The organism is Streptomyces sp. NPDC088350 (assembly GCF_044753545.1).
GTDB lineage: Bacteria > Actinomycetota > Actinomycetes > Streptomycetales > Streptomycetaceae > Streptomyces.
This window is the reverse complement of sequence record NZ_JBIVNL010000005.1, coordinates 62,945-762,547: the sequence shown is the minus strand read 5'-3', so window position 1 is coordinate 762,547 and position 699,603 is coordinate 62,945. Positions and strand designations below refer to the sequence as shown.

Below are 699,603 nucleotides of genomic sequence, written 5' to 3'. Positions count from 1 at the left end.
CAGGGGTTACGGTGCGGGATCTCACCTTGGCGCTCAGGGCCCTTGTGAGTAAGTCGTTTTGGGGTTACGCGACGGGCTGGGGTGGCGGGGGCCCGGGAGGGATCCCGGCGCCGCCGACTCCCGCCGCCATGCCAGGGACCACACGAAAGGCACACCCCCATGACACGGGTGCTGGTGGTGGAGGACGACCCGCAGCTCGTACGGGCCCTCGTGATCAACATGCAGGCCCGCCAGTACGGCGTGGACGCGGCCCCCGACGGTGCCACCGCGCTGCGGCTCGCGGCCATGCGGCAGCCGGACGTCGTGATGCTCGACCTCGGACTGCCCGACATGGACGGCGTCGACGTCATCAAGGCGCTGCGCGGCTGGACCCGGGTCCCGATCCTGGTGCTGTCGGCGCGGCAGGCCTCCGACGAGAAGGTCGCCGCCCTCGACGCGGGCGCCGACGACTACATCACGAAGCCGTTCAGCATGGACGAACTCCTGGCCCGGCTACGGGCGGCCGTGCGCCGGGTCGAGGACGTGCCGCTCGCCCCGACGACCACCCTGGTCACCACCGACGACTTCACCATCGACCTGCTCGCCAAGCGCGCCACCCGCGGCGGCCACGACATCCGGCTCACCCCCACCGAGTGGCATCTGCTGGAGATCCTGATCACCAACCCGGGCCGCCTCGTCACCCAGAAGTACCTGTTGCAGGAGGTGTGGGGGGTGTCCCAGAGCAACAAGACCAACTATCTCCGGGTCTACATGGCCCAGTTGAGAAGGAAGTTGGAGGGGGACCCGTCGAGCCCCCGCTATCTGATCACCGAGCCCGGCATGGGCTACCGCTTCGAAGGATGACATGGCACGCGGCAAGCTCCGGATCTACCTCGGCGCGGCACCGGGCGTCGGCAAGACGTACGCGATGCTGTCCGAGGCGCACCGCCGTATCGAGCGCGGCACCGACTGCGTGGTCGCGTTCGTGGAACACCACGGCAGACCGCGCACCGAGGTGATGCTGCACGGCCTGGAGCAGATCCCGCGCCGCGAACTCGCCTACCGGGAGACACGGTTCACCGAGATGGACGTCGACACGGTCCTCGCCCGGCACCCCGAAGTGGCCCTCGTGGACGAGCTACCGCACACCAATATCCCCGGCTCCCGCAACGCCAAGCGCTGGCAGGACGTCGAGGAGCTGCTGGCGGCGGGCATCGACGTGATCTCGACCGTCAACATCCAACACCTGGAATCCCTGGGCGACATCGTCGAGTCCATCACCGGCGTACGGCAACAGGAGACCGTCCCGGACGAGGTCGTCCGCCGGGCCGACCAGATCGAGCTGGTCGACATGTCACCGCCCGCGCTTCGGCGACGCATGGCGCACGGCAACATCTACACACCGGACAAGGTCGACGCGGCTCTGTCGAACTACTTCCGGCCCGGAAACCTCACCGCGCTACGGGAGTTGGCGCTGCTCTGGCTCGCCGACCGGGTCGACGCCTACCTCCAGGAGTACCGCAGCGAACACCGTGTCTCGGCGATCTGGGGCTCGCGCGAACGCATCGTCGTAGGACTGACCGGTGGTCCGGAGGGACGCACGCTGATTCGCCGGGCCGCGCGCCTGGCCGAAAAGGGCGCGGGCGGCGAGGTGTTGGCGGTCTACATCTCCCGCAGCGACGGCCTGACGTCCGCTTCCCCGAAGGAACTGGCCCAACAGCGCACCCTCGTCGAGGATTTGGGCGGCACCTTCCACCAAGTCGTCGGCGAGAACATCCCGGTGGCCCTGCTGGACTTCGCGCGCGGGGTCAACGCCACCCAGATCGTCCTCGGCGTCTCCCGTCGCAAGGGCTGGCAGTACGTCTTCGGGCCCGGCGTCGGCTCGACGGTCGCCCGGGACTCGGGACCCGATCTCGACGTCCACCTGATCACCCACGACGAGGCGGGCAAGGGGCGCGGACTGCCCGTGAACCGGGGTACGCGGCTCGGCCGCGCCCGGATCGTCTGGGGCTGGCTGGCCGGTATCGGCGGACCGCTGCTGCTGACCTGGCTGTTGAGCAGCGTCGCGCCCGAAGTGGGCCTGGCCAACGACATGTTGCTGTATCTGACCCTGACCGTGGCGGCGGCCCTGCTCGGCGGACTCTTTCCCGCGCTGGCCTCGGCGGCGGTCGGATCGCTGCTGCTGAACTGGTTCTTCACCCCGCCCGTGCACACCTTCACCATCGCCGACCCCAAGAACATCGTCGCCATCGCGATCTTCGTGGCCGTCGCGGTGTCCGTGGCGTCGGTCGTCGACCTGGCCGCCCGGCGCACCCACCAGGCGGCCCGCCTCCGCGCCGAGTCGGAGATCCTCTCCTTCCTCGCGGGCAACGTGCTGCGCGGCGAGACCAGCCTTGAAGCCCTCCTTGAACGGGTCCGCGAGACCTTCGGCATGGAGTCGGCGGCCCTGCTGGAACGCGCGAGCGATGTCGAGCCCTGGACCTGCGCGGGCAGTGTCGGCCCGCGCCCCTGCCAGAACCCCGAGGACGCGGACGTCGACGTACCGGTCGGCGACCACATGGCCCTCGCGCTCTCGGGCCGGGTGCTGCCGGCCGAGGACCGCCGCGTCCTGGCCGCCTTCGCCGCCCAGGCCGCCGTCGTACTGGACCGCCGCCGGCTGCGCGAAGAGGCCGATCAGGCACGCGCGTTGGCCGAGGGCAACCGCATCCGCACGGCCCTGCTCGCCGCCGTCAGCCACGACCTGCGCACCCCGCTCGCCGGCATCAAAGCGGCTGTCACTTCCCTCCGCTCCGAGGACGTCGACTGGTCGGAGGAGGACCGGGCGGAACTCCTGGCCGGCATCGAGGACGGTGCCGACCGCCTCGCCAACCTCGTCGGGAACCTCCTTGACATGTCCCGTCTCCAGACCGGCACGGTCACCCCGATCATCCGCGAGGTGGACCTCGACGAGGTCGTCCCGATGGCGCTCGGCGGGGTCCCCGAGGACAGCGTCGAACTCGACATTCCCGAGACCCTGCCGATGGTGGCCGTCGACCCCGGGCTCCTGGAACGCGCGGTGGCCAACCTGGTCGAGAACGCCGTCAAGTACAGCCTGGACGCAACTCCCGTACTGGTCAAGGCGAGTGCCATCGCCGACCGCGTGGAGATCCGCGTGGTCGACCGGGGCCCGGGTGTCCCCGACGAGGCCAAGAACCGCATCTTCGAACCCTTCCAGCGCTACGGCGACGCCCCGCGCGGAGCGGGCGTGGGCCTCGGTCTCGCGGTCGCACGTGGCTTCACCGAGGCCCTCGGCGGCACACTCGGCGCCGAGGACACACCCGGCGGCGGCCTCACGATGGTGCTCAGCCTTCAACTCACCTCCGCGCAGAACCTTGCCGCCGTGCCCGGATCCACCTACAGTCCCGCTCCGTAATGTTCGTCAATCGGCCCGAAACTTTCGAACACGGCCGGACGGAGGGCCCGAGGCGTATGCGGACGTACGACAACCCGGTCATCGGCGGTTTCCATCCCGACCCCAGCGTCTGCCGGGTCGGCGAGGACTACTACCTCGCGTGCTCCAGCTTCGAGTACTTCCCCGGGGTGCCGCTGTTCCACAGCAGGGACCTGGTGCACTGGCGCCAGATCGGCAACGTCCTCGACCGGCCGGGTCAGTTGGACCTGCCGGACGACACCCCCGCCTCGGCCGGCGTCTACGCCCCGACCCTCCGCCACCACGACGGCCGCTTCCACCTGATCACCACCGACGTGGGCGGCAAGGGCACCTTCCTCGTCACCGCCGACCGTCCCGAGGGCCCCTGGTCGGACCCGGTACTCGTCGACGTGCCCGGCATCGACCCCGACCTGGCCTGGGACGAGGACGGGAACTGCTGGTGTGCGGTGGCCGGGGTGAAAGTGGCCCGCATCGACACGACGACCGGCAAGGTCCTGGAGGGCCCGCTCCCGGTCTGGTCCGGCACCGGACTCCAGCACCCGGAGGCCCCGCACCTCTACCGCGTCGGCGACTGGTGGTACCTGATGCTGGCCGAGGGCGGCACCGCGCACGGCCACGGCGTCTCGATCGCCCGCGCCCGCTCCCCGCGCGGCCCCTACGAACCGGCCCCCGCCAACCCGATCCTCTCCCACCGCAGCACCGACCTCCCCGTCCAGAGCACCGGCCACGCCGACCTGGTCACCGCCCCCGACGGCACCTGGTGGATGGTGCTGCTCGGCACCCGCCCCCGCGGCTGGTTCCCCGGCTTCCACGTCCTGGGCCGCGAGACGTTCCTGACCCCGGTGGAGTGGGTGGACGGCTGGCCGAGGGTCGGCCCGGTACGGGAACAGCACCCGGCTCCGGCGGCCTGGCACCCCTTCCAACTCCCGCCGGTACGCGACGACTTCGACGCCCCGGCCCTCGCCTTCTCCTGGATCTCCCCGCGAAGCAGGCCGGACGGGAGCTGGTCCCTGACCGAGCGGCCGGGCTGGCTGACCCTGGACGCGCAGACGGGCCCCGCTTTCCTCGGACGCCGGCAGCAGCACCCCGACTGCCGGGCGGCGGTCCGCATCGACCCCGGCTCCGGGCGCGCCGGCCTCTCCGTCCGCATGGACGAGGCGCATCACTACGACATCGAGGTCGCCGGGGGAGCGGTGAGCGTGGTCGCGCGGATCGGCCCGGTACGGCAGCGCGTCGCCGACTGCCCGGTGCCGCCCGGTCCGCTGACCCTGGCCGTCGACATCGGCACGGCCGATGTCGTCACGCGCGGCCCCGACACCCTCGCCTTCTCCGTCGTGGGTCCCGAAGGCGCCGTAGAACTGGCCGTGTTGGACGGCCGCTATCTCTCCACCCAGGTCGCCGGAGGCTTCACCGGCCGTGTCATCGGCATGTACGTCACCGAGGGCGCGGCGGCCTTCGACTGGTTCGACTACGAGCCGCAGCAGCACAACATTCTGGATTGACATCGAAACTTTCGACCCCAACCAGCACGGGCGCCACCCGACGAACTGCTCACCCATGAACAGGAGTCGCACCATGCCCAGGAACAGACTCAGGCTCGCGGGCGCTCTCGCCGCCGTCCTCATCGCGGCGGGGATCGCCACCGGCCCGCCCGCCCAGGCCCACGAGAAGCCGGCCACCCTCGCCCAACTCGCCGAGCGCCACGGCCGCTACTTCGGCAGCGCCACCGACAACCCCGAGCTGACCGACACCGCGTACACGGCGCTCCTCGGCAGCGAGTTCGACATGATCACGCCGGGCAACGGCATGAAGTGGTACGCCACCGAGCCCCAACAGGGCGTCTTCGACTGGACCAACGGCGACCAGATCGTGAACCTCGCCCGCGCGCACCACCAGCGGGTCCGCGCCCACACCCTGGTCTGGCACAGCCAGTTGCCCGACTGGCTCACGTCCGGCACGTGGACGGCGGACGAGCTGAGGGCCGTACTGAAGAAGCACATCACCACCGAGGTACGGCACTACCGCGGCAAGGTCTACTCCTGGGACGTCGTCAACGAGGCCTTCAACGAGGACGGCACCTACCGCGACACCCTCTGGTACCGGACGCTCGGCCCCGGCTACATCGCCGACGCGCTGCGCTGGGCCCACCAGGCCGACCCGCACGCGAAGTTGTACCTCAACGACTACAACATCGAGGCCACCGGCCCGAAGAGCGACGCCTACTACGCCCTGGCCAAGGAGCTGAAGGCGCGGCACGTCCCGCTCGACGGCATCGGGCTGCAGGCCCACCTGGCGCTCCAGTACGGCTATCCGACGTCCCTGGAGGACAACCTCCGCCGCTTCTCCCGCCTCGGGCTCGACACCGCGCTCACCGAGGTCGACGTACGGATGCAACTCCCGGCGACGGACGCCAAGTTGGCCGAACAGGCCACCTGGTACCGGGACCTGACCGAGGCGTGCCTCGCGGTGCGCCGGTGTGCCGGGGTGACCGTATGGGATTACACGGACAGGTATTCGTGGATTCCGGCGTTCTTCCCGGGCGAGGGAGCCGCCCTTCCCTGGGACGAGCAACTCGCGCCCAAGCCCGCCTATGACGCACTTCGGGAGGCACTCCGATAGCGGCCGACTACGGGGAGTGATCGGCCCCGGAAATGCGTCGGGGCCGGTGCGCACCTCGTGTGTGCGGCCGGCCCCTCATGTTCTTGAATTGCTCAAGCGGCAGTCATCACCTGACGGTGCGGGGCGATGATCTGGCCGTCGGGCAGGAGCTCACCGGTGTCCTCGAACAGGAGAACGCCGTTGCACAGCAGACTCCAACCCTGTTCCGGGTGGTGCGCCATGAGGCGGGCGGATTCCCGGTCGGCGGATTCGGCTGTGGGACACGGTGGCTGGTGCTTGCACATTGGTGGGATCTCTCGCTCTGTTGTGGTCATGTCCGTCCCCCGTGGTGTTGAGTCGGTCCGAACCCAGTGTTGCCCCACGGGCGTCAATCCGCAGGGATTTAGCAGCACCGCTTCTCACAGGTTAGTGACGCTTCACCCGCGCGGACGGTTCATCCCAATTCCCAGCTCGTACGAGCTTTTTCCTGCTCGTACGAGCGTTACGAGCGTAATAGGGCCGGAAACGCGATCGTACCCCGCTGCCGGGAATTCGGCGGCGGGGTACGGCGGCGACGGAGGGGGAAACTCAGGCGGGGGAGCCGAGCAGGGGCGCGGGAGTCACCCGATGGGTCAGCACCGGCAGCAACTCGGCGACCCGGTGTGGACGGTGGGCCGCGATGCCGGGCGGTGCCGGGGCCAGCGGGACCAGGAGGTCGGACGCGGCGGGGTGGCCGTCGGCGCCGTCCGCGGTGAGGTCGCCGTGCAGCCACAGCGTGAGCATGTACAGGCCGGGCACGGAGAGGAGGCGCGGCTGGTAGGCGCCCTTCATGTTCTCGGCCTGGCGCAGCGCCCGCTCGGTGGCGGCGATGTACGGGCCCTCGAAGAAGTGCGAGAACGCCCAGCCGTCGGGCGTCAGCATCGTCTCGGCCGCGGCGACCGCGCGGTCACCGCAGCGGATCAGGAAACGCCAGCCGGCCAGCCGGGTGACCGCCGCCCCCTCCGGGGCGACGCTGTCCAACACATGGACGGGCAGCGGGAGTTCGGGGGTCGCCGGTCCCTGCGCGGCACGCAGGGACGGTGTTCGGGCCTCGCGGACTGCGGTGGGGGAACCGAGTGCCGTGAGAACGGAGCGCAGGGCGGGCGCGGGAGCCGGGGGGACATGCAGCGGCATGGTGGGTCGCCTCTCATTCGACAGGCACGGTGGCGCGAGGGCGGGACGGGGGCGGACGGCGCTGTCAGCTCTCGGGGGGTCAGAGAGGCGGGGGCCGGGTGGGGTGAACATGCGGAGGACCTGCCGCACGTCACCTCGACGGCAGGACCAGGACCGTGGGCACCAACCTTCTGCCTTGTTCGCGGAGTTTATACGACACGTGTTCAGACGATGTTTCGTCTAACCGTTTCCCGTATGAACAACAAGGGGCTATTCGGCCAGCGATTCGCGGGAATCACCCCTGTTCCGAACCGGTCCTGCGGCGATGACCTCGGGATATGGCACCGATGCGGTCGGCCAATTGTCGTCGGCGTTTTTCACGAGGTACTCATGGAGTGCGGAACCGCACGATGCCGCATGCCTCGTGAATGTGCCGCGGGTCACGTTCGACCAGAGTAGCGGGCGCCGGGCCGCTCCGGGACGTTATCGATCGCCAGGTCTGGGCATCATCCTTCCTGACCCGGGACGAGGAGGTGACGCATCGTGGGGGAGAAGGTCGTGGCGGGGCCGTTCGAGCTCGCAGACCGCCGGCGCCACCGCGCCAAGCTGCGGCGGTGCCTGACGGGACTGGAGCGGCTGCTGGCCGAGAAGCGGTTCGACCGCCCGAAGAACCTCATGGGGCTGGAGATCGAACTCAACCTCGCAGGCGCCGACGGCATGCCGAAAATGTTGAATGCGCAGGTTCTCGAACGCATCGCGAGCCGAGATTTCCAAACAGAACTCGCCATGTTCAATCTGGAAGTCAACATTGCCCCACATCGATTGGAGGGCCGGGTATTCGACCGGCTCGCCGAGGAGATCCGTACGTCGCTGGCATATGCCCATCGGAAAGCGGGCGAGGTCGACGCCGGAATAGTGATGATCGGTATTCTGCCGACGCTCGACCGGGACGACCTGGTCTCCTCGAACCTCTCCGCGGTCGACCGCTACACCCTGCTCAACGATCAGATCGTGGCCGCCCGCGGCGAGGATTTCGTCCTCGACATCGACGGCGTCGAGCACCTCACCTGTACCTCGGGCTCCATCGCGCCCGAAGCCGCCTGCACCTCCGTGCAGTTGCACCTCCAGGTCACCCCTGACCGCTTCGCGGACGTGTGGAACGCGGCCCAGGCCGTCGCCGCCGCGCAGGTCGCCGTGGGCGCCAACTCGCCCTTCCTGTTCGGCCGTGAGCTGTGGCACGAGTCCCGCCCCCCGCTGTTCCAGCAGGCCACCGACACCCGCCCGCCCGAACTCCAGGCCCAGGGCGTACGCCCCCGCACCTGGTTCGGCGAACGCTGGGTCACCTCGGCGTACGACCTCTTCGAGGAGAACCTGCGCTTCTTCCCGCCCCTGCTCCCGATCCACGACGACGAGGAACCCCTCGACGTCCTCGACGCGGGCGGCATCCCCACCCTCGCCGAACTCGTCCTGCACAACGGCACGGTGTACCGCTGGAACCGCCCGGTCTACGGCATCGCCGACGGCGTCCCGCACCTGCGCGTCGAGAACCGCGTCCTGCCCGCCGGCCCCACCGTCACCGACGTCATCGCCAACACCGCCTTCTACTACGGCGTCGTCCGCGCCCTCGCCGAGGAGTCGCGGCCGGTGTGGACCCGGCTGCCCTTCGAGGCCGCCGCCGCCAACTTCGACACCGCGTGCCGCCACGGCATCGACGCCCGCCTCCTCTGGCCCCGGCGCGGACGCCTGGGCGGCACCGCCGAGATCGACGCGGTGGCCCTCGTACGCGACGAACTGCTGCCGCTCGCGGAGGCGGGCCTGGACGCGTGGGGGATCGAACCGGCCGACCGGGACCTGTACTTGGGCGTGATCGACGAACGCTGCCGCCGCCGGGCCAACGGCGCGACCTGGCAGTCAGCCACGTTCCACCGCGCTCTGGAACAGGGCCTCACCAGGGAAGCCGCCTTCGCCGCCACGACCCGCCGCTACAGCGAGTTGATGCACTTCGGGGAACCGGTCCACACCTGGCCGGTGGGGCTGCCGGAGACGGTGCCGCTGGGGTGAACGGCGGTTGCCTCAGCAGGAGTTGGCGGAGGCGGGTGAACTACTGCTGCTTCAGCCCGCGTTGGCGGACGCGCCCGACGCGCCCGCGGCCACGATCGCCTGGAGGATCACCGACTGGATCTGGGCCGGGTCACTCACCTCGTGGCCCGAGCCGCCGGTCGCCTCGGCGATCTGGCGGGCCTCCTCCTTGTCGGCCTCCGGGCCCACCGCGATCATGATCAGCGGCACCGGCCGCTCCGGACTGGCGAGTTGCTGCAACTGGTTGAGAAGCGTGGAGCGGGAGATGCTGCCGGGGTCCTGGTTGACCCCGTCGGTCAGGATGACCAGCGCGTTGAACTTCCCCTTCACATAAGAGGAGGTGGCCGACCTGTACGCGGCGAGCGTGGTGTCGTAGAGCCCGGTCGCCCCGTTCGGCACCGGCTTCAGCGCGCCGAACGCCGCTGACAGCGTGTCCCGTTGGGTGCCGTCGCCCTTGCGGTCGCCGAGTCGCTCGGTCGGCACCAGGATGCGGTAGTCCTTGTCGCCGTCGAGCTTCGTGGAGAACTCCCACAGCCCGATCTCGTCCTCGGGCGTGAACGTGGCCAGCGCCTGGAGCAGCGACGCCTTCGTGACGTCCATCCGCGACTGCCCGGTCCCCGGCACCGACTCCGACATCGAGGACGACGCGTCGACGACCGTGGTGATCCGCGCGCTCTGCACCGTGATCGTCCAGGTGCCCAGGGCCTCCTGGAGCGCCGCGTCGGAGGCCTGCTCGGCCGGTGCCGAGGCGTACGGCTGCGGACTGGTGCCGCCGGCCTCGGCCACCACCGCCTTCGGCGCGGCGTCGTCATCCGTGCGGAAGCCGTACTTCACCATGAGCCTCTGCTGCGCCGGCCGGCTGAGATACGTCATGAACCGGATCGCCGCCCGGCTCTCGTCCGTCGTCAGCCGCTCCTGGTCGACCAGGTTGTACGGGTAGTCGAGCCGCGGCGAGCCGTCCTTCGGATAGAAGAGGTCGAGACTCCCGTCGCCGTCCGCCGACGCGTTGTACGCGAACGCCGACTGCTCGCTGAGGACCAGCGCCTGGTTCCGCTTCGGATTGCCCTGCTCGGTGCCTGAGGAGTCACGCGGCAGGGTGTCCAGGACCTGACTGTCGGTGTCCGAGATCCGCTGCGACAGCGTCTTCATCATCGCCGCCGCCTGCGTGGCCCCGCCCTTGACCTTGGCGGCGGCCGTACTCAACTGCGTGAGCGCCAGCAGCCCCGTCGCGCTGCGCGCCGGGTCGGCCGCGCCCAGCCGCAGCGAGTCGTCCCGGAGGGTGGCACCGGCCAGGTCCAGCCAGGTGTACGTCTTCTTCGGCCACCCCAGCGACTTCGCGGCGGCCGGTACCATCGCCACCCCGACCGGCGTCGAGGCCACGTTCCCCGCCGGGGTCACCTCCGTCGCGTTGCTGTTCGCGGCCGACGACACATGGTTCACCCACAACTCCGAGTCGGGCACCCACACCTGGATGTCCGGGTGCTTGCCCGCCTTGAGCGTGTCCGCGAACTTGTACGACTCCTCGGCGGTCACCGAGATGTTCAGGCACTGCCCGTCGGACGTGATGTTCTCGTCGCGGGCCTGTCCGGCCGCCACGCGGAGGGCGGGAGCCATGTCGGGGGAGGCGGCGAGCTTCAGCCGTACCGCGTCCCTCCGGCAGGAGGAACCGAAGGAGAGCAGCCCGCTCCGCACCGCGACCGCGGTACCGCCGGCGACAGTGAGCACGAGGACCGTGGCGATGGCCACCGAACGGCGGCGCGCCCGAGGACGGGGGTCGCTGCCGCCCGCCCCGTACTGATCGGGCAAGCTGTGACGTCCCATGACGGTGGTGCCCCTCCCTGTTGAACCTCGTGCCTCCGTCTCCCCCAACGGCCTGTCGCGCACGATCTTTCGTAAGTTCTTTCGAGACCCTAGCGGGACGAAGATGGGCATGAGGCGGGAATTCCGAACTGAAGGCAGGTGTGCAGGTGGAGGCAGGGCAGGTGGCCGAAACTCTTCCGCTGGAGCGGCCCACACGGGGGATTCTCCGGTCAGAGGCACTGCTCGTTCTGGGGCTTTCGCTCGGTGCGAGTGGAGTGTCCGCCCTGATCAGCTTTGTCGGATCGGTCACGAAACCGGGCGGCCTCAAGGACCAGGCGGCCACCCTCAACGCCTCGGCCGCGCCGGGCCGCCCATGGCTCGATCTCGCCTGGCAGCTGTTCGGGATCGCGTCGGCACTCGTCCCCGTCGCCCTCGTCGCGCACTTCCTCCTGCGGGAGGGCGAGAGCCTGCGCACGATCGGCTTCGACCGCACCCGCCCCTGGCCCGACCTGGGCCGCGGGGCGGCGATCGCGGCGGTCATCGGCAGCACCGGAATCGCCTTCTACCTGGCCGCACGCGGCCTCGGCTTCAACCTCACGGTGGTACCGGAGGCGCTGCCCGACGTCTGGTGGAAGTACCCGGTCCTGATCCTCTCCGCGATGCAGAACGCGATCCTCGAAGAGGTCATCGTGGTGGGCTATCTGCTGCGCAGGCTGGGCCAGTTGGGCTGGACGCCTGGCACCGCGCTGGTGGCCAGTTCCGTACTGCGCGGTAGCTACCACCTCTACCAGGGCATCGGCGGGTTCGTCGGCAACATGGTGATGGGCGTGGTGTTCGTCTACCTGTACCGGCGTTGGGGCCGGGTGGGTCCCCTGGTGGTGGCGCATTCCCTGCTCGACATCGGGGCGTTCGTCGGCTACGCGCTGCTGGCGGGGAAGGTGGGGTGGCTGCCGACGGCGTAACTCGTCGGCAGCGCGGGTCTCTTGGGGCTCAGGCGAGCAGTTCGCCGTCGATGACGGTGACCGCGCGACCGGTCAACAGGGTCCGGTCGCCGCGCAGTTCGGTACGGACGAGCCCGGAGCGCGGCGAGGCCTGAAGCCCGGTGAGGACAGCGCTCCCGAGCCGCTCGGACCAGTAGGGAGCCAGCGCCGTGTGCGCACTGCCGGTGACCGGGTCCTCGTCGATACCGATGTTCGGGAAGAAGCAGCGCGACACGAAGTCGTAGCCCCGGGTGGGGTCTTCGGCCCGTGCGGTGGCGATGATGCCGCGCTCGGAGTACGCGGCGAGGGCCCTGTGGTCGGGGGCGAGTCCTACGACGGTCTTCTCGTCGGCGAGTTCGACGAGGAGGTCGCTGATGTTCGGGCCGGTGTCGAACGCGGTGAGCGGCTCGGCGCCCAGCGCCTCGGCGACACCGTCCGGGATCTCGACGGGGGTGAGCGGGGCGGTCGGGAAGTCGAGGGTGATCGACCCGTCGTCCGACGGCGTGGCGATCAGCACCCCGCTCCGTGTGGCGAACCGCACCGTTCCCTCATGGGCGCCGGTGGTGTGCAGCACATGGGCCGTGGCGAGGGTCGCGTGCCCGCACATCGCGACCTCGGCCGCCGGCGTGAACCACCGCAACGCCCAGTCGGCGTCCCCGCCCGCGGGCAGCCGGTGCGCGAACGCCGTCTCGGCGTGATTCACCTCCAGCGCGATCTGCTGGAGCCGGTCGTCCTCCGGGAAGGCGTCGAGAAGCAGCACCCCGGCCGGGTTGCCGGCGAAGGGACGGTCGGTGAAGGCGTCGACGATTCGAATCCGCATGTGCCGACGCTAACCGCCGCGCGGACCCTCGGACCAAGGCCAATTCGGGGTCGGTGGCCCGATTGGCGGACCGCCTACGGCGACACGGTGCGCGAGACGGCGGGGCACACCTGCGGATGATCGCGCCGGGGCATCGGTAGGGTCCGCCCCGACGCACCGGGTGCGCGGCGCGGCGGTCCGCGAGGAGGAGGAATCACCATGGCCGAGTGCCGGCACGCAGCCGAGGCGGACGGAGCATCCGAGGCGGACGGAACGGAGCCGGACGGAGCGTTCGAGCCGGAGGGAGTACGGCCAGAGCTACGTCCCCTGGATCAACTGGCTGCTGATGGTCTCGGTCCTCACCCTGGTCTTCGCGTTCCGCAGTTCCACGGCGCTGGCCTTCGCCTTCGGCATGGCGGTCACCGGCACCATCACGATCACGACCCTGCTGTCCTTCTACGTCGCCCGCGCGAGATGGGGCACGCCCGTGTGGCTGCTCGTGACCGGCGCGACCCTCCTGCTCTCCGTCGACCTGCTGTTCGTGGCGGCCAACCTGACCAAGCTCGTCCACGGCGCGTGGCTGCCCCTGCTGATCGGCCTCACCGCGGAACGGGCGGAGCACGAAGGGTCCTTGCGTGAGTTCGTCGACCAACTCCGCAGTGGGGAGCGGCCGGTGCTGGAGGTGCCTGGCACGGCGGTCTTCCTCAACCGGGGCAAGGAGACGGCGCCGTTGGCCATGCGCGCGAACGTGGAACACAACCATGTGCGGGACGACCAGGTCGTGATCCTCTCCATCGAGCCCGAGCCCGTTCCCCGCGTCCCGGCCGACCAGCGGATCGTCATCGACGGCCTCGGCTACGGCGACGACGGGATCGTCCATGTCACCGCCAGGTTCGGCTACACGGAGACACCGGACGTCCCCGGCACGCTGGCGAACATTTCGGCCTGCCCCGCGACCGCACGGTCATCGTGGGCTCGCACATCGAGGTGTAGACGCGGTCGGCCCCGGCTTCCGCAACGGCGCTACGACGGCGAAGGGCGTTCCGGTTTCCGGGCCAGGAAGGTGGCGTACGTCCTCTTCGCGCCTTCGGCGGGCTCCTGGACCAGCCGGGCGGTGAGCGCGAGTCCGGCGCCTTCCAGCAACTCGGCGATCCGGTCCGGTGGGAGCAGATGGGACTCGTACGACACGGGGTGGCCGCCGTACGCCTGTGTCGGGCGCAGCAGTTGGTGGTCTCCCACATGGCCGGCCAGCATCAGATGGCCGCCCGGGGCGAGCATGCGGTGGAACTCGGCGAAGACGAGCGGGAGTTGATCAGGTGGCGTGTGGTGGGTCGAGTAGTGGGCGAGGACGCCGCCCAGCTCGTCGTCCCCGATCTCCGGCGCGGTCATCGAGCCCACGGTGAAGGCCAGACCCGGGTGGGCCCGCCGGGCCAGTTCGATCATCTTCGGGGAGATGTCGATACCGAGGACGGACACCCCCAACTCCGCCAGATACGCGGTGACTTTGCCGGGCCCGCAGCCCAGGTCGGCCACCGGCCCGAGGTCCGCCGCCCGCACGGTCTCGGCGAACGCGGCCAGCATCGCGCGGGACAGCGGGTCCAACTCGGCCGGATCCTTGACGAGTTGGACGTAGTCGGCGGCGACGGTGTCGTACGACGTCCGGATCGCGGCGAGGTAGGAGGGATCTGTCACGCGGGAGACTTTAGGCTCGGGGCGGTTCCTACGAGTAGCGGTTGCCGTGGTGGTCCCGCCGGCCCTCACGCCGTCGCGTCGTACACGGCCCGCAACCGCACGTCGCCGCCGGCCCGTGTTCGCGGGGCGCGCTCCGCGAACACGGCCAGCCGCAGCACGAGATACCGGCCGATTCCCACGAGCGCGGTCGCCGACAGATACACCGTCTGCTGGAGGACGAGTCCGGCGCCGGGGCGGAGCGCGGCCAGCGCCCCGACCGCGCCTGATGTGACCAGCCAGCCGACGGCGATGGTGGCCGCGCTCTTCAAGTGCCCGGCGAGGCCCGGCCGTCCGTGGCCGAACGCGACGCGGGCGTGCAGTTCGGTGGCGATCGCGGTGGAGGCGACGGTGGTCAGCGCGTTGGCCGCCGGCCACGGGATCCACTGCGAGAGCAGGACCAGGACCGCCGAGGCAGCCAGGGTGACCCCGCTGCCGAGCCCGGCGAAGCGTCCGAAGGCCACCGCGTGCCGACGGATCAGCCCACGGATCCCGCGCGAGCCGCTCATGGTGATCCCCTCCCGGACCGCTGCCCCTGGCGGGGCCGTTGTCGTCATGCCGCAGAGGGTGGCCGACCTCCCATTCAGCGTGGTTTCAGAGCGTTCTCAGGGATGCGGGCCCCGGTGAAACCGGTACCGCGCTCCTCGCCGCAGCAGGGCGACGCCCCGCGACCCGGTGTCAGTCGGCGGTCGTAGCGTGTGCGCGTGACTCAACTCATGCAGTCCTACGCCTACTTACGTCCCTCGGCCGTGCGTGACTCCACGGCCGGGCGCAGTCTCGCGCTGGAGACCTCCGGCGGTGTCACGCCGGCCGGAGAGGTGGCGAACCCCCACTTCTTCAGCGGGTTCCTGACCGCGCCGGCCGCCGCGGCCACGGCACTGCTCGCGGTCGCCGACGTGGCCGCCGCCCGCTACTACCCGCCGGGCGGCGGTTCCTCGCTCGATCCGGTGGTGACGGCCGACGGCGACCGGCTGCGCCTGGAGTCCTTCTCCGGCTGCTGCGGTGTCTACGCCCGGCTCGACGTGCTCGCCCCCGGCCTCGACGGCGACGACGTCGGGCACGGCACCACGAACGTGGACGTCAACCCGCCGCTGCGCCGGGCACTCGCCGGGCTCGGTGGTCTCGACCCGCTCCATCTGGCCGTAGGACCCGAGGAGTTGGCGGTCCGCACCTTCGACGGCGAGTTCGTGGAGAAGAAGGTCCCGCTGCCGGAGCGCTGGCTGCGCGGCTTCGCCGAGGCCTAGGTCCTCGCGGCGGGCTTCATGCTCAGGGCCGAGGTACCCGCGGCGGAGGCGGCGGCCGTGCTGCGGGCGCTGCCCCGGCCCACCCGGCAGTCCGACGCCCGTACGACGCGCTGGGTGATACCCGCGGGCCGTACCCTGCGCCCCACGACCAGACCGGCACCGAACGCGGTGTGCCTGCCCGGCCCGGAACGGCTGCTGACCCTGCTGACGGTACTCCGGCACGCGACGACCGTACGGCTGTACGCGCCGAACGCCCCGGCCGACGGGGACGGCGCCGCAGCCGTCGCCTGGGAGGTCCAACTGCCGGGCATGCGGCTGACGTTGATGCTCTCCCAGAGCGGCTCACGCGGCTTCTCCGGCGAGGGCGGAGTGCTCCAGGACCTCGCCACCGGGCCTGCGGCTGCGGACGTCGAACGGGTCGCCGAACTGCTCGCCTGGGAGCCGAGGATCGACATCGGCGAACTGTCCGGGCAGACAGGTCTCCCGGCCGGCCGGGTGCGTGCCGCGCTGACCGCGCTGGGCACGTCCGGTCAGATCGGCTACGACCTCGCCGAGGAGGCGTACTTCCACCGCCACCTGCCCTACCGGGCGAGCGCCGCCGAGACACGCAACCCCCGGCTGCGCGCGGCGCGGGCACTCGTCGTGGCCGGGGCGGTGGGTCTCGACGGCCCGCTGGCCCGGGTCGGAAAGGGCGACGACGCCCATGTGGTCCGCACCGACGAGGCATCGGGCCGGCTGAGCTGCACCTGCTTCTGGTGGGCGAAGTACCGGGGCGGACGCGGCCCCTGCAAGCACGTCCTCGCGGTGGGCATGGTGCGCGGCACGACGGTGGACGCGGACGAAGGTGCGGCGGCGGATGCGATAGAGGGCACGAGCACGACAGTGAGCGTGGGCGCGAACGGAGCCGTGGGTATGGCGGCGGTCGGGGCAGTCGGCACGAGCGCGACGGTGGGCGCGGGCGCGAACGCAGCCGCGAGCAGGGCGCCGGACGGGGCAGAGGGCGCGGGCACGGCGGCGGACGCGGGCACGAACCCGGCCGCAGGCACGGCGGCGGACGGGGCAGCGGCCACGGGCGCGACGCCGGGCACGAACGCAGCCGCAGGCGCGGCGGCGAACACGGCACGATCGGAGACCGCACGATGAACCTGGTCCACCTCGCGGAAGCCGGGGACGTCGAAGGAGTGCTCAGGGAACTCGGCGCCCTGCCGCCGGCCGAGCGCGCGGCGCAGGCCGAGGCGTTGGAGGAGCGGCGCGCGCCGCTGCGCGCCGGCTGGTTCCACGTTCCCGAGGAGGAGAAGGCCGCCCAGCTGGCCGCCGAACTCGGCTGCCGGACCGACCCGTTGGCCGCCGCCGAGTGGATCCTGCGGCCCGAGAACGGCGCGAACACGGTCGTCCTGCCCCTCGACGGCGCCTGGATGCTGGACGTCGTCAACCTCCAACCCGTCGCCTGGCGGGCCGAGTTGGCCGGACGGATCGCCGAGTTGTCGACGCCCGGGAACACCGTCAGGTCCGATCTCGTCGAGCACCTCGTCCTCGACACGGGGTGTCCCGTCCCGACCTCCGACGGGTTCATCGACAGCTGGCTGCGATGGCGCGACCGCGGCTGGGAACATCCCGCACACCTGCGCGGCGGAACGCGGCCCGGTGCCACCTTCCTGGCGCGGCTGCGCGCCGACGACCTGACGCCGCAGCTCCTCCCGCTGCTCGTGGAGCGGCCGGGAATCCACCTCGGCGCGCAGGGATTCCACCACCAGACGACGCGGCACGACCTTCGCCACGTGCGCGAGAACACCAGGCTCGGCGTGCTCATCCACCTCTCCGCCGAGAGCGACGGGCCGGTCGACCGGGCCGCGTTGATCCGGCGCGTCTTCGCCGACCTGCTCGCCGCACCGGTCTGGGGGCAGGACGCGGCGATAGCGCTCACGCAACTCGCCCTCACCCCGGAGGAACACGCCTCGACGACCCGCGAACGTTGCGCGCTCGCTGGGCAGTTGCAGCCGCAGCTGCTCCAGGACGGCACCCGCGCGGAGACCGCGCCGCCGCTCGACCACCTGCGCGCCCTCGCCCTCACCCCGGCCGAGAACGCACCCGCCCTCCGGGACCACGTGGCGCTGCTCGACCTGTCGTCTCCGGTCGCCGCCTACGCCCAGGAGGTCCTGATCGGCCTGGACGAGGCCGGGCTGCTGGAAGCCGACGTGCTCACCGAGATGTGCCTACGGGTCCTTGTGCGACCGGAGAAGAAGCTGGTCCGTACCCAGCTGACCCGGCTCGACCGCGCGGCCCGCAAGGATCCCGCCCGCGCCCGCAGGGCCGTACTCGACGCCGCGACGGCCTTCGACCACCGGGACGTCGACATCCAGGAGCGCGCCCTCGACGTGGTCGCCCGGCACATCAAGAGCGCGGGCGACACCGTACTGCCGGAGCTGCGCACGGCCGCCGCACGGATCAACCCCGCCCTCGCGGCACGAGCCGCCGCACTCTTCGGCACCGCACCACACCAACTCCCCGCCCCGTACGCCGACATGCTGCCCGCCGTACCCGAACCCCGCCCGGTACCCGGCCCCATCGGGACGCCCGCCGAAGTCGCCGAGGAGCTCGCGGCGGTCGTCGCGAACGACAGGGACGTGGCGACGTTCGAGCGCGTCCTGGACGGACTGGTCCGGCACGCGCACCTCGAACGGGCCGCGCTGGCAAGGGCGTTGAAGCCGGTCATGCGCAAACAGCCCCGCGACGCCGTGGACTTCACCCAGTCCGACGTCTACGACGTGGCCGCGGCGCTGCGCGGCGACGAGCCGAGGCGGCGCAACTTCGTCGACCGCCTCAAGTACCAGGACCACTCCCCGGCGGGGGAGTTGCTCCAGGCGCGGCTCGCCGAGGCGCTCGACATCATCGAGACCGACGCGCAGCCGTTCCTGCTGGCCGTGCCGACCGACGCGACGGGGGCGCTGGACGCCGCCGTACTCGTGGAGCGGATCTCGGTGCTCGAAGGGCTCGGTATCTCCCCCGCGCCGGTCGACCTGGCCCAGGCCCTGTTGCGCGTCACCCCGACCCCGGACGAGACGGTGCTGGGCGCCGCCGAGCGGCTCGGGTCCGACGCCGGGCGGCGGCTGGCGGGGTGGCTGCGCGCGGGCGGGCTGCCGCACTGGGAGTCCGGGCCGCCCGGCGACTGGCCCGACGGCCGCACGGACAGGTACCCCACGGAATGGGTGAGCCATCTGCGCCCCGAGCCTGCCCCCGGCCCCCCGCTCCTCCCGGCCGCCGCGACCCTGATCGGGCCGTACCGTGCCGACGGCCTCTACGACCCGATGCTCCCCTTCTGGCTCGCCCAGCTGCCCCACCACCGCGACGTCGTGCTGGCCCGTGACTACTTCAGGTACCGGGTCTCCATGCGGGGCTGGGCCCACGCCCTGCCCTTCGCCGCGGAGTCCGGCGGCCCGGCGGGATTCGCGCTGCACCTGGCGGTGGCGTACACCCTCACCTACGACCAGCAGCGCGAACGCGACGCGGCGGTCGACGCGCTGCTCGTGCTCGCCGGGCGGGGGCAGCTGAACACCGACCTGCTCGGACGGCAGCTGGCCGTGCTGCTGCGCGCCAACTGCGTCGAGGCGAACCGGGTGACCGCCTCCCTGCGCGCGGCGGCCGAGACGGGCGCGTACGCCACCGTCTGGTCCGTTCTCGAAACCGCCCTGCCTCTCCTGCTGCGCGACCCCGTGGTCCGGGGCACCGGAGCGCTGCTCGCCCTCGGTGTCGACTGTGCCTCGCGCTGCGCGGCGAAGGGGGAGATCCCCGAGGTCACGACGGCCGCGGCGCGCACCGGCTCCAGCCAGGTGGTGAAGAGCGCGAGGCTGCTGCGCGACGTACTGGGCTGAGCGGCCCCAGTACTGGACGAGAGCGGGCAGGAGATGTCCCGTCTCGATTGATCTGGTTCGGAGTCAGGGCTGTGACCTGTGGGGACCAGATCACTTGAGAGGGTGAACTCCCTCGAATCTCATGTGATCTGGTCCGCCGGCGGCGTTTCGAAGTGACTGCAGGACTGCATGTCGAGCCAGGTCTGGCTACCCGCCCGCGAAACGCGCTGCCAGGTTCATGGCCTCCTGGGTGAGTTTGATGTGCAGGCCGGCGTCGTCCTGGGTGGCGACCTGGGTAAAGCTGCCCTCGTGCCACCAGAACACCGAGGGGCTCAGCGCGCCCGGTGACTGCTCGAAGCCCATGGCGGCGAACCGGGCCATGGCGTGCAGCGAGGAGGCCACGTTCCTGTCGCGGACGACGTGGAAGGCGAGTTGGTGCCGGTGCGGCAGCGCGACCAGGATTCCGTCCGGCGCCGGTGCGTCCTTGGTGTAGCGGAGTAGGACCTCGTCCAGAACCAGGGCGAGGCTCGCGATGAAGTACGAGCCGCCCATCAGCACGTCGAAGTGGGAGCCGTCCTTGTCCCTGACCACCTTGTGTTTGTCAACGCGGACGGCTCGTAGGTTCTGGAACGCACGGTCCCGAAGGGCCGTGATGTCACCCAGGTTGGAGAGGGAGTCCGCGGTCAGCATGTCGACGGTTTCCGGGAGATCGAGCGCCAGCACCTCCAACAGCCCCGGGACCGATTGGGGACCGTACCCGAAAGCCTTCAGGAGCGCGGGATCGCTGGGAATGAAGCGGGGGTAGAGCCGGGCCAGGAGCTGTTCACGCGGCAGGGCCTTGAGAGCCTGAGGTCCATCCATCGACCGGATGACCCGGTCGACATGTTCGTCTACGAGCGCCCGCCAGCACCGGGGGCCGCGGCTGTCGTTGTGGCACACGGCCGCAAGATTGGAGAGGCCGAAGCGCCAACCCGAGCCCGTGGTCACGCGGCCCGGTTCGACCGTTACCTCGATGCCGCGCTCCGCGCATGCCTCGCGGACGAAAGTACGCAACCGGGCAGCCTCCGCCTCGGACAGGAACGCGAACTCCCCGTCGCGCGGCAGGTCCACCCCATCACGACGCTCTCCGCGCCGAAATATCCCCACCAGGTCCCCAATCGCTCGAAGACGCGGATCATAGCCGCGACCGGCCCAGGGGTCTTCTTCAGGTATGCATGCCCCGGCAGAGGGGGCCTGGACGCCCGACGGCTCCTCGATTCCCTTCCCGGTGGCCTGCTCCCAGGCCAGGAGCCAGATCACCCCTGAGGCGACGGGCGAAACGGACCAGATCATCTGGGATTCCGACCGGACAGGCTGAGACGGGACAGGAGGGTCTTTCGGCGAAGGGTTGTCATCCGAACAGTTCCGATATATCGTTGACGCATCGCGACAGATCAACGATGGAATGGAGTGATTGCGATGCGTACCCACGGATACGAGCGTGGACATGGACAGGACGGCCCCTCCCGGCGCGGCCGGGGTGGCCCTGACGGGCGGCGTGCGGCTTTCGGTCCCTTCGGGCCGGGCGGCCCGGGCGGTCCCGGTGGCCCCGGCTTCGGACCGGGCTTCGGTCCCGGCCCCTGGGGCGGACGAGGGCGCGGCGGCCCGAGGGGCGGCAGGGCGCGGCGCGGCGACGTGCGCGCGTCGATCCTCGCCCTCCTGAAGGACCGGCCGATGCACGGCTACGAGATGATCCAGGAGATCGCCGAGCGCAGCGGCGGTGCGTGGAAGCCGAGCCCCGGCTCGGTCTACCCCACCCTGCAGCTGCTGGAGGACGAGGGCCTGATCGTCAGTGAGACGGAGGGCGGCAAGAAGCTCTTCGCGCTCACCGACGCCGGCCGTACCGCGGCCGAGGAAGGCCCGGACGCGCCCTGGGAAGAGGCTTCCCGCGGTGTCGACTGGGAGGCCCTCAGCGAGATCCGCCAGGCCGGCTTCGGTCTGATGGAGGCCTTCGGCCAGGTCTGGAAGACCGGCAGCAAGGAGCAGCGCGAGAAGGCGCTGACCGTCATCAACGACGCCCGCAAGAAGCTGTACCTGATCCTGGCCGACGAGGACTGATGTCCCCGGCGCCGGAAGAGGCGGCAGGCCAAGGCGCCCCGCGGAACCTCCGTGGGGCGCCTTCCCTTTGCGCGTTCCCGTTCCTGCGGTGCCCCTGCGCCTTCCTCAGGCCACCAGCCCGGCCAGTTTGCGGAGCGACTCGTTCAGGGCGGCCGTCCCCGAGTCCTTCAGCTTGCCCGCCATCAACGACACCGCCGCGCCCGTGAACTCGCCGTCGATACGGACCGTCGTCGCGTCGCCGTCGGGTGTGAGCGTGTAGCGCGTGGCGACGTTCACGGCCATCGGGCCCTTGCCGCGGATGGCCAGCACACGCGCAGGTTCCAACTCCTCGATGGTCCACTCGACTTCGGCCGGGAAGCCCATCAGCTTCATGTTCTCCTGGAAGGTCCCGCCCACTTCGAGGGCTTCCGGACCGCCCTTGGGGAAGTTCGTGTGGGTCGCGTTCCACTCGCCGTACGCGGGCCAGTCCGTGAGTTGTGCCCACACCTTCTCGGCCGGGGCCTCGATGCGTGCCTCCGCGCTGATTTCGGCCATGCGACCACCTCTTCGTATCGGGCTACCGTGTCGCGGAACGTAGCCGCAGGGCGCCCAACATTCAATACTGATGAACCGTCAGGAATTGTGTACGCCCGCCGGATCGCGGGATTCAGCTCACCCGCCGTATCACCGCCGCGTCGAACAGGTCCCACGCGCGCGGGTGGGTGCTTTCGTCGTGGCAGTGCCAGGCGTCCCAGAACAGGTCGGCGGGCAGCGCGTCCTCCGGGGCGTACACCCGGTACACGTACTGCCTGCCGTCGACCGCCGGCAGAGCCACCAGCCAGCACCTGCTCTCCACGATCGCGAAAGACGTACGCCGGGTGCAGTGCGGTTGCGTACGGGGCGCGCGGCGGGGAGGCGCGCGCCTCTCGGGGTCGGAGCGCGTGATCTCATCCGTAAGGAGGAGATTCCGTCGACCTGGGTCCACTTTGTGTGGGACGCCGAAATGCTTCCCCCCGGGGATGCCCTCGACGCGGGCGGCTGATGGGGTGGGAGAGTGCAACCCCGTATCCCCAGGCAGTCCACCCACGAACAGGGAATCCACCGCGCGGACAACGACGCCGGGCTCAGTGCGGAGCTGGCGGCGGTGGTCGCCGGCGCGCGCCGCCGGGCCCTGCGGGACGGGGACCGGCAGATCGACACCGCCCATCTCCTGCACAGCCTCCTGGAGTCCGACCCCGAAGCACGCGCCGTCTTCGGCGACGGCCCCCAGATCGCCCGGCTCCTCGGCTACCTCGTACAACGCAGCATCGGCTACGGCCTGCGCTGGCAGGGCTCGGTCGAGGACTCCGGCGCGATCCCGGTCGTCCCCGCGGCGGAGGGCTGGTCACCCCTCGCGGCGGGCGCCCTGGAATACGCCTGCGAACGCGCCGGACTCCGCGGCGACGACCTCGCCTGCGGCATCGACCTCCTCGCCGCGATCGTCGCGGACCCGGAGTCCCGCGCCGTCGAGGTCCTGCACCGGGCCGGCATCGAGTCGCCGGAAGTGCTGGTGTGGATCGAGACCAGGCTGGGGGAGTACGTCGGAGGCGGGGAGGGGTCCACGCCCTGAGACAGGTGTCAACGGGGGTGACGGTCATGTCGTCCCCTGTCATCATGTGGCCGTGCATACGTCTGAGAGCAGTGCGGCCGTCGGAGGCGGGAAGGGTGTCGGGCTGGGCCTGGCGCTCGGTTCCGCGCTGGCCTTCGGCGGATCCGGTGTCGCGGCGAAGCCGCTGATCGAGGCGGGGCTCGACCCGCTGGACGTGGTGTGGCTGCGGGTGGCCGGCGCGGCGCTCGTGATGCTGCCCCTCGCCGTACGCCATCGCGCGCTCGTGCGCAGCCGCCCCGCGCTGCTCCTCGGCTTCGGGCTGCTCGCCGTCGCCGGTGTCCAGGCCTGCTACTTCGCCGCGATCTCCCGCATACCCGTCGGCGTCGCCCTGCTCGTGGAGTACCTCGCACCCGCCCTCGTGCTCGGCTGGGTGCGGTTCGTGCAGCGGCGTCCGGTCACCCGGGCCGCCGCGCTCGGAGTCGTCCTCGCGGCCGGCGGCCTCGCCTGTGTCGTCGAGGTATGGTCCGGCCTGAGCTTCGACGCCGTGGGACTGCTGCTCGCGCTCGGTGCCGCCTGCTGCCAGGTCGGCTACTTCGTCCTGTCCGACCAGGGCAGCGACGCCGGCGCCGAGGCCCCCGACCCGCTCGGCGTGATCGCGTACGGCCTGCTCGTCGGCGCCCTCCTGCTCACGGCCGTAGCACGCCCGTGGACCATGGACTGGTCCGTCCTCCGGGGCGACGCCGCCATGAACGGCACCCTCGTCCCCGCTGCCGCCCTGCTCGCCTGGATCGTGCTGATCGCCACGGTCCTCGCGTACGTCACCGGCGTGGTCTCCGTCCGCCGCCTCTCCCCGCAGGTCGCCGGTGTCGTGGCCTGCCTCGAAGCGGTCATCGCGACCGTGCTGGCCTGGGTACTGCTCGGCGAACACCTCTCCGCACCCCAGATCATCGGGGGCGCGGTCGTCCTGCTCGGCGCGTTCATCGCCCAGTCCTCGGCCCCCACGAAGGGCTCCGAGGAGCCGGTCGCGAGCGGCGGCCCGGACCGGGAGCCGTCCGCCCGGGAGACGGCAGCCTGAGCCGCCCCCCTTCAACACCACTCCCTGCGTCAGCTCGGTCGCCGACGCGCCTGCCGCAGCTCGCGGTCGACGGCCCAGGCGTCCCCGACCGGGCCGAGGTGGCCGAGCTTGTCGGGGTTGATCACCGCGCGGATGGTCTGGATCTGTCCGTCCAGCACGTCGAGGACCAGCGTGTGGAGCACCTTCCCGTCGCGGTCGCGGAAGATCGCCCCCGGCTGGCCGTTCAGCTCGTGCGGCTCGCACGACACATCGATCCGGATCAGCCAGGGGAAGACCGTGCCCAGCACCCGGGCCACGTTCTGAGCGCCCACGACGGCCTTGGCCAGTTGGGGTGCCTTGCCGCCACCGTCCCCGACGAACTGCACATCGGCGGCGAGCAGTTCGCGCAGCCCGCCCACATCGCCGTCCTTCAACGCGGCGAAGAACCGCGCCGCCAGCTCCTGCCGCTCCTGCCGGTCCGCCGCGAACCGCGGCCTCCCGGCCTCCATGTGCCGCCGCGCCCGCACCACCAGCTGCCGGCACGCCGCCTCCGAACGCCCCACCGCCGCGGCGATGTCCGCGAAGTCGAAGGCGAACACCTCGCGCAGCACGAACACCGCCCGCTCCAGCGGACTGAGCCGCTCCAGCATCAGCAGCGCCGCCATCGAGACCGAGTCCGCCAGATCCAACGACCGCGCCGGATCCTGGTACGGATCGCTCAGCAACGGCTCGGGAAACCACGGGCCGACGTACTCCTCCCGCCGTACCCGCGCGGACCGCAGCACGTCGACGGAGATCCGCGTCACCACGGCCGAGAGATAGGACTTGGCCGACGTGGGCCGGGTCGCCGTGCCGTCGAAGCGCAGCCAGGTCTCCTGCACCGCGTCCTCGGCCTCGCCCACACTGCCCAGAATCCGATAGGCGATCGAGAACAGCAGCGGCCGCAGCTCCTCGAACTCCTCGACCTTGCTCACGCCGAAATCCCCTTCCCCTGCGCGGAGTTGACTCCCGATCCGAACAGCAACGCTGTGGTTCAGCCGAACATCCCGGGCTCGTAGTCACCGGCGCACGGCTGCCGGGTGATGATGTTCAGCCGGTTCACCGAGTTCATGAAGGAGACCAGGATGACCAGGGTGGTGAGCTGCTCCTCGTCGTAGTGCTTGGCGGCGCGCGCCCACACGTCGTCGCTCACCCCGCCCGCCGCGTCGGCGACCCGGGTGCCCTCCTCCGCCAGCTCCAGCGCGGCCCGCTCGGCCTCGCTGAAGACCGCGGCCTCGCGCCACGCCGCGACCAGGTTCAGTCGTACGGCGGTCTCGCCCGCGGCGGCGGCCTCCTTGGTGTGCATGTCGAGGCAGACGGCGCAGCCGTTGATCTGGCTCACCCGCAGCGCCACCAACTCCTGTGTCAAAGCGGGCAGTTGAGAACCCTTGAGCGTCCTGCCCACCGCCATGAACTGCTTGGCGGCCTTGCTGGCGATCGGGCTGGCGAGGTAGTTCAGTCGCGCGTCCATGAGGTGCTCCTCCGTGTCGTGTCCATCGGCTACACCCCCGAGACGAGACAGCCCGGCCCCCTGTGACACGAGCGAATGTGACCTGCGTCTCCCGCCGGCCGCCGCCGTGTGAGGAGGAACGCCTTGTGCGACGAGAGACGCTTTCCTCACCCCTCCCGCCGCCGCAGCACATGCTCCCGCGCCACCGCGTCCCGAGGACCACCCCGCTCCGCGAGCCCCGCCGCGATCCGGTCCCGCACCTCGGCCGACCGCTTGCCCGCGTACTTGAACTTCGCCCGCACACCGGTCACTTCGAGCCGCAGCACGCGAATCCCGGACAGGAGTCGTCCGTACGGCGCCTCGCCCGCCGCGACCGTGGCGGAGCCGCCCTCGGGCTGGAAGTGGCCGACCTGGCGGTTCAGGAGGGCCGCTTTCTCGGTCGGGTCGTCCACCAGGTGGGCGGTGCAGAGGAGTTGGACCGCCGCGTAGAAGCTGGTCGGTACCCCGTGCTCCGGTGGGCCGTCCGGTTCCGCCTGCCAGGGGCCGGTGACGTACACGTAGTCGTCGACGACGCTCAACACCACCTGGGGGTTCGCCTCCAGCGCGGGCCACAGGGGGTTGGGGCGGGCGAGGTGGGTGATCGCCTCGCCGCGCTCGGGGTCGTAGGCGAAGTGGAGCGGCTGGACGAACGGGGGTTCGCCGGAAGGGCCGTTGACGGCGAGTTGCCCGAAGTCGTGGGCGGCCAGCCAGTGTTGCCACTCGGCGTCGTCGCGGGGTGCGTCCCAGGGGTGGATCAGCATCACAACGCCGCCAGGTAGTCGGGGAGTTCGATGCCGGGGCCGAGGTCGTCGTTCGGGAGCGGTGCCCCGTAAGCGGGCCGGACGGGGACGACGCCGGCCCAGTGGGGGAGGTCCAGGTCCTCGGGGTCGTCGTTCGCGCCGCCGGTGCGGAGCTTGGCGGAGACCTCGTCGAGGTCGAGGCGGATCACCATGGTGGCGGCGAGTTCCTTCTTGTTCGCGGGCCGCGAGTCCGCCGACCGGCCCGGCACGACGTGGTCGACCAGCGCGTCCAGCGCCGTCCGCTTCTCCTCGGGATCCGTGACCTGGTGGGCGATGCCGTGCACCACCACGGAGCGGTAGTTGATCGAGTGGTGGAAGGCGGAGCGGGCCAGCACCAGCCCGTCGACGTGCGTGACCGTCAGGCACACCGGGAGCCCGGGATCGGCCTTCCCCGTCATCCGCAGCGGACGCGCGCCCGTCGAACCGTGCACGTACAGCCGCTCGCCAACCCGCCCGTACAGCGTCGGCAGCACGACCGGCGCGCCGTCGCGGACGAAGCCGAGATGGCAGACGTAGGCCGCGTCGAGTATCGCGTGCACCAGGTCCTTGTCGTACGACGCCCGGTCCGCGGAACGCGTGGGGACGGTCCGGTCGGTCGGGGTGTAGGAGGCGGGCGGCGATGTCGGCTGTGGGGCGGTGCCCTGCATGGTGCTCTCCAGTGTGCGATGCCGGTCTTGGGGTGGTGCGGTCCTGGCATTCCGATGTTGCGATGCGTATTGCACTAGTGCATAATGCTCTTTGTGCTAGGAGGATATCGGATCGAAGGGCGACGCGCAGCCGACATCGCTGCGGACGTCGAGCGCGCGGTGGGTTCGGGCGAGCTGGAACCCGGGCAAGTGCTGCCTCCCATGCGGGAGTTGGCGGTCGAGCTGGGGGTGAATCCCAATACGGTCGCCGCCGCGTACCGGACCCTGCGCGAGCGCGGGGTCATCGAGACCGCCGGGCGCCGGGGCAGCCGGGTGCGGCCCAAGCCGGCCACGACCGGGCGCGAGCACATCCGGGTGGACGTGCCGGCGGGGGTGCGGGACGTGTCCCACGGCAACCCGGATCCGGCGCTGCTGCCCTCCCTGGCGCGGGCGTTCACCTCGGCCGCCGAGCAGGCAGACCGGGAACCGGTCCTGTACGGCGACGACCCGGTCGAACCGGAGTTCGCCCGCATCGCCCGCGCCGCACTGGACACCGACGGCGTACCGGCGGGCCCCGTGGCCGTCGCCTCCGGCTCCCTGGACGCCATCGAGCGCGTCCTCGCCGCCCATCTGAAGCCCGGGGACACCGTCGCCGTCGAGGACCCCGGGTGGGGCAGCCTGCTCGACCTCGTACCGGCGCTCGGACTCCGCGTGACCCGCGTCCGCGTCGACGACGAGGGACCACTCCCCGACGACGTGCGCACCGCGCTGGAGTCCGGCGCGCGGGCCCTGATCGTCACCGACCGGGCGCAGAACCCCACCGGAGCCGTGGTGAGCGCCACGCGCGCGCGTGCCCTGCGTTCCGTGCTCCGCCGCCACCCGGAGATCCTGCTGATCGAGGACGACCACGGCCACGGCATCGTCCACCAGCCCCTGCACCCCCTGGCCGGCACCACCCGCACCTGGGCCTTCGTCCGCTCGGTCGCCAAGGCCTACGGCCCCGACCTGCGCCTCGCCGTCCTCACCGGCGACGCCGTCACCCTCGACCGCGTACGGGGCCGCCAGCGCCTGGGCCCGGGCTGGGTCAGCCGGATCACCCAGCGGGCCGTGGCCCGGCTCTGGGCCGACGGCGCCGTGGACACACCGGTGGTGGCAGCCGCGTACGGCGCGCGCCGCGACGCGCTGATCGCCGCGCTCGCCGCACGCGGGGTCGCGGCCCACGGCGGCAGCGGCCTCAACGTGTGGATCCCGGTACCGGACGAGACCGGCGCCGTCTCCCGCCTGCTCCACGCGGGCTGGGCCGTGGCCCCGGGCGCCCGCTTCCGACTCGGCGCACCGCCCGGCATCCGCATCACCGTCTCGACCCTGACACCGGACGAGACCGAGCCATTGGCGGAGGCGATCGCTTCGGCGTGCGGGGTGGCGCCGGTGCGGGGGTACGCGTAGGGGAGTCGGGTACGAGGCCATGGGCGCGGGGCGGAGTCGCGACGGGCTCACTCAACCGCCGTTGGGGTGAGGCAGGGGTGGGCCGGAGCCTTTGCTCTCGGTCCGCGCCCGGCCGCTGGAGTCGTGGCGGGCGGATCGACTTTCCTCGGGCGGGGCCGGGACGGGGTGCTGGGTTCTCGTCCACGGTCTGCGTCCGGCCGCTGGAGTCGTGGCGGGCGGATCGACTTTCCTCGGGCGGGGCCGGGACGGGGTGCTGGGTTCTCGTCCACGGTCCGCGTCCGGCCGCTGGAGTCGCGGCGACCGGTTCAACTGCCGTCTGCCGTTGGGGCGAAGCCGGTGAGCGGTGCGGAGCACTCGCTTGGGGCCCGAGCCGGGGGGAGCGCGACGGCAGCCCAGCTCCCGCCGGAGCGGGGCCAGGAGGTGGTCGGAGTCCTTGCTTTCGACCCTGTGTCCGGCACCCCAGGGACCCGCAACCTGCGCTCGGCCGGGACGGCCCCGGCCCGGCGCACGGCCAAGCCCCTGGCACCCCCGAGCCCTGGCTGCGGCCACCCGCACACGACCTACGGCCCCACCTGCCTACCGACATACCTGCCTACCGACTACCTGCCTACCGCCCCGCCTTCCCCCGCACCTGCGTGAGCCCCGCCCCCGCCAGCACGATCACCGCCCCCACCGGAGTCGACCAGGTCAGCGACTCGCCCAGGATCGCGACGCCCGCCGCCGTGGCGACGACCGGGATGAAATACGTGACCATCTGCGCGGTCGTGGGGCCGACTTCGGCGACCAGGCCGTACTGGAGGAGGACGGCGAGACCCGTGCCCAGGGCGCCCAGCGCGGCGATCGCCAGCAGGGGCAGGACCGGGAAGTGGGCCGGTACCGAGGTGAACAGCGGGGTGACGACGGCGAGTTGGAGGGTGGCCAGGAGCAACTGGGCGCCCGTCAGCGAGAGATGTGAGGAACTCGTCCCGGCCAGGGTCCGGCGGACGTGGATCCAGCCGATCGGATAGCTGAGCGAGGCCAGCAGAGCCATCACCGTGCCCGTGGGGTCCAGGCCGTTGAAGCCCTGCCAGGCGCCGAGGACCGTCAGGACGCCCAGGAAGCCGAGGCCGAGACCGGCGACGCGGATGCGGGTCGGGCGGTCCTCGGAGAGGGCGACCAGGGACAGCGCCATGCCCCACAGCGGCGAGGTCGCGTTGCAGATGCCCGCGAGCGTGGACGGGATCGTCAGCTCCGCGTAGGCGAACAGGGAGAACGGCAGGGCGTTGAGGAGGAACGCGGCGACCGCGACATGACCCCACGTGCGCGCACCGCGCGGCAGCCGCTCCCGCTTCACCGCCATCGCCGCCGCCAGTACCACCGTGCCGAACAGCAGCCGCCCGAACGTGACTTGGAAGGGCGCGTAACCCTGGGTGCCCACCTTGATGAGCAGAAAGCTGAAGCCCCAGATCAGGGACAGCGCCCCGAAGCGCAGCCGCCAGTGGAGGGCGCGGCGGGGAAGGCGTACGGGGGTGTCGGCAGGAGCAGCCTGGTTCTGGCCGGCGGTGACTGTGCTCATGGGCACCACCGTGCTGGACCCGACCTCGTAGCACAAGCGAGATTTCGCGCCCGGTATCTCGTAGTATCGCTAATATGTTGAACCTGGAGCGCCTGCGTACCCTGGACGCCCTCGCCCGGCACGGCTCCGTCAGCGGTGCCGCCGAGGCGCTGCATGTGACCACCTCGGCCGTGTCGCAGCAGATGTCCAAGCTGGAGCGGGAGGTGGGCCAGCAGCTCCTCGCCAAGAACGGGCGGGGGGTACGGCTCACGGACGCCGGCCGGCTGCTCGCGGAGCACGCGGGGCGCATCCTGTCGCAGGTGGAGCTGGCCCAGGCGGACCTGGAGGCCCAACGGGGGCAGGTCGTGGGGGAGTTGCGGCTCTCCGCGTTCCCGACCGCCGCCCGCGGCCTGTTCCCCGCCGCGCTCTCCGCCCTGCGCGCCCGGCACCCCGCGCTGCGCGTCCGCTCCACGGAACTGGAGCCGGAGAGCGGCATCGCGGGCGTCGTGCGCGGCGATCTCGACCTCGCGGTCGTGCTCGACTGGTACAACAAGCCGATGCCGTTGCCGGACGGCCTGGTGAAGGCGCCGATCCTGGACGATCCCGCCGATGTGGCGATGCCGGCCGGCCATCCGCTGGCCGGGCGCGACGAGGTGGACCTCGGGGAGTTCGCCGACGACGAGTGGATCACCTGGGCCGAGGGCGAGTTCTGTCACGAGTGGCTGATGTTCACCCTGCGCTCCCGGGGCATCGAGCCGATCATCGGCCATCGCGCCGCCGAGACACACACCCAACTTGGCCTGGTGGCGGCCGGGTTGGGCGTGTGCGTCGCCCCCCTGCTGGGCCGCCGCCCGATGCCCGCCGGAGTCGTCACCGTCCCGCTCAAGCAGCGGGTGCGCCGACACGTGTACGTCGTCTGGCGCGCCGACGCCGACCGCCGCCCGTCCATCCGCGCGGCGGTCGAGGCGCTGCAGGCGGCGGCCGAGACCCTCATCTGAGCAAGGCCGAGCAGAGCAGAGCAACAGCGAAACCGGGCAACTGGCCTACAGCGCCGCCAACTTGCGAAAGTCCCACGACGCGACCGTGTCCGGCGTCAGCCGTACCCACGCGTGCCTGCCGTCGTACGGCATCGCGTCCAGGCCGAAGTTCTTCTGCGCGAACAGCTTCTCCACGGCGACGAGTTCGGGATGCGGCTCGCCGGTGCGCGGGGCCTCGCCCACGAACTCGACGGTCCCGGACAGCTCGACGCCCCGCAGCTCGTCGTAGGCGTGCCCGCCGTCGACCACCACGGCGACGCGCGGGTCGCGGCGCAGGTCGGCCCAGCGCTTGCTGCGTGTGATCGAGTAGAGCCAGAGCGAGGTGCCGTCCCAGGCGAACCAGAGGGGGCCGACATGCGGGGCCCCGTCCGCGGAGACGGTCGCCACGCGGCAGGTGCGCTCGGCGGCGAGGAACTCGTCCAGTTCCTCGGGTGTCATCATGATCTTCCGGCCTCGACGCTGAGTGGCGGTCATGCGATCCCCTTCGGCTACGGCACGAGCGGCGGACAGCCGCTTCTGACGGTACGTCAGGAGATGGGCCGGAGGAACGTCGGCCGTCTTCCCTCCGCACGCGATGCTCGTTACTGTCGCCCGCCCCGGCCGTCGACGACAAGGGAGAGCCATGCCGTCGCACGCACAACTCAGTGAGATCCTCGACACGGTGAGCACTGTGCTGCTGACCGTCGAATGTCAACAGGGGGTGGTCGGCCCGGACAGCGCGCTGCCCGAACTCGCCCTCGCCGCACGCTCGTCGGGCGCGCTCACCAACGTCGCCAGACTCGTCGCCGCCGCGCACGAGAGCGGGGTGCAGGTGATCCACGCGATCGCCGAACGCCGCCCGGACGGCCGGGGCGCGAACCACAACGCCCGGCTGTTCCGCGCCGCCGAACGCCTGCCCGTACAGCAGCTGTCGGGCACCGCGGCGGTGCGCGTGGCGCCCCCGATCGAGGTCGCCGAGGAGGACTTCGTCGTACGACGGCTGCACGGTCTGTCGCCGATCCAGGGCACCGAAGTCGACGCGCTGTTAAGGAACTTGGGCTGCCGCACACTGATCGTCACGGGCGTCTCGGCCAACGTGGCGATTCCCAACGCGGTGTTCGACGCCGTCAACCGCGGTTACACCGTCGTCGTACCGAAGGACGCCATCGCGGGGGTGCCCTCGGAGTACACCCCCGCGATGATCCGCAACACCCTCGCATTGGTCGCTACGGTCGCGACCACGGACGAGGTGCTGGGCTGTCTCAAACGACCGCGCCGAGGCTGACCGTCACGCCAGCGTGATGGAGTCCCCGGACACGGTGATCTGCTCGGCGGGCAGCCCCTGGGTCGCGGGACCCTTCTTCACGCTGCCGTCGGTGACGGAGAACTCGCTCTTGTGGCACGGACAGACGATGACGCCGTTGCTGATGCTGCTCACCGCACAGCCCTGGTGGGTGCACTTCGACGAGAACGCCTTGTAGGTGCCCGCCGTCGGCTGGGTGACCACCACGCCCTTGCTGGCGAAGATCTTGCCGCCGCCCTCGGGGATGTCGGAGGTCTTCGCCAGTTCGGTGCCGCCGGCGGCACCCTGGGCGGTGGACGAACCGGCGGTGTTGGTGGAGTCCGAGGAGCCCGACGACGAGTCGTCGCTGGACGAGCACGCGGTCAGCGCGACGGCGAGTCCCGCCGCGCCGACCGCCGCCAACGCGGTGCGGCGGGACGGCGTCGTAACGGGTTCGAACGATTCGCTGGTCATGCTGACGTTCCTTCCATGGAAAGCATTCGTGGGTGTGCAAAGGGGTACGGGGTGCGGATGACCGTCGTTCAGACGGTGTCGAGAGCTTGGCCTTATCGAGATCAGGCGTGCGTAAAACGTCCCTGTCGTTCCGCTGTCGGCAGCGCATAAGGCCTGAACAGGCGCCCGCAACGGGCACCAGTAACCTGGGGCGATGCTCAAGGAAGTCATCGCGACCCGCTACATCACCCCCCTGCGTGAGGGCGGCTCGCTGCCGGGGCTCGTCGAGGGCGACGACTTCGCGCCGTACGTCATGAAGTTCAGCGGCGCGGGACAGGGCCGCAAGACGCTCGTCGCCGAAGTCGTGGTGGGGGAACTGGCCCGCAGGCTGGGCTTCCGGGTGCCCCGCCTGGTGACCCTCGACCTCGACCCGGTGCTCGGCCTCGGCGAACCCGACCCGCAGGTCCAGGAACTGCTCAGGTCCAGCGGCGGCACCAACCTCGGCATGGACTTCCTGTCCGGCGCGCTCGGCTTCGACCCGCTGGCGTTCACGGTGAGCCCCGACGAGGCCGGCCGGATCGTCTGGTTCGACGCGCTGGTCAACAACGTCGACCGCTCCTGGCGCAATCCCAACCTCCTGATGTGGCACGGCGACCTGTGGCTCATCGACCACGGCGCCACCATGATCTGGCACCACAACTGGCCCGGCGCGGAGGCTTCGGCGGGCCGACCGTACGACGCCACCGATCACGCCCTCGCCCGCTTCGCCCCGGATCTCGCGACCGCCGCCGCGCACTTGGCCCCGCAGGTCACCGAGGAACTCCTCGCCGAGGTCACCGCCGAGATCCCCGACGCCTGGCTGGCCGGCGAGCCCGGCTTCGACACCCCGGACCTCCTCCGTGAGGCGTACGCGGCACCCCTCCTCGCGCGCGTGCCCTTCCTCCACGAACGCATCAAGGGACTCCAGTGACCGAGCGCCACATCATCCGCCCGAGCGAGGCGAACACCCGGGACGTCTTCGAGTACGCCCTGCTGCGCGTCGTCCCCCGCGTCGAGCGCGGCGAACTGATCAACGCCGGGGTCCTCGTCTACTGCCGCGCCCAGTCCTACGTCGGCGCCCGCACCCATCTGGACGAGGCCCGGCTGCTCGCCCTCGACCCGGCGGCCGACGTGGCCGGAATCAGGGCCGCGCTCGGCGCCGTGGAAGGTGTGTGCGCGGGAGGTGAGGCGGCCGGGCAGGCGGCGGCGGACGACGCCGGGCGGCGCTTCCGCTGGCTCATCGCGCCCCGGTCGACGGTCGTGCAGCCGGGGCCCGTGCACACCGGTCTCACCGTCGATCCCGCGGCCGAGGCGGAGCGCCTGCTGGACCTGCTGGTGAGGTAATGGATCACACCCGGCTCGCATGGCGTTGACACCGCGTGCCAGGGCTTCTAGCGTCACGTCTGCCGAAGGTACTAAGCGGTCGCTCACCGACTGGCCGCGGTTTTTCAAGGGCGAGAGTCTCTCAAGGGCGAGGAGAACCAGGAATGTCCACCACTGAGCAGCGGGTCGCGATCGTCACCGGCGGGGCGCGGGGCATCGGCGCCGCCAGCGCCGTACGCCTCGCGGCCGAGGGCCGTGCGGTCGCCGTGATCGACCTCGACGAGGCCGCCTGCAAGGACACCGTGGAGAAGATCACCGCGGCCGGCGGCAAGGCCCTCGCGGTCGGCGCCGACGTCTCCGACGAGGCCCAGGTCGAGGCCGCGATCACGCGCATCGTCGCGGAGCTGGGCGCGCCGACGATCCTCGTCAACAACGCGGGCGTGCTCCGCGACAACCTGCTCTTCAAGATGAGCGTCTCCGACTGGGACACCGTCCTGAACGTGCACCTGCGCGGCTCGTTCCTGATGACCAAGGCCGTCCAGAAGCACATGGTCGACGCGGGCTTCGGCCGGATCGTCAACCTCTCCTCGTCCTCCGCCCTCGGCAACCGCGGCCAGGCCAACTACTCCGCCGCCAAGGCCGGTCTGCAGGGCTTCACCAAGACCCTCGCCATCGAACTGGGCAAGTTCGGCATCACGGCCAACGCCGTCGCCCCCGGCTTCATCGCCACCGACATGACCGCCGCCACCGCCGCCCGCGTCGGCATGGGCTTCGAGGACTTCAAGGCCGCCGCCGCCACCCAGATCCCGGTGCAGCGCGTGGGCGAGCCCGACGACATCGCCAACGCCGTCTCCTTCTTCACGAACGAGGCGGCCGGTTTCGTCTCCGGCCAGGTCCTGTACGTCGCCGGCGGACCGCTCAACTAAGGCTCACGGGAACACGGGAACACGGGAACGCAGGAAAAAATGACTGAACTGCCTGAACTCTCCGGCAAGGTCGCCGTCATCACCGGCGCCAGCCGCGGCATCGGCTACGGCGTCGCCGAGGCCCTGCTCGCCCGCGGCGACCGGGTCTGCATCACCGGACGCAACGAGGACGCCCTCAAGGAGGCCGTCGAGACGCTCGGCGCCGAGCGTGTCATCGGCGTGGCCGGCAAGGCCCACGACGAGGCCCACCAGGCCGTCGTCGTCGAGCGCACGATGGAGGCCTTCGGCCGGATCGACTACCTGGTCAACAACGCCGGTACGAACCCGGTGTTCGGCCCGATCGCCGACCTCGACCTGAACGTCGCCCGCAAGGTCTTCGAGACCAACGTCATCTCGGCGCTCGGCTTCGCCCAGAAGACCTGGCACGCCTGGCAGAAGGACAACGGCGGCGCCATCGTCAACATCGCCTCCCTCGCCGGGGTCTCCGCCTCGCCGTTCATCGGCGCGTACGGCGTCAGCAAGGCCGCGATGATCAACCTGACGCTCCAGCTGGCGCACGAGTTCGCGCCCGGCGTGCGGGTCAACTCGATCGCCCCGGCGGTCGTGAAGACCAAGTTCGCCGCCGCCCTGTACGAGGGCCGCGAGGCGGAGGCCGCCGCCTCCTACCCGCTGGCCCGGCTCGGTGTGCCGTCCGACATCGGCGGCGCCGCCGCGTTCCTGACCTCGGACCAGTCCGACTGGATCACCGGCCAGACCCTCGTCGTCGACGGCGGCATCCTCCTGAACGCCGGAGTCGGCTGACCGAACCGTCCGGGCGCCGATTCCTTTGCAGTTCCCTTGACGGAATCGGTGCCCGTGTCGACGCCCGGAACCGCGCACGGCCGCATGACAACGTCGTCATAAAAACGCTGATCAAAGGCCCCGTCCGAACCTTGCTCGACCGGCCGGGGCACTGCGGTATGGTCTGCCGACCCTTGGTACGGCGGATCGAGGAGCGTGCGCGTGTTCAACCGGAACCGAGGCCTGCGCGGAGTCGCGGCGATGGCGTCGATATCCCTGATGGCCGGATGCGGAGTGTTCTCGGACGGGAATCCCGACGACCACGGACCCATCGTCGTCGGGACCACCAGCGCCCCCAGCACACTCGACCCGGCCGCCTCCTGGGACGGCTCCTGGGAACTGTTCCGCAACATCTACCAGACGCTGCTCGCCTACCCGAACGGCGCGACCACACCCCAGCCGGACGCCGCCGAGTGCCGCTTCACCGACGGTTCGAACACCACGTACCGGTGCGAACTGCGCGCGGGCCTGAAGTTCGCCGACGGCGACACCCTCGACGCCAAGGCCGTCAAGCACTCCATCGACCGGATCAGACAGATCAACGCGCCGAGCGGTCCCGCGGGCCTGCTGGGCAGCCTCGAACGGGTGCAGGCCACTGGCGACCGCGAGGTCGTCTTCCACCTCAACAAGCCCGACGCCACCTTCCCGTTCGTGCTCGCCACCCCGGCCATGTCGATCGTCGACCCCGACGACTACCCGGCGCACTCGCTGCGCAAGGACGGCAAGGTCTTCGGCTCCGGGCCGTACACCCTGAAGTCCTACGACGACGGCAAGCAGGCCCAACTCGTCCGCAACGACCGCTACAAGGGCTTCGCCAAGCGCGAGAACAGCGCGGTGACGATCCGCTACTTCCAGGACTCCGGCACCATGGTCAAGGCGCTGCGGGCCGGGAAGATCGACGTCACCTACCGCGGTCTCGCCGCCGACGACATCGTCGCCCTCCAGGGACGCCCCTCCAAGAGCCTGCAACTCGTCGACGGCGCCGGCACCGACATCAACTACCTGGTGTTCAACCCCAAGGACCAGTGGGCCCGCAACCCCGCCGTCCGCAAGGCCGTCGCCCAGCTCGTCGACCGCGGCGCGATCACCCACAAGATCTACCGCGACACCGTCGACCCGCTCTACTCCATGGTCCCGAAGGGCCTCACCGGCCACACCACCGCCTTCTACGACGCCTTCGGCGACCCCAGCGTCCCCAAGGCCCGGAAGATCCTCACCAAGGCGGGCATCACCGAGCGGGTCCCGCTCACCCTCTGGTACACGTCCGACCGCTACGGCTCCGAGACCGCCCTCGAATTCAGGGAACTCAAACGACAGTTGGACGACTCAGGGCTCTTCACGATCACCCTGAGGAGCAGGCCCTGGAAGACGTACGTGACGGGATACCAGAAGGGCGAGTACCCGGTCTTCGGGCGCGGCTGGTTCCCGGACTTCCCGGACGCCGAGAACTTCATCGCACCGTTCGTGGGGCAGCGGAACGCGCTCGGTACGCCCTACCCGGCGACCAGGATCACCGACGTCCTGCTGCCCGAGTCCCGGCGGGAGACCGACCGGGCCGACGTGGTCAGGGAGTTCGAGGACGCCCAGCAGGTCCTGGTGGACGACACCAGACTGCTGCCGCTGTGGCAGGGCCGGCAGTACGTGGCCGCGAGCGACGACATCTCCGGCGGGGAGCGGGCCCTCGACCCGTCGACGATCATGATGATGTGGGAGCTGTACCGCAAGACCAGCTGGTGACGCGGCTCGGCGCACCCGTTGTCAGTGGTCGCCTGTAGGTTCTGGGGCATGGAGGCGACGGCACATGGCGGTCCCTCCGCATCGCAGTTGCCGCACACGGTAAGGAAGTTGACGTGACCGACATCTCCATGCTCCCCGAGTCCTGGCGCGGGGTCCTGGGCGACGAGCTTCAGCAGCCCTACTTCAAGGAGCTGACCGAGTTCGTCGAGGAGGAGCGGGCGAAGGGTCCGGTCTACCCTCCGCGCGAGGAGGTCTTCGCCGCGCTGGAGGCGACGCCGTACGACCAGGTGAAGGTGCTGGTCCTCGGTCAGGACCCGTACCACGGCGAGGGCCAGGGCCACGGCCTGTGCTTCTCGGTCCGCCCCGGGGTGAAGACCCCGCCCTCCCTCCGGAACATCTACAAGGAGATGAAGGAGGAGCTGGACCTCCCGATCCCGGACAACGGCTATCTGATGCCGTGGGCCCAGCAGGGCGTCCTGCTGCTCAACGCGGTGCTCACGGTCCGCTCCGGCGAGGCGAACTCGCACAAGGGCAAGGGCTGGGAGAAGTTCACCGACGCGGTGATCCGCGCGGTGGCCGACCGCCCCGACCCGGCGGTCTTCGTCCTGTGGGGCAACTACGCGCAGAAGAAGCTCCCCCTGATCGACGAGGAGCGGCACATCGTCGTCAAGGGCGCACACCCCTCCCCGCTGTCCGCCAAGAAGTTCTTCGGCTCCCGCCCGTTCACCCAGATCGACGAGGCCGTCGCCCGGCAGGGCCACACCCCGATCGACTGGCGCATCCCGAACCTGGGCTGACCCCACCGGGCCGGTCCGGGGCCGCCTGACGGGGATTGTCAGTGCGCCGAGTTAGCGTCGACAGGGACAGCCGACGGCGGCTGACGAGGTGCGGAGGACGCGGTGGCGGAGCGACAGGGACAGGCGGCGCCGGACGCTCTGCTGACGCGGATCGGACAGGTCGTCATGCTGCACCACGGCGGCGACCGCGAGGAGGCCCGGGATCGGTTGCTGGGCCTGTGGGCGGAGCTGGGCGAGGACGGCGACCCGCTCCACCGCTGCACCCTGGCCCACTACCTGGCCGACACCCAGGACGACCCGACCGATGAACTCGCCTGGGATCTCCGGGCGTTGTCGGCGGCGGACGAGCTCACGGACGGGCGGGAGACGGGGGAGACCGGCGAGGAGGGGGCGATCGCGGTGCGCGCCTTCTACGCCTCCCTGCACCTCAACCTCGCCGCCGACTATGTGAAACTCGGCCGCGCCGACGCCGCCCGCACCCACCTCCACCGCGCCCGCGGCGCCTGCGCGGTCCTCGCCGACGACGGCTACGGCAACGGCGTAAGGGCCGCGATCAGCAGACTGGAGCTGCGGCTCGACGCCGAAGGAGGAGCGGCGGGAGACGGGACCTGGGGGCCGCCGAGACAGCGGCCCTGAGGTCAGGCCGGCCCGGTCCCGCCGACCCGGTTCCGCCCGCCCGGTTCCGCCTGCCGGGTTCCGCAGGCCTCAACGGCTGTACGTCTGCCCGCAGATGACCGACTGGGGGCTGTCCGGCTTCCAGCCGCCGTACTTCCTGCCCAGGGCGCACACGTCCGCCGTGTTCTTCGGCACCGACTTCACCACGTCGGGGATGTCCGCGCCCGGCTGCCGTGGATGGCGCGGCTCAGGGTGCGGACGAGGGTGGGGCTGGGGACGCGGGTGTGCGCGGGGGACCGGTGCCTGTGCCGCCTTCGGGGGCACGGCCGGTGCGCGGTGCGGCGGATGCGGGGCCGGTTTCGGGCGGTGGGACGGGTCGATCAGCTCCAGTGCCTCCCGTGCCGGGGCCTGCACGACCTGCGGTTCCGCGCTGCCGTCCGGGCGCGGCACCGACGCTTGGGACGGTGGCGCGGCAGGGGCGAGGGCGGGTGGCCGCTGGACGGTCACACAGCCGGAGAGGGCCGAGACAGCCACGGTGACCAGGAGCGTTGCGGTGGTCGTCGTTCGATGCACCCGCGCAACTCTGCTGGTTCCGGCCCCGTTGGGAACAGCGGACGGGCGGATGATGCCCCACACGGGTGATCTCCGGCCCCTTACGGACGGCGCCCGCCCGCCCCGGGTGACGTGACGTCAGTCGCCGGTGTTGCCGTCGATCCGCTCACGGAGCAGGTCGGCGTGGCCGTTGTGCCGCGCGTACTCCTCGATCATGTGCGTGTAGATCCAGCGCAGGTTGAAGCGCTCACCGGTGCGCCGGTGCTTGCCCACGGAGACGTCGTCCAGGGCGAACCGGGCCGCCTGCTCGTTCGCCGCCGCGATCTCGGCCCGCCAGGTGCTGTGCGCCTCCGCCCAGGTGTCCGCCTCGGTGAGGTGGAAATCGCCGTCCGGGTCCTCGTCGCTGGAGTAGATCGGACCCGGCTTCTCGTCCGCCATGACGGAGCGGAACCAGCCCCGCTCCACCTCCGCCATGTGCCGCACCAGGCCCATGAGCGACAGCGTGGACGGCTCCACGGACGCGGTCCTCAACTGCTCGTCGCTCAGCCCCTCGCACTTCCAGGCCAGGGTCTCCCGGTGGTACGTGAGCCAGCCCTCCAGCATGGTGCGTTCGTCGGCGGTGGTCGCGGGTTCACTGCGCTCGATGGTCATGCCCGCATCCTCGCGTGCCAGGTCCGCACGCACCAGCGGATATCCCCCCGCCGTATGCTTCCGAGGTACCGCAGGGCAAGCGCCAGGGAGGCTCCGTGAAGGTCGGCTGCATCGGACTCGGTGACATCGCGCAGAAGGCCTACCTGCCGGTTCTCGGCGGCCTGCCCGGTGTCGAACTGCATCTGCAGACCCGCACCCCCGCCACGCTGGCCCGGGTCGCCGACGGACTCCACCTGCCGGCGGAACAACGGCACACGGACCTCGACGCGCTCCTCGCCCAGCACCTCGACGCCGCGTTCGTGCACGCGCCCACCACCGCGCACCCCGAGATCGTGACCCGGCTGCTGGAGGCAGGCGTACCGACGTACGTCGACAAGCCCCTCGCCTACCAACTCGCCGACTCCGAACGGCTGGTGCGGCTCGCCGAGGAGCGGAACGTGTCGCTTGCGGTCGGCTTCAACCGCCGCTACGCCCCCGGGTACGCGCAGTGCGCCGACCACCCGCGCGAGTTGATCCTGATGCAGAAGAACCGGATCGGGCTCGCCGAGGAGCCGCGCGCGATGATCCTGGACGACTTCATCCACATCGTGGACACCCTGCGGTTCCTGGTGCCGGGGCCGGTCGAGGACGTGACCGTGCGCGCCCGCACCCAGGACGGGCTGCTGCACCACCTCGTGCTCCAGCTCTCCGGCGACGGCTTCACCGCGCTCGGGGTGATGAACCGGCTCAGCGGCTCGGTGGAGGAGATCCTGGAGGTCTCGGGCCAGGACACCAAGCGTCAGGTCCTCAACCTCGCCGAGGTCGTCGACCACAAGGGCCAGCCGACCATAAGGCGCCGGGGCGACTGGGTGCCGGTGGCCCGGCAGCGGGGCATCGAGCAGGCCGTGCTCGCCTTCCTGGACGCCGTACGCGCCGGAAAGGTGCTCAGTGCCCGGGACGCGCTGGCGACTCACGAACTGTGCGAGCGGGTGGTGCGAGCGGTCGCGGACCGCTCCGCCGCAGCCTGAACGCCACCGCGCCCTCGCCGGCGCACATGGCCGCGAGCACCAGCAGCGCCACACCCACCGGCCAGGCGCCGTAGCGGACGTACGGGGTGACACCGTGCGCGAGGGGGACGTCGTAGACCCGGGTCGTGCTGGCGTTCGTGCCGATCCACGGGCCGATGCGCTGTCCGCTCGGGCCGTAGACGGCTGAGACGCCGGTCAGGGTGGCGTGGACCACCGGGCGGCCGGTCTCGGCGGCGCGCAGGGCGGCGAGTGTGGCGTGCTGTTCGGGGGCCCAGCTGTTCTGGAAGGACGAGGTCGAGGACTGGGCGAGCAGGACGTCGGCGCCGTCCTGGGCGAGATGGCGGCTCATGTCGGGGAACGCGGTCTCGAAGCAGATCAGCGGGCCGATGCGCAGCCCGTGCCCCACGTTCATCACGACCTGCTCGGTGCCGTGCCTGCGGTCCACGCCCGCCGCCTTGCCGACCGAGGTGGCCCAGCCGAGCAGCGAGCGGAACGGGATGTACTCGCCGAAGGGGACGAGCCGCATCTTGTCGTAGCGGTCGCCGGTGAGGCCGTTCGGGCCGACCAGGATGGAACTCTTGTAGATCCCGGGCCTGTCGGAGCGTTCGGCGTCCACGTTGACCAGGATGTCGGCGCCGGTCTCCTGGGAGAGGGCGGCGATACGGCGCGCGTAGTCCGGCCGCTTGGTGAGGTCGAAGCTGACGCTGCTCTCGCCCCAGGCGATCAAGTCGACGCCCTGACCGGCGAGTTGGCGGGTCAGCTGCTCCTCGCGGTCGAAGCGCCGGTCGCCGCTTTCGTCGCCGTCGATCATCCCGGGCTGTACGACGGCGATCCGGACGCGGCCGTCGACGTCGGGGCGCGGTGACCACATCCAGGCCGCCGAGGTCACGGCGGCGGTGACGAGAAGTCCGGCGACGGCGGGCACCCGCACCGCCCGGACCGCGATCAGCACGGCGACCGCGACATTGACGGCGACCACCAGGAAGCTCAGCAGCCACACCCCGCCGACGGACGCGAGCCGCAACGCGGGTTCCACCTGCCACTGGGTGGAACCGAGCAGACCCCAGGGGCCGCCCAACCCCTGCCAGGACCGCACGAGTTCGACCGTCAGCCAGCCCGAGGGCAGGACCAGGAGGGCGGCGGCGCCCCGCCGCGCCGACGGCACGCCACCGAGGAAGCGGCGCACCAGCCAGCCCCACGGCGCCCACAGCACGCCCAGCAGCCCGGCGATGACCACGATGAACACGCTCAGGCTCGGCACCAGCCAGCTGTGCACGGCCAGCATGAAACCGAGCCCACCGCACCAGCCGTCGTAGACCGCCCGCCGCCCGGTCGGCGCCGAGCGCGTCAGCAGGATCCAGGGGACGAGCGCGAGGTAGGCGAACCACCACAGGGACGGGGCGGGGAACGCGAACACGGGCAGCGTGCCCGCGAGTACGGCGAGCACGGATCGCCGCCAGGGGGAGACGAGCCAGTCGCCGAAGGTCTTCATATGAACCCCCTACCCGCTGGTGGCTCCAGTGTGCGTGCCGCGGCCGATTCCGGACGGCGGACGCCGATCCGGTCGTATCAGTTGATCACGGCTTCCGGGCGCCGTTCGGGAAGACGCCGCCACTTCTCCTCCACGGTGACCTCGGTCAGCCGCCAGCCGTCGTACGTCCGGAGCAGTCCGAACACGTACCGCCCGCCGCAGACGAAGTCGGGAGCGGTGGAGGTGTCGCTGTCGTCCTCTTTGGCGAAGCGCATCGGATTGACGTAGTCCGCCTGGACGCGTGCGGTGTCGTCGCTGTTCTGGTCCAGGGCGCCGAAGCGGATCCGCCGGTTGACGATCAGGTGCTGCCGCATCGGGAACAGCTTCATGCTCTCCGCGAGCCACCCGGCGACCTGTGCCGCGTCCCCCTCGATCCCTCCGGCGGACCGGTAGTCGGCACGCCCGTCCGGGGCGAACAGTTTCCGGTACGCCTCCCAGTCGCCGTCGTCCACCGCCACCGCGTATTCGGTGATCAGTTCGTCCACGGCCAGCCGGTCCATCACAATCGCCAGTTCCACACGCTGCGTCATCGGATCAGTGTTGGCTACGGAGCGTGTCGCGCCAAGGGGTACGCGGGGACAAGGTGGGGAACATTGGGTGGTTACTCGTCGATATTCATCGACAGTCATCGGTATTCGTCGCAGGGAGTGCTCATGAAGCGCCTTGTCACGGTCGTCACGGGCGGCAGCCGGGGGATCGGCGCGGCGACCTGCCGACGGCTCGCGGAGGACGGGCACGACGTGGTGGTGGGGTATCTCCGGGACGCGAGGGCCGCCGAGGAGGTGGCGGACGCGGTACGGCGGACCGGGGCCCGTTCGGTGTGCGTGCGGGCCGACACATCCGTCGAGGCGGACGTCGAGCGGCTCTTCACGGCGGCGGAGAAGCAACTCGGGCCGGTCACCGGGCTGGTGAACAACGCCGGGATCACCGGACCGTTCGGCCGGCTCGCCGACACCGACCCCGCCGACCTGCGCCGGGTCGTCGAGGTCAACCTCCTGGGCACACTGCTGTGTTCACGCCGCGCCGCGCGGACGATGACGGCCCGGGGAAACGGCGTGATCGTCAACGTGTCGTCGTCCGCCGCGACCCTCGGCAGCCCCGGGGACCACGTCCACTACGCCGCCACGAAGGCCGCCGTCGACGCCCTCACCCTGGGCCTCGCCAAGGAACTCGGCCCCGACGGCATCCGCGTCAACGCGGTGGCTCCCGGCATCATCGACACGGAGATCCACGCGAGGCAGGGCGACCCGGACCGCGCACAGCGAGCGGCGGCCTCGATCCCGCTGGGCCGCGCGGGCCAGGCCGAGGAGGTCGCCGCCGCGATCGCGTGGCTGATGTCGCCGGACGCGTCGTATGCGACGGGCGCGGTGTTGCGGGTGTCGGGCGGGAGGTGAGCGCTGTGCCGTGCGCTTCCGGCCGTTGTCGGCGGACGTGTCCGATGCGAGGGGGGTCTGCGGGTGTCGGGCGGGGAGGTTGAGCGAGGCCTGTGCCGTGATCGCGTGGCCGTTGTCGCGGGACGCGTCGTATGCGACGGGCGCGCTGCTGCGGGTGTCGGGCGGAGGGTGAGCGAGCCCTATGCCGCGGCCCGCAGCCGCTCGAACGCCGTCGGTCTCGGTCTGCCGGGCAGGAAGTCCTTGATACGGCGGGCACACTCGCTCGGGTCCCAGCGCGCGGTGTCGCACTCGATGTCGTAGACACGGTGCGCGTGGACCTGGGTGAGCTGGCGGGCGGCGAGACCGGTCGGCCGGTCGGCGCGTTCGCGCTCGCGGCGGTCCAGCTCCTCCGGCGGACAGTGCACGCCGACGAGCACTACATCCTCCGGGACGAACAGCGAGAGACAGTCCCGCAGCCGCCACTCGGCGCTCAACACATGGTCCACGACGACGTTGTTGCCGGCGGCGGCCATCCCGGCGACGGCACGGTGATAGCCCCGCCAGGTGCGGTGCAGCACGGTGTCGAGGTCGCCGGGGTCGATCGGGACCGGTGAGCGCATCGCGTGGAACGTGTCGACCGGCATATGGAAGTACGGCTCGTCCAGGATCCGCAGCAGCTCGGCCGCGATGCTCGACTTGCCCGAACTGGACGTGCCGTTCAGGAAGATGACGAGCCCCTGGCGCTGCGGCACGCTGCTGAGATGCTCCACGCGGTGGATCCTATGCACTGCCGGGGGTCAGGCTGCCGCGATGACCTCGTCGCGGATCGCGGCGGCCCACTCGACCACCAACAGCTCGTATTCCTCCCGCTCTTGGGTGGAGAGCGAGCCGCCCGCACGCAGCCAAAGTGCCCGGATCTGCTCGTTCACCTCGGCAGCAGACCGCACGGAACCAGGGGACACGAAATCGGGGGACATGCGAACAGCCTAGGGGCAAGGACTGACACTGCGCTACCGGACGGCTACTCAGACCGTATGGGGTTGGTCACGGGCGCGGCAGAACGGGGCTCCGGGGCGGGCCGGACGCTCAGTCGACCCACGTGACGACGCACTGGGAGTGACGTGCGGCGGTGCGGTAGAACTCCCGCACGGCGACGATGTGTTCGGCCGGATGGTCTCGCCCGCCGCCGCTGAATGCGCCCCTGAGTCCAGCCCCGAATCCGCAGACGGCGGCAGCGTCCGCAGGGGACGCCGGCATGTCCGCGAGCAGGTCGCCGAGTTGGACGCGGTCGAGTGCGGCGGCGATGTCGGCGACCGCGGCGGGGGCGAGCAGCCGGGGCGGATCGCCGAAACCGTCGTACACCTCGGCGTGGTCAAGGAATCCCACGTTCCCGTCGGGATCGCCCGAGACGGCCCGGTCGAGCAGGGCGATCACTTCCGGGTCGGCGCCGGTCGAGCGGCAGTAGCGGATGAGACCCCACAGTGCCCAGCCCGTGTCGAGCAGGTCGCCGTCCGGGATTCCGGCCCCGGTGAGGCGCCGGACGCGGCGAGGGCCGAAGTGCGGCAGTGGTCAAGGTACTCGGACGTCACCCGGGCGAACTGCTGAGTCAGCGCCAAGGGTTGGCTCACCCCGGCCGCTCGGCCCACACCCGGGACCACTCCGACAACGGCCCCATCGCCGTCACGAGGTCCCCGCCGAGCGGGGTCAACTGCCATGCCCCGTCGGGTGTCTGTGCCGCGATGTCCGACTCGCGCAGCTCCGTGAGACGGGTGGAGAGGACGCTGGAGGACATGTCGTCGCAGCGGCGTCGCAGGTCGCGGAAGCCGATGGGGGTGGCGTGTTGGTGGAGTTCCCAGATCACGCGGAGTGTCCAGCGCCGGCCGAGGAGGTCGAGCGCGGCCATGACGGGGCGGCCGGTAGTCGATCCGCGTACGGGGCGACCGGGGGTGGGGGTCGGGGTCGGTTCCAACGGGGCCTCCTCGCCTGGCTCATGGCGATTTCCTGGTTCACTCTTGCGCTTCGATTTCAGAAGCGCAAGAGTCGGTGGACATGAAACAGCGCATCGAAGGAGTCACCCCGCCCTACACCCCCGACACCGACCGCGCCCTGCACCGCTGGATGCCGCCCGGCGTCACCCGCGAACCCCTCATGCTCTTCAAGGTCCTCGAACGCCACCCCGAACTCGCCTCACGCATGCGGGCGTTGGGCGCCGGGCTCCTCGTCCACGGCCGCCTGGGCGCCGCCGACCGCGAACTCGTCATCGCCCGCGTCTGCGCCCGCGCCGGCTGCGCCTACGAGTGGGGCGTCCACATGGCGACGTACGCCGAAACCGCCCAACTCACCCCGCCGCAGGTCACCTTGACAGTGACCGGAAAACCCGACGACCCGGCCTGGTCGCCCCGGCAGTCCGCGCTGCTCCGAGCCGTTGACGAACTCCATGCCGACGCGCAGTTGAGTGACGCGGCCTGGGCCGGCCTGCGGGAGCATCTCGACGAACCCGAGGCGATCGAATTCCTTGTGCTGGCGGGGTGGTACCGCACCATCGCCTACGTCGCCAACGGCGTCCGGATCGAACCCGAGCCCTGGGCTCCCGCCCTGCCCGAGGGGTAGCTCAGTTCGCCGACTCGGCCGCGTGCGGGCTCAGTACGCCCGCCGTCACCAGCGCGATGATGACGATGCCGAGCGCGATGCGGTAGTAGACGAACGGCATGAAGCTCTTGTGCGAGATGAACTTCATGAACCAGGCGATCACGGCGTATCCGACCACGAACGCGATCAGCGTCGCGAATATCGTCGGGCCCCACGCGACATGCCCGCCCGCCGCCGCGTCCTTCAACTCGAAGGCGCCCGAGGCCAGTACGGCCGGCATGGCGAGGAGGAAGGAGTAACGGGCCGCCGCCTCACGGGTGTAGCCCATGAAGAGGCCGCCGCTGATGGTCGCGCCCGAGCGGGAGACGCCGGGGACGAGGGCCATCGCCTGGCAAAGGCCGTACAGCAGGCCGTCCTTGGCGTTCAGGTTCTCCAGTGTCTTGCGCTGCTGGGGTGCCCGGTGCCGGCCGCCCGTCTCGTCGCGGGCCGCGAGGCGGTCGGCGACGCCGATGACGACGCCCATCACGATCAGCATCGTGGCGGTGATGCGCAGGTCGCGGAACGGTCCCTCGATCTGGTCCTTGAGCGTGACTCCGAGCACACCGATCGGGATGGAGCCGACGATCACCAGCCAGCCCATCTGGGCGTCGTGATCGCGCCGCATCTCCTTGTTCGTGAGCGACCGGAACCAGGCGGCGAGAATCCGCCCGACATCCTGACGGAAGTAGATCAGCACCGCCGCCTCCGTCCCGAGCTGTGTGATCGCCGTGAACGCCGCGCCCGGGTCCTTCCAGCCGGAGAAGGCCGCCGTCAGCCGCAGATGCGCGCTGGAGGAGACGGGGAGGAACTCGGTCAGCCCCTGGACGAGTCCGAGGATGAGGGATTCAAACCAAGACATGGAGTGACGACGTCCAAGTGCTGATCGCGGAGCGGCAAAGGACACACCAAAACGCCGCGCGCGGTGATCGAGTGTGTATGAGAGGCAGCGTAGCGTCCCCGTGTGACAGGCCGGACACAGGGGTTTCGCGCGCGTGGGGTGACTCCGGGCACAGAGGTTTCACGGGCGGTCCGGAGACGGCGGCTTCGCGGTGTTGACCTGCTGCGGGGGCGGCGCATACGTTGCAGCGGAGGAAAGCGCTTGCTGGACGCGCTAGCTGTCTCCGGAGGAGTGCTGATCACGCCCATGTCCACACCCGTCACCCGCCCCGGGGCGTTCCAGCCCTTGCCGCCGCTCGCCGGGCGCCGCATCAGGGCCGCCGTGGTCGGCGCCGGAGCCATCGGCCGCGGCTCCCATTTCCCGGCGCTCGCCCGGCTCGCCGAGGAGGGCGAGACCGAGGTCGTCGCCGCCGTTGACATCGATGCCAACTCGGCCGAGTCCTTCTGCGCCGAGGCCGGGATCCCGCACGCCTACACCGATCTCGATCGGATGCTCCGGGAACAGCGGCCCGACCTCGTCACCATCTGCACCCCGCCCACCCTGCACCGCGCGCAGACCGTCGCCGCGCTGCGGGCCGGCGCCTGGGTGTGGTGCGAGAAGCCGCCGGTACCGACGCTGGCCGACTTCGACGCCGTGGAGGACGAAGAGGGCCCAGGACAGGGGACGGCCGGCGGCCCGTACGCCTCCATCGTCTTCCAGCACCGCTTCGGGTCGGGCACCCGGCATGTGCGCCGGCTGCTCGCCGAGGGGGCCCTGGGCCGGCCGCTCGTGGCGCACTGCCAGACCACCTGGTACCGCGACACCGCGTACTACGCCGTGCCCTGGCGCGGGCGCTGGGAGACCGAGGGCGGCGGTCCCGCGATGGGACACGGCATCCACCAGATGGACCTGCTGCTGGATCTGCTCGGGCCGTGGAGCGAGGTGAAGGCCATGGCCGGGCGGCTGGTGCACGACGTGGAGACCGAGGACGTCTCGACCGCCCTGGTCCGTTTCGAGAACGGCGCGATGGCGACCGTCGTGAACAGCGTGCTGAGCCCCGACGAGGTCAGCCGTATCCGCATCGACTGCGAGCGCGCCACCGTCGAACTCACCCACCTGTACGGGCACAGCAACGACAACTGGCGCATCACACCCGCCCCGGACGTCTCGGGCGAGGAGGTCGCCGCCTGGCAGGACTTCGGGCGGGACGTGCCCAGCTCGCACCTGGAGCAGCTGCGTGAACTGGTCGTGAGCATGCGGGCCGGTGAACGGCCGCGCAGCAGCGGCACGGACGGGCGCACCAGCCTCGAACTGATCACCGCGCTCTACAAGTCGGCGTTCACGGACACGACCGTACGGGCGGGCGAGATCGGCCCAGGCGACCCCTACTACACGGCGCTGCACGGTGGCGCCCCCGGCTGGGCGCCTGTGGCGCGCGAGGAGGTGTCGGCGTGACCGGCCTGCGTATCGTCCACGCGCACGGCGACCGCGTCACGGTGACCGAACCGGTCACCGGCGTCGAGCTGTTCAGCTACGTGTACCGGCCCGAGGCCGCCTGGGAGGCGCCGAAGCCGTATCTCCACCCGATCAGGACGCTGGCCGGTGACATCGTCACGGACTACCGGCCCAACGACCACCGCTGGCACAAGGGCCTTCAGCTCACCGCCTCGCATCTGTCGGGCGCCAACCTGTGGGGCGGCAACACATACGTTCACGGTAAGGGGTATCTCGAACTCCCAGAGCGGGTCGGGTCGATGGCCCATGTCGCCTTCGACGAGATCGACATCCACACCGACTCGGGCGCCGAGCGTCTCGTCATCGCCGAACGGCTGACCTGGCACCCGTACAGCGGCGAACTCTGGGCCGACGAGCAGCGCCGGATCGAGGTGCACGACGTCGACACAGGGTCGGGTTCCTGGGCGCTGACGTGGACGAGCGCCGTGACGAACCGCCGTGACGAGCCGCTCGTGTTCGGCAGTCCGACCACCGCGGGACGCGAGGCCGCCGGCTACACGGGCCTGTTCTGGCGCGGACCCCGTGCTTTCCGCGACGGCCGGATCATCGGCCCCGACGGCGAGGGACCCGAGCTGATGGGCAGCCAGGGCCCCTGGCTCGCGATCTCCGGCGAACACGACGGCACCGACGGCCACGCGACCGTCGTCTTCGCACACGCCCCGGAGAACGACCACACCGGCGCGCAGGGCACCCATCCCGACCACTGGTTCGTCCGCAACGAGCCGTTCGCGGGGATCGCTCCCTCCTTCGCCTTCTACGACGAACTGGAGCTCGCGCCGGGCGACACGCTCACCCGGCGCTATCGGGTCGTCGTGGCCGACGGGGCGTGGGAGCGGGAGGAGATCGCCAAGTATTTGGAAGCGCGGCCGTGGTGAGCGCCTCTGCGGTGGGTGGGGAAGGGGCGAGTGCGGAGGGCTTCTCCGGGCTGCCGGGCGGGGTCGCCGTTTCCCATCTGTCTGTCTACGACTGGCCCGCCGAGGCTGATGGCGGAGTGTGCGGGGGAACTCCCCATATGCACCTCACCTGTTCGGAGGGGTACGTCGTCACCGGTGGGCACGGCGCGGTGCAGACGCTCACGATGTCCGGCACAAAGTCCGGCACAAAGTCCGGCACAAAGTCCGGCACAAAGTCCGGCACAAAGTCCGGCGCGCCGTCCGGGTACGAGGTCACGCCGCTCGCGGCCGGAACGGTCGCCTGGTTCACGCCGGGGACCGTCCACCGGCTCGTGAACGAGGGCGACCTGCGCATCACCGTCCTCATGCAGAACAGCGGGCTGCCCGAGGCGGGGGACGCGGTGCTGACCCTGCCCCCGGAGTACCTCACCGACCCCGAGACGTACGCCGCCGTCACGGTGATCCCGGCCGACGCGCCCGAAGCGGAGCAGGAACGGATCGCCCGTGCCCGGCGCGACCTCGCGCTGGAGGGCTACGAGGCGCTGCGCTCCGCCGAGGGCCCGGAAGCGCTGGCCGCGTTCCACCGGGCCGCCGCCGCGCTGGTACGACCCCGGCTCGCCGAGTGGCGTGCGCGCTGGGAGCGGGGGGCGCGGGCCGCCGCAGCGGCCACGGGGGAGCAGCTCGACCGGCTTGAGCGGGGCGACTTCTCGCACCTTGCCGGCGCGGTCGTACGGGCTCAACAGCCTTCGGCGTACGGGAAGTTCGGGATGTGCGGGCGGTTGGACGTCTACGACGTCCAGGACGCCAGCAAGGGGTCGTAGTTCCGGACCAGACTTTCTGGTCAGGCCGCCGTCGGGCCCGTGACCGTCCAGCCCGGCGCCTGCGGGTGGGCCGTCAGGTCCTCGTGGCGGACCGTGTCGCCGCAGGCCGTGCAGGTGACGAGCGGGACCAGTTCGTTGCCGCAGATGTGCTCGACCACCATGGGGCGGTCGAGGATGTCCTTCCGGAGATGACGGTCGCCCCATGCCATGAGGGTCATCAGGACCGGCTCCAGTTCGAGACCCGCCTCCGTGGGCCGGTACTCGAAGCGCTGCGGGTGTTCGCTGTAGGTCCGCCGGGTGAGGATCCCGGCGTCGACGAGGCGGCGCAGCCGGGCGGCCAGGACGTCGCGCGGGGCACCGATGTTGCGGACCAGCTGGTCGAAGCGGCGATTGCCCAGGCACACCTCCCTCAGGACGAGCAGGGAGTACTTCTCGCCCACGAGCGCGAGGGCGTCGGCGATGGAGCAGGGGCGCGGGGCTTTGTTCTTGTCTTGGTTCTTGTTTTTGGGGGCGGGCATAACAACCACTTTAAGGGAGGGTTTGATTTTCCTACTGACAGGGCTATGGTGAGTTTGGATTTCCTACTCACTAGTGGTTCTAGCTGCTGCTCGTTCTAGCTGCTGCTCCTGGAGGCCCGCACGATGTCGGTAAAAATTGGGCGTGACGCAGTGATCGTCGAAGCCGTACGCACGCCTGTAGGCAAGGGCAAGCCGAACGGCACCCTCGCTCAGGTTCACCCCGTCGAACTCCTCTCGCACACCCTGCGCACCCTCGTCGAGCGCACTGGGATCGACCCGGAGGCCATCGATGACGTCATAGGCGGCACGGTCACCCAGGTCGGTGAGCAGGCCGTCAACATCACCCGGCAGGCCGTGCTGTCGGCGGGGTTCCCGGAGTCGGTGCCCGCGACCACGGTGGACCGGCAGTGCGGCTCCTCCCAGCAGGCCGTGCACTTCGCGGCGCAGGGCGTGATCTCGGGGGCGTACGACATGGTCGTGGCCTGTGGAGTGGAGTCCATGGGGCGCGTGCCGATGGGGTCGAGCGTGCTGCCCGGCACGGACCCCTTCGGCCCCGGTGTCGCCGGACGCTACCCGGAGGGCCTCGTCCCGCAGGGCATCAGTGCCGAACTCATCGCCGCGAAGTGGTCGATGACGCGCGACCAGTTGGACGCCTTCGCGGTCTCCTCGCACCACAAGGCGGCCACCGCGTGGGACGCGGGACTGTTCGACGCCCAGGTGGCGCCCTTGGCGGGTGCCTCGCGCGACGAGTGCGTACGGCCCGGCAGCACGACCGAGATCCTCGGGGGTCTGAAGCCCGCCTTCTACGATCCGGCGTACGCCGAGCGCTTCCCGCAGATCGAGTGGAACATCACCGCGGGCAACTCCAGCCCCATCAACGACGGCGCCTCCGCCGTCCTCATCACCTCCAGCGAGACCGCGGCCCGGCTCGGGCTGCGCCCGCTCGCCCGGCTGCACAGTTTCGCCGTCACCGGTTCCGACCCGCTCCTCATGCTCACCGGCGTCATCCCGGCCACCGAGAAGGTGCTCCGCCGGGCCTCGCTCACGCTCGACGACATCGACCTGTTCGAGGTCAACGAGGCCTTCTCCAGTGTCGTTCTGGCCTGGCAGCAGGAGACGGGTGCCGATCTCGCCAAGGTCAACGTGCACGGCGGGGCCATCGCGATCGGGCATCCGCTCGGCGCGAGCGGTACGCGTCTGACGACCACGCTGGTGCACGCGATGCGGGATCGTGGGGCGCGCTACGGGCTGCAGACCATGTGCGAGGCGGGGGGTCTCGCCAACGCGATGATCCTGGAAGCTGTCTGACCTGTGTGGTTGTTGTCCGCCTGGTTGTTGTGCGCCTGTTTGTTGCCCGCCTGTTTATTGTCCGACCGTTTGTTGCCCGCCCGGTTGTTCAGTGGTCCCGCAGGTGGTGGCGCTTGCGCCAGGCCACCACCGCGCCGCCCAGGGCAGGCAGGGCGATGCAGGCCATCGCGATCAGGAAGGCCGGCGAGGTGGGACTGGACGCGCGGGCGCCGGCGACGACGTACGCGGCGGTGTTCGGGATCGAGCCGAGGGCCGTCGCGAGCAGGAACGGCATCCAGCGCATGCGGGAGACGGCGGCGCAGTAGTTCACGCCCCAGAACGGCAGTCCCGGGAAGAGCCGTGCCGCCATCATCGACCGGAAGCCGTGCCGGCTGAGCTGGCCGTCCGCGGCCTTCAGCCACCGGCCCCGCAGCAGCGGGCGCAGGGCGTCCTGGCCCAGCACACGGCCCAGGCCGAAGGAGATCCCGGCGCCGAGCACCGTGCCCGCCAGTGCCGAGACGGTGCCCAGCTGCGAGCCGAACACCGCGCCCGCGGCGAGGTTCAGCAGCGGGCGCGGTACGAACGCGACACTGCACAGGCCGTACGCCCCCGCGAACACCAACGCGGCCATGGCGCCGCCGAGTTGGGGTGGCCAGCCGTTGGAGAGGAGTCTCTGCGGGTGGAAGAGCAGCACGGTCGACGCCGCCCCGGCGAGCAGCACGAGAAGCAGCGACAGCCGCGACCACGGCGAGAGCAGGGCTCTCGTGCAGCGCGCGGTGAAGCCGGTCGGAGCGACGGGCACCAGGGGCGCTACGGGCACGGCCGCGGGTACGGCGACGACGAGCTCCGTGGCCACGGCCAGGGGAGAGGCCGTGGCGGTGCCCCCAGAACGGGTGGTGGCATCGGCGAGCATGTCGGCGACACTAACCGACCTGTGTATGTGATCGCCGTATGGTTCGTCTCATGAGCGTCACAGGTGCGGGCACCCCGGACGTGCCCGGCAGCGTTCTCGCCGACACCGTGCTGGAGCGGCTCACCGTCACGTACGCCGCCGCGGCCGACCCCGAGCGGGCCGCGCCGATGCGGGCGTACATGAAGGACGTGGCGCCCTTCCTGGGCCTCCCCACACCCCTGCGCCGCGCCCTGTCCCGGACGGTCCTGGAGGGCACGCCCCGCCCGGACGAGGCCGACTGCGTCGCGATCGCCCTGCGCTGCTGGGAGCTGCCGGAGCGCGAGTACCAGTACTTCGCGGTGGACTACCTGCGCGGCCATGTGCAGCGCTGCACGTCCGGCTTCCTGCCGGTCGCCCGGTACCTCGTGTCGACCGTCCCCTGGTGGGACACCGTCGACGCACTCGCCTCCCACGTAGTGGGAGGCCTGGTCGCCGCCGATCCGAAGCTGCAGGCCGACATGGACGAGTGGATCGTCGACGACGACCTGTGGGTCGCCCGTACGGCCCTGCTCCACCAGCTGCGCTACAAGGAGCACACCGACACCGAACGGCTCTTCGCGTACTGCCTGCGCCAGTCCGGGCACCCGGACTTCTTCATCCGCAAGGCGATCGGCTGGTGTCTGCGGGAGTACGCCTGGACGGACCCGGAGGCGGTGCGAGGGTTCCTCGCACGGGAGAAGGGGCGGTTCGCGCCGCTGTCGGTGCGCGAGGCCCTGAAGAACATCGGGCCGTGAAGAGCATCGGCACCTGAACTTGCCCCCATAAATCATTCGACTCGGGGCAAAGCGTCGGCAATGATCGGCGTCATGTTCCGGTACGCCTTCCACCTCGCAGCATCCGCGGTCGCGGATGCCCCGAAGGCTGCCGTTCCCGTCCTCGTTCCTGTTCCAGCGGCAGCAGTCGACGGCGCCCGAAGCTGACCCTCTCCGGATCGTCCGGCGGACCCCGCAGGGGGAGGGTCGGCGATTCCTCGGGGTCCCCGCATCCACTTCACCAGGCTTCGAGGTACCGCTATGTCCAAAACGGCATACATCCGTACGAAACCGCATCTGAACATCGGCACGATGGGTCATGTCGACCACGGCAAGACCACCCTGACCGCCGCCATCACCAAGGTCCTCGCCGGGCGCGGCGCGTCCACCTTCGTACCGTTCGACCGCATCGACCGGGCGCCGGAGGAGGCCGCGCGCGGCATCACCATCAACATCGCGCACGTCGAGTACGAGACCGACACCCGGCACTACGCGCACGTCGACATGCCCGGCCACGCCGACTACGTCAAGAACATGGTCACCGGGGCTGCGCAGCTCGACGGGGCGATCCTCGTCGTCTCCGCGCTCGACGGGATCATGCCGCAGACCGCCGAACACGTGCTGCTCGCCCGACAGGTGGGCGTCGACCACATCGTGGTCGCGCTCAACAAGGCCGACGCGGGCGACGACGAGCTCACCGACCTGGTCGAGCTGGAGGTCCGCGAACTGCTCACCGCCAACGGCTACGGCGGCGACTCCGTACCCGTCGTACGGGTGTCCGGTCTCAAGGCCCTTGAGGGGGAACCCCGTTGGACGGCGTCGATCGACGCGCTGCTCGACGCCGTGGACACGTATGTGCCCATGCCCGAGCGGTACTTGGACGCGCCGTTCCTGTTGCCGGTCGAGAACGTGCTCACCATCACCGGGCGCGGGACGGTCGTCACGGGCGCGGTCGAGCGCGGCACGGTCCGGGTCGGCGACCGGGTCGACGTGCTCGGCGCCGCCGTGGAGTCGGTGGTCACCGGGCTGGAGACCTTCGGCAAGCCCATGGCGGAGGCGCAGGCCGGTGACAGTGTGGCGCTGCTGCTGCGCGGGGTGCCGCGCGACGCGGTGCGACGCGGGCACGTCGTCGCGGCGCCCGGCAGCGTGGTGCCCAGCCGGCGGTTCTCGGCGCAGGTGTATGTCCTGTCGGCGCGGGAGGGTGGTCGTACGACCGGTGTGTCGACGGGGTACCGGCCGCAGTTCTACATCCGTACCGCGGATGTGGTCGGGGACATCGATCTCGGTGAGACGGGGGTTGCTCGGCCGGGGGACACCGTGACGATGACGGTTGAGCTGGGGCGGGAGGTGCCGTTGGAGCCGGGGCTTGGATTCGCCATCCGTGAGGGTGGGCGGACGGTTGGGGCGGGGACCGTTACGGAGGTCGGCTGATGGCTTGGCGGGGTCGAGCGTAGGGGGGCTGAGGGTGTGCGGGTTTCTGCGGGCCGGTTGTGGCTGGGCGCGCCCACGCGGCGGAGCCGCATATCGGCACAGCCCCGCGCCCCTATCGGGGCGCTGCCTGAACCCGGTGCTTATCCGCACCGGCACAATGGACCTCGTGAACGAGCCGATACCCGTGACCCGGGACGTTGATCACGGGACCGCCAAGCTCATGCCCGACGTGGATCGGGAGCGGGCCTGGCTGCTGACCGTCGACGGGGCGCCGCAGTCGTACGTGGACCTGGATGAGCCGACGCATCTGGAGTTCGAGTACGCGCGGCGGCTCGGGCATGTGCTGGACATCGTTGCCGAGCCGGGACGGCCGCTGGACGTGCTGCACCTCGGCGGGGGCGCGCTCACGTTGCCCCGCTATCTGGCGGCGACCCGGCCCGGTTCGCGGCAGGACGTGGTCGAGGCCGACCGGGGGCTGCTGGAGCTGGTCACCGAGCATCTGCCGTTGCCGGACGGCGCCGGTGTCACCGTGCACGGCGCCGACGCCCGGGCCTGGCTGGAGGCGGCGCCGGACGGTTCGGCGGACGTGATCGTCGCCGATGTCTTCGGGGGCTCACGGGTGCCGGCGCACCTCACCTCCGTGACGTACGCCCGTGAGACCGAGCGCGTCCTGCGTGCCGACGGCGTCTACCTCGCCAACCTCGCGGACGCCGCGCCCTTCACGTTCCTGCGTTCCCAACTCGCCACGTTCAGTGCGGTGTTCGGGGAGCTGGTGCTGATCGCGGAACCAGGCGTACTGCGCGGACGGCGCTTCGGCAACGCGGTCCTCGTCGCAGCCCACCAACCGGTCGACACGGCGACCCTGACCCGCCTCGTGGCCTCGGACGTGTTCCCGGCACGGCTCGAACACGGGCTCGCGCTACGGGAGTTCATCGGGGGCGCGCGACCGGTCCGGGACGAGGACGCGGTGCCGTCGCCCGAGCCGCCGGAGGGGGCGTTCGGTATCGGCTGATCGGTACGCCCGCGGCCCACCGCGCCAAGAACGCCGACCCCTCACCCGATCCCCCCGGCGGAGCGTTCGGCATCGGCTGACCTGTTCGCACCCCGCGCCTTCCCCTGCGCCGAAGGCCCCGTCCGTCGCCGCAGGTTCCGTACCTCCGGTACACACAGCACCGCCGCCGTGACCAACGTGACCAATGTCGCGCACCCCCACAGGGCCGCCGTACGCCCGAAGGCCGACTCCGCCGGACCCGCCGCCGCGGCGGCGATCGGCATCAGCGCGATCGAGCCGAACCAGTCGTAGGCCGAGATGCGGGAGAGTTTCTCCTCGGGGATCTCCTGGTGCAGGGCGGTCATCCACGACACCCCGAACACCTCCACCGTCGCCCCCGCGACGAACATCACCGCGAACAGGACGCCCACCGGCACCGGTATCGCGAGCGCGGCCGAGGGGAGGGCCAGGGGGAACACGCCGAGGGTGCCCGCCAGGAGCAGGCGGCGGGGTTTCCAGCGGGTCATCAGGAGGGCGCCGGCGACCGTGCCCGCGCCGAACGCGGCCAGGGCCAGGCCCCAGGGGCCCGCGCCGCCGAGGCTGTCGCGGGCGACGAGGGGGCCGTAGACCGCGTCGGCCGCGCCGACCACCGCGTTGGCGACGGAGAACGCCACGACGATGGACCACAGCCAGGGGCGGCCGATGAACTCCCGCCAGCCGTCGCGGAGATCGGCGAGCATGCCGCCGCCCGGGGCGCGCGGTGGGATGTGACTGACGTCGAGGAAGGAGCGGAGGGCGCCGGCCACCGCGAACGCCGCCGCGTCGACCGCGAGCACCCAGCCGGGGCCGACCGCCGCGACCAGCGCGCCGCCGAGGGCCGCGCCGCCCAGGGACGCGCCCTGCATCGCCATGCGGAACACGGCGAACGCCCGGCCCGCCTGTTCGCCGCTCACCGTGGACATCAGCATGCCCTCGGCCGCCGGACCGAAGAACGCCTGCCCGGTGCCGCCCAGCGCGGTCAGCAGCATCATCTGCCAGAGGCGGGGCTCGCCGGTGAGGACGAGCACAGCGAAGGCCGCCTGGGAGACGCAGCTGAGGGCGTTCGCCGCGACCATGACGTGGTGGCGGGGGACCCGGTCCGAGATCGCGCCGCCTATCAGCAGGAACAACACCAGCGGCAGCGTGCGCGAGGCGGCCACCAGACCCACGTCACCGCTGTCGCCGCCCGCGTCCAGCACGGCGAACGCGGCGGCGATCAGCGCGCCGTTCCCGCCGAGGCCGGTCGCCACCGCGGCGGCGGTCAGCAGGGTGTAGTTGCGGCCCGCCCAGTCGGGTCGGCGCGATCGGCGAGGAGAGGGGGTGGCGGTCACCGGGCGACTATCGCCGCACGTGCCACGCCCTGCCAAACAGATTGCCGTCAGAATCCGGCCAAACGGTCAGCCCTCGATGACCGGAGGGTCAGCTCGTGGCACCCGTCGGATCCCCGTGCAGTCGTACGGTGCTGAGGATCTTCTGCACCGTCGCGTCGGGGATCTCTTCGCTGACGCCCTTGGCGCCGTAGAGCGTCCAGGAGACGAAGTCGTCCGCCGAGTTCTTGAAGGCGAACGTGGTCGCCTTGCCGTCGGAGGAGCACTTGCCCGTCTTCGGGACGCCGGACGTGTAGGACGTGGCGACGCTGCCCGTGACACCCGACTTCGTCGTGTAGGGCTTCGCCGCGCCGATCTTCAGGTACTTCTTGGACGAGTTCTTCTGGTCCGTGTACCCGCCGAACGCGAACGTCGCCGCGTCACCGCGCGCCGTGCTCGCCGTGTCCTTCGCGCCGTCCTCGCCCTTCGTGCCGCTCGACGCCAGCGACGAGGTCTCCTTGGTGCCGTCCTTGTTGTCGTCGGACTCGCACCAGTTCTGCTTCAGGTAGGCGGGCGCGGAGAAACCGATGTACGGGGAGCCGTCGCCCTTCTGCTGGTCCTCGAAGAAGGTGAAGGTGCCCGGGGTGCCGACCTCCCAGTCCGCGGGGACGTCGAAGGCGGTGCCGTACTTCTGGTTGACGACGACCTTCCAGCCCGCGATGGTCGGCTTCTCGGTCTCGTTGCCGCGCGGGTTGTCGTCCGAACCGGAGGAGGACGCGCTCGGGTCCGCGGACGCCGACGGCGACCGGCTCGACGTGTCCTTGCCGCCGTCCGCCTTGTCGTCCTTGTTGCCGCCCAGGACCAGGTAGCCGGTCACACCCGCGGCCACGACGACGGCCGTGGCCGCCACGATCGCGACCAGCTTCGTCCGGTTTCCGCCGCCCCCGTCCTTCGGCGGCTGCGGCCCGCCCGCGGGACCCGGAGCGCCCCACTGCGGTTGCTGCCCATAGGGGTTGGGCTGCTGGTAGCCGGGCTGCTGATACGGATTCGGCTGTTGGTACCCCGGCTGCTGGTACGGGTTGTTCTGCGGGTTCTGCTCGCCCCCGGGCGGCTGCTGTCCTGGCCACATGGGCAGTAACCCTAGTGCCGGGTGGGACACGGTGGGTCACCGCCCCTTGTCAGGGCCGTACCAACTCGGGGACGGGACATCGTTTGCCGGCGCACAGGTCTGGCCCGCATTGGCTACTCGTGGGTAACATGTTGCTCATGAGCGCAGATCAGATGTCCATAGGCGAGTTGCTGGCCGCCACGGTGCCGATGGTTCGCACCTTGAACCTGGAGTACCTGGAGACAAGTCCGGAGCGGGCCGTGCTGTCCCTTCCGGACCAGAGCGAGTACCGCAACCACGTCGGCGGGCCGCACGCCGGCGCCATGTTCACCCTCGGCGAGTCCGCCAGTGGCGCGATCGTCCTCGCCGCCTTCGGCGACCAGCTCTCGCGGGCGGTGCCGCTCCCGGTCAACGCCGAGATCGCGTTCAGGAAGATCGCCCTCGGCCCGGTGAGGGCCACCGCGACCCTCGGCCGCCCCGCCGCCGACGTCGTCGCCGAACTCGACGCCGGCGAGCGCCCCGAGTTCCCGGTCACCGTCGCCATCCAGCGCGAGGACGGCGCCGTGACGGGCGAGATGACGGTCACCTGGACGCTCCGGCCGAACGGCTGACAGGTGTCGCCGAGTTGAGTCGAGTTGAGCAGAGTCGAGTCGAGCTTGAGTCGATTTGACTTGACTTGAGTTGATACGGGGGCCCGGTCGTCGCTCGCGGCGTGACCGGGCCCCCGTGCGTGGGGAGTTCAGGCCGCGATCCGCGCGCCCTCGCTGTCGCCGGTCCCGCCGGTCTCGTTGCTCTCGTTGTTCTCCAGGCCCGCCACGAACTCCTTGAGCCACGCGACGAATTCGGGGCCCAGGTCCGAGCGGTCGCAGGCCAGGCGGACCACCGTGCGCAGATAGTCGGCCTTGTCGCCGGTGTCGTAGCGCAGGCCCTTGAAGACGACTCCGTGGACCGTGCCGGTGGCGGCCAACTCCTGGAGGGCGTCGGTGAGTTGGATCTCGCCGCCGCGGCCGGGCGGGGTGCGTTCCAGGGTGGGGAAGATCGCGGGGTCGAGGACGTAGCGGCCGATGACGGCGTAGCGGCTCGGCGCGTCCTCCCGGGACGGCTTCTCGACCAGGCCGGTGACCCGTACGACACCGTCCTCGCCGGTCGGCTCGACGGCCGCGCAGCCGTACAGGTGGACCTGTTCCTCGGGGACTTCCATGAGGGCGACCACGCTGCCCGCGTACCGTTCGCGGACCTCCAGCATCTGGCTGAGCAGGGTCTCGCGCGGGTCGATCAGGTCGTCGCCGAGGAGGACGGCGAAGGGCTGGTCGCCGACGTGGTGGCGGGCGCAGAGCACCGCGTGCCCGAGGCCGAGCGGGTCGCCCTGGCGGATGTGGTGGATGTCGGCGAGGCGCGCGGGATCGCGTACGGCGTCCAGGCGCACGGTGTCGCCCTTGGCGGCCAGGGCCTGTTCCAGTTCGAAGGCGTGGTCGAAGTGGTCCTCGATGGCGCGCTTGTGCCGGCCGGTGACCATCAGGATGTCGTCGAGTCCGGCCGCCGCGGCCTCCTCGACGACGTACTGGATCGCGGGCTTGTCGACGACGGGGAGCATCTCCTTCGGCGTCGCCTTCGTCGCGGGCAGGAACCGCGTGCCGAGCCCGGCGGCCGGCACGACCGCCTTGCGGACCGTGGGGACGGGGGCGGGCGCGGGCGCGGGGGTGGCTGAAGAGTGGGGGGCGATCATGGGGTTCATGGTGGCCCACCGCGATGAGAGCACCCCGAGAGAAACATCGGAGTTCCCTGTGCGCCTCCCTTAGTTCGCGGGAGAGTTGGAGATTTCGTGTAGACGCCTGTGGATACCGTCGGTAACCAATCTGAATTTTCGGCGTTTTGAACATCGGTCACTCGAACTCCTTGTTTCCTGTCAGAGGCTTGTGCGAGTGTGAGCCACCCCGTGAGGCGAGTGGCGAGAAGTCAATGGTCAGGGTCGTTTTCTGACACCTCATAGGTATGCACCAATCAAGCGCCTGCTTTCCGATGGTCGGGCATTCGTGTGCCGTCCTGCGGCTTGGAAGGAAATGGTTCCGTGCAATCCCCCTACCCCCCACGCCCACCGTTCCCGCCCCGCCCCGGAGCGAGTCCGGGGGAGTCCGACCGCAATCTCGTCGCGCAACTCGGCGATAAGACCGCGGGCACCCGTGCCGTCGCCCTGCTGCTCGCCCGCCATTGGCAGGCGACAAGTGAATATGCCTCCATCTGTCTCGCCTCCGCCGGGAGTTCGGCGTCCATGGTGGCGACCGCCGCCTTCCACCAGGTACTGTCCGGCCGCGCGACCGGCGGCGCCCTGCGCCCCCAACTCCTTGTAGCGGTAAGGGAGATGGTGAAGAAGTGGGCTGCGGAGGACCGAATTACCGCGCTGCTGCCGGAACTTCGTAAACCCACCGGCGGCCGGGGTCTGCGCGCGGCGCGGCCCGGGACCTCCGAAAGGCGGCAGCTCGCTGAACGTGCTTTCGGGGCGCTGCCGGGCGCCTCCCAATGCCTGTTGTGGCACACCGAGGCCGAGGCCGAACCCATATCCGTACCGGCCGGTCTGCTGGGCGTGGACGAGGCCACCGCGAGCGCCGCGCTGGACCAGGCACGTGAACAATTCAGGGCGGGCTGCGTGCGCGCCCACCGGGAACTCGCACCGACCCCGGAATGCCGCCACTACAACCGACTCCTCGACGTCCCGATCCGCCGCGGCGGCAGCCTGCTGCCCGATGTGCAACGGCATCTCATGACATGCCGCTACTGCCGTTTCGCGGCGGAACAACTGAGTCATTTCGACGGCGGCCTCGAAGTGCTGCTCGCCGAGACCGTCCTCGGCTGGGGCGCCCGCCGCTACCTCGACTCACGGCCCGGCCGCGCGACCCCCGAGACCTCCGCCCGCGCCGCCCGCCACCCGGTGGGCCGCCACCGCCCCGCGGCGGACGGCCGCCTCGCCTTTCCCCGCAGGCACCCCAAGGCCGCGGTGGTCGGCGTGGGCCTGGCCTCCCTCGCCCTGCTCGCCACCGTGCTCGTCACCAAGGGCTGGACCGAGGGGGACAACGCGCCCGATCCGCAGGCCACCTGGGGTGCGCCCAGCGGCAGTTCGACCCACCCGAGCCCCGTCGCCGCACCCTCGTCCGACGGTTCCGCGTCGACGGCAGCCGCCGTCGCGGGCGTCGTCGAGCAGGGCGTCCTGCGCAGCCTCGATTCGGGACTGTGCGTCGACGTCCCGGGCGGCCGACTGGAGACCGGCGCCGCCGTCGCCATGGCGGCGTGCTCGTCCGCCGGGTCCCAGCAGTGGTCGTACGACCAGGACGGTCTGCTGCGCAGCCTCGCCGACCCCGGACTCTGCCTGGGCTCCGACACCACCGCGGGCACGGTCACCCTGGCCGGCTGCCTGGTGCACGCGGGCGAGGTGCACTACGACCTGACGGTGCGCGGCGAACTCCTGCTCCGCTGGAGCCGGGGACTGGCCGTCGCCCCCGTGAGCGGGAAGGCGGGGGCACGGGTCGAGGTGACGGAACGGGACGGGTCCGCCGGGCAGCGGTGGGCGCTGGAATCCGGCACTGACGCGCGGGTGAAGCAGGGCGAACCGGGCGGAGAGGGAGAGGCCGAAGGGAAGGGTGGTGTGCCTGGGAGCAGCGGCGCACCGAACGTGCCCGGGCCGCCCGAGGGCGCGCCTCTGGGCGACCAGCCGCCACCGCCTCCTCCCTCGAACCTGCCGCAACAGCGGCAGAGCGACCCGCAGTACGCGCCCCGCGCCGCGCAGGTCGCCTGTTGCGGCGATCCCGCGCCGGTATCCGAGCCCGTGGGCGCGGGCGCGGGCGCGGGCGCGGGTACGGGTACGGGTACGGGTACGGGTGCCGTCGTCGGCGCCGTGCAGCCATTGGCGACGGTCGTGACGGACGTCGTGAACACCGTCACCGGCCTGATCCCGGTACTGCGCTGACCGTGGGGCCACCCCATGCGGGTGGCCCCACGCCCGTCCCACCCTTCGGTTCTTGTCGACTCGCGGCCGATTTCTGTTGGAATCGTTGACACGAGTCAGTGGCGGTCATAGTTTTCCCGCCGCGCGATGGGTTCCCAACGGGTCGTCAAGTCGGGCCTGACGCATGGTGCGTTCAGATTCCGAACACGGTCCGGGGCGCCGAGGCGCACCCGCGGTCCACAACGTCGTGCCCGCACACCGAAGGAGTGACGGCTCATGACCGACACCGTGTCCCGGCGATCCGCCCTGCGTCTGCTGGGCGGCGCGATCGCGGTCGCCACGGCGGCCACCACCGGACTCGTCTTCCCGTCGCACGCGTACGCGTCCATGCAGGCCAGACCCGAGGCGGGGGCCGGCCCCCGCGTCGAAGGACTCCTGGCCAAGCTCACCCTCGACGAGAAGATCTCCCTCCTGCACGGCGCCACCGACCCGAACTCGCTCGGCCAGGCCGGATACCTCCCCGGCGTCCCCCGCCTGAAGATCCCGCCGCTACGGCTCACCGACGGTCCCGCCGGCGTCCGCGTCACCGCACACGCCACCGCCCTCCCGGCCCCCGTCCTGCTCGCTTCCGCCTTCGACCCGGAACTCGCCCGCCGCTACGGCCGGGTCGTCGGCCGCGAGGGACGCGCCCTCGGCCAGGACGTCCTGCTGTCCCCGATGGTCAACCTCATCCGCACCCCGTACGCGGGCCGCAACTTCGAGACCTTCAGCGAGGACCCACTGCTCGCCGGCGACCTGGTCGCCGCCGAGATCAAGGGCATCCAGGGCGAGGGACTCGTCGCGACCGTCAAGCACTTCGCAATGAACAACCAGGAGAAGGACCGCAACGCCATCGACGTGCGGGTCGACGAACAGACCATGCACGAGAGCGAGTTGCGCGGTTTCGAAGCGGCGATCGGTGCGGGCGCCGGCGCGGTCATGGGCGCGTACAACAAGGTCAACGGCACGTTCGCCTGCGAGAACAAGACCCTCCTCACCGACGTCCTGCGCGGCCAATGGGGCTTCGACGGCTGGGTGATGACCGACTGGTTCGCCGCGCACAGCACCGTCGCCGCGATCACGGCCGGTCTCGACATGGAGATGCCCGACGGGACGTACTTCGGCGCACCCCTCAAGTCGGCCGTGCGGAACGGCAGTCTGCCCGAGTCGTACGTCGACCGCGCGGTGCGCCGGATCCTCAGCGTCATGGACCGGTTCGGGCTCCTCGACGGCAGCGCGCCGCCGCGCCCCGACCGCGACGCGAAGGCGGGTGCCGCCGTCGCCCTGGAGGTCGCCAAGGCGGGCGCGACCCTGCTCCGCAACGAACACCGCACCCTCCCGCTGACCGACGGCTCCATCGCGGTCATCGGCCCCACCGGCACCCTTCCCTTCGTCAGCGGCGGCGGCAGCGCGCATGTCGTACCGGACGGTGCGGACAGCCCCCTCGACGCGATCAGGGCGCGGGCCGGTTCCGGCACCCGGGTGACGTACACGCTCGGCGAGGACCTGTTCGGCAAGGCGCTCCCCGCGTCCGCCCTCACCCCCGCCTTCGACAGCGAAGGGCAGCGGGTGGACGCCGGCAAGACGTGGGAGTACGACGGCTCGCTCGCCGTCGCCGGGACCGACGAGTGGACCTTCGTGCTCCACTTCTCCTCCGCCCCCACCGCCCGCCCCCAAGTCCTCCTGGACGGTGAGGAGTTGTTCCCGCTCGCGGCCGGATACGGCGAGTACTTCTCGGGCGGCCTGGTCTCGGCCGACCCAGACGGCCTCTCCGTACGCCGCAAGACCCTCACCCTCGCCAAGGGCGCCCACACCCTGAAGATCACCGCCGCGGGCGGCGACGCCGGACTGCTGTTCCGGCTGCGCCGCATCACCGGTGCGACCCGCGCGCAGGACGTCACCGACGCCGTCAGCGCGGCCCGCTCCGCCCGCAGTGTCGTCCTGTTCGCCTACGAGGACGCCACCGAGGGCGTGGACCGCACAACCCTCCAACTCCCCGGAAACCAGCCTCACTTGATCGACGCGGTGACGGCCGCGAACCCACGCACCACAGTCGTCCTCAACACCTCGTCCGCGACCTCGATGCCGTGGCTGGCTCGCGCAGGCGCGGTCCTCCAGATGTACTACCCGGGCCAGGAGGGCGCCGCCGCCACCACCGCCGTGCTGTTCGGCGACTGCGACCCCGGCGGCCGGCTCACCCAGTCCTTCCCGGTGGACGACGCCCACCACCCGGTCGCCGGCGACCCGCTCCGCTACCCCGGCGTGAACGGCACCGAGGAGTACTCCGAGGGCATCCACGTCGGCTACCGCTGGTACGACGCGGAGGGCGTACGGCCGCTCTACCCCTTCGGGCACGGACTGTCGTACACCTCCTTCTCCTACGACGACGTGTCGGCGCGCTGGAACGGCCACGGGCTGGACGTGACCTTCACGGTCCGCAACACCGGGCGCCGGGACGGTGTGGCCGTGCCTCAGGTGTACGTCGGGCGCTCACCGGACCTCCAACTCGACCAGGCTGTGCGGGTGTTGGGCGGTTATCGACGGCTCGCGCTGCGGGCGGGGGAGCGGCGGCGGGTCACGGTGCGTGTCGATGCGCGGACGTTGTCGTCGTGGGACGCGCGGCGGCATGCGTGGGTGCTGGGGACGGGGCGGCGGGCCGTGTGGGTCGGGGCGTCCTCGGGTGACCTTCGGCTGCGGACGGGCGCCGTCGTGAGGAGGTAAGGTAAGGCTAAGTTGACTTGGGGTCGGTGGAGGCTCATATGGCAGACAACGCAAGCGCCCCGGCGCCCGCGCTGACGCTCGCCCGGGTGCGGCTCGGTGCCCGTGGGCCGCTGGTCCGGGTGCGGGTGGCGGACGGCAGAGTCACCCACGTCGTGGCGGAAGCGGATGCGGATGCCGATGGGGACGCCGTGGTCGGCGGTGAGCGGGCTCTCGATCTCGGCGGGCGCGTGTTGTTGCCGGGTCTGTGGGACGCCCACGTCCACCTCGCGGAGTGGGCGAGCGCCCGGCACCGGCTGGACCTGGCCGGGACCGCGTCCGCGCGGGCGGTGGCCGACCTCGTCCGGGAGCGCGCCGGGGCATCCGACGGCGCGGTGCTCTACGGCTACGGGTTCCGCGACGGGTTGTGGCCCGATGCCCCGCACAAGCGGCTGCTGGACGCGGTGGTGCCCGATCGGCCCGTCGCCCTGGTCAGCGCCGATCTGCATGCCGCGTGGCTCAACTCCGCCTGCCTCGCCCTCGTCGGCCGGGGTGAGCACCCCACCGGCCTGCTCAGGGAGCACGAGGCCCACGAGGTTCTCTCCGCCCTCCCCGCGGCACCGGTCGAGCTGGTGGACGGCTGGATCGAGGACGCCTGCCTGGCCGCCGCCGCGCGCGGGGTCACCGGTGTCATCGACTTCCAGTTCGGCGACACGGTCGGGGACTGGGAACGGCGGTCGGCCGAATTCCGGCCCGCCGTACGGGTGTCGGCCGCCGTGTACCCGAGTTACCTGGAGGCGGCGGTCAAGCGTGGGCTGCGCACGGGGGACGACGTCGGTGCGGGTGGCGGTCTGGTACGGGTGGGCCCGCTGAAACTCTTCACGGACGGTTCCCTCAACACCCGTACCGCTCTGTGCCGCGACCCCTACCCGGGACTTGAGGAAACGGACGGCGCCCACGGCATCGAGGAGACGTCCCCCGGCGAGCTCGTACGGCTCATGCGCCGCGCCGCCGCGCACGGCATCGAACCCGCCGTGCACGCCATCGGCGACCGCGCCAACACCGTTGCCCTGGATGCCTTTGAAGCGGTGCGCTGCCGGGGCCGGATCGAGCACGCACAGCTGCTGAGCGCCGAAGACCTTCCGAGATTCGCCGAGTTGGGGGTTGTCGCCGGGGTACAGCCCCGGCACGCCACGGACGACCGCGACGTGGCGGACCGGCACTGGGCGGGACGTACCGAACGCGCCTTCGCCTACGGCGACTTGCTCGCCGCCGGTGCCCGGCTGGAGTTCGGCTCGGACGCGCCGGTCTCGCCGCTCGACCCCTGGCTCGCGATCGCGTCCGCCGTCAGCCGCACCGACGACGAACGTCCTGCCTGGCATCCGGAGCAACGCCTTTCCGTGCCGGACGCGTTGGTCGCGGCGGCTCGTGGACGCCGGCTCATCAGGGTCGGGGACCCGGCCGACCTGGTCGTCGTGGACGTGGACCCGCTGGACGCCGATCCGGACACCCTGCGTGCGATGCCGGTGCACGCCACGATGGCCAACGGCCGCTGGACACATGGGCCTTACTGAGGCGACGAGCGTGACTGGTAGAAAAACCCCGGGCCCGGAAGGGACCGTACCCTCCGGGCCCGGGGAGTCGGGGGTGGCGTCAGACGGGCAGTTTCGCCGCCTGTACCGAGTTGTGGATCTCCTCCGCCCGTACCGCGACCGTCGACAGCAGGGTGCTGGTCAGCCCGTGGGTGTGTTCGGTGCCGCCCTGGAGGTAGAGGCCGGCCGTCACCTCAGGGACCGTCTCGACCCGGTGGTCCCGGCCCACGCGGATCTCGTCGCCGTCGTCCCTGAGGCAGAGTTTGGCCGCCTCGCCGAGCAGCGAACTCAGGTCGCGGGGGCGGTAACCGGTGGCGAGCACCAGCACGTCGGCGCCCAGCACCTGCTTCTCGCCGGTGGGCAGGAACTCCACGGCGACGTCGAGGCCGCCGTCCGTCGCGGGGTCGACGGCGCGGATGCGGGAGACGTTGAGGAAGCGCAGCCGTTCCCGTCCGGACACCTTCTCCCGGTACGCGGTGGCGTACAGAGCCTCGATCAACTCCATGTCGACCACGGAGTAGTTGGTGGAGCGGTGGTAGTCGATGAGTGACTGCTTGACCTCGGACGGGGCCGAGAAGTAGACGTCCACCGCCTCCGGGTCGAAGATGCGGTTCGCGAACGGACTGTCGTCGGCCGGGGTGTAGCCGTACTTGGCGAACACCGAGCACACCTCGGCGTCCGGGAAGGTGCGGTGCAGATAGTCCACCGCCTCGGCGGCGCTCTGCCCGGCGCCGAGCACCACGGCCCGCCGCACGGGCGTGCCCGCCTCGGCCAGCCCGGTCGCGCGGGGTATCAACTCGCTGTTGTGCCAGACGCGTTCGCCCAGTTCGAGACCGGGCGGTACGTGCGGCTCAAGACCCATCGCGACGCTGATGTTGCGGGCCCGGCGGGTCACGGTCGTACCGGAACCCGAAGGGTCGCGGCTGGTGACGTCGAAGAAGGCCATCTCGCCGTCGTCGCCGCGCACCGGGTCGACGGAGACGACCTCGCTGTCGTAGGAGACCAGGTGGGAGACCCGCTCGGCCGCCCACTCGAAGTACTCGTGGAACTCCACGCGCAGCGGGAAGAGGGTCTTCTGGTTCAGGAAGTCGATCAGTCTCCCCTGCTCGCGCAGGAAGCACAGGAAGCTGTAGTCGCTGGTCGGATTCCTGAGCGTGACAAGGTCCTTGAGGAACGACACCTGCATCGTGGCGTCGTCGATCAGCATGCCCCGGTGCCAGCCGAAGCGCGGCTGGCGTTCCAGGAACAGGGCGTTGAGACGGCTGTCTGCCGGAAGGCTCTTGTTGTGCTCCTCAACCGCTATGGACAGTGCGAGATTTGACGGACCGAATCCGATTCCGAGTACGTCGTGGACGACTTCGGAATCCATGAGCGGTGACTTCACCGTGGCATCGCCTCCCTCAGGCAGCCCAATGCTAGATAAGGTAAGGCTTACCTTGCAATGGAGTCGTTGAAGGGAAGAACCGTCATGCGGGTCGTCATGCTCGGCTATCAGACCTGGGGTCACCGCACGCTGCAGGCGTTGCTGGACTCCGACCACGAGGTCGTGTCCGTCGTCACCCACCCGAAAAGTGAGCATGCCTACGAGAAGATCTGGGACGACAGCGTCGCCGAACTCGCCGAGAAGAACGACGTCCCCGTCCTGCTGCGCAACCGCCCCGACGACGCCGAACTCCTCGACGCCGTACGGGAAGCACGGCCGGACATCATCGTCGCCAACAACTGGCGCACCTGGCTGCCCCCGGAGCTGTTCGACCTCCCGCCGCACGGCACCCTCAACATCCACGACTCGCTGCTGCCGTCGTACGCCGGGTTCTCCCCGATCATCTGGGCGCTCCTGAACGACGAGCCGCGCGTCGGTGTCACCGCGCACCGCATGAACGGCGAACTCGACGCCGGGGACATCCTCATCCAGCGCTCGGTGCCGGTCGGGCCCACCGACACGGCGACCGACCTGTTCCACCGGACCGTCGACCTCATCGCGCCGATCGTGCGCGAGTCACTGGACCTGATCGCCTCGGGCCGCGACGCCGGCCAGTGGGTGCCGCAGGACCGGAGCCGCGCCAGCTTCTTCCACAAGCGGTCGGCCGAGGACAGCCGTGTCGACTGGAGTTGGCCCGCGGAGCGCTTGGCGCGCCTCGTACGCGCCCAGTCGGACCCGTACCCGAACGCGTACGCCTTCCATCGCGGTGAGCGGTTGAGGATCGTCTCGGCGGCTGCCTCGGAGGGGCGCTACGGCGGAACCCCGGGCCGGATCTTCATCCGGGAGGGGGATGGCGTGGTCGTCGTGGCGGGCCCCGAGGCCCATACCGGGCGCGGCCGTGGGCTGTTGGTGCGCCGGGTGCGCACCGACGACGGCACCGAGTACGCGGCCGGCGACTACTTCCGCACCATGGGCGGGTACTTGACGTCCCGGCCCTGAGCGAGCGGGCCCACGTCGGTCGGCGAGTCGGCCCGGGCGGGGTAGGCGTTTTCGAAAATGTGACACCTCATGCAGTAGGTGTCACATTTTCCCGGCCACCCTGTCGGTGGGGCACGCTCAGCTGGTCGTGACGGCGTCCTCGGACTTCTCGGCCCGGGAGGAGCCGTCATGGTGATGCCGCCCCAGCGGGATCACCAACGGCGTGCCGCTGACCGGGTCGGGCGCGATCCGGCAGCGCAGGTCGAAGACGTCCTCGACCGTGGCCTCGGTGACGACATCCGCGGGCGCGCCCTCGGCGACGATGCGGCCGGCCTTCATGGCGATGACGTGATCGGCGTACCGGCAGGCCTGGTTGAGGTCGTGGAGGACCATCACCACGGTGCGGCCCTCGCGCCGGTTGAGGTCCGTGATCAGGTCGAGTACGTCGATCTGGTGGGCGAGGTCGAGATAGGTCGTCGGCTCGTCGAGGAGCAGGACGGGGGTGCCCTGGGTAACCGCCATGGCTATCCAGGCGCGTTGCCGCTGGCCGCCGGAGAGTTCGTCGACCGGGCGCTCGGCGAGGTCGGTCAGGTTCGTTGCCTCAAGGGCCGCGTGCACGGCCTCCTCGTCGGCCGTGGACCACTGCCGCCACCAGGTCTGGTGCGGGGAACGGCCCCGGCCCACCAGGTCGAGGACGGTCAGCCCCTCCGGCGCCACCGGCGTCTGCGGCAAGATGCCCAGTTTGCGGGCGAGGTCACGGGTCGGCACGGAACGCAGCGCGACACCGTCCAGCTCCACGACACCCTGGCGCGGGGCCAGCAGCCGGGCGAGTGCCCGCAACAGGGTTGATTTCCCACAGGCGTTGGCGCCGACGATGGCCGTGATCCGGCCGGTCGGCACGGTGAGGTCCAGGTTGTCGACGACCACCCGTCCGTCGTAGGCGAGTTGCAGGTTCCGGGCGCGCAACTCGGGTCCCGGCGCGGGTGATTCGGACGTGCGCGGGGCGCGCGGGTCAGTGGTCGACATGCGATCAGCCTCCAGAGCCCGCGCGGTTGACGCGGATGAGCAGCCACAGCAGGACCGGCGCGCCGAGGGCACCGGTGACGATCCCGACCGGCAGTTCCGTCCCCGGGATCGCCTCACGGGCGAGGAGATCGGAGCCGAGGACGACGAACGCGCCGGTGAGACCGGAGACGAGCGGGGGCGGTGACGCGGTGCCCGCCAGCCGCTGGGCGATCTGCGGACAGGCCAGCGCGACGAACGCCACCGGACCGGCCGCCGCCGTACCGAAGGCGACCAGGCCGACTCCGGCCAACAGCAGTGCCAGCCGGACGGGTTGGACGGGTGTGCCGAGCCCGGCGGCCACGTCGTCGCCGAGCATCAGCGTGCGCATCCAGCGGCCCATGCCCAGGGTGATCGGCAGGAGTACGGCCAGGGCGATGGCCAGGGAGTCCACCTGGCTCCAGGTCCGGCCGTTGAGGTTGCCGACCAGCCAGCCGAGGGCCGCCTCCGCCTCGAACCGATTGCCGCGCGCCACAAGGAAGTTGGTGGCGCTGGAGCAGATCCAGGACACACCGATGCCGACGAGGATGATGCGGTACCCGGTCGCCCCGCCCTTCCACGCCAGCGCGTACACGAGCAGCGCGGTCACCAGCGCACCGAGCAACCCCAGCGTGGACAGGCCGAGTCCGCCGGTCCAGCCCAGAACGACCGCCGCCACTACGGCAGTTCCGGCGCCCTCGGTGAGACCGATCATGTCGGGGCTGGCCAGCGGATTGCGGGTCATCGTCTGGAACACGGCCCCGGAGACCCCGAACGCGACCCCGACCAGCAGTCCGACCAGAGCACGTGGCAGCCGTAGATCCTGGACGACGATGACCGTGCCCGCGTCGCCCGAACCCCACAGCGCCCTGATGACATCGGTGAACGCCACCGGATAGTCGCCGATGGTCAGACCCCAGCAGAACAGCAGGAAGGCGCCGAGCGCGACGCCAACTCCCGTGAGCAACAGGCGCGGACGCAGCACGCCGGACACCGGGGGGACGGCCAGCCGGAACGGCCGGTTGGCCAAAGCGGCTGGTGACGGTGGTGCGGGCACGCTCATACCTCCGCGAGCTTCCGGCGGCGGACCAGGACGATGAAGAACGGGCCGCCGAGGAAGGCGACGAGGACACCGGCCTGGATCTCGGTCGGGCGGTCCACCATCCGGCCCAGGATGTCGGCGGACAGCAGCAGCGCGGGCGCGAGCGCGGCGGACAGCGGCAGCAGCCAGCGGTAGTCGGGGCCGATGCCGACCCACTGGGCGAGGACGCGGGCGATGTGCGGGACGACCAGTCCGAGGAAGACGACAGGGCCGATGACGGCGACCGACGCGCCGGTCAGCAGTACGACCGCGGTGACGCCCTGGAGCCGTACCAGACCCAGCCGCCGCCCGAGGGAGGCGGCCACGTCGTCACCGAGGGCCATGCTGTTGAGGGCGGGCGCGCAGGACAGGGCCAGTACGGCGCCGACGGCGAGGAAGGGCAGGACGCTCACGAGGTCGCCGGAGTCCTGGTCGGCCAGGGTGCCGGCCGACCAGAAGCGGTAGCGGTCCAGCGCGTCCTGGTCGGTCAGCACGATGGCGCTGGTGAACGACTGGAGCAGCGAGGTGACGGCGACCCCGGCGAGCGCCAGTTTCACCGGGGTGGCCCCGGACCGGCCCAGCCGTCCCAGGAAGAAGACCACGACACTCGCCACGAGCGCCCCGCCGAACGCGAACCACACATAGCCGTACAGCGAGGTGGCCCCGAGCACCCCGACCGCCAGCACGATCGCGAAGGACGCCCCGGCACTCACCCCGAGAATCCCCGGGTCCGCGAGCGGATTGCGGGTCAGGGCCTGCATCAGCGCGCCGGACAGACCGAGCGCGGCGCCCGTCGTCAGACCGAGCAGAGTGCGGGGCACGCGCACCGACCAGATGACGTTGTCGATCAGCCGGCTGGGCGGGTGACCGAGGACCGAGCGCACGACCTGGTCGAGCGGGACGCTGAGCGCGCCCAGGGCCACGGACAGCAGGGAGAGCAGGACGAGGAGGGTGACGATCAGTGCCACCAGCACCGTGGTGCGAAGCCTTCTGCCTGAAGCCACGTGCCGGTCTCCATGTCGTGTTCCGGGTCGTCTTCCGGGTCATCTTCCGTGCTCTGGGGCCCTGTTGGCGGACCACCGGACGACCCGGCCGGCAGCTTAGGTGAGCATAACCTCAGTGGCTGTGGCGCGGGCCCGCGGTTCCGGGGTGGGGCTATCAAGTAAGGCAATGCTTACCTTACTATGCGAGCGGTCGCGGCTCCGCTGAGCCGTTCCGCAGGCATGGGGAGGCACGGGCAGCTGTGGCGGGCAACACGCTTTCTTCCGCACGGGCAACGGCGACGAACGACTTCTGGCGACGGCGCTTCGCGTCTCCGGTACCGGAGACGTCACTGCCGCTGGACTTCCCCCGTCCGCCTCGTCAGGAGGGCACGGTGCCCCGCGCGCGACGCGCGGCCACCCTCGACGTCACGGCCGACGCGGCCACCCGACTCGCCGCCTTCGTCGCCCTGTTGCACCGATACGGCGGCACGACGGCCACCGAGACGGCAGTGGCCCACGAGGGCCTCCCGCTGCGCGTCACCATCGACGGCGACACCCCGTTCGCCCAACTCCGGGACCAGATCGAGGCGGTACGCGCGGAGGCCGCCGCCCACCACCTGCCGACCGCCGAGCTGCTACGGCTCCTCGCCCCCGAACCCCTCCGCGGTGGCGGCCTGTTGTGCGCCACGGGCTTCGGCCCCGCCCCCTGGGGCGAGAGCGCGCCGCTGGACCTGGCCCTGACCGTGACCGACGGAGAGGTGTCGGCGGACTACCGCACCGACCTCTTCTCGCCCGGCACCGTCGACCTGATCCTCGGCCACTACGGCACCCTCCTCGCCGACGCCCTGACCCGCCCCGGCACCCCGGTCGCCGACCTGGAACTCCTCGGCGCGGACGAACGGCACCGCATCCTGCACGACTGGAACGACACCGAACACGACGTCCCCGCGCTCACCTGGCCGCGCATGTTCGCCGACCAGGTCGCCGCCCGCCCGCACGAGACAGCCCTCATCCACGAGGACATCCGCCTCACCTACGCCGAACTCGACGCCCGCGCCACCAAGTTGGCGCACGCGCTGGTGGCTCGCGGTGCCGGTCCGGAACAGGTCGTCGCGCTCGCCGTGCCCCGCTCGGCCGACATGATCGTCGCCGAGGTCGCCGTCCTGAAGTCGGGCGCCGCCTATCTGCCCGTCGACACCGACTACCCGGCCGACCGCATCGCCTACATGCTCGCCGACGCCCGCCCGGTCTGCCTCGTCACGACCGCCGAGATCGCCCCCGACCTCCCGCCGGACCTGGACCCGCTGGTCCTCGACGCCCCGGAAACGGTCGCCGAACTGGCCGCCCACCCTGCCCAAGGCCCGTCCACCGACGACGAGTTGACGACCGCGCACGCGGCCTACGTCATCTACACCTCCGGCTCCACCGGCCGCCCGAAGGGCACGGTGCTCTCCCACGCGGGCGTCGCCAAGTTGGTCGCCACCCAGCGGGAACGATTCGGGATCGGCCCGCACAGCCGGGTCCTGCAGTTCGCGTCGCCCAGCTTCGACGTCGCGTTCTGGGACCTGTGCCTCGGCCTGCTCTCCGGCGGCCGTCTGGTCGTCGTCCCCGCCGACCGTCGCGTCCCGGGCGCACCCCTCGCGGACTACGCCAACGAGCACGGCATCACCTTCATGATCCTGCCGCCGGCGCTCCTGGCCGCAATGCCCGAGGACGTCCAACTCCCGCCCGAAGCGACCCTGTTGGCGGGCACCGAACGCGTCTCGCCCGAACTGGTCGGCCGCTACGCGCGCGGCCGGACGATGTTCAACGCCTACGGCCCGACCGAGGCCACCACCAACTCCACCCTGGGCCTGTGCGACCCGGACACCCCGCCCGGCACCATCGTGCCCATCGGCGTCCCCGACCCCGGCACCCGCGCGTACGTCCTCGACGACCGCCTGCGCCCCGTCCCCGCCGGGGTCACGGGAGAGCTCTACCTCGCGGGCGACGGCCTGGCCCGCGGCTACCTCGGCCGCCCCGCCCTCACCGCCGAACGCTTCGTCGCCGACCCCTTCGGCGCACCCGGCGAACGCCTTTACCGCACAGGTGACTTGGTGCGCTGGAAGGCGGACGGCCGACTGGAGTTCCACGGCCGCGTCGACACCCAGGTCAAGATCCGCGGCTTCCGCATCGAACCCGGCGAGATCGAGTCCGTCCTGCGCTCCCACCCCGCTGTGGACCAGGCCGCCGTGGTCGTCCGCGAGGACCGCCCCGGCGAACGCCGCCTCGCCGCCTACGTCGTGCCCTCGCTGGACGCCGACCCGAACCCCGACGAGGGCGTCGCCGATTGGAAGGACCTGCACGAACTCCTCTACTCCGCCGCCGGATCGGACGGTTTCGAGGAGAACTTCGCCGGCTGGAACAGCATGTACGACGGCCTCCCCATTCCCCTCGCCGACATGCGCGAGTGGCGCGAGGCCACCCTCGACCGCATCCGCGCGCTACGACCCCGGCGCATCCTGGAGATTGGGGTCGGCTCCGGCCTGCTGCTGTCCCGGCTCGCCCCGGACTGCGCCGAGTACTGGGGCACCGACCTCTCCGAGGAAGCCGTACGCGCCCTGCACGCCCAGGTGTCCGCCGTCCCCGAACTCGCCGACCGCGTCACCCTGTTGGCCCGCCCCGCGCACGACCTCACCGGACTGCCCGAGGGCCACTTCGACACGATCGTCGTCAACTCCGTCATCCAGTACTTCCCCGACGGCGACTACCTCACCGGCGTGCTCCGCGCCGCCGCCGCTCTCCTCGCCCCCGGCGGCGCGGTATTCGTCGGCGACGTACGCAACCTGCGCCTGCTCCGCACCCTGAGCGCGGCCGTCGAGAGCGGCCGGACACGGGACGAGGGGGACGAGACGGGCGCGGACAAGGAAGCCCTGCGCGCCGCCGTCGACCGGTCCGTCGCCTGGGAGGGCGAACTCCTCGTCGACCCCGACTACTTCACCACCCTCGACGGCCTCACCGCCGACATCCGTGTCAAGCGCGGCACCCACCACAACGAACTGACCCGCTACCGCTACGACGTTGTGCTGCGACCGCAGTCGGACGCACCCGAGGAGACCTCCGAGTCGCCCTGGCCCGCGCTCGGTTCGGTGCAGGCCCTCGACGAACTGCTCGCCGGCCGTCCGGCCCGCTTGCGGATCACCGGCATCCCCAACTCCCGCCTCGCCGACGACCTCGCCGCGCTCGGCACCCTCGACGACAGCAGCAGGCCGGCCGCCGGACCGTACGGCGTGGATCCCGAGGTCCTGCACGAGATCGCCGCGCGCCACGGCTACGACGTGGCGCTGACCTGGAACGGGGACGCCGAGGACGGCAGTCTGGACGCCGTATTCGCCCTCGAAGCGGAGGCGCAGGCACGGTACCGCCCCGGAGGCGGTCACCCGCTCACCAACCGCCCCGCGCCCTTCCGCAACGTCAACGCCCTGATGTCGACGCTGCGGACGCATGCCACCGAGTTCCTGCCCGACTACATGGTCCCGGCCGCGTTCGTCCCGCTGGACCGGCTGCCCGTCACCCCCAGCGGCAAGCTCGACGCCGCCGCGCTGCCGGTCCCGGACTTCACCCGGATCAGCGCGGGGAGGGCACCAGAAACACCCCGCGAGCGACTGCTCTGCGACCTGTACGCGCGGGCCCTCAAGATGCCCACGGTCAGCGTCGACGACGACTTCTTCGCGCTCGGCGGCGACAGCATCGTCGCCGTCCAACTCCTCGTCCTCGCCCGCAAGGCAGGCCTGGACCTCACCCCCCGCGATGTGTTCCGGCACCGTACGGTCGCGGAACTCGCCACGGTCGCCCGCACCGGGACGGCCGACGATGTCGACGCCACCCCGTGGCAGACACTGAGCGACGACGAACTCGCCTCGCTCCAGGGCGAGTTCCCCGTCACCGTCGAGGAGGCGCTACCCCTCGGCCCGCTCCAGGAGGGCTTCTTCTTCCATGCCCTGGTGGACGGCGCCGAACTCGACGCATATGTCGTGCAGCAGGTCATCGAGCTGTCCGGACCGGTCGACGGCACCCTTCTGCGCACGGCGGCAGGGCGATTGCTGGACCGGCACGCCCCGCTGCGCGCCTGCTTCCGCCAGACGCCCGACGGCCGCCCCGTCCAGCTCATCGCGTCCGGCCTCGAACTGCCCTGGCGCGAAGTCGACTTGGCCGCGCAGGACGACGCCACGGTCCGCCGCGCCCTCGCCGAGGCCGTCGCCGCCGACGAACGTGCCCACCGCTTCGACCTCGCCCACCCGCCGCTGGTCCGCTGCGCCCTCATCCGCTTCGGCGAGGACCGCAGCCGCCTGGTCCTGACGTTCCATCACATCGTCGCGGACGGCTGGTCCCTGCCCGTCCTGCACCGCGAACTCCTCGCCCTCTACGGCGAGAACCCCGCCCCGCTCCCCGAAGTCGCCCCGTACCGCGGCTACCTCCGCCGGATCGCCGGCGCAGACCGCGAGGCAGCCCGCGCCGCCTGGCGCACCGCGCTCGCCGGGGTCGACGAGCCGACGCGGCTGGTCGAAGCCCCCGCACCCGCCGGACCCGTCGAACCCGCCCAGATCCGGGTCGAGTTGACCGAGCGGATCACCTCACGGCTCGCCGCCCGCGCCCGGGAACGCGGAGTCACCCTCGGCACCCTCGTCCAGGGTGCCTGGGGCCTGCTGGTCGGCCGGATGACAGGCCGCCAGGACGTACTGTTCGGCACCACCGTCGCCGGACGCGACGCCGCCGTCGACGGCATCGAGTCGATGATCGGCCTCTTCATCAACACCCTGCCCACCCGCCTGCGTTGGGCCCCCGGCGACACCCTGGGCGCGCTGCTCGACCGGCTCCAGGAGGAGCAGAGCGCCCTCCTCGACCACCAGCACCTCGGCCTCGCCGACATCCAGCGCGCCACCGGCCACGCGGGCGACGGCGAACTCTTCGACACCCTCGTGGTGTTCGAGAACTACCCCGGCGGTGAGGGCGCCCCGGACATCACCGACCCCACCGGCGCGATCGCCGTTGCCGGACACGCCTTCCACGATGCCGTGCACTACCCCCTCGCCCTCATCGTCAAGCCCGGCCGCCGTCTTGACCTGCGCCTCAAGCACCACGCCCGACGCCTCGACGCCGACGCCGTGCAGTCCCTCGCCGACCGGCTCACCCTCGTCCTGCACGCCCTGGCCGACGACCCCGGCGCCCGCATCGCCGACCTCGATCTGCTCACCCCGGACGAACTGGCCACCGCCCACCCGGCGGGGGAGTCCCGGCAGGTCCCGGCCACCACGCTCGCCGCCGCGTTCGCCGCGCAGGCCGCGCGTACTCCGGACGCCACAGCCGTCGTCTTCGACGGTACGACCCTGACCTACGCCGAACTGGACGCGCGAGCAGCGGAGTTGGCCGCGCGGCTGCGGGCCAGGGGCGCGGGACGGGAGCGGTTCGTCGCCGTCGCCGTACCCCGCTCGGCGGAGTTGATGGTCGCGCTGCTGGGTGTCCTGAGGTCGGGAGCCGCCTATCTGCCCCTCGACCTGGACTATCCGGCCGAACGGCTCGCGTACATGCTGGCCGACTCGGGTGCGACCACGGTCGTCACAACGGGACGGGACGCCGACCGGTTGCCGTCCGTCGAGGGACTCGACGTGCTGCGCGTGGACACGGAGGGCGGAGAAGCCCTGTTCGGCGGAGTCCTGGACCCCGCCCGCCCCGACGACCCCGCCTACCTCATCTACACCTCCGGCTCCACCGGCCGTCCCAAGGGCGTCGTCGTCACCCATCGCGCCATCGGCAACCGACTGGCCTGGATGCAGGGCGAGTACGAACTCACCGCAGACGACCGGGTGTTGCAGAAAACCCCGTCCAGCTTCGACGTGAGCGTGTGGGAGTTCTTCTGGGCGCTGTGCGAGGGCGCCGCCGTAGTCCTCGCCGCGCCGGACGGACACCGCGACCCCGCCTATCTGGCCCGCCTGATCCAGGACGAGGGCGTCACGACGATGCACTTCGTGCCGTCGATGCTGGAGGCGTTCCTCGCCACCGACGAGGTCACCGCCGACCCCGCGTGGGCGGGCAGCCTGCGCCGCGTCTTCAGCAGCGGCGAGGCCCTCTCCGGAACCGCCGCCCACCGCTGGCACGAGCTGACCGGCGTCCCGCTGCACAACCTCTACGGCCCCACCGAGGCCGCCGTAGACGTGACTTACCACCCCCACGACGGCCCGCCCGGCACCACCGTGCCCATCGGCAGGCCTGTGTGGAACACCGGTCTGCGCGTCCTCGACTCCTGCCTGCGACCGGTCCCCGACGGCGTCCCCGGCGAGCTGTACCTGACCGGCGTCCAGCTGGCCCGCGGCTACCACCGGCGCCCCGCGCTCACCGCCGACCGCTTCGTCGCCGACCCGTACGCCACCGAGCCCGGCGCCCGCATGTACCGCACCGGTGACCTGGTGCGCCGCCGCCCCGACGGCACGATCGACTACCTCGGCCGCACCGACCGCCAGGTCAAGCTGCGCGGTAATCGCGTCGAACTCGGCGAGATCGAGGCCGAGTTGATCCGAACGCGGGGCGTGGCACGCGGCGCGGTCGTCATCCGCGACCAGCGTCTCGTCGCCTACGCGGTCCCGGCATCCGGAGCACTGCTCGACCCCGCCGAACTGCGCGCCGCCCTCACGAAGGCGCTGCCCGCGCCCCTGGTCCCGGAGGCGTACGTCGTCCTCGCCGACCTCCCGCTCACCCCGAGCGGCAAGCTGGACCAGGCCGCGCTGCCCGCCCCCGAGGCGGAGCGCGCCGAACGCCGCTTGCCCGCAGGGCCGTTGGAGCGGCAGCTCACCGAGATCTTCGCGGCCGTCCTCGGCATCGAGGACGCGGGCCCCGACGACGACTTCTTCCGCCTGGGCGGCGACAGCATCAGCTCCATCGGCGTCGCGAGCCGCGCCCGCGCGGCCGGACTTGACCTGAGCCCGCGCGACGTGTTCACCCACCGCACACCAGCCGCTCTCGCGCTGGCGGCCGGCACGGCAACGCCCGTAGCTGCCACCCGCGTTGAGGCATTCGCGCTCACGGACGCCGAACACGCCCGCGTCCGCGCCGTCGCCGCCCCGGCGGAGGTCGCCGACGTATGGCCGCTGGCCCCCCTCCAGGAGGGCCTGTTCTTCCACTCGGCGTACGACGAGGGCGCGTTGGACGTCTACACCGTCCACGAGACCTTCGACTTCGCCACCCGCCTCGACACGACCCGCCTGCGCGCCGCCGTCCGCACCCTCCTCGACCGCAACCCGGGCCTGCGCGCGGGCTTCACCAGCGACGGCCTCGACCAGCCCGTGCAGTTCATCGTCGAGGCCCCGGAGATCCCCCTCGAAGAGGTGGACCTCTCCCTCCTCCCGGCAGCCGAACAGGACGTACTCCTGCGCGAGTTGACGGACGCCGAGCGCAACCGCCGCTTCGACCTCTCCGCGCCCCCGCTCTTCCGGCTGCTCCTGCTCCGCCTCGGCGCGGAGCGCGGCGACCGCCTCGTCATCGGCCGCCACCTGATCCTCTGGGACGGCTGGTCGGCCTGGCTCTTCCTCGACGAACTGCTCGCGCTCTATGAGACGGGCGGCGACGCCAACGGCCTCCCCGAGCCCGGAAGTTACCGCGACTACCTGACCTGGCTGGAGGAGCAGGACGTCTCGGTCGCCACGGCCGCCTGGCGCACCGCGCTGGCCGGCCTCGACGAGCCCACCCTGCTGGCCCCGGCCGCCACCGACGGCCTCGAACCGGTCATCCCCGACCAGCTCGATGTCCGCCTCTCCGTCGAACTCGGCGACCGGCTGCGCGCGTTGGCCCCGGCCCACGGCCTGACCCTCAACACGATCCTCAACGCGGCCTGGGGACTCACCCTCGCCTCCGCGACCGGCCGCGCCGACGTCGTCTTCGGCACGACCGTCGCCGGTCGCCCCAGCGAGGTCCCGGACGTCGGCGACATCATCGGCCTGTTCCTCAACACCGTCCCGACCCGGATCGCCCTCGACCCCGCCGAACCGGTGCTCGACCTGCTCCGCCGCATCCAGGGCGAACGCCTCGACCTCATGCCGTACGAGCACCTCAGCCTTGGCGTCCTCCAGGCCGAGACCGGACACCGCAAGCTCTTCGACACGCTGTTCGTGCTGCGCAACAACGACACCGAGGAGCGGCTGGCGGACCTGAGGACCCGGCACGGCGCCACCGCCGTCGCCAACGTCGACGCCACCCACTACCCGGCCAACCTCGTCATCACCCCGGGCCGCGAGATCGCCGTCACCCTCACCCACCGCCCCGACCTCGTCCCAACTGACCGCGCCCAGAGCCTGCTCGACCGTTTCGCGCTGCTCGTGGACCGCCTCACCGCCGACCTCACGGCACCGGTCGGCTCCCTCGACCCGCTCCTGCCCGCCGAACACGATGAGCTACGGCGGGAGTCGGCGGCCGGCCGTGTCCCCGACCCCGAGGACACCATCGCCGAGCTACTGGCCGCGCAGGCCGAACGCACCCCGGACGAGCGGGCCCTCGTCTTCGGCGAGCGCAGCATGACGTACGCCGAACTCGACGCCGCCGTCAACCGGATGGCCAGGCTGCTGATCGAGCGGGGCGCGGGCCCGGAGAAGGTCGTAGCCCTCGGCCTGCCGCGCTCCCTCGACATGGTGGTCGCGCTCTTCGCGGTCCTGCGCACCGGAGCGGCATATCTCCCCCTGGAGTTGGACCACCCGGCCGACCGCCTGTCCCTCATGCTCGCCGACGCCCGCCCGCTCCTTCTGCTCAGCACCAAGGCCGTATCGGCCACGCTGGACGGCGAGATGGCCCGCGTCCTGCTCGACGACCCCGAGACCAAGGGGGAGTTGGCGGGACAGCCGGAGGCTCCGGTCCGCCGACGCTTCAGCCTGGAGCACCCCGCCTACGTCATCTACACCTCCGGCTCCACCGGCCGCCCCAAGGGCGTCGTGACCCCCTACCGGGGCCTGACGAACATGCAGTTGAACCACCAGAAGGAGATCTTCGAACCCGCCATCGCCTCGGCGGGCGGCCGACGGCTGCGCATCGCGCACACCGTGTCCTTCGCCTTCGACATGTCGTGGGAAGAGCTGCTCTGGCTGGTGGAGGGCCACGAAGTCCACGTCTGCGACGAGGAGTTGAGGCGTGACGCCGAGGCGCTGGTCGCCTACTGCGAACGCCACCGCGTCGACGTCGTCAACGTCACCCCCACCTACGCCCGGCTCCTCATCGAGCAGGGCCTGTTGAAGGGACACGTCCCGCCGCTCGTCCTGCTCGGCGGCGAGGCCGTACCCGAATCCGTGTGGACGGCCCTGCGCGACACCGAGGGAACGTACGGCTACAACCTGTACGGGCCGACCGAGTACACCATCAACACCCTCGGCGGCGGCACCCTCGACAGCGACACCCCCACCGTCGGCAAGCCCATCCGCGGCACCCGCGCCCACATCCTCGACGCCTGGCTGCGCCCGGTGCCCGACGGCGTGCCCGGCGAACTGTACATCGCCGGAATCGGCCTGGCCCGCGGCTACTTGGACCGGCCCGCGCTGACCTCCGAGCGCTTCGTCGCCGACCCGTTCGGCGACCCCGGCGAGCGCATGTACCGCACCGGCGACCTGGTCCGCCGCAACCCCGACGGCAACCTCGACTTCCTCGGCCGCACGGACGACCAGGTCAAGATCCGCGGCTACCGCATCGAACCCGGCGAGATCGAGACCGCCCTCAGCCGCCACCCGCTCGTCGCCCAGGCCGCCGTGGTCGTCCGCGACGAACGCCTCGTCGGCTACGTCGTCCCCTCCGGCGCCGACTCGGCCGAACGCACCGCCGCCGAGGCGGCACAGGTGGGGGAGTGGCAGGAGATCTACTCCGACGAGTACGAGGAGATCGGCACCGCCGTCTTCACCGAGCAGTACGACGGCTGGGACAGCTCCTACGACGGACAGCCCATCCCCTTCGAGGAGATGCACGAGTGGCGGGAGGCCACCCTCGCCCGCATCGGCGCCCTCAAGCCCCGCCGCATCCTCGAAATCGGCGTCGGATCAGGCCTGTTGCTGTCCCGGCTCGCCCCTGACAGCGAGGCGTACTGGGCAACAGACTTCGCCGCGCCCGTGATCCGCAAGATCGGCGAGGAGGTCCGTCGCGACCCCGCACTCGCCGCCAAGGTCGAACTCCGCTGCCGCCCGGCCGAGGACCTCAGCGGTCTGCCGTTCGCCTACTTCGACACGATCGTCATCAACTCCGTCATCCAGTACTTCCCGAGCATCGACCACCTGACCACCGTCCTGCACGGCGCGATGGAACTGCTCGCGCCCGGCGGCGCCCTGTTCGTCGGCGACGTCCGCAACCTGCGCCTCGCCGGCACCTTCCACGCCGAGATCCAGCGCACCCGGGGCACCGCCGAAGCGGACCTGGAACGGGCGGTCGAGCGCGGCCTGCGACTGGAGAAGGAACTCCTCGTAGACCCCGACTACTTCACCACCCTCGGCTACGGCGTCGACCTGCGCACCAAGCGCGCCCACCACCACAACGAGCTGAGCCGGCACCGATACGACGTCGTCCTCTACGCCGACGAGCCGGACGTACGCCTGGCCAACGCCCCGTCCGTCGACTGGGCCACCGGCAACACCATCGGCGAACTCCTGCGCGGCGACTGGTCGTCGGCCCAGGCCATCGGTCAACTCCTGGACGGCAACTGGTCCGCGACCGGGGTGGCCGGTGAACGCCCGCGCGGCGAACGGCCCGAGGCGCTCCGCTTCACCGGCATTTCCGACGGTCGTACAAGCGAGACGGGTGTCGATCCCGAGCATCTGCACGAACTCGGCACGGCGGCCGGCTACCAGGTGTTGACGACCTGGTCGGAGCAAGACGGGACGTACGACGCCGTATTCCTGAAGTCCGCCGAACTGCGCCTGACCGGCGGCCTGTTCCGCCCCGGCGGCGGTACCCAGCCGTACGCCAACGACCCCACCGCCGCCCGCGGGGCGAGCGCGCTGGTACGCCGACTGCGCGAGGACCTGGGCCGCGACCTGCCCGACTACATGGTCCCGTCGGCCTTCGTCACCGTCGACGGCCTGCCCATGAACGCCAACGGCAAGCTCGACGTCCGCGCCCTGCCCGACGCCGAGCCCGCCGTCGCCCTCGGCGGCGGACGCGGCCCGCGCACCCCGCAGGAAGAGGTGCTGTGCCGCCTGTTCGCCGAGGTGTTGGGACTCCCCGAGGTCGGCGCGGAGGACAACTTCTTCGACCTGGGCGGCCATTCGCTCCTCGCCACCCGGCTGGTCAGCCGCGCCCGCACCGAACTCGGCGCCGAACTCGCCATCCGCGACCTGTTCGAGGCCCCCACGCCCGCCCTGCTCGCGGGCCGCGCGGACACGGCGAGCCCCGCCCGCCCGGCGGTCATCCCCGTCACCGACCGGCCCGACCGCATTCCCCTGTCGGCCGCCCAGCGACGGCTGTTGCTCGTCGAGCAGATCACCGGCAGCGGCGTCGCCTACAACTTCCCGCTGGTCTTCCGGCTGCGCGGATGCCTCGACACCGAGGCCCTGGCCGTCGCCCTGCGGGATGTCGCCGGACGCCACGAGGCGCTGCGGACGGTGTTCCCGACACACGAGGGCGAGCCGTATCAGCGGATCATCCCGGCCGCCGACGCCCATCCCCTCTGCACGGTCGTGGACTGCGTGGAGGGCGACCTGCCCGCCCTGATCGAGGCAGCCCAGCGTCGCCCCTTCGACCTCGCCACCGAACTCCCGCTGCGCTGCGCCGTGTTCAGGCTCGGCCCGGACGAGCACGTGGTGGCCGTCGTCCTGCACCACATCACCACCGACGAGTGGTCCGACCGCCCCTTCCTCGCCGACCTCGACACCGCCTACGCGGCCCGCCGCGAGGGACGGGAGCCCGAGTGGGCGCCGTTGCCGGTCCAGTACGCCGACTACACCCTCTGGCAGGACGACCTCCTCGCCCGCACCGGCGAGGCCCAACTCGCCCACTGGGCCGCTGCCTTGCTCGGCCTGCCCGACGAACTCGCCCTGCCCGCCGACCGACCGCGCCCCGCCGAGCCGACCGGCCATGGCGGCAAGGTCCGCCTGGAACTGCCCACCGCCACCGGCCACGCCCTGCGCGACCTCTCCGGAGCCACCGGGACCAGCATGTTCATGCTGTTCCAGGCGGCCACCGCCGCACTCTTGAACCGGCTCGGCGCGGGCGACGACATCCCCCTCGGCGCACCGATCGCGGGCCGCACCGACGAAGCGCTCACCGACCTGGTGGGCTTCTTCGTCAACACCCTGGTGCTGCGCACCGATGTGTCCGGCGAGGATCTGACGTTCCGTGAACTCCTCGGCCGGGTACGGGAGTCGTCGCTCGCGGCATTCGAGTACCAGGACCTGCCCTTCGACCGGGTCGTGGAGGCCCTCAACCCGCCCCGCGTGGCCGGCCGCAACCCCCTCTTCCAGGTCATGCTCGGCTACCACCACCGCCCCGACGGCGACCCTGACGTGTTCGGCCTGGCGACCGAGTGGTTCGACATGGACACCGGCATGGCCAAGTTCGACCTCCACTTCACCTTCGTCGACGAGACCGGCCGTGACCGTGTCGTCCTGCTCCTGGAGTACGCGACCGACCTCTTCGACCACGACACCGCCGAGCGCGTCGCCGGTCGCCTGGCCCGCCTGCTGGACCACGCGGCAGCCGAACCGGACCGTGCCGTAAGGGACTTCGACCTCCTGGAGGACACCGAACGCGCCCTGGTCCTGGGGGAGTGGAACGCCACCGAGCACCCCGTCCCGGTCACCACCCTCCCAGAACTCTTCCGCGCCCAGGCTGCCCGCACCCCCGACGCCACAGCCCTCGTCTTCGAGGGACAGCGGCTGACATACGCGCAGTTGGACACCCAAGTGGAGCACACGGCACGGGTGTTGGCCGCCCTCGGCGCCGGCCCCGAGCAGACCGTGGCCGTAGCCCTCGCGCGCTCACTCGACCTCGTCGTCGCCCTGCTCGCCGTCCACCGCGCCGGAGCCGCCTACCTCCCGCTCGACCCGGACTACCCGGAGGACCGCCTCGCCCTCATGGTCGAGGACGCCCGCCCGGTGTACGTCATCCGCGACACCCTGCCGACCGGCCCCGAGGGCCGACTCCCCGCGTCCTACGACCCGTCGAGCCCCGCGTACGTCATCTACACCTCAGGCTCGACCGGTCGTCCCAAGGGTGTCGTCGTCCCCCACCAGGGCATCGTCAACCGGCTGCTGTGGATGCAGGACGCGTACGAACTGACGCCCGACGACCGGGTGTTGCAGAAGACGCCGTCCAGCTTCGACGTGTCGGTGTGGGAGTTCTTCTGGCCCCTGATCACCGGCGCCACCCTGGTCGTCGCCCGCCCCGAAGGCCATCGCGACCCGGCCTACCTGGCCCGACTGATCCGCGAACAGGATGTCACCACCGTCCACTTCGTACCCTCCATGCTCCAACTCTTCCTGGAGGAACCGGCCGTAGCGGACTGCACCGGCCTGCGCCGGGTCATGTGCAGCGGCGAGGCCCTGCCCGTCGCCCTCACCCACCGCTTCCACGAGGTCCTGAACACGGCCGGGTTGCACAACCTCTACGGCCCGACGGAGGCCTCGGTCGACGTGACGGCCGTGCGGATCGGCCCCGACGCGACGAGCGTCCCGATCGGCCGCCCGGTGTGGAACACCCGCACCTATGTCCTCGACGCCGGACTGCGCCCGGTACCGCCCGGTGTCCCGGGCGAGCTGTACCTCGCGGGCGTCCAGCTCGCGCGCGGCTACCTCGACCGGCCAGGCCTGACCGCCGAGCGGTTCGTCGCCGACCCGTACGGCGCCCCGGGCACCCGTATGTACCGCACCGGCGACCTGGCCCGCTGGAACGCCGACGGGACGGTCGAGTACCTGGGGCGCACCGACGACCAGGTGAAGGTGCGCGGCTTCCGCATCGAACCCGGTGAGATCCAGGGCGTGTTGGCCACGCACCCGTCCGTCGCACACGCCGTCGTGGTGGTCCGGGAGCAGACCCTCATCGCGTACGTGGTCCCGGCCGGACCCTTCGAGGCGCCCGCCTTGCGCGCCCACACCGCCGCCGCGCTGCCCGCCCACATGGTCCCCGCCGCCTTCGTCACGCTGGACGCGCTGCCGTTGACCCCCAACGGCAAGCTCGACCGCGCCGCCCTGCCCGCCCCCGACTTCACTGCCGCCACCGGCCCGGACGCGGGCACCTCGCCCCGCAGTCCGCGAGAGGAGATCCTCACCGCACTCTTCGGCGACATCCTCGGCCTCGAACGCGTCGGCGCAGACGACGACTTCTTCGCCCTCGGCGGCCACTCCCTGCTCGCCATGCGCCTGGTCAGCCGCGTCCGTACGGCACTTGGCGCCGACCTCACCGTCCGTACCGTCTTCGAGGCCCCAACTCCCGCACAGCTCGCGGCCCGTCTCGACGACCGGGCCGGTGGACTGCCCGCCCTCGTCCCCGCCGAACGACCCGACGAACTCCCGCTCTCCTACGCCCAACAGCGCCTCTGGCTGCTGCACCGCATCGAGGGCCCGGGAGCCACGTACAACATCCCGGCAGCCTGGCGACTGACCGGCTCGCTCGACCGGGACGCGCTGGCCGCCGCGTTGAGCGACGTCGCCGTACGGCACGAAAGCCTGCGCACGGTCTTCCCCGAGCAGGGCGGGCGTCCCCACCAAGTCGTGCTGGACCAGGCCTCGGTGCCCCTCCACCACAGCCGGGTCACGGAGACCGAACTGCCCGTCCTGCTCGCCGAGGCCGCCGCGCGCGGATGCAACATCGATCGTGAACTCCCCCTGCGTGCCCACGTGTTCGAGCTGACCGAGGACGAGCACGTCCTGCTGCTGGTGCTGCACCACATCGCCGGCGACCAGTGGTCCGACGGGCCACTGTGGCGCGACCTGGCCACCGCCTACGAGGCCCGCCGCCAGGGACGGGCGCCCGCGTGGGCACCACTTCCCGCGCAGTACGCCGACTACGCCCTCTGGCACCGCGACGCACTCGGCGACCCCGACGCCCCGGACAGCCGCCAGTCCCGTCAACTCGCCTACTGGGAGGACATCTTGGCGGGCCTGCCGGACGAGCTGACGCTGCCCGTCGACCGGCCCCGCCCGCTGGAGAGCAGCCACCGGGGCGGCGCGGTCGGACTGACCCTCGACGCCGAACGGACCGGCGCCCTGCGTGCGTTGGCCCGCCGGCACGGCGTCAGTATGTTCATGGTCGCCCAGGCAGCCGTCGCCGCTCTGCTGCACCGGCTCGGCGCCGGCAACGACATCCCGCTCGGCGCGCCGATCTCCGGACGGGCCGACGAACACCTCGAAGACCTGGTCGGCTTCTTCGTCAACACCCTTGTCCTGCGCACCGATCTCTCCGGCGACCCCACGTTCGCCGACCTGCTCGCCCGCGTCCGGGACACCGACCTCGCCGCCTATGAGCACCAGGACCTGCCCTTCGAGCGCCTGGTGGAGATGATCAACCCGGCCCGTTCGCTGGCCAGGCACCCGCTGTTCCAGGTGATGGTCGTGCACCTCGACGACGAGGGCGCCACCCCTGTCCTGCCAGGTCTGACCGCCCGTCGTGAGGAACTCGGCCAGCAGGGCGCCAAGTTCGACCTCAGCTTCGACTTCGTCGAGCAGGGCGAGGACGGTATGCGCTGCTGGATCGAGTACAGCGCCGACCTCTTCGACGAGTCGACCGCCGAACTCCTCGCCCAACGCCTGGAGTTGCTGCTGGCCCAGGTCGCGACCGACCCGGACCGACGGGTCGGCTCGCTCGACGTCCTGCGCGACGACGAACGCGCCCTCGTCCTCACCGACTGGAACGCCACCGCCCGGACCGTTCCCGACCTGACCCTGCCCGAACTGTTCCGGTGCCAGGTCGCCCGTACTCCCGAGGCCACGGCTGTCGTCTTCGAGGACACCGCGCTCACCTACGCCGAACTCGACCTGCGGGTGGAGAAGTTGGCGCACACCCTTGCCGCGCGGGGAGCACAGGCAGAGGCTGTCGTCGCCGTCGCCCTGCCACGCTCACTCGCCCTCGTGGTCGCCCTGCTCGCGGTCCACCGCGCGGGCGCCGCCTACCTGCCCCTCGACACCGGCTACCCGACCGACCGCCTCGCCTACACGCTCGCCGACGCCCGCCCGGTCTGCTTCGTCACCACAGAAGGCGTCACCCTCCCGGAAACCGACGTGCCCACCCTCACGGTGGACGCGGCCGGCACCCCGGACCAGCCGGCGTACGCACCGCTGCCCACCGCCCACGACCCCCGCCACCCCGCCTACGTCATCTACACCTCCGGCTCCACCGGCCGCCCCAAGGGCGTCACCGTCCCCCACCAGGGCATCACCAACCGCCTGTTGTGGATGCAGGGCGCATATCGCCTGGACGCCGACGACCGGGTGCTGCAGAAGACCCCGGCCGGATTCGACGTGTCGGTGTGGGAGTTCTTCTGGCCGCTGATCACCGGTGCCACACTGGTCGTGGCCCGCCCGGAAGGCCACCAGGACCCGTTCTACCTCGCAGAATTGATCCAGCGTCAGCACATCACCACGGCTCACTTCGTCCCGTCGATGCTCCGCGCCTTCCTCGACGAGCCCGCCGCCGCGCGCTGCACCGGACTGCGCCAAGTCATGTGCAGCGGCGAGGCGTTGCCCGCCCCGCTGGCCGCCCGTTTCCACCAGGTACTCCCGGACACGCGCCTGCACAACCTGTACGGCCCCACGGAGGCGTCCGTCGACGTCACCGCCCACGAGGTCGCCGCCGACCCGGCCACCGTGCCGATCGGCCGCCCGGTGTGGAACACCCGCACCTACGTCCTCGACGCCCACCTGCGCCCGGTCCCGCCCGGCGTGGCCGGCGAACTGTACTTGGCGGGCGCGCAGTTGGCGCGCGGCTATCTCGGCCGCGCCGCCCTGACCGCCGAGCGGTTCATCGCCGACCCGTACGCCACCTTGCCTGGCGCCCGCATGTACCGCACCGGCGACCTCGCCCGCTGGACCCGGGACGGCGAACTGGAGTACCTCGGCCGCGCCGACGACCAGGTCAAGCTGCGCGGTTTCCGTATCGAACTCGGCGAGATCGAGACCGTCCTCGCCGGCCACGCGAGCGTCGCGCACGCCACCGTCGTCGTACGGGACGAACGGCTCGTGGCGTATGTCGTGCCGGCCGGCACTCCGGCGGACTCCACCGAACTACGGGCCCACATCGCCCAGTTGCTGCCCGACCACATGGTCCCGGCGGCCGTCGTCACCCTCGACGCCCTCCCGCTCACCCCCAACGGCAAGCTGGACCGGCGTGCCCTGCCCGCCCCCGACTTCGCGGCCGAGGTCACCGACACCCGCCCGCGCACGGCGCTGGAGGAGACTCTCTGCGCGCTCGTCGCGGACGTGCTCGGTCTCCAACACGTCGGTGTCGAGGACGACTTCTTCTCCCTCGGCGGCGACAGCATCGTCGCCATGCAGTTGGTCGCCCGCGCCCGCGCCGCCGGGCTCACCTTCAGCCCGCGTGACGTCTTCCGCCACAAGTCGGCCGCAGGGCTCGCCACCGTCACCGCCACCACGGTCACCGCCGAGCGCGCCGACGACACCGTGCTGCTCGACCTCACCGCCGACGAGCGTGCCGAACTCGCCGCCCTGCCCGCCGGAACCGAGGTCCTGCCCGTCTCCCCGCTCCAGGCCGGCCTGCTCTTCCACGCCGCCCTCGACTCCGGCGACGACGGACCGGACGTGTACACCGTCCAGGTCTCCTACGACCTCGAAGGCCCGCTCGACGCAGACCGGTTGCACACCGCCGCGCAGTCCGTGCTCGACGCGCACGAGAACCTGCGCAGCGGCTTCCGGCACCTGTCGTCCGGGCGGCCCGTCGCCGTCGTACCGCGAACGGCCGTACTGCCGTGGCGGCAGCTCGACCTGGCCGACGACCCCGACGAGTGGGACCGGCTGCTCGTCCAGGAGCGGCGCCGTTTCGACCCCGAACACCCGCCACTGCTCCGGCTGTTGCTGGCGCGGCTCGGTCCGGACCGGCACCGGCTCGCGCTCTCGCACCAGCACCTCCTGCTGGACGGCTGGTCGTTGCCGCTGCTCAGCGCCGAACTGTGGGCGCGATACGCGGGACGTACACCGGTCGCGTCCGCCCCGTACCGCGAGCACTTGAGGCTGCTCGCCGCCCACGACCCGGGCGTCTCCGCCGCCGCGTGGGCCGAGGCCCTCGGCGGACTGGCCGAGCCCACCCGGCTCGCGCCCGTCGACCCCGACCGTGCCGCCGTCGTACCGAGCACCCACACCGTGGAGTTGGACCCGGACCGCACGGCGGAGCTGGAGGCGTTCGCGCGGCGCCAGGGCGTCACCGTCAACACCCTGGTCCAGGCGGCCTGGGGCGTGCTCCTCGGTCGGCTCACCGGACGGGACGACGTGGTGTTCGGCGCCACCGTCGCCGGGCGTTCGCCCGAACTGGACAGGGCCGAGTCGATGATCGGCCTGTTCATCAACACCGTGCCGGTTCGCGTCCGGATCCGCCCGGAGGAGAGCACGGCCGCGCTGCTGGAACGGCTCCAGGACGAACAGTCCCGGCTCATCGCCCACCAGCACCTCGGCCTCGCCGACATCCAGCGCGCCGCCGGACTCGGCGAACTCTTCGACACACTCGTGGTGTTCGAGTCCTACCCGGTCGCCGACGCGGAAGACGGCGGCGACGGTCCACGCGTCACCGTCCGCGATCACGAGGACTCCACCCACTACCCGTTCGCATGGGCGATCGAGCCCGCCGAACGGCTGCGGCTGACCGCCGAGTTCAGGCCCGATCTGTTCCAACCGGCTGTCGTACGGCGGCTCTCGGACGCCCTGGCATCCCTCCTCACCGGGATGGCGGCCGACCCCGACCGTCCCGTCGGCCGCCTCGACCTGCTCGGTCCCGCCGAGCGGCACACGGTCCTGGAGACCTGGAACGACACCGCGCTCCCGGAGTCCGAGCGACTCGGCACCGTACCCGCGTTGTTCGCCGCCCAAGCTGCCGCCAGCCCGGACGCGATCGCCGTCACCGACGGTCGTACGACCTGGACGTTCGCCGAACTCGACGCGCGCGCGGACCAGTTGGCGCGCACCCTGGCCGGGCACGGCGCCGGACCCGAGCGGATCGTGGCGCTCGCGCTGCCTCGCACCGCCGACCATATCGCCGCGATCCTCGCCGTGATGAAGGCGGGCGCCGCCTATCTGCCCCTCGACCCGGACCTCCCCGAGTCCCGCCTGACCGGCATGCTCGACGACGCCCGCCCGGTGCTGATCCTGGCCACGGACGAGACGGCCGCCGCGCTGGCCCCAACCGGCCGGCCGATCCTGCGACTTGACGCCCCGCTCGACGGACTGCCGCAGACGGTACCCGTCGCCGCCGACCCCGATCACCCCGCCTACGTCATCTACACCTCCGGCTCCACGGGCCGCCCCAAGGGCGTCGTCGTCACCCAGCGAGGCATCGCCAACCTGTTCCACAGCCACCGCCACGACCTGTACGAGGTCGCCAGGCGGCGCACCGGGCTGCGGCGGCTGCGGGTCGGCCACGCCTGGTCGTTCTCCTTCGACGCCTCCTGGCAGCCGCAGTTGTGGCTGCTGGACGGGCACGCGCTGCACATCGCGGACGACGAGACCCGCCGCGACCCCGAACTCCTCGCCGCGTTCATCCGCGACCGGGGCATCGACTTCATCGAGGTCACCCCGTCGCTGCTCGCACAGATGGCGGACAGCGGCCTGATCGGCGCCGAGGGCGACTGCCCGCTCGCCGTGGTCGGCTTCGGCGGCGAGGCCGTACCCGAGTCGCTGTGGACACGGCTGGCCGCACTGTCGGACACCGAGGCGTTCAACCTGTACGGCCCCACCGAGGCGACCGTCGACGCGCTCGTCGGCCGGGTCCGCGACAGCGCCACCCCGGTCGTCGGACGCCCCGTCCACGAGTCCCGCGCCTACGTCCTCGACACCGCCCTGCGCCCGGTACCGCCCGGCGTCACCGGCGAGTTGTACCTGTCGGGACCGGGGCTGGCCCGCGGCTATCTCGGCCGACCCGAACTCACCGCCGAACGCTTCGTCGCCGACCCGTACGCCACCAGGCCCGGTGAGCGCATGTACCGCACCGGCGACATGGCCCGCTGGACCGAGGAGGGTCTGCTGGAGTTCGCCGGCCGCACCGACGACCAGGTCAAGATCCGCGGCTACCGCGTCGAACTCGCCGAGATCGAGGCCGCGTTGGACACCCACCCGGCCGTCACCCAGACCGTGGTCGTGGCCCGCGAACACCGCCCCGGAGTACGGCAGTTGATCGCCTATGCGGTCGCCGACGAGGTGGACGGGGTCGCTCTTCGCTCCCATGCCGCCGCCGTGCTGCCCGACTACATGGTCCCGGCCGCCGTGGTCGTCCTCGACCGGTTGCCGCTGCTGTCCAACGGCAAGCTCGACCGATCCGCCCTGCCCGCCCCGGACTTCAGCGCGCAGGGCGGCGGCCGGGCCCCGGAGAACAACACCGAGCGCACCCTGCGCGACCTGTTCGCGGACGCCCTCGGGCTGCCCGCCGAGGGGGTCGGCACGGACGACGACTTCTTCACCTTCGGCGGTGACAGCATCGTCGCCATGCAACTCGTCGCCCGGGCACGCGCCGGTGGGCTGCGGATCACCCCCCGGCAGGTCTTCCAGCACCGAACTGTCGCCGCCCTCGCGGCCGTTGCCGTCCGGCTCGGCAGCGACGAACGGCACGCCGTCCACGACGACGGCACCGGTCCCGTCCCGCTCACCCCGATCATGCGTGGCCTGTTGGAGCGCGGCGGTCCCATCGCCGCATACCATCAGGCGGCCCTGGTCCAGACTCCGGCCGACCTGACCGAACCCGGCCTGCTGGCCGTGCTCAAGGCGCTCGCCGACCGACACGACATGCTGCGGGCCCAACTCGTGCGAGAGCCAGAGTGGTTGCTGCGGGTTCCGGCCGCACGGGACACCGACGTGAGCACCTGGCTCACCCGCGTCGACGTGCGCGGTACGGACGAGGCCGGACTGCGCACCGCCATCTCCCAACACGCCGAGGGAGCAAGGGCGGGGCTCGACCCCGACAGTGGGGCGATGGTGCGGGCGGTCTGGTTCGACGCCGGCCTCGGACAGCCCGGGCGGCTGCTGATCCTCGCCCATCACCTGGTGATCGACGGCGTCTCCTGGCGGGTGCTTCTGCCCGACCTGGCCACCGCCTGGGCGGCGGTCAGGGGCGGTCGTACGCCCGAACTCGCCCCCGTGGAGCTGTCGTTCGCCCGCTGGTCCCGGCTCCTCGGGACCCGTGCCACCGATCCCGCCACCGAGGACGAGCTGCCGTGGTGGACCTCCGCTCTCGCCGACGGTGCCGAACTCCCGCTGTCCCGCCCGCTCGACCCGGCCCGGGACACGGTCGCCACCACCCGCTACCTCTCCCTGACCCTGCCCGCCGACCTCACCGGCCCCCTGCTGAGCCGGGCCCCGGCCGCCTTCGGCGCCACCGTCAACGACGTCCTGCTCACCGCGTTCGCGCTGGCTGTCGGTGACTGGCGGGCGCGGGAGTTGGGCGGGGAGCGGACGGGCGGACCCGTCCTGGTGGACGTGGAGGGCCACGGCCGCGAGGAGCAACTCGCCGGCGACGCCGACCTGTCCCGTACGGTCGGCTGGTTCACCAGCGTCGTACCCGTACGACTCGACCCGGGTGAGGCCGACTTGGCGGACGCCTTCGCCGGCGGGCCCGCACTCGAGGCGGCCCTGGCCCGCATCCGCCCACACCTCACCGCGCTGCCCACGGCCGGTATCGGGCACGGCCTGCTGCGGTACCTCAACCCCGGGACCGGTCCGCGACTCGCCCAACTCGACGAGCCGCAGATCGAGTTCAACTACATGGGCCGCTTCGACCGCCCGGAGGCAGCCGACTGGTCCTATGCCGCAGAGGACGACGCCGCCGACCTCGACGCCGACCCCGGCCAGCCGATGTCCCACGCCCTGACCCTCAACGCCATCACCGAGGACCGCCCCGAGGGCCCGGAACTGAGCGCCCACTGGGCCTACGCCGCCGAACTCCTCACCGAGGAGCAGGTGGAGGACCTGGCCCGCACCTGGTTCCGGGCGCTGGAAGCCGTCGTACGACGTGCTGCTGTCCTGAACAAGCCCTGACCGCAACGCGATTACCCGCTCGCACCTACCCATCCGACCGCATCAGAGAGGCAAGGGACCCCCGACATGAGCAACCCGTTCGAGAACCCCGACGGTGTCTACTCCGTCCTCGTCAACGACGAGGGCCAGTACAGCCTTTGGCCCGACTTCGTGGACGTACCGGCCGGCTGGACGGTCGCGCACGGACCCGCGGCCCGCCAGGAGTGCCTCGACCACATCGAGACCAACTGGACGGACATGAGGCCGAAGAGTCTGGTCGACGGGGTCTGAACACACGGAAGGGGGGCGGGCCCGAGAATCGGACGCTGACTCTGTCGGGGATCTTGGCGGTCTGCTCAGTCTCGGGCAGACCGCCAAGACCTCGGCCGGGTGATTCCGTGGTGGTCCAGGTAGTTCTGGAAGGCTGTCGGCGGCCGGGGCGGAGGTGCTTCTCCGCTCGGCGGCCGTCGGCTGAGGCGCTCGATGTTTGCGGCGATGGCTGTGAACACGTGTTGTAAGTGGGCTTTGTGCTGTCCCCGGTAGCGGCAGCGGCGCATGCCGTGTCCGTGGGCGAGTTCGTTGATGGTGCCTTCCACTCCGGAGCGGACCGCGTAGCGGGCCTGCCATTCGGGTGTCTGCTGCTCGGCGCGGACGCGGAGTTGCAGGTCACGGAGTTCTCGCGGGGGAAAGCCCACGCTCCGGGCGCTGTCGGCGGTGGTTGTGCAGCGGGTGCGGACGGGGCAGGGGCGGCACTGGCTCTTGGTGAACCGTGCCACGATCAACGGGGCGGCGGTGGGTGAGGAGGTCGGGTAGGGGCCGTGCCATCCCGCGCTGGTCTGGCCCTGCGGGCAGGTGACCTGTCGGCGGTCGAAGTCGATGTGGAAGTCGTCGCGGCCGAAGCCGTTGTTCCTGCGGTTCTGGCGGGTGGTGTTGACCGGCAGTGGTCCGGTGACCGTGACCTGGTGTTCGCGGGCTGCCTGTTCCAGATGGACCAGGAAGGTGTAGCCGCCGTCGACCAGGTGCTCGGCGGGCAGCAGACCGCGGCGCTTGAGCCGGGTGTGGATGCCGGGCAGAGCCTTCGCGTCGTAGCCGGTGGCGTCGGTGGTGGCCACATCCGTGATCACGTTGACGCCGTCAGGATCACAGGTCTCGGTGAGATGCGCGACGAACCCTTTCCAGCGGGTGACGTGTCCGCGGCGCGCGTAGCGGGCCGTCGGATCGTAGGGCGAGACGACTGCGACGGCCGAGGGCGGCAGGCCGCCGTCCTCGGCGGTGCGCCAGCGCAAGCGGCCGGCCCCGTCGCAGTAGTAGTTCTGCACCATGATCTGCCGCAGGGCCTGGACGCGGGGACCGGACAGGCGTTCCGGCCCGAGGTGCTCGATCAGCCGGACGGCGTCACCTCCGGTGGCGAGGATCCTGGTCTTGGGGCGGGTGGGGTTCTTGCCCAGACGGACCGGGCGGCCGTAGCGGCGCCCCCACTCTTCGTCGACCAGGCCTTCCAGCAGGTGCGGAGCTGTGCCGGCCAGTTCTTCCAGCGCGGCGCGGACGGCCTCGGTGACCAGTTCCAGCCGGGTCAGGTCGCGCACTGCGGCCAGGACGTGGGTGGAGTCCGTGCGCTGGGTGGTGCGCTCGCGGACGAGACCGGCCTCCTTCAGGCGCGCGAGCGCGAGGTCGAGGAGACGGTCGGCTCGGCCGTCCCCGGTGAGACGGTCGCGGAAGTCAGCCAGCACACTGTGGTGGAAGCCGGGATCGTCCAGTTCCATGGCCATGGCGTACTTGAAATCGATGCGGCAGCGAACCGCTTCGGCCGCCTGCCGGTCCGACAGACCGAGGAGGAACTGGAGCACGCAGACGGTGGCCAGCTGAGCGGGCGAGAGACCCGGACAGCCATCACGCGGGTACCAGTCGGCGAAGTCCTCGTCACGCCACAGCCCACCCAGCTGGTCTCTCACCCACATCGCCGTCGTACCGCCCGGGTTGCTCGCCCGCGCCATCTGCACGGTCAGAGAAGGGACTTGCTCACCAGAACGGGCGTGGAGCGACAACGGGCACCTCGTCAACTGCATCGGTCCTTGAACAGAGCCGAGCATGCCCGTTGATCATGCTGCCCCGCCGGGGATCCTCAAGATCCCCGACAGAGTCAGCGTCCGAGAATCGGACCCGCCCCCCTTTCACGTTCCCGTGGTTCAGGACGCCGGCTGCTCCACCTTCGTCGCGGTCTTGCCGTCCACCGCCGCCGCGAGCTGCGGCACCAGGCGGTCGAGGACGTAGGGGATGCTCAACACGGTCGACAGGGATACCGCGTTGCCGTAGTCACTGGTCTCCTTGATGAAGACCTCGCGGCCCTGCTTCACCACGTTCAGGTCGCCGTAGATCGTGTCGTCGTGCAGCTTGGTGACGGCCGTGGTGGTGTCCGGGACGATCCACACGGCGACCTTCTGGTCGAGGAGGTCGTAGCGCTCCTTGCTGATGTTCGCGCCGAACGTGTCACCGATGACCTTGTCGAGGTCCTTCGGGAGCGAGAAGCCCAGGTCGGACAGGAGGCGGGAGCGCGGGTCCTGGCTGCCGTAGACGAAGACGCCCTCGTACGGGGTGGCCATGACGGCCGACGCGCCGGCGAAGGCGGGGTTGGCCTTCTCGGCCGCCGTGAACCTGGCCTCCACGCCCGCCACCAGGGTCTTGGCCTCGGCGGCCTTGCCGAGCGCCTGGCCGATCTCCTCGGTCTGCTGCTGCCACGGCACGCCGTAGTCGTTGTACGCCTTCGGCTGGGCGACGACCGGCGCGAACTGCGACAGGCTCTGGTACTGGGCCTTCGTCAGACCCGAGTAGACGGCGAGGATCAAGTCGGGCTTCAGGGCGGCGATCTTCTCCACCTGGGGGCCGGTGCCGGTGTCCTTGAGGACGGTCGGCGCGGGTGAAGTCCCCAACTTGTCCTTCGCCCAAGGGCCGATGGCGCCCTTGTAGCCGCCGAGCCACTCGGTCGTGCCGACCGGCACCTTGCCCAGGGCGAGGACGGCGTCCTGGTCGGTGAGACCGACGGTGACGATGCGCTTGGGCTCGGACTTGATCGTCGTACTGCCGAACTTGTGGGCGATCGTCACGGGGAAGGCGTCCGCGGAGGCCTTCGCGTCCGACCCGGCAGTGTCCGAAGAGGACGCGGTGGAGCCCGAGTTGGAGGAACCGCAGCCGACCGCCGTGACGGCCAGCAGGAGTACGGAGGCGAGCAGGCCGGACAGCCGGGAGGCTCTGGTGGCGCGGGGCATCGGATGATCCTTCTGTTCGTCGCGGTGGGTTCGGCGGGGGGTGACAGATCTTCAGCGAGCGGAGGGGGACTAGTGGGCGTCGGGGGCGGCGTCGGCGGAGCGGCTGTCGGACCAGGCGTGCCACAAGGTGGCGTACTGGCCCTGGGCGGCGAGGAGTTCGGCGTGTGTGCCGTTCTCCACGACCCGGCCGTCGCTCAGGACGACCACCCGGTCCGCGGTGGCGGCCTGGCTGAGCCGGTGCGCCACCACCAGTGCGGTACGACCGCGCAGCGCCTGTTCGGCGGCCTCGTCGAGCTGTCGGGCGCCCGAACTGCCCGCCTCCGCCGTCGCCTCGTCGAGGACGACGACCGGCGGGTCGGCCAACAGCAGCCGGGCCAGGGCGAGTTGCTGCGCCCTGTCGGCGGTCAGTCGATGACCGCCGTCGCCGACGACCGTCTCCAGGCCCTCCGGCAACGCCTCGACCCAGCCGAGTGCGCCCACCGTGGCGAGTGCCTCGCGGAGTTCCTCGGCATGCGCGTCCGGGCGGGCCAGCCGCAGGTCGTCGGCGAGCGGCCCGGCGAAGACATGCACCTCCTGCGTGACGAGCCCGACCAGACGACCCGCCTCGTCCGGCTCCGCGCCACCCACGTCGATCCGGCCCGACTGCGGGCGGTGCAGCCCCGCGACCAGCTTGGCGAGCGTCGTCTTGCCCGCACCGGTCGTACCGACCAGCGCGACCCGCTCCTTGGGCCGTATCTCCAGGTCGACGTCGTGCAGCACCGGGCGGCCCGGCACATACGCGTGGGAGACACCGGTCAGCGTCACGGACGGGGGTCCGGCGGCGGTCGTACGGTCGTCCGCGCGCTCGGCGACCACGGGCGCGGGCTCGTCCACCACCCCAACGAGCCGCGCCAGCCCGGCCGTTGCCGACTGGGCGTCGTCCAGCAGTACCAGCGCGGTGTTGACCGGCCCGAAGAGACTGTGGAAGTACAGCGCGGCGGCGGTGGCCGTACCGACCGTGGCGGAACCGTCGCGCACCAGCAGGAACCCGGTGACCAGGACGGCGGACAGCCCGAGGTACTCGGCGATGTGCAGCCGACTGTAGAAGCGCAGCATCAGCCGCACCCCGCTCATCGTCAACTCCACTGCGGCACGCGAGCGTTCGGTGACCCGGCGGGTGTGCCCGGTCTGCAGCCGGTACGCCCGTACGGTCCGCGCCCCGCCGATGGTGTCCAGGAGTTGCTGCTGCTGTGTCCCGGTGGCGATGCGCTCCTTGGCGTACAGGGGAACGGCGTTGCGCACATACCAACGCGCGGTGTGCGCCTGCACGGGCACGGCGATGAGCGCGGCGAGCAGGAACCGCCAGTCCAGCAGGGCGAGCGCGCCCAGCGTCAGCACGATCGACAGGGCGGACCGCGCCAGCTCGGGCAGCGCCCCGCGCACTGCGTCGGCGACCCGCGAAACGTCCCGCGTGACACGGGAGTTGAGATCCCCGGAGCCGGCCTTCTCCACCCGGTCCAGGGGGAGCGACAGGGCACGCTCGACGAACAGTTCACGCAGCCGGGCGAGCGCGGTCTCACCCAGCCGGGACACCAGGGACATGCCCAGCGCGGTGGTCACGCCTTGGACCACCGCGACACCGGCCAGCGCGACGACAGGGAAGGTGAGCGCGTCGGGGGAGCGCCGCTCGGTGACGACATCGACGATGTGGCCCAACAAGGGCTGGGTGAGCAGCCCGACGGCCGTGGCGACGACCATCAGCCCGAACCCGGCGGCGGCCAACCCGCGCTGCGGGCGCAGGAGTTCACGGACCGCGGCGCGAGTGCGGGCGGGGGTGGCGGTGGGGAGGAGCGCGCGGTCGGTGTCTGTCTGTGCGGCTTCCGTCGTCATGCCAGTACCGCCGTCCGGTAGGTCGCGTCGGTTCGTACGAGGTCCGCGTGGGTGCCCTCGGCGCCGACCCGGCCGGCGTCGAGGAGGATCACGTGGTCGGTGACGGCGAGGAGGGCGGGGCTGTTGGTCACGACGATCGTCGTGCGGCCCTGCCGGAACTCGCGCAGCCCTTCCGCGATGCGGGCCTCGGTCACCGTGTCGACGGCCGTCGTCGGATCGTGGACGACCAGGACGGGCGGCCCGGCACGCAACGCCCGCGCCAGCAGCACGCGTTGACGCTGACCGCCGGACAGGGAGCGGCCCCCCTCGCCGACACCGGTCGCGGTGCCGTGCGGCAGGGAGTCGGCCACCTCGTCGGCGCGGGCGGCGGCCATGGCGTGCCCGGTGCGGAGGCCGGGTTCAGGTGCACCGTCCGCCGGATCGTTCCCGGCGATCACGTTCTCTGCCAACGAGCCCTCGAACAGCGCGGCGTCGTGCGCGGCGACCAGCACGGCCGCCCGAAGTCCCGCCGGATCAAGCCGAGTCAGCGGTACGCCGTCCAGCTCGACCGAACCCGACTCCGGGTCCGCCTCCCGGCCCAGACAGCGCAACAGTGCCTCGGCACCGGCCGGGTCGGTCACCGCGATGCCGGTCAACTGCCCGGCGGGCAGGTCGAGATCGAGGCCGTCCAGACCACCGAGCCGTACGCCGCGCAGCCGTATTTCCCCGCGCACGGGCTCCGCGACCGGGTCGTAGCCGTCCACGACGGCAGGTCTGCCGGCCAGTACTTCCGCGACGCGCGCGGCGGAGGCGCGGCCCTGCGCCAGTTCGGCGTTGACCCAGGCGAACGTCTCCAACGGCCCCAGGAGGAACAGCGCGAGACCCACCGCCGCCACCAACTGCCCCAGCGTCAGGGACCCGTTGAGCGCGAGCCGCCCGCCCACCAGGGCGATCAGCGCGATGAACCCACCCGTGAGCGCGAGCACGAGCCCGGTCTGCCAGGACTCGGCACGCGCCGAACGCAGCGTGGCCGCGAGCGAGACCCGACTCGTGCGCCGGTACCGCTCGACAGCCGCCTGCTGCGCGCCGAGCCCCTTCAGCACCCGGAGCCCGGCCACCAAGTCGGCGGCCACGCCCGACGCATGGGCGGCCCGGTCCTGCTCGGCCTCGCTGCGGCGCTCCAGCGGCTTGCTCAGCAGATGCCCCAGCCACAACAGGACGGGCGTACCCAGCAACACGATCAACCCGAGCGTCACGGACGTCAGCAGCAGGGCCACGGCGCTCACGGTGACGCCGGCGAGCGCCCACATCCCGCTCATCAAAGCCATGTTGACCGCGCCGACCCGCTTGGCGTCCTCGGTGGCGACGTTGGCCAGTTCACCGGGCAGCCGTCCCTCCTCGGCGCCGCCGCGGGCATCGAGCACCCGGCCCACGATCGCCAACCGGAGTGTGTGCGCGGCCTCTTCGGCACCGCGCTCACCGGCCTTGGCGCCCAGCCGGAAACTCCACGACAGCGTCACGTACATGAGGGCCAGCACGCCGAGCCAGAGCACCAGCCGCCCCGCGTTCCGACCGGCGACGGCCTGATCGATGACGACACCGATGAGCACCGGCACCAGGGCTTCCCCCAGTTGGTGCACGCATCCGAGCGCCGAGCCGAGAGCGACGCGCCGCATCTGTCCCTTGACCGAGCGCGTCAGGACGTCCCGCCCCGACAGTTCCCCTGCTCCCACCAGCCACCCTCCGGAAACCGGCCAACTTAGGCAAGGCTATCTTAAGTGAATCCGGGGCGGGTGATGCCCTTTCGGCCCCTCCGGCAAGTAACGGAGGGGTTCCGATGCCGTCGATCCGATCCCTCGATCCGAGGGCGTCGGCGCGTGACGCCGAGCGGTAGGCTTCCCAAGTGCGCCCTTTGTGCGGCGCAGGCCGGCAAGGCGGTACGCGAACTCAGGAGGACCGGCGTTGCACGTCCAGGAATGGCTCGACACGGTTCCCGCGGTGGCCGTCTACGCCCTGGTGGCGCTGGTCATCGGGGTGGAGAGCCTGGGCATCCCGCTGCCGGGGGAGATCGTCCTGGTCTCGGCGGCCCTGTTGTCCTCCCAGCACTCCGACATCAACCCGGTCGTCCTCGGCGCCTGCGCCAGCCTCGGAGCCGTCATCGGCGACTCCATCGGCTACGCGATCGGCCGCAAGGGCGGACGCCCCCTGCTCGCCTGGCTGGCCGCCAGGTTCCCGAGACACTTCAGCGAGGGTCATGTCGCCACCGCCGAGCGGTCGTTCGAGAAGTGGGGCATGTGGGCCGTCTTCTTCGGCCGCTTCATCGCCCTCCTCCGCATCTTCGCCGGCCCCCTCGCAGGCGTACTCCGCATGCCGTACTGGAAGTTCCTGATCGCCAACGTCCTGGGCGGAATCATCTGGGCCGGCGGCACCACCGCGGTCGTCTACTACGTAGGAATCGTCGCCGAGAACTGGCTCAAACGCTTCTCGTACTTCGGCCTGGCGGCAGCGGTCCTGATCGGCGTCGCCTCCATGCTGATCGTGAGGCGCAAGGCCCAGAAGATGTCGGCCGAGAAAAACGAGCCCGAGCCGGTAAACGCGGGCGAGTAGCGAAGGGGCGCGGGGAACTGCGCGACCAGCCGCAGACAACCCGCACCCGCCAGCCGGTCTACTCGTGCACCCCCTTATGCGCCTTGGCCAACTCCGCATACATCGTGCCGTTGAGGGTCAACCCCTCCCGCTCCTCGGCGCTCAGTTCGCGGCGAACCTTGGCGGGCACACCGGCGACGAGTGACCCCGCCGGCACAACCATCCCCTGCGGCACCAACGCCTGCGCCGCAACCAGCGAACCCGCCCCGATCACCGCCCCGTTGAGCACCGTAGCCCCCATCCCGATAAGGCAGTCGTCCTCAACGGTCGCCCCATGCACAACGGCGTTGTGCCCGACGGAAACCCGCTCCCCGACACTCACCGGAAACCCGGGATCGGCATGCAGCGTGCAGTTGTCCTGAATATTGCTGCCGGCCCCCACAGAGATCCGCTCCACGTCGCCGCGCAACACCGCCCCGTACCAGACACTCGCCCTCGCCCCGAGCGTCACATCCCCGATCACCGACGCCGTAGGAGCCACGAAGGCCTCCCCGTCGACCTTCGGTTCCCTGCCGCCCATACCCACGATCAACGCCCTGTGCGTCACAACACCCTCCCAAGCCGTCGGAGACACCCGCACGGTACGTCATCCGGTAGGGCGAAGATCACAGCGGCCGAACCTCATGGGTGCGGCTCACGCTGAGTACCGTGGCCGGGTGCCCAACCGCAAGAACACGTTCTCAGAATGGCGGCGCCACCTCGCGCAGCGCGCCGTCCACGCGGGCTGGGCCTGGGTGCAGCGCACGGGCTCCGTCACCGCCGCACACCCGGGACGTTTCCGCTTCGGCGCGATGGGAACAGGTACCAGACTCGCCTTCCCGCTGGGCACCGTCTTCGGCGAACCCTGGATCCACCTCGGCGCCCACTGCATCGTCGGCGAGCAGGTCACCCTCACCGCCGGCCTGATGCCCGACCTCGACCTCGGCCCCGACCCCATCCTGCGCCTGGGCGACGGCGTCGTCCTCGGCCGCGGCAGCCACGTCATCGCCGACACGACGGTCACCATCGGCAGCGACTGCTACTTCGGGCCGTACGTCTACGTCACGTCCACGAACCATTCCTACGACGACCCGCACGAGCCCATCGGCAAACAGTGGCCGCGCATGGAACCCGTCGAGATCGGCCCGGGCTGCTGGATCGGCACCGGCGCGGTCATCCTGCCGGGCGCCCGGATCGGCCGGAACGTGGTGGTGGCGGCCGGTGCCGTGGTCCGCGGCACGGTGCCCGACCATGCCGTAGTGGCGGGTGCGCCGGCACGCGTCGTGCGCCGGTGGACCCCCGCCGAGGGCTGGCAGCCACCGCTCCGGACCCCGGCACCGGTGCCGATCCCCGAGGGCGTCACCCCGGACCAGCTGAACGCGCTCGCGGGCCTGGACGAGGCGACCGCGGCCCGGCTGGCCGACCTGGACGAGGCGACAGCGACCCGGCTGGCCGACCTGGACGAGAACGCGATCGCGCGCCTGGCGGAGCTGGACGCGGAGACCTGATCCGGCACCCGCCCCGAGCCCGAGCCCGGCCCGAGCCCGCCCCGAGCCCAGCCCGAGCCCGAGCCCGGCCCGCCCCGAGCCCGGCCCGCCCCGAGCCCAGCCCGAGCCCGAGCCCGAGCCCGGCCCGAGCCCGCCCCGAGCCCAGCCCGAGCCCGAGCCCGAGCCCGGCCCGAGCCCGAGTTCCAGCACGAGCCCCCGCCCCAACCCCCGCCCCTCACCCCGTCGCCAGCAACAACGTCCCCACCAACGCCAGCCCCGCCCCCGCCGCCTGCACCGCCCGCAACCGCTCGCTCAGGAGTCCGCGCGCGGCCAGGGACGTGACCACCGGGTAGAGCGACGCGAGCACCGCCGCCACCGTCACCGGTCCATGCTGCGCCGCGACCGAATACGTGCCGTTGGCCGCCACATCCGCGAGCCCCACGAACGCCAGCGCAGGCAGCGAACCCCAGGGGAACCCGCCCGCCGGGAGCGCGCTCCCGCCCCGCCGCACCGAGACACAGAGCGCGGCCCCACCAGTCGCCACATTCGTCACGCGCTGCACGAACAGCGCGAGGAAGAGGCCGGTGACGCTGGTGGACGCCTCCGCGATGAGCGCGAACACCGTGCCGAAGCCGAGCGCAGCGACGAGCGTCAGCAGGATCGCCTGCCGCTGCACGGGCGCGCCCCGCAACTGGGGTCCGCCCGCGAGGACGACCCCGGTGACGGCGACCGCGATCCCCGCCACCTGCATCAGGCCGGGCCGTTCCCCGAGGAAGAGCCCGACGCCGACCGGCACCGCCACGCTCAGTGTCGCGAGCGGCGAGACGACCCCCATCGGGCCCAGCGCGAGCGCCTTGTAGAAGGAGAGGAGGGCGACCGGCCCCACCAACCCTGCCGCGAACGCGAACCACAGCCGCGGCCCGGCCTCGCTCCAGCCCCCGGTGGCCACGACGACCGCGCCGAGCACGGCCGCCGCGATCCCCTGCGAGACCACGACCACCGTCAGCGCCGGTGTGCGCCGGGTCAGCAGACCTCCGCCGAAGTCGGCCAGCCCCCACAGCAGGCTGGTGGCCAGGGCGAAGAATACTGTCACGGGGTGCCTCGCAGTACAGTTCGGTGAACGAGCGGGTGCACCTCATCGTAGTTCATCAAAATGAACTGCGTCATCCACAATATTGAACTCAATCGAACTGAAGGTATGGACGGAACGTGTCGGACCTCGACCTGCTGACCCAGTCCCTGGCGCGCAACGTCAAGCACTGGCGCTCGGTGCGCGGCTTCACCCTGGACGTGCTCGCCGCCCGGGCCGCCGTCAGCCGGGGCATGCTCATCCAGATCGAGCAGGCCCGCACCAACCCCAGCATCGGCACGGTCGTCAAGATCGGCGACGCCCTCGGCGTCAGCATCACCACCCTCCTCGACTACGAGCAGGGCCCGAAGGTCCGCGTCGTCCCCGCCGAGCGCGCCGTACGGATGTGGCACACCGACGCCGGCAGCTACAACCGCCTCCTCGCCGGCACCGAGGCGCCCGGACCGCTGGAGATGTGGGACTGGCGGCTGATGCCGGGGGAGAGCAGCCCCTCCGAACCCCACCCCACCGGCACCGTCGAACTGGTCCACGTCCTCACGGGCGAACTGACCCTCACCGTCGACGGCGAGGACCACCTCGTCCCGGCCGGCGCGAGCGCCACCTTCGAGGCCAACACCCCGCACACGTACGGGAATCGGGGCGAGGCGCCGATGGAGATGGTGATGGCCGTGTCGGTCCCGCCCGTGCGCGCAGACACCCCGTGAGCAGCCGCCGCGGGACTGTTAGCGTGCCGTCATGCGCGCACCCATCGGACACTTCGACCACGCCACCCCCGCCCCCGACTGCCTCGACGAACTGACCCGCCCGGTCGCCGACGCCGTGCGCGCCTGGCGCGGCGGCGTTCCCGCCGAGCAGATCGTCTACGTCGACACGGACCCGGAGTGGGCCGACACCGCCACCTTCGTCGAGCACTACGGCCGCGACCTGCTGGACCAGTCCGCGAACTGCGTGGTCGTGGCCGGAAAACGCGGCGGCGAGACCACGCTGGCCGCCTGCGTGGTCCTCTCCACCACCCGCGTCGACGTGAACGGCGTCGTACGCCGCCAACTCGGCGCCCGCAAGGCCTCGTTCGCCTCCATGGACACCGCGACCGGCGAGAGCGGCATGGAGTACGGCGGTATCACACCCATCGGACTCCCCGCAGACTGGCCGGTGTTGGTGGACTCGGCCGTGGTGGACCTCCCGTACGTCCTGGTCGGCAGCGGACGCCGCCGCGGCAAACTCCTCGTCCCCGGCAAGGCGTTCGCCGGGATTCCGGGCGCGGTGGTGCTGGAGGGCCTGGGCGTCGCCTGACCCGCTCCCGGACTCAGGCCGTGCTGTGGTGGGCCAACTCCCCGTGCGGGTCAGCCTCCCCCGGCACCGGCGCCGGATCCGCGTGCACCAGGGCCGCCGTGAGCCGCGGCACCGCGTGCGGCAACGCGTGTTCCGCCGCTACGGCGACGGCGTGGGCCTGCCGTACCGTCACCTCCCCGTCCACGACCAGCGCCACCTCGGCGCGCGGCCGGTGCCCGATCCAGCGCAGCCTCAACTCGCCCACCCCGCGCACCCCTTCGACCTCCCGCACGGCGCGCTCCGCCCAGTCCACAAGATTGGGATCGACGGCGTCCATCACCCGCCGGAACACCTCGCGCGCCGCGTCCCGCAGCACCAGCGCGAGCGACCCGGAGACGACCACCACGACCGCCTGCACCGGCGCCGTCACCCCGAGGACCGCGAGCGACACCCAGAGCGCGCGCATACCGCGGGCCGAGGACTCCAGGGCGGAGTCGAGTTTGTCGGCGGTCTCGTGGCAGTGGGGGTGAGGAGGTGGGTGAGATGGTGCCGGACACCCTTGGGGGAGTGGTGATGGTGGTGCTCGTGTAAGTCCTGGCCCTTCTCGGCGACCGCACCCGCCTACTTACTGCGCGACGGACACCTGCGCCGCCCGGTGGACGAGGCCCTGAACGTGGCGGACCACCGGCTCAACGACCGCCCGCCGCACGACTGACGGTTCAGCGCTGAGGATCCTTGCCCAGGTACGACTCCGCGAACGCGAGCCCGGCGGCGGGGGATGCGAAGACGCGGCGCAGTCGGGCGAGGGTGGTGCCCGCGCGGTACGGGTCGCCGGACGAGGCTCCGTGGTACACCTCGGAGAGCCACTGGGAGAACTCCTGGTACTCCCACACGCGGCCCAGACAGGCCTCCGAATAGCCGCCGAGGCCCGCCGAGTCGCCCTTCGTGAGGTACGCGACGAGCGCGTCGCCGAGCAGGAACGCGTCGTGCAGGGCGAGGTTCATGCCCTTCGCGGCGATGGGCGCGGTGAGGTGGGCCGCGTCGCCCGCGAGGAAGAGCCGGCCGAACACCATGGGCTCGACAACGTAGTTGTGCATGTCGAGCACGCGCTTCTCGACCAGCCGGCCCTCGGTCAGCGGCGGGGCGCCGGTCGCGGCGAGCCGGTGCTGGAGTTCGGCCCAGACGCGGTCGTGCGGCCAGTTGTCGGGGTCGTCGCCGGGCGGGCATTCCAGGTAGTAGCGGGTGACTTCGGGGCTGCGCGCCATGTGCCCGGCGAAACCGCTCGGGTGGACGCCGAACAGTACACAGTCCGAGGACGGCGGCGCCTCGGCGAGCAGCGCGAGCCACCCGATGCCGTAGTCGTGCCGCGCGATCCGCGCCCGCTCCGGCGGCAGCGCGGCCCGGGTCGCCCCGCGCGCACCGTCACAGCCCGCCACGAAGTCACAGTGCACGAGGCGCCGTTGACCGGTTTCCGGGTCGGTGTACGACACCGCCGGGCGGTCGGTGTCCAGGTCGTGTGGCTGAACGTCCCGCACACCGAAACGGATCTCGCCGCCCCGCACGTCCGCGTACTCCCGCACCAGGTCCGTCACGAGCAACGGCTGCGGATAGACGTAGTGGTGATGCCCCGTCAACTCGGTGTACGACAGCCGGTGCCGCTGCCCGCCGAAGCGGAACTCGCACTGGGTGTGCCGCTGCGCCCGCTCCAACAGGTTGGCGGCCAGTCCGCGTTGACTCAGCCCGTGGACGGCCCACTCCTCGATGACACCGGCCCGTGGCCGCTGTTCGATGAACTCACGGCTCTCCGTCTCCAGTACCAGACAGTCGAGCCCGGCCGCCCGCAGGATGTTGCCGATGGTGAGCCCGGCGGGGCCGGCGCCCACGACGACGACCGAACGGCGTTCCGGCAGCGGGGAGTCGGGGTGGGGGGAGGGTGGGGTGGTCACGCCTCGCAGTATGTCAGGAGGTGTGTGGCCGCTTGGTGAAGGAGAAGATCATCCCAGGCGGGGAATCTCGATCGCCGGGCACCGGTCCATCACCATCTCCAGACCCGCCGCCCGGGTCCGCTCGTACGCGGCCTCGTCGATCACGCCGAGCTGGAACCAGACCGCCTTCGCGCCCTTGGTGACCGCCTCGTCGGCGACCGGGCCGGCGAGGTCGCTGTTGACGAACACGTCGACGACGTCGACCTCGAAGGGGATGTCCGCGAGGGACGCGTATCCCTGCTCGCCGTGGACCGTCTCCGCCTTGGGATGTACGGGGACGACCCGCTTGCCGAAGCGCTGGAGCACCTCCGCGACGCCGTACGCCGCGCGGGACCGGTTCGAGGACAGGCCCACGACCGCCCAGGTGTCACCGGACTCGGTGAGGATCTTGCGGACCGTTGCTGAGTCGCCGTACACGATCGGCCTCCTGGGATGGGTTCGTCGCCTGCTGCTGTCGCTCACAGGACAACAGCAGACGGCCCCCGGGGATTCCGCGTCGACCACCGTGACCGGCGTGTCCATGGATTCGACCTCCAGGTCAATGGTCCGGACGAACCGGGGTGCCGGGGGCGCTTACGCCCTCGGTGCCGCCGTGCTCGCGCGGATCACCAGCTCGGGGTCGAAGAGGAGTTCGCCGACGGGGACGTCGCGGTTGCCGACCAGGGCGAGGACGCTGCGGCCCACCTCCGAGGCCAGGCGGTCGGCCGGCTGGCGGACCGTGGTGAGCGGGGGATCGACGAAGTCCATGATCATGGAGCCGTCGTAGCCGACGACCGACACGTCACCCGGCACGTCGTACCCCTGGCGCCGCGCGCCCCGGATCGCGCCCAGCGCCATGTAGTCGCTGGCGGCGACGATCGCCGTGGCGCCCCGGGCGAGGAGCGAGATCGCGGCGGACTGGCCGCCCTCCACGGTGTACGACTGCCGGACCACCCACCGCTCCGAGTCCTCGACACCCCGTTTGGCCAGCGAGGCGACGAAGCCGGTGACGCGGCGGTCGGCGGGGCGGTTGCCGACCGGGCCCGACGCCATGCCGATACGGCGGTGGCCGAGCCGGTGGAGGTGGTCGACGGCGAGTTCGGCGGCGAGCAGGTCGTCGGTGGAGAACACCGGCGCCTCGCTCACCCCCTCGAAGCGGCCGTTGACCCCGACGAACGGGATCCTGCGGGAGCGCAGCAGTTCGTACGCCGCCGGGTCCGCGCCCTCGATCGTGTTGCTGGCCGTGAGGAACACGACGGCCGCGACGCCCCGGTCGGCGAGCGAGGTCACGAAGTCCAACTCCTGTACCCCGCCCGGGAAGCACGGGCACAGGACCGTCTTCAGGCCGTGCGGGGCGAGCACGGACTCGATCCGTTCGGCGACATCGGCGAAGAACGGGTTGGAGACCAACTCGGTGACGACCGCGACGAGTTGACCCCGTGTCTGCCGCTCGTACCCCAGGTCGGCCATGGCCTGCTCGACGGCCTCGCGGGTCCTGCGGGACACGCCCTGGCGCCGGTTGATGACCCGGCTGACCGTGGCCTCGCTCACCCGTGCCCGGTCCGCGACCTCGGTGATGCCGACCTTCATGCGGTTCCCTCCCGGCCCGACTTGCAAGAAGTGAGCGAAAACTTTCAGCTCATCAGTCCACGCAACATAGCAGCAGAACTGCGTGCCTTCCATGTTTCTCGCGCATGGCCATTGAATCGCCGCTTCCGCCCCTGCTAGCTTTCCGGCCACCGCTCGGCCCCCCACCCCGCAGTCACCGAAGACCGGGAGACCCGATGAAGCCCTCGCGGCTCATGCTGCTCACCGCTGTCGCCCTGCTCGTGCCGCTTGCTCCCGCGCTGTCGGCCAACGCCTCCGCCGCCCCGCGACCCCAACTCGCCCTCCCCGACCCGGGCTTCGAGAACGGCGGCACGGGCTGGACCTTCACCTCGGGCGCCGGTGTCGGCACCGGCAACAGACATGGCGGCGAGCGTTTCCTCTACCTCGACGCGGGAGCGGGCAAGAGCGCCGAAGCGACCATCACCGCGCCCCGCAACGGCAGTTACGACTTCTCCGCGTGGATCGGGAGCGCCGGTACCGGCGGCACGTACACGGTCCGGCGCAACGGCGAGACCGTCGAGACCATCACCCTGCCGCAACACCCCGGCTATGCCCGATACACCATCAGCGGCGTCCGGTTGAGGACCGGCGACCGGCTCCAGATCGCCTTCGGCTCGGGCAGTGCCTGGGTCAACGCCGACGACCTGATGATCTCGCCCGCCGCGCCCGCCCACCCCAAGGTCACCTCGTCCGACCCCGAGGTCGTCGAGATGTTCGCGTGGGCCCAGAAGAAGGCCAACAGCTGGGTCCAACTCCCCGGCACCGTAGGCCCGGTCAACGTCGACGAGCACCGTACCGGCGGCACCGGCACCGCGTCGTACGAGCCCACCTACTGGGCCGGATACGCCAACCGCAGCGCCTACTACTCCCGTGACGTGACCCACCAGCTCGCCGGCGCCCATCTCATCGGCCTCGACGCCGAGAACGCGACGATGCTCCGCTCGTACGCGGCCTCGGCCACCGCCGAGCACAAGTACTTCCCGGTGTGGTCCCTCAACTTCGACGCCAAGACCTACCTGAGCATCGACTACAAGAGCCCCGACAACTTCGTGCGCGAGGTGCCGGCCACCTTCGAACTCGTCGAGAAGGCGGCCCAGGCCTACCTGTGGACCGGCGACCGCGGATACGTCGACGACCCGGTGCTGTGGGACTTCTACCGGCACGCCACCGAGCAGTTCATCGACCTGCACAACTCCGCCAAGGACAACGGCAGGGTCAAGGTCGCCGAGGGCACGGGCCAGGGCATCTTCCAGGGCGCCGCCAGCTACAACGAACAGGACGGCGACGGCCTCGCCGAGGCAGGGGACGGCATCGCCGCCGAGTACCAGGCGTATCTCGCGATGGCGATCCTCGCGCGCGGCAAGGGCGACATCGCGCTCGCCGGGACGTACGACAAGCGTGCCGCCGATCTGAAGACGTACTTCAACGACACCTGGAGCGGCACCGGCAGCGGCGCCGACATGGTCCGCGCGTACACCCTGTCCGGCACCCCGGTCACCGGCTGGGGCAAGGAGAACAGCGTCTTCATGCCGATGAAGCAGATCATCGACCCCGGCCCGCGTGACGACGCCTACCTCGACTACATCCAGGCACAGGAGCTGGGGCCGGACGGATCACCCAACATCGAGTCCACGACCTACCTGCCCGACATGTCCTTCAAGAACGACCGCGCCGACACCGCCTGGCAGTGGATGCGGAAGATCTACGGCGAGCGCGAGACCCAGCACGTCAACTCCCGCCAGGGCCCCGACGGCGACTACCCGGAGGTGTCGTTCACCCTGGTGAGCCAGACCGTCCAGGGCCTGATGGGCATCACCCCGGACGCGCCCGACCACAAGGTGACCACCCAGTCACAGCTCCCGTCCGGCATGAAGTGGCTCCAGGCGGCCGACGTCCCCCTCGGCACGGGCACCGTCACCGTCCGCCACGACGGAGCGACCAGGACCACCCTGACGAACAACTCCCGCGAGGACGCCTACAGTTGGGAGGCTCGCTTCCCCGGTGTCCACAAGAAGATCGAGGTCGACGGCGTCCCGCAGCGCGTACGCACCAAGACCGTCAACGGCGTGACGTACACCTACGCGACGCCGACGGTACGGGCCGGGGCGACGGCCGTGGTGCGGGTGAGTGACTGACACGAACTCCGGCTCACCCACGGCCTCGTAGCGCGACGGCGAGTTCGTCGAGGTAGCGCGCGACCGGGCCCAGGGTGAGCAGGCCGCTGCCCGCCCCGGCCAACTCGGCTGCGGCGGGGGACAGTTCGGTGTGCGCCCGCTCCATCGTCTCCCGGTCGTCCACGGCGAGCGCGGCACGGGCGGCCAGGCACCACAGGGCCTCGAACAGCAGATCGCGCGGCGGCTCCGGAAGCGAACGCAGCGCGGCCCGTGCGTCGTCGGGGCGGTCGCGGGCCAGCAGCACCAGAGGCCGGGCCCACGGCTCGTACGGTCCCCAGTCGATGTCCTCGTCGGTCCGGGCGGGTTGCCCGTGCCGCAGGCGCAGGCACAGCAACGCCAGTGGCAGCAGCCCGCGTTCGAGGCCGGGCATGCCGGCTCCGTCCAGCCGTCGCGCCGCGTCCCGGTAGGCCGCCTCCGTCGCGGCCACCTGCGCACGACCGGTTTCGGAGAGCCGTAGCGCCCGGTACCACTGGGTGAACACGCCCACCAGCGGCAGTTCATGACGTTCCGCCAGGCGATCCGCCGCTGTCGCGTGCGTGTCCGCTCCGGTGAAGTCCGCGAGGGCGCTGCGGGACTGGAGCCGGACGAGATGACCGAGGACCTCGTGGGTGACCAGGCCGTGGCGGGCGGACAGGGCGATCAACTCGGCGCCGATCGCGTCCCGTTGGGGTGCCAGGCCCGCGCGGTGGAAGGTCTGCATGAACAGGCTGTTGAGGGCGAAGGCCAGGAGCGCGGGGTCGTTCAACCGGCGGGCGATGTCCTCGGCCTGGCGGGCGGCCCGGGGTCCGCGCGCCGAACGGGTGCCGCGTGACTCCAGGGCGATGGTGGCCAACAGGCGGGCCCGCGTGGCGAGATGGGCGTCCGGTGGCAGTGCGGCCAGGGTGTGTTCGGCGGCGGCCACCGTGTCCGCCGCCTGCCGCGGGTTGTCGACGCGGGTCCAGACCGCCGGCACGTCGTAGGCGCCGATCACGCGGGCGGTGAGTTCCGTGTCGCCCAGTTCCTCCGCCGCCGTGATGGCCGCGAGGCGATGCCGCCGGGCCGCCTCCAGGCCGCCCCCTCCGGTCACCGCGAGATCGCGCAGCAGACCCACCGTCGACTCCAGCCGCGCACGGGCACCGGACGCCACGGTCCGGTCGTAGGCGGCGGTCGCCTCCGCCCACACCCGCTCCGCCGGACCACCGGGACCGGGGTCCAGGTGCGGGGCGTGGTCCAGGATGTCCGCCTCCAGGCGGCGCAGGGCGGGTCCCGGATCCGCCCCCAGCTGCTCTACGAGGAGGCTGCGCGCCCGGCGCAGCACCGCGAGCGCGTCGCCCTGGCGGCCGGTGCGGTACAGGGCCAGCGCCAGCAGCCGCCAGGCGTCCTCGCGCCACGGGTGCTCGGTCACCTGCGCGTCCAGGTCGGGCACCGCCTCCGCGGCCCGCCCCAGGGCGAGTTGGGCCGCGGCCCGGCGCTCGACGGCGTGCAGCCGCAGCTCGCCGAGGCGGGAGCGTTCCGCGCGGGCCCAGATCTCCTCGCCGAAGTCGGCGTAGGCAGGACCCCGCCACCAGCCCAGCGCCTCCTCCAGCCGGGCGAGCGCGTGCGGGTCCGGCAGGGTCCCGGCGGCGGTCACCGCCCGCTCGAACCGCCACGCGTCCACCGCCTCCGGCTCTGCGCGCAACGCGTACCCCGGACCCTCGGTCACCAGCAGCCGGGCCGGAGTGCGCGGCGGGCGCTCCGGTTCCAGTGCCCGGCGCAGCGCGGCCACGAAGGTGCGCACCGCGCCCACCGCGTCGCCGGGCGGCTCGTCCCGGCCCGCCCACAGATCCTCGGCCAGCCGCCCGACCGGGACGACCCGACGCCGGGCGACGAGCAGCCGGGCCAGCACGGCCCGGTGCCGGGGCCCCTTCAGGGCGATCGCGTCCCCGGCACCGTCCCAGGCCGCCACCGGCCCCAGCACCCCGAACGCGACGTCCATCGCGGACCACCCTTTCCGGGGCATCGCCCCAGGTCACGGTAGCGCGCTCACCGGATGCTCATTGGCGCGCGGCAGGCTCGGTGGCATCCCTTACGACTGCCACAACCGTACGAAGGAAGAGCGCCCCATGCCCCCGACCATCCCCGGCTTCACCTACCACCGCGTCCCCGTCGCGGACGGCGTGTCCCTGAACGCCGCCGTGTCCGGCTCCGGCACCCCGATCGTGCTGCTGCACGGCTTCCCGCAGACCCACCTCATGTGGCGCCATGTCGCCGCCGACCTCGCGGCCGACCACACGGTGATCTGCCCCGACCTGCGCGGCTACGGCGCGAGCGACAAACCCGCCGAGACCGACGGCTCCGCCTACGCCAAGCGCACCATGGCCGCGGACGTCGTCGCCCTCGCCCACGCCCTGGGCCACGACCGCTTCGCCCTCGCCGGGCACGACCGGGGTGCCCTGGTCGCCTTCCGCGCCGGACTCGACCACCCCGGCACGATCACCCATCTCGCCTGCCTCGACGTACTCCCCACGCTGGACATGTGGGACGTGCTGCACGGCGTCACCGCCGCCGTCGGCTTCCACCTCTACCTGATGGCCCAACCCCCTGGCCTGCCCGAGCAGTTGATCGCCGCCGCCCCCGACACCTTCTTCGGCCACTTCCTCGACATCTGGACCAACGACCCGCAGGCGATCCCCGCCGGCCTCCGCACCGCCTACCTCGACGCCTGCCGCGCCGCGATCCCCTCGATCGTGGCCGACTACCGCGCCTCCGCCGGCCTCGACATCGTCCACGACCGGACGGACCGGGACGCGGACAACGTGCTGCGGATGCCGGTCGCCGTCCTCCAGCAGGACTGGGGCGCCGCCCTCGGCTTCGACGCGGCGGCCCGGTGGCGCGCCTGGGCACCGGACCTGCGCCACGACACCGTCACCTGCGGCCACTTCATGGCGGAGGAGGCACCGGCCGCCGTAGCGAAGACGCTGCGGGACCTGGTCGCCGCCCGGTGAACCGACAGGTCCGGGTCCAGGTACCGGACAGACCGGGGTGAATACCGCCACCCCGGCCGGAACAGAGCGAACATGCATGCGTACGGCCCGCCGCCCGCCTACGCTCGGGCCGTGCTGCGCATCATCGACTCCCGAACCGGCGAGCCCGTCGAAGCCGCCCCCGCCCGCCGTGGCCTGACCAGGGTCGAGGCGCACGCGTCCGGCCTCGACGCCACGGCACTACGCGTGCTCCTCGTCTCCGACCTCCTCGTGCGCGCCCTGGAACTCGGCGGCACCCCCGTCTGGGCACTGCTCACCGGCGACCTGGAACAGGCCGAACTCCGCGCCGCCGCCGGGGCGTTGGGCATCCGCCCCTTCGAGGACGGCGGTGACATCGGCTCCGGACTCGGCGAGGCACAGGTCCTCCACGTGGCCGCCGAGGGCGGTGCGAGAACCGGGGGAGTCCTGGTCGCCGTGGCGCCCGTCGGGTCGGCCACGACCGCTGCCCCGGACCTCTCCGACCCGGGGGCGCTCCGGCTCGCCCTGCTCTCGGCGCCCCGGAAGCTGCCGGTACGGCTCGACGAGGCCGGGCTTGAGGAGGCGCGGCGGACGCTGGCGCACTGGCGCGGGTCGGTCGCCGACTGGGCGCGGCGGCCCTCGCGGCCGGTGCCCGACGAGGTCCGGGTGCTGTTGCGGACCGCCTGGGAGGACGACCTGAACGTGCCCGAGGTGCTGGAGGTGCTGCGCCGGGTGGAGACCTGGCCCGACCTGCCGGACGGCGCCCGCTTCGAGACGTACGCCTACGCCGACCGGCTCCTCGGTCTCGAACTCACCCGTGACATCGGGTCGTTGGCATGAGCGCCGCCCGTGCCGGGGCCCGTCCGCTGCGCCGTCTGGTCGTGCTGCGGCACGCCAAGTCGGCCTGGCCGGAGGGCGTTCCCGACCACCGGCGCCCCCTCGCCCCGCGGGGCCGCCGGGACGCCCCGGCCGCCGGTGCCGCGCTCGTCGAGGCCGACTGCCTGCCCGACCTCGCCCTCTGCTCCACGGCCGAACGGGCCCGCCAGACCTGGGAGTTGGCCTCCGCCGAGTGGGGCACCCCACCGCCCGTACGGTACGAGCCGCGGCTGTACGCGGCCGACGTACCGGAACTCCTCGACGCCGTCCACCAAGTGCCGCCGGAGGTCGAGACGTTGCTCCTGATCGGGCACAACCCCGGCCTGGAGGACCTGGTCCTGGAACTCGCCGGTGACAGCCTCGACGACGCGCTGGACGAGGTCCGCGTGAAGTTCCCGACCTCGGCGATCGCGGTCCTGGCCTGGCACGGCAGCACCTGGCAGGACCTCGCCCCGGGCACGGCCCTGCTGACGGGCCTGACCGTGCCGAGGGGGAAGAAGAAGTAGCCCTGCGGTCAGGGGACTTGAAGGAACTCGCGGGCTCCGCGCAGCCGTGTGCGCAGGCCCGCCCGCGTCGCGCCGCTGTCGAGACGGACGTCGAGGGCGGTGGTGCCTTCGCCGCGTCCGGCGGGCAGGCGGGCCGCGTCGAGTCCGTCGCGCCGGGCGATGAGCACACCGAGTTCGTGACGGCTGAGGGCGTCGGGTCCGGCAATGTGGAACACGCCGGACCGGTCGGACAGGGCGAGTTCCAGCAGGGCGGCGGCCAGGTCCTCAACGTGTACCGGACACCGGACGACATCGGTGAACAGGACGCCGTCACGGGTCCCGGCGGCCAGCTCGTGGACCATGCGCTCGTGCGCCGAGCCGCCGTTGCCGATGATCAGCGAGGTGCGGGCTACGGCTGCGGACGGTGTCAGGAGCCGTACGGCGGTCTCGGCGGCGGCCTTCGCCGCGCCGTACGGGGTGACCGGGTCGGGCAGGCGGGACTCGTCGTAGTGGACGCGGGAACCGGAGAACACCGCGTCGCTGGAGACATGGACCAGGCGGCAGCCGTGGCGTGCCGCTGCCAGTGCCACGTGGAACGAGCCATCGGCGGTGACCGCCCAGTCGCCTGGTCCGCTGGTCGCGTTGATGATCGCGTCGGGGGTCAACTCGGTGAGCAGATCGTCCAGTTGGGAGGGGGTCCGGACGTCGAGCCGGTGCCATGGGACGCCGGGCGCGGTACCGGGGCGGGAGGAGCAGTACGTCGCCGCCGTGGCCCGGCCCGCCGCCGCAGCCCGGCGTACGAGTTCCGTGCCCAGGAAGCCGCTGCCGCCGACGATCAGAAGCTTCACGGCGGTCAGCCGACGTGGATGCGGGGCCGCCGGTGCCGGTCCGGTTCGGCGCGGCGCAGTACCTCGCGGGTGACGGGCGCGACCTCGCCGTCGCCGAAGACCAGGAAACGGATCAGGAGGCCGACCGGGTTGCCCTCGGTCCAGTCGAAATAGGCGTGCGGGACCTCGCCGGTGCGGTCCCGCAGGGCCAGCAGGACCGCGGCGATCGAGTTGGGCACCGTGGGGCCCTCGACCCTCAGCCTTCGTACCCCGTACTTCTTGTCACCGTGCACGGCGATGTCCGCCGTGAAGTCCGAGGAGTCACGGACGATCACCTCCAGGAAGAGCACCGCCCCACGGTCAGGGATGTGGGTGTGCTCGCGCTGGCTGTACTCCTTGGCGCGGTACTCCCGCCTGCTGTGTTCCTGCGGCTCGTTCGCGATCAGCAGCAGCGGGCCGCTGCGCGCCGCCTCGTCGACGAACCGGGCCGCCACGTCGTCGAACGTGACCTCGGCGGCGCGCAGTTCGAAGGCCCGGTGGACGCGCGAACCGAACGACGTCACCAGGATCAGCACGATGAAGATGCCCGCGATCTTGATGCCGTCGGGCCGTTCGACGACATTCGCGACCAGCGTGTACGCGAACACGGCGGTGATCACGCCGAATCCGACCGTGGCCTTCAGATGCCCCCGCTTGTGCACGGTGACCGTGGAGGCGAACGCGGCCGACAGCATCAGCACCAGCACACCGGTCGCGTACGCCCCGCTCTGCGCGTCGACGCTCGCGTGGAACCACAGGGTGATCAGCACGGCCGTCACCATGAACACCAGCACCAGCGGACGCACCGCTCGCGTCCACTCCGGGGCCATGCCGTAGCGCGGCAGATAGCGCGGTACGAGGTTCAGCAGTCCGGCGAGCGCGGACGCGCCCGCGAACCACAGGATCGCGATCGTCGAGACGTCGTAGAGCGTCCCGAAGGCCTGGCCCAGGTGCTCGTGCGCGAGATAGGCGAGCGCGCGGCCGTTCGCAGGACCGCCCGTTTTGAAGGCGCTCTGCGGGATGAGGATGGTCGTCGCCAGGCTGGACAGCAGCAGGAATCCGGACATGATCACGGCGGCCGTGGTGAGCAGCCTGCGGGTCTCGCGGATACGGCCCGCCGGCTTCGCCCAGGTGTCCGTCGCATCGCCCTTGACCTGCGGCATCACCGCCACGCCCGTCTCGAAGCCGGACATGCCGAGCGCGAGTTTCGGGAACACGAGCAGCGCGACGCCGACCATCGCGAGCGGCGAGGAGTGCGCGGCCGTCATCGCGTCCGTCCAGTCTCCGATCTTCACGGGATGGCTCAGCACCTCCCACGCGGACACCGCGAGCACCACCACATTGAGCGCGAGATACGCGCCCACCAGCACCACGGCGATCCCGATGGCCTCCCGGAACCCCTTGAGGAAGACCGCGCCCAGCGCCCCGACGAGCACCAGTGTGATCCAGGTGTTCCCGCCGTGCATCCAGCCCGGCGCGAACGGGTTCTCCACGACGTGCGCCGCCGCGTCCGCCGCCGACAGGGTGACCGTGATCATGAAGTCCGTCGCCGCGAAGCCCAGCAGCACCAGCACGAAGATCTTCCCCGACCACCACGGCAGCAGCCGCTCCAGCATGGCGATCGACCCCTCGCCGTGCGGAGACTCGTGCGCCACCCGCCGGTAGACCGGCAGCGCCCCGAGCAGCGTCAGCCCGATCAGCACGACCGTCGCCAGCGGGGAGAGCAGTCCGGCCGCGAGGGCGGCGATGCCCGGCTGGTAGCCCAGCGTGGAGAAGTAGTCGACGCCGGTCAGACACATGACCCGCCACCAGCGGTGGCCCTCGTGCTCCGGGTCCGGGGTGGCGTGCGGGCCCGGGTGGCGGGCGCTCTGCTCGCTCAGCCCGTCCAGGAGCCAGGCCCGGCAGCGGTCCGCGGCGGACCCCGTGGTCTCCGTACGGTCCACCTGTGTGCCGGTCATGGTGACAACCCCCTGCGATCGAACGGTCGTGCCCGGTGCCCGGACAACGACGAGCGAGTATCCACCACATCGTCACCCGCACCCGGACCGGGGGCGACCGTCGACACTGCGCATAGGCTGGCCGGATGCAGGACGAGTACCGCACAGTGGCCCGCCCGGGCGTGCACGAGACCGAGGTCAACCGCTCCCGCTTCCTGTGCGCCCTCGCCCCGGCGGCCACCGAACAGGAGGCCCAGGACTTCGTCGCCCGCGTTCGCAAGGATCACACCGACGCCACCCACAACTGCTTCGCCTACGTCATCGGCGCCGACGCCGCGATCCAGAAGGCGAGCGACGACGGCGAACCCGGCGGCACCGCGGGCGTCCCCATGCTCCAGATGCTGCTGCGCCGCGACATGCGGTACGTCGTCGCCGTCGTCACCCGCTACTACGGCGGCGTCAAGCTCGGCGCGGGCGGCCTCATCAGGGCGTACGGCGGCTCGGTCGGCGAAGCCCTCGACACCCTCGGCACACTCACCCGCCGCCGCTTCCGGCTGGCCACGGTCACCGTCGACCACCAGCGGGCCGGCAAGGTGCAGAACGACCTGCGCGCCACCGGCCGCGAGGTACGGGACGTCCGCTACGGCGAGGCGGTCACCATCGAGATCGGCCTGCCGGACGCCGAGGTGGACGCCTTCCGGAGCTGGCTCGCGGATGCCACGGCGGGGACGGCGGGGCTGGAACTGGGCGGCGAGGCGTACGGAGACGCCTGACCCGCCCTGCATCCTGACGTCCCGTCAGGAGCGCCAGGTCCAGGCCTGGTTGGAGTTGCCCGCACAGCCGAACCCCTGCACCGTCTGACCGTCCTGCCCGGAGCCGGAGGCCTCCGCGTCCAGACAGAGACCGTCCGGGACACTGACCAGGGTCCCGCCGCCGCCCAGCCGCCACTTCTGGGCGCTCAGCCCGTCGCAGCTCCTGGCCCGCACCTTCTGCCCGTTCCGGCCGACCGTGCCGGCGTCGGCGTCCAGGCAGGAGTGGGTGCCCTGATTGACCACCAGGTACTGGGAGTTGTCGCCGGGCACGTGATACAGCGCCCACTTCTGGGCGGCCGTGCCGTTGCACCCCCACACCTGGACGACTCCGGCGCGCGTGTCCAGGCATCGGGCGACATCGACGGTGTCGACGCTCTGGGTGACGGTCACCGAACCGGCCCGGACCGGCCCGCGCTCCGTGCCGTACAGCAGCTGCGCGGTCCGCGCGTCGACCGACCCGCTCGCGGGGGTCCCGGCCTCGGTCTGGAAGGCCTTCAGCGCGTCGGCCGTCGCCTCTCCGAAGTCGCCGTCGACCGTGACGTGCAACCCGTAGCCCGCGAGGAGGAGTTGGAGCGCCTTCACGCAGTCGCCGTGGGAGTGCGACGCGAGTTCGGCGACGCAGGAGGCGATCCGGATGTCGAGGGTCGCGGGATCGTTGGTGGCCGGCGCCTTCGTCGGACTCTGCGAGGCCGAGTTCCCCGTCCCCGGCAGGGTCGCGGCACCGCTCGGCGAATTGCCCGGTGCCGAGGGCGAGTTCTCCGGTACGACGCCCGCCGACGAGGACGACTCCGGCCCGCCGCCCGACGTCGCGGTGCCGCGGTGGAGCAGCAGCGTCGCGGTGACGGTGCCGGCGACCAGGACGGCCGCCGCGGCGATCGCACCCATGATCAGCTTCCGGCGATTCCCGGGCGCGCTGCCTTGCTCGCCGGGCGCGGTGGGCGGTTCCGGAGGTGCCGCGGCGGGACCGGGTGCGGGCCGCTCGACGCGGGAGGGTCTGCGCTCGGTGGTGACGCGGGTCGGACCGCCGACCGGCGTGGACAACTGGTGTCCGATCGCCGTCCTGAACACGGCTTCGGGCGACGGCCGCAGCTCGGGGTCCTTGTCCAGGCAGATCCGGATGAACGCGGCCAGTTCGGCGTCGACGCCCGCGACCTTGTCGAGGACCTCCTCCCGGGGCGGGTCGAACGCCACCCGGTGCAGCACGTCGACCCCCGTGCCCTCGCCGAACGGCGCCTCCCCGGCGACGGCGTAGGTGAGCGTGGAGGCCAGTGAGAACACGTCGGAGGCCGCGGTGACCTCGTGGCCGCGGACCTGCTCCGGGGACATGTAGGCGGGGGTGCCCACGTTCTGGCCCGTCGCGGTGATCGACGTCTCGTCGCCGGCCTGGACGACACCGAAGTCGATGACGCGGGCGCCGTCGGCACCCAGGATCACATTGGACGGCTTGAGGTCGCGGTGCACGATCCCCGCACGCCAGATCGCCTCGATCGCCCGTCCCACGTCGGCCAGCAACCGCCAGGCCGCCTCCGCGCCGACCGGCCCCCGCGCGTCGACCAGCTCGTCGAGCGTGGGCCCGGGTATGTACTCGGTGGCGACCCAGACCAGGTCCTCCTCGCAGCCGCTGCCCAACAGCCGTACGATGTGCGCCCCTTGGATCCGGTCCAGGGCGCCCACCTCGCGCTCGAAGCGCCTGCGGAACTGCGGGTCCTCCGCGTACTCGGGCCGGATCACCTTCACGGCGGCCGGGCCCGTGGCGCCGGTGGCGTCCCGGCCGAGATAGACCCGGCCCATCCCGCCACTGCCGAGCACCGACACCAACCGGTACGGGCCCGCCTCCCTGGGGTCGCTCTTCCGCAACGGGACGACCGGCGGCGGCTCCATCCCCGCCGCCGCATAGGCCATCGTTTCGGACCGACCGCGGTACTCGACTGGCATGGGAACCCTGTGTCTCTCGCGTGCTGCGTGTGACGCGAGGTTAGCGCAGCACGTGTGTGCGACAGGGGAGTTGAGGGTTTCCTGTCGCCGGGGACGGCCCGCGTGACATCACTGTCTCCCGGCACCCGGGGAGTACCGGCATGGGTCTCCTTCCTTCGGGGTCTTCTCGGACCCGCGTCCATTTACTTCGAATTCGAAGCATTTGGGGAAAGTGCTTCGACGGAACCATGAAGATCGTCGTGCTGGGTGCCACCGGCAACATCGGCTCACACGTCGCGAAGGAGGCGCTGTCCCAGGGGTACGAGGTCGTGGCCTACGTCCGCAACCCTGACGCGGTGCAGCCGCAGTCCGGGCTGACCGTCGTGCGGGGTTCCCTCGACGACCGGGCCGCGCTGGCGAAGGCCTTCGTCGGCAGCGATGCCGTGATCTCGGCCATCGGGGTCGCTCTTCGCGCGAAGAAGCCCGTCGATCTGATGCAGCGCACCCTGCCGGTCGTCACCGCCGCGGCGAAGGCGTCGTTCCTGGGGCGGCTGGTCTACAAGACGGTCGTCGCCGCGATCTTCAAGGACAAGGAACTCTCGGAGCGGAGCCTGTCCGCCAGTGGCCTGAACTGGACGATCGTCCACCCGGTCAACCTCAAGGAGGCCCCTGCCGCACCCGCCGCCACGGTCAGGCGCCTCGACCAGGTCGCCAAGGTCCCCGGCCTGCCGACCCTCCCGTTCGCGAACGTCGCGCGCGCCCTCGTCGAGATCGCGGGTGACCGTGGCCTCGCCGGGCAGCGGGTGCTGGTCACGACGGAGAAGGGGTGGAAGCCCGTGGGGCACGCGGCCTGAGAGGGGCGGTCCGACGATCCGCGGGGTGCCCCAGGTCCCGGCGTGGTGCGAGGCGTGCGGTACGCGGGTCGCGGTCCGCGCGGCAGAAGCTCGGGCGCCGGTGCAGGGCGGCCTCGGCTCGTCGGCGGAGTGTCAGGCGAGGGCGAGGAAGAGCTTCTCCAGCTCTGCTTCCGTCATGGGCGGTGTGTCCTCGTCGGCGGTCGCCATGCACTGGCGCATACCGCTGGCGACGATCTTGAAGCCGGCCCGGTCCAGGGCCCGCGAGACCGCGGCGAGTTGAGTGACGACGTCCTTGCAGTCGCGGCCGGCCTCGATCATGGCGATGACGCCGGCGAGCTGCCCCTGGGCGCGGCGCAGGCGGTTGAGGATCGCGGTGCTTGCTTCCTCGTCGACGGTCATGGCCATGGGCGGGTCCTCCTGGTGGATGCTCGGTCCATGGTACCCCGTGGGGTATCGGTGACCCCGGGCGTCCCGGAGGAGCGCGGGGCCACCGGGCGCGGGGCGCGGGTCAGTTGTGCGAGAACCTGATGTCGGGCAGCACCTTGCGCAGCCACCCGGGGCTCCACCAGGCAGCCCGCCCGGTCAGCCGGAGCAGTACGGGCAGCAGCACCAGCCGTACAAGGGCGGCGTCCAGGAGTACGGCCAGGCCGAGGATGACGCCCATCTCCTTCGGCGGCAGCGGTCCCGACAGGGCGAAGGTGAAGAAGACGGCGACCATGACGGCCGCCGCGGCGAAGACGACCCGCCCGGAGTGGGCCAGTGCGCCCACCATCGCCCGGCGCGGGTCGCCGGTCCTCTCGTACTGCTCCTTGGCGGAGGAGAGCAGGAAGACGGTGTAGTCCATGGCGATGGCGAAGATCATGGCGAAGAAGAACACCGGTCCCCAGCCGTCCATGAAGCCCTGCGGAGTGAAGCCGAGCAGGCTCGCGCCGTGCCCCTCCTGGAAGATCAGGCGGGCGGCACCGAAGGCGGCTCCCGTGGCGAGCAGGTTGGTGACCGTGCCGAGGAGCGCGACCAACGGCGCCTGGAGAGCGAGGAGCAGCAGCAGGAAGCCCAGGGCGAGGATCGTGCCGATGACGATCGGGGTGTTTTCGTCCAGAGCGCTCTGCAGATCGAGGTTCTCGACGGCGGCACCGCCGACCAGCGCCTTGTCCGGCAGGTCGTCGCGGAGTCGGTCGACGGTGGCGGACAGGGCGGCGTCCGAGGGGTCCACCGTGGGGACGGCCCGGATCAGGACGAGCTCCGAGCCGTCGGCGGCGCTCTGGGCGGGCAGCACGGCGGCGATCCCGGAGTCGCTCTTGAGCGCCGCGGTCGTGGCCCGCGCCTCCGAGGCGGGCGCGATGATCTGCAGGGTGCCCGGGGCGCCGTCGCCGAACGCCTTCTGTACGGCGGTGTAGCCGGTGTGCGAGGAGGAGTCGGCCGGTACGACGTCGATGGACGGCATGGCGACCTTCAGCCCGATGACGGGCACGGCCAGTGCCACCAGCACGACCAGGGCGGGAACGCCGTAGCGCAGGGGGTGGGCCCACAGCCGTTCGCCCCAGGAGCCGAAGCGCGGCGAGCCGCCGGTGGGTTCGGACTTCCCGCGCCGCCAGGGCAGGGCACCCGAGTTGACCCTCGTACCGAGTCTGCCGAGGACGGCCGGCAGCAGGGTGAGGGTGGCGGCGAGCACGAAGGCCACGGCGAGCATGATGCCCAGCGCCATGGTCCGGAACGCGGGCGAGGGCACGATGAGGACGACGCCGAGGCTGGCCACCACGGTGATTCCGGAGAGCAGGACGGCCTTGCCCGCGGTGTCCATCGTCTCGCCGACCGCGCGACGGGCGTCGCCGTGGCGGGCGAGGGCGGCCCGGAAACGGACGACCAGGAACAGGGCGTAGTCGATGCCCAGCGCGAGCGCGAACATCATCGCGAAGTTCATCGCCCAGATCGACACCGGTGTGAAGCGGTCGATCAGCACCAGGGTTCCTGCGGAGGCGGCGAGCCCCGCCACGGTGAGCAGAAGCGGCAGCCCGGCGGCGACCAGCGTGCCGAAGGCCAGCACGAGGATGCCGAGGGTGACCGGCCAGGACAGCAGCTCGGACTTGATCATCGCGTCGTGGCTGGCTGTGTTGAAGTCGCTCCACATCATGGAGGAACCGGTGGCGCTGACCTGGATCGTGGCGGTGGACAGGGCGGTCAGCGGGCCCTTCAGCCCCTCGGCGGCCTTGACCATCTCGTTGGTGTCGGCGCCCGAGCCGCCCAGGATGACCGCTGTCCTGCCGTCGCGGCTGATGGTGGACCCGGGCTGCGGGGCGACGACTTCGGAGATGTCGGGGTCGGCCTTGAGCAGGGCTGTCGCCCGGCCGATGACCTGCTGCACGGCGGGGTCGGTGACCGGCCGGTCGGCCTTGACGACGACCTGGAGGGCGGCGGAGGAGTCGCCGCCGAAGTGTTTCTGGGCGAGTTCGCGCACGGCGACGGAGTCGGAGCCGTCGGCCTGCCAGCCCGCCCCGGCGAGCGTGGAGGTCGCCGAGGGGGCGAGTGCGCCGAGCCCCGCGACCAGGACCAGCCAGATCACCGTGACCAGGCGCAGATGGGCGGCGGACCACAGGCCCAGACGGCCGAGAGGGCCGGGCGGGGAGCCGCCGGGTGCGGTGGGTTCGGTCGCCGCCGGTGATGCGGCGATGCTGTCGGTACTGGTCATGGAGACTCCCTTACTGATACCCCTGGGGGTATGTATCCGGCCAGGCGAGGTGATGCCCTGCGGCGATATCGCCACCGGTGTGTGCCGATTCAGGTGGGCGTGCGGATCGGGTGGGTGGATTCAGGCGACGGCGCCGGGCCTGCCGCGTCCGTCCACGACCGGCAGCCCGGCCTGCTGCCAGGCGTTCATTCCGCCGCTGACGTCGACGACGTCCACGCCGCGCGCGGCCAGGGACGTGGCGGCCTGGCGCGAACGGTGACCACCGCGGCAGATCGCCACGACCGGCCTGCCCTGCGCCGCCTTCGGCAGAGAGGCCCCGGCCAGCAGACTGCCCAACGGCAGATGAACGGCGCTCGGAGCGTGCCCGGCCTGCCACTCCGGCTTCTCCCGCACGTCGAGCAGGACGGCATCGCCCGTGCTCGTCCGCTCATGGGCCTGGGCGGGAGTCAGGCGGCCGGGGCCGCGCTTGAATCCGAACATCACGCATCACTCCGTTGCTGGGGTCGGGGAACAGGGGAACAGCGGGCAGGGCGAGTTCACAGGACGGCGTCCAGAAGCATCAGGGCGGCGACCGCGAGCAGTATCAGCGCGAAGGCGCGTTGCAGCGCGGCGCCGGAGAACCTCTCCGCGAGCCGTTTGCCGTCCCACGCGCCGAGGACGGCGGCACCGGTGAACGGACCGATCAGCGCCCAGTCCAGGCCGGCCAGGGACCCGGTACGGCCGAGCAGGGCCGCGAGTGTGTTGGTGATGATCACCAGCAGGCTGGTGCCGGCGGCCTCGGCCATGGGGAAGGCGAGCGCGGAGACCAGGGCGGGTACGGCCAGGAAACCGCCGCCCACGCCGAGCAGCCCGGTGAGCGTCCCCAGGCCGGCACCGGTGGCGGCGATGCGCCCGCGGCCGGCCCGGGCGGTGCGTACGGTTCCGTCGGTCCGGAGCATGCGCCAGGCGGCGAGCGCGGCCACGACGGCGAACCCCGCGGTCAGCAGAGCGCCGGGCAGCTGAGCGGAGAACAGACCCGGGGCGGCGGCGAACGGCAGTCCGGCGGCGGCGAACAGCGCCCCCGCCCGACAGCGACAGGTGCCGGTACGGAGATGGGCAAGCAGTCCACCGGCCGAGGTGAGGGCCACGATGACCAGCGCGGCACTGGCGGCCTGCCGTGGGCTGAACCCCAGCAGATAGACCAGCGCGGGCACTGCCAGCATGCTGCCCCCGCCGCCCAGTCCGCCCAACGCCAGCCCGACCAGCCCCCCGGCCACCAGTGCGAGCAGCGTGGCGGTCACGGGTACTCCGCAACGGGATCGGTCTGTCGCGTCATCGGACCGGCGGCGTGACCAGGCCGAGGTCGCGGGCCGTGGCGAACCCGTCGTCGATGGCGGTGACCTCGCGGTCCGCGGTGTCCAGGAACGACGCGGCGATGGCGGCGCGCAGACCCCCGGCGCAGTGCACCCACACCGTGCCGGGCGGCAACTCGCCGATCCGCCGGGGGAGTTCGTGCAGGGGGAGGTGTATCGAGCCGGTCACCCACCCGGCGGTGGCGCGCTCGCTACGGCGGCGGACGTCCACCACCACCGGGGCCGCGCCGCCCTCGTGGGCGGCAGCCACGGCATCGGCCAGGGCGGCGAAGTCCGCGCGCCGGAACGAGCGCAGCTCCTCGCCGCCGGGTGCCCACTGCTCGGCGGGGCCGGTGGCCGCCGCGGCCGGACGGTCGATGCCGACACGGGCCAGCTCACGCTGTGCGGCGGCGATCTCCTCGACGGTGTCGGCCAGCAGCGTGACCGGCTTGCCCCACGGGAGCAGCCAGGCGAGGTGGGTGGCCGGCTGCCCGCTGCCGTCGAAGTTCAGTGACCCGGACAGATGCCCCTCGGCGAACGCCACCCGGTTGCGCAGGTCCACCACCCACTCCCCGGCGTCCAGCCGGGTCGTGAGCTCAGCGGCGTCGGCGATCCGCGGGGCCGTGAGGTCGACCGGCGCGGGCCCCGCCGCATTGGCCGGGCCCATGTGGGCGTAGTACGCGGGTATGTCGTCGAGCGCTGCGAGCAGTTCGGCGACGAAGACGTCCACGTCGCTGGTCAGCGCGGTGTTGTGGACCCTCTCCCGGCCGATGGTGCTCGCCTCGCCCTCGGCCTGTGTCGCGGAGCAGAGGCTCCCGAAGCCGTGCGTGGGCAACACCTTTACGCCGTCGGGGAGTTCGGCCAGACGGTGCGCGGAGGCGTGCTGGGCACGGGCGAGCCGTCGGGTCAGCCGCGGGTCCACCAGGTCGGGGCGGCCCACCGAGCCGATCAGCAGCGACCCGCCGGTGAACGCGGCCACCGGGGTGTCGCCGTCGTACAGGACGTAGGAGGTGTGGTGCGGGGTGTGGCCGGGTGTGTCCACCGCCCGCAGGCTCAGGCCACCGTCGATTTCGGCCCGGTCCCCGTCGGCGGCCGGCACCCGCCCGTACGCGACCTGGGCTCCGGCCGGAACCAGGTATGCGGCACCGGTGATCCGGGCCAGTTCGAGGCCGCCGCTGACGTAGTCGTTGTGCACATGGGTCTCGGCCACGTGTGTGATGCGCACTCCGCGGCGGGCGGCGGTGGCAAGGACCCGGTCGATGTCGCGCGGCGGATCGACGACCACCGCCGTCTCCCGCCCGCCGGCCAGGTAGGACCGGTTCCCCAGCCCTTCCGTCGCCAGTGTCTCCACGAAGTACATACGCTGTCCTCCTCACGGCAGATACCCAGGGGGGTATCCATGAGATTCAGCAGCGTATACCCCCACCCGTATTTCGCCAAGCCGGCTTCTTGGCCGACCCACGGCTCGGGGCGGGTCTTCGGGGTGGGGTGCGCGGGCCGTCTCCGGGCCCTGCGGATCGGTGGGTGAACGGCTTGCCGAATTCCGGGCACTGCTGGTGGCGGGCGGGACGACGAGCGTCTGGTGCGGGTGGCGTGCCGGAACACCGCCGTTCCGCCCCGGCCGAGGTGGAGCCCCCTTCCTGCCCGGCTTCTCACCTGTGTACAGCTGCGGTCAGTGGCCACAGGCCGCGTGCGAGTGGCCCGGACCGCACACGGCGCCGGTGGCACGCAGCGTCTTCGCCGCGGCGGTCGAGGCGTGCGTCTTCTTGGACGCCGCGGTGACCGAACCGGCCTCGTGGACGATCTCGCCACCGATCATGGTGAGTTCGGCCTTGGTGTCGCTGATCTCGGTCGCTTTGACCTTGAGCAGGTCGCGGTCGGTGTACACGAGGTCGGCCTGCTTGCCGACTTCGAGGGTGCCGGTGCGGTGCTCCTGGTGCAGCTGGTAGGCACTGCCCGGGGTGTGCATGCGCAGTGAGCCGAGCCGGGAGATGCCCTCTTCGGGGTGGAAGGCGGGGGTGCCGTCCCGAAGGGCGTCCTGGGTCTGTATCCGGTCTCGCAGAACGGCACCCAGGGCTGACGGACACGTCCCGCACAGCGATCGCGCCCGGGGCCGCGCGAGGTGAGCGCCGCAGCTGCAGCCCCGCCGACCCGCCCGGCCCCGGAGCGGCCCCCGACGGATCTCCGGAAGCGACGCCTTGGACCGTGTCCTATGTGGTGAGGCGGACGTTGGCCTCACCATGGGGCGAGGAACCTGGAGTCGGATCGTTCCGGACGGACTGTGGGAGATCGCGAAGCCGTTGGTCCCTCCGTCCAGGGTGCGGTCGCGGGGCGGCGGAACGCAGGACACACCTGATGAGACGCTGTTCGCGGGCGGTGTCCCTGTTCTCGAAATGTCGCGATGGCTTGGCCACGCGACCATCCAGATCACGGCAGACAGCTACGGCCACCTGACGCCAGACGCCGGTGGCAGACCGAGGTCCGTGATGGACCAGGTGCTGACAGGCGTTAGCGTGGTCGGTGCTGAGAGCGAGAACCGTGCTGGTTCGGTGCTGAGTCCAGGGGTGAAGTAGGGGGAAAAATGCAGGTCGGAGCGGCGTCTTGAGAATTCTGCACACTTCCGACTGGCACCTGGGCCGGGCGTTCCACCGCGTGAACATGCTCGACGCCCAGGCCGGCTTCGTGGGCCATCTCGTCACCACCGTGCGTGAGCGCGAGGTGGACGCGGTGGTCGTGTCGGGAGACGTGTACGACCGGGCGGTACCGCCGCTGGCCGCCGTCGAGCTGTTCGACGACACCCTGCACCGGCTCGCGGACCTGGGCGTGCCCACGGTGATGATCTCCGGGAACCACGACTCGGCCCGCCGCCTCGGAGTCGGCGCGGGACTGATCGACCGCGCGGGCATCCACCTGCGCACCGAGCCGTCGGCCTGCGGGACGCCGGTCGTGATCCCGGATGCGCACGGTGACGTGGCCTTCTACGGGCTGCCGTATCTCGAACCGGCCCTCGTGAAGGCCGAGTTCGGGGTGGAGAAGGCCGGGCACGAGGCAGTGCTCGCCGCCGCCATGGACCGCGTCCGCGCCGACCTCGCCGCCCGCGCGCCCGGCACCCGTTCCGTCGTCCTCGCGCACGCCTTCGTCACCGGCGGCGAGGCCAGCGACAGCGAGCGGGACATCACCGTCGGCGGAGTCGCCGCCGTCCCGGCCGGTGTCTTCGACGGCGTCTCCTATGTGGCGCTGGGACATCTGCACGGCTCCCAGACCATCACCGAGCGGGTCCGCTACTCGGGCTCGCCCCTCCCGTACTCCTTCTCCGAGGCCGACCACCGCAAGAGCATGTGGCTCGTCGACCTGGACGCCGACGGGACCGTCACCGCCGAACGCCTCGACTGCCCGGTGCCGCGCGAACTGGCCCGGATCCGGGGCCCGTTGGAGGAACTGCTCGACGACCCCGACCTCGCGCGGCACGAGGAGGCGTGGGTCGAGGCGACACTCACCGACCCGGTGCGCCCGGCCGACCCCATGGCCCGGCTCACGGAACGCTTCCCGCACACGCTGAGCCTCGTCTTCGACCCCGAGCGGGCTCCCGACGACCCCGACGTGTCGTACGCCCGGCGCCTCGCGGGCCGCAACGACCGGGAGATCGCCGACGACTTCGTGGCCCATGTGCGCGGCGCGGGGCCCGACGGGGACGAACAGGCCGTGCTCCAGGCCGCGTTCGACGCGGTGCGCGCGGACGCCGTCGTACGGGAGGTCACGCCGTGAACGCCCGGTGCGCGGGAGAACGGGGAGGCGGCGCCATGAACGTGCGGCCCTCAGTGGGACAGGGTGTGCGATGAGGCTGCACCGGCTCGACCTCACCGCCTTCGGGCCCTTCGGCGGCTCCCAGACAGTCGACTTCGACGAACTGTCCTCCGCCGGGCTCTTCCTCCTGCACGGGCCGACCGGCGCCGGCAAGACCTCCGTCCTCGACGCCGTGTGCTACGCGCTCTACGGCTCGGTGCCCGGCGTCCGCCAGTCCGGCCAGGGCATGAACCTGCGCAGCGACCACGCGGCGGCCGGCACCCGCACCGAGGTCAGGCTCGAACTGACCGTCTCCGGGCGGCGGTTGGAACTCACCCGGCAGCCGCCCATGGAACGCCCCAAGAAGCGCGGCACCGGCAGCACACTGGACAAGGCGCAGAGCTGGCTGCGCGAGTACGACGCGACGGCCGGCGTCTGGAAGGACCTCAGCCGCTCGCACCAGGAGATCGGCGAGGAGATCACCCAGCTCCTCGGGATGAGCCGGGAGCAGTTCTGCCAGGTCGTGCTGCTGCCCCAGGGCGAGTTCGCGCGTTTCCTGCGCTCCGACGCCGAGGCACGCGGCAAGCTGCTCGGCCGGCTCTTCGACACCCACCGCTTCGCCGAGGTCGAGAAGCGGCTCGCGGAGCGGCGGCGGGCCACCGAGGCACAGGTCCGCGAGGGCGACGCCGAGTTGCTGGCCGACGCGCACCGCATGCAGCAGGCCGCCGGTGACGCCATGGAGCTGCCGGACCTCGCCCCGGGCCAACCCGGCCTCGCCGACGAGGTGTTGGGCGCGGCGGCCGTCGCCCGCAGCACCGCACGCGAGCAACTCACCGTCGCGCACAGCGGTCTCGCCGCCGCCGAGTCCGCGCAGGCCGCCGCCGACCGGGCACTGGCCGACGTACGCGAACTGGCCCGCCTGCAACAGCGGTTCACGCAGGCGCGGGAGCGAGCCACGCTCATGGAGGAGCGGGCCGACGGCTACCGGCAGGCGCACGCGCGGATGGAGCGGGCCCGGAAGGCGGAGGCGGTGGCACCGGCGCTGGAACTGCGCGAGGCCGCCGACCGCGAGCACCGGGAAGCCGCTCGGGCCGAGACACGCGCACGCGACCTGTTGCCGGAGACCTTCGCGGGTGCCGGAGCGGCCGGCCTCGCCGCCGCCGCACGCCGCGCCGCCGAAGAACTGGGCGGACTGGAGTCGGCCCGCCGCGCCGAGCAACGCCTCGCCGAACTCGGCCTGGAGCGTGCCGAGTTGGACCGGCAGGAGCGCGACGACGAGGACGTACGGCAGGAGGCCGAGGCCTGGCTCGCCCAGTGGGACGCCACCCGGGCGGGACTTCAGACGCGGATCGAGTCGGCCCAGGAGGCCGCCACCCGGGCCGAACAGCTCGGTGTGCAGCGCGAGCCCGCCGAGCGACGGCTCAAGGCGGCCCGGCAGCGGGATGAGTTCGCCGGTGACACCGAGGACGCCCACCGGCACGTGCTCGCCTCCGCCGAACACGCCCTGACGGCCCGCGCCCACTGGCTCGACCTCAAGGAACAGCGGCTGAACGGCATCGCCGCCGAACTCGCCGCCCACCTCACCGACGGCGAACCCTGCGCCGTCTGCGGAGCCATCGAACACCCCGCGCCCGCCCGCAAATCCGCCGGACACGTCGACCGTGCGACGGAGGAGCAGGCGCTCACCGCCCACCAGCGCGCCGAGGAACAGCGCACCGAGGCCGAGCGTCGCCTGGGCGTCGTACGGGAAGCACTCGCCGCTGCCACCGCCGAGGCGGGTGACACGCCGACCGGTCAACTCTCCGACGAGGTAGCCGAGTTGGAGCGACGGTACGAGCAGGCACGGCAGGACGCGTCCTGGCTGCATCCCGCCACCGAGGAGCTGCGCCGGGCCGAACAGGAGCACGAGCGCCGGATCGCGATCCAGCAACAGGCCGCCCTGCGCACCGCCTCCCGTACGAGCCTCCGCGACACCCAGGACCGCGAAAGAGCCTCCCTGGAGCAGGAGTTGGCGCACGCGCGGGGCACCGCCGACAGCGTGGCCGCGCGCGCCGCCCAGCTGGAACGGCAGGCCGCGCTGCTCACCGGCGCGGCCGACACCGCACGCGCCGCCGAGGACACCGCCCAGCGGCTCAAGGACGCCGACGCCCGGCTCGCCGACGCCGCCTTCCGCGCCGGGTTCGACACCCCGCAGGCCGCTGCCGCCGCCCTCCTCGACGACACCGCCCATCGGGAACTCCAACGGCGGCTGGACGCCTGGCAGTCGGAGGAGGCCGCCGTACGCGCGGTCCTGGCCGAGGCCGACACGGTGGCAGCCGCGCAACAGGCCCCCGCCGACCCGGACCTGGCGGAGCGCGCCGCGACCGTAGCCGCACAGCGGACACGGGACGCGGCCTCCGCGCGCGACGCGGCGGCCCGGCGCTGCCAGGAACTCGACCGGCTCTCCGCCCGATCGGCGGCCGGCGCACGTCAACTCGCCCCGCTGCGCGAGGAGTACGACCGGGTGGCCCGCCTCGCCGCCCTCACCGCGGGCACCTCCGCCGACAACGAACGCCGGATGCGCCTGGAGTCGTACGTCCTCGCGGCCCGGCTGGAACAGGTGGCCGCCGCCGCGACCGTACGGCTGCGGCGCATGTCGTCCGGGCGTTACACCCTCGTCCACTCCGACGACCGGGCCGGGCGGGGGCGCAGCGGACTCGGGCTGCATGTCGTCGACGCGTGGACCGGGCGGGAGCGGGACACGGCGACACTGTCCGGCGGGGAGACGTTCTTCGCGTCACTCGCCCTCGCGCTCGGACTCGCGGACGTGGTCACCGACGAGGCCGGCGGGGTCCGGCTCGACACGCTCTTCATCGACGAGGGCTTCGGCAGTCTCGACGAGCAGACCCTCGACGAGGTTCTCGACGTCCTCGACTCCCTGCGCGAACGCGACCGCAGCGTCGGCATCGTCAGCCATGTCGCCGACCTGCGGCGGCGCATTCACGCGCAGCTGGAGGTCGTGAAGGGGCGCGCGGGGTCGGCGGTGCGGCAGCGCGGTCAGTGACCCAGCGGCCGGCGGGGGAGCGGCGAGGAGTAGACGACGCTGGTGGTGACCGAGCCGAGCGCGCCGATCCGCCCCGACACCTCCTCCAGGTGGCGCATCGAACGGGCCGCGACCTTGATCATGAAGCAGTCGTCGCCCGTGATGTGATGCGCCTCCAGGATCTCCGGCGTCACCGCGACCAGGTCGTGGAAGGGCTTGTAGTTGCCGTTCGGATAACGCAACCGCACGAACGCGAGGATCGGCAGCCCCAGCCGCTCCGGGTCCACGACCGCCGCGTACGCCTGGATCACCCCCGCCTCCTCCAGCCGCCGCACCCGCTCGGTGACCGCGCTCGCGGACATCGACACGGCCCGGGCCAGTTCGGCGAAACTGGCCCTGCCCTCCCGCTGAAGGACCTCAAGGATGCGCCAGTCGGTGGCGTCCGGGGAATACATGGTCATCCTTGAGGAATAGCAGGGAGATCCCCGGCCGATCAAGGGCGACGCCGGGGATCATGCCTTCAGCGAGCCGGTCGGCGGCCGTAGATTTCTGGCCGTAGAGACACCTCGGTGAAAGGCCGGACCATGAGCAGCAGCATCGCCGTCAACCCCGTTCTACGGGTCGCCCCCGCCGCCCCTTCGGCAGCCGCCGCCCACTTCCGCGCGAGCCTCGCCTTCCACGCCGACGTCTCCGACGTGGCCGCCGCGCTGGCGACGGGCGGCGACCCCGGCTTCGTCGTCCTCGACTCGCGGTCCACCGAGTCCTGGGACCAGGGGCACGTCCCGGGTGCCGTCCACCTCCCCACCGCGCTCATCCCGGAACAGGCCGGGGCTCTCCTCGACAAGTCGGTGCCGGTGGTGACGTACTGCTGGGGTCCGGGCTGCAACGGCGCCACCCGAGCCGCCCTCGCCCTCGCCGAACTCGGTTACCAGGTCAAGGAGATGCTCGGGGGGTTCGAGTACTGGGTGCGCGAGGGCTTCGCGTTCGAGACGTGGGAGGGGCGGGAGCGGCGCGTGGCCGATTCGTTGACGGCGCCGGTGGGGGCGGAGGAGTGCGGTTGTTGAGTCTCAGTCCCGGATCACGGTGGGCAGTGGACGGAGGAAGGGGCGGTCCGGTGCGGTGAACTCCGTTGCCGGACACGCCGCTTGCAGGACGACGTCGAGGGCGGCGTCGGGGTCGCAGGCGTAATGCCCGCTCGCCCAGGCCGCGTTGGCCTCCACGACCGCCCACTCGCCGTCGGTCAGTCGCCCGACGTCGACCACGATCGCCGACGGCAGCCCGTGGCCCATGGTCAGGCGTCCGGCGAAGTCCAGGACCTCGTCCTGGAGCCGGTCCTCGACGAGCGGGGTGACATCGAGCTGACCGTCCGTCAAGTACCGGCTGCCGGTACGGACTTCGCCGTCCAGCACGAAGAGTCGGTACTCGACGGCGAACGTCACGATGTCGCTCACCAGCACCGCGGTGTCGTCGTCGACCGCGTCGGGACCCGGCAGCCGGCTGCCGTCGGGGTAGATCCGCGCGGGGAAGCTCTTGTCGTTGGGCGGCTTCACGAACGCCGGGCGGCGCAGCTGCCGTGCCTCGGCGAGGGTGGTGAACTCGACGTCCCTGCGCGTGAGTTCGTACGGCAGCCGGGCCAGCCAGTCGGACGGCGCCTCCACCAGCCCGAGGCCCAGTTCGCCGGCGACGGCGTCCGCGAACAGCGGCCCGGCGTACAGCGAGGCCCCGGCCGCCCCGCGTGACTCCTCCGGCACCCGCCAGTCGCGCAGGACTTCGGTACGCATACCGCGCCGCCGTGCCGCGTCCGCGAGGGCGTGTCCGGTCGCGGTGACGCGGGGGGAGAGGAAGAGGGTCCGGGTGTTCATAGGAGACGAGGATGGCCGATACGGAGGTTCGGGGACAGCGAATATGTGGGGTCGCTGTGCGTGTAGGTTCTGCCCATGGCGCGATACGCGGAGCCGGGCACGGTGGTGCAGTGGGTGGAGTCGGGCGGCGGGCCGCTCATAGCGGTGCCGGAGACGGTGCTGCCGTTCTGGACCGGAGCCGACGGCGACGAACTGGCCTCGGACTACGACCGGGCGTGCGAGGTCGGCGGCCATGTCGGCCTGCTGCCTGTGGGGGACAGCGCGGCCCTGGTCCTCGGGGAGGATCCCGCGTCGACCTCCTTCCTGCCGGACCACGGCACGTTCGTACGGTGGTGTGCCGCGAACTCCGAGGACGACGTACTGGCCGGAGTGCCCGCCGCGCTCGCCGGCGCGACCTGGGAGAACGAGGTGCAGTGGGACGTGCCCGGAACCGTCGTCCTCTTCGACTCGGCCTGGCCCGGGCGGGACTCGGAGGGCACCGAGCATCTGAAGGTCGAGCTGGAACCGGGCCGCTACGCCGTCCGCGCGGGGCAGGCCCAGCCGGGCCCGGAGACCTGGCTCGGGCTCGTGCACCTGCGGAAACTCCCGAACTGACCACCCTGGACGGGGACTTCGAGCAGCCGCATACCGAAGTCGCGTCCTGGCCTGGAGACGTGGGTGGCCGAGCCCCGAACTCCGGGACCCGGCCGCCGACATGTCACACCGTGCGCGGGAGTCCCGTCACAGCTGCGACAACTCGTCCACCAGGTCGTCCAGCCCCAGCGAACCCTGCGACAACGCGGCCATGTGCCAGGCCTTCAGGTCGAAGTCGTCGCCGTGCCGCCGCCGTGCGTTCTCCCGGCCCAGCAGCCATGCCCGCTGGCCGAGTTTGTAGCCGATGGCCTGGCCCGGGATCGTGAGGTAGCGGGTCAGTTCGCTCTCCACGAAGTCCGCCGGACGGCTGCTGTGCGTCCCGAAGAACTCCTGGGCCAGCTCCGGAGTCCACCGCTCACCGGGGTGGAACGGCGCGTCCGCCGGAATCTCCAGCTCCAGGTGCATGCCGATGTCGACGATGATCCGGGTGGCCCGCATCATCTGCCCGTCGAGGAAGCCGAGTCGCTCCTCCGCGTCCTCCAAGTAGCCCAGCTCGTCCATCAGTTGCTCCGCGTACAGCGCCCAGCCCTCGGCGTTGGCGCTGACCATGCCGACGGAGGCCTGGTAGCGGGACAGCTCCCCGGCGACGTGCGTCCACTGGGCGAGCTGGAGGTGATGGCCGGGGACGCCCTCGTGGTACCAGGTCGAGACGAGGTCGTAGACCGGGAACCGGGTCTGTCCCATCGTCGGCAGCCAGGTGCGGCCCGGCCGCGAGAAGTCCTGCGAGGGCTGCGTGTAGTACGGCGCCGCCGAACTGCCCGCGGGGGCGATGCGCGACTCCACCCGCCGTACCCGCTCGGCGAGTTCGAAGTGGGTGCCGTCCAGTTCCTCGATCGCCTTGTCCATCAGGCCCTGGAGCCACTCGCGGACCTCGTCGACGCCCTCGATGTGCCGGCCGTGCTCGTCGAGGTGCGCGAGTGCCACCCACGGGGTCTCGGCGCCGGGCAGGATCTTCTCGGCCTCCCGCTCCATCTCGGCGAGCAGCCGGCGGTACTCGGACCAGCCGTACGCGTAGGCCTCGTCGAGGTCGAGTTCCGTACCGTTGTAGTAGCGGGCCCACCGCGCGTACCGCTCACGGCCCACCGTGTTCGGGGCGCCCTCGATCGTCGGCGCGTACACGTCGCGCATCCAGTCCCGCAGCTCCACCACGGCCGCGGTCGCCGTGCGGGCGGCCTCGTCCAGCTCGGCGCGCAGGGAGTCGGGGCCGGCCGAGGCGAAGTCCTCGTACCAGCCCCGTCCCCGGCCGTCCGTGTCCGACCACTCGGTGAGCTGGCCGATGAAGGTGGCTGTGGGGCGCGGACCGGCGAACAGCTTGCGGTCCAGGCCCAGTTGAAGCGATTCGCGGTAGCCGGCGAACGCGGTGGGCACCGCGCGCAGCCGCTCGGCGATCGCCGCCCAGTCCTCGTCGGTCTGCGCCGGAGTCACCGTGAACACATCGCGCACGGAGTGCGCGGGCGTGTGCATGTTGCCGACCTCGCGCAGGCCCTCCTCGGTGTCGTACACGCCGAGTGCGGCGGTCAGCCGCTCGCGCAGCAGGCGCGCGCAACGGCGCTCGCCGTCACTGTCCGCGCCGGGCCGGCGCTCTGCCTCGTCGAGCTTCGCGAGGGTCGCCCGCTGAAGCTCCGCGAGTCGTTCCTGACCTGCGGGGGAGAGGTCGGGCAGGCGGCTCGAACTCTCCTTCACGCCGAGATACGTACCGATGACCGGGTTGAGGGCGATGAGGTCGTCGACATAGGTGTCGGCGATCTGCCGGGGCAGCGGAGTGTTGGTCTGCGACATGGGGACCATCCTCATACGCGGGCCTGTCCTCGTCATCCCGATTCAGCTATGGGCGTGGCAGGCGGCAGCAGGGGCCCGCAGTCCCACTGCTGGAAGATCAACCGGGTCTCCACCCGCGCCACTTCGCGCCGCGACGTGAACTCGTCCAGGACCAGCCGCTGCAGGTCGGCCATGTCCGCGACGGCCACATGGACGAGAGAGTCGTCGGGCCCGGTCAGATGGAACACGGTCCGCGACTCGGGCAACGCCCGGATCCGCTCCACGAACGGCCCCACCAACTCCCGCCGATGCGGCCTGACCTGCACCGACAGCAGCGCCTCCAACCCGCGCCCCAACTTGGCCGGATCGAGCCGCAGTTGATGCCCGAGGATCACCCCGGCCCGGCGCAGCCGCGCCACCCGGTCCAGACACGTCGACGGCGCGACCCCGACCCGCGCGGCGAGATCGCGATACGTCGCCTGGGCGTCGTTCTGCAACAACCGCAGCAGATGGAGATCCACCGGATCCAGTACGACAGATTCGGCCATGGCCCGAACGTAACACGGGAGTTGAGCCTTTCCGGCCGCTCGGTGTTCACTCTTCCGTCCATGGATTCAGCGAGCCCGCACCTCTCCCCGGCCCCGCGAGCACTGGCCACCGAAGCCGTGCACGCCGGCCGCGACGACCTCGCCCGGCAGGGCCTGCACGCCCCGCCGATCGACCTGTCGACCACCTACCCGTCGTACGACAGCCGTGCCGAGGCCGCCCGCGTCGACGCCTTCGCCACCACCGGCGCTCAACCCGACGGCCCACCCGTCTACGGCCGCCTCGGCAACCCGACCGTCGCCCGCTTCGAGACCGCCCTCGCCCGCCTCGAAGGCACCGACAGCGCGGTCGCGTTCGCCAGCGGCATGGCGGCCCTGACCGCGGTCCTGCTCGCGCGGGCCGCGACGGGCTTGCGCCATGTCGTGGCGGTACGGCCCCTCTACGGTTCCAGCGACCACCTGCTCACCGCCGGGCTGCTCGGCACCGAGGTGACCTGGACCGACCCGGCCGGAATCGCCGACGCGCTGCGCCCCGACACCGGGCTCGTGCTCGTCGAGTCCCCGGCCAACCCGACCCTGGCCGAACTCGACCTGCGCGCCATCGCCCACTCCTGCGGCCCGGTCCCGCTCCTCGCGGACAACACCTTCGCCACACCCGTCCTGCAACGCCCCGCCGAACACGGCGCGCGGATCATCCTGCACAGCGCCACCAAGTACCTCGGCGGGCACGGCGACGTGATGGCGGGAGTGGTGGCCTGCGACGAGGAGTTCGCTGGCCGACTGCGCCGGATCCGCTTCATGACCGGCGGCGTCCTGCACCCCCTGGCCGGCTACCTCCTGCTGCGCGGCCTCGCCACCCTGCCGGTACGGGTACGGGTGCGGGCCGCCTCCGCCACCGCCGCCGAACTCGCCCGCCGCCTCACCGCCGACCCGCGCGTCGCCTGCGTCCACTACCCGCGCATCGGCGGCGCGATGATCGCCTTCGAGCTCCACGGCGACCCCCACGAGGTCATCGCGCGAGTCCGCCTGATCACCCCGGCGGTAAGCCTCGGCAGCGTGGACACCCTGATCCAGCATCCGGCTTCCATCAGCCACAGGGTGGTGGACGCGGAGGACAGAAGGGAAGCGGGCGTAAGCGACCGCTTGCTGAGACTGTCGGTGGGCTTGGAGGATGTAGAGGACCTGTGGACAGATTTGGATGGGGCGCTTGCGCCCCTCCAAAGGGGCGCGGGGAACTGCGCGACCAGCCACAACGCACCCGCACCCGCCCACCGAACCTTGGATGCTACGGCGCTTCGGCCTTCCCGAACTCCGTGACCTCTGCAACCCCTGCAGACGCACCCAACCGAGCCGTGACCACCAACGTCCCCTCCTCGATCTGATAGTCCAGCGGCAGATCAAGCCCCCGCATCGCCGCGACCATCCCCGTGTTGGACGCCTGCGTCACCGCGTACACGCTCTCGCACCCCGCCTCGACAGCCATCCCCACCAACCGCCCCAACAACTCATTGCCGATACCCCGCCGCTGCCAGTCGTCCTCGACAAGCAGCGCGACCTCCGTCTCGTCCCCGTCCCACAGCAGGTGCCCGAGCCCGACGATCCGCCCCGAGGCCGTCTGCACGGCGAGCGTCCGCCCGAAACGCGGAGACAGCAGGTGGTTCAGATAGCGGTCGGCGTCACCGACCGGTCCGTGATAGCGCATGCCCAGCGTCCGCGCCGAGCACCGCTCGTGCATCTCCCGCGCCGCGTCCAGATCACCGGTGTCCGCGCGCCGCACGGTGATCGCGTTGCCCTCGGGCAGCGTCAGCACGTCCTGGCTGCGCGGGATGCGCGGACCGAGCCGGGCGTCCAGCTCGACCAGCGCCCTCGCCCGCGCGAACTCGGTGGGCGTGAACGGCAGATACGGCCGCTCCACAGTGATCACTCCGCCTTCCGGCGCCCGCAGCCGCATGACCGTGTCCTCCAGCGCCCCCTCCACCGGCAGCGCCTCCTGCTCGCGCCCCTTGCCCGCGACAACGTTGGCTGGCAGGGAGCGGATGGTGCACCGGCCCAGCAACTGCCGCAGCGCCAGCGGCAGTTCCGCCGCGTCCAGCGCCGTACGCGTGGCCAGGCCCAGGACCCGGGTCGGCGCGTCCACCAGATCGTGGGCGTCGGCCCGCTCGATCCAGGTGCCCGAACCGCCGGCCAGCGACACCGCTCGGGTGATCTCGGACGCCTCGACCGCACCCGGCGCCCGCAGCAGGAACTCGTCCACCGTGCCCTCGGCCAGCGGATGCGTCTGCAGGCTCAGGATGTCGACCTGCTTACCGGCCAGCGCCGTGCACAAGGCCGCGAGCGATCCCGGCGCGTCCCGCACCGTCGTCCGCATCCGCCACAGCGCGGCCGGCTCGGCGACGGCGTCCGGCGTCGCGGACGACTGCTCGGACTCTGAGGCCGACGTGGACGTGGATGTGGACGTGGCCGTGGATGTGGCCTCCGATTCGGTCCCGGACGATCCGGTCGGCCCGGTCTGCCGCAGCCGCGCGGCCGGCCGGGCACCGGTATCGCCCGTCGGCGGGGCGTGACCGTGGCGGCGTGACCACCATGTGTGGAACCCCGCGGTGGCGACCAGCGCCAGCGCGGAGATCGCCAGCAGTACCGGACCGTCGGGCCCGTGCCCCACCAGATCGGCCACGACGTCCGCCACCGCGACCGCCGTGAACAGCGCGGCCAGCTCCACCAGGTCCCGCCGCCAGTGGTGCACCGGACGCCCGTGCCTGGCGCGCGTCACATCAGACATGTCTCGACTCATGCAACCACTGTGAAGGAAGGGTGTTGCGTGATCACGAACGCTCTGTGACCGACCGGTAAAAGCGTGGTTCTGTACCTTTTGCTGTTCTTTTTGCAAGTGTGGCGCGCCGGAGGTCAGCCCTGTCGCCCTACGTCAGGCGGCCACCCCCTCCACCAGCGCGCTGCGCAGCCGACGTGCCTGCGTGACCAGCCGGGACGAGCCGCTCCGCGCCGCCGTCTGCGCCAGATGCGGCAGCTCACCGCGGGCCCCGGACCGCTCCGCGCATTCGGCGGCCACGGCGAGAAGGTCCCCGAGCCCCCGCGTCCGGGCGGGCTTGGCGTCGTCGCCGAGGTCGGTGAGCAGCGCGGTCAGGGTGGTGCGGAGGATCCCCCATATGGTCGCGTTCGCCCCGGTCGCAGCCCCTGTCCGCACCGACTCGGCGAGCCGCGAGGGCTTCACGGCCCCGCTCCGCACCAGCTCCCCGAGATCCGTGCCCAGCCGGGCCACGTCCAACTGTCCACGCGCCGCGAGCACCAGCAAGGCGTCCACCGCGGCCAGCCGGTCCTCGGGGTGCCGCGCGCCGAGTCCGTACGCCAGACACAGGTGCGTGGCCTCACCGGCCTCGCCGTCGGACTCGGCGAGCAGCGGGAGTACGGCGGCGGCGCCACGGGTGCCGTCGAGGGCGACGGCGGACACGTCCCGCACCAGCCGCGCCGCGACCAGTTCGCGACGCTCGGGAAGTATCGCGAGCCAGTGCTGCCGCAAGTCCCGGCTCCAGTGGTAGCAGTACCAACGCTCGCCGTAGGCGGTCACCGGCCGGCCCAGCACGCGGAACTCCGCGGGGAAGTCCTCCTGAAGATCGAGGAGTTCAGCGAACTCCAGCACGATGCGCGCCCCGGCCGTCCGTCGCCTGCTCAGGGGCAGGGCGGGGCCCTCGGACATCAGCCAGCGCGCCAGCCGGGTACCTTCCGTCGTGCCGAGCGCCTCCGCCCGCCCGGCGGCAGCGGCTGCCGCCGCCCGGTCCCCGCGGCGCACCCGCAGCAGCGCCTGCGCGAAGTCGGCCGCCGAGGCGCGTACGCCCAGGTGCCGGTACGCCTCCAGCCGGTCCACCAACTCGCCGGGCTCCAGCAGACCCGTGCTCCAGCTCGGCGTGGACAACAGGAACGGCAGCGGTTCCGCGCGCAGCCGGTACGCCACCTCCCACACCCGGGCGTCGAAGACCCGCGACAGTCCGCTGTGCCCGCACTCCTGGGACCGGTGGCCGTGCTGTACCCCGTCGTGGAGCGTGGCGGTGCGCACCTTGCCCCGGAGGGTGGCCAGAAGGAGTTCGAGCCCGCTCTCGACGTTGCCGAAGTCGTTGTGCGATCTTCTGAAGTGGTCGTCCGGAGGCTGGACGTAGTAGGGATCGGTGCCCTCCCACCAGCGGCTCGCGACCGCCGGCCCCAACGCCTCCACCAGGGTTTCGTGGTCCCGGTACGCGTGGCGGACGAGTCCGTCCAGCACGCGCTCGAAGGCGGTCACGTCGCCCTCGGCCGCCAGCAACGCTCCTACCTCCTCGGCGAGTTCGATCGCCGACTCGGGTGCGGGCGCGAGGCGCACCGGCTCCGGCGCCGGCGGGAGCACCTCCTCGTACACCGTAGCCGCTGCCGTCACGGGAGCGGCACCCAGCGTCTCGACCGCGCGGACGCGCAGGGCGGGGACCAACTGGTCCGCCGCTGTGGCCAGTTCGGCGCGCACTTCGGGGGAGTCGACCTTCTTGAGGTGCCGTTCGGCCAGCTTCAGTGCCCGCTCCTGCACCTCCGCGTCCTCGTGCCCGAAAACCTGCGCCAGGGCGGGCAGCACTTCGGCGGCGGCCGACGCGTCGCGCGCCAGCACCTTGCCCAGCAGCACGAGCTGCGCGCGGACGAGCTTCTTCTCGGTCCGGAACAGCACCGCGTCCGACATCTCCGCCAGCCGACGCGGAGTCAACTCCCCGTCCAGGGCCAGCGAACCGAGCACCGACTGGGCGTGCGAGGCCACCGTGGACACCGCGTCCGAGGCGAGCGCCAGCCAGTCGGCGATCCGCTTCCGCTCCTCCTCAGGGGTCAGGGCGAGGGCCTTCAACAGGCGCAGGAACACTCGGTCGTCCATGGTCGTACCGCCCCGCAGCAACCGGGCCACGCACGCGTCCACCGTCGCCTTCCGGTCCAGGCTTCCTTCCGCGGTGAGGAGGGCGAGCGCGTCGACCCAGTTGTTCGGGCCCTCGGTCGAGTTCCAGTCCAGCGGGCTGCCGATTTCCTCCGTCTCGAAGACCGCGGCCACCAGCTCCGCGAGATGCGGGTCCTTGCGCAGCCGGTCGACCAGGGTGTCCCCACGCTGCCAAATGCTGCCGTTGTGCTGCACCCAGCCCCGCACATAGGCGTCCGTCCTCGGCACCGGGCAGCCGGAGAGCCGCACCAGACCGGCCAGCAGCTCGTACGGCACGCCGGCGGAGGCCGGGCGCGCGGCGAGGCGCCGCGTCACGTCGGCGAGCCAGGCGGTGTCGCGGTCGCCCAGGATGTGGATCAGCAGCCCCGGCGACGACTGCGACCAGCGCATGTCGGCAGCGGCGATCCAGGTCGCCGCAGCCGCCGCCCCTGTCTCGCAGGCGGCCCCGGCCGCGTGCAGGGCCGGATAGGCGCGGCGGGCCGGCTCCGCCCACGGCGCCTTGCGCAGCTCCTTGCGCAGGTCCTTCAACTCCGGCAGGAACGCCCGCCGTTCGGTGTCCGTCAACCCGTCGAGCAGTCCCACCGCCTCGGCCGTCCGGCCCGCCCGCACCGCTTCCATCAGCGAACTCATCGCACACCCCCGTCGACCCGCACCATGTTCTGATCCGTGCTCAGGTCCGCGTTCCGGACCGTGTCCTGCTCCTTCGCGGCACCCCGCCGCACCATCCGCACCGCCAGCGCGTGCTTGCACGGCCCGCGCCCGCCCCGGTACTTCGCCCACCACACGCAGCTGCAACTCAGCACCCCCGCCTCGTCCCGCACCCGGTGCACATGCCCGTCCTCGGCGGTCACCGTCCCGATCGCGCCCTCCAGGGTCACCGCCCCCGCGGCCACCAGCGCGTGGGCCGAGCGCAGCCGAGGGTTGTGGCGCTCCACGCGCCGCGCGTCGTAGGGCAGTTCACGGTGGAAGTAGGACGCCTCCGCCGTGTCGTAGCCGACACGCCCCGACGTGCCCAGCCGGACCAGGGCGGCACGCACCCGCTCGGGCGCCAGCCCCGAGGAGGCGGCCAGGTCGGCGATGTCGATGCGGGGCTCCCAGGCCAGCAGTACGGCGATCAACTCGGCGTCCTCGCCCGCCTCGTCGGCGGTGAGCGCGTCCAGGACCCCGCCCTCGCCGGAGAATCCGCGCGACGCGTCCGGCGACAGCGTGAGGGTGAGCCGCATGCCCGGCAGGACGGCCTCCCACGCACCGGCCGTGGCGTCGGCGCCGATGACGGAGGGGCCGTAGATCCGCAGGGCCGTCGCGTGGCGCAGGACCCGCTGGAGGGCGACGAGGCGCTCCGGGCCGGGCAGGCACACCGCGCCCGGTACGGGGCGGGTGGTGGGGCGCAGGCCGCGGCCCGCCGGGACGACCCAGCGCGGTCCGCTCGCGGCGCCGCGAGCACCGCCCTTGGGCAGCGAGCGCAGGAACCGCACCGCCTCCGCCGCGGGCAGCTCGGCCCGCAGGTCGAAGCCGGCCGCGATGACCTGGGCCTCCGCGAAACCGCGCAGCCACCGGTCCGGCAGCGGCACCTTCTTCTCCACCACCGGGCCGTCCAGCGTGGTCACCGCCAACTCCTCTGGCCCGACGCGCAGATGGAGCGGATCGTCCGAGCCGATCCGGGAGAGGGCCTCGCGCAGCGGGTTGTTGACGTCGACGTTCGTCGTGCCGTGTCCCACCTCGTCGCCGTCGAGACCGGGGCCGAGGACGTCCAGGCGTGCGTACACCCCGCCGCAGCCCGAGAACGACTCGAAGCGCAGCCGGTCGCCGCCCGCCGTCACCACCGGGTCGAGCGAGGCGGGCAGTTGGCGCTGGTAGTAGCGCGTGGCCGCCACGTCGGCCACCGCCAGCAGCGCGGCCGAGGCCACCTGAGGCGAGGTCAGGAAGCCCGCGAAGAAGCGCGGATGGTCGGTGACACCCGAAGGAGTCGCACCCTGTGAGGTCTCAAGGCCGAGGCGCCGCTCACCCGCCGCCGACTCCAGCACGGAGGGTCGGCGATAGGTCACGGCCTGCAAAGATCGCGTCATGGAAAAACCGTAGAGGCCACCACTGACAATCGGCCCTGACCTGCGAAGACGCGGTCCGCGAGGGGATGTTTGGGGCACTGCGGCGCACGCCGCGCACCGGGGGATGACGCCGGTGCGCGGCCCGCGTACGAGGGTAGTGGAGTTACTGGCCGACCCGTCCCGGCTGGAGTGTCTTGGTGAACAGCACGGTGCCGTCCTGCTCCCGCAGACGCACCGTCAGTTCCCCGCTGTGGCCGTCGATGTCGACCTCGCCGAAGAACTGGTAACCCGCGGCCGGCGACACGTTCGCCACGGTCGGCGCCTTCACGAACACCCGCTCAGGACCGAACGTGTTGTCGAGGTCGTTGGCCGGGAAGGCGCCCGCGTTCAGCGGACCGGAGACGAACTCCCAGAACGGCTCGAAGTCGGTGAACGCGGCCCGCGAGGGCTGGTAGTGCTGGGCGGACGTGTGGTGCACGTCGGCGGTCAGCCACACCGTGCCGGTGATCCGCTGGTGCTTGATGTGCCGCAGCAGCTCGGCGATCTGCAGTTCACGCCCCAGCGGCGCGCCCGGGTCGCCCTGCGCGACGGCCTCGATGTTCGCCTTGCCCTCGGTGGCGTCGGGCACGACCAGGCCGAGCGGCATGTCGGCGGCGATCACCTTCCACACCGCACGCGAGCGCGACAACTCCCGCTTGAGCCAGTCCAGTTGCTCGCGGCCGAGGATGCCCTGCGGGTCCACGGTCTGCTTGTCGGGCGAGTTGGCGTTGCGATAGGTCCGCATGTCCAGGACGAACACGTCGAGCAGCGGACCGTGCCGCATCACCCGCTGGACGCGGCCCTCCTTGGCGCCCGGCCGCAGCGTCGAGACCGGGAAGTACTCGCTGAACGCGCGCCGGGCGCGCACCGCAAGGGCGTCGACGCTCTTCTCCGTGTAGCGGGTGTCGGAGGCGGCGATCACCTCGCCCGGGTACCAGTTGTTGCGCACCTCGTGGTCGTCCCACTGGATGATCGACGGGACCTGGGCGTTGAACCGCTTGAGGTTCTCGTCGAGCAGGTTGTAGCGGAAGTTGCCGCGGAACTCGGCCAGGGTCTCGGCGACCTTGGACTTCTCCTCCGTGGTGATGTTCCGGTAGAGGCTGCCGTCGGGCAGGGCCTGGGTCGCCGCGATCGGACCGTCGGCGTAGATGTTGTCGCCACTGCACACGAAGAAGTCCGGGTCCAGCTTGGCCATCGCGTCGTAGATGCGGTAGCCGCCGAGGTCCGGGTTGATGCCCCAGCCCTGGCCCGCCAGGTCGCCGGACCACAGGAAGCGCACACCGCGCCGCCCGGTGGGCACCGTACGGAACGTGCCGGCGACCGGCTCGCCGGTGCGGCGCGGGTCGTCGGGGTCGGCGAGCAGGACCCGGTAGTGGATCTGCTGCCCCGAGGGCAGCCCGCGCAGCCGGGTCGTGCCGGTGAAGTCCGTGTCCGCGCCGAGCAGCGGACCATGCCACCGGTGCGGATTGCGGAACGACTCGGTGGCCGAGGTCTCCACGATCATCCGGGCCGGGCGGTCCGAACGCACCCACACCAGACCGGAGTCGGAGGTCACGTCCCCCGCCTGCACGCCCCAGCCGGCCTTGGGGCGCCCCGACAGGGCGAGAGCCGGTGCCGCGCCGAGGGCGACGGGCACGGTCAGGGCCGCCGACGCGGCCAGGGAGCCGCGCAGGACACTGCGGCGGCCGGGGAACGGACGATGTGGCATGGGGTTGCGCCTCCACGGACGGGATGCGGTCAGGGTGCACCGCCACACCTACTGGTGCGCCGCAGCGCACACGGAAACCACGGGTGAACAATGGAACGCGGTGACATGGGAGCCCGCGTGCGACCTCAGAGTTCGCGCGGGCGTACGGCGTCGGCCATGAGACGTATGCCCGCGCTGATCCGCGCGGGGGACAGCTGCGCGTAGCCCAGGACCAGCCGTACGACCGCGTCGTCCACGCGCGCGTGTCCGTAGGCGGTGAGCGGGCGCACGGCGACACCTGCGGAGGCCGCGCGGTCCAGGAAGTCGTCCTGAGGGCCGTACTTCTCCGGCAGTTCGGCGATGACGTGCAGTCCCGCCGCGATCCCGGTCACCTCCGCTCCGGGGAAGTGCTCCTCCAGGGCGGCGACGAGGGTGTCGCGGCGCTGCCGGTAGGCGCGCTGGCAGCGGCGCAACTGGCGGTCGTAGTCGCCGCGTTCCAGGAAGCGGGCGAACAGCGCCTGGTCGAGGGTCGGGTGGCCGAGGTCCATGGTCCGCTTGCGCTCGACGACCTCGTCGGCGAGGGACTCCGGGACGAGCAGCCAGCCGAGCCGCAGCCCCGGGGCGAGGGACTTGCTGACCGACCCCGCGTAGGCCACGTGCTCCGGGTCGAGCCCTTGGAGCGCGCCCACGGGGGCACGGTCGTAGCGGAAGTCGCCGTCGTAGTCGTCCTCGACGACCAGACCGTCCACCGACCGCGCCCAGTCGAGGAGTTGGGCACGTCGCCGCGCGGAGTACGCGATGCCCGTGGGGAACTGATGGGCGGGCGTGGTCACTACGACCCGTACGCCCGACGCGCGCAGTGGCCCGACCGCCAGGCCCTCCTCGTCCAGGAGCAGCGGTACGGTACCGACGCCCGCCGAGGCGTACAGGGCGTCGTGCTGCGGGCTGCCCGGGTCCTCGACGCCGACAGTGCGGATCCCGCGCGCGTGGAGCACGAATCCGAGCAGCGCCGTCGCCTGCGCCACCCCGGAGACCACGATCAGCCGCTCCGGGTCGGCGACCGCACCCCGGCGGCGCGCCAGGAGTTCCGCGAGAGCCGTACGCAACCGGGGCAGCCCGCGCGGATCGGGGTAGCCGAGCAGCTCGTGCGGCGACTCCGCCAGCACACCGCGCTGCGCCGCGGCCCAGGCGGCGCGCGGGAACAGCGACAGGTCCGGAGTGCCGGGCACGAAGTCGGCCAGGGCACCGGGGGAGCGCGGCGCGAGATCACGCGCGCGTGGCCGCGCCGCCCGCACGGCACCGCCCACCCAGGTGCCCGCACCCCGGCCGCTGCGCAGATACCCCTCCGCCGTCAACTGCTCGTACGCCTCCGTGACCAGTCCGCGCGACACCCCGAGGTCGGCCGCCAGGTCCCGGCTCGACGGCAGCCGCGTGTCCGGCGCCAGCCGCCCCGAACGCACCGCCTCGCGCAGCGCCGCCTGAAGCGAGCGGCCACGCGCGCGTGCCGGTGCCGAGGCGGCGGGCAGCAGCAACTCCCAGGCGGCGGAACCCGTCAGACCCTCCGGATCGGTCTGCCCCTCCGGATTGGTCCGCGATGACGTCATGGAAGTGGACCTTAAACCGGACCGCCGCTCTCCCTAGCGTCGCTGCCATGAACACCACCACCGCCCGCGGCGCCCCGCTCGCCGCCTTCGCCTGCGTCCTCGTCGGCGCGTCCTTCACCGCCAACAGCGTCCTGGGCCACTACCCGTACGCGGGCGGCCAGTTCCTGCGCTACGGCCTCGCCTGCCTGCTGCTCCTCCCGTTCACCGGCAAAGGCGCGACGGCCCGGCTGCGGGCACTCACGCCACGCCAATGGATCCGCCTCGCCCTGCTCGCGGCCGTCGGCATGGTCGGCTTCAACCTGGCCGTCATCGCCGCCGAACGCAGCGCCGAACCCGCCGTCCCGGGCGTCTTCGTGGGCTGCGCCCCCGTGGCCGTCGCGGTCGTCGTCCCCCTTCTGGAAGGGCGCCGTCCGCGCAGGATCGTGCTCTACGGGGCGTCGCTCGTCGCCGTCGGCGCGTTCACGGTCCAGGGGTGGGGCCGTACGGACGGGGCCGGGATCGCCTTCTCCGGGTGCGCACTCGCGGGTGAGGTGGGCTTCGCGGTGCTCGCGGTTCCCGTACTGCGGCCCCTGGGACCGCGGTTGCTGTCGGCCACCGTGTGCGGTGTCGCCGCGATCGAGGCGGCGACGGCCGGGCTGGTCCTGGACGGGACCGCCTGGCTGCGGCGACCCGACGGCACCGAGGCCGCCGCACTGCTGTGGCAGGCGGCGGTCGTCACGGTCGTCGGGTTCGTGTGCTGGTACATGGGCATGCAGCGGATCGGCGCGGAGCGCGCCACGCTCTTCTCCGGCCTCATCCCGGTCGCCGCCGCCTGTACCGCACCGCTCGTCGCAACGGGCTCCTACGGGCCCGCCCAGGCCGTCGGCAGTGCCCTCGTGGGTGCCGGAGTCGCCCTGGGATCGGGCGCGTCGGCGCTGCTGCCGCGCCGGTCAGCGGCTGCCGTCGAGGATGACGCGCGCGACCAGGGCCGGGTCGTCGTTCATCGGGCAGTGCCCGCAGCCGGGCAGCCGCACCAGTCGGGAGCGCGGGATCAACTGCTTGGCCCGGACCCCCTGGCGGCGCAGCAGCAGCCGGTCCCGGGTGCCCCATGCCACGGTCACCGGGACACCGGGGATGTCGTCGGTGAACCGCACGCTGATACCGGCCCGGAGCGTGTCGTCGAACCCGGTGGCGTTGACCAGCGCGAGCGTCTCGGCGACCACGGCCTCGGGTGAACGGCGGCCAGGGCGGGCGTAGATGGTGCTGGTGAGCGCGGTGCGGCCGACCGCCGTGCGCGCCAGCCGCTCGACCATCGGGAGCGGCATGCCGCGGGCGATCCGCCGCATGGTGAGCAGCACACCGAAGGCGTAGCGACGCTCGGCCTGGGACCAGAACCCGGCCGGGGACAGGGCCGTGACGGACCGTACGACCTTCTCGCGGCCCAGCTCCAGGGCCATCAGACCGCCGAGCGAGTTGCCCGCCACATGCGGACGGTCGAGTCCCAGCGCCTCGCAGAAGGCCCGGAACACGGCGGCCGTCGTGGACAGGTCGTACGCCAGCCCCTCGGGCAGCGCGGGGGACGCACCGAACCCGGGCAGGTCCACGGCGATCACGTCCCGCTCGGTCGCGAGGACGTCCACCACCGGGTCCCAGGCCTGCCGGTGATGGCCTATGCCGTGCAGCAGGAGCAGCGGTTCGCCGCGGCCCACGCGCGCGTAGGACACGGTCACGGTCCGCGGGCCGTGCGGAGAGGGAACCGGGAAGGAGACGGTGGCGGACATGGGGGTGCTCCTCGTCTGGGACGCGCTGACGGACGCCGTACAGGCCGCGTAGACAGTTTGTCAGCAACTGCTACCGACCGGTAGCCCCAGGTGTCGTAGACCTCCTTTTCGCTCCGGATGGTCCCTGCGACCCTCAACGCGCCCTGCGCACCTCCAGGTTGAACTCGGCGTGCCCGAGACTCTGGAACAGGCTCAGCCACAGCGGCAGCATCATCTCGACGGCACGCGCCGACTCGATGCCGCCCAGGTCCAGCACCCGGTGCGGCGGCCAGCCGAACTCCCCGAGCAGGGCCGTCACCTGGGCCTTGGCCGCCACGTCCGCGCCGGACACGAACACCTGGTGCTCGCCCGGCACGAGCGAAGGCTCCACCATCACCTGGCAGTTGACGGTGTTGAGGGACTTCACCACGCGCGCGTGCGGGAAGGCGCGCTGGATCTGCTCGCCCACGCTGTCCGACTCCACGGGCGACAGCCTGAGCCGGCCGTCCTCGAACGCCATGGGGTTGGAGACGTCGAGGACGACCTTGCCGTCGAGGTGCTCCGCCCCGGCCGCCTCCAGCGCGGCGAGCGCCACCCGGCCGCCCACGGCGTTCACGATCACCTCACCCGCCGCGGCGGCCTCCGCGAACGTGCCCGTACCCGCTCCCGCACCCGTGCTCTCGGCCCACTTCGCAGCGGCCGGATTGTCCTTCGTGCGCGAGCCCAGGGTCACCTCGTGCCCCAGCCCGACCAGCTTGCCGCCCAAGGTGCGGCCCACCTCGCCCGTGCCCAGCACCCCATACCGCATGGCCACCTCCGGAAAGAGTCGCCGGACACCGCCGGCCCGTGGCCCATTCTGCTCCGGGACACGCGCTTTCTCCTGGACACGCGGCCTATCCGTCACATGGGATGGCACTGTGACCACCGACGCCGAAACCGATGTCTTCGAAGAGCACCGTCCCGTCCTCATGGGAGTGGCCTACCGCATGCTCGGGCGGGTGGCCGACGCCGAGGACGTGGTCCAGGAGGCCTGGCTGCGCTGGTCCGGCGCCGACCGCGACACGGTCCGCGCACCACGTGCCTACCTGGTGCGCGTCACCACCCGCCTCGCGATCGACCGACTGCGCCAGGTCAAGGCGCGCGGCGAGGCCTACGTAGGCCCGTGGCTGCCCGAGCCGTACGTCACCGACTTCGGGGACACCGTCCCGGACACGGCGGAGCGCGCCGTGCTCGCCGACTCCGTCTCCTTCGCCGTACTCGTCGTCCTGGAGTCGCTGTCGCCGCTGGAACGCGCCGTGTTCGTCCTCAGAGAGGCGTTCGGCTACCCCTACGCCGACATCGCGGCCATGCTGGACCGAGGCGAGCCCGCGGTACGCCAACTCGCCGGACGCGCCCGCAAGCACGTCGACGAACGGCGCCCGCGCTACGAGGTCGACCCGGCCCAACGCCGCGATCTGACCGAGCGGTTCCTCGCCGCGGCGGCCGAGGGCGACCTGGCGGGCCTCATGGCGCTGCTCGCCCCGGACGTCCGGCTGGTGGGTGACAGCGGCGGCAAGTCCAAGGCGCCGCTGCGAATCCTGGAGAGCGCCGACAATGTGGGCCGCTTCCTTGTCGCCATCGCGGAGAAGGGCGTCCAGGAGATGTCGTTCCGCTTCCTTGAGCTCAACGGCGGACCCGCGGTACTGATCCTTTCGGGTGACACGCCCGACAGCGTCCTCCAGGTGGACGTATCCGCCGGACGCATCCGTTCCGTCTATATCGTCCGCAACCCCGACAAGCTCCGGTCGTTGGCTTCCGCTTAGCCGAGGCCCCGGCAGAGCCCCCGTTTCACGACGGGGGCTTTGCCGTCGTGTCACGAAACAGGCCCATTGTGAACGCCCCGTGAACGCTCCACGGCAACCGCTCTCTGTGGTGCCTGTGGGATCGAGGATTGGTCTTGACCAAGGGTGTGGGCCGTCCTATGGTCACAGATAAGTGAAACAACCTTTAATAAACAAGGGCGCTAAAACGCGGCCGGACCACGGCGATTGCGGAGGACAGGGTGGGGACCACGCAGTTGGAATCGGTGCCGGAGCCGAAGTACTGGCATCTCAAGACAGTGCTCAGTGAGGCACTGGACTCCGAGTTCTCCGTGGGCGAGATCCTGCCCAACGAGCGAGACCTGGCAGCCCGCTTCGGCGTCGCCCGGGCCACGCTCCGGCAGGCTCTGGAACAACTCGAACTGGAAGGCCGGCTGCAGCGCCGCCGCGGCGTCGGCACGACCGTCGCGCCGCCCCGCATGGGCGTCGCCGTCGGCACCCAACAGCACGCCTGGCCGGGCGCCGCGGGGGACGCCTGGCAGTCCGTCGACTGTGTCCTGGCGACTCCGCCGGCGGCCGTCGCCGACGTCCTGGAGACCGGTTCCGGGGAACTGGTGCACACCGTGCGGCGCTCCCGGGTGAGCCACGGCCAGCCGGTCGCCGCCGAATTGCTCTACATCCCGGAGTCGTCGGTGCCCGACCTCTCCGCGATAGACGCTCCGTCCGCGGTGGCACGCGCGCGTGCGGTACTGCGCGAGTTGCAGCGCCTCGAACTGGAGGGCCAGGACCGTGCCGTCGAACTCGGCTCGGCCCGCGCGGACGACGCCAAGGAACTGGACCGCCTCCCCGGGGCACCGGTTCTCGTCGTCACCACCCGCTTCTTCGCCGAGGGCCGCACCACCGCGGTCTCCGTCGCGACCTACCGCGCGGACACCTGCCGACTGACCTTCGCCGACTCCGGCGGCGTCGAAATCCACCACGGCCCGGAACGCCAGGCTTCCTGACCGAGATCACAGCGAAACCCGTCGCGCCCCGGACGAGTCCGGGGCGCGACGGGTTTCCTTCTCAGCGCCGGGCACGGCACCCCCCAAGGGGCGCGGGGAACTGCGCGCCCAGCCACAACGGACCCGCACCCGCCACACGACCATCGCACCCAGCCCCAACGGCGCCGCACCCCACACACGACCTCACGGCCGGCCACAACGGACCCGCACCCAAAAACCAACCCCACCGCCAAGCTAGCGCCGCGTCACCGTGCCCTCGACCGCGAACAACTGCTCCTCCACGTGGTCCAGAGCCAACCGCAACGCCCCCGTAGCCGCAGCCGCCTCACCGAGCAACGACAGGGCGACCTTCGGCGGCCGCAGGCAATACCGCGCCAACTCCCGCCGCAACGGTTCCAGTACACCGTCCAGCCCGGCCGCCCACCCGCCCACGACGACCAGCTCCGGATCGAGCGCCAGCACCAGCGCGGCGACATCGTGCACAAGGCGTTGGATGAACCGGTCGACGGCCGCCCGGGCCCGCTGGTCACCGTCGCGGGCCAGCGCGAAGACCCGCGCGACCGCCTGCTCGTCCAGCGGATGCAGCGGCTCGTCCGTGGTGGAAAGCAACGTCTCCGGAGTGACATCCCGCCCCAGCAGATGCAGCGCGCCGATCTCACCGGCCGCCCCGCGATACCCCCGGTGCAGCCGCCCGCCGATCAGCGAGCCGGCGCCGGGACTCAACCCGGCCAGCACCATCACCATGTCGTCGGACTCGGTGGCCGCGCCCTTCCAGTGCTCGGCGACCGCCGCCGCGTTCGCGTCGTTCTCGACCAGCACCGGGCACTTGAAGGAACGGCTCAGCCGCTCGCCCAGGTGCAGCCCCGTCCACTGGGGGAGCGCGGTGCCCAGCCGCACGGTGCCGTCCGCCTCGACGATGCCCGGCGTGGCGACGCCCACCGCGCGCAGCGAACCGCGGGCGACTCCGGCCCGGCGCAGCAGCTCGGCGACCGCGGTGCGCAGCCGCTCCAGGCGCTCGTCCGCCGAAGCCGTCTCGTCGACGTCCTTGGCGATCGCGCCGAGCACCCGGCCGTCCAGATCGGCGAGGAGCACGGCGACGCGATGCGCGCCGATCTCCAGGCCCAGCAGATGCCCCGCCTCGGCCCGGAACCTGAACCGCCGCGCGGGCCGCCCCTGCCGCCGTACAACGCTCTCGTCGGCCGCCTTCTCGACGACCAGCCCGGCCTCGATCAGACCCTCGACGACTCCCTCGACGGTCGGCCGGGACAGCCCGGTCACCCGGGTGATCTCCGTCAGCGTGGCGCAGTCCGTGGCACGCAACGCGTGCAACACCACCGCGGAGTTGATCCTCCGCAGCAGCGAGGGGTCCCCGCCGGTCAGCCCCGCCAAGGTCTGTCCTCCCAGCTCGTGCGCGTGTTGGGCGGATCGTACTCGGCGCGGCGGACCCCGGCGAGTGCCGGGCGCCCTCGGCCCACCCGCCCCACCTGTTCACCCCGGCGCGACGAACCCCGACTCGTACGCCGCGATCACCGCCTGTGTACGGTCCCGCGCCCCCAGCTTCGCCAGTACGGCGCTCACATGCGACTTCACCGTCTCGGTCCCGACGACCAGCCGCGCGGCGATCTCCGCGTTCGACAAACCCCTCGCCATCAGCCGCAGCACCTCGGCCTCACGCTCGGTCAACCGGGCCCGCTCCATCACCGCGCGCGCCGCCCGGTTCCCGCCCTCGTCGCCGTACTCCGCGGCCAACTGCCGTACGGAGGCCGGGAACAGCAGCGACTCGCCCTCGGCCACCAGCCGTACCGCGTGCACGATCTCGGCCGGCCGGGCCCGCTTCAGCAGGAACCCGTCGGCACCGGCCCGCAGCGCCTCGTACACGTACTCGTCGTTCTCGAAGGTCGTGATGACCAGGATCTTCGGCGGATCGGCGACCGTGCGCAGCACCGCGCGCGTGGCCTCGATGCCGTCCAGGAGAGGCATCCGTACGTCCATGGCGACCACGTCCGGCCGCAACCGCCGCACCAGCGGGATCACCGCCGCCCCGTCGGCGGCCTCACCGACCACCTCGATGTCCGGCTGCGCCTCCAGCACCGCCCGCAGACCCGCGCGTACGAGGGGTTCGTCATCGACCAGGAGAACGGTGACCGGCATCCGGCCAGCCTAGATCAGCACAACGGCAGCTCCGCGTGCACCTGCCAGTCACCTTCGTCCGGCCCGGTGTACGCCCGGCCCCCTAGCAGTGCGGCACGCTCGCGTATGCCCCGCAGACCACTGCCCCGGCCCGGCGCCGATATCGCCGCCGTCAGCGGATTGCGGACCTCCAGACCGAGGGTGCCGTCGGCGACCTGGATGCGCACCCGGACGGGGACGGCCCCGGCGTGCCGCAGCACATTGGTCAGCGCCTCCTGCAGAATCCGGTACCCCTCCCGGGAGACCGGCCCCGACACCGTCTCCAACGGCCCCGTCACCTCCGCGTCGACCTTCGCCCCGGAGGCCCGCGCCGACTCCAGCAACCGGTCGGCGTCCACCAGCGTCGGCCGACTGCTCACCGGCCGCTCCGCCTCCCGCAACACACCCAACACGCGCTCCAGGTCCTCCAGAGCGGCCCGGCCGGTCTCCTCGATGGCGCCCAGCGCGCGCTCGGTGAACTCCGGGTCTCCCGCCGCCCGTGCCGCGCCTGCCTGCACCACCGCCACGGTCAGCGCGTGCCCGATCGAGTCGTGCAACTCCCGCGCGATGCGGTTGCGTTCCAGTAGTTGCTCGGTGCGTTCCTCCAGCGCGGCGAGTTGCTCGGCGCGCGAGGGGCCGAGCAGCTTCCGCGCCAGCAGCGTGGCCAACGTGCCGAGCCCGACCACAGCCGCGTACAGGGCGATCAGGGGCAGGGGCACCAGGAAGGCGTACCAGCCGTGCGGCGTCGCCTCCTTGAGAAGCCATACGTCGTTGGGCACGCGCCCGCGTGCGGCCTCGATCAGCTGGAAGGCGATGACCGGCAGCCAGACGCAGGCGAACGAGGTCGCCCAGCCCAGAGCCATCCGCGCCTCCAGCCACAGCACGGTGCGCCCCCGGTCCCGCCAGGTCGCCGACGGCGCCACGGAGATCCCCGAGTCCTCCCTGCCCGGCGTCAGCAGCAGCTGCGCCTGCACCCCCTCGCCGATCCGCACGGCCGGGATCAGGCCGACCGGGATCAGCGCGAGGGCGGGTGCATAAGGCGTTTCAGGGCTGATCAAGATCCACACGGCGGTGAGCAGCATCGGCACCCAGAGGTGCAGCAGACGCGTATACGTCGTCCCCCGGAGCAGCGGGCGCAGGAAGCGGGCCATTCCGACATCGTGACAGCCGGCACTGACAATCGGCCTCCCCCGGGCGAGGGAGACGATCTCCACCGGCGGGGGAGGCCCCAACCCCCGTGCACGGCCAGGCTGTTGGTCATGACCAGCATCGACGTACGAGACCTCACCAAGGAGTACGGCACCCGACGAGCCGTGGACCACGTCACCTTCGACGTCCGCCCCGGCAAGGTCACCGGCTTCCTCGGCCCCAACGGCGCCGGAAAGTCCACCACCATGCGCCTGGTCCTCGGCCTCGACCGCCCCACCTCCGGAACCGCCACCATCGGCGGCCACCCCTACGCCGCGCTCACCGAGCCGCTGCGCCACGTGGGCGCCCTCCTCGACGCGCAGGCCGCGCACGGATCCCGCACCGGCCGTGACCATCTGCGCGCCCTGGCGGCGAGCAACCGCATCCCGGTCGCCCGGGTCGACGCGGTACTGGAGGAGACGGGACTCGCGTCGGTCGCACGGCGCCGGGTGAAGACGTACTCCCTGGGTATGCGTCAGCGTCTGGGCATCGCCGGTGCCCTCCTGGGCGACCCCGAGGTCGTCCTCCTGGACGAGCCGTCGAACGGCCTCGACCCCGAAGGCATCGTCTGGATCCGGGAGTTGCTGCGCCGACTGGCGACGGAGGGCCGCACGGTCCTGGTCTCCAGCCACCTCATGAACGAGACCGCCTCCTTCGCCGACCACCTCGTCGTCCTCGGACGCGGCCGACTCCTCGCCGACACCCCCATGCGGGACTTCATCGACGCGCGCGTGCAACCCCACGTACGCATCCGTACGACGGACGCCGGCGCCCTCAAGAGCGCGCTCGCCCGGCACGGCCACGACGCCGTGGAGCACGAGGACGGGCACTGGACCGTGACGCACGCACGCGTGGACGAGATCGGCGCCCTGTTGTCCACCGCCGGCGTCCCGATCCTCGAACTGGCCCTTGCCGAGGGCACGTTGGAACAGGCCTATCTCGATCTGACGGCCACCGAGACCGAGTTCACCGCACAGCACCAGGAGGCCTGACCATGGCATTCACACCCGTGTTCCACTCCGAGTGGATCAAGATCCGTACCCTGCGCTCCCAGCTCGCGTCCCTCGCCACGATCCTCGCGGTGACGGCGCTCTTCTCCGCGCTCGCCTCGTCCGACACCGGCGGCGACGACTTCGACCCACTGTTCGCGGTCTTCTTCGGTGTGACCTTCGGGCAGATCGCGGCGATCGCCTTCGGCACGACCGCCGTGTCCTCCGAGTTCCAGGGCGGGGCGCTACGGCTGTCGTTGGCCGCGGTGCCGCACCGGGGGCGCTGGTTCGCGGCCAAGGCGACGGCGATCGCCGTACCCGTGCTGGCCGTCGGTCTGGTCACCGGCCTGTTGACCTTGATGGCGGGCAAGGTGGTGCTCGGCGCCAAGGCCGACGGGCTCGGCTGGGCGGAGCAGACGCGCGGTGTGGTCGGCTGCGCCCTCTACCTCACGCTGATGGCACTGTTCGCGGCCGGTCTCACGGCGGTGCTGCGCAGCGGAGCGGCGACACTGGGCATCCTCGTCCCGTTCCTGCTGATCGTGTCCTTCGTGGTCGGCGACATGTCGAACGACATCGCGGACCTCCTCCCCGACCGGGCCGGCCAGGTGGCGCTCCACGAGACCTGGGACGGCGCGATGGGCCCCTGGACCGGGCTCGGGGTGACGGCGCTGTGGACGGCGGCGGCGTTGGCGGCGGGCGCGTGGAGCGTACGGCGCCGGGACGCCTGACCTGGGCAGGACGCCGACGCCCCGCCGATTGTCAGTGCCGGCTGGTCTACTGGATCACATGACCAGCTATCCCCGCGCAGCGTCCCGCAGCCGCCCGAACTCCTCGGCCATCGTCGCCGCCGTCCAATGCGCGTTGAGCCCGCTCGGATTGGGCAGCACCCACACGCGTGTGTCCCCGAACGTCCGCTCCTGCGGCCCCACTTGGGCCCGGCGGTCGTCGAAGGCAGCCCGGTAGGCGGTGACGCCCAGCACCGCGAGCCACCGCGGCTTCCACCCGGTCAGCTTCGACGCGAGCAGTTGCCCGCCCTCCCGGTACTCCTCCGCGCTCAGTTCGTCGGCACGGGCCGTCGCCCGTGCCACCACGTTCGTGATGCCGAGGCCGTGCGAGAGCAACTCCGCCTGCTCCGCGGGCTTCATGAGCCTCGGGGTGAAGCCGGACAGGTGGAGCACCGGCCAGAAACGGTTGCCGGGACGGGCGAAGTGGTGGCCCGTGGCCGCCGTCATCAGGCCGGGGTTGATGCCGCAGAACAGCACGGCGAGGCCGTCCGCGACGACGTCCGGTACGAGACGGTCGCGGGCGGCCTCCAGCTCGGCCTGGGTGAAGCGCTTCGGAGGCGTCGGAGGCGTCAGAGGATCGCCCCGGGGGTGTAGCCCGCGGCCTCCGGGTGCTGCTTCGCCAGCTCCTCGACCCGGGCGACCACGGCGGCGACCTGGTCGGCGGCGGCGCCCGTGAAGGAGAGCTTGTCGGCCATCAGCGCGGCCAACTGCGCGCGGTCCAGCGGGATCCGCTCGTCGGCGGCGAGCTTGTCCAGCAGCTCGTTGCGCTCGGCGCCCTGCTCCCGCATCGCCAGCGCGGAGGCGACGGCGTTCTCCTTGATGGCCTCGTGCGCGACCTCACGGCCGACACCCGCGCGGACCGCGGCCATCAGCACCTTGGTCGTCGCGAGGAACGGCAGATAGCGGTCCAGCTCCCGCGCCACGACCGCCGGGAAGGCACCGAACTCGTCGAGCACGGTCAGGAACGTCTCCAGCAGACCGTCGAGCGCGAAGAACGCGTCGGGGAGAGCCACCCGGCGCACCACCGAGCACGAGACGTCGCCCTCGTTCCACTGGTCGCCCGCCAGCTCGCCGGTCATCGACGCGTAGCCGCGCAGGATGACCATCAGGCCGTTGACGCGCTCGCAGGAGCGGGTGTTCATCTTGTGCGGCATCGCAGAGGAACCGACCTGGCCCGGCTTGAAGCCCTCGGTGACCAGTTCGAGCCCGGCCATCAGCCGGATCGTCTTCGCCAGCGACGAGGGCCCCGCCGCGACCTGCACCAGCGCGGTCACCACCTCGTAGTCCAGCGAGCGCGGATACACCTGGCCGACCGAGGTGAACGCCTGCGAGAAACCGAGGTGGGAGGCGATCCGCTGCTCCAGCTCCGCGAGCTTCGCCGCGTCACCGCCGAGCAGGTCCAGCATGTCCTGCGCCGTGCCCACCGGGCCCTTGATGCCGCGCAGCGGGTAGCGGCCGAGCAGCTCCTCGACCCGGCCGTACGCCACGAGCAGTTCGTCGGCGGCGGTCGCGAAGCGCTTGCCGAGGGTGGTGGCCTGCGCGGCGACGTTGTGCGAACGGCCGGCCATGACCAGCTCGCCGTACTCGCCGGCCAGCTTGCCGAGACGGGCCAGGACGGCCACCGTACGGTCGCGCATCAGCTCCAGGGAGAGCCGGATCTGCAACTGCTCGACGTTCTCCGTCAGGTCGCGGGACGTCATGCCCTTGTGGACCTGCTCGTGCCCGGCGAGATCGTTGAACTCCTCGATCCGCGCCTTCACGTCGTGCCGCGTGACCTTCTCGCGCTCGGCGATCGAAGCCAGGTCGACCTGGTCGAGCACGCGCTCGTAGTCCGCGATCGCCGCGTCCGGCACCTCGATCCCGAGGTCCTTCTGGGCCCGCAGCACAGCGAGCCAGAGCTGCCGCTCCAGCTTCACCTTCTGCTCGGGGGACCAGAGCGTGGCGAGCTCGGTGGAGGCGTAGCGTCCGGCGAGGACGTTCGGGATGCGGGGCTTGGCGGCAGCGGAAGTCACGTGCACGGATTCTACTGGCGATTCGTGCAGGCCAGCGCCACGGCCACGTTCGTCGGAAGCTACGAGACCTCCGTCACCCTCCCGGAGTCCGCGAGCTCGGCCAGCACCCCCGCGTGGCACAGCAGCGGCGCGCACCAGCAGGCCAGCGTCCGTCCGCGCAGCGCCGGCACCAGGGCCAGCAGATCAGGGCGCTCCAGCAGATACGCCCGGTACTGCGCCATGACCTCCGCGCGCGTGCCGTCCCGGCGGCGCGTGGCGGTGTCGTAGGCGAAGGGGTTGTAGAGCGGGTGGCGGGGGAGGTTCCAGCCGCCGAGGGTCCAGCGGCGGCCTACGTAGAGGATGTCCTGCGGGGCGAGTTCCAGGCGGGGGCCGAAGTCGTGGATACGGCCCCTGACGTTGATCACCCGCGTGGTCATGGGGAGTTACGCCGCCGGGCCCTCGTAGGGGAGCAGGTCCGGGCGCTTGGGGGAGAGGCCGTCGCCCGAGGAGCGGCCGGTCAGGCGGCGGCCTATCCAGGGGAGGAGGTACTGGCGGGTGAAGCGGACGTCCTCGACGCGGCGGGCGGTCCAGTTCGGGGGCGGGGTGGGCGGCATCGGGGTGCGCCACTCCGGGTCCTCCGGCTCGTAGCCGAGGGTCTGCCAGACGGCCTCGGCGACGCGGCGGTGGGCATCGTCCGTGAGGTGGAGACGGTCGACGTCCCACGCGCGCGGGTCGCCTAGCGAGGGGGCGCTGTACAGGTCCACGACGAGGGCGCCGTGGCGGTCGGCGAGGTCGTCGACGCAGGTGAAGAGTTCCTCCATGCGCGGCCTGAAGCGCTCCAGGACCGGGCCCTGGCGGCCGGGGCTGCGCATCAGCACGAGGTGCTTGCAGGCGGGGGTGAGGCGTTCGACGGCCTCCTCCAGCAGGGCGCGCACCCGGCCCATGTCGCACTTGGGGCGCAGGGTGTCGTTCAGGCCGCCCACCAGCGTGATCACATCGGGCTGCATGGCTGCCGCCGGGCCGACCTGCTCGTCGACGATCTGCGCGATCAGCTTGCCGCGCACGGCGAGGTTGGCGTACCGGAAGCCGGGCGTCCGGGCGGCCATCCGTCCGGCGAGGAGGTCGGCCCAACCCCGGTAGGAGCCGTCCGGGAGGAGGTCCGACATGCCCTCGGTGAAGGAGTCGCCGATCGCGACCAGGCTGGTGTGCGTGGGATTCGTCTGCATGGCGACGAAGATGATATCCCGTGTCCATACCCGTCGGTCGGTGACCCTCCACCGCCGCTCGCCGTGCCTACGCCCGCTGCCCGAACAGCTCCCGCAGCACGTCCTCCATGGTCACCAGGCCGGTCAGTCGCCCCTCCTCGTCCTGGACCGCCGCGAGATGTGTGCGGCTGCCGCGCATCGCGGTGAGGACGTCGTCCATGGGCGTGGTCTCCCGGACGTTCGCGATGGACCGCATGTCCTCCACCTTGAACGGCTCGTCGCGCGGTGAGGCGTCGAGGGCGTCCTTGACGTGCAGGTAGCCGATGATGCGGCGCTCGCCGTCGACCACCGGGAAGCGGGAGAAGCCTGACTCGGCCGACAGCACCTCCAGCTCGGCCGGGGTGATGCCGGCGACCACGTAGTCGACGCGTTCGAGGGGGAGGACGACGTCCCGTACGGGCCGTCTGCCCAGCTCCAGCGCGTCGTTCAGGCGCTCCAGGGCCCGTTCGTCGATGAGTCCCGCCTCGCCGGAGTCCCGTACGATCCGGGCGAGTTCGGCGTCCGAGAAGCTCGCCGTGACCTCGTCCTTGACCTCGACGCGGAGGAGCTTGAGCAGGGTGTTGGCGAACGCGTTGATGGTGAAGATCACCGGGCGCAGGGCCCGGGACAGCGTCACCAGCGGCGGGCCCAGCAGCAGGGCGCTGCGCACCGGCTCGGCCAGGGCGATGTTCTTCGGGACCATCTCGCCGAGCAGCATGTGCAGATAGGTCGCGGCGGCCAGCGCGATCACGAAGGACACCGCGTGCCCCGCGCTCTCCGGGACGCCGACCGCGTGGAACACCGGCTCCAGCAGATGCGCGATCGCCGGCTCGGCGACGATGCCGAGCACCAGCGTGCACAGCGTGATGCCGAGCTGGGCCGCTGCCATCAGCGCCGACACGTGCTGCAGACCCCACAGCACGCTCTTGGCGCGCCGGTCGCCCTGCTCCGCGTGCGGCTCGATCTGGCTGCGGCGCACCGAGATCAGCGCGAACTCGGCGGCCACGAAGAAAGCGTTGACGACCAGCGTCGCCAATCCGATCAGCAGTTGTACGGCGGTCACAGCTCCCCCTGCACGGAGTCGGAGTCGGCATCGGAGTCGTCGGGCGGCGCGTGCAGCAGCAGCCGCGCGGCCCGCCGCCCGGACGCGTCCACCACGTCGATCCGCCACCCGGCGACCTCGACGGTGTCCCCGACCTCCGGAATCCGCCCCAGCTCGGTGGCGACAAGACCGGCCAGCGTCTCGTACGGCCCCTCCGGCGCCCGCAGTCCGACGCGCGCGAGCTGGTCCATGCGGGCGGCGCCGTCCGCCGAGTACAGCGCGCGGCCCTCGTCGTCCGTCCCGGCCGGGGCCAGGTCGGGCGTCTCGTGCGGGTCGTGCTCGTCCCGCACCTCTCCCACGACCTCCTCGACGATGTCCTCCAGCGTCGCGACTCCCGCCGTGCCGCCGTACTCGTCGATGACGACGGCCATCGTGCGCTTGCCGGACAACCGGTCCAGGAGGCGGTCCACGGTCAGGGACTCCGGGACGAGAAGGGGTTCGCGGACGACCTGGGAGATGGGGGAGCGGGCCCGCCGGTCCGCCGGTACCGCCAGGACGTCCTTGATGTGGACCGTGCCGACGACCTCGTCGAGGTTGCCGCGGTACACCGGGAACCGGGACAGCCCGGTAGCCCGGGTCGCGTTGGCCACGTCCTCGCAGGTCGCCTGGGCGTCGAGGGCGACGACCTGGACGCGGGGCGTCATCACGTTCTCCGCGGTGAGGTCGGCGAGGTTGAGGGTCCGTACGAACAGCTCGGCGGTGTCCGGCTCCAGGGCGCCCTCCCTGGCGGAGTGCCGGGCCAGCGCGGCCAGCTCCTGCGGGCCGCGCGCGGAGGCCAGCTCCTCGGCGGGCTCCAGGCCGAGGGCGCGCACCACGTGGTTGGCCGTGTTGTTCAGATGGCTGATGAACGGGCGGAACGCGGCACTGAACCAGCGCTGCGCGTTGCCCACCCGTTTCGCCACGCTGAGCGGCGAGGAGATCGCCCAGTTCTTGGGCACCAGCTCACCTACGACCATCAGGAACACCGTCGACAGCGCCGTACCCAGCACCAGTGCGACGGACTTCGACGCGGGGTGCGAGATGCCCAGCGATTCGAGCGGGCCCGCGATGAGCACGGCGATCGACGGCTCGGCGAGCATGCCGACGACCAGATTGGTGACGGTGATGCCGAGCTGCGCCCCGGAGAGCTGGAAGGTCAGATTCCGTACGGCCTTCAGGGCGCCCGAGGCGCCCCGCTCGCCGCGCTCGACCGCGCGCTCCAGCTCGCCGCGCTCGACGGTGGTCAGCGAGAACTCGGCCGCGACGAAGGCACCACAGGCCAGCGAGAGCAGGATGGCCACCAGCAGGAGGAGCACTTCGGTCATCGGGTCACCTCCGTCCCATGATCGGACAGGGCAGGGAGGTTCGCGCGATGTCGCGTACTGGGAGGCTCGCCCATGGGCGGACGCTCACACCTTTCGAGGAGATCGATTCCGAAGTTCCGTACTGGCTCCTTAATAGTAAAGGATGAGCAAAGCGATCAGGTGGTGAGGGGCTTCACCCAGCGCCGCCAGTGTTCCTCGGGTGCGTACCCCGCCGCGCGCCACGCATGCTGCCCGGTCTCGTTGCGCTCCAGCACCATCGCGTCCCCGCGCCGCCCGCCCAGCGCCACGAACCGCTCCTCCGCCGCCGTGAGCAACGCCGAGCCGATGCCCCGGCGGCGGTGCTCCGGGTGCACCGCCAGCCGGTAGAGGTGACAGCGCCAGCCGTCGAAACCGGCGATCACCGACCCGACGAGCCGCCCGTCCCGCTCCGCGAGGATCAGCGCGTCCGGGTCCCTGGCGATGAGCCGGGCCACCCCGTCCCGGTCGTCACTGATGCTCGTCCCTTCCGCGGCCTCGCGCCAGAACGCCAGCACGGCGTCGATGTCGGCGAGGGCGGCACTGCGGATATGAAGATCACTCATGGGACCAGCCAAGCAGGGGACGGACGCGGGCGGCCAGTGGGTTTCGGGTACGGCCTGTCGTCAGCGGCGGCCGAACGTGTCCAGCCCGGTGGTCTCCGGCTCGGGTCCGCTGCGCAGGCCGGTGTCGAGCGCGTCCAGTAGCGGTTGCTCCCGCCGAGCGGGGACCAGGACTGGGTGACGACACCGAGCCGCTCGTGCAGGTCACGGAGTTCCCGCTGGACGGAGTACGGCGGGTTCCGCGCGGTCGGCCGCGAACTCCCGGTACCGGGCGACCCGTTGGCCGAACCCGGTGGCGTCGACCGGTGCCAGCCTGCCCTCCGTGTTGCCCGGCACCAGCCGCGCGCCCGTGAACGCCGCGATGTCCGCGTGCTCGGCGGTGAGGCGCAGCATGCGGTCGCCGTTGCCGCCGAGGAGCAGCGGTACCCGGCGCTCCGCGTCGTCCAGCAGCCGCCCCAACTCCTCGACCGTGCGCCGCAGATGGTCCACGCGCTGCCCCGGCGAACCGAAGGGCAGCCCCGCCGTGTCGTGCTCCGCCTGTACGTAGCCGGTGCCGAGGCCGAGTTCGAGGCGTCCGCCGGTCAGGTCGTTGACCGTCGTCACCTCGCGGGCCAGCAGAGTCGGGTTCCAGAAGCCCGCGTTGAGCGCGAACGTGCCCACTCGTGGCCGCTCGGTAGCCTCCGCCGCCGCGACCAGCGCCGGGAACGGCGCGACCATGCCCAGATGGTCGGGGACCAGGATCACGTCGTAGCCGAGTGCCTCGGCCCGGCGGCACTTGGCGCGCCACTCGGCGGCGGGTGCGGACGTGAGCAGACTGGCCCCGAAACGAAACGGGCGCGCCATGAACTCTCTTTGACGGCGGGCGACTTGGGCGACTGTGGCAATTCCCCTGGGCTACGGGCGACTTGAGTGAATGGTGCAATTCTCCTGGGAGGCGGGCCACTTGAGCGGCCGTCGCAATTCTCCTGGGTGGCGGGCCACTGGAGTGAACTGTCGCAACTCTCCTGGACGGCAGGTGACTTGAGCGACCGCCGTGATTCCCTCACTCGTGTGCGATCGCCGCCAGCACGTTCAGGCGGGACGCGCGCAACGCCGGCAGCAGTGCCGCCACGATGCCGACCACCGCCGAGCCGATCACCACCGCGACGATCGTGGTCCACGGGACCGCGAGCGCCTTCATGCCCTGGAGCGCCAGGACTTGTTGTGCGCAGACGCCCCACACCAGGCCCAGCCCGAGTCCGAGTACCGCACCGAACACGGCGATCACCACCGACTCCAGCCGGATCATCCGCCGCAGTTGACGCCGCCCGAGCCCGATCGCGCGCAGCAGCCCGATCTCCCGGGTGCGCTCGACGACCGACAGGGCAAGGGTGTTGACCACGCCGAGCACCGCGATGACGATGGCCAGCCCGAGCAGCGCGTACACCAGGTACAGCAGCACGGCGATCTGGTCGTGGACCAGCTTCTTGTAGTCGGCCTGGTCGCGGACCTGTACCTGCGGATAGGGCTTGAGTGTCGTGTCCAGCGCCTTGCGGAGCTGGTCGGCGCCGGTGCCGGCCGTGGCGTTCACGTACAGCGCGGAGTCCTGGCCGTTCGGGACGTACTTCTCGACCGTGGCGATCCCGAAGAACAGCCCGCCCTGCGTCCCGAACCCGCCGGAGGAGCCCTGGTCGCTGAGGGCGCCCACCGTCAACTGTGTGGTGCGTCCGCCCGGGAACTCGACGGGGAGCACGCTGCCGAGCCGTACGTGGTGGTCCTTCGCGAAGTTGACGTCCATGGCGAGATGTCCGGCGGCGAGCGCCGAAGTCGTGTTCCCCTGGGCGTACTTGATGTGGGCGACATCGTCGAGCCGGGTGTCGTAACCGGCGGCCGTCGTCTCCACCCGCCTGCCGTCCGGCAGCCGGACCGCGAGGGGCGCGAACCGGTCCCGTACGACGAGACCGACGCCCGGCGTGGCCCGCACATGGTCCGTGACCTCCTTGGAGAACGGCAGGAAGCCGCCGTTCTGGATCACGAAGTCGGCGCCCAGGGTCTTGTCGATCTGCTGGTCGAAGGACTTGGACATGGAGGCGCTGGCCACCGACATCCCACCGACGAGGGCGAGCCCCACCATCAGTGCCGCCGCGGTGGCGCCCGTACGGCGCGGGTTGCGCAGGGCGTTGCGCTGGCTCATCCGGCCGACCGAGCCGAACAGGGCGGGGAAGGCACCGCCCAGCACCCGGATCATCGGGCGGACCAGGAGCGGGCCCGCGATCACGGTGGCGATCAGGGTCAGGACGATGCCGAGGCCCAGGAAGGAGGCGGACGAGGCCGTCTTCGTCGCGGCCGCGCAGCCCGCGAGCGCGGCCGCACCGAGCGCCCCGACGACCGAACCCACCACGGCACGCACCCTCAACGGCCGCCCCACACCGGCGACTTCGGCGTCCGCGAGAGCCGCCATGGGCGAGACCGTCGCGGCCCGGCGGGCCGGGAGGTACGCGGCGACGAAGGTGACGCCGACGCCAACGACGTACGCAGCCACGGGAGTCGGCCAACTCACCACCATCTCCGTGGTCTTGAGGTTCATGCCGAAGGCCGTCATGAGCTTGATCAGCCCGGCCGCGAGCCCGATCCCGGCGGCCAGGCCCAGCGTGGAGCCGATCAGGCCGAGCAGCAGTGCCTCGGTGAGCACCGACCGCCGCACCTGCTTGCGGTCGGCGCCCAGGGCGCGCAACAGGCCCAGTTCGCGGGTGCGTTGGGCGATCAGCATCGAGAACGTGTTGACGATCAGGAAGACGCCGACGAGGACGGCGATGCCGGCGAAGCCCAACATGACGTATTTGATGACGTCCAGGAAGCCGCCCAGGTCGGCGGCGGCCGACTTCGCCTGCTCGTCGGCGGTCTTGATGTCGTACGTACCGGACGAACCGATCGCCGCGGCCACCCGCTGCTTGAGTACGGCGTCGGTCACACCCTTGGCCGCGTCCACCGAGATGCTCGTGGCCCGGTCGGGGGCGCCGAGCAACTGGTCCTTCGCGGTGGCGGGGTCGAGGAAGACCAGTGCGGCGCCGGGGTTCGTGGTGGTGAAGGTGGCGATGCCGACGATCCGGACCTTGAAGCTGCCGGGCTGCGCCTGCACGGTCAGGGTGTCGCCGATCTTCACGTGCTTGTGGTCGGCGGTGTCCGCGTCGAGGAGGGCCTGGTCGGCGCCCTGCGGGGGGTGCCCCGAGGTCAGTTTCACCGGGCTGCGGTCGGTGAGGTACCAGTCGGTGGCGATGGTGGGGGCGCCCGTGGTCGGGCCGACCGACTTGTTCCCGCTGTCGACGACCACGATGTTCTGCACGGACACGTCGGCGTGGGTCGCGGCGACCCCGGCCACCTTCGCCACCTGCGCGGCCAGCGAGGCGGGCACGGTCTCGGTCGCGCCGGTGGGCACCGAGGACTTGAGGTCCTGCCTCGGCTCGACGGTCACATCGGCGGAGGTGGACGCGAAGAGCCGGTCGAAGGTGCGGGTCACCGTGTCGGAGAAGATCAGGCTGCCCGCCACGAAGGCCACGGACAGCACGACGGCGAGCGCCGAGAGCAGCAGCCGTCCCTTGTGCGCGAGGAAGCTCCGGAGGGTCGCCTTCAGCACGGGTTCAGTCCTTGTCGAGGGTTACGTCGGTCGTGTTCTCGGAGGGACCCTCGAACTGGCTGCGGGCGAGGTCGAACCCGGGGGTCTGGGGGTTTCCCCCGGAAAAGAGGTGCATGCGTTGCAGCACCGCCTCCGCCGTGGGCCGCTCCATCTGGTCCACGATCCGTCCGTCCGCGAGGAAGAGCACCACGTCGGAGTGGGCGGCGGCGCCCGGGTCGTGGGTGACCATGACCACGCTCTGGCCCAGTTCGTCGACGGCGTCGCGCAGGAAGCCGAGCACTTCGAGGCCCGCCCGCGAGTCGAGGTTGCCGGTCGGCTCGTCCGCGAAGATCAGCTCGGGGCGGGAAGCGAGCGCCCGTGCGCAGGCCACGCGCTGCTGCTGGCCCCCGGAGAGCTGGGACGGCCGGTGCCCCAGCCGGTCCCGCAGACCGAGTGTGTCGATGACCTGGTCCAGCCACTTCTGGTCCGGCTTCTTGCCGGCGATGTCCATGGGCAGGGTGATGTTCTCGGCCGCGTTCAGGGTCGGGATGAGGTTGAACGACTGGAACATGAACCCGATCCGGTCCCGGCGCAGCCGGGTCAGCTCGCGGTCCTTCAGTCCGGTGATCTCGGTGTCGCCGAGCCACACCTGTCCGGCCGAGACGTTGTCGAGCCCCGCCAGGCAGTGCATCAGCGTGGACTTCCCGGAGCCCGAGGGGCCCATGACCGCGGTGAAACGGCCGCGCGCGATGTCCACGTCCACCGAGTCCAGGGCGAGCACGGTCGTCTCGCCCGAGCCGTACGCCTTGGTCAGACCGCGGGCGCGGGCCGCGTTCCCGCCGGCCGAGGCCCGACCCGGAGCGTGCTCCGCAGCAGATGTGGACAAGACAGCCCCCTGGGATTCCCTCGCTCGTGGACGTTCCGAAACCCTCGTGGACCGAGCCTAGTGTGACGCTCCGCACAGCCGATATCCCCCGTACGACCGAGGCGGTCTCCGTCCCAGGTCGGGCCCCCGATACCGGTGTAAGGGGCACCCTCCACCCGTCGGAGGAGCCCTGGCGGGTGCCTTGCGGGTGCTAGCGATCCGGCGCTAGCGTCTGGGTATGGCGAAGACCCAGCTGAACGTACGCGTGGACGAGGGCACCGCCCGCGCGGCCCGTGAACGTGCCCTGGCGCGCGGCATGAGCGTCAACCGGTACATAGAAGAGCTGGTCAGACAGGACACCGGCGAGGTCGGCCATACGTTCGTCGAGGCCGCGGCCGACTTCATGAAGCAGTACGAGTCCGTCTTCGCCGACGAGTTCGGCGCCGACGGGGAGAGCACCCGCGAAGGCCGCCGCTGATCCCTTTGAACAACCTCAGGATCGACCTCGCCTGGCTGCTGATGCTCGCCGAACAGAAGACACCGGGTGACCCCCAGGTCACCGACTGGGGCGCGCTCGTCGCCGCCGTCGCGCGCCACCAGGCCGACATATTCGACGTCCCCGTCTACGACAGCCCGTACGCGCGCGCCGCCTCCTTACTCCAACTCCTCATCCACGTTCCCGCGTTGGAGCGCTCCAACGCCCTCTTCGCCTCCGCCGTCGCGTACGCCTACCTCGTCGCCAGCGGTCTCAAGGTCGTCACCTCGCCCGAACAGGTCCGCGATCTGGCCCGGTTGGTGAAGAGCGGCGAGGCGTCGGTCGACGACATCGCGCAGGAGTTGCGCCAGTGGAGCCTGTGATCAGTCTTCGGCGGCAGGGCGCCAGGCGGTACCCAGGACGCAGTGCGACGTGGGCAGCGTGGGCCCTTTCTCCGGGATCAACACCCGCCGGTACGGCCCGAGTTCGAAGCCCGCGGTGCGCAGCGCGGCGACCGGGTTGCGGGCCAGATGGCAGCCGCCGTTCAGCGGTGGCCACAGCGTGCGGTCCAGGGCGCGCTGGGTGAACGCCATCGCCGGTCCGCCGCCCCGGCCGTGCTCGAAGAACCGCACGACTCCGCCGGGCCGCAGCACCCGCCGTACCTCCGCCAGCGTCCGCGGTACGTCGCGCACGCTGCACAGCACGAGCGACAGCACGACCGCGTCGTAGGCCTCGCTCTTGACGGGCAGCTTCTCCGCCGCGCCCGGCACCACGTCGACGGGCACCTCGGAGCGGCGCGCGGACTCCACGGCCAGCCGGCGCAGACTCCGCTCGGGCTCGATCGCGACGACCTCGGAGACGGCGCTCGGATAGTGGGCGAAGTTCAGGCCGTTCCCGGCCCCGATCTCTATCACCCGCCCGGAGAGCCCGGCGAGCAGCCGGTCGCGCATCCCGGCGATGCCGAACCGCGACTCGGCGGCCACGCTGACACGGGCGTAGTAACGGGCGAACAGCGGGTGGTGGACGGCGTCCCGCGGCACAGTGCCGGAGCCTGCGGACCGTAGCGGCATGGCGACCTCCCGGACCGGACCGGGCCGAAACCGGTCCCTACCGGGATTGTCCCCCCTGCCGCCCTTGACCACCCCCGCTGCCGCCGGGGAAGGACGGGCCGGGATCAGGAGATGAAGTCCCGGACCTGCTGGTAGACGCCGTAGTCGTTGTTCATGTCCTCGTGCGATATGCACCCGACGTCGACATTGGTCGCGCCGCTCAGCTCGGCCGAGGTGTCCGGGTTGATCGCCGCGTCGCAGTCCGACCAGTAGGCCGCGTACGACACGCTGCCGGGCGTCTCGTCACCCGAGTTGAGCGCCGTGAGGAACGAACTCCCCGTCTGCATCTCCTTGCAGGACGTGTACAGCCAGCCGCACAGGGAGGCGATGGAGGTGCCGTGGTTGACCCCGGCGACCGAGACGAAGTGATCGACGTACGACGTGCCGCTCAGGTTCTTGAGGAAGTAGCGGGAGCTGAGCGTCCCCATGGAGTGACCGACGATGTCGACCTTCGACGCCCCGGTCTGCGCGAGCACGCTCTTGACCTCGGTGGCCAGCTGGGAGGCCGTGGTGACGTTCGACTGCGTCCAGTCGTAGGACCACGCGAACAGCTCGGACGAGGTGTAGCCGTCGGCCTTGAAGTCCGCGACCCAGTCGTCCCAGCTGCTCGACGAACTGCTCAGCCCGTGCACGAACACGATCGGATCGTGGCTCGCCGCGTGAGCGGGCGTCGAGGCCAGGGAGAGTGACAGAAGGAGCGACGTGGTCACGGCCGACAGGGCCGCGGCGATGCGACGCTTGTGGCGCTGCATGATGCCTCCTGATACGGGTGGGGTTGTCAGGAGTGTCAGCGGGGGTCTACGCGCGCCGCATCGGCGAAATCGCCGGTCTTTACGGGTGAATTAACTCGCCAGTAACGTCAGTTGTGTGCTGACTCCGGTGAACCCCACTTCTCTAGACCGCACTTCGCCACCGTCGCGCACCGACGCGGGGCGAACCCTCGACCCCGCGCTCCCCGAAGGGGTCCGCATCCGGGTACTGCGCGCGACCTACGGCGATCCGCGCGCCGCCGCCGAACTCCTCCCGCGCCTGACCCCACGCCAGGCCGCGGGCCTCGACCCCCTCCCGACCGAACCGGCCTCCCTGGCACCGGAGTTGCTGAGCCGGCACCGCCGGGAGATCCGCGCCCTGCCCGACGACACCCGGCTGCTCCTTCTCCTCGCCGCCGCGGACCAGTACCCGGTCGCCACCCACGCCTTCCTGCGCGCCGTCGCGGCGGGCCGCCTCGACACCCGGCCCCTGGACGCCGCCGAGACGGCCGGGGTCGCGCAAGTGACGGCCGGTGGTGTGGTGTTCCGCGACGCGTGGACGAGGATCGCCGCGTACGAGACCGGGTCCCCCGCCGACCGACGGGACGTCCACCGGTTGCTGGCACGGGTGTTGCGCGCCGAGGGGGAGACGCCCCGACGCTCCTGGCACCGGGGTGCGGGCGCGCTCGGCCCCAGCGTGCGGCTCACGGCGGAACTCCGCACGGCCGCACAGCGGGCACGCGACACCGGTGAACACACCCTCGCCTGCGCCCTCGTCGAACGTGCCGCCGCGCTCTCCCGCGACCCCCGCGAACAGTCCCGCCTCCTCGACCGCGCCGCCGGCGACGCCTGGCAGTCCGGAGAGGGCGACCGGGCCCGAAGACTCGCCGCCGCGACGGACAGCGACGCGTTGAACGGGGTGTTCGCGCTGCGGGCGGGGAACGCGGCGGAGGCGTTCGACGCGCTGCTGATCGCGGTGGGGCGGCGGGAGTCGGGGGAGTCTGCGGGCTCGTTGAGCGAGGTACCCAGGTCGGCGGAGACGGCCGGGGCGGCGGGGGCACGCCGGTCGGCCGGGACTGCCGGAACGGTTGAGGCACCCCGGTCGACCGGGACGGTCCGATCGACGGAGCTATCCGGATCGACCGCATCCCCTCGGGCGGCCACCGCCCCGTCGACTGCGGCACCCCGAACGACCGGGACGCCCCCCGTCGCCATCTCCGCCGTACCGCGAACTCCCGCCCCGGACCACGCTGTTCACCTTCTCGCCCGGGCCACCGAGGCCGCCGTCTACACCGGGGACCTGAGACGGTGCCGGGAGGCGGCGGCCGTCGCCTCCCGGCTCGGGATCGTGCCGCACGGGACGCTCGGGGGACTGGCCGCCGCTTGCGAGGGGCGGTACGAGGACGCGCGGGACCTGTTGAAAGCCGCCGCCGGGAGATGCGGACCCGGAGGCGACCCCACCCTGCTCATCCATGCCGGGATCGCCGCGCTGATGCTCGGCGACCACACCCGTGCCACCACCGCCACCGTGCGGGCGGCGACCTCGGCCCGGGCGCGGGGCGCGACCGTGGTCGTCGCGCAGGCGATGGAGTTCCGGGCCTACGCCGAGTTCTGGACCGGGCGTCCACGGGCCGCCGAGACGGCCGCGGCGGACGCCCTGTGGCAGGCCCACGCGACCGGACAGGACAACGGCGCGTGTCATCTGCAGGCCGCGCTCGCCATGTTCGCGGCGCTCACCGGAGACGGCGACGTCTGCCGGGAACGCGCCGCCGCCGCCCGCTCCTACGCTCTCGGCCGCGGCCTGGGCCTGCCGGCCGCCCTCGCGCAATGGGCGCTCGCCTACCTCGACCTCAGCAGCGGCCGGTTCGCCGCGGCGGCGGCCAGGTTGCGCGCGCTCGCCGGGTTCGGCCCGGGCCACGGCCACCGGGCGATCCGGCACCTGGCCACCCCGCACTACGTCGAGGCCGCCGCCCGCAGCGGCGACACCCGTATCGCCCGCGCCGCACACGCCGACTACGACCGCTGGGCACGCGCCGTCCGCAGCCCCGACGACCTAGCCCTGAGCGCCCGCTGCCGGGCCCTGCTCGCACCCGGCGACGAGGCGGTCGAGCACTACCGCACCGCCCTCGACCTGCACGCGCGCGGCACCCGCGACTTCGAACGGGCCCGCACCGAGCTGCTGTTGGGCGGCGCCCTGCGCCGACTGCGCCGGCGCACCGAGGCCCGCGACCGGCTGCACACCTCGCTGGAGGCCTTCGAGTCCTTCGGCGCCCCGCACTGCGCCGCCCAGGCCCGCGCCGAACTCCGCGCGCTCGGCACACCGGTGGGCGCGACCGCCCTGCCTCCGCCTGGAGCCACCACCACCCGCCTGACCGCCCAGCAACTCATGGTCGCCCGCATGGCCGCCGACGGCGCCACCAACCGTGAGATCGCCGTCCGCCTCGCGCTCAGCCCGCGCACGATCGACCACCATCTGCGCGGTGTGTTCAGCCGGTTGGGCATCCGGTCGCGGATCGAACTGGTGCGGTTGCTCGCCGAGGGGGAGGCCTCATAGCCCTGGCCTGACCTGACCTGGCCTGACCGGGTCGAATCGAGGTGACGGAGTCGCGTGTGATGCGTGGCGGTGCTGCGTTCGCCGAGGGCGGTCCGTTGGGTCGCGCCGGGCCCGAAGCCAGTCGGCGGACGGCCCCTAAACCGTGCCCCCCTTCCAAGAAGGCGGCGCCTCCCGCACCCCGAACCCCTCCGCGTCCCACGTCCCGTCAAGCCTTGGCGCCAGCCAACTCGGCGCCGCAGCACGGAAGTCGGCCGGAGTGAGCGCCCCCGCCCCCTCCGGCAACGCACCCAGCAGCGGTACCTCGGACACCTCCGGCAGGTCGGCCACATTGCAACGCGACGCCAGATCGGGCTCGGTGGGCCAGCCGCCGATCACCACGCCCAGCAAGTCGAGCCCCCGGGAACGGAGTTCACGGGCCGTCAGTTCCGTGGTGTTCAGGGTGCCCAGGCCCGCCGACGCCACGACCAGCACCGGAGCGCCCAGCAACCGCGCCGCGTCCGCCAGCGTGCCGCCCTCCGCGTCGAACCGGACGAGCAGTCCGCCCGCGCCCTCCACCAGCACCAGATCGTGCTCGGTGGCCAACTTCTGCGCCGCTTCCGCCACTTCGTGCGGGCGGACCGGCGCCATACCGGCCCGGCGCGCTGCCGTGCCGGGTGCCAACGGCTCGGGGTAGCGGGCGAGTTCGGCCGCCGTCACGGCGCCCACGAGCCGGGCGACCTCGTCGGCGTCGCCGCGCTCGTCCGGCCGTAGACCCGTCTGGGCGGGCTTGAGGACGGCCACCGTGCGGCCGGCCGCTACCGCCGCGGCGGCGACGGCTGCCGTGGCGATCGTCTTGCCGACCTCCGTGCCCGTGCCCGTGATCACCAGTACCGGCATGTCATCCCTCCCGTGCCGCCGCGCACACCGCGCGGGCGATCCGTGCCAGGTCGGCGTCGCCCGTGACGTACGGCGGCATCGTGTAGACGAGGTCGCGGAACGGCCGTAGCCACACGCCCTCGCGTACGGCCGCGTCCGTGGCGGCCTTCATGTCGACGGAGTGGTCGAGTTGGACCACTCCGATGGCGCCGAGGACGCGGACGTCCCGGACGCCGGGGATTCCCGAAGCCGGGGCCAGGCCCTCCCGCAGGGCCGTCTCGATGCGCTTGACCTCCGCCAGCCAGTCCTGGTTCAGGAGGAGTTCGATCGACGCGCAGGCCACGGCCGCCGCCAGCGGGTTGCCCATGAACGTGGGGCCGTGGGCGAGGACCGGTACCTCGCCGCGCGAGATGCCGTCCGCCACGCGTGACGTGCACAGCGTCGCCGCCATCGTCATATAGCCGCCGGTCAGCGCCTTGCCCACGCACATCACGTCGGGCGTGACGGCCGCGTGGTCCGCCGCGAACAAGGCTCCCGTACGGCCGAAACCCGTCGCGATCTCGTCGAACACCAGCAGCACGTCGTGCGCGTCGCACGCCTCGCGCAGCACCCGCAGATACGCGGGGGAGTGGAACCGCATCCCGCCCGCACCCTGCACCACCGGTTCCACGATCACCGCGGCCAGTTCGTGCGCGTGCCGCCCGATCAGCTCGCGCAGATGGTCGGCGTACGGCTCGTTGTACTCCGCCGGAGGCGCGTCCGCGAAGAGCTGTTGCGGCAGCACTCCCGCCCACAGCTCGTGCATCCCGCCCTCGGGGTCGCACACCGACATCGGCTGCCAGGTGTCGCCGTGGTAGCCGCCGCGCCAGGTCAGCAGGCGCTGCTTGGCCGGGCGGCCGAGCGAGCGCCAGTACTGGAGGCACATCTTCACCGCGACCTCGACCGACACCGAGCCCGAGTCGGCCAGGAAGACATGCTCCAGGCCGTCGGGAGACAAATCGACAAGGAGCTTCGCCAGCCGTACGGCGGGCTCGTGCGTGAGCCCGCCGAACATCACATGGCTCATCCGGCCGAGCTGCTCACGCGCGGCCTCGTTGAGCACGGGGTGGTTGTAGCCGTGGATCGCCGACCACCAGGACGACATCCCGTCGACCAGCTCTCCCGAGCCGTCCGCGAGCCGGAGCCGCACCCCACTCGCCGACTCCACGACGAGCGGTTCGACGCGGCCGGGCATCGGGCCGTACGGATGCCAGACGTGCCGCCGGTCCAGTTCCAGCAGCTCGGCGATGGGCACGCCGCCGGTCGGGTCAGGCATTGGGCGCGAGATCCGTTCCGGCACCTCGACGGCGTACGGCGACCAGGTCCCGGCGCACCTCGTCGACCTGCGGCACGGGAGCGGACGTAGAGGCGGGAGCGGAACCGCAGACTCCGGTGCCCTCGTGCCCACCGCACCCGGCGCCCTCCTGCGAACCGCACCCGGCACCTTCGTGCGACCCGCAGCCCGCGCTCTCGTGCGAACCGCACCCGCCCGCCGCCACAGCCGTCCGGTGCTCCGGCAGCGTCACCTCGCCCGCGCCCTCCACCTCGAAGCCCGCGTCCGCGATCATCTCCAGGTCGGCGTGGCCGGCCTGGCCCTCACTGGTGAGGTAGTCGCCGAGGAAGATCGAGTTGGCGAGGTTCAGCGCGAGGGGCTGCATCGTGCGCAGGTGGACCTCACGGCCGCCCGCGATGCGCACCTCGACGTCCGGGCACACGAACCGCACCATCGCGAGGATGCGCAGACACCGCTGCGGGGTGAGGTGCCACTCCTGGGCGAGCGGGGTGCCCTCCATCGGGATCAGGAAGTTCACCGGCACCGAGTCCGGGTCGAGATCGCGGAGGGAGAAGACGACGTCCACCAGGTCCTCGTCCGTCTCGCCCATGCCGGCGATCAGACCGGAGCAGGCGGACAGGCCGGCCGCGTGCGCCTTCTGCACGGTGTCGACGCGGTCGGCGTACGTGTGGGTGGTCGTGATGTCGCCGTACGTCGACTCGGACGTGTTGAGGTTGTGGTTGTAGGCGTCCGCGCCGGCCTCGCGCAGCCGGTCGGCCTGGCCGTCGGAGAGCAGGCCGAGGCAGGCGCACACCTCGACGCCCTCGTTCTGGTCCTTGATCGCCTTGATGGTGCCCGCGACCCGGTCCACGTCCCGGTCGGTCGGACCCCGGCCGGAGGCCACCAGACAGACCCGCTTGGCGCCACCCGCCACACCGGCCGCCGCGGCCTTCGAGGCGTCGTCGGGTTTCAGCCACGTGTACTTCAGGATGTCGGCCTTGGAACCGAGCCGCTGCGAGCAGTACGAGCAGTCCTCGGGGCACAGTCCGGACTTGAGGTTGACGAGATAGTTGAGCTTCACCCGTCGGTCGAACCAGTGCCGGCGCACCTTTCCGGCCGCGGCCACGACATCCAGCAGGTCGTCGTCGGAGGTGGCGAGCACGGCGAGTGCTTCCTCGCGGGTCGGCAGCTCGCGCCGAAGCCCCTTGTCCACGAGCGTGTTCAGCAGGTCCATGAGGCCCGATCCTGTCCTACGGGACCGCCCGCGGCCAAGGAGAGATCGGACAAGAGACAGGGTTCGACGTGTGGGTATTGCCACATCCTGGGCGGCTGGTCGTCCGATTAGTGTCTGTGCACTGCCTACAAAAGCCCCGGAGGAACCATGGCGTTCGGCTGGATCGACGACCAGGCGGAGCAGCGCCGCCGCGCCGGGCTCGTACGGACCCTGCGCCCCCGTCCCGCCGACTCGCCGCTCCTCGATCTCGCGAGCAACGACTACCTGGGTCTTGCCCACCACGCGGAGGTCGTCGAGGGGGCCGCCGCGGCGGCGCGGACCTGGGGCGGCGGTGCGACCGGGTCGCGGCTCGTCACCGGAACGACCGAATTGCACGTCCAACTGGAGCGTGAACTGGCCGAGTTCTGCGGCTTCGAGGCGGCCCTCGTCTTCTCCTCCGGCTACGCGGCCAACCTCGCCGCGGTCACCACGCTCGCGCCGCACGGCTCGCTGATCGTCTCCGACGCGGGCAACCACGCCTCGCTCATCGACGGCTGCCGGCTGGCCCGGGGCGCCACCCAGGTCGTAGGACACGCCGATCCGGACGGCGTGCGCAAGGCGCTGCGGACGCACGACGGGCAGGCCGTCGTCGTGTCCGACTCGGTGTTCTCCGTGGACGGGGACGCGGCGCCGGTGGGCGCGCTCGCCGAGGCGTGCCGGGAGCACGGGGCGGGGCTGCTGCTCGACGACGCGCACGGGCTCGGGGTGCTGGGCGACGGCGGGCGCGGGGCGCCGTACGCGGCGGGGCTCGCGGGGGCCGAGGACGTGGTCGTGACGGTCACCCTGTCCAAGTCGCTCGGCAGTCAGGGCGGAGCCGTGCTCGGGCCGGCCCGAGTGATCGACCATCTGGTCAACGCGGCACGGACGTTCATCTTCGACACGGGACTCGCGCCGGCGGCGGCGGGTGCCGCGCTGGCGGCGCTCACCCTGCTGCGGCGCGAGCCCGGGCGGGCCGCACGGGCCCGCGCCGTGGCGGGTGAACTGCACGCGCGGCTGACCGCCGCGGGTCTGGAAGCGGTACGTCCGGACGCCGCGGTGGTGTCGGTGCGCGCGCCGTCCCCGGAGGCGGCCGTGCAATGGGCGGCCGACTGCCGTACGGCAGGGCTGGCCGTGGGCTGCTTCCGTCCTCCTTCCGTGCCCGACGGCATCTCACGGCTCAGGCTGACCGCCCGAGCGGACCTCTCCGGGGCGGAGATCGAACGCGCTGTACGTGTGATCGGCGAGACGCGACCATGAGTCGGCGTGACACGGTCGTGTGCCGCTGACGGGGGAACCGATCAGTGGAACGCGGTGAGGAAGCCAGTCCAGCTCTCGGGGGAGAAGAGCAGGGCGGGTCCTTCCTGGTCCTTCGAGTCGCGTACGGCGAGCAGCCCCGAGCCGGGGCCCGAGCGCGGACGGGCCGCCTCGACGCAGTTGTTCGCTCCCGTGCTGTAGCTGCTGCGCAGCCACCGCACACCATGCAGATCGGTACTGGAAGGTACGTTCCGAGGCAGTGCAGACATGGTGCCTCCTTACGCGCCGTCACCTATCCCGGCGATGTAATCCAACGAATCCTCGGTCGAAAGGGCGTGGAACTGAAGGGTGTTGAAGGCCTCGCTGTAGGCCTCTAGGTCTTCTTTCCGTTCGAGGTAGAGGCTACTCGTCAAGTGGTCGAGAACAACCACGTCCAGATCAGAAGTGCTCGGAAAGGAGAAGATAACGAAAGGTCCGGTGATACCGATGTGCGCTCCTGCGGCGAACGGCAAGACCTGAAGCCTCACTTGGGGCAGGTGGGCCGCCTCCACGAGCCGCTCCAGCTGACGTGCCATCACACCCGGCCCGCCGACCTCCCGGCGCAACACCGCCTCGTCGAGGACCACGCTCAGTGCCAGCGGCGGGTCCATCCGCAGCACGTCCTGCCGGGCCAGCCGCACCTGCACCAGCGCGTCGAGCCGCTCGGGCCCGTCGTTGTCGAGCCCTCCCACGGCGGCCCGGGTCACCGCCCGCGCGTACTCGGGCGTCTGCAACAGCCCGGGGACCACCGACGTCTCCAGCGTGCGGATGGTGCTGGCCTGTGACTCCAGGCTGATGAAGTCCCGGTAGGCGGGCGGCAGTACACCGCGGTAGGCGTGCCACCAGTGGTGCCGGCCGCCGCCGTCGTCGGAACCCGCCAACACCAGCAGCATGTCGCGGAGTTGTGCGTCGCCGACCTGATAGGCGTCCAGAAGTAACCGGACGTCGGGCGCTTTCACGCCACTCGCGCCGGTCTCGATCCGGCTCACCTTCGACTGGTGCCAGCCGACCAGCCGGGCCGCCTCACCGCTGGTGAGCCCCACTCCCGCGCGCAGCGCGCGCAGTTCGGCACCCAGTTTCCGGCGGCGCACCGCGGGACCGTACTGCATGGGTTTCTCCTTACTCCTTCCGAGTCGCCCAAATAGAGTCCGGGTTCGCAGAGTTCACCGCTTCGAGCGACAGATATATGCATATCTTGGTGGATCGGCACCGTTGGCGACGCGGTAATGGCAGTCTGGCGAAGAAGCACCAGTCCGGGACCGTACTCGAACCATCCGCTCCGTGTCGGACACCGGTCCCGCGGGAAAGGGACGACCGCGCCATGGCAGACCATCTGGAAGCATCCGTCACTCTGCCGAGCGATCCCGCCTCGGTCTCCACCGCCCGCTCCTACGTGGTCGGGACCCTCGCGGAATGGGGACTGCCGACGGACACGGAGGCCGCCGACACCATCCGTCTCATCGTCTCCGAACTGGCCACCAACGCCGTACAGCACACCTTCGGGCAGTCACCCACCTTCACGGTGGACATCGAGCTGGAGCGTGACGAGCAGCTGCGCATCGGGGTCACCGACAGCCACCCGCGCTTCCCCAAACGCCTGCCCGCGGCGGTCCAGCAGGACAACGGCCGCGGCATGGTCATCATCCGCTGGCTGACCGCGGAGTGCGGCGGCAAACTCAAGGTCAGGGCCACCCGGGAGGGCGGCAAGACGGTCTCCATCGAGGTGCCCTGGACGGTACCGGCCCGGCCGGTGACCGCTGCGGGTCAGCAGGAGCCGTAGAGAGACATGGCGAAGGCCTCTGGACACCCGAGGGGGTGGCGGTCCGTCAGGAGACCGCCACCCCCTCGGGAGTTTCAGCACGGGTCAGCTGACCCGGCCGTACCAGACGCTCTTGGTCCAGATCTTCTGCAACCGCACCACGTCCCCGGTCTTCGGGGCGTGCCAGATCTTTCCCCCGCCGGCGTAGATGCCGACGTGGTAGACGCTGGAGCCCGAGTGGAAGAAGACGAGGTCCCCGGCCTTGCGGCTACCGGCCGAGATGTGGTGGGTCTTGTTGTACTGCTGGGCGGCCGTACGGGGCAGCTTCTTGCCTGCCTTCTTGTACGAGTACAGCGTGAGCCCGGAGCAGTCGAAGCGGCCCGGTCCGGTGGCCCCGTACCTGTACGGGGCGCCCTTCTTGGACGCCGCGACCTGGAGTGCCTTCGTCGCGGGTGTCGCGGCCGCGGCGTCGGATGCGACGCCCGGTATCACGACGGAACCGCCAACGGCGGCGATGGCGAAGGCCGAGGCCGTACCGGCTCGGACCATCAGCGACGGGACACGATTGAGCGCAGTCATGCGCAACCCTTCGTCAGCCGCCTGTGAAGGATGACCTGTCGGATTCGGGCTGACAAAGTTGCCCGGCCGCACACTCGCGGCTTCACCCCAAGGGCTGCTCGACCCGGTCATGGCGTGACCGTCCCGGCGACCCGTCGTGCCTGGGTCCTCCACTCCTACCGATGCAATCCTGTCGACCTGTCATCCCGGCGGCGGTAGGGCTCGGCGTCCGCCCGGATCGCCCCGCCGCTGCGGCGGGGTCTTGTCGTCAGACAGGGATCTTCACCTATGAATGTCCGAAAAGCCCAACGGAATCGGGGATTTGTGGGGTTACTCACCACTCACCCGTTCGGCTGAACATATCGGTGTTCGAAGGAGTGCCGAGGGGGTGCGACGCTCGGACCAGCACGGGAACACCTCTCCCGGCCCCCGGGCTACGCGTGCTGCGTGACCCGGACGGCGGTACCGACGGAGCGGCGACTACGTCGATCGGCGGTACGTCGTTCGGCCCGTTTCATCCCCGCCCCGGACGGCCGTGCGCCTCTCAACTGTCGGAGGGCGCGGGGATGGTGACGCGCGCCGTGCGGCGCTCCCCGTCCAGTACGCGCAGCGCACGCGCCAGCGTGGGGGCGTGCAACTCGGTCTCGCCCCGCTGGTGCATCAGCGCCAGCGCGTCCCGCAACTGCGTGGCCTTGGCCACCAGCGCCTGGGCGGCCCGCAGTCCACGGTACGTGTCCCCGTGGTGCGCCGGGTTGATACGGCCCAGCAGATCGGCCACATCCAGGTAACGGTCGATCAACTCGCCCTCGGCGCGCGTCAGTGCGGGCAGCGGCGGAAGTTCCGGCGGCAGCATCGTCGGCTCACTCCCCGCCCGGCTCGGTCAGCGAGGACTTGCGGGTGGACACGATCCGGTCCACCAGCCCGTATTCCAGGGCCTGTTGGGCGTTCATGATCCGGTCCCGCTCGATGTCCGCGCTCACCTGCTCCACCGTCCGGCCCGTGTGCAGGGCGAGTATTTCCTCCAGTTGGGCCCGTGAGCGCGCCAACTCCTGTGCCTGGATGACGAGATCACTCGCCTGACCCTGGACCGGCTCGGTGAACGCGGGCTGGTGGATCACCACCCGCGCACCCGGCAGCGCGGACCGCTTGCCCGGTGTGCCCGCCGCCAGCAGCACCGCCGCGGACGAGCCGGCCTGGCCCAGACAGACCGTCTCCACGTCGCAACTGACGAACCGGAGCGTGTCGTAGATCGCCGACATCGCGGTGAACGATCCGCCGGGCGAGTTGATGTACAGCGAGATGTCCCGGTCCGGCGCCTGGTACTCGAGGTGCATGAACTGGGCCATCACATCGTTCGCCGAGATGTCGTCGATCGGCGTCCCGAGGAACACGATCCGCTCCTCCAGCAGCTTCGCGTACGGATCGAGGGTCCGGTGCCCGGCGCTGGTGCGCTCGGTGAACTCGGGCAGGACATGGCGGGCGGACGGTCGGGTCATTGGCGTAGCCCCTCGCTGACTGGCTCTACTCTGGCTTGCTCTGTACAAAATGTACAGGACGTATGGAACGTATGATGGGCCCATGGCCTACGAGATTCCGGTGACGCAAGCCAGGGCTGAGCTCGCCGACCTGATCAACCGGGTGGTGTACGGCGGTGAGCGCGTCGTCGTGACGCGGCACGGGAAGCCGCTTGTCGCCCTTGTCTCCGCCGCCGACCTGGAGCGACTGGACGAACTGGACCGGTCCGGCGAGGAGCGGGTGATCAGTGCCGTCTCCGTCGTGCGTGAGGTCGCGTCCGCTCCCCGCGAACACCAGCGGTTCGGTATCGCGGCCGAACACCGGGGGGTCAATCCCGCGTAGTGGGGGACCGCTCTACGGGCGTAGATGTGATTGCCCTGATCACAGCTCGGTTAACTTGCTTGAAACCCGGTCCAACTAGCCTGCCGATCCACGCCACCAGGCACTTTGACCGGGGGCTGCGGCAGCCGGACCCCGCACGGTCCGGAGCGAGGACTGTGAGGTGGGAGCGTGCAACTGACCCCGCACGAGCAAGAGAGGCTGCTGATCCATGTGGCGGCCGACGTGGCCGAGAAGCGCCGGGCCCGTGGTCTGAGGCTGAACCACCCCGAGGCGATCGCCCTCATCACGTCGCACATCCTCGAAGGCGCCCGGGACGGCCGTACCGTCGCCGAGCTGATGTCCTCCGGGCGCAAGCTGCTCACCAGGGACGACGTCATGGAGGGCATCCCCGAGATGATCCACGACGTGCAGGTCGAGGCGACCTTCCCGGACGGCACCAAGCTCGTCACCGTCCACGACCCGATCGTCTGACGAAGGGGAGCGACGCCATGATTCCCGGAGAGTTCCTGTTCGCGGACGACCCGATCGTCTACAACGCGGGCCGCGAGGTCACACGGATGACCGTCCTCAACGCCGCCGACCGGCCCGTCCAGGTCGGCTCCCACTACCACTTCGCCGAGGCCAACCCCGGCCTCGCGTTCGACCGCGCCGCGGCCCGCGGCAAGCGGCTCAATGTCGCCGCCGGCACGGCCGTGCGCTTCGAGCCGGGGATTCCCGTCGACGTCGAACTCGTCCCGCTGGTCGGCGCCCGTGTCGTGCCCGGACTGCGCGGGGAGACCGGAGGTGCCCTCGATGCCTGAGATCTCCCGTGCCGCGTACGCGGACCTCTTCGGGCCGACCACCGGCGACCGTATCCGGCTCGCCGACACCGATCTGCTGATCGAGATCGAGGAGGACCGCTCCGGCGGTCCCGGACTCGCCGGTGACGAGGCCGTGTTCGGCGGCGGCAAGGTCATCCGCGAGTCCATGGGCCAGGCGCGTGCCACGCGCGCGGACGGCACCCCCGACACCGTCATCACCGGCGCCGTCATCGTCGACCACTGGGGCATCGTCAAGGCCGACGTCGGCATCCGCGACGGCCGGATCACCGGCATCGGCAAGGCCGGCAACCCCGACACCATGGACGGCATCCACCCCGACCTGGTGATCGGCCCCGAGACCGAGGTCATCGCCGGGAACGGACGCATCCTCACGGCCGGCGCCGTGGACGCGCACGTCCACTTCATCTGTCCGCAGATCGCCGACGAGGCGCTCTCCGCCGGGGTCACCACGCTGGTCGGCGGCGGCACCGGACCGGCCGAGGGCTCCAAGGCGACCACCGTGACGCCCGGCCCCTGGCATCTGGCCCGGATGATGGCGGCGATGGAGCAGTACCCGCTCAACATCGGCTTCCTCGGCAAGGGCAACACCGTCTCGCACGAGGCGATGATGTCCCAGATCCGCGGCGGCGCGCTCGGCCTGAAGCTGCACGAGGACTGGGGCTCGACCCCGGCCGTCATCGACGCCTCGCTCACCGTCGCCGACCGCACGGGCGTCCAAGTCGCCATCCACACCGACACGTTGAACGAGGCCGGGTTCGTCGGCGACACCCTCGCCGCGATCGCCGGACGCGGCATCCACGCGTACCACACCGAGGGTGCGGGCGGCGGGCACGCGCCCGACATCATGACCGTGGTCTCCGAGCCGCACGTGCTGCCCAGCTCCACCAACCCGACCCGGCCCTACACCGTCAACACCGCCGAGGAACACCTCGACATGCTGATGGTCTGCCACCACCTCAACCCGGCGGTCCCCGAGGACCTGGCCTTCGCCGAGTCCCGCATCCGCCCGTCCACGATCGGCGCGGAGGACATCCTCCACGACCTCGGCGCCATCTCGATCATCTCCTCCGACGCGCAGGCGATGGGGCGCGTGGGCGAGGTGATCCTGCGGACCTGGCAGACGGCGCACGTGATGAAGCGGCGGCGGGGCGCACTGCCGGGCGACGGGCGCGCGGACAACCATCGCGTACGGCGCTATGTCGCCAAGTACACGATCAACCCCGCCCTCGCGCAGGGCCTCGCTCGCGAGGTCGGCTCCGTCGAGACCGGCAAGCTCGCCGACCTCGTGCTGTGGCAACCGGCGTTCTTCGGTGTCAAGCCGCACCTCGTGATCAAGGGCGGACAGATCGCGTACGCGCAGATGGGCGACGCCAACGCGTCCATCCCGACCCCGCAGCCGATCCTGCCCCGCCCGATGTTCGGGGCGATCGGACGGGCGCCGGCCGCCAACTCCTTCAACTTCGTCGCGCAGTTGGCGATCGAGGACGGGCTGCCCGAGCGGCTCGACCTCGGCAAGAAGTTCGTCGCCATCGAGTCCACGCGCGGGGTCACCAAGGCCGACATGCGGGAGAACGACGCCCGGCCACGCGTCCAGGTCGACCCCGACAGCTTCGCCGTGCACATCGACGGGGAGCTGGTCGAGGCGACTCCGGCGGCCGAACTGCCCATGGCCCAGCGGTACTTCCTCTTCTGATGAGGGGGTTCCGATGAGGTGGGTCTCATGAGCAGGGCGGCGCTGCTCGTTCTCGCCGACGGGCGCTTTCCCGCCGGAGGGCACGCGCACTCCGGCGGGGCGGAGGCGGCGGTCAAGGCCGGGCGGATCACCGGGGCGGCGAGCCTCGGCGACTTCTGCCGGGGGCGGTTGCATACGGCCGGGCTCGTGTCGGCCGCCCTCGCCGCCGCTGCCGTACTCGGTGTCGATCCGGTGGAGTTGGACGCCGCCGCGGATGCGCGGACGCCCTCGCCCGCGTTGCGGGTGGCCGGGCGGAAACTCGGGCGGCAGTTGATGCGGGCCGCGCGGGCGACCTGGCCGTCGGCCGAACTGGACGCCCTCGCGCGGGAGTTCCCCAAGGGGGCGCATCAGCCGGTGGTGTTGGGGCTGGTGGCTCGGGCGGCTGGGCTGGGGCCCGAGGACGCGGCTTACTGCGCGGTCTACGAGAGCGTGAGTGGGGCGGCGTCCGCGACGGTGCGGTTGCTGAGTCTCGATCCGTTCGACGCTACGGCTGTACTGGCCCGGTTGGCGCCGGAGTTGGACCTGGTCGCCGACCGGGCGGCGGAGGTGGCCCGGCGTGTTCTCGACGAGGGGGTCGACGTGTTGCCGTGTGCGTCCGCGCCGTTGCTGGAGATCGGGGCGGAGGCGCATGCCGCTTGGGCTGTGCGGTTGTTCGCGTCGTGACGGAGGGACTGCGCGCCGTTGCTGGGGGCTCCGCCCCCAGCCCCCCGATCGGCCCTGAAGGGGCCTCGTCCTCAAACGCCGGACGGGCTGGATGGTGTCGGCCCCGATGGAAAGGGTGTCGGAGCTGGATGGTGCCGGCCCGGATGGAAAGGGTGTCGGAGCTGGATGGTGCCGGCCCGGATGGAAAGGTGCCGGCGCTGGATGGTGCCGACCTGGATGAAAGGTGCCGGGGCCGTCAGCACAGTAGAAACCGGGGCCGTAAGCACCGTAGAAACACGTAAGGAGCCGCACTCATGCACCTCGACCACACCCACGACGGCCCCGCCGCCGTCAGCGCCGACGCTCGCCGCCCCGACGGTAGTCGCAGGGCCCTGCGTATCGGGCTCGGCGGGCCCGTCGGCTCGGGCAAGACCGCTACCGTCGCCGCGCTCTGCCGGGCCCTGCGCGACGAACTGTCCCTCGCCGTCGTCACCAACGACATCTACACCCGCGAGGACGCCGAATTCCTGCTCAGGGAGGCCGTGTTGCCGCCCGAGCGGATCAGCGCCGTGGAGACGGGGGCCTGCCCGCACACGGCGATCCGGGACGACATCTCCGCGAATCTCGAAGCGGTCGAGGATCTGGAGGACGAGGTCGGGCCGTTGGATCTGATCCTGGTGGAGTCCGGTGGGGACAACCTCACCGCGACCTTCTCCAAGGGACTCGTCGACGCGCAGATCTTCGTGATCGACGTCGCCGGCGGGGACGACATCCCGCGCAAGGGCGGGCCCGGGGTCACCACCGCCGATCTGTTGGTCGTCAACAAGACCGACCTCGCGCCGTACGTCGGTTCCGATCTGGGGCGGATGGCCGCCGACGCCAAAGCCCAGCGGGCCGAACTGCCCGTCGTCTTCCAGTCGTTGCGGACCGAGGCAGGGGTAGCCGACGTCGCCGCCTGGGTGCGTGCGCAACTCGCCGCGTGGGTGGCGTGATCGTGAGCGGGGTCCGGGCCACCGCTCGGATCGTCGCCCGGGAGGACGGGCGGGGCGGTACCGCGCTGCCCGTGCTGGAGGGGGACGGGCCGCTCGCGCTACGGCGGACCCGGGCGAGCGGAACCGAGGCGCGGGTCATGCTCGTCGGGGCCATGAGCGGGCCGCTCGGCGGGGATCACTTCGCCGTGGAGGCGGATGTGGAGCGCGGGGCCCGGCTGCGGGTCGGTTCGGCCGCCGCGACCATCGCGCTGCCCGGGCAGACGAAGGGGGAGTCGCGGTACGACGTGCGGATCGACGTTGCCGAGGACGGTGAACTGCACTGGCTGCCGGAGCAGTTGATCTCCGTGCGCGGGAGCGACCTGCACGTCACCACCCGCGTCGACCTCGCCGCCTCCGCGCGGCTCGTGCTGCGCGAGGAGCAGGTGCTCGGGCGGGCCGGTGAGGAACCCGGACGGCTCACCAGCCGGCTGACGCTGCGGATCGCCGGACGGACCGTGCTGGACCAGGAGTTGGCGTGCGGGCCCGGAGCGCCGGGCGGCTGGGACGGGCCCGCCGTCCTCGCGGGACATCGCGCGGTGGGGCAACTCCTCGTCGTACGGCCGGAGTTCACCCAGGAGCCGGTCGCGGCGCGCATGCTGGGGGAGTACGCGGCCCTCGTGCCGCTCGCCGGTCCCGCCGCGTTGGTGACGGCTGTCGCGGCGGACGGGCTGCGGTTGCGGAGGGTGCTGGACGAGGCGTTGGCGTCGCTCGGGTGAGTATCCGCTGAGCGGTACGCGGGTTTCCGCTTATCGGATTGGTAAAGAAGGTCAACTGCCTCTGTTCTCAGGTGGCTCACAGCCGCGAGGATCCTCCGAGACCATTTCGCGACTATGAACGGGGAGGGGCCCACTTGAGGCACATCAGACCGAAGAGCCGGGTAATGGCGTTCGGTTCGGCCGGATTCGCGGCGGCGGCACTGATAGCCGGCGCCGTCGTGGCACCCACGGCGAACGCGCAGACCAACCAGGCGGCAGGTCACGGGCAGGACCGTGCGGCAGCCCACGGTGCCGCGATCGCCGCCGCCCGCGCCGCCAAGGCCGGGATCAACTGGCAGGACTGCCCCGCCGACTGGGGTTTCGAGAAGCCGATCCAGTGCGGCTGGGTCACCGTGCCGATCGACTACACGAAGCCCAACGGCAAGACGATCAAGCTTGCCGTCGACCGCATCGGCAGCACGGGCACGAAGGAGGAGCGCCAGGGCGCGCTCGTCTACAACCCCGGCGGTCCGGGCGGCTCCGGAATGCGCTTCCCGCGCCGTGTCACCACCAAGAACCCGCTGTGGGTCAACACGTCCAAGGCGTACGACTTCGTGGGCTTCGACCCGCGCGGTGTCGGCCACTCGGCGCCCATCTCCTGCGTCGACCCGCAGGAGTTCGTGAAGGCGCCCAAGGCGGACCCGGTACCGGACACCGAGGCCGACAAGACCGCGCAGCGCAAGCTGGCCCGTGAGTACGCCGACGGCTGCGCCGCGCGCACCGGCCGCACCATGCTCGCGCAGATGACCACGCCGAACACCGCGCGCGACCTCGACGTCATCCGCGCCGCCCTCGGCGAGAAGAAGCTCAACTACCTCGGCGTCTCCTACGGCACCTACCTCGGCGCCGTCTACGGCACGCTGTTCCCGAGCCACGTCCGCCGGATGATCGTCGACAGTGTCGTCGACCCGGCGCGCGACAACATCTGGTACGAGGCCAACCTGGGCCAGGACGTCGCCTTCGAGGGCCGCTGGAAGGACTGGGAGGACTGGGTCGCGAAGAACGACGCGGCCTTCCACCTCGGCACCACGCGCGCCGCCGTCCAGGCGAAGTGGCTGGAACTGCGCGCCACCGCGAAGAAGAGCCCCCTCGGCGGGGTCGTCGGCCCGGCCGAGCTGATCGGCTTCTTCCAGAGCGCCCCGTACTACGACTCCTCGTGGGTGCCGGTCGCCACCGTCTTCAGCAAGTACTTCGCCGGAGACACCCAGGCGCTGATCGACGCGGCCTCGCCCGACCTGTCGGACACCGCGGGCAACATCACCTCGGAGAACGGCAACGCCGTCTACACGGCCGTCGAGTGCACCGACGCCAAGTGGCCCACCAGCTGGAAGAAGTGGGACAAGGACAACACGGAGCTCAACAAGCAGTACCCGTTCATGACGTGGGCCAACGCCTGGATGAACCTGCCGTGCGCCACCTGGCCCGTCAAGCAGCAGTCCCCGGTCGAGGTCAGGACCGGCAAGGGCCTGCCGCCGGTCCTCATCGTGCAGTCCACGCGTGACGCCGCCACGCCGTACCCGGGCGCCGTCGACCTGCACAAGCGCTTCAAGGGCTCCCGCCTGATCACCGAGAAGGACGCGGGCTCCCACGGTGTGACCGGCCTGGTCAACCCGTGCATCAACTCCCGTGTGGACACCTACCTGTTGACCGGCAAGCTCGACGCCGCCGACGTGACGTGCACCCCGCACGCGACGCCGGTGCCGTAACCGGTAGCGGTAGCGGTAGCTGTAGTAGTCGTACGTGACGAGGGGCGGCCGGTTCTCCACCGGTCGCCCCTCGCTCACGTCAGCTCGATCGCCCTCAACTCAGCGGCAGGCGCGGGAACTTGCGTTCCTTCGCCGCAGCCGCCTGCTCCGCCTTCGCGACCGCCGCGTACTGGTCGACGTACTCCTGCTCGGAGAGCTTGAGGATGGCGTACATGATCTCGTCGGTGATGGCACGCAGGATCGCCTTCTCGTTCTCCATGCCCTCGTAGCGGGAGAAGTCGAGAGGCTTGCCGAAGCGGATCGTCACCGGGTGGATGTTGGGGATGACCTTGCCGGGCGGCTGGGCCTCGAAGGTGCCGATCATCGCGCAGGGGATGACGGGTACCTGGGCCTGCAGGGCCATCACCGCCACGCCGACCTTGCCCTTGTAGAGGCGGCCGTCGTGGGAGCGGGTGCCCTCCGGGTAGATGCCGAGCAGCTCGCCCTTGCTCAGGACGCCGAGGCCCTCGCGGATCGCGGCCTGGCCCGCGTCCTTGCCGGAGCGGTCGACCGGGATCTGGCCCGCGCTGCGGAAGAAGGTCGCGGTGAGGCGGCCTCTGACCCCCGGGCCGGTGAAGTACTCGGCCTTGGCGAGGAAGGTGATCCGGCGCTTGAGGACCGCCGGCATCAGGAAGTGGTCCGAGAACGACAGGTGGTTGCCGGCGACGATCGCCGGGCCCGTCTCCGGTATGTGGTCGAGGCCCTCGATCCGGGGCCGGAAGACCAGCCTGAGCAAAGGACCCAGAACGACGTATTTCAGGAGGTAGTAGAACAAGGGGGGTCGCTCCTCACTCCGGCGGGTCGGCTCGACCGACCTGTTCTCGCAGGTCACCCGGTACCTCGTGGGCTGCCAGTGTAGGGGCAGGCGCCGCCGCGTGGAACCGGGGCGATCAGGCCGCCGCCGACACGCCGGAGGGCGGCGAGGAGATCGTCCTCACCGCCCTCGGCACGGGGCAACCGGCCCCGGTTCGCCCTGACTTACAGGGACGCGGTCCGCGTCCTGCGGCGGTACACGGCGAACGCCGTGGTCGCTCCCACCGCCGTGAGCAGGCCCGCGCCGATCGCGACCGGCAGGGCCGTGGAGGAGTCGGTGCTGGCGGCGACGTTCTGCGCCTTCAGGTCCTGGACGTACGCCGGGTACGGGGCCTTGGTGGCCGTCGACGACGTCTGGGAGTAGTGCGGGATCCGCTTCACCGACTTCACGGAACCGTTCGCGTTCAGCAGCACCTGCTTGTCGTTCGGGTGCTTGAAGTCGAACATGCCGGCGAGGCTGCCCGCCCTCTTGTCGAAGGACGCGTCACCGATCCGGCCCGTGCGCCAGTTGTCCTCGATGAACTGCGTGATCGACGCCTGCTCGGTGGCGGTGTGGTCGATCTTGTTGACCTTGCTGTACGGCGAGACGACCAGCAGGGGCTGCCGGGTGCCCGGTCCGCAGCGGTCCGCGTAGCCGCTCTTGGCGGCCGGGCCGGACTGGCAGGCGGGGCTGTCGACGGCCTTGCCGTTGGAGCCGACGGTGGAGTCCGTGGAGCCGTTCAGCACCTTCGAGGAGACGTGGTCGTACCAGCCGTCGGAGTCGTCGTAGGCGAGCACGACCGCTGTCGACTTCCACTCGGGCGACCGCTGAAGGGCGTTGATCTCCTTGATCAGGAAGTTCTGCTCGTCGGCCGGGTCGGAGTAGCCCGCGTGCCCGTCCTGGTACTCGGCCGCCTTCAGGAAGCTCACCGCGGGAAGGTTGTTGGCCTTCAGGGCGGCGTCGAAGTCGGTCAGGTCGTAGTTGTGGTTCGCGCGGCCGTTGTGCCCGATCTCGGCGACGGACTGCGGGGCCAGGTGGTGCGGGTTGGACGTCGACTTGTAGTACTGGAACGGCGAGTGGTGCGGACTGTAGTCCTCGGAGGCCGCGCCGCCCACGTTGGTGTGGGTGGTGCCGCCGCACTTCGCGTAGTCACCGCTCTTGCCGTCCCACGCGGTGCTGGGCCGGAAGCCGCCCTGGAACCAACCCCAGCTCACGCCCTTGGAGTTGAGCAGGTCACCGATGTTCTTGCCCTGCATCACCGCGAGCGCGCTGGTCGAGGAGTGGTCCTTGTCCGAGCAGTCGTCGAAGGCCGGGTCGGGGTCGTTGATGACCGTGCCGACGCCCTTGGCGTTCGGGGAGACCACCGCGTACGGGTCCGGCGTCGACGTCTGCTTCGGGTTCTCGGTGCCGGAGGCCGGGTCGACGGATATGACGCCGTGCGTCTGACCGGAGACCAGGTTCAGGGCGCCGGGCGTCGAGGGGCCGTAGACCGAGCTGAAGGAGTGGTCGTTGAGGGCGTACCGCTGGGCGTAGTTCCACAGGCCCGTCACGGTGTTGCCGTCGTAGTAGTCCATCACCAGGCCGGGCTCACCGAAGAGGCCGGTGCACTTGTTGACCTCGGTGTTCTCGACGTACTTGTCGGCCTTGCCGCCGTCGGCCGCGTACTGCTCGGGGCCGTAGGAGTGGTTCTGGTCGCAGGTCATCACCTGCGAACTGCTCAGCCGGGTCGGGGTGTAGAGGTTCGGGTTCTTCTTCAGCAGCCCGGCGGTGAGCAGGTTGTCGGCCTTCGGCGTGTGCGCCGCGGCCTTGAACGTGGTGCCGTCGGTGTTCGCGGCCTGCGGGTAGGTGGCGAAGTAGTGGTCGAACGAGATGTTCTCGTCGTAGATCACGACCACGTGCTTGATCGGCGTCGACGTGTGCGTGCCGCCCGAGGGCTTGTGGCCGTTCGAGGCCGCCGCCGCGGGGAACGCACCGCCCGCGGTGGCCAGGGCCGCGGCGCCGAGCAGGGCGCCCACGCGGGTCAACCGACGCCGTGCGCCTGGGTTTCTTCCTGTGCCGATCATGCTGTCTCGCCTTCCGGGAGCAGTGGTTCCGCGCACACGCCGTCCGTGGCCGTGACGCCTACGGCCGAAGCCTGGGCAATGGTGACGGCGGGGCGGGGGAGCGGCAATGACGCGAGAGCGAACGCCCGGTCAGGAAATTCTCATGGTCTGTTGGCCCTTTCTTGACCGGTGTCTCAGATCGCGGTGTCTCAGGTCAGCAGGGTGCGGCCCAGCCAGTCGGAGGCATCGCGTACTCCGGGCAGCGCGAAGAAGTAGCCGCCGCCGTACGGGGAGACGTAGTCGACCAGTGGTTCACCGGCCAGCCGCTTCTGCACGGTCTCGAACTGCCGGGCCAGGTCCTGCTGGTAGCAGCAGAACAGCAGGCCCATGTCGAGGTCGCCGTTGCTGTCCATGCCCCGGTCGTAGTTGTAGCCGCGCCGCAGGATGCGCTGGTCGGCGCTCCGCGTGGTGCGCGGGTTGGCGAGCCGGATGTGGCTGTCGAGCGGGATCACCTCGCCCTGCGGGTCCTGCGCGAAGTTCGGGGTGTCCTTCTCGTGGTGCCCGTCCAGCGGGGCGCCGGTGTCCCGGGCCCGGCCGAACATCCGCTCCTGCTCGGTGATCGAGACCCGGTCCCAGAACTCGACCAACATCCGTATCAGCCGTACGACTTGATAACTTCCGCCGGTCGCCCACTCCGGCTCGCCACCGCTACTGCCCACCCATACAAGGTCGTTCATCGCGCGGGCGTCGGTGACCGCCGGGTTGGCGATGCCGTCCTTGAACCCCAGGTGGTTGCGCGGGGTGCCCGAGGGGCGCGGCGGACTGATGAACCCGTCCGTCCGCCACCGCACTTGGAGACCGCCCCGGGTGTGCCGGGTGACATCGCGCAGGGCGTGCAGCACGGTGTCCGCGCTGTCCGCGCAGAACTGCACGCTCATGTCCCCGTGACACCAGTCGGCGTTCAGATCGTCGTCGGGGAACGAGGGCATCGCGGTCAGCCGGCGGGGCGCGAGCTTCGCCAGCCCGTAGCGGTCGTCGAAGAGGGAGGCCCCGACGCCGACCGTGACGCTCAGCCGGTCGGCCGGGAGGTCCGGGCCCAGCGTGCCCGAGTCGGCGGGCGGCGCGGTGATCCCCAGGTCCTCCGGGCTGCCGCCGGAGGTCAGGAAGCGGGCCCGGTCGGTCAACGTCCGCAGCAGGTCGGTCAGTTCGGCCCGGTTCTCGGCGGTGCTGTCGAAGGACACGAACGCCGTGGCGCGCTGCGCGGGGGTGAGGATCCCGGCCTGGTGGGGCCCATGGAAGGGCACGTTCGCGGCGGGCCTCTCCACGGCTGCCGCGGCGGCACCGCGATCGGCGGCCACCAGCCCGGCACCGGCCACGGCCGCCGCGCTCGCCAGGAAGCCCCGGCGGCCCACCTCGTTTGCGCGCTTCACGCGGTCCTCCGTACGTCCGTGAGGGCGGCCACGTCGGCCAGTCGCTCGACGAGTCCACCGAGGTCGGCGTCGACCTTCTCCCGCTGCGCACGGGTCAGTTGGGCGAGCGGTGTCCACTGCCCGGAACGGTCGAGGCCGTCCAGGGTGTGCTGGGCCCGGTCCATCCAGGAGTCGAGTTCGACGAGACCGGTGTCGCGCGTCTTCAGCAGCGGGCGCAGACAGCCGAGCAGCACGCGGGTGCCGTCGAGGTTGGCGCGGGCGGTGGCCAGGTTGGTGCCGCTGCCGTAGTCGGTGCGGCCGGTCAGCTCGAACTGCACGGTGTTCTCCAGGATCTCGTGCGCACGCAGACCGGTATCGGCCGGATCCATCCGCTGGGTGGCCCAACTGCGCTCCAACGCGTGGACGTCCTTGGCGAGTTGATCGGCGGGACCGCGCAGCCCGCTCGCCGACTCGCCGTGCCACAGCCCGTACTCGACCCGGTGGAACCCGGTGAATCCGGCGTCGCGCACCCCGCCGGAGAGCCCGGCCGTGGTGCCGTTGACCGCCCCGTCGGCATCGCCGAACGTGCCGTAGGCGGCGCCCATCCGCTCGTAGACGAGATGCGCGGGCAGCCAGGCGGCGCGGGCCGCGGTGAGGTCGCCCCGGTCGACGGCGGTACGCAACACGTCGGTCTTCTGGGCCAGTTCGACTGTGCGGGCCTGGATCCACTTCTGGTAGGCGAGCGTGGGAGGGATGAGTTCCTGCTGGGTGATCGGGACGGCGGCCGGTCCGCTCCGCACCTTCGCGCCGGTGATCCGCACGGTGGGCCCGGTCACGGCGTCGGCGTCGTCGGGCAGGCACTTGAAGGCGTACGACCCGTTGCCGAGGGTGACCCCGAGCGGGCGGACGGTCCCCGGGGCCAGTCCCTCGACCTCGCCGTAGACCGCGCCGGTCGTCGGATCGGTCAGATACACCTCGGCCGCCGTGCTGGACGTGTTGTGCAGCTCGAAGACCTGGTGTCCCGCCTGTGGATGCGTCCAGCCGCTGCCGCACCCGGCGGTCGCGACCTCGACGGTGGTGTGCGGGAGCCCGTCGGCGGCAGCGGTGGCTTTGCGGTCCGAGTCGGAGCCCCGGGCCGCGAGCACCCCGGCTCCTACGGCCGCCACGGCGACGAGGGCGCCGGCCGCGAGCAGCACGGTGCGGCGGCGGGCGGCGGCGGGGCCCGACGAGGGCGATATCGGACCGGGCTCGGCTTCGGCTTCGGCGCCGCGCGCGGTTTCGGGCACGCCGGGCCTCCAGGGGGAGTCGTACGAAAGGTGGCGGTACCAGCGATCCTATGAGGGCGTCGCGGCCCCCACCGCGTCCCTTGACCCTGTCCTGACCTGAGGGCGGGCGAGAATTCGCCCGGGGTTCACCCGGGGTCCGTGAGCGCCACGGTGCGCTGCGCGGGGGTGCACGGTGGGCTACGGCCGCTCTCGCGCACGTCGGGAACAACCCGGGCCCGTTCCGCGCTGCTCCTGATACCTCGCCGGGTACTCAGGGAAGGGTTGTGGAGGAGATGAATCGGTCAGGGCAGGAGCCGCTCCCGCCGTCAGGTGAAGCGCCGTTGGTGACCACGTGCGGCCGACAGGTCGCGGTGAAGCGACTGCTGCTGGCGCTCCCGGAGCGGCCGATCAGCCGGGTCACCCTGGACGTGGGTCCCGTCGTGCGCGGCGAACCCGGGCTCTGGGCTTCCCTGACCGTGGACGAGGCCCGTGACCTGGCCCGTCGCCTCCTCGCCCAGGCCGCTCTGGCCGACACCGGCGCTCCCACCGCCACGTAGCAGTCGGTGCGGGTGGTGGGACCGACGCCTGTGTGCCGGTCCCACCACCCGCACACCTCACGCCCCTTGCGTCAGCACCGTCTCCAACGAGCCCAGGGCCGACCGGAGTTCGTCCGCCGTGATGGTCAGCGGCGGGGCCAGCCGGATCGTCGAGCCGTGGGTGTCCTTGGCCAACACGCCCTCCCGCATGAGGCGTTCGCTGATCTCGCGCCCGGTGCCGATGGCCGGGTCGACATCGACGCCCGCCCACAGACCGCGCGCACGGAAACCGACGACGCCCTTGCCGACCAGCTCGGTCAGCCCGTCCCGCAGCACCACACCCAACTCCGTGGCCCTGCGCTGGAATTCACCGGTCTCCAGCAGTCCGACGACCGCCGTGCCGACCGCGGCGGCGAGCGGGTTGCCGCCGAACGTCGAGCCGTGCTCGCCCGGATGCAGCACCCCGAGCACCTCGCGCCGCGCGACCACCGCCGACACCGGCACGATCCCCCCGCCGAGCGCCTTGCCGAGCAGCAGCACGTCGGGGACGACACCCTCGTGCTCGACGGCGAGGGTGCGACCGGTGCGGCCGAGGCCCGACTGGATCTCGTCCGCGATGAACAAGCAGCCCTTGCGGGTGGTGAGTTCACGCACACCGGCCAGATAGCCCGCGTCCGGGATGATCACCCCGGCCTCGCCCTGGATGGGCTCGATCAGCACCGCCGCCGTAGTCTCGTCGACCGCCGCCTCCAGCGCCGCGAGGTCGTTGTACGGCACGATCCGGAAGCCCGGAGTGAAGGGACCGAAGCCCGCCCGCGCCGTCTCGTCGGTGGAGAAGCTGACGATCGTCGTCGTACGGCCGTGGAAGTTCTCCGCCGCGACGACGATGGTCGCCCGGTCGGCGGGGACGCCCTTCACGTCGTAGGCCCATTTGCGGGCCACCTTGATGCCGCTCTCGACCGCCTCCGCGCCCGTGTTCATCGGCAGCACCATGTCGAGGCCGGTCAACTCCGCGAGCCGTTCGGCGAATTCGGCCAGCCTGTCGTTGTGGAAGGCGCGGGAGGTGAGCGTCAGCTGGTCGAGCTGGCGGTGGGCGGCCTCGATCAACGCGGGGTGGCGGTGACCGAAGTTGAGGGCCGAGTAGCCCGCGAGCATGTCGAGATAGCGGCGGCCCTCGACGTCCTCCACCCAGGTGCCCTCGGCGCGGGCGACGACCACCGGCAGCGGGTGGTAGTTGTGCGCGAGGACCGGCTCCTCGGCGCGGATGAGGTCGGCGGACGTACGGGCACTGGCGGGTTCACGGGTGGGCACAGTCATGAGCGGATCTCCTGGGTGCAGCACTTGATGCCGCCGCCGGCTTTGTGGAACTCCGACAGGTCGACGGGGACGGGGACGTAGCCGCGTTCGGCGAGGCGCGCGGCCAGTGCCTCGGCCTGGGGTGCGATGAAGACGTGCAGGCCGTCCGAGACGGAGTTGAGGCCGAACGTCATCGCGTCCTCACGGGTCGCGAGCACCGCGTCCGGGAACAGCCGCGCGAGCACCTCACGGCTGCCCGGAGAGAACGCCTCCGGGTAGTAGCAGATGTTGTCCTCGTCCAGGACGAACAGCGCCGTGTCCAGGTGGTAGAAGTACGGGTCCACCAGCGTCAGGCTGATCACCGGGACGCCGAAGAACTCCTGCACCTCGCGATGCGCCTCGCGGGTCGTACGGAAACCGGTGCCGGCCAGCAGATAGCGGCCGGTCGGGATCAGGTCGCCCTCGCCCTCGCTCACCGACTCGGGGCGGTGGACGTCGTAGCCGGCCGCCTTGAACCACATGTCGTAGTGGTCGGACTCGGGGCGCCGCTCGGGCGCGTGGAAGAGGGAGCCGAAGACGCGGCCGTCGACGACGACCGCCGAGTTCGCGGCGAACACCATGTCCGGCAGGCCGGGGGCCGGGGGCACGGTGTCGACGGTGTGGCCGTGCTCGCGGTAGGTGTCGATCAGCGTCCGCCACTGCTCCTGGGCGAGATCGACGTCCACCTGGGTGTCGGGGTGCATCCAGGGGTTGATCGCGTACTGCACGGCGAAGTGTCTGGGTTCGCAGACGAGAAAGCGCCGCCGGCGCCGCACACGGGTCTCGGGCACAGAGGGGTTCCTCCGCTTCCTGTGATGTCGACTGGGGTTGACACCAAGGTAGGAAGAGACCAATACGTGCGACAAGCGATGAAGGCTGCGTGTCTGCGCAGGAATGCTGCGTCTTTGGTGGCTTCAACGCACGTCTGATGCGTCCCCCGGTGCGGGGTAGGTGGCGCCCGCTTCCGGGCTTTCCGGGAGGAGGTGGGACAGCACCATGACGCTGATCGTCTTCCGGATGAACGGCTCCTGCCGGATGCGCTCCAGGACCTCCTCGAAGTGGTCCACATCGGTCGCCCGGACATGCAGCAGCGCGTCCGCGCCGCCGGTCACCGTCATCGCCGCGGTGATCTCCGGATGGTTGCGCACCACCTCCGCGAGCCGCCTGGGCGGCGCGGCGCCCTCGCAGTACACCTCCACGTACGCCTCCGTGCGCCAGCCGAGCGCGGACGGCCGCACGGTCGCCGTGAACCCGGTGATCACACCGGTCTCGCGCAGCCGGTCCACACGCCGCTTCACCGCCGTCGCGGACAGCCCGATCGCCGCGCCGATCTCGGCGAAACTGGTCCGGGCGTTCGCCATCAACGCGGTGATGATCTTCCGGTCGAGTTCGTCGAACGGGCTGGTCCTGCTGTTCATGTCGGCACTGTATCCAGCGCGAACCTCCATGCCCGGTACATGTCCAGCGCCGCGAATAACTCCTACACTCCACGTTCATGCTGCGCGCCCTCGCCGTCGACGACGAACGCCCCTCGCTGGAGGAGTTGCTGTATCTGCTGAACGCCGATCCACGCATCGGCAGCGCGGAGGGCGCGGGCGACGCGACCGAGGCGCTGCGCCGCATCAACCGCGCCCTGGAGTCCGGCCCCGACGGACCCGAGGCCATCGACGTCGTGTTCCTCGACATCCAGATGCCCGGCCTCGACGGCCTCGACCTGGCACGGCTGTTGACGGGATTCGCCCAGCCGCCGCTCGTCGTGTTCGTCACCGCGCACGAGGACTTCGCCGTACAGGCCTTCGATCTCAAGGCAGTTGACTACGTCCTCAAGCCCGTCCGCAAGGAACGGCTCGCGGAAGCGGTGCGCCGGGCGGCCGAACTCGGGGGCGCCGCACCGCGGATACCCGTGCACGAACCCGACCCCGACCACATCGCCGTCGAACTCGGCGGCGTCACCCGCTTCGTGGCCGTCGACGACATCACCCACGTCGAGGCCCAGGGCGACTACGCCCGCCTCCACACCGACCGGGGCAGCCACCTCGTCCGCATCCCGGTCTCCACGCTCGAAGACCGCTGGCGCGCCCGCGGCTTCGTCCGCATCCACCGCCGCCACCTCGTCGCCCTGCGCCACATCGGCGAACTCCGCCTGGACGCGGGCACGGTGAGCGTTCTCGTCGGCGGCGAGGAACTCCAGGTAAGCCGCCGCCACACCCGCGAGCTGCGGGACCTGCTGATGCGGAGGTCCTGACGATGCCTCAGGACCCCACCGAACGCAGGGTCGTTGTCACCGGCCCGCCCCGCCGCACCCGGCGCGCCTCCGGCTACTCCCGTCCCCGCACCGAGATCGACGAACAGACCACCCTCGGCCACACCTACGTCCGCTCCCTCATGCGCACCCAACTCCGCGCCGCCCTCACGGTGTTCGCGGTCCTCGTCCTGCTCGTCGGCCCGCTGCCCCTGGTGTTCGCGGCGACCCCGGACTCCCGCCGCCTCGAATGGCTGGTCCTCGGCTTCTGCCTCTACGCCCCGCTCGTCCTGCTCGCCCTCTGGTACGTCCGCCGTGCCGAACGCAACGAACGCGACTTCGTGCGCCTCGTCGAGGACCGATGAACGAGGTCCGATGAACTCCAGTTACGCCGTACCGGCGGTCGCCCTCGTCGTCGTCGCGACCGTCCTCGTCGGCGCCTTCGGCCTGCGCATCTCCCGCACCACCTCCGACTTCTACGTCGCCTCCCGCACCGTCGGCCCCCGCCTCAACGCGGCGGCCATCAGCGGCGAATACCTCTCCGCCGCCTCCTTCCTGGGCATCGCGGGACTGGTCCTCGTACAGGGCCCCGACATGCTCTGGTACCCGGTCGGCTACACGGCCGGATACCTGGTCCTCCTGCTGTTCGTCGCCGCCCCGCTGCGCCGCTCCGGCGCCTACACCCTCCCCGACTTCGCCGAGGCCCGCCTCGCGTCGCATGCCGTACGACGCCTCGCGGGGGCCTTCGTCGTGGGGGTCGGCTGGCTGTACTTGCTGCCCCAACTCCAGGGTGCCGGGCTGACGTTGACCGTCCTCACCGGAGCGCCCGACTCCCTCGGCGGGCTGATCGTGGCGGTCGTGGTGGTCGCCACGGTCGCGGCCGGCGGCATGCGCAGCATCACCTTCGTGCAGGCCTTCCAGTACTGGCTCAAGCTCACCGCGCTGCTCGTCCCCGCCCTGTTCCTGGTCCTCGCCTGGCAGAGCGACGGCGCACCCCGGCACGCCTTCGAGGAACCGGCCGCCTTCCGCGAACAGCGCGTGGTCCGCGTCGACGACACCCTCGACCTCACCCTCGACCACCCGTTGACCATCACCGTGAACGGCACGGTCGACGGCCGCCACTACGACGCCACGAAGCTCCAACTCCCCACCGGCACCCATCACATCGAGCGCGGCACCCGTCTCACCTTCGCCAAGGGCGCCACCGTCCCCGTCGCCGACCGCGGCACCAACGGCGGTATGTCGACCTCCCTGGCCGCGAGCCGCGAGGAACGCCCGCTGTACGCCACGTACGGCCTCATCCTCGCCACCTTCCTGGGCACCATGGGCCTCCCGCACGTCGTCGTCCGCTTCTACACCAGCCCGCACGGAGTGGCCGCCCGCCGCACCACGGTCGCCGTCCTCGGCCTGATCGGCGCCTTCTACCTCCTGCCGCCCGTCTACGGCGCCCTCGGCCGCCTGTACACCCCCGAACTCACCCTCACCGGCGACGCCGACGCGGCCGTACTCCTGCTGCCCGACCGCATGATCGGCGGCGTCGGCGGCGATCTGCTGGGCGCGCTGGTCGCGGGCGGTGCCTTCGCCGCGTTCCTGTCCACCGCGTCGGGGCTGACCATGGCCGTCGCGGGAGTCCTCACCCAGGACGTCCTCCCGTCGCGCGGGGTACGGCACTTCAGGCTCGGCACGGTCCTCGCCATGGCCGTACCGCTGGCCGCGAGCGCGTTGGTCGGCGGGCTGCCCGTCGCCGACGCCGTGGGGCTCGCGTTCGCCGTATCGGCGTCCTCCTTCTGCCCGTTGCTGGTCCTCGGCATCTGGTGGACGCGGCTCACCCCGCCGGGTGCGGCGGCCGGGATGCTGGTCGGCGGCGGATCGGCGTTCGTCGCCGTGGCCGCGACCATGGCGGGCTTCCCCGGCACCGGCTCCCTGCACGCCCTGCTCGCGTGGCCCGCGCTCTGGTCGGTGCCGCTGGGCTTCCTCACCATGGTGCTGGTGTCCCTGGCCACCCCGGGCCGGGTGCCCACGGGAACGGCGGCGATCCTGGCGCGGTTCCATCTGCCGGAGGAGCTGCGCGCGGAGGTGAAGGCGTGAGATCACCCCAAGCCACGGGAGTGGGCGCATGAGCGGATTCCTGGCCGGCCTCTGCGTCGCCGTACTCCCGCTCCTGGCCGCCGGTTTCTGGCTCGGCCGGCGCACCGCACGGCCCGAGAGCCTCGGCGGGCTCGGCACCCCCGTCGAGCACGCCACCTTCCAGACCCTGCACACCGCCTCCCTCGCCGCGCCCCCGCTGCGCGCCGGCCTCACCGAGGAGACGGCCCGCCGCTCGGCCCGCAGACTGCGCACCCTGCTCGGCACCGACGCGCTGTGCCTGACCGACCAGAGGCAGGTCCTCGCCTGGGACGGCATCGGCGACCATCACCGCGACGAGATCATGGAACGCCTCGCGGGCCCCCTGGAGACCGGCCGCGGCGAGGCGTTTCGGCTCACCTGCTACGCCCCCGACTGCCCGCTGCGCTGGGCGGTGGTCGCCCCGCTCACCGTCGACGACCGGGTCCACGGCGCGCTGGTCGCCTGTGCGCCGCGCGAGTCGGCCGTCCTCGTCCGGGCCGCCGGAGAGGTCGCCCGCTGGGTCTCCGTACAACTGGAGTTGGCGGATCTGGACCAGTCCCGGACCCGGCTGATCGAGGCCGAGATCAAGGCACTTCGGGCCCAGATCTCCCCGCACTTCATCTTCAACTCGCTCGCGGTGATCGCCTCGTTCGTCCGCACCGACCCCGAGCGCGCCCGCGAACTCCTCCTGGAATTCGCCGACTTCACCCGCTACTCGTTCCGCAGGCACGGCGACTTCACCACGCTCGCCGACGAACTCCACGCCATCGACCACTACTTGGCACTCGTACGGGCCCGCTTCGGCGAGCGTCTCTCGGTCACCCTGCAGATCGCCCCCGAGGTACTGCCGGTCGCGCTCCCTTTCCTGTGCCTGCAACCGCTCGTCGAGAACGCCGTCAAACACGGCCTCGAAGGCAAGGCCGCGTCCGCCACGGGCAGGAGCCGTATCAGCATCACCGCGCAGGACGCGGGCGCCGAGGCACTCGTCGTCATCGAGGACGACGGCACCGGCATGGACCCCGACCTGCTGCGCCGCATCCTGGCGGGCGAGGTCAGCCCCTCGGGCGGCATCGGCCTGTCGAACGTCGACGACCGGCTCCGCCAGGTCTACGGCGACGACTACGGCCTCGTCATCGAGACCGCCGTAGGAGCGGGCATGAAGATCACTGCCCGGCTGCCGAAGTACCAGCCGGGCGTGCACTCGGCGAGCCGGCCCAGCGAGGAGTAGCGCGCGTCAGGTGCTGCGGGTGGCCACCATCCCGAGGGTGATCAACCCCAGCACGACCCAGCCGAACCACAGCCAGCCGTTGCTGCCGAGCGCCACCGTGTAGGCCGTCACCACCACCAGTCCGCCGACGGTGATCACCCCCATGGTCTTCGTGGAACCGGGCATCGCGACACCCTCCTCATGGTTCGTTCCCCTCCATGGTGCCCCCGTTCTGCTTCCGCACGGCGCACACGACGAAATGTGTGCCCGACTTCCACGGTCCCTGGCTGGTCCAGGAGGCGGCCTCGTAGTGCGACGGATCGAATCCGTAGTCGGCCGGCGGGACGTCCCGCGCACACGCCGCGTCCGACCGGGTACGGGCCTGGGCCAGCGTGACGCCCGCGCCCAACCGGGTGAACCCGACCACTACCTGGTCGTGCCTGCCCGTGCAGGAGACCAGGCTCGCGGCCCGGTTCGAGGGCACGTCCAGACAGTCCCGCTTCTGCATGGTCGACGTGTCCGCGAAGCCCGCCCCCATGACCCGGTGACCGCCGAGCGGCCCGTAGACCGGCCCGTGCGCACCCAGCACCAGACAGGCGGTGCGGTGTCCGGCGGCCTCGAAACCCGCGTCGGTCGGCACGATCGCGAAATCCCGCACGTCCGCGAGCTTCCCCCGGATCTCCTGCGTCCGCCGCGCACACCGCTCCGCACCGACCTTGCGCGCCTCGGCAGCGGAAGCGGTGGCCACGAACGCCATCACCTGACCGTCGGGCACGATGTTCCGGCAGGTGGGGTCGACGCCGAGCCGGGGCGTCCCCTGGAACCGGTTCCCGCCCGGCCAGTCGGCGGTGACACAGTCGCCGTCCTTGAGCGGCGCGGACAGCCCGACGGCCGCGCCGTACGGCCGGCTGCTCTTGCCCGTGTCCTTGCCGGGCGGCTGGTGGGCCATCGCGTACCAGACACCGCCCAGGGCGAGGGCGAGTCCGAGCAGGCCCGCGAGGACGGACTGGAGGAGCCGGGGTCGAGGCCGCCGACGCCTGCCGGCGGCGGAGAGCAGGGACGGAGGAGCCCCGTATCCGTACGGCGGGGAGGCCTGCGTCGGCACCGCCACCGGCGCTGCCTGGCCCTCCCACGGCGACTGCGAACCCAGAGCCGTCTGGGTCCGGGCATACGACTCCGCCTCCGCCTGCGGCGTCACGATCCGCGACAGCGCGGCCTCGGCCTCCGCCGCCGGAATCCGCCGTAGCGGATCCTTCTCCAGCATCGCGTGGAGCACCGGTGCGAGCGCTCCCGCGTGGGCCGGTGGGAGGGGGTCATCCATGACCACGGCGGTGACCTCCGCGAGCGGCGACTCGCGGGTGAAGGGCCCGTGGCCTTCGACGGCGTGGTACAGCGTGCAGCCCAGGGAGAACAGGTCGGCGGCGGCGGTCGGCGGGCCGCCCGTGGCCCGCTCCGGCGCCAGATAGCCCGCCGTACCGACGAGCACGGACGTCAGCGTGTAGCGCGTCTCCCCGGCGTCCGGCTGCACCGAGATGCCGTAGTCGGTGAGCAGGACCCGGGCGTACGGGGAACCGGTGCGGTCCGGCGCCAGCAGGATGTTCGCCGGTTTCACGTCCCGGTGCATGACGCCCCGCTGGTGTCCGGCGGTCAGCGCGTCGAGTACGGCGAGCCCGATACGGGCGCACTCGGCGGGGGCGAGCGGGCCGTGCCGGGCGACCATGTCGCGCAGGTCCATGGCGTCCGCCACGTACTCCATGACGATCCAGGGCAGCCCGTCGTGCTCCAGCACATCGTGGACGGTCACCACATGGGGGTGGCCGCGCAGCCCCGCCGCGTGCCGTGCCTCGGCCTGGGCGCGCGCGACCCGGGCCTCCCGCTCGGCGTCGGCGGAGGCGGGGTTGCTGAACACGATCTCCTTGAGCGCGACCTCACAGGCCAGCCTCTGGTCATGTGCGAGCCACACATGTCCCATCCCGCCACTGCCCAGCCGGTTCAGCAGCAGATAGCGGCCGGCGATGACCCGGCCCACTCCCGACGTCGGCGATCCCTGTGGCATCCGGTGTCCCCCTCCCGGTTCCCCGTCATGTCTCGGTCGCGGCGGGCGTGCCGGTCACCGGGTCACTGGCCACCGGGTCACTGGTGACCGGTTCGGCGGAGACCGACGCGCTGGTCGTCACGGGGGCGCTACTGGTGACGGGCGCGCTGCTGGTCACCGGAGCACTCGTCGTCACGGGCGCGCTGCTGGTGACCGGCGCGCTCGTCACGGGCGAGTCGGTGACCACCGAGGGCGAGCCGGTCGTAGGAGAACTGCTCGACGGGGGTGGGGATTTGCTCGCGGGCGAGGACGGGGGTGGGGACGAGGGCGGTGAGGAGGAGGTGGGCGGCGTCAATGTGGACGTCGAGGGCGGTGCCGTGGAGGTCGGCGGGCCCAGGGTCGGTCCGGAGGTCGTCGGAGCCGGGGGAGTGGATGTCGCCCCCGTGCTCGTCCCGCCGGACACGCTCAGCGTCACGTACTCCCCGAACCGCAGCGCGGTCCCGGCCGGCGGATCGGTCGCGGTGACCTTCGCGTCGTCGGGCGGCGGCGCGTTCCCGCCGTACCCGACGGCCAGCCCGCTGCTCACCAGTCGCTCCCGGGCCTGCGCGAAGGTCACCCCGGCCAGGTTCGGCACGGCGTGCTGTCGCCGCGTGTCGAAGGCGGTGTCGTGCTTGCCCGTCGTACCGACCGGACGCGTGATGCCCTGGTCGGGATCGTCGATGTCGACGAGGGCGAGCCGGTCCATCCTGTGCGGCGCCGGACGCACGGCCACCACGGAGGACGACTCATATCCGGTCCACTTCCTGTTGCCGTCCGCGAACTTGACGGAAATCCGCCCCGCGTCGCCCTTGAAGGGGCGCAACGGATTTCCGCACGAGCACTTCGCGGCGGGCTCGCCCTGCTCATCGACGAGAATCGCGATTCCCGCCTGGAGAAGGGAGTTGAAGGGCGTGGCCTTTCCCTTTTTGTAGTCGTGGTTCTGTACGAGAGTGTCGTGACGCAGGAGCACGGGTGTGAGCCGGTCGAGATAGGCCGGGATCCCGTCCGTGGTGATACCCAGCACGCTCGACCACGCCACCGCCTTCTGGTGGTTCGCGGGATCGGTCAGGAACCTCTTGAGCTTCGCCACGTCACAGATGGTCGGCTTGGTGGTCCCGCCGTACAGACCAGGTGTGTCGCCCTGCTGCAAGGTGCCCTGCACCGGCAGCGAACGCGCCTGGGTGTCGTGGCCCAGTCCCTGTTTCTCGTCGAAGAAAGGCGCGAGCGACGGAACTCCGGCGGCGACCGCCTTCACGACGAACATATGTACGCCCCCGCCGCAGCCACTCACGACCAGGACGCAGACGAGCAGTACGGCGATCCTGCGGATCACCGCAATTCCAGTCCTTTGCACAACTGCGCGACATGTCATTACCGCTCCCCCCGGTGGCGGTTCCCCCATCGCGCTTTATGCTACTGAATGAAATTGCCGTTCAGTTGCCGCATGTGTTCAATTGCCTCGTGTGTTCAATGAGGCCAAATAGGCGTTGTACGCCTCGAGTTCCTTGTCGCCGTCCCGGTCGGCGGCCCGGTCCTGCCGCTTGGCCTGCCGCTGCTCCGAGCTGTACCACTGGAACAGCAGGGCGATCAGCACCAGCACGGACGGGATCTCGCTGAACGCCCAGGCGATACCGCCGGCCGCGTTCTGATCGGAGAGCGCGTCGATGCCGAGCGAGGCGGACGGGTGCTTGAACGTCTCGACCATCGGCTCCGACGCCATCATCAACGCGATGCCGAAGAACGCGTGGAACGGCATCCCGGCGAACAGCTCCAGCATCCGCATCAGATAACCGGGCCGGTTCGGCCCCGGATCCACACCCATGATCGGCCAGAAGAACACCACACCCACCGCGAGGAAGTGCACCATCATCGCGATGTGCCCGGTCTTCGAGCCCATCAGGAAGTCGAAGATCGGCGTGAAGTACAGCGCGTACAGGCTCGCGATGAACAGCGGGATCGTGAACGCGGGATGCGTGACGATCTTCATGTACCGGCTGTGCAGGAACATCAACAGCAGCTCGCGCGGCCCCTTGCTGCCCCTCGCCGCAGGCGGCAGCGCCCGCAGCGCCAGGGTGATCGGGGCGCCGAGCAGCAGCAGGATCGGCGAGAGCATGCTGATGATCATGTGCTGCACCATGTGCACGCTGAACATGACCATGCCGTAGTCGTTGAGCTTGGTGCACATCACGAGCCCGATGGTCAGCACACCGATGACGTACGAGATCGTCCGCCCCACCGGCCACGAGTCCCCCCGCCGCCGCAACCGCACGACCCCCCAGCCGTACAGCCCGAGCCCCACCAGACAGGCCGTGAGGAAGAACGGGTCCGCCGACCACTCAAGCCCCCGCCCCAACGTGAACGGCGGCAGATCCATGGTCATGCCGTGCCCGCCGTGATCCATCGGACGGCTCCTGATTCGTGGGGGTTGTGCAAGTCTGTCCGCACCAGACTAGAACTGCCCCCGGTCACTTCTGCGACCGGGGCCAGGTGCACCCACCCAGGGGCGCGGGGAACTGCGCGACCAGCCCCAACGCACCCGCACCCGACGAACTACCTCGCGGCGCTCACAGCACGCACTCAGCCTCTTCATACCGATCAGCAGGCACCGTCTTCAACGTCTCCACCGCATCCGCCAACGGCACCATCAAGATCTCGGTCCCCTGAAGCGCGGTCATCTTCCCGAACTCCCCCCGATGGGCGGCCTCCACCGCATGCCACCCAAACCGAGTCGCGAGAACACGGTCGTACGCGGTAGGCGTACCACCCCGCTGTACATGTCCAAGGATCACCGGCCGCGCCTCCTTGCCGAGCCGTTCCTCCAGCTCGATGGACAGCTGCCGAGCGATCCCCGCGAAGCGCTCATGGCCGTAGACATCCTTCTTGCCCTCGTCGAAGTCCATGGACCCCGCACGCGGCTTGGCGCCCTCCGCCGCGACGACTATCGCGAACCTCTTGCCCGCTGCGAAGCGTTCACCGACCCGCGCCGCCAACTCCTCGATGTCGAAGGGGCGTTCAGGTACGACGATGGCGTGGGCGCCGGCCGCCATGCCGGAGTGCAGCGCGATCCAGCCGGTGTGGCGGCCCATGACCTCCACGACGAGGACGCGCTGGTGGGACTCGGCGGTCGTCTTGAGCCGGTCGAGCGCCTCGGTCGCGACACCGACAGCCGTGTCGAAGCCGAAGGTGACGTCCGTGACGGCGATGTCGTTGTCGATGGTCTTGGGGACGCCGACGATCGGCAGACCGGCGTCGTACATCAGCTTGGCCGCCTTGAGCGTGCCCTCGCCGCCGATCGGGATGATGGCGTCGAGACCGAGCTCCTCGACATGGCCCCGGGCCCGCTCGACACCGTCCCGCAGATGGGAGGGCTGGACGCGGGACGACCCGAGGATGGTGCCGCCGCGAGCGAGGATGCCGCTCACCGCGTCGAGGTCGAGCTTGAGGTAGTCGCACTCCAGGAGGCCCTTCCAGCCGTCCCGGAAGCCGATGACCTCGTCGCCGTGGTCCACGACGGCGCGGTGCACGACGGACCGGATGACGGCGTTCAGGCCGGGGCAGTCGCCGCCGGACGTGAGGACACCAATGCGCATAGCCCGAAGAACCTTCTCAACGTGGGCCGAAACCGGACCACGTTGTCCGGTACGAACCCCGCCACCCTAACGGCAGGAGGGGGCGGGACCGTAGCGTGCGTCCGCCTGCTGGACGACCCCGCTCACCTGCGCGGACGTGCCGTCAGACGGGCTGGTTGCCTGCGTCCGAAGACGAGGTGTACGGGTCGCCTACGCAGGCTGCTGAGCTGCGGTGATGCGCTCGTTGCGGAGCGCCTCGTACCAGCGGTCGTCGATCGGCGGCAGCGCGTTGACATCGAGGGCCAGCTTCAGCAGCAGGTCCGCGATCAGCGGGTTGCGGGCGAGTACGGGCCCGTGCATGTACGTACCGAAGACGGTGTCGTTGTACGCGCCCTCGGTGCCGTCGCCCGTGCCGTTGCCCTTGCCGAGGTGGACCTGGGCGAAGGGGCGGGCGGTGGGGCCGAGGTGGGTGACGCCCTGGTGGTTCTCGAAGCCGGTCAGCTGGGGAAGGCCCAGGCGCGGGTCGATGTCCGCCAGGACGTCACCGACGCACCGCTCGCCCTCGCCGCGCACCGACACCACGTCGAGCAGGCCGAGGCCGGGTTCGCGCTGGCCGAGGTCGTTGATGAACTCGTGGCCGAGGATCTGGTAGCCGGCGCACACCGAGAAGACGATCGCGCCGTTGCCGACGGCCCGGTGCAGGCCGCCGTCACGGCGCAGGCGCTCGGCCGCGAGCCGCTGCGGGCGGTCCTCACCGCCGCCGATCAGATAGATGTCGCCCGAGGTGGGGATCGGCTGGTCGCTGCGCACGTCCATCCGGGCCACGTCGAGGCCGCGCTGGCGCGCCCGGCGTTCCACGACCAGGGCGTTGCCCTGGTCGCCGTAGGTGCTCAGCAGGTCCGGGTAGATCCACACCAGACGCAGCTGGTTGTCGCTCATGGTCAATTCGTCCTCTGAGTCTCAGTTGCCGACGCGGCGGCGCAGGTCCTGGAACGCGGTGTAGTTCGCGATGACCTCGATCCGGCCAGGCGGTGCCAGCTGCACGGCCTGGTCGAGGTTGTCGCAGACCTGGAAGTGCTGGTTGGCGACCTCCAGTCGGACCGCGAGGTCCAGCTTGCGGTCGCCGACGACGAAGATGGGGTGGCCGGTCAGTCGCGTGTAGTCGACGTCCCACAGCCACGAGGTGTCGGTGCCGTCCGCGCCGCGCGCGTTCACCGAGAGGATCACCGGGGTCGGCGGCGGGTCGATGAGGCTGAACGTTTCGAGCCAGCCCGCCGGGTTCTTCGCCAGCAGCAGACGCAGGTCGCGCTGCATGAACTGGACGACGTCGTACCGCCCGGCGACGGCCTGCACCCGGTACATGCGTTCCAGGGCGACCTGCGGCGGCACCCCGAAGACGGCGGCGACGGCGGCCGAGGAGGCGGCGTTTGCCTTGTTGGCGCGCCCCGGAAGCTGGAGGTGAATGGGCCAGGCGGACCCGTGCGGATCGAGCACATGATCCCCGGAGAGCGCCCAACTCGGCGTAGGCCGCCGGAATCCGCACTCGCCGCAGAACCAGTCGTCACCGGGCCGCTGCATCACGCCACCGCAGGACGGGCACGACCAGGCGTCGTCCTTCCACATCTGGCCGGCGGCGACCCAGATCACGTTGGGGGAGGAGGAGGCGGCCCACACGACCAGCGGGTCGTCCGCGTTGGCGACGACGACCGCCTTCGAACCGGCAAGCCCCTCACGCCAGTTCTCCGCGAGCATGCGGGTCTCGGCCGCGCGGTCCAGCTGGTCGCGGGAGAGGTTGAGCAGCGCGATGCACTTGGGGTCGGTGTCCCGGGCGACGCCGGCGAGGTACTTCTCGTCGACCTCGATGACCCCGAACTTGGCGTCCGAGCCACCGGCCAGCGCCGAGGTGATACCGGCGGGCATGTTGGCACCGAGCGCGTTCGACACGACCGGTCCGGCGGCCCCAAGGGCTTCGGCGATCAATCGCGTGGTCGTGGTCTTGCCGTTGGTGGCCGAGACCAGGGTCACATCAAGGCTCTGCGCGAGCCGGGCGAGGAGGTCGGGGTCGAGTTTGAGTGCCACTCGGCCGCCGATCACCGATCCGCTGCCCCGCCCCGCGGCACGCGATGCCGCCGCGACCGCCTTGCCCGCCGTCACGGCCAGCTTGGCCCGCGGCGTGAGCGGGTCCGAGTTGCCTGCCATCAGTTCTCGATCCTCCTTGCGTACGCGCCGCGCCTCTGCCTCCGGCAACGTGGTGTGGACCTCAGCCTATCGAGATCCCTCCCAGTGCCCGAACCGCGGCACCGCGAACGCCTCGCGGCGGGCGTGCGCCGTAGAGAACCGTACCCTTGCGGCCATGCGATACGGCTCCATCCCGGGCGCCCACGGGCGAGTCCGCCCCCTCACTCTGCTCGGCGACCCCTTGCTTCACACCTCCTGCGCGGAAGTCACAGACTTCGGCCCACAACTCGCCCGCCTCGTCGAGGACTTGTTCGCGACGATGTACGCGGCCCAGGGTGTGGGCCTCGCCGCGAACCAGGTGGGCGAGTCCTCGCGCGTATTCGTCTACGACTGCCCCGACGACGAGGAGGTCCGCCACGTCGGCCATGTGGTGAACCCACGGCTCGTAGAGGCGGACGGGCTGGTGCTGCGCGGCCCCGAGGGCTGCTTGTCCCTGCCGGGTCTGGAGGCGGGGACGGAGCGCTACGACCACGCGGTGGTGGAGGGTTTCACGGTGACGGGAGAACCCATCACCGTGCACGGCACGGGTTGGTTCGCAAGGTGCTTGCAGCACGAGTACGACCACGTGGAGGGGACGGTGTACGCGGACCGTGTAACGGGCTGGCGCCACACCCGCTTGATGAGACAGGTCGGCCGAGCTTCATGGCACCGGTGAACTGAGGCCTTTTAGGGGCGCAGGGCTGTGTCGATTTGCGGCTCGGCCGTGTGGGCGCGACCAGCCCCCACCGACCCGCAGCCGAAACACAACCCCCCTAAAACCCCGGCCCACCCACCTTGTCCCCGGCGGCAGCCAACCGCCCCCACAACAGATCAGCCAAACTCCGCACCAACTCGGCCCGAGAGCAAGGCCGTTCCCCCAGCCACCAATCACCCGCCGCATGCATCATCCCGACGATCCCATGCCCCCACACCCGAGCCAGCTGCTGACTGTTCGGCCCGAGATCCACCCGCTCCTCGATGACCTGAGCGAGTTCCTCCCCCATCCGCCGAAGCAGCGGAACCGAGTGATTCCCCGTGTCGAACCCCTGGTCAGCGGTCTGCCCACCTTCCACGGGATGCATCAGAAACCGATACACCTGAGGCAGTGCCTCGATCGCGGCGAGGTAAGTATCAAGCGTGGCCTCGACCCGCTCCCGACGCTCGGCGGGAGCGTCCAGCGCGGCCCGCAGCGAAGACAGCAGGGCGTCCGTGTGCCGTTTGGCGAGGGCGGCGTACAGTCCACCCTTGTCCCCGAAGTGCCGGTACAGAATCGGCTTCGTAATACCCGCTTCCGCGGCGATCGCGTTCATCGAGGCCTGCGGACCGTCACGCAGCACCACTCTGTCCGCGGCCTCCAACAACTCGCGCCGTCGGCGGTCGGCGGACCGCTGTTGATCGGTCCGCTGTGTGGTGCTCATGGTCTCTCCCCGCCCGTGCTGAATCGGTGACGCCTGCGCAAACTAACACTCAACGTGCCACACACCTCGAACGGGCTGCCGAGAGGTCATGGGGAGTTGACTTTCCTACCCGTCGGTAACAGACTCTGTCGTTACCGCAAGTAACATGCTAGTGCGCCGCTGGAGGAGTCATGGCCGAGTTCACCATGGAACTCAACGACGAACAGAAGGAGGTGCGGGACTGGCTGCACGGCTTCGCCGCCGACGTCATCCGCCCCGCCGCCGCCGAATGGGACGAGCGTGAGGAGACTCCCTGGCCGGTCATCCAGGAGGCCGCGAAGGTCGGCATCTACTCCCTGGACTTCTACGCCCAGCAGTACTTCGACCCCACCGGCCTCGGCATCCCGATGGCCATGGAGGAACTCTTCTGGGGCGACGCGGGCATAGCCCTCTCCATAGTCGGCACCGGTCTCGCCGCGGTCGGCGTCCTCGCCAACGGCACCGAGGAGCAGATCGGCACCTGGATTCCCCAGATGTACGGCGACGCCAACGACGTCAAGGTCGCAGCCTTCTGCTCCTCCGAGCCCGACGCCGGTTCCGACGTGGCCTCCATGCGCACGCGTGCCGTGTACGACGAGGCCAAGGACGAGTGGGTGCTCAACGGCACCAAGACCTGGGCGACCAACGGCGGTATCGCCAACGTCCACGTCGTCGTCGCGGTCGTCGACGCGGACCTCGGCTCCAAGGGCCACGCCTCCTTCATCGTCCCGTCGGGCACGCCGGGCCTGTCCCAGGGGCAGAAGTTCAAGAAGCACGGCATCCGCGCCTCGCACACCGCCGAGGTCGTCCTGGAGGACGCGCGCATCCCCGGTTCCTGCCTGCTCGGCGGCAAGGAGAAGCTCGACGAGCGCCTCGCCCGCGCCCGTGAGCGCGCGAAGGCAGGCGGCGGCGAGCGGGTGAAGAACGCGGCGATGGCGACGTTCGAGGCGAGCCGCCCCGCGGTGGGCGCCATGGCGGTCGGCACCGCGCGGGCTGCCTACGAGGTCGCCCTCGACTACGCGATGACCCGCGAGCAGTTCGGCCGCCCGATCATCGACAACCAGGGTGTCGCCTTCCAGCTCGCCGACATGCGTACGTCCATCGACGCGGCCCGGCTGCTGGTGTGGCGCGCGTCCTGGATGGCCGTCAATGGCAAGCAGTTCACGGCGGCCGAGGGCTCGATGTCGAAGCTGTTCGCGAGTGAGACGGCGAAGAAGGTCACGGGCCAGGCCATTCAGATCCTGGGCGGCAACGGCTACACCCGTGAGTATCCGGTCGAGCGCATGCACCGTGACGCGGCGATCTACACGATCTTCGAGGGCACGAGTGAGATCCAACGTCTGGTGATCGCGAGGACGTTGTCGGGGATGCCTATTCGTTGAGTCTCGGGTGCGGGCCCGGTGGGAACTGCGCGACCAGCCCCCACCGGCCGGTAGACGAACAACTACCGGTGTTTGAGAGGCGTCAACTGCTCGATGTCATAACGCGCCCTGAGCTCCTCGATAGCCGCATGATCCGGCGGCCCCCCACCCCCGAGGATCTCCAACAGCTCCTCGAAATACCGCTCGTGGTCCGGCGGCGGAGACGCCTGGAAGAACATCTTCGCCGGCGTCTCCGTCGGGTTCGCGAACGCGTGCGGACAACCGGGCGGTACGACGATCACCGTGCCCGGTGTCGCCCGCACCACCCGACTGCCCGAACTCGCCTCCCAGCGCTGCCAGTTGTCCGGTGTCCGGATGCGCGGCTCGAAGGCGAGGACGTCCAGCTCGCCTTCGAGCACGTAGAACAACTCCTCGCTACGGGTGTGCACATGGGCCCCGACGTCGAACCCCGGCGGCACCACGACCTCGAAGGTGGACGCGGTCCGCGAGTGCGAGCCGGTCACCTTGAACGTCACGTGCTGCGCCGGCGTCTGTACGATCCGGCCGTGCCCCGGCGGCACGAGCAGCCCCTCCGTCGCCGTCATCGGCACCTCACCACGTCACGGGCAGTGCCTCGGGCCCGCGGATCAACGCGCCCTTCTTGAACGGCACTTGATCGGCCGGAACCGCGAGCCTCAGCCCCGGCAGCCGGTCCAGCAGCGCGTCCACCAGCAGCTCGGACTCCAGCCTCGCCAGCATGTTGCCGGGACAGAAGTGCGGGCCGAAACCGAAGGAGACGTGCGGGTTCGGACTGCGCGAGAAGTCGATACGGTCCGGGTCCGGGAACACGTCCGGGTCCCTGTTCGCGGCCAGGTACGACACGTACACCGGGTCGCCCGCCCGCATCCGTACGCCGCGGATCTCCACGTCCTCCATGGCGATCCGGGACAGCCCGACCGCGTTGCGGTGCGGGATGTAGCGCAGCAGTTCGTCGATGGCCTGGGGTCTCGACTCCGGTTCGGCGCGCAGCCGTTCGACGAGATCCGGGCGGGTCAGCAGCAGGTAGAACATCTGCCCGCTGTTGTTGGTGACCGCCTCGCCGCCGATCTGGAGCAGCACCGCGAGCCCGACGGCCTCCTCCAGCGTGATCTCCTCCCGGCCCACGGCGGCACCGAGCAGCGAGGCGACGTCCTCACCGTCACTGCCCTCCCGCAGACCGATCAGGTCGCCGAAGTAGGCGCCCATCTCCTCCTTGGCCCTCTCGCTGACCTTGGCGCCGTGCGAGGAGGACAGAATGAGCTGCGTCCAGGTGTGCATGCCGTGCCGGTCGGCGGCCGGCACTCCCATCAACTCGCAGATCACCGCGATCGGGAAGGGGCTCAGCACGGTCTCGGTGAGATCGGTGGGCGGCCCGTCCTGGAGCAGCTCGTCGACCAACTCGTCGAGCAGCAGCCGGGACTGCTCCCGCACCCGCTCCACCCCGCGCGCCGTGAACGCCGGGGCGACCGAGCGCCGTAGCCGGGTGTGGTCCGGCGGATCCAGGAAGCCGACCGCGCCACGGGCCGGGATGAAGTGCGGGGCGAGCCGGGTCACCGGCTGGTCCATCACCGCCTCGCGGCTGAACCGGGGATCGTTGGCGACCATCCGCACGTCGTCGTGCCGGGTGACCAGCCACGCCCAGCCCTCGCCGTTGGGCAGTTTGATCCGGTTGACCGGACCCTCCCGCATCAGCTTGGCGAGGACCGGGTCGAAGTCCACCCCGGTCAGATCGAGGGCCGGCCAGGGCCGGACCGGGGGCAGGGTCTCGGTGAGCGTCTCTTCAGTCATGCCGGACTCAAGCCGTCTCTCGGTCGTCGCGGTGCCAGCGGCCCAGGGCCATCTCGGCGGTGATACCGGGTCCGAACCCGGCGAGCAGTCCACGCGCCCGGTGCTCGGCGCCGCCCTCGTCGAAGAGCCGGCGCAGCGCGTCCAGCACGACGGCGCTGGCGATGTTGCCGTACTCGGTGAGGGTGGCCCGGCTGAACCGGAACGCGTGCGGGTCGACCTGCAGGAACTTGCTCAGGTCGTCGAGTATGCGGGGCCCGCCCGCGTGGACTATGTAGAAGTCCAGGTCGGCGGCGTCCCAGCCGTGCAGCCCCGCGAGGTCCTGGAGCGCCGGGGCGAGGGGCTCCATGGTGGCCGGCACCCGCTTGTCCAGCAGGAAGTGGAACCCGGTGGCCCGGACGTCGTACATGATCCACTCTTCGGTCTTGGGGATCAGGTACGACCCGTTGCGTTCGAGTTGGATGCCCGTGCCGCCCCGCCCGCGCACCACGGCGGCGGCAATGCCGTCGCCGAACAGCCCGTTGGAGAGCAGGGAGCCGATGCCGAGGTCGGTCGGCTGGTAGCACAGCGAGCAGAACTCGCAGGCGACGATGAGCGCGTTGGCGTCCGGGTAGGCCGTGCAGAAGTCGTGCGCCCGGTTGATGGCCGCACCGCCGGCCGCGCAGCCCAGCTGGGCGATGGGGATCTGGCGGGTGGTGGACTCGAAGGCCATCTCGTTGATCAGCCAGGCCGTGAGCGAGGGCATCATGAAGCCCGTGCACGACACGTAGATGATCACGTCGATGTCGGTGGTGAGAAGCTCGGCCTCGTCGAGCGCGCGCTGCACGACCGCCGGGACCCGGGCCTTCGCCTCGGCCGTGTAGATCTTGTTGCGGTCCTCGAACCCCGGGTGCTTCAGGGTCTCCTCGATGGGCTGCACGATGTGCCGGGTACGCACACCGGTGTTCTCGATCAGCCGGAGGGCCAGCGGCAGGTTGGGGTGGTCCGCGTGACGGGAGCGCGCCAGCTCCAGCGTCTCCTCCATCGTGATCACGTACTCGGGAACCGACACCGAGGGCTTGCACAAAGTCGCCATGAACCGTCCCTGCTTTCGCCTTCCGGAAGGCCTTCGCCCGCCGGTCAGAAGGTGGTTCACCTCAGAGGGTGGTGTCCCCACGATCACCCTTGAGGGCGACGATCTCTCGGTGGACTACTCCAATTCAGGGACCCTGTGTAAAGGTCGGATCAGTATCCGGACCCCGGCTGAAGAAGGACGCGATGACCACCAACCCTTTGGTAGCCCGAATCGAGGCCGGCACCGCACCCCGGGAAACCCTCGCAACCCTGGCCCTGGAACAACACCGGGTGATCCCGGCCGACCGCCGCGCTTTCCTGCATCTGGCGCAACGCAGGACGGCAACTCCCGAGGCGGCCGACTTCTTCGAGTTCCTGGCGGAGGGGGAGGCGATGGCGGGGGAGCGGCTGACCGCCTTCGCGGAGGCGTGCGGAGTGGACGAGATCCGGTTGCGGACCTATGAGCCGTTGCCCGGCTGCCAGGCCTATCCGGCGTACGTCGCGTGGCTGGCCCTCAACGCGGAACCGACGGACGTGGTAACGGCGTTGACATCCAACTTCGCGGAATGGGGCGGCTATTGCGCGACAATCGCGGGCGCGCTGCGCCGGCACTACGGCTTCGCGGAGGGGGCCTGTGGCTTCTTCGATTTCTTCGCACAGCCATCGCCGGAGCTGGATGAGAAGGCGGCGGCAGCGGTGGGGAGGGAACGGGCGAACGAGCGGCTGGTGAACACGTACAGCACCATGCTCAAGCATTACGAGGCGATGTTCTGGACCACGCTAGGGGAAGTTTCCTAGGGGCGCGGGGCTGTGTCGATTTGCGGCTCCGCCGCGTGGGCGCGACAAGCCACGACGCACCCGCACTCGGCGAACTACGACGACCCCCCACTGCTGTGCGCGATACACGCAACGTCGATCCGATCGGCAAGCTTCGCAAGCTCGATCGTCAACGCAGCCACCGTGTCCTCATCAAGCCCCTCCTCCCCGGCCTCGACAAGGTGCAGCCACCTCCCACCCACGGTACGGAGAAGCTTGCTCACATCGGCCGCAGCCACCTGCAAGGTCCCGCGGTCGTCGACGATCAGAGGCAGAGTCACTTCGCGGTTCACACAGGGGATCGTAGCCGCGGAACGCTCACGCTCCGTGCCATACCGTGGTGATGTTGCAGAACTCGCGGATTCCGTGCCCGGACAACTCCCGCCCGTACCCGGACCGCTTCACCCCGCCGAACGGGAACGCCGGATGCGACGCGGTCATCCCGTTGACGAACACCCCGCCGGCCTCCAGATCCCGTACGAAACGGTCGACCTCGGCGTCGTCCCGCGTCCACACGTTCGAACTCAGCCCGAACGGCGTGTCGTTGGCGATCAGTACGGCCTCGTCGAGGTCGGCGACCCGGTACAGCGTGGCGACGGGCCCGAACGCCTCCTCGCGGTGGATGCGCATCTCGCGGGTGATGTCGGTGAGGACGGTCGGCGGGTAGTACCAGCCGTCCCCGTCGGGCCGCTCGCCACCGCACAGCACGGTCGCCCCGCTCTCCACGGCGTCGTCGACGAGCTCCTCCAGATCGCTGCGGCCCTGCTCGCTCGCGACCGGACCGACCTCGGTCTCCTCCTTCAGCGGGTCGCCGACCCTCAGCGCCTTCATGCCCGCCACGAAGCGCTCGGTGAACGCGTCGAAGACATCCGTGTGCACGAGGAACCGCTTGGCGGCGATGCACGACTGCCCGTTGTTCTGCACCCGCGCCGTCACCGCGATCGCCGCGGCCCGTTCGACGTCGGCGGACGGCATGACGATGTACGGGTCGCTGCCGCCGAGTTCGAGCACCGTCTTCTTGACCATGTCCCCGGCGACGGACGCGACCGCCCGCCCCGCCGGCTCGCTGCCGGTGAGGGTGGCCGCCTTCACCCGCTCGTCGCGCAGGATCTCCGCGATCGCGCCCGAACCGACGAGGAGGGTCTGGAAGGCGCCCTCCGGGAAGCCCGCGCGGTGGAACAGGTCCTCCAGATAGAGCGCGGTCTGCGGGACGTTCGACGCGTGCTTGAGCAGGCCTACGTTGCCCGCCATCAGCGCGGGTGCCGCGAAGCGGATCACCTGCCAGAGCGGGAAGTTCCACGGCATCACCGCGAGCACGGGCCCGAGCGGCCGGTAGCGGACCAGGGCGCGCGAGGCACCGGAGTCCTTCACGTCGGCCGCGGCGGGCAGTTCGTCGGCGAGCAGTTCCTGCGCGTGGTCGGCGTACCAGCGCATCGACTTCGCGCACTTCGCGGCCTCCGCGCGGGCCTGCTTCACCGGCTTGCCCATCTCGGTGGTCATGATCCGGCCGATGTCCCGCTGGTCCTCGTCGAGCAGGTCGGCGGCCCGGTGCATGAGCCGGGCGCGTTCGGCGAAGGCGGACGTGCGGTAGGTGCGGAACGTGGCCTCCGCGAGTTGGAGCCGGCGCTCGATCTCCTCGTCACCCATGGCCTCGTACGTCTTGAGTGTCTCGCCGTTGGCCGGGTTGACCGTCGCGATGGGCATGGCTGACCTCCTGGAGCGGGCTGTGCTTCGACCTTCCCGCGTGGTGGGGACGGCCGCAACGTATGCGCGTCTGCTCAGTCCGAGTGCTCCGCCAGCCGGTCCAGAAACGTGGCCTGCGCCGAGACGATGACCGCCCGCGCCCGTTCGAGGCCGAACCACTCGACCCGGTCCAGCTCCGGGAACTCCTGGACCTGCCCGGACTTCGGCGGCCACTCCATCCGGAAGGTGCCGGGCACCATGGTCGCCGGGTCCAGATCGGCCTCGATCGCCCACGCGGTGACGACCTTCCCGTTGGTCTGCCGCACCTCGCCGAGCGCGATCGCCTCTCCCTCGGGCGGCGCGAGCCCCAGCTCCTCCTGGAACTCGCGCCGGGCCGCGTCCCAGGCGGGTTCGTCCGGCTCGTACTCACCCTTGGGCACACCCCATGCCCCGGCGTCCCGCCGAGCGAAGAACGGGCCACCCATATGGCCGAGCAACACCTCCAGACCGTGATCGGTGTGCCGGAACAACAGCAGTCCGGCGCTCCGTTTCCCGTTCCCGCTCACGGCTTCACCTCCGGGTGCGCGGCCAGCAGCGTCTCCACGGTGTCGGCTTCCTCCGCCCGCTTGTCCTCGCGATAGCGCACGACCCGGGCGAAGCGGAGAGTGACGCCGGCCGGATAGCGGGTGGACCTCTGCAGACCGTCGTACGCGATCTCCACGACCAGTTCGGGCCGTACGGTCACCACGTGGCCGTCGCTCTCCACGGCCAGCTCCTGGAGGCGCTCGGTCTGCCAGGTCAGCACGGCGTCGGTCATGCCCTTGAAGGTCTTGCCGAGCATCGCGAAGGAGCCGTCGGGGTTGCGGGCGCCGAGGTGGAGGTTCGAGAGCTTGCCGGTGCGGCGGCCGTGGCCCCACTCGGCGGCCAGGACGACCAGGTCGAGGGTGTGGACGGGCTTCACCTTCAGCCAGGAGGCGCCCCGCCGGCCCGCGCTGTAGGGGGCGTCGAGGCCCTTGACCACGACCCCCTCGTGGCCGCGCTCCAAGGTCTCGGCGAGGAAGGCCTCCGCTGCGGGGACGTCCTCCGGGCCGGACACGAGGGTGCGGCGGACGCGCATCGGTTCCGGCACCAACTGGGCCAGTTCCGCGTGCCGTTCGGCGAACGGCAGATCGAGCAGGTCGCGGCCGTCGACGGACAGCGCGTCGAAGAACACGGGGGAGACAGGCACGGTCTCGGCGGCCGTGCCCACGTCCACCCGGGAGCCGACCCGGCCGGCCGTCTCCTGGAAGGAGCGCGGCCGTCCGTCCGCGTCGAAGGAGATGACCTCACCGTCCAGGACGAACCGCTCGCCTCTCAACTCCAGGGCGGCGGCGGTGAGTTCGGGCAGGCGGTCGGTGATGTCGTCGAGGGTGCGGGTGTAGAGCCGTACGACGTCGCCGTCGCGGTGGACCTGGACGCGGATGCCGTCGAGCTTCTCCTCGACCGCGCAGACGCCCAGCTTCTCCACCGCCTCCGCGACGGAGGGGGCGCTGTGCGCGAGCATCGGCAGGACCGGGCGGCCCACAGTCAGCCGGAAGCGGTCGAGGGAGGCGGGGCCCTCGGCGAGCAGGGCCTCGGCCACCGCCTGGAGCGAACCGGCCAGCATGACCGCCCGCCGTACGTCCGTGGAGGGTGCGCCGGTCGCCTCGGCGAGGCCTTCGACCGCGACCGCGTCCAGGGCGCCCTGCCGGACCTCGCCCGTGATCAGGCCGAACAGGAAGCGCTGCTCGTCGGCGGTGGCCGCGCCCATCAACTCGCCCACGAGACGGGCGCGTTCGGCCTGTGAGCCGGTGCCCGACACCTTGCCGAGGGCGGTGAGGCGGGCATCCACCTCGCGCACGGTCAGGGTGGGTTCCGGGGCCGGGGCGACCGGTTGGCTCAGCACCTTCCAGCCGATGCCGAGCCGGCCCTGGGGCAGGCGGCCCGCGAGATACGGGATGACGATCGGGACGTCGTCCGCCTCCGCGTCCCGGAAGAGCTCCGCGAGCAGAGCGATCTTCCGGGACCGCGCCGAGGTGGCGGCGACCTCCTGGGACACCTGCGCGAGCCGGGTCAGCAGCATGCAGCCATCGTGCAACGGAGGCGGGCGGTCTACACCCGGGCGGCTACGACAGGATGTCGGCGTCGAGGTCGGCCATGAGGAGCTCCCCGTTGATGGTGGCGCCCGCGCGGTAACCGGCGGAGGCCGCGTTCACGACCTGCTCTCCGAAGCCCATCGCGTTGCCGACCGCCCACACCCCGGGCACGGTCGTCTGGCCCGTCGGATCGACCACGGGGTACGCGCCGAACGGGGTCTCCTGCATTTCGGCGCCCAGCTTCTCCAGGAGGCCGGTCTGCGGAATCGGACGGGGCGCGACGAACACGGCCTCGCGGGGGTGCGTGGTGCCGTCCGCCAGGCGGACGCCGGTGAGTCGGTCGTCGTCGACGACCAGTTCCACGACTTCACCGGGCACTACGGCGACCCCGGCGGCGGCCAGCCTGCGCAGGTCGTCGTCCGTCAGCTCCGACTCGGCGACCGTGTGCAGGAACAGGGTCACGTCCTTGGACCACTGCGAGACGATCAGCGCCTGGTGCACGCTCATCGGCGTCGTCGCGAGCACGCCGAACGCCTGGTCGCGGACCTCCCAGCCGTGGCAGTACGGACAGTGGATCACGTCCCGGCCGAAGCGCTCGGCGACTCCGGGGACGGTGGGCAGCTCGTCCTTGAGACCGGTGGCGATGACGAGCCGCCGGGCACGGACGGTCTCCCCGCCGGCGAGCGTGACCGCGAAGCCGCTGGTGACGTCCACGACCCGGTCCCGGACCAGGTCGACGCCGTAGCGCCCGATCTCCTCGCGGCCGAGCGCCTGGAACTCGGCGGGGGACATGCCGTCCCGGGACAGATAGCCCTGCATGTGCGCGGCGGGCGCGTTGCGCGGCTCGCCCGCGTCCACGACCAGCTTGCGGCGCCGGGACCGGCCCAGCACCAGCGCGGCGGAGAGCCCGGCAGCGCCCCCGCCGATGACGATCACTTCGTATGTGTCGGTCACGGTGACCACCTCCACTCAGAAGGTCGCCCCGGTCCGGCCGTATTGACAAACGCGTTTGCCGAAACTGCAATAACGGACATGAGCGACGACACGGACGAGATCCTGGCGGAGGTCGGCCCGCGGCTGCGACGGATCCGGAAGGAGCGGGGCGCGACCCTCGCCGGGCTGTCGGAGACGACCGGCATCTCGGTGAGCACGCTGTCCCGGCTGGAGTCCGGGCTGCGCAAGCCCAGCCTGGAACTGCTGCTGCCGATCGCACGGGCCCATCAGGTGCCGTTGGACGAACTGGTGGGGACGCAGGCGGTGAGTGATCCACGGGTGCGGTCCGAGCCCATCCAGCGGCACGGGCGCACCTACTGGCCGCTCACCCGCCAGCCGGGCGGACCCCAGGCCTTCAAGGTGCTGGTGCCCCAGGGGCAGGAGGAACCCGATCCGCGGACGCACGAGGGCTACGAGTGGCTGTACGTGATGTCCGGGCGGCTGCGGCTCGTGCTCGCCGAGCACGACGTCGTGCTCGCGACCGGGGAGGCCGTCGAGTTCGACACGCGCGTGCCGCACTGGTTCGGGTCGACGGGGGAGGGGCCGGCGGAGTTCCTGAGCCTGTTCGGCCCGCAGGGGGAGAAGATGCATGTAAGGGCCAGGCCGAAGCGGGGCCAGTAAAAGACGTCGCCCACTGGAGCGCCCCTTCAGGGGCGCGGGGCTGTGTCGATTTGCGGCTCCGCCGCGTGGGCGCGCCCAGCCCCCACCGGCCCGCGCTCAAAGAGCTGTACGCACCCCCGGACCGTGACGAACCCGACGGTTCCCCGAATCGCAAGCGACCGCTTAGTATGCAACCGACCCCGGTCAGACAGAGCAGTCCCGTGGAGGCCCCGCATGCAGGCATGGCAAGTGCACCAGAACGGCGAGCCGAGTGAGGCGATGCGCCTGGAGGAAGTGCAGCAGCCGACACCCGGCGACGGCCAGGTCCTGCTCAAGGTGCGCGCCGCGAACATCAACTTCCCGGACGTCCTGATGTGCCGAGGCCACTACCAGGTCAGGCCCCCGCTCCCGTTCACCCCCGGCGTGGAGATCTGCGGCGAGACCGAGGACGGCCGCCGCGTGATCGCCAACCCCGCGCTGCCGTACGGCGGTTTCGCCGAGTTCGCCGTCGCGGACGCCGCCGGACTGCTGCCCGCCCCCGAGTCGCTGGACGACGCGGAGACGGCCGCGCTCCACATCGGTTACCAGACGGGCTGGTTCGGCCTTCACCGGCGCGCCCGCCTGGAGGCCGGCGAGACCCTGCTCGTCCATGCCGCCGCCGGAGGGGTCGGCAGCGCGGCCGTACAACTCGGCAAGGCCGCCGGTGCCACCGTCATCGGTGTCGTCGGCGGTGCCGAAAAGGCGGTCGTGGCACGGGAGTTGGGCTGCGACGTCGTGATCGACCGGCGTACCGAGGACGTCGTCGCGGCCGTCAAGGAGGCCACCGGCGGGCGCGGCGCGGACGTGATCTACGACCCGGTCGGCGGCGACGCCTACACACAGTCCACGAAGGTCGTCGCCTTCGAGGGCCGGATCGTGGTCGTGGGCTTCGCGAGCGGCACCATCCCGAGCCCGTCGCTCAACCACGCCCTCGTGAAGAACTACGCGATCCTGGGCCTGCATTGGGGCCTGTACGCCACCAAGAACCCGAAGCTGATCCTGCACTGCCACGAGCAGCTCACCGACCTGGCCGCCCGGGGTGTCATCAAGCCCCTGGTGAGCGAGCGCGTGCCGCTGAGCGGGGCGGCCGACGCCGTGCAGCGGGTCGCCGACGGCGTCACGACCGGCCGGGTCACCATCGTGCCGTCGCTGGAGAACCCGTCGTTGGAGAACGGAGCCGCCGCATGACGATCGACGCAACTGAACTCAGGCGTCTCACGGCCGAGTTGCTGGCCGCGCACCCGCCCCTGGAGACCGACCGCCTCGACTTCCTCAAGGCCCGCTTCGACTCGGGGCTGGCCTGGGTCCACTATCCCGAAGGCCTCGGCGGACTCGGTGCCCCGCGCGCCCTCCAGGCCGTCGTGGACGCCGAGTTGGAGGCCGCGGGCGCCCCCGACAACGACCCCCGCCGGATCGGCATCGGCCTCGGCATGGCCGCCCCGACGATCCTGAGGTACGGCACGGAGGAGCAGAAGCAGCAGTTCCTGCGGCCCCTCTGGGTCGGCGAGGAGGTCTGGTGCCAGCTCTTCAGCGAGCCGGGCGCCGGGTCCGACCTGGCCGCGCTCGGCACCCGGGCCGTCCGTGAGGGCGAGGACTGGATCGTCAACGGGCAGAAGGTGTGGACGTCCAGCGCCCACCTCGCCCGCTGGGCCATCCTCATCGCGCGCACCGACCCGGACGTGCCCAAGCACGCGGGCATCACCTACTTCGTCTGCGACATGACCGACCCCGGTGTCGACGTCCGCCCGCTGCGCCAGATCACCGGCGAGGCCGAGTTCAACGAGGTCTTCCTCACCGACGTCCGCATCCCCGACGCCCACCGCCTCGGCGAGGTCGGCGACGGCTGGCGGGTCGCGCAGACCACGCTGATGAACGAGCGCGTCTCCATCGGCGGCATGCGCATCCCCCGCGAGGGCGGCATGATCGGCCCGATCAGCGAAACCTGGCGCACGCGACCGGAGTTGCGCACCCACGACCTCCACCAGCGCCTCCTCAAGCTCTGGGTGGAGGCCGAGGTCGCCCGGCTCTCCGGTGAGCGGCTGCGCCAGCAGCTCGTGGCGGGCCAGCCCGGCCACGAGGGCTCCGGCATGAAGCTCTCCTTCGCCCGCCTCAACCAGGAGATCAGCGGCCTGGAGGTCGAACTCCGGGGCGAGGAAGGCCTGTTGTACGACGACTGGACCATGCGCCGCCCGGAACTGGTGGACTTCACCGGCCGCGACGCCGGCTACCGCTACCTCCGCTCCAAGGGCAACAGCATCGAGGGCGGGACCAGCGAGGTCCTGCTGAACATCGTCGCCGAGCGCGTCCTGGGCCTCCCGGCCGAGCCGCGCACCGACAAGGACGTCGCCTGGAAGGACCTCGCCCGATGACGGATCTGCTCTACTCGGAGGAGGAAGAGGCGCTGCGCGCCGCCGTCCGGGACCTGCTCACCGACCACTGCGACGCGGCGAGTGTCATCACGCGCACCGAGTCGGACGCCCCGCACGACCTGTCCCTGTGGAAGTCCCTCACCGAGGGTATGGGCCTCGCCGGACTCCTGGTGCCCGAGGCGCAGGGCGGCCAGGGCGCCACCCACCGCGAAGTCGCCGTCGTGCTGGAGGAGTTGGGCCGCGCGGTCGCTCCCGTGCCGTACCTCACGAGTGCGGTCGTGGCCACCGAGGCGCTGCTCGCGTGCGACGCGGACGACCTCCTCGCCGAACTGGCCTCCGGCCGGCGGATCGGCGCCCTCGCCGTGTCCCTGAGCGTCGCACCGGGCAGCTCCTACAAGGCCGTGCGGCACGAAAACGGCTCCCTGTACGGGGAGTTGACCGGGATCGCGGACGCGTCCGCCGCCGATGTGCTGCTGGTGCCGGGCGAGGACGGCGGGCTGTACGCCGTCGACGCGGGCGCCGTGACCGTCGTACCGCAGGTGTCCCTGGACCTGACGCGGCCGTTGGCGCGTGTGGTGTTCGACGGGGCAGCGGGGCGCCGGATCGGCGACGCCGAGCCCGCCGTACGACGCGCCCTGCGGGCCGGTGCCGGGCTGCTCGCGTCCGAGCAACTCGGGCTCGCCGACTGGACGTTGACCGAGACGGTCCGGTACCTGAAGGAGCGCAAGCAGTTCAACCGGCCCGTCGGCGGGTTCCAGGCGCTCAAGCACCGGCTCGCGCAGCTGTGGCTGGAGGTCGTCAGCCTGCGGGCCGCCGCGCGCAACGCGGCCGACGCCCTCGCGACCGGCGAGGACACCGACGTGGCGGTCGCCGTCGCACAGGCCTACGCGGCGGCCGTCGCCGTCCACGCGGCCGAGGAGGCCGTCCAGTTGCACGGTGGCATCGGCATGACGTGGGAGCACCCGGCCCACCTCTACCTGAAGCGGGCCAAGGCCGACTCGATCGCCTACGGCACGGCGGGCGCCCACCGCGAGGCACTGGCCGAACTGGTCGACCTGCAAGCGCCCTGAGCGCCCTGAGCGCCATGAGGTGAAGCCTGCGGAAAGCCCGTCCCACCTGGGGCGGGCTTTTCCGTGCGCCCCCGCCGAAGGAGTGAACAAGCGAGGGCGGTCCGGCCAACTCCTGGCATGTACAGGTTCGTTGGAGTCCCGGCAGCCTCATACTCCCTGTGGTTCGAACCCGCCCCACAGGGAGGAACACCATGGCCCACATCACCCGCCGCAGAGCCCTCACCGCGCTCGGCACCACGCTCGCGGCCGTCCTCGCCCCGCCCGCCGGCAGCGCGTTCGCCGGCGAACAAGGGCACCGTCCACGGCCGTTGTGGCGCGCCCACGCCCACAACGACTACGAGCATCCCCGCCCGCTCTTCGACGCCCTCGACCACCGCTTCGGCAGCGTCGAGGCCGACATCTTCCTCGTCGGCGACCAACTCCTCATCGGTCACGACACCTCCGAACTCGACCCGAGCCGCACGCTCGAATCCCTCTACCTCGACCCGCTCGCCGCCCTCGTGAAGGCCAACCACGGCTCGGTGCACCGGGGTTGGCGCAAGCCGCTCCAGCTCCTGATCGACATCAAGACCGAGGGCTCCTCGACCTACCTCGAACTCGACCGCCATCTCCTGCGCTACAAGCACCTGTTCACGACCTACGCCCACGGACGCGTCCACCCGGGCGCGATCACCAACGTGATCTCCGGCGACCGCGCGGCCCGTATCCCCATGGAGGCGCAGACCGTGCGCCGCGCCTTCTACGACGGCCGGCTCACCGATCTCGGCAGCTCCGCGCCCGCCTCCTTCATCTCGCTCATCAGCGACAACTGGGCGCTCAACTTCACCTGGCTCGGCGACGGCGCCTTCCCCGACGCCGAACGGCAGAAGCTGCGCTCCATCGTCCGGCAGGCACACGGGGCCGGGCAGACCGTACGGTTCTGGAACACCCCGGACCTGGCGGGCCCGGCCCGGGACGCGCTGTGGGGCGAACTGCTCGCCGCCGGTGTGGACTTCCTCAACACCGACGACCTCGCCGGTCTGGAAGCGTTCCTGGACGCCCACCGCACGGCGTGAGACCGCACGGCGTGACACCACACGTTCGGGGGACACGTCAGTAGCCCGGATGAACCCTCCGCTACGCCACACTTGCGGCCGAACGCCGTGAATCAGACATGGCGGCGTGGCGGAGGAGGGTGACGATGGCCATTTCCATCTCTGTGGTGCTGCTGCTGTTGATCCTTGCGGTGATCTTCATGCGCAGCGGCGGGCTGAAGGTCTCCCATGCGCTGGTCTGCGCACTGCTCGGGTTCTTCATGGCCAGTACCAGCATGGCGCCCACGATCCACAGCGGCCTCACGGCCACCGCGGATCTGGTGAGCGGCCTGCATCCGTGAGGTCAGCCGGTCGAGAAGATCCCGACACCGTTCGGTACGGGCCGTTCGGCGCCGCCGCTGGGATGGTTCCGTACCGTGACGGCGCCCGCGCCGGACGCGCGGGTGACCAGGGTCGTCGAACCGCCGCCGTCCAGGCTGAAGGCGTCGACCGAGCCCAGTTTCCGCATCTGGGCGGCGACTTCGGCGATCGTCAGGCCGCTGCGGTACGCGACCGCGCCGTCCGTCGCGAACAGCAGCAGGCGGTGGCCGCTGTTGGCGATCCCCACGGCGGTGCGCACGGCCGAGGTCGTGTTGTCGAGGCCGGCCGGCGGCTGTCCGCCGCGCAGGACCGGGTAGCCGCCGAGAGCGAAGCGGTACGGGACCCCGGACCGCGATGCCACCAGCCGGTGCTGCACGCGTACCGGCTCGCCCCTGACCAGCTTCCGCAGCCGCTGCGCACCCGTCTCCCGGCCGACGAGCACGGTGGTGCCGGCGGCGATGGCACCGCTGCCGGGGGTGGTGGAGGACGACACGACCCGGCCGCCGCGAATGGTCACTTCATATGTGTTCGCACTACAGGCGGCGGCCCGGTTCGTGTCCGTGCCACATGTGGCCCGCACCCGGGAGACACTGCCCCACTGTGTGGTGAACGCACCGATGGAGTTCTCCGGCAGGGCGTACTGATTGAACCCGCCGAGTGTCAGCCGTCCGTGCGGGGTGCGGATCGTCCCGCTGAGGGTGAGGCTGTCCAGCCGGGCCACCCGGTCGACACCCACGCCGAGCACGTTCCGGGTGTTCGTACCGGGCGGCGGCGCGGGCCCGAAACGCTGGCCGTCCGGCACCGCGGCCTTGAGCGCGACACCGGACGCGATCGCCGGTCCGTCGGTGGAGCCGGTGGCCGCGACGCCCGGGTGCTGGGTCTCGGTGATGTTGAAGAAGTCACCGTTGACACCCGCGACGGCGCCCACCGAGTCGGCCAGCCGGGAGACGGGCTCCCGGGCCGCGACCGCACCCGGATACAGCAGGTTGACGCGCACATGGGCGTTGCGCAGATCGACGACGACCACATGGGCGTGGGTCACCCCCTTGGCCGCCGAGATGTCGAACTGCTCGTAGGTGACACCCGGCGCGAGCCGGGTGACGCCCTGCACGGCGCCGGCCGGTGCCGCCCCCAGCAGGGCCGCACCGGCCAGCGCGCCGAATGCCGTGAGAGACGCGAGTACCGATCTTCCCGCGCCCGCACGCTCCGTTCTTCTGAAACTCTCAGCTCGGAAACTCTCAGCTCTGAAACGGTCTGCTCTGAAACGCTTTTGACGGTGCGTCACAGTGCCCCCTGATGTCTCGTCAACTCTCCCAGGACTCAGGGGAAGTGCATCAGAGGACGGTGGCCGGCGGGGCTCCTAGGCGCCGACTACACGAGAACGGGTGAGAAAACGCACCCCCTCGGGTGCTTCCAGCGAGAAACCACTGCCCCGGCCCGCTACGACGTCCACGATCAGGCGCGTGTGACTCCACACCTCGTTCTGGCTGCGCGAGATCCAGAACGTCACGGGCTCCGGCACGCCCTCGACCACCAGTTCGGCGAGCAGCACGTCCGAGCCGCCGGTGCGGAACTCGCCCTCCGGGTAGCACATGGGCGCACTGCCGTCGCAGCAGCCGCCGGACTGATGGAACATCAGCGGGCCGTGCTGGGCGTGCAGTTGACGCAGCAGGTCGGCCGCGGCGGGGGTGAGTTCGACGCGCGGGGTGTTTTCGTCCATGTCAACCGTCCCCAGAAAGCCGGATGTCGGTGGCCCATCGCAGCACACGCAAGGTTGCGAGAGGGTTGCGTGGCATTTCGGTGTCCGTGGTCGGCCCGCCTATTCGGCGCGGAGCGCGGTCGCGGTGCGGATGCGCGCCGCCCAGCCGGCCGGGAGCAGGGAACCGAGGACGGCGACGGCGACACCGGCGAGCCCGAGCAGGACCAGGTCCCGGGCGTCGTAGACATCGATGACGGACTCGGGCAGCCGCAGGTCCGCCGTGTGGCCCATCGCGGGGAGCACAGCGCCGTGCACGGCCAGGCCGAGCGGTACGCCGAGGGCGCCGCCCGCGAGTCCGGGCAGGACGACCGAGGTGACGACCATCGTGACCGTCTGCCGGGGTGTCATGCCGAGCGCCTTGTGGATGCCGAGGTCGCGGACACGCTCGTGGGTGTCGAGGACGACCCCGCCCACACACCGAGTGCGGCGACGCACACCAGCAGCAGGGTCAGCAGTGCCGTGAGCGAGTCGAGGAGGGCGGCGGCGTCGCTGCCGCTGGCGTACCTGGCGCTGGTCGCGCTGACCCCCAAGGGCTTCAACTCGGCGTCCAGCGCGGTGACATACGCGTCCGGGTCCGTGCCGGGCTTCAGATCGACGTACTGGGTCGTGGACTTGAGGTCGGGGGCGGCGGACTTGAGCGTGGCCGCGTCGGTGAAGACCGTACGGCCGTCGTTGCTGGTGTCGAACACCTCCCCGACGATCCGAACCCCAACTGCCTTGCCCCGCACGGTGAGTGTGACGGTGTCGCCGACCTTCGTCCCGGTGGCGGTCAGGATCGTACTGGGTACGACGGCCTCGCCCGCCTTCGTGAACCAGCGCCCGCCGACCATCGTGAAACCGCCCCACGAGGCATCGCCCTCGAACGCGGTCGCGGTGACGGCTCCGCTCATCCCCGATACGGCGATCTCCGTGGAGGCGCTGCCGTAGTACGCGCGGGTGCCCGGCTGGGCCGCGATCACCGCGGCCAACGACGAGGACAGACCGGTCGCGAAGGTGACGGCGGCGACGCCGAACAGCACCGCGACGACCATCGCGACCGTACGCGCGGGCCGAGCGAACGGCCGCGCCGGCCCCAGCCCCACCGGCCGCGACAACGGCAGCCGAGCAGCGAGCCGGGCCGCCCGTCGGCCTCGACCTGCGGGCGGGGTGGGTTCGGTTGTCCGCCGGTCTTGGTGGGTGGTGGAGGTGTGCTGGCTGGTCTGTCGGGCGTGGGCTGCTGCCGGGGTGGGCTGGTCCTGGTCCACGGTCGGGGTGCGCCCGGCCGTCCACTGCTTCCGGCCGGCCGCCGGTGTGCGCCTGAACGTTCACCAACCCCGGCCCGCCGCCGGTATGACCCCGATCGTCCACCGACCTCGTCGGCCCGCCGCCGGCATACGCCCGACCGCCAGCGCGTCGACCGTACGCAGCCGTCCGGCTCGCCAGGCGCTCGCGCACGCGGTGAGGGCGACCACGGTCAACACCCCGCCGATCACCGCGACATCGACCCACAGCTCGACGCCGAGCCCGGCCGTGCCGTAGGCGTCCGCTGTCTCGGAGAGGACGGGGACGGCGAGCAGATGACCGATGGCCGTGCCCAGCGCCGCGCCGGCCACAGCGGGGAGCAGGGCCTGGCCCGCGCAGGCCCCTACGACCTGGCCGGGGGTGCAGCCGACGGCCTTGAGGATGCCGATGCGGCGTTGGCCCGTGGCGACCGCGCCCGCGACCACATTGCCGACGATCAGTACCGACATGACCAGGCCCAGCACTCCGAACGCGACCAGGAAGGGCACGAACAGCGCGGTCTCCCGTGTGGCGATCTTCTTCACACCGAGCCAGGACCGGGCACCCGTCAGCGACTTCGCGGGCAGTGTCGCCGTCAACGCGGCGCGGTCCCTGGTCAGTTGGGCCGAGGTGTCGGCGTGGGTGAAGCGGTAGAGCATCTGGTACCCGCCGATCCTGCCGGACGGCGTCAACTTCGCGATCTGTGACGGCAGTACCCAGGCGTCGGCGGTACGGCTCACCGAGCGGGCCAGGCCGACCACCGTCAGTGCCGGACTGCCGGGCAGATCAGGGAAGTCCAGCTTCTGACCGAGCCGTACTCCGGGTCCGGTGCCCGCCGACACGACGATCTCGCCGGGCTTGTCGACCCAACGGCCGTTGGTCACCGCCACGTTGTCGACCCGGGCGTCGGACGTGGCACGCCCGGCGACCGAGAGCGGCGCCCCGCTCTGTCCACCGAACTCCGGCGCGATGGTCACGGTCGGGAACGGGCCGGACGAGTCGGTCACCCCCAACGCCCGCGAGGAGTGGGCGAGTTGGGCTGCCGTGACCCGGCTCGCGTCGAACTGCGCGGTCAGCTGCGCCCCGTGCTGCCGGTCGAAGGCCTTCTCGAACGGCGCCTGCGACGACACGAGCAGCGAACCGCCGAGCACGGACGCGGTCACGGCCAGCATCGTGGCCAGCCCGATCACCAGTGTCTGCACCCGGCGACGGGCCATGCCCGAGCGGATCACCCGGCCCAGCCCGTTCATCGGACGGACTCCGGTTCCGTGCCGACGGCGGTGGCGGTGGCGCAGGAGGTGACGTCGGAGGTGATCCGGCCGTCGACGAGCCGGACCGTGCGTCGCGTGCACGACTCCGCGAGCGCCATGTCGTGCGTGACCACGAGGATCGTCTGGCCGTCGGCGTTCAACTCCCGTAGCAGTCGGCTCACTTCCTCGCCGGACGCGGAGTCCAGCGCGCCGGCGACGCCCTGCTCGCCCCCGCCATCACCCGCCGCCTGGTCGAACGGTTCGCCCGCCGGGTTCCCGAATCTGCCTCCCTCCACCGCGACTTGGCCGCCCTGACACCCCGTGAACTGGATGTCCTACGACTGCTCGCCCAGGGCCGGAGCAACGCGGAACTGGCCACCGGGCTCCACCTCTCCGAGGCCACGGTCAAGACCCACGTCTCCCACATCCTCGCCAAACTCTCCCTCCGCGACCGGGCGCAGGCGGTTGTCGTCGCGTACGAGACGGGACTTGTCAGCCCTGGGGCGCGGCGGGAGGGCGCGGAGCCGCGTTGAGGCCGGGCCCCTTGCCGCCGGGTGGCGGAGAGTTCAGGGCTGAGCGGGTGCCGGGGTGGGGTTCGTGCTGCGGGGCGTGTCCGTCGGTGGTGTGTCCGCCGAGCTGTGGTCGGGGGAGAACCAGGCCAGGCCGACCAGTAGTGCCGCGAGGAAGACCACCACGGCGGCGACGGTTCCCACTGTCCTCGATCGGTGGACGACGGCGCCGCGGGCTCCCGTTCGTTGCCGACGTCGTGTCCGGTGGGACGCCGTGGTGCCGGCGACGGCGGACGGGAAGGCGTACGTGGTCGCGGAGCCGGGAGACGCGTTCGCCTTGGGCTTCACGACCTCGTCCCAGGCGGTCGCGCCTGGTCCCGGCGCGGGGTGCGGTGCGGCGGCGGGGAGGGGCTCGGGACGTCCCCTCCAGGAGCCCGAGGCGAACCACTCGGCCGCCTGACGCGCCGTAGGGCGGTCTTCGGGCCGCTTGGCGAGGAGGCCGAGTAAATAGTTCTCGAAGGCGGGCGGCAGTGTGACGCCGAGCTCCCGGGGCGGTACGGGGGGTGTGTCGAGGTGGTGGTGGAGGACGGCGATGGGACTGCTTGCCCGGAACGGGGGCTGTCCGGTGAGGAGTTGGTAGAGCACGCAGCCGAGCGAGTAGACGTCGGACGGGGGTCCTGCGGGCTGGCCGAGGGCGCGTTCGGGGGCGATGTACAGGCTGGTTCCGACGATCTGGCCGGTCGCGGTGAGCGCGCCGCCGGGGTCGTTCATGAACTGCGCGATGCCGAAGTCGCCTATTTTCAGGGAGCCGTTGGCGTCGAGGAGAAGGTTGCCGGGTTTGATGTCCCGGTGCACGATGCCCTGTTGGTGTGCGGCGGCGAGTCCGGCGGCCGACTCGGCGGCGATGCGCGCCACTTGTTCGGCCGGCAGGGTTCCCGCCCGGGTGAGCACGGCGGCGAGACTGTCGCCCTCGACCAGTTCCATCACCAGGAACAGCCGGCCCTCCTGCTCGCCGAAGTCGACGACACCGACCACATGGGGGTGGCTGAGCCGGCCCGCGGTCTGGGCCTCCAGGCGGAACCGGGCGGCGGCGGTGGGCTCGGAGTTCTGGGCGTGCAGGAGCTTGACGGCCACCGGCCTGCCGGCCATCTCGTCGTACGCCCGCCAGACCTCGCCCATCGCGCCACGCCCGATGGCGATGTTCAGCCGGTACCGGCCCGCTATCAGCACCTGTTCCTTCATCCTCACGCAGTGAGACGACTCGACCGCTGCCGCCCATGTCCCTTTGGGGGGACGGATGTTGGTGGGGATGCCGCAGCCGCCCCAGCTTACTGGCGGCCCGACGGCGACTGACCCCAATCGGGAATCGGCGGCCGGGTAGCGGCGATGGACTGCCCCTGCGGCTGCTGCTCCGCCTCACGTTGGGCGAGGAACGTTCCCGACGGGAAATCGCCCAGAGCGGACGAACGGACGTACGAGGGACGACAGTTGGTGACTGTCGGCCCTCGACGCCGCAGGACGTCGACGAGCTGTTGTGACGTCAGCTGTCGTGAGTGCCCCGCGTTCCCCGGAGGTTGCGGGTGAGCAGTTCGACGGACTGGGGGACGCCGATCCGGTCGTCCCCTCCCGCCGGGAGCCGGCCGTCCGTCGCCTTGAGGTCGGTCAGAGCCTTGTCCATCGCCTCGTGCGCGGCGAAGAGACAGGGGGTGCTGTAGATCGCCACGTCCACACCGAGTTCCGCCAACTCGCCCAGTGACAAACGGGGGGAGCGGCCTCCGGCGATCTGGTTGAACAGCAGGGGCTTGTCACCGATGCTGTCGCGGATCCGGCGGATCGCCTCGACGTCGCGCACGCCGTCCACCAGCACCACATCGGCGTCGGTGGCGGCGAGCGCCTTGGCACGCGTGAGGATCTCGGCGTCGTCGGTGGCGTCGGTCCGCGCGACCACGGTCAGATCGGTTCCGCAGGCCAGCACCCGTTCGAGTTTGTCGAGGTACTCGTCGAGCGGCAGGAGCTGCTTTCCCGCCACATGGCCGCACCGGCGCGGGCGCTTCTGGTCCTCCAGGATCACCCCTGAGGCGCCGGCCTGTTCCAGACGGCGTACGACATGACAGGCCACCTCCGGGTCGCCGTAGCCGTCGTCGATGTCCACCAGGAGGTGGTGGTCGGGGAAGGCCCAGCGGAGCCGTTCCGTGAAGGCCACGATGTCCGGCCAGGCGATGAAGCCGATGTCCGGCAGACCGTAGTAGGACGCCGCGAATCCGAATCCCGAGACGAAGAAACCGTCGTAGTGCTGGGCCGCGATCGACGCCGAGTACATGTCGTACACGCCGATCAGAGGTGTGGTGCGGGGAGTGGCGATCGCGCTGCGCAGTGCGCTGCCATGAGGCATGGAGCAAGTCCTCTTGTTTTTGGCCGGGTTGGCGAGGTGCGCTCGCATAACGATCCACATCTTTTGGGAGTTACGCGGACGTCTCGCGAGCGTCTCGCGGGTGTCCCCTCCGGGGCCCGGCAACCCCAGCGCTCATCCCGGCAGTTGGGGGTCGATCCCGAGGACAGGCAGACAGTCGGCGACGGCGACGAGTTCGATGTCGTCACGCCGCCGCCGGATCCACTCCTCGCGGGTCAGCCGCCAGCACCTGATCTGCGCCCGCTCGCCCCGCCGGGTGTCCCAGGAGACACCGTTCGGCACATACCCCAGGGCCTCCGAGACACGGTTCGAGGCGTGGTTGTCGACGAAGGCGTCGCTGCCCGCCTCACCGGCCCCCATCCCCTCGAAGGCCAGATGCAGCACCGCCTGGCGCATCTCCTTCCCGAACCCGGCGCCGCGCGCGTCGGGGCTGAGCCAGGAGAACGTGCTGACCGTGCCGAACCTGGCGAAGTCGACGCCGATCAGATCCTGCATGCCCACCGGCTCCCCGTCGACGACCACGACGAAGTACAGGCGCCAGGAACCGGCCGAGACCCGGCCCCGCCCGGACCAAATCGCCCGCAGCCAGCGCCACTCGCGTTCCGGGCTGTCCTCGTACAGCGACATCGGATCGTCGAAGGGCCACGGAGGGCTGGTGGCCACCCCTTTGCGCACCGCGGGGACCAGACGTTCCAGGAGCTCGTCCGTCGCCCCCAGCAAGGACAGCCGGGGGGTGTGCACCCGCACGTTCAACGGGGGATACGCGGACAGCGGTGAAGCGGGCGTCGGCATGGGCGCAACCCTAGAAGCGAGTCACCACAGGTGCATCACCTTTTCGGCCTGTGTCAACGGGCCGCCTCGCGACTGGACTTGGGGGCGTGCCGGCCCGGGGTCGGGTCGGCTGGTGGTTCGGGAAGCGCAGGTTCGGCCCGTTACTCGTACCGGTACTTCAGCGAGTCCGCCTCCACCTGTTCGATGTCGGCGATCGTCAGTTCCGGCATGCGCAGTTGGGCCAGTGTCACCTCGGCCGAGGCCGGCTGGGCGTCCGCAGGCAACCACTGCTCCGGCTTCCAGGCGCCGCTGCGCAGCAGTGACTTGGGGCAGTGCGGGTAGACCTCCTCGATCCCCACCACCAGTGCGCTGGCCGGTGGCTTGCCGACGGCGGTCAGCTGGGACAGCAGTTCCGGGCGCGTGGACACGCAGGCACGGCCGTTGACCCTGAGTGTCGTGGTGCGCCCCGGGATGACGAACAGCAGCCCGGCCCGTCCGGTGGCCACGACGTTGTGCAGGGTGTCCAGCCGCTTGTTCCCGGTCGCGTCCGGTATCGCCACCGTGCGCGCGTCCAGGACGGCGACGAACCCGGCGGGGCCGCCGCGCGGGGAGACGTCGCAGTTGCCCTCGGCGTCCACGCTGGCGACCAGGACCAGCGACGAGCAGCCGATCAACCGCCGTGTCTGCTCGGTGAGTTCGGTCATCTGCTTGCGCACGGCGGCGTCGCTGGGAGGCTGATAGATCCGGCGCAGCGCCTCCTGGTCGGCCACGGCGTCGAGGCGGAGCGAGTCGAAGGCACTGCCGGCAAGGGATGTTGTCATGCCTCCGACCCTAACGAGCCGACCTGCGATGGATCTTGGTGGATGGGCCGAGGACAGGGGAACCGCCGCTGACAGCCGGCGCGGCCCGGCCCGGCGCCCCGGCGTCGAGACGGGACCGGTCATCTGTCGACGGCGGACGCCTCGGCTCGTGGACTGCTCCCCGCGGATGTGGTTGGCCCGCCCGGTGCTACGGCGGCGTGGGCAGGCGCGGGGAGCGGAGCACGAGCAGGGTGATCTCGCTGGGGGCGAAGACGCGGAACGGCGGGCCCCAGAAGCCGGTGCCGCGGCTGGTGTAGAGGAGGGTGCGGCTGCCGTGGTGGGTGAGGCCGGCGAGGGCGGGCTGGTCGAGGCGGACCAGGTGGTGGAAGGGCCAGATCTGGCCGCCGTGGGTGTGGCCGGAGAGCTGCAGGTCGATGCCGTCGGCTGCCGCCCGGTCGACGAACTTGGGCTGGTGTGCCAGGAGCAGGACGGGCAGGTCGGGGTCGGCGCCGGTCAAGGCTCCGGCGAGGTGGGCGCGGTGGCCAGGCAGGCCGGAGGACTCGGCGGTGACATCGTCCACGCCGGCGACCACGAGGGTGTCGCCTCCGCGTTCGAGCAGCAGATGGCGGTTGCGCAGCGGTTCCCAGCCCAGCTCGCCCATCAGGTCGACCCAGCCCTGGGCCTCGCTGTAGTACTCGTGGTTGCCGGTGACGTACACCCGGGCATGGGTGGCCCGCACGGTTCCGAGGGGGACGGCCTGGGCGCGGCGGCGTGCGGCCGTGCCGTCCGCGATGTCGCCGGTGTGGCAGACCAGGTCGGCCTCCAGCGTGTTCACCGTCTCGCACACCCGCGCCGACCAGCGAGCGCGATCGAGCGGGCCGTAGTGGGTGTCGGTGATGAGGACGACGCGGAGACCGTCCAACCCGGCACCCAGCCGCGGGAGTTGCACGTCGAGGCGGCGCACGCGTGGCACGCGGCGGGCTTCGGCGTACCCCCAGGCGAGCAGTACGGCGGTGGTACCGAGGACGGCCCAGGTGACGATCCGGGCCCGGTCCTGGCCCTCGCCGACGCCGGCCACGGTCAGGGCGAGCCGCAACAGGACGCCCAGCAGAACGGACCAGGTGAACAGAACCCAGCCGGCGCCCAGCAGGGTGTCACCGACTATCGCCGCCCGGTCCTGCTGGCGCCGGCCGTGGCCGCGCGCCATCGCGAGCGGCATACCGACGAGGCCGAGGACGAACAGGGCGGTGCCGATCAGTGCGACGGGCAGTGGCCAGTGCTGGCCGGTGTACAGGAGCACCCCGCAGGGCACGGCCCACAGCAGGACGGGGGCGATCAGGGGGAGGTAGCGCATCAGGCGGTGCAGTCTGCTCTGCCGCGGAGCCTGCACCTCGCTGTCGGCGGGTCGGGTGTCGCTGGTGTCGGTCACGCTACGCCTCTCTGACCAGGCTGCCGTCCCGCGCACTGTATCCGGTCGTTCCCGGGCCGTACGGACGGGTGTTCATGGGTGCGGCGAATGAGCCGCACCGGGGCGGGCACTCGGGTGGCTCGGGCGGCGGATCGGGGCGGATGATGCGTGGCTCGGGCGCGGGGGCACGGTCGACGCGGTGACGGCCGGCTCTCCCGGAGCGGTCGTAGGAGGGCTGGGTGGGGAGCTCCGGTCCGTCCCGTGAACCGACTGCGGCCATGTGCTGGTGATCTCTTGGCGGAGCTGACGCGTGAAGTGGCGGAGGAGATCCAGCGTCTCCCTGCGCGCGGTCCCGGGACCGTCCCTGCCGTCCTTGGGCCGGGAGCTCCGGATTCGACGGGCGGGAGTATCGGCGAGTTCCCACATCTGGAGGCACCCGAGTCGCATTGCCTGGAGTGCAACAAAGCCTCCAGGCAACCGACTTCAGGTGGTTCCCGGACTGCTGGTGGTACAGGCCACAGGCGTCGACGACCTGTGAAGATGCGAGATTTTAAGGGGACTCCGGTGAAGAAGCGGGCCACTGTGCCTACTGCGGGACGGAGTCCAGGAGCGGACGCCCGCGTGTTCGCATCAGCTCGATCACCTCCGCGTAGGGCGCCTACCCCGACACTCGTACGGACGACGACCCAGCCTTCTTCACCGCCGTTCCACAGGAAGGCGTACTCATCGGCTGCGCTGCTCACTTGATGTGGCTCCACTGCGATATGCCCTCGTTGGTGAACATCCGTCACGGTAGGCCGCCAGTAGCTGGCGAGTTCGTCCGCTCCGGCGCTGTACAGCAACTGGAATCGGAACAGTGGCGGACGAGGCCGGGCCGGTGGCCGGTGGTTCCTCGGTCCGCCCGGGGCGGCTCGTCGCCGGGGGAGCGGCAGCGGTGTCGATGATGTCGGCGCGCCGCCCTGTTCGAACCACTGCTCGTCGCGGTCCGTTCGTCGCCCGGGGCGGGTGACCGTGGTGTCGTCGATTCGGCCCGTGTGGTCGGATCCCGCTCCGGGACTACGTGCGGTTCAGGTCGAAGTCGCCGGTGTGGCCCATGAAACGGGCCCAGATCCGGGGCGGAAAGATATTGCCGCGGAGGGAGTCGGCGCCGCCCACGCCTTTGAGGGGCAGGAGCTGTGCCTGGCCGGGCTTGTTGCGGAAGAGGGTGATGGCGGTGGAGAGGTCCTTGGTGTAGGCCACGAACCAGGCCGACTTGGTCAGGTCGTGGGCGCCGGTGGCGACGGACGCGGAGTCGGGGACGATCGCCTGGGTACCGTTCCGGAAGGCCACACCGTGCAGCATCTTGTCGACGATCGCGGCCACCCCCGGACCGAACGCGGCGCGTGGGTGCGGGTGTTGGAGACCGCCGACCGGCTTGCCGTGCCGGAGTATCCCGGTCACCGAGTAAGGGTCGTTCTGCTTGCCCTCGTTGGCGAAGGTCGCGTAGGCGTCGGCGGTCCGGATGGCGCTGGGGGTCGAGGTGCCGATCGGGAACGTCTGCTCCAGCGGGGCCATGCTGCTCCGCAGCAGCCCGGCCTTGACGGCGGTGTTCCTGATCACGACCCAGCCTATGGACTTGCCCAGTTGGACGAAGGGCGCGTGGGCCGAGGTCACCAACGCGCTCTGCATGTCCGAGATCCCGGGCGGAGGCGTGTACTCCGACCGGCGGACGGGCTGGGCGCGCTGCTTGCCGTTGAACAGGGCGGCGAGTGCGAAGGGCTTGAACACCGACCCGACCGGTACGCCGGAGGTGTCCGCGTTGTCGGTGAAGTGCTTGGTGGCGTCCGAGCCGCCGTACAGGGCGAGTACGGCACCGTCCCGGGGCCGGATCGTGGCCGCGCCGACCTGGACATCACGGTCGGCGGAACGGTTCTTCGGGTCGAGGCCCTCGCCGGTGACGTCCTTCACGGCCTGCTCCAGCCGCCGCACCTTGTCCTTCTCGAAGGTGGTGTGGATCCGGTAGCCGCCCCGCGCGAGATCCTTGTCCGCCAGTCTCGTGCGCTTGGTGATGTAGGCGTTGGCGACGTTGACGAGATAGCCGATCTGGCCGGCCATGCTCGTCGCCACCGACTGCTTCTTCGGCTCCGGGAACGTCCGGTACGTGTTCCGCTCCGCCGGGGTCATCAGCCCGCTCGTGACCTCGCGGTCCAGGATCCAGCTCCAACGCGTCACCGCACGGGCGTGGTTGGCGGCGCTGAGCGAAGGGTCGTACTGATCCGCGCCCTTCAGTGTCGACGCGAGCAGCGCGGCCTGGCTCGGGTCGAGGTCCTTGGCCGGGATGCCGTAGTACGCGTAGGCCGCGGCCTGTATCCCGTATGCCTGGCGGCCGAACCAGCTGCTGTTCAGATAGCCCTGGAGAATCAGGTCCTTGCTCTTCGTCCGGCTCAGCTTCAGGGAGATGAAGAACTCCTTGATCTTGCGGGTGTAGGTCTGGTCCTGCGAAAGATAGGTGTTCTTCACATACTGCTGGGTGATGGTCGAACCGCCCTGGACGTCCTCGCCCTTGGCCATGTTGACGACCGCGCGCAACTCACCCTTGAAGGAGACGCCGGGGTCGCTGTAGAAACTCGCGTTCTCCGCCGCCACCACCGCGTTCCGCATCGGGACGGGGATCTGGGACAGCGGCACGATCTGCCGGTTCACCTGCCCCACGGCCGTCATCTGGCTGCCGTCGGCCCAGTAGTAGACGTTGGCCTCCTGCCGCGCCGCCACGTTCTCGTCCGGTATGGAGACCTGCGCGTACACGTAGGCGAAGAGCCCGCACAGGCTGGCAGCGAACAGCAGAAAGCTTCCGAGCAGCAGCCGCCAGGACGGCAGCCAGCGACGGACGCCCTTTCTGCCGCGGCGCGGGTAGTCGATCAGGCGCCTGCGACCGGAGCGGGCGGCACGGTGGGTTCGCACCGGGGGCGAGGACGGTTTCTGGGACGACGGCCTGCGCATCGAGGGGGACTCCTTGTTCACCGCGAACTGGCGACTGCCGAAAGGGCGTTGTGAGTGATCGAGGCTGGAGGAGTCATGTGATCGGACCTGGCCCGGAATGTCACGAGACCGTAACGGCCCCCCTGTCGGCGTCGCGCGCCCGCAGCCGGTCAGGCCGGTGACAAATCACCCGTGATCACGGGATCATCCGCCAAGTGGGTTCCGTTTATGGATACTTGTGTGCATGCCGCGTGTCCTGTTGATCGAAGACGACTGTGCGGTACGCGAGGGTGTCCAACTCGCGTTGCGCCGCAAGGGACATGACGTCGCCGTCGCCGCGACCGGTGAGGACGGGCTCGGCCGGTTGCGGTCCCGCGGGGCGGACGTGGTGGTCCTCGATCTGATGCTGCCCGGTATGTCGGGGCTGGAGGTCTGCCGCCGGATCCGCGCCGACGACAACCAGATCCCGATCATCATGGCGACCGCCCGGGGCGACGACGTGGACATCGTTGTCGGACTCGAAGCGGGAGCCGACGACTATGTCGTCAAGCCCGTTCAGGCCAGGGTCCTCGAAGCGCGGATCCGTGCCCTCCTGCGGCGCGTCGGCGCATCCCTCGACGGGGGCCTGCCGAAGATCGAGACCCATGGCGAACTCGCCATCGACCGCACCGCGTTGACCGTCAGCAGCAGGGGCGTGCCGGTCGCGCTCGCCCCGTCCGAACTACGGCTCCTGCTGACCCTGTCCGCCTCGCCGGGCCAGGTCTTCAGCCGGCAGCAACTGCTCGAAGCGGTCTGGGAGCACAACTACCACGCGGACGCCCGACTGGTGGACGCCTGCGTCAAACGCCTGCGCACCAAGATGGGCGAACCTCCGGGACAGCCGCGGTACATCCACACCGTGCGCGGGTTCGGCTATCGCTTCAAGGAGTCGACGCGACAGCCCGACGGATGGAGACCGCCCGAGGAGGGCCGGTCCAGCGGATACGGCGGCCGGCCCGGAGCACGATGAGGAACCTGCCGGTGGGGCGGCGGGTCATCAGGTCGGTCATGGCGAGGCGGCGGTGGAGTTCTGGAGACCGGCCGCGGTGACAGCTGCCGGCGCACCAACTCCCGTAACGGGCATAGGCAGTTGCTGCCCCGTGCGGCCCGAGGTTGCCGCGAAGATGATCGCGCCGGCAGGCGACGCCGTTGGAGCGCAGGCCGGGGAGTCCGATGACAGCCAGTGAACTCGGTTGGAAGACCTCGCCCTTGGCCGAGGGAGCCGGTTGGTTCTGTCCTTCCAACAGGAGAACTCGACAACCACGCGCGCCCAGGGCACTGGCGCACATCAGGCCACCCACACCGGCGCCGCACACCACCAGTCAGTCGGCGGGCAGGGGGCCGATGCGGTAGAGGACCTCGTCGTGGTGACTGTCGGCAAAGAGGCTGCCGGGAAACAGCACGTAGGTCTCGGGCTTCTCAGGGTGGCGGTAGCCGGTGAGGAAACCGACGAGTTCGTCGTCGACGGTCGCAACCGGCGAACCGTCAGCGAAATCCCGGAACCACCGGCTCGCCCGCACGGCTCCTTTTCGCAGGTCTCACTCCGCCACGGGCAGGCACTCGGCGAGCAGGCCCACGACGTCGCGCCAAGCGCGCTGGGCGTGCCGAGGGTGGTGGCCGACTCCGGGGACCACCATCTGGTCGACGGGAGGGTGGTGGAAGGCGTGCACCGCGCCCCCGTACAGCACCAGACGCCAGTCGACACCCGCGCCCTGTATCTCGGCGACGAACGCCTCGCGCTGCGCTGGCGGCATGATCGGGTCCTCCGACCCGACCCCGGCCCACACCGGGCACCGGATGCGCGCTGCCTCGCCCGGTCGGCCGGTGGTGAGTGCGTTGACCGTGCCGATTGCACGCAGGTCGACGCCGTCACGGCCGAGTTCCAGCGCGATCGCACCTCCGGTGCCGTATCCGACGGCGGCGATCCGGTCGGGGTCGGTGCGCGGTTCGGCGCGCAGGACGTCGAGTGCCGCGTGGCCGATGTCCCGCATACGCAGGGGGTCGCGGAGCAGCGGGGTGATGCGCGCCAGCATCTCTTCGGGGTCGGTGAACCAGCGCCCTCCATTGATGTCGAAGGCCAGGGCGACGTAGCCGAGTTCGGCCAGTGCGTCGGCCCGGCGCCGTTGGTAGTCGTTCAGCCCTGGTCCCTCAGGCCCGATGAGAACCGCAGGCAGACGGCCGCTCCCAGCCGGGAGCGCAAGGTGACCGACCATGGTCAGGCCGTCGGCCGGATAGGTGACCGTGCGTGTCACTACCGTCGTCATGCAGACGGACTGTAATGACTGGACAACTGCTCCCCGCGTCCACACGCCGACGCCAACGGAATCCTGGTGTGCGCCTGAAGTGCAGTCTTCGCTCGCCGACCATCGCCTGTGGGCCGGTGGGATGGTCCGCGTCGCACGCGTATTGGTGTTGACGCACGGTCGGCTGAGCGGACAAGGAAACACGGGGACGGGCGCTTCTTCTGCGCGGGTCTCGTGATCACGAAGTCGTCGTTGGTGAGCGTTGGGCGCGCCCTTCGGGGTCGGATGGCCGTATCGGGGTCGCTTACTCGGCTTGTGTCCATGATCCATGGTGTCCGGGCGGTCGTGACGGGTGGTGATCCCTGCGGTGCGACCTCAGCGTGCGGTGTGCGCAAGGGGACGGGCACCGCGCGCGTCGTATTCGATCTGCGGGCGGCCGACCGGTCCGTGCGCCGGTGGCTCCGGTAGCCAGGGCCAGATCTCGGACCTGGAGATCCACGGCCATGAGGTGCTGCGTCAGCGTGAGCTCATCGAGGGGTTTCTTGCTCACCACACCGGCCGTGATGTCGCGAAGGTCCATGAGGACATCGAGCGTGACCGAGTGCTCACGGCGGAACAGGCCCGGGAGTTCGGGCTCGTCGACGAGGTGGTGATCCCGTGTTCGGGCTCCGGGGTTGGCTGACTCCTTTCCCTTCACCCCTTGTCCTCGGACTTTCGTGACGGTCCGTCGGTTCTTCCGGCGGGCCGTTGTGGGTGTTCGGGCTGGTGGCAGCAGCGCTGATGGCCCGGCTGTCGCGTTGGGTGGGCGCCGGGTTCCACGGCTCCGGTCGGGATGGTGCTGCTCGTAGGGAAGGGAACGTGCTGGTCAGCCGGGGTTCGGGAGGGCTTCGAGTCGGGCGAGGGCGTCGGTGATCACGTCGGTCCAGGGCCAGTGACGCGGATGTCGCGGTGTCCAGCCCGGCCCTGCGGACCGTCTCGACCAGCAGCACACCGCCCGCCTGGCCGGCGACACCGCTACCGCCGCCCTCGACGCGGACACGCGGACAGGGAACCGACACGCTTCTTCACCTGAGTCAACCAGGGGCCCTTCGGGCTCCGCGGTGGCGAGGGAAGACGAGGGCGCCTTCCGCGTCCGTGCTGCTCGAGTCGACTGGGGACGGCAGGATGGCCCCTGTCCGTTCCGGACGATCCCGAAACTACTCCCGGTGCCCATGAGCCCGGATTCGAGTCCGGTGGCGGAGGACGGCAACGGGAACCGGATCCGAGGGGTGCTGTCGCCGGTCCGGGTGGCACCGGCTGATCGCTGATGAGAGCGTGTCCGCCGTCAGGCGGGCTGCGTGATGTGGCTGCCGACCGCCCGTGCCCTGCCACCGGATCGCCTCCCGCCGGGGACCCATGCGGGCCCTGGTCGCCGTCGAACACTCCACGGCCGTCGCGATCTGGCACATGCTCACCCGCGGTGTTCCCTGCACCGACCTCGGCGGCGAGCAGTACACGCGCCGCGATCGGGTCCCTCGGCGGGCGCCGGGATCAGCTGCCCTGCCCGCTCGGGCGAGGCCCCGGTCTCCTCCTGGAAGCGCACGGCGCGCCGCTCGGGCTCCTGCCGGCCGGCGCGGAGGTCGTCGGAGGGGAAGCCGCTGGGCCCCAGTGTGGGGTGTCCCCGAAGGCGGGCAGCCGGGGCCCGCCCGGGTGCCGCGCGTGGACGGCCTCGGCGTACACGGCCTGGTCGGGGAAGTGCGGCTCCTCGAACTCCCCTGCCCTGTCGCGCCGGTGGGCGAGGAAGAGCCCTCCTGGTGCTCGTCGGCAGCAGGGGCGCGGTCATGACGATCGCCTCTCTCCCGTCCGGTGCGTGACGCCACTGTCGCAGCACTGCGGACAGTGCGGACCCCGCCACTGACCGTCCCGGCTGACCTGCGCGCACGGCGTGCCGCGACCGCTCACCCACCCGTAAGGCCGCCCCCGGCGGGTGTGTCACCACCGCACCGGCAGGCTCCGCCTCCCCCGGATCAGCATCCCCGGGAGCCACTCCCCCGGCTCCCCGTCCGCCGTCAGATCCGGGCAGCGCTCCAGCAGCGCGCGCAGCGCCACCTCGCCCTCGAGGCGGGCGAGGGGGGCGCCCAGGCAGAAGTGGATCCCGTGTCCGAAGGAGAGATGGCCCCGTGCCTCCTCGCGCCGTACGTCGAAGCGTTCCGGATCGGGGAAGCGCGCCGGGTCACGGTCCGCGCCGGCCATGGCGATCAGCACGATGGCACCGCGCGGCACCCGTACGCCGCCGATCTCGGTCTCCTCCAGGGCGATGCGCGGCGTGGTGGTCTCCACCGGCCCGTCGTAGCGCAGCGTCTCCTCCACCAGCCCCGCCGCCAGCCCCGCCGGATCGGCCCGTACGGCCGCCAGCTGTTCGGGGTGGACGAAGAGCGCGCGCACCGCGTTGCCGATCGTGTTGACCGTCGTCTCGTGCCCGGCAACGAGCATCAGGAAGGCCAACGAGACCAGTTCGTCCTCGGTGAGCTGGTCGCCCCCCTCGTCGACCGTGTGGACGAGGGCGCTGAGCAGGTCCTCCCCGGGGCTCTCGCGCTTGGCGGCGATGAGCCCCGTGAGATACGGCATGACCTGCTCGTACGCCTCCTTCTCCGCCTCGGGGCTGGTGGGCGCGAGGGTCTCGTTGGACCAGGCGTGGAAGGAAGCGCGATCCAGGCCGGGGACGCCGAGCAGTTCGGAGATGACGATCATGGGGAGCGGGGAGGCGAACGCCTCGATGAGGTCGGCGCGGCGCGCTCCGTCCGCCGCCATGCGGTCCAGCAGCTCGTCGGTGATCTCCTGGACGCGGCCCCGCATCCCCTCGACCCGCCGGGCCGTGAACTCCCGCGCCACCAGCTTCCGCAGCCGGGTGTGGTGGGGCGGGTCGCTCATCAGCATGTTGGCGTTGCCGAGCATGTTCAGGGCGTACGGCGGGGTCCAGCCGGGCTGCCGGTACTCGCGCTGCCAGTCCCGGCTGAGCAGCGGGGAGCCGAAGGCCTCGCGCGCGGCCTCGTACCCGACCACGAGCCACACCACCCCCCTGTCGGGCCCCACTACCTGGTGCACCGGACCGCGCTCGCGCAGTCGGCGGTAGGCGACGTACGGGTCGGCGTCGAAGTCGGGGCTGAGCGAGGCGAGCACCTCGATCCCGCCCGGGCTGTCGGGCTGGTCTGTTCTGTCGGGTATCGCGGGATCGGCGGCGGCTTTCTCGGTCTCGGTCACGACGGAATTCCCTTCCCTCAGGCCCGGGTTACCGGCCCCCGCCGACCACTCCGAGCACGGCCGCTCACTCTAATCTCGCACCCCCACCCGCACAACTACCCGCTCCCCTTGCTTACCGCTGGCTTTCATGACACGAGAAATGCTTCTGACCTGCAACGATGGGACTTTTCCAGGGTCTTGTTGGCTGCAAAGAAAGAAGTGCCTTTGACGCGAAAATAGCGGTGAGCACTCCGGGGAGTTGCGGGAGGGTGATCAGTGGGATCATGTCGCTACACCGTTCTGCAGGATACGACCTCGGACCTTCGGGCGTGAGATATTTTCAGACAGAATCGAAGTCGCTGCACCGTTCCGCAGGACGCGGCTTCGGATCTTCGGGCGTGAGATGTTTTCAGACAGAATCTAATCTGAATTCGACCCGTTCCCGACAGTAGGACCTCGCTGAACAAGGGGTTGCGTGGTCGCGCATCGCGCGATTCGCGCCACGGGTGGAGAGGGGAGTCCTGCGATCTCTTGTGCGATTGCTGCATTTGAAGTTAGGTCTGTGGTTGTGAGTGTCAACTACGTGAGCGGTCGTGGCGAAACCTTCCCTTCATGTCGATGCCGCTCCACGGGGCGGGTTCCATGTGCTTGGCGCCGAGCTGGGGTGAACGGCTGCAGCATCGCGTGACCTGTGTTCCGCCTTCTGGCCCGCGAAGTCATGCGGTGCACGCTGCCGGTCGACCGTCGAACGCCACCGTCGCGGCACTGCTGCGGGCCCGGCCGGCCGGGGCCGGAAGCCGTCGGGACGACCAGCGGTCGCCCTGACGTGACCACGCCCTACCGCGCAACTTCGAAGACCCGACTTCGGGTGCTGGGGGTGTCGAGGTATGTCTGTTCCGCATTGACCATCAACCGGAGAAAACTGGTTGTGGAACTTGACTACTCCATGGCCGAAAGCGATTGCTCGCGACCTGCAAGAAACGTGGAGGGTAAACTATGAAGGAATTCTCGGAGACGGCCTTGGACGAGCTGTGGAAGCTGGTGTACACCAGCTTCAGGTTCCCATTCATGCACGCCGCTCTGCGTCTCGAACTCTTCACCCTGCTCAAGAATCGGCCGGGCAGCAGCCTTGGCGAGATCACCGCCGAGCTCGGGCTGCAGGAACGTGCCGGACACGTGCTGCTCCTCGGGTGCTGTGCGTTCGACCTCGTACGCAAGGAGGGCGACGGCTACCACAACACCGCGGCCACCGACCTGCTGGCCGGTGATCAGGACGCGTTCATGCCGGTGATCGTCCGCTACACCCACGAGATGCTGTACCAGCCGATGGGCTGGCTCCACGAGTCGCTGGTGAACAACGAGAACGAGGGGCTGCATCGCGAACTCCTCGCCGGCTCCCCGGCGACCACGCTCTACGAGCTCCTCGGCGAGGACAAGAACCTGGAGCAGGTCTTCACGGCCATGATGGAACACCAGAGTCGCTCGGTGGTCGAGGACCTCGTCAATGCCGTGGACTTCTCGTCGTACAAGAAGGTGCTCGACGTCGGCGGAGGCACCGGGACCAACTCCATCGGTTTCGCGCAGCGCTGGCCGCATCTTCAGGCAACCATCCTCGAACTGCCGAACGTGGCGGAGATGGCCGCCACCCGCATCGCCGAGGCGGGCCTCTCCGAGCGCATCAACGCGGTCGGGACCGACATCTGGAAGGACGAGTTCCCCTCGTCCCACGACTGCGTCGTCTACTCCCGTTTCCTTGAAATCTGGTCGCCCGACCAGGTCCGCGACCTCTTCGCGAAGACGTACCGCGCGCTGGAGCCGGGCGGTCACATGGTGATCGTCGCGTGTGCCCAGGACGACGACGAGACCGGGCCCGCCCACGCCGCGTTCATGGCGGGGTACGTCCAGACGATCGCGTCACCCGAGGGCCGTATCTACACGGCGCGGGAATTCGAGCAGTGGTACACCGAAGCGGGCTTCGAGCCGATGGACCGCCAGTACCCGGGCCGCTTCGACGTCATCCTGCGTGCCCGCAAGCCCATCGCCGAGTGAGTCCGGTCCGTTCCATGCCGCCCTGCCGATCCGGCAGGCGGGCAACTCCGGCCGTCTGACACGGGGCGGACCGCCCGTCCAGGGCGCGCCGGATCACTTCGCCGGGGCCCTGCGCCCGTGTGACCCACCCTTCGGGTCCTCATGTCCGTGCACCCACGCGTTCCCGCATCCCGCACCCGGGCGCCGTGCGCCAACCCACAGGCCCGTCCCATCCCTCCACGCGGCACGCGTGTGTGCGCGTTGCACGCATCCGCGCGCTGCCGCGCAACGGCGCTGAGCGCGGCCCGCCCCGCGCTGCCGGCACCTGATCCGGACCGCATCTCCGTCACCTCTGTCGTCACCCCACCCGCCTTCCCGCTTCCTCGGTGCCGGGGCGGGGCGGCGTGCCCTGTTCGTGTCCTCGGCGCCGCATCCAAGAAAGGGAGCTTGAGTGGATTCGCCTGACAGGCTTGCCATCGTTACCGGCGGAACCAAGGGGATTGGTCTCGCTTTCAGTCACCGGCTGACCCGTATGGGATTCCGGGTGGTCGCCACGTACCGCAGTGACGAAGAGTCGGCACAGCTTGCTCTGCATGAGGTGGAGAAGGGGCTGTCTGTCGTACGGTCGGATGTGTCCGACCCGGACGAAGTCGCCGAACTCGCTGAACTCGTACGGACCGAGCACGGAGTCCCGCAGGTCCTGGTGAACAATGCCGGTCTCAATATCGACGGTCCGGTGCTTGAGATTTCCGACTCCGACTGGCGCCGGGTACTGGACACCAATCTGTCCGGCCCGTTCTATATGACACGGGCCTTCGCCCCGGTCATGCTGGAGGCCGGCGGCGGTTCCATCGTCAACATCGGTGCGACCACGGCGATTCGGCCCCGGATGAACGGCGCCAACTACTGTTCAAGCAAAGCCGGGATGCTTCATCTCACCAAGTGCCTGGCCATGGAACTCGCTCCGAGTATCCGCGTGAACTGCCTCATTCCGGGAATGATCGACACGGAAGAAATGCGTACGCGCTACCGCTTGGCCGAGCCGGAGTACATGGATGCGTTGCTGAATGAGATACCGCAGCGCCGGATAGGTGCCACCGACGAGATGGCGGACGCGCTGGAATTCCTGGTGGGCGAGGGGGCCACGTACATCACGGGGCAGAAACTGATTGTGGACGGCGGCCAGTTCATGTGGTGAAGCACTCGCTGCACGACCGGGGCGCACGCTTGCTCCTGCTGGAACCGCCGGCAATCCATTAACTTCCCAGGAAGAGGAATACTCATGCGATCACGCCTTGAGCGCTACCAGGAGTTCCTGGAGCAGGAGTACCGCACAGGGTTCACCAAGTTCGACGAGTATGACATATCTGGCATCTCTTCCGACCTCCTGAAGAGGCTGAAGGACGGTCACTTCACGCGCATCGTCTTCAGCGGAATGGGCTGCTCGGCCATCGTGTCGGACGTAATAAAGGTGTTCTTCAACTCGATCCGCAGCGACCTCGAAGTATATGTCTTCAACGACTACGACTTCGAGTACCTTGTTCCGCGCGCGGTGATCGAGGACGAGCGCACGCTCATCATCCTGAGTTCGTACAGCGGCCACTCCAACGAGCCGGTCCGTGCCTTCCACGCGCTGCGCCCCATGCACGACCGGGTGCTGCTGCTCACCTCGGGCGGCCGGCTCGGCGAGCTGGGCGAGGAGCACGGCGTGTCCATCGCGCGCTGGACGCTGAGCAAGCCGGACCGTGAGTACCCGCTGTTCCATGTGGGTCAGTACTTCTCGATCCTGGTCGACATGTTCCTGCAGCTCGGTCTGCTGGACAAGGACTACGGGCCCGAGGTCCGTGCCCTGGCCGAGGACCTGCGGACCGACTTCACCCCGGAGTTGCGTGCCCTGGCCGCGGACGCCGCCGCGCGCAGCGCGAACGCCAACGTCATCATGCTCGGTTCGCCCAAGTGGCACGAGAGCCTGCTGAAGTTGGCCAAGATGCACTTCAACGAAATCGCCATGGTGCCGGCGACGCGCAACTATTTCCACGAGTTCTGCCACAGCGAGGTGGCTACGCTCACCGACCCTGAGCGCAGGCACAGCATCCTCGTCTTCGCTGACCCGGAAGAGGACGAATACACCCGGGCCAAGCGGGAAAATCTGGTGTCGTTGCTGACTGCACCGATCCCGCAGAACGCAAAGGTCACCGTCACCGAGATCGAACTCGGCCAGTCTACTTTCATCCGGCAGTACTTCACCGCTCTGGAGTTCGTCCAGTACCTCACTCTCGATCTGGGCAAGGCGCGGGAGACGAAGTCACGCAACCTCATATCCGAGGCTGCAGGAAACCCCTGGTACCACGACAGCACCATCGCTGCGGAGAAGACAGCCGAACAGCTCAGGAAATGAAGGCAAGAGCCGAGGAAAATGGAGCGATCGTGAATCGACGGGAGCGTAACTCCCTCACGGCCTACCAGCAGGATATTTGGGCTGCGAACTCTATCTTTCCAGATCTCCCACAGTTCAACTGCTTCATCACCGACCGGTTCACCGGCGACGTGGACGTCGACCTCCTCAAGGCGTGCCTGCGCCGTGCGGTCGACCGCAACGATGCGTTCCGGATCCGTATCGACCCGGAGGAGGGAACTCCGCGTCAGTGGACCGAGGATGAGGCTTACGACATCCCGACGATCGACCTTTCCGATGCTCCATCGCCGCGGGATTCCTGCGAGGCGTGGATCAAAGACGCGTTCGACGTTCCTTTCGAGGTGGAACGCAGCCGGCTGTTTACGCTCGCGGTCCTCAAGGAGGGCGAGGGAGTCTTTCATTCCTACGTCAAGGTGCACCACATCGTCGCGGACGCCTGGGGCCTGAACCTCTTCATGTCCCAAGTCCGCGCCGAATATGACCGGATACGAAGGACCGGGCGGTTCGAAGAGCCGTCCGTGCCGTCGTACCTGGAATTCACAGAGGACGAGCGCCGCTACCGTGCCTCGGACGACTACGCGGATGACCGGGCCTATTTCCAGGAGCAGTTGCGGGGTGTCTCCCCGGCCCTCTTCCGCCGCTCGGCCCCGGCCGGCTCCCGCAGCAGCGCCCGCCACAGCTTCATGATCGAACGCGGTGTCATCGAGAGCATCCGTGAACGCGGCCATTCGGTCTTCGCGTTCGTCGCGGGCGCCTTCGCCGTCTACCTGTCGCGGGTGCACGGCAGCGACGAAGTCGTCCTGGGCGTACCGCTGCTGAACCGGCCCACCGCTTCGCAGAAGCAGACCGTAGGCCACTTCGCGAACACCCTGCCGCTGCGGGTGACAGCCGGCGAGGACCGTACGATGAGCGAGCTCGTCGCCGAGGTGCAGGCATCGACCCGGGAGCTCAAGCCCCACGAGCGCTTCTCCCTGGGCGACCTGCTGCGCTGCGTACCGCTCCAGGAGAGCGGCCCCAAGCGGCTGTTCGACACCACCGTCGCCTATCTGCGCTGGCCCAGTCCACTCGCGGTCCAGGGCGTGGAGTACGAGACCGTCGTACAGGCGCGTGCCCACGACGACGACGTGCTGGCAGTGGTCGTCAACGAACTGGACGACGTCGGTGACGTCCTGGTCGACATGGACTACGCCCTCGACGTGTTCGACGCCGACTTCCCCGTGGAGTCGGTGGCCGGCCACATCGAGGCGATCCTCAAGGGCGCTCTCGCGGGGGCGGCCCTGACGCTGTCGCAGATCCCCATGGTCGGCGAAGCCGAACGTGCCGCCCTGATCGCGACGGGCACCGGCCCGGTGAAAGCGTTCAGCGAGGACATGACCGTCCACGCGCTCTTCGAGCGGCAGGCGGCAAGGACTCCCGACCGGCTGGCCGTCGTCATCGACGACCCCGCCCAGTCGCTGACCTTCGCCCGCCTCGACGGGTGGGCCAACCACATCGCGCACCAGTTGCGCGAGGACGGCGTGCGCACGGGCGACCGGGTCGCCGTGCTGGCCGAACGCGGCCCGCAGCTCGTCGCCGCGGTGCTGGGCGTCCTCAAGGCAGGCGCCGCGTACGTCCCGGTCGATCCGGACCATCCCGAGGAGCGCGTCCGGTTCGTGCTGGCCGACAGCGGGGTCGCCGCGGTGCTGCTGGGCAGCACCGTGCCCGCCGCCCCGGTGGGCGACGCCGTGTCCGTACGGCGCCTGGAGGCGACCGCGTCCGCCGCAACCGCCGGACCCGTCGCTCTGGGCGGGCCGCACGACCTCGCGTACGTCATCTACACCTCCGGGTCCACCGGACGGCCCAAGGGCGTGCAGGTCGAGCACCGCTCCGTGGTGAACCGGCTGGAGTGGATGCAGCGCTGCTACCCGGTCGGCGAGGAGGACGTCCTGCTGCAGAAGACGCCGGCCACCTTCGACGTCTCGGTGTGGGAGCTGTTCTGGTGGGCGATCACCGGGGCCGGCCTGGCGCTGCTGCCGCCCCGGGGGGAACGCGACCCCGAAGCCATCCTCGGTACGGTGCGGGCGCACCGCGTGACCGTGGCCCACTTCGTGCCGTCGATGCTCGGCCCGTTCCTCGACCGGATCGAGGAGAACCCGGCCCGGGTGGCGGACGCGGCCTCCCTGCGCCAGGTGTTCTGCAGCGGAGAAGCGTTGACGCCCGCTCATGTGGCGCGGTTCAACCAGGTGTTCGCCGGCGCCGGCGCCGCGGCTCCCCGGCTGGTCAACCTCTACGGCCCGACCGAGGCCACGGTCGACGTCACCTCCTACGAATGCCCCGGCGGCACGGACGGCGAAGCGGGCCGGGTGCCGATCGGGCGGCCGATCGACAACATCCGGCTGTACGTGGTCGGCGCGCACGGGCACCTCCAGCCCGCGGGTGTGGCCGGCGAGCTGTGCATCGCGGGCGTCGGCGTGGCGCGCGGCTACCTGGACCGGCCCGAGCTGGACGCCGCCGTGTTCGTGGCGGACCCGTTCACGCCGGGCGGGCGCATGTACCGGACCGGGGACCGGGCGCGCTGGCTGTCGGACGGCACCTTGGAGTACCTGGGGCGCCTTGACGACCAGGTCAAGATCCGCGGCAACCGGGTCGAACCGGGCGAGGTGCGCAATCGCCTGGCGGACTGTCCGGGCGTCCGGGACGCCCTCGTCGTGGACCGGACCGAGCCGGGCCGCGGCGTCCACCTGGTGGGCTACTACGTGGCCGACGAAGAAGTGGGGGCGGCCCGGCTGCGCGCCCAACTCCTCGAAACGCTGCCGCAGTTCATGATCCCCGCGTACTTCGTGCGGATCGACCGGATACCGCTCACGGCGAACGGCAAGGCCGACCGGCGGCAGCTGCCCGCCCCCGCGGTGGAGACGGGCGCCGGGTCGCGGGCGCCGTCCACCGAGATCGAGGTCGAGGTGGCGGCGGCCTGGGCGGCCGTCCTGGGGACCGACACGATCGGGACCGACCAGGACTACTACGCCCTGGGCGGAGACTCGATCCAGATGCTCCGCATCCAGGCGGAGGCACGGCGTGCGGGCGTCCACTTCACCCTGGCCGACATGGTCCGCAACCCCACGGTCGCCGCGCTCGCCGCGGTCGCGACGACCGTGTCGCAGGACGGGACGGACACACCGCTGGAACCGTTCGCCCTGGTCCCGGGAGTCGACCGGGCACGGCTGACCGGCCTTGAGGACGCCTACCCGGCCACCAGGCTGCACCTGGGCCTGCTGTACCACAGCGGGGAGCACGAGAGGTCGGCCGTCTACCACGACGTCTTCCGCTACTCGCTGAAGTCGCCGTGGGACGAGCAGGCGCTGCGTCGCGCCTTCGACGGGCTGGTCCGGCGGCACCCGGTGCTGCGCTCCGCCTTCGACCTCGGCGGCTACTCCGAGCCGCTCCAGCTCGTGTACCGGGAGGCCGACGGCGGGCTGCAGATCGCGGACCTGCGCGGTCTGGGCGAGCAGGAGGCGCAGGACGAGCTGGACCGGCACGTCCAGGAACGGCGGTACCACGAGTACCGTCTGGACCGGCCGCCGCTGTACCTGTTCCGCATGCACGTCCTGCGCGACTCCCTGGAGCTGGTGTTCAGCTTCCACCACGCGATCCTGGACGGCTGGAGCGTGGCCACGCTGGTGCGCGAACTGCTCCAGGACTTCCTCCACCACGCCGGGCAGCCCGTCGCCGCCGTCCCGGCGCAGGCACTGCCCTCGCCGGCCCTGTACGTGCGCGAGGAGCGCAGGGCCCTGGCCTCCAAGGAGAGCAAGCGGTACTGGCAGCGGCTGCTCGATGGTGCCGAACTGGCCCAGATCGACGGTCTCAGGCCGTACGAGCCCGTGGGCGACACGGGGCTCATCGTGCACCGGCTGGAGCTTCCGGACGGCCTGGCCGACCGGGTGGGCCGTCTGGCACGCACCCACAACCTGCCGGTCAAGTCCCTGCTGCTCGCGGCGCACTGCCTGACGCTGCGGCTGTTCTCCGACACGCACGACATCACGACCGGGCTTGTCACCGGCGGACGGCCGGAGCAGGCCGACGCCGAACGGATCACCGGACTGTTCCTGGAGACGTTGCCGCTGCGGCTGAACGTTCAGTCGCGTTCCTGGCTGGACTCGGCGCGCGAGGTGTACGAACAGGAGCGGGCCGGCCATCCCCACCGCCGCTATCCGCTGAGCGCGATCCAGGAGGACCGCGGCGGGAACACCGTCTTCGACACCGCCTTCAACTACGTCCATCCGCACGTGCTCACCTCGCTGTTCGAGGGCACCGGCATGAAGCTGACCGACTTCAGGACCTGGGAGGAGACGAACTTCAAGCTCCTGGTCAACGCCGTGGTCGACCCGGTGGACGAACGCCTGTGGCTGCGGATCGACTGCGACGGACGCACGTTCTCGCGCTCCCAGGTGGAGAGCATCGGACAGACGTACGCGGCCGTCCTCCAGCGGATCATCGAGCACCCCGAAGAGGACGTGGACTTCACCTTCCTGAGCGACGGGCCTGCGCAGGCCGCGCCGCGGACCGTCCCCGGCGCGGGCAGCGGGGCCGACGCGCCCGCGCACGTCATCCGTCTGATCGGCGAGCACGTCGCCCGCACGCCCGAGGCGGTGGCTGTCAGCTGCGGCACGCGCCGCTGGACGTACGCCCAGCTCGACGCCGCCGCGAACCGGATGGCCCACGCCCTGATCGAAGCCGGAGTGCGCACCGGCACCGCCATCGGCATCGCCATGGACCGTTCGCCCGAGACACTGGCCACCGTACTGGGGGTCGGGAAGGCCGGAGCCACCTGCGTCCCCCTCGACGCCGGCTACCCGCGTGCCAGGCTCGCGGCGATGATCGCCCAGGCCGACCCGCTGTGGATCGTCACCCACGAGACGCACGTACCGCTCTTCGACGACCCCTCCCGACTGCTGTACGTGGATGAGCTGCTGGGGAGGGAACCCGACCCGGCAGGTGTCGCGGAACTGCCGGAGATCACCGGTGAGACCGTCGCCTACCTGCTGTTCACCTCCGGGTCCAGCGGCGAGCCCAAGGGCGTCGAACTCCCGCACCGGGTGCTCGCCAACTACATGCGGTGGCAGGTGCCCTCGGCCAGCGGCGCGGCGGGCGGCAAGACCCTTCAGTTCGCACCCCTGAGCTTCGACGTGGCGTTCCAGGAGATCTTCTCCACGCTGTGCGGCGGCGGCACCCTGCAACTGCTCGCCGAGGACGAGCGGCGGGACATGCCGGCCCTGCTGCGGCTCCTGGAGCGCGAGGAGGTGGAGCGCGTCTTCATGCCCTACGTGGCGCTCCAGCAGCTCGCGGAGACGTCCCAGGCGCTGGGCATCCGCCCGGGTGCCCTGCGGGTGGTCATCTCCTCCGGTGAGCAGCTGAGGATCACCGACGAGATCCGCCAGTTCTGTGCCGCGCGGCCGGACACCGTACTGGAGAACCAGTACGGGCCGACCGAGACCCACCTGCTGACCCACCACACCATGACCGGTGACCCGGCCCGCTTCCCCGACCTGCCGCCCGTCGGCGTCCCCGTGGACGGCATCGAGCTGCACCTGCTCGACGGCCTCATGCGGCCGGTCCCGGCGGGCGCCAAGGGAGAGATCTACGTCGGCGGGGTGTGCCTGGCCCACGGCTACCGCAACCGGCCCGACCTGACCGAGCAGCGGTTCGTACCGCACCCGTCCGGAGAGCCGGGCGCCCGCCTCTACCGCACGGGCGACCTCGCCAGGGTCATGCCCGACGGCAACCTCGCATGGCTGGGCCGCGCCGACTCCCAGGTGAAGGTGCGTGGCTTCCGCGTCGAGCCGGCCGAGGTCGAACTGGCCATCGCCAAGCTCGCCGAGGAGCAGTCCACGCCCGGTATCCGCGAGGCGGCGGTGGTGTCGCGGCGCCGGGAGGGCGGTGACGCGTTCCTCGCGGCGTTCCTCGTCGGCGACCCCGAGGCCGTGGACCTGGACGAGGTGCGCGGCCGGTTGCGGGCGGTGCTGCCGGACTACATGATGCCCTCGCACCTGGAGTGGCTGGCGAGCCTGCCCCTGACGCCCAGCGGCAAGCGGGACGACGCGCTGCTGCGCCGCATGCCGCTGGCCGCGCCGTCGTCGGACGCCCCCGAACCGGCCGACGAGCACGAGAGGGTGCTCGTGGGCATCCTGGCGGAACTGCTGGAACTGCCCGCGGTGGGCGTGCGGGACAACTTCTTCGACATCGGGGGCACCTCACTGACCGCGATGCGGCTGGTGATGACGATCGAGAAGCGCTACGGCGTCAGCGTTCCGCTCTCGGCGTTCGTCGCCGCCCCGACCGTCGCCGGGCTGGCCCAACGCCTGCGGGGCGGCGACGCGGCGGCCCGGTTCGACCCGGTCGTGCCGATCCGCACCGAGGGGGACAAGCCGCCGCTGATCCTGGTTCATCCGCTGGGCGGCCACGTGCTGTGCTACGTACGCCTCGCCCGTCACCTACCGCAGGACCAGCCGGTCTACGCGCTTCAGGCGTGGGGGACCGTGCCGGGCACGGAGCCGCTCAGCTCGATCCCGGAGATGGCGGCGGGCTACCTGGAGGCCGTGCGGCGCGCGTGTCCCGAAGGGCCGTACGTGATCGGAGGATGGTCCTTCGGCGGCTTCATCGCCTTCGAGATGGCGCGCCAGCTGCGCCGCAGTGACCCGGGCGCCCTGCACGGCACCGTGCTGATCGACCCGATCGCTGTCAAACAGGGGGAGCGGCCCGACATCGCCGACCACTCGCTGCTGGAGTGGTTCTTCTGGGAGCTGCTGTGGATGGAGCGCGGTGGCACCGCACCGGTGGTCTCGCTGCCGGACGGTCTGGAGGAGGAGGCGAAGTTCGACTTCATCGTCGGACACGCCACGCAGGCAGGCGTCCTGCCCGCCGGCAGCTCGCGCACCACCGTGCGGCGCCTGTTCCAGATGTTCAAGGCGCACTGGCGGGCGATCCTCACCTACCAGCCCGAACCGGGCGACCAGGACGTGGTGCTGCTGCGCGCGACCTCGGAGCTGCCGGAGATCCTCCGGCCGATGCACGGAGCAGCACAGAGCCTGCATGCGGACCCCACCAACGGCTGGGGCGACCTGACCACGGGCCGGCTCCAGGTGGTCGACGTCCCCGGTGACCACCTGGTGCTCCTGGACGAACCGCACGTGAACGTCGTTGCCGAAAAGGTGGCACAGGCGGTGGCCGGCCGGCCGGGCCGACGACTGTCGGAGAGGAGTGGGAAATGACGCAGACCCCCCCGCGCAAGGCCCTCATCGTCGGAGCGGGCGTCGGAGGCCTCGCCGCCGCCGCGGCGCTGCGCCGTGTGGGCGTCGAGGTACAGGTCTTCGAGCGGGCTCCCGAGCTGCGGCCGGGCACCACGGCGGTGTCGCTGATGTGCAACGCGGTCCTGGCGCTGCGCAGCATCGACATCGACATCGCCCCGGGCCTGGAGAAGCGTGGTGCGGTGTTCGACGAGCTCAAGTTCCTCACCCGGCGGGGCCGTCCGATCAGGGCGCTTCCGTTCCGGGAAGTCTCGGACCGGCTGGGGGCGTCGAACTACGCCGTCCACCGGGCCGATCTCCAGCAGACGCTGCTGGACGCCCTCGGGGACGGGAGCGTCATCGAACTCGGTGCCGCGGCAGCGGAGTTCGTCAGCGGCGAGGACGGGGTCGAGGTCACCTTCGAGGACGGCAGGACCGCCTCGGGCGACGTCCTGATCGGGGCGGACGGCTTCAACTCGGCGATCCGCAGGCAGGTGGCGGGCGCCGACGAACCGCGGCCCGGCAACTATGCGTGCTGGCTGGCCACGGTGCCTTTCACCCACCCGCGGCTGAGCAAGGGCTACGCGGCGCACTACTGGGGGAGGGGCCAGCGCTTCGGCCTTGCCGACATCGGGCACGGCCGCGCCTACTGGTGGGCGACGAAGAACGTGCCCCCGGGCGCCTCCGGACACCTGCGGCGCGGCAAGGAGGGGCTCGCGGGCCTCTTCGCGGGCTGGGCCGACGAGGTGCGGGAGGTGATCCGTACCACCCCCGAGGAATCGATCGTCCACCTCACCGCCCAGGACCGCCCGTTCCTCCAACAGTGGGGCACCGGACGCACGACCCTGCTCGGCGACGCGGCCCACCCGATGCTCGTGAGCCTGGGCCAGGGGGCGGCGCTGGCCATCGAGGACGCCGTCGTCCTCGCCCAGCACCTGCGCGCGACGGCGGACCCGGTCGCGGCGCTGCGCGGCTACGAGGACGAGCGCAGGCCGCGGACGGAGGGACTGGTCGCCGCGGCCCGTGCGCTGAGCGAGACCGAGCAGCTGGAGGGCTTCGGTCCCGCCCTGGCACGCGACCTCTACTTTCGGTTCACGCCGCTGTCCAAGCTCACCAGCCAGAACGAAGCGGTTCTCACCTGGCCCCCACTGGGCTGACGACACCCCATGACCGCTGATGGCCGACCCGCGAGTGGGCATACGCGTGCCCGCCCGCGGCCGGACCGGTCTCCGCACTCTTCGGAGGAGCACCTCATGGATCTGTCCCATCCGCTGTTCGCCCTTGACCCGTTCGTCGCCGACGCCCGAGCGGAAGCCAAGCGGTTGCCTGAGGCCGGACCCGTCGTACCGGTCGGTGTGGTCGGTGTGCCCGTCCGGGCGGTCACCCGCCACGCCGTCGCCCAACAGATTTCTGAGGACCCGCGCTTCTCGACGAACAGCAGCAACTGCGGAGCGCCGCAGCGCGGTGAAGTCCCCGCAGGCCGGCCTACGCGCCAGGTCGAGGCCCTGAGGCCGCGGATCCAGCGGATCGTCGACGACCTGCTGGACCGGATCGCGGCCTCGCCCGCGCACGAGGCGACCGGCCTCAAGGAGGCGTTCGCCGTCCCGCTGCCGATGGGGGTGATATGCGAGTTGTTCGGCGTGCCCGACGAGGAGCACGCCCCGCTGCACTCCCTGTGCCACGCGCTCTTCGACACCACCGAACAGCCGACGGAGGTGACCGCCACCGAGGAGGCGCTCCACCGCTTCATGGCCGAACTGGCCGCGAGCAAAGCCGCCGACCCCGGCGACGACCTCGCCTCCATGCCGGTCGAGCACCACACCAGCGGTTCCCTCACCAACTCCCTCCTTGCCCTCATGGCCCACCCCGACGAGCCGGCACGGGTGCGCGCCGGCGAGGCGTCGTGGGAGCCGGTGACGATGTCGTGCGTGGCGCCGGGGCGCGACCCCGCGCATCACGGTCCGCCGGCCGCGTCGTTCGACGTCGCGCTCCCGGCGTTCTTCGACCGCTTCGACGCCGAACTGGCCCTCCCCACCAGGGACGCGGTCGAACCGGTCTCCTCGCCGGCACTCAACGGAGTCCGTGCCCTTCCCGTCACCATCCGGCCGCGCCAGAAGGCTGTGGCCGGTGGCTGACGTCGATGCGCAGCCGGTTGCCCTCATCACCCCCGAGGGCCTGCCGGTGGACCACCCGCAGTTCGACGTCACGCTGCCATCGGAGGAACTGACCGAACTGTACGAGTGGATGGTCGTCACCCGCGCCGTGGACGCGGAGTTCGTCAACCTCCAGCGGCAGGGACAGCTGGCCCTGTACCCCTCGTGCAGGGGACAGGAAGCGGCCCAGGTCGGCTGCGCCGCCGCCCTGCGCCGCGACGACTGGCTCTTCCCGCAGTACCGCGAGCTCGGCCTGTTCCTGATGCGCGGGATTCCCGCCTCCGCGGTCGGTGCGGTGTGGCGCGGTACCTGGCACGGCGGCTGGGGCTTTCCCGAGCACGCCTGCGCGGCGATGTCCATCCCCATCGGTACGCACGCCCTGCACGCCGTCGGGGCGGCCATGGCGGCGCCCAGGCTCGGCGAGGACTCCCTGACCGTCGCCTTCATCGGGGACGGCGCGACGAGTGAGGGAGACGTGCACGAGGCGCTGAACTTCGCCGCCGTGAAGGCGGCACCGTGCGTGTTCTACATCCAGAACAACCAGTGGGCGATTTCCGTGCCCCTCGCCGAGCAGACACGGGCCCCCTCCCTCGCGCACAAGGCTGTCGGTTACGGCATGCCGGGGGTACGAGTCGACGGAAACGACGTCCTCGCCTGCCGGGCGGTGACCGAACAGGCCGCCGCTCGGGCCAGGTCGGGCGGCGGACCGACCCTCATCGAGGCGGTCACCTACCGGCTCGCTCCGCACACCACCTCCGACGACCCGACCCGGTACCGCACACAGGACGAGGTCGACCACTGGGAGCGGCTCGACCCCCTGCCCCGCTACCGGCGCTACCTCACCCACCGGGGCCTGTGGCACGAGGAGGTCGAGGACCGTGCACGGGACCGGGCGGCCCGGATGTGCACCGAGCTGCGGGACGGCGTGTTCGACGCTCCCGACGTGCCGCCCACCGAGTTGTTCGCCCACGTACTGCACGAGCCGACGAAGGACCTGCTGGAGCAGTCCGGACAGCTGCTCGCCGAACTGTCCCGGAAGGAGTGAGCCGTGGCGGCGACCATGGTGGAAGCGATCAACACGGCGCTGCGCGAGGCCATGGCCGAGGACGAGCGAGTCGTCGTCTTCGGCCAGGACGTGGCTCGCCAGGGCGGAGTCTTTCGGGTGACCGAGGGCCTCGCCGAGCGGTTCGGCCCCCAGCGCTGCTTCGACACACCGCTCGCTGAGTCGGCGATCGTCGGAGTGGCCCTGGGCATGGCGATCCGGGGACTGCGTCCGGTGCCCGAGATCCAGTTCGACGGGTTCACCTATCCCGCACTGGACCAGATCGTCAGCCACCTGGCCAAGTACCGCAACCGCACCCGCGGCCAGCTCTCGGTGCCCGTGACGCTGCGCGTCCCGTCCTTCGGCGGCATCGGCGCGGTGGAGCACCACTCGGAGTCCACCGAGACGTTCTGGGCGCACACGGCGGGGCTGCGGGTGGTGACGCCCGCCACGGCTGCGGACGCCCATGCCCTGCTCCGGCAGTCCATCGACTGTGACGACCCGGTGATCTTCCTGGAGCCCAAGCGGTGCTACTGGCAGAGCGGTGACACGACGGCCGAAGTGCCCGCGGCGCGCTTCGGGCAGGCACGGGTCCGCCGCAGCGGTACGGACGTCACGGTGGTCGCCTACGGCGGCACCGTCGGTACCGCGCTCGACGCCGCGGAGACCGCCCGGCGCGAACACGGCTGGGAGCTGGAAGTGGTCGACCTGCGCTCCCTGGCCCCCCTCGACTTCCCTACGATCGCCGCCTCGGTGTCCCGCACCGGGCGCTGCGTCGTACTGCACGAGGGCCCGCGCACCCTGGGACTGGGAGCGGAGATCGCGGCCAGGGTGCAGGAGGAACTGTTCTGGGACCTGGAGGCCCCCGTGCTGCGGGTCACGGGATTCGACACACCGTATCCACCCGCACGATGGGAGAAGGCATGGCTTCCGGGCGTCGACCGGTTGCTCGACAGCATCGACCGGTCCTTCGGGTACAGCCATGACTGACGCCGTGGACCGCACGATCCGCGAATTCCTCGTGCCCGACCTGGGGGAGGGGCTGCTCGACGCGACCATCGTCGAATGGCTGGTGGTGCCGGGGGACACCGTCGGCGTCAACCAGCCGCTGTGCGTCCTGGAGACGGCCAAGGCCGAGGTGGAAATCCCGTCCCCGTACGCCGGGACCGTCGTGGAACGGCGCGGCGAGCCGGGACAGACCCTGCCGGTGGGCACACCGCTGATCTTCATCGACAGCGGGGTGCCCCCGGGCGCCGGCAGGGGCCCGGGCGTCGCTGCGGACCCGGGCGCGGCCACGAGTGCCGGGCCGGACACGACCGTCGGCACGGACGGGGCCGACCGTACCGGCGCTGAGTCGGGACCGGTGCTCGTCGGATACGGCACGGGGGCAGGGACGGACACCGGCCGGCGCGCGGTCCGCCGACGCCCCGCTCCCCGCCGTTCGCCGTCCACTGTGCCGACCGACACCGGGCGCCCCCGCGCCAAGCCGCCCGTACGGCTTCTCGCCCGCAGGCTCGGGGTCGACCTGGCCGTGCTGGGCACCGGCTCGGGTCCGGAGGGCACCATCACCCGCACGGACGTCCACGCGGCGGCGGCTTCCCCCACCAGGGGGACTGGCGGGGACGGCGGGAGCGACTCCGGGACCCGTTCGATCCCCGTGCGCGGCATCCGCGCACGCACGGCAGCACACATGGAGCGTGCACGCCGGGAGATCCCGGACGCCCACTGCTCCCTCACCGTCGACTTCTCCCGCCTGCTCGTCCTGCGAGACAGGCTGCGCGCGCGGGACGCCGAGAACGTTGCCACGCCCTTCGCCCTCCTGCTGCGGCTCCTGACGCTCACTCTGCGCGAACACCCCAGGCTCAACGCCACGTACGTCCAGGACGGCCCCGTGGTGCGTACGTACGACGCGGTGCACCTGGGCATCGGCACGGCCACACCGCGCGGCCTGGTCGTGCCCGTGGTGCGCGACGCCCAGGACCTGTCGACCGTGCGGCTCGCCCAGGAGGTGGCGCGGCTGGCGGACGGGGCGCGCGTGGGCACACTCACCCCCCGCGAGCTGACCGGCTCCACCTTCACGGTCTCCAACTTCGGCGCACTCGGCCTGGACGAGGGCGTGCCGGTCGTCAACCACCCTGAGGCGGCGATCCTCGGCGTGGGGTCCATCCGTCCCCGCCCCCATGTCGTGGACGGCGACCGGCTCGTTGTACGGCCCACTGCGAAGCTCACCTGCGCGTTCGATCACCGGGTGTGTGATGGCGCCGAGGCCGCGGCCTTCCTCACCGCACTGGGCGCACTCGTGGAGGACCCCGACACCCTCCTGCTGCGGCTGTGAGCGGGCACCCCCGCACTCCCTCCCTGTCCATGACTCCTGACTCCCTGCACCCGAGGAAAGGGCGCCACCACAGCGCCGTCGGCACAGCCCTGCCGCCCACGCGCCCGCGCCTGCGCGGGGCCGATCGCATCCAGAACTTCCGCCCGTCCGTCTTCACCCAGACCCGCGAGCTCGCCGAGCGGTACGGTGCGATCGCCCTGGGCCAGGGGCACCCGGACTGAGCACCCCCCCCGCGCGCTCCTGGACGACGCCATAGGGGCCCTCGCAGAAGGGCACAACCAGTACCCGCCCGCAGCGGGCCCGGCCGAGTTGCGGCGGGCGATCGCGGACAGCCGCTTGCGTCGCTCCGGAATCCGTTACGACGGAGGCACCACTCGCTTGCCTCGGTTCCCGGCATGCGGGAGCGCACCCCGGTGGTCTCGTCCGCGGGCAAGACGTTCAACGTCACCGGCGGGAAGGCCGGCTGCGCCCGCGGACCGGACAGGCTGGTGGAAGCACTCCTCTCCGTCAAGCAGTTCCCCACCTTCGCCTCCAGCACGCCGTTCCAGCTGCGCAGGGCGCGCGTCGGGCCCTGCTTCCAGGCACGGCCAGGCAGCCGGTCGGCGGGTGCCAGATCGTGCGCTGAGCCTTCGTCGTTCCGAGGGATGTCGCCGAACACGTTCCAGGTGATCGGCCGCGTTTCAGATCCTGTGAGCGACACAATCACACGTCGGTGCAGCCGAGTTGAACTCCACCGGGGTCTCCTGGCTACCGAGAGGCCCTGTTCTCATTGCCGCAGCCGACGCCAACCACCCGATCGGGACTCCCGTTCGACGCACACCCCTCAAGATCGGAACGACAACGGCTACTCATACGTGAAGCTGTCAAGTCTCGCTCGGTGCTCAGTTATCTCATCTCTGAGCTCCGGCGCCAGCAGACGACCGAGCTCCCTTGTACGGTCCGGCCACAACACCCGGATCAGCTCCGCGCCGAGCCACGGTGGAAGTGGCCTCAGCCTTTCGAGCCGCCGGCCAAGGGCGAGAGGGATCAGGTCTGCCCCCAGGAAGTCCAGGAAGGCGTCGAACACGCCCCCGGGGAGTCGTTGCTTGTCGCGCGAGAAGGCCGTGATCAGCACGTCAACGGCGCGAACCAGTTGTGGGGAAGGAGCGTCGAGCAACAATCGTATTCCGTGCAGGGCCCGCTCATGCAGGACACCGAGATGGCTGTCGACCGGTCCACCGCGGTCGGTGAGGAGCAGTTGTAGCAGGTCATGGGCGAGCGACGAGGCGGGAGCCCCATCCACTGCGACGAAGGTTGTTACGGCAGGACCGAGCCATTCGAAGACCGGGTCCATGGCATGTCGGACCACGGAGTCATTAGTACCGGCGGAAAGCGACATCTTGTGCCATATGTCATCCCAGTAGGATCGTGACCAGCCGAAACCACCATGCCCCTGGGGGTAGCGGTAGAGCCAGTTCATATCGAGCGGTTCGGGAGGTCTGGCGCTGTCCGTTCCTGTGCGCAGTGAAACCTTCAGGGCCCGTCCGGTCGCATCCCAGTGCGGGTGGACATCGAGCGACAGAGCGAAGTCTGTCCACTGGCTCTCCTCCATTGCCGAGCGCCATAGCAGGCAATGCCGGTGCCAGCTGCCTACCGCGTCCTCGGAGTCCGGAAACAATTCGGCCACCGAGCAGCGTCCCGCAAGCAGAACGATCATCAGGGCAAGGTTGGAGCCGTAGAGACCATGCCTCGTCGTGGTACGCAGGAGCGCGGGCCGGTATGCCGGATGCTGGTCGCCGGTCCGTGTCGTGTGCTGGACGTGAACCTGGATGAGGCGCCGCGCAAGCCGGCGGCGCTCGGCCATGGGCATCCGGCCGGTCAGCGAGCGGGCGAAGCGCAGCATCTGACGGGATGACAGGGAGGTGTACGACAGGAGGGCGAAGGCGAGGTCGTCATCAAAGCGGGCGCCGCCGAGCGAGAGGGCGGGGCGAGGCGCGAGCAGGTCCGCCAGCACGTGCAGCGCAAGCCGGATCGCCAGGTACTCGCCGAACGTTGCATGGAGGAACTCGTAGGTGGCGAGCACCTGTCCGTCGCGCACCGACTGTGCACGCTGAACGAAGAAGAAGCGCCCGAGGGCCGTCTCGGCTGCGCTCAGCGGAGTACGAAAGGCGGAGGTCTGCCTCTGCTGTCGCCCGAGTACCGCCGTGAGGTCTTCCTCAAGCTCCGCGGCCGACACCCACTGGCGGCCCCGGTTGAGCTGGGCGAAGGCCACGAGAGACAGGCGTTGCAGTTCCTGCTCGACGCGAGTGGCAGTCTCCTCATCCGGCACGGCGTCGAGGGTCGACTTGCCCACCTCGCGCCGGGCGAACGACGTGAGCAGTTGCTCATAGAGGTCCGCCACGTCGAAGGCGTCGCCAGTGGCGCGCTGGAGACCACCCTCGGTGGCGTCGTACAGCGCCAGCATGGTCAACAGCAGTGGCTGGGCAGCGAGTTCCGCGTGCCGCACGACGTGCTGCCAGGTCAGCGGTGCGCGACCGCGGGCGGAGAAGCCCACCGCATTGGCTGCATTCCACACCGTCAGCCATTGCTTGATCAGATCGTCCCGAAACGGCTCCAGGCGCAGTGCCACCAGGCCCTCGGGATAGCGGGCGCGGTCGGCTACGGCGGTACGACTGGTCACTATGGCCAATACAGGGCGACCTTGTTCGGCCTCCCGCCGCTGAAACTGGGCGACGCGGATCAGGAAGTTGTTCTGGTGAACGCCGGTGGTCTGCAGCAGCTCGTCGAAGCCGTCGAGGATCAATACTGGAGTGCTGCCACCCGCCGCGCGCACCAGTTCCGGCCAGCTCGCGGTCTCACCGGTGGCTGCACGGATCGCCTGCTCGATCTGATCCTGGAGTTCGTCCTCCGCGCGTACATCCCGCAGCGGCACCCGCACCGGCAGGAAGCCCACTGCTGGAAGGCGCGCGGCGAGCACCCGGGTCAGCGCGGACTTGCCGGCGCCGGGCTGGCCGAGAACCAGCAGCGGCGCCTCGGCCAGATGCGGGGAGGTGAGCGCGCCGGCCAGATATCGGTTCAGGTCCCGCCTGACGGGAACACGCTCCCACCACGACTCGTCCGCTGGTCCGCTCGGTCCGGACACGCCGCTCACCCGGAAATCCGGGTCTAGGTAGAGCTCCTCAAGGGTGGGGATACGGATGCCGTCCGGCGCGGACTCGGCATCCAGGATGGTACGGGTCAGCGCAGCACGATGGGCGCGCGCGAGCGCGGCGGCTACATCGACCGGCGGGCGCAACGCCTGGGCTGTGCGGGCAAGGAGCGTCTCGACACCATCTAGTGCCCGATGAACTTCGGCGCGGGTTGCCTGGTGTTCCAGTTGCGCCGTCCAGAGCGCGAACTCGGGGGCGTGACTGGCTAGTTGTACATACAAACCCTTATATTGCCGCTGCGCCAGCTCAGGCAGGACCTCGATGAGCAGTTGCCGGGCATTCCACTGGTCGTGCGTGCCGAGACGCTCCCATACCGCCAGCCCTTGAACGAAGTGCAGGAACCTGCCTGCGTACTCGTCGTACCGCCCAAGCATGGCCGCCGCTACCGCCTCGAACGAGGCGTCCGGGGCAGGGAAGGGAAAATCCGCCTCGACAAGCAGCGCGACGAGATCCACGACCTGCGGCGCCGGAGGCGCGGAATCGGCTTGAGCCAGTGCAAGTTGCTCGCCGCGCGTCAGCTCCACCTCGTCCAGGTCGAACGGCAGGTCAAGCTGCTGCATGGCTTCGAAGAACGCCACCACGACAATCACTGTGTGCGCGGCGCGCAACACGTCCGTCCGCTCGGCGCGGCCGTGCGCCCGTCCGAGGCGTGCGCCGATTCCCTGCACCGCATCTCGGCCGAGTCCGAGGACGCGGCCCCTGGCATCCGCCATCCCCACCACTGTGCCGCTGAGTCCACCGGTAGCCAGGTTGAGCGCGCCCCCAAGTACCCGGTCGAGCGCCGCCAGCCGCGGCGGCTCGGCACCGAGCAGTACCAACGCATCGCTGAACGTCAGCGCTCTGTGCGCCCCCATGGCCCCACCCCCGTGTGCGGCCTCCACTTTGACACGCGTCGACCCCGCATGGTGGGCAGCGGAGACGACAAGGCCGGCGGCCACCCGGCGTCCTGGGTCTCGGGGCCGTAGTCGTCACACTCCTGCTCCTGCCCGACCAGCCTTCGCAGCCCTCCCGGCCCTTGGCGCAAGACCACGCCGCCAGCACATCCTCCTGCCCACACCAGGGCCAAGCGCCGTGAGAGCCACCATCACGAGAAGAGCGACAGTCACGCTACGTGTGACTACCTGCTCCCCGGTGTCGTTGCACAGCCGGCAAGCCATGGCACCGTCCCTGATGGAGACCCTTCAGATGAGTTGCACCGCACGGCAGGTAGCGCCCCTGGTCAGGTCCGTTCTGCGGCGTGGGACACCTGTGGTCATGGCCTTGGTGGCGGCAGCCGGGCCCGCTGGGGGCGCGGCGGCGATCACGCCGCTACGGGCTGCCGACCCGGATCCGGTTGTGACGGTGTTCCACGACGTGCTGGCCGGCAGCCGTCTCCCGCGGCGCGAGGACACGTGGTTCGAAGTGCCGGGAGCCTCGGTGCGGTTTGTGGCCCGGCCCCGGCAGCGGGTCGTCATGGACGTCAGCTCCTTCTCCATGACGGCCGTCACCCGTCTTGCACGCGGGCAGAATGTGGAGGCTGGTGCTTTCCTGTCCTGCCCACAGATCCCCCTCGGGCGCCCCGACGGAGTGCATTTCGGGGACAACATCGCACCCGGTTTCCATGACACGGTCAGTCCGGTCCTGCGGTGGGTGTTCAAGGCCCCGCAGTCCACCGGAAGCGTGATGTACACCTGCAAGGTGGAGGTCAAGTTCAACTCCACGATCCAGCGGCACGGGCCCGTGGACGTGCGTTTGACTGCGCCACGGGGTGCTGTCCGCGTGACCACCGCGACTCCAGCCGGCGCGATCGGCCAGTGGTTCCTGAAGAACAACTATGCGGTGGGCGGCAGCCGCCAGAGCCTGCTGCGTACCAACGGCCATCCATACACGCCCACCAGTTCACAACCGTACGTGACAGTGCGCCAGGACGTGCAGCTGAGTACCTGCAATCAGGGCAGCAGGCCTCCTTACGCCGAATGCGTCTACGAGGGCACTGAGCCCAGCAAGGTGTCCACGTGGGTGGAGGCGCAGCCGCAGACTCCGGACGGCAGGTCGTGCGGCATGCCGCTGCGCGGGCCGGTGACCACTTCCACGATCACGCGCTCCGAACACCACCGGACGGTGCCGAACTCGCTCACCCTGGCCAAGTCGTCCCTGCCGGTCGGCTGCGGCAGGCTGCGGCTCTCTCTGCTCGTCCGGCACCACAGCGGTGAACCCGTCCTGGTCCACGGCGGCACCTACGGGGACACCGTCGACCACACCAGGCGCACCGCGTACACGCATGGTTACGCCTTCGAGCAGGCGTCCCGGTAGCTGAGCCGTCGTGGGCGGCGATGACGTCCGGTCGCGGCTGCGGAGTCGTACGCGATGAGGGCTGTCGCAGTGGCGACGAAGACAACGAGGACGATCACGCAGCGGGTTCCGCGGCGCGAGACGGTCCGGCACGGGCACATGGTCCAGCTCCCGGTTCAAGGACAGGGCGGGCGGTGGGCGGGCGCGACGCCGGCTCGTGGAGAGCCGGCGCCGGGGTAAGGGGACAGGTCAGAGTTCGGAGCACCAGGGCAGACCGCTGTAACTCAGGTAGAGGTCGACTCCGCGGGGGCCGGCACAGTTTTCGATGACTGCGGCGCCCAGGCTCAGGACCGCAGACAGCGCCGCGGCGTATCCCGCGAGCGGGGGGAAGAGATTGGCCACGGCCGCAGCGCCGGCCCCGGTGCGCAGCAGCCTCACCAACTTGTCGACGTAGGGCTTCTGCAGCCGCAGGACGGCTCCCCAGGAGTGGAACTCCACGGTCAGCCGCTCCACGCGGCCACGGCGCGGAAAGCGTCGCGGGGCCTGTCGAGGGCGGCGGCGCCGCGGGTGGGCCCGGGGAGCGCGACAGTGACAGTGCCGTCGGTGTTCTGCAGGTGCGCGTCGGACGCTGCGGGCGACGCGGAGGAAACGGCCGGGTGCCGGGCGGTGTTGGCCGAGGCGGCCCGTGCCGCAGGAGCGGCACCGTCGGCGAGCGGGGCGGCGCTGAGCAGGATGCCCGAGCAGGTCTGCCCGGGGCGACGAAGCAGGACGGACATGACGTGGTCCTTCCGGTCGGGTGAGCCGTCCGGCGGGTGGCAGCGTGCTGCCCCCGCTGTGACTCACAGGGGTGGGATGCGGCGGCCGAGGTGTCCCGGGGAGCCGCTGCTCCGATGTTTCGACCATCCGCGGCCGGCCGATAGCGGTTGCGTTTTGCTGAATGGGCCGCAACCCCGCAACGCCTCCTGACCTGTTGCGTTACGGCGGCGTACCCGCCGTCGTTGGGTGATGCGGCGGTGTCTTTCCGTCAGGCAGGGGTGGGAGGGTATGAATCCGGACGGCGATCCTGATGGCGAGGTGACTTTCGGCTCGGAGCTGCGCCGCAGGCGCACAGCCGCGGGCATGTCGCTGAAGGCGCTGGCTGAGGCGGTCTTCAGCGACAAGGGATTCATCAGCAGGGTCGAGAACGGGCACCGGCGGCCGGACGAGTTGTTCGCCCGCCGCTGTGACGAGAGGCTCGGGGCCGGCGGTGAACTGCTGGCGCTCGCCGTCGGTATGCCTGCCACCTGCCCCTACCGGGGGCTGGCGCCGTTTCGCACGCAGGACGCGAACTGGTTCTTCGGACGTGCCCAGGCCCTGTCCGACCTGGTGTGCCTGCTCGGGGACGTAGGCAGCGAGGGGCATCCGGTGATGGTGCTGGGGCCCTCCGGTGTCGGTAAGTCCTCCCTGCTGCGCGCCGGTCTCGCCCCGGCGGTGGCCCAGGGAGCGCTGCCGGGCCGGGTACCGGGCGAGCCGTCCGTGCTCTACCTCACCCCCACCGCCCATCCGGTACGCGAGCTGCGGGAGCAGGCCGGCCGCAGGCCGTTGTCCGACCATGCCCTGCTGATCGTGGACCAGTTCGAGGAACTGTTCACCCTGGCCCCGGAGGGCGAACGTGAATCCTTCGCCGACCAGCTGTGCGACCTGGCCCGGGGCGGCCTCCCCGTGGTCATCGGCATGCGGGCCGACTTCTACGGCCGCTGCCTGACCCACCCGCGGTTGCGCGAGGCACTGCGTGTCCGTTCCCTGCCCCTGGGGCCGATGACGGCCCAGGAGATGCGCCAGGCCATCACCGAACCCGCCGCAGCGGCCGGTCTGACCCTGGAACCAGGACTGGTCAACGTCCTCATGAAGGACCTCGGAGCACGCGACTGCGAAACCGGGGCCCTGCCACTGCTCTCCCACGCATTACGCGCCACCTGGCAGCACCGCGACGACGGCAGGCTCACCGTCGCCGGCTACGAAGCCACGGGCGGTGTCCACCGGGCCGTGGCAACCACGGCGGAACGCGCCTACGCACAACTCACCCCCGCCGGGCGCGAGACGGCCCGGCGCGTGCTGCTGAGCCTGGTACGGGTCGGCGACGGCAGCGAAGCCGACACTCGCCGGCGCATCGACCACACAGAGCACCACGAACCCGCGGTGTTGCCCGTGGTCGAGGAGTTCACCCGCGCCCGCCTGCTGACCGCCGACGCAGGGTCCGTGGAGATCAGCCACGAGGCGCTGCTGCACGCCTGGCCACGATTACGCCAGTGGATCGACGCCGACCGCGCCGGTCTGCTCCTGCGTCAGGAACTGGCCGACGCGGCCTCCGCCTGGAACGGCGGAGACCGTGACGACAGCCTGCTCTTCCGCGGCAGCCGTCTGGCCGCCGCCGAGGAGTGGTCCGCCGCCCATCCGGCGCGTACGACACCGCTGGTCGCTGCCTTCCTCAGGACGGGCCGCCGACACGAGCAGCGCGGTATCCGTCGGCTGCGCCGTCTTGTGGCGGCTCTGGTGGCTCTGTTTCTGGCCGCCACGGCGGCGCTGATATCCGCCGTCGTCCAGAAGGGGGAGGCCGACACCCGGCGTGACCAGGCGACCTCCGCCAGGCTGGTCGCCCAGTCGGACGCCGTACGCCGTGCCGACCCCGCCCTCGCCGCGCAGCTGGCACTCGCCGCCCGCAAGGCGGCCCGCTCGGCCGAAGCCGACGGCGCCCTGCTCAGCTCGTCGTCCACGCCGTATGTCACCCGCTATCTGGGCGGCGGCACGGACGTGACGGTCTCGGCGATGGGCCCCGACCACCGGCTGATCGCGGCAGGCACCCGGCGCGGCCGGGTCGCCGTCTGGGACACCCGCGGACCGGCACCGCACCGACCCGTGATCCTCCGCGTGTCCCTCTCAGCGGTCACCCGCATCGCCATCGACCCACACGGCGTCATGGCGGTCGCCGCCGCCACCGGTCCCGTACGGATGTGGAACCTGCGCGACGCGCTCGCCCACGACCCGCCGTGGACGCTGCCCGGCAGTGTCGGCAAGGTCACCGGCATGGCGTTCAGCTTGGACGGAACCCGGCTGGTCACCGGCGACGCCTCGGGCGTCCTGAGCCTGTGGGACGCCACCCGGACCAGCCGTCCGTCCCTGTTGCACCGCTGGCAGGGCCACACCGGGCAGATCACCGACCTGTCGCTCAGCAGGGACGGCCGCGTCCTGGCCACCATCGGCACGGACCACCAGGCCTTCACCTGGGGACTCACCGATCCCCGGAACCCCGCGCGGCACCGCGTCGACGTGCCGGACAGCCGGCCCACGCTCTACGCGGTCGCGCTGAGCGCCGACGGCCACACACTCGCCCTGACCGCCTATGGCAGGACCTGCCCCGTCTGGCTCGCCCCCGTCGACACCCACGCGGTGACCGGCCGCCTCAACTGGCTGTACGCGTCCCCCAACATCGCCATCGACCTCGCCCTCACCCCGGACGGGCGCACCCTGGCGGTCGGCGAGAGCGACAGCACCGTACGCCTGTGGAACACCGCCGACCACTGGGGTCCCCTTCCGCTGCCCTTGCCCGCGCGGGCCGGAGAAGGCCTGGCCTTCGGAGCCGACGGCACCTCACTGCACGCCTCGACCCCCGACGGCGGCGCCTACCTCTGGCACTCGGTTGTCCCACCGGTGGGCCACCGAGACGCGATCACCACCCTGCAGACCAGCCACGACCGGCCACTCGCCGTCACCACCAGCGACGACGGCACCGCCAGGCTCTGGGACACCACCCACGACCAGCCCCGCCCCCAGGGCCCCATGGACTGCGACGGACGCCCGCTCGATGCCGCCGCCATCAGCCGCGACGGCCACCTGGCGGCCGTCGCAGCGTCCGGGTTCAGCGCCCGTACGCCCGTCTGCTTGTGGGACATCACCAAGCCCCGCCACCCGAAGCGGCTCAGCCACTGGTACGCGCACGGCGACAACTCCATCACCAGCCTCGCCTTCAGCCGTGCCGCGACAACCCTGGTGACCGGCGGCAACGACGCCACCGCCATCGCCTGGGACATCACCCGGCCCAGCGCCTCGTCCGCCCCGCCAGCCATCGCCCACCTGACGCGCAAGGAGTTCGTCAACGTCCTGAGCCTCACCTTCCTCGGCGACACCAAGACGGTCGCCATCGGCACCTATCAGCAAGGCGTACAGCTCTGGGACACCACGTCCTCCCGCACTCACCCCCGCCTCTTCGCCCTGCCCGTGCGCGGCGGCGCCGTCGGAAGTCTGTCCGCGAACGACGACGGCACCCTCCTCGCCGCCGGCAGCCACGACAACAACGCCTACCTCTGGGACCTGCGGCGCCGAGCGGCGAAACCCCGCACTCTGCGAGGGCACACGGCGCCCGTCGCGGTCGACCTCAGCCCGGACGGCACGCGCCTGCTCACCTCCACAGCAACGGAAGGCCCCGCTCGGCTGTGGCGCATCTCAGGCACCCGGCAACCAGACGTCACCATCGTCTACAGCGGCGACACCGGCCGGGCCACCCTCGCCAGCACCGGCATGATGATCGCCGTCAATCCAGCCGTCAGGACGCTCCTCATCCGCCCCACCGACATCGACGCCGTCGCCGGCAGCGTGTGCACACGGGCCGGAGCCCCCCTGACCCCACAGGAACGTGGCCTCTACATCCCCGAGCCGTACCGCTCACCATGCCCGTAGCGAAGCGAGGAAGACCGAATTCCAGAAGGGCCTCCAGATATGCGCTCCTTCCCGACCTCGCTCAACCGGCTCGACGGCTGACTCCAGGCTTCCCTGCGTAGCCCCCGCTCGTAGAGCCGTTCACGGATGACGCCCTGGCGGTGATGCGGGAGGAGACTGGCGCCGACGTCGGCTGCTTCACCGTCCACGAGAGCGCCACGGCCTAGGTCCTGCATCCCGAACACGGAGCCATGGGCCACGCCCCGGGTGTCTACCTCGTACGCCGGCAGGTCGAGGACAAGGATCGCATCGTCCTCGAACGAACCGGCGGAATCGTCACAAGGGACGTCGGGCGGGGGTGTGAGGGTACTGAGCGTTTTCCAACCCCAATTTGAGCAGGACAGATGCAATGGTCTCGACCGCTTCGTGATCGATCCCGTGTGCGGCGAGGCGGGCCAGGATCTCGTCGAGGTCGTTCCCACCGAGCGTGACCATGGCTCCGCCTGATCGCTCAGCGCCCACGTCCCGATCGTCAACGACGACCCACGCGTTCTCACCGACCCGTCACAGGTACTCCTCGCCGATGATCCTGTCCGCCGGGCGCCCGAAGAACACCTCGAACCCTCCAGTGCCTTGATCCGGATACTCACGTACATGACGCTGTACAGGTCCACTCGGATGCCCGAGGGCGAGCGCCGGGCCCTGCTTCCAGGCGCGGCCAGGCAGCCGGTCGGTGGGTCTTCCCCCGCCCTCTGATCCTCCTGGAGCACTGGCAGGCCGGAGACGGCGACGATCGCCTCGATCAGATCGCACGACTTGACCGCCGTCTCCCAGCCCACCCCTGGACCTCTCTGCGTTTCGCCTCACACCACTGAAAATGGTGCAGTCCGGGTCATCCCGCTGGAGGGATCTCCGCGAGGTTCTTGCAGACCCACGTCGTTGCCCCGCTCCCGACCTCCTGGCCCACAGCTGCCGCTGCGGCGGCAGCCGCAGGGTTCCAGGTCTTGGCGCCATCAGCGAGCCCGGCAACCACCCAGACCGCCGCACCGACCCCCTTTCCCACAAGGTTGCAGACTCCGTCCGCCGCTTTGTTGTATCCGTCCTGCGCCGGAGCTGTGACCGTTGGGGCAGGCGGGTCCGCGGGAGCTGTCAGGTGCGGGGTGGGGACGGAGGCATCCGTCGTCAGCGCGGCCTTCGTGTCGGGGCCCGCGATCCCGTCGACGGCGAGGCCGTGCGATGTCTGGAAGGCGCGCGTGGCCTTGGCGGTGAGAGGCCCGTCGATCCCGTCGACGACCAGGTTGGCGCCGTTTGCGTTGAGCGCCTCCTGCAGCGCGGCGACACACGGACCCGCCAACCCCTGCGCCAAGTCGGGGCATTCGAACGTCAAGTTGGGTGATGCTGTTGCGGTGGCCGCGAGGCCGCCTAGGACGAGGCTGGTCGCCGATACTGCGGCAATCAGCACACGCGTGGTGGTCTTCATCTCAATACCCTCCCTGGAGATACAGGGAGCCAGTCTGGTCCCGAAAGCAGGCATTTAGTACTACTGGTTAGTGTTGCTACGAAGTGCGAGAGTTTTCCTGAATGCGCCAATGCGCCGCCGGACTTGGGAACCAAGCGGTCACGTTTGGCGTCACGGTCCGCTGCTGCGGCTCGCAGGACGGCGGACGCGGTGTCCGTTCTCGTCCTGGCGGTCGACGTCCGGGAGTCCCGCTCGCGTCGCGGGTCTGGGGACGCTTAAGGTCCGAGGCATCCGCCGGTGCGACGGATACGTCGTGAAAGGCTGCATGACGAACATATATGTTCAGTTGGGTAAAATTCGTGACTTCACGCATGCGTGCGCGCTGACCCCAGTTGAATCCCCGCATGGATCAGCAAGTGCCCCCGTCCTTCCCGCCGTCTCCTGGCGCGGACCGGTTCGTCCGTGCGTGGGACCAGCTCGTCACCACGAGATCCGGTCGCCGGTCGACCGCGGCGGCTCTCCTGCTCCTGTCGGAAGGGCCCACCGAACCGGCCCGCGCCATGCTGCTGGGGCTGTCCGCACGCCTCGTCGCGGACGATGCCGTCCTGGCTCCGCACGCGCTCGTGGAGGAGGCCGCGGGCCCCACCACGGTGGCCGACCTGTGCGAGCAGCTCGCCGCAGACCTGCCCGAGTCGATGCCGCCAGGCTCGGGCCGTCTGCGGTTCCCCTCGTACTGGCTGATGCGTGACATCGCCGGTGCCGAGCTGACGGAGGCGCCGGAGCGGCGCGGCCGGGAATTGCGCGGGTACCTGTACGCCAGGCATCTGCAACGCGCCGACGGCGGCAAGCTGCTGCGGGAACGGCTGCGTGAACACGGCGCCGGAGTCCTGCGCCCCCTCGCCGTCGCCGTCGACCTGTGGGAACTGATGGCCGGCCCGTTGTTCGGACGCCGCGTCCGCCGCCGCATGCTGCCCCGGCGAGGCCGCGGCTGGTACGCACGCTGGGCCCGGCACGGCGGCCGTCCCGTGAAGGACTTCTTCGCCTCGGCCCAGAGCCTCGCGCCCGGCGGCCGGTACGCCACCCCGGACCGCGTCGAGCAGGCCCTCATCAGGGCACTCCTCGGTGACCTCGATGAGGCACTGCGGCGCAGTCTGTTCTCGCCGTGGCGACGCCGGCGCGGTGCTCGGTTCGTGCTGTTCTTCACGGGGGCGGACCGGCCACCGTCGAGCGGGGCCCATGCCGCGCCCGCTAGGCCAGGCGCCGTGCACCGCTTCCTGAGCGAATACCTGGAGGCCGTAGGGGACGGGGGCTCCACCTCGACGTCGGTGGTCGTCTCCGGCGACCGGCGCCTGGCCGAGGAGCTGAGCGTGCCGGTACGAGAGGGCACGGACCTGGAGACGGCGGCGCAGCGACTGCAGAACCGCATCGGGAGCGGGGACGGCGACCCTTCTGTGGTCGTGGTGGCTGTACCCCGCCCCGAGGGCGTCCCCGCCGGAGCGCCGGGCAGCGTCTCCGCGCCGGTGGTCGACCGGCGTGCGGACGCCTGGCTGCGCCGCCACCCGAACGTACAGACGGAGACGTTCCGTTGGGGCCCGCGGACCGGACTCGTGCTCAGCGCGATCGGCACCGTGCTGGTGCTCCTGGCCACGGGAGCCGGCGCGAGCAAGTACTTCGAGGAACTGGTGCTCCCGCCGTGCCCCGGGGACCAATTCCCAGGTCCGGCCAGAACCGGCTGCCTCGGACTGAGCGACGGGCGCGAGCGCTTCGACGGCATGTCCCCGGAGTTCCGGCCCCTGTTCAAGGAGATCGCCGAGCAGAACCGCCTCGCCGACAAGCAGGAGAAAGGCGGATCCATCGTCCGCACGGTGGCCTACGTAGGCGCCATCACGGCCGTGGAGAAGGACCAGGCCCAGCAGCGTGGCGTCCTGCCGGAACTCCGCGGTGTCCTTCTCGCTCAGAAGTCGGTCAACGCCGCAGCGCTCGCGGACAACCGGAAGGTCTGGCTGAAACTGCTGCTGGTCAACACCGGGCCGAAGTACGCGGCCGGGGTCACGGCGGCGAAGATGGTCGTCGCGCGCCGGGACAAGGACCACCTGGCGGGCGCCGTCGGCTTCGGTATGAGCCTTCAGCGCAACTTCGACACGATGAAGGTGTTCGACGACGCGTCGGTGCCGATGATCGGCACCACCGGCACGGCGGACCAGCTCCTCCAGCAGTCCCAGCAGTACTACCAGACCGCCCCGATCAACGACCGTGAGGCCGCCGCGGCCGCCCTCTTCGTCAGCCGCCAGGCTGTCGTCGTCCATCCGGACGGTCGCAGGTCGATCGCCGGCGGGGCCGTGGTCGTGGAGAATCCCAGCGCGGACGACATCTACAGCCGGAATCTCGCGGAGGACTTCCAACGCCGCTTCCTGGATCAGGTGCAGGGCCCTGTCACCCGTCTCGGATACGCCCCCGACCGCGACGCGGTGAAGAACCCGGACGTCACCGTCGTGGACTCCACCGCCGCGCTGGCCCAGCGGGTGTGCGACGTGCTGGCGGCCCGACGCGACACCGTGGTCTTCTGGGCGGCCCGTGGCCCCGAGCTGATCGCCTTCCTGTACGACTTCCAGGCCCTGCCCACCTGCGGCGGCAAGCTCACCGTGCTGGGTGGGGACGACATCACCAATTCCCTCGTCGCGGACGCCCGGCCCACCACGAAGTACAGCAACCTCACCCTGTACCACGTGGCCCACGCGGTGCCCATGCTGGACGAGCCGAACGTCCAGGCAAAGCAGTTCGACAGCTTGTACGAGAAGGAGTTCGGCACCCAGGACGGCATGTTCACCGACGGCTGGCCCGCGCTGGGCTTCGACGCGCTGAACGTGCTGTCCACTGCCGTGAACGAGGCGTACCAGAACTCGGGCAGCAAGGCCTTCGACCGGGCCACGATCTCCAGCATCCTGCACTCAGGCATCGGCCAGGTCCACGAGGGGATCCAGGGCGCCACGGGCGTGTTCAGCTTCAACGGCACCCAGACCTCCACCCGGGTGCCCCTCGACAAGCCGCTGTACGTCGTCCACGACACGGACACCGGACCGGTGATCGCCATGAAGTGCGGCCTGTTCGCGATCGGAAGAAACGTCACCGAATGGGGCAGCCGATCACAACACCCGTGCCCACGCGACACGAACTGAGCGGAGCACCGAGGCACGGGCAGTCGGCCGGACACGTGGCCGACTGCCCCAGGTTCTGCCCGATGGATCATGGCCGGAGCCCTCGCTTGATGACTGCGGCGGTGACGGTGCCCTGAAGCTTGCCGGCTCGGCCACCCGAAGGCCGGCGTACTCCCGCCTGACCTGGTCGGAGAAGAGGTACGGGCCCCCAGGCATCGGTGATCAGGAGGTGCGCCGCGAGAAAGATCCGGACGGTGGTGTCCGTCTCCCGGAGCAGCACCGGCCGGCTCGGCGGCCCGTCGTTCAGGTCGAAGGGCCGTACTGACTCGTCGGCGATCCACGCCTCACAGCTCGCCTCGGGATCCGTGTCGCCGGAGAGGTCCAGCACCTCGACGTCGGGCGGTGATCCGTCGGTCCGCTCGTACGGAGTGCCGTCCCGCTCCGCGAACCGCGGCCTAAAGGCGTCGTTGGCTCGCACGATATTCCGCTCCGCGGGTGAGCAAGAGGTCGTGGACAATTTCCCCGAGAAATCGCTGGCTCAGGTGGATCGTGAACTGCGGACTGCTGGGAAACGGCTCGTGCGCCACCCGGATATCGCGTTGACAGGCTGTCAAAGGAATGGATGCTGTCACGGACTGCCTTCGGCTCCCGGAGCCGGCGGCCGTTCGGCGGTGATGAACTCTGCCCGGTATGTTGGGCGCCATCCAAAAATTCTGGAGCCTGGTAGCCCCGATACCAGCCACCGCAATTCCACTGACCACACGCCGGGTTGAGTGGTTCCCATCGGCGGGATAAAATCCGCGGACCTTTTTCCGAGCGGCCGTAGCGGAATACGCGCATGGTCGGGAAGAATCTGCAAGCGGACCGGCCGACCGCTTCCTGCTCATGGGGAACGCCCTGCCCGCAGGAGCCTCCATGAACGAGTTATTGGCCGTCGTCACCGAGGCGGCGGATCCGGATGACTTCGCCGCACTGCCAATTCTCGAGTCGTGTCGTGCCATCACCCTGCGCAAGGACGAGACCGAACACTTCGCGGGTCTGGACAGTCGCGACAAAGACCCGCGCAAGTCCGTGCATCTTGCGGAGGTACCGGTGCCCGAGCCGGGCGAGGTGCTGGTCGCTGTGATGGCCAGTTCCGTCAACTACAACACCGTGTGGAGCGCCGTCTTCGAGCCGGTGCCCACGTTCGCCTTGCTGAAGCGTTACGGCCGGACTTCGCCGCTCGCGCATCGCCACGATCTGCCGTACCACGTCATCGGTTCCGACCTGGCGGGATTCGTGCTGCGTACCGGACCGGGCGTGCGCGCCTGGCGGCCCGGCGACAAGGGCGTCGCACACTGCCTGTCCGTGGAACTGGAGTCGGCGGACGGCCACGACGACACCATGCTCGACCCGGAGCAGCGGATCTGGTGCTACGAGGCGAACTTCGGCGGACTGGCCGAGATCGCTCCGGTCGAGTCCAACCAACTGATGCCCAAGGCGGGGCACTTGACATGGGGGGAGGCTGCCACGTCGGGACTGGTCAACTCCACCGTCTACCGTCAGCTGGTCAGCCGCAACGGCGCCGACCTGAAACAGGGCGACAACGTACTGGTTCGGGGGCGACTGGGGGCTGGCCTCGTACGCGACCCAACTCGCCCTGGCCGGCGGCGCCCGGCCGGTGTGCGTGGCGTCCGACCGGGCGAAGGCGGATCTGTGCCGCACGGTGGGCGCGGACGTGGTGATCGACCGCAGCGCCGAGGACTACCGGTTCTGGAACGTGGACGGGACGCAAAACCCACGTGAGTGGCGACGGTTCGGCAGCCGCATCCGCGAGTTCACCGGTGGCGAGGACGTCGACATCGTGCTGGAACCCAGGCCGGGACACCTTCGGAGCCCCCGTCTACGTCACCCGGCGGGGCGGCACGGTGGTGACCTGCGCATCCACCACCGGTTACACGCACGAGTACGACAACCGCTACCTGTGGATGTCCCTGAAGCGGATCACCGGGTCCCCTTTCGCCGGCTAACGCGGGGTGTGGGAGGCGAACCGCCTCACCTGCAAGGCGCGGGGCCGCCCAACACTGTCCCGGGTCTGTACGTCGGCGGACAGCGGCCAGGCCGCGTTCGACGTCCATCGCAACCGGCACCACGGAAAGGTGGGCGTCCTCCGCCCTGCCCCCAGGGAGGGTCTCGGGGTGAGCGAACCGGAGCTTCAAGCACAACACATTTCAGCCATCACTCGATTCCGGGACACCGTCGAGTCCGTTGCCTGATGGTCCTCTGCTGTCAGCTAAGCAGCTGCCGAATCGAGGACACGTCCCAGCTGCCGTGTTAGCGTTGGGACGGTATCCGCGGTTAATCAAAAGGCCGACACATTCGGCATTTCGCGACAGCGGATATAAAGGCAAGAGAAAGACTCCGGGCGGCTGCCACAAGCGCCGCCTCCATTATCTCTGGGGGTTCAGTGACCTTAGCGCGCGACTATTCGTCTGCCTCGCAGATGCCGCGGGGCGAAGGCGGCATCAGCGGCATGGCAATGGGTGACCAAGTGTTCAGCCGACTCCTGAGCGACCGCATCGTCTTCCTCGGTAAGGAAGTCGATGACGACATCGCGAACAAGCTCACGGCTCAGTTGCTGATGCTCGCCGCGGAATCCAGTGAAGACATCTACCTCTACATCAACTCTCCTGGTGGTTCGGTCACTGCGGGAATGGCCGTGTACGACACCATGCACTACATCAGGAACGACGTGGTGACGATCGCCATGGGCTTCTGCGCATCCATGGGCCAGTTCCTGCTGACCGCCGGCGCAAAGGGCAAGCGGTACGCCCTGCCCAACACCAAGATCCTCATGCACCAGCCGTCGGCCGGACTCGGCGGCTCGGCCAGTGACATCAAGATCTACGCCGAACAACTGCTGCGCACCAAGCAGGAGATGGCGGCGCTGATCGCCCAGCATTCCGGACAGGACATCGACACGATCACCAGGGACTCGGACCGCGACAAGTGGTTCACGGCACAGGAAGCCGCGGAGTACGGGCTCATTGACGCGGTGATGAAGTCCGCCTCTGGTGTCTCGGGGGCCGGTGGCACGCTCGTGTCCTGAACGGACAACGGCCCGGCAAGGACCCCCTCACCCCTCAGGGACCGAGCCGGGCCGACCGCGTCCGGCCACCGCAGTCACACCCGACCCCAAGAGGAACCGAGACCATGGCCCTGCACGATCGTCCGGCCTCTGCATTCGGCGGTACGCCACCGCAGGCCCGATACATAGTGCCCCGCTTCGTCGAACGCACGGCACAGGGAACGCGTGAGTACGACCCTTACTCCAAGCTCTTCGAGGAGCGCATCGTGTTCCTCGGAGCGGAGATCGACGACACATCCGCCAACGACGTCATGGCGCAGCTCCTCTGTCTCGAATCCATGGACCCGGATCGGGACATCGCGTTCTACATAAACTCGCCGGGCGGCTCCCACACCGCCATGACAGCGATCTACGACACGATGCAATTCGTGAAGCCCGACATCCAGACAGTCTGCATCGGTCAGGCCGCCTCCGTCGCCGCTGTCCTCCTGGCCGCCGGCACTCCCGGAAAACGCGCTGCGCTGCCGGGGTCACGCGTACTGCTGCATCAACCCCACAGCGGGGGAGAGCGCGGACAGATCTCCGATCTGGAGATCCAGGCCCGCGAGATCCAGCGTGTGCGCACGCTGGTGGAGACCGTCCTGGCCCGTCACTCCGGCCGGCCGCTGGAGCAGATAGAGCAGGACATCGAGCGGGACAAGATCCTCACGGCCGAACAGGCGGCTGAATACGGCCTGATCGACCACGTACTGACCAGTCGCAAGAACGTACTGAACGATCGGAACAACGGAACGTCTTGACAGACCGCAAGGATCGGATCTCCGCCGATCACTTCTTCTCCGCCGACCTCCGGGTGGGGCGGATCCTGGACGTTCAGGATCCGGATGGATTGCCCGATTCGGGGTAACCGTGGACGAACGGCCGAATGCGCGCGCAGGGCCGGGCGGAGCATCCAGGTGCCCTTCCGGTACTACGCGAAGTTCCTGGAGTTGGCCCGGAAATACTCCGGACCAACTGGTCAGCGATGGGGTGACGGTGGGGCAAAGTGGGAGTAAGGAAGCATTTCACCTTGCTGCCTGAATGATGGTTGTGAAGGGTGCCTGACGGGATTTTTACCAGGTCAGGCACCCTTTCGTTTGCCCTTGGAAGAAGCCGAGCTTCTTCGGCGAGTAGCTCACCAGTAGGTTCTTGGCCTGCTGGTGGTACACGCCGCACATGGCTCTGACCAGTACGAATGCGGGCTTTGAAGAAGGGGCGGCGAGCTCTGGCCCGTATACGGTCCGGATCTTGGTCGTGAACTGGGCGAGGCGTGAGTCGGAGAGGGCCTCGCTCAAGGCGGGGCGTGATACGCGAAGCCGGGACGACGAAGAGATCTTCTTGAAGTTGTCTACCTGGGGGCGCTGACCTGCGGCGATGCTGCTGGGAACCTCTCTGGCCCAGGCCGATCCGGGCGGTCTCGTGGGCGGGGGTTTCGTGGACGCGTTCGGTGCACAGGGTCGGCGACTCGTGGATGGCGTGGGTCGTGTCATCCGGCCGGGTCCGTTCCCTGTCAAGTTCTGCGTGTTGAGGTGCTGTTGGACTGCGCCGCCGGCCTCTGGCTTTGGCGGCGGTTCGTGACCCACTTGGCAATCCGGGCTGGGGAGACCGTAGTGATCGCCTCGGCATCGCGGTCGCGGTCCTTGCGGCGGAGGTATCTCGGAATTGCGCAGCAGAGTCACCGCGCACAGCAAAACATCGATGCGGACAGGGACACCAGGAAGAAGAACCGGACGGAATACCGGAAGTTTTACCGGAACGAATCAAGAGCGCGGGCCCCATGCTCCTGGTCACGTGCCACCGACCGCGGTCGGACTGCGGGATCCTTGTGCATATTTCGGTCGGAACGCGCAAATCAAAGGGTGACCACGGCTGAAGGACCGAATTTGACGTCAGGATTCGGCGCAGGGTAAGACTCCTGACGATTCGAGGGATTGACGTTGAGGGGCAGTTATGTGGTTGCTATTCGTGCTATTGCCGCTAGCCGGCCTGCTGGCCGTCGATATCGGCGCCTTCTTGTGGTGGGCACGCCGGAGTCAGCTGCTGAACAGCGGCGTGCCCACGACCGGCGAGGTCGTGCGGATCAACATCACGGTGACCCATCACGTCGACACGGCCACGCGGTTGAGCTCGTCCTCCACCACGATTCGCCCGGTGGTGCGCTTCACCACGCAGACCGGTGAGCTGATCACCGCCTCACCGATGCGCAGCGCGGTCGACAAACTCCTGATCCCCGGCGATCCGGTCAAGATCCGCTACAGCGCGGGGAACCCGATGCGCTGCGTGGTGGACCAACGCGGCGCCAAGCAAGGCACCGTGCCCATGCTGGCGGGCCTGGTCTTCTTGAACATCTTCCTGATCGGCTTCGCCTCCATGGGCGGGCGCATCGCCGGGGAGTTGCAGAGCTACGACCAGCCGCCTACACCACCGACCATCGCCCAGGGGCTCGGCCAGCCGGCCGGTTCCGGGACCGGAAGCCGGACGACGTCCCCCACACCGCTCCCCGCCGCGACGGCCACCGGCGCGTGGTCCGCCGCCGACGGCGCCCTGACCGTGACCGTCGTCAAGGTCGTCAACGCCGGCGGGAACGTCAGTCTGACGGTCAGCGCGCACGACGGCGCCGCCGCATCGGTGACCCTGCCGATTTTTTCCAACTTCACCGCGACCGATGGTCAGGGCAACTCCTACACGGCACACCCGCTCGCACCGATCAGCGTGCCGGCCGGCGACACCGTCTCCGACACGTTGACGCTGGATCAGACCGTCCCGACATCGGCGCGAAGCCTGAAGGTCGCGTGGACCCATGTCTTCTCCCAGGATCCGGCACTGAACGGCTCGATCACCGTCACGGGGGTTCCGCTGCCACATCACTCAGGTTGAACGTACGTCCAGCAGTCCGAGGCACCGGGCGAGAAAGGAGGTCTAGTGCACCGGATGCCGGCTCGGCGCAGCCGGCCTGGGCACCGACGATCTCACCTGTTCTGGTCCTGGGTGTGGATGGCCGACGTCGTCACGGTTGATCTGGTTCCGCTCACTCGCGTCGGTCACTCGGTACAGGAGCGACCACGTCGTCTCACAGCTGACAGGCGCGGGTCACAGTCCTACCTCAGGTCCACATGACAGCGCTTCACACAGGTGCCGGTTCTCCACGGTCAACTGGTGGCGGCGTCTCTTGCAGGATGCGGTCGCGTTCGTCGGGTGCGGGGCTCATGCGGTTCCGTCCTGGAGGGTGATGCGGGTGCGGTGGTGGGCGTCGACGAGGTCACGGGGGCGTTCGGCGTTGCCGTGCAGCCGCTCGCCGAGCGGGCCAGGGGCGTGGGCTGCCCGCTGATCGAGTGCGGTGGCGTGGTGCCGGAGGCCAGCGGCGTGCTGATCGGTATGGGCGATGTTCGTGCCGGTGGGGAGGGACTGGTCGAGGCTGGGGGTGTCCTTGTGGGGGAGTTCTGCGAACGGCTGGGCGGAGCCCACACGGACGCTGTCCTGGCCATGCCCGACACCGTCCGGAGTGATGACGGTCGTGGAAGGCCTCCTGCGGGGCTTGGGAGCCGAGTCCCTTCACCAGCGGCACTCTTCGGGTTCTCCACGAGGAGGGGGCTGCTCGACACCTCACATGCAGAACATCGACACGGACACGAGTACCGGGAAGAAGCAGGGGACGGACTACCGGAAGATCCACCGGAGCGAAACGGGAGCGTGAGCCAGAAGCGCACACCTCCGGCGATGTCCGGTTCCAGGCTCCCCGGCGACCGTGACATCCAGGTCCTGGGCAAGCCGGCTGGGGGTGTGGCGGGAAGCCCGCTCTCGAGCCCCGCGGTACCTACCGGGGGTGGCCGGCTCCCGCCAGGCGTACCAGTTCCGACCGGTTGGTCACCCCCAGCTTGCGGCCCACTCGCTCCACCAGGCCGGTCACGTCCTGCGGAGTCAGCAGCAGGGCCTGGGCGACCTGACGGTCGCTGTAGTCGGCGCCTACCAGCTCCAGCACCTGGTGCTCGGTCAGCGACAGACTCGGGGCGACTGCCGGCGCGGCTCTCGGGCGTACCCCCAGCTCGGCCAGCGCCCGGCGTACCCGGCCGGACAGGAGGAGACTGCCGCAGGCATCGGCGAGGTCCAGCGCCTGGGTGAGAACCTGGCCGCTCTGGTGGGTCTCTCCTCTGCGCGACAGTACGACGCCCAGCTCGTACCGGGCGCGGGCCAGTTCCAGGCGGGCCGGAGACCGCTCCAGCAGGGCCACGGCTTCGCGCAGTAGGGCCTCCCCTTCGGAACCGCCCATGACGACACCCAGGGAGCGCGACGCCAGGCCGATCACCCGCTCGGTGCCCCAGCGGTGGGCCAGCTCCACTTCCTCGGTGGCCAGCTGGAGCGCGTCGCTCCGCTGTCCGAGCGCCAGGTGCAGCAGCGCCGCCCGCGACCGCCAGGGCGCCCCGGTCAGGTTCGTGACCCGCGTCCGCTTCTCCTGCGCACCGTACTCCAGCAGGACCGTGAGGGCGGCGGCCCGATTGCCCCGCGCGGCGTACACCCGGCTGCGTGCGAGGAGCATCGGCCCCTGCCACACCCAGCCGCCCCGGTCGGTGCCGGCGTCCGGCACCAGCAGCCGTGCGGCCGAGGCCAGGTCGCCCCGCTCGATCAGCGATTCGCCCACCTGGGCCATCAGCGCCAGCCGTGCCCGCGGCTCCAGCCCCTCGCCGTCCGTGACGGCGGGGTGTCCGAAGTCCGTGGTGAGCGCGAGCTGTTGGCCCCGGCGCGCGCGGACCCTGAGCTGCCATATCATCGCCGTCGACACCATGAGGAACACGCCCCACCGCGCACCGATGTCGGCGATCTGCTCGAACCGGGCGGCCGCGTCGTCGAGACGGTCCGTAGTCAGGAAGACCGTCCCGGCCAGGCTCACGAGCATCTGCGACTGGTCCATGGCTGCCAACCCGCCGCGCAGGGCCCGGTCCAGAAGGCTGTTGGCGACCTCGGCGCCGGCGTCCCCGGCGACGGCCCAGGCGGCCAGTGCGGCCAGGACCGCGCACTCACCCGGGGTGTCGCCGGCCAGCTTGTGACCCCATAGCCGGCCGGCGAGCTGCCGGGCCGCGGGGAGCGTGGACAGCTGGTCATAGCCGATCAGGAGCATCTGGGCCTGCAGAAACCATGACACCTCACGGGCCGCCCCGGTGCCGTCGTCGGCTTGCCGCAGGTCCTCCACCGCGCGGGCGAGCACCTCGACGGCGTCCGCGTGCTCATGCCCGAGGAACAGCGCGTTGGCGAGCAGATAGGCCGCCTGAGCGCGCGAGTACGGGTCCGTCAACACCGCGGATGCCTGCGTCAGATGATGCCGCGCGGCACCGACATCGAGCTGCAACTCGTCGCCGCCCAACTCCAGCAGCAGCGGACCGCGCTCTTTGCCGGACATCGGCTCCCGCAGGGCTCGGCGCAGATAGGCCGCGGTGACCTCCGGGGCGCCTCGGCCACGCGTGGCCCGCGCCGCCTGCCGCAGGGCGTCGACCCGCCAGGGCTCACCGCTCGGTTCGGCCAGCAGCAGGTGGGCGGCCACCCGGTCGCCGGCCGCCCCCTCGTGCCGCAGCAGTTCGGCTGCCCGCGCGTGTCCGGCGGCCAGCTCCACCGGTCCGACGGTCTCGGCGATCGCAGCACGGACCAGGGGATGATCGAACCGCACCGGCTCACCGGGTGCCAGCACACCGATCCGCCGCAACCGGCGCCCGTGCTCACGGGCCTGCGCCTCGCCCAACTCCGACAGTTCGGCCGCCAGATGCCAGTCGGTTCCGTCCCCCAGCACCACCAGGGCCTCGGCGAGACGCCGGGTCGGCTCCGGCTGGCCGGTCAGCCGCTTGACCACGGTGTCCGCCAGGATCCGGCCGCGGAACTCCTCGACCAGCCGTGCTCGGTCATCGACAGGCCTTACACCCTTGTCGGCAAGGGTGCGGAGCAACTCGCGCAGCAGCAGGGGGTTGCCCTGGGTCGCCTCGGCGCAGGCGGCGACGAACCGAGGTTCGGCGTCCTGGCCCAGACTCGCCCGCACCAGCCGGGCCACGCTGTCGACGCCCAGCGCCGGCAGCCCGACCCGCACGCAGTGCTGCTGGGCGGCGATCCGCTCCAGCAGCGGCTCGGCCCCGGTTCCGCTGTCCGGCCGTGCCGTCAGCACCAGCAGCAACGGCAGACCGCGCAGCCGCCGCGTCAGGTACTCCAGCCACCGTAGGGACGGGCCGTCCGCCCAGTGCGCGTCGTCGACCACCAGAGCGACCGGCCCGTCGTCCGTGACATGCACCATCAGCCAGTACAGGCTGTGCAGCAGGCCCTGAGACGCCTCCGGCGACAGGCCTCCGGCGTCACCGAGTCCAGCCACACGCAGGGCGTGCGACGCCGACTCCGCCGGACCCGAGAGCAGCCGTTCCCGCCCGGCCCGACCGGCTTGAGCCAGCAACGGCTCGGCCAACTGCCGTAGTACCGCGAAGGCGAAGTCCTGCTCCAGCTCTCCCCCGCTGCCCCGCACCATCCTGATCCCCCGCGGCTGCTCGGCTTCCGCCCAGGCGCTCAACAAGGAGGTCTTCCCCATCCCCGCGCCCGCCCGCAGCAGCACCACCGCACCCCGACCGGCCCGGGCCTCACCGGCCGCGCGGTCAAGTACCGCCAGTTGACGGCGACGATCGAGCAGACCTGATTTGATGGCGCCGTCATCGGCCGGGGAACCGCCCTGCCGACCAGAACGGTCGGCGGCGAGCAGCGCGTCGGCGTCGGCGTCGGTCAGTCTCAACGCCGTCACCAGCAGCTCCAGCGTGCGGCGCTGCGGCCGCTGCCGACGGCCCCGCTCCAGATCCCTGATCGACCTGGCCGTCAGCCCGGCGGCCTCGGCGAGCTCCTCCTGCGTCAGCCCTGAAGCCCGGCGCAGATCCCGCAACTTCTCACCGAACGTCATCACACGCCCCCACAGCCAGCCCAGAACGCCGACCACCGAGAAGACGTGACGGTATGTCGTCGTGCCAATAGTGATCATCAACGTCTGGGCAGAACCTTACCGGGGGGATCACGAGGCCTGCGAGCACGACGTCCAGTGTCCAGGAACCACTAGATGATTGAGTCCAAGGGATGGCCTGCGGACATAGGACGAGGGCGTCCAATGTCAGTGTGTGAAGACAGACCTGGACACCCTCGCAACGGCACTCCATGCCCGGATTGACGACGAGTTGAAGGCTTCGCCGTGGCTGGCGCCGTGGCGGCCGGTCATCGGAATCACGCCCACGCTCAGTGACGCCGAGCTGATCACGCTCACGGTCATGTCGGCGCTGCTCGGATACACGCCGAGGTGGTTGCGCAGCCGTCCGACGGGCATGTCGAGCCAGTCCAGCACGATTACCCGGGCGTTGTTCAGCCCGAGGGCGAGCGCGTAGTGGGCGCAGGGATCCAGACGGTCCGCGGCTACCGGATCCGGGCATGCGCGCAGGGATTCCAGCAGGTGGTCCACGCTCGTCTCGCTCGGAACGTCCAGTACGTCCAGTACGTCCAGTACGCCCAGAGGATCGTCGACCCGCTCCCCGGTCCACCACACGGTGTCGCTGCCGCGGCGCCGGTGGATGTCCGTGGCGAGAAGCAGGTTGGGCGCGGCCATGGCCCGGCTTCCGCACCGGTCGCACACCGGAGTGTTCACCAGCTGTAGGGCACCGCCGCGGCCGTGGGCGGTGGCGTTGACACTGATCAACTGGGCATCCCGGCTGATCCCGCTGGTGGGGATCGCCCGGGACTTGTTTCTCTCGGGAATCGTGGCCAGCAACTCGCCCTGCGTCCCGCACACCAGGCACAGGCCCGCCCCGCCGTTGCCCGACTTTCGGGCTCGCACCACCCCCGCCCACGCGGCGCAGACGGAAGGAATCTCGTGCAGCCACGTCCCGTCATGGCCCATCCACGCCACGGTGTCGGCACTGGTCCCGGCTCGGAGGCGACGGACACAGCACGCATGTCACTTTCCCGTACACCGGCGCCGGGGAGTGGTACACCTCGGCCGGCAGTCCCGTCCCCGTCGCGGACGGCGACCTGGCGGCCTACCACCAGGGCCTGCTCGGCCGCATCCGGCAGGGCCACGCCGCCGAGGTCACATGACAGCCGCGCGTGCCCGTGCCTGGCCCGGCACCCCAAGGCCCCACCGCGCCAGAACGCAGACACACCCCCTTGAACCAAGGACTCCCGATGATCCGAGCCGAATCGCGCCTGGGGCGCCTCGTCAAAGCCCTCGCCGCCGAACCTGCCCCGGTGATTCGAATCCTTCGCCCCTGCTGCTCGGCGGTCCGTGTATGGTCCGGAGGAGATTCGTTCCACGATCGTGAAGTTGCTCAAGGTGCTGGCGCCGCGACGCACAGTAACTGTCGTGCAGGTTGCCTGGAGAGCAATGACGCCTCCAGGCAACCGATTTGAGTCCTAGAAGAACCCGAGCTTCTGAGGACTGTATGAAACCAGAACGTTCTTCGTCTGCTGGTAGTGGTCCAGCATCATCTTGTGGTTCTCACGGCCGATACCGGACTGCTTGTAGCCGCCGAACGCCGCGTGCGCGGGGTACGCGTGGTAGCAGTTCGTCCACACCCGGCCCGCCTGGATCGCCCGGCCCGCGCGGTACGCCGTGTTGATGTCCCGGGTCCACACGCCGGCGCCGAGACCGTACAGCGTGTCGTTGGCGAGCTTGATCGCGTCGTCGAAATCGTCGAACGACGCCACCGAGACCACCGGCCCGAAGATCTCCTCCTGGAAGATGCGCATCCGGTTGTCGCCCTCGAAGATCGTCGGCTGGACGTAGTATCCGCCCTTCAACTCGCCGTCGTAGTCGATGCGTTCGCCACCCGTGAGGACCTTCGCGCCCTCCTGCCGGCCGATGTCCAGGTAGGAGAGGATCTTCTCCAGCTGGTCGTTGGAGGCCTGGGCGCCGATCATCGTGTCGGTGTCGAGGGGGTGCCCCGGCTTGATCGACTCCGTGCGGGCGATGGCCGCTTGGAGGAAGTCGGAGTAATGGCCGCGCTGGATCAGCGCCCGGGACGGGCAGGTGCACACCTCGCCCTGGTTGAGCGCGAACATCGTGAAGCCTTCGAGAGCCTTGTCGAGGAAGTCGTCGCGCGCAGACGACACGTCGTCGAAGAAGATGTTCGGCGACTTGCCGCCGAGTTCCAGCGTGACCGGCTTGATGTTCTCGGAGGCGTACTGCATGATCAGCCGCCCTGTGGTGGTCTCGCCGGTGAAGGCGACCTTCGCCACGCGCGGGCTGGACGCGAGCGGTTTGCCCGCCTCGACACCGAAGCCGTTGACGATGTTCACCACGCCAGGCGGCAACAGGTCCGCGATCAGGCTCATCCAGAAGTGGATGGACGCCGGGGTCTGCTCGGCGGGCTTGATGACGACCGCGTTGCCCGCCGCGAGGGCCGGGGCCAGCTTCCAAGTCGCCATCAGGATGGGGAAGTTCCACGGGATGATCTGCGCCACGACCCCGAGCGGCTCGTGGAAGTGGTACGCCACCGTGTCGTCGTCGACCTCACCCAGTGAACCCTCCTGCGCGCGGATCGCCCCCGCGAAGTAGCGGAAGTGGTCGATGGCGAGCGGGATGTCGGCGGCGAGGGTCTCGCGGATCGGCTTGCCGTTCTCCCAGCTCTCCGCGACCGCGAGCGGCTCCAGGTTCGCCTCCATCCGGTCGGCGATCCTGAGCAGGATGCCGGACCGCTCGGTCACCGACGTACGGCCCCAGCCCGGCGCCGCCGCGTGCGCCGCGTCCAGCGCCCGCTCCACGTCCTCCGCGGTACCGCGCGCGATCTCGGTGAACGGCTGCCCGTTCACCGGCGACGGGTTCTCGAAGTACTGCCCGCGGGCCGGCGGCACGTACTCGCCGCCGATGAAGTGGTCGTAGCGCGCCTGGTAGGAGACGATCGCGCCCTCGGTGCCGGGTGCCGTGTAACGGGTCATCTGGTCTGCCTCCCGGAACAGCGCTGCCCGCCGTTGGGCAGCTCTCGGCGCGAGGCTAGGGAACGGGAGGTTGCATGTACGTTGCGGTCGGCGTGCGTACGTCCACAACAGGCATCGGCTTGTACGTCCACCACAGGCGTGCGTACGCCCGCGACAGAGGTTTCGTCAGCGTGCCGGTGGCCGGGACCACGCGGTCGGCGCCGTCAGCTCGGACTCCAGCGCGGCGAGGCGGGAGCGCACCGGCGCCGTCGGCCGTATCGCCGCGAGCGCCCGCCATACGGCGAGGTCGTCCTCGCCCCACGGCGCGTGCGCCCAGTCCGCCAGCAGGTCGGGGTCGCGGCGGGCGATCAACGCCGTACGGAGACCGTCCGCGAGACGGGTCCTGAGCCGGATCACCGCCGGCGCCTGCGAACCGGGCAGCAGCGGACCCGTGTACGCCGTCACCGCTCCCGTGACCGCACCCCCTTCCAGCCGCCGCTCGACGATCGCCACATCGGACTCGACGGGCAACGTGAGCCGGTAAGGACGCGAGGCGAGCAGGTCGGGGCCCAACAGCCTGCGCAGCCGGGCCAGTTCGGCCCGCAACGTCACCGGCGGCACCGACTCGTCCTCGTACAGCGCGCACAGCAATTCGTCGCCGGTGAGTCCCTCGGGGTGCCGGGCCAGCAGCACCAGGATCTCGCTGTGCCGTCGGCTCAGCCTCATCTTGCGCCCGTCGACGCAGAGTTGGGCCTCGTCCCGGCCCAGCGCGGAGAGTTCGGGCCCGTCGACGGAGGTCTGCTCCGGGGCGAGCAGCGCCAGTTGGGACTCGGCGGCGCGCGCCACCGCCTGGACGAACCCCAGGCTGTGCGGATGCGCCAGCCCGTTCCCGCCGGTGATGTCCACGGCGCCGAGCACCCGCCCGGTGCGTGGATCGTGCACCGGAGCCGCCGCGCACGTCCACGGCTGTACCCGCCGGATGAAGTGCTCGGCCGCGAACACCTGCACCGGCCGGTCCACGGCGACCGCCGTACCCGGCGCGTTCGTCCCGACCGCGCTCTCCGCCCAGCGCGCACCCGGCACGAAGTTCATCCGGCCCGCCTTCCGCCGCGTCGCCGGATGCCCCTCGACCCACAACAGCCTGCCCTGCGCGTCGCACACCGCGAGCAGATGCTCCCCGTCCGCGGCGAACGTACCCACCAACTCCCGGATCAGCGGCATCACCCGCGCCAGCGGATGCTCCGCCCGATAGACACCCAGGTCACCGTCCGTCAGCTCCACGCTCGCCGTGCCCTCGGGACCGACACCGGCCCGCGCGGAACGCCGCCAGGAATCGGCCACCACCGACCGCACCGGCTGCGGCACCGTGCCGGCCACGGCGAACGTCTCGTGCGCCCGGCGCAGCACCCGTACCCGCTCGGCAGGGTCGGCCCCCGGCTCCAGGGCCACCCATGGATCGGTCAACTCGGCCTCCCAGGAAGGCGATACAGCGACGCGCACTCCGCGACACAGCGAGTCGAGTACCGCGACACAGCGGTGACACGCCCGCGATACGGCGGCGAAACGCCTGCGGACATCGTCACTCCGGGGAAGGGTACGGACAACCGTTTCGACCGGGGACGATCCGAACGAGCCGCATCGCGTTCGGATCGGGCCCGAATCGGGCTGGATCCGGCCGGAGTCCGGCTCGGGGCCGGCCTGGATCTGGCTTGGGTCAGGCGAAATTGACCAACCTTATATAGCGCGTCCAGTCCCAGTTCGGCCCCGGATCGGTGTGGTCGGTGCCCGGCACTTCGTAGTGCCCGATGATGTGCGCCCGGTCCTTGGGGAGCCCGTACTTCACGCAGATCGCCGCCGTGAGCTTGGCCGACTGCTCGTAGAGGGCGTCGGTGAAGTACGCCGGCTGGTCCACCCAGCCCTTGTGCTCGATACCGATGCTGCGGGTGTTGTAGTCCCAGTTCCCCGCGTGCCAGGCGATGTTGGCCTCCCGGACGCACTGGGCCACATGCCCGTCGGCCGACCGCACGAGATAGTGCGCGGACACCTTCTTCTTCGGGTTCTGGAAGATGGACAGAGTGCTGGCGTACGTCTCCTGCGTGACGTGGACGACCACGTAGTCGACCGGATAGGCGCTGGGGCGGTTGGACGCCGTGTAGTTGGAGGTGCTCGCCGGCTGCCACTCGGCCGACGGGTAGTCGACTGCCTGGGCCTGCGCGTCGGCCTCCGGGGCAGGGAGTAACGCGTACGGGACGGCGGCGAGGGCTGCGCCCTTCAGAAGCCATCGCCTGCTCGGGAGCGGTCTCGCCCGTTCCATGGTCGGTCGCCTTTCGGTTCATTGCCGGAGTGCCGCCGCGGTCTCCCGCAGCTGCGCGTGCAGTCCGCGATGAGTCTCGCGCGCGGGCAGCCATTCCTTCCGGATCTTCGCCACGCAGGTGTAGTTGGTGTCGCACACGTTGGCCAACGGCGACTCGACCGCCTGGGTCGCGAACTGGTAGGCGTCCAGTTCGCTGAACCCGTAGTCGCGCACCAGCCACCGCACCAGATCGAGCTGGGAGATCCGGAACGCGTCCTCCAGCGGGCGGGCCGAACCTGTCGAGATGATGTGCGTGTCCGACTCGATGCGCGGCCAGGGAGTGGCGACCCCCTTGAGCAGCTCCACGATCACGACCGTGTTCATCGCGCACTCGACGGCGACTCCGCAGGTCTCGCCCTCGCCCTGCCGCGCGTGCCCGTCCCCGAGGCTGAGCAGCGCGCCCTCCACGTTCACCCCGAGGTAGCAGGTGACCCCGGCCCGCATCTCGGGCGTGTCCATGTTCCCGCCGTGCGCGTCGGGCACCAGCGCCGAACGCACCTCCAGGTTGGCGGGGGCCACACCCACCGTGCCGTGCATCGGGTCGAGAGGCAGCTCGATCTCGATGTCGCTGTCCCGTGCGCGGAACAGCGCCGTGCGGCGGGTCCGGTCCAACTGCCAGATCCAGACGGTCTCCGGAAGCGGCGGCCGGAGTGTCGCTGTGGTGTGCGTCGAGGTGAGCGCGCCGAAGAGGGGCACCGTGGTGGAGGCGGCCCAGTCCCGGGCGGGTTCGATCGACACGAAGTGCACGGCGACCGTGTCACCCGGCTCCGCGCCCTCCACGTGGAAGGGGCCCGTCTGCGGATTGAGGAACGGGAACTCGCACACCTCGGAGACCAGGTCCTTCTCGGACCGTACCCGTCCGGCGAAGCAGTCCTCCGTGTACAGGTCGAGAACCGTGCCGGGCACGATGCGGGCCACGGGCGGGGCGCCGCCGAACGTCCAGGCGTACTCGCCCGGTTCGGGGCGCACCGTCAGGATCCGGGGGTCGTTCATGGCTGTACTGCTCCGTTCTGCGGAAGTGCGGTGAAGTCGGGTTCGTCGAGATGGACACGGGCGGTTTCGGCCATGCGCTCGGGGTGGCGTCGCAGCAGAACGAGCAGGACCACGACCCCGGCGGCCAGCCAGACGCCGACGACCGGACCGGCGGACGAACAGGACCTCACGCAGCCCGACGGCATCCCGCCGCAGCCCCTGAACTGTCTCCCCCGACACGTGAATCCCCCCTCGTCCACCCGCGTCCGCGTCTCCACCCGCACACCGTCGTCACGACACGACGGCTGCGCCTCGCGTGAATCACGGTACGGCGCTTGCGGGTTGGGCAGTAGGGCGTCGCGTGCTTCCGTGGACGACGGCGGAACTGTGGAAAACCGGGCCACTCGAACGAGCGAAGGCCGAGCCGAGGCCGAGTGGGGTCGGCCGTGTTTCAGGCCTGTTCGGCCACGATGTCCCCAGCCCGTTCGGCCACCGCCGCCGGGTCGTCGAGCACGGCTCGCACCACCGAGTGCGCGGCCCCCAGCAGCGGACCCTCGGGTCCCAGCCGCGACACCGACACCGGACAGGCGGGCCCCGCCGTGCGCCGCGCCAACTCGGCCTCCAGCGACGGCAGTAGCCAGGGCGCGAGCCCGGACAGCGCGCCGCCCAGCACCACCAGCTGGGGATCGAGCAGGTTGACCGCGCCGGTCAGGGCGATGCCGAACGCCGTACCGGCGCCGTACAGAGCACGCCGTACCGCCTCGTCACCGTCGGCGGCGCGGGTCGCGAGCAGACCGACCCGGTCCGTGCCGGGCTCGATGCCGGCGGCGCGCAGTACCGCCTCCTCGCCCGCGTACTGTTCGAGGCAGCCGCGCCCGCCGCACGCGCACTCCGGCCCGTCAGGACGCACCGGGACATGCCCCAACTCGCCCGCGAATCCCCGGGTTCCGCGCAGCAGCCCCCCGTCCACCACGACCGCGGCGCCGATACCGATCTCGGCCGACACATGCAGGAAGTCGCGGGGAGTGGTCTCGCCCAGCCAGAGTTCGGCGAGTCCGCCGAAGTTGGCCTCGTTGTCCACAGTGGGCGGGAGTTCGGCGGGCAGCAGGGCGCCGAGATCGATGTCGTGCCAGTCGAGGTTCGGGGCGCGCACGACCGTACGGCCGTCGCGTGCCACCAGACCGGGTACGGCGACCGCGAGCCCGGCCGGCCACAGGCCCTCGGCGTCCGCCTCGGCGACGACCTGCCGTACCAGCGCGGTGAGTTCGGCGAGCACCGGCTCGGGGGACCGGCCGCGGTTGACGCCGTGCCGTACGGCACGGGCCCGTATCTCGCCGCGCAGATCGACCGCGCAGGCCGCGAGATGGTCGACCCCGATCTCCGCGCCGATCCCGGCCGGACCGCGCCCGCTGACGGCGAGCGCCGATCCGGGGCGGCCCACGCGGCCGGGACGCTCGGGGCCCAGCTCTTCGAGGAGCCCCGAGCGGATCAGCTCGTCCACCAGCGTCGACACCGCCGCACGGGTCAGCCCGATGCGCGAGGCCACGGCCGCGCGCGAGAGCGGGCCCTCGGCGCTGACCGTGTGCATCACGCGCGCGAGATTGCGGCGGCGCATGCCCTGCTGGGTGTCGGGCAGGGCACGGCCGGGCCCTGCGGGGTGCGCCTCGTGCAGCGGTGCGGTCATGCCTCCCTCAGTCCTCGATCGGTGTGCGGCTGTTCCCCCGGGTGTGTGTCAACGGCCGTCCGTCCCCCGTTCGAGCAGCGGAGCCGCGTCGGAGAGTACCCCGGAGATCCTGGCGAACGTCGTTTCGTCCCGTTCCACGGCCTCCAGCACCGGCCCCGCGGCCGTGTTCCAGCGCCGGGCGACCGCGGCCGGGTCCTCGCCGGTCAGCAGGCCCGCGGCCTGTGCGGCGGCGCCGAGCGCGACCAGTTCCTTGGCCTCGGGCACCTGGACCGGACGCCCCGAGAGCCGTCGTACCGTCTCCTGCCAGGCCGTGCCCCGGGCGCCGCCGCCGATCAGCAGCAGCGGCGTGGTGCGGTCGGCGTCCTCGTCGAGGACCAGGTCGAGCGCGCCCAGCAGGGCGTGTACGGCGCCGTCGTAGGCGGCCTGGAGGAGCTGGCCGCCGGTGGTGTCGTGGCGCAGGCCGTGCAGGAGGCCCGAGGCGTTGGGCAGGTTCGGGGTGCGTTCGCCGTCCAGGTACGGGAGCAGCGTGACCGAAGTGCCGGGTTCCACGGCCTCGCGGTCCAGGCCCAGGAGGGCCGCGATCCGGTCGACGGCGAGGGTGCAGTTCAGGGTGCAGGCCAGGGGCAGCCAGTCGCCGTGCGCGTCGGCGAAGCCCGCGACCGTGCCGGACGGGTCGGCGGGTCGGTGCTTGGACACCGCGTACACCGTGCCCGATGTGCCGAGGCTGAGCACGGGGGCTCCGGGGCGCAGCCCGAGGCCGAGTGCGGCGGCGGCGTTGTCGCCGGTGCCGGGGGCGACCAGGGTGCCCTTGGAGAACGGCAGGTCGTGGCAGTCGCGCACCGTCCCCGCCACCTCGCCCGGCCGCACCACCCGGGGCAGCAGCGCCGGGTCGAGCCCGACGTGCCGGAGGATCTCCTCGTCGTACGACTCGGTGCCCGAGGCCCACCAGCCCGTGCCGGAGGCGTCGCCCCGGTCGGTGGTGCCCTGTCCGGTGAGCCGTTCGGTGAGGTAGTCGTGGGGGAGGCGTACGGCCGCCGTGGCCCGCACCGCCTCCGGCTCGTGCTCGGCGAGCCAGGCCCACTTCGTGACCGTGAAGGAGGCGCCGGGCACGCTGCCCGTGCGCTCCGCCCAGGCCTTCGGACCGCCCAGTTCCTCGATCAGGCGGCGGGCCTGCGGCGCCGACCGCACGTCGTTCCACAGCAATGCCGGGCGCACCGGCTCGCCCTGCGCGTCCAGGGTGACCAGGCCGTGCTGCTGGCCGCCGATCGACACCGCCGCCGCCTCGTGGGCCGCGTCCCCGCACTGGCGCAGGGCCTCGCACAACGCGTCCCACCACTGGCGGGGATCGCTCTCCCGGCCCGCCCCCGAGGAGACGGTGTGCGGCGCCTGGCCACTCGCGACGATCTGTCCGGTGGACACGTCGACGACCAGTGCCTTGGTGGACTGGGTGGACGAATCCACGCCGACGACGAGCGGACCTTCGGCTGCTGACATCGGGTTTCTCCCTTGTGTGCGGCATGTGTCTCCGCCCGGAGACACATTGTCCCTTCCCAGAGACGCTCCGGCATACTAATTTGTAAACCGCCATGACGAAATAGTCGGAGCGAAGCAACAAGGAGCCGCGTCATGAACTACCAGCCCACCCCCGAGGACAGGTTCACCTTCGGCCTGTGGACCGTCGGCTGGCAGGGAAGGGACCCGTTCGGCGACGCCACCCGCCGTGCCCTCGACCCGGTCGAGACGGTGCAGCGCCTGTCCGAGCTGGGCGCCCACGGTGTGACCTTCCACGACGACGACCTGATCCCCTTCGGGTCCTCGGACACCGAGCGCGAGTCGCACATCAAGCGCTTCCGCGAGGCCCTCGACGCGACCGGCATGAAGGTGCCGATGGCGACCACCAACCTCTTCACACACCCGGTCTTCAAGGACGGCGCGTTCACCGCCAACGACCGCGACGTGCGCCGCTACGCCCTGCGCAAGACGATCCGCAACATCGACCTCGCGGTCGAGCTGGGCGCCGAGACCTACGTCGCCTGGGGCGGCCGTGAGGGTGCCGAGTCCGGCGCCGCCAAGGACGTACGCGTCGCGCTCGACCGCATGAAGGAGGCCTTCGACCTCCTCGGCGAGTACGTCACCGACCAGGGCTACAGCATCAAGTTCGCGATCGAGCCCAAGCCGAACGAGCCCCGCGGCGACATCCTGCTCCCCACCGTCGGTCATGCCCTGGCGTTCATCGAGCGCCTGGAGCGCCCGGAGCTGTACGGCGTCAACCCCGAGGTCGGTCACGAGCAGATGGCCGGGCTCAACTTCCCGCACGGCATCGCCCAGGCCCTGTGGGCGGGCAAGCTCTTCCACATCGACCTCAACGGCCAGTCCGGCATCAAGTACGACCAGGACCTGCGCTTCGGCAACGGCGACCTGCGTGCCGCCTTCTGGCTGGTCGACCTCCTGGAGAGCGCCGGTTACGCCGGCCCGAAGCACTTCGACTTCAAGCCGCCGCGTACCGAGGACCTCGACGGTGTCTGGGCGTCGGCGGCCGGCTGCATGCGCAACTACCTGATCCTCAAGGAGCGTTCGGCCGCGTTCCGTGCCGACCCGGTGGTCCAGGAGGCGCTGCGCGCCTCGCGTCTGGACGAGCTGGCGCAGCAGACCGCGGCGGACGGCCTCAAGGCGCTGCTCGCGGACCGCTCGGCGTTCGAGGACTTCGACGTGGAGGCGGCGGCCAAGCGAGGAATGGCCTTCGAGCAGCTCGACCAGCTCGCCATGGACCACCTCCTGGGAGCGCGCGGCTGACCGCACGCACGCGTGCGTCACTCGCGGGCCCGCTGGATTTCGTGAGTTCCCTTTTGTGACCGGCCCCCGCGCGGAATGCTCCGGAATCATGCGATCCATGGCGTGAGTCCGTATCAACCACCGCGCGGGGGTCGCGTCATGACCGCTACGAGGCGACTCTTGACGGTATGGCCATGCCGCCCGTACCGCCTCGACCGCCCGGGCCACCGGACGCCACCCCGCCTCAGGGCGGCGGCTTCGGACCACCTCCCGATGACTTCGGGCACGGATCGGGAGGTGACTACGGGGACTACGGACCGCCTCCCCGCAGGCGCCCCCGCCCACTGTTCATCCTGCTCGCCGTGATCGTGCTCGCGGGGGCCGTCGTCGCCGTCGTCCTGATGGCCTCAGGGGGACATGACTCACGGGACAAGAAGTCGCCCGCCGGGAGCAGTTCGAGCGGGAACCCTTCGCTCACGATCCCGACGAAATTCCCCAGCAGCCTGCCGACCGAGCTCCCGACCGCGCTGCCGTCGAAATTCCCCTCGGAACTGCCGAGCGAGGTTCCGAGCGACCTAGAGTCGCTGCTCCCGTCCCTGTTCGGCTAGCAGCTACGGGAGTTGACGGGTACTCAGATACGGTGCGGCGGCTTCACGTAGACGACTGCCGCCTCGATACCGCTGTCGACCAGCTGCCCCTGCGCGTCGAACGCGCCCGCGCCGTCCGTCATCCCGAAGTCGTTGCCATTGATCAGGGCGAGCGTGTCGTGGTCCACGCGCGCGAGGCCCTCGATCTTCTGGGGCACCCCGGAGACGGTCCCCAGGTCGGCGACCAGCTTTTTTGGCCGGCACAGGGGCGCCGACGGCCATACTGGCCGCAACCAGGGCGACCGCCACGGCGAGCGGAACACCCGCTATGGCGGGACGACGGACACGGGTGTCGGCCCGTATCGGTCGGCGGAACCGCGGCGCACGCGCGCGTTGCGCTTCGTGCTGCGCCATGACACGGGCGGCCGGACGGAACACAGGGCGTTCCCCGCGTACTGACACCTCAGGAGGGCTGTTCGGCACTCAGTGGGCACTGCCGAACCACTTGGGCAGCAGGCCGTGCAGGTCCTCCGGATCGTCACCGACCCATGCCACGTGGCCGTCCGGTCGCAGGAGCACCGCAGGGACGTCCAGTTCCTCGCTGACGTCGACGACGTGGTCGACCCGATCCGCCCAGCCCGTCACCGACAGGCGGCCGGTCTGGTCGAGCAGCAAACCTCGGCCGCCGTGCGTCAACTCGTAGAGGCGGCCCTGCTTCAGCTTCACGTCCCGTAGGCGGCGGCCGAGCAGTTCATGTCCCTCGCCGAAGTCGTAGCGGATCCCGACCGCGGTGATCATCCCGGTCACGTACCGGTTCACCTCCTCGAAGTCCATCAGCGTCGAGAACAACTCCCGTAGTGCGGTCGCACCGGGATCGCTGCCCAGGAGCGTGATCTGCGCGCGCGTGTTGTCGAGAACGCGGGCGCCGACCGGATGCCGTTCGGCGTGGTAGCTGTCCAACAGTCCTTCCGGCGCCCAGCCGTTGACCGCGGCGGCCAGCTTCCAGCCGAGGTTGAACGCGTCCTGCACGCCGAGGTTGAGCCCCTGTCCGCCGGTCGGCGGGTGGATGTGCGCCGCGTCGCCGGCCAGCAGGACCCGGTCGACCCGGTAGCGCTCGGCCTGCCGGGTGGCATCGCCGAACCGCGACAGCCAGCGTGGCGAGTGCACGCCGAAGTCGGTGCCCGCGACGGCCCGTAGCTGCTGCTTGAATTCGTCGAGGGTCGGCGCGGGCGCGCGGTCCTCGGACACGCCGTCGGCGGGGACGACAACGCGCCACACGCTGTTCTCGCCGGGGCTTACGCCGAACCGTAGTTGGGTCCTGCGGACTTCCTCGACGGCGGCGGCGATTGTCGCCGGGTCCTCGGTGACCTCCATCTCCCCCAGCAGCGTCTCGACTGTCGCGGGCCGGCCGGGGAATCCGACGCCGAGCAGCTTGCGCACCGCACTGCGACCGCCGTCGCAGCCGACGACGTAGCGCGAGCGCAGACGCGTGCCGTCCGCCAGTTCGACGGTCACCTCGGCTCCGTTATGGGCCTGGCTCAGGCCGACCACTTCGCAGCCCCGCCGGATCTCCGTACCGAGTTCGACGGAGCGTTCGGTGAGCAGCCGCTCGGTGACCGGCTGAGGGGTGGCGACGCCGTACGGGTGAGCCGTGTCCAGGCGGTCCGGCCACGGCTTGACGATGCCGCCGAAGAGACCGCCGGCCTGGAACTTCTCACTGACCGCGAGGAACCGGTCGAGGAGGCCACGCTGATCCATGATCTCGACACTGCGCGCGTGCAGACCCTGCCCCCGGGATTCTCCGGTCGGTTCGGTCAACTTCTCCAGCACGACCACGCGCACGCCGTGCAGCCGCAACTCACAGGCCAGCATCAGGCCCGTCGGTCCGCCGCCGACCACGATCACGTCAATCATCGAAACGCCCACCCAATGCGATTGGTTTCCGGCCTGCCGCTCCGAGGACATGCGGTTCGTGAATCCTTTGTTTCCGCAGGTCCTGGCTTCGGTCGGCCATTTTGGGGTACGACCCGGGCCTTGCCGCAAGCCCCCCGCTGCGCTATATGTTGGGTGTGGCAAGGAGTCGACGACCTCCTTGCCATCGCTGTTTTCCGAGTGCTTCTCCGCAAGCCCGATTCCTGAAGGCCGGGCTTGCGATGGTGTCGTCAACCCCCTGTAAGAGCCCGGCTGCCCCCAGTACGGACACGGGGGGTGCCGTCATGGTCGCGACCGGTCACCGATTCGTACGTTGGCTCAGGTCACCCCGTTGCCTGAGAGAGCCGGAGACCGGACATGTCCCAGACCACCGCAGTCGTCGGCGCACCTGATCCAGGGGATGCCGTCGCGCCCCCGGGAAGCGAGTTCGCGCCGCTCCTGCGCACGGTCAAGGGCCGAGGCCTACTGGAACGGCGGCGCTCCTGGTACGCACTCTGCATGTCCGCCAACGTCCTCGCGCCAGCAGGCATCGTCTCCGGCATCGTCCTGATCGGCGACTCCTGGCTGACCCTGCTCCTGGCCCCGTTGCTGGCCGTGCTCGGCGCCCGGACGGCCTTCATGGGTCATGACGCCGGCCACTCCCAGAAGGGCATGGAGATACCGGACCCGAACGGCGAGCGATGGGGTCATCTCCGTCGCCAGGTGCTCACGTCTCGGAACATCCGCGGGAGTGCCTTGACCGACTGGTTCCTCGGCGGCCTCAACCACCAGATCGAACACCACCTCTTTCCGAGCATGCCGCGGCCCAATCTGCGGCTCGCTCAGCCGTTGGTGCGCGCCCACTGTCAGGATGTGGGTATCCCCTTCGTGGAGACCGGCCTCGTCGACTCCTACCGGCAGGCTCTGTGCCGCCTGCACGAGGTGGGGAAGCCGCTGAGGACGGAGTGGACGGAGTGGACGGAGTGACGGCGGAGTGGCCGACGGCCGGGTACCAGTAGGGGAAGCGCCTCAGGGATGTCTCAGGGTCGCGATCCGGAACCGTGGGAAGCGCGGACCCGTTTTCAGATCAGAGAGCGGCTGTGGCCGCGGAGGAGGCGACATATGTCGAAGAACGCGAAGATCGCCGTAGGAGGTGTGGCGGTCGGACTGATCCTGTTCATCTGGCTGCCCTGGTGGGTCTCATTCCTGATCGTCGTGGGAGTGCCGACAGCCGCATATCTCACGCTTGACCCGTCACAGCGGCGTCGGCTGCGCCGCGTCGCGGGCAAGGAGATCGGCCGCTGACGCACCGAGGCCCCACTGCGTTCCCGCCCGGCGCACAGGAGCAGAGCACAACACCGTCCGCGGGACTGCCGGCAACGGTCCTGCGGACGGCGCCCGGTTGAGGGCGGTGGCCATTCGGCCCGGGGCGTGCCTCGTCCGCACGGTGCCGCCCGTAGGGGAAGCCGTCGTCCACCGTGCGCGGGCCGCCGCCTGGCTCCCCGTCGCCCTGAACGAGCGGGAACCCCGCCCGTCCCACCGAACCGATGCCCGGAGCGGCTTTCCAAGGGCTCAGCTCGGCCGTACTGCCAGCTTGTCGAGTGCGTCCAGGAGGCCGGGCAGCTCGGGGCCCCGGCCGACCGGCAGCACCTCGCCGGGCTCGTCGTCGAGCAGGACGAACGCGATGTCGTCGGTACGGGCCACCATGGACCAACCGGGGCCGTCGGCACGCAGCGTGCGTGCCTCGCCCGGTGCGAAGGACGACCTCACGCGGCCGAGAGGCGGCGGGGAGTCAACGTACGCGCGCAGCTCCGTCAGCACCCGCCGGATCCCGCTGTGGCCCGTCTGGGTGCCTTCCGCGGTGCTGTCCGGGGCGACGTCGTCCGAGGAAGTGCCGCCCGCCTCGGACGTGGCGTCGGAGGTGGCGTCGGAGGTGTCCTTTTCCGCCTTAGACGCCGCGCCCGCCGCGTCGTCCTGAGCTGGGAAGGCCGAGTCGTCGATCTGCTCCCGCCACAGGGCCCACTGCAGCGCGATCTCGTCGGCACCCAGACGTCGCTGTGCCGGGCCCCAGGTCGTGGTGTCCGGGGGAGTCAGCGGCGGCCGGTCCACGAGGTCGGGGTCCGGATCGTGCGGCGCGGGCACGTTCGGAGCCGCGACGGCGACCGCGAGCGGCCAGCCCGGCAGGGCGGCGACCACCGTGCGCTCGCTCGGCGACAGGTCGTACTCCATACCGCAGTCCCAGGACGCGATGGCGACCGCGACCAGGGACACGTCGTCGATGACGACCGTCCACCGCGCACCGTCACCGTCCTGGCCGAGCACCAGGCCGTACCCGTCGGCGAGCGGCGCCATACCGAGCGCCGCGCAAGCCTCGGAATAGTCGTCGCCCAGCACACTCGGGAACTTCGCCGGCGTCAGCAGCACCGCCGTGAGCACATAGAGCGCATCGTCCTCGGCGGCGACGGCCTCTTCATCCGTGTCGGCCATCCCAGCCTCCCCATCGTTCGTCCAACCGCGCGCACCCTAGTGTGCGCGGAAGCCGCTTGTCACGACTCCCAAGTACACCCGGAGCTGCAGTTTTCCGGCTGGAGAGGGCGAAATGGGCACCGGTAACCGAAGTGTCAGGCCGCAGGGAGCCCAAGAAGGGCCCGGGCCACCGTCCGCGGCGACTCGTCACGCTCCCTGGCGAGCGCCACGACGGCCCGGCACGCCAGCTCGCTGACCCCGAAGGACAGCGCCTCCGGCGACACCCAGCCTGCGGCCTCGTCGATCCGGTCCTGGTCGTCCTCCGCGCGGGCCGAGACGTAGACGGCCGCGGCCTCGAACAGATTGTGCGGGCGCCGTTCCGGGTCGCTGCCCGCCTTCGCGCGCGCGGAGGTGCGAAGTCTGGCGAAGGTCTTGCGGGGCCTGTCGAACATGCTGACCACCTTCCTCCTGCGTGGTTTTCTGTCGCCGACCGTCCATCTACTGCTACCCAAACTAGAGTTGGAGTTGCGGCGTCCATAAGGGGAACGGTTCTATGAAGCGCTCCTCACAGACGCGGGTCAGCCGTCGAGTGAGTCCAACGTGGTCTGCGGCCAGGCCGGTTCGGCCCGGGGAGTGGCCCGCGCGATGGTGAGGATCCCGAGCCGGAAGGCGTTGGCCAACTCCTCGGCGCGCGGCGGCCTGTCACCGTCGTAGAAGAAGCTCGCGGGTTCCTCCTTCGCCGGAGGAGACGTCGGGTACGCACCTCGCGCACCGACGTCGGGCTTCGGCACGGATCCGATCCCGTGATGGGCACGATCCTCGAAGGGCTCGTGATCGACGGCGTGTGTCTCCAGGGCGAGTTGAGCGGCGAAGGTCCGGGCGGGCGAAGGCATGGAGGCGGCGGGAGCCCGCGCGCGGGCTCAGCCCTCGCGCACGGCGAGCGCCAGGAAGCGGGCGTCCTCGTCGGCGTACGACGTCATGCGCCACCCCGAACCGGCCAGCAGCGGACGGAGGTTGGGCTCCGCGCGCAGGTCGTCCGGCGTGATCTGCCGCCCCTGGCGTGCCGCGAGCGAGGCCCGGCCGATCGGGTGGAACAGGGCCAGCGTGCCGCCGGGGCGCACCACACGCGCCAACTCCCGCAGATTCGCGTCCGGTTGAGGGAGGTGTGCGATCAGGCCCGCCGCGAACACCGCGTCGAGCGACTCCGACCGCAGCGGCAGCGCGGCGACGTCGGCGAGCAGCAGGTGCCCCTCAGGGCCACGTCCGGCCCGTACGGCGGCCTTCAGCATCGCCGGAGTCAGATCTGCCCCGACCACCACTCCCGACGGCCCCACGGCTGCACGGAGCGGCGGCAGTGCACGCCCCGTCCCGCACCCCGCGTCGAGCACACGGTCCCCCGTGCGCAGCCCGAGTCCGGCGACCGCGGCGGCGTAGGCGGGGCCGTCGTCCGGGAAGCGGCTGTCCCAGTCGGCGGCCCGTGCGCCGAAGAACTCCTGGACGTGTGTGTGGTCGTCGCTCATGTTCCGCATGATCCCTCACCGACACGGATGACGCTTCGGCGCACACGTTCGAGCGTGACGCGGTCGTACCCGTACGTCTCTGTGTCATATTGCAACACCTTTCGAAATGCGCCCCCTTTGTGCGCCCGTGCCCCTACTAGCGTCCCCTGGTCATGGGACACCTGGACCACGCCACCTTCGGCTGGCTGACACCCGTGCTGTCATACGTGATGGCCTGTATGGGCGCCGCACTCGGGCTGCGCTGCACCGTCCGCGCGCTCGGCGCCACCGGCCGCTCGCGCCGCAACTGGCTCATCACCGCGGCCTCCGCGCTCGGCACCGGCATCTGGACCATGCACTTCGTGGCCATGCTCGGCTTCGGCGTCAGCGGCACCGACATCCGCTACGACGTGCCACTGACCATCCTCAGCCTCCTCGTCGCCATGGTCGTCGTCTGCGCGGGCGTCTTCGCGGTCGGCTACGGCCGTGACCGGGCCCGCGCGCTCTTCCTCGGCGGCCTCACCACCGGACTGGGCGTCGCGAGCATGCACTACCTGGGCATGGCGGCGATGCGGCTCCACGGGGGTGTGAGCTACGACCCGATGCTCGTCGGGCTCTCCGTGCTCATCGCCGTCGTCGCCGCGACAGCGGCCCTGTGGGCGGCCCTCAACATCAAGTCGCCCGTCGCGGTCACCGCCGCCTCCCTCGTCATGGGGGCTGCCGTCAGCAGCATGCACTACACCGGGATGTTCGCCGTGCGCGTGCACGTCACACCGTCCGGCGCGGTCCTGCCCGGGGCCACGGCGATGCAGTTCATCTTCCCCCTCGCCGTCGGCCTCGGGTCCTACCTGTTCCTGACCTCGGCGTTCGTCGCACTGTCGCCGACCACGGGAGAACGCGAGGCGACCGCCTCCGCCCAGCGGCCGGTCGAGAGCGTCGCCCACTGACCCGGCCCGCACCGGACGCCCCTGAGACCCACTTCCGAGCGAGGAGGCCATGCGTACCCCCCGTAGGACCCCGAGAGCCGACGCCGACACGCCGCCCGTGCGCGGTCGTCGCGCGCACGCCGGACCACCCGCCGAGGAACTCTTCGACGAGCCCCTCGACGCCCCGTCGGACGACATGCCCCCGCGCGCGGGACGATGGCGGATACGTCCCCGCACCGTACGAGCCAAGATCGTCTGTCTCCTGATGGTGCCGGTCGTCTCCCTGCTCGCCCTGTGGGCGTACGCCACCGTCAGCACCGCCCAGGACGTCGCCCGGCTACGGCAGTTGCAGCGCGTCGACTCTGCGGTGCGCAGCCCTGTCGCGGCTGCCGTAACCGCGCTGCAGGCCGAGCGGTCGGCCGCGGTGAGCTACGCGACCGACCCCGGGGCGGAGCCGGGCGGAGACCTGAAAAGGCTGGCGGCGACCACGGACCGGGCCGTCGCCCGGTTGCGGCTGGGCGATGACAACACGGTCGCCGACAGCGAAGAACTGCCGGCCGGAGTCGCCCAACGACTCAAGACCTTCGTCACCGGAGCCGAGCAACTGGGCTCGCTGCGGGCCGATGTACTCGGCCACCGCGCGGGTTGGGACGAGACGTACGGGCAGTACACGAAGACCATCTCGACGGCCTTCGCCGTGGGCGGTGCGCTGACCGGAATCCAGGACGCCGACCTCGGATCCGACGCGCGCGTGCTGCTCGAGTTCTCCAGGGCCGGGGAATCGCTGTCCCAGGAGGACGCGGTGCTCGCCGCCGCCCGGCTCGACGGCCGACTCGACGGGGAGCGACTGAGGCTGTTCACCGGCGCCGTCGACACCCGCCGCACCCTCACCGACTCCGCCGTCGAGGATCTAAGCGGCTCCGAAAGCGCCGCCTGGCAGAACCTCGCCGACACCAGTGCCTACACCACGGTCGGCGCCGTCGAGGACAGGGTCCTCGCCACCAACTCTGCCTCGCGGGCGATCGCGGCGGCTCCGGAAGCCACCTGGGACAACGCGCACGCACGCGTGCAGGACGGCATGCGCACCATCGAGGCGGACGCGGGCAGCGGCGTCGCGGACCGCGCCGACCCGTTCACCCGCGGGCTGCTCACCGCCGCCGGTGCCGCGGTCCTGCTCGGTCTCGCCGCCGTCGTCGCGTCACTTGTCATCTCGGTGCGCATCGGCCGCGGTCTCGTCGTCGAACTGGTGAGTCTGCGCAACGACGCCCTGGGGATCGCCCGCCACAAACTCCCCGAGGCCATGCGCAGGCTGCGCGCGGGGGAGGAGATCGACATCAGGGCGGAGGCCCCGCCCGGGCCGCCCGCCGAGGACGAGACCGGACAGGTCGCCGAGGCCCTGGGCACCGTGCACCGAGCCGCTCTGCGGGCCGCCGTCGAACGCGCCGAGCTCGCCAGCGGCATCTCCGGGGTCTTCGTCAACCTCGCCCGCCGCAGCCAGGTCCTGGTGCACCGTCAACTCAGCCTGCTGGACAGCATGGAGCGCCGCTCCGAGGACCCGAACGAACTGAGCGACCTCTTCCGTCTCGACCACCTCACCACCCGTATGCGACGGCACGCCGAGAGCCTGATCATCCTCTCCGGAGCGGCACCCGGCCGGGCCTGGCGCATGCCGGTCTCCCTGACCAACGTCGTCCGCGCCGCCGTCTCCGAAGTCGAGGACTACGCGCGCGTGGAGGTACGCCAACTCCCCGAGGCGGCAGTCGTCGGCGCGGCCGTCGCCGACCTCACGCATCTGCTCGCCGAGATCGTGGAGAACGCCGCCCAGTTCTCGCCGCCGCACACACGCGTGCGTGTCTCCGGCGAACCCGTCGGAAACGGCTATGCCGTCGAGGTCGAGGACCGTGGCCTGGGAATGGGCAAGGAGTCCCTGGGCGAGGCCAACCGCCGCATCGAGCAGTCCGAGGCCCTCGACCTCTTCGACAGCGACCGGTTGGGCCTCTTCGTGGTCAGCAGGCTCGCCGCCCGCCACGGCATCAAGGTGCACCTGCGGACCTCGCCCTACGGAGGTACCACGGCGGTCGTCCTGCTGCCGACGACGCTGCTGCACGGCGGTGCGGCGGAGCGCACTCCACGCGCGGCGGTGGCGGACGGGGAGCGGGCCGTGGAGCGCGAGTACGCGCGCGTGCCCAGCGCCGCCCAGCACCAGGAGTCCGTCCCGGCCCCGGCCGACCGGCCCGCCCTGGCGGCCGCCGCACGGGCCGCGGCGGAACCGGTGAACGACACCCCGCCCCCCGGAGTCACCACCTTGCGCCTGCACCGTCCTCCCGAGGACACCGAAGGAACCGAGGACAGCGACGACCTTCCGCGCCGCGTACGCCAGGCTCACCTCGCCCCCCAACTCCGCGAACAGCCCGCACCGGAACGGGAACAGGCGCCGGCCCCGCGCGACGAACACCACCGCACACCCGAGGTCGTACGGGACCGGATGGCGGCCTACCGCGAAGGCTGGACGCGCGGCGGCGGCAGGCACCCGGGCCGCGGTGCCACCCCAGGCCCCGCGACGGGCAGCGACAGCAGCGAAGGAGACCCCGCATGATCCAGGACCCGAGCATGAGGGCCGCCCAGCGGTCCGGCGAACTCGACTGGCTGCTGGACGACTTGGTGCTGCGTGTGAGCGAAGTGCGGCACGCCGTGGTGCTGTCCAACGACGGCCTCGCCATCGGCGCGTCCACCGACCTCGAACGCGAGGACGCGGAACACCTGGCCGCGGTCGCCTCCGGATTCCACAGCCTGGCCAAGGGCGCGGGGCGGCACTTCGGCGCCGGCGGAGTGCGGCAGACCATGGTGGAGATGGACGACGGGTTCCTGTTCGTGGCGGCGGCCGGAGACGGCTCCTGCCTCGCCGTCCTCACCGCCGTCACAGCCGACATGGGCCTGGTGGCGTACGAGATGGCACGGCTGGTCAAGCGCGTCGGCGAGCACCTCTACACGCCGCCGCGCGTCGGTGCGCGGCCACCCGCCGCCGGATGAGACGGGAGAGCGGTCCGCTTCGATGACCGAAGACATGACCGGCGCCCCGCACGAGCCGGGCAGCCAGTGGTACGACCAGGAGGCCGGGCCTCTCGTCCGCCCCTACGCCATGACGGGCGGACGTACCAAACCAGGCCCTACAGGGGTGCGTTTCGACCTCATCGCGCTCGTCACGCTGGATGTGGGCGCACCCGACTTCGACGACGACACCGGGCTCGGACCGGAACACCGGGCCCTCATCGACCTGTGCCGCACGGAAACGCAGTCCGTCGCCGAACTCGCCGCCGGAGCGGACCTTCCCCTGGGGGTGGTCAGGGTGCTCCTCGGTGACCTCCTGGAGCTCGGCTGCGTCACCGTCAGCCGTCCGGTGCCGCCCGCGCAGCTGCCCGACGAACGGATTCTGCGCGAGGTGATCGAGGGACTTCGGGCGCTGTGATGAAACTTCAGAACCACACGAACGCGTACGACACCGACTTGTGCACGCTTTCGCGCACCGAACGGGTGCGAGGCGGTCACATCGGGCAAATAGTGGTCCAACCTCCCAGGGTGAGGCCGCGCTTGCCAAGATGCGTATCTACGGACGTCGAGCGTTGCCGGCACTCCCGAGAGAAGTGATCGATGGTCTCCGAGCACTCCGATGTCGAAGGCGGCGAGACGACCGCCCTGGCATTGAAGATCCTGGTCGCCGGCGGATTCGGCGTGGGCAAGACCACCATGGTGGGCGCGGTCAGTGAGATCAGGCCGCTGCGCACCGAGGAACTGCTCAGCGAGGCAGGCCAGTTGGTGGACGACACCGACGGCGTGGACCAGAAGGTCACGACGACCGTCGCCATGGACTTCGGCCGTATCACCATCAGGTCCGGACTCTCCCTCTACCTGTTCGGCACACCGGGCCAGGACCGCTTCTGGTTCCTGTGGGACGAACTGTCGCAGGGTGCCCTCGGGGCAGTGGTCCTCGCGGACACCCGGCGACTGGAGGACTGCTTCCCCGCGGTCGACTACTTCGAGCACCGGCACATCCCGTTCGTGGTGGCCGTCAACTGCTTCGCGGGCGCCCGCAGTTACGGCGCCGGCGACGTCTCCCGCGCGCTGGACCTCGACCAGGGGACACCGGTGGTCCTCTGTGACGCCCGTGACCGCGACTCGGGGAAGGAGGTGCTCATCCGGCTCGTCGAATACGCCGGGCGGATGCACACCGCCCGGATGCTCGACTCGGTGGGCTGACGGGGTATCTCACTCCGAAATGCCCTTCTGCGCCAGGACCTTCTCGACCGTGACGCGGACGAGGAGTTCGCCCGGCACCCCGTTGCGGGCGCCGAACTCCTCGGCGCGCTCCTCGCCCATGTACCGGGCCCCGATCCGGGCGGCCCAGTACCGGAGTTCGCCCGGTTCCTCCGACAACCCGGCGCGCCCCTGCAGCACCACGAAGTCGAACGGCGGCCGATCGTCGTCCACGCAGAGGGCGACTCGCCCATCACGGGCCAGATTGCGCCCTTTTACGGTGTCCTTCGCGGTGTTGAACACCAGGTCGTCCCCGTCGAGCAGGAACCAGATCGGCGCCACATGTGGGCTCCCATCGGCGCGAACGGTCGACAGCTTGCCGGTGCGCGTGCCGTGCGAGACGAACGCCCGCCATTCCTCGTCGGTCATCTTCTGTGCCATGCCCCTATCCTCCTTGCCCCGGGCCGCGGAGGTGGTGAAGTCTGACGGGAGATCCTCCGGCCAGGGGGAGACGTGACACGGGGAGGCCGGAACATGGCGCAGAACCAGGGACTGAGCTGGCTGCTGGACGATCTGACCGAACGCGTCGAGCACGTACGACACGCTCTCGTCCTGTCCAACGACGGACTCGTGACGGGCGCGAGCACGGGACTGCGCCGCGAGGACGCGGAACATCTCGCCGCCGTCTCGTCGGGACTGCACAGCCTGGCCAAGGGCTCGGGACGCCACTTCGGCGCGGGCGGGGTGCGGCAGACGATGATCGAGTTCGACGACGCCGTCCTGTTCGTCACCGCCGCCGGCAGCGGCAGCTGTCTGTGCGTCCTCAGCGGCGCGGAGGCGGACATCGGCCAGATCGCCTACGAGATGACACTCCTCGTCAACCGCGTCGGCGAGCACCTCGGCGTGGACGCCCGGCAACCCGAGCGAACCCCGGTCACAGATCTCTGACCTGCGAGTTCGCCAGCTTTCGCGAAGTTATCCACAGGCTTGCCACGAGATCCGTCGGACCGGTTACGGTTTGTTCATCGCGAGCGCACACAGCGTGAGCAACGGACTCCGCGGGGGAGATCGACCATGGCAGGCGACACCATCACCAAACCGTCCGACGTCTTGTGCACGCCGAGTCGCGCGGCACGAGAACTGGGGCTCAAGCGAGGCGAGTTCGACCTCGCCGTACACCTCGGGCGCATCCGCACCGTGCCCGACGAAGGGGGCGGCGGCCGGCGCGTCGCCCGCACCGAGATCGACCGGCTGCGCTCGGCGGACGGGTTCCCCGAATCACTCCGGGAGAGTGTCAGGACCGTGGGCACCACGGACGGCGCGGCCCTCATGGAGATCACCTCCGCCAGGTTCACCCGCTTCGCGCGGCTGGGACTGGTAGTGCCAGTGACGTTCTACCTCAACCGCTATCGGGCCGTGGTCTGGCTCTATCTGGCCGAAGAGCTACGGCAGTTCGCCACCGACAAGAACCACACCTCGCTGCTGAACGGCCGCACGCCCGAAGGACTGCGGGACCAACTGCAAGCGGGCCTGGATCTACGGCCCCGCAACTGGCGGGGACGTCACCTGGGATTCCTGCTGCGCCAGGCCGACGACCCGTGGGAGCGCGCCGGAGCCCTGGCCGCCCTGCTCGACCCCGTCCAGATCGCCGAAATCGTCCAGGACCCCTACGAGCGCTCCTACCTGAACCGGTTCCGACCGGACCCGCCCGCCCAAGGGGCTCCCGGCTCGCCCGCCGCGCATCTCGCCGAGCGGATCATGACAGCGGCCGACCCGGACGAGATCGGCTGGCTGCGGGCGGATCTCGCCCAGGTGCTGGAGGAGGCACGCCGCCACCGCCCCGCACCCCGGCCCACCTCCGCACCGGCCGGCCCACCGCCGTCCCTGAGCGAGCACCAGCCCGAGCGATCACGCGGCGTGCTGGGTTGGCTGCGCCGCAGAAGCGCATGAGTCGCGGCGCTCACAGCATGGCCACGGAGCGCTGTGGCTAGAGCGCTCTGAACAGCCCTTCCTGGACGACCGAGACGAGCAGGCGGCCCTCCCTGTCGTAGATGCGCCCGCGGGCCAGACCGAGGCCGCCCGTCGCGATCGGGGACTCCTGGTCGTACAGGAACCACTCGTCCGCGCGGAACGGCCGGTGGAACCACATGGCGTGGTCCAGGGAGGCCATGTCGAAGTTCCGTGGTCCCCACAGGGGTTCGACGGGGATGCGGACGGCGTCCAGGAGCGTCATGTCGCTGGCGTACGTCAGCGCGCAGGTGTGCACCAGCGGATCGTCGCCGAGCGGCCCGACCGCCCGCATCCACACCGCGCTGCGAGGCTCGGCGCCCTTGATCTCCTCGGCGCTCCAGCGCAGCCCGTCGGCGTACCGGATGTCGAAGGGCTGACGCCGAGCCATCCGCTCCAACTGCTCCGGCAACGCGCCCAGATGGGCCCGGACCTCCTCCGCCACCGTCGGCAGGGACTCCGGGTCCGGGACTTCGCGGGCCGGCGGCAGCTGGTGCTCGAAAGGACCTTGTTCAGGCTTGTGGAAGGAGGCGGTGAGATTGAAGATCGTGCGGCCCTGCTGCACGGCGGTGACCCGACGGGTGGTGAACGACCGCCCGTCCCGCACCCGCTCGACCTGGTACACGATCGGCACGCCCGGCCGGCCCGGGCGCAGGAAGTACGCGTGCAGCGAGTGCACGGGCCGGTCGCCCTCGGTGGTGCGTCCTGCGGCGACCAGCGCCTGGCCCGCCACCTGGCCGCCGAAGACCCGCTGCAGGGACTCCTGCGGGCTGCGGCCACGGAAGATGTTGACCTCGATCTGCTCCAGGTCGAGCAGGTCGACGAGCCGCTCTGCCGGGTTCGTCATGGGTGGGATTCTCCTGTGCTCACAGCTGGCCGACGTCGGTGACGCGGACGACCGCACGGCCCTCCTCGTCGGAGGCAGCGAGATCGATCTCCGCGCTGATGCCCCAGTCATGATCGCCGTTCGGGTCGGCGAAAATCTGCCGAACGCGCCACAGGCCGTGCTGCGGCTCCTCCTCGATGAGCAGGAGCTTGGGCCCGCGGGCGTCGGGGCCGGTGCCGAGGTCCTCGTACTCGTCCCAGTACTTGTCCATCGCCTCGCCCCAGGCATCCGCGTCCCAGCCCGCCTCGGCGTCCAACTCGCCCAACTCCTCGACATGGTCGAGGGCGGCGAGCTCCACGCGGCGGAACATCGCGTTGCGCACCAGGACCCGGAAGGCACGCGCGTTCGCGGTGACCGGCTTGACCTGGTCGGCCTTCTCCTGCGCCTCCTCGGCGGTCATCTCCGCCGGGTTGGCCAACTGCTCCCACTCGTCCAGCAGGCTGGAGTCGACCTGGCGCACCATCTCACCGAGCCAGGCGATCAGATCCTCCAGGTCCTCGGACTTGAGGTCGTCCGGGACGGTGTGGTCGAGGGCCTTGAAGGCGCCGGCGAGGTAGCGCAGCACGATGCCCTCGGTGCGGGCCAGCTCGTAGTAGGAGGTCAACTCCGTGAAGGACATGGCGCGTTCGTACATGTCACGGATCACGGACTTCGGGGACAGCGGGTGGTCGCCGACCCACGGGTGGCTCTTGCGGTACGTGTCGTACGCGTGGAAGAGCAACTCCTCCAGCGGCTTGGGGTAGCTGACGTCCTGGAGGCGCTCCATGCGGTCCTCGTACTCGACGCCGTCCGCCTTCATCGCGGCCACCGCCTCGCCGCGCGCCTTGTTCTGCTGGGCGGCCAGGATCTGGCGCGGGTCGTCCAGCGTGGACTCGACGACGGACACCATGTCCAGCGCGTACGACGGCGACTCGGGGTCCAGCAGTTCGAACGCGGCGAGCGCGAAGGTCGACAGCGGCTGGTTGAGGGCGAAGTCCTGCTGCAGGTCGACCGTGAGGCGCACGATGCGGCCCTCGGCGTCCGGGGTGTCGAGCTTCTCGACGATGCCGCCGTCCAGGAGCGAGCGGTAGATGGCGATCGCGCGCCGGATGTGCCGCAACTGCTGTTTGCGCGGCTCGTGGTTGTCCTCCAGGAGGTGCCGCATCGCGTCGAAAGCGTTGCCGGGGCGGGCGATCACCGACAACAGCATCGTGTGCGTGACCCGGAAGCGGGACGTCAACGGCTCCGGCTCGGAGGTGATGAGCTTCTCGAAGGTGCCTTCCGTCCACCCGACGAAGCCCTCGGGCGCCTTCTTGCGGACGACCTTCCGGCGTTTCTTCGGGTCGTCGCCGGCCTTGGCGAGCGCCTTCTCGTTCTCGACGACGTGCTCGGGGGCCTGGGCGACCACGAGACCCGCCGTGTCGAAGCCGGCGCGTCCGGCGCGACCCGCGATCTGGTGGAACTCACGGGCGCGCAGCGTGCGTACCCGGATGCCGTCGTACTTGGCCAGTGCCGTGAACAGCACGGTGCGGATGGGCACGTTGACGCCCACCCCGAGCGTGTCCGTGCCGCAGATGACCTTCAGCAGACCGGCCTGCGCGAGCTTCTCCACCAGGCGCCGGTACTTGGGCAGCATGCCGGCGTGGTGCACACCGATGCCGTGCCGTACGTAACGGGAGAGGTTGCGGCCGAACTTGGTGGTGAAGCGGAAGTTGCCGATCAGCTCGGCGATCTGGTCCTTCTCCTCGCGCGAGCACATGTTGATGCTCATCAGCGCCTGCGCCCGCTCCACGGCCTGCGCCTGGGTGAAGTGCACGATGTAGACAGGCGCCTGCCTGGTCTCCAGCAGTTCGGTCAGCGTCTCGGTGAGCGGGGTCAGCCGGTACTCGTAGGACAGTGGCACCGGTCGGACCGCCGAGCGGACCACCGAAGTGGGGCGCCCGGTGCGGCGGGTGAGGTCCTTCTCGAACATCGCGACATCGCCGAGCGTGGCCGACATCAGGATGAACTGTGCCTGCGGCAGTTCCAGGATCGGGATCTGCCAGGCCCAGCCGCGGTCCGCCTCCGCGTAGAAGTGGAACTCGTCCATGACGACCTGGCCGACGTCCGCGTGCTTGCCGTCGCGCAGCGCGATCGACGCGAGGACCTCGGCGGTGCAGCAGATGATGGGCGCGTCGGAGTTGACGGACGCGTCGCCGGTCAGCATGCCGACGTTCTCGGTGCCGAACATCTTGCACAGTTCGAAGAACTTCTCGGAGACCAGGGCCTTGATCGGGGCGGTGTAGAAGGTGACCTCGTCCCGGGCCAGCGCGGCGAAGTGCGCACCGGCGGCGATCATGCTCTTGCCGGAGCCGGTGGGCGTCGACACGATCACGTTCGCACCGGAGACCACCTCGATCAGCGCCTCCTCCTGATGGGGGTAGAGCGTGAGACCGCGCTCCTTGGCCCACGACTCGAAGGCTTCGTAGAGGGCGTCGGGATCTGCGGTCGGCGGCAACTGGTCGATGAGGGTCACGACCCCATCTTGCCTGGCGTCCCGTCCGATGGGGGAATCGGCTGTGGGGACGAAGATCGCTACCGCTACGCTGTGGCGCCGACAGAGTGTCAGGGCACCCGAGCAACTGACCGGCGGCGTAAGAGGAATGGGGCGGGGAACGGCCATGATGGGACCAGCACACTCACTGTCGGGAGCGGCGGCCTGGCTCGGCGTCGGAGCCGCGACCGCCGCCGCCGGGCACCCGATGCCCTGGCCGGTGATCCTGGTCGGCGCCCTGATCTGTGCCGGCGCCGCGCTCGCCCCGGACCTCGACCACAAGGCGGCGACCATCTCCCGGGCCTTCGGACCCGTCTCCCGGACCGTGTGCGAGGTCGTCGACAAGCTCTCGTACGCCGTCTACAAGGGAACGAGGAAGCAGGGCGACCCGCGCCGCAACGGCGGGCACCGTACGCTCACCCACACCTGGCTGTGGGCGGTCCTGATCGGGGCGGGGAGTTCGGCCGTGGCGATCGCGGGTGGCCGGTGGGGAGTGCTGGCGATCCTCTTCGTGCACATGGTGCTGGCCATCGAGGGTCTGCTGTGGCGGGCGGCCCGCGGTTCCAGCAGCGACATCCTGGTGTGGCTGCTGGCGGGAACCAGCGCGTGGATTCTGGCCGGAGTGCTGGACAAGTCGGGCAACGGCTCGAACTGGCTGTTCACGGACCAGCACCAGTACCTGTGGCTGGGCCTGCCGGTCGTGCTGGGCGCGCTGGTGCACGACATCGGGGATGCCCTGACCGTGTCCGGCTGCCCGATACTGTGGCCGATCCCGTTGGGCCGGCGGCGCTGGTACCCGATCGGGCCGCCGAAGGTGATGCGGTTCCGCGCGGGCAGCTGGGTCGAGCTCAAGGTGCTGATGCCGGTGTTCATACTGCTCGGGGGAGTGGGCTGCGCCGCGGCGCTCAACGTGATCTGAGGGCCGGTCCCGGTTCCGGCAGTCGCTCACGCCTCGCCGGAACCCGGGCCCGCCCCGCCGCCGTAGCGCCGCTCGAACTGGGCGATGCGCCCCTCCGTGTCCACCGTCCTGGCCTTGCCGGTGTAGAAGGGGTGACTCTCCGAGGAGATCTCCACGTCCACGACCGGGTAGGTCTCGCCGTCGTCCCACTCGATGGTCCGGTCGCTGGTCGCGGTGGACCGGGTCAGGAAGGCGTAACCTGCGGCGCGGTCCCGGAAGACCACGGGGTGGTAGTCGGGCTGCTTGTCCTGCTGCATGGCTGCTCCTCGTGCGGACGACATGGTCGTGGCGGGGGTGTCGGTGACGGCGAGGGGGCGACGGGGTCAGCCGTAGAGGGAGTCCTCGTCCTCGTCGACGATGTGCATCGCGGCCTCCTCGGCGGAGGCGGCAGCGCCGTCGATGCCCACGTCCGTGGCGATCAGGCCGCTCTCCTCGTCCTCGTGCGCCCCTTCGTCGGGCGCCACGAGCCGGCCGGAGCGGGTGTCGCCGACTTCGAAGTCCCGGAGTTCGCCGTCGGTGTCCTCGGAGTCGCCGAGGCCGTCGCCGTCCGGCACGACGAGATCCGGGACCTCCTCGGCGAGGCGCTGGTCGAGCGACTCCCCGTGCTGACGCTCCGCGGCCGTGACATCGGCGCGTTCCACCGCCCAGGGGCGGTCCGGTGGGGACCAGCCGCGGTCGAGGGGGTCCTCGACGCCGTCGGCCACCAGGGTGTCCTCCGCGTCGAGCAGACCCGCGTCGTCCTGTACCTCGGATCCGTCGGGCTGGTAGACGTCGTCTCCCCATCCGTCGACGCTGTTCACGGATACCTCCAGGTGGTGGGGGCCGGCCCGTTCTCACCGCGGTCGGCGGCGGGTCGCCGCTGTGCGGGGCACAGGCGGCGCCCGGCACGAACCATGTGGTTCCCGGGCACTCCCCGAACCGGTGCCGCTCCCCAGCCTTCCACCCCTTTTCCCCCGCGCGCAACGGCACGCGCCCGAGCCGGGGGCGACGGTGTGCAAGGCCCGTGCCCCGTCAGGGGCGCGGGGAACTGCGCGACCGGCCCCCACCGGCCCGCACGTGAACCACCGACCCCCAGGTCGGTCACTGCCTTACCGGTGGAGCTTTCCTCACCCATGCCACGACCGCCACAGCGCCGCGTACGCCCCCTCCGCCGCCACCAGCTCGTCGTGGCTCCCCAGTTCGCTGATACGGCCGTTCTCGACGACGGCGATGACGTCCGCGTCGTGGGCGGTGTGCAGGCGATGGGCGATCGCGACGACTGTGCGGCCGTCGAGGACCCGGGCCAGGGAGCGTTCCAGGTGACGGGCCGCACGCGGGTCGAGGAGCGAGGTCGCCTCGTCCAGGACCAGCGTGTGCGGATCGGCCAGCACCAGCCGGGCCAGTGCGATCTGCTGGGCCTGGGCCGGGGTGAGCGCGAGCCCGCCCGAGCCGACCTCGGTGTCCAGGTCGTCGTCCAGGGCCCGCGCCCACCCGTCCGCGTCGACCGCGCCCAGCGCCGCCCACAGCTCGGCGTCCGCCGCGTCGGTCCTGGCGAGCAGGAGGTTGTCGCGCAGGGAACCCACGAAGACGTGGTGCTCCTGGTTGACGAGGGCCACGTGGGAGCGGACGTGTTCCGCGGTCATCCGGGACAGTTCGGCACCGCCGAGGGTGATCCGGCCGTCCCGGGGCGCGTAGATGCCGGCGAGGAGCCTGCCCAGGGTGGACTTGCCCGCGCCCGAGGGGCCGACCAGGGCCAGCCGGGTACCGGGCGCGACCTGCAGGGACACCTTGCGGAGCACGTCGACGCCCTCGCGGTAGCCGAAGTGCACGCGGTCGGCGTACACGTCCCGGCCCTCGGGGGACAGGGCGGCGTCCCCGGCGTCCGGCTCGATGTCCCGGACGCCGACCAGCCTGGCCAGCGAGACCTGGGCGACCTGGAGCTCGTCGTACCAGCGCAGGATCAGGTTCACCGGGTCGACGAGCATCTGTGCGATGAGGGCGCCCGTCGTCAGTTCGCCCACTCCGATCCAGCCCTTCAGCACGAACACCCCGCCGAGCATCAGGACCGAGCAGAGCACCGTGACGTGGGTGACGTTGATGACCGGGAAAAGCACCGACCGCAGCCAGAGCGTGTAGTTCTCCCAGGCGGTCCACTCCTTGATGCGGCGCTCCGAGAGGGCGATGCGCCGGTCGCCGAGGCGGTGGGACTCGACGGTGCGGCCGGCGTCCACGGTCTCGGCGAGGGCCGCGGCCACGGCGGCGTACCCGGCGGCCTCGGAGCGGTAGCCGGCCGGCGCGCGCTTGAAGTACCAGCGGCAGCCGATCACCAGCACCGGCACCGCGATCAGCACGGCGGGTGCCAGCGGCGGCACGGTCACGACCAGACCGCCCAGCAGCAGCACCGCCCACACCACGCCGATCGCCAGTTGCGGCACGGCTTCGCGCATCGCGTTGGCGAGCCGGTCGATGTCGGTGGTGATGCGGGACAGGAGGTCGCCGGTCCCGGCGCGTTCGAGGACGCCCGGGGGCAGTCCGACCGACCGTACGAGGAAGTCCTCGCGCAGGTCGGCCAGCATCCGCTCGCCGAGCATCGCGCCGCGCAGCCGCACCTGCCGGATGAACACGGCCTGGACGGCGAGCGCGACCACGAACACCCCGATGGTCGGGCCCAGATGAAGTTCTCGCGCGCCGTCCGACACCCGCTCGACGAGGTCGCCGAGCAGATAGGGGCCCACCATCGACGCGATCACGGCGACCGTGTTCACGCTGACGAGGAGCAGGAAGGCACGGCGGTGCCGCTGGAACAGTTCGGACACGTAGGCGCGTACGGTCGCGGGGGCGCCGACCGGCAGGGTGCTGGCCGTGGTCGGGGCCGCCGGGTCGTACGCCGGGGGCGCCACGCCGATCATGCGCTTTCCTCGATTTCTTCCAGTGCGCTCCGCAGAGCGGTTTCGTCGTCGTCCAGGGCATCCCGGAGAGGAGCCTCGTCGTGATCCAAGGAGTTCCGCAGCGCGGCCTCGTCCTCGGTCTCGCGCGTCACCACGGCCCGGTACCGGGGCTCGGTGTGGAGCAGGTCGCGGTGGGTGCCGACCGCCACGACCTCGCCCTCGTGCACGAGCACGACCCGGTCCGCGTGGTCCAGGAGCAGGGGCGAGGTGGTGAACACCACCGTGGTCCGGCCGGTCCTCAACTCCCTTACGCCCTCGGCGATCCGGGCCTCTGTGTGGGAGTCGACGGCGGAGGTCGGCTCGTCCAGGACGAGGACCTCGGGGTCCGTGATCAACGATCGTGCCAGGGCGAGCCGTTGGCGCTGGCCGCCGGAGAGGGAGCGTCCGCGTTCGGTGATGCGGGCGTCCATCGGGTCCTCGGTGTCGAGCGACCCGTGGGCGAGCGCCACCAGCACGTCCCCGCACTGCGCGGCGGCCAGGGCCTCCTCCGCGCCGACCGCCCCCGAGGCGGGCACGTCGAGCAGTTCGCGCAGCGAACCGGACAGCAGCACCGGGTCCTTGTCCTGGACGAGGACGGCGGTGCGCGCCGAGTCGAGGGGGAGTTCGTCGAGCGGTACGCCGTCCAGGAGCACGGAGGTGCCCGCCTCGGCGGGGTGTCCGCCGAGGCGTTCCGCCAGCCGCCCGGCCGCGTCGGGGTCACCGCACACCACGGCGGTGAGCCGGCCGGAGGGAGTGAGCAGACCGGTGTCCGGGTCGTACAGATCCCCGGCGGGCACCTCGGCCGCGCGCGTCCCCACGGTGTCGGTGACCCGCTCCAGGGACAGCACGCGCGCGGCGCGTTTCGCCGAGGGCCGGGAGAAGGAGTACGCCATGGCGATCTCCTCGAAGTGCCGCAGCGGGTAGGACATGACCATCACCGCGCTGTAGACGGTGACCAGTTCGCCGACGGTGATCCGGCCCTGGCGGGCCAGCTGCACGCCGTGCCAGACGATCGCGATCAGCAGCAGCCCCGGCATCAGCACCTGGATCGCGGAGATGATCGCCCACATCCGGGCACTGCGCACGGCCGCGTGCCGCACCTCTTGCGAGGCCCGGCGGTAGCGGTCGAGGAACAGTTCCTCGCCGCCGATGCCGCGCAGCACCCGCAGTCCGGCGACGGTGTCCGAGGCCAGTTCGGTGGCACGCCCCGCCTTCTCGCGCTGCACGTCGGCGCGGCGCGTGGCGCGGGGGAGCAGCGGCAGTACGGAAACCGCCAGCACGGGCACCCCCACGGCGACGACGACACCGAGCGCGGGCTGGTACACGACCAGGCCGACGCACACGACGACGATGGTCAGCGCGGCGGCCAGGAAGCGCGACAGCGCCTCCACGAACCAGCCGATCTTCTCGACGTCACCCGTCGACACGGCCACGACCTCACCGGCGGCGACCCGCCGGGTCAGCGCCGGGCCGAGGTGGGCTGCCTGGCGCGCGAGGAGTTGCTGGACGCGGGCGGCGGCCGTGATCCAGTTGGTGACGGCGGCCCGGTGCAGGAAGGTGTCGCCCACGGCGATGCCCGCCCCGCACAGCGCCATCAGCCCGCCGGTCAGGGCGAGCCGGCTCCCGGAGCGGTCGACCACGGCCTGCACGGCGAACCCCACGCAGAACGGCAGTGCGGAGACGGACACGAAGTGCAGCAGCCCCCAGGCCAGGGACTTGAACTGTCCACCGAGCTGATTCCGGCCGAGCCACCACAGGAACCGAGGCCCCGAGCGCGCGTCCGGCACACCCGGGTCGGGGTACGGAAGGTCTTGAATCTGCATGACGTCCCAGTGGCTCTTGATCAGGCGGGAAGGGGGAGGAGGAACCGCGGAGTGCGGCAACAAACCGTGAAAGGTTCGCGTCGCAGCGTGGTCGGAAGCAAGCGGTTTTCCCCGCCGGGGGCGAGAACCGGCGTTCACCCATCAGGGGCGAGATGTCCGTGACCTCACGCAATGTCGTCGAATGCGATGTGAGCATGGGCCGATGCAGAGTGGCGGCACACGACGTGCGCGGGTCGCGATGGCGGCTCTCGGTTCCCTCCTGACGATGGCGGCCCTGTCGGCGTGCGGAAGCGCGCACACGGCACACCCCGACGGCCGGCACACCGGTCGGGCGGCCCGCCCGGGACCGGCCGCCGCCACCCCCGACCGGACCCGCATCCCGGACGTCGGCGACCGGCTCCACCGCGACATCCCCGCCGACACACGCCAGGTCCTCGCGGTCTACGGCGACGGCAAGGACTCCCCGGACTCCACCGCCGTACTGTTCACCAAGCGCGGCTCCGCCTGGGACCGGACCCGCAGCTGGCCCGCGCACAACGGCAAGCGGGGCTGGACCCTCGACCACCACCTCGGCGACCGGCGCAGCCCCGTCGGCGTGTTCACGCTGACCGCGGCGGGCGGTGTGCTCGACGACCCGGGCACGGCGCTCCCGTACTCCCAGGACGAGTCGTACGAGGCACCGCGCGACTGGGACGAGTCGCACTGGCACGACTTCGACTACGTCATCGCCATCGACTACAACCGCGTCAAGGGCACCCCGCCCGACGACGCGGAACAGCCCGAGGGCGAGGACAAGGGTGGCGGGATCTGGCTGCACCTGGACCACGGCAGCGGTACGTCGGCCTGCGTCAGCCTGCCCAAGGAAGCGATGGAGTACCTGCTGCGCACGCTCGACCCGGAGTGGCATCCGGTGGTGCTGATGGGGGACAGGGCGGACCTCAAGGGGTAGAACACCGCCCATGAGAAACCGGATAGTCATGTCCATGCTCGCCGGAGCGACCCTCCTGGCGGGCACCCTCCTCGGGGCCGGCCCCGCCCAAGCGGCCGATCCGAAGGCCCAAGCCGCCGACGTCCCCGCCGAGTTCGGCACCGACTGGCACGACCCCCTCACCGCGGCACCGCCCATCGCCAAGCCCGCCACCAAGTCCTGCCAAGTCACCCTCGCCGACACCGAGTTCCGCGACTTCACCCCGTACGAGGGCACCTACACGCCACCCAAAGCCTGCGGCGACCACTGGAGCAAGGTCGTGCTGCGCCTCGACGGCACGGTCAAGGGACGGCAGTACGACCGGCTCGGCTATCTGCACGTCGGCGGGGTTGAGATCCTGCGCACGTCGACACCGGAACCCTCGCCCGACGGCATCACGTGGTCCGTGGAGAAGGACGTCACGCGCTACAGCGCCACCTTCCGCAGCGCGCAGGACGTCGAGATGCTCATCGGCAACGTCGTCGACGACACCTACACCGGCGTCATCGGAGTCAAGGCCACACTGACGTTCTACGAGGGCAGACCGCCGGCGGCACAGACCCCCGACCGCGTCCTCACCCTCGCCGCCGACTCGACCCTCACCACCCCGCGCAACAGCGAACGCGTCGTCGCCGAGGTGTACGCCACCGGATCCGGCGGCGGCTGCGAGGAGTTCTGGTACCTCGCCGTGCCCGACGCGGCGCCGTACTCCTGCCAGGCCGACAAGGGCCCCTACCGCGAGGTGCAGATCAAGGTCGACGGTCAACTCGCCGGAATCGCCGCGCCGTTCCCGAACGTGTGGACCGGCGGCTGGTCCGATCCCTTTCTCTGGTACGTCATTCCTGGCCCGCGCGCTTTCGACGTGAAGCCGATCGCATACGACCTCACGCCTTTCGCCGGGCTGCTCGACGACGGCCGCCCGCACCGCGTCGACGTCTCCGTCGTGGGTGTGCCCGAGGGGCAGAGCGGGTGGAGCGCGCCGGTGAACGTGCTGGTCTGGCAGGACGCGAAGCGTGCCCAGGTCACCGGGAAGCTCACCGTCGACCGGGCGGGCGAGATCGCCAACTCCTCGACGTACACGCCCGGTTCGCAGGAGCGTGTGGACACCGGGGCGGGTCATCGGCTGACCGTCGCCGGATACGTCGACACCTCGCACGGCCGGGTGACGACCACCGTCGACCGGACGCTCGCGAACACCTCCGTGCACCGTTGGACCGACGGCGAGAACACGGACGGCCTCGACGCCAGCTGGACGGACGACGAGTCGGTGACCGTGGACGGGCGCGGGCCTGCCCGGACGACGGCCACGCATCGGACGTACACGATGAACGGTGAGACGACGATCGGGACGGACGACCGGCTGCGTACCGTTCTCACGCTGGGCGACCGGGCGGCCGTCGTCGATACGCGGGACGGGCGGCGGACCGGGTGGTCGCGGCTCGACGACACCTACAGCGGGGATGCGACGTACACGCTCGGTGTGCCCCGTGACCAGCGGCACGCCGTCGGGACGTCGAGTGAGCGCTACCGGTTGTACGGCTCGGGCGGTTGCTACGACCGTTCGCTGAAGACCGTGCAGGGAGTGCTCACCGAGGACCGCCTCGGCTGCTGATGTGTCGTGCGTGCGATGCGTCACTCGGGTGCGTGATTTACACGGCTGTCACACGGAGGTTTTCCGGGGGATCAACAACGGCTCCAAAGTGTCCACACGGAAGCCGCTTTCCGTATCGCAGAAGTCACCCCATTCGACTTCTGTGAACGACCGTCCCCCTCAAGGAGTGCCCGTGCCGCCGTCCGTCCCGCCTCTGCCGCGACGCGTCGCACGCATACTGCGTACCTCACTCTTCGCGCAGGTCGCCTGCGCGCTCGTCCTCGGAATCCTCGTCGGAAAGCTGTGGCCGGACGTGGCCACGGACCTTCAGCCCCTCGGTGACGGATTCACCCGGCTCATCAAGACGATCATCTCGCCGCTCGTGTTCTGCGTGGTCGTCGTCGGTATCGCCAAGGCCGGTGACCTCAAGGCCTTCGGCCGGATCGGCCTCAAGGCGCTGATCTGGTTCGAGGTCGCCAGCACCGCGGCCCTCATCATCGGTCTGGTCCTCGCCAACGTCGTGCAGCCCGGTTCCGGGATGCACGTCGACCCGTCCACGCTCAACACCTCGGCGGTGGACGCGAAGACGGGCGGCGGCTCGCTGCCCTCGACGACCGAGTTCGTCGTCAACGCGCTGCCCACCAGCTTCATCGGCGCCTTCGCCGAGAACTCCCTGCTCCAAGTCCTCATCCTGGCCTGCCTGGTGGGCGCCGCGCTGCTCCACCTCGGCCACACCAAGGTGCCCCAGGTCCTGCCCGCGATCGAGCAGGCCCAGGAGATCATCTTCGCGATCGTCGGCTTCGTCATGCGGCTCGCCCCGCTCGCCGTGTTCGGCGCGATGGCCGTCCTGGTCGGCCAGTACGGGCTCGGCGTCATCAAGACCTACGCCAAGCTGATCATCCTCTGCTACGTCGCCGCCGCGCTCTTCGTCGCGCTGCTCGCCGTCGCGCTGCGGCTGGTCACCGGGCTCAGCCTCTGGAAGTTCCTCCGCTACATCCGCGAGGAGATGCTCCTCGCGCTCGGCACTGCCTCCACCGAGTCCGTCATGCCGCGCGTGATGCAGAAGCTGCGCAAGGCCGGCGCCCGGGACGACGCGGTCGGTCTGGTGCTGCCCACCGGCTACTCCTTCAACCTCGACGGAGCCTCGCTCTACCTCTCCATCGGCACGCTGTTCATCGCCCAGGCCGTCGGCGTCGACCTGAGCCTCGGCCAGCAGATCACCGTGATCCTGGTGCTCATGCTCACCAGCAAGGGCATGGCCGGCATCCCCGGCTCGGCCTTCCTCGCCCTGTCCGCGACCGCCTCCTCGCTGGGCGCGATTCCGGCCGGCGCCGTCGCCCTGCTGCTCGGCGTGGACCGCATCATGGACTCGATGCGCGTCGTCACCAACCTCCTCGGCAACTGTGTCGCCGTCTTCGCCGTCTCCCGCTGGGAGGGCGCCCTGGACATCGAGCGGGCGAAGAAGGTCCTCGACGGCGAGATCAAGGTCGTAGACGAAGACGCGGAGGGTGACGCGGCCGAAGCCGTGGACGAAGACGTCGTGCGCAACGAGGCGGGGGTTCCCGCTCAGGTCGGCAAGGAGACTGCTTCCGAGGCCGGTTGACCCTGTGCGGCGGGCCGTGGCTCCTGTGTCCATCGGTACGGTGGGGGAGTCGCGGCCCGTTTTCCCATGCCTGGTCGACGAGGGCGACCGGGTAGTCCTGGTCGAAGTCGGCCGAGCGGCTCACCGCTTCCCACGCGGACGCCTGCGCGAGTTGGTCGCGTGAGTAGCTCTGGGCCAGCTCGACGGCGGCGACTCCCAGGAGGAGATGGGAGGGGAGGGTCGGCTGCTTGACGAGCCGGACCAGGATCCCCCCGGCGCGCTTCGGGTCGCCCGCGGCGGTGACGGGACCCTCGAAGGGGCGGATCAGCGCGCCGACGGTCTCGCCGTACTCCGGCGCCACCTCCGGGATCCGCATCGACGAACCGGCCCAGTCGGTCGCGAAGCCGCCTGGTTCCACGACGAGGTACCTGATCCCGAACGCATCAAGGACTCGAACTGGCCGGAGTGACGCGGGTCCGGCCTCCGGAGGGAACCCCGGCGCGGGTCAGCAGGGGCGCCCGTGTCTCTGCCCCTCGTGCACATGCCCCTCGTGCACATGCCCCTCATGTGCGTGTCCTTCATGCGCCCCGGGCGGCCCGTCCACCAAGGTGTCCAGCAACCCCCGCAACACCTCGCGCTCCACATTCGTGAGCGGCGCCAGGATCTCGTCCGCCGCGCCGCGCCGCGCGCCTCGCAGCTCCTGCAACGCCTTTCGGCCCTCGTCGGTGATCTCGATCCGGATGACCCGGCGGTTGGACGGGTCGGGCGCCCGCCGGACCTTCCCGCTCGCCTCCAGGCCGTCGACCAGTGTCGTCACGGCCCGGGGCACCACTTCGAGCCGCTCGGCGAGGTCGGCCATGCGAGGCGGGGAGCCGAAGTGCGCGAGGGTGCGCAGCAGCCGGGACTGGGCGGGGGTGATGCCGAGGTCGCGCTGCTCCAGATGGCGTTTCTGGATGCGGTGCACCCGGCGGGTGAGCCGCAGCAGCTGCTCCGCGAGCAGGCCGTCGGAATCGGGGGTGGTCATGCGGGAACAATATCAGGACCTGGTTCATTGTGAGTATAGGTAACAATGAGCTATGCTCCATCAGGTCTCATCGCTCCATGAGTTCTGAGCGCCTGACCAGTCCTGATCGCCTCACCATCCGTAGGAGACCATGCCCCGCGACGACATCAACTGGACCCCGTCCCCCGGCACCTCGACCGATCAACCCCGGCAGGTGCGCCGCATCCTCAAGCTCTTCAAGCCCTATCGCGCCCGGCTCACGGTCGTCGGCCTGCTGGTCGGTGCCGCGTCGCTGGTCACCGTGGCGACCCCGTTCCTGCTGAAGGAGACGCTGGACGTCGCCATCCCGCAGGGCCGCACCGGCCTGCTGAGCCTGCTCGCGCTCGGCATGATCCTCAGCGCCGTCCTGACCAGCATCTTCGGCGTGCTGCAGACCCTGATCTCCACCACGGTCGGCCAGCGCGTCATGCACGACCTGCGCACGGCGGTCTACGGCCGGCTCCAGCGCATGTCGCTCGCCTTCTTCACCCGGACCCGCACCGGCGAGGTCCAGTCCCGCATAGCCAACGACATCGGCGGCATGCAGGCCACCGTCACCTCCACGGCCACCTCCCTGGTCTCCAACCTGACCAGCGTGGTCGCCACGATCATCGCGATGATCGCCCTGGACTGGCGGCTGACGGTCGTCTCGCTGCTGCTGCTCCCGGTCTTCGTGTGGATCAGCCGCCGGGTCGGCAACGAACGCAAGAAGATCGCCACCCAGCGCCAGAAGCAGATGGCCGTGATGGCCGCCACGGTCACCGAGTCGCTGTCCGTCAGCGGCATCCTGCTCGGCCGCACCATGGGCCGCTCCGACTCGCTCACCCAGTCCTTCTCCGAGGAGTCCGAGGGCCTCGTCGACCTGGAGGTCAGGTCGAACATGGCCGGGCGCTGGCGCATGGCCGTCATCTCGATCGTCATGGCCGCGATGCCCGCCGTCATCTACTGGACCGCCGGAATAGCCCTCCAGATGGGCGGCCCGGACGTCTCCATCGGCACCATCGTCGCCTTCGTCTCGCTCCAGCAGGGCCTGTTCCGCCCGGCCGTCAGCCTGCTGTCGACCGGCGTCCAGATCCAGACCTCGCTGGCGCTCTTCGCGCGCATCTTCGAGTACCTCGACCTGCCGATCGACATCACCGAGTGCGAGAACGCGGTCCACCTCGACACCATCAAGGGTGAAGTCGTCTTCCAGGAGGTCGAGTTCCACTACGACGACAAGAGCGGCCCGATCCTCGACGGCATCGACATCACCGTCCCCGCCGGCAACAGCCTCGCGATCGTCGGCCCGACCGGCGCCGGAAAGTCGACCCTCGGCTATCTCGTCCCGCGGCTCTACGACGTGACGGGCGGCCGGGTCACCCTCGACGGGGTCGACGTCCGCGACCTGGACTTCGACACGCTCGCGCGTGCCGTCGGCGTCGTCTCGCAGGAGACGTACCTCTTCCACGCCTCGGTCGCCGACAACCTCCGCTTCGCCAAGCCGGACGCCACCGACGAGGAGCTGTACACGGCGGCGCGCGCGGCGCAGATCCACGAGCACATCGCCGGCCTGCCCGACGGGTACGGCACGATCGTCGGGGAGCGCGGCCACCGGTTCTCCGGCGGAGAGAAGCAGCGGCTGGCCATCGCGCGCACGATCCTGCGCGACCCGCCGGTCCTCATCCTCGACGAGGCGACCAGCGCCCTCGACAACCGCACCGAAGCGGCCGTCCAGGACGCCATCGACGCCCTGTCGGCCAACCGCACCACGCTCACCATCGCCCACCGCCTGTCCACCGTCCGCGGCGCCGACCAGATCGTGGTCCTCGACTCCGGGCACGTGGCGGAACGGGGCACGCACGAGGAACTGCTCGATCAGGACGGGCGGTACGCGGCCCTCGTACGCCGAGATGCCCAACTGGAACCGACAAGCTGAAGATATGCCGGGATTGTGACGGTATGCGGGTTACCGTGCCCGCATGCAGATGAACACTCCGCCACGGAGCACGATTCGACTGACCCGCAGGGGCCGGGTCGCCCTCATCGCGACCGGGGCCGTCGTGGCCGGCACCGCCGTGGCGGTGCCGCTGCTGAGCCTGGAGAGCGAGGGGGACGCACGGCCCACCTCACTGGTGATCCCGGAGGGCTGGCGCTCGGGCCAGATCTACGAAGCGGTGGACAAGGTCCTCGCGCTGCCGGTCGGCACCACGAAGAAGTCGATCGCGAAGGCCGGCCTGAAGCTGCCGAACGACGCGGAGGGCAACCCCGAGGGCTATCTCTTCCCGGCGACGTATCCGCTGAAGGAGAAGGCGACACCCGAGTCGTTGCTGTCCTTCATGGTCAACACCGCGAACAAGAAGTTCAACGGCGCCCCCGTCGCCGCCGGCGCGCAGCGCAACGCGATGAACGTCTATCAGGCGGTCACCATCGCGAGCATCGTGCAGGCCGAGGCGGCGTCCACAGCGGACATGGGGAAGGTGGCCCGGGTCATCTTCAACCGCCTCGAACGCGGGATGCCGCTCCAGATGGACTCGACCATCAACTACGCGCTCAACCGCGCCACGTTGAAGACCACCACGAGCGACACGAGGCTCGACAGCCCCTACAACTCCTACCAGCGCATGGGCCTGCCGCCCACCCCCATCGACAACCCGGGCGAGGACGCGATGCACGCCGCGATCAACCCACCCCCGGGCGACTGGCTCTACTTCGTCACGGTCAAGCCCGGCGACACCCGCTTCGCGGCCACGTACGAGGAACACCAGCGCAATGTCGCCGAGTTCAACGCGGCCCAGAAGAACAGCGCCTCGCCCACGAAGTGACCGGCCGGGACGAGCATCGGGCGGCTACCGGCTACCGGCTTCTTGGCCGACAGCCGTCCGATGTCCCGTACGGCCGTGAGGCCGGCGCCGAGACAGCTCGCGGACAGCCGTAGCCGACGAGTCGGAGACGCGAACGGGAGGCGGCACGGTGACCCCGACCCCGACCCCGACCCCGACCCCGACCCCGACGGGGTCCCCCTCCCCGCACGAAGCAACCCGGCCGGGTCGACCTCAGGCCGCGACCGGCTCCCCGGCCAACAGCCGCCTGATGTCCCGCACAGCCGCCCGCCCCGCCCGGTTCGCGCCGATCGTGCTTGCCGACGGTCCGTAGCCGACGAGGTGGACGCGCGGGTCGGCGACCGCGCGCGTGCCCTCGACGCGGATGCCGCCGCCCGGCTCGCGGAGCTTCAGCGGTGCCAGGTGGTCGATCGCGGCCCGGAAACCGGTCGCCCACAGGATGACATCGGCGTCCACATGCCGGCCGTCGTCCCAGTCGACCCCGTCGGGCGTGATCCGGTCGAACATCGGCTGCCGGTCCAGAACCCCGCCCGCGATCGCCTGCCGGATCGCGTCGTTCAGCGGAAGCCCGGTCACGGAGACGACGCTCTTCGGCGGCAGCCCCTGCCGGACCCGTTCCTCCACCAGCGCGACGGCCGCGCGGCCCACGTCCTCGGTGAACGGACCCTCGCGGAAGACCGGCGGACGCCGGGTCACCCATGTCGTCGAGGCCGCGTACGGGGCGAGTTCCATCAGGTGCTGGGTGCCGGACGCGCCCCCGCCGACCACGACCACCTGCAGCCCGGCGAACTCCTCGGGTCCCGGGTACTGCGCGGTGTGCAACTGCCGTCCCCGGAACGTCTCCTGACCCGGATAGCGCGGCCAGAACGGCCGGTCCCAGGTGCCGGTCGCGTTGATCAGCGCCCGCGTCGACCACACGCCGTCGGAAGTCTCGACGAGCAACCGCCCACACTCGCCCTCCCGCACCGCCTTCACGTCCACCGGTCGCCGTACCCGCAGGTCGAAGGCGCGCTCGTAGGCGGCGAAGTACTCGGCGATCACCTCGGCGGACGGGCGGGCCGGATCGGCATCCGTGAGTTCCATGCCCGGCAGCGCGTGCATCCCGTGCACCTTGCCGTACGTCAACGACGGCCAGCGGAACTGCCAGGCCCCGCCCGGCGCGGGCGCGTGGTCCAGTACCACGAAGTCGCGCTCCGGCTCGAAACCGGTGCGCCGCAGGTGATAGGCGCCGGCCAGTCCCGCCTGTCCGGCGCCTACGACGACCACGTCGACCTCACGCGTGTTGTTCACGTTTCTACGAACAGCACCGAGGCCGTGGATCTTCCCGGGCCTTCCCGCGCGCTCAGCGCCCGCTTCCCACCAGGAACGGCACCCCCGCCCGCGCCGCCCCGGACGAGACCGACCCCCGCCCACAGGTTCGGGTGGATCTCCAACTCGTCCCGCGAACCGCCGCGCAGCGCCGGCGTCCGCCGCTGGCCCACCGACTCGCTGCGCCCGAGCGCGGACTGCGCCGCCGTGATCGTGTCCGCGTCCAGGTCGTCGAGCAGCCGGTTCGCCGTCGCCCACGCCTCGGGCGACGAGTTCCGCGAGATGGGTGTGCAGCCGCACCCCGAACCGCACGTCCCGCCCCTCCCGCTCGGCGAGCCCCCGAATTCAGTCGATCTTCTCTTTGACCTGCGCGGGCGGCTCTCCCCAGGTGAGATACACGTCCGCAGGCCGGGCGGCGACCGGCCCGGCCGCCGCCGAACCGCCGAAGAACACCTGCGGCCGGATCGGGCGGCAGCGCCGTCAGCCCGCCCTCGACCCGGTAATGGACACCGTCGAAGTCGTACGGCTCTCCCCGCCACACCCCTCGTACGACCGACAGGAACTCGTCCGTACGGGCATACCACTGGTCGTGGTCGAGATGGTCGCCGAACCGCCGCTGCTCGGCCGCCTTGGCGATTTGGGCGAGTTACCCGAGGTCCGGCGCCCGCACCCCGCGGACCGCCCCCGCGCGGTTGGGGCCGTAGGTGTGCCGGTCGACGAGCGTGCGGCCGTCACCGCCCGTCGGCGGGAACCAGTGGAGACGGACGGTCATGTCACTTCTCCTTGTAGACGCGCGGCGCGGTCGTCGAGACCGGCAGGCCGCCGTTGAAGCGGGTGTCGACGAACTTGGCGAAGTCGACCTTGCCCGGAATGAGTTTGAGGCTGGTGAAGGTGTCCGCGATCTGCTGCTCCGAGGCGATCAACGGCTTGTCGACGGCGACCGCGACCCGGGAGGCGTTGGTCCGCTTCACCGAGGCCAGCGCCACCGCGTACGGCAGTCCGGTGTCCTTCGCCCACACCTTGGCCCACGCCTCGGGGTGGTCGTAGACCCAGTCCTGGGCGCGCCGCAGCCGCTCCAGATAGTCCTTGATGGCCGCGGCCTTCTTGCTGTCCTTGAGCGCGGAGGGCGCCGCCACCTGGAAGTTGAGCCCGTTGACCAGACCCTGACCGGTCGTCAGGATGCGGCCCTGCTTCGTCTGGAGGACCTGCGAGGTGTACGGGTCCCACACCGTCCACGCGTCCACCTTGCCGCTGGTGAACGCGGCCAGCGCGTCGGCCGGCTGGAGGTACTTGACCTTGACGTCGCTCAGCGTGAGCCCGGCCGCCTTGAGGGAGGCGATCAGCTGGAAGTGCGCGGACGAACCCTGCGCCACGGCTATGGACTTGCCCTTGAGCTGCTCGGGGCTGGTCAGCTGGGAGTCCTTCGGTACGAGGATGGCCTCGCCCTGGGAGTTGCCGTGCCAGGCGGCCACCACTGTGATCTTGGAGTTGGCGCCCGCGGCGAACACCGGCGGGGTGTTGCCGACGCCGCCGATGTCGACGGCCTCGGCGTTGACGGCTTCCAGGAGCGGCGGGCCGGAGGTGAACGTGGACCACTTGATCTTGTAGTCCAGGTTCTTGAGTTCACCGGCGGCCCGCAGTACCGCCTCCGAACCGCCCTTCTGGTCACCGACGTCGAGCGTGAGGGAGCCCTTGCCGTCGGTGCCCGTCGAGGTCTCGGCGGCCGAGTTACCGCCGCAGGCGGCGAGCAGGAGGGCGAGGGGGAGGAGCAGGGCGGCGGGGACGAGGCGTCGTCGCATGGGGGATCCGTTCTCGGTAACTGGTTTGACGCGTGGGGGAGTTCACACGACTTCGGACTGACGTGTGGGGGAGTTCAGGCAGCTTCGGCGGCGGTGTCGACGCCGAGGCGTTCCAGGAGTCCGGCGCGGAGTTCGGCGAACCGGGGGTCGGTGATGTCGCGCGGCCGGTCGAGGTCGATCCGCTGCTCGTGCGCGATGACGCCGTCGTCCATCACCAGGACACGGTCGGCGAGCAGCACGGCCTCCTCGACGTCGTGGGTCACCAACAGGACGGCGCAGCCCCGCCGTTGCCACAGCTCGCCCACCAACCGCTGGGCCTTTATCCGGGTGAGCGCGTCGAGCGCGCCGAACGGCTCGTCGAGCAGAAGCAGATCGGGCTCGCGCACCAGGGCACGGGCCAGCGAGGCGCGCTGCGCCTCACCGCCGGACAGCGTCCTGGGCCAGGCGTCCGCGTGGTCCCCGAGCCCGACCTCCGTCAACGCCCGCTCCGCCACGGCGCGTTCGGGCTTGCCGGGCAGGCCGAGCAGGACGTTGCGCCACACCTTCTTCCACGGCATCAGCCGGGGTGCCTGGAACGCGACGGCCTTGCGGCGCGGTACGAGGACGGTGCCCTCGATGTCCCGGTCGAGCCCGGCGAGGATGCGCAGCAACGTGGACTTGCCGCAGCCGCTGCGGCCGAGCAGCGCCACGAACTCGCCCTGCCTCACGTCGAGTTGAAGCTTGTCGATGACGGGGCGGCCGTCGAAGGAGCGGGTCAGCCCCTCGACCCGTACCGCCTGTGTGGTCACCGGCGCGGGGGTCGCCGGTCGGGTGGTCACCGGCCCGTGAACGTCGGTCGCCATTGCAGCAGCAGCCTTTCGAGGGTACGGACGACGAAGTCGGCCAGCAGGCCGAGGAAGGCGTAGACGATCAGGCAGACCACGATCACGTCGGTCTGCAGGAAGTCCCGGGCCTGCACCATGAGGAAGCCGATGCCGGCGTCCGCGTTGATCTGCTCGGCGAAGACCAGCGCCAGCCAGGCGATGCCGAGGGAGTAGCGCAGCCCGGTCATCGCGTTGGGCAGCGCGCCCGGCAGCACCACATGCCGTACGAGCCCCCAGCGCGACAGCCCGAGCGACTCGCCGGCCTCGATCAACTGGCTGTCCACGCCCCGGATTCCGGCGTAGACGTTGAGGTAGAGCGGGAAGGTCACACCGAGCGTGATGATGGCGACCTTGGGTGCCTCGCCGATGCCGAACCAGATGATGAACAGCGGGATCAGCCCCACGAAGGGCACGGTCCGCAGCATCTGCACGGGAGCGTCGACCAGGTCCTCGCCGACCCTGAACAGACCGGAGACGAGGGCGAGTCCGGTGCCGATGGCCGTACCGAGCAGCAGGCCGACGGCGACCCGCTGAAGTGACGTCGTCATGGCCGAGGGCAGTGAACCGTCGGCGATCAGGCCCCAGCCGACGTGTGCGATCCGCCCGGGCGAGGCGAGCACGTCGGAGGTCAACACGCCTGTGCTGCTGAGGAGTTGCCAGAGCGCGAGAAGTACCAGGGGGCCGGTGGTGCGGCGCAGCCAGCGGGGAACGCGGGTGCGGCGGGCGGAGGTGGGGACGAGAGGGACGAGAGGGACGAGATCGAGGGGGGCGTGCGCGTCCGAGTCGGCCTTCGAGAGGGATATACGGGAGATATCTGCCCCGGACGGATCGGGTGGGGCATGGCTGATGCTCATGGGTGCTCCACGGAGTGGGGGAGAGCGGCCGGTGAGGAAGGGGATACGCCTCAACGCCGCCGCGTCACGACGATGTGCGCGGGCGCGACGGAGCGCGGAGAAAGAGGGGGTGAGGTGGAAGAAGGCGTCAGCAGCCGCGGCGACACGCGGCGGAGGCCACCCGCAGCAGGTCGATGTGACCGCGCGTGGTGAGCAGGACTGAACGCAACATGCGGCAGAAAATAGGTCAGATGGCGTGGCACGGTCAACGGTGTCTCGCAGACTGGACCTTGTGTATCGCGGACCGGGCGATCGGGCGGACGCGGAGCCCGACGCATGGGTCAGGATGGAGACATGTCAGCTGCCTTCACCACCCGAGTTCTGCACGTCGACACCGGCTCCCGGGAGCGGGTCATGGATCTGACCCGCGACTGCGAGGCCTTCCTGCGGGAGGCGGCGGCCGGCCGTGACGGCCTCCTCAACGTCTTCGTCCCGCACGCCACCGCGGGCGTCGCGATCCTCGAAACGGGCGCCGGCAGCGACGACGACCTCCTCGCCGCCCTGCACACCCTCCTCCCCGCCGACGACCGCTGGCAGCACCGCCACGGCAGCCCCGGCCACGGCCGCGACCACGTCCTCCCGGCCTTCGTACCGCCGCACGCGACGTTGCCGGTGCTGGGCGGGCGGCTGGAGTTGGGGACGTGGCAGTCGGTGTGCCTGGTCGACACGAACCGGGATAATCTACAGCGAGAGGTACGTTTCACCTTTCTTGCCGGTTCCTGATTTCGAGCCTGATCTTCACCGGTTCTCAGGGATGAGGTCGGGTCCCAGGATGTGGCCGTCCGTGTCGCGGTTCGCCGCCCGATCCGTTGGTGCCTGCCCTCATGGTGGGATGGCGTCAGGGGCCGTAGAGCGTCTGATACGTCTGCCACACCGCCCCCGTGCGGCCGTGGGCCGCGTCACCAGAGTGCCCCCGTCGGTGTGATCGGGGTGGGCGATCGGACATTTCCGGCCCCTGCCTTGACGCTCCGTCACATCACGGAGACGGAATATGGGGAGTTCCCCGATGCGCTGCTCCGGGCCGTGGAGTTGCATCGAGCAGGTCCGCGCACCGCTCCAGGGGGAGGAGCCATGGCAGACACCGGCAGGACGGCACACCGCCACTCGAGCGTCCAGCCATGAGCGGTGCCCGGACGCCCGCGCCCCGGCTGCGCCTGTTGGGCCGTTTCACACTCGCCTACGGCCCCACCGTTGTCGACGTCGGCACCGGTTCCCAACGGCTGCTCGCCTACCTCGCCCTGCATCGGCACGGCACCCGCGCGGTCGTCGCGGGCACGCTGTGGCCCGACGTCACGGAGGAACGGGCGCACGGAAGTCTCCGTACCGTGTTGTGGCGGCTGCACCGGGGACGGGAGCAGCTCGTGCACAGCGACGGCGACGCCCTTTCGCTCGCCGAGGCCGTCTCGGTGGACGTCCGCGACCTCGCGACCTCGGCCCTGCACGTCATCGACGCACAGGCCCCGTCCGCTGAGGAGTTGTCCGGTCCGGGCCGGCATCCCGCCGCCGAACCGCTGTCCGGCCCGGGCCGGCACCTTCTCTTCGCCGGCGAACTGCTGCCCGGCTGGGACGACGACTGGATCCTGTTCGAACGTGAACGCCTCCGCCAGCTTCGGCTGCACGCCCTGGAGGCCCTCGCCCACCGGCTCGTCGCGGAGGGCCGGCACGCCCTCGCCCTGGAGGCCGCCCTGGAGAGCGTCCGCATCGAGCCGCTGCGCGAGAGTGCCCACCGGGCCGTGACCGCTGTCCATCTGGCCGAGCACAATGTGCAGGAGGCGGTCCGCCACTACCGGGCCTTTCGCGACCTGCTCCACGACGAACTCGGCATAGGCCCCTCACCCGCCTTCACCTCGATGCTGCCGAGCTGCGCGTTGACCGATGGCTGACAGCCATGTGACACCGCGTCCCGAGCCTGGTGTCGGCCCACCCACGAGGCCCTCCTCCGACGAGCGGACCGGCATGAGCAACGTCCCGCAGACCCCGACCGCGATTCTGCTCATCACCGTGTGGCTCGAGCCCGGATCGCCTGTTCTGCGCGCCCGGATGACCAGCACCGTGGACGCGCGGGCGCCGGGCACATCCCTCGCGGCATCGGGCCGCGAGGCGGTTCTGGCGAAAGTGGGTGACTGGCTGGAGGCGCGCGAGGCGGAACTGAACCACTGACGAGCGAGAGGTGCGGCTCACCTTCCTCGTGGGCTCTTGACCTCTTCGGGTGACAGCGGCCCGTTCGGCCCCTCACCCCCTGCGCGGTGCGCGAGTCTCGTCCGGTGTGCGATCGACGCGAGTACCGTGCGCGAATGACCGCGGCCCGGCCCGGCACACCGTGTGCCGGGCCGGGCCACCGTTCAGAAGTCCCAGCTCTGACTCCTCGCTCCGTCGCAGCTCCAGCTCACCAGGAGCCGGCCGTTCTCAGACCGGCCGCCCAGGATGGCGAGGCACTTGCCGTTCATGCCGGAACGGATCTGCTCGCCGTCCCAGCTCCACTGCTGGTCGGTGTTGACGCTGCCGACCGAGCTGCGCGACGATCCCGAGGCACTGCACCTGCGGCTCCGGCAGGCCGCGGTCGACCGCGCACCGGACATCGACACACTCATCGTGGCCGACCAGTTCGAGGAGGTCTTCGCCCTCTGCCGGGACCGGGACGAACGGGACGCGTTCATCGACCTGTTGACCGCCGCCACCACCGTGCCGACCAGCCGGACCCGGGTGGTGCTCGGCGTACGCGCCGACTTCTACGGCCACTGCGTCCAGGACCCCCGGCTGGTCGAGGCGATGCGCGACGCGCAGCTCGCCGTCGGCCCGATGAGCAGCCAGGAGCTGCGCGAGGCCATCACCGGGCCGGCCGGGCTCGCCGACTGCACGGTGACCGGCCCGCTGCCGGCGGCCGTGGTCGTCGACGCGACCGGTCAGCCCGGCGCGTTGCCCCTGGTCTCGCACGCGATGGTGGAGACCCGGCGCCGGCGCAGCGGCAACCGCCTCACGCTGGACGGGTACTTGGCGGTCGGCGGAATCCAGCACGCGCTCGCGCAGACCGCCGAGGCCGCCTACCGGGCGTTGTCGTCGGCGCAGCGGGACCTCGCCAGGTCGCTGTTCCTCCGGCTGACCGCGCTGGGCGACGGCACCGAGGACACCCGGCGCCGTATCACCGCGGACGAGCTGGACCGCTGTCCCGACACCGCGCTCGTGCTCGAATCCCTCGCCCGGCAACGGCTGGTGACGCTGGACGAGAACTGCGTCGAGATCACCCACGAGGCGATCATCCGGTGCTGGCCGAGACTGCGCGGCCGGCTGACCGAGGACCGGGAACGGCTGCTCCTGCACCGGCGGCTCACCGACGCGACCGCCGGCTGGGAGGCACAGGGCCGCGACCCGCACGTCCTGTGGCGGGGTGCCCGTCTCGCGGCGGCACTGGACCTCGCCGTCGCGGACGGCGGCCGACTGACGTACAGGGAACGGGACTTCCTCGACGCGGGCCGGGACGCGCGGGCCGACGAGACGGCGGCGGCCAGACGGCGGACGGTCCGCCTGCGGCAACTGGTCACGCTGCTCACCGTGTTGATGGTCACCGCGGTCACCGCCGGTGTGCTGGCCGTCGGCTCGCGCGACTCGGCCGTCCAGCAGCGCAACGTCGCCGTCGCGCGGAGGGCCGCCACGGACGCGGCCGAGGTACGGCGGAACACCCCCGCGCTCGCCGCGCAGGTGAACCTGGCCGCGTACCGGCCGGCGGCCACGGCCGACGTCCGCGACCAGCTCATGAGCACCGTCGGGACGCCGTACACGAGCCGGCTCACCGGTCACACCTCCGACGTGGTGTCGATCTCCTTCGCGCCGCGGAACACCGTTCTGGCCACGGCGAGTTGGGACCGCACGGTCCGGCTGTGGGACGTCGGGAACGCCCATCGTCACCCTGGCCGGCGGCGGCAACGACTTCACGGTCCGGCTGTGGGACACCGGCCTGGACCGGGTCGCCGCCCGCGTCTGCGACAGCGCGTACCCACGGATCACCAGAGCGGAAGGGGCACAGTACTTCCCGACGGTGGACTTCGACCCGCCCTGCCATGCCCTCGGCGGTGCGGTTGACGACGGCGGCAGTTGAGGGGACACGGGCCGAACGAGGGTTGTCCGCACGGAGTTTGGCGTACACGAATCGGGACAACCCGAACGGGGCGTCCTGGTGCGGGCGCTGCTGACGAGCGGCGTGGGGCCGATGGGGAGGCGGGCGCTCCGGTCCGCTGAGCGGCACAGGGTGTGACAGACACCTCCTGGGCGCGCCACGGTGGCCGCGGACAGCCAGACAGGACAGTCCCGACGCCGGCGGGGGGCGGAGGGAAGCGTGTCAGCCCACTGATGCTCACGGCCAAGCCCCGGCATGAGGAGCCGGAGCACGTCCGGAGGTACATCACGGCATGGACAGCAGACGCAGCGGTACCGGCTTCCTTCCGGCTGAGGCGATGTCCGCCACGGCCCCTGCCGCGGCCGGACTTCCCGCTCACGCGGCCGGAAGCCACGACATGACGCCTCGCGGAGCCGACCCCTCGTGGGGTTCGGCCCTGGGGGAGCGGACGGTCGTCGGATGAGTGGGGGAACGGAAGCCGCCGCGGAGGGCGCGGTGGTCTCGCTGCCGAAGGGCGGCGGCGCGGTCAGCGGTGTGGGAGAGAAGTTCGCCGCCGACCTTTTCACCGGTACGGGCAACTTCACGGTGCCCATAGCGGTCCCGGCCGGTCGGTCGGGGCTGGCACCCCGGTTGGCGTTGGGCTACAGCACCGGCAACGGGAACGGGCCGTTCGGACTGGGCTGGCAGCTGAGCCTCCCGGGGGTGTCCCGCCGCACGTCACGGGGGATTCCGAGGTATGCCGACGCCGTCGGGCCGGGGGCCGACCGCGCCGATGTGTTCGTCCTGTCGGGGGCGGAGGACCTGGTGCCGGTCCAGGGCAGTTACCCCGGGCGCGTGCGGTACCGGCCCCGTACCGAGGGCCTGTTCGCCCGGATCGAGCATGTCAAGGACGACTCCGGGAACTACTGGGAGGTCCGCGGCAAGGACGGTCTGCTCACCCGTTACGGCACGCCCCGCCCGGCCGGTGCGGACGCCGGCTGGCGCGATCCGGCGGTGACGGCCGATCCGGCGGACCCGGGCCGGGTGTTCGGCTGGCGGGTCACCCTGACCCAGGACGCCCTGGGCAACCTGATCCGGTACGAGTACCTGCCCGACCGGGGCCAGGAGCCCGGCCACCGGTGGGACCATCCGCTGATCGCCCGGATCTCCTATGCCGACTACGGCGACCGCGCCGACCCTTCCTTCCTCGTCGAGGTGGACTTCGCCTACGAGCCGAGGCCCGACCCCTTCTCCGACCACCGGGCCGGGTTCGAACTGCGGACATCGCTGCGCTGCCGGACCGTACGGGTCACCACGCACGCCGCCGACGGCATCGCCCGGGTGGCGAGGGAACAGCAATTCACGTACCGGCAGGCCGAGTTCAACGGGCTCTCGCTGCTGACCCAGGTGGACGTGACCGGGATCGACGACCAGGATCCGCCGCCCGGACAGGCCCCCGCGACGGAGGCTCTGCCACCGCTGACCTTCGGGTACTCGGGCTTCGACCCGGCCGGACGCCGGTTCCGGGAGGTGACCGGGCCGGGCCTGCCGGCGGTCGCGCTGAACGACCCGACGCTGGCCCTGGTCGACCTGCGCGGCGTCGGACTGCCCGATGTGGTCGAACTCGGCGCCGCGCAGCGGGTCTGGCGCAACACGGGCGACGGCCGGTTCGAGCTTCCCCGTCGGATGACCGAGGCACCGCCGCTGTCCCTCGCCGATCCAGGTGTGCGGTTCATGGACGCCGACGGTGACGGCCGCCCCGACCTCGTCGTCTCCGCCGCGGTCCCCGGCTCCAGGACCGCGGGCGCGGCGACCGGCTACTACCCGATGACCTTCACGTCGGGCTGGAGCCACCGCTCGTTCCAGGCCTACCGGCAGTCACCGGCGGTCGCTCTCTCCGATCCGAACGTCAGGCTGGTCGACCTGGACGGCGACGGCCTCACCGACGTACTCCGCTCCGGCACCCGCCTGGAGTGCTGGTTCAACGACCCCGACCCCCGCAGGGCCTGGCAGCGCACCGCCGTCGGCAACGGCACCGGACCACAGGTCGATCTGGCCGACCCACGGGTACGACTGGCGGACATGACCGGCGACGGCCTCCAGGACATCGTCCTGCTCCGCAACGGCAACATCGCCTACTGGCCGAACCTGGGCCACGGCCGGTGGGGCGCCCGCGTCGCCATGAGCCACGCGCCCCGGTTACCCGACGGCTACGACCCGCACCGGGTGCTGCTCGGTGACGTCGACGGCGACGGCGCGGCCGACCTGCTCTACATCGACCGCGGCCGGGTGCTGCTCTGGGGGAACCGGTCCGGCAACGCCTGGACCGAGCAGCCGGTCACCATCACCGGTACCCCGGGCGTGACCGACCGGGACTCCGTACAGCTGTCCGACCTGTACGGCACCGGAATGGCCGGAGTGCTGTTCAGCAGGGCCGCGGACGCGTCCGGGAGACCGCAGCTGCGGTTCCTCGACCTCACCGGCGGCGTCAAACCGCACCTCCTCCACGAGATGGACAACCACCTCGGCGCCCTCACCCGGGTGACGTACACGACATCCACCCAGGAGTACGTGCGCGACCAGCGCGATCCGGCGACCCGCTGGCGAACCACCCTGCCGTTCCCGGTCCAGGTCGTCTCGCACATCGAGGTGACCGACGCGATCTCGGGCGGGCGGCTCACCACCGAGCACCGCTACCACCATGGCTACTGGGACGGTGTGGAACGGGAGTTCCGCGGCTTCGCGATGGTCGAGACGCTCGACACCGAGACCTTCCAAGGGGCGCCCACCACCGGGGCCGGCGCCGTCCCTGACGGGCACTACTCACCCCCGACGCTCACGAAGAGCTGGTTCCATCCGGGGCCGGTCGCCGCCGACGAGCCCGGCGACTGGACCGAACTCGACCTGCGGCACGAGTACTCCACCGCCGACACCCCGATGCTGCCCCGCCCACCGGCCCAGAACATCTTCCTGGCGGCCCTGCCCGCCGGCGCCCGCCGCGCCGCCCTGCGGACCCTGCGCGGACAACTCCTCCGTACCGAGCTGTACGCCCTGGACGGCGCCGCCCGCGCGTACCTCCCCTACACGGTCACCGAGTCCGTGTCCGGAGTCCGCGAGGAGTCACCCCCCGCCACGGGCCGGCCGTCGGACGTCCGGGAACGGATCTTCTTCCCGTTCTCCCTCGGCAGCCGCACCACCCAGTACGAACGCGGTGATCAGCCGATGACCCGGTTCGTCTTCCCCGCCGGCTACGACGCGTACGGCCTGCCCACCGGGCAGCTGGCCGTCGCCGTCCCGCGGGGCCGCGACCCGATGACCGCCACCGCCACGGCGCCGCCCCAGCCGTATCTGGCCACCTACACCACCACCGAGCACGCCGTCCGCGACGACCCCGACCGCTATCTGGCCGACCGGGTCGCCAGGGCCACCAGCTACGAGGTGGTCAACGACGGCCGCCCGTCCGTGGCGGACCTCTGCGACGGACTCCTCGCGGGCCTGCCGGCCGCGGGCGTGTCGCTGCGCGTGATCGGGCATGTCCGCACCCACTACGACGGGGAGGCCTTCGCCGGCCTGCCGCTCGGCACCCTCGGCGACCACGGGCTGCCGGTACGCACGGAGTCCCTGGCCTTCACCGACGACTTCCTCGACGGGCTGTACCCGCCGGGCGACCCCCTCGCGGTCGGCCCACGGCCCGTCTACCTGGCCCCCGGCGGGGTCAAGGCCTGGCCCGCCGAATACCCGCCCGAGTTCCGCGCCACCCTCCCGGCGCTGGCCGGATACCTCCATTACACGGACACCGACGTGCCGGGCTCGCCCGGCGGGTACTACGTGACCACCGCGCGGCACAGCTACGACGTGCACGTCACCGGCCGTGTCGACCGAGGGCTGCCACTCGCCTCACTCGACCCACTGGGAGCACAGAGCCGGACCGACTACGACCAGCACGACCTGCTGCCAGTACGGGTGACCGACCCCGTCGGACTGGTCACCGAGGTGGTGAACGACTACCGGGTGCTGCAGCCGACCGCGATGACCGACGCCAACGGCAACGTCACCTCGGTGACCTACTCCCCGATCGGGCTGGTCACCGCCCAGTACCTGCGCGGCAAGAAGGGCGAGGGCGACCGCGACACCCCCAGCACCCGGATGACCTACGACCTGCTCGCCTTCGCCGAACGGGGCCAACCGGCATCCGTACGTACCGTTCGGCGGACCCACCACGACACGGACACCGACGTCCCGGCCGCCCAGCGGGACGACGTGATCGTGTCGGTGGAGTACTCGGACGGGTTCGGCCGGACGCTGCAGTCCCGGACCCAGGCCGAGGACACCCTGTTCGGCGACCCCGCGTTCGGCGGAGGCGCCATCCCCGGGGAGGACCTCGCCCCGGTCGGCGACACCACCGGGCGCACCCGTGGACCGTCGGACCCGGACAACGTGATCGTCTCCGGCTGGCAGATCTACGACAACAAGGGGCAGGTGGTACAGAAGTACGAGCCGTTCTTCTCCAGCGGCTACGACTACGTCCAGCCGCTCGACACGCAGCTCGGACACCGGGCGACGATGTTCTACGACCCTCGCGGACAGGTCGTACGGACGCTGAACCCCGACGGCAGCGAGCAGCGGGTCATCTTCGGAGTCCCCACCGACCTGGCCGTTCCCGAGGTGTTCGTGCCGACACCGTGGGAGTCCTACACCTACGACTCCAACGACAACGCGGGCCGCACCCACGGCGATACCGCCGGGCCGTACCGCGGTCACTGGAACACGCCGGCCAGCACCGAGACCGACGCGCTCGGCCGCACGGTGCGCGCCGTCGCCCGCAACGGTCCGGCAGACGCCGACCGGCTCACCACCAGGTCCCTCTACGACATCCAGGGCAACCTGCTCACGATCACCGACGCCCTCGGCCGGAACGCGTTCAGCTATCGGTTCGACGTCGCGCAGCGCCGCTGGCGCACGGACAGCATTGACGCCGGGCGCCGCGACACCCTCCCCGACGCGCTCGGCATCCCGGTCGAAGCCCGCGACAGCAAGGGGGCATTGACGCTTGGCGCGTTCGACGCGCTGCACAGGCCGACCCGGGTATGGGCGCGGGACGACGCGTCCGGCGCCGTGACACTGCGCCAGATCCTCGAGTACGGCGACGGAGGCGCCGCTGACCAGCCGCCCGCCGCCCGCGCCGCCGCCCGCGAACTCAACCTGCTAGGCCGTCCGGTGCGCCACCACGACGAGGCGGGCCTCGAAGCCGTCGCGGTGGTCGACTTCAAGGGCAACGTGCTGGAATCCGCCCGGCGGGTGATCGCCGACGCGCCGATCCTCGCCACCTACGCGGCGGCCAAGGTCAAGAACTGGCAGGTGGTGCCGTTCCAGGTCCAGTGGACCCCGGCGACCGGCCAGACCCAGGCGGCCCGCGACGCGCAACTGCTCGAATCCACCGGCTACGTCACGACGACGGGCTACGACGCGCTCAACCGGGTCGTCAGGCAGCTGCTTCCGACCGACGTGGAGGGCCGTCGCAGGGAACTCCGCCCCACCTACAACCGGGCCGGCGCGCTGGAAGGAGTGCGCCTCGACGACACGGTCCACGTCCAGCGCATCGCCTATGACGCCAAGGGACAGCGGGCCCTGATCGCCTACGGCAACGGGGTGATGACCCGATACGCCTACGACCCGTTCACGTTCCGGCTGACCAGGCTGCGGAGCGAACGCTACACACTCGCCGACGGGCCCACCTACCGTCCGACCGGAGCCGTGCTGCAGGACTACGGCTACGCCTACGACCTCGTCGGGAACATCCTCACCGTCCGTGACCGTGCCCCCGGCAGTGGCATTCCCAACAACCCCGACGCCCTCGGCGCCACCGACCCCGTCCTGCGCAAACTCCTCGGCAGCGGCGACGCTCTCGACCGGCACTTCACCTACGACCCCCTCTACCGGCTGCTCACCGCCACAGGCCGCGAATACCAGGCGCCGCCCGCCGGGGACCCGTGGACCGACCTGCCCCGCGGCACGGATGCCACCAAGGCGCAGGCGTACGCGGAGACGTACCGCTACGACGCGGTGGGCAGCGTCCTCAGTCTCGGGCACAGCGGCACCGGCGGATTCACACGCGCCTTCGCCGTCGCGGCGGACAGCAACCGGCTGCAGGGCATGCTCGTCGGGAAGACGCCGTACAACTACACCTTCGACGCCAACGGCAACCTGGTCGCCGAGACGACATCGCGGCACTTCGCCTGGAATCACGCCGACCGGCTCAAGGCGTTCGCGACGCAGACCGCGGGCGCCGAACCCTCCCTCCACGCCCAGTACTTGTACGACGCGTCGGGCCAGCGGACGAAGAAGGTCGTCCGCCGTCAGGGCGGTTCCGTCGAGACCACCCACTACCTCGACGGAACCTTCGAACACCACCGCTGGGCCCCCGCCGCGACGACCTCGACGGCTGTCCCGGAGCCCGGCCAGAACAATCAGGTCCACGTCATGGACGACCGGCTGCGCATCGGCCTGGTCCGTCTCGGCCCGGCCCGCCCCGACGACCCCGGCCCGGCCGTCGCCGTGCAGCTCGCGGACCACCTCGGCAGCAGCACCGTCGTCGTCGACGGTGCGGGCACCCTCGTCAACCGCGAGGAGTACACACCGTACGGCGAGACCAGTTTCGGCAGCTACACCCGCAAGCGCTACCGCTTCACCGGTTGCGAGCGGGACGAGGAGAGCGGCCTGGCCCACCACTCGGCGCGCTACTACCTGCCGTGGACGGCCCGTTGGAGCGGGTGCGACCCCACGGGGCCGGCCGGAGGGGTCAACCAGTACCAGATGTGCGGCGGCTCCCCGATGAACAGGACCGACACCTCCGGCACGGACTGGGAGTTCACCTGGGATCCGCGGGAATGGGCGCCCCTGGAGTTCACCAAGGAGGAGATCGCCCCGAGAGTGGAGGGCGCGGCCAAGGTGGCGGGCGGCGCAGCGGCCTTCGTCGCGGGAGCCGCGTTGTGCGAGACGGGCGTGGGCTGCGTCGTCGGCGCCCCATTGATGGTGGCCGCCGCCGACGTGGCCGGTTCCGGGGCGATGCAGACGTGGAACGGCAAGCCCCACGCCACCACGGTCGGCGTCTTCCTCGGCCCTTCGGCGCAGCGTGTCGAGGAGAACTTCGTGGCGGCGGCAGGACTGGCCCACGCGGCTGCCCAGGGATATGTCATGTGGAAGACGGGCCAGCCCCTGGGAGGACCCAGCGCGCCGCCTCCGAAACGCCCCGCCGCGACATCCACCGGCACCCGAGGCGGTGCGGGCCGGTCGGCCGGGGCAGGCGCACCGCCGGCCGCGTCGACCTACCTCAAGTCCGCGGCCAGCGACCCCGCCGCGGCCGTCCAGTCGGCGGCACCGGGCGGTCCGGCACTCTTCCGGGGTACCACACGCGGCTATGCGGGCAGCCCCGGAACGCAGCGGGTGGGTATCACTCCCACGACCACCGACCCGGGAGTCGCCACCGTGTTCGGCACGCATGCCGAGGCGTTCGGGCAGTCGGTCGTGCAGATCGCACAGCCGGGGGACCTGGTGGGAGTCGCCACCCACGAGGGATACATAGCCTCGGAGCTGGAGGTCGGGGTCGAACTGAGTCCGACGGAGTTCGCCGCCCGCGCCAGCGTCGAGATCCCCACGAATACCGCCCGTACGATCCTGCAGAAAATGGGAATCGATATTCCGGGTCGCGTAGGCATCGAGGACATCTCACCGACACTGGCGACCACCCCGAAACTCACCCAGGCGCAGATCGTGCAATTCATCAAGGAGGCCGCCGCCTATGTCAAGTAACGCCCGAATCAGTATCGAGGGCATTGAGGAAGCGGCCGTCGACCGTGCGCTGTGCGTGGTGCGCTGCGTGGAGGGCGTGGTGTCCCCCGGGGACATGTTCGACACGGCGACCTCCGCCGACGGCGCGAATGGCCGGGTCGCCCTGCTCGTCACCCGCATCTGGCGCTATGGCAGGCCGGTCGAGCTGCTCGATCCTCCGCACTCCGCAAAGGTCGAACTGGCAGGAGAGGGAACGCTTTCGCTGTCGGGCGTGACGCACCTGACCATCACCGCAGGCGGATAGCGCCGGGTCAGGCCCAGGGCCTGCCATGAAATCGCGGTTTCCAGCAGATCCACTCATCGACCATCGGGGTTTCCTGTGACGAACAAAGAATTAGAGAATGCCAACAACGGGCCAGTCATGTCGATCTTTCAGCCGCCGGACGGACCGCCACCGGAGGACCAACAGCCGTCGGTGAGCATCGCCGCGCCCACCGGGCGGGTGGTGGCGGGCGTCGCCGCCTCCATGTCGATCAACGCCTTTCCCGGCGCGCGCTACACCTGGGACGCGATCCACGGCTTCTACGCCTCGACACCTCTCGTCACGTTCTCCCAGACGGCGGCCGGCATCGACGGCGTCGAGAAGATCAGGGCGAACCAGAGCGGCGGACCACTGTCCCTGACGTTCCCCACCCCCGGCGCCCATACCTTCTACGCCGAGGCGAAGACCAGCACCGGGCTGGTCTACCGGTCCGGCAACGTCGGCATCACGGTGGCGGCGGCCGTCCCGCCCGCCTTCACGGTGACGGCACCGGCCGAGGGCGCGCCGGTCGACCTGGGCGTCAGCGGGGCGGCGGTCAACGTACAGGTCGACATCCCGGCCGACCAGTACTTCCCGGTCAAGGTCACGCTCGCCTGGGACGATCAGACCGTCTCCACCGACAACGTCTCCAGCACCACCTTCCAGCAGCTCATCACCCTCGGATCCATGCCGCTGGGGTCGAGGCCGATCTCCGTGACCGTCGCCGACCGCGACCACTTCGCATCGACGAAGATCCGTACGGTCGTCGGCCGGGACGTCGGACTGCCGATCCTGACGGTCGATCAGCCGACCAACGCCATCGGCGACTCGGCCGGCCGGGCGACGGCCCAGCTGACCGGAACCGTGCAGGACGCCCAGAGCGGAATGGCCGGCGGGAGCGCCGGCGTGGCCTGGGCCCTGAGCAAGGACGGGGTCAGGACACCGGCACAGCCGCTGTCGGGCAACGACTTCGGCAGCTGGCACGCCGGCGTGCCGCTGACCGGGTTCGGCGCCCACACGATCTACGTATGGGCGACGGACAAGGCGGGCAACACGACTCCGGACCCGCAATCATGCGCGGTCACCGTCGTCAGCGACTATGTGCCGAAGACGCTGGAGGAACGGCTCGGCGAACGTGAGTATCTGACCGCGCTGCTCTCCTTCGCCCAGGAACAGATAGTGGTTCCCCTGCCGGGCGGAATGGAGACTCCACCGGACACCGACAGCGTGGCCGCGGTTCCCGCAGCGGTACCGGGCACCCCGCTGGACACGGCCACCCTGGTCGGTGTCCTGGGCCAGCCCGTCGACCGGCTGAGCCAGGCGCAGTCGGCGGAGGCCAACCGCGGGACCGTCGAGATCAACCAGCTGCGGGTGCCCATCGAACTGCTCCGGGCACGCATCGCGGCCGGGCACGCCCCCACCGGCCCCGGCGCGGCGGGGGAGGCCGCCTATCGCACGGCGGCGTACGGCTCGCTCCTCGCGGCCGTGGGCACCTCCTACCCGGAGCTGCGGCTGGCCCGGGGCGCGGACCCCGAGGTCCGCCGGGCGCTGGCGGCACGGCTCGGCATCCGGCTGTCGTCGACCGGCCCCGACGAGCTGGACCAGCTGATGCTCGACGACACACGGCTCAGCGAGACGGCGCTGGAGACGGTCTTCGGTCTCACCTCCACCACCGCCGCCGATCCCTTGCGGACGCTGACCACCCCGCTGCTGCTCACCTGGCAACTGGCCGGTCTGGCGCTGTCCTGGGCCGACCAGGACCAGCACCCGATCACGCCGAGGACGTACGGAGCGCTCGCCGACCCGGACGTGATCGGCGCCGGCGACGTCATCGACGGACCGAACGGCGACCCCGTCCGTCTGCTGATCACCCAGCGGGCCAAAGCCCTCGCCGACTACGGCCAACTCCTCGACGGCCTTCGTCCCCCCGCCGGTGGCAGCGCGGCCCAGGGGCTCGCCGCGATGCTGGCCCAGGTACTGCCCGGCGCCGACCTCGCCGACTGGGAGAACCAGGAGAGCCACGGCACCGACATCGGCGGACTGCTCACCGCCGCCGGACTGACCCGGCCCGGATTCCTCGCCCTGCGCAACCTCAGCCGGCTCGCCGCCGCCGGATCCCTCACCACAGCCGAGTGGAACGACGCCGTCGCGGTACTCACCGGTGCCCACAAACGATCGACGCTGCTCCCGGCCTGGAAGGCCCAGGAGACCACCTTCGTCCTCTCTCCCGACTACTTCGTGCTGTCCGACGACGGCCCGCAGGCCAGCCCCTACCGGGTCGACGACGACGCCCGTGACGACTGGCAGTCGGTGCTGCGCAGCCGGACCACCCAGCGCCAGGACCTGATCGACGGGAACGCGCAGGCCGTCGCCACGGCCGAGCAGACCGCCCTGCCGATCCTGCGCGACGCGCTGCTCAGCGACCTGGCACCCACACCCGCCACCGCCATCAGCGTCGTCGGCGAGGAGATGACGGCGCTGTTCTTCGTCGACGTCCTCGCCGGCGGAACCCTGCGCACCACCCGCATCAGGCAGGCGATCGAGAGCATCCAGACGCTGATGTCCGCCAAGCGGTCCGGCGAGATGCCGTCGGCCCATCCCGCTTCCGGCTGGCAGCTCGGCAACCCGGACGCCTTCACCCGGGCATGGGTCTGGATGGGCGAGCTGGGCAGCTGGCAGGCCGCGACCACGGCCTTCCTGTTCCCCGAACGCAACCTCGACCCGACCCTGCTGGTGGCGGGTGGTTCGGATCAACTGCGTGTCTTCTTCGACGCCATCCGCGGTTCGGGCACCTTCGGCGCGGACCGGGCCGAAGTGGAAGCGGCCGCCTACGTGAAATCGATAGGGAGGGACTTCACCTATCTCGACCCCACCAGGTCGGCGGCCCACCAGACCGCTCTCGCGGCGCTCCAGCAGGACAAGCCGCTGGATCCGTCGTACCGGGAGATCTTCTGGGCCGTGCCGCTGCTGCTCGCCCAGCGCCTGCAGAGCGCGGGCGACTACCGTGCCGCACTGGACTGGTACTGGCTCGTGTACCCCTACGACGTCGCCCACCCCGTCTCGGTCTACAGCCGGATCACCGCCGAGATCGGCGGGACACCTGCACAGCCCGTCCTCACCTTCCCGCCGCAGTGGACCGAGAAGCTGGACCCCTTCGGACTCGTGGAGACCGGACGGCCCACCCCCTTCACCCGCTACACGCTGCTGTCGGTGATCCGCTGTCACCTCGACTACGCGGACGCCGAATTCAGCCGCGAGACCGACGAGTCGGTCGCGAACGCCCGGAGCCTCTACCTGACCGCACGCCGGCTCCTCGGCACCGCCGCACTCAGCCCGGTCGCACCCAAGAACCAGGACGAACCGAAGCTTCCGATCCCGGACCTGGAATCCCTCGCGGCCCGGGCGAACGTACAGCTCGACAAGCTCAGGCAGGGCCGGAACATCGCCGGAATGGCCCGTACCCAGAACGCCTTCGGCGCGATCACGGTCAGCCAGCCCACGCCCTTCCGCTTCAAGACGTTGCTGGAGCGGGCCCGTCAACTCGTCGCCCAGGCCGTCCAGATGGAGGCGGGCTACCTCGCCGCGCTGGAGAAGTACGACCAGCGGAACCTCCAGGTCTTCGACGCCCTCAAGGGCATCGAACTGAGCAACGCGCAGATCACTCTCGCCGCGGACCGGGTGACGGAGGCGAACGACGCGGTCAAGGCCGCCGTGGCACAGCGCACCAAGGCCGACAACATGACCAGGACCTACGACCGGCAGATCAACCAGCAGCCGAACCAGTACGAGCGGGACCTCCTCGACCAGTACGGCGAGATGAGGTCCGTCAGAAACGAGATCAACGCGGTGGACACCTCGATCGGCGTCCTCCAGCAGGCCTACAACGCGGCCGATCTCGCCGGCGCGGTCTTCTCCGGCGGCGCCAGGCAGGCCATAGCGATGACCATCTCCGCCGGAATCATCGGCAAGGGGATCCTCCAGTCCAACGAGAACACCCTCCAGGCGCGGATGGACGCCAACCAGCTCAAGGCCGGTATCGAACAGCGCAAGGACGAGTGGCGGCTGGCGAAGGCCACCTCCGAGCAGGACTCGCTGGTCGCCGCCGCCCAGGTGGTCACCGCCAACGACCAGGTGGCCATCGCGGGCCAGGAGGAGGCCATCGCCACGCTCCAGCGCGACCAGGCGACGGCGACGCTGAAGTTCCTCAACGACCAGTTCACCAACGCCGACCTGTATCTGTGGATGAGCAACACGCTCGGCGGGGTCTACCGGTACTTCCTGCAGCAGGCCACCGCCACCGCCCGGCTCGCCCAGGCCCAACTGGCCTTCGAGCGCGCGGAGTCGGCGCAGACCCTGATCGCCGGCGACTACTGGCAGACGCCCGCCGAGCTGACCGCGGGCGCCGCCCAGGCCAACCGCCGGGGGTTGACCGGTGCGGAACAGCTCAGCCAGGACCTGAGCGGGCTCGAGGAGTACGCCCTCCGGTCGGAGCGCAGGCGTCTCAACCTGTCCCAGACGTTCTCCCTCGCCCAGCTCATGCCGGTGGAGTTCCTGGAGTTCCGCCGCACCGGAAACCTGGCCTTCGCCACACCGATGGCCCTCTTCGACGCCGACTTCCCCGGCCACTACCTCCGCATGATCCGTCAGGTGCGCACCAGCATCGTCGCTCTCGTGCCTCCGGACCGGGGGATCCGCGCCACGCTGTCCTCCAATGGCATCTCCCGGGTGACCACCCGGCAGGACGCGGCCTTCAAGGACATCGTGGTACGTCACGACCCCGGCATGGTCGCGCTGACCTCGCCGGTCAGCGCCAGCGGCGTCTTCGAACTCGACGCCCAGTCGGACATGCTGCTGCCGTTCGAATCCAGCGGTGTGGACACCACCTGGGAACTCCGGCTGCCGCCCGCGGCGAATCCGCTGGACTTCTCCGCCATCGCCGATGTACTGCTCACGGTCGACTACACGGCCCTGCAGGACGACGCCTACCGCAGCCAGCTGACGACCGTCCTCAACAGCAACCGGGAGCGTGGTTCCGACCGCGTCTTCAGCCTGGCGGCCGACTTCCCCGACCAGTGGTACGACCTCAACAACCCCGTTGACCCCACGGCCCGTTCGATCACCCTCAACCTGCGCGACGTCGACTTCCCGGTCGGCGTCACCGAGCTCGTCACCTCCGCGCTCGCCGTCCGGCTCGACAGCGGCGGACCGGTGCCCAACACCGTGGTGTCGCTGACGCGCGGAACGGCCGGCGGCGAGGCCACCGCCACCGGCGGCACAGCCAGCACCCGGCGGGGCAACGCCGCGAGCTGGACCTCGCTGTACGGCACGAGCCCCGGTGGGGACTGGCAACTCGGCTTCGGCGAGGACGCGGCCGATCTGTTCGAATCCGGCCGGTTGGACGACATACAGCTCATCGTCAGCTGGACGGGAAAGGCCCCCCTGTGGACGTGATGTCCACGACGATCACCGAAGTCCCTACCGGATATGTCAAGTGATGAAAGAACAGGCCGAGTTGAGGCCAGGCCTGCGGTTCGGATCCTGAACAGAGCATCGAAGGAGAGGGGGGCGCACCCCGAACTGCCGCAGATTCGGCTTCAGTTGTCGATGCCGGGCAGGGGCGGGACTGCAACCCGGAGAAGGGGCTCCCAACCCCGCAGTAGTTCCTCCCTCCCCCCCCGGATGCCGAAGCGGCTTGAGGAGACCCCCATGCAGACTTCGGCCGACGTATCCGGCACACCTGTCGCGGGCTTGCGCTTCGGGACCGCGAGTGAGTGCAAGAAGCGCAAAATCTTGCGTGATTCTGCGCTGCGGGAGAAGGGGCTGTACGCGGCGACGTCCCCTTGATTCCGCGACCGCTCAGCCGCGGTCGCCCAGCCCCGCGTCCCGGGCCAGCAGCGCGGCCTGGACGCGGTTGCCGGTGCCCAGGGTGTTGAGGATGCGGCTGACGTGGGCTTTGACGGTGCTCTCGCGCATCCCCAGTACCGTCGCGATCTCCGCGTTGGAATCGCCCTGTGCGAGCCGCGCGAGGACGTCCGTCTCACGGGGCGTCAGCGCGCCGATGCGGGTGCGCGCCTCCAGCGCTTCGGGGCGGGCGGCGCGGTGGTAGTGGTCGATGAGATGGCGGGCGGCGGCCGGGTGCAGCATGCCGTGGCCGTCCGCCACCACGTGCACCGCGCGGATGATCTCGCGGGGTTCGGCGTCCTTGAGCAGGAAGCCGTCCGCGCCGGCGGCGAGCGCGTCGTAGACGTACTCGTCGAGGTCGAAGGTGGTCAGGGTGATCACGCGCGGTGGGTCCGGGAGGGCGCGCAGTCGGCGGGTCGCCGTGATGCCGTCCATGCGGGGCATCCGTATGTCGACGAGGGCGATGTCGACCCGGTGCCGGGTCGCCTGTTCGACCGCGGCGAGGCCGTCCGACGCCTCGGCGACGACGGTCAGTTCGGGGTCGGTGGACAGCAGGTCGACGAGACCGAGCCGGACGAGGGCGTCGTCGTCGACGACCAGAACGTTGATCATGAGGTGGACGCCGGAGGGGAGACGGGGGAGGGCCCGGGCAGCCGGGCGGAGAGCCGCCAGCCGCTGTCGGAGGCGCCGGTGTACAGGTGACCGCCGAGCGCCGCGACCCGCTCCGCAAGACCGATCAGACCGTAGCCACCCGGTGTCGCAGGACTTTCGAAGGCCGTGGACTGCCCGCCGGGTGCGGCGGGTCCGTTGACCACTTCCACGGTGGTGACCGGCGGCCCGTAGTGCACGTTCACCGTGACGGGTGCGTCATGGGCGTGTCTGCGGGCGTTGGTCAGGGCCTCCCGTACGAGGCGGTGGACCGCCAGGCGGTGGCTGGTGGACGCGCTCTCCGCGTCACCGGACACCACCGACTCGACCACCTGGCCGGCGGCGCGGGCCTCGGTCAGCAGCTCGTCCAGGTCCTGGAGGGGCGGCACCGGAACAGTCGTGGCGTCGGCGGGCCGGTCGGACCGCAGCGCTCCCAGCACTTGGCGCAGATCGTCCAGCGCCTGCCCGGCCGTGCCGCGCAGCAGGGCCAGCCGTTCCAGACCGGCGGGGGACATGCCCTCCTCGCGCAGTTGCAGCACCCCGGCGTGCAGCATCAGCAGGCTCAGCCGGTGGGCGAGCACATCGTGCATCTCACGGGCGATCCGGGCCCGCTCCGCCGACCGCGCCTGCTCGGCACGCAACTCGCGCTCCACGCGCAGCTGTTCGACCTGATGCCGCAGCGCGCCCAGCAGTCTGCGCCTGCTGCCCGCCCACATGCCGAGGGCCAGGGCGAGGGCCACCAGTACGGCGTTCCCGACCCCGGAGGCGACCCAGGTGCTCAGCCGCACCCAGGAGAGGGGACGTCCCAGCGCCGACGCGACAGCCAGCCAGAGCAGCCCGGTGACCGACCCGATCCCCAGGCACACCCACACCGCCCGCAACCGGTCCCGCGAGGCGAAGTGATACAGCGTCACCAGCAGCGGGAACACCGAGCCCAGGGCGACCGCGACCAACGCCAGTCCCGCCGTCGCCTTCGGGAACCGGTGGCGGCCGAGCGCCCCGAGCGACGCGGCGGCGGCGACCCACGGCGCGGGATCGGCCAGGGTGTCACCGGCCGACCTGAAGCCCTCCAGCGTGGACAACAGAGTGAGCAGCACCGCCGACGGCACCTCCGCCCACAGCGGCACACCGCGTTCTGCCCCGGTCTTCACCTGGTCATCCTAGGGAGGACCACGCCCGGGCACCCCCGACGAACGGACATCGTGACCCCCGACTTTCGTAGGGTACGGGCGCCGCACATCAGCCGATTCGCCGGGCTTCGGCGCTGCCTAGCGTCCAGGCCATGGTTCTCTCCCCGACACGCACCCCGTCCGTCCGGCGCACCCCGGCCCGGCGTCTCGCCGACCGCCGGCTGTTCCTCGCCGAGATGCTCCGGACCTTTCGTACGACCGGGGCCGTGACCCCCAGCGGCCGGCACCTCGCCGACGCGCTCGCGGCGCCCCTCGCGCAGCGGACCGGACGGCCGCGCACCGTGCTGGAGGTCGGTGCCGGAACGGGCGCGGTCTCCCGCGTGCTGGCGGATCTGCTCGGCCCCGAGGACACGCTGGACCTGGTCGAGGCCAACCCCCGCTTCACCCGTCTCCTCGCGGCCGACCTGCGGGACGACCCGCGGCTCGCGGCCCACGGGGACCGAATCTCCTTGATCGCGGGGCCGGTCGAGCAGCTCGACCCGCAGGCGCGCTACGACGTGATCGTCTCCGGGCTGCCGTTCGCCAACTTCCGCCCCGACGAGGTGTCGGAGCTGCTCGCACGCTATCTGGCCGCGCTCAGGCCCGGCGGACACCTGACGTACTTCGGCTACCGGGCAACCGCCCGCCTCCGCGCGCTGCTGGGCACCTCCCGGAGCCTGGCCCGGCACGGCGGTGTCACCCATGTGCTCGACACGTTCCAGCAGACCCATGGCGCCGAGTGCCGCACCGTGTGGGGCAACGTCCCGCCGGCCCGCGTGTGGCATGTTCGCGCCCCCGGGGTGACGCCCCGTCAGTTGTCGCGGGAAACCGCCCGCACCGGCTGATCACCGGCCCGAAGTCCCGTGCTGCGGACGGTGGGTGAGGAGATCGCCGGGCTGGCAGTCGAGGACTTCGCAGATGCGGGTCAGGGTGCTGAAGCGGATGGCCTTCGCGCGGCCGTTCTTGAGGATGGACAGGTTGACGTTGGTGACGCCCACCTGGGCGGCGAGTTCGGCCAGGGTCATGCCCCGTTCCTCCAGGATCCGGTCGAGGTGGACCTCGATGGCATGCGGGTCGGCTTCGGCCGGTGACATCAGATGACGCCTTCGAGGTCTTCGCGCATCGCCGTGCCGACGCGCATGATCCGGGCGAGGGAGAGCAGTCCGATACCGGTGAGCAGGGCGAAGTACGGCATGCCCTTGTCGACGTCGTAGAGCAGCGGCCTGTGGTCGCCCGTCCGCAGGGAGTTGAGCAGGGCGGCTCCCGCGACGCTCTCGGTGAGGTGGCGGACGAGGCTGCCGACGGCCAGGTACCAGCCGAGGAGGCGCAGGCGGCCCGCGGTGTGGACGGTGTACGGGCCGTCCTGGCGGGCGGCGCGGATCACCCGGTACAGCAGGAACAGGGCGCCGAGGTAGAGGGCGGACGAAGGTAGTTCGGTCAGCGTGCTCAGCAGGCGTGCGCCGCCGCCGGGGTGGTTGTCGCAGTACTGCGGCGAGAACAGGACCTCGATGCCCTGCCTGGGCTCCATGGTCCGGCTCAGCCAGTCCTCGCCGCCCGTGTGCGTGGAGTGGTCGGTGGCGCAGACCGAGCCGTCGCCCCAGCCGAAGGCGCCGCCGAGCCCGACCACGGCGAAGGACTTCAGGATCAGGAACACCGCGACCAGCGCGCAGAGCGCGGTGACCACGCCGGCCATGGGTTCCAGCGGGTTTCCGGTGCTGCCGCTCCTGGTTCCGGCCGACTCCTCGGTCATGGTGGACCGCCCCCTGCTTATCGTTTCTCGATGTTATCGAAAAACGATACAGCATCGGTCAACTAGGCTCCATCGGGCACCAGTTGCGGAACCTCCCCTGCGGGTAGGGCCGGAGGCTTCCGCAGGGTGGTTCGGGCAGGCGTCGCCCCGCACGTCTGCATCAGGGCACTACGTACAAGGGAAGACCGTTGCAGGAATCCTTGCGTTCAAGATCCCCCCGAAAGTCGCCGGCCTGGATCCTGGCCGGCGGCCTCGTGGCCGTCGGCTGTTTCGCCGTGCTGCCGTCGACGGCACAGGCCGCCCCGTCCTCCTCCAGCGCCGACCGGCAGTCCTCCTTCGCCGACGCCGCCAAGGAGTTCGGCGTACCGCTGCCGGTGCTCCTGGCCGTGTCGTACCAGGAGTCGCAGTGGGACGACCACGACGGGAAGTACAACACCTCGGGCGGATACGGCCCGATGAACCTGACGGACGTCACCGCCAAGATGGTGTCCGCAGGCGCGGCGGGCGCGGCCGGCCGTGGTGACCTCGCCGAACTGACGGCGGACCCGGCCCTGCACACCCTCGACGCGGCGGCCGAACTCACCGGCACCCCGGCGGCGCGGGTGCGCACCGACGACGACGAGAACATCCGCGCCGGCGCCGCGCTACTGGCCTCGTACCAGAAGGAGTTGACGGGGAAGGCGACCGCCGACCCGGCCGACTGGTACGGGGCGGTGGCCAAGTACAGCCAGTCGTCCGACAAGAAGGCCGCACAGCTCTTCGCCGACCGCGTCTTCAAGACCGTGACAACGGGCGCCGCGCGCACCACCGTTGACGGCCAGCGCGTCCAACTCCCGGCGCAGCGTGCCGTACACCCCGAGACGCCGCAGCTGTCCGAGCTGAAGCTGAAGGCCGCCGTGACGGACACCGACACCGAGTGCCCGCCCACGGTGGACTGCACGTTCCTCGCCGCTGCCGCCTCGAACGGGCAGGTGGCGGGCCGTCCCGGCGACGGGGTGCAGATCAAGTACATCGTCCTGCACGACACCGAGTCGTCCTACGACGCCGCGATCGCGACCTTCCAGACACCCGGTGCCGGCGACTCGGCGCACTACGTCATGCGGGCCTCGGACGGCGCCGTGACGCAGATGACGCCCACCAAGAACATCGCGTTCCACGCGGGCAACTACTGGTTCAACATGCACTCGATAGGCATCGAGCACGAGGGCTACGCCGCCCACGGAGCCACCTGGTACACGCAGACGCAGTACCAGGCGACGGCCGATCTGGTGAAGTACCTCGCCGCGAGGTTCGACATCCCGCTCGACCGCGAGCACATCATCGGCCACGACAACGTGCCCGGCCCGCGGGACAGTTACCTCGCGGGCATGCACTGGGACCCGGGCCCCTACTGGGACTGGACGGCCTTCATGAACCTGCTCGCCCCGGCGGACGCGGCCGGCGCGCACACCGCCGCCCGGCACGTCCCGGCGGTGGGCTCGGCGGTCACCATCAGCCCGGAGTTCGCGACCAACCAGCAGACCGTCCAGGTCTGCCCGGCCGACGACCCCACGGGCGCGACCACCGCGTGCGCCGACAGCACCGCGCCCTCCAACTTCCTTCCCGTGCGCACCGCCGCCAGTGCGGACGCGCCCCTGTTCGCCGACCCGGCCATCCACCCCGGCGCGACCGCGGGCACCGACTCGATCCACGACTGGGGCAGCACCGTCGTGGCCGGCCAGCAGTTCGTGGTCGCCGACGTCGACGGTGACTGGACCGCCATCTGGTTCAGCGGATCGAAGGTGTGGTTCTACAACCCCGGCGGCGCCAACACCTGCGCCGCGCCGGACGCCACCGTCGTCCACTCCGGCGACCATGCCGCGATCCTCTACGGCTCCGGCTACCCGCAGGCGTCGGAGTACCCGTCCGGCCTGTCCCCGTCCACGCAGAAGCCCCTGACCCTCTACACCTTCCCGGCGGGCCAGGCCTACGTGGCCACCCAACCGCCGGTCAGCGCCGACGACTTCTTCGTCTCGGGCGACACCTACGTCACCGGCGCCGCCAAGTACTACACCATCCAGTACAACCACCGGGTCGTCCTCGTCGACGCCTCGCAGGTCTCCTGAACCACCCGGTGCGGGCGGCACGGACACGTCCTGCCCGCACCGGCCGGCATCGGGATCCGGTGGCGCTCTCTGGGAAGATCTCCACCATGAGCGAAAACCCCCTGCGCCTCGTCACCGTCGACCGCACCGGCCCCGGCCGGTTCACCGCGACCAACGCCCGCGGCGGCACGATCGACTTCGGTACCGCCAATGACGGCGGCACCGAGTTCACCCCGGTCGAGCTGCTGCTCGCCGCGATCGGCGGCTGCACCGCGGCCGACGTCGACGTCGCCACCACCCGGCACACCGAGCCGGACGGCTTCACCGTCACCGTGACCGGCAACAAGGTCAGCGACGACCTCGGCAACCGGATGACCGACCTGGCGGTCACCTTCGCCGTGACCTTCCCCGAGGGCGAGGCCGGGGACCGGGCCCGCGCCATCCTGCCCCGGGCGGTCACCGTCTCCCACGAACGGCTGTGCACGGTCAGCCGTACCGTCGAGACCGGCACGCCCGTCACCGCGACGATCAAGGACGCCTGACCTCGCCGGCCCGTTCTCTGCGGGCCGGTGACAAGGGGCGCGCCGGGCGCTGCGTTCTTGTGAGCACCGCCTGACCCCGGGGGCGCGGCCGTCCTACGGTCCGGGCATGAAGACGAGTCGCAGCAGAGGAAGTTCGTGGCGCGGTGGCGCGCTGGCGGTGCTGTTGACCGCCGGCGCGCTCACCGCCGCCGCCCCACAGGCCCAGGGAGAGAGCGCCCGCACCGAGACCCCGGTCGCGTCGACCCATCCCGCCGACGGTGTGGCCGAGTCGGTGGTGCGGGTGAAAGCGCCGTTGCCGCAGTCGTTCGGCACCCGTCCGGCGGCGTGCGACTGGCTGTCGTATCTGCGCTACCGCGCCGCCGACGGCCCGACCGCGTCGGCCGACGCCGACCGGATCCTCGTCGCCCAGCCCGGCATCCTGGAGGGGGCCGGCGCGTTCGACAGCGTCGCCCGCGACACGGTCGCCCAAGCCGCCGCGCAGGGACGGCACATCGAGTTCTGGGCCCTGGACCGGCGCTCCAACTGCCTTGAGGATCCGACCGGAATCGCCTCCGGCGACCAGCACACGGCCGTCGACTACTACTACCGGGGCAAGGCCGTCGGCGGCCGGACCTTCGCCGGATTCGTCGGCAACGACCGGCTCGGCTGGATGGCCAAGCTGGGCATCGAGCAGACCGTACGGGACGAATACGACCTGCTCGCAGCCGAGTTGCCCGACCAGGGGCTGCGCAAGCGCAAGGTGCTGTGCGGCGGACACTCGCTCGGCGGCGTCATCACCGGGTACTTCGCTGCGGCCGACTTCGACGGGAACCCCGCCACCACGGCGGACGCCGGACAGAACCAGTGCGCGGGCTACTTCGCCCTCGACACCACGATCTCCACCTCACTGGCGGACCTCAGCGGCAGCATCCCCGGCGACACCAACCTCCCTGATATCGGCCTCGGTTACGCGGTCGTACAGGCCGGACTCGACAGCGGGGTGCTGTCGCGCTCGCTGTCCGCTCCCGTGCTGCTCAACCCCGAGACCATGACCCTGCTCGCCATCGCCGGCCTGGGCGCCGCACGCGACCCGGACGGCGAGGCGGACCTGCCCTCCTACCTCCCCTCCAACGTCAACATCGAGGCCACGAACCGCTTCCTGTTCTCCAAGGACACCGCCACGTTCCTCACCGGCTCACCCGCGGTGAAGGACTTCCGGCTCACCAACGACGCCGTGCTCGGCGCGCTGATGGACGACAACTCCGAACCCCTCGCGTTCCTCCAGAGCAGCGTGGGCTTCTTCGACGGCGGACCCGTCACCGACAAGAACTTCCCCGCCGCCAACGGGAGTTCGGGCCAGACCCAGCTCTTCGGCGTCGAGTACAAGGCGATCCCCGCACAGCCCCACGGGCCCCTCTACACGTGGCGCGACTACGACCGGGTCGGCGCCGCCGACGACCCCGGCTACCGGTCCGCCGACGGCACCCCCTTCACCAACGCCTCCAAGGAGGTCACCGACATCCACGAACTGGCCCGCAGCATGGGGGAGCAGCCGTTGGACTTCACCGAGCAGTACTTCCCGACCAAGCTGGTCACCGACATCGAGCTGGCGACCTCGCCGCAGGTGAAGCAACTCGTCGTGCATCCGGGCGGGTTGACCGCCAACCCGACGCTCACCGTGCTCGCGGGCGACGGTCTGCTCGCGGGCCGCGTCCCGGCCGGCCTGCACCCCGTGATCGCCCCCGGCTACCAGCACCTGGACGTCCTGACGGCGGCACCCGTCCAGAACAACGGCCGCCCCGAGATCGTCGCCGGCAGCCTCGCCGAGTTCGCCGCATCACCCAAGTAGCCGTTCCCGCACACCAGTAGGGCCCGGGAGGATCAACTCCCGGGCCCCACACCCGCATTGCTACGGCTCAGACCTTGCCCGCGGCGAACGTGGCCGCCGCGTCGGCGTCGGCGGTGTAGCCGAGGTGGGCCAGGACGTCGGTTCCGCCGCTCTGGCAGATGGGGTCACCGTTGGCGCAGAAGTCGATGGTGCGGCTCCGGTAGGTGCCGGTGACGCTCTTGCCGAGGGCCCGGATCGGGTTGCCGAACAGCAGCACCGCGGCGACCTTGGGCGCGAGCGCGGCGGGGATCGTCGCCACGATCGGGCTGCCGACCACCGCGCCGTCGCTGCTGATTCCGATGGAGTTGTCGACGACGTTCGCCCCCTGCGAATAGCCGACGAGGATGAAACGTTGATTCGGACAGGCGGCTGCCTGGGTGGTGACGTGATTCACCACGTCGGCGTTTCCCGTCGCGGCGGACGTCAGGGAAAGGTCGGCGGGATAGTTCACCGCATAACTGGAGAGACTCTTTCCGGTGATTTTCCGCTTCAGCGCGGAGAACACCGGGTCGCCGACGATGACACCGAGGGTGCCCGGCTCGAAGGTGCCGCGCGCCGCCACGACGTCGATGTCCGAGCAGGCGGCGGCCGATGCCATGGGCGCGTGCGACGCGCCTGTGGAAAGGACATCCCGAAAATATTCGCGTTGTTTCGCCGAGTGTTATGGACGGGAATTCAGAAAGCGTCCCTGTTTTTGTCGGGGCGTGAGTCCCGCTCTCCCTCGCGCGAAGACGCCGAGCGCAGCGCGAGAATCAGGTCCAGGCGGGTGGCCGGGTCGCGCAGGGAGTCGCCGAAGAGCTTCTCCAGCTGGCGCAGGCGGTAGCGGACCGTCTGGGGGTGGATGTGGAGCAGGGCGGCGACATCGGGCACATTGCTGCCGCTGAGCAGCCAGGCGAGCAACGTCTCGGCCAGCCGCGGGCGTTGGCCCTCGGAAGCGGCGTCGAGCGGCGCGAGGACCCTGGCCTCCAACTGGGCGAGCAGCGGCTCGTCGCTGTGCAGCAGCAGCGTCGACAGGTGGTCGGCGCACAGCACCACGCCCTGCCGGGGCAGCACCCCGCGGCCCATCAGCCCCAGCGCCCGGGTGGCCCAGCGCAGCGACCGCGCGGCCTCGGTCACCGGGACCGTGGGGCCGATGGCCGCCGGACGGCCGCCCAGGCCGAGGACGAACGACCGGCCGCCGAACCGGCCGTAGCCCTCCGGGTCCGGCACCAGTACGCGCGGCGGCCGGGACTCCATGTCCGCCAGGGCTCCCGGCATCGCCGGCGGCCGGTCCTCCGTACGGGGATCGGCGGGGCCGGCCAGCGCGATGACGGCGACCCGCGAAGGCACCCGCCACCGGGCGCCGTGCGCCAGGTCCTGCACCGCCTCCGCGGACACCGGCCCCTCGCCCAGCAGCAGATCGAGCAGTCGGCCGCGCCGCCGCTCCAACTCGTCCGTGTGGTGCGACTGCGCCTCCGCGTACCCGGCCGCCGCCGCCTTTGCGACCTCGTGCACGGTCCGGAACGCCAGCTCGCCCAATGCGGCCACGACCGCCGAATCCAGGCCGAGTTCCTCCGCCGTACGGCCCAACAGCCGCCAGGCGTGCAGTCCGCCCACGCGTATGGCCGACTGCAGTGCCTCCAGGCTGCGGCCCTCCCGGGCCTCTCCGCGTCCGAGTTCCTCGTAGTACGCCGCCGCCATCGCGGCGTTCTGGCCGCGCGGGTCCGCGATGTGGTCGACGAACAGCGTGAGCGCCTGCACCACCCCGGATCTGAGGTTCTCGCGGTAGGTCCCGTCGGCCGGCCGCGCGTACTCGGGGACCTGGCCGCGGACCACGTCCTCCACCTCGTCGCAGACGGCGGGGAGTTGGGCGCGCAGCAGTTCGGCGAGGTCGGGCGGAACCAGAGCGGTTCCGGGCTCGGTGGGTACTCCGCGCGGGGTGGGGACAGCCACGACGGACACTCCTTTCCCCCGGAGGCGGCTCGCCCACGGACTGTTGCCCGTGGGACGAGGGGGACGTCCCGTGTTGGACGGTCGTCCCCTGCGCTCCGTTCCGTGCCCCGGCTGCACCGACATCACTCCGGCAGCCCCAGCGCACCGGCGAGCATCGGCCACGAGGTGGTGAACTCCCCTTTCCAGTAGGCCCAGCTGTGCCCTCCTCCCGAGTAGAAGTGCGTGGTGACCGGAATGCCGAGCAGCGCGAGAATCCCGGTGAAACTGTGTGCGGAGGGCCACAGCAGACTCTCCAGCGCCTCCGGCAGCCAGTCGCCCGAACCTCCCACCACGCCACTGCCGTTGGACACGTACAGGGGCGTGCCACGCAGCCCGGCGGCCTGGGCGCGCGGATTGAAGGAACGCCAAGTCGGTGCGTTCAGCAGGGGATTGCCCCAGAGGGTCAGCGGTGACAGGTTCTCGCGGGCCACGATGGCGTCCACCAGCGAGGGCACCCCGGGGGCCGTGGTGTCGAGGATGCCGCTGTAGGACGCGGCGGCGGTGAAGGCGCCCGGGTGACGGGCCGCGTGTGCCATCGCGCCGTAGCCTCCCGTGGACACCCCGGCGACGGCCCGCACGCCGGACGCCCGGTAGTCACGGGCCAACAGCGCCGGGACCTCCCGGAGTTGGAACGTCTCGTAGTCGGGGCCGCCGCGCCAGGCGCTGGGGATGCCGGTGGGGCCCGCGTCCGGCATGGCGACGATCAGGTCGCGGCCCTCGGTGAACGCCTCGATGTCGGTCTCCCGGGTCCAGGACGTGTAGTCGTCGTGCGCCCCGTGCAGCAGATACAGCACGGGATACGTCCGGCCCGGCTGCGCGGCGAAGTCCGACGGCAGGATCAGCCGGACCGGCGCGCTGCGGCCCAGCGCGGGCGAGGACACGGACACGTCGAAGGTGCGCGCCGAGACCTGTGTCGCGGCCCGCGCCCGGCCGACGGCGGTCGTGGCGCCGAACAGGGCGGCCAGACCCGTGGCCGCCGTGGCCCTGGTGACGGCGCGGCGGGAGATTCCCCTGGGGTGGTGGTGCGGCATGGCGGCTCCTCAGTCCGGTTCGGCGGGTCCGCCCGGCGAGGCGAGCACCCGCCGTAAATGGGCGGCGATCTCGTCGACGTGCGGCGGGTCGAGCAGCGACAGGTGATGCCCCGCCACCGGTACGACCGTCAGACGCGGGCACACCTCGTCCCAGCCGAGCGCGTCGTCGTCCCGTTCGTACGCCGGGTCACGCACGGTGTGCGGAGCCGGTTCGGTGGCCCGGTACAGGACCACCCGGCCCTCGTACCGGCCGGGCCGGTGCGCCTCGCCGATCCGCAGGTCCAGATAGGAGGCACGCTGGTGCTCCAGCGCGGCGGGCGGCACCCGCACAGCCCCGCGCAGGACGTCCAGCACGAGGTCGATGCGCTCCCGGTCGTCGTCCATCGCCACGAGATCCCCGTAGGGCAGGGGGAGTTGGACCCCGTACGTGTCGGCGATGTGCTGGGCGAAGCCGGTGAGATGGGTGCGGATGCTGTCGGGCCGGGGGAGGGGGCGTACGGAGTCGATGAGCGCGACGAGGTCGACCTCTCGCCCGGCGGCGGTGAGTTGGCGTGCCGTCTCCTGGGCCACGAATCCGCCGAAGGACCAACCGGCCAGCACACAGGGCCCGTTGGGCTGGGCGGCGGTGATCGCCTCGACGTAGCGGCGGGCCTTCTCGGACACGGTGCGGGCGTCCTCTATCCGGTCCAGTCCGTGCACCGGCCGGTCCTCGCCCAGGCGTTGGGCGAGGGTGCGGTAGACGTCGGCGGTGCCGCCGGCGGCGTGGAACAGGAAGAGCGGAGAGTGCCTCCCTCCTGCGCTCAAGGCGGGTGGTGTGTGCGTCAACTGGCCTATCCGGTCCGCCACTTCGTGGACCGTGGCGGCGTTGAACAGGTCGCGCAGATGCAGCTCGACGCCGAAGTCGCGTTCCAGCGCGGTACGGATACGGACGGCCATGAGGGAGTCCAGGCCGAGGTCGGCCAGTGCCGTGGCCGGGGTGATGCGGGCCGCCGGATGGCCGGTGACGGAGGCGATGTGGTGGCTGAGGCGGGCGGTCACCGAGTCTCCGGCGGGTACGGGCGGCGGCTCGGCCCACCGGTGTGCCGCCGTCGCCGTGACAGGGGCCCGGCCGTCGGTCCACCAGTACCGGACATGCCGCCAGCGCGGTACGGGGAGGTCGACGACCCGGCCGGACGGCAGCGGCAGGTCCAGTCCCGCCGCGTACAGGGCGCCCAACTCCCGGAGGAACGCGGCGGATCCGGCCGCGTCGCGGCGCAGCGTGCCCACCGCGAGGGCACCGGGCACGGTCTCGGCGAGGGACCGGGCCAGCACCGGATGCGGCGAGATCTCCACGAAGGCGGTGTGACCGTCCGCCGCTGCCGCCGCGAGGGCCCTGTCCAGACGCACCGGCCGACGCAGGTTGGCGGCCCAGTGACCGGCGTCGAACTCGCAGGCGCCGCGCGGGTCGTCGAGGACGGTGGAGTAGACGGGGATGCGCGGAGCCCGGCCCCGGACGTCCGCGAGGGCCTCGGCCAGCTCCGGCAACAGCGGGTCCACCTGCGGTGAGTGCCCGGCCCCGACGACCCGCATGGTCCTGGCCGCACGCCCTCGCTCCTCCAACCGACGCACCAGCCGGGCGACGGCCGTCTCGTCACCGGTGACGACCTTCTGCCGGGGCGAGGAGTGGACGGCGACGTACACACCCGGGAAATCCCGCTCCAGGGACGGCAGTTCACCGTCCTCCAGGTCCACCACGGCCATCGCGCCCCCGTGCAACCGCCCGAGCAGCCGGGCCCGTACGGCGACCACCCGCGCCGCGTCCGCCACGTCCAGGGCGCCCGCGCAGACGGCGGCGGCCACCTCGCCCAGCGAATGACCGATCACGGCGACCGGCTCGACACCGTACGACCGCCACAGCTCGGCGAGTGCCAACTGGAGTCCGAACAGAACGGGTTGGGACACGTCGAGCCGGCCGAGGTCCCCGGCGGACGTCAGGTGTTCGTGGAGGGAGAAGCCGAACACATCGGCCGACTGCGCGTCCAGCTTCTCCACGGCGGCGGCGAAAGCCGGTTCCTCCAGGAGCAGTCGGCGCCCCATGCCGGTCCACTGGCTGCCGTACCCGGAAAACACCCACACCGGCCCCGGCCCTACGAGATCACGGTCACCGGTGACCACCCGGGCGTCCTGGCCGCCTTGTGCCAACGCACCGAGCGCGGCGGCCAGTTCGCCCCCGTCACGAGCGACGACCGCGGCCCGCACGGGCCCACGCCCCGCACGTCCCGCGAGCGTGCGCGCGACGTCCGCCGGGCGGGTGGCGCTCCCTTCGGGTGTGCCGAGCCACGCGGCCAGACGGGCGGCGGTGTCCCGGACCCGCTCGGTGTCGACGTCGGAGAGGAGGTGGAGGCGGGCGGCGGACTCCTCGGCCGGGGGGAGAGGGGCGCGCCATTCCTCCAGTACGGCATGGGCGTTGGTGCCGCCGAAGCCGAAGCCCGAGATGCCGGCGGTGGCCGTACCGCCGTAGCGCGGCCACGGTTCGGGCTCGGTGACCACGCGCAGCCGTTCGTCGCCGAGGGCGCCGCCGTGCAGCGACGGCGGGAGGAGGCCGTGGTGGAGGGCGAGGACCGTCTTCACCAGGCCGGTGATACCGGCCGCGGACTCCAGGTGACCGAGGTTCCCCTTCACCGAGCCGAGCAGCAAGGGCTGTTCGGGGTCCCGGCCCGCGCCCAGCACCGCGCCGAGGGCGCCCGCCTCGATCGGGTCGCCGAGCGGGGTGCCGGTGCCGTGCGCCTCGACGTAGTCGACGTGGGCCGGGGCGAGTCCGGCCCGTGCGTAGGCCGTGGTCAACAGGGCTTGCTGGGCCGCCGGGTTGGGGGCGAGCAGGCCGTTGGAGCGGCCGTCGGAGTTGACGGCGGTGGCGCGGATGACCGCGAGAACACGGTCGCCGTCCCGTTCCGCGTCGGACAGCCGCTTCAGCAGCACCGCCGCGCAGCCCTCGCCGCGCCCGATGCCGTCGGCCGTCGTGGCGAACGGCTTGCAGTGGCCGTCCGGGGCGAGTGCGCCCGCGCGTTGGAAGGCGACGCCGACGACGGGGGACAGGAGGATGTTGACTCCGGCGGCGATCGCCGTGTCGGTCTCGCCGGTGCGGAGGCTGACGCAGGCCTGGTGCACGGCGACGAGGGAGGACGAACAGGCGGTGTCCACGGCCATGGTGGGACCGTGGGTGTCCAGGACGTACGCCAGCCGGCCCGCCGCCACACTGAGCGCGGCGCCCGCCGGGGCCCAGGGGTCGACGGCGTTCGGGTCGGCGCCGGTGAGCTGTCCGTACTCGGGGGCCGAGACACCGACGTAGATGCCGGTCGCCGTGCCCGCCAAGGCGGTTGCGGGGACGGCGGCGTGGTCGAGGGTCTCGCGGACGACCTCCAGGAGGATGCGCTGCTGGGGGTCCATCACCGCGGCCTCGCGCGGGGTGATGCGGAAGAAGTCCGCGTCGAACCCGGCGATGTCGTCCAAGTAGCCGCCGTACGCGGGGGTTTCGGCGGGCGGGAACGCCGTGAAGCCGGCCCATCTGTCCTCGGGGACGCGTCCGATCGCGTCGACGCCGTCGATCAGCAGGCGCCAGTAGTCGGCAGGACCGCGTACCCCGCCCGGCAGTCGGCAGCCGACCCCGATGACCGCCACGGGTTCGCCCGGCGCCACCGGAGCGGGGGCCGCCCGCGCGATCCGCAGGGCCGGACCGCACACGCGGTCCACCAGCGCGTCCACGGTCGGCGCCTCCCACAGCAGGGTCGCCGGCAACTCGTGCCCCGTCAGGAGCGACAACTCGCCCGCCAGCACGACCGCGTCCCGCGAGGACATGCCGAGGTCGGCCAGCGGCCGGTCCATGGGGACGTCGGCGAGAGGGGTGCCGTTCCATTCGGCCACCCGTTCCGCGATCCGGCGGCGCAGCAGCGCTCTGTTGTCGGCGGCCGTCATACCGCGGTCTCCGCCGTGTAGTCGCCCTCCAGATACCGGGTGCGGGTCAGGGCCCGCGATACCTTTCCGCTCGACGTGCGGGGCACGGTGCCCGGCGCGACCACGACGACATCGGCGAGCCGCAGCCCGTGCCGGGCGGAGACGGCCGCGCGTACGGCCCGCGTCAGGGCCGGTACGTCGATGTCGGCGAGGCTGGTGGTCCGCGCGTGCTCGGCCACGACCACCACCCGCTCACCCGCGCCGCCCGGCACCCCGAACGCGGCGAGCCGGTCCCGCCGTACGGCCGTGTGCGCGTCCTGCGCGGTGGCCTCCACGTCCTGCGGGTAGTGGTTGCGGCCGTCGACGACGATGAGGTCCTTGAGCCGGCCGGTGACGATCAACTGTCCGTCCAGGACGGTCCCGAGGTCGCCGGTGCGCAGCCACTCGCCCGGCGCGTCCTCGCCGAGCGTGGCACGGAAGACGTGCCGGGTCTGCGCCGGGTTGTTCCAGTAGCCGCGCCCCACATTCGGACCCCGCACCCAGATCTCCCCGACCTCCCCCTCGGCCAGTACGACGTGGGCGACCGGATCGACGATGCGCACCCGCTGCCCCACCGGCGTCCCGCAGCCCGCCAACAGCACGGCCCTGGGGTCCTCGGGCCGCGCGGGCAGCGCCTTCCCGGCGGCGAGCGCGTCCCGGTCGAGGGCGAACCGGCCGAGCGCGCGGCCGGGCCGGGCGGCACTGACGAAGACGGTCGCCTCGGCGAGCCCGTACGACGGACAGTGCACCTCCGCCGCGAGCCCCTGCGCGGCGAACGCCGCGTGGAAACGGTCGGCGGTGCCGGGCCGGACGGGTTCGCTGCCGTTGATCAGCGCGGCGACCCCGTCCAGCCGCAGCCCCTCCTTCTGCGCCCCGGTGACGGCGGAGGCGCAGAAGTCGTAGGCGAAGTTGGGCGCGGCACTCAGCGCCCGCGGATGCGCGGCCAACAGCCGTAGCCAGCGCGCCGGTTCGTGCAAGAAGGCGGCCGGGTCCATGAGCACCGACAGCAACCCCCGTACGACCGGGCCCGCGACACTCAGCACGAGCCCCATGTCGTGGTAGAGCGGCAGCCAGCCCACGCAGGTCACCTGGTGCGCGTCGGCACCGTAGGCGGCGAGCGCCTGGCGGGCGTTGGCGACGACGTTGGCGTGGGTGATCTCCACGCCGGCCGGAGCACGGGTGGAGCCGGAGGTGTACTGGAGATAGGCGGTCGCGGCCGAATCCGGCGCCGGAGCCTGCCAGTTGAGGGCGGCGGAGTCCGGGACCCGGTCCGCCGCGAGGACCGTCACCCGTGCGCGCTCGCAGAAGTCCGTCACCTCCTCCAGGGCACGCCCGGTGGTCAGCACGACCGCCGGGCGCGCGTCGGCCAGCACCCCGACGAGCCGGTCGGCGTGCCCCGGCAGACCGGGCGGATACAGCGGTACGGCGACCATCCCGGCCGTCAGGGCCGCGAGGAAACCGGTGATGTAGTCCGTCCCCTGCGGGCACAACAGAGCGACCCGCGAACCGGGTTCGGCCCGCTCCGTGAGCCGGGCGGCCAGCGCGCGCACTCGCAGGTCCAGGCGCTGCCAGGTCAGAGTGCGGTGCACACCACGGGAGTTGGGGGCGGGATGGTCGACGAACGTGAACGCCCGGCGGTCCGGGGTGATGTCGGCCCAGTGCCGCACGTACTCGGGGAGAGTCCGGTACGCGGGCGCGAGCGGGGGGCGGCGGCTGTCCATCGGGCGTGCTCCTCACATCGCGGTACTTCGCGGTGGCGGCTGGCGAGGGCGAACAGGTCGAGCGGGGTGAACAGGGTGGTCGGAGCGGTCAGAGGGGGATGTTGCCGTGCCGTCGCTCCGGCATCGGGGCGCGTTTGCCGCGCAGGGCGCGCAGGGCGCGGCTGACGTGGACGCGGGTGTCGCGGGGCGCGATGACGTCGTCGACGTACCCGCGTTCGGCGGCGAGGTACGGCGTCCCGTGCGTGGCCTCGTACGCGGCGACCAGGCAGGCCCGCAACGCCTCCGGGTCGTCCGCCGCGGCGAGTTCACGCCGGTGCAGCACGCCCACGGCACCCTCCGCGCCCATGACGGCGATCCTGGCGGTGGGCCAGGCGAGGTTGACGTCGGCGCCGAGATGCTTGGAGCCCATCACCGCGTAGCCGCCGCCGTACGCCTTGCGCACCACCACGGTGACCTTCGGGACGGTCGCCTCGGCGTACGCGTAGAGGAGTTTGGCGCCGCGCCGGATGATGCCGCCCCGCTCCTGGTGCACGCCGGAGAGATAGCCGGGGACGTCGGCGAAGGTCAGCAGCGGGATGCCGAACGCGTCGCAGAACCGCACGAACCGCGCCGCTTTCTCCGAGGCGTCGATGTCGAGGACACCGGCCGAGTGCAGCGGCTGGTTGGCGACGACCCCGACACTCGCCCCCTCCACACGGGCCAGCGCGCAGATGATGTTCGGCGCGAACAGCTCCTGGACATGCAGGAGTTCACCGTCGTCGACGACCGCGTGCAGGATCTCCCGCATGTCGTAGACCTGACCGAGCCGGTCGGGCACCACCTCGTCGAGCGGGGCCCCGGCGGCGACGGAACCGGGCGCGTACTCCGGGGGCCGCTCCAGGTTGTTGGCGGGAAGATACGACAGCAGATCGCGTACGGTGTCGAGTGCGTCCCCCTCGTCGGCGGCGAGGAAGTGGGCGTTGCCGTTCACGGAGTTGCTGGTGCGGGCGCCGCCCAGTTCCTCGGCGGTGGCGCGTTCGCCGGTGACCGCCTCGATGACGTCCGGGCCGGTGACGAACATGTGCGAGGTGCCGTCCACCATCACGGTGAAGTCGGTGATCGCGGGGGAGTACGCGGCGCCGCCCGCGCACGGCCCGAGGATGACGGAGATCTGCGGGATCACCCCGGACGCCTTCACGTTGCGGCGCACCAACTCGGCGTAGAGCGCGAGGGAGTTGACGCCCTCCTGGATGCGGGCGCCACCGGAGTCGTTGAGGCCGACGACCGGGCAGCCGGTCTTCAGGGCGAGGTCCATGAGAGCCACGGTCTTCTCGCCGAACGCCTCACCCATGCTGCCGCCGAAGACCGTCGCGTCCTGCGCGAACACACAGACCGGCCGCCCGTCGACCGTGCCGTACCCGGTGACGACCCCGTCGCCGTAAGGGCGTTGGGCGCCGTCACTGCGGGCTCTGGCCCGTACGAACACACCGGTCTCCGCGAACGACCCCGCGTCCAGCAGCCGTTCGATCCGCTCCCGCGCGCCGAGCGCCCCGCGTCTTCTCGGCGCGGCCGTGACCACCGCCCGTGCCCGTCGGTCTTCCAGGTCGGCGATGCGTCCGGCGGTGCGGTCCGCCGCAGGTGTCACTGCCGTCAGGGATGTCGTCGCCTCTAGCGTCACAGCCACCTCCGAAGTGGTTCTCGAATATGGCAGCGATTCGAGAGCGGACCAGTGGATCGCCGTTCTGTTTGCGGGAGTTGAGTCCCGGGCGACGGAGGTTCGTCCTGAGGTGACAAGAGACCGGCAGTCCGGGAGCGCACCGGGTGGGCGGTTTCGGTCCGGACCATGAGTGTGGTCATGCCTCCTCGGCGACGTCTCCACGCCGCCCGGCGGCAGTCGAGAGGACACCGATTCCCCACGTCTGTCGGGCTGTTAGCCTGCGCGCATGTCAGACCTGGGGTCCCACGCCTGGCCGCCCGAGCCGATCAGGACCGAGCGGCTCGCGCTCCGCGCGCCCGAGGCCCGGGACCGGGCGGCGTTCGTCGAGCTGCTGGCGTCGCCGGAGGTGCACACCTACCTCGGCGGTCCCCGGCCGCGTGACGAGCTTGAGCGCGAGCTGCCCGCGGTGCCCGAGCGGTGGCCCGGGAGTTTCGTCGTCGATCTCGACGGGGCGATGATCGGTCAGATCCTGCTCAGGAGAGCACCGGAGCACAGTCGCCCCGCTGCCGCCGGGAAGGTCGATCTCGGCTACCTGTTCCTGCCGCGAGCGTGGGGATTCGGGTACGCCGCCGAGGCGTGCGCGGCGGCACTCGACTGGTTCGACGCCGTCCTTCCCGGCGAGCCGGTGGTGCTCCACACCCAGTCCGCCAACGCCGGTTCGATGCGCCTCGCGGCGAAGCTGGGGTTCACCGAGGTGGAGCGGTTCGAGGCCTGGGACGCCGAGCAGTGGCTCGGCCTACGGTCCCCGGTCACGCCGTCCGCTTGAGTCCAAGGCGTCTGCCCGTGCTCACACCATCCCGCCGCCCAGCAGTCGGCGCCCCGGACCCAGCGGTGGCCCGGGACCCGAAACGTATCCTGAGGGCGGTCCCGGTTCCGGCCCGGTACGCGATGGAAGGTTGGTCTTCACCTCACGTGAGCAGTCGTCCCCCGCACCGCCAGAACACCAGGCCCACGATGCGCGATGTCGCGGAGCGAGCCGGAGTCGCCGTCGTCACCGTCTCCCGCGTCGTCAACGGCATCGGAACGGTCCGCGAGGAGACGGCCGAACGCGTCAACGCGGCCATCGCCGCCATCGGATACCAGCGCAACGAGATCGCCCGCTCACTGCGCCCCGGCCAGAACTCCATGACCATCGGGCTGCTGCTCGGCGACCTCACCAACCCGTTCTACGCCTCCCTCGCCAAGGCGGCCGTAGAAGTCGCCAACGAGGCAGGCTACGCGGTCCTGTTGAGCACGGCCGACGAGGACCCGGAGGTCGAACGCCGGGCCGTCGGCGAGCTGATCGGACGCCGGGTCGCCGGGCTCATCATCGTCCCCGACCAGGGCGACCACGCCTTCCTCGACGAGATCAACGGCCACGATCACGTGCCCATCGTCTTCGTCGACCGCCCGGCCACCGGCGCCGAGGCCGATGTCGTCCTCGTCGACAACGAGGACGGCGGACACAAGGCCACCCAGCACCTCATCGACCAGGACCACCGCCGCATCGCGATCCTCGTCGCCCCCTCGTACTACAGCACCGGCCGCCGACTGCGCGGCTACCGCAAGGCGTTGCGCCGCAGCGGCATCGAGCCCGACAACAACCTCGTCGTCACCCTGCGCCGCGGCACCACCGAGGAGGCCGAGGCCGCCACCCGCACCCTGCTCACCTCGGCGCACCCGCCCACCGCGGTCTTCTCCACCACCGGCTTCCTCACCGAGGGCGTCCTACGGGCCTGCCGTGACCTCCAAGTCTCCGTCGCCGTCGTGGGTTTCGACGACTTCAAGCTCGCCGACATGCTCCCCACCCCGGTCACCGTCGTCACCTCCGACACCGAGGAACTCGGCCGCAGGGCCGCCCACATCCTGCTGGACCGCATCGACGGCGACGACACGCCCTCCCGCCGTACGGTCCTCCCGGTGCGGCTGATCGCACGCGGGACAGGGGAGATCGGGCACGCGTAGGAGTCGGTACAGCGTCCGCCACTTGGCACGCGGCCGGGCGAGCACGGCGTAGAGCTGCGGGAGGGCCGCCCGTTGGATCGCCTGGGTGCCACCGGCCGTGTCGAAGTTCCTCTAAGGACGCGGGTGACGGAAGCGTTGTCATCGACTCAGGAGACCGTCAACTCCTCTGAGGACAATGGCAGTTCACTCCCCGGCCATTCTGGTCCGGACCATTGACGGTGCGGCTGCGCTGATGGAACCCTCGCGATGGTTACGTTTCCAAAGGTGAGTTCGTCCGGCCCCACACGGCGAAGCAGGAGACCTCGACATGACCGTTCCGGCACCCTTCAAGAGACGCCTGAGCGCCGCCCTCACCATGGTGCTGCTGCTGGTCCTCGCCCCGGCCCTGCTGGTGCTGCGCGCCGCGCCGCCCGCGCAGGCCCTCGACAACGGGCTCGCCAGGACGCCCCCGATGGGCTGGAACGACTGGAACGCGTTCGGCTGCGACGTGACCGAGCAGCTCGTCGAGCAGACCGCCGACTACCTCGTCTCCTCCGGGCTGAAGGAGGCCGGGTACCAGTACGTCAACATCGACGACTGTTGGATGACCTCGGCGCGCGACACGGCGGGCCAACTCGTCCCGGATCCGGTCAAGTTCCCGAACGGCATCAGCGGCACCGCCGCCTACGTGCACGGCAAGGGCCTCAAGCTCGGCATCTACGAGAGCGCCGGCACCGCCACCTGCGCCGGCTACCCCGGCAGCCTCGGCCACGAGCAGACGGACGCCGACAGCTTCGCCGCCTGGGGAGTGGACTACCTCAAGTACGACAACTGCAACCACCAGAACGTGCCCGACCAGCAGCGCTACACCGCCATGCGCGACGCCCTCGCCAACACCGGCCGCCCGATCGTCTACAGCCTCTGCAACTGGGGCCTCGCCGACGTGTGGACCTGGGGCGCGGGCGTCGGCAACAGCTGGCGCACCACCGGCGACATCAACGTCAACTTCTCGACCGTGGTGTCGATCTACAAGGCCAACGTCAAGCTCGCCCCGTACGCCAAGCCGGGTGCCTGGAACGACCCCGACATGCTGGAGGTCGGCAACGGCATGTCGTTCACCGAGGACCGCTCCCACTTCAGCCTCTGGTCGGAGATGGCCGCACCCCTGATCGCCGGCACCGACCTCCGCAAGGCCTCCGCCGCCACCCTCTCCCTCTACGGCAACAAGGACGTCGTCGCCGTGGACCAGGACTCCCTGGGCAGGCAGGGCACCGAGATCTCCAACTCGGGCGGCCTGCACGTCCTTTCCAAGCCCCTCGCCAACGGCGACGTCTCGGTGGTCCTCTTCAACGAGAACTCCTCCGCCGCCACCATCACCACCTCCGCGACGGCGGCCGGCCTCCCCTCGGCGTCCTCGTACCAGATCGACAACCTCTGGTCGCACGTGATCAGCAGCACCACCGGCTCCATCTCGGCGAGCGTCCCTGCCCACGGCTCGGTGATGTACCGCGTCTCCGTCGGCAGCGGCACCAGCGTCGGTACCACCCACCCCCTGATCGGCGCCTCCTCCAACCGCTGCCTCGACGCCTACAACAACGAGACCACCCCCGGCACCAAGATCGAGATCTGGGACTGCGGCGGCGGATCCAACCAGGCCGTGACCCTCACCGCGGCCGGTGAACTCCGGCTCTACGGCGGCACCCAGTGCCTGGACGCCTACAACAACCAGACCGGCGACGGCACCAAGGTGCAGCTCTACACCTGCAACGGCGGCGCCAACCAGAAGTGGACCCTCAACCCCAACGGCACCGTCACCGGCGCCCAGTCGGGCCGCTGCCTCGACGTCACCGGCGGCGACCAGGCGGCCGGGAACGTCAACGGCACCGCGCTGGAGCTCTGGACCTGCAACGGCGGCGCCAACCAGCAGTGGCGCCTGGGCTGACCTCACGCATCCCCCCACACCTCCCTGGAGCCGGCATGAACTCAACAGCAAGACACATCAGGCGAGTAGGGACCGCCGTGATCGCCGGCCTGGCCCTGTTCGTGCCGGTCTCCACCGGCGTCGCGACCGCCGACGCCCAGGCGTCGATCTGCAACAAGTACTGCGACGCCCGCGACCCGGCCCTGTCCCCGGGTGACCGTCAGCCGGTGTCCACGACGATCTACTCCCGCAGCGTCGTTCTGCACTTCGACGACACCGACGCGATGGGCTGGGCCTCGATCACCAACGGCAGCCCCGGCGACGAGGTCTGGCTCGACCGCTCCTTCGACGGCGGTCGCACCTGGAGTTCGGGCAGCAAGCTCGGCGACACCACCATCCCCGCGGGGCAAGGCGGTTGGCGCACCCTGATGTACAACGTCGACGACTGGAACGCCCTCGGCGTCGGCGCCCTGCGCGCCTGCGGCAAGGCCGGCGACCGGGCCGAGATCACCTGCACGGCGTGGGCCCGGACGACCTGGAACGCGGGCAGCCGCGCAACCGCCGCCGCCACCGCGCTGATGCAGTCGTACAACCTGGGCACCGGCCTGTTCGACACCACCGGCTGGTGGAACTCGGCGAACGCCCTGACCGCCGTCATCGACAACATCCGCGTGACCGGCATGGGCAGTTACCGGTACGCGATCGCGACCACCTACGACCACAACCTCTCCGCGCAGGGCGGCAACTTCACCAACGACTACATCGACGACACGGGCTGGTGGGGGCTCGCCTGGGTCGACGCGTACGACCTCACCGGCGACAGCCGCTACCTCAACACCGCCCGCGCGGACGCCGATTACATGGCGCGGTACTGGGACTCCACGTGCGGCGGGGGAGTGTGGTGGAGCACGGCGAAGACCTACAAGAACGCCATCGCCAACTCCCTCTACCTGGAGCTGAACGCGGCCCTGCACAACCGCGTCGCGGGCGACACGGCGTATCTCGGCCGGGCCAACGCCGAGTGGTCGTGGTTCAAGGGCACCGGCATGATCAACGGCTCCCATCTGGTCAACGACGGCGTCAACCTGGCGACCTGCGGCAACAACGGCGACACGACGTGGTCGTACAACCAGGGCGTGCTGCTCGGCGGCCTCTCGGAGCTGTACCGCGCGACCGGTGACTCCGCCCTCCTCACCACCGGCCGGCAGATCGGCGACGCCTCGACCACGTCGACGGCCCTCAACTCCGGCGGAATCCTCCGGGAACTCTGCGAGACGAGCGGCTGCGGCGGCGACGGTCCGTCCTTCAAGGGCGCGTACGTCCGGGGCCTGAGCGCCTTCAACTCCCGCCTGTCCGACCGCCCTTACACCTCGTACCTCACCCGCCAGGCCGACACGGCGTACGCGAACGACCGCAACGCCCTCGACGCGTACGGCCTCCACTGGGCCGGACCGCTGGACTCCACCGACGCGGCCCGGCAGCAGAGCGCGCTCGACCTGATGAACGCGGCGAACTGACACACCGTCACTCAGCCCTCACCGGTGAGCAGTCGGCGCGGATTGGCGATGCGGAAGGCGTACGCCGCCGCTCCGCCCAGCCCGTGGCCCGGATAGCGCGGCGGCTCCGCGTACGGCCGGTCCGAGCCCTGGACCACGGCGTTCACACCGAGGGCGCGCACGGTCGCCTCGACGGCGGTCGGGCCGTACGACGAGGTCTCGACGAACACGCCGAGGTCGCCCTCCGCGCGCCGTCCGCCCCGGGCGACCAGCCGCTCGCCGTGCAGCGGGGCGAGCCCGGCCAGCAGGGCGAAGCACACGCGCAGGCGCGGATGGCGCGGGCGGCCGAAGGCGCGGAAGGCGTACCAGGCGGCGTGCATCTGCTGGACGTACGGCACCATCGCGGGCCACCAGGCGGGGTCCGCCGCGTCACCGGTCGCGGGGCCCGGGTGGACGAAGAGAGGGAGGTCGCGTTCTTCGAGGAGATCGAGGAGCGGCGCGCAGCGGGCGTAACCCGTCGCGTCCGCAAGGGAGTTGGCGGGGAGCTGGAGACCGGCGAAGCCGCGGTCGAGGTCCTTGGCGGTGGCGTCCGCGTCGATGTCCCGTACGCAGGCCGCGGCCCAGGCCCCGAACGGCTCGGGCAGCGCCGCAGCGCCCTCGTGGTAGGCGTCGAGCAGGGGCCGTGCCTCGTCGGCGGGCAGCCACTCCACGCCGATCGGCGCGGACAGCGAGACCAGGGCCCGGCCGAGGCCTTCGGCGACGGCGAGTTCCGCGCGCAGGGCGACGTCGTGGTCGGCGGGCGGTATCTCGAAGGGCGGTTCACCGGCGAGGAACAGGGTCCAGCCGTCCAGGTACGGCGGTTCGCGGCGGGCGCGCAGGGCCGTCACCAGTGAGGGGGTCCACAGATGCTGGTGTACGTCGACGTTGGTCATGTCACTTCTCCCGCCAAGGCGTTCAGTGTGCTGCGGACGTCGTCGGACCCCAGGATGTCGCGGCTCACCGTCTCCACGTCCACGCCGTGCGGCCGGTCGTCGTTCAGCGTGGGCACGAGCTTCCGGATCGCGCGGTGCAGGAACTCCGGTCCACGCCCCAGCGCGGCGGGCGCCGCCAGATCCACCGCCTGCGCGGCCACCACCGCCTCCACGGCGAGGAGTTGGCGCAGCCGGCCGAGCATCGTCGTCAACCGCCGTGCGCCGAGCGCCGCGTTGGTCGAGTCGTCCTCGACGGCGTCCGCACCCTGACGTGGGTCGGTGCACACCGGGGTCGACAGCATGCGGATCTCGGCGACCAGCGCCTGCGCCGTCTTGACCAGCGGCGCGAACCCCGAGCGCTCCGGACCGTACGGCGAGAGGTTCGCGGGCAGTCCGCTCACCGCCGGGTCGAGCAGCCGGCGCATGCGTTCGGCGGAGATCGACGCCGTCTGGGTCAGGGCCAGCGCGAGGGTGTCGTAGGCGAGGGCCAGGCCGGGGGTGTGGAAGTTCCCGGACGAGAGGATCTCGTCGGCGCCGTGCGGCACCGGTGCCGGCGGCTCGTCGCCGTTGCCGGCCAGCATTCCCGGGGCGCCTCCGGCACCGGCCGGAGCCCCCGGACCGTCGCCGCCGCCAGTCGGCCCCTCGGGGTCACTCCGGGCGCCGCTCAGCCCCTTCGTGCCACTCCCGGCACGGCTCAGCCCCTGGGGGCCAGTCCCGGTGCTGCTCAGCCTCTCCGTGCCACTCCCGGCACGGCTCAGCCCCTGGGAGCTAGTCCCGGTGCTGCTCACCCTCTTCGTGCCACTCCCGGCGCTGCTCAGCCTCTCCGTGGCACTCCCGGCGCTGCTCAGCCTCTCCGTGGCACTCCCGGCGCTGCTCAGCCCCTGGGGGCCAGTCCCGGTGCTGCTCAGCCTCTCCGTGCCACTCCCGGCACGGCTCAGCCCCTCGGGGCCAGTCCCGGTGCCGCTCAGCTCCTCCGTGCCAGTCCCGGTACCGTTCGCCCCCTCCGCGTCACCCCCGACACCGCCCAGCACCACCGGATTGTCCCCGCACCCGTTCAACTCCGGCATCAGCGCGGCGTCCGCGAAATCCAGCGCCGCGTATCCGGCGCCGTGGACCTGGGCGGCGCAGCGCAGGCTGAGCGGGTCCTGGACCCGGCGGGCGTTGCGGGGATCGCCCAGTGCACCGCCGGCCAGCAGGGCGAGCAGTACGGCCGCCGCCCGGGACTGGCCCGGGGCGGGACGCAGGCCCAGCACCCGGGGGTCGAGCGGGCTGGTGTTGGCCCGGAAGCCCTCGTAGGTCAGCGCCGTGACCGCCTGCGCCAGCGCGAGCACCGCGCCCGCCTCGTGCAGGGCGAGCGCGCCGACGCCGGCCGCCAACGGGCTGGCGCTGCACAGCACATGGCCGTCCTTCGCGCCGAGTCGGGCCGGGGCGAGTCCGGCCCGGCGCAGGGCCGTGCTGCCGTCGAGCACCTCACCGCCGTACTCCGCGCTGCCCTCCCCGATGACCACCAGCCCGACATGCGCCATCTGGCACAGATCGGAGGCGCCGATCGACCCCACCTCGGGGATCACCGGATGCACCCGCGCGTTGAGCAGGTCCACGAGAAACCGCGCGATCTCCGGCCGCACTCCGCTGCCGCCGCCCGCGAGGCCGTTGACCCGGGCGAGGAGAGCCGCCCGTACGACGGCGACCGGCAGCGGATCGCCGACCGCGTTCGCCCGGCCCCGGACCGTGCGGACGCTGAACGCGTCGAGTTCCGCGCGGGGCAGGGCGTACGAGGAGCGGGCGCCGAGCCCCGTCGTCAGGCCGTACGTCGGCACCTGCCGGTCGACGATGTCGTCCACGACGGCCCGCTCGCGCACGAGCCGGGGCAACACCCCGTCCGCCAGGGCGACTTGGGCGCCATGGTGGGCGACGGCGACGACATCGCCGTAGGACAGCGTCCGTCCGTCGACGACGACCTCGGTCACCAATGGTTTCTCCCCATGTCCTGTCATGTGTGAACCTAGCGCCTGGGGTCCCGATGATCGAGTGGTGAGGAGCAGGGGGCGGGCGTACCGTCGAACGGTGAGTACGCGGTGGACGGAGCCGTTCACCGACCTCCCGTGAGTGCGAACCACCATGAGCAGCAGCCCTCAGGAAGTCTCCTCAGCCGAGACCACCACCCGGGAAACGGGCGGTGGCGGAAGCACGATGGCGTTGCTGGTCATCGCGTCCTGTCAGCTGATGGTGGTCCTGGACATCACCATCGTGAACATCGCGCTCCCGCACATCCAGAGCTCGCTGGGGTTCTCCACCACCAGCCTGGCCTGGGTGGTCAACGCGTACACCCTCACCTTCGGCGGTCTGCTGCTGCTCGGCGGCCGGGCCGGCGACATCCTGGGCCGGCGGCGCGTGTTCGTGTTCGGCGTGCTGCTCTTCGTGCTCGCGTCCCTGCTCGGCGGGCTCTCCCAGAACTCCGGTGAACTCCTCGCCGCCCGCGCCCTCCAGGGCGTCGGCGGGGCCATCGCCTCCCCGACCTCCCTCGCCCTGATCAGCACGACGTTCCGCGAAGGACCGGAGCGCAACCGGGCGTTCGGGGTCTTCGCCGGTGTCTCGGCCGGCGGCGGCGCGATCGGGCTGCTGATGGGCGGGATCCTCGTCGAGTGGCTGAACTGGCGCTGGGTGCTCTTCGTCAACGTGCCCATCGGACTGCTCATCGTCCTCGCGACCCCGCGCTGGATCCGCGAGTCCGAACGCCACCCGGGCCACTTCGACGTCACCGGCGCCCTGACCTCCACCGTGGGCATGGTCCTGCTGGTCTACGGCTTCATCCGGGCCGCCCAGCAGGGCTGGAGCGACGGACTCACGCTGGCTTCGTTCGGCGCGGCCGTGGTCGTCCTCGCCGTGTTCGTCCTGGTCGAGCGGCGCTCCCGGCAGCCGATCACCCCGCTGCGCATGTTCCGCGACCGCAACCGGGCCGGGACGTACGGCATCATGCTCTGCCTCGCCGCGGCGATCTTCGGCATGTTCTTCTTCCTCACGCTCTTCGTGCAGGACGTGCTCGGATTCAGCCCGCTGGAGGCCGGCTTCGCCTTCCTGCCGGTCAGCGCCGTCATCGCGGTCGGCGCGGGCCTTGCCTCACGGTTCCTGCCGACCTTCGGCCCCAAGCCGTTCATGGTGGTGGGCGCGATCCTCGCCGCCGCGGGCCTGTCCTGGCTGACGCTGACGGACGTCCACTCCACCTACCTGGGCAGTGTCCTCGGCCCGATGCTGGTGTTCAGCCTGGGCATGGGCATGGAGTTCGTCTCCCTGACCCTGATGGCACTCTCCGACGTGCCCGTCCAGGAGACCGGCGCGGCCTCCGGACTCCTCAACGTCACGCAGCAGGTGGGCGGTTCGCTGGGCCTGTCCATCCTGGTCACGATGTTCGGTACGGCGAGCCGCAACGAGGCGAAGGACCAGATCCCCGCGTTCCTCGCCCAGGCGACCCCGGCCGAACGCCTCCGCTTCCGGCACACCGGCCAACTCCCGGGCACCTGGGGCGACCACGTCCTCACCGCCGGTGCCTCGGCCGCCTTCGTCATGGCGGCGATCTTCACCGTCGTCGCCGCGCTGATCGCCGTCGTCGTCATCCAGGTCCGCCCCTCCGACCTGGAACGCCTCAAGGGCGGCACGGGAGTTGGACCGGCCTGAGCGCCGACTTCCGTGATCCGGCCATCAACTCCCGTGATACAGCGGCTCTTTCGGGATCCGCTGCTCGAACCACACCACCTTCCCCGTGCTCAGTCGCGTCGCCCCCCAGCGCTGCGCGAGCCGGTCGACAAGGAACAGTCCGCGACCGCCCTCGTCACCCGGCGCCGCCTGTCGCATCCGGGGCACCAGGGGCGAGTCGTCGGTCACCTCGCAGCGCAGCACGTCGGTGCGCAGCAGCCGTAGGGAGATCGGGCGCGACGCGTACCGTACGGCGTTCGTGACGACCTCGCTGACCATGAGTTCCGTGGTGTCGAGGAGGGCGTCCAGGCCCCAGCGGCGCAGCACCCTGCGGGTCAGCCGGCGGGCCTGGCCGGCGGTGAGGGGGTGGGGGTCGAGGTGCCAGTAGCCGACGCTGTCCGGGGGGAAACCCTCGAAGCGGGCGGTGAGCAGGGCGATGTCGTCGTCGCGGGGGCCCGGCGCGAGCGCGGTGAGGATCCGGTCGCACAGCCGCTCCAGCGAGAAGAGGCGGTGTCCGTGCCGGGTGGACTGGAGGTGGGTGCGCAGGGCCTCGACACCCGTCCCCACGTCGGTGTCCCGGGACTCGACCAGGCCGTCGGTGTACAGCACCAGGGTGGTGCCGGTGGGCGCGGGCATCTCCACGGACTCGAAGACGACACCGCCGACCCCGATCGGGGCGCCCGGCGGGACGCGCAGGACTTCCGCGTGGCCGTTCGGGCGCAGCAGTACGGCCGGCGGGTGGCCCGCGTTGGCCATGAGCAGGCGGTGCGAGATCGGATCGTAGATCGCGTACAGGCAGGTCGCGATGTGGTCGCTGCCGAGCCGCTGGGCCTGTTCGTCGAGGTGGTGCAGCACCTCGTGCGGGGGCAGGTCGAGGCCGGCGAGGGTCTGCACGATGGTGCGCAGCTGGCCCATGATCGCGGCCGAGGTCATGGAGTGGCCCATGACGTCCCCGACGATCAGCGCGACCCGGTTGCCGGGCAGCGGTATCGCGTCGTACCAGTCGCCGCCGACCTGCGCGGTCTTCGAGGCGGGCAGATAGCGGCTGGCCAGCTGGACGCCGGTCGGCTCGGGCAGCGACGACGGGAGCATCGTGCGCTGGAGCGTGTCCGCGACGGAGGCCTCGTGGCCGTACATCACCGCCTTCTGGACGCCGATCGCGGTGTGGGTGGCCAGCTGGGAGGCGACGAGGAGGTCGTCGCCGGTGAACGCGGAGCGGTCCGGGCGGCGCAGGAGCACGACGGTGCCCATGACGTGGTGGCGGCCGTGCAGCGGGGCGATGATCAGCCGGCGGCCCGGCGGCAGCGTTCCCGGAGCGCTCGCCGCGGGCCCGAGCAGTTCGGCCACGGCGGGGGCGATGTCCGGCGCGTCGCCGAAGGCGGGCCGGCCGGCCAGGAGCAGCTTCGCGAGCCTGCCGTCGGGCGTCGGCTGTACCCGCTCCGTCACGCTCGCGTACTCGGCGTGCGGCATCAGGAGAGCGGTGCCGGCTTCCGGCGCCCGGTCGACGCTGTGCAGCTGCAGGACGACGGGCGCGGCCGACCTCTCGTCCCCCACGGGCAGCGGATCGTGCAGGTGGATGACGATCGCGTCGGCGAAGGCGGGCACCGCCGCCCACCGCAGCTCCCGCAGCGTCTCGTCCAGGTCCATCCCGCGCGCGATCCGCCGGGTCGCCACATCGAGGTACTGGAGCCGGTCGGTCTGCGGTGCCGACGCCGGCCACACGACGGGGCCCGAGCCGCTCGGCGAACCGCCTCGCCGGGAGGTTCCGGCGGGGCCTTCGCGGGGGCTGTGGTGCTCCGTCACGCTTCGTCCCGTCCACTGGTGCGGCCGGCAAGGCCGCCGTGTCGGTGCTACGGCCTCAGTCGCGCCGTCGGCAGCAGAGGAAGACCTGTTCCTCGGGCGGGACGTCACCGGCCGCCGGAGCGTAGGTGTAGGAGGTCTCCTTCATGATCTCGAAGCCCGCGGTGTCCAGGATCTTGAACAGGTCGTCGAGGAGATAGCCGGAGACCCTGATCGTGTTGCCGAGGAACGGGATCGCGAAGTCGTCCACATGCGCCTCCACCATCGACAGGGCGAACAGACCGCCCGGAGTCAGCAGGTGGTGGATCGTGCGCAGCGCGAGGGGGATCTCCGCGCGCGGCAGCATCAGCAGGGAGAAGAACGCGGCGACACCGTCGAAACGGCCCAGGTCCGTGGGGCCGCCCGGGCGCAGGTCCGCGATGTCCAGCTGGTGGAAGGTGGCGGCGGGGACGTACGTCCGGGCCAGCTCCACCATCCGCCCGGACAGGTCCACGCCCACGACGTCGAGGCCCGCGTCCGTCAGTTGGCGGGCGGTCGGCACGCCCGTGCCGCAGCCGAGGTCCAGTACGCGGGAGCCCGGTTCGAGGGACGCCACCAGCCACTCACCGGCGCCGAGCTGGCCCTCCTTGTGCGGGAAGGCCTCGTCGTAACGGTCCCCGATGGCATCGAAGGCCTCGGCCTGACCTGAGCGGTCGAGCCGCAGGCTCTCGTAGCCGGCCCCGTCGTTCGCTCTGCTCACTGGAGTGGCCTTTCGTCCGCGCATAGAGGATTGTCCCACAAGTGCGGGAAGAGCGGTTTTGGGCGGAAAAAAGCCGTGAGGGGCACCCTGGGGCACCCCTCACGGCACGTCGAGGGCGAGGAAAGCGAACGGACTGGATTCAAGGAGTGTGAGAAGGAAGCCCGCTCATGGCCTCGCCGAGGTCGACGCTATCAGTCAGTCGGGGATCAGGTCGCGCAGGTTTTCGGGAGTGACGATCCGCGATCCCGCGGGCAGTTCGTCCGGGCGGCGCAGCCCGATATAGGTGACCGGACCGACCGGGACGGTCTCGCCGTCCCACAGCGTGACGGTCGTGCTCTCCCCGGTCATCAGGCCGACGAGATGGCGGACCGTGAGCTGCTCGCGCTCGACGATGCCGCGCAGCAGGTTGGCCACCGTCACCCGGTTCTCCTCCACCCGGTTCGCCGAGGGGCTGCCCTTGAGATACAGGTGCAGCCACTTCGCCCGCCAGCGGCCGTCGTCCCCGCGCAGGAACACCAGCGGCAGCGCGACCCGGCCCGCACCGCGCAGCTCCGACTTCATGCGCACGGTACGCGGCTCGAACGGCCGCCCCCGCTGCTCGCCCTCGCGCAGCATGAACCCGAAGAACGACTCCTCGACCTCCTCGAAGCCCTCGCCCGCGAAGATGTTGACCTGCGGCACGATGAACGCCCCGCGCACGGCGCCCAGCCGCAGATCGATGAACTCCGAGGCCCCGTCCGGCGCTTCGGTGATGTCACCGGAGTGCTCGCCCTCGACCTCGGTGAGCGAGGTGTACGACAACCAGGTGTTCGTCGAGTAGTCCGCGTTGAGCAGCAGCGCCGACAGGTCGAAGTCGGTGCGCTGCTCTGTCTCCTTCCAGTACACGAAGAAGCGCAGCAACTCGCCCTCCACCGGCGACAGCGACCCACGTGGCAGCACACCGAGCCCGGCCGCCGTCGCCTTCCCGCTCAACGGCAGCGCCACGTCGAGCACCTCCGGATCGACCAACAGCCGCTCCGGCGAAGGCAGTCGACGCCGCGTCTCGTCGTCGAGCACGGCAATCAGCCGCGCCCGCTCGGCCGGTCCTACGACCGACCGCTCGTCGTCGGTCACCCAGGCACGGCCGCGCCGGTTCACGAACACCCGCAACTCCCCGGTGTCCCGGGCCCTGTTGTGCAGGTGCTCGCGCACCGACAGCACGACCCGGCCGGACACCTCGGGCACCACCTGCTCGGCGGCGGCCACCACGGCGTCCCGCTCCTCCTGCGTGAGCGCGGTGCGCAACAGCCGGTCCAGCGCGCGGAACAGCTTGCCGGGCGCGGACTTCAGCAGCTTCACCGCCCCCAACACGTCGTTCACGGCGAGGAGTTCCTCGACCCGGCCGTCGAACGACCGCGCCCTCAGCTCGCCCCGAGCGACCGCGAACACCTCGGCGGCATGCGGCCACTGCGGGTACTCGTGCGGGTGCAGCCGCTCGCCGAGCCGCTTCCACTCCTCGCGGTACACGGTCACGTCGGCAAGCTTGGCGGGGGACGCGCCGACCACCGCGTCCAGCGCCGCGAGCAGCGCCCGCCGCACCGGCCGGGACAGCGACCGGAATCGGGTCGGCTCCGTCAGCGTCGGATCGCCGTCCGACAGCGCGCAGGCCAGCCGCAGCACATCGGTCACGGTGTCCAGCAGAAGCTCCGAACCCGCCTTCAGGCGGGCCTGGTTGACGAGAGCGCGGTTCTCCCGGACCGGGATCGCCTCGGGCTGCGGCCCGTCGACGCACCACTCGGCCAACGCCCGCAGATCACCCCGGTGCTCCTCGCTCAGCGGAGTGCCGCTGCCCGCCAACGCCACGTACAGGGCGGTGAGTTCCTCGGCCGCCTCGCCGCCCGCGTGCAGCACTGTGAGCCGGTCGCCCGCCGCCGCGATCAACTCGTCCTGCGCGGCCAGCATCTCGGCGTACGTGTGCTGGTACCTGCCGTAGGTCGGCAGGTCGAGCAGGTTCACCACGCCGGTCCGCAGCTGCCTGAGCGTCGCTGCCGGGGTCTCCTTGTCGCGGAACGCCTCGGCGACGCACGACATCCAGAAGTCCACGGTGTCGGGCACGTTGGCCGGGAAGTCGATGAAGTAGACGTTGTGCCGAACGTGATCGCCGACCAGTTCGCGGACGGTCGGCAGGGTGCGCGCGGCGATGCCGACGACCGTCTCCTCGGACAGCCCCGACAGCCGTTCCAGCAGCTCCGGGGAGAGCTTGAAGCCCACGGACAGCAGCGCGGCGTCCAACTGCCGTGCGGCGGTGGCGCCTTCGCCAACAGGGCCGGTGGGCGTGGGGACGCGGAACGTGTGCCGGATGACCAGCGGTTCGAGTCGGTCGATCATTCCGGCATGGTCCCAGACCCGAACAAGCGGGCGCATTCGGGTTTTACGCCGTGAGACCCCCGGTCAGCCAGTCGTACGCCCGCTGCGCGCCGAACTCCGCCTGGCCACCCCGCAGCAGCAGTCCCGCCGTGGCGAACTCGGGGGCGTCGGCCTGCGCGGCCACGTAAGGGATCGCGACGCAGCGCATCCCGGCCGCGTGCGCCGCCGCCGCGCCCGGAGCCGCGTCCTCCAGGACCACGCAGTCCGCCGGAGCCGCCCCGAGCCTGCGTGCGGCCTCCAGGAAGACGTCCGGCGCGGGCTTGCCCCGCGCGACCTCGTCCGCCGAGACCACGGTCCGCAGCGACGCGTCCAGCCCGGTGCCCGTCAGGATCGCCTCGATGGCCTCCGGCGACGAACCCGACGCCACCGCCATCGGCACCCCCTCGGCCGCCAGCAGCTCCACGAACTTCCGCATCTCCGGGTACACCCGCGTGGCGGCCCGGGCCAGTGCCAGATAACGGCGGTTCGTCTCCGCGAGCAGTTCCGCCACCGGCGCGTTCAGCCCGTGGCGCTCCTTCAGGAGGGCGAGGGTCTCCTGGGTGCTGATGCCGACGAAGCGCTCGTGCTGAGCCCAGGTGAAGTCCGGGACGCCGTGCTCGGCGAGGGTCCGCCGGGTGGCTTCGTAGTAGTTCGGCTCGCTGTCCACGAGTGTTCCGTCGAGATCGAAGATGACCGAGAGGCCGCCGAGGTTGCTCATGGGGCCAGGATGCCAAGGATCACTTCCCGGCCGCGCGGCCGATCGACTCCACGAGCGGCAGCAACCGGTGCGGTACGCGCTCGCGCAACGCCATCTCGGTGCGGGTGCGGACCACACCCGGCAGGCTGATCAACTGCTGGATCACGTCCTCCAGATGACCGTTGTCCCGCGCCACGACCCGGGTGAGCAGATCCCCGCCACCGGTGATCGAGAACGCCTCCACGATCTCCGGTACGGCGGCCAGCGCGTCCCCCACCTCGTCGAGATGCCCCTGCGTGACCTCGATGTGCACGAACGCGAGCACAGGGTGGCCGAGCGCGGCGGGGGACAGGAAGGGCCCCGTACCGGTGATCACCCCGTCCCGCTCCATCCGGTCGAGCCGCGCCTGGAGCGTGCCGCGAGCCACGCCGAGCAGGCGGGCGTACTCGCGCACGCTGGTGCGGGGCTGCTCCAGGAGGAGCCGCAGGATGCGGGTGTCGAGTTCGTCCACGCTCATGACGGAAGACTGTACCAATGGCCCTGCGTACTGCGACTGAGCCAATGGTCCATCTGATCGGGAGCCACTTGAGCCAGCCGCCTCGACGGTGCTCTCATGGGCACGTCGATGGCGCTGCGGACCTCCGCGGCGCCTTTTTCATGCCGGTGTCCAGAGGTATGCGCAGGGAGCGGGGAGCAGTGCTGAAGAGGGTGTTCGTGGCTCCGGACCCGGGGCGCGTACGGCTGCGTTTCGCCGGTCGGGCCGTCCTCGGCATCGGCCTCGCGGTCGTCGCCTGCGGGCTGACCGGACAGTCCCTCGCGGGTGCCGTCACCGGTGGCCTCGCCGCGCTGCTCGCCCTGTTCACGGTCACGGACCCCACCGTGCGCGGGCAGGCGGTCACCACCGCGCTGCTGCCCTGCGTGGGCCTGCCGGTGCTCGCCGCCGCGGCCGAACTGCACGACCACCCCGTCGCCCGCGACCTCACCTTCCTCGCCGTGGTCGGCGCCGGCGTCTACGCCCGCCGCTGGGGACCGCGCGGCCACAGCCTCGGCGTCTTCGCGTTCATGACCTTCTTCGTGGCGCAGTTCCTGCACGCGACCACAGACCAACTGCCCGCGCTCTCCACGGCGGTCGTCCTCTCCGTCCTCACCGCCGCGGCGGTCCGCTTCGGCTTGTGGTGCTACGAGCGCCGGCTGCCCCCGGCCGCCGTACCCGCCCCGCCGGCCGGCCGAGGCCTGGCCCGGGTGACCACCCGGCAGGCCGTCCAGGCGACCGCAGGCGCCGGATTCGCCCTCGTGGTGGGCCAGTTGGTGTCCGGGCAGCGCTGGTACTGGGCCGTCGGCGCCACCTGGTGGATCTTCGTCAACACCGCCTCACGCGGCGAGACCGTGGTCCGCGGCTTCCGCCGCGTCCTCGGCACGGTCCTCGGCATCACCCTGGGCCTGCTCGTCGCCGTACCCGTCGACGGCGCCACCGTCCCCACCGCGATCCTGGTGGCCGTCTGCGTCTTCGTCATCTTCTACTCGGCCGCCGTCTCCTACACCTGGATGATGCTCTCGGTGACCTTGATGGCAGAGCTGCTCTACGGCCTCCTCGGTGTCCTGAACCCCGCCCTGCTGGCCCTCCGGTTCGCGGAGACCGGCGTCGGCGCGCTCGGTGCCGTACTGGCCGTCCTCCTCGTGCTGCCGGTGACCACCCACACCACCACGGACGCCTGGATCCAGCGCGCCCTGCGCTGCGTCCGCGCCTGCACCGCCGAGGCCGCCGCCCGCCTCGCCGGTTCCGCCACGGCCGACCCCGCCGGACGCGTCGCCGAACTGGAGCAACTCCTCGGCCGGGTACGGCTTTCCGTCGCGCCCCTCGTCCACCCGCTGAACCCCGTGCTCGGCCGCAAGCGGCGCGCTCGCCGGGTGCTGGCCCTGCTCGACGACTGCGCCCGCGAGATCCGCGGCCTCGCCACCGTGGCCGCCGACCCGGAGGCCTCCCACGACGTCCGCCTGGCCGCGGCCTGTCGGCGCGTGGAGATGTCGGTGGAGACGCTCACCGACGGCGACGCGTCGCCGCTCACGGCCACGTCGGCCCGGCCACCGGTCGAACCCGCGCTGGCGCACCTGCACGGTCTGGAGCGCGCCCTCGTGGAACTGGCCGAGCCGCTGCGGGCAGGATCCGGCTCGCGCCTCGTGGGAGCGTGAGTCGGTTCGGCCTGGTGGAACGGGAAGCTTCGGACAGCGCACGCCTGTGAGCCGCTTGTCGGCGGCGTGTCGAGAGGGCGGTCGAGGCCCTCACCGACGGCGACGCGTCGCCGCTCGCGGCCACTCCGGCGCGCCCGCCCACGGAACCCGCGCCGGTCCACCTCCACGGCCTGGAACGCGCCCTCGCCGAACTCGCGAAGCCCCTGTGCACGCGGTCCGGCATGCCCCGCCGGAACCGGCTCGGCACTTTGGTCTAGACCGTTCATGATCGACTGCTACCGTCACCCCGGACAGCACTGACCGAGAGGGGACAGCGGTGACAGACGGCGGCAGGCGGGGGCGGCGGGCCTTCATCGGGTCGTTCACGGCGGCGGGCGGCCCGGGTGTCGTCGCGGCGGCCGTGGACGCGGACAGCGGCGCGCTGACCGTCCTGAGCGGTGTCGACTGCGTCCCCGACCCCTCGTACCTGGCCCTGGCCCCCGACGGGGACACCCTCTACGCCGTCAGCGAGACGGCCGAGGGCGCGGTGGCCGCGTACCGCGTGCACGGCGACAAGCCCGAACCGCTCGGTCCGCCGGTGCCCGTCGGCGCGGGACCGACCCACCTGAGCCTGTTCGCGGGCCACGTCCTCACCGCCGACTACGGGTCCGGCAGCGTCACCGCCGTGCCGGTCCGCCCGGACGGCACGCTGGCGGGCAGCCCCTCCGGACAGCTCCGGCACACCGGCTCGGGCCCGCACGAGCGCCGTCAGCAGGGTCCGCACGCCCACCAGATCCAGCCCGACCCGAGCGGTCGCTGGGCGGTCAGCGTCGACCTCGGCACCGACTCCGTGCGGGTGTGCACCCTCGACGACGGACGCCCCGAACTCCACCGCGAGATCGCCCTGCGTCCCGGCTCCGGCCCCCGCCACCTGGCCTTCCACCCGGACGGTACCCACGCCTACGTCCTCAACGAACTCACGCCGACCGTCACCGTCTGCCGCTGGGACGCCGAGAGCGGCGCACTGAAGCCGCTGGCCGAGACGCAGGTGCTGCCGGGCGCCCCGGCCGGCGACGCCGCGTACCCCTCGGGCATCGTGACCTCCCCGGACGGCCGCTTCGTCTGGACGGCGACCCGCGGCGAGGACGTCCTCTCCGTGCTCGCCGTCGAGGGCGAGGGCCTGCGACTGGTCGGCACGGTGCCCTGCGGAGGCCACTGGCCGCGCGCGATCGCCGAGGCCGGGGGCTACCTGTACGTGGCGAACGAGCGCTCCGGCGACGTGACCTGGTTCGCCCTCGACCCCGCCACCGGCATCCCGCGACCCGGCGGCTCGCTCTCCGTGACCGCCGCCTCCTGCGTGGTGTTCGACTGACCTCGCCGTTCTCGCCACGGCATGCCGAAGGGCCCACTCCCGCGTGAGGAGGGGCCCTTTCGGCGCTACGGCGTGACGCGTGCGGGGTGGATCAGCGAACCGGAGCGCCCTGCGGCTGCGGCGGCGCGATACCCAGCGCCGTCGTGTACTTGGCGAGCGCGAGCTTGCCGATCGCCGGGTACGGGCCGAGCGCCTCGGCGGCGGAGCAGCCGGCCTCGGCGGCGGCGGCCTGCAGCAGACCCGGGTCGATCTCCGGACCGATCAGGTACGGCGCCAGCGCCAGCTGCTGCGAGCCCGACCCGCGCAGCTGCTCGGCGATCGCCGCGATCGAACCTTCCTGGTCCAGCGCCGCCGCCATCACCGGCACGGCGAGCCGCGCGGCGAGCAGCATGCCGGTGATACCGGCCGCCTGCACGGCCTCCTCGCCACCCACGGACGCGAGGATGATGCCGTCCGCGGCGGTCGCCACGGTGAACAGCCGGGCGCGGTCGGCACGGGCAAGACCCGCCTCGGACAGCCGCACGTGCAGCGCCTCGGCGAGCAACGGGTGCGGGCCGAGCACATCGGTCAGGTCGGCCGCGACACGGCTGTCCATGACGGCCTGGCGGACCTGGCGCAGCAGCGCGCTGTCCGGACCGGCGAGCAGCGGTACCACGACGGCCACGGGACCGTCGGGCTCCTTGACGTCGGCACCGGCGGCCCTGGCCTGCTCGAAGCGGGCGGTGCGCTCCTCGGCGGCGTGCGCGAGCACCGACGTCAGCGTGGGGAACTCGGCGTCGTCCCCGTCGAGGTAACCGATGCGCCCGTCGAGACCGGGCAGCTCGGAGCGCGCGATGCTCACGACCTCCTCGGCGAGACTGCGCGTGGCGGCGCTGGGCGAACCCGGCACGGCGAGGACGAACGCGGGCGCGCCCTCGGGAGCCGCCAGCTGCTCGGGGCGGCGGTGCCGCCCGGGCTGGCGAGGTCGCGGCATTCGTACTGGCAGGCCGGACGCGGGCCCAGTGGGGGAGCTCATGGCGACGCATGTTACTGGCTTCCTGGGCTCCCCTGTTCGGGGAGGGTGCAGGTGAGCGGTATCCGTCCTGTTTTGTCTGATGAGTTACGTACGGATCAGAAGTGATCACCTCGTCCTTTTACGGTCACCACGCTCAGCATCACGTCGTCACCCGGCAGAGTCAGCGCGCCCATCGCGAGATCACCCGCGATCCGCACGGCACCGTCCAGCGGATCACCCTCCGCCGCGACCCGCCGCGCATGGGGCAACCGTTTCGCCAACTCCTCGTCCAGGGGTACGAGGAGAGGGCCGCCCATCTTGAACAGTCCACCGGTGACGGCGACTTGGGGCTCACCGGTGGCCGGGCAGACCGCGACGGCGGACTCGGCCATGTGCCGTGCGGCGGCACGCAGAATACCGGCGGCCACCGGATCGTCCGGAGCGCACGCGGCGACGCGGGGCGCGAAGGAGGCGAGCACGGCGGCCCGGTCCGGCCGCGGATACAACGTGCCCGGCAACCCCGTCATCGCCCCGAACTGCTCCTCGGCGCACCTCAACAACGCACCGGAACCGCCGTCCCGCCCGTCGTACGCGCGCAGCGCCGCCTCCAGCCCGGACCGCCCGATCCAGGCCCCACCACCGCAGTCACCGAGCAGATGCCCCCACCCGTCCGCCCGCCGCCACCCGGCGAGATCGGTACCGATCGCGATGAGCCCGGTACCGGCGGCGACCACGGCCCCGGGCCGCGCCCCGAGGGCGCCGGCATAGGCGCTGACGGCATCGGCGACCAGCGCGACCGTCCGCACCCCGAACTCCCGCGCCAACGCCCCCGGCAGTGCGTCCCGCAGCTCGTCCCCGAGGGTGGCGAGCCCGGCGGCCCCGATCACCGCCGTACCGATGTCGCCCACCCCGGCCCCACCGACCGAGGAACGCACCATGGGCACCAGTCGCTCCATGAAATGCCCGGCATCGATCCCACGCGCCCCGGTCCGCACGGGTTCCCCGGACACAAGCGGCCCGGACGCCCGGCGCCCGACCTCGCCCACGACGACACGGAGCCCGGAGCCTCCGGAGTCAACGGCGAGAAATCGACGCGCGCAGTCCGCCCCGTCCGATCTGTCCGACCCGTCCCCGGGGACGGTCACGGCAAGCGCCAGTCCACCGGTTGTCCCCCTTGCCGGACCAGCAGGTCGTTGGCGCGGCTGAAGGGGCGGGAGCCGAAGAAGCCTCGGTCGGCCGACATCGGGGAGGGGTGGGAGGACTCCACCGAGGGCAGGTCGCCGAGGAGAGGGCGCAGATTGCGGGCGTCGCGGCCCCACAGGATCGACACCAGGGGCTTGCCGCGTGCGGCCAGGGCGCGTATCGCCTGCTCGGTGACCTCTTCCCAGCCCTTGCCGCGATGGGCGGCGGGACTGCGCGGGGCAGTGGTGAGCGCCCTGTTGAGCAGCAGCACCCCCTGCCGGCTCCACGGGGTCAGATCGCCGTTGGACGGCTGGGGCAGCCCCAGGTCCGTGTTGAGCTCCTGGTAGATGTTGAGCAGGCTCGGCGGGAGCGGACGTACCTCGGGGGCCACCGAGAACGACAGCCCCACCGCGTGCCCCGGAGTCGGGTAGGGGTCCTGTCCGACGATCAGGACGCGGACGTCGTCGAAGGGCTGCTGGAAGGCCCGCAGGACATGCGGCCCGGCCGGTAGATAGGTGCGCCCGGCGGCGATCTCCGCGCGCAGGAAGTCCCCCATCCCGGCGACGCGTCCGGCCACGGGTTCCAGGGCTTTCGCCCAGCCCGGTTCGACGATCTCATGCAACGGTCGTGGTGCCACGGGCGTCACCCTACTGCCGTACAGGGCCCGGCGATCAACCGGTGGCCCGAGCCCGACCGGGAACGACCGAACCGTCGGCATCTCTGAACGAAGCTTCCCCTCGCGGGAGTTGCTGTCCCAGATGCTCGCGCCCTCATGCGACGACCGCCGCGCGGACGCACAGCACATCGGGGAGATGCGACGCCAACTGCCGCCAGCTGTCGCCGTCGTCGTCCGACGCGAACACCTCGCCGTTGCGATTGCCGAAGTACACGCCCGCCGGGTCCGCGCCGTCCGTGCACATCGCGTCCCGCAACACCGTGCCGTAGTGGTCCTCGGACGGCAGCCCCGCCGACAGCGGCTCCCAGCTCCGGCCCGCGTCCGCCGTACGGAAGACCCGGCACCGGCGGTCGGCGGGCACCCGGTCGGAGTCGGCGTTGATCGGGAACACGTACGCCGTGTCGCCGCGATGGGGATGGGCCGCCGCCGCGAAGCCGAACGTGGAGGGCAGGCCCGCGCCGATGTCGGTCCAGTGCGCGCCCGCGTCGTCGCTGCGGTACACCCCCCAGTGGTTCTGCAGATACAACCGGTCCGGAGTCGCCGCGTCCTGCGCGATCTTGTGCACGCACTGGCCGAACTCCGGGTGCGGATCCGGCAGGAACACCGCGGAGACACCGGAGTTGGACGGCTCCCAGCTCGCGCCGCCGTCGCTCGTACGGAACACGCCCGCCGTCGAGACGGCGACCGTCACGGCCCGCGGATCGCGCTCGTCGGTGAGGATCGTGTGCAGTCCCTCTCCGCCGCCGCCCGGCACCCACCGCGAGCGGGTGGGGTGCTCCCACAGAGGGCGGACGAGTGCGAAGCTCTCGCCCCGGTCCTCGGAGCGGTACAGCGCCGCCGGTTCCGTACCCGCGTACACCACCTCGGGTTCCGCCGCCGCCGGGTGCAGCTGCCACACCCGCTCCAGTGAAGCCCCCGTGTCCTTGGGGAACTTGACGGCCGGCCGCTCCGGCTCGACCCAGGTGCGGCCCAGGTCGTCGGAGTGGAACACGGACGGACCCCAGTGCGCGCTGTCACCACCGGCCAGCAGTCTCGGCGTGGGGCCACGCGTGTCGACGGCGACCGAATACAGCGCCTGCGCGTTGAAGTACGGACTCTCGTCGAACTCCCAGACGCCACCCCGCCTACGCCCGATGAACAGGCCTTTTCGTGTGCCCACCGCGAGCAGTACCTCGGCCATCCCGGTCACCTCCGCTGCGTTTTTGGCGACTTTGCCCCCATCACTCGCCAGTCTGCACCCCACCACTGACAGTCACCCCTGGAACCGACATCACCGCAGGTCAGGGCGTCGGGAGCGGCCTGGGTGGCGGATCCGCGGGGGCTTCGCGCGAAGTGCCTGCGCGAGTCCGGGCAGCCGTGCGACCGTCGACTCGGGGTATTCGTCGTGAGCATCGAGCAGACGTCTCCCGTATGGGAGGGCGGTTCGGTAGGTGAGTGCGTTCATGAGGAGGATGCCTTCGATGGCGTTCCGAGGTCCGAAGGTGTGGCTGTGGCGGTGGCGGCGCAACCCGCTCAAGCGCCGCGCCGATGCGGTGGAATCGTGGATCGTGCTCGGCGCCTGGCTGATCACCGTCCTCGCCGGTGTGCTGGCCGGTCTGACGGCGACCCGGTCCGTCGAACACGAACTGGCCCAGGAACGCGTCGACTGGAAACCCGTCGTCGCCCTGGTGACCCAGGACGCGCCCGGCCCCTCCTCCCCGGCGAACGACAGCAGAACGAACAGCGAACCGGTCTGGGCGAAGGTCCGCTGGACCGCCACCGACGGCTCCTCGCACACCGGCCAGATACGCGTTCCCTCCGGCAGCGCCCTCGGCACTCCGGTGACCGTCTGGACCGACCCGCAGGGCCACCTGGTGACCAGGCCCGCGACGGCCTCGCAGGCTCGGCTCCGGGCCACACTCATCGGCACCCTGCTGGGAGTGGGAGCGGCGGCCGTCCCCTTCGCCGGCGCCCGGGCCCTCCGGGGCCGCCTGGAACGCCGGCGCATGGACCAGTGGGACGAGGACTGGGCACGCTTCGGCCCGCTGTGGGGCCGGAAGACGGGCTGAGCGCCCCGACGTACGACCGAGCGCCCCTGGCGTGCGGGCCGCATGCCGGGGGGCTCTCGTCACGTCTGCCACGCTCACCTCTAGGGTGTCACCACCTCCCGGCACACCCGCAACAACCGCTCGTCCTCCAGGACGTCCTGGCTGCCATGGCCGCCGGAACGCGCCAGGTGCCGTCGCGGAGCCGCGAGTTCCGCCTCCACCAAGTCGTGCAGCGGAGCCCCGGACACCCCCATCTCGACCAGGCACGCGGCAACCGTGCCCCGCACCCACGGATGCTCCGTCCAGGCCGACCGCAGCGCCGGAAGCACCCGCTCCACATCTCCGGTGACCCGCCACAGCGCACAGGCGCCCGCGGTCCGCTCCCCCTCGCACTCCGCCTCGATCATCCGCGCCAACCCGGGCGACGCGGCCCGCGCGGGCGACCCCACCCGCCCCACCACCTCCGCGGCAACCCGGCGCCGCCGCGCATCCGCCCCCGCCAACTCCCGTACCAACACCGGCAGTACGGCCGCCGCATCCCCCTCCACCGACCACAACGCACCCGCCGCGGCACCCGCGCACGCGGACTCCAGCAACCCCCGCAGCACCGGTACGACCCCGTCCGCACCGCTCCCGAACGCGTCGAGCGCCCGAACCGCCGACTCCACCACCCGGTGCCCCGACCGCACCCCGTCCGCCATCCCGCGCACCAGCCGCAGCACCTCCGGGACGGCCTCCCGGTCGGCGAGCGCGGTCAGCGCCGACAGCAGCGGTACGGCACGGTCGTACGTCTCGGGGGAGTCGAGAGGCACCTGGCCGAGCCGCTGTCGCAGCGCCGGGGCGAGCGGTGCGGCGGACCGGCCCAGGTGGATGATCACCCGCCCCAGATCGTCGGGTACGACCGGCCGCGCGAGGACCTGGGCCAGCACCGGTGTCGCCCGTGGATCGCCGCTGCGGGCAAGGGCCTTGAGCGGACCGCCCAGGGTCGGCGCCCCGCGCTCCCAGCGGTGCACCCACAGATCGGGGCGCGCGGTCACCAGCGCGTGGAGGTGACCGGCGGCAGGCGCCGCCAGGTGGAAGAGATCCCCCAGGACGGACACCGACGCATCACGCAACAGATCGCCCCCCGCGCCCAGTTGCTCACCGATCAGCGCGACGGGCATCGAACAGTCGGCACGCCACTCGCGGAACAGGCCCGCCGCCATCCACACCCCGTTGCACCGGTCGGCCGTGTCCGGGCTGGTCAACTGCCCTTCCAGCAGGGCGATCCGGTCGGTCACCCGATCGCCGAGCGCGGTGTGGAGCGTACGCAGCAGATACGCGCCCTCCTCGTCCGAGGGCCGCAGCCGCCGTAACCGCCCGGCGAGCGTGTCCGGGTCCGCAGGGCCGCTCCCGTCCGGCACAGAACAGCCCGACCGGCGGCGCTCGGACCGCTCCCCGAGCAGTCCTACGACCGTCGGGACCAGGTCGGCCGGGAGCAGTTCGGGTGCGCAGCCCGCGAGTTGGCCGAGCGCGGCCAGCCGTAGCCCGGGATCGTACGGCGGGGTGCCGAGCGTCAGCAGGATGTCCAGTGCCTCGGTGGCGTGGGCCGGGTGCCGTCGCGCGAACAGCCCGAGGCTCTCGGCGAGGGCGAGCAGCACCCGGTCGTCGCGCTCCACGGTGATCCGCTGCCGCAACAGGCCCAGCACGCGGGCGGGTTGGTCGAGAAACCGGACGAGCGCTTCCGCCGCAGCCCGGCGCACATCGGAGTCCCGGTCCCCGACGAGTGCGACGAAGACCTCGGCCCGCGCGCGGACGGCGGCATCCGCTCCCTCCTCCGGCTGGTCGGCCTGTCCGATGCTGACCAGTAGTTCCACCAACCCGCCGCGCTCCGCGACCTCTTCGCACGCGACGAGCGCGAACAGAAACGGAACACAGGCGAGTGTCGCGTCGTACACGGCCCCCTGGTGGTGCACCGCGCCGTACATCCCGTCGAGGGCGCCCGCCCGCTCGACGGGGTCCGTGGAGGCCAGTCCTCTGAGCAGTCCGGGCACGTCCTCCGCACTGCCGTACGCATGCCGCAGTGAGGCCCAGTCGACCTCGTCGATCCCCGTCAACACGTTGTCCTCCCCAGGCGAAGTGCCAACTGATCGCGAGTCTGCACCACGCCACTGACAACGAAGCGGAATCGGGAGGTGACCGAGGGTCAGTCTCCTTCGGGCAGGGCGCGGGCCAGGATCGCGTCGAGGCCGGCGGAGTCGGGAAGCGTGCCGAAGGCGTACCCCCAGTCGCCGCCCAGGCGGCTCGCGCAGAAGGCGTCGGCGACCGGGGCGGGGGCGTGCCGTACGAGAAGCGAGGCCTGGAGAGTGAGGGCCATCTGTTCCACCAGGCGGCGGGCTCCGGACTCGGTGGTCGTACTCAACCGGGTCTTCAGGCGGGTCGCGGCCGTGTCCAGGCGGGCGTCCGCCCCCTGCGCCAGGGCGAGTTCGGCGAACAGCGCCTCCGCCGTGCCGGCGTCACGGGTCAACGCCCGTAGTACATCAAGGGCGTTGACGTTCCCCGAACCCTCCCAGATCGACAGGAGAGGCGCCTCGCGGTAGTGGCGGGGCATGCCCGAGTCCTCGACGTAGCCGTTGCCGCCGAGGCACTCCAGGGCCTCCGCCGTGAAGGCCGGGCCGCGCTTGGTGACCCAGTACTTGCCCACGGCGGTCGCGATACGGCGGAACGCCGACTCGGCGTCGTCGCCGCGCACGGCACGGTCGGCCGCGCCCGCCAGCCGCAGGGTGAGCGTCGTGGCGGCCTCCGACTCCAGCGCGAGATCGGCCAACACATTGCGCATCAGCGGCTGTTCGAGCAGCCGCGCGCCGAACGCGCTGCGGTACCGCACATGGTGGCCCGCCTCGACGAGCGTCTTGCGCATCAGCGTCGCCGACATCATCACGCAGTCCAGACGGGTGCAGTTGACCATCTCGATGATGGTTTTGACGCCGCGTCCCTCGGGGCCGACGAGCCAGGCGACGGTCCCGTCGAACTCGGGCTCCGAGGACGCGTTGGAGCGGTTGCCCAGCTTGTCCTTCAGCCGCTGGATGCGGAACACGTTGCGACCGCCGTCGGGCAGCACACGCGGCACCAGGAAGCATGACAGTCCGTCAGGCGCCTGTGCCAGCACGAGGAACACGTCGCACATCGGCGCCGACGTGAACCACTTGTGCCCGCGCAGCGTGTACACGCCGGGTTCGGCGGTGGGGGTCGCCGCCGTGGTGTTCGTACGGACGTCGGAGCCGCCCTGCTTCTCCGTCATCCCCATCCCGGCCAGCAGCCCGCGCTTCTCGGTCGGCACGCGCAGCACTGGGTCGTACACCCGGCTGGTCAGCAACGGCTCGTAGACGGCGGCCAGTTCGGGCTGGGCGCGCAGTGCGGGGACGGCGGCGTACGTCATCGACGTCGGGCAGCCGTGTCCGGCGTCGGTGTGTCCCCACACCAACCCCCGTGCGGTACGGGCCACATGGGCGCCGGGGCGCTCGTCCGCCCAGGGCGCCCCGGCCAGCCCCTCGGCGACGGCGACGCCCATCAGCCGGTGCCAGCTCGGGTGGAACTCGACCTCGTCGACGCGGTTGCCGTAGCGGTCGTGGGTGCGCAGCTCCGGCTCGTGCCGGTTGGCCTGCTCGCCCCACTCCTGCGCCTCCGCGCTGCCCGCCGCCCGACCGAGCCGCCGCACGTCCTCCTCGGCCCAGCCGGCGCCCTCCCGCCGCAGCCCCTCCAGCAGGGCCGCGTCCTCGGAGGCGTCGTACGGGGTCAGGGGCGGGGCCTGGTTGGTGACGTCGTGCGTGGCGTTGCGGGACTGCGGCGACATGTGCGCGAGTGTCTGGGCCATACGGGCAGTGTTGCACTATCCGTGCGACCGCATCAATGATGTAACACGAGAATCGCCACGTAGAGTACGAGGCCATGCGGATGAACGTGTCGGAAGGGCCCGGCGAGGCTGACCCGCGCCCGCTGTCCGCGCGGTCGGTCGTCCTCAGCCTGCTGCTGGGCACGCACCCGCCCGAACTGCCCGTGCGGGACCTGCTGCGCGCCGTCGAACCCCTCGGTGTCGCCGCGTCCACGCTCCGCGCCGCGCTCAGCCGGATGGTGGCCGCCGGAGACCTGCGGAGCACGGACGCGGTCTACCGGCTCAGCGACCGCCTGCTGGAACGCCAGCACCGCCAGGACGCCGCCGTACACCCCGAGACCCGCCCCTGGGGCGGCGACTGGGAGATGACCGTCGTCACCGCGACCGGCCGAGGCCCCGCCGAACGCGCCGAGCTGCGCGGCGAGTTGACCACCCTGCGGCTCGCGGAACTCCGCGAGGGAGTCTGGCTCCGCCCGGCCAATCTGCTACGACCCCGACCGGACGAACTCGGCGCGGTCGCCCGGCACTTCACCACCCGCCCCGAGGAACCCGCCCGCGAACTGGCCGCGACCCTGTGGCCACTTGAGGCCTGGGCGAAGACGGCCGAGGCGCTGCTCGACCGGATCACCGCCACCGCCGACCGCCCGACCGGCCGTTTCACCGTACTGGCCGCCACCGTACGGCACTTGCTCGCCGACCCGGTCCTGCCCTCCGAACTCCTGCCCGCCGACTGGCCGGGGCCCGCCCTGCGCGCCGCGTACACGCACCACCGGCGGGAGTTGATCGCGGCCGTACTGGGGAAGTCCGGATAGCCGGAGCGGCCGTGCGAAGCGCCGTGCGGGGACGCTTCGTACGGCCGCCGTCACCGTGGGGGGCTCATTTGTAGGTGATGTCCGACGTCGCGTACTTGCAGTAAGTCCCCTCCGCGCCGGAGCCGTTGGTCGTCGGCTCCTTGCCCGTGTTGTTCCCGGTGTACTTCTGGCAGGGGATCATCTTCTTGCCGGTGTCCCCGACGATCGTGATGGCCTTCAGGGTCGCGCTGTCACCGTAGTTGGTGTTGATGCCGACGATCCGGTTGCCCTTGTAGGTCGCCTCGATGGCGTTGAGGTTGATCGTGCGCTTGTACTGCGTCCTGCAGTTGCCGCACGAGCGGACGAACGTACCGAAGGTCTGCGCCGCGAAGTGGGAGACGTTGAGCGTGCCGGCGCCGTTGAACTGGAACACCTTGTCGCTGGCCTGTTTCGCGCCACCGCCGTTGACGGTGTACACGTTGGACGACGAGGAGCCCAGGAAGGTCGCCGCGTCCTCGCCGACGTCCTCCCACCAGACGTTCTGCAGCGTGCAACTGCCCAGGCAGTGGATGCCGTCGGCGCCGGGCGAGCCGATGATGACGTTCTTGACGACGGCGCCCGGGGCCAGTTCCAGGATGGGGCCCTGGTTCTCGTCCTGGCTGCCCGTACCCAGGTCGCCGCTGCCGTACAGGCGCAGCATCCCGTAGTCCTTGGTGCCCGAGACCGAGATGGGTGAGGTGACGGCCTTGCTGCCGCTCGCGGTGGGCCAGGTGGCGGCACTGGCCGGCGAGAGCGCGCCGGATGCCATGATCATGCCAAGCGAAAGTCCGAAGGCCGTCGCCGCGCCGGTGAGTGCGCGGGGCCATGGGGAAGAAGTCATGTCCCGATTCCTTCTCCGAGGTGGGGGTGATCAGAGCTTTCCGGTGCCCGCACCCGCGGCCACCGGGGCGACGACGGTCGAGGCGGGCGCGAGCACGGCGACGGTGGCGAACGCGGCGGCCGTCAGGGCTGACCTTCGGGGGCGAGTACGCATGCGGGTGCGTCCTTTCGGGGGGTGCGGTGATCGCGTACGTGAACGAGATGTGCCGTGAGAGGATCTGCGGTCACGCATCTGAACGGAACGTAGGGTGCAAGCGCTTTCTAGTCAACGCCCCGCACGAAACTATTCGAGGCGTGGGAGCGCTTCCATGAGGCTCATGTCCATGCCACGATGCCGGTTGTTCTCCCCGACTGCTTTGCCTGAGCGATGCCCCACGAGCCGCGATCAGGAAGGGACGAAGCCATGCCACCCGCACCCGGCAACACCCTCAAGTCCGCAAGAAAGAAACCGCGTTCGGTGCTCGTCGCCCTCTTTGGAGCGCTGGTGCCCTTGCTCGCGGTCCTGACGCTCGTGGCGCCCCCGGCCGCGGCCCGTGCCGAGGCCGTCCCCACCGCGACCCTCACCGAGGTCACCGGCTTCGGCGCCAACCCCAGCAACCTGCAGATGTACGTGTACGTCCCGGCCGCCGTCACCGCACACCCGGCGATCGTCGTGGCCGTGCACTACTGCGGAGGCTCGGGCCCGGCGATGTACTCCGGCACCGAATACGCCTCGCTGGCCGACCAGTTGGGGTTCATCGTCGTCTACCCGTCGGTCACCCGCGCCGGCAAGTGCTTCGACGTCTCCTCGCCCCAGGCCCTGCACCGCGACGGCGGCAGCGACCCGGTCGGCATCAAGTCCATGGTCGACTGGGTGGCCGGCACCTACTCCGCCGACACCTCCCGCGTCTTCGCCACGGGCATCTCCTCCGGCGCGATGATGACGAACGTCCTGCTCGGCGACTACCCCGACGTGTTCGCGGCAGGCGCCGCCTTCGCCGGCGTACCGTTCGGCTGCTTCGCCACCACCGACGGCTCCGAGTGGAACACCGCCTGCGCGAACGGCACCGTCACCCACACCCCGCAGGAATGGGGCGACTTGGTGCGGGGCGCCGACCCGGGCTACACCGGACACCGCCCGCGCATGCAGCTCTGGCACGGCACCGCCGACGACACCCTGCGTTACCCCGACTTCGGCGAGGAGATCAAACAGTGGACGAACGTGCAGGGCGTCAGTCAGACCCCGGCCGCCACCGACTCCCCGGCGACCGGCTGGACCCGCACCCGCTACGGCGCCACGGGTGACCAGGCCCCCGTCGAGGCCATCAGCCTCCAGGGCGTCACCCACAACCTCTACACCTCCGGCATGGGCGCCCGCGTCCTCACCTTCTTCGGCCTGACCGGCGGCGGCACCACACCCCCGCCCTCGACCGGCCCCTGCAAGGTCACGGTCACGACCAGCGCCTGGAACACCGGCCTCACCGCCTCCGTGACGCTCACCAACACCGGCACCACCACGGTCAACGGCTGGCAACTCGGCTTCACTTTGCCCACGGGCCAGACCATCACCAACGGCTGGGGCGCCACGTACGCCCCGGCCGCCGGCGCGGTGACGGCCACCAACGCGTCGTACGACGGCACCGTCGCCCCGGGCGCGAGCGTGACCATCGGCTACCAGGCGAACCACACCGGCAACAGCGCGGCGCCGACGGCCTACACGCTCAACGGGACGGCCTGCACGGTCGGTTGACCAGCCCCCGGCGTCCTGGTGCCCAACTCCTTTTCGAGGAAGGTGGATTCAGTGCAGCCCACGAGACGGACCGCGATCGTCGCCACGACCACGACAGCACTGTCGGCCCTGGTCGCCACCAACCCCGCACGCGCAGCAGGGAGTCCGGCTCCCTCCGCCGGGCACTGGGTGAACACCTGGACGGCGATGCCCCAGCTCACCGAGCCCGGCAATCTGCCACCCGCTCCGTTCACCGGAACCAGGTCGGTCCTCGTCGACACCACCCTGCGACAGACCCTCCGCGTCACCGCCGGAGGTCGCAGACTGCGCCTGCGCTTCTCCAACGCCTACGGCGACACCCCGCTCCCGCTCACCGCGGTGACGGTGGCGCTCCCGCAGGACGGCAAGGCGGGAGCGAGTGCGATCGTGCCCGGCAGCGGCACGCCGGTCACCTTCGCCGGACGCAGGGCGGCGACCGTCCCCGTCGGCGCCCAACTGGTCTCCGACCCGCTGGACTTGATCCTGCCCGCCGCGTCCGTCCTGACGGTCACGACCTACCTGGCGACGGGCCAGCCCTCGCTCGCGCTCACCTCGCACCCGGGCTCGCGCACGACGTCGTACCTCCGCACCGGCGACCACACCGAGGACCAGGACCTGCTGCCCGGGGCGACCCCCGTCGACCACTGGTACCTGCTGAGCGACGTCGAGGTCCTGGCCCCTCGCCCCACCACGGCCGTGGCGATCCTCGGCGACTCGCTCACCGACGGCCGGGGCTCCACGACCAACGCCAACGACCGCTGGCCCGACCAGCTCTACGACCGCCTCCGCACCCACCCCGCCACCGCCGCCACCGCGATCCTGAACCAGGCGGCCGGCGGCAACCGGGTCCTCAACGACGGCCTCGGCCCCAACGTCCTCGCCCGCCTCGACCGCGACGTCCTCTCCCGCAGCGGAGTCACCCGCCTCATCGTCTTCGAGGGCGTCAACGACATCGGCACCGCCGACGCGACCCCCGCCGCCCAACACCGGCTCACCGAAGACCTGTTGGCGGCCTACCTCCAGATCGTCGTCCGCGCCCACGCCCAGGGCATCCGCGTCTACGGCGCGACCCTGCTCCCCTTCGGCGGCAACTCCTACGACGACCCGGCGGGCGAACGCGAGTCCTCCCGCCAGGCGGTCAACACCTGGATCCGCACGGCCGGTTGTTTCGACGAGGTCATCGATTTCGACCTCGCCGTACGCGACCCCGCCGACCCGCGCCGCCTGCTCGCGTCCCTCCAGGTGGGCGACTGGCTGCACCTGAATCCCGCGGGGTACGGGGTGTTGGCCGCGACGGTCCCCACGGGACTGCTGCGCCAGGCGCCACCGACATCTCCGTACGGAGGAGACCTCGTCGACGGGTAGCTACGTGCGCGCCCCTCGTACCGCCGCCAACAGGGCTTCCCAATCAGGCAGTTTGACCACACCACCCCGCCCGAGCGAGGCCCTCAGCTCCGCCTCGGCCCGTTCGATGGCCTCCCACCCGGCCCACTCGACCGGCTCGATCCCTTCGGCGCGCAGCGCGGCGAGGGGGTCTTCGGATGCTTCCTGTCGTACGAGCACGGGGGCGTCCCGGAGCAGGGACGTCACCGTCTCCTTGGCGTCGGGGCGGTTGGTGCCGATGACGCCGGTCGGGCCGCGCTTGATCCAGCCGGCCACGTACTCGCCGGGGACAGTCCTGCCCTCGCGCACGACGCGGCCCGCCCGATGCGGCACGGTGCCGAGATCGGCGTCGAAAGGGAGCCCGTCGAGCGGCACCCCGCGATAGCCCACCGAGCGCAGCACCAACTGCGCCTCGATGTCCTCGAATTGACCCGTCCCCGTCACCCCGCCCCGCCCTTCCGGCGCGGTGCGTTCGAAGCGCACGGCGCCCACGCGCCCCGTATCGGCGAGGAGTTCGACGGGACGGAGGAAGAAGCGGAGGTGGATACGGCGCGGGGCACCGGAGGGCGGGAGCGCCGCCCAGGTGCGCAGTGCCTCCACGTTGCGGCGTGGGGCGGCGGGCAGGGCGGAGAGGTCCAGGCAGTTCGGGTCGAGTGCCAACTCTGCTGGATCCACGGTCACTTCGGTGTCCGGGAGAGCGCCCAGCTCGCGCAGCTCCTTGGTGGTGAAGCGGGCCTGCGAGGGTCCGCGCCGGCCCACCATGTGGATGTCCGTCACGCCGCTCGCGGCCAGTGCGGTGAGCGCCGCCTGCGGGATGTCGGTGCGGCTCAACTCGGCCGCGCCGCGCGCCAGTATCCGCGTGACGTCCACCGCGACGTTGCCCACGCCGATGACGACGGCCGAGCGCGCGCCGAGCACGAAACCGTCGGCGGCGGAGTCCGGGTGGGCGCTGTACCAGGACACGAACTCGGTCGCCGACCAGCTGCCCGGCAGCTCCTCGCCGGGAATGCCGAGATGCCGGTCGGTAGCGGCACCGACGCAGTACACGACCGCGTCGTACAGCTCGCGCAGTCGGGTGGCCGGAAGCCCGCCGGGCCCCACCAGCACCCCGCCGAGGAACCGCACCCGCTCGTGCTCCAGGACCGACCGCAGATTGTTCTGGAGCGACTTGATCTTCTCGTGGTCCGGCGCGACGCCGTAGCGCACCAGGCCGTAGGGGCACGGCAGCCGGTCCAGGACGTCGACCAGCACCCCTGGTTCCTGCTGGACCAGGCTCTGGGCGGTGTAGACCCCGCTCGGCCCGGAACCGACGACGGCGACACGCAGCACGGCGGGACTCCTCACCCGTGAGGCACACAGGAGATCGCTGATCGCCAGACCACTGACAGGTCCAGGATCGCACCACCGGCGCTCCGCTGACAGGGTGCCGTGCGCAGCCGTACGCGAAGGGGGCGCGCGTGTCCGTTCGTATGGAATGTGATCATGCGGTTACGTTGCGTGTGTGCTAGAAGCATCCTTTCTTAATCTTTTTGATCGCTGCCCGGCGGACGGCGCTGTGTCCGTGTGGCCCGCGTGGGAAGTGCAGGAGCACGACGGGGCCACCTCGTGGTTCCACGTCCGGCTGGCCTTCGCCGACGGCGCCCGGGTCGACGCGCTCGCCGTGGTGTCCGAACAGTGCGTCTCCGTGGAGGACGTGCGGGCCCAACCGGCGCTGTCCCTCGACGACTTGACGGTGCTCGCCGACTGGATCGAAGGGCCGCTCTTCGAGGCGTGCGGACTGGAGCCGGAGGTGGTGGAGGGAGAGGAGAGTGCGGATTCGGGTGGAGCGCGCCGGGCCCGGTCGGCCTGGCCGCGTGGCATCGAGGGGCGCCGGCTGGTCGCGCAGGAGTACCGCGCGGCCCAGGAGGAAGGCGTCGATCCCGTCCTCGCGGTGATGTGCGCGACCGGACACAGTCGGCGGCGGTCCCTTCGGCTCATCTCCCAGGCGCGCGACGCGGGCTTTCTGACGCCTCGTCATGCCCGGCGCTGAGCAGGGCCGTCAGGCGTCGGAGGGTCCGGTAGGGCGGTCGTCGGCGGGTCTGCCCCCGGCCGACCGATCCCCGGCCGAACGACCCTCCGTTGATCTTTCAGCGGTGGACCTGTCGTCGGTCGCGAAGAACCGCGACAGGTCCGTGTCGGCCGCTCTGCTCGGCGCACCGGGGTCCGGTGGAATCCCCAACTCCCAGTCGAGCCCGTACCGTTCGAACAACTCGGTCCGCAGCACCGGAATCGGCATCGGCACCCCCGGCACGAGCGCCGCGTACACCGCGCCCATGAGGAGCGCGCGGAGCATCGGGTAGTCGGACGGGACGTTCCCCGAGCCGTAGCGCGCGATCGTCTCGCCGAGCAGCTCGGACAGCCGCCGTTGCTCCGGGCACTGCACGAAACCCTCGCCCTGGAGGAGTCCCGCCATGTGCTGGCGCATCAGCACGGGCCGGTCGTGCGCGAGGCCCAGGATCGCGTCGATGGCGCGCGCCATCCGCTCCCGCCCGTCGTCGGTAAGGGGCTCGCGCTCCAGCGCCTCCTCCAGTGTGCGGTGCATCAGGCGGTGCACCGCGGACTGCACGAGCTGGCGTTTCCCGGGGAAGTAGTACGACACCAGACCGCGCGCCGAGCCGGCCCGGTCCGCGATGTCGCCCAAGGTCGTGGCCTCGTACCCGCGCTCACCGACCAGTTCGAGGGCTGCCAGCAGGAGCCGCTCCCGGGAACGCCGTCGCAACTCTTCATTGACCGAGGCGCTTCGCGGGGACATGCTGTAACTCCTGCGTTGACTGGCTATCAGCCAACTATACTCAGGACGTCCGGGTCTCCCGTCGCGGGGGTCCGGCGAATGCTGCCGTCCGTCTGGGGCGACGCGGGGGATCGTCTCAGGCGGGCGGCTCCTTTTCACCCCAATGGTTTCCTTGGGCGACTTTTGACCCGGTGTCCGTCGCCGCCTTCTCGCACATCTGTCGCACGGCCCGTGATCCGTCCCTAGAGTGGGCACGGGTGTCGAGCCGAGGAGGCGCACGGGTATGGAGCAGGACCAGCAGATCTTCGCGCGAATCAACGAGATGGTCGACGACGAGCGCAAACTCCGGGAGGCCCTCGCGTCCGGCACGATCGACAGCACCACGGAACACCAGCGACTCGGACAACTGGAGCGCGAACTCGACCAGTGCTGGGACCTGTTGAGGCAGCGCCGCGCAAAGGTGGAGTTCGGGGAGAACCCGGACGAGGCGCGGGTGCGGCCGGAGTCCGAGGTGGAGGGGTATCAGGGGTGAGCGGGTGGGTGGGGTGCGCCGCGGCCGGGTTTTTTGGCGGCTCGGGGTCGTGATCCCGACCCGGTGCTGCCGGACCGAAGACGTTCGACCGTACCTCCGAGGCCCGGCGCCCCGCAGCTGACCGTTTCGCCCGCGAGTACGACCGCGCGCGGAGGCCTCAGCCTCGCCCCTTGGGCCAGTCCCGTCCTGGAAGTCCGCCCTGCCCGGCCAGCTCCAGCACAGGCCGCAGGGCGGCCGGCCGTTCCGTCACCGGCCGGTGTTCCACGAAGTGCACCCCGCACCCCAGCGCCGCCGCCCCGCCGTCCGCCCGCCGGTCGTCTCCGACCATCAGCACGTCCTTCGGGTCGACGCCGAGGGCCTCGCAGGCGACCGTGAACAGCCGGGGGTCCGGCTTCTGGACGCCGTGTTCGTACGACAGGACGTACGCGTCCACGTACGCGTCGAGGCCGTGCTCGCGGAACACCGGCCGCAGATCCCAGCCGATGTTGCTGACCACACCGACGCCGATCCCGCGTTCGTGCAGGGTCCGCAGGACGTCCTCCGTGTCCGGGTACGGCGTCCACGCGGCCGGCGTCATGTGCCGGTCGTACAGCGCGTCGTGCAACACCGGTTCGGGCAGCGGGACTTGGCGTGAGACGCCGGTGTACGCGGCCCGGTGCAGCTCGGCACTCTCGTCGCGGATCGCCCACACCCCGGCGAACTCCTCGGGCAGCCGCTCCGGCTGCGCCCCACCCGGCAACGCCCCCGCCGACTCCAGAGCCCGCGCCGCCTCGGCCAACTCCGGCTCGGGCAGCGCGATCCCGGTCTCGCGCAGCACGGCACGGAGCCAGGACTCGGTGGACTCGATACGGAAGAGGGTTCCGGAGAAGTCGAAGAGGACGGCACTCATACGGTGATCTTACGCGGCCACATTCCACTCGGCCGGAAGATCACTCCCGCAGAACACACAGACGAAGTCACCCCCGCGCACGATGTTGATCTCCCGGCACGGTTCACAGCGCCGGAACACCACGGCGTGGGTGAACGCGGCGGGACGGCCGATGCCGGCCTCGTCGAGCGCCCGTGCCACCGCGTGCCAGGCGTCGAGACGGGGGCAGTAGCCGGTGGACTGGTTGCTGATCTCCCCGACGACCCAGCACCCCGCCGCGCGCCCGAACCCCATCTCACCCGCCGCCAGCACATCGGCGCCCCCTGCACATGCCACGTGCTCACTCCGGCGGGGTGCCAGGCGCAGCAGACCGCCCAGGTCGACCACGAAGGTGAAGGGTTCGGCGAGTTCGGCTCGGTCCCGTCCGGTCGGCCAGGCGTCCAGCTTGGAAGCCGACCGCACGACCCGGCCCTCCGCACCCGGCCGCACGGCCGTCCGCAACTCCGCCGGCCCGACACAGCGATGCCGCCGCCCGGCCGCGCTCACGCCCGCCACCGTTCGTACGCGCCGACGGCCAGCGCCACCACGAGCGCCCCCAGCAGCCAGCCGCCCAGCACATCCGACGGCCAGTGCACGCCCAGCCACACACGGGTCAGTCCCACACCCGCGACGGAGATCACGGCCAGACCAACGGCCGTACGCCACACAGCGCGTCCGGCGTCATAGTGGTGCAGCAGCCACAGGAGCAGGCCGCAGACCACCGTGGCGGTCATGGCGTGGCCCGAGGGGAAGGCCGCGTAGTGGGCCGAGTCGACGGGGTCGGGCCATACCGGGCGGGGGCGGTCGAGCAGCGCCTTGAGGGACTGTTGCAGCACTGTGCCGAGCGCACATGTGGCCGCCAGCCATAGGGCCGTCCACCATGCCGCGCGCCGCCACACCAGCCATCCCATGGCGACCGCACACACGAGACGCAGGGTCAGCGGGTCCCAGACCCAGTCCGTCAGGATGCGGCACACACGGGTCACCCCGTGCTCCTCGACCGCCCACCGATGCGTGGTCCGGGCGATCCGTTCGTCCAGGTCGATCAGCGGGCGCCACTCGACCGCGACCAGGGTGAGAAGCAGCGCCGAGCACAGCGCCAAGGGGAGGGCGGTGCGCCGGGTGGTCGGGAGGCGGAGGTACGGAGTGCTCATGGAACGATCCTCGCCGACCTGCGGCGTACGCGGCCAACCCGGCCCCGGGACGAGGCCATCCCTACCTCCGTTTCGGCTTTCCTCGGCTCCGCCTCAGCCGAGCGCCCGCAACCCCGGCACGAACGCCACCAGTACGGGTACCACCGGCACCAGCGTTGCCGTGGCGGTCAGCCCCAGGCGGCGCATCGCCGTGAGCCGGTCCGGGGGAGTGAGCAACCGGTGCACCCGCTGCGGGACATGGGCGTGCGGAGTGGGGCACGGGCCGAACACCCCGCGGTCCTCGTTGAGTTCGACCAGTGCCAGTGCCGTCGTGAGGCGGCCGAAGCGGCGGGAGGCCATGTCGTCGGCGGCGAGTTCGACCAGCCGGTGCATCTCGTCCCGGAACGCGGCGAACACCGGCACCTGCGGAAACCCGTTGGCGAGCGCGCCCGAGCAGTGCAGCAGCCAGTCGTGCCGGGCCTGTGCGTGCCCCTGCTCGTGCGCGAGGAGCGAGTCCAGCTGTCGCCCCTTGAGGCGCCTCAACGCGGCCGTGGTGATGACCAGTTGGGGCGCGGTACCGGACAACCACCAGGCGTCCGGCCGCTCCCCCTCCAGGATGACCAGCGGCTCGGCACCCGGCTCCTCACCGGGCAACACCGGGGCCCGTACGAGGAGTTCGGCCCTCCGCAGCCGACGGCGCGCCCGGGCCCGTACGACTTCCCGGACCAGCATCGCCGCCGTCCACGCCCCGCCGCACGCGAGGGCCACCGCGGTCGCCGCGGCCCAAGGGCCGGTCGTCACCAGGGGATAGGCGTCCACGACCGCGTGCGGGGCGTTGGCGAAGACATGCCCGCGGACCGCCTGCCACGCGGCGGCGGCGCTGAGCGTCATCGACAGGGCGCAGCACAGGAGCACGGCCACCACCACGCACTGCCACACCCACAGCGCGACCACCGGCTCGTGGTCCGCCCAGTCGGCCCGGGCGAGCAGCCGTGGGGCGACGACGGCGGCCAGGGCGCCGAGCAGCAACAGTGCCGCGGGGACCATCATGGGAGCACCCTATGAGCGGCGCGGTGATCAGGGGTACGGCTTGTTACGGCAAAGTGACGCAGACCACGATTCCGTACAGTCGCCCGGTCCCCGTGTCCGGGTCCCCGCTCAGAGCGTCAGCAGCATCGCGACCATGCCGATCCCCATCGACAGCCGGCACGCCCGTGCCAACTCCGGCCGGTCGCCCCACCCGACGCTCCCGGTGCCGACGGCCGTGGCGGACACGGGTACCAGCCGGGCGCCCGACAGCAGCACGTATCCGACGAAGTAGAGGAGCAGCGCGCCCGTCACGAGCGGGACTCCGGAGCTTCCGTGCTCGTGGTGGTGTCCGGGGGAGGCGGCCATCACGAGCGCCATGTAGACCATGGCCGCGGTGCCCAGCAGATGGTGCACATGGTGCGGGCTCCTGCGTGCCGTCCACAGGGCGCGCAGCGCCGCCGCGCCGAACACCGTCGCGTAGACGGGCCAGGCCCACGACGGAGGGCTGAACGCGGCGGCGGGCACGGCCATCGCGGCCATACCGAAGCCCATCAGCGCCTCACTGCCGGCGGCCCGGCGCTGTTCCTCGACAGGGCTGCGCATCCGCAGCAGGCAGTAGGCCCCGGTCGCCGCGCACAGCGCGACCAGCAGCCAGCCGGGCGAGGCCGGTCCGTGCACGCGCGTCCCCCGTTCCGCCCTGGGTGTCGCTCTCCGTCGACGGTCGGTCACAGGTTGCCCGCGCCGGGCGGGGCGCAACCGAGCGCAAGGGTGTACACGGGGAGCACTTGACGGAGCGCGGCAGGTGAGCGGCAGGTCGGAGGCGTGCACACCGGAAATGCTTCACGAGTAAAACACCCGTTAATCTTGTTCCCCATGAGCAGTGCGACCCCCACCCCCGCCCCTCGCGTCCGACGTCTCCCGCTCACCGGCGTGCTGCGCCTCGGCCGGCCCTCCGACATCTGGTTCAAGCCCGCGCTCAGCGTGGTCGCCTCGATCGCCCCGCCCAACCTGACGCTGCTGGCCCTCGGCCGCCTCGACCTGGCGATGTACACGATGGCCGGATCCCTGTGCGCGCTCTACGCCCACAACAAGCCGTACGCCGCCCGGGCCCGCGCCCTGGCCCGGGTGGTGCTCGGCATGGTCGGCGGGCTCGCCGTCGCGCTGGTCACGGCCTCCCTCACCACCGACGCCGTCGTGCTGGTCACGGTCGGCGCCGCCCTGGCCGCCGTACAGAAAGGGCTGTGCGACGTGACCCGGATCGGTCCGCCCGGGAACGTCGTCCTCACCTTCATCACCTCGGCCTCGCTCTTCGCGCCGCAGACGCTCGGCCAGGTCCCCGGCCACCTCGCGCCGGCCGCCGCCGCGGGCGTCTGGGCATGGCTTGTCGGCATGGCGCCCGGCCTCGTCCGGCCCCACGGCCCCGAGCGCCGCGCCACCGCCCAGGCCCTGAACGCCGCCGCCGCGTACGCCGCCGCACGCGGCACCGGAAAGAGCCCTGCACGCGCGCGTGCAGGCGGCGGCCCTTCACACGCGTGTGCCGATGACGGCCTTGCACGCGCGCGTGAAGACGACGGTCACGCACGCGCGTGTGCCGATGACGGCCCTTCACGCGCGCGTGAAGACAACGGTCCCGCACGCCTGCGTACCGCCGCGGCAGCCGCTGTCCACGCCGCCTGGCAGTCCCTGCTCGCCACCGGCACCCGCACCCCGCCCCGACGCGCCCTCGAACGCCTCCTCGTCCGCGCCGAGGTCGCGCTCGCCGCGCCCGCGGACGCCGACCCGGAGCGGCTGCGCACCTGGGCGCGCGAACTGCGCGGCAGGGGACCGGTCCCGCAGACCGACGCCCCGGCGGGCGCCGTAGCCGAACTCCTCGGTGTGGACGCCGAACTCGCCACCCCCGCCCGCCCGTTGTGGACCAGGCTCGGCCCGCTCACCCCCCTCGTGCTGCGCACGGCGCTCGGCTGCGCCCTCGCCGGATACGCCTCCCTCGCCCTCGGTGTGGGCCGCCCCTACTGGGCCCTGGTCACCGCCGCCTCCCTCTATCAGGCCAACATCACGCTCACCTGGAGCCGGGGCGTGCAGCGGGTCGTCGGCAATCTCGCCGGTGTGCTGGTCTTCGCCGCGGTCGCCCCGCTCGCCCACACGCACCCGGCGGCCCTCGTGCTGTGCTGCCTCGCCTTCAGCTTCGGCGCCGAGGCGCTGATCAGCCGCAACTACTGGCTCGGCAGCGTCTGTGTGACCCCGATGGCGTTGCTGATCACGGAGTTCGCCCGAGCTCAGCGTCCCGGTGAGCTGATCACCGAGCGGGTCGTGGACACCCTCGTCGGCGCCCTGGTCGGCCTCGTCGCCGCGTTCGCCGTCACCAACCGCCGCGCGACCGACCGCATCGAGGAGGCGCTGACCGCGCTGGAACGGGCCCGCGAGCGCGCCGCGCACCTCCTGGCGGAGCCGACTCCCGCGCCCGGCGCCCTGGAATCCGCGCACCGGACGCTCGCCGCCGCCGTGGTCGAACTCCGCGCCACCGCCGACGCCGCGTCCGGCGAGTGGTGGCAGCGCGCCCTGCCGCAGGAGCGGGTCGTGCTCGCCGAGCGGTCCGGACACCGTACGCTCGCCGCGACGGTACGACGCCAGGGGTCGCACTCCCGGCCGGCCGCGGATCGGCGCACGGGCAGGAAGACGGAGGGCATACGGGGATGACGGCAACCAATGGACGGCCGGTGGACGGCGCGGCCCGCCCCACCGCTCCGAGTGCGACCCGGCGCGACACCGTCGCCGCCGTCGTCGGGCAGTGGCAGGCCGTGCACCCCGACCTCGACACCGGCCCGATGGAGATCATCGGCCGCATCAACCGGTGCGCCGCCCTGCTCCAGCAGGCCGAGGACGCACCCCTGCGCCGGGCCGGGCTCAGCCGCCCCGAGTTCGACCTCCTCGGCGCGCTCCGCCGCACCGGGCACGAGCTGACACCGAGCGAGCTGACCCGGGAGACCTTCTCCTCCGGCGCCGCCGTCACCAAGCGCCTCAAGCAACTGACCGAACGCGGGCTCGTGGAACGCCGTGGCGACACCCGCGACCGCCGCGTCGCCCACGTCCGCCTCACGGACGCGGGACGCGACCTCGTCGACGCCATCCTGCCCGAGCAACTCGCCTACGAGACCACCGTGCTCTCCGGCCTTGACCACCCCGGACAGGGCGAACTCGCCACCCTGCTCGGCGAGTTGCTGGTCCAGTTGGAAGGCCGACCGGGCATGCTGCACGTCTGAGCCGCCGTACGCGGACGGTGACAGCCCGTTGACGCGAGCCGTGTGATCTCCCTACGTTCGACCAGGCCGGTTCGGGACGCCGACCGGCATACGACATGTCGAACAAGGGATTGATGCCGTGGCAGCCGCAGCCTCCCCGCCCGAGACGCTCACCATCGACCTCGGCACCGACACGGGCCCCTTCCACGGAGGCGCGAGCGGCACGCTCTACGGCCTCTACGGCGACGGCGTCCCCAGCCGCAACGTCGTCGAGGGCATGTACGTCCGCACGGTCTCCACCAAGGCCCAGGACGGCACCCAGCACCCGGGCGCCGACGCCCTGGAGATCCTGGAACCCTTCGTCGAGGCGGGCGGCAAGGACGTCTACGTCTACCTGACCGACATCTACCGCGGCTTCCCCTACGAATGGCCCGGCGCCACCGGAACCGAGCGCCTCGCCGACTTCACGGCGCGCGTCCGCAGGCAGGTCGAACAGGTACTGGCACTCGGCGCGTACAGGTCCCATGTCGTGTACGTCCCGTTCAACGAGCCCGAGGGCAACATGTTCGGCACGGGGGAGTGGAGCTACGACCAGGTCTCCTGGCGCACCGACCCGCGCCGCTACTTCACCGCCTGGCAGGACACCTACCGCCTCATCAAGGAACTCGACCCGGGCGCCCGCATCGCAGGACCCAACACCTGCGTCCTGTACGACGAGGTCAGGGGCTTCCTGGAGTTCGCCGAGGCCGAGGGCGTACTGCCCGACGTGATCACCTGGCACGAGCTGTCCTCGCCCGACGAGATCCGCACCAACGTCGCGAAGTACCGTGCGCTGGAGCGGGAGTTGGGGATCGGTCCCCTCCCCGTCAACATCAACGAGTACGCGCACAACTACCACTTGTCCGTCCCGGGACAGATGATCCAGTGGATCGCCGCGATCGAGGAGTCCAAGGTCGACGCCGACATGGCGTACTGGAACATCGACGGCAACCTCAACGACTCGGCCGTGGAAGCCAACAAGGGCAACGGCCAGTGGTGGCTGTTCAACGCCTACGGGCAGTTCACGGGCAACACCGTCCGGGTCACCGCGCCCCACCCCAACGTCCAGTACACGCTGCAGGGCGTCGCCGCGCTGGACCGTGCCAAGCGGCAGGCGCGGGTGCTGCTCGGCGGCGCGGGCGGATCCGCGGACGTCGTGTTCGAGCACGTGGACCCCGAAGTCTTCGGTACGACCGTCCACGTACGGCTCCTGGAGATCCCCTGGACGGGCCAAGTCGGTTCCTCCGCGCAGCCGTTGCGGCTGGCCGATCGCGAACTCCCCGTCCTGGACGGCGAAGTGACGCTGCGTCTGACCGACCTGGAGGAGATGTCGGCATACCAGGTGATCCTGTCCCCGGGAGGCAAGGGGGCCGTGGCGCTGCCGCCCTCGGTCGGCTGGCGGCGCGCGTACCAGGCCGAGGACGCGGCCTACATCGGTGGTGGCCGTTCGCTCAACGGACCCGAGGGATCCCCGTCCAACGTCGACAAGTTCGCCGGTTCGACCGGTTACCACGTGGGCGGACTCCGCACCGGCTCCGACGGCGTGCTCGCCTTCTCCGTGGAGGTCCCGCGGGACGGGACGTACGACCTGAGCGTCTTCGCCAACTCGTACAACCTGGCCGACGCGGTGCGCGAGCAGGGCCCCACCAATGTCTTCCTCCGCGTCGACGGCAGGCACCCGCAGGAACTCCGACTGCCGCTCGGCTACAAGTGGGCGGTATGGGGCCACACCGACACCCGGGTCGAACTGACCGCCGGCGCGCACACGATCACCCTCGCCGCCAAGGATCCCGACCTCGGCGCCACGCGCGGTGACGCGGTCGTCGACAGGATCGACCTCGCCCTGCGCGACGACCACGTGACCGCTACGGCGCTGTACGACGCAGAGTTCGCGGCTCTGGGAGGCGGTGCTCGTGTCGACTACGGGCGGCGCGGAGCTTCGGGCCCCGGTGTCGCCGTACTGCCGCGGGGCGGCACCGCCACCTTCTGGGTGCACGCGGCGGAGGACGGGGAGGCGACGGTTGCCGTCGATCGGATCGGTTCCGGGGAGGGCGAGTTGACGATCAACGGCGAGAACGTAGGGATTGTCGGTGGAGGTGACATGAGGATCGTTGAACGATCCGACATCCCCCTGTTCCTCGCGTCGGGCATCAACAAGATCACCATCACCGCCACCTCGGACGAACTCATCCTGGACCGCCTCCGCACCGGCCCCTCACGCGGTCTCCTCCCCACCTCGACGCACCCGGCGGAGGAAGGCATCACGACCGGCAGCGCCAGGGTCACCGGCGCCCATACGTTCGCCACGGGCGGCAAGGCGGTCGACGGCATCGGCGCCGGACCCGCGAACGCTCTGACCCTCACGGTGACGGCGGAGCGGGCCGGCCGTCACGCGCTCACGATCCGCTACTCCAACGGCGAACAGGCGCCCGCCACGCACTACAACCCGGACCCGGTCTGCCGCCACGCGGACATCGCGGTCAACGGGGCCGCCCCGCAGCGCGTCCTGTTCCCCACCACCTTCCACTTCAACAACTTCCACGAGCTCACCTTCCCCGTCACCCTCGACCAGGGCACCAACACCCTCGCCTTCACCGCCGACGAACTCCCGGACCACGACGGCCACTCCAGGAACCAGTACGGCCAACGCTCCGCGTACGCGCCCGTGATCGACAGGGTGACGGTGACGCGGTTGGCGTGAGAGCGAAGGCGGGGGGAGCGGGAAACGGAGGGAGCGGGAAACGGGGGGAGCGGGAAACGGGGGGCGCCGCCTCAGCCCTCCGCACCCTCCGCGTACACCCCGAACACCGCCCCCTGCGGATCCCGCACCACCGCCACCCGCCGCACGTCGCCGATGGACATGGGTTCCATGAGGACCGTGCCGCCCGCGTCCGTCGCCGTGGTGGCGGCGGTGCCGACGTCCGGCACGGCGAAGTACGGCAGCCAGTGCGCGGACACCTCGGGCGGGAACTTCTCGTCCATCGTCATCATGCCGCCGAAGTCGGCGCCGTCGATGCCCCATTGCGGGTAGTGCGCCGAGGGGCGGACGGTCCAGCCGAACACCGTCGTGTAGAACGTCTCCGCCTGTTCGGGCGCCCGCGTGAGCAACTCCACCCAGCCCAGCGCGCCGGGCGCGTTGAACAGCCCGGCGCCGGGGAAGGTGCGGGCCTGCCAGGTCTGGAACGCGGCGCCGCCCGGGTCGAGGGCGACTGTGAAACGGCCGATGTCGAACACGTCGATCGGTTCCATCAGCAGGGTCCCGCCCGCCGCGCGGATCTTCTCGGCGGTCGCGTCGGCGTCCGCGACGGCGAACGACACGTTCCACGCCACCGGCTGCGACTCCTGGAACAGGGGCGTCAGCGCGGCGACCGCCGCGTCCCCGATGTGCGCGACGGTGTAGCCGCCCGCCTCCTGCCGGGGATCGGTCTCCGGACGCCAGCCGAACAGGTCCGAGTAGAACCGTTTTGCCGCCTCCAGATCACTGGTCCCCAACTCGGTCCAGCAGGGCCCACCGGTCACCGGTCCGTCGAGCTTCATGGCGTTCCTTCCGCGGAAAGCTCCCCTCCCAGCACGCTAAACCCGGGCCGCGACCCCGGCCATCCGGGCACGGAAGGCCGCCCTGGCCGCCCTGGCCGTCGTAAGCCGGGATGTTCCGCAGCCGCTGGATACCGGCGGCCTTAGATCCCCGGCCGGTAGCGCATCGGATGATCCGCCGGCACCTCCACCACCACGATCCGTGTCCCGTCCGGATCCGCGATCCACATCTCGACCAGACCCCAGGGCTCCTTCACCGGCGGTCGCACGATCTCCACCCCCTTCGCCCGCAGCTCCTCGTGCGCGCCTTCCGCGTCCGCGACCTGCAACCACAGCTGTGCGGCGGCGGGGGAGGGCGGGGTGTCCGAGCGCCCGGAGACCTCCAGGAATTCTTCGCCGAGGAAGTAGACGGTCCCGCGCGCCACCCCTGTGCCGAACTCCCTGTAGACGGGCAGCCCCAACTGCTCGCCGTAGAAGGCGCGGGACCGGTCGGGATCGGTGGGGCGCAGCAGGATACGGCTGCTCAGTACGTGCACCATGCGGCCCGAGCCTAGCCTCCGTACCGCGTTACTCTCGTCTCTCTCGAGCCGCGCCCCCGATCGGAGTTGTGCACCATGGACACCGCCGCCACCGGACCGACCTTCCGCGACGCCACCGACGCCGATGTGGACGCCTTGGTCGTGCTGATCGAGTCGGCCTACCGGGGGGACGCCAGCCGGGCCGGCTGGACCACCGAGGCGGACATCCTCGAAGGGCAGCGGACCGATCCCGAGGGCGTGCTCGCGGTGATCAAGTCGCCCGACAGCCGACTGCTGGTCGTCGAGCGCGACGGGCAGGTCGTCGCCTGCTGTCAGCTCGAACACCGCGGCGATCACGCCTACTTCGGGATGTTCGCCGTCAGCCCGCGGCTCCAGGGCGGCGGCCTCGGCAAGGTGATCATCGCGGAGGCGGAGCGAGCGGCCCGGGAGACGTGGGGCGCGCGGGAGATGCACATGACCGTGATCTCCGTACGGAACGATCTGATCGCGTGGTACGAGCGGCGCGGCTATCGCCGTACGGGCCGGATGACCCCGTTCCCGTACGGCGACGAGCGGTTCGGCGTTCCGCAGCGCGACGACCTGCGGTTCGAGCTGCTGGTCAAGGAGCTCGCATAGCCGCTATGCCGTGAAGCGGCCGGTGCGTTTGATCTCCGGGTAGTCGGTGGTCGCGCCGTCCAGCTCCAGGGCGCGGACGAGCCGCAGCTGGTCCTGGGTGTTCACCACCCAGCCGATGATCTTCAGGTCCGCCTTGCGGGCCGCCTCGACGACCTCCAGGGTGAGGCGTCGGATGTTGAGGCAGACCGTTTCGGCACCGGCCTCGGTGGCCCGTTCCACCACGTCGGGGCCGAAGCGGCCGGCGATCAGCGCGGTGCGTACGCCGGGCACCAGGCGGGCGATCTCGGCGATCGCCTCGTCGTGGAACGAGGACACCTCGACCCGCCCGACCAGGTCCCGCCGGTGCATGACCTCGGCCAGCGCCCGCGCCGCCGCCAGGTCCTTGATCTCGGCCTGGATCGGCGACCCGACCGCGTCCAGTACCTCTTCGAGGACGGGCACGCGCTCGCCGCGGCCCGCGTCCAGGGTGCGCAGCTCGCCGAGGGTCTTCCCGGCGATCGGACCGGTCCCGTCGGTCGTGCGGTCCACGTCGGAGTCGTGCATGACGACAAGGGCGCCGTCGCTGCTCAGATGCAGATCGAGTTCGATGACATCGAGGCCGGCCTGCTCGGCGGCGACGAAGGAACGGAGAGTGTTCTCGGGTTCGAGACCCATGACTCCGCGGTGACCGATGGTAAGGAAGTTCAAGGTTCAACTCGCTTCCGTCGACGGCGGCTCGGCACGCGCGCGCGGGCGCGGCCGGACACCGGCGTCCACGCGGCAGAGCCGCAGCCTAATGGCCGGGCCCGGCGATGTACCCGTGCCTACACGGGGGATTGGCGGCGGCTGCCGGGGCGTGTCCGGAGCGTACTGCGCGGCGCCGTCACCCGGCCGTGGGCGAGCCGGGCGGACGTTGACCGGAAACCGGCCCCCGGCCGTGGGCGCCCGCCGCCTACCCGGCCACAGCGGAAGTAATCGCCTTCCTTGTGTCCGGCAGGAAAAAGAGCGGTGACAGGCGAGTGGTGCAGGATAAATTGCTGATCCTCCACTTGCTGGGAGAAAGCATGAACGCATACGGTGTCCATACGCGAGGTTCTCCCGTGGAGGATGGGATATGACGGAAATTCTTGTGCAGGTGGGTTCGGAGGAGCGGGTTCCTCCCATGACCAGGGTGGTGGAGCATCCGGCATGGCCCGTGCTCAAGGATGCCGTGGAGCGGATCCGGCCATGGCAGTCCAAGGACGGCTCGATCGACTTCGCGGCCGAGGGCGCCCCGGACCGCGCGGAGGCGGAGTCCGCCGTGCGCCGCGTGACGGGCGCCGTCGAGGAGCTTTCCCCGCTGCTCCCGCATGATGCCGCGTACCACGCCGCGCTCGTCAGGGATCTGGGGCAGTGGGCCGCCGACGGCTTCCAGGTGCCCGACTTCCTGGACTCGCTGCTGGCCTTCCAGCCCGCCGCGAACCGCCGGGACGGACTCCAGCACCTGGTCGTCTTCCCGATGTACACGCAGAACGGCAACCCGGACCGCAACCTCGAAGCGGTCGTCCTGCGCATGGTCTGGCCCGACTGGCTGGCCGAGCTGGAGGCGACCCGCTACGACAACCCGCTGTTCTGCGGCATCACCTTCGAGGACTTCACGTCCGGCTACGACACCAACTCCGCCGTGCTCTTCCCGGAGACCATCGCCGTACGCCAGGCGCCGGAACGTTTCTCCTGGGGTGGCATCTTCTGCGACCGCGAGGCCGCCCGCTTCCGGCGGGTCACCGAGGCCGCCGTCGACATCCTGGGTATGCGACTGCCCGAGGACGTCGCCACGATGGTCCACGACCAGAAGCGCTGCGAGGAGGCCTTCGTCCTGTGGGACATGGTCCACGACCGCACCCACAGCCACGGCGACCTGCCCTTCGACCCGTTCATGATCAAGCAGCGCCAGCCGTTCTGGATGTACGGCCTCGAAGAGCTGCGCTGCGACCTCACCGCCTTCAAGGAGGCCGTCAAGCTGGAGGCCGACGGCGTCCAGCAGGCCCGTGACGTGCAGTACGCGGTCCTCTTCGACCGCATGTTCCGCTTCCCGGTCACCGGCGAACGGGTCCGCAACTACGACGGTCTCGGCGGCCAGCTCCTCTTCGCCTACCTGCACAAGCACGACGTCGTCCGCTGGACCGACAACAAGCTGCACATCGACTGGCGGCGCGCCCCCGAGGTCACCAACCAGCTGTGCGCCGACATCGAGGACCTCTACCGCGCGGGCATCGACCGCCCCAAGCTGGTCCACTGGTTCAAGGCCTACGAGCTGGTCGCCACGTACCTCGCCCCGCACCCGGGATCCAAGTGGGCGAAGGGTCCCGACGCCCTGGACCTGGGTCAGCCGCCGCGGAAACTCGTGGACGACGTGCTTCCGGACGAGTTTCCGCTGAGCATGTTCTATGAGGCACTCTCCAAGAAGCTGAAGAACGTGATCGCCTCGACCAAGGGCATCACGGCGGAGAGCGAAGAGCGGATCGCCGCGTGAGCGACCGTACGACCGAAGTGGCTCAGGAGGCGAGGACCATGGGGAACGGGGCGCTCAACGGCGCGGTGATCGCGGTGGCCGGAGCGGGCGGGCCCGCGGGCCGTGCCGTGCTGTTGCGGCTCGCCGAGGCGGGCGCGACCGTCGTCGGCTCGGACGCGCATCCCGAACGCCTGGCGGAGGCCGTGGACGCGGCCCGCTACGCGCACGGCGGCGCCACCGTCGTCGGGGACACCGTCGACCTCCTCGACCCGCAGGCGACCCGCGACTGGGCCGCGCACATCGAGAAGGACTTCGGCCACGTCGACGGCCTGGTCCACCTTGTCGGCGGCTGGCGCGGCAGCGCCACCTTCACCGACACCGACCTCGCCGACTGGGACCTGCTGGAGAAGCTGCTCATCCGCACCGTGCAGCACACCTCCCTGGCCTTCTACGACGGCCTGGAGCGCAGCGACCGGGGGCGTTACCTCCTGATCAGCGCGGCCGGCGCCAGCAAGCCGACGGCGGGCAACGCGGCCTACTCCGCCTCCAAGGCCGCCGCCGAGGCCTGGACCCTCGCCATGGCCGACGGCTACCGCAAGGCCGCCGGCGAGGGCGGCCCCACCTCCGCCGCCGCCATCATGGTGGTGAAGGCACTGGTGCACGACGCGATGCGCGCCGAACGCCCCCACGCGAAGTTCGCGGGCTTCACCGACGTCAAGGACCTCGCCGAGGCCATCGCCGGCGTCTGGGACAAGCCCGCCTCCGAGGTGAACGGAAACCGTCTGTGGCTGACCGAGAAGCCGTGAACCCTCCGAAGACCGACGCCCGTCGCCATCACGACCCGGAGATCCGCGGCTTCGCCAGCGACAACTACGCCGGCGCCCACCCCGAGGTACTCGCCGCCCTGGCCCTGGCCAACGGCGGCCACCAGGTCGCGTACGGCGAGGACGACTACACCGAGAACCTCCAAGGGATCATCCGCAGCCACTTCGGCGCCACGGCCGAGGCCTTCCCGGTCTTCAACGGCACCGGCGCCAACGTCGTCGCGCTCCAGGCGGTCACCGACCGCTGGGGCGCGGTGATCTGCGCCGAGAGCGCACACATCAACGTCGACGAGGGCGGCGCCCCCGAGCGCATGGGCGGCCTCAAACTCCTCACGGTGCCCACCCCCGACGGCAAGCTCACGCCCGAACTGATCGACCGGCAGGCCTTCGGCTGGGACGACGAGCACCGTGCGATGCCGCAGGTCGTCTCGATCACCCAGAGCACCGAACTCGGCACCCTCTACACACCCGACGAGATCCGTGCGATCTGCGACCACGCCCACGCGCGCGGCATGAAGGTCCACCTCGACGGCTCCCGGATAGCCAACGCGGCGGCCTCCCTGGACGTCCCCATGCGGACGTTCACGAACGCGGTCGGCGTCGACATTCTCTCCCTGGGCGGGACGAAGAACGGCGCGCTGTTCGGCGAGGCGGTCGTCGTCATCGATCAGGACGCCGTCAGCCACATGAAGCACCTGCGCAAGCTGTCCATGCAGCTCGCCTCCAAGATGCGCTTCGTCTCCGTGCAGTTGGAGGCGCTGCTCGCCAAGGACCTGTGGCTGCGCAACGCCCGCCACGCCAACGAGATGGCCCAGCGCCTCGCCGAGGGCGTCCGCGCGGTGCACGGCGTGGAGATCCTCTATCCGGTGCAGGCCAACGGCGTCTTCGCCCGCCTCCCGCACGACGTGAGCGTGCGACTGCAGCAGCGGTTCCGTTTCTACTTCTGGAACGAGGCGGCGGGCGACGTCCGCTGGATGTGCGGTTTCGACACGACCGAGGACGACGTGGACGCGTTCGTGGCGGCGCTCAAGGAGGAGATGGCGCGCTAGCCGACTCCAACGGAGCCGATGCATAGGTATGCGGTCATCTGAAAAGTCATTGACTCTCGGGTGATCGCTTTCCTATGCTCTGCAGGCATGGAGCTCATCCAGAACACCCCCGACCTGTCCGCCTATTTGGCCGCTGACGAGGTCGTCGACCACGACCATCCCCTGGTGCTGGCAACGGCCGCACGGCTGGCCAGGAGTGCGGCGGACTCGTATGCCTATGCACGGCTGGCGTTCGAGTACGTGCGGGACGCCATCCCGCACTCGCAGGACTCCGGTGATCCGCGCGTCACCTGGCGGGCCTCCGACGTCCTGGAGCAGGGCACCGGAATCTGCTACGCCAAGGCGCACGCGCTGGCCGCGCTGCTGCGGGCCGAGGACATCCCGACGGCGTTGTGCTACCAGAAGTTCGACGTGGTGCACGGGCTGGTCGCCGTGCGGTTCAACGGGGCCTGGCACCGGCAGGATCCGCGCGGCAACAAGCCGGGCGTCGACGCGCAGTTCTCCCTCGACGGCGAGCGGCTGGCCTTCGTCCCCGACCCGGAGTTCAATGAGCTGGACTATCCGGTCCTGTACGCTAAACCGCACCCGGTCGTACTGAGCGCCCTCAAGGCCGCCCCCGACCGGCCGCACCTGTGGAAGACGCTCCCGACCGCACTCTGAGGCAGACCATGACCCTCATCCTGACCGTGTCCGACGAAGTCCGCGCCCTCGCCCCCGGTTTCACGCACCTCGCGATCGAGGCGACAGGACTGGTCAACGGGCCGAGCACCGAAGCGAGTTCGGCGCTCCTCGACGAAGCGGCCCGCCGCCTGGCCGTACGACTGGACGGGCGCGCCCCGCACGAGGACCCGCACATGACCGCCTGGCGCGAGATGTACACGGCGTTCGGGTCGAAGCCGTCGCGGACCCGCAACTCGGCGGAGGCGCTGGCCAAGAGGGCACTCTCGGATGCCGGGCTGCCCCGGATCAATGTGCTGGTCGACCTCTACAACGCCGTCAGCGTCGCCCACTTGATCCCGGTGGGCGGCGAGGACACCGACCGCATCCAGGGCGGGATGACGCTCGTACGGGCCACCGGGGAGGAGGACTTCGTGACCGTCGCGGGCGGCGAGGAGATCGTCGAACACCCCGACGCGGGCGAGGTGGTGTGGACCGACGCGGCAGGGGTCACGTGCCGCCGCTGGAACTGGCGGCAGGGGCCGCGCACCAGGCTCACCGAGGAAACGGCCTCCGCCGTCTTCCTGTTGGAGGCTCTGGCGCCGATGCCCGTCGCCGAGGTCGAGCGGGCGGGTGCCGAACTCGCCGAACTGCTGGAGAAGTTCAGCCCCGGGGCGCGGATCACCGTCCACGCCCCGGCGTGACGATTCAGCGCGCCTCGGCCGCCTTGACCTCTTCGGGAGTCGGTGCCGTACCGCCGAGATGGGCGGGCATCCACCATGTGTCGTCCGGGCCCTTGGGGCGTACCGGATAGGCGCGCTGGGCGGCCTCCAGCAGCTCCTGGACGCGCTCGCGCACACGGCGGGTGATGGCGCCCGCGTACTGGTCCTGCGGGGCCTCCAGCGGCTCGCCCACCCGGATGGTGATCGGGGTGTGACTGCGCTTGAAGTTCTTGGGGTGGCCCTTGGTCCACAGGCGCTGGGTGCCCCACAGCGCCATCGGGATCAGCGGGACGCCGGCCTCCTGGGCCATGCGCGCGGCACCGGACTTGAAGCTCTTCAGGGTGAAGGACTGCGAGATGGTCGCCTCGGGGAAGACGCCGACGATCTCACCGTCGCGCAGGGACTGCAGCGCGTGCTGGTAGGCCGTCTCGCCCTGCTTGCGGTCCACCGGGATGTGCTTCATGCCGCGCATCAGCGGACCCGAGATTTTGTGCCGGAACACCGACTCCTTCGCCATGAAGCGCACCAGGCGCTTCTGCGGCAGGGCGGCCAGACCGTCGAAGATGAAGTCCAGATAGCTGATGTGATTACTGACCAGCACGGCGCCGCCCGAGCGCGGAATGTTCTCCGATCCCTTGCAGTCGATCTTGAGGTCCCAGGCCTTGAACAACGTTTGGGCGAGACCGACGACGGGACGGTAGACAAGCTCAGCCATGGACGGGGTGGACCCTTCTCTCTGCCTGGAAGGGGTTCTCCGGGCGGGAAAGTTACGCAGCCGTAGGTTTACGGCATTGCGCAGATCGTGCCCCAAGAACGAACGACTGGCCAGTCCTCGTGCCGCAGAACGGCGAGATCCTCGTCACGTCCATCACTTGATCCACCTCGGCCTTTTAAATTGCCTTTACTGTGCACGTACCGCCACTCGGCGCGCGAGCAGGTACATCTCGCATCCGAGGCAGTACCCGAACGCCGCATTGAGGAACGCGGCGGCGAGCGCCAGCCCGGTCGCCGTGAGCCCCAGCCAGGTGGGACCCGGGCCGAATCCGACCAGACCCACCCCGGCGAAGACCAGCCCGACCGCCTGCGCGAACCGCGGCGGCAGAGGCGCCTCGAACTCGGTCGCCGGACCGATCCGGGGCCGTACAGCCGTCCGGAACAGCCAGCCGTACGGCGAACGGCCCACGCCGCCCGCCGCGCCCAGCGCGAACGCCAGGGTCTGCCAGGCCAGCAGCCAGAAGCTGCCGGTGATCAGCACGACCGCCAGTACTACGGTCGTCAGGACCGCGCCGAAACGCGGCCCTCTCGCATCGATGTCCATGAATCAAGGATTCCGCAGCGGAAACGATTCCGGGCGCCGGGAATCTTTGCAGTCTCGTGAACGCTGGAGGATGGGATGACCGGACTTGTGGTGTGCGCGGTGGTGCTCGCGGCGGCGAGCGCCTACGGAGTGCTGCATCGGCGGCGGAGCGGGAGAGTACGGGTGCGTGGGCGCGACGGCGGAAAACGGCTCGGCGCCGCCGAGTTGGGCGGCGACCTCGGCGAGAAGGCCACCCTGGTGCAGTTCTCCAGCGCCTTCTGCGCGCCCTGCCGGGCCACGCGCCGGGTGCTGGGCGAGGTGGCCGGCATGGTCCCCGGCGTCAGCCACATCGAGATCGACGCCGAGGACCACCTGGACCTCGTACGGGAACTCGACATCCTGAAGACCCCCACCGTGCTGGTTCTCGACGCCGACGGGCGGGTCGTGCGGCGTGCCACCGGCCTCCCCCGCAAGGCGGATGTCATCGCGGCTCTGGGTGAGGCGGTCTGACGGTTGTGACGCCTTTGGTGACGACTTCGGTGAGCCATCTCCCATATGCCGGAACGTACTTGACTGTGCGCACCACCTATCGTCAACCTGACCGTATGCCTACGGAACTCCTTCTCTTCGGGCGGGTGCACGTCGACCTGGCCCGCACCGCGAGCGCGCGCTGTCCGGGCTGTTGAGCAGCCACGGACCCGGTTCGTCCCCTCCGCAGAAGGACACGTCCATGACGGCCACGCCCGACCTCGGCACCCGTACTCCCCAGCTCGCCTCTCCCGATCTGCTGCGCTCCGTCTTCCGGCAGCACGCGGCCGGTGTGGCGGTGATCACCGCGCGCGGTGAGAACGGCCCGGTCGGCTTCACCGCCACCTCGCTCAGCTCCGTCTCCGCACAGCCCCCGATGCTGTCCTTCGGGATCAGCACCGGCGCGTCCAGCTGGCCGGCGATATCCGGGGCCGACCATGTCGGCGTCCACATACTCGGCGAGCACCAGGAGCAGGTGGCCGCCACCTTCGCCCGCAGCGGCGCCGACCGGTTCGGGGCGCCCACCGCCTGGCGCGAGGGGCCCGAGGGAGTGCCGGTCCTGGACGACGTGCTGGCCTGGCTGGTGTGCCGGGTCGCCGCGCGCGTGCCCGCGGGGGACCATCGCATCGTCCTGGCCGAGGTCGTCCTCGGCGACCCCGCCGGCTCCGGCCGCCCGCTCCTCTACCACCAGGGGCGCTTCAACGGACTGCGTGACTGAGACCACTCTCCTCGGGTGACGGGCCACCCTGCGAAAGCGTCGAGTTCCGATTACGCTGCGTTGCACAGGTCACAGTTCAAAGCGCTTGCTTAGCGGGCACCCCCTGAGGGAGCGTAGTGCTGCGTACTGGCGAGTAATATTTCGCTCGGAGCACCGGCCGCCCGCACCGGGAACGGCCGTTCAAGGCGCCTATGCTGCCTGGAAGTAGGCAGCCGAAAAATGACGATGCAGTAGGAGAGCCGGCGTGAGCTTGAGGATCGTTGTCACTGTGAAGTACGTGCCCGACGCCACTGGCGACCGGCACTTCGCCGATGACCTGACCGTCGACCGGGACGACGTGGACGGTCTGCTCTCCGAGCTCGACGAGTACGCGGTGGAGCAGGCGCTGCAGATCTCCGAAGACCGGCAAGCAGCAGGCGACGACGTGGAGATCACCGTCCTGACCGTGGGCCCGGAGGACGCCAAGGACGCCCTGCGCAAGGCGCTGTCCATGGGTGCCGACAAGGCGATCCACGTCGAGGACGACGATCTGCACGGCACCGACGTCATCGGCACCTCCCTGGTGCTGGCCAAGGCGATCGAGAAGGCCGGCTTCGACCTGGTCGTCTCCGGCATGGCCTCCACCGACGGCACCGCCGGTGTGATCCCCGCCCTGCTGGCCGAGCGCCTGGGCGTCCCGCAGGTCACCCTGCTCTCCGAGGTCTCCGTCGCGGACGGCGTCGTCAAGGGCCGCCGTGACGGCGACACCGCGTCCGAGCAGCTGGAGGCCTCCCTGCCGGCCGTCGTGTCCGTCACCGACCAGTCGGGCGAGGCGCGTTACCCCTCCTTCAAGGGCATCATGGCCGCCAAGAAGAAGCCGGTTCAGGCCTGGGACCTCTCCGACCTGGAGATCGACACCGACGAAGTCGGCCTCGAAGGCGCCTGGACGGCCGTCGACTCCGCGGCGCAGCGCCCCGCGCGCACCGCCGGCACGATCGTCAAGGACGAGGGCGAGGGCGGCAAGCAGCTCGCCGAGTTCCTCGCGGGCCAGAAGTTCATCTAGGCCCAAGGATCACGGCCCAACTCGCTTACCACCCCTCAGACTTCGCAAGCACGCAGGAGACCATTCCATGGCTGAAGTTCTCGTCTACGTCGACCACGTGGACGGCGCCGTCCGCAAGCCCACCCTGGAGCTGCTGACCCTGGCCCGCCGTATCGGCGAGCCCGTCGCCCTCGCCCTCGGCCCCGGTGCCGAGAACACCGCCGCCGCGCTCGCCGAGCACGGCGCGGTGAAGGTCCTCACCCACGACGCCGCCGAGTACGCCGACTACCTCGTCGTACCGAAGGTGGACGCCCTCCAGGCCGCCTACGAGTCCGTCTCCCCGGCCGCCGTCCTGGTGCCGTCCTCCGCCGAGGGCAAGGAGATCGCCGCCCGCCTCGCGGTGCGCATCGGCTCCGGCATCATCACCGACGCCACCGACCTGGAGGCCGGTGACGAGGGCCCCGTGGCCACGCAGTCGGTGTTCGCCGCCTCCTTCACCACCAAGACCCGTGTCTCCAAGGGCACCCCGGTCATCACCGTGAAGCCGAACTCGGCCGCCGTGGAGGCCGCCCCGGCCGCCGGTACCGTCGAGGCCCTCGCGGTCACCTTCTCCGACAAGGCCACCGGCACCAAGGTCACCGCGCGCACCCCGCGCGAGTCGACCGGCCGCCCGGAGCTGACCGAGGCCGCGATCGTCGTCTCCGGCGGCCGTGGCGTCAACGGCGCGGACAACTTCGCGATCATCGAGGCCCTCGCCGACTCCCTCGGCGCGGCCGTCGGCGCCTCGCGCGCCGCCGTCGACGCCGGCTGGTACCCGCACTCCAACCAGGTCGGCCAGACCGGCAAGAGCGTCTCCCCGCAGCTCTACATCGCCAACGGCATCTCCGGCGCGATCCAGCACCGTGCCGGCATGCAGACCTCGAAGACGATCGTCGCCGTCAACAAGGACGCCGAGGCCCCGATCTTCGACCTCGTCGACTACGGCGTCGTCGGTGACCTCTTCGACGTCGTCCCGCAGCTCACCGAGGAGATCAACACCCGCAAGGGCTGATCCCCGCAGGTTGTCCGAGGCCCCCGTGACCCGCGTGGTCACGGGGCCCTCGCATGTACCGAGCCCTCATCCCAGGCTGATGGTGGACCGCACGGGCAGGTGGTCGCTCGGGAACTGGGTGTTCTCGGCGTAGGTGTCGACGGCCGACCGATGCACCGTGACTCCCGGGGTGACCAGGATCCAGTCGATGCGGTCACCGTGGGGAAGAAGCTCGTGGTAGCCGTGGAAGGTGCCGTACGACAGCCCGCGTGCCGCCGCCGCGTCCCAGGCGTCCCTGAGGCCGGCGCCGAGCATCGTGTCGTAGACCGCGGTGGTGTGCGCGGCGGTGTTGAAGTCGCCGGTCACCACGAGCGGCAGGGAGCGGTCGAAGCGGGCGATGCGCTGGGCGATGAGCGTGGCGGCACGCTCGCGTGCGTACTGACTCGCGTTGTCCAGGTGGGTGTTGAGGACGTAGAACTGCCGTCCGCCGTCCCCGAGGTCGCGGAAGCGGATCCACGTGACGATGCGCGGGTGGGCGCCGCCCCAGGTGTTCGACCCGATCACGGAGGGCGTGTCGGAGAGCCAGTACTGGTCGTACTCCACGGGGGCGAGACGGCGGGTGTCGTAGAAGATCGCCGTCTCCTCGTCGTGGCTGCCGCCCTTCCTGCCGCCGCCGATCCAGTCGTAGTGCGGGGCGAGGTCGTGCTTGATGTCCTGGAGCTGCGCGTAGAGGCCCTCCTGGGTGCCGATGACGTCGGGGGCGGCGCGGAGCAGCAGGTCGCGCATCACCGGGCGGCGGTCCTGCCAGCTGTTGGGCTCGTCGCTGCTCGCGTAGCGCAGGTTGAACGTCATGACGTCCAGCAGGCGGGGGTCGTGCCGGACGGCGGAGGTGGAGCGTACGGTTCCGATCAGTGGCAGGGCGACGGCCGCCGCCACCAGTGTGGTCAGCCCCGCGCGACGCGTCACCGTTCTGACACTCGACATGTGCATCCCTCCCCTTGCGAGTCAGGATGAAGGGGCGGAGCGCTGGGCGGAAGGGGGCCTCGGGGCGCGAGTGAACGCCATGGGTTCACGCCGTGGACAGGGTGTTGACCGGCGGGAAGCTCCATGGATAACTTCGCTCTACGGATTGTTGATTCCGTAGGGCGGAAAACTGGAGGGTGTCGGATGGGTCAGGGCCAGCAGGAGAAGGTGGCGACGAGCCTCGCGGGCGCGATCAGCGAGGAGATCAGCGCCTCCCTGGCACCGGTCGACGCCGAACTGGAGCGCCGCTATCCCGGGGACCCTGGCACCCGCCAGCCCGTCCACACGGTCTATGTCCCCGGCGACGTCTTCGCCGCCGACACGATCCGCTCCTGGGGCGACCGGGCCCTCGCCGCCCTCGACGAACACGCCCCGGACGCGGCCTCCTTCGCCGCCGTCCTCGGCCTCTCCGACGAACTCGCCGAGCCCGTCCACGCGCGCGTGCGGGCCAAGTTGGAACGCGAGCCCATCGAGGACCTGCGCGTCGACTTCGAGGACGGCTACGGCCCCCGCCCCGACGCCGAGGAGGACGAGGCCGCCGCCCGCGCGGCCCGGCTGATCGCCGAGGCGTACGAGAAGGGCACGGCGGCGCCGTACATGGGCATCCGCATGAAGTGCATGGAGACGCCGGTGCGCGACCGGGGCATCCGCACCCTCGACATCTTCCTGACCGGACTCATGGCGGCCGGCGGCCTGCCCGAGGGGCTGGTCCTCACCCTCCCCAAGGTCACGTACGCCGAGCAGGTCACCGCGATGGTCCGACTCCTGGAGGCCTTCGAGGAGGCGCACAGCCTCGACGTGGGCCGGATCGGCTTCGAGATCCAGATCGAGACCAGCCAGTCCATCCTCGCCACCGACGGCACGGCGACCGTAGCCCGCATGATCCAGGCCGCCGAGGGCCGCGCCACGGGCCTGCACTACGGCACCTTCGACTACAGCGCCTGCCTCGGTGTCTCCGCCGCCTACCAGGCCAGCGACCACCCCGCAGCCGACCACGCCAAGGCGGTCATGCAGGTCGCGGCTGCGGGGACGGGCGTACGCGTCTCGGACGGCTCGACGAACGTCCTTCCGGTCGGCCCCACCGCCAAGGTCCACGACGCCTGGCGGCTGCACTACGGCCTCACCCGGCGGGCGCTGTCCCGTGCGTACTACCAGGGCTGGGACATGCACCCCGGCCACATCCCCACCCGCTACGCGGCCGTCTTCGCCTTCTACCGCGAGGGCTTCGAGCAGGCCGCCGCCCGTCTCGCCCGCTACGCCAACCGGGCCGGCGGCGACGTCATGGACGAACCCGCGACCGCCAAGGCCCTCAGCGGCTATCTGCTGCGCGGCCTGGACTGCGGGGCCCTCGACATCGCCGAGGTGGCCGGGGCGACCGGCCTGACCCGGGCGGACCTGGAGGGATTCGCGGCGCCGCGCCGGGGTGACCTGACGGCGTCCGCCAAGTAGCGGACCTGTCACAGCCGTTGCCGCCGACTTCTGTTGTCACTGCCGCCCCGTAGGCTGTACGGCACTCAGGGAAGTGCCACAGGACGGAGCGGCGGTGTCTTCGGCTTCGGGGGAGAGCGGACGCGTGGACGACGGAGTCGGCCGACTGCTGGCCGGGCGCTATCGCGTCGTGGGCCGGCTCGGACGCGGCGGCATGGGCGTCGTCTGGCGGGCAGTCGACGAGGTCCTCGGCCGTGAGGTCGCCGTCAAGGAACTGCGCACCTTCACCGACGCCTACGCACCCGAACTCGCCGACCTGCGCCTGCGAATGCAGCGCGAGGCACGGGCGGCGGCGCGGGTCCGCCATCCCGGTGTGGTCGCCGTGCACGACATCGCCGAGGTCGACGGACGCCCGCTGATCGTCATGGAGTTGATCGACGGTCCGTCCCTGGACGACGTCCTCGGTGAGCGCGGACCGATCGATCCCCGTGAGGCGGCCTGGATCGGCGCGAAGGTGATGGCGGCGCTGGCCGCGGCGCACTCCGCGGGAGTCCTGCACCGCGATGTGAAGCCCGGGAACATCCTGCTGGACCGTTCGGGCCGGGTCGTCCTCACGGACTTCGGCATAGCCACCATGGACGACCCCGGCGACGGCTCCGCCACGCACCTCACGCGAAGTGGCGAACTCATCGGCTCCCTGGACTACTTGGCCCCCGAGCGCGCCCAGGGCGCCGACCCCGGCCCGGCCTCCGACGTCTGGGCCCTGGGCGCCACGCTGTACGCGGCGGTCGAGGGCACGGCCCCGTTCCGCCGCACCTCGACGTACTCCACCCTCACGGCCATCGTCTCCGAGCCACTTCCGGAACCCCGCCGGGCGGGTCGACTTGGGCCTGTCCTTCGCCAACTGATGCAGAAACAGCCGGAGTTGCGTCCTGCGGCTGATGCGGCGCGGGGGTTGCTGGAGGGGGTGGAGGGGGTGGAGGGGGTGGAGGGGGCGCCGGAGGTGGATTCGGCTACGGCTGTTCTGCGGGGGACGGGGCGTGAGGCTTCCGGGGTTCCCCGGGTTGCGGGGGTGCCGGTGGAGTCGGGGGCGGTGGAGTCCGGGTTCGGGGTAGTGCCGCCCGACCTTCCGGATGCGCCAGGTTTGGTCGAACAGGGGGCTGGTTCCTCGGAGTTGGCGGGATCGGCTGGGCGGACAGCGAGCGCGTCGGAGTCGCCGGGACAGTCCGTGCCGAGGCTCAGCTCCCCGGAGTCGTCCAGTTCACTTGAGCCGTCGGGACTCGCCCCGCAAGGATCCTCACTCCACCGCCGCAAGGCACGCGTCCTGATCGCCGCCGCTGCCGTGGCCTTTGTCCTCGCCGGCGCCGGTGTGGTCGTCGCGCGTACGGTCAACTCCGGTGACAGCACGGTCACTTCGCAGCCCACCGCGCCACCGGCCGGCGATGGCGTCGGCCCCGGCTCGGTCACCGGACATACGGACGCCCACCGCTCGGACACCCCCAAGCCCACCGAACAGGGCGACAACGGGACCCGGGCGCCGACGCGGCAGCACACAGGCAAGGAGGGCGACAGCACGACGGCGGGGCAAGCTCCCAGCGCCGCCCCGACCCGGTCCACGTCCCCCGGCGGCGGAACCACCGCCGGCAGCGCCCCCACGACCGGCGCAGCGAGTCCCGGCTCCAGCCCCGCCGCCGTCTGCCAGTCCATCGGCGGCGGCAAGTACGACTGCCAGGTGTGGCGCACCGCCAAGTCCTTCACCGCGTCCGGCACCGAGGTCGGCGTCCTCGGCGCGGGCACCAACTACTTCTACTGCCAGCAGAACTTGGGCCGCCGCGAGACGTACGGCCAGTGGACCAACGTCTGGTGGGCCAAGACGGACGACGACAGCGGCAACACGAACGTCTACGTCAGTGACGTTTACATCAAGGGCGGCGACAACGACGAGCCGGTACCGGGGCTGCCGGTCTGCTGAGGCCGTACGAAGCGTTCCAGGCCGGACACCGTCACCAGCCCCTCCTCCCGGAACAGTCTCGTACCCCGCTCGCACAACTCCCGGTTCCCCCGCGCCCGTTCGCAGAACTCCTCCGGTGTCCGCCCGAACAGTGCCCTCAACCCCGCCGACCCGCCGAGCAGTTCACTGAGCAGCGCCCGCTCGCCCGGATGCCTGCGCGGCACACCCGTACCGTCGTGCAGAACCCCATGCCGGTTGACGTAGACGAACGCCCCGGCCAGTGGCCGCCCACCGTCGCAGTCACCGTCGGGTTCGAAGCGGAAGGTGGCGGAGCCGGGCAGCCAGACCCGGTCGTACGCCCCCTCGCTCGCGTCCACCACCGCGAGCTGCCGCGCGTCGAACCACGTCACGAACAACTCCCGTACGACACCTGGTGCCTCGACCGGCGAAGCGGACACGTAGCCCACGCGACTCACATGCGCGGAGACACCGACGTCGACGCCGGTGACCCGTGCCTTCAGCATCGGAACAGGAGAGCTGATTCCGAACTCCGCCATCTTGTGGCGCAGTTGACCGGGGCAGGCGTTGGAGCCGACGGCGAGTACCGGAGTGCGGTCCTCGTACACGGCGGGGTCGTCGTCGAGGGGCAACAGGCGGTCGCCGACCAGGAGTCCGGACGCGGTGGGCCACGCACCCGGGTAGGTGAGCGGATCCTCGCGCGGTGCCCGGTCGAGCCCCAGGGCCTTCAACGTGCGGGCCGCGCCGTCGTCCACGAGCCGCGCCCCTCAGTCCGACGGAGGCAGTTCGCCCGAGCCGCGAGTGATCAACCGGGTCGGCAGCTCGATGCGTTCCGGAGCGATCAACGTGCCGTCCAGCTGGCGGAAGAGGCGTTCGGCGGCCGTGCGGCCGAGGGTCGCCGCGTCCTGGGCAACGACGGTCACGCCGGGCCGGAGCAGGTCGGCGAGCTCGATGTCGTCGAAGCCGACGAGGGCGATCTGGCGGGACTGTTCGGCGAGGACGCGGACGACGGTGACCGTCACGCGGTTGTTGCCGGTGAAGATCGCGGTGACGGGGGAGGGGCCGGTGAGCATCTCCTCGGCCGCCCGGCGCACCCGGACGGGGTCGGTCACGCCGAGGGACATCCAGGCGTCCTCGACCGGTATGCCCGCGTCCTCCATGGCGGCCCGGTAGCCGCGCAGTCGCTCGGCGGCCGTGTGGATGCGGGGCATGTCACCGATGAAGCCGATGCGGCGGTGTCCGTGCGAGATGAGGTGGGTGACGCCGTCGCGCGCGCCGCCGTAGCTGTCGGACAGGACGACGTCCGCGTCGATCTTCCCGGCCGGGCGGTCCACGAAGACGGTCGCGACGCCCGCCTTGATCTCGGGCTCCAGGTAGCGGTGGTCGTCGCCGGCCGGGATCACCACCAGCCCGTCCACGCGCCGGGCGCACAGTGCCAGCACCAACTCCTGCTCGCGGTCCGGGTCTTCGGCGCTGGAGCCGTTGATCAGCAGCGCGCCGTGGGCTCGGGCGACTTCCTCGACCGCGCGGCTGAGGGGGCCGTAGAACGGGTCGGCGAGGTCCTCCAGGACGAGGCCGATGCTTGCCGTGCTGCCCTTGCGCAGGACGCGGGCGCTGTCGTTGCGGCGGAAGCCGAGGGCGTCGATGGCCTCCTGGACGCGGCGCTCGGTGTCGGGGGTGACGCCCGGTTCGCCGTTGACCACGCGTGACACCGTTTTCAGGCCGACACCGGCCCGTGCGGCCACGTCCTTCATGGTCGGACGGTTGCCGTAGCGGTTCTCGGGGCGGCGGGCGGTCTCTGGCACGATGCGCTGTCCTGTCCTGTCGTCCACGGGGGATGCATAGGTCCATGGGTTTGTATGAGGATGTGGCGTCGAGCATAGAGCCTGGACAACGTTGTCATGTGCGAGAGAGACTGTCCACCGATATCTCCGGCCTGCGCCCCCACCGCGAGACCGGTCCAACTCACCTTCTGGTGGTTCTCATGTTTGACGGGGAGATCTGACACTGATGCACACCGACCTCGTGGCCGCGCTCGACATCGGCGGCACCAAGATCGCCGGGGCGCTGGTGGACGGCCACGGCAAGATCCTGGTGCGCGCGCAGCGCCCGACGCCCTCGCAGGACGACGGCGACACCGTGATGCGAGCCGTGGAGGAGGTGCTCGCGGAACTCACCGCATCGCCTTCGTGGTCCCGCGCGAGTGCCCTCGGCATCGGCAGCGCGGGACCCGTGGACGCCTCCGCCGGCACCGTGAGCCCGGTCAACGTGCCCGGCTGGCGGGACTATCCGCTCGTCGAGCGGGTGCGCGCGGCGACCGGGGGCCTGCCCGTCGAGCTGATCGGCGACGGCGTGGCCATCACGGCGGCCGAGCACTGGCAGGGCGCCGCGCGCGGGCACGCCAACGCGCTGTGCATGGTGGTCTCCACGGGCGTCGGGGGCGGCCTCGTCCTCAACGGACAGCTGCATCCCGGGCCTACCGGCAACGCGGGCCACATCGGCCACATCAGCGTGGACCTGGACGGCGACGCCTGCCCGTGCGGTTCGCGCGGCTGTGTGGAGCGGATCGCCAGCGGCCCCAACATCGCCCGGCGGGCGGTCGAGAACGGTTGGCGACCGGGCCCGGACGGTGACACCTCGGCCGCCGCCGTGGCCGCCGCCGCCCGCGCCGGTGACCCGATCGCCGTGGCCTCCTTCCAGCGGGCCGCGCAGGCCCTCGCCGCCGGTATAGCGGCCACCGCGACCCTCGTCGAGATCGACATCGCCGTGATCGGCGGGGGTGTGGGCAAGGCGGGCGACGTGCTCTTCACACCGCTGCGCAAGGCCCTGAGCGACTACGCGACGCTGTCCTTCGTGCGGCGGCTGACGGTGACGCCGGCGCAGATGGGCACGGACGCCGGGCTGGTGGGAGCGGCCGCGGCCGCGCTCGCGGGGCGGGCGAGCACGACCGCGGCCGGAGTGTGAGGAACCGACCGGCTGAAACGTTCGTTCAGCGGCTTACGTCCCTCGGCGGCACATGAGGTGTGCGTCGCTCAGCACGTGAGCCGCGCGTCCGCCCAGTCCGCGTGGTCCGAGTCGATCCCGTCGCCGCCGTCGGTGACGACGAGTCGGACCACCTGGGCGCCGGTCACGTCCGCCGTGACCGGCTGGGCGGACATCGCGTTGGTGAGGACGCCGGTCGAGGCGACCTTCGTACCGTCCGCCCAGATCTCGAAGGCGACGGTCCCGTTGGCCCCCTTCTCGTCGTCCACACCGACGTCCGCGGTGACCTTCTCGCACGCCTTCCCGGTGTAGTACTCCACATCGCTCTGGGCATGCACACCGAGCCCCTTGGCGTACACCACTCCGCCGAGGGTGATCGGATGCCCGTCCCCCGCCGCGCTCTCCCCGTTGCTGGTGTTCCGCTCAACGGGCCCGTACCCATTGGCCGTTGACAACCACGGAAGGTCACCGAGGTACGAAGTGCCCGCAGGCGGTGCCACCACGACGGACGCGGTGAACGGCAGCGTGCTGCTCACCCGCGCACCGCTCGGCGAGCGGTAACTCGCCTTCAGCGTCAGGTCGTACGACCCCGTCGGCGTCCCCGAGGGTGCGGTGACCGTCCACTTCGTGCGCAGGGACCGGCCTGTCGGTACGGCCTTCGCGGTCGTCGGCGACGTGGCTCGTATGCGCCAGCCGGTGGGCCCGTTGAGGGTCACGGAGACGTGCTGGGCGGTCGTCCGGCCCAGGTCGGTGACCGTCGTGGTGAACGGGGTCCGTGTGGCCGCCTGGACCAACGGGGTTCCGTCCAGGCCGAGTTCGACGGCGGGCGGGTTCTTGGTCGAGTGCCGGTCGGCCAACACCCGTACGAGGACCGTGCCGTGGGCCGGGACGGTCGCGGAGATCGTGCCCGCGGTGTTGTAACTCCTGTGCTGCCACAGGTCCCGCAGGGTGTACGCGCGGGCGTTCGGGAGGCCGACGGCCGCCGCGGTCGTGGCGATGCGCTGGGCGCTGCCGGACTCGTTGAACAGGGCCACCGTACGGCTGCCGTCCCGCATCTCCTTGGCGACGACCCAGCGTCCGCCCTCGGACGAGACGACCGTGCCCTGCTTGCCCAGCGGGTCCTGGTCGACCGCGATGACCTCCTTGTTGTCGAGGATGTCGAAGGTCGCGTCGGTCGCCGTGCGGAGGTCGGAGCCGATGAGGAGCGGAGCGGCCATGATCGACCACAGGGAGAAGTGCGAGCGGTACTCGGTGTCCGTCATACCGCCGTTGCCGACCTCCAGCATGTCGGGGTCGTTCCAGTGCCCGGGGCCGGCGTACGGCGCGAGCGGCAGGTTCTGTTTGAGGATCGACAGCATCGAGCCCCAGTTGTCGCTGATGTCACCGGTCGTGCGCCACAGGTGCCCGACGTCCGAGGCCCACTCCCAGGGCTTGTTCTCGCCCCATTCGCAGATGCTGAAGACGATGGGCCGGCCGGTCGCCTTCAGGGCGTCGCGCATGGTGGTGTAGCGCGACTTGGCGTCCACGCCCTGGTTGTTGCAGTTGTCGTACTTGAGATAGTCCACGCCCCAGTCGGCGAACTGCCGCGCGTCGCTGTACTCGTGACCCAGGCCGCCCGGGAACCCCGCGGCGTTGCATGTCTTCGTGCCCGCGCTCGTGTAGATGCCGAGCTTGAGTCCCTTGGAGTGCACGTAGTCGGCGACGGCCTTGATCCCGTGGGGAAAGCGGACCGGGTCGGGGACGAGTTCGCCGTCGGCGTCGCGGTTCGGCAGGGCCCAGCAGTCGTCGAGGTTGACGTACTGGTAGCCGGCGGCCTTGAGGCCCTTGGCGACGAAGAGGTCCGCGATTCCCTCGACCATGGACTCGTTGAACTCGGCACGGCAGTGGGTGGAGTTCCAGTTGTTGAAACCCATCGGAGGTGTGAGCGCCTGGCCGTCGGCGAGGCTGGGGGAGACAGGGTCCTGCGCGGGGGCGGCGACTGCGGGGACGGCGAGGCCCCCCGTGCACAACAGTCCTGCTGCGAGCGCTCCGATCATTCTTCGGCGGGTCGTGCGGGTGTGGGGGTGACGCATGGTGACGTTCCTCCGGACTCGCGAAAGATGGGATCACTTCCTGTGCATGCCATGTGCGCGATTACGGTAGGACGTGTCGAACTCTGTTGGAAGAGTTGCGTATTCATTGTCCGACTTTCCATCGCGCAGGTTTTGAACACGTTCAACTTTCTGCGCTAGGCTCACTCCCGAACAGTCCGATCGGAGGGGGAGCCCGGTGAAGATCGTCATTCCCGGTGGTACGGGACAGGTGGGCGCGATCCTGGACCGCGCGCTGACGGAGGCGGGCCACGAGGTCGTCGTCCTGACCCGGCGGCCGACGCGCGACCGCGAGATGTGGTGGGACGGCGAGAACCTCGGATCCTGGGCCCGGGAGATCGACGGCAGCGACGTCGTGATCAACCTGGCGGGGCGCAGCGTCAGTTGCCGCTACACCCCCGCCAACCTGAAGGCCATGATGGACTCGCGCGTGCACTCCGCCCGGGTCGTCGGCGAGGCGGTCGCCGCCGCCGCGAGCCCGCCGCGCGTCTGGCTGCAGATGAGCACCGCCACCGTCTACGCCCACCGCTACGACGCCCCCAACGACGAGGCCACCGGCCTGATCGGGGGCACCGAACCCGGCGTACCCGACTACTGGGCCTACAGCGTCGAGATCGCCAGGAACTGGGAGCGCGAGCAGGAGCGCGCCGACACCCCGCACACCCGCAAGGTGGCCCTGCGCGCCGCCATGGTGATGAGCCCCGACCGGGGCGGTGTCTTCGACGTCCTGCTCGGGCTGGCCCGGCTCGGGCTCGGCGGTCCGGTCGCGGGCGGTGCCCAGTACGTCTCGTGGATCCACGACCAGGACTTCGTCCGCGCGGTCGAGTTCCTCGTCGACCGGGACGACATCGCGGGACCGGTGAACCTCGCCGCCCCCGGACCGCTCCCGCAGCGCGCCTTCATGCGCGTCCTGCGCGCCGCCCGGGGCATCCCCGTGGGGCTGCCCGCCACCAAGTGGATGGCGGAACTGGGCGCCCTCGCCCTGCGCTCCGACACCGAACTCCTGCTCAAGAGCCGCCGGGTGGTCCCGGGACGGCTGCTGGCGGAGGGGTTCACCTTCGAGCATCCGCAGTGGCCCGAGGCGGCCGTGGACCTGGTGCGGCGGGCGCGGGACGGGGCCGGTTCCACCCGGCGGGCAGTCCGGGCGTGACCCCGGCGCGCTTCGTCAGTTGAACGGGGCATGAAGAAGCGCAGCATGCTGGCCATCGCCTCACTCGCCACCGGGTTCGTCGTCGCCGCGATCACTCCGTCGCACTCCCACGACCACGACGTACTCGGCGATCTGAACGTCAAGGACACCGTGGGCGCCATGGACCACTTCGTCAGCGACGGCAGCTTCGCCGTCGACGAGGGCGCCCTGGGAGAGAACAGCTGATACCGGTCGGAAGCGCACGGCGCCGGTGCCTCGTCGGAGGGGGCACCGGCGCCGTCGTATGCGGGCTCTCAACTGGGGCTGGTTTCCGTGGCAGGGTGGAACGGGCAAGCCACAGGGGGCCAACAGAAGAGGGGGAACTGTGACCGTCGTCTGGATCAACGGCGCGTTCGGTGCGGGGAAGACGACCACCGCACGGGAACTGATGGACCTGATCCCGAACAGCACGCTCTTCGACCCCGAGGTCATCGGCGGAGCACTCCCGTACCTGCTCCCGCCCAAGCGCCTCGCCGAGGTCGGCGACTTCCAGGACCTGCCGATCTGGCGGCGGCTCGTGATCGACACGGCCGCCGCCATGCTCGCCGAACTCGGCGGGACCCTGGTCGTCCCGATGACCCTGCTGCGCCAGGAGTACCGCGACGAGATCTTCGGCGGTCTCGCGGCCCGCCGGGTCGCGGTCCGGCATGTCCTCCTCGCTCCGGCGGAAACGATCCTGCGCGAGCGAATAGCCGGCCGGGAGATCCCGCCGGACCTCCCCGACGGCGAGATCCGGATGCGGCAGTGGGCGTACGACCACATCGAGCCGTACCGCGCCGCGCTCGCCTCCTGGCTCACCGCCGACGCCCATCTCGTCGACACCAGCGCCCTCACCCCGTACGAGACGGCGGCCCGGATCGCCGGGGCCGTCGGCAGCGGTGCCGTGCCCGTCTGCGACATCGTGCAGACCCCGGAGCCCACCTCCGAGACCCTCGCGGCCGGAGTGCTCCTCTTCGACGAACAGGACCGCGTGCTGCTCGTCGACCCCACCTACAAGGCCGGCTGGGAGTTCCCCGGCGGCGTCGTCGAACCCGGCGAGGCGCCCGCCCGGGCCGGCATGCGCGAGGTCACCGAGGAGACCGGCATCGTCCTCGACGACGTACCCCGGCTGCTCGTCGTCGACTGGGAACCGCCCGCGCCACCCGGCTACGGCGGGCTGCGCCTCCTCTTCGACGGCGGCCGGCTGGAGGCCGCCGAGGCCGACCGACTGCTGCTGCCGGGACCGGAGTTGCGCGGCTGGTGCTTCGCCAGCGAGCGGGAAGCGGCCGATTTGTTGCCGCCGGTCCGCTACGAGCGGCTGCGGTGGGCGCTGCGGGCGCGCGAGCGCGGGGCCGCGCTGTATCTGGAGGCGGGCGTACCGGTTGGCTGACGACACGTCAATTTGCGGTCGGATCAACGATGTTGGACGGGACTTTGCCTTTTCGGGGACGCCACCTGGCGATTTTGCGGGGTGTGGGCCATTCCGATAACAAAGCGAGGGTGAATTGTCGCCTTCCCGGTATGAACAAGAACGTGAAGAAGGTACATCGGAGCCCTAACGTCTTTGCGCAGCTCAGTTCTCTCGCGGCCGCCGGCCGCCTTGACGGGACCGGATCTCGTGCCGGTCGAAGGAGAGGAACATGCGCGTGCCATCCTCGGCCCTCACCCGGGCCCTCACCCTCGCCGCCGGCCTCGCCCTGGCGCTGACCGCCTGCAGTAGCAGCAGCGGCGGGGGCGGCGGGTCCGGCAAGGGCAGCTCGGCCGGGCTCACGTCCTGCAACACCGTGGGCAAGGCCAACACCTGCAACTCCGCGACCACCAAGTCCGGCGGAACGTTCACCTATGTGCTGGAGAAGAACATCCAGCAGTGGAACGTCCAGGACGTCAACGGCAACACCTTCGAGAACGCCGAGGCAGTGGAGGTCGTCCTGCCGCAGGTGTTCATACCCCAGCCGGACTTCACCGTCGCCCTCAACACCGACCTGGTGACCTCGGCGACGCAGACCGGCGTCAGCCCGCAGACCATCGTCTACAAGATCAACCCGAAGGCGGCGTGGAACGACGGCACGCCCATCACCGCCGACGACTTCGTCTACTACTGGCGCACCAACAACGGCAAGGACTGCCCGCCGCCGCCCGCCAGCGACTCCACGCAGACCAAGGGCTGTCTCCCGCAGAGCACCGCCGGCTACGACCGGATCAAGTCCCTCACGCCCTCCGACAACGGCAAGACCTTCACCATGGTGATGTCCAAGCCGTACTCGGACTGGAAGTCGCTCTTCGGCGGGGGCTATCCGCTCTACCCGGCCCACACCGCCGAGAAGATCTCCGGCGCCAAGGCCGGTGACGCCACCGCCATGACGGCCACGCAGATGGCGCAGGCCTGGCAGTACTTCCTGAAGACACCGCCCACCAAGTACCCCACCGCGGGCGCCTACAAGATGCAGCAGTGGGTCGACAACGACCACGCCACCTACGTGCCCGACCCCAAGTGGACCGGCGCGAAGAAGGCGACCCTCCAGCGGCTGATCTTCAAGGTGATCTCGGACGCCACTCAAGAGCCAACGGCCCTGAAGAACAACGAGGTCCAGGGCATCTACCCGCAGCCCGAGGTGGACCTGGTCAACCAGGTCAAGGACATCCCCGGCGTCACCTACACCATCGGCAACGGGCTGACCTGGGAGCACTTCGACCTGAACCTGCACAACCCGGTGCTCGGCAAGTATCTGGCGCTGCGGCAGGCGATGTTCACGGCGATCAACATCAAGGACATCATCGCCAAGACGGTCGGCCAGTTCGACCCCGCGGTGAAGCCGCTCGGCAGCCACAACTTCGTTCCGGGGCAGGCCGGTTACAAGGACCTGGTCACCGCCACCGGCCAGGGATCCGGTGATCTCACCAAGGCCAAGAAGTACCTCACGGACGCCAAGTTCACCGGTGTGGGCACGGCGTTGAAGACGCCGGACGGCAAGGCCGTCGGACCCTTCAACTGCCGTTACACCACCGGCAACCAGATCCGGCAGAGCGAGTGCCAGATCCTGCAGAGCAACCTGGCGAGCCTCGGCATCAAGGTCACCATCAAGCCGATCGGCGCCGCCGACCTCGGCACGGTCCTCGCGGGGCACCAGTACGACATCATCGTCTTCGCCTGGGTCGCGGCGCCGTTCCCGAGCAGTGGCGCCCAGCAGAACTGGTTCACCGGCGGTGGCGGCAACTTCGGCGGCTACAGCAACAAGACGGCCGACTCCCTGATCTCCCAGGCCGTGGGCGAGACGGACGCGACGAAGGCCGCGGCCCTTCTCAACCAGGCCGACCAGCTCATGGTGAACGACGCCTACGTCCTGCCGCTGTACCAGAAGCCGACGTTCCTCGCCGCGCAGACGCGGTTCGTGAACATGCGGAACAACGCGACGAACGTGGGTCCGGCCTACAACACCGGTGAGTGGGGCCTGAAGAAGTAGTCCCTCCGCCAGAGGGAACAGCTCCATCGGCACGCCCGTCGAGCCCGGCCCCGGTGACACCGGGGCCGGGCCCGGCCCACGGACGGTATCCCCAACCCGTCGGCCTCCGAGAGAAGACCGCATGCTCGCCTACACCGTGCGCCGCATCCTCGTCTCCATACCCGTCCTGATCATCTCGACGTTCGTCGTGTTCCTCGTCGTCATCAACTCCGGTGACCCGGTGGCGAATTTCGCCACCTCACGACAACCCGCGCCCAGCAAAGCGGCGGTGGCCGCCTTCGCCCGGCACATCCACGCCAACCAGCCGGTGATGGAACGCTACGGGAACTGGATCACCGGCGTCCTGCACGGCGACTTCGGCCCGTCCGTGCAGGCCAACCTGGACATCGGGCACGACCTGTTCACCCGGTTCAAGGTGACCATCACCCTGGTCGCGGCGGCGATGATCCTCGCGCTGATCATGGCCGTGGTGTTCGGTGTGTTCAGCGCGATCCGCCAGTACTCGGCCGCCGACTACACCATCACCTTCTTCGGCTTCCTGTTCCTCGCCATGCCGGTGTTCTGGTTCGCGGTCCTCCTCAAGCAGGCCGGCATCTGGTTCAACCAGAAGACCGGCAGCCAGTTCCTCGGCACCATCGGCGAGAAGTCCCCGTACCTCGAAGTCGACACCACCTGGAACCAGTTCACCGACCACGTGGGCCACCTCATCCTGCCCACCATCACCCTCGCCCTGGTCTCCTTCGCGTCCTGGACCCGCTACACCCGCGCCTCCATGCTGGAGGTCCTCAACAGCGACTACGTGCGACTCGCCCGCGCCAAGGGCCTCAGGCGCGGCAAGGTGATGACCCGGCACGCGCTGCGCACCGCGCTCATCCCGCTCGCCACCGTCACCGCGCTCGATATCGCGATCATCCTGGGCGGCGCGGTGATCACGGAGACGATCTTCCAGTGGCACGGCATGGGCGAGATGCTGGTGCAGGCGGCGACCACGCTCGACGTCTACCGCACCATGGCCTGGCTGTTGCTCTCCGCCGTCGTCGTCATCGGGTTCAACCTCATCGCCGATCTCCTCTACGCCGTACTCGACCCGAGGATCCGCTATGACTGACATCGAGGCACCGGGGTCCGCGGGCACCCAACTGCCGCCGGGCGACCGGGAGTTCACCGTACGGCAGCGCACCCAGACCCAGCTGGTGCTGCGCCGCTTCGTGCGCCACCGGGCCGCGATGATCAGCCTGGTCGTGTTCGTGCTGATCCTGCTGTGGGCGTTCATCGGCCCGCACCTGTGGCACTACTCGTACCAGAAGTACACCGAGGACAACTCCCAACCCCCTTCCCTGAAGCATCCGTTCGGCACCGACTCCTCGGGCTACGACGGCTACGCCCAGGTCATGCGCGGCACCCAGACCTCACTCAAGATCGCCATCATGATCGCGCTCGGCTCCACCTTCCTCGGCGCGATCTGGGGAGCCGTCGCCGGGTTCTACCGGGGCATCGTCGACGCGGTCATGATGCGCATCGCCGATCTCGTGCTGACGCTGCCCCTGTTCGCGATCGCGCTGGTCATCTCCTCCCGCACCGGCGGCTCCTGGTACTGGATCGCGATCGTGATCGCCGGACTGACCTGGGCGTATGTGGCCCGGGTGGTGCGTTCCTCGGTGCTGTCGCTGCGCGAGAAGGAGTTCATCGAGGCGGCACGGGCACTCGGCGCCTCGGACGCGCGGATCATCTTCCGGCATCTGCTGCCCAACGCCCTCGGCCCGATCATCGTCAACGCGACGATCCTGGTGGCGACCGGCATCCTCACCGAGACCGCGCTGTCCTTCCTCGGCTTCGGCGTCCAACCCCCCGACACATCACTGGGGTTGCTCGTCTCCCAGGCGCAGACGGCGGTCGACACCCGGCCCTGGCTCTTCTACATCCCCGGCGCGTTCATCATTGCCATCGCCCTGACCATCAACTTCATCGGCGACGGACTGCGCGACGCCTTCGACCCCCGGCAGCAAAGGGTGCGACAGTGACGACCACGAGTCATGGAGTGCACGAGACCCCCGTGACGTCCGCCGTGCTCGAAGTCGAGGACCTCAGTGTGGAGTTCGGTACGGAGGACGGCACCGTACGGGCCGTACGCGGTGTCGGCTACCGGCTCGACCGGGGCGAATCACTCGGCATCGTCGGTGAGTCCGGGTCCGGGAAATCGGTGACCGCGCTTGCCGTGATGGGGCTGCTGCCGACCGGCGCCAAGGTGCGTGGCTCGGTCCGCTTCGAGGGCACGGAACTCCTCGGGCTGTCCGACGCGCGCCTGTCCGACCTGCGCGGCAGCGGCATCGCGATGATCTTCCAGGACCCGATGACCTCGCTCAACCCCGTCTACGACGTGGGCTACCAGATCAGCGAGACCCTGCTGCGCCACAACCCCGGGATGAAACACAAGGACGCCCGCAAACGGGCGATCGAGCTGCTCGGGACGGTCGGCATCCCCAGCCCCGAGCGGCGCGTCGACAGCTACCCGCACGAGATGTCCGGCGGTATGCGCCAGCGCGTCGTCATCGCCATCGCCATGGCCAACGACCCGGACGTGATCATCGCCGACGAGCCGACCACCGCCCTCGACGTCACCGTGCAGGCGCAGATCCTCGAAGCCCTGGAGACCGCCCGCGCCGAGACCGGCGCCGCGCTCGTGCTCATCACCCACGACCTGGGTGTGGTGGCCGGCCACACCGACCGGGTCGCGGTCATGTACGCGGGCCGGATAGTGGAGACCGGCTCCGTCGAGGACATCTTCTACACCCCGCGCATGCCCTACACCCTCGGTCTGCTCGGCTCCCTGCCCCGCCTGGACCGAGAGGAGGAACGTCTCACCCCCATCTCCGGCTCACCGCCGAGCCTGCTCAACCTGCCGCCCGGCTGTCCGTTCTCACCGCGCTGCCCGATGAGCCGGGACGTGTGCGAGACGGACGAACCCGCCCTGCGCAGGGCCGGCGGCGATCTCCACCTCAGCGCCTGCCACTTCGCCGACGAACTCGTCGACACCGGTGCCGGTCATGTCTTCGACGCGGTCGGCGCGGACACCGAGGCCCTGGCCCGCTTCGCCGACGCGGCGCCTGCCACGAACCCCGAGGAGGACGCCGTATGACCGCGCCCGCGCAGGCCACCACTTCCCTGCCGCCGCTGCCCGGCCACGGCGGCACCGGCGAGCCGGTCCTTCAAGTCCGCGACCTGGTCAAGCACTTCCCGGTCATGTCCAAGGGCGTCATCCGGCGCCGCGTCGGCGACGTGCACGCCGTGTGCGGGGTCTCCTTCGACCTCTACGGGAACGAAACCCTGGGCCTGGTGGGGGAGTCGGGCTCCGGCAAGACGACGATCTCCCGTACCGTCCTCGGCCTGGAACGGGCCACCTCCGGTCAGGTCCGCTACCAAGGGCATGAACTCACCGAACTGAGCAGACGTCAGATGAGGCCCCTGCGCCGTGAGTTGCAGATCGTCTTCCAGGACCCGTACGCCTCCCTCGACCCGCGGATGACCGTCCACGAGATCGTGGCCGAACCCCTGCGCATCCACGGCCGGTACGGGACCGGCGCCAAGGCCGAGGTGAGTGAACTCCTGCGCCTGGTCGGGCTCAACCCCGAGCACGGCAACCGCTTCGCGCACGAGTTCTCCGGCGGACAGCGCCAACGCATCGGTATCGCACGGGCGTTGGCCCTGCACCCGAAGGTGATCATCCTCGACGAGCCGGTGTCGGCGCTCGACGTGTCGATCCAGGCCGGCGTCCTAAACCTGTTGATGGACCTGCAGAGCGAACTGAGCCTGTCCTTCCTGTTCGTGGCCCACGACCTGTCGGTGATGCGGCACGTGGCAGGTCGGGTGGCCGTGATGTACCTGGGCCGCTTGGTGGAGATCGCCCCGGCCAGGCAGCTGTTCGCCCGCCCCGCGCACCCGTACACCCAGGCCCTGGTCTCGGCCATCCCGCTGCCCGACCCGCGCAAGGAACGCGCCCGGAAACGGATCACCATCCAGGGCGACGTCCCGAGCCCCGTCCGCCCGCCCAGCGGCTGCCGCTTCCGCACGCGCTGCCCCAAGTTCGCGAACCAGCTGACCGAGAGCGAACGCGCGTCCTGCGTCGAGGAGATACCGGCGCTCGTCGACCGGGGTGGGGGGAACCCGGTCGCCTGTCACTATGCGGAGAGTGTGGAGTTGTTGTAGGCGAGCCCGAGTTCCTCGGCGGACGGGTACGGGGTCAGCCTGCTCTCGTCCTTGAGGAGACGGTTGAAGTCGCCGACGAGCGCGGCGAGTCGTGCGTGTCGGGAAATGATCCCGGCGGCGGCCCCGGGGATGCTCTCGGGCTGCTTGCCCTCGGCGCACGCGCGGATGAACTCCTGGCGCTCGTCCGGGCCGTAGCCGTACAGGTCCACGACGAGCCAGTGCACCAGGTAGGAGAGGGCGTAGGCCCGGTCGTAGTGGAGGTGCCGGTCGTAGAAGTCCCGTTCGTCCGGCGCGAGTCGGAAGCGCGGGGAGAGCGCGAGGCCGTAGTCGGCGAGGTAGAGCCGCTGTCCGTCGGTGAGGATGTTCCTGAAGTGGACGTCGAAGTGCAGCAGTTGGTGCTCGCGGAGGAAGCCGGTGACGGCGTCGAGGCCCCGCTCCACGAGGGCGCAGGCGATGTCGGCGTCGTCGGTGCGCAGTTGGGCGGAGAACCAGTCGTGGACGGTGTACGGCTGGTGTTCCATGAACAGGGTCAGGCTCGCGGACGCCGTGCGCAGGGCCTCGATGTGCTCACGTCCGCCGCCCCAGTAGGCCACGTTCCGCTCCACATCGGCGAGTTCCTCGGGCAGTGACTGCTCCGGGTCGGGCAGCACACGCCAGTGGTGCAGCAGGGGGAAGCCCGAAAAGCGGTCCGACAGCACCCAGTTGGTCGTCATCTCGTGCGAGGCCAGCTCGCGCCAGACGCCGAAACCGGGGCTGGGGATCGCGCCGATGCCGTAGTGGCAGAAGGCGGGGGTACCGAACACGTTGGCCGTGGACCGCGCGTTCTCCGGCCGCCGCTCCACATCGGTGAGCGGCATCCGCTTCACGAACACCCTTCTGCCGTCCACCTCGACCAGCGTCGAGCGACCGCCGATACCGGTCCCCAAGGGGGTGCCGTCCTCGATCAGTTCGGAGAGTTCGTGGTCGGAGAGGAGCGCGAGGGCTGTGGCGATGTCACTGTGGGCGGCGACGCGCGCGGTGCAGGACATGACCCCATCCTCGTTCAGGCGGCGCCGAGTTGGAGGCGGACGGTCATCTCCACGGTCACCTCGTCGTCCGCCGAAAGACCCTGTGGCTTGCGCACGGCGGTCTTGAGCGGCAGCAGGTAGCCGCCGTCCCTGGGGAAGAGCGACGTAGTGAACTCGACCTCGCCGATCCGGGCCTCGACCGGGATCACACCCCAGCCGTACGAGGCCATGGCGGCGACCTCACGGATGTCCGCCGACTCCTCGTCCGGCACGGGGACGAAGTAGTACGGCGAAGGGCCGCGCCACTCGATCACCCGGCCGGTGAAGACGAACCGCACGGACGCGCTCAGTTGCCGGCGTAGTTCTGCAGGAACAGCGCCTCCGCCACCGACAGCCGCTCCAACTCCTCAGGGGACACGCTCTCGTTCACCGCGTGGATCTGGGCCTCCGGTTCGCTGAGGCCGATGAGGAGGATCTCCGCCTGCGGGTAGAGGGCCGCGAGGGTGTTGCACAGCGGGATGGAGCCGCCCTGGCCGGCGTACTGCATCTCCTGGCCGGGGTAGGCGACCGCCATCGCGTCGGCCATCGCCGTGTACGCCGGGCTGGTCGTGTCGGCGCTGAAGGGCTGGCCCTGGCCGATCTGCTCGGTGCGGACGCGGGCGCCCCACGGGGTGTGGGCCTCCAGGTGGGCCTGGAGCAGCTTGGTGGCCTCGGCCGCGTCGACGCCCGGCGGGACGCGGAGGCTGACCAGGGCGCGGGCACCGGCCTGCACGGACGGGGTGGCGCCGACGACCGGCGGGCAGTCGATGCCGAGGACCGTGACGGCCGGGCGCGCCCAGATGCGGTCCGCGACCGTGTCGGAACCGATCAGCTCGACGCCGTCCAGCACCTTGGCGTCCTTGCGGAACTGTTCCTCGTCGTACGCCAGCCCGTCCCAGGTCGACCGGGCGGCGAGCCCGTCGACCGTCGTGGAGCCGTCCTTCGCGCGCAGGGAGTCCAGTACGCGGATCAGGGCGGCCAGCGCGTCGGGCGCGGCGCCGCCGAACTGGCCGGAGTGCAGGTTGCCTTCGAGGGTGTCGACCCGCACGCGCACCATGGTCATGCCGCGCAGGGTCGAGGTGACCGTGGGCAGACCGACCCGGAAGTTGCCCGTGTCGCCGATCACGATGGTGTCGGCGGCGAGCAGCTCGGGGTGTTCCTCGGCGTACCGCTCCAGGCCGCCGGTGCCCTGCTCCTCCGAGCCCTCGGCGATCACCTTGACGTGCACCGGGACACCGCCGTTGGCCTTCAGGGCGCGCAGCGCGAGCAGGTGCATGATCAGGCCGCCCTTGCAGTCGGCGGCCCCGCGTCCGTACCAGCGGCCGTCGCGTTCGGTCAGTTCGAACGGCGGGGTCGTCCAGGCGGCCTCGTCCAGCGGCGGCTGCACGTCGTAGTGGGCGTACAGGAGCACGGTCTTCGCGCCCTCCGGGCCGGGCAGGTAGCCGTACACCGACTGTGTGCCGTCCGGGGTGTCGAGCACGGCCACGTCCTGGAATCCGTCGGTGCGCAGCGCGGCGGCGACCCAGTTCGCGGCGCCCTCGCTCTCGCTCTTCGGGAACTGGTCGAAGTCCGCCACCGATTGGAAAGCCACGAGCTCGGTGAGCTCGGTCCTCGCCGTGGGCATCAGCGAGGCGACGGTCTCGGCGACCGGATTCGACGACATGGGCACGCTCCTTGTGGGTGCGACGTTGTACGAATGATGCCGTCGATCCTCCCACAGCGGCCTGTGGCGATGTCCGCCGTAGGATGCGGGGGACAGGTGCGGCAGCGGCTTGATCGGGAGCAGTAGACCATCGTGAGCAGCGAGAACTCTTCGGCGGACGACGAACAGCGGGTGTGGGACGTCGTCGTGGTGGGCGCGGGACCCGCGGGGGCCTCGGCCGCCTATGCGGCGGCGGTCGCGGGACGGCGCGTGCTGTTGCTGGAGAAAGCCGAGCTGCCCCGCTACAAGACGTGCGGCGGCGGCATCATCGGACCTTCACGCGACTCCCTGCCACCCGGCTTCGACCTGCCGTTGAAGGACCGGGTGCACGCCATAACGTTCTCGAACAACGGACGTTTCACGCGCACCCGCCGGTCCCGGCAGATGCTGTTCGGGCTGATCAACCGGCCCGAGTTCGACCAGCAGCTCGTCGAGTACGCGCAGAAGGCGGGCGCCGAGCTGCGTACGGGCGTCACAGTGACACGAGTCGAGCAGCACGGCTCCGCGGTGCCGGACCGCCGTACGGTCGCCGTGGTGCTGAGTGGCGGCGAGACGGTCCTCGCGCGGGCCGTCGTCGGCGCCGACGGCAGTGCCAGCCGGATAGGGGCGCACGTCGGGGTCAAGGTCGACCAGGTGGACCTGGGCCTGGAGGCGGAGATCCCGGTGCCGGAGACTGTCGCCGAGGACTGGAAGGGCCGGGTCCTCATCGACTGGGGCCCGATGCCCGGGAGTTACGGCTGGGTCTTCCCCAAGGGCGACACGCTCACGGTCGGGGTGATCTCCGCGCGCGGTGAAGGCGCCGCCACGAAGCGGTACTTGGAGGACTTCGTCGCCCGGCTGGGGCTGGCCGGCTTCGAACCGAGTATCTCCTCCGGGCACTTGACCCGGTGCCGGGCGGACGACTCGCCGCTGTCGCGCGGGCGGGTGCTGGTGTGCGGGGACGCGGCGGGACTCCTTGAACCGTGGACCCGGGAGGGCATCTCGTTCGCGCTGCGGTCGGGGCGGCTCGCGGGGGAGTGGGCGGTGCGGATCGCCGAGGCGCACGACGCCGTGGACACCCGCCGCCAGGCCCTGAACTACGCGTTCGCGATCAAGGCCGGGCTCGGTGTGGAGATGAGCGTCGGCAAGACCATGCTCGCGGTCTTCGAGCGGCGCCCCGGTCTGTTCCACGCGGCCCTCACCGGCTTCCGGCCGGCCTGGAAGGCCTTCATGGACATCACCCGGGGCTCGACGACGCTGGGCGAGCTGGTGCGCAGCCACCCGATGGCACAGCGCGCGCTGACGGCGTTCGACCGCAGGACCGCGGAACCCGTGGTCCCCGTGGAGCCCGAGGAGGGCGCGGTCAGTTCGTGACCGTGACGTGGAAGACGGGGTGGTCGGGCGCGATGCGCCGCAGCTCGTCGTCGGAGGAGTCGGGGCCGACTCCTCCGAAGAACACGCCGACCTCGGCCTTCCAGCGCTTGAGGTAGGCGCGCAGCAGCGGCACCTTGTCGTCGTCGGTGACCTCGGTCGCGGTGAACGCGTCCACCTTCTTGCCGAGCCGCAGTTCGCCGCCGCCGGCCGCCCGCATGTTGTGCGTCCACTGGACGTGCCCGCGCGGGGCGACGAGGTACTGCCGGCCGTCCACCGTCAGCAGGTTCACCGGGGTGGTCCGCCACTCGCCGCTCTTACGGCCGCGGACGGCCAGGACCCGTGAACCCCACACGCTGAGACCGCGGCGGGTGAACCAGGCAACGGCGCGGTTGAAGACGTTCACGGTGAACCAGCCGGGCTTCTGAACGTGCGTGCTCATGACGACTCCTGGGTTTTGGAGAGCGCGGCTCCCTTTTGTGAGCACTGCTCTCGCTCTCGGGAACAGTCTGCATCGGGCCGATGGGTCAATGCAAGAGCGGTGCTCTCTTTTTTGTTCGGCGCTCTCGTTTGTGTGCACTGATCTGAATCCGTGCCACACTGGCTCGTATGAGCACCACACAGGGCGCCCGCGCCCGCGCCAGGATCGAGGTCACCGCGGCCATCAAGGACGAGGCGCGCAGACAGCTCGCCGCCGAGGGCGCGGCGAAGCTCTCGCTGCGCGCCGTGGCCCGTGAACTGGGCATGGTCTCCTCCGCCCTGTACCGGTACTTCCCCAGCCGGGACGACCTGCTGACCGCTCTCATCATCGACGCGTACGACTCCGTCGGGGAGACCGCGGAGACGGCGCACGCCGAAGTCGCGGGCGCGGGCGCGTTGCTCCGCTGGGCGGCGGTGTGGGAGGCGGTACGGGGTTGGGCGCTGGCGCATCCGCACGAGTACGCGCTGATCTACGGCTCGCCGGTCCCGGGGTACGTCGCTCCCGAGACCACCGTCCCGTCCGCCGCCCGTGTCGCCCTTCTCCTCATCGGCATCGCCCAGGACGCACACCGGGCCGGCTTGCTGACCGAGCCCTCGCTGCCGGCCGACCTGCTTCCCGAGGGTGAGCGCATGGTCGCTGACTTCGCGGGTGACCTTCCGCCCGGGGTGGCCGTGGCCCTTGTGGCTGCGTGGGCCGAGCTGTATGGGCTGGTCAGCTTCGAGCTTTTCGGTCAGTTTCGCCGGGTGGTGGAGGATCGGGAGGTGTTCTTCAGGCATGCGGTGCGGCGGCTTGCGCTGGGGGTGGGGCTCGCGTGATTGCTCCGCAGGGTGCGTGGTTCTTTGTCTGCGGGCCGGTGGGGGCTGGGCGCGCACACGCGGCGGAGCCGCATATCGATACAGCCCCGCGCCCCTTTCGGGGCGCCGTGGTGGGGCGGAGTTCACGTACTCCCCGGGAAGTACTCGTGATCACCCCGCCCGGGTGACGCCCCCGACCCCGCCCGACGTCTAGCGTGACGTGCATGGACGAGGAGCCTGTACGCGGCGGGGGACCGCCCCAGTGGTGGCGTCACGGACCGCCGTGGGGCGGGGCTTCGGCCCGGACGCGGTGGCCCTGGCGCTCCACGTTGCTCGTCACCGTGTTCGTGTTGGCCGGCAGCAACTTCGCCTCGCACAGCCAGCCCGACCGCGTCTCCCTCGACGCCTACGCGCGCGTGCTGCTCCTTGCCGGATCGGTGCTGCTCCTGTGGCGGCACCGGTACCCCGTGGGGGTGGCCTTCGGCACGGTGCTGGCCGTCGTGCTCTACCTCGGCGGCGGATATCCGTACGGCCCCGTCTTCCTGACCGTCGCCCTCGGCTGCTTCAGCGCGGTCGTCGCCGGGCGCCGCTGGGCCGCGTGGGCCGCGCTCGGTGTGCTGTGGGCGGCGCATGTCCTGATCGCGCACTGGCTCTACCGCTGGCTGCCCCCGCAGCACGACCACGGGATGGCGTGGGGCGGCGAAGTGGCCGTCGCCACCTGGATGGTGGCCATCGCCGCGCTCGCGGAACTGGCCCGCACCCGCCGCGAACAGTGGGCCCGCGACCGGGCCGAGCGCGTCCAGGCGGCCCGGCGCCGCGCCGACGAGGAACGGCTGCGGATGGCCCGCGAACTGCACGACGTCCTCGCGCACAGCATCTCCGTCATCAACGTCCAGGCGGGCGTCGGCCTCGCGCTCCTCGACTCCGACCCCGAGCAGGCCCGTACGGCCCTCACCACCATCAAGGCCGCCAGCAAGGAGGCGCTCGGCGAGGTCCGCCAGGTCCTCGACACCCTGCGCACCCCGGGCGACGCACCACGCGCCCCGGCACCCGGCCTCGACCGCCTGCCCGAACTGGTGCAACAGGCGGCGAGCGCGGGCCTCACGGTCGAGATCGACGGAACCCCGCCCCGCCTCCCGCCCGGCACCGACCTCGCCGCCTTCCGCGTCCTCCAGGAGGCGCTCACCAATGTCGTACGGCATTCCGGTTCGCGGCACGCGCGCGTGCGCATCCGTCACGAACGCGATGCGCTACGGCTGCGCGTCGACGACGACGGGCCACCGACCGGCGCGGACGCCGGGGGCAGCGGCAACGGGCTCGCCGGAATGCGGGAGCGGGCCGCCGGGCTCGGTGGCACGATCGAGGCGGGTCCGCGCCCGGACGGCGGCTTCCGGGTGCTCGCCGTACTGCCGTTGAAGGTCACGCCGAAGGAGGACGACCGGTGATCCGCGTACTGCTCGCCGACGACCAGTCACTGGTCCGGGCCGGGTTCAAGGCGCTGTTGGACGCGCAGCCGGACATCGAGGTGGCGGGCGAGGCGTCCGACGGCGAGGAGGCCGTGCGCGAGGTGGGCGAACTGCGCCCCGATGTCGTCCTGATGGACATCCGCATGCCGTTGCTCGACGGGCTGGCCGCGACCCGCCGGATCACCGGGGACGGTGAGCTGAAGGAGGTGAAGGTGGTCATGCTGACCACCTTCGAACTCGACGAGTACGTCTTCGAGGCGATCCGCTCCGGCGCCTCCGGCTTCCTGGTCAAGGACACCGAACCGGAGGAACTCCTGCGCGCCGTAAGGGCGGTGGTCGAGGGCGACGCGCTGCTGTCGCCGGGCGTGACCCGCCGCCTGATCGCCGAGTTCGCGGCCCGCTCCAAGGAGCCCGCGACCGCCGACGCCCTCACCCGGCTCACCGAACGGGAACGGGAGGTGATGGCCCTGGTCGGTATCGGCCTCTCCAACGAGGAGATCGCCCGCCGCCTCGTCGTCAGCCCCCTCACCGCGAAGACCCATGTGAGCCGCACGATGGTGAAGCTGGGTGCGCGGGACAGGGCCCAACTGGTCGTGCTGGCCTACGAGTCGGGGTTGGTCCGGCCCGGCTGGCTGGGCTGACCCGACTCCCGCCGATACCGGTACAGCACGGTCACCACCCGGACCAGGAACACGACCGGCGCGAGCACGAGCGCCCCTGCCACCAGCAACGTCTCGACGCCGCGCGGCAGTTGGAACAGCAGGGCGGGACCGGCGACCACCCCGAACAGCACCGCCGCCACGAACGCCGCGCTGACCAGCGCGTACCCGATCTCGACGGTCATCGCGTCCCGCTCGGCCTGCGTGCGCCGTCCCCCGGTCGTGTCCATCCAGGAAGTCTCACACGCGTGCGCCCGGCGGAACAAGAAGCTCCGCCGGGCGCACGCTCAGGGAGGCGTCCCCCTAGTCACGGACCGCCACGCGCTCCGCTTCCGCCTCCGGCACAGTTGACTTGGCGACCACGATGGACCGTTGATCACGTCGGCCGCGCAGTCCCGGCAGGGAGATCAGCAGCCCGGCGAGCGCGATGAACGTCACCACGACCAGGCCGGGCCGGTAACTGTCCAGTACCGCCTGCGGGGTGGCGTGCGCGGGCGCGTGCGCGGTCACCACGGCGGTGACGACGGCCAGGAAGATCGCGCCGCCGACCTGTACCGAGGTGTTCAACAGGCCGGAGACCATGCCCTGTTCGTGGTCCTCGACCCCGTTGGTGGCCTGGATGTTGAGGGAGGGGAAGACCAGGGCGAAGGCCGCTCCGATCAGCAGCATCGACGGCAGGATGACCGCCGCGTACACGGGATCGACGCTGACCCGCAGGAACAGGGCGTACCCCACGACCATCAGCGCGAAGCCCACCACGATCAGCCGCTGGGTGCCGAACCGGTCGACGATCGCCCCCATCTTCGTCGAGGACGCGGCCACCAGCGCGCCGGCCGGCAGGAAGGCGAGCGCCGTGTGCAGCGCGGACCAGCCGAGCAGCTGCTGCATGTACAGCGTGACGAGGAACTGGAAGCCGACGTACGACCCGAAGAGGGCCATCGCGCCGAACTGGGCGCGGATCTGGTTGCCGGAGCGCAGCACCCCGAGCCGGATCAACGGCCCGGCGGAGCGCCGCTCGACGAACACGAACACGGTGAGGAGGACCGCAACCGCCAGGAAGGACAGGAGAGTTCGGGCCGATGTCCAGCCGACCTGCGGTGCCTGGACGACCGTGAACACCAGCAGCAGCATCGACGCGGTGCCGAGGAAAGCGCCGGGGACGTCGTAGCCGTTGTGGTCCTTCTCGCGTTCGCTGCGCGGCAGCAGCTTCAGGCCGGCGAGCAGGGCGAGCAGCGCGATCGGCGCGGGCAGCAGCATGGTGAGCCGCCAACTGGCCTCCGTGAGCAGGCCGGAGAGCACCAGGCCCATCGAGAAGCCGGTGGCCGCGCAGGTGGTGTAGATGGAGAGGGCGCGGTTGCGCAGCGGGCCCTCGGCGAAGGTCGTGGTGATGATCGAGAGGCCGGCGGGTGCGGTGAAGGCCGCGCTCAGGCCCTTGACGAAGCGGCTGGCGATCAGCAGCGGGCCCGAGTCGACGAGCCCGCCGAGCAGCGAGGCCACCGCGAAGACACCCAGGGCGACCAGGAAGACCTGGCGTCGGCCGAGCAGGTCGGCGGTCCGGCCGCCGAGGAGGAGCAGCCCGCCGTATCCCAGGATGTAGCCGCTGACGATCCATTGGAGTGTCGAGGTGGAGAGGTCGAGTTCGGAGCCGATGGAGGGCAGGGCGACACCGACCATCGACACGTCCAGCGCGTCCAGGAACATCGCGGCGCAGAGCACCAGCAGGGTGCCCCACAGCCGGGGGGTCCAGCGGACCGCCGACGACGGGGCCGCGGGAGGGGAGAGCGGAGAGGTCATGGCGCAGAGACTACATGCGCGTGCATCGAATGCAAGCGCATTTAATTCCGATGCAACAAACCCGTTTCTCTGCTACGGTGCCCTGTCATGGCGGCGAAGAAGGCCGAGCGGGCGCTCGTGGACCAGTGGCGGGAGATGCTGGCGTTGCACGCCCGCACACAGTGCGAACTCGATCGCGCTCTGCATCAACACGGCCTGTGCGGGAGCGACTTCGAGGTGCTGGACGTACTGTCCGGCGAATCCTGCGCGTTCCGCGTCCAGGAGATCTCCGAGCGCGTCCACCTCAGTCAGAGCGCCCTGTCCCGCCTGATCGCCCGGCTGGAGAAGGACGGTCTCGTCGAGCGCGGCATGTGCGCGGAGGACCGGCGGGGCGTCCGCGTGACCCTCACGGACAAGGGGCGCACACTGCACGGCGAGGTACTCCCGTTGCAGCGCGCGGTGTTGACGAAGATGCTGGCCGACTGACGAACCGTCAGCTCCAGGTGACGGCCGACCTCTCCCGCCACAGCGCGGCGACGGACGCGTCCCCGGACACGCTCGGGAACGGCGCCCGGTTCCACAGCGCCAGGTACAACTGCCCGGCCGGACCTGCCAGTTCGCAGTCCACGTCCCCGCTGCCGTCCCGCTCGGCGGCGGGCGGTTCCTGAGACAGTCGTACGGTCCACACGGCGTCGTCCGTGTCCGTCGCCCGCACCCGCAGCACCCGGGGCTTCTCGCTGCGGACCCTGCTCCGGCTGCGGCCGTGGAAGCCGCGCAGCAGCTCGTCGATGCCGTCGGCCGCGAAGTCCGGGGCGATCTCGCCGACCGTCCCGCCGCGTGCCGACTCGGCGTCCACGCGGTGCACGGTCGTCTCGTGCGCCTGGCGCCGGGCCCAGAACGCGAGCGGCGACGGTGCCGCGAAGAACTGCCAGCACACCACGTCGGACGGGGCGGCGGCGAGAGTGTCCACGAGGGAGCGGTGCCCCTCCCGGAACCAGGCCACCAACCCGGCGCCGTCCAGGTCCGGCAGGCCGCCGTCGGGGCGGTACGCGGTGTACCCCTCGGCGACGAACGCGGTCGCCCAGCGATGCACCATCCCCGTGTGCCGCACCAGGTCCCGCACCCGCCACTCCGGACAGGTCGGCACCTCGGCGTCGACGCCCGCCTCCTCGGCGGCCGAGGCCAGCAGGCCGCCCTCCCGGTCCAGGATCCGTACGAACGCATCGGTGTCCATGGGGCCGAGTGTGCCGTATGACATGCGGTCGGCGCGCGTTGTCCAGGGAGGGCGGCTGGTGCGTCAGCCGGCGGTGACGGGGACTCCGGCTTCGGCACCGCTGTTCACCTTGGTTTGCAGGCCCAACGGCATCTCCGGGACCGGGTCCCCGGTATACGGTCCCTCGGCCTGGTCTTCTCGCTCAGCGAGTACTTCGGCCTCGTCCGCCACGCCTCGACCTGGGACATCGGGATCCGGCTGATCGCGCTCAACGGCTTCACCGTCGTCCTCGGCCCGGTGGTCGGCCGGCTGATGCACCGCTTCCCGCCCGGTCTCGTGCTGGTGACCGGCCTGGTGACCGGCGGCATCGGAGCGCTCCTGGTGAACCTCTTCGACGCCACCACCGGCACCGGAGAAGCGGTCCTCGTCATCGCGGTGCTCGGCCTCGGTATCGCGCTGGCCATGGCCCCGGTCACCACGATCGCCATGAACAGCCTCCCGCGCCGCCTCGGCAGCACCGCCGGGGCCGCCAACAGCGCGCTGCGCCAGATCGGCAGCGCCCTGGGCCCCGCCGTCTTCGGCGTCGTCCTCATCCACCGCACCCTCGACACCCTGCCCGGCCATGTGGCCGCGTCGGGTTTCGCCCCCGCCGACCAGGGCCAGGTCATCGGCATGGTCGACGGCGTCGGCATCCAGGCGGGCGCCTTCCTCCACCTCGACACCAACGAGGCGACGGGCCGGGCCCTGGCCGCCTACGGCGCGAGCTTCACGGACGCGCTGCACACCTGCGCCCTCGTCGGCGGCATCGGGATGCTGGTCGCCGCGGCCGTCGCCCTCTCCACGATCGGCGTCCGGGCCCGGGCGCCGCACACCGAACCGGAGACGGCGGCGGCGGCCGTCGCCGAGGCCGGCTGAGCAACAGCCCCTGTCTCAGGGGCGGTTGTCGTTCTCCAGTGCCGGGGTGAGGAGGTGGCACAGGGAGTCGGCGAGGAGGCGGAGGGGGTCGGCGGTCTCCAACGGCCACTCGACGGCGATCCAGGCGGAGAAGAACGACTCGGTCTGCAGCACCGTCATCAGCGCTCGTTGGCGGGCCTCCGCCGGGTCGACCCCCCGCCACCGTGCGGGGTGGCCGACCAGCAGGGCGACATAGCGCTCGTGCGCCTCGACGTACTGCGCCCGGCCGTCGCCGAGGCTGCGGAGTGCCGCCGGGGCCGCCGCGTTGGCGACCCGGCGGACGGGCGCCATCTCGCGCCAGCGGTCCGCCGCCTCGTCGAGCCAGGCGCGAACGGCGCCCGGTGTCCACCGCGGCAGCGCGGCCAGGTCGGCGTACGCCTCACCCATCACCCCGTACACGCGCGCCACCAGCGCGTCCACGATCTCGGCCTTCCCCGGGAAGTGGGCGTAGACCGTGACCCGAGTCACGCCCGCGGCCCGGGCGATGTCCTCCATCCGCGCGTCGAGGAACGGCTTCTCGGTGAACACCGTGACGGCCGCGTCGAGCAGTCGGCGATGCGTGAGGATCTTCTGCTCTTCGCGCAGATTTTTGCGGGGCGTCGGCTCCATCCGCCCACGATCTCACTCGTCCCGCCGGTCCGGTGCCGTGGACCAGCCGATGAGGGCGCCGCGCAACGCGGCCACCAGACGGGAGGCGGCCTCGTCCTCGGTGCGTCCGCTCTTGATCAGGTCGAGGATGTCGCGGGGGTCGAACAGGTTGTTCCACAGGAACAGCGCCTCGTCGCCGAGATCGCCGAGACCGAGGTCCTCGGTGGTCTGCCGCAGCGGCTCGGTGAGCGCCTCGGCCTGCGGAGCGAGATAGCCGGTGTTCTCGCGCAGCCGCTCCAGATAGCCGCGGTGCGACCGCATCTGCGCCATGGCGCCGCCGTGTTCGAGGACGAGCGACACCCAGTAGCGGGACACCGCGTCGAGGCGCTGCATGCCCCGAGTGGTCTGCGCCGCGCTGAAGTCCCGCAGTTCGGAGCCGACTTGGGCGCGGAAGGCGTGCAGGACGTCCTCGACGGAGGCGAAGTGCCGGTACGCCGTCGCGGTGGACACCTCGGCCCGCTTGGCGATCTCGGCCAGGCTCACCGGAGTCGGCGAGTTCTCGAACAACTCGGCGGCGGCCTTGATGAGTTGCCTGCGGTTGCGCTGGGTGTCACTGCGCATGGGTCGACTCCCCGTCTGCGTGGCGGCGGCGTTCACCGGAGGGCCGACAGCCCGTGGGCCAGACGACGGACGCCCTCGGTGACGGACTCCGCGTCGGCAGCGTACGACAGCCTCAGATGCCCCTCGCCCCGGGCACCGAACTCGCTCCCCGGCCGGACCGCCACACCGTGCGTGCGCAGCGCCGCCACGACCTCGGCGGAGGGCAGATCGAGGTCGTAGCGCGGGAATTGGTAGAACGCCCCCTCGGGCGTGCTCAGGGTGAGGCCCGGGATCTTGGCCAGTTCCGACCGCATGAGTTCGCCGCGCCGCTCGTACTCCGCCCGCATCCGCGCGATGTCGGTGTCGCAGGTGCGCACCGCGACCAGTGCGGCGTCCTGGACGACCGTGTTCACCGAGCCGTTGAAGGTGTTGTGGATGCGCGCCGCGGCCTGGATCAGCGGCGGCGGACCCCAGAGGTAGCCGACGCGCCAGCCGGTCATCGCGTAACTCTTGGAGAAGGTCTGGCAGTAGACCGTACGGTCGCGCAGACCGTCGAGGGAGATCGCCGAGGTGAACGGGCGGCCGGTGAAGTCGAGGTCGGCGTACGCCTCGTCGGAGACGACGAGCGTGGGTGTGCCGTCGAGGAGGTCGGCGAGCGCCTCCAACTCGGCCCGGCTGTGCACGATTCCGGTGGGGTTGCACGGGTTGCAGAACACGAAGAGCTTCGCCCCGGCGAGCGCGTCGCCCAGCCGGTCGAGGTCCCAGTGCAGGTCGGGGGCGAGCGGGACGGGGACGACGACTCCGCCGGCCATGCTGACGAGGTCGGCGTAGAGGGAGTAGGTGGGGTCCGGGATCACCACCTTGTCGCCGGGGTCGACCAGGGAGAGGATCGACGCGGCGAGACCCGCGGTGCCGCCCTGGGTGATCAGGACGTCGGCCGCGGAGACCGGTGCTCCGGCGATGCCCGCGAGCTTCTCGGCGAGCGCTTCGCGCAACGCAGGTTCGCCCAGCAGCGGCGAGTAGTGGGTACGACCGCCGCGCAGCGAGGCTTCGGCGGCCTCGGTCACCTGCGCGGGTGTGTCGAAGTCGGGTTCGCCCATGGCCAGGGAGACCAAGTCGCCCCCGGACTGCGGCTGTTGGGTCCGGCGGGAGGCTGCGGCGATGCGGGCGACGGCCGCGGCGGGCGCGAACGAGGGCAGCGGGCCGGCGGTGACGGTGGAAGGCATGCGGTTCTCCTGGTGAGGCAGGGGGCGTCAGTCCTGGGGTGAGGCACCGGCGGGGGCGCCCGCCCATCGGCTGATCTCGAGGTCGGCGGAGGTGTCGCGCTGCCGGGTCGGGGCGACGACGATCTCCTGGAGGACGACCCGCTGGGGGAGCGTGATCGCGAGGTGGATCGCCTCGGCCACGTCCTGCGGCCGGAGCATGTGGGCGCGTTCCTCCGGGGCCGGCGGGCGGGCGCGGTTGTCGAGGATGGGGGTGTCCGTCTCGCCGGGCAGCACGGTGACGGCCCGCAGGCCCTCGTTGCGGAACGTGTTGTGCAGGAAGGTCATGAAGTTGCGGACGCCCGCCTTGGCCGCTCCGTAGGCCGCCCCGCCGAGCAGGTTGGGGTTGACGGCGGCGAGCGAGGAGACCGTGACGATCGTGCCGCCGCCGCGGCCGAGCAGGTCGGGCAGTACGGCCTGGGTGAGCTGGAAGACCGCCGTGAGGTTCACGTCCAGGACCTGGCGCCACTCCTCGTGCGGCAGCCACCGCGGGTTGAGCACCGAGGAGGAGCTGCCCGCGTTGTTGACGAGGACGTCGATCGGACCGAGTTCGGCGTGGATCCGCTCGACGACACGGGTCACGTCGTCCGCGCTGGTGATGTCCGCCGCGAGGGCGAGGGCTGTCCCTCCTTCGGCGCGGATCTCCGCCTCGGCCTTGTCGAGCGCCTCCTGCCGTCGCCCGACGAGGACTACGGCGACGCCGTCCCGGGCGAGCAGGCGGGCCGCTTCGAGCCCGATCCCGCTGCCGGCGCCGGTGATGAGCGCGGTCCGCGTCACTGTTCTCCTCCAGGTGAGACATTCATATCAAGTGAGAATAGTTTCTCATCTATTGGTGGATCAAGTGCCCTGTGAAACCAAGCGCGCCGAATGCTTCTGCCGTCGCCCGCTCCAGCGCCCGCACCTCGTCCTCCCGCCGCGCGGACCGCCGTACCGAGGTCTCCCGGTCCACCCACCGGAACCGCAGTTCCCGCCCCGGCCCGGCCTGCCCGAGCAGCGGGAGCGAGGCCCGCGAGGCGACCCCGACGATCGGGTAGCCCGCCGTCAGGCTCCGGTACCGGCCGAGGACGATCAGCTCGTCCGCGTGCGGGATCTGGAGCGCACCGACCGGCACGCCGTGCGACACGATCTCCGCGTCCGTGTCCGGGTGCAGCACCGGCCCGTCGAGCCGAAGGCCGACATGGTTCGAGCGGGCGGTGACGACGTACGACGACTCCGCGATCAGCTCCCGGACCCCGGGGATCGAACGGGCGCCGTAGCTCTCGACGACGTCGACGCACCAGGGACCCTCCGCGCAGGTCAGGACGGGGACGGGGAGCCGGAAGAGCGGGGGAGCGAAGTGACTGTGCCGGAAGCCCCGGAAGCCGGACTCCAGCAGGACCCGTGCGCCGAGGGCCTGCGTGAAACCCATCCGGGGGTCCGGGGCGGTGCTGCCCAGCAGGGTCTCCGCCGTGAACACCCCGTTCACGGCGAGGTAGTTCCGGGTGCCGAGGGCCAAGTCGGCGCGCACGCGGATCTCCTGGCCCGCCGGTACCACGATCGGCGACCAACTCGGGGCGGGCGCACCGTCGATGGTGACCCGGGCGGGCGCGCCGGTCACGGCGACGAGGACATCGGCGTCGGGCACGAATGCCGTCTCGCCGCCCAGGTTCTCGATCAGTGTGGCGTCGCGCGGGTTGCCCACGAGGACGTTCGCCACGGCGGCCGAGTGCTGGTCGGCCGCGCCGCCGGTGGGAACCCCACGGCGTTCGGTGTCGCGCCGGCCGAGATCCTGGAACGTCGTGACCCACCCGGTGCGGGTGATGTCGAGGCCCACGGTCCTCATACGGGCACCTCCGCCACCGGCAGCAGGAAGCCCGCGCCCGGCGCCGCCGCCTCGTCCCGCGTCACGGGCACGAACCGCACGACGTCACCCGTACCGAACGAGACGGGCTCCGGGCGGGAGATGTCCACGACGGTGTACGGCGTGCGTCCGACCACCCGCCAGCCGGTCGGGCCGGGGAACGGCTGGATGATCGCGTTGGTGCCCGCGATCATGATCGCCCCGGGCGCGACATCGGTACGCGGCTCGGCCCGCCGCCGCACGGGCCTCGGCACCCGGAGCCCGTCCATCATCGGGGCCATCGCCGCGCCCAGCAGCGAGATCGTGAACGTGGACTCCGCGATCGCCTCGACCACTTCGGCGGGGGCCAGGCCCAACTCCTCGGCGACGGACGCCAGATCGGGCCCGGTCTCCTCGTCGAACACGACGGGCACCGCGAACCGCAGCGCCGTACGCGCCCGGAGCGGCTCGTCGACCGGCAGACGCTCCGCGAGCAGTCGTACGGCGTACTCCACGTGCGGCAGCGCGGTCTCCAGCGGGTCGAACTCGACGAGCAGCGACTCCAGTCCGGAGACGACGTCGAGCACCCCGGGCGGGCGATGCGCCAGGAACCGCTCGCGGAAGGCGAGGATCGCGGTCCTGCGGATCACCTGGTCGGGGTGGGGGACGGTCACCATCACCGCCGAGTCCCCGAAGGGCTCGACGGTGACGGCGGTGAACTCTTCGGCGGTCATGGGGTGTTCAGACCAACGCCTTCGCCTTCTCGGCCAACACGTCTTTCAGCCCGGTGACGTTGACAGCCGCGGCCTCCAACGCGGCCCGCAGGGCGGTGCCGTTGGCGAGTACGGTCGGGTGGTCGCCGTGCAGGAGGAGGACGTCGACGTCGTGGCCGAGCGGTACGACGTCGCCGTCCACCGAGCGCACGGTGCCCTCCCGCACGACCTGGACGCAGCGCTCGCCGATGAGTTCGGGGTCGTAGATCAGGCCCTGTGGGTGCGAGCGCGGGACGGGCATGCCGTCGTCGCCGTAGCCGCGGTCGGCGAGGAAGACGTAGCCGACGTCGAGGCCGCGCTTGCGCGACTCCTCGGCGAGCAGGCCGCGTTGGCAGATGACGATGTACTCCCTGTTGTACGCGGCGATCGCGTCCGTGATGGCGCGGGCGTGCTTGGCGTCGGTCTGCGCGATCGAGCCCATGCGGCCGTGCGGGGCGACATGGCTGATCGTGCCGCCGTGCACACGGGCGAAGGCGTCGAGCGCGCCGAGCTGGTAGAGGACGTCGGTGCGGATCTCCTCCTCCGACGCCTCGATGAGCCGGCGGCCGAAGCCGACGAGGTCGGGGTAGCCGGGGTGGGCGCCCAGTTCGATACCGCGCTCGACGCAGTCGGCGACGGTCCGGTCCATGATGCGCGGGTCGCCGGCGTGGAAGCCGCAGGCGATGTTCGACGCGGTGACGAGGCCCAGCAGGGCGGCGTCGTCACCGATCGTGTAGTTGCCGAAGCTCTCGCCGAGGTCGGCGACGACGGCCACCGAGTTGATTCCGGATGCCATGGTGTCTCTCCCGAAGTGCGGTTCGGTTCAGTGGGAAGCGAGCGGCCGGCCCTTGGTCTCCCGCAGGAACGCCACGGTGACCAGGGTGATCGCGGCCGTGATGATCGCGGCGAACGCCGGGATCAGGTTGGACCCCGTCGACTTGATCAGATCGGTCATCACGAGCGGGGCGCTGCCGCCGAAGACGACCGTCGAGAGGCTGAACCCGATGCTGTACGCGGAGTAGCGCACGCTGGTCGGGAACATCTCGGCGAGCACGGTGTGGACGACCGCCGCGTGGCCGGAGAACGCCACGGCGAGCACGACGGTGCCGATACAGGCGAGCCCGAATCTGCCGGTGGTGATGAGCAGGAACATGGGGTACGCCACCACGCCCACCGCGACGGCGGAGAGGGCGAGCACGGGTTTGCGGCCGATCCGGTCCGACAGCCGCGCCATGAGCGGAATGCTGATCACGATGGCGACCAGACTGCACGCGGTGACCATGAGCGCCCGCACCATCGAGAAGTTGTGGTCGCCGAGCGAGGTCTTCAGATAGGTCGGCATGTAGACGAACAGCAGGTAGTAGCCGGGGCCGTTGAGCGCGGGCAGGAAGATCGTGAGCAGGATCGCCTTCAGGTGCCGCTTCGAGGTCAGCGCCTCCCGCAGCGGGTTGCGGGCGACGGTCCGCTGCTCGCGCAGGGCGGTGAAGTGCGGGGTCTCCTCCAGCCTGCTGCGGATGTAGAAGCCGACGTAGCCGAGGGGGACGGCGACCAGGAACGGCACCCGCCAGGCCCAGGAGGTCATCGCGCCGTCGCCGAGCGTCGTGATGAGGACGGCGGAGAGGGTGCTGCCGAACATGAGGGCCACGAACGAGCCGACCGCGATGAAGCTCATCATGTAGTTGCGGCGCGCGTCCGGCGCGTACTCGCCGACGAACGACATGGCACCCGCCACCTCGCCGCCCGCCGAGAAGCCCTGGAGCACCCGGAGCAGGACCAGCAGGACGGGCGCGCCGACCCCGATGGCCGTGTGCGAGGGGATGAGGCCGATGGCGGCGGTCGCTCCGGAGATGAGCACCAGGAGGGTGGCCAGCAGCCTCTTGCGCCCGAGCCTGTCCCCGAGGTATCCGCAGATCACGCTGCCGAAGGGGCGCGCGAGGAAGCTGATCAGGAAGCCGACGTTGGTGAGGAAGAGACCTCCCGCGTCGGCCTCGCCCATGATGTTGAGCGCGAGATAGGTGACGAGCAGGCCGTAGATGCCGTAGTCGTACCACTCGACGAAGGAGCCGATGGCGCCCGCGACGGTGGCCTTGCGGACGACCTTGTCCTGTGCGGTGACGACGTCGACCGCTGTCTCTGAGGGTTCTGTGGTGATGCCGAGTCGATCTGACGTTGCCATGGGCCCACTTCCGGTCCGGAGCCGAGCTGCGACTTGAATCGCGAATGAGAATAAGTTCGCATTCTCGGAGCGGTCAAGGGCTGGAGTTGCACCTGTGTCAACCTTGCGATTCCGCCATGTTTCCGTGGTGACGGCAGTCGATCCGACGATCACGACCCCTTGTCTGTCGACGTGGACGGATGCAGACTGACACCTTGAAACGCGAAAGAGTTCGCATTTTTTGGTGAAGGGGTCTGAGATGAGCCAGGACAACGTGCGCGAGAACGTGCGCGTCACCAGCGGGTGGGAGCGCGTCGACCGGGAGGTGCTCGACCGGTTCCGCGAACACTCCGTGGCCAACCTCGGTGACGCCCTCGACCGGCTGAACATCGTCGACGGGGGCATCGCACCCGTCTGGAACGGCGCCCGGGCCGTCGGCACCGCGCTCCCGGTGCTCACCGTCGCGGGCGACAACAAGGCCGTGATCGCCGCGCTCGAACACATCCGCCCCGGCGACATCCTCGTCATCAACTCCTTCGGCCACCCCGGTCGCGCCATCATCGGCGACAACCTCGCCCAGCGATTCGACGTGTACGGCGCGGTCGGCGCGGTCGTCGACGGCTATGTGCGCGACGGCGCCATCATCGAGAAGCTCGGCGTCCCCGTCTTCGCCCGCGGCCTGACACCCGCCGGCCCCTTCAAGAACGGTCCCGGCACGATCGGCGAACCCGTCGCCATCGGCGGGGTGGTGGTGAACCCCGGCGACATCGTCGCCGCCGACGCCGACGGCGTGATCGTGATCCCCCCGCACCGCGCCGAGGAGGCCCTCACCGCGGTCAAGGAGATCGTCGCCCGCGAGGCCGACCTCGACGCCGAGGTCGAGGCACTGCGGAAGCGGGCCGCCTGATGCGGGAGACCGACCGGCTCCGCGTCGCCGTCGCCGCCCCGCTCTCCGAGGAGAACTGCGCGCTCATAAGGGAGTTGGAGCCCAGGATCGACCTCGTCGTCGACCCTTCCCTCCTACCGCCGATGCGCTGGCCCGCCGACTTCGCGGGCGACCCGGCCTGGCGCCGCACACCGCGGCAGCGAAGCGCCTACGAGGCGGCACTCGACTCGGCCGACGCGCTCTACGGCATCCCCGACGTGGACCCCTCCGCCCTGGCGCGAACCGTCCGCGCCAACGGACGGCTGCGCTGGGTGCACACCATGGCGGCCGGCGGCGGCAGCCAGGTCAAGGCGGCGGGACTCGGCCCCGAGGAACTCGACCGGGTCGCCTTCACCACCTCGGCCGGCGTGCACGGGCAGCCCCTCGCCGAGTTCGCCGTCTTCGGCGTCCTCGCGGGAGCCAAGGACCTGCCCCGCCTCGGCCGCCAGCAGCGCGCCCACGAGTGGAGCGGTCGCTGGACCATGAGGCAGGTGAGCGAGCAGACGGTACTCGTGCTCGGCCTCGGCGGGATCGGCCGTGTCGTCGCCGCGAAACTGTGGGCGCTGGGCGCGAGGGTCATCGGCACCAGCAGGAAGGACGTGAGCCTCCCCGGTGTCGCCGAGGTCGTCCGTCCCGACCGTCTCGCCGAGGTGGCGCCGACGGTGGACGCCGTGGTCAACACCCTCCCCGGCACCGCGGCGACCGAGCATCTGCTCGACAAGCGGTTCTTCGACGCCCTCCGGCCCGGCGCTACCCTCGTCAACGTCGGGCGCGGAAACGTCGTCGACGAGACCGCCCTGCTCGACGCCCTCGACTCCGGCCGGGTCGGCTTTGCCGCACTCGACGTGTTCGAGACGGAACCACTGCCCGCCCACAGCCCCCTCTGGGACCACGACCACGTCCTGATCAGCCCGCACACCGCCGCGCTCAACACCGCGGAGGACCGCCTCATCGCCGAACTCTTCGCCGCCAACGCCACCCGCCTCCTCGACGGACGCGCTCTGCTCAACCGGGTGGACACGGTGGAGTTCTACTGACCGACACGGGAGACGGCGCGGTGCCGGAGAAGCCGATCAGCCGACCAGGTGGCCCGTATCAGCTCGACGCGGGCCAGTCGGCGTAGCGGATACGGCGCAGGTCGAGAACGTCGCCGAGGGTGCCCCACTCGTCCTTGCCCAGGCGGGCCAGGGGGCGCAGCCGGGTCACCTCCGGATGGCCGTCGTCCAGGACGGTCTCGTCGATCGCGATGTGCACCACCCGCCCGAACACCACGGTGGAGTCACCCAGCCCGAGGGTGCTGTGCAGCTCGCACTCCAGCGCCACGGGGGAGCCGGCGACGCGGGGTGCCTTCACCCGTGCGCCGGCCTCGCGCCCCACCCCCACGGCGTCGAACTCGCTCACGCCTTCCGGGAAGTCCGTCGCGGTCCTGTTCACCTCGTCGATGAGCGACTCCGGCGCGAGGTTGACCACGAACTGCCCGGTGGCCTCGACATTGCGCAGCGAGTCCTTGCGGCCGACCGAGGTGAACTGCACGATCGGTGGCCTGACCGACGAGACCGTGAAGAAGGAGTGCGGAGCGAGATTGTCGACCCCGTCGGCGGAGACGGTCGACACCCAGGCGATGGGGCGCGGAACGACAGTCGACGTGAGCAGGCGATAGACCGCGACCGGCTCCATCAGGGCCGGGTTGTATTCAGTACGCATACCAGCGATATATCAGACGTGCACGATCCGCCGGGCTGCCGGAATCCGGTGGTTTCCCGCCGCGTTGGGTCAACAGCCGCTCCTACGCCCCTACTTCGACCCTTCGCCCCTTCGTCTCGTCCAGGAGACCTCTCCCATGGCAGAGCCCGAGATCGACGCCGTCGTCTTCGACGTGCTCGGCACGCTCGTCGACGAACCCGCCGGTATCCGCGCCGGCATACGCGCGCTGGACCCGTCGCTCGACGATCCCCGGGTCGAGCGGCTTCTGGCGCTGTGGCAGCGGCACATCGACCGCGAGCAGCGTCGCGTCCTCGACGGCGTCCGCCCCTACCTCACCAGCGAGGCCCTCGACCTGGAGGCCGCCCGGCTCGTCGCCGAGGCCGTCGGAGTCGACGAGCCCGCCGCCGTAGCGGCGCTTGCCCGGTCGGGGTGCCGGCTTCCGCCGTGGCCCGACACGGTGGCGGGGCTCGCCCGGCTCGCCGAACGGTTCCCGCTGATCGGGCTCTCCAACGCCGGCCGGACGGCGCTGCTGGAACTCAACGCCCACGCCGGCCTGCGCTGGCACCAGGCACTGTCCGCCGAGGAGGCCCGGACCTACAAGCCGGACCCGGCGGTGTACCAGTTGGCCGTCACCGTCTCCGGCCGACCGCCGGAACGGCTTCTCATGGTCGCCGCCCACGCCTGGGACCTGCGGGGAGCACAGCGCGTCGGCCTGCGCACCGCCTTTGTCGCCCGTCCCGCCGGTGACCCGCCCGCCTCTGCGGACCGGTTCGACGTCTACGCCGACGACCTGGCCGGTCTGGCCGACCAACTCGCCGATTTCTAGCGGGGTTTCAGGCAGATGACCTGGGTGGTCCTGCCCACCTGCCTGCCGCTCGTTCTCCGTCGTTGCCACGCCGTGACACCGGCCGCGTCGGGGTGTTCGACGACCTGCTCGCCGCCCGCGACGGTCACGAGGTCCTCGTCACCTTCACGCTCAAGCCCTGAGTCCTCCTCGCGGCGTCCCCTCGGGCGCTGAGGCGGGTGCCTCCGGTGTCCGCTGGTAAAATGGGGGAACGCTTCGACACCGCTGGGGCCCGTGCCAAGAGGTACGGGCCCCAGCGCGTTGCGGGCATCAGACCGAGAAAGGTTCCCCATGAACGCGCAGCCGCCGGCCTCCGGCCCCTCCCGTGCCGACGAGGACGGGTCGGCGGCGGCGCCGCGCGCGGTCTCCGCGGGCCCGTCGCCGGTCACTTCCTTCGACGGGTTCGGGCTGCCGTCCGAGCTGGTGGGGACGATGACCGGCCTCGGGGTGACGGAGCCCTTCCCGATCCAGGCGGCGACCCTGCCCGACGCGCTGGCCGGCCGGGACGTACTGGGCCGGGCGCGGACCGGTTCCGGCAAGACGCTGGCCTTCGGACTCGCGCTGCTCGTACGGACCGCGGGCCGGCGGGCGGAGTCGAAACGGCCGCTCGCCCTGGTCCTGGTGCCGACCCGTGAGCTCGCCCAGCAGGTGAGCGACGCGCTCGAACCGTACGCGCGGACACTGGGTGTGCGGCTGGCGACGGTGGTCGGCGGTCTGTCGATCAACCGGCAGCAGGCGCTGCTGCGGACCGGCGTCGAGGTGGTCGTCGCGACGCCGGGGCGGCTGGCCGACCTCGTGTCGCGCCGGGACTGCGTTCTGAACCATGTGCGGATCACCGTGCTGGACGAGGCGGACCAGATGTGCGACCTGGGGTTCCTGCCGCAGGTCTCGGAGATCCTGGACCAGGTCGGCGCCGACGGGCAGCGGCTGCTGTTCTCGGCCACGCTCGACCGCGACGTCGACCAACTGGTCAAGGACTATCTCCACGACCCCGTTGTCGCCTCGGTCGACCGGGCCGCGGGCTCGGTCACGACGATGGACCACCACGTGCTGAACATCCACGCCGCCGACAAGTACGCGACGGCGACCGAGATCGCCGCACGCGACGGCCGGGTGCTGATGTTCCTCGACACCAAGGCCGGCGTGGACCAGTTCACCCGGCACCTGCGGGCCAGCGGCGTACGGGCCGCCGCCCTGCACAGCGGGAAGTCCCAGCCGCAGCGCACGCACACGCTCGGCCAGTTCAAGGACGGCGAGGTCACCGTGCTGGTGGCCACCAACGTCGCCGCCCGGGGTATTCACATCGACGCCCTCGACCTCGTCGTCAACGTCGACCCGCCCGCCGACGCCAAGGACTACCTGCACCGGGCCGGGCGTACGGCGCGCGCGGGGGAGTCCGGCAAGGTGGTCACCCTGGTCACCCCCAACCAACGGCGCGACGTCAACCGGATGATGTCCGACGCCGGCATCCGCCCGACCGTCACCCAGGTGCGCTCGGGCGAGGAGAAGCTGACCGCCATCACCGGCGCCAAACGCCCGCCGACCGGCACGAAGACCAGCGGCGGCAACGCCCCCTTCCGCGGCATGGGCACCCGACCGGGCCGCCCCGCCAAGGAGTCCCGCAAAACCGCTGACGCCCGCAAGGCGGCGGAGGCCCGCGCGGCGGCCAGGGTACGCAAGAGCCGCTGACCCGACGGACGGCTCCGTGGCCGCGCCGCCACGCGTCCCTTCGTCAAGAATCCCGTCGACGAGACCGTCCGGGCCTCCTCATGCCGCGGCGCGGCGGCCGTCGCGGTCGGCGCGGGCCGTGGCCATCAGGCCGTCGAGCGCGTCGCGGGTGTTCAGCAGCTCCTCGATGTGGGCGGAGAGCCGGTCGCGCTCCTGGGCCATGCGTTCCAGCGCGGAGTTGGAGTTCTCGTCGCTGGGTGCGTCGCGGCACGGCATCAGTTCGAGGATGGTGCGGCTGGACAGCCCGGCCACGTACAGGCGCTGGATGAAGTCGACCCGCGCGATGTCGTCCTGAGTGAAGTGCCGCTGCCCGCCGCCGCTGCGGGTGCTGACGAGCAGCCCCTGCTCTTCGTAGTAGCGCAGGGAACGGACACTCACCCCGCTCCGCGCCGCGAGTTCACCGATCCGCATCTCACCCTCCCGACCGTGCCCTGGGCTCCAGGACTTGCATCTCACATTGATGTCAGGTTTTAGCGTACCTGTCGGGCCCGCTCTTCCCGGGCCTTCGGCACATACGAAGGAGTTCCGGCATGACCACGTTGTTCGACCGCCACCGCCTCGGCGGCCTGGAACTGCCCAACCGCGTCGTGATGGCCCCGATGACCCGGGTCCGCGCCGCGGCCGGGGGCCTGGCCACCCCGTCCATGGCGGTGTACTACGCCCAGCGGGCCACCGCGGGGCTGATCGTCACCGAGGGCGTGCAGCCCAGCCTGGTCGGGCAGTCCAACCCGGGCACCCCGGGGCTCCACACCGACGAGCAGGTGGCCTCATGGCGGCCCGTCACCGACGCCGTGCACGCCAACGGCGGGCGGATCTTCGCCCAGATCATGCACGGCGGCCGGGTCTCGCACCCCGACACCACCGGCCTCCAGCCGGTCGGACCGTCCGCCGTCGCCGCCGTGGGCGATGTGTTCACCCCGACCGGGCCGCAGCCCACCCCGGTCCCGCGCGCCCTGGACCTCTCCGAGGTGCCCGAGCAGGCCCGCTCGTACGCCGAGGCCGCCCGGCGCGCCGTCGACGCCGGCTTCGACGGCGTCGAACTGCACGGCGCGAACGGCTACTTGATCTCCCAGTTCCTGTCGTCCAACGCCAACCTGCGCACCGATTCCTACGGCGGACCGATCGCCCACCGCATCCGCTTCGCCGTCGAGGCCGTCGCCGCCACGGTCGACGCCGTGGGCGCGGCCCGCACCGCGATCAGGCTCTCTCCCGGCGGCACCTTCTGGGGCGTCGAGGAGAGGGAGGTGCCGGAACTGTACGCGGCCCTGCTCGCCGAACTGGTCCGCTTCGACCTCGCCTATGTGCACCTGGAGGCCACCGCCGAGGAGGAGGTGCTGGTCGGGCTGCGCCGGGCGTGGCCGGGCAGCCTGGTCGTCAACCCGGTGGTCCCGATGGGCCCCAAGCAGGTCGACCGGGCCGCCGCCGACCACTGGCTCGGCCTGGGCGCGGACCTGATCAGCTTCGGCCGCGGCTTCCTCGCCAACCCCGACCTGGTGGAACGGCTCCGCACGGGGCTGCCGCTCGCGCCCGCCGACCCGGCCACGTACTTCGAGGGCGGCGACGCGGGCTATCTCACCTACCCCGCCTACCAGTGCACCGCCTGACCGGACACGAAGGACGAGGGGAGCAGTCCGTCTGCGCGACCACCGACGCACGGACCTGCCGGCCCGCCGAGACCCGCCACATCACGGGACTCGGCGGGATTCGGCGGCACTCGGCGAGGACGCATTCCGGCCGGGCAGCCTATCCGCTAACATAGAATAATTAGCTAGATGAATAGCCTAGTGCTGTCGAGGAGTGGCCGTGGACTTCGGGCTGACCGACGAGCAGGACCTGTTGCGCGCGACGGCACGGCAGTTCGTCGCCGACGTGTGCCCGGCCGAGAAGGCCAAGCGATGGGACGAGGAGGGCGTCGTACCGCCCGAGTTGTTCCGCGGCATGGCCGAACTGGGGTGGTTCTCCCTGCCGTTCGGCGAGGACGAGGGCGGGGACGGCGGCAGCCCGCTCGAACTCATCCTGATCGCCGAGGAGTTGGGGCGGGCCAGCTTCGACGTCGCCATGTGCTACATCGGCGTGCTCATCCCGGGGATCACCGTGTTCCGGTGGGGGAACGAGGCGCAGCGCGACTTCATCCGTGAGCAGGTGATGACGGGGCGCCACCGGCTCGCCGTAGGCCTCAGCGAGCCGGACAGCGGGTCCGACGCCGCCGCCCTGCGCACCACCGCCGAGGACCACGGCGACCACTTCCTCGTCCGCGGCCAGAAGGCCTGGTGCACCGGTGGTGGTCTGCCCGACACGACCATCGCGACCTACGTCCGGACCGGACCCCGCGAACCCAAGCACGGCGGCATCAGCCTGCTCCTCGTCGACCCCGCGACGGACGGCGTCGAGGTGCGCCGGACGCCGACGCTGGCCCGGCACATCCTCGGCACCAACGAGATCTTCTTCAACGACGCGTTGATCCCGAAGGAGAACCTCGTCGGCCCGCGCGACGAGGGCTGGAAGGTCATGCTCTCCAACATCGAACTGGAGAAGGTGATCATCACCGGCGGGTATCTGGGCGCCGCACAGGCCACGTTGGACGAGATGCTGGAGTACTCCCGCACCCGGCACGCCTTCGGCCGGCCGATCGGGAACTTCCAGGCCCTCGCCCACGCCATGGCCGACCTCCAGACCGAGATCGACTCGGCCCGCCTGCTCGCGTACCGCGCCGCCTGGCTGCTCGCCCAGGGCAAGCCGTGCACGAGGGAGGGTTCGATGGCCAAGCTCAAGGGGTCGGAGACCTATGTGGCCGCCGCCCGGCTCGGGATGCAGGTCTGTGCCGGGCACGGCTTCTCGACCGAGAGCGTGATGAGCTTCCGCTACCGGGAGTCGATCGTGGCCACGATCTCCGGCGGAACCAGCCAGATCCAGCGCAACGGGATCGCCCGGAGCATGGGGCTGCGGTCCTACTGAACCTCGCCCCCGTGCTTGACTTTGGCCTCCTGGTCGGCCAGCCACGCCTCGTGCCGTGCGAAGTGGCCCTGGTCGCGGGTCACCCAGATCCCGGAGGCCCGGGCCAGCACGGCACGGGTCGGCAGCAGCACCATCTCCCCCGCGATGTACCAGCGCCGGCCCTCTCGGCGTTCGACCCAGGCCCGGACCTCCAGTGGCCGTTCCACCGGAACCGGCTTCACGAAGCTCACGCCCAACTCCGCCGTGACGCTCAACACCCGGTGCAGCAGCGGGAGATGACCGAGACAGTCGTCCAGTACGGCCGCCGTCCAGCCGCCGTGCGCGACATTCGGCCCGCCCTCCTGGTCGCGGGGACAGGCGAGCGCGAACACCGCCACGCCGTCCTCGTCGAGCCGTTCGCCCTCGACACCCAGACGGCAGGAACCGGCGACACGGCACGCGCCGCACAGCGCCACGCCGCCGTGGGTGCGGGGCGGCTCCTGGAAGTCGGCGCCCGCCCAGGGCCCCGCGGGCGTCGAGGCCCCACCGGTCGTTCTCGTCACGCTGATCCTCCTCGGTTCAGACATCGGCAAGCAGCGGGCGCAACTTCCCGGCGATCAGCTGGACCTGGCGTGCCACCATCTCCTCGGGCATCCCGGCCAGCGACGCCCACAGGAACACCCCTTCCACCGGCAGCCCCGCCACGTACGCCCTGATGGCGTCGGCGACGTCCTGCGGGGTGCCGTACAGGAACTGACCGACGCCGGTCGCCCGCAGCCCTGTCTCCCGCCACTTCTCGGGGTCGATGGGGCGGGGCGCGGGCTGGTCGGTGCCCTCGACCATGTACCGGCGATAGCTGTCCCACTGGTACGCCAGGTGCTTGCGCACCACAGGCCAGTCGCCCTCGGGGTCCTCGGTGACGAACGTGGTGAACGAACCCTGCATCCGCGCCGCCGACACGTCGTAGCCGCTCTCGGCGAGGCCGTCCCGGTACGGCGCCAGCAGGGCCGGGTTGAGGGAGAGCAGCCCGGTGCCCAGCCGTCCGGCGCGGCGTGCGCCCTGGGGGCCCTGGTAGCCGAGCCAGATCGGCAGCGGGTCCTGGACCGGGCCGGGGGTGACCAGGGACTCGGACCACAGGCCGCGGATCTCCCGCACCCGCTGGTCCGTCGTGGAGTAGCGCCGGGCGAGATCGGCGCCGTAGAGCCGGTACTCGGGTACGCGGTAGCCGGTGCCGAGGCCGAGGTCCAGGCGGCCGTCGCTGATGATGTCGACGACGGCGGCCTGTTCGGCGAGTTCGGGGGCCGCGTGCAGGGGCGCGGGGATGACCGCGGTGCCCAGGCGGATCCTGCTCGTGCGGGCCGCGACCGCGGCGGCCATGGTGAGCGGCTGCGGGAGGTATCCGTCCTCGAAGCCGTGGTGTTCGGAGAACCAGACCGAGTCGAGGCCGAGGTGGTCCGCCTCCTCGCACATCTCCAGGGCGAATCCGTAGACGCGAGCCCAACTCTGCTGCCAGGGAGGGGGGTTGCGCATGTCGAAGTAGATGCCGACCTTCATGAGGGGCCGCCTCTCCTTGTGTCGTCGGTGAGTTCGATCGTGGCGTGGGCGACGGCGACGCCGTCCCCGGGCGGCAGCAGCCGTACCGGACGCAGTTCCATCGACTCGATCTCGGGCAGGTCCTCGACCATCGCGGAGATCCGCAGCACGGTTTCCTCCAGGGCCGTCAGGTCCACGCCCGGGCCGCCCACCCGGCCGTCCAGCAGCGGGGCGGCGCGCAGCGAGCGGATCATCTCGCGGGCGTCGCGGTCGCTGAGCGGGGTGATCCGGTGGGCGACGTCGGCCATGAGGTCGGCGTAGTCCCCGGTGAGACCGAACGCGATCACCGGGCCGAAGACCGGGTCCGCGCGGACGGAGAGGAACGCGTCCGGGCCGTGGGAGTCCGCGTCCCGGACCGAGATGCCGTACGAGTGCAGCAACTCGGCGGCGGCCTGCGGCGGTACGGCTCCGGGAGCGCGCCCGGCGACCAGCGAGCGGGCCCGGTCCGTGTCGACGCCCGGAAGGTCCGGTATGACTCCGGCGGGGGTGCTGCGCCACGCCTGGTACGCCGCCGCGTGGCCGAGCGAGGTCGCGGCGGATTCGGGGAACGCGTAGGTCGGTACGACGAGTTCGCCCCGGTGGAGGAGGTCGGCGACGCCCGCGCCGCCGAGGAAACTCGCGACCACCGGTTTCCCGGGCGCGGCCTCGGCCGCGTCGAGGATCGCCGCCGCGACCTCGTCGGGCTTGTCGGCGAGCGGCGGCATGAAGAGGACCACGGCGGAGTCGATGGAGTCGTCGGCCAGTACGGCGTCCAGCGCGTGCCGGTAGTGCGCGGCGGTGGCCGTCGGCGTGAGGTCGATCGGGTTGGTGACGTCCGCGCGGGGCGAGAGCGCCGTACGGAGGGTGTGCCGTAGGCGCTCGGCCAGTGCGGGCACCCGCAGGCCGCTCGCCTCGCACGCGCCGACGGTCAGCGCGGCGGGGCCGCCCGCGTTGGTGAGCACGGCGACCCGGTGGCCCGGCGGGGGCGGCTGGTGCGCCAACAGGAGTGTTACGTCGAAGAGTTCCTGGAGACTGCGGGTGCGGATGACGCCGGACTGGGCGAAGAGCGAGTCGACCGCCGTGTCCGCGTGGCCCGGGTGCACCGCGACGATCGGCTTGCGCGGCGCGACCCGGCGCGCGATACGGGCGAACCGGCGCGGATTGCCGAAGGTCTCGACATGCAGCAGGACCACCGAGGTCTCGGGGTCCTCCTCCCACCACTGGAGCAGGTCGTTGGTGGACACGTCCACGGCGTGGCCCACCGACACGAACCCGGAGAAGCCCAGCCGCAGCCGGCGGGCGAAGTCGAGCACCGCGAGCCCGAGGGGCCCGGACTGGCTGGACATCGCCACCCGGCCCGGCGTAGGCAGCGCGGGCGAGAAGGTCGCGGCCAGCCGAGCGGCGGGCGTCGTGTTGACCACACCCATGCAGTTCGGGCCCACCAGCCGCATCCCGGAGGCGCGGGCGAAGCGGGCCAGTTCCAGCTCGGTCGCCCGACCCTCGACTCCCGTTTCGCCAAAGCCCGTTGAGACGACGACCACGGCCTTGACGCCGGCCTCCGCACACTCTCGTACGACTTCGGGGACCGCCTCGGCCCGCACGGCGACCAGCGCCAGGTCCGGTACCTCGGGCAGCTCCCGGATGTTCGGATACGCCCGTGCCCCCGCGACCCGCTCGGCCAGGGGATTGACCGGGAACACGGGGCCGCGGAAACCGCCCCGCACCAGATTGGCGACGATCTCGTGGCCGATGGTCAGGGGGCTCCGGTTCGCGCCGATCACGGCGACCGAGCGGGGTTCGAGGAGCGGGCGCAGGGAGCGCCGCACGGCCGTGTGTTCACGGCGTTCGGCGCGGGCGACGGCCTGGGCCTGTGGGTCGACGGCGATCTCGAAGTGGACGATCTGGCCGGGCGGCCCGGCCTCGACCCGGTAGCCGGAGCCGAGGAACACGTTGATCATGCGGGTGTTGTCGGCGAGGACGTCGGCCTCCAGGACCCGGATGCCCCGGGTGCGCGCGGCGGCGGCGATGTGCTCCAGGAGCAGCCTGCCGAACCCCTCGCTCTGGTGGTCGTCGCGGATGGTGAAGGTGACCTCCGCGTGCTCCGGTTCCTCGGGGTCGCGGACGTACCGCACCAGGCCCGCGATCTCGTCGCCGGCCAGGGCGACGAGTGCCAGTTCGTTGAGGTAGTCCACGCGGGCGCCGCGCCGGATCACGTCGTCGCGGGCGCGGACCACCGGGCCGAGCGAGCGATAGGCCAGGGTCGCCCGGGACAGGCCGCCGACGAACGCGACCAGGCGGTCGGCGTCCTCCGGCCGGACGGGCCGGACGAAGGTCGACCGGCCGGTGCGCACGAGGCCCGGTCGTTCCAGATCCTCGGGATACGGCGGACTGCTCATCGGGGTGTCGCCGCTCAGACCGCCGCCTCCTGGGGAGTCCGCTCGGGCAGGCGGAACAGCTCGTCGAAGGTGCCGCGGGTGACGCGCTCGCGGATGTCGGCGGGCACGCCGTCGAACAGCTCGTGCAGCGTGGACTGGGTGTGGCCGTAAGTGCCTTCCAGGTGGGGGTAGTCGTCGCCCCACATCACGTTGCGGTAACCCGTCGACTCGACGATCTCCACCGAGCTCTTGTCGTGCTGGAAGGAGGCGTACACCTGCTGCCTGATGATCTCGCTGGGCAGCCGGCTGAGCTTCGGCCGGACGAACATGCCGTGCTGACGGTAGGCCTCGTCCATCCGGTCGCCGATGGCCGGCACCCAGCCCGCGCCGCCCTCCGCGATCAGGATCTTCAGGTCGGGATGCCGGTCCAGGGCGCCGCCCGCGACCATGTGGGACACGACGCGCATGCCCGGGTAGGTCGTCTCCATGTAGTTGACGACCGCGCCGCCGGGCCCGCGGAAGACGACGTTCTCGCCACCGGTGCCGATGTGGAAGCCCAGCACCAGACCGGCCCGCTCGGCCGCCGTCCACAGCGGTTCCCAGCGGTCGAGGGCGTACTCCTCGCCGGGCCGTGTCTGGCACGGCAGGAACACCGACTGGAAACCCAGCTCCGCCACGCGCTCGACCTCGGCGACGGCGTCCTCGACATCGGCGGTCGACACACAGGCGGGGGTGATGATGCGCTGCTGCTTCCCGAGCACCTCGGAGTGCGCCCAGTCGTTCCAGGCCCGTACGGTCTCCCGGGCCAGCTCCCGGTCGGTGATCGACACCAGCCAGAACCCCATGGAGGGGAAGGCGAGTTGACCCCACACGCCCTCCTGGTCGAGGTCCTTCAGCCGGACCTGGAGATCCCGGGCGCCCGGTGGCCGCATGGCGTCCATGAAGTCGTTGAGCTGGCGGTCGATGCGCTCGCCGTCGATGTACAGCACCTCGTACTTGTCACCGCGCTCACTGCGCGGCGCCCGGTCGGCGAGGCGCGGCGGCAGCGCCTGTGTCCACAGGTCGTCGGGCTCCATCACATGGGAGTCCCCGGAGTTGACCCAGATCTTCGTCATGGCACTCCTTCGGGTCAATAGATGCAATCAGTTAGCGATTTTAATCGTATCGGCGAGCAGACGGAAGGCCAGGAGGGGGTGGAGATCAGCTCCGGCGCCGCTCGATCTCCTCCACCGGCTGCGGGAGCACCTGGAAGAGATCCCCTACGACTCCGTAGTCGGCGAGTTCGAAGATCGGGGCGTCCGCGTCCTTGTTGACGGCGACGATGGTCTGGAAGGTCCGCATGCCCGCGCGGTGCTGGATCGCCCCGGAGATGCCGGCGGCGAGATGGAGCTGCGGGGAGACCTGGGTGCCGGTCTGGCCGACCTGGTGGCTGTGCGGGTACCGGCCCGCGCCGACGGCGGCGCGGGACGCTCCGACGGCCGCGCCCAGGGCGTCGGCGACGCGCTCGATCACGGCGAAGTTCTCGGCGCCGTTCACGCCCCGGCCGCCGGAGGCGACGTCCCCCTTCTCCAACTCGGTGGTGACCGGCGCTGGTTCGGGTGCGGTGGCGTTCGGCTTCACCGTGATCACCGGGGCGCCGTGGGTGACGTGGCGCGCAGGCAACGATCTTCACATCGCCCTCCCGAGGGTCCAATGAGTGCTAATAGTTAACTATATGGATCGAGTGAGCGCGAGAGCTCTCCTGTAATCCGTCGAATTGGTTGACTGATTGCGCTGATAGCTGGAAGATCTGGGCAGCTGAGCCGCGAGGAGGCGCCATGGCCGGGGACAAGGACACCGCTGACAGGTACTTCGAGCCACAGGTGGAGACCATGGCCCGGGACCAGCTGCGGGCACGGCAGGAAGAGCGGGTGGTGGAACTCGTCGAGTACGCCTACGCCAACTCCGCCTTCTACCAAGCACTTTGGGACGAGCACGGGGTGCATCCGCGGGACGTCCGCACCCTGGACGACTTCCGGGCCCGCGTGCCGTTCATCACCAAGGACATGGTGCGCGCCCACCGGGCCCGCACCGGCGACCCCTTCGGCGGGCTGCTCTGCGTCCCGACCGAGGAACTGACCTCCGTCTCCTCCAGTTCGGGCACCACCGGAGACCCCGAGTTCTTCGCCGAGATCTGGGAGGACGCGCCGCCCCTGGTCACCGCACAGGTGCGTGACCTGTGGGAACTCGGCCTCCGGCCCGGAGACCGGGTGCTGAGCCCGCCCGGCACCTTCCGCAACCTCATGGACCCCGGCTACCAGGCGCTCGGCGCGGTCGTCATCGAGGTCGACACCTGGCTCGGGAAGATGGACGAGGTCGTCGAGGCCCTGCGCACCTACCGCCCGGCCTACCTCCAGATGATGTATCCGCAGATGGTGGAGCTGGAGCACCTGGCCGGCCGCACCGACCTCAAGGAGGCGTTCTCCTCCCTCAAGGGCGCCTCCTGCGCCGGACAGCCCCTCAGCCGGAAGATGCGCGAGCGGATCCGCGAGGACTGGGGCATCGACGTCTACGAGTACACCAGCGCCGCCGACACCGGCACCGCCTGGGAGTGCCGCGAACACGACGGCTTCCACCTCTGGGAGGACACCGTCTTCGCCGAGTGCGTCGAGGTCGACGAACACGGCTGGCGCGACGCGGCGGAGGGCGACCTCGGCGAACTGGTTGCCACCGACCTCGACAACCGGGCCGCGCCGCTGATCCGTTACCGCAGCGAGGACCTCGTCCGCCTCTCCCGGGACCGCTGCGGCTGCGGGCGCACCCATGCCCGGATGTGGGTGGCCGGCCGGCGCGGCGACGAGACGCTGGTCCAGGGGCGGTCCGTGGTCCTGCGGGACATCTGGCAGGCGGTCGAGGACCAGCCCGAGACCGTGGCCGGCGTCTTCCAGATCGTCCGCGCCGGACGCGAGGTCGACGAACTGCGCCTGCGTGTCGGCTACGACCCCCGGCTCACCGGCGACGTCGACGCCCTGGCCGGACGCCTGGGCGAGGCCGTGCGGGAGCGGACCGGCGTCAAGCCGGTGCTCGACATGCGCACCGAGGAGGACCTGTTGAAGACCATGACCAGCGTCGCCAAGTTCCCCCGGGTGGTGAGGAGTTGATGGCCCGCGCCGACACCCTGGCCAGGGCCCGCACCCTCGACCGGCCCGAACTCGCCTACCTCGTCCGCTTCCCCACCCCCGCCGGCATCCGGGACATGGAACTGACCTGGACGGAACTCGCCCGCGACACCGACTGGGTCACCGCCCGGTTCCGGGACCATGGACTCGCCGCCGGACAGCGGGCGTTGCTCACCACCTCCGGCTTCGAGGGCTTCTGGGGCCACGCCGTGATCGGTGCCCTGCGCACCCTGAAGGTGACGTACGGCATCGCCGAGGCGATGGGCTGGGACCACCGCAGGACCGCGGTCTTCCACCGCGAACTCGACCCGCACGCGGTCATCGGCCTGTCGGCCGAGACCCTGGAGGGGCTGGCCGGTGCGGCCGACGTCGGTGAGATGTTCCGGACGACGCCGGTCGTGCTGGCCCGGCCCACCGCCATACCGCTGCTGCGCGGGGTGGGCGTGTCCGCCGCCCTGATCGCGACCGTGGGCCCGGCGCTCGCGCTGGAGTGCCCCGAACGCGGGGGCGCGCACGTCAACGCGGCCGAGTGGCGGGTCGGCGTGCGGGACGGGCAGCTGTCCGTGGCGGCGGGGGAAGCGCGCACCTCGCTGCTTCCCGAGACCCCGCTCGGCCTCGCCGGACGCGTGCTCACCGGCCGCTGCGCCTGCGGCAGCGAGGACCCACGGGTGCTCTTCGCCGAGGCCAACCAGTCACCGTCATCGAGGAGTTGAGGATGTCCGAAGGAGTGGTCGACGGCCGGGTCGTGGTCGTCACCGGCGCCGGCAACGGGATCGGCCGGGCACACGCCCTGGCGTTCGCCGCGCACGGCGCGAAGGTCGTCGTCAACGACCTGGGCGGCGCACGGGACGGCGGAGGAGAAGCCTCGGCCGGGCCCGCCCAGACCGTGGTCGACGAGATCGTCGCGGCCGGCGGCGAGGCGGTGGCCAACACGGACGACATCTCCGCCTGGGACGGCGCCGGCCGGCTCGTCCGACAGGCTGTCGACACCTACGGCGGCCTGGACGTCCTGGTCAACAACGCCGGCATCCTGCGGGACCGGATGATCGTGTCGATGACCGAGCGGGACTGGGACAGTGTGATCGCCGTCCACCTCAAGGGCAGCTTCGCCACCCTGCACCACGCCGCCGCGTACTGGCGCGAACGCGCCAAGTGCGGCCACGACAACGACGCCCGCGTGATCAACACGACCTCCCCGTCCGGCATCTTCGGCAACCCCGGCCAGTCCAACTACGGCTCGGCCAAGGCCGGCATCGCGAGCCTCACCGTCATCGCCGCGGCCGAACTCGCCCGCTACGGCGTGACGGTGAACGCCATCGCGCCCACCGCGCTCACCCGGCTCACCGAGGACATCGAGATGATGCGACAGGCAGCCGAGGCCCAGGACCTCACCCCCGAAGCCATCTCCCCGCTCGTCGTGTGGCTCGGCTCGGCCGCCTCGCGCGAGGTCACCGGCCGGGTCTTCGGCGTCGTCGGCAATCGCATCACGGTGCTGGAGGGCTGGGTCAACGGCCCCGGCGCGAGCGCGGAGTCGCGCTGGACACCCGAGGAACTGACCTCCGTCGTCCCGAACCTGGTGGCCAAGGCGGCGCCGAACGCCGACGCCCTGGGCAACCGGAACGGGGCATGAAGACATGACGACCACTCAAAAACCCGTCGCTGAAGGCCTGTTCACCTGGCCGCCCGCCGACAGCACACCTCTTCGTCTCATCGGTTCCGAATGCACGGCCTGCGGACTGGTGAGTTTCCCCGCCGCCGCGGACTGCGTCCGGTGCGCGAGCACGGAGTCCAAGGAACGGCTCCTGGCGGAACGCGGGACGCTCTGGACGTACACCACCCAGGACTTCCGTCCGCCGTCCCCGCCGTACGACGGCCCCGAGGCCTTCGAGCCGTACGCGGTCGGCTACATCGAACTCCCCGGCGACCTGCTGGTCGAGGCCCGCCTGACCGAACCCGACCCGGCAAAGCTCAGGATCGGGCAGGAGATGCGGCTGACGCTCGTGCCGTACACCGTGCGGGACGACGGCACCGAGATCGTGACGTTCGCGTTCGCCCCGGCCGAGGAGGAGACACCGTGACAGAGGCCGTGATCATCGGCGTGGGGCTGCACCCCTTCGGCCGGTTCCCCGGGAAGCCCGCACTGGACATGGGCGCGGACGCCGTACGGCTCGCGCTCGCCGACGCGGGCGTCAACTGGCCGCAGATCCAGGGCGGTTACGTCGGCAGCTACGAGGTCGCCAACCCGGACGCCATCGTCGCCCGGCTCGGTCTGACCAGCGTCCCCCTGCGCGGGGTGTTCAACGGCTGTGCCACGGCCGGTACTTCGGTGGCGCTGGCCGCCCGCGCCATCGAGACCGGCGAGCACGACCTGACCATCGCGATCGGCCTGGACAAGCATCCGCGCGGGGCGTTCGCCGCCGACCCGTCCGTCGCCGGCCTCCCCTCCTGGTACGGACAGACCGGCCTCTTCCTCACCACCCACTTCTTCGGCATGAAGATCAACCGCTATATGCACGACCACGGCATCTCCCACGAGACCCTCGCGCGCGTCGCGGCCAAGAACTTCGGCAACGCGGCCCGGAACGAGAAGGCCTGGCGCCGAACTCCCCTGACCATGGAGGAGATTCTGGCCTCCCCGGTCCTCAACCACCCCCTCCGCCAGTACATGTACTGCGGCCCGGACGAAGGCGCGGCGGCCCTCGTGCTGTGCCGGGCCGACCAGGCCCACAAGTACACCGGGAAACCCGTACGGATCCGGTCCACCGCCCTGCGCAGCCGCCGGCTCGGCGCCTTCGAGGTGCAGAGCCCGTCGTTCCCGGTCGGGGAGGTCGTCGCGAGCCCGACGGTGGACGCCTCCCGAGAGGCGTACGAACGCGCGGGCATCGGTCCCGAGGACGTCGACGTCGCCCAACTCCAGGACACCGACGCCGGATCGGAGGTCATCCACATGGCCGAGAACGGCCTCTGCAAGGACGGCGAGCAGGAACGCCTCATCGCCAAGGGCGCCACCGAGATCGGCGGCAGACTCCCGGTCAACACCGACGGCGGACTCCTCGGCAACGGCGAACCGATCGGCGCGTCCGGACTGCGCCAGATCCACGAGATCGTCCTCCAACTGCGCGGCACGGCGGGAGACCGACAGATCCCCGGCACACCCCGCGTCGGCTACACCCACCTGTACGGCGCGCCGGGCGTGTCCGCGGTCACCATCCTGAGTACCTGAGGGCAGAGCGGACATGGCAGACGACATGCAGGACTTCGCGGCCGAGGCACGCGCCTTCCTCGACGCCCACGCGCCGAAGGCCCCCGACCGCACCGCCCCCGTCTGGGGCGAGGGCGACGACTCGATGGCGTACTTCAGCAGCCTCCCGCCCGAGGCGGAACGCGAGCACGTCCGGCGGGCGCGCGACTGGCAGCGGATCCGCCACGAGAACGGCTTCGGCTGGATCACCGGCCCGGTCGAGTACGGCGGCCGGGGTCTTACCCCCGTCCACGACCTGCTCTACGACGCCGTCGAGTCCGAGTACGACGTCGCCGACACCGGGGTCCTCAGCGTGATCGGCCTCGGCATGATCGGACCGACGATCCTCGCCCACGCCCAACCCCACATCAAGGAACGGTGGTTGCCCGCGATGTACCGCGGGGACGCCATCGCCTGCCAGTTGTTCAGCGAACCCGGCGCGGGCTCGGACCTGGCGAGCGTGGCCACCCGGGCGGTCCGGGAGGGCGACCACTGGGTGCTGAACGGCCAGAAGGTGTGGACCTCGGTCGCCCAGCACAGCCAGATCGGCCTCGCCCTCACCCGCACGAACCCGGACGCCCCCAAACACCGGGGGATCACGGCCTTCCTGGTCCCGATGGACGTCCCCGGCGTCGAGGTAAGACCGCTGCGGCAGATGACCGGCGGCGCGGACTTCAACGAGGTCTTCCTCACCGACGTCCGCATCCCCGACGACCACCGGCTCGGCGAGGTCGACGGCGGCTGGACGGTCGCCCTGACCACCCTGATGAACGAGCGGGCGACCGTCGGCAGCGAGGGCCTGGGCCCGGTGGCCGCCGCGCTGTCCCCGGACCACCTCGCGGCCCTGCTGCGCGCCACCTGGACCTGGGACGACCGCGCCCTGCGCGCCCGGCTCGCGGAACTCCTCGTGGACGCCCTCGCCACCCGGCACCTCAACACCCGCGCCCTGCGCACCCTGCGCGCCGGCGGCACACCGGGCCCCGAGATGTCCGTCTCCAAGCTGATGTACGGCCAGAACCTCACCCGCGCCGCACACTTCGTGTCCGACGTCCTCGGCCCCCGGATCATCGCCGACACCGGGCAGTGGGGCACCTACGCCTGGTCCGAACTCCTCCTCGCCACACCGGCGTTGCGCATCCTCGGCGGCACCGAGGAGATCATGAAGAACATCCTCGCGGAACGCGTCCTCGGACTGCCCAAGGAGGTGCGGTCATGACCGCTGACGAGAACGAACTGCGCGAACTGCGTTCCTCCGTACGGGAGTTCCTGGAGGCCAAGTCACCCGAGGAAGCCGTCCGCAAGCTCATGGAGAGCGAGCCGCGCTACGACCCCGCGGTGTGGGCGCAGGCGGCCGACCAACTGCGGCTGCCGGGCCTGGTGATCCCGGAGGAGTACGGCGGCGACGGCTTCGGCCTCGTCGAACTCGGCGTCGTACTGGAGGAGATGGGCCGTGCCCTGCTCTGCGCCCCCTTCTTCGCGACGGTCGTACTCGCGGCCCAGGCACTGCTTGCCTCCGGCGACCGGGCGGCCTGCGGACGTCACCTCCCCGGCATCGCGGCCGGCCGGACGACGGCCGCCCTAGCGGTCGCCGAGGACAGCGGGTCCTGGGACCCCGCGCTGATCTCCGCACGCGCCGTCCCGGACGGGGACGGCGCCTGGAGACTGACCGGCCGCAAGTCCTTCGTCGTCGACGGTACGACCGCCGATCTGCTCCTTGTCGTCGCCCGTACCGTCGCCGGCCCCTCGCTCTTCGCGGTGGACCGGGACGCCACGGGACTGTCGGCCGTGTCGATGGAGACCCTGGACGCGACCCGGGCGATGGCCCGACTGACGTTCGACGCGGTGCCCGCGACGCTCGTCGGCGCGGACGGGGCGGCCGGGCGCGCGATGGCCAAGGTGTTGGACGTCGCGTCGGTCGGGCTCGCCGCCGAGCAGTCGGGCGGGGCGCGCCGGTGTCTGGAGGCGAGCGCCGAACACGCCCGCACCCGGCACCAGTTCGGCCGGCCGATCGGCTCCTTCCAGGCGGTCAAGCACAAGTGCGCGGACATGCTCGTCCAGGTGGAGCTGGCCGAGGCCGCCTCCCGGGAGGCGGCGCGGCTGGCCGACGAGGGCTCCGCGGAATTCGCCGTCGCGGCGGCCGTGGCGCACGCCTGCTGCTCGCGGGCGTACATGTTCGCGGCCATGGAGAACATCCAGGTCCACGGCGGCATCGGCTTCACCTGGGAGCACCCGGCGCATCTGTACTTCCGGCGCGCGAAGTCCTCGCAGCTGCTGTTCGGCGGGCCCGCCGTCTACCACGAGCGGCTGCTGGACCGGCTCGGGATCTGAGCCTGGGTATGCACGACGACGAAGGCCCCGGGGCAGCCCCGGGGCCTTCGTCGTCGGCGTAGGTCAGCCCCGGGCCGCCTCGCCCAGCAGCGCCTTCGCGATGATGACCTGCTGGATCTGGCTCGTGCCCTCGTAGATGCGGAACAGGCGGGCGTCGCGGTAGAAGCGTTCGACGGCGACCCCGCGCATATAGCCGGCCCCGCCGTGGACCTGGACCGCGCGGTCGGCGACCCGCCACACCATCTCGCTGGCGAAGTACTTGGTGCAGGACGGGCCGATCTTGGTGTCCGTACCGGCGTCGAACGCGCGGGCGGCCTCCAGGACCGTGGCGCGGCCGGCGTAGTAGTCGGTCATGGAGTCGGCGATCAGACCCTGCACGAGCTGGAAGGAGCCGATGAGCTTCCCGGACTGGCGGCGGGTGCGGGCGTACTCGACGGACTCGTCGACCAGCCGCTCGGCCATGCCCACGCACAGGGCCGAGATGTGCACCCGGCCGTGCGCGATGCAGCCCATCGCCGTGCCGAAGCCCCGGTTCAGACCGGCCTCGCCGCCGACGAGGGCCGACGCCGGTACGCGGACGTCGTCGAAGAACACGTCCGCTGTCCAGGCGCCGAACTGGCCCATCTTGTGGTCCTTGGGAGCCACGGTGAGGCCCGGGGTGCCGGCCGGGACCAGGAAGGTGGAGATGCCGCGGGTGCGCGGGGCGTCGGGGTCGGTACGGGCGAAGACCATGAAGACGTCGGCGAGCGGGGCGTTGGTGATGTACCGCTTCGCCCCGTTGATCACCCAGTCGTCGCCGTCCGGATGTGCCCTGGTGGTCAGGGTCGAGGGATCGGAACCCGCCTCCGGCTCGGTGAGCGCGAACGACGCCAGGACCTCGCCCGAGGCGATTCGCGGCAGCCAGTCCGCCTTCTGCTCTTCCGTGCCGCCGACCATCAGGACGTGCCCGGCGATGCCGTTGTTCGTGCCGAACATCGAGCGCAGGGACGGGGTGGTGTACCCCAGCTCGAACATCAACTGGGCCTCCTCGTGCATCGACAGCCCCAGCCCGCCGTACTCCTCGGGCAGCGCGAAGCCGAACAGGCCCATCTTCCTCGCCGCCTCACGGATCTCCGCGGGCATCTCGTCCTTCTCGTCGATCTCCGCCTCAAGCGGTACGACGCGCTCGCGCACGAAGCGCCGGACCTCGGACAGCACCGCGCTGAAGTCAGCCGCGTCCATGTCGACTCCCTTGTTGCCCTAAGTGATCTCAGTCAGCTGTTTGTGTCTCGTCCGGCTTCCGCTCCGGCCGGTAGCACACGGCCAGCAGCCCGGCGGCGCTCGCCGTGCCGACCCCCAGGGCCAGTAACGCGGGCCCAGCGCCCGTGCGTTGGCGGCGCAGCACCCCGTCCAGTGAGTACCTGCCGGGGCCCAGTGCGGCCAGGGCGACGGCCGCGCCGCCCACGACACCGACGTACTCCCAGCCGCCCTTGAAGACGAAGAAGCCCTTGCCCCGATGGTCGGTTCGGGCCGCCACGGTCATCAGACCGACGGCTGCCGCCGCCGGGAGGGGGTTGGCCGCGCCCAGCGCGAGCCCCACGCCGGCCGCCATCTCCGTCCCGGCGGCCATCCGGGCGTGCACCTCGGCGGGCCGCAGTCCGAGCGACTCGAACCAGCCCGTCGTGCCCTTGAGACCGCCCGGCCCGGCGACCTTGTTCCAGCCGTGCGCGAAGAGCATCGGGCCGAGCGTCGCCCGCAGGACGAGCGCGGCGACGTCATGGCCCCGTGTCCTCACTGGCCGACTCCGGTGGCCCGCCCGGCAGGGGCGACACCGTACAACTGCGGTACGGCGTCCACGAGTTCGTCGTAGGAGAGCGCCTGTCCCGACGCGCTCGGGTGGACGCCGGCGACGGTCCAGCCCTGGAGGCGGTTCAGCCGGTTGCCCTCGATGCGCAGGACCTGGCCGGTCAGCCAGGACGCGCTGTCGGAGGCCAGGTAGACGACGACGCCCGAGGCGTTGGCGGGGTCGCGCGGGTCGAAGCCCTCGACGGCCCGCAATGATTCACCGATGGACAGGCCGTCCGTCATCCGCGTGGCCGCGATCGGCGAGATCGCGTTCGCGGTGACACCGTACTTGCGCATCTCCAGGGCCGTGAGGACGGTGAGCCCGGCTATCCCGGCCTTCGCGGCACCGTAGTTGGACTGCCCCTGGTTGCCGAACAGGCCTGTTCCCGAGGTGGTGTTGATGACGCGGCCGGTGACGCGCTCACCCCGCTTCGACGCCTCGCGCCAGTACGCGCACGCGTGCCGGGTCAAGGCGAAGGTGCCCTTGAGATGGACCGCGATCACGGCGTCGAACTCGGCCTCGGTCATCGAGAACAGCATGCGGTCGCGCACGATCCCCGCGTTGTTCACGACGATGTCCAGGCGCCCGAACTCCGCGACCGTGTCCGCGACCAGGGTCTCGGTCGCCGCCCAGTCCGTCACCGACGCGTGGTTGGCGACCGCCTGCCCGCCCAGCTTGGTGATCTCGGCCACCACCTCGTCGGCGGGGGAGTCACCGGTCTGTTCGCCGTGCACGCCGGCGCCGAGGTCGTTCACCACCACGGTCGCGCCGGCCTCGGCCAGCGCCAGGCAGTGCGCCCGGCCAAGACCCCGGCCGCCGCCGGTCACTACGGCGACCTTGTCGTCGAGGATGCCCACCTGCTACCTCCCGGTTGTGTCGAGTTCGCGGAGTACGTCGTCGGTGTGCTCGCCGAGCGTCGGCGCCCCGGCGCGCGGCTTGTCGTCAACACCCCAGAAACTGACGGGTGTTGCCACGGTCCGCAGCGGCGGCGCGTCACCCATGCCGGGCTGTTCGACGAACGCCCCCACGGCTTCGGCCTGCGGATCGGCCGCCACCTCCGCGAGCGTCTGCACCGGCGCCCACCACACGCCCTCGGCGTCGAACCGCTCCGCCCACTCGTCGAGTGGCCGCCGGGCGAACTCCGCGTCGAACTCGGCGATCAGTTCGCGTACATGACCACGCCGTGCCTTGCCGGTCGCGAACCGTTCGTCCGTCTCCAGGTCCGCGCGGCCGAGCGCCTTGACGACGCCGGGCCAGTGCCGGTTGCCCTCCAGACCGACCAGCCAGAACCAGCGGTCGTCAGCGGCCCGGTAGGAGTTGTAGAGCGGGGACTCGTGCTCGGTACGGTGCCGGGTACGGCCGCGCCTGCCGAAGAAGTTCTGCAGGGCCAGGTCGTTCCCGTTGGCGTAGGTGCCGGACCGCAGCAGTGATACGTCCACCACGCCTCCCTCGCCGGTGCGTTCGCGGCGCAGCAGCGCGGCCAGCACACCGGCGACCAGGTTCGCCGCGGCCGTACGGTCACCAAGTCCCGGGCGGATGCCGGGCGGTGGCTCACCGGCCGGGTTGAGCATGGCGGCGATGCCGGGCCGCGCCCAGAAGGCGGAGACGTCGTACCCGGCACGGTCCCGCTCCGCTCCCGTCCAGCCGTAACCGGTCAACGTGCCGACGACCAGGCGGGGATGGCGGGCGCGCAGTTCGTCCGGGGCCAGGCCCAGGCGTTCCAGCGCGCCGGGGCGGAGGTTGGTGACGAAGACGTCGGCACGCTCCAGCAGCCGTTCCAGTACGTCCTTGCCGTCCTCCGAGCGCAGGTCGAGGACGATCCCGCGCTTGCCCCGGTTGTCGGTCTCGAACGGGGGCGCGCTGTCGATGTCCTGGCCGACGTGCCGGAGCGTGTAGCGGTTGGGATCGCCGGTCGGCGCCTCCACCTTCACCACGTCCGCGCCCCAGTCCGCGAGCATGGTGGCCGCGGCCGGAGCCGCCACCCACATGCCCAGCTCGACAACCGAAATGCCCTCCAGTGGCCGCACAACCCACCTCCCTGTCTGTCGGAACGCCTGCTAGATGCCGCGGAAGTCGCCGGGTCGGCGTTCCCGGAAGGCCTTCAGGCCCTCGGCCCGGTCCTCGGTGGAGAACAGCACCGAGACGGTCTCGCGCTCGTAGGAGATCGCCGCCTCCAGGTCCATCCCGAGGCCGTAGTCGATCAGTCGCTTGCCCGCAGCGAGGGCCAGCGGGGCCCCGGCTGTCAGCGCGGCGGCGAGTTTCTCGGCGACGCCCAACGCCTCGCCGGGCTCGGCGAGTTCGTTGACCAGCCCGACCGTGTGCGCCCGCTCCGCGTCGATCGGTTCGCCGGTGAGGATCATCTGCTTGGCGATCGCGGGCGGTATCAGACGCGGCAGGCGTTGTGTGCCGCCAGCGCCCGGCAGTACGCCGAGCTTCATCTCGGGCAGGCCCAGCCGCGCGCCCCGCTCCGCGACTCGCAGGTCGCAGGCGAGCGCAAGTTCGAGGCCGCCGCCGAAGGCGAACCCGTGGACGGCCGCGACCGAGGGCTTGGGGAAGTCCTCCAACAGGGCGTACGCGTCGGTCAGTCGCCGGACGAAGGAGTGGAACTGCCGTGGTGCCGTGAACGATTCGATCTCACCGATGTCGGCTCCGGCCGAGAAGGCCCGGCCCGCCCCGGCCACGACCAGGGCGCGTACGTCGTCGTTGTCGCGCAGTTCGTTCAGCGCGAGGGTGAGCCGGTCCACGGTCTCTGACCCGATCGCGTTGAGCCGCTCGGGCCGGTCGAGGGTCAACACGGCGATCCGGTCATGGAGTTCGACACGCAGCATGGTGTCCGCCTCAGGCCATCGTGAGTCCGCCGCTGACCGAGAGCGTCTGCCCGGTCATGTAGGCGGCGTCGTCGGACGCGAGGAAGGCCACCACACCGGCGATGTCGGCGGGCTGGGCGACGCGGCGCAGCGGGATCGCCCGCAGGGTCGCGTCGTACATCTTCTGGCTGTACTCGGCGACCTGCCCGAGCAGCGCGGTGTCGGTGGGCCCCGGGCAGACGCTGTTCACGGTGATGCCGTGCCGGGCGACCTCGCGGGCCAGGGCCTTGCCGAAGGCGATGACACCGCCCTTCGTCGCGGAGTACACGACCTCGCCGGACGAGCCGACGCGGCCGGCGTCCGAGGCGATATGGACGATCCGGCCGCCGCCCCGCTCGATCATCGGGTCGAGGACGGCCCGGGTCATCGTGATCGTCCCGCGCAGATTGACGGCGATGATCCGGTCCCAGGTCTCCTCGGCGCTGTCGACGAACCGGCCGATGACGTCGACGGCCGCGTTGTTCACCAGGACGTCCACCGGGCCGAGTTCGGCGGTCACCCGCTCCAGGGCCGCGCGGACGGCCGCGCTGTCGGAGATGTCCGCGCCGACTCCCGTGGCGCGCACGCCGTACCGCTCCGCGAGCAGGCCCGCGACCTTGCCGGCCGCCTCCGCGTCCAGGTCGCAGACGGCGACCGCGGCTCCCTGGGTGGCGAGCCGGTCGGCGATCGCCCCGCCGATGCCGCGGCCCGCTCCGGTGACGAGTGCCACCTTGTCCCGTACGCTCACGCGCCCTCCCTCGCCCGGCTGCCGATACAGCGCTATCGTATAACTACTTCAGCTAAATAAGCGAGATGCCTGAGCGGAGTGGAGTCCAGCATGCGCCGAACGATCTTCACCGAGGAGCACGAGCTGTTCCGGGAGACCGCCCGCTCCTACTACCTGCGCGAATGCGCTCCGTACGCCGACCAGTGGGAGCGGGACGGACAGGTGAGCCGGGCCGCGTGGGCGGCGGCGGGCAAGGCCGGACTCATCGGCTGGCAGTTCCCGGAGGAGTACGGCGGCCAGGGGATCCGGGACTTCCGCTACAACGCCATCATGGCCGAGGAGATGGCGGCCACCAGCTCGGTCGGTATCGGGCTCGGGCTGCAGAACGACGTCATCCCGCCCTATCTGACGAACCTCACCACCCCTGAGCAGAAGGCCCGTTGGCTGCCCGGAGTGACCAGCGGCGAGACGATCTGCGCGCTCGCGCTGTCCGAGCCGGCCGCCGGATCCGACCTCAAGGCCATCCGCACCACCGCCCGCCGCGACGGCGACGAGTGGGTGATCGACGGCTCCAAGACCTTCATCACCAACGGCATCCTGGCCGACCTGGTCGTCGTCGCCTGCAAGACCGACCCCGACGCCGGGCACAGGGGCATCAGCCTGATCGTCGTCGAGCGGGACACGGAGGGCTTCGAGCGCGGGCGCAAGCTCGACAAGGTCGGAATGAAGGCGCAGGACACCGCCGAACTCTTCTTCCACGAGGTCCGCGTCCCCGCCGAGAACCTCATCGGGCAGGAGAACCGCGGTTTCCACCACATGATGGGCAACCTCCCCACCGAACGCCTCGCCATCGCCGTCTCCTCGCTGGCGGCGGCCGAGCGGGCCTTCGACCTGGCGCTGGACTACGCCAAGACCCGCACGGCGTTCGGGCAGCCGATCGGGGAGTTCCAGGCCAACCGGTTCGCCCTCGCCGACATCAAGGCCAAGCTGGGCGCCGCCCGGGTCTACGTCGACGGCTGCATCATGGCCCTGTTCCAGGGCGAGTTGACGGCCGAGGAGGCCGCGGCGGCCAAGTACTGGACCTCGGAGACCGGCTGGCAGGTCATCGACCGCTGTATGCAGCTGTTCGGCGGCTACGGCTACGTCAACGAGTACGAGATCGCCCGGATCTGGCGCGACAGCCGGGTGCAGCGGGTGTTCGGCGGGACCTCGGAGATCATGCAGGAGATCATCGGGCGCTCCCTGGGGCTCTGACATCGGGTCCACTCATTGACTACCTTGGATAAATAGGTTAGCTATTTAACCTGGATGAGTGCACGGCCGCTTCCGACTTCCGCCCCCTTCCGAAAGCCCTTGGAGTCAAGAGCATGCATTCCGCCCGTCGCCTGACGTTCGGCGACATCATCCGTGAGCACCGAAGGTCCTTCCCCGACGGCACCGCCCTCGTGGACGGCGAAGTCCGTTTGACCTGGCCGGAGTTGGACGAGCGCACCAACCGTCTCGCCAACGCACTCACCGTCGCCGGGGTCGGCCCCGGCGACCGCGTCCTGTGGCTGGGGCAGAACTCCTTCCGTATCTGGGAGCTGCTCGGCGCCGCCGCGAAGATCGGCGCCATGGTGTGCCCCGGCTACTGGCGCTGGGCCGCCCCCGAAATGGCGTTCGCGGTCGAGGACTTCGACCCCCGGGTGGTGATCTGGCAGGACGAGGAGATCGGCGACACGGTCGCCAAGGCGCGGGCCGAACTGGGCAGCGACCAGCGGGCGTTGTGGCTGCGGCACGACAGCGAGGGCCCCGGCTCCTACGAGTCCTTCCTGGCCTCCGGCGCGGCCGAGGACCCGGCCGTCGACATCGACCCGGACACCGCGCTCCTGGTCATCTACACCGCGGCGATCTCCGGCCGTCAGTCCGGCTCGATGCTCTCGCACCGCAACCTCCTCGCCATGGGCGCGAGTTCCGCCTGGATGGGGGACATCGGCACGGAGACCGCCTTCCTCGGCGCCGGACCGATGTTCCACATCGGCAACTACCAGTTCTGGGGCGTCCCGGCCTTCGTGCACGGCGGCAAGAACGTCGTCGTCCGCCGGGTCGTCGCCGAGGAACTGCTCCCCCTGCTGGCGGCGGAGCGATGCACGCACGCGTACCTCATGCCCCCGACGATCGCCCAACTCGTCGCCCTGAACAGGGAAGCGGGTCACGACCTCTCGCACCTGCGGGCCAGCGTCGCCGCCCCCCTCTGGCAGGGCACGGTCCCCACCGACACCAGCCGCTTCACCCGCAACGGCGGCGGCGAGGGCCGCGGATACGGCCAGACCGAGGTGACCGGCTTCGCCGTGACCGGCGCCTACGGCGGCACGGGCACCGGCAGCGCGGGACGGCCGGGGCCCCTCACCGCCGTACGCATCCTGGACGGCACCGGCAAGGAGTGCGCGGTCGGCCAGGCCGGCGAGATCTGTGTGCGAGGCGACCTCGTGCACCTCGGCTACTGGAACCGGCCCGAGATCAACGAGGAGCGTTTCCGCTTCGGTTGGTGGCACACCACCGACCTCGGCCGGCGCGAGGCGGACGGCACGATCAGCTTCCTCGGCACCACGACCCGCATGCTGAAGTCGGCGGCCGAGAACATCTTCCCGGCCGAGGTGGAGAACTGCATCGAGTCCCACCCGGCGGTGAAGGAGGCCGCCGTGATCGGCGTCCCGAACGAGCGCTGGGCACAGGACGTCAAAGCGGTCGTCGTCCTCCACCCGGACGCCGAGGCGCTCACGGCGGAGGACGTCGTCGAGCACTGCCGGGCGCGGATCGCGTCGTACAAGAAGCCGAAGACGGTGGAGTTCGTCGAGGCGCTGCCGCGCACCAAGGACTTCGCCAAGGACTACGACGCGCTCGACGAGCGCTTCGGCGGGGGCGGCTACCCCGGCGGCGACCAGCTCGGCGCGGGACGGTGACGCCGTGAACGACCGGCAACCCGTCGTCGTCGGCGTACATGCCACCGAGCAGGCCCTGTCCCTCCCGCACCGCGACGCGATGGGCCTCGCCCTCGAAGCGGTGCGCGGCGCCATCGAGGACGCCGGGCTGACCCCGGCGGACATCGACGGCGCCCAGGTCGACTGGCCCGGCCCGGGCGGGGTGCCCGGCGAGGGCAGCTCCTGGGCGCGGATGCTCGGCCGGGACCTGCGCTGGACCAGCGACTCGATGCTCGACAACGCCGGCTCGCGGGGCCTGCTGAAGGCGGCGGCGGCCGTACGGGCGGGCTTCGCCGACACGGTCGTGGTCGGCGGCTGCAAGCTGGTCTCGCGTGGCGGGGGCCCGGTCGGCGCGGGAGTGCCGCTGGAGTTCGCCGACGTCTGGGGCAGCTACGTCGTGGCCCAGTTCGCGCTGGTGGCGGCCCGGCACATGCACGAGTACGGGACGACCGCCCGCCAGCTCGCGGAGGTCGCCGCCACGATCCGCAACAACGGCACCACCAACCCGGAGGCGATGATGTACGGCCGCGGCCCGTACACCGCCGCCGACGTGCTCGCCTCCCGCATGGTGGCCACCCCGTTCCACCTGCTGGACTGCTGCATCGTCGGCGAGGGCGGCGCCGCCCTCGTGGTGACCACCGCCGAACGGGCCCGGGACCTGCCCCACCCGCCCGTCGCCGTGCTCGGCGGCGGCATGGAGTACCACCAGGCCGCGTACGCCAACCCCGCGCTGTACCGCGAGGTGGGCCAACTCGGCCGGGACGCGGCCGGCCGCGCCTACGCCATGGCCGGTGTGAGCCCGCACGACGTGGACGTCTTCTCCCTCTACGACCCCAACTCCTTCGAGATCATCAGGCAGTTGGAGATCCTCGGACTGTGCGGCGAGGGCGAGGGAGGCCCGCTGGCCGCCAGCGGCGCCATCGCCGTCGGCGGCAAGCACCCCGTCAATCCCGACGGCGGCTGCCTGGCGTACGCGTGGAACGGAACCCAGCAGATGACACTCAAAGTCGTCGAGGCCGTACGGCAGTTGCGCGGCACCGCCGTCCACCAGGTCGAGGGCGCGGAGCTGGCGGTCGTCGGCAACGCGGGCTCCGGCGCGCAGCACTACGAGATGAGCGTCCTGGGGAGGACCCGATGAGCCGCCCCGTGCCCGTGCCCACCACGCTGTCCCGGCCCTTCTGGGAGGCGGCCCGGCGCGGTGACCTGGTCGTCCCGCACTGCCCGGCCTGCGGGCTGCGCTTCCTGGTGCCCGAACCCGCCTGCCCCGGCTGCATGTCGGCGGACTGGCGGTACGTGCCCAGCGCCGGCCGGGGCACCGTCTACGCGGTGACCATCGTCCACCGCGCACCCGGCCCCGGCTTCGAGACACCGTTCGCGCTGGCCGTGATCGACCTGGACGAGGGCGGCACCCTGCTCTCCCACGTCGACGCGGGCGACCCGGACGACGTGACCATCGGCATGCGGGTGCGCGTGGACTTCCGGCCTCTCACCGACGAGATCACCCTGCCGTACTTCGTGCCGGTCCCAGGCGACTGAAGGAGATGGATGCCGTGGCGAACACGCCGGTGAGGGTCCCCAAGATGGCCGAACTGGTGGCGGCCCAGCTGCGCCGCAAGATCGTGCGCGGGGAACTGGCCGAGGGGGAGGCGCTGCCCGCCGAGACGGCCCTGATGGCGGAGTTCGCCGTCTCCCGGCCGACGCTGCGCGAGGCGTTCCGGGTACTGGAGTCGGAGTCGCTGATCAGCGTGCGCCGGGGCGCCCGGGGCGGGGCACGCGTGCAGGTCCCCGAGGGCACGGTCGCCGCCCGCTACGCGGGAGTCGTCCTCGAATACCGCGGCACGACCCTCAAGGACGTCTACGACGCCCGTACGGTCATCGAGGCGCCGTGCGCCGGTCTGCTGGCCCAGCGCCGCACGGACCGGGACCTGGAGCGGCTCCGGGCCTCCGTCGCCGAGGCCGAGGGGCTCATGGACGACCCCTCGGCCTTCATCCGCGCCCACATGGAGTTCCACGCCCTCGTCGTCGAACTCGCCGGCAACGAGACGCTGAGCGTCCTCAACGGCATGGTCCGGCACATCATCGACCAGGCGAACTGGTCCCACGTCGACCTCGACGCCGGCAGCCCCGAGAACATCCGGGCCAACCGCCGGGGCTTCCGCGCGCACGGCGCCCTCGTCGAACTGGTCGCCGGGCGCCGGACCGAGGCCGCCGAGGAGCTGTGGCGCCTCCACCTCCAGGAGGCCGAGGACTATCTGCTGCAGAGCAGGTCCATGACGACGGTCCTGGACCTGCTCGGCTGACGTACCGTCAACTCCCGTGCAGCTCCTGGACGATGGGCTCCCACACCTCGGCGTCGATCTCGTACGCGGTGTAGAAGGACACCCGGTCGACCAGACTCCCGTACCGGCGCCTGATCTCGCCCGCGACCCGCTCCGGCTCAGCGACGACCGCGAAGGTGTGCAGGACCTCGTCGTCGACGAGCCCGCCCATCGCCTCCCACTTGTCCTCGCGGGACGACTTCGACAGCGTGTTCAGCTCGTCACCGAGATCGCCCCAGCCGTGCAGCTCCAGGACGCCTCGATAGGCGGGCGTGCTGCCGTAGAAGGCGATCTGGCGGCGGGTGCCGTCGATCGCGCGGGCCAGCTCCTCCTCGGTGCGGCCGGTCGCGGTGAGCAGCAGATGGGAGACGGAGAAGTCGTCGCGCGTACGGCCGGACCGCTCCAGGCCCGTCCCGACGATGGGCAGGGTCACCTCCCGCAGATACCGCTCGGTGGTGAAGCCGTGCGCCAGGAGGCCGTCGGCGACCTCGCCGGCCACCCTGGTCATCCCCTCGCCGACCGCGGCCACGAAGACCTTCGGGGCGCCCCCGGGAGCGGGCGGGGGCGAGAAGAAGGGGGACATGAGCGTGTGCTGGTAGAAGTCGCCCCGGAAGTTCAGCTTCTCGCCCTCGTTCCAGGCGGCCCAGATCGCGTGCAGCGCGCTCACGTACTCCCGCATACGTGCGGCCGGGCGGCTCCACGGCATCGAGAAACGCCGCTCGATGTGCGGCTTGATCTGACTGCCGAGGCCGAGGGAGAAGCGCCCGCCGGAATAGGCCTGCAAGTCGTGGGCGGTGTACGCGAGTTGCATGGGGGAGCGGGCGAACGCCACCGCGATCGCCGTGCCGACCTCCAGCCGCTCGGTGTGCTCGGCCGCGAGCAGCAGCGGCAGGAACGGGTCGTGCTGCGACTCCGAGGCCCACAGGCCGTCGTAGCCCGCCTTCTCGTGGTGCCGGGCCTCCTCCACGACCTCCGCCGTACCCCACACACTGAGCTTGCCGTCGACCTTCATGCCGTTCCTTCCACTGTGACCGCGTCCAGCCCGATGCGCCGCGCGAGCAGTTCGCGGTGGTACTCCGGGTCCCCGAACAGTAGTTGTGACGTCTTGGCCCGCTTCAGATACAGGTGGGCCGGGTGTTCCCAGGTGAAGCCGATGCCGCCGTGGACCTGGATGTTCTGTTCCGTCGCCTGTAGACACGCGTCGGAGCAGAACGCCTTGGCCAGGCTCGCCACCGCGGGCAGTTCCGGGTCCTCGTTCGCTGCCGCGAGCAGCGCGAAGTGCGCGGCGGCACGCGCCGACTCCACTTCGAGCAGGACGTCGGCGAGCAGGTGCTTCACGGACTGGAAGGAACCGATGGGCCGCCCGAACTGGTGCCGCACCTTGGCATACTCCACCGCCGTGTCCAGCGCGCGCGAGGCCACCCCGACCTGTTCGGCGGCGAGCGCCACCGCGGCCCGGTCGAGCACCTGCGAGACGAGGTCCCAGCCGTCGCCGTGCGTCCGCAGCCGGGTCGCCGGTACGTCGTCGTAGTCGAGCCGGGCCTGCCGGCGGGTGGGGTCCATGGTGGCGAGGGGAGTGCGGGTCAGTCCCGCCGCGTCGCCGTCCACCCGGAAGACGCCGATGCCGTCGTCGGTCCGGGCAGCCGTGAGGACGACATCGGCGGTGGCGCCGTCCAGGACGAAGGTCTTGTGTCCGGTCAGCAGCCAACACCCTCCCGCTGAGCGGGCGTTGAGCCGAATCCCCGTCGCGTCCCAACGGGCCGAGTCCTCGGTCAGGGCCAGTGTCCCGACCAGTTCGCCCGAGGCGAGCCCCGGCAGCAGACGCTTGCGGGCGTCCTCGTCGTCGCAGCGCAGCAGCGTGGTCGTCGCCAGCACGGCCGAGGAGAGGAAGGGCGCGCACACCAGCGCCCGGCCCAACTCCTCCATGACCACGCCCACTTCGACAGGTCCGCACCCGGCGCCGCCGTACTCCTCGGGGACGGCCAGCCCCTGGAGGCCGAGTTCCGTCCCCATCCGGCGCCACAGCGCCCGGTCGAAGCCCTCCGGTGTGTCCATCAGCCGCCGTGTCTCGGTCTCGGGCGAGGTGTCCGCGAGGAACGCCCGTACCGTGCGCCGCAGTTGCTCCTGCTCGTCGCTGAACGCGAAGTCCATGCCGCTCAGCCCTCCGCACCGGCGCGGCGACGACCGCGCGAGGCGATGATCTGCTCCACCGCGGCGATGTGGTCCGGGTCGTGCATGCTGTCCCGCTCGGCGAGCAGCGCCGGCTCCAGCACGGCGGCCATGGCCTGCTCCAGATGCAGGTTCACCGCCCGCTTGGTGCCGCGCAACGCCTGCGCGGGCAGGGCGGCCAGCCGGCCGGCCAACTCCATGGCCTCGTCCAGGAGCTTGTCCTTCGGTACGACACGGTTGGCAACGCCGAGCCGGACCGCCTCCTCGGCGCTCACCCGCTCGCCCAGGAACAGGAGTTCCTTCGCCCGGGTCAGCCCGACGAGCAGCGGCAGCACGAGCGCGCCGCCGTCACCCGCGACGAGACCGACCTGGACGTGCGGGTCGGCCACATAGGCGTCGTCCGCGATCAGCACCAGGTCGCTCAGCAGGGCCAGGCTGCAACCGAGCCCCACGGCGGGCCCGTTGACCGCCGCGATCACCGGCAACGGGCAGCGGACCAGGCCGGTGATGATCCGCCGGGCCTCGTCGACGTTCCGCTGCCGGAAGGCGGGGTCGCGCTGGACCCGGGTCATGATGTCGAAGTTGCCGCCCGCGCTGAACGCCCTTCCCCGGCCGGTGAGTACGACCACCCGCGCCTCCGGGTCGTCGGCGACCGTGTCCCAGACCGACGCGAGGCCGGAGTGCAGCTCCTCGCTCATCGCGTTGAGCTGGTCGGGCCGGTTCAGCTCGATCAGCCGGACCGGCCCGAGTGCCGTCACCACCAGATCCGTCATCTCCACCGCCACCATCCAGGAACAGTTCAGTAGAGTTGAATGCTATAACTAATTGAGCTTTATGAGAACCAGGTCGCGGAGTGCCGAGCCCGACGGAGGACACGCATGCCGGAGCAGGAGTACGAAACCGTGCGGACCGAGGTGGCGGACCGGATCCTCACCGTCACGCTCGACCGGCCGGAGAAGCTGAACGCCTTCAACCCCCAGATGATGAGCGACCTCCTCGACGTCCTCGACGTGGCCGACGCCGACGACGACGTACGGGTGATCGTGGTGACGGGAGCAGGGCGCGGATTCTGCGCGGGGGCCGACGTCAGCTCCGGCGGGTCGTCCTTCGACCATCGCCGGGCGGGGGACTGGCACCGGGACACCGGTGGCCGGGTCGCGCTGCGGATCTTCTCCAGCACCAAGCCGGTCATCGCGGCGGTCAACGGCCCGGCGGCCGGCGTCGGCGCCAGCATGACCCTGCCCATGGACATCCGGCTGGCCTCGACCTCGGCGAAGTTCGGGTTCGTGTTCGCGCGGCGCGGCATCGTGCCGGAGTCCGCGGCGAGCTGGTTCCTGCCGCGGGCCGTGGGGATGCAACGGGCGATGGAATGGGTGGCCACCGGCCGCGTCTTCGGCCCCGACGAGGCCCTGTCGGCCGGGCTGGTCCGCTCCGTCCACCCGCCGGAGGAACTGCTGCCGGCGGCATACGAACTCGCCCGCGAGATCGCCGAGAACACCTCGGCGATCTCGGTCGCCCTCTCCCGCCAGATGATGTGGCGGATGCTCGGCGAACCCCACCCGATGGCCGCCCACCGGCTCGACTCGCGCATCATGAGCCGGATCGGCGGCGGCCCGGACCCCGTGGAGGGCGTCGAGTCCTTCCTCGCCAAACGGCCCCCCGAGTTCCCGGGCCGGGTCAGCAAGGACATGCCGGATGTCTATCCCTGGTGGCGGGACGAGGAGTTCCGGCCCTTCGGGGAGTAGGCGGCACCGGGGCAGGGGATAGCGCGCTCGCTTGCGGACTCCGGTGCGTGGAAAGGCCGTTGGGCATCTCGGCAGGGGCCCGGTCATGTCCTGCGCCCACGGTTGAGGGCGGCCTCCGCGCCGCCTCTGGGACACCCCTCACGGCCACGCCGAACCACCACTGTTCCGAGCAGGTCCGCCGCGTCGGGGGCGCTCTCTTCCGCCGTATGCCTCACCTCTTCGGGACCGCTCCGATCATGGCCGAAACACTCCCCGATCCCACCGCCCGCGACGACTGGGAGATCATCGACGCGGCCCTCCACCAGGGCCGCCGCGATCACCACGCGGTCGGCACCCGCCCGGCGCGCCCGGCCGTGCACGATCTCGGGGACGCCCGTCCGCGCCCGCGCGGCATCGCCGGCCTGCGGATCGTCGACGGCCGGGCTCTGCTTTCCCGCGACCCCGACGCGACGATCACGGCCACGGCCCGGCGGCCCGCCGACCTCACCCCGGACACGGGCCGACCCCGCCCCGACACTCTGCCGGACCGATGAGATCTGTCCGAAACATTGTCGTCGTATCCCCGAAGTGTTAGCGTCCGGACGGCGGGCATTCAGTTGAATGCGTTAGCTATTCCGCCCGGGACGGTGACCATGAGCGATGGTTTCCTGTACGAGTCTTTCCACGGTGTCGACTGGGGAGTCGCCACCGCGGACGCCATCGCGGCCCCACCGCCGCCCCCGCCGGAACGCGCGGGGCACTTCCGGCAGTGGACCGACGACATCCGGCAGCTGGTCGGCGTCACGCCCGACACGCACCGGATGGTCGCCGGGTGGCCGCTGCTCCAGCCCGACGGCCCCGGCAGCTGGGACCGCGCGGCGCTGGACCGCTGCGACCGCGAACTCGACTCCCTGCTCGCCCTCGGCCTGCGCCCCTGCCTCACCCTGTTCGACCGGTCGCTGCCGCCCTGGCTGGAGGACTCCGGGGGCTGGCTCGACCGCGGCACGGCCGAGCACTTCGCCGTCTACGCCGCCGAGTTGGGCCGCCGCTACGGCGACCGCGTCACCCGCTGGATCACCTCCACCGACCTTGCCGGACCCACCCTCGCCGACCACGTGGCCGGGATGTACACCCCGGGCCGGGGCATCGGCCGCGCGGGCCTGCCCGCGGTCCACCACATCCTGCTCGCCAACGGACTCGCCACCCGCGCTCTCCGCGAGGCCGGCGTGAGCGGCCGGATCGGTACTACGGTCACCCTCGTCGGCGGCTACGCGGCCACCGAGGACCCCTTCGACCGGCTCGCCCTGGACCGCCTGCTGAGCTGGACCAACCGCCTCTTCCTCGACCCCCTGCTGCTCGGCGAGCACATGGTGACCGAGGACGACGTCGTACCGATCGAGGACACCGGGTGTGTGCGCCCCGGCGACCTGGACGTCATCGCCACCCCGCAGGACCTCCTCGGCCTGTCCTGGCACACCCCGTTCCGCGTCACCGCACCGGAGAACCTCGCCCGCGCCCTGCCGGCCGACAAGTGCCAGAGCAGGCTCAACGAGGTCAACCGGCTCCTGGTGGGCCTGGGCTTCGCGATCGTCCCCTTCGACGACGTGGAGACGACGGCGTACGGCTGGCCCATCCTCCCCGAGGGTCTGGCCGACGCCGTCGCGGACCTGCACGACCTCTACGGTGAGCTGCTGCCGCCGCTGTCCGTCGTCGACAACGGCATGGGCGACCTGGACCTCGTCGACGGGACCGGCCACAGCGACGACGCCCGCCGCCGGTCCCTGCTGCGCGCCCGGCTGTCCTGGCTGGGCCGGGTCATCGAGCGCGGTGTGGACGTCTGCGGCTACGAGTACTGGTCGGTGCTCGACAACCTGGAGGCGAAGTTCCGCTACACCCGCCTCTACGCGATGGCCGTCCCCGACCACGAGCCCCCGCCCCGCCCGCCGATGCCCTCGGACTGGCTGCGGGCCGGAGCCTTCGCCGGACCCGAGGCACCGGACCGGGCGGCCGGGCTGGCCCTGGTCCCGCCCGGCCCCCGGGATCAGCGCGTCGGCGCCTCGTAGTCCCGGCCCCGGATCAGCCGCACCGGCGTGTAGACGAGCACGTCCTCGTCCCGCTGGTTGCGTACGGTGATCCGGCTGGTCACCACACCCCGGCCGGGTTTGCCCGACGGCCGGGAGGCCGTGGTCTCGACGACGGCGTACAGGGTGTCGCCGACGTAGACCGGTCCCCGCACGGTCAGTTCCATGTGCAGGAAGGCCAGGCCCGTGCCGTGCAGCACGTTCGTCTGCAGCACCAGTCCCTCGGCGATGCAGTACGTCAGCGCGCCCGGGACCAGCCGCCCGGTGTAGCCGCCGTCGGCCGCGTGCGAGGCGTCCCAGAAGAGCGGCTCGTTGAAGCCGCCCCAGGTGACGAAGTTGACGAGGTCGGTCTCGGTGACCGTGCGGCGGGCGGTACGGAAGACCTGCCCGACCGGCATCTCCTCGAAGGTCAACCCCTTTACCAGCGGGGGGATTTCGGTGCGGGTGTGCTGTGCAGTCATCGCGCGCTCCTCGTGCCTCGTGTGTCCGTGGGTCACAGGTCGATCGGGTGCTTGCCGCCCACGCCCTCGAAGTCCGGGGCACGCTTCTCGCGGTGGGCGGCGAGTCCCTCGACGACCTCGTGGCCGCCGAACCCGAAGAACTCCAGCCCCAGCGAGGCCTCGAAGAGCGGCTGGGCCGTGCGGTACCAGTGGTTGAGGGACCGCTTGGTCCAGCTCAGCGCGCTGGCGGGTCCGGCGGCCAGCAGGGTCGCCACCCGCAGCCCCTCGGCGTGCACGTCCTCGTCGTCCACACACTTCGACACCAGGCCGATCCGCTCGGCCTCCTCGCCGGTCAGCACCTCGCAGGTGAGCAGGTAGTACTTGGCCTTGGCCATCCCGCACAGCAGCGGCCAGCAGATCGCCGCGTGGTCGCCGGCCGCCACCCCGAGCCGGGTGTGCCCGTCGACGATCTTCGCCCGGCGTCCGGCGATGGAGATGTCCGCCAGCATGCCGATGACCAGCCCCGCACCCACGGCGGGGCCATGGATCGCGGAGACCACCGGCTTCGAGCAGTTGATCACCCCGTAGACCATGTCCCGCGCCTCCCGCATCACCCGGGCGCGCACGGCGTAGTCCTCGGTCATGGCCTCGATGGAGTCGAAGGTCCCGCCGGCCGAGAAGGCCTTGCCGGCCCCCTGGACCAGCACCGCGCGGGTCTTCTCGTCCCGGTCGACGACCGGCCAGACGTCGGCCAGCTCACCGTGCATGCGCGGGTCCACGGCGTTGAGGTTCGGCGCGTCGAGCACGATGCGCAGCACACCGGGCGCGGGCCGCTCGAAGGTCAGGCTCGTGAACGGGGCGTAGGGATCGGTCACGTCGCGCTCCTGGTGCAATCGGTGCGGATACTATAATTATCTAACTGTATCGAGAGGCGGGCGGCAAGCGGCCGGTACCCGGCCGCACCGAGGACGGGAAGCTCGGCATGGATCTCACCTTCAGCGAGGAACAGGACGAACTGCGCACGGTCGTACGGTCGTTCCTCACCCGGCACGCCACCGAGGCCGACGTGCGCCGCCTGGCCGGCGACCCGCACGGACACGACCCGTGGATCTGGCGGCGGATGGCCGCGGAGATCGGACTCCAGGGCCTCGCCGTACCGGAGGAGTACGGCGGCTCCGGATTCGGCTACGTCGACCTCGGCGTCGTCTTCGAGGAGACGGGCCGCGCCCTGCTGTGCGCCCCGTACTTCGCCACCGTCGCCCTGGCCGCCGAGGCGCTGCTGCGCTGCGACGACGAGGCCGCCCGCGCCGAACTCCTCCCGGGCATCGCCTCCGGCGAGACGGTCGCCACGCTCGCCCTCACCGAGGACGACGGACGCTGGGACGAGCCGGGCATCCACCTCAACGCCCGTGCGGGAGCGAGCGGTTGGCGGCTCACGGGCACGAAGACCTACGTGCCCGACGGACACCTCGCCGACCTGCTCCTGGTCGCCGCCCGCACCCCCGCCGGCGTCAGCCTCTTCGCGGTCACGACGGCCGACGCCCCGGGCCTCACCCGCACCCCCCTCCCCACCCTCGACCAGACCCGCAAACAGGCCCGCGTCACCTTCACGGACACCCCCGCCCGCCTGCTGGGCGCCGACGGCACGGCCTGGCCCGCGCTGGAACGCACCCTCGCCACGGCCGCCGTCCTCCTGGCCGCCGAACAGGTCGGGGGAGCCGCCGCGGCCCTGGACGCGGCGGTGGGCTACGCCAGGATCCGCGAGCAGTACGGCCGCCCCATCGGCTCGTTCCAGGGCATCAAGCACAAGTGCGCCGACATGCTCGTCGAGATCGAGTCCGCCCGCTCGGCCGCGTACGCCGGACTGTGGGCCCTGGACGCCGGCGACGAGACGGAGATCGCCGTCGCGGCGGCCCTCGCCCAGGCCTTCTGCTCGGAGGCCTTCACCAAGGTCGCCGGCGACAGCATCCAGGTCCACGGCGGCATCGGCTTCACCTGGGAGCACCCCGCGCACCTCTACCTGAAGCGGGCCAAGAGCTCCGAAGTGCTGCTCGGCACCCCCGCGTACCACCGGGAACTGCTCGCCGCCCGGCTCGGCATCTGACACCCAGGAGAAACAGACATGGAAGTGGACTTCGGGCCCGCCGTACGCGACTTCCGCGACGAACTGCGGGACTGGTTCGCGGACCACCTCGTCGGGGAGTTCGCCGCGCACCGGGGCGTCGGCGGCCCCACCGACGGCGCGGCCTGGGACGTACGCCTGGCCTGGGACCGCGAGCTGTCGGCCGGGAACTGGCTGGGCGTGGGCTGGCCGAAGGAGTACGGCGGACGCGGGCTCGGACTCCTGGAGGAGATCGTCTTCGAGTACGAGTACGCCCGTGTCGACGCCCCCTACCGCGCCACCGTCAACGCCCTCGACCTGCTCGGCCCGATGCTCCTCGCGATGGGCGACGAGGTCCAGAAGAAACGCTTCCTGCCCCCGATCCTGGCCGTCGAGGAACTCTGGGGACAGGGCTTCAGCGAACCCGGCGCGGGCTCCGACCTGGCCTCCGTCCGCACCCGCGCCGAACGCGACGGCGACCAGTGGGTGGTCAACGGCCAGAAGGTGTGGACCTCGTTCGGCATCCACGCCGACTGGCTCTACGTCCTCACCCGCACCGACCCCGACTCCCGGCGCCACAAAGGCCTGACCCTGCTGCTCCTCCCCACCGACCAGCCCGGCGTGGAGATCCGCCCCATCCGCAACCTCGCCGGCCAGGACGAGTTCGCCGAGGTCTTCCTCTCCGACGCGCGCACCGGCGCCGACATGGCCGTCGGCGAGGTCGGTCAGGGCTGGCGCACCGCGATGGCCACCCTCGGCATCGAACGCGGCACCACCCTGCTGCCCCAGCAACTCGGCTTCGAGAGAGAGGCCGAGGCACTGATCGAACTGGCCCGTGCCCGGGGCGCGTTGGACGACCCCATGCTGCGCCGCCGGATCCTGGACGCCTGGATCTCCGTACGGATCATGCGCACCACCAACCTCCGGACCCTCGCCGAACTCACCGCAGGCCGCACACCGGGCGCCCAGGCCACCACGGCGAAGCTCTACGCCTCGACCCGCCACCAGCAACTCGGCCACCTGGCCATGGAGTTGGCCGGACCCGCAGGACAGATCGTCGGCGAGGACTACGAACTCGACACCCGGCAGCGCTCGTTCCTGCTCTCCCTCGCGGAGACGATCTACGGCGGTTCCAGCGAGATCCAGCGCAACATCATCGGGGAGCAGGTCCTCGGTCTGCCGAAGGAGCCGCGGCCATGACCCCGATCGAGGACCGCCTCGACCGCATCGAGTCCCAGTTGGCCATCCAGCAACTGCCCGTCCGCTACGCCCTGGCCGTCGACGCCCGCGACCTCGACGCCTGGGTCGGCTGCTTCCGCCCCGACGTCGACATGGGGCGCCACGGCCGGGGACGACAGGTCCTGCGGCGACATATCGAGCCCCTCGTACGTGGTTTCCACCGGTCGGTGCATCAAATCTGCGGCCACCGCGTCGAGTTCACCGGCCGCGACACCGCGGCCGGCGCGGTCTACTGCCGCGCCGAGCACGAGGTCGGGGACCGGTGGATCGTGATGGCGATCTGCTACTTCGACGACTACACGCGCGTGGACGGCGACTGGTACTTCTCCCGGCGCCGCGAACAGCACTGGTACGCGGCCGACGTGACCGACCGCCCCCAGGCGGTCGGATTCAACGGCTGGGAGGGCGCGGGAGAACCGGCACTGCCCGATGCCTTCCCCTCATGGACGGCCTTCTGGAAGGAGACGTGATGCCACGGTTGGCAGGCAGGACGGCGCTGGTCACCGGCGGAGGTCAGGGCGTGGGCCGGGGCATCGCCCTGGCGCTCGCGGCCGAGGGCGCGGCCGTGGTCATCACCGGCCGCACCGAGAGCAAGCTGAAGGACACCGCCGGGGAGATCGCCGAGCGCGGCGGGCGGGCGTACACCGTGGTCGGGGACGTGGGGGAGCGGGAGGACGTCGACCGGATGGTGGCCGAGACGGTACGGGAGTTCGGCGGCCTCGACGTGCTCGTCAACAACGCCCAGTCCTCGGTGCAGCGACGGCTGGAGACGACGTCGTACGACGATGTCGAACTCACCTACCGCAGCGGGCCGTTGGCCGTCTTCCATGCGATGCAGGCGGCCCTGCCCCACCTGAGGGAGAGCCGGGGCAGTGTCGTCAACCTCGGTTCCTCGGCGGCGGTGCAGGGTGAGGCGACCTTCGCGGCGTACGCCATGGCCAAGGAGGCGATCCGCGGCCTGAGCCGGGTCGCCGCGCGGGAGTGGGGGCCGTACGGGATCCGGGTGAACGTCGTCTGTCCGGCCGCGCTCAGCCCGGCGGCGGAGGACTATCTGGCCGCGCATCCACGCAAGGCGGAGGAACTGGCCAGGGAGATCCCGCTGGGGCGGCTCGGCGCCCCGGAGGCGGACATCGGCCGGGCGGTGGCCGCGCTGGTGAGCGACGACATGGCGTATCTGACCGGTGCGACGCTGATGTTGGAGGGCGGCCGGACCCTCATCGGGTGACCGTTGTCAGACGACACCTCGCGCGCGCAGCCCCGCGAGCTGATCCTCCGTCAATCCTGCGAGTCTGCACAGGACTTCGGCGGTGTGCTCGCCCAGCGCGGGCGGCGGGGTGTAGTTCTCGACCGGGGTCGCCGTGAGCCGTATCGGATTGGCGAGCAGGGGCAGTGGGCCCGAGACCGGATCGTCGACCTCGACCAGCATCCCCCGGTGCCGGATCTGGGGGTCGGCGAAGACCTCGGGCATCTCGTTGAACGGGCCCGCCGGCACGTCGTGTTCGTCCAGGAGGGCCAGCCACTCGTCCCGGGTCCGGGTCCGCATGATGGCTTCGAGGGCCGGCAGGATCTCCTCCCGGTGCGTGATCCGGGCGGAGGTGGTGGCGAACCGGGGGTCCTGGAGCAGGTCGGTGCGGTCGGCCGCCGCGCAGAACGCGGCGAACTGCTTGTCGTTGCCCGCGACGAGGAAGAGCGGCTTGTCCGCGCAGTGGAAGGCATGGGAGGGGATTCCGCCGTAGCCCCCGTTGCCGCGCCGGCGCGGAACCTCCCCGGACACCAGGTAGTTCATCGCGAAATGGGACAGGGAGGCCAGTCCGCAGTCCAGCAGCGAGAGGTCGACGAACTGGCCCTCGCCGGTGGCGTCCCGGTGCCGCAGCGCGGCCAGGACGGCCGTCGAGGCGTACAGGCCGGTGAGGATGTCGACCATGCTGACGCCGACCTTCATCGGCTCGTCGGGGTGCCCGGAGACGCTCATCATCCCGGACATGGCCTGGAAGATGCCGTCGTAGCCGGGGCGCCCGGCGTACGGCCCGGTCTGGCCGAAGCCGGTGACCGACAGATAGACCAGTCGCGGATTGAGCGCCAGCAGGCTCTCGTGGTCGAGGCCGTACTTCGCGAGCGTCCCCGCGCGGAAGTTCTCCACCAGTACGTCCGAGCGGGCGGCGAGCGCGCGGATCAACTCCTGCCCCTCCACGGTCGCGTGATTGACCGTCACGGAACGCTTGTTGCGGTTGCAGGAGAGGTAGAAGGCCGCGGTGTCCGTCCCGGGGGCGAACGGCGGACCGTACGTCCGTGAGTCGTCGCCGGTGCCGGGCCGCTCGACCTTGATGACCTCCGCGCCGAGGTCGGCCAGCATCTGGGTGGCCAGCGGTGCGGCCAGGACGCGGGACAGGTCGAGGACGCGGATCCCGGCCAGGGCGGTCGACGGCATCGAGGTCTCCCTCTGTTCACAGGCATCGAATGAGTTATATAAATAATACATCTGGCGCCCCGGCTGCGTCTCGGATGATTGCTTCAACTATCCAATTCATGTAACTATATGGATCGGCTGACCGGCCGAGACCGGAGGGCGTGCGGATGACCGTCGCGGCGAGGACCCTCACCGCCCAGGAACAGCGCGAACGCCGCGAGTGGTTCCGGGCCCGCTGGGAGCGCGGTGTCGCGTTCAACCGCCTCTGTCGTCTGCGCATGGCCCGCTGGGACCCCGACGGCGTCGAGGTCGTCCTTCCCTACGCCGAGCAACTCACCGCCCACGAAGGCGTCTTCCACGGCGGAGTGATCTCCGCGCTCATCGACACCGCGGGCGCGGGAGCCGTGATCGCCGGACACGACTTCCAGAAGGGGAGTCTGCTCAGCACCGTCTCGATGTCGGTGCAGTACCTCGCGCCCGCCCGGGGCCCGGAGGCCGTCGCCTACGCGCGCTGCGTCCGCCGGGGCCGCAGGCTGCACTTCGCCGACGTCGACGTGATGACCGACGGGATCGTCTGCGCCCGGGGGCAGGTGGTGGTGACGATCTCCGGCGAGCGGCCGGGCGTCGGAGAATCCATCGACCCCATCCACCCCATCGACGCCATCGAACCGCTGACCGAGGAGTGACGCGATGCCCGACGGACCCGACCGGGACCTGGTGCTGTACGAGGTCGACGAGGACGGTGTCGCCACCGTCACCCTCAACCGCCCCGAGCGCAAGAACGCGTGGAGCCTCCCCATGGAGAACCGCTTCTTCGCCCTCCTCGACGAGGCCGCCGCCGACCCCGCCGTCCGCGTCGTGATCGTCACCGGCGCCGGCCGGGCGTTCTGCCCCGGCATGGACGTCCAACGGCTGGAACAGAACGCGCGGCCGGGCCAGTCCCTCAACCTCCAGGCCCGCGTGCCCATGTACAGCAGGCGGACCATGCCCAAGCCGCTCATCGCCGCCGTCAACGGCGCCTGCGCGGGCATCGGCCTGGTCCAGGCCCTGATCTGCGACGTCCGCTTCGCCGCCCGCGGGGCGCGCTTCACCACCGCCTTCACCCGCCGCGGCCTCGCCGGCGAGTACAACCTCCCCTACGTGCTGCCCCGCGTCGTCGGCCTGGAGAACGCCCTCGACCTCCTCCTGTCCGGCCGCGTCTTCGACGCCGACGAGGCGAAGCGACTCGGCCTCGTCAGCAAGGTCGTGGAGCCGGCGGACCTGCTCGACGCGGCCCGCGCCTACGCCCGCGACATCGCCCGCAACTGCTCACCGCGCGCCATGGCCGTCGTACGACATCAGGTCTACGGCGATCTCGACCGGCCCTTCACCGAGGCGCTCGCCCGCTCCTACTCCGCCATGGAGTTCTTCGCGGGCTCCCCGGACTTCCGCGAAGGGGTGGCCAGTTTCGTGGAGAAACGGGAGCCCAAGTTCGAGGGGCTGCCCCCGGACTTCGACCCGGACGAGGCCACCCGCGACGCGTTCCTGCCGTACTGACCGAGGAGCAACGAGATGACGACAGGGCAGCCGTTCCCCGTCGAGGCCGGGCACATCCTGATGTTCGCCCGGGCCATCGGCGACGAGAACCCGGCGTATGACGGCGAGGGCGCGCTCGCACCGCCCACCTTCGCCATGGCGAGCGCCCACCACGACCCCGACTACCGGCTGCGGCCCAAGGCGGGCGAGGAGTGGTTCGGGTCCGGCGCCGGGCCGGGCGTGCTGCCCGAGGGCGGTGGCGGGCTGCACGCCGAGCAGCACTTCACGTACCACCGGCCGGTGCGCGCGGGGGAGACCCTGTACGCCACCACCGTCACCGGACGCAGCTGGGAGAAGCAGGGCCGTACCGGCCGGCTGCTGTTCAGCGAGCGCGTCACCCAGTACCGGGACGCCGACGGCGAACCGGTCGTCAGCGCCCGCACCGTGGCCGTCGTGCCCGAGGGCCCCGCCACCCGGAAGGACGTCCGATGAGCCCGAGCGTCGACGACGTCAAGGTCGGTGAGACGCGCGAGAGCGTGCTGGTCGACGACCTGAAACGCACCCGGATCGTCCAATACGCGGGCGCGTCCGGCGACTTCAACCCGCTGCACACCGACGAGAAGTTCGCCACCGAGGCCGCGGGCTACCCCGGGGTCTTCGCCCACGGGATGCTCACGATGGGCATGACGGGACGGGTCCTGACCGACTGGGTCGGCGTCGAGTCGCTGCTGACCTTCGGGGTGCGCTTCAAGGCCCAGGTGTGGCCCGGCGACACCCTGACCGCCACGGCGACCGTCGAGTCGGTCCAGGATACGCCGGACGGCCCGGTCGCCCACTTCTCGCTCCGAACCGTCACCCAGGACGGCGCCGAGGTGGTCACCGGCACCGCTTCGGCACTGCTGGAGCCCTGAACAGGTGGGCGGCGAGCAGGAGTTCACCTGGACGGCGACCGTGCTCGCCGCCTACGACCACTCCCGTCCCGCCGTCCGGTTCGGGGACCTCAGCTGGACCGGACGCGAACTCCTCGACCGGGCGGCCGGCGCCGCCGACTGGCTGGACACCCTCGGCCTCGCCCCCGGCGCGCCCGTACCCGCCCTCGCCACCACCTCCGCCGACGCCCTCGCGCTGGTCATCGGCGGCGCCGGGTCCGCCCACCCGCTCGCCCCGCTCGGCGTCCGCATGACCCCGTACGAGATCGCGGCCGTGGTCGAGGCATCCGGAGCCCAACTCCTCCTCGCACAGCCCGAGTTCGCCGAACTCGGCGAACAGGTCGCCCGGCTGTCCGGCCGCCGCGCCGTCGTCGTCCCCGAACTCCGCCCGAGCACAAGACCGTTGACCGCCGACCCGGACGACCTCGCCGTCGTCCTGCACACCTCCGGCACGACAGGCCTCCCCCAACCCGTCCGCATGACCCAACGCCGCCTGGCCGCCCGCGCCCGCGTCAACGGCCGCCTCTGCGCGCTCGATCCGGACAGTTTCTACGGGGGCAGCGCCCCCTTCCACCACATCGCCGGCCTCGGCAACATCGCCGTCGCCCTGGCCGCGGGCGCGCTGATCACCGGCCTGCCCCGCTTCACCGTCGAGGGCTGGGCCCTGCTGCGCGAACTCGGCGTCACCCACACCAGCATGGTCCCGGCGATGCTGGAGACCCTGCTGGCGGCGGGCCAGGCACACCACGAGTCGCTCCGGGTCCTCCAGTACGGCGGCGCACCCGTACGCCCCGGCACCCTGCGCCGGACGTACGAGGCGATGCCCGGCGTCCGCATGCTCAACATGTTCGGGCAGACCGAGGGTTCACCCATCAGCGTGCTCACCCCCGAGGACCACCGGGAGGCGGTCGCCGGACGCACCGAACTGCTGCGGTCCGTGGGACGGCCCGCCCCCGGCGTCGAGCTGCGGGTGCGGGACACCGGACCGGACGGCGTCGGCGAGATCCACGCCCGCGCCGACCACTTCTTCCGGATCGACGCCGAAGGCTGGCTGCACAGCGGCGACTTGGGCCGCGTGGCCGAGGACGGTTACCTCTACCTGTACGGCCGCGGCACCGACATGATCATCCGGGGTGGTGAGAACGTCCACCCGCTGGAGGTCGAGACCGTCCTGGCCGCGCACCCCGGCGTCGCGGACGTGGCCGTCACGGGCGCCCCCGACGAACGGCTCGGCCAGACCGTCGTCGCCTTCGTCGTGCCGGCCAACCCCGACGCCCCGCCCGAACCCGCCTCGCTCAGGACGCACGCCCGCACCCGGCTGTCCGGTTTCAAGGTCCCCGTCCGCTGGTGGTTCGTGGACCACCTGCCGCGCAACGCCAACGGCAAGGTCGTACGGCGGCGGTTGCGCGAGCCCGGCCAAGGAGAAGCAGAAGATGACTGATCACTCCGTCGTCGCCCCGGAGAGCGTGGGGGTGGACCCGCACCGGCTGGACGTCCTGCTGCGCCGGATCCGGCTGGAGGTCGAGCACGGGCCGCTGCCGTCCGCGCAGGTCGCCGTCGCCCGGGGCGGTCGCCTGGTGGCGTTCGAGACCTGGGGGGACGCCGGCCCGGACACCCGGTACGTCCTGCAGTCCGTCGGGCGGTCGATCGTCGCCGGTGTCGTGTGGAAGCTGCTCGGCGAGGGACTCCTGCGTCTGGACGAGCAAGTCGCCGCGATCATCCCGGAGTTCGCGCCGAACGGGAAGGAGACGGTGACCGTCGAGCAGGTGCTCACGCACACTGCCGGCTTCCCCTTCGCCCCCCTCGGCCACCCGAAGATGCTGGACCGCGAGCAACGGCTCGCCGCCTTCGGGCGCTGGCGGCTCGACACCCCGCCGGGCACCCGCTTCCAGTTCCATCTCACTGCCGCCGCCTGGCTGATCGCCGAGATCGTGGAGCGGCGCACCGGCCTGCCCTTCGCCGACTACCTCCACGAGCGGATCGCCCGGCCGCTGGGCCTCGCCTCGGTCGAACTCGGCGTCCCGGTCGACCGACAGCCCGGCACCGTCGCCCCGATGACCGCCACCGACCGCACCGACGACACCCAGGAACCCGACCCCTGGGGACCCTGGTACCTCGCCGACCCCCGCGTCCTCGCGGCCGGCGAACCCAGCCACGCCCTGGTCGCCACCGCCGCCGACGTCGCCCTGTACTTCCAGGCACTGGAGCACTCGGGCCTGTGGAAGCCCGAGGCGGTCGCGGAGGGCACCCGGATCCGGCTGACCCAACTCCCGTACGGGGAGCAGCTCTACGGGGGCGGCGGCACCCGGCGGACCAGCATGGGCCTGTTCGTGACGGTGGCCGGTCCGGACGCCGGCAGCCAACTCCCGTCCACCGGCTCGCCGTCGCTCTTCGGCAGTGCGGGCGCCGCCTACCAACTCGGCTTCATGGACCCGGAGTCCGGCCTGTCCTTCGCCTGCCTGAGCAACGGCTACCCGCTCGCCGGCTACGACCACTCCCGGCGCGGCAGGGCGCTGCTCACCAACATCGCGAACCTGGCGGCGGACCTGGTCTTCTGACCTGGTCCGCCGCCAGGCGGGGGCGTACGGGGCTCAGCGGCTGATCAGCTGCTGGGCGTTGTTGTACATGATGTCGTCCTGGACCGACTCGTCCAGCTCCGCGAGGAGTTTGCGGTAGTCGGCCGGGTTGGCGATGCCCTCCGCGTGCGGGAAGTCCGAGCCCATCACGATCGACTCGTGGTAGCCGAGCCGCTTGACCAGGCTCGGGATGTCGTCCTCCGGGTAGGGCACGACCCGGATGTGCTTGCGGAACACCTGACTGGGCCGCTCCGTCAACTGGCCGCCGATCCAGGGGCCGTTGCGGCCCATGCCGCGGCTCTTGTCCATGTGCCGGACGAAGTGGGGCACCCACTCGGCGCCGAACTCGGAGACCAGGACGTTGATGTCGGGGAAGCGCCCGAAGAGGTTGTCGAAGATGAGCGCGGACAGCGTCTCCTCGATGGGGCGCTGGCCGTAGGTGTTCATCCACTGCCAGGCCGACATCCGGAAGTGGATCGGGCTCGCGTCATGGCCCCAGGCGGGGGCGACATGCGAGTTGTAGTAGAACTCGCTGATGTGGTAACAGACGCTGGCCTTGGCCTCGTTGACCAGTTTCCAGAACGGGTCGAAGTGCGGGTCGCCCGGCGAGCGGCCGTACTGCGGGCCGGTCGGCAGCATGATGAACCGGGCGCCCTGCTCCAGGACGTACTCCAACTCCTTGACCGCGTGGTCGAGGTCGCGCAGGGACAGCAGCGCGGGGGAGTAGATGCGGTCCTGGTGGTTGAAGCCCCACACCTCGTTCATATAGCGGTTGAACGAGTGGTAGTTGGCGTAGAGCGGCTCGACGCCCTGCACGTACTCCTCGGCGACCAGAGCCCAGCCGCCCGGGTAGACGATCGTCTGGTCCAGGCCCTGCTCGTCCATGACGCGCAGCCGGGCCTCGCGGTTCTGGTACGACTCGTGCATCGGCTCGAACTGGTACGTCTCGTCGGGGTTGCCCGAGGCCATCGCCTTGAGCATCTCCTTGAGTGAGCCGGGCCGGTAGACCTGCCCGAACTCCGGCTCCAGACAGACCACGATCCGGTCCCCGGCGAGGATGACCTCGCGGCCGTCCGGGAGCGTCACCGGGGCCACCGCCTGGCCGAGGAACTCCTTCGGGAGGTAGCGGGTGAAGGAGTCCCGTTCCTCGTACATGTGCTGGTCGCAGTCGAAGATTCGCTTGCGCTGTTCGGCCATGGCCGTCGCCTCCGGACCCCAGATCTATTCAGTACGCCTCCTATAATTATCTAACTGTTTCGGAGGCGCAAGGGGTGGGGGTGGGAACGGCTCGGTGATCCTCGGTCGGGAGGATCAGTCGATGAGTTCGAGCACCGTCTTGGGGCCGGCCCCGTTCACCACGTCGTCGGCGCCGCTGATGTGGCGCTGCCACAGCTTCTCGGCCTCGTCCGCCTTGCCGGACTCGATCAGGCCGACCAGCCGCACATGGGCCCGGTGCCCCTTCAGGGCCTGCGCCTTCTGGGTCGCGGCGTCGGTGGCCGCCGCGGTGTACGAGGCGTTGGCCCGGTCGATGATGTTGCGCAGCATGCCGCACAGGAGGATCAGCGTCTGGTTGCCGGTCAGTTCGATCAGCAGGGCGTGGAAGGTGTCCTGGGCCTCGACCAGGCCCAGCGGGTCGTCCAGGACGGTCTTCTCGGTCGCCACCGCGTCGCGCAGGCGCTTGATGTCGTCCGCCGTGTGCTTGGCGGCCAGTTGGCGCACGCACGGCGGCTCGATGACGGCCGCGGCGCGGTAGACGTCGCCCAGGGTGGCGCCTCGGTATTCGAGGATCAGGCCGGCGAAGCGGGCCGCGACATCGGAGTCCGGCGCACTCACCCGGGCGCCGCCGTGCGCACCGCGCCGCACCGTGATCAGCGACTCCGACTCCAGGACACGGAACGCCTCGCGCAGGGTCGGCCGCGAGATGCCGAACTGCTCCATCAGGCCCGACTCCGGCGGCAGGGCGTCACCGGGCTTCAGCTCGCCCCGTACGATCTGGCGGCGCAGCTCCGCGGCGACCAGTTCGGCGGTCTTCGGGACGCGCACCTGCCGTCCGACGCGGCCACGCGCGGGGATGGGCACGGTGGGCGTTTCTGCGCGGGCTGCCTCGGCCACGGCGGGCTCCTCCGTCATATAGCAAAATGAATCGTCTTAGTGCATCGAGGGTACCAGGTCAAGGTCTGGATGATCTTTCCTCGGCGGGACCCGATCTGGCGTCCGGGCCATGCTTGGGTATATAGATGATTCATCTATCTATAAAGCCGAACGGGCTCTGGGAGTGACCTCGATGAACGAGCATGCGGCCCCGGTGATCCTCAGCGAGCTGACCGGCGACGGAATCATGCTGCTCACCCTGAACCGACCCGAGCGGCACAACGCCTGGACGCTGGAGATGGAGCTGCTCTACAACGAGCTGTTCGACCGCGCCGAGGCGGACCCGGCGGTCCGGGCCGTCGTCCTCACCGGCGCGGGACACAGCTTCTGCCCGGGCATGGACATGAGCGTGCTGGACGGCGCGTCCTCCGGCGCGCGCCCGTGGCCGACCGACCGGCTGCCGCCGCGCACCCGGCCCATGTCGTTCCCCAAGCCCCTGGTGGCCGCCGTCAACGGCGCCTGCGCCGGCATCGGCTTCAACCAGGCGCTCATGTGCGATGTGCGGTTCGCCGTGCCGGGCGCCAAGTTCGCCGCCGCGTTCAGCGCGCGCGGCCTGGTGGCCGAGGACGGCGTCTCCTGGATCCTGCCCCGGCTCGTCGGCTACGGCAACGCGAGCGACCTGCTGCTGTCCTCGCGCCGGATCACCGGAACGGAGGCGCGGGAGATGGGCCTGGTCAACCGTCTCGTCGAGCCGGCGGAACTGCTCCCGGCGGCCCTCGCCTACGCCACGGAACTCGCCCGCTCGGCAAGCCCGTACGCGATGTCCCTCATCAAGCGGCAACTCGCCGACGACCAGGCGAGAAGCTTCACCGAGAGCCGTGACACCGCCGCCGCGCTGCTGGCCACGGCGAAGCGCGCCCCGGACTACCGCGAGGGCGTGCGCAGTTTCATCGAACGCCGACAACCGGAGTTCGCAGGGCTGGGCGAGAACGCCCCGGAGCCGGCGGAGGCCTCGTCGTGAGCCGTGTCGAACTCCCGCTGCACCGCCGCACCATCACCGTCACCGCCCACCAGGAGCCCGGCGGCGAGGAGATCTCGGTCGAGGCGGAGCTGCGGGACGAGCGGCCGTGGGCCGACCCTGCGGTCGCCGATATCCATCGGATGGTGCTGACGGTGCGGGTCCGCCTCGCGGACATGACCGTCGTGGCCGCCGACGCGGACATGCGGACGTTTCCGCACGCCGAGTGCCCGCTCATCACCCCGGTCTTCGAGGGCCTGATCGGCCTCGGCGTCACCGCCGGGTACAACCGGGCGATCCAGGAGCGGTTCCGCGGTGTCCTGGGCTGCTCCCACCTCTACGAACTGGCCCGGGTGCTCGGTCCCGCCGTGGTGCAGGCGGCCATGTCGGCCAACGCGCGCCGCCGCGACGCGGGCGAGCCCGCCAACGGCCCGCGCGCCACGGCCGGGGTCCTGAACAGCTGCCACATCTGGGCACCGGACGGCGTAGGCCTGCGCAAACTCGACGCGGGCTGGCGCCCGGGGACGGGCCCGCGCCCGGTTCCCGGACTCGGGACGTTCGAGACGCGCGAGTGAGTCCCGGGGGCTGAGGGGCGGCTGCGCGAAGGCGCGGCCGGGGTGGTCGGGGCGCGGGTGGTCGAGGCCGACCGCGCGGACGCGGAATCGGCCCCGGGCGGGCCTACTTGGACCCGACCGGCGCGTCGGCAGCCGCTGACCGACCGCGACCTGAGACGCCGCCGGACTTGTCGATACCAGCCCTCCCTGAATCGGCCTCGGCGAATCGGCCTCGGCCGGCTGCCACCGAGCTTGTCGTAACCGGCCGTCGCTGAACCGGCCTTGACTGGCTGCCGCTGAGCCTGCCGCAATGAGTCGTCGCTGAATCGGCCTCGGCCGGCTGCCGCCGAACCTGTTGCAATCAGCCCTCGCTGAACCGCCCTTGACTGGCTGCCGCTGAGCCTGCCGCAATGAGCCGTCCTGGAACCGGCTTTAGTCGGCCGCCGCCGAACTTGCCGTAACTAGCCGTCGCTGAACCAGCCTTGGATCGGTCGCCGCCGAACCTGTCGCAACCAGCAGTCGCTGAACCGGCCTCCACCAGCCGCCGCCCCCTCCTCAACCAGCCGTCGCCCTCGGCTCGCGAGGCAGCCCCAGCACCTTCTCCGCGAGGATGTTCCGCTGCACCTGCGAGGTGCCCGCGTAGATCGTCCCGGAGCGGGCGATCAGGTACGTCGTCGACCAGGAAGCCGAGGAGTTGGCGGCGCCGGGGTCGTCCGTGCGGTAGGTGCGCAACGGCGGGCGGCCGACCGGCACTTGGGCGTGCAGGCCCATGATGTCCATCGCCAGATCGGTGACCTTGGTGTGGTACTCGCTCCAGTACAGCTTGGCGATCGACGACTCGGGCCCCGGCTCCGCGCCCTTGAGCCAGCCGGTGAGGATCCGGTAGCCGAGATAGCGCATGATCTCGACCTTGGACCAGCACCAGGCGATCCGTTGCCTGATGACCGGATCCTGGTCCTTCCCGTACAGGCGGGCCAGATCCACCAGGCGCTCCACCTCGGCCCGGAACAGGATCGGGTTGGTGGCCGCCTCCTCCCCGCGCTCCACGCCCAACAGGCTCTGGGCGACCGTCCAGCCGTTGTCGACGCCGCCCACGACGAGGTCGGCGCGGGTGCGGGCGCCGTTGAAGAAGACCTCGTTGAAGTGGAGTTGACCGCTCATCATGCGGAACGGCCGTACCTCGACCCCGGGTTGGTCCAGCGGGACGAGGAGGAAGGAGATGCCGCGGTGCTTGGGGGCGGTGCGGTCCGTGCGGGCCAGGACGAAGATCCAGTCGCTGTGGTGGGCGCCGGACGTCCACACCTTCTGGCCGTCGATCACCCACTCGTCCCCGTCGCGTACGGCGCGTGTCGTCAACGAGGCCAGGTCCGAACCCGCGTCGGGCTCCGAGTAGCCCTGGCACCAGGTGTCCTCGCCGCTGAGGATGCGCGGCAGGAACCGGCTCCGCTGCTCGTCTGTCCCCCAGCGCAACAGCGTGTTCGCCAGCATCTTCACGCCGAAGGTGTCCTGCGGCAGCCCGAACGGCACACCGGCCAGGGCCAGTTCCTCCATCAGGACCACCTGGTGCAGCTTGGACAGGCCACGCCCGCCGTACCGCTCGGGCCAGGTGAGGGAGAGGTAGCGGTGCTCGGCGAGCCGGCGCCGCCAGTCCCGGGCGAAGGACCAGGCAGCCTCCTCGTCGAGGGCGCCGATGCCCGGCCAGTCCGCAGGCAGTGTCTCGGCGAGGAACCCCTTGACCTCGGTGCGGAACGTCTCGGTCTCCGCGGGATAGCTGATGTCCACCCGTCTGCTCTCCTCGCCCGGCACGGTCACCCAGCCGATCGCTGTATTGATTGTTTCAGCATAATAGGTTATCTATTTAGAAGAAATAGCGGGGACGGCGTCGAGCCAAGGGCGGGCTGACATGGGACTGCTGGACGGCCGCAACGCGGTGATCACCGGCGGCGCACAGGGCATCGGCTTCGAGATCGCCGGAGTGCTCGGTGCCGCGGGCGCGTCCGTCGTCCTCGGCGACATCAACGCGGACGCCGCGGCGGAAGCCGCCGAACGCCTCGCCAAGAACGGCGTCGCCGCCACTTCGCTGCGCTGCGACGTCACCGACGAGGACGAGGTCGCCGCCCTGGTCGCCCACTGCGCCGACACCTTCGGTCCCGTGGGCGTCATGGTCAACAACGCCGGGATCACCCGCGACGCGACCCTGCGCAAGATGGCCCTGTCCGACTTCCGCGCGGTCGTCGACGTCCATCTGACCGGCGCCTGGAACGGCACCCGGTACGCCGCCGAGGCGATGCGCGCGCACGGACACGGCGGCAGCATCGTCAACATCTCGTCGATCGCCGGCAAGGTCGGCAACTTCGGGCAGACGAACTACAGCGCCGCCAAGGCCGGACTCGTCGGCCTCACCAAGGCATCCGCCAAGGAACTCGCCAAGGCGGGCATCCGCGTCAACGCCGTACAGCCCGGCCTGATCCGCACCGCGATGACCGAGGCGATGCCGCCGGCCGCGTGGGACGCGAAGCTCGCCGAGATCCCCCTGGGCCGCGCGGGCGAACCCGCCGAGGTCGCCCAGGTCGTCCTCTTCCTCGCCTCCGACATGGCGAGCTACGTCACCGGAGCCGTGGTCGAGGTGACCGGCGGCCGGTACATGTGACCCCTCATGAAAGGCCTGGCCGATGCCCGCCCTCCTGCGTGACGCGGTGATCTGCGAACCCGTGCGTACCCCCGTCGGTGGCTACGGAGGCGTCTTCCGCGACGTACCGGCGACCGAGCTGGCCGCCGCCGTCGTACGCGCCGTACTGGACCGCACCGGAATCCCGCCCGCCGCCGTCGACGACGTGCTGCTCGGCCAGTGCTACCCCAACGGCGAGGCCCCGGCCATCGGCCGCGTGGCCGCCCTCGACGCCGGTCTGCCGGTGGAGGTGCCGGGACTCCAGATCGACCGCCGCTGCGGCTCCGGACTCCAGGCGGTCATCACGGCGGCGATGCAGGTGCAGACCGGCGCGAGCGACCTCGTGCTCGCGGGCGGTGTCGAGTCCATGAGCCAGGCCGAGTTCTACACCACCGGCGTCCGCTTCGGCGTGCGCGGCGCGGGCACGACCCTGCACGACCGGCTGGCCCGCGGCCGGGTCACCTCCGGGGGCGTCAACCACCCTGTTCCGGGCGGCATGTTGGAGACCGCCGAGAACCTGCGGCGCGTATACGGCATCCCCCGCGAGGAGCAGGACCAACTCGCCCTGCGCTCCCACGAGAAGGCGCTCGCCGCCCAGCGCGAGGGCCGCTTCACCGACGAGATCGTGCCGGTCACCGTACGGACGAGGAAGGGCGAGACGGTCGTCGCCACCGACGAACACCCGCGCCCCGACTCGACGTTGGCGAAACTCGCGAGCCTGCGCCCCGTACTCGGACGGCAGGACCCCGACGCGACCGTCACCGCGGGCAACGCCAGCGGACGGAACGACGGCGCCGCCCTCTGCGTCGTCACCCACCCCGAGCGCGCCGCCGAACTCGGCCTGCGCCCCCTGGCCCGCCTGGTCTCCTGGGCCGTCGTGGGCGTGCCCCCGGAGACGATGGGCATCGGCCCGGTACCCGCCACGGCCAAGGCACTTGAACGCGCCGGACTGAAACTCGCCGACATCGACCTCATCGAACTCAACGAGGCCTTCGCCGCCCAGGTGCTCGCCTGCACCCGCGAATGGGCCCTGACCGAGGCCGACTTCGAGCGGTTCAACGTCAACGGCTCCGGGATCTCCCTGGGCCACCCCGTCGGCGCCACCGGCGGACGCATCCTCGCCACCCTGCTGCGCGAACTCGACCGCCGCCAGGCCCGGTTCGGCCTGGAGACCATGTGCCTCGGCGGCGGCCAGGGCCTGGCCGCCGTCTTCGAACGGCCCACGCACACCACCGACGCCAAGGGAGGCCGCTGATGCCCGGACTGATCGCATACGGCGCCTACGTGCCGTACCACCGCCTCGCCCGCGCCGACATCGCCGCCACGCTCGGGACGGCCGCGTCCCGGGGCACGCGCGCGGTCGCGGGCTACGACGAGGACACCACCTCGATGGCCGTCGAGGCGGCCCGGGGTGCGCTGGCCAGGGACGGGCTGCGGACCCGCGTCGGCCAGCTCTTCCTCGCCACCGCAGCGCCCGCCTACCTCGACAAGACGAACGCGACCGCCGTCCACGCCGCGCTCGGCCTCGACCCGCACGTCCTCGCCGTCGACATGGCGGGCTCCGTCCGCTCCGGCCTCGGCGCGCTGGTCACCGCGGCCCGCTCCCCGGTGCCGACCCTCGCGGTCCTGTCCGACCTGCGCACCGGCCTGCCCGGCGGCGCGGAGGAGAGCGCGGGCGGCGGCGGCGCGGCGGCGTTCGCCTTCGGCGGCCACCGCAACGGGGCTCCCGTGCTCGCGGAGCTGCTCGCCCACGACACGGTCAGCGACGAGATCCTCGACCGCTGGCGGCTGCCCGGAGCACCCTCCTCCCGCGTCTGGGAGGAGCGCTTCGCGGAGGAGATCTACGTATCCCTCGCAGACAAGGCGTTGACCGCCGCCCTCGACCAGGCGGGCCTGGACCGCGGCGCCGTAGACCACCTCATCGTCTCCGGCCTGCACGCGCGCGCGTGCGCGACGGTGCGTCGTACCGCAGGCGTACGTCCCGAGGCGGCGACCGCCGACCTCACCACGGAGATCGGCAACGCCGGCACCGCGCAGCCCGGCCTGCTCCTCGCCGACGTCCTCGACCGGGCCGAACCGGGCCGGATCATCGCGCTCGTCGTCCTCGGCGACGGCGCCGGAGTCCTGCTCCTGCGCACCACCGACGCCCTCCCCGCACACCGCGCCGCCCGCCCGGTCGCCGCGCAGATCGCCGCGGGCGGCGCCCCCATGCCGTACGCCACCTACCTCTCCTGGCGCGGCCTCCTCGACCGCGAACCGCCCCGCCGCCCGGACCCCGAGCCGCCCTACGCTCCGCCCGCGCACCGCCGTAACAGCTGGAAGTACGGCTTCGTCGCCTCCCGTTGCGAGAAGTGCGGGACCCGGCATCTGCCGCCGGACCGGGTGTGCGCCTCCTGCCGGAGCGTCGACGCCATGACCGACGAGCCGATGGAGCACGTGCCCGGCACCGTCGCCACCTTCACCGTGGACCGGCTGGCCCACACACCGAGCCCGCCCATGCTCGTCGTGGTCGTCGACTACGACGGCGGCGGCAGGTTCCGCTGCCAGCTCACCGACGCCACCGAGGCCGACGCCGTCATCGGCGCCCGGGTCGAGATGACCTTCCGGCGCACGGTCACCGCCGCCGGAGTCCACAACTACTTCTGGAAGGCCCGGCCGGTGCGCACCGGCGAGACCGAGGGGACAGGCGCATGAGCTCGCACGGAATCCGGGACCGGGTCGCGATCGTCGGCATGGGCTGCACGCCCTTCGGCGAACACTGGACCCGCTCGGCGGACGACCTGCTGGTCGACGCCGTCGGCGAGGCGGTCACCTCGGCCGGCATCACCCTCGACGACATCGACGCCTTCTGGCTCGGCACCCAGGCCTCCGGAGTCTCCGGACTGACCCTCAGCCGCCCGCTGCACCTGCCGTACAAGCCGGTCACCCGCCTGGAGAACATGTGCGCCACCGGCTCCGAGGCGCTGCGCAACGCCTGTTACGCGGTCGCCTCCGGCGCCTACGACGTGGCGATGGCCGTCGGCGTGGAGAAGCTCAAGGACTCCGGCATGTCCGGGCTCTCGGGCACCACGATGCCGGGCGCGGGCGACGACAGCCGCGGCGAGATCACGGCCCCGGCGAACTTCTCCCTCCTCGCCCCCGCCTACGCGGCCAAGTACGGCCTGGCTGAGGAGGAGTTGAAGGACGTCATCACCCGTATCGCCTGGAAGAACCACGCCAACGGCGCCCGCAACCCCCGCGCCCAGTTCCGCAAGGAGGTGCCCCTGGAGCGCATCCGGTCGGCGCCGATCATCGCGGGCATGCTCGGCGTGTTCGACTGCTCCGGGGTCTCCGACGGTTCGGCGGCGGCGATCGTCGTACGCGCCGAGGACGCCTACAAGTACACGGACAAACCGATCTTCGTGAAGGCGCTGTCCTTCGTCGCGGGACCGGCGGACGGACTCCTCGACCCCGACTACGACTTCACCACCTTCCCCGAGGTCGTCGTCTCGGCCCAGGAGGCCTACCGGCAGGCGGGCATCACCGACCCGCGCGCCGAACTCGCGCTCGCCGAGGTCCACGACTGCTTCACACCAACGGAGTTGGTGCTCATGGAGGACCTCGGCTTCTCCGCGCGCGGACAGGCCTGGAAGGACGTCACCAGCGGCGCCTTCGACCTGGACGGCTCGCTGCCGGTCAACCCGGACGGCGGCCTGAAGGCCTTCGGCCACCCCATCGGCGCCTCCGGGCTGCGCATGATGTTCGAGGCCTGGCTCCAACTGCGCGGCGAGGCACCGCCCGAGAGGACGGTCGCGTCCGTGGCCGAGGGCCGCACCCTCGCCCTCACCCACAACCTCGGCGGCGGACCCGGCGAATGCGTCTCCTTCGTCTCCGTCGTCGGCAGCGAACTCACCGACTGAGAAAGGTGGTTGAGCCATGGGACGACTCGACGACAGGATCGCGATCGTGACCGGGGCCGCGTCCGGCATCGGCGCCGCCACCGCCCGCCGCCTGGCGGCCGAGGGCGCCCACACGGTCGTAGCGGATCTGAATCTCGACGGTGCGAAGGCGGTCACGGAGGAGATCAGGGCCGCCGGCGGATCCGCCACGGCGGTGCCGGTCGACCTGGGCGACATCGACTCCGTACGGGCCATGGTGGCCACGGCAGTTGACACCTACGGCGGCCTCGACGTGCTGCACAACAACGCGGCGGCCACCCACTTGGCCGCCCGCCAGGACCTCGCCGTCCTAGAGGCCGACCCGGCGGTCTGGGACGACACCATGCGGATCAACCTGCGCGGCACCATGGTCGCCATCCAGGCCGCCGTCCCGCACATGATCGCCCGCGGCGCAGGCTCGATCATCAACACCTCGTCCGGCGCGGGTCTGTCGGGTGACCTGCGCAATCCCGCGTACGGCGCCTCGAAGGCCGCCCTCATCAACCTCACCGAGTACGTCGCCACCCAGTACGGCAAGCAGGGCGTGCGCTGCAACGCCATCGCCCCGGGGTTCATCGTCACACCGGCGAGCGCCGGTTCGGCACACGGTGCGATCCGGGAGAAGATGCTCCGCCATCACCTCACCCCGCGCCTCGGCCGACCCGAGGACGTCGCGTCGGCCGTCGTCTTCCTCGCCTCCGACGAGTCCGCCTTCGTCACCGGGCACACCCTGCGCGTCGACGGCGGACTGCTGTCCCACGCGCCTTACGTGGCGGATCTGCGCGAGGAGTGATGTAGGCCCGCCGGGGCGGACCTTCGAGAATCGGCGAGCGCGTGTTCCGTCAACCGGCCGTCGGAGTCGGCCAGTTCGTCGACCGGATCGCGCTCGGCCGGCCCGCGGTCCGAGACGTCGCGGGCCGGTCGCGTCGTGCCGGCGGACTGTCCGGGCCCGCGTGGCGGGGTAGGCAGGCCCAGGCCGAGGCGGATGTCATCGCCTCGGCCCGGGCGTCGTCCGCTCTCAGGACGACGTCTCCGGCTCCAAGTCGCCCAAGTAAGCCGCCCGGACCGCCGGATCGCGCCGCACCTCGTCCGGGGTGCCGGCGCAGATCCGGCGGCCGAAGTCGAGCACCACGACCTGGTCGCAGACGCTCATCACCATGTCGACGTCGTGCTCGACGAGCAGCACCCCCATGCCCCAGTCCTCGGCGAGCCGCCGCACCAGCTGGGCCAACTCCCGTGTCTCGTCGTCGGACAGCCCCGCCGCCGGTTCGTCCAGGAGCAGCACGGACGGCGAAGTAGCCACCGCCCGCGCGATCGCCAGCAACCTCCGCTCGCCGTACGACAGGTCTCCCACCGGCCGGTCCAGACTGTCCTGGAGCCCGAACTCCCTTACCGCGATGAGCACTTGGGCGGGCAGCGGGCGGCTGCCGGGACGGACCAGGTCGGTGAGCCAGGTCCACCGGCCCGGTCGCTCGCATGCGGCGTAGAGGTTGTCCAGGACCGTCATGTCCTCGAACAGCTCCAGCGACTGGAAGGACCGGCTCAGCCCCGCTGCGGCCCGCCGGTGCACCGGCACCCGGGTCACGTCCCGCTCGCCGAGTCGGACGCTGCCCGACGCGGCCCGGGTGAAGCCGGTGACGGCGTCGATGGCGGAGGTCTTGCCGGCGCCGTTGGGGCCGATGAGACCCACCACCCGGCCCGGTTCGACGTCCAGGGAGAGCCCGTCGACGGCGACGACACCGCCGTAGCGCACGGTGAGGTCGTGGACATGCAGGGGGAGCGGTGCGGCGCGCGGTACGTCCGGCAGGGGGCCTGTCTCGTCCTCGGGTGCGACGGCAGCGCGCTGTGGGCGCAGCTTTCGCTCAAGTCCCCTTGCCTGCTTGCCGAGTTCCTTGCCGATGCCGTCCTGGTTGCCCACCAGGGTCAGCACCAGGACGATCCCGCCGATCAGCGGCATCCACTCGCTCAGCCCGGGCAGCACCAGGTCCCCGAAGCGGGCGCCGACCGTGCCCGCGGCGAACGTCGCGCCGAACAACGGGCCGACGAGGAAGCCGACCCCGCCGATGACGGCGAGCCCGAGCGCGGTGACGGAGTCGAAGCTCGCGAAGTCGGAGAACACCACGGACGTCGAGCGGAAGCCGGTCAGTACTCCGGCGAGCGCGGCGATGGCCGAGGAGAGACCGAAGGCGTAGAGCTTGGCCGCGCGGACGTCGATACCGAGGGCGGCGGCGGCCCGCTCGTTGGCCCGTACGGCGACGAGACGGCGGCCGGTGCGGCTGCGCCGGACGTTGGCGACCACGAGCGTGGCGGCGACGAACAGGACCAGCACCACGGCGGCGTAGCGCTGCGGGTGGTCGACGCCGGAGATGCTGATGCCGAAGAGCGTCTGATTGCCGACCGCGATGCCGTCGCTGCCGGGGGTCGTCGACAGGTCGGTGTTCTGGAAGACCATCGCCTCCAGGGTGGTGCCGAGCCCGAGCGTGATGATCGCGAGATTGACCCCGCGCGTGCGCACGGCCGGCAGCGCGAACAGCAGGCCGATCGGTACGGTCCCCAACACGCCTGCGAGTAGGGCGAGTTCGAAGGACCAGCCCCAGTCCGCCGCCGCGTGCCCGGCGATGAAGGCGCCGGTCCCGGCGAGGGCGTAGGCAGCGAGCGAGACCTGGCCCGCGTAACCGGTGACCACGATGATCGACAGGATGATCAGCGAGAGTACAAGGGTGCTGGTGATCGCATCCGCCCACAGTGGCGTCGACAGGCTCACCAGCACCAGCCCGATCACCACGGCCAGCGCGAGCGGGACGGGGCGCACCCTGCCGGTGCCCAGCGCCGGGAGGCGGTCGAGGAACGTGCCGCGCAACGGCAGTGCCCGGCCGCGCGCGACCAGCACCAGGGCGATGAAGAGGAACGGCACCGACGAGGCGAGCCCGGTGACACCCGAGCCGAAGCGCGTCAGTTCGGACTGCGCGACTCCGATGACCAGACCGCCCGCCAGGGTGACCGGGAACGACGAGAACCTGCCGACCAGGGCGGCGGCCAGCGCGCTCAGCAGCAGCGTGGTCAGCCCGGTCACCGACAGACCGATCACCGGCACGATCAGGATGGCCGTGAGCCCGGCGAGTGCGGAGCCCAGCGCCCAGTTGCCGGCGGCGATCAGGTCCGGGGACCAGCCGAGCGAGGCGGCGATGCCCTCGTTCTCGGCGACCGCGGTGGTGCCGAGGCCGAACAGCGTGCGCTTGTAGAGGAGATGGAGTGCCGCGGTCACCGCGATCGCGATGCCGAGCAGCCACACGCGGTCCTCGGAGACCGTCGCCCCGGCGATCGTCAGCAGCCGGGTGGGCAGCTTGCCCGGCACCAACTGCAGGCTGTCGCCGTAGCGTTTGACGGCGATCGCGGTGAGCACGATGAACACCGCGAGGGTGCCGACCAGTCGGGCCAGGGTGGACGCCCTGCGCAGCGGGCGGATCACCAACAGGTGGGTGAGCACGCCCAGTACGGCGGAGGTGAGCACGCCGCACGCGGTGGCGGGCCAGTACGGCACGCCGTGGTTGACGGCGAGTTCCCACTGGACGTAGGCACCGGCCATCCCGATCGCGCCGTGCGCGAAGTTCAGGACACCGGAGCCCCGGTAGACCAGCACGATGCCGTGCGCGGTGAGCGCGTAGAGGGCGCCGAGCCCCAGGCCGAGCAGGGCGAAACGCAGGACGTCGTCCATCCGAGGAACCTCCCAGACGCGGGACGAGACAGTGTATTCATTTAAATAATTGTGCCGAGAGTACTTCACTAACCCCAAAACGCACCCCATGCTGTTCGGCATCTCGACGTCGCCCACTTTGGGCGCGAGCCCCGCGGAGGGACCATGAACGACTCACGCCGACGCAGAAGCGTCGCGGCCGGCTGTCTCGCGATGACCGGAGCCCTGCTCGCCGCAGGGTGCGGGGGAGAGGCCGCGAGCAGTTCGGCCGAGACCTCCTCGCTGAAGGGCACCCCGGTCAAGGTGATGGTCTGGGCACCGGAGAACACCCAGGGCAGCGCCCAGCCCGGTATCCACCTCACCGCCACGGCCTACGAGAAGTGGATCAACGCCAACGGCGGGATCAAGGGCGGTCCCCTGAAGGTCGAGTTCTGCAACGAGAAGGGCGACCCCGACGAGGCCGAGAAGTGCGCCCAGCAGGCCGTCGCCGACAAGGTCGCCGCGGTCGTCGGCTCCTACAGCCTCGCCGGGGACCGGTACATGCCCATCCTCCAGAAGGCCGGCATCCCCTACATCGGCGGGACCGGCGTCTCGGCCGCGGAGTTCTCCAACCCGCTGTCCTTCCCGGTCAACGGCGGCACCCCGGTGGTGTTCGCCGCCCACGGCCGCCAACTGGTCGAGCAGGGCTGCAAGAAGATCACCGGCGTACGGTACGACGTCGCCGCCGCGGCCGTGGTCTCGCAGTTCCTCACCCTCGGCGCGGTCTCCGCCGGAGGGACGCCGCCCAAGGACCTCAAGGTGCCGCTCACCGCCACCGACCTCGCCCCGCAGGTCGCCGCGACCAAGGGCAGCGACTGCGTGAGCGTCATCCTGGGCACCGCCTCCGGCCTGTTCGTGAAGTCGTACGTCCAGTCCGGCGACAAGACCAAGCTCGCCAGCGTCGTCGGCAACCTCACCCCGCAGCTGGCCGCGAGCACCGGCGGGAGCGGCAGCCCGCTGGAGGGAGCCGCGATCACCGGCTACTACCCGCCGACCACCGACGCCGTCTGGAAGGACTTCGTGACGGCGGCCAAGGGCAAGGACATCGACACCACCAACGGCGCCAACGCCACGACCTGGGTCGCCTTCAAGGTCTTCACCGAGGCGGCCAAGAAGCTGCCGACGATCTCGGCCGCGGCACTGGTGAAGGAGCTGAACACCACCGCCGGCATCGACACCGGCGGCCTGACCCCGCCGCTGAGCTGGAAGGCGTCGACGGCCCTGCCGATCAAGGGACTTGACCGCATCCACAACACGACCGCCACCGAACTCACCATCCGTGACGGGAAGATCGACTGGGCCAAGGCGGGGTCGACCTTCGTCGACGTCCGCAAGGTGCTGACGGCCGCGTCGCACGGCTGAGCCAACTTCGGTACGGCTGAGTCCGCTTGGGTACGGCTGAGTCCGCTTCGGTACTGCTGAGCCAGCTTCGGTACGGCCGACTCCGCCGACCCCGGCCGACTCCGGTTGAGGAGAGACCTCGTGCACGACACAGATGTGCCCCTGATAGCGACCCGCGCCCTGTCCGCCGGATACGGCAGCCGACCCGTCGTGAGCGACCTCGACCTGGAGGTCCGGCCGGGCGAGGTCGTCGCCCTGCTCGGCCCCAACGGCGCGGGCAAGACCACCACCCTCAGGGCGCTGTCCGGCGACCTGACCCCGATGAGCGGCGAGGTCCGCTGGCTGGGCACCCCCGGCCACGCACCCCTGCACCGCCGAGCCCGCGAGGGCCTCGCCTACGTCGGTGAACGCGCGGTCTTCACCCGCCTCGACACCACCGACAACCTACGGGTCGGGCGCGTGCCGCCCGACCGGGCCGTCGCCCTCTTCCCCGAACTGGAGAAACGCCTCAGGACCGGCGCGGGCATGCTGTCCGGCGGCGAGCAGCAGATGCTGTCGCTGGCGCGCGCCCTGTGCCGTACCCCCCGGCTCCTCCTGGCCGACGAACTCTCCCTGGGCCTCGCCCCGTTGGTCGTCGACCGGCTCCTGCGCGCCGTCCGCGAGGCGGCCGACCAGGGCCTGGGCGCACTGCTGGTCGAACAGCACGTGCGCAAGGTGCTCGACATCGCCGACCGCGTCTACGTCCTGCGCCGGGGCCGGCTCGTCATGACCGGCACCCCGAAGGAACTGCGCGGTGACCTCGACGCCATCGAGTCCTCCTATCTCGCGAACAACCCGTCGTCATGACTGATGGAGGTGGTTGCCGTGCCCAGCGCACGTGAGCAGATCCGGGCCCTTGTCCGGTCCGGTGACACATTCGACCAACCCGCCCGGGAACTACGGGAGTTGCAGCTCGAAGCGGCCCGCGAGGCCTTCGTCGCGCACCGCGAGCGCATCCCGCTGCTGCGCACCCGGGCGGCGGAGAGCGGCGTCCACGGCATCGAGAGCCCCGACGACCTCGTCCCTCTCCTGTTCTCCCACACCAGCTACAAGTCGTACCCCCTCTCCCTCATCACCGGGGGCCGATGGGACCGGCTCCTGCGCTGGTACACGACGGTGTCGGCGGTCGAGCCGGGAGACGTCGACGTCGAGGGCGTGACCGACATCGACGAGTGGGCGGATCGCGTCACCGCCGCGGGTCACCGCCCGTACATCACCAGCGGCACCTCCGGGAAGGTCTCCTTCCTCAACTGCGCCGCGAGCGACCTGAGTTTCCTGCACGACATCCTGGGGAACCTCACCTGCTGGCCCGACCCGCTCCCGACCGAGCCCACCCGCCGCGGCTATCTGCTGGCACCGGCGAGCGGTCCGATGCGCTCGATCGACGGTTTCCGCTGGCACGCGGACGTCTTCGCACGGCCCGGCGAGACACGGCTGCTCACCGAAGACCCCATGCGGGTCTCGGAGTTGATGAGCAGTGCCCTGCTGCGCCGCCGGATGGCGGAGGGCACCGCGACCCCGCAGGAGATCAGCTCCTTCGAGAACGCCTCCGGCGCCCGCGAGGAGGAACTCGGCGCGGCTCTCGCCCGGATCGTCGACGACATCGCCGCCCACCGCGACGAACCGCTGCTGATCGCCGGCATGAACAACCAGCAGTTCACCCTCATCCAGGCCCTGCGGGCCCGCGGCGTCCCGGACGGCGGCCTCCACCCGGAGACCCTGGTCCTCAGCGGCGGCGGCAACAAGGGCCGGGCCCTGCCCGACGACTACCAGCAGCAGTTCGCCGCCTTCTACGACGGCGTACGGCGGGTGCGCAGTTACGGCATGACGGAGCTTCAGGGCTCTTGTCCGGCCTGCGAGTTGGGCAACTATCACATACCGCCGTGGGTGATCCCACTGGTCCTGGACGAGCCGGGCGAGAAGCTGCTCAACACCGAACAGGGCGTCGTGGAGGGCCGGTTCGCCTTCCTGGACGTCTCGCTGGAGGGCCGCTGGGGCGGGCTGATCAGCGGCGACCGGGTCCTCGTCGACTTCTCACCCTGCGACTGCGGCCGGCCGGGACCCGCCGTCCTGCCGGACATCCGGCGCTACGGCGACCTGGGCGGCGAGGACAAGATCACCTGCGCCGCGACACTCGACTCCTATGTGCGGGGGATGATCCACGGATGAGCACCACGACCGGCACTCAGGTCGTGCACGTGGTGCGCGGCGAGGTCGACCACGGCTCACCCGTCACGTACGGCCGCGCCGACTCGGCCTTCACCGCACCGGCACTCGACCTGGACCGCCTCGTCTGGCCGCGCACCGAACCGGGCCCCGCCTTCCACGTGCCTGTCGCGGAGATCGTCGACCTGCTGGTGGAGACCGGCGAGGCCCTCAAGGCGGACCGCGAGGGCCTGCTGGCCGAAGCCCTGAGCCGCATGGTCCGGGTCAGCCCGCTGCCCGCCGAAGTCCTCGAACGCGCCTACGCCGTCCTGTGGCGCGGCTTCCAACGGCCGGGCCTGTACGCCCAGATCGACCACGAACTCGGCGGAGCGGACGTGCTCGACGGCTGGCGCGAGGTACGCCTGCCCGACAACCGGACCGCGGCCACCCGCGCGTTCCCGCCGCGCCTGGTGCACATCATCGCCGGCAACGCCCCCGGCGTCGCCGCGATGTCCGTCGTGCGAGGTGCCCTCACCAAGGGCGTCAACCTGCTGAAACTGCCCTCGAACGACCTGTTCACCGCGACCGCGATCCTGCGCACGATGGCGGCGGTGGCCCCCGGCCACCCCGTGGTCCGCTCGTTCTCGGCCGTGTACTGGCGCGGCGGCGACGAGACGGTGGAGAGCGTGCTGTTCCGCCCCCAGTTCTTCGACAAACTGGTCGCTTGGGGCGGCGAGTCCACGATCCGCGGGGCACTGCGGTACGTCGGCCCGGGCTTCGAACTCGTCTCCTTCGACCCCAAGACCTCCATCTCGCTCATCGGCCGCGAGGCCTTCGAGTCCCCCGAGACCCTTGCCCGGGCCGCCGACGCGGGCGCCACCGACGCCACCTTCTTCAACCAACAGGCCTGCGTGGCCAGCCGCTTCCAGTTCGTCGAGGGCTCCTGGGCGGACGCCGACCGCTACGCCGCCCTCCTGTGCGAACGCCTGGGAGTGGCAAGGGAGTTCAGCTCGGCCGACGGTCCCCGGGTCGCCGCGGCACTCCGCGAGGAGATCGACGTCCTGCGCTCCCTGACCCCCGACTACCGGGTGTGGGGCGGCTACGACGGCCGGGGCCTGGTCATCCGCTCGCCCGAACCGGTCGACTTCCACCCCGACGGAAAGATCGTCGACGTCGTCCCCGTCGGCGCGCTGACGGAAGCCGTCGCGCACGCCGGAGTCGCCACCCAGACGGTCGGCGTGTACCCGGACACCCGCAAGGCGGAACTGCGCGACGCCCTCGCCTGCGCCGGAGTCCAGCGCGTGGTCTCCCTCGGCAGGGCGGGCGGAATGCCGCCGGGCCTCTCCCACGACGGCTTCTATCCACTGCAACGGCTCATGCGCTGGGTCAACGACGAGTGACGCGGCGGAACTTCGACCGGCACCCCGACCGGCCCAACTCGCCCTCCGCGCCCGGGAATACGCCGTGTATGGTGAACCGATGTCGCTATACGCGGTGTATAGCGAATAGGTGACCTGGAGTCTGTCTGATGAGCACGGCAGTGAACGAGTCGAGTCCCACGGACACGTCCCCCGCGGCCCGCCGGAAGGTGCTGAAGGCGCTCAGCGGGCTGCTGCTCGCGCTGTTCGTCTCCACCCTCAGCAGTACGGTCGTCTCCAGCGCGCTGCCGAAGATCATCGGGGCGGTGCACGGATCGCAGACCCAGTACACGTGGGTCGTCACCGCGACCCTCCTCACCACGACGGCGACGACGCCGATCTGGGGCAAACTCGCCGACCTGTTCAGCAAGAAGACCCTCGTACAGGCCTCCATCGCCGTCTTCGTGCTGGGAGCAGTGGCGTCCGGGATCAGCCAGACCGCGGGGCAGCTCATAGCCGCGCGGGCCCTCCAGGGAATCGGCGTGGGAGGAGTGCAGGCCCTCGTCCAGATCGCCCTCGCGGCGATGATCCCGCCGCGCGAACGCGGTCGCTACAGCGGCTACCTGAGCAGCGTCACGGCCACGTCGACCATCGGCGGGCCGCTGCTCGGCGGTGTCATCGTCGACACCTCCTGGCTGGGCTGGCGCTGGTGCTTCTTCATCGGCGTTCCGATCGCCGCCGTAGCCCTGTACCTGCTCCAGCGGACGCTGAACCTTCCCGTCATCCGCCGCGAGAACGTCAGGATCGACTACCTCGGCGCGACCCTGATCGCCTCGGGCGTCAGCGTGCTGCTCGTCTGGGTGTCGTTCGTCGACAACTCCTTCGGCTGGGCCTCCTGGCAGACCGCGGTCATGGTGGCCGGCGGGCTCGCCCTGATCGGCGCGGCCGTGTGGGTGGAGTCGCGGGCCGCCGAACCCGTCGTACCGCTCGGCATCGTGAAGCAGCGCACGACCGCCCTGGCGATCGTCGGCAGCCTCGCCGTCGGTACGGCGATGTTCGGCGCCGCGGTGTTCCTCAGCCAGTACTTCCAGCTCAGCCGCGGACACAGCCCGACCGAGGCCGGGCTGCTGACGATCCCGATGATGGCCGGCATCCTGATCGCCTCCACGGTCGCGGGCCGACTGATCAGCCGGACCGGGAAGATCAAGCCGTTCATCATCACCGGCGCCGTCCTCCTCGCCGTCGGATTCGCGGGCCTCGGCACCCTCGACTCCAGGACGCCCATCCTCCTGCTGAGCGTGGAGATGCTGTCCGTCGGGATGGGCGTCGGCATGACCCTGCAGAACCTGGTGCTCGTCGTGCAGAACACCGTGCCCCTGAAGGACATCGGCGCGGCCAGCTCCACGGTGTCCTTCTTCCGCTCCCTCGGCGGCACGATCGGCGTCTCCGTCCTCGGCGCCGTACTGGCCCGGCACGTCCAGGACCAGATCGCACACGGCCTGGCTTCGACGGGGCTGCGGACCACGGGCGCCGCCTCGGACCTCGCCGCGCAACCTGCCGCCGTACAGGAGATCATCCGCGTCGCGTACGGCGACGCCACCGCGCAGATCTTCCTCCTCTCGACCGGCGCTGCCCTCCTCGCGGTGATCGCCGCGATCCTGCTGAAGCCGGTCAGTCTGCGCAGCAGCCTCGACCTGGCGGAGAAGAGCGGGGAAGCGGCGCGTCCTGCGGAGGCGGGCTGACGTGCCCCTCGTCGCCAGGGGTGCGGTGCTCTCCTGAAGCCCTACCCCGGATGCGTCGCCGAGGAGAAGGGGGAGCACGGTCACCCCCTCGCGCGGGTCAACAACGGGTACGGCAGGGTGCCGCACTGACCGCCGCTCGCCGCGTCCACCCGGAGATCATTCGCGCGACTCGGGGACCCGGCACCCGGCAACCCCTAGGATGGCTGGCTTCAACGCATGTACGCGTGCAAGGTCCCGTTCACCGCAGGGAGATTGCCCATGGGCTCCGATGAGGCCTTCTTAACCACACCGTCCGACAGCGGGGTCCTGGACGACCAGTCGGCCGGTCCGATGCTGGCACGCCTGGTCCTGGGGGCGCGGCTGCGCGGGCTGCGGGAGGAGCTGGCCATCGCCCGTGAGGCGGCGGGGTACGTCATCCGCGCCTCCCGGTCCAAGATCAGCCGGATGGAGGCCGGCCGCCATGGCTTCAAACTCCGTGACGTGGCCGACCTGCTCACTCTCTACGGCGTCACGGACGAGGCCGAGCGCGCCACCCTGCTGGCCCTGGCCGAAGAGGCCAACTCCCCTGCCTGGTGGCAGCACTTCAACGACGTGGTGCCCCCGTGGACACAGGCCTACCTCGGCGCCGAACAGGCGGCGAGTCTCATCCGCAGCTTCGAGGTCCAGCGCGTTCCCCCGCTGTTGCAGACCCCCGACTACGCGCGCGCCTCCATCAGGCTTGCCCACGCGGGCAGTTGCGGGGAGGAGCTGGACCGGCGGGTCATGCTGCGGATGACACGGCAGCGGATCCTGCGCCGACGGCCGGCGGCACAGCTCTGGGCGGTGATCGACGAGGCGGCGCTGCGTCGCCCGGTGGGCGGGATCCGTACGATGCGCGCCCAGTTGAGGCATCTCATCGAGATCTGCCGGCTTCCGCAGGTCACTGTCCAGGTCATGCCGTTCCTCGCCGGAGGCCACGCGGCGGAGGCCGGTCCGGTCACCATCCTGCGCCTGCCCGGGGGACGGCTGCCCGACATGGTCTATCTCGAACAGCGCGTCACCGCCCTCTATCCCGACAAGCCGAACGAGATCGAGTGCTACTGGGATGTCATGAACCGCCTGGTGGTGGAGGCGGAATCGCCGGACGAGACTCCGACGATCCTGCATCGCATTCTTCAGGAGACGTGATCCGGGACGTGGGCGCACGGGGGCGCGTTCAGCGCTTGAAGGCGACCCCGCCGTACTGGTGCACCTCCGCCGGCAGGCCCCAGGCGCTGTCGTCGGGACGCCAGCGCGAGCATGACGCGACGCCCGGTTCGATCAGTTCCAGCCCCTCGAAGAAGCCCGCGATCTGCTCGGGACTGCGGAGGATGTACGGGATCGAACCGCCCTCGTTGTACTGCCGGATGGCGTCGACGTAGGCCTCGCTCGTGTCGGTGCTGTCGTACTGCACGAGGTAGCTGCCGGAAGGCAGGGCGGCCACCAGCCGCCGTACGATCGAGCGCGCCTCGTCGTAGTCCTCGATGTGGCCGAGGATGCCCATCAGCATGAGGGCGACGGGCTGGTCGAAGTCGAGCGTCTTGGCGGCCTCCCGCACGATGGTGTCGGGGTCGCGGAGGTCGGCGTCGACGTAGTTGGTGACGCCCTCCGGGGTGCTGGTGAGCAGCGCGCGGGCGTGTGCCAGCACCAGCGGGTCGTTGTCGACGTAGACGATCCGGCACTCGGGGACCACCCGCTGGGCGATCTCGTGGGTGTTGTCCACGCTGGGCAGCCCGGTGCCTATGTCGAGGAACTGCCGGACGCCCTCCTCGGCGGCCAGATGGCGGACCGCGCGGGCGAGGAAGTACCGGGCGGCGCGGGCTCCGGTCTCGATGCCGGGGAAGATCTCGCGGAACGCGTCACCCGCGACGCGGTCGACCTCGTAGTTGTCCTTCCCTCCCAGCCAGTAGTTCCAGATCCGGGCCGACTGCGGCACGGTGGTGTCGAACCTGGAGAGCGCATCCTGCTCGGAGTTCGCTGCCTCATCAGTCATGGACGCTCCTGTGCGTACGCGGCGAAACCACGAAACCGTCGAACATCGGTCGTGGGCACCCACGTTATTCCTCCAAAGGTCGGCTCATGCGCCCCGTCGGCCCCAACTGCCCTTGTCAGGCCACCCGTTGGCTTGTTCGCCACCCCTCGTGACGTGGAATCGGCGGTCGGCGGCCCCCTATGGCGCGGGGCGCGCGCCCCGGGTCTGCGGCCGTGCCGCGGTGAGCCCGTTCTCCACGGTGGTGAGGAGCGCGAGGGCCGCGGCGAGGTGGCCGGTGTCGTGGCCGGCGGCGGCGGAGACGGCCGCGGCCCATTCCCGCCGGACGAGGGTGTAGTTGGCGCGCCCGAGTTCGGTGAGGTGGACGGTCACCCCGCGCCCGTCGCCCGGGCTGGCGTGCCGCTCCACGAGGCCTTTCTGTTCGAGTCCGCGCAGTACGGCGGAGAGGTTGGTGCGCTGCAGCCCGGTGGCGGCGGCGATGTGGCTGGGCGTGGCGGCGGGGTCGTGTTGCAGGTGGCGCATCACCATGCCCTCGGACGGTGACAGGGGGATGGCCTGCTCGTCGGTGTAGCCGCGGAACTGGATCTCCCGGCTGATGATCAGCACGAGGTCGGCCAGGTCCGCCCACCGTCGATCGTCGGCAGGTCCGGTCGGTCCGGCAGGTCCGGTCGGTGCCGTCGTCGAGCCTGTCCGGTGCGTTTCGTCGTGCATCACATCTCCCGAGTGAGGGTTGCCGGGAACTGATTATGACCCCATACTCATGATGGCTTCATAGTTATGAGGTCATAACTTCTTTGGAGTGTCATGTCGACAACCACTTCCTCCCGGCGTGCCGGGACGGCGACGGCTTCTCCCCGGGCCATGGCCCGGGCGGGCAGGCTGCACCCGGTCGGGGTCTTCATCCTGCTGGCCGGGGCCTTCCTGCCGATCATGGACTTCTTCATCACCAACGTGGCGCTGCCCAGCATCGACGCCTCCCTGCACGCCTCGGCGTCGTCGCTGGAACTGGTGATCGCCGGGTACGGCGTGGCGTACGCGACCCTGCTGGTCCTCGGGGGGCGGCTGGGCGACCGCTACGGCCGGCGCCGCATCTTCCTCGGTGCGCTGGTGGGCTTCGTCCTGGCCTCGCTGGCCTGCGGTGTCGCCCCGAGCGTGGGCGCGCTGATCGCGGCCCGCATCATTCAGGGCGCCACCGCCGCCCTGCTCATCCCGCAGGTGCTGGCGACCTTCCACCACGTCCTCGACGGGGAACGCAAGGCCCGCGCCGTGGCCCTGTACGGAGCCACCTCCGGAATCGCCGCCGTGGTGGGGCAGTTGGTGGGCGGACTGCTGGTCAGCGCCGACATCGCCGGCACCTCCTGGCGCCCGATCTTCCTGGTCAACGTGCCCATCGGCGTCGTCGTGCTGGTGGTGGCGGCCCGGATCGTGCCCAGCACCCGCTCGCCCCACCCGGTCGGCATCGACCTGCCCGGCACGGTTCTCTTCGCCGCCACCCTGACCGCCCTGCTCGTCCCGCTGACCGAGGGCCACTCCCTGGGCTGGCCCTGGTGGACCTGGATGATGCTCGCCCTCGCGGTTGTCCTCGGCGCCGCCACCTACGTCGTGGAGAAGCGCACCGAGCGGCGCGGCGAGGTTCCGCTGCTGCCGCCCTCCCTGCTGCGTCTGCCCTCGATGTCCCGCGGGCTTGCCATGGTGTTCGCCTTCAGCATCGGCTTCGGCGCGTTCATGTTCGTCTTCGCCCTCACCGTCCAGAACGGCCTGCACGCCGACGCCCTGCACAGCGGCCTTGCGATCCTGCCGATGGCCCTGCTCTTCTTCGCCGGTTCCCTGGTCGCACCCCGCGTGATCACACGGTTCGGCCGGGCCGCCCTGTCCGCCGGCGCCGTCGTCCAACTCGCCGGACTGGCCTCCCTGGTGACGGTTCTGCTCGCCAACTGGCCGCACGTCAGCCTGTGGGCGATGGCCCTGCCGCTCGCCCTGGTCGGTGCCGGACAGTCGATGCTGTTCGCGGGCCTGTTCCGCAGCGTCCTCGCCGACGTCCCCACCCACCTGGCCGGTATCGGCAGCGGCGTGCTGATCACCCTGCAACAGAGCGGACTCGCTCTCGGTGTGGCCACCCTCGGCACCCTCTACCTCGCCCTGGCACCGCACAACGTCGCCCACGCCTTCGCCGGCGTCGAGTACGTGCAGATGGGCATCGTCGCCCTGCTCGCCGTCGGCGCCGCCGCACTGCCGCGCTTCACCAAGGCCACGTCGGCGGACGCCCCCGTCGCCGACGCCTGAGGCCGCGCTTCGAGGGTGCTCCATGGAGAGCGAGGGGACGTGTCGGCAGCACGCGACCATGTGCAGAGGGTCGGGTCCGTCGATGTCGTAGGCGACGGCCAGTTCAACGACTTGAGCACCCAGGGGCGCAACTGCGGGAATCCGTCGCGCCGTTGGCCTCCTCGGGCATCGTAAAGCCGGTGCGTGCGCGGCAGTTGTCGCCGAGCCTGGCCTCCCCGCCCTCCTTGACCGCGATGGCGGCGACGACCGCGATGGCGGCGACGACCGTGACGGCGACGACGACCGGGACCAGGGCCGCGATCGGGTCGGCGCGGCTCCGGCCCGGCGGGGAGTTGGTGGGAAGGGCCGCTTCCCGGTCCGGCGTGGGATCAGCGCTCGGCGGCATGCCGGGTGAGGAAGCCGATGCCGGCGGCGGTGGCGGCCAGGACGGCCACGCTGGTGAGGGCGGCGGGCAAGGAGTACCAGTCGGCCATGAAACCGATGGCCGGTGGTCCCAGGAGCATGCCGCCGTAGCCGAAGGTGGAGGCGATGGCGACGCCGTCGGGGCCGGCGAGGGTACCGGCGCGTTCGACGGCGACGGGGAAGAGGTTGGCGAGGCCGAGCCCGGTGATGACGAAGCCGAGGACGGCCGCCCACAGGGTGGGCGCGAGGGCGCCGAGGAGCATGCCGAGGGCGGCGATGGTGCCGCCGGACACGAGGGTGCGGGTCCGGCCGAGGCGTTCGAGGAGCCGGGTGCCGGTGAGGCGGCCGACGGTCATGGCGAGGGCGAAGCAGGAGTAGCCGATGGCGGCGGCGCCGGCGGTGGCGTCGAGGTCCTGTTCCAGGTGCAGGGCGCTCCAGTCGGCCAGGGCTCCTTCGCCGAAGGCCGTGCACAGGGCGATCAGGCCGAAGGTGAAGACGAGACCACGGGTGCGGGCGTCCAGGCGCCGGGTCGCGGTCGCCCCCTTCGACGAGTCCCCGGAGGAGTCCTTGGACGAGCCACTGGACGAGTCCTTGGACGGAGCCTTGGATGAGGCCTTCCGTGAGTCGTCGGGGAGTGCCGGGGGCCGCAGGCGCAGCAAGGTGGGGCCGATCAGAGCCGTGACGAGCAGACCGATCACGGTGAGGGCGAACAGGTGCTGTGTCGGGGTCAGGACCCCGGCGACCAGCCCGCCGAGCCCGGCACCGACCATCCCGCCGAGGCTGAACGCGGCGTGGAAGCTGGGCATGATGGGCCGCCGCATGGCCCTGACAAGGACGACCGCCGCGCTGTTGAAAGCGACATTTATCCCTCCGTAGGCCGCGCCGAACACCAGCAGGACGAGGCCGAGGGTGAGCGGCGAGTGGGTGAGCGGGGGCAGCGAGACGCTCAGGGACAGCAACACGGCGCAGGCGACGGTGACTTGGTGGTTGCCGTAGCGGTGGCAGAGGCGGCCGGTGAGCATCATCGTGATGACGGCGCCCGCGGAGACTCCTAGGAGTGCGAGGCCCAGGGTGCCGGCGGAGGCGCCGGTCTGGTGCTTGATGGCGGGGATGCGGACGACCCACCCGGCGAAGATGAAGCCGTCGAGGGCGAAGAACGCGGTGAGGGTGGTCCGGAGCCGGGTGAGGTCGGTGGTGACGCCCGGCGCGACGCTGCGCATGGGTGTTTTGTTTATTTGCGGCACAAACTCAGGCTAGGGCGGCACCGGGGGCGGAGCAAGGGGGTGTGGGGGGCGTGCCGATGCGGCGGTCGGCATGGCGGGGATGTGGCGCCGATCCGTTCGCCGTTCCCTGCCCCCTGGTCCCCGTCACCCCCGGCTCCCCGCTCCCCGTTCTTCGGCAGGGGGTGCGGGACCCGTCCGGGACGTGGGCCCCTCCCGCTCCCCGGAAGGGGATGCCGGAGGGGGAGACCGGAGGGGATGGGCGGCCCGTCGAACGTGGCCCCTGGGGTCGGAGTGACGTAAGTGCAGGTTGTTGCGGTGGAGTGATCGCCTCCGCCCTCGAACGATGGCCGATGTTCGCCGGTTGGCCGCCGGTCAAAGGAACCGCACAGGCTCCCTTATCGGTCAGTCGGAACGTGACTGATTGTCGATGTGGGCCACCGTATGTCCGTCCGGCACGTGCCTGATGGGCAGGACTCTGTCCGCATTGGGCGCTCCTTGTTCGCGCTTGGTCGGTTTCTCTTCGTGACGTGTCCGGAAGAGACCGTCTCGTGGCCCATATCGCACAGTTGGGAGTCCCTGCAAGGCGCCGGGTTTCAGTCAACCTCGTAATGTGATCTTGGCTGAGATGGGTCGACAAGTAGACAATATTTCGGGCAGGCGCCCAAGGGCGACGAACCACTGCCCGACGAACGACCTCCGGATCAAGCCGGACACGGAGGCAGCGTGCAGGAGGGGTTGTGGAACGCTATTTCACCAGCGGGTGGCACGAGGACCTGCGCCAACGCGTGCGCGAGTTCGCCGAACGCGAGGTACGTCCGCGGATAGCGGAGATGGAGAAGTCGCGCACCGTGGCGCGCGAGCTGTCCAGTCTCATCGCCCGGCAGGGCTGGATCGGCGTGACCATTGGCAAAGAGTACGGCGGAATGGGCGCCGGGCACCTGGCCAAGACCATCACCATCGAGGAACTCGCCCGGGTATGCGGTGCTATGGGAGCCATGGTTCAGGCCTCCCAGCTCGGCGTGGCCAAGATCATTCACTTCGGGAACGAGAAGCAGAAGCGGAAGTGGCTGCCCCGCATCGCCGCCGGCGACTGCCTCCCGACCATCGCCGTCACCGAACCGGAGTCGGGCGGCCATGTGCTGGGCATGGGCAGCACCGCCGTCCGCGACGGCGACGACTACATTCTCAACGGCCGCAAGGTCTTCGTCGGCAACAGTCATGTCGGCGACGTGCACGGCGTGGTCGTCCGCACCGGTGAGGGATCGAAGGGACTGTCGGCCTTCCTCGTCGAGTCCGACCGCCCCGGCTTCTCACTCGGCGAGCAGGTGCCCGCCATGGGCCTGCACGGCTTCAGCTTCGGCGAGATCATCTACGACAACTGCCGTGTACCGGCGGCGAATCTGCTCGGCGGCGAGGGCAAGGGCCTGGCCGTCGCCTACTCGTCGAGCATCCTCTACGGCCGCCCCAACCTCACGGCCGTCTCCCTCGGCATCCACCAGGCCGTCTTCGAGGAGACCACGGCGCTGTGCATCGAGCGCGAGCGCTTCGGGGCACCGCTGGGCGACCTCACCAACATCAAACTCAAGCTGGGCAGGATGAAGTCCCGGCTGATGACGGCCCGGCTGGCCGCCTACCACGCCGTCCACCTCCTCGACCAAGGGCTGTCCTGCGACGCGGAGTTGATGAACGCCAAGCTCCTCAACGTCGAGGCGGCCGTCGACTCGGCCCGTGACAGCATGGAGATCCACGCCGCCAGCGGTCTGTTCACCGACCGCCCGGTGGAGCGCTATCTGCGCGACGCCCATCACATCTACGCCCCCGCCGGCACCTCCGACATCCAGCTGCTGAGGCTGGGCGAGGTGGCCCTCGGTACGGCCAAGGGCCAGTGGTCCGAGCGACTGGCCGACCTCGTGCGGACCGTCCAACCCCAGCGCCGCCTGGGGCAGTTGGAGACGGCCGGCACGTGAGCTGAACACCGGGGGAGCCACGGACACAGTGTCGTGCCCGCGGCTCCCGTCCTGAACGTCACCCGAAGTGGTCGCCCCCGCACAGGAGCCGGCGGACTCAGATACCGCCCCGGGTCTCCATCGTGTGGAGCCGGTCGACCAGCTGCTGCGCCAGCGACTTGATCGTCGCCAGGCCCTCGCGCCCCCACGGATGGGTGTCCGTGTCGACCACGCAGATCGTGCCCAGGGCCATGCCCGTCTTCCAGTCGATCAGCGGCGCGCCCATGTACGAGCGGATGCCTATCTCGTCCACGACCCGGTTGCCCGCGAACCGCGGGTAGTCGCAGACGTCCTCCAGGACCAGTGCCTTCTTCCGCACGACCACGTGCGGGCAGTACCCCTGATCACGCGTCATCGTCCGGCCGACCTGGGGCTCCTGGTCCGGCTCCAGCTGTACGCCCGCACGGCCCCCGGCGTACAGGCCCGCGAAGTACTGACGGTTCTCGTCGATGAAGTTGACCATCGAGAAGGGCGCGCCCGTGACATGCGCCAGGTTGCGCGCGAACTCGTCGAACTCCGCGATCGGCGCTTCCCCGAGGCCGAGTTCGCGCAGCCGTGCCACCCGGGCTGCCGCCTCCCGGTCCTCGGGCGTGAGCAGCAGATGGCTGGTCGGGTCGTACGTGGTCTGGGTGTTGTAGGGAACCGGGGCTGACATGCAGGCTCCATTCGGTCGCGTCGAGCGGTGCTCAGTGCGACGGGTAAAGCTCCGCGGGCGGGGTGCCGGGAGTCGAGGCGAGCAGATGCTGTACGAGTGCGATCAACACGCGGGTACCGGAGTTGCACTGCCGCGCGTCGCACATCACGACAGGTACGTCGGGCTTGAGGTCGAGAGCCGCGCGGATCTCGTCGGACTCGTAGTGATAGGCGCCGTCGAACTCGTTGACGGCCACGATGAAGCCGATGCCGCGCCGTTCGAAGAAGTCGACGGCGGCGAAGCAGTGGTCCAGTCGGCGGGTGTCCGCGAGCACCACGGCACCGAGCGCGCCGTTGGACAACTCGTCCCACATGAACCAGAACCGCTCCTGCCCGGGTGTGCCGAACAGGTAGAGGACGTGCTCCTTGTCCAGGGACATCCGGCCGAAGTCCATCGCCACGGTGGTGGTCGACTTGTCCTCGATGCCCACCAGGCTGTCGGTACGGGCGCTGACCGAGGTCAGCAGTTCTTCGGTGCTCAGCGGCTCGATCTCGCTGACCGCTCCGACGAACGTGGTCTTGCCGACCCCGAAGCCCCCGGCTATGAGGATCTTCAGGGCGGTGGGAAAGGGGTCAGAGCCGCTTACGTAGTCCATGCAGCACCGCCTCCAGGAGGTTTCGGTCGGTCGGGGAGGCCGCCTCGACGGAACGCGGTGAGCGCAGGGTGAGCGCCTGGTGCGTCACGAGGTCGGAGAGCAGAACTTTGGTGATCACGGCGGGCAGCCGCAGATGCGCGGCCACCTCGGCGACCGATATGGGCGCGCCGCACAGGGTGAGGACCTGGTCGTAGTCGGGCCCCAGATAGCTCTGGGGCCGGGTACCGGTGGCCATCACCAGGGTGAGCAGGTCGAAGTGCGCCGAGGGACGGGTACGACCGTTGCTCACGGTGTACGGCCGTACTAACCGTCCTGCCTCGTCGTCGAGCCACGACCCGTCCTCCGCGTCCGACATGGTCAGCGCCTCGGATCCATCGACGAGCCGGCCCCCTGCTGTCGGACCGGCGTGGCGAGGTAGGGGCGGACACTCTTGACCAGCATGGCCATTTCGTAACCGAGGACGGCCGCGTCGGCCTCCCGGTCGGCCAGCACGGCCAGACAGGCGCCGGAGCCCGCGGCGCACACGAACAGCAGGGCGCTGTCCAGTTCCACGACCACCTGCCGCACATCGGCGCCCTGGGCGAACTGCGCGCCCGCGCTGCGGGCGAGCGAGTGCAGACCGGATGCCAGGGCGGCCAGGTGCTCGGCCTCGGCCGCCGTCTCCAGACCGTCGGCGGCCTTCGCGAGGCCGTCCGTGCTCAGCAGCACGGCGCTGCGGGTGTAGGGGACCCTCTGGACGAGTCCCGCCAGGAGCCAGTCGAGGTTCTGCTGGCCGGCGTGCATGTCGCTCACGATGGCGTTCTTCTCCTTGAATGCGAGTAACGGAGCCTGCGGTCAGCGAGCGCTGTCGGTGGAAGGCTCGTCGGGTTCGTTGTCGGCGAGGCTGACTCCGCGCCGGAACATGGCCATCAGTCCCGGATCGTGCTCGACCTCTCGTTCCTCGGTCTTGCGCGGGGCCGGACCTTCACGGAGCTCCGGTACGAGGTGCTCCTGCGCGTGCCGCTGCGGCAGTTGGGGCCGCTCGTCCCGGGACTCCCTGCCGTACGGCACGGACCCGCGCTCACGCGGCGCCGCCGGTTCCACGGTCCTCGGGTGCTGTTGCTGCTGGTGCGCGACCGGCATCGGCGCGCTCCCGGTGCGGGCCGGGGGCAGCGGCTGCCGGAACGTCGGCGGCGGGGCGACGGGCTGGGGCGCGGCGGCCTGTACGGCCGTGTGGTGGGCCGGGGCGGCCTGGACGGACCGCGACATGTCGGCCACCACCTGGGCGTGGCCCTGGGCGGGCAGCTCGCCGGGCTCTTCGCCCATCAGCCCGCGCGGGATGACCAGGATGGCCTGGATGCCGCCGTAGATGTTGCTCTGCAGCCGGACCGCGATGCCGTGCCGGCGGGCCAGCGCGGACACCACGTACAGGCCGATACGGCCGTCCGCGAGGAGCTTGCTGATGTCGATGCGGTCCGGCTCGGCGAGCAGCGTGTTGATGCGGACCTGCTCCTGCGCGGGCATGCCCAGTCCGCGGTCCTCGACCTCGACGGCGAGACCGGCGGTCACGCGCTGGGCGCGCAGCAGCACCTGGGTCTGGGGCTCGGAGAACGTCGTGGCGTTCTCGACGAGCTCGGCCAGCAGGTGGATGACGTCGGCGACGGCGTGGCCGCGCAGGGTGCCCTCGATCGGGGGCACGAGCTTGACCCGGGAGTAGTGCTCGACCTCGGCGATCGACGAACGCAGCACCTCGGTCAGCGTCACCGGGCGCGTCCACTGGCGGCGGGACACCGAGCCGCCGAGCACGGCCACGTTCTCCGCGTGGCGGCGGATACGGGTGGCGAGGTGGTCCACGTGGAAGAGGCCCTTGAGGAGCTCCGGGTCCTCGACCTCGTTCTCCAGCTGGTCGAGCATGTTGATCGCGCGGTGCACGAGCGACTGCAGACGCCGGGCCAGGTTGACGAAGACCTCGACGCGCTCCTCGCTGTCCGGCGCGGAGGCCCGGGCGAGCTGCGCGGTCTGCGCGACGACGGTACGGGCCTGCCACAGGCCCACACCTATCTCGTACGTGAGCCTGCCGAGCGGGTCGGACTGCGACGGCGGCTGGTGCGTGAACGGCACCTGCGCCACCGGCTCACCGCGCTCCAGCCGCTGGAGCACGTCCTGCAGCTCGGCCTGGCCCGTGGCGACCGTGCGGCGCAGCGACGCGTACTGCCGGGAGATCCCCGCGGCCTCCGTGCGCCCGAGCCGTACGCCGCCGAACAGGATCCCGCAGCCGAGGACGGCGGCGACAGCGAGCACCGTCCAGGTGGTCCCGTCGGCGTAACCGCTCTGCGTGCGCAGCACGATCAGGACGACGGCGGCGGCGAGGATCGCCATGGCGACGGCGGGCAGGACGGCGAGGCGGACCGAACGTGACCGAGTGGCCGAATCCGACGGTCCGTCCTGGGTGGAGGACCGGGCGTGTCTGTTTCGCGCGGAGCCCGACCCTGTCGTTCGATCGGGCTCCGAGGGCACAGCATAGGAGGGGATTTCGGGCATCGGAGTCCTCTCGATCAACCAGGTGGGACACACGGCGCGCAGCGCTCATTAACCGTCAAGTCCGTTAAGGAATGGGACAGTTAACGGTCAGCCACCCTACGCCACCATCCTTAATGAGACGTAATCACGTCACGGTAGACGCCCAACCTGGCCTGCTGAAACGGTTCTCCGGTGCTTCCGGCGAAGGGAACCGGCATCGAGCGCGCGGCAAAGGACCTATTTGCCGCATCCGGCAACACTCCGGAAACGTAGAGTTGGCGCAACTGTTGTCTGTGCGCGCCGGAGAGTTCGTCCTGCAAGACGGCCATGGACGCCGGACCCGACGCCGCCCGGCCCCCAACTGTGTGAAGAGGCCGAGGAGTTCCGGTGCGTCCACGGTGGCTGGATTCACCACCCTCTCGGCAGGAACTCCCTGAAGCAGCCGTTTGACGGGGACTTCGAGCTTCTCGCCGGTACGGGTGTGGGGCGGCGTTCAGTACACGCACAACGGCATGGACGGCATGGGCCGGGTGACGACGAGCTCGCCGACCTGGTCCATCACGGGGAGGCCCTCGTCCGTGGTCGCGGACCCAGGGGTGGGCCGAGGCAGGCAGGGTGGAGCCGGTGCAGCCGATCGCACGGACGGACGACAGGTCGTGCACCGCCGGGTGGCGCCGAACTTGGCTACCCCCAACAGGAATTGGGGGCTCGTGCCGAACACCGTGACGCGGTGGCGGGCGGCCGGCTCCCACAGGATGTCGGGACGGGCGAGCGGGGCGGGGCTGCCGTCGTAGGTGCGGGTGGTCGCGGTCGCCGGGGCCGAGATCCGAGTGCAGGGTAGTTGGCGGCGAGCCCCGGCAGGCCGACGCGGTCGACCAGCACTGTCGCCTTCAACGTCGGTGGCGCGCGGGCGAGTTCGAGGGCGGCCTCGCGGCGGTCGTGGGTGGTGCCGTTGAGGAGGCAGCCGTCGGCGGCGAACAGGACGGTGGGTTCGAGCTGGGTGAACCGGTCGGCGGCGGCGCTGGGAGCGTAGTCCTGCCCGCATACGGACCACACGGCACCCAGGTCGCGTCGATGTCGAGGTACTCCCACACGGCACCCCGGAAGCCGCCCGGACCGGTGACGGACCAGTGGCTGCGGGAAGCCGTGCCCGCCCTGCTCGGCGCCCGGGAACTCCGCCATCACCCGGTGCCGGGCCTCCAGCAGCCGCAGTCCGCGTGAGGGCCGCGCGATCGCGGTGAACTCCCCGTCCACGCGCGCCGCTTGGAGATCCGGCGGACTTCGTCGTCGGCGGCGACGGCGCGCGGCAAGGGGTAGATGCCGTGGTGGCGTTCCAGGACGACGGTCCGTACGCCGTGCCGGGACAGCGGCAACGCGGCCGTCACGCCCACCGGTCCGGCTCCGGCGATCACCACGGGTATGTCTGCCGAGTCGGTCTCGACGCTCAGGTGCGGCTCGCTTCAGGGTCGTCTCAGATCGCGTCGGTCACAGCGGTGCGCTGCACACCGAGGTCGATGCGTCCGTCCGGGGTGGCGAAGTCGGCCGTCACGACATCGCCCGCGTGCAGGTAACGGGGGTTGCGGGCCTGGGTCTTGAAGTACGCCCACTTCACGGCGGGTGGCAACAGCGCGCCGAGCTTCTCGACGGCCTTCGGCGGGGCCTCCAGCGCGGTACCGCCGGGGGTGCCGGTCAGCAGCAGGTCGCCGGGGTCCAGCGTCTGGAACCGGGCCGGCAGGGTGAGCGCCCGCGCCGGCCGCACGATCATGTCGGCGAGGGTGCGGTCCTGCCGTGGCTCCCCGTTGACATTCAACTGCAGCCGCAGATCGAGGAGATGGGCGAAGTCTTCCCGCTCCAGCAGGCAGAGGTACGGCCCCGTCGGCGTGAACGTGGGGCACGACTTGCTCTCGTAGAACTGCGTCTTCGTCAGCTGGACGTCCCGCGCGCTGACGTCGTCGGTGACGACGAGCCCGGTGACGTACGACGGCAGGTCCCGTTCCTCCACCACGGTGCCCACCGGCAGCGACGCCCCCATGACGAGCCGGAGTTCGACCTCGTATTCGACCTCGTGGTCGAGGAAGTCCACATGCGGCGGGCGGACGATGGCGTCACCGGGGCCGCTGACCGAGCCGGACGCCTTGCGGAAAAAGGTGGTCGGGATGTCGCCGCGGAATCCCGAATCGCGGGCGTGGCTGCGGTAGTTGACCATCTGGGCGACGACCCGGCACGGGGTGGTGACGGGGGAGAGGGGCACGAGGTCGGCCACCGGAGTACCCGACTCGTCGCTGACGGCGGCCTCCCGGACCGCGTCACGGTCGGCGAGCAACTCCGCGGTCGTGCGGGCCTTGGCCGCGATGCGGACGGCGCGGGCGTCGCGCACGACGTGGCGCGGCGGCCCCTGCCCGACCTCGGCTGACGCGCCGCCTCTCCTCGTATTTCACCGCTTTCTTCCCCAGCTCTTCCCTTTGATCGGTGAACCTCGTCGGCTCTTTTCACCTCTACGACATGTAGTAGGGGTGACCCCCGCGTGAACGGCCGACCGACGGGGACGGAGCAAGGAGAACGACGCCATGGATGACGGTCCCCGCGCCGGCGGTGGTCTCCGGTCTAGGCAGCGCGATGCGCCCGCCGTGACGGTGCCGCTCACGACCGGGCCCGCGGCACCGCAGCAGCTGCACCGGGGGATGACGCTGATCGCCGCGATCAGCCTGTTCATCGGCACCCGCGACGCCTGGACGAGGGCGATGACCTCCCATCCACCCGTCGCCGGAATCATCTCCGTCTGTTACGCCGGGATCCTCGTCGCCGGCGTCCTCGCCCTCATCACGCGCACCCGGCGCGCCCTGACCCGGGTCGACGCCGGCGTCCTGCTGCTCGCCGTCGTGCTGGTGCTCTGCGGCTACTGGCTCAACCACGCCGGCACCGACGAGGGCGTACTCACCGCGCAGGCCGCGAACCAGATCCTGCACGGCCACCCCGTCTACGGTCAGCCCTGGCCGTGGCTCTTCGACTCCTCGTCCGTCGGCATCACCAAGACCATGGCGGGCGGCGCCGACTACACCTACGGCTACCCGCCGCTGACCGCGCTGCTCGCCGCCCCCGTCCACGCCGTGATCCACTCGACGGCCGCCGCCACCCTGGTCACCACCGGCGCGCTCCTGGTGGGCGCCGTCCTGCTGTGGCTGCTACTCCCGGCGCCCTGGCGGTCCGGCGCCACCACCGTGTGCCTCGGTTTCGGCATCCTGCCCGGCTACGCCTACTCCGGCTACCCCGCCGTCCTCGCCATGGTGCTCCTCGTCCCGGTGGTGGTCAGGTGGCCCGACACCGGCGCCGGCGGCCGGCTCGGACTCCCCGGAGTACTCCAGGCCCTCTGCCTCGGCGCGGCCTGCGCCACCCAGCAACTCGCCTGGTTCCTCACACCGTTCCTCCTCGTCGGCCTCTACGCCGTCCGGCGCGGCGACCTCGGCCCCCGGCTCGCCCTGGGGGTGGTCGCCCGCTACACCGGCACCGCCGCACTGACCTGGGCCGCCGTCAACGCCTACTTCGCCACCCAGGACTTCCACACCTGGCTGCAGGGCCTGCTGCTCCCGCTCACCCAGAAGGCGATCCTGCACGGCCAGGGCCTCATGGGGATCTCGTACTACCTCACCGCGGGCAGCAGTCACCTCGACTACTACTCCTACGGCAGCCTCCTGTTCCTCCTGGGCCTGCTCGCCGCCACGCTGCTGTTCGTGCGCCGGCTGGGCCCGGCGATCACCGTGCTGCCCTGGCTGAGCTTCTACCTCGCCACCCGGTCCCAGGACGGCTACTTCCTGATGATGACCCCGCTGTGGCTCGCGGCGGCGGCCACCGTCCCCGCCTCCGCGCTCGCCTCGGCCTGGCAGCCCCGCGTCCCGCACGTGACCGGACACCGCGCCAAGGCCGTCCTCGCGGCGGGGCTCGTCGTGCCCGCTGTGCTGTGCGTCACGGTCGCCGCGGCCAGCGGGCCGCCGCTGCGGATGAGTGTGACGGCGAACTACGTGGAACGGTCGGGCCATCGGGACATCACCGCCCTCGTGACGCGCGTCGTCAACACCACGGCGAACCGGCTCACCCCGCACTTCGCCAGCCGCCTCGGGCAGGGCGCCTCCGCCTGGTGGACCGCCTCCGGCGGCCCGAAGTCCCTGGCCCCGCACGCCTCCGCGACGTACGTCGTGAAGCCGCCAGGCGGTGTCCGGCGGGTGCCGGGCGGGTCGCATCCACGCTTCTATCTGATCGCCGTGACAGGGACTCCGATGACCATCACCACGACGAAAATTCCGATCAGTTGAACAATCTTGACGCAAAATGCGATCTCGTACATGAGGAAGGCGCTACAACGTTCTCATCTGAGATTGTTATATTGCGCAACCACGCAAGCGAGACGGGAACCCCGTCCCGCCCGACCCGACACGGCCGCGCGCCCCTGGCCGCAGCACCGAAGGCCTGAACGGCCCGACCGTTTTGTGGGAGTGCCAGATGACCGACCTCGGGGACGGACCCGTGGGCCACGCCACGCGCAGTCGCACGCGAGGGGTGCCCAGACCGCGTGCGAGTGAGGCGGACGAACCGCTGCCCACCGGCGGCCGGGCCGCCGCCCGTGCCGCGGCCCGCCAGGCTCCGCGCGGCGGATCCCGCGCGCAGGGCCGCGCCGCCCAGCGCCGCCGCGCCAAGCAGGCCCCGCGCGGCAAGCGGGTGTTGAAGATCACCGCGATATCCCTGTCGGTGCTCATCATGGTGACCGCGGGCGCCGGCTGGTGGTTCTACGAGCACCTGAACGGCAACATCAACAGCATCGCGATCGACGACGGCGCGGGCGGCAAGGAGAAGGCCGACGCCTTCGGCCGTACGCCGATCAACCTCCTGGTGATGGGCAGCGATGCCCGGACCAGCGCGACCGACTGCAAGCTCGGCGGCGGCTGTGCGCAGACCGGCGTGCAGTCCGGCAACGGCAACGCGGACGTGGAGATGGTCGTGCACATCTCCGCCGACCGCTCGAACGCCACCGTGATGAGCATCCCCCGCGACACCATGACCCAGGTCCCCGCCTGCAAGGACCCGAAGAGCAGCCAGTCGACTCCCGGCTACTACGGCCAGATCAACAGCGCGCTGCAGTACGGGCAGGAGTGCCAGGTCAAGACCGTGCACGCGCTCACCGGCATCGCCATCGACCACTTCGTACAGATGGACTTCTCCGGCGTGGTGAAGATGTCCGACGCGGTCGGCGGTGTCTCGGTGTGCGTCAACGCCGACGTCTACGACACCTACTCGCACCTGAAACTCGCCAAGGGCACCCACACCCTCAAGGGCAACGCGGCACTGGAGTTCGTCCGCTCCCGGCACGGCTTCGGCGACGGCAGCGACCTGGGCCGTACCGTCTCCCAGCACCTCTTCCTCAGCGCGATGATCCGCAAGTTCAAGAGCGCCGGCACCCTCACCGACCCCACGGCCGTCTACGACCTGGCCGACGCCGCCACCAAGGCGCTCACCGTGGACACGGGCCTCGGCACCGTCAAGAAGCTCATCGGGCTCGCCGCGGACCTCGACAAGGTCCCCACCAAGCGCATGACGTTCACCACGATGCAGACCGGCGCCGACCCGGCCAACCCCAACCGGGTCGTGCCCGCCGCCGCGGCCAAGAGCCTGTTCGCGACCATCTCCAACGACCAGTCGCTGACCAGCTCGTCCGGCAAGAAGACCGCCGCGGCCACCGCGACCGCCACGGCGGTCGCCGTCCCCGCCGCGCAGATCGCCGTCACGGTGGAGAACGGCACCAGCATCAGCGGCCGGGCCTCCACCGTCGCCACCGCCCTGATAGCCGGCGGCTTCAGCTCCGGCACGACCACGGGCAACGCCTCCGTGAGCGCGACCACGACCACGCTCACCTACGGCACCGGGCAGAAGGCCGAGGCCCAGACCGCGGCCAAGGCGATCGGCCTCGCCTCCTCGCACCTCAAGCAGGGCACCGCCACCGGCCTGACCCTGGTGATCGGCACGGACTGGCCCAGCGGCACGACGTACCCCGGCGCCGCCTCGTCCCCGGCCCCCGCCGACACCAAGGCGGCCACGTCCAACGCCCAGGCCTCGACCGCCGACCAGTCGAAGTCCTGCGCCAAGGTCAGCACCTACAAGACGGTCAGCCTCAACGGCGTCCCGATGACCCCGACCCAGGCCTACCGGGCGGCGACCAACAAGAAGGACTCGGCGTCCTGACCGAGAGCTAGAGGGCGGCGGCGGTCCAGGTGATGCGCGGGGGATCGACCCGCGCGCACAGCGGGCCGCCGTCCGCGTCGGTGAGTCCGACGCGGCCGATCAGCAGGCCGTCGCGCGAGGCGGCGGCCAAGACGTCCTCCGGCACGGAGTCGAGCACGAGCTTGGCCCGCCGGAACATCGTGAAGACACCGGCCTCGTCGACCGTGCCCCACGACAGATAGACGAACCGGCGCCCCAACCGGTGCTGCACATAAGGGCCCTTCACCACGAAGCCGTCCGGCGAGGCCTCCGCCGTGCACTCCAGGTTCCAGGTCGCGGACACGGCGTCGCCCGGCGCCGGGTCGAGAAGTTCCGTCGGCCGGTCCCGGCGCTGCACCGCGACATGGACGTTGTCGTACGTCGGGACGGGGTTGCCGGCGGGGGCGGGGCAGGTGCGGCCGGGCAGATCGACGGCGTCGATGCGAATGTGCATACGGGCCATCATGCCGGGTCCGCCCTCCGTCCCCTCAGTCGATCAAGGGGAAGTGGCAGGCGGTCCGGCGTCCGGAAGCCGTCACGGTCAGCTGGGGGCGTTCCCGCGCGCACCGCTCCCGCGCGTAGGGGCAACGCGTGCGGAAGGGGCAGCCCGTCGGCTTGTCCACCGGGTTGGGGACCTCCCCGGTGAGCACGATCCGCTCCCGGGAGACCTCGTCGCCGACCGTGCCGTCGTCGATGTCCGGGACCGCCGACAACAGCGCCTGTGTGTAGGGATGGGCCGGCTCCTTGTACAGGGCCTCCGTCTCGCCGAGTTCGACGATCTCACCGAGATACATGACCGCGATCCGGTCCGACACATGCCGGACCACCCCGAGGTCGTGCGCGATGAAGACGTAGGTGAGCGCGAACTCCTCCTGCAGATCCGCGAACAGGTTCAACACCTGCGCCTGGATCGACACATCGAGCGCCGACACCGGTTCGTCCGCGACGATCAGCTTCGGATTCGTCGCCAACGCCCGCGCGATACCGATGCGTTGCCGCTGCCCGCCGGAGAACTCGTGCGGATAACGGTCCAGATGGGCCGAGGCCAGCCCTACGACGTCGAAGAGCTCCGCGACCCGCCGGCGCACGGCGGCGGCGTCGCCGTACCGGTGCACGAGCAGCGGCTCCGCCACGATGTCCCCGGCGCGGCGGCGCGGGTTCAGCGAGGCCTGCGGATCCTGGAACACCAGCTGCATCCCCGGACGCACGGGACGCAGCCGGCGCGTGGACAGGGTGCTGATGTCCTGACCGTCGAACTCGACCCGGCCGCCCGTGAGTTCGGTGAGCCGGACCAGACAGCGGCCCAGCGTCGACTTGCCGCAGCCGGACTCGCCGACGATGCCGAGGGTCTCGCCCGCGCGCACCTCCAACGACACCCCGTCCACGGCCCGCAGCACCCTGCGGTGCCGGGAGAACCCGTCCGCGCGCAGGGGGTAGTGCTTGGTGACGTCCGAGGCGCGCAGCAGCACCTCGGTCGTTGTCGTCCGCGCGCTCACGGTGTCGCCTCTCGTTCCATGTCCGGTACGTCCGTCGCCGCCGCCCGTGAGGTCAGGCGCAGCGAGGCACGGTCGTCGTCGGGCAGCCAGCAGGCGTCGCGGTGCGCGCCCGCACCGGAGCCGGCCTCCGAGCCCACGGCAGAGCCCGCCGACAGCACCGGCCGCTCCTCGCACCGGTCGTGCCGCAACCGGCACCGGGGCGCGAACGCACACCCCTCCGGCAGACTCCCCGGCGCGACCGGCATCCCCGCGATGGTGGGCAGCCGCCGCAACCGGGGCCCGCCCACGCGCGGTACCGAGTCGAGCAGCCCCCACGTGTACGGGTGTCGCGGCCCGTGGAACACCGCCCGGCGCGGACCTTCCTCGGCCGCCCGCCCGCCGTACATCACCAGGACCCGGTCGGCGATCTGCGAGATCACGCCCATGTCGTGGGTGATGAGGACGACGGCCGAACCCCGCGTGTTCAACTCCCGCATGAGATCGAGGATTTGGGCCTGGACGGTGACATCGAGCGCCGTCGTCGGCTCGTCGGCGATCAGCAGCGCGGGGCCGCACGAGAGGGCCATCGCGATGACCGCGCGCTGCCGCATGCCGCCGGAGAACTCGTGCGGGAAGGCGTTCGCGCGGGAGGCCGCGTCCGGGATGCCGACATCGGAGAGCAGACGGACAGCACGCGCGTGCGCCTCCTTGCGGGACACCTTCTCGTGCGCCCGGATCTGCTCGGCGATCTGCCAGCCCACCGTGTACACGGGCGTGAGCGCGGTCATCGGGTCCTGGAAGACCATGGCGATCTCCCGGCCGCGTACCGCCCGCATCTCCTTGTCCGGAAGGGTGAGCAAGTCCCGTCCACGGAAGCGGACTTCGCCCTCGACGGTGACGTTCGGACTGGTCAGCAGCCGCAGCACGGCCAGCATCGAGACGCTCTTGCCCGAGCCCGACTCACCCACCACACCCAGGATCTCACCGGGCGACACCGAGAAGGACAGGCCGTCGACGACCGTGACGGAGCCTCGGCGGGTGCGGAAAGACACCCTCAAGTCGTGTACGTCCAGCAGGGGTTGGTCAGGCATGGCGGGCCCTCGGGTCGAGTCGGGCGTACAGGATGTCCACCAGGGCGTTGGCGAGGACCACGAAGAACGCCGCGTACAGGACCGTGCCCATGATCACGGGCAGATCCAGGTTCTGGAGGGCGTCGAAGGTCAGCTTGCCGATGCCGGGGAGGCCGAAGACCACCTCGGTGAGCAGCGCGGCGCCGCCCACCAATGCGCCGAAGTCCAGGCCGAACAGCGACACGATCGGGATCAGCGAGCAGCGCAGGGCGTGCCGGATCAGGATGCGCCGCTCGGAGAGGCCCTTGGCGCGCGCGGTGCGGACGTAGTCCTCGTTCAGGGCACTGACGACCTCGCCGCGCAGCAGCCGGGCGTAGATCCCGGCGTACAGCAGCGCGAGGGTCAGCCAGGGGAAGAGCAGGTGCAGGGCCCACTGGCCGGGGTCGCGGCCGATGCCGACGTATCCGGGTGGTGGCACCCAGGAGAACACCGAACTGTGCAACTGCTTCTGGGTGATGAGGTTGACGACCTCGCCGAGCCAGTAGGCCGGCAGGGAGACCCCGACCACGCCGACGAGCATGATCAGCGGGTCGGCCGCCTTGCCGCGCAGGGCCGCCGCGGCGGTGCCCATGACGATGCCGGCCGTCATCCAGATCAGCGCGGCGCCGACGACGAGCGACAGGGTCACCGGGGTGGCCTGCACGATCTGCGGGATGACGCGGGAGCCGCGGTTGACGAACGACTCCAGGTCGCGGTCGATCAGGAGGTGCCGCATCATCAGCAAGTAGCGGACGGGCATGGGCCGGTCGAGGCCGAAGGAGTGCCGCACCTGGGCGAGCGTGGCCGGGTCTGCGTTGCGGCCCGCGATACGCGCGGCGGGGTCGACTCCCGGTGTGGCGAAGAAGATCAGGAAGACCAGGACACTGATCGCGAACATGACGAGAAGGGCGGAGGCAAAGCGTTTGACGATGAACCGGAGCATGACCGTCACACCCCTCCGCGCAGCCGGGCGCCCGGGTCGAGCGCGTCGCGCACCCCGTCGCCGAGGACGTTGAGGGCCGCCGTGGTCAGCGCGATCAGCAGGCCGGGCGCGATCGTCACGGCGGGCCGGGTGTAGAGCAGCCCGAGTCCGTCCTCGATGATCGTGCCCCAACTGGCGTCCGGCGGCTGGACGCCCACGGACAGGAAGGACAGCGCCGACTCGGTCAGCATCGCCAGCGCGGTCATCAGCGGGACGAACACGATCGCCGTCGGCAGGACGTTCGGCAGCACCTCGCGGCGCAGGATGCGCACGGTCGGCGCCCCGGAGCCCACGGCCGCCTGGATGTACTCCTTGTTCCGCAGCACCAGTACCTGACCGCGCAACGGCCGTGCGATGTACGGCACATAGATCGCCGCGATGATCGCGACGGGCAGCCAGAGACTCCCCGCCTCGACGGTGAGCGGGCCGAGGTGCAGTCCGTCGGTGAGGAGGACGACCGAGAGACAGATCGCCAGCAGGTACACCGGGAAGGCCCAAATCACGTCCAGGACACGGGAGATGACGGCGTCCACGACACCGCCCGCGTAACCGGCCACGACTCCGACGACCGTACCGAGGGCACAGGTGAGCAGCGCCGCCGTGAACCCGATGAACAGGCTCGTCCGGCCGCCGTAGAGCAGCCGGGCCATGACGTCGCGGCCCTGGTTGTCGGCGCCGAGGAAGTAGTGGGCCGGGTCCCAGGTCGGGCCGATCGGGGTGACGCCGAGGCCGAGGCCGGTGCTGCTCGGGGTGAGCACCGGCACGGTCTTCCCGTCGACGACCGTGGTACCGGAGACATGGGACTGGAAGGGGTCGGTGTGGGCGATGTGGTGCGCGTACAGCGGTGCGCACAGGGTCGCCAGGACGACGAGGAACAGGACGACGGCCGCGGCCGACGCCGACCTGTTGTGCAACAGGTCGGCGCCGGCCGTCCGCCAGGGGCCCGGCGAGCGCCGGGCCTCCGGGGTGGCCAACTGGGTTGCGGCGGTCCTCACTTGACCCACGTCTGGCCGACGAGCATGTAGAACTGCTTGCTGAACTGGTAGTTGCCCAGGCGCTTCGACGTGAAGTCGATGATCTTCGGGTTGATCAGCGGGACGACCGGGGACTGCTGCATGATCGCCTGATCGATGGCGCCCCACTGCTTGTTCGCCGTCGTCGGGTCCGTCTGCGCGGTCTTCAGCGCGGTCTGCATCTTCGCGTCGACGTCCTTGTCGCAGAAGCCCGCGATGTTGATGCTGGAGTCGCTTCCCGGGTGGAACGCGGCGCAGGAGAACAGCACGTTGAGGAAGTCCGAGGCCGCCGGATAGTCCTGGTACCAAGAGGTCAGGGCGAGTTGGACCTTGTTCTTGGTGTTCTGGATGTAGGTGAACTGGATGTTCGCCGACAGCGGCTTCAGCGTCGCCTTGTAGCCGAGCTGGGTGAGCAGGCTCTGCAGGTACTGCCCGATCGACTTGTTGACGTCGTCGTCCTGGGTGACGATGCCGACCTCCTGCCCCGCCGTACCGGACTGCTTCACCAGCGCCTTGGCCTTGGCGAGGTCCGCGGCGGTCCAGGTCGTGCCGCCGCCCTTGGTGTAGTCGCACGAGGCGACGTGCCCGGGGAAGCCCGGCGGCAGGATCGTGCACGCGGGGGAGGCGAGGTTGGTGCCGCCGTACAGCCGCACCACGGCCGACCGGTCCATGGCCCAGTTGATCGCCTGGCGCGCCAACTTGTTGTTGAACGGGGCCGTGTTGACGTTCAGCGTCGCGTACCAGAACGCCGTCAGCGGGTTCACATGCGCCTGGGAGGCGTACTTGGTGCCGATCTCGTTGAGCCGGTCGGCGGGCGGCGCGTCGAACATCCAGTCCGCCTGGCCGTTCTCCACGGCGGTCACCTCGGACTCGACGGTCTGCCCGAAGGTGTAGTCGATCTCGTCCGGGTAACCCTGCGGTTCGGCCTCCCGCGACCACTCCTTGAAGTGCGGGTTGCGCACCAGTTTCAGCTCACGGTTCGGGTCGTACGAGGCCGCCATGTACGGGCCGGTCGTCGGCAGCGGCTTGGTGCCCGCGTCCTTCGTCGGCGAGTCCTTCGGCACGATGCTGGCGTGCGGGACGGCGAGCTTGTACGGGAACTCCGAGTCCGGTGCGGTGAGGTTGATCGTGACCGTGTTCGCCGTCGCGTCGCCGGTCACACCGCCCTTCAGCGTGCAGGAGGCCGGTGTCTTCAGACAGGCGGTGGCGCCGACGATGCCGTTGTAGAAGGTGCCGGCGGTGGGGCTGGAGACCTTGAAGACGCGCTGGAAGGACGCCACCACGTCGTCGGTGGTGAGCGCCTTGCCGTTGGAGAAGGTGATGCCCTTGCGGAGCGTGAAGGTGTACGTCTTCCCGCCGTTGGTGACCTTCGGCATGGCCGCGGCCAGGTCCGGGACGACCGTGAACGACGACTGGCCGCCGACCTTCTTGAACGACAGCAGCCCGTCGTACATCGACTGGTACAACTGCCAGTACTGGAGCGTGTAGTTGACCTGCGGATCGAAGCTGCCCGCCGCCGCGTGGGCGACCAGCTTCAGGGTGCCGCCCTTGTGCTGCGGCTGGAACGCGGAGGAGCCGGACGCCGACGAGGACGTGGTCGGGCCGGAGGAGGAGCCGCCGTCGGAGGACGAACAGGCGGCTGCGGTCAGGGCGAGGGCGACGGTGGCGGCGGCGAACGCGCCCCGTCTCGTGCTGCGGGACATCCAGGGAACTCCCGTCGGAGGAACGGCGGTTGGGTCGGCCGGGGGAGAGGCCGAAGGCTCAGTCGGTGGAGTCGAGGAAGGTGCCCACGACCCGGAGGTAGAGCTCCTCCTCCTCGACGTGCGGCATGTGGCTGGACTGCTCGAACATGTGCCAGCGCACGTCGGGGATGCGGTCGGCGAACGGGCGCAGCGTCTCGGGAGTCGCCTCGTCGTACCGGCCGGACACCAGCAGGGTCGGCGCCTCGACGAGAGGGAGCCGGTCGATCACGGACCAGTCCTTCATGGTGCCGACGACATGGAACTCGTTCGGCCCGTTCATCGTGTGGTAGACGGTCGGGTCGGCCGCGATGTTCTCCCAAGTCGCCTGTACCTCGGGCGGGTTGGGGATGAGGCGGCACACATGGCGCTCGTTGAAGACCTGCTCGGCGGCGAGGTAGTCGGGGTGGTCGGTGGTCCCGGCCGCCTCGTGGGCGAGCAGGGTCCGCTGGACCTCGGGCGGCAGTTCGGCCCGCAGTTCGGCGGCTGCCGCGAGCCACAACTCCATGGATGCGGGGGAGTTGGCGATGACCAGGCCCCGAAGTCCGGCCGGACGGCGTACGGCGTGCTCGGCGGCGAGCATGCCGCCCCAGGACTGGCCGAGGAGGTGGTAGGCGTCGGCGATGCCCAGCGCCTTGAGGAGATTGTCGAGTTCGTCGAGGAAGAGCTGGACGGTCCAGAAGTCGGCGCCCTCGTCGGGCAGATGGGTGGACAGCCCGGTGCCGAGCTGGTCGTAGTGCACCACTTGGCGTCCCTGCTCGGCGATGCCCGCGATGCTGAGCGTGTAGTTGTGGCCGGCGCCGGGTCCGCCGTGCAGGACGACCAGGGGGGTCCTGCCGGGCTTGCCGGTGATCCGGTACCAGGTGGAATGGCCGTTGAAGTCGACGGTGCCGGTGTGATTCGGTTCGGGAATCGCCACGCGAGGGCCTCTCAGGCGGGCCGTCCGCCAGGCCGGATTCCGGCTCTGGCCTCTGGCTGAAACGAAAAGGATGTGACGGATGGGTGAGATAGTGATTGGGTAAAAGGTCAGCGCACAAGACCTTTTAGCGGGGGCAGGGCAAGACGTAACGGCGAGTTCACGTGGCCCGCCCGCGTTTACAGAAGCGGCATTGAAGGGGGAGGACAGCTGACATCCGTACCTGAGGCATCCGAAGCCGGGGACGAGTTCTCGCGCGTCCTCGACCGCGTCCTCCTCGGCGGCTCCCCGACCTCCGCGCTGCGCCCGGTCCGGGTCGCCTCGGCGGTCGACGAGGTCTCCGACCGCCTTCTCACCGCGATCGCCGTCGGCGACTTCCTGCCGGGCGAACGACTGCCCGCCGAGCGCGAACTCGCCGGGCTGCTCCGGGTCAGCCGCCCCACCGTGCGTGAGGCGGTCGCCCGCCTCCAGGCCGTGGGCGTGGTCGAGATCCGCCGCGGCCGCAACGGCGGCACCTACGTCCGCGACAGCTGGACCGAGTCGACGGCCGCCGCGGTCCGGCACACCCTGCTGCCGCGCTGGGAGGAGTTCGAGCAACTCTTCGACCTGCGCGGCCTGGTGGAGGGGATGGTGGCCGCGACGGCCGCCCGGCGCCGTAGCGCGAAGCACCTCGACCCCATGCGGGACGCCCTGTCCGCCTACCTCTCCGCGAGCACCCCGCGCGACGCCCACACCGCGGACAGCGCCTTCCACCAGGCCGTCCGCGAGGCCACGGGCAACCCTCAGATCGTCATGCTCAGCCAGGACCTGCTGGCCCGCATCAGCCTCGGCTTCCCCGTCGAACCCTGGGGCAAGGGCGAACAGACCCACTTCCACCAGGGCGGTGAGGACCACAAGGCCCTGTACGAGGCCATCGCGGCGGGCGAGCCCGAACGCGCCGAGGAGATCGCCCGGGGCCACTTCACCATCAGCGCCGACCTGATCCGCGACGTGCTGGCACGGGTCCGGGCGAGCTGAGGCCTGTCCGGCGGATCCTGACGTAGACGCGGGGTCCGTCACGCCCGCCGGCGCTGGTCAGGCCCCGATGCTTTCCCGCGACCTGATCCTTCGGACGGACCCTGGACCGACCTCCGTCGGCTACGACGGCAGGATCATGCCCGTGACCTCGGCGGTGCCGCCCACCTGCACGGTCGCCCCGGGCCGCGCCGTCGCGGTGATCGTGGCGGGACTGCCGAGGGAGTCGCCCATGTCGACGGCGATCCCGGTCACGCCCCGACCCGCCAGATCCGCGGCGAGACAGGCGGTGCTGTTGGCGTTCGCGATGTCCTCCGGGACACCGATCGAGGGCGCGAACATGCGCGCCGCGATCCGGCCGGAGCGTGCCGGGGCCGAGTAGACGTAGCAGCCGAGCAGTCCGAACCGGTCGCAGGCCGCGCCGAGTTGTTCGAAGTCCGGGGCGAGTGCGGCGAGCGTGGAGCGTGTCGCGACCGGAACCAGCAGTCGCGCCCGCCCGACCGAGGCGACACGCGTGCCGGGTGCGAGGGCGTGCGGGGTGACGCCCAGCGCCGGCAGGACGAGCCCGCACTCGGCCGCGGTGGGCTCGCGCAACTCGACCGGCCCCGAGGTGAAGGCGACACGGAAGAGCGCCTTCTCCCGCACGGCCCGGCCGGCGAAGGTGCGCCCCGCCGTCCGCACAGTGGTCCGGTACTCCGTGTCTCCGGCGCGCTCCGCGAGGAAGGCGAGGGCGGCGACCGTGCCGTGGCCGCACGCGGGCAGCTCACCTTCGGCGGTGAAGAAACGAAGGGACACGGCCGGCCCGCGCACCGAGACGAAGACGGCGTGCGACGTGCCCGCCAGCACCGGTACCCGGCACCGTTCGTCGTCGCTCAACGGCACCTCGTCCAGCACGGCGGTCGGGCTGCCGCCGCGGCCCTCGCGCAGACACGCACGGACGATCATGACAGGCGGTCGGTCGATCACACCGGCACCGTACTCCCGAGCCGTGAGCCCCGACCTGCGGCCGGGACGGCGTGGGGGCGCGGTGGCGGCCGTACTCCTCGCTATGTTCTGTCACAACGTCAGACATTCGGAGCAAAAATGCCAAAAACGGATGAGCTGCTTGATGTGACGGAGGCGGCGGCCCAGGCCGCCGTCCACCCACCCGAGCGACGGCGCCGCACCCGCCGCAGACCCCCGCCCGTGAAGGCCGTGGTCATCGCGCTCGGCCTGGCGGCGGCCGTGCTCGTGCTGTCGGGCACGCCGTGGCTGAACGGCCCCGCCGTCGCGGCCTGGCGGACCGTCTGCCTGGCCATCACCGTGCAGGCGCTGCCCTTCCTCCTCCTGGGCACCGCTCTCTCCGGCGCCATCAACGCCTTCGTGCCGGCGGACCTGTTCACCAAGGTGCTGCCCAAGCGGGCCGCGCTCGCCGTCCCGGTCGCCGGGATCGCCGGAGTCGTCCTGCCCGGCTGCGAATGCGCGTCCGTGCCGGTCGCGAACAGCCTGATCCGCCGGGGTGTCACCCCGGCCGCCGCCTTCGCGTTCCTGCTCTCGGCGCCCGCGATCAACCCGATCGTGCTGACCGCCACCGCCGTCGCCTTCCCGGGCAGCCCCGCCATGGTGCTGGCCCGGCTGCTCGCCTCGCTGGCCACCGCGGCCGCCATGGGCTGGCTGTGGCTCTGGCTCGGCCGCGAGGAGTGGCTGCGCCCGGTCGTACGGCACACCGGCCATCAGTCGGGACACAGCCGCCTCACGGAGTTCCGGCTCGGCTTCCAGCACGACTTCCTGCACGCCGGCGGCTTCCTCGTCCTGGGCGCGATGGCCGCGGCCACCTTCAACGTGAGCGTCCCGCGCTCCGTGCTCGACACCTTCTCCGGCTCGCCCTGGCTGTCCGTGCTGTTCCTGGCCGCACTCGCCGTCGTCCTCGCGGTCTGCTCCGAGGCCGACGCGTTCGTAGCCGCCTCGCTCACAGGCTTCTCGCCCACAGCCCGGCTGGCTTTCATGGTGGTCGGCCCCATGGTGGACCTCAAGCTGATCGCCCTTCAGGCCGGCACCTTCGGCCGGGCGTTCGCGCTGCGTTTCTCCACCGCGACCACCGTCGTGGCCGTGGCCGCCAGCGTCCTGATCGGAGGCGCCCTGCTGTGAAGCGCACCGCCCAAGTACTGCTCCTGGTCCTCACCGGCCTGGGCCTCCTGCACACCGCCCTCTTCACCGACCTCTACCTGCGCTACGTCAAGGAGGGCCTGCGCCCGCTGCTGATCGTCTCCGGCGTACTCCTCCTGCTGCTGGGCCTGACCCACGCGGCACTGGACCGCGGTTCGGCAGAGGAGGACAAGCACGACCACGGGCACGACCACGGGCACGACCACTCCACCGCACCCCGCATCGCCTGGCTGCTCTTCCTCCCCGCGCTCAGCCTCCTCCTCTACGCCCCACCCGCCCTCGGCGCCTACACGGCCGCGCACGCCGGCAGCGAGACCGTCAAACAGCAGAAGCGGTTCGCCGCACTGCCCGCGACCTCACCCCTCCCGATGACCCTCACGGACTTCACCACCCGGGTCCAGCAGGACAAGGAGCTGGCCATCAAGGGCCGCAGCGTCGAGATGACCGGCTTCGTGACCCCGGGCCGGGCCGGCGGCTGGGACCTGACCCGGATCATCTTCACCTGCTGCGCGGCGGACGCCCAGACGGTCAAGGTGCGGATGTACGGCACCCCGGCGCCGCCCGCCAACACCTGGCTGGCCGTCACCGGGACCTGGCACACCCGGGGCGCACTCGGCACGAGGTCCGCGGCGGCGGCCCTCGACGTCCACGGCACCCGGCCCATCGCCCAGCCGGTCAACGCCTTCACGGACGACCTGCCCCTCACCCCGACCCGGTGACGTCCCGGCCGGATTCTTCCGTGGGGTTCATGCTCCGCTCTCCGGCCGGGTCCGAGAGTTAACGGGTCTTTGGGGCACATGCGGTGTGAAGGGGTGGTCGACGAGTAAATCATCTTGTCATGAACCTGCGATCCGACGGGCGGATCGCGGTCTCGTGGAGGTGTTGGATGCACCGCAGACTCGCCACCGGTCTCGCCGCCTCGACTCTGGCCCTGGTCGCCGTCGTCGCCACCGCGACAGCCGCCACCGCCACACCCGCCGACAAGCCCCAGGTCCTCTCCAGCTGGACCCGGACCAGCGCGTCGAGCTACAACCTGTGGGCCGCGGCCCGCGCCAACCGAACCGCCTGGTCCGCCTACGAGTTCGACTGGTCCACCGACTACTGCTCCGACTCGCCCGACAATCCCTTCGGCTTCCCCTTCGCCGCGTCCTGCGCCCGCCACGACTTCGGCTACCGCAACTACAAGGCCGCCGGCGCCTTCAGCGCCAACAAGTCACGGCTCGACAGCGCCTTCTACGACGACCTCAAGCGCGTCTGCACCAAGTACAGCGGTGCCACCGCGACCGCGTGCGACAGCACCGCGTGGACCTACTACCAGGCCGTCAAAGTCTTCGGATGACAGGCTGACGGACCGTCAACTGGTCGCGGGGTGCGGGACGTCGACCCACGGCGTCCCGCAACTCCGCCCAGGCAAGGCGGGTTCATGTCGGTCACACGGTGACGACCCGAACCCCCGCCTCCTCGAACCGCCGCACCATCTCCGGCGCCACCGCCGTGTCCGTCACCAGCGTGTCCACCGACTCCGCCGAACAGATCCGCGCGAACGCGCGCTGACCGAGCTTGCTGGAGTCGGCCGCGACGATCACGCGCTCGGCGCGCTCGCACAGCAGCCGGTTGATCGCTGCCTCCGCCTCGTCGTGGGCCGCCGCGCCGTGCGTCACGTCGAAGGCGACCACACCGAGCACCGCCACATCGACGGTGATCTGCGAGAGCACCCCGTCCGCGAGGGGCCCGACGAGTTCGTACGACTGCGGGCGCGCGACGCCACCGGTCAGCACGATCTTGAACTGGGGCCGTACGGCAAGCTCGTTGGCGATGTTGAGCGCGTTTGTCACGATGGTCAGCGCGGGTGTTCCGGAGCCCAGGTCTCCGCGCACGGCCAGGGCGCGGGCCACCTCCGTGGTGGTCGTACCGCCGGTCAGCCCCACCGCCTCGCCGGGCGCGACGAGTTCGGCGACCGCCTTCGCGATGCGCTGCTTCTCGGAGGCGTGCCGGGCGGTCTTGTAGCGCAACGGCAGTTCGTACGACACCCCGTGCACGACGGCGCCGCCCCGGGTGCGCACCAGCATCTGCTGCTCGGCGAGTTGGTCGAAGTCACGGCGGATCGTCGCGGCCGATACCGCGAGGTCGGCAGCCGCCTCCTCGACGTCGAGCCGCCCGCGCTCCACGAGCAGCTCCAGCAGCGTCTTCCAGCGGGCGTCGCGGGACATCCGCACTCTCCGTTCCTCGATTCTCCGGCGACCCTAGCGCACACCACTCGCGCTGGAGTGCTTGATTGTGCTCGAAAGCTCGCTATATCTTGCAGGAACAAGCATTCCTGGGGAGGGGTACGGCATGACCCATGTCGAGGACGAGCTGAACAGCCAGCCCGAGTGCTGGACCCGCGCCGCGTCGGAGGCGGCGGGACACAAGGGGGTGCTCCCGGCGCCGGGGGAGCGGGTCGCGATCGTCGGCTGCGGCACCTCGTACTTCATGGCGCAGGCCGTCGCCGCCCTGCGCGAAGGCGCCGGCCAGGGCGAGACCGACGCCTTCGCCGCCTCGGAGTTCCCGTACGGGCGGACATACGACCGGGTCCTCGCCCTCACCCGCTCCGGCACCACCACCGAAGTCCTGGAACTCCTGGGCCAGTTGAAGGGGCGCACCCGCACCACCGCGATAACCGCCGACCCGCACACCCCCGTCATGACCGCCGCCGACGAGGTCGTCGTACTCGACTTCGCGGACGAACGCTCCGTCGTGCAGACCCGGTTCGCGACCACCGCGGTCACCCTGCTCCGCGCCCACCTTGGACTGCACAGCGACGCCGTGGTCGCCGACGCCCGCACCGCGCTCGCCGCCGAACTGCCCCAACAACTCGTCGCCTGCACCCAGTTCACCTTCCTCGGCCGAGGCTGGACCGTCGGGCTCGCCAACGAGGCCGGGCTGAAGATGCGCGAGGCCTCCCTGTCCTGGACCGAGGCCTACCCTGCGATGGAGTACCGGCACGGCCCGATCAGCATCACCACCCGCGGCACCGCCACCTGGATGCTCGGCGAGGCACCCGAGGGACTCGCCCAACAGGTGGGCGCCACCGGCGGGTTGTGGATCGACGGCGGCCTCGACCCGCTCGCCGAACTCGTCCGCGCCCAGCGCCTGGCGGTCGCCGTCGCCGCATACCGGGACCTCGACCCCGACCGGCCGCGCCACCTCACCCGCTCGGTGATCCTCGCCCCCTGAAGCCCGGTACCTCCAGACTCCAGGAAAGGACAGGCCGTGCCCCTCGTCACCACCGGCGAGCTAGTGACCCGCGCCGCCACCGCCCACTCCGCCGTCGCCGCCTTCAACATCATCACCCTGGAACACATCGAGGCCGTCGTCGCCGGCGCCGAGTCCGCCGACGCCCCCGTCGTCCTCCAAGTCAGCGAGAACGCCGTCAAGTTCCGCTACGGCCGCCTCCTCCCGCTAGCCCGCGCGGCCGTCGCCGCCGCCGAACGGGCCGCCGTACCCGTCGCGTTGCACCTCGACCACGTCCAGAGCGACGACCTGCTGCGGCAGGCACCCGATGCCGGGTTCAGCTCCGTGATGTACGACGCGGCCCGCCTCCCGTACGCCGAGAACCTAGCCGCGACCCGCGCCGCCGCCGACTGGGCACACTCCCAAGGGCTGTGGATCGAGGCCGAGTTGGGAGAGGTCGGGGGCAAGAACGGCGAGCCGCCGCTCGACGCCCACGCTCCCGGCGCCCGCACCGACCCCGTTCAGGCCCGCGCGTTCGTCGCCGACTCCGGTGTGGACGCCCTCGCGGTGGCCATCGGCAGCTCCCACGCGATGACCACCCGCACCGCCGCCCTCGACCACGCCCTCCTCAAGCGGCTCAGCGCCACCCTGGACGTTCCCCTCGTCCTGCACGGCTCCTCAGGCGTCCCCGACGACGAACTGACCGCGGCCGTCGCAGGCGGCATCGCCAAGGTCAACGTGGGCACGGCCCTCAACCTCGCGATGACCGGCGCGATCCGCGCCTTCCTCGCCGCACACCCCGAGGCGGTCGACTCCCGGAAGTACCTGAGCGTGGGGCGGGAGGCGATGGCCGGGACGGTGGCCCGGATCGTCGGAGTGCTCGCCGGACGCGGTGGGACTACCGCTTGACGGCCTTCAGCACCACGAACTTCGCGTCGCTGGCGACCAGTTGACTGTTGCCGAACAGCCGCTTCAGCTTCACGTGATAGGCGAGATGCCGGTTGCCGACCACCCACAGCTCGCCGCCCGGACGCAGCGCGCGCCGCGCCCCGGTGAACATCCGCCAGGCCGTCGCGTCGGTCGTCGCCTGGTGGGAGTGGAACGGGGGATTGTTGAGCACGAGGTCGACACTGTCGGCCGGAACCCCGACCAGCCCGTCCCCGACCCTGAACTCCCCTTGCCCCGGAACGCCGTTCGCCTTGTACGTGGCCTCCGCCGAGGCGACGGCCTGGAACGACTCGTCCACGAAGAGGACTTCGGCCTCCGGATCGGCCAGCGACACCGCCGTACCCACCACACCGTTGCCGCACCCGAGGTCGACGACCCTGCGGGGGCCGCGGCTTTCGGGCAGGTGCTGGAGGAGGAAACGGGTGCCGATGTCGAGGCGCTCGGCGCAGAACACGCCCGCGTGATTGACCACCGTCCGCCCCGAGACCGCGCCGATGCCGTCGGGCAGGGCGTAACTGTGCGGCCAGGGATTGGTGGCACGGGCCGCCGACGACCGGGGCGCGCAGTGGATCAGCCGGGCCTTCTTCTCGGCCAGCGAGGTCCGGGTCGGGCCGAGGATCCGCTCGAACAGCTTCAGCGTCGAGGTGTGGATCTCCTTCACCATCCCGGTACCGACGACGACCGTGTCGGTGTGCACCCCGGGCGCCAGCCGCAGCAACTGGTCCTCCAGCAGCGCGAGACTCTTGGGCACCCGCACCAGCAGCACGTCGACACGCTCGGGCGGCGGGTCCTGGGTGGTGAGCAGCCGTACGGAGTCCGCCGCGATCTCGTTGCGCGCGAGGTTCGCCCGGGTCGCCTCCTGGGTGAGGAACGAGTCCGTGATCTGCACCGGTTGGTGCTCCGCGAGGGCCGTGGTCAGGGCGCCCCAGCGGTCACCCACGATCACGACCGTGCCGGACAGCGGGGTGTCCTGGTCCGCGAGCTGCCGCAGAAGGTATTCGTCGGAGGCGTCCCAGGCGCGCAGCCGGTCGCGCGGGTCCTCGGGGAAGCGGGCCAGGGCGCGGGCGCCCCACGGAGTCGTCATTCGGTCGATATGGTCGTCCATCGTGCGCCAAGGCTAACCGAGTGCCGGCTCATGGCCGGTCGGGGCAGGATGGGGCCATGGACGCCGAGCTGTTTCCGAGGGCCCGTACGGAGGTCGCGCCGGGCGCGGTGCACATGCCGGGCTGGCTCGACCCCGACCACCGGCGCGCCCTGCTCACGGCCTGCCGCGCGTGGGCCCGCCCACCGGCCGGTCTGCGCACCGTCCGCACCCCCGGCGGCGGCACGATGACCGCCCGCCAGGTGTGCCTGGGCTGGCACTGGTACCCGTACGCCTACGCCCGTACGGCGACCGACGGCGACGGCACCCCGGTGAAGCCGTTCCCGGCCTGGCTGGACGAGCTGGGGCGACGAGCGGTCGCCGACACACTGGGGGCGCCGACGGCGTCGTACGACATCGCACTGATCAATTTCTACGACGGCGACGCCCGCATGGGCATGCACCGCGACTGCGACGAGAAGTCGCAGGCACCGGTCGTGTCCCTGAGCCTCGGCGACACCTGCGTCTTCCGCTTCGGCAACACCGAGACCCGTACGAAGCCTTACACGGACATCGAGTTGAGAAGCGGCGACCTGTTCGTGTTCGGCGGGGCGTCGCGGCTGGCGTATCACGGGGTGCCGCGGGTGTACGGGGGTACGGCGCCGGGGGAGTTGGGGTTGACGGGGAGGCTCAACGTGACGCTGAGGGTCAGTGGCTTCTAAACACGGGGCAAGCTTCGAAGGGGCGCGGGGCTGTATCGACATGCGGCTCCGCCGCGCGGGCGCGACAAGCCCCCACCGGCCTGCGCTATGACCACAACCCCACCGGCTCTCTCTACGGATCATGGGAGACTCCCCCTCATGAGCGGCGAAGGGACAACCTCAAGGGCGCGGCTGGACCGGGGCCGCGGCGCGCTCGGCCCCGCGCTGGAGCTCGTGCACACCGGCCGCGCACCCACCCGCGCCGTACTGACCGCCGAACTGGGGGTGACCCGGGCGACGGCCGGCGCGGTCGCCGCCGAGCTGGAGGCGCTGGGGCTGATCAGGGTCGACGCCCGGCCCGGCGCCGCGGCCGGTTCGCAGGGGCGCCCCTCGCACCGGCTCGCGCTCGCCGAGGACGGGCCGGTCGTGCTCGCCGCGCAGGTGCACGCCGACGGTTTCCGCGCGGCACTGGTCGGGCTCGGCGGGCGGATCGTGGCGACCGCACCCGGCTGCGAGGCCGTCGACGCGGACCCGGCGAAGGTGCTGGGGTCGGTCGTCGAGGCCGGTGCGGGGTTGTTGCGCGAGACGGGACGGCGCTGCGTGGGCGCCGGGCTCGCCGTGCCCTCCGCCGTCGCCGAGCCCGAGGGGCTGGCACTGAATCCCCTGCACCTGGCCTGGCCCGCGGGCGCGCCGGTGCGGCGGATCTTCGCCGAGTGCGTGCGGGCGGCCGGTATCACCGGACCGGCGTTCGCGGGAAACGACGTCAACCTCGCCGCGCTCGCCGAGCACCGGCACGGCGCGGGACGCGGCGCCCGCGACCTGCTGTGCGTGGCGACCGGACACCGGGGTGTGGGCGGTGCGCTGGTGCTCGACGGGCGTCTGCACACAGGGAGTTCGGGGCTCGCGCTCGAAGTCGGACACCTCACCGTCAACCCCGAGGGGCGCCCCTGCTACTGCGGCAGCCGGGGGTGTCTCGACGTGGAAGCCGATCCGCTCGCCTTCTTCACGGCCGCCGGTCGTGAGCCCGGACCCGAGGTGTCCCTGCTCCAGGAGTCCAACGACCTGATCCGCGACCACTACGACGATCCGCCTGTCCGGAAGGCCGCCGAGACCCTGATCGACCGGCTCGGGCTCGGTCTGGCGGGCCTGGTGAACATCCTCAACCCCGACCGGATCATCCTCGGCGGACTGCACCGCACCCTCCTGGACGCCGACCCGGACCGGCTGCGCGCGGTCGTCGCCGACCGGAGCCTGTGGGGGCAGAGCGGGGGCGTGCCGATCCTCGCCTGCACCCTCGACCACAACAGCCTGGTCGGCGCCGCCGAGTTGGCGTGGCAGCCCGTGCTCGACGATCCGCTGGCGGCCCTGTCCTGATCTTGGGGACGGCGCGTGACGGACGGAATCGACGTGCCCGTTGGGAGCCGGGGCAGAGTAGGTCTATCGTCGGAAACCTAAGGCCAGAGGATGGAGGGCGGCGAGTGATGCCGCAGGATGAGCCCGTGATCGGATGCACGGGGCAGGTGATCATCGCGACCCGCGGAAGCGCGGGCCCCGGCGAGATCCTGGTGCGCGTCCGGGGTGGCTCCGAGACCTTCCTCGCCTGGTCGGACGATCCTCTGCCCACGGGGGCGACCGTACTCGTGATCGAGTCGCGAGGAAGTCGTGAGGTCCACGTCATCAAGTGGGTGGATCCATTGGACGCGCTGGGCGGGGACCCCGCCGGCGCTGAGTGAGGAGTACCAGAATGTTCGGTTACCGCGTTCCCGCCCCCGATGAGGCGATGCTGATCTCGGGTGGCAGGCGGGGACTGGGGGGCGCGCCGTTCCGAGTGGTGACGGGGCACGGGAAGTTCGTGCTCCCGGTCTTCCGCAAGACCCGCTTCCTCACGCTGTCGATGTGCGAGGCCGAGGTCACCGAGACCTGTGTGACCAGGCAGGGCATCGCGCTGCACGTCCGCGCCGTGATCGCGTTCAAGGTCGGCAACGACACCGAGAGCATCATCAACGCGGGCCAGCGCTTCCTGTCCGACCAGGACCAGATGTCGGTGCTGACCGGCCGGATCTTCGCCGGTCACCTGCGGTCCATCATCGGCTCGATGACCGTCGAGGAGATCGTCACGGAGCGGCAGAAGCTCGCCGCCGAGGTCCTGGACACCTCGAAGGTCGAGATGGCCAAGATCGGCCTGATCGTGGACTCGCTGCAGATCCAGTCGATCGACGACGGCGAGGTCGGCTACATCGAGGCCATGTCCGCGCCGCACAAGGCGGCCATCCAGCGGCAGGCCCAGATCGCCCAGGCCCAGGCCACCCAGGCCTCGGTCGAGGCGGAGCAGGTCGCGGCGCGCAACCAGGCCGAGTACGCCCGGCAGACCGCGGTGGTCAAGGCCGAGTACTCGGCCGAGGTCGACCGCGCCCAGGCGCAGGCCGCGCAGGCCGGACCGCTCGCGCAGGCCCACGCCCAGCAGGAGGTGCTGGCCGCGCAGACCGAACTGGCCCAGCGCCAGGCCGAGTTGCGCCAGCAGCAGCTCGTCGCCGAGATCGTCAAGCCCGCCGAGGCCGAGGCCCAGCGGATCAAGCTGCTCGCCATCGCCGAGGCGGAGCGCATGAAGATCCAGGCCGAGGCGGCGGCCTCCTACGACCGGGTCGCGCTCGACCGCATGCTGATCGACCAGCTCCCGCAGATCGTGAAGGAGGCGGCCGGCGGCCTCGCCGGAGCCAACGTCAACGTCCTCAACGGCGCGGACGGCCTCGGCGAGATCGCGGCCGGCCTGGTCTCACAGGGCCTGACGATCCTGGACTCGGTCCGGGGCAACCTGGGCGGCGCGGACTCCGACGGCCGCCGCCCCGGCGCGGACGTCAAGAACCTGCTCCAGCTCCAGGCGAAGAAAGACGACAAGAAGGACGACGGCCCGGTGGACCTCGACTAGGCGCTCCGCTGGGTGTGCGGGTATGGCGGCGTCGGTTTGCTGGGTTGCTGGTTTGCTGCGGCTCCGTCGTGGTTGGTCGCGCCCACGCGGCGGAGCCGCATATCGACACCGCTCCGCGCCCCTTTCAGGGCGCCGCCCTCAGGGCGTTGACGAGTCCTACGACGCTGTGAGGCTCCACAGCGCCGCCACCAGCGGGCGGCGCGGATCGGCCCGCCGTACGCACAGTCCGATCGGGAACGGTTCCGGTGGCGGCTCCGCCGGGACCACCGCCGGCCGTTCCCGTACGGCACTGGTCTCCAGCACGAGCCGGGACACCACACCCGTCCCGCAGCCCAGCGCGACCAGGGTCAACAGCCCTTCGTGGCCGTCGCGCGCGGTGACAGGACGAGTTCGGTCACCGTGACCGTCCGGCTCACCAACGGCTCCGGCAGCCGGGGTGGGATGCCCGCGACCGCCATGTCGTCCTCGCCGAACGGTGGCTCGGGGTACGGGAGATGAGCGGGATCGGCGGTTCGCCGATGTGGGCCGTCGGGGCGAAGGCCCGGCCGAACGTGCCGGTCTGGAGGGCGATCAGCTTCAGGTCGACCATGGGGCCCACGACCATGAAGGCCAGCCGGGCGGTGGGGGAGAAGCCGGTGAGCGAGGACGCGACGAACGCGTCGGCCTCGGAGCGGACGGCGAGGACGATCGCGAGCGCGGCCAGGAACAGGACCGACAGCCAGGGCGAACCGGCGAACGTGTCGAGCACGGATCGCGGGACGGCGACATCGAAGGTCGCCGCCGCGATGGCCCCGACGACCAGGAACCCGCCGGCGTGCAGGAAGTCGTGCTGGAAACCGGTCCGGAACTCCGTCCAGCGGCTGTGCCCCGGCTGATGTCCGGGTTGCCGCGCGACCGGCCGCAGCCACTCCTCGCGCCCCAGCCAGAGCCACAGCCGGCCCATCACCACGGCCGTGGCGAGCGAGGCGAGCAGCCGGGCCAGCACCATGACCGGGCTGGCGGGGAACGCGATCGCCGTGGCGGTCAGCACCACCGGGTTGATCGCGGGCGCGGAGAGCAGGAACGCGAACGCTGCGGCCGGAGTGACCCCGCGCCCGATCAGACTGTTCGCGACCGGCACCGACGCGCACTCGCACCCCGGCAGTACGACTCCCGCCATCCCGGCCACCGGCACGGCGAACGCGGCCCGCTTCGGCAGCACCTTCGTGAACACCCGTGCCGGGACAAAGGCGTTGATCGCCCCCGACAAGGCCGTACCCAGCAGCAGGAAGGGCAGCGCCTGCGTGGTGATGGCGAGACACACGGTCCGCCAGGCCTGCACGGCCGGCGAGTCCATCCACCGCCCGACGGAGAACAGCAGCAGCCCGGGAACGACAGCCGCCCCCAGCAGCAGAAGCGGCCAGTACCGAGGCCACCCACCCGCCGCGACCTCCGCCTCCGCCGTTCTGGGCGGCTCCACTGTCGTCTGCACACGAGCTCCACATGTTCGATGTCCGCGTCGAACAAAGCGGTCCCTCGTCAGCCTTCGGCGACCGGCTCCGGTGAGGGGGGGGCGCACCGCACCGCGCCGGGCGCACGGCATGGGGCGCTGCCACGTCTTCCGTCGGCCGCTCTCAACACCACTCGACCGCGAACGCCCGCGCGGGATTCTCCCTGAACACGCGCCGCACCAGCTCCTCACCCAGCTCCACCGCGAGCCGCGGCCCCACCCGCCGCAGCAGATACGGCATCCCCGGGCCGCCGTCCACCGAGCGCGCCCCGGCGACCACGGTGTCCCCGCCGAGCAGCAGACGGTCGCCGCAACCGGCCTCGGCCAGTGCGCGGACGCTGTCCGGCATGCGCCAGTCCGTGGCGTGGTGGGCGCGGGACGGTCCGTCGAACGCGAGGTAGGCACCCGCGTCGGCGGCCTGGCGCTGGACGACGAGGTCGGGGGAGCGGTTGAGGTGGCCGAGGATCACCCGGTGCGGTGCGACGCCCAACTCGCCGCACAGCAGGTCGAGTACGTCCAGTGCCCCCGTGCCCAGCTCCAGGTGGACGGCGATCGGCGCGCCCGTCGCACGGTGGGCCTCGGCCGCGGCGGCCATCGTCCAGCGGGCGTGCGTGTCGAGGCCGTGGAAGCCGCCCGCGACCTTGATGATCCCGGCACGGACACCGGACGGCCCGATGCCCTCCGTCAGCTCGGCGACGAAGACCTCGGCCAGCTTGCCGCGCAGGCTCTCCAGCAACTCCGGGCTGTAGTGCGCCGCTTGATGCAACCCGGTCGCGCACACCACATGCACACCCGTCGCCCGGGACAACAGCGGCAGATCAGCGACCCGCCGCCCCATCCCGTACGGCGTCCACTGCACGACAGCGTCACCGCCCACGGCACGGAACGCGCCCAACTCGGCCTGCGCGGCAGAGGCGTCGCCCAGCGACCGGCCCGGGAGTTGAGGGCTCCGGATGAAGAGATGGTCGTGCGCGTCGCACACCCCCAGCTCCTGCGGGCCCACATCCCCCAGCACCGTACGGACGACGGCGACGGCACTCACCACTGCCGGCCGCGCGGCAACCCGCCCCGCCCCGGCTCCGAAAGATGCAGCACCTGGAACACGTCCCCCTCCGCCTTCGGCATGTCGTGCTCCCAGAGCGAGAAGTGAACCAGCTCCCACCTGTGCGGGTCGACGGCAGCCGTCGCGAGCACCGCGCCGTCCTCACCGGCCAACCGCCGGGTCTCACCCACCGCTTCTTCCATGACCGCCACCAACTCCCCACCCTCCGCCATCCGTTGGCGCCGGCGTACGGCGACAGCGGCGGGGGAGCCCGCGGCACCGCCCTCCTCGTACGCGAGGCCCGTCCACTGCACCACCTCGGGCCGCCCGAAGTCATTGACGAGTCTCTGGAAGGCGCCGCCCCAGAGGAAGCGGTTCATGCCCTCCACCGTGTTCCACAGATAGAACGGCGCGTACTGGTTGACCGGCGAACCGTGCACCCCGCGCTCACGCACCAGATACGCCTTGAAGCCCAGGCCGTCCCAGTCGTCGAGCAGATGCCCGACCCGCGCGACCCGGTTCCGGATGATGCCCATGTCGTAGTCGCCGGGAAGGGTGAGTTCGTAGTGCATGGCGTGCATCAAGTGCCTCCTCGGAAGGGGAAGTTCTCCGCCGGACCCGGCCGGGTGTCGGGATGCTTCCTGGTGATCCGCACGTACCGGGACTCCTATCGGGGAGTCGAGGGCGAGAGAAGGGAGAGCAGTCCCCGGACACCGGCGTCGAAGGCGGCCGGTGAACCGGACGCGCGGGCCAGTACGTACCCGCCCTGCACGGTCGCGAGGATCGTCGAGGCGATCTCCTCACCGTCCAGCTCCGGCCCGAACTGCCCCTGCTCCTTGCCCTCTTCGACGATTCCGGCGAGCCGCTCGCGGATCGCGTCGAGCGTCGCGTCCACCGGCTCGCGCAGCTCGGCGCTGGCGATCACGTCCGGATCCATCGTCAGCCGCCCGACCGGACACCCGCGCAACACATCGCGCTTGCGCCGCAGATACGCCTCGATCCGCTCGTACGGCGTGCCCGGCCCGTCGAGTACTCCCTCGGCGGTGGTCCGCAACTCCTCGGCCGTCCGCCGGATCGCCGCCAGCGCCAGATCAGGCTTGCCCTTGAAGTGGTGGTACATACTGCCCTGCCCGGCGCCCGCGCGCTCAAGGATCGCCTTGGGGCTGGTACCGACGTAGCCGCGCTCCCACAGCAGCTCGCGCGTGGACTCGATCAGTCGCTCCGGGGTGCCCATACAGCCACTGTACATACTAGTAGTTACAGAAGTCCACAGCTTGTCGTCGGCTTGTCGACGGCTTATGGAGCAGCCGCAACGCCCTCACGTACTCCCCGCGAGGTACACGCACTGCCGCTGGCAGTACGACGACCCGGACCCCTCCCGGGAGCCAGTCTCGACACATCACCGGAAGCCCATCGAGGGCTCCAGGCTCCTTGGAGATGAATCGACATGCAGACTCTGGCGAACTGGAACGGCGGCGGCCCCGGCCCGTGGATCCTGCTCTTCCCGCTGATCTGGGCGGCCGTGGCGGTCGGCGTGGTGACCGTCCTGCGCCGCACCGCCTGGCGTGGCCGCGGCGGCCCGTGGCGCGCGATGACCGACCCCCGACCCACCGGAGACTCCCCGCTGGCCGTCCTCGGGCGCCGCTTCGCCTCCGGCGAGATCGACGAGGACGAGTACTGGCGCCGCCTGTCCGTCCTGGACGAGCAGTTCGGCCGCACCGGCAAGGGCGGCGGCCCGGCATGACCACCGCGACCACCACCCGCACGGCCGCGCGGGTCGTCGACGCCGTCAAGGTCTACGGCGTCGGCGACACCGCCGTCCGCGCCCTGGACGGGGTGAGCGTCGGCTTCCCGGCCGGCCGCTTCACCGCGATCATGGGTCCCTCGGGTTCCGGCAAGTCCACCCTGATGCACTGCGCGGCAGGCCTGGACACGCTCAGCTCGGGCACCGCCCACATCGGCGACACGGAACTCGGCGCCCTCGACGACCGACGCTTGACCCTCCTGCGCCGCGACCGAATCGGCTTCGTCTTCCAGGCGTTCAACCTGATCCCGACGCTGACCGTCGCGGAGAACATCACCCTGCCCCTCGACCTCTCCGGGTCCCGGGGCGACCAGGAGTGGATCGACGCGCTCGTCGACGTCGTCGGCCTGCGCGACCGGCTCCAGCACCGCCCCTCGGAGCTCTCCGGCGGCCAGCAGCAACGCGTCGCCGTGGCAAGGGCGTTCGCGGGCCGCCCCGAGGTCGTCTTCGCCGACGAACCGACCGGCAACCTCGACTCCCGCTCCGGCGGCGAGGTCCTCGGCCTGCTCCGCCGCGCCGTACGGGAGACGGACCGCACGGTCGTGATGGTGACCCACGACCCGGTCGCCGCCGCCCACGCGGACGAGGTCGTCTTCCTCGCCGACGGGCGCCTGGTGGACCGTATGGATTCCCCGACGGCCGACAAGGTCCTGGACCGTCTCAAGGCCTTCGAGGAGGTGCGGTCGTGAACGCGTCCGTGCGCCTGAGCATGTCCTCCCTGCGCGCCCACAAAAGGCGTTTCGCCGGTACGTTCCTCGCCGTGTTCCTCGGCGTCGCCTTCCTCGCCGGCACCCTTGTCATGGGTGACACCCTGCGCGCCGGCTTCGACACCATGTTCGGCGACGCGACCAGCGGCACGGACGCCGTGGTCCGCAGCGCCGACGCCATCACGACACCCGGCGAGAGCCAGGGCGTACGGCAACCGGTGAGCACGGCCCTGGTGAAGACCGTCGAGCAGGTCCCCGGCGTCGCGGCAGCCGCCCCCAGCGTCCAGGGCGCGGGCCAACTCGTCGGCGCCAACGGCGAAGCCGTCGGAGGCAAGGGCCCGCCCACCCTCGCCGGCAACTGGATCACCGACCCGAAGCTCAACCCGTACCGGCTCGCCGAGGGCCGCGCCCCGGCGAGGTCCGGCGAGGTCGTCGTCAACCGAGGTGCCGCCGACAAGGGCCACTTGAAGATCGGCGACACGACGACCCTGCGCACGCCCGACCCCGTCCAGGTGACGATCGTGGGCCTCGCGACCTTCGGCGGCGAGGACGGCATGGCGCAGGTGACCTTCACCGGGATGACACAGGCCGACGCCGAGAAGTACCTCACCGCGAAGCCCGGCGAGGCGTCGACCATCAGCGTGCGCGCGGGCCCCGGCGTCACCCAGAAGCAGCTCGTCGACCGCTTGACGCCCGTACTGCCCAAGGGAGTTGAGGCGATCACGGGTCAACGGTCCGCGCAGGAGAACACGGACATGGTCTCGTCCCGGTTCCTGACCCTCTTCACCACGTTCCTGCTGGTGTTCTCCGGCATCGCCCTGCTGGTCGCGACCTTCTCCATCCACAACACCTTCGCCATCGTCATCGCCCAACGCACCCGCGAGAACGCCCTGTTGCGCGCCCTCGGCGCCTCGCGCCGCCAGATCACCGCGGCCACCGTCACCGAGGCGAGCGTCGTCGCCGTCACCGCGTCGGCCGCCGGACTCGCGGGCGGCATCGGCATAGCAGCGGCTCTCCAGACCCTGTTCCCGGCGATCGGATTCCCCTTCCCCGAAGGCGACTTGGTGATCCACGCCCTCTCCATGGCCCTGCCGCTCGCCGTGGGCATCGTCGTCTGCCTCGGCTCCGCACTCATGCCGGCCGTACGCGCGGGCCGCACCGCCCCCCTGGCCGCACTGCGTGAAACGGCCGTGGACCAGTCCGGCGCGTCCCGCGTCCGCGCGGTGACCGGAGTGGCCCTGGCCGCCCTCGCGGTCGGCACCACCCTCACCGGCATACTGGTCTCACCGTCCTTGCCGCTGGCGGGACTTGGGGCGGTGCTGTCCCTGGTCGCCTTCGTCGTCCTGGGCCCCGTCGCCTCCTCCACGGCGGTACGCGTCCTCGGCGGCCCCCTGGACCGGCTGCGGGGTGTCACCGGCGGACTCGCCCGCCGCAACGCGCTGCGCAGCCCCCGCCGCACGGCCGCCACCGCGAGCGCGCTGATGATCGGTGTGGCGGTGGTATCGCTGTTCACCGTCTTCGGCGCCTCGTTGAAGGCCACGATGGACCAGACCGTGTCCCGGTCCTTCGCCGGTGACATAGCCGTCAGCACCCCCTCCTTCGGCGCGGGCGGCAGTGGACTGAGCCCCGAACTCGCCGGAGCCATAGATCAGTTGCCCGAGGTGGACACAGCAGTAGGACTCGGCCGGGGAGTAGCCGAAGTGGACGGCAGGGGACGGGCGTTGACCGTCACCAACCCCACGGCCCTCGCCCGCACCTTCGACCTGGGCACGGTCCAAGGCTCGCTCCGCGACCTCGGCACCGACGGCATCGCCATCACCAGGACGGAGGCCGACCGGCAGCACCTGACCACCGGCAGCACGGCCCAACTGGCCTTCACCGACGGCCAGAAGAAGACCTTCACGGTCCGCGCGGTCTACGGCCGGTCCGAACTCGCCGGCGACTACGTCATCACCCGCGCCGCCTGGGCCCCGCACCGCACCCAGGACTCGGACACACTCGTCGCCGTCTCCTTCAGGAACGGCGTGAGCACGGCCAAGGGCAAGGCCGCGGTCGAGCGGATCGCCGCCCGATACGGCAACCCACAAGTCCAGACCCGCCACGAATACGCACAGTCCTCGGCCGGCGGCATCGACATGATGCTGACCCTCGTCTACGCCCTGCTCGCCCTCGCGGTCCTGATCGCGCTGCTGGGCATCGCCAACACACTGACCCTGGCGATCCACGAACGCACCCGCGAACTGGGCCTGTTGAGGGCGGTCGGCCAGACCCGTTCCCAACTCCGGGCCATGGTCCGCTGGGAGTCGGTCCTCGTCGCGGCCTTCGGCACGGTCGGCGGACTCGCCCTCGGCGCCTTCCTCGGCTGGGTCCTGGTCAAGGCCTCGGAGGGCGCGAGCGACAGCTCCTTCGCCTTCGCGATCCCGCCCGTGCAACTCGTGGTGGTGGCCCTGGTGGGCCCGGCCGCAGGAGCGCTGGCGGGCTTGCGCCCGGCGCGCAGGGCAGCACGGCTGGACGTTCTGCGGGCGATAGCCACCGAGTGAAAATGACGGGGGAGGAGGGTCTACGGCGCCCAGTTCAACCACCGTCGAGGGCCCACCAAGCCTGACTGTCCCCACGCGTCGGCCGAGAGGGAGCCGTAGGGGCGCGCCGGTGTCGAGAGCTCCAGCGCGCGGACGCCCGAAGGGTCGAGCACGGTGGGGCTCTCGACACCGGCTTCCAGCGCCCCGAAGGCGACCGAACCAAAAGAGGTGCGCGCGTGGGTGCGTTCAGAACACCGGCCCGGGCATCGCGTGTTCTCCATCCCGGCTCAGGTGCATGGCCGTCTGAAGGCCGGTCCGGGAGTCTCGCCGTCCGAACCCCGCCCTGCCCGGTGCCGCAAAGCCGCCTCCCTACCCCGCCCCCGCCCGGCGCCTCAAAGCCGCCCCCCCCAACAAATCACCGCCCGATCAACCGGCAACGGCCGACCGGGCGGGAGCGTGTTGGGGCCGGTGGCCGTCGACCGGGTGCTCGACCTCGGTGACGAACCGGTGCGCGGGCTTCTCCACAGCCGGACGACGCGGCGAACGATCCGGCGTCGGCGTAGCGGTCGCGGGCTTGGGCGCGGTGAGCGTGAACCACACGACCTTCCCGGAATCGCCGTCCGGCCGCACACCCCAGCTCTCGCTGACCGCGGCGACCATCGCGAGCCCGCGCCCGCAGGTGGCCGTAGGCGCGACCTCGTCGATGTCCCCCACCACTGGAAGCCGGGGATCGTGGTCGTGCACCGAGACCATGAGGTGGTCGAGCAGCAGCTCGATCTCGACGATGCACGTCTTGTCGGGCTGGGCGTGCCGGTGGACGTTCGTGAGGAGCTCTGTGACACCGAGCGCGGCCCGGTCTATCAGAGGATCCAGATGCCAGTAGCGCAACTGCGCAGATACGATTCTGCGGACCTGGCCGATCCGCGACGGCAGGGCTTGGAGCTCCACCGTGCAGTGCCTGCTTGGGTGACTGATCACGGCTGCGACTCCCCGACTGAGGTCCGGAAGAACACGGAGTTCGGATCCAGCAGGGTGGTCAAGGGAAACGGCCGCCTGCTGTTGTACCCGGCGGGCTGGTTCGCAGCGTTATCGCCGGTAAACCCAGAGTGACGTGAGACCAGAGTGACGCAAGGGCCGCGGTCCCGCAACTCGCGGCCGACCGCAGCTGTTCCATCGTGCCGATCGCCGGTCGCAGCCCGCCGTGCCCATCAGCGGATGCGCCCCGCCGCGCCGATCCGAGGCTGCTACCCGCCCCGCCCCGCCGCCTTGCGTACGGCCTCGATAAACCGGCGTGCCGCCGGTGGACCAGGCTGACCCGGCGCGGGGTCGTGTTCGCCGAGAGTCAGCAGGTACCTCTTGCCGTTGAGGTCGGCAAGTGCCCGATCCTCGGGGGCGAACCAGGGCCTGGACGCCCGCACCGCCTGCACCGGCGCGCTGTCGATCTCGCTGCCGTAGCTGGTGAGCAACTCCAGCCTGCCGTCATTGATCCGGACCTGTCCGGCCCGGGTGAGCGACCGCAGCCGCTTCCCGATCCGTACGCCCGTGGCCGTGAACTCCGGCTCCGCCATGCTTCCCCGCCCCCTTGGTCCAGGACATCCCGTGATCCAGTGTGCGCCCCCGTTCAGGACGTTCGTCCCGCTCCGGTGCAGTCTGCCCGCCCGGGGCGTCGAGCACCAGTACGTACGACCCGGTCACGGTGAGTACCCGGAGCACTCGCACAAATGCGCCCCCAGGATGCGTACCGACCGCTCCCCAGGGGTGCCTTTGGCCTTCCCAAAGATGCGTTTATGCAGGTGAGGAGCGTGCTGAAGGTGCATATGATCGAGGTGTCGGCCGCGCGACGCGCCGTCGGCGCGAAGCGTAAGGAGCCCCGCCGTGAGCACCACCCCACAGGCCCTGACCGGCGCCACCCTCGACGTCGACCGCAGTGACGGCGCCTACCGGAACTGGCTGAAAGAAGCCGTCCGCAAGGTCCAGGCCGACGCCAACCGCTCGGCCGACACACACCTGCTCCGCTTCCCCCTCCCCGAGCGCTGGGGCATCGACCTGTACCTGAAGGACGAGTCGACCCACCCGACAGGCAGCCTCAAACACCGCCTCGCCCGCTCCCTCTTCCTCTACGGCCTCTGCAATGGCTGGATCCGGCCCACCCGACCGGTGATCGAGGCGTCCAGCGGTTCGACGGCGATCTCCGAGGCGTACTTCGCCAAACTCGTCGGCGTTCCCTTCATCGCGGTCATGCCGCGCACGACCAGCCCCGAGAAGATCCGCCTGATCGAATTCCACGGCGGCCGGTGCCACTTCGTGGACGACTCGCGCAAGATGTACGAGGAGTCGGCCGCCCTCGCGGTGGAGACCGGCGGCCACTACATGGACCAGTTCACCTACGCGGAGCGGGCCACGGACTGGCGCGGCAACAACAACATCGCCGAATCCATCTTCCGTCAGCTGGAGTTGGAGCGTTTCCCGGAGCCCGCGTGGATCGTCGCCACGGCCGGTACCGGCGGCACCTCGGCGACCCTCGCGCGCTATGTCCACTACATGCAGTACGACACCCGCGTCTGTGTCGCCGACCCGGAGAACTCCTGTTTCTTCGAGGGCTGGACCACCGGCGATCCGGACGTCACCTGCGACTGCGGCTCCCGCATCGAGGGCATCGGCCGCCCCCGTATGGAACCGAGCTTCGTGCCCGGTGCGATCGACCGCATGATGAAGGTCCCGGACGCGGCCAGCGTCGCCGCCGTACGAGCACTGGAACAGGCCATCGGCCGCAAGGCGGGCGGATCCACGGGCACCGGCCTCTGGAGTGCCCTCAAAATCGTCGCCGAGATGGTGGAATCGGGCCAACAGGGCAGCGTCGTCACCCTGTTGTGCGACCCGGGCGACCGTTACCTCGACAAGTACTACTCGGACGCCTGGCTGACGGAACAGGGCATGGACATCGCCCCGTACAGCAAGGCGATCGCATCGCTGTTGGCGACAGGGGTGTGGCCGACCTGAGCTGTAGCGCCCCTAAGAGGCGCGGGGCTGTGCCGATTTGCGGCTCCGCCGCGCGGGCGCGCCCAGCCCCAACGGCGTAGCAGCCGACCGACGAGACACAGCGGCGCCACTATCGCCCCAGCCGCCGATCCAACGCCGTCACCGCCCCCTTGAACGCCCGCCCCAACCCAGGCCGAGCCAACCGCACGACCCCCCGAAACACGGCAGAGCCATCCGCGGCGAACGTCCACTGCACCCGGGTCCCACCCCCCGCAGGAGCCAACCGCCACTCCTCGACCAACGCCCGAATCCCCGGGGCGTTCGTCACGTCGACGCGATACGCGTACGTCTCCGGCGACTTGGCCACCAGCACCGTCTCCTCGAACCGCGTCCCGCCCCGCAGTCGGATCTCACGCCCTGCCCCGTCCCCGGTGGGCCGTGCCGACGTCACCGCCGAGAACCACTCGCTCCAGCCGGCCACGTCCTCGGCAAGCGCGCGGAACACCGCCTCCGGCGACGCGGTGACCTCCCGCGTGAAAACGAGACGTACGGGCGCGGTCTCGACGAAGTCGATTCCCACCGGACGCAGACGGTGAGCCATGGTGAAACCTCCGCTACGCGACGGTGGTTGGGGGCGGGGAGGGCGTCACCTTAGCTGACGGGACGTCAGATGTCTGCCCTGTCCCGGGGGTCACCCGCCACCACGACCCGTAGATGCTCGGAGATCTCCTCGCGCGCCTCCGCAGGCAGCCCCGCGTCCGTCACCAGCGTGTCGACCTGATCCAGCGTGGCGAACGAACTCAGGCCCACCGTCCCCCACTTGGTGTGGTCGGCGACCACCACGACCCGCCGCGCGGACTGCACCAGCCTGCGATTGGTCTCGGCCTCCGCGAGGTTGGGTGTCGACAGCCCGGCCTCGACCGATATGCCGTGCACACCGAGGAAGAGCAGGTCGAAGTGGAGCGCCGCGATCGCCTGGTCGGCCACCGGACCCACCAGCGAGTCGGAGGGGGTGCGCACCCCGCCGGTCAGGACGACCGTGGCCGCGCCCTGCCGTTGCCCCGACGTGCGCTGCGCCGCGTGGAAGACGTCCGCCACCCGCACCGAGTTGGTGACCACGGTGAGGTCGGGGACCTCAAGGAGATGGTGGGCGAGCGCGTACGTGGTCGTACCGCCCGAGAGCGCGATCGCCGTGCCCGGCGCCACCAGTTCCGCCGCCGCCCGCGCGATGTCCTCCTTGGCGGTCAGCTCCAGGCCCGACTTGGCCTCGAAGCCCGGCTCGTGCGTGCTCGCCTCGACGACCGGTACCGCTCCGCCGTGCACCTTCTCCAGGACGCCCTGGCGGGCCAGCGCGTCCAGATCGCGCCGTACGGTCATGTCCGACACGCCGAGCTTGCGGGTCAGTTCGTTGACGCGGACGCCGCCCCGGCGCCGGACCTCGTCGAGGATCAGGGCGCGCCGCTGCTCCGCGAGGAGGTTCTGATTCTCACTCACGTACGCTCCGGTCCTTTCGCCGCGACCCGTCAGACTGTCCATCGCACCTGCCCCGATCAGGAGGTTCTTCCCGGCTGCGGCGCGTGGGAGGACCCATCCTCGCACGCCCCCGCAACCCCCGCGCCACCGCCTGTACCGACGCGCACATGTCATTCGGACACCCTCCGTTCCCCGCGTGTCACACGGACCGGGGAGATTCCGTCACAGGACGTGTGCGACGCGCCGGAAGGGGCGATCCTGGTGTGCACACGAACACAGCCGGACGGTGCGTCACGGGGGATGTGCGAACAGTGGAACGTGTACAGGAACATGCCGTCACGAGCGGGGCGAACGGCCTTGCCGTACGGCCCGAAGAGACCGAACCCGCCCTGGAACTCCTGGTCCACGGAGTCGGCGGCGCCACACCCGAGGAGATGCTCGGCGATCCGCGCACGGTACGGATCACCGGCGACGACACGGCCGCCGTCTTCCGGCGCGCCGCCGACGTCGACGCCGAGTCCCGGCCCGCCGACCAGCACACCGGACCGATCCGCGAGGCGTACGTCTGGTGCAATCTGACCTCCGGCAACGGCACGCGCGCCCTGTGGCTGTTGCTGCTGCCGTTCATGGTCGTCAACCTCGCCCACTGGATGCGCCCCACCGCACGCGGCCGGAAACGGACAGTGCGGTTCTACGGCCTCCTGGTGCGGCTCGCGGGACTGACCCTGACCGTGCTGCTCGTCGCGGCGGCCTGTGAGGTCGCCCTGGACCTCGCCGCCTGGCAGTGCGCAGGCACGCGCGCGTGCGCCGACCGTCACTCGTGGCTCGGCTTCCTGTCGCCCACCGTGTCGCACGACAGCTGGTGGAGCCGCCCCGGCCGCCGCCTCGCGCTCGCCGCCCTGGTGCCGACCGCGCTCACCGTCCTCCTCTGGTACCTCTCCCGCCGCACCTGGAGCGCGTACGAGTCCCAGCAGCCGATGCCCCGCAGACCCGAGCCCGACGACGAGCCCGACCGCGGCTCCCTGGGCCGCCCCGGCTTCTGGTACGGCCGCCGCCTGGTCGCCCGCCTCCGCGCCGCCCACACGGCGGCCGGCCTCCTGACGGTCGCCGCCGCCCTCACCGTGTCGACGGCGGACTACGACCGCGGGCCCGACGGATCCCACGCCCTGGCCACCCTCGGCGCACTCCTGGAGACCGCGCTCGCCGGCGTCGCGTTCGTCGTGGTCTACGTGGTGTGCCGCCGGGGCCGCAGTGAGAACCGCCTCGACCAGGCACTCGACCGCCGTCTCGTACGACGCCTGCCGCTCGGCGCACTCCTGCTGCTCGCCCTCGCCCTGCTGTACACCGGCTGGTCGCGCCCGGGCTGGGAGTCGTCCGGGCGACTGCCGGGCGACGCCACCTTCGGCGGGATCGCCCTGGTCCAGGGCCTGTTGGTGGTTGCCCTCGCCGTGGTCGCCCATCTGCTGCACCGCACCCATCCCGACCCGCGCGCCGCGATGCGCGGCCTCGGCGGACCGGCCGTCGCCATGCTGGCCTGCGCCCTGGGCGGCGTGATGTCCGGCGGAGTGTCCCAGCGGGTCTCCGACTGGCTGGACGGGACCGGAACCTCCATCGCGGGCCCGCCCGTCCTGCTCACCTGGCAGGCGTCGGTGATCCCGGCGCTGCTCCTCGTCGTCCTCGTCCTGTGCGCCGGACTCGGCCACCGTACCTGGCGGCTGCGCCGTACCGAACTGGCCGCGGTGGCCCACGACTACCCGGGCCGGCGGACGGACCGGGCGCGCACCGCCCGTATCGCGAGCACGCGCGCGATGGCCGCGCTCACCGACCGCGGCCCCCTCCTCGTCGCCGTCACCTCCACCGCGACCCTGCTCCTGGGCGCCGCGGCACTCGTCGGCGCCTTCACCACCGACAGGACACCGGAACGGGCCGGTGAGGAGGGGCACGCCTTCGTGCACGGCGCCGCGCAGACCTCGCAGGGACTCGGCTCCTGGCTGATCGGGCTCGGCTTCATCCTCTTCGTCACCTGGGGCAGGCGCGCCTACAAGGACGCCTCCGCGCGGCGCACCATCGGCATCCTGTGGGACGTCGGCACCTTCTGGCCGCGCGCCGCCCACCCCTTCGCCCCGCCCTGCTACGCCGAGCGCGCGGTCCCCGACCTGACCTGGCGGATCGCCACCTGGACCCGCGCCACCGGCGGCCGTCTCGTCCTCTCCGGCCACTCCCAGGGCAGCGTCCTCGCCGCAGCGGCGGCCTGGCAGCTCAAGCCCGCCCAACGCAAACGCGTCGCCCTGCTCTCCTACGGCTCACCCCTGGAGCGCCTCTACGGCCGCTGGTTCCCGGCCCACTTCGGACCGGCCGCGCTCAGCCGCCTCCACCATGAGGTCGACTGCTGGCGCAACCTGTACCGGCTCACCGACCCGATCGGCGGCCCGGTGCGTCTCTCCGGCGACTGCGGCCCCGAAGTGGACCACACACCCCTCAAGGACCCACTGGAGTACGGGCGTACGGCACGGCATCCGCTGCCGGCGCCGATCCTCGGCCACTCCGACTACCAGGCCGACCCGGCGTTCGCCGAGGAACGCGAACGGCTGCTGGCCCGGCTGCGGCCCGAGGTGCCGCCTCAGGGCAGCTCGGGCAGGTCCTCCGCGTAGAGCAGGGTCAGGTCGTCCGTGCTCGGCTCCTCGACCTGGGCGACCCGGCTCGCGTGCCGCTCCACCATCGCCTCGAAGGTCTGGCGCGCGGTACGGCCGTTGCCGAACGCGGTGCCCTTCGGGATCGCCGTGAAGTACTTCGTCAGCCCCTCGGACGCGCCCTCCGCCAGCCGGTACTCGTGCTCCTCGGCCTGCTGCTCGACGATCCTCAGCAGTTCCTCGGGGTTGTAGTCGCTGAAGGTGATGGTCCGTGAGAAACGGGACGCCACACCGGGGTTGACGGAAAGGAACCGCTCCATCTCCGCCGTGTAGCCCGCGACGATCACCACGACCGCGTCCCGGTGGTCCTCCATCAGCTTCACCAGCGTGTCGATGGCCTCTTTACCGAAGTCGCGGCCCGAGTCCTCCGGGGACAGCGCGTACGCCTCGTCGATGAACAGGACGCCGCCGCGTGCCTTGTCGAAGGCCTCCTGGGTGCGGATCGCGGTGGAGCCGATGTGCTCGCCGACCAGGTCGACCCGGGACACCTCGACGAGATGCCCCTTCTCCAGGACACCGAGCGAGGCGAGGATCTCGCCGTAGAGCCGGGCGACCGTCGTCTTGCCGGTGCCGGGGGAGCCGGTGAAGACCAAGTGCCGTTTGACGGAAGCCGCCTTGAGGCCGGCCTGCTGGCGGCGGCGGCCCACCTCGATCATGTCGGTGAGGGCCCGCACCTCGCGCTTGACGCTGTCCAGGCCGACCAGTGCGTCGAGTTCACCGAGGACGGCCTTGGAGCCGCGGGACTCCTTGTCCGGTTCCGTCGCAGGGGCAAGGGGCTCCTGTTCGGCGGTGCGCTGGCCGGGGATCGCGCCCAGCACACTGGTCGACTGGCTCGCCGTCGCCACGGCCGTCTCGAGCGCGGTGGGCGGCCTGACACCGCCGCTCTCGTCGCTGGTGCAGTCCTCCACGACCGGTCCCGTGCCGGGCCCCGCGTCCGGCCCGGCGTCCGCGAACTCGTAACCGCCGCGCGCGCACCGCTCCGTACGGCACTTTTTGAGCGTCGTACGACAGCCGTCGATGACATGGAAGCCGTAGCCGCCGCTGCCCGTCACGCGGCAGCCCTGGAAGGTGCCCCGGCCGCCCGCGGAGACGTAGAAGCCGGCCTCGGCGGGGGAGTCGACCGTGCAGCGCTCGATGGTGGGGTCGGCGCCCTTCGTGACGATCACGCCGGTCTGGGTGGCGTCCACGGTGCAGTTGTTGAGGGTGCCGCCGCTGCCGTGGTCGCGGAACCACGCGCCCGTGGCCGCGTCCCTGATCCGGCAGTCGTCGAGCTGCGCGGTCGCGCCGTCGCTCACCGACACGGCCGTGTTGCGCACTTGGGAGATGTCACTGTCGACGACGTCCGCGCGCGAGCCGCGGTCCAGGACGAACAGCGCGTCCGGTACGTCGTGCACCCGGCAGGAGTCGAGGACCACGGTCGCGCCGTCGCTGACCCACACCGCCGGATAGTCGCCCGTGCTGTCGAAGATCTCGCACTGGTTGGCGTCCACGCGCGTGCCCGGGTCCCACACCGACAGTCCGTTGCGCCCGAACTGGCGCACCGTCGTCCGGGTCAGCGTCAGGACGGAACGGGAGCGCAGGTCGACCGCGTTCTCCGGGATGTCGTGGATGCGGCAGTCGGCGAGCGTCAGCACCGCGTCCGTGTCGAGGGTCACGCCGTCCGCGGTCGTACGGTGCACATCGCAGTCGGTGAGGTGCGCGGTGGCCCGGCCGGTGATCTGGACGCCGCTGCCCCGGGTCTCGTAGACCTCACAACCCACCGCCTCCAGCGCGGAGTTCTCGCCCGTCGCGGACAGGCCGACGCCCGACGCGTGGTGGATGCGGCAGCGCTCCAGACGCGGGTGGCCACCGCCGCGGACCGCGACGCCCGCCTGGCCGGCCGAGACGACCTCGCACTCCTCGAACACCCCGCCACCGCCGTCGAGTACGGCGATCCCGATGCCGGCCGGGTTGTCGACGGTGCAGCGGCGCACGGTCGGGCGGGCACCGCCGCGGACCTCGATGCCGGACGCGGAGCGCGTGACGATCCGCAGATCCGTCAACTCCGGCGCGCCGTCCTCGACAAGGAGGGCGGGCGCGGCCGAGTCCTGGCCCTCGACATGCAGGTCCTGGACGATCGCCGACGCGCGGACGGTCAACGGCACTCCGTCCAGGGGCGCGATGCGCACCGAGCCGGGCGAACCCTCGGGGCCGCGCAGGGTCACCGACCGGCTCACGACGAGGTTCTCGCGGTAGGTGCCGGGAGCGACGGTGAGGACGTCGCCCTCGGCCGCGGCCTCCAGGGCGGCGGCGAGCGACGCGTACTCACCTGTGCGGCGCCGCCACCGCGATGTACCGGTGTGCGTCACCTGGACCGTGCCCTGTGCCATGGCGCTGCTGTGCCCCCACCTCGTGGTACGCGGGTTGATGCCGAAGCCTTCGCCGGTCCACCGTAGCGTGCGTGCGGGCGGTGGGTTGACCAGAGCCGGAAGGCTGTCAGCTGCCGGTGCCGGTCCGGCCCCAGTCCGGGCCCGCCCGCTCCCATGCCCGGTCCCAACGGGCGTACCTGCGGCGGACCATGCGCCACAGCACGAACCGTCGGCCGCTGTCGACGAGCCCGGCGGTCAGCAGCGCCGCACCGAACCCGGCGAGCACGGCGTGCGTGGTCGCCGTGGCCGAGTCCAGCGGGCGGGCCACTATGAGCCCGTGCTGGTCCGTCCAGAGCGTGAAGTGGTCGCCCTTGTGCGGGGTGTTGAGGCTCGCCATCACCGCGCCGTGCCGCGCGGTGCCGTCCGGGGCGGTCCAGTCGGCGAGGACCCGGCTGCGGACCTCCTGCGCGGTGGACGAGTCGGGGTCGGGCTCGAACTCGGCCCCCTTCAGCTTCTTGACCACCGTCGCCGTCACGATGTGCCGGTCCGCGCGCTGCTCCCGCACCGACCGCTGCAGGGCGTCCTGCGCGACGCTGCCGACGAGCGCGCCGAGCACGGGTGCGGCGACCAGGACCAGCAGCAGGACCGCGAGGGCCAGCCACGCCTCGACCAGATCGGTCGCGCGACGCAGTGGATTGCGCCGCCAGCGCCACAGACCCCTGATTGCTCCCACCGTCCCGCACCCCCTTCCCGCTCCGTGATAACCCCAGGCGCAGCCGTTCACGCGAGAGCGCCGTCGAAGAGAGAGCGAAATCACCTCTCACCGGGTCTCTCATGAACTTCTCACGGGATCTCAACGACCGGGCCCAGGGGGAGGGTTCCCGGCTCGCACCCCCATCGGCGCGACTCCGCCTACGCGAGAATCCGGACCGGATCACCGACGCGGATCGTGCCGGTGGACCGGGGCACCAGGTTCTGCCTGAAGACGAGCTTGCCGCCGATGCGCCGATGTCCTGCCAGGGTGCGCAGGGGCTCCTTGCCGCGCTCGGCGGTGTCCTGGTCGGTGGTGGTCACGACGCAGCGCCCGCACATCTTCGCGACGCGGAAGACGACCTCGCCGATCGCGACGCCCGACCAGTCGTCCTCGGCCCAGGCGGCGGTGCCCGCCACGACCACGTTGGGCCGGAACCGGTTCATGGGCAACGGCCCCTCGGCCGGGTAATCCCCTTGACTGATAAGGGAGTTGAGGGCTTCGAGGGAAGCCTCGGAGGTCAGCAGCAGTGGATAGCCGTCGGCGAAACCGACCGTCTCCCCGGGAAGCGCGAAGTCCGGGTCGACGGGCCGGCGCGTGGCGGGATCGTCCATGTGGACAAGACGGACGCCGAGGCCCAGATAGTCACTGCACCACGTATGCGCGGTGTCCCGCGCGGGCACCGCGTCCACCTTGGTACCGAAGATCTCCATCGCCACAGTGGCGGCCGGCTCCGGAACGGGCACGGTCAGCGGGTCACGGCCGGGCGCCGACAGACGAACGCCGCCGCCGGGCAGAAGCTCGGCGGCGGCCAGTGCCAGACGCGGGTGCTCGCGTTGCGTGACGACCTTTCCCCCGCCGTCGATCAGCGCCCAGCGTCGGTCACCGGCCAGCCCCCAAGGCTCCACGAGAGCCTCCCGGGGCGAGAAGCCCCGGAGTGCCTTGACCGGATGAACGTGGATCGACCGCAGCTCCGCATTCCCCATCGCTCCATCGTGCCAGGCGGCACCGACAACGCAGGGTGAGGATCAGTAACCGCGGTACTGCTGGTTGTTGTACGGGTCCTGCTGGTACGGAGCCGGGGCCGGGCGGGGAGCCGCCGGACGCATCGCCTCGTAACCGGCCGGAGCCGCCATCGGGCGCGGCTGCTGTTGCTGCTGGCCCGGGTAGCCGCGCGGCGGGGCCTGCTGCGGGATGTACGCGGCGGGCGCCTGCTGCAGCGGGGCGGGCTGCTGAGCCTGCGGATAGCCGCCGTAGGAAGCCTGCGACGGACCCGCCGGGAGGGCGGGCAGTGCCGACGGGAGCGCCGGCAGGTTGCTCCCCGGCATGTCGTAGGCGGCGGGGACCCGGATCGGAGCGATCTGCGGGGTCCCCCGCTCGGCCACGAGGGAGTCGTAGATCGGAGTGTCCGGGAAGGAGGCGGAGTAATAGCCGCCGCCATAAGTGGAGCGGGGGGAGGTCATGGCACATAAGTTAAGCCCACGATGTGGTGGTTGGGGAGACCGATTAGAGGGTTGTTTTCCGTGTCGGCAGCGGCATGGGATCCCCAATGCGAGCGAACTTGTCAAAAAAGGGCATCGATCGGTGTTCTGATCGTGTAAAGGCCGAGTTCCCGGCGGGTTACCAGCGGTTGGCGACCGGTCTTGTCGCGCCCCTGATGGGCGTTGGCGGCCCCGGGGAATAGGTTGTCCGGGTAGACACCCGATGGGCTGCCGGGGCGTGTCCTGGCACGGTGACACGTGAGGGGGGGCAGACATGTCGATGCCCAAGGGATCGAATGTTCCGGTGCCGACGACGGCACTGCGCGTCGAGTTGGGCTGGCGGCCCGGACCCGGCGTCCCCGACGCGGACGCCTCGGCCCTGCTGCTGGTGGACGGAAAGGTCCGCTCCGACGGCGACTTCGTCTTTTACAACCAGCCGGCGCACTCCTCCGGAGCGGTCCGACACGAGGGCAAGGGCAACACCGGCGGGTGGGTGACCGACACCCTGCTCGTCGACCTCGCGCGCGTGGAGGCCGCCGTCGAGCGCATCGTCCTCGCCGCCTCCGCCGACGGAGGAACGTTTGGCCGGGTTCCTGATCTGTACATCGAGGTCCGTGACGCCGTACAGAACACCGCGGTCGCCCGCTTCGACAGCACCGGTGCCACCGTTGAGACCGCCTTCGTGCTGGGCGAGTTCTACCGCCGCCAGGGCGCCTGGAAGTTCCGGGCCGTCGGCCAGGGCTACGACAGCGGACTCGAAGGCCTGGCGACCGACTTCGGCATCACCGTCGACGAGCCGCAGCAGACGGCACCGGCGGCCACCCTGCCGCCGCCTCCAGGGCCGCCGGTGAACCTGCCGCCTCCCTCCGGGATGCCCGTGAACCTGCCCCCGCCCATGCCCCCGGCCCCTCCCGCGGCCCCGCCGTCGCCCCCTCCCGCCACCCCCGTCCGGCTGACCAAGGTCACGCTCACCAAGGCGGCCCCCTCGGTCTCGCTGACCAAGCAGGGCGGCACCTCGGGCGCCCTGCGCGTGAACCTCAACTGGGAGGTGCGCAAGCAGTTCTCCGGCTGGGGCAGCAAACGCGGCCGGGCGGTCGCGATGCACGCGGACCTCGACCTCGACCTGTGCGCCCTGTACGAACTCGCCGACGGCCGCAAGGGCGTCGTCCAGGCCCTCGGCAACGCCTACGGCTCCGTGCAGCGGCCCCCGTACATCCATCTCGACGGCGACGACCGCACCGGCGCGTCGGCGAGCGGCGAGAACCTCACCGTCAACCTCGACCACATCAAGGACTTCCGGCGCATCCTCGTCTTCGTGACCATCTACGAAGGCGCCCGCTCCTTCGCCGACCTGCACGCCACGGTCACTCTCCAGCCGCAGCACGGCGCCGCGATCGACTTCTCGCTCGACGAGTGCACGGTCCCCTCCACGGTGTGCGCGCTCGCCCTGATCACCAACACCGGGGGAGACCTCGTCGTCCAGCGCGAGGCCCGCTACCTCGTCCCCGACCGCGGGGTGAGCCCGCAGCGGACCGTCGACCGCGTCTACGGGTGGGGCATGAACTGGACCCCGGGTCGCAAGTGAGCGCTCAGCTCTCGTCGCCGACGACGGCGTCCGGACGCGCGTAGGTGCGGCCCTTCCAGGCCGCACCGCGTCCCCTGTAGTGCTGCACCGCGGAATCGACGGTCATCAGGAGGTACAGAAACGCGGTGAACGGCAACAGAGGAGCGAGCCACAGCGGCTGCCCGTAGTAGCGGAGCATCGGGACGTACGTCCCCGTCATCACCAGCCACGCGAGGCCGCCGAGGACCGTCGCCGACGTACTCCCCGCGGCCAGACCCACGAACAGGGCCACCGGTGGCACGAGGTACACCAGCGCCAGGCCGAGGACGGTGCCCAGGAGCAGCAGGGGGTTGTGCCGCAGTTGCGCGTACGCGCTGCGCGAGACCATCCGCCACAGGTCGTGCAGCCGCGGATACGGGCGCACGCTGTCCACCCGCTCTGCGAGCCCCAGCCAGATGTGCCCCCCGCCGCCCTTGACCGCACGTGCGAGTGCCACGTCGTCGATCACCGCGTGCCGGATGACGTCCGGGATCCGCGCCCGCGCGGCCGTCTCCGCACGCAGCAGGACGCAGCCGCCCGCCGCCGCTGCCGTCCGGGCACCCTTCCGGCCGATCCGGCGGAACGGATACAGCTGCGCGAAGAAATAGACGAACGCCGGCACCACCAGCCGCTCCCACAGGCTCTCCACGCGCAGCCGGGCCATCAGCGACACGGCGTCGAAGCCGCCGGTGCGGGCCGCAGCCACCAACTCCCGCAGGCTGTCCGGAGCATGCGCGATGTCCGCGTCCGTCAGGAGGAGATATTCGGGCCCACGCGCGCGTGCCAGACCGATGCCGTGTCGTACGGCCCACAGCTTGCCCGTCCACCCGGCGGGCGGTTCGCCGGGGGAGTCCACGGTCAGCGGCAGCCCGCCGTGCTTCCGCGCCAGCTCGCGGGCCAGTTCACCGGTGCCGTCCGAACTGCCGTCGTCGACAAGGAAGATCTCCGCCCGCCCGGGATAGTCCTGGGAGAGGAGCGACGGCAGGCTCTCGGGGAGCACGGCGGCCTCGTCGCGGGCGGGGACGACCACGCAGACCGGCGGCCAGTCGTCCGGGTCGGTGCGGGCCGGCAGCCTGATGTCCGTGCGCCAGAAGAAGCCCTGGCAGAGCAGGAGCCACAGCCAGGCGGCGAGTGATACGGCGGCGGTCCACACGATGGCGCTCACGGCGGCAGTCTGCCCCAAGGGACCGGATCCACAGAGGCCATCGTCTATCGTGGCCGGGTGAAGATCGCGCTCATGGACTCCGGAATCGGTCTGCTGGCAGCCACCGCAGCGGTACGGCGGGTGCGCCCCGACGCGGATCTCGTGCTCTCCCTGGACCCCGAGGGCATGCCCTATGGGCCGCGGACACCCGAAGACGTCACCCAGCGCGCGCTGGCCGTCGCCGAGGCCGCCGCCGCGTACCGGCCCGACGCCCTGATCATCGGGTGCAACACCGTGACCGTGCACGCCCTCACGGCCCTGCGCGACCGTCTGGAGCCCGGCATCCCGGTCATCGGCACGGTCCCGGCGATCAAGCCGGCCGCCGCCGGAGGCACGCCCTTCGCGATCTGGGCGACGCCCGCCACCACCGGCAGCCCCTACCAGCGCGGCCTCATCGAGGACTTCGCCGACGGTGTGCCGGTGACCGAGGTCCCGTGCTGGGGACTGGCCGAGGCCGTGGAGTACGGGGACGAGGCGGCCATCGACGCCGCCGTCGCCGCAGCCGCCGAGTTCACCCCCGACGATGTAACGACCGTCGTCCTGGGCTGCACCCATTACGAGTTGGTCGCCGAACGCATCCGTGCCGCCGTACAGCGCCCCGACCGGCCGCCGCTCGTCCTGCACGGCTCCGCCGACGCGGTGGCCGCCCAGGCGCTGCGCCGGATCGGTGAGAAACCCGCACCCGAGGCGCTGGCGGACGGCACCCTGACGGTGCTCCTGAACGGTCGTGAGGGCGCGCTGCCCGCCGCCGCGTCGACCTACGCCGAGGGCAGGCTGATGCGGGCCGTCGCCCCGGCCCACTGACCACCGGCGACGAAGTGGACCCCGCGCGTCCGCCGTGCCGTCGCGCACAACGGTCACCCTCCGCAACGCGGTACCCGCGCAGCGAAACCTGAGTAGTCTCGTAGGCATGAGGGACCACCCCCGCGACGAAACCATCCCGCAGACCGAGATCTGGACCGGCCGCGCGACGAACCGGTTCCAGTGGCTGCTGGCGCTCGGCGGTGCCGCCTGCATGGCGCTGGGCATCGAGCTGGCCGTGGACTCCGCCTGGACGTCCGGCGTCGCCCCGCTCGCCATGTCCGTCGTCGGCTGCATCGCGGCCGGACTGCTCATGCTGTTCGGCACGCTCGCGTTCGTGCACGTCGCCCTGAAGGTCGACACGGAGTCCCTCGAAGTGCGCTGCGGTCACATCGGTGTGCCGCGCCGCCGCATTCCCCTCGCGAGCGTCGCGGGCGCCGAGTTCGCCCCGCACGTCACCCCGCGTCAGTGGGGCGGCTGGGGCTACCGCTGGCGGCCCGAGAAGGGCACCGCCGTCGTCGTACGGCGTGGCGAGGGCATCGTGCTGCGGTTGTGGGACGGACACACGTTCACGATCACCGTGGACAACGCGGAGGCGGCCGTACGGATCATCACGGACCGGCTGGCGCCGCCCACGTCCGGCGCGGTGCGCTGACGCCCCTTCCGTCGCTCCTCACGGGGCCAGGCGGTCGCCACGCGTGCGTGCGTCCGACGCGGTGCGCGAGGAGTCGTCGGCGAGCGGACGGGCCGTGGCCAGTCCGGCCAGGAAACCGGCGCCGACGGACACCGAGGTGAAGCTCAGCGCGTTCCCGACCGAGGCGATCAGCGCCAGACCCGTCAGCGCGGCGCCCGCCGACAGCGCGATCGGGGTGGAGCGCGGAGTACGCCACAGGGCGTGGAGCACCCAGCAGAAGGCCGCCGCCAGCAGGAGCACGCCGACGACTCCCTGCTCGGCCGCCATCTGAAGCGGCGCGGAGTGCGGCTTGCCGTCCGGCAGCAGGGCGTCGGCCGCCGCGCTGCTCAGCTCCCCGAAGCGGCCAGGGCCCACGCCCAGGGCGGAATCCTGATGCGCCATGTGCAGGGCGTCCTGCCACAGCTGGACCCGGTGCGCGGTCAGCCGGCCCTCCAGGGACGCGGTCAGCCCCTCCGGGAGCACGTTCCCGGCGATGGCCCAGGTCGCCCCGGTCACCAGCGCCGTGGCCAGGCCCAGACCCGCGACACCGAGACCTCGGTGCCGCACCTGGCCGGCGGCGAGCGAGGACAGTAGTACGGCCGTACAGGTGACGAATCCCGTGATCGAGCCCAGGACCGCCGCGGTGACCGTGATCCCGGCGGCCAGCAGCCGCAGCGCGAGCCGTAGAACCGGGGCCGAGGCGGCCCACGCGGAGCAGCACGCGGAACCGACGGCCAGGGTCAGCAGGGCCGCGGTCGCGCCGGCATCGCCGAGCGGGACGGCGAACTGGGGGCCCGGGGCGAGATGCGGTTCGGCCAGCGCCGTACCGAGCCCGGCGAGCGCACCGACGCAGGGCGCGGCGACCGGCACCAGCGCCCCGGAGATCCGCCCCGACGCGTAACCGGCGGAGACCGCGAGGACCGCGAGCAGCACCCCCTCGGGCCGGCCGTCGTGCATGGCGGCGGTGATCAGCGACCACGCGGCACACGCCCCGAGCACGGCGACACCCGCCGCATCCGAAACGTTTCGTCTTTCACTGTCGGCATCCGGACCGGTCGCCGACGCCATCCCCGTGGAACCCACCCCGCCGCCCCCCGAACCCGGCCGCCCCCGACCAGTGACGGCCCCGGCCGTCCTGGCCTGGACCGACCGCACGACAGGGGCTCCGGCACACCGTAACGGCTGATGACCGATTTGTGGACGAGTTGCGCAGGAACGATGCGGCTGCGGCCCGGTCCAGTGCCCTGGGCTGCCATCCGGACCGTGCTGTCGGCGCCAAGGTCAACCGCCGTACACTCCCGGAGTGACCGTCACCGCAACTTCCGTGGACGCGTCGGACCAGCTGGAGCCAGAGGCCGCGCCCGTATCGCGCCTCGCCCGGCTCGTCCGTCTGGTTCCGGCCGCCGTAGCCGCACTCTCCGGAGTGCTGCTCTACGTCAGTTTCCCGCCCCGCACCCTGTGGTGGCTGGCGCTGCCCGCCTTCGCCTGCTTCGGGTGGGTGCTGCGCGGCCGCAGCTGGAAGGCGGGCCTCGGACTCGGCTACCTCTTCGGCCTCGGCTTCCTGCTGCCGCTGCTGGTGTGGACCGGCGTCGAGGTCGGCCCGGTGCCCTGGATCGCCCTGGTCGTGGTCGAGGCGATCTTCGTCGCCCTGGTCGGCGCGGGCATCACCGCGGTGTCGAAGCTGCCCGCCTGGCCGGTCTGGGCGGCGGCGCTGTGGATCGCCGGTGAGGCGGTACGCGCGCGTGTCCCCTTCCACGGCTTCCCCTGGGGCAAGATCGCCTTCGGTCAGGCGGACGGCGTCTTCCTGCCGCTCGCCGCGGCGGGCGGCACCCCGGTCCTCGGCTTCGGGGTCGTCCTGTGCGGCTTCGGCCTGTACGAGGTCGTCCGGCTGGTCCTGGAGGGGCGGCGCGCCCGTGTGGTACGGCGGTCCGCCGCGGCCGTGGCCCTGCTGAGCGTGGCCGTACCGGTGGTGGGCGCGGTGGCGGCGCGTTCCTTGGTGAGCGACAAGGCCGAGGACGGCACGACGACCGTCGCGCTCATCCAGGGCAACGTCCCGCGCGCGGGGCTGGAGTTCAACGCCCAGCGGCGTGCCGTACTCGACTACCACGTCAAGGAGACGCTGCGGCTGGCCGCGAAGGTGAAGGCGGGCAAGGTCGCCAAGCCCGACGTGGTGCTGTGGCCGGAGAACTCCTCCGACGTCGATCCGTTCGCCGACGCACAGGCGTACACGGACATCGACGCGGCGGCCAAGGCGATCGGCGCGCCCATCTCGGTCGGCGGTGTCGTCGAGCGGGACGGCAAGCTCTACAACGAACAGATCCTCTGGGACCCGGTGAAGGGCCCGACCAGCGCCTACGACAAGCGGCAGATCCAGCCGTTCGGCGAGTACCTGCCGATGCGCTCGCTCCTCGGGGCGATCAACAAGAACTGGACCAGCATGGTCCGCCAGGACTTCAGCCGGGGCACCAAGCCGGGTGTGTTCACCATGAACGGCGCCAAGATCGGCCTGGTCACCTGCTACGAGGCCGCCTTCGACTGGGCCGTGCGCTCCGAGGTCACCGACGGCGCCCAGCTGATCTCCGTGCCGAGCAACAACGCCACCTTCGACCGCAGCGAGATGACCTACCAGCAGCTCGCCATGTCCCGGGTGCGCGCCGTCGAGCACAGCCGGACCGTCACGGTCCCGGTGACCAGTGGCGTCAGCGCGATCATCATGCCGGACGGGAGGATCACGCAGAAGACCGGCATGTTCGTCGCCGACTCCCTGGTCCAGAAGGTGCCGCTGCGCTCCTCGGAGACACCGGCCACCAGGCTCGGCATCCTGCCCGAGATCGCCCTGGTGCTGGTCGCCGCGGGCGGTCTCGGCTGGGCGATCGGCGCGGGTGTGCGCAGGCGGCGCGCGGGCGACGTGTAACCGTACGCCCGTTGTACGCCCGCCGCGCGCACGGTAGTTCGTGGAATGGCCATGGATCGTCCCGTTAGGGTCGGTGCATGGCTACCCCTGACTTCATCCGTACGATCCGGGCCTCCGCGGGGCATCAACTGCTGTGGCTTCCCGGAGTGAGCGCCGTTGTCTTCGACGACGCGGGCCGTGTCCTGCTCGGCAAGCGGTCGGACAACCACGAGTGGGCCCTGCCCTCCGGCATTCCCGAGCCCGGCGAACAGCCCGCCGTCTGCGCGGTGCGCGAAGTGTTCGAGGAGACGGCCGTCGAGTGCGTGGCGGAACGGATCGTCATGGTCAAGGCCGGCGGGCCGATCAGCTATCCCAACGGCGACGCCTGCCAGTTCATGGACATCACTCTCCAGTGCCGGGCCGTCGGTGGTGCGGCGGCCGTGAACGACGACGAGTCGTTGGAGGTCGGCTGGTTCGAACTGGACGCGCTGCCCGAACTCAGCGATCACCAGCTGTTCCGGATCAAGCAGGCCCTGGCTGATGCACCCACATGGTTTGACACCACGAGTTCCGACTGAAGTATGGGTGCAGCCCATATGTGGCGGGGCGGGGGCGCTGTCTAGGGTCGACACATGACCGTGCCCCACGCCCTCCCGGGTTCCCACACCGGCCTCCTCGACCTCAGCGGCCGTACCGCTCTGGTCACCGGTGCCGCCGGCGGTATCGGCCGCGCCTGCACGCTGCGGCTGGCCGCTGCCGGGGCCAAGGTCAGAGCGGTCGACCTGGACGCCCCGGGACTGGCGGCGCTCGCCGAGCAGGCCCGGGACTGCGCGGGCACTGTCGAGCCGCATGTACTCGACCTCACCGACTTGGACGCCGCCGAGCACGCCGCCACTGGCACGGACGTCCTGGTGAACAACGCGGGGCTGCAACTGGTGCGCCCCATCGAGGAGTTCCCGCCCGAGGTCTTCCACACGGTGCTCACCGTGATGCTGGAGGCACCCTTCCGACTCATTCGCGGCGCGCTGCCCCACATGTACGGGCAGGGCTGGGGCCGGATCGTCAATGTGTCCTCCGTCCATGGGCTGCGCGCCTCCGCCTTCAAGTCCGCGTATGTGGCCGCCAAACATGGACTGGAGGGACTCTCCAAGACCGCCGCCCTCGAAGGCGCACCCCATGGCGTCACCTCGAACTGTGTGAACCCCGCCTATGTGCGCACCCCCCTGGTCGAGCGGCAGCTCACCGACCAGGCACGGGCGCACGGCATCCCCGAGGAGCGGGTACTGACCGAGGTGCTGCTTCAGGACAGCGCGGTCAAACGGCTCATCGAACCCGAGGAGGTCGCCGAGGCGGTCGCCTATCTGTGCGGCCCGCACGCGTCCTTCGTGACCGGTACCTCGCTGGTCATGGACGGCGGGTGGACCGCGCATTGAACGCTGCCGCGCGGGCGACGTCGAGTTGTCCACAGGCCGGACCGGCCGACCCGGCGATGGGGAATCCTGTGGGCATGTCCAGCGATCACGCGCAGTCCGCCGAGCGCTCCGCCACCGTCACCGGTGCCGCAGCGCGACCGAGCAGTGCCGAGGTGCCGTTCCTCGAGCTGCTGGCCCGGGGAGCTTCCACCGACGCCTACGAGCAGCCGGTGCTGCGCGCCCGCGCCGAGGGAAGACCGGCCGAGCTGATCGCCGGGCTCGAACACGCCAAGTCGCTCGCGCTGCGCGTGCGTTCGGAGCTGGAGGGACGCCGACGGCGTGAGGCCGAGCTGTCCGCGCTCTTCGAGACGGCCCACGACCTCGCCGGTCTGCGCGACCTGGACGCCCTACTGCAGGCGATCGTCCAGCGCGCCCGGTCGCTGCTCGGCACCGACATCGCCTACCTCAGCCTCAACGACCCGGCCAGGGGCGACACCTATATGCGGGTGACCGAGGGGTCGGTCGCGGCCCGCTTCCAGCAACTGCGCCTGGGCATGGGGGAGGGGCTCGGCGGACTCGTGGCCCAGACGGCACGGCCGTACGTCACCGACGACTACTTCAAGGACGACCGTTTCCAGCACACCCTCACCATCGACTCCGGTGTACGGGACGAGGGGCTGGTGGCGATCCTCGGGGTGCCGCTGATGCTCGGGCACCGCGTCATCGGGGTGTTGTTCGCCGCTGACCGGCGGGCGCGGGTCTTCCAGCGGGAGCAGATCGCGCTGCTCGGCTCCTTCGCCGCGCTCGCCGCGGCGGCCATCGACACCGCGCACCTGCTCACCGAGACCCGCGCGGCCCTCGCCGGTCTGGAGCGCGCCCACGAGATCATCCAGGACCGCAGCGGAGTCATCGAGCGCGCCTCCGACGTCCACGACCGGCTCGCCGAACTCGTGCTGCGCGGCGGCGGGGTCCACGACGTGGCCGCCGCCGTCTCCCAAGTCCTCGACGGACTCGTCGAGTTCACCGAGACCGACACCACACCCACGACAGCACTGGAGGCGTCCCGTACCGAGGGACACGCGGTGCGCCACCGGGACGACTGGATCGCCGCCGTGGCCGCCGGAGGCGAACTGCTCGGCGCGCTCGTGCTGCGCGGACACCCCGGACTCGACCCCGTCGACCAACGCACCCTGGAACGCGCCGCGATGGTCACCTCCCTGCTGCTGCTCGCCCGCAGATCGGCCGCCGAGGCCGAACAACGCGTCCGCGGCGAGCTGTTGGACGACCTGCTCGACGCCCGCGACCGAGACCCGCGCCTGCTGCGGGAGCGCGCGTCCCGGCTGCATGCCGACCTGTATTCCACCCATGTCGTGCTCGCCGCCCGGCTCGACGGCACGGCAGCCGACGCCGAGCAGGAGGCCGCCGTGCGCAGACGCCTGTGGTCGGCCGCCTCGCATCTCGCCGGAACCCGGCAGGGACTGGCCGCCGCCCGCGACGGCGGGACCGTCCTGCTGCTGCCCCTCGGCCCCGGCGACACCGCCACGGACCTGGCCCGGCGCACCGCCGCCCACCTGGGAGCGGCGGTCCACGAAGCGGTCACCGTCGGCGCCTCCGCCCCCGTCGAGAAGCTCGCCGACCAGCCGGACGCCGTGGCCGCCGCCTACGAAGAGGGGCGCCGCTGCCTCGACGCACTGCGTCTGCTGGGCCGTTCCGGGGACGGAGCCGCCGCCGAGGACTTCGGCTTCCTCGGACTGCTCCTCGCCGGGGACCGCGACATCGGCGGCTTCGTGGAGCGGACCATCGGCCAGGTCGTGCGCTACGACGAGCGGCGCGGCACCGATCTGCTGCGCACCCTCGACGCCTACTTCGCCTGTGCCATGAGTCCCGCCCGGACCAAGGACGACCTGCACGTCCACGTCAACACCGTGGCTCAGCGGCTGGAGCGCGTGGGCAGGCTCCTCGGCGAGGACTGGCAGGACCCGGGCCGCGCCCTGGAGATCCAACTCGCCCTGAGACTACGACGGTTGGCGGCCCCGACGCGACGGTGACCCTCGTACGCGCGAGGCGTACGAGGGTCGGCGGGCGGTGCGGTGATCAGGTGGGTACGTGAGGGCACACGGTAGGAAGCGGCACGTCAGCGGCACATGCGGTGGGGCGGAGCTGTCAGGAGGGGGAAGCCTTGTGGCCGCGGAGGGCGATCAGGGCCAGCAGCGCGGAGAACAGTGCGGCCGAGCCGCAGACCACGAAGCCGATCGAGTAGCCGTGTCCGAGGGCTTCCATGGCGAGTGGGTGCAGGTCGGCCAGCTTCGGTGACGCGGCCGAGGCGCCGTTCACCGCGAGGGGGCCGCCCTCTTCCAGTACGGCCGTGCCCGCGCCCTTCAGCGCCTGCGGCAGGGCCGAGTCGTGCAGGGAGGCGGAGAAGCTGCCGGCCGCGCGGCTCAGGGCGACGGCGCCGATGATCGCGGGGCCGAGGGTGAATCCGAAGTCGCGCAGGAGGTTGGTGGTGGCGCTGGCCATGCCGGCCAGGTGCGTCGGCACGGTGTTGACGGCCGTCGCCGTGATCGACGAGACGGTGATCGCGAAGCCCAGGCCGACCAGACCGAGCGGCAGGACGAGTGAGGTGAAGGCCGTGTCGGTGATCGGGAGAGTGGCGGCCCAGTAGTCGCCCACCGCGATCAACAGCAGCCCCGCGCCCAGCAGCAGCCCCGGTGCGACGGTGCGCAGCAGCCGTTCCGTCAGCGGCAGCATCACCAGCGTCATGCCGTTGAGCAGGACGAAGGCCAGGGCCGTCCGCATGGGGGCCTGGTCCTGCACCGGGCCGAGCCGGATGCTGACGGAGTAGGCGGTGCCCAGGAAGGCGAACATGCCCACCACGGCCACGACCGAGGCGACGGCGAAGGCGCGGTTGCCGAACAGATCCAGGCGCAGGAGCGGGGACTTGGCGTGTTTCTCGGCCAGCACGAAGGCGCCGAGGAACACGGCCGCCAGGACGAAGGCGATGACGATCGTGGGCGAGGCCCAACCGTCCGTCGGGCCCTGGATGATGGCGTAGAGAAGGGCGAACAGGCCGAGGCCGATGGTGAGTTGGCCCGCGATGTCGAGTGAACGGCCCTCGGAGGCGCTGGAGTTGACGGCGAACAGGGCGCTGACGGCGACGCTCGCCACGGCGACGACGGCGACCACGACGAACGACCAGCGCCACGAGCCGTAGGTCGCGGTCACGCCGCCGAGCAGCGGGGCGATGAATCCGCCGGCGGAGAGCAGGGCCGCCCACAGGGCGATGACCCGGGCGCGCTGCGCGGGCGAGGTGGTGCCTGCGGCCAGGATGGCCAGGGAGGTGGGGAACAGGGCGGCGGCGCCCAGGCCTGCCAGGGCCTGTCCGGTCCAGAGTTGGTGGATGCCGGAGGAGGTGGCGCTGACCACCTCGCCCACCGCCAGCAGCGCAGCGCCGCCGACCAGCAGCCGCTTGCGGCCGAAGAGGTCGCCGAGCAGGCCGAAGGTCAGCTCCAGGACGGCGACCGGGAGCAGGAACGCGTCGGATATCCAGGTGAGTTGGGAGCCGACCGGGTGCAGGTCGGACTGGAAAAGCCCGTTGAGCGTGGCCGGTATGGCCAGCCCGATTTGCGCGAGGCAGACGGCGAGGAGACCGGCGATCAGGGTGCCGGTGGACAGGCCGGGGCCGGTGGCGGTTCTGGTGGAGGGCTCGGTCGTCGTTGACATGGAGGGCTCCTGAGGTACGCAGGACGGGGACGGGGAGGGGACGGGGAAGAGGGCAGGGACTCGGAGAGGGCGGTTCCGGGTCAGCGGGTGCCGGACAGACGGCTCGGCCGGTAGTCGGTGAAGGCGGCACCGTCGAGGCCCAACTCGTCGGCTCCGTGCTGGAGTTGGGCGGCGGTGGCGGAGTCGCCCCAGTGCCCGGTGTCCAGCCGGTGTTCCACGGCGTGCAGACCGGCGACCACTTCGGCGGTGGTGAAGTTGCAGTGGCTCTGGCGGGCCACGTACGCCTGGCGCAGCAGTGCGGAGTCACCGGCCCTGCGCACCCGTGCGGCGAAGGCCGACTCCTGTTCCACGGGCACCAGTTGGTCGGCGATGGTGTGGATGTCCAGCAGCGGAACGGCCAGTCCCTGTCCGGCGGTCGAGGTCTGCTTCAGGTGCGCCACGGCCTTGGGGTCGGCTGTGATGTCCGCGCCGCGGGTGAGGTGGTTCAGGTCGGCGCGCAGGTCGAGTCCGGCGTCGCGGTAGAGGGACTCGACCTGCTTGGCGTGGGTGGACTCGCGCAGCAGTCCGGTGTAGTCGACGCCCTTGTTCCAGGAGGTGTTGCCGTCGGCGGACTGCTCCACGGACCAGCGCGCCGGGACGATGAAGTGGAGCAGGCCCTGTGCCAGCCATGCGTACTGCTGCTGCTCCTGGCCCGCGAAGTCGCCGCGGGCGGGCGGCTGTTGGCCGGGTGCCCAGTCGGCCAGGTTGAGGTAGGCGCCGGCCAGGGCGATCCGGGCGCGTCCCGTCGGGGTCTGCTGTGCGGCTTCCACCGCATTCGTGAGCCGGTCGGCGAGGGCGCCGCCGGCGGCCTGGCTGTCCAGGTTCACCAGGGCGTCGGCGTCGGCCGGGTCGAAGAACGTGGCCAGGGTGTACTCGGCGTCGAGCTGGTAGTTGTCCAGATCGACACCGCCCGCGACCAGACCGCACAGGCCGAGCGCACCGTCGACGCGTCCGGCGCCGTCGCGGGCGATCCGGGCGTTGACGAGGCCGCCCATCGACTGGCCCACCGAGATGACCCGGGTCGGTGTGCCGACCTGTCGGCGGAAGGCGGTGAGCGCGGCGAACTGGTCCCGCTCGGCCGAATCGAGCGCCCACATCGAGCCGTTCGGGTCGTAGGAGGAGCCGGTGAGGGCGTAGCCGGCGTCCAGCAGGGCCTGGCGCGCGCCGGGTGAGGGGGCGTCGGCAGCGGTCGTAGGTCCGAAGCCGTGGCTGAACAGCAGCAGGGTGCCGTTCCACCGTGCGGGTGTTTCCGCGATCCAGGTGGCGCCGTCGGACAGCGTGCCGGAGTACTGGGCGGCGGTCGAGCCGGCGTGGGCGCCGGTCGCCGGACCGAGCAGGGCGGTCGCGAGGGCGGTCGCGCAGGCTGCGGCGAGGGTGGAGAAACGGGGTCGGGGCATGACGGCGGCTCCGCGAGTCGTGTCGGGACCGAGTGGGGGAGCGAGCTGAAGAGCGGCGAGCTGGAGCGACGAGCTGGAAGAGCGCTGCGAATGTAGGGCTCTTTTTTCACTGCCGTCAATAGACTGACCAATAATGAGGCGGACGGGTCCACCGATGGGCGTGCGGGGTCCCGGAGTCCGGCGTGCGGGGGTGTGGGTCAGTCCAGCGTCAGGGTGTCCAGCAGGCGGGCCGCCGCGCGCGCCGCCGGGCGCTCCCAGCGGCTGGCCAGGCCGCGGAAGACGGTCTCCGCCTGCGCGGCGGGCCAGTCTCCTGGAAGGTGCTCGGCGGGCAGATGCGGGTCGCGTCGCACCAGGTCCAACCAATCGGTGTGCAACAGGAGTTGACCCGCGAGTTCGTCGCCGGAGGCCGCCGCGGGGAGCGGGTCGGTGCGGTCCCAGCGCTCCAGGAACGCCCGGTACCGCGCGCCGATGGCCGGCACGTCGAACGCCTGCTCAAGCACCTCGCGGACATCGGTGGGCGACTCGACCTCGGCCCGGAACACCCGCAGATACGGCTCCAGGCCGAGGCCGGCCACCATCTCGCGGACGTCGACGCGCGCCGGGGCCACCCACAGGCCGTTCTGCAGGGGGCCGAAGCCCGCCCAGATCAGGCGGGAGCGCAGATCGTGCCGTTCGCGGCTCCACGCCTCGGGCAGTGAGAAGCCCACCATCGTCCACCGACCGTCCCAGTCCCGGTTCACCGCGCCGGTGCGCCAGATACGGTCCCTGCCGTCCGTCAGCACCTGGACGGCGTGCGGTGTCAGCCCGAAGTACGTCTTCCGGCCCTGGCGGCGCCGCTCCAGCAGATCGCGTTTGACCATGCGGTTCAGGGTGGTCCGCACCGCCTCCTCGGAACTGCCCGATCTCCCGAGAGCGTCGATCACACTGCCCGACGACACGGCGACGGGCCGCCCCAGCACATGAACGCCGAAGAAGGTCAGCATCAGGGACTGGGTGCGCGGCTCGGGGCCGCTCTCGGCGGCCGGTTGGGCGGCGACATCGACACTGGTCACCGGCACAGCGTAGGCCTGGGGGTGGGGGAGCGGATCCCCTGGTCCAGGAACTGTGTCATCTCTGTAACGGCGATCGGATATCAGCCGAGGTTCGGCCGGCGGGGTGGGTACCGCTGCTCAGAGGGCGAATGCCTCGGTCAGACGCAGGTTGTAGCCGTCCTCTTCCATCAGGACGACCGTGACGCCGAACGGGGAAGGATGGTCCAGTTCGAGGGGAGTGAAGGCGTAGTCGACCGCGGCCTGGACGGGCGGCAGCAGTTTGCCGTCGGGCTGCGGAGCCGGGGCCGGCTGCCAGACCGGTTCGACCGGTGCCGAGCCCTCGGCGCTTTCGCCCAGCGCACCTTCGGTGTAGGGGAACTGGTGGAGCGTATGGCCGTCCTTCGTGGCGTGCACCATGTTCAGACAGGGCGACGGGCCGTCGACCGGCAGTTCGCTGATGGTGGCCACGTCCTGGGTCTCCCAGGCGAGGACGACCTCGTCGGCGCCGGCCGCCGCCGCGATGTTCGAGAGCGACGCGATCGCGGTGAGCGCGTCCCGGCCGGGCTCGACCGGGCGCAGCCAGATCAGACCGACCAACTCGCCCCGCACCAGCGGCATGATGACCGGGCGGGGCACGGCGCCGTCCCTGAGACCCGCGACGTACGCGCTCTTCATCGACTCCGTCAGCGCGTCGAACGTACGCGTGTCCATGAACTCCCCATCCGCAGCGGCTGTGTGGCGTCCATTCTGCCCCTGCCGCCGAGTGCGGGAGACCCCTCCTCGGAGTGAAAGAGGCCCCGGCTGGACGGGGGAGACCAGCCGGGGCCGTACATGGTGGCGTGCAGCCACATGAGAGGAACGGGCAACCCCCGCCCGTTGTTCCCGCCCGCACCCCACCGGCGACTGTGAGCTGCGGAACACCTCAGTCGAGGTAGTCGGCGATCAGGGTCGCGAACTCGTCGGGGGTGGCGAGACGGATGCCGAGGGTCTCGGCCTTGGCGCGCTTGGAGCCCGCGTTGTCGCCGGCGACGACCAGGGTGGTCTTCTTGGAGACGCTGGAGGAGGAGCGCCCGCCCGCGCGTTCGACGAGTTCGTTCATCTGGTTGCGGCTGAGCTTCTCCAGGGGGCCGGTCATCGCGCCGGTGACGACCACGGTCATCCCGGCGAGCGGCCCGCCGGCCGTGACTGCGGTTTCCGTAGGGCCAGTTGCGGCGTCGTCGGTCGTGGCAGCGGGCGGGGTCGCGCCGGGCTCGGTCATGTTGACCCCGGCCGCGGCCAGCTTGTCGATCAGCGGGGCCAGGTCCGCGAGTTCGGCGACGATCGAGGGGGCCTTCTCGGTGCCGATGCCCTCGACCCGCTGCATCGCCTCCGCGTCGGCGGCACGGATGCTGTCCATCGTGGCGAAGTGGCGGGCGATACGGCGGGACATGGAGCGGCCGGTGCCGCGCACGCCGAGTGCGCACAGCACCCGTGACAGCGGTTGGCCCTTGGCCGTGCCGATCGCGGCGAGGAGGTTGTCGGTGCTGGTCTCGCCCATCCGCTCCAGGCCCAGGAGTTGCTCGCGGGTGAGGGCGAACAGGTCGGCGAGATCGGCGACCAGGCCGGCGTCGACGAGCTGGACGACGCGGGTGTGGCCCAGGCCCTCGATGTCGAGCTGGTCGCGGCCGGTGGCGTAGGACAGGGCGGCGACCAGATGGCAGTTGCGGCCCTGCTCGCAGCGCCACCGCAGTTCACTGCTGTCGATGCCGGAGCCGCAGCGCGGGCACACCTCGGGGAACACGATGGGCTGTTCGTCGCCGGTGCGCAGATGCGCGACCGGCGCTTCGATGCGGGGGATGACGTCACCGGCGCGGTGGACCATGACGTGGTCGCCCAGGCGCAGGTCGCGGCGGGTGATGTCGCCCGGGTTGTGCAGGGTGGCGTAGGTGATGGTCGCCCCGTCGATCTCGACCGGTTCCAGGACGGCGCGCGGGGCGATGATGCCGGTGCGGCCCACGTTCCACTCCACCTCCAGCAGCCGGGTGATCTTCTCCACGGCGGGCAGCTTGTACGCGATCGCCCAGCGCGGGGCCCGCGAGCCCGATCCGGCGGCCCGCTGGTCGGCGGCCAGGTCGGCCTTGATGACGATCCCGTCGATCCCGAACGGCAACGCGGCCCGCAGCGCGGCGATCTCCCGCACCCGGGCCAGCACCTCCTCGACGGTGTCGGCGGTGACGCCGGGCACGGGAGTGGTGGCCGTGGTGTTGATCCCGTAGGCGGCGGCCTGGGTCATGAGGTCGCTGTGCGCGAGTTCGACGAGGCGCGCCGCGAGACCGGCCTCGGTGTCGGCGAGGGGGAGCAGGCCGTAGCCGAAGAACGTCATCGGCACCGTGTAGGCACGCTCCTTGGCGCGCAGGGTGCCCGCCGCCGCGCCGCGCGGGTTGGCGAACGGCTGCCCGCCGTGCGCGGTGCGCACCTCGTTGCCGTGCTCGAACTGGGCGGTGGTCATGAGGACTTCGCCGCGCACCTCGACGGTGACCGGCTCCGCCAGCTCCTGCGGCAGGCCCTCGATGGTGCCGATGGCGTGGGTGACGTCCTCCCCGGCCGTGCCGTCGCCGCGGGTGATGAGCCGGGTGAGCCGGCCGCGGGTGTAGCGGGCCGCGATCGCCAGGCCGTCCAGCTTCGGCTCCACACTGAACCGTGCGACCTCGTGGTCGGTTCTTCGGGCCAGCGAGGCGGTCCAGGCGGTGAACTCCTCCGCCGAGAACACGTTGTCCAGGCTCAGCATCGCCACCGTGTGCGGGACATCGCCCTCGACCGCGCCGCCGGCGACCTTCCCGGTCGGGGACTCGGGCAGGACCTGGTCGGGATTCGCGGCCTCCCACGCGGCGATACCGCGCACCAGCCGGTCGTAGGAGTCGTCGTCCAGCGCGGAGGTGCCGGCCGCGTAGTAGGCGGCCGACGCCTTCACCGCGTCCTCGACCGCCTGCGCGTAGGCGGCGGCATCCACGATCACAGCTGCAGGAGTTGTCATGACTCTCATCCTGCCCGCCACCACTGACAACGGCTCGGGCGTGAGGCGACTGTCGGCGGGCCGAAGCGGTGGCGCCCACAGGATGGCTCCGGCAGTAGAGGTTCCCCTACACCCACCCCCGCTGCGCCGCCCGCATCCCCAGCTGGAAACGGCTCGCCGCGCCCAGCCGCTCCTGCAGATCGCTGACCCGGCGGCGCAGGGTCCGCAGGCTCACGCCCAGGTGACGGGCCACCGCCTCGTCCTTCATCCCGGCGGCGAGCAGCCGGGCCAACGTCCGCTCGCCGTCACTGAGTTCACCGTCGGCGACGGGCTGGCCGAGGGGTGTCGCCTGCTGCCAGGCCAGTTCGAAGAGCCGTTGCAGGGCGTCGGTGACCGCCGAGTGCCGGATGACGACCGAGCAGTAGCCGCCCGCCGCCGCGGCCGTCAGCGGCAGCATCGCGCGACGGCCGTCGACCACCAGCAGTTTGACCGGCACCGCGGGCAACACCCGCGCCTGTTCCCCGAGTTCGACCATCTTCCAGGCGTGGTAGAGGACGTCGGGGTCCTCCAGCGCGGTGGCCGCGTACACCGTGCGAAAGCCGACACCGCGGTTCAGCAGCTCCGTCTGGAGGTCCAACTGCGGGGTGCGCGGGGCGAGATACGGGGGAGTGTCGAAGATGCACACCTCGTGCTCGGCGCGCGCGTACAGCTCCTCAAGACGGGCCGAGTTGGCGCCCTCGCCCGACACGACGTCGAGCAGCCGGGACGGGTCCTCGCGCAGCAGCCCCGCCTCGTACACCGTCGCCATCTCCTCGGCGGTGGCGGCGAGCAGTTCCGACTCGGTCTCCCGGCGGCGGATCAGGGCGCGGATCGCCACGCGCGGGTCGACGGCCCGTAACCCGCCCATGGAATCCGGGAGTTGGAGCAGCCCGAGTGCGAGCAGCCGGTCGCAGGCCTCGTCCACCCGGCCCGGGGTGGTGCCGGTGAGCACCGCCCAGCCGGCCCGGTCCGCGTCGGGCTGGTGGAGGATCGTCTGGTAGAGGAGTTCGTCGAAGGCGGAGACCCCCACCGCGGCCCAGGGGCTCGCGGCGGGGGTCGGTCGGGGTGCCGAGTGGGTGGCCAGGTCGGGTGCCGTGTTCGCCATGGCTCGGCACGCTAGAGGATCTTTGTTAAAGCGGTGGGATCACTGTCGGCGGTGGTGGTGCCCCACGGCTACTTCAAGCCATAGGCCCGCAGCACGGTTTGGTCGATCCGGTCGCCGGCCGCGTCGGACGCCTGCACCCGCAGTGACACGAACTGCGCTCCCTTCGCGTGCCCGACCTCCGCCCTGCCGTGCCGGACCTTCACTTCCTTCCAGGACGTGCCGTCGTCGTACGACACCCAGGCCTTCAGCGAAGCGGCCTTGACGCTCCCCGTCTGGTCCCGGACCGAGAGCCCGAGCGTCGTCCTGCCGTGGGAATCGGCGCGGTTGAGGAGATCGAGACCCCGCACGGAGTAGTCGACGGAGAGCAGGGGCAGCGCCGTCGTCGTGTCCGTGTGGGTCGAGGAGAAGGACCACTCGGTGTGGGTGCCGGTGGAGAACCGCGACCAGGCGGTGGTGCGTTGGGCGTCGAGCACGAAGCGGTACGAGGCCTTCACCGCCGGGACGGTGAAGACGCCGTAGCCGCCGATGAGGGAGTCGCCGACCAACTGCCCGTCCGCGTAGAGCTTGCCCTTCCCGGTGTCGTTGACCCCGTCGGCGTACGCGTAGTGGCCGGGGGTGGAGTCGCCGAACTCCGGTACGGACATGGTGAGTTGGTCGCCGGTGCGCTTGGAGGGGCCGTACTCCTGACTGCTCGCAGGGCGGACCACCTGGCGCAGCCAGTCCTCGTCCGGTGCCGAGGTCGCGGTGCCGAAGGTCCGCAGCGGGCTCCATGTGCCCAGGCGGGCCTGATAGTTCGGGTAGACGACGTGCCAGGTGCGGGTGGTCGGGCTGACGTAGTAGTACTCGGTGCGGGTCGTGCCGAGCGGCAGGTACTTGGAGCTGTCGATGCTGAACCGCTGCCAGGGGAGGTAGGAGTAGAGGTTGTCCATGCCCGTCTGGCCGGCCGTGTCCCCGTAGTAACGGGCCTTCAGCTTCGCCGTGTTGGAGTGGTCCAGACGGTAGGTCTGGTTCGCGGTGACGGCGCCGCTCTGCGGGAAGGTCGCGTTGTAGACGTAGGGACTGACCGGGATGCCGTTCAGTTTCAGGGTGACCTTCTTGCCGGTCTTCAGGAGGTCGGCCAGATGGGCGCCCTCCTCACCCGTGGCGATCATCAGTGGGACGCCGGTCGCGTGGTCCACCGCGCTGATCCAGAATCCGGGTGACTTGTGGTAGGCGATGACGTAACTCGCCCCGGCCGCCGTCGCGTTGGCCAGTGCGGTGTCCGCCCGTTCGGTGGCGCCCACGCCGACCACCACCGCCTTGCCCTTGACGTCGAGCCCGGCGAAGTCGGCCGCCGTACCGGCACCCGCGTCCACCGCCCGTACCGTGTGCTCCCCGCTGAACTTCGTCGGCAGACCGTTGTACGTCTGCGAGTAGTAGAGGGACAGCGCATCCTTCTCCGGAGTGCTGACGCTCGCGGTCAACTCCTTCGCGTACAGACGGAACTTGGAGTAGAACTCGAAGGTGCCCTCGGTGACCGGCTTGGTCGGCGCCACATAGATGTGGTCGGTCCACCAGCCCTGGGTGTAGGACGTTCCGAAGGAACTGCCCGGCCCCTCCCGGTGCCAGGCGGTGGTGAATCCCTGGAACTCGGAGTCCTCCTTCGTCTTCGGCTTGATCTCCACCGCCTTGCGGGCGTCGAGGGTGATCGCGGTGTCGCCGTCGACCTTGATCTCGGGATCACCGACGACCGAGGTACCGACGGCCAGACCGCTCCCGTCGCGGTCCGGGATCCAGGCGCCCATGGAGTATGTGCCCGCCGGGACCTGCCAGGTCCAACCCGAGCCCACGAAGCCGGACTCGTTGGGGTAGAGGCCGTTCAGCTCCTGCAGGGCGTACAGTGCGGCCCCGGTGTTCGGCTGCCCGTCGCGGCCCACCAGCGAGATCTTCAGGGCGTAGGTCTTCGGCTTCTTCTCGAAGCCGACACCCGTGGTGACCAGGACGCCGCCGCCACTCGCCGTGACATGCCCCGAGTAGCGGCCCTGGTCGACCCTCGTGGGGTCGACGGAGACCGGGACCGTGGCGGTGCCGTGCGCGGGCACGGTCACGGAATCGGCGCCGGGCGCGGCCGGGGCCAGGGTCGAGGCGAGCTTAAACTCGACCGGCTGGTCAGTGGTGTTGGTGTACGTGATGTCCTTGCTGTCGACGCCGGTGGCGGAGTCGTCGTAGGTGCCGAAGCTCAGCGTGGAGGTGCCGAAGACGCCCTGTTCGACCGCCCGGACCGCGTCGACCCGGCCGTCGCCCTGCTCGTAGACGTCCGCGTCCGACTGCGTCTTGGCGGTGCTGGCCAGGGACTCCTTGATCTGCTCGCCCGTCCAGTCCGGATGCGCCTGCGCCACGAGCGCCGCCGTGCCCGCGACGTGCGGGGTCGCCATCGACGTACCGCTCGCGGTCGTGTAGTAGTCGTCGACCGGCGTGCCCATGGTGGTGCCGGCGGCGCGGGCCGCCGTGATGTTCACGCCCGGCGCGGTGATCTCCGGTTTGACCGCGGAGTCGCCGAGGCGCGGGCCGCGGCTGGAGAAGGACGCCAGGTGGTCCGACTTGTCGACCGCGCCTACCGTCAGCGCGGAGTCCGCGATGCCCGGCGTGCCGATGGTCTCGTCGGAGGGGCCCGCGTTGCCCGCCGCGACGACGAACAGGGTTCCGGTGGACGCCGAGAGCCGGTCCACCGTCTCGCTCAGCGGGTCCGAGGAACCCGACGCCGTACCGCCCAGGGACATGGAGACGATCTTCGCCCCCGAGTCGGCGGCCCACTCCATGCCCGCGATGATCCACGACTCCTGGCCGTGTCCGGTGTCGTCGAGGACCTTGCCGACCGCCAGTTCCGCGCCCGGTGCCACGCCCTTGTACCGGCCGCCGGAGGCCGCGCCCGAGCCGACGAGGATGGAGGCCACGTGCGTGCCGTGGCCGAATCCGTCCTGTATCCCTTCGTCCGGTACGAAGCTCTCGGACTCCGCTATCTTGCCCGCGAGGTCCGGATGTCCGGTGTCCACACCGGTGTCCAGTACGGCGATCTTGACGCCCTTGCCGTCGAAGCCGGCCTTCCACACGTCGGGGGCGCCGATCTGCGGGACGCTGACGTCGAGGGACGCCGAGACCTTCGCGTCCAGCCACAACTTGTCTAGGCCGTCGCCGAGTTGGCGGGCGGCCTTGGAGAGGGGGGAGGTGCCGCGGGCCGGGGCGATGTCCGCCCAGAACGTGGACGACGCGGTCGACTTCCGCGCGCTGAGCGCGGCGCCGCCGATTCCGGGCAGGGCGCGCGTCCGGCGCGCGCCCTCGGGGATCTCGGAGCCCTTCGCGTAGGCGGCGATCAGCGGGATGGTGCCGGTCTTCTCGTCGGCGTATCCCTGCTTGACGAGTTGGCTGATGTTGAAGAGGGCCGGGTCGAGGCGGCCGGCCTGGACGAGCGGGACCGCGTCGTCGGGTGTGACGCTGACCTCGCCCTTCTGCTCGGTGGTCACGAAGTCGACGCCTGTGCGGCCCTTGCCGGGCCGGGCGTCGACGGCGGACTTCCCGTCCGCGCCGACGGTGAGGGAGACCGTGTCTCCGGTGATGAGGGTGACGGTCCGGGTACTGCCCTGCGCCGCGCCCGATGGGGCGTCCGACGCGGAGGGCGGAGCCGCTGCCGAGGGCACGATCGCACCCGCGAGCAGAGCGGCGGTGCCTGCCAGGGTGCAGAGGGCGTGGAGTCTTCGCATCTGTGGGCTTTCCTCCCCTTGAGAGACCTGGTGAGGTCCGGCCCAGCGTGCGGTCCGAGCACGAAGGGGCTCAAGGGATTCCTGTGGCCGGAGCGTGCCAATGCCCCCTTTGGCCAAGGGAGTTGAGAGACGCCGGGGCCTCACGGAGAAGCGGAACGCGATCGGCTACGGCGAACTCGCGCACCCCGCACCGCTGTTCGTCGCCGGAGGGAAAGGTCCCGTCAGTCCTCGGGGTCGGACGTGCGCTGTAGGCCGGCCTGTGCCGTCGCGGCGCGGATGGTGGACGGCGGGGACGAGGAGCCCCGGCGATCCGTCGGTTCGCGCGGGCTGATCCGGGCTCGGCGGACCCGTGCCAACCCCGCGTAGATCCCGCTGCCCTCCAGGGCGTCGTCCGGCGTCGGGGGGTGCCACTCCGTGGCCGTCACCAGGCCGGGCTCCGCCAGGTCGAGGCCGGCGAAGAAGCGTTCCACCTCCTCGCGGGTGCGGAAGCCGAGTGTGATGCCGCCCTTGGCGTACTGGGCGGTGACCTGTTCGGCGAGTTCGGGGTAGAGGTCGGACGCGGCGTGCGACAGCACCAGGTAGCTGCCGGGCGGCAGGGTGGCGACGAGGTCGCGGACGATGCCGTGGGCGTCCTGCTCGTCGGGGATGAAGTGCATGAGGGCGATCAGCGAGAGGGCGATCGGGCGGGTGAAGTCCAGGACGTGGCGGGCGTGTTCGACGATGTGCTCCGGCCGGCGCACATCGGCCTGGATGTAGTCGGTGACCCCGTCGGGGTGGCTGACCAGCAGTGCCTCGGCGTGCCGCAGGACGATCGGGTCGTTGTCGGCGTAGACGACCTTCGCCGTCGGCACCGCCTTCTGGACGATCCGGTGCAGGTTGGGCTCGGTGGGGATGCCCGTGCCGATGTCCAGGAACTGGTCGATGCCCAGGCCGGCGAGCCAGGTCGCCGCGCGGTGCATGAACTCGCGGTTCTGCCGGGCCGCGTCCCTCGCCTCGGGCGGCAGCCGCTCTCCGACGGCCTCGTCGACCGGGTAGTTGTCCTTGCCGCCGAGCAGCCAGTCGTAGACCCGCGCCGGATGTGCCTTGCCGGTGTCGATCCGCGGTGACGGCTGGGGGTGGGTCGTCATGGCAACTCCATCGCGCCGACCGGGAATCGGGGATCCGGCCGAGCTGTCGATCACCGTACTCGGGTGGGTCATGTGGCTTGTGGGAGAGGGGAGTTGGGCAGGTCGTGCCTCTCAGCGCGCCGCGCGTCCGTGCAGGCCGTCGAAGAGGATGGTCGTCAGGGCGTCGGCCGGCGTCTCCACGGTCAGGCCGCGGTCCGGGCGGTACCACTCCACGAGGGAGTTGACGGTGCCGAACAGCAGCCGGCTCGCGAGATGCGGGTCGATGTCCGCCCGTTTGCCGCCCTCGGCCGCCGCCCGGGTCATCAACTCGGCGACCCGGTGGTCGAATTCACGGCGCCGGGCGAGTGCCCGCTGCTCGACCTCGCTGTTGCCGTGGAGCCGCAACAGCAGCGTGACGTAGGGCAGTTCGGCGGCGAGCACCTCGACGCCGCGGTGGACGACGCGCTGCATCCGGGCGGTCGCGGTGGTCTCCGGGGACCCGCCGTCCGGGTCCCGGGTCCGCTTCTCCTCCTCGTCGAGCACGGCGAACAGGGCGTCCAGGGCGTCCAGGGCGCGGTTGACCGCGAGTTCGAGGAGTTCCTCCTTGCCGGACACATGGTGGTAGATGCTCGACTTGCTGAGGCCCGGGCGCCTGGCCGGTTCCTCCATGCCGGTGCCGTCGTAGCCGCGTTCGTTGAAGTCCACGACGGCGATCTCCAGCAGCGAGGCGCGGTCGTAGGCGGGACGGCCGTGGCGGCCGGCCGGGCTCTGCACAGGTGTCCTGGTCACCGGGCCATGGTGACAAGGTGGGGGACCACACCGGTCGGGACGGCCTCGGATGTCACCGCTCCCGCAGATCCTCGACCCGGCGGATCTTCCCCACCGAGCGCTCCAGGGTCTCCGGATCGACGATCTCCACCGTCACGGTCACGCCCACGCCGTCCTTGACGCCCTTGCCGATCGCCGTCGCGGCGGCCTCCCGCTGCTCGGAAGTGGCGCCGGGGCGGGCCTCGGCACGGACCGTCATGTGGTCCATCCGGCCGCGCCGGCTCAGCTGGATCGTGAAGTGCGGGGCGACGGCGGGGGTGCGCAGCAGGATCTCCTCGATCTGGCTGGGGAAGACGTTCACCCCGCGCAGGATGATCATGTCGTCGCAGCGGCCGGTGATCTTCTCGATACGCCGGAAGGCCGGGCGGGCGGTGCCGGGCAGCAGGCGGGTCAGGTCACGGGTGCGGTAGCGGATGATCGGCAGGGCCTCCTTGGTGAGGGAGGTGAAGACCAGTTCACCGCTGTCTCCGTCGGGGAGCACCTCGTCGGTGTGCGGGTCGACGACTTCCGGGTAGAAGTGGTCCTCCCACACGTGGAGGCCGTCCTTGGTCTCCACGCACTCCTGCGCCACGCCGGGGCCGATCACCTCCGACAGGCCGTAGATGTCGACGGCGTGGATGTCCACGCGCTCCTCGATCTCACGGCGCATCTCCTCCGTCCACGGCTCGGCGCCGAAGATGCCCACCTTGAGGGAGCTGGTGCGCGGGTCGACGCCCTGGCGCTCGAACTCGTCGAGGAGGGTGAGCAGGTAGGACGGGGTGACCATGATGATCTCGGGCTTGAAGTCCGTGATGATCTGCACCTGGCGCGCGGTCATGCCGCCGGAGGCGGGGATCACGGTGCAGCCCGCGCGCTCGGCACCATAGTGGGCGCCCAGACCACCGGTGAACAGCCCATAGCCGTACGACACATGGATCTTGTGCCCGGGGCGGCCGCCGGCCGCGCGGATCGAGCGGGCCACCACGTCGGCCCACATGGAAATGTCGTTCTCTGTGTAGCCGACGACTGTGGGGCGGCCGGTGGTGCCGCTGGAGGCGTGGATACGGCGGACCTGGTCCATGGGGACGGCGAACATGCCGAAGGGGTACGTGTCGCGCAGGTCGGCCTTGGTGGTGAAGGGGAACCGGGCCAGGTCCTCCAGGGTGTGACAGTCACCGGGCTCGACACCGGCCGCGTCGAACTTGCGGCGGTACAGCTCCACGTTGTCGTAGGCGTGCCGCAAGGTGGCCTGGAGCAGGCCGAGTTGGTGCTCGCGCAGTTCCTCGCGGGTGAGGCGCTCGGCGGCGTCCAGCAACCCGTCGGGGAGCGGTTCCCCCAGACGCGGACCCACGGGTGCCGAGGCCGGTGGTGCCGCCGGATCGCTGCTCATGGGGACTCCTTCGTCCTCGCGCTGCTCAGACTGCGGCTGCGGCCCCGGAACTCCGCGATCACCTGGTCGCCGCGCTGCACGGTCACGTCGTAGATGCCGCTGCGGCCGAACCGGGTGCGCTCCGTCGCGGTCGCGACCAGGACGTCGCCCTCGTGCGCCGGGGCGACGAAGTCGATGTCCGCCGCGGCGGCCACGGTCACCGGGCCGCGGCTGTTGCAGGCACAGGCGAAGGCGGAGTCGGCGAGCAGGAACAGACAGCCGCCGTGGGCGGTCCCGTGTCCGTTGACCATGGCCGGGGTCACGGTCATACGGAGGACGGCGGTCCCGTCGCCGTGCTCGACGAGTTCGATGCCGAGGGCCCGGGACGCCTCGTCCGAGGCGAACATCCGCTCCGCCGGACCGGAGGCCGTGCCGCTCGAAGCCGTGTCAGTGGCCTGCGTCATCTTCCACCACCTTGTGGACCGACCGAACATTCGGTTAGCGTGCGGCACGGCCAAGTAATCCAGCGACACCCCTGCCTGTCAAGAGGTGGAACGCGCGCCTCGGACCGGCTCCGAGCTGCCCGACTTCTGCTCGCGTCGGCGCGCCTCGCCGGCGCTCGCGCGGGCGGTCGGTCCTTCGCGGGCCGCCGAGCTGGGGCTGCGCGGTGATCGTTTCGGCGCCGAGGGGGCGTGGCGGTGGGGGCTGGCGCACCGGGGCGTATAGGACGGCGGCGGTGCAGGAGCGGCTCGGCGCGACGCGGGCCCACGGGGTCCCCGTAGAGGCCTTTCCCGTGCGGGCGGAGCCGTCGTTCGCGGGGTGCTGAGTGGCCCTTCGCCCGGCAGGTCTTGCCTCGCCGGGGGAAACCCATCAGACTGGGTACCGAACGAATGGTCGGTAGGGAAGGTGGTGTGTCGATGACCAGCACAGGCACGGAGGCGTCAGCCGCCGGCTGGGACGAAACGCGGCTCTCGGAGCAGTTCGACGCCACGATCGCCAAGGACCAGCGGATCGAGCCCCGCGACTGGATGCCCGACGGCTATCGCAAGACGCTGATCCGGCAGATCGCGCAGCACGCCCACTCGGAGATCATCGGGATGCAGCCGGAGGGCGACTGGATCACCCGCGCCCCCTCCCTGCGCCGCAAGGCGATCCTCTTCGCGAAGGTGCAGGACGAGGCCGGACACGGGTTGTATCTGTACTCGGCCGCCGAGACCCTGGGCGCGGACCGCGCGGAGCTGACCGATGCGCTGATCTCGGGTCGGCAGAAGTACTCGTCGATCTTCAACTACCCGACACCGACCTTCGCCGACGTCGGTGTGATCGGCTGGTTCGTGGACGGCGCGGCGATCTGCAACCAGGTGCCGCTGTGCCGGTGCTCGTACGGGCCGTACGCGCGGGCCATGGTGCGGGTGTGCAAGGAGGAGTCCTTCCACCAGCGCCAGGGCTACGAGTTGCTGCTCACGATGATGCGCGGCACGGACGCCCAGCGGGCCATGGTCCAGGACGCCGTGGACCGTTGGTGGTGGCCGTCGCTGATGATGTTCGGGCCGCCCGACGACGACTCGCCCAACTCGGCGCGTTCCATGGCCTGGAAGATCAAGCGGCACAGCAACGACGAACTGCGTCAGCGCTTCGTCGACATGACGGTCCCGCAGGCGGAGAAGCTCCAAGTCACCCTCCCCGACCCGGAGTTGAGCTGGAACGAGGAGCGCGGCCACCACGACTTCGGCACCCCCGACTGGTCCGAGTTGCAGCGTGTGATCCGCGGTGACGGACCGCGCAACGCGGAGCGGATCTCCCGTCGCCGGGCCGCCCACGAGGAGGGCGCCTGGGTCCGGGAGGCGGCCACCGCCCACGCGGCGAAGCAGGCCGCCCGGACACAGAAGTCCGCCCGGTCCGCCCGCGCACAGAACACCGAAGGAGCGGCGGCATGACGCAGGACTGGCCCCTGTACGAGGTGTTCGTCCGCGGAAAGCGCGGCCTGAACCATGTCCACGTCGGCTCGCTGCACGCCGCCGACGACGCCATGGCGCTCACCCACGCCCGCGACCTCTACACGCGGCGCAACGAGGGCGTGTCCATCTGGGTCGTGCGCTCGGAGTACATCGCCGCCTCGACCCGCGACGAGAAGGACCCGTTCTTCGCGCCGAGCGCCGACAAGGTCTACCGCCACCCCACGTTCTACGACATCCCCGACGACGTCCCCCACATCTAGGAGCAGGGAATGAGCGACGACCACGTCTATCTGTCCCTGGCCGAGGGGCACGACGACAGCGATGCCCGCTGGGCGTTCGGCACCGGCTTCGAGAACCCGCTGCACGGCGTCGACCAGACCGTTCCGGAGGGGACCGACACCGCTCAACTGGCCGCGTACTGCCTGGCACTTGGCGACGACGCGCTCGTCAGCGCGCAGCGGCTGGCCCAATGGTGCACGGCCGCACCGGAGTTGGAGGAGGAGGTCGCGCTCGCCAACATCGGGCTCGACCTGCTCGGCCAGACCCGCCTGCTCTACGCCCGTGCCGGTCAGGTCGACGGCACGGGACGCGGCGAGGACGCCTACGCCTACTTCCGCGACGCCGACGACTTCCGCAACGTACGGCTGGCCGAACTCCCCAACGGCGACTTCGCGTTCTCCGTCACCCGGCTGCTGGTGCTGTCCTCCTGGCGGCTGGCCCTCTTCGATCGGATCGCCGTCGGCACACCGGACCCGGTACTGGCCGCCATCGCCGCCAAGGGCGTCAAGGAGCTGGCGTACCACCGCCAGTACGCCGCCGAGTGGGTCGTCCGGCTGGGCGACGGGACCGAGGAGTCGCAGCGGCGGATGCGGGACGCGCTGGCCGCCGTCGCGCCGTACGTGGACGAGCTCTTCGCGGGGGACGGGGGCGAACTCTTCGGGGACGCGGGGGAGTTGAGGGACGAAGTACTGGCCGTGCTCCGCCAGGTCACCGACGCCGCCGGGCTCGTGCTGCCCGAGGTGGCACCGGTTCCCGGACACGGCCGCGCCGGCGACCGCACCGAACACCTGGCCCCGCTGCTGGCCGAACTCCAGAGCGTGGCCCGCGCCCACCCGGAGGCGACATGGTGACCACCCTGCTCGACGCGCGACGCGCCCGGCACATCGCCGCGCAGGTGCCCGATCCCGAGATGCCGATGCTCACGCTGGCCGACCTCGGCGTCCTGCGTGACGTCGAGGTGAGCGAGGACGGCACGGTTGTCGCGAGCCTGACGCCCACCTACTCCGGCTGTCCCGCCATGGCCGAGATGCGCGCCGAGGTGGCCGCCCGGCTCACGGACGCCGGGTACGCGCGCGTGGAGATCCGTACGGTCCTGACCCCGTCCTGGAGCAGCGACTGGATCACCCCGGCGGGCCGCGCCAAGCTCACCGAACACGGCATCGCACCGCCGGGCGCAGCCCCCCGCGGTCCGCTGGTCCTCACCCTGTCGCCGACCCGCCGCACGGTGCCCTGCCCCCGCTGCGGATCGGCGGACACCGAGGAGACCTCGCACTTCGGCGGGACCTCCTGCAAAGCCCTGTGGCGGTGCCGCGCCTGCCGTGAGCCGTTCGAGTACGTCAAGGAGATCTGATGGCGAGCCCGCACCTGCCGCCCGTGGTGAGTCCTCAGCTCCGGCCCGTGGTGAGTCCTCAGCCCCCGCTCATGGCGAGCCCTCAGTTCCGGCCCGTCCTGAGCCCTCACCTCCCGTCCGTGGCGGGCCTCCAGCCCCCGTCCGTGGCGAGCCCCCACCTCCCACCCCTGGTGAGCCTCCACCTCCCGCCCGCGAAAAGGACGGTGGACCAGTGACCGCCCCGGCCCCGACCACCCCCGCCCGCCCGGCGCGCCGGCGCCCGGTCTTCCACGCCCTGCGGGTCGCCGCCGTCGAGCCGCTGTGCGAGGACGCCGCCGCCATCGGCTTCGACGTCCCCGACCACCTCGCCGCGGAGTTCGCGTACCGGCCCGGCCAGTCGCTCACCCTCCGCCGCGAGGTCGAGGGACGCGACGAGCGCCGCTCGTACTCCATCTGCTCCCCGGCGGGCGCGCGCCCCCGGATCGGCGTACGGGTCGTCCCCGGCGGCCTGTTCTCCTCCTGGCTGGTCAACGACGTACGCCCCGGGGACACCGTCGAGGTGATGGCCCCCACCGGTGCCTTCACCCCGGACCTGACCCGCCCCGGCCACCACGTCCTGATCGCCGCCGGCTCCGGCATCACCCCGATGCTGTCCATCGCGGAATCCGTCCTCGCCGCCGACCCCCGCTCCCGCGTCACGCTCTTCTACGGCAACCGGCGCAGCGACACCGTGATGTTCGCCGACGACCTCGCCGACCTGAAGGACCTGCACCCCGGCCGGTTCCAGCTCGCGCACATCCTGTCCCGCGAACCGCGCGAGGCGGAGATCCTCTCCGGCCGCCTCGACGCCGACCGGCTCACGGCGCTCGTCGACGCCCTCGTCGACGTGGACACCGCCGACCACTGGTGGCTGTGCGGCCCGCACGGCATGATCCGCGACGCCCAACAGGTCCTCGCCGGCCTCGGCGTCCCCGCCGAACGCGTCCACCAGGAGCTGTTCTACGCCGACGACGAGCCCGTACGGACCAACGAGCACATCGACAAGGTCTATGACGGCCCCGTCAGCCAGGTGAGCGTCACGCTCGACGGCCGCACCACCAACTCCGCGCTGCCCAAGGGCGGTTCGATCCTCGACGGCGCCCAGAAGACCCGCCCCGACCTGCCCTTCGCCTGCAAGGGCGGCGTCTGCGGCACCTGTCGCGCGCTGGTCACCGACGGCACGGTGGACATGCGCCGCAACTACGCCCTCGAACCCGCGGAGGTCGACGCCGGTTACGTCCTCACCTGCCAGACCTTCCCCGTCTCCGACACGCTCGCCGTCGACTACGACAGTTGAGGCAGGGCATGGCTTTTCGACTGATGTGAAGAGCGGGCCGGGAGGGAACCCGGCCCGCTCTTCACATCAGCCAAGTCGGCTACCGGCGGTCAGCCGAGCAGCTTGGTCGCCAGGGTCGCCGCGTTGTACGAGCCCCAGCCGGTGGTGAAGTCCCAGCCGGTGGCGGCGGAGTAGGCGCCGTTGCTGCCACTGGTGATGTCGTGGAAGCCGGTGCCGCTCGCCGCGTAGAGCGCGGGGTTGGCGAAGCCGAGGTTGGCCTTGCCGGCCGCCGCGGCCTGCTGGTTGTAGAGCGCGCCGAAGGCCGCCCACTCGGGCGCGGCGGCGCTGGTGCCGCCGACCGAGGTCCAGGAACCCTGCGAGTAGATGGAGACGCCGGGGCTGGGGTTGGCGTGCGCCGAGACGTCCGGGACCTGGCGGTAGCCGCCGCCGGCGCTCTTCTGCACCGCGGTCTGCCAGCTGGGGATCTTGAAGACGGAGGACTTGCCGCCGCCACCGCCGGACCAGGCCACCTCCTTGCTGAAGGCGTTGGCGGAGGTGACGGTCAGCTTGGTGCCGCCGACACCGGTGACGTACGGGTCGCTCGCCGGGTAGTCGACGGTGGTCGTGCCGTCGCCCGCGTCGTCCGAGCCGTTGTCGCCGGAGGCCGCGTAGAAGCCGAGGCCCTCGGCCGCGCCCGCCTTGAAGACGGCGTCCACGGCGTTGATGTTGGAGGTGGTGCGCTGGCTCTCGGAGGCACCCCAGCTGATCGACGTGGTCGGGATGCCGCTGTCGACGATGGCCTGGTAGGTGTCGACCTCACCCGCGTCGGAGTTGGGACCCTCGAAGACGGTGACGTTCGCCTTGGGGGCGATCGCGTGCAGCACCTCGATGTCCAGCTCGACCTCGACCTGGCCGTCACCGAGCGCGCCGGAACCGCCGTCCACCTTCGAGACGGTCGGGGTGGGCGAGCCCAGGCTGTAGTTGGTGTCGTACTTGGTGATGTTGGACTGCGCGAAGCCGTCGAACTCCAGCAGCGCGATCTTCTGGCCGCTGCCGGTGTACGTACCGGAGACGTTGTAGCCGCCCTTGAGCTGCGCCGGGGTGTAGCCGCCGCCGGGGCCGTTGCGCGGAGCGACGGTGTGGGTCGCCTGGTGGTGCAGCTGGGCGCGGTTGTTGAGGCCGGTGACGTCGCTGACGAGGCCGGCGATGGCGGTCGGCAGGGTCGGCGCGGTCTCGTTGGCGTAGAAGGAGCGGCCCGACCTGGCGTCCTTCCACGTCGACAGCTTGGTGCCGAACGCCTTCTCCAACTGGGCGGCGGTACCGCTGGCGTCGACCAGCAGGTTCCCCGAGTGGACCTTGCCGACGGTGAGCCCCTGGGCGCGCAGGAACGCCTTCACCTGCTTGACCTCGGCGTCGGTACGGCCGTACCGGGCAGCGAACTGAGCCTTCGTCAGATAGTGGCCGTAGGAACTCGACCGCGGATTGCTGACGTTGACGATGAACGTGTCGAGCGCCTTGGCGTTTCTGGGCGTCAGGCTGATGGCCACCGATATGCGCTTGCCGGCGGCGACGGCGCCGGTGCGGGACGCGTCGTGGTTCAGGCCCTTGAGGACATCTCCCGCGATGGCGGCGCGAGTTGTGTGCGGCTGGGCGGCGGCGTAGGCGCTGGGGACGGCGGCGGCGAGCAGAGCCGGTACGGCGATCAGACCGACCAGTTTCAGGCGTGACGTCACTGAGGTCCTCCGAGGAGTGGGGGGTTGCTGTCCCGGAAGCGGAACGGCTTCACCGTAGGAACATCAGCCCCACCCGCATAAGCGGGGGAACCCTTGCGTTGTGTGTTAACTGCGGATGTCACATGAACCGCGGATGACAGGTCAGCGACGGTTGCCGAGCGCGCGGGGCGTACGGACGCGGCCCGGCTGACTGATCGTCACGGGCTGTGTGGCGGGCTGCTGTTGGTCGTCGTCGCCGACGCTCACGGTCGCCGCGCCGGAGGCGATGACGGCGACCGCCATCGCGTGGGCGAGCGCGGTGCGCGAGCGGACACCGACCTTGCGGTAGACCCGCGACAAGGTGCCCTCGACCGTCTTGACGCTGATGAACAGCTCCGCCGCGACCTCCCGGTTGGTGGCCCCGCCGCCGACCAGTTCCGCGACCCGCGCTTCCGTGGGCGTGAGTTCGGGCCGCCCCTCACCGTCCCGGTCGCCGGCCTCCAGACGGGCCAGTTCGTCCCCGGCCCGCGCCGCCAGCGGAACGGCACCGATACGCGTCGCCGTCTCCAGCGCCTCACCGAGAGCGGTCCGTGCCGCGTTCCGGTGCCGCGCACGCCGTTCGACGGCGCCGAGAGCGATCAGGGTGCGTACCAGGTCCACGGGCAACGGGAGTTGCCGCAGCCGCTCCACGGCGGCCCGCAGCCGTACCGCCCCCTCCTTCGCCCGGCCGAGCCCGGCCTCGCGCAGTCCCTCCGCCCGTTCCAGGGCCGCCAGTACGCTGCCGGGCGCGTCGCCGGACACCCGTGCGCGGGCCTCGTCGATCACGGCCCCGGCCGCGTCCGTCTCACCCAGCACGACCAGGGCCTCGGCCAGGTCGCTGTACCAGTGCAGCAGGGGCGGATCGGCGGCGGACATGGCCGCACCGAGTTCCTTCACGCGTTGCAGCGCCTCGACCGCGGACGCGGCCCCACGCGGGTCGCCGACGAGCAACTCGGCCTGCCCCAGCACCGCCAGCGCCCGCAGCAGGAACAGCCGGTCGCCGTCCGCCTCCGAGGCCCGCACCGCCTGCTCGGCCAGGCGCCGGGCCTCGTCGGCACTGCCCCCGGCCGTCGCCGCGAGCGCGGCGGCGTACAGCGCCGGAGCGGCCTGTACGCCGGTCTCGGCCACGGCACGTGTGCAGCGGGCGGCGGTGTTCAGCGCCTCCCGGCAGTGCCCGGCGCGCACCTGGATACGGGTGAGCGCCACCAGGGTCGCCATGACCTCCTCGACCCCGGCGAACTCCCCGATCTCCGTGAGGAGTTGAGCGACCCTTTCCTGGGCCTCGGTGACCTTGTCGGAGTCGAGGGCGAGGATCGCCCGCATCCGGATCAGCCCCCAGCTCTCCGGCCCCGCGTCGGCGCCACCGGTGAGCGCGAGGGCCTCCTCCAACGCGACGTCGGCGGCGACCGGTTCGCCGCCCAGCGAGCGCACCCGGGCCAGTGTGGCGAGCGCCCCGATCCGGGTGTCGGTGTCACCGGCCACGGCCGCCTGCCGTGCGGCGCGCCGGGCATGCCGGGCCGCGTCCTCCAACTCCCCGCACAGCAGGCCCCGTACGGCTGCCCAGTGGTGCAACCACGCCTCGGACTGCGGGTCGCCGTCGGCATCCCGGAGCCCTTCCTCGATCAGGGCGTGCGCCCCCTTCAACGCCTGCCCGGCGTTGCGCAGCAGGACCAGCCGCGCCCGTACCCGCTGCCGTGCGGACCCCGACCCGGCGAGCACGGTCTCGGCCGCCTGGCCCGCCTCCTCCAACTGCCCGGCGTCACACGCGTATTCGGCCGCCGCCAGCAACCGGTCCGCGCGCTCGGCGAAACGGTCGCCGGGAGTACGCCGGGCCGCGAGCCCGGCCAGTTCGAAGGCGGCGTCGGGCGATCCGTCGCGCCGGGCGGACTCGGCCGCGGACATCAACGTGCGGGCCGTCGTCTCGTCCTCGTACGGGCGGGCGAGCGCGAGATGCCGGGCCCGCTCCACCGGCTCGGTGACCGCGTCGGCCAGCAGGGCGTGCGCTTGCCTGCGACCGTGCTCCGAAGCGTCGGCGTACACGGCGGCCCGGATCAGCGGATGCCGGAAACGTACGGCCCCGTCGGCGTCGGCCGCGGCGACACCGAGCCGTTCGGCCTCCGCGAGGTCGGCGGCGGGATCGTGGAACCCCGCGTCGCGCAGCACGGTGAGAGTGGGACGGGCGGCGGCGCTCGCGACGAGGAGGGTGAGGCGCGTTGAATCCGGCAGCGAACGCACCTGGTCCAGGAGCAGGGTGCGCAGCCTGCGGGGTACGGGCAGCGTGCGGCCGAGGCCAAGGGCAGCCGCGTCGCTCGGGGCCGTCCGCCCCAACTCCAGTGCGTACCAAGGGTTTCCGGCGGCGGTGTCCTGGACGGCCCGGAGGACCGCCGGTGGCAGGTCGGTGGGCAGAAGCTGCGCCACCTCGTCGTCGGTGAGGGGCGGTACGGGAAGTTCGACGGTGTCCGGCGGGCAGCAGCGCGGCCGTTGGGGCTGCTCGCCCTCGGCCACCCGCTCGGCGGCCACGACCCGTACGTCCAGGCCTTCGACACGCCGTACGACGAAGGCGAGCACCTCAGCCGTCGGCTCGTCGAGCCACTGGAGGCCGTCGAGGACGAGCAGCACGGGGCCGGTGGCGGCGAGGGCGCGCAGCACGTCGAGAACGGCGACGCGGAGCGCGAGCCGATCCCGATCACCGCCCGGCTCTTTGCCGCGCAACAGGGCTGCCCGCAAAGCCACTTGGGGTTCGGGCGCCAAGGCTGCCAGGCGGCTCTCCGGTACCCGCGCGAACAGGTCGACGAGACCGGCGAACGGGAGCCGGGTGTCCCCCTCGGCGGGCGAGCAGTGCAACACCGTTCCGGACACCCGGAGATGGGCACCCGAGGACGCCACGAGGGCGGCCACCAGCACGGACTTGCCGATCCCGGCGGGACCGTGGAGCAGTACTCCGTGACGGTTCGTCAACTCGGCCCGGGTGGCGTCGAGCAGCTCGCGGCGCCCGGTCAATGACCGTACTTCCACGGTGTGTTCAGTGACGGGGCGCAGGCGGTGCCGAGGGCAGGGCGGTTGGCTCGGTGAGTACGGCAGGTCCCCACATATCTCGGCATGTGTTCATGACAACCGTTGTGGAATCCCTTGTCAATCACGGTCCGGAGCGGCGGACGAGCCCCGCGCGTTCGACGTCACCCGGCAGGGGGTGCGATGCCGGCTCCGAGGGAAGGGAGAGACCGATGACTGATCACGGAGCCGATCTGATGATCAGGCGCACGGCGACACGGCGTCCGGGCGGGTAAACGTTCCGTCAGGCGGTCGGCAGCGTACGGATCGCGGCGATGTCGAACTGGAGACGCACCTTCTCGCTCACCATCGCCCCGCCCTCGGCCAGCCGGGAGTTGTAGGTCAGACCCCAGTCGGAGCGGTCGATGGTGGTGGTCCCGTCGAAGCCCGCGCGCTCGTAGCCGAACGGGTCGGTGACATGGCCGATGTAGGTGAGTTCCAGGACGACGGGACGGGTCGTGTCCTTGATCGTGAGGTCGCCGAGCATGCGGTAGACATCGTTGCCGGCGAATTGCACCGCGGTGCTGGCGAACCGCATGCGCGGGAAGTTCGCGGAGTCCAGGAAGTCACGTCCGACCAAGTGCGCGTCGCGTTGTTCCACACCGGTGTCGACGCTTCCGGTGGACACCACGATCTCGGCCTGGGAACGGGCGGGGTTGCGGCCGTCGAAGTAGAGCCGGCTTTTGTATTCGGCGAAGGACCCGCGCACGGTCGTCACCATGGCGTGCCGGACGGAGAAGCCGATCCGGCTGTGCGCGGGGTCGATCATCCACTCTCCGGTCAGCGCCGCCAGGGCGGGATCGGGCAGGCCGGAGGAGGTGGAAGCCGGTGGGGCGGCGGGGCGTCGCGGAGCGGCGGGGGGTGCCGGGCGGCGGAGGGGCGCAGCACGGTTGAACAGGTTCATGTGTCACGTAGTTACTGCACGGCCGATATCGCCGCAAGCCTTCGCCGGGAACCGGCAGCGGCGCGAATCGGCATTGACACGCTTAAATACCGTCACCTCGCGGACCGTTGCCACATTTCCCACACATATTCGTCACCCGAAAAACGGAGACCGTCAATTCGGCGAACCGTTCAACACGCGGTTCGGTACGCCGTTCAACGCACCGGGAACCCGAACGAATATCCCTGCTGCTTCAGCCACGGCAGGATCTCGCGCAGCGCGGCCACGGTCTCGGAGCGGTCGCCGCCGGCGTCGTGGAACAGGATGGTCGGCCCGTTGGGCAGTTCGCTCTTGACCGTGGTGATGATGGCGGCGGTGCCGGGGCGTTCGAAGTCCTTGGAGTCGACGTTCCAGCCCAGTGGACGCATCCCCCGCGAGGCGGCGAGGTGCCGGCTGTACGGAGTGAAGGCGCCGCCCGGCGCCCGGTAGTACTGCGGCCGGACACCCCCGGACGCCTTGGTGATCATGCTCTCGGCGTTCAGGATCTCCTGTGACTGGTAGGCCTCGGACTTCTTGTCCATCGTGGTGTCGTGCGAGACCGTGTGGTCGCACAGCCGGTGCCCGGCCGCCACCACCGCCTTGACCAGGTCCGGGTGGGCCTCGGCCTGCGTGCCCACCATGCAGAAGGTGGCCTTCACGCCGTTCTCCCGCAGGACTTGGAGCACCTCCGGCGTCCAGGTCGGGTCCGGTCCGTCGTCGATGGTGATGTTGACGCCCCGCGCGCCCTTGTCGGAGGCGTGCACGATCTCCTCCGACACGGCGGCCCGGGCGGGGGCCGCATGGGAGGCGGAGGGACGCGCGGAACCCGCGGCACCCTGCTTGTCGACGACACCGGCCTGCGCGGTCCACACCGAGGTGGCGGTCGCCACCGCGGTCACACCGACCGCCGCCATGAGTACCCGGCCGTACCAACCCCGCCCGCTGTGCCGCGCCATGTCAGCCCTGTTCCTTGTCCTGTTGTTCGGTTCCGTGCACTCGTCAGGACGGTGTGAAGGTGCGAAAGGATCCGCCTGTTACCGATCACGGACAAATTCGCGGGAGTTCCGAGACGCGTGCACAACGAGCGGGCGCCCGAGAGGTTGCGCTGCCGCGGCGCGAGACGGCCGCGGAAGCGGGTGCGCAACAGAGGGCACAGGCCCACCAGTTGGACGATGAGTTCCGGTCGCGCCGCGAGTCTGTCCTGGTGACCGTCGTAGAACGTCGACAGGACGTCGTACGACACCGACCGGTACGAGACACCACGGAGGGCACCATGACGACCACGCCCGGCACCGCGAGCGGCGACTTCCCCGGCAAGCCACCGGTCGTGGACCTGGCCACCTGGGAGGCGGCGCGCGCGGAGCTGCTGCTCCGGGAGAAGGCGCACACCCGTGAGGGCGACGCGATCGCCGCGGCCCGGCGACGGCTGCCGAGGGTCGAACTCGACGGGACGGTGAAGGTCACCGGCGCCGACGGGCCGGTCCCGTTCCTCGACCTGTTCCAGGGGCGCGACGAACTCGTGGTCTACCAGCACATGTGGCACGACGGCGCACCCCACCAGGGACAGTGCGAGGGCTGCACCACCACGGCCTGGCACCTGCGGGACGCCGTCTACCTCAACGCCCGGGGCGTCTCCTGTGCCGTCCTGACCACGGGCCCGTGGACCGAGGTGGCTCCCTACGTCGCGTTCATGGGCTACACCCAGCCCTGGTACTCGGTGCGGGGCGTGGCCGCGCCGATCGGCGGCGGAATGGGGCACCTCGTCTCCTTCCTGCGCGAGGGCGACCGCCTGTTCCTCACCTACTCCACGACGGGCCGGGGCAACGAAGTGGTCAACGGCTCCCTCGGTCTGCTCGACATGACGCCCTACGGCCGCGGCGAGGAGTGGGAGGACAACCCCGAGGGGTATCTGCCCGAGAGCCGCCCGGCCTGCTGGTACTGGCGCTCGGACGCCGGCGGCGCGGCCACCTGGGGCCCGACCAGCCGCCCCGTCCCGCAGTGGACCCGCCCCGGCGCGACCCCCGTGGAGACCCTGGGCCGGCACGGTCACCACCACTGACGCGCCTTTATCTCCCCTTGACGGCCGCCACGCCCCGACCTAGCCTCGACTGAACACGTCTAGACAGGTAGGTCGACGATGACGGATCCCCAGACATCCCAGACAGTTCAGTCCCGGCAGCTCCAGGTCGAGACACACGGTCTCGACGTGATCGGCGACGCCGAACGCAAAGGCACCCCAAGTACCTTGTTCTGGCCCTGGTTCGGGGCGAATGTCTCCATTCTCGGGTTGAGTTACGGTGCCTTCGCGCTCGGTTTCGGGATCTCGTTCTGGCAGGCGCTCGTCGCGGGCGTGATCGGCATCGTCTTCTCCTTCCTGCTCTGCGGCTTCATCGCGGTCGCCGGCAAGCGCGGCTCCGCGCCGACGATGGTGCTCAGCCGCGCCGCCTACGGCGTGCGCGGCAACCGGCTGCCGTCGGTCATCTCCTGGGTGCTGACCGTCGGTTGGGAGACCGTGCTCACCGCCCTCGCGACGATGGCCACCGCGACCGTCCTCGGCAGACTCGGCTGGGGCGGCGGCACCGAGACCAAGGTGGTCGCGCTGATCGTGGTCGGTGCGCTGATCGTGGTGGGCGGAGTGATGGGCTTCGACCTGATCATGCGGCTCCAGACGGTCATCACCGTGGTCACCGGCGTGCTCACCGTCGTCTACATCGCCCTCGTCGCCGACCACATCCACTGGAGCACGGTCAGCGCCGTACCGGCGGGCTCCGCCCAGGAGTTCATCGGCGCGCTGGTGTTCATGATGACCGGCTTCGGCCTCGGCTGGGTCAACGCCGCCGCCGACTACTCCCGTTATCTGCCCCGGAGTTCGTCCGGCAGAGGCGTGATCGGCTGGACCACCTTCGGCGCCTCCGTCGCCCCGCTGCTCCTGCTGGTCTTCGGCCTGCTGCTCGCCGGTTCCTCCAGCTCGCTCAACAAGGCGGTCGCCGCCGACCCGATCGGCGCGCTGACGTCGATCCTGCCCACCTGGTTCCTCGTCCCGTTCGCCGTGGTGGCGGTCCTCGGCCTGGTCGGCGGCGCGGTCCTCGACATCTACTCCTCCGGCCTGGCCCTCCTCTCGGCGGGACTTCGGGTGCCGCGTTACCTCGCCGCGCTCGTCGACGGCGTCCTGATGATCGCGGGCTCCGTCTACATCGTGTTCTTCGCCGACAACTTCCTCGGCCAGTTCATGGGCTTCCTCACCACCCTCGGCGTCCCCATCGCCGCCTGGTGCGGCATCATGCTCGCCGACCTCGCCCTGCGCCGCCGCGACTACGACGACGTCGACCTCTTCCGCCCGAACGGCCGCTACGGCGACGTGGCGCTCACCCCGCTCCTCCTCACCCTCGCCGCCACCGCGATCGGCTGGGGCCTGGTCACCAACACGGCCGCCAGCTGGCTGACGTGGCAGGGCTATCTGCTCGACCCGCTCGGCCTCGGTGGCAAGTCCGGCTCCTGGGCCTACGCCAACCTCGGCGTCCTGGCCGCCCTCGCCCTCGGCTTCCTCGGCACGCTCGCCCTGGGCCGCGCCCGCGTCCAGCGGCAGGAAGCCGAGGCCGCGAGCCCGGAGGCGGTGGCCGCCGTATGACCACCGCTCCCGGCCACCTCGCCGTCATCGACATGCAGCGCGTCTTCGCCGAACCCGACAGCCCCTGGGCCACCCCGCGCTTCGCGGAGGCGGCGGCAGGCGTACGACGACTGCTGCCGGCCTTCGACGAACACGTCACGTTCACCCGCTTCGTGGCGCCGGAGAAGCCCACCGGCGCCTGGCGTGCCTACTACGACCAATGGCCCTTCGCCCTCCAGCCGCCGGACGCCCCGCTCTGGCAGCTGACCGACGAATTCGCCTCGCGGGCACGGCACTTGGTGGACGCGCCCACCTTCGGCAAGTGGACCCCGGAACTCGCCGACCGCGTCGCCCCCACCGGCACGCTCGTCCTCGCCGGCGTCAGCACCGACTGCTGCGTCCTCTCCACGGCACTCGCCGCCGCCGACAGCGGAGTCGAGGTACTCGTCGTCTCCGACGCCTGCGCCGGAGTGGACGACGACTCCCACGCCAAGGCGCTGCACGTCATGGACCTGTACCGGCCCCTGATCCGGGTGGTCACGGTCGCCGAGGCGGTCGGGGAGGCAACGTGACCGGCGTCCGCCTCAAACACCAGCGGATCACCGAGGTCCTCGCCAAGGAGATCCGCAGCGGCCACCGCCCCGCCGGCGACCAACTGCCCGGCGAACACGCCCTCGCCCAACGCTTCGGCGTCAGCCGTACGACCGTCCGCGCGGCCCTCGCCGAACTCAGCGAGGCGGGCCTGATCGCCACCCGCACCGGCAAGGGCTCCTACGTCCTCTTCGACGGCCGCCCCCTGGACGACCACCTCGGCTGGGCCCACGCACTGTCCATCCAGGGCATCGACACCCGGGTGCGGACCCTCGCGGTGGACGCCAGGCGGGACGAGGAACTCGCTCGTCAACTCACCCTGAAGACAGCCGAGTTCGTGTGCGTGGAGCGGATACGGGAACTGGTGGCGGACGCGGTCGTCGTGTCGTACGAACGCAGCTTCCTGCCGCCCGTGCCCGGAGTGCGGGACCTGCCGTCACGCGGACTGCGCCAGGAGTCGCTCACCGACGTGATGCTGCGGGCCGGACTGCGGCCGGACCACGGCGAACAGCGGGTGAGCGGGCGGCGGATCGACGGCCGGGAGGCCGAACTGCTGCGCCGTGAACCGGGTGACTGGTTCCTCGACACGCGGCGGACCAGCCGGGCCGCCGACGGTTCCTTCGTCGAACATGTCGTGAGCCTCCTCGACCCCGACCACTTCCAGCTGACCCTCGACTTCGGCTGACCCCTGCTCCAGAAGCCGACCCCTGCCCCGGAAAGTGCACATGACCCTCCAGAGCCGCGCCACCGGAGCCCTCTACGGGCTCGCCCTCGGGGACGCCCTCGGCATGCCCACCCAGATGCTGTCCCGCCCACAGATCACCGCACGCTACGGCCCGTTCCTCACCGGCTTCCACCCGGCCGACCCGGACCATCCCCTCGCCGCCGGGATGCCGGCCGGCGCCGTCACCGACGACACCGAACAGGCCCTGCTCCTCGCCGAGTTGCTGCTCGACGGCAAGGGGCGCGTCGACCCTGCCGAACTGGCCCGGCGCCTCGTCGCATGGGAGGACGACATGCGGGCCCGCGGCTCCCTCGACCTGCTCGGCCCGTCCACCAAGCGCGCCGTGGAGCAGGTCCTCGCGGGCACCCCGGTGGAGGAAGTCGGGCGATACGGCACCACCAACGGCGCGGCGATGCGGATCGCCCCCGTGGGCATCGCGGTGCCGGTCGCCGATCCGGCCGTACTGGTGGACCGGGTGGTGGAGGCGAGCAGCCTGACCCACAACACCGGGGTCGCGCTGGCCGGCGCCGCGGCGGTGGCCGCCGCTGTGAGCGCGGGACTTGACGGGGCGTCGGTTCCCGAGGCGGTCGAAGTGGCCGTGTCGGCGGCCCGGTTGGCGGCGGGGCGCGGACACTGGGTGGCCGCCGCCGACGTCGCCGAACGGATCGTCTGGGCGACCGGGTTGGCGCGGGGCCTCACCGAGGCCCAAGTCTGCGAGCGCGTCTACGCGTTGGTCGGCACCAGCCTCGCCACCCAGGAATCGGTGCCCGCCGCCTTCGCCGTGCTGGCAGCCTGCCCCGACGACCCCTGGCGGGCCGCGCTGCTCGCCGCGTCCGTCGGCGGTGACTGCGACACCATCGCCGCGATCGCGGGCGCCGTCGGCGGCGCCTGCCACGGGGTGGACGCTTTCCCGGCCGACGCGCGGGAGACGCTCGTCCGCGTCAACCCGGCGCTCGACCTGGATGCCACGGCGGCAGCCCTGCTCGGTCTGCGGGAGCGGACATGAGCGCACGGCTCTGGCACCTCGGCAACGTCGTCGTCGACCTCGTCCTCGAAGTCCCCGCCCTCCCCGAACGCGGCGGTGACGTCCTCGCCACCCGCACCGAGCGCACCCCGGGCGGCGGCTTCAACGTCATGGCCGCCGCCGCCCGCCAGGGACTTCCCGTGAGCTACGCGGGAGCGCACGGCACCGGCCCCTTCGGCGACCGGGCCCGCGCCGCACTGCGCGCCGAGGGCATCGACATTCTGCTCGCACCGCGCCCGGAACCGGACACCGGCTTCGTGGTCTGCCTGGTCGACGCGGACGGCGAACGCACCTTCGTCACCAGCCCCGGCGCCGAGGCCACGCTGACCACCGCGGACCTGACCGAACTCCGGCCCGGGGCGGACGACTTGGTGTACGTCACCGGATACGGCCTGCTGTACGCCAGCAACCGGACCGCCCTGCTCGACCTCCTGCCCCGGCTGGACCCGGCCGTCACAGTGGTCACCGACCCGGGCCCGCTGGTCGATGAAATCCCCGACGCGGCAAGGGAGTCGCTGCTCGCCCGCTCGGACTGGTGGAGCTGCAACGCCCGCGAGGCCGCGCTGATCACCGGCATCGACGACCCGGCCGAGGCCGCCCGCGCGCTCCAGTCCCGGCTGGGGCGCGGCTCGGTGCTCGTCCGCACCGGCCCCGACGGCTGTCTCGTGCACCACGGTGGAGAACTCGTCGCGGTCCCCGGGTTCGCCGTGGACGCCGTCGACCTCAACGGCGCGGGCGACGCCCACACCGGGGTGTTCATGGCCGCCCTGGCCCAGGGGCTGGACCCGGTGGCCGCCGCCCGCCGGGCCAACGCGGGCGCCGCCCTGGCGGTCACCGCACCGGGCCCGGCGACCGCACCGGACGCGGCACGACTGGACGCGTTCCTGAACTAGGCGCTCGCCGCGGTCAGTTGCCGTCCCGGCGGGAGACCTCGACGTTCTCCAGGATGCCGAGCGCGTCCGGTACCAGGACCGCCGCCGAGAAGTAGGTGCTGACCAGGTAGGAGATGATCGCCTGTTCGTTGATGCCCATGAATCGCGCGTTGAGGCCCGGCTCGATCTCCTCCGGGATGCCCGTCTGATACAGGCCGATCACGCCCTGGTCGTCCTCGCCGGTGCGCATCGCGATGATCGACGACGTACGGGACTCGCTGACCGGGATCTTGCCGCACGGCAGCAGCGGCACCCCGCGCCAGGCGGGCAGATGGTGCCCGCCGACATCGATACCGCTGAAGTAGACGCCCCGCTTGTTGCACTCCCGGCCGAACGCGGAGATCGCCCGCGGATGCGCGAACAGGAAGCGGGTGTCGCGCCGCATACTCAGCAGTTCGTCCAGGTCGTCGGGGGTCGGTGGACCGGAGTGGGTGGAGATCCGCTGGTCGTAGTCGGCGTTGTGCAGCAGCCCGAAGTCCCGGTTGTTGACCAGCTCGTTCTCCTGCCGCTCCCGCAACGCCTCGACGGTCAGCCGGAGTTGCTGCTGGGTCTGGTTCATCGGCTGGTTGTAGAGGTCGGTGACGCGGCTGTGCACCTTCAACACCGTCTGGGCGACGCTGAGTTCGTACTCGCGCGGGGCGAGGTCGTAGTCCACGAACGTGGCCGGCAGATCGGGCTCGCCCACATGCCCGGCGCTGAGCGCGATCGCCGCCTCCCCGAACGGGTTGAGCGGGCCGGGCTCGTCCGAGCCGCGTGCCTCGATGTGCGCGCGCAGCTCCGTGTGCCGGTCAGCGACCGTCCGGTACGCCGTGAGCGGCAGCGACAGCACGGTGGTGGCCGTCGCCGCGCGGGCCGTGAACTCCCAGGTGCCGTCGGGCTCGGCGAGCACCTGGCCGCCGAAGGTGTCGCCGTCGGCCAGCAGACCGACGACCGCCTCGTCGCCGTAGGGACCCTCCCCGAGCTGCTCCACCTTGCCGTGCGCGATCAGGACCACCTGGTCGGCGGGGTGACCCGTCTCCACGATCAACTGACCCGGTGCGTACTCCCGTTGCTCGAACCGCTCGGCCAGCGCGCCGAGCGCGTCGGTGTCCGTGAAGCCGCGCAGCAGCGGGAGTTCGGCCAACTCGGCCGGTACGACCCGGACTTGGGCGCCGGTCTGGACGAACGTCACCCGTCCGTCGCCCCGCGTGCAGGTCAGGCGGCGGTTGACGCGATAGGTGCCGCCGGGCACGTTCACCCAGGGCAGCATGCGGGTCAGCCAGCGGGAACTGATCCCCTGCATCTGGGGTTCGGACTTGGTCGTGGTCGTCAGGGTGCGTGCCGCGGCGGTTCCGAGGCTCTGCTGTTCCCGCTCCTCGGCGCCCGCCTCGGGCGCGGTACCGGTCTCGACCGACATGGTGCCTTCTCTCCTGTACGCGCGAGTGACGGAATGCGTGCGTCCCGTCACATTCCGTGCGTACAGCTACCCGGCATCGGTCGTGATGAGTGATGACTTCGGACGGCGGTCGAGGCACATGCCAACCGCACGTGCTCCCGCACCACCCCCGATTCCTTCACCCTCACCCGTTCGGCGGTATCCGATCCGGGGTGCCTCAGAGGGTCTTGCCGGGATTGAGGATGCCCCGGGGATCGAACGCCTCCTTCAGCCGCCGCTGCAACGCGTGGGCGGTGGGCCCGAGTTCGTCCGCCACCCACTGCCGTTTCAGCACCCCGACGCCGTGCTCGCCGGTCAGCGTCCCGCCGAGCCGCAGTGCCAGCGCGAAGATCTCGCCGGCCGCCTCCCAGGCCGCGTCCGGCAGCCGGTCCAGGGCGGGGTCGACCACGATGATCGGATGCAGGTTCCCGTCCGCCGCGTGCGCGAGCGTGTAGACCGGCACGCCGTGGCGGGCCGAGATGGCACGGATCTCGCGGGCCGCCGCCGCGAGCCGGGAGCGGGGCACGGCGATGTCCTCGATCAGCGGCCGGCCCAGCCGCTCCAGCGCGGGCAGGGCGAGTCGGCGGGCCGCCAGCAGGGACTCCGCCTCGACCGGATCCGCCGTGGTCTCCACACTCGCCGCGGTCGGCGCGAGCACCCGCGCGACCTGCTCCGCCTCGACCGTCGCCCCCGCCCCGTCGCACTGCACCAGCAGCAGCGCCGCCCCGCGCTCACCCAACTTCGGGTCGACGGCCCGCAGCACCGGCCCGTCGAGCAGTTCCGCGAGCGCCGGGACGACCCCGGCCCGTCCGATCGCGTACGACGCCTCGGCCGCCGCCTCGAACGAGTCGAAGTAGGCGGCCACCGTGGCGGTCGCCACCGGCACCGGCCGCAGCCGCAGGGTCGCCGACGTGATGACGGCGAGCGTGCCCTCGGAGCCGGTCAGCAGCGCGGTGAGGTCGTAACCGGTGACGCCCTTGACGGTTCGACGGCCGGTCGTGACCACCGTCCCGTCCGCGAGGACGGCCTCCAGGCCGAGCACGCTGTCCCGTGTCACCCCGTACTTCGCGCACCGCAGCCCGCCCGCGTTGGTCGCGATGTTCCCGCCGATCGTCGAGATCGCCGCACTCGCCGGATCGGGCGCGTACCGCAGCCCGTGCTCGCCCGCGGCCCGGTCCAACTCGGCGGTGATCACGCCCGGTTCGACCACCGCGAGCTGGTCGTCGGCCGACAGTTCGAGGATGCGGTTCATTCCGGACAGGTCCAGCACGAGCACCCCCTCACCGGCCGTCGCCCCGCCCGACAGACCGGTGCCCGCACCGCGCGGCACCACCGGTACCCGTAGCGCGTTCGCATGCCGGAGCGTGACGGTCACGTCCTCGGTGCGCCGGGCGTGCACCACGGCGAGCGGGACACCGTCCGGCCGGGTGCCCGAACGGTCCGTGGTGTGCGCGGCCAACGTGCGCGGGTCCGTCGCCAGTTGGTCCGGCGGCAGATCCCGGGCGAGCAGACCGAGGAGCCGGGCGGCGGCGGTGGTCGGGGGAGCTGTGGTCACGGGTTCCGCACCTTCACCTTCACTGTGCGTGCCGTCAGAGGTTCCGTCACAGGTTCAACGCCTTCGTTCCGATCGCGAGCAGGGAGATGTCCTCCTGGGGTGCGTGCACGGGCGCGCACTGGATGTCCCGGAAGTGCCGCTCCAGCGGATGGGCGCGCGCGAGCCCGGGATTGCCGAGCAGCCGTACGGCCAGCTCCACCGCCCGCACACCGTGCCGGTCCGCCAACACCCGTGCTCCCAGAGCCTGTTCGGGGGTGTACGAGGAGTCGGCGGCGTCCACCCGGGCGGCCCCGTCGAACACCAGCTGCTCGGCGGCGGCCAGCAGCACCTCGATCTCCCCGGCGGTCCTGCGGAAGCGCTCCGTACGGGCCACCGGATGGCCGAGGTTGGCGGGCACGCGCTCGTGGGCGAACGTGTGGAAGAAGGACTGCGCCGCCCGCGCCACCCCCAAGTAGAGGGCGGCGAGCGGCAGATGGAGCGCCGCGCCCGCCCGGTTGTCCTGCTCGGCGGACGCGCCGTACGGGCCGATGCCGATGACGTGCTCGTACGGGATCTCCACGTCCCGGAACGTCACGTCGTGGCTGCCGCTGGCCCGCAGCCCCAACTGGTCCCAGCGGCCGGTGATCTCGATACCGGGGGAGCCGCCCGGCACCAGGAAGGTGCCGACACGCGGTTCCGGTTCGTCGGTGGTGGCCCACACCAGGAACCAGTCAAGACCCTCCGCGCCGGTCACGAAGCGCTTGGTACCGCTCAGCGACCAGCCGTCCGGGGTGCGCCGGGCGAGCGTCGAGGGGAGCCCACCGCGCGCGGGGGAGCCCAACTCGGGCTCCACACGCGCGTGGTTGACCAGCACCGGCCGCGCGAACGACTCCTTGACGACACGCGCGTACAACTCCTCGGGCCAGTGCGGCTGTACGGCCTGCCGCGCGTGCGTGTTGAGGGTCATCGCCGCGATCAGGGCGACGGACGGGTCGCCCCGGCCGATGCGGTGGAGGATGCGCGCGCTCTCCTCGACGCGGGCGCCCCCGCCGCCGTATTGCTCACCGATGGTCGCGGTGAGCAGCCCGGTCTCGTGGGCGATCCGGAGGGACTCGGCGGGGAAGGCGCCCGACCGGTCGTAGCCGGCGGCCAGTTCGGCGATGCGCGCGGTCACAGGGCCTTCTCCAGGTCGGAGTTGAGTGCGGTGGTCCAGAAGGACTTCACGTCCAAGTGCTTCTTCAGCGCGCCGAGTTCGGTGAAGGCGTCGGCCACCTTCTGCTGGGAGGCGATCGTGTCGTCGCCCACCGTCCTGGCCTGCGTCGGGCGCTGCTTCTGCGCGGCGAGCAGATCCGACTTGGCCTGCGCCAGCGGCTGGTGGGTGGCCTCGGCGGTGACCTTCGCGAAGCCGTCCTCGTGACCGTCGCGGACGTAGGCGTACGCCTTGGTGATCCGGGCGATCAGATCGGCCGCGGCGGCCTTCTGAGCGGGGCTCTTCAGGACGCTGTCGCGGGCGGACCAGAGGAAGTTGCCGGACAGGATGTCCGCGCCGGAGCCGACCGTGCGCGCGCCCTGCTGATGGGCCGTGATGATCGACGTGCCGTAGGAGGCGAAGGCGTCGATGGAGCCGCCGTTCAGGGCCGCGAGGCCGTCGTTGGGGAGCAGCGGCTTGGCGTCGATGTCCGACCACTTCAACCCGGCCTGCTTGAGCAGCTCGTAGAGGAAGTAGTGGGCGGTGGTGTTCTGGACGTAGCCGACCTTCTTGCCCTTCAGGCCGGCGATGTCGGTCACCTTGGAGCCCTTGGGGACGACGACCTCCTGGTTGAGGGTGGTGCCGCGCTGGACGGCGACGACCTTGAAGTTGGGCTTGCCGTCGGCGGCCGAGAAGAGGGGCGGGATCTCGCTGGAGGAGGCCAGGTCCAGTGCTCCGGCGCGGATCGCCTGGAGTTGCAGGTCGCCCCCCTGGAAGAGGTTCCACTTCACCTTGTAAGGGGTGTCGTCGAGATGGGCGTACTTGAGGACGGCCTCGCCGACCTTCCAGCCGGTGTCACCGACGCGCAGGGTCACGGAGGAGACGTCGGAGGAGGACTCGGCCTTCGCGCTCCCTCCGCAGGCCGCGGCGAACGGCAGGAGAAGGGCGAGGGCGGCGGCGGACGCGCGCAGGGTGCTTCGGAACAACACGGGGTCTCCATAGGGGAGTTCGCAATCAGGAAGGGGAGGTGGTTCAGGCGGCCTGTGAGGTCGTCGCCCGGTGGGCGAGTTCCTGGCGGACCAGGGGCAGCACGTGCCGGGCGTAGTCGATCGCGTCGTTGAGCGGGTCGTAGCCGCGGATCGACAGCAGGTCGCAGCCGATGTCGACGTAGTCGAGGAGCGCCTGGGCGACCGTCTCGGGCGTGCCCACAAGGGCGGTTGACGCGCCGGCGGCATTCGTGGCGACGGCGGGGGCGGTCCACAGGCAGCGGTCCTGCACCTCGCCGCGCTCGGCGATGTCGAGCAGCCGCTGCGAGCCGACGTTCGCGGGGCGGCCGGCGGTGCGGTAGTGGCGGAGCAACTCGGTGTTCCTCGCCTGGTCCTTGAGGACACCGAGGGTGCGGTGCGCCTTCTCCCAGGCCAGTTCCTCGGTGGGCGCGATGATCGGGCGGAACGACACCCAGATACGGGGATGCGGGCGCCCGGCGGCATCCGCGACCGCGTTGACGGCGGCGATCTGCTCCGCCGTCTCCTTGAGCGGCTCGCCCCACAGCCCGAAGATGTCGCCCTGCCGGCCGCCCACCCGGTACGCGTCCTGCGAGGAGCCGCCGACCGAGATCGGGACCAGCCCGTTCACCGGCTTCACGTCGGAGTAGTAGCCCTCGAACCTGAAGTACTTGCCCTCGTGCGAGACGGGTCCCTCGGCCTGCCACACCTTCCGCAGGATCTGGATGTACTCGTCCGAACGCTCGTACCGCTCCGCCTTGTTGAGGTAGTCGCCCTCCCGGCGCTGCTCCTCGTCGCTGCCCCCGGAGATGATGTGCAGCGTCAGCCGGCCGTCGCTGATCCGGTCCAGCGTGGCCAGGGCACGGGCCGCGTGCGTCGGGAAGATGACACCGGGCCGGTGGGCGAGGATCGGGCGGACCCGCTCGGTGTGGGTGGCGACGAACTGGGCGACCTGGAAGGCGTCGGGCGACGCCGAGTGGTAGGCGACCAGGGTGTGGTCGAAACCGCCGTCGTCGAGCGCCCGGGCGTACTTGCGCAGGTGGTCGACGTCGAAACCGGTACGGCTCGCGGCGGCGGGACCCGAGGCCCCGGAGTCGGTGTGGACGGCACTGATGAATTCGACAGGCATGAGCGAACTCCTAAACAGGGAGGGTCACTTGAGCAGGGAGGTGTCGGCGGTCTTCGCCACGTCCACGTTCGGGTCGAGGACCCCGATGCTGTTCATGAGGTCGGCCACCTGCTGAACCGTCGTGTTGACGTCCGACGTGACCGGCAGCACTTGGCTGTAGGCGGCGGAGGCGAGTGTCTTCGCCACCGAGGCGTCGGCGCCGTTGCGCTCCACGATGGCCTTCGCGTACGCGTCCTTGTGGGTGCTGGTCCACTTCAGCGCCGTGCTCAGCCGCTGGAGGAAGTCGCCAAGGGCGGTCTTCTTCGCGGAGTCGGCGAGGGCCTTGTCGGAGGCGTTGATGAAGCCGATGCCGCTGACCCGGCCGTCCCCGCCGTCGACGAGGAGCTTGCCACCCTGTTCCAGACCGACGGCCTGGTAGACGCCGAAGGTCGCCCAGATCTTGACCTTCCCGGAGGCGAAGGCGGCCTGCGCGTCGGTCGGCAGCAGGTACTGCACCTTGACGTCCTTGTAGCTGAGCCCGTTCTGCTTGAGGACGTTCGCCAGCAGATACTCCGAGACGCTGCCCTTCGCCGAGGACACCACGACCTTCTGGCCCTTGAGGTCCTTCACGCTGTCGATGCCGGAGTCCTTGCGGACGACGATCCCGACGTGCGTGCCGTCGTTCTTCAGGGCGGCGATGTTCTTGATCTTGACACCACCGCTGAGCGCCTGGAGCGCGGGCAGGTCGGCGGAGAACCCGGTGTCGGCGGCGTCCGCCTGTACGGCCTGGTAGAGCGGGGCCGCGCCCTGGAACTCGGCCCATTTCACCTTGTACTTGGCGCCCTTGAGCGCGTCCGACGCGGCGATGATCGTCTGGAGCGTCTTGGCCTGGTCGCCGATGGTCAGGGTCACCTGCTTGCCGGCGGAGGTGTCCGCCGAGGAGTCGGCGCCGCAGGCGCTCAACGCCAGCAGGGCGGACATGCTCAGGGTGGCGACGGCGATTCTGCGGATCACGAGGGGGTTCCTTCCAGGGTGCGGGTCACGCCGAGCCAGTTCAGGAGGCGGGCGCGCAGGGTCACGAACTCGGGGGCGGTCAGATCACGGGGGCGGGGCAGGTCGACGGTCAACTCGTGGGCGATACGGCCCTCGTCCATCACCAGGACCCGGTCGGCGAGCAGCAGCGCCTCCTCCACGTCATGGGTGACCAGGAGGATCGCGCACCCGTGCAGCCGCCACAGCTCGGCGACGAGCGCCTGCACCTTGCCCCGGGTCAGCGCGTCCAGGGCGCCGAACGGCTCGTCCAGCAGCAGGAGTTCGGGCTCACGGACCAGGGCGCGGGCGAGCGAGACCCGCTGGGCCTGACCGCCGGAAAGTGTCTTGGGCCAGACGGTCGCGCGCTCCGCGATGCCGACCTCGTCGAGCGCCTTGAGAGCGAGGTCCCGGTCCGGGCGGCCGGGCAGCCCGAGGACGACGTTGCGCCACACCTTCAACCAGGGCAGCAGCCGGGGCGATTGGAAGGCGGCGCTGCGGCGCGCCGGCACGGTCACCTCGCCGCCGATCTCGTCGTCGAGCCCCGCGAGAATCCGCAGCAGCGTCGACTTGCCGCAGCCGCTGTGCCCGAGCAGGGCCACGAACTCGCCCTCTCGGATGTCGAGATCGAGCGCGTGCAGCACGGTGTTGCCGTCGAAGGCCCGTGAAAGCCCCCGTATTTCCACTGAGTTGGCCATGTCTACGCCTCGCCCTCGAAGTTGGCCCGCCAGGTCAGCAGGCGGCGCGACAGGATCCGTACGGCGAAGTCGCAGGCGAGTCCGAGCAACGCGTACACGACGAGGCACAGCACGATGACGTCCGTACGGAAGTACTGCTGGGCGTTGCTCATCAGATAGCCGAGCCCCGCGTCCGCGTTGACCTGCTCGGCGAAGACCAGCGCGAGCCAGGCGGTGGACAGCGCGTACCGGAGTCCCACGAGTGCCCCGGGCAGCGCGCTCGGCAGGATCACGTACTTGATCAGACCGAACCGGCCGAGCCCCATCATCCGTGCGGCCTCGACGAGTTGGGCGTCGGTGGAGCGGATGCCGCCGTAGATGTTGAAGTACAGCGGGTACGTCACACCGAGTGCCACCAGCGCGATCTTCGGGGTCTCCTCGATGCCGAACCAGACGATGAACAGCGGGATCAGACCCACCCAGGGGATCGCCCGGAACATGCCCATCGACGAGTCGATGACGTCCTCGCCGAGCCGGAACAGCCCGGCCACCAGCGACAGGGTCAGTGCGACGGTCGCGCCGATGAGGAAGCCGATGGCGGCGCGGCGGCCCGACGCGGCGATGGCGCTGGGCAGTTCGCCGTTCCTGGTGAGGTCGACGGCCTGCCGGAGGACGTCGACGGGGGAGGCCAGCACCGACTCGGGGAGGACGCCGGTGGCCGAGGTCAGGAACCAGAGCAGCACGAGGCCCACAGGTCCGGCGGCCCGCCGTACGGAACGGGGGACGGTGAAGCGGCGGGAGGTCTTCGCCGTGCCCCGGATGGTGACGCGCGCGGCCGGCTGAGGGGTGTCCACGGGCGCCGACTGCACGGGCAGCACGGCCGTGTTGAGGGGTTTCGTCGTCATGGCCGGTCTCCCGTCGCCGCCGGACGCGCGGGATCGGCGGACCAGGCGGACCAGGAGCCGGGGAAGAGCGTCGCCTCGAACCCGGCGATCTCCAGCGCCGCGATCTGATGGGCGGCGGTGACCCCGGACCCGCAGTACACGCCGATGCGCGCCGCGTCCCCGGCCCCCCGCTCCTCGAACCGCTTGCGCAGCAGCTCGGGCGCCAGGAACGTCCCGTCCGCCGCCAGGTTCTCCCCGGTCGGCGCGGACACGGCCCCCGGAATGTGCCCCGCGCGCGGGTCCACCGGCTCGACCTCACCCCGGTAGCGCTCACCGGCACGGGCGTCCAACAGCAGCCCGGACACGGCGAGTTCGGCGGCACCGTCGGCATCGGTCACCGGCAGTGCGCCCGGGCGGAGTACGACGTCACCCGGCGCGGGGTCGGCGGGAATCCCGGACTCCAGCGGCAGTCCCGCCGTCCGCCAGGCACCCAACGCCCCGTCCAGCAGGGTCACTTCGGTGACTCCGGCGTACCGCAGCAGCCACCAGGCCCGTGCCGCCGCCGTGTTGCCCAGGTCGTCGTAGACGACGACGGACCGTCCGTCGCCGACACCCCAGCGGCGGGCGGATTCCTGCAGGTCCGCGAAGTCGGGGAGCGGATGCCGGCCGTCCTCGGGGCTCGCCGGCGCGGCCAGTTCGGTGTTCAGGTCGACGTAGACCGCGCCGGGGATGTGCCCGTCCGCGTAGTGGTCGTGGCCGTACGGATCGCCCAGGGCCCAGCGGACGTCGAGCAGTACGGGCGGTCGCTCGGAGCCGAGGAGTTCGGCCAGCTCGGTGACGGTGGTCGTGACGCGGCTGCTCATGCCGACACCTCGGCTATCGCGGGGAGTTCGGGAGAGAGGCGGAGTCGTTCGAGGAAGAGGACCACCGTCGCGGCGACGGTGCGGTGCAGGGCGTCGTTGAGGACGTCGTGCCGGCCGCCGACGAAGGTCACGGTGTGCACGCCCGAGTGACCGTCGTAGACGCTCAAAGCCTGGCCCAGCGGGCTCACCGTGTCGTCCTTGCCGTGCAGGGCGAGGACCGGCACGCGCACCAGGTCGAGGCGGGGTTCGGGCAGGTCGGGGGTCTCGTCGATGGCGCCGCGCCGGAAGTCGGGGTCGTTGGTGAGGCGGCCCTGATGGGTGGGGCAGGCGGTGCGTGCCGCTGCCTCCTCCTCCCAACTCCCCGATGTCCAGGCGCCGGTGGGCAGCCCGGCCAGGATCAGCGCGTCGACGCCCGCGGTCTGCTCGGCGGCGAGCTGAAGGGCGTAGCGCGCGCCCGTGTCGGAACCGACCAGGACCTTCGGGCCGGGCAGCGACTCGTCGGCGAGCAGCTTGGCGGCCTGCTCCAGTACGGCGGGGTCGGCGGTCGGGTCGCCGAGGACCCGGACGCGGTAGGCGTCGAAGGCGAGCCGGCGGCCGAACCGCTCGTAGACACCGCCGTGTTCGCCCCGCCCGGCCAGCACGATCAACGTGCCGCGCGCGGCGAGGCCTTCGGGTTCGTCCCAGGAGGAGAGGGCGGAAGAGGGCATGGGGTGACAGCTCCCAACAAGGCGAAAGGGGAGGGGAATCGAGCAGGGGAGAGGAAGAGCGCAGGCCGGAGCCGCCGTCACGTGTCAGTGCGCAGGGCGGACGTGATCAGCGAGAACGCGGGAAGGGTGCCGGAGAACGGCGACAGGTCAACGACAGCGCGCGCTGCACGCCACGCCGAAGTCGATGACTCGGCGCTGCGTCAGAAGGGCAGCGAAAGCGGTCGTGTGCAGCATGCGCCCATCATGACCGGCTACGACCGATCGCGTCCAACGATGATTCCGCATCGAAATCGATCAGGGATCGCGATCGATGCCCGAAACAGGCTACCGTCACCGGCATGCCCCAACCTGTCCTCGACATCGTGGCCCTGCGCAGCCTGACCGCGGTGGCCGACTGCGGCGGCTTCCACCGCGCGGCCCGGGCTCTCGCCCTGAGCCAGTCCGCGGTCAGCCAGCATGTGCGCAGGCTGGAGAAGACCCTGGGCCGGCCGATCGTCGAGCGGGAGGGGCGCGGCACCCGGTTCACGCCCGAGGGGCGGCTGCTCCTCGAACAGGCCCGCCGCATCCTCGCCGTGCACGACGAGGCCGTACGCACGCTGCTCGACGTGGACGGCGACACCGTCACCATCGGCTCCACCGAACACGCGGCCGATCAGTTCCTGCCACGGCTGACCGCGGCGGTTCAGGAGGTGCGGCCCGGCTGTCGGGTCCGCTTCCGCATCGACCGCTCGGCCCGGCTCGTCGAGGCGGTGGAACGGGGCAGCGTCGATGTCGCGGTGTACGTCACCGAGGCCGCCGCCACCGAGGGCACGCCGGTCGGCGGGCTTCCGCTCACCTGGCACGCCACGCCCGGCTGGCGGCCACCGGCCGCGCCCGCGCCCGTACCGCTCGTCGCGATCGAGGACCCGTGCGCGATCCGCCGCCGCGCCATCTCCACCCTCGCCGCCCACGGCGTACCCGCCACGGTCGTCGGCGACGCCGGCTATCTCGCCGGCGTCCTCGACATCGCCCGCACCGGCCAGGGCGTCGCCCTGCTCGCCGCGGTCGGCACGTCCCCCGACGGCCTCACCCCCTGTGACGGCCTGCCCTCGGTCACCCCGATCCCCATGAGCGCGCTGGCCCGCCCGGGCGCCGACCCGGCGACGGTCGACGCGGCGTTCGCGGCCGTACGGGATCTGCTGCGCTGAGACGCGTGGGGTGGGCGGCGTGGACGGAGATCGGCCTGAACTGCCCCCGGCGGTGGGGTAGTCCGGCCTGTTGTGGAGGAAAGATCCCTCGGGGGGATTCGCTGGGGTCGTTCGGTGATGCGGCAAGGGGGCGCGATCGTCGTGAGGGTCGTCCTGCTCGGTACCGCCGCCGGTGGCGGATTCCCGCAGTGGAACTGCGCCTGCGCGCTGTGCGCCGCCGCCCGCGACGGGAAACTTCCCGCGCGCGCCCAGGAGTGCGTGGCCGTCACCGGCAACGCGCGCGACTGGTGGCTGCTCAACGCCTCACCCGACATCCGCACCCGGCTCACCGCGACCGCGGCGCTCTGGCCGGGCCCCGGCCCGCGCGACACCCCCGTGCGCGGAGTGCTCCTCACCGACGCCGAGCCCGACCACGTGGCGGGCCTGTCCGTGCTGCGCGGGGTGGCCGGCCTCAAGGTGTACGCCCCGTCGCCCGTCCTCGCCGCGCTCACCCCGGCCCGGGCCGGGCTCGACCGCTACGCCCCCTGGGAGTGGGCAGACAGCCTCGCCGAGGACGGTTTCGTGCTCGCGGGAGGCCTGGTCGTCACGGCCCACCCGGTGGGCACCAAGCCTCCGCAATACCTGTCGGCCCGCCCGTCGGACGACCGCTGGGTGACGGCGTACCGCATCGAGGACCTGGCGACCGGCGGAGCCCTCGTCTACGCACCGTGCGTCGCAGCCTGGACGGACACCTTCGACGACCTGCTGGCGACGGCGGACTGCGCGGTGCTGGACGGCACCTTGTTCACGGCCGACGGGACGGGCGCGCCGGTCCGTGCCGGCGCCGGTCGGCCGACGCCCGCGCACCTGCCCGTGTCGGGCCCCGGCGGCAGCCTCGACCGCCTCGCCGGTCACCCCGGCGTCCGCCGGATCTACACCCACCTCGACCACACGAACCCGCTGCTCGACGCGGGCTCGGCGGCGCGGGGGCAGGTGAGCGGGGCGGGGGTCGACGTACTCATGGACGGAGCCGAATTCGCGGTGTGAGGGAGCTTCGGGGGCGACTACTCCCGCGCGTCGTCCAACATCCGCGCCAGGACGCCCCGTTGCAGCGGCAGCACCTCCGCGTGCAGGTCACGGCCCTTCCGCGTCAGCGCGACCCACACCCCGCGTCGGTCCTCCACGCAGACCGAGCGTTCCACGAGGCCGTCCTTCTCCAGCCGCCCGATGAGACGCGAGAGCGCGCTCTGGCTGAGGTGCACCCGTCCGACCAGGTTCTGCACCCGGCACTGGTCGCCCTCCTCGGGCGACTCGGACGCGAGCATGTCGAGCACCTCGAAGTCGCTCGCGCCCAGGCCGTGCGGGTGCAGTACGCGGTCGATCTCGCACATCGTGCGCGCGTGCACGGAGAGGATGTCCCGCCACTGTTCCTCAAGCCGCCGGGCGTCGGCCGTCTTCACTGCCATACCCGCACGGTAACACCGATCCGGCCAATTGTTGAGTGCGCAACTAGTGCACGTGCAAGTAGTGGCCCGGGTGTGCCGGCCGGTACGGCATCGCTGTCAGGCGGCCGGATTCTGCGTGAGCCCGACGAAGTTCCCGTCCGCGTCCTTCACGAACGCGATCAGCTTGCCGCCGCCGACGTCCTGGACGTCCTGCACCAGCTCCGCCCCGGCCTCCACCATGGCCGCGAGCCGTGTCCGGATGTCGTCCACGGTCCAGTACGGCACCGGTCCGGTCATGCCCTTGGCGTGCCCGTTCGGGTCGAGCCCGACGTCCTGCCCGGCGGCCTTGTACCCGACGTAGTACGGCTCGTCCGCGTACGGTTCGACCCCCAGCAGCGCGCCGAACAGGGCCTTCGCACCGTCGAGGTCCTTGACGGGGTAGATGATCGTGTTCAGTCCGTCGGTCATGGCGAGCTCCTCCGTGAAGCGTGGTCCGACGGATTCCGCCGGTGAATTCAGGCTAGGGCGACGGTGGGGACGGAGGCTTCTCCAATCCTGACCGGCTACGCCGTGCGGGGGCGGCGGACGGACCCGTCGGGGCGCCGACGCCGTGCGACCGGTCCTGTGCGCGTGTCCGGCCGTGCGTCAGGTTCCGGGCGGTGTGCGCGTGGTTCCGGTAAGGCCCGCCCGGTGGGCGACCAGAGCGGCCTGGACACGGTTGTCGAGGCCGAGGCGGGTGAGGATGCGGTTGACGCGGCTCTTCACGTTCGCCTCGCTGAGGGAGAGGGCCGAGGCGATCAGGGAGTTGGACAGACCGCGGCCGACCAGGACGAGAACCTGGAGCTCGCGTTCGGTGAGCAGCTCCGTCAGGGCGCGCTCGTCCGGCGTCGGCGCCGGTGCCGTGGCGCCGGGGAGGAGCGCGGTGGGCAGCGCGGACACCGTGTCGACGAGCCGGCGGGTGACGCTCGGCGCCAGCACGGCCTCGCCGTCGGCCGCCGCGCGGATGGCCCGGGCGAGCTGGTCGGGGTGGCTGTTCTTCAGCAGGAAGCCGTCCGCGCCCGCACGGAGGGCCGCGTGCACGTACTCGTCCAGGTCGAACGTCGTGAGGACGACGACCCGCGGAGCCGGCCCCGGACCGGGCCAGTCGCCGACGATGCGCCGGGTGGCCTCGACGCCGGTCGTGCCGGGCATGCGGACGTCCATCAGCACGACGTCGGGCCGGAGTTCGACCGCCCGGGCGACGGCCTGTTCCCCGTCGGCCGCCTCGCCGACCACCTCCAGGCCCTCGCGGCGGTCGATGACCAGCCGGAGCGCGGTCCTGACCATCTCCTGGTCGTCGACGACGAGCACACGTACGGTCATCCGCCTGCCTCCGCGGAGCGTGGTGCCTTCTCGGACAGAACCGCGCGCAGCCGCCAGCCGCCGTCCTCACCCGGCCCCGCCGTCAGGGCGCCGTCGAATGCCGCCACGCGTTCCCGCATCCCGATGAGACCCCGGCCCGATCCGGTGACGGACCGGTGGCCCGGAGCGGCCGGGCCGTTCCGCACCTCGATGACGAGGCCGGCGTCGCCACCGCGCACGGTGACCAGTACGTCGACGGGCCCGGCATGCCTGACCACGTTCGTCAGCGCCTCCTGCACGATCCGGTACGCCGAGACCCGCATCCCCGCGGACGCCCCCGTACCAGCACGGATCTCCGGCACGTACGCCACCCGGCAGCCCGCCGATCTGGCGGCCTCGACGAGCTGGTCGAGATGCTCCAGGGACGGTTCGGGAGCGAGTTCCCGTTCCCGGAACGACAGCAGCCCGAGGAGCCGCCGCATCTCGACGAGCGCGGTGTCGGCGGTCCGGGCGATCAGCTCGACCCCCTCCGCGGCGAGTGGCGGATCGTCGTCCATGACGTCCTGTGCGGCGCGTGCCTGTACGGCGATGGCGCTGACGTGGTGGGCGACGACGTCGTGCAGGTCGCGGGCGATCCGGGCCCGCTCGGCGACCGCCGCCTGCCGCGCGTTGATCTCCTGCTCGGCCCTGAGCCGCTGGTTGAGGTCGCGCAGCCGGTCGGCGTCGGCGCCGATCCTGCGTCTGCCGTGTCCCAGGGTCCAGGCGAGGGCGAAGAAGAAGACGAACGTCGTGGCACTGATCGGCTCCAGCGATCCGAGGGCAGGTGTCTGCCAGTGCCCGCCGACCGCGTCGGCCGCCATGGCCGACGCGAGGCACAGCAGTGTCCCCGGCAGACTGACCGCGGCCGGCTCGTACCGGGCGAGGGCGTACACACCGAGCATGAGCAGGAACGGGCCGGGGATCTTCCCCGGGATCGGACCGAGCACCTGGAAGACGACGTAGAGGCCCGTCATCGCCGCCAGGACGGTACGCGGACGGGTCCGCCGCCACAGCAGCGGCACGGTCTGCGCCCCCCACAGGGCCAGTCCCCGGCCGTTCGGGGCCGGGCTGCGGTCCAGCACCGTGACCATGTCGAACAGCGTCAGGCCGCCACCGAGCGCGACATCCGTCAGATGCGGCCGGGCGGCGAACCAGCGCTGTGCGGCCTGTGGCAAGGCCCTTGTCTCCATGACCATTTCAATTCTGCAGGCTAGGGCAGCGGGAGCGCGGCGGGATCCTCCGTCGGGCGCGCATCGATGGTTGCGTGATCCCGCGGGAGATCGCCGTGCGGAGGGAGGTGCCGACGGGCACCCCCCTCCTAGCGTCGTTCCCCATGACGAACCTCCCCACCGAACAGAGTCCACCGCCGACCCGCCCGTCGCCCGCAACGACGACGGAGACCAAGTCCCCTGACAGGAAAGGGCGTTCACGCCCCGCCACGAGGTGGGCCCTGCTGCCGCTCGGCACCGGGGTGATGCTGTTCGCTGTCGGCGGGCGATGGGATGTCCCGGCCGCCGCCTGGATCTCCCTGGTGTTGCTGCTGCGGTTCGCCCGGCTCAGCCGCGCCTGGTCCGGGGCGCTGTGGATCTGGTCGGCGCACGCGGTGGCCGCCGTCTTCTGGGTCCAGGAGTCGGCGATCGGCTTCGGCCCCGTGGTCGTGGCGGGCGCCGTCGCGCTCGCCGCCCTGCAGACGCTGCCGTTCCTCGCCGACAGACTGCCGGCCGGCCGGCTGCGACCCGGAGTGGCGGCCCTCGCCTTCCCCGCCGGGGTCGCCTTCACGGAGTTCCTGATCACCGTGGTGTCCCCCTTCGGCACGGCGTACGGCTCGCTCGCGGTCACCCAGTACGGCGACCTTCCCCTCCTCCAGGTCGTCTCGGTCACCGGCCCGTGGGGGATCGGGTTCCTGATCGCCTACTTCGCCAGTACCGTCAACCGCCTCTGGGAGCGGCCCGCTTGGCGTGGCGGCCTGGTGTACCTGGCCGTACTGCTGACCGTCGTACTCGCCGGAGGTGCCCGTCTGGCCCTCGGCCCCGGCACGGCCCCGACCGTCCGGATCGCCGGAATCAGCCCCGCCCGGACGGTGACCGACGCGCAGCGGGCGGCGTTCGCCCGCGTCCCGGACATCGCCACCGCGCCCGCCGCGAAGGTCGAACCCGCCATGACCGCCGTGGAGGACGACCTGCTCGCCGCCACCCGGCGCGAGGCCGCCGCCGGAGCGAAGATCGTGGTCTGGCCCGAAGAGGCCGTCAGGACCCAGGAGTCCCACGAACCGGTCGCCGTCGCGGCGGCACGGGACGAGGCCCGCCGGTCGGGCGTCTACCTGGAGATCGGCGTACGCGTCTACAGCACGACCGGACCGGCCCACGACAAGGACGAGGCGCTCCTGATCGACCCGCACGGAAAAGTGCTGTGGACCTATCAGAAGGCCCACCCCATCCCGGGGTCGGAGCAGTTCACGCCCGGCGACGGCCGGGTGCCGGTCGCCGACACCCCGTACGGCCGGATCGCCGACGTCATCTGCTACGACGCCGATTTCCCCGCCATGATGCGCACCCGCGCCGACATCATGCTCGTGCCCTCCCACGACTGGAAGGAGTACGGAGGCGCGCACACCGAGAAGGCGAGCCTGCGGGCGGTCGAGGGCGGCTACTCACTGATCCGTCAGGACGCGGAGGGCGTCTCGGCCGCCTACGACGACGAGGGCCATGTCCTCGCCTCCACCGACTACTTCACGACCGGTCGCCAGACGATGGTGGCCTATGTGCCCACCCATGGCGTCACCACGGTCTACGACCGGATCGGCGACGCCTTCGCCTGGCTCTGCCTGACCTGCCTCCTCGTGCTCACCGTCACCGCCCTTGCCCGCCGGGAGCGTCACTGAGCGGGCCCGCCCGGAAGACGGACGTACGCGTCCCACGCCCCCCACTACAACCTTCCGCCCCGGCACTTCGTCCAACTCCCGCCCGGTGCAGGTCACTTGCCGGGGTCTCTTCCTTCCCACCTGGGGGATTTCATGAGTTCTGTCTCCGTCGGGCGCCTGCTGCGTCGCGGAGCATGTGCCGGAGCCGTGGGGGCGCTGGTCGTCGCCGGTCTCGGGAGCGGGGCGGCGGTCGCCGACGTGGCGCAGACCGATGCACTGGCGATCCATTCGCCGTACGACGTGGCGGCGACCGTCGCTCCGGACGGCGGCACGGCGCAGTACCGGCCGCTGGCGCTGGGCCTGACGCACAGCAACGACGGCTTCACCGTGACCGACGGACGGCTGACCGTCGACGCGTCCGGGCTCGCGGGGGTCGCCGAGGTGGCCTGGCCCGACACCTGCACGCCGGACGACACCGGCACCGTCGCCGTGTGCGACACCGGGGATGTGCCGATCCGCTACAGCGCGCAGGTGCGGCTGAAGGTGCGGGCCGTCGCCGGCGCCGCCGTCGGAGCGCAGGGCACGGTCACGTACTCCGCCGAGGCCACCGGCGGCCCCGACGGCACGCTCGCCGCCACGCGGAGCGACGACACCACCGTCACCGTCGGATCCGGCGTGGACCTCGGAATCCCCGCCCCGCAGGACGTCACCGGCGTCGCACCTGACACCAGCCTCACCGTGCCGTACTCGGTCACCAACACCGGCAACGAGACGGCGCACGGCTTCAGCGTGAGCATGTGGGCGACGTACGGCCTCGACGTCACCACCCGCTACCCGGAGTGCGCCTACACCGGTCCGGACGTCAACGGCACCGGCATGACCTCCGTGACCTGCTCCTTCGACACCGAGATCGCGCCCGGCGCCACCGTGGCGCTGCCGGAGCCGCTGCTGCTCGCCGTCACCGGCCACGCGCTCTACGACCGGTTCGACTACGACGTGCAGCCGCTCGGCGACGTCACCGACCTCGACAGCTCGGACAACAGCCGCTCCTGGCACATCACCGCGGACAACACCGCCGACTTCGCGGTCTACGGCACCGAGGCGAGCGGCGCGGCCGGCGACACCGTCACCTCCGGCTTCCGCTTCGTCAACCACGGCCCCGCCTGGGCGGGTGACGTCAGCGCAGGCGACCCGATCACCACGATCGACTTCTACGCCCCGCAGGGCACCGTCGCCACCTCCATGCCCAGGACCTGCCACGGCGCCCACACCGCCGGCGACGACCCGGCCATCGCCCACTACGCCTGCACCCTGCCGACGTGGGCCAAGCCCGACCTGGACGTCGGCTTCCCGTTCCAGCTGCGTATCGACACGGTCGTCCCCGACGCGACCGGCCACGTCACGACCCGGGCCTACAACGGCACGCCCCTCGCCTTCGACACGAACAGCGCGAACAACACGGCCGAGGTGATCGTCAACCCGTCCGCCTGACGGCGGTGCGGAGGGGGCGGGCCGACGGTTCACCCCCTCCTACGTCGACTCCCGCTTCACCAGCTCCGTCGGCAGTATCACCGCCGCCGTGTCCTCGCCCCCGATCTGCGCCAGCAGCACCCGCACCATCTCCGCGCTGATCCGGTCGAACGGCTGCCGCATCGTGGTGAGTTCGGGGCTGGACGCCAGCGCGGCGGGGGAGTCGTCGAAACCGCCGACCGCCACGTCCTCCGGCACCCGCCGCCCGGCCCGCTCCAGCGTGGTCAGCACGCCCCGTGCCATCAGGTCGGAGGCGACGAACACGGCGTCCAGGTCCGGGACTTGGGCGAGCAGCCGCTCGGCGCCCTTCTCGCCGCTGAGGCGGCTGTAGTCGCCGGAGACGACGAGGCGGTCGTCGACCTCGATGCCCGCCTCGGTGAGCACCTCCCTGTAGCCGGCGAGGCGCTCGACACCGCCCGGGGTGTCCAGCGGGCCGGTGACCATGCCGACGCGGCGACGGCCCAGGGAGAGCAGGTGCCGGGTCATGTCACGGGCGCCTTCGCGGTCGTCGGCGGCGACGTAACTCACCTTGGAACCCAGCCCGATCGGCTTGCCGCACGCGACCAGCGGTACACCCGCCTCGCTCAGCTCCTCCGCCACCGGGTTCCCGGAGTGGCTGGAGACCAGCAGCACCCCGTCGACGTGCCCGGAGGTGATGTACCGCGTGATGCGCCGCCGTTCGTCCTCGGTGCCGGCCAGCATCAGCAGCAGCGGGATGTCGTGCGCGGCCAGCGCCTGGGTGCAGCCGCGCAGCAGGATGTTGAAGTTGGGATCCTCGAAGAACTTCTCCTGCGGTTCCGTCAGCAGGAAGCCGACCGAGTCCGAGCGCCCGGTGATCAGCGAGCGGGCGTGCCGGTTCACGACGTAACCCGTCCTGCGGATGGCCGCGTTGACGGCCTCCTGCGCGGCCGGGCTCACATAGTGCCCGCCGTTGAGGACGCGCGACACCGTGCCCCGGGAGACGCCCGCCTCGCGCGCCACGTCATGGATCGTCGGCGGCCTGCGCCGACCCCCCGTATTGCTCATGGTCCGACTCTACGGCTCCCGGGCCCGCAGTCAGAAGCACCCGTATGGGAGCGTTCACAGCGGAGAAACATCAAGGACACTTGTCATCGGTCACAGGGGTGCGGTTATGTTGGGGCGGCGCCCCCGGGCGCGCTGTGTGCACGTTCCCAAATGATCGACTACGGGAGAGACCCATGCCGGAGACCACCCCCAGGGGCCTCACCAGCCTCGCCTTCGGTGGGGACTACAACCCCGAGCAGTGGCCGGAGAGCGTCTGGCAGGAGGACGTCCGGCTGATGCGGGAGGCCGGCGTCACCATGGTGAGCGTCGGGATCTTCTCCTGGGCCCTGCTGGAGCCCGAGCCCGGTGTGTACGACTTCGGCTGGCTCGACCGCCTCCTCGACCTCCTGCACGCCAACGGCATCCGCGCCGACCTCGGCACCCCCACGGTCGCCCCGCCCGCCTGGTTCTACCGCGCCCACCCCGAGGCCCTGCCCGTCACCGCCGACGGCACCCGCTACGAGTTCGGCTCACGCGGCGCGATCTGCCACAGCAACGCCGACTACCGGGCCGCCGCCGCCCACATCACCGCACGGCTCGCCGAGCGCTACGGCACGCATCCCGCCCTCGCGATGTGGCACGTCTTCAACGAGTACGGCGTCCCCGTCTCCGCCTGTTACTGCGACAACTGCGCCGCCCACTTCCGCCGTTGGCTGACCACGACCCACGGGACCGTCGACAGGGTCAACGAGGCCTGGGGTACCGCCTTTTGGGGCCAGCGCTACGGAGACCTCGGCCAGATCAACCCGCCGCGCCGCACCCCGACCGCCGTCAACCCGGCCCAGGCGCTGGACTACGCGCGGTTCGCGGACGCCACCATGCGCGAGAACTTCGTCGCCGAACGGGACATCCTGCACCGCCTCGCCCCCGGCATCCCGGTCACCACCAACTTCATGACCGCCCTCAGCCAGTGCGAGTCCGTCGACTACTGGGCCTGGGGCCGCGAGGTCGACCTCGTCACCAACGACCACTACCTGATCACCGACGGCCGCCGCACCCACGTCAACCTCGCGATGGCCGCCGACCTGACCCGATCCGTCGCGGGCGGTGCCCCGTGGCTGCTCCTGGAGCACTCCACCTCGGGCGTCAACTGGCAGCCACGCAACCCCGCAAAGGCCCCCGGCCAGATGGCCCGCAACGCCCTCGCCCACGTGGCACGCGGCTCGGACGGCGCGATGTTCTTCCAGTGGCGGCAGTCCCGGCGCGGTGCCGAGAAGTTCCACTCCGCGATGCTCCCGCACGGCGGCACCGGGACCCGCGTCTGGCGCGAGGTCGTCCAACTCGGCGCGTCCGTCGACGCGTTGGCCCCGCTCCGCGGCACCCGCACCCGGGCCGACGTGGCCGTCGTATGGGACTGGCAGTCGTGGTGGGCGCAGAAACTGGAGTGGCGGCCCAGCGAGGACCACGACGCCCGCGAGCGCGCCGACGCCTTCTACGAGGCCCTCTACGACCGCCACCTCACAGTCGACTTCGCTCACCCGGAAGCCGACTTGTCGGCCTATCCCCTTGTCGTCGTACCCGCCCTGTACCTGATGACGGAGGCGGCCGGCCGCAACCTCAAGCGGTACGTCGAGAACGGCGGCACCCTCGTCGTCTCCTACTTCTCCGGCATCGTCGACGAGCACGACGCCGTCCACGAGGGCGCCTATCCCGGCGCGCTGCGCGACGTACTCGGCCTGACCGTCGAGGAGTTCTCGCCGCTCCTGGCGGGTGACCGGGTCCGTATCACCGGCCCCGACGGCTCCGAACTCACCGGCGACGTCTGGACCGAGTTCGTCGTCCCGCGCGGCGCCGAGACCGTGTGGACGTACGCCGAGGGCCTCACCGCCGACCACCCGGCCGTCACCCGGCACCGCCTCGGCGAGGGCACCGCCTGGTACGTGTCGACCCGTCTCGACGCCCACGGCCTGGACGCCCTCCTCGGCTGGGCGACCGAGGACGCCCGGATCACCCCGGGCGCCGACCTGCCGTACGACGTCGAAGTCGTGCGCAGGGAAGGCGAGTCGGGCAGCTTCCTCTTCGCCATCAACCACAGCGCCTCCGACGTCAAGGTGCCGCTGGGCGCCGACGGCACCGAGCTGCTGACCGGCGAGCGTGCGGCGGGCGGCCTCGCGGTCCCCGCCGGAGCCGTGCGGGTCGTACGACTCGACGGCTGACCGACTCCCCTCCGCCCGCGCGAGCCGTGAGCCGCGGGTGGAGGGGGCCTCCTCCCTCCGGGCGGGGCCGGTGGGCGAGGGCGCGCACTTCTGTGCGGCGAGGACTCAGACCGTGTCCTGTGGGGAGCGCGTCGGAGGTTCCTCCGGCTCGGCGGTCACCGGGTCCGGTTCTTCCGGCTCGGTGCGGAACGACGCTTCCGGATCCCCGAACCGCTCGCACAGCAGCCTGCCCACCAGGGCGCCGCCGTAGAGCACGAACCCCACGCCGACCAGCCACGACTCCACCACCAGGACCGTGCCCACCGGGCCGTAACCGACCGCGTCGGTGACGAGGAGCGGGGTGAACACCAGGTACGAGAACCAGCGCAGGCCGACCAGGCCCGCCATCGTGGCGAGCGCGCCCGGGAGCAGATACCGCCGGCGGATCTGGCGGTTGAGCAGGAAGTGCGGGCCCCACCAGAAGAACAGCAGGCCGGCCGCCATGCTGAGCAGGATGCGGGGCGTGCCCCCGATGACGTTGCGGGTCCGCACCTGTGCGTACAGATAGCCCATCAGCATGACCAGCCAGACCAACTGCCGCCACCGGACGCGATGCCAGGGCGCGCCGGTAGGGCGCCACACGTGCTCGTAGCCGCTCTGCACACTCGACGCGAAGGACAGGCCGAACAGCGCGAGCAGCGCCACACTCCACGCGCTGATCGCGCCGATCACCTTGCGGGGCGGGGTGAAGACATCGGTGAGCGCGCGGGCCGACCGGCCGGACAGGTCCATGCCGTCCACCAGCCACAGCGCGAACCCGCCGTGCCCCAGCGGATCCGCCGCGGCCACCACGATCAGCAGCGGCGCCAACGTGACCAGGGCGAGCGTCGCGAACCCCATGGCCCGGTGCAGCAGCTCCAACTCCCGCCCGCGCCGGGTGAGTTCGGCGAGCCCCAGCCCCTGCCACACCGCGTGCACCCGTCTCACCGGAGGCGTCCCGCACGGCGGGCGGCCGACCATGGCATGAGCGCCCCCCTCTCACCGACCGGCAGCGCGCTCCGGGGCGCCGGGAATACGCTCGGCGAACACGACCGTGTGAGGCGACGACCGGGAAGAGAAGCAAGCGTACGCGCGCAGACCCGAACCGTGGAGGTTTTCATGGCCCGCTCCGAGGCACTGCTCGCCCGCCGCTACGTCGCGATCGGCGGCCGTGGTCCCGAGGACGTGGTGGCCGACGCCCGCGGCCGGGTGCTGACCGGTGTCGAGGACGGCCGCATCCTCCGTCTCGACGGCCTGCTCGACCCCGGGTCGGCACGGGTGGAGACCCTCGCCGACACCGGCGGCAGGCCGCTCGGCCTCGAACTCCTCCCGGACAACGCCCTGTTGGTGTGCGACGCGGAACGCGGACTGCTGCGCGTCGACCTGGGGGACGGCTCCGTGCGTGTCCTCGCCGACTCGGTCGCGGGGGAGCCGCTGCGGTTCTGCAGCAACGTCGTCGCCCTGTCCGACGGCAGTACGTACTTCACCGTCTCCAGCCGCCGCTACCCCCTGGGTCAGTGGCTCGGCGACATCGTCGAACACACCGGCACAGGACGGTTGTTGCGCCTCGCGCCCGACAGCGGCACCCCCGAAGTCCTGCTGGAGGGGCTCCAGTTCGCCAACGGCCTTGCCCCCGGCGCCGCCGAGTCCTTCCTGGTGATCGCCGAGACCGGCGCCCACCGCCTCACCCGGTACTGGCTCACCGGACCCGAAGCGGGCCGTGGCGAACCCTTCGCCGAGAATCTCCCGGGCATGCCGGACAACATCTGGCGCGCCGGACCCGGCGGACCGATCTGGGTCGCCCTCGTCGGCCCCCGGGTGCCCCCGCTCGACCTGCTCCACCGCGCCCCGGACGCCGTACGGCACACCGCCGCCCGTATCGCCGTACACGCGCCCTACCGCCCCACGGGCACGATCGGGGCCGTCGCGGTCGACGACGAGGGGCACGTCGTCCACCACCTCGTCGCGCGCCGCTCGCCCTTCCGTATGGTCACCGGCGTCTGCGAGGCGGCCGGCCACCTCGTGCTGGGCAGCCTGCGGGAACGCGGTGTCGCGCTGTGCGAGCCGCCCGCCCCGAAGTGACCCCGGCCCGCCCCCGGCGTTACCCTGATGCCCGGCCGCGATCACCTCTCGTGGCGCGGCGGTGGGGCCCGCCGTACCCGAACCGCGGCAGAGGTGCCGCCAACGGTCCCTACTTGTAGAGGCGTGTGCCCCCGGGGCCCCCGACGAGTAGGAGACGTACGGCCATGTCAGCCCCCGAAGCCGAGAGCCTGCGCACCCGCCCTCGGGCCCCGCGCCCGTCCGTCTGGCGCGGCCAGGGACCCGTGGTCGCGGTGGTCGCGCTCGGCGGTGCGATCGGGGCCACGGGACGTTACGCGGCCTCCCTGTGGTGGCCCGCGCAGGGGGGCGGTTTCCCCTGGACGACGTTCTGGATCAACGTCGTCGGGTGTGCCGTGATAGGCGTGTTCATGGTGGTGATCACCGACGTGTGGGCCGCCCACAGGCTGGTGCGGCCGTTCTTCGGCACCGGTGTGCTCGGCGGCTTCACCACCTTCTCGACGTACGCCGTCGACATCCAGAAACTGGTCGACACGGGCCATCCCCGCACCGCGCTGGCCTATCTCGCCGCGACCCTTGTCGCGGCCCTCGCGGCGGTGTGGCTGGCGGTGGCGGCGGCCCGGCGCGTCCTGAAGTGGAGGCAGCGATGACCAGGCTGACCGGCAGCGCCCTGCGGGTGACGATCTTCATCGGCGAGAACGACACCTGGCACCACAAGCCCCTGTACTCGGAGATCGTGCACCGCGCGCACGCGGCGGGGCTGGCCGGTGCCAGCGTCTTCCGGGGCGTCGAGGGCTTCGGCGCCTCCTCCCTGATCCACACCTCACGGCTGCTGTCGCTCAGCGAGGACCTGCCGGTGGCGATCGTGATCGTGGACACCGAGGAACGCGTACGGGAGTTCCTGCCGCGGCTGGACGAACTCGTCGGCGAGGGACTCGTGATCCTCGACGAGTGCGAGGTGATTCGGTACGTGGGCCGTGCGGAAGACCCCGGCGCGTCGGGACGGAAGGGTAAGAGGTCGTTGTGAACTGGCTGTTGGTCGTCGCGGGCGCCGTCGTAGGTGCTCCGCTCCGCTACCTCACCGACCGCGCGGTGCAGACCGGGCACGACTCCGTCTTCCCCTGGGGCACCTTCGCGGTGAACGTCTCCGGCTGTCTGATCCTCGGTGTGCTGACCGGTGCCGCGTCGGCCGGCGCGGCGGGTCCGCATCTCCAACTCCTCGTGGGGACAGGCCTTTGCGGGGCCCTGACGACGTACTCCACCTTCTCGTACGAGACACTGCGGCTGACCGAGACGGGTGCGGGGCTCTACGCTGCGGCCAACGTCGTCGGCAGCGTGATGGCGGGCCTCGGTGCGGCATTTGTCGGGGTGTCGATCGCGCAGGCCCTGTGGGCGTAAGAGATCGGGCGGAACCCGCGCCCGAACAGGACCGCTCCCAGCGCTATTGTCTACAGCACTGTCGACCAACTCCCAAGAACTGGATCTCATGAGCGTCATCAGCGTCGGTCAGGCCGCCGTCCTCGGAGTCGTCGAGGGGGTGACCGAGTTCCTGCCGGTCTCCTCGACCGGCCATCTGAAGATCGTCGAGGGGCTGATGAAGATCCCCGTCGACGACAATGCCGTCGTCGGGTTCTCGGCCGTCATCCAGGTCGGCGCCATCGCCGCCGTGCTCGTGTACTTCTTCAAGGACATCGTGCGGATCGTGAGCGCGTGGGGCCGCGGCCTGCGCAATCGCGAGGAGCGGTACCACCACGACTACAAGTTCGCCTGGTGGGTGATCTACGCGACGATCCCGATCGTGCTGGTGGGCCTGGCCGCGAAGCCGCTCATCGACGGACCGCTCGGCTCGCTGTGGGTCGTCGCCGCCTCGCTCATCGTCGGCAGTGGTGTCATGTGGGCGGCGGACCAGATGGGCCGGCACAAGCGCGGTGAGGACGACGTCACGTTCAAGGACGCGATGCTGGTGGGCAGTTCGCAGATCCTCGCGCTGCTCTTCCCCGGCTTCTCGCGCTCCGGCGCCACGATGTCCACCGGTCTCATCCTCGACCTGGACCGCGTCGCCGCCACCCGGCTCTCCTTCTTCCTCGGCATCCCGGCCCTCACCGGCGCCGGCATCTATGAGCTGAAGGACGCCCTGGGGGCGGGCGTGGGCGCCGCCCCGCTGGCCGTCGGCACGATCGTGTCGTTCGTGGTGGCCTACGCCTCCATCGCCTGGCTGCTGAAGTTCGTCGCCAAGCACTCCTTCAACGCCTTCGTGATCTACCGGATCGTCATCGGCGTCATGCTGTTCGGGCTGCTCGGCACGGGTGTGCTCAACAGCTGACACCGGGTGGACGGTCACAGTGGAGGGCGTGCAGCCGGATTTTCAGGCCGCACGCCCTCTGAATTTTTCCTTTCGGATCGCTTGACAGCACTGTCCCGTCACCCGCAGGATCACGTCCGTGAACCTGTCAGACAGCCAGACAGGTGGAGTCGGGCCGCGGCGCGTCAGCGCCATGGAAGCGGTGCTCGTCCACCTCCGCGGCGCCATCGAGCGCGGCGACTACGCCATCGGCGACAAGCTCCCCTCCGAGGCGGAGCTGTGCCGCACCCTGGAGATCAGCAGGCCCGTGCTCCGCGAGGCCCTGCGGGCCCTGCAGACCATGGGGCTGACCGTCTCCAAGACCGGCAAGGGCACCTTCGTGGTCGCCAACGCCGTGGAGGACCCCACCTTCGGCGACTACGCGGCCAGCGACCTCCTGGAAGTGCGCCGCCACGTCGAGATCCCGGTCGCCGGGTACGCGGCGCTGCGCCGCACCCCGGAGAACCTGGACCACCTGGCCCACCTCCTGGACCGCATGGAACAGGAGACGGACACCACCGCGTGGGTCGCGATGGACACCCTCTTCCACCTCGCGGTGGCCGAGGCCGCCCAGAACCCGGTGTTCCGCCGGGTCATCGAGGAGATCCGCGACGCACTGGCCCGCCAGTCCGCGTTCCTCAACGAACTCGGCGGCCGGCGCGAGCAGTCCAACCGCGAGCACCGGGCGATCGTCGAGGCGCTGATCGACGGCAGCGAGCCGGACGCCGTCGAGGCCATGTCCCACCACCTCGACCGGGTCGAGACGACCCTCACCGACATCGTGCGCCCCGCGCGCGCGAACACCCCCACGGAAGGCGGACCCGAGGCGTGAGCGAGCAGTCCCTGCACGGCAGTGACCAGTCCCTGGGCGATGGCGAGCAGCCCTTGCGTGACGGCGTACAGCCACTGCGCGACGGCGTGCGGAAACGATCCGGCCATGTCGACGCCGGAGACGCCGGCTACAGCAAGTCCCTGAAGTCCCGGCACGTCAACATGATCGCCATCGGCGGCGCGATCGGCACCGGCCTCTTCCTCGGCGCCGGCGGCCGGCTCGCCGACGCCGGCCCCTCGCTGTTCATCGCGTACGCGGTCTGCGGCCTCTTCGCCTTCCTCGTCGTCCGCGCCCTGGGCGAACTCGTCCTGTACCGGCCCTCGTCCGGCGCCTTCGTGTCGTACGCCCGCGAGTTCCTCGGAGAGAAGGGCGCGTATGTAGCGGGCTGGATGTACTTCCTCAACTGGGCCACCACGGGCATCGCCGACATCACTGCGGTCGCCGTCTACACCCACTACTGGGGCATGTTCTCCGACATCCCTCAATGGTTGATCGCATTGATCGCCCTCGCGGTCGTCTTGACGGTCAACTTGATCTCGGTGCGGATGTTCGGCGAGCTGGAGTTCTGGTTCGCGATCATCAAGGTCAGCGCGCTCGTCGTCTTCATGCTGATCGGCATCTTCCTGCTGGTCACCCAGCACCCCGTCGACGGCCACACCCCCGGCCCGTCCCTGATCACCGACAACGGCGGCATCTTCCCCAACGGCCTGCTGCCCATGCTGCTGATCATCCAGGGCGTCGTCTTCGCCTACGCCTCCGTCGAACTGGTCGGCGTCGCCGCCGGCGAGACCGAGAACCCCGAGAAGATCATGCCGAAGGCGATCAACTCGATCATGTGGCGCGTCGGCCTCTTCTACGTCGGCTCGGTCGTCCTGCTGTCGATGCTGCTGCCCTGGAACAAGTACACCGCCGGCCAGAGCCCGTTCGTGACCGTGCTGTCGAACATCGGCATCCCGTCGGCGGGCGGCGTCATGAACCTCGTCGTCCTCACCGCGGCCATGTCCTCGCTCAACTCCGGCCTGTACTCCACCGGCCGCATCCTCCGCTCCATGGCGATGTCCGGCTCGGCTCCCAAGTTCACCGCGGTGATGAGCCGCAGCCAGGTCCCCTACGGCGGCATCCTGCTCACCAGCGGCATCTGCGTCCTCGGCGTCGGCCTCAACTTCGTGGTCCCGGCGGACGCGTTCGAGATCGTCCTCAACTTCGCCGCGATCGGCATCCTCGCCACCTGGGGCATGATCATGCTCTGTCACCTCCTCTTCTGGCAGAAGACCGAGAAGGGCGAACTGACGCGCCCCGGCTACCGGTTGCCGGGCTCTCCCTGGACCGAACTCGTCACGCTGGCCTTCCTCGCCTCCGTCCTGGTCCTCATGTACGCCGACGGCGGCGCCGGACGCACCACCGTGCTCTGCCTCCCGCTGATCGCCGCCGCGCTGGTCGCCGGATGGTTCGCCGTCCGCCGCCGCGTGGCCCACACGTCCACCACCGCACCCGACGCGTGACACCCACGCCGTCCGAACCCCGACAGGCAGTGATGTACAGCAGTCCCCTCGCGGACCCACCCCTCGTCCGTGAACCCCTCCACGCACCCGTCGCCCACCTCATCCGCGGCGGAATGATCGAGGGCATCCACTACGGCTCCGTCGTCGTCCTCGACGCCGACGGCCAGGTCCAGCTCCAACTCGGCGACATCGAGGCCGCGTTCTACCCGCGCTCGGCGATCAAGCCCGTCCAGGCCGTCGCCATGGTGCGGGCCGGGCTGCCGCTCGACGGCGAGCTGCTCTCACTCGCCGCCGCCAGCCACTCCGGCGAGGAACGCCACCTCGCCGGGACTCGGCGCATCCTCGAACTCGCCGGGCTCACGGAGGACGCCCTGCGCAACGTCCCTGATCTGCCCTACGACCCGGTCGTCCGAGATGCCTGGGTGCGCGAGGGGCGGTTGCCGTCCCGGCTCGCCCAGAACTGTTCCGGGAAGCACGCGGCCATGCTGTACGTGTCGAAGCTCAACGGCTGGTCGCTCGACGACTATCTCGACCCCGGGCATCCGCTTCAGCAGGCGATCGCGGAGATCGTGGAGGATCTCACGGGGCAGCGGATCGCTCGGGTGAGTGTGGACGGGTGCGGGGCTCCTTTGTTCTCGATTTCGTTGCACGGGCTTGCTCGGGCTGTTTCGCGGATCACTGCTGCGGCGCCGGGTACGCCCGAGGCTCGGGTCGCGGATGCGATGCGGGAGTGTGCGGAGATGGCGTCCGGGGCCGGGCGGGACGTGGCCGCGTTGATGCGGGCCGTGCCGGGGCTTCTCGCCAAGGACGGGTTCGAGGGGGTTCAGGTCGCCGCGTTGCCTGATGGGCGGGCTGTTGCCGTGAAGATCGCGGATGGGGCTAATCGGGCGCGGGTGCCTGTGGCGGCCGCAGGTCTTGTGCGGGCCGGGGTTTCTGCCTCGTTGCTTGGCGAGTTTGCGGGGGAGCCGTTGCTTGGTGGCGGGGAGCCGGTGGGTTGTGTGCGGCCGGTGCGGGCTTTGGACCCTGTGTCGCCGTTGTCTGCGTGTGCCTAGAGCGGTTGTCGGGTCGCTGCGGGGCCGTTGTGGCTGGTCGCGCAGTTCCCCGCGCCCCTAAATGACCAGAACGCTGTTGGAAAGAGGACCCCATGTCTGCTGTTACCCGTCGCGAACATGATCTGCTCGGGGACCGGGATGTTCCCGCCTCTGCCTACTGGGGTGTTCACACCCTGCGTGCCACGGAGAACTTCCCCATCACCGGGACGCCGATCTCCGTCTACCCGCACTTGATCAATGCTCTTGCCGCCGTCAAGGAAGCCGCCGCTCTCGCCAATGAGGAGTTGGGGCTGCTGTCGCCGGAGAAGACGGCAGCCATTGTCGCCGCCTGCCGGGAGATCAGGGACGGCAAGCTGCACGACCAGTTCGTCGTGGACGTGGTGCAGGGTGGGGCCGGTACTTCGACCAACATGAACGCCAACGAGGTTGTCGCGAACCGGGCGTTGGAGTTGTTGGGGCACGCCAAGGGGGAGTACGGGTACCTGCACCCCAACGAGGACGTCAACCTCGGGCAGTCAACCAATGACGTGTATCCGACCGCGGTCAAGATAGCGACGGTCTTCGCGGTACATGGATTGATCGCGTCAATGTCCGTACTGCAGGACGCGTTCGCCCGTAAGGCCGTCGAGTTCCGTGACGTGCTCAAGATGGGCCGTACACAGTTGCAGGACGCGGTGCCGATGACGCTCGGTCAAGAGTTCTCGGCGTATGCGGTCATGATTGACGAGGATCGTCAACGTCTTGACGAGGCTGTCCAGTTGATCCATGAGATCAACCTGGGGGCCACGGCCATCGGGACCGGACTCAATGCGCCCACCGGGTATGCCGAGTCGGCGCGGCGGCACCTCGCCGGGATCACCGGGCTGCCGCTGGTGACGGCGGCCAACCTGGTGGAAGCCACGCAGGACTGCGGGGCGTTCGTGCAGATGTCGGGTGTGCTGAAGCGGGTCGCGGTCAAGCTGTCCAAGAGCTGCAACGACCTGCGGCTGCTGTCCTCGGGGCCGCGTGCGGGGCTGGGGGAGATCAACCTGCCGCCGGTGCAGGCCGGTTCGAGCATCATGCCCGGGAAGGTCAACCCGGTGATCCCCGAGGTCGTCAACCAGGTCGCCTTCGAGGTGATCGGCAACGACGTCACCATCACGATGGCCGCCGAGGCGGGACAGCTCCAGCTCAACGCGTTCGAGCCGATCATCCTGCACTCGCTGTCGGAGTCCATCACGCATCTGCGGGCCGCCTGCCTGACGCTGGCCGAGCGGTGCGTGGACGGGATCACCGCCAACACCGAGGCGTTGCGCGCGAGCGTCGAGAACTCCATCGGTCTGGTGACCGCGCTGAACCCGCACATCGGGTACACGGCAGCCACCGACATCGCCAAGGAGGCCCTCGCCAGCGGCCGGGGCGTGGCAGAACTCGTCCTGGAGAAGGGCCTGTTGCCCGCCGAGACGCTCGCCGCCCTGCTGCGGCCCGAGGTCCTGGCCGGCAGCGGACCCGTAGCCGTCTGATCCGCGCTGTCCGATCCGTGCTGTCCGATCCGCGGACGCGCACCAGGACCCGCCCGGAGGCACAATGGTGATCATGTCCCCGTCCATGACCTTCCAGCCGGTCCTGGAGCGCATCGCCGGTGAGATCGAGCGGACCCCCGGCCGTGGCCGGCCCGCCGACTACATCCCGGCGCTCGCGGCCCGCGACCCGCGCAGCTTCGGCATGGCCGTCGCGGAGCTGGACGGCACGGTGTACGGCGTGGGGGACTGGCGGCAGCCGTTCTCCACGCAGTCCCTCACCAAGGTCTTCACCCTCGCCCTCGACCTGGCCCGCGAGGGCGACGAACTGTGGGAGCACGTGGGCCGCGAGCCCTCCGGCAACCCCTTCAACTCCCTGATCCAGCTGGAGTACGAGAGCGGCATCCCGCGCAACCCGTTCATCAACGCGGGCGCGCTCGTCGTCACCGACCGGCTCCAGACCCGTACCGGCGACGCGGCCGGTGAACTCCTGGCCTTCCTGCGTGCGGAGAGCGGCAACCCGTCCCTCGACTTCGACAAGGAGGTCGCCGCCTCCGAGTCCGCGAACGGCGACCGCAACGCGGCCCTCGCCCACTTCATGAAGTCCTACGGCAACATCGACAACGAGGTGCCCGTCCTCCTCGACCAGTACTTCCGGCAGTGCTCCATCGAGGCGTCCTGCGCCGACCTCGCCCTCGCGGCCGGTTTCCTGGCCCGGCACGGCAGCCGCGCCGACGGCACCCGGCTGCTCACCCTCACCCAGGCCAAGCAGGTCAACGCGGTGATGCTGACCTGCGGGACGTACGACGCGGCGGGCGAGTTCGCCTACCGGGTGGGTCTGCCCGGCAAGAGCGGGGTGGGCGGCGGGATCATCGCGATCGTCCCGGGCCGCTGCACCCTCGCCGTGTGGAGCCCGGGACTCGACGAGCGGGGGAACTCGGTGGCCGGGGTCGCCGCGCTCGACCGTTTCACGACGCTCACGGGGGTGTCGGTGTTCTGACGGGCACCGCGAACTCACCGGTACCGAGGGCCGATCACACGGAGGTCACGCGCAGTCCGCCGCCCGGAGAGCGGCAGGTCGCTTTCCCGCCATCCTGTGTTGACATGCTGACCGAGTGTTGGCCATGGCTTTTCCCGTCGATCTCCGCCGCTGCCAGGTGCTCGGTCTGGCCGGTACCGCCGTTCTCGCGCTGGGCGGTGAGACGGCCGGAGCTCTTCCGGCCGCCGATCTCTTCTCCCCGGCCTCCGCGCAGGCCGCGCTCGGGCTGGTCGGGGTCTACTTCGGTGTCGTCCTGCTGATAGCCGCCTGGCTGCTGGTCGGCAAGCTGATCCGCAGCGCCGAACCACCGACCCCGCGCTCGCTGCTGCTGGTCCTCGCGGTGTGGGCGGCCCCGCTGCTGCTCGCGCCGCCCCTGTTCAGCCGGGACGTGTACAGCTATCTCGCGCAGGGCGCCATGGTCGACGCCCACATGGACGTGTACGCGCACGGCCCCGCCGCGCTCGGCGGCCCCCTCGCCGACGAGGTCGCCCCGCTGTGGCAGCACACGGGGGCGCCGTACGGCCCGGTGTTCCTCGCCATGGCGTCGGGGCTGTCCGGACTGACCCGGGGCGAACTCCCGGCCGGGCTCTTCGGGATGCGGCTCGTCGCGCTCCTCGGGGTAGGCCTGATGGCCGCCGCGCTGCCCCGGCTCGCCCGGCACAGCGGCGCCGACCCGGCCGCCGCGCTCTGGCTCGGCGCCCTCAACCCGCTCGTCCTGCTCCACCTCGTCGCCGGCGCCCACAACGACGCGATCATGCTGGGGCTGCTCGGCATCGGCCTGGTCGCCGCCCGCGGCCGATGGCCGGTCCTGGGCGTCGTACTCGTCACGCTCGCCGCCCTGGTCAAGGCACCGGCCGCGCTCGGTCTCGCCGCCGTCGTGCTCCTCCAGATCCGCGCGGGCCACCGACCGGCCAAGGCCGTCACGACGACCGTCGTCGCGTCCGCCGCCACCACGGTCGCGGCGACCGCCGTCGCGGGCACGGGCTACGGCTGGATAGGCGCCCTCGACACGCCCGTCTCGGCGCACAACTGGGCGCTCACCAGCCTCCTCGGCCGCGCCACCGGCGCCCTGCTGGAACACCTCGGCAGCGACCTCGCCCCCTTCGCGGTCCCGGCCTGGCACGCCCTCGGCCTCGCGGTCACCGGCGCGGCCATCCTGGCCATATGGCTGCGGCTGCGCCCCAGCCCGGTCTACGCCCTCGGCCTGAGCCTCGCCGTGGTCGCCGCCTTCGGCCCGGCGATCCGCCCCTGGTACGCCCTGTGGGGCCTGTTCCTCATCGCCGCCGCCGCACCGAGCACGTCCGTACGCCACAGGGTGGCCGCCGTGACCGGCGTCCTCGCCCTCGCCGTCCTGCCCAGCGGCGGCCCCGCCGACATCGGCCAACTCGTGCTGGCCGTCTCCGGCGGTGTCCTCGCGGTCGTCGTCCTGTGGCAGGCCCGCCAGGCGGCGGAGGCCCCGGCCCTGGGACGTACGGCATGAGAACACCCGCCACCGGCCGCGGCCGACTCCTCCTGGTGCTGGCCCTCGCCGCCACCGTCACCGCCTTCACCGCCACGGTCCCGCTGCTGCGCGACTGGTTCGACCTGCGTGTCTACTACGGCACCGTCCACACCTGGCTCCACCACGGCGGCCGGATCTACGACTACCAGGTGCCCGGCACGACGTACGGCTTCACCTACCCGCCGTTCGCCGCCGTCAGCATGGCCCCGATGGCGTACGTCGGTCTCGGCACCGCGATCGTCGCCGCGCTGGTGCTCAACCTGGCGGCCCTCGCGCTCGTGCTGCGCATCCTGGCCGGGCCCGGATGGCGGCGGTACGGCTGGTTCGGGTGGGCGCTGGTGGCCTGCGGGCTGGCGCTGTTCGAGCCGTTGCGCGACACGTTCAGCTTCGGGCAGGTGAACCTCCTGCTGCTGGCCCTCGTCCTCGGCGACGGCTGGCTGCTGTCCACCGGCCGGGGCCGCTGGGCGGGCGCCGGCATCGGACTCGCGGCGGCGGTCAAGCTCACGCCGGCGCTGTTCATCGGCCTGTTGCTGCTGGCCAGACGCTGGAAAGCCGCCGCGGTGGCGACGGCTGTGGCGCTCGGGGCGACCGGGCTGGCGGCCCTGGTGGTCCCGGACGCCTCGCGGTTCTACTGGACCCGGGCGCTCTGGGACACGACCAGGGTGGGCCGCCTCGACTACGTCTCCAACCAGTCCCTGCAAGGTGTCCTGGCCCGCCTCGGCGAGACCGGCCGCCCCCTGTGGGCGACGGTCGTCCTGCTCGTGCTGTGCCTGTGGGCGGTGCGGGCGCGGCGCGCGGTCGTCGCGGGGGACTGGACGGCCGCGTTCGCGCTGACCGGGCTGACCGCGTGCCTGGTCAGCCCGATCACCTGGGTGCACCATCTCGTGTGGCTGCTGCCGTCGTTCGCCGTGCTGATCCGCGCCGGGCACGCGCGGATCGCGGGCGCCCTGTACGCGGTCATGTGCACGAGTGTCGTGTGGCTGTGGTTCCACGACGCCTCGGGCATCGACGGCTTCCTCGGCAGCAACACGTACGCGTGGATCACGCTCGGTCTGCTGCTGTGGCTGCCGATCGGTCAGGCCCGGGGCAGTCGCGCGCCCCTGGACCGCAACGCCACCACCACCGCGCCCGCGCCCAGCACCCCGGCGGCCACGATCGCCGCCGTCTCCGCCCAGCCCGGACCGTCGTCCGCTACGACCCCGGCGGCCACCGGCCTGGCGGCGGGACCGGGTCTCGGCCTTGCCCGCAACGCGTCGAGCGACCCCACCGGATCGACGTGCCCGGCAGCCGCGAACCCCCAGTCGAGCAGCTCACGCGCCTCCTCGTACACGGTGAAACCACCGCCCGCCTGAGGGTTCATCACCGTGACGACGAGCGACCGCCCGCCCCGACGCGCCGCCGCGACCAGCGTGTTGCCGGCGTGCGTGGTGTAACCGTTCTTCACACCGATGAGCCCCGGATACGGCTCGACGCCGTCGTTGCCGGTCAGCAGCCGGTTGGTGTTCTGGATGGCGTACGACGATCCCTCGCCCGGGAACTCGGCCTCGGCGGTGGAGCAGTAGCGCGCGAAGTCCGCGTTGCGCAGTCCGGCACGGCCGAACACCGCGAGGTCGAAGGCGGAGGACACCTGGCCGTCGGTGTCGTAGCCGTCCGGCGAGATGACATGGGTGTCGAGGGCGCCCAGCGCGCGGGCCTTGGCCTGCATGCGGGCGGCCGTGGTGTCCCAGCCGCCGTTGAGGGCGGCCAGGACGTGCACGGCGTCGTTCCCGGAGTTGAGGAAGACCCCGCGCCACAGGTCGGCGACGCGGTACGTGTGGCCTTCCTCGACCCCGACCAGGCTGCTGCCCTCGCCGATGCCGGACAGGTCCTGTTCGCTGACGCGGTGCTGGAGCCCTCCGGGGAACAGGGGGAGGACGGTCAGGGCGAAGAGTGTTTTGAGGGTGCTGGCGGGTGGGAGTCTGCGGTGGGCGTCGTGGGCGGCGAGGACTTCGCCGGTGCGGGTGTCTGCGACGAGCCAGGAGAGGGCGGAGACGTCCGGGAGTTGGGGGGCGCCGGGGTGGGGGTGGACCTGGGTGCTGGGATCCGACCCGGTGTCGGCTGTCGCCGTGGCGGGGGTGAGCGCGAGGATGCCCGTGAGGCACAGGGCGCAGGCCGACATGGCGATCCGGGATGAGAATCCGATTGTCATACCGATAAACGTAGGAACGGAGTCGTCGTGGACGGCGATGGCGGGGCCGGGCGGGGTGAGTGTGCACCCGGATGCGCTAGCGCTCCGCTGGCAGGCGGTTCTTTTGCTGCGGGTCCGTGGGGGCTGGTCGCGCCCGCGCGGCGGAGCCGCATATCGATACAGCCCCGCGCCCCTGACGGGGCGCCTCCGTCGACGTCAGTTAGAGGGCAGCGTCGGCTGGATGCGGCGCAAGAACGTCGCGTTGTCCGGGGTCTCTCGCATGCGCTCCAGGAGCGTTTCCGTGCTGCTCTGGCCGTCCCTGTTCTGGAGGACGCGGCGCAGGCCCCGTACCGCCGTCAACTCGGCCGGGGTGAGGAGGAGTTCCTCGCGGCGGGTGCCGGACGGGTTGATCTCCACGGCCGGGAAGACCCGGCGGGAGGCCAGTTCGCGGCTGAGGCGGAGTTCCATGTTGCCGGTGCTCTTGAGCTCCTCGAAGTAGAAGTCGTCGGCACGGGAACCGGTCTCGACCAGCGCGGTGGCGAGGATGGTGAGGGAGCCGCCCTCCTCGGCGAGGCGTGCGGCGCCGAAGAACTTCTTCGGGCCGATCAGCGCCGTGGCGTCGACACCGCCGCTGAGGGTTCGGCCGCCGGATGCCGCCGCGTTGTTGTGCGCCCGGCAGAGGCGGGTGAGGGAGTCGAGGAGGATCACCACGTCCTCGCCGGCCTCGACGAGCCGCTTGGCCCGCTCGATCACGAGCTCGGCCAGCGCGATGTGCTGCTTGGGCGCCTTGTCGAAGGTGGAGGCGTACACCTCGCCGCGCACGGAGCGCCGCATGTCGGTGACCTCCTCGGGGCGTTCGTCGAGCAGCACCACCATGAGGCGGGCCTCGGGGTGGTTGCCGGCGCCGGCCGCCGCGATCTGCTGGAGCAGTACGGTCTTGCCGGTCTTGGGCGGGGCCACGATGAGCCCGCGCTGGCCCTTGCCGACGGGGGCGATCAGGTCGGTGACGCGTCCGGTGAGGCCGGCCGCCGGGTGTTCGAGGTGCAGCCGCTCGCGCGGGTGGAGTGGGGTGAGGTCACGGAAGTGGCGTCGGCCGCGCAGTTCGTCGGGCGTGCGCCCGTTGACGAACGCGACCTCGGTCAGGGCGCGCTGCCCGCCGCGGACGCCTTCCACGAGGTCGCCCTTGCGCAGGCCGTGACGGCGGATCAGCGCGGGGGAGACCTGGAGGTCGGTGGGCGAGGGCTGGCAGTCCAGCGCCCGCAGGTGCCCCTTCCCGTTGCCGTCGATGTCGAGGACACCGGTCGCGGTCCGGGTACGGGGCTGCTCTTGTACTGGGGGGTGTTCGAGTGTGGTGGTCATGAGGGGTGGTCCTTTCAAGGACGGTTGCATGTGTCATGCGGAAGGAAGGGGGGAGAAGCCGCGGACGGAGGGCGAACGAGCGCTCCTCGGGGCGGCGGGGAACACATCAACTCGGGTACGGCGGAAAACACCGGTCACGAGGTGGTGCGGGGAAGCCGATGCGCCGGTCGGAAGTCGACGGGCTGTTCGGCGAGGGTGAAGTGGAACTGGCACCGGCGCCCGGAACGGGGCGTACACAAGTGCTGACCGCACCGTAGCACACCCGGTGCGAAGCCGGCTGTGAGGTAGGACTCAGCGGCTCGCCAGCAGGCCGTACAGGAGCGGGATCCGGGGCTCGGGCAGCCGCCACCAGCCACTGGGGGTCCGGACCATCCGCGGCCAGCGCGGCCACGGCAGCTCGTCGCTCTCGCGGAGTCGCCGGATGTTCAGTCCTGCCGTGGTCAACGCGTTGATGACCTCGTCCATTCCGTGCATCCACTCGTAACTGTCGGTCGCCCCGGCCACGGCCGGGCCGTCGGTGTACGTGAACGTCGCGTCCCTGTGCACGGGACCTCCGCCGCCCAGGTAGTCGTGGCGCAGCAGCAGTTCGGGTCCCTCGCCCGGAGCCGGTTTCGGGCCCAGCGAGTTGAGCAGGGGATGGAACTCGACGAGGTACAACAGGCCGCCGGGGCGCAGAAGTCGGGCGACGGTGTCCGCCCAGCGTGGTAGATCTGGCAGGTAGCACAGGGCGCCCTTGCCGGTGTACACGACGTCGAACCGCCGTTGTCCCAGAGCCTCCACGGCGTCGTACACGTTCGCCTGTACGTAGTCGACGTCGAGGCCCGCCCTCGCCGCGATGCCGGTCGCGGCCGTCACGGACTCGGCGGAGAAGTCGAGGCCCACGGCACGTGCCCCGCGCTGCGCGAAGGCGAGGGTCTCGGTGCCGAGGTGGCACTGGAGGTGCAGCACGTCCCGGCCGGTCAGGTCGCCGAGGTCCTCCCACTCGAAGGCGGCGAACCAGCGGGCCGGGTCCGGGTCCCCGTCGAGGCCGTAGAAACGGCTGGCGAGGTGGACGGGGGTACGGGCGTCCCAGTTCGCCTGGTTGGCCCGCATCAGCCGTGCCTGCTCGTCGGTGGTCATGGGGTCATCCAACCGTGATCGGACGGCGGGTGGTGGGAGGAACACCCGATCGGGGTGCCGGATCGTGGCGAGTCGGGCGTGGCCGGAGGAGGCGCTGTGCTCGGCACCCTGGGCGGGGAGAATCGTTCGCCGTACGGTGGTGGAACGTCGCGCACGCCGTACGCTCCCAAGACGCCCGCAAGGAGCCCCAGTTGGACATCTCGCCCGACGCGGCGCACCGTCTGGACCCGTCCGGTGGGTGCCCGCACGCCGACAACGCGCGGTTGCTCGCGCGGGGCGCCGTGGCTCCGGTCGTGCTGCCCGGTGGCATCGAGGGGATGGCCGTACTGGGGCACGCGGCGCTGAAGGAGTTCCTGGGGGATCCCGAAGTCGCCAAGAACGCACGGCACTTCGCCGCGCTGCGGGAGGGGCGGATCGGCGCGGGGTGGCCGCTCATGACGTTCGCGACCGTGCAGGGCATGATCACCGCCGACGGCGACGACCACCGCAGGCTGCGCGCACTGGCCAGCCGGGCCTTCACGCCCCGGCGGGTCACCGAACTCCGGCCCGGAGTCGAGGAGTTGGCAGCTTCGCTGCTCGACGATCTCGACCGGGCGGCCGAGGCGGACGGGGGAGTCGCCGATCTGCGGCGGCACTTCGCGCTGCCGCTGCCGATGGGTGTCATCTGTGAACTGCTCGGCGTGGAGCCCGAGTTCCGCGACCGGCTGCGCCATCTGTCGAACCAGGTGGTCGCCACCGACATCGGGCCCGAGCAGGCCGTCGCCGCCAACCGTGAACTCGTCGCCGTCCTCGCGGCCGTCGCCGCCGCCAGGACGGAGCGGGCCGGCGACGACCTCACCAGCGCCCTGATCGCCGCCCGTGACGAGGACGGCGACCGGCTCGGCCAGGGCGAGCTGATCGGCACGCTGGTGCTGATGATCATCGCCGGGCACGAGACGACACTGAACCTGATCACCAACGCGGTACGCGCCCTGTGCGCCCACCGCGACCAACTCGACCTCGTCCGCGAGGGCGCGGCGACCTGGGGCGACGTCGTCGAGGAGACCCTGCGCTGGGACGCGCCGGTCAGCTACTTCCCCTTCCGGTATCCCGTACGGGACCTGACCGTGGACGGCACCCTCATCCCGGCCGGCACGCCCGTCCTCGCGGGCTACTCCGCCGCCGGACGCGACCCGGCCGCGTACGGTCCGGACGCCGACCGGTTCGACGTCACCCGGCCCGGGCGCCCCGGAGCCGTACGGAATCTGTCGCTGGGGCACGGCGCCCACTACTGCCTGGGTGCCCCGCTGGCCCGGATGGAGGCCACGGTCGCCCTGGAGCGGCTCTTCGCACGGTTCCCGGGCCTCGACGTCGCCGTGCCCGGGGACGAACTGCCCCGCAACTCCAGCTTCGTCGGCAACAGCGTGCGAACGCTTCCTGTGCGACTCCGCTGAGTCCGCGACTCCGCGCCGCATACCAGCCATACGAACCCCCGATGGCCCTTCGCCGACCCCTTTCTTGTTCTCGCCAATGGCCGTACCTACGCTGCCACCACCGCACCACGGCGGCACGGGACAAGGGACTTGGCAATCATGGGTCGACTGGCCGGGAAAATCGCTTTCATCAGTGGAACGGGGGCAGGAATTGGGCGGGCCGCGGCGCGGATATTCGCGGCGGAGGGCGCCGAGGTTTTCGGCTGCGACATCGACGAGGACAGCGCGGCCGAGACCGTGGAACTCGTCGAGAAGGCCGGCGGAATCATGCGCTCCCTCGCACCCGTCGACCTGTCCACGCGGGACGGCGCCCGGGAGTGGATCGAGGCCGGGATCGCGGCCTTCGGCGGGATCGACATCCTCTACAACAACGCCTCCGCGCTGCGGAACGGCCCGTTCGAGACCATGCCCGCCGAGGACTGGTACTTCACCATCAAGAACGAGCTGGACATCCCCTACTTCTGCACCCAGGCCGCCTGGCCGCACCTGATCGCGCGCGGCGGCGGAGCCGTCCTCAACGTGGCCTCCGTGGCCGCCGTACGCGGTGCGCCGTTCATGCCGATGGTGCCCCACGGGGCCGCCAAGGGTGGGGTGTTGGCGATGAGCCTGCACCTGTGCGCGGCCGGCGCCCCGCACCGCATCCGGGTCAACACCATCGCCCCCGGCATGACCCGCACCTCCGCCACCGCGCCCTTCCTCGACGATCCGGACGGCCCCAAGGCCCAGTTGGAGGCACGCATCCCGGTCGGGCGCGTGGGGCAGCCCGAGGACATCGCGCGGGCCGCCGCCTTCCTCTGCTCCGACGAGGCGGCCTTCGTCAACGGCGCCAACCTCATGGTCGACGGCGGCGACAGCGCGATGGCGGGCTGAGCCGCCGTGACCACCCGACTCGACCACGTGGGCGTCAACGTACGCGACCTGACCGCCCAAACCGCCTGGTACCAGGGCGCGTTCGGCCTCAGGACCGTCTTCGAGTTCCACCTCGAAGGACCCGGTCTGAAGGGCGTCGTCCTGGAGCATCCGCGGGGCTGGCGCATCGAGCTGCTCGCCAGACCCGGCTCCGCCCCCGGCCTTCGCGCGCCGGACCCGCTGACCGCCGCCCTCACCGAGGGATACGGGCACTTCGCGGTCACCACCCCCGAACTCGACCCCGTCCACGGCGCGTTGGTGGCCCATGGAGCGGTCGAGGTCATGGCACCCGGGCCGTCCCCCGAGCCCGGAGTGCGTATGGCCTGGGTCAGTGACCCCGAGGGAAATCTCATCGAACTCATAGAGAAAAACGCAGAGTGAGGGCACGCACGATGACGGATTCGATCTCCTTGAAAAGACTGGACCCCGGAACGCTCATAGCGTGCTGCCTCGCGGTCGCGGCGGCACAGTTGTGCATTACCGTTCCCTCGCCCATCAACGGGGAAATTCAGGCCGCATTCGGGGCTTCGGGTTCCCAGGTCGCCTGGGTCACTTCCGCCTTCATTCTCCCCACCGCGATTCTGGAACTGAATTTCGGTGTGGTGGGCGATCTCTTCGGCCGCAAGCGGCTGTTGGTGCTCGGCGGGCTCGTCCTCGCGCTCGGTGAACTCCTCAACGCCACCTCGCAGAACATCACCATGATGTGGACCGGGCAGGCCCTGGCGGGCATCGGCGCCGCCGCCCTGTTCCCCAGTTCCCTCGCGGTCATCGCGGCGGCCACACCGGACGGCAAGGACCGGGCGAAGGCGGTCTCCACCTGGGCGCTGTCCATCTCCCTCGCCTCCGCCATGGGCCCGCTGTCCTCGGGCATCCTTGCCACCGTCGCGGACTTCCGCTGGGCGTTCGTGCCGCCGGTCGTCCTCGGTCTGATCGTCGCGGTCGCCTGCTGGAAACTCGTCACCGACTCCAAGGCGCCCGAGGGCCGCGCGCTGGACTGGCCGGGCCAGATCACCATCGCCGTCGGCCTCACCGCCCTGCTCTGGGGCATCATCGAGGGCGGCGACCGCGGCTGGGGCAGCGCGGCGATCGTCGGCTCGCTGACCCTGGCGGCAGTGGCCCTCGTCGGGTTCGTCGTCGCGGAGACCCGCGCGGCCTCCCCGATGTTCAACCTCGACCTCCTGAAGATCCCGTCGTTCGCGGCGGCGGCCGTCGTCGCTCTGGCCGGCATGTTCGGCTTCATCGGCACCGCCTACTGCGTCTCCATCCGCCTCGGCGCGGTGATGCACCTCAGCGCGCTGCGGGCCGGCATGCCCTTCGTGATCCTCCAGCTGATCCCGCTGCTGCTGGCACCGGTGCTCAGCCGGATGCTCACCCGCATCGACGCCCGCTGGCTCCTGATGGGCGGCCTGCTGCCCATGGCCGCGGGACAGTTCTGGATCGCCGCCCTCCCCATCACCACCACCTCCCTCGCGGCCTTCATCGGCCCGGTGCTGCTGCTCGGCGTCGGCTTCATCTGCGTGGTGTCCTCGCTGACCTCCGCCGCCGTGAACGCCGTACCGATCAACATGACCGGCATGGCCAGCGGCGCGACCAGCCTGGTCCGCGAGTTCGGCCAGGGCCTCGGCCCGGCCGTGATCTCCACCATCGCGATGAGCGCCGCGTCCTCCGCACTCGTCGGCAAGCTCAGCGGGGCGGACGCGGGCATGGAGAAGGCGGCCGGACCCCTGGCCGTCGTCAACGCGGGCAGCGCCCAGGCCAAGGCCGCCGCGCAGACCGCCCTCGGCCACGGCATGGCCCTCGGCGTGGTGATCTGCGGCTGCGCCTCCCTGCTGGGCGCGGTGGTCACCCTGCTGCTGGTGCGCAAGAACACCGAGCGCGCGACGGTCGGCGCGGGGGAGCCGTCGGTACAGGCCGCCACCGCGTAATCGGTACGCCGTCGTAGAAGAAGGCCGGGGCCTCGTCGCCCCGGCCTCTTCATGTTTTTCCGACGGGGGTGTCGATCCGGCTCGGCCGCGTTCGTCGGTGGGGTGTAGGAAGCTCATGAGGACCGGGAGGAACCATGAAGTACATGCTGCTCGTGTGCGGGGACGACACCGCCGACGCCTCCGGCATGGCACCCGTCGAACCCTGGGTGGAGGAGCTGGGCGACCGTGGCGTACGGCTGCACGGGCACCGGCTCGCGCTGCCCGCCGAGGCCGTCACCGTGCGGGTGCGCGGCGGGGAGGTGCTGCGTACGGACGGACCGTTCGCGGAGACCAAGGAGTACGTCGCCGGATTCGACATCCTGGAGTGCGACACCCTGGAGGAGGCCGTCGAGGCCGCCGCCCGGCACCCCGTGGCCACCATCGGGGCGATGGAGGTGCGCCCCTTCTGGCCGATGGACGGCGAGGAGGACGCCGACGCGGAGATCCGCGCTCTCGACGCCGAACTGACCGAGGCGGTCCGCGCACGGGACGTGGACCGCGTCCTCGCCTGCTACGCCCCGGACGTGGTGGCCTTCGCGGGCGACGCCGAGCGGTTCGGGACCGCGGCCCTCCGCAAAGCCGTGGAGGGCGCTTTCGCCGGCGTGACCGGACCCCTGATCCGCGAGGTGCTGGAGTTCCGCGTCCACGTCGACGAGTCCATCGCGTTCGGCCATGCCCTCGTCCGGCTGCGCGGCACCCGTACCGACGGCCGGCCGCTGGACGACGTCCTGCGCGTGACCACCGGCTACCGCAACGCCGGCCTGCGCTGGCTGATCGTCCACGAACACCTCTCGACCCCGGCCGAGAAGACCGAGGACCGGTCGTGAAGTACGTCCTGCTGATCTGCGCACCCGTGGGCGCCGAGGAACTCGGCCCCGCCGAGATCGCCACCGACCCCCGCTTCACCTCGTACATCGACGAGGTCCGCAGCCGCGACCTCCTGCGCGGCGGGGCCCGGCTTCGCCCGTCCGCCGACGCCACGACCGTCCGTGTCCAGGGCGACCAAGTCCTGCTCAGCGACGGCCCGTTCGTCGAGTCGAAGGAGTACGTGGCGGGTATCGAGATCATCGAGGTCCCCGACCTCGACGAGGCGATCTCGCTCGCCTCCCGGCACCCCGCCGCGCTCGCCGGCGGCTCGGTCGAGGTACGGCCGGTCTGGGAGTGAACGTGCCGGACGTCGAGGAGGCCGTCGCCGCCGCCTTCCGCGAGGAGTGGGGCCAGGTCGTCGCCACCCTGATCAGGGTGACCGGCGACTGGGACCTCGCGGAGGAGTGCGCGCAGGACGCCTTCGCCCAGGCCCTCGACCGGTGGCGGCGCGACGGAATCCCGCGCCGCCCCGGCGCCTGGCTCACCACGACCGCCCGCAACCGCGCCCTCGACGTACTGCGCCGGGAGGCGGTCGGGGCGGCGAAACTGCGGGAGGTCGCGGTGCTGGGGCGGAACGAGGGACCGTACGACCCGGAGTACGACGGCGACGACAGCGGTGTCGAGGACGACCGGCTGCGCCTGGTCTTCACCTGCTGCCACCCCGCGCTGCCCATCGAGGCCCGAGTGGCCCTCACCCTGCGCACGCTCGCGGGTCTGACCACCCCCGAGATCGCCCGGGCCTTCCTCGTCCCCGAGGCGACCATGGCGCAACGGCTGGTGCGCGCCAAGAAGAAGATCCGCAACGCCGGCATCCCGTACCGGGTACCGCCCGCGCACCTGCTTCCCGAGCGCACGACGGGCGTGCTCGGCGTGGTCTATCTCCTCTTCAACGAGGGATACGCGGCCACGTCCGGCGCCGACCTGGTCCGCACGAACCTGTGCGCGGAAGCGATCCGCCTGGCCCGCGTGCTGTCCCGCCTCATGCCGGACGAGCCCGAAGTACTCGGCCTGCTGGCCCTGTTGCTCCTGCACGACGCCCGCCGCCACACACGCGTGGACCCCACGGGCGAACTCGTCACCCTGGAGGATCAGGACCGTACGGCATGGGACCGCACCGAGATCGGCGAAGGCGCGACCCTCCTGGAAACCGCACTCCGCCGGGGCCGCCCCGGCCCGTACCAGATCCAGGCAGCCATCGCCGCCTGCCACACCACCGCCCCCACGGCCGCCGACACCGACTGGGCCGATATCGCGGGCCTGTACGGGGAGTTGGAGCGCCTCGTGCCGTCAGCGGTGGTGCGGCTGAACCGGGCGGTGGCCGTGGGCATGTCCGAACACCCGGAGGCGGGCCTGGAGTTGGTGTCCGAGCTGGAACGGTCGGGTGAACTGGCCGACTATCACCTGCTCCCCGCCACCCGGGCCGACTTGCTCCGCCGCAGCGGCCGTAGGACGGAGGCAGCCGAGGCGTACGAGCGGGCGCTTGAGTTGGTGGAGAACGACGCGGAGCGAAGTTTTCTGCAACGGCGCCTTTCAGAGTGCCGCTGAGGGCAGCGCCCCGAAAGGGGCGCGGGGAACTGCGCGACCAGCCCCCACCAACCCGCAGCCAAAGAACCGCCCCTACAGCGGACCATCAAGCGCATTAATGATCGCCTTCACCCCACCATGCGCCGCATACCCCCCATCCACCGTGACCTCCGCCCCATTCACATACGACGCCTCGTCCGACAGCAGATAAACGACCAACGGCGCCACCTCATCCACCGTCCCCGCCCGCCCCTGAGGCGTCATCGACAGATGGGCCCGCACGAACACCGGGTTCGCGGACGCCATCAACGGGGTCTCGATATAGCCGGGATGGATCACGTTCGTGCGGATCCCGCGCGGGGCCAGCTCCAACGCGGCGACCTTGGACAGACCACGCAGGGCCCACTTGCTCGCGGTGTACGCCACCGCGTGATGCGCGGTGAGACCCGCGACGGAGCCGACGTTCACGATGGACGAACCGGTCGGCATCAGCGGGGCGAGCGCCTGGATGCCGAGCAGCGCGCCCGTCGTGTTGACCGCGAACGCCCGGTTCCAGTCGGCGAGTTCGACGTCGCCGAGCCGTGCCCGCATGGGAATGCCCGCGTTGTTCACGAGACCGTGCACGACGTCCAGCCCGGCCGCGAGGGCCGCCCAGTCCTCCGGCGAGGACACGTCCAGGTGCCGGTACCGGACGTCCAGGCCCTCGGAGCCCAGCGACGCGGCGAGCTTCTCGCCCGCCTCGTCCAGGACGTCCGTCGCGACCACCGTCGCACCCTCCCGGGCCGCGGCGGCCACCTCGGCGGCTCCCTGGCCCTGCGCGGCCCCGGTGACGACGACGGTACGGCCGGCCAGACGCGTGCGGCTCACGGTTCCTCCTGGGGGTACGGGCTGTCTCCCGTCCACGCTAGGAAGCCGGGGTCAGCTCCGGAAACGCACGATCGGCATGGGTGCCATCCGCGCCGGCGATCTCGCGGACCACCGGCGCGTCCAAGGACGCCCCCACCTTGCGAACCGTCTCCCGCAGCCAGCGGTGCGCCGGGTCCGCGTGCCGGTTGTGGTGCCAGTACATGGCCTCCACGAGGGGTACGTCGGGGAAGGGCGTCGGTACGACGGCACAGCGCGCGAAGCCCTCGTAGCGCCGGGCGAGCCGCTCGGGGACCACGGCGACCAGGTCGGTGCCGCTCACCAGGAACGGCAGCGCATTGAAGCCGGGCGTGCTGACCTGGACCCGGGGTGTGATGCCGAGGGTCTCCAACTGCCGGTCGGCGGGCGTGAGTTTGCCGACGGCGCAGGCCGCGTGGGGCATCTCGGCGAGGTCGCGCAGCGAGAGGCGTCCGTCCACCAGACGCGGGTTGTCCGGGTCGACGAGACACACGAAACGGTCGTGCATCACGGCCTCGCTGACCCCGGGCAGCTGGTAGCCGAGCGGCACGATCATCAGGTCGTGGCAGCGCAGATGGGTCTCGGTCTCCAGCTGCCCGATGACGATCGGGTGGAAGTCGATACGGATGCCGGGGGCCTCCTGCGCGAGGGCCCGCAGCAGCGGTTCCACGAACACCGTCATGACGTAGTCGGACATCACGACCGAGAAGCGTTGCCGACTGCGCGAGGGATCGAAGTGCCTGGTCAGCGACAGGGCCTCCTCCGCCTTGTGCAGCGAGGATTGGACGACCGGCAGCAGCCGCTCCGCGAGCGGGGTCAGCTCGTACTCGCGGCCCACCCGCACCAGCAGCTCGTCGTTGAAGTGCCGCCGCAGCCGGGCCAGGGAGCCGCTCATCGCGGACTGGCTGGTGGACAGCCGCACCCCCGCGTGGGTGACGTTCTTCTCCTCCAGGAGGGCTTCCAGCGCCACCAGAAGATTCAGGTCGATTGCTCCCAGACCCATGCGTGTGTCCTTCCGGCCGCGTCGTTGAAGCTCGGTGAAACCGGAGCGTAACGACCGGGTTCCCGCGGAGGAAGGGGCCGGGAGGGAAGTCACAGGGATCCGATAGCTGCCATCGGATCCCTGGATGTGTGCAGGTCGGAAGGCCTACCGATGAGGGGCTGCGTGGGGCTGCGGCCTCGGCGTCCGGCCGCGCTTGCGGGCGCGCGGCAGGTATACGTCCGTACGGCCGGGCACGACGTGGTTGGAGAGGGTGCCGAGGCGCTCCACCGCGAGGGTCACCTCGTCGCCGGGCCGGAGCGGCGGCGGGGTGCGTTCGCCGACCCGGCCCCAGAACTCCGCCAGCGCGCCCCAGCCGCAGGTGCCCGAGCCGAGGATGTCCCCGGGGCGCACCCAGGCGTCCCGGGAGGCGTAGGCGATCATCTCCTCGAAGGTCCAGGAGACGTTGGCGAGGGTGTCGCGGCCGATCAGCTCGCCGTTGAGGGTGACCGTCATCTCCAGGTCCAGGAAGCCGTCCGGGTCGCGCCGGTCCTCGACCTCGTCGGCGGTGACCAGGCAGGGACCGAGCGTGTTCGCGAAGTCCTTGCCCTTGGAGAAGCCGAGTCCGAGGTTCTTCTCCGGCTTCTGGAGATCACGCGCCGACCAGTCGTTGAAGATGAGATAGCCGACGATGTGCTCGCGCGCCCGCTCCGGTGTGAGATCACGCCCGCCGCGCCCGATGACCACGCCGACCTCCAGCTCGAAGTCGAGCACCGAGCAGCCGGCCGGGACCGGCACGTCGTCGTAAGCGCCGTACGCGGCATGCGGGTTGGTGAAGTAGAAGTTCGGCGCCCGGTACCACTCCTCCGGGACGTGCTCCAGCCCGTCCAGGGACTTCGCGACTCCCTCGATGTGCGCCTCGAAACCGACGAAGTCCCGGATGGAGGGCGGCTTCAGCGGAGGCAGCAGTCTGACCTGATCCACCGTCAAGTCGCTTGGCCGGCGCAGTGCTTCGGTACCGGCCGCGTGCAGCACCTCCTGCTCCAGCAGGGTCAGGACGGTGACTCCCTCGGGCAGCGGGTGAATGGTCCCGTCGCGGACGGCTCCGGCGCGCTCCACGCCCTCGTACTCGTACGTCGCGAAACGCATCGCTCACTGCTCCCAGTGGTTGGTGTTGGTGACGGCTCCGGCGCTGAGATAGCCGGCGAAGAGTCCCGTGGGGTCGTACGCGGTCCTGATCTCCCGCAGCCGCCCCCACTGTTCGTCGCCCATGAACCTCAACTGCCGCACGGTGAAGTCCGAGTCCCCGAGGTACTGGCCGACGGTGACCGGCCGCATGTCCGCCATCGCCTCGTCGAGCCAGGTTCGCAACTCGGCGTCCCGTGACGGATCGTCGTGGATGACATAGGTGGCGCAGTAGATCTCCGACTGCAACGAGAAGGCCATGTCGGGGAGTTGGCGCAGCGGGGCCATGGAGAACCAGATGGTGAAGGTCTCCCGGGTGGGCTGCTCGGTGAACGCCCGGCGGATCGCCGGTACGACCTCGTCGGCGGGGCCGGTCAGCCAGGCGTTGTCGACCAGGTAGCGGTGGCCCTCGGGGTTGGCGATGCGCTGACCCGCCAACTGCTGCGCCAACGTGGTCTGTTGGGCCTCCACGCGGAACAGTGCCTGGTCCGCGTACGGGTTGGCGTGCAGCGGTGCCAGCGCCTCGGCCGCCTCCTCTGCCGTGTCGGTCATCGACACGCCCGTGACCAGCAGCACCGGTTCGTCCAGGTCGGGCGGTGTCTGCGTGAGCGCGACGATCTCGACCAGGTCCGAGACCGTGTGGTGCATGCCGTGCAGCCAGGTCATGACCTCGTCGAACAGGTCGAGCGGATACGCGTGCACGGTGTGTCCGAGGTACGTCGGCAGCGGGCGGGTGCGGAGGTGGAAGCGGGTGACGATGCCGAAGAATCCCGGGCCCGCGCCGCGCGCCGACCAGAACAGGTCGCTGTGGTGGGTCTCGTCGGCGCGCACCAACTCGCCCTCGGCGGTGACGACATCGATGGCCACGATGTTCTCCGCCGCCCAGCCCCAGCCGCGCGCGTTCCAGCCCTGCCCGCCCTGGAGCAGGAAACCGCCGATGCCGACGGAGGGGCAGTGCCCGCCGTTGAAGAAGCGGCCGAACTCCCCGAGATACGGGTTGAGTTCGTCACCGCCCTTCACGCTGGGAGTCGCCGTCACGATCCCGGTCTCCGGGTCGTACGCCATCTCGCGGAAGCCCCCGAGGTCGATCAGCAGCGCGTCCTGGCGCACCGACCAGGCGGCCCAGCTGTGCCCGCCGGAGCGGACGGCGATCTGCCAGCCGCGTTCGAGGGCGAGCCGTACCCCCTCCACCACGTCCTGCTCGGACTCGGCCATCAGGACAGCGGCCGGTGAACGGTCGTACGGCAGACGGGCGTTGAAGACCCGGCCGAAGCACGCCGCCTCGAAGTCCTCGTCGTCGGGGAGGTGGAGGGTGCCGGAGAAACGGTTCAGGTTCAAGGGTGTACTCACTTGATCGCGATCGGGTTGACGGGGGCGCCCACCGCGCCGGTGACCGGCAACGGCGCGGCTACCAGCAGGAACTCGAAGACGCCGTCGGCCGCGCAGTCCTCGGCCAGTGCCTCCAGGTCCCACATCTCACCCAGCGGGAGGCCCATGTTGGGGATCGCTATCTGGTGCAGCGGGGACATCACGGGCTCGGGGAACTCGTACGGCCGTACCTCAAGGCCCCAGGTGTCGGAGGCGATCGCCGCGATCTCCGTGCGGTGCAGCCAGCCGAGGGTGGTGAAGGAGAGGCCGGGCGCGTCACCGGCGGCGTAGCCGCCCCACGCGCCGAGCCGTCGTACGCGGCCGAGTTGGCCGGTGCGGATCAGGACGAGGTCGCCGCGCCGGACCGAACTGGTGGCGCCCTGCGCCTCGATCGTGGCCCGCAGATGCTCCTCCAGGATGGGGAATCCGTCCGGGAGTTCACCGTGTTCGTCGCCGGCCGCACGGCCCACGTCGAGGAGGACCCCGCGGCTGGTGAAGGCGTCCTTCATGTGCTCGATGCCGGTGACCGAGTCGCCGTCGCCGTTGACGATGGTGCACGGACGGCCGTTCCACGCCTGCTTGTTGTCGTAGATGTGGCCCAGTCCGTCCCACTGCGTGGAGGCCTGCAACGGCATCACGATGTGGTCGTCGGCGCCGCCGAAACCGTGCGGGAAGCCCTGGGTGCCGGCCGCCGCGTCGGAGCCGGTGTCCTTCATGTAGTGGACCGGGTTGATACGGCCGCGGAAACCGCGCTGCGGGCCCGACTCGTTGAACTCCTGGGCGAGCGAGAAGGACCGCCCGCGGCGCACCAGGCCCACCGCGTGGGCGCGGATCGCGTCGTCGACGAAGTTCAGCGTGCCGAGCACGTCGTCCGCACCCCAGCGGCCCCAATTACGGTAGGCGGAACGGGCCTTGGCGAGTTCCTCCTCGATCGGCCCGAGGGTACCGGCGGTCATCGCGTACGTCCTTTCAGCAGCAGGTCGAGGGCGTTGCCCCCGGCGACGGCGGCCCGGTCGGCCGGGGTGAGCCCGGCCGCGTCCAGCCGGGCCACCGGGTCGTCGACACCCATGTCGAAGGGGTGGTCCGTGCCGAGGACGACCCGGTCCGCGCCCACCTCCTCGACGAGACGGCGCAGCGCGCGCGGGGTGTACACCAGCGCGTCGAACCACATCCGCCGCAGATAGGCGCTCGGCAACTCGGCGCAGCCGCGCGCGTCCTGGCGTACCAGCCAGGCGTGGTCCGAACGGCCGATGTACGTCGGCAGATAGCCGCCGCCGTGCGCCGCCACCAGCTTCAGGCGCGGGAAGCGGTCGAGGACGCCGGTGAAGATGAGGTGCGAGAGCGCGACCGTCGTCTCGACGGGCTGACCGACCGTGTTTCCCAGGTAGTTGGACGCCAGGCGCTCGCCGAGGGAGCAGCCCCAGGGGTGGATGAACACGACCGCGCCCAGATCCTCGGCCCGCTGCCACACCACGTCGTGCGCGGGGTCGGCGAGTTCACGGCCGTCGACCGTCGTGGAGACGCTGATGCCGTAGAGGCCGTGGTCGTTGACCGCCTGGTCGAGCAACGCGACCGCCAGGTCCGGGTGTTGGAGTGGGACTGTGCCGAGTCCGTACAGCCGGTCGGGTGCGGTGGCGCAGTGCGCGGACACGGCCGTGTTGACCGTACGGGCCAGCTGGATCGCGAGGTCCGGGTCCGCCCAGTAGTGGTGCATCGGCATCGGGCCGACCACCTGGATGTCGACGCCCATCGCGTCGAGATCCGCGAGGCGGGCGGTGACGTCGGTCAACTTGGATGCCAGGCACTGGAGTTGGGCGCGGTTGACGGCCAGGGACGCGGGGGAGTGGGCGCGCTGCTCGGCCGCGAATTCGGCGGTGAGGCCCGGGGTGTCCGCGACCAGGGCGTCGGCGGCGGGGACGGAGAGGTGGCCGTGGAAGTCGACCACGGGTGAGCTGTTCACGCCGCCGCCGTCAGGTTGTCCAGGGTCTCCGACATGATCCGCGCGGGGTCGGCGCCGGGTGTGCCGGGGTGGATCTCCCAGTCGGCGAGCTGGAGGGAGTTCTCCAGGACCATCCGGACGCGGGGCAGGCGCCGGTCCATGAAGCGGTCCAGGGCCTTCTCCGTCGGCTCGTCCGCCGTCACCAACTCGGCGAGCAGCACGGCGTCCTCCATGCACATCGCGGCGCCCTGCGCGATCAGCGGCGGACAGGCGTGCGCGGCGTCGCCGACGACCATCGCGCGACCGCGATGCCAGGGCTCGTCGACGAGGACCGACTCGATCCAGCGGTAGTCGACCGCCGTGTCGTCGGGCAGCGAGGCGAGGATCTTCCCCCAGGTGCCGCCGTACCCGGCACCGCGTTCGCGCAGCAGGGCGAGGGGCGCGCGGGGGCCGATCAGGGAGGTGTCGAGGTTCTCGTCGAGGAGGTAGGCGTAGCACTGGTCGGGGGAGATCGGGCTGTAGCCGGCCTTGAAGCGGGGGCCGCCGTAGTACACCTCGGCGCAGTCCATCTCGGCCGGGCGGTCGGCGACGACCCGGAAGATCGACATGCCGACGGGGCGCGGCTTGGCGTCGATGCCGATCAGCGCGCGCATCGCCGAGTTGATGCCGTCGGCGCCCACGACGAGGTCGTAGCGACCGGTCGAACCGTCCGTGAAAGCCACGTCCACATGGTCCGGCGACTGGTCGAGCCGGTCCACGCTCAGTCCGAGACGGACCCGCACCCCGTGCGCGTGCACCGCGTCGCACAGCGCGTCCTGCAGATCCGAACGCAACGCGCCCGCCGTGGACGGCAGTTCGGGCCCGCCGGTGTGCGGGGTGTTCAACTCGGTGATCAGCCCGCCGTCGGCGCGACGCAGCCGCATGATGTCGAACGGCACCGCCCGGGCCAGCACCCGGTCCAGGACGCCCACGGAACGCAGCGCCTTGAGCGCGTTGCCCTGGACGGTGATGCCATGGCCCACACCGAACCACTGCGGAGAGATCTCGACGAGCTCCACCTCGGCGCCCCGCTGGGCGAGCGCGAGACACAGCACGCTTCCGGTGATGCCGCCGCCGACGACGAGCACCTTTTGTACGGGCATGGGCGATCCTTGCGAACGTAGAAGAAGGGCATGGGGGTCAGCCCGAGAAGCGGGCGCCGAGTTCGTGGAAGTGCTCGACGGCCGGCGGCTCGGTGAAGAACGGTCCGACCAGGGCCCGCCAGCGCGCGAAGGCCTCGGACTCCCGGAAGCCGACCATGTGGGCCTCGACCGAGTCCCAGCCGACCAGCAGCAGGAAGGTCGTCGGCCGCTCCGCACCGCGCAGCAGCTCGGCCCAGCGGAACCCGTCGGCCTCGGCCAGCACCTCACGGGCCTTGCCGAACACCTCCGTGAACTCCCGCTCACGACCTGCCTCGACGGTCAGCTCGGCATGCTCGACTATCACGTTCTTCTCCTCGGGAAAGTGGGTGCTCCGAGCCTGCGTGGGCGGCCGACGGACGGTCAACGGATCGAGGCATCGGCAAGGGGGACGTCATGCATCCCGTACGGCGATGGAGCTGCGGTGGGGGGCCTGCGCGGCCGGTGATGGCAGGCATCGCGGATCGCCATTTCCGCCGGGTCCCCGGGCTGCCTAGCGTCGAGGGCGAGCCCCCACCCGTACGAGGAGAGCGCCGTGCCCGATCCCCTGCCCACCCATGCCGGACCCTTCGCGCTCGGCACGTTCGCCGCCCGGGGGGACGAATTCCCCGGCCTCGTCACCGGTTCACGGGTGCGTGACCTCTCCGACCTTGTGCCGTCCGTGCGTGCGCTGGTCGAGGACTGGGGGACCTGGCTGCCCCGGCTCGGGGAACTCGCCCGGTCCTCCGACGGCACCTGGCACGACCTGGCCGCGCTTCGCGTCCTGACGCCGATCGAGCCCGGCCAGATCCTCCAGAGCGGCGCCAACTACCGCAAGCACGTGGTCGATCTGGTCGCCGCCGAGAAGGAGAGTGTGCACGGCGCCACCCCCGAAGAGGCGCGTGCGGACGCCGAGTCGATGATGGACGAACGCGCCCGCAACGGAGTGCCGTACGTCTTCCTCGGCTCCCCGCGCGCGATCTGCGGTCCCTACGACGACATCGTGCTCCCCGCGCTCGGCGAACAGCACGACTGGGAACTCGAACTCGCCCTCGTCATCGGGAAGTCGGGCAAGAACATTCCGGCCGAGGAGGCGATGGACTACGTCGCCGGATACACGATCTCGAACGACCTCACCACCCGCGACCGTCTCTACCGGCCCGACCTCAAGGCCATCGGCACCGACTGGTTCACCGCCAAGAACGCCGACACCTTCCTGCCCACCGGGCCCTTCCTGGTGCCGGCCGCGTTCGTCGGGGACCCCGGCGACCTTCGCATCACCCTGCGCCACAACGGAGTTGTACGGCAGGACGAGTCCACGAAGGACATGATCTTCGACATCCCGAAGCTCATCGCGTACGTCTCCACGACCACCACTCTGCGCCCCGGCGACCTGCTGCTCACCGGCTCCCCGGCCGGAAACGGCGCGCACTGGGGCGTCTTCCTGAAGCCCGGCGACGTCGTCGATTCGGAGATCACCGGCCTGGGCCACCAGCGCAACACCGTCAGGAGCGGACAGTGACCTTCCAGCCCATCACCCATCTGCGCCATGTCGACCTGGCCGTACCGGACTTCGCCCGCCAGCGCGCCTTCTACGGCACCACCTGGGGCCTGACCGAGGTCGCAGGCGACAGCGGCATCGCCTTCTTCGCCGCCGAGGGCAGCCCCGAGCAGTACATCGTCCGCATCCGCGAGGACGAGCGGAAGCGGATGGACCTGGTCGCCTTCGGGGCGGTCTCACCGGCCGCCGTGGACGAGCTGCACGGGCGACTCGGGCGCGCCGGGGTCCAACTCCTCGGCGAACCCGGTGTGTTGGACACCCCGGGCGGCGGCTACGGCTTCCGGTTCTTCGACCCGGACGGGCGGGTCGTCGAGGTGTCGGCCGATGTCGCCACGCGCACCCACCGGAAGATAGAGGAGCGCGAGGCGATCCCCGTCCGGCTCTCGCACTGCGTGGTCAACTCCCGGGACCCGGAAGGGCTTCGGGACTTCTACGTCCAGCACCTCGGGTTCCGGCTCACCGACACCCTGTACTCGACGCACATGGGCGACCTCATGTACTTCCTGCGGTGCAGCCCCCTCCACCACTCGTTCGCGATCGCCCGAGGACCCCATGTCTCCCTGCACCACGCCTCGTTCGAGATGCGCGGGGTCGAGGAGTACATGCGGGGCACCGGCCGGGCGCTGCGTGCCGGGACCCGGCTCACCTGGGGGCCCGGCCGGCATCTCGCGGGTGACAACACCTTCTCCTACTTCCACGACCCGCACGGCAACACCGTCGAGTACACGACCGAACTCGCCGTCCTCGAAGAGGACTTGTGGCACCCGGGCCGGCATGACGTCGACGACCCGATCACCCAGGACCAGTGGGGCACCGCCGACCCGATGAGCGAGTCGGTCGCCAAGGAGCAGTTCAACGACCCCGACGTGCTCTTCGTGGCGCCCCCCGTCTGACACCCCCCGTCCGACACCTTCCGCCTGACACCCCTTTGTCGCGAACCACCCGCAGAAAGGCCGCAGTTGTGGCAGAGATACTGAAGCGCGCCGTTCCCAAGTCGGAGGTGACCGCCTCCCTCGACCAGGTGCGCGAGACTGTGACCGGCGTCATCGCGGACATCCGCGCCCGCGGTGACGAGGCCGTGCGCGCCTACTCCGAGAAGTTCGACAAGTGGAGCCCCGACTCCTTCCGGCTCTCCGACGAGGAGGTCGGGAAGATCGTCGCGTCGGTACCGCAACAGGTCATCGACGACATCCGCTTCGTCCAGGACCAGGTCCGCACCTTCGCCCGCCACCAGCTCGACTCCCTGCGGGAGTTCGAGGTGGAGACCCTGCCGGGGGTGAAGCTCGGCCAGAAGCACATCCCCGTGCAGGCGGCGGGCGCGTACATCCCCGGTGGCCGCTATCCGCTCACCGCCTCCGCCCACATGACCATCGTCACCGCCAAGGTCGCGGGCGTGCCCCGGGTGGTCGCCTGTACGCCGCCCATCCACGGCGAGATCCCGGCAGCCACCGTCGCCGCCATGCATCTCGCCGGCGCCGACGAGATCTGGCTGCTCGGCGGAGTGCAGGCCGTGGCCGCCATGTCCGTCGGCACCGAGTCGATGCGACCCGTCAATCTGATCGCCGGGCCCGGCAACGCCTATGTCGCCGAGGCGAAGCGGCAACTGTTCGGCGAGGTCGGCATCGACCTGTTCGCCGGGCCGACCGAGATCCTCGTCCTCGCCGACGACCGGGCCGACCCGTTCGTGTGCGCCGTCGACCTGCTCTCCCAGGCCGAGCACGGCCCGGACTCACCGGCCGTCCTCATCACCACCTCCCGCGAGGTCGCCGAGAAGACCATTGCCGAGGTGGAACGCCTCCTGCCCGGCATGCCCACCCGTGACTTCGCCGGCCCCGCCTGGCGCGACCACGGCCAGGTCCACGTCGTCGACACCCTCGACGAGCTGTACGCCCTCGCCGACGAGTTCGCCTTCGAACACGTCGAGGTGCTGACCGCCGAACCACGCCTCGCGCTGGAGCGCATGACCCAGTACGGCGCCCTGTTCCTCGGCGAGGGCACCTGTGTGTCGTTCGGCGACAAGGTCATCGGCACGAACCATGTGCTGCCCACACGTGGTGCCGCGCGCTATACCGGCGGCCTGTGGGTGGGGAAGTACCTCAAGACGGTGACCTACCAGGAGGTCACCGACACCGACTCCCAGGCACTGCTCGGCCGGCTGTGCGGACGGGCGGCCCGCGTCGAGCTGTTCGAGGGGCACGCGCGCTCCGGCGACGTACGCGCCGCGAAGGCCGCGGGCGACGAACTGCCCTGGAACAGCGCATGACCCTGGACGGCCGCATGCCCTTGGACGGCCGTACGGCACTGGTCACGGGCGGCGGCGGACCGCTGGGGCGCGCCTTCGCGCTGGCCCTCGCGGACGCCGGCGCCCGGGTGATCCTGGTCGGGCGCGACGAGACGGCGCTCGCGGACGCGGCGGCACGTGTGGTCAAGGACGGCGGACAGGCCCGTACGGCCTCCTGCGACGTCTCCGACCCGTCGGCAGTCAGCGCCCTTGCCGCCCGACTGGCCGACGAGGACGTGTCGTTGCTCGTCAACAACGCCGGGGTGGCAGGACCGGTCCGGCCGCTCGTCGACATCGAGCCGGGCGAGTGGGACGAGGTGTTCGCCGCCAACGTCCGGGGCGTCTATCTGATGTGCCGGGCCTTCCTGCCGCCGATGCTGTCGGCCGGACGCGGTGACATCGTCAACGTCGCCTCGGTCAGCGGCAAGCGCCCCCTCCTCAACCGCACCCCGTACACCGCGTCCAAGATGGCATTGCTCGGCCTGACCCGGACCCTCGCCGGGGAGGCCGGCCCGCAGGGGGTCGCGGTCAACTCCCTTTCCCCGGGGCCGGTTCGGGGCCCGCGCATGCACCGGAACTTCCGGCTCACCGCCGAACTGATCGGCTGTACCGTGGCCGAGGCCGAGCGTGACTTCGCCTCCCGGGCCGCCCTCGGCCGGCTCGTCGAGGAGCACGAGGTGGCGCAGGCGTTGGTGGCGATGCTCGCGATGCCCGGTCTGTGCGGGGCCGACATCGACCTGTCGGCGGGAATGATCGCCCCGGCCTAGCGGCACAGCACGTACGAGAACGGCGAGGTGGACGGCCGACGGGCCCCCGCCTCGCCGTCGTGCGTACGGGTGTTCGTCCGCTATGACGACTCTGTGTGACCGCCATGAAATGGTCGGCGTGATCCGAGGCATCGGGCTCCCATATGTGTGTGCCGACCGCCTGTTCCCTGGTTCTCATGGCTGCTTCACTCCCTCGTGCGCACCTTCGGTGCCTCCGCCGGGCCGTCCGAACCCCGCGTTCGACGGCCGGCCGGTCACACTGCGCAACGGCGCATCGATCCCTGGGAAGGCAAGCAATGACGCTGATCACCCGACGCTCGGTCCTGATCGCCGGTACCGCCACGGCCGGAGCCGTACTGGTGCCGGCGGTCTCCGCCACCGCCGCGCCGACGACCAAGAAGGCTTCGGGCACCCGGATCTCGGTCGGGTCCGGTGAGACGTACGAGGTCTCCGCGACCACCCGCGTGAGCGAACTGTCGATCGCGGACGGCGGCAAGATCGTCGCCCCGGACGGTTCCAGCCTCTCGCTGACCGTCGACGGCGTGGAGACCGGCCAGCTGCTCACCGCCACCGGCGCCACGGCCACCCTGATCCAGGCCGGCACCTACCGGGGCGATGTCGTCCTGACCGTCGCCGCGGCCAACGAGGTGACGTATCAGACGCTCACCTTCCCGTTCCGGCAGGCGGTCTACGTCGACGGCGACGGCGTGGTAAAGGACAAGTCCGTCCTCGCGGCCGTCCTCGGCGGCAAGCTCACCGACGCCTACGCCAGGAACGTGTCGATCACCTCGACCGGCGAGTGCTTCGACGGCGTGTACGTCCAGGACGCCACCTACACGCTCGACCGGCCCTCCATCTCCCTTACGGGCAACGGCCGTTGCGATTTCGCGGGCTACGGCGCCGCGGTCGTCGGCGACGGCTCGGCCACCACCCTGGTCGTGGACGGCGCCCGGATCGACAACAAGGGAGTCGTCCGCACCGCGGTCATCGCCAACGACGGCGCCAACGTCATCGTCAAGGACTCCGTCCTCCGCGCCCGCAACGGCGTACTGCCCGCCGACTACCAAGCCACTGTGGAGACCCCGTACATGGAGTCCGTGCCCTGGATGCTCGGACTCGACGGCAACGTCCGCGCCACCAACCTGATCGGCAAGAACAGCAAGGCGACCTACCTCAACTCGACCATCTTCTCGGAGACTTGGGGCGCCCTGTCGGTCGAGGGCGGCAGCGGACTCAAACTGACCGCGATCAACAGCCACTTCGGCAACACGGGGGAGTACGGCTACGGCACCTACGCCATCGGCGACGCGACCGTGCGGGTGCTCGGCTCGCGGCTCGACGTCGGCAGCTACGCGACCATCATCGCGGGACCGGCCGCCGTGGTGCACTACGGCGACAGCACCGGGGCCGCCGTCTCCGCGCTCAACACCGAGCTGGAACTCGGGCTGTCGAAGGGCGAGTTGGCGTCGATACCGGTGCGCAGGACCGTCGTGAACTCCGGGCACTTCGGGTACATGTTCTTCGGCACCGGCCAACTCACCCTCGACGGCGGCACGCAGATCAACTCCGAGCGGGCCACCTTCCTCAACAAGGGCCAGCAGACCACGATCAGCGTCGACGGCTCGCAGGGCGCCCGGCTCAACCCGCGTGACGGGATCATCCTCCAGATGATCGAGCTGGACGACCCGGGCCCGGTCCCGGTCAACGGCAAGATGATGAACGTCGGCGTCTACACCGAACCCACCGGCGACCCGACGAAGGACGCGACCTTCGACCCGACCGCAGTCCACGCCACCGACGGAGCCGCCACCTTCAACTCCATAGCTTTGAAGGGCGACTTCTACAACGGCATGCGCAAGGGCAGGAACATGGTCCTCACCTTCGAGGACGCGAGCGTCGAGGGAGTCATCTCCGCGTCGCAGACCAAGCACCGCGTCTCCAGCATCGACGCGTCGACCTTCTACGAGCTGGGCATCGTCACCAACACCGTGCGGGCCGCCGTCAACAACGGCGCGATCGTGCAGCTGAACAGCGACTCGACCTGGACGGTCACCGGTACCTCGTACCTGACCCGGCTCGCCCTCGCCGCCGACGCGACCGTCAGGGCGCCCCGGGGCAAGCAGGTCACCCTGACGGTCGACGGGACGGCGACGGCCATCACCCCGGGCCGGACCTACACCGGTGCCCTCACACTGACCGTCGCGTGAGCGGCTGACCGTCGCGCGAGCGGGGGCGGAGGCGCGGCTCACGCTTCACCCGAGCCGCGCCTCCGCCTCCTTCGCGATCCGCTCGAACTGCCCCGCCATGGCCTCTTGAAGGGCCTGTGCGCCCGACAGCGGCCGGACCATGACCATCAGCTCGTCGATCAGGCCCTCCTCGTCGACGTGGATGAAGTCGCAGCCGGTCAGCTCACGGTCGCCGACCCGCGCGGTGAACACCAGCGCGTGGTCGGGGCCGTCCGGGTCGCCGATCTCCCGCTCGTACCGGAAGTCCTCGAAGACCCGCGCCACCCCGTGCAGGATCGCCGCGGTGATCTCCTTCCCGGCGTACGGCTTGAACACGACCGGGCTGGTGAAGACCACGTCCTCCGCCAGCAGCGCCTCGACGGCGTCCATGTCCTGCGCCTCGACCGCCTCACGGAACGCGCGCATCGGTTCACCTCTTAGTCAATTAGTTGAGTAGGTGTGGATGAGACTAATCAACGGCTGTTAGCGTGTCCACATGTCCCTCAAGTACGCGGTCCTCGCGGCCCTCCTGGAAGGGGAGGCCTCGGGCTACGAGCTGGCCAAGGTGTTCGACGTGTCGCTGGCGAACTTCTGGCCCGCGACACCGCAGCAGCTCTACCGCGAACTGGAGCGCCTCGCACAGGACGGGCTGATCGAGGCACGGGTCGTCCAGCAGGAACGCAGGCCCAACAAAAGGATGTTCACGCTCACCGAGGCCGGCCGGCGCGACCTCGCCACCTTCGCCGCCGCGCCGCCCCGGCGTCCCACCGCCATCCGCGACGAACTCCTCATCAAGATCCAGGCCGTGGACGGCACGGACCCCGAGGTGACCCGCGAGCTGATCGAGGAACGCAGGTCGTGGGCGCGCGGCAAGCTCGACCGCTACGAGCGCGTACGGGACCGTCTCCTCGGCGGCCTGACCGAGGAGGAGTACCTCCGGGACGCCGACCGCATCGGGCCGTACCTCACGCTGATGGCCGGGATCACCTTCGAGGAGGAGAGCCTGCGCTGGTGCGAGCGCGTTCTCGTGATCCTGAAGCAGCGGGTTGCCCTAGGCTGACCCGGATGTTCAGCCCCGAAGGTCCCAGTCTGCGCGAACTCGCCGTCCAGGCACTGTCGTCCGTGGAGCACGGCTACGACCTCCTCGCGCCCAAGTTCGACCACACCCCCTTCCGGACCCCGGCACCGCTGCTCGACGCGGTCGCCGCGATGCTGCGGCGCGTCGGCCCCTTCGACGACGGACTCGACCTGTGCTGCGGCACCGGCGCGGGTGTCGAGGTGCTGACGAAGGTGTGCCGGGAGAGCGTCACCGGCGTGGACTTCAGCGCGGGCATGCTCGCGGTCGCGCGGGAGCGGGTAAAGAGCGGCGGGCCCCGGGTCTCATGGGTGCGCGGCGACGCCCGGGCCCTGCCGTTCGCGCCCGCCTTCGACCTCGTGGTCAGCTTCGGGGCGTTCGGTCATTTCCTGCCCGGTGAACTGCTGGGACTGTTCGACCAGGTGCACTCGGTGCTGCGGCCCGGCGGCTGCTTCGCCTTCCCGGTCATCGCACCGCCGCGTCCCACGTCCCCCGCGTACTGGATGCTGTCCGGCTTCGACGCGGTGATGAAGGTGCGCAACGCCGTCTGGCGCCCGCCCTTCGTCATGTACTATCGGGACTTTCAACTCGGCCTGGTGCGAAGGGAGTTGGAGCGGACCGGCTTCGACATCGACCTCTACACCTTGCCCGAGTTCGGGAGTCGCGGCGACGGCAGCCCCCGCGTCCGCATGGTCGCGGCGCGACGGCTGCCGTAGCGGCGGGTGTGGACGTCAACTCGTCGCGGAGGCCGCCGACTTGATGACCCTTGTGACCAGGTCGGGGTGGGAGATCATCACCACGTGCGAGGAGTCCACCACGACCGTGTGCGAACCGGCGCGCTTGGCCTCGAAGCGCTCCAGGTCGGGTGCGATCGCCCTGTCCTGTGCCGCCACGACCGCCCACGAGGGGATGTCGTGCCAGGCCGCCGCCGTGGTGACGTCCGTGAACGCCGCCGCGCTGATGGGGCGTTGAGAGGCGCCCAGCAATGCGGACGTGGACGCGGGGAGGTCGGCGGTGAACACCGCGTGGAACTTCGCCGTCTGGATGGCCAGATCGGTGCCGCCCGAACCGTCGGGCAGCGGCTGCAACGCGTCGCCCAGCTGCGCACCGGGGAATCGCGCGGCGAGTTCGCCCAGTTGCTCGCCCTTGTCGGGTACGAAGGCCGCGACGTACACGAGGGCCTTCACGCTCGCGTCGCCCGCGGTCGCCTGGGTGATCACCGCGCCGCCGTAGGAGTGTCCTACGACGACCTTCGGGCCGTCGATGGTCTTGAGGAGCGCGGAGAGGTAGGCGGCGTCCGCGGTCAGGCCGCGCAGCGGGTTGGCGGGCGCCAGGACCGGGTAGCCCGACCTCTGCAGCCGGGAGGCCACGGCCGACCAGCTGGACGCGTCGGCGAACGCCCCGTGCACCAGGACCACGGTGGGCTTCGGCGTGGAGTGCGTACCTCCGGTGGCGGGTGCCGCCGAGGCGGGGAGCGTGGTGGCCGCGAGGGTGCCGGCTGCGGCAACTGCTCCCAGCAGTAAGGGTCTACGGGAAATCGACATGGGTCAGCTCCGGATGAGGTCGAGGAGTTCGGCGTCGAACGCTTGCTCGTAGGTGCCCGCCCGGGAGTTCAGGCGAAGCGGCGCACGAACGACAGGGCGGTGTCCGCGACTTCCTGCCAGCCGTGGTCGATGGTCAGCGCGTGGCCCCGGTCCTTGATCTCGGTGATCTCGGTGACGCCCTTGTTGTGCTGCTGCTTCTTGTAGGAGGCGTTGGCGATCGACCAGGGCACGGTGTGGTCCTTCTCGCCCGAGATGATCAGGAGCGGCCCGCGATCGGGGTTCTCCGTGTCGACCTTCACCTCGGTCCACGGGTTGAAGTTCGCCGTGGCCGCCTGGAACAGCGGGGCACCGGGCGCGGGCACCGCGAACGACTCGTACAACTCCCGCGCCTCCTCCGCACCGACGGCGTTGGCGAAGGCGTAGCGGAACTGGTCGTAGGTCAAGGGGACCGCGCGATTGCGGTTGGCGGGGTTGCTGAGGACCGGTGCGGAGGAGCGCAGCGCGGACACCGGCAGCGGCAGCACGCCCCGGAACGGCGCCGGGTCGATCGCCACGGACGCGGCGGACAGTCCGCGCCCGGCGAGGATCTGCGCGAGCAGTCCGCCGAAGGAGTGGCCGACGATCGCCGGCTTCCGTGCCAGCGTGCCGATCAACTGCGCAAGATGGTCGGCGACTTGACCGACCGTCTTGCCCGCCATGACCTCGGGGTGTTCGTTGGCCTCGGCGACCGTCTCCGGGTCGTCGGGCCAGGACAGGGAGACCGGCGCATATCCGGCCTGCTCGAAATGGGCTGCCCAGCGGTCCCAACTGCTCGGCAGCAGCCACAGCCCGTGGACGAAGACGACCGGCGTACGGTCGACGGCGTTCGCCTGCTCGATCTGTTGCACGTCGATGTGGGTCATGTGGGGAAGTATGCGTCCGCGCGGGTCCTTGAGTCCGGGATACGACGGCACTTGGCGGAGGACGACGCCATTGTCGCGACACCGGTGATCTCCTACGCTGAGCCGCGTGTGGTCAAGCACGCTGTCCGGGAACGGAGTTGTGCATGCTCAGCAAGGGTGAAGCCGCCGAGGCCGTCCGCCGGGCCAAGGTGAAGACGGGTGTCACATGGGCCCAGTTGGCCGAGGCCGTGGGCCGGCCGCTCGCGTGGACCACGGCGGCCCTGCTGGGCCAGCACCCCATGACCAAGGACGAGGCGGCGACGGCCGCGTCCCTCCTCGAACTCGACGAGGACGTCGCCCTCGCCTTCCAACTCCAGCCGACCCGGGGTGCGTTGGACGCGGCAGTCCCCGTGGACCCGACGATCTACCGGCTCTACGAGGTCGTCCAGGTCTACGGCCCCACCATCAAGGAACTCATCCACGAGCAGTGCGGCGACGGCATCATGAGCGCCATCAACTTCCGCCTCGATGTACGGCGGGTTCCCGATCCCGCCGGAGACCGGGTCGTCATCACCCTCGACGGCAAGTACCTCCCGTACCAGTGGGAGTGATCGCGAGATGCTCCTCGGCCCAGACGGCCAGCGCGGCGAGGGGGATCAGGAAGGCGTCGCCGTGCGGGGTGAGGGCGTAGGAGGAACGCACTGGCGGGCCGTGCCGCACGGTGCGGGTGAGGAGGCCGGCGGCGGCCAGTTCGTGGAGGCGGTCGGCGAGCATGCGGTCGCTGATACCGGGGACCCGCTCGCGCACCTCGCCGAAGCCCGCGGGGCCCTTGGCCAGCGCGGCGAGGACCAGTCCGCTCCAGCGTTTGCCGAGCAGGGCGAAGGCGCGGGTCAAGGCATCGACGGGCGGCGGGAGTCGGGGGCGCTCAGGCGCCGCTGAGGTGGGCTTGATCGTCATGCGGGGCTCCAGCGGCGCGAGGACCGCGCCCGCGGTCCTCGCTCCGATTCGATGTCGTGGTGCCTGACTGTGGGGGCTCAGCCCATGTGGACCGGGGCGGCGCCTTCGGTGTGCTGCTGGCGGCCGGCGTTCACGGCGAACACGGTCACGGCGGTACCGGCGACGAACACCACCCCGGCGGCGACGAACGCCATCGTGTAGCCGTGCGTCAGCGCGTCCCCCGCCTTCGTCACGATCCCCAAGTCCTTGGTGGCCAGGCCCCGGTAGAGCACGTTGGCGGCCTGCGGCAGCTTGTCGTCGGCCGCCGAGTTCGAGATCGTCGACAGGACGGCGAGGCCCAGGGCGCCGCCGATCTGCTGCGCGGTGTTGAGCAGGGCCGAGGCGATACCCGTGTCCTGGTGGGCGACACCGCTCACCGCGCCGAGTGTCATCGGGACGAAGCTCATGCCCAGGCCGAGCGCGGTGACGAACATGGCGGGCATGAGGTGCCCGGTGTAGGAGGAGTCCGGCTCCAGGGTGGCGAACCAGAACATGCCCGCGGCGGCGACCAGGAGACCCGGGCCCGCGATGAGCCGGGGCGCGACGTGGGCGACGAGCTTGGAACTGATGCCCGCCGCCGCGGCCATGCCGAAACTGAACGGCAGATAGGCGAAGCCGGTCCTGATGGGGCTGTAGCCG

General features: G+C 71.0%; 601 protein-coding genes, 20 pseudogenes and 1 riboswitch (1 of these 622 running past the window's edge). Of the genes and pseudogenes, 294 read left to right on the top strand and 327 right to left on the bottom strand.

Annotation, left to right across the window (positions count from 1 at the left end; genetic code table 11):
- The first annotated feature begins 159 nt into the window (after positions 1-159).
- The 4 genes from ACIQBL_RS21245 to ACIQBL_RS21230 all read left to right on the top strand — a co-directional run bounded on the left by ACIQBL_RS21245 (position 160) and on the right by ACIQBL_RS21230 (position 6,028).
- Positions 160-843, top strand: a complete 684-nt coding sequence (locus ACIQBL_RS21245; RefSeq protein WP_019059380.1) for a response regulator — start codon at positions 160-162, stop codon at positions 841-843.
- A 1-nt stretch (position 844) separates the two neighbouring features.
- Positions 845-3,391: a DUF4118 domain-containing protein gene (locus ACIQBL_RS21240; protein ID WP_401943970.1), complete on the top strand. Its 2,547-nt coding sequence runs from the start codon at positions 845-847 to the stop codon at positions 3,389-3,391.
- A gap of 56 nt (positions 3,392-3,447) precedes the next feature.
- Complete coding sequence (locus ACIQBL_RS21235) at positions 3,448-4,911, top strand: glycoside hydrolase family 43 protein (RefSeq protein WP_401943968.1); 1,464 nt, start codon at positions 3,448-3,450, stop codon at positions 4,909-4,911.
- 73 nt (positions 4,912-4,984) lie between these two features.
- Positions 4,985-6,028, top strand: coding sequence for an endo-1,4-beta-xylanase (locus ACIQBL_RS21230; protein WP_401943966.1), 1,044 nt, complete (start codon positions 4,985-4,987; stop codon positions 6,026-6,028).
- 92 nt (positions 6,029-6,120) lie between these two features.
- Here the strand turns inward: ACIQBL_RS21230 and ACIQBL_RS21225 are convergent, their stop codons facing one another.
- Together ACIQBL_RS21225 and ACIQBL_RS21220 are read right to left on the bottom strand one after the other, a co-directional pair.
- Positions 6,121-6,312, bottom strand: a complete 192-nt coding sequence (locus tag ACIQBL_RS21225) for a DUF5999 family protein (protein WP_329245543.1) — start codon at positions 6,310-6,312, stop codon at positions 6,121-6,123.
- Positions 6,313-6,595: 283 nt separating this feature from the next.
- Complete coding sequence (locus ACIQBL_RS21220; protein ID WP_401943965.1) at positions 6,596-7,180, bottom strand: hypothetical protein; 585 nt, start codon at positions 7,178-7,180, stop codon at positions 6,596-6,598.
- Between the two features lie 522 nt (positions 7,181-7,702).
- On the opposite strand from ACIQBL_RS21220, the gene ACIQBL_RS21215 reads away from it, so the two are divergent.
- Positions 7,703-9,220 carry a glutamate-cysteine ligase family protein gene (locus ACIQBL_RS21215; RefSeq protein WP_401943964.1) on the top strand — a complete coding sequence of 506 codons (1,518 nt, stop codon included), beginning with the start codon at positions 7,703-7,705 and terminating at the stop codon, positions 9,218-9,220.
- Positions 9,221-9,271: 51 nt separating this feature from the next.
- On the opposite strand, the gene ACIQBL_RS21210 is transcribed toward ACIQBL_RS21215, so the two are convergent.
- The gene (locus tag ACIQBL_RS21210; RefSeq protein WP_401943962.1) at positions 9,272-11,059 is read right to left on the bottom strand and encodes a substrate-binding and VWA domain-containing protein; all 1,788 of its coding nucleotides are present in this window, start codon (positions 11,057-11,059) and stop codon (positions 9,272-9,274) included.
- 140 nt (positions 11,060-11,199) lie between these two features.
- Between ACIQBL_RS21210 and ACIQBL_RS21205 the strand changes: the two genes are divergently transcribed.
- Positions 11,200-12,000 (top strand): CPBP family intramembrane glutamic endopeptidase, encoded by an 801-nt coding sequence (locus ACIQBL_RS21205; protein ID WP_401943960.1) that lies wholly within the window; start codon positions 11,200-11,202, stop codon positions 11,998-12,000.
- A gap of 28 nt (positions 12,001-12,028) precedes the next feature.
- Here the strand turns inward: ACIQBL_RS21205 and ACIQBL_RS21200 are convergent, their stop codons facing one another.
- Complete coding sequence (locus ACIQBL_RS21200) at positions 12,029-12,838, bottom strand: PhzF family phenazine biosynthesis protein (protein ID WP_401943959.1); 810 nt, start codon at positions 12,836-12,838, stop codon at positions 12,029-12,031.
- 160 nt (positions 12,839-12,998) lie between these two features.
- On the opposite strand from ACIQBL_RS21200, the pseudogene ACIQBL_RS21195 reads away from it, so the two are divergent.
- A pseudogene (locus tag ACIQBL_RS21195) lies at positions 12,999-13,742 on the top strand (KUP/HAK/KT family potassium transporter); the annotation flags it as partial.
- A 98-nt stretch (positions 13,743-13,840) separates the two neighbouring features.
- Here the strand turns inward: ACIQBL_RS21195 and ACIQBL_RS21190 are convergent.
- Both ACIQBL_RS21190 and ACIQBL_RS21185 read right to left on the bottom strand, forming a co-directional pair.
- Positions 13,841-14,509, bottom strand: a complete 669-nt coding sequence (locus ACIQBL_RS21190) for a class I SAM-dependent methyltransferase (RefSeq protein ID WP_401943957.1) — start codon at positions 14,507-14,509, stop codon at positions 13,841-13,843.
- A 65-nt stretch (positions 14,510-14,574) separates the two neighbouring features.
- Positions 14,575-15,102 (bottom strand): hypothetical protein, encoded by a 528-nt coding sequence (locus ACIQBL_RS21185; RefSeq protein WP_401943956.1) that lies wholly within the window; start codon positions 15,100-15,102, stop codon positions 14,575-14,577.
- A gap of 159 nt (positions 15,103-15,261) precedes the next feature.
- Here ACIQBL_RS21185 and ACIQBL_RS21180 point away from each other — a divergent pair.
- Together ACIQBL_RS21180 and ACIQBL_RS21175 are read left to right on the top strand one after the other, a co-directional pair.
- Positions 15,262-16,608: pseudogene (locus ACIQBL_RS21180) on the top strand (SWIM zinc finger family protein); the annotation flags it as partial.
- A gap of 320 nt (positions 16,609-16,928) precedes the next feature.
- Positions 16,929-19,658, top strand: coding sequence for a DUF6493 family protein (locus ACIQBL_RS21175; protein WP_401943955.1), 2,730 nt, complete (start codon positions 16,929-16,931; stop codon positions 19,656-19,658).
- Positions 19,659-19,844: 186 nt separating this feature from the next.
- Here the strand turns inward: ACIQBL_RS21175 and ACIQBL_RS21170 are convergent, their stop codons facing one another.
- A complete protein-coding gene (locus tag ACIQBL_RS21170; RefSeq protein WP_401943954.1) occupies positions 19,845-20,936 on the bottom strand; it encodes a hypothetical protein in 1,092 nt (363 codons plus the stop codon).
- Between the two features lie 159 nt (positions 20,937-21,095).
- On the opposite strand from ACIQBL_RS21170, the gene ACIQBL_RS21165 reads away from it, so the two are divergent.
- Positions 21,096-21,734: a PadR family transcriptional regulator gene (locus ACIQBL_RS21165; protein ID WP_401943953.1), complete on the top strand. Its 639-nt coding sequence runs from the start codon at positions 21,096-21,098 to the stop codon at positions 21,732-21,734.
- Positions 21,735-21,839: 105 nt separating this feature from the next.
- Here ACIQBL_RS21165 and ACIQBL_RS21160 read toward each other — a convergent pair whose 3' ends face one another.
- Both ACIQBL_RS21160 and ACIQBL_RS21155 read right to left on the bottom strand, forming a co-directional pair.
- Entirely contained in the window at positions 21,840-22,268 is a 429-nt protein-coding gene (locus tag ACIQBL_RS21160; RefSeq protein ID WP_401943951.1) for an SRPBCC family protein, read from the bottom strand.
- 112 nt (positions 22,269-22,380) lie between these two features.
- On the bottom strand, positions 22,381-22,548 hold the full coding sequence (locus tag ACIQBL_RS21155) for a hypothetical protein (protein ID WP_401943950.1): 168 nt from the start codon (positions 22,546-22,548) through the stop codon (positions 22,381-22,383).
- 219 nt (positions 22,549-22,767) lie between these two features.
- On the opposite strand from ACIQBL_RS21155, the gene ACIQBL_RS21150 reads away from it, so the two are divergent.
- Positions 22,768-23,322 carry a Clp protease N-terminal domain-containing protein gene (locus ACIQBL_RS21150; protein ID WP_401943949.1) on the top strand — a complete coding sequence of 185 codons (555 nt, stop codon included), beginning with the start codon at positions 22,768-22,770 and terminating at the stop codon, positions 23,320-23,322.
- 46 nt (positions 23,323-23,368) lie between these two features.
- The gene (locus ACIQBL_RS21145) at positions 23,369-24,376 is read left to right on the top strand and encodes an EamA family transporter (protein WP_401943948.1); all 1,008 of its coding nucleotides are present in this window, start codon (positions 23,369-23,371) and stop codon (positions 24,374-24,376) included.
- A gap of 29 nt (positions 24,377-24,405) precedes the next feature.
- Here ACIQBL_RS21145 and ACIQBL_RS21140 read toward each other — a convergent pair whose 3' ends face one another.
- The 4 genes from ACIQBL_RS21140 to ACIQBL_RS21125 all read right to left on the bottom strand — a co-directional run bounded on the left by ACIQBL_RS21140 (position 24,406) and on the right by ACIQBL_RS21125 (position 27,330).
- Positions 24,406-25,329 carry an RNA polymerase sigma-70 factor gene (locus tag ACIQBL_RS21140; RefSeq protein ID WP_401943947.1) on the bottom strand — a complete coding sequence of 308 codons (924 nt, stop codon included), beginning with the start codon at positions 25,327-25,329 and terminating at the stop codon, positions 24,406-24,408.
- A gap of 59 nt (positions 25,330-25,388) precedes the next feature.
- Positions 25,389-25,865, bottom strand: a complete 477-nt coding sequence (locus tag ACIQBL_RS21135; RefSeq protein ID WP_401943945.1) for a carboxymuconolactone decarboxylase family protein — start codon at positions 25,863-25,865, stop codon at positions 25,389-25,391.
- A 146-nt stretch (positions 25,866-26,011) separates the two neighbouring features.
- Entirely contained in the window at positions 26,012-26,644 is a 633-nt protein-coding gene (locus ACIQBL_RS21130) for an FMN-binding negative transcriptional regulator (protein ID WP_401943943.1), read from the bottom strand.
- The gene (locus ACIQBL_RS21125) at positions 26,644-27,330 is read right to left on the bottom strand and encodes a pyridoxamine 5'-phosphate oxidase family protein (RefSeq protein ID WP_401943942.1); all 687 of its coding nucleotides are present in this window, start codon (positions 27,328-27,330) and stop codon (positions 26,644-26,646) included. Before ACIQBL_RS21125 ends, ACIQBL_RS21130 begins: the two co-directional genes overlap by 1 nt.
- A gap of 93 nt (positions 27,331-27,423) precedes the next feature.
- Between ACIQBL_RS21125 and ACIQBL_RS21120 the strand changes: the two genes are divergently transcribed.
- Positions 27,424-28,755, top strand: a complete 1,332-nt coding sequence (locus ACIQBL_RS21120; protein WP_401943940.1) for an aminotransferase class I/II-fold pyridoxal phosphate-dependent enzyme — start codon at positions 27,424-27,426, stop codon at positions 28,753-28,755.
- Between the two features lie 607 nt (positions 28,756-29,362).
- Here ACIQBL_RS21120 and ACIQBL_RS21115 read toward each other — a convergent pair.
- Positions 29,363-30,310, bottom strand: coding sequence for a DMT family transporter (locus ACIQBL_RS21115; RefSeq protein WP_401943939.1), 948 nt, complete (start codon positions 30,308-30,310; stop codon positions 29,363-29,365).
- A gap of 74 nt (positions 30,311-30,384) precedes the next feature.
- On the opposite strand from ACIQBL_RS21115, the gene ACIQBL_RS21110 reads away from it, so the two are divergent.
- Positions 30,385-31,287, top strand: coding sequence for a LysR family transcriptional regulator (locus tag ACIQBL_RS21110; protein WP_401943938.1), 903 nt, complete (start codon positions 30,385-30,387; stop codon positions 31,285-31,287).
- A gap of 45 nt (positions 31,288-31,332) precedes the next feature.
- Here the strand turns inward: ACIQBL_RS21110 and ACIQBL_RS21105 are convergent, their stop codons facing one another.
- Positions 31,333-31,800, bottom strand: a complete 468-nt coding sequence (locus ACIQBL_RS21105) for a pyridoxamine 5'-phosphate oxidase family protein (protein WP_401943936.1) — start codon at positions 31,798-31,800, stop codon at positions 31,333-31,335.
- Between the two features lie 148 nt (positions 31,801-31,948).
- Between ACIQBL_RS21105 and ACIQBL_RS21100 the strand changes: the two genes are divergently transcribed.
- Positions 31,949-32,590: a cysteine hydrolase gene (locus ACIQBL_RS21100; protein ID WP_401943935.1), complete on the top strand. Its 642-nt coding sequence runs from the start codon at positions 31,949-31,951 to the stop codon at positions 32,588-32,590.
- 3 nt (positions 32,591-32,593) lie between these two features.
- Here ACIQBL_RS21100 and ACIQBL_RS21095 read toward each other — a convergent pair whose 3' ends face one another.
- Positions 32,594-33,061 carry a Rieske (2Fe-2S) protein gene (locus ACIQBL_RS21095; RefSeq protein WP_401943933.1) on the bottom strand — a complete coding sequence of 156 codons (468 nt, stop codon included), beginning with the start codon at positions 33,059-33,061 and terminating at the stop codon, positions 32,594-32,596.
- Positions 33,062-33,254: 193 nt separating this feature from the next.
- Here ACIQBL_RS21095 and ACIQBL_RS21090 point away from each other — a divergent pair, with 193 nt between their 5' ends.
- From ACIQBL_RS21090 to ACIQBL_RS21060, 7 genes are all read left to right on the top strand, one after another.
- Entirely contained in the window at positions 33,255-34,010 is a 756-nt protein-coding gene (locus tag ACIQBL_RS21090; RefSeq protein ID WP_401943932.1) for a HipA family kinase, read from the top strand.
- Complete coding sequence (locus tag ACIQBL_RS21085; protein ID WP_401943930.1) at positions 34,007-34,423, top strand: DUF3037 domain-containing protein; 417 nt, start codon at positions 34,007-34,009, stop codon at positions 34,421-34,423. The genes ACIQBL_RS21090 and ACIQBL_RS21085 overlap by 4 nt, the downstream gene beginning before the upstream one ends.
- Before the next feature lie 143 nt (positions 34,424-34,566).
- Positions 34,567-35,328: a 3-oxoacyl-ACP reductase FabG gene (gene fabG / locus ACIQBL_RS21080; protein ID WP_401943929.1), complete on the top strand. Its 762-nt coding sequence runs from the start codon at positions 34,567-34,569 to the stop codon at positions 35,326-35,328.
- 39 nt (positions 35,329-35,367) lie between these two features.
- Entirely contained in the window at positions 35,368-36,129 is a 762-nt protein-coding gene (locus ACIQBL_RS21075) for an SDR family oxidoreductase (RefSeq protein ID WP_401943927.1), read from the top strand.
- A gap of 201 nt (positions 36,130-36,330) precedes the next feature.
- Positions 36,331-37,905, top strand: a complete 1,575-nt coding sequence (locus ACIQBL_RS21070) for an ABC transporter substrate-binding protein (RefSeq protein WP_401943926.1) — start codon at positions 36,331-36,333, stop codon at positions 37,903-37,905.
- A gap of 113 nt (positions 37,906-38,018) precedes the next feature.
- Positions 38,019-38,702, top strand: a complete 684-nt coding sequence (gene ung, locus ACIQBL_RS21065) for a uracil-DNA glycosylase (protein ID WP_401943925.1) — start codon at positions 38,019-38,021, stop codon at positions 38,700-38,702.
- Positions 38,703-38,804: 102 nt separating this feature from the next.
- A complete protein-coding gene (locus tag ACIQBL_RS21060; protein WP_401943923.1) occupies positions 38,805-39,338 on the top strand; it encodes a hypothetical protein in 534 nt (177 codons plus the stop codon).
- Between the two features lie 69 nt (positions 39,339-39,407).
- On the opposite strand, the gene ACIQBL_RS21055 is transcribed toward ACIQBL_RS21060, so the two are convergent.
- Together ACIQBL_RS21055 and ACIQBL_RS21050 are read right to left on the bottom strand one after the other, a co-directional pair.
- Entirely contained in the window at positions 39,408-39,890 is a 483-nt protein-coding gene (locus tag ACIQBL_RS21055; protein ID WP_401943922.1) for a hypothetical protein, read from the bottom strand.
- Between the two features lie 117 nt (positions 39,891-40,007).
- Positions 40,008-40,520: a DinB family protein gene (locus ACIQBL_RS21050; RefSeq protein ID WP_401943920.1), complete on the bottom strand. Its 513-nt coding sequence runs from the start codon at positions 40,518-40,520 to the stop codon at positions 40,008-40,010.
- A 95-nt stretch (positions 40,521-40,615) separates the two neighbouring features.
- Between ACIQBL_RS21050 and ACIQBL_RS21045 the strand changes: the two genes are divergently transcribed.
- Positions 40,616-41,527 (top strand): Gfo/Idh/MocA family protein, encoded by a 912-nt coding sequence (locus ACIQBL_RS21045; RefSeq protein WP_401943919.1) that lies wholly within the window; start codon positions 40,616-40,618, stop codon positions 41,525-41,527.
- On the opposite strand, the gene lnt (ACIQBL_RS21040) is transcribed toward ACIQBL_RS21045, so the two are convergent.
- Both lnt (ACIQBL_RS21040) and ACIQBL_RS21035 read right to left on the bottom strand, forming a co-directional pair.
- On the bottom strand, positions 41,445-43,019 hold the full coding sequence (gene lnt / locus ACIQBL_RS21040) for an apolipoprotein N-acyltransferase (RefSeq protein ID WP_401943918.1): 1,575 nt from the start codon (positions 43,017-43,019) through the stop codon (positions 41,445-41,447). The two genes, ACIQBL_RS21045 and lnt (ACIQBL_RS21040), sit on opposite strands and share 83 nt — an antisense overlap.
- 77 nt (positions 43,020-43,096) lie before the next feature.
- Positions 43,097-43,588 carry a nuclear transport factor 2 family protein gene (locus ACIQBL_RS21035; RefSeq protein WP_401943916.1) on the bottom strand — a complete coding sequence of 164 codons (492 nt, stop codon included), beginning with the start codon at positions 43,586-43,588 and terminating at the stop codon, positions 43,097-43,099.
- 123 nt (positions 43,589-43,711) lie between these two features.
- Here ACIQBL_RS21035 and ACIQBL_RS21030 point away from each other — a divergent pair, with 123 nt between their 5' ends.
- Positions 43,712-44,452 (top strand): SDR family NAD(P)-dependent oxidoreductase, encoded by a 741-nt coding sequence (locus ACIQBL_RS21030; RefSeq protein ID WP_401943914.1) that lies wholly within the window; start codon positions 43,712-43,714, stop codon positions 44,450-44,452.
- Positions 44,453-44,631: 179 nt separating this feature from the next.
- Here ACIQBL_RS21030 and ACIQBL_RS21025 read toward each other — a convergent pair whose 3' ends face one another.
- The 4 genes from ACIQBL_RS21025 to ACIQBL_RS21010 all read right to left on the bottom strand — a co-directional run bounded on the left by ACIQBL_RS21025 (position 44,632) and on the right by ACIQBL_RS21010 (position 46,334).
- The gene (locus ACIQBL_RS21025) at positions 44,632-45,201 is read right to left on the bottom strand and encodes a chloramphenicol phosphotransferase CPT family protein (protein WP_401943912.1); all 570 of its coding nucleotides are present in this window, start codon (positions 45,199-45,201) and stop codon (positions 44,632-44,634) included.
- A 27-nt stretch (positions 45,202-45,228) separates the two neighbouring features.
- Complete coding sequence (locus ACIQBL_RS21020; RefSeq protein WP_401943911.1) at positions 45,229-45,408, bottom strand: hypothetical protein; 180 nt, start codon at positions 45,406-45,408, stop codon at positions 45,229-45,231.
- A gap of 109 nt (positions 45,409-45,517) precedes the next feature.
- On the bottom strand, positions 45,518-45,865 hold the full coding sequence (locus tag ACIQBL_RS21015; protein WP_401943910.1) for a hypothetical protein: 348 nt from the start codon (positions 45,863-45,865) through the stop codon (positions 45,518-45,520).
- A 190-nt stretch (positions 45,866-46,055) separates the two neighbouring features.
- Complete coding sequence (locus ACIQBL_RS21010) at positions 46,056-46,334, bottom strand: winged helix-turn-helix transcriptional regulator (protein ID WP_401944051.1); 279 nt, start codon at positions 46,332-46,334, stop codon at positions 46,056-46,058.
- Between the two features lie 146 nt (positions 46,335-46,480).
- Between ACIQBL_RS21010 and ACIQBL_RS21005 the strand changes: the two genes are divergently transcribed.
- Positions 46,481-47,041 carry a carboxymuconolactone decarboxylase family protein gene (locus tag ACIQBL_RS21005; RefSeq protein ID WP_401943908.1) on the top strand — a complete coding sequence of 187 codons (561 nt, stop codon included), beginning with the start codon at positions 46,481-46,483 and terminating at the stop codon, positions 47,039-47,041.
- Position 47,042: 1 nt separating this feature from the next.
- On the opposite strand, the gene ACIQBL_RS21000 is transcribed toward ACIQBL_RS21005, so the two are convergent.
- A complete protein-coding gene (locus ACIQBL_RS21000) occupies positions 47,043-47,918 on the bottom strand; it encodes an undecaprenyl-diphosphate phosphatase (protein ID WP_401943907.1) in 876 nt (291 codons plus the stop codon).
- 285 nt (positions 47,919-48,203) lie between these two features.
- Between ACIQBL_RS21000 and ACIQBL_RS20995 the strand changes: the two genes are divergently transcribed.
- From ACIQBL_RS20995 to ACIQBL_RS20985, 3 genes are all read left to right on the top strand, one after another.
- A complete protein-coding gene (locus tag ACIQBL_RS20995; protein ID WP_401943906.1) occupies positions 48,204-49,391 on the top strand; it encodes a Gfo/Idh/MocA family protein in 1,188 nt (395 codons plus the stop codon).
- Positions 49,388-50,326: a PmoA family protein gene (locus tag ACIQBL_RS20990; protein ID WP_401943905.1), complete on the top strand. Its 939-nt coding sequence runs from the start codon at positions 49,388-49,390 to the stop codon at positions 50,324-50,326. Before ACIQBL_RS20995 ends, ACIQBL_RS20990 begins: the two co-directional genes overlap by 4 nt.
- Before the next feature lie 137 nt (positions 50,327-50,463).
- Positions 50,464-51,165 (top strand): cupin, encoded by a 702-nt coding sequence (locus ACIQBL_RS20985; protein ID WP_401943904.1) that lies wholly within the window; start codon positions 50,464-50,466, stop codon positions 51,163-51,165.
- A 20-nt stretch (positions 51,166-51,185) separates the two neighbouring features.
- Here the strand turns inward: ACIQBL_RS20985 and ACIQBL_RS20980 are convergent, their stop codons facing one another.
- On the bottom strand, positions 51,186-51,683 hold the full coding sequence (locus ACIQBL_RS20980; protein WP_401943903.1) for a winged helix-turn-helix transcriptional regulator: 498 nt from the start codon (positions 51,681-51,683) through the stop codon (positions 51,186-51,188).
- A 123-nt stretch (positions 51,684-51,806) separates the two neighbouring features.
- Here ACIQBL_RS20980 and ACIQBL_RS20975 point away from each other — a divergent pair, with 123 nt between their 5' ends.
- Positions 51,807-52,991 carry a thiolase family protein gene (locus ACIQBL_RS20975; protein ID WP_401943902.1) on the top strand — a complete coding sequence of 395 codons (1,185 nt, stop codon included), beginning with the start codon at positions 51,807-51,809 and terminating at the stop codon, positions 52,989-52,991.
- A gap of 88 nt (positions 52,992-53,079) precedes the next feature.
- Here the strand turns inward: ACIQBL_RS20975 and ACIQBL_RS20970 are convergent, their stop codons facing one another.
- Positions 53,080-53,883 (bottom strand): TVP38/TMEM64 family protein, encoded by an 804-nt coding sequence (locus ACIQBL_RS20970; RefSeq protein WP_401943901.1) that lies wholly within the window; start codon positions 53,881-53,883, stop codon positions 53,080-53,082.
- Positions 53,884-53,933: 50 nt separating this feature from the next.
- On the opposite strand from ACIQBL_RS20970, the gene ACIQBL_RS20965 reads away from it, so the two are divergent.
- From ACIQBL_RS20965 to ACIQBL_RS20955, 3 genes are all read left to right on the top strand, one after another.
- Positions 53,934-54,656: a DNA alkylation repair protein gene (locus ACIQBL_RS20965; RefSeq protein ID WP_401943899.1), complete on the top strand. Its 723-nt coding sequence runs from the start codon at positions 53,934-53,936 to the stop codon at positions 54,654-54,656.
- Positions 54,657-54,935: 279 nt separating this feature from the next.
- Positions 54,936-56,105 carry an elongation factor Tu gene (gene tuf, locus ACIQBL_RS20960; protein WP_401943898.1) on the top strand — a complete coding sequence of 390 codons (1,170 nt, stop codon included), beginning with the start codon at positions 54,936-54,938 and terminating at the stop codon, positions 56,103-56,105.
- A 166-nt stretch (positions 56,106-56,271) separates the two neighbouring features.
- On the top strand, positions 56,272-57,117 hold the full coding sequence (locus ACIQBL_RS20955; protein WP_401943896.1) for a spermidine synthase: 846 nt from the start codon (positions 56,272-56,274) through the stop codon (positions 57,115-57,117).
- Between the two features lie 41 nt (positions 57,118-57,158).
- Here the strand turns inward: ACIQBL_RS20955 and ACIQBL_RS20950 are convergent, their stop codons facing one another.
- Together ACIQBL_RS20950 and ACIQBL_RS20945 are read right to left on the bottom strand one after the other, a co-directional pair.
- A complete protein-coding gene (locus ACIQBL_RS20950) occupies positions 57,159-58,466 on the bottom strand; it encodes an MFS transporter (protein WP_401943894.1) in 1,308 nt (435 codons plus the stop codon).
- A gap of 88 nt (positions 58,467-58,554) precedes the next feature.
- Positions 58,555-59,571, bottom strand: a complete 1,017-nt coding sequence (locus ACIQBL_RS20945; RefSeq protein WP_401943893.1) for a hypothetical protein — start codon at positions 59,569-59,571, stop codon at positions 58,555-58,557.
- A 152-nt stretch (positions 59,572-59,723) separates the two neighbouring features.
- Here ACIQBL_RS20945 and ACIQBL_RS20940 point away from each other — a divergent pair, with 152 nt between their 5' ends.
- Positions 59,724-60,161 (top strand): DUF4442 domain-containing protein, encoded by a 438-nt coding sequence (locus ACIQBL_RS20940; RefSeq protein ID WP_401944049.1) that lies wholly within the window; start codon positions 59,724-59,726, stop codon positions 60,159-60,161.
- A gap of 128 nt (positions 60,162-60,289) precedes the next feature.
- On the opposite strand, the gene galU is transcribed toward ACIQBL_RS20940, so the two are convergent.
- Positions 60,290-61,276 (bottom strand): UTP--glucose-1-phosphate uridylyltransferase GalU, encoded by a 987-nt coding sequence (gene galU / locus ACIQBL_RS20935; RefSeq protein ID WP_401943891.1) that lies wholly within the window; start codon positions 61,274-61,276, stop codon positions 60,290-60,292.
- 342 nt (positions 61,277-61,618) lie between these two features.
- Between galU and ACIQBL_RS20930 the strand changes: the two genes are divergently transcribed.
- From ACIQBL_RS20930 to ACIQBL_RS20920, 3 genes are all read left to right on the top strand, one after another.
- Positions 61,619-63,508 carry an RICIN domain-containing protein gene (locus ACIQBL_RS20930; RefSeq protein ID WP_401943889.1) on the top strand — a complete coding sequence of 630 codons (1,890 nt, stop codon included), beginning with the start codon at positions 61,619-61,621 and terminating at the stop codon, positions 63,506-63,508.
- 255 nt (positions 63,509-63,763) lie between these two features.
- Positions 63,764-66,247 (top strand): beta-glucosidase, encoded by a 2,484-nt coding sequence (locus ACIQBL_RS20925; protein ID WP_401943888.1) that lies wholly within the window; start codon positions 63,764-63,766, stop codon positions 66,245-66,247.
- Positions 66,248-66,285: 38 nt separating this feature from the next.
- Positions 66,286-67,797: an amidohydrolase gene (locus ACIQBL_RS20920; RefSeq protein WP_401943886.1), complete on the top strand. Its 1,512-nt coding sequence runs from the start codon at positions 66,286-66,288 to the stop codon at positions 67,795-67,797.
- A 79-nt stretch (positions 67,798-67,876) separates the two neighbouring features.
- Here the strand turns inward: ACIQBL_RS20920 and ACIQBL_RS20915 are convergent, their stop codons facing one another.
- The gene (locus tag ACIQBL_RS20915) at positions 67,877-69,184 is read right to left on the bottom strand and encodes a lysine N(6)-hydroxylase/L-ornithine N(5)-oxygenase family protein (protein ID WP_401943885.1); all 1,308 of its coding nucleotides are present in this window, start codon (positions 69,182-69,184) and stop codon (positions 67,877-67,879) included.
- A gap of 99 nt (positions 69,185-69,283) precedes the next feature.
- Here ACIQBL_RS20915 and ACIQBL_RS20910 point away from each other — a divergent pair, with 99 nt between their 5' ends.
- Positions 69,284-70,237, top strand: a complete 954-nt coding sequence (locus ACIQBL_RS20910) for a methionyl-tRNA formyltransferase (protein WP_401943883.1) — start codon at positions 69,284-69,286, stop codon at positions 70,235-70,237.
- Positions 70,238-70,354: 117 nt separating this feature from the next.
- On the opposite strand, the gene ACIQBL_RS20905 is transcribed toward ACIQBL_RS20910, so the two are convergent.
- The 3 genes from ACIQBL_RS20905 to ACIQBL_RS20895 are packed head-to-tail and all read right to left on the bottom strand — an operon-like array spanning position 70,355 to position 73,312.
- A complete protein-coding gene (locus ACIQBL_RS20905; protein ID WP_401943881.1) occupies positions 70,355-71,242 on the bottom strand; it encodes an ABC transporter ATP-binding protein in 888 nt (295 codons plus the stop codon).
- Positions 71,243-71,246: 4 nt separating this feature from the next.
- Positions 71,247-72,320: a FecCD family ABC transporter permease gene (locus ACIQBL_RS20900; RefSeq protein WP_401943880.1), complete on the bottom strand. Its 1,074-nt coding sequence runs from the start codon at positions 72,318-72,320 to the stop codon at positions 71,247-71,249.
- The gene (locus tag ACIQBL_RS20895) at positions 72,317-73,312 is read right to left on the bottom strand and encodes a FecCD family ABC transporter permease (RefSeq protein WP_401944047.1); all 996 of its coding nucleotides are present in this window, start codon (positions 73,310-73,312) and stop codon (positions 72,317-72,319) included. Before ACIQBL_RS20895 ends, ACIQBL_RS20900 begins: the two co-directional genes overlap by 4 nt.
- A gap of 269 nt (positions 73,313-73,581) precedes the next feature.
- Here ACIQBL_RS20895 and ACIQBL_RS20890 point away from each other — a divergent pair, with 269 nt between their 5' ends.
- Both ACIQBL_RS20890 and ACIQBL_RS20885 read left to right on the top strand, forming a co-directional pair.
- On the top strand, positions 73,582-95,493 hold the full coding sequence (locus ACIQBL_RS20890; protein ID WP_401943878.1) for a non-ribosomal peptide synthase/polyketide synthase: 21,912 nt from the start codon (positions 73,582-73,584) through the stop codon (positions 95,491-95,493).
- Positions 95,494-95,559: 66 nt separating this feature from the next.
- Complete coding sequence (locus tag ACIQBL_RS20885) at positions 95,560-95,763, top strand: MbtH family protein (protein WP_401943877.1); 204 nt, start codon at positions 95,560-95,562, stop codon at positions 95,761-95,763.
- Positions 95,764-95,828: 65 nt separating this feature from the next.
- On the opposite strand, the gene ACIQBL_RS20880 is transcribed toward ACIQBL_RS20885, so the two are convergent.
- The 4 genes from ACIQBL_RS20880 to ACIQBL_RS20865 form a co-directional block, all read right to left on the bottom strand.
- Positions 95,829-97,466: an IS1182 family transposase gene (locus tag ACIQBL_RS20880; protein ID WP_401944046.1), complete on the bottom strand. Its 1,638-nt coding sequence runs from the start codon at positions 97,464-97,466 to the stop codon at positions 95,829-95,831.
- A gap of 192 nt (positions 97,467-97,658) precedes the next feature.
- On the bottom strand, positions 97,659-98,735 hold the full coding sequence (locus tag ACIQBL_RS20875; protein WP_401943875.1) for an iron-siderophore ABC transporter substrate-binding protein: 1,077 nt from the start codon (positions 98,733-98,735) through the stop codon (positions 97,659-97,661).
- Positions 98,736-98,804: 69 nt separating this feature from the next.
- Positions 98,805-100,604, bottom strand: a complete 1,800-nt coding sequence (locus tag ACIQBL_RS20870; RefSeq protein ID WP_401943873.1) for an ABC transporter ATP-binding protein — start codon at positions 100,602-100,604, stop codon at positions 98,805-98,807.
- Positions 100,601-102,259, bottom strand: a complete 1,659-nt coding sequence (locus tag ACIQBL_RS20865) for an ABC transporter ATP-binding protein (RefSeq protein WP_401944044.1) — start codon at positions 102,257-102,259, stop codon at positions 100,601-100,603. The genes ACIQBL_RS20870 and ACIQBL_RS20865 overlap by 4 nt, the downstream gene beginning before the upstream one ends.
- A gap of 286 nt (positions 102,260-102,545) precedes the next feature.
- On the opposite strand from ACIQBL_RS20865, the gene ACIQBL_RS20860 reads away from it, so the two are divergent.
- Entirely contained in the window at positions 102,546-103,190 is a 645-nt protein-coding gene (locus tag ACIQBL_RS20860) for a DedA family protein (protein WP_401943872.1), read from the top strand.
- Positions 103,191-103,248: 58 nt separating this feature from the next.
- On the opposite strand, the gene ACIQBL_RS20855 is transcribed toward ACIQBL_RS20860, so the two are convergent.
- On the bottom strand, positions 103,249-103,776 hold the full coding sequence (locus ACIQBL_RS20855; RefSeq protein WP_401943871.1) for a gamma carbonic anhydrase family protein: 528 nt from the start codon (positions 103,774-103,776) through the stop codon (positions 103,249-103,251).
- Between the two features lie 109 nt (positions 103,777-103,885).
- Between ACIQBL_RS20855 and ACIQBL_RS20850 the strand changes: the two genes are divergently transcribed.
- Positions 103,886-104,716: an acyltransferase gene (locus ACIQBL_RS20850; protein WP_401943869.1), complete on the top strand. Its 831-nt coding sequence runs from the start codon at positions 103,886-103,888 to the stop codon at positions 104,714-104,716.
- Positions 104,717-104,930: 214 nt separating this feature from the next.
- Here ACIQBL_RS20850 and ACIQBL_RS20845 read toward each other — a convergent pair whose 3' ends face one another.
- Positions 104,931-105,788 (bottom strand): EamA family transporter, encoded by an 858-nt coding sequence (locus tag ACIQBL_RS20845; protein ID WP_401943867.1) that lies wholly within the window; start codon positions 105,786-105,788, stop codon positions 104,931-104,933.
- A gap of 116 nt (positions 105,789-105,904) precedes the next feature.
- Here ACIQBL_RS20845 and ACIQBL_RS20840 point away from each other — a divergent pair, with 116 nt between their 5' ends.
- The gene (locus ACIQBL_RS20840; RefSeq protein WP_401943865.1) at positions 105,905-106,489 is read left to right on the top strand and encodes a helix-turn-helix domain-containing protein; all 585 of its coding nucleotides are present in this window, start codon (positions 105,905-105,907) and stop codon (positions 106,487-106,489) included.
- Between the two features lie 31 nt (positions 106,490-106,520).
- On the top strand, positions 106,521-107,078 hold the full coding sequence (locus tag ACIQBL_RS20835; protein WP_401943863.1) for a YbaK/EbsC family protein: 558 nt from the start codon (positions 106,521-106,523) through the stop codon (positions 107,076-107,078).
- 13 nt (positions 107,079-107,091) lie between these two features.
- Here the strand turns inward: ACIQBL_RS20835 and ACIQBL_RS20830 are convergent.
- Positions 107,092-107,645, bottom strand: a pseudogene (locus tag ACIQBL_RS20830) (cation transporter dimerization domain-containing protein); the annotation flags it as partial.
- 34 nt (positions 107,646-107,679) lie between these two features.
- Here ACIQBL_RS20830 and ACIQBL_RS20825 point away from each other — a divergent pair.
- Positions 107,680-107,772: pseudogene (locus tag ACIQBL_RS20825) on the top strand (transcriptional regulator); the annotation flags it as partial.
- 4 nt (positions 107,773-107,776) lie between these two features.
- On the opposite strand, the gene ACIQBL_RS20820 reads toward ACIQBL_RS20825, so the two are convergent.
- From ACIQBL_RS20820 to ACIQBL_RS20810, 3 genes are all read right to left on the bottom strand, one after another.
- Entirely contained in the window at positions 107,777-108,967 is a 1,191-nt protein-coding gene (locus ACIQBL_RS20820; RefSeq protein WP_401944043.1) for a 4-hydroxybenzoate 3-monooxygenase, read from the bottom strand.
- 84 nt (positions 108,968-109,051) lie between these two features.
- Positions 109,052-109,459 carry a CoA-binding protein gene (locus tag ACIQBL_RS20815; RefSeq protein WP_401943861.1) on the bottom strand — a complete coding sequence of 136 codons (408 nt, stop codon included), beginning with the start codon at positions 109,457-109,459 and terminating at the stop codon, positions 109,052-109,054.
- Between the two features lie 156 nt (positions 109,460-109,615).
- Entirely contained in the window at positions 109,616-110,611 is a 996-nt protein-coding gene (locus ACIQBL_RS20810; protein WP_401943859.1) for a LacI family DNA-binding transcriptional regulator, read from the bottom strand.
- 194 nt (positions 110,612-110,805) lie between these two features.
- Here ACIQBL_RS20810 and ACIQBL_RS20805 point away from each other — a divergent pair, with 194 nt between their 5' ends.
- Entirely contained in the window at positions 110,806-112,764 is a 1,959-nt protein-coding gene (locus ACIQBL_RS20805; RefSeq protein ID WP_401943858.1) for a hypothetical protein, read from the top strand.
- A 13-nt stretch (positions 112,765-112,777) separates the two neighbouring features.
- On the opposite strand, the gene ACIQBL_RS20800 is transcribed toward ACIQBL_RS20805, so the two are convergent.
- Positions 112,778-114,757: a BTAD domain-containing putative transcriptional regulator gene (locus ACIQBL_RS20800; protein WP_401943856.1), complete on the bottom strand. Its 1,980-nt coding sequence runs from the start codon at positions 114,755-114,757 to the stop codon at positions 112,778-112,780.
- Between the two features lie 127 nt (positions 114,758-114,884).
- On the opposite strand from ACIQBL_RS20800, the gene ACIQBL_RS20795 reads away from it, so the two are divergent.
- The 3 genes from ACIQBL_RS20795 to ACIQBL_RS20785 all read left to right on the top strand — a co-directional run bounded on the left by ACIQBL_RS20795 (position 114,885) and on the right by ACIQBL_RS20785 (position 117,145).
- Positions 114,885-115,766, top strand: a complete 882-nt coding sequence (locus tag ACIQBL_RS20795; protein ID WP_401943854.1) for an alpha/beta fold hydrolase — start codon at positions 114,885-114,887, stop codon at positions 115,764-115,766.
- Positions 115,767-115,838: 72 nt separating this feature from the next.
- The gene (locus ACIQBL_RS20790) at positions 115,839-116,603 is read left to right on the top strand and encodes a hypothetical protein (RefSeq protein ID WP_401943852.1); all 765 of its coding nucleotides are present in this window, start codon (positions 115,839-115,841) and stop codon (positions 116,601-116,603) included.
- On the top strand, positions 116,600-117,145 hold the full coding sequence (locus tag ACIQBL_RS20785) for a SixA phosphatase family protein (RefSeq protein ID WP_401943851.1): 546 nt from the start codon (positions 116,600-116,602) through the stop codon (positions 117,143-117,145). The genes ACIQBL_RS20790 and ACIQBL_RS20785 overlap by 4 nt, the downstream gene beginning before the upstream one ends.
- Before the next feature lie 8 nt (positions 117,146-117,153).
- Here the strand turns inward: ACIQBL_RS20785 and ACIQBL_RS20780 are convergent, their stop codons facing one another.
- Complete coding sequence (locus ACIQBL_RS20780; RefSeq protein WP_401943849.1) at positions 117,154-117,972, bottom strand: SDR family oxidoreductase; 819 nt, start codon at positions 117,970-117,972, stop codon at positions 117,154-117,156.
- A gap of 5 nt (positions 117,973-117,977) precedes the next feature.
- Positions 117,978-119,948, bottom strand: a complete 1,971-nt coding sequence (locus ACIQBL_RS20775; RefSeq protein WP_401943848.1) for an amino acid transporter — start codon at positions 119,946-119,948, stop codon at positions 117,978-117,980.
- Positions 119,949-120,073: 125 nt separating this feature from the next.
- On the opposite strand from ACIQBL_RS20775, the gene ACIQBL_RS20770 reads away from it, so the two are divergent.
- A complete protein-coding gene (locus tag ACIQBL_RS20770; protein ID WP_401943846.1) occupies positions 120,074-120,700 on the top strand; it encodes a YigZ family protein in 627 nt (208 codons plus the stop codon).
- Between the two features lie 24 nt (positions 120,701-120,724).
- Here ACIQBL_RS20770 and ACIQBL_RS20765 read toward each other — a convergent pair whose 3' ends face one another.
- Positions 120,725-122,674: a protein kinase gene (locus ACIQBL_RS20765; RefSeq protein ID WP_401943844.1), complete on the bottom strand. Its 1,950-nt coding sequence runs from the start codon at positions 122,672-122,674 to the stop codon at positions 120,725-120,727.
- Positions 122,675-122,901: 227 nt separating this feature from the next.
- On the opposite strand from ACIQBL_RS20765, the gene ACIQBL_RS20760 reads away from it, so the two are divergent.
- On the top strand, positions 122,902-123,507 hold the full coding sequence (locus tag ACIQBL_RS20760; protein ID WP_401943842.1) for an NAD(P)-dependent oxidoreductase: 606 nt from the start codon (positions 122,902-122,904) through the stop codon (positions 123,505-123,507).
- A 132-nt stretch (positions 123,508-123,639) separates the two neighbouring features.
- Here ACIQBL_RS20760 and ACIQBL_RS20755 read toward each other — a convergent pair whose 3' ends face one another.
- From ACIQBL_RS20755 to ACIQBL_RS20730, 6 genes are all read right to left on the bottom strand, one after another.
- Positions 123,640-123,906 carry a metal-sensitive transcriptional regulator gene (locus tag ACIQBL_RS20755; RefSeq protein ID WP_037741452.1) on the bottom strand — a complete coding sequence of 89 codons (267 nt, stop codon included), beginning with the start codon at positions 123,904-123,906 and terminating at the stop codon, positions 123,640-123,642.
- Between the two features lie 109 nt (positions 123,907-124,015).
- Complete coding sequence (locus ACIQBL_RS20750; RefSeq protein WP_401943840.1) at positions 124,016-126,193, bottom strand: MMPL family transporter; 2,178 nt, start codon at positions 126,191-126,193, stop codon at positions 124,016-124,018.
- Between the two features lie 120 nt (positions 126,194-126,313).
- Positions 126,314-126,673, bottom strand: coding sequence for a rhodanese-like domain-containing protein (locus ACIQBL_RS20745; RefSeq protein WP_401943838.1), 360 nt, complete (start codon positions 126,671-126,673; stop codon positions 126,314-126,316).
- A gap of 56 nt (positions 126,674-126,729) precedes the next feature.
- A complete protein-coding gene (locus ACIQBL_RS20740; RefSeq protein WP_401943836.1) occupies positions 126,730-127,473 on the bottom strand; it encodes a sulfite exporter TauE/SafE family protein in 744 nt (247 codons plus the stop codon).
- 31 nt (positions 127,474-127,504) lie between these two features.
- Complete coding sequence (locus tag ACIQBL_RS20735; RefSeq protein WP_401943835.1) at positions 127,505-128,884, bottom strand: rhodanese-like domain-containing protein; 1,380 nt, start codon at positions 128,882-128,884, stop codon at positions 127,505-127,507.
- 312 nt (positions 128,885-129,196) lie between these two features.
- Positions 129,197-129,766, bottom strand: coding sequence for an amidohydrolase family protein (locus ACIQBL_RS20730; protein WP_401943833.1), 570 nt, complete (start codon positions 129,764-129,766; stop codon positions 129,197-129,199).
- Between ACIQBL_RS20730 and ACIQBL_RS20725 the strand changes: the two are divergent.
- The 3 genes and pseudogenes from ACIQBL_RS20725 to ACIQBL_RS20715 form a co-directional block, all read left to right on the top strand.
- Positions 129,765-129,914 (top strand): annotated as a pseudogene (locus ACIQBL_RS20725) (IS5/IS1182 family transposase); the annotation flags it as partial. The gene ACIQBL_RS20730 and the pseudogene ACIQBL_RS20725 overlap by 2 nt on opposite strands.
- A 211-nt stretch (positions 129,915-130,125) precedes the next feature.
- Positions 130,126-131,289, top strand: a complete 1,164-nt coding sequence (locus tag ACIQBL_RS20720) for an exonuclease SbcCD subunit D (protein WP_401943831.1) — start codon at positions 130,126-130,128, stop codon at positions 131,287-131,289.
- 70 nt (positions 131,290-131,359) lie between these two features.
- The gene (locus ACIQBL_RS20715; protein ID WP_401943830.1) at positions 131,360-134,350 is read left to right on the top strand and encodes an AAA family ATPase; all 2,991 of its coding nucleotides are present in this window, start codon (positions 131,360-131,362) and stop codon (positions 134,348-134,350) included.
- Here ACIQBL_RS20715 and ACIQBL_RS20710 read toward each other — a convergent pair.
- Positions 134,344-134,790, bottom strand: a complete 447-nt coding sequence (locus tag ACIQBL_RS20710) for an Lrp/AsnC family transcriptional regulator (protein ID WP_401943828.1) — start codon at positions 134,788-134,790, stop codon at positions 134,344-134,346. The two genes, ACIQBL_RS20715 and ACIQBL_RS20710, sit on opposite strands and share 7 nt — an antisense overlap.
- Positions 134,791-134,913: 123 nt before the next feature.
- Here ACIQBL_RS20710 and ACIQBL_RS20705 point away from each other — a divergent pair, with 123 nt between their 5' ends.
- A complete protein-coding gene (locus ACIQBL_RS20705) occupies positions 134,914-135,393 on the top strand; it encodes a rhodanese-like domain-containing protein (protein ID WP_401943827.1) in 480 nt (159 codons plus the stop codon).
- Positions 135,394-135,396: 3 nt separating this feature from the next.
- On the opposite strand, the gene ACIQBL_RS20700 is transcribed toward ACIQBL_RS20705, so the two are convergent.
- Positions 135,397-136,191: an ATP-grasp domain-containing protein gene (locus ACIQBL_RS20700; protein ID WP_401943825.1), complete on the bottom strand. Its 795-nt coding sequence runs from the start codon at positions 136,189-136,191 to the stop codon at positions 135,397-135,399.
- Between the two features lie 75 nt (positions 136,192-136,266).
- Between ACIQBL_RS20700 and ACIQBL_RS20695 the strand changes: the two genes are divergently transcribed.
- Positions 136,267-136,785 (top strand): immunity 21 family protein, encoded by a 519-nt coding sequence (locus ACIQBL_RS20695; protein ID WP_401943824.1) that lies wholly within the window; start codon positions 136,267-136,269, stop codon positions 136,783-136,785.
- A gap of 126 nt (positions 136,786-136,911) precedes the next feature.
- Here ACIQBL_RS20695 and ACIQBL_RS20690 read toward each other — a convergent pair whose 3' ends face one another.
- Positions 136,912-138,603 (bottom strand): DUF885 domain-containing protein, encoded by a 1,692-nt coding sequence (locus ACIQBL_RS20690; protein WP_401943822.1) that lies wholly within the window; start codon positions 138,601-138,603, stop codon positions 136,912-136,914.
- A 32-nt stretch (positions 138,604-138,635) separates the two neighbouring features.
- Entirely contained in the window at positions 138,636-139,130 is a 495-nt protein-coding gene (locus tag ACIQBL_RS20685) for an Lrp/AsnC family transcriptional regulator (RefSeq protein ID WP_401943820.1), read from the bottom strand.
- 60 nt (positions 139,131-139,190) lie between these two features.
- Between ACIQBL_RS20685 and ACIQBL_RS20680 the strand changes: the two genes are divergently transcribed.
- Positions 139,191-140,444: a trans-sulfuration enzyme family protein gene (locus ACIQBL_RS20680; protein ID WP_401943818.1), complete on the top strand. Its 1,254-nt coding sequence runs from the start codon at positions 139,191-139,193 to the stop codon at positions 140,442-140,444.
- On the opposite strand, the gene ACIQBL_RS20675 is transcribed toward ACIQBL_RS20680, so the two are convergent.
- From ACIQBL_RS20675 to ACIQBL_RS20655, 5 genes are all read right to left on the bottom strand, one after another.
- Positions 140,413-141,906 (bottom strand): GNAT family N-acetyltransferase, encoded by a 1,494-nt coding sequence (locus ACIQBL_RS20675; protein ID WP_401943816.1) that lies wholly within the window; start codon positions 141,904-141,906, stop codon positions 140,413-140,415. The genes ACIQBL_RS20680 and ACIQBL_RS20675 overlap by 32 nt on opposite strands.
- Positions 141,907-142,050: 144 nt before the next feature.
- Complete coding sequence (locus tag ACIQBL_RS20670) at positions 142,051-144,714, bottom strand: DUF6493 family protein (RefSeq protein ID WP_401943814.1); 2,664 nt, start codon at positions 144,712-144,714, stop codon at positions 142,051-142,053.
- Positions 144,711-146,150, bottom strand: a complete 1,440-nt coding sequence (locus ACIQBL_RS20665; protein ID WP_401943813.1) for an SWIM zinc finger family protein — start codon at positions 146,148-146,150, stop codon at positions 144,711-144,713. Before ACIQBL_RS20665 ends, ACIQBL_RS20670 begins: the two co-directional genes overlap by 4 nt.
- Before the next feature lie 142 nt (positions 146,151-146,292).
- On the bottom strand, positions 146,293-147,876 hold the full coding sequence (locus tag ACIQBL_RS20660; RefSeq protein WP_401943812.1) for an alkaline phosphatase D family protein: 1,584 nt from the start codon (positions 147,874-147,876) through the stop codon (positions 146,293-146,295).
- Positions 147,877-148,001: 125 nt separating this feature from the next.
- Positions 148,002-149,459 carry a PLP-dependent aminotransferase family protein gene (locus ACIQBL_RS20655; RefSeq protein ID WP_401943810.1) on the bottom strand — a complete coding sequence of 486 codons (1,458 nt, stop codon included), beginning with the start codon at positions 149,457-149,459 and terminating at the stop codon, positions 148,002-148,004.
- Here ACIQBL_RS20655 and ACIQBL_RS20650 point away from each other — a divergent pair.
- A pseudogene (locus tag ACIQBL_RS20650) lies at positions 149,450-150,343 on the top strand (DMT family transporter); the annotation flags it as partial. The gene ACIQBL_RS20655 and the pseudogene ACIQBL_RS20650 sit on opposite strands and share 10 nt — an antisense overlap.
- A gap of 45 nt (positions 150,344-150,388) precedes the next feature.
- Here the strand turns inward: ACIQBL_RS20650 and ACIQBL_RS20645 are convergent.
- Together ACIQBL_RS20645 and ACIQBL_RS20640 are read right to left on the bottom strand one after the other, a co-directional pair.
- Positions 150,389-151,219, bottom strand: coding sequence for an alpha/beta fold hydrolase (locus ACIQBL_RS20645; RefSeq protein ID WP_401943808.1), 831 nt, complete (start codon positions 151,217-151,219; stop codon positions 150,389-150,391).
- 133 nt (positions 151,220-151,352) lie between these two features.
- On the bottom strand, positions 151,353-152,006 hold the full coding sequence (locus tag ACIQBL_RS20640; RefSeq protein WP_401943807.1) for an NADPH-dependent F420 reductase: 654 nt from the start codon (positions 152,004-152,006) through the stop codon (positions 151,353-151,355).
- Positions 152,007-152,115: 109 nt separating this feature from the next.
- Here ACIQBL_RS20640 and ACIQBL_RS20635 point away from each other — a divergent pair, with 109 nt between their 5' ends.
- Positions 152,116-153,000, top strand: a complete 885-nt coding sequence (locus ACIQBL_RS20635; protein ID WP_401943805.1) for an RNA polymerase sigma-70 factor — start codon at positions 152,116-152,118, stop codon at positions 152,998-153,000.
- 239 nt (positions 153,001-153,239) lie between these two features.
- Positions 153,240-154,001 (top strand): GntR family transcriptional regulator, encoded by a 762-nt coding sequence (locus ACIQBL_RS20630; protein WP_401943803.1) that lies wholly within the window; start codon positions 153,240-153,242, stop codon positions 153,999-154,001.
- A 234-nt stretch (positions 154,002-154,235) separates the two neighbouring features.
- Here the strand turns inward: ACIQBL_RS20630 and ACIQBL_RS20625 are convergent, their stop codons facing one another.
- The 3 genes from ACIQBL_RS20625 to ACIQBL_RS20615 form a co-directional block, all read right to left on the bottom strand.
- Positions 154,236-155,390: an ROK family transcriptional regulator gene (locus ACIQBL_RS20625; RefSeq protein WP_401943801.1), complete on the bottom strand. Its 1,155-nt coding sequence runs from the start codon at positions 155,388-155,390 to the stop codon at positions 154,236-154,238.
- Positions 155,391-155,489: 99 nt separating this feature from the next.
- Positions 155,490-156,152 carry a response regulator gene (locus tag ACIQBL_RS20620; protein WP_401943799.1) on the bottom strand — a complete coding sequence of 221 codons (663 nt, stop codon included), beginning with the start codon at positions 156,150-156,152 and terminating at the stop codon, positions 155,490-155,492.
- A gap of 14 nt (positions 156,153-156,166) precedes the next feature.
- A complete protein-coding gene (locus ACIQBL_RS20615; protein ID WP_401943797.1) occupies positions 156,167-157,321 on the bottom strand; it encodes a sensor histidine kinase in 1,155 nt (384 codons plus the stop codon).
- Between the two features lie 108 nt (positions 157,322-157,429).
- Here ACIQBL_RS20615 and ACIQBL_RS20610 point away from each other — a divergent pair, with 108 nt between their 5' ends.
- Positions 157,430-158,350, top strand: a complete 921-nt coding sequence (locus ACIQBL_RS20610) for an ABC transporter ATP-binding protein (protein WP_401943795.1) — start codon at positions 157,430-157,432, stop codon at positions 158,348-158,350.
- A gap of 2 nt (positions 158,351-158,352) precedes the next feature.
- On the top strand, positions 158,353-159,075 hold the full coding sequence (locus ACIQBL_RS20605) for an ABC transporter permease subunit (protein WP_401943793.1): 723 nt from the start codon (positions 158,353-158,355) through the stop codon (positions 159,073-159,075).
- 66 nt (positions 159,076-159,141) lie between these two features.
- Here the strand turns inward: ACIQBL_RS20605 and mug are convergent, their stop codons facing one another.
- The 10 genes and pseudogenes from mug to ACIQBL_RS20555 form a co-directional block, all read right to left on the bottom strand.
- On the bottom strand, positions 159,142-159,663 hold the full coding sequence (gene mug / locus ACIQBL_RS20600) for a G/U mismatch-specific DNA glycosylase (protein ID WP_401944041.1): 522 nt from the start codon (positions 159,661-159,663) through the stop codon (positions 159,142-159,144).
- A 38-nt stretch (positions 159,664-159,701) separates the two neighbouring features.
- Positions 159,702-161,144 carry an adenylosuccinate lyase gene (gene purB, locus ACIQBL_RS20595; RefSeq protein ID WP_401943792.1) on the bottom strand — a complete coding sequence of 481 codons (1,443 nt, stop codon included), beginning with the start codon at positions 161,142-161,144 and terminating at the stop codon, positions 159,702-159,704.
- Positions 161,145-161,203: 59 nt separating this feature from the next.
- Positions 161,204-161,560 (bottom strand): DUF4326 domain-containing protein, encoded by a 357-nt coding sequence (locus tag ACIQBL_RS20590; RefSeq protein ID WP_401943790.1) that lies wholly within the window; start codon positions 161,558-161,560, stop codon positions 161,204-161,206.
- A 6-nt stretch (positions 161,561-161,566) separates the two neighbouring features.
- Entirely contained in the window at positions 161,567-162,349 is a 783-nt protein-coding gene (locus ACIQBL_RS20585; RefSeq protein ID WP_401943788.1) for an SGNH/GDSL hydrolase family protein, read from the bottom strand.
- A 67-nt stretch (positions 162,350-162,416) separates the two neighbouring features.
- A complete protein-coding gene (locus ACIQBL_RS20580; RefSeq protein WP_401943786.1) occupies positions 162,417-163,430 on the bottom strand; it encodes a hemolysin family protein in 1,014 nt (337 codons plus the stop codon).
- A complete protein-coding gene (locus ACIQBL_RS20575) occupies positions 163,427-164,773 on the bottom strand; it encodes a hemolysin family protein (RefSeq protein ID WP_401943784.1) in 1,347 nt (448 codons plus the stop codon). The genes ACIQBL_RS20580 and ACIQBL_RS20575 overlap by 4 nt, the downstream gene beginning before the upstream one ends.
- Positions 164,774-164,928: 155 nt before the next feature.
- On the bottom strand, positions 164,929-165,354 hold the full coding sequence (locus ACIQBL_RS20570) for a GNAT family N-acetyltransferase (protein ID WP_401943782.1): 426 nt from the start codon (positions 165,352-165,354) through the stop codon (positions 164,929-164,931).
- Between the two features lie 222 nt (positions 165,355-165,576).
- Positions 165,577-166,194 (bottom strand): annotated as a pseudogene (locus tag ACIQBL_RS20565) (TIGR03621 family F420-dependent LLM class oxidoreductase); the annotation flags it as partial.
- A gap of 199 nt (positions 166,195-166,393) precedes the next feature.
- On the bottom strand, positions 166,394-168,964 hold the full coding sequence (locus ACIQBL_RS20560) for an ABC transporter permease (protein WP_401943780.1): 2,571 nt from the start codon (positions 168,962-168,964) through the stop codon (positions 166,394-166,396).
- A gap of 4 nt (positions 168,965-168,968) precedes the next feature.
- Positions 168,969-169,829 (bottom strand): ABC transporter ATP-binding protein, encoded by an 861-nt coding sequence (locus ACIQBL_RS20555; RefSeq protein WP_401943778.1) that lies wholly within the window; start codon positions 169,827-169,829, stop codon positions 168,969-168,971.
- Positions 169,830-170,046: 217 nt separating this feature from the next.
- On the opposite strand from ACIQBL_RS20555, the gene ACIQBL_RS20550 reads away from it, so the two are divergent.
- The gene (locus tag ACIQBL_RS20550) at positions 170,047-170,286 is read left to right on the top strand and encodes a hypothetical protein (RefSeq protein ID WP_043668432.1); all 240 of its coding nucleotides are present in this window, start codon (positions 170,047-170,049) and stop codon (positions 170,284-170,286) included.
- Between the two features lie 5 nt (positions 170,287-170,291).
- Positions 170,292-170,666 (top strand): fic family toxin-antitoxin system, toxin component, encoded by a 375-nt coding sequence (locus tag ACIQBL_RS20545; protein ID WP_401943776.1) that lies wholly within the window; start codon positions 170,292-170,294, stop codon positions 170,664-170,666.
- On the opposite strand, the gene ACIQBL_RS20540 is transcribed toward ACIQBL_RS20545, so the two are convergent.
- Both ACIQBL_RS20540 and ACIQBL_RS20535 read right to left on the bottom strand, forming a co-directional pair.
- Positions 170,667-171,353: a class I SAM-dependent methyltransferase gene (locus ACIQBL_RS20540; protein ID WP_401943774.1), complete on the bottom strand. Its 687-nt coding sequence runs from the start codon at positions 171,351-171,353 to the stop codon at positions 170,667-170,669. It abuts the gene before it with no gap.
- Between the two features lie 104 nt (positions 171,354-171,457).
- Positions 171,458-172,144 carry an esterase/lipase family protein gene (locus ACIQBL_RS20535; protein WP_401943772.1) on the bottom strand — a complete coding sequence of 229 codons (687 nt, stop codon included), beginning with the start codon at positions 172,142-172,144 and terminating at the stop codon, positions 171,458-171,460.
- A gap of 115 nt (positions 172,145-172,259) precedes the next feature.
- Between ACIQBL_RS20535 and ACIQBL_RS20530 the strand changes: the two genes are divergently transcribed.
- On the top strand, positions 172,260-174,695 hold the full coding sequence (locus tag ACIQBL_RS20530) for a LuxR C-terminal-related transcriptional regulator (protein WP_401943770.1): 2,436 nt from the start codon (positions 172,260-172,262) through the stop codon (positions 174,693-174,695).
- Positions 174,696-174,830: 135 nt separating this feature from the next.
- Here ACIQBL_RS20530 and bioD read toward each other — a convergent pair whose 3' ends face one another.
- Genes bioD through bioB form a run of 3 tightly spaced genes read right to left on the bottom strand, consistent with a single transcriptional unit; the run spans position 174,831 to position 178,096 of the window.
- Positions 174,831-175,571, bottom strand: coding sequence for a dethiobiotin synthase (gene bioD / locus ACIQBL_RS20525; protein WP_401943768.1), 741 nt, complete (start codon positions 175,569-175,571; stop codon positions 174,831-174,833).
- 1 nt (position 175,572) lies between these two features.
- The gene (locus ACIQBL_RS20520; RefSeq protein WP_401943766.1) at positions 175,573-176,865 is read right to left on the bottom strand and encodes an adenosylmethionine--8-amino-7-oxononanoate transaminase; all 1,293 of its coding nucleotides are present in this window, start codon (positions 176,863-176,865) and stop codon (positions 175,573-175,575) included.
- Positions 176,858-178,096 (bottom strand): biotin synthase BioB, encoded by a 1,239-nt coding sequence (gene bioB, locus ACIQBL_RS20515; protein WP_401943765.1) that lies wholly within the window; start codon positions 178,094-178,096, stop codon positions 176,858-176,860. The genes ACIQBL_RS20520 and bioB overlap by 8 nt, the downstream gene beginning before the upstream one ends.
- 147 nt (positions 178,097-178,243) lie before the next feature.
- On the opposite strand from bioB, the gene ACIQBL_RS20510 reads away from it, so the two are divergent.
- The gene (locus ACIQBL_RS20510) at positions 178,244-179,371 is read left to right on the top strand and encodes an 8-amino-7-oxononanoate synthase (RefSeq protein WP_401943763.1); all 1,128 of its coding nucleotides are present in this window, start codon (positions 178,244-178,246) and stop codon (positions 179,369-179,371) included.
- Between the two features lie 41 nt (positions 179,372-179,412).
- Here the strand turns inward: ACIQBL_RS20510 and ACIQBL_RS20505 are convergent, their stop codons facing one another.
- Positions 179,413-179,637, bottom strand: a complete 225-nt coding sequence (locus tag ACIQBL_RS20505; RefSeq protein ID WP_401943762.1) for a DUF397 domain-containing protein — start codon at positions 179,635-179,637, stop codon at positions 179,413-179,415.
- 9 nt (positions 179,638-179,646) lie between these two features.
- On the bottom strand, positions 179,647-180,516 hold the full coding sequence (locus ACIQBL_RS20500) for a helix-turn-helix domain-containing protein (protein WP_401943760.1): 870 nt from the start codon (positions 180,514-180,516) through the stop codon (positions 179,647-179,649).
- 212 nt (positions 180,517-180,728) lie between these two features.
- Here ACIQBL_RS20500 and ACIQBL_RS20495 point away from each other — a divergent pair, with 212 nt between their 5' ends.
- Positions 180,729-181,187 carry an ATP-binding protein gene (locus ACIQBL_RS20495; RefSeq protein WP_401943758.1) on the top strand — a complete coding sequence of 153 codons (459 nt, stop codon included), beginning with the start codon at positions 180,729-180,731 and terminating at the stop codon, positions 181,185-181,187.
- An 84-nt stretch (positions 181,188-181,271) separates the two neighbouring features.
- Here the strand turns inward: ACIQBL_RS20495 and ACIQBL_RS20490 are convergent, their stop codons facing one another.
- The 3 genes from ACIQBL_RS20490 to ACIQBL_RS20480 form a co-directional block, all read right to left on the bottom strand.
- Positions 181,272-181,745 carry a C40 family peptidase gene (locus tag ACIQBL_RS20490; RefSeq protein WP_200716611.1) on the bottom strand — a complete coding sequence of 158 codons (474 nt, stop codon included), beginning with the start codon at positions 181,743-181,745 and terminating at the stop codon, positions 181,272-181,274.
- 2 nt (positions 181,746-181,747) lie between these two features.
- Positions 181,748-181,930, bottom strand: a riboswitch (cyclic di-AMP (ydaO/yuaA leader).
- Positions 181,931-182,268: 338 nt separating this feature from the next.
- Positions 182,269-182,577, bottom strand: coding sequence for a hypothetical protein (locus tag ACIQBL_RS20485; protein ID WP_401943756.1), 309 nt, complete (start codon positions 182,575-182,577; stop codon positions 182,269-182,271).
- Between the two features lie 7 nt (positions 182,578-182,584).
- The gene (locus ACIQBL_RS20480) at positions 182,585-183,220 is read right to left on the bottom strand and encodes an ATP-dependent Clp protease proteolytic subunit (RefSeq protein ID WP_401943753.1); all 636 of its coding nucleotides are present in this window, start codon (positions 183,218-183,220) and stop codon (positions 182,585-182,587) included.
- Positions 183,221-183,302: 82 nt separating this feature from the next.
- Between ACIQBL_RS20480 and ACIQBL_RS20475 the strand changes: the two genes are divergently transcribed.
- The 8 genes from ACIQBL_RS20475 (at position 183,303) to ACIQBL_RS20440 (ending at position 190,268) form a co-directional block, all read left to right on the top strand.
- Positions 183,303-183,581, top strand: a complete 279-nt coding sequence (locus ACIQBL_RS20475) for a type II toxin-antitoxin system Phd/YefM family antitoxin (protein ID WP_401943750.1) — start codon at positions 183,303-183,305, stop codon at positions 183,579-183,581.
- Between the two features lie 168 nt (positions 183,582-183,749).
- The gene (locus ACIQBL_RS20470; protein ID WP_356136359.1) at positions 183,750-184,052 is read left to right on the top strand and encodes an urease subunit gamma; all 303 of its coding nucleotides are present in this window, start codon (positions 183,750-183,752) and stop codon (positions 184,050-184,052) included.
- Between the two features lie 17 nt (positions 184,053-184,069).
- A complete protein-coding gene (locus ACIQBL_RS20465; protein ID WP_401943746.1) occupies positions 184,070-184,381 on the top strand; it encodes an urease subunit beta in 312 nt (103 codons plus the stop codon).
- Positions 184,374-186,095, top strand: coding sequence for an urease subunit alpha (locus ACIQBL_RS20460; RefSeq protein WP_401943743.1), 1,722 nt, complete (start codon positions 184,374-184,376; stop codon positions 186,093-186,095). Before ACIQBL_RS20465 ends, ACIQBL_RS20460 begins: the two co-directional genes overlap by 8 nt.
- A 27-nt stretch (positions 186,096-186,122) precedes the next feature.
- Entirely contained in the window at positions 186,123-186,797 is a 675-nt protein-coding gene (locus ACIQBL_RS20455) for an urease accessory protein UreF (RefSeq protein ID WP_401943740.1), read from the top strand.
- A gap of 293 nt (positions 186,798-187,090) precedes the next feature.
- A complete protein-coding gene (gene ureG / locus ACIQBL_RS20450) occupies positions 187,091-187,768 on the top strand; it encodes an urease accessory protein UreG (protein ID WP_401943737.1) in 678 nt (225 codons plus the stop codon).
- On the top strand, positions 187,756-188,523 hold the full coding sequence (locus tag ACIQBL_RS20445; RefSeq protein ID WP_401943734.1) for an urease accessory protein UreD: 768 nt from the start codon (positions 187,756-187,758) through the stop codon (positions 188,521-188,523). The genes ureG and ACIQBL_RS20445 overlap by 13 nt, the downstream gene beginning before the upstream one ends.
- 164 nt (positions 188,524-188,687) lie before the next feature.
- The gene (locus tag ACIQBL_RS20440) at positions 188,688-190,268 is read left to right on the top strand and encodes an alpha/beta hydrolase (protein ID WP_401943731.1); all 1,581 of its coding nucleotides are present in this window, start codon (positions 188,688-188,690) and stop codon (positions 190,266-190,268) included.
- Between the two features lie 94 nt (positions 190,269-190,362).
- Here the strand turns inward: ACIQBL_RS20440 and ACIQBL_RS20435 are convergent, their stop codons facing one another.
- From ACIQBL_RS20435 to ACIQBL_RS20420, 4 genes are all read right to left on the bottom strand, one after another.
- The gene (locus ACIQBL_RS20435; protein ID WP_401943729.1) at positions 190,363-191,082 is read right to left on the bottom strand and encodes a lysophospholipid acyltransferase family protein; all 720 of its coding nucleotides are present in this window, start codon (positions 191,080-191,082) and stop codon (positions 190,363-190,365) included.
- Positions 191,083-191,285: 203 nt separating this feature from the next.
- Entirely contained in the window at positions 191,286-193,163 is a 1,878-nt protein-coding gene (locus ACIQBL_RS20430; protein ID WP_401943726.1) for a phospholipase C, read from the bottom strand.
- Between the two features lie 188 nt (positions 193,164-193,351).
- Positions 193,352-194,572 (bottom strand): iron uptake transporter deferrochelatase/peroxidase subunit, encoded by a 1,221-nt coding sequence (gene efeB / locus ACIQBL_RS20425; RefSeq protein ID WP_401943723.1) that lies wholly within the window; start codon positions 194,570-194,572, stop codon positions 193,352-193,354.
- A complete protein-coding gene (locus tag ACIQBL_RS20420) occupies positions 194,569-195,837 on the bottom strand; it encodes an EfeM/EfeO family lipoprotein (RefSeq protein WP_401943720.1) in 1,269 nt (422 codons plus the stop codon). The genes efeB and ACIQBL_RS20420 overlap by 4 nt, the downstream gene beginning before the upstream one ends.
- Before the next feature lie 323 nt (positions 195,838-196,160).
- Here ACIQBL_RS20420 and ACIQBL_RS20415 point away from each other — a divergent pair, with 323 nt between their 5' ends.
- Entirely contained in the window at positions 196,161-196,373 is a 213-nt protein-coding gene (locus ACIQBL_RS20415) for a hypothetical protein (protein WP_401943718.1), read from the top strand.
- A 57-nt stretch (positions 196,374-196,430) separates the two neighbouring features.
- Here ACIQBL_RS20415 and rocD read toward each other — a convergent pair whose 3' ends face one another.
- From rocD to ACIQBL_RS20400, 3 genes are all read right to left on the bottom strand, one after another.
- Positions 196,431-197,669, bottom strand: a complete 1,239-nt coding sequence (rocD, locus tag ACIQBL_RS20410) for an ornithine--oxo-acid transaminase (protein ID WP_401943715.1) — start codon at positions 197,667-197,669, stop codon at positions 196,431-196,433.
- Positions 197,666-198,478, bottom strand: coding sequence for a dimethylargininase (gene ddaH / locus ACIQBL_RS20405; RefSeq protein WP_401943712.1), 813 nt, complete (start codon positions 198,476-198,478; stop codon positions 197,666-197,668). Before ddaH ends, rocD begins: the two co-directional genes overlap by 4 nt.
- 123 nt (positions 198,479-198,601) lie before the next feature.
- Positions 198,602-199,105: an Lrp/AsnC family transcriptional regulator gene (locus ACIQBL_RS20400; protein WP_401943709.1), complete on the bottom strand. Its 504-nt coding sequence runs from the start codon at positions 199,103-199,105 to the stop codon at positions 198,602-198,604.
- 77 nt (positions 199,106-199,182) lie between these two features.
- On the opposite strand from ACIQBL_RS20400, the gene ACIQBL_RS20395 reads away from it, so the two are divergent.
- The 4 genes from ACIQBL_RS20395 to ACIQBL_RS20380 are packed head-to-tail and all read left to right on the top strand — an operon-like array spanning position 199,183 to position 203,263.
- Positions 199,183-199,932, top strand: a complete 750-nt coding sequence (locus tag ACIQBL_RS20395) for a LytR/AlgR family response regulator transcription factor (RefSeq protein WP_401943706.1) — start codon at positions 199,183-199,185, stop codon at positions 199,930-199,932.
- 2 nt (positions 199,933-199,934) lie between these two features.
- On the top strand, positions 199,935-200,294 hold the full coding sequence (locus ACIQBL_RS20390; RefSeq protein ID WP_401943703.1) for a hypothetical protein: 360 nt from the start codon (positions 199,935-199,937) through the stop codon (positions 200,292-200,294).
- Between the two features lie 10 nt (positions 200,295-200,304).
- Complete coding sequence (locus tag ACIQBL_RS20385; RefSeq protein WP_401943700.1) at positions 200,305-202,017, top strand: cation acetate symporter; 1,713 nt, start codon at positions 200,305-200,307, stop codon at positions 202,015-202,017.
- A 28-nt stretch (positions 202,018-202,045) separates the two neighbouring features.
- The gene (locus ACIQBL_RS20380; protein WP_401943698.1) at positions 202,046-203,263 is read left to right on the top strand and encodes a sensor histidine kinase; all 1,218 of its coding nucleotides are present in this window, start codon (positions 202,046-202,048) and stop codon (positions 203,261-203,263) included.
- 6 nt (positions 203,264-203,269) lie between these two features.
- Here the strand turns inward: ACIQBL_RS20380 and ACIQBL_RS20375 are convergent, their stop codons facing one another.
- The 7 genes from ACIQBL_RS20375 to ACIQBL_RS20345 all read right to left on the bottom strand — a co-directional run bounded on the left by ACIQBL_RS20375 (position 203,270) and on the right by ACIQBL_RS20345 (position 211,084).
- Complete coding sequence (locus ACIQBL_RS20375) at positions 203,270-203,428, bottom strand: hypothetical protein (protein WP_019070924.1); 159 nt, start codon at positions 203,426-203,428, stop codon at positions 203,270-203,272.
- Between the two features lie 13 nt (positions 203,429-203,441).
- A complete protein-coding gene (locus tag ACIQBL_RS20370; protein ID WP_401943695.1) occupies positions 203,442-205,298 on the bottom strand; it encodes a protein kinase in 1,857 nt (618 codons plus the stop codon).
- Between the two features lie 25 nt (positions 205,299-205,323).
- Entirely contained in the window at positions 205,324-206,649 is a 1,326-nt protein-coding gene (locus ACIQBL_RS20365) for a DUF6777 domain-containing protein (protein ID WP_401943692.1), read from the bottom strand.
- A 117-nt stretch (positions 206,650-206,766) separates the two neighbouring features.
- Complete coding sequence (locus tag ACIQBL_RS20360) at positions 206,767-207,717, bottom strand: cytochrome c oxidase assembly protein (RefSeq protein ID WP_401943690.1); 951 nt, start codon at positions 207,715-207,717, stop codon at positions 206,767-206,769.
- Between the two features lie 163 nt (positions 207,718-207,880).
- Positions 207,881-208,906: a 6-phosphofructokinase gene (locus ACIQBL_RS20355; RefSeq protein ID WP_401943688.1), complete on the bottom strand. Its 1,026-nt coding sequence runs from the start codon at positions 208,904-208,906 to the stop codon at positions 207,881-207,883.
- A gap of 189 nt (positions 208,907-209,095) precedes the next feature.
- Positions 209,096-209,824, bottom strand: coding sequence for a type 1 glutamine amidotransferase (locus tag ACIQBL_RS20350; protein WP_401943685.1), 729 nt, complete (start codon positions 209,822-209,824; stop codon positions 209,096-209,098).
- 21 nt (positions 209,825-209,845) lie between these two features.
- Positions 209,846-211,084, bottom strand: a complete 1,239-nt coding sequence (locus tag ACIQBL_RS20345; RefSeq protein WP_401943682.1) for a MurT ligase domain-containing protein — start codon at positions 211,082-211,084, stop codon at positions 209,846-209,848.
- Between the two features lie 154 nt (positions 211,085-211,238).
- On the opposite strand from ACIQBL_RS20345, the gene def reads away from it, so the two are divergent.
- A complete protein-coding gene (gene def, locus ACIQBL_RS20340) occupies positions 211,239-211,778 on the top strand; it encodes a peptide deformylase (protein ID WP_401943679.1) in 540 nt (179 codons plus the stop codon).
- Between the two features lie 97 nt (positions 211,779-211,875).
- On the opposite strand, the gene ACIQBL_RS20335 is transcribed toward def, so the two are convergent.
- Positions 211,876-212,520, bottom strand: a complete 645-nt coding sequence (locus ACIQBL_RS20335) for a TetR family transcriptional regulator (protein WP_401943676.1) — start codon at positions 212,518-212,520, stop codon at positions 211,876-211,878.
- Positions 212,521-212,690: 170 nt separating this feature from the next.
- On the opposite strand from ACIQBL_RS20335, the gene ACIQBL_RS20330 reads away from it, so the two are divergent.
- Positions 212,691-213,920: an acyl-CoA dehydrogenase family protein gene (locus ACIQBL_RS20330; RefSeq protein ID WP_401943673.1), complete on the top strand. Its 1,230-nt coding sequence runs from the start codon at positions 212,691-212,693 to the stop codon at positions 213,918-213,920.
- Positions 213,921-213,982: 62 nt separating this feature from the next.
- Here ACIQBL_RS20330 and ACIQBL_RS20325 read toward each other — a convergent pair whose 3' ends face one another.
- Genes ACIQBL_RS20325 through ACIQBL_RS20315 form a run of 3 tightly spaced genes read right to left on the bottom strand, consistent with a single transcriptional unit; the run spans position 213,983 to position 216,798 of the window.
- Entirely contained in the window at positions 213,983-214,504 is a 522-nt protein-coding gene (locus ACIQBL_RS20325) for a cupin domain-containing protein (protein ID WP_401943671.1), read from the bottom strand.
- 7 nt (positions 214,505-214,511) lie between these two features.
- On the bottom strand, positions 214,512-215,726 hold the full coding sequence (locus tag ACIQBL_RS20320; RefSeq protein WP_401943669.1) for a cytochrome P450: 1,215 nt from the start codon (positions 215,724-215,726) through the stop codon (positions 214,512-214,514).
- 7 nt (positions 215,727-215,733) lie between these two features.
- On the bottom strand, positions 215,734-216,798 hold the full coding sequence (locus ACIQBL_RS20315; RefSeq protein WP_401943666.1) for a type III polyketide synthase: 1,065 nt from the start codon (positions 216,796-216,798) through the stop codon (positions 215,734-215,736).
- A gap of 182 nt (positions 216,799-216,980) precedes the next feature.
- On the opposite strand from ACIQBL_RS20315, the gene ACIQBL_RS20310 reads away from it, so the two are divergent.
- Positions 216,981-217,574, top strand: a complete 594-nt coding sequence (locus tag ACIQBL_RS20310) for a transcriptional regulator (RefSeq protein ID WP_401943664.1) — start codon at positions 216,981-216,983, stop codon at positions 217,572-217,574.
- A gap of 74 nt (positions 217,575-217,648) precedes the next feature.
- Here ACIQBL_RS20310 and ACIQBL_RS20305 read toward each other — a convergent pair whose 3' ends face one another.
- From ACIQBL_RS20305 to ACIQBL_RS20285, 5 genes are all read right to left on the bottom strand, one after another.
- Positions 217,649-217,885 carry a DUF6213 family protein gene (locus ACIQBL_RS20305; RefSeq protein ID WP_317880821.1) on the bottom strand — a complete coding sequence of 79 codons (237 nt, stop codon included), beginning with the start codon at positions 217,883-217,885 and terminating at the stop codon, positions 217,649-217,651.
- Positions 217,886-217,910: 25 nt separating this feature from the next.
- Positions 217,911-219,296 (bottom strand): NADP-dependent succinic semialdehyde dehydrogenase, encoded by a 1,386-nt coding sequence (locus tag ACIQBL_RS20300; protein ID WP_401943661.1) that lies wholly within the window; start codon positions 219,294-219,296, stop codon positions 217,911-217,913.
- A 74-nt stretch (positions 219,297-219,370) separates the two neighbouring features.
- Positions 219,371-219,841, bottom strand: a complete 471-nt coding sequence (locus ACIQBL_RS20295; RefSeq protein WP_401943658.1) for an NUDIX domain-containing protein — start codon at positions 219,839-219,841, stop codon at positions 219,371-219,373.
- Positions 219,838-221,376, bottom strand: a complete 1,539-nt coding sequence (locus ACIQBL_RS20290) for an ATP-dependent DNA ligase (RefSeq protein WP_401943655.1) — start codon at positions 221,374-221,376, stop codon at positions 219,838-219,840. Before ACIQBL_RS20290 ends, ACIQBL_RS20295 begins: the two co-directional genes overlap by 4 nt.
- Positions 221,377-221,419: 43 nt before the next feature.
- Positions 221,420-222,343 carry an NAD(P)/FAD-dependent oxidoreductase gene (locus tag ACIQBL_RS20285; protein ID WP_401943653.1) on the bottom strand — a complete coding sequence of 308 codons (924 nt, stop codon included), beginning with the start codon at positions 222,341-222,343 and terminating at the stop codon, positions 221,420-221,422.
- Positions 222,344-222,421: 78 nt separating this feature from the next.
- Between ACIQBL_RS20285 and ACIQBL_RS20280 the strand changes: the two genes are divergently transcribed.
- The 6 genes from ACIQBL_RS20280 to ACIQBL_RS20255 all read left to right on the top strand — a co-directional run bounded on the left by ACIQBL_RS20280 (position 222,422) and on the right by ACIQBL_RS20255 (position 227,835).
- Positions 222,422-223,003 carry a helix-turn-helix domain-containing protein gene (locus ACIQBL_RS20280; RefSeq protein WP_401943650.1) on the top strand — a complete coding sequence of 194 codons (582 nt, stop codon included), beginning with the start codon at positions 222,422-222,424 and terminating at the stop codon, positions 223,001-223,003.
- A 213-nt stretch (positions 223,004-223,216) separates the two neighbouring features.
- Positions 223,217-224,209, top strand: coding sequence for an NADPH:quinone oxidoreductase family protein (locus ACIQBL_RS20275; protein ID WP_401943647.1), 993 nt, complete (start codon positions 223,217-223,219; stop codon positions 224,207-224,209).
- Positions 224,206-225,390 carry an acyl-CoA dehydrogenase family protein gene (locus ACIQBL_RS20270; RefSeq protein ID WP_401943645.1) on the top strand — a complete coding sequence of 395 codons (1,185 nt, stop codon included), beginning with the start codon at positions 224,206-224,208 and terminating at the stop codon, positions 225,388-225,390. Before ACIQBL_RS20275 ends, ACIQBL_RS20270 begins: the two co-directional genes overlap by 4 nt.
- Positions 225,387-226,460 carry an acyl-CoA dehydrogenase family protein gene (locus ACIQBL_RS20265; protein ID WP_401943642.1) on the top strand — a complete coding sequence of 358 codons (1,074 nt, stop codon included), beginning with the start codon at positions 225,387-225,389 and terminating at the stop codon, positions 226,458-226,460. Before ACIQBL_RS20270 ends, ACIQBL_RS20265 begins: the two co-directional genes overlap by 4 nt.
- 191 nt (positions 226,461-226,651) lie before the next feature.
- Positions 226,652-227,515, top strand: a complete 864-nt coding sequence (locus ACIQBL_RS20260) for a phosphatidylinositol-specific phospholipase C/glycerophosphodiester phosphodiesterase family protein (RefSeq protein WP_401943639.1) — start codon at positions 226,652-226,654, stop codon at positions 227,513-227,515.
- 125 nt (positions 227,516-227,640) lie between these two features.
- Entirely contained in the window at positions 227,641-227,835 is a 195-nt protein-coding gene (locus ACIQBL_RS20255; protein WP_019070900.1) for a hypothetical protein, read from the top strand.
- A gap of 2 nt (positions 227,836-227,837) precedes the next feature.
- Here the strand turns inward: ACIQBL_RS20255 and ACIQBL_RS20250 are convergent, their stop codons facing one another.
- The 6 genes and pseudogenes from ACIQBL_RS20250 to ACIQBL_RS20225 form a co-directional block, all read right to left on the bottom strand.
- On the bottom strand, positions 227,838-228,989 hold the full coding sequence (locus tag ACIQBL_RS20250; protein WP_401944039.1) for a phosphodiester glycosidase family protein: 1,152 nt from the start codon (positions 228,987-228,989) through the stop codon (positions 227,838-227,840).
- 225 nt (positions 228,990-229,214) lie between these two features.
- Complete coding sequence (locus tag ACIQBL_RS20245) at positions 229,215-229,574, bottom strand: DUF779 domain-containing protein (protein WP_401943636.1); 360 nt, start codon at positions 229,572-229,574, stop codon at positions 229,215-229,217.
- A gap of 99 nt (positions 229,575-229,673) precedes the next feature.
- Positions 229,674-229,961, bottom strand: coding sequence for a hypothetical protein (locus ACIQBL_RS20240; RefSeq protein ID WP_401943634.1), 288 nt, complete (start codon positions 229,959-229,961; stop codon positions 229,674-229,676).
- Positions 229,958-230,857, bottom strand: coding sequence for a hypothetical protein (locus ACIQBL_RS20235; RefSeq protein WP_401943631.1), 900 nt, complete (start codon positions 230,855-230,857; stop codon positions 229,958-229,960). The genes ACIQBL_RS20240 and ACIQBL_RS20235 overlap by 4 nt, the downstream gene beginning before the upstream one ends.
- A gap of 60 nt (positions 230,858-230,917) precedes the next feature.
- On the bottom strand, positions 230,918-232,123 hold the full coding sequence (locus tag ACIQBL_RS20230) for an ABC transporter permease (protein WP_401943628.1): 1,206 nt from the start codon (positions 232,121-232,123) through the stop codon (positions 230,918-230,920).
- Positions 232,120-232,335: pseudogene (locus tag ACIQBL_RS20225) on the bottom strand (ABC transporter ATP-binding protein); the annotation flags it as partial. The gene ACIQBL_RS20230 and the pseudogene ACIQBL_RS20225, both read right to left, overlap by 4 nt.
- Here ACIQBL_RS20225 and ACIQBL_RS20220 point away from each other — a divergent pair.
- Positions 232,330-232,656: pseudogene (locus tag ACIQBL_RS20220) on the top strand (response regulator transcription factor); the annotation flags it as partial. The pseudogenes ACIQBL_RS20225 and ACIQBL_RS20220 overlap by 6 nt on opposite strands.
- Positions 232,657-232,689: 33 nt before the next feature.
- Here ACIQBL_RS20220 and ACIQBL_RS20215 read toward each other — a convergent pair.
- The 6 genes from ACIQBL_RS20215 to ACIQBL_RS20190 all read right to left on the bottom strand — a co-directional run bounded on the left by ACIQBL_RS20215 (position 232,690) and on the right by ACIQBL_RS20190 (position 241,000).
- On the bottom strand, positions 232,690-233,874 hold the full coding sequence (locus tag ACIQBL_RS20215) for a serine/threonine-protein kinase (RefSeq protein WP_401944037.1): 1,185 nt from the start codon (positions 233,872-233,874) through the stop codon (positions 232,690-232,692).
- A gap of 298 nt (positions 233,875-234,172) precedes the next feature.
- Positions 234,173-235,024, bottom strand: a complete 852-nt coding sequence (locus ACIQBL_RS20210; RefSeq protein WP_401943626.1) for an oxaloacetate decarboxylase — start codon at positions 235,022-235,024, stop codon at positions 234,173-234,175.
- 132 nt (positions 235,025-235,156) lie between these two features.
- Entirely contained in the window at positions 235,157-235,834 is a 678-nt protein-coding gene (locus ACIQBL_RS20205) for a GNAT family N-acetyltransferase (RefSeq protein WP_401943623.1), read from the bottom strand.
- A gap of 140 nt (positions 235,835-235,974) precedes the next feature.
- Complete coding sequence (locus ACIQBL_RS20200; protein WP_401943620.1) at positions 235,975-236,634, bottom strand: MSMEG_1061 family FMN-dependent PPOX-type flavoprotein; 660 nt, start codon at positions 236,632-236,634, stop codon at positions 235,975-235,977.
- Positions 236,635-236,821: 187 nt separating this feature from the next.
- Positions 236,822-238,042 carry a metallophosphoesterase gene (locus ACIQBL_RS20195; protein WP_401943618.1) on the bottom strand — a complete coding sequence of 407 codons (1,221 nt, stop codon included), beginning with the start codon at positions 238,040-238,042 and terminating at the stop codon, positions 236,822-236,824.
- Between the two features lie 1,035 nt (positions 238,043-239,077).
- On the bottom strand, positions 239,078-241,000 hold the full coding sequence (locus ACIQBL_RS20190; RefSeq protein WP_401943615.1) for a transglycosylase domain-containing protein: 1,923 nt from the start codon (positions 240,998-241,000) through the stop codon (positions 239,078-239,080).
- 223 nt (positions 241,001-241,223) lie between these two features.
- Here ACIQBL_RS20190 and ACIQBL_RS20185 point away from each other — a divergent pair, with 223 nt between their 5' ends.
- A complete protein-coding gene (locus ACIQBL_RS20185; RefSeq protein WP_401943612.1) occupies positions 241,224-241,988 on the top strand; it encodes a response regulator transcription factor in 765 nt (254 codons plus the stop codon).
- Here the strand turns inward: ACIQBL_RS20185 and ACIQBL_RS20180 are convergent.
- The 3 genes and pseudogenes from ACIQBL_RS20180 to ACIQBL_RS20170 all read right to left on the bottom strand — a co-directional run bounded on the left by ACIQBL_RS20180 (position 241,900) and on the right by ACIQBL_RS20170 (position 243,282).
- The gene (locus ACIQBL_RS20180) at positions 241,900-242,334 is read right to left on the bottom strand and encodes an NAD(P)-binding protein (RefSeq protein ID WP_401943609.1); all 435 of its coding nucleotides are present in this window, start codon (positions 242,332-242,334) and stop codon (positions 241,900-241,902) included. The genes ACIQBL_RS20185 and ACIQBL_RS20180 overlap by 89 nt on opposite strands.
- A 6-nt stretch (positions 242,335-242,340) precedes the next feature.
- Positions 242,341-242,523: pseudogene (locus ACIQBL_RS20175) on the bottom strand (hypothetical protein); the annotation flags it as partial.
- Between the two features lie 33 nt (positions 242,524-242,556).
- Complete coding sequence (locus ACIQBL_RS20170; RefSeq protein WP_401943607.1) at positions 242,557-243,282, bottom strand: dienelactone hydrolase family protein; 726 nt, start codon at positions 243,280-243,282, stop codon at positions 242,557-242,559.
- Positions 243,283-243,613: 331 nt separating this feature from the next.
- Here ACIQBL_RS20170 and ACIQBL_RS20165 point away from each other — a divergent pair, with 331 nt between their 5' ends.
- Positions 243,614-243,943 carry a ClpP family protease gene (locus ACIQBL_RS20165; RefSeq protein WP_401943604.1) on the top strand — a complete coding sequence of 110 codons (330 nt, stop codon included), beginning with the start codon at positions 243,614-243,616 and terminating at the stop codon, positions 243,941-243,943.
- Between the two features lie 1,289 nt (positions 243,944-245,232).
- Here ACIQBL_RS20165 and ACIQBL_RS20160 read toward each other — a convergent pair.
- A complete protein-coding gene (locus ACIQBL_RS20160; protein ID WP_401943601.1) occupies positions 245,233-246,501 on the bottom strand; it encodes a cytochrome P450 in 1,269 nt (422 codons plus the stop codon).
- 975 nt (positions 246,502-247,476) lie between these two features.
- On the opposite strand from ACIQBL_RS20160, the gene ACIQBL_RS20155 reads away from it, so the two are divergent.
- From ACIQBL_RS20155 to ACIQBL_RS20110, 10 genes are all read left to right on the top strand, one after another.
- Positions 247,477-248,529: a methyltransferase gene (locus ACIQBL_RS20155; RefSeq protein WP_401943599.1), complete on the top strand. Its 1,053-nt coding sequence runs from the start codon at positions 247,477-247,479 to the stop codon at positions 248,527-248,529.
- Positions 248,530-248,959: 430 nt separating this feature from the next.
- Positions 248,960-249,706: an SDR family NAD(P)-dependent oxidoreductase gene (locus ACIQBL_RS20150; RefSeq protein WP_401943596.1), complete on the top strand. Its 747-nt coding sequence runs from the start codon at positions 248,960-248,962 to the stop codon at positions 249,704-249,706.
- Between the two features lie 84 nt (positions 249,707-249,790).
- On the top strand, positions 249,791-250,906 hold the full coding sequence (locus ACIQBL_RS20145) for an SIS domain-containing protein (protein WP_401943594.1): 1,116 nt from the start codon (positions 249,791-249,793) through the stop codon (positions 250,904-250,906).
- Positions 250,903-258,168: an amino acid adenylation domain-containing protein gene (locus ACIQBL_RS20140; RefSeq protein ID WP_401943591.1), complete on the top strand. Its 7,266-nt coding sequence runs from the start codon at positions 250,903-250,905 to the stop codon at positions 258,166-258,168. Before ACIQBL_RS20145 ends, ACIQBL_RS20140 begins: the two co-directional genes overlap by 4 nt.
- A complete protein-coding gene (locus ACIQBL_RS20135; protein ID WP_401943588.1) occupies positions 258,165-259,340 on the top strand; it encodes an FAD-dependent monooxygenase in 1,176 nt (391 codons plus the stop codon). Before ACIQBL_RS20140 ends, ACIQBL_RS20135 begins: the two co-directional genes overlap by 4 nt.
- A gap of 96 nt (positions 259,341-259,436) precedes the next feature.
- Positions 259,437-260,318 (top strand): hypothetical protein, encoded by an 882-nt coding sequence (locus tag ACIQBL_RS20130; protein WP_401943585.1) that lies wholly within the window; start codon positions 259,437-259,439, stop codon positions 260,316-260,318.
- Positions 260,311-261,381 (top strand): pyruvate dehydrogenase (acetyl-transferring) E1 component subunit alpha, encoded by a 1,071-nt coding sequence (gene pdhA, locus ACIQBL_RS20125; RefSeq protein ID WP_401943582.1) that lies wholly within the window; start codon positions 260,311-260,313, stop codon positions 261,379-261,381. Before ACIQBL_RS20130 ends, pdhA begins: the two co-directional genes overlap by 8 nt.
- Positions 261,382-261,384: 3 nt before the next feature.
- On the top strand, positions 261,385-262,368 hold the full coding sequence (locus tag ACIQBL_RS20120; RefSeq protein WP_401943579.1) for an alpha-ketoacid dehydrogenase subunit beta: 984 nt from the start codon (positions 261,385-261,387) through the stop codon (positions 262,366-262,368).
- Positions 262,361-263,713: a dihydrolipoamide acetyltransferase family protein gene (locus ACIQBL_RS20115; protein WP_401943577.1), complete on the top strand. Its 1,353-nt coding sequence runs from the start codon at positions 262,361-262,363 to the stop codon at positions 263,711-263,713. The genes ACIQBL_RS20120 and ACIQBL_RS20115 overlap by 8 nt, the downstream gene beginning before the upstream one ends.
- Before the next feature lie 29 nt (positions 263,714-263,742).
- On the top strand, positions 263,743-263,934 hold the full coding sequence (locus ACIQBL_RS20110; RefSeq protein WP_401943576.1) for a hypothetical protein: 192 nt from the start codon (positions 263,743-263,745) through the stop codon (positions 263,932-263,934).
- A 623-nt stretch (positions 263,935-264,557) separates the two neighbouring features.
- Here the strand turns inward: ACIQBL_RS20110 and ACIQBL_RS20105 are convergent.
- Positions 264,558-267,755 (bottom strand): NACHT domain-containing protein, encoded by a 3,198-nt coding sequence (locus ACIQBL_RS20105; protein ID WP_401943574.1) that lies wholly within the window; start codon positions 267,753-267,755, stop codon positions 264,558-264,560.
- Between the two features lie 400 nt (positions 267,756-268,155).
- Here ACIQBL_RS20105 and ACIQBL_RS20100 point away from each other — a divergent pair, with 400 nt between their 5' ends.
- Entirely contained in the window at positions 268,156-269,193 is a 1,038-nt protein-coding gene (locus ACIQBL_RS20100) for a hypothetical protein (RefSeq protein WP_401943572.1), read from the top strand.
- A 228-nt stretch (positions 269,194-269,421) separates the two neighbouring features.
- Here ACIQBL_RS20100 and ACIQBL_RS20095 read toward each other — a convergent pair whose 3' ends face one another.
- On the bottom strand, positions 269,422-269,685 hold the full coding sequence (locus ACIQBL_RS20095; protein ID WP_401943570.1) for a hypothetical protein: 264 nt from the start codon (positions 269,683-269,685) through the stop codon (positions 269,422-269,424).
- Positions 269,673-269,948 (bottom strand): hypothetical protein, encoded by a 276-nt coding sequence (locus ACIQBL_RS20090; RefSeq protein WP_401943568.1) that lies wholly within the window; start codon positions 269,946-269,948, stop codon positions 269,673-269,675. The genes ACIQBL_RS20095 and ACIQBL_RS20090 overlap by 13 nt, the downstream gene beginning before the upstream one ends.
- A gap of 298 nt (positions 269,949-270,246) precedes the next feature.
- Here ACIQBL_RS20090 and ACIQBL_RS20085 point away from each other — a divergent pair, with 298 nt between their 5' ends.
- Positions 270,247-273,885: a helix-turn-helix domain-containing protein gene (locus tag ACIQBL_RS20085; protein WP_401943565.1), complete on the top strand. Its 3,639-nt coding sequence runs from the start codon at positions 270,247-270,249 to the stop codon at positions 273,883-273,885.
- Between the two features lie 871 nt (positions 273,886-274,756).
- Here the strand turns inward: ACIQBL_RS20085 and ACIQBL_RS20080 are convergent.
- Positions 274,757-275,344, bottom strand: coding sequence for a peptidoglycan-binding protein (locus ACIQBL_RS20080; protein ID WP_401943564.1), 588 nt, complete (start codon positions 275,342-275,344; stop codon positions 274,757-274,759).
- A gap of 383 nt (positions 275,345-275,727) precedes the next feature.
- Here ACIQBL_RS20080 and ACIQBL_RS20075 point away from each other — a divergent pair, with 383 nt between their 5' ends.
- Positions 275,728-278,499, top strand: coding sequence for a hypothetical protein (locus tag ACIQBL_RS20075; protein ID WP_401943561.1), 2,772 nt, complete (start codon positions 275,728-275,730; stop codon positions 278,497-278,499).
- Between the two features lie 67 nt (positions 278,500-278,566).
- Here the strand turns inward: ACIQBL_RS20075 and ACIQBL_RS20070 are convergent, their stop codons facing one another.
- Positions 278,567-278,995 (bottom strand): condensation domain-containing protein, encoded by a 429-nt coding sequence (locus ACIQBL_RS20070; protein ID WP_401943560.1) that lies wholly within the window; start codon positions 278,993-278,995, stop codon positions 278,567-278,569.
- A 398-nt stretch (positions 278,996-279,393) separates the two neighbouring features.
- On the opposite strand from ACIQBL_RS20070, the pseudogene ccrA reads away from it, so the two are divergent.
- The 4 genes and pseudogenes from ccrA to ACIQBL_RS20050 all read left to right on the top strand — a co-directional run bounded on the left by ccrA (position 279,394) and on the right by ACIQBL_RS20050 (position 284,461).
- Positions 279,394-280,733: pseudogene (ccrA, locus tag ACIQBL_RS20065) on the top strand (crotonyl-CoA carboxylase/reductase).
- A 227-nt stretch (positions 280,734-280,960) separates the two neighbouring features.
- The gene (locus ACIQBL_RS20060) at positions 280,961-281,566 is read left to right on the top strand and encodes an ATP-dependent Clp protease proteolytic subunit (protein ID WP_401944036.1); all 606 of its coding nucleotides are present in this window, start codon (positions 280,961-280,963) and stop codon (positions 281,564-281,566) included.
- Positions 281,567-281,670: 104 nt separating this feature from the next.
- Positions 281,671-282,345, top strand: coding sequence for an ATP-dependent Clp protease proteolytic subunit (locus ACIQBL_RS20055; protein ID WP_401943557.1), 675 nt, complete (start codon positions 281,671-281,673; stop codon positions 282,343-282,345).
- 1,204 nt (positions 282,346-283,549) lie between these two features.
- Positions 283,550-284,461, top strand: a complete 912-nt coding sequence (locus tag ACIQBL_RS20050; RefSeq protein ID WP_401943555.1) for a DUF3592 domain-containing protein — start codon at positions 283,550-283,552, stop codon at positions 284,459-284,461.
- Positions 284,462-284,788: 327 nt separating this feature from the next.
- Here ACIQBL_RS20050 and ACIQBL_RS20045 read toward each other — a convergent pair whose 3' ends face one another.
- Both ACIQBL_RS20045 and ACIQBL_RS20040 read right to left on the bottom strand, forming a co-directional pair.
- Positions 284,789-285,049 (bottom strand): hypothetical protein, encoded by a 261-nt coding sequence (locus ACIQBL_RS20045; RefSeq protein ID WP_401943552.1) that lies wholly within the window; start codon positions 285,047-285,049, stop codon positions 284,789-284,791.
- 349 nt (positions 285,050-285,398) lie between these two features.
- A complete protein-coding gene (locus tag ACIQBL_RS20040) occupies positions 285,399-288,575 on the bottom strand; it encodes an ATP-binding protein (RefSeq protein WP_401943549.1) in 3,177 nt (1,058 codons plus the stop codon).
- A gap of 133 nt (positions 288,576-288,708) precedes the next feature.
- Here ACIQBL_RS20040 and ACIQBL_RS20035 point away from each other — a divergent pair.
- Positions 288,709-288,894, top strand: a pseudogene (locus ACIQBL_RS20035) (IS982 family transposase); the annotation flags it as partial.
- Between the two features lie 23 nt (positions 288,895-288,917).
- On the opposite strand, the pseudogene ACIQBL_RS20030 reads toward ACIQBL_RS20035, so the two are convergent.
- From ACIQBL_RS20030 to xylB, 8 genes and pseudogenes are all read right to left on the bottom strand, one after another.
- Positions 288,918-289,478: pseudogene (locus ACIQBL_RS20030) on the bottom strand (type I-C CRISPR-associated protein Cas8c/Csd1); the annotation flags it as partial.
- A 512-nt stretch (positions 289,479-289,990) separates the two neighbouring features.
- On the bottom strand, positions 289,991-291,514 hold the full coding sequence (locus ACIQBL_RS20025) for an aldehyde dehydrogenase family protein (protein ID WP_401943547.1): 1,524 nt from the start codon (positions 291,512-291,514) through the stop codon (positions 289,991-289,993).
- A 165-nt stretch (positions 291,515-291,679) separates the two neighbouring features.
- Positions 291,680-292,957: a GAF domain-containing protein gene (locus ACIQBL_RS20020; RefSeq protein WP_401943544.1), complete on the bottom strand. Its 1,278-nt coding sequence runs from the start codon at positions 292,955-292,957 to the stop codon at positions 291,680-291,682.
- Positions 292,958-293,207: 250 nt separating this feature from the next.
- Entirely contained in the window at positions 293,208-293,807 is a 600-nt protein-coding gene (locus ACIQBL_RS20015) for an N-acetylmuramoyl-L-alanine amidase (RefSeq protein WP_401943543.1), read from the bottom strand.
- A gap of 18 nt (positions 293,808-293,825) precedes the next feature.
- Positions 293,826-294,839, bottom strand: a complete 1,014-nt coding sequence (locus ACIQBL_RS20010) for an acetamidase/formamidase family protein (RefSeq protein WP_401943542.1) — start codon at positions 294,837-294,839, stop codon at positions 293,826-293,828.
- On the bottom strand, positions 294,836-295,009 hold the full coding sequence (locus ACIQBL_RS20005; RefSeq protein ID WP_401943539.1) for a hypothetical protein: 174 nt from the start codon (positions 295,007-295,009) through the stop codon (positions 294,836-294,838). The genes ACIQBL_RS20010 and ACIQBL_RS20005 overlap by 4 nt, the downstream gene beginning before the upstream one ends.
- Before the next feature lie 260 nt (positions 295,010-295,269).
- On the bottom strand, positions 295,270-296,502 hold the full coding sequence (locus ACIQBL_RS20000) for an ROK family protein (protein ID WP_401943537.1): 1,233 nt from the start codon (positions 296,500-296,502) through the stop codon (positions 295,270-295,272).
- A gap of 48 nt (positions 296,503-296,550) precedes the next feature.
- Entirely contained in the window at positions 296,551-297,996 is a 1,446-nt protein-coding gene (gene xylB / locus ACIQBL_RS19995) for a xylulokinase (protein ID WP_401943534.1), read from the bottom strand.
- A gap of 132 nt (positions 297,997-298,128) precedes the next feature.
- On the opposite strand from xylB, the gene xylA reads away from it, so the two are divergent.
- Together xylA and ACIQBL_RS19985 are read left to right on the top strand one after the other, a co-directional pair.
- The gene (gene xylA / locus ACIQBL_RS19990; protein WP_401943531.1) at positions 298,129-299,295 is read left to right on the top strand and encodes a xylose isomerase; all 1,167 of its coding nucleotides are present in this window, start codon (positions 298,129-298,131) and stop codon (positions 299,293-299,295) included.
- 167 nt (positions 299,296-299,462) lie between these two features.
- Positions 299,463-299,882, top strand: a complete 420-nt coding sequence (locus tag ACIQBL_RS19985) for a hypothetical protein (RefSeq protein ID WP_401943528.1) — start codon at positions 299,463-299,465, stop codon at positions 299,880-299,882.
- A 23-nt stretch (positions 299,883-299,905) separates the two neighbouring features.
- Here ACIQBL_RS19985 and ACIQBL_RS19980 read toward each other — a convergent pair.
- Both ACIQBL_RS19980 and rox read right to left on the bottom strand, forming a co-directional pair.
- Positions 299,906-300,115, bottom strand: a pseudogene (locus ACIQBL_RS19980) (esterase-like activity of phytase family protein); the annotation flags it as partial.
- A 229-nt stretch (positions 300,116-300,344) separates the two neighbouring features.
- Complete coding sequence (rox, locus tag ACIQBL_RS19975; protein ID WP_401943525.1) at positions 300,345-301,775, bottom strand: rifampin monooxygenase; 1,431 nt, start codon at positions 301,773-301,775, stop codon at positions 300,345-300,347.
- A 375-nt stretch (positions 301,776-302,150) separates the two neighbouring features.
- On the opposite strand from rox, the gene ACIQBL_RS19970 reads away from it, so the two are divergent.
- Both ACIQBL_RS19970 and ACIQBL_RS19965 read left to right on the top strand, forming a co-directional pair.
- A complete protein-coding gene (locus tag ACIQBL_RS19970) occupies positions 302,151-302,759 on the top strand; it encodes a fatty acid desaturase (RefSeq protein WP_401943523.1) in 609 nt (202 codons plus the stop codon).
- Positions 302,760-302,894: 135 nt separating this feature from the next.
- Positions 302,895-303,077: a hypothetical protein gene (locus ACIQBL_RS19965; protein WP_401943521.1), complete on the top strand. Its 183-nt coding sequence runs from the start codon at positions 302,895-302,897 to the stop codon at positions 303,075-303,077.
- 267 nt (positions 303,078-303,344) lie between these two features.
- Here the strand turns inward: ACIQBL_RS19965 and ACIQBL_RS19960 are convergent, their stop codons facing one another.
- The 4 genes and pseudogenes from ACIQBL_RS19960 to ACIQBL_RS19945 all read right to left on the bottom strand — a co-directional run bounded on the left by ACIQBL_RS19960 (position 303,345) and on the right by ACIQBL_RS19945 (position 305,758).
- Entirely contained in the window at positions 303,345-304,259 is a 915-nt protein-coding gene (locus ACIQBL_RS19960) for a hypothetical protein (RefSeq protein WP_401943520.1), read from the bottom strand.
- A 134-nt stretch (positions 304,260-304,393) separates the two neighbouring features.
- Entirely contained in the window at positions 304,394-304,690 is a 297-nt protein-coding gene (locus ACIQBL_RS19955; protein WP_401943517.1) for a hypothetical protein, read from the bottom strand.
- Positions 304,691-304,816: 126 nt separating this feature from the next.
- Positions 304,817-304,972: pseudogene (locus ACIQBL_RS19950) on the bottom strand (PadR family transcriptional regulator); the annotation flags it as partial.
- A gap of 186 nt (positions 304,973-305,158) precedes the next feature.
- A complete protein-coding gene (locus ACIQBL_RS19945; protein WP_401943515.1) occupies positions 305,159-305,758 on the bottom strand; it encodes a class I SAM-dependent methyltransferase in 600 nt (199 codons plus the stop codon).
- A gap of 152 nt (positions 305,759-305,910) precedes the next feature.
- Between ACIQBL_RS19945 and ACIQBL_RS19940 the strand changes: the two genes are divergently transcribed.
- The 5 genes from ACIQBL_RS19940 to ACIQBL_RS19920 all read left to right on the top strand — a co-directional run bounded on the left by ACIQBL_RS19940 (position 305,911) and on the right by ACIQBL_RS19920 (position 310,917).
- Entirely contained in the window at positions 305,911-306,684 is a 774-nt protein-coding gene (locus tag ACIQBL_RS19940; protein ID WP_401943512.1) for an MHYT domain-containing protein, read from the top strand.
- A gap of 49 nt (positions 306,685-306,733) precedes the next feature.
- On the top strand, positions 306,734-309,259 hold the full coding sequence (locus tag ACIQBL_RS19935; RefSeq protein WP_401943510.1) for a nitrate- and nitrite sensing domain-containing protein: 2,526 nt from the start codon (positions 306,734-306,736) through the stop codon (positions 309,257-309,259).
- Positions 309,256-309,693, top strand: coding sequence for a roadblock/LC7 domain-containing protein (locus tag ACIQBL_RS19930; protein WP_401943509.1), 438 nt, complete (start codon positions 309,256-309,258; stop codon positions 309,691-309,693). The genes ACIQBL_RS19935 and ACIQBL_RS19930 overlap by 4 nt, the downstream gene beginning before the upstream one ends.
- Before the next feature lie 22 nt (positions 309,694-309,715).
- The gene (locus ACIQBL_RS19925) at positions 309,716-310,129 is read left to right on the top strand and encodes a DUF742 domain-containing protein (protein WP_043668685.1); all 414 of its coding nucleotides are present in this window, start codon (positions 309,716-309,718) and stop codon (positions 310,127-310,129) included.
- A 182-nt stretch (positions 310,130-310,311) separates the two neighbouring features.
- Positions 310,312-310,917, top strand: coding sequence for a GTP-binding protein (locus ACIQBL_RS19920; RefSeq protein WP_401943506.1), 606 nt, complete (start codon positions 310,312-310,314; stop codon positions 310,915-310,917).
- 9 nt (positions 310,918-310,926) lie between these two features.
- Here ACIQBL_RS19920 and ACIQBL_RS19915 read toward each other — a convergent pair whose 3' ends face one another.
- The gene (locus ACIQBL_RS19915; RefSeq protein WP_401943504.1) at positions 310,927-311,355 is read right to left on the bottom strand and encodes a PPOX class F420-dependent oxidoreductase; all 429 of its coding nucleotides are present in this window, start codon (positions 311,353-311,355) and stop codon (positions 310,927-310,929) included.
- A gap of 93 nt (positions 311,356-311,448) precedes the next feature.
- Between ACIQBL_RS19915 and ACIQBL_RS19910 the strand changes: the two genes are divergently transcribed.
- Complete coding sequence (locus tag ACIQBL_RS19910; RefSeq protein ID WP_401943501.1) at positions 311,449-311,862, top strand: roadblock/LC7 domain-containing protein; 414 nt, start codon at positions 311,449-311,451, stop codon at positions 311,860-311,862.
- A 126-nt stretch (positions 311,863-311,988) separates the two neighbouring features.
- Positions 311,989-312,864, top strand: a complete 876-nt coding sequence (locus ACIQBL_RS19905) for a DUF6397 family protein (protein ID WP_401943498.1) — start codon at positions 311,989-311,991, stop codon at positions 312,862-312,864.
- Positions 312,865-312,901: 37 nt separating this feature from the next.
- On the opposite strand, the gene ACIQBL_RS19900 is transcribed toward ACIQBL_RS19905, so the two are convergent.
- Both ACIQBL_RS19900 and ACIQBL_RS19895 read right to left on the bottom strand, forming a co-directional pair.
- The gene (locus tag ACIQBL_RS19900; RefSeq protein WP_401943496.1) at positions 312,902-313,768 is read right to left on the bottom strand and encodes an acyl-CoA thioesterase; all 867 of its coding nucleotides are present in this window, start codon (positions 313,766-313,768) and stop codon (positions 312,902-312,904) included.
- A 19-nt stretch (positions 313,769-313,787) separates the two neighbouring features.
- Positions 313,788-316,301: a DUF3516 domain-containing protein gene (locus tag ACIQBL_RS19895; protein WP_401943493.1), complete on the bottom strand. Its 2,514-nt coding sequence runs from the start codon at positions 316,299-316,301 to the stop codon at positions 313,788-313,790.
- A gap of 145 nt (positions 316,302-316,446) precedes the next feature.
- Here ACIQBL_RS19895 and ACIQBL_RS19890 point away from each other — a divergent pair, with 145 nt between their 5' ends.
- Positions 316,447-317,238 carry a metal-dependent hydrolase gene (locus ACIQBL_RS19890; RefSeq protein ID WP_401943490.1) on the top strand — a complete coding sequence of 264 codons (792 nt, stop codon included), beginning with the start codon at positions 316,447-316,449 and terminating at the stop codon, positions 317,236-317,238.
- 26 nt (positions 317,239-317,264) lie between these two features.
- On the opposite strand, the gene ACIQBL_RS19885 is transcribed toward ACIQBL_RS19890, so the two are convergent.
- From ACIQBL_RS19885 to ACIQBL_RS19870, 4 genes are all read right to left on the bottom strand, one after another.
- Complete coding sequence (locus tag ACIQBL_RS19885; protein WP_401943488.1) at positions 317,265-317,534, bottom strand: type B 50S ribosomal protein L31; 270 nt, start codon at positions 317,532-317,534, stop codon at positions 317,265-317,267.
- Positions 317,535-317,600: 66 nt separating this feature from the next.
- A complete protein-coding gene (locus ACIQBL_RS19880; RefSeq protein WP_401943485.1) occupies positions 317,601-318,077 on the bottom strand; it encodes a DUF5709 domain-containing protein in 477 nt (158 codons plus the stop codon).
- 306 nt (positions 318,078-318,383) lie between these two features.
- A complete protein-coding gene (locus tag ACIQBL_RS19875; protein WP_401943483.1) occupies positions 318,384-320,165 on the bottom strand; it encodes an ABC transporter ATP-binding protein in 1,782 nt (593 codons plus the stop codon).
- A complete protein-coding gene (locus ACIQBL_RS19870) occupies positions 320,162-322,006 on the bottom strand; it encodes an ABC transporter ATP-binding protein (RefSeq protein WP_401943480.1) in 1,845 nt (614 codons plus the stop codon). The genes ACIQBL_RS19875 and ACIQBL_RS19870 overlap by 4 nt, the downstream gene beginning before the upstream one ends.
- 202 nt (positions 322,007-322,208) lie before the next feature.
- Here ACIQBL_RS19870 and ACIQBL_RS19865 point away from each other — a divergent pair, with 202 nt between their 5' ends.
- The 3 genes from ACIQBL_RS19865 to ACIQBL_RS19855 all read left to right on the top strand — a co-directional run bounded on the left by ACIQBL_RS19865 (position 322,209) and on the right by ACIQBL_RS19855 (position 326,167).
- Positions 322,209-322,955 (top strand): L,D-transpeptidase family protein, encoded by a 747-nt coding sequence (locus tag ACIQBL_RS19865; protein ID WP_401943478.1) that lies wholly within the window; start codon positions 322,209-322,211, stop codon positions 322,953-322,955.
- A 10-nt stretch (positions 322,956-322,965) separates the two neighbouring features.
- Positions 322,966-324,585, top strand: a complete 1,620-nt coding sequence (locus ACIQBL_RS19860) for a peptide-N4-asparagine amidase (RefSeq protein WP_401943476.1) — start codon at positions 322,966-322,968, stop codon at positions 324,583-324,585.
- 172 nt (positions 324,586-324,757) lie between these two features.
- Positions 324,758-326,167: a cation:dicarboxylate symporter family transporter gene (locus ACIQBL_RS19855; RefSeq protein ID WP_401943473.1), complete on the top strand. Its 1,410-nt coding sequence runs from the start codon at positions 324,758-324,760 to the stop codon at positions 326,165-326,167.
- 484 nt (positions 326,168-326,651) lie between these two features.
- Here the strand turns inward: ACIQBL_RS19855 and ACIQBL_RS19850 are convergent, their stop codons facing one another.
- Positions 326,652-327,170 carry a MarR family winged helix-turn-helix transcriptional regulator gene (locus tag ACIQBL_RS19850; RefSeq protein WP_401943471.1) on the bottom strand — a complete coding sequence of 173 codons (519 nt, stop codon included), beginning with the start codon at positions 327,168-327,170 and terminating at the stop codon, positions 326,652-326,654.
- Positions 327,171-327,300: 130 nt separating this feature from the next.
- Between ACIQBL_RS19850 and ACIQBL_RS19845 the strand changes: the two genes are divergently transcribed.
- Together ACIQBL_RS19845 and mltG are read left to right on the top strand one after the other, a co-directional pair.
- Positions 327,301-329,103 (top strand): ABC transporter ATP-binding protein, encoded by a 1,803-nt coding sequence (locus tag ACIQBL_RS19845; protein WP_401943469.1) that lies wholly within the window; start codon positions 327,301-327,303, stop codon positions 329,101-329,103.
- A 43-nt stretch (positions 329,104-329,146) separates the two neighbouring features.
- Positions 329,147-329,989 (top strand): endolytic transglycosylase MltG, encoded by an 843-nt coding sequence (mltG, locus tag ACIQBL_RS19840; protein WP_401943466.1) that lies wholly within the window; start codon positions 329,147-329,149, stop codon positions 329,987-329,989.
- 231 nt (positions 329,990-330,220) lie between these two features.
- Here mltG and ACIQBL_RS19835 read toward each other — a convergent pair whose 3' ends face one another.
- The 8 genes and pseudogenes from ACIQBL_RS19835 to ACIQBL_RS19800 form a co-directional block, all read right to left on the bottom strand.
- On the bottom strand, positions 330,221-331,297 hold the full coding sequence (locus ACIQBL_RS19835; RefSeq protein ID WP_401943463.1) for an NAD(P)-binding domain-containing protein: 1,077 nt from the start codon (positions 331,295-331,297) through the stop codon (positions 330,221-330,223).
- Positions 331,294-331,488: a hypothetical protein gene (locus ACIQBL_RS19830; RefSeq protein WP_401943459.1), complete on the bottom strand. Its 195-nt coding sequence runs from the start codon at positions 331,486-331,488 to the stop codon at positions 331,294-331,296. Before ACIQBL_RS19830 ends, ACIQBL_RS19835 begins: the two co-directional genes overlap by 4 nt.
- A 209-nt stretch (positions 331,489-331,697) precedes the next feature.
- Positions 331,698-331,952 (bottom strand): annotated as a pseudogene (locus tag ACIQBL_RS19825) (LLM class flavin-dependent oxidoreductase); the annotation flags it as partial.
- A 9-nt stretch (positions 331,953-331,961) separates the two neighbouring features.
- Complete coding sequence (locus tag ACIQBL_RS19820) at positions 331,962-332,087, bottom strand: hypothetical protein (protein ID WP_401943457.1); 126 nt, start codon at positions 332,085-332,087, stop codon at positions 331,962-331,964.
- A 1-nt stretch (position 332,088) separates the two neighbouring features.
- A complete protein-coding gene (locus ACIQBL_RS19815) occupies positions 332,089-333,114 on the bottom strand; it encodes an ABC transporter substrate-binding protein (RefSeq protein WP_401943456.1) in 1,026 nt (341 codons plus the stop codon).
- Between the two features lie 74 nt (positions 333,115-333,188).
- Positions 333,189-333,956, bottom strand: a complete 768-nt coding sequence (locus tag ACIQBL_RS19810) for an ABC transporter ATP-binding protein (RefSeq protein ID WP_401943454.1) — start codon at positions 333,954-333,956, stop codon at positions 333,189-333,191.
- The gene (locus tag ACIQBL_RS19805; protein ID WP_401943452.1) at positions 333,929-334,831 is read right to left on the bottom strand and encodes an ABC transporter permease; all 903 of its coding nucleotides are present in this window, start codon (positions 334,829-334,831) and stop codon (positions 333,929-333,931) included. Before ACIQBL_RS19805 ends, ACIQBL_RS19810 begins: the two co-directional genes overlap by 28 nt.
- Positions 334,832-334,958: 127 nt before the next feature.
- On the bottom strand, positions 334,959-335,042 hold the full coding sequence (locus tag ACIQBL_RS19800) for a putative leader peptide (protein ID WP_350495123.1): 84 nt from the start codon (positions 335,040-335,042) through the stop codon (positions 334,959-334,961).
- 122 nt (positions 335,043-335,164) lie between these two features.
- On the opposite strand from ACIQBL_RS19800, the gene ACIQBL_RS19795 reads away from it, so the two are divergent.
- The 7 genes from ACIQBL_RS19795 to ACIQBL_RS19765 all read left to right on the top strand — a co-directional run bounded on the left by ACIQBL_RS19795 (position 335,165) and on the right by ACIQBL_RS19765 (position 352,500).
- A complete protein-coding gene (locus tag ACIQBL_RS19795) occupies positions 335,165-335,593 on the top strand; it encodes a YjbQ family protein (RefSeq protein ID WP_401943449.1) in 429 nt (142 codons plus the stop codon).
- 395 nt (positions 335,594-335,988) lie between these two features.
- On the top strand, positions 335,989-336,753 hold the full coding sequence (locus ACIQBL_RS19790) for a BTAD domain-containing putative transcriptional regulator (RefSeq protein ID WP_401943446.1): 765 nt from the start codon (positions 335,989-335,991) through the stop codon (positions 336,751-336,753).
- A gap of 73 nt (positions 336,754-336,826) precedes the next feature.
- On the top strand, positions 336,827-337,030 hold the full coding sequence (locus ACIQBL_RS19785) for a hypothetical protein (protein WP_401943444.1): 204 nt from the start codon (positions 336,827-336,829) through the stop codon (positions 337,028-337,030).
- A 285-nt stretch (positions 337,031-337,315) separates the two neighbouring features.
- Positions 337,316-338,947 carry a WD40 repeat domain-containing protein gene (locus ACIQBL_RS19780; protein ID WP_401943442.1) on the top strand — a complete coding sequence of 544 codons (1,632 nt, stop codon included), beginning with the start codon at positions 337,316-337,318 and terminating at the stop codon, positions 338,945-338,947.
- Positions 338,948-339,440: 493 nt separating this feature from the next.
- The gene (locus ACIQBL_RS19775; RefSeq protein ID WP_401943439.1) at positions 339,441-346,769 is read left to right on the top strand and encodes a SpvB/TcaC N-terminal domain-containing protein; all 7,329 of its coding nucleotides are present in this window, start codon (positions 339,441-339,443) and stop codon (positions 346,767-346,769) included.
- The gene (locus ACIQBL_RS19770) at positions 346,759-347,052 is read left to right on the top strand and encodes a hypothetical protein (protein WP_401943437.1); all 294 of its coding nucleotides are present in this window, start codon (positions 346,759-346,761) and stop codon (positions 347,050-347,052) included. Before ACIQBL_RS19775 ends, ACIQBL_RS19770 begins: the two co-directional genes overlap by 11 nt.
- 117 nt (positions 347,053-347,169) lie before the next feature.
- Entirely contained in the window at positions 347,170-352,500 is a 5,331-nt protein-coding gene (locus ACIQBL_RS19765; RefSeq protein ID WP_401943434.1) for a neuraminidase-like domain-containing protein, read from the top strand.
- Between the two features lie 405 nt (positions 352,501-352,905).
- Here the strand turns inward: ACIQBL_RS19765 and ACIQBL_RS19760 are convergent, their stop codons facing one another.
- Entirely contained in the window at positions 352,906-353,562 is a 657-nt protein-coding gene (locus ACIQBL_RS19760; protein WP_401943432.1) for a response regulator, read from the bottom strand.
- A complete protein-coding gene (locus ACIQBL_RS19755) occupies positions 353,559-354,749 on the bottom strand; it encodes a sensor histidine kinase (protein ID WP_401943429.1) in 1,191 nt (396 codons plus the stop codon). Before ACIQBL_RS19755 ends, ACIQBL_RS19760 begins: the two co-directional genes overlap by 4 nt.
- A gap of 131 nt (positions 354,750-354,880) precedes the next feature.
- Here ACIQBL_RS19755 and ACIQBL_RS19750 point away from each other — a divergent pair, with 131 nt between their 5' ends.
- Positions 354,881-355,612: a class I SAM-dependent methyltransferase gene (locus tag ACIQBL_RS19750; protein WP_401943426.1), complete on the top strand. Its 732-nt coding sequence runs from the start codon at positions 354,881-354,883 to the stop codon at positions 355,610-355,612.
- On the opposite strand, the gene ACIQBL_RS19745 is transcribed toward ACIQBL_RS19750, so the two are convergent.
- The gene (locus ACIQBL_RS19745; protein WP_381246952.1) at positions 355,613-355,861 is read right to left on the bottom strand and encodes a helix-turn-helix domain-containing protein; all 249 of its coding nucleotides are present in this window, start codon (positions 355,859-355,861) and stop codon (positions 355,613-355,615) included.
- Positions 355,861-356,517 carry a DUF2975 domain-containing protein gene (locus ACIQBL_RS19740; protein ID WP_401943423.1) on the bottom strand — a complete coding sequence of 219 codons (657 nt, stop codon included), beginning with the start codon at positions 356,515-356,517 and terminating at the stop codon, positions 355,861-355,863. The genes ACIQBL_RS19745 and ACIQBL_RS19740 overlap by 1 nt, the downstream gene beginning before the upstream one ends.
- 200 nt (positions 356,518-356,717) lie before the next feature.
- Between ACIQBL_RS19740 and ACIQBL_RS19735 the strand changes: the two genes are divergently transcribed.
- The 3 genes from ACIQBL_RS19735 to ACIQBL_RS19725 all read left to right on the top strand — a co-directional run bounded on the left by ACIQBL_RS19735 (position 356,718) and on the right by ACIQBL_RS19725 (position 360,971).
- Positions 356,718-358,622: an N-acetylmuramoyl-L-alanine amidase gene (locus ACIQBL_RS19735; RefSeq protein WP_401943420.1), complete on the top strand. Its 1,905-nt coding sequence runs from the start codon at positions 356,718-356,720 to the stop codon at positions 358,620-358,622.
- 86 nt (positions 358,623-358,708) lie between these two features.
- Positions 358,709-359,143: an OsmC family protein gene (locus tag ACIQBL_RS19730; RefSeq protein WP_401943417.1), complete on the top strand. Its 435-nt coding sequence runs from the start codon at positions 358,709-358,711 to the stop codon at positions 359,141-359,143.
- 106 nt (positions 359,144-359,249) lie between these two features.
- Entirely contained in the window at positions 359,250-360,971 is a 1,722-nt protein-coding gene (locus tag ACIQBL_RS19725; protein WP_401943414.1) for a hypothetical protein, read from the top strand.
- A gap of 67 nt (positions 360,972-361,038) precedes the next feature.
- On the opposite strand, the gene ACIQBL_RS19720 is transcribed toward ACIQBL_RS19725, so the two are convergent.
- The 6 genes from ACIQBL_RS19720 to ACIQBL_RS19695 form a co-directional block, all read right to left on the bottom strand.
- A complete protein-coding gene (locus tag ACIQBL_RS19720) occupies positions 361,039-361,608 on the bottom strand; it encodes a cutinase family protein (protein WP_401943411.1) in 570 nt (189 codons plus the stop codon).
- A 77-nt stretch (positions 361,609-361,685) separates the two neighbouring features.
- Complete coding sequence (locus ACIQBL_RS19715) at positions 361,686-362,942, bottom strand: PucR family transcriptional regulator (RefSeq protein WP_401943409.1); 1,257 nt, start codon at positions 362,940-362,942, stop codon at positions 361,686-361,688.
- Positions 362,943-363,064: 122 nt separating this feature from the next.
- Entirely contained in the window at positions 363,065-364,012 is a 948-nt protein-coding gene (locus ACIQBL_RS19710) for an alpha/beta hydrolase (protein ID WP_401943406.1), read from the bottom strand.
- A gap of 9 nt (positions 364,013-364,021) precedes the next feature.
- The gene (locus ACIQBL_RS19705) at positions 364,022-367,963 is read right to left on the bottom strand and encodes an acyltransferase domain-containing protein (protein ID WP_401943403.1); all 3,942 of its coding nucleotides are present in this window, start codon (positions 367,961-367,963) and stop codon (positions 364,022-364,024) included.
- Positions 367,960-369,702 carry a fatty acyl-AMP ligase gene (locus ACIQBL_RS19700; protein ID WP_401943400.1) on the bottom strand — a complete coding sequence of 581 codons (1,743 nt, stop codon included), beginning with the start codon at positions 369,700-369,702 and terminating at the stop codon, positions 367,960-367,962. The genes ACIQBL_RS19705 and ACIQBL_RS19700 overlap by 4 nt, the downstream gene beginning before the upstream one ends.
- A gap of 88 nt (positions 369,703-369,790) precedes the next feature.
- Positions 369,791-371,365 carry an acyl-CoA carboxylase subunit beta gene (locus ACIQBL_RS19695; protein WP_401943398.1) on the bottom strand — a complete coding sequence of 525 codons (1,575 nt, stop codon included), beginning with the start codon at positions 371,363-371,365 and terminating at the stop codon, positions 369,791-369,793.
- Positions 371,366-371,624: 259 nt separating this feature from the next.
- Between ACIQBL_RS19695 and ACIQBL_RS19690 the strand changes: the two genes are divergently transcribed.
- From ACIQBL_RS19690 to ACIQBL_RS19675, 4 genes are all read left to right on the top strand, one after another.
- The gene (locus tag ACIQBL_RS19690; RefSeq protein ID WP_401943395.1) at positions 371,625-372,164 is read left to right on the top strand and encodes a GNAT family N-acetyltransferase; all 540 of its coding nucleotides are present in this window, start codon (positions 371,625-371,627) and stop codon (positions 372,162-372,164) included.
- Positions 372,165-372,310: 146 nt separating this feature from the next.
- A complete protein-coding gene (locus ACIQBL_RS19685; protein ID WP_401943392.1) occupies positions 372,311-373,342 on the top strand; it encodes a LacI family DNA-binding transcriptional regulator in 1,032 nt (343 codons plus the stop codon).
- A gap of 307 nt (positions 373,343-373,649) precedes the next feature.
- Entirely contained in the window at positions 373,650-375,263 is a 1,614-nt protein-coding gene (locus ACIQBL_RS19680) for a glycoside hydrolase family 27 protein (protein WP_401943389.1), read from the top strand.
- Positions 375,264-375,298: 35 nt separating this feature from the next.
- The gene (locus ACIQBL_RS19675) at positions 375,299-376,759 is read left to right on the top strand and encodes a glycoside hydrolase family 76 protein (protein ID WP_401943386.1); all 1,461 of its coding nucleotides are present in this window, start codon (positions 375,299-375,301) and stop codon (positions 376,757-376,759) included.
- An 11-nt stretch (positions 376,760-376,770) separates the two neighbouring features.
- On the opposite strand, the gene ACIQBL_RS19670 is transcribed toward ACIQBL_RS19675, so the two are convergent.
- Together ACIQBL_RS19670 and ACIQBL_RS19665 are read right to left on the bottom strand one after the other, a co-directional pair.
- Positions 376,771-377,670, bottom strand: coding sequence for an amidohydrolase (locus ACIQBL_RS19670; RefSeq protein WP_401943383.1), 900 nt, complete (start codon positions 377,668-377,670; stop codon positions 376,771-376,773).
- Complete coding sequence (locus ACIQBL_RS19665; protein WP_401943380.1) at positions 377,667-379,679, bottom strand: aromatic amino acid lyase; 2,013 nt, start codon at positions 379,677-379,679, stop codon at positions 377,667-377,669. Before ACIQBL_RS19665 ends, ACIQBL_RS19670 begins: the two co-directional genes overlap by 4 nt.
- 223 nt (positions 379,680-379,902) lie before the next feature.
- Here ACIQBL_RS19665 and ACIQBL_RS19660 point away from each other — a divergent pair, with 223 nt between their 5' ends.
- Positions 379,903-381,384 (top strand): MFS transporter, encoded by a 1,482-nt coding sequence (locus tag ACIQBL_RS19660; protein ID WP_401944034.1) that lies wholly within the window; start codon positions 379,903-379,905, stop codon positions 381,382-381,384.
- Between the two features lie 24 nt (positions 381,385-381,408).
- Here ACIQBL_RS19660 and ACIQBL_RS19655 read toward each other — a convergent pair whose 3' ends face one another.
- The 5 genes from ACIQBL_RS19655 to ACIQBL_RS19635 form a co-directional block, all read right to left on the bottom strand.
- Positions 381,409-383,205 carry a SpoIIE family protein phosphatase gene (locus tag ACIQBL_RS19655; protein ID WP_401943378.1) on the bottom strand — a complete coding sequence of 599 codons (1,797 nt, stop codon included), beginning with the start codon at positions 383,203-383,205 and terminating at the stop codon, positions 381,409-381,411.
- 55 nt (positions 383,206-383,260) lie between these two features.
- The gene (locus ACIQBL_RS19650) at positions 383,261-383,965 is read right to left on the bottom strand and encodes a class I SAM-dependent DNA methyltransferase (RefSeq protein ID WP_401943375.1); all 705 of its coding nucleotides are present in this window, start codon (positions 383,963-383,965) and stop codon (positions 383,261-383,263) included.
- A 171-nt stretch (positions 383,966-384,136) separates the two neighbouring features.
- Positions 384,137-386,308 carry a hypothetical protein gene (locus tag ACIQBL_RS19645; RefSeq protein ID WP_401943372.1) on the bottom strand — a complete coding sequence of 724 codons (2,172 nt, stop codon included), beginning with the start codon at positions 386,306-386,308 and terminating at the stop codon, positions 384,137-384,139.
- Positions 386,309-386,351: 43 nt separating this feature from the next.
- Positions 386,352-387,044, bottom strand: coding sequence for an HAD family hydrolase (locus ACIQBL_RS19640; protein WP_401943369.1), 693 nt, complete (start codon positions 387,042-387,044; stop codon positions 386,352-386,354).
- Positions 387,045-387,063: 19 nt separating this feature from the next.
- Positions 387,064-387,540 carry an Lrp/AsnC family transcriptional regulator gene (locus ACIQBL_RS19635; RefSeq protein ID WP_401943367.1) on the bottom strand — a complete coding sequence of 159 codons (477 nt, stop codon included), beginning with the start codon at positions 387,538-387,540 and terminating at the stop codon, positions 387,064-387,066.
- Positions 387,541-387,719: 179 nt separating this feature from the next.
- On the opposite strand from ACIQBL_RS19635, the gene ACIQBL_RS19630 reads away from it, so the two are divergent.
- Together ACIQBL_RS19630 and ACIQBL_RS19625 are read left to right on the top strand one after the other, a co-directional pair.
- Positions 387,720-389,213, top strand: coding sequence for an FUSC family protein (locus tag ACIQBL_RS19630; protein WP_401943364.1), 1,494 nt, complete (start codon positions 387,720-387,722; stop codon positions 389,211-389,213).
- A 316-nt stretch (positions 389,214-389,529) separates the two neighbouring features.
- Positions 389,530-390,564 carry a lactonase family protein gene (locus tag ACIQBL_RS19625; protein ID WP_401943361.1) on the top strand — a complete coding sequence of 345 codons (1,035 nt, stop codon included), beginning with the start codon at positions 389,530-389,532 and terminating at the stop codon, positions 390,562-390,564.
- A gap of 91 nt (positions 390,565-390,655) precedes the next feature.
- On the opposite strand, the gene ACIQBL_RS19620 is transcribed toward ACIQBL_RS19625, so the two are convergent.
- The 4 genes from ACIQBL_RS19620 to ACIQBL_RS19605 all read right to left on the bottom strand — a co-directional run bounded on the left by ACIQBL_RS19620 (position 390,656) and on the right by ACIQBL_RS19605 (position 394,662).
- Positions 390,656-391,579, bottom strand: a complete 924-nt coding sequence (locus ACIQBL_RS19620; RefSeq protein WP_401943358.1) for a sirohydrochlorin chelatase — start codon at positions 391,577-391,579, stop codon at positions 390,656-390,658.
- A gap of 95 nt (positions 391,580-391,674) precedes the next feature.
- Positions 391,675-392,703: an N-acetylglucosamine kinase gene (locus ACIQBL_RS19615; RefSeq protein WP_401943355.1), complete on the bottom strand. Its 1,029-nt coding sequence runs from the start codon at positions 392,701-392,703 to the stop codon at positions 391,675-391,677.
- On the bottom strand, positions 392,700-393,377 hold the full coding sequence (locus tag ACIQBL_RS19610; RefSeq protein WP_401943354.1) for a uracil-DNA glycosylase: 678 nt from the start codon (positions 393,375-393,377) through the stop codon (positions 392,700-392,702). Before ACIQBL_RS19610 ends, ACIQBL_RS19615 begins: the two co-directional genes overlap by 4 nt.
- A 133-nt stretch (positions 393,378-393,510) precedes the next feature.
- Entirely contained in the window at positions 393,511-394,662 is a 1,152-nt protein-coding gene (locus ACIQBL_RS19605; protein ID WP_401943352.1) for a WD40/YVTN/BNR-like repeat-containing protein, read from the bottom strand.
- A gap of 214 nt (positions 394,663-394,876) precedes the next feature.
- On the opposite strand from ACIQBL_RS19605, the gene ACIQBL_RS19600 reads away from it, so the two are divergent.
- The gene (locus ACIQBL_RS19600) at positions 394,877-395,464 is read left to right on the top strand and encodes a hypothetical protein (protein ID WP_401943349.1); all 588 of its coding nucleotides are present in this window, start codon (positions 394,877-394,879) and stop codon (positions 395,462-395,464) included.
- An 80-nt stretch (positions 395,465-395,544) separates the two neighbouring features.
- Here ACIQBL_RS19600 and ACIQBL_RS19595 read toward each other — a convergent pair whose 3' ends face one another.
- On the bottom strand, positions 395,545-397,542 hold the full coding sequence (locus ACIQBL_RS19595; RefSeq protein ID WP_401943346.1) for a HEAT repeat domain-containing protein: 1,998 nt from the start codon (positions 397,540-397,542) through the stop codon (positions 395,545-395,547).
- Between the two features lie 86 nt (positions 397,543-397,628).
- Positions 397,629-399,296, bottom strand: a complete 1,668-nt coding sequence (locus ACIQBL_RS19590) for an acyl-CoA dehydrogenase family protein (protein ID WP_401943343.1) — start codon at positions 399,294-399,296, stop codon at positions 397,629-397,631.
- A gap of 74 nt (positions 399,297-399,370) precedes the next feature.
- Between ACIQBL_RS19590 and ACIQBL_RS19585 the strand changes: the two genes are divergently transcribed.
- Entirely contained in the window at positions 399,371-400,126 is a 756-nt protein-coding gene (locus ACIQBL_RS19585) for a PaaX family transcriptional regulator C-terminal domain-containing protein (RefSeq protein WP_401943341.1), read from the top strand.
- Positions 400,127-400,190: 64 nt separating this feature from the next.
- Here ACIQBL_RS19585 and ACIQBL_RS19580 read toward each other — a convergent pair whose 3' ends face one another.
- Positions 400,191-400,985 carry a pectate lyase gene (locus ACIQBL_RS19580; protein WP_401943339.1) on the bottom strand — a complete coding sequence of 265 codons (795 nt, stop codon included), beginning with the start codon at positions 400,983-400,985 and terminating at the stop codon, positions 400,191-400,193.
- Between the two features lie 30 nt (positions 400,986-401,015).
- A complete protein-coding gene (locus ACIQBL_RS19575) occupies positions 401,016-401,138 on the bottom strand; it encodes a hypothetical protein (protein WP_401943336.1) in 123 nt (40 codons plus the stop codon).
- Between the two features lie 249 nt (positions 401,139-401,387).
- Here ACIQBL_RS19575 and ACIQBL_RS19570 point away from each other — a divergent pair, with 249 nt between their 5' ends.
- Both ACIQBL_RS19570 and ACIQBL_RS19565 read left to right on the top strand, forming a co-directional pair.
- Positions 401,388-402,713: a PHB depolymerase family esterase gene (locus ACIQBL_RS19570; protein ID WP_401943334.1), complete on the top strand. Its 1,326-nt coding sequence runs from the start codon at positions 401,388-401,390 to the stop codon at positions 402,711-402,713.
- 51 nt (positions 402,714-402,764) lie between these two features.
- The gene (locus ACIQBL_RS19565) at positions 402,765-404,096 is read left to right on the top strand and encodes an SGNH/GDSL hydrolase family protein (RefSeq protein ID WP_401943332.1); all 1,332 of its coding nucleotides are present in this window, start codon (positions 402,765-402,767) and stop codon (positions 404,094-404,096) included.
- Here ACIQBL_RS19565 and ACIQBL_RS19560 read toward each other — a convergent pair whose 3' ends face one another.
- Positions 404,097-405,443 (bottom strand): FAD-dependent oxidoreductase, encoded by a 1,347-nt coding sequence (locus ACIQBL_RS19560; protein ID WP_401943329.1) that lies wholly within the window; start codon positions 405,441-405,443, stop codon positions 404,097-404,099.
- Between the two features lie 226 nt (positions 405,444-405,669).
- Here ACIQBL_RS19560 and ACIQBL_RS19555 point away from each other — a divergent pair, with 226 nt between their 5' ends.
- Positions 405,670-406,143, top strand: coding sequence for a DUF6214 family protein (locus ACIQBL_RS19555; RefSeq protein ID WP_401943327.1), 474 nt, complete (start codon positions 405,670-405,672; stop codon positions 406,141-406,143).
- A 9-nt stretch (positions 406,144-406,152) separates the two neighbouring features.
- On the opposite strand, the gene ACIQBL_RS19550 is transcribed toward ACIQBL_RS19555, so the two are convergent.
- Positions 406,153-406,905: a TetR/AcrR family transcriptional regulator gene (locus ACIQBL_RS19550; protein ID WP_401943324.1), complete on the bottom strand. Its 753-nt coding sequence runs from the start codon at positions 406,903-406,905 to the stop codon at positions 406,153-406,155.
- A gap of 262 nt (positions 406,906-407,167) precedes the next feature.
- Here ACIQBL_RS19550 and ACIQBL_RS19545 point away from each other — a divergent pair, with 262 nt between their 5' ends.
- Positions 407,168-407,416 carry a DUF2630 family protein gene (locus ACIQBL_RS19545; RefSeq protein ID WP_043668925.1) on the top strand — a complete coding sequence of 83 codons (249 nt, stop codon included), beginning with the start codon at positions 407,168-407,170 and terminating at the stop codon, positions 407,414-407,416.
- 157 nt (positions 407,417-407,573) lie between these two features.
- Here ACIQBL_RS19545 and ACIQBL_RS19540 read toward each other — a convergent pair whose 3' ends face one another.
- The 5 genes from ACIQBL_RS19540 to ACIQBL_RS19520 all read right to left on the bottom strand — a co-directional run bounded on the left by ACIQBL_RS19540 (position 407,574) and on the right by ACIQBL_RS19520 (position 411,163).
- Positions 407,574-408,305, bottom strand: coding sequence for an HAD family hydrolase (locus ACIQBL_RS19540; RefSeq protein ID WP_401943322.1), 732 nt, complete (start codon positions 408,303-408,305; stop codon positions 407,574-407,576).
- A 9-nt stretch (positions 408,306-408,314) separates the two neighbouring features.
- Entirely contained in the window at positions 408,315-408,830 is a 516-nt protein-coding gene (locus ACIQBL_RS19535; RefSeq protein WP_401943319.1) for a hypothetical protein, read from the bottom strand.
- The gene (locus tag ACIQBL_RS19530) at positions 408,827-409,477 is read right to left on the bottom strand and encodes a phosphatase PAP2 family protein (RefSeq protein WP_401943316.1); all 651 of its coding nucleotides are present in this window, start codon (positions 409,475-409,477) and stop codon (positions 408,827-408,829) included. Before ACIQBL_RS19530 ends, ACIQBL_RS19535 begins: the two co-directional genes overlap by 4 nt.
- A gap of 93 nt (positions 409,478-409,570) precedes the next feature.
- Positions 409,571-410,506 (bottom strand): M56 family metallopeptidase, encoded by a 936-nt coding sequence (locus ACIQBL_RS19525; protein ID WP_401943313.1) that lies wholly within the window; start codon positions 410,504-410,506, stop codon positions 409,571-409,573.
- 108 nt (positions 410,507-410,614) lie between these two features.
- Entirely contained in the window at positions 410,615-411,163 is a 549-nt protein-coding gene (locus tag ACIQBL_RS19520) for a DUF5134 domain-containing protein (RefSeq protein ID WP_401943310.1), read from the bottom strand.
- 195 nt (positions 411,164-411,358) lie between these two features.
- On the opposite strand from ACIQBL_RS19520, the gene ACIQBL_RS19515 reads away from it, so the two are divergent.
- The 3 genes from ACIQBL_RS19515 to ACIQBL_RS19505 all read left to right on the top strand — a co-directional run bounded on the left by ACIQBL_RS19515 (position 411,359) and on the right by ACIQBL_RS19505 (position 416,464).
- Positions 411,359-413,182, top strand: coding sequence for an FUSC family protein (locus tag ACIQBL_RS19515; RefSeq protein ID WP_401943307.1), 1,824 nt, complete (start codon positions 411,359-411,361; stop codon positions 413,180-413,182).
- Positions 413,179-413,745: a MarR family winged helix-turn-helix transcriptional regulator gene (locus ACIQBL_RS19510; protein WP_401943304.1), complete on the top strand. Its 567-nt coding sequence runs from the start codon at positions 413,179-413,181 to the stop codon at positions 413,743-413,745. The genes ACIQBL_RS19515 and ACIQBL_RS19510 overlap by 4 nt, the downstream gene beginning before the upstream one ends.
- Positions 413,746-413,863: 118 nt before the next feature.
- Positions 413,864-416,464, top strand: coding sequence for a cellulosome protein (locus ACIQBL_RS19505; RefSeq protein ID WP_401943302.1), 2,601 nt, complete (start codon positions 413,864-413,866; stop codon positions 416,462-416,464).
- A gap of 71 nt (positions 416,465-416,535) precedes the next feature.
- On the opposite strand, the gene ACIQBL_RS19500 is transcribed toward ACIQBL_RS19505, so the two are convergent.
- The gene (locus tag ACIQBL_RS19500) at positions 416,536-417,300 is read right to left on the bottom strand and encodes a VOC family protein (protein ID WP_401943300.1); all 765 of its coding nucleotides are present in this window, start codon (positions 417,298-417,300) and stop codon (positions 416,536-416,538) included.
- Between the two features lie 140 nt (positions 417,301-417,440).
- A complete protein-coding gene (locus ACIQBL_RS19495; RefSeq protein ID WP_401943298.1) occupies positions 417,441-417,836 on the bottom strand; it encodes a VOC family protein in 396 nt (131 codons plus the stop codon).
- 75 nt (positions 417,837-417,911) lie between these two features.
- Here ACIQBL_RS19495 and ACIQBL_RS19490 point away from each other — a divergent pair, with 75 nt between their 5' ends.
- Positions 417,912-418,451 (top strand): GNAT family N-acetyltransferase, encoded by a 540-nt coding sequence (locus ACIQBL_RS19490; RefSeq protein WP_401943295.1) that lies wholly within the window; start codon positions 417,912-417,914, stop codon positions 418,449-418,451.
- A 3-nt stretch (positions 418,452-418,454) separates the two neighbouring features.
- Here ACIQBL_RS19490 and ACIQBL_RS19485 read toward each other — a convergent pair whose 3' ends face one another.
- Positions 418,455-419,138, bottom strand: a complete 684-nt coding sequence (locus tag ACIQBL_RS19485; protein ID WP_401943293.1) for a glycerophosphodiester phosphodiesterase — start codon at positions 419,136-419,138, stop codon at positions 418,455-418,457.
- A 406-nt stretch (positions 419,139-419,544) separates the two neighbouring features.
- Between ACIQBL_RS19485 and ACIQBL_RS19480 the strand changes: the two genes are divergently transcribed.
- The 5 genes from ACIQBL_RS19480 (at position 419,545) to ACIQBL_RS19460 (ending at position 424,155) form a co-directional block, all read left to right on the top strand.
- Positions 419,545-420,942, top strand: a complete 1,398-nt coding sequence (locus ACIQBL_RS19480) for a DUF6421 family protein (protein ID WP_401943291.1) — start codon at positions 419,545-419,547, stop codon at positions 420,940-420,942.
- A 38-nt stretch (positions 420,943-420,980) separates the two neighbouring features.
- Positions 420,981-421,727 carry an SDR family NAD(P)-dependent oxidoreductase gene (locus ACIQBL_RS19475; RefSeq protein WP_401944033.1) on the top strand — a complete coding sequence of 249 codons (747 nt, stop codon included), beginning with the start codon at positions 420,981-420,983 and terminating at the stop codon, positions 421,725-421,727.
- Complete coding sequence (locus ACIQBL_RS19470) at positions 421,724-422,794, top strand: threonine aldolase family protein (RefSeq protein ID WP_401943288.1); 1,071 nt, start codon at positions 421,724-421,726, stop codon at positions 422,792-422,794. Before ACIQBL_RS19475 ends, ACIQBL_RS19470 begins: the two co-directional genes overlap by 4 nt.
- Before the next feature lie 87 nt (positions 422,795-422,881).
- Entirely contained in the window at positions 422,882-423,454 is a 573-nt protein-coding gene (locus tag ACIQBL_RS19465) for a transglutaminase domain-containing protein (RefSeq protein ID WP_401943287.1), read from the top strand.
- Positions 423,455-423,462: 8 nt separating this feature from the next.
- Positions 423,463-424,155, top strand: a complete 693-nt coding sequence (locus ACIQBL_RS19460; protein WP_401943285.1) for a B3/4 domain-containing protein — start codon at positions 423,463-423,465, stop codon at positions 424,153-424,155.
- A 4-nt stretch (positions 424,156-424,159) separates the two neighbouring features.
- Here the strand turns inward: ACIQBL_RS19460 and ACIQBL_RS19455 are convergent, their stop codons facing one another.
- Positions 424,160-424,888 carry a lysophospholipid acyltransferase family protein gene (locus ACIQBL_RS19455; protein WP_401943283.1) on the bottom strand — a complete coding sequence of 243 codons (729 nt, stop codon included), beginning with the start codon at positions 424,886-424,888 and terminating at the stop codon, positions 424,160-424,162.
- Positions 424,889-425,074: 186 nt separating this feature from the next.
- Positions 425,075-425,491, bottom strand: a complete 417-nt coding sequence (locus ACIQBL_RS19450; protein ID WP_401943281.1) for a DUF4395 domain-containing protein — start codon at positions 425,489-425,491, stop codon at positions 425,075-425,077.
- Positions 425,492-425,566: 75 nt separating this feature from the next.
- Here ACIQBL_RS19450 and ACIQBL_RS19445 point away from each other — a divergent pair, with 75 nt between their 5' ends.
- From ACIQBL_RS19445 to ACIQBL_RS19430, 4 genes are all read left to right on the top strand, one after another.
- On the top strand, positions 425,567-425,980 hold the full coding sequence (locus ACIQBL_RS19445) for a TlpA family protein disulfide reductase (RefSeq protein WP_401943279.1): 414 nt from the start codon (positions 425,567-425,569) through the stop codon (positions 425,978-425,980).
- A gap of 220 nt (positions 425,981-426,200) precedes the next feature.
- Positions 426,201-426,716, top strand: coding sequence for a flavin reductase family protein (locus ACIQBL_RS19440; RefSeq protein WP_401943276.1), 516 nt, complete (start codon positions 426,201-426,203; stop codon positions 426,714-426,716).
- A 244-nt stretch (positions 426,717-426,960) separates the two neighbouring features.
- The gene (locus ACIQBL_RS19435; RefSeq protein WP_401943274.1) at positions 426,961-427,758 is read left to right on the top strand and encodes an electron transfer flavoprotein subunit beta/FixA family protein; all 798 of its coding nucleotides are present in this window, start codon (positions 426,961-426,963) and stop codon (positions 427,756-427,758) included.
- A gap of 67 nt (positions 427,759-427,825) precedes the next feature.
- Positions 427,826-428,788: an electron transfer flavoprotein subunit alpha/FixB family protein gene (locus tag ACIQBL_RS19430; protein WP_401943272.1), complete on the top strand. Its 963-nt coding sequence runs from the start codon at positions 427,826-427,828 to the stop codon at positions 428,786-428,788.
- A 66-nt stretch (positions 428,789-428,854) separates the two neighbouring features.
- On the opposite strand, the gene ACIQBL_RS19425 is transcribed toward ACIQBL_RS19430, so the two are convergent.
- Positions 428,855-429,751: an endonuclease/exonuclease/phosphatase family protein gene (locus tag ACIQBL_RS19425; RefSeq protein ID WP_401943269.1), complete on the bottom strand. Its 897-nt coding sequence runs from the start codon at positions 429,749-429,751 to the stop codon at positions 428,855-428,857.
- A gap of 183 nt (positions 429,752-429,934) precedes the next feature.
- Here ACIQBL_RS19425 and ACIQBL_RS19420 point away from each other — a divergent pair, with 183 nt between their 5' ends.
- A complete protein-coding gene (locus ACIQBL_RS19420; RefSeq protein WP_401943266.1) occupies positions 429,935-431,239 on the top strand; it encodes a DUF6986 family protein in 1,305 nt (434 codons plus the stop codon).
- A 124-nt stretch (positions 431,240-431,363) separates the two neighbouring features.
- Positions 431,364-433,190 (top strand): serine/threonine-protein kinase, encoded by a 1,827-nt coding sequence (locus ACIQBL_RS19415; RefSeq protein WP_401943264.1) that lies wholly within the window; start codon positions 431,364-431,366, stop codon positions 433,188-433,190.
- On the opposite strand, the gene ACIQBL_RS19410 is transcribed toward ACIQBL_RS19415, so the two are convergent.
- Complete coding sequence (locus ACIQBL_RS19410; protein WP_401943261.1) at positions 433,136-433,942, bottom strand: hypothetical protein; 807 nt, start codon at positions 433,940-433,942, stop codon at positions 433,136-433,138. The genes ACIQBL_RS19415 and ACIQBL_RS19410 overlap by 55 nt on opposite strands.
- Positions 433,943-433,954: 12 nt before the next feature.
- Positions 433,955-434,992 (bottom strand): LacI family DNA-binding transcriptional regulator, encoded by a 1,038-nt coding sequence (locus tag ACIQBL_RS19405; protein WP_401943258.1) that lies wholly within the window; start codon positions 434,990-434,992, stop codon positions 433,955-433,957.
- Positions 434,993-435,197: 205 nt separating this feature from the next.
- On the opposite strand from ACIQBL_RS19405, the gene ACIQBL_RS19400 reads away from it, so the two are divergent.
- Complete coding sequence (locus tag ACIQBL_RS19400) at positions 435,198-436,151, top strand: ROK family protein (protein ID WP_401943255.1); 954 nt, start codon at positions 435,198-435,200, stop codon at positions 436,149-436,151.
- Between the two features lie 68 nt (positions 436,152-436,219).
- On the opposite strand, the gene ACIQBL_RS19395 is transcribed toward ACIQBL_RS19400, so the two are convergent.
- Complete coding sequence (locus tag ACIQBL_RS19395) at positions 436,220-438,241, bottom strand: NPCBM/NEW2 domain-containing protein (protein WP_401943252.1); 2,022 nt, start codon at positions 438,239-438,241, stop codon at positions 436,220-436,222.
- Positions 438,242-438,437: 196 nt separating this feature from the next.
- On the opposite strand from ACIQBL_RS19395, the gene ACIQBL_RS19390 reads away from it, so the two are divergent.
- The 8 genes from ACIQBL_RS19390 (at position 438,438) to ACIQBL_RS19355 (ending at position 447,091) form a co-directional block, all read left to right on the top strand.
- Complete coding sequence (locus ACIQBL_RS19390) at positions 438,438-439,409, top strand: TIGR01777 family oxidoreductase (protein WP_401943250.1); 972 nt, start codon at positions 438,438-438,440, stop codon at positions 439,407-439,409.
- A gap of 30 nt (positions 439,410-439,439) precedes the next feature.
- Positions 439,440-439,634 carry a hypothetical protein gene (locus tag ACIQBL_RS19385; protein WP_401943247.1) on the top strand — a complete coding sequence of 65 codons (195 nt, stop codon included), beginning with the start codon at positions 439,440-439,442 and terminating at the stop codon, positions 439,632-439,634.
- Between the two features lie 139 nt (positions 439,635-439,773).
- Positions 439,774-440,817, top strand: coding sequence for an NUDIX domain-containing protein (locus ACIQBL_RS19380; protein WP_401943244.1), 1,044 nt, complete (start codon positions 439,774-439,776; stop codon positions 440,815-440,817).
- A gap of 250 nt (positions 440,818-441,067) precedes the next feature.
- Positions 441,068-442,888: an ABC transporter family substrate-binding protein gene (locus tag ACIQBL_RS19375; RefSeq protein WP_401943241.1), complete on the top strand. Its 1,821-nt coding sequence runs from the start codon at positions 441,068-441,070 to the stop codon at positions 442,886-442,888.
- A gap of 121 nt (positions 442,889-443,009) precedes the next feature.
- Complete coding sequence (locus ACIQBL_RS19370; protein WP_401943239.1) at positions 443,010-443,996, top strand: ABC transporter permease; 987 nt, start codon at positions 443,010-443,012, stop codon at positions 443,994-443,996.
- Positions 443,989-444,909 carry an ABC transporter permease gene (locus ACIQBL_RS19365; protein ID WP_401943236.1) on the top strand — a complete coding sequence of 307 codons (921 nt, stop codon included), beginning with the start codon at positions 443,989-443,991 and terminating at the stop codon, positions 444,907-444,909. Before ACIQBL_RS19370 ends, ACIQBL_RS19365 begins: the two co-directional genes overlap by 8 nt.
- Positions 444,910-444,926: 17 nt before the next feature.
- Positions 444,927-446,024, top strand: a complete 1,098-nt coding sequence (locus tag ACIQBL_RS19360) for an ABC transporter ATP-binding protein (protein ID WP_401944032.1) — start codon at positions 444,927-444,929, stop codon at positions 446,022-446,024.
- On the top strand, positions 446,021-447,091 hold the full coding sequence (locus ACIQBL_RS19355; RefSeq protein WP_401943234.1) for an ABC transporter ATP-binding protein: 1,071 nt from the start codon (positions 446,021-446,023) through the stop codon (positions 447,089-447,091). The genes ACIQBL_RS19360 and ACIQBL_RS19355 overlap by 4 nt, the downstream gene beginning before the upstream one ends.
- On the opposite strand, the gene ACIQBL_RS19350 is transcribed toward ACIQBL_RS19355, so the two are convergent.
- Genes ACIQBL_RS19350 through ACIQBL_RS19340 form a run of 3 tightly spaced genes read right to left on the bottom strand, consistent with a single transcriptional unit; the run spans position 447,064 to position 449,800 of the window.
- Complete coding sequence (locus ACIQBL_RS19350) at positions 447,064-448,119, bottom strand: protein kinase family protein (RefSeq protein WP_401943232.1); 1,056 nt, start codon at positions 448,117-448,119, stop codon at positions 447,064-447,066. The two genes, ACIQBL_RS19355 and ACIQBL_RS19350, sit on opposite strands and share 28 nt — an antisense overlap.
- Before the next feature lie 14 nt (positions 448,120-448,133).
- Positions 448,134-448,436 (bottom strand): DUF1905 domain-containing protein, encoded by a 303-nt coding sequence (locus ACIQBL_RS19345; RefSeq protein ID WP_401943229.1) that lies wholly within the window; start codon positions 448,434-448,436, stop codon positions 448,134-448,136.
- Positions 448,437-448,444: 8 nt separating this feature from the next.
- Positions 448,445-449,800 carry a dipeptidase gene (locus ACIQBL_RS19340; protein ID WP_401943227.1) on the bottom strand — a complete coding sequence of 452 codons (1,356 nt, stop codon included), beginning with the start codon at positions 449,798-449,800 and terminating at the stop codon, positions 448,445-448,447.
- A 132-nt stretch (positions 449,801-449,932) separates the two neighbouring features.
- Between ACIQBL_RS19340 and ACIQBL_RS19335 the strand changes: the two genes are divergently transcribed.
- Entirely contained in the window at positions 449,933-451,192 is a 1,260-nt protein-coding gene (locus tag ACIQBL_RS19335; RefSeq protein WP_401943224.1) for a geranylgeranyl reductase family protein, read from the top strand.
- Here the strand turns inward: ACIQBL_RS19335 and ACIQBL_RS19330 are convergent.
- Positions 451,182-451,631 carry a nitroreductase family deazaflavin-dependent oxidoreductase gene (locus ACIQBL_RS19330; RefSeq protein ID WP_401943221.1) on the bottom strand — a complete coding sequence of 150 codons (450 nt, stop codon included), beginning with the start codon at positions 451,629-451,631 and terminating at the stop codon, positions 451,182-451,184. The two genes, ACIQBL_RS19335 and ACIQBL_RS19330, sit on opposite strands and share 11 nt — an antisense overlap.
- A 167-nt stretch (positions 451,632-451,798) precedes the next feature.
- On the opposite strand from ACIQBL_RS19330, the gene ACIQBL_RS19325 reads away from it, so the two are divergent.
- From ACIQBL_RS19325 to ACIQBL_RS19315, 3 genes are all read left to right on the top strand, one after another.
- Positions 451,799-452,485 (top strand): TetR/AcrR family transcriptional regulator, encoded by a 687-nt coding sequence (locus tag ACIQBL_RS19325; RefSeq protein WP_401943218.1) that lies wholly within the window; start codon positions 451,799-451,801, stop codon positions 452,483-452,485.
- 203 nt (positions 452,486-452,688) lie between these two features.
- Positions 452,689-453,909, top strand: coding sequence for a sensor histidine kinase (locus ACIQBL_RS19320; protein WP_401943215.1), 1,221 nt, complete (start codon positions 452,689-452,691; stop codon positions 453,907-453,909).
- Positions 453,906-454,571, top strand: coding sequence for a response regulator (locus tag ACIQBL_RS19315; protein WP_401943212.1), 666 nt, complete (start codon positions 453,906-453,908; stop codon positions 454,569-454,571). Before ACIQBL_RS19320 ends, ACIQBL_RS19315 begins: the two co-directional genes overlap by 4 nt.
- Here the strand turns inward: ACIQBL_RS19315 and ACIQBL_RS19310 are convergent.
- Positions 454,532-454,819 carry a DUF6332 family protein gene (locus ACIQBL_RS19310; RefSeq protein WP_401943210.1) on the bottom strand — a complete coding sequence of 96 codons (288 nt, stop codon included), beginning with the start codon at positions 454,817-454,819 and terminating at the stop codon, positions 454,532-454,534. The two genes, ACIQBL_RS19315 and ACIQBL_RS19310, sit on opposite strands and share 40 nt — an antisense overlap.
- Before the next feature lie 73 nt (positions 454,820-454,892).
- The gene (locus ACIQBL_RS19305; RefSeq protein ID WP_401943207.1) at positions 454,893-456,383 is read right to left on the bottom strand and encodes an MFS transporter; all 1,491 of its coding nucleotides are present in this window, start codon (positions 456,381-456,383) and stop codon (positions 454,893-454,895) included.
- Between the two features lie 87 nt (positions 456,384-456,470).
- Between ACIQBL_RS19305 and ACIQBL_RS19300 the strand changes: the two genes are divergently transcribed.
- Positions 456,471-456,848: a MarR family winged helix-turn-helix transcriptional regulator gene (locus tag ACIQBL_RS19300; protein ID WP_401943204.1), complete on the top strand. Its 378-nt coding sequence runs from the start codon at positions 456,471-456,473 to the stop codon at positions 456,846-456,848.
- 7 nt (positions 456,849-456,855) lie between these two features.
- On the opposite strand, the gene ACIQBL_RS19295 is transcribed toward ACIQBL_RS19300, so the two are convergent.
- Positions 456,856-457,596 (bottom strand): maleylpyruvate isomerase family mycothiol-dependent enzyme, encoded by a 741-nt coding sequence (locus tag ACIQBL_RS19295; RefSeq protein ID WP_401943201.1) that lies wholly within the window; start codon positions 457,594-457,596, stop codon positions 456,856-456,858.
- Between the two features lie 114 nt (positions 457,597-457,710).
- On the opposite strand from ACIQBL_RS19295, the gene ACIQBL_RS19290 reads away from it, so the two are divergent.
- Positions 457,711-458,490 (top strand): MFS transporter, encoded by a 780-nt coding sequence (locus ACIQBL_RS19290; RefSeq protein ID WP_401943198.1) that lies wholly within the window; start codon positions 457,711-457,713, stop codon positions 458,488-458,490.
- A gap of 15 nt (positions 458,491-458,505) precedes the next feature.
- Here ACIQBL_RS19290 and ACIQBL_RS19285 read toward each other — a convergent pair whose 3' ends face one another.
- The 8 genes from ACIQBL_RS19285 to ACIQBL_RS19250 are packed head-to-tail and all read right to left on the bottom strand — an operon-like array spanning position 458,506 to position 465,726.
- Complete coding sequence (locus ACIQBL_RS19285; protein ID WP_401943195.1) at positions 458,506-459,138, bottom strand: TetR/AcrR family transcriptional regulator; 633 nt, start codon at positions 459,136-459,138, stop codon at positions 458,506-458,508.
- Between the two features lie 12 nt (positions 459,139-459,150).
- Entirely contained in the window at positions 459,151-459,738 is a 588-nt protein-coding gene (locus ACIQBL_RS19280) for a TetR/AcrR family transcriptional regulator (protein ID WP_401943192.1), read from the bottom strand.
- A gap of 32 nt (positions 459,739-459,770) precedes the next feature.
- The gene (locus ACIQBL_RS19275) at positions 459,771-460,943 is read right to left on the bottom strand and encodes a pyridoxal phosphate-dependent aminotransferase (RefSeq protein WP_401943190.1); all 1,173 of its coding nucleotides are present in this window, start codon (positions 460,941-460,943) and stop codon (positions 459,771-459,773) included.
- A gap of 27 nt (positions 460,944-460,970) precedes the next feature.
- Complete coding sequence (locus ACIQBL_RS19270) at positions 460,971-461,756, bottom strand: SDR family oxidoreductase (RefSeq protein ID WP_401943188.1); 786 nt, start codon at positions 461,754-461,756, stop codon at positions 460,971-460,973.
- Positions 461,757-461,805: 49 nt separating this feature from the next.
- A complete protein-coding gene (locus tag ACIQBL_RS19265) occupies positions 461,806-462,801 on the bottom strand; it encodes a biotin-dependent carboxyltransferase family protein (RefSeq protein ID WP_401943187.1) in 996 nt (331 codons plus the stop codon).
- Entirely contained in the window at positions 462,798-463,532 is a 735-nt protein-coding gene (locus tag ACIQBL_RS19260; protein WP_401943184.1) for an allophanate hydrolase subunit 1, read from the bottom strand. The genes ACIQBL_RS19265 and ACIQBL_RS19260 overlap by 4 nt, the downstream gene beginning before the upstream one ends.
- A 7-nt stretch (positions 463,533-463,539) precedes the next feature.
- On the bottom strand, positions 463,540-464,346 hold the full coding sequence (locus ACIQBL_RS19255) for a 5-oxoprolinase subunit PxpA (protein WP_401943181.1): 807 nt from the start codon (positions 464,344-464,346) through the stop codon (positions 463,540-463,542).
- Between the two features lie 27 nt (positions 464,347-464,373).
- Positions 464,374-465,726, bottom strand: coding sequence for an MFS transporter (locus ACIQBL_RS19250; protein WP_401943179.1), 1,353 nt, complete (start codon positions 465,724-465,726; stop codon positions 464,374-464,376).
- 238 nt (positions 465,727-465,964) lie between these two features.
- On the opposite strand from ACIQBL_RS19250, the gene ACIQBL_RS19245 reads away from it, so the two are divergent.
- Both ACIQBL_RS19245 and ACIQBL_RS19240 read left to right on the top strand, forming a co-directional pair.
- The gene (locus ACIQBL_RS19245) at positions 465,965-466,612 is read left to right on the top strand and encodes an RraA family protein (RefSeq protein WP_401943176.1); all 648 of its coding nucleotides are present in this window, start codon (positions 465,965-465,967) and stop codon (positions 466,610-466,612) included.
- Positions 466,612-467,667, top strand: a complete 1,056-nt coding sequence (locus ACIQBL_RS19240) for a D-2-hydroxyacid dehydrogenase (protein WP_401943173.1) — start codon at positions 466,612-466,614, stop codon at positions 467,665-467,667. Before ACIQBL_RS19245 ends, ACIQBL_RS19240 begins: the two co-directional genes overlap by 1 nt.
- A 58-nt stretch (positions 467,668-467,725) precedes the next feature.
- Here ACIQBL_RS19240 and ACIQBL_RS19235 read toward each other — a convergent pair whose 3' ends face one another.
- Positions 467,726-468,334 (bottom strand): flavin reductase family protein, encoded by a 609-nt coding sequence (locus tag ACIQBL_RS19235; RefSeq protein ID WP_401943171.1) that lies wholly within the window; start codon positions 468,332-468,334, stop codon positions 467,726-467,728.
- A 136-nt stretch (positions 468,335-468,470) separates the two neighbouring features.
- On the opposite strand from ACIQBL_RS19235, the gene ACIQBL_RS19230 reads away from it, so the two are divergent.
- A complete protein-coding gene (locus ACIQBL_RS19230) occupies positions 468,471-469,160 on the top strand; it encodes a haloacid dehalogenase type II (protein WP_401943169.1) in 690 nt (229 codons plus the stop codon).
- 309 nt (positions 469,161-469,469) lie between these two features.
- Positions 469,470-470,867 carry a DEAD/DEAH box helicase gene (locus ACIQBL_RS19225; RefSeq protein WP_401943167.1) on the top strand — a complete coding sequence of 466 codons (1,398 nt, stop codon included), beginning with the start codon at positions 469,470-469,472 and terminating at the stop codon, positions 470,865-470,867.
- 78 nt (positions 470,868-470,945) lie between these two features.
- Here the strand turns inward: ACIQBL_RS19225 and ACIQBL_RS19220 are convergent, their stop codons facing one another.
- Positions 470,946-471,317, bottom strand: a complete 372-nt coding sequence (locus tag ACIQBL_RS19220) for a MerR family transcriptional regulator (RefSeq protein WP_401943165.1) — start codon at positions 471,315-471,317, stop codon at positions 470,946-470,948.
- 119 nt (positions 471,318-471,436) lie between these two features.
- Between ACIQBL_RS19220 and ACIQBL_RS19215 the strand changes: the two genes are divergently transcribed.
- Together ACIQBL_RS19215 and ACIQBL_RS19210 are read left to right on the top strand one after the other, a co-directional pair.
- Positions 471,437-472,510, top strand: coding sequence for an alkene reductase (locus tag ACIQBL_RS19215; protein WP_401943162.1), 1,074 nt, complete (start codon positions 471,437-471,439; stop codon positions 472,508-472,510).
- A gap of 199 nt (positions 472,511-472,709) precedes the next feature.
- A complete protein-coding gene (locus tag ACIQBL_RS19210; RefSeq protein ID WP_401943160.1) occupies positions 472,710-473,861 on the top strand; it encodes an acyl-CoA dehydrogenase family protein in 1,152 nt (383 codons plus the stop codon).
- Here the strand turns inward: ACIQBL_RS19210 and ACIQBL_RS19205 are convergent.
- The 5 genes and pseudogenes from ACIQBL_RS19205 to ACIQBL_RS19185 form a co-directional block, all read right to left on the bottom strand.
- Positions 473,855-474,403 (bottom strand): PaaI family thioesterase, encoded by a 549-nt coding sequence (locus ACIQBL_RS19205; protein WP_401943158.1) that lies wholly within the window; start codon positions 474,401-474,403, stop codon positions 473,855-473,857. The genes ACIQBL_RS19210 and ACIQBL_RS19205 overlap by 7 nt on opposite strands.
- 16 nt (positions 474,404-474,419) lie before the next feature.
- A complete protein-coding gene (locus ACIQBL_RS19200) occupies positions 474,420-475,394 on the bottom strand; it encodes an LLM class flavin-dependent oxidoreductase (protein ID WP_401943156.1) in 975 nt (324 codons plus the stop codon).
- Positions 475,391-477,808, bottom strand: a complete 2,418-nt coding sequence (locus ACIQBL_RS19195; RefSeq protein ID WP_401943154.1) for a GNAT family N-acetyltransferase — start codon at positions 477,806-477,808, stop codon at positions 475,391-475,393. Before ACIQBL_RS19195 ends, ACIQBL_RS19200 begins: the two co-directional genes overlap by 4 nt.
- 14 nt (positions 477,809-477,822) lie before the next feature.
- Positions 477,823-478,902, bottom strand: a complete 1,080-nt coding sequence (locus ACIQBL_RS19190) for an amidohydrolase family protein (protein WP_401943152.1) — start codon at positions 478,900-478,902, stop codon at positions 477,823-477,825.
- Positions 478,903-478,987: 85 nt separating this feature from the next.
- A pseudogene (locus ACIQBL_RS19185) lies at positions 478,988-479,434 on the bottom strand (electron transfer flavoprotein subunit alpha/FixB family protein); the annotation flags it as partial.
- Between the two features lie 170 nt (positions 479,435-479,604).
- On the opposite strand from ACIQBL_RS19185, the gene ACIQBL_RS19180 reads away from it, so the two are divergent.
- Genes ACIQBL_RS19180 through ACIQBL_RS19150 form a run of 7 tightly spaced genes read left to right on the top strand, consistent with a single transcriptional unit; the run spans position 479,605 to position 486,514 of the window.
- Entirely contained in the window at positions 479,605-480,927 is a 1,323-nt protein-coding gene (locus tag ACIQBL_RS19180; protein ID WP_401943150.1) for a phenylacetate--CoA ligase family protein, read from the top strand.
- Complete coding sequence (locus ACIQBL_RS19175) at positions 480,927-481,658, top strand: hypothetical protein (protein ID WP_401943149.1); 732 nt, start codon at positions 480,927-480,929, stop codon at positions 481,656-481,658. Before ACIQBL_RS19180 ends, ACIQBL_RS19175 begins: the two co-directional genes overlap by 1 nt.
- A gap of 2 nt (positions 481,659-481,660) precedes the next feature.
- The gene (locus ACIQBL_RS19170; protein ID WP_401943146.1) at positions 481,661-482,575 is read left to right on the top strand and encodes an SDR family oxidoreductase; all 915 of its coding nucleotides are present in this window, start codon (positions 481,661-481,663) and stop codon (positions 482,573-482,575) included.
- Between the two features lie 4 nt (positions 482,576-482,579).
- On the top strand, positions 482,580-483,023 hold the full coding sequence (locus tag ACIQBL_RS19165; RefSeq protein WP_401943144.1) for a Zn-ribbon domain-containing OB-fold protein: 444 nt from the start codon (positions 482,580-482,582) through the stop codon (positions 483,021-483,023).
- A complete protein-coding gene (locus tag ACIQBL_RS19160) occupies positions 483,020-484,168 on the top strand; it encodes a thiolase family protein (protein WP_401943141.1) in 1,149 nt (382 codons plus the stop codon). The genes ACIQBL_RS19165 and ACIQBL_RS19160 overlap by 4 nt, the downstream gene beginning before the upstream one ends.
- A 13-nt stretch (positions 484,169-484,181) precedes the next feature.
- Positions 484,182-485,402, top strand: a complete 1,221-nt coding sequence (locus ACIQBL_RS19155; RefSeq protein ID WP_401943139.1) for an acyl-CoA dehydrogenase family protein — start codon at positions 484,182-484,184, stop codon at positions 485,400-485,402.
- Positions 485,399-486,514 carry an acyl-CoA dehydrogenase family protein gene (locus ACIQBL_RS19150; protein ID WP_401943138.1) on the top strand — a complete coding sequence of 372 codons (1,116 nt, stop codon included), beginning with the start codon at positions 485,399-485,401 and terminating at the stop codon, positions 486,512-486,514. Before ACIQBL_RS19155 ends, ACIQBL_RS19150 begins: the two co-directional genes overlap by 4 nt.
- A 63-nt stretch (positions 486,515-486,577) precedes the next feature.
- Here ACIQBL_RS19150 and ACIQBL_RS19145 read toward each other — a convergent pair whose 3' ends face one another.
- The 6 genes from ACIQBL_RS19145 to ACIQBL_RS19120 are packed head-to-tail and all read right to left on the bottom strand — an operon-like array spanning position 486,578 to position 491,933.
- Entirely contained in the window at positions 486,578-487,735 is a 1,158-nt protein-coding gene (locus ACIQBL_RS19145) for an acyl-CoA dehydrogenase family protein (protein WP_401943135.1), read from the bottom strand.
- A gap of 28 nt (positions 487,736-487,763) precedes the next feature.
- Positions 487,764-488,288: a DoxX family protein gene (locus ACIQBL_RS19140; protein ID WP_401943133.1), complete on the bottom strand. Its 525-nt coding sequence runs from the start codon at positions 488,286-488,288 to the stop codon at positions 487,764-487,766.
- A complete protein-coding gene (locus ACIQBL_RS19135) occupies positions 488,285-489,196 on the bottom strand; it encodes an SDR family NAD(P)-dependent oxidoreductase (RefSeq protein WP_401943130.1) in 912 nt (303 codons plus the stop codon). The genes ACIQBL_RS19140 and ACIQBL_RS19135 overlap by 4 nt, the downstream gene beginning before the upstream one ends.
- A gap of 3 nt (positions 489,197-489,199) precedes the next feature.
- Positions 489,200-490,366 carry a CaiB/BaiF CoA transferase family protein gene (locus tag ACIQBL_RS19130; protein WP_401943128.1) on the bottom strand — a complete coding sequence of 389 codons (1,167 nt, stop codon included), beginning with the start codon at positions 490,364-490,366 and terminating at the stop codon, positions 489,200-489,202.
- A 30-nt stretch (positions 490,367-490,396) separates the two neighbouring features.
- Positions 490,397-491,167, bottom strand: a complete 771-nt coding sequence (locus ACIQBL_RS19125) for an enoyl-CoA hydratase/isomerase family protein (RefSeq protein WP_401943125.1) — start codon at positions 491,165-491,167, stop codon at positions 490,397-490,399.
- A gap of 10 nt (positions 491,168-491,177) precedes the next feature.
- A complete protein-coding gene (locus ACIQBL_RS19120; RefSeq protein WP_401943123.1) occupies positions 491,178-491,933 on the bottom strand; it encodes an SDR family NAD(P)-dependent oxidoreductase in 756 nt (251 codons plus the stop codon).
- Positions 491,934-492,023: 90 nt separating this feature from the next.
- Here ACIQBL_RS19120 and ACIQBL_RS19115 point away from each other — a divergent pair, with 90 nt between their 5' ends.
- The 5 genes from ACIQBL_RS19115 (at position 492,024) to ACIQBL_RS19095 (ending at position 497,172) form a co-directional block, all read left to right on the top strand.
- The gene (locus ACIQBL_RS19115) at positions 492,024-493,166 is read left to right on the top strand and encodes an acyl-CoA dehydrogenase family protein (protein WP_401943120.1); all 1,143 of its coding nucleotides are present in this window, start codon (positions 492,024-492,026) and stop codon (positions 493,164-493,166) included.
- Positions 493,167-493,279: 113 nt separating this feature from the next.
- Entirely contained in the window at positions 493,280-494,854 is a 1,575-nt protein-coding gene (locus tag ACIQBL_RS19110) for an AMP-binding protein (RefSeq protein WP_401943118.1), read from the top strand.
- Between the two features lie 4 nt (positions 494,855-494,858).
- The gene (locus ACIQBL_RS19105) at positions 494,859-496,010 is read left to right on the top strand and encodes a thiolase family protein (RefSeq protein ID WP_401943115.1); all 1,152 of its coding nucleotides are present in this window, start codon (positions 494,859-494,861) and stop codon (positions 496,008-496,010) included.
- Complete coding sequence (locus tag ACIQBL_RS19100; RefSeq protein ID WP_401943113.1) at positions 496,007-496,408, top strand: Zn-ribbon domain-containing OB-fold protein; 402 nt, start codon at positions 496,007-496,009, stop codon at positions 496,406-496,408. The genes ACIQBL_RS19105 and ACIQBL_RS19100 overlap by 4 nt, the downstream gene beginning before the upstream one ends.
- Positions 496,409-496,413: 5 nt before the next feature.
- Positions 496,414-497,172: a FadR/GntR family transcriptional regulator gene (locus ACIQBL_RS19095; protein ID WP_401728396.1), complete on the top strand. Its 759-nt coding sequence runs from the start codon at positions 496,414-496,416 to the stop codon at positions 497,170-497,172.
- A 7-nt stretch (positions 497,173-497,179) separates the two neighbouring features.
- Here the strand turns inward: ACIQBL_RS19095 and ACIQBL_RS19090 are convergent, their stop codons facing one another.
- The 3 genes from ACIQBL_RS19090 to ACIQBL_RS19080 are packed head-to-tail and all read right to left on the bottom strand — an operon-like array spanning position 497,180 to position 500,147.
- On the bottom strand, positions 497,180-498,202 hold the full coding sequence (locus ACIQBL_RS19090; RefSeq protein ID WP_401943109.1) for an LLM class F420-dependent oxidoreductase: 1,023 nt from the start codon (positions 498,200-498,202) through the stop codon (positions 497,180-497,182).
- On the bottom strand, positions 498,199-499,341 hold the full coding sequence (locus tag ACIQBL_RS19085; RefSeq protein ID WP_401943106.1) for an acyl-CoA dehydrogenase family protein: 1,143 nt from the start codon (positions 499,339-499,341) through the stop codon (positions 498,199-498,201). The genes ACIQBL_RS19090 and ACIQBL_RS19085 overlap by 4 nt, the downstream gene beginning before the upstream one ends.
- 5 nt (positions 499,342-499,346) lie before the next feature.
- The gene (locus ACIQBL_RS19080; protein ID WP_401943105.1) at positions 499,347-500,147 is read right to left on the bottom strand and encodes an enoyl-CoA hydratase/isomerase family protein; all 801 of its coding nucleotides are present in this window, start codon (positions 500,145-500,147) and stop codon (positions 499,347-499,349) included.
- A 90-nt stretch (positions 500,148-500,237) separates the two neighbouring features.
- Between ACIQBL_RS19080 and ACIQBL_RS19075 the strand changes: the two genes are divergently transcribed.
- The 3 genes from ACIQBL_RS19075 (at position 500,238) to ACIQBL_RS19065 (ending at position 503,146) form a co-directional block, all read left to right on the top strand.
- Positions 500,238-501,104 (top strand): crotonase/enoyl-CoA hydratase family protein, encoded by an 867-nt coding sequence (locus ACIQBL_RS19075; protein WP_401943102.1) that lies wholly within the window; start codon positions 500,238-500,240, stop codon positions 501,102-501,104.
- 236 nt (positions 501,105-501,340) lie between these two features.
- The gene (locus tag ACIQBL_RS19070) at positions 501,341-501,637 is read left to right on the top strand and encodes a hypothetical protein (RefSeq protein ID WP_401943100.1); all 297 of its coding nucleotides are present in this window, start codon (positions 501,341-501,343) and stop codon (positions 501,635-501,637) included.
- 99 nt (positions 501,638-501,736) lie between these two features.
- Complete coding sequence (locus tag ACIQBL_RS19065) at positions 501,737-503,146, top strand: family 1 glycosylhydrolase (protein ID WP_401943098.1); 1,410 nt, start codon at positions 501,737-501,739, stop codon at positions 503,144-503,146.
- Here ACIQBL_RS19065 and ACIQBL_RS19060 read toward each other — a convergent pair.
- Both ACIQBL_RS19060 and ACIQBL_RS19055 read right to left on the bottom strand, forming a co-directional pair.
- A complete protein-coding gene (locus tag ACIQBL_RS19060) occupies positions 503,125-503,625 on the bottom strand; it encodes a MaoC family dehydratase N-terminal domain-containing protein (protein ID WP_401943096.1) in 501 nt (166 codons plus the stop codon). The two genes, ACIQBL_RS19065 and ACIQBL_RS19060, sit on opposite strands and share 22 nt — an antisense overlap.
- A 32-nt stretch (positions 503,626-503,657) precedes the next feature.
- A complete protein-coding gene (locus tag ACIQBL_RS19055) occupies positions 503,658-504,479 on the bottom strand; it encodes an enoyl-CoA hydratase/isomerase family protein (RefSeq protein ID WP_401943094.1) in 822 nt (273 codons plus the stop codon).
- 107 nt (positions 504,480-504,586) lie between these two features.
- Here ACIQBL_RS19055 and ACIQBL_RS19050 point away from each other — a divergent pair, with 107 nt between their 5' ends.
- From ACIQBL_RS19050 to ACIQBL_RS19035, 4 genes are read left to right on the top strand one after another with little or no spacing between them, the layout of a single operon-like run.
- A complete protein-coding gene (locus ACIQBL_RS19050; RefSeq protein ID WP_401943091.1) occupies positions 504,587-505,708 on the top strand; it encodes an acyl-CoA dehydrogenase family protein in 1,122 nt (373 codons plus the stop codon).
- Positions 505,709-505,726: 18 nt separating this feature from the next.
- On the top strand, positions 505,727-506,905 hold the full coding sequence (locus ACIQBL_RS19045) for an acyl-CoA dehydrogenase family protein (RefSeq protein WP_401943088.1): 1,179 nt from the start codon (positions 505,727-505,729) through the stop codon (positions 506,903-506,905).
- A complete protein-coding gene (locus ACIQBL_RS19040; RefSeq protein ID WP_401943086.1) occupies positions 506,902-507,414 on the top strand; it encodes a nuclear transport factor 2 family protein in 513 nt (170 codons plus the stop codon). The genes ACIQBL_RS19045 and ACIQBL_RS19040 overlap by 4 nt, the downstream gene beginning before the upstream one ends.
- Complete coding sequence (locus ACIQBL_RS19035; protein ID WP_401943084.1) at positions 507,414-508,169, top strand: SDR family NAD(P)-dependent oxidoreductase; 756 nt, start codon at positions 507,414-507,416, stop codon at positions 508,167-508,169. Before ACIQBL_RS19040 ends, ACIQBL_RS19035 begins: the two co-directional genes overlap by 1 nt.
- Positions 508,170-508,175: 6 nt before the next feature.
- On the opposite strand, the gene ACIQBL_RS19030 is transcribed toward ACIQBL_RS19035, so the two are convergent.
- Positions 508,176-509,372 carry a CaiB/BaiF CoA transferase family protein gene (locus ACIQBL_RS19030; protein WP_401943082.1) on the bottom strand — a complete coding sequence of 399 codons (1,197 nt, stop codon included), beginning with the start codon at positions 509,370-509,372 and terminating at the stop codon, positions 508,176-508,178.
- 146 nt (positions 509,373-509,518) lie between these two features.
- On the opposite strand from ACIQBL_RS19030, the gene ACIQBL_RS19025 reads away from it, so the two are divergent.
- The 6 genes from ACIQBL_RS19025 to ACIQBL_RS19000 are packed head-to-tail and all read left to right on the top strand — an operon-like array spanning position 509,519 to position 514,353.
- Entirely contained in the window at positions 509,519-510,037 is a 519-nt protein-coding gene (locus ACIQBL_RS19025; protein WP_401943079.1) for a PaaI family thioesterase, read from the top strand.
- Between the two features lie 4 nt (positions 510,038-510,041).
- Positions 510,042-510,887 (top strand): enoyl-CoA hydratase-related protein, encoded by an 846-nt coding sequence (locus ACIQBL_RS19020; protein ID WP_401943077.1) that lies wholly within the window; start codon positions 510,042-510,044, stop codon positions 510,885-510,887.
- A gap of 15 nt (positions 510,888-510,902) precedes the next feature.
- A complete protein-coding gene (locus ACIQBL_RS19015; protein WP_401943074.1) occupies positions 510,903-511,358 on the top strand; it encodes a MaoC family dehydratase N-terminal domain-containing protein in 456 nt (151 codons plus the stop codon).
- Positions 511,355-511,777: a MaoC family dehydratase gene (locus ACIQBL_RS19010; RefSeq protein WP_401943071.1), complete on the top strand. Its 423-nt coding sequence runs from the start codon at positions 511,355-511,357 to the stop codon at positions 511,775-511,777. The genes ACIQBL_RS19015 and ACIQBL_RS19010 overlap by 4 nt, the downstream gene beginning before the upstream one ends.
- A 4-nt stretch (positions 511,778-511,781) precedes the next feature.
- On the top strand, positions 511,782-513,236 hold the full coding sequence (locus ACIQBL_RS19005) for a class I adenylate-forming enzyme family protein (protein ID WP_401943069.1): 1,455 nt from the start codon (positions 511,782-511,784) through the stop codon (positions 513,234-513,236).
- Entirely contained in the window at positions 513,229-514,353 is a 1,125-nt protein-coding gene (locus ACIQBL_RS19000; protein ID WP_401943067.1) for a serine hydrolase domain-containing protein, read from the top strand. Before ACIQBL_RS19005 ends, ACIQBL_RS19000 begins: the two co-directional genes overlap by 8 nt.
- 33 nt (positions 514,354-514,386) lie before the next feature.
- On the opposite strand, the gene ACIQBL_RS18995 is transcribed toward ACIQBL_RS19000, so the two are convergent.
- Positions 514,387-515,568 carry an amidohydrolase family protein gene (locus tag ACIQBL_RS18995; RefSeq protein WP_401943065.1) on the bottom strand — a complete coding sequence of 394 codons (1,182 nt, stop codon included), beginning with the start codon at positions 515,566-515,568 and terminating at the stop codon, positions 514,387-514,389.
- 114 nt (positions 515,569-515,682) lie between these two features.
- Positions 515,683-516,501: a FadR/GntR family transcriptional regulator gene (locus ACIQBL_RS18990; RefSeq protein ID WP_401943063.1), complete on the bottom strand. Its 819-nt coding sequence runs from the start codon at positions 516,499-516,501 to the stop codon at positions 515,683-515,685.
- A 154-nt stretch (positions 516,502-516,655) separates the two neighbouring features.
- On the opposite strand from ACIQBL_RS18990, the gene ACIQBL_RS18985 reads away from it, so the two are divergent.
- The gene (locus ACIQBL_RS18985; RefSeq protein WP_401943061.1) at positions 516,656-517,483 is read left to right on the top strand and encodes an enoyl-CoA hydratase-related protein; all 828 of its coding nucleotides are present in this window, start codon (positions 516,656-516,658) and stop codon (positions 517,481-517,483) included.
- Entirely contained in the window at positions 517,480-518,055 is a 576-nt protein-coding gene (locus ACIQBL_RS18980) for a DUF2889 domain-containing protein (RefSeq protein ID WP_401943059.1), read from the top strand. The genes ACIQBL_RS18985 and ACIQBL_RS18980 overlap by 4 nt, the downstream gene beginning before the upstream one ends.
- A gap of 534 nt (positions 518,056-518,589) precedes the next feature.
- Here ACIQBL_RS18980 and ACIQBL_RS18975 read toward each other — a convergent pair.
- Positions 518,590-519,816 (bottom strand): acyl-CoA dehydrogenase family protein, encoded by a 1,227-nt coding sequence (locus ACIQBL_RS18975; protein ID WP_401943056.1) that lies wholly within the window; start codon positions 519,814-519,816, stop codon positions 518,590-518,592.
- A gap of 121 nt (positions 519,817-519,937) precedes the next feature.
- Here ACIQBL_RS18975 and fabG (ACIQBL_RS18970) point away from each other — a divergent pair, with 121 nt between their 5' ends.
- Genes fabG (ACIQBL_RS18970) through ACIQBL_RS18950 form a run of 5 tightly spaced genes read left to right on the top strand, consistent with a single transcriptional unit; the run spans position 519,938 to position 525,412 of the window.
- Positions 519,938-520,684: a 3-oxoacyl-ACP reductase FabG gene (gene fabG, locus ACIQBL_RS18970; protein ID WP_401943053.1), complete on the top strand. Its 747-nt coding sequence runs from the start codon at positions 519,938-519,940 to the stop codon at positions 520,682-520,684.
- A gap of 22 nt (positions 520,685-520,706) precedes the next feature.
- Positions 520,707-521,957, top strand: coding sequence for an acetyl-CoA C-acetyltransferase (locus tag ACIQBL_RS18965; RefSeq protein WP_401943050.1), 1,251 nt, complete (start codon positions 520,707-520,709; stop codon positions 521,955-521,957).
- Positions 521,957-523,396, top strand: coding sequence for an OB-fold domain-containing protein (locus ACIQBL_RS18960; RefSeq protein ID WP_401943048.1), 1,440 nt, complete (start codon positions 521,957-521,959; stop codon positions 523,394-523,396). The genes ACIQBL_RS18965 and ACIQBL_RS18960 overlap by 1 nt, the downstream gene beginning before the upstream one ends.
- Positions 523,393-524,601, top strand: a complete 1,209-nt coding sequence (locus ACIQBL_RS18955) for an acetyl-CoA acetyltransferase (protein ID WP_401943045.1) — start codon at positions 523,393-523,395, stop codon at positions 524,599-524,601. Before ACIQBL_RS18960 ends, ACIQBL_RS18955 begins: the two co-directional genes overlap by 4 nt.
- A gap of 16 nt (positions 524,602-524,617) precedes the next feature.
- Positions 524,618-525,412 (top strand): SDR family NAD(P)-dependent oxidoreductase, encoded by a 795-nt coding sequence (locus tag ACIQBL_RS18950; protein ID WP_401943044.1) that lies wholly within the window; start codon positions 524,618-524,620, stop codon positions 525,410-525,412.
- Between the two features lie 225 nt (positions 525,413-525,637).
- On the opposite strand, the gene ACIQBL_RS18945 is transcribed toward ACIQBL_RS18950, so the two are convergent.
- Positions 525,638-528,334, bottom strand: a complete 2,697-nt coding sequence (locus tag ACIQBL_RS18945) for an ATP-binding cassette domain-containing protein (protein ID WP_401943042.1) — start codon at positions 528,332-528,334, stop codon at positions 525,638-525,640.
- Positions 528,335-528,478: 144 nt separating this feature from the next.
- On the opposite strand from ACIQBL_RS18945, the gene ACIQBL_RS18940 reads away from it, so the two are divergent.
- From ACIQBL_RS18940 to ACIQBL_RS18915, 6 genes are all read left to right on the top strand, one after another.
- On the top strand, positions 528,479-529,714 hold the full coding sequence (locus tag ACIQBL_RS18940; protein ID WP_401943039.1) for an ABC transporter substrate-binding protein: 1,236 nt from the start codon (positions 528,479-528,481) through the stop codon (positions 529,712-529,714).
- A 120-nt stretch (positions 529,715-529,834) separates the two neighbouring features.
- Positions 529,835-530,539 (top strand): ABC transporter ATP-binding protein, encoded by a 705-nt coding sequence (locus ACIQBL_RS18935; protein WP_401943036.1) that lies wholly within the window; start codon positions 529,835-529,837, stop codon positions 530,537-530,539.
- Positions 530,540-530,557: 18 nt separating this feature from the next.
- Positions 530,558-531,901: a hypothetical protein gene (locus tag ACIQBL_RS18930; RefSeq protein WP_401943035.1), complete on the top strand. Its 1,344-nt coding sequence runs from the start codon at positions 530,558-530,560 to the stop codon at positions 531,899-531,901.
- Complete coding sequence (locus tag ACIQBL_RS18925) at positions 531,898-533,277, top strand: acyl-CoA reductase (protein ID WP_401943033.1); 1,380 nt, start codon at positions 531,898-531,900, stop codon at positions 533,275-533,277. Before ACIQBL_RS18930 ends, ACIQBL_RS18925 begins: the two co-directional genes overlap by 4 nt.
- Before the next feature lie 128 nt (positions 533,278-533,405).
- Positions 533,406-534,977, top strand: a complete 1,572-nt coding sequence (locus ACIQBL_RS18920; RefSeq protein ID WP_401943032.1) for an MFS transporter — start codon at positions 533,406-533,408, stop codon at positions 534,975-534,977.
- 258 nt (positions 534,978-535,235) lie between these two features.
- Complete coding sequence (locus tag ACIQBL_RS18915; protein WP_401943030.1) at positions 535,236-536,144, top strand: helix-turn-helix domain-containing protein; 909 nt, start codon at positions 535,236-535,238, stop codon at positions 536,142-536,144.
- 28 nt (positions 536,145-536,172) lie between these two features.
- Here the strand turns inward: ACIQBL_RS18915 and ACIQBL_RS18910 are convergent, their stop codons facing one another.
- Both ACIQBL_RS18910 and ACIQBL_RS18905 read right to left on the bottom strand, forming a co-directional pair.
- A complete protein-coding gene (locus ACIQBL_RS18910; protein ID WP_401943028.1) occupies positions 536,173-536,988 on the bottom strand; it encodes an SAM-dependent methyltransferase in 816 nt (271 codons plus the stop codon).
- Between the two features lie 177 nt (positions 536,989-537,165).
- Complete coding sequence (locus ACIQBL_RS18905; protein ID WP_401943025.1) at positions 537,166-537,696, bottom strand: MarR family winged helix-turn-helix transcriptional regulator; 531 nt, start codon at positions 537,694-537,696, stop codon at positions 537,166-537,168.
- A 93-nt stretch (positions 537,697-537,789) separates the two neighbouring features.
- On the opposite strand from ACIQBL_RS18905, the gene ACIQBL_RS18900 reads away from it, so the two are divergent.
- Complete coding sequence (locus ACIQBL_RS18900) at positions 537,790-539,268, top strand: MFS transporter (protein WP_401943023.1); 1,479 nt, start codon at positions 537,790-537,792, stop codon at positions 539,266-539,268.
- A gap of 103 nt (positions 539,269-539,371) precedes the next feature.
- On the opposite strand, the gene ACIQBL_RS18895 is transcribed toward ACIQBL_RS18900, so the two are convergent.
- Both ACIQBL_RS18895 and ACIQBL_RS18890 read right to left on the bottom strand, forming a co-directional pair.
- Positions 539,372-539,653: a hypothetical protein gene (locus ACIQBL_RS18895; RefSeq protein WP_401943020.1), complete on the bottom strand. Its 282-nt coding sequence runs from the start codon at positions 539,651-539,653 to the stop codon at positions 539,372-539,374.
- On the bottom strand, positions 539,637-540,890 hold the full coding sequence (locus ACIQBL_RS18890) for an MFS transporter (RefSeq protein ID WP_401943017.1): 1,254 nt from the start codon (positions 540,888-540,890) through the stop codon (positions 539,637-539,639). Before ACIQBL_RS18890 ends, ACIQBL_RS18895 begins: the two co-directional genes overlap by 17 nt.
- Positions 540,891-541,630: 740 nt before the next feature.
- On the opposite strand from ACIQBL_RS18890, the gene ACIQBL_RS18885 reads away from it, so the two are divergent.
- A complete protein-coding gene (locus tag ACIQBL_RS18885) occupies positions 541,631-542,860 on the top strand; it encodes an acyl-CoA dehydrogenase family protein (RefSeq protein WP_401943015.1) in 1,230 nt (409 codons plus the stop codon).
- 97 nt (positions 542,861-542,957) lie between these two features.
- Here the strand turns inward: ACIQBL_RS18885 and ACIQBL_RS18880 are convergent, their stop codons facing one another.
- The 8 genes and pseudogenes from ACIQBL_RS18880 to ACIQBL_RS18845 all read right to left on the bottom strand — a co-directional run bounded on the left by ACIQBL_RS18880 (position 542,958) and on the right by ACIQBL_RS18845 (position 549,064).
- Positions 542,958-543,554: a GAF domain-containing protein gene (locus tag ACIQBL_RS18880; RefSeq protein WP_401943013.1), complete on the bottom strand. Its 597-nt coding sequence runs from the start codon at positions 543,552-543,554 to the stop codon at positions 542,958-542,960.
- A 31-nt stretch (positions 543,555-543,585) separates the two neighbouring features.
- Positions 543,586-544,188 (bottom strand): GTP-binding protein, encoded by a 603-nt coding sequence (locus ACIQBL_RS18875; RefSeq protein WP_401943010.1) that lies wholly within the window; start codon positions 544,186-544,188, stop codon positions 543,586-543,588.
- Entirely contained in the window at positions 544,166-544,543 is a 378-nt protein-coding gene (locus tag ACIQBL_RS18870; protein ID WP_401943008.1) for a DUF742 domain-containing protein, read from the bottom strand. Before ACIQBL_RS18870 ends, ACIQBL_RS18875 begins: the two co-directional genes overlap by 23 nt.
- 2 nt (positions 544,544-544,545) lie before the next feature.
- Complete coding sequence (locus ACIQBL_RS18865) at positions 544,546-544,983, bottom strand: roadblock/LC7 domain-containing protein (protein ID WP_043677397.1); 438 nt, start codon at positions 544,981-544,983, stop codon at positions 544,546-544,548.
- A gap of 39 nt (positions 544,984-545,022) precedes the next feature.
- Positions 545,023-546,546 carry a sensor histidine kinase gene (locus tag ACIQBL_RS18860; RefSeq protein ID WP_401943005.1) on the bottom strand — a complete coding sequence of 508 codons (1,524 nt, stop codon included), beginning with the start codon at positions 546,544-546,546 and terminating at the stop codon, positions 545,023-545,025.
- A 475-nt stretch (positions 546,547-547,021) separates the two neighbouring features.
- Positions 547,022-547,752: pseudogene (locus tag ACIQBL_RS18855) on the bottom strand (hypothetical protein); the annotation flags it as partial.
- 24 nt (positions 547,753-547,776) lie between these two features.
- Positions 547,777-548,135 (bottom strand): annotated as a pseudogene (locus ACIQBL_RS18850) (FAD-dependent monooxygenase); the annotation flags it as partial.
- 23 nt (positions 548,136-548,158) lie between these two features.
- Entirely contained in the window at positions 548,159-549,064 is a 906-nt protein-coding gene (locus ACIQBL_RS18845) for a fumarylacetoacetate hydrolase family protein (RefSeq protein WP_401943003.1), read from the bottom strand.
- 190 nt (positions 549,065-549,254) lie between these two features.
- On the opposite strand from ACIQBL_RS18845, the gene ACIQBL_RS18840 reads away from it, so the two are divergent.
- Together ACIQBL_RS18840 and ACIQBL_RS18835 are read left to right on the top strand one after the other, a co-directional pair.
- Positions 549,255-550,994, top strand: coding sequence for a hypothetical protein (locus tag ACIQBL_RS18840; RefSeq protein ID WP_401943000.1), 1,740 nt, complete (start codon positions 549,255-549,257; stop codon positions 550,992-550,994).
- A 187-nt stretch (positions 550,995-551,181) separates the two neighbouring features.
- A complete protein-coding gene (locus ACIQBL_RS18835) occupies positions 551,182-552,915 on the top strand; it encodes an LCP family protein (RefSeq protein WP_401942998.1) in 1,734 nt (577 codons plus the stop codon).
- A 7-nt stretch (positions 552,916-552,922) separates the two neighbouring features.
- On the opposite strand, the gene ACIQBL_RS18830 is transcribed toward ACIQBL_RS18835, so the two are convergent.
- From ACIQBL_RS18830 to ACIQBL_RS18800, 7 genes are read right to left on the bottom strand one after another with little or no spacing between them, the layout of a single operon-like run.
- The gene (locus ACIQBL_RS18830; protein WP_401942996.1) at positions 552,923-553,387 is read right to left on the bottom strand and encodes a DUF5990 family protein; all 465 of its coding nucleotides are present in this window, start codon (positions 553,385-553,387) and stop codon (positions 552,923-552,925) included.
- A 34-nt stretch (positions 553,388-553,421) separates the two neighbouring features.
- Complete coding sequence (locus ACIQBL_RS18825; protein ID WP_401942994.1) at positions 553,422-554,429, bottom strand: ABC transporter ATP-binding protein; 1,008 nt, start codon at positions 554,427-554,429, stop codon at positions 553,422-553,424.
- Complete coding sequence (locus tag ACIQBL_RS18820; RefSeq protein ID WP_401942991.1) at positions 554,426-555,499, bottom strand: ABC transporter ATP-binding protein; 1,074 nt, start codon at positions 555,497-555,499, stop codon at positions 554,426-554,428. Before ACIQBL_RS18820 ends, ACIQBL_RS18825 begins: the two co-directional genes overlap by 4 nt.
- Positions 555,492-556,460 carry an ABC transporter permease gene (locus ACIQBL_RS18815; protein WP_401942988.1) on the bottom strand — a complete coding sequence of 323 codons (969 nt, stop codon included), beginning with the start codon at positions 556,458-556,460 and terminating at the stop codon, positions 555,492-555,494. The genes ACIQBL_RS18820 and ACIQBL_RS18815 overlap by 8 nt, the downstream gene beginning before the upstream one ends.
- Positions 556,461-556,465: 5 nt before the next feature.
- On the bottom strand, positions 556,466-557,494 hold the full coding sequence (locus tag ACIQBL_RS18810) for an ABC transporter permease (protein ID WP_401942985.1): 1,029 nt from the start codon (positions 557,492-557,494) through the stop codon (positions 556,466-556,468).
- Positions 557,491-559,215, bottom strand: coding sequence for an ABC transporter substrate-binding protein (locus tag ACIQBL_RS18805; RefSeq protein WP_401942982.1), 1,725 nt, complete (start codon positions 559,213-559,215; stop codon positions 557,491-557,493). Before ACIQBL_RS18805 ends, ACIQBL_RS18810 begins: the two co-directional genes overlap by 4 nt.
- 58 nt (positions 559,216-559,273) lie before the next feature.
- The gene (locus ACIQBL_RS18800) at positions 559,274-560,170 is read right to left on the bottom strand and encodes a proline iminopeptidase-family hydrolase (protein ID WP_401942979.1); all 897 of its coding nucleotides are present in this window, start codon (positions 560,168-560,170) and stop codon (positions 559,274-559,276) included.
- Positions 560,171-560,467: 297 nt separating this feature from the next.
- On the opposite strand from ACIQBL_RS18800, the gene ACIQBL_RS18795 reads away from it, so the two are divergent.
- Positions 560,468-561,184: a FadR/GntR family transcriptional regulator gene (locus ACIQBL_RS18795; protein ID WP_401944029.1), complete on the top strand. Its 717-nt coding sequence runs from the start codon at positions 560,468-560,470 to the stop codon at positions 561,182-561,184.
- A gap of 120 nt (positions 561,185-561,304) precedes the next feature.
- Here the strand turns inward: ACIQBL_RS18795 and ACIQBL_RS18790 are convergent, their stop codons facing one another.
- Positions 561,305-562,147: a PhzF family phenazine biosynthesis protein gene (locus ACIQBL_RS18790; protein WP_401942978.1), complete on the bottom strand. Its 843-nt coding sequence runs from the start codon at positions 562,145-562,147 to the stop codon at positions 561,305-561,307.
- 117 nt (positions 562,148-562,264) lie between these two features.
- On the opposite strand from ACIQBL_RS18790, the gene ACIQBL_RS18785 reads away from it, so the two are divergent.
- The 3 genes from ACIQBL_RS18785 (at position 562,265) to ACIQBL_RS18775 (ending at position 564,665) form a co-directional block, all read left to right on the top strand.
- A complete protein-coding gene (locus tag ACIQBL_RS18785) occupies positions 562,265-563,308 on the top strand; it encodes a permease (RefSeq protein ID WP_401942975.1) in 1,044 nt (347 codons plus the stop codon).
- On the top strand, positions 563,305-564,045 hold the full coding sequence (locus ACIQBL_RS18780) for a TIGR03943 family putative permease subunit (RefSeq protein ID WP_401942972.1): 741 nt from the start codon (positions 563,305-563,307) through the stop codon (positions 564,043-564,045). The genes ACIQBL_RS18785 and ACIQBL_RS18780 overlap by 4 nt, the downstream gene beginning before the upstream one ends.
- A 167-nt stretch (positions 564,046-564,212) precedes the next feature.
- Positions 564,213-564,665: a phospholipase gene (locus ACIQBL_RS18775; protein WP_401942970.1), complete on the top strand. Its 453-nt coding sequence runs from the start codon at positions 564,213-564,215 to the stop codon at positions 564,663-564,665.
- A 91-nt stretch (positions 564,666-564,756) separates the two neighbouring features.
- On the opposite strand, the gene ACIQBL_RS18770 is transcribed toward ACIQBL_RS18775, so the two are convergent.
- Complete coding sequence (locus tag ACIQBL_RS18770; RefSeq protein WP_401942967.1) at positions 564,757-565,536, bottom strand: DeoR/GlpR family DNA-binding transcription regulator; 780 nt, start codon at positions 565,534-565,536, stop codon at positions 564,757-564,759.
- Positions 565,537-565,660: 124 nt separating this feature from the next.
- On the opposite strand from ACIQBL_RS18770, the gene ACIQBL_RS18765 reads away from it, so the two are divergent.
- Together ACIQBL_RS18765 and ACIQBL_RS18760 are read left to right on the top strand one after the other, a co-directional pair.
- The gene (locus ACIQBL_RS18765; RefSeq protein ID WP_401942965.1) at positions 565,661-566,542 is read left to right on the top strand and encodes an SIS domain-containing protein; all 882 of its coding nucleotides are present in this window, start codon (positions 565,661-565,663) and stop codon (positions 566,540-566,542) included.
- Positions 566,543-566,578: 36 nt separating this feature from the next.
- Positions 566,579-567,448, top strand: coding sequence for a ketose-bisphosphate aldolase (locus tag ACIQBL_RS18760; RefSeq protein ID WP_401942963.1), 870 nt, complete (start codon positions 566,579-566,581; stop codon positions 567,446-567,448).
- On the opposite strand, the gene ACIQBL_RS18755 is transcribed toward ACIQBL_RS18760, so the two are convergent.
- The gene (locus tag ACIQBL_RS18755) at positions 567,438-568,571 is read right to left on the bottom strand and encodes a methyltransferase (protein WP_401942962.1); all 1,134 of its coding nucleotides are present in this window, start codon (positions 568,569-568,571) and stop codon (positions 567,438-567,440) included. The two genes, ACIQBL_RS18760 and ACIQBL_RS18755, sit on opposite strands and share 11 nt — an antisense overlap.
- A 77-nt stretch (positions 568,572-568,648) precedes the next feature.
- Here ACIQBL_RS18755 and ACIQBL_RS18750 point away from each other — a divergent pair, with 77 nt between their 5' ends.
- The 4 genes from ACIQBL_RS18750 to ACIQBL_RS18735 all read left to right on the top strand — a co-directional run bounded on the left by ACIQBL_RS18750 (position 568,649) and on the right by ACIQBL_RS18735 (position 572,195).
- Positions 568,649-569,290, top strand: coding sequence for an alpha-ketoglutarate-dependent dioxygenase AlkB family protein (locus ACIQBL_RS18750; protein WP_401942959.1), 642 nt, complete (start codon positions 568,649-568,651; stop codon positions 569,288-569,290).
- A gap of 138 nt (positions 569,291-569,428) precedes the next feature.
- Positions 569,429-570,643, top strand: a complete 1,215-nt coding sequence (locus ACIQBL_RS18745; protein ID WP_401942956.1) for an ROK family protein — start codon at positions 569,429-569,431, stop codon at positions 570,641-570,643.
- A gap of 107 nt (positions 570,644-570,750) precedes the next feature.
- Positions 570,751-571,002, top strand: a complete 252-nt coding sequence (locus ACIQBL_RS18740) for a hypothetical protein (RefSeq protein ID WP_019058117.1) — start codon at positions 570,751-570,753, stop codon at positions 571,000-571,002.
- Between the two features lie 11 nt (positions 571,003-571,013).
- Complete coding sequence (locus ACIQBL_RS18735) at positions 571,014-572,195, top strand: SPFH domain-containing protein (protein WP_401942953.1); 1,182 nt, start codon at positions 571,014-571,016, stop codon at positions 572,193-572,195.
- 156 nt (positions 572,196-572,351) lie between these two features.
- Here the strand turns inward: ACIQBL_RS18735 and ACIQBL_RS18730 are convergent, their stop codons facing one another.
- The 5 genes from ACIQBL_RS18730 to ACIQBL_RS18710 form a co-directional block, all read right to left on the bottom strand.
- Complete coding sequence (locus tag ACIQBL_RS18730) at positions 572,352-572,546, bottom strand: hypothetical protein (RefSeq protein WP_401942951.1); 195 nt, start codon at positions 572,544-572,546, stop codon at positions 572,352-572,354.
- Between the two features lie 61 nt (positions 572,547-572,607).
- Complete coding sequence (locus tag ACIQBL_RS18725; RefSeq protein ID WP_401942948.1) at positions 572,608-573,666, bottom strand: permease; 1,059 nt, start codon at positions 573,664-573,666, stop codon at positions 572,608-572,610.
- Between the two features lie 142 nt (positions 573,667-573,808).
- On the bottom strand, positions 573,809-574,726 hold the full coding sequence (locus tag ACIQBL_RS18720; protein WP_401942945.1) for a phosphotriesterase: 918 nt from the start codon (positions 574,724-574,726) through the stop codon (positions 573,809-573,811).
- Positions 574,723-575,307 (bottom strand): DUF4865 family protein, encoded by a 585-nt coding sequence (locus ACIQBL_RS18715; RefSeq protein WP_401942943.1) that lies wholly within the window; start codon positions 575,305-575,307, stop codon positions 574,723-574,725. The genes ACIQBL_RS18720 and ACIQBL_RS18715 overlap by 4 nt, the downstream gene beginning before the upstream one ends.
- Before the next feature lie 86 nt (positions 575,308-575,393).
- Positions 575,394-575,960: a TetR/AcrR family transcriptional regulator gene (locus ACIQBL_RS18710; RefSeq protein ID WP_401942940.1), complete on the bottom strand. Its 567-nt coding sequence runs from the start codon at positions 575,958-575,960 to the stop codon at positions 575,394-575,396.
- Positions 575,961-576,173: 213 nt separating this feature from the next.
- On the opposite strand from ACIQBL_RS18710, the gene ACIQBL_RS18705 reads away from it, so the two are divergent.
- From ACIQBL_RS18705 to ACIQBL_RS18695, 3 genes are read left to right on the top strand one after another with little or no spacing between them, the layout of a single operon-like run.
- Positions 576,174-576,470, top strand: a complete 297-nt coding sequence (locus ACIQBL_RS18705; RefSeq protein ID WP_401942937.1) for an SHOCT domain-containing protein — start codon at positions 576,174-576,176, stop codon at positions 576,468-576,470.
- Positions 576,467-577,219, top strand: coding sequence for an ABC transporter ATP-binding protein (locus ACIQBL_RS18700; protein ID WP_401942934.1), 753 nt, complete (start codon positions 576,467-576,469; stop codon positions 577,217-577,219). Before ACIQBL_RS18705 ends, ACIQBL_RS18700 begins: the two co-directional genes overlap by 4 nt.
- The gene (locus tag ACIQBL_RS18695) at positions 577,216-579,777 is read left to right on the top strand and encodes an ABC transporter permease (protein ID WP_401942932.1); all 2,562 of its coding nucleotides are present in this window, start codon (positions 577,216-577,218) and stop codon (positions 579,775-579,777) included. The genes ACIQBL_RS18700 and ACIQBL_RS18695 overlap by 4 nt, the downstream gene beginning before the upstream one ends.
- A gap of 405 nt (positions 579,778-580,182) precedes the next feature.
- Here the strand turns inward: ACIQBL_RS18695 and ACIQBL_RS18690 are convergent, their stop codons facing one another.
- Together ACIQBL_RS18690 and ACIQBL_RS18685 are read right to left on the bottom strand one after the other, a co-directional pair.
- Entirely contained in the window at positions 580,183-580,734 is a 552-nt protein-coding gene (locus tag ACIQBL_RS18690; protein WP_401942929.1) for an ATP-binding protein, read from the bottom strand.
- Between the two features lie 266 nt (positions 580,735-581,000).
- Entirely contained in the window at positions 581,001-581,324 is a 324-nt protein-coding gene (locus tag ACIQBL_RS18685) for a hypothetical protein (protein WP_401942926.1), read from the bottom strand.
- A gap of 307 nt (positions 581,325-581,631) precedes the next feature.
- Between ACIQBL_RS18685 and ACIQBL_RS18680 the strand changes: the two genes are divergently transcribed.
- Positions 581,632-582,756, top strand: coding sequence for a PLP-dependent cysteine synthase family protein (locus tag ACIQBL_RS18680; protein WP_401942925.1), 1,125 nt, complete (start codon positions 581,632-581,634; stop codon positions 582,754-582,756).
- A 109-nt stretch (positions 582,757-582,865) separates the two neighbouring features.
- Here the strand turns inward: ACIQBL_RS18680 and ACIQBL_RS18675 are convergent, their stop codons facing one another.
- A complete protein-coding gene (locus ACIQBL_RS18675; protein ID WP_401942924.1) occupies positions 582,866-583,336 on the bottom strand; it encodes an SRPBCC family protein in 471 nt (156 codons plus the stop codon).
- A gap of 65 nt (positions 583,337-583,401) precedes the next feature.
- A complete protein-coding gene (locus ACIQBL_RS18670) occupies positions 583,402-584,229 on the bottom strand; it encodes a DeoR/GlpR family DNA-binding transcription regulator (RefSeq protein WP_401942921.1) in 828 nt (275 codons plus the stop codon).
- A 290-nt stretch (positions 584,230-584,519) separates the two neighbouring features.
- Here ACIQBL_RS18670 and ACIQBL_RS18665 point away from each other — a divergent pair, with 290 nt between their 5' ends.
- Positions 584,520-586,859 carry a hypothetical protein gene (locus ACIQBL_RS18665; protein WP_401942920.1) on the top strand — a complete coding sequence of 780 codons (2,340 nt, stop codon included), beginning with the start codon at positions 584,520-584,522 and terminating at the stop codon, positions 586,857-586,859.
- On the opposite strand, the gene ACIQBL_RS18660 is transcribed toward ACIQBL_RS18665, so the two are convergent.
- The 4 genes from ACIQBL_RS18660 to ACIQBL_RS18645 form a co-directional block, all read right to left on the bottom strand.
- On the bottom strand, positions 586,829-589,267 hold the full coding sequence (locus ACIQBL_RS18660; protein WP_401942918.1) for a right-handed parallel beta-helix repeat-containing protein: 2,439 nt from the start codon (positions 589,265-589,267) through the stop codon (positions 586,829-586,831). The two genes, ACIQBL_RS18665 and ACIQBL_RS18660, sit on opposite strands and share 31 nt — an antisense overlap.
- 106 nt (positions 589,268-589,373) lie before the next feature.
- Positions 589,374-589,979, bottom strand: a complete 606-nt coding sequence (locus ACIQBL_RS18655; protein ID WP_401942915.1) for a hypothetical protein — start codon at positions 589,977-589,979, stop codon at positions 589,374-589,376.
- Between the two features lie 179 nt (positions 589,980-590,158).
- A complete protein-coding gene (locus ACIQBL_RS18650; RefSeq protein ID WP_401942912.1) occupies positions 590,159-590,983 on the bottom strand; it encodes an MOSC domain-containing protein in 825 nt (274 codons plus the stop codon).
- A 42-nt stretch (positions 590,984-591,025) separates the two neighbouring features.
- Complete coding sequence (locus ACIQBL_RS18645) at positions 591,026-591,460, bottom strand: DUF6643 family protein (RefSeq protein ID WP_401942909.1); 435 nt, start codon at positions 591,458-591,460, stop codon at positions 591,026-591,028.
- 298 nt (positions 591,461-591,758) lie between these two features.
- On the opposite strand from ACIQBL_RS18645, the gene ACIQBL_RS18640 reads away from it, so the two are divergent.
- Entirely contained in the window at positions 591,759-593,063 is a 1,305-nt protein-coding gene (locus ACIQBL_RS18640; protein WP_401944028.1) for a TerD family protein, read from the top strand.
- Positions 593,064-593,067: 4 nt separating this feature from the next.
- On the opposite strand, the gene ACIQBL_RS18635 is transcribed toward ACIQBL_RS18640, so the two are convergent.
- Positions 593,068-594,234, bottom strand: a complete 1,167-nt coding sequence (locus tag ACIQBL_RS18635; protein ID WP_401944026.1) for a glycosyltransferase — start codon at positions 594,232-594,234, stop codon at positions 593,068-593,070.
- Positions 594,235-594,303: 69 nt separating this feature from the next.
- On the opposite strand from ACIQBL_RS18635, the gene ACIQBL_RS18630 reads away from it, so the two are divergent.
- Positions 594,304-595,089, top strand: a complete 786-nt coding sequence (locus ACIQBL_RS18630) for a glutamate racemase (protein WP_401942907.1) — start codon at positions 594,304-594,306, stop codon at positions 595,087-595,089.
- 106 nt (positions 595,090-595,195) lie between these two features.
- A complete protein-coding gene (locus ACIQBL_RS18625; protein ID WP_401942906.1) occupies positions 595,196-595,741 on the top strand; it encodes a hypothetical protein in 546 nt (181 codons plus the stop codon).
- A gap of 18 nt (positions 595,742-595,759) precedes the next feature.
- On the opposite strand, the gene ACIQBL_RS18620 is transcribed toward ACIQBL_RS18625, so the two are convergent.
- Positions 595,760-596,827, bottom strand: a complete 1,068-nt coding sequence (locus tag ACIQBL_RS18620; RefSeq protein ID WP_401944025.1) for an O-antigen ligase family protein — start codon at positions 596,825-596,827, stop codon at positions 595,760-595,762.
- Between the two features lie 235 nt (positions 596,828-597,062).
- Between ACIQBL_RS18620 and lnt (ACIQBL_RS18615) the strand changes: the two genes are divergently transcribed.
- The 4 genes from lnt (ACIQBL_RS18615) (at position 597,063) to ACIQBL_RS18600 (ending at position 602,112) form a co-directional block, all read left to right on the top strand.
- Positions 597,063-598,673, top strand: coding sequence for an apolipoprotein N-acyltransferase (gene lnt / locus ACIQBL_RS18615; protein WP_401942904.1), 1,611 nt, complete (start codon positions 597,063-597,065; stop codon positions 598,671-598,673).
- A 77-nt stretch (positions 598,674-598,750) separates the two neighbouring features.
- Positions 598,751-599,230 (top strand): NUDIX hydrolase, encoded by a 480-nt coding sequence (locus ACIQBL_RS18610; RefSeq protein ID WP_401942901.1) that lies wholly within the window; start codon positions 598,751-598,753, stop codon positions 599,228-599,230.
- Between the two features lie 54 nt (positions 599,231-599,284).
- Positions 599,285-600,085, top strand: coding sequence for a 3-hydroxybutyrate dehydrogenase (locus ACIQBL_RS18605; protein WP_401942898.1), 801 nt, complete (start codon positions 599,285-599,287; stop codon positions 600,083-600,085).
- Positions 600,086-600,159: 74 nt separating this feature from the next.
- Positions 600,160-602,112 (top strand): helix-turn-helix domain-containing protein, encoded by a 1,953-nt coding sequence (locus ACIQBL_RS18600; protein ID WP_401942895.1) that lies wholly within the window; start codon positions 600,160-600,162, stop codon positions 602,110-602,112.
- Between the two features lie 115 nt (positions 602,113-602,227).
- On the opposite strand, the gene ACIQBL_RS18595 is transcribed toward ACIQBL_RS18600, so the two are convergent.
- The 11 genes from ACIQBL_RS18595 to paaI all read right to left on the bottom strand — a co-directional run bounded on the left by ACIQBL_RS18595 (position 602,228) and on the right by paaI (position 617,870).
- Entirely contained in the window at positions 602,228-603,784 is a 1,557-nt protein-coding gene (locus tag ACIQBL_RS18595; protein ID WP_401942893.1) for an MFS transporter, read from the bottom strand.
- 80 nt (positions 603,785-603,864) lie between these two features.
- Positions 603,865-605,220, bottom strand: coding sequence for an alpha/beta hydrolase (locus ACIQBL_RS18590; protein WP_401942892.1), 1,356 nt, complete (start codon positions 605,218-605,220; stop codon positions 603,865-603,867).
- A gap of 197 nt (positions 605,221-605,417) precedes the next feature.
- On the bottom strand, positions 605,418-606,278 hold the full coding sequence (locus ACIQBL_RS18585) for a PaaX family transcriptional regulator C-terminal domain-containing protein (RefSeq protein WP_401942889.1): 861 nt from the start codon (positions 606,276-606,278) through the stop codon (positions 605,418-605,420).
- Between the two features lie 111 nt (positions 606,279-606,389).
- A complete protein-coding gene (locus ACIQBL_RS18580) occupies positions 606,390-606,962 on the bottom strand; it encodes a hypothetical protein (RefSeq protein ID WP_401942886.1) in 573 nt (190 codons plus the stop codon).
- Positions 606,963-607,173: 211 nt separating this feature from the next.
- Positions 607,174-609,264, bottom strand: a complete 2,091-nt coding sequence (ligA, locus tag ACIQBL_RS18575; RefSeq protein WP_401942884.1) for an NAD-dependent DNA ligase LigA — start codon at positions 609,262-609,264, stop codon at positions 607,174-607,176.
- 106 nt (positions 609,265-609,370) lie between these two features.
- Complete coding sequence (locus ACIQBL_RS18570) at positions 609,371-610,387, bottom strand: response regulator transcription factor (RefSeq protein ID WP_401942882.1); 1,017 nt, start codon at positions 610,385-610,387, stop codon at positions 609,371-609,373.
- A 68-nt stretch (positions 610,388-610,455) separates the two neighbouring features.
- Complete coding sequence (locus ACIQBL_RS18565; RefSeq protein ID WP_401942879.1) at positions 610,456-614,124, bottom strand: S8 family peptidase; 3,669 nt, start codon at positions 614,122-614,124, stop codon at positions 610,456-610,458.
- Positions 614,125-614,345: 221 nt separating this feature from the next.
- On the bottom strand, positions 614,346-615,251 hold the full coding sequence (locus tag ACIQBL_RS18560) for an SAM-dependent methyltransferase (protein ID WP_401942877.1): 906 nt from the start codon (positions 615,249-615,251) through the stop codon (positions 614,346-614,348).
- A gap of 111 nt (positions 615,252-615,362) precedes the next feature.
- Positions 615,363-616,019, bottom strand: coding sequence for a TetR/AcrR family transcriptional regulator (locus tag ACIQBL_RS18555; protein WP_401942874.1), 657 nt, complete (start codon positions 616,017-616,019; stop codon positions 615,363-615,365).
- A gap of 52 nt (positions 616,020-616,071) precedes the next feature.
- On the bottom strand, positions 616,072-617,427 hold the full coding sequence (gene paaK, locus ACIQBL_RS18550) for a phenylacetate--CoA ligase PaaK (protein WP_401942872.1): 1,356 nt from the start codon (positions 617,425-617,427) through the stop codon (positions 616,072-616,074).
- Positions 617,424-617,870, bottom strand: a complete 447-nt coding sequence (gene paaI, locus ACIQBL_RS18545) for a hydroxyphenylacetyl-CoA thioesterase PaaI (protein ID WP_401942869.1) — start codon at positions 617,868-617,870, stop codon at positions 617,424-617,426. The genes paaK and paaI overlap by 4 nt, the downstream gene beginning before the upstream one ends.
- Positions 617,871-617,955: 85 nt before the next feature.
- Between paaI and ACIQBL_RS18540 the strand changes: the two genes are divergently transcribed.
- From ACIQBL_RS18540 to paaE, 6 genes are all read left to right on the top strand, one after another.
- Positions 617,956-618,132: a hypothetical protein gene (locus ACIQBL_RS18540; protein WP_401942866.1), complete on the top strand. Its 177-nt coding sequence runs from the start codon at positions 617,956-617,958 to the stop codon at positions 618,130-618,132.
- Positions 618,133-618,323: 191 nt separating this feature from the next.
- The gene (gene paaA, locus ACIQBL_RS18535) at positions 618,324-619,343 is read left to right on the top strand and encodes a 1,2-phenylacetyl-CoA epoxidase subunit PaaA (RefSeq protein ID WP_401942863.1); all 1,020 of its coding nucleotides are present in this window, start codon (positions 618,324-618,326) and stop codon (positions 619,341-619,343) included.
- Positions 619,340-619,624: a 1,2-phenylacetyl-CoA epoxidase subunit PaaB gene (gene paaB, locus ACIQBL_RS18530; RefSeq protein WP_401942861.1), complete on the top strand. Its 285-nt coding sequence runs from the start codon at positions 619,340-619,342 to the stop codon at positions 619,622-619,624. Before paaA ends, paaB begins: the two co-directional genes overlap by 4 nt.
- A gap of 9 nt (positions 619,625-619,633) precedes the next feature.
- Positions 619,634-620,494: a 1,2-phenylacetyl-CoA epoxidase subunit PaaC gene (gene paaC, locus ACIQBL_RS18525; protein WP_401942858.1), complete on the top strand. Its 861-nt coding sequence runs from the start codon at positions 619,634-619,636 to the stop codon at positions 620,492-620,494.
- Positions 620,488-620,994: a 1,2-phenylacetyl-CoA epoxidase subunit PaaD gene (gene paaD / locus ACIQBL_RS18520; protein WP_401942855.1), complete on the top strand. Its 507-nt coding sequence runs from the start codon at positions 620,488-620,490 to the stop codon at positions 620,992-620,994. Before paaC ends, paaD begins: the two co-directional genes overlap by 7 nt.
- Positions 620,995-621,205: 211 nt before the next feature.
- Positions 621,206-622,309: a 1,2-phenylacetyl-CoA epoxidase subunit PaaE gene (gene paaE / locus ACIQBL_RS18515; RefSeq protein ID WP_401942852.1), complete on the top strand. Its 1,104-nt coding sequence runs from the start codon at positions 621,206-621,208 to the stop codon at positions 622,307-622,309.
- 89 nt (positions 622,310-622,398) lie between these two features.
- Here paaE and ACIQBL_RS18510 read toward each other — a convergent pair whose 3' ends face one another.
- From ACIQBL_RS18510 to ACIQBL_RS18495, 4 genes are all read right to left on the bottom strand, one after another.
- A complete protein-coding gene (locus ACIQBL_RS18510) occupies positions 622,399-624,021 on the bottom strand; it encodes a protease pro-enzyme activation domain-containing protein (RefSeq protein ID WP_401942850.1) in 1,623 nt (540 codons plus the stop codon).
- Between the two features lie 141 nt (positions 624,022-624,162).
- Complete coding sequence (locus tag ACIQBL_RS18505; RefSeq protein ID WP_401942847.1) at positions 624,163-627,054, bottom strand: AAA family ATPase; 2,892 nt, start codon at positions 627,052-627,054, stop codon at positions 624,163-624,165.
- Between the two features lie 280 nt (positions 627,055-627,334).
- Positions 627,335-627,994 carry a YceI family protein gene (locus ACIQBL_RS18500; protein ID WP_401942845.1) on the bottom strand — a complete coding sequence of 220 codons (660 nt, stop codon included), beginning with the start codon at positions 627,992-627,994 and terminating at the stop codon, positions 627,335-627,337.
- Positions 627,995-628,188: 194 nt separating this feature from the next.
- A complete protein-coding gene (locus ACIQBL_RS18495; RefSeq protein WP_401942842.1) occupies positions 628,189-628,968 on the bottom strand; it encodes a polysaccharide deacetylase family protein in 780 nt (259 codons plus the stop codon).
- Positions 628,969-629,285: 317 nt separating this feature from the next.
- On the opposite strand from ACIQBL_RS18495, the gene ACIQBL_RS18490 reads away from it, so the two are divergent.
- The 6 genes from ACIQBL_RS18490 (at position 629,286) to ACIQBL_RS18465 (ending at position 634,851) form a co-directional block, all read left to right on the top strand.
- Positions 629,286-630,071: a DUF899 family protein gene (locus tag ACIQBL_RS18490; protein ID WP_401942839.1), complete on the top strand. Its 786-nt coding sequence runs from the start codon at positions 629,286-629,288 to the stop codon at positions 630,069-630,071.
- 78 nt (positions 630,072-630,149) lie between these two features.
- Complete coding sequence (locus tag ACIQBL_RS18485; protein ID WP_401942837.1) at positions 630,150-631,640, top strand: purine-cytosine permease family protein; 1,491 nt, start codon at positions 630,150-630,152, stop codon at positions 631,638-631,640.
- Positions 631,637-632,191, top strand: coding sequence for a cysteine hydrolase family protein (locus ACIQBL_RS18480; RefSeq protein WP_401942834.1), 555 nt, complete (start codon positions 631,637-631,639; stop codon positions 632,189-632,191). Before ACIQBL_RS18485 ends, ACIQBL_RS18480 begins: the two co-directional genes overlap by 4 nt.
- On the top strand, positions 632,188-632,895 hold the full coding sequence (locus ACIQBL_RS18475; RefSeq protein ID WP_401942831.1) for a GntR family transcriptional regulator: 708 nt from the start codon (positions 632,188-632,190) through the stop codon (positions 632,893-632,895). The genes ACIQBL_RS18480 and ACIQBL_RS18475 overlap by 4 nt, the downstream gene beginning before the upstream one ends.
- Positions 632,896-632,935: 40 nt before the next feature.
- Positions 632,936-633,940 carry an ADP-ribosylglycohydrolase family protein gene (locus tag ACIQBL_RS18470; protein WP_401942828.1) on the top strand — a complete coding sequence of 335 codons (1,005 nt, stop codon included), beginning with the start codon at positions 632,936-632,938 and terminating at the stop codon, positions 633,938-633,940.
- Positions 633,937-634,851, top strand: coding sequence for a PfkB family carbohydrate kinase (locus ACIQBL_RS18465; protein WP_401942825.1), 915 nt, complete (start codon positions 633,937-633,939; stop codon positions 634,849-634,851). Before ACIQBL_RS18470 ends, ACIQBL_RS18465 begins: the two co-directional genes overlap by 4 nt.
- Positions 634,852-634,864: 13 nt before the next feature.
- Here ACIQBL_RS18465 and ACIQBL_RS18460 read toward each other — a convergent pair whose 3' ends face one another.
- From ACIQBL_RS18460 to ACIQBL_RS18415, 10 genes are all read right to left on the bottom strand, one after another.
- Positions 634,865-636,286: a family 2B encapsulin nanocompartment shell protein gene (locus ACIQBL_RS18460; RefSeq protein WP_401942823.1), complete on the bottom strand. Its 1,422-nt coding sequence runs from the start codon at positions 636,284-636,286 to the stop codon at positions 634,865-634,867.
- Between the two features lie 196 nt (positions 636,287-636,482).
- Positions 636,483-637,859 carry an FAD-binding oxidoreductase gene (locus tag ACIQBL_RS18455; protein WP_401942820.1) on the bottom strand — a complete coding sequence of 459 codons (1,377 nt, stop codon included), beginning with the start codon at positions 637,857-637,859 and terminating at the stop codon, positions 636,483-636,485.
- Between the two features lie 46 nt (positions 637,860-637,905).
- The gene (locus ACIQBL_RS18450; RefSeq protein ID WP_401942817.1) at positions 637,906-639,012 is read right to left on the bottom strand and encodes an acyl-CoA dehydrogenase family protein; all 1,107 of its coding nucleotides are present in this window, start codon (positions 639,010-639,012) and stop codon (positions 637,906-637,908) included.
- Positions 639,009-640,016: an ABC transporter substrate-binding protein gene (locus ACIQBL_RS18445; protein WP_401942815.1), complete on the bottom strand. Its 1,008-nt coding sequence runs from the start codon at positions 640,014-640,016 to the stop codon at positions 639,009-639,011. Before ACIQBL_RS18445 ends, ACIQBL_RS18450 begins: the two co-directional genes overlap by 4 nt.
- Positions 640,017-640,059: 43 nt before the next feature.
- A complete protein-coding gene (locus ACIQBL_RS18440; RefSeq protein ID WP_401942812.1) occupies positions 640,060-641,160 on the bottom strand; it encodes an LLM class flavin-dependent oxidoreductase in 1,101 nt (366 codons plus the stop codon).
- Between the two features lie 24 nt (positions 641,161-641,184).
- Positions 641,185-642,153 carry an ABC transporter substrate-binding protein gene (locus ACIQBL_RS18435; RefSeq protein ID WP_401942809.1) on the bottom strand — a complete coding sequence of 323 codons (969 nt, stop codon included), beginning with the start codon at positions 642,151-642,153 and terminating at the stop codon, positions 641,185-641,187.
- Entirely contained in the window at positions 642,150-642,866 is a 717-nt protein-coding gene (locus ACIQBL_RS18430; protein WP_043666515.1) for an ABC transporter ATP-binding protein, read from the bottom strand. Before ACIQBL_RS18430 ends, ACIQBL_RS18435 begins: the two co-directional genes overlap by 4 nt.
- 2 nt (positions 642,867-642,868) lie before the next feature.
- Entirely contained in the window at positions 642,869-643,750 is an 882-nt protein-coding gene (locus tag ACIQBL_RS18425) for an ABC transporter permease (RefSeq protein ID WP_401942806.1), read from the bottom strand.
- On the bottom strand, positions 643,747-644,592 hold the full coding sequence (locus ACIQBL_RS18420; protein ID WP_401942804.1) for a sulfurtransferase: 846 nt from the start codon (positions 644,590-644,592) through the stop codon (positions 643,747-643,749). Before ACIQBL_RS18420 ends, ACIQBL_RS18425 begins: the two co-directional genes overlap by 4 nt.
- Complete coding sequence (locus ACIQBL_RS18415; protein WP_401942801.1) at positions 644,589-645,299, bottom strand: alpha/beta hydrolase; 711 nt, start codon at positions 645,297-645,299, stop codon at positions 644,589-644,591. The genes ACIQBL_RS18420 and ACIQBL_RS18415 overlap by 4 nt, the downstream gene beginning before the upstream one ends.
- A 338-nt stretch (positions 645,300-645,637) precedes the next feature.
- Between ACIQBL_RS18415 and ACIQBL_RS18410 the strand changes: the two genes are divergently transcribed.
- Both ACIQBL_RS18410 and pqqB read left to right on the top strand, forming a co-directional pair.
- A complete protein-coding gene (locus tag ACIQBL_RS18410; RefSeq protein ID WP_401942799.1) occupies positions 645,638-646,486 on the top strand; it encodes a LysR family transcriptional regulator in 849 nt (282 codons plus the stop codon).
- Positions 646,487-646,627: 141 nt separating this feature from the next.
- On the top strand, positions 646,628-647,512 hold the full coding sequence (gene pqqB, locus ACIQBL_RS18405; RefSeq protein WP_401942796.1) for a pyrroloquinoline quinone biosynthesis protein PqqB: 885 nt from the start codon (positions 646,628-646,630) through the stop codon (positions 647,510-647,512).
- A gap of 17 nt (positions 647,513-647,529) precedes the next feature.
- On the opposite strand, the gene ACIQBL_RS18400 is transcribed toward pqqB, so the two are convergent.
- The 4 genes from ACIQBL_RS18400 to ACIQBL_RS18385 all read right to left on the bottom strand — a co-directional run bounded on the left by ACIQBL_RS18400 (position 647,530) and on the right by ACIQBL_RS18385 (position 650,465).
- Positions 647,530-647,931, bottom strand: coding sequence for a MarR family winged helix-turn-helix transcriptional regulator (locus ACIQBL_RS18400; protein ID WP_401942793.1), 402 nt, complete (start codon positions 647,929-647,931; stop codon positions 647,530-647,532).
- A 96-nt stretch (positions 647,932-648,027) separates the two neighbouring features.
- Entirely contained in the window at positions 648,028-648,378 is a 351-nt protein-coding gene (locus ACIQBL_RS18395) for a VOC family protein (RefSeq protein ID WP_327406061.1), read from the bottom strand.
- A gap of 177 nt (positions 648,379-648,555) precedes the next feature.
- Positions 648,556-649,272 carry a response regulator gene (locus ACIQBL_RS18390; RefSeq protein WP_401942790.1) on the bottom strand — a complete coding sequence of 239 codons (717 nt, stop codon included), beginning with the start codon at positions 649,270-649,272 and terminating at the stop codon, positions 648,556-648,558.
- On the bottom strand, positions 649,269-650,465 hold the full coding sequence (locus ACIQBL_RS18385) for a sensor histidine kinase (RefSeq protein ID WP_401942788.1): 1,197 nt from the start codon (positions 650,463-650,465) through the stop codon (positions 649,269-649,271). The genes ACIQBL_RS18390 and ACIQBL_RS18385 overlap by 4 nt, the downstream gene beginning before the upstream one ends.
- A 158-nt stretch (positions 650,466-650,623) precedes the next feature.
- Between ACIQBL_RS18385 and ACIQBL_RS18380 the strand changes: the two genes are divergently transcribed.
- Together ACIQBL_RS18380 and ACIQBL_RS18375 are read left to right on the top strand one after the other, a co-directional pair.
- Positions 650,624-652,171: a nitrilase-related carbon-nitrogen hydrolase gene (locus ACIQBL_RS18380; protein ID WP_401942785.1), complete on the top strand. Its 1,548-nt coding sequence runs from the start codon at positions 650,624-650,626 to the stop codon at positions 652,169-652,171.
- 132 nt (positions 652,172-652,303) lie between these two features.
- The gene (locus tag ACIQBL_RS18375; RefSeq protein ID WP_401942782.1) at positions 652,304-653,641 is read left to right on the top strand and encodes a hypothetical protein; all 1,338 of its coding nucleotides are present in this window, start codon (positions 652,304-652,306) and stop codon (positions 653,639-653,641) included.
- Between the two features lie 39 nt (positions 653,642-653,680).
- Here ACIQBL_RS18375 and ACIQBL_RS18370 read toward each other — a convergent pair whose 3' ends face one another.
- Positions 653,681-654,706, bottom strand: a complete 1,026-nt coding sequence (locus ACIQBL_RS18370; protein WP_401942779.1) for a LacI family DNA-binding transcriptional regulator — start codon at positions 654,704-654,706, stop codon at positions 653,681-653,683.
- A gap of 173 nt (positions 654,707-654,879) precedes the next feature.
- Between ACIQBL_RS18370 and ACIQBL_RS18365 the strand changes: the two genes are divergently transcribed.
- The gene (locus ACIQBL_RS18365; protein WP_401942777.1) at positions 654,880-656,901 is read left to right on the top strand and encodes a beta-galactosidase; all 2,022 of its coding nucleotides are present in this window, start codon (positions 654,880-654,882) and stop codon (positions 656,899-656,901) included.
- Between the two features lie 105 nt (positions 656,902-657,006).
- On the opposite strand, the gene ACIQBL_RS18360 is transcribed toward ACIQBL_RS18365, so the two are convergent.
- Entirely contained in the window at positions 657,007-657,858 is an 852-nt protein-coding gene (locus ACIQBL_RS18360; protein ID WP_401944023.1) for a ribonuclease BN, read from the bottom strand.
- 180 nt (positions 657,859-658,038) lie between these two features.
- Here ACIQBL_RS18360 and ACIQBL_RS18355 point away from each other — a divergent pair, with 180 nt between their 5' ends.
- The 12 genes from ACIQBL_RS18355 (at position 658,039) to ACIQBL_RS18300 (ending at position 670,095) form a co-directional block, all read left to right on the top strand.
- Entirely contained in the window at positions 658,039-659,001 is a 963-nt protein-coding gene (locus ACIQBL_RS18355; RefSeq protein WP_401942774.1) for an SMP-30/gluconolactonase/LRE family protein, read from the top strand.
- Positions 659,002-659,165: 164 nt separating this feature from the next.
- Positions 659,166-659,627 carry a fluoride efflux transporter CrcB gene (crcB, locus tag ACIQBL_RS18350; RefSeq protein ID WP_401942772.1) on the top strand — a complete coding sequence of 154 codons (462 nt, stop codon included), beginning with the start codon at positions 659,166-659,168 and terminating at the stop codon, positions 659,625-659,627.
- Positions 659,624-660,004, top strand: coding sequence for a DUF190 domain-containing protein (locus ACIQBL_RS18345; RefSeq protein ID WP_401942769.1), 381 nt, complete (start codon positions 659,624-659,626; stop codon positions 660,002-660,004). The genes crcB (ACIQBL_RS18350) and ACIQBL_RS18345 overlap by 4 nt, the downstream gene beginning before the upstream one ends.
- Positions 660,001-660,375 (top strand): fluoride efflux transporter CrcB, encoded by a 375-nt coding sequence (gene crcB / locus ACIQBL_RS18340; protein ID WP_401942768.1) that lies wholly within the window; start codon positions 660,001-660,003, stop codon positions 660,373-660,375. The genes ACIQBL_RS18345 and crcB (ACIQBL_RS18340) overlap by 4 nt, the downstream gene beginning before the upstream one ends.
- A gap of 88 nt (positions 660,376-660,463) precedes the next feature.
- Positions 660,464-661,300, top strand: a complete 837-nt coding sequence (locus tag ACIQBL_RS18335; protein ID WP_401942766.1) for an undecaprenyl-diphosphate phosphatase — start codon at positions 660,464-660,466, stop codon at positions 661,298-661,300.
- A gap of 172 nt (positions 661,301-661,472) precedes the next feature.
- The gene (locus tag ACIQBL_RS18330; RefSeq protein WP_401944021.1) at positions 661,473-662,150 is read left to right on the top strand and encodes a FadR/GntR family transcriptional regulator; all 678 of its coding nucleotides are present in this window, start codon (positions 661,473-661,475) and stop codon (positions 662,148-662,150) included.
- A gap of 53 nt (positions 662,151-662,203) precedes the next feature.
- Positions 662,204-663,652 (top strand): amino acid permease, encoded by a 1,449-nt coding sequence (locus ACIQBL_RS18325; RefSeq protein ID WP_401944019.1) that lies wholly within the window; start codon positions 662,204-662,206, stop codon positions 663,650-663,652.
- Between the two features lie 32 nt (positions 663,653-663,684).
- Positions 663,685-664,704 (top strand): asparaginase, encoded by a 1,020-nt coding sequence (locus tag ACIQBL_RS18320; protein WP_401942763.1) that lies wholly within the window; start codon positions 663,685-663,687, stop codon positions 664,702-664,704.
- A 92-nt stretch (positions 664,705-664,796) separates the two neighbouring features.
- Complete coding sequence (gene aspA, locus ACIQBL_RS18315; protein WP_401942761.1) at positions 664,797-666,206, top strand: aspartate ammonia-lyase; 1,410 nt, start codon at positions 664,797-664,799, stop codon at positions 666,204-666,206.
- A gap of 64 nt (positions 666,207-666,270) precedes the next feature.
- Positions 666,271-667,203 carry a glutaminase gene (locus ACIQBL_RS18310; protein WP_401942759.1) on the top strand — a complete coding sequence of 311 codons (933 nt, stop codon included), beginning with the start codon at positions 666,271-666,273 and terminating at the stop codon, positions 667,201-667,203.
- A gap of 124 nt (positions 667,204-667,327) precedes the next feature.
- Complete coding sequence (gene mptB, locus ACIQBL_RS18305) at positions 667,328-668,722, top strand: polyprenol phosphomannose-dependent alpha 1,6 mannosyltransferase MptB (RefSeq protein ID WP_401942757.1); 1,395 nt, start codon at positions 667,328-667,330, stop codon at positions 668,720-668,722.
- A complete protein-coding gene (locus ACIQBL_RS18300; RefSeq protein ID WP_401942754.1) occupies positions 668,719-670,095 on the top strand; it encodes a glycosyltransferase 87 family protein in 1,377 nt (458 codons plus the stop codon). Before mptB ends, ACIQBL_RS18300 begins: the two co-directional genes overlap by 4 nt.
- Before the next feature lie 59 nt (positions 670,096-670,154).
- On the opposite strand, the pseudogene ACIQBL_RS18295 reads toward ACIQBL_RS18300, so the two are convergent.
- The 3 genes and pseudogenes from ACIQBL_RS18295 to ACIQBL_RS18285 all read right to left on the bottom strand — a co-directional run.
- Positions 670,155-670,901 (bottom strand): annotated as a pseudogene (locus ACIQBL_RS18295) (D-alanyl-D-alanine carboxypeptidase family protein); the annotation flags it as partial.
- Positions 670,902-671,126: 225 nt separating this feature from the next.
- Positions 671,127-672,269, bottom strand: coding sequence for a transcription termination factor Rho (gene rho, locus ACIQBL_RS18290; protein ID WP_401942751.1), 1,143 nt, complete (start codon positions 672,267-672,269; stop codon positions 671,127-671,129).
- Between the two features lie 291 nt (positions 672,270-672,560).
- Positions 672,561-673,388: a class I SAM-dependent methyltransferase gene (locus tag ACIQBL_RS18285; protein ID WP_401942748.1), complete on the bottom strand. Its 828-nt coding sequence runs from the start codon at positions 673,386-673,388 to the stop codon at positions 672,561-672,563.
- A 191-nt stretch (positions 673,389-673,579) separates the two neighbouring features.
- Here ACIQBL_RS18285 and ACIQBL_RS18280 point away from each other — a divergent pair, with 191 nt between their 5' ends.
- The 7 genes from ACIQBL_RS18280 (at position 673,580) to ACIQBL_RS18250 (ending at position 680,145) form a co-directional block, all read left to right on the top strand.
- Positions 673,580-674,821 carry a cytochrome P450 gene (locus tag ACIQBL_RS18280; RefSeq protein WP_401942746.1) on the top strand — a complete coding sequence of 414 codons (1,242 nt, stop codon included), beginning with the start codon at positions 673,580-673,582 and terminating at the stop codon, positions 674,819-674,821.
- Positions 674,822-674,959: 138 nt separating this feature from the next.
- Complete coding sequence (locus ACIQBL_RS18275) at positions 674,960-675,730, top strand: SDR family NAD(P)-dependent oxidoreductase (protein WP_401942743.1); 771 nt, start codon at positions 674,960-674,962, stop codon at positions 675,728-675,730.
- A gap of 6 nt (positions 675,731-675,736) precedes the next feature.
- Complete coding sequence (locus ACIQBL_RS18270; protein ID WP_401942740.1) at positions 675,737-676,150, top strand: VOC family protein; 414 nt, start codon at positions 675,737-675,739, stop codon at positions 676,148-676,150.
- Between the two features lie 11 nt (positions 676,151-676,161).
- Entirely contained in the window at positions 676,162-677,694 is a 1,533-nt protein-coding gene (locus tag ACIQBL_RS18265; RefSeq protein WP_401942738.1) for an MFS transporter, read from the top strand.
- Positions 677,695-677,828: 134 nt separating this feature from the next.
- The gene (locus tag ACIQBL_RS18260) at positions 677,829-678,560 is read left to right on the top strand and encodes a nuclear transport factor 2 family protein (RefSeq protein WP_401942736.1); all 732 of its coding nucleotides are present in this window, start codon (positions 677,829-677,831) and stop codon (positions 678,558-678,560) included.
- Positions 678,557-678,898, top strand: coding sequence for a YciI family protein (locus tag ACIQBL_RS18255; protein ID WP_401942733.1), 342 nt, complete (start codon positions 678,557-678,559; stop codon positions 678,896-678,898). Before ACIQBL_RS18260 ends, ACIQBL_RS18255 begins: the two co-directional genes overlap by 4 nt.
- Positions 678,895-680,145: an RNA polymerase sigma factor gene (locus tag ACIQBL_RS18250; RefSeq protein ID WP_401942730.1), complete on the top strand. Its 1,251-nt coding sequence runs from the start codon at positions 678,895-678,897 to the stop codon at positions 680,143-680,145. Before ACIQBL_RS18255 ends, ACIQBL_RS18250 begins: the two co-directional genes overlap by 4 nt.
- 72 nt (positions 680,146-680,217) lie before the next feature.
- Here ACIQBL_RS18250 and ACIQBL_RS18245 read toward each other — a convergent pair whose 3' ends face one another.
- From ACIQBL_RS18245 to ACIQBL_RS18210, 8 genes are all read right to left on the bottom strand, one after another.
- Complete coding sequence (locus tag ACIQBL_RS18245) at positions 680,218-680,991, bottom strand: SDR family NAD(P)-dependent oxidoreductase (protein WP_401942727.1); 774 nt, start codon at positions 680,989-680,991, stop codon at positions 680,218-680,220.
- Positions 680,992-681,028: 37 nt separating this feature from the next.
- A complete protein-coding gene (locus ACIQBL_RS18240) occupies positions 681,029-682,009 on the bottom strand; it encodes a LysR family transcriptional regulator (protein ID WP_401942724.1) in 981 nt (326 codons plus the stop codon).
- A gap of 144 nt (positions 682,010-682,153) precedes the next feature.
- A complete protein-coding gene (locus tag ACIQBL_RS18235) occupies positions 682,154-683,134 on the bottom strand; it encodes a fumarylacetoacetate hydrolase family protein (RefSeq protein ID WP_401942721.1) in 981 nt (326 codons plus the stop codon).
- A gap of 3 nt (positions 683,135-683,137) precedes the next feature.
- Positions 683,138-684,508 (bottom strand): FAD-binding oxidoreductase, encoded by a 1,371-nt coding sequence (locus tag ACIQBL_RS18230; protein WP_401942719.1) that lies wholly within the window; start codon positions 684,506-684,508, stop codon positions 683,138-683,140.
- A gap of 8 nt (positions 684,509-684,516) precedes the next feature.
- On the bottom strand, positions 684,517-685,494 hold the full coding sequence (locus ACIQBL_RS18225) for a cyclase family protein (protein WP_401942717.1): 978 nt from the start codon (positions 685,492-685,494) through the stop codon (positions 684,517-684,519).
- On the bottom strand, positions 685,491-686,498 hold the full coding sequence (locus ACIQBL_RS18220; RefSeq protein ID WP_401942714.1) for an amidohydrolase family protein: 1,008 nt from the start codon (positions 686,496-686,498) through the stop codon (positions 685,491-685,493). The genes ACIQBL_RS18225 and ACIQBL_RS18220 overlap by 4 nt, the downstream gene beginning before the upstream one ends.
- The gene (locus ACIQBL_RS18215; RefSeq protein WP_401942711.1) at positions 686,495-687,619 is read right to left on the bottom strand and encodes an FAD-dependent monooxygenase; all 1,125 of its coding nucleotides are present in this window, start codon (positions 687,617-687,619) and stop codon (positions 686,495-686,497) included. Before ACIQBL_RS18215 ends, ACIQBL_RS18220 begins: the two co-directional genes overlap by 4 nt.
- Before the next feature lie 37 nt (positions 687,620-687,656).
- Positions 687,657-687,962 (bottom strand): antibiotic biosynthesis monooxygenase family protein, encoded by a 306-nt coding sequence (locus ACIQBL_RS18210; protein WP_401942708.1) that lies wholly within the window; start codon positions 687,960-687,962, stop codon positions 687,657-687,659.
- Positions 687,963-688,190: 228 nt separating this feature from the next.
- Here ACIQBL_RS18210 and ACIQBL_RS18205 point away from each other — a divergent pair, with 228 nt between their 5' ends.
- From ACIQBL_RS18205 to ACIQBL_RS18185, 5 genes are all read left to right on the top strand, one after another.
- Entirely contained in the window at positions 688,191-689,156 is a 966-nt protein-coding gene (locus ACIQBL_RS18205; protein WP_401942705.1) for a fumarylacetoacetate hydrolase family protein, read from the top strand.
- Positions 689,153-690,088 (top strand): VOC family protein, encoded by a 936-nt coding sequence (locus ACIQBL_RS18200; protein ID WP_401942703.1) that lies wholly within the window; start codon positions 689,153-689,155, stop codon positions 690,086-690,088. Before ACIQBL_RS18205 ends, ACIQBL_RS18200 begins: the two co-directional genes overlap by 4 nt.
- 68 nt (positions 690,089-690,156) lie before the next feature.
- The gene (hisD, locus tag ACIQBL_RS18195) at positions 690,157-691,458 is read left to right on the top strand and encodes a histidinol dehydrogenase (protein ID WP_401942700.1); all 1,302 of its coding nucleotides are present in this window, start codon (positions 690,157-690,159) and stop codon (positions 691,456-691,458) included.
- Positions 691,455-692,243 carry an SDR family NAD(P)-dependent oxidoreductase gene (locus ACIQBL_RS18190; protein WP_401942697.1) on the top strand — a complete coding sequence of 263 codons (789 nt, stop codon included), beginning with the start codon at positions 691,455-691,457 and terminating at the stop codon, positions 692,241-692,243. Before hisD ends, ACIQBL_RS18190 begins: the two co-directional genes overlap by 4 nt.
- Positions 692,244-692,539: 296 nt before the next feature.
- Complete coding sequence (locus ACIQBL_RS18185; protein ID WP_401942694.1) at positions 692,540-694,450, top strand: hypothetical protein; 1,911 nt, start codon at positions 692,540-692,542, stop codon at positions 694,448-694,450.
- Positions 694,451-694,495: 45 nt separating this feature from the next.
- On the opposite strand, the gene ACIQBL_RS18180 is transcribed toward ACIQBL_RS18185, so the two are convergent.
- A complete protein-coding gene (locus ACIQBL_RS18180) occupies positions 694,496-694,894 on the bottom strand; it encodes a nuclear transport factor 2 family protein (RefSeq protein WP_401942691.1) in 399 nt (132 codons plus the stop codon).
- A gap of 70 nt (positions 694,895-694,964) precedes the next feature.
- Here ACIQBL_RS18180 and ACIQBL_RS18175 point away from each other — a divergent pair, with 70 nt between their 5' ends.
- Together ACIQBL_RS18175 and ACIQBL_RS18170 are read left to right on the top strand one after the other, a co-directional pair.
- Entirely contained in the window at positions 694,965-695,528 is a 564-nt protein-coding gene (locus ACIQBL_RS18175; RefSeq protein WP_401942688.1) for a PadR family transcriptional regulator, read from the top strand.
- A 5-nt stretch (positions 695,529-695,533) separates the two neighbouring features.
- Positions 695,534-696,259, top strand: a complete 726-nt coding sequence (locus ACIQBL_RS18170) for a class I SAM-dependent methyltransferase (protein ID WP_401942686.1) — start codon at positions 695,534-695,536, stop codon at positions 696,257-696,259.
- A gap of 15 nt (positions 696,260-696,274) precedes the next feature.
- Here the strand turns inward: ACIQBL_RS18170 and ACIQBL_RS18165 are convergent, their stop codons facing one another.
- Together ACIQBL_RS18165 and ACIQBL_RS18160 are read right to left on the bottom strand one after the other, a co-directional pair.
- Positions 696,275-697,087, bottom strand: a complete 813-nt coding sequence (locus ACIQBL_RS18165) for an alpha/beta fold hydrolase (protein WP_401942683.1) — start codon at positions 697,085-697,087, stop codon at positions 696,275-696,277.
- A 68-nt stretch (positions 697,088-697,155) separates the two neighbouring features.
- Positions 697,156-697,989, bottom strand: coding sequence for an alpha/beta hydrolase (locus ACIQBL_RS18160; protein WP_401942681.1), 834 nt, complete (start codon positions 697,987-697,989; stop codon positions 697,156-697,158).
- Positions 697,990-698,132: 143 nt separating this feature from the next.
- On the opposite strand from ACIQBL_RS18160, the gene cynS reads away from it, so the two are divergent.
- The gene (cynS, locus tag ACIQBL_RS18155) at positions 698,133-698,579 is read left to right on the top strand and encodes a cyanase (RefSeq protein ID WP_401942678.1); all 447 of its coding nucleotides are present in this window, start codon (positions 698,133-698,135) and stop codon (positions 698,577-698,579) included.
- Here cynS and ACIQBL_RS18150 read toward each other — a convergent pair.
- Positions 698,539-698,925 (bottom strand): winged helix-turn-helix transcriptional regulator, encoded by a 387-nt coding sequence (locus ACIQBL_RS18150; protein ID WP_401942677.1) that lies wholly within the window; start codon positions 698,923-698,925, stop codon positions 698,539-698,541. The genes cynS and ACIQBL_RS18150 overlap by 41 nt on opposite strands.
- A gap of 77 nt (positions 698,926-699,002) precedes the next feature.
- A protein-coding gene (locus tag ACIQBL_RS18145) for an MFS transporter (RefSeq protein ID WP_401942675.1) crosses the window boundary here: on the bottom strand, positions 699,003-699,603 show its 3' portion. 929 nt of this gene lie beyond the right edge of the window; only the last 601 of its 1,530 coding nucleotides appear in the window; its start codon lies beyond the right edge, outside the window; the stop codon is at positions 699,003-699,005.

What these genes read in the sequence shown, in the direction of transcription:
- ACIQBL_RS21245 (WP_019059380.1), top strand. Translation starts at nt 160, where the DNA reads ATGACACGGGTGCTGGTGGTGGAGGACGACCCGCAGCTCGTACGGGCC.
- ACIQBL_RS21240 (WP_401943970.1), top strand. Translation starts at nt 845, where the DNA reads ATGGCACGCGGCAAGCTCCGGATCTACCTCGGCGCGGCACCGGGCGTC.
- ACIQBL_RS21235 (WP_401943968.1), top strand. Translation starts at nt 3,448, where the DNA reads ATGCGGACGTACGACAACCCGGTCATCGGCGGTTTCCATCCCGACCCC.
- ACIQBL_RS21230 (WP_401943966.1), top strand. Translation starts at nt 4,985, where the DNA reads ATGCCCAGGAACAGACTCAGGCTCGCGGGCGCTCTCGCCGCCGTCCTC.
- ACIQBL_RS21225 (WP_329245543.1), bottom strand. Translation starts at nt 6,312, where the DNA reads ATGTGCAAGCACCAGCCACCGTGTCCCACAGCCGAATCCGCCGACCGG.
- ACIQBL_RS21220 (WP_401943965.1), bottom strand. Translation starts at nt 7,180, where the DNA reads ATGCCGCTGCATGTCCCCCCGGCTCCCGCGCCCGCCCTGCGCTCCGTT.
- ACIQBL_RS21210 (WP_401943962.1), bottom strand. Translation starts at nt 11,059, where the DNA reads ATGGGACGTCACAGCTTGCCCGATCAGTACGGGGCGGGCGGCAGCGAC.
- ACIQBL_RS21200 (WP_401943959.1), bottom strand. Translation starts at nt 12,838, where the DNA reads ATGCGGATTCGAATCGTCGACGCCTTCACCGACCGTCCCTTCGCCGGC.
- ACIQBL_RS21185 (WP_401943956.1), bottom strand. Translation starts at nt 15,102, where the DNA reads ATGACGACAACGGCCCCGCCAGGGGCAGCGGTCCGGGAGGGGATCACC.
- ACIQBL_RS21175 (WP_401943955.1), top strand. Translation starts at nt 16,929, where the DNA reads ATGAACCTGGTCCACCTCGCGGAAGCCGGGGACGTCGAAGGAGTGCTC.
- ACIQBL_RS21165 (WP_401943953.1), top strand. Translation starts at nt 21,096, where the DNA reads ATGCGTACCCACGGATACGAGCGTGGACATGGACAGGACGGCCCCTCC.
- ACIQBL_RS21160 (WP_401943951.1), bottom strand. Translation starts at nt 22,268, where the DNA reads ATGGCCGAAATCAGCGCGGAGGCACGCATCGAGGCCCCGGCCGAGAAG.
- ACIQBL_RS21135 (WP_401943945.1), bottom strand. Translation starts at nt 25,865, where the DNA reads ATGGACGCGCGACTGAACTACCTCGCCAGCCCGATCGCCAGCAAGGCC.
- ACIQBL_RS21130 (WP_401943943.1), bottom strand. Translation starts at nt 26,644, where the DNA reads ATGCTGATCCACCCCTGGGACGCACCCCGCGACGACGCCGAGTGGCAA.
- ACIQBL_RS21125 (WP_401943942.1), bottom strand. Translation starts at nt 27,330, where the DNA reads ATGCAGGGCACCGCCCCACAGCCGACATCGCCGCCCGCCTCCTACACC.
- ACIQBL_RS21115 (WP_401943939.1), bottom strand. Translation starts at nt 30,310, where the DNA reads ATGAGCACAGTCACCGCCGGCCAGAACCAGGCTGCTCCTGCCGACACC.
- ACIQBL_RS21110 (WP_401943938.1), top strand. Translation starts at nt 30,385, where the DNA reads ATGTTGAACCTGGAGCGCCTGCGTACCCTGGACGCCCTCGCCCGGCAC.
- ACIQBL_RS21105 (WP_401943936.1), bottom strand. Translation starts at nt 31,800, where the DNA reads ATGACCGCCACTCAGCGTCGAGGCCGGAAGATCATGATGACACCCGAG.
- ACIQBL_RS21100 (WP_401943935.1), top strand. Translation starts at nt 31,949, where the DNA reads ATGCCGTCGCACGCACAACTCAGTGAGATCCTCGACACGGTGAGCACT.
- ACIQBL_RS21095 (WP_401943933.1), bottom strand. Translation starts at nt 33,061, where the DNA reads ATGACCAGCGAATCGTTCGAACCCGTTACGACGCCGTCCCGCCGCACC.
- ACIQBL_RS21090 (WP_401943932.1), top strand. Translation starts at nt 33,255, where the DNA reads ATGCTCAAGGAAGTCATCGCGACCCGCTACATCACCCCCCTGCGTGAG.
- fabG (WP_401943929.1), top strand. Translation starts at nt 34,567, where the DNA reads ATGTCCACCACTGAGCAGCGGGTCGCGATCGTCACCGGCGGGGCGCGG.
- ACIQBL_RS21075 (WP_401943927.1), top strand. Translation starts at nt 35,368, where the DNA reads ATGACTGAACTGCCTGAACTCTCCGGCAAGGTCGCCGTCATCACCGGC.
- ACIQBL_RS21050 (WP_401943920.1), bottom strand. Translation starts at nt 40,520, where the DNA reads ATGACCATCGAGCGCAGTGAACCCGCGACCACCGCCGACGAACGCACC.
- lnt (WP_401943918.1), bottom strand. Translation starts at nt 43,019, where the DNA reads ATGAAGACCTTCGGCGACTGGCTCGTCTCCCCCTGGCGGCGATCCGTG.
- ACIQBL_RS21035 (WP_401943916.1), bottom strand. Translation starts at nt 43,588, where the DNA reads ATGACGCAGCGTGTGGAACTGGCGATTGTGATGGACCGGCTGGCCGTG.
- ACIQBL_RS21030 (WP_401943914.1), top strand. Translation starts at nt 43,712, where the DNA reads ATGAAGCGCCTTGTCACGGTCGTCACGGGCGGCAGCCGGGGGATCGGC.
- ACIQBL_RS21020 (WP_401943911.1), bottom strand. Translation starts at nt 45,408, where the DNA reads ATGTCCCCCGATTTCGTGTCCCCTGGTTCCGTGCGGTCTGCTGCCGAG.
- ACIQBL_RS21010 (WP_401944051.1), bottom strand. Translation starts at nt 46,334, where the DNA reads ATGGCCGCGCTCGACCTCCTCGGCCGGCGCTGGACACTCCGCGTGATC.
- ACIQBL_RS21005 (WP_401943908.1), top strand. Translation starts at nt 46,481, where the DNA reads ATGAAACAGCGCATCGAAGGAGTCACCCCGCCCTACACCCCCGACACC.
- ACIQBL_RS21000 (WP_401943907.1), bottom strand. Translation starts at nt 47,918, where the DNA reads ATGTCTTGGTTTGAATCCCTCATCCTCGGACTCGTCCAGGGGCTGACC.
- ACIQBL_RS20995 (WP_401943906.1), top strand. Translation starts at nt 48,204, where the DNA reads ATGTCCACACCCGTCACCCGCCCCGGGGCGTTCCAGCCCTTGCCGCCG.
- ACIQBL_RS20985 (WP_401943904.1), top strand. Translation starts at nt 50,464, where the DNA reads ATGCACCTCACCTGTTCGGAGGGGTACGTCGTCACCGGTGGGCACGGC.
- ACIQBL_RS20980 (WP_401943903.1), bottom strand. Translation starts at nt 51,683, where the DNA reads ATGCCCGCCCCCAAAAACAAGAACCAAGACAAGAACAAAGCCCCGCGC.
- ACIQBL_RS20975 (WP_401943902.1), top strand. Translation starts at nt 51,807, where the DNA reads ATGTCGGTAAAAATTGGGCGTGACGCAGTGATCGTCGAAGCCGTACGC.
- ACIQBL_RS20970 (WP_401943901.1), bottom strand. Translation starts at nt 53,883, where the DNA reads ATGCTCGCCGATGCCACCACCCGTTCTGGGGGCACCGCCACGGCCTCT.
- ACIQBL_RS20965 (WP_401943899.1), top strand. Translation starts at nt 53,934, where the DNA reads ATGAGCGTCACAGGTGCGGGCACCCCGGACGTGCCCGGCAGCGTTCTC.
- tuf (WP_401943898.1), top strand. Translation starts at nt 54,936, where the DNA reads ATGTCCAAAACGGCATACATCCGTACGAAACCGCATCTGAACATCGGC.
- ACIQBL_RS20945 (WP_401943893.1), bottom strand. Translation starts at nt 59,571, where the DNA reads ATGTGGCCAGGACAGCAGCCGCCCGGGGGCGAGCAGAACCCGCAGAAC.
- ACIQBL_RS20940 (WP_401944049.1), top strand. Translation starts at nt 59,724, where the DNA reads ATGTCCATAGGCGAGTTGCTGGCCGCCACGGTGCCGATGGTTCGCACC.
- galU (WP_401943891.1), bottom strand. Translation starts at nt 61,276, where the DNA reads ATGATCGCCCCCCACTCTTCAGCCACCCCCGCGCCCGCGCCCGCCCCC.
- ACIQBL_RS20925 (WP_401943888.1), top strand. Translation starts at nt 63,764, where the DNA reads ATGACCGACACCGTGTCCCGGCGATCCGCCCTGCGTCTGCTGGGCGGC.
- ACIQBL_RS20920 (WP_401943886.1), top strand. Translation starts at nt 66,286, where the DNA reads ATGGCAGACAACGCAAGCGCCCCGGCGCCCGCGCTGACGCTCGCCCGG.
- ACIQBL_RS20915 (WP_401943885.1), bottom strand. Translation starts at nt 69,184, where the DNA reads ATGGATTCCGAAGTCGTCCACGACGTACTCGGAATCGGATTCGGTCCG.
- ACIQBL_RS20910 (WP_401943883.1), top strand. Translation starts at nt 69,284, where the DNA reads ATGCGGGTCGTCATGCTCGGCTATCAGACCTGGGGTCACCGCACGCTG.
- ACIQBL_RS20905 (WP_401943881.1), bottom strand. Translation starts at nt 71,242, where the DNA reads ATGTCGACCACTGACCCGCGCGCCCCGCGCACGTCCGAATCACCCGCG.
- ACIQBL_RS20900 (WP_401943880.1), bottom strand. Translation starts at nt 72,320, where the DNA reads ATGAGCGTGCCCGCACCACCGTCACCAGCCGCTTTGGCCAACCGGCCG.
- ACIQBL_RS20885 (WP_401943877.1), top strand. Translation starts at nt 95,560, where the DNA reads ATGAGCAACCCGTTCGAGAACCCCGACGGTGTCTACTCCGTCCTCGTC.
- ACIQBL_RS20880 (WP_401944046.1), bottom strand. Translation starts at nt 97,466, where the DNA reads ATGGCGCGGGCGAGCAACCCGGGCGGTACGACGGCGATGTGGGTGAGA.
- ACIQBL_RS20875 (WP_401943875.1), bottom strand. Translation starts at nt 98,735, where the DNA reads ATGCCCCGCGCCACCAGAGCCTCCCGGCTGTCCGGCCTGCTCGCCTCC.
- ACIQBL_RS20870 (WP_401943873.1), bottom strand. Translation starts at nt 100,604, where the DNA reads ATGACGACGGAAGCCGCACAGACAGACACCGACCGCGCGCTCCTCCCC.
- ACIQBL_RS20865 (WP_401944044.1), bottom strand. Translation starts at nt 102,259, where the DNA reads ATGCGGCGCGTCGCTCTCGGCTCGGCGCTCGGATGCGTGCACCAACTG.
- ACIQBL_RS20835 (WP_401943863.1), top strand. Translation starts at nt 106,521, where the DNA reads ATGCGCGCACCCATCGGACACTTCGACCACGCCACCCCCGCCCCCGAC.
- ACIQBL_RS20810 (WP_401943859.1), bottom strand. Translation starts at nt 110,611, where the DNA reads ATGAAGGTCGGCATCACCGAGGTCGCGGACCGGGCACGGGTGAGCGAG.
- ACIQBL_RS20805 (WP_401943858.1), top strand. Translation starts at nt 110,806, where the DNA reads ATGAAGCCCTCGCGGCTCATGCTGCTCACCGCTGTCGCCCTGCTCGTG.
- ACIQBL_RS20800 (WP_401943856.1), bottom strand. Translation starts at nt 114,757, where the DNA reads ATGGACGTCGCGTTCGGGGTGCTGGGGCCGGTGGCGGCCTGGGACGGT.
- ACIQBL_RS20795 (WP_401943854.1), top strand. Translation starts at nt 114,885, where the DNA reads ATGCCCCCGACCATCCCCGGCTTCACCTACCACCGCGTCCCCGTCGCG.
- ACIQBL_RS20790 (WP_401943852.1), top strand. Translation starts at nt 115,839, where the DNA reads ATGCATGCGTACGGCCCGCCGCCCGCCTACGCTCGGGCCGTGCTGCGC.
- ACIQBL_RS20785 (WP_401943851.1), top strand. Translation starts at nt 116,600, where the DNA reads ATGAGCGCCGCCCGTGCCGGGGCCCGTCCGCTGCGCCGTCTGGTCGTG.
- ACIQBL_RS20775 (WP_401943848.1), bottom strand. Translation starts at nt 119,948, where the DNA reads ATGACCGGCACACAGGTGGACCGTACGGAGACCACGGGGTCCGCCGCG.
- ACIQBL_RS20770 (WP_401943846.1), top strand. Translation starts at nt 120,074, where the DNA reads ATGCAGGACGAGTACCGCACAGTGGCCCGCCCGGGCGTGCACGAGACC.
- ACIQBL_RS20765 (WP_401943844.1), bottom strand. Translation starts at nt 122,674, where the DNA reads ATGCCAGTCGAGTACCGCGGTCGGTCCGAAACGATGGCCTATGCGGCG.
- ACIQBL_RS20760 (WP_401943842.1), top strand. Translation starts at nt 122,902, where the DNA reads ATGAAGATCGTCGTGCTGGGTGCCACCGGCAACATCGGCTCACACGTC.
- ACIQBL_RS20755 (WP_037741452.1), bottom strand. Translation starts at nt 123,906, where the DNA reads ATGACCGTCGACGAGGAAGCAAGCACCGCGATCCTCAACCGCCTGCGC.
- ACIQBL_RS20750 (WP_401943840.1), bottom strand. Translation starts at nt 126,193, where the DNA reads ATGACCAGTACCGACAGCATCGCCGCATCACCGGCGGCGACCGAACCC.
- ACIQBL_RS20745 (WP_401943838.1), bottom strand. Translation starts at nt 126,673, where the DNA reads ATGTTCGGATTCAAGCGCGGCCCCGGCCGCCTGACTCCCGCCCAGGCC.
- ACIQBL_RS20735 (WP_401943835.1), bottom strand. Translation starts at nt 128,884, where the DNA reads ATGTACTTCGTGGAGACACTGGCGACGGAAGGGCTGGGGAACCGGTCC.
- ACIQBL_RS20730 (WP_401943833.1), bottom strand. Translation starts at nt 129,766, where the DNA reads ATGGTGAGGCCAACGTCCGCCTCACCACATAGGACACGGTCCAAGGCG.
- ACIQBL_RS20715 (WP_401943830.1), top strand. Translation starts at nt 131,360, where the DNA reads ATGAGGCTGCACCGGCTCGACCTCACCGCCTTCGGGCCCTTCGGCGGC.
- ACIQBL_RS20710 (WP_401943828.1), bottom strand. Translation starts at nt 134,790, where the DNA reads ATGACCATGTATTCCCCGGACGCCACCGACTGGCGCATCCTTGAGGTC.
- ACIQBL_RS20705 (WP_401943827.1), top strand. Translation starts at nt 134,914, where the DNA reads ATGAGCAGCAGCATCGCCGTCAACCCCGTTCTACGGGTCGCCCCCGCC.
- ACIQBL_RS20700 (WP_401943825.1), bottom strand. Translation starts at nt 136,191, where the DNA reads ATGAACACCCGGACCCTCTTCCTCTCCCCCCGCGTCACCGCGACCGGA.
- ACIQBL_RS20695 (WP_401943824.1), top strand. Translation starts at nt 136,267, where the DNA reads ATGGCGCGATACGCGGAGCCGGGCACGGTGGTGCAGTGGGTGGAGTCG.
- ACIQBL_RS20690 (WP_401943822.1), bottom strand. Translation starts at nt 138,603, where the DNA reads ATGTCGCAGACCAACACTCCGCTGCCCCGGCAGATCGCCGACACCTAT.
- ACIQBL_RS20685 (WP_401943820.1), bottom strand. Translation starts at nt 139,130, where the DNA reads ATGGCCGAATCTGTCGTACTGGATCCGGTGGATCTCCATCTGCTGCGG.
- ACIQBL_RS20680 (WP_401943818.1), top strand. Translation starts at nt 139,191, where the DNA reads ATGGATTCAGCGAGCCCGCACCTCTCCCCGGCCCCGCGAGCACTGGCC.
- ACIQBL_RS20675 (WP_401943816.1), bottom strand. Translation starts at nt 141,906, where the DNA reads ATGTCTGATGTGACGCGCGCCAGGCACGGGCGTCCGGTGCACCACTGG.
- ACIQBL_RS20670 (WP_401943814.1), bottom strand. Translation starts at nt 144,714, where the DNA reads ATGAGTTCGCTGATGGAAGCGGTGCGGGCGGGCCGGACGGCCGAGGCG.
- ACIQBL_RS20665 (WP_401943813.1), bottom strand. Translation starts at nt 146,150, where the DNA reads ATGACGCGATCTTTGCAGGCCGTGACCTATCGCCGACCCTCCGTGCTG.
- ACIQBL_RS20660 (WP_401943812.1), bottom strand. Translation starts at nt 147,876, where the DNA reads ATGCCACATCGTCCGTTCCCCGGCCGCCGCAGTGTCCTGCGCGGCTCC.
- ACIQBL_RS20655 (WP_401943810.1), bottom strand. Translation starts at nt 149,459, where the DNA reads ATGACGTCATCGCGGACCAATCCGGAGGGGCAGACCGATCCGGAGGGT.
- ACIQBL_RS20645 (WP_401943808.1), bottom strand. Translation starts at nt 151,219, where the DNA reads ATGTCCGCCACCGTCTCCTTCCCGGTTCCCTCTCCGCACGGCCCGCGG.
- ACIQBL_RS20640 (WP_401943807.1), bottom strand. Translation starts at nt 152,006, where the DNA reads ATGCGGTATGGGGTGCTGGGCACGGGCGAGGTGGGCCGCACCTTGGGC.
- ACIQBL_RS20620 (WP_401943799.1), bottom strand. Translation starts at nt 156,152, where the DNA reads ATGCCGGTCACCGTTCTCCTGGTCGATGACGAACCCCTCGTACGCGCG.
- ACIQBL_RS20615 (WP_401943797.1), bottom strand. Translation starts at nt 157,321, where the DNA reads ATGGCCCGCTTCCTGCGCCCGCTGCTCCGGGGGACGACGTATACGCGT.
- ACIQBL_RS20610 (WP_401943795.1), top strand. Translation starts at nt 157,430, where the DNA reads ATGACCAGCATCGACGTACGAGACCTCACCAAGGAGTACGGCACCCGA.
- ACIQBL_RS20605 (WP_401943793.1), top strand. Translation starts at nt 158,353, where the DNA reads ATGGCATTCACACCCGTGTTCCACTCCGAGTGGATCAAGATCCGTACC.
- ACIQBL_RS20590 (WP_401943790.1), bottom strand. Translation starts at nt 161,560, where the DNA reads ATGACCACGCGGGTGATCAACGTCAGGGGCCGTATCCACGACTTCGGC.
- ACIQBL_RS20585 (WP_401943788.1), bottom strand. Translation starts at nt 162,349, where the DNA reads ATGCAGACGAATCCCACGCACACCAGCCTGGTCGCGATCGGCGACTCC.
- ACIQBL_RS20575 (WP_401943784.1), bottom strand. Translation starts at nt 164,773, where the DNA reads ATGACCGAAGTGCTCCTCCTGCTGGTGGCCATCCTGCTCTCGCTGGCC.
- ACIQBL_RS20570 (WP_401943782.1), bottom strand. Translation starts at nt 165,354, where the DNA reads ATGAGTGATCTTCATATCCGCAGTGCCGCCCTCGCCGACATCGACGCC.
- ACIQBL_RS20550 (WP_043668432.1), top strand. Translation starts at nt 170,047, where the DNA reads ATGGCGAAGACCCAGCTGAACGTACGCGTGGACGAGGGCACCGCCCGC.
- ACIQBL_RS20540 (WP_401943774.1), bottom strand. Translation starts at nt 171,353, where the DNA reads ATGCCGCTACGGTCCGCAGGCTCCGGCACTGTGCCGCGGGACGCCGTC.
- ACIQBL_RS20535 (WP_401943772.1), bottom strand. Translation starts at nt 172,144, where the DNA reads ATGCAGCGCCACAAGCGTCGCATCGCCGCGGCCCTGTCGGCCGTGACC.
- bioD (WP_401943768.1), bottom strand. Translation starts at nt 175,571, where the DNA reads ATGCCGGTACTGGTGATCACGGGCACGGGCACGGAGGTCGGCAAGACG.
- ACIQBL_RS20520 (WP_401943766.1), bottom strand. Translation starts at nt 176,865, where the DNA reads ATGCCTGACCCGACCGGCGGCGTGCCCATCGCCGAGCTGCTGGAACTG.
- bioB (WP_401943765.1), bottom strand. Translation starts at nt 178,096, where the DNA reads ATGGACCTGCTGAACACGCTCGTGGACAAGGGGCTTCGGCGCGAGCTG.
- ACIQBL_RS20510 (WP_401943763.1), top strand. Translation starts at nt 178,244, where the DNA reads ATGGCGTTCGGCTGGATCGACGACCAGGCGGAGCAGCGCCGCCGCGCC.
- ACIQBL_RS20505 (WP_401943762.1), bottom strand. Translation starts at nt 179,637, where the DNA reads ATGTCTGCACTGCCTCGGAACGTACCTTCCAGTACCGATCTGCATGGT.
- ACIQBL_RS20500 (WP_401943760.1), bottom strand. Translation starts at nt 180,516, where the DNA reads ATGCAGTACGGTCCCGCGGTGCGCCGCCGGAAACTGGGTGCCGAACTG.
- ACIQBL_RS20495 (WP_401943758.1), top strand. Translation starts at nt 180,729, where the DNA reads ATGGCAGACCATCTGGAAGCATCCGTCACTCTGCCGAGCGATCCCGCC.
- ACIQBL_RS20490 (WP_200716611.1), bottom strand. Translation starts at nt 181,745, where the DNA reads ATGACTGCGCTCAATCGTGTCCCGTCGCTGATGGTCCGAGCCGGTACG.
- ACIQBL_RS20485 (WP_401943756.1), bottom strand. Translation starts at nt 182,577, where the DNA reads ATGCTGCCGCCGGAACTTCCGCCGCTGCCCGCACTGACGCGCGCCGAG.
- ACIQBL_RS20480 (WP_401943753.1), bottom strand. Translation starts at nt 183,220, where the DNA reads ATGACCCGACCGTCCGCCCGCCATGTCCTGCCCGAGTTCACCGAGCGC.
- ACIQBL_RS20475 (WP_401943750.1), top strand. Translation starts at nt 183,303, where the DNA reads ATGGCCTACGAGATTCCGGTGACGCAAGCCAGGGCTGAGCTCGCCGAC.
- ACIQBL_RS20465 (WP_401943746.1), top strand. Translation starts at nt 184,070, where the DNA reads ATGATTCCCGGAGAGTTCCTGTTCGCGGACGACCCGATCGTCTACAAC.
- ACIQBL_RS20460 (WP_401943743.1), top strand. Translation starts at nt 184,374, where the DNA reads ATGCCTGAGATCTCCCGTGCCGCGTACGCGGACCTCTTCGGGCCGACC.
- ACIQBL_RS20455 (WP_401943740.1), top strand. Translation starts at nt 186,123, where the DNA reads ATGAGCAGGGCGGCGCTGCTCGTTCTCGCCGACGGGCGCTTTCCCGCC.
- ureG (WP_401943737.1), top strand. Translation starts at nt 187,091, where the DNA reads ATGCACCTCGACCACACCCACGACGGCCCCGCCGCCGTCAGCGCCGAC.
- ACIQBL_RS20440 (WP_401943731.1), top strand. Translation starts at nt 188,688, where the DNA reads ATGGCGTTCGGTTCGGCCGGATTCGCGGCGGCGGCACTGATAGCCGGC.
- ACIQBL_RS20430 (WP_401943726.1), bottom strand. Translation starts at nt 193,163, where the DNA reads ATGATCGGCACAGGAAGAAACCCAGGCGCACGGCGTCGGTTGACCCGC.
- rocD (WP_401943715.1), bottom strand. Translation starts at nt 197,669, where the DNA reads ATGACTGTGCCCACCCGTGAACCCGCCAGTGCCCGTACGTCCGCCGAC.
- ACIQBL_RS20400 (WP_401943709.1), bottom strand. Translation starts at nt 199,105, where the DNA reads ATGAACAGCAGGACCAGCCCGTTCGACGAACTCGACCGGAAGATCATC.
- ACIQBL_RS20395 (WP_401943706.1), top strand. Translation starts at nt 199,183, where the DNA reads ATGCTGCGCGCCCTCGCCGTCGACGACGAACGCCCCTCGCTGGAGGAG.
- ACIQBL_RS20390 (WP_401943703.1), top strand. Translation starts at nt 199,935, where the DNA reads ATGCCTCAGGACCCCACCGAACGCAGGGTCGTTGTCACCGGCCCGCCC.
- ACIQBL_RS20385 (WP_401943700.1), top strand. Translation starts at nt 200,305, where the DNA reads ATGAACTCCAGTTACGCCGTACCGGCGGTCGCCCTCGTCGTCGTCGCG.
- ACIQBL_RS20380 (WP_401943698.1), top strand. Translation starts at nt 202,046, where the DNA reads ATGAGCGGATTCCTGGCCGGCCTCTGCGTCGCCGTACTCCCGCTCCTG.
- ACIQBL_RS20375 (WP_019070924.1), bottom strand. Translation starts at nt 203,428, where the DNA reads ATGCCCGGTTCCACGAAGACCATGGGGGTGATCACCGTCGGCGGACTG.
- ACIQBL_RS20370 (WP_401943695.1), bottom strand. Translation starts at nt 205,298, where the DNA reads ATGCCACAGGGATCGCCGACGTCGGGAGTGGGCCGGGTCATCGCCGGC.
- ACIQBL_RS20360 (WP_401943690.1), bottom strand. Translation starts at nt 207,717, where the DNA reads ATGGATCACGGCGGGCACGGCATGACCATGGATCTGCCGCCGTTCACG.
- ACIQBL_RS20355 (WP_401943688.1), bottom strand. Translation starts at nt 208,906, where the DNA reads ATGCGCATTGGTGTCCTCACGTCCGGCGGCGACTGCCCCGGCCTGAAC.
- ACIQBL_RS20350 (WP_401943685.1), bottom strand. Translation starts at nt 209,824, where the DNA reads ATGAGCGACAACCAGCTGCGTCTGGTGTGGATCTACCCGGACCTGCTG.
- ACIQBL_RS20345 (WP_401943682.1), bottom strand. Translation starts at nt 211,084, where the DNA reads ATGGCAGGCAACTCGGACCCGCTCACGCCGCGGGCCAAGCTGGCCGTG.
- def (WP_401943679.1), top strand. Translation starts at nt 211,239, where the DNA reads ATGCGATACGGCTCCATCCCGGGCGCCCACGGGCGAGTCCGCCCCCTC.
- ACIQBL_RS20335 (WP_401943676.1), bottom strand. Translation starts at nt 212,520, where the DNA reads ATGAGCACCACACAGCGGACCGATCAACAGCGGTCCGCCGACCGCCGA.
- ACIQBL_RS20330 (WP_401943673.1), top strand. Translation starts at nt 212,691, where the DNA reads ATGGCCGAGTTCACCATGGAACTCAACGACGAACAGAAGGAGGTGCGG.
- ACIQBL_RS20325 (WP_401943671.1), bottom strand. Translation starts at nt 214,504, where the DNA reads ATGACGGCGACGGAGGGGCTGCTCGTGCCGCCGGGGCACGGCCGGATC.
- ACIQBL_RS20320 (WP_401943669.1), bottom strand. Translation starts at nt 215,726, where the DNA reads ATGACTGAAGAGACGCTCACCGAGACCCTGCCCCCGGTCCGGCCCTGG.
- ACIQBL_RS20315 (WP_401943666.1), bottom strand. Translation starts at nt 216,798, where the DNA reads ATGGCGACTTTGTGCAAGCCCTCGGTGTCGGTTCCCGAGTACGTGATC.
- ACIQBL_RS20310 (WP_401943664.1), top strand. Translation starts at nt 216,981, where the DNA reads ATGACCACCAACCCTTTGGTAGCCCGAATCGAGGCCGGCACCGCACCC.
- ACIQBL_RS20300 (WP_401943661.1), bottom strand. Translation starts at nt 219,296, where the DNA reads ATGCCCATCGCGACGGTCAACCCGGCCAACGGCGAGACACTCAAGACG.
- ACIQBL_RS20290 (WP_401943655.1), bottom strand. Translation starts at nt 221,376, where the DNA reads ATGCTGCTGACCCGGCTCGCGCAGGTGTCCCAGGAGGTCGCCGCCACC.
- ACIQBL_RS20280 (WP_401943650.1), top strand. Translation starts at nt 222,422, where the DNA reads ATGAGCGACGACACGGACGAGATCCTGGCGGAGGTCGGCCCGCGGCTG.
- ACIQBL_RS20275 (WP_401943647.1), top strand. Translation starts at nt 223,217, where the DNA reads ATGCAGGCATGGCAAGTGCACCAGAACGGCGAGCCGAGTGAGGCGATG.
- ACIQBL_RS20270 (WP_401943645.1), top strand. Translation starts at nt 224,206, where the DNA reads ATGACGATCGACGCAACTGAACTCAGGCGTCTCACGGCCGAGTTGCTG.
- ACIQBL_RS20265 (WP_401943642.1), top strand. Translation starts at nt 225,387, where the DNA reads ATGACGGATCTGCTCTACTCGGAGGAGGAAGAGGCGCTGCGCGCCGCC.
- ACIQBL_RS20260 (WP_401943639.1), top strand. Translation starts at nt 226,652, where the DNA reads ATGGCCCACATCACCCGCCGCAGAGCCCTCACCGCGCTCGGCACCACG.
- ACIQBL_RS20255 (WP_019070900.1), top strand. Translation starts at nt 227,641, where the DNA reads ATGGCCATTTCCATCTCTGTGGTGCTGCTGCTGTTGATCCTTGCGGTG.
- ACIQBL_RS20245 (WP_401943636.1), bottom strand. Translation starts at nt 229,574, where the DNA reads ATGGACGAAAACACCCCGCGCGTCGAACTCACCCCCGCCGCGGCCGAC.
- ACIQBL_RS20240 (WP_401943634.1), bottom strand. Translation starts at nt 229,961, where the DNA reads ATGACACCCCGGCAGACGGTCACGATGGTCGTCACCTCGGTCGTCCTG.
- ACIQBL_RS20230 (WP_401943628.1), bottom strand. Translation starts at nt 232,123, where the DNA reads ATGAACGGGCTGGGCCGGGTGATCCGCTCGGGCATGGCCCGTCGCCGG.
- ACIQBL_RS20215 (WP_401944037.1), bottom strand. Translation starts at nt 233,874, where the DNA reads ATGAAGGAACAGGTGCTGATAGCGGGCCGGTACCGGCTGAACATCGCC.
- ACIQBL_RS20210 (WP_401943626.1), bottom strand. Translation starts at nt 235,024, where the DNA reads ATGCCTCATGGCAGCGCACTGCGCAGCGCGATCGCCACTCCCCGCACC.
- ACIQBL_RS20205 (WP_401943623.1), bottom strand. Translation starts at nt 235,834, where the DNA reads ATGCCGACGCCCGCTTCACCGCTGTCCGCGTATCCCCCGTTGAACGTG.
- ACIQBL_RS20200 (WP_401943620.1), bottom strand. Translation starts at nt 236,634, where the DNA reads ATGACAACATCCCTTGCCGGCAGTGCCTTCGACTCGCTCCGCCTCGAC.
- ACIQBL_RS20190 (WP_401943615.1), bottom strand. Translation starts at nt 241,000, where the DNA reads ATGCGCAGGCCGTCGTCCCAGAAACCGTCCTCGCCCCCGGTGCGAACC.
- ACIQBL_RS20185 (WP_401943612.1), top strand. Translation starts at nt 241,224, where the DNA reads ATGCCGCGTGTCCTGTTGATCGAAGACGACTGTGCGGTACGCGAGGGT.
- ACIQBL_RS20170 (WP_401943607.1), bottom strand. Translation starts at nt 243,282, where the DNA reads ATGACGACGGTAGTGACACGCACGGTCACCTATCCGGCCGACGGCCTG.
- ACIQBL_RS20155 (WP_401943599.1), top strand. Translation starts at nt 247,477, where the DNA reads ATGAAGGAATTCTCGGAGACGGCCTTGGACGAGCTGTGGAAGCTGGTG.
- ACIQBL_RS20145 (WP_401943594.1), top strand. Translation starts at nt 249,791, where the DNA reads ATGCGATCACGCCTTGAGCGCTACCAGGAGTTCCTGGAGCAGGAGTAC.
- ACIQBL_RS20140 (WP_401943591.1), top strand. Translation starts at nt 250,903, where the DNA reads ATGAAGGCAAGAGCCGAGGAAAATGGAGCGATCGTGAATCGACGGGAG.
- ACIQBL_RS20135 (WP_401943588.1), top strand. Translation starts at nt 258,165, where the DNA reads ATGACGCAGACCCCCCCGCGCAAGGCCCTCATCGTCGGAGCGGGCGTC.
- ACIQBL_RS20130 (WP_401943585.1), top strand. Translation starts at nt 259,437, where the DNA reads ATGGATCTGTCCCATCCGCTGTTCGCCCTTGACCCGTTCGTCGCCGAC.
- ACIQBL_RS20115 (WP_401943577.1), top strand. Translation starts at nt 262,361, where the DNA reads ATGACTGACGCCGTGGACCGCACGATCCGCGAATTCCTCGTGCCCGAC.
- ACIQBL_RS20110 (WP_401943576.1), top strand. Translation starts at nt 263,743, where the DNA reads ATGACTCCTGACTCCCTGCACCCGAGGAAAGGGCGCCACCACAGCGCC.
- ACIQBL_RS20105 (WP_401943574.1), bottom strand. Translation starts at nt 267,755, where the DNA reads ATGGGGGCGCACAGAGCGCTGACGTTCAGCGATGCGTTGGTACTGCTC.
- ACIQBL_RS20100 (WP_401943572.1), top strand. Translation starts at nt 268,156, where the DNA reads ATGGCCTTGGTGGCGGCAGCCGGGCCCGCTGGGGGCGCGGCGGCGATC.
- ACIQBL_RS20090 (WP_401943568.1), bottom strand. Translation starts at nt 269,948, where the DNA reads ATGTCCGTCCTGCTTCGTCGCCCCGGGCAGACCTGCTCGGGCATCCTG.
- ACIQBL_RS20080 (WP_401943564.1), bottom strand. Translation starts at nt 275,344, where the DNA reads ATGAAGACCACCACGCGTGTGCTGATTGCCGCAGTATCGGCGACCAGC.
- ACIQBL_RS20075 (WP_401943561.1), top strand. Translation starts at nt 275,728, where the DNA reads ATGGATCAGCAAGTGCCCCCGTCCTTCCCGCCGTCTCCTGGCGCGGAC.
- ACIQBL_RS20060 (WP_401944036.1), top strand. Translation starts at nt 280,961, where the DNA reads ATGCCGCGGGGCGAAGGCGGCATCAGCGGCATGGCAATGGGTGACCAA.
- ACIQBL_RS20055 (WP_401943557.1), top strand. Translation starts at nt 281,671, where the DNA reads ATGGCCCTGCACGATCGTCCGGCCTCTGCATTCGGCGGTACGCCACCG.
- ACIQBL_RS20040 (WP_401943549.1), bottom strand. Translation starts at nt 288,575, where the DNA reads ATGATCACTATTGGCACGACGACATACCGTCACGTCTTCTCGGTGGTC.
- ACIQBL_RS20025 (WP_401943547.1), bottom strand. Translation starts at nt 291,514, where the DNA reads ATGACCCGTTACACGGCACCCGGCACCGAGGGCGCGATCGTCTCCTAC.
- ACIQBL_RS20015 (WP_401943543.1), bottom strand. Translation starts at nt 293,807, where the DNA reads ATGGAACGGGCGAGACCGCTCCCGAGCAGGCGATGGCTTCTGAAGGGC.
- ACIQBL_RS20010 (WP_401943542.1), bottom strand. Translation starts at nt 294,839, where the DNA reads ATGAACGACCCCCGGATCCTGACGGTGCGCCCCGAACCGGGCGAGTAC.
- ACIQBL_RS20000 (WP_401943537.1), bottom strand. Translation starts at nt 296,502, where the DNA reads ATGACCGCACCGCTGCACGAGGCGCACCCCGCAGGGCCCGGCCGTGCC.
- xylB (WP_401943534.1), bottom strand. Translation starts at nt 297,996, where the DNA reads ATGTCAGCAGCCGAAGGTCCGCTCGTCGTCGGCGTGGATTCGTCCACC.
- xylA (WP_401943531.1), top strand. Translation starts at nt 298,129, where the DNA reads ATGAACTACCAGCCCACCCCCGAGGACAGGTTCACCTTCGGCCTGTGG.
- ACIQBL_RS19985 (WP_401943528.1), top strand. Translation starts at nt 299,463, where the DNA reads ATGGCCATGCCGCCCGTACCGCCTCGACCGCCCGGGCCACCGGACGCC.
- rox (WP_401943525.1), bottom strand. Translation starts at nt 301,775, where the DNA reads ATGATTGACGTGATCGTGGTCGGCGGCGGACCGACGGGCCTGATGCTG.
- ACIQBL_RS19970 (WP_401943523.1), top strand. Translation starts at nt 302,151, where the DNA reads ATGTCCCAGACCACCGCAGTCGTCGGCGCACCTGATCCAGGGGATGCC.
- ACIQBL_RS19965 (WP_401943521.1), top strand. Translation starts at nt 302,895, where the DNA reads ATGTCGAAGAACGCGAAGATCGCCGTAGGAGGTGTGGCGGTCGGACTG.
- ACIQBL_RS19960 (WP_401943520.1), bottom strand. Translation starts at nt 304,259, where the DNA reads ATGGCCGACACGGATGAAGAGGCCGTCGCCGCCGAGGACGATGCGCTC.
- ACIQBL_RS19955 (WP_401943517.1), bottom strand. Translation starts at nt 304,690, where the DNA reads ATGTTCGACAGGCCCCGCAAGACCTTCGCCAGACTTCGCACCTCCGCG.
- ACIQBL_RS19945 (WP_401943515.1), bottom strand. Translation starts at nt 305,758, where the DNA reads ATGAGCGACGACCACACACACGTCCAGGAGTTCTTCGGCGCACGGGCC.
- ACIQBL_RS19940 (WP_401943512.1), top strand. Translation starts at nt 305,911, where the DNA reads ATGGGACACCTGGACCACGCCACCTTCGGCTGGCTGACACCCGTGCTG.
- ACIQBL_RS19935 (WP_401943510.1), top strand. Translation starts at nt 306,734, where the DNA reads ATGCGTACCCCCCGTAGGACCCCGAGAGCCGACGCCGACACGCCGCCC.
- ACIQBL_RS19930 (WP_401943509.1), top strand. Translation starts at nt 309,256, where the DNA reads ATGATCCAGGACCCGAGCATGAGGGCCGCCCAGCGGTCCGGCGAACTC.
- ACIQBL_RS19925 (WP_043668685.1), top strand. Translation starts at nt 309,716, where the DNA reads ATGACCGAAGACATGACCGGCGCCCCGCACGAGCCGGGCAGCCAGTGG.
- ACIQBL_RS19920 (WP_401943506.1), top strand. Translation starts at nt 310,312, where the DNA reads ATGGTCTCCGAGCACTCCGATGTCGAAGGCGGCGAGACGACCGCCCTG.
- ACIQBL_RS19915 (WP_401943504.1), bottom strand. Translation starts at nt 311,355, where the DNA reads ATGGCACAGAAGATGACCGACGAGGAATGGCGGGCGTTCGTCTCGCAC.
- ACIQBL_RS19910 (WP_401943501.1), top strand. Translation starts at nt 311,449, where the DNA reads ATGGCGCAGAACCAGGGACTGAGCTGGCTGCTGGACGATCTGACCGAA.
- ACIQBL_RS19905 (WP_401943498.1), top strand. Translation starts at nt 311,989, where the DNA reads ATGGCAGGCGACACCATCACCAAACCGTCCGACGTCTTGTGCACGCCG.
- ACIQBL_RS19900 (WP_401943496.1), bottom strand. Translation starts at nt 313,768, where the DNA reads ATGACGAACCCGGCAGAGCGGCTCGTCGACCTGCTCGACCTGGAGCAG.
- ACIQBL_RS19890 (WP_401943490.1), top strand. Translation starts at nt 316,447, where the DNA reads ATGATGGGACCAGCACACTCACTGTCGGGAGCGGCGGCCTGGCTCGGC.
- ACIQBL_RS19885 (WP_401943488.1), bottom strand. Translation starts at nt 317,534, where the DNA reads ATGCAGCAGGACAAGCAGCCCGACTACCACCCCGTGGTCTTCCGGGAC.
- ACIQBL_RS19875 (WP_401943483.1), bottom strand. Translation starts at nt 320,165, where the DNA reads ATGATCGGCGTGGCGCCCCCGGCGTACGACCCGGCGGCCCCGACCACG.
- ACIQBL_RS19870 (WP_401943480.1), bottom strand. Translation starts at nt 322,006, where the DNA reads ATGCAGATTCAAGACCTTCCGTACCCCGACCCGGGTGTGCCGGACGCG.
- ACIQBL_RS19865 (WP_401943478.1), top strand. Translation starts at nt 322,209, where the DNA reads ATGCAGAGTGGCGGCACACGACGTGCGCGGGTCGCGATGGCGGCTCTC.
- ACIQBL_RS19860 (WP_401943476.1), top strand. Translation starts at nt 322,966, where the DNA reads ATGAGAAACCGGATAGTCATGTCCATGCTCGCCGGAGCGACCCTCCTG.
- ACIQBL_RS19850 (WP_401943471.1), bottom strand. Translation starts at nt 327,170, where the DNA reads ATGACCACCCCCGATTCCGACGGCCTGCTCGCGGAGCAGCTGCTGCGG.
- ACIQBL_RS19845 (WP_401943469.1), top strand. Translation starts at nt 327,301, where the DNA reads ATGCCCCGCGACGACATCAACTGGACCCCGTCCCCCGGCACCTCGACC.
- mltG (WP_401943466.1), top strand. Translation starts at nt 329,147, where the DNA reads ATGCAGATGAACACTCCGCCACGGAGCACGATTCGACTGACCCGCAGG.
- ACIQBL_RS19820 (WP_401943457.1), bottom strand. Translation starts at nt 332,087, where the DNA reads ATGACCGTCCGTCTCCACTGGTTCCCGCCGACGGGCGGTGACGGCCGC.
- ACIQBL_RS19815 (WP_401943456.1), bottom strand. Translation starts at nt 333,114, where the DNA reads ATGCGACGACGCCTCGTCCCCGCCGCCCTGCTCCTCCCCCTCGCCCTC.
- ACIQBL_RS19810 (WP_401943454.1), bottom strand. Translation starts at nt 333,956, where the DNA reads ATGGCGACCGACGTTCACGGGCCGGTGACCACCCGACCGGCGACCCCC.
- ACIQBL_RS19805 (WP_401943452.1), bottom strand. Translation starts at nt 334,831, where the DNA reads ATGAGCATCAGCCATGCCCCACCCGATCCGTCCGGGGCAGATATCTCC.
- ACIQBL_RS19800 (WP_350495123.1), bottom strand. Translation starts at nt 335,042, where the DNA reads ATGTTGCGTTCAGTCCTGCTCACCACGCGCGGTCACATCGACCTGCTG.
- ACIQBL_RS19795 (WP_401943449.1), top strand. Translation starts at nt 335,165, where the DNA reads ATGTCAGCTGCCTTCACCACCCGAGTTCTGCACGTCGACACCGGCTCC.
- ACIQBL_RS19790 (WP_401943446.1), top strand. Translation starts at nt 335,989, where the DNA reads ATGAGCGGTGCCCGGACGCCCGCGCCCCGGCTGCGCCTGTTGGGCCGT.
- ACIQBL_RS19785 (WP_401943444.1), top strand. Translation starts at nt 336,827, where the DNA reads ATGAGCAACGTCCCGCAGACCCCGACCGCGATTCTGCTCATCACCGTG.
- ACIQBL_RS19780 (WP_401943442.1), top strand. Translation starts at nt 337,316, where the DNA reads ATGCCGGAACGGATCTGCTCGCCGTCCCAGCTCCACTGCTGGTCGGTG.
- ACIQBL_RS19775 (WP_401943439.1), top strand. Translation starts at nt 339,441, where the DNA reads ATGAGTGGGGGAACGGAAGCCGCCGCGGAGGGCGCGGTGGTCTCGCTG.
- ACIQBL_RS19770 (WP_401943437.1), top strand. Translation starts at nt 346,759, where the DNA reads ATGTCAAGTAACGCCCGAATCAGTATCGAGGGCATTGAGGAAGCGGCC.
- ACIQBL_RS19765 (WP_401943434.1), top strand. Translation starts at nt 347,170, where the DNA reads ATGTCGATCTTTCAGCCGCCGGACGGACCGCCACCGGAGGACCAACAG.
- ACIQBL_RS19760 (WP_401943432.1), bottom strand. Translation starts at nt 353,562, where the DNA reads ATGATCAACGTTCTGGTCGTCGACGACGACGCCCTCGTCCGGCTCGGT.
- ACIQBL_RS19750 (WP_401943426.1), top strand. Translation starts at nt 354,881, where the DNA reads ATGGTTCTCTCCCCGACACGCACCCCGTCCGTCCGGCGCACCCCGGCC.
- ACIQBL_RS19745 (WP_381246952.1), bottom strand. Translation starts at nt 355,861, where the DNA reads ATGTCACCGGCCGAAGCCGACCCGCATGCCATCGAGGTCCACCTCGAC.
- ACIQBL_RS19740 (WP_401943423.1), bottom strand. Translation starts at nt 356,517, where the DNA reads ATGACCGAGGAGTCGGCCGGAACCAGGAGCGGCAGCACCGGAAACCCG.
- ACIQBL_RS19730 (WP_401943417.1), top strand. Translation starts at nt 358,709, where the DNA reads ATGAGCGAAAACCCCCTGCGCCTCGTCACCGTCGACCGCACCGGCCCC.
- ACIQBL_RS19725 (WP_401943414.1), top strand. Translation starts at nt 359,250, where the DNA reads ATGAAGACGAGTCGCAGCAGAGGAAGTTCGTGGCGCGGTGGCGCGCTG.
- ACIQBL_RS19720 (WP_401943411.1), bottom strand. Translation starts at nt 361,608, where the DNA reads ATGGCATCGGCCGCCGCCTGCTCGGACATCGACGTCGTGGCGGCGCGC.
- ACIQBL_RS19710 (WP_401943406.1), bottom strand. Translation starts at nt 364,012, where the DNA reads ATGCCGCACCACCACCCCAGGGGAATCTCCCGCCGCGCCGTCACCAGG.
- ACIQBL_RS19705 (WP_401943403.1), bottom strand. Translation starts at nt 367,963, where the DNA reads ATGACGGCCGCCGACAACAGAGCGCTGCTGCGCCGCCGGATCGCGGAA.
- ACIQBL_RS19700 (WP_401943400.1), bottom strand. Translation starts at nt 369,702, where the DNA reads ATGGACAGCCGCCGCCCCCCGCTCGCGCCCGCGTACCGGACTCTCCCC.
- ACIQBL_RS19690 (WP_401943395.1), top strand. Translation starts at nt 371,625, where the DNA reads ATGTCAGACCTGGGGTCCCACGCCTGGCCGCCCGAGCCGATCAGGACC.
- ACIQBL_RS19680 (WP_401943389.1), top strand. Translation starts at nt 373,650, where the DNA reads ATGACCGTTCCGGCACCCTTCAAGAGACGCCTGAGCGCCGCCCTCACC.
- ACIQBL_RS19675 (WP_401943386.1), top strand. Translation starts at nt 375,299, where the DNA reads ATGAACTCAACAGCAAGACACATCAGGCGAGTAGGGACCGCCGTGATC.
- ACIQBL_RS19670 (WP_401943383.1), bottom strand. Translation starts at nt 377,670, where the DNA reads ATGACCAACGTCGACGTACACCAGCATCTGTGGACCCCCTCACTGGTG.
- ACIQBL_RS19660 (WP_401944034.1), top strand. Translation starts at nt 379,903, where the DNA reads ATGGCGTTGCTGGTCATCGCGTCCTGTCAGCTGATGGTGGTCCTGGAC.
- ACIQBL_RS19650 (WP_401943375.1), bottom strand. Translation starts at nt 383,965, where the DNA reads ATGCGCGGACGAAAGGCCACTCCAGTGAGCAGAGCGAACGACGGGGCC.
- ACIQBL_RS19645 (WP_401943372.1), bottom strand. Translation starts at nt 386,308, where the DNA reads ATGATCGACCGACTCGAACCGCTGGTCATCCGGCACACGTTCCGCGTC.
- ACIQBL_RS19640 (WP_401943369.1), bottom strand. Translation starts at nt 387,044, where the DNA reads ATGAGCAACCTCGGCGGCCTCTCGGTCATCTTCGATCTCGACGGAACA.
- ACIQBL_RS19635 (WP_401943367.1), bottom strand. Translation starts at nt 387,540, where the DNA reads ATGAGCGTGGACGAACTCGACACCCGCATCCTGCGGCTCCTCCTGGAG.
- ACIQBL_RS19620 (WP_401943358.1), bottom strand. Translation starts at nt 391,579, where the DNA reads ATGAGCTCCCCCACTGGGCCCGCGTCCGGCCTGCCAGTACGAATGCCG.
- ACIQBL_RS19600 (WP_401943349.1), top strand. Translation starts at nt 394,877, where the DNA reads ATGGCGTTCCGAGGTCCGAAGGTGTGGCTGTGGCGGTGGCGGCGCAAC.
- ACIQBL_RS19590 (WP_401943343.1), bottom strand. Translation starts at nt 399,296, where the DNA reads ATGGCCCAGACACTCGCGCACATGTCGCCGCAGTCCCGCAACGCCACG.
- ACIQBL_RS19585 (WP_401943341.1), top strand. Translation starts at nt 399,371, where the DNA reads ATGCGGATGAACGTGTCGGAAGGGCCCGGCGAGGCTGACCCGCGCCCG.
- ACIQBL_RS19580 (WP_401943339.1), bottom strand. Translation starts at nt 400,985, where the DNA reads ATGACTTCTTCCCCATGGCCCCGCGCACTCACCGGCGCGGCGACGGCC.
- ACIQBL_RS19575 (WP_401943336.1), bottom strand. Translation starts at nt 401,138, where the DNA reads ATGCGTACTCGCCCCCGAAGGTCAGCCCTGACGGCCGCCGCGTTCGCC.
- ACIQBL_RS19570 (WP_401943334.1), top strand. Translation starts at nt 401,388, where the DNA reads ATGCCACCCGCACCCGGCAACACCCTCAAGTCCGCAAGAAAGAAACCG.
- ACIQBL_RS19550 (WP_401943324.1), bottom strand. Translation starts at nt 406,905, where the DNA reads ATGTCCCCGCGAAGCGCCTCGGTCAATGAAGAGTTGCGACGGCGTTCC.
- ACIQBL_RS19545 (WP_043668925.1), top strand. Translation starts at nt 407,168, where the DNA reads ATGGAGCAGGACCAGCAGATCTTCGCGCGAATCAACGAGATGGTCGAC.
- ACIQBL_RS19540 (WP_401943322.1), bottom strand. Translation starts at nt 408,305, where the DNA reads ATGAGTGCCGTCCTCTTCGACTTCTCCGGAACCCTCTTCCGTATCGAG.
- ACIQBL_RS19530 (WP_401943316.1), bottom strand. Translation starts at nt 409,477, where the DNA reads ATGAGCACTCCGTACCTCCGCCTCCCGACCACCCGGCGCACCGCCCTC.
- ACIQBL_RS19525 (WP_401943313.1), bottom strand. Translation starts at nt 410,506, where the DNA reads ATGATGGTCCCCGCGGCACTGTTGCTGCTCGGCGCCCTGGCCGCCGTC.
- ACIQBL_RS19515 (WP_401943307.1), top strand. Translation starts at nt 411,359, where the DNA reads ATGAGCAGTGCGACCCCCACCCCCGCCCCTCGCGTCCGACGTCTCCCG.
- ACIQBL_RS19510 (WP_401943304.1), top strand. Translation starts at nt 413,179, where the DNA reads ATGACGGCAACCAATGGACGGCCGGTGGACGGCGCGGCCCGCCCCACC.
- ACIQBL_RS19500 (WP_401943300.1), bottom strand. Translation starts at nt 417,300, where the DNA reads ATGAAGCTCGACGGACCGGTGACCGGTGGGCCCTGCTGGACCGAGTTG.
- ACIQBL_RS19495 (WP_401943298.1), bottom strand. Translation starts at nt 417,836, where the DNA reads ATGGTGCACGTACTGAGCAGCCGTATCCTGCTGCGCCCCACCGATCCC.
- ACIQBL_RS19490 (WP_401943295.1), top strand. Translation starts at nt 417,912, where the DNA reads ATGGACACCGCCGCCACCGGACCGACCTTCCGCGACGCCACCGACGCC.
- ACIQBL_RS19480 (WP_401943291.1), top strand. Translation starts at nt 419,545, where the DNA reads ATGACGGAAATTCTTGTGCAGGTGGGTTCGGAGGAGCGGGTTCCTCCC.
- ACIQBL_RS19475 (WP_401944033.1), top strand. Translation starts at nt 420,981, where the DNA reads ATGGGGAACGGGGCGCTCAACGGCGCGGTGATCGCGGTGGCCGGAGCG.
- ACIQBL_RS19465 (WP_401943287.1), top strand. Translation starts at nt 422,882, where the DNA reads ATGGAGCTCATCCAGAACACCCCCGACCTGTCCGCCTATTTGGCCGCT.
- ACIQBL_RS19460 (WP_401943285.1), top strand. Translation starts at nt 423,463, where the DNA reads ATGACCCTCATCCTGACCGTGTCCGACGAAGTCCGCGCCCTCGCCCCC.
- ACIQBL_RS19455 (WP_401943283.1), bottom strand. Translation starts at nt 424,888, where the DNA reads ATGGCTGAGCTTGTCTACCGTCCCGTCGTCGGTCTCGCCCAAACGTTG.
- ACIQBL_RS19450 (WP_401943281.1), bottom strand. Translation starts at nt 425,491, where the DNA reads ATGGACATCGATGCGAGAGGGCCGCGTTTCGGCGCGGTCCTGACGACC.
- ACIQBL_RS19445 (WP_401943279.1), top strand. Translation starts at nt 425,567, where the DNA reads ATGACCGGACTTGTGGTGTGCGCGGTGGTGCTCGCGGCGGCGAGCGCC.
- ACIQBL_RS19440 (WP_401943276.1), top strand. Translation starts at nt 426,201, where the DNA reads ATGACGGCCACGCCCGACCTCGGCACCCGTACTCCCCAGCTCGCCTCT.
- ACIQBL_RS19430 (WP_401943272.1), top strand. Translation starts at nt 427,826, where the DNA reads ATGGCTGAAGTTCTCGTCTACGTCGACCACGTGGACGGCGCCGTCCGC.
- ACIQBL_RS19425 (WP_401943269.1), bottom strand. Translation starts at nt 429,751, where the DNA reads ATGTCGAGTGTCAGAACGGTGACGCGTCGCGCGGGGCTGACCACACTG.
- ACIQBL_RS19420 (WP_401943266.1), top strand. Translation starts at nt 429,935, where the DNA reads ATGGGTCAGGGCCAGCAGGAGAAGGTGGCGACGAGCCTCGCGGGCGCG.
- ACIQBL_RS19400 (WP_401943255.1), top strand. Translation starts at nt 435,198, where the DNA reads ATGCACACCGACCTCGTGGCCGCGCTCGACATCGGCGGCACCAAGATC.
- ACIQBL_RS19395 (WP_401943252.1), bottom strand. Translation starts at nt 438,241, where the DNA reads ATGCGTCACCCCCACACCCGCACGACCCGCCGAAGAATGATCGGAGCG.
- ACIQBL_RS19385 (WP_401943247.1), top strand. Translation starts at nt 439,440, where the DNA reads ATGAAGAAGCGCAGCATGCTGGCCATCGCCTCACTCGCCACCGGGTTC.
- ACIQBL_RS19375 (WP_401943241.1), top strand. Translation starts at nt 441,068, where the DNA reads ATGCGCGTGCCATCCTCGGCCCTCACCCGGGCCCTCACCCTCGCCGCC.
- ACIQBL_RS19370 (WP_401943239.1), top strand. Translation starts at nt 443,010, where the DNA reads ATGCTCGCCTACACCGTGCGCCGCATCCTCGTCTCCATACCCGTCCTG.
- ACIQBL_RS19365 (WP_401943236.1), top strand. Translation starts at nt 443,989, where the DNA reads ATGACTGACATCGAGGCACCGGGGTCCGCGGGCACCCAACTGCCGCCG.
- ACIQBL_RS19355 (WP_401943234.1), top strand. Translation starts at nt 446,021, where the DNA reads ATGACCGCGCCCGCGCAGGCCACCACTTCCCTGCCGCCGCTGCCCGGC.
- ACIQBL_RS19350 (WP_401943232.1), bottom strand. Translation starts at nt 448,119, where the DNA reads ATGTCCTGCACCGCGCGCGTCGCCGCCCACAGTGACATCGCCACAGCC.
- ACIQBL_RS19340 (WP_401943227.1), bottom strand. Translation starts at nt 449,800, where the DNA reads ATGTCGTCGAATCCGGTCGCCGAGACCGTCGCCTCGCTGATGCCCACG.
- ACIQBL_RS19330 (WP_401943221.1), bottom strand. Translation starts at nt 451,631, where the DNA reads ATGAGCACGCACGTTCAGAAGCCCGGCTGGTTCACCGTGAACGTCTTC.
- ACIQBL_RS19325 (WP_401943218.1), top strand. Translation starts at nt 451,799, where the DNA reads ATGAGCACCACACAGGGCGCCCGCGCCCGCGCCAGGATCGAGGTCACC.
- ACIQBL_RS19320 (WP_401943215.1), top strand. Translation starts at nt 452,689, where the DNA reads ATGGACGAGGAGCCTGTACGCGGCGGGGGACCGCCCCAGTGGTGGCGT.
- ACIQBL_RS19310 (WP_401943210.1), bottom strand. Translation starts at nt 454,819, where the DNA reads ATGGACACGACCGGGGGACGGCGCACGCAGGCCGAGCGGGACGCGATG.
- ACIQBL_RS19305 (WP_401943207.1), bottom strand. Translation starts at nt 456,383, where the DNA reads ATGACCTCTCCGCTCTCCCCTCCCGCGGCCCCGTCGTCGGCGGTCCGC.
- ACIQBL_RS19300 (WP_401943204.1), top strand. Translation starts at nt 456,471, where the DNA reads ATGGCGGCGAAGAAGGCCGAGCGGGCGCTCGTGGACCAGTGGCGGGAG.
- ACIQBL_RS19295 (WP_401943201.1), bottom strand. Translation starts at nt 457,596, where the DNA reads ATGGACACCGATGCGTTCGTACGGATCCTGGACCGGGAGGGCGGCCTG.
- ACIQBL_RS19285 (WP_401943195.1), bottom strand. Translation starts at nt 459,138, where the DNA reads ATGGAGCCGACGCCCCGCAAAAATCTGCGCGAAGAGCAGAAGATCCTC.
- ACIQBL_RS19280 (WP_401943192.1), bottom strand. Translation starts at nt 459,738, where the DNA reads ATGCGCAGTGACACCCAGCGCAACCGCAGGCAACTCATCAAGGCCGCC.
- ACIQBL_RS19275 (WP_401943190.1), bottom strand. Translation starts at nt 460,943, where the DNA reads ATGCCTTCCACCGTCACCGCCGGCCCGCTGCCCTCGTTCGCGCCCGCC.
- ACIQBL_RS19265 (WP_401943187.1), bottom strand. Translation starts at nt 462,801, where the DNA reads ATGAGGACCGTGGGCCTCGACATCACCCGCACCGGGTGGGTCACGACG.
- ACIQBL_RS19260 (WP_401943184.1), bottom strand. Translation starts at nt 463,532, where the DNA reads ATGACCGCCGAAGAGTTCACCGCCGTCACCGTCGAGCCCTTCGGGGAC.
- ACIQBL_RS19255 (WP_401943181.1), bottom strand. Translation starts at nt 464,346, where the DNA reads ATGGCATCCGGAATCAACTCGGTGGCCGTCGTCGCCGACCTCGGCGAG.
- ACIQBL_RS19250 (WP_401943179.1), bottom strand. Translation starts at nt 465,726, where the DNA reads ATGGCAACGTCAGATCGACTCGGCATCACCACAGAACCCTCAGAGACA.
- ACIQBL_RS19245 (WP_401943176.1), top strand. Translation starts at nt 465,965, where the DNA reads ATGAGCCAGGACAACGTGCGCGAGAACGTGCGCGTCACCAGCGGGTGG.
- ACIQBL_RS19240 (WP_401943173.1), top strand. Translation starts at nt 466,612, where the DNA reads ATGCGGGAGACCGACCGGCTCCGCGTCGCCGTCGCCGCCCCGCTCTCC.
- ACIQBL_RS19235 (WP_401943171.1), bottom strand. Translation starts at nt 468,334, where the DNA reads ATGCGTACTGAATACAACCCGGCCCTGATGGAGCCGGTCGCGGTCTAT.
- ACIQBL_RS19230 (WP_401943169.1), top strand. Translation starts at nt 468,471, where the DNA reads ATGGCAGAGCCCGAGATCGACGCCGTCGTCTTCGACGTGCTCGGCACG.
- ACIQBL_RS19225 (WP_401943167.1), top strand. Translation starts at nt 469,470, where the DNA reads ATGAACGCGCAGCCGCCGGCCTCCGGCCCCTCCCGTGCCGACGAGGAC.
- ACIQBL_RS19220 (WP_401943165.1), bottom strand. Translation starts at nt 471,317, where the DNA reads ATGCGGATCGGTGAACTCGCGGCGCGGAGCGGGGTGAGTGTCCGTTCC.
- ACIQBL_RS19215 (WP_401943162.1), top strand. Translation starts at nt 471,437, where the DNA reads ATGACCACGTTGTTCGACCGCCACCGCCTCGGCGGCCTGGAACTGCCC.
- ACIQBL_RS19200 (WP_401943156.1), bottom strand. Translation starts at nt 475,394, where the DNA reads ATGAAGGTCGGCATCTACTTCGACATGCGCAACCCCCCTCCCTGGCAG.
- ACIQBL_RS19195 (WP_401943154.1), bottom strand. Translation starts at nt 477,808, where the DNA reads ATGAGCAGTCCGCCGTATCCCGAGGATCTGGAACGACCGGGCCTCGTG.
- ACIQBL_RS19190 (WP_401943152.1), bottom strand. Translation starts at nt 478,902, where the DNA reads ATGACGAAGATCTGGGTCAACTCCGGGGACTCCCATGTGATGGAGCCC.
- ACIQBL_RS19180 (WP_401943150.1), top strand. Translation starts at nt 479,605, where the DNA reads ATGGCCGGGGACAAGGACACCGCTGACAGGTACTTCGAGCCACAGGTG.
- ACIQBL_RS19175 (WP_401943149.1), top strand. Translation starts at nt 480,927, where the DNA reads ATGGCCCGCGCCGACACCCTGGCCAGGGCCCGCACCCTCGACCGGCCC.
- ACIQBL_RS19170 (WP_401943146.1), top strand. Translation starts at nt 481,661, where the DNA reads ATGTCCGAAGGAGTGGTCGACGGCCGGGTCGTGGTCGTCACCGGCGCC.
- ACIQBL_RS19165 (WP_401943144.1), top strand. Translation starts at nt 482,580, where the DNA reads ATGACGACCACTCAAAAACCCGTCGCTGAAGGCCTGTTCACCTGGCCG.
- ACIQBL_RS19155 (WP_401943139.1), top strand. Translation starts at nt 484,182, where the DNA reads ATGGCAGACGACATGCAGGACTTCGCGGCCGAGGCACGCGCCTTCCTC.
- ACIQBL_RS19150 (WP_401943138.1), top strand. Translation starts at nt 485,399, where the DNA reads ATGACCGCTGACGAGAACGAACTGCGCGAACTGCGTTCCTCCGTACGG.
- ACIQBL_RS19145 (WP_401943135.1), bottom strand. Translation starts at nt 487,735, where the DNA reads ATGGACGCGGCTGACTTCAGCGCGGTGCTGTCCGAGGTCCGGCGCTTC.
- ACIQBL_RS19125 (WP_401943125.1), bottom strand. Translation starts at nt 491,167, where the DNA reads ATGCTGCGTGTCGAACTCCATGACCGGATCGCCGTGTTGACCCTCGAC.
- ACIQBL_RS19115 (WP_401943120.1), top strand. Translation starts at nt 492,024, where the DNA reads ATGCGCCGAACGATCTTCACCGAGGAGCACGAGCTGTTCCGGGAGACC.
- ACIQBL_RS19110 (WP_401943118.1), top strand. Translation starts at nt 493,280, where the DNA reads ATGCATTCCGCCCGTCGCCTGACGTTCGGCGACATCATCCGTGAGCAC.
- ACIQBL_RS19100 (WP_401943113.1), top strand. Translation starts at nt 496,007, where the DNA reads ATGAGCCGCCCCGTGCCCGTGCCCACCACGCTGTCCCGGCCCTTCTGG.
- ACIQBL_RS19095 (WP_401728396.1), top strand. Translation starts at nt 496,414, where the DNA reads ATGGATGCCGTGGCGAACACGCCGGTGAGGGTCCCCAAGATGGCCGAA.
- ACIQBL_RS19090 (WP_401943109.1), bottom strand. Translation starts at nt 498,202, where the DNA reads ATGAAGGTCGACGGCAAGCTCAGTGTGTGGGGTACGGCGGAGGTCGTG.
- ACIQBL_RS19085 (WP_401943106.1), bottom strand. Translation starts at nt 499,341, where the DNA reads ATGGACTTCGCGTTCAGCGACGAGCAGGAGCAACTGCGGCGCACGGTA.
- ACIQBL_RS19080 (WP_401943105.1), bottom strand. Translation starts at nt 500,147, where the DNA reads ATGGTGGCGGTGGAGATGACGGATCTGGTGGTGACGGCACTCGGGCCG.
- ACIQBL_RS19075 (WP_401943102.1), top strand. Translation starts at nt 500,238, where the DNA reads ATGCCGGAGCAGGAGTACGAAACCGTGCGGACCGAGGTGGCGGACCGG.
- ACIQBL_RS19070 (WP_401943100.1), top strand. Translation starts at nt 501,341, where the DNA reads ATGGCCGAAACACTCCCCGATCCCACCGCCCGCGACGACTGGGAGATC.
- ACIQBL_RS19065 (WP_401943098.1), top strand. Translation starts at nt 501,737, where the DNA reads ATGAGCGATGGTTTCCTGTACGAGTCTTTCCACGGTGTCGACTGGGGA.
- ACIQBL_RS19060 (WP_401943096.1), bottom strand. Translation starts at nt 503,625, where the DNA reads ATGACTGCACAGCACACCCGCACCGAAATCCCCCCGCTGGTAAAGGGG.
- ACIQBL_RS19050 (WP_401943091.1), top strand. Translation starts at nt 504,587, where the DNA reads ATGGATCTCACCTTCAGCGAGGAACAGGACGAACTGCGCACGGTCGTA.
- ACIQBL_RS19045 (WP_401943088.1), top strand. Translation starts at nt 505,727, where the DNA reads ATGGAAGTGGACTTCGGGCCCGCCGTACGCGACTTCCGCGACGAACTG.
- ACIQBL_RS19040 (WP_401943086.1), top strand. Translation starts at nt 506,902, where the DNA reads ATGACCCCGATCGAGGACCGCCTCGACCGCATCGAGTCCCAGTTGGCC.
- ACIQBL_RS19035 (WP_401943084.1), top strand. Translation starts at nt 507,414, where the DNA reads ATGCCACGGTTGGCAGGCAGGACGGCGCTGGTCACCGGCGGAGGTCAG.
- ACIQBL_RS19030 (WP_401943082.1), bottom strand. Translation starts at nt 509,372, where the DNA reads ATGCCGTCGACCGCCCTGGCCGGGATCCGCGTCCTCGACCTGTCCCGC.
- ACIQBL_RS19025 (WP_401943079.1), top strand. Translation starts at nt 509,519, where the DNA reads ATGACCGTCGCGGCGAGGACCCTCACCGCCCAGGAACAGCGCGAACGC.
- ACIQBL_RS19020 (WP_401943077.1), top strand. Translation starts at nt 510,042, where the DNA reads ATGCCCGACGGACCCGACCGGGACCTGGTGCTGTACGAGGTCGACGAG.
- ACIQBL_RS19015 (WP_401943074.1), top strand. Translation starts at nt 510,903, where the DNA reads ATGACGACAGGGCAGCCGTTCCCCGTCGAGGCCGGGCACATCCTGATG.
- ACIQBL_RS19010 (WP_401943071.1), top strand. Translation starts at nt 511,355, where the DNA reads ATGAGCCCGAGCGTCGACGACGTCAAGGTCGGTGAGACGCGCGAGAGC.
- ACIQBL_RS19000 (WP_401943067.1), top strand. Translation starts at nt 513,229, where the DNA reads ATGACTGATCACTCCGTCGTCGCCCCGGAGAGCGTGGGGGTGGACCCG.
- ACIQBL_RS18995 (WP_401943065.1), bottom strand. Translation starts at nt 515,568, where the DNA reads ATGGCCGAACAGCGCAAGCGAATCTTCGACTGCGACCAGCACATGTAC.
- ACIQBL_RS18990 (WP_401943063.1), bottom strand. Translation starts at nt 516,501, where the DNA reads ATGACGGAGGAGCCCGCCGTGGCCGAGGCAGCCCGCGCAGAAACGCCC.
- ACIQBL_RS18985 (WP_401943061.1), top strand. Translation starts at nt 516,656, where the DNA reads ATGAACGAGCATGCGGCCCCGGTGATCCTCAGCGAGCTGACCGGCGAC.
- fabG (WP_401943053.1), top strand. Translation starts at nt 519,938, where the DNA reads ATGGGACTGCTGGACGGCCGCAACGCGGTGATCACCGGCGGCGCACAG.
- ACIQBL_RS18965 (WP_401943050.1), top strand. Translation starts at nt 520,707, where the DNA reads ATGCCCGCCCTCCTGCGTGACGCGGTGATCTGCGAACCCGTGCGTACC.
- ACIQBL_RS18960 (WP_401943048.1), top strand. Translation starts at nt 521,957, where the DNA reads ATGCCCGGACTGATCGCATACGGCGCCTACGTGCCGTACCACCGCCTC.
- ACIQBL_RS18955 (WP_401943045.1), top strand. Translation starts at nt 523,393, where the DNA reads ATGAGCTCGCACGGAATCCGGGACCGGGTCGCGATCGTCGGCATGGGC.
- ACIQBL_RS18950 (WP_401943044.1), top strand. Translation starts at nt 524,618, where the DNA reads ATGGGACGACTCGACGACAGGATCGCGATCGTGACCGGGGCCGCGTCC.
- ACIQBL_RS18945 (WP_401943042.1), bottom strand. Translation starts at nt 528,334, where the DNA reads ATGGACGACGTCCTGCGTTTCGCCCTGCTCGGCCTGGGGCTCGGCGCC.
- ACIQBL_RS18940 (WP_401943039.1), top strand. Translation starts at nt 528,479, where the DNA reads ATGAACGACTCACGCCGACGCAGAAGCGTCGCGGCCGGCTGTCTCGCG.
- ACIQBL_RS18925 (WP_401943033.1), top strand. Translation starts at nt 531,898, where the DNA reads ATGAGCACCACGACCGGCACTCAGGTCGTGCACGTGGTGCGCGGCGAG.
- ACIQBL_RS18920 (WP_401943032.1), top strand. Translation starts at nt 533,406, where the DNA reads ATGAGCACGGCAGTGAACGAGTCGAGTCCCACGGACACGTCCCCCGCG.
- ACIQBL_RS18915 (WP_401943030.1), top strand. Translation starts at nt 535,236, where the DNA reads ATGGGCTCCGATGAGGCCTTCTTAACCACACCGTCCGACAGCGGGGTC.
- ACIQBL_RS18910 (WP_401943028.1), bottom strand. Translation starts at nt 536,988, where the DNA reads ATGACTGATGAGGCAGCGAACTCCGAGCAGGATGCGCTCTCCAGGTTC.
- ACIQBL_RS18905 (WP_401943025.1), bottom strand. Translation starts at nt 537,696, where the DNA reads ATGCACGACGAAACGCACCGGACAGGCTCGACGACGGCACCGACCGGA.
- ACIQBL_RS18900 (WP_401943023.1), top strand. Translation starts at nt 537,790, where the DNA reads ATGTCGACAACCACTTCCTCCCGGCGTGCCGGGACGGCGACGGCTTCT.
- ACIQBL_RS18895 (WP_401943020.1), bottom strand. Translation starts at nt 539,653, where the DNA reads ATGCCGCCGAGCGCTGATCCCACGCCGGACCGGGAAGCGGCCCTTCCC.
- ACIQBL_RS18890 (WP_401943017.1), bottom strand. Translation starts at nt 540,890, where the DNA reads ATGCGCAGCGTCGCGCCGGGCGTCACCACCGACCTCACCCGGCTCCGG.
- ACIQBL_RS18880 (WP_401943013.1), bottom strand. Translation starts at nt 543,554, where the DNA reads ATGTCAGCCCCGGTTCCCTACAACACCCAGACCACGTACGACCCGACC.
- ACIQBL_RS18875 (WP_401943010.1), bottom strand. Translation starts at nt 544,188, where the DNA reads ATGGACTACGTAAGCGGCTCTGACCCCTTTCCCACCGCCCTGAAGATC.
- ACIQBL_RS18870 (WP_401943008.1), bottom strand. Translation starts at nt 544,543, where the DNA reads ATGTCGGACGCGGAGGACGGGTCGTGGCTCGACGACGAGGCAGGACGG.
- ACIQBL_RS18860 (WP_401943005.1), bottom strand. Translation starts at nt 546,546, where the DNA reads ATGGCGATCCTCGCCGCCGCCGTCGTCCTGATCGTGCTGCGCACGCAG.
- ACIQBL_RS18840 (WP_401943000.1), top strand. Translation starts at nt 549,255, where the DNA reads ATGGATGACGGTCCCCGCGCCGGCGGTGGTCTCCGGTCTAGGCAGCGC.
- ACIQBL_RS18835 (WP_401942998.1), top strand. Translation starts at nt 551,182, where the DNA reads ATGACCGACCTCGGGGACGGACCCGTGGGCCACGCCACGCGCAGTCGC.
- ACIQBL_RS18830 (WP_401942996.1), bottom strand. Translation starts at nt 553,387, where the DNA reads ATGCACATTCGCATCGACGCCGTCGATCTGCCCGGCCGCACCTGCCCC.
- ACIQBL_RS18820 (WP_401942991.1), bottom strand. Translation starts at nt 555,499, where the DNA reads ATGCCTGACCAACCCCTGCTGGACGTACACGACTTGAGGGTGTCTTTC.
- ACIQBL_RS18815 (WP_401942988.1), bottom strand. Translation starts at nt 556,460, where the DNA reads ATGCTCCGGTTCATCGTCAAACGCTTTGCCTCCGCCCTTCTCGTCATG.
- ACIQBL_RS18805 (WP_401942982.1), bottom strand. Translation starts at nt 559,215, where the DNA reads ATGTCCCGCAGCACGAGACGGGGCGCGTTCGCCGCCGCCACCGTCGCC.
- ACIQBL_RS18785 (WP_401942975.1), top strand. Translation starts at nt 562,265, where the DNA reads ATGCCAAAAACGGATGAGCTGCTTGATGTGACGGAGGCGGCGGCCCAG.
- ACIQBL_RS18775 (WP_401942970.1), top strand. Translation starts at nt 564,213, where the DNA reads ATGCACCGCAGACTCGCCACCGGTCTCGCCGCCTCGACTCTGGCCCTG.
- ACIQBL_RS18770 (WP_401942967.1), bottom strand. Translation starts at nt 565,536, where the DNA reads ATGTCCCGCGACGCCCGCTGGAAGACGCTGCTGGAGCTGCTCGTGGAG.
- ACIQBL_RS18765 (WP_401942965.1), top strand. Translation starts at nt 565,661, where the DNA reads ATGACCCATGTCGAGGACGAGCTGAACAGCCAGCCCGAGTGCTGGACC.
- ACIQBL_RS18755 (WP_401942962.1), bottom strand. Translation starts at nt 568,571, where the DNA reads ATGACGACTCCGTGGGGCGCCCGCGCCCTGGCCCGCTTCCCCGAGGAC.
- ACIQBL_RS18750 (WP_401942959.1), top strand. Translation starts at nt 568,649, where the DNA reads ATGGACGCCGAGCTGTTTCCGAGGGCCCGTACGGAGGTCGCGCCGGGC.
- ACIQBL_RS18745 (WP_401942956.1), top strand. Translation starts at nt 569,429, where the DNA reads ATGAGCGGCGAAGGGACAACCTCAAGGGCGCGGCTGGACCGGGGCCGC.
- ACIQBL_RS18740 (WP_019058117.1), top strand. Translation starts at nt 570,751, where the DNA reads ATGCCGCAGGATGAGCCCGTGATCGGATGCACGGGGCAGGTGATCATC.
- ACIQBL_RS18735 (WP_401942953.1), top strand. Translation starts at nt 571,014, where the DNA reads ATGTTCGGTTACCGCGTTCCCGCCCCCGATGAGGCGATGCTGATCTCG.
- ACIQBL_RS18715 (WP_401942943.1), bottom strand. Translation starts at nt 575,307, where the DNA reads ATGCACGCCATGCACTACGAACTCACCCTTCCCGGCGACTACGACATG.
- ACIQBL_RS18710 (WP_401942940.1), bottom strand. Translation starts at nt 575,960, where the DNA reads ATGGGCACCCCGGAGCGACTGATCGAGTCCACGCGCGAGCTGCTGTGG.
- ACIQBL_RS18705 (WP_401942937.1), top strand. Translation starts at nt 576,174, where the DNA reads ATGCAGACTCTGGCGAACTGGAACGGCGGCGGCCCCGGCCCGTGGATC.
- ACIQBL_RS18700 (WP_401942934.1), top strand. Translation starts at nt 576,467, where the DNA reads ATGACCACCGCGACCACCACCCGCACGGCCGCGCGGGTCGTCGACGCC.
- ACIQBL_RS18685 (WP_401942926.1), bottom strand. Translation starts at nt 581,324, where the DNA reads ATGGCGGAGCCGGAGTTCACGGCCACGGGCGTACGGATCGGGAAGCGG.
- ACIQBL_RS18675 (WP_401942924.1), bottom strand. Translation starts at nt 583,336, where the DNA reads ATGGCTCACCGTCTGCGTCCGGTGGGAATCGACTTCGTCGAGACCGCG.
- ACIQBL_RS18660 (WP_401942918.1), bottom strand. Translation starts at nt 589,267, where the DNA reads ATGGCACAGGGCACGGTCCAGGTGACGCACACCGGTACATCGCGGTGG.
- ACIQBL_RS18650 (WP_401942912.1), bottom strand. Translation starts at nt 590,983, where the DNA reads ATGGGGAATGCGGAGCTGCGGTCGATCCACGTTCATCCGGTCAAGGCA.
- ACIQBL_RS18645 (WP_401942909.1), bottom strand. Translation starts at nt 591,460, where the DNA reads ATGACCTCCCCCCGCTCCACTTATGGCGGCGGCTATTACTCCGCCTCC.
- ACIQBL_RS18640 (WP_401944028.1), top strand. Translation starts at nt 591,759, where the DNA reads ATGCCCAAGGGATCGAATGTTCCGGTGCCGACGACGGCACTGCGCGTC.
- ACIQBL_RS18625 (WP_401942906.1), top strand. Translation starts at nt 595,196, where the DNA reads ATGAGGGACCACCCCCGCGACGAAACCATCCCGCAGACCGAGATCTGG.
- ACIQBL_RS18620 (WP_401944025.1), bottom strand. Translation starts at nt 596,827, where the DNA reads ATGGCGTCGGCGACCGGTCCGGATGCCGACAGTGAAAGACGAAACGTT.
- ACIQBL_RS18610 (WP_401942901.1), top strand. Translation starts at nt 598,751, where the DNA reads ATGGCTACCCCTGACTTCATCCGTACGATCCGGGCCTCCGCGGGGCAT.
- ACIQBL_RS18605 (WP_401942898.1), top strand. Translation starts at nt 599,285, where the DNA reads ATGACCGTGCCCCACGCCCTCCCGGGTTCCCACACCGGCCTCCTCGAC.
- ACIQBL_RS18600 (WP_401942895.1), top strand. Translation starts at nt 600,160, where the DNA reads ATGTCCAGCGATCACGCGCAGTCCGCCGAGCGCTCCGCCACCGTCACC.
- ACIQBL_RS18595 (WP_401942893.1), bottom strand. Translation starts at nt 603,784, where the DNA reads ATGTCAACGACGACCGAGCCCTCCACCAGAACCGCCACCGGCCCCGGC.
- ACIQBL_RS18590 (WP_401942892.1), bottom strand. Translation starts at nt 605,220, where the DNA reads ATGCCCCGACCCCGTTTCTCCACCCTCGCCGCAGCCTGCGCGACCGCC.
- ACIQBL_RS18580 (WP_401942886.1), bottom strand. Translation starts at nt 606,962, where the DNA reads ATGGACACGCGTACGTTCGACGCGCTGACGGAGTCGATGAAGAGCGCG.
- ligA (WP_401942884.1), bottom strand. Translation starts at nt 609,264, where the DNA reads ATGACAACTCCTGCAGCTGTGATCGTGGATGCCGCCGCCTACGCGCAG.
- ACIQBL_RS18570 (WP_401942882.1), bottom strand. Translation starts at nt 610,387, where the DNA reads ATGGCGAACACGGCACCCGACCTGGCCACCCACTCGGCACCCCGACCG.
- ACIQBL_RS18565 (WP_401942879.1), bottom strand. Translation starts at nt 614,124, where the DNA reads ATGCGAAGACTCCACGCCCTCTGCACCCTGGCAGGCACCGCCGCTCTG.
- ACIQBL_RS18560 (WP_401942877.1), bottom strand. Translation starts at nt 615,251, where the DNA reads ATGACGACCCACCCCCAGCCGTCACCGCGGATCGACACCGGCAAGGCA.
- paaK (WP_401942872.1), bottom strand. Translation starts at nt 617,427, where the DNA reads ATGAGCAGCGATCCGGCGGCACCACCGGCCTCGGCACCCGTGGGTCCG.
- paaI (WP_401942869.1), bottom strand. Translation starts at nt 617,870, where the DNA reads ATGACGCAGGCCACTGACACGGCTTCGAGCGGCACGGCCTCCGGTCCG.
- paaA (WP_401942863.1), top strand. Translation starts at nt 618,324, where the DNA reads ATGACCAGCACAGGCACGGAGGCGTCAGCCGCCGGCTGGGACGAAACG.
- paaB (WP_401942861.1), top strand. Translation starts at nt 619,340, where the DNA reads ATGACGCAGGACTGGCCCCTGTACGAGGTGTTCGTCCGCGGAAAGCGC.
- paaC (WP_401942858.1), top strand. Translation starts at nt 619,634, where the DNA reads ATGAGCGACGACCACGTCTATCTGTCCCTGGCCGAGGGGCACGACGAC.
- paaD (WP_401942855.1), top strand. Translation starts at nt 620,488, where the DNA reads ATGGTGACCACCCTGCTCGACGCGCGACGCGCCCGGCACATCGCCGCG.
- ACIQBL_RS18500 (WP_401942845.1), bottom strand. Translation starts at nt 627,994, where the DNA reads ATGAACCTGTTCAACCGTGCTGCGCCCCTCCGCCGCCCGGCACCCCCC.
- ACIQBL_RS18495 (WP_401942842.1), bottom strand. Translation starts at nt 628,968, where the DNA reads ATGGCGCGGCACAGCGGGCGGGGTTGGTACGGCCGGGTACTCATGGCG.
- ACIQBL_RS18490 (WP_401942839.1), top strand. Translation starts at nt 629,286, where the DNA reads ATGACGACCACGCCCGGCACCGCGAGCGGCGACTTCCCCGGCAAGCCA.
- ACIQBL_RS18485 (WP_401942837.1), top strand. Translation starts at nt 630,150, where the DNA reads ATGACGGATCCCCAGACATCCCAGACAGTTCAGTCCCGGCAGCTCCAG.
- ACIQBL_RS18480 (WP_401942834.1), top strand. Translation starts at nt 631,637, where the DNA reads ATGACCACCGCTCCCGGCCACCTCGCCGTCATCGACATGCAGCGCGTC.
- ACIQBL_RS18470 (WP_401942828.1), top strand. Translation starts at nt 632,936, where the DNA reads ATGACCCTCCAGAGCCGCGCCACCGGAGCCCTCTACGGGCTCGCCCTC.
- ACIQBL_RS18465 (WP_401942825.1), top strand. Translation starts at nt 633,937, where the DNA reads ATGAGCGCACGGCTCTGGCACCTCGGCAACGTCGTCGTCGACCTCGTC.
- ACIQBL_RS18460 (WP_401942823.1), bottom strand. Translation starts at nt 636,286, where the DNA reads ATGTCGGTCGAGACCGGTACCGCGCCCGAGGCGGGCGCCGAGGAGCGG.
- ACIQBL_RS18440 (WP_401942812.1), bottom strand. Translation starts at nt 641,160, where the DNA reads ATGCCTGTCGAATTCATCAGTGCCGTCCACACCGACTCCGGGGCCTCG.
- ACIQBL_RS18430 (WP_043666515.1), bottom strand. Translation starts at nt 642,866, where the DNA reads ATGGCCAACTCAGTGGAAATACGGGGGCTTTCACGGGCCTTCGACGGC.
- ACIQBL_RS18425 (WP_401942806.1), bottom strand. Translation starts at nt 643,750, where the DNA reads ATGACGACGAAACCCCTCAACACGGCCGTGCTGCCCGTGCAGTCGGCG.
- ACIQBL_RS18420 (WP_401942804.1), bottom strand. Translation starts at nt 644,592, where the DNA reads ATGAGCAGCCGCGTCACGACCACCGTCACCGAGCTGGCCGAACTCCTC.
- ACIQBL_RS18415 (WP_401942801.1), bottom strand. Translation starts at nt 645,299, where the DNA reads ATGCCCTCTTCCGCCCTCTCCTCCTGGGACGAACCCGAAGGCCTCGCC.
- ACIQBL_RS18410 (WP_401942799.1), top strand. Translation starts at nt 645,638, where the DNA reads ATGCCCCAACCTGTCCTCGACATCGTGGCCCTGCGCAGCCTGACCGCG.
- ACIQBL_RS18400 (WP_401942793.1), bottom strand. Translation starts at nt 647,931, where the DNA reads ATGGCAGTGAAGACGGCCGACGCCCGGCGGCTTGAGGAACAGTGGCGG.
- ACIQBL_RS18395 (WP_327406061.1), bottom strand. Translation starts at nt 648,378, where the DNA reads ATGACCGACGGACTGAACACGATCATCTACCCCGTCAAGGACCTCGAC.
- ACIQBL_RS18390 (WP_401942790.1), bottom strand. Translation starts at nt 649,272, where the DNA reads ATGACCGTACGTGTGCTCGTCGTCGACGACCAGGAGATGGTCAGGACC.
- ACIQBL_RS18380 (WP_401942785.1), top strand. Translation starts at nt 650,624, where the DNA reads ATGACGAACCTCCCCACCGAACAGAGTCCACCGCCGACCCGCCCGTCG.
- ACIQBL_RS18375 (WP_401942782.1), top strand. Translation starts at nt 652,304, where the DNA reads ATGAGTTCTGTCTCCGTCGGGCGCCTGCTGCGTCGCGGAGCATGTGCC.
- ACIQBL_RS18370 (WP_401942779.1), bottom strand. Translation starts at nt 654,706, where the DNA reads ATGAGCAATACGGGGGGTCGGCGCAGGCCGCCGACGATCCATGACGTG.
- ACIQBL_RS18365 (WP_401942777.1), top strand. Translation starts at nt 654,880, where the DNA reads ATGCCGGAGACCACCCCCAGGGGCCTCACCAGCCTCGCCTTCGGTGGG.
- ACIQBL_RS18355 (WP_401942774.1), top strand. Translation starts at nt 658,039, where the DNA reads ATGGCCCGCTCCGAGGCACTGCTCGCCCGCCGCTACGTCGCGATCGGC.
- crcB (WP_401942772.1), top strand. Translation starts at nt 659,166, where the DNA reads ATGTCAGCCCCCGAAGCCGAGAGCCTGCGCACCCGCCCTCGGGCCCCG.
- ACIQBL_RS18345 (WP_401942769.1), top strand. Translation starts at nt 659,624, where the DNA reads ATGACCAGGCTGACCGGCAGCGCCCTGCGGGTGACGATCTTCATCGGC.
- ACIQBL_RS18335 (WP_401942766.1), top strand. Translation starts at nt 660,464, where the DNA reads ATGAGCGTCATCAGCGTCGGTCAGGCCGCCGTCCTCGGAGTCGTCGAG.
- ACIQBL_RS18330 (WP_401944021.1), top strand. Translation starts at nt 661,473, where the DNA reads ATGGAAGCGGTGCTCGTCCACCTCCGCGGCGCCATCGAGCGCGGCGAC.
- ACIQBL_RS18320 (WP_401942763.1), top strand. Translation starts at nt 663,685, where the DNA reads ATGTACAGCAGTCCCCTCGCGGACCCACCCCTCGTCCGTGAACCCCTC.
- aspA (WP_401942761.1), top strand. Translation starts at nt 664,797, where the DNA reads ATGTCTGCTGTTACCCGTCGCGAACATGATCTGCTCGGGGACCGGGAT.
- ACIQBL_RS18310 (WP_401942759.1), top strand. Translation starts at nt 666,271, where the DNA reads ATGGTGATCATGTCCCCGTCCATGACCTTCCAGCCGGTCCTGGAGCGC.
- mptB (WP_401942757.1), top strand. Translation starts at nt 667,328, where the DNA reads ATGGCTTTTCCCGTCGATCTCCGCCGCTGCCAGGTGCTCGGTCTGGCC.
- ACIQBL_RS18300 (WP_401942754.1), top strand. Translation starts at nt 668,719, where the DNA reads ATGAGAACACCCGCCACCGGCCGCGGCCGACTCCTCCTGGTGCTGGCC.
- rho (WP_401942751.1), bottom strand. Translation starts at nt 672,269, where the DNA reads ATGACCACCACACTCGAACACCCCCCAGTACAAGAGCAGCCCCGTACC.
- ACIQBL_RS18285 (WP_401942748.1), bottom strand. Translation starts at nt 673,388, where the DNA reads ATGACCACCGACGAGCAGGCACGGCTGATGCGGGCCAACCAGGCGAAC.
- ACIQBL_RS18275 (WP_401942743.1), top strand. Translation starts at nt 674,960, where the DNA reads ATGGGTCGACTGGCCGGGAAAATCGCTTTCATCAGTGGAACGGGGGCA.
- ACIQBL_RS18265 (WP_401942738.1), top strand. Translation starts at nt 676,162, where the DNA reads ATGACGGATTCGATCTCCTTGAAAAGACTGGACCCCGGAACGCTCATA.
- ACIQBL_RS18260 (WP_401942736.1), top strand. Translation starts at nt 677,829, where the DNA reads ATGAAGTACATGCTGCTCGTGTGCGGGGACGACACCGCCGACGCCTCC.
- ACIQBL_RS18240 (WP_401942724.1), bottom strand. Translation starts at nt 682,009, where the DNA reads ATGGGTCTGGGAGCAATCGACCTGAATCTTCTGGTGGCGCTGGAAGCC.
- ACIQBL_RS18235 (WP_401942721.1), bottom strand. Translation starts at nt 683,134, where the DNA reads ATGCGTTTCGCGACGTACGAGTACGAGGGCGTGGAGCGCGCCGGAGCC.
- ACIQBL_RS18225 (WP_401942717.1), bottom strand. Translation starts at nt 685,494, where the DNA reads ATGACCGCCGGTACCCTCGGGCCGATCGAGGAGGAACTCGCCAAGGCC.
- ACIQBL_RS18215 (WP_401942711.1), bottom strand. Translation starts at nt 687,619, where the DNA reads ATGCCCGTACAAAAGGTGCTCGTCGTCGGCGGCGGCATCACCGGAAGC.
- ACIQBL_RS18190 (WP_401942697.1), top strand. Translation starts at nt 691,455, where the DNA reads ATGACCCTGGACGGCCGCATGCCCTTGGACGGCCGTACGGCACTGGTC.
- ACIQBL_RS18185 (WP_401942694.1), top strand. Translation starts at nt 692,540, where the DNA reads ATGACGCTGATCACCCGACGCTCGGTCCTGATCGCCGGTACCGCCACG.
- ACIQBL_RS18180 (WP_401942691.1), bottom strand. Translation starts at nt 694,894, where the DNA reads ATGCGCGCGTTCCGTGAGGCGGTCGAGGCGCAGGACATGGACGCCGTC.
- ACIQBL_RS18175 (WP_401942688.1), top strand. Translation starts at nt 694,965, where the DNA reads ATGTCCCTCAAGTACGCGGTCCTCGCGGCCCTCCTGGAAGGGGAGGCC.
- ACIQBL_RS18170 (WP_401942686.1), top strand. Translation starts at nt 695,534, where the DNA reads ATGTTCAGCCCCGAAGGTCCCAGTCTGCGCGAACTCGCCGTCCAGGCA.
- ACIQBL_RS18165 (WP_401942683.1), bottom strand. Translation starts at nt 697,087, where the DNA reads ATGTCGATTTCCCGTAGACCCTTACTGCTGGGAGCAGTTGCCGCAGCC.
- ACIQBL_RS18160 (WP_401942681.1), bottom strand. Translation starts at nt 697,989, where the DNA reads ATGACCCACATCGACGTGCAACAGATCGAGCAGGCGAACGCCGTCGAC.
- cynS (WP_401942678.1), top strand. Translation starts at nt 698,133, where the DNA reads ATGCTCAGCAAGGGTGAAGCCGCCGAGGCCGTCCGCCGGGCCAAGGTG.
- ACIQBL_RS18150 (WP_401942677.1), bottom strand. Translation starts at nt 698,925, where the DNA reads ATGACGATCAAGCCCACCTCAGCGGCGCCTGAGCGCCCCCGACTCCCG.